Origin of the sequence: Stenotrophomonas sp. yr243 (assembly GCF_900184195.1) — a bacterium.
Classification (GTDB): domain Bacteria; phylum Pseudomonadota; class Gammaproteobacteria; order Xanthomonadales; family Xanthomonadaceae; genus Stenotrophomonas; species Stenotrophomonas lactitubi.
In genome coordinates this window covers 559,316-1,421,032 of sequence record NZ_FXWT01000001.1, presented here as the reverse complement: position 1 = coordinate 1,421,032, position 861,717 = coordinate 559,316, and the positions used below count along the sequence as shown (strand labels likewise).

Genomic DNA, 861,717 nt, shown 5'->3' with positions numbered 1-861,717 from the left:
AAATGTTCCGCAAGCTGCTGGACCAGGGTCAGGCAGGCGACAACGCTGGTCTGCTGCTGCGCGGCACCAAGCGTGACGACGTCGAGCGTGGCCAGGTTCTGGCCAAGCCGGGTTCGATCAAGCCGCACACCAAGTTCGACGCCGAAGTCTACGTTCTGTCGAAGGACGAAGGCGGCCGTCACACCCCGTTCTTCAAGGGCTACCGTCCGCAGTTCTACTTCCGTACCACCGACATCACCGGTGCGGTCGAGCTTCCGGAAGGCGTCGAGATGGTGATGCCGGGCGACAACATCAAGATGGTTGTCACCCTGATCAACCCGGTCGCCATGGACGCCGGCCTGCGCTTCGCAATCCGCGAAGGTGGCCGTACCGTCGGTGCTGGCGTGGTTGCCACCATCCTCGAGTAATCTGCTAGAATCTGCGCCCCGATGTTGCCTGGGTAGGGCATCGGGGCGTATCAAACGGGAAAGTAGGCACAGGATGTGCCTTGTGTTCCCCGGACCAGGAAGGGTCAATGCCATTCAGGCGGCGTCAACAGGAGACTGTTGACAGCTGCCTTGCGTGCCATTATGCTTCTCCGTCTGGGCAGGCCAGTTTCATGGGTCTGCCTATGCATTTGGGGTCTACGGATTGACCTTGTCGGCCTGCGGGAATGCGGGCCGTCTGTATTCAGGGATTTCATGGGGCAAAGCAACCCAGAGGCTTTGTCTGTCGCTCTTTTATCGAAGGAACCTACCGCCATGGCGGACCAAAAGATCCGGATCCGGCTGAAAGCGTTCGATCATCGTTTGATCGACCGTTCGGCCAGCGAGATCGTTGAGACGGCGAAGCGGACCGGCGCGCAAGTGCGTGGCCCGATCCCGCTGCCGACCAAGATCGAGCGTTACACCATCCTCGTCTCCCCGCACGTCGACAAGGACGCGCGTGACCAGTACGAGACCCGCACGCACAAGCGCGTGCTCGATATCGTTGACCCGAATGACAAGACCGTGGACGCGCTGATGAAGCTCGAACTGGCTGCCGGCGTCGACGTTCAGATCAAGCTGACCTGAGGACTACGACCATGACGAAGAAATATTCGTTGGGCTTCGTGGGCCGCAAGGCTGGCATGAGCCGCGTGTTCACCGAAGATGGCCGTTCCATCCCGGTGACCCTGATCGAAGCAACCCCCAACCGCATCGCGCAGATCAAGACCGTCGAAGCTGACGGCTACAGCGCTGTGCAGGTGACCGTCGGCGCGCGTCGCGCTGCCCTGGTCAACAAGCCGGAAGCCGGCCACTTCGCCAAGGCGAAAGTGGAAGCGGGCCGTGGCCTGTGGGAATTCCGCGTTGAAGACGCCCAGCTCGGCGATTTCGCCGTTGGTGGCGAAGTCAAGGCGGACATCTTTGAAGTCGGCCAGATCGTCGACGTCCAGGGTGTCACCAAGGGTAAGGGCTTCCAGGGCACCATCAAGCGCTACAACTTCCGCATGGGTGACGCTACCCACGGCAACTCGCTGTCGCATCGCGCGCCGGGTTCGCTGGGTCAGCGCCAGACGCCCGGCCGCGTGTTCCCGGGCAAGAAGATGTCCGGTCACATGGGTTCGGTGCAGCAGAGCACCCAGAACCTGGAAGTTGTCAAGGTCGACGTCGAGCGCGGTCTGATCGCAGTTCGCGGCGCCGTTCCGGGCGCGGCGGGTGGCGACGTGATCGTCCGTCCGGCGAGCAAGGCATAAGGAGAGATGACGATGGAACTCGTTATCACGGGTAGCAATAACAAGGTCTCGGTCTCCGACGCCGTGTTCGGTCGCGATTTCAGCGAAGATCTGGTTCACCAGGTCGTCGTTGCTTACCGCAACGCCGGTCGCGCCGGCACCAAGGCGCAGAAGACTCGCTCCGAAGTGGCAGGTACCACCAAGAAGTCGAAGAAGCAGAAGGGCGGCGGCGCGCGTCATGGCGCACTGACGGCTCCGATCTTCGTCGGCGGCGGTGTCACCTTCGCGGCAAAGCCGCGCAGCTTCGAGCAGAAGGTCAATCGTAAGCAGTACCGTGCCGCCATGTGCGCGATCCTGTCCGAGCTGAACCGTCAGGGCCGTCTGACCATCGTGGAGTCCTTCGATGTCGAAGCGACCAACACGAAGGCTCTGATCGCCAAGCTGGCCGGCCTGGAAGTGGGCAAGCGCCCGCTGATCGTCACTGAAGAAGCCTCCGAGCACCTGTACCTGTCGGCGCGCAACATTCCCTACGTGGAAGTGCGTGACGTCCAGGGCCTGGATCCGGTGTCGCTGGTCGGTGCCGACACGGTCGTCATCACCGCTGACGCGGTCAAGAAGGTCGAGGAGTGGCTGGCATGAACAGCAACGAAAAAATCTTCAGCGTGCTGCTCGCCCCGCGTGTCTCCGAAAAGACCGCGCGCCTGCAGGAACTCTCCAATCAGTACGTCTTCGAAATTTCGAACGAAGCCACCAAGGCCGATGTAAAGGCCGCGGTTGAGCAGCTGTTCGACGTCAAGGTCGAAGCAGTCAACGTGGTCAACGTCAAGGGCAAGAACAAGTCCTTCCGTAACCGTGCTGGCCGCCGCGGCGATTGGCGCAAGGCGTACGTTCGCCTGGCCGACGGCCAGTCGATCGATGTAACGGCCAAGGCCTGAGGTACATCCCATGCCATTGATGAAATTCAAGCCCACTTCTCCCGGTCGCCGTTCGGCCGTGCGCGTGGTTACTCCCGACCTGCACAAGGGCGCTCCGCACGCTCCGCTGGTCGAGTCGCAGAGCCGTTCGGGTGGTCGCAACCACCACGGCCGCATCACCGTGCGTCACGTCGGTGGTGGCCACAAGCAGCACTACCGCCTGATTGACTTCAAGCGCAACAAGCTGGGCATCCCGGCGCGCGTGGAACGCATCGAATACGATCCGAACCGCACCGCCCACATCGCCCTGCTGTGCTACGTCGACGGCGAGCGCCGCTACATCATCGCCCCGAAGGGTCTGAAGGCTGGTGATCAGGTGATCGCTGGTTCGGATGCTCCGATCAAGGCGGGCAACACCCTGCCGCTGCGCAACATCCCGGTCGGTACCACCATCCACTGCATCGAGCTGAAGCCGGGCAAGGGCGCTCAGATCGCCCGCGCTGCAGGTGCTGCCGTGCAGCTGGTTGCTCGTGAAGGCATCTACGCCACCCTGCGCCTGCGCTCGGGTGAAATGCGTAAGGTTCCGGTTGAGTGCTGCGCGACCATCGGCGAAGTCGGCAACGACGAGCACAGCTTGGAAAAGCTGGGCAAGGCCGGTGCCAAGCGCTGGCGCGGCGTCCGCCCGACCGTTCGTGGTGCTGCCATGAACCCGGTTGACCACCCGCACGGTGGTGGTGAGGCGAAGGCCGGCCAGGGTAACCCGCATCCGGTCACCCCGTGGGGTGTTCCGACCAAGGGTTACAAGACGCGCCATAACAAGCGCACTCAGCAGTTCATCGTCCGCGATCGTAGGGGCTAATCGACCATGGCACGTTCACTCAAGAAGGGCCCGTTTGTCGATCACCACCTGGTTGCTAAGGTGGCTGCCGCTGCGGGTAGCAAGCGTCCGATCAAGACCTGGTCGCGTCGTTCGATGATCCTGCCTGACATGGTAGGCGTCACCATTGCCGTGCATAACGGCAAGAACCACATCCCGGTTCTCGTCAACGAGAACATGGTCGGCCACAAGCTCGGCGAATTTGCCATCACCCGGACCTTCAAGGGTCACGGTGGTGACAAGAAGTCGGGCAAGTAAGGAGAGATGACAATGGAAGCGAAAGCCATCCTGCGCACCGCGCGCATCTCCCCGCAGAAGGCACGTCTGGTCGCTGACCAGGTGCGCGGTCTGCCGGCCGAGCGTGCCGTCAACCTGCTGAAGTTCTCGGACAAGAAGGCTGCCCACCTGATCAAGAAGGTGGTGGAGTCGGCTATTGCAAATGCCGAGAACAACCAGGGCGCCGACGTCGACGAGCTGAAGGTTCAGACCATCATGGTAGATGAAGGTCCGACCCTGAAGCGTTTCATGGCGCGGGCGAAAGGCCGCGGTACCCGCATCCTCAAGCGCACCAGCCACATCACTGTGGTTGTTGGCGCCGCCAAGTAAGCGGATAAGGAAAAGACCATGGGTCATAAAGTTCATCCGATTGGTATCCGCCTCGGCATTTCCAAGGACTGGAACTCCAAGTGGTACGCCAACAAGGCCGAGTTCGCTGGTTACCTGGCAGCCGACCTGAAAGTGCGCGAAATGCTGCGCAAGAAGCTGGCTCAGGCCGGCATCAGCAAGATCCTGATCGAGCGTCCGGCAAAGACCGCTCGCGTGACGATCCACACCGCCCGTCCGGGCGTGGTGATCGGCAAGCGCGGTGAGGACATCGAGAAGCTGCGCAAGGAAGTGAGCGAGATGATGGGCGTTCCGGCGCACATCAACGTCACCGAAGTGCGCAAGCCCGAGCTGGACGCACAGCTGGTTGCCGAATCGATCGCGCAGCAGCTGGAGCGTCGCATCATGTTCCGCCGTGCAATGAAGCGCTCGGTCGGCAATGCGATGCGCCTGGGTGCCCTGGGCATCAAGGTCAACGTCGGTGGCCGCCTCAACGGTGCAGAAATCGCCCGTTCGGAGTGGTACCGCGAAGGCCGCGTGCCGCTGCACACGCTGCGTGCCGACATCGACTATGGCTTCGCTGAAGCCAAGACGACCTACGGCATCATCGGCATCAAGGTCTGGATCTACAAGGGCGAGGTCTTCGATTTCTCCCAGGTTGGCCAGGAAAAGCAGGACGACACCCCGTCGCGCAACGATCGTCATGATCGCGGCGACCGCGGTGACCGTCAGCGCCCGGCTCGTGAAGCGAGGTAACGACAATGTTGCAACCCAAGCGAACCAAGTACCGCAAGGTGCACAAGGGCCGTAACGAAGGCCTCAGCTGGAGCGCAAACGCTGTCAGCTTTGGCGAGTACGGCCTGAAGGCAACCGCCCACGGTCAGCTGACCGCGCGTCAGATCGAAGCGGCTCGCCGCTCGATCAGCCGCTACGTGAAGCGCGGCGGCAAGATGTGGATCCGAGTGTTCCCCGACAAGCCCATCACCAAGAAGCCCATCGAAGTTCGAATGGGTTCGGGTAAGGGCAACGTGGAATACTGGGTGGCCCAGATCCAGCCCGGCCGCATGATCTATGAAATCGAGGGTGTTACCGAGGAAGTGGCACGCGAGGCGTTCCGCCTGGCCGCTGCCAAGCTCTCGGTCACCACCACTTTCGTGACCCGGACGGTGCGCTGATGGATATCAAAACTCTCCGTGAAAAGTCGGCTGACGACCTCAAGGCCCACCTGATCGACCTGCGTAAGGAACAGTTCTCTGTCCGTATGCAGCAGGTCACCGGCCAGCTGCCGAAGACACACGACATCCGCCGGGTGCGTCGCGAAATTGCTCGCGTCAAGACCCTGCTCGGCAGCACGAAGTAAGGATGGCCGCTATGAGCGACAATACTGAAAACAAAGCGCTGCGCACGGTCGAAGGCCGTGTCGTCAGCAACAAGATGGACAAGACGGTTACCGTCCTGGTCGAGCGTCAGGTCAAGCACGCACTGTACGGCAAGTACATCAAGCGCTCGACGAAACTGCACGCCCACGATGCCGACAACGCCTGCAAGGAAGGCGATGTCGTCCGCGTGACCGAGATTGCTCCGATGTCCAAGACCAAGAACTGGCGCGTGGTGGAAGTCATCACGCGTGCGGCTGAATAAGGAGTCTGAATCATGATCCAGATGCAGAGCTACCTTGACGTCGCCGACAATTCTGGTGCCAAGCGAGTGATGTGCTTCAAGGTGCTGGGTGGTTCCAAGCGCCGTTACGCCGGCATCGGCGACATCATCAAGGTCACCGTGAAGGATGCGATTCCGCGCGGCAAGGTCAAGAAGGGTGAAGTGTATGACGCCGTCGTGGTGCGTACCCGCAAGGGTGTGCGTCGCGCCGACGGCTCGCTGATCCGCTTCGACGGCAACGCTGCCGTTCTGCTTAACAACAAGCAGGAGCCGATCGGGACCCGTATCTTCGGGCCGGTGACTCGTGAACTTCGTTCGGAGAAGTTCATGAAGATCGTCTCGCTCGCTCCCGAAGTGCTGTGAGCGACAGGAGATAATCATGGCTAACCGTATCAAGAAGGGCGACCAGGTTGTCGTCAACGCTGGCAAGGACAAGGGTAAGCAGGGCGAAGTCGTCCGCGTCGATGGCGACCGTCTGGTCGTCGCCAACGTGAACATCGTCAAGCGCCACACCAAGCCGAACCCGCAGGCAGGTGTTGCCGGCGGCGTGGTCGAGCGTGAAGCGTCGATCCATATCTCCAACGTGAATGTGCTGAACCCGGCTTCGGGCAAGGGCGAGCGCGTTGGCTTCAAGGTGCTGGAGGATGGACGCAAACTGCGTGTGTTCCGCTCCAGCGGTGAGGCGCTCGACGCCTGAGGAATGAGAAGATGACTTCCCGTCTCGAAAAGTTTTACAAGGAAGAAGTGGTGCCGGCGCTGATGAAGCAGTTCGGTTACACCAATTCCATGCAGGTGCCGAAGCTGGTCAAAGTCACCCTGAACATGGGTGTCGGCGAAGCGGCCACCAACAAGAAGATCCTGGAAAACGCCGTTGGCGACATGACCAAGATCTCGGGCCAGAAGCCGATCGTCACCAAGTCGCGTATCTCGGTGGCATCGTTCAAGATCCGTGATGGTTGGCCGATCGGCTGCAAGACCACGCTGCGTCGCCACAAGATGTACGAGTTCCTGGACCGCCTGATCAACATCTCGCTGCCGCGCGTGCGCGACTTCCGTGGTGTTTCCGGTCGTTCCTTCGACGGTCGCGGCAACTTCAACATGGGTGTGAAGGAACAGATCATCTTCCCGGAAATCGACTTCGACGCTGTCGACGCGATCCGCGGTATGGATATCGCCATCACCACCACTGCGAAGACCGACGCGGAAGCGAAGGCGCTGCTGGCAGCGTTCAAGTTCCCGTTCCGTAACTGATTCGTCGAGGAAACCGAAATGGCAAAGACCTCCATGGTCAACCGCGACATCAAGCGGAAGAAGCTGGCTGAAAAGTTCGCTGTCAAGCGTGCTGCTCTGAAGAAGATCGTGTCCTCCCCGGACGCGAGCTACGAAGAGAAGATCGAGGCCTCCACCAAGTTGTCGAAGCTGCCGCGCGATTCGTCGCCGAGCCGCCACCGCAACCGTTGCGAACTGTCTGGCCGCCCGCGTGGCGTGTACAGCAAGTTCGGCCTGGGTCGCAACAAGCTGCGCGAAGCCACCATGCGTGGCGACGTTCCGGGCCTGCGCAAGGCCAGCTGGTAATTCCAGCCGGTCCTGCCAGCGAGGGCGCCTTCGGGGGCCCTCGCAGCCGGGGAGGGGGAGTGTTCAGCTTTCCCTCTGCAAAAAACCGAAGAGCCCGGCGCAAGTCGGGCTCTTTTGGCGTATACTCCCGCGTCTTGCTCTGCGCAATGCGTAGGGGGAGGGGGCCTGGCCCGTTTCCAGGAGACAACAGATTTTCGCGAAAGCGGATATCGGTGCACTCAAAGGTACTCATATGAGCATGACTGATCCCATCGCCGACCTGCTGGTCCGCATCAAGAATGCGGCAGCGGTTGGCAAGCAGACGGTGAAAGCCCCGTCGTCCAAGATCAAGGTTGCGATCGCCCAGGTCCTGAAGGACGAGGGTTACATCGCCGACCTGCGCGTGACCGCGCTCGAGAACAACAAGTCCGAGCTGGAAATCGTGCTGAAGTATTTCGAAGGCAAGCCGGTCATCGCGACCCTGAAGCGCTTCTCGCGTTCGGGCCTGCGCCAGTACCGCGGCAAGAGCGAACTGCCGAAGGTCATGAACGGCCTGGGCATTTCCATCATTTCCACCTCCAAGGGCATCATGACTGATGCGCAGGCGCGCCAGTTGGGCGTCGGCGGCGAAGTCCTGTGCTTCGTGGCCTAAGGCGAAAGGAGTAGACCATGTCCCGTGTAGCCAAGAAGCCGATCGACCTGGGTAAGGTTGAACTGAACGTCCAGAACGACAACGTCATCGCCAAGGGCCCGAAGGGCACCCTGTCGCTGGCCAAGCCGGCTGGTATCAACATCAATGTCGAAAACGGCGTTGCCACCCTGAGCACCGACAACGTGGACCTGATCCCGCTGACCGGTACCGTCCGCGCCATCCTGTCCAACATGGTCAAGGGTGTTTCCGAAGGCTTCGAGCGCAAGCTTGAGCTGGTCGGCGTGGGTTACCGTGCTGCGATGCAGGGCAAGGACCTCAGCCTGTCGCTGGGCTACTCGCACCCGATCGTGTTCGTGGCGCCGGAAGGCATCACCATCACCACCCCGACCCAGACCGAAATCCTGGTGCAGGGCGCTGACAAGCAGGCCGTCGGTGAAGCTGCCGCCAAGATCCGTGCGTTCCGCAAGCCGGAGCCGTACAAGGGCAAGGGCGTGAAGTACTCCGACGAAGTCATCATCCGTAAGGAAGCCAAGAAGGCGTAAGCGCGAGTCCCTCGCAAGAGCCCGCAGATCCATGTGCGGACTTTCCAGGGAAAAGCCCAACCTTCAGCTTTCAAGGAAAAAACATCATGAACAAGAACATCGCCCGCCTGCGTCGCGCCAAGTCGACCCGTGCCCACATCCGTGTGCTCGGTGTTGCCCGCCTGTCGGTGCTGCGCACCGGCCAGCACCTGTACGCACAGGTCTTCACCGCTGACGGCTCGAAGGTGCTGGCTGCTGCCAACACCACCCAGGCCGACATCAAGGAAGGCCTGAAGAACGGCAAGAACGCCGATGCCGCCGCCAAGGTTGGCCGCATCGTCGCTGAGCGCGCCAAGGCCGCCGGCGTCGAGAAGGTTGCCTTCGATCGTTCGGGTTACCGTTACCACGGCCGCATCAAGGCCCTGGCTGACGCTGCCCGCGAAGCCGGCCTGCAGTTCTAAGGGATCAGGGCAGGGGACTTCGGTCCCCATGCCCACCTGCTCGCCAGCCTGAGTGAGGCTGGGCGGCGCCGCTCTTCTGCAGCGGCCCACCGCAACAACGCGTCACTCCACAACCATAAGCGGCCTCGAGCCGTACATAACCCAACAACCAAGGAATAAACATGGCAGAAGAACGTCAGCAGCGGGGTCGCGATCGCGACCGTAACCGCGAAGAGAAAGTCGACGACGGCATGATCGAAAAGCTGGTCGCGGTCAACCGCGTCAGCAAGACCGTCAAGGGTGGCCGTCAGTTCACCTTCACCGCCCTGACTGTTGTCGGCGACGGCGAAGGCAAGGTCGGTTTCGGTTATGGCAAGGCCCGCGAAGTGCCGGTCGCCATCCAGAAGTCGATGGAGCAGGCTCGCAAGAACCAGGTCACCGTCGATCTGAACAACGGCACCCTGTGGCACACCATCAAGGATGGTCACGGCGCAGCGCGCGTGTTCATGCAGCCGGCTTCCGAAGGTACCGGCGTCATTGCCGGTGGTGCCATGCGCGCCGTGCTGGAAGCAGTGGGCGTGAAGAACGTGCTGGCCAAGGCCACCGGTTCGCGCAACCCGATCAACCTGGTGCGTGCCACCGTGAAGGGCCTGACTGCAGCGCAGTCGCCGGCTCGTATCGCGGCCAAGCGCGGCAAGAAGGTGGAGGATCTCAACCATGGCTAATGAAACCACCAAGACCGTCAAGGTCCGTCTGGTTCGCGGCCTGCGTGGTGCCCAGGCGCGTCATCGCCTGTCGGTGCGTGCGCTGGGTCTGGGCAAGCTGAACGATGTGCGTGAACTGAAGGACAGCCCGCAGGTTCGCGGCCTGATCAACAAGGTCCACTACCTCGTCAAGGTTGAGGAATAATCCAATGACCATGCATCTGAATGAATTGAGCCCGGCACCGGGCGCCCGCAAGGAGCGTACCCGCGTCGGTCGCGGCATCGGTTCCGGCCTGGGCAAGACCTGCGGCCGCGGCCACAAGGGTTCGTTCGCCCGTAAGGGTGGCGGCAAGATCAAGGCTGGCTTCGAAGGCGGCCAGACCCCCATGCAGCGTCGTCTGCCGAAGATCGGCTTCCGTTCGCCGATCGCCAAGGACACCGCTGAAGTGCTGCTGTACCAGCTGGACAAGCTGCCGGCCGGCGAGATCGACTTCGCTGCCCTGCGTGCTGCCAAGCTGGTCCCGAGCACTGCCAAGAAGGCCAAGGTCGTCGTCAAGGGCGAAGTGACCAAGGCGTTCACCCTGAAGGGTGTTGCTGCCACGGCTGGTGCCAAGGCTGCGATCGAAGCTGCCGGCGGCAGCGTAACGGAGTAAGAGAATCATGGCGCAAGCTGGCATCGGTAACCTCGCGGGCGGAATGGGCAAGTTCACTGAACTTCGCCAACGTTTGCTGTTCGTCGTCGGGGCTTTGATCGTCTATCGCATCGGCTGCTACGTGCCGGTGCCGGGCGTCAATCCCGATGCCATGCTTGCCATGATGCAACAGCAGGGCGGCGGAATCGTGGACATGTTCAACATGTTCTCGGGCGGCGCCCTGCACCGTTTCAGCATTTTCGCGCTGAACGTGATGCCGTACATTTCGGCATCGATCGTGATGCAGCTGGCTGTGCACATCTTCCCCGCCCTGAAGGCGATGCAGAAGGAAGGTGAGTCCGGCCGCCGCAAGATCACCCAGTATTCGCGCATTGGCGCCGTGCTGCTCGCAGTAGTGCAGGGCGGTTCTATCGCGCTGGCGCTGCAGGGCCAGGTGTCGCCGACTGGCGCACCGGTCGTGTACATGCCGGGCATGGGCTTCGTGCTCACTGCCGTGGTCGCACTGACCGCCGGCACCATGTTCCTGATGTGGGTTGGTGAGCAGGTGACCGAGCGCGGCATCGGCAACGGCGTCTCGCTGATCATCTTCGCCGGTATCGTGGCGGGCCTGCCGGGTGCGGTCATCCACACCTTCGACGCCTACCGCGACGGCAACATCCAGTTCATCCAGCTGCTGCTGATCGCCATCGTCGTGCTCGCCTTCACCTTCTTCGTGGTGTTCGTCGAACGCGGCCAGCGCCGGATCACGGTGAATTACGCGCGCCGCCAGGGCGGTCGCAACGCGTACATGAACCAGACCTCGTTCCTGCCGCTGAAGCTGAACATGGCCGGCGTCATCCCGGCGATCTTCGCCTCGAGCCTGCTGGCCTTCCCGGCCACCCTGGCCATGTGGTCCGGCCAGGCTGCCAACCAGAGCACCTTTGGCCAGACCCTGCAGAAGGTCGCCAATGCCCTGGGTCCGGGCGAGCCGCTGCACATGATCGTGTTCGCTGCGCTGATCACCGGTTTCGCGTTCTTCTATACCGCGCTGGTGTTCAACTCGCAGGAAACCGCCGACAACCTGAAGAAGTCGGGCGCGCTGATTCCGGGCATCCGTCCGGGCAAGGCCACCGCCGACTACATCGATGGCGTGCTGACCCGACTGACTGCTGCCGGTTCGGCTTACCTGGTGATCGTCTGCCTGCTGCCGGAACTGATGCGCACGCAGTTGAATGCCTCGTTCTACTTTGGCGGTACTTCGCTGTTGATCGTGGTGGTGGTGGTGATGGACTTCATCGCCCAGGTGCAGGCGCACCTGATGTCCCACCAGTACGAGAGCCTGCTGAAGAAGGCCAACCTGAAGGGCGGCAACCGCGGTGGTTTTGCTCGCGGCTGATTAGCCTGCTATACTTTCGTCTTCCTGACGTGATGGTCCTCCGCTTCGCGGACTCTGGCCACACAAACGAAGGGCGGCCCCCGCAGCGGTTCCGGGTGGGGGTGTGATGAGGTGGTCCCGCGCTGGAGTAGCGCGGGCGGCCCGGGAGGCAACTCCAGGTCCAACCCCATCCGGCGCCGGAGCCTGGGCACACTCCCCGGGCCGGGTTCATGAAACCTCTGGTTTCACGGGCTTCCAAGTAAACCGGAACCTTGTTAGTATCACTGGTTCACTTTTTTGATCCATCCTGCCGGATCGGCGTGCCTTGAGCGCGCTGTCGGCCATCACTCAGCTGGAGAACCGCGTCATGGCGCGTATTGCAGGCGTCAACCTGCCAGCCCAGAAGCATGTCTGGGTCGGGTTGCAAAGCATTTACGGCATCGGCCGTACCCGTTCGAAGAAGGTCTGCGAAGTCGCAGGCGTCACTTCGACCACCAAGATCCGCGATCTGTCGGAGCCGGAAATCGAGCGCCTGCGCGCCGAAGTCGGCAAGTACATCGTGGAAGGCGATCTGCGCCGTGAAATCGGTATCGCGATCAAGCGCCTGATGGACCTGGGCTGCTACCGCGGCCTGCGTCACCGTCGCGGTCTGCCGCTGCGTGGCCAGCGCACCCGTACCAACGCCCGCACCCGCAAGGGCCCGCGCAAGGCGATCAGGAAGTAAGGGACATATAAATGGCTAAGCCTGCTGCTAAGACCAAGAAGAAGATCAAGCGCGTCGTCACCGACGGCGTTGCCCACGTCCACGCTTCGTTCAACAACACCATCGTGACCATCACCGACCGTCAGGGCAACGCTCTGTCGTGGGCGACCTCCGGTGGCGCTGGCTTCCGCGGTTCGCGCAAGTCGACCCCGTTCGCAGCCCAGGTGGCTGCCGAAAAGGCCGGTCGTGCTGCGCTGGACTACGGCGTGAAGTCGCTGGAAGTCCGCATCAAGGGTCCGGGTCCGGGCCGTGAGTCGGCCGTGCGTTCGTTGAACAACGTCGGCTACAAGATCACCAACATCATCGACGTGACGCCTATCCCGCACAACGGGTGCCGTCCGCCGAAGAAGCGTCGCGTCTAAAGGGAGCGATAAGAAATGGCTCGTTATATCGGTCCTACCTGTAAGCTCGCCCGTCGCGAAGGCGCCGACCTGTCCCTGAAGAGCCCGGCGCGTGCGCTGGATTCCAAGTGCAAGTTGGAGCAGAAGCCCGGCCAGCATGGCGCCACTGCCCGTAAGGGCAAGCTGTCCGACTACGCTACCCAGCTGCGTGAAAAGCAGAAGGTCAAGCGTATCTACGGTCTGCTGGAGCGTCAGTTCCGCAACTACTACAAGAAGGCCTCGACCAAGAAGGGCAACACCGGCGAGAACCTCCTGCAGCTGCTGGAAACCCGCCTGGACAACGTTGTCTACCGCATGGGCTTCGCCGTGACCCGTCCGGCTGCCCGTCAGCTGGTGTCGCACCGCGGCGTCACCGTGAATGGCAAGTCGGTCAACCTGGCCTCGTACCAGGTCAAGGCTGGCGACGCCATCGCCCTGTCTGAAAAGGCTGCCAAGCAGCTGCGCGTCCAGGAAGCCCTGACCGTCGCCGCCCAGCATGACCTGAGCCCGTCGTGGGTTGAAGTGGATTCCGGCAAGTTCTCCGGCATCTTCAAGGCTGTTCCGGATCGTTCGGATCTGCCTGCGGACATCAACGAAGCGCTGATCGTCGAGCTGTATTCGAAGTAATTCACATTGGAGAGCCCCCGGCGACGGCCGGGGGTTCACTAGGAGAACCCGCAACATGACGGTTACCGCCAACCAGGTTCTGCGTCCTCGCGGTCCGCAGATCGAACGCATTACCGACACCCGTGCAAAGGTCGTTATCGAACCTTTGGAGCGGGGTTACGGGCATACGCTGGGTAATGCCCTGCGTCGCGTGCTGCTGTCGTCCATCCCGGGCTTCGCCATCACGGAAGTCGAGATCGACGGCGTGTTGCACGAGTACACCACGGTCGAAGGTCTGCAGGAGGATGTGCTGGAAGTCCTGCTGAACCTGAAGGACGTGGCCATCCGTATGCACTCTGGCGACAACGCGACTCTGTCCCTGTCCAAGCAGGGTCCGGGCGTTGTCACCGCTGCCGACATCAAGGTCGACCACAATGTGGAGATCTTGAACGGCGACCACGTGATCTGCCACCTGACCAAGGACACGGCAGTGAACATGCGTCTGAAGATCGAGCGTGGTTTCGGCTATCAGCCGGCTGCTGCGCGTCGTCGTCCGGACGAAGAAACCCGTGCTATCGGCCGTCTGGTCCTGGATGCCTCGTTCTCGCCGGTCCGCCGTGTCGCCTATGCCGTGGAAGCGGCTCGTGTCGAACAGCGCACCGATCTGGACAAGCTGGTCATCGATATCGAGACCAACGGCACCATCGACGCCGAAGAAGCAGTGCGTACCGCTGCCGACATCCTCAGCGATCAGCTGTCGGTGTTCGGTGACTTCACCCACCGCGACCGCGGTGCGGCGAAGCCGGCCAACAACGGCGTGGATCCGGTGCTGCTGCGCCCGATCGACGATCTGGAGCTGACCGTGCGTTCGGCCAACTGCCTGAAGGCCGAGAGCATCTACTACATCGGCGATCTGATCCAGAAGACCGAAGTCGAGCTGCTGAAGACCCCGAACCTGGGTAAGAAGTCGCTCACCGAGATCAAGGAAGTGCTGGCCCAGCGTGGCCTGTCGCTCGGCATGAAGCTGGAGAACTGGCCGCCGGCCGGCGTCGCCAGCCACGGCATGCTGGGCTGATACAGCCTTTCTGCAAGACTGCATGGCCCCGTCGGCAACGGCGGGGCCATTGCACCAAGGCAATACCGCCACGACGAACGAAGGTTCGCGGGCAGGTCGTCCAGGACGGATGGCCAGGACCAACCGCAGTCCGAGCAGCAGCGCCAGGAAGGCGACAACGATCCGCAAAGCCACATCATTAACCAAGGAATATCACCATGCGTCACCAGAAATCCGGCCGTAAGTTCAGCCGTACCAGCGCCCACCGCGAAGCGATGTTCAAGAACATGGCCGCCTCGCTGTTCAAGCACGAGCTGATCAAGACCACCCTGCCGAAGGCCAAGGAACTGCGCCGCGTCGCCGAGCCGCTGATCACCTTGGCCAAGGTCGACTCCGTCGCCAACCGTCGTCTGGCCTTCGCCCGCCTGCGTGACAACGAAGCCGTCGGCAACCTGTTCACCATCCTGGGCCCGCGCTACGCGACCCGTCCGGGCGGCTACCTGCGCCTGCTGAAGTGCGGCTTCCGCGCCGGCGACAACGCGCCGATGGCCTACGTCGAACTGGTTGACCGTCCGGTCGTGGCTGAAGCCGTCGAAGAATAATCGACGCGCGACACCCGTCATTCGGTGAAGAACCCGGCCTCGTGCCGGGTTTTTCCGTTTCTGCGGGGTCAGAGCCCTTTGCATCCGCAAAGGGATCCGACTCCGCACCGTTCCGACGGGCGCGACGTTGTGGCGGTTCGAACGGCGCGCAGTCTCGGTTACGCTTGCGGTCCGTACTACACGAGCGTTGCCGATGAATCCTCTGCGCTGGCCTTTCCGCGCCCAGTTCCTGCTGGGCTTCCTGATCTGCGCGGGCCTGCTGGGCTACGCCATCTTCCTGCAGTTGAAGATGGGGCTGGAGCCGTGTCCGCTGTGCATCTTCCAGCGCCTGGCGTTCGTCGCTCTGGGGCTGCTGTTCCTGATCGGCGCCCTGCACGGGCCGTCCAATCGCCCGGGGCGGGCGACCTACGGCATCCTCGCGTTCATCGCCGCTGCCGTGGGCGTGGGCATCGCCGCACGCCACGTCTACGTGCAGATGCTGCCGCCGGAGATGGGTGCGACCTGTGGCCCGCCGCTGGCGTTCCTGCGCGAAACCATGGGGCCGCTGGAAGTGTTCCGCACCGTGCTGACCGGCACCGGCAACTGCGGCAACATCGACTGGACCTTCCTCGGTCTGACCATGCCGATGTGGTCGGGCGTGTGGTTCGTGCTGCTGGCGCTGTGGGCGTTGGTTGTATCGCTGCGCAAGGTCAAGCGCTGAAAGCGAAACGGGGTCGGATCCCTTTGCGGAGCAAAGGGCTCTGACCCCGTTCGCAGCCACGCATGGCGTGGCTCTACTGCGAGCTCCGGGTTTCCTACGGAAAGGGATCCAACCCCTTCGCTTAGAAATCCTGCTGCAGGCTCAGATAGGCGCCGCGACGCGGCCCCCATTGCGGCGCGAACACGCCGATGCCGCCGCCATCGCGCAGCTGGTAGCTGCGGTCCAGCGTGTTGAGCACGGCCAGCTGCACGTGCAGCGGGTGGCCACTGTCGGCGTTGAAGTCATGCGCGGCGCTGAGATTGACCTGCAGATACGACGGCAGCTGGCCGCCATTGGGCACGCCCTCGATGTCCGAACGCAGGCCGCTGCCGTACACGTAGTTCGCGCCCACCCGGTTGTGGCCAGCGAAGGTATAGCTGACGCCGCCGGAAGAAGTCAGCTTCTGGTCGTGGTCCAGGTGGATCCAGTTCTGCTGCACGTAGGCCAATGCATCCGGATCGAGGTTGTACTGGCTGGTGATGACCTGGGTGCCCATCGCCTTGTTGTAGGCCGCGTTGAAGTACGCGCTGATCGGCCCGTTGCTGTAGTCGGCGCTGAACTCCAGGCCGTGGATGTGGCCGCGCCGATAGTTGAAGGTGGAATAGATGTAGGCGGCGCCGAACTGGCCTTCGTCCTGCAGGCGCGAGACGCGGCGGTCGTAGGCATCCAGGCCGAGGGTGAGGTGCTCGCCGACCTGCTGTGACACGCCGATGTCGTAGTAGTCACTGCGCTCGGACAATGGCGTGTTGCTGCCACCGGCGGGTTGCTGGTTGCTGGTGCCGTCGAACAGGGCCAGATCGCTGCCGGCAACCAGTTCGCTGGCGGGCGGGGTGAAGTAGCGCGAGTAGCCGGCATGCACCGTGGTGCTGTCGCTGGCATTCCAGACCACGCCCAGGCGGGGGCTGAGCTGGCCCTCGGTGTGGCCGAACGCCTTGAAGCGGTCGCCGCGCAGGCCGTAGTTGACCGTCCATTCATCGCCTATCCGCCACTCATCCTGCACGTACAGTGCCGCGGTGCTGGCGTGGAAGGCGTTGCGGTCCGGGATCAGCTGCGGCGTGGTGCTTGTCTGCCGGCCATCGGCATCGACCGGGAAGACCCAGCTGCTGTTGTTGGCGGCGGCGTGTTCGTAGTTGCCATACAGGCCATAGCGCAGGGTGTGGTTGTCGCCCAGCGGCGTGGAGAAATCGGCCTGCAGGGTGTTGGCGCGGTTGCTGCGTTGGACCTGCGAGGCGACGCCGCTGAACACCAGGTCGCCGACGATGTCCGGGTTGAAGGCCACATCGCTGTAGCGCTGGCCGGCCGAGAGCTGGTACGCGGTCTGGCCAAGCGTGCCCTGTAGCACCAGCATGCCGAAGCGGGTGGTTTCGCGCTGAGTTTCGTCCAGCTGGCTGGAATCGAAGGTGGTGGTGTCCAGGTAACCGAACTGCGGGGTCTGCCCCGGGTTGACCGGAATCTGGAAGCGGTTGTTGGCGAAGCCGGCGAACACGCTCAGGCGGGTGCTGTCGTTGACCAGATAGGTCAGGTCGGCAAAGGCCTTCCCTTGGTGGGTATCGTCATGCAGCGGCTTGCGTGCGCTGGTGGGGTTCTCCAGCCCGACCTCGTTCTGGTCGTAGTTGCCGGTCAGGAACCAGCTCCAGCGGCCCTGGTTGCCCCACCAGGAGGCATTCGGGTTGACCTTGCCGAAGGAGCCGGCGGTGATGCCGGCGCTGCCGCCGTTGCCCAGCTCGGCGCCACTGCGGGTCGTGATATCAACCACCGCGGCGGTGCGTTCACCGAACTGGGCCGGCAGGGCGCCATCCATCAGGCGGATGCTCTTGATGGTGCGGGCATCCAGGGTCTGGCCAAAGCCGGAGATCGATTCGGGCAGCAGTACGCCGTTGATGCGGTACTGCAGGTTGGCGTGGTCGCCGCGCACGTGCACGCCGCCGTAGGAGTCCTGGGCCACGCCCGGGGCCTGCAGCAGCACCTGGCTGAGCGGGGCGGAGGCGCCCAGAGGCTGCTTCTGGATGTCCTCGGCGGTGATCTGGTACTGGCTGCTGCCGATGTCCGGGGACAGGGCGTTGCGGGCCTGGTCGAGCTGGGCGCTGACGGTGACCACGTCGAGGTTCTTGACCGCAGCCGCGCTGGAATCAGTGTCGGCGGCAAGTACGGGTTGGCTGGTCAGGATCAGGGCGAAGGTGATGGCGGCGGTGAGCAGGGAGGGCTTCATGGGAAATGGGCAGGGAAGGGGGAAGGGGCCGGTCCATGAGGGAGTGTTACTCCGTAACAACAGCGTGCCGATCATGCGCCTGTCCAGCGGTGGCGACCATGCCGTTTCTGGCCGATCACGCGGCCCCTTTTCACGCCGTTCAGGCAGTCGCGGCGGTGCCTGGCCCTTTGCGTCAGCGGCTGGCTCTGCGACCATGACCGCCCCCCACCCCCGGATGTCCGTGATGAGCCTGTCCGCCGTTCCGCCCGCCCCCGATCCTGCCGCCATCGCTGCTGGCGCTGCCTGGTCACCGGAGAGCTGGCGGGGCAAGACCGCGCTGCAGATGCCGACCTATCCCGATCCGGTGGCGCTGGATGCCGCGCTGCACGAGTTGAAGCGGCTGCCGCCGCTGGTGACGTCGTGGGAGATCCTGGCGCTGAAGCAGCAGCTTGCCGACGCCCAGGAGGGCAAGCGTTTCCTGCTGCAGGGTGGCGACTGCGCGGAGAATTTCAGCGACTGCGAATCGGGCACGATTTCCAACCGGTTGAAGGTGCTGCTGCAGATGAGCCTGGTGCTGGTGCACGGCCTGCGTCAGCCGGTGATCCGCGTCGGCCGTTTTGCCGGGCAGTACGCCAAGCCGCGCTCGGCCGATACCGAAACCCGCGATGGCGTGACCCTGCCCAGCTACCGTGGCGATGTCATCAATGCGCCGGCCTTCACCGAGGCGGCGCGGCTGCCCGATCCGAAGCGGATGCTGCAGGCCCACGCGCATTCGGCGATGACGATGAACTTCGTGCGGGCGCTGATCGATGGCGGCTTTGCCGACCTGCACCATCCCGAATACTGGAACCTGGAATGGGTAAGCCATTCGCCGTTGGCCGCCGACTACCAGAAGATGGTCGCCTCGATTGGCGATGCCGTGCACTTCATGGAGACCCTGGCCGGGGCCCGCGTGCACAACCTCAACCGCATCGATTTCTACACCTCGCATGAAGCGCTGTTGCTGCCCTACGAACAGGCGCTGACCCGGCAGGTGCCGCGCCAGCAGGGCTGGTTGAACCTGAGCACGCACTATCCGTGGATCGGCATGCGTACCGCCGCGCTGGATGGCGCACACGTGGAGTACCTGCGTGGCGTGCGCAATCCGATCGCGATCAAGGTGGGCCCGTCGGTGACGCCGGACCAGTTGCTGCGCCTGATCGATGTGCTCAATCCGGATGACGAGCCGGGCCGCCTGAGCTTCATCCACCGCATGGGTGCAGCGCAGATCGCGCAGAAGCTGCCGCCGCTGCTGGATGCGGTCAAGCGCGATGGTCGCCGCGTGCTGTGGGTGTGCGATGCGATGCACGGCAATACCGAGAGCACCGCCAACGGCTTCAAGACGCGGCGCTTCGACAATGTACGTGGTGAGGTCGAGATGTCCTTCGACCTGCACGCGGCCGCAGGCACCCGCCTGGGGGGCGTGCATCTGGAACTGACCGGTGAGGATGTGACCGAATGCACCGGCGGTGCGCGCGAGTTGACCGAACGTGACCTGGAGCGTGCGTATCGTTCGACTGTCGATCCGCGATTGAACTACGAGCAGTCGCTGGAGATTGCGATGGCGATCGTGCGCAAGCAGGAGCAGGTGCGGTAAAAGGTATTTCGGCAGGGCTTGCAGCCCTGCACCTGCTGAATCAACGTCAACGTCAAATGCGGGCATTCCGTGGGATGGCGGGACGGTGTGGGTAGTCAGGACACGCCGTAAACCCATCCATGGGGGCTCGATGGCGCCATCCATGGCGCCAACGGTCCTGCCTACCCACACCGTCCCACCTCTGACAGATTTCCGCGGCTGTTGGATCCACGCCATGCGTGGATGAATTTCCATCGGAATCGACTATTTCGATATCGGAACGAATTGAGCCGAGCATGGCTCGGCTCTACAGAAATGCCGGCAGATCGCGGGAATCTGTCGAAGGCGGGGAGGGTCCGGTTGCGGGAGTGTCCGCGGCATGGATGCCGCGGCCAAGCCCCCAGGGATGGGTTTACGGCGTCTCCCGCAACCGGACCCACCCCGCCATCCCGCAGGAAATCCGCTTCTGCTTCGGCTTCTGCTTCTGCTTCGGCTGTTGCTGTTGCTGTTGCTCAAGCTTGCAGCAGGTGCAGGGCTGCAAGCCCTGCCGACCAACGCCCTCCTTACGAACGACTGACGTGACGCTCATGCGCTATGCGCGAGGCTGTCCGCTTGGTGTTCGAGTGGAGGTGGCAACGGTGCACTGGGAAAGCGCACAGGCCTATGCGTGGCCGTTGGGATTGGCAGTGTTGGTGGGTGGCATCGGCGCGTGGTTGATCCTGTGGATCTACCATCGGCTGAAAGGACGTGATCGTCGCCGCGCGCGCATCGGTCGTGTGCTCGGGCTGCCGATGGCCACCGCATGGCCGTTGCTGCTGCTGATTCCCGCGTTGCAATCCACGCCACTGCCGGAACACGCGCTCGATCAACTGCTGCGCGTGCTGCACATCGCTCTGACCGCCTGCTTCATCTGGCTGCTGGTGCGCGGCGTTGCTGCGGGTGAGCGGGCGATCCTGCGCAGCCATCCGATTGATGTCTCGGATAACCTCGAAGCGCGCCGCATCCAGACCCAGACGCGGGTGCTCAGCCGCGTGCTGATGGGCGGCATCATCGTGCTCGGTGCTTCGCTGGTGCTGCTGACCTTCCCGATGGTGCAGAAGATCGGCACCGCACTGCTGGCGTCGGCGGGCCTGATCGGCCTGGTGGCGGGTATCGCTGCCAAACCGGTGTTCGGCAATCTGATCGCCGGCCTGCAGATCGCGGTGACACAGCCGATCCGGCTCGATGACGTGGTGATCGTCGAAGGCGAATGGGGGCGCGTCGAGGAAATCGGCAGCAGCTATGTGGTGGTGCGCATCTGGGATGAGCGGCGGATGGTGGTGCCGCTGACATGGTTCATCGAACATCCGTTCCAGAACTGGACGCGACGCAGTGCCGACCTGCTGGGAACGGCTTTCCTGTGGCTGGACTACCGTGCGCCGATCGCGGCGATACGTGCCGAGCTGGAACGCATCTGCCAGGGCCAACCGCTGTGGGATGGACGGGTGTGCGTGACCCAGGTGACCGAGACCAGCGAGCGCGCGATCCAGGTGCGGCTGCTGGCCAGTGCGCGCAGTTCCGGTGATGCGTTCGACCTGCGCTGCCTGGTGCGCGAGCGCATGCTGGATTTCCTCGCGCGCGAGCATCCGCAATCGCTGCCGCAGGTGCGCGCGCGCCTGCAGCGGGACGATGAGCTGGATATGCCGCGGATGCGGCGTGCAGGCAGCGCCGATGTGCGCTCGCCGGGTGCGGAGGATGGTGAGGCGGCGATCGCGCCGGTGGAGCCGGGCCCGCTTCTGTAGAGCCGAGCCCACGCTCGGCTTCACCGCAAAATCGAAATCAGCCGAGCATGGCTCGGCTCTACAGAAGCCGGTCAGGGATCGCCGGATTCGATCAATGCATCGGTATCGAAGTGCGGCGGACGCCTGGCGCGCGTGCGCTGCTCATACGCGTAGGCCATCTCGATCAACTTCGGTTCGCTCCAGGCCGTGCCCATGAACAACAGCCCCGCAGGCAGGCCATCGATCTGGCCCATCGGCACGCTCAGGCTGGGGTAGCCGGCGACGGCGGCGACACTGTAGCTCTCGCCGGGGAAGTCATCGCCCGTGCTGCGCAGGGGCCAGGCCACGCCGGTTGTCGGTGCGACCAGCGCATCCAGCTTTTGCGATGCCAACACGGCGTCGATGCCTTCCGGGCCTGCCAGTCGCCGCGCATCGCTGCGCGCGCGGATGTACACGGGATCGCCCAGGCCAGGGGTCGCCTCGGCCTCCTGCAGCAGCTCCTGGCCGAACAGGCCCAGTTCCTGGCCCTTGTGTGCCTCGTTGAAGGCGATCAGCCCGGCCAGGCTGCGCAGTGGTGCCTGGTAGGTGTTGAGGTAGCGTTCCAGTCCGGCCTTGAATTCGTACAGCAGGACGATGCGCTCCGCATCGGCCCAGGCGCCCTGGTTGGGCAGTTCCACCGGCACCACCACGGCGCCGGCACGGCGCAGCTCAGCGACCGCCTGCTCAACCAGCGGCGGCATCCCGCGATACTTCAGCAGTGGTGTCTGCAGCAGGCCGATGCGCTTGCCGCGCAGTCCCTGCGGATCCAGGCGTGCGGTGTAGTCGTAGACGGCGCGGCCGGGCATGGTCGCGGTGGCGGGATCGGCATCATCGCGGCCGGCAATGGCGGTCAGCACGGCGGCGGCGTCGGCGACGCTGCGGGTCATCGGGCCCGCGGTGTCCTGGCTGAAGGAGATCGGGATGATGCCTTCGCGGCTGACCAGGCCGACGGTCGGTTTCAGGCCGACCACGCCGTTGACCGCCGCGGGGCAGACGATGCTGCCATCGGTTTCAGTGCCGATGGCCACGCTGGCCAGGTTGGCGGCCACGGCTACCGCGCTGCCGCTGCTGGAGCCGCAGGGTGAATGACTGAGGCGGTAGGGATTGCGGGTCTGGCCCCCGCGCGCGCTCCAGCCGGAGATGGAGTCGTTGCCACGGAAGTTGGCCCACTCGCTGAGGTTGGTCTTGCCCAGCACCACCGCGCCCGCTTCGCGCAGGCGGCGGACCAGATAGGCATCGTCGGGGCGGAAGCCCTGCAGCGCGAGCGAACCGGCACTGGTGGCCATCGGCGCGGCGTTGATGTTGTCCTTCAGAAGGATCGGGATGCCATGCAGCGGTCCGCGCAGGCGGCCGTTACGGCGCTCGCGATCACGCTCTGCAGCTTCCTTCAGGGCATCCGGATTGAGCTCGATCACCGCGCGCAGGCGCGGGCCGGCGCGGTCCAGTGTGGCGATGCGCTTGAGGTAAGCGTGAGTGAGGGTGGTGCTGTCCAGTTCGCCGGCGACCATGCGTGCCTGCAGGTCGGACACTTCGGTCTCGGCGTAGGGGAAGGGCACGTTGCTGCTACCGGGTTCGGCAGCGTGGGCGCTGGACGTGGCCGGGCTGCAGCCAGCAGCAAGCACCGCAGGCAGTGCGGCGATCAGACAGGACAGGAGGGGCGGCAAGGACAGGCGCATGGGGCAGCTTCGACGGCTCCGATCCCCAGTGTAGCGGCTGCTCAGCGGCGGCGCTTGCGCAGGTCGCGCGCCAGCACGTAGACGACGATCAGGTTGATCGCCAGCACGGTCCACGAGGCCCAGCCGGGATGGCGGACGATCGCGTAGATATCGAAGGGCAGGTAGATGGAGGCGGTCAGGCAGCCCAGCCAGGAGGCCCATGCCTTGGCTTTCCACAGACCCCAGGCTTCGACCAGGTGCAGCAGGCCGTAGCCGATCATCACCGCCGCAGCCAGGTGCACCGCGTCGGGACTGATTGCATTCAACAGCGAGGGCAGGGTGCCGTGATCCGGGTCCAGGCTGAAACGCCGGATCAGGGCATTGACGCCGTCGCGAAGCGGCTGCGGACCGAGGATTTCAAGTCCGGTAGCCGCCAACAACGCCAGCATCGCCTTGCTCGCTTCGAGCAAGGCGATGACATGGAGGCCCGGATGCCGATGCGGATCCGGGTTATAGCCGTTCTGGCTCACGGTTCGCTGGATCAGCCGCCGCGCGAGTTCTTCTTGCGGTCGCTTTCGGTCAGGAACTTCTTGCGCAGACGGATCTCCTTCGGGGTGATCTCGACCAGCTCGTCGTCTTCGATGAAGTCCAGGGCCTGTTCCAGCGAGTACTTGATCGCCGGGGTCAGCTGGATCGCATCGTCCTTGCCCGAAGCGCGCATGTTGGTCAGCGGCTTGGTCTTGATCGCGTTGACGGTCAGGTCGTTGTCCTTGGAGTGGATGCCGACCAGCTGACCTTCATACACGTTGTCGCCTTCAGCAGCGAACAGCTTGCCGCGTTCCTGCAGCGGGCCGAGCGAGTACGCCGGGGTGGTACCCGGGGCATTGGCGATCATCACACCGTTGATGCGCTTGGCGATGGCGCCCTGTTCCTTCGGGCCGTAATGGTCGAACACGTGGAACAGCAGGCCCGAACCCTGGGTGAGGGTCTTGAACTCGTTCTGGAAGCCGATCAGGCCACGGGCCGGGATCTGGTATTCCAGGCGCACACGGCCCTTGCCGTCCGATTCCATGTTCTTCAGCTGGCCCTTGCGGGTGCCCAGCTTTTCCATCACGCCGCCCTGGTGGACTTCTTCGATATCCACCACCAGCTGCTCGATCGGCTCCATGGCCTGGCCGTCGATCTGCTTGATGATGACTTCCGGGCGCGACACGGCCAGTTCGTAGCCTTCACGACGCATGTTCTCGATCAGCACCGACAGGTGCAGTTCGCCACGGCCGGAGACCAGGAACTTGTCGGCGTCTTCCAGCTGTTCGACCTTCAGGGCCACGTTGTGGACCTGCTCGCGGTCCAGACGGTCCTTGATCTGGCGGCTGGTCAGGAACTTGCCACCGGACAGGTCCTTGTTGCCGGCGAACGGCGAGTTGTTGACCTGGAAGGTCATCGAGATCGTCGGTTCATCGACGGTCAGTGCCGGCAGCGCTTCCGGGGTTTCCGGATGGCACAGGGTATCGGAGATGGTCAGTTCCGGAATACCGGAGATGGCGACGATGTCGCCGGCTTCGGCGGTGTCCTGCTCGATGCGCTCCAGGCCCAGGAAGCCCAGCACCTGAGCGACCTTGCCGTTGCGCTTCTTGCCTTCACGGTCGATCACCGCGACCTGCATGTTCTTCTTCAGGGTGCCGCGCTGGATGCGGCCGATGCCGATCACGCCCACGAAGTTGTTGTAGTCCAGCTGGCTGATGCGCATCTGGAACGGACCTTCGGGGTCCACTTCCGGCTTCGGTGCGTGCTGCATGATCGCTTCGTAAAGCGGGGTCATGTCGCCGTCGCGCACGGTGTCTTCCAGGCCGGCGTAGCCGTTCAGGGCCGAGGCGTAGACGATCGGGAAGTCGAGCTGCTCATTGGTGGCGCCGAGCTTGTCGAACAGGTCGAAGACCTGGTCGATCACCCACTCCGGACGCGAGCCCGGACGGTCGACCTTGTTGACCACGACGATCGGCTTGAAGCCCATCGCGAAGGCCTTCTGGGTGACGAAGCGGGTCTGCGGCATCGGGCCGTCCATCGCGTCGACCAGGATCAGCACGGTGTCGACCATCGACAGCACGCGCTCGACCTCGCCGCCGAAGTCGGCGTGTCCGGGGGTGTCGACGATGTTGATCCGGTTCTTGATACCGGTCTTCTTGTCTTCCCAGGTGATGGCCGTGTTCTTGGCCAGGATGGTGATGCCGCGTTCCTTTTCCTGGTCGTTGCTGTCCATCACGCGCTCGGCGAGGACGGTACGCTCGGACAGGGTGCCGGACTGCTTCAGCAGCTGGTCGACCAGAGTGGTCTTGCCATGGTCGACGTGGGCGACGATGGCGATGTTGCGAAGATTTTCGATGGACATACGAAAGGGGGCCAGTCGGCGCCGGATTTGGAAAAAGAAGTCCAACATTATACGTCGAACTTGACGATTGGCGAAAACCTGGATTTCAGGACCGCCGAGGTCCCCATTCAGCCTGGCTCCCGGCGCTGCCCGTCCGCGGGCTGAAGACCCTGCCTGCGCCGATGGTCGAAGCCGCCCATGTCACGGGGGAGGTGTATCCTTATGGGGCTGATTACACACCCCGCATCCCAAGGATCTGCATGTCCCTCATCGCCACTTTCGACACCACCCAGGGCCCGATCAAGGTCGAGCTGTTCGCCGACAAGGCGCCGCTGACGGTCGCCAACTTCGTGAACCTGGTCAAGCGCGGCTTCTATGATGGCCTGATCTTCCACCGCGTGATCCCCGATTTCATGATCCAGGGCGGCTGCCCGCAGGGTCGTGGCACCGGCGGCCCGGGCTACAAGTTCGAAGACGAGAAGAATGGTGTGAAGCACCAGATCGGCTCGCTGTCGATGGCCAACGCCGGCCCGAACACCAATGGCAGCCAGTTCTTCATCACCCACATCAAGACCGATTGGCTGGACGGCAAGCACACCGTGTTCGGCCAGGTGCTGGAAGGCCAGGCGATCGTCGATTCGGTCAAGCAGGGCGACGTGATCCATTCGATCACCCTGGAAGGCGACACCGACGCTCTGCTCGCCGCCCAGGCTGAGCGCGTGGGTGAGTGGAACAAGCTCATTCCCGCCTGATCCAATACCCGGACGGCCCCCTGCGAAGGGGGCCGTTTCCATGTTGCGGCCGCCCCGCCAGGCCCATCCCCGCCCGCGCGGCCATCTTCTACAACGCTACTTAGCTTCTTAGCAGAGGAAATCCCCATGAAAGCACCTGTTCGTGTTGCCGTGACCGGCGCCGCCGGCCAGATCGGCTACGCCCTGCTGTTCCGTATCGCCTCCGGTGAAATGCTGGGCAAGGACCAGCCGGTCATCCTGCAGCTGCTGGAGCTGCCGGTCGACAAGGCCCAGGCCGCCCTGAAGGGCGTGATGATGGAACTGGAAGACTGCGCGTTCCCGCTGCTGGCCGGCATGGTCGGCACCGACGACGCCGAAGTCGCCTTCAAGGACGCGGACATCGCCCTGCTGGTCGGCGCGCGTCCGCGCGGCCCGGGCATGGAGCGCAAGGATCTGCTGCTGGAAAACGCGAAGATCTTCACCGCGCAGGGCGCCGCACTGAACAAGGTCGCCAAGCGTGACGTGAAGGTGCTGGTGGTCGGCAACCCGGCCAACACCAACGCCTACATCGCGATGAAGTCGGCGCCGGACCTGAACCCGCGCAACTTCACCGCCATGCTGCGCCTGGACCACAACCGTGCGCTGAGCCAGCTGTCGACCAAGCTCGGCAAGCCGGTCGCCGGCATGGAGAAGCTGGTGGTGTGGGGCAACCACAGCCCGACCATGTACCCGGACTACCGTTTCGCCACCGCCGATGGTGCGTCCATCGCCGATGCGATCAACGACCAGGAGTGGAACGCCAACACCTTCATCCCGACCGTCGGCAAGCGCGGCGCGGCGATCATCGAAGCCCGTGGCTCGTCCTCGGCTGCTTCGGCCGCCAATGCAGCGATCGACCACGTGCGTGACTGGGTGCTGGGCAGCAACGGCAAGTGGGTCACCATGGGCGTGCCGTCCGACGGTTCCTACGGCATTCCGGAAGGCGTGATCTTCGGCTTCGCGGTCACCACCGAGAACGGCGAGTACACCCTGGTCAAGGATCTGCCGGTCGACGACTTCAGCCAGAAGTACATCGACAAGACCCTGGCCGAGCTGGAAGAAGAGCGCGCCGGCGTCGCCCACCTGCTGGGCTGATGCGGTCTGTGCCGGCAGTTTGCCGGCACGTTTTCCATCAGGGTAGGTGCCGGTCGTTGGCCGGTACGCAGGAAACGGGGAGGCTTCGGCTTCCCCGTTTCCGTATGGAGCACCTGGCAACGACATGATCCACCTGCATTACATCGACGACGCGCTGCTGGTAGCCGAGAAGCCTGCCGGCCTGCTGTCCGTACCCGGCCGCTCGGCGGAGAACCAGGACTGCGTGGTCGCGCGGTTGCAGGCGGTGTATCCCGATGCGCTGACCGTGCATCGCCTGGACCAGGTCACCTCCGGCCTGCTGCTGCACGCGCGTGGCAAGGACATGCAGGTGGCGCTGTCGATGCAGTTCGAGAAGCGCCAGGTGGGCAAGCGTTATGAAGCCATCGTGCAGGGGCTGCTTGAAGGAGATGCGGGTGAAGTGGATCTGCCGCTGATCGTCGATTGGCCGAACCGGCCGCGGCAGATGGTCGACCACGAACGCGGCAAGCCGGCACTGACCCGGTGGCGCGTGCTGTCGCGTGACATCGCGGCGCAACGCACGCGCGTTGAACTGGAGCCGGTCACCGGCCGCAGCCACCAGTTGCGCCTGCACATGGCCAGCCTCGGCCATCCCATCGTCGGCGACGTGCTGTACGGCGCACAAGCCGCGCAGCGCGTGCACCTGCATGCACGGGAGCTGCGGTTCACCCATCCGGTGACGGGCGAGACGCTCGCGTTCGAGTCTGCGACTCCGTTCTAGAGAGTGGGTGTATCGGCAGGGCTGCGCCCTGCACCTGCCGAATCAACGGCAACAGCAACAGCGGGATTCCGTGGGTTGGCGGGGCGGTGTCGCATTGCGGGGGCGCCGCAAGTACGTCCCTGTAGGCTTGGCAGCCGCATCCATGCGGCTGACACCCCGCAATCCGACACCGCCCCACCTTCGACAGATTTCCGATGGCCGATGGGTCCACGCTTTGCGTGGATCAAATCCATCGGAATCGAATATTTCGACAATTCATCGAAAAGCATCCACGCATGGCGTGGATCTACGTGTCGACCAAGGTCGGCAGCTACCAACAGCAGCCCAACAGCAGCGGGAAATCGTCGGAGGCGGGGAGGGGGCAGATGGCGGGGGCGTGAGCGCCATGGATGGCGCGACCGAGCTTACATGGACGTACTTGCAGCGACCCCCGCCATCTGCCCCCTCCCCGCCAAACCCGGAATCCGCCGTTGCTGTTGCTTCGGCTGTTGCTGTTGCCGTTGCTCCGGCCTCGGCGGGTGCAGGGCGCAGCCCTGCCGGGAACACACCCCCTACCAAGGTAGGGCGGCCCGCGCGCCAGCGCCGGACTATGCTCGAACCATGACTTTGTCTGGGAGGGCTGCGTCATGAACTACGAGGAAACCTACCGCCGTTCGATCGACGAGCCGGAGGCATTCTGGGGCGAGGAAGCCAAGCGCATCCATTGGCACAAGCCGCCGCAACAGGTGCTCGACTACAGCAACCCGCCATTCCGGCGCTGGTACGTTGGTGGCGAAACCAATCTCTGCTACAACGCCGTCGACCGGCATCTGGCCGACCGCCCGGACCAGCTCGCACTGGTCGCCATCTCCACCGAAACCAACAGCACCCGCGAAGTCACCTATCGCCAGCTGTATCGCGAAGTGAACGACTTCGCCGCCGTGCTGAAACATCTCGGTGTCGGCCACGGTGATCGTGTGGTGATCTACATGCCGAACATGGCCGAGGCGGTGTTCGCCATGCTTGCCTGTGCACGTATCGGTGCGGTGCACTCGGTGGTGTTCGGTGGCTTCGCCGCGCACAACCTCGCGCTGCGCATCGACGATGCCAAGCCGAAGCTGCTGATCGCCGCCGATGCCGGCATGCGTGGCGGCAAGCTCATTCCGTACAAGGCGATGGTCGACGCCGCCTGCGCCGAGGCCAGCAATCCGCCGCCGCACGTACTGATCGTTTCGCGCGGGCTGGACCCGGCCGAGCCCCGCATCGAAGGGCGTGATGTCGAGTACGCCAGCCTGCGTGCGCAGATCGGGCAGACCGATGTGCCGGTGCAATGGCTGGAATCGAGCGAACCCAGCTACCTGCTGTACACCTCCGGCACCACCGGCAAGCCGAAGGGCGTGCAGCGCGATGTCGGTGGCTATGCGGTGGCGATGGCGCAGTCGATGCAGACCGTGTTCGACTGCAAGCCGGGGCAGGTGATGTTCTCCACCTCCGACGTCGGCTGGGCCGTGGGCCATTCCTACAACGTGTATGGCCCGCTGATCGGTGGCTGCACCTCGCTGCTGTACGAAGGGCTGCCGACCAACCCGGATCCGGGTATCTGGTGGGCGCTGTGCGAGCAGTACAACGTACGCACGATGTTCTCTTCGCCGACGGCGATCCGTGTGCTGAAGAAGCACGATGCCGATTTCATCCACCGGCACGACCTGGATGCGCTGAAGTATCTGTTCCTGGCCGGCGAGCCGCTGGACGAACCGACCGCACACTGGATCAGCGACGCGCTGGGCAAGCCGATCATTGACAACTACTGGCAGACCGAAACCGGTTGGCCGGCATTGACCCTGCTGCCTGGGCTGGACATGAAACCGGTGCGTTTCGGCTCACCGGGTTTCCCCAATCTCGGTTACCGGATGAAGGTGATCGACGAGAACACCGGTGAAGAAGTGGCTGCGGGGCAGAAGGGTGTGCTGGTGATGACGCCGCCGTTGCCGCCGGGCTGCATGAGCACGGTCTGGAATGACGACAGCCGCTTCCTGCAGAGCTACTTCAGCCACTTCAAGGAACTGCTGTACAGCTCACTGGACTGGGCCATCCGCGATGACGATGGCTATACCTTCATCCTGGGCCGCACCGACGATGTGATCAACGTGGCTGGCCATCGCCTGGGCACGCGTGAGATCGAAGAGGCCATCTCAAGTCACCCGCGCGTGGCCGAGGCCGCGGTGATCGGGGTGAAGGACGAGTTGAAGGGGCAGGTGCCGCTGGTGTTCGTGACGCTCAAGCAGGGTCTTGATGGCGAAGACCCTGCTGCGGTGGTGGCCGAGATGATGGCCACGGTGACCGCTTCGCTGGGGGCGGTGGCGCGGCCGGCGCATGTGCACGTGGTCAACGCCCTGCCCAAGACCCGCTCGGGCAAGCTGCTGCGGCGTTCGCTGCAGGCATTGGCCGAGCAGCGCGATCCCGGCGATCTGTCGACCCTGGACGACCCGGGCGCGCTGGAAGAGATCCGCCGCGCGCTGGGCCGTTGACCCGGTCCTGTAGAGCCGAGCCCATGCTCGGCTGCCCGGGTCAGGTACACGCAGCCGAGCATGGGCTCGGCTCTACAGAGATCCAGCGGTGCTGCAGCGCAGCTTCCTCGCCGCCACCGGTGCGCTAAGCTCGCCCCGGGGAGCGTGCCCGCAAGGGCACGCATGCGTATCGCATCGAGGGAAGGGGGAGCTTATGGCACTGCTGCATGCCAAGACGGCCGCTGGCCGCCAGGAGATCGAAGACCGTGCCCGGCGCCTGCCGGCGGCGCTGCGTTCGATCCTGTTGATGGTTGACGGTCAGCGTGATGAAAGCGAACTGCGCGGCTTGTTCGAAGGGCTGCGCGCACCGCAGGATGCGCTGGAGCAATTGGCCGCACTCGGCCTGATCCAAGTGGTCGGCGGCAGGGCCGAACCTGCTCCGCAGCGCGGACTCTGCAGCGGCCGCGAGCAGGATCCGGCGCTGTACCAGCAGTTGTACGACGCGATGAGCGATGCCGTGCGCCGCCATCTGGGCCTGAAAGGCTACTTCATGCAGTTGAAGATCGAGCGCTGTACCGACGCGGTCACCCTGGAACGGCTGTGCCCGGAAATGATCACCGCGATCGGCAAGGCGCGCAGCCCGGCGCTGGCACAGCGCTGGTGGCAGGAGGTCCAGGTGTCGCTGGCACCGGTCACCGCCGAGGTCGTGCCCGGCTGACACGCGGGGTAAAGTGGTCCGCTCTTTTTCCGCCCAGGAGCCCCGCATGCAGGACGACACCGATACACCCGGTTGGGATGCGATCAATGCCGCACTGGCGCCGCTGTACGCCGGCCAGGAGCCGCGTCACTTCGGTACCGCGTTGCCGTACACGCTGGGTGGCCAGGATCCGCTCGACGGCATCAGCGTGTACTGGGTGGAAGCACCGGTTCCGCATTGGCACTACGTCACCTACGGTCTGTCCGAACTGTATGCAAAAGAGAGCAGCGATGCGGCCACCAGTGGCTACGGCTTCGAGCTGACGTTCCGTCTGGCTGCGGACAAGGGTGAACATGCCGACAGCACCCCGCCTGCGTGGCCGATGAACCTGCTGCAGAATCTGGCGCGCTATGTGTTCAGCAGCGGCAATGTGTTCGAGGATGGGCACCACCTCAACGCCAACGGCCCGATCGCGCTGGAGACCGACACCCGTCTCTGCCACCTGGCGTTTGTGTCCGATCCGCAGTTGCCCGCGCGCGATACCGCCAATGGGCAGCTGCAGTTCCTGCAGGTGGTCGGGCTGACCGATGAGGAAATGGGCGCGATCAAGCGCTGGTCCACGCGCGGTGTGCTGCAGGTGCTCGAGCCGGCGATGCCGTTGTGGATCACCGATCTGCAGCGCGGCAACCTGCTGGATGATCCGGCGCTGGCGGCGCAGGTGCAGGCCGGCAGCGAGCGTGAGGGATCCAGTACGGGCATGTTGTTCATCGAGACGCTGGACTGGCGGCAGACGGCGGGCATCACCACGCTGGTGCTGGGGGCAGGGCAGGTCGGCAGTGTGGGTGAACTGCTGCCACTGCGCCTGCGCCACGGCAAGGCACTGACGCTGGTCAGCCGCGAACGGCAGTGGGAGTTCATGCCTGCCACCGATGGCGCCGCCACGGTCGAGGGCGACAACGTGCGCTGGGTGATGGACGACGCGGCGTTGCAGGCCTGGCATCAGGTGCGGCCGGAACGCGGAACCTACACGGTGTCGAGCACGTTGCAGGTTGAAGTGGTGCCGACGTTCCTGCGCGATGCGAAGGGCGAAGTGATCCGCGAAATCGGCTGACCGCGCCTATGGTACCGATGGGGTCAGAGCCGCCTGCTGCGCAGACGGATCCGACCCCGCCTCCCGGACCGTTGGGGTTGGAACCGTTCGCGCTGCGAACGGCTCCGACCCCGGTTCCATCAGGCCAGGCCTTCGGCCTTCAGCGCCGCCTGCACGCCCGGATCGGCGTCCATGCGCGCCTTGTAGGCGGCCAGGTTGTCCAGGCCCGACAGGTCGACCTTGGTGCCGGCCGCCCAGCGCAGGGTGATGTAGAAGTAGGGATCGGCGAAGCTGCGGAAACCGGCCAGCCACGGCTTGTCGGCCAGCTGCTTGTCGGCGGTCTCGAACAGCGCGCGCAGGCGCTTGTGTGCAGCGGCGCGGATCGCGTCGTACTGCCCTTCATCGGCGATGAACTTGCCTGGCGAGAACAGCGGCGAGAACGCCGGGTGCACGTCGGAGTTGACGAAGGCCAGCCAGCGGGTGGCTTCAGCGCGCTGGCGCGGGCTGCCATCGCCGCCGAGACCGGCCTGCGGGTAGGTGTCGGCGATGTAGCCCATGATCGCTGCGTTCTGCAGCAGCACGAAGTCGCCATCGACGACCGCCGGCACGGCGCCGGCCGGATTGATCTTGAGGAATTCCGGACCCTTCAGGGTGTCCTTGTTCAGCAGTTCGACCTCGAACAGCTGGCCGGTCCACTGCAGGGCGATGTGGTCGGCGGTGGAACAGGCACCGGGCTTGCTGTACAGCTTCATGGGAACTCCAGGCGGGGTGTGGCGGGAAACCCCCACTATCCCAGAGCCCAGCCGCATGCGGCAACGCTGCCGCCGGCAACGGATTGTTACGACTGCCGGGGCTTGAGGTTCTGCACTTTGTAGAAGGTGTGATCGCCGATGGTGGCCACCTGGTAGGCATTGCGCCAGTTCGGGCTGGCAATCGCCAGCGCAGCGAAGTGGCTGGCGCCGGGCACGATCTCGCGGCGCTCACCAGCCGGCAGCGCCCAGTTGCGCTCGGCGTCGAAGGCTACGTCCATCGCTTCACTCCAGGCCGCATCGTTGCCCAGCTGGGTGCCGGGGGAGACGATGGTGGGGGCGAACTGCTTGCGCGCGGTCACCACCTGGCACATCGAGTCGCCCCAGAGGCCGCTGTCGAGGCGACGCAGGGCGACCTCGGCCACGGCCTGCTGGCCACGCAGGGTCTGGTCGCGGGCTTCCAGGTAAACGGTGGTGCTCAAACACAATGAATCAGCGGCCGGCTGCGGCAACAACTGCGACAGCCAGAGAATCCAGGCCAGTTTCATATAACTCCTTGCTCCGTGTGGGACGCACCTGGCGGTTCCGGCAGCGCAGGCTGCTGGAGGCGGGGTACGACTTGGCGTCATGGGGAGGCGGCCATCGGGGCTGCCCCGTGGGCGGCCCCAAGAACACGATCGTGGATCGATCGGCGGGGTCCGCACCGGCTCACCGGAAACTGGCTGGTGAGCGGAAAGATGGCGCAAGGTAGGGGGGCATTGCCGAACGCATCCTGAATCGTCCGGCTTGACATTCAGCTTGGGGGCCGGTGACGGAAATCACATTCCGGCCCCCATTCAGGTGTTGATCAGAGCGCGGCGGCGACCCGGCTGCCCTGATCGATGGCACGTTTTGCATCGAGTTCGGCGGCCACATCGGCACCGCCGATCAGCTGTGCGGCGATGCCGGCGGCCTGCAGTTCTACCTGCAGCGCGCGCTGCGGTTCCTGCCCGGCACAGATCACCACGTGGTCGACCGGCAGCAGTTGTTCGCTGCCATCGACGCGGATGCGCAGGCCCGCATCGTCCACGCCCAGGTACTCGACACCACCCAGCATGCGCACGCCCTTGGCCTTCAGCGTGGCGCGGTGGATCCAGCCGGTGGTCTTGCCCAGGCGTGCACCGGGCTTGCCGGCGCTGCGCTGCAGCAGCCACAGCCTGCGCGGCGACGCCTCCACGGCCGGCCGGGCCAGCGCGCCGCGGGCCTCGAAGGTGGCATCCACGCCCCATTCGGCCATCCAGCGCTGCGGGTCCAGCGATGGGGAAGGGCCGTCATGGGCAAGGAACTCGCCGACATCGAAGCCGATGCCGCCGGCGCCGATGATGGCGGCGCTGGCACCGACTTCGACCCGGCCCAGCAGCACGTCCAGGTAGTTCACCACCTTGGCGTGGTCGGCACCGGGGAAGTCGACCTTGCGCGGTACGATGCCGGTGGCCAGTACGACCTCGTCGAAGCCGGCCAGGCTGGCCGCGTCGGCACGGGTGCCCAGACGCAGCTGCACGCCGGTCTCAGCCAGCTTGTGGCGGAAGTAGCGCAGGGTCTCGTGGAACTCTTCCTTGCCGGGAATGCGCTTGGCCACGTTGAACTGGCCACCGATCTCCTCGCTGGCGTCGAACAGGGTGACCTGGTGGCCGCGTTCGGCAGCGACCGTGGCGCAGGCCAGGCCGGCCGGACCGGCGCCGACCACGGCCACCCGCTTCGGTGCGGTGGTCGGGGTATAGACCAGTTCGGTCTCGTGGGCAGCGCGCGGGTTGACCAGGCAACTGGCCAGCTTGTTTTCGAACACGTGGTCCAGGCAGGCCTGGTTGCAGGCGATGCAGGTGTTGATGGCCTCGGCACGGCCGGCGCGGGCCTTGTTCGGCCACTGCGGATCGGCCAGCAGCGGACGTGCCAGCGACACCATATCGGCCCCGCCATCGGCGAGGATGCGCTCGGCCACCTCGGGCATGTTGATGCGGTTGGTCGCCACCAGTGGCAACGTCACGTGCGGCTTGAGCTTGGCGGTGACACCGGCGAACGCACCACGCGGTACCGACGTGGCAATGGTCGGAATGCGCGCTTCATGCCAGCCGATGCCGGAATTGAGGATCGTCGCGCCGGCTGCCTCGATGGCCTGGGCCTGCTGCACGATCTCTTCCCAGTTGCTGCCGTCTTCGACCAGGTCGACCAGCGACAGGCGGTAGATGATGATGAAATCCGGACCGCAGGCTTCGCGGATGCGCCGCACGATCTCCACCGCGAAGCGCATGCGCTGTGCGGCATCACCGCCCCAGCGGTCGTTGCGCTTGTTGGTGCGCGGGGCGATGAACTCGTTGATGAGGTAGCCCTCCGAGCCCATCACTTCCACGCCGTCGTAGCCGGCCTCGCGGGCCAGCTTCGCGCTGCGTGCGTAGTCGGCGATGTGCCGCTCGACGCCGCTGGCCGACAAGGCGCGCGGGGTGAACGGATTGATCGGCGCCTTCAGCTTCGACGGCGCCACCGACAGCGGGTGATAGGCATAGCGCCCGGCATGCAGCAGCTGCAGGCAGATCTTCGCGCCGTGCTGGTGCGCGGCGGCGGTCAGCTGCCGATGCGGACGCACTTCCCATGGCCAGGACAGCTTGCCGCCGAACGGCTTGAGCCAGCCCACCACGTTCGGCGCGAAACCGCCGGTGACGATCAGGCCGACGCCGCCTTCGGCGCGCTCTGCGAAATAAGCTGCCAGGCGCGGGAAGTCGCGTGCGCGGTCTTCCAGACCGGTGTGCATCGAGCCCATCAGCACCCGGTTGCGCAACTGGGTGAAGCCCAGGTCCAGCGGGGCGAACAGGTGGGGGTAGGCGCTTTCGTTGGCTGGCGACATGTCGATACGCTTGCGTACGGAAGCGCGAAGGGTGCCGCGAAACGGCGCCGGGGGCAAGGGCTGGCAGATGGGTAGCGCCGGTCCACGCCCGGCGACGCGACTACCCGTGGCCGCGCTGCGCGCTCGCCGGGCGTGGCCCGGCGCTACCGACCGCCGGCCGGCCGATCCCGAACCAGCCGAGGGTGATCCCGCACAGCGGCCCGATCAGCAACGCGAAGGCGAGCGTGCCGACGCCGACGTTGCCGCCCAGCCACCAGCCCAGCAGCAGCACGCTGCCTTCAATCAGGCTCCGCACCTTCCAGATCGGCCAGCCGGTGCGCGCGTGCAGCCCGGTCATCAGGCCATCGCGCGGGCCAGGGCCCAGCTTCGCGCCGATGTACAGGCCGGTGGCCAGCGCCACCAGCAGCATGCCGGCGCAGAACATCGCCACCTGCCAGCCCAGTCCGACGGCCGGGGGCAGCAGCCACAGCCCGAACTGGGCCGAGGGGCCGATCAGCATCACGTTGAGCACGGTGCCGACGCCCGGCTTCTGTCGCAGCGGCCACCACAGCAGCAGTACCAGCGCGCCGATGACATTGGTGGCCAGGCCGAACGACAACGGTGTCTGTGCAGCGATGCCCTGCGACAGCACATCCCACGGCGCGACACCGATCGCGGCGCGGATCATCAGCGAGGCGCCGAAGCCATAGAGGAACAGGCCGATGATCAGTTGCAGCAGGCGCAGGGGCAGGGCGGTGGGCATGGCGGGCTCGGGGGGAGGGGGATCTGTTTCCACCCTATCCCCGAAATGGGCCATTCAATAGATACAGATGCCGCCCAATCCACTGCCACAGGTCGCAACCAACGAAACACCGAGCAGCGCCCGGTGCGCGCGGCGGTCAATCACTCGTCCCAGCCGGCCAGCGCCAGCTTGCCGATGGTGCGGCCGCCTGCTAGGCGCTGGTGGGCGGCTTCCAGGTTGGCCGCATTGATCGGCCCCAGCACTTCGCTCAGCGTTCCGCGCAACTGGCCTGCATCGATCATGCTGGCGGCGCGGTTGAGGATGCGGTGCTGCTCGATGCGGTCGGCGGTGGCAAAGCGCGCACGGGCGAACATGAATTCCCAATGGATGCCGATGCACTTGGCCTTGTAGGGATCGCCGATGCGCAGTGGGCCGCGCGGTTCGACGATCAGGCCGACATGTCCCTGCGGCGCCAGCAGCTGGCCCAGTTCGTCCCAGTAGTGGTCGGTATCGGCCAGATTGAGGGCCACCTGCACATCGTCGATGCCAAGCGCCTGCAGCTGCGGCAGCAGGGGCTGGCGATGGTCGATCACATGCTGGGCGCCCATCCGCCGGCACCAGTCGATCGAGGCTTCACGCGAGGCGGTGGCAATGACGTCGAAGCCCGCGTGGTGGGCCAGCTGGATCGCCATCGAGCCAACGCCGCCGGCACCGCCGATCACCAGCAGGCGCTGGCCGGCGTGGCGGCGGTCATCAAGCAGCAGGGGCATGCGCTGGAACAGCAGTTCCCAGGCGGTCAGGGTGGTCAGCGGCAGCGCGGCCGCCTCGGCGAAGTCGAGGGTGGTCGGCTTGCGCGCCACCAGCCGCTCATCCACCAGCTGATACTGCGCATTGCAGCCAGGGCGGGTGACATCACCGGCGTAGTAGACCTCGTCACCGGAGGCGAACAGGCTGGCCTCCTCGCCCATGGCTTCGACCACGCCTGCCGCGTCCCAGCCGAGAATGCGCGGAGTATCCAGCGAGGCGGCCGACGTGCCTGCACGCAGCTTGCCGTCCACGGGATTGACGGAAAGTGCTTCGACACGGATCAGCAGGTCACGGCCCCGCGGCGGCTGCGGTGGCGGCAGCACCAGATCGCGCAGGGCAGGGGCGGATTCACGGCACAGGGCGACGGCTTTCATTGCAGCTCCAGCTCGGTTCCTGTCTGCATCATAAGGTTCCTCACCTCGATGGGCGCGCGCTGAACCGCTTTGTGATAACTCGCGTCAAAACTGTCGTATCTGGCTCTTAAACCCATCCAAACCCTTGTGGTGTGTGGGTCTTGCGGATTTTCATCATCCTGTATAGGGTTTCAACGTCGGACCGGTGGCCGGTCGTGCGCAGCGCTTCACATGTTACGGGACTGTTAACATGGCCTTCACCCGCCTGAGCATAATGTTCGCGGCGGTGGCGTGCTGAATCGGCTGTCTGAACATCGACGCAGTAGTGCTGGCCCATGCCTCTACCGGTTTCATACCCCCGAAATAGGAGCTGTACTCAATGAACAAGAAGATCCTTACTGCCGCGCTGCTGGGCGGTCTGGCTTTCGCCCAGGCTGCGTCGGCGCAGGAGTTCGATGACCGCTGGTACCTGACCGGTTCGGCCGGCTTCAACTTCCAGGATAACGACCGTCTGACCAACGACGCTCCGTTCGTGACCCTGGGTCTGGGCAAGTTCATCAGCCCGAACTGGTCGCTGGATGGTGAGCTGAACTACCAGAACCCGAACTTCGACGCCAACCAGGATCAGAACTGGTCGCAGTACGGCGTGTCGTTCGATCTGCGTCGCCACTTCATCAAGGAAGGCCGCGGCTGGAACCCCTACATCGTGGGCGGCCTGGGCTACCAGAAGTCTGAAGAAGAGTACGCAGCTGGCCCGAACGGCCCGGCCGACCGCAAGGACGGCAACGTTGCCGCCAAGCTCGGCGTCGGCCTGCAGACCACCTTCGACAAGCGCGTTGCTGTCCGTGCCGAAGTGGCCTACCGCGCTGACTTCGACGACCAGAGCATTGCCGCGCGCGACGAAAGCTGGTTCGGCGACGTGCTGGCTTCGGTCGGCGTCGTGATCCCGCTGGGCCCGGCCCCGGTGGCTGCTGTTCCGGCACCGGCTCCGGTTGCCCCGAGCTGCGCCGACCTGGATGACGACGGTGACGGCGTCAACAACTGCGACGACAAGTGCCCGAACTCGCAGCCGGGTCAGACCATCGGTCCGGACGGTTGCCCGGTGCCGGTCTCGATCGACCTGAAGGGCGTGAACTTCGACTTCGACAAGTCGAACCTGCGTCCGGACGCTGTGGCCATCCTGAGCGAAGCCACCGAGATCCTGAAGCGTTACCCGGATCTGCGCGTTGAAGTCGCCGGTCACACCGACTCGAAGGGTACCGACGCTTACAACCAGAAGCTGTCGGAGCGCCGCGCCACCGCGGTGTACAACTACCTGACCAAGAACGGCGTCGACGCTGGCCGTCTGGCCGGTCCGATCGGCTACGGCGAGAGCCGTCCGATCGCGCCGAACACCAACTCGGATGGTTCGGACAATCCGGAAGGTCGCGCCAAGAACCGTCGTACCGAGCTGAACGTCCAGAACTAAGTTCTGACGCTCTGCCAGTAAGACACAGCAGGACCCGGCTTCGGCCGGGTCTTGTTGTTTGTGCGGTCCGGAATGATGAATCAGCGCTTGAGTGGCGACCGTTCGTCGGCAATTTGCTTATGAAACCAATGAGTTGCCGTATTCATTGAAAGTGGCGCTTGAAAGATGACGCGGCATTGCTAAACTCGCCGCGTCACTTCCTTTCGTGGATGTCCTCATGCTGCGCTCTGCATCGGCTGCCGTTCTGGCGCTGGCCCTGGTTCCTGCTGCTCACGCTGCGGTCGATTGCTCGGTCAACACCAGCGCTTCGCCGCTGCCGTTGCCGGCCACGGCCGTCGCCCCGGTGGCAGATGAGCTGTATATCCGCAGCAGCCAGCTGGGCATGGCCAGCGGCGTGCTGGGCAGCAGCTACGATCCCTCGCAGTCGCTGGACCAGGTGCTGCAGCGGTTGCGCATCGATGGCTGCCAGAACATCGCCAAGGCGATTCCGAGCGCGCCGGCGGTGAAGCCGAATGATCCGGCTGCATACAAGCCGCAGACCGAATTCGACAACACGCCGTGGCGCTTCGACATGAGCCAGAACGGCAAGCGCATGACCGCCGAAGAGTTCGACGCCTGGATGAAGGCGCGCGGCGTACGCGTGGTCAAGGCACGTCCGGTTCCGGCGGCCACCCCGGCCGCAGCCGAAGTACCGGCTGAGACCAAGCCGGTCGACAAGAAGTAAGCGTGGCGGGGAGCAGAGGCTTGCGCACGCGCCGCCCACCTGCTGCCCCCGCTGCCCGCTCCCACGCTGCGCGTGGGCGTGCGAATCCCGCTGCGGTTTCCGCTGGCGTGCGCCATGGCCTGGCGCGCGTGCTGTCCAAGGCTGGCTTGTGCTCGCGCAGCGAGGCCGCGCGCTGGATCGCCGATGGCCGTGTTCGTGTCGCCGGGCGCATCGTCCGTGATCCGGAATTTCCGATTGCCAGCCCGGCGCCGCCGATCGAGGTCGACGGCCAGCCGATGGGCGCACCACAACGCCTGTACCTGATGCTCAACAAACCGCGCGGGGTGGTCACTACCGTGCAGGACGAGCGTGGCCGCGACACCGTGTACCGCTGTTTCGATGGTGCCGGCCTGCCGTGGATCGCGCCGGTTGGTCGGTTGGACAAGGCCAGTGAAGGCCTGTTGTTGTTCAGCAACGATCCGCAGTGGGCCGCGCGCCTGACCGATCCGGAGACCGGCCCGCAGAAGACCTACCACGTGCAGGTCGATCGCCTGCCCGATGACGACACCCTGGCGGCGCTGCGCGCCGGTGTCGAAGACGAGGGTGAATTCCTCCTCGCCCTGGCCGTACGCGTGCTGCGCAGCGGCGACAAGACCGCTTGGTTGGAGGTGGTCCTCGACGAGGGCCGCAACCGCCATATCCGTCGCCTGCTGGCGGCCTTCGACCTGCAGGTGCTGCGCCTGGTCCGCGTTGCGATCGGAGAGCTCACGCTCGGCGATCTCGGCAAGGGCCAGTGGCGGGCGCTGGAGGTCAGCGACCAGCAGCGGCTGGGGGCCGCTGCACCGGGCTGAGTGATGCCCACGGCCGGCGGTTGCCGGCCACCGTTCCAGGCGTAGGGGGCGCCTGGTTGTCGAATGTCCAGAACGGAGCCTGCCCATGTATCACCCGACCCTCAAGCAAACCCTGTGCTGCGCCAGCCTGTTGTTGCCGATCGTGCTGTTGACCGCGTGTGGCGGCCACAAGAAAACGGCCAAGGCCGATCGCCCGGCCGAGACTCCTGTGGTTGAAGTAAAGACCCCGGAACTGGATGGCCGCGGCAGCTATCGCTTCATGATGAGCAACGGCGACCAGAAGATGACCGCCGATCAGTTCGATGCCTGGATGAAAGCCAATGGCATCCGTGTTGCCAAGGGCAATGGGCAGGATGCTGCCGCCAAGCCGGTGGTGGTCGCCAGCAAGGACGAGCCCAAGGACAAGAAGAAAAAGAAGAAGTAGCGCCGGGTGGGTGCCGACCTTGGTCGGCACGTCATCAGACTCCGGTAGGTGCCGACCTTGGTCGGCACGCTTTGGCCTGAAGGGTCAGAGCCCTTTCCGCAGGAAAGGGATCCGACCCCGCCGGTGATCAGCCCTTGATCACGCCCAGCTCGACGCCGATGCGGGTGAACGCATCGATCGCGCGGTCCAGATGCTCGCGGCTGTGCGCGGCGCTGATCTGGGTGCGGATGCGCGCCTGGCCCTTGGGTACCACCGGGAAGAAGAAGCCGATCGCATAGATGCCTTCTTCCAGCAGGCGCTCGGCGAACTTCTGCGCCAGCGGTGCGTCGTACAGCATCACCGGGCTGATCGGGTGCACGCCGGGCTTCACGTCGAAGCCGGCAGCGGTCATCTTCTCGCGGAAGTAGGTGGTGTTCTCGGCCAGGGTGCTGCGCAGGTCATCGGCTGCGGCCAGCATCTCGAACGCCTTGATGCCGGCGGCGACCACGTGCGGCGGCAGCGAGTTGGAGAACAGATACGGGCGCGAACGCTGGCGCAGCAGCTCGATCACTTCGGCGCTGGCGCAGGTGAAGCCACCCAGTGCGCCGCCCATGGCCTTGCCCAGGGTGCCGGTGATGATGTCGATCTTCTCCAGCACGCCCTTGACCTCGGCCGAGCCGCGGCCCGTCGCGCCGAGGAAGCCGGTAGCATGGCATTCGTCGATGTGCACCAGCGCGTTGTACTTCTTCGCCAGTGCGGTGATTTCGTCCAGCGGCGCGATGAAGCCGTCCATCGAGAACACGCCGTCGGTGGTGATCAGCTTGGTCTTGCAGCCGGCGGCATCGGCGGCCTGCAGCTGGGCTTCCAGGTCGGCCATGTCGCAGTTGGCGTAGCGGAAGCGCTTGGCCTTGCACAGGCGCACACCGTCGATGATCGAAGCATGGTTCAACGCATCGGAAATGATCGCGTCGTTCTCGCCCAGCAGCGGCTCGAACAGGCCGCCGTTGGCGTCGAAGCAGGCCGCGTACAGGATGGTGTCCTGCTTGCCGAAGAAACCGGCGATCTGCTTTTCCAGTTGCTTGTGCAGGTCCTGGGTGCCGCAGATGAAGCGCACCGATGCCATGCCGAAACCATGGCTGTCCAGCGCGTCCTTCGCGGCCTGGATCAGGTCCGGATGGTCGGCCAGGCCAAGGTAGTTGTTGGCGCAGAAATTCAGCACCTTGCGGCCGTCTTCGAGGGTGATTTCGGCGGACTGCGGGCTGGTGATGATGCGCTCGGACTTGAACAGGCCCTGGGCGCGGATGGCGTCCAGTTCCTCTGCATAGTGGCGGGTCAGGGCGGAGGAGTCGGTCATGGCGTGGGCACGGCTCAGCACGGGAAACCACTGATTCTACCGGGCATCGACGGCTGCTGACCGGGCCGGTCGGGGCACCGCCATGGCCGGCACATGTTGCATCGCAATAGCAAACGGGTTAAAAATTCGTGAACCGGGGCTGTCTGGCTCCGGTCGCTGCGCCCGCTGCAGATCCCGCCTTCCACGCCACCGACCCCACCGGAGACGCCCATGAAGCACGCCCGTGCCTGCCTCGCCATTGCCGCCGCCCTGACCCTCGCGCCGTTCGCCGCCAGCGCCCAGGACAACGAATCTCCGTACAGCTGGAACGTCACCGCCGTCTCGGACTACCTGTTCCGTGGTGTGTCGCAGACCGATGAGGATCCGACCCTGCAGGCCGGCTTCACCTACACCAGCCCGGTCGGCCTGTATGCAGGCGTCTGGGGCTCGGGCGTCGACTTCGGCGCAGGCGATCCGAAGACCGAGGTCGACTACTTGATCGGCTACGGCGTGGACGTGACCGAGCGCGTCAACTTCGACGTGCTGTTGAACCGTTACACCTACCTCAAGTCCAGCCACCAGAACTACAACGAGCTGATCACCACCACCACGCTGGACGACACCTACAAGCTGACGGTGGCCTACAGCAACGATGTGTGGAACAGCAGCACCGATGGCTGGTACTTCGGCCTGGGTGGCAGCTGGGGCCTGCCGAAGGAGTTCACGCTCAACGCCAACGTCGGCCGCAGCACCTTCGAGGACGGGATCGCCAAGGACTACACCGACTGGAACGTCGGCGTCGCCCGCCAGTTCGGCCTGTTCAATGTCGGCCTGGGCTACTACGGCACCGACGGCAATGGCCGCGACAACTCCGGCAAGCTGGCGCACAGCCGGGTGATGCTGAGCGTGGCCGTCGGAAAGTAACGCCGCAGGCGTTACGGTAGTGCCGGCCGCTGGCCGGCAACACCAAAGAAAAAGGCGCCCAACGGGCGCCTTTTTCAATTCCGGCGACGCCGGGCATGGCCCGGCGCTACCGTGGGCAGGTCAATTCCAGCTCAGCACGACCTTGCCGGCCTTGCCTTCTTCCATCAGGTCGAAGCCCTTCTGGAAGTCGTCGATCGGCAGCTGGTGGGTCATCACCTTGCCGAGCGGGAAGCCGGACAGCACCAGCTGGGTCATCTTGTACCAGGTCTCGTACATCTTGCGGCCGTAGATGCCCTGCACGGTCAGGCCCTTGAAGATGATCTTGTCCCAGTCGCAGCCGGCGCCCTTGGGCATGATGCCGAGCATGGCGATCTTGCCGCCGTGGTACATGCAGTCGAGCATGTCGTTGAACGCGCGCGGGTTGCCGCTCATTTCCAGGCCCACGTCGAAGCCCTCCATGTGCAGTTCCTTCATCACGTCCTTCAGCGACGTGTTGGCGACGTTGACCACGCGGGTGGCGCCCATGTCGGCGGCCAGCTTCAGGCGGAAGTCGTTGACGTCGGTCACCACCACGTTGCGCGCACCGATGTGCTTGCAGATGCCCGCCGCGATGATGCCGATCGGGCCGGCGCCGGTGATCAGCACGTCTTCGCCGATGACGTTGAATTCCAGCGCGCAGTGCGCGGCATTGCCGTACGGGTCGAAGAAGGCGGCCAGTTCGGACGGGATCTGGTCGGGGATCGGCCACAGGTTGCTGGCCGGCATCACCATGTATTCGGCGAACGCGCCGTTGACGTTGACGCCGATGCCGACGGTGTTCGGGCACAGGTGCGGACGACCGCCGCGGCAGTTGCGGCAGTGGCCGCAGACGATGTGGCCTTCGGCCGACACGCGCTGGCCGATCTCGTAGCCGGTCACGCCCGGGCCGATCTCGGCGATGCGGCCGACGAACTCATGGCCGATGGTCAGGCCCGGCTTGATCGTGCGCTGGCTCCATTCGTCCCACAGGTAGATGTGCAGGTCGGTGCCGCAGATCGCGGTCTTTTCCAGCTTGATCAGGACCTGGTTGGGGCCCGGGGTCGGCACCGGAACCTCTTCCATCCAGATGCCCTTGGCCGCTTCGCGCTTGACCAGGGCCTTCATCGTTTGCTGCGCCATCGGGGTGGAACTCATCAGGGGGAAAGCGCGGATTATAGGGCGCCACGCGGATTTCCCATGTTGCGCTGCGGGTGCATTGGTGGAACGAAAGCTGTGCGCAGGCGGGCGTTTCGAACGGCGCCGCTGCGCTCGCCGGGCATGGCCCGGCGCTACCCCGCATGGCGGCTGCCCCGGTAGCGCCGGGCCATGCCCGGCGGATGCGTGGGTGCCAACCAAGGTTGGCTGCTACCGGGGCATCGGGGCGTCCGGCCCATGACTTCCGGGATTCGGGGCGGGGCAGGGTGGCGGGCTACAATCGAGAGTTCCACTACCAGGGGCCGCTCCATGCGCTCGAACCTGCTTGCATTCTCCGTCGTCGCCAGCCTTGGGCTGGTCCAGGTCGCCCATGCCGCTGAAGGCATGTGGGTGCCGCAGCAGCTGCCGGAAATCGCCGGCCCGCTGCAGAAGGCCGGCCTCAAGCTGTCCCCGGAACAGCTGGCCAACCTGACCGGCGACCCGATGGGCGCCGTGGTCGCGCTGGGCGGCTGCACCGCCAGCTTCGTCTCGCCGCAGGGCCTGGTGGTCACCAACCACCACTGTGCCTACGGTGCGATCCAGCTGAACTCGACCGCGCAGAAGAACCTGATCAAGGACGGCTTCAACGCGCCCAAGCTCAGCGATGAACTGAGCGCCGGCCCGAACGCCCGCGTGTTCGTGCTCGACCAGATCACCGACGTCACCGCCCAGGCCAAGGCCGCCATCGCTGGCGCCGGCAAGGACCCGCTGGCCCGCAGCCGCGCGCTGGATGCCTTCGACAAGGCCCAGGTCGCCGCCTGTGAAGCCGATGCCGGCTTCCGCTGCCGCCTGTACAGCTTCTCCGGCGGCAACACCTACCGCCTGTTCCGCAACCTGGAAATCAAGGACGTGCGTCTGGTCTATGCACCTCCGGGCAGCGTCGGCAAGTTCGGCGGCGACGTCGACAACTGGATGTGGCCGCGCCACACCGGTGACTTCTCGTTCTACCGTGCCTACGTCGGCAAGGACGGCAAGCCGGCGGCGTTCTCGGCCGACAACGTGCCGTACCAGCCCAAGCACTTCCTGAAGTTCGCCGATACGCCGCTGGGCGCCGACGACTTCGTGATGGTGGCCGGCTACCCGGGCCGCACCAACCGTTACGCGCTGGCCGGTGAGTTCAACGAGACCGCCAGCTTCACCTATCCGACCATCGCCCGCCACTACAACGCGGTGCTGAAGATGATCGCCGACGCCGGCAAGGCCGACGCCGACGTCAAGGTGAAGTACGCCGCCACCGCCGCCAGCATGAACAACGTGGCCAAGAACTACCTGGGCCAGCTGGAAGGCTTCAAGCGCATCGACGCCGCCGGCCAGAAGCAGGCTGAAGAAGCTGCAGTGCTGGCCTGGCTGAAGAAGCAGGGCGCTGCCGGCAAGCCGGCGCTGGCTGCGCACGCGCAGCTGCTGCAGCACCTGGATACCAGCAAGTCCACGCGCGAGCGCGACCTGTTTGTTGGCCAGTTCAACAACACCTCGGCCGTTGGCGCGGCCATCACCCTGTACCGCCTGTCGATCGAGCGCAGCAAGCCGGACGCCGAGCGCGAAGCCGGCTACCAGGAACGTGACCTGACCACCATCGAAGGTGGGCTGAAGCAGATGGATCGCCGCTACGTGGCGAAGATGGACCAGCAGCTGCAGGCCTACTGGCTCGACCAGTACGTGGCCCTGCCGGCCGCGCAGCGCGACAACGAAGTGCTGAACAAGTGGCTGGCCGGCAGCGATGCCGCTGCGGTGAAGTCGCTGGTGACCAAGCTGGGCGGCACCGAGCTGGGCAGCCTGGACAACCGCCTGAAGTGGTTCAAGGCGGACCGCGCTGCGTTTGAAGCCAGCAATGATCCGGCCATCCAGTACGCGGTGGCGGTCATGCCGGCGCTGTTGAAGCAGGAAGAGCAGAAGAAGATCCGCGAAGGCGAATCGCTGACCGCGCGTCCGCTGTACCTGCAGGCCGTGGCCGACTACAAGAAGAGCCAGGGCGAGTTCGTCTACCCCGATGCCAACCTGTCGCTGCGCATCACCTTCGGCAACGTCATGGGCTATGGCAAGGACGGCGTGAAGTACACCCCGTTCACCACCTTGGAAGGTGTTGCGGCGAAGGAAACCGGTGAAGATCCGTTCGACTCGCCGAAGGCGCTGCTGGATGCGGTCAAGGCCAAGCGTTATGGCGGCCTGGAAGACAAGCGGATTGGTTCGGTACCGGTGAACTTCCTGTCCAACCTGGATATCACTGGTGGCAACTCCGGTTCGCCGGTGCTCGATGCCAACGGCAAGCTGGTTGGCCTGGCCTTCGACGGCAACTGGGAATCGGTCAGCTCCAACTGGGTGTTCGACCCGGTGATGACCCGCATGATCGCCGTCGACAGCCGTTACATGCAGTGGATCATGCAGGAAGTGGCGCCGGCGCCGCAGCTGCTGAAGGAACTGAACCTGGCGAAATGATCCGTCTGCGGTCGCTGGCGGTCTATCCACGCATGGCGTGGATCTACTGGCCGCCTCCGGTAGCGCCGGGCCATGCCCGGCGGAATCCGTAGGAAACCTGAAACCCCGCGACGCCAGTCGCGGGGTTTTTTCATGCCTCGTCCGGCCCGGTCCGCCGAACAGGTATCATCCCTGTTCCGCGTACTTCACAGGATGTGAACACTGCGCCGGAACTCCTCCCCCAGGACCCCTTGTTCGCATGCGCATCCTGCTTGCCCGTCACGGCGAAACGCCGTGGAACGCCGAAGGCCGCTACCAAGGCCAGATCGACATCCCGCTTTCGCCCATCGGTGAAGCCCAGGCCCAGGCGCTTGGCGCCCGCCTGGCGTCGGTGGACATCACCCGTGCAGTGGCCTCGCCGCTGTCGCGCGCCCAGCGCACCGCACAGCTGGCCCTTGGAGCTGCACGCGCCGACATGCTGCTGACCGAGCCGGAGCTGCAGGAAATCGCCCACGGTGAGTGGGAAGGTCTGCTGGCCAGCGAAATCAACGAGAAAGACCCATCGCGGCTGCAGGCCTGGCGCACTGAGCCGGACACCGTGCTGATGCCCGGTGGCGAGTCGTTGCGCCTGGTGCTCGAGCGCAGCTGGCGCGGCCTGGCCCGTGCCGCCGAAGGCCTTGGCGAACACGACACGCTGTTGGTGGTCGCCCACGACGCGGTCAACCGGGTGATCCTGTGCAAGGTGTTGGGCTTGCCGATTTCCCGCCTGTGGAGCTTCCGCCAGGCACCGACCACGCTCAACCTGCTTGAGGGCGCCGACCTGGACAGCCTGGAAGTGGTGCGCCTGAACGACTGCGCCCACCACACGCCGTTCTTCGGTGAAGCCAAGCACCGCGCCCTCTGAATTTCCTGTCCTGAACCACCTGTACCTGTTGGAAGCCTTGCCGTGAAGAACACCCCGACCACTCTGGCCGATTGGCTGGATTACATTGAACGCCAGCACCCGGCCACCATCGACATGGGACTGGAGCGCGTGCGCACCGTGGCCACCGCGATGGGCCTGGGCACGCCGGCCAGGCACACCATCGTGGTCGGTGGTACCAACGGCAAGGGGTCCACCGTTGCCTTCATCGAGGCCATCGCGCGCGCTGCGGGCTGGAAGGTTGGTGCGTATACCTCACCGCACCTTCTGCGCTACAACGAGCGTGTGCGCATCGATGGCCAGGATGCCGATGACGCCGCACTGGTTGCCGCGTTCAACGTGGTCGAGGCCGCGCGCGGTGATGTGACGCTGACCTATTTCGAATACGGAACGCTGGCCGCGCTGCAGTTGTTCGCCGATGCCGATCTCGATCTGGCCGTGCTGGAAGTCGGCCTGGGCGGCCGCCTGGATGCGGTCAACATCGTCGACGCCGACGTGTCGGTGATCACCACCGTGGATATCGATCACGCCGAATGGCTGGGCGAGGACCGCGAGGCCATCGGTGCCGAGAAGGCCGGCATCATCCGCGGCTGGAAGCCGGTGATCCTGGGCGAGACCGATCCGCCGTCGAGCGTGCTGGCGCGCGCCTACCTGGTAGGTGCCAATGCGATCCGCGGTGGCAGCGACTACTTCTACGAACCGATCGATGCGCAGCGTTGGCGTTGGCGCGATGTCGGTACCCGCCTGGAGCTGCCGACCCCGGCGCTGGCCGGACCGATCCAGCTGGCCAACGCCGGTGCGGCGATCGCTGCGCTGCGTGCACTGGACAAGCCGGTGCCGCGCGCGGCATGGGCCGCAGGCGTGGCAGCGGCGCGCATCGCCGGGCGCCTGCAGGCGTTCGAGCGCGATGGCGTGCAGGTTCGCGTCGATGTCGGTCACAACCCGCAGGCGGCCGGCCAGCTGGCACGCGCGCTGAAGGCCGAGGCGGCCCCGGGGCGCACCCTGGCGGTGTACGCCGCGCTGCAGGACAAGGACGCCGTGGGCGTGGTGCAGGCCCTGCAGGACGTGGTGAGCGACTGGACCCTGGCCGGCCTGGATGGCCCGCGCGGACAGAGTGCGACGCAGCTGCAGGCGCGCCTGGCCAATACCGCCGCAGCTACTGCGGCGCTGGCCGACACGGTCGAACAGGCGCTGGCGCAGGTGCTGGCCCGTGCCGAACGCGGCGACCGGGTACTGGTGTTCGGCTCCTTCCATACCGCTGCCGCTGCGCTGCAATGGCTGCAGGCCCCCGCCTGACCGCCGTTCAGCCATTACCGACGCCGCCCGGTCCAGCACCCGTATAATCGACCGCAACGTCCAGCCTGCCGCCTGCCCTACGTGGATACGCCCCTGAAACAGCGTCTGATTGGTGCCATCGTCCTGGTGGCCTTGGCCGTCATCTTCCTGCCGATGCTCGTCAAGGGCCCGGCCCCGGACAGCGGTGTGGCCAATGTGCCGATCGCCGCGCCCGATGCGCCGGCCGATGGCCAGTTCGAAACCCGCGAACTGCCGCTGGTCGCGCCTGCCGGTGGCGCCACCGGATTGCAGAGCGGCCAGGCCCGTCCCGTCGAGGAGGCCGCCGCACCGGCTGCACCGCCGACCGTGGACACGTCGCCAGCGGTCGCTGCCGGCAACTATGCGGTGACCTTCGGCGCCTACGGCAGCCAGGCCGACGCCGATGCGGTGGTCGCCTACCTGAAGCGCTCGCAGCTTCCGGGCTTCATCGAGACCGCATCGATCAACGGTCGCCCGGCCTGGCGCGTGCGCGTAGGACCGTATGCCGATCGTGCGCAGGCCGAAGCGGGCCGGCTGCAGGCGGTGAAGGTCCGTGCCGACGTGAAGGCAGAAGTCATCACCCTCGACGCGAAGCCCTCGACCAGCGCACCGGTGGCCAGCACGCCGACGCCCGCGCCGAGCGCCAGTACGCCCATTGCGGCGGCTACGCCGTCGGCGACCAGCAACCCGGTGCGCAGTGAAAGCCTGCCGCCGAGCACGCCGACCGCAGCAACAGCGCCGGCCACCAAGCCGGAACCGGCCAAGCCCGTGGCAAAGCCGGAACCGAAGCCCGAGCCGAAGCCTGAAGCGACCGCCAGCAAGCCGGCCACCCCGCCGACTGCGCCGGCCGCACCGGCGGCGAGCGGAGTGGGTTTTGCCGTGCAGCTCGGTGCATTCGGCCAGGCCAACGATGCCAACGCCCTGCGCGACAAGGTCCGCGCGGCAGGCTTCAGTGCCTTTGTCGAGCAGGTGCGCACCGAAAAGGGCAGCCTGCACCGGGTCCGCGTCGGACCGGTCGCCAACCGCGCCGATGCCGAACAGTTGAAGGCGCAGGTCGCCGCCAAGGTCGGCGTGGCCGGCATGGTGCGACCGCACCCATGACCTGTGCGCAGCCCCGTTGCCAGCGCCGCCGAAGGAGCGGGGCGCCATGATCGACGTGGTGCTGCTGATCGTGATCGCCGCCTCCACCCTGCTCGGGTTGCTGCGCGGCTTCGTGGGCATCGTCATCGGCACCGTATCGTGGCTGGTGGCCGCCTGGGCGGCCTTCGCCTTCGGCAATGACGCCGCACGCTGGTGGGCGGCACCGGCCGCGCCCGGCGGCGAGCATTTCATCGGTGGCTACCTCAGCGTCGGCATCGGCGTGATGATCGTCGTCGCCGTGATCGGCATGGTCATCAAGGCCATCGTCCACCGCAACATGCTGGGCAGCCTGGACCGCCTGCTGGGCGGTGTCCTGGGTGCCGTGCGTGGGGGCCTCATTGCGGCCGTGCTGCTGCTGCTGGCCGGCTTCACCCCGCTTACCGCCGAACCCTCCTGGCGCGGCTCGGCGCTGCGTCCGGTGCTGAACCCGGCCGTGGGCTGGATGAACAGCAAACTGCCGCACTGGCAGGTGCCGGGCACCGACCTGCTGCCCAAGGCCTTGCCGATGGACGCACTGTCCCCATCTGCGTTGATGGAGCTTGGCAAAAGCGCCAGCGCCGGAGTGGGCAAGCCGGGGGCGACAGGCGATAATGGCGTACTCGGTCAGATAGTGGCGGGCAGCGGATGGCTGCGGCCTGCGAAGGCGGAACAGGGCGAGGCACGTGATCCTGCCGAAGTGCGCCCGGACGCCCCAGCACTACCGGGCAGCATCGAGCCGGACGACCCGGCCAATGTCGACCGCAGACGCGGCGACAACTCTGGCCAGGTACGGCCACCTTCCTTGTAACTGGGCACAGCCCAGCGGAGACCTCGCATCATGTGTGGCATCGTCGGAATCGTCGGCAACCAGAACGTCGCCGGGCAGTTGTATGACGGCTTGACCGTCCTCCAGCATCGCGGCCAGGACGCGGCGGGCATCGCCACCGTCAACGGCAGCCGCTTGCGGGTGCAGAAGGCCACCGGCCTGGTCCGCGATGTCTTCGATGCACGCACCATGTCCACCCTGGAAGGCAGTGTCGGTATCGCCCATGTGCGCTACCCGACCGCCGGTTCCGAAGGCATGGACGAGGCGCAGCCGTTCTACGTCAATTCGCCGTACGGCATCGCGCTGGCCCACAACGGCAACCTGATCAACACCGAGGACCTGCGCCAGCAGGTGTTCGAGCAGGACCGCCGCAACGTCAATACCGATTCGGACAGCGAAGTGCTGTTGAACGTGTTCGCCTACGAACTGGAACAGCAGCGCCAGCTCAGCCCGGAAGCCGCCATCCGCGCGGTGGCCGGCGTGCACCGTCGCTGCAAGGGCGGCTATGCGGTGGTCAGCGTGGTGCTGGGCCTGGGCCTGGTCGCTTTCCGCGATCCGCACGGCATCCGCCCGCTGGTGCTGGGCAAGCGCAGCCACGCCGAGGGTGACGAGTACATCGTGGCCTCCGAGTCGGCCGCGCTGGACGTGCTGGGCTTCCAGCGCGTGCGTGACGTGCAGCCGGGCGAAGCGCTGGTGATCACCGCGCGCGGTGAGCTGTTCTCGGAAATCTGCGCCGAGCCGGCCGAACACACCCCGTGCATCTTCGAGTACGTGTACTTCGCACGCCCCGATTCGATGATCGACAACGTGTCGGTGCACAAGGCGCGCATGCGCATGGGCATCAAGCTGGGCGAGAAGATCCTGCGCCTGCGCCCGGACCACGACATCGACACCATCATCCCGATCCCGGACACCTCGCGCGATGCTGCGCTGGAGATCTCCAACGTGCTTGGGGTGAAGTACCGCGAAGGCTTCATCAAGAACCGTTACATCGGCCGCACGTTCATCATGCCGGGGCAGGGTGAGCGGGTGAAGTCGGTGCGCCGCAAGCTCAACCCGATCCACCTGGAATTCCGCAACCGCGTGGTGCTGCTGGTGGACGACTCGATCGTGCGCGGCACCACCAGCCAGCAGATCGTGCAGATGGCGCGTGACGCCGGCGCGCGCAAGGTCTACCTGGCCAGCGCCGCGCCGCCGGTGCGTTACCCGAACATCTACGGCATCGACATGCCGGCGGCTGAAGAACTGGTCGCGCACAACCGCAGCATCGAGGAAATCGAAGCGCACCTGGGCTGCGACTGGCTGATCTACCAGGACATCGAAGACATGGAAGCGGCGGTGAGCGAAGGCAATCCGGCGCTGCGCAACTTCGATTCGTCGTGCTTCAACGGGCATTACCCGACGGGCATCGAGCCGGGCTACTTCGAGCGCATCCAGCAGCTGCGTTCGGACGACGCCAAGCACAAGCGCCGCGCCTGAGGTCCAGGCGGTGATCGACGTGCCTGACGTCGGCGGCAATCTGCTGCGCGCTGCGCAGCAGTGCCTGGCCGAAGCCGATCCCCTGCGCAAGGTCGCACTGACCCAGGCCTACGCCGCTGCGTTCCGCGCCGGCCGGTTGAACGTACCGGCCGATGCGCCGATGGCCGATCCGATCCGCATGCCGGGCCGACCGCCGCTGCTGCTGATGGTGCATCCGCGTGAAGTGCCCCGGCGCGGCCTCGGCGGTGTGGAGGGGCGCGCGGCGTTCATCCACGCCATCGCCCATATCGAGCTCAATGCGATCGACCTGGCCTGGGACGCGGTGTACCGCTTCCGTGGTCTGCCGGCGGCGTTCCATGCCGACTGGGTGAGCTGCGCCGACGACGAATCGCGCCACTTCATGCTGCTGCGCGAGCGCCTGCTGGCACACGGCCATGAGTACGCCGATTTTCCTGCGCACAACGGCCTGTGGGAAATGTGCGAGAAGACCGCGCACGACGGCCTCGCGCGCATGGCGCTGGTGCCGCGCGTGCTGGAAGCGCGTGGGCTGGACGTGACGCCTGGCATGATCGACAAGCTGCGCAATGTCGGCGACGGTGAAACCGCTGACGTGCTGGAAGTGATCCTGCGCGAGGAGGTTGCACACGTTGCCGCTGGGTCGCGCTGGTTCCGCTGGTACTGCGAGCGCGCCGGCGTCGAACCGCGTGCACGTTTCAAGGAACTGCTGGTCGAGTATGCCGGTGGCTACCTGCACGGGCCGTTCAATATCGAGGCCCGCCTGCTGGCTGGGTTCGATGCGGATGAGCTTGCCAATCTGATCGAACAGGCAGGTTGACCGGCGTCGGTTGATCCATCATCCACGCCATGCGCGCTTGCAGTAGATCCACGCCATGCGTGGATGCCGTTCGCTCGTTCACCCGTTCGGCAACACCACGCGCCTGCCATCCACCGTCGGCCGGTTGATGTAGAACAACCCCGGCCCAGGGCGGTACGGCAGCTCGCTGACACCGGCATCAGCGGTGTAGGTCAGGGCGGTATCGCCCAGCGCATCGAAATTCCAGTGTGCGGACTGCATCAGGTAACGGCGGCGCAGCAACGCTTCCTGCGTCGGCGTCAGCGACTGGCCCGCGATCAGGCGCCGTGCGATCGGCTGCAGTGCACCAGGCAGCTCCCAGCCCGCCACCTCGGCGGCGTTGGCGGTCCAGGTCACGCCGGCATCGATGGCGTGCTTCTGCATCACCTGCAGCGCAACCAGCTGATAGCGCCAATCGATGCGCCGGTGCAGCACCACCGCGGCGGTGGCGTACAGCACCGGCGACAGCAGTACGCTGCGGCTGCCCGCGCGTCGTTGCTGCTGCCACTGGTGCCAGACATCGACCCACACTTCCTTCGTGCTCAGCCCCAGCTGCTGCCGCCAGCGCTCGGCGTCGGCCTGTGCTTCAGCGTAGGCGGTCGTCGCCTGCAGCAGGGCCAGTGGCGGCGTCTGGTAGTCCTCCACGCCGGGCCGGCGCAGCTGCTGCCGTCGCGGCCGGCTGAGCAGCTTGGGCCCTTCCTCCACCTGGTCGTAGCCTCCACCGATATTGGCGTGCACACCGGGCAGTGCGATTTCGGGATGGGCCGGTGCCACCGTGGTCAACGCATAGTGCTGGCGATGCTCATCGCGCGCGCTGAGCTGCAACACAGCCTCGGCGATGCCCGCGGGCAGGGCGATGCGGGGGTGCTCGTCGGCACGGCCGCCGTTGACGGCAACCACCGTGTCGAACAGGCCGATGAAGCGCAGTGTCGGCCGCGGCAGGGCGAAGTCGGCACTGCACGAAAGCCCCGCCTGCAGCAGCAGCTGCCGCCAGCGCGCGGCATCCCACCCGCGCAGGTGGTTGGCAACATCGCGTGCGGCGGCCGCGCCCCGCGAATAGCCGAACAGATCCAGCTGCACGCTGTGCAGCGGCGCGCACCACTGCGAGGCAAGCGCCGACAGTGCCGCCGGCAGCAACACCTGCAATGCACGCTGCACCTTCGCCTGCACGCCACTGGCGCCAATCCCGAAGGCCAGGCCGATCAGGTCGTCCTCGGCATCATCACGAGTGCCGACACCTTCAACATAGATCGCCAGCGATGGTGCGCTGCCCGGTGTGCGTCGGCTGTCCGGATACAACTGGTGCAGGCGCGCGATGTTGGTGGCGCCGTTGTCATAGCTGCTGGTCAGCCGGCTCTGGTAGGTCGAATCGTCATCGGCGCGGAGCAGGACAGCGCGCGGTCGCGGCACCTGCCGGTGGCCCTGCGCCAGGTTGTGCGCGTTGTTGCGGGTGCCGTCGAAGAACAGGCCGATCCGCAGCAGGCCCGGATCAGCCGTCATGTCACTGCCGTGCTGCGCTGACGCCATGTGCATCCCCTGTCGTGACCACGTCACGGTAGCGCGAAAGCTGTGTGTTGGCGAAGTGTACTGACGCTTTTGACCTCACTGAACGCAGATGCGGTCGATCACAGATCGCGATTTCCATTCCCCTCATCTATTGAATTCACATGCCCTGCGCAGGCCTGATGGCCGAACCCGGCACCCCGGGTCGTGCTGCATCAACGCTGTCTACTTCACTCCAAGGAGCGACAAGATGATGTCCAGATCGATAGGTAAAGCGACAGGTGGTCTGTTGTTGGGATTGTCGGTAGCGGCGGCCGCCAGTGCGGCGCCGTTGTTCGAGCCGGTCACCGTGCTCAGTCGTGCATCGGCCACCAGCGAGCCGGCACTCGGGCGCTTGCTGGCCACCCCGTCCACCGCCGCCGTACAGGAAGTGCGTGTCGATGCCACCGCCACTGCGCAGTCGCAGCTGGAATTCGAGCTGCTCGGGCAGAAGGTGCAGGCCGTTCGCAGCAAGGTCGAGGCGCTGCCGGATGGTGGCAGCGTCTGGTATGGCCAGTTGCGCGCGCCGTCCGATCGCCTGCAGGCGGCCACGTCCAATGGCCAGGACGATCCGGGCAATTCGCTGATCCTGGTGCGCTCAGGCAACACTCTCACCGGCTCGATCCGCAAGGACGGCAAGCTGTATCGCCTGCGTCCGCTGGGCAATCGCCATGTGCTGGTCGAGGTGGATGAATCGCGGATGCCGGCCGACCATCCGGCCGACTACAACCAGTTGCCGAAGATCGCCATGCCGGCCAATGATCGCCTCGGCACCGCGCAGGCCTCGTCGGGAAGCCCGGCGACCATCCGCGTGCTGGTGGTGGCGACCAACGCCGCAGTGAGCGCCTACGGCGGCAACATGCAGTCGCTGGTGCAGCTGGCCGTTGCCGAGTCCAACCAGGGGTATACCAACAGCAACGTGGGCCTGACCCTGCAGCTGGCCGGTTATGAAACCACCAGCTACACCGAGTCCGGCAATTTCACCACCGACCTGTCGCGCTTCCGTGGCACCGGCGACGGTTACATGGACAGCATCCACACCAGCCGCAACAGCACCGCCGCCGACGTCGGCGTACTACTGATCAACAACACCAGTTACTGCGGGCTGGCCTCGGGCATCGGCTCCACGGCGTCGACGGCGTTTGCCGCGGTGTACTGGGATTGCGCCACCGGCTACTACTCGTTCGCCCATGAAATCGGCCACCTGCAGAGCGCACGGCACGATATCGCCAGTGATCCGAGCACGTCACCGTATGCCTATGGCCATGGCTATCGCTATGAGCCGGCCAGCGGATCGCGCTGGCGCACGATCATGGCCTATGACTGCGCGGCCGGCTGCCCGCGGCTGAACTACTGGTCCAATCCGAACATCAGCTACAACGGCGTGCCGATGGGCATCGCCAGCAGTGCCGACAACCAGCGCGTGCTGGTCAATACCAAGGCCACCATCGCGGCCTTCCGCTGAGGCCAAGCGCCGATCAAGGTCGGCGTCTACCAGAGCGCGTGCACCTGCTCTGGTAGATGCCAACCTTGGTTGGCACCCTGCGATCGATCATTCGCGGCTGAGCGTATCCAGGGTCCAGCCGTTCGCATCCACGCGCAGCACCGAGCCCTGTTCGTACCAGTCCCCCAGCACGATGCGGGTGCAGCTGCGTCCGCCGGCCTGCAGGGTGTGGATCGCCGGGCGATGGGTGTGGCCATGGATCATCGTGTCCATGCCGTGGCGCGCGTAAGTGGCTTCCACTTCGGCCGGGGCCACGTCGGTGACGGTTTCGAACTGTGCACGGTCGCCCTGCTTCATTTCCGACTGGCGCGCCTGGCTGGCATCACGCGCTTTCTGCGCGAAGGCGATGCGCGCAGAAAGCGGCTGCGACAGGAACTGCGCCTGGAAGACAGGATCGCGGGTCTGGGCGCGGAACTGCTGGTAGGGAGTGTCATCGGTGCACAGCAGGTCGCCGTGCTGCAGCAGCACTGGGCGGCCGTAGAGTTCGATCATGCACGGGTCCGGCAGGATGCGCAGGCCGGCGCGGCGGGCATAGTCTTCGCCGAGCAGGAAGTCACGATTGCCGCGGATGAAGAAGACCGGCACGCCGCTGTCGGACAGTACCTTCAGCGCATCGGCCACCGCATCGGCTGCGGCGGAGGGGGTGTCATCGCCGATCCAGGCTTCGAACAGATCGCCGAGGATGTACAGCGCGTCGGCGCCGGGGGCCTCCTCGCGCAGGAAGCGCAGGAACAGGTCGGTGATGGCCGGACGGCTGGGGTCCAGATGCAGATCGGAAATGAACAGCGTGGTCATGCGGACATTCTAGGGCATCGCTTCGCCGGTAGCGCAGGGCCCTGCGCAGCCGCAGGGCATCACACCGGCAACGGCAGCCAGGCGAGGCTGGCCGAGGCCAGCAGCGCAGCGATGCCGGTGGCCGCCAGAACGTCACTCGGGTAGTGCAGGCCCAGTACTACGCGCGAAAGGCCCACGCCGAAGGTGAACGGCACCAGCAGCGGCGCCAGCCAGGGGTAGTAGGCCAGCGCAACGATGGTGAACGACACCGCGTGCAGGGTATGCCCGGACGGGAAACTGAACTCATCCAGCGGCGCCACCCAGGCACGGATACGCAGGTCGGCCGCGTACGGTCGTGGTCGCCGGGTCCAGCGCTTCAGCCCCTTGTACAGCAGCAGTGCGGCCAGTCCGGTGGCTGCCATGTGCACCGACGCACGCAGGCCATCGAAGCCATCAATGAGCACCAGCGCGCCCATCAACACGTACCAGAACACGCCATCGCCGAGTCGGCTGATGATCGAGAAGACGCGGCGGACGCGGCGACGTCGGCAGTAGTGGTTGGCGCGGCGACACAATCGTGCTTCGCGGCCTGCCAGCAGTTCAAGCGGCGTGGTGCGCATGTCCGCTCCTCCGCGCGCTGGCCAGTTCCGCCAACAGGCTCTCGAACTCCGCCACCACCTGCTGCGGGTGCAGCCGCTTCATCGCCCGTGCCGCGGTGCTGCCCAGTTCGCGGCGCAGGGCATCATCAGCGGCCAGTTGAACTGCTGCCTGCACGAACTGCTCGTCGCCATCCACTGCCGCACCGTTCTCGCCGTTGCGCAGGTACTCGCGGGCCGCGCCGTAGTCGAAAGCGACCGTGGCCAGGCCGCTTGCCATGCTTTCCAGAGTCACGTTGCCGAATGTCTCGCTGCGGCTGGGGAACAGGAACAGATCGCCACTGGCGAAATGTCGGGCCAGCGCATCGCCGCGCTGTATGCCGCAGAAGATGAAATCGGGATTCTCATGCGCCAGCTTTTCGCGCGCCGGGCCATCGCCGACCCAGATGAAACGTGCTTTCGGGCGCACCTGCTGCAGCTTGCGGAAGGCCTTCACCGCCAGGCCGAGGTTCTTTTCGGCGGCGATGCGGCCGACGTAGATCGCTGCCAGCCCCGTACCATCGATGCCCCATTCTTCGCGCAACGCCGGGTCACGGCGCGACGGATCGAACTGCTGGCTGTCGACCGCACGCGCGAGCAGGCGCACACGCTCGAAGCCCTGCTCGGTCAGGAACTCCTGCAGTTCGCGGGTGGGCACCAGAGTCGCATCGGCCTGGTTGTGGAAGCGGCGCATCCAGCGCATTGCCGCCGACTGCAGCCACGCCACGCCATAGTCAGGCAGGTATTCGTCGAAGCGGGTGTGGAACCCGGTGGCCACCGGAATGCCGAGGCGGCGTGCGGTGCGCAGCGCCGACCAGCCCAATGGGCCCTCGGTCGCCACGTAGATCGCGTCCGGGCGCTGCTGCCGCCAGTGCCGGCCCAGCCGGATCGGTGCCGGCAGGCCGAAGCGCAGGCCGGGATAGCGCGGCAAGGCCGCGCCCGGTACCAGCAGGGTGCCCGGCGCCGCATCCAGTGCTTCGCTAACCTGTCGCGGGCGGATCAGGTCGATCTCGTGGCCGGCGGCGCGCAATCCCTGCTCCAGGCCCTGCACGGTCAGTGCGACGCCGTTGATCTCCGGCGGGTAGGTTTCGGTGACGATGGCATAGCGCATGGCGGGCCTCCGGTTTTACGCATGCTCAGGCCTGGCGATGTAGCCGACATGACCGCTTTGCGACAACGCGATGACGGTCACGCCGGGCGCTGCCCGCGTAGTTCAGAGGCACGAAAAACCACGGCCCCGAAGGGCCGTGGTCATGGTGTTGCGCCAGCGCGTGGATCAGAAGCGCTGCTGGTACTTCATGTAGACGAAGCGACCGATGTCAAAGCCGCCGTAGTAGGAGAAATTGGAACTTGGCTGGCTGTACAGGATCGGGCCCTGGCGGGCGAACACATTGTTGGCGCCAATCGAAACGGTGGCACTCCACGGCAGGTTGTAACGCGCCTGCACATCATGGAACGTGACCGAACCGCGTCGGTTGTAATCGCGGCTGCCGCTGTACCAGGGCGCGCGCTGGTCCGGATGGGAACATTCGTCCGGATGTTCGCTTGCGTCCAGGCAGCGTTCCTTGACGGCGGAGAAGTAACGCAGGCTCCAGGTGAGGCCCAGGTTGCCCTGCTCCCAGCCCAGCGATGCGTTGGAGCGGACCCGGAAGCCGATACCGCCGTTGGTGGCGATGCCATTGCTGGGAATCGGCGGCACATCCGCCTCGTTGGTGGTCCGCTCCTCGGCGGCAACCACGTAGGTGGTCTTCCAATCGGCGCTCAGCTTGCCCCAGCGGGTTTCGACCTTGTGGCCGATTTCCAGGTCATAGCCTTCGGCTTGGCGGAAACCGCTGTTGCGGTTGCCATAACTGAGCTTGTTGACAATGCCCAACTCCGGATCGCGGGTGAAGCTGCCGCAACGCTCGGCGATGCCCAGCTCGTAGCAATCGCGGAGGATGTTGTTGGGATGGTCTGCGACGATGGTGTTCTCGATTCGGATCTTCCACCAGTCGAGCGCGATGTTCAGCCCTTCGGCAAACGTCGGGCTCCAGACCAGGCCCAGTGTGCGGCTGGTCGAGGTTTCCGGTTCCAGGTCCGGATTGGAGCCGTTGGTGAAGGGAAGGGGTGTCTGTCCACTGCTGCCGGTGATCGGCTCGTTGCCTTGGCCGAGCTGGCGGTAGCTGTCCGCATTGGCGATATCGGCGGCGCAGCGTGCACGCACCTCCGGGCTGCTGGCGGCTGCACCATAGACGGTGTCGCAGGGATCGCGGAAGCCGGTGGTGAAGGTTTCAGAGCCACCGCCATACAGGTTGGAGATGGTCGGTGCGCGGAAGCCCTGGGCCCACGTGCCGCGGACCAACAGCTGGTCTATCGGCTTCCAGGTGAACCCGAACTTGCTGTTGAGGGTGCCGCCGAAGGTGGTGTAGTCCGAGTATCGGGTGGCGGCGCTCAGGCTCAGCTCACGCGCACCGGCAAGGTCGCGAAGCACCGGCACGCTCAGCTCCAGGTAGGCCTCGTCTACACGGTAGCTACCACCGGTGGGGCCTGCGGCCAGGTTGGTGGTGGCACCGGTCTGCGCCAGCGCATCGGGGATGAAGCGGCCGTCCTCACGGCGACTCTCCGCTCCTACTGCGAAGCCGAGCTCACCTGCAGGCAGGGTGGCGAGACTGCCGCTGAGGTTGGCGAACAGGTTGCGGGTAGTGGTACGACCGCGGGTGAGTTCTTCCGGGAACAACGAGTCCTGCAGTTCCGGGTTTCCGGTCAGGCCATAGGGATCATCCTGGCCATATGGCACCAGCGGGTTCCAGGGCCTGCAACCGGTGATCGGCGCATCCGGTGTGCCGCACTCAACCTTGCCGGTTGCCGGATTGTAGAAGGACGGCCCGGTGGCATCGGCGACGCGTTGCTTATGCAGATTGCCGGTGGAGCGTTGGGTCAGTTCGCTGCGGTTGTACTGGTAACCGGCTTCCCAGTCGAAATCGCGACCGCCGAACTCGAAGCTGCCCTCGAATGCCGCCACGCCCTGCCAGGAGTTCAGTTCGCTGGTACTGACGCGCGGAATCTCCCACGTGCGGCGGTTCCAGTGCACGTCGCTGGGCGTTTCGTAGCCGTGATGGCTGCCGAACGGATTGAACCAGCTGTCGACAGACATCGGCGTGATGCCGGCTGCGCCGGACTGGAACGGGTAGCCGGCGACCTGGCGCCTCGTGGTGCGTTGGTTGTAGGCCAGCTGGGTGTTGAAGCGGACCTGGTCATTCAGATCCACGCGCGCGTCAACGAAGATCGAGTCGCGCTTGATCGGTGTCTGCAGGTGCATCTGCTCGTTGCTGTTGCTGACATCACCGGTGAACGGCGAATTGTCGCTGAGATGGAAGCTGTCCGGACCTCCCGGCTGGCTGCCACGATCGAGCGAATAGCTGCAGCCACGGCTGTTGCTGCAGCCCGGGCCCTTGAAGCCGGTGATGCGACCCCATTGGCCGACCGTGGTCCAGCCATCGTCCGGATGGCGATCGGTATAGGTGTGGGCACTGAAGCCTCGATCCTTCGCCCACACGGCCTTTTCTTCGACATGCTCGGCGGCGAGGCTGATCGAGGCGCGTTCATTCGACCAGCCTGCAACCACGTCGTATTGGGTGCGGGCGCCGTCGCCTTCGCTGAACTGGCCATGGTAGACGCTGGCGGTCACGCCCTCGACGTTGCGGCGGGTGATGATGTTGATCACGCCGGCCATGGCGTCGGAACCGTAGATCGCCGATGCGCCATCCTTCAGTACTTCCATGCGCTCCACGGCAGCGGCAGGAATGCTGGAGACGTCCTGGTAACCACTGGTTGTCATGCCCAGGCGTTTGCCATTGATCAGCACCAGCGTGCGCTGTGCACCCAGGCCGCGCATGTCCACGTAACTGCCACCGGCGGTTTCGCCAGCGCTGAGCGGGCTGGCGCGGCTCAGTGCCGGGCTGCCGGTTGCGGTCAGGTTCTGCAGGATGTCGGCGACTGAATTGAAGCCTTGCCGCTCGATGTCAGCGCGGCTGATGGTCAGCACGGGCTGAGCGGTTTCCAGATCGACCTGGCGGATGCGCGAGCCAGTGATCTCGATGCGGTCCAGGGTGGTGGCTTCAACGGAATGCTGGGCGAATGCGGGAACGGCCAACGCAGTGGCGGCTGTCATCGCAAGCGCTCGGCGGATCGCCAACCCAAGTTCGGGAATACGGATGGTCATGGGTCTCTCTCTCTTCCAATTCATCGGTGCGCTGCCAAACAGGGCTGCGCCAGTTCCACCGCAGGAGGTGGACGTTCAAACCTAGTGAAGGCCCGCAGAGAGGAGTAGAGGAACGCAACGAGAACGCCCGGATCGGCGATGACGCTTTTGTACAAAGCGGAATCGAATCAATCGATTGCCAGGTCATGTTGTGCTCCGGTTGAAGGTGTGCCCGGGCTCGCGTGCTGGATTGGAAGCGTCAAGGCCGATGTAGATGGCGACAACCTGCGCGGGCACAAAAAAACCACGGCCCCGAAGGGCCGTGGTCGTGGTGTTGCGCCAGCGCGTGGATCAGAAGCGCTGCTGGTACTTCATGTACATGAAACGACCGATGTCGTAGCCGCCGTAGTAGGAGAACGACGAATTCGGCTTGCTGTACATCACCGGGCCTTCCTTGCCGAACACGTTGTTGGCGCCAACCGACACGGTGGCATCCCACGGCAGGTTGTAACGGAACTGCACGTCGTGGAAGGTGACCGCGCCACGCTGGTTGTAATCGCGGGTACCCTTGATCCACGGTGCCATGAAGCCGGGATCGGAGCACTCATCCGCGTAGCGGGTAGCGTTGAGGCAACGCTCCTTCACGCCGGAGTAGTAACGCGCGGTCCAGCTGACGCCGAAGTCACCGATATCCCAACCCAGCACCAGGTTCGAACGCACCCGGAAGGCCAGGCTGGTGCTGGTGCCGATGGTGTTGGCCACGCCGTTGATCGGGGTGGGAACCACGCCGCTGTCGTTGGTCGAACGGTACACGTTCTTGCTGACGTAGGTGCTGGTCCAGCCAGCGCTCAGCTTGCCGTAGCTGGTATCCACGCGGTAGCTGACGTCCAGGTCGTAGCCTTCGGTCTCGGCGAAGCCGGCGTTACGGTTGCCGAACTTCAGGCCAGTGACGATGCCGGTGGCTGCATCACGGGTGAAGCGGCTGCAACGCGCTTCGATACCCTGCTCGTAGCAGTCGGTGAGGATCTGGTTCGGGCTGTCATCGACAATGGTGTTGTCGATGCGGATCTTCCACCAGTCCAGCGCAACGTTGAGGTTGCTGACGAAGGTCGGGCTCCACACCAGGCCCAGCGTCTTGCTGGTCGAGGTTTCCGGGGTCAGCTGCGGGTTGGAACCGGATACGAACGGCGTCGGCGTTGCGTCCTGCGCGGTGGTCACCGGCGTATTGCCCTGGCGCAGCTGACGGAAGTTGCCGGCATCGGCGATATCGCGTGCGCAACGTCCGCGGACTTCAGCACTGTTCTTGGAAGCGCCGAACACGGTGTCGCAGGGGTCGCTGAACTGCGCGAAGGTTTCCGAACCGCCACCGTACAGGTCGCTGATGGTCGGTGCACGGAAGCCTTCGGCCCAGGTGCCGCGGACCAGCAGCTGGTCGATCGGCTTCCACTTGAAGCCGAACTTGCTGTTGAGGGTGTTGCCGAAGGTGTTGTACTCGGAGAAACGCGTTGCGGCGCTGAAGCTCAGTTCCCTGGCGCCCGGCAGGTCGGCCAGGATCGGCACGTTGAGCTCCAGGTACGCTTCCTTCACCGTGTAGCTGCCACCGGTCGGGCCAGCGGCCAGGTTGGTGGTGGCACCGGTCTGGGCCAGCGCGTCCGGCGTGTACTTGCCATCTTCCTTGCGGCTTTCGACGCCGAAGGCAAAGCCCAGGTCGCCGGCCGGCAGGGTCATGATGCTGCCCGACAGATTGGCAAACGCGTTCTTGGTGGTGGTGCGGCCGGTGGTTTTTTCGGACGGGAACAGCCAGGCCAGCAGCTCTTCGTTGCCGGTCAGGCCGTTCGGGTCGTTCTTGCCAAACGGCACCAGCGGGTTCCACGGCTTGCAGCCATCGATGACCGCGCCCTGGCGGCCGCATATCACCTTGCCGGTGGCCGCGTCGAGGAACGACGGGCCGACGGCATCACGCACGCGCTTCTTGTGCAGGTTGCCGGTGGCGGTGGCGGTCAGCTCGTTGCGGTTGTACTGGTAGCCCACGTCCCAGTCGAAGTAGCGCTGGCCGATCTCGAAGGTGCCATCCAGCGATACCACCGCGCGATAGGTCTTCAGTTCGCTGGTGCTCACGCGCGGCACTTCCCAGGTGCGGCGGTTCCAGGACACTGCGGTCGGGTTGGCGTAACCGTGCTGGCTGCCGAACGGGTTGAAGTAGCTGTCCCTGGACATCTGGCCAGTGGCGTTCGGGTCATTGGGAATCGACACCGAGCTGGACTGGGTCGGGTAGCCGGCGATCTGGCGCTCGGAAGAACGCTTGTTGTAGCCGAACTCCGTGCGCAGGTTGATGTCATCGGTCAGCTTGAAGCGGCCATCGAAGTACACCGAATCACGCTTGATCGGGTACATGACGTGCATCTGGTCGTTGGCATTGCTGACGTCACCGGTGAACGGCGTCGCATCGGTCAGGTGGTAGTTGGCCGGATTGGTCGGGTCGGCACCACGGTTGAGCGAGTAGCCGCAGCCCAGCCGGGTATCGGTACAGCCCGGGCGGCCCTTCAGGCCGGTGATCTGGCCGTACTGGCTCAGCGTGGTCCAGTTGGAGGGGTCATTGGGGTTGTGGTCGCTGGTACCGTACTTGCTGAACCAACGGTCACGTGCCCACACGCTCTTTTCTTCGGAGTGTTCCAGCGCCAGCGTCAGCGACACGCGGTCGTTGCTCCAGCCACCCACCACGTCGAAGCGGTCGCGCGCGCCGTCACCTTCGCTGTACTGGCCGTGGTAGACGTTGGCGGTCACGCCGTTGACGTTGGAACGGGTGATGATGTTGACCACGCCGGCCATCGCATCGGAGCCGTAAATGGCCGAGGCGCCATCCTTCAGTACTTCGATGCGCTCTACGGCCGACACCGGCAGCGAGGACACGTCCTGCAGGCCCGAAGTGCTGATGCCCAGGCGCTTGCCGTTGACCAGCACCAGGGTGCGCTGCGCGCCCAGGTTGCGCATGTCGATGTAGGTGCCGCCGGTGTTCTCGCCCGAGCTCAGCGCGTTTGCGCGGCTGATCGCCGGGCTGCCCATCGCGGTCACGTTCTGCAGGATGTCGGCAACGGAGCTGAAGCCCTGGCGTTCGATATCGGTACGGCTCAGGGCCAGCACCGGCTGCGCCGTTTCAACGTCCACCTGGCGGATACGCGAACCGGTGATTTCGATGCGGTCCAGGTTGGTCGGCGAGGCGGTGCTGCTGCTCTGGGCGAATGCCGGCAGCGCAGCCAGCGTCGCGGTGGTTGCCAGGGCGTAGCGGATGGCCTGCCCCAGTGCGGTGGTGCGTGAAGTCATGACGAGCTCTCTCTCTCGGGTCGTGCAACGGACGCCAAAACGGGCGTCGAAGGAATCGGCAGGTCCAGGACCGAGCCGATGACCCGATAGTAGTCTCGTTGGTTAATACTCTGTAAAGAGCGCGTGTCGGTTTGTGTCGTTACGCATCGCGTGTTTTCACAAAACGTGAACAAAAGCAGGGATTTACGTGAAGGCGCAGCAAGCGCAAGCGCCACCAACTGCTGCGTTGCAGCAGGAATTGGCCGTCGATTGCGCGGACTGTAACGAAATGTAATCGGGCGCCGACGGCTGATGCGTGGGCGCCCTCGGCGTCCCGCTCAGACCACGAACGGACGGAACTGGATGCCCAGTCCGGCGATGCCGTCGGTCTCGCCGATCAGGTCGGCGCGGAGCAGCGGGCGCGCATCGATGAAGGCCTGCGGGACGATCAACGACAGGCGGTTGTCGTCGGCGGTCAACTCAAGCACCGGCAGCGGTGCGTCTTCATGCGCACGGTTGAGAAGCACCGCCAGGCGTAGCAGGGCAACCAAGCGTCGTGCCGTCAGCAGCAGGCGTTCGGGAATGGCGTCGAAGGCGGTCTTGCTGATGCCGCGGCGGTGATTGCGCACCAGCGCCGCCAGCATCTGCTGCTCCTGCCGCGAGAAGCCAGCGATATCCGAGTTCTCCAGCACATAGCTGCCATGCACGTGGTAACCGCTGTGGGCGATCATCAACCCCAGCTCATGCAGGCGCGCGGCCCAGCCGAGCATGCGTGCATCATCGGCATCCAGCTTCCAGCGTTCCTGCACCTGCTCCAGCAACGACAGTGCGGTGTCCTGCACGCGGCCGGCCTGCACCGTATCGATGCCATAGCGATGGGTGAGGGCGGCCACCGATTCATCGCGCGGGTCGTTGTCGCCGGCACGGCCGAGAATGTCATAGAGGATGCCCTCGCGCATCGCCGCCTTGCTGACCAGCAGCTTCTCCAGGCCCAGCGCCTGGAAGGCGGCCTCCAGCACAAGGATGCCGCCGGCGATGATCGGGCGCCGATCGCTGGACAGGCCGGGCAGCACGATGTCGTCGATCTTCTTGGCCTTCAGCAGTTCATCGCGGAGCTGGGGCAACGCCTCGGCCGTGATCGCGCCCTTGCTCAGCTTCATCGTCGCGCAAATCTCGCTGATGGCCTTGTGGGTGCCGGACGACCCCAGTGCCTCCTGCCAGCCCAGCGCGCGGTACTTGCTGGCGAAGGGCTGGAACTCCCGGCCGATCTCGGCCAGTGCGTCCTTCCAGCGCTTCTTGCTGAGTTTGCCGCCCGGGAAGAAGCGTCGGGTGCTGGCGATGCAGCCGGCCTGCAGGCTCTCGCGCTCCAGGGTCTGCATGCCCTTGCCGATGATGAACTCGGTCGAGCCGCCACCGATGTCGATGACCAGGCGGTGCTGGTCGGGCTTGGGCGGTTGTGCATGGGCCACGCCCAGGTAGATCAGGCGCGCCTCTTCGCGGCCACTGACCACTTCGATGGCATGCCCGAGCGCGGTTTCGGCCGGCATCAGGAAGGCCTGCGGCGAACGCAGCTGGCGGACCGTGTTGGTGGCCAGTGCACGCACGCGATGTGGCGGGACGTTGCGGATGCGCTGGCCGAACCGGGCCAGGCACTCCAGCGCGCGCTGCCGCGCTGCTGCGGAGAGTCCGCCCTTGCCGTCCAGGCCGTCGGCCATGCGCACGGTCTCGCGCAGGCGGTCGATCACCCGCAGCTGGCCAAGCGTGTAACGCGCGATGACCATGTGGAAACTATTGGAGCCAAGGTCGATGGCGGCCAGCAGGTCGCCATCCTGCAATGCGGGCGGAGTCGTGGTGGTATGCGGCATGGGCGAATGTTAGCCGAAGGGACGGTGAACTCGTCACCGCGCGGCCTTCACATTTTGTGGGGGGAGTGCGGCAGGGCTGCGCCCTGCACCCGCAGAATCAACGTCAACGTCAACGTCAAAGGCGAGGTATCCGTGGGATGGCGGGGTGGGTCCGGTTGCGGGGGACGCCGTGAACCCATCCTTGGGGGCTTGGCCGCGGCATCCATGCCGCGGACACCCCCGCAACCGGACCCACCCCGCCTTCGACAGGTTCGCGTGGCTGTCGGTAGGTGTCGACCTTGGTCGACACGGTAGATCCACGCCATGCGTGGATGCATCCAAACGTGCCGACCAAGGTCGGCACCTACCGGGTCAGAGTCCCTGCATCAACGCCATCTGTGCCGAATGCGGGGCTTCGTCGTGGGCCGGGGCGCGCTTGTGGTAGATGCCTTCGGCATCCAGCTCCCAGGCGTTGAGGTTGTCGTCCAGATAGTTCTGCAGCACCTCGCGATAGACCCGCTTGGCCAGTGCCGGGTCGAGGATCGGGAAGCAGGTTTCCACCCGCCGCAGCAGGTTGCGTTCCAGCCAGTCGGCGCTGGCGCAGTACAGCTCCGGTGCGCCGTCATTGCCGAACCAGTAGACCCGGCTGTGTTCCAGGAAGCGGCCGACGATCGAGCGCACGCGGATGTTGTCCGACACGCCGGGTACGCCCGGGCGCAGGGTGCAGGCGCCGCGGATGATCAGGTCGATCTGCACCCCCGCCTGTGAGGCGGCGTACAGCGCACGGATCACCTGCGCTTCGTTGAGGGCGTTCATCTTGGCGATGATCCGCGCTGGTCGCCCGGCGGCAGCGACGCGTGTCTCGCGCTCGATCCTCGCCAGGATCCCGGTGTGCAGGGTGAAGGGCGACTGCAGCAGGCGCTTGAGCTTCATCTTCGAGGCCAGCCCGGACAACTGCTGGAACAGCAGGTGCACGTCGTTGCCGATGTCGGCATCGGCGGTGATCAGGCTCAGGTCGGTGTAGGCGCGTGCGGTACCGCTGTGGTAGTTGCCGGTGCCCAGGTGCACGTAGCGGCGCAGCTTGCGGCCTTCGCGGCGCACGATCAGCAGCATCTTGGCGTGGGTCTTGTAGCCGACCACGCCGTACACCACCTGCACGCCGGCTTCCTGCAGCCGATCGGCCAGGCCCAGGTTTGCTTCTTCATCGAACCGCGCGCGCAGCTCGACCACCACGGTCACGTCCTTGCCGGCACGTGCGGCCTGGATCAGCGCATCGACGATCAATGAATCCTTGCCGGTGCGGTACAGGGTCTGCTTGATCGCCAGCACGTTCGGATCCAGTGCGGCCTGACGGATCAGGTCGAGCACTGCAGCGAACGCGTCGAAGGGATGATGCAGCAGCAGGTCCTTGCGTGCGGTGGTCTCGAAGATGCCGTCGCTGTCGCGCAGGGTGCGCGGGGTCATCGGCGGATACTTCAGGTCCGGCTGCGCGATCAGGTCGTACAGCTGGATGATGCGGTTGAGGTTGACCGGTCCATCGATGCGGTACACCGCGTTCTCGGTCAGGCCGAAGTTCTGCAGCAGGGTGCGGACGATGTCGCGCGGCATGTCGTGGGCGATTTCCAGGCGCACCGCAGGACGATAGCCACGGTCCACCAGCTCGTCGCGCAGGGCCAGCGCCAGGTTTTCCACTTCCTCCTCGTCCACCACCAGTTCGGAGTTGCGGGTGACACGGAACTGATAGGCGCCCAGCACTTCCAGGCCCGGGAACAACTCGTCCACGAAGGTGGACAGCACCGAGGACAGGAACACGAAGTTCTGCGGGCCGCCGAGTTTTTCCGGCAGCTGGATGATCCGCGGCAACGAACGCGGCGCACGCACGATGGCCAGGTGGCCGGTGCGGCCGAACGCATCGGTGCCCTTCAGCACCACCACGATATTCAGCGACTTGTTGAGGATCTTCGGGAACGGATGCACCGGATCCAGGCCCAGCGGCGACAGCACCGGCATGATCTCGTTGCGGAAGTAGGCACGCAGCCAGCGCTTCTGGCGGTGGGTCCAGGAGTTGCGGCCGAGCACGCCGATACCGGCCTCCATCAGCGCCGGGCGCAGTGTCTGGTTCCAGCAGCGGTACTGCTGGTCCACCAGCTCGGCGGCGCGCTCGTGGATGGCATTGAGAATGGCCTGCGGGCTCATGCCATCCGGTGCCGGCGGCAGGCCGAACTCCTGCGCATGACGGACCGCAGCGGCACGGATCTCGAAGAATTCATCCAGGTTGGTGCAGGAGATGCACATGAAGCGCAGGCGCTCCAGCAGCGGCACCTGCGGGTCCATCGCCTGCGCCAGCACGCGGAAGTTGAAATCCAGCTGCGACAGTTCGCGGTTGATGTACAGCGCCGGGTCGCGCAACGGATCGCTGTCCGTGCTCACGGGGAGGGGGAGGGATCCGAGGCTGCTCATGGCGTCATTCTTCGAAGGAGGTCAGGGGGGCGGATTCGCGCGGTCGCACGTGGTCGGCATCGAAATGGCAGGCGAACACCGAGCCCTTGCCGACCTCGCTGTCGATTTCCAGGCGTGCATGGTGCAGGCCGAGGATGTGCTTGACGATCGACAGGCCCAGGCCGGTGCCGCCGCTTTCGCGCGAGCGGCTGCTGGAGACACGGTAGAAACGTTCGGTCAGCCGCGGCAGGTGCGTGGCGGGAATACCGTAGCCGGTGTCACGCACCGCCAGCACCACACCATCCCCCTCGCGGCGGAACTCCACCGCGATGCGGCCACCGGCCGGGGTGTAGCGCACCGCGTTGGTGACCAGGTTGGAGAATGCGCTGTGCAGTTCCTTGGTCGAGCCCTGCAGGTCCACGCCGGCCAGGTCGTCGATGCTGATCTGGTGGCGGCCCTGGCTGTGCGCCTCGGCTTCGCGGCGCAGCGTGGCCAGCATGGGCTGCATGGCCACCGTCTCGGCCTCGCTGTGTTCCTGCGATTCCAGCCGCGACAGGGTCAACAGGTCTTCCACCAGCTGGGCCATGCGCTGGCTCTGCTTGCGCATCTCTTCCAGCATCGGTCCGGTTCCCGGGAAATCTTCCGGGTCCATCATGTCCAGGTAGCCGTGGACCACGGTGAGCGGGGTGCGCAGCTCGTGTGAAACGTTGGCCACGAAGTCGCGGCGGACCTGTTCCAGGCGCAGCAGCTTGCTGACGTCACGGGCGATCAGCAGCCAGTAGTCGGACGAATAGGGAATCAGGCGCAGGTTCAGGCGGATCGCCGGATCGACCGGCGAGGGCACGTCCAGGATCGGTTCGGCATTGCGGCCACCGGCCAGCCAGTGGGCAAGCGGCATCGGCTGCAGGCGTTCGACCAGGGCTTCACCCAGATCGCCGGGATGGTGCAGGCCGAGCAGCGCCGTGGCCGCTTCGTTGAACCACTGTACGCGCTGGCTGTTGCGGTCCAGCACCACCACGGCGTCGGGCAGCGCGGCGGCGGCGGCGCGATAGCTGCGCAGCATGTCCAGCAGGCGTCGCTTGCGCACGCGCATCTCGACCTGGTTGCGGTACAGCAGGCGGTCCAGCTCGTTCCAGACGCCGGTGCCTTCGGCGGCGGTATCCCAGCGCTGGCGCGCGGTCAGCCGGCGCAGCACGCGGCGCAGCCGCCAGTAATGCCAGACCAGCGTCGCCAGTGCCGCCAGCGCGATGCACAGCCACAGGTGGCCAGTGAACCATCCGACCAGACCGGCCAACAGCAACACGATGGCCACGGTGGCCAGTGTCTTCAACCAGGCAGAGCGGATGTGGCGGGGCATTGCGGTCTCGTCGTGGGTTGCGGCGGTTCACGCAGGTGAACCGAGGGTTATAGCAGAGTTGCCGACGCCGGCACCGTGGGGTGCACGGCGCCGGCACGACGAGGCTCAGGTTGCGGTGGAGAAGCGGTAACCGGCACCGCGCACGGTCTGCACCATGTTCTCGGCGTTGAACGGTTCCAGCGTCTTGCGCAGGCGGCGGATATGCACGTCGATGGTGCGTTCTTCCACATACACGCTGCCGCCCCACACATGGTCCAGCAGCTGCGCACGGGTGTACACGCGCTCGGGGTGGGTCATGAAGAAGTGCAGGAGACGGTATTCGGTCGGGCCGATCGGCACCGGCTGGTCGTTGGCGAACACGCGATGGGCGGCGCCGTCGATGCGGATCGAGCCCACCGCCACGCTGCCGTCCTCGTCATCGTCGCGGGCGCGGCGCATGACCGCGCGGATCCGGGCCAGCAGTTCGCGCGCCGAAAACGGCTTGACCACGTAGTCGTCCACACCGGCTTCGAGGCCGCCGACGCGGTCGTTCTCTTCGCCGCGTGCGGTCAGCATGATGATCGGCACTTCGCGGGTCAGGGTTTCCTTGCGCCAGCGCCGGGCCAGGTCCAGGCCGCTGGTGCCAGGCAGCATCCAGTCCAGCAGGATCAGGTCGGGGACACGGTCGGCGATGGCGGTCTGGGCCTCGCGGGCGTCACCGGCGTGGACAGGTTCGTAATCGCCCTTGCGAAGGGCGAAGGCCACCATTTCGCGGATCGCGGGCTCGTCATCGACGATCAGGATGCGTTTCTGCACGAGGGCACCGTAGGGCTCAGTTACTGGAGTGGTGCCAGTAGACTACGGTTTGATGACATGTTTGTGACTACCTGGCCGGCATCTGGCATTCCTGCCATCTGCCGGTCATGCCGCACTCAGCGGCGGTCCAGGTCCGGGTCCTGTACACCCTGCCGGCGCAGCTCGAGCACGGTGGGCGTGATCGACTCGATCCGCGCATCCACCCGGGCCCGGCCGACGTAGTCCAGGGCGGGGTTGCGCTTGAGTGCCTGCAGCTGCATCAGGGCCTGTTCCGGGCGCCCGCCCAGGAATGCCGCCTCGGCATAGGCCTCGCTCGCGCGGACACTGTCACCGGCCAGTTCACTGGCGCGGGCGTAGCGCTGCTGGAAGACCGGATCGTTACCGCTTTGCGACAGCAGCGGACGCAGCATCGCCTGCGCGCGCTGTCCCGCGGCCTGGCCTCCCTGTTCGTTCAGGATTTCGGCATAGGTCAAGGCCACCGGCCGGCTGTTGGGGTGCTCATGCAGCAGCTGCTCGAAGCGTGCATTGGCCTGGGTGGACTGGCCGGTGCGCGATTCCGCCTCGGCCAGGGCCAGGGCGACCCACAGGCTGTCCGGGTGGGTCTTCAGCAGGTCGGTCAACGTCTGCCGGGCCTCGCTGGCACCGCTGCGGCCACCGCGCATCGTGGCCAGTGCCTGGCCGTAACGCTGGGCAACGTCCAGGCCATCCTTCTGCCGCCGCGCAAGATCGGCGTACTCGCGTTGCAGTTCGGCCGGGCTGTCGGCGCTGAGTACGCGCAGGCGTTCACGGGCCCAGTTGAAATCGCCACTGGCGCCGCGACTGAGCTGTCCGATCGGAACCCGCAGCACGCTGCTGGGCAGCAGCGGGTTGATGCCACGCAGCAGCGGATCGCCCAGGGTCGGGTCGGCCGGATCCACCCGTTCCCTGCGCTCGCCGCTGGGCGTGCGCGTGGTCAGCAGCACCGTGTCCTTCTTCATCTGTTCGGCGCGGGCCTTGGCCTCGCTGATGCGGGTGGTGTTGACCGGGTGGGTGCGCAGGAAGTCCGGAACGCTGTAACCGCCGTCGTTGCCGCGCATCGCCGAGGACATGCGCTCGAAGAAGCCGGCCATCGCATCCACGTCGTAGCCGCTGCGCGACAGCGTGCGGATGCCCAGCCGGTCGGCCTCGGATTCATTGGAACGGGTGTAGTCGATCTGCCGTTGCTGCATCAGGCCCATGCCCGAGCTGATCGCCGCCATGGTGGCGTTGCCCGAGGAGGAGCTGTTGCTGGCCTGGGCGGCGACCACCGCCGCCAGCATGCCCAGCAGGATCGGGATCTGGTCGCGCTGGGCGCGCTCGACCCCGCGCAGCACGTGCTGCTGGGTGACGTGGGCGATTTCGTGCGACAGCACCGCCGCCACCTCGTCCTCGCGCTCGGCCGTCAGCACCAGGCCGGCATTGACGCCGATGTAACCGCCGAGGGTGGCGAAGGCATTGATCTGGCGGTCCTTCATCACGAAGAACGTGTAGGGCTGGCGCGGCTGGTCGCTGTTGGAACCGAGGCGGGTGCCCATGGTCTGCAGCCAGTCGTTGACCAGCGGATCGTCCAGCAGGTAGCCGTAGTTGCGCAGCTCGCGCAGCATCATCGCGCCGTACTCGGCCTGGCGGGCCGGGGTCAGCAGTTCGCCCGCCGAGGAACCGATGTCCGGCAGCTTCTCCTGGGCCTGCGCCAGCGGGGCAGCCAGGGCCAGGGTGAGGGCAGCGGTGAGCAGCAGGGGTCGCAAGCGGTCGATCCTCGGGCAGAGTCTGCCCAGCGTGGCAGGGCAGGGGGCAACCATTCGTTAATCAATCCACAGTGTTGCGGGCGTGGCGTGGAAATTCCAGCGCACCGGTACCATATATGGACCGTCGATCCATCGTGGAGTTTCCCGTGACAGCCCAGTCCGCCGGCGCTACCCCCGCCATCACCATCTATTCCACCGCCGTCTGCCCGTACTGCGTGGCCGCCAAGAACTTCCTCAAGAGCAAGGGCCAGCAATGGACCGAGGTCCGCATCGACCTGGACCCGGTCGAGCGCGAGAAGATGATGGCCAAGACCCGCCGTACCAGCGTCCCGCAGATCTTTGTGGGCGACGTCCATGTCGGCGGCTACGACGACATGATGGCCCTGCACCGTGAAGGCAAACTCGAGCCGCTGCTGGCCGGGCAGGGCCAGGCATGAGCGCGGCCGACGACGGCAGCAAGGACCGGATCGCCGAGTTCACCGACTTCCGCAAGCGCATGAATGAACGCATCCTGGGCGAGCCGAACCAGGTGGTGCGCCGCTTCTTCGCGCTGGACACGCAGACCTACCAGGCCGGCGCGCTGGATGTGAAGACCAAGGAGCTGCTGGGCCTGGTGGCCTCGATGGTGCTGCGCTGCGACGACTGCATCAGCTACCACGTGGCCCAGTGCAAGGACGCCGGGGTGACCCGTGAAGAGTTCTTCGAGACCTTCTCGGTCGGCCTGGTGGTCGGCGGCTCGATCGTGATCCCGCACCTGCGCCGCGCCGTGGACTTCCTGGACCAGCTGGAAGGCGGCGCCGCCGCCCCGGCCGCGCACGAGCACTGAGCCCGGACGCTACCGCGAACCGGGCTCTCTGGTAGTGCCGGCCGCTGGCCGGCATCCAGTGGCCCCAAAGTGGCAGAGGTTGCCGGCCAGCGGCCGGCACTACCCGCGATCTTTCCGCCCAGGAGCCCCTTCCTGTTGAAGTGGCGCGCCGACAGGCGGGGGTAGAGGAGGAATGCGCGGGCAATTCTGCCTTACCCGGGAACTGGGACCATGGTCTATTTGGGACCTCGGCCCCGGCTCAGGCATAATTGCGGGTGAAACTTCCTTTGCGCCGGCGTTTCCGGGCACGTCCGGACGGCGTTTTTCCCCCTGTTCGGAACATCGATCAATGACGCAGAAAATTACGGTCATCCGCGGCGACGGCATTGGCCCGGAAATCATGGACGCCACCCTGTTCGTGCTCGACCAGCTCAAGACTGGCCTGGAGTACGAAGACGCCGACGCCGGCCTGGTGGCCCTGGAGAAGCACGGCGATCTGATGCCGGCGGTGACCCTGGAATCGATCGCGCGCAACAAGGTCGCGCTGAAGAGCCCGCTGACCACGCCGGTCGGTGGTGGCTTCACCTCGATCAACGTCAGCCTGCGCCGCCACTTCGACCTGTACGCCAACGTGCGTCCGGCCCACACCTTCCCGAACACCAAGTCGCGTTTCGACAACGTCGACCTGATCACTGTTCGTGAGAACACCGAAGGCGCGTACCTGGCCGAAGGCCAGGAAGTGTCGGCCGACGGCGAGACCGCGTTCTCCGGCACCCGCATCACCCGCAAGGGCTCCGAGCGCATCGTGCGTTACGCCTTCGAGCTGGCCCGCAGCACCGGCCGCAAGAAGGTCACCGCCGTGCACAAGGCCAACATCATCAAGTCGACCTCGGGCCTGTTCCTGGCCGTGGCGCGCGAAGTGGCGGCCAAGTATCCGGACATCGAGTTCCAGGAAATGATCGTCGACAACTGCTGCATGCAGCTGGTGATGCGTCCGGAACAGTTCGACATCATCGTCACCACCAACCTGTTCGGCGACATCATCTCCGACCTGTGCGCGGGTCTGGTCGGTGGTCTGGGCCTGGCCCCGGGTGCCAACATCGGTGAGAACGCGGCGATCTTCGAAGCCGTGCACGGTACCGCACCGGACATCGCCGGCCAGGGCAAGGCCAATCCTTGCGCGCTGCTGCTGGCAGCGGCACAGATGCTGGACCATGTCGGCCAGCCGGAAAATGCCGAGCGCCTGCGCAAGGCCATCGTGGCCACGCTGGAAGCCAAGGATTCGCTGACCGGCGACCTCGGCGGCACCGGCAACACGATGGGCTTCGCCAAGGCGATCGCCAGCCGCCTGTAAGCAGCGGCTCGACCTCGGTCGGATCCACAGCGGGGCGCCTTCGGGCGCCCCGTTGCGTTTCACCACCTCCTCAAAAATTGATTTGTGCACATTTCGCACAGATCGTGTGCTCGGATGTGGCTGGTTCGTGCGTTCAACGCTCCTCATCCTGTGCCGACTTTCCCTCACACAGGAGCTTGACCATGAACCTCGCTGCCTTCGGCCTGGCCAGCCTGATCGGCATGGCCGCCACCACCCCGGCGGCCGCCACCGAGTCGTCCCATCCCACCATCCGCCATATGGCCGGCGCCCCGGCTGCCACCTCGCTCGACGCAGCGAAGACGGCCGTGCTGGTGATCGACTTCCAGAACGAGTATTTCGATGCCAGCGCCGCAGCCGGTTTCGCCGGTGGTCGCATGGTCATTCCGGATGGCGTGGCGGCCCTGCGGCAGACGCGCCGCGTGGTCGACTTCGCCGACGCCAACGGCATCCGCGTGATCCATGTGCAGCACGTGCTGCCGGCTGGCGCGCCGCTGTTCGCAGAGGGCAGCGTCAACGCCGCCTTCCACCGTGACATGCAGCCGCGCAAGGGCGAGACCGTGGTGCAGAAGGACAACGTCAGCGTGTTTGCCGGTGCATCGGCAGCGGTATTGGACAAGGCGCTGAAGGACGCCGGTATCGACACCCTGATCGTCACCGGCCTGCAGACCCATGCCTGCGTTGCCGGTGCTGCACGTGATGCCGCTGCGGCGCCGCGCGGCTATCGGGTGATCGTGGCCTCCGATGCCTCTGCCAGCCGTGATCTGGATCTGGTCAATGGCGGGAGCATCGGCCATCGTGCATTGCATGAAGCGTCGCTGGCGCAGATCGAGGATGCCTTTGGCGATGTCATGACCACCTCGGCGATTCTGGCCCTGCCGGTGCGCAAGGCCGGCGACGACGCTTGATAAGCTGGCGGGGGCCCCAGCCAGCGGGCCCCGCCGACTGGAGTCACCTCCCGATGGATCATTTCGCCGCCCTGAGAGCTTTGCGCGCGATCGTCGATGCAGGCAGTTTCACTGCCGCCGCCGAGCGGCTGGACACCACCCATTCGGCGATGTCGCGGCAGTTGCGTCAACTTGAAGAGCACCTGCAGGTGCGGCTGCTGGATCGCAACAGCCGGCGGCTGTCGCTGACCGAGGCCGGGCGCGACTACTACCGCGAGGCGGTGGCGCTGCTTGACCGGCTGGAGGCCGCCGATGACCGAGCGCGGGCCGGCCAGGCCCAGCCCAGCGGGCGCGTGCGGGTCAGTGTGCCGCAGGTGGTCGCCAGCCAGGAATTGCCGCATTGGCTGCCTGGCTTCCTGGCGCGCTATCCGCAGGTGGCACTGGAACTGTCGGCCGACGATCAACTGGTCGATGTGGTCGGCGGTGGCTTCGATCTCGCCCTGCGCATCGCGCCGTCCTTGCCTGACAGCCAGTTGGTCGCCCGTGAACTGGCGCGATGCCCGCGCATCCTGGTTGCGGCACCAGCCTACCTCGCCCGGCATGGACTGCCTCGACAGGTTGCCGATCTGCAGAACCATACGTTGTTGGCATTCAACCCGGTTGCGGCGATCACGCCGTGGCAGCTGCACGGGCCGCGCGCTGCCGTCGTCAGCATGGAAGCAGGCCAACGACTGCGCGTGGACGCTACGCCGGCACTGTATGCGGCTGTGCTGGCCGGCATGGGCATCAGTCTGTTCACTGCGCTCACGGTGCAGGAAGACCTGCGCGCCGGCCGGTTGATCCGCGTGCTGCCGAGCTGGCACGGTGGCACGCGCTGCTATTTCGCGCTGTATCCCCATGCGCGTGCGCTGGCGCCGAAGGTGCGCGCGCTGGTCGATCACCTGGCCGCGCATTACGCTGCAGCGTCGGGTGCGGCAGGGTAGCCGCACGGCAGCGGTGAGGAGTGGGGATGGAATCGGTGTATCTGCTGGTCGCGTTGGGCGCGATCGTCGCAGGGTTCGTACAGGGCCTGTCGGGTTTCGCGTTCGGCATGGTCGCGATGTCGTTCTGGGCGTGGGGGCTGGATCCCCGGCTTGCGGCGACGCTGTCGGTGTTCGGCGCGCTGGTCGGCCAGTTGCTGGCGGTGTTCACCGTGCGCCGTGGCTTCAACCTGCGCCTGCTGCTGCCGTTCGTGCTCGGCGGGTTGGCGGGCATTCCGCTGGGCGTGCTGGTGCTGCCGCAACTGGACATGGTCTGGTTCAAGGCGCTGCTGGGAGGATTCCTGGCGCTGTGGTGCCCGGTGATGTTGATGGCGCGTTCGCTGCCGCCGGTCACCGTGGGTGGTCGGGTTGGCGACGCATTGGCCGGCATGGCCGGCGGTGTGCTCAGCGGCATCGGCGGCTTTGCCGGACCGGTGCCGACGCTGTGGAGCACGCTGCGTGGCTTCGGCAAGGACGAGCAGCGCGCGGTCATCCAGAACTTCAACCTGGCGATGCTGGCGGTGACCATGGCTACCTATGTCGGTACCGGCATGGTCACCCGGCAGATGCTGCCGTACTTCGCCATCGTCGCGCCGGCGATGCTGGTGCCAACGCTGCTGGGGGCGAAGCTGTATGTCGGTATCAGTGAAGCGCGTTTCCGGCAGATCGTGCTGGGGCTGTTGACGGCCTCTGGCGTTGCCATGCTGGCCTCGTCGTTGCCGTTGCTGCTGTCCCGTGGGGCGGCGGGATGAGGGCTCAGGCGGGCCGCAGCATGCGGAAGCGTTGGTCGGCGGTGATCCGGAAATAGTCGGCCGGTCCGCCGCCGCGCAGGATGGTGTCGCTCGCTGCAGTGTCGTAGATGCCGTCGACGAGCAACCGCGTATCGATATGCACGGCGACCACTTCTCCCAGTACCAGCCAGCCATTGGTGTCGTTACCGGCCGCATCACGCAGGCGCACGATCTGCGTGCAGCGGCACTCCATGCTCACCGGGCTCTGCGCCACGCGCGGCGGTGCAACCTGCTCCGATGGCAGTGGTGTCAGCCCCGCCAATGCGAACTCGTCCACTTCGGGCGCGACAGCGCGGCAGCTTTCGTTCATTGCCTGGGCCAGGTCGAATGTGGCGAGGTTCCAGACAAACTCGCCGGTGGCTTCGATGTTGCGCAGCGAGTCCTTGCGCCCCTGGCTGCTGAAACCAATGATCGGCGGCGTGTAGTTGAAGGCGTTGAAGAAGCTGTAGGGCGCCAGGTTCACATTGCTGTCGGCATCACGACTGGAGATCCAGCCAATGGGGCGCGGGCCGATGATGGCGTTGAACGGATCATGTGGCAGGCGATGGCCGTCGGCCGGGCGATAGCTGTGGAAGCGGGGAGGGAGGGTGTCTGCCATGGGGCGTGTTTCCGGGGGAGTCGAGCGTGCTCGACGCTACAGAAAAGGCCGCGATCCCGACGGACCGCGGCCTTGTCGTTTACGGCATGACCAGGATCAGCGTTGCTGGATCTTCGACAGCAGGCGCAGGAACTCCACATACAGCCAGACCAGGGTCACCATCAGGCCGAATGCGCCATACCATTCCATGTACTTCGGTGCGCGCTGGGCTGCGCCGGTTTCGATGAAATCGAAGTCCAGCACCAGGTTCAGCGCGGCCACGACCACCACGAACAGGCTGAAGGCGATGCCCCAGCCGCTTGAGGAATGGATCAGCGGCACCTGGATGTTGAAGAACGACAACACGAACGAAGCCAGGTACAGCAGGGCGATGCCGCCGGTGGCCGCGACCACGCCGAGCTTGAAGTTCTCGGTGGCCTTGATCACGCCGCTGCGGTAGGCGATCAGCAATGCGAACAGGGTGCCGAAGGTCAGCAGCACCGCCTGGAAAACGATACCCGGGAAGCGCAGTTCGAACAGCGCGGAAATCGCACCCAGGAACAGGCCTTCGACCAGCGCATACATTGGCGCGGTGACCGGTGACCACTCCTTCTTGAAGATGGTGATCAGGGCCAGGACCAGGCCGCCGATCGCGCCGCCCATGGCGTACAGCTTGGCACCGGCCATCACCTGGCCATAGTCGTCCACGCTCTGGTTCCAGGCGAAGGCGGCGGTCAGTACGGTCAACAGCAGCAGGAGGCCGGTCTTGTTGACGGTGCCGTTGATGGTCATGGCCTGGTCGGGGCTGGTCACCACCGAGCCACTGGCCAGATCGAGGAAGGTCGACTCGGAAAGAGCCGGGTTGCCGCTGCGCATGCGAGGTCTCCGTGCGAAAAGGGGGCGATTCGGCCATCCGGCCGATGGCTGCGAGCATAGCCGATGGCTGCGTAAGCTGTGGTCATGGCGGGGCGGGGCAGGGATTGCGCGTTGACAGTTCGTACGACGCTTGGCCACAATGGTCAGCTCCCCGGGTCCATACCCGAGGGGATTGCAACACCGGGGTATAGCGCAGTCTGGTAGCGCGCCTGCTTTGGGAGCAGGATGTCGGGGGTTCGAATCCCTCTACCCCGACCAATCCACATCACGTCGGATTGGACGCCGTTCCGGTTCGGGCGCCCGTAGCTCAACTGGATAGAGCACCGGCCTTCTAAGCCGGCGGTTACAGGTTCGATTCCTGTCGGGCGCGCCATTGGAATCAATGAGTTACGCGTGATTTTTGCCGATCTCCGGAATTGGCTCCGGAATTTCAGGCCGGCTCTACCTGTGATTGCTGCGGCCTGATTGCTATGGCAGAGGTCTACGAACCTGAACCTACGACACTTTTTTCAAAAAGATTGTTGCTAACAGGCGTTCGCAGAGTTAGTGTGGCGCCATGCGTATTACACATGTAATACGTTCCCCACTCAAACCTCTCAGGGCAGAGACTATGAACGCCATGTTGAAGCGCGTGTCTGGTCCGCGTACGGCGGCCCGGACTATCATCGTCGGTGACGGCAAGACTCTTACTGGGTCTTACCTCAACAAGAAGCAGGCCGAGCGCGCTGCTGCCATCATCGAACGTCGCCGTGAGGCCCTCGCCTACCTGGCGAAGCGGTAAAAGCTTGTCTGATCCGGTGTACTTGGACTTAGAGGCCATTCTGGCACTCTACGACGACTTGCGGCATGATTTTGCCGTGGGCGTTGCGTCCATCGACCCCTTCAAGATTGAGGGGGCACTGAGCCGGGTCGAGAGCAACTTCGTGTATGGGAATCCCCCTCCCGGGATTCCCCAGCTGGGGGCTCTGCTCGGGTACTCCATTGCTAAGGCGCACGCGTTTGGCGATGGAAATAAGCGCACCGCTTTTGCCGCCATGGATCTGTTCCTGCAGCAGAACGGATGGGTCAACGGTGCTGATGGCATCGAGACGGCCAAGAAAATTGAACAAGTGGTCGCCAACGAAATCAGCGAGGCGGAGTTCATCGAATGGATCGCGATGCACTGTGTCGATGAGTACGAGCTGTTTGAAGAAGACCACCAGTTTGAGGAAGACGTCGAATAAAGCCCCGCTAACAGCGGGGCTTTTTGTTTGCGCCAGCCATGTGTATCCCAGGCGTCGTCGGTTCAAGCTCCTTCGCCAGACTCGCCAACTGTTGGTAGTGAGTGGTCGTAGACGTGCATCATCGCGTCCGTCTTGTGCCCGCTGGCCTCCTTCTTGTCCCCCTTGGTGTCGGTCACGCCCCGATGCTTCAGGCTGTGTAGGCCGAACCGCTCATCCTGGCTCAGGATCCCATCCTTCACCGCATTGCGCATCATGCGCCCCCAGGCAGTCTGCCAACCCGCCTCGGTCAACCGCTCCCCGTCCTCGCTGACGAAGAGATAGCGGTTCTCTGACCGGATCGGAATCACTCCCCCGTTCTTCTCCCATATCGCCGCGCGCCGCGCCCGCAGCATCCCGGCCACACGGCCATTGGCGTCAAGCGACATGGTCCAACTTGCGCGGTATTCTGCGACGCCGTTTTCGTTGATGGTCGTACGGGCCTCAATGCCCTGCGTTACCTGCGCGTACTTCAGATCAAGACCTACAGCGCCTGGCTGCCAAGGCGAAGGAGCCGCCTGATCGGGCTTGGCCTCCTCAAGCATAGGCTTCATCATCGCAAAACGCCCCAGCCCGTTCGTTCGTGCGCGGACCAACACTTGACCGAGAACAGCATCTGCCGGCGCGACAGCGAATACGTGGCCACGCAGGTAGTTCGAGGGACTAGGCCCGCCAGGGCCGAGGTTTGAGAAAGCCGCACTCGGGGCGTGATCGACCGCACCCACCGCGCCGACGGCACGCGTGTGCTGTCCATCCACCCGGACTGCCTGTTGGACTTCCGCGCCCTGCCCTTTGCAGACGGTTCGTTCCCCCTCGTGGTGTTCGATCCCCCGCACCTGGTGCGCGCCGGCAAAGACAGCTGGCTACCCGACCAAGGCAAGCCACTGGCTACGCTACCTGCGCCGTGTGTTCGGCTGGGCGCGCGAGCACGATCACGTGACCACAAACCCTGCCGCCGGCATCAAGCAGGTCAAGGAGAAAGGGGACCATCGAATGCCGGCCGTCGACGTGTTCCGGCGAGTTCAGGCCTACGCGAAGCAATGCAGCGCGCGCGGACCTCGCGCCAAGGGCGCGGTGCCGCCCTACCTGTGGGCCGCGATGGAACTGGCGTACCAGGCACGTCTGCGCGGCATCGAGGTGTTGACGCTGACCGACGCGCACGTGGATGGCGAAGTGCTGCGCACGAACCGCCGGAAGGGTAGCCGCGACAACCTGGTGCGCAAGGGGGCCGAGACCGAGGAAGCGATCGCGATACGTTCGGTGAACAACGGCACGACGAGCACGATTGATTTCCTGTTCGACAAGGTGAGATTCGTGTCCCCAGGCAACGGCCGGCGGATGGAATACAGCGATGGCCACTTCACCGGATACGACGAGAACAACGTGCGGCGAATTCGTCTTGGGACATGGAGTAGCTGATGCCTACCGGACTGCAATGCTGGGATGAGTACGGAGACATCTCGGTCGACCTTACGAGCCGAATGACCCGCCTCCTTGGGGGCGTGAATCAGAGTGGCGGAGGATCTCTTCAAGAGCCCGCGCTTTCGCAGGGCGTCCCTTTCGTGCTGCCGATTCTTGACCAGAACGGGCTCATGTATCCAGCAGATATCACCGTGCCGACAATCAGTGGCACAACCGTCAGCTGGACTACACCCGCAAACTTCTATTTTGGAACGTACTGATGCCTGCCGGGTTCCAGTTCATCAACGACAACGACAACGTCATCATTGACGAAAGTTTCTTCAATTACGCTTTCATATCGAAGCACACGCTGACCTTCCAGAATGCAGCAGGGCCGGTCACGGGAGGTTTCGGAAACCAAGCCTTCCTGACTGTTCCTGGCGACAGGCCTTTGGTAGCCGCGCGCTGCAGCAAACCCTTCACGGTGAGTCGTGCTCGCCAAGTGAGTGGAGGGTGGCAGTTCGGTTGGATCAGCGTGCATGGAGGCGGCGCTGCAGTGGGCGACACGATTGAAGTCTTCGTTTTTGACCGCCCTCCGGTTCGGTCAGGCCCGGGCTTCGGACTTCAGGTGTTCGACGCCCAGGAGCGTGTTGTCTTCGATTCGCAGAACCGGTACATGCGCGTAGTGGATGCTCGGACCTTGGTGGGCTCTACGCCGTCTGCAGACGTGAATCTAGGCCCGGGCACCTACGCGCAGATCATCACGGTGCCGGGCTTTCGCTGGACCGGTGTGCAGGCCTCGCCGAGCGCGGATTGGCAATGGGCCTGCTTCGCGGGTCTGCTTACATCGAATGGAAGCGGCTACACAGTCGCGCAGGGCACGACCGGGGAAGGGACGTATGCGTTCTTCGGCAATCCGGCGCCGCGGGCGATCAGCAGTCAGATGCACATCATGACCGTAAACTTGGCGGGGTACTGACGTGGAGACCAACATGGCATTGATAAGCGAGAGCGCGGCCTTCGGAACTCGGGTGGAAGCAATTGCGCCCCGCATAGGCATCGACTGGAATCCGTACACCAACGATGGCCCGGTAACATTTCACTTTGAGAAGCTGACCACCCGGGCAGGCGGCACGGTGTTGGAGCGCACCTTTCTGGGTGTCCTTCCCGCAAAGATTAGTGAACTGGTGGCAAAAACCTACGTCATCACCAACCCGCTAACCGGTGAGGAAAGTACGGAGCCAGGGTGGAAGCTCATGGCGATGATCAAGGCAGCGATCGACGCCATCTATCTTGCGAGCCTGCAGCCACCAACAGGCGTGGTACAGCAGCCCCGGTGGAGCCCGGGCCGACCGCTTGAGGGGCTGTCCCCTGCAAACGAGTTTGCCGCAATTTCCCCGTGAGAGCGGGGGGGCTGATAGTGTTGCTGGATGGCGGCATGTGCTACTCCGCCCAAATCGAAGCCGCCTATCAGAAGCTGGTCCGCATGACTGGCGCCACCGTGTCGCTGCAGGAGTTCGCCGCGCTCTACGCACGCGACCCAGACAGGCGCAGCGGCCTAGCCCATGCGCATCGCGGCTCGCGTCTGCTCTTGAGCGTGATCCTGCTGGGCGACCTGCTGTGCCTGTGAAATCTGCTCGACCTTGGCGAGCGAGTGCTCCACGGGCGTGTTGACCGCCTCGCTGATCGCCACCGATGCCCGCAGGTGTGCCGGGTTGTCGAGCGCTCCCTGCACGACGAACATGCGCTGGTCTGAACCGTTGGGAGGTGGATTGCCCAGTACGACATGATCGACGCGCTCCAGGCCGCTGCTCTTGGCCGTTGCCAGCAGGCTGGCCGTTACCCGCTCACTGGTTTCATCGAAGCTGCGCCCGTGCTTGGCATCCACCGCGGATACGCCGTCGCGGATCTGCCGGTAGAGCGCATGGTCGGGGTGGCCTTCCTTCCTGGGATCCACACCCGCCTTGTCCAAGGTGGATTCGATGCTTTCCTGCAGCGGGCTCGTGGGAGAGAAACCCGGATTGCTCAGAGAGGGCGAGCCCTTGTCGGTGGCGTCCTGTGCCAGTCGCTCGCCAGGTTTGAGCGCGCTGTGGCCCCGTTGCTCCGCCTCAGCCTCCTGGCGAGCGTACGCACCGGCTTCCTCGGTGCCGCGCAGATAGTTGACCCCATCACGCATGAGGCCGGGGCCGCCGCCGACAAGCACCGTCGCTCCCGCGCGTAGTTGACGGATGTCGCTGCGGTACTCGTCAATCCGGCGCAGGTCTTCGGGGTTTGTGACCCGGGCAGCGGGGTCGTCCAGCACCGAGTGCACCGGCCCCTTGTCGGTCATGCGGTCAAGGAAGTGAACCAGTCGATGGGAATCGCCCAACTGCACCGCCACGGCGGCGGAGATGGCATGGCCGCTCCTCAATCCGGGCGCCATGAGGGACGCGAGGTGCTGGCCCTGCTCGGCGTTGCGCAGAACCTCCAGTTCCTTGGGTAGCGCGTACATCTCAACCTTGCCGTAGTGCGGGCCACCGGCACTGACCAGGTCACCCGCCATCACATGGTTGGTGAAGGGCGCCGCATTGGCGGGTTGGCCTTCGGGCATGCGGTATGCCAGCCCCGCAGCACCGTACGGATTGAAGGCGTCGCCAGGGAGGTTGTAGTGGTGCGCGGTGATCTGCGCGAGTGCACCGCCCAGGGAGTGGCCGGTGACGTGTACAGGCCCAGATCCCCTTTCATCGGCCAGCTTGACGGCTTGCTTCGTCAGTGCGAGGGCATCATCAATCTGTGCGTTGACTCTAGCGGTAACCATCGCCGCGTCGATCCCTCCATCCAAGACGGGCTGACGGTCGAACTCCGTGCCGCGGTGGGCAACGATGATTTCGTTGGATTTTAGGTTTTGGTAGATGACGCCTTGGTATCCGGAGGTTGAGTTCAGGGAGGCCAATACTTGGTACGCCGTCCCTGCAATGGTTTCGCTGGACTTGGGGGCGGGAGCGGATCACCGTAGACATGGTCTGAGAGCGCTGCATTTTCTATAGGATTCATGGGGCTACTCCTTCAGTCCGTGAGGAGATCTCAATTGGAAAATATTTTGATTGATCGGGCAATGGGAGCTTGTCGAACCTAGTCTTTGTCTCGGTCCATGCGCTTTCAGGTTGCTGCCCAGCGATCATGGGCTTTAGTGCCTTTTCTACGTATGTAATAGAAGGTTCACCTTCATCAATTTCAGGAAAGAAGGCCGGTACAGAGGCATTAATTGATCGATCTACGACGGTGAAAGTGAAAGATGCTTGTACGACGTCTGCGGCCCATGTGCATGGGCCGCGCCCGTAATAGTCAGCAACCTCCATCCCATCTTTGAACACGGTGCTGGTGAATTCATTTGCACTGATGCGCTGTACGGGGAACTCAACTGAGTGCCGTTTCGGCTCGTACTGCACGCCCTCATAGTTGCTGACCGGGGGAAGGCAGAGCGGATCTATCGCGTATGAGACGGTGATCTTGGGAGTTGGGACGTCCACAGGTGCATCATGGACCCGGATCACAATCGGCAGCGCATCCTTGGGCGCAGGATTTTCTCGGTAGACCGGATATGTGCGTTCCTTGCTGCAGCCTGTAACGGCCAGTGCGATCAAAGCGATCAGCGCAACATGAGGAAGGGTTGGGAGGGATTTCAGCATGAGCGGTCCATGTCGCTGATTGAGGTGATACACGGGGGCAGTACAGGGTTACTACGGGGCATGGTCATCGGCGTGTGAAGCTGCCGGCAGGGTTGCCCTGAGTGTTGATCGGCTGCATGGGCATGGTCGTGGGAGGCGGCGTACGTGCGACATTCCGGGGCAAACGCGACAGTTTGCGCGCTGCAATCTGCCCGATCCCGGGGTATCTATCCCTGCGCATCTGTGGTGCGGGGCCTTGCGAGGTAACGTTCATCGGCGTTCCATTGCTCTTCGTCGTCAGACTATACGGCCCGATTCTGCCGTGCCCCATGCAAGAGGCGGTAGCCCGGCTGGTGGACAGTACGGCCACCGAGCTACCGCCGCCGATGCCCGGCCTGCCGCCGACACCTGAGCAGCTGCAGCAGGCCCGTCGCCTGGCGGAGGCCGGCACGACGGAGCTTGAGCGGGTGAAAGAAGCGCTTGAACCGCGCAAGCCGCCGGCAGCGGCCAAGCCCAGGGCGAAGGATCCGATGAAGGCTTGGCTGAGGGCGGGGCGCCACCAGATGGGCCGCGCCGTCTGAGCGCAGAGCCTCCAGAAAACTCGCTACCCAGCCCTTGCGCTGCAAGGGCCTGCATGCCCATGCTCCAGAAATGAAGTCAAAGCAAGTCTTTGATTCGCATCTAGAGTCAGGCAGACTTCTAAGCCGGCGGTTACAGGTTCGATTCCTGTCGGGCGCGCCATTGGAATCAATGAGTTACGCATCCCGGCCTGCGAGAACTGGCACGCCTTCCGCGTGCTCCGGAATCTTCTGTGGTGAACCTTTCCCCATCCTTGCCGATGAACGGAGCCCGCCCCTCGAAGCGTCTAAGCGCGTGAACTGCGTGATGCCACCCGGGTTGCGGCGCCGTGCGTGGTCAAGAGTCCGGTAGCAGACCCCTTGCCCGGAGGCGCAGGAGCAGCCCGGCGTTGGAATAGGGCAACGCGATCGACAACGGAAAAGGCCAGCGCAGTGCGCTGGCCTTCCTTGTGTTGCGGTGGAGTCACTCTGCTCCAGTGCATCCCTGATGGGTCACATCTGTTCCAGGTCGCCCACGCGCACCTTGCCACCGCCGCCACCGCAGTTGCCGTAGCAGCCGCCGCCGATCGGGCCGCTGCCACCACCGCCGCCGCCACCACCACCACCACCACCACCACCGCCGCCTCGTGCAGGCGGTGGCAGGACCGTGGAAATGACGTTGCCACTATCGAATGTCTTGTTGTCGCGCAGGATATAGTCAGCGCAGACGATGCCATTGCACACGGTCAACGTGTCTCCGGGTTTCATCCGGTTTGCAACCTGCCACACAGTTCCGCTGCTGGGGCTCAGGCGCTCTCGTTCGTTGGAAAGCACGCGGTAAGTGGCTTCATCCGGATTCGGGACGGTTACCGCGCACTCGCTGCACTGGAGAACGCCGCGTTTTGCCGCATACGCTTCCCAGGTGGTCAGAAGTGCCAGCGTTGCGAGCAGGACCGAGAGATGCTTGGCCCTGAACCTAAAAGTGTCGTTGATTCCCACAGTTTGCATCTATTCCTTTCCCCTATTTCAGGATGCAACAGTTCTGGTAGATTTTTTCAGCAAGCTTTCGTGAGTTGGCCTTCTCCTCCTGAGTCAGGTTGTTTTCGTAGCGCATCAGGTCTTCATTCGTGACCAGGCGCGGATTGATCCTCTGCACCGTGCGTGCGTATGCCCAAGCGCGCGATGCGTCGGGATTGGTGAAACTGCCGGATGCGTACGCCCGTTCAAGATCGCCCAGCGCGGAAATGTTTCCTTGGGCAGCCAGCACGTCGAGGTAGTTGAGCGCTGTTTCCTTCCAACGTTCGAGCTTCGCTGGATCACGAATGGCGTCATCGAGCGAACCGATGACTTTCTCCGGAGACAGCGAGTAAGCGCGCATAGCCTCCTGCGAACCCATGGCGGCAGCCTTCGAGAGCCAGTCTGTTTGATAGATGTCCTGGTCCAGTACCAGCGATTCGCACTCCTTGAGGATCCGCTCGGACCTTTCCAGGAACCATCCGCCCGCGCCGACACTGGCGGCCGACTCGGCCAGCGTGTCAGCGCGGTCGGAGGTAAAAGTCCGGCACTGCTCGATGGTGAGATAGATTTCGTGGGTTGCCGTGGCATCTCCGGATTCGGAGCGCAGCATCAGTTGCTTGACGTGGGCGAGCGCGTCACCGGGAGGGCGGAACTCATGTCCCCTGACGATTTCGTAGGCCTTCGGTCCCACGGCCTTGTACGAGCCTGGCGGGATCTTGTTGTCCCTCTCAAGCCTCTGTGCGGTCGCTGCACCCGACGTCGGAGGCTGACTTCCCTGGGCAGGCCCGTCCTCCTGGCTGCCACGCTTCCTGGATTCCCCTTGTGTGGCATCGGCAGTCGCCTGCTGCCGGTAGCTGGACACTGCAACGGCTGCTACTGCCAGCACTGCTGCCAGCGTGACGAATCCGATTAGCCGCTTGTTCATCAATTGATCTCACCTTCATTGCAGGAACCGGCATGGTTGCAAACGCGCGCCTCGCGTTCCATGTCCAGCAGCTAACGCTGTATGAACGGATCTCCCCCATTCCGATTCGGGATTTGCTCACCATTGGTTCACATTTCATTCACGCAATGATGGATTGATCAGGCTTGGTGGAAGGTGCCGGGCAGGGTAGGGAAGTGCCTGCGTTCGAGAGTGCTTGCGCTCACTGTGTCGTCCGACGTGATCGATGTGCCGGGCGTCGACATTGAAGATCCTGATGACGCGCAAGGAAGACAGGCCATCGTTTTCCCGTCGCGCGTTTCCTGCGTAGTGCGGGATCACGCAACGCGATGGGTCCATTGCTCGGCGGAGAGGTGTTGCCGTGCCTGCCGTTGCAGGCCACTCCCAAGAGAGAGGTGGCGCTGGCATTCCCGGGCGTGCATGCAGCCACGTTGCACGCGATCCCGGCAGGGCAGCCATGGCCCATGCTGCACTTCGCAGGTGCGGTCGACGTGATCGCGGTGTCGGGTTGAGCGAGCGCAGGGGGAGCGGAAAACCCTGTTCCTGCCCCTGCACATTAATGTGAAGAAGTGCTTGCAATTCCCGAGCGACTCCCGGAAAATGCCGGACTCGCTTCGGGGCACGGACTTCTGGTTCCGCCCGGTTGCAAAGCATCAAGCTCCTGCGTCAGCCGCATCGACGATGGAGCGAAAGTTTCAGTGGTGGCTGTAGCTCAGTTGGTTAGAGTACCGGATTGTGATTCCGGTGGTCGGGGGTTCGAATCCCCTCAGCCACCCCACTGGTTCAACCGCGTCGGCAACGCCGAAACGGTATTGCAATAAACAGAGTGCACGCTACAATGTGCGTCTGAGTTTCAAGGGCTGTTAGCTCAGTTGGTAGAGCAGTTGACTCTTAATCAATAGGTCCAAGGTTCGAATCCTTGACAGCCCACCAAGACAGAAGCCATCGGGTCCACCCGGTGGCTTTTTTCTTCAGATGTAACCCTTCGCGATGGATCGCCGGTTGCAGTGCTTGTTTCAACCAGGTTGAAGAAAGTGCTTGCAACGCCCTCGCGGATCGGGTCATAATTCGCCCCCGATTTCGGGCTGTTAGCTCAGTTGGTAGAGCAGTTGACTCTTAATCAATAGGTCCAAGGTTCGAATCCTTGACAGCCCACCAGACGAAAGCCACTTGGTCCGCCAAGTGGCTTTTTTCTTGCCTGCGACAGCGTCGGTAGGCCCGCGCTCGGCGTGGATGAAGGTCGCACGAAACGCGCAATCCACGCACGGCGTGGATCCAATGAAGCACGGCTGAAAGCAGCGTCAAATACGTCATCGGCATGTTCAATGCTGTGAGCTGCTTCTCACCGGTTGCCATCGGCATCGCTCCCAATAGGTGTTCCGCGCCGAAGGCGCATGCATGAGGAATGCTTTGATGGCCATTAACAGGACTGTGAGTCTGATGCTGTCCGGCCTGGCGGTGATCGTGCTGTCAGGTTGCAGGGCGGACGACGCCGCCACTGCCGGGGCCACGCCGGATCACGCGCAGACGGTGGAGCGCGCTGCGGATGTCGAGCATGTCCCAGCGCAACTGGTCGACACGGCGATGGCAATGCGTCCGGCTGAGGCAACGGGGGAGGGGGTACCTGCGGAGACGGTTGAAATGAAGCGCTCTGAAGACGGCGCGACGCTTGAGGCCCGCAAGCGCGATGCTGCGGTGGGCAGCGATGGTGCGGCGTCCGGGCAGATGCAGCCCGCGCGTTGATCCGGTGGCCCGGGTCGGCACCGACCGCCCGGGCTGCTTTCTCCATCAAATGGCGTATTCAGTTTTGTGGAGGCCTTCCGCTTTCCGCCCCCGCCTGCAACAATGAACACCTGAGCCGGCCACGCGAAAGTGGCGGAATTGGTAGACGCCCTGGATTTAGGTTCCAGTGCCGCAAGGCGTGGGGGTTCGAGTCCCCCCTTTCGCACCAGGCCGGCCCGTCCCCCGCCCAGTCGGGCATTCCGCGTCAACCCCTGCGCCCCGCCATGCTGGCGGCGCCGCCCGAATTGGGCGAAACTAAAGGGCTGCGGCAAGCAGGCGCGTCATCGACGTCGTGTCCTTACAACCGTTTCATCCATCATCGAGCCGGGGGCCAGGGCGCCACCGGTGGCAGGAGTCAACATGCAAGCTTCGATCGAAACCATCGGCAACCTGGAACGCCGCCTGAGCTTCTCGCTGCCGGAAGACCGTCTGCAGAGCCACATCAACGGCCGCCTGGGCGAAATCGCCCGCACCACCCGCATCAAGGGTTTCCGTCCGGGCAAGGTGCCGGCCAAGGTGATCGAGCAGCGCTTCGGCGCGCAGGTCCGTGGCGAGGCGCTGGACGGCCTGCTGCGTGAGACCTTCGACGCCGCCGTGCGCGAGCACGACCTGCGCATCGTCGGCAGCCCGCGCATCGACAAGGGCGACGAGGGTGAGTTCTCCTTCGTGGCCACCGTCGAAGTGGTGCCGGACTTCGGTGACATCGACGTCAGCAAGCTGACCGTCGTGCGCCACACCGCCGAGATCACCGACGCCGACATCGACCAGATGATCGAGAACCTGCAGACCCAGCGTCGCAGCTGGTCGCCGGTCACCCGTGCCGCACAGGACGGCGACCTGGTCGCACTGGAAACCTGGTCGCAGGCCGGTGACGAGCGCCTGCCGGCGGAAGGCACCGAGAAGGGCAGCATCGTGCTCGGTCAGGGCATGATGTTCGAGACCATCGAGCAGGGCCTGGTCGGCATGACCAAGGACGAAGAGAAGACCCTGGACGTCGAGTTCCCGGCTGACTGGCGCGTGCCGGCGCTGGCGGGCAAGACCGTGCAGGTCACCGTCAAGGTCACCGACGTCTCCGAGCCGGTCGTGCCGGCGGTCGATGAAGCCTTCATCAAGAGCTTCGGTGTGAAGGGCGGCGACGTCGAGCAGTTCCGCAGCGACATCCGTGCCAACCTCGAGCGCGAGCTGAAGGGCGCGCTGATGAACCGTCTGCGTCGTGAAGTCGGCGAGCAGCTGATCGCGGCCTACGCTTCGGTGGAAATGCCGCCGCGCCTGGTCGAGAACGAAGCCCGCGCCATGCTGGCCCAGCAGGTCGAGCAGATCCGCCGCAGTGGCCGCAACCCGGGCGAGATCCCGGCCGATGCCCACGAAGGCTTCAAGGACGCTGCTGCCAAGCGCGTGCTGGTCGGCCTGGTGGTCGGCGAAGTGGCCCGCAGCAACGACCTGCGCCTGGAACCGAAGCGTCTGAATGAAACGATGCGTCTGATCGCTTCGACCTACGAAGAGCCGGAGCAGGTCATTGAGATGTACCGCAACGACCCCCAGCTGATGTCTGGCCTGCAGAACCGCGTGATGGAAGAGCAGGTGATCGACTGGATCGCCGAGCGCGCCCAGCACACTGAAGAAAAGCTGTCGTTCCAGGACGCGATCCGCCAGTAATCCCTGGCGGATTGCCGGATACCCCGCGCCAGCCCTGGCGCGGGGGTGTTTCCCCCCAAGATAGGTACCTCACGAAATGGACAACCGAACCAAAGCCCTGAACATGGTTCCCATGGTGGTCGAGCAGACCAGCCGCGGCGAGCGTGCCTACGACATCTATTCGCGCCTGTTGAAGGAGCGTCTGATCTTCCTGGTTGGCCCGATCGACGATCACATGGCCAACGTGGTGGTGGCGCAGCTGCTGTTCCTGGAAGCGGAAAACCCGGAAAAGGACATCAGCATCTACATCAACTCGCCGGGTGGCGTGGTCACCGCCGGGATGGCGATCTACGACACCATGCAGTACATCAAGCCGGACGTGAGCACCATCTGCGTCGGCCAGGCCGCCTCGATGGGCGCGCTGCTGCTGGCTTCCGGTGCAGCCGGCAAGCGCTATGCGCTGCCGAACTCGCGGGTGATGATCCACCAGCCGCTGGGTGGCTTCCAGGGCCAGGCCACCGACATCGACATCCACGCACGCGAGATCCTGACCCTGCGTGCGCGCCTGAACGAAGTGCTGGCCAAGCACACCGGCCAGTCGCTGGAGACCATCGCGCGTGATACCGAGCGCGACAACTTCAAGAGCGCGGTCGATGCGGTCGCCTACGGCCTGGTCGACCAGGTCCTGGAGCGTCGTCCGGAAGAGTCGATCCAGGCTGGCTGACCGGCACTCACGGGGCCATGGCAGGCCCCGTTCCTGCAGGGTCGGGTGGACTGATGTCCCTCCGGCCCTGTGTTATTCTCGAATCGAACCCCCGTTCAGCGGGTGGCGTAACTGGGTAAGCGAAGCATGAGCGAAGACCGCCAAGGTCGTTCCACGGACACCGGCAAGATCCTCTACTGCTCTTTCTGCGGCAAGAGCCAGCATGAAGTGCGCAAGCTGATTGCCGGTCCGAGCGTGTTCATCTGTGATGAGTGCGTGGAGCTGTGCAACGACATCATCCGTGAAGAGCTTGAGGAAAAGGCGCAGTCGGCACGCAGTTCGCTGCCCAAGCCGCGCGAGATCCTCGAGGTGCTCGACCAGTACGTGATCGGCCAGAACCGCGCGAAGCGGACGTTGGCCGTGGCCGTGTACAACCACTACAAGCGCATCGAGAGCCGCCAGAAGAACGACGAAGTCGAGCTGGCGAAGTCGAACATCCTGCTGGTCGGCCCGACCGGTTCGGGCAAGACCCTGCTGGCCGAGACCCTGGCCCGCCTGCTCAACGTGCCGTTCACCATGGCCGACGCCACCACGCTGACCGAAGCCGGTTACGTGGGCGAGGACGTGGAGAACATCATCCAGAAGCTACTGCAGAAGTGCGACTACGACGTCGAGAAGGCACAGCAGGGCATCGTCTACATCGATGAAATCGACAAGATCTCGCGCAAGAGCGAGAACCCGTCAATCACCCGCGATGTGTCCGGCGAAGGCGTGCAGCAGGCCCTGTTGAAGCTGATCGAAGGCACCGTGGCCAGCGTTCCGCCGCAGGGTGGCCGCAAGCACCCGCAGCAGGAATTCCTGCAGGTGGACACCAAGAACATCCTGTTCATCTGCGGCGGCGCGTTCGCCGGGCTGGACAAGGTGATCCAGCAGCGTTCCAACGACTCCGGCGGCATTGGCTTCGGTGCCAAGGTGAAGAGCAGCGAGCGCAAGCAGGAAGTGGGCAAGGTGCTGGCCGAAGTCGAGCCGGAAGACCTGATCAAGTTCGGCCTGATTCCCGAGTTCGTGGGCCGCCTGCCGGTGGTCGCGACTCTGGAGGAGCTGGACGAGCCGGCCCTGATCCGCATCCTGACCGAGCCGAAAAACGCCATCACCAAGCAGTTCAAGAAGCTGTTCGAGATGGAAAACGTCGAACTGGAGTTCCGTCCGGACGCGTTGTCGGCCATCGCCAAGAAGGCGCTCAAGCGCAAGACGGGTGCCCGTGGCCTGCGTACCATCGTCGAATCGGTCCTGCTGGACACCATGTACGACCTGCCGTCGCAGGAAAACGTCAGCAAGGTTGTCGTGGATGAATCGGTGATCGAGCACAAGTCCGAGCCGTACCTGATCTACCAGACCCCGCCGGCCCCTGAACAGAAGGCCGCTGGCGCCGAATGATTCTTTCAACTTGTTGAATAGAAAGAATTTTCTCGGAACGTCTTGCATCTGAAAGCCGATGGCCCCATAACGGGGCCATCGGCTTTTTTTGTCTCCGGAAGATGCCCTCCCGGAGACGGTTTTCCCCTTCCCTGGAGCCCCCATGGCCCGTTCCCCAAGTGAGACCCTCGACCTGCCGGTCCTGCCGCTGCGCGACGTAGTGGTATTCCCGCACATGGTCATCCCGCTGTTCGTCGGCCGCGACAAGTCCATGCATGCGCTGGAACAGGCAATGGAAGCGGACAAGCGCATCCTGCTGCTGGCGCAGAAGTCGGCCGAGACCGATGACCCGCAGGCCGCCGACCTCTACCAGGTCGGCACCCTGGCGCAGGTGCTGCAGCTGCTGAAGCTGCCCGACGGCACCATCAAGGTGCTGGTCGAAGGCCTATCGCGCGTGCAGGTGACCAGCGTCAGCGAGCGTGATGGCTCGCTGCACGGCCAGGCCGTCGAAATCGACGCCACCGATGCACGTGAGCCGCGCGAGATCGAGGCCATCGCCCGCTCGCTGATGTCGCTGTTCGAGCAGTACGTCAAGACCAACCGCAAGCTGCCGCCGGAGCTGCTGCAGACCCTGGCCGGCATCGATGAGCCGACCCGCCTGGCCGACACCATCGCCGCGCATATCAGCGTGCGGTTGTCGGACAAGCAGCGCCTGCTGGAAACGCTGGCCGTGGGCGAACGCCTGGAGATGCTGGTCGGTCTGGTCGACGGCGAGATCGACGTGCAGCAGATGGAAAAGCGCATCCGCGGCCGCGTGAAGTCGCAGATGGAAAAGAGCCAGCGCGAGTACTACCTCAACGAACAGATGAAGGCCATCCAGAAGGAGCTGGGCGACCTTGACGACGCGCCGGGCGAACTGGAAGAGCTGGCGCGCAAGATCGCCGAAGCAGGCATGCCCAAGCCGGTGGAAACCAAGGCGCGCAACGAGCTCAACAAGCTCAAGCAGATGTCTCCGATGTCCGCCGAAGCAGCGGTCGTGCGCAACTACCTGGAGTGGTTGCTGGGCGTGCCGTGGAAGAAGCGCAGCAAGGTGCGCAAGGACCTCAAGGCCGCGCAGGACACCCTCGATGCCGATCACTACGGCCTGGAGAAGGTCAAGGAACGCATCCTTGAATATCTGGCGGTGCAGTCGCGGGTGAAGCAGATGAAGGGGCCGATCCTGTGCCTGGTCGGACCGCCGGGCGTGGGCAAGACCTCGCTGGGCCAGTCCATCGCCAAGGCCACCAACCGCAAGTTCGTGCGCATGTCGCTGGGCGGCGTGCGCGACGAAGCCGAGATCCGTGGGCACCGTCGTACCTATGTCGGTTCGATGCCGGGCCGCATCGTGCAGAACCTCAACAAGGTCGGCAGCAAGAACCCGCTGTTCGTGCTGGACGAGATCGACAAGATGTCGATGGACTTCCGCGGCGATCCGTCCTCTGCGCTGCTGGAAGTGCTCGACCCCGAGCAGAACAATGCATTCAACGACCACTATCTGGAAGTGGACCTGGACCTGTCCGAAGTGATGTTCGTGGCCACCTCGAACTCGCTCAACATTCCGGGTCCGCTGCTGGACCGCATGGAAGTGATCCGCATCCCCGGTTACACCGAGGATGAGAAGCTCAACATCGCCACCCGTTACCTGGCTCCCAAGCAGATCAAGGCCAATGGCCTGAAGCCGGAAGAGCTGGAGATCGGCAGCGATGCGATCCAGGACATCGTGCGCTACTACACGCGCGAATCCGGCGTGCGCAACCTGGAACGCGAGATCGCCAAGATCTGCCGCAAGGTGGTGAAGGAGATCGCGCTGGGTGGACCGCAGCCGGTGGCGAAGGCAAAGAAGGGCGCGCGCAAGTCCAAGGCGCTGGTGAGCGTGTCGAGCAAGAACCTGGACAAGTACCTGGGCGTGCGTCGCTTCGACTTCGGCCGCGCCGAAGAAGAGAACGAGATCGGCCTTGTCACCGGCCTGGCGTGGACCGAAGTCGGTGGCGATCTGCTGCAGATCGAATCGACGCTGGTACCGGGCAAGGGCCAGCTGATCCTGACCGGCCAGCTCGGCAACGTGATGAAGGAATCGGCGTCGGCGGCGTTGTCGGTGGTGCGTTCGCGTGCCGAGCGCTTCGGCATCGATGCGGACTTCCTGCAGAAGCACGACGTGCATCTGCATGTGCCCGATGGTGCGACGCCGAAGGATGGTCCCAGTGCCGGTGCGGCAATGGTCACCTCGCTGGTGTCGATGCTGACCAAGGTTGCCGTGCGCGCCGATGTGGCGATGACCGGCGAAATCACCCTGCGTGGTCGCGTCACTGCGATCGGCGGCTTGAAGGAGAAGTTGCTGGCTGCCCTGCGCGGCGGAATCCGCACGGTGATCATCCCTGATGAGAACCGCAAGGATCTTGCCGACATTCCGGCCAACGTCACCCGCGATCTGGAGATCGTGCCGGTGAAGTACATCGATGAAGTGCTCGATCTGGCGCTGGAACGTCCGCTGGCACCGAAGAAGACGCGCAAGAGTGCGCAGCGCGTCACGGTGCGCAGCAAGGCCAAACCGAGTGGAAACGCGCGCGTCAAGCATTGATGCGTCCTGTCGAAATGCTTGAAACCCGCGTCGTTGCTGGCTTTCCAGCTTGCGTGGGGGTAGGGCCGCTGGTATAAAAGCAGCACTCGCGAATGAGTGATCGCAGTCAGCGCTCACTGAATTCGGCGAACCGTTTCCACATGGCAACCGCATGCAGACGTCGTGCGGTTGCTTCCCTGTCGAATACGCGGAACCCACCGCCAAAGGAGTTGTAAAGAATGAACAAGACCGAATTGATCGATGCCGTTGCTGAAGCTGCCGACCTGACCAAGGCCGAGTCCAGCCGCGCTGTCGATGCCGTCGTTGCTGCCGTCACCAAGGCGCTGAAGGACGGCGATGCGGTCACCCTGGTTGGCTTCGGTACCTTCCAGGTCCGCGACCGTGCAGCCCGCACCGGCCGCAACCCGAAGACCGGCGACACCATCAAGATCGCTGCTTCGAAGAATCCGTCGTTCAAGGCTGGTAAGGCCCTGAAGGATGCTGTAAACTAAGCGGCTCGCTGGGGTGCTTAGCTCAGCGGTAGAGCGTCTCCTTTACACGGAGAGGGTCGGGGGTTCGAAACCCTCAGCACCCACCACAGCACCGCGGTAAGTTTGAAATGTGGAGCGGTAGTTCAGCTGGTTAGAATGCTGGCCTGTCACGCCGGAGGTCGCGGGTTCGAGTCCCGTCCGCTCCGCCATTTTCAACGAGGCCCCCGGCCGAAAAGCTGGGGGCCTTGTTTTCTCTCCAACCACCCGGTTGCAGAGAAAACAAAGAGGTCTGCAATACGGAGCGGTAGTTCAGCTGGTTAGAATGCTGGCCTGTCACGCCGGAGGTCGCGGGTTCGAGTCCCGTCCGCTCCGCCATTTTCAACGAGGCCCCCGGCCGAAAAGCTGGGGGCCTTGTTTTCTCTCCAACCACCCGGTTGCAGAGAAAACAAAGAGGTCTGCAATACGGAGCGGTAGTTCAGCTGGTTAGAATGCTGGCCTGTCACGCCGGAGGTCGCGGGTTCGAGTCCCGTCCGCTCCGCCATTTTCAACGAGGCCCCCGGCCGAAAAGCTGGGGGCCTTGTTTTCTCTCCAACCACCCGGTTGCAGAGAAAACAAAGAGGTCTGCAATACGGAGCGGTAGTTCAGCTGGTTAGAATGCTGGCCTGTCACGCCGGAGGTCGCGGGTTCGAGTCCCGTCCGCTCCGCCAACTCTAAGAGCCCTCGACGCAAGTCGGGGGCTTTTTCTTTGCGTCGTTTTCATCTTTTGATGGGCGCGATCGTGCCGATCGCCTGGCCATGATGGCGGCAGACCCCGCCGGCACTGCTTTTGGTCCACGCCGCGAAGCGGGTTACACTGCCGGGCTCGCCAATCAAGCCTTGTGATTCCTCACCATGCTGCAGAAACTCCGCGACAAGACCTCAGGCTGGATCGTTACCGTGATCCTGGGGCTGCTGATGATTCCGTTCCTGTTCGTCATCGACAACAGCTACCTCGGTGGCGTCGGCGCACAGAACGTCGCCAAGGTTTCGGCACCGCCGACCTGGTGGCGCTCGGCACCGTCCTGGTGGCCGGTGCGCATGATGTGGCAGCACCATGAGATCAGCGCACAGGACTTCCGCACCCGTTTCGAGCAGGAGCGCATGCGCGAACGCGAGCAGCAGGGCGAGAACTTCGACCCACGCGCGTTCGAAAGCACCGAGAACAAGGTGGCCGTGCTCGACCAGTTGATCGACGAGCAGGTCGTGCGCCTGGTCGGTGAGCAGGCCGGTGTCGTGATTGGCGACGGCGCTGTGCGCGAATACATCACCACCATCCCGCGCTTCCTGGACGCCGATGGCAAGTTCAGCGAAAGCAATTACCGTCTGGCCCTGGCCGGTGGCAATCCGCCGCGCACGCCGACCCAGTTCCAGGAACTGGTGCGTGAGAGCCTGCAGCAGTCGGTGATCCCGTCGGGCCTGCAGAACTCCGGCTTTGTCACCCAGGCCGAGACCGAGCGTCTGTTGAAGCTGCTGGGCGAAACCCGCGATGTGGAACTGGCCGCGCTGCCGGAAGTTCCGGTTGATACCGCGCCGGTCACCGATGAGCAGATCAAGCAGTGGTACGACAGCCATGGCAAGGATTTCCGCCAGGCCGAATCGGTGTCGCTGGAATATGTCGAGCTCAATGGTGCGAACCTGCCGGCGCCGACCGCGGCCGACGAGGCGACCCTGCGCAAGCGCTATGAAGACGAGAAGGCCAAGTTCACCACGCCCGAACAGCGCCAGGCGGCGCATATCCTGATCACCGGCGACGGTGCTGAAGCCAAGGCCGCCAAGCTGGCTGTCGAAGCAAAGGCGGCAGGTGCCGACTTTGCCGCACTGGCCAAGGCGAACTCGGAAGATCCCGGTTCCAAGGCGCAGGGCGGTGACCTGGGTTGGGTGGAACGTGGCGCGATGGTCAAGCCGTTTGAAGACGCACTGTTTGGCGCCAAGGCCGGTGAAGTGATCGGCCCGGTCAAGACCGACTTCGGCTTCCACATCATCAAGGTCGCTGCGGTTCGTGGTGGCCAGGGCAAGTCGTTTGAAGAAGTGCGTGACACCCTGGCAGCCGAGCAGCTGAAGGCCGACGGTGAGCGTGGCTTCAACGATCTGGCAGGCCGCCTGGTTGATGCCATCAACAAGAGCCCGAGCGACCTGGCCGCAGCCGCCAAGGACGTCGGCCTGTCGATGCAGACGCTGGGCCCGATCACGCGCACCACCGCCACCGGCATTGCCGCTGATCCGGCCGTGCTGCGTGCTGCCTTCTCCGACGTCCTGGTGCAGGATGGTACCGCCAGCGATCCGATCGCCCTGGGTGGCAGCAGCAACCACAGCGTGGTGATCCGTGTTGCCGCGCATACCCCGGAGCAGGCGATGCCGCTGGACAAGGCGCGTGAGCAGGTGATCGCCGCGATCCGTGCCGATCGTCAGCGCCATGCCGGTGACAAGGCCGCTGATGCCCTGCTGGCCAAGCTGAAGGCGGGCGCGACCCTGCAGTCGCTGGCTGCCAGCGAGAAGCTGCAGCTGAGCCCGATGCCGGGCCTGCCGCGCAGCCAGCCGGTGCCGACCCCGGAGATCAACCGCGCGATCTTCAGCGCGCCGGTGCCGGTCGAGGGCAAGCCGAGCTACGGCAAGGTCGACGTCAATGGGCACGCGCTGCTGTTCGCAGTGAGCAAGGTCAATCCGGGCGACATCAAGGAAGTGACCGCCGAGCAGCAGAAGCAGCTGAAGGACCAGCTGAGCCAGATCGACGGCATGGCTGCGGCCAAGGCCTACATCGAGGCGATGCGCAAGAAGTTCTTGATCCAGACCACCGAAGCGAACCTGTAAGCCTCTGGCGAGCAGGAACCAAAAGGCCCGGCATTGCCGGGCCTTTTTTGTTGTCGCAACCTCGATCAAACCGTGACCCGAGCAATGAGTGCCGACCAAGGTCGGCAGCTACCAGAAGCGAAGCACAACCCGCGCCTGTTCCCGCTCTTCATCTTCTGATCCGTGGGTGCCGCCAGAAACTATCAGGGGACGGGCGGGTGGGCGCGCGGGGGTGTCCGCGGCATGGATGCCGCGGCCAAGCCCCCAAGGATGGGTTCACGGCGTCCCCCGTGGGCCCATCTCGCTCGTCCCAACTCATGATTGCTGCTGCGGCCACCCGCGAGGGGCTCCGCCGTTGGCCGGAAACCGCGCGGCAGCGCCGCGCCGACCTCAGTCTTCGACGCGCAGTACCGCGCCTGGCTTCAGCACGCTGCTGCCGCTCAAGCCGTTCAGCGACAACAGTGCCTTGACCGGCATGCCGTAGCGACGGGCGATGGTCCATGCCGATTCGCCGTTGCGTACGGTGTGGCGACGGTTGCGCGGGCGATCAGCAGCCGACGCGACCACCTTTGCCACCTGCGGGCTGGGCGCGGCGCTGGCAGTGCTGGCCAGTGCGGTGGCAACGGCCGTGCTGGCGATGTCGGCAACGTCCGCGTTGGACGCTGAGACCGGGGCCAGTACGCGTGCGGTGCCCGACGGGCGGTTGCCGGCGGCCAGTGCCGGATTCAAGCGGGCGATCTTCGCCGGGTCCAGGGCGCGCTGGGCGGCCCACTGCTGGACGCTGGTGCCGGCAGGCAGGGTGTGGTCCTTCAGCACCGGTACGGTGCGGTCCAGCGAGGCCATCACGCCCGGCTGGTCTTCCACGTCTTCCAGCACGCAGGCCAGCGCATGCAGCTTCTCGACGTAGGCGTGGGTGACCGGCGACAGCCCGGGCAGGCCGGCCGGCTTGGCGTTCTGCGCGTTCATGCCGGCCTTGCGCATGGACTGCAGCACGCGATACTCGCCAGCGTTGTAGGCCATGGTGGCCAGGCGCCAGTCGCCGCCGAACATGCCATGCAGGGTCTTCAGGTAGCGCACGGCAGCCTGCGTGGACTCCACTGCAGACAGCCGGCCGTCATAGTTGTTGCTCATCGGCACGCGATGGTTGCGTGCGGTAGTGGCGATGAACTGCCACAGGCCGGTCGGGCCGCTGCCGTTGCGGGCATTGGGCCGGTAGCCGCTTTCGACGAAGGGAATCAGGGCGAATTCGGTGGGCAGGTTGGCTTTGCGCAGCTCTTCGACCACATAGCCGAACAGCACCAGCGCGTCATCATCCTGGTTGGCCAGCCGCGAAGGGGCGTGGGCGAACTGCTTCTGCCAGCGCGGGCTGGTGGCCTCGGCGTCGCAGCTCGGTTCGGCCAGGCCGTCGCGGAAGCTGGAGAAGATCTCCTGGCCGTTGCGGACCGATGCGGCCGGCAGCGTTGACGGATCCAGCGGCAGGGCCGAGGCGGCGGTCAGGTTCTGGCTGATGCCGGCGCCCAGCGATTGTGCGCCGGCAGTTCCGGCCAACCCCAGGACGAGACCCAGGGCCAGCGGCAGACTTCGGCGACTCATGCGCGGAAGCCGTCTTTCCAGTGCCGGAGACCGGCCATGACGTCGACGTCGTCCACGACCTCGCGCCCCAGGTGCGCCGACACGGCCGCGCGGATGGGCGCAGTGTGGGTACGCAGGAACGGATTACAGGCAATTTCATCGGCCAGGGATACTGGCAGGGTGGAACGGTCATCGCGGCGCATGGCCAAAGCCTCCTCTTGGCGCTGCAACAAGGCAGCGTTGGCGGGGTCGACATGCCGCGCGAAGACGGCATTTGACACGGTGTACTCGTGAGCGCAACACAGCAGCAGTTGCGTGGGCAGGGCACCCAGCTTGCGCATCGATGCCAGCAGCTGGGACGGCGTACCTTCGAACAGGCGTCCACAGCCCAGGCTGAACAACGAATCTCCGCTGAAAAGCTGTTCAGCGGTGTGAAACGCGATGTGGCTGCGGGTGTGCCCGGGGACGGATAGTACGTGGAACATCTGGCCTAGTGCCTGAACACGTTCACCTTCACCGACCCGCTCGGTGGCCATCGGGATGCGCTCTTCGACCGGTGCAACCACGCGCACGCCGGGGAAACGCGCCTGCAGCGCCGGCACTCCGTCGATGTGGTCGTCGTGGTGATGGGTGAGCAGGATGGTGTCCACGCGCACGCCTTGCTCAGCCAGCGCCAGTACCGGCGCAGCGTCGCCGGGATCGACGACCACGGCAGCACCGTCGTCGGCGGTCAGCATCCAGATGTAATTGTCCGCAAATGCGGGCAGGGCAGTCAGTCGCATAGAATTGGACCATGCCCGCGCTGCAGAGCACCCGTCAAGCGAGCCAGGCCCCGTGGTTCGACAGCGAACCGGCGGAGACCTTGCGCGTGCTTGAACGGCAACTGCTGCTGCCGCAGCTGTCGCTGCTGCCGACCCGGCCCTGGTTGTGGATCGCCCCGAGTGCTGCCTGGTTGGGCGATGCGCAGCTGGGCGGGCGTGGCCTGCGCCTGCATCGCGAGGGCACTGGCTACGCTGGCGATACCCGCTGCGCGCTGCCGTTGCCGCTGCCCAACGAGAGCGTCAACGCCATCGTGCTGCAGCATGTGACCGTCGGTGATGCCGACCATCTGCTGGACGAATGCGAACGCGTGTTGATGCCCGGTGGCCATCTGTGGCTGACCAGCCTCAATCCATTCAGCCCGTTCCGCACCCGCTGGCGCCAGCACGGGCTGGCGGTGCGCACGCCGCAGCGGATCCGCCAGCTGCTGCAGCGCCACGGGCTGGAATGCGAGGACACGCGCTACCTGGGGCCGATGTGGCAGGGTGCCGGCAGCCGCCGTCGCGGCGGCTGGGCTCCCCTGCGCGCGGCCTGCCTGTTCCACGCTGAAAAACGCACGCTGGCCCTGCCCGGGCCGACCCCGTTGCCCGTGCGCTGGCACGGCACCGTTGCTACCTGATCTGGAGTTGTATTGAAAACCATCGAAATCCACACCGACGGTTCCTGCCTCGGCAATCCCGGCCCCGGCGGCTGGGCGGCGCTGCTGCGCTACAAAGGGCATGAGCGCGAACTGAGCGGTGGTGAAGCGCATACCACCAACAATCGGATGGAGCTGATGGCGGCCATTTCCGGCCTGGAGTCGCTGACCGAACCCTGCGAGATCGTCCTCTACACCGATTCGCAGTACGTACGGCAGGGCCTGACCCAGTGGCTGCCGGGCTGGATCCGCAAGAACTGGAAGACCGCCGGAGGTGATCCGGTGAAGAACCGTGAACTGTGGGAGCGCCTGCAGGCAGCCACGCTGCGGCACCAGATCGACTGGCGCTGGGTGAAAGGCCATTCCGGCGATCCGGACAATGAACGCGTGGATACCCTGGCCCGCAATGCCGCGATCCAGATCCGCGACGGCAGCCCGGTAAACTGAGCCCATGCGTCAGATCATCCTTGATACCGAAACCACCGGCCTGGAGTGGAAGAAGGGCAACCGCGTCGTCGAAATCGGCTGCGTCGAGTTGTTCAAGCGCCGCCCGACCGGCAACACCTATCACCAGTACCTGAAGCCGGACTGCGAATTCGAACAGGGCGCGCAGGAAGTCACCGGCCTGACCCTGGAATTCCTGGCCGACAAGCCTGAGTTCGCGCAGGTCGTGGAGGAGTTCCTGGCCTTCATCGATGGCGCCGAATTGATCATCCACAACGCCGCGTTCGATCTGGGCTTCCTCGACAACGAGCTGTCCCTGCTCGGCGAGCAGTACGGGAAGATCACCGATCGCTGCACGGTGATCGACACCCTGGCGCTGGCGCGCGAACGTTTTCCGGGCCAACGCAATTCGCTGGATGCGCTGTGCAAGCGGCTGGGCGTGGACAACTCGCACCGCGCCCTGCATGGCGGTCTGCTGGATGCGCAGATCCTGGGCGATGTGTACATCGCACTGACCTCGGGCCAGGAGGAGATCGGCTTCGGGCTGGGCGATGATGATGCCGGTGGCGCTGCGGCGTTGCAGGCGTTCGATGCGTCCAAGCTGCTGCCGCGCCCGCGCGTGGTGGCCACGCCGTCGGAACAGGAAGCGCACGCGGCGCGCCTGGAGCGGTTGCGCAAGAAGGCCGGCCACGCGTTGTGGGACGGCCCGAAGGTTGAAGAGGCTGCGAGCGCGTAGGCGACCGCGGCAGCCACGCATGGCGTGGTGATACGGGTGAAATGCAGCCACGCATGGCGTGGCTCTACGGTAGATCCACGCCATGCGTGGATGCCGTTGCTCAGTGGCAGCGCACCAGGATCACGGTGATGTTGTCCGAACCACCCCCGTCCAGGGCGGTGGCGACCAGGCTGTCCACGCATTCCTGGGCGCTGGCATCGTCGAAGGCGAGGGTGCGGGCGATGCCGCGATCATTCACCTCCTCGGTCAGGCCATCACTGCACAGCAGCAACTGCATGCCCGGGCGCAGCTCGCCGCTGGTGGTCGCCACATTCAGGTGTGCCGGGTCGGTGACGCCCAGTGCCTGGGTGACCACGTTGCGGTGGGGATGAGCGCGCGCCTGCTCGGCGGTCAGGTTGCCCTGCGCAACCAGTTCCTGCACCACGCTGTGGTCCTGGCTGAGCTGGGCAAGCTGGCCATCGCGCCACAGATAGGCGCGGCTGTCGCCGACCCAGGCCACTTCGTAGCGGTTGCCCTGCACCCGTGCAGCGACCACGGTGGTGCCCATCGGCAGGCTGTCGTTGCGTCGGCGCGAGGCGCGGATGATCTCTTCGTCGGCCGTGCGGATCGCCTGTGCCAACGGCGCGCCACGGCGGATCTCGCGGACGATGGTCTCGCGCGCCAGCGCGCTGGCCACCTCGCCGCAGGCGTGCCCGCCCATGCCGTCGGCCACCAGCCACAGGGCCAGCTCGCCGTCACCGTAATAGGTGTCCTCGTTGAGCTCGCGGCGCAGGCCGGGGTGGGTGAGATGTCCGAATTCGATCATGGTGGCTGCTGGGGACGGGGTAATGCCGGGGAGAACGGCATCATCACGGCCAAGCGGACATCCGGCAAGCCATGCAGTCAGGAAAATTTCACTTCGCGGGCCACAATGACTTGTCGTCAGCCGCGCTTCCTCGTATGATGCGCGTCCCCGGTTCGCCGGGGAACATCTGGAGAGGTGGCAGAGCGGTTGAATGTACCTGACTCGAAATCAGGCAGGCGTTTATAGCGCCTCGGGGGTTCGAATCCCCCCCTCTCCGCCAGATAAAAAGAAAAAGGGCCGCCGAAAGGCGGCCCTTTTTCTTTTTATCTGGCGCGGGAATGCGAAGTGCGCTTCGCGCGCTTCGCCCCATACGTTGCTGCGCAACGAATGGGCCCCTCCCTTTGCCGGCCTCTCCCCGCCCCTGTCGGGGCAGCCCCTCAACAGAGGGGCTTGTTCCTCCAGATGGATCTGCATCAACGGATGCGGTGGGCAAGTGGGATCATCTGGCGCTGGGATGCGACGATGCTGCGCGCGTCGCCCCAAACGTTGCGATGCAAGTTGGGGCCCCTCCCTTTGCCTCTCCCCGCGGATGCTCCAGTAGATCCACGCCATGCGTGGATGCCGTTCGCATGCGGCGGGTTACCATGTATTCCATCACCTGCTGGAGCTCCCTCGATGACCGCTGAAATCCTCGTCCCCGTTTCATTCGGCGAGCTGCTGGACAAGATCTCGATCCTGCAGATCAAGTCCGAGCGCATCAGTGACGAAGGCAAGCTGGCCAACGTACGCAAGGAGCTGTCCGCGCTGGAAACCACCTGGATGGCGCACCCGGCGGCAGTGAAGGACATCGCCAAGCTGCGTGCTGAGCTGAAGACGGTCAACGAGCAGCTGTGGGAGATCGAGGACGACATCCGCCTGAAGGACAAGGCGCAGGCCTTCGATCAGGGGTTCATCGACCTGGCGCGCAGCGTGTACCTGCGCAACGACGAACGGGCGCGGATCAAGAAGGCGATCAACCTGGCGCTGGGCTCGGCCTATGTGGAAGAGAAGTCCTACCAGGACTACACGCAGCGCGCGTAACCCTGGCAGCCCGATGCAATGGATCCGCACCATGCGTGGATGCAGCCGCACCCACCAGATACCGCCCGGTCTGCCACTCAGCCCAGGTGGTCGGCCACGTAGCGCTCGAACGCTGCAATGCCGTCCTCGACGGTGATCAGTTCCATCACGTCGTCGAATTCGATCTTGGTGCCCCACTTGAGGTCGGCTGCCTGTTTGCCCAGGTACTTGCGCGCTGCGTCGTCATAGCGGTCCGCGCAGTAGCGGCGGTCCGAGTACGGGCCGCTGCGGTTCGGGTTGCTGGCCGCATGCAGGCCCAGCACTTTGGTGCCCATCGCGTTGGCGATGTGCATCGGGCCCGAGTCCGGCGTCATCACCAGGTTGGCGCGGGCCAGCAATGCCGGCAACTGCTTGAGCGTGTCCTTGCCGACCAGGTCCAGCGCCGGAACATCCAGCTGGGCCAGGATGGCGTCGGCCATGCTGCGCTCCAGTTCGCTGCGGCCGCCGCACAGCACGATCCGCCAGCCGCGCGCGACGGCATGGTTGGCGACCTCGGCATAGCGGTCGGCGTACCAGTTGCGGCGCACGTGGCTGGAGCAGGGCGAGATCATCAGCACCGGCCTGCCATCGTCCTGCCATTGCGCAGCGGCCCAGTCATAGGCTGCCTGCGGCACGGCCAGGTCCCAGCTGACGTCGGTCTGGCGCAGGCCCAGCGGCTCGCAGAAGCTGCCGATGGCATCGAGCACATGGATGCCCGGGCGATCAGCGATGCGTTCGTTGATGAAGAGGCCGTGCAGGTCCTTGGAGCGGCTGCGGTCGTAACCGATGCGGCGCTCGGCGGGAATGAAGGCGGACAGCACGTTCGCGCGGAACGCCACCTGCATCTGCAGCAGCGCCTCGAAACGCCCGGGCGGCAGCTGCTTGCGCAGTTCCTTCACCCCGGCCATGCCGGTCTTCTTGTCGTAGGCATGGAAGGTGACGCCCGGCAGGCCATCAAGCAGCTTCTGCCCGACCTTGTCGATGATCCAGTGGATCGGCGTGTCCGGGCGCGCGGCCTGCAGGGTGCGCACCAGCGGCACTACGTGGGTCACATCGCCAAGAGCGGACAGGCGCAGAAGACACAAGGAGGAGGACGCTGATGCCATGTGTTGTTAGACTCAAAGGAATGGTCGCATTCGACGCCAATGAAGCGCTGACGCCATGCCGCGAGGGTCGCGGCATCGGGGCCATTCTGTTCGACCGCGAGCGGCTGCGGCAAGCCGACATCGGTCTGTTCTCGCCACAGCACTGGGCCGGCAAGGCCCGGCCGGTGGGTGAGGGCGGCCGCGGCAGTGCCTGGTTCGTGGATGCGCCGTTTGGTCCCAGCGTGCTGCGGCACTACCTGCGCGGGGGGCTGGCGGCCCGGATCAGCCACGACCAGTACATCTGGCGGGGGGCGGACCGGACCCGCAGTTTTGCCGAATTCCGGCTGATGCGCGCACTGCGCGAGAAGAAACTGCCGGTGCCCAGGCCGATTGCCGCTTTCTACATGCGTGAGGGGCTGCGCTACCGCGCCGCGATCCTGATGGAACGGATCGAAGGGGTACGCTCGCTGGCCGACCGCGCACTGGTGGCCGGGCGCGGTGCGCCGTGGGAGGAAACCGGGCGGATGATCGCGCGCTTCCACCGTGCCGGCCTGGACCATGCCGATCTCAATGCGCACAACATCCTGTTCGACGGCAACGGCCACGGCTGGCTGATCGACTTCGATCGCGGGGTGATCCGCATCCCGGCCACGGCCTGGCGCGAGCGCAATCTCAAGCGCCTGCTGCGCTCGCTGATCAAGCTGCGCGGCGAGCGCAGCGTGGAAGACGTGGAAAAAGACTACGCGCGCCTGCGTCGCGCCTATGACATGGCCTGGAACCGGGGCACCTGATGGACTGGTCGTTGCGTTTTCTCGGCGTCGGCAATGCGTCGGCGGTCGAGCTGGGTTCGCCGATGTCGGTGATCGAGCGCGATGGCCGGCCGTGGCTGGCCATCGACTGCGGCGGCGAAGGCCTGACCGCGTTCAAGGCGCACTACGGGCATATGCCGCAGGCGCTGTTCGTCACCCATGTACACCTGGACCATGTGGCGGGTTTCGAGCGGCTGTTCGTGGACACCTTCTTCAGCGCGCAGCGGCGCGGCAAGGTGCGCCTGTACGTGCCGGCCACGGTGGTGCCGCTGCTGCACAAGCGCATCGGCGATTACCCGAACGTGCTGGCCGAGGGCGGCGCCAACTTCTGGGATGCCTTCCAGCTGATCGTGGTGGGCGATGCGTTCTGGCACGAGGGCGTGCGCCTGGAAGTGTTCCCGGTGCGCCACCACTGGCCGGAGACGGCCTATGGCCTGCGCCTGCAGGGCGCGCTGACCTGGAGCGGCGATACCCGACCGATTCCGGAAATGCTGGCGCGCTTTGCCAATGACAATGAGCTGATCGCCCACGATTGCGGGTTGCATGGCAATCCTTCGCACACCGGGGTGGATGACCTGGAACGCGAGTACAGCGCCGAGCTGCAGGCACGGATGATGCTGTACCACTACGCCAGCGTGGCCGATGGCCAGGCCCTGGCCGCGCGCGGGCACCGGGTGGCACAGCCGGGCCAGTGCGTTGTGCTGGCCACGCCGACTGCTCCGCACGTACTGGTGCAGGATCCGCCGTGAGCAACGCTGGCCACGCCGCAACGCCGGCGTTGGCTGCCGAGCTGGAGGGGCTGGAACGCGCACTGCACTCCCCGCAGGTGCGCGCCGATCATCAGCGTCTGGCGGCATTGCTGGATGAGGATTTCAGCGAGATCGGCAGCTCCGGCCAGTGCTACGGCCGTGAGGCCGCGCTGGAAGAGATCCCGCTGGAGCGTGCGCAGGTGGTGATCGAGTCGGACCAGTACGCCGTGTGGATGCTGGCAGAGGGGCTGGCCCAGGTGCGTTACCGCAGTCGCTATCACGTCGATGACCAACCGCAGCGCTGGGTGCTGCGCAGCTCGCTGTGGCGTCTGCATTCAACGGGTTGGCGGGTGGCGTTCCATCAGGGCACGCCCGAGGCACAGTAGCGCCCGGGCATGCCCGGCGAAGGACGCCAACCAAGGTTGGCATCTAGCAGGGGCGGGGTATCGCCTGAAAAGGCGGTGGCCCCGCCGGCTGACCTCGGCGCCCGCGTCGATCGATACCGTTGCTGCCTTCCGGCCCTGGCGGAGTTTTCGACCTAGCGTCGCGAGGGGCCGACGGGGCCACCATAGAGACGTTGGCCGCCCGGACGCGGCCGATTCACGGATCAGGGGAAGCAGCGCGTCGTGCGCCGGAGACCACAGCCGGACTGCGCATCAGTTGACCGATGGCAGACGCGCATTCTAGCGCAGGCATGGGTGCTGACGCCAGCTTCACGCGCTGAATCCGATGTAACCCGTTGGCCGCGGCATCGGCCCAAGGCTGCCGCCGTTGCTAGAATCCGGCCGCAGGAGGAACGACCTCCCCCACATCGGGATTCAATGACCAGGACGGCCTGGCCCTACCAAAGGAGGGCTGTCATGGCCTGGATCTACCTGTTGTTTGCCGGCCTGCTGGAAATCGTCTGGGCCGTGTCGATGAAGCAGTCTGAAGGCTTCACCAAACTCACCCCCACCGTCATCACCATCGTCGGCATGATCGCCAGCTTCTGGCTGCTGGCCGTCGCCATGCGCAGCCTGCCGCTGGGCACCGCTTATACGATCTGGACCGGCATCGGCGCGGTCGGTGCCTTCGTGGTCGGCATCGTGTTCCTGGGCGAGCAGGTCAACCCGATGCGGATTGGCGCAGCGGTGCTTATCGTCGCCGGCCTGGTGCTGATGAAACTCTCCAGCAGCTGAGGCCGGTAAGGGGTACGACGGGAATAGGGATATTCCCGATTTGCCAGAACAAGAGAATATGCATTTTCGGCAAAGTCGTGACGACTGCCGTGATTATTTGACGGCCATCATGAAAATAACGTGCCGGATTCACGTGGTACTGGCGGTGGCGGTCGCACAGTGCGCCCATTCGTCAGGCGAAACCGGGGAGTTTTCGCGATGACGGACGTGCAGGGGCCGCAGTTCCTGCAGTGCTCTGACGTGAAAGTGTGATTGTTTTCCAAGGTTGATACCGCAGGTCTTGTTCCCCGGGTGGAGCAGGGCGGGACGACATCACCTCAAAAAAACCTGCCTGCTGTGCCACCGGTCATTTCATGGAGATTTACCGATGAACCGCATTTACCGTCTGGTTTTCAATCGTGCCCTCGGCGTAATGCAGGTTGCTTCGGAGGTCGCCCAGAATCCCGGCGGAAGTGCCGCCACCTCGGCAAGGTTGCCGCGATTGCGGACGCACCAGTTGGCGGTGGCCTTAGCCGCCACGCTGGCCAGTGGTTCGGCGTTCGCGGCGTGCAACACGGTGGGCGCAGTCGTTACCTGCGACCCCGGCACTACGGTCAACAACTACACCAACGCTACCTCCGGCATCACGCTGAACATCCTGGCGGGGGCCACGCTGCGCACGCCCCCGATTGTCGGTGGTGGCAACGCGGCGACGTTGAGCGGCGACAACGTGACGGTCAACAACAGTGGCACGATCGATCCGAGCTCGATCATCCTCGCCTCGCCCGGCCTGGTCGTCGGCAATGGTTCGGCCAACAACAGCGCGATCGTCGTCAACAACAATGCAGGCGGCCAGATCAAGGGTGTCGTCAACATTGCAACGCTGCTGGGTTTCGGTGGACAGGCCCTGGTGGCACAGAACGTCAACGGCACCACCACGATCAATAACGCCGGCCTGATCAGCACGTCGTTGATCGGCGTTGGCAGTGTGTCCGACGCGACGACGGTGGTGACCTATGGTGGCGCGGCAGCCAATGTGACCAACAGCGGCACCATCGACGGGCGCGTCGGCCTGGGCGCCTCTGGCGGCAATACATTCCTCAATGCGGGCACTGTCAACGGCAGCGTGCACCTGGGTGATTCGACCGGCGGCAATACATTCACGGCCGTTGCCGGCTCCACCATCTCCGCCAACGGCGGCATTGCAGGCGCGGGTACGCTGACCGGCATCGCCGGAGTAAAGGTTGCGGCTGCAGGCACGGTCAACGCAGGTGCCGGTACCGGTGCGGCCAACAACACGCTGATACTGCAGGACAACGCCGGCAACAACGGTCCGGTATCCAGCATCGGCTGGAACAACTATCTCGGCTTCCAGAAGCTGACCGTCAACAGCGGCACCTGGAATCTGCAGGGACCGTGGTCGGGAACAGGGGCGATCACCCTCGGCGGTGGCCAGGTGAACTTCGACAGCAGCACGTCGTTCGGCTCCGGATTGTTTACCGTCAATGGCGGCGCGATCGCTGCGAGTGGTACAGGCTTGTCCCTGGGCAACAGCTTCGCCCTCAATGCCGGGCTGACCCTGGGCGGCACCCAGGGCTTCGGCTTGAGTGGCGTGCTTTCCGGCGCCGGTGGCCTCACCGTGACCAATGCCGGTGTGGTGAGCCTGGGCGGCGCGAATCTGTTCTCCGGCGGCGTCAACCTCAACGCCGGTGGCTTGCTGCTCGGCAATGCGGGCGCACTGGGTAGCGGCAACCTGACGGTAGGCGGTACCGCATCGCTGGATACCAGCGGTGCCTTCAACCTCGCCAACAACATCGTCGTCAACGGCGGTGGCAATCTGAATCTGCTGGGCAGCAATGCGCTGTCCTTGAACGGATCGCTGTCCGGTGCGGGCAACCTCATCAAGAGCGGTGCGGGCACGCTGACCCTGGGTGGCGCGAATTCGCTGACCGGTGGTTTCTCGATCACCGGGGGCGCGCTGGCACTCGGTGCGGGCGGCAATCTGTCGTCCACCGGTGCGTTGACGCTGGGCACCGGTACGACGCTGGACCTCACCGTTGCAGCCAACCAGACAGTGGGTTCGCTGGCAGGGCTCGGCGGCACGGTGAATCTGGGCACCCGCACATTGACCCTCGGCGGGCTCGGCAACACCTCCTTCGCTGGCAACTTCACCGGCACCACGGGCGGCTTGATCAAGGTGGGTACCGGCGTGCAGACGCTGTTGGGCAGCAACGCGCTTACCGGCGGCGTGGCCCTCAACGGTGGCGGGCTGCTGCTGGGCAACAACAACGCGCTGGGTACAGGTGCGTTGAGCGTCGGTGCTGAAGTCACTCTGGATGGTACAACCGCGCTTTCGTTGGGCAACGATGTCTCGCTTGGCACCGGAGGTTCGCTGGCGCTGCAGGGCGGGCAGCCGTTGGTGTTCAACGGTGTGATTTCCGGCGACGGCAGCCTGGTCAAGAACGGCGCCGCACTGCTCACGTTGAATGGCGCCAACACATTCGGCGGCGGTGTGGTCGTCAATGGCGGCAACCTGCTGCTGGGCAGCAACACGGCACTGGGTACCGGCCTGCTGGACATCAACAATGCCGCCACGCTGGATGCAAGCGCCGCGTTGAACCTGACCAACAACATCAACCTTGCCGCGGGTGGTTCGCTGAACGTGCTGGGCGGCCAGCCGCTGACGCTGGGCGGCGTCCTGGGTGGCAACGGCGGCCTGATAAAGAGCGGCGCTTCGACCCTGACGCTGACCGGCGCCAATACCTTCACCGGCGGCTTGAACGTGGCTGCCGGTACGGTGGCGCTGGGCAGTGGCGGCAGCCTGGCCGCGACCGGCGCGGTCAGCCTGTCGGGCGCCGGGGCGGCGCTCGATCTTTCCCTGGGGGGCAATCAGACCATCGGTGCACTGTCCGGCGTGGCAGGTACCACCGTGGCCTTGGGTGCCAACACGCTCGCCTTTGGCAGCGCGACCAACCAGACCTTTGCCGGTGTGATCAGTGGCGTCGGCGGAGGCCTGGTAAAGAACGGCAGTGGCGTACAGACATTGACCGGTGCAAACACCTTTACTGGCGGCGTCGCGCTCAATGCCGGCGGGCTGCTGCTGGGCAACAGCGGCGCGCTGGGAACCGGCGCGCTGAGCATCACCGGTGCTGCGACGCTGGACGGCACTACCGCGCTCAACCTGGGCAACCTCGTCAACCTCGGCGCGGAGCTGACGTTGGGGGGCAGCAACAACATCACCCTCACCGGCGACATCTCCGGCGTCGGCAGCCTGACCAAGAACGGCGCCTCGCTGCTGACCTTGAACGGCGCCAATGGCTTCAGCGGAGGTCTGAACCTCAATGCCGGCAGCGTGGTGCTGGGCAGCAGTGCAGCGGCAGGGACCGGCGCGCTGAACATCGGTGGCAACGTGTCGCTGGACGGATCGACCGCACTGAACCTGACCAACAACGTTGCATTGGCTACCGGTGCGATCCTTACGCTCCCCGGCAGCCAGAACGTCACCCTGGGCGGCGTGGTTTCCGGCGACGGTGGCCTGGTGAAGAACGGCGCCACGGTGTTGACGCTCAATGGTGCCAATACTTTCGGTGGCGGCCTGAGCCTGGCCGGCGGCGGCCTGCTGCTGGGCAACAGTGGAGCGCTGGGAACCGGTGCGCTGAACGTTGCTGCGAACGCCAGCCTGGATGGCAGCGTTGCGCTTGATCTGACCAATGCGGTCAACCTTGGCGCAGGCTCGGCACTGACGCTGATCGGCAGCAACGCACTGACGCTCGGTGGCGTAGTGTCCGGTACCGGCGGTCTGGTCAAGAACGGCGCCGGTACATTGACTCTCGGCAACGCCAACGGCTTCAGTGGTGGCCTGGCGTTGAACGGTGGCAATCTGCAGCTGGGCAATGCGGGCGCTCTGGGAACGGGCGCGCTCAACGTCGGCGGCAATGCAACGCTGGATACTGCAGCAGCCTACACCGTAGGCAACGCGATCAACCTGGCTTCGGGTACCACGCTTGCCCTGCAGGGCAGCAATGCGCTGACGCTCGGCGGTGTGGTGGCCGGCAATGGTGCACTGGTCAAGAACGGTGCGGCCTCGTTGACCCTGACCAATGCGAACACCTACGTCGGCGGTACCACGATCAACGCTGGAACCCTGGCACTTGGCGCGGGCGGCAGCCTGGCTCTCGGTGGTGACGTCACCCTCGGCGGTGCTGGCGCGGGCTTTGACATATCGGCGGCAACCGGCAGCCAGACCATTGGTGCGCTGAATGGCGTGCTCGATTCGACGGTTGCGCTGGGCGGAAATTCACTGACCTTCGGCACCGCCACCAATGCGGTGTTCGGCGGCGTGATCAGCGGAGGCGGTGGTCTGGTCAAGGTGGGCGCAGGTGTGCAGACCCTGTCCGGCGTCAACACCTTCGGCGGCGGCATCAGCCTCAACGCCGGTGGGCTGGTGATCGGCAATGACGCGGCACTGGGCAGCGGTACGCTGACCGTGGGCGGTGCGGCGACGCTCGACACCAGCCTGGCAGCGACGCTGGTCAACAACATCACACTCAACGCCGGCTTGACGGTGCTGGGCAGCAACGCGCTGACGCTCAACGGGGTGATCTCCGGCGCTGGTAGCCTGACCAAGAACGGTGCTGCCACGCTCACCCTCAATGGCGTGAACACCTATACCGGCGGCACCAACGTCAATGCCGGCACGCTGGCACTGGGGGCAGGTGCAAGCCTGGCCGCCAGCGGCATCGTCAACCTGGCCACCGGCGCCATCCTGGATCTCTCTGCGGGCAGCGGTAGCCAGACATTCGGCACCCTGACCGGCAATGGCATGGTCAACCTGGGCGCGAACTCGATCACCGTCGGCGGACCGACCAACGGTGTCTTCAGCGGCTCCATCGCCGGTACCGGTGGCCTGATCAAGGAAGGCACCGGCACTGAAACACTGACCGGTGCCAACACCTTCACCGGTGGCACGCTGATCAATGCGGGCACGCTGGCGATCGGTGCCGGTGGCAGCCTGGCGGCAACAGGCGCGGTTACGCTTTCCGGACCGGGTACCGGCTTCGACATCTCGGCTGCTGGCAACCAGGCGATCGGCGCGCTCAACGGCGTCGCCGGCAGCACCGTGGCGCTGGGTGGCAACACGCTGACCTTCGGCGGCACCGACAACGGCACCTTCGACGGCCTGATCGGTGGTACCGGTGGGCTGGTCAAGAACGGTACGGGCATCCAGACGCTGGGCGGTGCCAACACCTTCGGTGGCGGCGTGGCACTCAATGGCGGTGGCCTGGTGGTCGGCAACAACGGTGCGCTGGGTACCGGCGCGCTGACCGTGGGCGCCAACGCGTCGCTGGACAGCAGCATCGCCGCGAACCTCGGCAACGACATCGGCCTGCTGGCGGGCGCTACGCTCAACCTGCTGGGCGGCAATGCGCTGACCCTGGGTGGGGCGATCTCCGGCGATGGCGGCCTGATCAAGAACGGCGCGGCAACGGTCACCCTGACCGGCAGCAATACCTTCACCGGTGGCACCGTCATCAACAACGGCACGCTGGCGATTGGTGCGGGCGGAAGCCTGTCACCGACCGGTGCGGTGAACCTGGCCGGTACCGGCACGTTCGATATCTCTGCCGGTGGCAACCAGAGCATTGGTTCGCTGGCGGGCGTGGCCGGCAGCACGGTGTCGCTGGGCGGCAACAGCCTGACCCTGGGAGGCACCACCGACGCGACCTTCAACGGTGGCCTGACCGGCAGCGGTGGACTGGTCAAGAATGGCGCCGGCGTGCAGACGCTAAACGGTTCCAGCACGTTCGGTGGTGGCGTCACCCTCAATGCCGGCGGCCTGGTGGTGGGCAGCAACACGGCGCTGGGTACGGGCACGCTGACTGTCGGTGGTGCTTCCACGCTCGATTCCAGCAGCGCGGTGACCTTGGCCAACAACATGGTGCTCAACGCTGGCCTGACCGTACTGGGCAGCAACGATCTCACGCTCAATGGCGACCTGTCGGGCACCGGCAGCCTGACCAAGGACGGCGTGGCTACTCTCACGTTGAACGGCACCAACACCTATACCGGTGGGACCAACATCAATGCGGGTACGCTCGCGCTGGGTGCCGGTGCCAGCCTCAGCGCAGGCGGCATCGTCAATCTGGCCACGGGTGCCACCTTCGATCTTTCAGCGGGCAGTGGCACGCAGGTATTCGGCACGCTGATCGGCAACGGTACGGTCAACCTCGGCGCGAACACGCTGACGATCGGCGATGCCAGCAATGGTGTGTTCAGTGGTTCGATCGGTGGTACCGGTGGCCTGATCAAGGCCGGCACGGGTACCGAAACACTGACCGGCGCCAACACCTTCACTGGCGGCACCACCATCAACGCGGGCACGCTGGCGATCGGTGCCGGTGGCAGCCTGGCGGCAACAGGCGCGGTGAACCTGGCCAACGCGGGTACCGGTTTTGATATCTCCAGCGGTGGCAACCAGGCCATCGGTACGTTGTCCGGCGCCGCCGGCAGCACGATCAGCCTTGGCGGCAACACGCTGACCACCAACGCCGCGGGCAACAGCACGTTTGCCGGCGACCTCAGCGGCACCGGTGGCCTGGTCAAGAACGGCGCGGGCGTGCTCGGCCTGACCGGCAGCAACACCTTCGGTGGTGGAGTGGCGCTCAATGCCGGTGGCCTGTCGCTGGGCAGCAATGGTGCCCTGGGTACCGGCGCGCTGACCGTAGGCGGCGATGCCACGTTGGACGGCACTGTGCCGCTGACCCTGGGCAACAACGTGCAGCTTGCAAGCGGCACGTTGACCCTGCTCGGCGGCACACCGCTGACGCTGGACGGCGATATCGCCGGTGCGGGCAACCTGCTCAAGGACGGCGCAGCGACGGTGACCCTGGGCGGTGCCAGCAGCTACACCGGTACCACGACGATCAACAGCGGCACCCTGGCAGTCGCCGCCGGTGGCAGCCTGTCCTCGGCCAGCACGGTGAATCTGGCGGGCGCGGGAACGCTGGACATCAGTGCGGCCGGCAACCAGAGCATTGGTGGCCTGGCCGGTGTTGCCAGCGGCAACGTGGTGCTGGGTGGTTCCACGCTGACCACCGGCGGCAGCAATGCCAGCACCACCTTCGGCGGCACCATCGGCGGAAGCGGTGGGCTGGTGCAGACCGGCACCGGCACGTTGACCCTGACCGGCAACAACACCTACACCGGTGGCACCACCATCAACGGGGGCAGCACGTTGCAGATCGGCAATGGCGGCGCGACCGGTGCGATCGTCGGCGACGTGACCAACAACGGCGCGCTGGTAGTCAACCTGTCGGCCAACACGACACTCGGTGGGACTCTCAGCGGCAGCGGTGGCCTGACCCAGGCCGGCAGCGGCACGCTGACCCTGACCGGCAACAACACCTACACCGGCGGCACCACCATCAACAGCGGTGGCACCCTGCAGGTGGGCGACGGTGGTGCCACGGGGGCGATCATCGGCGACGTCGGCAACAACGGCAGCCTGGTGTTCAACGTCGGTGGCAACACCGCGCTCGGTGGCGTGATCAGTGGCAGCGGCGGGCTGGCCCAGGCCGGAGCCGGCACGCTGACCTTGACCGGCAACAACACCTACACCGGCGGTACCACCATCAACACCGGCGGTACGCTGCAGGTCGGCAATGGCGGTGCCAGCGGTGCGATCGCCGGCAACGTCAACAACAACGGCAGCCTGGTGTTCAATGTCGGCGGTACCACCACGCTTGGCGGCGTAGTCAGTGGCAGCGGTGGGTTGACCCAGGCGGGCAGCGGCACACTGACCCTTACCGGCAACAACACCTATACCGGCGGCACCACGATCAACGCTGGCGGCACCGTGCAGATCGGCAACGGCGGCGCCAGCGGCGCGATCACCGGCAACATCGCCAACAACGGTGGCCTGGTGGTCAATACCGGCGGCACCACGACACTGGGTGGCAGCATCAGCGGTACGGGCAGCATCGTGCAGGCCGGCCCGGGCCCGCTCAACCTGGGCGGCAACAGTGGCGGATTCACCGGTACCGGCCAGGTCAACGGCGGTGGCCTGAATGTCACCGGCACCATCGGTGGCCAATGGACCATCGGCAGCGGCACCACGTTGTCGGGTACCGGTACCATTGGCGGCAGCGCTGGCGGCGTCACCGTGAACAACGGCGGCGTGCTGTCGCCGGGCAACGGTCCGGGCAATGGCAGCGGTGGCGGCAACGGTGCGGGCACGATCACCGTGGGTGGCAACCTGACTCTGGCACCGGGCAGCACGCTGTCGGTCGACCTGGGCGCTACCGGCAGCGACGTGGTGCAGGTGGGCGGCAGCGCGAACATCGGCGGTGCATCGGTGGTGGTCAATGCCATCGACCCGAACACCAGCTACCAGCAGGGCCAGCAGTACACGATCATCAACGCAGGCGGCGGCGTCAGCGGGCAGTTCGTGCCGCCCACCACCACCTCGGCGTTCCTCTCACTGAGCCCGGTCTACACACCGAATGCCGCGCAGCTGAAGATCGATGTGAAGCAGACAGCGGCCTTCGTCACGGCTGCGCAGACCCGCAACCAGCTGGGCGTGGCATCGGCGCTGGACAGTCTGCCGCAGACCGGCGCGGCGCTGGGCCTGTACAACACGCTGCTGGCCTACGACACCGCCACCGCGCGCAACGCCTTCAACCAGCTCTCCGGTGAAGTGCATGCGGCCAGCCGTGCAGTGCTGCTGTACGACAATTACCTGGAAGAGGGCATCCGCCAGCGTCTGGGCAGCGAGCTGCCGACGGTGCGTGGCGAGCGCGCTTCGGCATGGCTGGCCGGTAGCGGCAAGGTGTTCAAGCAGGACGGTGATGGCAACGGTGACGAGATCCGTGCCAACCGCAATGCACTGATGGCCGGCGTCGATTGGAAACTCGGCGAGCATGTGGTGCTGGGTGCGGCGGCGGGCAGTGAGCGTCTGGACACGCGGCTGTACGATCGCCAGTCGCGTGCACGCCTGCGTGGCAACACCTATGGACTGTATGCGCAGGGTGAGTGGAACAACGGGTTTGCGGTCGGTGGCAGCGTGTCGCGCGGTGATTACCGCACGCGCACGACGCGTGAAGTGCCGCTGCTGGCACAGACCCTGCACAGCCGCCAGGATTCGGATGTCACCATCGCCCAGATCGAAGGCAGCTGGGCCTGGACCCATGGCAGGACGCAGCTGCAGCCGTACGTGCAGTTCACCAAGCACTGGGTGGACAGCGATCGCGCGGTCGAGCAGGGCGGCAACGCAGCGCTGGTACTGGAGGGCGGCAAGGACACGCTCAATGTCAGCACCGTCGGCGTACGCGGCCGCTGGGATGTGGGCAGCGGCGAGCGCTATCCGGCACAGTTGACGGTCGGGCTGGGCTGGCAGCACGCGTCCGGTGACACCGACGTGGCCAGCCGGCAGAGTTTCGCCGTCGGTGGCAATGCGTTCGATGCCTACAGTGCCGTGATGGCGCGCAATGCCCTGGTCAGTCAGGTCGGCGTAGCGGTCGGCCTGGGACGCAGCAGCCAGCTGTCGCTGTTCGTGCAGGGCCAGCATGGCGACGGTCGCAACGATATCGGTGGCCAGTTGAACCTGCGCGTTGGGTTCTGATCTGGCGTGCCAACGGTAGATCCACGCCATGCGTGGATCCGTCGGGAGCGGGGGGCTACAGCACCCGCTCCATTTCCACGGCGTCGATCCCGGCGCCGTGGCCGTCGGCCACCACGCGTACCACCTGGAAGCCGAGGCCGGCATAGAAGCCCTGCGTGTGCTGGCTGGTGCTGAGCGTGATGCGCTGGATCGACGGGTCTGCTTCAGCCTGGTGCAAGCGGGCTACTGCGAGCGCGCGTCCCAGGCCTTGTCTGTGGCGACCTCGTTCAACCATGCCCCAGCAGAAGCTGGCGCTGCCTTCGCCACCGTTCCAGAGGCCGCCACAGGCCACCACCTGGCCCTCGACTTCGATCACCTGGAATGCGCACTGCGCGGCGTGTTCATGCAGGAAGCGCTCGAAGTCTCCTCGCTCCTGGGGGGCGAAATAGGTGGGCACGTTGCTGTCGAAGATCGACAGGCAGGCGGTGATGTCGCTGCAGCGGTAGGGGCGGGGTGTCATGAAGGAACGTCATCGTGGTGGCGCACTCATTGTGCGCGACGTCCGCATCATTGATGTCCGAACATGGCGAGCCCGGAAACCGGTTCGGGCGCAGACTGCAGGTCCCCGTCATCAGGAGGTTCCATGTCGAATGCTCATGCCAGTTTCGTAAAACTCCACCAAGGCGCCGGTCTTTACGTGCTGCCCAACGTATGGGATGCCGGTGGCGCCCGCCTAGTCCAGCAGCAGGGGGCGCTCGCGGTGGGAACATCGAGTGCTGCGATGGCGTGGTCCTGCGGTCATGCCGATGGCGGTGCGCTGCCTGATGCCGCGCTGCTGCAGCGGGTTTCCGAAATCGTTGGTGTGACCTCGTTGCCGGTCACGGTCGATATCGAGGACGGCTACAGCGATGCCCCCGACGTGGTCGCTGCGAGGGTGCTGCGCCTGGCCGATGCCGGTGTGGTCGGGATCAACATCGAAGACGGCGCAGGCAACCCTGCGGCACTGGTGGCCAAGATCACCGCCATCCGCTCGGCGCTTGGCGGGCGAGCGCTGTTCATCAATGCGCGCACCGATGTGTATCTGCGCAGCCTGGCCGAAGGCGATGAGGCAGTCAGGATGAGCATCGATCGGCTGCAGGCCTATGCGCGCGCCGGTGCCGACGGCGGCTTCGTGCCGGGGCTGCGCGTGCTGGACGAGGCTGCTGCGGTTGCCGGTGCCGTGCCGCTGCCTCTCAACCTGATGTGGCTGCCGGGGATGGCGTCGTTTGCTGCGCTGTCGCAGGCCGGCGTGCGGCGGCTGAGCGCAGGGCCCGCGTTGTTCATGCACGCCTGGACGGCGATGGCTGCGGCGACCAAGGATTTTCTCGGCGACGCGATGGCGATGCCGGAGGGGGCACCGGGGTATGCGGCCTTGAACCAGTTGTTCAGCGAAAGGTGAGGGCGCCTGGCTGGGCCGCGCCGATAGGCTGGGCCACGGGCGGGCAGTCGACTCGACCGGGTCGACGCATCCACGCATGGCGTGGATCTACTGCCGTATCTGGAGGAACAAGCCCCTCTGTTGAGGGGCTGCCCCGACAGGGGCGGGGAGAGTCAGGCAAAGGGAGGGGCCCGGACGTTGCGCAGCAACGTTTGGGGCGAAGCGCGCGCAGCGCACTTCGCGTCCCCAGCCAGATAAATAAAAAAGGCCGCCCGAGGGGCAGCCTTTTTTATTTATCTGGCGGAGAGAGGGGGATTCGAACCCCCGAAGCGCGGTTTAGACGCTTACACACTTTCCAGGCGTGCTCCTTCAACCACTCGGACACCTCTCCGGATCCCTGCCATCGGCAAACGCCTCAGCAGGGGCGCAAATTCTAGCGGGCGCAGCGGCAGGACACAAGCACTGGTTTGCAGGGCGAGAGGGCTGGACAGGCGTGGCACAATGGAACATCCGATGGAAGACGGTGGCCTGATGTCCTATCTCGTCCTTGCCCGCAAGTGGCGTCCGAAGCGTTTTGCCGAGCTGGTGGGCCAGGAACACGTGGTCCGTGCGCTCAGCAATGCGCTGGACAGCGGCCGGGTCCACCACGCGTTCCTGTTTACCGGTACCCGCGGCGTGGGCAAGACCACGATCGCGCGCATCTTCGCCAAGTCGCTGAACTGCGAGCAGGGCACCAGTGCCGATCCCTGCGGCCAGTGCGCGGCCTGCCTGGATATCGACGCGGGTCGTTACATCGACCTGCTGGAAATCGATGCCGCGTCCAATACCGGCGTGGACGATGTGCGCGAGGTGATCGAGAACGCCCAGTACATGCCCTCGCGTGGCAAGTACAAGGTGTACCTGATCGACGAAGTGCACATGCTGTCCAAGGCCGCGTTCAATGCGCTGCTGAAGACGCTGGAAGAGCCGCCGGAGCATGTGAAGTTCCTGCTGGCCACCACCGACCCGCAGAAGCTGCCGGTCACCGTGCTCAGCCGCTGCCTGCAGTTCAACCTCAAGCGTCTGGACGAAGATCAGATCCAGGGGCAGATGACCCGCATCCTCGCCGCCGAGGAGATCGAGTCGGACCCGACGGCCATCGTGCAGCTGGCCAAGGCCGCCGACGGCAGCCTGCGTGACGGCCTGTCGCTGCTCGACCAGGCCATCGCCTACGCCGGCGGTGCGCTGCGCGAAGACGTGGTGCGCACCATGCTGGGGACGGTCGACCGCACCCAGGTGGCGGCCATGCTCGATGCCCTGGCCGAGGGCAATGGCCCGCGCCTGCTTCAGGTCGTTGCGGCACTGGCCGAGTTCTCGCCGGACTGGAGCGGCGTGCTTGATGCGCTGGCCGAGGGCCTGCACCGCATCCAGGTGCAGCAGCTGGTGCCGGGCGCATCCTCCGCTGCCGAAGGACTGGATGCCAGCGTATTCGCCGAGCGCCTGCGCCCGGAAGTGGTCCAGCTCTGGTATCAGATGGCCTTGAACGGTCGTCGTGATCTGCCATTGGCGCCCAGCCCGCGCGCCGGCTTTGAAATGGCCGTGCTGCGCATGCTGGCGTTCCGCCCTGCGGCTGCCGTGCCGTCGGTGCCGCGTACCCCGGAATCATCCGGTGGCAGCGCACCGACCGGTACGGGCCAGACCGGGGGTGGCGTTGCTGGCAGCCACGAAGGAGCTGCCCCTGCCGCCGCTGCTGCGCAGGGAGCCGTCGCCGTTACCCAGGCCGCTGCAGCACCGGTGCCGGCGGAGGCAATCGCACAGACGCCGACCCCGGCACCACAGCGCGAACCCGAGCCTGAGCCTGAGCCGACCCCGGAACCGGATCCGACGCCTGAACCTGAACCGGTTCCGGTCGAGGAACCCGGGCCGCCGCCGCCGATGAAGGTGCAGCTGGCTCCCGAGGCGGCCACGCCCAACGCGCCCGCCGAGGCAGATGACCTGCCGCCGTGGGCGACCGACGAGGACACTGCCCGCGATCAGGCGCTGGCCGCTGAAATGGCGACGCCCGACGCGGCCATGGTCGCCCCGTGGCACGAGCCGCCAGCCCCGGCGCCGCAGCCGGTTGCAGAGGCTGCTGCCGTGCCGGAGCGTCCGTTCCGTGCGGAAGGCATCCCGATCGCCCCAGCCGTCGCGGCTGTCGCTTCCGACCGCGCCGCGGTGGGCAGCGTCAGCGATCTGGCCTGCGCCGAGGACTGGCTCGACCTGATCGCCAACAGTGGCCTGAGCGGTCCATCGCGACAGCTTGCGGCCAATGCGGCCTTCATCAGTTGCCAGCATGGGGTCTTGAAACTGGGCCTTTCGCCCGGATTTGAATACCTGCGCTCCGAGCGCGCGCTGGCAGCGCTGGGCGAGGTGCTGGAAAAGTCCCTTGGCCACGCACTGAAAATCGTGGTCGAAACCGTGGAAACCGAGCAGGTCCCGGCCGAGACCCTGCACCAGCGCGCCGACCGCCAGCGTGGCGAGCGGCAGCAGGCTGCCGAGGCCATTTTCATGGACGATCCGGAAGTCCAGTTGCTGATCCAGCAGCACGGCGCCCGGGTTGTTTCCGATTCCATCCGTTCTTTTGACGAGTAAGACGACATGCGCGGCAATATCGCCCAACTGATGCAGCAGGCCCAGAAGATGCAGGAAAACCTGCAGAAGGCCCAGGAAGAAATCGCCAAGATCGAAGTGACCGGCAGCGCCGGTGGCGGCATGGTCAGCGTCACCCTGACCGGTGCCAAGGAGTGCCGCAAGGTGCGCATCGATCCGTCGCTGGCCAGCGATCCGGAAATGCTGGAAGACCTGATCGCCGCCGCCTTCAACGATGCGTCCAACAAGATCGACGCCGAGTCGAAGTCGAAGATGGGTTCGGCCACCGCCGGCATGCAGCTGCCGCCGGGCATGAAGATGCCGTTCTGATGTGCCGCGTGGCATCCGCACTGTCGGGTGCCACGCACTGTGTAGCGTCGAGCGTGCTCGACTGCCCGCAATTTCCAGTCGAGCACGCTCGGCTCTACAGAACACACCGCCGTGTCCGCACCGCTGCTTGAACAACTGATCGATGCACTGCGGGTGTTGCCTGGCGTAGGCCAGAAGACGGCCCAGCGCATGGCCTACCACCTGCTCGAGCGCGAGCGCGAAGGTGGCAAACGCCTTGCCGGGACACTGGCAGAGGCGGTCGAACGCATCGGTCACTGTGCGCAGTGCCGCGACTTCAGCGAAACCGAGCTGTGCCCGACCTGCGCCAATGGCAGCCGCGAGCGCAGCCAGCTGTGCGTGGTGGAATCACCGGCTGACCGCCTGGCAATCGAGAATGCCACCGGCTATCGCGGCGTCTACTTCGTGCTGCAGGGGCGGCTGTCGCCGCTGGATGGTATCGGTCCGCGCGAGCTGGGTCTGGAGCAGCTGGAGCAGCGCCTGGCCGAAGCGGAAGTGCAGGAGCTGATCATCGCCACCAGCGCCACCGTCGAAGGCGAAGCCACCGCGCACTACCTCGCGCAGCTGGCGCGCGCCCGCCAGGTGCGGCCGAGTCGCCTGGCCCAGGGCCTGCCCCTCGGCGGTGAGCTGGAGTACGTCGATCGCGGCACGCTGTCGCACGCGTTCGGCACCCGCAGCGAAGTGCGCGACTGAGTCGATACCGGGCATGCCCCGGCGTTACCGGCCTACAATGCGGTGACACCCCGCCGAGGCCGACCATGAGCAGCGAAACCCTCTTCAGCAAGATCATCCGTCGCGAGATCCCGGCCACCATCGTCTATGAAGACGAGGACGTGCTGGCGTTCAAGGACATCGCGCCGCAGGCGCCGGTGCACGTGCTGTTCATTCCGAAGAACGAGATCATTCCGACCCTGGATGACCTGCAGCCGTCGCAGGCGCACCTGATCGGCAAGCTGGCCCTGGCCGCCGCCGAGTACGCGCGGCAGGAAGGCTTCGCGCAGGACGGCTACCGCATCGTGATGAACTGCCGCGAAGATGCCGGGCAGACCGTGTTCCATATCCACATGCATCTGCTGGCTGGCGCGCCGCTGGGCCACTTCGGCACGCCGGGGCGTTGAGGCAGTCATCCACGCATGGCGTGGATCTACAGCGCACACCAGCAGCAGTAGATCCACGCCATGCGTGGATAAAAAAGCGTCGCAGTGCAGCATCGCCCCGAGCAGACCCGCAGCATGCACGGATGAAAAAAGGCCGCCCCATGGGCGGCCTTCTGCATCATGCGTACCGGGCCTGGACTACCACCAGCCCCAGCCGCGGTAACCGCCCCAGTACGGGCCATACGGGCCCGGGCCCCACGGTCCGTAGGGGTAGGGCACCACATCGACCTGGCGCTGCTCCGGCCACAGGTAGATCACGTCGGCCGCCAGCTTCGGCAGTCGGTAGTCGTAATCACCAATACGGGTGTTGGCGTAGCCATCGATCTTGCCGATGAAGGTCACGTCGCGGCCGGCTTCGAACACGGCCGGGTCGTAGAAGCCGGCGCGGCAGGCGATGAAGCGGCCGTCACTGGCATCGGAGGAGGTGGTGTTCGGGCGGCCACTGCCGTTGAGCGGGCGCGAGATGATCTGGAAGCAGGTCTCGCCTTGGCCGGGCTTGGTTTCGATGATCCGGCCACCCCAGCGCACCGGCGTGCCGACCTGCTGGGTGGCAACCGAGTCGCGCGGGGAAACCAGGCTGAATTGTCCCTGCAGCGGCTTGGGGGCCGTGGCGCAGGCCGACAGGGCCAGGGCGGCCACGGCGGTGAGGAGGAACTTGGTATTCATTGGGAGGCTCCGGAAGTCGGGCGATGCCTGCGCAGGTCCCGCAATAATGGGGCGAGCTCGGTACAAGTGCCAGCGTAGCGTGCATCAGCGAAACGCTGGCTGAGTGTGATGAGGGCCGGGTCGGGGCGCTGTGCGTGGACCCGCTGTGCCCAGTACAGGGCGGGTTCGTGCGGTTCGCGGCCCAGCCCCAACCGCGCATAGCGCAGCCCCAGCCGGTGCCAGGCGCGCAGCAGCGGGGCGCGCTCGCGTTCGCCACGGGCCAGCAGCCACGCCATCCAGGCCAGCGCCAGCGACACCGCCATCACGAAGCCGGCCAGCAACTGTCCCGGCTGCAGATCGTCCAGCCCGAGCGGTTGCAGCAGCTGCTGCTGGCGGCGCGCGTCGAAGGACAGCACCAGTTCGTTCCAGCCCCTGCGCATCCAGTCGCCGACCTGGCCCAGCTGCAGCCAGCGCTGCTGCAGCCCGGTATCGGCCCCGGCCTGCAGGCGGTCGTCCAGCGTGTCCAGGATGCGCTCGGGTGCCACGGCCGCTGTCGGGTCGATGCGCACCCAGCCGCGTTGCGGCAACCACACCTCGGCCCAGGCGTGGGCGTCCATCCGCCGCAGCACCCAATAGTCGCCGATCCGGTTGCGCGTGCCGCCGGCGAACCCGGTGACCACCCGCGCCGGAATGCCGGCATTGCGCATCAGCACCACGAAGGCAGAGCTGAAATGCTGGCAGTAGCCGGCTTTGTAGTCGAACAGGAATGCATCGACAGGATCACGCCCGGGGGCCGGTGTCGCCAGCGTGTACGAAAAATCCGCGGTGATCCACGCCAAGGCGCGACGGACCACCGCTGCATCATCCCTTCCCGCTTCCTGCCGCCACTGTCGGGCCAGGGTTGCCGTGCGCGGGTTGAAGCCTTCCGGCAGCTGCAGTGCAGCGCGGCGCTGGTACGTCGACAGCGTGGCATCGAAGCGCTGCGGTGGGGCCGAGTGCAGGCGCCAGCGGCTCAACGCGGATAAGGTGCGGTCGCTGCTCAGGCTCAGGTCGGCATCAAGCCGGCTGCCTTCCGGTGCGGCGGTGGGCAGATCCAGCGCAACCAGCTGGCGACGGTCGGTGGGTTCGTAATCGATCTGGTAGTTCCAGCCTTCCGTACCATGCTCGACCACTGCGGGCGGCAAACGCTCGGTACGGCGGTCGCGTCGCCAGACATGCCCATCGAACTGGGTCAGTACCGGCCCGCGCCAGTAGCGCTGCACCGGCTCCGGAACCGCGCCGAAGAACTGCGCCCGCAGGGCCGGGGTATCGTCGGCCATCAGATCCAGCCACTTGTCCGGCTCCATCGTGTCCGACAGCCCGGGCGTACCGACGGCGCGTTCGGGTATGCCCCACAGCGGCGTGGCCAATCGTGGGAACAGCCAGAAGCAGGCCAGCGCCAGCGGCAGGCCGATCAGCAGCAGGCGACCGACGCCGCGAAGCTGCGCGGACAGCGGCGGTGACGTGCTACGGCCTTCACCCTGCGCCAGTCGCTGCAGCGCAATCAGGGCGCTGATGCCGGCGAGCACGGCGAGCACGGTGGTCAGCGGCCCCTGGTCAAGCAGGAAGGCAGCAAACGGTGAAAACAGGGCAAAGCCGAGCAGGCTGCGTGCATCGCGCAGGGTGCGCAGCTCGCTGGACTTGATCGCCAGCATCGCCGCCAACAGCGCGCAGCCGGTATCCCGGCCGGGGCGCACCGCACCCATCTGCCAGACGATGGCGGCCAGCATGCCCAGCACCAGCAGTACGCGCACCGGCATCGGCAGCACGCCGCGCTGCGACAGTGCCGCAGTGACGACCGCTGCCACGGCGATCAACGCGGCCAGCGTGGTGGGCAGCTGCAGCAGCAGCGGCAACAGGGCCAGTGCGGCGCTGGCCAGCGTCCACGTGCGGGAGTTGCGGTCCAGCAGCAGGGCAGGCTCAGTCATGGGGAAGCAACGCCAGCGCGCGCAGGCACAGATGGTGGTGTCTGGCACCCTGGCCAGGGCCAATCGGTGGGTGCATCGGCAGCAGCAGCGTGTAGCGGCGGCCTTCGCGCTCGGCGCTGTCTACCCAGCGTGCCAGCCGCGCGATGCGGGCCTCCTGGCCCAAGGGGGCCAGCGCGCGCCAGTCCAGCACCACTTCGATGCCTATCGGCTTCTCGTATTCGCGTACCAGCAGCGTGTCGCGGCGCGCGGAGTGTTTCCAGGCAATGCTGCGCGGTGGATCTCCAGCGCGATACGGGCGCAGCTGATGCAGTTCTTCGCCATTGGCATGGGCGCGGGTGTGCAGGGGATCACTGCCCTGCTGTGGCAGCGGCGGCGCCTTCGCTTCGGCCAGCGGGTAGACCAGCAGCGGTTCTTCCGGCCACACCCATGACCACGCCCTGACCAGGCCAAGCGGTTGTGTGGTGGACAGGCGGATACGCGGCAGTTCCAGCCAGCCACGGCGTTCGCTGGGCACTCCCAGCTCGGCTTCACCGCGTCCGTGTGCGGGCAGATCGAGCCACGCCTCGCTGTCGCCCAGTTGCAGGTGCAGGCCGTGGCGCGCTCGTGGGTCGCGCAGCGACAGGTCCACGCGCAGGCGCAGCGGTTGCCCGGCCGGCAGCGGTTCGGCGGAAATCGCATCGATCTGCACGCCGGACAGCTGCAGGTGTGCCGCGATGGTGCTGGCGATCGCGGCTGCGGCCAGCAGCAGCGCCAGCAACAGCGCAGGGTTGTTGTTGTAGTTCAGCGCGCCCAGCAGCATCGCGACCAGCAGGCAGGCCACAAAGAGGCCGAAGCGGGTGGGCAGCACATAGATGCGCCGTCGGTCCAGCCGTTGCGGCAACGACTCCGGCGTGCGCGGGCGCGCCAGCTGCAACAGTCGCCGGGCATGCGATGCCATCTTCAATCGACCGCGACGGTCTGCAGGATCGCGCGAGCCAGCGCCGGCCCCGAGCTCGACTCGGCTTCACCCACCAGGCGATGGCCAGCCACCGCTACGAACAGGGTCTGCACGTCTTCGGGTACCACGTGGCCACGTCCGAGCAGCAGCGCATGTGCCTTGGCTGCGCGCAGCAGGGCCAGGCCGGCGCGCGGCGACAATCCCACGCGCACGCCGGCGTGCTGGCGGCTGCGGGTCAGCAGTGCCTGCACGTAGTCCACCAGCGCGTCGCTGACATGCACCTGGCCGACCGCCTCGCGCAGTGCACGTACCTGGTTGTCGTCCAGCTGCGGCACCGCGCGGGCGATCAGGTCGCGACGATCGCTGCCGCGCAGCAGCTCACGTTCCGCCTGCGCGCTGGGGTAGCCCATCGCCAGCCGCAGCAGGAAACGATCCAGTTGCGAATCGGGCAGCGGGAACGTACCCGACAAATCCACCGGGTTCTGCGTGGCGATCACGAAGAACGGATCGGGCAGGGCGTGCGTCTGACCGTCGAGGGTGACCTGCTGCTCGGCCATCGCTTCCAGCAGGGCGCTCTGCGTGCGCGGCGGCGCCCGGTTGATTTCGTCGGCCAGCAACACGTGGGTGAAGACCGGCCCGGGATGGAACTGGAACTGGCGGCTGCCGGCGTCATACACCGATACGCCGAGTACGTCGGCCGGCAGCAGGTCGGAGGTGAACTGCACGCGTTGGAAGCTCAGCCCCAGGCTGCTGGCCAGGGCATGGGCCAATGTGGTCTTGCCGAGACCGGGCAGGTCTTCGATCAACAGATGGCCGCCAGAGAGCAGGGCCACAAAGGCCAGTCGAACCTCCTGCACCTTGCCCAGCACCAGCGCATTGACCTGGTCCTGCGCATTGCGCAGGGACTGACGCAGTTGATCGGTTAGCATGCTGGGCATGGGGGACGAAGCTGTCATGGTCGTCTCAAGTTCGGTAACCGGTCGATTCTATCCATAGAGCAATGCAGGGCGAACAACGCGCACGTACGATTTTTCTCTGGTTATGGACGCTCGTCACAGCGGCCAAGCTGGTCGTGGCCGCACGCCTGCCGTTGTTCGTCGACGAGGCGTTCTACTGGCAGGAAGGCCAGCATCTGGCTGCGGCCTATTCGGATCTGCCGGGGCTGACGGCCTGGTTGACCCGGTTGGGTGTGGAGCTTGGCGGCCAGCACGTGCTTGCGCTGCGCCTGCCGTTCCTGGCCATCGGTGCACTGTTGCCGCTGCTGGTATCGCGCATTGCGGCGCGCTGGTTCGGCAACGTTGCAGGTTGGCAAGCCGGCAGCTTGACGCTGCTGATGCCGTTGTCGGCCACGCTGGGCCTGCTGGCCGTACCCGATGTACCGATGGCACTGGCGGCAGTGTTGTGCCTGGACGCCGGCGCACGCCTGCTGCGCAACGTCGACGCCTCCTCGGCGGTGAAGCTGGCGCTGGGCCTGTTGATCGGTGCGCTCAGCCACTATCGTTTCATCGGTGTGATCGGCGTCGGCTTCGTTGCCCTGCTGGCGCTGCCGCAGGGCCGGCGCATGCTGACCGATCCGCGCGTCTGGGTGGCCCTGGCCATCGGCGTACTGGCATGGCTGCCGCTGCTGGCCTGGAATGCCGACAATCACGATGCCGGTCTGAAGTTCCAGGTGGTCGAGCGTCATCCGTGGGCGTTCGAGTGGCGCGGACTGTGGTTCCTGGTGATCCAGCCGATGCTGGTGACGCCCATTCTGTGCATCGCGATGTGGAAGGTAGCGCTGGCGGGTACCCGCACTGGCGGCGGCGCGCGTGTGCAGTGGCGTTATTTCGGCCTGGTCGGCGGCGTGTCGACGCTGGGCATCTTCGCACTGGGCTTCTTCACCGACGTCGAACGCATCAGCTTCCATTGGCCGCTGCCGGGCTATCTGGCCCTGCTGGTGGCGGTGCCGGTGATACTCAACGGCTGGCCGCGCTGGTTGCGGCGTACCGGCTGGTGGCTGGCCGGGCTGGGCATGGTGCTGGCCTTCGGCTATTACCTGATGGCGTCCTCGTCATCGCTGCGCGAGCAGTTGGCCGGCGACAAGTACTACCCGCGCAACTTCGCCGGCTGGCAGCCGTTGGCTGCTGCGGTCCGCGAAGAACTGCAGCAGATGCCTGAAGGCAGCCGCGTGCTGGCCGGCAACTTCAAGGTGGGTGCCGAACTGGGCTTCCAGCTGGGCCGCGGTGACATCGAGGTGCTGCCGCATCCGCTCAACGACAAGCACGGCCGCACCGCGCAGCTGGCGCAATGGAACCAGGTGCATGAAGGCGAGCGCGACGTGCCGATGCTGCTGGTGCTGTCGCCCAGCGATCAGCGTTTCCGCGATCTGCTCACCCGCTATCACGCCATCTGCGAACAGGTCGGGCCGCTGCCGCCACCACGCGTGGTCAGCAACGATCACGGATTCCAGCGCTTCCTGCTGTTCCGCCTGCCGGTGCAGCGCGCGCAGGGTCCATGCGTAGCCCCCGCACTGGCCTGGCTGGACACTCCTTCCAACGGCGACGTGGTGAGCGGCACGCTGGCGATCAAGGGCTGGGCGTTCAAGGAAGGTGTCGGCCTGTCGCGGGTTGAAGTGCTGGTGGATGGTCGTTCGATCGGCGACGCCACCTACGGGCGGGTGTTCGATATCCGCCATGCCTGGCCAGACAGCACCGACCCGCAACATCCGGCTGTCGGTTTCGATGCAACGCTCGATACGGGTACGTTGTCACCGGGAAAACACTGGCTGGGCCTGCGCCTGCATGGTCGCGATGGCAGCGTGGAGCAGTGGCAGGAACAGCCATTTGTGGTGAAGAAACGCTGAGGTGTCGTGCCTCGTGTCACTGGCCGGGGCTACGGCACCGAGAATCCAGTCCTGCGCAGCAATCCGCACAGTGCGATCAGCGGCAGCCCGATCAGCGCCGTAGGGTCGCGATTGTCGATGGCGTCGAACAGGCTGATGCCCAGGCCTTCGCACTTGAAGCTGCCAGCGCAGTCCAGCGGTTGTTCGATGGCCACGTAGCGGGCGATCTCCGGCGCCTGCAGCGCGCGGAAGCGCACCTGGGTCAGATCCATTGCCGTGAAAGATTCTCCGTCACGGGTGAGACTGATGGCAGTGTGGAAGCGCACCGTCTGCCCGGACATTGCTGCCAGCTGCGCGCACGCCGCCTCGACCGTACCCGGCTTGCCCAGCGGCTGACCGTTCAGGTCCGCCACCTGGTCCGAGCCGATCACCCAGCTGCCGGGATGGCGGGCGGCCACGTCGGCTGCCTTGGCGCTGGCCAGGCGTGCCGCCAGCGCCAGCGGGGCCTCGTTGGCTTCCGGGGTCTCATCCACCTCCGGGCGTGCGCAGTCGAAGGGCAACCCCAGCCGTTCCAGCAGGTCGCGGCGGTAGCGGGAGGTGGAGGCCAGGACCAGGGCAGGCATGCGGGAATTCCGGGGGCGGGGCGCGGCAGTCTGGCCCGGCACAGCCAGCCACAGCAAGCCTTTCATGGCAGTCATTTGACACGCGACCTGCCGATCCTTAATATTCGGCGGCTTATGTCCGCGAACGTACCCGAAACGCTGGATGCCTGGCGGATGGTCGTAGCGCGAAGGCGCTTCGACGGTCAGGTCTCCCTGGCTGAATTGACTCGCCTGCAGGGGCTTGTCGCAGATACCGAAGGCGAGTGTAATTACTCGCTCGAATTCGGTCGCGACGAGATCTTGCGGGTATCCTATGTGGAACTCAGCATCGATACCGCGTTGCCGCTGACCTGTCAGCGCAGCATGCAGCGTTTCCTGCTGCCGGTGAAGATGACCCAGAGGCTTGGCCTGATCCGCGACGAAGACGAGGAATCGTCCTTGCCGGAGGAATACGAGCCGTTGCTGGTGCCGGAAGATGGCCAGCTGCGTCCGTTGGACCTGGTCGAGGACGAACTGGTGCTGGCGGTGCCGGTGGTACCCCTGTCGCCGTACGGTGAGGCAGTCGACAAGGACTGGGCACCGACCGAAGAAGAAATTGAAAAGGCCAACCCGTTTGCGGCGTTGGCGGCATTGAAGAAACAATAGCAGCCGGTTGTCGTCGGCGGCTGCGGCGAAAGCGAAAAGTGTGCTGGACGCTGGCGTCCTGTGCGACGAAACGACGAAGCAAAACGAACCGAGTTTGGAGCAATCCCATGGCTGTCCAGAAATCCCGTGTTACCCCGTCCCGTCGTGGCCAGCGTCGTTCGCATGACGCCCTGAGCGCCAAGCAGCTGTCGACCGACCCGACCACCGGCGAAGTGCATCTGCGTCACCACATCACTGCTGACGGTTTCTACCGCGGCAAGAAGGTCATCCAGACCAAGTCTTCGGCTGTCCAGGAAGACTGATGTGCCGGAAGGTCGCTGCCCGCTGGGCAGCGGCCTTCGCCTTCTTTCCCGGGCACGCCGGTGAACGGCGGCTCGTGCAACAGGAAACATGATGAGCAAGCGGATCTACTCGAGGATCGCGGGCACCGGCAGCTATTTGCCGGAAAAAGTCCTGACCAACGCCGACCTGGAAAAAATGGTCGAGACCTCGGACGAGTGGATCCAGACGCGCACCGGTATCCGTGAACGGCACATCGCTGCCGAAGGCGAAACCACCAGCGATCTCGGCTACCAGGCCGCGCTGCGTGCGATCAAAGCGGCCGGTATCGACGCGTCGCAGCTCGACATGATCGTGGTCGGCACGACCACTCCTGATCTGATCTTTCCCTCCACCGCGTGCCTGATCCAGGCCAAGCTTGGTGTGAGCGGCTGCCCCGCTTTCGACGTCAACGCGGCCTGTTCGGGCTTCGTGTTCGCGCTCAGCGTGGCTGACAAATTCATCCGTTCCGGTGATGCCCGCCATGTGCTGGTGATCGGCGCGGAAACCCTGACCCGCATCGTCGACTGGGAAGACCGCACCACCTGCGTGCTGTTCGGTGATGGCGCGGGCGCCGTCGTGCTCAAGGCCGATGAAGAAACCGGCATCCTCAGCACCCACCTGCATTCGGATGGCAGCAAGAAAGAGCTGCTGTGGAACCCGGTCGGCGTCTCGGTCGGTTTCGGTGAAGGCAACAACGGTGGCGGCACCATCAACATGAAGGGCAACGACGTGTTCAAGTACGCCGTCAAGGCGCTGGACTCGGTCGTGGACGAAACCCTGGATGCCAATGGCCTGACCAAGTCCGATCTGGACTGGCTGATCCCGCACCAGGCCAACCTGCGCATCATCGAAGCCACCGCCAAGCGGCTGGACATGTCGATGGACCAGGTCGTGGTCACTGTCGACAAGCATGGCAATACCTCGTCCGCCTCGGTGCCGCTGGCGCTGGATGCGGCTGTTCGTTCCGGCAAGGTCGAGCGCGGGCAGCTGCTGCTGCTGGAAGCATTCGGTGGCGGCTTCACGTGGGGTTCGGCACTGCTGCGCTATTGATAGTGCGAGTTACGACAACGTGAAACCGTCGTTACGGCCCCTCTGGGGCCGTAATGCGTTAAAGGAGACTGTCATGGTTGAGCCCATCGTCATCGAAGGGCAGCGCGCCTGGCTGAAGCAGTACGGCGAAGGAAGCCGAGCAATGGCCCTGGGCCTGCTCAATTTTGTTGCCCGCCGGTTCCATCTCGACGCCCTGCGCCCGCCGCCGCACCGCGGTGGCGACGCCGCGCGCGAAACCGAGGCCCGCCGGCTTGCTGAACTGCAGGCGCAGGGAGTGAACGTGCCCGCGGTGATCGGCAGCGGCCATGCCGCGCTGGTGATCGGCGACAACGGCAGCTCGTTCAATACCTGCCTGCGTGAAGCCGACGATGCCGGCCGCGATCGCCTCGTGGCTGCGGCGATGCAGGCCATTGCCGAAGCGCACGGTCGTGGCGCCTATTTCGGCCAGCCGCTGCCGCGCAACCTCACCTGGGATGGCCAGAACGTCGGTTTCATCGACTTCGAAGAAGATCCGCTGGAAGTCATGGACCTGGCCGAGGCACAGGCGCGTGACTGGCTGATGTTCGGCTACGGCGTGGCCAAGTACTACGCCGACCGCCCCGAATGCCTGCAGGCGATGATGGCCGAGGCGATGAACGGGGTGCAGGCACCGGTGCGTGCGCACGTACACGCCGTCAGCGGCCGCCTGCAGCGGCTGGCGCGGGTGTGCATGAAGCTGGGGCGCTCGGCGCGTGCGCTGGCCCACTCCATTTTCATCACCCACGGTGCCACCACGCTGGGCCTGCTGATGGTGGTCGGCCTGTGCATGGACTGGTTTGCCGACGGCGAGCTGGACATCCTGCAGCTGCTCTGCTGACCATCGGCTGGGGTCAGAGCCCTTTTCCGCAGGAAAAGGGATCCGACCCCGCCCATGTTCCATACGCCGTGCATACGCGCACGTACAGACGACACGGCATGTTCCCCCTTATCATGGCCCGCTTCGATTGCAACAAGCGGATGACCGCGTGACCCTATCCACCCTCGCTTTTGTCTTCCCCGGTCAGGGCTCGCAGTCTGTGGGCATGCTGGCCGAGCTGGCCGAACTGCACCCGCAGGTGCGTGAGGCCTTCACCGAGGCATCCGATGGTGCCGGCGTCGACCTGTGGGCGTTGTCCCAGGGTGGCCCGGAGGAAATGCTCAACCGTACCGAATACACCCAGCCGGCCCTGCTGGCCGCCAGCATCGGCGCGTGGCGCGCCTGGAACGCCGTGGGTGGTCCGCGTCCGTCGGTTCTGGCTGGCCACAGCCTGGGCGAGTACACCGCCCTGGTCGCCGCTGGCGCCCTCAGCCTGCACGACGGCGCGCACCTGGTGCGCCTGCGCGGCCAGCTGATGCAGGAAGCCGCTCCGGCCGGTGTCGGCGCCATGGCCGCCGTGCTCGGCGCCGAAGACCAGCTGGTGCTGGACGTCTGCGCGGAAGCCGCCGGCAGCCAGGTGGTCGTTCCGGCCAACTTCAACTCGCCGGGCCAGATCGTGATCGGCGGCGACGCTGCCGCGGTCGACCGCGCGCTGGCGCTGCTGGCCGAGAAGGGCGTGCGCAAGGCGGTCAAGCTGGCCGTCAGCGTGCCCTCGCACACCCCGCTGATGCGCGAAGCCGCCAACCGTCTGGCTGAAGTGATGGCCGGCCTGTCCTGGCAGCTGCCGCAGTTGCCGGTGGTGCAGAACGTCGATGCCAAGGTGCACGACGGCGTGGACGCGATCCGCACCGCGCTGGTGCAGCAGCTGTACCAGCCCGTGCAGTGGACCGGCTGCGTGCAGGCGCTGGCCGCGCGTGGCGTCACCCAGATCGCCGAGTGCGGTCCGGGCAAGGTGCTGACCGGCCTGGTCAAGCGCATCGACAAGGCCATCGACGGCCGTTCCCTGGCCACCCCGGGCGACTTCGAAACCGCCCGCGAGACGTGGTCGGCCTGATTGCCCCTGTTCCTGCCGACCGTGCCGGTGGCCGCTGCAAGCGGCACGGGTGCGGCGGCCGCCCCAGCCTGAGGAAAACATCATGAGCAAGCCCCTGCAGGGTGAAATCGCACTGGTCACCGGTGCCAGCCGTGGCATTGGTGCCGCCATCGCCGATCTGCTGGCCGCCCAGGGCGCCACCGTCATCGGCACCGCCACCACCGATTCCGGCGCCGCCGCGATCGGCGAGCGCCTGGCCGCCCACGGTGGTCACGGCCGTGCGCTGAACGTCACCGACGCTGCCGCGCTCGACGCCGTACTTGACGGCATCGCCAAGGAATTCGGCCCGATCTCGATCCTGGTCAACAACGCCGGCATCACCCGCGACAACCTGCTGATGCGCATGAAGGAAGACGATTGGGCGTCGATCATCGACACCAACCTGACCAGCGTGTTCCGCACCAGCAAGGCCGTCATGCGCGGCATGATGAAGGCACGCAAGGGCCGCATCATCAACATCGCCTCGGTGGTGGGCGTGACCGGCAACGCCGGCCAGGCCAACTATGCCGCCGCCAAGGCCGGCATCATCGGTTTCTCCAAGTCGCTGGCCAAGGAAATCGGCTCGCGCGGCGTCACCGTCAACGTGGTCGCGCCGGGCTTCATCGACACCGACATGACCAAGGCGCTGCCGGAAGAAGCGCGCACCGCGCTGATCGGCGACATCGCCCTCGAACGCCTGGGTTCGCCGGAGGACATCGCCCATGCGGTGGCCTTCCTGGCCAGCCCGGCTGCCGGCTACATCACCGGCGAAACTCTCCATGTGAACGGCGGCATGTACATGCCGTAAGCAAGGGGCGCAGGGATCGCGCCGCAAGTGATTGATCTGCGAGGATTTTTGCTGCAATGCAAGGTCGCGCCGGTTTCCACTACACTATCCCACGGCCATCGCCTTTGATGGCGACCACTTTTGAACCACTACTCCATCTGGAGCGATATCCCATGAGCACCATCGAAGAACGCGTCAAGAAAATCGTCATCGAACAGCTTGGCGTCAAGGAAGAAGAAGTCACCAACAGCGCATCGTTCGTCGATGACCTGGGCGCTGACTCGCTGGACACCGTCGAGCTGGTGATGGCGCTGGAAGAAGAATTCGAGTGCGAGATCCCGGACGAAGAAGCCGAGAAGATCAGCACCGTGCAGGCTGCGATCACCTACATCACGGCCCACGTCAAGGCCTGATGCAGGACGTCAGTGCGCGCGCGGGCGTTGAGCTCGCCGCGCACGACACCCCATGGGGCCGCTGTTTGCGGCCCCGTGTGTTTGCGTACCACACCGAAGTAAACCGCGTTACCCGCAAAGAACGTTCGGGTCAGGAGAATCAGCAATGAAGCGTCGCGTCGTCGTAACCGGCCTGGGTATGGTCTCGCCGTTGGGCAATGATCTGGCCAGCAGCTGGGAAGGCATCACCCACGGTCGTTCGGGCATCGGTCCGCTGACCAACGTTTCTGATGCCTACCTGGAACGGTTCACCACCAAGATCGCAGGTGAGGTCAAAGGCTTTGACATCACCGCCGACAACGAACTGTTCGGCAAGTACCGGGTCAGCGGCAAGGATGCCAAGAAGATGGACCCGTTCATCCATTACGGCCTCGGTGCCGCCTTCATGGCCCTGCATGATTCGGGCCTGGAGATCACCGACGCCAACGCCGACCGCATTGGCGCCATCGTTGGCGCCGGCATCGGCGGCCTGCTCGGCATCGAAGAGCAGACCATCGAGTTCCACGAAGGGAAGAAGATCTCTCCCTTCTACGTGCCCAAGACCATCATCAACATGCTGCCGGGCCAGCTGAGTATCATCAGCGGCCTGAAGGGCCCGTCGTTCTCGGCGGTCTCGGCGTGCGCCACCTCCAACCATTCCATCGGCACCGCCATGCGCATGATCCAGTACGGCGATGCGGACGTGATGGTGGCCGGCGGTGCCGAACGCGGTTCCTCGCCGACGGCGCTGGGCGGCTTCTGCGCGATGAAGGCGATGAGCACCCGCAACGACGCTCCGGAACAGGCCTCGCGCCCGTGGGACAAGGAGCGTGACGGCTTCGTGCTGGGCGACGGCGCCGGCATCCTGATCCTGGAAGAGTACGAGCACGCCAAGGCACGTGGCGCGAAGATCTACTGCGAGCTGGCCGGTTTCGGCGCCAGCTCCGACGCGTACCACATGACCGCGCCGAGCGAGAACGGCGAAGGCGCTGCGCGCTGCATGACCATGGCCCTGAAGGACGCGGGTGTCACCCCGGAACAGGTCGGCTACCTCAACGCACATGGCACCTCGACCCCGCTGGGCGACCTCGGCGAGACCATGGCGATGAAGACCGCCTTCGGCGACCACGCCTACAAGATGATGGTCAGCTCCACCAAGTCGATGACCGGCCACCTGCTCGGCGCTGCCGGCGGCGTGGAAGCGATCTTCTCGGTGCTGGCAATGCGCGACAACGTGATTCCGCCGACCATCAACCTGCAGCAGCCGGGCGAAGGCTGCGACCTGGACTACGTGCCCAACGAAGCACGCCAGGCCAAGGTCGACGTGGTGATGTCCAATGGCTTTGGCTTCGGCGGTACCAACGGCACGCTGATCTTCAAGCGCGTCTGATCGCACCGGCAGCGTCGAGCCAGGCTCGACTCCGCCAACCACGAGGCCGCCGCAAGGCGGCTTCCGTGTATCCGTCTCCCGAACTGGTTGCCATGACCCACGCCCCGCTGATCCACCCGCTGCCGCACCCGATCGACCTGCTGGCCCTGCAGCAGCACGACCCGGCGCGTTTCCCGCTGCTGATGGAGTCCACCGCCTCGGGCACCGCGCAGGGCCGCTGGAGCCTGCTGCTGGCCGCGCAGGGCGACACCCTGCAGCTGGACGCCGATGGCCAGGTGCGCGACCAGCACGGTGCGCTGCAGCCCGGCAGTTTCCTGCAGTCGCTGGACCGCGCATGGCACGCGCAGCGCCTGCCGCACGACGGCGGCCACGCGCTGCCGTTCCGTGGTGGCTGGGCGCTGATGCTGGATTACGAAGTGGCCAGCCAGGTCGAACCGGTACTGCCGGCGCGCGCGCGCGATGACGGTCACCCGACCGCGCTCGCGCTGCGCTGCCCGGCCGCCGTGCTGCATGACCACCAGGCCGACACCAGCTTCCTCATTGCCGAGGCGGGCGAGCAGGCGCTGCTGGACACGCTGGTCGCCTTGCTGGCCGGCGAGCTGCCGCAGGCCGGGCAGGGCTGGCAACCGCCGCAGTCGGTCAGCGAAGACGAGCCGCAGCGCTTCACCGATGGCGTGCGCCGGGTGATCGAGTACCTGCGTGCCGGCGATGTGTTCCAGGTGAACCTGTCGCGGCGCTGGAGCGCGCATTTCGCAGCGCCGGTCAGCCCGCAGGCGCTGTACGCGCAGCTGCGACGCGCCAATCCGGCGCCGTTTGCCGGCCTGTTCAGTGCGCACGGCCGGCATGTGGTCAGCTCGTCGCCGGAACGGCTGGTATCGGTGCATGGCGGCCACGCGCAGACCCGCCCGATCGCCGGCACCCGCCCGCGCTTCGAGGGCGACGACGATGCCGCGCGCATCCAGGAGCTGGTCGGCCATCCCAAGGAGCGCGCCGAGCACGTGATGCTGATCGACCTGGAGCGCAACGACCTGGGGCGTATCTGCCTGCCCGGCACGGTCGTCGTGGACGAGCTCATGACCGTGGAAAGCTACGCTCACGTGCACCACATCGTCAGCAACGTCAGCGGCCACCTGCGCGCGGACGTGACCCCCGGCGAAGTGATCGCCGCCACGTTCCCCGGCGGCACCATCACCGGCTGTCCGAAGGTGCGCTGCATGCAGATCATCAGCGAGCTGGAGCAGGTGCCGCGTGGCGCGTACACCGGTGCGTTCGGCTGGCTGAACCGCGATGGCGACCTGGACCTGAACATCCTGATCCGCACCGCCGAAGTAGATGGCAACGAGGTCAGCTTCCGTACCGGTGCCGGCATCGTGGTCGACTCGGACCCGGACAAGGAACTGGACGAAACCCGGGCCAAGGCCCGCGGCCTGCTGCGGGCGCTGGGACAGCAGGATTGATCGATTGCCGCCGCCGGGCCATGCCCGGCGCTACCGGTCCTGGTGGGTGCCGACCGTTGGTCGGCACGGGTGTGTGGCCCCGGTCATGACCCCACACCAGCGGCACGGTATCCTGCACGACGGAATCGAGTTCAGAGGTAGTCCATGGCGGGAGCCAAGCGCGGGTGTCTGTGGGTGGTAACACTGCTGCTGGTGCTGGCCGCCATCGTGGCCGGCGCGGGCGCGTGGTTCTTCTACAAGCAGACCCAGTTTGCCGACGTGCCGCTGACCCCCAGTGCGGACAGCGTGGTCATCGCCAGCGGCGATGGCATGAACAGCGTGCTGCGCAAGCTGCGCGAGGCCGGCGTGGACGAGGGCCAGGACACCCAGTGGCAGCTGCTGGCGCGTCAGCTCGACGCGGCCGGCAAGCTGAAGGTGGGCGAGTACGCGCTGAGCACGGACCTGACCCCGCGCGAGCTGCTGCTGCGCATGCGCGCGGGCAAGGTGTTGCAGCACCGCGTAACCATCATCGAAGGCTGGAACATCCGCCAGCTGCGCGCTGCGCTCAAGCGCGCCGATCCGCTGCTGCACACCACCGACACCCTCGATGACGCAGCGCTGATGGACCGCCTCGGTTTCGCCGGCCAGCATCCGGAAGGCCGCTTCCTGCCGGAGACCTATGTCTACCAGCGCGGTGACAGCGACCTGGACGTGCTCAAGCGTGCCCACGGCGCGATGGAGAAGGCGCTGGACGAAGCCTGGGAAAGCCGCGCCCCGGATCTGCCGATCAATACGCCCTACGAGCTGCTGACGATGGCGTCGATCATCGAAAAGGAAACCGCGCTGGCCAGCGAGCGACCGCAGATTGCCGGTGTGTTCATGCGCCGCCTGAAGATCGGCATGCGCCTGCAGACCGATCCGACCGTGATCTACGGCATCGGCGCGGCGTACGACGGCAACATCCGCCGCCGCGACCTGACCACCGATACGCCGTACAACACCTACACCCGGTCTGGCCTGACCCCGACCCCGATCGCCATGCCCAGCCGCGATGCGCTGATGGCCGCTGCACAACCGGCACCGGGCGATGCGTTGTACTTCGTCGCCGTCGGCGATGGCAGTGGCGCGCACGTGTTCTCGCCCAGCCTGGACAAACACAACGCCGCCGTAGCCCGCTACCTGCAGCAGCTGCGCCAGCAACGCACCAAGGAGACCCCGGCGCAATGAGTTCCGCGCTGCTTCGCCATCCCCGTTTCGTCAGCCTGGAAGGCGGCGAAGGCGCGGGCAAGACCACGGCCATCAACGCCATCCGCGAGTGCCTGCGCCGCCACGGCCATGAGGTCGTACTGACCCGCGAACCCGGTGGCACGCCGCTGGCCGAACGCATCCGCGGCCTGGTGCTGAAGCCCGATGCCGAGATCGCTGCCGAACCGCTCAGTGCCGAGGCCGAACTGCTGCTGGTGTTCGCCGCCCGCGCGCAGCATGTGCGCCAGGTGATCCAGCCGGCGCTGCAGCGCGGCGCCTATGTGCTCAGTGATCGCTTCACCGATTCCAGCTACGCCTACCAGGGCGGTGGCCGCGGCCTGGACCCGCAGTGGATCGCAGACCTGGAGCGCCGCGCCGTCGGCCTGCTGCCCGGCTTGACCCTGCTGCTGGACGTGGACGTGGCCGTTGGCCGCGCGCGTGCCAATGGCCGCGATCTGTGGCCGGACCGCATCGAAAGCGAGCAGGACGATTTCTTCCAGCGCGTGCGCGAAGTGTTCCGCAGCCGCGCACAGCAGGACCCGCAGCGCTTCGCGCTGGTCGATGCCGGCCAGGTGCAGGAGCGCGTGGCCGCCGATGTGGTCGCGTGTGTCGAGCGCTGGCTGCGGGAAGGGGAGGGCGCATGAGTATGTTTTCGCCCTGGCAGCAGCGCGCGTTCGACCAGACCGTGGCCGCGTTGGATGCGGATCGGCTGGGCCACGGCCTGCTGATCTGCGGCCCGGCCGGGCTGGGCAAGCGTGAGGTGGCGCTTGCGCTGGCCGACCACGTGCTGGCACGCGGCGATGCCGCGCACGCCACCCGCACCCGGCAGCTGATTGCCGCCGGCACGCATCCCGACCTGCAGCTGATCAGCTTCATTCCGAACAAGAGTGGCGACAAGCTGCGCACCGAGATCGTCATCGAGCAGGTGCGCGAGATCACCAACAAGCTGGCGCTGACCCCGCAGTACGGCGTGGCGCAGGTGGTGATCGTCGACCCCGCCGATGCCATCAACCGTTCGGCGGCCAATGCGCTGCTGAAGACCCTGGAAGAACCGCAGCCCGGACGCTACCTGTGGTTGATCAGCAGTGACCCGGCGCGCCTGCCGCAGACCGTGCGCAGCCGCTGCCAGCGCCTGGAGTTCAAGCTGCCGCCGCGCGAAGAAGCGCTGGCCTGGCTGCAGCAGCGGGGCCACAGCGAGGCGGCCGCGCGCGAGGCACTGGATGCAGCACGCGGCCATCCCGGTCAGGCCGACAACTGGCTGCGCGAAGACGGCCTGAGCCTGCGTCGCGACGTCGGCCGCGAGCTGGAACAACTGGTTGCCGGCAAGACCGGCGCGGTGGAACTGGCGCAGAAGTGGTGCGCCGATGACAACGCGGCGCTGCGCTTGCGCTTCGCCGCCGACCTGGCGCTGGCCCAGGCCAGCACCGATGCCTTGACCACGCCGGAGCGATTGCACAAGCTTGCAGCCTGGTTCGATGCGGCCAACCGTACCCGTGACCTGCTGCGCACCACCGTGCGTGCAGACCTTGCGGTGGTCGAGTTGCTGCTGGCCTGGAACAAGGTGAACGAGCGGCCTGCCGCAAGGGGAAATCGATGAGTGCCAGCAACGCCCGCCAGGGCATCCTGTCCCTGGCCGTTAAGGACAAAGCCGCGCTGTACAGCGCGTACATGCCGTTCGTGAAGAATGGCGGCATCTTCGTGCCCACGCCCAAGCGCTACTTCCTCGGCGATGAGGTGTTCCTGCTGCTGACCCTGCCCGATTCCAGCGAGCGCCTGCCGGTAGCCGGCAAAGTGATCTGGGTGACCCCGGCTGGCGCGCAGGGCAACCGCGTGGCCGGCATCGGTGTGCAGCTGGCCGACGGCCAGGAAGGCGAGACCGTGCGGCACAAGATCGAGACGATCCTGGCCGGCCTGACCGGTTCGGACAAGCCGACGCATACGATGTGATGTGGTCGGATTGCCCCTCCCGGTAGAGCCAGGCCATGCCTGGCTGATTCGGGGAAATGGGCTGGGAAACACGATGTGAAAAGGTGTTGACGCCCTGAAAAACCGCCCTATAATGAGCGGCTCAGCAACACACCGGGCGGTTAGCTCAGCGGTAGAGCATTGCCTTCACACGGCAAGGGTCACAGGTTCGATCCCTGTACCGCCCACCATGTTGCAGAACGAAAGAAGCCTCCAGCAATGGGGGCTTTTTTGTTGAATGGATTCTGGTTTTCCTCGCGATGTAAAGTTTCCAGTGGACAGGCCGTTGTACTGAGTGATAAGAGGGCTCTTAGCCCGCTTCTTCAGTCACATTCCATTAGATGAGATCTAAGAATGAAGCCTTCGCTTTCAGCTGTTGAGGAAGTTTCCAAGTTTTTGGATGGGTCTCCTTATGTCTTGGCTGACTCCCAGGTGTCGGTCGAGCGAATGAATGTTATTCACAGGAAGTGTGGAGAAACATCTGACATTGCCAAGCGCTCTCAAGATCGAATCAAAGATCGCGCAGGTAAGCTATTTGGTGAATTTTCGGAAGTTGTTCGCAGTGAAATGGTTGCGGAAAGCAATAAAATTGAGGGGTACGAATGGTCAACAGAAACCGTTCGTACGGCTGCTGACCTAAATCGAGAACTGCTATCCCTCCCTCTTCGAGCCTTCACGGACGGTGTGCGTGGGGATCCCCGGGTTTACGAAGCTCTTGGTCTGTATAAGGCTTATCAGCTGGCGGAGGAGTGGGCGGAAAGCGGGGCCGTCCCCTCTGCATCTGAGATACGTGGTTTTCATTCATTGATCGCCGTGGGCGAGGATTTTGCAGGGCGTTACAAGACTTCAGAGAATAAAATTCATGGAAGTTCTCTGCAGACTGCCGCACCTATAGACGTGGTTCGCCAAATGCAAGATCTGGTCAGTTGGTGGCGAGAGTCAGATGCTCCACCTGTACTTCTCGCTGCTGTAGTTCATTCGTGGATAACGCAGATACATCCATTTGACGATGGTAATGGGCGGGTCGCGCGTCTAATCGCGAATATGGCACTTGCGCAGCATGGATATCCCCCTCTCTTGATCAAGGCTGGGCCTGATCGTGGACAGTATCTTGACGCGCTGATGAGGTCTGATGAGGGCGACATTCTCCCTCTTTATGAGCTTTTTTCATCCGTAATTAGGCGGCAAGTTCGACTAATGGCGCGTCCGCAATTTGTCGACGAAATGATCGAGCAGCGACTACTGTCTGACTTGAAAGCTCGATATGAACTTTGGATATCTTCGATAGATAAGTTCCAATCCGAATTTTCGAAGGCTTGTGCTTTGAAAGGGTGGAGTGTGAAATTTGATGGGCGTCCAGATATTTCGGCGTTCTATCTATTGATAGCGGGTGATCCTACTGGGAATAGCTGGTTTGCTCGTTGGGGTCCTAGGAATGACCCGTTTGCGTTCCTGCTCTGGTGGGGGTTTGAGTCTGACGAAATGATGTCGGTGCGAGGGGATTCGGAACGCCTGTACCCATCTATTTTCCTTTCTACTCGATTTGGTGATGGGCAGCACGCATTTTCTCGTGAACATGCGAAAGGGATTGAGTTGGTCGTTCAGCCATTAATTTCTCGGGTTTCCATCCTTGATGATGATGGTTATGAATCCAGTGGATGTGCTGATGGTGCGGATAAATTGGCCGAGTTGGGTCGTGATCTTCATTTGAGGCTTTCGAGTGGCGGCCATTGATTCTCATAGCTGGAAATTCGACTAGCGAATTAGGCCGCCGCCCGCCGCGGGCGTAGTCTCGGGCCGTTGCTGTGCCCCCTCCCATCTCTGGAGTGCCACCATGCCGCTCGCCCGCATCGAACTTCGCAAAGGTAAATCCGCCGACTATCGCCAGCGTGTCGGCGAAGCGATCTACCAGGCCATGCGCGCGGTCGGCGTGCCGGAGAACGATCGTTTCCAGATCTTCCAGGAGCACGACGCCAGTACGCTCGTGTACGACCCGGGTTACCTGGGCATCGCCCGCAGCGATGATTTCATCTGCATCCAGATCATCTGGAACGAAGGACGCACGCTGGAGCAGAAGAAGGCGCTGTACGCCGGTATTGCCGGCGGTCTGCACGCGGCGGTGGGTATCCGCCGCGAGGATGTGTTCATCAATCTGGTGGAAGTAAAGCGGGAGAACTGGTCGTTCGGTAACGGGGTGGCGCAGTACGCAAGTTGATGCGGTTGAACCGCATCAACGCAGGGCGTGGATCTACACTTCGCTGCCCACCTGCGGGGTCTGGCTGACCGCTGCGCTACTGGCGGTCTTCACTGATTCGGCGCTGTTGGGTTGCTCGCACTCGATGCTGGTGCGGTAGCCGTCGCTGCCGATGCTGTGCTCGGCGCGCTTGACCAGCCACTGGCCGTCCACGCCATCGCGGAAGCCCTGCATCACCACCGTAGCCTCGGCCATCAGTGTCTCGCGGCCTGGAAGGCTGTAGCTCAGCGTACGCGTCTGCCGCGCCTGCTCGCGGTGCTTGGCGCGCGCGGCGGCTTCGGCGGTTTCGCGGTCGGCATAGGCCATGCGCAGGCGCACGATCGGCTCGCCGCTGCCCACCTTCACTTCCTGGCGCTGCGCGCCACGCACATCGCGGTAGTAGGCGATGGTGGTGCCGGCGTCGTCGCGGGCGGCGATGGTGACGCGGTAGCTGCTGCCATCGGCCGGGGTGAGGGTCACGTCCGGAATGCGTTCGCCGCTGGCGCTGGTCGATTCGCCACGTTTGACCAGCACCAGTCGACCGCCGCCCGGTTTTGCAATGGCGTCGTGCTGCTTGGCCAGGCGCAGCAGCAGGTTCATGTCCGACTCCTGCGACTGCACGGTCAGCGGCAGCACGATGGATGCCAGCGACGCACTCACCGCCGCGGTCAGTCCGTGTTCGGCCGCCATCCGCTGGACCATGTCGCCGATCGTCGTGCCCTTCTTCCAGCTGCGCGTTTTCTGCGTCTGCAGGTCGTTCTTGCCGCCTTTGCTGGTTTCGAACGGTGCGGCGCGGGCGCGCAGGGTCATGCTGCCGGGATAGCCGGAAATCTCCACCTCATCGCAGATGTACAGACCCATGCGTCGCACTTCGCCGTCGTAGCCGATGAAGGCCTCCAGCTCTGCGCCCACTGGCGGCAGCTGGATCGGGTCGTTCGGATCATGGTCGGCCAGTTGCAGCTCCAGTGTGTCGGAGCTGTTGCCGGTCTCGTCGGTGATGCGCAGCGACTTGAAGCGCGACATGATCTTGTCGGTGATGTCCTGGCTGTTGGCCACCACGCGGAATGCGGGTGCGATGTTCAATCCCACAGCGATACTCCCTTGCGTTCATTGGCGGGACGCTGCACGTCCGGCAGGACAATCGCCACGCCTGCAGTGAGCACAGGGCCGCGCGCGGCCAGACCGGGGTTTGCATCGAACACCGCGCGCAGGATCGCCGGTGACTGTTCGCCATAATGCGCGTAGGCAATACGGTCGACGACGTCGCCGTCGCGGGTGTTATACGTTCGTGCCATCGCTGTGTTTCCGCAGAGTGAGTGTGAAGTCCTGCTTCTGGATCTGGCTGTCGACGGTGAATTCGCTGGAGGTGACATCGATTTTCTCGATGACCCACAGACCCAGGTTGCCGCCCTTGCCGGTCAGCAGACGCTGCGGTTTTCCCTGGCTGGCCAGCTTGCGCAGTTGCGACATCTCGTTGCCGGCGCCACGGAACAGCGGGTAGACAATGCCTGGCAGTGTCATGGTGGCCGAGCCCGGGCCGGTGTACTGCAATGCAGCCATCTGCCCGACGCGATCCTGGGCCTGCCAGCGGAAATCGTTGGATTGCTGGATCTGCTGGAATACAGCCGTATTGAGGCTGAATTTGAAGCCACCCAGCATCAGCAGCACCGGTGCGTTGCCGGAGTCATTGCTTTTGAATTGCGACAGCAGCTTGTCCACTGCGCCGGTTACGAACTCGCGTTTCATGCTTAGTTCCTGTCTCCCAGAGTGGCACGGGCCTGCACGGCCTGCTGGTGCTGCAGCGCGTTGGCGGTCCGCCGTGCCAGCGCCTCGCTGGATTCACCCGGTTGCTGGTGGATGGTGATGTTGTTGGTCTGTTGCTGCTGCACGGTGGTGGGCGCGCGTGCGGTGGCGGAGGCGGGCATCGGTGGTGCAGTGCGGCCCTGGGACGGCGCGGGCAATCCCGGTGTACGACGCTCCACGACGCCGCTGTGCAGGCCGCCTACGGTAAAGCGCACGGGCGGCATCGCGACCTTGCCATCCCTGACGGCGGCGTAGCCGGCGGCTGCGCCGTTGGCTGCACCCACTGCCATGCGAGCACCATCCACGGCTTTGTCTTTGGCCATGCCAAGTGCGCTGCCGACCTTGTCCATCACCCCGCCGACGAAGTTCATCAGCGGAGCCAGCTCGGCCATGATGTAGCCGATAGCTGCAGTGGCCTTTTCGGAGATCCAGTCCCATACGCCGCCCAACGTGACGGAGATGAATCCAGCGACCGTACCGATGACATCACCGAGGAGGGAGATGGCTTCAACCACAACCCCGACGACCTGGATGACCAGACGAAAATTGGCCAGCAATGCCGTGCCCACCAGCGAGCCGATCTCCGCTACACGCGAAAGTTCGTTGCCGGTGTACTGCGCGGGAGCGAGCATTTTGGAGAGCCAGTCCCACGCCTGGCTCAACAGCCCACCCACTGCTTCCCATGCCGGGCGCAGCGGCTCGACGGCGCGCATCAGCTCGCCCATGGCAGCGGTTCCGGCGCCGCTGAGGCCATCCCAGACGCCACCCAGGAAGGCCTTGATCGGCTCCCAGTACTTGCGCACCAGCAGTGCGCCGGCGGTGATGGCGGCGACCGCGATGGCGATGGGACCACCACCAATCGCGCCGACGGCAGTCGCGACCACGCGGAAGCCCGATGCCAGGCGCATGGCGGTGGGGCCGAACTGCCCCATCTGCGCCAGCAGGCTGCCGCCGCGGAACAGCTCGAACGCCTTCTGCACCGCCAGGATCGGGCCCTGCAGGAATGTCCACGCATAGCGCACGCCGAGCACGGCGGTACGCATGCCCATCAGGCCGACCACGACCTGGGTGGTATTGGCGATCAGCTTCGGGTTCTCCTGCACGAACGACGCAACGCCGTTCAGCAGTTCGGTCAGCTTCACTGCCGCTTCGCCGACCGCTGGCAGCAGCGCGGTACCGAAGGCCTTGGACAGATTGTCCACGGCGATCTTCGCGCCCTCGATTTTTTCCGGATCGGTCTGCAGCTTGGCTGCAAAGCCGCTGTCGGTGGTGCCTGCCGACGTGTTCAGTGCCTTGTCGCGGATGCGGATGTACTCATCCCAGTTCTGGATCATCGGGCGTACGAAGTTCTGCGCCTGTGCATCGCCGAACAGTTTGCCGATCTTCGTCTGGTCGCCGGCGGTGGCCTGGATGATTGCCTGCATCGCCGCGTCGAATGGATTGCCGCCGCTGCTCTGCGCTTCGTTGATGATCCTGCGCAGGTCCAGTTTGAAGCCCTTCTTGGCACGGGCCTGCAGGTCGGGCGAGAGGATGCTGGCCATGAAGCGCTGCATGTTGCCGGCCGCTTCGTCCGCGCCGGTGGTTCCCTGGCGGGCAACGTCCAGGGCAGCGCCCATTGTGGCTGCGGCCGCGTTGCCGTGCATCTGCAGCGACTGGAATGCGCCGCCCAGCACCGGCAGTGCAGCGGCCATGTCCTTCAGGCCCAGGCCGCCGTCCTTGCCCGCTACGACCAGCACATCCAGCGCCGACTGCAGGCCGGCCGGATTGATCTTCAACGCCTGCTGCAGGCCCGAAGCCGCCGCCGTGACGTCGTCGATGCTCTGGCCGGTAGCGGTGGTGGTGCGGCCGATCGCGCCCAGGCTGGACTGCGCGGTCCGCGCATCCAGGCCTGCAGCGACCAGCTGGCTGACCGCACGCTGCAGTTCGCCCGCGCCCTGGTGGGTGCGGCCGGATTCGGCAAGGATGGTCTGGCCCAGTGCCGCGACCTGCGCGCGGGTCAGGTTGGCGGCGTTGCCGATGGTCTGGTTCTCGCGTGCGAAGCCGGCGGCGTTCTCCACCGGTTTGGCCAGCGTGGTGATGGCGCTGCCGAGCATGCCGCGCGCATCGCCGAATGCCGAGCCCAGCTTCTCGCGCTTTTCCAGATTCGCGGTGCGCTTGTCTTCGATCCGCTGCAGCGCCTCCTGGGAAGCGCGCAGCGCATCGGCCTCGGCACGCATGCGGACGAACTGGTTGCTCGACCTGCCCATGAAATTGAGCTTGCGCTCGAGCTTGTCGGCTTCATCTCCGAGGCGTTTCAGGCCATCGTTGCTGAAGGACAGTGCGTCCTGCAACGACCGGGAAACCGAGCCGCCGATCGTGATCGTTGTCGTTTGAACGTTACTCGCCATGTACCGGCAATCCCTGTATCCACCAGATGAACTTCGACACCCGCAGCGTCATGATCTCGCGCAGGCCCCAGCCGGTATGGCCGGCCAGGGCGAGCGTTCCCTGCCTGATCTGCGGCAGGGTCAGGTGGTAAAAAGCGCGACGCCGGCCTGCAGGCGGGCGTAGTCGCGCAGCGGCATCTTGCGCACGTCATCCGGTGCGATCTCGCACAGGTTGGCGATCATGCGCACTTCGCGCTGGGCGTCGGTGCCCTTGTCGTCCTGGTAGCGCTCCATGTCTTCCACGGTCGGCTCGCGCATGCGCAGCACGGCGGTGTCCACGCCGTTGACCTGGCGCGGGCGGGAGAGGGTGATTTCGGCATAGCCGTCGCGTTCGATGACGGTGTCGGCGCTGGTCTTGGTCTTGCTGGACATGGATGTATTCCCGGATGTCGATGGAGATGCGGTGGATCCGGGGGCGCTGTGCGCCCCCGTGTTCGTTGAAGCGGTGCCGGGGATCAGATGCCCAGTGCGCCGCGGATGCCGGCCAGTGCGTCCACGCCGCCCTGGCGGGCGATCATGTTGGTCACGTCGATCTCCTGCACGACCTGCACGCCATGGGTCAGCTTGTAGTAGCTCAGTGCCAACCCGACCTTGACCGTGCCCTTTTCGCCGACCTTGGTTTCGCCGCGGTCCAGCGACTTCACCTTGCCGCGCATGTTGTGCACGACCGAGGTGACCGAGCCATCGTCGGCTTCCAGCGCCTCGCGGGCGGTGAAGCCGTACTCCTTGCTCTCGACGACGTGGAACTTGGACATGATTTCCGCGTCATCGGAGGCGAAGGTGACCTCGGCGGTCAGCTTGTCGTGGCCGAGCACGATCTCCGTCGGGGCGAGCATGCCGCCGGCCTGGAAGTCCTCGGTCTTCAGCGACAGCTTGGGGGCGGTGAAGGACATCACGCTGCCGGCAAAGCCCTTGCCGTCGACGTAGAAGTTGAAGTTCTTGCGGATCTTGCGCGCCATGCTTAGAAGATCTCCGAGACGTAGTTGTTGTTCATGTGCATGCGGAAGGTCAGCTGCTCACCCGGGTAGGTCGGGGTGAAGTCGAAGTCCCAGTAGAAGCGGCCCTGGGCCACGCTGTCCGCTGCGTTCAGTTCGGGGTCGATCCAGCAGTTGCCACCGAGGATCGCGCCCTGCGTCTTCAGGCCGCGCAGGAAGGCATTGACGCCCTCGCGCACGTCATCGACGTAGGTCTTGCTGATGCCGCGGTCGACGGCCCACAGGTGGGCAGCCTCCAGGCTGTCGGCGATGATGTCGGCGGTGCGCACCACGCACAGGAACTGCCACTTCGGATCGATGCTGGCGGTGCGGTTGCCCCACAGGCGGAAACCACCTTCGCGGATGATGGTCGCCACGTTGGCCTGGTTCAGCAGGTTGGCGCGGCTGGTCGCATCGGACAGGCCGAAGTCGATCGCACGTGCCGTACCGACGATGCCATACAGCTCCTGGTTGGACGGCGACGCCCACCAGCCGCGTTCGTTGTCGCTGCGTGCGATGGCGCCGGCCACGGCACCGGAGGCATAGCGGCTGATGATCGCTTCACCCTGCTGCACCAGCACGGCCGGGTCAACCACGTAAACGCGCTTGGAGCCGGTCAGTGCGGTGGTGGTCTTGGCTGCATCGTCGTTGCTGTTCGGGCCATCCTTGATGATGATCGCGCGCAGCTTGTCGGCGATGCCGAGCAGCTCGGCGACGACCGGGTTGGCGAGCACGGTATCCGGGCTGGCCGGGTCGGCCGGATGCACGTGGGTGAAGCCCGGTGCCACCAGGATGCGCGGCTTCACGCCGACGATGGACTTGGCGGCGAGCAGTGCGTGCACGCCAGAGTACGCGCCGGTTTGTGCGTTCACGCCGCCCAGGACATTGGCCAGGGTGGCACTGTCGGAGGCGCCGCTCTCGACACGGATCACGACCACGACGGCTGACGACTGGTCGAAGATCGCGTCCAGTGCGCCCGGCAGGGTGCCGGCTTCGGTGCCGGTCTTGGCCGACAGCTTGGCAGCCTGCGACGGCGAAGTTACCAGGACGGGAGTGTTGATGGGGAATGCGTCGGCGTCAGCCAGCGGTGCGGTGCCGACGATACCGATCACGCTGGTGGATGCGACGGCGATCGAGCGGGCACCGGTGTCGATGTTGACGACCTGTACGCCATGGAGAAATTCGGTCATTCGGAGAGGTTCCTCGGTGTGGTGGTGTGCCTGCAGATGCAGGCGACGTGTATATCTTCGGAAAAGGCGACGGCGGCGATAATTGCAGCCGTGGCCCGGTGATCGATCAGACCCAGCCGGACGCGCTGACGCCTGCGCTGAAGGTGGAGACCTGCGCGTTGCCGCCGGCACGACGCAGGTGGACGTTGATGCTGGTGGAGGCACTCTCAAAGCTGGTGGACCTGGCGGGCACACTGATGGATACGCCTGCCGATTGCGTCGATGCCAGCGAGGCGAACGACGGTGCACTGTTGCTGAAGTACGCCGCTCCCTGGTTGCCTACGCTGAACTGCACGTCGTAATCGGAGGCGCTGGCGCCTGCCGGAAGCCAACGGCCGGAGGCAACGACCGTGTTGCTGTTGTTGCCGCCACCGGTGACGCTTCGGCGGATGCTGTAGTTGCCGTCGGACAGCATGTCGATCGAGACCGATGCCGATGCCGAGCCGGTCGAGTTGGTCTTGGCGCCGTTGCTTGCCGAATAGCCCTGGCCATGGAACGGCAGGCGATAGCTGGCGCTGCCGCGCGCCGCCCACAGGTTCGATACATCCATGCCGACGACGCGGTAACCAACGTCACCGCGTTTGCTGCCGTATTGGATGTGAGCGTAGCGACGGCTGAGGTCGGTGCCGCCCACCCGCAGGACGGAATCCTGCGCGTTGGGGCCTTCGACGTAGGGATCGAACAGGTCGTCGAAATCGACGCCTGCCGAGCGATATCCGCTGGCCATGTCAGCGCTCCGCCTTCAGCGCACGCACTTCGGCGGCCAGTTCCTGGATGGCTTTGGCCATGACCGGCAGCAGCTGGTCGAGCTTGATCGAGGCAACGCGTTCGCCGTTGAATTCCACGCCTTCCAGGTCGACAGCTTCGGGTACCAGTTCGGCGAGCTGCTCGGCGACGAAGAACAGGCGACGGCGACCGTCGCTGTTGTACTCCGGTTTGTAATGGCCCGTAGCCAGTTCCATGCGCTCGACGGCGGCCAAGCCATAGGGTACGGGGCCGTCGATTTCCTTCAGTTTGCGGGAGGAGCCGAAGTCGAAACCGCCAGCAGTAGTGAGGACACCGTTTCCGCTAAGGATCATCAAGGCACCCATGCCGCTTGGGTACGTGCTGATACCCCATTGCATCATGCCGGAAGCCATCCACCAGCCACCCTGTATCGAGTTGTCCAGCATGCCGAAGCCGCCGCCGAATGAGCCTTCAGAAGTGAAGCCGAAGCCGGTGATGCCAGTGTTGGGGTTTGGGGACTCTGGGGACGTGGTCACCTGCCCGGAATTGGACATGCGGATGCCGCGTCGCATCGATGGGTTGTAGAAGTGGAAGCCGTTGCTGATTGCATGCATTTCAGCGAAGCTGCTGCCGTCACCGGTAACGGCTTCCAGGGTGGTACGGGGGAATCCATTCAGCGTCTGCGAATGGAACCGGATACCTGGTTGGGACTCACCAGCTGCCCGGAACAGCGAGGGGCCATTGGCGAAGATGCCGGTGTTGAAGGTGTGCCGCGTGCCGTAATAGTTCATCGGAACATAGGCATCAACTGCTGGGTTCGTGCCCATAATGCAAGGGTAACCGTCCCCGGAGACGGTGATACGGACTTTGTTTCCGCTGGCTGGTCCGGCCGTGATGTGCGAGAGGTTCTTCAACTCGCCTGTCATCGTGTCGCCTGCCTTGTTCACCTTGCTGGCCGGATCGAAGTTCCCGCTGGTCCAGATGCTGCCGCCCGAATTCAACAGAGTCGTGAATCCGCCCTCGACATTCTTGAAGGAGAATGCAGGGCCTGTCTTGAACATGTAGCTGGCGCCGGAGCCGAAGAAAACAACGCCGTCAGTTTCGACATCCGCCCAACCGAGTACGCGAAGCGAGGAATTTTTGATGGCTACGCCGCCGGTGAAGGTTCCACCGGTCTTATCCATCTTCGACTCCGGCGCAAAATTGCCCGCATGCCACATCGCCGAGCCGTTCCAGCGCGGGGTGTCGCCGTGCTTGATGGTGATCTCACTGCTGGCCGCGCGATCATTGCTCCATACCCGCCACAGGCCCGCGTTGGCCCAGCCGCCGATGAACGACTGCTCTGCCCCCTGGGCGCCAAAGCCCACCAGCGGATACGTTCCGCCGACAAACTGCTGGTCGGTGAAGCTGTTCGTGCCTTTGGATGCCTTGCCGTCCAAGGCAGTCTGCAGCCCGGTGACATCTGCGATGACATGCTTGTGCCCGACCGTAGCGAAGTCACCCGCCAGGGCGAACGCGGACGCGTGCTTGCCGTCCAGGGTGTCAGCGTCCAGGCCATTGCCATGCCCGGTGTCCTTCAGTGCGGCTCCCTTCAGCTCCAGCGCAGTGCGTGCGGTGGCCGTGGTTGCGGCAGACAGCAGGGTCCTGGCCAGCGCAGTCGGCGCAGCATCGCCAAAGCGCTTGTCGGTGAATGCACGCAGGCCGCGCGGGGTCACCGCGCGCTGGGTGTCGGCTGCGTCTTCTGCCTCGGTGTTGGTGGCCAGCTCGACCACGCCCAGCACCTCGGTGGTGGCAGGCGGGTAGATGAACTCGGCGTTGCCGAACTGGATCTGTGTGATGTCCACGTCGGTGAAGCGTGCATCCGTGGCCAGCAACAGCATCGAGGCCGCCGATTTTTCCATGATCGGATCGGTCTGGCCGTAAGTGGCGAACAGGGTGCCATCGGCCAGGTACAGGCCGAAACCGCGCAGCGAATAGGCGGTGGTGCTGTCATCGCGGATGGTCACGTGCAGCGTGTCATCGCCCACTGCCTGGCCGCCGAAGGTGGCGACGCGTTTGATCTCGCCGGGCAGCGCGGTCAGGCCGGCCGTAGGCGTGAATGCAGTGGACGTCAGGCCGATCTGGGTAATCAGAACGGCATTGGTGCCGGTATTCGGCGGATTGACCAGCTTGGCGAAGCCGGCGTCGGTGATTTTCAAGCGCATGCGGGGTTTACTCTCCGATCAGTTGGATGCGGCGGAAGGCCGTGGCGTGTGCGGCTGCAAGCGCGCCGATTGCTGCGTCGGCCTGCATGCCCTGGGTGAAGGTGAAATGCGAGCGCACCGGCTTGGTGCGAGTGATCTCGCCGATGACGTCATCGACGAACATGCCGGTCGCCGACGTGCCGCCCTGGTTGGCAATGGTCATCACCGCTTCGAAGGTGTGTGGCGGTCCCTTCGGCTGCAGCTGCCACCATTCGCGGATCAGCACTGAACCGCCAAACGCTGCGACCACGTCGCGGACGCTGCCGGCCGTGCCCTTGCGGCGCTGGATGGCGATCGCTGCGCGCACGCGGGCGCGTTTGACCGATTCGGGCCAGTACGCCTTCCATTCGTCTACCGAGAGTGCCCATGCCAGCCAGGGCAGCAACGCGGCCGGACAGCGATCGGCATCCCACAGGGCAGTGATGTCCACCGGCAGCGGGCGGGCAACGATCGCCCGCGACAGTGCGCGCTCGGCATGGGTGGCATTGGGCGGCAGCAGGTTGGTCGACGACGGCACCCGGACCTGTGCGTCGCCGTCGATGATCACGCCGGGCCCAGGCGCGGCTGCGAGGGTGACCATGCCGCCGTTGATGGAAACATCGTTCAGGCGCCGGCGTCCCTGCGCATCCGTGCGATACACCGCCTGCACCGTTGCCAGCATGCCGCCGGGATGGCGGAACACCTGGTTCTTTCCATCAATCGCGCCACGCAGACGCGCATTGACCAGGCGCGTCGTGACGTCACTCATCGTTGCCACCGTGGGCAAGCGCGACGGCGGTGCAGTACGTGGCCTGGGTGCGGTCCACCACCACATCTGCGGCGGGGCTGTCGATCACTACGCGTTGTACACCTTCGGCATGCAACGCAGCGAACAGCCCGGAGCGGGTCACGTCGCGGCCGAGACGGTGCGATTCGACGATGTAGCGATCCAGGCGTGTGCGTGCTTCTGCCAACACGACCTGCGAGTCCGGGCCGGCGAAGGTGTACAGCGTGGCGCTGACGGCGTAGTTGATGATGCTCGCCGCTTTCACCAGCACGTGATCGGTCAACGGACGCACGTCATCCGCGCTCAGCTTCGCCTCGACCACGTCAAGCAGGCCCTGGGTGGCGGTGCCGTCGGCTTCACGCGACAGCACCGATACCACGACTTCACCGGGCGTGCTGCTGGTGGCGCTGGCGTCCAGCACGCGCGGATCCGCGCTCAGCGCATGGAATACATAGGCGCCCTCCGGGCCGGCCACGCTGAAGCCTTCCGGTCCCAGCTGGATGCGGCGACGGAAGTCTTCGTCGTTCTCGTAGCGGGGAAGGATGCCCTCCTGCGGCTTGCCCGGATCGAGTACCAGGCGTGCGATACCGAAGATCGCCGCCAGCTGATCCAGGTCGCTGCCGACCGCGTAGGCGAGCATGACGCCACGCGCGGCATCGTTGACGCGCTGGCGGTCGAGCAGGCGCAGGTAGGTGCAGACTTCAAGGATCTTGAAGGCGGGGTCCGACGGCAGCAGCGCGTCGAACGTGGGGTCCAGCGCCTGCAATGCAGTCAGCGACTCATCGAACATGGCTTCGAAATCGAGCACTTCGATGACCGCCGGGGCCGGCAGCTGGGAGAGATTGACACTGGTGAACGAGCCGGATGCCACGGTTAGCGAACCTCGATTCCTTCGATGGTGATGGCCTCGCCATCCGGCAGATGGATCCCGGTCACTGCCAGGATCATCACGCCGGGGGCGGGGAGGGAGACGTCGACGTTCTCGACGTGCAGACGCGGTTCCCATCGCGCGAGTGCGTCGACGGTGGCCGCGATAAGGTCCATGCGCAGCGAGCGGTTGGTTGGCGCATCGATCAGTTCGAAGATGCGCGAGCCGTACTCGCGACGCAGTACCCGGGAGCCGAGGGGTGTGGTGAGAACGTCACGCACGGATTGGTGCAGATGGGCCAGCCCATCCAGAGATTTGCCGGTGTTGGCGTCGATTCCTCGCATGGTCTCTATCGTCGTGGAGTACGGGTTTTCATGGCATTGCAGCGATGGCCCATCACGGCTGTGCCGGCGTGGTGGGAGCCGTCGGGCCCTGGGCGGTGTGTTTGTGTGACTTCAGGCTGATGGCACCGGCCTTGACGTCCGCCGATGTGCTGATGTCCTTGCCTGCGGTGATCGCACCCGTGACGTCCAGGTTGCCGGTTGCCTTGATCGACGGTGTGTCGAGCAGTACCGATTCGCTGGCATGCACTTCTGCGTTGGCGCAGTTGACGATGACCTTGCCGCTGCCGACAGTGATGGTCAGCGTGGTGGTTTCGCGGTCGTATTCGACGAGGCTGCCGTCGGCGTACTGCGTGCGCTGCAGCAGGCGTGCATCGGCCGGTGCGGGAAAGCGATCCTGATACAGACTGCCAAGCACCAGCGCCTGGCCGGGGTCGCCATACGGACATGCCAGCACCACCTGTTCACCGGGCTCCGGTGCGCACCAGCTGCGCATGCCCGGTCCAGCACGGCGTTCCAGCCAGGGAATCCAGTCGGTGAGCATGCCGTCGGCATCGACGCGCACGCGGCTGCCGGCTTCATCGAGCTCGCGCACGACGCCGATCATCAACAGGTTGCCGATCAACCGGGCATGTTCAGCGCTCATGGTGCGTCCTCCGCGAGCGGTTGGTAGTGCGACTCATGGGCCCGACCGATCTCCGGCGCGAAGCTGTAGGAGGCTTGCGGTACCACGCCATCGGCGTCCTCCCAGGCATTGCCGCCCAGCGCGATGGGCACTGACCATTCGACGATCCACGTGCGCAGATCCGGCTGCGCCGCTGCGGCATCCTCGGGTAGCGCGGCGATCACCTCGATCGCGCCGCTGGGTACGCCGGGAAAACGGCCGAGCTGATGCAGCCAGGTGGCCAGGGTCACGGCGGCCCTGCGCAGCTGCATGGCAGAGCCGGCTGCCGCGGACTGCACGGAGATACGTGCTTCAAAGCGCAGCACGGCCTGCAGTTGGCCGCTGCCATCATCGCTGTCCTTGCCACGGTCACAGCGGGTCATCGCCAGCAGGCACGCGGGTGTGGCCAGACTGCCGCTGTCGGCGTCGCGATAGAACTCGACGGTCGCGAAGTCGGCGAAGCGTGCCCGGATCGCCGCTTCGATGGCGGCGTGCAGCGCGTCGAGGGTGGAGGAGGGGGTGTCGGTTGCCATGTCAGCTCATGCGATGAATGGAAGGAAGAACGCGGCGGGCCGCGGCACGCGCTTTCTGCATGCAGTGTTGCCATTGGCAGGGGCGCGGGGCATTGCACGCGTGGCCGTGACTGGCTCGATCAGGGCCGGCGCGGTCCGTGAGCGCTGGTACTGCCATCAGCGATGCAGCCCGCAGGCACCCGTGGTGGTGCACCATTGACGGTGAAACCTTGCTGGCTGCCGAGACTGCACAGCAGCGCGCGCATCTGATCGGCCAGTTCGTGATACTGGCGTGCGACCGCAACGTGGTTGCGCAGCAACGCATCGTCATCGGCAGCATGCAGATCGGGCAGTTCCTGCGGCGCGCGCAGTTGTGCCGGTGCAATACTGATGTCAGGGATGACGAGGGCGGCCGGCATTGGCTTCGCGCCAGATGCGCAGGAACTCAGCATCAGCATCGCCGCGGTCGCGGCCAGGAGTCTTGGCATGGGTGTCGATGTCCTGTTGCAGCGTGACGAACTGCCGGGTGCGCGCGGACTGCATGGCCAGGCGCTGTGATTCGGCCTGTGCACCAGCCTGTGCGTTGGTGTGGTCCTGCTGGCGCGCGACGAGTGCGGTGTCGGCACGTCTGGTCTGCTGCGCGACCTGTGCACTGGCGGCAGCGAGATCCGCGCTGCGGTCACGCAGCTCCCAGCCCAGCCAGGCGCAGCCCACGTGGCTGGCAACCAGGCCCAGCAGGGCGATGCGAAGCCTCACGGGAATCGGCATCACTGCAGAAGCCCCCCAGCAGCGCGATAGGCGGTGCGCAGCGTCTCCAGTGCATGCTCCTTCTGCCCGTAGCCGGCGCCCGGCAGCGACGCCCAGATGCGGCGGGCGGCGGCGACCGCGGCATCGAAGCGGCCCAGGCGGATCAGATCGTAGGCACCGCATTGCTTGAGCAGCGCCACCGCCGCGCGATCCTGTGAGACCGGGCCGAAGTCCGGCAGGTCCAGGCGTGCACGCAGGTCGTCCCAGGTGCTTCGCAGGAACTGGTAGCGGCCGGCGGCGCTGGACTTGATGCCATAGCGCGGCAGCGCCACCAGTACGCGCGGATGGTCGCGAGGGTCGTTGAACAGCTGACCACCGACGATCACGTCGTAGCCGCGATCACGAGTGCGCTGGCTGGGAATGTCGGTGCCTTCGGATACGGCCAGCATGTCCAGGAACGCGGCTACGTTGGCGCCACCGAGGGCGCTGGCTGTTGCGGCGGTCATGCGGCTGCTCCCGATCGTTTGCGTACCAGGTCCAGCAGCGCATCGATCTGCACGCTCTGCTGGGCGATCTGTGCGCGCAGGGCGCTTACTTCACCGCGCAACTGGCCGATCTCCTGGGCCATGGCCTCGCGTTCGTGCATCAGCCCATCTGCGCGTGTACGTTCGGCGGCCAGCTGTTCCTGCAGGGTGCGCAGGGTGTTGCTGGTGGCTTCATCGGCGGTGCGGTCGACCTTGGCCGACGACAACCATTGACGCAGCCACAACGACACTGCGATCAGTACCCCGGAGGTACCGCCCAGGTACTTGGCCCAGTCCGGCACACCGGCCAGCAGGTCGCTCTCGTTCATGCGCGCGCGTATCCCTTGAGCAGGGCCGGATGGACGGCAGGGGCCGGGGCAGAGCGCGCACCGCGGAGGGCGCGCTTGATGGTGGTCTGCGATACGCCGAACTCCTGCGCCACGTGCTCGCGAGGCATGCCGCTGGCCACTGCCTGTGCGATCTGCTCGCGGCGCTCATGCGCACTGGCGGCGAAACAGGACGCCAGGAACAGCAGTTCACCGCCGAAGTGCGCGACCAGGCGCTGGGCCACCTCCAGGCCAAGAATGTCGATCAGTCGATGCTGATCGGGCAGGGTGGAGGGGACGTAGACGATGACGCGGTGGCGTCCGGTGGTGCTGGAGGTGGTTGGCGGCCACGCACGCACCAGCGTGAGAGCTGCGGATTGGCCGATGACCTCGGCAAGGGTCTGGATGCTGTCGGGCAGGGCGTTCATGGCGAGGTCGGTCAGTGGCATTGGTATCCACTGTTGCCATCCCGTCAATCACGTCAACACCTTTCATCTACTTTCATGGTCTTCGACTGAAGGCGTTCAGATGCATGCGCGAGTATGGCCGAGGACCTGCATGCGCGGGTTTGCAACTCGCCACGCGTTGTCTTCCATCCTTGCCTGTCGATCTTCTGGTTCTGTAGTACTCCTTGTCCTCATCTGCCGGAAACAAAGGCAGGACAAGGGAAGGCGGCAGGTACAGGGTGAGGACGGCCAGGGGCTGGATCCTCGGGCCGCGTGCGCCGGGCCCTGAAACGAAAAAGCCCCGGACGATGCCGGGGCTTCAGGACTGCAGGTAACGCTGGGTCAAAGGTCGAACACCAGGTTGCCGCCGGTCTTGCGCGGGATGTAGCCGGCATCACGCAGCCAGCGGGCTGCATTGACCTGGTCCATGCGCTTGACCGGAAAACGGTTGGCGAACATCAGGAAGCGTGCCACGGTGATCGACTCGCCCTTGCCCTTGAGCGCGGCCAGCGTCTCGATGAACCACGGTGCGGGGGGCTGCTGGTTGCCGGGGCGGGCGGCGGTACGTGCCTGTTTGGCGCCAGCGGCCTCGGACTGGGCGCCGGCCAGCGAGCACAGCGAAATGAAGATCGCATCCAGACTCACGATGTCCTTGCCACCCTTGGGCTGCGACTTGAACAACGCGATGGCCTTCTGGCGTGTCGACGTGAACTGTTCGACCTCCATGACATTTCCTCTCTGCGAAAGCGGTTGGGGATGCAGGGTGACGGCAGGTGCCGTCATTGATGGGGGACGACCTTACATCATTTTCGCCGATGATGGGCTGCAACCTGCGTAATGAATGAATATGGGAACGGTCCTGGCCCGTACGGCGGCGGTTCCGGCAGGGCGTTCAGACCACACCACGGCCCATCAACTGGTTCAGGGCCATGCGTACCAGATCGGCGACGCTGCGGTCGTTGTGCAGCTCGATGTCGACCAGCGTGGCAGGCAGCGGCTGGCCGCCGGCATGCAGGTCGACGCTGTCGCAGCCAGGGCGGGTGATGCGGATCACAACACCTCCCTGGCGACGGATGGCGCGGGCCTCGTCAGTGGAATGGACATCGGGCACCAGGCCGCCTGCGGGCAGGCGCGAGAACAGCGAGCGTACCCATAGCTCCGGATGGACGTGCCCGCGCCCGCCTTCGGTGCTGGTGCCTTGCCGCAGCCGGGCTGCGAAGCTGTCGCAGGGCAGCGCCAGCGCAGAGGCCAGCCCATTGGCGAGGGCGTCCTTGCCCACGCCCTTGCCTCCGGCGATGCCGATATACAGCGGTGGCCGCGTCAACGGGGTGGATCGTAGCGGTGCGCTACCAAAGGCGGAACCGTAGCGGAACGCGGCCAGTGTGTCGGCGATCATGCGCTGGCTGTTGTCGAGCGAGGCGGGAATCATGCGGTATCTACTCCTGGGGGAATGCGCAGGCGCGGTGGCAGTCAGCAATCGCTGCCCGTGCTGCTGCGGGCGCGCAGGATGCGCTGGGTGATGCGGCCACCGCGTGCGGCGGCGGCGATGGGGTCGAAGCACAGCATCGCCGTGGACGTGCGGCGGCCGGCGGCGAGGTGGTCGCGGATGGTCCGCTGCGACAGCACCGGTACGCGTTGATGGATCTGCTGCACGGTCAGCTGTTCGCCTTCAAAGGCGTGCGGGCGGGCGCGAGGCATGGCTGGGCTCCTGGAAGGTGGCATGGCCGTTGCCCACATCTTGCCTTTGCAGGCGCTCCTAGTAAACACCTTTCATCTACTTACATCTCAGTTTCGGCGTGCGAGGCTGTTGCGTGCCATATCCGCAGCGCGGCCGCTGCCAGCCGATCGCGCTCGGCATGGCCGCGTGCCACCTGCACGCGCTGGAGGTACTGCTGGCGATGCCGGCGCGGCCCGATCCTGGTCCAGCATCCGTGCGCATCGACGTAGGGGTAGCCGTCCAGTCGCAGCAAGTGCCGTGCCTCGCAGTCCAGACGCCAGTCGGCGCTGCTGCTCTCGACATCGCATCCGTCGTGGGTTCGCGGCATCAGAACGGTCCGGCGGCGTGATCGGCAGCGCTGCGCTTGCGCGGTGGCATCAACCACACCTTCGCCCGCTCCTTGCCGATCAGCTTGGTGCGCACGTCATGGCGCTTGACCACGTAGGCTGCCGCTTCGTTGACGTCACGGCGGTTGGGCTTGTCGATGCCCACTGCAATGGCGATCTCGGTGGCGCGATAGGGCGTGCTCCGGTGCTCGGCAGGCAATGACCAGTCGAAGTGACGGTCGATCAGTTCGGCGATCGGCGAGATCGGTTCGTGTTCGCTGTTGGTGGCGTTCAGCGCATCCAGTTCATCGCTGGCCAGATGCCAGGTCTCGCCGTTGCAGTAGAGCGCATGGGCTTCGGCCCAGACCTGCTGCATGTCGATCCGTGCCGGTTCGCCCAGCGCCACCGCGTGTACGGTCCACCAGCGCGTATTGCCGGTGGCATCACGCAGGAAGCGTTCGTCGTTGACACTGGCAAACAGGATCGTGCGCCGTGCGTAGCGTGATTCGGTGCGCGCATAGGGACGCCGGATCTCATCATGGCTGCGGGAGATGAAGGACTTCAACGCGGCGATATCGGTGCGGCGGAACGTGGCATCGACCTCGCCCAGCTCGACGATCCACTTGGAGATGACCTGTTTGACGCTGTCCTTGTTGGCCGGGTCCAGCACCACGCCATCAGCGATCAGCTGCAGCTCGCCCGGTGCCAGCTGCCGTGCCCAGCGCGTCTTGCCCAGGTTCTGCTTCGACACGAAGGTCAGTACACCGCGGGCGACCACGCCATCGGGTTCGAATGCGGCGGCAACGCCGGAGATCAACCAGCGTCGCATCAGGATCTCCTTCAGGACGCGGCCGTCGGCCATGCGTGTCGGCTGGGCTTCCTGCACCGTATCGAAGAACGCCTGCAGGCGTGATTGCCCATCCCACGGCCGTGAGGTGATCCAGCTGGCGACCGGGTTGTACGGATTGGCTTCGGCCACCTGGCACAGGTTGGTCTCGAAGCTGGCGATGGCCATGCCGGCGCGGTGCATGCAGTCCATCACTTCGCCGGCGGCGACCTCCTTGGCGTTGTCCACCGTGGTCTGCAGGCCGGGGACGAGGATCTCCAGATCCTTGCGGATGACGTTGTAGCGCACGGTCACGCCAGTGCGCCGGCACAGTTCGGCCAGATTGCGTGCGGTCGGCAATGGTCGGCCACGCGCGCTGCAGTCGGGGAACGGGGTAAAAGTGTCGAAGGCGGAGAGATTGCCAGGTACCAGATAGCGCGCGGCGGCCGTTGCCGGCGCGTCATCCTCTGTGGCCGCTTCATCCCCGGTGGCGGCAGCGGCGGGCATCAACTGCGCACGCAGAACTTCCAATCCTTCGCGCAGATGCAGATCGTTGAAGTCGGTGGGGCGGTCATCCTCGTCGTGCAGAATGGCGAACTCGGGCCATACCACGCGTGCGTCGATGTCCGCAGCGGCATGCGTTGCCTGGGTGACGCCGGGATTGTCCAGCGGCTGCCGGGTCCATTGATCGTTGTCGGCACAGATCACGAAGCTTGCCTCGGGCATGGCACTTCGCCATGCACGGGCGACCGAGGCAAGATTGCCGGCGTCCCAGGCCACCACCACGCACCAGCCGGTCGCCTGATGGATGGATTCCGCCGTGGCATAACCCTCGGCGATGGCGATGGGCTGACTGGACAGTGGCTTGCCGAGCACATGGAAGCAGCCCTGTTTGCGGCCGCCAGCCAGGAAGCCCTTGTCGCGACCAAGCGCCAGATCCATGCGTGGAAAGATCGCCTGCAGCGAGACAATGCGGCCTGCGGCATTCATTACCGGGACCAGCAGTGTGTTGTCGATGTGCCGGAACACCAGGCCTTCGCTGTTGCGCACCGGCCAGGCCGCTACGCGCAGTCCGTGCGGCTGGATGCCCTTGCGCACAAGATACGGGTGGCTGGCATCGGCAGGCACGGCACGGTTCCACAGGACATTGGCCGCCTTGGCCGCCGCGTCCTCGCGCTCGCGCTGCTGTCTTTCACGGTCCGCGCGGGCCGCTTCCTGACGCTGCCGGATCGCACGCTGCTCGGCGGCGGTCAACGACGTCGGCGACTTCGCGCACCACCCATGGCGCAGGCCGGTACGCCAGCTGCCGAACTCGCCGGCCGGCACGTCGTCGCCGAACAGCACGGCCCAGCCATTGCGGGTGCCGCGCCGATCCCCCTCGACGTGGAAGCGCACCAGCGTGCCGTCCGCATTGAGTGCATCGCGGCCACGCGCATCAGGCACGATGCCGTGTGCGTGCATGGCCTGCAGGAATGCCGGAACGATGTCCTGCACTGGGTGCGGTGTCTGCATTCGGCGGGGTCCCCTTGAAGCATGGTTCGGTTCACTGCGGCCGGTCGCGGCCATGGTGCTGTGTGCTGCCCGCTGTGCGCGGGACATGCGGCGGCTGCCCGACGCAAAGTGGTCAGTGGGTGACGGAAGGTGGTGACATCATCATGGTGTCGGAACGGGTCTGCTTTTGCAACACCTTTTGACACCTTGCATCCCTGTCTTCGAATGGCGTCTCTTCCGTGAGGGATCTGCGATGACAGTCGCAGATCGCCCTCATCGAGACGATGCGTCGCAGCCGGCGAGAACGCATTTTCCGATGATGCCGGTGCCGTTCGACACGGCCCTTCGCTCTCTCTCATAGCCCGGCCTGGGCACCATGCACAAGGAGTCCGCATGTCTGAAAACGAATCCGATGAAATACGCCTGTCCGACGCCGCGCTCCCGCCGCACGCGACCGTCGCGGCGTTCTCAATCGGTGCGACCACCCCCCGATAAAATACGACTGGCATGACGGACACCATCGACGAAGCGCAGGAACTGGAAGCGCGCCACCTGCAACGCGCCTTGGCCCAGCACGCAGTGCGGGCCAGCAACGTTGCTCCTCTCACACCCACTGGGGAATGCCACAACCCGGACTGCAGCGAAGACTTCGAAAACGATCCGGCCAGACTGTTCTGTGGGCCTGCCTGTGCCGAGCGTTTCGAAGCCATCCATCAACACCGCAACGCATAGGAACAGGGGACATGTCTCTGAACAGCAACGACGCTGGCTTCACCGAACGCATCGCCGGGGTATCGGCCGAGCTCGCTGTATTGATGAGCCTGGTGGAGCACCACATCCATCTGCAGTTGGCCGACCTGGCCGACTCCGGGGATGTGGACGCACAGGAGCGATTTGCGGTAGCCGATCCGGAGCGCTGGTTGGAGAACGCCCGCAACAGCCTGCAGGCGGGCGTCATGTTCCTGGAACGCGCTGTGCAGCAACCGGCGCGGTTCTAACGTTGCCGCCAGGGGACGGAAGGGGGCTGTCACATCGGTCGCTCCTCCGTCCCCTCCGGCGGATATCCGCGCATGGTGTGGATCTGCAGGGGGCCCCTGCGTCACGATGTCGCAGGTCCGCACCAGCAACCCTGAACATGGTCCAAGGTTGGCCACGCCCTCGTAGAATGACGGGGTGCGTCGCTCCGTTCTCCACCGCCGGTTCCAGACCCTGGCATGGCTTGCCATGCTGCTGGTGCTGCTTGCCCCGCTGGTGAGCCGCTGGCTGGCGCATGCGCACGTTGCCGTTGCTGCACCGGTGGCGGTCATGGACCACACCCTGCACGCGCAGCACGCGATGGACGGGCATCACGACCACCACGCGATGGCAATGCAGCATGGCGAAGCGGCACCGAAGCCGCCTGCAGATCCACACGTCGACCATGAGATGGGCGTGGACTGCGACTACTGCCTGATTGCCGCACGACTGATCACCTTGCTGGTGGCGGCGCTGCTGTTGATGATGCTGCTGGCACCGGTGTGCCGCGCGCTGCGTGGTGCGGTGCAGACGTTGCCGCAGCGCATCTGCGGCACGTTGGGCGCGCGCGGGCCACCGGTACTGCTGGCCGTCTGAGCGCTTTGCGCACGCGCTGATTGGTTTTCCCGGGTTGCCAGGCGTGGCCTGGCACTACAGCGTGCGCCTTTCTTTCTGCTGCCTCGCAGTGCGGGGCGGCCTTGCATGCCGTGAACACATGAAAACCACCCCCAACTTCGCCCCGCTGCGCTGGGCGACGCTGCCTGCGCTGTGCGCATCCTTCCTGCAGGCCACGCCTGCGCTTGCCGCAGATGCCGTATCGCCGACCACCCTGGATACCGTTCGCGTGGTCGATACCCGCAGCGGCGCGCTGTCCTCCACCGCCAGCACCGGTTCGACCCTCTGCCTGAGCGTGCTGCAGACCCCGGCCAGCCTGACCGTGATTTCGCGCGAGCAGTTGGAGCAGCGCGGTGATTCCAATCTCAACGACGCGATCACCCGCGCCGGCGCGATCAGTGCACTTCCCCATCCGGGCAATGGCCTGAGTGCGCTGTCCAGCCGTGGCTTTACCGATGGTGCCTCGGTGATGCGCCTGTACGACGGCCTGCGCCAGTACGGCGGTGTGGGCATCACCTTTCCGTTCGATACCTGGTCGATCGAGCGCATCGAGGTGCTGCGTGGGCCGGCCTCGGTCATCCATGGTGATGGCGCCATCGGCGGCGTGGTCAACATCGTGCCGAAGAAGCCTTCGCGCGGTGCCATCGAGAACGAGGTAAGCGTGACCCTGGGTAGCGAAGACACCGCGCGACTCGGATTCGGCAGTGGCGGTGCGCTCACGCCGGCGCTGGCCTACCGCGTGGACGTCAGCGGCAACTACAGCAGCGGCTGGGTCGACCGCGGCCACAACGGCGATGCTACGTTTTCCGGTGCGTTGCTGTGGCAGCCACGGGCGGATCTGCAGTTGACGCTGACCCATGCGCAGGGCTACCAGAAGCCGATGCGCTACTTCGGTACGCCGTTGATTGACGGGCGGCAGCTGGATGCCCTGCGCCACAAGAACTACAACGTGGCCGACAGCGCAATCCGTTTCCGCGACCGTTGGACCCAGCTCGATGCGCTGTGGACGCCGAACGAGAACGTGGAATGGCGCACGCGCGTCTACCAGATCGACAGCCAGCGTGATTGGCGCAACGCCGAGGCCTATGTCTACAACGAGCGCACCGGCCTCATCGACCGCTCCGGCAACACCCAGATCACCCACAACCAGGACCAGACCGGCCTGACGTCCACGCTGCGCCTGCTGGGAAATACGGGTGGTCTGCCCAACAGTTTCGCCGTTGGCTTCGATGCCAACCGTGCGCATTTCAAGCACACCAACAACACCTATGCGGGCAGCTCGGGGCCTGTGGATCCCTTCAACCCGGTGCCCGGCGGGTTCGTCAGCGATGCACCCAACCTGCCGCGCTACCGCAACAGCGCCGAGCAGGTCGCGTTGTTCTTGGAGGACCGGCTGGAACTGAGCGAGCGCTGGTCAGTGCTTGCTGGCGTGCGCCACGATCGCGCCACGATCGACCGCAACGACCTGGTCAGCGGCCAGCGAGCGTTCTCGAAGACCTACAGCAGCACCGGCTGGCGAGCGGGCACGGTGTTCGCAGTACAACCGTCGATGACCCTCTATGCGCAGTATTCGCAGGCGGCAGACCCGGTCAGCGGGCTGTTGATGATCAGCCCGGCCAACGGCGTGTTCGATCTGGCCAAGGGCAAGCAGGTCGAGGTCGGCATGAAGCAGGCCTTCGATGGGGGCGAATGGACGCTGGCGGCCTATCGCATCCGCAAGACCGGGTTGCTCAGCCGTGACCCGTTGCAACCGGACCGTCGCGTGCAGGTGGGTGCACAGGCCTCGAAGGGAATCGAAGCCTCGTTGAACTGGGCCTTCGCGCCGCAGTGGTCGCTGGATGCCAACGCGACCGTGCTCAAGGCCGAGTTCGAGGATTTCCTGGAAGCCACCGGCACGCCGGCGGTGATCGTCTCGCGTGATGGCAACGTGCCGCCGAACGTGGCCGAGCGCCTGGCCAACGTCTGGTTGAGCTGGCAGTTCCTGCCCGATTGGAGCGTGGCCAGCGGCGTGCGCTACGTGGGCAAGCGCTATGCCGACAACGCCAACACGCTGCAGCTGCCGGGCTACACCACCACCGATCTGGCCCTGACCTGGCAGGCAGCGCCGCGTACACGGGTGACCGCGCGCGTGTTCAATGTGTTCGACAAGGCGTACTACGCCACGGCGTACTACACCAGTACGCAGTGGCTGCTGGGCGCCGACCGGCGCGTCGAATTCACCTTCGACCATCGCTTCTGAGGACGGTTGCCATGTCGCTGCGATCCACTGCCAAGCGCTGGACCTACCTGGTGCATCGTTGGCTCGGCATCGGTGGGTGCCTGCTGATGTTGCTGTGGTTCGTCAGCGGCATGGTGATGCTGTTCATCGGTTACCCGAAGCTGACGCCGGGAGAACGCTTGGCCGCGCTGCCCGCTTTGGCCGATACGCGCGGCTGGCAGGCACTTTCCGTGCTACCGGACGCCGTGCGACAGGAGCCTGAGCGGGTCGTGTTGACGACGCTGCGTGGCGAGCCCGCCTACGTGGTTCGCTCCGGGGCGGGCATGGGCGCGTGGTCGGCGCTTAGCGGGCAGGCCTTGCCGCCTGTATCGGCGCAGCGGGCCGAAGTGTCCGCCGCGCAGTTCGCCGCCGGGCCTGCCTTCGTTGGTGCCATGCCGCTGGATGAGGATCGCTGGACGCATTCGCGCGGCCTTGATCCGCATCGGCCGCTGTACCGCGTCGGTGTGGGTGGCGCACAGCCTGGTGATGTCTACGTGTCCTCGCGTACCGGCGAAGTGGTACTGGATGCACCACGCCTGCAACAGCGCTGGAACTATGTGGGCGCGTGGCTGCACTGGCTGTACTTCCTGCGCATGCAGTCGGTGGACCCGGTGTGGACCTGGACTGTGATTGTGCTCTCAGCGCTGTGCACGATGGCCGCGATCAGCGGGGTCGTGGTAGGCATCTGGCGCTGGCGGTTTCGCGGGCAGTACCGGTCAGGGTCGAAGACACCGTACCAGGAGCCGTGGATGCGCTGGCATCATCTGATCGGGTTGATGGCGAGCGCATTCGTGTTCACTTGGATCTTCAGTGGATTGATGTCGATGAATCCCTTGGGGGTGTTCAGCAGTTCACACGCTTCGCTTGACCTTGCGCGCTATCAGGGTGAGGTGGCGGCGGATTCCGGCGTCATCGCGCAGCCGGCTGCGGTACTGGCCGCAGTGCACACGCCGCAGTTCGTGCCGGTCGAGATCCAGTGGCGGCGCATCGGCGGTGAACTGTTCGCGGTGGCGCTGGACGGCAATGCTGATTCGCGTGTGGTCACAGAACGTGGCGGCGCACTGCACGTGTCCGCTGCGTTCGGTGCAGACTGGTTGCAGGGCAGGGTTGCGGCGATGTCCGAGGCACGCCTGCGCAGTTTCACCCTGCTGCAGGCGCCCGATGCTTACTTCTATCCGCGCGCTGCAGAGGCGATGAACGGCGCCGCGGTGCGCCGCTTTCCGGTGGCGATGGCTGACTTCGATGACGCTGAGGCAACCCGCGTCTATGTCGACCTGGCTACCGGCGATCCGCTGTTGACGCTGGGCAGGCGCGAGCGTGCAGGTCGCTGGCTGTTTTCCTTCCTGCACAGCTGGGATCTACCTGCGCTGCTGCGGCAGCAGAACAGCCGCTTGGCCGTGCTGCTGTTGCTCAGCCTGGCGGGCACCGCGCTGTGCGCGACGGCGACGGTGATCGGCTATCGGCGGTTGCGGATGACATTCCGACGCAAGCGCCGCCAGGCACATCATCCCCGCAGCCAGCGCGTCGACACCGCCACCAGCAACAGCGCCATCGCCACGCCTACGAAGGCGGCGATGAGGCCGAAATGATTGGCAGCGAAGCCGATCAGCGCGGGGCCGGCAAGAATGCCTGCAAATCCAAGCGTGGAGACCGCAGTGATGGCGATCGCCTGCGGCATCCGGTTCTGGCTGCCAGCCAGCGAGAACAGCGCCGGTGCGATGTTGGCGCAGCCCAGGCCGACCAGCACGTAGCCGCCCAATGACGCCTGCCACGGTGTAACCAGAGTGAGCACCAGCACGCCGGCGCAGGCCAGCAGCGCACCGGCCACGATGGCCTTCTGCCGGCCGATGCGCTCCACCAGGCGGTCGCCGAGCAGGCGCGCCACGGTCATCGTCAGGGTGAAGGTGACGTAGCCGATGCCGGCATGGCTGGCATCGACCTTGCGGATGTCCGTGAGGAACACCGCGCTCCAGTCCAGCATCGCGCCTTCGGCCAGAAACGCGATGAAGGCAAGCACGCCGATGAACATGACGATGCCGCGCGGCCACGCCAGCAGCGGTGCATCGTGTGCGACGCGCTCGCCACGCCAGTAGCGCGCCGACAGCAGCGCGACCACACCCATCATCAATACGCCGAGCAGCACGGCCGCGATGGGAACCATGCGCGCGCTCAGCAACAGGGTCATCGTTGCCGCGCCGAGGAATCCACCGATGCTGAAGAACGCGTGGAAACCGGACATCATCACCCGCTGCGCTTCGCGTTCCACCACCACGGCCTGTACGTTCATCGTGCAATCCATCGCGCCCACGCCGGCACCGAAGACGAACAGCACCAGGCCCAACATCCACGCCGACTCAGCCAACGCCAGGCCGGGTACCGTTGCGCAGATGATCAGCGTGGTGGCGACCATCACCCGGCGGCAACCCAACCGTGCGGCGAACAGGCCCGACAACGGCATGGCCAGCAGCGAGCCGGCGCCCAGGCAGAGCAGCACCAGACCCAGGGTGGCGTCGTTGATGTCGGTGCGTGCCTTGGCGAAGGGCACCAGCGTGGCCCACAGCGCGGTAGCGAAGCCGGGAATGAAGAATGCAGCGCGGGTCGCGTGCTGTTCGGCACGCGGTCGGTTGGCGAGGGACATGGGCGGTACGGTCAGGGAGGTGTCGGATGTACTGCGATGCCGGCGGCACGGAAACGGGCGGCCAGCGCAGGCGGTGCAGACGTGGTCAGTACCAGATCGTCGATGTCGTCCAGGCCGGCGATCTGCCAGTTTCCGCGTGCGCCCAGTTTTTCGGTGGTGGCGGCGACGATGATGCGACTGCTGCAGGCCACCATCGCGCGCTTGAGCGTGGCTTCCTCGGCGTCCATCGCCCACACGCCGGTATCGACGTCCACGGCGCAGGGGCCGGGCAGAAAGACATCCGCCCGCAGGTGCTGCACCTGGGCCAGCGCCTCGGCACCGACCGCGCCGCCGCCTGCGGCCAGACGCCCACCGATCAGCTGCACGGTGGTGCCGTCCTGCCACGCCGCGGCGGTGGCGATCTGTGGCGCGTTGGTGATCACCGTCAGCCCCAGCGCGCCCGGCAGCTGCTGGGCGATGGCCAGGTTGGTCGAGCCGGCATCGATCAGCAGGACCTGGCCGGGCTGCAGCAGCGTGCAGACACGGGCGGCCAGCTCATCCTTGCCGGTGCGGTCCTGGGTCATCCGTTCGCGCAGCGGTACAGCCTTCGGGGCCGGCAGCACCGCGCCACCATAGACGCGCTGGCACAGGCCCTGGGCGGCCAGTTCACGCAGATCGCGGCGGATCGAATCTTCGGATATGCCATAGCGGCGGGCCAGTTCGGCGGCCACTACGCGCCCTTGCTGGCGCAGCTCCTGCAGGATCAGCTGGGTACGCTCGGCGGGGAGGGTCGGGTCGGGGTTCATGCTTCAAGTGTGCATAAACGCGCATGAACGTGCAACATCGAGTGCCCGGCCAGAAGTTGGCGAGACGGGCTGTACACACTTCGGCTGCAGCGATGGTGAATCGCGCTCGAGGCTGTGCTGCCCATCGCCTTTCCAGCGCGGCATCATGGCAATGCACCCGGCACGGAACCCTGCATGTCCTCCACCATTCACCACAAGCTGCGCATCGGCGCCGATCAGTTCACCGGCCAGAAGGTGGTCGACCAGCAGTTCCACGAGTGCGACTTTTCCGGCGCGGACCTCACCGCCACCGAATTCGTGAACTGCGGCTTCTACGACGCCGACACCCGCACCGGGTGCCGTTTCAGTGGCGCCACGTTGAAGGAAGCCAGCTTCCGCCAGTGCGACATCAGCATGTGCAATTTCAACTTCATCAAGGCGCTGGGGCTGGAAATCAGCGAGTGCCGCGCGCAGGGCGCCGATTTCAGCAACGCCAGTTTCATGAACCAGATCACCACGCGCAGCTGGTTCTGCAGCGCCTTCATCAAGAAATCCAACCTGCGCTATGCCAACTTCTCGCGGGTGACGCTGGAGAAGTGCGAGCTGTGGGAAAACCGCTGGGACGGGGCCAATGTCAGCGGCGCCAGTTTCGCTGGGTCGGATCTGTCCGGTGGCCAGTTCGAGGGCATCGACTGGAACACGGCCAACTTCACCGATTGCGACCTGACCAACTCCGAACTGGGCGAGCTGGACGTGCGCAGCACCAACCTGCGTGGCGCCACGCTGGATGTGCAGCAGATCGCGCTGCTGATGCAGCGGATCGGCATCACCGTGGTGCCATGAGCGTGCGTCGCGGGCCTATACCGGCGTCGCCGGCGCGTAGGCTACCCATCCCTTGAAGCTGAAGCCGGCATAGAACAGTTCCACGTTGTCGAAGCCGGCCGCCTGCAGCAACGCCACTTCCTGTTCGGGCGACAGCAGCGGCAGGCGCTCGGTGATGGCGGCGACCGCGCGCTGCGCATCGGCACGTGGAATACCGGAGGCCTCCCCGAATGCGGCGTAGCGTTGCAGCCAGCGATGCTTGCCGGCCGCGTCCTGCGGCACGCTGTGGTGGGCTACCACCAGTGGCGCACCCGGCCGCAGCCGTTGCCGCAGTTCGTGCAGGGTGTGCAGGCGCTGTTCAACGGTGAGGAAATGCAGGGTCAGCAGGCAGGTGGCGCCGTCGAAGACGGTGTGCGGGGCATCGTCGATATAGCCTTCCAGCAGCGTGACCTGTGCCATCAATGGCCCCAGGGTCTGTTCGGCCAGCGAGAGCATGGGTGCGGCCGGGTCGATACCGAGCATCCGCCAGTGCGGGTGCGCTTCGGCGAAGGCCTTGAGCTCCAGGCCGCCACCTGCGCCGAGCACCAGCACCTGGCCATCGTCGGGCACATGTTCGGCCAGCAGCAGGTGGGTCATCTGCTGCAGTCCGAGGAAACCCGGCACCTGCCGCAGCGGACCGTCGGTGTAGCGGGCGACGGCGTGGGGATCGGAGAAGGACATCGGAAGCATTCCTGCAGCAATGGCGAGCATCCACTTTACCGCGCTCCGCAAGTGTCGATTGCAGGGATGCCCGCCTTTGATTAAGGTCTGCGCCTGCCTGTATTCCAGAGATCGCGAATGAACCCTCGCACGCCCCCGATGCCATCGGCGGAAGCCTTCGAACTGGCGCTGACATTGCTTGGACGCGAGGACGTGGATGAGGAGCACGCCGAGCAGGCACTGCTCGCGCTCGGCAGCGAACACGGGCAGATGCGCCGCCTGTTGGTGTGGCTGCCTGAAGCATTCGCCATGACCCTGATCGGGCACATGGAACTGGACGTGCTGCTGCCGCGTACATTCACCGCCTCTGACGCGCAGGGTGAGCGGCATGAACTGCCGCTCGAGCGCGAACCGGTATTCGTCGATGGCCTGCAGCGCGCCCTGGCCATGTACCACGAAGGCCCGCGCGCTGCGTTCAAGGCGATCTGCCAGCGGAGTTCGCTGCTCAATGCGATCGACAATGCCTTGAACGCCGGCGCCGATCTGCAGGGCGCGACGCTTTCAGGTCCGGAGCTGCTGGACATTCCCGCAGAGACCTACCTCGCCGATTGAGTCCGAAGTATTCAACAGCCGGTCAATCGCCAGTCATCCCTCTCGCGTCTGCAGCGCCTTCCCCAGTACCTGCCAGATCTTCGGGTCCTGGCACTGCGACACATTGAAGCGCACGTAGTCGGCAGCCCGCTGCGACTGGCTGAAGGCATTGCCGGGCGCCACCACCACGCCTTCGCGCAGGCACAGCCGCGCTACCGCCGATGCATCGCGGCCATCGGGCAGTTGGCACCACAGGAACAGCCCTGCTTCCGGTTGCAGCCACGGCGTGATGCCCAGCTTCTGCACCTGCCGCAGCGTGTGCTTGCGCGCATCGGCCAGGCGCGTGCGCACCGCCTGCATGTGCCGTCGGTAGCCACTGTCGGTCAGTGCGATCTGCATGAGGTGCGCGGCCAGGTGCCCACCGCCGAAGCTGGTGGCCAGCTTCAGGTCGGTCAATGCCTCGATCCATTCAGGGCGCGCGGCGATGTAGCCGCAGCGCGATGCAGCTGAGATGGCTTTGGAGAAGCTGCCGACATGGATCACCCGCGACAATCCATCCAGCGCCGCCAGCCGCGGCGCGGGGCGCAGCTCGAAGTCGGCGAAGATGTCATCCTCGATGATGATCAGTTCGCTGCGTTCGGCCAGGCCAAGCAGGCGATGCGCCGTGGTCGCCGACAGCACCGCGCCGGTCGGATTGTGCAGACCAGCGTTGGTGATGTACAGGCGCGGCGCGTGTTCCTGCAATGCGCTGGCGAACACCTGCAGATCCGGGCCGGTGTGCGTGTAGGGCACGCCGATGGCCTGCACCTGATGCGCCTTCAACATCGCGTGGTAATTGAAATAGCTCGGGTCGTCGACCAGCACGCAGTCGCCGGGCTTCAGCAGGAAGCGGCAGATCAGGTCGACCGCATGCGTCCCCGATTCGGCCAGCAGCAGCTGCTCCATCGACGCTTCGATGCCCAGCGTGGCCGCGCGTCGCTGCAGCGTCTGCCGCAGTGCCGGCAGGCCGAGTGGCGCTGCGTAGTCGACCAGGTGTGCGGCGTCGGCGCGGGCCATGCGGCGCAGGCCACGGCGCAGGCCATCGTGGTACAGCCAGTCGCTGGGCATCCAGCCGCAGCCGGGCTTGAGGTGGCCGGACGGGGTTTCCAGTGATTGCCGCGATACCCACAGCGGGTCCACCGCGCGATCAAGCCGCGGTTCCATCTCGGCCAGCGCCAGCGGTGCTGCCGGGCCAGCCACGTAGAAGCCGGAGCCGGCGCGTGCGGCGATCACGCCTTCTGCCGCCAGACGTTCGTAGGCCTCCACCACGGTGGACACGGAAACGCCCATCGCCGCCGCCTGCGCGCGCACCGAAGGCAGGCGGCTGCCTGGGCCATCCAGGCGCGAGTTGATGCGTGAGCGGACGGCCTGGATGACGCTGTCGATGCGGCTGGACGGTCGGGACATGGGCGTGACTGTAAGGGGATTGTGAGCAGTACAGTTACTTGTGACTGTACTGGATTGTAGCTGTGTACCGCCGGCACCCGGTGGCTCAATGACAGGCACAGCCGGCTGTCGCCCGGTACTTCTGGAGCAGGGTGTGGAACGGTCGGCAAGCGGGTGGATCAATGGCTTCATCGGTGTGGTGATCTTCGCCGGCTCTTTGCCGGCCACCCGTCTGGCGGTGATGGAACTGGACGCCAGCTTTGTTACTGCCGCACGCGCCAGCATCGCCGCGTTGCTGGGGCTGGTGCTGCTGCTGGCATTGCGGCAGCCGCGCCCGGTCAGAAGCGATCTGCCCGGCCTGGTGCTGGTCAGCCTGGGCGTGGTGGTGGGCTTTCCGTTGCTGACCGCGCTCGCCTTGCGCCACGCCTCCTCGGCACACACCATCGTGTTCCTCGGCCTGCTACCGCTGAGCACGGCGGTGTTCGGCGTCCTGCGCGGCGGCGACCGGCCACGCCCGGCGTTCTGGGTGTTCTCGCTGCTGGGCAGCGCCTGCGTGGTCGGCTACGCCGCACGCAACGGCATCGAGGCCTCGTTGCAGGCCGATCTGCTGATGCTGGCGGCGATCGTGGTATGCGGGCTCGGCTACGCCGAAGGCGGCCGCCTGGCCCGGCACCTGGGTGGCTGGCAGGTGATCAGCTGGGCACTGCTGTTGGCACTGCCGGTGATGCTGCCGCTGATGGTGGCGATGCGCCCGGTCTCGTTCACGGCGGTCGCTGCCTCGGCCTGGTGGGCGCTGGGGTATGTGGCGGTGTTCAGCATGCTGATTGGGTTCCTGTTCTGGTATCGCGGTCTGGCCCAGGGCGGCATCGCCGCGGTCGGCCAACTGCAGCTGCTGCAGCCGTTCTTCGGCCTGGCGTTGGCGGCGATGCTGCTGCACGAAACCGTCAGTGCCGGCATGTTGCTGGTGACCGTAGCGGCGGTGATCTGCGTAGCCGGTGCCCGCCGCTTCAGCCGCTGACAGCACAGCCTTATCGCCGCGCGATACCGTTGGCGTATCGCGAGGGCGTGCAAACAGTATTGGCCGAGGAGGATGGCGCTCGCCGATGCTGGCCGGATGAAACCCAATTCCAGTATCTCGTTCGAAGGCCAGGTGGGCCTGGTGACCGGTGCCGCCGGTGGCCTGGGCCTGGCCTACAGCCGCCTGCTGGCACAACGTGGCGCGCATGTGGTGATGCATGACGTGGGCGCTGCAACGGACGGCACGGGCGCCGATCCGCAGCGCATCGCCACGGCGGTGGCGGCGCTGGGCAGCAAGGGCCTGCCGGTCGAGGCCGCCAGCGGCCCCATCAACGAGCGCAGTGGTTGCCATGCGCTGGTGCAGGACATCCTGCAGCGCCACGGTCGCCTGGACTTCATCATCCACAACGCCGGCTGGGTGGCCTATGCCGGCATCGAAGCGGTGGAGGACGATGCGCTGGAGCAGATGTTGTGCCTGGCCGCAAAGACACCGCTGTGGCTGGCGCAGGCGGCATGGCCCGCGATGCGTGCTGCCGGCGGCGGCCGCATCGTGCTGACCACCTCCGATCGTGCGCTGTATCCGCAGTATGCGCAGCGCGGCCTGTGCGGCTACGCGATGGCCAAGCTGGCCGCGCAGGGCCTGGTCAATGTGCTGGCGTTGGAAGGCGCCGAGCACGGCATCGTGGTCAACGCGGTGTCGCCGGTGGCCAAGACCCGCATGTGGGGCATCGACGGGGAGCCGGATGAACTGCATCCCGATGCCGTGGCCACCGGGGTGGCTTTCCTGGTTTCCACGCGTTGCAAGCAGGGGGGATGGATTCTGCGCGCCAGCAATGGCCAGTTCCATGCACTGCGGCTGCAGGAAGCAGAGAACGTGGACTATCCACGCGACCTGCGCGCCGTGGCCGCCGACAGCATCGAATCGGTGGCCCTGCAGTGGCCGGTCATTGCACGGCCGAGTGTCGACGCGCGCGGCTGAGCGCGTACCCTAGGCGGGTCTCCACCTGCCTGCGATGAAATGATCGATCTGCGCCTGCTCCGCCAGTTCGTGGCGGTGGCCGAAGAACTGCACTTCCATCGCGCCGCTGCGCGCCTGCACATGTCGCAGCCGCCATTGACGGCGGCGATGCGGCGCCTGGAAGACGAAGTGGGCACGGGCTTGATCGTGCGTGGCAACCGTACGCTGGGCCTGACCGCGGCGGGGCAGACGCTGCTGGTGGAGGCGCACGCGACGCTGCAACAGGCCGAGCAGGCGCTGCAGCGCACGCGCGAATCGGCGGCAGGGCAGACTGGCAGCCTGCGCGTAGGCTACGTCGGCAGCGCACTCTATGGGCGCCTGCCGGCACTGATCCGCCAGTTCCGCCATGCGTTTGCGCAGGTGCAGCTGCATCTGCACGAAGCCACTTCGCGGCAGCAGCAACAGTGGCTGCGCGAAGGGCGCATCGACCTCGGCATCCTGATTCCACCGATCGTTTCCGCAGAACTGCATCTGCAGGCGTTCGACCATGATCGGCTGGCCATTGCCCTGCCGCGCGCGCATCGGCTGGTGGCACAGCAACGGCTGGATGTCGCAGACCTGATGGACGAGCCCTTCGTTTCATGGCCCTCTGCTGAAGGGATCGGCTTCCATGCACAGGTGCTGGGCCTGTGCACCGCTGCCGGCTTCACGCCACGGGTCGTGCAGGAAGCGCAGGGCATGCATGCGGTGCTGTCGCTGGTGGCTGTGGAAGCGGGCGTGGCAATCGTGCCGGCAAGCATGAGCGGGTTCCGTCCCGAAGAAATCGTCTATCGGCCACTAGACGGCGGCAATGCTGCGTTCGAACTGCAGTTCTGCATGCGCCCGGAATCGCCGACGCCGGTGCTGCAGAATTTCCTGGCGATGGCAGCGCAACCGGTAGTGTCGTGATTGCCGGCTGAGCATCCGTGCTGCATGCGCGGGTAGCGCGGTTTTCCGCGTCGTGCATGCCTCTGGAATTTGATCCGGCCTGCAGTTCTGCCCCTGGGAATCGCGCCTGCAGCAAGCCTGATGCACTGGCGCGGGCAACCCCTACATACCGCCTCAGCGACAACGACCAGCATATCGCCGTCGGCCATCATCGGCCGGCTGGGATTGGCGTCCCACAATCAACTCTGGCACGTGATCGGCAGGCGCACGGATGGCGCCTTCCGGTCACGTGACCCGCTGTCCGTGGTGGGCGATGTGTGGGGATCACCATGATCCGCCGGTCAGTCCCAGAGTTGTCCGGTACGCCAACCCGCATCGCCCGCCGCCTGTTCGTGGTCAGCCACGAATGCGTTGATCGCGCTTGCCTCGGGGGTGGCAATGCGCGTCGTGCATGGGGAGCGGCGGCGGGCGGTGCATCTGTCTGGGGTAACCAGGGAACCGCGGGCCCTGGGGCGGGGCATCGGTAGCTGCAGGGGTCAGAACCGATAGCTGATCGTGCCGGTGACCACACGCGGGTAGCCGGCAAAACAATCGCCGAAGGTGCGGCACGGCGCGTAGTAACGCTTGTCGGTGAGGTTGGTGATGTTCAAGGCCCAGGTCCAGTTGGTCACCTGCACTTCCACCAGCGCATCGGCCAGGGTGTAGCTGGGGGTGATGACGCGGCCGCCGTTGCCCAACGACACCGTGTTGCCGATATGGCGCACACCCAGACCGAGTTTCATCCGCGCGGCGTCATCCAGCTGGAAGCCCTTGGATACCCAGGCCGAGGCCAGGTCCCGCGGGGTGTCATTCAGGCGTTCGCCCACTTCCAGTGCGAAGTTGCTGCGGCTGACCTCGGCTTCGTTGCGCGCCAAGGCCGCCGTGACGGTGAGGTCGTTGGCGAACTGGAACTGGCCTTCCAGCTCCACGCCCTTGGAACGGATCTGGCCGGTCTGCACCACGTTCAGCACGTTGTCCGGATCGTTGGTCTGGCGGTTGGTCTCGGTGATGCGGTAGGCGGCCAGGGTCAAGAGCATGTTGCGTGCCGGCTGCCACTTGATGCCACCTTCTGCCTGGCGTCCACGCATCGGCTTGAATGCATTGCCGAACAGATCCTGGCCGGACACCGGCAGGAACGATTCGCTGTAGCTCAGGTACGGTGACACGCCGCCGCCGAGCTCGCCGATCAGGCCGGCACGGTAGGTGGTGGCATTGTCGGTCTGGCTCGGCTGGCCTTCGGTCTTCGAGCGGGCGTGGTCGCGACGCGCGCCGAGCACCAGCGACACGCGATCGGCCCAGCGGATCTGGTCCTGCACATACACGCCCAGCTGGGAGGACGTCTGGTCCGGCTGGGGTTCCCAGCCACGCACGGTCGGCGCGATCGATACCGGCGCGTAGACGTCGATGGGCGTGCCAGTGGCATCCAGCCGCTGCAGCTGCTCCTTGTACTGGCTGTAGTCCACGCCGGCCAGCAGCAGATGCTGGAACACGCCCGTGCTGAAGTCGAACTGCACCGCGTTGTCGGCGCTGAGCACCTGGATGTCCGGTTGCGTGCCGTAGGCGGTGCGGTTGACCACGCGCCGGTCGGCGTCGATGAAGGGGTTTTCCGGGTTGCTGTAGCTGTCCACATACAGCTGCTGCAGCGTGGTTTTGCCGTCGATGTAGCGCACCGCCGAGCGCAGGCTGACCGCGTCGTTGAAGCGATGGTCGAACAGGGCGGTGAGGCTGTACACGCGCGAATCGATGCGGTCGAAACCGGCATCACCGATGAAGGTGGTCGGATCCAGGCGACGACCGGGCGCTGCGTGCAGGGTGGCGGCCAGCGGCAGGAACTGCTGGCTGGAGCCGGTCTTGTCGTGCTGGTAGCTGGCCAGCACGGTCAGCGTACTGCGTTCACCACGCCAGCTGATCGACGGCGCCAGATAGACACGGTCGTCCTTGAGGACATCGGTCTGCATGTTCGATTCGCGGACCAGGCCGACAAAGCGTCCGGCAACCGTGCCCTCGTCATTCAATGCACCGCCGATGTCGCCCTGCAGCTGTCGGCGATCGAAGCTGCCCAGCTGTAGGCCGACGTCACCGCGGGTGGCGCCGAAGGTCGGGCGCTTGCTCATCGCGTTGATGATGCCGCCGGTGGCGCCCGCGCCGTACAGAACCGACGACGGGCCGCGCAGCACTTCCACCCGTTCCAGGCCATATACCTCCGGGCGCGCCAACGGGCTGAAACCGTAGCTGCGGCGCAGGCCATCCTGGTACTGCACCGGGTCCAGGCCGCGTACCGAACTGGCGTCATTGCGGGTGTCCAGGCCCCAGGCATCGGCGGTGACACCGGCGCTGTAGCGCAGCACTTCCTGCAGGTTGTGTGCGCCGCGATCAGTGAACAGGTGCTGGGTGACCACGCTGATCGCCTGCGGCGTCTCGGTCAGGGCGGTTTCGGTCTTGGTCGCGGTGCTGGCGCGCTCGGCCACCACGGTCACCTTGTCCAGGGTCCGCGCCGCAGTGCCGTCCTGGGCCTGGGCAATGGCCGACGCCAGCAGGGTGGGCAGGAACAGCGTGTACAGCAGCGGGCGGCGCGACGGCAGGGCGGGCATCGTGGGGAATCCGGGAAGGGCAGTGACGGCGGATTATCCGGATGCCTGCGCCCAAATACAAATGATTCCCAAATGCGATTGCGGGTGGTGGGCCGGGCCTCAGGGAAGGCCGTCTGCGGCGCCGCGGATGCTCATCCAAGCGCCACCGTCTGGAGCGCTGCCGGCGCGGACGCGGAAGCCGTGCAGCCCCGCAATGGCGGCCACGATCGACAGCCCCAGGCCAAATCCGGGCCCTTGCCCGGCACCGCTGCTGCCGCGGAAGAAGCGCTGGTAGATCAAGGTGCGGTCCTGCGGCGGGATGCCCGGCCCGTTGTCGATCACATCGATGCGGGGCGCGCCGTGGTCGTCCACCGCGCGCAGCAGGATGCGCCCGTGCGCGGGCGTGAACTGCAGGGCGTTGGACAGCAGGTTGGCCACCGCTTCGAACAGCAGCTCGCGATCGCCACGCAGCATGCCGATCTGCGGCGCGACCTGCAGCTGCAGCTCCTGTTGCTTCTCTTCGGCCAACGGCAGGTAGAACTGGTGCAGCTCCTGCAGCAGATCGGCGATGTCGACTTCGTCGAAGGCGGAGCGGCGCTGGTGGCTTTCCAGCTCGGACACGCGCAGCAGCGCAGCGAAGCGCGCCATCAGCATGTCGGTCTCCGACAGCGCCTTGTCCAGCGGGTCCGCATGCGGGTCGTGCTCGTCCAGGCCCACGCGCATGCGGTAGAGGTGCGCACGCAGCCGGGTGAGTGGTGTGCGTAGGTCATGCGCGATGCTGTCGCACACGCCTTTGACCTCGGTCATCAGCTGTTCGATGCGTTCCAGCATGGCGTTGACGATGCTCGACAGCCGATCGATTTCATCGCGCCGGTTGGACACCGGCAGCCGTTGCCCGAGGTCGCCGGCGATGATCCGGTTGGTGGCCGCTTCGATCTGCTGGATCCGCTTCAACGGGCGCCGGCGCAGCAGATGCCAGCCCACCAGCCCGGGGATGACGGTCAGTGACACGCCCCACAGCAGCGCATCGAGGATGATGCTGTTGACCGCCATGAGCTTGCCGTTCTGGCGCACGAACACCAGTGTGCGGCCATCCCGGGTCACCACGCCGAGCGCGCTGCCACCGCTCTCATGCGGGCCATCGACCAGTGTCCAACCTGCCACAGGATGCGAGTTGCCATCCAGCGGCAGTCCCTCGGGGATGGCCGTCAGCGGGCCCGCCATCGGCATGCCGGCGTTGTCGAACAGCCCGTACGTATACACCTGGTGCAGGTCGAAGCGCTGGCTGTCGCGCAGCGCGTCATCCAGGGCACGGCCGTCGAAGCTCATGAACAGATGGGCGCGCTGCTGCAGACCCGATTCGGTCAGGTCGTTCAGGTAGTCCGAGATGCGCCAGTACATCACTCCCAGCAGCATGCTCGACCAGGCAACGAACAGGATGCAGTACAGGCCAAGGAGGCGGCTGCTGGACGAGCGCCACTGATCAGGATTGCGCGTCGAAGACATAGCCGGTTCCTCTTACGGTCTTGATCGGCTGCGTGCGGCCGGGCTGCTCGATGCGCTTGCGCACACGGCCGATATGCACGTCGATCAGGTTGGTGCCCGGATCGAAGTGGTAGCCCCAGACTTCCTGGAACAACATGGTGCGGGTGACCACCTGGCCGGCATTGCGTACCAGGAATTCGAGCAGCTTGAATTCGGTCGGCAGCAGGCTGATCTCCTGGCCGCCGCGGCGCACCGAGCGGCTCATCAGGTCCAGTTCGAGATCACCGGCGCGCAGCACGCTGTCGGCTGTGCCCGTCTGTCCATGGCGGCGGATCAGCACCTCCACCCGCGCTGCCATTTCATCCGAAGCGAACGGCTTGGTCAGGTAGTCGTCGCCACCGGCGCGCAGCCCGCGCACGCGCTCGTCCACGTCCGACAATGCGCTGATCATCAGCACCGGCGTGGTCACGCCTTCGCGGCGCAGCGTGGTGACCAGGGTCAGCCCGTCCACGCCCGGCAGCATGCGATCCAGGGTGATCACGGCGTAGTCGCCGGCGCGTGCCAGCGCCAGGCCATTGCCGCCATCGGCCGCCAGGTCGACCTCGAAGCCGTGGCTGCGCAGCTCGGTGGCGATTTCCTCCGCGGTGACAAGGTCGTCCTCGATGGTGAGTACGCGCGGCATGGGCCACTTTGCAGATTGGGACCAGCGCATCCTCGCAACCACGGGCGTGCACTGCAAATGAAAAATGTTTCATGCGTTTTTCGCTGGATCGCAGCGCGGGGTCTTCTATATTCGGCGCCGAGCGCTCCCCCCGGCGCGTGGAACCTGCTGCCGATGACCCTTCCGTATTTCGTCCTGCCGGCTGCGGCCAGGCGCCTGCCCCGAACCTGGCGCCTGCCGCTGCTGTTGCTGGCCCTGGCGACCCTGCTGGCCGGCTGCGGCAAGGACGCGCCCAAACCAGGCGCGGCGACGCCGGAAGTGACCGTGCTGACGCTGCAGAACCAGGCGCTGGCGCTGGAGCAGGAACTGCCGGGACGTACCATCGCCTCGCAGGAATCGGATGTACGCCCGCAGGTGGACGGGGTGCTGGTGAAGCGGCTGTTCGAGCAGGGGCAGCTGGTGAAGGCCGGGCAGCCCCTGTTCCAGATCGAGCCGGCGCTGTACCAGGCCGCCCTGAACGAGGCGCAGGCCAACCTGAAGACCGCCGAAGCGGCGGCCGTGACCGCGCGTCTGCGGGCGCAGCGGATGCAGGCGCTGGGCAAGGACCAGCTGGCCGCACGCCAGGACGTGGACGATGCCATCGCCAGTGGCCAGCAGGCGGCTGCGGCAGTGCAGGCTGCGCAGGCGGCGCGCGATACCGCCAGCACGCGGCTGGGTTTTGCCACGGTCACCGCACCGATCGCCGGCCGCATCGGGCGCGCGCTGTTCACCCCCGGTGCGCTGGTGACGTCGGCGCAGGCCGACCCGCTGGCGCGGATCCAGCAGGTGGATCCCATGAACGTGGATATCACCCAGTCCAGCAACGAGTACCTGGCGCTGCGTCGTGCCATTGCCGCCGGTGGCGTGCAGGCCAACAGCGCGCCGGTGCGGCTGCGTTTGTCCGATGGCACCGACTATCCGCTGCCGGGCACGCTGGAGTTCGCCGACATCGATGTGCAGCAGGAGACCGGCAGCATCACCCTGCGGGCGCAGTTCCCCAACCCCGAGGGACAACTGCTGCCGGGCATGTACGTGCGCGCGCAGGTGGGCCAGGGTATTCAGCAGCAGGCGCTGCTGGTGCCGCAGTCGGCGGTGGACCGCAGTGCCAAGGGCGAGGCGCAGGCGTGGCTGGTCGACAAGGAGGGCAAGGCACGGCTGCGCATCTTCCGCACCGCACGCGCGGTCGGCAACCAGTGGCTGGTGCTTGATGGTATGAGCGCCGGCGAGCAGGTGGTGGTGGCGGGGGCGCAGGGCCTTGCCGACGGCATGCCGGTGCGGGTAAAGCCCGCGCCCGTGGCCGCGCCGGCCGGAAAGGACTGAGCGCATGCTGCCGCGCTTCTTCATCCACCGCCCCGTGTTCGCCTGGGTACTGGCGATCTGCATCATGGCGTTCGGCACGATTGCAGTGACCCAGCTGCCGGTCGAGCAGTATCCGGACATCGCACCGCCGCAGGTGAACATCACCGCCAACTACACCGGCGCGTCTGCGCAGACGGTGGAAGACAGCGTCACCCAGGTGATCGAACAGCAGATCAAGGGCATCGACCACCTGCTGTATTTTTCCTCCACCAGCTCGTCTTCGGGGCAGGCGCGGATCACGGTCACCTTCGACCAGAGCGCCAACCCCGATATCGCCCAGGTGCAGGTGCAGAACAGCGTCAACCAGGCCATCAACCGCCTGCCGCAGGAAGTGCAGCAGCAGGGCGTGACCGTGGCCAAGTCGCAGGGCGACTCGCTGATGGTGGTTTCGCTGTACGACACCAGCCGGCGCATGGAGCGGGTGGACGTTTCCGACTTCCTGGTCAGCAACGTGCAGGATCCGATCAGCCGCATTGCCGGCGTCGGCGAGATCAATGTGTTCGGTTCGGCCTATGCGATGCGGGTGTGGCTGGATCCGCACAAGCTGCGTGCCTACGACCTGATGCCGTCGGATGTGCGCAGTGCGATCCAGGCGCAGAACACCCAGGTCACGGCCGGTGAACTGGGGGCGCTGCCGTCCAGTGCGACGCAGAGCCTCAATGCGACCGTCACCGCGCAGTCGCGCCTGCAGACCCCGGAACAGTTCCGCGCGATCATCCTGCGCACGCTGCCCAGTGGCGCGGCAGTGCACCTGGGCGATGTGGCGCGGGTCGAGATCGGCGCGGAAAATTACCAGACCAGCAGCTACCTCAACGGCTATCCGGCCGCGGGCTTCTCGGTGACCCTGGCCTCCGGCGCCAACGCGCTGGCCACCGCCGATGCAGTGCGGGCGGAGCTTGAGCGGTTGCGGCCTACGTTCCCGCCCGGGCTGCAGGTGGCCTATCCACGCGACAGCACGCCCTTCGTACGGGTCTCCATCGAAGGGGTCATCCACACCCTGATCGAGGCGATCGTGCTGGTGGTGGTGGTGATGTTCCTGTTCCTGCAGAACGTGCGCGCCACCCTGATTCCGGCGATCACGGTGCCGGTGGTGCTGCTGGGCACCTTCGGCGTTCTTGCGGTGGCCGGCTTCACCATCAACACGCTGACCCTGTTCGCGATGGTGCTGGCGATCGGCCTGCTGGTCGATGATGCGATCGTGGTGGTGGAGAACGTGGAGCGCATCATCCACGAAGAGCATCTGCCGCCACGCGAGGCGACCGAGAAGTCGATGGGCGAGATCACCGGTGCGCTGATCGGCATCACCGTGGTGCTCGGCGCGGTGTTCCTGCCGATGGCACTGTTCGGTGGCTCCACCGGCATCATCTACCGGCAGTTCTCGATCACCATTGCATCTGCCATGGCACTGTCGGCGCTGGTTGCACTGACCCTGACCCCGGCGCTGTGCGCGACCCTGCTCAAGCCCTCGTCGGCACAGAAGCCACCGGGGCGCTTCTTTGCTGCGTTCAATCGCGGCGTCGAACGCAGCCAGTCGGCCTACCAGGGCAGGCTGGGGGGCGTGGTGGCCCATCCGCGGCGCTGGATGGCGTTCTACCTGCTGCTGGTGATCGCCATGATTGCCTTGTATGCGCGCATGCCGACCGGCTTCCTGCCGGTGGAGGACCAGGGCCAGGTGACCTTCCAGTTCTCCACGCCGGAAGGCACGCCGATGGCACGCACCGAGGCGCTGGGCGAGCAGATCAGCCGCTACTTCATGGAGCACGAAAAGCAGAACCTGGACGTGGTGTTCGTGGTGGTCGGTCGCAACAATGCGGGTACCGGCCAGAACGCCGGGCAGGGCTTCCTGGCTCTCAAGCCGTGGGACGAGCGCAACGGCGACAACACTGCGGCAGCGATCATCGCGCGTGCCAACGCCTATTTCCGCAAGCTGCCCGACGCCAAAGTGAATGTGCTGGCACCACCAGCCGTGCGTGGCCTGGGCCAGTCCAGTGGTTTCGAACTGTGGCTGCAGGACACAAGCGCGGCAGGTCGCGTGGCCTTGCAGGCGGCGCAGGAACAGGTTGTGCGCGCGGCCGGCGAAGATGATGGGCTGACGTCGGTGCGCTTGAACGGGCTGGGTGACAAGGCCGAGCTGCGGCTGGACATCGACCACGCCCAGGCCAGTGCGTTGGGTCTGGCCCAGGCCGACATCAATTCCACGCTGTCTGCCGCCTGGGGCGGCAGCTACATCAATGATTTCCTGGATCGTGGCCGGGTCAAGCGTGTCTACATGCAGGGCGACCAGCCCTACCGCAGCGTGCCCGACGACATCGGTCAGTGGTATGTGCGCGGCGGCAACGGTCAGATGGCCTCGTTCGCCAGCTTCGCCAGCAGCCACTGGGCGCGTGGGCCGCAGCTGCAGCAGCGTTTCAACGGCCTGCCTGCCATGCAGATACAGGGCAGTGCGGCCGAAGGGCTCAGCTCGGGCGAAGCGATGCAGCGCATGCAGGCGCTGGTGGCCGATCAGCCCGGGTTCGATCTGCAATGGAGCGGGCTGTCCTACCAGGAACAACTGGCCAGCAACCAGACCCTGTACCTGTACGCCGCGTCGATTGCCTTCATCTTCCTGTGCCTGGCCGCGCTCTACGAGAGCTGGACGGTTCCGGTGGCGGTGGTGCTGGTGATCCCGCTGGGCGTGATCGGTACGGTGCTGGCGACCACGGCGGCGGGCTTCGTCAATGACATCTACTTCCAGGTGGGATTGCTGACCACCATTGGACTATCGGCAAAGAACGCGATCCTGATCGTGGAGTTCGCCGAAGCGCGCTACCGCGCCGGCAGTTCGGCGGTGGAGGCGGCACTGCAGGGCGCGCGCCTGCGCCTGCGGCCGATCGTGATGACCTCGCTGGCCTTCGTGGCAGGCGTCATTCCGCTGGCATTGGCCACCGGCGCCGGCGCGGTCAGCCGCCGTGAGATCGGCATGAGCGTGATTGGCGGCATGCTCTCGGGAACGGTGCTGGCGGTGGTGCTGGTGCCGCTGTTCTTCGTGCTGGTACGGCGGCTGGGCAGGGCGCGGCCGGTGCATTGAGGGCAGGGCCGTCGATTGTCATCGGTATGCAGCAGCGCCATCACCCTGTCTTGGCCTGGGCGTCGGTAGGGTAGAGCGTCCCCGTCCCCCACGGAGACCTGCCATGTGGTTGCTCGACCGACTCTGGCCCTCGCGCCCTGTGCTGCCCGCCGAGACGCTGCCGCCTGCAGCGGACACGCCAGCGCGTCGAGCGCCGTTGAAGCGCCCGTTGCGCGTCGGCCGGGCCAGCATGGCGCCGTGGCAGAAGATCGCGCCGCCGCTGCGGCGCAGCCGGCACTAACCGGTGCGGTCGGCGGGGTGGTTCACCCCGTCATTGACCGGAATCGTTCCCAGCGCGAACGGATCGATGCCTTCCAGGCAGGCCACGTTGTAGCCGTACTGGTCCGGGTTCGAGCGGCGGCGGTGGTGCGTGTAGATGCCACAGACACCGCAGAAATAGTGCTCGGCCACGTGGGTGTTGAACTGGTACAGGCGCAGATGAGCCTGGCCGCGCACGATCTGCAGCCCGTCCCGTGCCACGCTGGCGGCGATGGCGCCGCGGCGCCGGCACATCGAACAGTCGCAGCGGCGCGGGTCGACGATGCCCTCGGGCAGGTCCAGCAGCAGCTCGACCGTGCCGCAATGACAACTGGCCCGATGCTGCGCCTGCACGGCGACGCCGGCCACGGTGGTGATGCCCATCTCTGCTCCCTGCGCGTCCTTGGTGGGTGCCAGTATGCCCCCGGCCGCGCCAGCCTGAACCGGTTGTAGATGTCGCCGTGAGGCGGCTTGTGGCTAACTATGCCGCCCCGGGACCTCGACAGGATGCCAGTGAAAGCCGCAGGACGATGGATGACAGGATGTGTGATGGTGCTGCTGGCGCTGTGGGTCGCCGGTCTGTTGACCTACCAGTTGCCCGGGCCGGGCTGGTTGGGCGTCGCTGCGGCGTTGCTGTGGCTGCTGGCCACTGCCTGGGCGGCCTGGCAGGTGGCGCGTGGCCGTGGCACGCGCAGGCTGTGGGCGGGCTTTGCCGGCGCTCTGGCGCTTGCCGGGCTGTGGTGGCTGCTGCTGACCCCGCGCCAGGACCGCGACTGGGCCGATGACGTGGCGCAGCGCCTGCACGTGGAATCCTTCGATGGCCGCCACGTGGTGCTGGACAATGTGCGCGATTTCACCTGGCGTACCGAGACCGACTACGACGCGCGCTGGGTGCGCCGCAGCTACGACCTCGACCAGCTGCGTTCGGCGGATCTGGTGCTGTCGTACTGGATGGGCCCGGCAATCGCCCACACCCTGATCTCGTTCGGATTCGAGGACGGGCGCCACCTGGTGTTCTCGCTGGAAATCCGCAAGGAGCGCGGTGAATCGTTCTCGGCGCTGGGCGGCTTCTTCCGCAAGTTCGAGATGACGCTGGTCGCCTCCGAAGAAACCGACATCATCCGCACCCGCACCAACGCGCGCGGCGAGGATGTCTACCTGTACCGCCTGCACGGCATGGACCGCAACCAGCTCAAGACCCTGTTCGCTGCCTACATCGACCAGGCACGCCAGCTTGATGCCGCGCCCGGCTTCTACAACACGCTGACCAGCAACTGCACCACGATCGTCTTCGATCTGGCGCGGCATATCGCCCCGCGCCTGCCGCTGGACTACCGGCTGCTGGCCTCGGGCTACCTGGCCGAGTACGCGCAGGAGGTGGGCGCGCTCACGCCTGGCGTGCCGTACGCCGAACTGCATGCCAAGGGCCGCATCACCGAGCGCGCGCTGAAGATGGCCCCCGACGATGATTTCTCCACCGTGATCCGCCAGGGTATCCCCGGCACCGAGCAGGACCCGCAGCAATGACCCCGATGATCCTGTTCCGCTGGCAGCGCGTGCTGCCGGCGCTGTTGGCTGCCTTCCTGCTGCTGGGTGGCAGCGGCTGCGCGATGGTCACCGTCAAGCAGGTGGCGTCCAGCGATTACCTGGTCAACAAGCGGGCCGACGTGCTCAACACCGGCAAGCTCAGCCCCGCCTCGCGCGAGACGCTGAGTGCGGCCGGGCTGGACGAATCGCAATGCGAGAAGGACTTCCTGGTCTGCCGCAGCACGCTGTTGATGACCGATGACCTCAACGTCGAGCAGCGCTTGTCGACGCTGTCCGAGTTGTGGGTGAAGGCCGCTCTGGCACTGACGCCGAAGAAGCAGGCGGCCAACGAACCACCGATGAGCGATGCGGCGCTGGATGCATGGCTGGAGGCGGCGCGCTATGGCTACGCCTATCTGTTCTACAGCGGACGCTCGCCCTCCGATCGTGCGTTCGAGGACCGGCAGACGCAGGTGCGCGATTACTACAACTACGCTGCCGAGAAGGCCGCCGTGGTGTTGTTCGCGCGCGCCCGCGCCGCCGCATTGGCCGGCGAGGACTACACCAAGCCGGTGTCGGCAGGCAGCTGGACGCTGGCTTCCGATTTCCAGCGGCTGTCGCTGAAGAGCATTCCCAAGCAGCTGGTGCCGGCGGGCACCGTCAGCTTCGTGGGCATGCGCAGCACCTATCGCCGCGATGGTTTCGGCGCCGAGCTGGTGATGGTGATGGACCCGCCGAAGCTGGTGGTGCCGGTGGTCGCCGCGGAAGGGCCGAAGGCCGAAACGGCACAGGCGCAGGCCACGAAGGACGAGCAGGAGGAGGGCGTCCGTCGCGGACGCCGCCACCAGCACGACGATTCGGTGCCCGAGTACAGCGAGATGTCCTCGATCAACGTCACCGCATTGCTGCGTTTTGAAGGCAACACGCTGGAGGATGTGATGCGCACCCGCCAGGTGCTGCTGGATGGCTATTCGCCGGAGGCGACCGAGCGCATCAGCCTGCATGGCGAAGAGGTGCCGCTGGCGGGCAACTTCACCGCCGCCTACGGCCTGTGGCTGGCGCAGAGCGGGTTCGCCACGCAGTCGCTGCGTACCCTGTTCGGCATGAGCGAGGGCATCGGCGAGCCGCACATCTACCTGATGCAGCCATGGGATCCGAACCGGCGCATCATCTTCATGCTGCATGGCCTGGGCAGCAGCCCGGAAGCGTGGGTGAACCTGGCCAACGAGATCATGGGTGACCCTGAACTGCGCCGCGAGTTCCAGGTGTGGCAGGTGTACTACCCGACCAATGCGCCGATCGCGCTGAACCGCTATGAGATCGCCAACGCATTCAACGACACGCTGAAGCACTTCGACCCCAACAACAGCACCCGTGCGTCCAAGGACATGGTCTACATCGGCCACAGCATGGGCGGCGTGCTGGCGCGGCTGCTGGTCAGCGACTCGGGCGACGTGCTGTGGAACGATCTGCTGGCCAACTATGACCTGAAGGGCGAACGCCTGAAGCGGGTGCAGTCCAAGCTGGGGCCGCTGCTGCACTTCAAGGCCGAACCGAACGTGGAGCGTGCGATCTTCATCGCAGCCCCGCACCAAGGCACGGACATCGCCGGCAACAAGGTCGGTCGCCTGATCGGCCGCCTCGTTCGCCTGCCGTTGACCATCCTCGGCAAGTTCGAGGATGTGTTCCTGGCCCTGGCGCAGGCCGAACAGCAGGTGGATGGCACGGCCAAGCCGAAGATCCCCAACAGCATCGACAACCTCAAGGCCAGCGACCCGTTCGTGAAAGCCGCTGCACAGCTGCCGATCACGCCGGGCCTGAAGTACCACTCGATCATCGCCCAGCGCAAACCAGAACTGCCGGTGGAGAAGTCCGACGATGGGCTGGTGCCGTACTGGAGCTCGCACCTGCCGGGCGCGCTGTCGGAGAAGGTGATCATCTCCGGCCACAGCGTGCAGGAAACCCCGCAGGCGGTGCTGGAAGTGCGCCGCATCCTGCACCAGGACATCGATGAAGTGGGCACGGTGGCGCGCCCCTGATCGCGGCGTCCGCCGGGCGTGCCCCGGCGGAACCCGCGGTGCGTCTACACCCGCCTGGCGATCACGGTGGCGAACGCGGCCAGGCCCAGCGTGATGGCCAGGCACAGGACGTAACCGGTATGCGGGGCGCTTTCCACGAACAGTGCAAACAGCGCGCCGGATGCCGCCAGTGCTGTGGTCACCGACAGCGCTTCGCTCAACTGCAGGGCCGAGGTATTCGCGCCCTGTTCGTGCGGCGGTGACAGTGACAACGTCAGCACCGACAGGCTGGCGTAGATCATGCCCATGCCGAAGCCGGTCAGCGTCCAGCCGACCAGTGCGACCGGCAGTGGCACCGCAGTGAACAGCACCGCCAGCGTCGCGGCGATGCCCACGGTCATCAGCGGCGTGCCGACGCGCAGCAGTTGCTGCCGCGACCAGCCGCGCTGCTGGTGACCCTGCAGCCACGAGCCGGTGAACCAGCCCAGTGCACCCAGGCTCAGCACCGCACCGGCCCAGCTGGGCGACAGCCCACGCTCGCGCTGCAGCAGCAGGGGCAGGTAGGCCTCGCAGGCGAAGAATGCAGCAGCGGCCACACCACGCAGTGCGATCACGCTGGGCAGGCCGCGGCGCAGGCGCAGGGTGCCGGCCGGCAACAGGCGATGCACGCAGAACAACAGCGCCAGCATCGCCACGCCGATGCACACCAGCGCCGGCACGCCCTGTTGCTGCCCACCCAGGTACAGCAGCAGGGCAGCAAGGGACGCGCCGGTCGCCCAGCGTACGATGCTGCCGCGACCATCATCGGCAACACCGGTCGCTGGAGCCTGCATGCGCGCCAGCGCCGGTCGCAGCAGCAGGCCGGCCGGTATCGCCAGCAGCGGCACCGCGAGGAACACCCAGCGCCAGCCCAGATGCTGCACGATCACCCCGCTCAGTGCCGGGCCGATCATCGAGGGCACCACCCAACCGGCAGAGAACGCGGCGAATACTTTCGGCCGCAGATGCTCGGGATAGGTGCGACCGACCATCACATACAGCGAGACCGAGATGGCACCGGCGCCGAGGCCCTGCAGCAGACGGCCGGCCACCAGCATGCCCATGCGCATCGCGAAGCCAGCCAGCAGCAGGCCCAGCACGAAGCAGGCCAGGCCCCACCACAGCGGGCGTGCAGGCCCGTGGCGGTCGGCCCAGCGGCCGGCCAGGGTCATGCCGATCACACTGGTGGCCAAGGTGCCACCGAAGGCTAGCGCATACAGGCGCAGGCCATCCAGGGCCTCGGCCACGGTCGGCATCGCAGCGGCTACCGCCAGCGCCTCGAAGGCATGCAGGGAGACCAGGGCGACCATGCCCACGGTGGTGGCGCGGTAGCGCGCGGACAGGATGGAGGAATCGACCGGATCGGCCGTGGCAGCGGGGGAGGGCATCGGGTTCCTGCGGGTGGCGGACAGGCCGCGCTTGTCATCTGGCGGCGATGGTAGCAGCATGCCACCTCAACCAAAGTTGAGGTCAATCGATGCTGGCACAGGACATGAGCGTCGGCGATGTCGCCCGCCGCAGTGGCGTGGCGGTCTCTGCGTTGCATTTCTACGAGCGCAAGGGGCTGATCAGCAGCCTGCGCACGTCGGGCAACCAGCGCCGTTACGCCCGCGACGTGCTGCGGCGGCTGGCGGTGATCCGCGTGGCGCAACGCGTGGGCATGCCACTGGAAGCCGTGGCACGTGCGTTCGAGAGCCTGCCGCAGGGGCGGGCGCCGACCAAGGCCGACTGGGCCAAGCTGTCGGCACGCTGGCAGGTGGAGCTGGAGGAACGCATCCACATGCTGCAGCTGCTGCGCGACGAGCTGACCGGTTGCATCGGCTGCGGCTGCCTGTCACTGAAGCGTTGCCGCCTGGCCAACCCGGATGACGTGCTCGGCGAGCGTGGCGACGGCCCGATGCGCTGGGGCTGAGCGCGCTGGTGGGTGCCGGCCTTGGTCGGCACGCTCGTTACCAGACAGTGATCGTTTCGCCGCTCTGGATGCCTTCCACCGCGCGCTGGAAGGCCAGCGCCGCGCGCTGTGCGGTTACTGCTTCAAAGCCGGGGAAGTACGGAGCGTAGGCCTCCATCGATTCCACCAGCACGTTCGGGCTGACCACATTGATGCGCAGCCCGCGCGGCAGCAGTTCCAGCGCCGCCGCGCGCACGAAACCTTCCAGCGCATGGTTGACGGCGGTGGCGTTGGCACCATCGCGGATCGGCTGCGCGCTGACGATGCCACTGGTCAGTGTGATCGAGCCGCCAGCGTTGAGATGGTGCTGCGCGGCCAGTGCAAGACGCACCTGGCCGAGCAGTTTGTCCTGCAGGCCGACGTTGAACTGTTCGGGTGTCATCTGCTGCAGTGGGCCGAAATGCAGTTTGCCGGTGGTGGAAATCACTGCATCGACCGGGCCGGTCTGCGCGAACAGCTCGCGCACGCTGGCGTCGTCGGTGAGGTCCACGCGCAGGCTGCCGCTGCGGCGACCGGCAGCGAGGATGTCGTGCTGCTGGCCCAGGTGGCGGGCAACGGCCTGGCCGAGGGTGCCGCTGGCACCGACGAGAAGAATCTTCATGAAAGCTCCTTGCGAGAGGGGATGGAGGCAGTCTGCGCCGTCGCGAGCTGGTTTGGTAATGGGCGTATGATTCGCATATTCCTAACCATGGGTTTGCAATGGACACCTTGCGCTGCATGCAGGCCTTCGTCGCCGTGGCCGAGCACGGCAGTTTTTCCGCTGCGGCCAGCCAGTTGCAGGTCTCGGCGGTGATGGTCGGCAAGTACATCCAGCAGCTGGAAGCGCACTTGGGCACCGCGCTGCTGCAGCGGAACACCCGGCGCCAACGCCTGACCGAGGCCGGCAATGCCTATCTGGCCGGCTGCCGGCAGGTACTGGAACAGGTGCAGCAGGCCGAGGCGGACGTGGCCGGGCTGCAGGTGCAGCCACGCGGACTGTTGCGGGTCAGTGCGCCGACCACGTGGGGTAGTTGTGTACTTGCACCGCTGTTGGCCGAGCTTCTGCGGGCACAGCCGCTGCTGAATCTCGAGCTGGACCTGAGCAATCGCCGCATCGACCTGATCGAGGATGGCTTCGATGCAGCGATACGCGTTGGCCCGCTGCCGTCGCAGGAACTGGTGGCGCGGCCGTTGCCGCCGTATGCGATGAGCCTGTGCGCGTCACCGTCGTACCTGCGCCGCCGGGGTACGCCGCGCACGCCGGCCGATCTTGAAGGACATGATTGCCTGAGCCACCTGGCCTGGCGCGGTGGTCACGGTTGGCAGTTGGCCAATGGCGAACAGGTGGATTGGGAAGCGCGGCTGACCAGCAATGACGGGTACGCGCTGCGTGAAGCAGCCGTGGCGGGTGCGGGCCTGGTGCTGCAGCCGACCGCGCTGCTTGCCGGTGAAATCGCGGCAGGACGATTGAAACCACTATTGCGCGACCATCTGCCCGAGCCACGGCCGATGCATCTGATCTACCTGCCAGATCGTCGGCCACGACCGCGGCTGCAGTGTTTCGTCGATTTCGTCATGACCACATTGGGGCAATGAGCATCCACGCATGGCGTGGATCTACTGAAGAGCACCATGCAATCCAGCGGCGACAGGTGTCAGTAGATCCACGCCATGCGTGGATGGCGGTGGGTGCCGACCGTTGGTCGGCACACCTGTTTCAATCATTCGCTGCAGAGAGTTCCTGCCCACGCACCTGCGCTGCACGCAGTGCCTTTTCCACCAACGCTTCAAACCCGCCGGCCTGGAAGCTCTCGATCGCCGCCTGCGTGGTGCCGTTGGGCGAGGTCACCCGGCGACGCAGTTCGGCGGGGCTTTCACCGGCTTCGTCCAGCATGCGCGAAGCGCCCAGCAGCGTCTGCACCACCAGCGTGCGCGCCGCCTCTGCAGGCAGGCCCTGTGCGATACCCGCCGCCTCCATCGCTTCGGCCAGCAGGAACACATAGGCTGGGCCACTGCCGGATACGGCGGTGACCGAATCCATCTGTGCTTCATCGTCGATCCACACCGTGCGTCCCGCGCTGGCCAACACACGTTCGGCCTGCGCATGCTGCTGCGCATCCACCGAGGGCGTTGCATACAGACCGGTAACCCCGGCACCGAGCAGCGCCGGGGTGTTGGGCATCGCGCGCACCACCGGCAGCGAGCCACCCAACCAGCGCTGCAGCTGCGGGCTGGTGATGCCGGCGGCGATCGAGATCACCAAGGGCTTGCTCGCCTGCGCCAGCATCTGCAGTGACTGGCAGACATCGCGCAGCACCTGCGGCTTCACCGCCAGCAGCCACGTGTCGCCGTGTGCCGCCGCGTCGGCCGCGTTGTCATGGGTCTGCACGCCGAAATCGGCAGCGAGTGCTTCCCGCAGTCCGGCCACCGGTTCGGCCACGTGGATGTGCGTGGCCGGCACGCCCTGCCGGATCAGGCCGGCGATCAGGCTGCGGGCCATGTTGCCGCCGCCGATGAAGGTGATGGAATCAGCTGCCATGGGAATCTCCTTGGAATCAGGCCGGGCGCGGACGCGCGCCGAACAGGGCGGTGCCGATGCGCACCAGGGTGGCACCTTCGGCAATGGCTTCAGCGTAGTCGCTGCTCATGCCCATCGACAGGGTGTCCACCTGCGGATGACGGGCCGCCAGCGCCTCGAAAAGTGTGCGCATGCGCACGAACGCATCGCGTCGGCGCTCGGCCTCGGGCCACGGCGCAGGAATCGCCATCAGGCCGCGCAACCGCAGGTTGGGTTCGGCGGCGACGGCTGCGGCCAGCGCCTCCACGTCCTCCGGCACGCTGCCGTGCTTGCTCGATTCGTCGTCGATGTTGACCTGGATGAGCACGTTCAGCGGACCGCGTTCAGCGGGGCGGTAGCGGGCCAGGGCGGTGACCAGCTTGGGCCGGTCCACGCTCTGCACCCAGTCGAAGTGCATGGCCACCGGCTCGGCCTTGTTCGACTGCAGGTGGCCGATCAGGTGCCATTCCAGGCCCAGTTGCTGCAGTTCCTGAATCTTGGTCAGCGCCTCCTGCACGTAGTTCTCGCCGAAGGCGGTCTGGCCCTGTGCGGCAAGGGCCGCGACAGCCTCGGCCGGCTGGGTCTTGGACACCGCCAGCAGGCGCGGCGGTGGCCGCCCGGCGGCATCGGCGGCGTTGTGCAGGTTGCTCAGGATCTGGGGCAGGGGAGTGGCCACGTAACGCGTTCCGTTCAATCAGGAGGCTATACTGCCGCCCGGGGAAAGATCCTTCCAGTCGAAGCCGTTATTGGGGAGTAGCCGCTCATGGATATCGCCGAGCTGTTGGCGTTTTCCGTAAAGAACAAAGCGTCCGACCTGCATCTGTCCGCAGGCCTGCCGCCGATGATCCGCGTGGACGGCGACGTTCGCCGGATCAACATTCCAGCCCTGGACCACAAGCAGGTCCATGCGCTGGTGTACGACATCATGTCCGACAAGCAGCGCCGCGATTACGAGGAATTCCTCGAAGTCGACTTCTCCTTCGAGATCCCGTCGCTGGCGCGCTTCCGTGTCAATGCGTTCAACCAGAACCGTGGCGCCGGTGCGGTATTCCGTACCATTCCGTCCGAAGTGCTGACCCTGGAGGACCTGGCCTGCCCGCCGCTGTTCCGCGAGGTGATCCAGCAGCCGCAGGGCCTGATCCTGGTGACCGGCCCGACCGGTTCGGGCAAGTCGACCACGCTGGCGGCGATGATCGACTACATCAACAAGAACGAATACGGCCACATCCTCACTGTCGAGGATCCGATCGAATTCGTGCACACCTCGCAGAAGTGCCTGATCAACCAGCGCGAAGTGCATCGTGATACGCACGGCTTCAACGAGGCGCTGCGCTCGGCGCTGCGTGAGGACCCGGACATCATCCTGGTCGGCGAACTGCGTGACCTGGAAACCATCCGCCTGGCGCTGACCGCTGCGGAAACCGGCCACCTGGTATTCGGCACCCTGCACACCAGTTCGGCGGCCAAGACCATCGACCGCATCATCGACGTGTTCCCGGCCGGCGAAAAGCCGATGGTGCGCTCGATGCTGTCCGAATCGCTGCGCGCGGTCATTTCGCAGGCGCTGCTGAAGAAGGTCGGTGGCGGTCGTACCGCTGCGTGGGAAATCATGGTCGGCACCCCGGCCATCCGCAACCTGATCCGCGAAGACAAGGTGGCGCAGATGTACTCGGCCATCCAGACCGGCCAGCAGTACGGCATGATGACCCTGGACCAGCACCTGCAGGACCTGGTCAAGCGCAGCCTGATCACCCGCAACCAGGCCCGCGAATACGCCAAGGACAAGCGTCTGTTCGAGTAAGGCGAGGCAATGGCGGGGCAGGGCGCAACACTACGCCGCCGGCCCCGAGCTGTTTCCTCCACCGACCGATTCCTGGTACATGCCCCATTGGGAGCCCGCCGTGAACACCACCGCGACCACCATCGATTTCACCTCGTTCCTCAAGCTGATGGCGCACCAGCGCGCCTCGGACCTGTTCATCACCGCTGGCATGCCGCCGGCGATCAAGGTCAACGGCAAGATATCGCCGATCACCCAGACCCCGCTGACGCCGCAGCAGAGCCGCGACCTGGTGCTGAACGTGATGACGCCGGCGCAGCGCGAGGAATTCGAAAAGACCCACGAATGCAACTTCGCCATCGGCCTGTCCGGTGTCGGCCGCTTCCGTGTGAGCTGCTTCTACCAGCGCAACCAGGTCGGCATGGTGCTGCGTCGCATCGAGACGCGCATTCCGACCGTTGAAGAGCTGAGCCTGCCGCCGATCATCAAGACGCTGGCGATGACCAAGCGCGGCATCATCCTGTTCGTCGGCGCTACCGGTACCGGTAAATCCACGTCGCTGGCAGCGATGATCGGCTACCGCAACCAGAATTCGACCGGGCACATCATCACCATCGAAGACCCGATCGAATTCGTGCACAAGCACGAGGGCTGCATCATCACCCAGCGCGAAGTCGGCATCGATACCGACAGCTGGGAAGCCGCGCTGAAGAACACCCTGCGCCAGGCACCGGACGTGATCATGATCGGCGAGGTGCGTACCCGCGAGGGCATGGACCACGCCATCGCCTTCGCTGAAACCGGCCATCTGGTGCTGTGCACGCTGCACGCCAACAACGCCAACCAGGCGATGGACCGCATCGTCAACTTCTTCCCGGAAGATCGCCGCAACCAGTTGCTGATGGATCTGTCGCTGAACCTCAAGGGCGTGGTCGCGCAGCAGTTGATTCCTTCGCCGGATGGCCGCTCGCGCAAGGTCGCGATGGAAATCCTGCTGGGCACGCCGCTGGTGCAGGACTACATCCGCGACGGCGAGATCCACAAGCTGAAGGAACTGATGAAGGAATCGGTCCAGCTGGGCATGAAGACCTTCGACCAGAGCCTGTTCGAGCTGTACCAGGCCGGTGAGATCAGCTACGAGGACGCACTGCGCTACGCCGATTCGCAGAACGAAGTGCGCCTGCGCATCAAGCTCAGCCAGGGTGGCGATGCCCGCACCCTGTCGCAGGGGCTGGATGGGGTGGAGATTTCAGAGGTCCGTTGATCGCCTCGGTGGCCCTGCCTGCGTAGAGTCGAGCCTGCTCGACTCTACGGATCAGCTCTGCGATAGTCGCGCGGTCACCGCATTTGCGGGACAGGGGGAGCCGGCATCCTGCCGGCGCGACAACACAAGGTTCGCATATGGAAATGCACGATCCGTATCGTGCGCCGGCGGCAACGCCTGCGCGTCCGCCGGTGCTGCCGACCACGTACGCCAGCTTCGCCACATCCAACGCAGCGGCGTACTACTCGCCGTCGACGATGAAGATCGTCGCGCTGTCCGTGGCCACGCTGGGCCTGTATCCGCTGTACTGGTTCTGGCAGAACTGGCGAGCCATCAAGCGCGAAACCGGTGGAGCGCAGTGGCCATGGGCACGCGCGCTTTTCTCTCCGATATGGGCGTTCTTCTGCTTCAGCGATCTGCGTGATATCGCGCAGTCGCGCCGCCGGCAGCTGGCCTTTGCGCCGGGCCTGCTGGGGGCGCTGTTCTTCCTGCTCAATTTCGCCAGTCGGCTGCCCCATGGCGGCGCGCTGCTTTCGTTGCTCACCTTTGTGCCGCTGCTGCCGGTCAACAGCCTGCTGCGGCGCTACCATCTGGACGAGAAGGTGGACATGCAGCGGATGGACCGCTTTGGCGTCTGGCACATCCTGGTGCTGCTGCCAGGCGGCGCGCTGCTGTTGCTGGCGATCCTGGCGTTTGTAGTGGGCAAAGTGGATTCATGAAATCCAGTCATGACCGACTGCCATCCAGGTCGTTCAATCCGCCGGCCCTGCAGGCGTATCGTCATCGCTCCCCTACTGGAGCACGACGATGCAGACACGTGAACTCGGCCGCAGCGGCCTGAAAGTCTCCGCCCTGGGCCTGGGCTGCATGGGCCTGAGCCACGGCTACGGTCCCGCCGTCGAGCAGAGCCAGGGCATCGCCCTGCTGCATGCGGCGGTCGAACGCGGCGTGACCTTCTTCGACACCGCGGAAGTCTATGGGCCGTATACCAACGAAGATCTGCTCGGCAAAGCGCTGGCGCCGCATCGCGACAAGCTGGTGATCGCCACCAAGTTCGGCTTCAAGGACGCACAGGTCGACACCGGCCTGGACAGTCGCCCAGAGAACATCCGCGCGGTGGCCGAAGCCAGCCTCAAGCGCCTGCGCACGGACCATATCGACCTGTTCTACCAGCACCGTGTGGATCCGAACGTGCCGATCGAGGACGTCGCCGGTACCGTGCGTGACCTGATCGCCGAGGGCAAAGTGCGCCACTTCGGTTTGTCCGAAGCCAGTGCCGCCACGGTGCGTCGTGCCCATGCCGTGCAACCGGTGGCTGCAGTGCAGAGTGAGTACTCGCTGTGGTGGCGCGAGCCGGAGCGCGAACTGTTGCCGGCGCTGCAGGAACTGGGCATCGGCTTCGTTCCGTTCAGTCCGCTGGGTCGCGGCTTCCTGACCGGCGCGATCAACGCCGACACCACCTTCGCCGACAACGACTTCCGCAACACCGTGCCACGCTTCGAAGTGGAAGCGCGTCGCGCCAATCAAGCGCTGGTTGACCGCATCACCACGATCGCGGCGGCGCGAGGTGCCACCCCGGCACAGGTCGCGCTGGCCTGGCTGCTGGCGCAGGCATCGTGGATCGTGCCGATTCCGGGTACGACCAAGGTCCATCGCCTGGAAGAGAATCTGGCCGCCACCGACCTGCAGCTGTCGCCGGCCGAGCTGGAGCGTATCGCGCAGACACTGCAGGAGATCGCCATCGTCGGTGAGCGCTACAACGCACAGCGTGCGGCACAGGCCAAGGGCTGATCGCAGTGGGTGCGCTCTGTGGTGGGTGCGGACTCTCGGCCTGTGGTGGGTGCGGACCGTTGGTCCGCACTCCTCAATCCATCATCGGCCCGCGCAGCGCATCAAGCACGGTGCGCATCGCCACGGTGACATGCCGGCGCGACGGGTAGTACGCGTAATAGCCGTCGAAGTGCGGGCACCAGTCATCCAGTGTGGATTGCAGGCGGCCCTCCTGCAGGGCCGCCTGCACCTGGTCCTCGGGCAGCCAGGCCAGGCCACTGCCAGCCAGTGCTGCCGCCCGCGTCATGCCCATGGTGTTGAAGGTCCACTGACCAGAGACGCGGATGCTCAGCTCGTTGCCGTCCTGGCCGAAATCCCACGGCATCAGGCCGCCATGGGTGGGCAGGCGCAGGGTGATGCAGTTGTGCCCGGCCAGATCGTGCGGGTGCACCGGCGCCACGTGCTGGCGAAAGTACGACGGCGCGCCCACCACGCGCATGCGCAGCGGCGGGCTGATCGGCAGCGCCACCATGTCGCGTGCCAGGCGCTCACCGAGACGGATGCCGATGTCGTAGCGCTCGGCGACGATGTCGGCCAGGCCGTAATCGGTGGTCAGCTCGACCTTCAGGTCCGGGTACTGCTGCAGCAGCGGCGCCAGCCTTGGCCAGGCGAGGTATTCAGCGGCGTGGCCGGTGGCGTTGATGCGGATGGTGCCTGCGGGGCGCTCGCGGTATTCGGCCAGCGCGGCCAGTTCGTCTTCGATCTCGGCCAGGCGCGGGGCCAGGGTTTCCAAGAGGCGAGCACCCGCCTCGGTGGTGGCGACGCTGCGGGTGGTACGGGTCAGCAGGCGCACGCCCAGTCGTTCTTCCAGCCCGCGCATGGCGTGGCTGAGGGCGGACTGGGAGACGCCCAGCTGGGCGGCGGCTTTGGTGAAGCTGCCTTCGCGGGCGACGTGGACGAAGGCTTGCAGGTCGTTGAGGTTTTCACGCGGCATGAGGGGATGATACGGCCGGGCTGCGCCCGGCGCCCGCCGTCGACAGGTTCCCGAGGCGGTTGGTAGGTGTCGACCTTGGTCGACACGTAGATCCACGCTATGCGTGGATAGGTGCCGGGTTGTGCCGGTGCTGCTTTGTAAATCCGCCATGTCGATTTGTGGTTCCGTGGTTCGTCGAATGGGTACTTTCCAAACAACAGGGAGCAGCACATGAGCAGCGACAGCAAACCCAAGGGCCCGGCGTCCTACTTTCCGTCCATCGAGAAGACCTACGGGCAGCCGGTGGCACATTGGTTGGGGCTGCTGGCCAAACGGCCGGGGCTGAAGCACATGGAACTGGTCAGCTTCCTGAAATCCGAGCACGGACTGGGCCATGGCCATGCAAACGCCCTGGTCGCCCACCACCTGGCCACCCAGCGCTGAACCCACCGCTCCACCGAGCGCAGCGACCCGCTTCTGCTCTTCTTTTCTCTTTACGTGGCTGGACGCGCACGGAAATTGTCCAAGGCCGGGCGGGTGGGCTGTGCAGGGGCGTGAGCCGCATGGATGCGGCGACCGAGCTTACATGGACGTACTTGCAGCGCCCCCTGCACAGCCCACCCGCCCGGCCCACTGCCAGATTTGGAGGCAGTATGCCGCCCAGCCACGAGGGGCTGCGCCGTTCGCCGGAACTCCCAACTGAACGATTTCATCTGCAACTGTCATGCAGATCGTGTCTAATACCGCTCCCCACCCGTAGTGCCCCCACCTGTATGTCCCTCCAATCCCATGGCCCGGCGCCGTGCGACGACGCTGACGGCCACCTGGTCACCGCTGGCCCGCTGACCCCGCCGCCCGATGTTGCCGGCACCCCCGCCGATGAGAAGGCACTGCGCCACTCGGTCGCCGAAGACGCGCAGGGCATGGTGCTGGCGATGCTGGTGGCTTCGCTGGGCCTGGCGATCTTCGCCAAGAGCGGGCTGATGATCGGTGGCATGGCCGGCATGGCGTTCCTGCTGCACTACACCATGGGCTGGAACTTCGGCCTGGTGTTCGTGCTGGTCAACCTGCCGTTCTACTGGGTGGCCGTGCGCCGCATGGGCTGGGAATTCACCCTGAAGACGTTCGCGGCGGTCACCGCCTGCGGCCTGCTGACCGACATCCTGCCGCGCTGGGCCGACTTCTCGCATATCGCGCCGTTGTACTCGGCGCTGGTCGGTGGCGCGCTGTCCGGCTTGGGCATCCTGTTCTTCATCCGCCACCGCGCCAGCCTCGGCGGCATCGGCATCCTGGCGGTGTATCTGCAGCGCACCCGTGGCTGGAGCGCCGGCAAGGTACAGATGTCCTTCGACGCGTGCCTGATGGTGGCCGCATTCTTCGTGCTGTCGCCGTCGAAGGTGATGTACTCGGCCATCGGTGCGGTGGTGCTCAGCCTGGTGCTGATGTTCAACCACCGCCCGGGCCGCTACATGGGCGTCTGACGGCTCACCGGCAATGCCGGCCAGCGGCCGGCACTACCGAGCGGATGCCTGCACCCACGGTGGCGCCAGCTTCAGCAGCTTGGCGTGCACCGGGCAGTCCTCGGCATGCGCGCCAGGCAGGTAGCCCAGGCTCATCAGGAACTCGCCAGTGATCTCGCCGCCGGTGAAGCGGAAGGTCTTCTTGAACAGCTTTACCCAGTCGGCCTTGCTGCGCGGGTGGTGCGCGTCCAGCCACGCGGCGAAGCTGCCGTGGCTCTGGCGCAGCTGCTGGATCACCTGTGCGTTGTGGATCGCCGCCAGCACCTTCAAGCGGTTGCGGATGATGCCGGGGTCCGACAGCAGGCGCTCGATGTCCTGCTCCGCATAGGCGGCGACGCGATCGACGTCGAAGGCGTCATAGGCCGCGCGGAATCCCTCGCGCTTTTTCAGGATGGTTTCCCAGCTCAGGCCAGCCTGGTTGATTTCCAGCAGCAGGCGCTCGAACAGCTCGCGCTCATCGCGCTGCGGGAAGCCATATTCGTTGGCGTGGTAGTACTCGTGCACCGGGTGGCCCGGGGCGATGCGGCAGTATCCGCTCATTGCTTTTCCTTCATCCTGCCGTAGTCATGGGAGTGGTGGATGTCAGCCGGTTGGTCGCCCAGCGAAAGATCGGGCCAACGGCTGGGCGCAATGCGTAGCTGGCCGTCGCGAAGCGCCTGGTCCGCCGCCTTGCCATCGTCTTCGCGGAAGTTTACCTCGGCCGCCTCCCGCCACTGGGCGTCCTGCCAGACATGCAGCGCGCACTCCGGCCCCCGGCGGCGGCCCTCCTTGCACAGCAGCACCTCTTGCTGGCCATCGCCATCCAGATCGCGCTGCAGGGCGATGCAGCCGTTGTCTTCCTTCACGCAGTCGCTTGCATCCATGTGTTCCAGCACGCTCGTCCACCAGGTGTCCGGTGGCGATGCGCTGCCCTTGGCCAGGGTGATGCGCTGCTTCAGCGTCGGGAGGTCGTAGACACCCGCCTCCACGTAGTCCTCCAGGGTATAGCTGGCACCGCGTTCACCCTTCATCTGCTGGGCGATGATCGCCGTTGCGCGCCGGTCGGCCTGGATGACCGGGTCCTGCTGCAGCGCGCGCAGCGCATCCACGCCGGGGCGCCCGTTGTACTGCCGCAGCTGGCGGCTGTCATTGACCGTCAGTGCGGATGGATCGGCACGCACACGCTCGGCGAGGCTGCGGGCGGCGATGCGTGCAGGATCCAGCAGCGGCGTATTGCCCAGCACGGCCAAGGCCAGCACGGCCCAGCACATCACGCGGTTCACCGGTTCGATGCCCTGCAGCCAGCGCTCGCTCCGGCGCACCACCGCCAGCGCATAGCCTGCGGCATAACCGGCGGTGAGCACGCCAACACCCACGCCCCAGAAGCGCTCGATGGTCCAGCCATACTGGCCGATGCGCAGCGCCAGCGAGTACAGCGCCACGCCCGTGTACACCGGCAGCACCAGCAGACTGGCCTCGACCACCCGGCGCAGCATCGTCGGGTAGGGGCGGTCGATGCCGCTGCGCTGATAGACCGCGTTGACCATGCATACCAGCAGCACTGCCAGAGTCAGCAGCTCCTGCGCCTGCGAGCGATAGCCACCAGGCGAGGCCAGGCCTGTCAGCGGCAGTGAAATCACGAACAGCACCGCAATGAACGAAAGCAGCGGCAGCAGCCCGCGGCAAAGTGCGAACAATACCTGGCGGATGATCTGGATGGCGCGATGCTGGGTACGGCCGATCAGCACGCCGAACCCGGCCAGGGTACCGGTCGCCAGGGCGACGAATGCGCGCTCCCTGAACAGATGATGGAAGAAGTCCACCTTCACGACCGAGAACAGCGCCGCCCACAGCCACAGCAGCATCCAGGCCAGGCCGGTAAACACCGCCGCGACCAGCAGGATCAGACCGTTCTGCCACGCCCGCTCGAACAGCGCCGGGTAGTCCGCGCGCCAGTGTCCGTGCTGCAGGCGGAACTGCCACCATGGCAACAGCACGAAGGTGGCGATGGCCAGGCTGATCGACAGCGGATCGCGCAGGGACGCAACCCAGATGTTTTCGACGCCGGCAAGATTCCAGCCAACCCATGCGGCCAGCGCGATCACCAGCAGCGAGGCCAGCACGGCGTGCAGCCACAGGCGCCGGTCACGCAGGTGGCCCAGGGTCAGGGCGATGGCCGACGGTACAGTCAGTACCCAGGCATTCCAGCTGTAACGGCAGGCCAGATCGTGGAAGGGCCAGTGCGGCGCCAGTTCCTGTGCGGCGTACAAGGCCAGACCCTGCAGCAGCGCGATCAGCACGATCATGCTGCGGGTCGACCAGGGCAGCGGAGCATCCTGTTGCATCGCTCAATCCTCCATGGAATCGCACCATCCTAGCCCATCCCTTCGCGCCCGCATCCGGCCGCAGCGGTTAGAATGACGCCCATGCCAGTAACGCCGACTTCCCTCGCCAATCACCTGCTCGTGGCGCTGCCGTCGCTGATCGACGCCACCTTCGCCCGCACCGTTGCGCTGATCTGCCAGCACGACGAGAACGGCGCAATGGGGGTGCTGGTCAACCAGCCTTCCGAGTACACCCTGGGCGAAGTGCTGGCGCAGATGGACATCGCCACCGTCGATGGCGGCCTGCAGGCGCGTCCGGTGCTCAATGGCGGGCCGGTGCATCCCGAACGTGGTTTCGTCATCCATGACGATGCGCGCGCGTGGGATTCCAGCCTGGTCGTCGGTGAAGGCCTGTACCTGACCACCTCGCGTGACATCCTCGAGGCGATGGCGCGCGGCGAAGGCCCGGCCAATGCCGTGGTCACCCTGGGCTGCGCGGGCTGGAGTGCCGGCCAGCTGGAAAGCGAACTGTCCGAGAACAGCTGGTTGACCGTGCCGGCCGACGCCGAGCTGGTGTTCCAGCTGCCGCTGGAACAGCGCTGGCAGGGCGCCGCCTCGCGCATTGGCGTCGATCTGTTCCGGCTGACCGACTACAGCGGCCATGTCTGAGCCGGCCCTCATCCGCCGCGATGGCACCGTGCTCGGCTTCGATGTCGGCTCGCGCCGGATTGGTGTGGCGATCGGCAGTGCGTTCGCCGCGCATGCGCGCGCGGTGGCCGTGGTCGATGTGCACGGCAATGGTCCCGACTGGGCGGCGATCGAACGCCTGCTCAAGGAATGGAAGCCCGATGGCCTGGTGGTTGGCGATCCGCTGACCCTGGACGGCCAGGACCAGCCCAACCGCAAGCGCGCGCAGGGCTTTGCCCGCCAGCTGCGGGAGCGTTTCAAACTGCCGGTGGTGATGATCGACGAGCGTTCCAGCTCGGTCGAGGCTGCCCGCCGCTTCGCCGTCGAGCGCGCCGAAGGGCGCAAGCGCCGCCGCGATGCGGCTGCCCTCGACGCCGTGGCCGCGGCGGTGATCATCGACCGCTGGTTGTCGTCGCCGGACGACGCCATTCCCATTCCCTGACGATACGAACCCCGCCATGACCGCCCAGCAACTCGATGACTCCGGCCGCCTGCGCCACCTGTTGACGCTTGAAGGTCTTCCCCGCGACACCCTGGTGCAACTGCTCGACCGCGCCGGCCAGATCCGCGATGCCGCGGTCGGCCGCGTCGGCAACAAGCGCCATGTGCTGGGCGGATCGGCGGTGTGCACCTTGTTCTTCGAACCCTCCACCCGTACCCGCAGCTCGTTCCATCTGGCGGCGCAGCGGTTGGGCGCGGACGTGCTGAACTTCGACGCCTCCACTTCGTCAACGCGCAAGGGCGAAACCGCCTGCGACACGCTGAAGAACCTGGAAGCGATGGGCGTGCGTGGCTTCGTCGTGCGCCACCCGGACGACGGCGCCGTGGCGGCGCTGGCTGCCGTGGCGGGCGAGGGCACCGCACTGGTCAATGCCGGCGACGGTCGCAGCTCGCACCCGACCCAGGGCCTGCTGGACATGTTGACCCTGCGCCAGGCCAAGGGCCCGGACTTCTCGAAGATGAAGGTGGTGATCGTCGGCGACGTCAAGCACTCGCGCGTGGCCCGCACCGACCTGCATGCGCTGCGTACGCTCGGCGTGGGCGAGATCCGCGTGTGCGGCCCGCAGTCGCTGCTGCCGGACGACGACACCCTGAAGGGCTGCGTGGTAGGTGATGATTTCGACGCGATGCTGGAAGGCGTCGACGCGCTGATGATGCTGCGCCTGCAGCGCGAGCGCATGGAAGAAGGGCTGGTGCCGTCGCTGGAGCAGTACCACGCACAGTACGGCCTGAACACCGCACGCCTGGCCCGCGCCGGCAAGGACGCAGCCGTGCTCCACCCGGGCCCGATCAACCGCGGCGTGGAAGTGACCGACGACGTGGCCGACGGCCCGCAGTCGTGGGTGCTGCGCCAGGTCGCCAACGGCGTCGCCGTACGCATGGCCGTACTGGAAACCCTGCTGGGTTGATTGCCGGTGGGTGCCAACCAAGGTTGGCACTGACCCCGCTCTGGTAGATGCCAACCTTGGTTGGCACGTGCACTGCTTTGGTAGATGCCAACCTTGGTTGGCCCTATCCGTCCGTGAATGCCTCAGGCCGATCACCCAAAGCCTCAAGCTCCCACTCGCACCATGCGTGCCGATACTGCCCCAACTGCGTCGTCAGACCCGCCCTGATCGGATTACCCATCAGGTACAGCGCATGCCGGTACAACGATTCGTCCGAGCGGATCGCATGATCGTGGTAGCAGGCCTGCCAGAAACGCCCGACCCTTCCCAATAACCGGTTTGCCTGCTGCGCCGTGCGCGATTTGAAGCGCTTCATGACGGTTTCCAGGGTTCCCGCACGCAGTTCGACCAGCCAGTGAATGTGATCGGGCATGACCACGTAGGCGATCGAGCGGGTGAAGCCTTCCTGATCGAGCCTCTGGAATTCCTGGATTGCCAGGGCTGCGGCAGCGTCGTTGGCGAACAGGGGCGCGCGGCGATCCACGACGGTGGTGAGGAGGTAGCTGAGGCCGACGTTGGAGCGACGGCCGAGCAGGAGACGGACGTTTTGCATGGCGCAAGCTTGGGCGGACATGCCTGCGACGAACATCGGGGAATGGCTTGATCCTGGGTAGGCCAGTGCCAACCAAGGTTGGCATCTACCAGAGCAGTGCCAACCAAGGTTGGCATCTACCAGAACAGGCGCTCAGCGCTTCTGCTTGAACAACCACGCCCACATCGCCGCGTCGGCGTAGGTGGCATCCCAGGCATTGTGGTTGCCGTCCGGGTACTCGGTATAGCGCACGTCATGCGCGCCTGCGCTCTGGAAGGCGGCATGCAGCCGGCGGTCATCATCCGGCGGCACCACGTCATCCAGCGCGCCGTGGAAGATCCAGATCGGGGTGCGCTGCAACCGTTTCGCGATCACCGCATAAGGATCCGCTTCGTTCGTCACCTGCTCCACGAACAGGGTGGGACGTACCGCACGCGGTGCCAGAACCGCACCACATATCGGCACGATCGCGGCGAAGCGCTGCGGGTCATCCAGGGCGATGTTCCAGCTGCCGTAGCCGCCCATCGACATGCCGGTCAGGTACTGCCGTGCCGGGTCGGCGCCGAATTCGGCAATCGTGGCGTCCAGTGCGGCGATCGCCACGCGGTTGTTGCGTCCGCTCCATTCTTCACGGCCGGGTACCTGCGGAAACACCGCCAGCGCGGGGAAGTCGGCGGCGTGCTGGCGCAGGTACGAGCCCAGGCCTGCGTGGGTCTGTTTCACGCCGTCACCGCCGCGCTCACCGGAGCCGTGCAGGAACAGCACCACCGGCAGAGGCCCTGCCGTGCGCACGGCAGCGGCTGGAATGAACACCTGGTAGTAGGCGGTCTCGCCGTCCACCTTCACCGCACGTGCCTCGAAGTGGCCGCGTGTACCAGGCGGCGTACTGACGCACCCGGTCATCATCAGCAGGGCCAGCAGCGGCAGCCAGCGCGAAAACGATCGAAGCATGGCGATTCCCATGAGGGCGAGGTCGCTTCGATGGTAGTGCGCTGCGGCCGGCCCGCATCGTGCGCCGCATCACTGCGGGCGCGGGAAGCTGGCGATGATCTGCAGCTGCTCCTGTGCTTCGGCATTGCCGCCTGCGGCTGCGGCCTGCACCTGCGCCATGTCCGGATGCAGCACCACCAGCAACGGGTTCTCGCAGACCGGGCACACGTACTCGGTGGCGTCCTCGTCCAGCTCCATCACCATTGCCCGTGAACTGCCTTTCCACTCGCAGGCCGCACAGGTGTGAGGCTGGTCGCGCCAACCCGGCGCAAAGTAGTTTTCGATCGTCGTTGCCATGGCAATTCCAGTCAGTGCAGCAGGACCATGGTGGCCAGGCCGAGGAAGGTGAAGAAGCCCATCGAGTCGGTCACCGCTGTCAAGAAAATGCCGCTGGCCAGTGCCGGATCGAAGCCGAAGCGCTTCAGGCCCAAGGGCACCAGCACGCCGGCCAGTGCCGCGAACAACAGGTTGCAGGTCAGCGCGATGGCGATCACCGCCGAGAGTCCGGGCGAGTGGAACCAGGCGAGCACGATCAGGCCCAGCACCGAGCCGAGCACCACGCCATTGAGCAGCGCGACCCGCACTTCCTTCCACAGCAGCGTGCGTGCGTTGGAACTGCCGACCTGGCCCAGCGCCAGGCCGCGCACCATCAGCGCCAGCACCTGGGTGCCGGCATTGCCGCCGAGCCCGGCGACGATCGGCATCAGCACGGCCAGGGCGACCAGCTTGTCGATGGTGCCTTCGAAGTGGCCGACCACGCTGGAGGCAAGGAAGGCGGTGCACAGGTTTACCGACAGCCACATCAGGCGGCGTCGCATCGCGCGCCAGACCGGGCTGAACAGGTCCTCGTCCTCATCCAGGCCGGCGGCGCCCAGCGCCTGGTGCTCAGCCTGGCCACGGATGATGTCGACCACGTCATCAATGGTGATGCGGCCGATCAGGATGTTGTTGTCATCCACCACCGGCGCGGAGATCCAGTCATGGTCGGAGAACTGCCGCGCCACTTCCTGGTCGCTCTCGCCGACATCGATGGCGGGCTGCTCATCGTCGATCAGGCGGTTGATCGGCGTGGTGTCTTCATGGGTCACCAGCGAGGCCAGCGACACGCGGCCCAGATACTGGTGGCGGCGGCTGACCACGAACAGGTGATCGGTGTGGTCGGGCAGTTCGCCGCGCAGGCGCAGATAGCGCAGCACCACGTCGACGTTGACGTCGGCGCGCACCGTCACCACGTCCGGGTTCATCAGGCGGCCGGCGCTGTCCTCGGGGTAGGACAGCACCTGTTCCAGGCGCTCGCGGTTCTCGCGGTCCATCGACTTGAGGACTTCGTCGATGACCGTGTCCGGCAGGTCTTCGACCAGGTCGGCCAGATCGTCGATGTCCAGGTCTTCGACCGCGGCGATGATCTCGTCCGGGTCCATGTCCGCGAGCAGGCTCTCGCGCACGTCGTCGCCGACGTGGACCAGCACCTCGCCGTCGTCCTCCGGATCGACCAGGCCCCAGACGATCTCGCGCTTGCCCGGAGGCAGCGATTCGAGCAGATTGCCGATCTCGGCCGGCGCCAGGGTATTGACCAGACGGCGTACCGGGCCCAGCCGACCGCTGTCCAGCGCATCGGACAGCATCCGCAACTGGCGCGCAGTCTTGTCGTGGCGTACAGCCTCAGCCATCGCAGCTCCCGCGGGATAAGAAAAGCCGCGATCCTGGCAAGGATGCGGCAACAGGGGTGTTCAGCGCGTCATTATCGCAAGGGGATGTTTCAACGCATACCCCGCGGCCTGCGGCCATCGGGGTCCATGACGGCCAGCGGGTCCACACATTCCGCCGGGCATGGCCCGGCGCTACCAAGGGTGACACGCGGCGGTAGCGCCGGGCCGTGCCCGGCGAGCGCGTAGCGCGGGAATCAGGAGGCGTCCGCCACCAGCGCCAGCCAGCGCTCGATGCCGCGGCGGTCACGCATGCCCAGCAGCTTCGGTGCGCGGGCGCGCAGGGCACCCAGGTCGGCATCACGGACAGCCCGGCGTACTTCCAGCAAGGTGCCCGGGTGCAGGCTGAACTCGGTCAGGCCCAGCGCCAGCAGCAGCGGGGTCATCCGTGCGTCGCCGGCGATCTCGCCACATACCGCCACCGGAATGCGATGGCGCGCGCCGGTCTCGATCACCATCTGCAGCAGGCGCAGCACGGCCGGGTGCAGCGGCGAATACAGTTCGCCCAGTGCTTCGTTGTTGCGGTCGGCGGCCAGCAGGTACTGCACCAGATCGTTGGTGCCGATCGACAGGAAGTCGACCAGGTCGATGAAACTCTCCAGCGCCAGCGCGGCGGCGGGCACTTCGATCATCGCACCCAGCGGTACATGGTCGGACACCATGTGGCCTTCGCCACGCAGCTGCTCGGTCAGCTTGAGCATGCGCCGGCGCACCGCCAGCAGCTCCTCGCGGGTGCTGACCATGGGCACCAGCACGCGCAGCTTGCCGTAGGCCGAGGCACGCAGGATCGCGCGCATCTGGGTGTCGGCCACCTTGGGCCGGGCCAGTGACAGGCGCACGCCGCGCAGGCCCAACGCCGGGTTTTCCTCGTTGCTCAGGGTCAGGCCGGTGCGGTCGGCCTTGTCCGCACCCAGGTCGAGGGTACGGATGGTTACCGGGCGGCCACTCATGCCCAGCGCCGCATCGCGATAGGTCTGGAACTGTTCTTCTTCGTCCGGCAGTTCGTTGCGCTGCAGGAACAGGAATTCGGTGCGGTACAGGCCCAGGCCGTGGGCACCCAGCGCATGCGCCTGGGTCACGTCTTCCAGCGATTCGGCATTGGCCAGCAGAGCGATGTCGACCTGGTCGCGGGTACGGCTGGGCTTGCTGCGCAGGCGGCCGAGCTCGCGCTGCTCGCGCGCGTGCTCCTTCAGGCGTGCGCGGTAGTCACGCAGGTTGTCGGCCTGCGGGTTGACGGTGATGCTGCCGTCGGCGCCATCGATGATCAGCACGTCGCCGTCGATCACCTTGCTCAGCAGCTGCGGCACGTTGACGATCAACGGCAGGTGCAGGCTGCGGGCAAGGATCGCACTATGCGACAGCGCGCTGCCCGCGCTGGTCACGATGCCGACCACACCGTGCGACTGCAGCTGGGCCAGCTCGGAAGGGGCGATGTTGTCGCAGACCAGGATCTCGCCGGCCAGGCCCTTCACCGCTGCCGGGCGCTCGGGCTGCAGGAAGGCATGGATGCGCCCGATCACATGGTCGAGGTCGTCCATTCGGCTCTTCAGGTAGGCATCGTCCATGCCATCGAAGACTTTGGCCAGGCGGTCGCGCTGCAGGCGCAACGCATAGCCGGCGCTGTAGGGACCACTGCGGATCAGTTCGTCCAGGCCGAACAGCAGTTCGGGATCGTCCAGCAGCAGTGCATGCAGGTCGAGGAATTCGCCCACTTCCTGGTTCAGCGCGCCATGCAGGCGCTGGCGCAGCTCGTGCATTTCCGTGCGCGCCGCGTCCACGGCGCGGTGCAGGCGTGCCAGCTCGGATTCAACCTGGGAAGGGGTAACGCGCTGTTCGGCTACTTCCAGTGCATGCGGCAGGCGCACGCGGGCGCGGCCCATCGCCGTACCGCGGGCGGCGCCGTGCCCGGCCAGCAGCTGTACCGGCCGCTGGCCGGTGGGGGCTTGGCCGGCGCGCGCGCGCGGCACGCTCAGTTGTCCTCGTCGAAGCGACGCTCGAACAGGTCGACCACCGCGTCCATCGCGGCCACTTCGTCTTCGCCGTTGATGCGGATGGTGACCGGCGTGCCTTGCCCTGCCGCCAGCAGCATTACGCCCATGATGCTCTTGGCGTTGATCTCACGGCCCTTGGCGGCCATGGTTACGTTGCAGCGGAACGGCGCCAGGGTCTGCACCAGCTTGGCGGTGGCCCGGGCATGCAGGCCCAGGCGGTTGCTCACAGTGAGTTCTCGTTCAAGCATCGTCGACTATCGCTCCATTACGGGTGCCCGCCGCCGCAGTGGCGGGCAGTTGATCCAGTCCCTGTTCCGGATAATTCATCACCCGCAGCAACATCGGCAGACTCAGCGCCGACACCCGGCGAACCGGGGTCCCCAACCGGGCCAGCTGCCCGGCAAGGTTGGCGGGGCTGGCGCCGTACAGGTCGGTCAGGATCAGCACGCCCTCACCCCCATCGACCCGCCGCAGAGCGGCCGAGGCGAGCGGGAGCAGAGCATCCAGGTCTGCGTCGAACGGTACTTCGAAAGCTTCGGTTTTCAGCGGCAACTGCCGCAGAAGCCGGGTCGCCACGTCGAGCAGGGCGATCCCGACCCCAGGATGTGTTACGAGGAGAATGCCACAGGTCATTACTGCACGTTAACAGGTCAAGGTGAATTGGCGATAGCAGCAGCAGAGGGGCACTGTGTCCCGTATTCAGTGTTGCTCGGGTCGGAGCCCTTTTTCGTTGAAAAAGGGATCCGACCCCATCCGTTTTTCGATGCCTGACAGAGATTCATCCACGCATGGCGTGGATCTACCGTGTCGACCAAGGTCGACACCCACCAACAGCAGCAGAAATCTGTCAGAGGTGGGGCGGTGTGGGGCTGCAGGACCGTTGGCGCCATGGATGGCGCCATCGAGCCCCCAGGGACGGGTTTACGGCGTGTCCTGCAGCCCCACACCGCCCCGCATCCCACGAAATGCAGGCGTTTGCCGTTGACGTTGCCGTGGTTTCTGCGGGTGCCGGGCGCAGCCCGGCCGACCACCCCTCAATCCTGTTCGCGGTGATAGGTCGCCACGTCTTCCCAGCCCATCTCACGTGCATGGCGGGCCAGGCGTTCGGCCAGGAACACCGAGCGGTGCTTGCCACCGGTACAACCGAAGGCCACCGTCACATAGCTGCGGGTGCCATCGCCCAGCTTGGGCAGCCACGTATCCAGGAAATCCATCAGCTGCGCCAGGTAGCGCTGCACATCCGGCTGCGCTTCCAGGTAATCGCGCACGCCCGGTTCGCGACCGCTCAGTGCCCGCAGTTCCGGATCCCAGTGCGGGTTGGGTAGCACGCGCGCGTCGAACACGAAATCGGCCTCGGCCGGCACGCCACGCTTGTAGGCGAATGATTCGAACAGCAGCGACAGGCGGGTGGCATGGCCCATCGCGAATTCGGTGATGATGCGGCGGCGCAGCTGATGCACGTTCAACGCGCTGGTATCGATCACCGCATCGGCTTCGCGGCGCAGCGGTGCGATCAGTTCGCGCTCGCGGGCGATCGCTTCCGGCAACGACAGGCCCAGCTGGCTCAGCGGGTGCCGGCGACGGGTATCGGCATAACGCTTGAGTACCGTTTCATCGTTGGCCTCGAAGAACAGCACCTTGGCGTCCACCCCGGCATCGGTGGCCAGCTGCCGCCAGCTGGACAACTGGGTCAGGTCGCTCTGCCCGCGCACATCGATGCCCACCGCCAACCGGCGCGATGCGGCACCGTCGTGATGGCTCAGGACATTGCGAACGAAGTCCGGCAGCAGCTGGATCGGCAGGTTGTCCGAGCAGTAGTAGTCCTGGTCCTCGAAGGTCTTCAGGGCGACGGATTTACCCGAGCCGGACAGGCCGCTGACGATGATCAGGGTCGGGGCGGTGGGACTGACGGTGCTCATGGACGGACTCTTCGAAGGGCAGGGGGTCAGGGCGTTCGCCGTTCCAGCAGGTTGCTGTGGCGGGCGATGAACATCGCCGCCGGGTCGATGCCCTTGGTACGCAGAATGTGCAGGCGGGTGGCCGCCTCGGTCAGAACGGCCAGGTTGCGGCCGGGCATCACCGGCAGGGTGATCAGCGGCACGTCCAGGTCCAGCACATGGCGCGTGCCCGAGTCGCCGGTCAGGCGCTCGTAACCATGGGGGGTGGGCTCGGTCATCGGCTTGGTCAGGTGGACGATCAGCCGAAGATACTTGTTCTTCTTTACAGCGGTGTCGCCAAACATCTCGCGTACGTTGAGCACGCCCAGGCCGCGCACTTCCAGCAGGTCCTGCAGCAGTTCCGGGCAGGTGCCGTCCAGCACGTCGGGGGCGATCTGGGTGAACTCGGGGGCGTCGTCGGCCACCAGGCGGTGACCGCGGCTGAGCAGTTCCAGGGCCAGCTCGCTCTTGCCGGATCCGGCCTCACCGGTGATCAGCACGCCGATGGAGTAGATCTCCATGAACACGCCGTGCAGGATCACCCGCGGCGCCAGCGTACGCGCCAGGTGGTAGGACAGGTGGTTGAGCAGCTCGTGGCCGCGCTTGGGCGACAGCCACAGCGGCGTGCCGGATTCATCGGCGGCCGCGCGCAGGTCTTCCGGGCAGGGCTGGTTGCGGGTCAGCACCAGCGCCAGCGGATGCGACTGCATGATTTTTTCGATGGTCTCCCAGCGCTGCCGCGGTTCCAGCGCGTCCAGCCAGGACAGTTCCTCGGTACCGAGGATCTGCACCTTGTTGGGATAGATCGCATTGAGATAGCCAGCCAGCGAAGGGCGTCGCGAGACCGTATTGCCGGCCTCCAGTTCGCGCTTCTCGCCGGATTTGCCCGCTGCCCAACGCAGGCCAAGCCGCTCACGCTGCTGTTCGAACAGTTCGCGGGCAGTGATGCTGGTATTCATGCGGCGCTCGCCGGTGGGGTCAGGTCCAGGGCCTGGCGCAGCTCCCGTGCATCACCGGCCTCGCGCAGCGCCTGGCGGATGCAGGGCGCGGAAAACAGCTCGGCCAGCTCGGACAGCAGCATCAGGTGTTGATGGGTGTAGTGGGCGGGAACGGCCATGGCGAACACCAGGTCCACCGGCTCGTCGCCACCGAAATCGACCGGGGTCTGCAGACGCAGCAGCGCGCCTCGGGGTCGGTCCAGGGTCGGCGCACGACCATGCGGGATGGCGATGCCGTAGCCGATCGCGGTACTGCCCAACGCTTCGCGCTGGCACAGGTTGAGATAGATCTGTTCGGCATTGGCCTGGCGGCAGGCCAGCAATCCGGCCGCGGCCTGCAGGACGCTGTCGCGGTCGGTGGCCGTGCAGAGCTGGGTCTGCACGGCCGCCAGGAGGTCAGTCAGGGGCATGTCTGCGGGGAGCGGTGGCGATCAGCCACCATTGTCGCCCACCGGCAGCGGTGCGTGCTGCTGTTTTTTCTCCTTGTGCTTGATCACCAGGCGGTCAAGCTTGTCCGCCAGCAGGTCGATCGCGGCATACATGGTCTGCGCATTGGCTTCAGCGTGCAGGGTCTGACCCGGAATATTGAGGCTGGCATCGACGTGGTGTTCAGTCTTCTGCAGCTTGAGCGTCACCCGCGCTTCGCAGTGCTGGTCGAAGTGTTTGCCGATCCGGGCCAGCTTCTCCTCTACATAGGACTGCAGGGCCGGGGTGACTTCGACATCTTTGCCAAACGTTTCGATGCGCATCGGGTTTCTCCTTTGATCGGATGTGCCAATGAACCTCTCCGCCGGGCGCGGCGGCGCGTCAAACGATTCTGACTCTTTCGTGCGAGGCGGAGATGTTCATGGCCTCACGATACTTCGCCACGGTGCGCCGCGCTACTGGGATTCCCGATGTTTTGAGCAGGTCAGCCAGCTTGGCGTCAGAAAGCGGCTTGCGTGGGTTCTCGTCATCGATCAGGCGCCGGATCATGGCCTGGATGGCGGTGCTGGACGCTTCGCCACCACCGTCGGTGTCGATGCCCGAGGCGAAGAAGGCGCGCAGCGGCAGGGTGCCGCGTGGCGTACGCACATGCTTGCGGGCGATCGCGCGCGACACGGTGGATTCGTGCAGGCCCAGTTCGCCGGCGATCTCGCGCAGGGTCAACGGGCGCAGTGCCTGTTCGCCGAATTCAAGGAAGCCCGCCTGCTGCTGGATCAGGCTGCGCACCACCCGCAGCAGCGTCTCGCCACGCGCCTGCAGGCCCTTCAGCAGCCAGCGCGCTTCCTGCAGCTGGCCGCGCAGATAACCGGCATCGGCGTCACCGCAGCGACGGATCATCTGCTCGTAACCGCGGTGGATCACCAGCTTGGGGCCGGCACGGGCGGCCAGCGCGGCGCGCCAGATGCCGTTCTGCCGCCACACGACCACGTCCGGCACCACGTAGGTGTCCTGGGCGAGCGGAGCGATCTGGGTGCCGGGGCGAGGGTCCAGCGAGCGCAGCAGGGCAACGGCGGTCTCGACCTCGGCCAACGGCTGCTTCAGTTGCTGGGCCAGACCGGTCACGCCGCTGCGCGGCAGTTGTTCCAGTGGACCGGCGGCGACCTGCCGGGCCAGGGCCAGGCACGGGGTGTCGACAGGAAGCACGTCCAGCTGCAGTTGCAGGCATTCGCCGAGGCTGCGTGCGGCCACGCCAACGGGGTCGAAGCGCTGGATCTGGTGCAGCACGGTCAGGATTTCGTCTTCACCGGCATGGATCGCCGGCAACAGCGCTTCGGCGATGGCCGAGAGCGGCTCGCGCAGATAGCCATCGTCTTCCAGCGAATCGATCAGCGCGGCGCCGATGCTGCGGTCGCGGTTGGACAGGTGGGTCAGGTGCAGCTGCCACAGCAGGTGGTCGGCCAGGGTTTCGGTTTCGGCGACGCGTTCGGCAGCACTGCCGTTGTCGTCGTCATCATCGAAACTACCGCCGCTGCCGCCACTGCTCCAGTCCAGCTCGGCGGGCGCCCAGTCGTCGCCACTGCTTTCAGCATTGTCGGGCGGGGCGTCATTGTCGCCGCCCGTCTCGTCGCTGCTGGCGTCCTTGTCGACACCGGCGCCTTCGTCGCTGCTGTCGGACCAGTCCAGCAGTGGATTGCTCTCCACCGCCTGGGCGATTTCCAGCTCCAGCTCGGTCGTGGACATCTGCAGCAGCTTGATCGCCTGCTGCAGCTGGGGCGTAAGCACCAGCTGCTGTCCCAACGATGTCTGCAGCCGAGTCTTCATGCCTGTGCCGAACGGAAGGGAGAGGGCCCGGCGGCCGCGGTTACAGCTTGAAGGAATCCCCAAGGTAGACGCGGCGCACGTCGGCGTTGTCCAGGATCGCCTCGGGCGAGCCCTGGGCCAGTACGGTGCCCTCTGCGAGGATATACGCGCGGTCGCAGATTCCCAAGGTCTCGCGCACGTTGTGGTCGGTGATCAGCACACCGATGCCGCGTTGCTTGAGATGGGTGACGATGCGCTGGATTTCGCCGACCGAGATCGGGTCCACACCAGCGAAGGGTTCGTCGAGCAGGATCAGGCGCGGCTTGGCGGCCAGTGCACGCGCGATCTCGCAACGACGGCGCTCACCACCGGACAGGCTGGCACCGAGCTGTTCGGACACGTGCCCCAGCTGCAGTTCGTCGAGCAGGCTGTTCAGTTCGCGCTCGCGGCCAGCCGAATCCAGGTCCTCGCGCAGTTCCAGCACCAGGCGCAGGTTGTCGGCCACGGTCAGCTTGCGGAACACCGACGGTTCCTGCGGCAGGTAACCCACACCCTGCTTGGCGCGGGTGTACATCGGGTCGCCGGTGATGTCCTTGCCGTCCAGCACGATGCTGCCGGCATCGGCACCGACCAGGCCGACGATCATGTAGAAGCAGGTGGTCTTGCCGGCGCCGTTGGGACCCAGCAGGCCGACCACTTCACCGGCGTCCAGGGTCAGCCCGAAGTCCTTGACGACTTCGCGCTGCTTGTAGCGTTTGCGCAGGCCAGTTGCGACGAGCATTACTTCTTGCCTCCCGCCGGCGCCGCAGCCGGAGCGGCCGCTGGCGTCTTGTTCTTCGGCGGAATCACGGTGCGCACGCGGCTGCCATCGCCGCCGGAGTTCATCTCACCGCTGCGGGTGTTGTAGACCATGCGCTGGCCGGCATTGGTACCGCGCGCGCTGGTGACCTTGTAGTTGCCGGTCAGGGTGATGATCTCGGTGGTGATGTCGTAGTCGATCCGGTCGGCCACCGCATCCATCCAGGTGCCATCGTCGAGCTGCTGCTTCATCTTGGCCTGCTTGCCGGTGAACACCGCACGCACGGCTTCGCCGCCCTTGAGGTAGATCTCGGCCTCGGACGAACGCAGGTCCAGCGTGCCCTGGGTGATGATCACGCCGCCCGACAGCACGGTCTTGCCGTCACCGGTGAGGGTGCCGGACTGCGCGCCGGAATCAATGTTCATCGCTTCATTGCGGTCGGTCGACTTGGCAAAGGCGACAGCGGGGACAAGAAGACTGAGTGCGAGCACGGCTGCAAAGGGAATCTTCATCGGGGTCCGTTCTACCGGTGGTGGCCCTCCGGCGGGACCGGGGGCTGCGGGTGGGGGCTGCCTGCTTCGCGCCTGTCGGGAAGACGTCGCGGGCGGGCGGCGGAATCAGCGCTTGGGCGTGTAACGGCCCTTGGACTGGCTGAGGAAATGATACGTGTTGTTCTTCGAATCCACCTCGAACCCGACGCCGGACTGTTCCATGCCCGGCCGGGTCATGGTCACCAGGGCATCGGTACGGGCGCGGTTGTCCTTCGGGAATACATCCAGGTGGTCGGTGCGGAAGGTGGTCGGGACCACGCCGGGATCGGCCGGGCTGTCGCCGGCGACGTTGCCGCGCAGCTTCATCTCGTCGCCCTTGGCACTGAGCCAGCCGGTCTCGGCGCGCAGCGTCCAGTGCTTGCCGTCTTTGTCGGGCATTTCGAACAGCGGGGTGGTGATGTTGAGCGTCTGGTCGCCACGCTGGCGTTCCAGCAGGGGCGCGCGCAGGGTGGTCGATTCCTTGCCGTGTTCGTCCAGGGCGACGATCTGGAAGTCGTGCAGGATGTAGTCCACACCGGCGTCCTGGCCTTCGACAACCGGTGCCTTTTCACGGTTGCGCAGCGCGGCCCAACTGCTCAGCAGGGCCGCCAGCAGCAGGCCGACACCGAGGATCATCCGCCAGTTCAAGGTGGGGGCATTCATGCGCCGAACCTCGCCAGCACGGCGTCCAGACGGCCCTGTGCGGCCAGCAGCACGTCGCACAGCTCGCGCGCGGCACCACGGCCGCCGTCGGCGCGGGTGATCCAGTGCACACGCTCTGCGATCCACGGATGGGCATTGGCCGGAGCCACGGCCAGGCCGACCGCGCCCAGCGGCGCCAGGTCCGGCAGGTCGTCACCCATGAAGGCCACCTGCTCCAGGCCGATGCCGTGCTGCACGCACAGCGCCTGCACGCTTGCCAGCTTGTCGCCGACGGCAATCTGGGTGTCGATGCCTAGGTCGGCGCCGCGCTTGAGCGCGGACTGGCTGTTGCGCGCGGTGATCAGCACGGGGTGGATACCGTGCTGCTGCAGCAGTTTCAGGCCCAGGCCATCCTGCACGAAGTACGCCTTGCTCTCGTTGCCATCCTTGTCGTAGTACAGCCGACCGTCGGTGAGGGTGCCGTCCACGTCGAAGCAGGCCAGGCGGATATTGGCCGCAACGGCATGCAGGTGGGCGGGGAAGGCGGGCAGGGGGGACCAGGGCATCAGGGCATCGGACTCGGTGGTTGCGGGCTCGTTGGTACAGACTGAATGGGGTCTACGGACTGTCGGTTAAACCACCCGGGCCCGCAACAGGTCATGAATGTTCAGGGCGCCGACCGCGCGGCCCTGGCTGTCGACCACGATCAGGCCGGTGATCTTGTGGGTTTCCATCAGCCGGGCAGCCTCCACCGCCAGCTTGTCGGCGCTGATGGTGCGCGGTTGCCGGGTCATCACATCGGCGATCCTGGCGGTGCGCACGTCCAGGTCGGTGTCCAGCGCGCGGCGCAGGTCGCCGTCGGTGAACAGGCCGATCAGCACGCCCTGGTCGTCGACCACGGCGGTCATGCCCAGGCGCTTGCGGCTCATCTCCATCAGCGCTTCGCTGAGGCTGGCACCGACATCGACCTTGGGCAGGTCCTCGCCGGTGTGCATGACGTCGGTGATGTGCAGCAGCAGGCGGCGGCCGAGGCTGCCGGCCGGGTGCGAGCGGGCGAAATCGTCGGCGGTGAAGCCGCGCGCGTCCAGCAGGGCCACCGCCAGGGCGTCGCCCATCGCCAGCGAGGCGGTGGTGCTGGAGGTGGGCGCCAGCGCCAGCGGGCAGGCTTCGGCCGGCACGCTCACATCCAGGTGGAAATCGGCGGCGCTGGCCAGGCTCGACTGCGGGCGGCCGGTCATGGCGATCAGCACATTGCCCTGGCGCTTGAGCACCGGCAGCAACATCAGCAGCTCGTCCGATTCACCCGAATAGGACAGGGCCAGCACCACGTCGTCCTCGGTGATCATGCCGAGGTCGCCGTGGCCGGCCTCGCCCGGATGCACGTAGAACGCCGGGGTGCCGGTGGAGGCCAGGGTGGCGGCGATCTTGCGCGCGACATGGCCGGACTTGCCCATGCCGGTGGCGACCACCCGGCCGCGGCTGCCCAGGATCGCCCGGCAGGCCTGCTGGAAGGTGTCGCCGAGGCGGTCGGCCACGGCGTCCAGCGCCTGCCGTTCGATCTCGAACACGCGCCGGCCACTGGCGACCAGGGCGGCAGGGTCGGCGGAACGGGGGGGCAACAGGGATTCGGCCATGCGGACGCCACGCAGCGGAAGTAGAATGGACGTACATTTTATTAGGAAAGCCCGTTGGACGCCGACACCATCCGCAATCTGATCGAAACCGGCTTGCCCGGCGCCCGCGCCGACGTGCAGGGTGACGATGGCGTGCATTTCGAAGCGACCGTGGTCAGCGAGGCCTTTGCCGGCAAGATGCCGCTGGCCCGCCACCGGATGGTGTATGCCACTCTGGGCGACTTGATGGGCGGCGCGATCCACGCGCTCGCATTGAAAACCGTGACCCCGGCCGAAGCCGGCTGAACCGCAGAAGATCCCCAATACATGGCCAAGATCGTTGTGACCGGCGGCGCTGCGCTGCACGGTGAAGTAAGCATCTCCGGCGCCAAGAACGCCGTCCTCCCCATCCTGTGCGCGACCCTGCTGGCCGACGCGCCGGTGGAGATCACCAACGTGCCGCATCTGCACGACGTGGTGACCACGGTGAAGCTGCTGGGCGAACTGGGCGCGAAAGTGACCATCGACCAGGGCACGCTGTCGCGCGGCAGCGCGATCGTGGTCGACCCGCGTCCGGTCAACCAGCATGTGGCGCCGTATGAGCTGGTCAGGACCATGCGTGCCTCGATCCTGGTGCTGGGCCCGCTGCTGGCCCGCTTCGGCGCGGCCGAAGTGTCGCTGCCTGGCGGCTGCGCGATCGGCTCGCGCCCGGTTGACCAGCACATCAAGGGCCTGCAGGCACTCGGTGCCGACATCGTGGTCGAGAACGGCTTCATCAAGGCCACTGCCAAGCGTCTGAAGGGTGGCCACTTCACCTTCGACATGGTCAGCGTGACCGGTACCGAGAACGTGCTGATGGCAGCGGTGCTGGCCGAAGGCACCACCATCCTCGACAACGCGGCGATGGAACCGGAAGTCACCGACCTGGCGCACTGCCTGATCGCCCTCGGCGCGAAGATCGAAGGCCTGGGCACCGCCCGCCTGGTCATCGAAGGTGTCGAGCGCCTGTCCGGTGGCCGCCATGAAGTGCTGCCCGACCGCATCGAAACCGGCACCTTCCTGGTGGCCGCAGCGATGACCGGTGGCAGGGTCACCGTCAACCGCGCGCGTCCGAACACCATGGACGCCGTGCTGGCCAAGCTGGTGGAAGCCGGCGCCACCATCGAGACCACCGAAGACAGCATCACCCTGGACATGCAGGGCAAGCGGCCGAAGGCGGTCAACCTGACCACCGCGCCGTACCCGGCGTTCCCGACCGACATGCAGGCGCAGTTCATGGCGCTCAACTGCGTGGCCGACGGCGTGGGCGTGATCAACGAAACAATCTTCGAAAACCGCTTCATGCACGTCAACGAACTGTTGCGCCTCGGCGCGGACATCCAGGTGGAAGGCCACACGGCCATCGTGCGTGGTCACGAGCGCCTGAGCGGTGCACCGGTGATGGCGACCGACCTGCGCGCATCGGCGTCGCTGATCCTGGCTGGCCTGATGGCCGATGGCGATACCACCATCGATCGCATCTACCACCTTGATCGCGGCTACGAGAACATCGAAGAGAAGCTGTCTTCGCTCGGCGCCACCATCCGGCGCGTGGCCGCATGATCCTGCGCGGCAAGTTCAGCCGTCGTCGCAAGGCGCTGCTGGTGCTGGTGCTGATCGTGCTGGCGTGGCTGGGTTACGCCTGGTACGCCAACATCGCCATCACCAAGGGCATCGAGCAGAAGGACATGGACTGGAATGGCGACGGCACGGTGACCCGTGACGAGATCATCCAGTCGTTCTACGCGGTGGCGGTGAACGACAGCCAGGACGGCAATCGCCATTGCCGTACCTTCGTGCGCCGATCGACGGGCGAGCAGATCCGGGTGGACTGCCGCACCGAGTTCGCGCCGGCGGAAGAACCGAAGAAATAAAAAAACGCCCGCGAAAGCGGGCGTTTTTTCTTGGGGCATCGATCCACGCATGTCGTGGATCTACGGCGGCTCCGGGGTCAGAGCCCTTCCTGTGGGGAAGGGACCCGACCCCTGCAATCAGTTCATCGCCTTGATGGTCAGGTCCAGCGCATCGCGACCGCTTTCACGCTGCAGCATGCGCGCCGGCACCGGGAACTCCGGCACGATCCAGGCGATCAGCTCCTTGTTGCCGTCAGTGCGCGAGACCTTGGTGGCCTCGTAGCTCTTGCCGCCCACGGTGACCGATTCCTTGCCCACCACGCGGTAGGTCATGTTCTTGATGCGGCCTTCGTCGACCATGCGATAGGTCAGCGGCTTGCCGGCAGCCAAGTCACGTGCAATGGCCAGGTTGATCAGCAGCGCGTCCATGTCGCCGGCCTTCAAGGCGATCGGACCGGCGCGGTCCGGCTTGATGTCGCCGGTCCAGGTGGCCTGGTTGCTGGTCCAGTTGTAGTTGGCCTGCACATTGCGCTTCTTCACCAGCAACGCCGAGCGATCCTGGCTGCTGAGCGGGCGCAGCTGCCCGCGCACTTCCTCGAACACCGTGCTCTGGCTCAGGTCGGCCAGCTGGTTCTTGACCTGCAGGCTGTAACGCCACTTGTTGCTGCCTTCGCTGGCCAGGGTCATGCTGCCGTTGGCCTGCATGCCCATGTAGCTGGCCAGGTAGTCGGCCTTGAACGGCTGCAGGGCCATGGCCGGCAGGCTGGCAACCGACAGTGCGGCAGCGGCGATCCAGGTCATGGGACGGGTCAGGGTGTTCATGCTCAGACTCCTTGGTATTCGATCAGGCGCAGATCGACGCGATCTTCGCCGTCTTCGCGTTGCAGGATGCGCACCGGGGTGGGGACACCGTTGGCGATCCAGAGAATGGTTTCGTTGTTGCCGCCGTTGGTCCGATAGACCCGCAGCGCGTTGTAGGACAGGTCGCCGACCTCGACGTTCTCGGTCTGCGGCGCGGCCTGGTAATCGTGCTGGCGCACCTTGCCCATGTCGACGTAGCGATAGTGCATGGTCGCGCCAGGGCGGGCATCGCGCATGATCGCCAGGTTCATCAGCAACGCGCTCTGGTCGCCGGCCTGCAGCGGAATCGGCTGTGCGCGCTTCTTTTCCACGTCGCCACTCCACTGCGCGGTGCCGGCCTGCCAGTTGTAAGTGCCGACGGCCTTCTTGCCGAGGAACAGGCCCTTGCGCACCGTGCTCTGGCTGAGTGGCGCATAGACACCGTTGCGCTCCTCGAACACCGTGCTCTGTTCGATGTTCAGGCCAAGCACGCTGGCAAAGCCGCGGCGGCCGACTACCTGCATGTCCACCCGCCACTGGTTGCCACCGGTGTGGGTGACCTGCATGGTCGCGTCGCCCGCTTCCTTGCTCTTGTAGAAGGCCTGGTAGGTCGCGCTGAACGGCTGCAGCGGCGGCGGCTCCCAGGCCAGTGCAGGCAGCACCGGCGGCGCAACCTCGGCAGGTGCCGGCGCAGCAGGCGCTGTTGCCTGGCCCCAGCCCGCACAGGCGAGGACGGCAAGCGGCAGCAGCAGGGTTGTACGCAGCAGGGACGTGGTCTTCATGGCCGACAGGAACCGCAGGAGGGGAGCAGGATGCCAGCCCCGCAGTCAGCGGGGCGTGTGCACGGGCGTTACCGGTTCAGGTTCCCGGCGGAATCTAGAGCCAAGGGGCTAAACAGGGGGTGACCGTCGAATGTCGGCTGGCCTTCCCGTTCAGCCAGGCGGCCTGCGCAGAGCAGTTCCAGGGTCGCGATCAGCAGCGGATGCTCCACCGCAAGCACGCGTTCGGCCAGGGTCTGCGCATCATCGCCGGCAAGCACCGGAACCCGCGCCTGCGCCAGTACCGCGCCGGCATCCAGTTCCGGCACCACCAGGTGGACGCTGGCGCCGTGCTCGACGTCACCGGCCTCCAGCGCCCGTGCATGGGTGTGCAGGCCCTTGTGCAGCGGCAGCAGCGAGGGATGGATGTTGACCAGGTGGCCATTGAACCGCTGCACGAAATCGGCGCCGAGGATGCGCATGTAGCCGGCGCAGACGATCCAGTCCGGGGCGGATGCAGCCAGCGCATCACCCAGCGCCTGCTCGTAGGCGGCGCGGTCGCTGAATTCCTTCGGCGCATGCGCCCAGCGTCGATCCGCTGCCACCCGCTCCAGTGCGGTCGCATCGGGACGGTCGGAGAACACGCCGACAACCTCGGCCGGCAGCCGCCCCGCAGCGATGGCGTCAACAATGGCCTGCAGATTGCTGCCGCGGCCGGAGGCCAGCACGGCGATGCGGCAGATGCTCATCGCCCCGCGCTCCGGCGCACCAACGGCCACAGCAACAGGCTGCCCACGGTCGCCAGCAGCATGTCCGCATGCGCGTCCCACATGTCGCCCTGCTGGCCGTTGTAGGCCTCGGCCGCTTCCGGCGACAGGGCAAGGGCGATGCCCCATTCCAGCCACTCATACACCAGGCTGGAACACATCACCGCCATCACCGCGAGGGTGAATGCCTGGCCGATGCGCAGCACAGGCCAGGACTGTCGCGCCAGCTGCAGCAACGCCGGCGTGAAGCAGACGCCATAGAGGAAGTGGATCAGGCGATCGAAGTGGTTGCGCTGCCAGCCGAAGGCTGCGTCCGGCGACCATCCGAGCAACGACTGCAGCCAGGCGTCATAGGGCACGTTGGAATACAGCCAACGCGCGGCCACGCAGTGGATGGCGATGAAGCCGCAGATGGCGATGAACGCACCATTGTCCAGCTGCCAGCGCCGGTCCACCCACCACAGGGCGAGCAGGCCGATCACGGTCAGCGAGCTGTGCAGGGTCTGCTCGAGCGGCCACAGCGGATGGATCCAGGTTGCCGCGAATATGCCCAGCACCGCGGCCAACGCGACCTTTTTCGGTCCCGACAGTGAGTGGGTGGCGCGGTTGCTGGCGAGCGAGGGGACAGCGGGCGTGGACATGTCGGAGCGATCAGCAGAAGGGACGGAACATGCGCCTGTCAGCTCAGACGCTGACGTGGTCGCCGCGGTCGAACAGTGCAGCGATCTCCGGCTTGCGCAGGAAATACACCGCATAGGCAGTCAGCGCCATGCCCAGCGGGCCGGCAAGCACTGCCGCCCAGGCCGCGCCACGACACCAGGGCAGGTTGCTGCGCTGGCCAAGCAGCCGCGCGGTGCGCAGCTGCAGGAAGCCCAGCCCGATGGCCAGCAGCGACACCGCGCCGTACACCGTCGCCAGCACGGAGCCGTCATCCATGCCGCGTTCGAAGGCGACGATGCCGACAAAACCGAGGAACACCAGCGCTGCCAGCCAATGGAAGCCTGCCAGTGCGTAGAACAGGATCTTCAGGTTGTGCAGATGGCTGGCGGTCTGCAGGTCGGCCAGGGTCTGCCGCGGCAGCGGCGGTGGGTTCAGTCCATCGTTCATGCCACACCCGCCTGGCCAGCGAAGGCGGCCTTCACCTGCGGGCGCAGCAGCACGACCAGGGTGAACACGCCGAGGATGGTGCCGATGGGAGTGAACAGGCAGGACAGCCCGGCCACGATCATGCACAGCAGGTAGCGGCGTTGCTGCGACAGGCAGCGGCCGGCATAGGCGACGAAGCCTGCCAGGGCCAGCCCGCCGAGCACGATGCAGAAACCCATCACGGTGAACAGCCAGCCGACGAACTGCTGTTCTTCCGGCGAAGACGGTTCACCGCCGGACTTCATCGGCAGCGAGCCGGACAACATGGCGATGCCCAGCACGATATGCAGGATGAAGATCAGCGAGAACACCGCCATCAGGCCAGCGACCACGTAGTGGCCGATCGCCAGCTGGCGCAGCTGGGTGGCGTCCTGCGGGCCGAACACCGGCACGGCCGGGTTCGGCGGCAGCACCGGCGGAGCCGGCGTCGTCGACAAGGGAGGGGGTGCGTCCATGCGGGTTCCTTTGTCCAGCGGATCAGGCGATGTGGACGCGTTCGCCGCCCTGGGCGGTGACCACCTGGCCGATCGTCCAGTGCTCCAGGCCCTGCGCCTTGACCGCAGCGGACACGGCCTCGAGCTGGTCCGGGGCGACGATCAGCACGAAGCCGATGCCGCAGTTGAAGGTGCGCCACATTTCACTGTCGGCTACCGCGCCTTCCTTCTGCAGCCACTGGAACACCGGCGGCAGGGTCCACGACGAGGCCTGGATGTCCAGGCCGAGGCCCTCGGGCACCACGCGGATGATGTTCTCGGTCAGGCCGCCACCGGTGATGTGGGCCATGCCGTGGATGGCATCGCCGTGCGACTTCAGCAGCGACAGGATCGGCTTGACGTACAGGCGGGTGGGGGCCATCAGCGCATCGACCAGCTTGACCCCGCCTTCCAGCTCCAGCTCGGCCGGGCGGCCGGCGCGGTCGTAGATGCGACGGACCAGCGAATAGCCATTGGAGTGCGGGCCGGAGGAGGCGATGCCGATCAGCACGTCGCCGGCGGCGACATGGGCGCCGTCCTTCAGCTCGCTCTTTTCGACGGCCGCGACGGTGAAGCCGGCCAGGTCGTACTCGCCCGGGGCGTACATGTCGGGCATCTCGGCGGTTTCGCCGCCGATCAGGGCGCAGCCGGCCTCGGTGCAGCCATTGGCGATGCCGCCCACGACTGCGGCGGCGGTGTCGATGTCCAGCTTGCCGGTGGCGAAGTAGTCCAGGAAGAACAGCGGCTCGGCGCCCTGCACCAGCACGTCGTTCACGCACATGGCGACCAGGTCGATGCCGATCGTATCGTGGCGGTTCAGCTGGTGGGCCAGCTTCAGCTTGGTGCCGACGCCGTCGGTGCCCGACACAAGAACCGGCTCGCGGTACTTGTTGGACAGGTCGAACAGGGCGCCGAAGCCGCCCAGGCCGCCCATCACTTCCGGACGGAAGCTGCGCTTGACCAAGGGCTTGATCCGCTCGACCAGCTCGTTGCCGGCGTCGATGTCGACACCCGCGTCACGGTAGGTGAGGGGGGAAGGGGCGGAAGACGGGCTGTTGGTCACGGGCGTCGGCGCTGGCAGGGGTTGAATCGCCGATTTTAACAGGCCGCATTGGCGCAAAGGCCGTATTCGGGCAACAATTCCCCCCGGATACGTCGAGCCAATGGATGTCCTGATGCGCCGCAGCCTGTTTTTGACCCTGCTCCTTGCGCTGTGCCTGCCGGTGGCCACGATGGCCCAGAGCGGCATGCGAACCGAGGGGGATGTTGCCACTGCCAGTGGTGCGTACGAGGCCGAAGTGCCCGTCAACAGCCAAGCCGAGGCTGATCGCAACGGCGCACTTGCCCGCGCGTTGAGCGTTGTACTGGGCAAATTGTCCGGCGATCGCAGCGTCATGTCGCGCCCCGGCGTGGCGCAGGCGTTGCGCAATGCCAAGGACTATGTGGCCAGCTACGACTACAAGCAGGACCAGAGCGTGGGCGCCAGCGGTGCGCCGAGCTTCCGTACCCTGCTGGTCGCCCGCTTCCGCGAGGATGACGTGGACGGGCTGGTGTCGGCCCTGGGCCTGCCGCTGTGGCCGCAGCCACGACCGAAGCCGGTGCTGTGGCTGGCCGTCGATGACGGCAGCGGTCCGCGTCTGGTCAGCGTGCAGCAGGCCAATGCCGCGCGGCCGCTGCTGAGCCGGGCCATCGAGCGCGGCTACAAGCTCGGCCTGCCCAGTGGTGGCGCCGCCGAGCAGGCCCTGGCCGGTGCCATCTGGCGCCAGGACAGCGCTGCCGTCGCCCGCGCCTCGTCGCGCTATTCGCCGCCGATGCAGCTGATCGGCAAGCTCTACCGCGCCAATGGCGGCTGGCAGGCGGACTGGGTGTTCGTCGACAACGGCCGTGAACTGAACAAGTGGACCAGTAAGGACGCCAACGCGATGCGCGCGATGGCCGCCGGTGCCGATGGCGCTGCCGACGCGCTGGTCAAGCGTTATGCCAAGGCCGGTGCGGCCACTGGCCAGGCGGGCACCTACCGCGTGGTGGTGACTGGCATCAACAGCGCAGACGAATACCTGCGCCTGGCCGCCGGCCTGCGTGAAGTGGCGGTGGTGCGCAACGTCACCCCGCTGCGCGCGACCGCCGATCATCTGGAACTGAATCTGGAAATGACCACCGGCCTGGCCGGCTTCAACCGCATGCTCGGCGACAACGGCGTGCTGGTGCCGTCGGCGACCCTGCCGGCCCTGCCGACGCCGATCGACGATACGACCGGTGCACCGGCACCGGCGCCGGTCAGCAACGAGTACCGCCTGCGATGATCCTGTCCCCGGAAGCGGAAATCGCGCAGTTCCTGCGTCGGCTGAAGTACATCCTGCTGGCGGGCCTGATCGGCTGGATCGTCTGGCTGCTGGCACCGATCCTGACCCCGTTCGTGCTGGCGCTGGCGCTGGCCTGGCTGGGCGATCCGCTGGTGGACCGCATCGAGGCCACCGGCCGCTCGCGCATGACCGGCGTGGTGCTGGTGTTCGTGGCAATGGTGCTGGTGATCGTCGCGCTGCTGCTGGTGCTGGTGCCGATGATCGAGCGCCAGATCACGACCTTGATCGCAGCGGCGCCGCAGGCGCAGGCCTGGTTGATGGAGAAGGGCATCCCCTGGTTCGAGCAGAAGACCGGGCTGGAAGTGATGCAGTGGATGGACCCGGACCGCCTGATTGAGTGGGTGCGCAGCCATTGGCAGCAGGCCGGCGGGTTCGCAACGACCTTCATGGGCTACGTATCGCGCTCGGGCTTCACGGTGGTCACCTGGGTGGTCAACCTGTTGCTGCTGCCGATCCTGGCGTTCTACTTCCTGCGTGACTGGGACAAGCTGGTCGAGCGCGTGGCATCGGTGATTCCGCGCAACCAGATCGGCACGATCACCGCGCTGGCGCGTGAATCCAATGAAGTGCTCGGTGCGTTCATCCGCGGGCAGTTCCTGGTAATGCTGGCGCTGGGCGTGATCTACGCCGGTGGCCTGTCGCTGGTCGGGCTCAAGCTGGGCCTGTTGATCGGCCTGATCGCCGGCCTGATCAGCTTCATTCCCTACCTGGGCGCGACCACCGGCATCCTGATGGCCATCGTGGCCGCGCTGGTGCAGGCGCAGGGGTTCGACCTGAAGCTGCTGATCCTGGTGGGCGTGGTGTTCACCGTCGGCCAGTTGCTGGAGAGCTACGTGCTGACTCCGCGCATCGTCGGCGACAAGATCGGCCTGCACCCGGTGGCGGTGATCTTCGCGGTGATGGCCGGTGGCCAGCTGTTCGGCTTCCTGGGCATGCTGCTGGCGCTGCCGGTGGCGGCGGTGACCAACGTCCTGTTGCGCTATGCGCACCAGCGCTACCGGCAGAGTGAGCTGTATGCCGGGGAGAAGCCCGCGATCGTGCTTGATGGCGTCATCGATCAACCCCATATCATCGTGCCTGGCAATGACAAGGGTCCGGAACTGAAGTGATTGGTGTGCCGCAACTTCCGCTGGCCCTGCATTACCCGCGGGACCAGCGCCTGGAGAGCTTCATCGGTGCGCCGGACGGCGCGCTGGCGCAGCTGCGCGCCATCGCGGTAGGGGCCAGCCACGATTGGATCTACCTGGAAGGCGCGGCCGGCACCGGCAAGACCCATCAGGCGCTGGCGATGTGTTCCAGCGCCGAGCAGGCCGGGCGCCTGCCGACCTACGTGCCCCTGGCCAGTGTGGTTGGCCGGGTGCGGGTGGCGCTGGAAGGACTGGAGCAGCGCGAGCTGGTGGCGCTGGATGGGTTGGATGCGGTGGCGGGCAACCGCGAGGACGAGATCGCGCTGTTCGATTTCCACAACCGTGCGCGCGCTGCCGACGTGACGGTGCTGTACACCGCGCAGAAGTCGCCCGGCGAACTGGGCCTGGTGCTGCCGGATCTGCGTTCGCGCCTGGGTCAATGCGTCCGCGTGCTGCTGCAGCCGCTGGATGAGGAAGGGCGCGCGGCGGTGCTGCGCGAGCGCGCGCTGCGCCGTGGGCTGGCGATCGACGAGGCCGCCATCGAGTGGCTGCTGTCGCACACCGGCCGCGAGCTGGGTGGGCTGATCACGCTGCTGGACTGGCTGGATCGCGAATCGCTGGCGGCGAAGCGGCGGATCACCGTGCCGTTCCTGCGCCAGGTACTGGAAGAAGGCCGTCCTCGTTACTGAGGGGTGTTGTTCAGCAGGGCTGCGCCCTGCACCCGCCGAAGCCAGGGCAACGTCAACGTCAACAGCAAAAGCTCGCTATCCGTGGGATGGCGGGGTGGCTCAGGTTGCGGGGGACGGCGCAAGTACGTCCATGTAGCCTCGGTCGCGCCATCCATGGCGCTCACGCCCCCGCAACCTGAGCCACCCCGCCTTCGACAGGTTCCCGCGATCTGTCGGGACGGCGTTCTGCACCGCTGTTGGTGGGTGTCGACCTTGGTCGACACGTGTCTTGCTTGTGGTGGGTGACGACCGTTGGTCGTCACCAGAGCAAGCGCAGCGAAGCGACCCGCTTTTGCATTTTTTTCTTTCTTCCGTGGCTGGACGCACACGGAAACTGTCAAAGGCCGGGCGGGATGGGTTCGCGGGGGTGTCCGCGGCATGGATGCCGCGGCCAAGCCCCCATGGATGGGTTCACGGCGTCCCCCGCGAACCCATCCCGCCCGGCCAAGCAAGGCTTCTGCTCTGAAGACGTCCAACCACGAGGGGCTCAGCCGTTCGCGGCCAACTCGATGTCCAGCGCGCGCAGGCGATCAACGGTCCCGACATCCGTCCAGCGACCGCGATGATGCTGACCGCTGATCCGCCCCTGCGCCATGAAATGCTTCTGCAACGGCACCACCGAGAACTTCGGTGGCACACGCTCGCTGCCCGGTGTGTCGCCGATCACCGCGCGCCAATCGGCCACGATCGACGGACGATAGACGCCGATGCCGGCATAGGTCAGGCACGGACCTTCGCGGTCGTGGTGCAGCACGCCGTGCGCGTCCAGCCGATAGTCGCCGTGGGGGTGCTGCGCGGGGTTGTCGACCAGCACCAGATGCGCTTCGCCGGCTGGTTCACGCGGCAGCGTGGCGAAATCAAAATCGGTCCAGATATCGCCGTTCACCACCAGGAACGGGTCTTCCCCCAGCGCCGGCAACGCATTGAGGATGCCGCCACCGGTTTCCAGCGCGGTATCGCCTTCGTGCATGAAATGCAGGTGCAGGCCCCATTGGCTGCCATCACCCAATGTGGCCGGAAACTGCGCGGCGAGCCATGCGGTGTTGATCACCACGTCGCGGATGCCGAACGCAGCCAACCGTTCCAGGTGCCATACGATCAGGGGTTTGCCCGCCACTGCCAGCAGCGGCTTGGGCGTGTGCAGGGTCAGTGGACGCATGCGCTCGCCCAGGCCGGCGGCGAAAATCAGTGCCTTCATCGACGCGACCTTCAGCGCAGCACGCGCATCGGCGCGGCCAGCTCGGCCAGTGCCGGCTTGATCCGCATTTCCAGCAGCTGCTGCAACGGCGCCAGTTCGCGGTAGCGCGGCAGCACTTCATCCAGGTAGGCGATGAAGCGCGGCGCGTCGTCCAGGTAGTGACCCTTGTTGTCGCGGTAGCGCAGGCGGCAGAACAGGCCGAGGATCTTCACGTGACGCTGGATGCCCATCCAGTCGGCATCGCGCAGGAAGGTGGCACGGTCGGGTACCGGCAGGCGCGCATGGCGCGCGCGCTGGTGATACTGCGACAGCCATTCGTCCACGCGCTGCAGCGGCCAGCTCAGGAAGGCATCCTTGAACAGACTCACCGCGTCGTAGGCGATCGGGCCACGCACCAGGTCCTGGAAATCCAGCACGGCCGGGCCGCCGTCCACCGGCATCAGGTTGCGCGGCATGTAGTCGCGGTGGGTCATCAGCTGGGCCTGGCCCAGCGCGTTGTCCATCAGCCGGCGGTGGACCAGCTGCAGGCCTTCGATCTCGCCGCAGTCCAGTTCAATGCCAAGATGACGCTGCAGGAACCACTCATCGAACAGGCCGGCATCACGCTGCAGCAGCGCTTCGCCGAACTGGCCAAAGTCGGCCGGCACCGGGATGGCCTGCAGGCGCAGCAGCTGTTCGATGGAGCGGCTGAACCACGCGTCGGCATTGCGTTCGTCGAGGATCTTCGCCAGCGTCGGGCCGCCCAGGTCTTCCAGCAGCAGGAAGCCGGCGTCGAGGTCCTGGGCAAGCAGCGCGGGTACGCGCAGGCCGTGATCGTGCAGCAGGCCGCGCATGCGCAGCCACGGCGTGGGGTCTTCCAGCCCCGGCGGGGCGTCCATCACGATGTGGCTGCCGCGCTGGCTGGTGGTGCGCCAGTAGCTGCGCATGCCGGCGTCGACCGAGGCGCGTTCGACCACGGCGTTGCCGTCGTCGAGCTGGGTACGGGCCCACTGCAGGCGCTGTGCGCTGCGCTGGGGATCAGAGGCGGGTTCGGTCATGCAGGCATATCCGGGCGCGCCGGGCGCGCCAACGTCGGGGCAGAATGAAAAAGGAGGTGGCGGCTCAGCGGCGGCCGCTGAACAGGCGCAGGATCGCCAGCACGACGACCGCGCCTACGACCGCGCCGAGGAAGCCGGCCGGTTCACCGGGGGCGTACCAGCCCATGTACTGGCCGAACCAGCCGGCCAGCAGCGCGCCGATGATGCCCAGCACGATGGTCAACAGGCAGCCCATGCGGTTGTTGCCGGGCATGAAAAAGCGTCCCAGCAGGCCGACGAAGAAGCCGACCAGGATGATGTAGAGCCAGCTGGTGCTGCCAAACAGACCGTTCATGCCATCAGTGCTCTCGAAGGATGGACGCAGCCTAGCAAGGCCGGGCTGCGTCCGTCACTGCGTGCTGGATCAGCAGCAGCCGTGGTCGCCGTTGCGGGTGCCACTGTCGGCGGTCACCGGCGAACCGCTGGTCTCGCCTCGCAGGCTTGCCGCGTAGTGCTCGCTGATCACCTTGGACACGCACGAGGTGACCTTCTTGCCCATCGGAATGTGCAGGAACTCGTTCGGGCCGTGGGCGTTGGAGTGCGGGCCGAGCACGCCGGTGATCATGAACTGGGCGCCCGGGAACTTCTCGCCCAGCATGCCCATGAACGGGATCGAGCCGCCTTCGCCCATGTACATCGCCGGCTTGCCGAAGAAGGTCTGGCTGGCATCGTCGATGGCCTTGGTCAGCCACGGTGCCATCGCCGGCGCGTTCCAGCCGGTGGAGGCCTTTTCCAGGTCCAGGGTGACCTGCGCGCCGTTCGGCGGATCGCGCAGCAGTGCTTCCTTCAGCAGTTCGCCGCAGGTCTTGCCATCGGCGGTCGGCGGCAGGCGCAGCGACAACTTCACCGCGGTATGCGGGCGCAGCACGTTGCCGGCCGATTCCAGCGGCGGCATGCCGCCGATGCCGGTCACCGACAGGGCAGGGCGCCAGGTACGGTTGAGCACCAGTTCGGTCAGGTCGTCGTTCATCGGCTTGAGGCCGTCGACCAGCGGGAATTTCTCGAAGATCGCGGTATCGACCACGTCGGCGGCACGCTTGGCCTGTTCCAGGCGCTCGGCCGGAATCTCCACGTTCATGCCCTCGATCAGGATGCGGCCGGTGTCCTGGTCCTCGATGCGCGACAGCAGTTGGCGCAGCAGGCGGAAGCTGGACGGCACCACGCCGGAGGCATCACCGGAGTGCACGCCCTCGTTGAGCACCTTCACCGAGAAGTTGCCGCCGGTCAGGCCGCGCAGCGAGGTGGTGCACCACAGCTGGTCGTAGTTGGCGCAGCCCGAATCCAGGCAGACCACCAGCGACGGCTTGCCGATGCGGTCAGCCAGGTGGTCGACGTAGGCCGGCAGGTCGTAGCTGCCCGACTCTTCACAGGCTTCGATCAGCACTACGCAGCGGGCGTGCGGCAGGCCCTGGGCCTGCAGCGCCAGCACCGCGGCCAGCGAGCCGAAGATGGCGTAACCGTCATCGGCGCCGCCACGGCCATACAGCTTGTCGCCGCGCAGGACCGGGGTCCACGGGCCGAGGTCGTCGTCCCAGCCGGTCATCTCCGGCTGCTTGTCCAGGTGGCCGTAGAGCAGGATGGTGTCGTCGCCGGTTTCGGCGCCGGTCGCCGGAATTTCCAGCAGAATCAGCGGGGTACGACCTTCCAGACGCACCACCTCGACCTTCAGGCCGGGCAGCTCCTGCGCCTTGGCCCAGGTTTCCATCAGGGTGACCGCCTGCTCCATGTAGCCGTTCTGCACCCAATTGGCGTCGAACATCGGCGACTTGTTGGGGATGCGGATGTAGTCGACCAACTGCGGGACGATTTCGCTGTCCCACTTGTCATTGACGAATTGGCCGAGCTTGGCGCTGTCCATCTGAAACTCCGGTTGCATGGCTGATCCGCCCATTCTACGCCTCGGCCAAGGGTAGGGTTTTCCCTACATCACGTCGGGTATTTGGCTGGCTTTTAGAAATCCGTGAACCCGATACGCTGTGTGCATGTGGTGACGGACACTGTTTCGACCGACGGGATTGCCGGTCGGGACGGTCAGAACCACAAGGAGATACACGTCGTGCCTTGGTTTGTCGTGTTGAGGGCGCTGGTGCTGGGAATGTGGATCGCGGGGGCGCAAGCTGCCGAGCCGATCGACATCAACCGGGCCGATGCCCAAGCGCTGCAGCAGGGATTGACGATGGTCGGGGCCACCAAGGCAGCGGCGATCGTCGAGCACCGGCGCAGACACGGCCCGTTTCATCGCGTCGAGGACCTGACGCAGGTGAAGGGGATAGGGACATCGATCGTCGAACGGAATCGACGGCGGATCACCGTTGGCAGCAGGATGTTGCCCGCGGATCCGGTACCCGGATCGGTACCGGTGCGAACCGTACCCAGGCGCTGACAACAGGAAACGTCGGGACCGGCAGGATGCGGGTCCATTGGCTGCGGACAGGATGCCCGTAACCACCGACCGTCGCAGGGATGCGGCACCAATCACCAGGATGGTGGCATCACAGACCTGTGGAAGGGGCTGAGATACAAACAGGACAGACGCGGCCGCGTGCAGGATGCAACGCCGCCCCCACTTCGCAGGATGCGAGGGGGTGGCAGCAGGCCGACAGGGACGTGACGATTGCCCGGTACGACACATGGCTGTGTCGCCGGGCAATTTCTTTTGGCGCAGCCACCACGCGCCCATGGTGTACGGTGAGGCCTTCGCATGGAATGGAACCTGCTGGATGCACCTGCACCGTCTGACCCTGATGCTCGCCGCTGCTCTGGCACTGCCCTGCGCTGCACATGCGGCCGCACCCTCCAAGCCCGTCGCGGCCACGACGTCCGACGTACGCGGGCCGACCGATCTCAAGCCCGGCGAGTACCTGTGGCACCCGGAGGTTTCGCCGGCCGGGCCGATCGTGCTGGTGGTGAGCCTGGATGAGCAGCGCGCCTATGTGTACCGCAACGGCATTGCCATCGGCCTGACCACGATCAGCTCGGGCAAGACCGGCCATGAGACGCCGACCGGTGTGTTCACCATCCTGCAGAAGGATAAGGACCACCGTTCCAACCTCTACAACAGTGCACCCATGCCGTACATGCAGCGGCTGACCTGGGACGGCATCGCGCTTCACGGCGGGAGCCTGCCGGGGCACCCGGCCTCGCATGGCTGCGTGCGCCTGCCGCAGGCCTTCGCCCAGAAGCTGTTCAGCGAAACCAAGCGCGGCGATACGGTGGTCGTGGCCGATGCCAAGAGCGCGCCGATGACGCTGGCCTATCCGGCGGTGCTGGCACCGGTGAATGCACGCGGACAGGCCCTGCCGGAAGGCGAGGCCGGCGCCCCGGACAAGGCGTGGTGGGATGATGCGGCCGCCCCCAGCGGGCAGGTCGGCATCCTGGTCAGCCTCCACGACCAGCGCCTGTACGTGCTGCGCGATGGCGTGATGATCGGTGAGTCGCCGTTGAAGGCCGACGCGCTGCCGGCGTTCCAGGGCACCACTCTGTTCGTGATGGGCCAAGGCTACAGCGATACGCCCAGCCCGCTTGACGCACAGCAGCGCCTGCACCAGTGGACGGCCTATCCGCTGCTGGGCCAGGACCGCGCCCAGGCCACGCCGGACCTGCTGGCCACCCCATCGCTGCCGATGGCGCTGCCGGCCGATTTTGCCCGCCAGCTGTACCAGGTGCTGGTGCCGGGCACGACCCTGTTGGTCACTTCGCTGCCGGCGGTGCGCCCAAGCGCGGCTGAATCGGGTATGCAGCCGGTCTTGGAATCGGAGCCACCAGCGTCCACCCTCAAGGGATCCTGAGACCTCCCCGCGTGCCCATGTCCACTTCCCGCTCGTGCCGGCTGGCCGCTGTTGGCCTGTTGGCGACTGTTACCAGTGCGTCGGCATGGGCACAGACGCCTGTTGCAGCGATCAGTGCAGACGACCTCGCTGCGCAGCTGGCACGCAGCGCGCCCAAGGCGGACCGCCGGGTGCTGCAGTTGGCGGCCCACGCCATGCGCTGCGCGCTGCAGCGGCCGGAACTGGGTGTCAGCGGTGAACGCCTGAGCGTGATCGATTACTCGCGGCCGTCCACCGAGCCGCGGATGTGGGTCTTCGACCTGGCCCGCCAGCGGCTGCTGTTCGAGGAGTGGGTGGCGCATGGCCGCAACAGCGGCGAGAACCGCACCGAGCATTTCTCCAACCGCGATGGCAGCTTCATGTCCAGCCTCGGCGCGTTCACCGCGCAGGAAACCTACATGGGCGGCAACGGCTATTCGCTGCGCCTGGCAGGGTTGGAGCCGGGATTCAATGATCGTGCACGCGAGCGCGCCATCGTGATCCACGGTGCGCCGTATGTGAATCCCTCCACCGCGCAGTTGCAGGGGCGATTGGGGCGCAGTCTCGGCTGCCCGGCGGTGCGGTTGTCGGTGGCCAAGCCGCTGATCGATGCGCTGCGAGGCGGCACGATGGTGTTCGCGTACTACCCCGACCAGGATTGGCTCAAGCACTCGCAGCTGCTGGGTGGCGATTGCGGTACGTCCGCAGGTCTTGCAACGCGTTGATGCGCTGTGGCGCGCGGCATGATGCAATGCGCGCATGAACATCGACTCCCTGCTGCAGACCCCGAGCCAGGTGATTTCCAGCCTGGATTACCGCCGCGAACGCTGGCGCAACGGCCTTGGCTGGACCCGCGAGATCCTGCGGTTGCCAGCGCAGGGCGATGACTGGGCATTGCGCCTGTCGGTAGCCGAAATCGAGCAGGACGCCGCGTTTTCCGCGTTCCCCGGCGTCGATCGCGAACTGGTGCTGCTGCAGGGCAATGGCGTACGCCTGCGTTTCGAGGACGGCCGTGTAGCCGAGGTGCTGCCACCGCATGGGCGCGTGCGTTTTGCCGGCGAAGCAGCGCTGCACGGCGAACTGGTCGACGGCACCACCCACGATTTCAACCTGATGTGGAAGCGCGAGCTGCTGCAGGCCGAACTGCTGCATCGGCCACTGGTCGGCCCGATGTTCTTCTTCTGCGAACCGGGTGTGGCGTGGGCCCTGCACCTGTTGGGTGGACAGGCCACGTTCGGCGCGGACAGTGGGTTGCCTGCGATACAGAGCGGCGATACCGCATGGTTGGCCGCCGGTGAGCGTCAGCGGCATGCGCTGCAGGGTGGTGGAGAGCTGCTTGCGATACGGGTGAGTGCCGCGGGCGGCTGAGCCATGGTCGGCGCGCGGAGGCAATCATCCACGCATGGCGTGGATCTACTGAAAATGCGGTCGCTGTGCTCCAGTAGATCCACGCCATGCGTGGATGCGGTAGCCGATACCGCGGCATGGTGCGAACCAAGGTTCGCACCCACCAGAAGCCGATTCACACCGACCGAAGCTGTTCAGTAGATCCACGCCATGCGTGGATGCGGCAGCCGATACCGCAGCATGGTGCGAACCAAGGTTCGCACCCACCAGAAGTCGGTTCACAGCCACCGAAGCCGTTCAGTGGATCCACGCCATGCGTGGATGCAGCGGCCGATACCGGGGCATGGTGCGAACCAAGGTTCGCACCCACCAGAAGCCGATTCACACCGACCGAAGCTGTTCAGTAGATCCACGCCATGCGTGGATGCAGCGGCCGATACCGCGGCATGGTGCGAACCAAGGTTCGCACCCACCAGAAGTCGGTTCGCGCCCACCTGGAGACGGTTCGCCTCAATACACATCGCGCCGGTAGCGACCAGCCAAAAGCAGCGCTTCCTTGCCGTCGGCACCGAGCACCTGCTCGATCACCGCATCCACTGCCGGGGCCATGCCCTGCAGGCTGCCACAGACCAGGATCGTTGCGCCTTCATCGACCCACTGCCTCAGCGTGGATGCTTCGGCCAGCAGGCGACCCTGCACGTAGCGGTGCGCGCCGCCATCACGGCTGAATACCGTATCCAGGCGGGTCAGCGTGCCGTTGGCGAGCATCGCCTGCAGCTCATCGCCGAAGTGGAAATCATGCGCAGCCGAGCGTTCGCCGAACAACAGCCAGGTACGGCCGCTGCCAACATGTGCGCGTTCGTGCAGGTGCGCACGCAGGCCGGCGATCCCGGTACCGTTGCCGATCAGCAGCAGCGGAACGTCGGCGGCGACGCCGTGGAAATTCTCGTTGCGGCGCAGGCGCATCTGCACCGGCTCGCCAATGGCGGCGTGGTCGCACAGCCAGCCACTGCCGACGCCCGGTGTGCCATCGGCACGCAGCTGACGGCGCAGCAGCAGCTCCACCGCGCCGTCGTCCATCACCGAGGCGATGGAGTACTCGCGATGCGGCAGTGGCTGCAGTGCCGCCAACAAGCCAGGCAGATCGCCCGCAGCAACCAGGGACGGCAGATGCGAGCGTGCGACGCGGGCGAGCAGCGTATTCCCGTCGTCCAACACGGTGTCGGCATCGAAGCCCTGCGCCTGCAGCCAGTCGCGCATGTTCCGTTCGGCGTGCTGCGGACCGACCTCGGCGATGTCGCCCGCCTGCCAGTGCGCGCTGCTGTCGTTCGGTGGTTGCAGGCGCAGCCAATGGACGGGGCCACCGACGCTGCCGGGGTTGAGGTGGACGCGCTGCAGCAGCGTCCACGGCTGGTACTGGGCCGGTGTCCAATCGGGCAGTTGGCTGGCGCCGCCGCCGAGCTGGCCGAGCAGCTGCTGCCAGTGGCGCAGGGCGGCCGGATCGGCGTTGTCGACTTCAATGGCATCGAACAGCGGATGCGCGCCGTGCTGGCGCAGCCAGTCGTGCAGCTGGTGGCCGAACGCGCAGAAATGCCCGTAGCTGCGATCACCCAGCGCGAGCACGCCGTACTGCAGGTGGCTCAGAGGCGGCGGCGTGGTCATCACCCGGCGCAGGAAGGGCAGGGCGTGGTCGGGTGCATCGCCTTCGCCGGTGGTGCTGACGATGAACAGTGCACGCGCGCTGCCCGCAAGCAGGGTCGCATCCACTTCGTGCAGGCCACGCAGGCGCACCGGCACGCCGGCCAAGCGCAGGGCCTGCGCACTGCGCTCGGCCAGTTCGCGGGCGAAGCCGGTCTGGCTGGACCAGACCAGCAGCATCGGTTGGTCGCTGCCTTCGGTCGTGTCATCGCGTGGACGGCTGCGCCACCACACCACGGCGCACGCCAGTGAATACAGCGCGGTGGCGGCCAATGCGATGCCCCACTGCCGCGACGGCGGCGCACCCTGCCACCAGGCTTCGCCCAGGTGCAGGCGCAGCAGGGCCCCGCCGATCACTGCCAGCAGGACCAGCACTACGACGTTGCCAAGGGTTGCGCGCGAGAAACGAGTGCTCATGCGGCCTGCTCATCCAGCAGCCGCTTGAAGGCGCTGCTGAGGGTTTCGCGTGGGCCATCGGCGGCGCGTTCGAGGTAGCGCGCGGCCAGCCCTTCGCGCTCTGCCAGCGCGATGCCCGCGTCGCGACCGAGCACGGTCAGTGCGGTGGCCCAGGCGTCAGCGTGCATCGCGTCGTCGGCGACTACGGTGACGGCGGCTGCGACTTGTCGCACCGGCGTGCCGCTGCGTGGGTCGAGGCTGTGACTGTAGGCAACGCCATCGTCCTGATACTGGTGCCAACGATCGCCGGAGGTGGCCACCGCCTTCCCTTCCAGCGCGAGTACACGCGGTGGCATATCGGTGTGGGCATCTTCTTCCGGCGCCGACTCCACCAGCACGCGCCACGGCTGGCCGTCGGGCTTGCGGCCGTAGCCCGCCAGCTCGCCACCGACTTCAATCAGTGCGGCATCGACACCTTGGCTGCGCAGCCAGGCGGCGACGTGGTCGACACCGAAGCCCTTGGCGATCGCCGAGAGATCCAGTTCCAGGCCGCCGGGTTGCAGCAGCGCATCGTCCTGCCAGTGCAGGTGTTGCCAGCCGCAGCGTGCACGGGTTGCCTGCAACGTGGTGGCATCGGGGGCACGCCGTGCGCCGGCATGCGCGCCGAAGCCCCACAGCGCCACCAGTGGGCCGATGGTCGGGTCGAAGGCGCCGCCGCTGGCGGCGGCGATGGCCTGCGCGCAGGCCAGTACATGGCGGGTTTCGGCCGGCAGCACGCAGTAGCGACTCGCGTCGGCGCGGTTGTAGCGGCTCAGGTCAGAGCCCGCTTCCCACGTGCTCATCTGAGCGACCACTTCATCCAGGCGGGCCTGGACGCCAGCATGCAGCGGATGCAGGTCGCGCTGGCGCGGTGCCACCAGAGACACGCTCCAGGTGGTGCCCATGGTGGTGCCGCCCAGCCGGGCGATGTCGAGTGCGGTAGAGGTCATGGGCATGCGTGGCAGGCTGCGATACCCAGGCGCGCCGGGTATCGCAGCGATGCGTTTACTGCGGCAGTACTTCCAGCGTCGCGACGTAGCTGAGGCGACGCTTGGCGGCCTGCTTGACCGACGTCTTCTTGTCCTCGGTGCCGGTTTCCAGCCAGTACATGCCGGCTTCCGGCCAGGTCACCTTGATCTCGCCCTTGGCGTCGCTGGTCAGTTTCTGCTCGTCCTGCGCGTTGCGGTAGCGGGTGCCACCGCGCACGATCTCGAACTCCAGGCCCGCGGTCGGCTTGCCGTCGACCAGTACGCGGAAGGTGGCTTCCTCGCCGGCAAACAGGTCGTTCGGGTGGCCGACGGCCACCAGTTCGATGCCGCGGTTGGTCGGCTTCAGCGCGGTGTCATTCGGCGCGCCGTTGGTGACGAAGGTCTCCACGCGGCCGACCGACTGGCTCACTTCCAGCTTCTTCGCATCCTTGGGCAGTTCGCCGAAGGTGGCGGCGGTGCCGCGCCAGCGCTTGCGCTCGCCATTCAGTTCATAGGTGGCCGACAGGCCGTCGTTGACCGAGGCGATGCGGTAGGTGCCCTGCTGTTTCAGTTCGACGTCGAACACGCTGCGGTACTTGCCGGTGGACGCGTTCTGCGCCTGCACGGTGCTGCCGTCCGGGGCGGTGATCACCACCGATTCCAGGCGCAGCGGCACGTGGTTGAAATAGAACAGGTCGTTGGAGACCGCGCCATCGACGGTGATCCACGGCGCGTTGCCGGCGATCACGGTCTGCGAGGGCAGCAGCCAGGCCTTGTGGGCCAGGGCAGAGAAGGGAAGGGCAGCGGCCAGAGCGGCGGCGAGGACGAGCGTGCGCTTCATGCGGGAGACTCCAGGGGTCATGGATGGGGTCAGAGCCCTTCCTGCGGAAGGGATCCGACCCCGGGGTGCGGCGATAGGGTCGGATCCCTTCCGCAGGAAGGGCTCTGACCCTGCTTGATCAAGGTTTGACGGCGAGGGTGACCTGGCCCAGTTCGGTGGCGCCCTGCGCGCGGCCGTTCTGTGCGGCGGTGGCCGGCCAGGTGAAGGGGATCTTCAACAGTTCACGGCCGCCGACTTCGCGCACCGCTTCCACCACCAGGGTGTAGTTGCCCGGGGCCAGCTGCTTCAGCGCCGGCTGCTTGTCGTTGAACGACAGCGCGTGCTTGCCGGCGGGGCGGGTCGGGCCGGTCACGCCGTCCACCGGCACCTGCAGGGTGCGGCCGCTCTTGCGCCACCACTGGCGCAGGTCGGGCAGCCACTTGGTGCCATGGCCTTCGCTGTTGCTGGTCTGCTGGTACCAGACCGACAGGTTGGCGGCGACCTTCTGGTCGGCGCCTTCCAGCCACACTGCCACATACGGGCGGTGGTACTCGGCCACGTTGAGCTTGGGTACTTCGACGTTGATGTCGAGGGTGGTGGCGTAGGCCGGCGAGGTGGCCAGCAGGCCGCTGAGGGCGATGGTCAGGGTGACGCGCATGGGGCGGCTCCGGAGGAACGGATGGAAATCACGGTGGAAGTTCAATGGATCAGCAGCAGGGCGATCAGCAGCGGAATCATCAGGCCCAGGCCGACCAGCGGCCAGGTCATGCGTCGCTGCCGCGCATGCAGGTGCAGCAGGAACAGACCGGTGATGCAGAACACCAGGCAGGCCACGGCGAACACGTCCAGGAACCAGCCCCACGCGGGGCCGGCATTGCGGCCCTTGTGCAGGTCGTTGAGGTAGGACACCGCGCCGCGCGAGGTCGATTCGTACTCGACTGCGCCGGTTTCGCGGTCGATGCTCAGCCAGGCGTCGCCGCCGGGGCGTGGCAGAGACAGGTAGATTTCCTCGGCTGACCATTCGGCGGGTCGGCCGCCGATGGAAATGCCCAGCTGCTCGTCCAGCCATTGCCGGGCCGGGCGCGGGATCGGCGCGTTGCCGTCCTCGCGTGTGCCGAGCTGGCCGCGCACGTCGGCCGGCAGTTGCAGATGCTGGTTCTGCACCTGTGGCTTGGCCTCGATCTTCGCCGCATGATTCAGCGTGAGCCCGGTTACCGCGAACAGCAGCATGCCGATCAGGCAGACCGCCGAGCTGATCCAGTGCCACTGGTGCAGGGTACGCAGCCAGAAGCCGCGGCTCTGTTGCTGCTGCACGGTGGAAGATGCGGGACGGCTCACGGCACGGTTCGGGACGGATGAATACTGGGCATTACATCATTGATGAGAATTGCTCGCAATTAGATGTCGTTGTGTATCTCTGAAGGGGTAGTGCCGGCCGCTGGCCGGCAGATCCCATGACACCTGAAAACATCGTGCGGTTGCCGGCCAGCGGCCGGCGCTACCACTGGGCAGTAGATCCACGCCATGCGTGGATGAAGCGCCGACCAAGGTCGACACCCACCAAGTCAGGGCGGTGCCGACCAAGGTCGGCAACCACCAGAGCGACGATCAGAACTTCGCGTTGAGCGAGATCCAGTAGCTGCGGCGCTGGTCCTTGGTGGCGTAGTCGTCCACGCAGTTGTATTCGCTGGGGCTGGTCAGCAGGCACGACTGCGAGACGAAGTTCTTGTCGAACAGGTTGTTGACCCGTGCGTTGACCGTCAGCCACTGCGTCGCCTTCCAGCTGCCACCGAGGTGGAAGATCGTGTAGTCCTCGTAGTAGCGGGTGTGGCTGGCACCGGCGGCATCGAGGATCGTGTCGCGATAGCGGTCGTAGCGGCCTTCGCCGATCAACGACAGGCTGATCGCATCGTTGAGCTGCCAGTTGAGGCTGGCGTTGGCCATGTGCTTGGCCGGCATGGTGCCGGTGATCGGCAGGCCCTTGCCGGAACCGGCGGTCTGCTCGCTTTTCGTCCAGGTGTAGTTGCCGCGCAGCTGCAGGTTGTCCAGCAGGTCGACGTGGCCGGCCAGTTCCGCGCCGCGCGTTTCGGCCTTGTCGATGTTCACGCTCTGGGTGAAGGTGCTGTAGCCCAGCGACGCCCAGCCCGGGCCGATATCCACGCAGTAGCCGCTGCCCGCCGGCGCCACCTCGCAGTTGGGGAACGTGCCGCCGCTGGCGATCTTGTCTTCGAACTTGTTGATGAAACCGGTGACGTTGAAGCCCCAGCGCTGGCCCTCGTAGTACGCAGCCAGCTCGTAGTTGGTGCTGGTTTCCGGCTTCAGGTTGGGCGAACCCACCAGCGGCAGCACGCCCTGGCCACCGAAGCCGGTGATGCCGGGGAACAGCTGGTCTGGACGCGGGGTCTTGTAGCCGGTGCTGACACCGCCCTTGAAGGTCCACGCATCGGTCGCGTTCCAGACCAGGTAGCCGCGCGGGCTGAGGTGGCTGCCGAAGATGTTGTGGTCGTCGTAGCGCAGGCCGAAGGTGGCGGTCAGGGTGTCGGTCAGCGACCAGTTGTCCTCGGCGAACAACGCCCACATGCGGTGCTTCTGCTTGGTGTTGCTGCGGTAGCCGGCACCGTCCATGCCGAACACGCCGTCGACCATGTCGGTGTCGTTGTACTGGCCGCCCACGGTCAGCTTGTGCGCGCCGAAGTCCAGGTCGAGCATCGTGTCCAGCACGTAGCCTTCCAGCTCCATGGTGCGCAGCGGACGCGGCAGGAACGCCTGCAGCCTTGCCTGTTCGCTGGCGTTGAGTGCGCCCAGCGCGTTGTTGCGGCTGGCGGCACAGTTGTTGGCGGCACCGGTGCGGCGGCAGACGTCGTTCCACAGGGTCTGCAGGCCGGCGCGCTCGTCCAGGGTCAACGGCAGCGAGCGGCCGAGGTTGCTGCTCTTGCTGTGGGTCAGCGAGGTCTGCCAGGTACCGAAGCTGTAGCGGCCCTGATGGGTCAGCGAGAGCTGGTCGCGCTCATAGCGCTGGTAGGCGGTGTAGCCCACGCGCGGCTGCACCACGCGGCGGGTGACGGTGCCGTTGCCATTCGAGTTCGGGACCACCGCGTTGCCCACGCGCCACAGGCTGGCCAGGCTGTCCAGCGTGCCGGTCTGGCCCTCGCTGTTGTCGTACTTCTGGCGAGAGACGTCGTAGTCCAGCCACAGCTCGTGGTCGTCGTTAACATGGAAGTTCAGGCGCACGCCGGTGTTCCAGTTGGTGTTGGCCACCGACTTGCCGCCGCCGCCGAAACCGATGCTGCGCTCCCACAGCGTGCCGTCGGGCAGGGTCAGCGCATCCCATTCGGGATTGGATGCCTTGGCGTCGTAGTAGCTGCCGCGCACGGCCAGGCCGAGGCGATCGTTGACCAGTGGACCGCTCAGGTACAGGTCGGTGCTGCGCGCATCGCCGAACTGATCGTCCTGCTGCACGGTGAAGCCCTGCGTGACCGCGCCGTGCCAGCTGTCCTGGTTGCGGCGGGTGATGATGTTGATGACGCCGCCCATCGCATCCGAGCCGTACAGCGTGGACATCGGGCCACGCACCACTTCAATGCGCTCGATCGCATCCAGCGGCGGCAGGTAGGCAAACTGGCCACCGCCGAAGTTGTTCGGATACAGCTGGCCGGCGTTGCTCTGGCGACGGCCGTCGATCAGCACCAGGGTGTATTCGGACGGCAGGCCGCGCATGGAGATGGTGGCGCGGCCGTTCTTGTCGGTGGCTTCCAGGCCGACGTCGATGCCCTCGACGTCGCGCAGGGCGTCGACCAGGCTGGTGTAGGGGCGCTTGCTCAGCTCTTCGCGGCTGACCACGCTGATGCTGGCCGGTGCATCGACCACCTTCTGCTCGAAGCCAGCGGCGGTGACCACCACCTTGTCGAGGGTCTGGGGTGCGCCGGAAGCGTCGCCATGGGCGTAGGCGGGAGCCGCGACGGCGGCCAGCACGGCGCTGGTCAACAGATGGCGGGACAGTGACGAACGGACACGATGGCGCTGGGCCATGGCAGATACCTCGAAGGGTGTAAGGCAGCGCGATGCCGGGTGCGGAGCGCGCGCGGCAGGGCAGGGATGGCCCGATCAGGGGCGGCTGAGGTGAAGCAGGCTGCGGCGAGCCGGTGCAACCGCTCAGGCGGTCACGGCGTGCCGTGTATCAGGCGAGCGGCGGCGCCTGGCCGCGTTGCTGGCGACGCCCGGGCGCATCGGTCCAGGGCATGTCTGGTGTGGCCAACGGCCAGTGCGAACGCGCGCCGGACGGGGCCGACGCGGAGGGAACCAGATCAAGTTCGGTACGCAGCCAGTGGCTGGCCAGCAGCAGTGGCGGCGCCGGTTTGTCAGTGGACTTGGCCGGTGCCGATGCGCAGCGCCGCAGCTTGGCTGGCGCTTCTTCCTGCAGGGGGCCTTCGCCGCCGCGCTCTTCCAGCGGCTGCTGCAGCGCCTGGGTTGCAGCCGCATGGGCCACCGGCAGCAGCGGCAGGGTGCCCAGCAACAGCGTCAACATCGCCACCCACGCCAGCAGGCTGGCCAGCGCAGGCCGACGCCCGCGCATGGCGGTGCCGAGCTGTACAAGCCGAAGCGGGCGAGGGCGGAACGGGCGACGCAAGCGGAAATCCCTGGCTGGCCGGAACATCCGGCGTCAACGGGGCGTGATTGTAATGAGACCCGTTAGCCGTTGCAAATGAGAATGATTGCCAAATTGTCGCAGGGGTGGCCTGATCGGCTCAGACCTCGCTCCAGCGTCGCAGCAGGTTGTGGTACACGCCGGTCAGCTGCAGCACCGCGTCGGCATCGCCATCGGTCTGCCGCAGTCGCTCGATGGAGGTGTCCATCTCCCACAGCAGGCGCCGCTGCACGTCGTCGCGGATCATGCTCTGCACCCAGAAGAACGAGGCCACGCGCGCACCACGGGTGACCGGGTTGACCTTGTGCAGGCTGCTGGAGGGATACACGATCAGATCACCGGCAGGCAGTTTCACTTCATGCTCGCCGTAGGTGTCGCTGATGATCAGCTCCCCGCCGTCGTACTCGTCCGGGTCGGACAGGAACAGCGTGCAGGAGATGTCCGAGCGCAGCTGCTCGCCGTTGGCCAGGTTCATCACCGCGCCGTCGACGTGGAAACCGTAGGTACCGCCGCCGGTATAACGGTTGAAGCGCGGCGGCAGGTACTTCAGCGGCAACGCCGCGCTGAAGAACAGCGGGTGCCGTGCCAGCGCGACCAGAATGATTTCGCCCAGTTCGCGGCGCAGCGGCGAAGCGTCCGGCAGCTGCTGGTTGTGCTTGGCCTGCGCGCCGAGGTGGCCGACAGTCTCGCGGCCATCGGTCCAGTCGGCCGCATCGAGCCTGCGGCGGATATCAGCCACCTGTCCGGCGCTGAGGATGTCGGGGATGTGCAGCAGCATGCGGAAGTCCTCAGCAAGCGGATGGTGCGACCAGGGCGCGCACCTGCGGGTGGGGTGAGGCGGCGAGCTCGGGCACGATATGCGCCATGAAGGCGGGACTGCCGTGCTGCAGTGCCAACCGCAGCCAGTGCACCGCCTGTTCGATTTCACCGGCCTGCAGCAGGATGGAGGCGTAGTTGGCCTGGCCGCGGAAATCGCCGGCCTCGGCCGCGCGCCGATACCACGCCAGCGCGGCCTGCGGATCGCGTCCGGTGTCCAGTCCATCTTCCAGGTGTCGGGCCAGCAGGTTCATCGACTTGGCGTGGCCCAGATGCGCCGCGCGGGTATACAGCGCCAGTGCCTGTGCACGGTCCTGCGGCACGCCACGGCCGGTGGCCAGCAGGTTGGCCAGGTTGTACAGGCCCCAGTCCAGACCAGTGTCGGCCGCGCGCCGGTACCAGACCGCGGCAAGCGAAGGATTGGCGGTGGTGCCCTGGCCCAGTTCATGGCAGCGGCCGAGCATGTTCATCGCCATCGGCGCGCCGTTGTTGGCTGCGGTCTCGTACCAGAGCAGGGCCGCAGCAGCGTCTTCCGGCGTGCCTTTGCCTTCCATGTGCATCTGCGCGAGCAGCAGCTGCGCCTCGACCTGCCCGGCCTGTGCCGCATCGCGCACGCGCGCGAAGGCGGCCTGCGGGTCGTGCAGCAGCAGGTCTGCCAGTGCGTCGGAATCAAACGGGGTGTTGGAAGCCATGCGCGGAGTATCGCCGGAAACAAAAACGGCGACAGGAGATCCTGCCGCCGTGTGGGTGCTGCGGGTTACATCAGAACTTCACGTTCAGTGCCAGGGTGGCCGAACGACCCGGGGCGATGCTCGCGTAGTGCGAAGCATAGGCCTTGGTGAAGTAGGTCTTGTCGGTCAGGTTCTGCACGTTCAACTGCAGGCTGATGTTGTCCTGGATCGCGTAGCTGGCCATCGCATCGAAGCGGGTGTAGCTGGGGATCCACTTGGTGTTGGCCACATCACCGTACTGCTTGTCGGAGTAGTTGGCGCCGGCGCCGACGGTCAGGCCGAACGGGAAGCGGTAGGTGGTCCACAGGGTGGCGCTGTGCTTGGCGGTGTTCGGGAACACGTTGCCGTTGTACGGCGAGGGCACGTAGACGTTGGACGGGCAGGTACGGCCGGACACGGCGCAGACGAAGCCGTTGTCCTTCAGTTCCGAATCCAGGTAGGTGTAGCCGCCGTACAGGCTCCAGGCGTCGGTCAGCTGGCCGGTGAAGCCCAGTTCCACGCCGTTGATTTCCTTCTTGCCGGCGTTCTGGCTGGTGCCGTTGTCCACGGTCACGCGCGCGTTGTCCATCACGGTGTGGAAGATCGCCGCGGTCAGGTTCAGGCGGTTGTCGAACAGGTCCCACTTGGTGCCCAGCTCGAGGTTCTTGGTGTCCTGCGGCTTGAGGTCGGCCACGGTGGCGCTGAGGCCATCCGAGCCATCGCCACCGTCCATGCCCGGCGGGGTGGAAGAGGTACCGTAGGACAGGTAGATACTGCCGTTTGCGGTCGGCTTGAAGACGATGCCGGCCTGGTAGTTCAGGAAGTCATTGTCGTTGCGCACGCGGGTCGGCGCCTTGCCAGCCACCGGGGTGGTCAGGGTGGTGGAGAAGTCGTCGTAACGCAGGCCAACGTTGATCATCCACTGCGCGTTCAGTTCGATGGTGTCGAACAGGTAGGCCGACTTGGTCTTGGTGCGCTGCTCGACGTCCAGTGCCTTGTCGCTGCGGTACACCGCATGGGTGGCCGCCCACGGATCGTTCGGGTTCGGGTTGTCGAAGCTGGTGCAGTTGTAGCCGGTGGCGGCGCCGGTGGTCGGGCACTTGCTGCTGTTGGTCAGCGGGTTGTTGGTGCCCGGGGTCATCAGGTAGCTGCCGCGGGTCATCTTTTCATCGCTGTATTCCAGCCCGGCGCTGTAGCTGTGCTTCAGCGCACCGGTCTGGAACGCACCGGTCAGGCTCAGCTGGTCGGCGAAGCTCTTGACGTCGACGGCGCGGCTGTTGGTGCGGCGCCACAGCGTGCCGTAGTTGTTCGGGTTGCCCTGGCTGTCGTCCGGCTGGGTCCACAGGTAATCGTTGCTGGTGTTGCCCAGGCGCGCGATGTTGCGCAGCTTGTGGCCGCCGAAGTCGTAGCTGCCGTCCAGGGTGCTGATGTCGGCGCGGGTGCGCTGGAAATCACGGTCCACCAGGCCGTAGTAGTTGTTGCGGTCGGGCACCATCGGGCGGCCGTCGACCCACTTCGACACCGGTGCGCCGTTCGGGTTGCCGTACGGGAAGCCGCCTGCGTCGGGCAGGTCGTCGCTCTGCATGTGGTAGTGGCTGGCGATCAGCTGCGCCGGGCCGTTCAGGCCGAACGCGATCGACGGCGCGATGCCCCAGCGGCTGACGTTGGCCGCATCACGACCTGCGATGTCCGACTCGTGCTTCATCAGGTTCAGGCGCGCAGCGATGCCATCGCCCAGCACGTAGTTGGCATCCACGGTGCCACGTGCGTAGCTGTCGGTACCGATGCCCATGCTGGCAGTGGTCTCGTTCTTCAGCTTCGGGGTCTTGCTGACCAGGTTGAGGCTGCCACCACCGGAGTCACGACCGCCGTAGGCCGAGCTCGGGCCCTTGACCACTTCCACCTGCTCCAGGTCGAACACTTCGCGGGTCTGCGAACCGACGTCGCGCAGGCCATCGACGAACATGTTGCTCTGCGAGTCGAAGCCGCGGATGAAGGGGCGGTCACCGGTCGGGTTGCCGCCTTCGCCGGCACCGAAGGTGATGCCCGGCACCATGCGCAGCGCATCCTGCAGGTTGGTCGCACCGGTTTCGGCGATCAGCTTCTCCGAGACGATCGAGACCGACTTCGGGGTGTCCAGCAGCGCAGCGGTGAACTTCGGCGAGGACGGGCTGAACCAGCTTCCGCGCACCTGGACCTTGTCCAGTTCGGTGGCCTTGCTGGCGCCGGCGTCGTCGGCCGCCTGTGCCGCCAGCGGCGCGAAGCCGGCGGCGAGGGTGGCGGTGGCCAGTACCGAAACGCGAGGTGCGTACTTGCGGGTCTTGATGTGGGTCATGGGCAGGTTGGCGGTGGCTTGGATAGGGAATGAGCGAGAGCCGGCCAGCACGGCTGGGCGCGCGGCGGCAGGCAGGAGGTGGGTTCTGTAGAGCCGAGCCATGCTCGGCTGGCCGGAAACGTAATCAGGCGCGCGGCAACGGCCGCAGGGCGCCTCAGATGGCGTGCGGTGCCGGAGGTGCGTGCCCGGGATTCAGGCGCAGCGAGGGGTCGTGCAGCTGCCAACGCAGGGCATCGGAGTGCCACAACGGGATGTGGGCCACCAGCGCAGCACGCGGCGGGGCGGTGCCGGCGCAGGGCGTACCGCCTTCACCATCCACCGGAGGTTCCGGGGCGGGGGCGGCGTGGTGCGGGCATTCGTCGCCAGAAGGCGCCGGCAGCGGAGCGGCCTGGTCGATATCGTGCAGATGCGCCTGCCAGCCGGCGTTGGCGGCGTGGCCGCCACCGCGTCCTTCGTGCAACGCCGACCAGCCCAGCAGCAGCGTCAGCAGCGCGGCCACGAGCAGCGGCCACCCCTGACGGGCGAGCTGGCACAGCGTGGCGGTGGGCGCGGACGAAGCCATGGCGCAGGCGGGGGCATTACGAAGATGTTACGTAGAATAACATCAACGATAATGATTCGCATGTACGCTGCGCCCCGAGTTTTCTGAATGGCCTGGAAAGGCTCTGGGAGGCTCTTCAGAGCGCTTCAATAGATCCACCTCATGGGTGGATGCCCTGGATTTCAATCGCGGTCGTCGCGGGTCCACACCGCGTCGTGCTCGCGCTTCACCGGAAACTTCGGCACTGCCGTATAGGCCGGCGCACACAGGGCGCGGCCATCACGCACGTCGAAGCGGGCACCATGCAGCACGCATTCGACGCTTCCTTCGGCGGTGTTGAACTCACCCGAGGACAGCTCGAATTCCTCGTGCGTGCACTGGTCTTCCAGCGCGTACAGTTCGCCGTCGAGGTTGAACACCACGATCGGCGTACCGGTGACTTCGTCGAACACGCTCTTCATTTCGCCGGGCAGCAGTTCGGCGCCGGCGCAGACAAAGGTCCAGGCCTCGCTCACGCGGTGGCTCCGGCCAGCGGCTTTTCCATGACCTCAAAGCGCAGGTCGTCGCGCTTGGGGATGCCGAAGCGTTCGTCGCCATACGGGAACGGTTTCTTGATGCCGGTGCGCAGGTAGCCGCGGCGCTCGTAGAAGGCCATCAGTTCTTCGCGCACGTCGATCACCGACATCTGCATCACGGCCAGGTTCCATTCGCGCGCGGCATGGCCCTCGGCCGCGTCCATCAGCTGCTTGCCGACGCCACCGCCCTGCTGGCCGGGATCGACCGAGAACATGCCGAAGTAGCCCTTGCCATCGACATCGGCGACGTGGGCACAGGCCACCAGTTGGCCGTCGCGTTCGGCCAGCAGGATGGTCGAGCGCGGGCGGTCCAGGTCACCCTGGATGCCTTCGGCGTCGATGCGGGCGCCGTCCAGCAGGTCGGCTTCGGTGGTCCAGCCAACGCGGCTGGCGTCGCCGCGGTAGGCCGAGGTGACCAGGGCGATCAGGGCGGGGATGTCGGCCGACGTGGCGGCGCGGAAGGTCAGGGTGCTCATGGGGGGCATTTTAGGTGGCGTGGGGGCAGGCGCAAATGGGGGGATTGCCGGGGCCGGATCCCTTCTGCGGCGCAGAAGGGCTCTGACCCCTTGTTTCGAGGAAAAGCCCATGCCAAGGCCGCGACGGATCGATGCGCCCGGATACCCACAACATGTCGTCCAGCGCGGCAACAATCGCCAAGTAGTGTTGCTCGCTGATGGCGACCGGGTCGCCTATCTGCGCCTGCTGTGTCATCACGCAGACCAGCAGCAATGCCGGGTCCACGCCTATGTGTTGATGAACAACCATATCCATATGCGGGTCACGCCCGATGCTTCCGGCGGGCTGTCGCGGATGATGCAGGCAGTGAATCGTGCCTACGTGCGCCGTGTGAATGATCGGCACGGCCGCACGGGCACCCTGTGGGAAGGGCGCTTCCATTCCACGTTGGTGGATATCGATCGCTACCTGCTTGCCTGCCAGCGGTACATCCAGCTCAATCCGGTGCGGGCGGGGATGGTGGCGCATCCCGGGGACTATCGCTGGTCGAGCTATCGAGCCAATGCGCAGGCAGGACGAACGCACTGCTCGTACCGCATTCGGCATTCGAGCTCATTGCTTCTGATGTGGATGAACGATGCAGGCGCTATGCGGAGTTCATCGAGCAGGGCATCCCTGCGGGTGATCTGGCGGAGATACGTGGAGCGCTGCAGTCGCAGCGACGATTGGCTGGGGGGCTGATGGGGTCAGAGCCCTTTCGCGGTGCGAAAGGGATCTGACCCTGTCTGGAGTTTCAGCCCAGCAGTTTGCGCACCTTCGTCAACGCAGTCATGAACCGCTCGATCTCTTCGTGCGTGTTGTAGAAGGCCAGCGAAGCGCGGCAGGTCGCCGCCACGCCGTAGTACTGCAGCAGCGGATGCGCGCAGTGCTGGCCCGAACGCACGGCCACGCCTTCCAGATCCAGCAGGGTGGCCAGGTCGTGCGCGTGCGCGCCGTCGATCAGGAACGAAACCACCGCGGCCTTTTCCGGTGCTTCGCCGATGATGCGCAGGCCATCGACCCGACGCAGCTCTTCGGTGAAGTGGGCCAGCAGCTCGGCTTCGCGCGCTTCCACATGGTCCAGGCCGACGTTCTGCAGATAGTCGGCGGCCACGCCCAGGCCGATGAAGCCGGCGATGTTGGGGGTGCCGGCTTCGAACTTGTGCGGGGCATCGTTGAACACGGTGCCGTCGAAGCTGACTTCCTTGATCATCTCGCCGCCGCCCAGGAACGGCGGCATCGCGTCCAGGTGCTCGCGACGCGCCCACAGCGCGCCGGTACCGGTCGGGCCGCACATCTTGTGGCCGGTGATGGCGTAGAAGTCGCAGCCGATGGCGGTGACATCGACCTTGCGGTGCGGTGCGGCCTGCGAGCCGTCGACCACGGTGACGATGCCGCGCTTGCGGGCTTCGCGGCAGATCTCGCGGACCGGGTTGATGGTGCCGAGCACGTTGGAGACGTGGGCCACGGCCAGCAGCTTGACCTCGGGGGTCATCGCCGCGCGCAGCGCATCCAGGTCCAGCGCACCGTCGGGAGTGATCTCGGCCACGCGGATGGTCGCGCCGGTGCGCTGGGCGACCAGCTGCCACGGCACGATGTTGGCGTGGTGCTCCATGCGCGAAATGAGGATCACGTCGCCGGCCTTCAGCCGGGGCAGGGCCCAGGAGTAGGCAACGAGATTGATCGCGAAGGTGGTGCCGCTGCACAGCACCAGATCATTGCTGCGCACGTTGAGGAAACGGGCCAGCTTGTTGCGCGCGCCCTCGTAGGCGTCGGTGGCCTCGGTACCCAGCGCATGCACCGCACGGCTGACGTTGGCGTTGTAGCGGCGGTAGAACTCGTCCACCGCGCCGATCACCTGCACCGGCTTCTGGCCGGTGTTGGCGTTGTCGAAATAGACCAGCGGCTTGCCGTGCACTTCGCGCATCAGCAGCGGGAAGTCCAGGCGCACGCGCGCCCAGTCGGGGGCATCGGCAGGCGCTTCGATCGGTCGCGGGGTGGACAGGTTCATGCCACGCCCGCCTCAGCCAGGGCCTTGTCCAGGCGACGTGCCAGCTGTTCGCGCAGCGCTTCGGGCAGAACCTTAAGCGGCTCGTGGCAGAACGCGGCGCTCAGCAGTGCCTGCGCCTGGGCCTGCGGCAGGCCGCGCGAACGCAGGTAGAACAACGCGTTGGCGTCGAGCTGGCCGACGGTGGCGCCGTGTGCGGCCTTCACTTCGTCGGCGTCGATCACCAGCGTCGGCTGGGTATCGATCTCGGCGTCGGCAGACAGCAGCAGGTTCTTGTTGGACAGGTTGGCGTCGGTGCCATCGGCGCCGGCACGGATCTGGATGCCGCCATGGAACACCACGCGGCTGCGGTTGGCGGCCACGCCACGCCACTGCAGCTCGGCGCTGGTGTCGCGGGCGATGTGGTCGATGCCCAGGCGGGTATCGACGTGGCGACGGCCGTTGCCGAGCAGCACGCCATTGGCGGTCAGCTGGGCGTTGTCGCCTTCCAGACGCACGTTCAGTTCATGGCGGCTGAGCGCGGCACCCAGCTCCAGGTCCACGCGGTGGTACTGCGCGTCCTTGGCCAGTACCGCGTCGGTGCGCAGGAAGCTGGTCTGGCGCGCGCTGCCGGCCTGCACGCGGGCGTGCTTGAGCACCGCATCGCGGGCGACGTGGGCGTGCAGCACGGTGTTGTCCAGGTGCGCCGAGTCATCGACGCTGAAGCGGTGCTCGACCACGCCGAGGCTGGCGCCGGCACGCAGTTCGATCAGGTGGCGGTGGTGCCAGGCCAGGTCGGTGTCGCCGGCGACGCTGGCGAACACCAGCTGCAGCGGCACCTCGACCTGCACGCCGTCGTCCACGCGCAGCACCACGCCTTCATCGGCGAGGGCGGCGTTGAGGCGGGCGAACACTTCGTCGCTGCGCTCGTAGCGGCGGCCGAGGAAGCGCACGGCGTCCTCGCCAGCGGCCAGTGCAGAAGACAGCGTTTCCAGCTGCACGCCGGCCGGCAGGCCCTGCACGTCGCTCAGCGCGTCGTTGAGGCGGCCATTGACGAACACCAGGCGCGGCGCCGGGATGTCCTCCAGCGCGGCGGCATCCAGCAGCGCCGGGGTCAACGGTGCGGCCGCAAAGCTGCGGCGCTCCAGCTGGCGCAGCGAGGTGTACTTCCAGCTTTCGCTGCGTGCGCCGGGCAGACCGTCGCGCAGCACGCTGTCGAGCACTTCGCGGCGCGCATCGCTGCCGCAGAAGGCCTGGGCCATGGAGTCGAGCAGGGCGCTCATCAGACCGCCGCCTCGGGCACGACCCGGTCCTTCAGGAAGTCATAGCCGTGCGCTTCCAGTTCCAGCGCCAGTTCCGGGCCACCGCTCTTGACGATGCGGCCATCGGCCAGCACGTGCACCACGTCCGGCTTGATGTAGTCCAGCAGGCGCTGGTAGTGGGTGATGACCAGGAACGAGCGGTCGGCGCTGCGCAGCGCGTTGACGCCGTCGGCCACACTCTTCAGCGCATCGATGTCCAGGCCCGAATCGGTTTCGTCCAGGATCGCCAGCTTCGGCTCGAGCACGGCCAGCTGGAAGATCTCGTTGCGCTTCTTCTCGCCACCGGAGAAGCCTTCGTTGACGCCACGGTGCAGCAGTTCGTCCTTCAGGTGCAGCACGGCCAGCTTCTGCCGAACCAGCTTGAGGAACTGCATGGAATCGAGCTCTTCCTCGCCGCGCGCCTTGCGCTGGGCGTTGAGCGCGGCGCGCAGGAAGTAAGTGTTGTTCACGCCGGGGATTTCCACCGGGTACTGGAACGCCAGGAACAGACCGGCAGCGGCGCGCGCTTCCGGGTCCTGGTCGAGCAGGTCGACGCCTTCGAACTGCACGCTGCCTTCGGTGACCTCATAGCCGTCACGGCCGGCCAGGACATTGCCCAGGGTGGACTTGCCGGCGCCGTTGGGGCCCATGATGGCGTGCACCTGGCCGGGCTTCACTTCCAGGGACAGGCCCTTGAGGATTTCCTTGTCGCCGATGCGGGCGTGGAGGTTTTCGATCTTCAGCATGGTGGGGGTTTCCGTGGTGCGGGCCGCGGCCCGCCGGTAAAAAGAATGCGTTGTGCGAGGGCAGGGCGGGCGATCAGCCCACCGAACCTTCCAGCGAGACTTCCAGCAGCTTCTTGGCTTCCACTGCGAATTCCATCGGCAGTTCGCGGAACACCTGCTTGCAGAAGCCGTCGACAATCATCGACACCGCGTCTTCCTGGCTGATGCCACGGGCGCGGCAGTAGAACAGCTGGTCGTCGGATATCTTCGAGGTGGTGGCCTCGTGCTCGACGGTGGCGCCAGGATTCTTCACCTCGATGTAGGGGAAGGTGTGGGCGCCGCACTGCTTGCCGATCAGCAGCGAATCGCACTGGGTGTAGTTGCGCGCGCCGTCGGCATTGCGGTCGATCCTGACCAGGCCGCGGTAGGTGTTCTGGCCGCGGCCGGCGCTGATGCCCTTGCTGATGATCTTGCTCTTGGTGCGCTTGCCGACGTGGATCATCTTGGTGCCGGTGTCGGCCTGCTGGCGATGATGGGTCAGCGCCACCGAGTGGAACTCACCGACCGAGTCGTCGCCCAGCAGCACGCAGGACGGATACTTCCAGGTGATCGCCGAGCCGGTCTCGACCTGGGTCCAGGTGACCTTGCTGCGCGCGCCACGGCATTCGGCACGCTTGGTGACGAAGTTGTAGATGCCGCCGACGCCGTTCTCGTCGCCCGGGTACCAGTTCTGCACGGTGGAATACTTGATCTCGGCATCGTCCAGCGTCACCAGCTCGACCACCGCCGCATGCAGCTGGTTCTCATCGCGCATCGGCGCGGTGCAGCCTTCCAGGTAGGACACGTATGCCTTCTCTTCGCAGATGATCAGCGTGCGTTCGAACTGGCCGGTGTGGCCGGCGTTGATGCGGAAATAGGTGCTCAGTTCCATCGGGCAGCGCACGCCCTTGGGGATGAACACGAAGCTGCCATCGGAGAACACTGCCGAGTTCAGCGCGGCGAAATAGTTGTCGCCGACCGGCACCACGGTGCCCAGGTACTGGCGCACCAGTTCCGGGTGTTCCTTGATGGCTTCGGACATCGAGCAGAAGATCACGCCCTTCTCGGCCAGTTCCTTGCGGAAGGTAGTGCCCACCGAGACCGAATCGAACACCGCGTCCACCGCCACGCCGGCCAGCTTGGCGCGTTCGTGCAGCGGCACGCCCAGCTTGTCGTAGGTGTCCAGCAGTTCCTTCGGCACGTCATCCAGCGAGGCGTACTTCGGGCCCTTCGGCGCGGAGTAGTAGCTGAGCGCCTGCAGGTCGATCGGGGCGATCTGCAGCTTGGCCCAGTTCGGCATCGGCATGGTCAGGAAGTGGCGGTAGGCGTCCAGGCGCCACTGCGTCATCCATTCCGGCTCTTCCTTCTTCGCCGACAGGGCGCGGATGGTGTCCTCGTCCAGGCCCGGCGGCAGGGAGTCCGATTCGATGTCCGTGATGAAGCCGGCTGCATACTTGCGGCCCAGCTGCTCGTGGATCTCGCGGTTGGGGGTGTCGTCGCTGGCGACGGTTTCGATGGTTTCGGTGGCCATGGGGGGCTGCCTACGGATCAGGAGACGACGTCGACAGCGATGGTGCGGCGCTGTTCTTCGTCGACAAGGGGAAGAGGGGGCAGGATCTGCGCCAGGCTGACGTCGCGCAGGGCCTCGGAGACCACGTCGTTGATCAGCCGCCAGCTGCTGCGCGCGCCGCACTTGGGCGCCATGCCGCACTGGTGGTGGTCGTGGCTGCACTCGGTCAGGGCCAACGGCCCTTCCATGGCTTCGACCACTTCAAACAGCGAGATCTCGATCGATGGACGGGTCAGCCGGTAGCCGCCGCGGACACCGCGCAGGCCTTCGACCAGGCCGGCCTGGGCCAGTGGCTTGAGCACCTTGCTGACGGTGGGCGGCTCCAGACCGGTGAATTCGGCCAGCTCGGTGGCACTGAGCACCTCGCCCGGACGGGCGGCGAGCACGGTCAGTACGACGGTGGCGTAATCGGTGAGCTTGGTGACGCGCAACATGGGATGCGAGTGGTTCTTAAAGCGGACTGAAATTGTACGCTTTTATTTGCCGGCATCCAACCCGGCCATTCAGCGGGCGCTTGGGGCCGGCTGCGGGTCGGCGGCCGAGGGCGGCCGACGGGGCGACATGCTGCGGCATGGGGGTGATTTTCGCAATCACCCGGAATGGGCGAGAATCAACGTTCCTTTCGCTGCAAACGTCTCTTGCCGATGCCCAAGAAGATCCAAGCCCGCAAGTCCGCCATCCACGGCAACGGTGTGTTTTCCGTGGCCCCGATCAAGCAGGGCGAGCGCGTGATCCAGTACAAGGGCCTGCTGCGCAGCCACGGCGATGTCGATGCCGATGACAGTGGCGATGTGGAAAGTGGCCATACCTTCCTGTTCACCCTCAACGATGACTGGGTGATCGATGCCAACTACAAGGGCAACGACGCGCGCTGGATCAACCACAGCTGCGACCCGAACTGCGAGGCGGTGATCGAGGAAAACGAGGACGGTGACAGTCGTGGCGACAAGGTCTTCATCGAGGCGCTGCGCGATATCAAGGCCGGCGAAGAGCTGACCTACAACTACGGCATCACCCTGGCCGAGCGGCATACGGCCAAGCTGAAGAAGATCTGGGAGTGCCGCTGCGGTTCGCCCAAGTGCACCGGCACGATGCTGCAGCCCAAGCGCTGAAGGCGTTGGGTAGTGCCGGCCGCTGGCCGGCACGTGCGTGAAAGGATTGCCGGCCAGCGGCCGGCACTACCTTATTTGCCGAGCACGCCGGCTGGCACCAGGTTGCCCAGGTTCTGGTTGAAGGTCACCACCAGCTTGCCGTTCTTCACCTGCGCCGACTGCACCTGCAGGGCACCTAGCAGGCCGGCCACGGCCGGGTCCAGCTTGTAGATCGGTTCGCGCTGGGCGTAGTCGCTCAGCCATGCGTTGAGCAGACCGCGGGTACGCGAGTCGAGACGGCCGCCCTGGTTGGCCGGGGTGAAATCATCCACGGTCGGCTGCTGCAGGTGGAAGCCCTGGGTCTGCGCGTCATAGCGCAGGCCGCTGCTGAGCTTCACCGTGCCCAGCTTGGCCGGGTTGCCGCCCGCGGTGGCCAGCGCCACGTCCATGCCCAGGTTCAATCGCTCGCCTGCCGGCAGGCTCAGCTGCGGGTGGCTCATGGTCAGCGCGATCAGGCCGCCCAGTGCGTCCTGGGTGCGCGGGAAGCTGCCGTCCAGATATTGCTGCACGTCGCTGGCGCCAACTGCCAGTTCGCGACCGGAGATCGAAGGGGCGGCCTGGGCACCGATCGCGGCAGCAATCAGCACGGTCGAGGCGGCAAGGCGGGTCATCAGGGAACGCAGGCGCATGGCGGTGACCGGAAGAAGGATCGAAGAGGCCTACAGAGTAGCTTTGCCCGCTGAATCGCGGGTACACACCGCTGCAACGGTTCAGTCCAGCGTTGGCTGCAGGCTGGCCGACTGGATCTGCCAGGCGCGGCCGTCGGCACTCGGTTGTACGCGGTACCAGCCGTGGTAGCGGAAGGTGCCCTTGGCGGTCACTGCACGGATCTTCACCGGCACTTCCAGCAGACGCGATGGCTGGCCATCGTCGCGTGGCAGCGCCACATCACTGTCCAGCCGCAGGTTGCGCACGTCGGGCAGCAGGCGCAGTACGGCGTCGTCAGCATGGCGCGGGTCGGCCGGGGCGTAGGTCCAGGCTGCATCGCTGCGCGCCTTGTTCTGGTTGAGCAGGTCGAGCATGTAGCGGTTGAGCATCGCTGCGGGCGATTCGCTGCCGATGGCAACGGCGCCATACAGCGGGTCGATGGTGATCGCGTCGACGGTCGCAGATTCCGGGGCTGTGTTCGTCGTAGGCACGGAAGGGGCGGTCGCGGCGGCGGCTGAGTCCGACGTGGTGGAATCGGCTGGAGGGGTCGGGTTGGAACACCCCACCGCAAGCAACGGGATCAGCAAGTAAAGAGAACCGCGCATGTCTGCCTCCTCCCCGAGGCGACCTGGAAGGCGGCAGTGTAACGGCCGGGGCCGGCTCAGCGCGAAGAGGGAAGCTGCTCCAGCGCATCCAATGCCGGCAGCACCTGTGCGGAAATCGCTGCCAGGGCATGGCCGTCGGTGTCTGCATGGCGCTGCACGATGTCACGCAGCAGCTGGGTGGCCACCACCAGGGTGGCACGTTCGTCGCCGCTCAGGCCTGCCGTGCGCGGTGCCGATTCCAGCAGGCGCATCAGGTCGCGGCTGGCGCGGTGTTCCAGTTCGATGGTGCAGCGCCCGGTGCACTGGTGCCCGTCCTTTTCGATCGGGGTCACCGAGATCCGGTAGCGGGTGGAGGGGCTGGCCATGAGGGGTGCTCGCGCTGGTGGGGAGGAATGGGTCCACCATAGGCAAGGCATCGGCCGGCGGCGATGGCCGGGGCTGCACGCAGTGTTCCACCCGGTTCGTTCCTGCGCTGCAAAAACAGCGGCGCGGCCATGGGCGGCGGGCCTGTGCGGGTGATTGCGTGGGCGCGGGAAACGCTGTGTTGCGGGGTCGCAGGGGACGGCATCCACGCGTGGCGTGGATCTACTGGAGAGCGGGCAAAAAAAACGGGACGGCCAAGGCCGTCCCGTCGGGTATCCGCTGCAGGGCGCGCGCTTAGAGCGCAGCGTCCTTGAGCTTCTTCAGCGGGCGAACCTTGAGCTTGGTGGTGGCCGGCTTGGCGGCGAACCACTGCTCTTCCTTGGTGAACGGGTTGATGCCCTTGCGCTTCGGCTTGGCTGCCACATTGACGGTGCTGATCTTCAGCAGGCCCGGCAGGGTGAACGAGCCTGCGCCCTTCTTGTGCACCGAAGCGGCGACAGCGCCTTCCAGCGAGGCCAGCACAGCGCGGACGTCCTTGGCGACAACGCCGGAGACTTCAGCGATGTGTGCAACCAGGCCCGACTTGGTCAGCACTTCCTTGATCGGCTTCGGAGCGGCCGGCTTGGCGGCGGCAGCCTTCGTCGCGACTTTCTTCACTGCCTTCTTCGGGGCAGCCTTCTTAGCGGTCTTTGCCATGGTTTCCTGTTCCGTGAACGGTTGGTTGTTTGGTCGGCGCCGAACCCCGTCGGCAAGCGCAATGTAGGGCAACTCTTGGGCGCCGCCAATAGCCTGGAGCGCTGAAAGTGCATGTTTTTTCATATCCAGGCCGATTCAGTACATGGCCGGCCGTGCGGCAAACGGGTGTCGTGGTGCACTGCACCGCAGTGTCCGTGTTTTCGGTCGGGTTGGCGAAATGACTGAAAACAAGGGAAAAATCGCCGGGTTGGTGGCGAAGAAGTGTCCACTCGCTGGCTCGGGACAGGCGCGGCGCATGCGGCGGAGCGACGCAGGGCTAACGCGGCGCGTGCCAGGGTATTGGTTCATCGCAGCCACAACGGAGCAGGACATGGGAATCTCGCGACACGCTACTGCGCATTGGGAAGGCGACCTGAAGTCGGGCAAGGGCCAGTTGAGCACGCCACAGAGCGGCCTGCTGGACAAAACCCGCTACGGTTTCAACAGCCGTTTCGGTGATGAAAAGGGCACCAATCCCGAAGAGCTGATCGCCGCCGCGCACGCCGGTTGTTTCACCATGGCGCTGTCAGCCAAGCTCGGCGAAGCCGGTTTCACCCCGACCTCGCTGGATACCGAAGCCAAAGTCGATCTGTCGATGGAAGGCGGCCCGCAGCTGTCGCAGATCCGGCTGAAAGTGAAGGCGGTGGTGCCGGGAATCGATGCGACGCAGTTCCGCGCGATCGCCGATGACGCCAAGCAGAACTGCCCGGTTTCCAAGGCACTGAGCGCAGTGCCGATCAGCCTCGAAGCCGAGCTGGGCTGAGAAGGCGGTAGCGCCGGGCCATGCCCGGCGAGCGCAGCGGAAAGACGCCGGGCATGGCCCGGCGCTACCCCGCGTGCGGGCAATCACCAGTCGATGGTGCCGGAAATCACCGTCTGCACCTGGCCACCGGACCAGACCTCGCCGTCTTCGTCGACCAGCAGGGTCAGGCGCGCATCGTGGCCAACTTCGCGGCCCTGGCTGACTTCGAAGGGCCGGCGGCCGCGCGGCAGGGCATCGCGGAGGTCCAGCCAGGCCGCCAGCACGGCGTTGGCCGCGCCTGAAGCTGCATCCTCGAAGCGCCGTCCATTGCCGACGAAGGCGCGCACGGCCAGGTCGTAACCTTCGCTGCCATCGGCAAAGGCATAGGCGAACACGCCCATGCTGTCGGTCGATTCAGCCAGCGTGGCGATTGCATCCCAATCAGGGCGCAGGGCGCGCAACGCGGCCTCGTCGGCGACCTGCACGACCCACCAGCTGCGACCGCCCTGCATGCGGGCCGGCGGCAGCGAACCCAGTGGCCAGCCCTGCAGGGCTGGCTGCAGGCGCGGATCGTTGGCAACCGCGGTCTCGGCCAGCTGTGCACGTGGCGTACGGATCGCGATGCGCTGCTGTGCGCCTTCGCCGGTCACGCGCAGTGGCAGCGCCCCGGCGATGCCGTCCTGTACCAGTACTCCGTCGACGGGCATGGCGAGGCCCGCCTGCAGCACTGCATGGGCGGTGCCGACGCTGGGATGGCCGGCGAACGGCACTTCCTTCTGCGGGCTGAACATGCGCAGCCGATAGCTGCTGCCGGGCGCCTGTGGCGGGAACACGAAGGTGGTTTCGGGCAGGCGGGTCCAGCGGGCGATGGCCTGCATTGCCGCATCGTCCAGGCCTTCGGCATCGAGCACGACAGCCAGCGGATTGCCAGCGCCCGGGCGCGGGGAAAACACATCCAGCTGCAGGAAACGGCGTGCGGACATCAGGCGGGAACTCCAGGAAACAGGCCGCATAGGGTAGCGCGGGGGGCATGCCCCGCGAGCGTGCAGCGCGGCAGGCCGGCGGGCGTGGCCCGGCGCTACCAGCGGATGTGGCCGTCGATCACCGGCTGCACCTGGCCACCGATCCATACCGTGCCCTGCGCGTCGACGGTGACCTGGACGCGGCCGTCGCGGCCGACCTCGCGGCCCTGGCTGGCCACGTAGCTCCCGTTCTTGCCGGGCAGGGCATTGCGCTGCCGCAGCCAGGCGCCGATCAGCGCGTTGACGCTGCCGGTCACCGGATCCTCGGGCACGTTGGGCGCATCGGCGGGGCAGAACGCACGCACCACCAGGTCATGGTCGGCACTGGGTTCGAGCGCGAACACGGCTACGCCGAGCGCATCGGTGGCCATGCTCCAGTCGCGCAGGGCCGCCATGTCCGGTACCAGCGTGCGCACGGTGTCGGCATCGCGCAGCGGCAGCAGCCACCAGCGCGGGCCGTTTTCCCAGAGTTCGACGGCCTGGCCCTCGGCGATGACGGCGCGCAGCGCTTCCGGAACGGCGCCCGGTGCTGTCGGCAGCAGGCGCGCCGCTGGGCTGGCCAGGCGGATGGTGGGCGCGTTGGCCGGGCCGGTGACCTGCACCGGCAGCAGGCCGGCCGCGCATTGCTGTACCAGAGCCCCGTCGCGTGGCTGCACCAGGCCGCAGGTGACCGCCGCCCAGGCGGCACCCACGCTGGGATGGCCGGCGAAGGGCAGCTCGCTGGCAGGGGTGAAGATGCGGATGTGGTAGTCGGCGCCGGCAGCGGTGGGGCGCAGGAAGAACACGGTCTCGGACAGGTTCAGCCAGGCAGCAAGGGCCTGCATGCGGTCGGTGGACAGCCCATCCGCGTCAAACACGACACCGAGCGGGTTGCCGGCACCGGGGTGATGGGCGAAGACATCGAGCTGCAGGTAGCGGTAGGCGGTCATTGACGGGTGTATTGGGCTTAGAATCGAAGGTTCCGCCCCCAAGGGCGGCTTCCCCACATTACACATAGCCTATCCATGTCAGCTTCCCCCCTTGTCGATCGTTGGATCGTACTGAAGTTCGGCGGCACCTCGGTGTCGCGTCGCCACCGCTGGGACACGATCGGGAAGCTGGCGAAAAAACGGGCGGAAGAGACCGGATCGCGCGTGCTGGTGGTGGTTTCGGCACTGTCCGGGGTCACCAACGAACTGACCGCGATTGCCGATGGCGCGCCGGACAGCCGTGATCGCGTGGCGGCGCTGGTCGAACGCCACCAGGGCTTCCTGGAAGAACTGGGCCTGGGCGCCGAGGTGCTGGCCGAGCGCCTGGCCGCACTGCAGGGCCTGCTGGACGACCCGCGTGCGCCCAACCGTCCTCTGGAATGGCAGGCCGAAGTGCTGGGCCAGGGTGAACTGCTGTCGTCCAGCCTGGGCGCGGCCTACCTGCGTGCCAGCGGCCTGGATTTCGGCTGGATGGATGCACGCCAGTGGCTGGATGCGCTGCCGCCGCAGCCGAACCAGAGCGACTGGTCGCAGCGCCTGTCGGTGAACTGCCAGTGGCGTGCCGATGCGGAATGGGCGCAGCGCTTCCGCGCGCAGCCCACGCGCCTGCTGATCACCCAGGGCTTCATTTCCCGCCACGCCGACGGTGGCACGGCCATTCTCGGCCGCGGCGGTTCGGATACCTCGGCGGCGTACTTCGGTGCGCTGCTCGGCGCCAGCCGCGTGGAGATCTGGACCGATGTGCCGGGCATGTTCAGCGCCAATCCCAAGGACGTGCCGGACGCGCGCCTGCTGACCCGCCTGGACTATTACGAAGCGCAGGAAATCGCCACCACCGGCGCCAAGGTGCTGCACCCGCGCTCGATCAAGCCGTGCCGCGATGCCGGCGTGCCGATGGCGATCCTCGATACCGAGCGCCCGGAACTGCCGGGTACCAGCATCGACGGCAACGCCGCGCCGGTGCCGGGGGTGAAGGCAATCAGCCGCCGCAACGGCATCGTGCTGGTGTCGATGGAAGGCATCGGCATGTGGCAGCAGGTCGGCTTCCTCGCCGATGTGTTCGGCCTGTTCAAGAAGCACGGTCTGTCGGTGGATCTGATCGGTTCGGCCGAGACCAACGTCACCGTGTCGCTGGACCCGTCCGAGAACCTGGTCAACACCGATGTGCTGGCCGCACTGTCGGCGGACCTGTCGCAGATCTGCAAGGTCAAGGTGATCGTGCCGTGCGCGGCGATCACCCTGGTCGGCCTGGGCATGCGCTCGCTGCTGCACAAGCTGTCGGACGTGTGGGCGACCTTCGGTCGTGAGCGCGTGCACATGATCTCGCAGTCGTCCAACGACCTGAACCTGACCTTCGTCATCGACGAGGCCGATGCCGATGGTCTGCTGCCGATCCTGCACGCCGAGCTGATCGACAGCGGCGCGATGCCGGTGGAAGAGACCGAAGTGTTCGGCCCGCGCTGGCGCGAAATCGCCGGCACCGTGCGTCCGCGTGGTACGCCGTGGTGGCGCGGCCAGCGTGCGCACCTGCTGCAGCTGGCCGATGCCGGCACGCCGCGCTACGTCTATCACCTGCCGACGGTACGGGCGCGTGCCCGTGCGCTGGCGGCGATCAAGCCGATCGACCAGCGTTATTACGCGATCAAGGCCAACAGCCATCCGGCCATCCTGCAGCTGCTGGAAGCCGAAGGCTTCGGCCTGGAGTGCGTGTCGCACGGCGAGCTGAAGCATGTGTTCCAGGCCATTCCGGAACTGTCGCCCAAGCGCGTGCTGTTCACCCCCAGCTTCTGCCCGCGCAGCGAGTACGAAGCGGCGTTCGCGCTGGGCGTGACCGTCACTGTCGACAACGTCGAAGCCCTGCAGCGCTGGCCCGACCTGTTCCGCAACCGCGAGCTGTGGCTGCGCGTGGACCTGGGTCGTGGCGAAGGCCATCACGCCAAGGTCCGCACCGGTGGCAAGGAATCCAAGTTCGGCCTGCCGATCGCGCGCGTGGACGAGTTCGTGCGCGCGGCCACCGAGCTGGGCACGCGCGTGGTCGGTCTGCATGCGCATCTGGGCAGTGGCGTGGAAACCGCCCAGCACTGGCGCCTGATGTGCGATGAGCTGGCCGGTTTCGCGCGCCGTATCGGCAGCGTGCAGACCATCGACATCGGTGGTGGCCTGCCGATTCCGTACAGCGACGAAGACGAGCCGTTCGACCTGGATGCCTGGGCCGAGGGCCTGGCCGAGGTCAAGGCGCTGCACCCGGCGTTCCGCCTGGCGATCGAGCCGGGCCGCTTCCTGGTGGCCGAATCGGGCGTGCTGCTGACTCACGCCACCCAGGTGGTGGAAAAGGACGGCGTGCGCCGTGTCGGCCTGGATGCCGGCATGAACACGCTGATGCGCCCGGCTCTGTACGACGCCTGGCACGACATCGAGAACCTCAGCCGCCAGGGCGGTTACGCCGAAGCAGCGTTCGATGTGGTCGGCCCGATCTGCGAATCCAGCGATGTGTTCGGCAAGCGCCGCAAGCTGCCGGTGTCGACCGCGCCGGACGATGTGATGCTGATCGCCGACGCCGGCGCCTACGGCTATGTGATGTCCAACACCTACAACCAACGGGCGATGCCGCGCGAGGACGTGATCGAATGATCGCCGCCTTCCGCGCCCTGCACCCGCCCACCGACACGTCCCGCGCCTGCGCGCGGGCACGTGCCTGACCGTGCTTGAACTGGATTCACCATGACTGCTTTCGATAAACACCAGGTTTCCCGCTTCCGCTTCGTCCGCTGCGAATTCGCCGCGGACACCGGCGTGGCCAAGCTGGTCTACGCCTTCGATGACGGCCCGGAAATGGTGGAAACCGTTACCGTGCCCGGCGCCCCGTTCGTGCTGGAGCCGGCGCGCGCCGACGCCGTGCAGCGCGCGCTGCGGCTGCTGCACCTGATTGCCGGTGTGAGCTACTACAAGGCCGGTGTGCCCGATACGGTCAGCATCGACAGCTACAGCATCGATGCCGATACCGCGGCGCTGGTGGAGACCATCTACCTCAACGGCCTGGGTGAGTTCGCCTACCGCAACGGCCTGAACCTGCGTGGGCGTTTCCGCCTGCCGGTGCAGGGCGAAGCGGTGCAGGCACCGGTGCTGGGCCTGCAGGCGCATGCGCTGGTGGCCATCGGTGGCGGCAAGGATTCGCTGGTCAGCATCGAAGCGCTGCGTCGCGCCGGCGTGGACGAGACGGTGACCTGGATTGGTGGTTCGCAGTTGATCCGTGCCTGTGCCGAGCGCACCGGGCTGCCGACGCTGAACCTCGGTCGCGCGCTGGCGCCGGAACTGTTCGAGCTCAACCGCCAGGGCGCATGGAACGGCCACATCCCGGTCACCGCGGTGAACTCGGCGATCATGGTGCTGGCTGCAGTGCTGCAGGGCGTGGACCAGGTGGTGTTCTCCAATGAACGGTCGGCCAGCTACGGCAGCCAGATTCCGGGCACCGGCGAGGTCAACCACCAGTGGTCGAAGGGCTGGGCGTTCGAGCAGGCCTTCGGCATGTACGTGCAGAAACAGGTGGCCGCTGATCTGCAGTACTACTCGCTGCTGCGGCCGATGTCGGAGCTGGCGGTGGCCCGCCAGTTCGCCAAGAGCGATTTCTACGACGCGCATTTCTCCAGCTGCAACCGCAACTTCCACATCCTTGGCGAGCGCCCGGTAAACCGCTGGTGCGGCGTCTGCCCGAAGTGCCACTTCGTGTTCCTGGCGCTGGCCCCGTTCATGCCGAAAACCCGCCTGGTGCGCATCTTCGGCCGCAACCTGTTGGATGACATCGAGCAGGCCGGTGGCTTCGACGCGTTGCTGGAATTCCAGGACCACAAGCCGTTCGAATGCGTGGGCGAAGGCCGCGAATCGCGTGCGGCGATGGCGACCCTGGCGCAGCGCCCGGAGTGGAAGGAAGACGCGCTGGTGAAGCGTTTCTGCAATGAAATCCGGCCGCAGCTGGATGCGGCAGAACTGGAGCTGGCACCGCTGATGCAGCTGCAGGGCGAACATCGTATTCCGGCGACGCTGTGGGAACGGGTGCGTGAAGATTTCGCAGCTTGAAGGCAAGCGCGTAGCGCTGTGGGGCTGGGGGCGTGAGGGGCGTGCTGCGTTTGCGGTGCTGCGCGCGCGCCTGCCATCGCTTGGCCTGAGCCTGTTCTGCCCGGCCACCGAGGTCGAGGCCGCGCGTGCGGAAACGCAGGGCGCGCTGGATGTACGCGGCGAACCCACGGCCGAAGCACTGGCTTCATTCGAGGTGGTGATCAAGTCGCCCGGGATCAGCCCGTATCTGCCGATCGCGCTGGCGGCGGCCGGGCAGGGCACCGTCTTCATCGGTGGCACGGCGTTGTGGTTCGCCGAACACGCCGATGCCGATGGCACCGTGCGCGACACGATCTGCGTGACCGGCACCAAGGGCAAGAGCACCACCACCGCGCTGGTCGCGCACCTGCTGCGCGCAGCCGGGCATCGCACCGGTCTGGTCGGCAACATCGGCCTGCCGCTGCTGGAAGTGCTGGACCCGCAACCGGCGCCCGCGTACTGGGCGGTGGAGCTGTCCAGCTACCAGACCGGCGAGGTCGCACGTAGTAATGCGCACCCGCAGGTAGCCGTGGTACTGAACCTGTTCCCGGAGCACCTGGACTGGCACGGCAGCGAACAGCGCTACATCGAAGACAAGCTGCAACTGGTGACTGGCGCCGCGCCGCGCGTTGCCGTGCTCAATGCCGCAGACCCGCACTTGGCCGCGCTGTCGCTGCCCGCCAGCGAGGTGGTCTGGTTCAACCAGCCGCAGGGCTGGCATATGCGCGGCGACGTCGTGCATCGCGGTGAGCAGGCGGTGTTTGATACCCGCAACACGCCACTGCCGGGCCGCCACAACCGCGGCAATCTGTGCGCGGTGCTGGCTGCGCTGGAGGCGCTGGGCCTGGATGCGGTGGCGCTGGCGCCGGCCGTGCAGGATTTCCGGCCGCTGCCGAACCGCCTGCAGCGGATTGGCGAGGCCGATGGCCTCACCTACGTCAACGATTCGATCAGCACTACGCCGCATGCCAGCCTGGCTGCGCTGGAGTGCTTTGCCGGCCAGCGCATCGCGCTGCTGGTGGGCGGGCATGATCGTGGCCTGGACTGGACTGACTTCATGCAGCACATGGCGCATGACGTCCCACCCGTGGAGATCGTGACCATGGGCAGCAACGGCCCGCGCATCCACGCGATGCTGCAGCCGTTGGCCGATGCCGGCCGTTTCGGCCTGCATGCGGCTGCCGATCTGCCCGAGGCAATGGCGCTGGCGCGTCGCGCACTGGGCGAGCAGGGTGGGGTGGTGCTGCTGTCGCCGGGGGCGCCGAGCTATGGCGCCTACCGCGATTACGTTGCACGCGGGCGGCATTTCGCCGAACTGGCCGGGTTCGACCCGGACACGATCAGCGCGATTCCGGGGATCGGGATCGGCTGAGGGCTCTGACCTCAACGGGATACCGCGTGAATCCATCCACGCATGGCGTGGATCTACTGTAGAGCCGAGCCCACGCTCGGCTGCCTTCATTCGTCTTCGTTGATGAACGCGTAATCGCGATCAATCAACTGCTGCAGGTACGCATCGAAGCTGGGTGCGATCACTGCATAGCTGTCCGGGTCGTGCAGATAGCGCACCACCTGGCCTATGCTGCCGCCGGGTGCGGGATCGAAATCCAGGTACAGCATCGAGGTGCCGCCGTTGTTCATGCAGTGCGAGAAGCACAGGCGACGGCTCATCGATAGGTCGGCATCGATGCCGGCACCGAGGATCTCCGGTTCTTCTTCCAGCCATTCTTCGTAGATGGAGCGGATGCTGTCGTCCCACTGCTGCTGGTCTTCGAATATCTGCGCCACCGAGCGCAGGTAGTACGGATAGTCGCCCACGTCCGAGCCCAGCATCAGCACGCAGACCTCGCCCTTCGGGTACTGACGGAAATGCGTGCCGTCCACGCGCGACAGCAGCTCGACCAGGCTGCCTGGAACCTGGGGCCACTGCGCGCGCAGGCGTTGCAGATCGGCCTCGCTGGCACCTTCGGTCCATGCCCATTGCGGGGCATCGTCTTCGGGCAAGCGCGGGATCAGGCCGGAGAGAAAGCGTTCGACAAGGTTCATGCAGAAAGAGGACGGAGGGGATCAGGTGGTATCCAACCACACCTGCGTCACGCAGCCAATGCAGAATGCGACGCGGGAGGGGCGATTCCGGCTTGATCCCCTCCGTCCCCTTTTTCTGGAGCAGGCGCATGAACCGTTGGCGTTGCGGTATGGCGATGGTACTGGGGCTGGCGGCGATGCCAGCGTTTGCGGCGATGAAGACGCAGCCGGTGGAGTGGAAGCACCAGGGCACGACCTTCAGTGGCGTGCTGGTCTATGACGATGGCGACAACGACAAGCGCCCGGGCCTGGTGATGGTGCCGAACTGGAAGGGCGTGAACGAATCGGCCATCGAGAAGGCCAAGCAGCTGGCTGGCGATGACTACGTGGTGCTGGTGGCCGATGTGTACGGCAAGGGCGTGCGACCGAAGACCGATGCCGAGGCCGGGCCGGTGGCGACCAAGCTGCGCAATGATCGACCACTGCTGCGGGCGCGGGCACTGGAGGCGGTCAACGTGCTGAAGGCGCAGGCGGGCAAGGCACCGCTGGACGCCAGCCGGATCGGCGCGGTGGGCTTCTGCTTCGGTGGCACCACGGTGCTGGAACTGGCCCGCGCCGGCGCGCCGCTGGCGGGCGTGGTCAGCCTGCATGGCGGGCTCGGCTCGCCCTTGCCGGCGCAGGCCGGCGGCAACCATCCGTCGGTGCTGGTGTTGAATGGCGCCGACGACAAGAGCGTGACCGCCGAGGATATCGGCAGCTTCCAGAAGGAAATGGATGCGGCCAAGGTGGACTGGGAGTTCACCAACTACAGCGGTGCGGTGCACTGCTTTGCCGAGCGCGATGCCAACAGCCCGCCGGGCTGTCAGTACAACGAGCGTGCGGCGAAGCGTGCCTGGAAGGCGCTGGATGAGTTCTTCGAGGAGCGCTTCGAAAAGCGTTGAGGCGATACAGAGGTAGTGCCGGCCGCTGGCCGGCAACCTCCTGATGCTGCGGGTGCTATCGGGACTGCCGGCCAGCGGCCGGCACTACCGAATGCCGTCAATGCGAACGCTGTACCGCGTAGCGGGTCAGGCCGCGCAGGGCGGCGACGGCATCGTTGTCGGCCAGGCCGTCGAGCGCGCGCTCGGCGGTTTCCGCATATTCCTCGGCGCGACGGCGGCTGTAGTCCAGGCCACCGGTGGCGTGGATCGCGGCCAGCACTTCCGGCATCGCCGAGGCGTCACCGTTCTGCACGATCTCGCGCAGGCGCTGGCGGGTGGCTTCATCCGAATGGGCCATGGCGTGGATCAACGGCAGCGTGGCCTTGCCTTCGGCCAGGTCGTCACCGAGGTTCTTGCCCAGCTCGTCGGCGTTGGCCGAGTAATCCAGCACGTCATCGGCGATCTGGAAGGCGTAGCCCAGGTGCATGCCGTAGTCGTACAGGGCCTGCTGGGTGGCTTCATCGACGCCGCTGGCCAGTGCACCCAGGCGGGTGCCGGCGGCGAACAGCACTGCAGTCTTGCGCTCGATCACGCGCAGGTAGGCCGCTTCGTCGGTGTCCGGGTTGTGCACGTGCAGCAGCTGCAGCACTTCGCCTTCGGCGATGCGGTTGGTGGTGTCGGCCAGGATCTGCATCACCGACATCCGGTCCAGCTCGACCATCAGCTGGAAGCTGCGCGAGTACAGGAAGTCGCCCACCAGCACGCTCGGCGCATTGCCCCACAGTGCATTGGCGGTGCTGCGGCCGCGGCGCAGGCTGGATTCGTCCACCACGTCGTCGTGCAGCAGGGTGGAGGTGTGGATGAACTCGATGATCGCGGCCAGCTGGTGGTGCTCGGGGCCGGCGCCGCCGACCGCATGGCCGGCCAGCATCACCAGCATCGGCCGCAGGCGTTTGCCGCCCGCGGAAATGATGTGGTCGGCGATCTGGTTGATCAGCACCACATCCGAGGACAGCCGGCGGCGGATCAGGGCATCGACGGCAGCCATGTCGGCTGCGGCAAGCGACTGGATCTGGGACAGGCCCAGGGCGGGACGGGTGTCTTCAGTGATGGTCATGCGATCAGGCTTTCAGGCTCATCCCTGATTATAGGCGTTGCCTGTGAATTGGGGAGGAAACCGGTTCCCAGGCCGCCGCTGCGGACCGCCGACCACGTCGTCCGGCGTGAATACGTATGCAGGCAGCGCCATCGTCGTGGGCCCCCGCTAAGCTTGCGGGAGTTGGTTTTCAGCCCGCTTGCAGCGGGTCCCGCATGCCCGGAGGGGGGCTGTCGATGTCGCACTATCCATGGTGGCGCGGAGCCGTCATCTACCAGATCTACCCGCGCAGTTTCCTCGACGCCAACGGCGACGGGGTAGGCGACCTGCCGGGCATCATCCAGCGCCTGGACCATATCGCCGCGCTGGGCGTGGATGCGATCTGGATCTCGCCGTTCTTCCGATCGCCAATGGCCGACTTCGGCTATGACATCGCCGACTACCGCGATGTCGATCCGCTGTTCGGCAGCCTGGACGACTTCGACCGGCTGCTGGCCAAGGCGCATGGTCTTGGCCTGAAGGTGATGATCGACCAGGTGCTCAGCCATACCTCGATCGACCATGCCTGGTTCCGCGAGAGCCGGCAGGACCGCAGCAATCCGAAGGCGGACTGGTATGTGTGGGTGGATCCGCGCGAGGACGGCACGCCCCCCAACAACTGGCTGTCGCTGTTCGGCGGCGGCGCCTGGCAGTGGGAGCCGCGCCGCGAGCAGTACTATCTGCACAACTTCCTGGTGGACCAGCCGGACCTGAATTTCCACCACCCGGAGGTGCAGCAGGCGACCTTGGACAACGTGCGCTTCTGGCTGGACCGGGGCGTGGATGGCTTCCGCCTGGATGCGATCAACTTCTGCTTCCATGACGCGCAGCTGCGCGACAACCCGCCCAAGCCGGCCGACAAGCGCGTCGGCCGCGGCTTCAGCGCGGACAACCCGTACGCCTACCAGTACCACTATTACAACAACACCCAGCCGGAGAACCTGCCGTTCCTGGAGCAGCTGCGCGCCCTGCTGGACGAGTACCCGGGGGCGGTGAGCCTGGGCGAGATCTCGTCGGAGGACTCGCTGGCGACCACCGCCGAATACACCCAGGATGGCCGCCTGCACATGGGTTACAGCTTCGAGCTGCTGGTCAACGACTACAGCGCGGCCTACATCCGCGACACGGTGTCGCGACTGGAAGCGGCGATGACCCAGGGCTGGCCGTGCTGGGCGGTGTCCAACCACGATGTGGAGCGCGCGGTCAGCCGCTGGGGTGGCCATCCGGCCGACCCGCGCCTGGCGCGGATGCTGGTGGCGCTGCTGTGCTCACTGCGCGGCTCGGTCTGCCTCTACCAGGGCGAGGAGCTGGGCCTGGCCGAGGCCGAGGTGCCGTTCGAGGCGCTGCAGGACCCGTATGGGATCACCTTCTGGCCGAACTTCAAGGGCCGCGACGGCTGTCGCACGCCGCTGCCGTGGATCGACGCGCCGCTGGCCGGCTTCACCACCGGCAAGCCGTGGCTGCCGATCCCGGCCGAGCACCAGGCTGCGGCCGTGGCGGTGCAGGCGCAGGATCCGCAGTCGGTGCTGTCGGCCTTCCGCGGCTTCCTGGCCTGGCGCCGCACCCAGCCGGCCCTGCTGCACGGTGAGATCCGGTTCCTGGACAGTGCCGAGCCAGTGCTGCTGTTCGAGCGTATGCTTGCAGATGAAACCCTCCTGCTGGCCTTCAACCTGTCGGCCGAGGCGGTGACCCATCCGCTGCCGGCGGGTACCTGGCAGCAGGTGGCCGTACCGGGCCCGGATGCGGGTACCGTGCAGGGCAACGAACTGCAGCTGCCACCGCGTGCGGTGTATTGCGCACGACGCAGCTGACCGATTTCTCCGGTGGCGGTACTTGCGGGGACGGGGCCGAAGCGCCCCGTCCCTTTTTTGTGGGCGCAGTTGCGGTGCAGGGCATCCACGCATGGCGTGGATCTACTGGAGAGACGATGTTCCGGTGATCGGCATCCACGCATGGCGTGGATCTACTGGGGCCGTGTGGCGGTGATCGGGATCCACGCATGGTGTGGATCTACCGGAGAGGCGATGCTTCGGTGATCGGCATCCACGCATGGCGTGGGTCCACCGGAGGAGACATTGCGGTGATCGGCATCCGCACGTGGCAAGGGTGCACCGATGTCAGTAGATCCACGCCATGCGTGGATGGGCCTTGCCGATCATCTGTCGGCACGCGCGCAAAAGAAAACCCGCTGCCTGCGCAGCGGGTTTCCGGTCCTGCTTCCTGCGGGGTTGCCAGGCATGGCCCGGCGTTACCGGTGGGGCAATTGCCGGCCAGCGGCCGGCACTACCGTGCAGGTCAGAACTTGTAGTTCACGCCCAGCATATAGGTCCGGCCCCACTCGATGTATTCCAGTGGGCGATCCCTGGTGCCGGCGTAGGTGCGGTACGGCTCGTTGGTCAGGTTGCTTCCCTGCAGCAACAGTGTCAGCCCGCGCAGGCTGCTGCTGTCGCTGAAGGTGTAGCTGATCTGCGCATCGGTCACGTTCTCGCCCACCACGTAGCGCAGGGTGCGGTTGCCGTTGAAGTTGCCGATCTCGCCGATGAAGTCCGAACGACGACGCTGGCTGACGCGTGCTTCAAAGCCACTGCGCTCGTAATAGGCAGTGAAGTTGTACACGCGCTTGGACAGGCCGGGCAGGCTGATCGGGTCGGTGCCGACGCTGGATGCGCTTTCCGGATCCAGGATCTGGATGTCGCTCTTGTTGAAGGTCGCGCTGGCCTGTACGCCGAAGCCACGCAGGCTGTCGGTCAGCATGTCCAGCGGGAACGACGCGGTCAGCTCCAGGCCCTTCAGCGTACCGCCCTTGCCGTTTACCGGGGTCGAGAACGTGCCGGTCGGCAGCACCGGCACCACCATGCCCGGCGGCGGCACATAGTTGCCCAGCAGCCCGGTGAAGTCGTAGTTGTCCACCGACTGGGTGTAGACGTAGCTCTTCAGGTCCTTGTAGAAGATCGCGGCAGCCACGTAGGCCTTCTCGCCGAAGTACTTTTCGTAGGACAGGTCGAGCGCGGTAGCGCGCCACGGATCCAGCAGCGGATTGCCGCCACTGCCGCCGGGGCGGCCGGTACCGGTATCCACGCCGAACTCCAGTCCGGCCCGCATCTGGTCCACGCGCGGGCGGGCGACCTGCTTGGCTGCAGCAAAGCGCAGGGTCTGCTCGTGCGGGAACATGAAGGCCAGGTTCAAGCTCGGCAGCCAGTCGTTGTACTTGCGGCCATCGGAGTACGGCTGGATGTTGTTGCCGGCCGCCTGCGAGCTGTCCCAGTAACGCGAGTCCGAGCTCTGGTCGGTGTGCTGCATCTGCACGCCGATGTTGCCGCGCACGCCGACCACGCCGATGTCGGTGTTGATGTTCAGGCGCGCCCAGGCGGTGGTGATCTTTTCCTGCACCGTCCACGACTTGGGAATCAGGTAGTCGAGGTTGTCGACCGGATTGAAGGTCATGTAGCGACTGACCGCACCCGGCACGTTCCAGGCCGGGATGGTGCCCAGACCGGCGAAGCCGAGGTTGACCGGGCGGTACTGCAGATCCGATGCGATGTTGGCATCGCCCTGCGCGCCCAGCAGGATGTTGCCTTCAGACTGGGTCTTCACCTTGCGGCGGTCGGCATAGTTCACGCCGATATCGAGGTCCGGTGCCCAGGACGCCATTGCTTCCGGCAGGGCGATGGTCGCGGCCAGCTTGCCGCCCTTCAGGCGGTCTTCCACCTTCGGTACCTTGCCGTAACCAGAACCGTAGATGGTGTTGGTCAGGAACAGCGCATCCGGGTTGGAGTAGTTCAGGCCCGGGCTGATCTGCGAGAAGCCATCCTGGCGGAACTGCACACCGACCGTATCCAGCTGCGGCATCGGGGTCAGCTGCAGGTTGTTTTCCAGGTTCAGCTCGTCGCGGGTGGCCTTGGAATAGTTCAGGTCGGCGACCAGCTTGAGGCTGCCGAAGGTGAACTCGTTGTTCCAGCCGAACGCATCGATCTTGTCCTTGCGCTTGTTGTACATGCCGCGCACCAGCGGGTAAACGCCACTGGCGGTGCCACCGGTGAAGGTGCCATTGGCATTGACCTGCGGATTGCTGACCAGCAGGCCCGGGGTGTAGTTGCCGTTGTAGTTGCTGAGGTTGAGCTCGAACTGGTTGGCGGTGTCGATCTGCTCCGCCTCGGTATGGAACGCGTCGAAGGTGCTGGTCCAGCTGTTGTTCGGCCGGAACTGGATCGTGGCCATCACACCGTCGCGCTTGTTGTTGCCGGTGCGGCGCAGTGCCTTGATGCCGTCGGTGAAGTAGGTGCCAGCGGCAACACCCGGGCGGTTGCCGTTGGTGGTGTGTTCGGTGGTCCACGGTTCGTACAGACCGACCTGGTTTTCCTGGATCGGCATGTCGCTGTGCGCGTAGCCGATGGCGATGCCCAGCGTCTTGTCCAGGAACTGGTCGATGTAGCTGGCGCTGAAGCGGTTGCCGTACGGATCGGTGTCGGCGGCGCGGCCCAGCGAGCTCTTCTGGTAGCGGCCGCTGATCGCGATGACGCGGTCGGGGAAGCTGAGCGGACGTGCGGTCTGCATGTCGATGGTGCCCGACAGGCCCTGGCCGACCAGTGCCGCATCCGGGGTCTTGTACACGGTCACGCCGTTGACCAGCTCGGACGGGTACTGGTCGAACTCGACGCCGCGGTTGTCGCCGGTGCTGACCACTTCACGCCCATTGAGCAGGGTGGTGGCGAAATCCGGCGACAGGCCGCGCACGCTGATCACCTGCGCACGACCGGCCACACGCTGCGCGGCAAGGCCGGGCAGGCGCGAGATCGATTCGGCGATGCTGACGTCGGGCAGCTTGCCGATGTCTTCGGCGGAGATCGCCTCAACTACCGAGGTGGCGTCCTGCTTGGTGGCGATGGCGCTTTCGATGCCGCGACGGATGCCGGTGACCTGCACGGTATCCAGGTTGGTGGCGGCGGTGCCGGTCGGCGGGGTGGTGGTGGTCTGCGTGGACTGTGCTGCTGCCAGCGACGGCGTCAGTACGACGGCCAACGCGATGCTCAGCGCACTGCGCTTGTGGTTCAACATTTTCCCCTCCCAGGCAATGTTGTAGTGCGATTCGTGGTCGTCCCGATGCTGTCGAGGACGTGCGACGCGGTGGCCGCTGTCGTCGCCGCTATGGTAGGCAGCGCGTTCTTCGTGGGAATCACCCTGCATACGTATTCAATGGCGTTTGCAGGGTTGTAATCGCTTTCAGGTGCATCGTTCCGTAGAGCCGAGCCCACGCTCGGCTGGGTTCCGGTGCTGCGCACCGCCGCCCGAGCATGGGCTCGGGCGCTACAGGGGCGCGCAGGCCGGCAAGCGTTCAGTGGACCGGTGTGAAGCGGATGGCCTGCCCGCCACCCGGCGCCAGCACCAGGGTGAGTGAATCGGTGCTGCTGACCTCGCGGGCCTCGCGCTTGAAGGCGAAGGGATTGCTGCGGAAATCCGCGCCGTCGCCATCTCGATAGATCTCGGCGCGGTAACGCACGCCCGGCTCCAGGAAGCCCAACGACACCGGCAGCACGCGGCCGTTCTCATCGGTGATGCTGCCGAGGAACCAGTCGCGACTGTTGCGGTCGCGGCGCACGATCGTCACATAGTCGCCGACCTCGCCATCGAGCACGCGGCTCTGCTCCCAATCCACCGCGACGTCCTCGATGAAGCGGAACGCGTCGCGGTGCTGCAGGTAGTGCTCGGGCAGGTCCGCGGCCATCTGGATCGGGCTGTACAGCACCACGTACAGGGCAAGCTGGCGGGCCAGCGTGCTGGGGATGGCCTGGCCACCGCGTCCCTTCAGGCTGAGGATGCCGGGGGTGTAATCCATTGGCCCGGCCAGCATGCGGGTGAACACCAGGTTGACCTCATGCTCGGGCGGGTTCGGTGGCTGGCCCCAGGCGTTGTATTCCATCCCGCGCGCGCCTTCGCGCGAGATCCAGTTCGGGTAGGTGCGGCGCAGGCCGGTGTCCTTGATCGGCTCGTGCGGATTCACCGACAGGTGCCGGCGCGCGGCCTCCTGCACGACCTTAAGGTGATGACGGGCCATGAACTGCCCGTCGTGCCACTCGCGCCACAGCGGGCCGCCGGCCGGGTTGCGGCGATCAACCTGACCGTCGTCGCAGACGTAGCCGGTCTTGAACTGATCCACGCCCAGCCGCGCGTACAGGTCCAGCGCAGTATCCAGCTGGTCTTCGTAGTGCTCTATGGCACAGCCGGTTTCATGGTGACCGATCAGGTGCACGCCCTTTTTCAGCCCATAGGCCGAAAGCGCTTCGATGTCGAAATCCGGCGTGGCGCGGGTGAAGTCGAAGTCGTAGCCGTTGCCGACCCAGTTGCCGTCCCAGCCCGGATTCCAGCCTTCCACCAGCACACCACGGAAGCCGTGCGCAGCGGCGAAGTCGATCACCTTCCGCGTCTTCGCGGTGGTGGCGGCATGCTTCGGTCCGGTCGCCCAGCTTTCCTCATCCAGGTGCATCGACCACCACACGCCGAGGTACTTGGCCGGTTTCACCCAGCTCACATCGCCCAGCGCATTGGGCTCATTGAGGTTGAGGATCAGGTCGGACTCGACCAGCCCGCCGGCGCGGTCGGCGATCTGCACGGTGCGCCATGGCGTGGCGAAGGGCAGGGCGCGGCGCACCTTCCAGCCTTCGGCAGAAGGCGAAAGCTGCGCGCGCAGGCGCTGGCCCTCGGTGCGACGCAGCCACATGCCGGCGTAGTCGACCAGGGCCGCTTCATGGATGGCCACGTGCAGGCCGTCGTGGCTGCGCAGGGTCATCGGCGTGTGCACCAGCGGCACTTCGCGCAGCGGCGTGCGCTGGTACAGGTATTCGTAGTGGATCGGTTCGCCAGCGGGTATCCACCAGGCCGTGGACTCCGGTGCGATGGCGAACTCGGTCAGCTCGTCATCGATGATCGCTTCGCGCAGGTTTGGTTGCTCGGGGAACATGTAGCGGAAACCCAGGCCGTCGTCGTAGACGCGGAACACCACGTCCAGCCGACGCTTGCTGCCGGTGGTTTCGGCCAGGTGCACGGTCAGCTCGTTGAAGTGGTTGCGGGTGATCCGGCGCTCGCCCCAGGGCTGCTCCCAGAGGTCGTCGACACTGTGGCGTTCCTGCGCCAGCAGGCTGAAGTCGCGGTCGAGGCGACCATCCCGCAGTTCAAAACCCAGCTTCGAATCGGCCACCACGGTCTGGCCGAGGCGCTCGACGCGGTAGCGTGCGGTGCCACCGTCCAGCACCAGGCTGACCTTCAATACCTTGTCCGGTGATTCGACGCTGGCGATCTGCGGTGCAGCCGCCTGTGCCAGCGTGGCCAATCCCAACAGGGCCAGGCCGAAGGCGTGCGCGAACACTGCGCGTACAGCTGTGGGTGACGTCGGCATTTCCCCTCCCAAGGCGCCGTTGACAGACCCGGACCATAAGCCAGCGCGGCAGGTGCGCCGGTACTGCGCGCCATGAATACGTATGCAGCTGGACGCAGCCGACAGCCCCGCGTCTACCATGGGGCCAAGGCACCTTGAGGGAGGTGCCGCGCCCGCACGCCGGCAACGGCAGTGCGGACCCACAACGGTGCAGAGAGGGAGGGAGGTCGACGGGCGCAAGCCGGTCTGCCGCTTCGATGCTGAAGATCATTTGCCTGACCGCTGCCCTGGGGGCAGCGCTGGGGAAGACCGCGCACGCGGCCGACCTGACATTCGACGGCCGCCAGGCGCGTGCCGAAGCCGCTGCCAAGGGCAGCTTCATCCTGCATGCGCGCACACCGGAAGGGCGCGGCGAGGTGCGCATCGCCGCCGCGCCCATGCGCAGCCAGACCGGCAGCGTGATGTTCGATGCGCTGTTCGCACTGGCCCAGCAGGAAATGGACCAGAACCGGGTGGATGCCATCCGTGATCCGGCCTTCGATGGAGGCCGTCCGGTACCGTGCGAGTGCTTCCAGACCGGCGCGCGCTGGCCGTACGTGTGGACGCGCGACGTCGGCTTCGCTGCCGACCTGGCGCTGGCCAAGCTGGACCCGAAGCGCACCCGGCAGTCACTGCAGTTCAAGTTGTCGGCGGCGCGCGACGGGCATACGCCTGGTCTGTTCGTGGCCCAGGACACCGGCTCCGGCGGCAGCTGGCCGATCAGCAGCGACCGCGTGGTGTGGTTTCTGGCCGCACGCCACCTGCTCGATGACCCTGCGTTTGCCGAGCAGGTATGGCAGGCGCTGCAGGGCACGCTGGCGCAGGACCGGGCGATGGTGTTCGACGCGCAGATGGGCCTGTATCGCGGCGAGACCTCGTTCCTCGACTGGCGCGAGCAGACCTACCCGGACTGGACACGCGAGGACGTGCGCTTCATCGGCGATTCCTATGCGCTGTCCACCAACGTGCTGCACTACCAGGCGCTGCGCCTGGCGCAGCAGATGGCCGCGCAGCTGGGCGACGAACGCAGCGAACAGTACAAGGCCTGGGCCGACGCACTGGCGGTGCAGATCGACGCACGCTTCTGGCGCGAAGACATGGGCCAGTACATGAGCTACATCGGCGAAGCGGCGCACCCGGTGCCGTACGCCAAGATCGATCTGCTCGGCCTGTCGCTGGGCATCCTCGCCGACGTGCTGCCTGCTGAGCGCGCGCGCCGGGCGCTGGCGGGCTATCCGATGGGTGCTGCCGGCAGCCCGGTGGTGTGGCCGCAGGAAGCGCAGCAGCCGATCTACCACAACCGCGCGATCTGGCCTTTCGTCAGCGCCTACTCGCTGCGCGCGGCGCGCAGGGTGGACGATGCACCGCGCATCGCCGCCGAGATCCGCTCGCTGATGCAGGGGGCGGCGTTGGCCGGCTCCAACATGGAGAACTACGAGCTGGTCACCCAGGCCGTGCACGTGGACGAAGGTGCCTTGAGCGGCCCGGTGGTCAACTCAGAGCGCCAGTTGTGGTCAGTGGCCGGCTATCTGTCGATGGTGACCGAGGGTGTGTTCGGCGTGCAGGACGATGGTCGCGTGCAGCCCAAGCTGCCGGCCGAACTGGTGCCGGAGCTGTTCGGAAAGCAGAAGCGGATCAGCCTGGAGGCGGGCGGCAAGCGCTATGTGCTGGAGCGCCCGAAGCAGGTGGGTGCTGGCTTGCTGGTCGCGGGAAAGACGCGCACGCGTGGTGCCACGACGACCGTGCAGCTGGTCGCCGCGCCGGCAGCGGCGAGCCATGATGTGCTGCGCGCCGATGCCAATGCACGTGCGCCGGCCACGCCGCTGGCGCCGCAGGCAAAGCGCAACGGCAAGGGCTGGACCATCGCGGTCGCCGCCGGCCAGGTGCTGTGGCAGGACGGTATCGCGGCCTCGGCCAGCAAGGGCCAGGTGCGCGTCGGTGATGACGGCCTGCAGCACTGCCTGAGCCTGACCCGTCGCGAAGGTTCGCTGGAATCACTGCACAGTCCGATGGTCTGCGTCGGCCCGCAGCAGGTGCTACGTGGCAGCCGGCAGTGGCAGTTCAACGCCGCCAAGGCGGGCCACGTGCGCCTGCGCCTGCAGTACAGCAACCCGAACGGTCCCATCAACACCGGTGTGACCGCGGCGGTGAAACAGCTGGCCGTGCAGTGCAAGGGCCAGCCGCCGCAGCGGCACACGGTGGCTCTGCCGCACAGCGTGGCGGCGCAGGATTCGACCGCTGCAACCTTCGCGGTGCCCAAGGGCCGCTGCACGGTCACCCTGGAAGAGGGCTTCAACATGAGCGCGCTGCAGCACTTCGCGCACTACACCGGCGGCAAGGGCGGGCGTGATGGCGTGCTCAACCAGGCCCAGGTACAGGCGCTGAAGATGGCGCCGGTGGCGGCAACAGAGGACGCACGATGAGTCGTCCTGCAAAGCCGCAGTTGTCGTTCTGGCAGATCTGGAACATGTGCTTCGGCTTCCTTGGCATCCAGTTCGGTTTCGCCCTGCAGAATGCCAACGCCAGCCGCATCTTCGAAACGCTGGGTGCGGACATGGAGGCGGTGCCGGGGCTGTGGATCGCCGCACCGCTGACCGGCCTGCTGGTGCAGCCGGTGATCGGCTACCTGTCCGACCGCACCTGGACGCGCTGGGGACGGCGCCGCCCGTTCTTCATGATCGGCGCGGTGCTGACCACGCTGGCCCTGCTGGTGATGCCGAACTCGCCAACGCTGTGGATCGCGGCCGGCACGCTGTGGGTGCTGGACGCCTCGATCAACGTGTCGATGGAGCCGTTCCGCGCCTTCGTCGGCGATCAGCTGGCACCGCGGCAGCGCCCGGCCGGCTATGCGATGCAGAGCTTCTTCATCGGCGTCGGCGCGATTGTTGCCAGCTTCCTGCCCTTCATCCTGGCCCACTTCGGCGTTGCCAACACGGCAGCGGCGGGCGAGGTGCCCGATACAGTGCGCTATGCGTTCTACTTCGGCGCGGTGGTGCTGCTGGCGGCAATCACCTGGACGGTGGTCAGCACACGTGAGTATTCGCCCGACGAGCTGGCCAGCTTCGATGACGCCGAACCACCGGCGCACCACGCCGGCACTGCGGTCACCGGCCCTGCGCCGTGGGCGCAGGTTGCGCTGTGGCTGGGGCTCGGCGTGCTGCTGGCGGCACTGATCGCGTGGCGCCAGGGCGACAAGATGCTGTACGTGCTGGCCGGCCTGTGCGCGGGCTACGGTGCACTGCTGGCGGCGGCACGGGTACTGCCGGGCACGCACATGCTGGCCGCCATCGTCGGCGACCTGCGTGCGATGCCGATCACCATGCGCCGGCTGGCCTGGGTGCAGTTCTTCTCGTGGTTCGCCCTGTTCGCGATGTGGATCTTCACCACGCGTGCAGTGGCCGGCATGCACTTCGGCTCCACCGACGTCGAATCGGCGGCCTACAACGAAGGCGCCAACTGGGTCGGCGTGCTGTTCGGTGCCTACAACGGTTTCGCTGCACTGGCCGCGGTGTTGATCCCGCCAATGGTGCGGGCGATCGGCCTGCGCTGGAGCCATCTGGTCAACCTGTGGCTGGGCGGGGCAGGGCTGATCTCGATGATGTTCATCGACGATCCGCAGTGGCTGCTGCTGTCGATGGTCGGCGTGGGTTTCGCCTGGGCCTCGATCCTGTCGTTGCCCTATGCGCTGCTGTCGGACAGCGTGCCGGCGGCGAAGATGGGCGTGTACATGGGCATCTTCAATTTCTTCATCGTGATCCCGCAGCTGGTCGCGGCCAGCGCGCTCGGTTTCGCCCTGCGCGCATGGTTGGGTGGCCAGCCGATGCATGTACTGGTGCTGGGTGGCTGCAGTCTGTTGATTGCCGGCCTGTGCGTGTTGCGGGTTCCGTCCCGTCCGGAGGTGGTGTGATGCGTGGTGCCCTGTCTGTTGCTGTATCACTTGTGCTGTTCGCTGGCCACGCCGCGGCTGCGCCACGTCCGTCCTATGTCGGTACCACCGAGCCGTTCGCCAGCGACGCGGTGTATTTCGTGGTCACCGACCGCTTCGTCAACGGCGATCCGTCCAACGATCACCGCGACCAGGGCGGCAAGCACCGCACGTTCGATATCCCGGTGCCGTGCCCGGACAAGGTGGACGGCAACATCGGCTATCTCGGTGGCGATTTCCGCGGCGTGCTCGACAATGCCGACTACATCCGCAACCTCGGCTTCGGCGCGGTGTGGATCACGCCCATCGTCGACAACCCGGATGAAGCATTCACCGGCAGCAAGCCTATCAGCTGCACGAGCACCCTGACCGACCGTGGCAAGACCGGCTACCACGGCTACTGGGGCATCAACTTCTACAAACTCGATGAACACCTGCCGAGCAGGGACCTGGACTTTGCCGGGTTGACCAAGGGTCTGCACGGCGCCGGCCTGAAGGTGGTGCTGGACATCGTCGGCAACCACGGGTCGCCGGCATGGACCATGCCCACGCGGCAGCCGCAGTTCGGCCAGATCTTCGACAAGGACGGCACGCTGATTGCCGACCACCAGAACCTGCCGCCGCAGAAGCTGGACCCGAAGCACAATCCGCTGCACGCGTTCTACAACAACATCGGTCCGGTCGACAGCAAGGACGGCTCCATCTTCGATGGCAACCTGGCCGAGCTGAGCGACTTCAACCAGGACAACCCGGCAGTGATGGACTACCTGGTGGGGGCCTACCTGCAGTGGACTGCGCAGGGCGTGGATGCGCTGCGCATCGACACCATTGGCTGGCTGCCGCATTCGTGGTGGCACGCGTTCGTCAACCGCATCCGCGCGCAGCACCCGGGCATGTTCATGTTCGGCGAAGCGTTCGACTACAACGCGGCCAGCATCGCCGAACACACCTGGCCGGCCAACGCCAATGTCAGCGTGCTCGACTTCCCGCTGCGCGGCGCGCTGGAACAGACCTTCGGCACTGCCGGCAAGGGGTTTGAAACCCTGGCTGAGCCGTTGCACCTGACCGGTGGCCCGTACGCCAACCCGTACGAGCTGATGAGCTTCTACGACAACCATGACATGCCGCGCCTGCAGGCCAGCGACAACGGCTTCATCGACGCGCACAACTGGCTGTTCACCGCACGTGGCATTCCGGTGGTCTATTACGGCTCAGAGACCGGCTTCATGCGCGGCCGTGCGGAACATGCCGGCAACCGCGCCTACTTCGGCCAGCCGCGGGTGGATGCTGCCCCGCAGAGCCCGATCTTCGCGCCGCTGCAGCGCATCGCCAAGCTGCGTGAGGCCACTCCGGCGCTGCAGCGCGGCCTGCAGGTGAACGAGCGGCTGCAGGGTGATGAGGCCGTGTTCTTCCGCGTGCTGCAGCACGCCGACGTGGCGCAGACTGCGCTGGTGCTGTTGAACAAGGGTGATGCCGCGAAGACCTTCAACGTGGACCGCTATCTGCAGGCCGGCACCTGGCGGGACGCGCTGGACGGCGGCGAGGTGAAAGTGACTGGGGCGCTGAAGGTGGAGGTGCCTGCGCACGGGGTGAAGGTATTCGTACTGGACGCGGACGTGAAGCAGCCGGCGCTGCAGGCCGAGCTGGACAAGGCCGTGGCCGATCAGCAGGCGCGCGACCAGCGGCTTCGGAAACCATAGTGCCGGCCGCTGGCCGGCAACCCATGAAACCACGGCACCTGCAGGTGCCGGCCAGCGGCCGGCACTACCGGGATCGATCGCATCCGGCACAATAGGCGCCCCCCCTGATGCCGCGCCCGCACTGCCATGACCGACCTTGCCCCGCAGACCCCGATCGAAACCCTGCTCAAGGCCGCGATGGACGGAACAGTGCCGATCCGCGCGTTCATGGAGGCCTTCGTCGCCTCCGAGGTGGTGCTGCTGACCGGTAGCCTGGTCACTCCCGATGGCAGCGGCTTCGATCCGCTGCTGTTCGACAAGCAGGGCACCCTGCACGTGGCCGTGTTCACCGATCCGGCGCGGGTGGGCATCTACAACCAGCAGGCCGAGCATCAGGCCCGCTGGCTGATGCTGGACGTGCTGCGCCGCGTGCCGGGCGGTTACGGTGTGGTGATCAATCCGGGTACCACGCTGGGCTTTGAGATCTCGCCCAGCGGCGTCGGCGAGATCCTGAAGGATTTCGCGCAGGGCTGACCGTTCTGCAGCGCCGGGTCGTCGCCCGTCTGCTTCCAATTGGCGGCCGTACGTGATCCTCTTGCACGACATAGGGATCGAGGCTTCGCCATGGAATTCAGGGTGCTACCCGCTGACGCGCCGGAAAGGCTGCAACTGGCACAGTGGTACAACGCGCAATGGGGCCGGGATGCCGGCATGTCGCTGGAGCAGGAACTGCAGCGGCTCAACCAGCCGCAGGATGCGGAAGGCTTCCCGCACCTGATTGCAGCATTCGATGGCGGCCAGGTGGCAGGCGCGGTGCAGCTCAAGCGCCGGGAGATGCAGGCTTTTCCACAGTACGAGCATTGGCTGGGCAGTGTGTTCGTGGCCGACAGTCATCGCGGCCGCAGCCTGGCCAGCGGATTGGTCGAACAGGCTGCGGCGCAGGCGGTGCGGATGGGCGTCTCGCATCTGTACCTGCAGACCGAAGCCCTGGATGGCGGCCTTTACGCACGGTTGGGCTGGACTCCCCTGCAGGAGGCCGACAGCCACAGCTATCGCGTACTGGTGATGGTGCGTTCACTATAAGAGAAGTGCCCTGGTGCTTCATCCAGGCGGTGAGCTGGATGTGCCGGTTGAACGAGCGCGGGAGCTCCGGCTCGCTGCTGTCGAAAATGGGGCAGCCTCAGGGCTTGGAGACTTCGGGTATCGCATGCTCAATCGGCAGCCAGGTTTCCCGCCACGAGGACAGCGTTGTGTCGCACATCGTCACGCTCGATGTATCGCAGGAGGTCCTGTGCGAGAACGCGTCTGCTGATTGCTGCCAAACGCTCATTCTCCGCATCCGATTTTGCCGATGAGCTGGCTGAGAGCAACAACATGTTAACGATGTGGGATGAGATCCTGGACTGCAGTTCAGTCTGGGATCTTGCTTTGCCATCCTCGTCGAACAGCAGATGGATGGACATCGCGAGATCATCGCTGTACTGCTGCTTCAGACTGGGAAGTCCATGGGTGATGTGAAATGCTCCCAGAAGCGAGAATGCGATGGCGACCAGGGAGTGCGTTGCCAGCTGCAACCATATCTTCATGGCAGATCTCCTAGCGGGGACGAATCCATTCGCATCGATCCAGCTTTCCGTTTACTGATCCGCATCGGTAGTAGCCACCACTGAAGTTGTAGCGGATCTCGCCAGGCCAATCACCCTTGTCGATATCAATATCAATCTGTCCCCCATTCTTGATGGTGTCTGATTCAGGCAATGCCTGGCCGAAAACATCCCTGGCAGTGTCTTTGATCAGTCGAGCTGCCCCTCTTGCCATTGGATTTATCTGCCAGCAAGCGGTGTCGCCGTTGTCCATCAGCAGGCAGCCGCCAACGCCTCTTCCGAAGAAATGCTCAAGTGAGCGGAAGAGTGAGCCAATGAGGTTTCCATTGATCTGCCCGTGTTGCCAGGCCGGATTGTTTGCCGTGTGCGCGATTCGGATCGCATCATCCACTGCTGGAATGAATTGGGTTGCGACATGCAGGCTAGAGAAGTAGCCGCTGTCGTTTACGGGTTTTATGAACACCCATTCTTTCGACATGCGGACGATCGCTTCAAGCTGAAGTCGTTCGCCGTCTGCCAAGCCCTGTGAAATGCTGTCGAAGTCACCTTGCCCATACCGGGTCAGCACCGGTTGGCTCGGCAGGCGCCAGCTTGGAACGTTGATGTCAGCGACTCCCAGATCACCTTGGGGAGGGACCTGGTAGAAGCGTCTGGGAACCTCGCCAGGAGGAATGTAGTTGACGGTGACGTAAAGCGCTTGGGCGGTGTTGGGGTTGACCACGAGGTAGACCTCCCAGCCACGACGGAACCCATGAGCCATCTCGCCAGCGGATTCGTATTGCCAGGACTGAGTGCAGTTGCCACAGGTGACTACCTGGACCGCGTGCGCCTCGAACGGGGAAAGCGCGGAGCCTGCCAGAATCAAGGTGGCTGCAGAGATCATTTTCACAAATTAACTCCTTGGACGAGTGGGTATACCTGCGGGTACACCTTCCTGATCCACGATGTTCCCACTCATTCACCTTGCGCTTCGCGGCGACTGCCGCGTATCGGTATCCGCCGTGCGGTTCGTCAGAGATCCGAGGATCTTGATGTCAGGCATCCAATCTGACCCCTGCTGCATCCAAGGCCAGTCAGCGTTATTCTGGAAGCGGACTCCATCTTCTGGTGGTTGATAACGTGACCATGGCTGCACCCCGCCATTCCCGCTCCGCCCTGATCTTCCTGATCGCAGCCATCGTTGCAGCACTCATCGCCATGCCCTTGCTGCGCGCGGTCGGCATCGTGCAGTGGCCGGTGTTCGTCATCGCCTGGCTGATCAATCTGGGCGCGGCCTGGCATCTGGGGCAGTGGGCGCGGCAGCAGGGCCGTTCGGAGTTTGCCTTCATGTTGCTGGCTGCACTCGGCACCGTGGCGTCGATCGTGATCTACGTGCTGCTGGCGGTGCTGGGGCCGAAGGCCGGTTCGCAGAGCCCCGCAGCGTAGCCGAGGGCGTCAACCGGGAAGTACGGCATCCACGCATGGCGTGGATCTACTTCCGCCATCGCATCGTCCGGGCAGATCCACACCATGCGTGGATGCATGCCAGTCGATCCACACCATGCGTGGATGCTTCCGCAAACGATGCCGGCCCACAGACCGGCACCGTCGCTCACATCACATCGACACCTTGCGCCGGTTGTCCTGGCTTACCCGGTCGATCAGCTTGTTGTATGGATCGAAGCCCGCCTCATCCGGCCTGGCATCCACCGTCACCGTGATCTTCGGCTCGGCCGTGGTGATGTGGTGGCGCTGCAGGTACAGGACCTTCTGGTCGCGTTCCTTGCCTGACGGACCATTGGCGAACACACCGATCTCCACCCAGTCGTCCATGGTGCCGGCGGTTTCCTTGCCCTTGCCATCGGCGTACTGCTTGCTGGCATGCAGGTCCAGGGTCACGTCGTAGCGTCCGTCGGCACGCTTGCGCGCGCTGGCGGCCAACACCCGGTTGTCGTAGAAGCTCATCTTCTCGAACAGGTCGGTGACCAGCTGCTGGCGGTCGGCGGGCGTTTCGGCGCGGATGTAGGCCAGCAGTTCCCGCGAGGTCGTGTACGGCGGCTGCTGGTAGCCCTTGTCCTGCAGGAAACGCTTCAGGGCGCGGTTCAACGCCTCCTCGCCGATTTCCTCGCGCAGGCGGTAGAACACCAGCGAACCCTTCTGGTAGTGGATGTACTGCTGGTTCTCCACACGCTCCAGCGGCAGCTCCTCGATGGCCTCACCTCCGCGCCCGGACAGGTAGCCATCCAGCTCGCGCTTGAGGAACTGGCGCATGTGCTGGCGACCGTACTCCTGCTCCATCACCATCAGTGCCGAATACTGCGACAGCGACTCGGACAACACGGTTGCGCCCTGCACGTTGGCGCCGATCACCTGGTGCGCCCACCACTGGTGCGCGACTTCGTGGGCGGTCACGTAGAACACATAGTCCACCTTGTCCGGGTCGCGCAGGTCGGCGATGAAGCCGATCGACTCCGAATAGGGAATGGTGTTGGCGAAGGACTGGGCGAAGCGCTGGTAGCCCGGGAACTCGATGATGCGTACCTGGCGATGCTGGTACGGGGTGAAGTTGGCTTCGTAGTAGGCCAGCGACTTCTGTACCGCGTCGATCATGCGGTCCACGTTGTAGCCATGGGCGGGATCGAAATACACCTCGATCGGGATGTCCTTGTACTTCGCCCGGCGAACCTCCCAGCGTGCCGACAGGTAGGCGTAGAAGTTCAGCATCGGCCGGTCCATGGCATAGCTGAAGCAGCGCCGCCCGTTCACCGTGGTCTCATGCTGCAGGTAGCCCGGGGCCAGTGCCACCTGGTCCGGTGCCGTGCAGATGGTGCTGCGGAAGTCGAGCCAGTCGGCGTCATTGGTGACGTAGTTGTTCGCGCGTGCGGCTTCGTCTTCCAGCTTGGGCATGCGCCGTGGCTCGCCGAGGTCACGCTTGCGACGCTCGTTGCGGTCGCTGATCTCAACGCGTTCGTTGTAGCCGAAGGACGGCAGTACGCGGCTGTTGAAGAAGCTGCCGTTGTCGACGATGTTGCTCGGCGCCTGATCTGCGGTGATGCCATGGGGCTGTTGCACCACGCGGAAATGGATGCGGCGCTCTTCGCCCGGCTGCAACGGCGTAGCCAGGCGATAGATGCGGTAACCAAGGTCGGCGTCGTGCATCGACAGCGTCTGTCCACCGAGGTCGACGGCCACCAGCTGTTTGTCGTCGGCCGTGGCCACGTGCACCTCCTGGATGGGCGCGGCATGGGTGTTGTGGATCGTCCAGTTGGCGTCGATCACCATCGACTGGGTCTCGGGATGCAGGTCCACCCGGTTGTCCACGGCGATGATGCGCGGCTGCGGCAGGTTGCGGTACTTCGACAGTTCGCGTTCGTAACGAGCCTGCAGGTCCAGCTGCTGGTCCGGCGAAAGGAAATCGTTGCGGATGTTGGTGCTCCAGTACAGCCAGCCTCCTACCGCGATGAACGCGACGGCGGCCAGCGCTGCCATCGCGCCGGTAGGGCCACGCAGACGTCGCCCGGCCAGGGCAAGCCGCTGGCGCAGGCCCTGGCTGACACCCCGGACCCAGAACGCCGATGCCATGCACATCAATGCCAGCAGGAACAACGCCCAATAGCCCTGGAAGGCAAGTTGTCCGGTCAGGAAGTGGCCGTAGCCGTTCATGTCCGAATAGGGGGCAATCGGCCAGCTGCCGAAGTTGTAGATGTTCTGGGTGTAGTCGAGCATGCCCAGCACGCCTTGGCCGATCATCACCACGATCAGCAGCGCGTAGCCGAAGAACTTGTTGTTGGTCAGCACCTGCAGCACCAGCGCCAGACCGCCCATCAGCACGTATACCACCGAATCCAGCGCAAGGCTGCGCAGGTACAGCAGCGGTTCGAGATGGGTATAGCCCTTGGCCAGCTGCACGGCCATGGCTGCCAGCGCGCCGGCCGCCTGGAAGCAGGCGATCACCGCCAGCAGTGCGACGAACTTGGCCAGCAACGGCACCCAGTTGGGTACCGGCATCGCATCGTTCACCTCGTTGATGCGTGCACCACGCTCCTTCCACACCAGTTCACCGGCGAAGAACAGCACGATGATGATCAGCAGCCAGCTGAAGGCGCCCTGCAGGGCCATGATCATCTGCGAGGTGACCGGCCAGATGGAGGTGCCGTACAGCGTCTGGCGGAACAGCGCGGACGGCAGGAAATTGGCCAGGCCCAGCACCAGCAGCACGATGAAGGGCACGCTGCGCAGTACCCCGCGTGTATCGAAGCGCACCTGGCGCAGGAACTGCCGCCACGCGGTGCCTGTACTGAACACCGGCGTCACCCGCGGCAGCGTGGTCGTTGCCGGGCGCAGCGGCGCGGGATCTGCTGATGCCACCGCCTTGCCGCGGCCCCAGCGCCGGCGGCCACTGCCGCTGCGCTCGGTACGGAACAGGGCGAAGGTGGCCGCGAACAGCGCGGCGGCCACGGTCAGCCACAGCACGCGGTTGGCCAGCAGGTAGCCGGCCAGTTCCGGAATGCCGCTGTTGCGCTCTTCGGTGGACCAGTAGCGGATGGTGCGCGACAGCGCACGCATGCCCAATGGCTCGGTCAGCACCGCGATCCAGGTGTTGTCGATGTCGCGCAGCAGGGCGGCGCTGACCCCGTACAGCACGAAGTAACCAACCACGCCGATGTACACCCACAGGATCGAACGGGTGGTCACCGCCAGCAGCGACAGCAGTGCCGTGGTGAACAGCAGGTTGGGAATGACTACCACCGCGAAGGTCCAGGCATAGCCCGCCCAGTGGGTGGGCCCCAGGCGCTCGGCATCGACCCAGGGCATGAACTGCGCCACCAGTATGCCAACGGCGATCAGCACGTATACCAGCAGGCCCGACACCAGCGCTGCAGCGATGCGCCCGGCCAGATAGTGGCGACGTTTGATCGGGCTGGCGAAGATCAGTTCGGCCGTGCCCAGTTCGAAGTCACGCAGCAGCGCATTGCTGACAAACAGGGTGGACACCAACATGCCGAGCAGGGTGAAGATGCCCAGCATCGAGGCGACGACGGTGGGTGCATTGCTGTGCACGTTGCCGCTGCCGCCCCCGATCTGCACCGCATCGCTGGACGCGGCGCCGAAGGCGAGCAGAGCGAACAGACCGGCAAACAGCCACAGCAGCGGGGAACGCAGCTGCTCGCGCAGCTCGAACCGGAAGAAGTCGAGGGTCATGGCGTACTCCGCTCAGGCTGCACGGGCACGCGCCTGTAGGCGCAGGCGCTGGAAATACACGTCCTCGAGATCGGGTGCGACCGGCGCGAAGCCATCGCCCGGGTCGCTGGCGCTGTGCACGTGGATCACCGGACGGCCCCCCACCAGGCGCGAGGACAGCACCGTGTAGCGCGCCTCATGGTCGGCCAGTTCCGACGGGTCCACCTGCTTGCGCCAGACCTGTTGCTGCAGCGCCTCGATCGCATCGGTGGGGCGGCCGGTCAGCAGCACCTGACCCTTGTTCATGATCGCCATGGTCGGGCACAGGTCGGTCACGTCCTCGACGATGTGGGTTGACAGGATCACCGCCACGTTCTCGCCGATGGCCGCCAGCAGGTTGAGGAAGCGGTTGCGCTCTTCCGGGTCGAGCCCGGCGGTGGGTTCGTCGACGATCACCAGGCGCGGGTCGCCGAGCAGCGCCTGGGCGATGCCGAAGCGCTGGCGCATGCCCCCGGAGTAGGTGCCCAGCTTGCGCTTGCGTGCATCCCACAGGTTCACCTGCTGCAGCAGGCCATCGACGACCTCGCGGCGCTGGCCACGCTGGGTCAGCCCCTTCAGCACGGCAAAGTGCTCCAGCAGGTCCAGTGCGCTGACTTTCGGGTACACCCCGAAGTCCTGTGGCAGGTAACCCAGGCGGCGGCGCACGGCGTCCTTGTCGCGCAGCACGTCGATGGGTGCTTCTCCGGGAATGCTCAGGGTGGCACTGCCGCTGTCGGCCTCCTGCAGGGTGGCCAGGGTGCGCATCAGCGAGGATTTCCCCGCGCCGTTCGGCCCGAGCAGGCCGAACATGCCGCGGGGAATATCCAGGGTGACCCCGTTCAACGCGTGCACGCCGTTGGCGTACGTCTTGGACAGCGAATCGATCTTCAGCATGCGACGTACACCTTTCCGTGTGTTGATCTGCTGTTTATCGCGCTGAACGGGGGACGGCGTCATGCCCCTTTGGTCATGGTGCCTTTGGCCAGCGGTCCAGCTGCCAGCACAGCAGCACACCGTCTTCGGCATCCACGCGCTGGCCGGCCGTGCGGAAACCGTTCCGGCGCAGCACCGCCTGCGAGGGCAGGTTGCCCACCGCCGTTTCGGCCTTCAGCACGTGTATGCGCGGCTCCGTCCACGCCCATTGCACGAACTCGGCCAGTGCGGCGCCGGCCAGGCCGCGTCCCTGGTGGGCCGGAGCGATGCCATAGCCGAGGGTGAGAACTCCGGCCTGCGGCGTGCAGGTCAGCGACAGCAGGCCCACCGTGCGTGCCGCCTCGACGATCCGCCATGCGGCCGGCGCAAACTGCGGCTCGATGGAGGCGGTGAGGTTGGCCAGCAGGGCGATCACTTCGGGTGGGGCGACAGCGTTTTCAGCGGTATGGGCGCAGGACAGCAGAGCGCGCACGTCGTGTGCGGACGCGGGAATGAGCATGGGAACCTCGACAGGGAATTGCCCGGAACGGCATTGCCGGTGCGAGGGCAGGGCAGCGTGAGCCTCAGCCCAGGTGCAACTCGCCGTTCGCCGCCGTCACCGGTGCGGTGTGGGAACTGCTGGCGGAGGACAAAGGCCTTCTCCTGGCGGTAGGGAATGCTGCGCGGACTATGCGCGCATAGCGTAGCTGCGGATCGCCGGTGCGTTGAAGCGACGGCCGTGAAATATTCCTGAATGCGTTGGCATCGGTGCGCTGGATCACACAATCCGTCCACAGCGGCGTCGCTAGGCTCTGACCCTCTTTTGTCATTGCCATGCAGGCGCACATGCGGATCGTAACCGGGGTTGAGGGGCTGGACAGCATTCTGGGCGGCGGGTTGCCGCAGGCACGCCTGTACCTGTTGGAGGGCCCGCCCGGTTCCGGCAAGACCACCTTGTCGCTGCAGTTCCTGCTGGAGGGGCTGCAACGCGGCGAACGCTGCCTGTACATCACCCTGTCCGAGACCGCCGAAGAGCTGCGGGAAGTAGCGTCGGCGCACGGCTGGTCGCTGGATGGCCTGCACCTGTTCGAGCTGGGCTCGGCCGAGGGGGCCATGGGCAATGGCCGCCTGCAGTCGGTGCTGCACTCCTGGGAAATGGAGCTGGACGAGACGGTCAACCTGATCATGTCCAAGGTGGACAGCATCGGGCCGACCCGGGTGGTGTTCGACTCGCTGTCCGAACTGCGCCTGCTGGCCCAGGATTCGCTGCGCTATCGCCGGCAGATCCTCGCACTCAAGCAGTTCTTCGCGCCCAAGAGCGCCACGGTGATCCTGGTGGATGACCTGACGTCCACCGGCGATGAGCGCGATGGCCAGCTGCACAGCCTGTGCCACGGCGTGTTGTCGCTGGAGCGGCTGACGCTGGACTTCGGCCCTGCGCGGCGCCGGATGCAGGTGCAGAAGCTGCGGGGTGTCGATTTCATTGCCGGTTACCACGACATGGTGATCCGACGGGGTGGGCTGCAGATCTTCCCGCGCCTGATCGCCTCCGAGCATCACGGCCGGTTCGTCGGAACGCCCATCAGCAGCGGGGTAGCGGAGATCGACCGGCTGTTGGGTGGTGGTCCGCTGCGCGGTACCTCCACCCTGTTGACCGGCCCGGCCGGCAGCGGCAAGACCAACGTGGCACTGCAATACGTCTGGGCCGCCTGCCAGCGTGGTGAGCGCAGCTGCATCTTCGAATTCGACGAGCGGGTCGGCACGCTGCTGGCACGCGCGTCCGCGCTGGACATCGACCTGGACAAGCACCTGCGCTCGGGTCTGCTGGAGATCCTGCAGATGGACCCGGCCGAGGTGTCGCCGGGTGAATTCTCCTGGAACCTGCGCAAGGCCGTGGAAGAGCGCAACTGCAGCGTGCTGGTGATCGACAGCCTCAACGGCTATGTGACCGCCATGCCGCAGGAAAAACAGCTGATGCTGCAGCTGCACGAGATGCTGTCCTATCTGAACCAGAAGGGCGTGGCGACCTTCCTGATCAACCCGCAGCACGGCCTGGTCGGCACCATGTCCACCGGCAGCCTCAACGTTTCCTATATCGCTGATGCGGTGGTGCTGTTCCGCTTCTTCGAAGCGAAGGGACGCATCCGCAAGGCGATCTCGGTGATCAAGAACCGCGGCGGTGCGCATGAAGACACCATCCGCGAACTGAAGATCGATGGACGGGGAATCACGGTCAGCGCCGCGCTGGCCGACTTCCAGGGCATCCTCACCGGCACGCCCGAATTCGTCGGCGACAGCGCGGCGCTGCTGGGCCAGTCCGATGTCCGATAGCGATGATGGCGGCACGGTTGTCCGCATCGTAGCTCCCTTCGGCCGCGATGCCGACAGCATCGCCGCGGTGCTGGCCAGCGCGGGCCTGAAAACGCACATCGCACCCGGTCTGGAGATGCTGGCTGACCAGCTCGATGACTGCACCGGGCTGGTGGTGGTGACCCAGGAAGCAGTGGCGCGCGACAGCGAAGCGTTGCTGCAGGCGCTGCAGCAGCAGCCGGCCTGGTCGGACATTCCGTTCATCCTGCTGCGCTCGGCGCGTTCCTATCGGCGTTCCACCCGCGAACCGCTGCTGCCCGGCTCGATCAACGTGGTGGAGATGGACCGGCCGCTGGGCAGCATGTCGCTGCTCAGCGCAGTGCAGGGTGCGCTGCGTGCACGCGCGAAGCAGTTCGTGGTGCGCGACCAGGTCACCGCATTGGCTGATGGCCGCGCCGCATTGGCACGCAGCGAATCCGAACTGCGCCTGATCGCCGACGCGATGCCGGTGCTGATCGCGTTCGTCGATCGCGCGCTGTGTTTCCGCTTCGCCAACAGCGCCTATGAAAGCTGGTTCGAACTGGCCACCGGCGAAGTGATAGGCAGGCATGTGCGTGAGGTCATCGGCGAGGCGGTGTGGCAGCAGCGTCGCCCGGCGATGGAGGCCGCGTTGGCGGGCCGCGAGGCGGTGTTCGAAATTGTCTGGCCACATCGCGTGTACGGCCGTCGGGACTGCGAAGTGCGTTATTCGCCGCGCCGGAATGCCGAAGGCCGCATCGACGGCTTCCATGTGTTCGTTACCGATATCACCGCCGCCAAATTGGCCCTTGCCAGCAGCCAACAGCACGCGCACGCGCTGGAGGCGATGGTGGCCGAGCGTACCCGTGAACTGCAAGCGCAGATGGCGGCGCGCGAGGCCAGCGACGCCGCACTGCGGCAGTCGCAGAAGATGGAAGCGATCGGCCAGCTCACTGGCGGTATCGCCCACGACTTCAACAACATGCTGACAGGTATCCTGTCCGCGTTGGACATTGTGCGGCTGCGCCTGGACATGGGTCGGGTCGACGACCTTGAACGCTTCCTCGACACTGCCACCGCCTCGGCCCAGCGTGCGGCGGCGTTGACCCAGCGCCTGCTGGCGTTCTCCCGGCGGCAGTCGCTGGATGCGCGGCCGGTGGAGATCAACACGCTGCTGGTTTCGGTGCAGCACCTGCTGCACAGCACGCTGGGCGAAGCCGTGCGTATCCGCGCCGAGCCCTCGCCACTGCCGTTGCACGCCACGCTGGATGCCAACCAGTTCGAGAGCGCGCTGTTGAACCTGGCCATCAACGCGCGCGATGCGATGCCGCACGGTGGCGATTTGACCCTGCGCGCATCGGCGGTGAGCGTGCGTGAGGGGCAATACAGGGCTGTGCCTGCTGGCGACTACGCGATGGTGGAGGTGGCCGATACCGGTGCCGGCATGGCGCCGGAAGTGGTCGAGCGCGCGTTCGAGCCCTTCTTCACCACCAAACCCATCGGCAAGGGCACAGGGCTGGGCATGTCGATGGTGTACGGCTTCATGCAGCAGTCCGGTGGCCACATCGCCATCCAGTCCAATGTGGGCCAGGGCACGACGGTGCTGTTGTTCATTCCGTTGTCGGAAGCCGTGGTGGAGGACGAGCCTGCAGCCTCGCAGCCGATACGGCGGGGTGCCGGTCAGTCCATCCTGGTGGTGGAGGACGATGAGCAGGTACGGATGCTGGTGACGGTGGTGCTGGAGGACCTGGGGTATCAGGCCCAGGTGGTGGGTGATGCCGATGCCGCCATCCCGATCTTGGCATCGGCGCAGAACATCGATCTGCTGGTCACCGATGTCGGGCTGCCGGGGCTCAACGGGCGCCAGCTGGCGGAGATCGCGCGGCAATCGCGGCCAGCGCTGCCGATCCTGTTCATGACCGGCTATGCGGAAAAGGCACAGGAGCGCGCGGCCTTCCTCGATGAAGGCATGGCGATGATCGCCAAGCCCTTCCTGCTGGATGAGTTCAGCATGGCGGTACGTACGGCGATGCCGGGCGGCGCGTAGTGGCGTAGGTCCTGTAGAGCCGAGCCCATGCTCGGCTGTCGTCGCACTAGCGTCTCACGCATGTTGCCGAGCATGGCTCGGCACTACAAAAGTGCTAGGTGCGCAGCGACGACTCGCGCACCACCAGCTTCACCGGGATGCTCTGGCCTTCCACCGGCTGCCGGCCGATCAGCGACAGCAGCTTCTCCACCAGCAGCTGGCCGGCCTGCTTGGTGTCCTGCTGCACGGTGGTCAGTGGCGGCGACACCGAGGCTGCCAGCGGGATGTCATCGAAGCCGGTCACCGCCACGTCCTGCGGCACCCGCAGGCCCTGCTCGCGCAGGGCGCGCACCGCGCCGATGGCAATCAGGTCGCTGGCCGCGCAGATCGCATCGATGGAACGGTCCTGGGCCAGCAGTGCCAGGCCGGCCTCATGGCCGGACGCCTCGGTGGTGATCGCATCGTGCTGCAGCGCCGGGTCGGCGGCCAGGCCGTGCGCACGCAGCGCTTCGACGTAGCCGCGATAGCGCTCCTCGAATTCCGGGTAATGGCTGGAGGCATGGCCGAGGAAGGCGATGCGGCGGCAGCCCTGTTGCAGCAGGTGGGCGGTGATGTCATGCCCTCCCTGGAAGTTGTCGCTGCCGATCGACACCCCCGGCTGGCCAGGCAGGGCCGCGCCCCAGCGCACGAAGTGGGTGCCCTGTTCGACCAGCCGCTGCAGGCGGTCGCGTGACTCGTGGTAGTCGCCATAGCCGAGCAGGATGATGCCATCGGCCTTGTTGCTGTCTTCGTAATCGGCCTGCCAGTCGGTGGACAGCTGCTGGAAGGACACCAGCAGGTCCTGCCCGTGCAGCGCGCAGGCACGGGTGATCGAGCCCAGCATCGAGTGGAAGAAGGGGTTGATCAGCGAGTCGTCATTGGTCGGGTCCTCGAAGAACAGCAGGGCCAGGGTGCCGGCATTGCGCAGGCGCAGGCTGGAGGCGTTTTTGTCGACCTTGTAGTTCAGCTCGCGGGCGATGCGCAGGATGCGCTCGCGGGTCTCGGCGTTGACCATCGGGCTGCCGCGCAGGGCCCGCGACACCGTGGGCTGGGAGACCCCGGCCAGGTGGGCGATGTCCAGGGAGGTGGCTTTGCCTTTGATGGTCATGGGGGCCGGAAGGGGGATGATCGGGGAATGATGCCATGTGGCGCCGTTGGGCTGGCGCCGGTGCCAGGGCAGGGTGAGCGCAGGACCCTGCGACAGGGCTTCGGGCCCGATTCCGGCCCCGTCCGGGCGCTTTCCTGACCCGGGTGTCGGCCAAGGGGATGGTAAGATGCCCCGTTCTTGCATCCCCCAAATTTCCCGGGGGCGACCCCAGCGCTCTGCACCCCCGGCCGGGGACGTGCTATCACTGGCGGCCTGCCCCTGGACAACGGACGAAGGTACCTATGGCGCGCGGCATCAACAAAGTCATCCTGGTCGGCAACCTCGGCAACGACCCGGACGTGAAGTACACCCAGGGCGGCATGGCGATCACCCGCATCAGCCTGGCCACCACCAGCGTCCGCAAGGACAAGGATGGCAACCAGCAGGAGCGTACCGAGTGGCACCGCGTGGTGTTCTTCGGCAAGCTCGGCGAGATCGCCGGCGAGTACCTGCGCAAGGGCAGCTCGGTGTACGTCGAAGGCAGCCTGCGTTACGACAAGTACACCGGCCAGGACGGCGTGGAGAAGTACTCCACCGACATCATCGCCGACGAAATGCAGATGCTGGGCGGCCGCGGTGAAGGCGGCGGTGGCGGCGGCGGTGGCAATTTCAGCGGCGGCGAGCGTCCGCAGCGCCAGCAGGCCCCGCGGCAGGAGTACGGCGGTGGCGGTGGCGGCGGCAACGCGCGTGGCGGCCAGGGCGGTGGTTACAACCAGGGCGGCAACCAGGGCGGCGGCTACGGCCAGCAGCGTCCGCAGCAGCCGCCGCAGCAGTCGGCCCCGCCGATGGATGACTTCGCTGACGACGATATTCCGTTCTGATCGAACGCTTGTCAGCAGGAAGAACGAAAGCCCCGCCCATGCGGGGCTTTTCTTTTTTCCACGGATACCTGCCGACGTTGTGCCCCGCAGCATGGACTTTCGTGCACTGCGTCTTGCAAAAAAACAATTTCCTCCCCATGGTGCAATCGATTGCATTGCGGCGAAATCGTCAGCGTTTGATACCGGTTGGGAGGCCGGAAAGTGGATGTCCATCCATTCGATCAGACCGGGCCCGGGGCTCACGCGGCGCGATGCGCTGCGCATCGCGGTTGCCGGAAGTCTTGGCCTGGGTGCTGCGGGCGTGCTGCCTGCGTTCGCAGCCACCGCGCCGCTCAAGGGCAACCTGAAGCATTCCGTCGCGCGCTGGACCTTCCCGCAGCTGTCGATCGCCCAGCTTTGCCAGACGGTGAAGGGCATCGGGTTTGCCGCCATCGATCTGGTGGGCCCGGAGGACTGGCCCACGCTGAAGGCCCATGGCGTATACAGCTCGATGTGCAACGGCGCCGAGCTGGGCCTCACCAAGGGCTTTGCCGGCCGCGAGTTCCACGATCAGCTGGTGCAGCGCTACACGCGGCACATCGATCTGGTCGCCGATGCCGGCTATCGCAACCTCATCTGCTTTTCCGGCAACCGCAACGGCATGGATCCCCAGGACGGCATGGCCAATGCCGAGGCGGGGCTCAAGCGCATCCTCGGGCATGCCGAGAAGCGCGGCGTGGTGCTGGTGATGGAGCTGCTGAACTCCAGGGTCGACCATCACGATTACCTGTGCGACCACTCTGCCTGGGGCGTGGAGCTGTGCAAGCGGCTTGGCTCGGACAACTTCGGCCTGCTGTACGACATCTACCACATGCAGATCATGGAGGGCGACATCATCGCCACCATCGGCAGGCACCACGCCTGCTTCAAGCATTACCACACCGCCGGCGTGCCTGGACGGCATGAGATCGGGGACCAGCAGGAGCTCAATTACCCCGCCATCTGTCGCGCGATCCGCGACACCGGTTTCGATGGTTATCTGGCGCAGGAATTCATGCCTGCAGCGTCTGATGCCGTCGGCTCGCTGCGCGAGGCGATCCGCCTCTGCGACGTCTGAAACGATATCCACCCAGGTGATAGACCCATGGCAGATAATCATTACGACGCCATCGTTGTTGGCTCGGGAATCAGTGGCGGTTGGGCGGCAAAGGAACTGACCGAGAAGGGCCTGAAGGTCCTGATGCTGGAACGCGGACGCAACATCGAGCACGTCAAGGACTACGTCAATGCGATGAAGGAGGCGTGGGATTTCCCGCATCGCAACCGGCCTACACAGGCGATGAAGGCTGCTTTCCCGGTATTGATGCGCGACTACGCGCTGGCCGAGAACCTGCAGGGCATGTGGGCCGACGAACAGGAATCGCCCTACATCGAGACGAAGCGATTCGACTGGTTCCGCGGCTACCACGTGGGTGGCCGTTCGCTGATGTGGGGGCGACAGAGCTATCGCTTCTCCGACCTGGATTTCGAAGCGAACCTCAAGGACGGCATCGCCACCGACTGGCCGATCCGCTACGCCGACATCGCACCCTGGTACGACCATGTGGAGAAGTTCGCCGGCATCGCCGGCACGCGTGAAGGGTTGGACGTGTTGCCGGACGGCGAGTTCCTGCCGCCGATCCCGTTGAACATCGTCGAAAAGGACGTGGCCGCGCGGATCCAGAAGGCCTTCGGCGGAACGCGGCACATGATCCACTCGCGCACCGCCAACATCACCAAGCCGATGCCGGAGCAGGGCCGCGTCAACTGCCAGTACCGCAACAAGTGCATCCTGGGCTGTCCCTTCGGTGCCTACTTCTCGACCCAGTCGGCAACGCTGCCGGCGGCGATGAAGACCGGCAACCTGACGTTGCGGCCCTTCTCGATCGTCAAGGAAGTGCTCTACGACAAGGACCGCAAGCGTGCGCGCGGCGTGGAGGTCATCGACGCAGAGACCGGCCAGACCTACCAGTACACGGCCAAGGTCATCTTCCTCAACGCGTCCTCCTTCAACTCGACCTGGCTGCTGATGAACTCGGCCACCGATGTGTGGGAAGGCGGGCTGGGCTCTTCGTCCGGCGAGCTGGGGCACAACGTGATGGACCATCATTTCGGTGCGGGCGCCTCCGGCCGGGTCGAAGGCTTCGAGGACAAGTACTACTTCGGCCGCCGTCCCTGCGGTTTCTACATTCCGCGGTTCCGCAACATCGCTACGGACAAGCGCGGCTACCTGCGTGGGTTCGGCTACCAGGGCGGTGCCAGCCGCACCGGCTGGTCGCGCGAGATCGCCGAGCTCAACATCGGGGCCGATCTGAAGGAGGCACTGACCGTGCCGGGTGACTGGCGCATCGGCATGACCGGATTCGGTGAAATGCTGCCGCACCACGACAACACCATCCGCCTGGACCGCGACCGCAAGGACAAGTGGGGGCTGCCGGTGCTGGCGATGGACGTAGCCATGCGTGCCAACGAACTGGCGATGCGCAAGGACATGGCTGCCGATGCCGCTGAGATGCTGGAGGCGGCTGGCGTCAAGGACGTGAAGATGCACGACAGCGACTACGCCCCTGGCAAGGGCATCCACGAGATGGGGACCGCGCGCATGGGTCGTGACCGCAGGACCTCCGTGCTGAACCAGCACAACCAGGTATGGGATGCGCCCAATGTCTATGTGACCGACGGTGCCTGCATGACTTCCAGCGCCTGCGTGAATCCCTCGCTGACCTACATGGCGTTGACCGCGCGCGCGGCCGACCATGCCGTGCGCGAACTGAAAGCGGGGAATCTCTGATGGATCGCCGCGAACTGCTGAAGATGATCGTCGCCGCCACCGGCGCGGCCATGGTCGGCCTGCCCGCGCTTGTTCATGGGCAGGCGCCGGCTGCCGGTACGAAGCTTCACTTCTCCGACGCCGATGTCGACACGCTGGACGAGATCGCCGAGACCATCCTGCCACGGACCAAGACGCCGGGGGCGAAGGACGCCGGCGCCGGTGCTTTCATGGCGACGTTCGTCAGCGACTGCTACACCGCCCGGCAGCGGGCGACGTTCCGCGCCGGTCTGGCCGATATCGATAAACGCGCCGGTGGCCGCTTCGTTTCACTCGCACCGCAGGCCCGCACCGAACTGCTGCGCACGCTGGACATAGAGGCCAGGAAACACGCGGTCGAGGTGACCGAGACCGGCACTGCCGAGGAAGGAGAAGCGATGCCGCATTACTTCACGATGATCAAGCAGCTGGCCATCTTCGGCTTCTTCACCTCGAAGGTCGGTGCGACCGAAGTGCTGCAGTACGTTGCCGTGCCGGGCCGCTACGACGGCGACCTCGCCTATGTTGCCGGCACGCCCGCGTGGGGGACCAGTTGATGGAAAACGCCATGATGATCCGCTCTCTGTTGCTTGCCGCCGGCCTGCTGGTGGTAGCGCCCGCATTCGCGCAGGCCGGCGCCGATCCTGCGCGCGATCCAAAGAAGACCGAAGTGTGGACGCCTGTGCCTGCAGTCGTGGCCACCCCTGCGGGGAAGGCTCCTTCCGATGCGATCGTGCTGTTCGATGGCAGGGATCTTTCGCGCTGGGAGTCCGAGCAGGGTGGGCGCGTGCCTTGGACCGTAGCCGACGGCGCGCTGACCGTGGTGCCGGGCAGCAAGGGCATCCGCACCAGGCAGCGCTTCTGCGACATCCAGCTGCATGTCGAATGGCGCACGCCCACCGATACGAAGGGCTTCGACGGTCAGAACCGGGGCAACAGCGGCATCTTCCTGCAGGAGCTGTATGAGCTGCAGGTGCTCGACAGCTACAACAATCCCACCTATGCCAACGGCCAGGCGGGCTCGATCTACAAGCAGGCCATGCCGCGGGTGAACGCCTCGCGTGCACCGGGCGAGTGGCAGGCGTACGACATCCTCTGGAAGGCACCGCGCTTCTCGCCGGGTGGTGGGCTCACCTCGCCCGCGCGCATCACCGTGCTGCACAACGGCGTGTTGGTGCAGGACGACACCGTGCTGGCGGGCAAGACCGAGTACATCGGTGCGCCTTCGTACGCGCCACATGCGTGCGCGCCGCTCTATCTGCAGGAGCATGATTCCAAGGTCAGCTACCGCAACATCTGGGTGCGCGAGCTGTAACGGCTGCCTGCTACTTCGCCAGGAAACTGGCGATGTCATCGATTTCCTGCTGCGACAGCTGGGAGAAGGGCGGCATCAATCCGCCGCCCTTCCTGATCTTGTCCTTGATCTGCGCCGGCTGCAGCCGCTTGCTGACGTCGGTCAGCGCGGGGAACGCGCCCGGCATGCCCGCACGGTCTGCGCCATGGCAGGCCGTGCAGTTCGCGGTGTAGAGCTTCGCACCGGCGGCAGGGTCATCCTTGCACCACGCCGCAGTCGTAAACACGGCACAGGAAAGAACCACGGCCACTGTCAGGATCGTCTTCAAGGAGGGCTCCTTCGCTAGCGCTGTGCGCTGGCGGGCAGGGTGACGGTCAGGTGTTCCCGCAGGTAATCCGCGCCGGTCTGGATGACCTTGGCCGGATCGCGCGGCTGGTCGTGCTCGACGATGTACCACTGCACGCCGGCCTTTGCCGCAGCCGGCAGGATCGCCTTCCAGTCCAGCACGCCCTGGCCGACGGCGGCAAAGCCACCCTCGTCTTCGGCCTGGCCTTTGGGTGCGTTGTCCTTGGCGTGTACCGCGAACAGCCGACCGCGGAACGTTGCCAGCATCACCGCAGGGTCCAGGCCTGCGCGCGCCACCCAGGCCAGGTCCAGCTCGGTCTGCAGGTCGGGCCCGGCCGCGGCGAACAGCAGTTCCAGACCGGTCCGGCCATTGAAGTCGACCAGCTCGAAATCGTGGTTGTGGTAGGCCAGGCGCATGCCCTTGACGCGTACCTGTTTCGCGATCCTGCCCAGCTCCGTGCCCAGTGCGGTCCAGCCCGCGGCATCGGTCGGTCGATCCTTCACGTCCAGGTATGGCACCACCAGCGTGGTGTTGCCGATCAATCGGTTGAAGGCCACCACGCCGTCAAGGTCCTTGCGCAGCTCGGCCAATGGCACGTGCGACGAAATCGCCTTGATCGAATACCGGTCCAGCAACTGCTTGAGTTCGGTGGCGCTGACGCCCTGCGTGCCCACGGTCTCCACCGCACCCACGCCCGCGTCTTGGACGATCTTCAACTGCTGCTCAAGCGAGCCGGCATTGCGCAGGGTGTACATCTGTACGGCGATGGGTTTCTGTGGGCCGGCAGCTTCGCGTGCGAAAGCGGGCAGGGCAGCGAGCAGCAGCAGTGCGAGCGTCGCAGCTCTACGAACAGGGGTGTTCATCAAAAGATCCTCCCGGGATTCAACCGATGGCGGTCCAGGCGCGCGTCCTGGCCGATGCGATGACGCGGTCGACGATCTGCGCCGAGCGCATGCCGTCTTCGAAGGTGGGCAGGCCGTGCGGCCGCTCGCCTTCGATGGCGCGATAGGTGTCGGCGACGAATGCCTCGAAGCAATGGCCATAGCCCTGCGCGTGCCCCGCCGGCAGCACCGACAGCCGGCGTTGTTCGGCACTGCCAGCGCCGGGACCACGCACGAAGACTTCCTCGCGCTGGTCGGGCAGTCCGATCCACAGCCGCTCGGCGTCCTCCTGGTTGAACGCCACGCTGGCCCTGGCGCCATCGATCTCGAACCAGAGGCGATTGCGGCGTCCCGCCGATACCTGGCTGACCGTCAACGACGCCAGCGTGCCGGCGCCGGTCCGGAACATCGCCGCGGCCACGTCCTCACTCGCCACTGCCTGCATCGCGCCACCGGCCACCGCTGTAGTGAAGCTCTGCCCGGTGTCGGTGCTGCGTTCGGCGATCACCGTGTCGAACGCCGCGCTGACCTCGGTGAAACGCTCGCCGCTGACCCATTCCACCAGGTCGCACCAGTGCGAGCCGATGTCGGCGAACACGCGCGAGGCGCCGCCCAGTGCCGGGTCCACGCGCCAGTTGTTGCTGGCTGGGTCCAGCAGCCAGTCCTGCAGGTAGCTGCCATGGATCAGGTGCAGCGGTCCCAGTTCGCCCTGAGCGATGCGTGCGCGCGCCTCGCGGACGACCGGGTGGTAGCGGTAGACGAAGGGCACCGTGGCGATCAGTCCTGTCGAGGTAACCAGTGCCGCCAAGGCCGCGGCGTCTTCCAGCGTGGTGGCCAGCGGTTTCTCGCAGATCACATGCTTGCCGGCCTGCAGTGCGGCCTGTGCCATGGGGTGGTGCAGATGGTTGGGCGTGCAGATATGCACGACCTGCACCTGTGGATCGGCGACCACGTCCTCGATGTCCCGATAGGCACGCGGAACATTCCACGACTGCGCCACTTCAAGCGCGCGTTGCGGCGAGGAGGCGGCCACGCCACGGATGTCGGCGCCCGCCAGCAGCGCCGCGCGACGATGCACGGCGCCGATCATGCCGGTGCCGACGATGGCGATTCCGAGCTTGGGCATCGGTTGAGATCCTCAGCGAGTGGAAGGCGCGGCCGCGACCACCGGCCGGTCGCGGAACAGCAACAGGAAGGCGACCAGCACGACCAGCGCGACGCCTGCGGGGAACAGCCAGATCTGCTCCCAGTCCGGTCCCGCCGCCGTGGTGAAGTGTTCCACCACCGCGCCGGACAGGAACGTGCCGATCAACATCCCCACGCCGTACGTGGCCAGGGTGATGAAGCCCTGCGCGCTGCTGCGCGCGGCCGGGCCGGCATGCGCATCGGTGTAGATCTGGCCGGTGACGAAGAAGAAGTCGTAGCAGATGCCGTGCAGCACGATGCCGATCACCAGCAGCGAGAAGCCGCCGCCTGCATCGCCAAAGGCGAACATGGCATAACGCACTACCCACGCGGCCATGCCTACCGCCAGCATCGTCTTCACCCCCAGCCGCACGAACAGGAACGGCATGGCCAGCATCAGCAGGACTTCGGACACCTGCCCCAGCGACTGCAGGCCGGCCGCGCCGCGCACGCCCAGATCATTGAGGTACGGGTTGGTGAAGTTGTAGTAGAACGCGAGCGGGATGCAGATGGCGATGGACGCCAGGAAGAACACCAGATACGAGCGCGACTTCAGCAGCCGCAGCGAATCCAGCCCCAGGATCTGCCCCAGCCCGCCATCGCGCTGCTGCGCCAGCGGCGGCGTGTGCGGCAGGGTGAACGCATACAGACCCAGCGCCAGTGACGCCATCGCCGCCATCCGGAACGTCAGCTCCAGACGGTGCGCCTGCTCCCAACCCAGCCAGCCGATCAGCACACCCGCCACGATCCAGCCGACGCTGCCGGCCACCCGCACCAGCGGGAATTGTTTCTCGGGCGACTGCATGTGCCGCATGGCCACGCTGTTGGCCAGTGCCAGCGTCGGCATGAACAGCAGCATGTATCCCATCACGTAGACGGAGAACATGCTGAAGCTGGTTGCCGTGGACGCCAGCCACATCAGCACCGCGCCAGCCAGATGCAGGACCGCGAGGATGCGCTGCGCCGCGAAGTAACGATCCGCGATCAGGCCGACCAGGAAGGGGGCCACGATGGCGCCGATGGACTGGCTGAGGAACGCCGTTGCCACCTGGCTTGCACTGGCCTGCAGCGGGCCTTGGACGAGATAGGTTCCCAGGGTCACGAACCACGCTCCCCAGATGAAGAACTGCAGAAACATCATCGCGCCCAAGCGCGACATCGCGTGCGTCATGGCTTGCCCTCCCGGGGCGGTAATGGCTCAGATTCCCAGCATGCGGTGCAGTGATTGCGGGTCCGTGCCGCTGTCGGCGAAATCATCAAAGGCGCGCTCCGTCACGCGGATGATGTGGTCGCGGATGAAAGCGGCTCCTTCCCGTGCACCGTCTTCCGGATGCTTCAGGCAGCACTCCCACTCCAGCACTGCCCAGCCGGGGAAGTCGTACTGCGCGAATTTCGAGAAGATCGCCTTGAAGTCGATCTGCCCATCGCCGAGTGAACGGAACCGGCCTGGACGATCGATCCAGTCCTGGTAGCCGCCATACACACCACTGCTGGCACTGGCGTGGTACTCCGCGTCCTTGACGTGGAAGATGCCGATGCGCGCGTGGTAGCGGTCGATGAAGCCGAGGTAGTCCATCTGCTGCAGCAGCATATGGCTGGGGTCGTACAGGATCTTCGCGCGGGGATGGTGGTCCACCACGTCGAGGAAGCGCTCGAAGGTCGCACCGTCGTGCAGATCCTCACCGGGGTGGATCTCGAAGCACAGGTCCACGCCGCACGCGTCGAACGCATCCAGGATGGGGCGCCAGCGGCGGCCGAGTTCGGCGAAGGCTTCTTCCACAAGACCAGGCGGTCGTTGCGGCCACGGATAGAAATACGGCCAGGCCAGCGCGCCGGAGAACGTGGCATGCGCGGTCAGCCCCAGGCGCTGGCTGGCTTTGGCGGCCAGCAGCAGTTGCTCCACCGCCCAGGCCTGGCGGGTGGCAGGATCGCCGCGTTTGTCCGGCGGCGCGAATCCGTCGAACAGGCTGTCGTAGGCGGGATGGACGGCGACCAGCTGCCCTTGCAGGTGAGTGGACAGTTCGGTGATCTGCAGACCATGTCCGGTCAGCATGCCGGCGATGTCGTCGCAGTACGCCTGGCTGTGCGCCGCCTTGGCCAGATCGAACAGGTGGGGCGCGCTGGTCGGCACTTGTAGGCCAGAATAGCCCAGGCCCGCGGCCCATCCGGCCAGCGTGTCCAGCCGATCAAAGGGAGGTGTGTCGCCGATGAACTGCGCCAGGAACAGCGCTGGACCCTTGAGCGTCTTCAACGTGATTCGCCCTCGATGCAATCGATTGCATTATCCTAGCAGGGGCTCACGCAGGACCTGTTGTGCACTGCACAGCGGACAGGAGAACTAACGCCATGGCCACCATCTACGACATCGCAAAGCACGTCGGCGTCTCTGCCGGGACGGTGTCGCGCGCACTGTCCCGGCCGGACAAAGTCCTGCCGGCCACGCGTACGCGCATCGAACAGGCTGCTGCGGCGCTGGGCTATGTTCCCAACACGGTGGCGAGGACGCTCAAGACCCAGCGCAGCGGCAAGATCCTGGTCACCGTGCCGGACATTGCCAACCCGTTCTTCGCGCAGATCCTGCAGGGCGCGGAGGACGCGGCGCAGGCCGTCGGCTACGCCGTCTTGTTGGGCGATACCCAGAACCTGCCCGAGCGCGAGGAGCGTTACGCGCAGATGCTCCGGCGCAACGAGGCCGATGGCCTGATCGTGCTGGGGCATCGCCTGCCGCCGACGGCGCGCGATATCGTCGAGCAACGGGGTGTCGCCGCGCCGGTGGTCAACGGCTGCGAGTTCGACCCCGCGCTGGGCATTCCCAGCGTCCACATCGACAACGCCGCCGCCGCGCGCGCGGTGATGGAACACCTGTACGGCCTGGGGCATGAGCGGATCGCCGTGGTAGGCGGGCCGCCCGACAATCCCCTGCACACGCAACGGCTGGAAGGGGTTCGCGCCGCTGGCAGGGCACGTGGCCGTCTGCGCCATCTCAGCGTCGTGCCGGGTGACTTTTCCGTGGAGTCTGGCCATGCGGCTGCGACGGCGCTGTTGACGGTCGCGTCCGCACCCACCGCGATCTTCTGTTTCAGCGACCAGATGGCGCTGGGTGCGCTGGCAGCCTGCCGGGATCTGGGCGTCCGCGTGCCCGATGACATCTCCATCGTCGGCTTCGACGACCTGGCCTCATCGCGTTACCTGACGCCTCCGTTGACGACCATCAGGCAGCCGATGCGCGAGATCGGCGAGCGCGCGGTCAACCTGCTGCTCGCCATCATCGAACAGGTCGACGTGCCGCGCCAGCAGACGCTGGAGTTCAGCCTGATGGTGCGGGGCTCGACGGCTGCGCCCAGACGCAGCTGAGCGCAACGGCGAGGCGGCATGATGCCGCGCTTTCTCTGCCTCAGGGCTTGCCGCGCTTCGCGTCCACGCTGTAGCGCCCTGGCCCGCTGCACGCCAGCAGCAGGAAGCCGCCGGCGATGGCCAGATTCTTCAGGAACATGATCTGCTGCACCTGGTCTGCCAGCTGGTGGTGGAAGATGAAGGCCGTGACCAGGCTGAAGGCGGCCAGCACCGCTGCCACTGCCCGGGTCTGGAAGCCGAACAGGATGCACAGGGCCGTGCCGATCTCGAACAGGATGGTGGGCCACAGCAGGATGCCGGGAAGACCCATCGCCGTCATGTAGCCCTGTGTTGCCGCCGGGTCGGACAGCTTGCCCAGGCCGGATACCAGGAACAGCAGCATCAGCAACACACGGGCGGCCAGCTTCGCAAGAGAGTGAAGTGATGTGTTCACGGCAACGTCCTCAGGGTGGGCGGGGCGGGTGGATCGTTGAGAACCTGCGGCCATCGAAGCCCATCGCGGGTGAAGTCGGTGTTGAGGCCTACTGTGCTGGAAGCCTGCGGACAGGCGTACGGTGCGTCCCTGCCTCAGCGCCGCTCATACCACCCGCGCGACGCATTGACGATGCGCACCACCGACAACATCACCGGCACTTCAATCAACACGCCGACCACCGTCGCCAGCGCCGCACCGGAATGCACGCCGAACAGCCCCACGGCGGTGGCCACTGCCAGCTCGAAGAAGTTGCTGGCACCAATCAGCGCCGAAGGACCGGCCACGCAGTGGGCGACCCCCAGACGTCGGTTGAGCAGGTAGGCCAGCCCTGAGTTGAAGTAGACCTGGATCAGGATCGGTACCGCCAGAATGGCGATGACCAGCGGCTGCCGCACGATCTGCTCGCCCTGGAAGCCGAACAGCAGCACCAGCGTCAGCAGCAGCGCCAGCAGCGAAACCGGCCCCAGCTTTCGCAGCGCGGACTGCAGGCCAGCCTCCCCGTTGCGGGCCAGCAGCCAGCGCCGCAGCAGTGCGGCCACCAGCACCGGCGCGATGATGTACAGCGACACCGACAGCAGCAGCGTGTCCCACGGCACGCTGATCGCCGACAGGCCCAGCAGCAGCGCCACCACCGGTGCATACGCCACCACCATGATGGCGTCGTTCAACGCCACCTGGCTGAGGGTGAAGTTGGCATCGCCGCGGCACAGGTTGCTCCATACGAACACCATGGCGGTGCAGGGCGCTGCCGCCAGCAGGATCAGCCCGGCGATGTAGCTGTCGACCTGTGCGGCGGGCAGCGCATCGGCAAACACGTGGCGCAGGAAGAACCAGCCCAGCAGTGCCATCGAGAACGGCTTGACCGCCCAGTTGATGAACAACGTCACGCCGATGCCTTTCCAGTGCTGGCCGAGCTGGCGCATCGCACTGAAATCAACCCGCAGCAGCATCGGGATGATCATCAACCAGATCAGCACGGCGATGGGCAGGTTGACCTTGGCCACCTCCGCCGACGCCAGCGCAGCAAATGGCTGCGGCAGCGCGTGGCCAAGCAGGGTGCCTGCCACGATGCACAGCGCCACCCACAGCGTCAGGTAGCGCTCGAACAATCCCATCGGTGCCGGCGCGCTCACGCCTGGTCGTCCTCGGGTTGCACGAAACCGATGCGATCCAGCGATTCTTTCAACTGCCCGCGGTCGGACCAGGTGGCAGCGGGCAATGCCAGCAGGGCCAGCAACCGTGCCTTGACGATGGCATGTGCCTGCGCGAATGCGGCCGCCTTGTCATCCACGCTGCCCTCGACGGCGGCCGGATCGGGCAGGCCCCAGTGCGTGCGCACGAAGTCGCCGAACACCACCGGACACGCCTCGGCCGCTGCGGCATCGCAGACCGTGATCACCAGGTCCATCGGCGCGCCGTCAGCGAACTCGTCCCACGATTTGCTGCGCAGGCCTGCGGTGGCGATGCCCTCGGCCTGCAGCTGGGCAAGGGCGAATGGATTGACCGCGCCGGCCGGTTGGCTGCCGGCGCTGAACACCTCGAAGCGGTGGCCGGCCCACGCCCGCAGCGTGGCTTCGGCAAGAACACTGCGGGCGGAATTGCCCGTGCACAGGAACAGGACGCGTTGGGTGGTCACGAAGCGGATCTCCGGTCAGCAGGCGCAATCGGGGGATGTCGGGCTGCAGGCCGGATCGGGCGAGCCTGCGCAGCAGTTGTGGGTCAGGTAATCGATCAGGCCGGTCATGGCACTGAAGTTGGCGCGGTAGCAGACGTTGCGGCCCTGGCTCTCGCTCTCGACCAGCCCGGCCTGCAGCAGTTCCTTCAGATGGAAGCTGAGCGTGGCCGGCGGCACCTGCAGGGCGGTGCCGATGTCGCCGGCCATGCGGCCGGCCGGGCCGGCTTCCACCAGCAACCGGAAGGCGGCCAGGCGGGTGGCATGGCCAAGGGCGGTGAGGGCGGCGATTGCATTTTTCGTTTCCATATTTCTAGAATAGTTGAATGAATGAATCCATCGCAAGTCCCATCCTCCCGAATCTGGCCGAAGCCTCGCTTCCCCAGCCCGACCTGTCTCAACTGGGCACGGGCCGCACGCATGCGCCGCGGATCCTGCTGCTGTATGGCTCGCTGCGCCCGCAGTCGTTCAGCCGCAAGCTGGCGCTGGAGGCCGAGCACCTGCTGCGCCACCTCGGCTGCGAGACCCGGGTGTTCGATCCGCATGTATTGCCCATGCTCGACAGCGTCGGCGCCGATCACCCTGAAGTGCAGCGCCTGCGCGCGTGGTCGCAATGGTCCGAAGGCCAGGTCTGGATCAGCCCGGAGCGCCACGGCACGGTCACCGGCGTGTTCAAGAACCAGATCGACTGGCTGCCGCTGGAAGATGGCAGCGTGCGCCCGACGCAGGGCAGGACGCTGGCGGTGATGCAGGTCAGTGGCGGTTCGCAGTCGTTCAACACGGTCAACACGCTGCGCGTGCTGGGGCGGTGGATGCGCATGCTGACCATCCCCAACCAGTCGTCGGTGGCCAAGGCATGGCAGGAGTTCGACGAAAACGGGCGGATGAAACCCTCGGCGTACTACGACCGGGTGGTGGATGTGATGGAGGAACTGGTCAAGTTCACCCTGCTCACGCGGGATCGTTCGGACTACCTGGTGGATCGCTACAGCGAGCGCAAGGGTGATCAGCAGGCGGCCGCACTGGCACGTTCGGCAGGGGCGGTGGTCGCACGTTGACGGCAGGCGGTGGCCGCAGGGATGCGCGCGTGCGCGGGCGCATCACCTCAATCCACTACCATGGGCCACCCCTCCAGGATGTGCCCCGATGTCCCTCGTCATCCCGACCCTGCCCAAGCCTCCCGCCGCACGCATCGCCGCCTGGCTGATGATGCTGCTGGGCATGTGGCTGGCACTGAAGCTTGGCCTGGTGGTGACCCTGCTGTCGGGCCTGCTGGTGTTCCAGCTGACCCATGTGCTGGCCTCCACCGTGGAAGGCAAACTGCGTCCTGGGCGGGCACGGGCGATCGCAGTGATCGTGCTGTCGGCGGTGATCATCAGCGCATTGGTGCTGGCGGGTATCGGCGTGGCCTCGTTCTTCCGCAACGAGACCGGTGGCCCTGACGTGCTGCTGGCGCGGTTGATGGACATCCTCAACACCTCCCGGCACCAGGTGCCGGCCCTGCTGCAGCCCTACATCCCTGAAGACCTGACGGCACTGCGCGCCGCCGTGAACGAATGGGCGGCCGAACACCAACGCCAGCTGGGCGTGGCCGGCACATCGGTGGTGCAGGTGGGGGTGCGCGTGCTGATCGGTATGGTGCTGGGCGCGATGATCGCGCTGTACGACGAACTGCCGCTGCCGAAGATGGGCCCGCTGGCGCAGGAACTGATCGGCCGTACCAGCCGCCTGGCCACCGCGTTCCGCCAGGTGGTATTCGCCCAGGTCAAGATCTCGCTGCTCAACACCGTGTTCACCGCCATCTTCCTGCTGGGCGTGCTGCCGCTGTTCGGCGTGCACCTGCCACTGTCGAAGACGCTGGTGCTGATCACCTTCATCGCCGGCTTGCTGCCGGTGGTGGGCAACATCATCTCCAACACCATCATCACCATCGTCGCGTTGTCTGTGTCGTTCTACGTGGCCGTGGCTGCGCTGCTGTACCTGGTGGTGATCCACAAGCTGGAGTATTTCCTCAATGCACGCATCGTCGGTGGCGAGATCCAGGCACGCGCCTGGGAGCTGCTGCTGGCCATGCTGGTGATGGAAGCGGCGTTCGGCCTGCCCGGGCTGGTGGCCGCGCCGGTGTTCTACGCCTACGTGAAGCGCGAACTGGTGGACCAGCGCTGGATTTGACCCACCGTTACGCGAGCGCAGCGCTACACTGATCCGCACGCCAGGGGGTACATCGATGGGCCGCAGGGCATCGCCAAACGGACTGCAGACCTGGCTCTGGATCCTCGGTGGCCTGTTCGTGCTGTGCACCCTGCCGCTGATGGCCATTGCGCTGGTGCAGGGCACGCAGCGCTACACCGAAGCCGAGGCCAACCTGGTCAGCCTGCGGCAGCTGCGGCAGACCTTCGAGCTGGCCAATCTTGTATCGGCCGAGCGTGGGCCAGCCAACAGCCTGCTCGGCGCCGACAGCACCGATGCGCAGGAGCAGCGCCGGCTGGCCGCGCAGCTGGTGGTCGCCCGGCAGCGGGTGGACGCAGCGACGCAGCACCTGCAGACCGTGTTCCAGACCGACCCGCGGGTGGTGGACGAAACACCGCGCCTGCATGAAGCGCAGCGGCGGCTGCAGACCGCGCGCGCTGCGGTGGACCGCGTCGCCGCACTGCCCAGGGGCGAGCGCTCGGCAGAGGAGGTGGAGCACGCGATCAACAGCATGTTCGCGGTGTACGACCGGCTGCAGGCGCTGACGTCGGTGCAGATCAGCGACCTGGTCGCCGCCGATCGCGAAGCCGCGATTCCTGCCATGCAGGGGCAGATCCTGATCGACCTGCGCGAGCACGGTGGCCGCTTGGCATCCAACGTGATGGTACCGCTGGCGGTGCCCGGCGCATGGCGGGAGCCGCAGGTGCGCGCTGCGCAGCAGACCGAGGGCCGCCTGTTGGAGCTGTGGCGGTTGGCCGCCAGCCACGAGTCGGTGTTCCGCAGCGAGCCGACGTTGTCCTGGCATTGGGACATGGCGCGCCGGCAGTTCTTCGGCCAGTCGCTGCCGATGGTGGAACAGCTGATCGAAGATGGCCGGCGTGGGGTGCCGCCACCCTGGACGGCGGCCGAGTTCACCGCGCGCTACGTGCCCACCCTGCAATCGCTGGAAGCGCTGCGCGATGGCTACCTCGGCGTTTCGATCGCGCGCTTCGAGCACACCCGCAACAAGGAAGTGATACGCCTGGCCGTGCTGGCCGCCACGGTGCTGGGGACGTTGCTGCTGCTTGCGCTGGCCCTGCGCATCGCCCACGTGCAGATCCTGCGGCCGTTGCTGCAGGCGCAGGCGCAGGTGATCCAGATCGCCTCGGACACGCCGGGCACCGAGCAGCATGCCACCCACCCGATGGCGGAAATGCAGCGCCTGTTCGATGCCATCGAGGTACTGCGGGCGAAGTCGCATCAGCGCTCGGCATTGACCCGTGAACTGCGCGAGCTGGCCGATACCGATCAGCTGACCGGCCTGTTGAACCGACGCTCGCTGGAGGGATTGGTACGACAGCGGCATGCCGATGGAAGCACGCAGGCGGTGGTGATTCTGCTGGACGTTGATCATTTCAAGTCGATCAACGATGGGCAGGGCCATGCGGCCGGCGACGATGTGCTGGTGCAGGTGGCGCAGCAGCTGCGCCGCCACCTGCGCCGCAACGACAGCGTCGCCCGTTACGGCGGCGAGGAATTCCTGGTGCTGCTGGCCGAAGGCGATCTGGCCAGTGGCCGGCGGCTGGCCGAGTCGCTGCGGGTGGCACTGCGCGGCAAGGACATCGTGCTGGGCAGTGGCGAGATCCTGCGGGTCACCGCCAGCTTCGGCGTTGCCCAGGGCACGCTTGACCCGATCGGCTGGCACGCGCTGGTACGCGCCGCCGACACCGCCATGTACGCGGCCAAATCGCTTGGCCGCGACCGGGTGCAGGTGGCTACGGGTGGGCGTGCGGCACGCTGAGAGTTGTCTCGTTCATCGCCAGCGCACGTGCTGCTGCCTAGACTGGAGCCTCGTCTGCCGGAGGAGTACGCCATGACTCTGCGTTCCGTTGTGACTGCCACGCTGGTGGCGGGCCTGTTCGCTGGCTGCGCCAGCAGCGCACCGCAAGCCGATGCGGGCGCCGATGCACCGCGTCATCCTTCGATCGCCGCGGATGCCAGCCCGATACCTGCCTTCACCGGCGGTGGTGAAGGCTGGTCCATCGAGATCGCCTCCACCGGCAAGGGCAACCACGATGCCACGCTCACCATCGCCGGCCGCAACAGCACCGGTACGCTGCGCTACCTCGGCCAGCCGGCCGGTGCGCCTAGTTCGTTGACGGTGCTCAACGGTGAGCTGGGCACGCAGCCGACCATCGTCGAGATCAAGCGCGAGCCTTGCCGCAATGCCGAAGGCGTGGATACATCGGCCAGCGTGCAGGTGACGGTTGAAGGCCAACCACAGCGCCGGGGCTGCGGCTTCCTGGCCGTGTACTGACCGATACACGCATGATCGACATTCCGCTGCTGGAAACTCCCCGCCTGCGCCTGCGCGCGCAGCGCCTGGACGACTTCCCCGTGTATGCCGCATTCCTTGCCTCGCCCCGCGCGCGCGGCATGGGTGGGCCGTTTGGTGAGGTTGCCGCGTGGGGACAGTTCTGCCACGACCTGGCCAGCTGGCATCTGTTCGGGCACGGCGCGCTGATGATCGAGCGCCGCGATACGGGCGAGTGCATCGGCCAGGTTGGCATCAACCATGGCCCGCTGTTCCCGGAACAGGAACTGGGCTGGTTGCTGTATGCCGGGCAGGAAGGGCAGGGTTTCGCCAGCGAAGCCGCCGCGGCGCTGCGTGATTGGGCGTTCGTGGTGCGTTGCCTGCCGACCCTGGTCAGCTACATGGCAGCGGACAACCACGCCTCGCAGGCCGTGGCGGTTCGCCTTGGCGGTGTGCTGGATGCGCAGGCGGTGCGCAGCGATCCGGACGATCTGGTGTTCCGCTATCCGCGTTGACGGTGGATGGTCACTGCAGCGTAAGCGCAGAAGCACCGCCCGGCTCACCGCGTGAAGAAACCGGCAGCAGCCATCCACGCCTCGGTCACCGCACTGGGCAGAGGCTGGGCGCCCACCTGTCGAAGGAACTGCCCATGACCACGCTCACCCTGCCCGAACTGGCCAAGAAGATGGCCGGCATCGATTTCACCATGCTGCAGACTCATGCCGGTGGCCAGATCGCCGGCCGGCCGATGAGCAACAACGGCGATGTGGACTACGACGGCGACAGCTGGTTCTTCACCATGGAAGAGACCGACATGGTGCGCGAGATCAGCGCCGACCCGAACGTGGCGCTGGGTCTTACCGGCAGCAAGTCGCTGCTGGGCAAGCCGCCGCTGTTCGTGCACGTGCAGGGCAGGGCAGCGTTGATCCGCGATCGCGGCACGATGGCCCAGCACTGGGTGAAGGACCTGGAGCGGTGGTTCGAACAGGGCGTGGATACACCGGGGCTGGTGCTGATCCACGTGCACGCCAGCCGCATCCATTACTGGGATGGCGAGGACGAGGGCGAAATAGTGGTCTGATCGCGGAACCCGCACAGGGCCCCGTGCCTTGCGTCCATGGGTCAGGAGTGCGCAGGCTCGCCGGACCACGCTGCCAGTTCCGGCGCCAGCGCATGTTCCACTGCGCGGCGCAGCAGCGCCGGGGCCACGTAGTGCCGGTGCGCGCTGTCGATCATCGCCATGTAGAAGCGACCGAACGCATTGAGCGTCTGCACGCGCGAGCCCAGGCTGATCTCGACCTGACCGTCCTCGTTGAACTGCACGCGTACACTGCTGCGGAAGCGCAGATGGCGGTCATCGGCACCGAGCAGCACTTCGGCACACCGGTCTTCCGCATCCACCTGCGCATCCAATACCGGGAAACGACCACCGAAGACGCGGCTGCGGTCGCTGGACAGCAGTGACGACACTGGACAGCCCAGCGGGGAGGTGCGCAGGCGCAGCGGCGCAACCAGGCGATTGCGCAGGGCCATCAAGCGGCCGACGCCGGCTGGCGGGTTGCGCAGGAATCCGTCCAGTACGTCGGCCAGCAGTGCGGAGGCGGAGCGGTGGCCGGTCTGCCCGCCGTGCAGCGCCAGCGTGGTCGTGTCGTTGTAATGACTGTGCGGCAGTGCACTGGCGAGCAACCCCTGCGTGGGCGACGCGCTGCTGCAGACCGGGTACGCCGGCGTCGCCCGTTCCACGAATCCGCGCAGTGGCTCCAGGCTGACGCGGCGCAGCGGCCCGAGCAACGTGCGCGTCTGCACGCACAGGCGCGCGCGCAGGCTGGGTGCTGCCGCCTGCAGTGACAGCTGCAGCAACGGCGTGGCCGCCAGCGTGGTTGCGGTGGGCCAGTGCGCAGCAGGCAGCACCTCGGTCAAGCTTGGGATGTCTGCGGCGTTGGCCTGTGCTTGTAAGCGTGCCTGCTCGCTCATGGCCCCGGCCAGCTCATTGCTGTGGCACGAGAGCGCGAACAGCGCAGGGTGCGCCGGACTGTTCGAGGCGAACTGGTGCCAGGTGCCGCCGCCAAAGCGCACGGTGAACAGGCAATCCGGTGGGATGCGGACACGACGCAGTGACCGCAGGAAGTGTGCGGGATCGTCCGCCAGCTGACCATCGGATGCGCTGGCAAACCGCAGTTCGGCACCTGCACTGCCGGCGATGGCCGTGAACATGCGCGGCCCGGCATGACGATGGAAGGGATGGCCGCCGGCAGCCACCACGAAGCTGTACAGCGACGACGCATCGCCGTGCTGCAGGTGCATGCCACCCAGCCGCGCCGAAGGCTCGTCCAGTGCATCGATGAAAGCGGGGTGGTGGCGCTGGCGCTGGCTGGCATCGCTCACCAGCGCATCGCCGGCACCGATGCCGAGCTGCGCGATCAGGGTGACTTCCACCGGGCCACCGCCGTCCTGTGCCGGAAGCTGGATACTCGGGAACGAACGGCTGGTGCGGGTCGAACCGGGCATCGCAGTGCTCCTCAGCGGGCGGGTGTCTTGCGGCGTGCGCGCGCTTCGCGCTTCAGCGGACCACCGACCGGACAGACTTCGGCGGCCCAGGAAAACAGCGTGTTGGCCAGGCGCTCGGGCACCTGCCGGAAGTACACGAACTGGCCGCGCTTCTCGCGTTCGATCAGGCCGGCGTCTTCCAGGATGCGCAGGTGGCTGGACAGTGCCGGCTTGCTGAAATCGAAGCGCTCGGCCAGCTCGCCCGCGCTGAGCTCGCCGGCGCTGAGGTAGGCCAGGATCTGCCGGCGTGCGGTCGAGGCCAGGGCTTCGAAGATGCGGTCCATGGGGTCAGTTAACTAATTCGTTAACTAATGTTCTCCCTGCGGCTGGGTCATGTCAAGCGCGGGCGTGCCCGTTGCGTTCTGCCACCCGGCTTTGCCATCCTCCCCGCTGTTTTCCGTTCCCTGGAGTTGCAATGCGCCCTGCGCCCTGGCTGATGGCTGGCCTGCTGCTGCCGATCGTGGTGATGGCCCAGCCCGCGCGTGCGCCGAAGGCAGCGGCGCAGGATCCCTTCAGTGAACTGTTCGACACCGCGTGCATGCAGCACATCGGTGCGCCAGCGCGGCTGCAGTCGCTGATGGATGCCAACGGCCTGACGCCGCTGCAGCCGGCCGAGGCCGCTACGCTGCTGCAGGGCCAGCCGGGCATGGCGTGGATGGTGCCGTTGGCCAGTGGCCGCTATGCGGTCAGCTGGGCCGACGATGGCACCTGTACCGTGTATGCCGAGAAGGCCGATCCGGCGGTGGTGCAGAAGGGCTTCGCGCGGCTGATGCAGGCCGCGCCGAAACCGCTGCAGATCCGCTCTCTGCCCTCGCGCGGTCCATTGTCCGGCGACCAGGTGGCGATCCAGTACGGCTGGGCAACGCCGGGCGAGAGCAAGCTGCGCGTGCGCTTCCGGCTGGTTACCCGGCAGGCCGCTGAAGCGGGGGTGCAGGCGATGGCCTCGGCCACGCCGGGCGAAGCGATGCGCGAACAGGCCGCGCCGCCTGCATCCGCACCCGCCCGGTAACGACGCCGGAGCGGAAGAGATTCAGCCAACAGCCCCCGGATGTGATATATCGTTTATCGATAAATTCACCCCGGGGCGGCAGGGCCGCTCCACATCGGAGGCTGCTTGACCGTTCGTCCCGCCCGCGCCCTTCCTGCGCGCGGCTTGTTCACCCTGGCCCAGACCGCCGTGCAGGCGGTGCGCGCGATGTGCTGGCTGGGCATCCTGGCCGCGCTGCTGGCAGTGCCGCTGGTGGCCTACGACCGCAGCTGGCTGCTGGACAGCGTGCACGATGCGCACGCGGCGGCCATGCACGGTTCGCATCTGTTCCTGCATTTCTGCGTGGGCCTTGCCGCCATCGTCGCGCTGCTGGTGCTGTGCCTGGTGTTCCTGCGCCACCTGGCGCGGCTGCTGCGGTCTGCGGCCAACGAACGCCCCTTCACCCATGCCAATGCCGTGCGCCTGCAACGCATGGCCTGGCTGATGCTGGCGATGGAGGTGCTGTCGATCGTGATCGGGCTCTACGCCAGCTGGATGGGGCCGGACTTCGCCTGGATGGAGGTGGGCGGTGGCATGTCGATCACCGGCCTGGTCGCGGTGCTGATGCTGTTCGTGCTGGCGCGGGTGTTCACCGTCGGCGCAGCGATGCGCGACGATCTGGACGGTGTGATCTGATGGCGATCGTCATCACTCTGGACCGCATGCTGCAGCAACGTGGCATGACCCTGTCCGAGCTGGCCGCGCGCATCGACATCACCCTGGCCAACCTGTCGATCCTGAAGACCGGCAAGGCGCGTGCGATCCGCTTTTCCACGCTCGATGCGATCTGTCGCGAACTGCAATGCAGCCCCGGCGACCTGCTCGGGCATGACCCCACGCAGGCGCAGGATTCAGATTGACCTTCGCTGCGCCGCACGCCTGCACCGCATCACTTTCCCCTTACTGACGAAACGGACCTGAAATGGAATGGTTGGCTGACCCCTCGATATGGATGGGCCTTGCAACCCTGGTCGTGCTGGAGATCGTTCTCGGCATCGACAACCTGGTGTTCATCGCGATCCTGGCCGACAAGCTGCCGCCGCACCAGCGCGACCGCGCGCGGGTGATCGGCCTGGCATTGGCGCTGCTGATGCGGCTGGTGCTGCTGGCCGCGCTGGCCTGGATCATGAAACTGACCGAACCGCTGGTCACGCTGTTCGAGCACAGCTTCTCCGGGCGCGACCTGATCCTGCTGGGCGGCGGCCTGTTCCTGCTGTTCAAGGGCACGATGGAACTGCACGAGCGGCTGGAAGGCCGCGAGCATCATGAAGATGGCAAGAAGGTCTACGCCAGCTTCGCAATGGTGGTGGCGCAGATTGTGGTGCTCGATGCGGTGTTCTCGCTGGACTCGGTGATCACCGCCGTCGGCATGGTCGACAACCTCGGCGTGATGTATGCGGCAGTGACCATCGCGATGGTGCTGATGCTGCTGGCCAGCAAGCCGCTGACCCGCTTCGTCAACAAGCACCCGACCGTGGTGGTGCTGTGCCTGGGCTTCCTGCTGATGATCGGTTTCAGCCTGGTGGCCGAGGGCCTGGGCTACAAGATTCCGAAGGGGTACCTGTACGCGGCCATCGCGTTCTCGATCCTGGTGGAAGCGTTCAACCAGTGGATACGTTTCAACCGCGAGCGCAACGAGCAGCGCCAGCCGTTCCGCCAGCGTACCGCTGATGCAGTGCTGCGCCTGCTGGGCGCGCGCCAGGCCAATGGCCACGATGAAGAAGAAGCCGATGAACGCGGCAGTACCGAAGAACGCCTGCAGCCGGCCGAGCACGAGATGATCCGCAGCGTGCTGGGCCTGGCTGACCGCCCGGTGTCCAGCGTGATGACCGTGCGTGCCGACGTGCAGTGGATCGACATGGCGCGCGGTGACGACGACGTGGTCGCACGCCTGGTGGCGTCGCCGCATACGCGGATGCTGGTGGGCGACGGTGACCTGGACAGCCTGCGTGGCGTGGTGCAGAGCCGCGACCTGCTGGCCGACCTGCTGCAGGGCAAGCCACTGCAGCTGGAAGCCAACCTGCGCGAGCCGCAGTACGTGCTGTCCAGCGCCAGTGCGTTGCAGGCCCTGGAGCTGATCCGTCAGCACCCGGTGCCGCTGGCGGTGGCGGTGGACGAATACGGCAGCGTGGAAGGCCTGGTGACCGCCAACGACCTGCTGGCGGCCATCGCCGGTGATCTGGCCGATACCCAGGACGAGCGCTATGGCGTGGTCGCGCAGGGTGAGGACTGCTGGGACGCCGACGGCGCGCTGACCCTGGACGACCTGCAGCGGCTGGCCGGCGTGTCGCTGCCGCGCAGTGCGGACTACATGACCATCTCCGGGCTGGTGCTGGAACAGCTGGGGCGCCTGCCGGACATCGGCGACACGCTGGAGGTGGCCGGTATCCGCATCACCGTGCTGGCGATGGAGAAGCGTCGCATCACGCGGTTGCGGGTGGAGCGCTTGCCGGAGGCGTGACGACGGCAGGACCGAGCCCATGCTCGGCTCTATCCATTGCCATCTTCTGCCGTCACCATGGCGGGCCTGTTTGCCGTTCTGGATTGTCGTAGTGCTGAGTACTATTGGTTTTCTGATGGGCCTGTATGTGGCCTGGCGCCTGTTCTGGCCACTGCGCCTGCCCGTCTGGTCGAAGGTGGTGCTGTCCGTGCTGCTGGTCGGCATTGCCGTGCAGCTGCGCATCGTCGCCAGCTTCTGGGGCACGATGGCCTCGCCGGAAATTCCGAAGATGGCCATCGCCACGCTGGCGACCGGCTCCACCGCGGTGCTGTTGCTGGCCCTGGCGCTGCTGATGCTGGACGCCGGACTGTTGGCCGCGCGCCTGTTGCGCGCACCGCGTGCCCTCGCTGCATTGCGCAGCAGGGCGCTATGCCCATCGGCGGCGGTGTTGGCGCTGGCGCTCAGTGCCTTCGGTGTCAGCCAGGGCATGGCCGTACCCCAGCCGCGGCAGATCGAGGTGGCAATCGCCGGCCTGCCGCAGGCCTTCGATGGCTACCGCGTGCTGCAGCTCACCGACATCCATGCCAGCCGCCTGCTCACCGGCGACTGGGTGCGCCAGGTCGTGGCTGCAAGCAATGCGCTGCAACCGGATCTGGTGGTGATCACCGGTGACCTCATTGACGGCAGCGTGCAGGCGCGCCGCAACGATTACACACCGCTGGCTGACCTGCGTGCGCCGGACGGGGTGATCGCCATCACCGGCAACCATGAGTACTACGCGCAGTACAGCGAATGGATGCAGGCGTTCCGCGCGCTGCACATGCAGGTGCTGGAAAACAGCCACACCCAAGTGCGTCGTGGTGATGCAACGCTGACCATCGCCGGGGTGACCGACCCGGTGGCCTCGCGCTATGGCCTGCCGTTGCCCGACCTGGACGCCGCGCTGGCTGGTGCCGACCCGGCCGCGCCGGTGATCCTGCTCGACCATCGGCCACGCAATGCGCGCGAAGCAGCTGCACGCGGGGTGAAGCTGCAGCTTTCCGGGCACACCCATGGCGGCCAGATCATCGGCATGGACCAGTTGGTGAAGCGTGCCAACGGCGGCTTCGTTTCCGGCCGCTATGCGCTGGATGGCATGACGCTGTACGTGAGCAACGGCGCCGGCCTGTGGGCCGGGTTCCCGGCCCGCATCGGCGTGCCGTCGGAGATCACGTTGATCACCCTGCGCCGGGCGCGCTGACACAGTGGGGTCGGGTCCCTTTGCGAACAGCAAAGGGTTCTGACCCCGTTTGCCACGGAGGGGGAGCATCCACGCATGGCGTGGATCTACTGCATTCCTTCCGGAGCATCCACGCATGGCGTGGATCTACTGCATCGTCACTGCCGCCGTGACACCCTTCTGCGATGAAGGAAAACACGCAATGACTGCGGGGCGGCAGCGCTCGATGTGGGTGGCCGGGCTGTCCACGGTGGTGGAGTGGTACGACTTCACCCTGTATCTGTACTTCGCCACGGTGCTGTCGCGGGTGTTCTTCGGCGGCGGCCAAGAAGCGATGCTGGTTACCTTGGCCGGCTTCGCGGTGTCCTACCTGATGCGTCCGCTCGGTGCGCTGTGCTTCGGCCACCTGGGTGACCGGCTCGGCCGGCGCTGGATGCTGCTGGCCTCGATGGCGCTGATGGCGGCGGCCATGCTGGCCACCGCGTTGCTGCCGACGGCGGCGACCGCCGGCGCGACGGCTGGCGTGCTGCTGTTGATCCTGCGATGTGTAATGGCATTCTCGGTGGGCGGCGAATACACCGGCGTGGTTGCCTATCTGCTGGAAAGCGCACCGGCGCGACGACGCGGCCTGGTCACTTCGTTGGCCTCGGCGGCCAGTGAAGTGGGCGCGCTGCTGGCGGTGGCGATCTCCGCGCTCACCGTGGCGCTGTTGCCTGCGCCGCAGCTGGACAGTTGGGGCTGGCGAATCCCGTTCTTCTTCGGCGCGGCGCTGGCACTGGTGATCCTGATCGCGCGTTCGGGCATGCACGAATCGCCGGAGTTCGAACGGCAGCGACGCGAAGGCAGCATTCCCGCCACGCCGCTGCGGCATGTGCTGCGCAACCATCCCGGTGCGGTGGCACGCACGTTCGCGATTTCCGCGCTGGGATCGATTACCTACTACGTGGGCATCACCTATGTGCCGGCGTTCCTGCACGCGCAGGGGCACGACGAAGGCGATGCGCTGTGGCTGTCGACCATTGCAGCGGTGGCGGTGATCGCGATCACTCCGCTGTGCGGGGCGTTGTCCGACCGCTTTGGGCGACGTCCGCTGCTGCTGGGGCTGACGGTACTGGCGGCGCTGCTGCCGTTGTCGATGTTCGGCTGGATGGCGTCTGCTGCGCCGCTGGGCATCGTGCTCGCAGCGGTGATGCTGGCCTGCGTGGCCGGTGGCATCAGTGCCGTGGCGGCACCGGCCACGGCAGAACAGTTCCCGGGCGAGGGCCGGGTCAGTGGACTGGCGTTGGGGGTGACCATGGCCACCGCGGTGTTCGGCGGGGCGACGCCGTGGCTGGCGCAATGGTGGGTGGAACGCAGCGGCTGGGCAGCGGCGCCGGGGGCGATGATCGCGCTGGTGGCGGTGCTGGTGCTGCCGGTGCTGTGGACGCTGCCGGAGACCGCGCCGAAGACCCGCCCCGTGTCCCGGGGCGGGCAGTGAGCGCTTAGACCTTCAGGGTCTGCTCGATGTCGGCCAGCACCGCAGCCGCATCAACGCCAATGGCAATCGACTGCAGCACGTGGCCATCCCACACGCTGGGGCCGAAGCCCATGCCTTCCGGCTTGGGAATGGTCATGCCACGGGCGACGCCGTCGGTGGCCACGCGCACGCTGGCGCGCTCGAACTGGAACAGCTCCGGGCGGGTCAGGGCGATGCAGGCGCAGCAGTCGTGCACGACCATGCCCTTGTGGCCGGCCTGCAGGTAGAAGTCGACGTAGTCCTGCGACAGCGCACGCACCAGCTCGGCATCGGCGCCACCGATGGCGGCCAGTTTGTCCAGGCCGTCACGGTCCATTTCCACGCGGGTGGTCACGTCCAGGCCGATGGCGGTCACCGGCCAATGGGCGGTAAACACGATGTCAGCGGCTTCGGCGTCGCCCCAGATGTTGGCTTCGGCCGCCGGGGTGATGTTGCCGTTGACGTGGAACGCACCGCCCATCAGCACCACGCCACGCACCAGGCCGGCGATGTCCGGTGCCTGCTGCAGGGCCAGGGCCAGGTTGGTCATGCGGCCGACCGCCACCAGGGTCACTTCGCCCGGATGGGCGCGCACCAGGTCGATGATCAGCTGGTGGGCCGGGCGGCCGTCGGCGGCCACATCCAGGGCCTCCGGCACCGGGTGGTTGCCAAGGCCGTTGTGGCCATGGATGTGCACCGGCCAGGCTTCCGGGGTGGCTTCGGGCTGCAGCGGGCCTTCAGCGCCGCGCGCGACCGGCGCGGACAGGCCCCAGGCCTGCTTCAGGTACAGCGCGTTGTGGGTGGTCGACTCCACCGAGGCATTGCCGAAGGTGGTGGTGACCCCGATCAGGTCGATCTGCGGATGCTTGTGCAGGTACAGCAGCGCCAGCGCGTCGTCGACGCCCGGGTCGGTATCGAAAATGACTTTCAGCATGTTGTTGTTCTTCTTCTTCCGTGTGGTGCAGGGGGGCCGGCGGCCCCGAGGGCAGGCCGGCGCGCCCTACATTGTCCCATCTTCATGACAGGCAGGGCCAACCGGCGGCGGTGGTATCGTCTGCGGGCCCAAGGACGGAGAGAGAGAGCCGATGACGTTACGACCGCTGTTGCTTGTCGGGGGGCTGGCGTTGGGGTATCTGGCTGGAGCATCGCCGGCATCGGCAACGTCCGTGGCGCCCAGACCATTGCAGGCGCTGGTGGCAGAGGCCGAGGAAATCGTTGTAGCCAAGGTGCTGGGGGTGGAGATGGTCGACGGTGCTGGCCGGCCAGTGACCGACGTCAAGGCGCTCACCGGACCGGGTCTGGACAACCAGATCCATCTGGTGCTTCAGGTCAATGAGGTCCTGCGACCGGAGAAGGGTGGGCTGCGCGGGACTCTGCGGGTGCCCTTGTGGACCATGTGGCACGATTCCCTGACGGCGGCCCGCGATCGCGAAACGGGGCGGGAATGGATCTTCCTGCTCAAGCGTGATGGCCACCAACCCGTATACCCGGTTGATTTTCAATGGCCGCTGCAGGAACGCGGCCGGATCCAGGCGCTGATGGCGTCACCCTGAAGATCCCAATGCAAGGAGCTGCGCCATGCTGGCTGTGACCCTCGTCCTGATTGCCCTGGTGCTGGGGCTGAACCTGGTGGCCAGCTTCGTGGTGCTGGGGCGCGACGACCTTCCCGTCAGCAGCCGTGCCGGGCAGCTGCTGGTGGTGTGGCTGCTGCCGCTGGTCGGCGCGATCCTGTGTATGGCGATGGCCACCGCCGATGGCTCACCCGCACGGGGCGATGGCAGTGGCGGTGGGCCCGCCGATTTCTCCGGCGGCTATTCCGGAGACAGCCACAGCCAGCACAGTTACAGCAGCTCGGACTGCGGCAGCGGCGACAGCGGTGGAGGCGGGGACGGCGGCAGCTGCGGCGGCGGCGATTGACGCGAGGTTCCAGGTTGCCGGCCAGCGGCCGGCACTACCCGGACGTGACCTATCGAGGTTGCCGGCCAGCGGCCGGCACTACCGTGACCTGACCCCGCCGGGGTAGTGCCGGCCGCTGGCCGGCAACCCCATGAACTCAGCTTCCGCCTTCGGTCGGCAACGGCGCAGGCACGTTCAACAATCCGCCGCTGGCCACATACGCGGCCAAGGCCTGGCCCTGGCTGAGCAGATGCCGCTCCATCGTGCGTTCGGCGGCCGCGGCATCGCGCTGGCGGAAGCACTCCATCAGTTCGCGGTGTTCGGCCAGCGACTGCGCGGTGCGGCCCGGGGCCAGCAGCTGGCGGCCGCGATGCATCTTCAGGATGCGGTGCAGGTCGTGGGTGATGCGGATCAGCCACGGGTTGCCGGCGTAGTGCTGCACCGTTTCGTGGATGAGGTAGTTGTTGCGGTAGTACTCGGCGATGTTGCCCTCGGCGGCCGCCGCTTCCATTGCCGCGTGCAGCTCTTCCAGCTGCTGCACGCCGGCGTCGTCGATGTGCTTGACCGCTTCATGCGCACAGCGGCCTTCCAGCATCGCCATCACCGGGAACAGCTGGTTGAGGTCTTCCAGCGTCAGCCGGGTTACCCGCGCACCGCGGCCGGCATCGATCTGCACCAGGCCTTCGGCGGCGAGCAGCTTCAGCGCTTCACGCAGCGGCGTGCGGCTGATGCCCAGTTCCTCGCACAACGCCGGCTCGTCGATCCACTCGCCCGGTGGCAGGCGGTAGTCGTAGATCCGTTCGCGCACGTGCTCGGCCACCTCTTCGTACAGAGGGGCGCGCTTCTTCGGAGGACGCGGAGCGGGAGCGATGACCATGCGGAAAGTGTAACGCCAGGTAGTGCCGGCCGCTGGCCGGCAACCTCATGAAGCCATCCAGCGATCATGGGTTGCCGGCCAGCGGCCGGCACTATCACAGGCGTTTACATCCAGCCCGGCACCACGAACACCAGCCAAGCCAGCAGCGGGCCGAATGCCACCACCAGGCCGCTGTAGACCAGGAAGCGGCGGAACAGCGTTTCGCGTTCTTCCTTCGCGGCAGAGGCCACCACCAGTGCGCCGTTGGTCGAGAACGGGCTGACATCGACGATGGTGGAGGACACGGCCAGCGCGCAGATCACGCCGGCGGCGCTGAGATGGCCCTGCATCAGGAACGGCACCGCCAGCGGAATGGTGGCACCCAGCACTGCTGCCGACGAGGCGAACGCGGAGACGATGCCACCCACGTAGCAGACCAGCAGCGCACCCAGCAGCGGGATACCGATGCTGGAGACGCCGTGGCCGATGAAGTCCACGGCACCGGCATGTTCCAGCACGCCGATGTAGGTGACCACGCCGCAGATCAGCAGCACGGTGGACCAGCTGATGCCATCCACCGCACCCTTCTGGCTCTGCGGCGACAGCAGTGCCAGCACCACCGCCACGGTGATCGAGACCAGTCCGACGTTGAGGTTGTAGATCAGTGCCGCCACGCCCAGGCCGAGCAGGCCGATCAGGGTGAACAGCCGCTCGCGGGTCAGGCCCACCGCATCCAGTGCCACCGGATCGTTGGACAGGGTGCCACCACCGGCCGCGACCAGCGCACCGTGGCCTTCAATGGCGAACTGTCGCGATGATGCCTGCGGACCACCGGCCATCGCCAGTTCCGCCGTGCCGACGGTGCCCGCCGCAGTGATCGAGCCGCGACGCAGCAGCGCGATGCCGCCGAAGGCGAAGAAGCAGATCGTGGCCATCATGAAGTTGAAGCCGAGGCTGGTCAGGAACACCGCCATTTCGGTGACTTCCAGCCCGGCCTTCTGCACCACGCCATTGGTGATGCTGCCGTACACGCTGATCGGCGAGAAGCCGCCGGCCTGCGCACCATGAATCACCAGCAGGCCCATCATCAGCGGGTTGATGTTGTACTGCTTGGCAAAGCGCAGTGCGACCGGGCCGATGATCGCCACTGCGGCCGGGCCGAGCGCACCGAAGGCGGTCAGCACGGCGGTGATCACGAACATCACCCACGGAATGGCCACGATATGGCCGCGCACTGCTTTCACCGCCCAGTGCACCAGCAGGTCGATGGTGCCGTTCTTCTGCGCGATGGCGAACAGGTAGGTGATGCCGACCAGGGTCAGGAACAGGTCACCCGGGAAGCCGGCGAGGACTTCCTTGCCCCCCATGTCGACCCACAGCCCGCCGATGATGAAGGCCAGCGCGAAGGCGACGGCACCCATGTTGATCGGCATCGCGGTGGCGACGATGAACATGATCACCAGACCGATGATCGTTGCAATTTGTGGAGTCATGCGCCCTCCCAGACACCTGATTCGCGTACTGCACGGATGGAAGCCCGCCATCCCGGGGTATGGCCTGTTACGTACTGCGCGTTACGTACTGCTCAAACCCGCTACTGCTCAACCCCGTTACTGCAGCCGCTGCAGGGCGCTGCGGACCCACGCCGCCGCGCCGTCCAGGCTCTGGAATTCCTCGATCGCGCGCACCTCACAGCATGGGTAGGCCGGCGCGATCATGCGTGCCAATGCATTGCCCGGGCCCAGCTGCAGGAACACCCGCGCGCCGCGCTCGAAGGCCTGGCGCATCACCTGTGCCCATTCGATGGTCTGCGCCAGCTGCGCGGACAACGTATGCACCGTCGTCGTGGTGTCGCGCACCGGCCGTGCATCGATGCCAGCCAACAGCGGCAGACGAGGGGCATGCAGGGTGGTGGCTTGCAGCGCCGCGGTAAACGATTCGACTGCCGCCGACAGCAGTGGCGTGTGCGCCGGCACATGCACCGGCAGCAGGCGTACCTCTGCGCCCTGCGCGTGCGCGGCAGCGGCCATCGCCTGCAGGGCCGGCAACGTGCCGCCGACGATGAAATGATCTGCGCCGTTGGCGATGGCCACGTGCGCACCGTGCGTGTCGCACAGCGGCTGCAGCGTCTGTCGATCCAGGCCGAGGATGGCCTGCATGCCCGCACCGGCGGGACTGGCAGCATCCATCAAACGCGCGCGCTGGGCCGACAGCGAAAGGCAGGTGGTGGCATCGAAACTGCCAGCAATGGCGTGCGCCGCCAGTTCGCCAATGCTGTACCCGGCCAGCACGATCGGGCTCGGCAGGGCATCGCGCAGGACATGCCATTGCGCGATGGTGGCAGCGCACAGCAGTGGTTGCGCCTGTGCGTTGTCGAAGCGGTCGTCGGCGGCCGCGGCAGCGAACACGTCGCGTCCCAGTACGTCACCCGCCGCGTCCAGTACCGCGCGTGCAGCGGCGATGCCACGTACACGGTCGAACATCGCCGGATGCTGCGCACCTTGTCCGGGGCAGAGCAGGGCCAGGCTCACGCACCCTCCTGCTGCAGCAGGAACCAGGCGCAGGCCAGCAGATCGGCACTGCCACCCGGGCTGAGCCGACGCATCACGAATGCATCGCCCATGGACTGCAGGCGCATGCGCCAGTCCGGCGCGAAGGCGCCGCCCGAGGAAAGAAATGTGCTCGCTTGTTGCTGGGCCCAACGCAGGCCCTCGGCGCCACCTCGGTGCAGCAGGTTCAGATCGTCCACCTGTGCCACCAGCTGCATCAGCGTATGGCACAGCGCGGCATCGCGCGGCAGGCCGCTACCCAGCGCGTGGCGCAGGGTAGGCAGGGCCAGCTCGCGCAGCACCGGGTAACCGGCGGCTGCCTGTTCGCGTACCCCGCAGACTCCATGCCGTGCACGCGCGCGCTGTCCCGGGCTGTGCGGGTCCAGTGGCGCCGCGATGAGCGCGTCTTTCCACTGCTGGACCGCCAGACACACCTGTGCGCCGGATATGGCATGGCCATGCACGCGCTGGCACCCAGCAGCGGCGGCTACCAGCAGGCCAAGGCTGAAGATCGCACCGCGATGGGTGTTGATACCGGCGGTGGCCGCCAGCATGGCCGTTTCGGCGGCAATGCCGTGATCGCGCAGCACAGTGAAGGGGGCACCCGCGGCACCGGCCCTGGCCACCGCAGTGAAGTAGTGGCGCAGTGCGAACAGGCTGCGCAGGAACGTGCTGGCATCCATGTCGTCATGGCTGCCACTGTTGAACGGCGTGACCAGGCCGGGTTTCGGGGCGCAGGCCAGCTCGGTGTGCAGGCTGGCAATGGCCAGCCGTCCCAGGCGTGCGCTGTCGACTACCGCGCCGCGTGCAGGCAACTGCTTGCGGGCGGCGATCATGCGATCGCCTCGCGCGTGGCGAACAGCGCATCACGTGCTTCCAATGCGGCTCCATCCAGGCGTTTCACCAGCACCTGGCGACTGCGGCCGGCAAGTTCGCGCCAGTTCACCGCGCCGCCATCGGGCAGGCACAGCTCGCCATCAAGACGATGCGGATGGCGGCTCTCCCATGCCAGCAGCTGCGCGATCAGCGCCTCGGCCTGCGCGGCATCGGCCACCTGCCACAGCAGGTCAATGTCCGAACGCTCATGCACGTAGGGCAGGGCAGTCAGCCATTGCCATGCGAAGGCGCCGAACACTCGGGCCGGTGCCAGTGCCTGCAGGTCGTGAAGTGATTCCTGCCATGCCTGCGGCACAGCGGCGTCGCCTGCTGCCAGCAGCTCACTCAATGCCGGCGGTGCATGCATGCGAGCGACGTCGCGCAACGGCACGCGCAACGACAGGCGCTGCTTGCCCTCGGCCGGTGGCAATGGAACGCCCAGTCGCAGGCGCGGATCGGGATCATCCGCTGCACGACGCGCCACCACCGCAGGCAAGCCCTGCGCCAGCCATGCGGCAAGGCGCGGCTCGTGCGTGGGCACGTCGGCCCGCCAATCGGCATCGGCCGACAGCCAGACCAGCGTGTGCCGGGCAGGCCGCTCAGGCATTGCCCTGGCTCACGGCAACGGCCACCTGCGCAGCCAATGTGCGGCCACCGCGTTCGGCGCCCAGCGCCGCGCGATGGTCACCGTCGGCGGGTGCGCGCAGTGCTTCCAGCAGGTGACGCGCCAGGTCGCCATCCCACAGCGATTGCACTGCGCCCATCGCTACATAGTTCTCCACGCCCGGCGCGAACACCGGCGAGGTCAGGCTCAACGCCTGCAGTTTTTCCAGCGGCTGCTTGGTCACCCGTGCCATCGCGCGCAGGTCCATCACCCGCACCTGCGCATCGGGCAGGGCATGAATGTGGTCGGCCATCAGCCCGAACGACAGGAAGCCGCCGCTGACCGACTCGCCATACACCAGCGTGACCAGGCGCGCACCACGACGGCGGGCCAGGTCCAGGGTCTGTGCGAGGTGGGCGAAGTAGCCGTTGATGCCCAGCAGTTCATCGCGGCGCGCCAGGCGCTGGCCGGCGGTATCGACCAGCATCACGATGGGACGCTGCGGATGTACAGCGGTGCTGGCCAGCACGGCATCGGCCAGCACCAGGGCGTGATCCACGCCCACTTCGATCTTGTCGGTGGTGCCGATCACCGTCACCTCGCCGTCGTCGGTGGTCGCTGTACCGGTCAGTACCGAATCGTTCACGGCGATTGCATGGCCACGCGGAAACAGCGCGCCCAGCAGCGTAGTCAATGGCATGCTCATGGCAGGCTCCGGCACGCGGTGGCGGCAAGGAAGGCATCGGTTTCCAGCAGCGCCAGGCGTTCTGGGTCCGCTATGCCCTGGCGTGCCCAGATCTGCAGGCCATCGTTGCAGTCGCCCCATGCCTCCATGCGCGCTTTCAATGCGGCGTGGCGTGCCTGCAGTGCGGCCAGCGCCGCGTCGGTATCGGCGCTGGCGGTGTCTGGCTGCAGTGCATCAAAGGCCGCCTGCGCAAACGCGCTGATCGCATCGGGCACCAGCACCTGCGCCTGGTCGATCAGGTAACGGTGCTTGCCGCCGGTCACCCGCCACACCAATGCGCGGTCGCGCGAATCGAATTCCTCCACGCCGCGCACGGTCTCGATCACCTCCGGGCCAGACAGCGACAGCCGTCCCTCCTCGGACATGATCACCGAGCTGCAGCAGCGGGCGACGATGCCCATGCCACCGAACGCGCCGTTGCCACTGCCGATCAGCGCCACTACCGGTACACCGGCTGCACGTGCCCCCAGGGCGGCGCGCATGATTTCGGAAATGGCGATCAGGCCGGCGTTGGCTTCATGCAGGCGCACACCACCGGTATCGAGCAGCAGCAGCACGCCATCGGGATGGGTGTCTGCCGCACGGCGCAGCAGGCCGGTCAACTTGGCGCCATGCACCTCGCCCACACCGCCGCCCATGAATTCACCCTGCTGCGCGGCCACCAGCACGTGTTTATCGCGCAGGCGTCCTTCGCCGACGACGATGCCATCGTCGAAGGCGGCCGGTTGGTCCAACTGCGCCAGATGAGGGCTGATGGCGCGCTGGGCTGGGCCGAGAAACTCACGGAACGATCCCGCATCGAGCAGGCCGGCGATGCGCGCGCGGGCATCGGCTTCGTAATAGCTGTTGCGCTGTGCGAGCGTCATGGCTGGCCTCCGGCACGCAGGGTCTCTACCGCCTGGTCCAGGCGCAGGCTGACCACGGCCGGTGTGGCGCCGGCATCGTTGATCGACACGCTCACATCGCGCAGGGGGTGACGCTGGGCGAAGTCGGCGATCACCGCCTGCCAGACCGTGCCGAAGCCACGCGCGGCGGTGATGATGCGCACCGTCATCGCACCGTCCAGGTCGGCCGGTTCCAGCAGGATTTCCAGGTTGCCCGAAGCCAGTACGCCCACCAGCACTGCATCGGTGGGGAAACGGACAGGCGTCGTGCCGTCGAATCGATAGTCGAGGGTTTCCATGGCGTGCCCCTTACCAGTTGCGGAAGCGCTTGGGCGGGTCGTACAGACCGCCGGACCAGCGCACCAGGTCTTTCACCGAGCGCGCGGCAAGAAGATCGCGGCTGGCATCGCGCACGCTGATGCCGAGATCGTCCGGGCGGCGGATCACTCCACGGTCGCGCAGGTTTTCCACCATGGCGCGGTCCCGTCCCCTGCCGACGGCGGTGTAACCGGCCACGCCGCGGATCGCCTGCTCGCGTTCTTCCGGGCTGCGGCACAGCAGCAGGTTGGCGATGCCTTCCTCGGTCAGCACATGGCTGACGTCGTCGCCGTAGATCATCACCGGCGGCAGCCGCATGGCCGCGCGTTCGGCCAGTTCCCAGGCATCGAGGCGGTCGACGAAGGCCGGCGCCATGTGCTCGCGGAAGGTTTCCACCATCTGCACCACCAGCTTGCGCCCACGCGGCATTTCGCCCGGTCGCGCGGCCTGCTGGCCCGCCTTGATCCAGGCGTCGCTGGCATGGCGACGGCCACGTGCATCCGAGCCCATGTTGGGTGCACCACCAAAGCCGGCGATACGGTCGCGCGTTGCGGTGGAGCTGTTGCCCTGCAGGTCGATCTGCAGGGTGGAGCCGATGAACATGTCGCAGGCATACAGCCCTGCGGTCTGCGAGAACGCGCGGTTGGAGCGCATCGAACCATCGGCGCCGGTGAAGAACACATCCCCGCGCGCGGCGATGTACTTCTCCATGCCCAGTTCCGAGCCGAATGAGTGCACCGATTTGACGAAGCCCGATTCGATGGCCGGAATCAGCGCCGGGTGCGGGTTGAGCGCCCAGTGCTGGCCGATCTTTCCCTTCAGCCCCAGCGATTCGGCGTAGGTAGGCAGCAGCAGTTCGATCGCCGCAGTATCGAAACCGATGCCGTGGTTGAGGCGGTTCACCCCGTACTCGGCGTAGATGCCCTTGATCGCCATCATCGCCATCAGCACCTGGATCTCGGAGATCTGTGCCGGGTCGCGGGTGAACAGCGGTTCGATGTGGTTCGGACGCGGCGCCTGCACCACGAAGTTGACCCAGTCCGCAGGAATGTCGACGCGGGGCAGGGTATCGACGATCTCGTTGACCTGGGCGATGACGATACCGCCACCGAACGCGGTGGCCTCGACGATCACCGGCGTGTCTTCGGTGTTGGGGCCGGTGTAGAGATTGCCATGGCGGTCGGCGGCCTGCGCTGCCACCAGTGCCACGCGCGGGGTGAGGTCGATGAAGTAGCGGCCGAACAGTTCCAGGTAGGTGTGGATGGCACCGATCTGGATGCGCCCTTCGGCCACCAGGTTGGCCAGCCGTACCGACTGCGGCCCGGAGAAGGAGAAATCCAGCCTGGAGGCGATGCCGCGCTCGAACACATCCAGGTGCGAGGGCAGCGACAGCACCGACTGCACCATGTGCAGGTCATGCACGCGTGCCGGGTCGAGGTCGGCCAGCGCCTGGGCGAGGAAGTCGGCCTGCTTCTGGTTGTTGCCTTCCAGGCAGACCTTGTCGCCCGGTTCCAGCAGCGCGTGCAGCAGCTCGGCGACATCGCCGGCCGCCACCTCGTGGCCCCTGGCCCATGGCGCGGCGCGTTGCAGCCGCGCCTGGCGGCCCCGCTCCAGCGTGTCCCAGCTCGGGTTCATCGACGGACTTCCGAATGGTGTTGGAATAATTACGCCATAATTATGGAGGGGTGTGCAACCCGCAGCGCAGCAAATCTGACCGCCTGGCGTGCCGACCAACGATCGGCACCCACCAAATGGCACCCACCAAAAAGAAGGGCCCGCGCGTAGGCGGGCCCATCCAGGTAGGCCACGACCGTTGGTCGTGGCGGGGTGAGAGCGTGCCGACCAACGGTCGGCACCCACCGGGTTTCCGCCGCGCGCCTCAGAACTTCCAGCGCAGGCTGGCCGCCACGAAGCGCGGTTCGCCGTAGTTGTTGTAGTCCAGGTTGGCCCAGTAGGTCTTGTCCAGCGCGTTGCGCACGCTCAGCGTCGCCGTCCAGTTGTCGCTGATGCGGTAGTTGGCGTTGAACTGCACCAGCGCATACGCCGGCTGGTTCACCGTCACCGTGGTGCCCACACCCACCGGGTAGGGAATGTTGTAGCCCTGCACCTTGCTCTGCCACTGCACGCCACCGCCGATGCTCAGGCGCTCCAGCGCGCCGCGCAGCTGCAGCTGGGTATTGAGCTGCAGCAGGTTTTCGGCCGGATTGGCGTACAGCAGATCGGTGGCCGCACGGGTCACCTTGACGTGGGTATAGCCAGCGTTGACCGTCCAGCCTGGCAGGATCTCGCCGTTGACGTCCACTTCCCAGCCGCGCGCCTTGGTGCCGTTGACACCGATGAAGGCCGAGCTGCCGTCGCTGAGCGAACCTTCCGGCACGCCCATGTCACGCACCGCGTAGTTGTCCTGCTTGGCTTCGAAGATCGCCGCGTTGGCGGTCAAGCGGCCGTCGAACCACTGCGTCTTCAGGCCCGCTTCCAGATTGGAGCCCTGTACCGGCGCCAGCAGGTTCTCGTTGCGGTCCTTGTTGTTCTGCGGGTTGAAGATCTCGGTGTAGCTGGCATAGGCCGCCACGTTCGGGGTGATGTCGTACACCAGGCCCACGTACGGGGTGACTTCATCGCTCACCTTGTACGCGCCGCTGGTAGCGGTGTAGCTGCCGGCGGCGTTGTAGGCACGAGTCTGGGTCTGCCAGCGGCTCAGGCGTGCGCCGGCGATCAATGCCAGCGGATCGGCCAGGCGCAGGCGCGTGGCCAGGTAGAAACCGCTCTGCGTGGTCTTGGCTACGCGGCGTGCGCCGGTGAGGGTGTACGTGACTTCGGAGATGTCGCCATCCCAGGTGTGCACGTTGGGGATGTAGTAGCAGCGCTCACGACCACACGTCGCCCAATCGCGCGGATAGTTCAGCGCCAGGGTATTGGTGGTGCCTTCCAGGTCGGCCCACTGTGCGCCCACGGTCACGTCGTGCTCCTGGCCCCACAGGTTGAAGGTGCCGGTCAGGTAGGCGTCGACGTTGCGGCGGGTGTCTTCCGAATCACCGGCGGCGGTGCGCAGGTAGATGCCCGCGCCTGTCACCGGGTCGGGATTGCCGGTGCCATACAGGCGCATGTTCTGCACGTTGCCACGGGTGTAGGCGGTGTTGATCTTCAGCAGCCAGTTCTCACCGAAGCGCTGTTCCAGGTTGGCGAATACCGTGCTGGTCTCGCGCTGCCAGTAGCTCCACTTCGGCGCCAGGTTGGTCGAGCGCGGCAGATGCGCGAAGTTGCCCTTGCTGCCGAAGAACGGCACGGTGCCCCAGGTTGAACCCACCGGGTTGTTGTCCTGGGTCTGGTAGCCGACGGTGACCGTGGTGCTGTCGGTCACATCGCCTTCCAGCACGGCCATGCCGGCCATCTTGTTCTCTTTGTAGCGGTCGTAATAGAAATCACGATCGGTATAGGCGGCGACCACGCGGCTGCGGAAGCGGCCGTCGGCGGTCAGCGGCGCGGTCACGTCCGCCTCCATGCGGCGGTAGTCCCAGCTGCCGGCACTGACCGAGAACGAGGCGTCGAACTCCTTGCCCGGGCGCTTGCGCAGCAGGTTCACCGTGGCCGACGGCACGCCGGCGCCGCTGAGCAGGCCGTTGGCGCCGCGGATCACTTCCACCCGGTCGTAGAAGGCGGTGTCGTATTCCTGGTTGGTCGAGCCGCTGTAGGTGGGGATGCCGTCCACCTGGAAATCGGTGATGGCAAAGCCGCGCGCGTAGTACAGCGGGCGCTGGGTGTCATAGAAGGACACGCTGACGCCGGTGACATTGCGCATCACGTCGTTGAGGCTGAACAACGATTCGTCCTGCAGGCGCTGCAGGCCGATCACCGTGGAGGACTGCGGCGTTTCCTGCAGGGTGATCGGCAGGCGGGTGGTGCTGGACGGCGGCGCGGACTGCTCGGCGCGCACGCTCACCCGGTCCAGGGTCTTGGCGTCGCCCGCATCGGCAGCGACATCGGCAAACGCCGACGGTGCAGCCACGGCGAGGGAGGACAGCAGCGCGGCGGGCAGCAGCGCACGGCGGGGCAGGCGGGTACGGAACGTCAGGGACATGGTGGGCTCGAAGCGTGGAGGCGGGGAAGGGCGGCAACAGTCGTCCAGCACCCGGGCGGCGGCTTCGGGCACATCAGGTCCATCTGGGAGTGGCGCGGTCACTGCGCAGGATGCAAATGTAAATAATTCTTAACAGCATTACAATTCGCGTCATTGCGCAGGGGTTTGTCGGCGCCTGGCAGGGGCTGGAGCGGGGTCGGATCCCGTTGCCCAGGCAGCGGGCTCTGACCCCGCCCTCGGCGCTCAAGCGCGGGTCAGGGCCCTCCCGCACGGGAGTGATCCGATCCTCAACCGCATAAACGCAGACGGCCACCCGAGGGTGGCCGTCCGTTTGCATCCGTAAACCGCAGGCTTACAGCGCCTGCAGTTCCTCGTTGGCGTTGCGCTTTTCCTTGGCCGGGGCCGGCGCGGCCGTCGGTGCGAGGGCCGGCGTCGCGCCTGCTTCCACTGGAACGTCCAGATAGGGCAGGCGCAGGGTCTGGCTGGTCAGCGTGCGGATCTCGTTGGTCAGCGCGGCACTGTCGTTGAGCTTGCGGCCGTACGACGGCACGATCTCGCGCAGGCGGGCTTCCCAACCGGCCTTCATCTGTTCGGGGAAGGCCTTGGCCATCAGGTCGAGCATGATCGGCGGCGAGGTCGAGGCGCCCGGCGAAGCGCCCAGCAGCGCAGCGAGGGTGTGGTCCTTGTCGGTCACGATCTCGGTACCGAACTGCAGCACCGCGCCCTTCAGCGGATCACGCTTGATGATCTGTACGCGCTGGCCAGCGGTGACCAGCTTCCAGTCGCCCGGCTTGGCGTTGGGGAAGTACTTGACCAGTTCGGCCTGGCGATCGGCGTCGTTGAGGCGCGCCTGGCCCATCAGGTACTGCACCAGGTCCAGGTTGTCCTTGCCCACTTCCAGCATCGGGCCGACGTTGTTGTGGTTGACCGACGAATACAGGTCCCACCACGAGCCGTGCTTGAGGAACTTGGTGCTGTACAGCGCGAACGGCCCGAACAGGACCACCGGCTTGCCGTCCAGCTTGCGCGCATCCAGGTGCGGCACCGACATCGGCGGCGAGCCGGTTTCGGCCATGCCGTAGGCCTTCACGCCATGGCGCGAGGTCACGTCCTGGCCCTGGAAAGCGAGGAACTGGCCGCCCACCGGGAAGCCGGCGTAGTCCTTCGATTCCGGGATGCCCGACATCTGCAGCAGCTTCAGCGCGGCGCCACCGGCACCGATGAACACGAAGCGGGCGTGGGTGGTGGATTCGGTGCCGGCCTTGAGGTCCTTCACCGTCACGTTCCAGCTCTTGTCCGCGTTCTGCCGCAGCGCGCTGACCTCATGGTTGAGGTGCAGGCCGAAGTTCGGGCTGTGCTGCAGGCCGGCGGTCAGCTGGCGGGTGATGACGCCGAAGTTGACGTCGGTGCCCAACGGCATCCAGGTCGCGGCGACCTTCTGCTTCGGGTCGCGGCCTTCCATCAGCAGCGGTGCCCACTGCTTGATCTGCGCCGGGTCCTCGGAGTACTGCATGCCGTAGAACAGCGGGTTCTTCACCAGCGCCTGCTGGCGCTTGTGCAGGTAGGCGATGTTGTCATCACCCCAGACGAAGCTCATGTGCGGGGTGGGGTTGATGAAGTCGCTGGGCTGGCTCAGCCGGCCTTCCTTCACCTGGTGCGACCAGAACTGGCGCGAGACCTCGAACGATTCGGCGATGCCGACCGCGCGCTTGGTCTCGATGCTGCCATCGGGCAGTTCCGGGGTGTAGTTCAGTTCGGCGAATGCCGAGTGGCCGGTACCGGCGTTGTTCCAGCCGTCCGAGCTTTCACCGGCGACGCCGTCGAGGCGCTCGTAGACCTGGATGTTCCAGTCCGGCTGCAGTTCCTGCAGGTAGGTAGCCAGGGTGATGCTCATGATGCCGGCGCCGACCAGCACGACATCGACGGGCTTGTCGTTGCTCGCGGCGGGCACCGAGCGCTGGGTCAGCGGCCAGTACAGGAACAGTGCGGCGACCAGCAACAGCAGCACGAGCAGGGCGAGTAGGGCCTTGCCAAATTTCTTCATGGGGGCGGAATCGTTGGCGGGGGGAAGGGGTCAGGATGCGCAAGAGGCAGGGAAAGAGCGTGAAGAAACAACGCCTTGCAGCATTCCATGGGCAATTTTAACCGCTTCTGGTCCGATTTTGATGCAACGCAGCATCCGACCCGTCGCCCGCCGCTGGCGCTAGGCCAGCTCAAGAATCTCGTCACCGGCCTCGTCGACCTCGCCGGTCGCCTTCCAGCCCAGATGCCGATAGAAGCCATAAGAACGCGAACGCGGGTCAGCCGAGCAGGCCAGGAACAGACGGGTGTGGCCGGCATCGCGGGTCAGGCTGACCACCTCCTGCAGCAGCTGCCGGCCGATGCCGCGGTTCTCGAACTCCGGCAGCAGGGCCAGCACCAGCACCTCGCCGCTTTCGCGGTCGGCAAAGCAGTAGCCGGCCATCTGCTGGCCCTCGCAGGCGACGCGGCCGATGGAATCGCCATCGGCGATGCCAGCGGCCCAGCTCTGTTCGGTGATGCCCAGTTCGGCCAGCTGCGCGGCGCTGAAGGCGTTTTCGCGGGTGCGCCCGCGCAGGTCGATGCAGGCGGCGGCATCGTCGGGGAGGGCATCGCGGTAATCGATCGTCATCTGGGAAACCTGTGGTCGAACGGAACCGCATGATTGTGGACGACCCGCATGGAGATTGGATGGAGATGGGCGGCGGTCTTCATTCACTGCCGATGGTGAAGTACTCCGCCGCGAAGTAGCCCAGTTGATAGGCCAGCGTCGCTGCAGCCAGTACCAGCTGCGTGCGCGCGCTGCGCAGATGCCATCCCAGCGCGGCAACGATGAGCATCAGGACTGTGTGCAATGGGTAGGCATCCCCCAGCAGCCGCCATCGGCTTCCCCCCTTGATCGCGGTGTCCACAAGGTCCAGAAGCGTCAATATCGCGATCACTCCGAAGATCCAGCGTCGCCGCTGCATCAGGTACTGGCCGTAACTGCCGTAGTCGCGCAGGTCGTCGGGAAACAGCAGCGCGCACAGCAGGAACCAGGTCGCGCTGTAGGTGATCACGAACAGATAGGTTTCAAATGTCCAGCGATGCACTTCGACGAGGCGGAATTCCCACCACCAGAAGGTGACCAGCGACACCAGCGTCCACATCACCCAGCACAGGTGCAGCGCCGAACAGCCGCGCCGCTGCGGGTGTTCGATGATCTGCGCCAACCCTTTCAGCAGGGTGGTGATGGACAGGCCGAGGATGATCCCCATCACCACGCGGATATGCAGGAATACCGGTTCGGTTTCCATCGGCCAGCCCCATCGTCGGTTGCGCCGATGCTTGCATGAAAAGGGGGCGGAGGGGATCAAGTCGTTTGCGGCAAAAACGACTTGATCCCCTCCGTCCACTTTTCTCAGCGCCTACGCTGCACCAGCGCCGAGGCGGCATCCAGCACCGCCCGGGTCAGCAGGGCCATGGTCTGCACGTCGCCCTTCCAGTGCTGCCAGTACAGCGGCACGTCTTCCCACGCGCGCTGCCGCACGTAGACCAGGCGCCCGGCATCCAGATGGCGCTTGACCAGCGGCAGCGGATTCATCGTCCAGCCGAGCCCGCCGAGATTGGCCTGCACGAAGGCGCGGGTGGAGGGAATCCACCAGGTGGGGGCCGTACTGGGCAGGTCGGCGCCGGCCATGCGCCGGGCAAAGCGCGACTGCATGTCGTCCTTGCGGTTGAACACCAGCACCGGTGCCTGCGCCAGCGCCTGCGCGGTCACGCCCTTGGCGAAATGGCGCTCGCGGAACTCAGGCGTACAGGTCGCGGCATAGCGGATGCTGCCCAGCGCGTGGATCTGGCAACCCTGCACCGGCTCGTCCAGGGTGGTCACCGCACCCAGCACGGTGCCCTGGCGCAGCAGTTCTACCGTGTGGTCCTGGTCTTCCACCCGCAGGTCCAGGGTGGTGCCGGTGCTCTGCGCGAACTGCTGCGCGGCCTGCGGGAACCAGGTCTCCAGGCTGTCGTGGTTCACCGCCACCGGGATGCTGGCCTGTGGCAGATCCTCGTCGGCCAGGCCCATGCGGTGCAGGGCATCGTGCTCCAGCAGGGCGGTCTGCTCGGCCAGCTGCACCAGCAGCTGGCCTTCGGCGGTGGCGGTCGCAGGCGTGCCACGTTTGACCAGCAGCCGGCCGATGCGGTCCTCCAGTGCCTTGACCCGCTGCGAGATGGCCGAGGGGGTGACGTTGAGCGACTGCGCGGCACGGTCGAAGCTGCCTTCGCGGATCACCGCAGCCAGGGCCCGCAGCTGGGCATGGTCGATGCGCATGACGATTAAGCTCCGCTAATGTTGGTTTAGTAAGTTTAGCTCGTCTTTTCTATGTTGCGGCGCGACAATGGCGCCCGTTCCGGTGCTGTCCGCCTTCGCGAGGCACCGCTCCCCCCAAGCAAGACAAGGTAGTGAATCCCATGTTCTCGGTCATCTCCGCCAGCACCGGCCTTGGTGCCTGGTTCAGTGGTGCGGCTACCGGCATCGGCCTGTTTGCCGTGGTCGGCGCCCAGAGCGCCTTCATCCTGCGTCAGGGCATCCTGCGCAAGCACATCGTGCCGGTGGTGGCCACCTGTGCGGCCATCGATGCGATCTTCATCTTCGCCAGCGTGGCCGGCCTGCGCACGCTCACCACGGCGCTGCCGTGGCTGACCACCGCCGTCCTCTGGACCGGCGTGGCCTTCCTGGCCTGGTATGCGATGAAGTCGGCACGCCGGGCGATCGCCGGCGGCGGCGGCATGGGCGAGGCCGACAGCGATGATGGCAGCCGTCGCTCGGTGCTGCTGGCTGCAGTCGGCTTCTCGCTGATCAACCCGCACTTCTGGCTGGACATGATGGTGATCGGCTCGATCGCCGAGAACTTCGGCAATGCACGCATGGCCTTTGCTGCCGGCGTGGTCACCGCCAGCTGCCTGTGGCTGACAGCGCAGGGCCTGGGTGCGCGCCTGCTGGCACCTCTGTTCACCAAGCCCAGCACCTGGCGCGTGCTGGACGGCACCATCGCGGTGATCCTCAGCATCCTGGCCCTCACGCTGGCGGTGCGCGGGGTCCATTGACCCGGCGCACGCCCCCCGAACCCACGTCCTGACTCTCTCTCCAAGGTAAAGGTAGTGGTAACGACGGCACCGGCAACGGTGCCGTCGTTTTTTCTGCCCATCTGGCGGGGCGGCCGCTGGCCTGCCTAGAATCGGCCATCCTGGACAGGGTGTCCGGGCAGGAAGGGGGAAAGGATGCGCAGGACTGTACTTGCCGTGCTGCTGTGCGCGGTGGTGGGAGGGGCGTCGGCAGGTACCGGCGGGGTGGACCTGGATCGGTTCCTGAAGCCCGAGTCGTTTTCGAATATCAAGCTTTCGCCAGGCGGCGATTACGTCGCCGGTACCGTACCACTGGACGATTCCACCGCGCTGGTCATCCTGCGCACGTCCGACCGCAAGCCTGCGGGCGTGTTTCGTCCACAGGACAAGAACCACGCCAACACCTTCGAGTGGGTGAGCAATGACCGCCTGCTGGTCGGCCTGGCCGAGAAGCTTGGCGCACTGGACAGGCCGCAGCCGACCGGTGAGCTGTACGGGGTCAACGTCGATGGAAAAGGTGGGGAGCTGCTGGTCGGCTACCGTGTGCAGGGGCGCGGGCTGGGCACGCGCATCCAGCCGAAGAAGGTAGAGTACGTCGCAGCTTTCCTGACCGACGAGCTGCCCGCCGACGACCGCAATGTGTTGATCGCGGTGTGGCCGTTCGCCGAAGACCCCTACACCCGGGTGGAGCGGCTTGATGTGGTCAGCGGGCATCGCGTGCGTGTTTCCGGCTCACCCGTGCAGCGCGCCAGCTTCACCACCGATCATCAGGGTGAGGTGCGCTTCGCTCACGGCGCTACGTCGGACAACGTCAACAAGCTCTACTACCGCGCTGGGAGCAATGCGCAGTGGTCACTGGTCAATGACGAGTCGCTGAGCCACCGGGTGGAAGGGGCTATCGGCTTCTCCGAAGATGGTGCGCTGGCCTATCTGCAGGTCGAGCAGCCTGCCGGGCCCGATGCCATCGTCAGCTGGAATCCGCAGACCGGCGAACGCCGCGAGGTGCTGAGCGATGGTGTGGTCGATCCCTACGCGATCATCTTCCGCCCGGGCACCCGCGTACCGGTGGGGGCGCTGTATATCGGCGATGCACCGCGCACGCGGTTCTTCGACGAGAAGGGCGCCGATGCCCGTCAATACCGGAGCCTGGAAGCGGCGTTCGGCGGCCCGGTGTTCATCACCTCCAGTACCCGCGATGGCGGCAAGGTGGTGGTGCAGACGTGGTCTGGCAGCAATCCCGGTGATTTCTACCTGTTCGATACCCGCGCCAAAGCGGCTGACCATCTGGTCAGTCGCAGTGAATGGATTGACCCGAAACTGGCCGCCACGGTGCGCCCGTTTGCATTGAAGGCCCGCGACGGGGTGTCGCTGCATGGATTCCTGACATTGCCTCGTGGCAGTGACGGCCGCAATCTGCCACTGGTCGTACTGCCGCACGGCGGCCCCATCGGCGTGTTCGATGAAGGCAGCTACAGCAGCGAGCCGCAGATGCTGGCCGCGGCGGGGTATGCGGTGCTGCAGGTCAACTTCCGTGGTTCGTCCAACTATGGGCGCGCTTTCACCCAGGCGGGTGCGAAGCAGTGGGGCGCGGCGATGCAGGACGATGTGACCGACGCTACTCGTTGGGCCATCGCTGAGGGCATCGCCGACAAGAGCCGCATCTGCATCTATGGCGCCAGTTATGGTGCGTACGCGGCGATGATGGGGCCGATTCGCGAGCCGGGGCTGTACCAGTGCGCAGCCGGCTACATCGGTGTATACGATCTGCCGCTCATGTTCAGTAGTGAGGCGCAGTTGAGCGATTCGGCCATGGCCTGGCAGCGCGAATGGGTCGGTGATCCGAAGACACTGGGTACCCGTTCGCCGGTGAACCTGGCCGCGCAGGTGAAGGTGCCGGTGTTCCTGGCTGGCGGCGGCGAAGACAGGCGTGCGCCGATCAAGCACACCGAGCGCATGGAAGCCGCGCTGAAGGCGGCCGGCTCGCCGGTGCAGAGCCTGTATTACCGCACCGAAGGGCACGGCTTCTACCGGCCCGAGCACAGGCGCGAGTATTACAGCAGGTTGCTGGCCTTCCTGGCGCGCAGCCTCGGCGGTGGTACGGCGGCAGCCGCGACGGCTTCGAGCGAGGCCAAGGCACCCTGAAACAGATGCGGCAGCATCCATCATGGCTGCCGCCGCAGTGCCCTGCCGTCGGGTGCTACTTCACCCCATGCATCATCCGCTTCAACAACGGTGCGGCGATGAAGGCCAGCAACGCGCAGCCCAGGCCGATCCACATCAGCAACCAGAACAGGTGCGCATAGGCACCGGCGGCAGCGGCCATGTCCAGCGTCTCGCCTTCGGGCACGTCAATCGCCGCCAGCTTGCCGAACAGCGCGGCCAGCGTTTCCGAGAAGGCTGTCGCGAGGAACCAGGTGCCCATCATCAGGCTCATCACCCGTGGTACCGCCAGCTGGGTGACCGCCGACAGGCCCACCGGCGACAGGCACATCTCGCCACTGGCCAGCAGGAAGTAGGCCAGCACCAGCCACCACACGCTGGCCATCTCACCGGTGGCACCGACGTGCTGCGCGGCCAGCGCCAGCGGCACGAACGACAGCGCGCCGATCACCAGGCCCCAGGCCGACTTCACCGGCTTGCCCGGCTCCCAGCCCCGGCGCTCCATCCACGTCCACAGTGCAGCGAAGGCTGGCGCCAGCAGCACCAGGAACAGGCCGCCCAGGTAGGTCAGCGAACCGGCGGTCTGCGGAATCACCAGGCAGTCGCGCACCAGCAGCACCAGCATCAGCGCGACGATGGCGATGAAGAACATGCGCGGCGCGGCCGAACCGGGGCGGCGTTCGGACAGGCGTGCGCTGACCACGAAACCCAGCGGTGCCAGCAGCAGCGACACGATCGACCACGGCAGCGGCGAGCCTTCGCGGATCACCAGCGCCGGTACGATGTCCTTGGTCAACAGGCGATCGGTAAAGGTCACCCACGAGCCATACGACTGCTCGTACATCGTGAAGAACACCAGTGCCATGAAGATCAGCACCATCAACGCGATCATCTGCTGGCGCTGCACCGGCGTGCACTTGCTGCCGGTGAACCACGCGAACCAGACCAGCACGCCGCCGAGCACCACAAGCATCAGCATCAGCGCCAGGCTGATTTCACCGCCAAGCGCGAAGGCACCGTTGCCGGCCGCCCACATCAGCCAGGCCACCGGCAGCACGCCGATCACCGCGCACAGGTAGATCAGCCATTCGCGCGGCAGGCCCAGCACCTTCTGCTTCAACGTGGCCGGCTGCGGCGGTTCGGCATGGCCCTGCAGGTATTTCTGGCCCCACAGGAACATCGCCAGGCCGGCAATCATGCCGATGCCGGCCGCACCGAAACCGTACTTCCAGCCGTAGACCTCGCCGAGGAACCCGCACACCAGCGAGGAGAACAGGGCGCCCAGGTTGATGCCGGCATAGAACAGCGAGAAGCCCGAATCGCGGCGCGGATCGTCCTGCGGATAGAGCTTGCCGACGATGGTGGAGATGTTCGGCTTGAGGAAGCCGACGCCCATGATGATCAGCGCCAGCGACAGGTAGGTCACTGCCAGCGCCGAGGTGTCGCGTACCACTTCACCATTGACCCGGTACGCCGCGTGGCCTTCGAAGGCCATGCCCAGATGACCCAGTACCAGCAGGATGCCGCCGAACAGCACCGCCCGGCGCATGCCCAGCCAGCGGTCGGCGAGCATGCCGCCGAACACCGGGATGCAGTACACCAGGCCGCCATAGGCACCGAGCAGGTCCAGCCCGGCCTTGTCGCCGAACAGGTGGTATTTGGTGAGATACAGCAGCAGCAGCGCCTTCATGCCGTAGAAGGAGAAGCGCTCCCACATTTCGGTGAAGAAGCAGACGTAGACGCCCTTGGGATGGCCCAGGAAGTCGTCGGAAGCGATAGCAGTGGAATTCATCGCGGAATTATAGGCCCGCGCCCCCTTTCAGTAGATCCACGCCATGCGTGGATGGCCGCCCCGGTGCATGGCCTACAGATACCGCAACCAGGCCAGGTCGCGTCGCCGAGCCTTGAACCGTGCGAACGCCCGCGTCGGTGGATACAGCACCACCGCCAGCGCACAGGCCACCAGCAGCAGGCCCGCTACCGAGTCCAGTGCATACAGGCAACCGTAGGTCGGGCCCCAGGTCTTCAGCGCGGCCACGTACAACAGCTTCAGCACGTACAGGTGCAGCAGGTAGAAGAACATCGGCGCTGCACCGATATCGGCCAGCGGCCGCAGCGCGCGCGCCAGCGGCGGCCACTCATACAGCCGCAACAGCAGCAGGCCCACGCCCAGTGTCAGCAGCAGGAACTGCAGCGACGGCGGATACTTGGTGATGTTGAACACGCTCATCCACGTGCGCAGCGTGGTCTGCTGGTACTGCCAGGGTGCATCGCCATAGTCGTTGGCGAAGCGCAGCAGGGCGAAGGCGGCCAGCGCGCCCAGCCCGGCCCACAGCAACCGCTGCCGCCGCTGTTCGGGATCGCTGCCGGCGGCGAACCACGGTGCCATCAGGTAGCCCAGCGCGATCACCCCGATCCACGGCAGCACCGGGTAGGAGGTACGCAGGCTCAACCGCCCAGCCTCGATCCAGTCACGCTGGTGCAGCACTTTCCACAGCACCGCCACCGCGCCGTCGCCCTGCACGCGCATGCCATCCAACAGGTTGTGGCCAGCCACAAGCGCCACCGCCAGTACCGCCAGCACCGGCCGCGGCAGCCACAGCAGGCCGGCCAGCGCGATCATGCTCAGGCCGATCGCCCAGATCACCTGCAGGTACACCGTGTCCGGCGGGAACTGGAAGGTCCAGGCGAAGTTGACCAGGGTCAGTTCCAGCACCACCAGGAACAGGCCGCGCTTGAGCAGGAAAGCCGCAATGGCACGGCGCGGATCGGCGTGGCGCTGGCCGTACAGCCATGCCGACAGGCCGGTCAGCAGCACGAACACCGGCGCGCACAGGTGGGCCAGCAGGCGGCAGGCAAACAGGGCAGGGGACACGGTCGCCGCGTCCATCGGATCGCTGACCTGATGCTGCAGGAAGAACGTCTCGCGGACGTGGTCGAGCAGCATCAGCAGCATTACGGTGCCGCGCAGCTGGTCGATGGAGGCCAGCCGGAAGGAGGGGGAAGGGGCCACGTGGGATGCTCGACCGGCGTGACAGGATATAACATAACGTTTTGCCGCGCAGCCCGTCAGGGCTGGCAGACAGCTGCGCTCCAACCCGTCCGCTTGTCGTACCTGATGGGGATCACCCGAGTCGATCCGTCAGGCGCAGCTTTCAGGCAGAACTTCGCCGTGTAGCCCCTGATTGGGCCATTGGTGGGAGCGTTGAGGTAGACCTCATACAAGGTTGCAGGAATCAATGGCTGTGGAGAAGTGCGCAGCGTGGCCGAGGCTGGCAGATCGCCGTAGACGATGCACTGGCCCGGCGCCAAAGGCTCTGCGGGAGTCAGGTCGTACATGAACGACCATGCCTTCACCGTGTCGTGGTGATACACCATCACCGCTTGCAGGATACGGGGCGATCGGACCCATTCCAGTGCCCGCGGCGGCAGGCCGAAACAAGGTATTCCTTCCCGATCCTCGATCACCGCGGTGCCGAACCCGCTGTAGGCGTTGACGTTGCAGATACCCAGCAGCAGGCACAGCATCGCGCCCGCTGCAACGAGGAGGCCTCGCATCATCGTGATCAATGGTGCGTCTGCCATCCGGTCTCCTTACTGACGATGTGTTGGTGGCAGTGCACGGTGTTGGATTCCGGGAATCGACTCAAGCAGGCGCCGAGCCGCAAACCCCATCGCCTGGCACGCATCGCCCGGTGGGCCGGGGGCGTCGGGGGATTGGGGTCAAGGGACCCCCGCTCCGACGAACCGGTGCACTGTGCACAACTTGGTCAAACACGACACATCTGAAGGGGCCAAGGGCCTGCTGGGGCGCAGTGCCGGGCGAGGGCTTGCCAGCCGGTACCAACCGCACTGGACTTGCTGTCCCCTGAACGCTAGCGTGGCAGGGATTTTTTGCCAGCAGGGGCTTTCATGAACCATGACGCTGCGCCCAAGCAGCTCACTTTCCGCGCGGTGGTCCTTGCCATCGTGCTGGCGGTGGTGCTGTCGGCCGCAAACGCCTACCTCGGTCTGTTCGCAGGCCTGACCATCGCCACCGCGATTCCCGCCGCGGTCATTTCCATGGGCGTGCTGCGCCTGCTGGGTGGCGGTTCCATCCTTGAGAACAACATCGTGCAGACCGGCGCTTCGGCCGGTTCGTCGATCGCCGCCGGTGTGATCTTCACCATCCCCGCGCTGGTGATCATGGGCTACTGGCCGGACTTCAAGTACTGGTGGGTGCTGGGCATCGCCGGTCTCGGCGGCCTGCTGGGCGTGCTGTTCTCGGTGCCGCTGCGCCGCTCGATGATCGTCGAAGACCCGCTTCCGTTCCCGGAAGGCAAGGCGGCGGCTGAAGTGCTCAAGGCTGGTGAAAACCCCGGCCCGGGCCTGAAGATCCTCGGCCTGTCGGCGGTGATCGGTGCGTTCGTGAAGCTGGCCGCGGAAAGCGGCATGCGCCTGATCCCAGACGCCTGGGCCACCTCTGCTTATGTCGGCAGTTCCAAGATCACCGCATTCATCGGTACCAACCTGTCGCCGGCGCTGCTGGGCGTGGGCTACATCGTCGGCCTCAACGTCGGCATCGTGGTGGTGTCCGGCTCGATCCTGACCTGGCACATCGCCATTCCGATCTACCAGGCGTTCTTCATGAACACCGATCCGGCGCTGGCCGCCTCGATCGCCACCGCCTCGTCCACCGAAGCGGCATTCGCCATCTGGGGCGCGAAGATGCGTTACCTGGGTGTCGGCGCGATGCTGATCGGCGGCATCTGGACCCTGATCTCGCTGCGCAAGTCGCTGCTCAACGGCGTCAAGAGTGGCTTTGCGGCCGCGCGCAAGAGCGGTGGCCCGGTGCTGGCGCACACCGAGCGCGACCTGCCGATGAAGTGGATGCTGGTGGCCCTGGTGGTGTTCACCCTGCCGCTGCTGGCGCTGTACCAGGCCATCGTGGGCCAGTGGCACGTGTCGATCCCGATGACCCTCATCATGATCGTCGCCGGCTTCCTGTTCGTGTCGGTGTCGGCCTACCTGGCCGGCCTGATCGGCTCGTCCAACAACCCGGTGTCGGGCATCACCATCTCCACCATCCTGTTCGCTTCGGCGGTGCTGGTGCTGCTGCTGGGCAAGGATGGCCTGCAGCCGGTCGGTGCCTTCGGTGCGCCGTTGGGCGCGGTGGCTGCGATCATGATCGGCGCGGTGGTGTGCTGTGCCGCCGCCGTCGGTGGTGACAACCTGCAGGACCTCAAGGCCGGCTACATCGTCGGTGCCACCCCGTGGAAGCAGCAGCTGATGCTGGGCATCGGTGCGTTCTCGTGCGCGCTGATCATGGCCCCGGTGCTGAACCTGCTGGCTACCGCCTACGGCATCGGCGTCAAGTCGGAGCTGCATCCGAATGCGCTGGCCGCACCGCAGGCGAACCTGATGGCGTCGGTGGCCAAGGGCCTGTTCGGCGGTGAGCTGCCGTGGACCTTCATCGGCATCGGTGCCGTGGTCGGTGCCGCCATCATCGCGTTCGACAGCTGGCTGAAGTCGCGCAACTCGCGTTTCCGCGTGCCGGTGCTGGCCGCGGCGATCGGCATCTACCTGCCGCTGGAACTGATGGTGCCGATCTTCCTCGGTGGCCTGATCTCCTACCTGGTCGAGCGCTTCCACAAGGTACGCGCCGATGACGAAGAGGGCCGCGACCGCGTGCACAAGCCGGGCGTGCTGTTCGCTGCCGGCCTGATCACCGGTGAGGCGCTGATGGGTATCGCCATCGCCGTGCCGATCGTGGTCAGCAGCCGTGCCGACGTGCTGGCCGTGCCGTTCCACCTGCCGGCCGCGCAGTGGATCGGCCTGGCCGTTCTGTTCCTGGTCGGCTGGCTGATCTACCGCACCGGCAAGCGCGCCGTGGCGTAAGAGATGGGGTAGTGCCGGCCGCTGGCCCGCAACTCCAGGATCCCGCGATACCCCGTGGTTGCCGGCCAGCGGCCGGCACTACCGCAAACCGCGCTTCGGCGCGGTTTGCTTTTTCTGGCGGCAGCTCGGCCCCGGCCATGACCGATGGCCTTGGCAGGCCCGGCCGCGCAGGCCTACCATCGGTTTTTTGCCGTCCTGCGGAGACCCCGATGAAACTGCGTCATGCCCTGCTGCCACTGAGCCTGCTGGCTGCCCTGCCCAGCGTCGCCGCTGCCCGTGGCCTGGAGATCCGCGACATGGTGGCCATGGACCGCGTCTCCGCGCCGGTACTGACCGCCGACGGCGGCACCGTGGTGTTCGCCAAGCGCAGCACCGATGCCAACCTCAAGGCCAGCACCGCCCTGTTCGCGCGCAACCTGCGTACCCGCGACGCAGCGCCGCCGAAGCAGATCACACCGGCGGGCTGGAACGTCAATTCCGCATCGCTGTCGGCCGATGGCCAGACCGTGTACTTCCTCAGCGCCAAGAACGGCAGCCAGCAGCTGTACGCACAGCCGATCAGCGGCGGCGCCCCGCGCCAGCTGACCGATTTCCCGGTGGACGTGGACAGCTACCACGTGTCGCCGCAGGACGACCGCGTGCTGTTCAGCGCCGGCGTGTTCCAGGCCTGCGCCTCGGACCTGGCCTGCACCGAAAAGAAGCTGAAGGACGTGGAAGGCGCCAAGGCCAGCGGCAAGGTCTTCGATTCGCTGTTCGTGCGCCACTGGGATACCTGGAATGACGGCCGTCGCAACACCCTGTTCGTCGCCCCGTTGCCGGCGGCCAAGGCCGGTGCGGTCAAGGGCGCTTCGGCGCTGAGCGCGACCATCGATGGCGATGCCCCGTCCAAGCCGTTCGGTGGCAATGATGATTTCGCGTGGTCGCCGGATGGCAGCAGCGTGGTCGCCAGCATCCGCGTGGCCGGCAAGCAGGAGTCGTGGTCGACCAACTTCGACCTGTACCGCTTCGATGCCGCCGGCAAGCAGGCGCCGGTCAACCTGACCGCCTCCAACCCGGCCTGGGATGCCGGCCCGGTGTTCAGCGCCGACGGCAAGACCCTGTTCTACCGCGCGATGAAGCGCCCGGGCTTCGAAGCCGATCGCTTCGGCCTGATGGCGATGGACCTGGCCAGCGGCAAGACGCGCGAGATCGCTCCGCAGTGGGACCGTTCGGCCGGTGGCATCGCCCTGTCCGCTGACGGCGCCAGCATCTACACCACTGCCGATGACCTCGGCGAACACCCGCTGTTCCAGATCGACGTGGCCAGCGGCAAGGCCACCAAGCTGATCGGCGACGGCAGCGTCACCGCTGTCGACGTGGCCGGCAACAGCGTGGCGATCACCCGCAACAGCCTGAAGAGCAACGACCAGGTGCTGGTCGGCCTGCTGCCGGCCGCTGGCGAAGCCATCGGCGAGCTGCGCGCGCTGACCCCCGCCGCTGGCGAGGTGCTGAAGGACGTGTCGTTCGGCGACTACGAGCAGTTCGAGTTCAAGGGCTGGAACAACGACACCGTGCACGGTTACGTGGTCAAGCCGCACAACTACCAGGAAGGCAAGTCGTACCCGGTTGCGTTCCTGATCCATGGCGGCCCGCAGGGCAGCTTCGGCAATGGCTGGAGCTACCGCTGGAACCCGCAGACCTATGCCGGTCAGGGCTACGCCGTGGTGATGATCGACTTCCATGGCTCCACCGGTTACGGCCAGGCCTTCACCGATGCGATCAGCCAGCACTGGGGCGACCGTCCGCTGGAAGATCTGCAGAAGGGCTGGAGCGCGGCGCTGAAGAAGTACGATTTCCTCAACGGTGACAAGGCCTGCGCGCTGGGCGCCAGCTACGGCGGCTTCATGGTCAACTGGATCGCCGGCAACTGGAACAGCCCGTTCAAGTGCCTCGTCAACCATGACGGCGTGTTCGACCAGCGCATGATGGGTTACGCCACCGAAGAACTGTGGTTCACCGAATGGGAGCAGGGCGGTACCCCGTACCAGAAGGCGGCGAACTACGAGAAGTTCAATCCGGTCAACCACGTGGCTGACTGGAAGAAGCCGATCCTGGTGATCCACGGCCAGCAGGACTTCCGCATTCCGGTCGAGCAGGGCCTGGCCGCGTTCACCGCTGCCCAGCGCCAGGGCATCGAATCGAAGTTCCTGTACTTCCCGGATGAAAACCACTGGGTGCTGAAGCCGAACAACAGCATCCTGTGGCATGACACCGTCAACGCCTGGCTGAAGCAGCACATCGGCGAATAAGCGATACCGGTGCCGCCCTTCGGGGCGGCGCTTTTGTTTCGCCATCTGCTTCACCGGTGGGTGCCGACCGTTGGTTGGCACACCTCCCTGAGCTTCCGCCAACAGCAGCCGAGCACGGCTCGGCTCTACAAGAGCGCCTGCATGCCCTCGACTGCCCTGATCCAGAACGACATCGTCGTCTTCGGCCTGATCGCCGCCACCCTTGGCGCCGTGTTCTGGACCGCTTCGCGCGAGCAGGGCCTGTGGAAGCGCTTCTATACCTTCGTGCCGGCGCTGCTGCTGTGTTACCTGCTGCCGGGCATCTACAACACGTTCGGCCTGATCGACGGGCAGAACACCAAGCTGTACAACCCGGTCGCGCGTGACATCCTGCTGCCGGCGGCGCTGATCCTGTTGACCCTGGCGGTCGACATCAAGGGCATCCTGCGGCTGGGGCCGAAGCTGGTGCTGATGTACCTGGGCGCCTCGGCCAGCATCATGCTGGGTGCGGTGGTGGCGTTCCTGGTGATGCGCGCGATCCATCCCGATACCGTCGCCGGCGATACCTGGGCCGGCATGGCCGCACTGGCCGGCAGCTGGATCGGCGGTGGTGCCAACATGCTGGCCATGCGCGAAGTGTTCGACGTCAACGCGACCACCTTCGGCCAGTTCGCGGTGGTCGATGTGGGTGTTGGCTACGTGTGGATGGCGGCGCTGATCTTCCTCGCCGGGCGCGCGGCGAAGATCGATGCACGCAGTGGTGCCGACACGTCGGCAATTGATGAGCTGAAAGAGCGCATCACCCGCTTCCAGGCCGAACACGAGCGCATTCCCAGCCTGACCGACCTGATGCTGATCGTGGCCGTGGCCTTCGGTGGCGTCGGTCTTGCCCACGCCATCGGCGCGCCGCTGGCGGCGTGGTTCAAGGTCAATGTCAGCTGGGCATCGCAGTTCAGCCTGGATGCGCCGTTCGTGTGGGTGGTGGTGCTGTCGACCACGCTCGGCCTGGGCCTGAGCTTTACCCGGGCTCGCAACCTGGAAGGTGCGGGCGCCTCACGACTGGGCTCGCTGCTGCTGTACTTCCTGATTGCCTGCATCGGCATGCAGATGGATCTGCTGGCGCTGCTGGATCGCCCGTGGCTGTTCCTGCTCGGCATCATCTGGATCAGCGTGCACATCGCGCTGCTGTGGTGCCTGGGCAAGCTGCTGAAGGTGCCGTTCTTCTACTTCGCCATCGGTTCGCAGTCGAACATCGGTGGCCCGGCCTCGGCGCCGGTGGTGGCCGCCGCGTTCCATCCGGCGCTGGCGCCGGTGGGCGTGCTGCTGGGCACGATGGGGTATGCCACCGGCACCTATCTGGCGTATGTGGTCGGCATCACCCTGCGCGCGCTGGCAGGGCAGGGTTGATCGTGCACGGGGCGATGGGGTCAGATCCCTTTTGCTGTGCAAAAGGGATCTGACCCCGGTTCACGGTGGATCACGCCACCGGCAAACCGCGTTCGATCAGCCACGCTTTCGCGTCTTCCGCATCCTGCTCGAACCACGCCTTCGTCGACCCCAAGCGATACGTATACCCCCACGCATCCATGTCGGCCATCAGTCGCTCGCTGCCGACGCCGGGCAGGTGCCCGGCCAGCACGATCTGCAGGTAGCAGGTGGCGTCTTCTTCGGGCACCGAGTCGGTGGCGTCGGTATGCACCTGCGCGCGCCGCTCCGGCGGCAGCACGATCAGATGGCAGGCCTCGTGCAGCATCGAGTGCACCGGCGTGTCATCGCGCACGTACACGTCGCTGGCGATGATGCCGGCCTCGGGCTCGCCCCAGTAACTGCCGGGGATCGGCTCGCCGGCCGCAACATGGTGCAGCCGCAGCTCATGTGCAGCGAGCAGGCGCTGGGCATCGGCGAAGGCGATGTCGCCGACGCGGGTAACGTTCGGTTCGGGCGTGGTATCAGTCATGCGGGTCAGGCAGCCCCGCCCATGCAGGCACGGGCGGGGCAGGCGGTCAGGGTTTGTCCGGGCCTTCAGGCAGCGCCACGGAAATGTCCAGCACGTCGTGCTGGCCATCCTTGACCAGATCCACCTTCACTGCATCGACGTCGATGTTGACGTACTTCTTGATCACTTCCAGCAGCTCGCGCTGCAGCAGCGGCAGGTAGTCGGGACCGCCACGGTGACTGCGCTCCTGCGCGATGATGATCTGCAGGCGGTTCTTGGCGGTTTCGGCGGTGGTCTTCTTCGCTTTGAGGAAATCAAACAGGCCCATGCTTACCCTCCGAACAGCTTGCTGAAGAAGCCCTTCTTCTCGACGTTGGTGAAGCGCATCGGGCGTTCTTCGCCGAGGATGCGCGCGACGGCGTCGTCATAGGCCTGGCCGGCAGCGGATTCGCCATCCAGGATGACCGGTTCGCCCTTGTTGGAGGCATTGAGGACGTCGCCCGATTCGGGGATCACGCCGATCGCCTTCAGGCCAAGGACCTCCTCGACGTCGGTGATGCTGAGCATCTCGCCGCTTTCCACGCGCACCGGGGTGTAGCGGGTCAGCAGCAGGAAGGCCGGCACGTCCTGGCCGGATTCGGCCTTGTGGGTCTTCGAATCGAGCAGGCCGATGATGCGGTCCGAGTCGCGTACCGAGGACACTTCCGGGTTCACCACCACCACTGCGCGGTCGGCGAAGTACATCGCCAGGAAGGCGCCTTTCTCGATGCCTGCCGGGGAGTCGCAGATGATGTACTCGAAGCCGTCGGCGGCCAGGTCCTTCAGGACCTTGCCCACGCCTTCCTGGGTCAGCGCATCCTTGTCGCGGGTCTGCGAGGCAGCCAGCACGAACAGGTTGTCGAAGCGCTTGTCCTTGATCAGGGCCTGCTTGAGGGTGGCTTCGCCGTGCACGACATTGACGAAGTCGTACACCACGCGGCGTTCGCAGCCCATGATCAGGTCGAGGTTGCGCAGGCCGACGTCGAAGTCGATCACCGCCACCTTCTTGCCACGCTTTGCCAGGCCGCAGGCAAGGCTGGCGCTGGAAGTGGTCTTGCCGACGCCGCCTTTGCCGGAGGTGACTACGATGATTTCAGCCAAAGGACTTCTCCTGATGATTCTGTTTGAGGTGCTGCGTCAGTCCAGCGCAGCGATCTTGATCTGGTCCTGTTCCAGCCACACCTGCACGGCCTTGCCGCGCAGGGTTTCCGGGACATCGTCCAGCACCTTGTAATGGCCTGCAATGGCGACCAGTTCCGCATGGAAATCACGGCAGAAAATGCGTGCCGCGGTGTTGCCCTGGGCCCCTGCCAGCGCACGGCCGCGCAGGGTTCCGTAGATATGGATGCTGCCATCGGCGATGACCTCGGCGCCGGCGCCGACGGTGGCCATCACGGTCAGGTCGCAGTTTTCCGCATACAGCTGCTGGCCCGAACGCACGTTGCCCAGCTGCATGCGCCCCGGCTGTGGCGCGGCGGCATCGGCCGCCTTGCCCATCGGCGTGGCCGGTGCTGCTGCCGGGGCGGCCTTCGCTTCGGCCCGCGCGGCACGCCGCGGTTCCGGTGCGGGTGCCGGCGGCGGGGCAGGCTCTGCTTCAGCGCGCTCGTACTGGGCGCGGAACTTGGCCAGCAGCGGCAGGCCGAGCTGCTGCGAGAGCAGGTCGACCGCGCTGGTGCCATAGGCCAGTGCCACCGGCAGTACGCCGGCACCGCGCAGGCCATCCACCAGCGCCTGTGCCGTGGACACGTCGGGCACCTGGCTGAGGCCGCCGAAGTCGAGGATCACCGCCGCCCGGCCGAACAGCTTCGGCGCACGGCTGACCCGCTCCTGCATTTCCTGCACGAGGCGTTCAACATCGAGGGTGCGGATGCGCAGGTTGGCGATGCCCACCTGGCCGATCTTCAGTTCACCGGCCTGTTCGTAATCGAAATTCACCGCCACGCTCAAGTCCCCGTCGACCGCTGTGCCTGCGCCGGCAGCTGCCGGTCGCGTGCCCACGCCACATCGGGCAGCTTGCCGCCGTAGGTTTCGTTCACCCACGGGAAGCTGCACAGTTCCTTGGCCAGCATGCTGGCCCGCACGTCCACCTGCGGCATGGTGTTCTGGCCCAGCTCGCGGAAGCCGAAGCTGCCGTGGAAGAGCAGGGCGGCATCGGCGCCGTGGTCGAGAAACACTTCGCAGGTCATCTGCGGGTAGCGCAGCTCGGCAAAGCTCTGCGCATCGGCGTAGAACGCACGGCCGACACCACCACCGCGGCGGCGGCTGGCGACCACGATGCGGTCGATATAGAAGAAGGGGGTGTTCAGGTGTTGCTTGAACCAGGCGAAATTGCTGCTGTCGTGCTGGCTGTCGCTGCCGAAGCCGATCAGGAAGCCGGCCAGGTTGCCGTCGCGCTCGGCGACGCGGAAATACTCAGCGGTTGCATAGAACAGGCGCAGGCGCTCGGCATCCAGGGGAAGGATGGCCAGGCCAGCATTGTTGTTCAAAGCCAGGACGGAATCGAGCTCGTGCTCGCGCACGTCGCGGATGACAATCGACATTGTGACTCCGTGGGGTAACGCGGTTGGTCCATTACAAGACCCTGCGCACGATTATTGCATGCCCGGGGTGGGCTGCGGCATGAACAGGGGGATATGCCCAAGCATGACTTTCGGCGCTTGGGAGCAGCCACACACAGGCTACGATGGGTGATGCTGGCCCGACTCAACCACAATGCGATGCTGCGCTACTCCGGGTTGTTCACCTGGGGCACCGTCGGCCTTTGGCTTGCGATCTACCTGATCGACCCGGTGTCGCTGACGCTGGAGAGCCTGGACGGCGAGGCCGGCTTCCGGATCATTCCCTGGGCCTCGGCCTACCTGGCCTTCGGCTTCGTGTACTGGGTGCTGACCCGCTCGCTGGGCGAAAGCCGGCCCGGCTTCTTCGACCATGCCGCGCTGATCCTGCTGACCGCCTGTGCGATCGGCGTGAGCTATTTCTCCGGCACCGCGCTGGGCAGCATCCTGCTGATGGTGGTGGCTGGCCTGCTGCCCTGGTTGCTGGGCCCGCGCATCGGTGTGGTGTGGCTGGTGGCCAGCAACCTGGCCGTGCTGCCGGTCTACATCCAGCCACTGGGCTTCCCGCCGGTCATCGCCGTGCTGCAGGCCGTCGGCTACATGGGCTTCTCCAGCTTCGTGTTCGTGATCGCGCTGGTGGCCCGCCGCCAGGCCGAGGCGCGCGAGGAGCAGCGTCGCCTGAATGCCGAGCTGCGCGCCACCCGTGCGCTGCTGGCCGAAAGCGCGCGGGTGAACGAGCGCACCCGCATTTCGCGCGAACTGCATGACCTGCTGGGTCATCAGCTGACCGCGCTGACCCTGAACCTGGAAGTGGCCGGCCATCTGGCCGAGGGCCAGGCGCTGGAGCACGTGAAGCGCTCACATGCCCTGGCCAAGCTGCTGCTGGGCAACGTGCGCGAGGTGGTCAGCCAGCTGCGCGAGACCGGCGCCATCGACCTGGCCGCTGCCCTGCGTCCGCTGACCGAGCACGTGCCTTCGCTGGACATCCAGCTGGAGATCGAGGAGCCGCTGAACGTGGAAGACCCGCAGCGGGCCCACGTGCTGCTGCGCTGCACCCAGGAGATCATCACCAACACGGTGCGCCATGCCGGCGCCCGCCACCTGTGGCTGCGGGTGTACCGTGAGGTCACGGACCAGGTCGTAGTGGAAGCCCGCGACGACGGTGTCGGGGCGGAAACGGTCAATGTGGGCAATGGTTTGCGCGGCATGCGCGAACGCCTGCAACAATGTGGAGGCCAGCTGCAGGTGGAGACCCGCCCCGGCGAAGGCTTCCGGCTGCGGGCGACGGTACCGGCAACGGTGCTGGCGGCCCTTACCCAGGTTCCTGAAGGAGTGCGTTGATGATTCGCGTCTGCCTGGTCGACGACCAAACCCTGGTGCGGCAGGGGATCCGCTCGCTGCTGGCGCTCGACGACGGCATCGAAGTGGTGGCCGAGGCCGCCGATGGCCGCCAGGCGGTCGAGCTGATCCCGCAGATCCGTCCGGACGTGGTCCTGATGGACATGCGCATGCCGGTGATGTCCGGGCTGGAGGCGCTGCAGGTGCTGTCTCGGCAGGAACAGCTGCCGCCGACCATCATCCTGACCACCTTCGACGATGACCAGCTGGTGCTGGCCGGGCTGAAGGCCGGTGCCAAGGGCTACCTGCTCAAGGATGTGACCCTGGCGCAGCTGGTCGGCGCGATCCGGACGGTGGCCGATGGCGGTTCGCTGGTGCAGCCGGCGGTGACCCAGCGCCTGCTGTCCGGGCTGGAGCACATGCGCAACGACTTCGTCAGTCTGGACCGCCCCGACCCGCTGACCGACCGCGAGACCGAGATCCTGCGGCTGATGGCCAGCGGTTTCTCCAACAAGGAGATCGCCAATTCGCTGGGGGTCGCCGAAGGCACGATCAAGAACCATGTGTCCAACATCCTCTCCAAACTGGGCGTACGTGACCGTACGCGTGCGGTCCTGAAAGCGTTTGAACTCCAGTTGGTGTGAGGAAAATCCTTTAACGACAAAGACTTGGCATGCAGTCCGGGCCCGGATTCAGGGTTGCCCCCTGTTTGCCCCCTACTTGCCGGGTACGCGGATGCGTTACCCTTCGAATTCTTTGTCCATACAAATGCGCAGCCGGCACGGAAACCGGTGCGCCAATCCCGATAACCAATGCCCGCGAAGCCTGCTAGGATTGGCGCTTCGCTTCAATCAACCCGGCCGTGGGATCGGCCCCGGAGACTCTCTGAATGACCCGTATTATCGAGTTCCTGATCGCCTTGGGGATCGTGGCTGGCCTGTTCGTCATCATTGGCGTCTGTCTGCCGGGCGAGCGTCACATCACCGAAAGCATCGAGACCAACCGCAAGATGACGATCGTGTACGACACGGTCAGCAGTCTGCGCCGCTTCAAGGACTGGAACCCGCTGGTACTGCGCGATCCCGCCGTTGAACTGAAGCTGTCCGGCCCGGTCTCCGGCGTCGGTGCCACTCTCGACTTCACCTCCAAAGACCTGGGCACCGGTTCCTGGAAGGTGACCGAAGCCGAAGAGAACAAGCGTGTTGTCATCGCCATCGACGACGCCACCAAGGGTCACGACAAGGTCAGCACCTTCACCCTGGAGCCGACCGGCAAGGGCGGTCGCAACGTCAAGATCACCCAGGACTACTCGGTGAAGTATGGCTTCGACCTGTTCGGCCGCTACGCAGGCCTGTATGTCAGCCGCCAGATCGGCGATGACATCAAGATGGGTCTGTCGCGCATGGCGAACATGCTGGCCACCGTGCCGAATGTCGACTACCGCACTTCCGAAGCTCCGCTGACCGATCTGGGTATCGTCGATGTCCCGGCCGAGGACCTGCTGGTCGTCACCGCCGGCAACGTCGATCGTGGCCAGGACTCCATCAGCAAGTCCATCAAGGACAACCAGGAGTGGATCAAGCGCGTGATCGAGGCCAATGGCCTGGAAGCCGCTGGCCCGCTGCGCGTCATCACCACCGACTTCGGTGCTGAGAAGTACGCCTTCGACATCGCCCAGCCGGTGAAGAAGAAGGGTGCTGAAGCGCCGGCCGCCGAGGCGATGACCGTCAAGATCGACGGTGGCGCTCCGGTCAAGTACGTCCGCGTTGCTCCGCACCGTTCGGCACATGCGGCCTACACCGGCCACATGGCAGGTCTGGACGTTGCCCGCAGCGCCCTGCGCGCCTGGGCCGTGACCTCGGGTAACGAAGTCATCGACCGTCCGTACGAAACCTGGAAGGACGGCGTGGACAAGTCGTTCACCCCGGAAGCAACGTACGACATCTACTGGGCCGTCAAGTAAGCCTCGGCTGACCCATGTAGTGTTGGACACGAAAACGCGCCGCTTCCTGCGGCGCGTTTTTTTTCATCCCGAGCCCGGTGTCGGGCATTGCGCAAGGAGCTGTCATGTTCAATTCCGAACGACGCGCGCGTAAACCGTCGTTGCTGGCCTGCCTGGGCGCGCTGCTGGCAGCCGCCTCGATCGGTCTGTCCGCCTATGCCGCGCATGGCGTGTCCGATCCGCTGGCGCAGCAGCACCTGAACATGGCGGCGTTGTACGCGTTCGCCCACGGTGCGGTACTGGCGGCCCTCGGCCCGCGCGCGCAGGGTGCGATCGCGCATCTGGCGTTGTACGTGTTGCTGCTGGGCGTGCTGCTGTTCTCCGGCAGCCTGCTGGGCGGTGCGCTGTGGCAGTGGCCGACGCGGCTGGCGCCGGTAGGCGGCACCACGCTGATGGCCGGATGGGTACTGCTGGCGATCAATGCACTGAGGCGGTGACCGCAGCGTCCAAGCATCGGTAGCGCCGGGCCATGCCCGGCTTCGAGCGCAGCGACCCGCGTTTGCTTTTGCTCTCTTGTTCCATTCCGTGGCGAACGCACCCGGGAACTGTCCGTGGCCGGGAGGGTGGGCGGCGCAGGGGCGTAAGCGCCATGGATGGCGCGCCCGAGCTTACATGGACGTACTTGCAGCGGCCCCTGCGCCGCCCACCCTCCCGGCCAACCCGGGATCGCAGTCAAGCAGCCGCCACGAGGGGCTCAGCCGTTGGCCGGCTTCCAGCACCAGTGCCACGGTTCGTAGACGATCCCATGCGGGTTGTCGCGCGGATAGCTCAGATGGAACCCGTGCGCTCCCGCATTGGCCTGCAGCCACGCAAACGCGGCCGTCGCCTCGAAGGTCTCTTCTGCCGGCGCGTCCCCCGGTGTGCCGATATCCAGCGCGTGACCACTGTGGTGTTCGCTGAAACCGGGGGCGGCATTGACCTGCAGGATCTGCGGCACACTCTGCCCGCGCGCCAGCTTCCGTTCGAAAATGCCGAGCTGATACGCATGGCTGCGGAAGCCGGAGATCGCGTCCAGCGCAATGCCGTCCCGTGCAGCCTGCAGGCGCATCCGTCGCCAGCCTTGCGCGGCACCGCGGCGCAGCCACAACGGGCGCGCAAAGCGATCACGTCCGGCGAAGTGCAGCAGGCAGGGCTCGGCCTCCAGCGCCAGGCCACTGTCCTGCGCATAGCGCTGCACATCCAGGCCCAATTGCTGCAAGCGCTGTTGCAGGCCGGCCAGCGGCAGCCACTGCTCTTCCAGTGCAGCGCCAAACGGCCGTGACCGCGCCCCATCCAGCAACGCCAGCGCTCCCTCCACGCCGGGTTCGCGTGGCAGGCGCGGCACCAGCGAGTGCACACCGTGCGCCAGTACCGCCGCCAGGTAGCGGCCATCCTGCTTGCGCCGCAGCACCCATTGCGCGCGCGCCAGCAGGCGCGCGTCGAGATTGCTGCGCGCGCGCAGCAGCGGCGGTGGCCACAATTCAACGGCCTCGGTATTGATCAACAGCGGAGTGGTGCGGTGCATCGATCCAGCTTACTGCCGTGGCGCCGCGGCGGCCACCTTGCGCAGCGCCTCCATCAGGGCCTGCGGGCGCTCCAGGCTGAGCAGCAGGGTGCTGCCGCCGCGCACCGGAATCACCAGCGTGCGTGCGCGGTCGGTGACCAGGGCAAAGCCCTTGCCGCCGCCCTGCAGGCGGAAGTGCCCCGAGTAGAAGCCGGGCATGCTGTAGCCGTTGGTCTTGAAGCGGATGCCGTAGCGACGATCACGGCCGAGGTCGACCACCTCGGCCTGGTCCAGCAGCAGGTCGGCCACCGGCGTGCGGCGGCGGTACAGCGTCGAACGCACATCCAGTACGTCGTCTGCCAGCTCCACCCGGCGGCGGAAAAACGCCCAGCCCAGGCCGACGCCCATCACCACGATCACTGCCAGGCTCCATGCCACGCTGCCACCCATCAGGAAGAACGGGGGCGACAGCGTGACCTCCATCCAGGGAGCGTCGGTGCGGCTGTCGTGCAGTTGCGACCAGATGCCGATGCCCAGTACCGCCAGCAGTGGCAGCAGTACCCACAGCACCCGCAGCGAGGAGCTTTCGGCGACGTCGAACGTGCGTGCATCACTGCCGCTCATCGTTGCGACTCCACCCAACGCGCGACGTCATCGATCAGCTGCCCATCGACATGGCCCGGCTGCGCGTATTCCTTCAATGAACTGGAGCCGCTGCCGGCGATGCCGATGTGGTTGAGGGCAGGGTAAGCCTTCCATTGCACGTCCGTGCGCTCGGCCAAGGCTTTTTTCCACAGCGCCCAATCCGTTTCCGGTACCTGGAAGTCACGGCCGCCGTGCAGCATCAGCAGTGGTTTTTTCAATGCCACCGCATCGCCACGAGCGTTCACTGCTTCGATGCTCTTCCAGAACGCCTGCGGCGCGCCCAGTGGCAGTTCGCTGGCGGGTACGGGCGTGTCGCTGCGGGCCGCGGCGATCTGCGCGGCCAGCTTGTCCAGGAACGCTTGTTCCGGCGCACTGATCGAGCCGTCCAGCGACAGCAGGTAGCGGTTCTGCTCGGGCAGCAGTTCAAGCAACGTGCGTGCCGGCGCCGCCCACAGGATCGCGCCGCGCGCCTGTGGCCAGCGGCTGGCGATGCGCGGGGCGAGCATGCCGCCCTGGCTGTGGCCGAGCACGAAGATCCGCTTGCCGTCGATGCGTGGGTCCGCCGCCAACGCGCTCAGCGCCGCAACGGCGTCGTCGGTGGTCTCGTCATCAACGTTGAAGCTGCCGCTCTGGAAGTCCTGGGGACGGGCATGGGTGCGCTTGTCGTAGCGCAGCACGGCGATGCCCTGTGCGACCAGGCCGCGGGCAATGTCCAGGAACGGACGGTTGCCACCGATGGTTTCGTCGCGATCCTGCGGGCCAGAACCATGCACCAGCACCACCGCCGGGAATGGTCCTTTGCCCTTGGGCAGGGACAGCGTGCCGGGCAGTGCGCCGCGCGCCTGCGGCACGCTGAAATCGGCTTCGCTGTAGTTCGCGTCGGCCGGCGGCGGCGGTGCCTTGGCGGCCGGGGCCGGGCGTATTAGCAGACCCGCTACTTTGTCCTGCTCGTTCACCGCTACCTGCGCGATCACCGCGCCAGCGGTGAACTGCAGCGGCACTTCCACCAGATGCAGGCCCTGCTGCTCGCTGCTGTGCGCCGGCCCGCGTTGCTTCAGTTCACCCAGCGAATGCCACAGGCCCTGCAGCTTGTCGGCAGGCACAGCCGCGGCCATCTGCGGGGTCAGCATGGCTTCGGCATCGGCGATCCGCCCGGCCTGCAGGTGATCGAGCAGGCGTGCTGCGACCTGCTGCGGTTCACCAGCGGCTGCACTGGCGGACAACAGGGCGAGGGAAACAGCAAGCAACGAACGGCGTGCGCTCATGGTCACAGCTCCTTCTTGAAAACCAGCAGGGCCGGACGCATCGGCGCCGGGATGATGATGTTGACCAGTTCCCAGCCCAGCTGGCCCTGGCGGCTGAGTTCGGCCTGGATGTCGTCGGCTTTCTGCAGGCCCATCATGGTGGTCTTGACCTCGACGGTCAGGTAGCTCCAGCGCTTGCTCATTCCTTGTCCTCCGGCGATGGCTTGGGTTTCGGCAGGCGTCCTGCCTTGCGCAGTGCGTCGCGCAGCACGTATTCGATCTGTGCGTTGAGGCTGCGCAGTTCATCGTCCGCCCAGCGCTGTGCGGCCGCCAGGACCTCGGCGTTGATGCGCAGCGGATAGGCTTTTTTCTCGCTCATGCAGACTCCTGGCGGGGCGGTGGGGCGCCCCGTTGCGAGGGTGGCTCAGTACAGCGAGCCGGTGTTGACGACCGGCTGCGTGCCGCGGTCCGAGCACAGCACGGTCAACAGGTTGCTGACCATGTGCGCCTTGCGCTCCTCATCCAGCTGCACTACGCCGTTCTTCTGCAGTTCGGCCAGCGCCATCTCGACCATGCCGACCGCACCGGCAACGATGCGCGTGCGTGCGGCGATGACCGCGTTTGCCTGCTGCCGCTGCAGCATCGCCTGGGCGATTTCAGCGGCGTAGGCGAGATGGCTGATGCGCGCATCGATCACCTGCACGCCGGCATCGGCCAGGCGCTCGGCCAGTTCGTTCTTCAGGTGCTGGGAGATCTCGCTGGCGTGGCTGCGCAGTGCCAGCTGGCCGTCCTCATGCTGGTCGTAGGGATAGCTGGTGGCCATCGCGCGCAGCGCCGATTCAGACTGGATGTGCACGAAGCTCTCGTAGTCGTCCACGTTGTAGACCGCTTCGGAGGCGTCGACCACCTGCCAGACGATCACCGCGGCGATCTCGATCGGGCTGCCGTCCAGCTCGTTGACCTTCAGCTTGCCGCTTTCGAAATTACGCACGCGCTGGCTCACGCGGCGCTTGCTGAAGAAGGGGTTGTTCCAGCGCAGGCCGTTGTCCTTGACGGTGCCTACGTACTTGCCGAACAGGCTGACCACCGCCGCTTGGTTGGGCTGCACGGTGTACAGGCCGGCCAGTGCGACCAGGGCCAGCGCGGCGATCAGCAGGCCGGCCAGGATCAGCAGCACGTTGGGCGAGCCGGTGCTGGCCTTCGCCGCAACCCCGGCCACGAACAGGGCGCCGCCGGCGAGGGCCACGACCAGGGACCCGGCGAGCGTGCCGAGGCCGTTGAGGGAGGACAGCGACTTCTCTTTCATGGCGGTACGTCCTTGAGGGTTCGATATGAAGATATCAAAGTGATATCACATTCTAGCTACCGTTCGTCGGGTGGGTGTCCTCAGGCGCTGCGGCTGGACCGGATAGAATGCCCACCCGCCTTCACATTGCTGCTGGAACCCCGCCATGGCCAAGCTTGGAACCCCGCTGTCCCCCTCCGCCACCCGCGTGCTGCTGCTGGGCTCGGGCGAACTTGGCAAGGAGGTGGCCATCGAGCTGCAGCGGCTGGGCGTGGAAGTGATTGCCGCCGACCGCTACGCCGATGCCCCGGCCATGCAGGTGGCACACCGCTCGCACGTGATCGACATGCTGGATGCGATGGCCCTGCGCCAGTTGATCGCGCAGGAGCAGCCGCACCTGGTGGTGCCTGAGATCGAGGCGATCCATACCGAGACCCTGGTGCAGCTGGAACAGGAGCAGGGCCTGCGGGTGATTCCGACTGCGCGCGCGGCGCGCCTGACCATGGACCGTGAGGGCATCCGCCGCCTGGCTGCCGAGACCCTGGGCGTGCCGACCTCGCCGTACCGCTTCGTCGATACCGAGGCCGAGTACCGCGACGCCGTGGCGGCGATCGGCCTGCCGTGCGTGGTCAAGCCGGTGATGTCGTCCTCGGGCAAGGGCCAGAGCACGCTGCGCAGCGAGGCGGACATCGCCCCGGCCTGGGAGTACGCGCAGACCGGCGGCCGTGCCGGTGCCGGGCGCTGCATCGTCGAGGGTTTCATCGACTTCGACTACGAGATCACCCTGCTGACGGTGCGCCACGCCGGTGGCACCTCGTTCTGCGCGCCGATCGGGCACCTGCAGAAGGATGGCGACTATCGCGAAAGCTGGCAGCCGCAGCCGATGTCGGACAAGGCGCTGGCGCGTGCCGAGGAGATCTCGCGCGCGATCACCGATGACCTCGGTGGCTGGGGCCTGTTCGGTGTCGAGCTGTTCGTGAAGGGCGACGAGGTCTGGTTCAGCGAAGTATCGCCGCGTCCGCATGACACTGGTCTGGTGACGCTGGTATCGCAGGAACTCAGCGAGTTCGCGCTGCATGCCCGGGCCATCCTCGGCCTGCCGATCCCGGTGATCCGCCAGAGCGGTGCATCGGCCTCGTGCGCGCTGCTGGCGCATGGCGAGGGCGTGCCGTACTTCAACAACGTGGCCGCCGCACTGCAGGTGCCGGATACCGCCGTGCGCCTGTTTGGCAAGCCCAGCGTGCATGGCCATCGCCGTGTCGGCGTGACCCTGGCGCGTGCGGAAACCATCGACGAGGCGCGTGCCATCGCGCGTGATGCTGCAGAAGCCATCGGCGTCGAACTGCGCCCGTAAACCGGTAGCGCCGGGCCATGGCCGGCGGCCACATCCCCGTGGGTACCGACCGTTGGTCGGTATAGATTTTCGGTGGGTACCGACCGTTGGTCGGTACCCCATCAACACCTGTTACGGCTTCACGTCCACCCACACCAGGTGGTGGTCGCTGCCGTCGGCGATCTTCGCTTCGGCACTTTCATTGGCCGGCCAGAACACGCCGCTGCCGATGTACTCGAAACCGGTCGAGGGCAGCACGTAGTCCAGGCGCATGGTGCCGGACTTCGGCCCGAAGTCGCCGGTGGCATGGAACGGTGCGCCCTTGCGTTCGATGCCCTTCGCCGCATAGGCCAGGCTGGTCTGCTCGGCGCCGACGCTGCGCGGGGTGGGATAGCGCAGGACGCGGGCGTTCTCGATCAGTTCGACGATCGCCTCGTGGCGGCCATCGCCATCGACCGGATCGTTGTTGAGGTCGCCAAGGATGACAAAGCGTGCATCCTGGGCCAGGCCGCCGCACCGGCCCTTGTCGTCGCACAACCACGGCTTGTCACCCTTGGACAAGTATTCCTGCCACAGGCGCAGTTCGTCGTGGTTGCGCGCGGCGTTGCGCTTTTCCGGGCCGTCGAACACCGGCGGGGTCGGGTGCGAGACCAGCGCGTGCACCACGCCGGCCGGGGTCTTCACCGGCACGTCCCAATGCGACTTCGACGACAGCCGCAGCTGCGACCAGACGCTGTCGTTGTAGAAGCTCTTGCCGGTACGCGGATCGATCGGGCGGATCGCGCCGGGCATCGCACTCCACTTCAGCAGCTGGAAGCTGCGCACCTTGGCTTCGTCGATCGGGTAACGCGACAGCACCAGCATGCCGTACTGGCCCGGGTGCAGGCCGTAGCCCCAGGCGTCGTTGCCGCGACCGCGCCCTTCACCACCGACCACGCCGTTGTTGTCCAGGTCCAGGCCGCTGGGCACGCCGGTGTTGACCGGTGCCAGGTAGCGGTAGGCGAAGTGCAACGGCTTGCCGCCACCGGGCTGGGCCACTTCCAGGTAGCGCTTCTGGAACAGGTCGGCAGCGCGATGGGCGTCGTCGAAGTCGAATTCGTTCAACAGCACCAGGTCAGGGCGCGCCTGCTGCAGTACCGCGGCGATCTTGCGCGCGTGTTCGCTGTCGCCTTCCAGCTCGGCGATCAGGCCGCCGGCCTCGTCCGAATACAGCGAGGTGTTGTAGGTGGCCAGGCGCAGCGCTGCAGACGGTTTTTCGGTCATCGCGGGGGACGTGGCAAAGGCGGGAGCGGTGGCGCCACAGAGCAGGGCCAGGCCGAGGATCAGGGGTTTGGCGTTCATGGGCCGTATTGTGCACCCGGCCCGGTGTCAGTGGTTTGTCAGCGTCCGTCCAGATCGTCGTCGAAATCATGCCAGCGGCGGCCATCGTAGGCCTCCAGCGGGCGATAGCGCCGCTTGTAGTCCATCTTCTGGTGCTCACGGATCCAGTAGCCCAGGTACAGATGTGGCAGGCCCTCGCGGCGCGCCCACTCCAGTTGCTGCAGGATCGCGAAGGTACCCAGCCCGCGCGCGGCATGGGCGGGGTCGAAGAAGGTATAGACCGCCGACAGCCCGTGCTCGGTCACATCGGTCACCGCCACACCCAGCAGCTGGCTGGGCTGGCCGTCGTGGCCGGGCAGGCGCATTTCCATGAAGCGCGTGTGCGACCAGCTGCCGATCAGGAATTGCTCGAACTCGTGCGGGCCGTGGTCGTCCATGCCGCCCTTGGCATGACGATGCACCAGGTAGCGGTGGTACAGCTCGAACAGATCCTCACGCGGCATGGCCGCGGTGATGCGCACTTCCAGATCGGCATTGCGGGCGGCGCAGCGGCGCTGGCTGCGGTCCGGGGCGAAGCGCGCCACCGGGATGCGCACGGCGACGCAAGCGTGGCAGTTCGCACAGTGCGGGCGATAGACCAGATCACCGCTGCGGCGGAAGCCCCAGCTCAGGGCCAGCGGATATAGCTCGCCGAGGCGACGGTCCTGCGGGTCCAGCACCAGATCGCGCGCGACCCGGTCCGGCCAGTACCCGCAGGGGTGCTCGCCGGTCTGGAACAGTCGCAGTTCGTCGTCTCTGTCGCCGTGTCTCGCCATGGGCACAGCATAGCTCCAGCCTGTCGCAATGGCGGCGACTGTCCCCCGGATGAATGGAACCGGCGGCTGCGTCAACCGAGGTCGTGGTCAGGCGTTGTTGTCCTCCGAGGGTGAGGTGTTCACCCCGATGCCAATCCCATTCCCAGGAGTGACCCCATGATCCGTACCCCCCTGCTGCTGGCCCTGCTGCTCGGCACTTCCGCGACCGGTATCGCCTTGGCCGCCGACACCCCGGCTGCACCGGCACAACGCCCGGCCAAACTGGATACCAATGGCGATGGCTTCGTCGACCGCAGCGAAGCGGCGGCCCACCCGCGCCTGGCTGCGAAGTTCGATGAGCTGGACAAGAACAAGGACGGCAAGCTCTCGCGTGATGAGCTGCCGCGCTGGAAGCATGGCCGCCACGGTGGTCGCGGCGGCGAGCGCTGGGCCAAGCTGGACGCGAACAAGGATGGCCGCATCAGCCGTGAGGAAGCCAAGGCCGATCCGCGCCTGGCCGAGCGCTTCGACCAGCTCGACCTCAACAAGGATGGCTACCTGGACAAGGCCGACCGCGAGCTGCGCATGAAGCAGCATCGTGACGCCTGGTTCGCCGCGGCTGACACCAACAAGGACGGCCAGCTGAGCAAGGCCGAGTTCGACGCCGCCAAGGGTCCGATGCACGGTGGCCGGCGCCACGGCGGCCCGCGTGACGGCGCCGCGCCGAAGCCGCAGCGCTGATTTTCAATGCAGTGATCGACGACAACGCCGGCGTGATGCCGGCGTTGTCCGTTACAGGCGGCCGCTGAGCGTCATCGTATAGGCCAGGGCGCCGATGACCATCAGGTTCACCGCCATCATGCCGGTCAGGCCGTACATGGATTCGTACTTCCAGTTGATCCCGTGACGCCCACGCCGGGCTGCATCACGCGCGAGCAGCGGGGCCATGATGCGCCGCAGTGTCACCAGGCACTGGTAGTTGACCACCACAAGGCCCAGTGCCAGCACCAACAGCTGCGTCCACATAGGTGCCTGCAGCAGCACGGTGAACAGGATGGCCAGGCACCAGCCCAGACTGGTGCCGGTGCTGACATTGACGAAGCGGCGGACCTGGACCTGCTCGGCGCCGGTCTCGGCGTACGACAGCAGGAAACGGCCGCCGAGATAGCTGCCGAGCGCGCCACCGACGACGCCACCGATGATTGCGGCCCAGCTTGACGCGGGCAGCATCTGCAGCTGGCTCAGCGTAGCAGTCAGCGAGCCGAGCGCGGTACCGCCGGCAGCGCTGGCGCCACCGAGGCCGAGCTTGCTGCCACCCACGCCGACGCCGGTTCCCAGCAGGATCGCCGCGCTGGCAGTGCCGGGCGCGGCGATCATCACCATCGACACCACCGCCGTTGCGAACGCAGCACTCGGTGCGCTGCTGCGTGCGAATTCGCCGAAGCGCTGCAGCAGGCCCTCGCGCACCTGCGCACGGGCACGCGACAGGCGCTTGCGTACTGCCGCGTCGCTCAGGCCGAGCAGGTCAGCGACCTGCTGCGAATGCTGGCCCTCGCGGTAATACAGCAGCAGTACTTCGCGGCTGTCGGCGGGCAGGGCGGAGATGATGTTCTCGGCGGCGATTTCCTCTTCCAGCCGCTGCAGGCGATCCGCCGCACCCGGGGTCGGATCCGCAGCCATGGTCAAAGCCACTTCGGCAGCTTCGCCACTCAGCGGTCGGCCACGTTGCGCGCGCAGCCAGTCACGGGCGAGGTTGCGGGTGATCTGCCGCAACCAAGGCAGGAAGCTGCTCGCGCTGCGCAGCTGGTGCAGCTGCTGCCAGCCCTTCACGAACGCTTCCTGGGCGATGTCCTCGCTGGCCTGGCGGTCGCCGGTGATGGCCAGGGCGATAGCGGTGACCGTGTTCTGGCAGGCCAGCACGATGCGCCCATAGGCCTGCTGGCAGCCGCCGCTGGCGGCCGGCAGTTCGCGGTGCAGTGTGTCGTCGATGCTTGCGGCGAAGGTCGTCATGGCGGCGGGCTCCTGCAGGGATTGTGTCCCATGACGGAGCTGCGTGCGGAATGTGACCTGCCCTTTTCCGGTAGCGCCGGGCCGTGCCCGGCGGCTGTCCTGTCAGGCATTTCGGCCGCTGATGCAGGCCGCTGCGCTCGCCGGGCATGGCCCGGCGCTACCGGCGGTTGCCGGCCAGCGGCCGGCACTACTTCGCCGGCTGGATGCGGACCCGCACTTCCTCTTCTTCCGGCGGTGCCGGCGCGACTGGTTTGGCCGGCTGCGGTTGGGCCTGCTGGGCGGGTGCCGGGGTTGCAGGGGCACCGCGATGGCGCAGGCCGATCACTAGTGCCACGCCGGCGATCACCACCAGCAGGGCGATGCGGATGCGCCAGGCCCAGCCACGACCACCGGTGCTTTCCTGCACATCATCGCGGAAGGCGAACTCGGCGGTCGGGTGGTCACGGCGGGTGGTGTCGAGCAGGCGGGCGTCGCGCAGGATTTCGCGCGCGCGCGGCTGGTCGTCGGCACGCACGACCCAGACCGCCGGGTAGGCGCCGGCATTGCCCAGGTCGGTATAGCTGAACTGGCCGCGGCGACGGGTCTTGTACGAGCGCCCGTTGGTGACCTTTACCTGGATGTCGTGGCTGCGCAGGAGCTCGGCCACGCCTTCCACGGTTTCCACGCGCTGGCTGCTGAAAATCTGACGCATCGGATCAATCCTTGGCCGGCACGGCGGCCGCTGCTGCCTGGTCCGGAACCACGCGGATCAAGCCTTCCTGGGCGGTGCTGGCAACCAGCACGCCATCACGGGTGAAGAACTGGCCGCGGGCCAGGCCGCGCGAATCCTGCGCGCTGGGGCTGTCCAGCGAGTACAGCAGCCAATCGTCGGCGCGGAACGGACGATGGAACCAGATCGCGTGGTCCAGCGAGGCCATCTGCACGTGCGGATGGTAGTAGCTGATGCCGTGCGGGAAGGTCGCCGTGCCCAGCAGGTGGAAGTCCGACGCGTAGGCCAGCAGCGCCTGGTGCAGCTCGGGAGCATCGCCTACACGCTCGCTCAGGCGCAGCCAGACCTGGTGGTAGGGCGGGCGCTTGGGCGGGTTCAGTTCATCGCGCGGATACACATGGCGGAACTCGAACGGACCACCGCGCGACAGCCAGCGCTGCACCTTGATCGGCAGGCGCTCAAGCACCTCCGCCGGCAGCGGCCTGTTCGGTTCGATATCTTCTGGCTGCGGCACTTCGGGCATCTTGTGCTGGTGCTCGGCACCGGATTCGGCCTGCTGGAACGAGGCCGCGCAGAAGAAGATCACCTTGCCATGCTGGATAGCGGTCACCCGGCGCACCGAGAAACTGCCACCGTCGCGGGTACGGTCGACGTCGTAGACGATCGGATGGTCGATGTTGCCGGCGCGCAGGAAATAGGCATGCAGCGAGTGCACATGGCGACCGTTGTCAACCGTGGCCTGGGCGGCCGCCAGGGCCTGGCCCAGCACCTGTCCGCCGAACACGTACTTGGTGCCGATGTCGCGGCTCTGGCCGCGGAACAGGTTGTCCTCCAGCCGCTCCAGGGTGAGCAGATCGATCAGCTCGGAGACGACGGGTTCGGGCGTGTCGTTCAAGGGGGCGGCCACAGCGATGAAAGAGGGCCCGATTATACCGGTGCGCACGGCCCCCTCATTCCCGTTTGCCACATGGCCCCACCCTTCAGCCGAGCGTCTCTCGGCTCGACAAGACACCTGCGGCCAACTGTCGAAGGCCGGGCGGGGCCGGTTGCGGGGGCGTGAGCGCCATGGATGGCGCGACCGAGCTTACATGGACGTACTTGCAGCGCCCCCCGCAATCGGCCCCGCCCGGCCTCTCTACGGAAAGCGGCATTTGACGTGGACGTTGCCTCTGCGGGTGCCGGGCGGCAGCCCGGCCGCCTTACTTCCCTAGTCGGGCGACCAGTGCCTGCAGCGCGTTCTGCGCATCCGGGGCGAACCAGGCCTCGACGAAGCGGTCGAGCTGGATCAGGTCCGGGTGCAGGGCATCGTGCAGTTCGGCGCGGGCGATGGCACGGGTCAGCAGCATCGGCTGCCGCGGCTGCTTCAGCAGGTCCTGCAGCCAGGCCACCGCGCGGGCCACCACCAGCTCGCCATCAACCAGTTCATCGACCAGGCCGATCTGCAGGGCCTGTTCGGCGGGTACCAGCGCGCCGGTGGCCAGCAGGACGCTGGAGCGGTGCGCGCCCACCGCACGGCGAAGCAGGCGCTGGATGCCCTCCGGTGCGATCAGGCCGACCTGCACTTCGTTCAGGCCGATGGCGTACGGGCGCGCCGGATCGGCACTGCGTGCCATCACCCGGTAGTCGCAGCACAGGGCCAGCACGCAGCCGCCAGCCGGTGCATGGCCGGTGATCGCCGCAACCACCGGGATGCGGCTCTCGGCAAGCGTGCGTACCGCGCCGAAGAACGCGTTCCAGGTGTCCAGCAGCTTGTGCTTGTCATCGCCATGCGAGAGCAGGTGCGGCACGTCCATGCCGCCGGTGAAGATGCGCTCGCTGCCGGACAGCACGATGCCGTGCGCGTCCTCGGCCATCGCCAGTTCGATGGTATGGATCAACTGCCGGCACAGCTCGGTGTCCAGGGCATTGACCGGCGGCCGCGCCAGCCGCAGTTCGCGGATGGGGCCATGGTTGATCACCTCGATGAGCGTCGTCATGCTGCGGGTCTCGTTGCGAAGAAGGAACCTGGGCGATGATAACCAAACCATGCGTTGGCGTACTGTTCGTGCTGTGTGCGCTTGCAGCATCGGCGTCGGCGGCCGAGACCAAGTGCGTCACCGTCGAGCAGGGCTGGGTACGGTTGTTGCCCAACCCGAAGATGGCAATGACTGCCGGTTATGCGGTGATCCGCAACGGCTGCGCCACGGCGGTGGCGATCACCGGTGCACGCAGTGCGAGCTTCGGCGATGTGTCGCTGCATGAAACCACGGTCGTCGATGGGGTCAGCCGCATGCGTGAGGTCCGGCGCCTGCCATTGGCACCCGGCGCCAGAGCTGTACTCAAGCCTGGTGGCCTGCACCTGATGCTGATGGACGGCTACCGCACCCTGGAGGAGGGGCAGCCGGTGTGGCTGCAGCTGCAGCTGGAGGATGGCACCGAAGTCAGCACGGCGTTGATAGCGCGCAGGGCGGCGCCGTAACGCGAGGGTAGTGCCGGCCGCTGGCCGGCTGCACGGGCAATGCCGGCCAGCGGCCGGCACTACCGAGTTGTTTTACGACCAGTCGTACGAGAACAGCACCGTGCGGCTTTCCGGCTCGTACAGCATCACGATCGCATCGGCACCAGTGGCGCACCAGTTGTAGCCGGCCACTTCGGCCACGGCGAAGAATTTCCTGCCATCGCGGGTGATGATCGCGCACTCGGCATCGTCCGGCGCATGGCGGTCGTCGGCCGCCTCGGTGAACTCCAGCGCGAAGGCGGCGGGAATCTCCGCGGTTTCAATCCAGTTGCCGGTCGAGATCTGCCCGCCCAGCACATCAAGGTAGGCCTGTTCGCCAGGCTCGCCATCGCCATAGCGCGAATAGCTGGCCAGGCGTCCATGCTGCTGGAAGTACGCGTGTGCCTTGCTGTAGCTCTCACGCATCTCCGTGACGTGCTCCAGCGCGTCTTTGTCCTGCACCTGGTCGCCGATGAAGTAACCTTCATTCCCGAGGAAACGCATGCGGTTGTCCGCTGTCAGCTCGAAGGCGATCCAGTTGGTGCCGGTGAAATCGTTGTGGTGCCCTTCGGTTTCATCGCCGATGCAGCCGTCGTACGGCTCGATCGGGCACAGCATGGCTGCCACCTGGCCGGCCAGTTCCGGGCGCAGCACGCCGAGGTCGATCTTCAGCAGCGGCAGCAGGTGCTGGCGAAGCCAGGCCTGGTCATCGGGGAACACGTCGGCCGGGAAGGGGACCATGCCGGGCAGCAGGTCGCGCAGTTCAGTCTGGTGGATCATGTCAGTCCTTTGAATAGTGTCGGTAGTGCCGGCCGCTGGCCGGCAACCGCTGCAGCAGAGGCGGAGAGCAAAGGATACGGGACGCACGCCACGCACGCGCGCACTACCGTCCCGGCTGAGGCGCAGTGCCTGGGGCGCGATTCAGATGAGTCCTTCGAACGCCATCGCCTCTTTCGCGGCAGGTCGCTCGCCAATCCGCAGCAGCAGTGCCTGCAGGTGTGGCCATGGCGCGGTATCGATGTTCAGGTGCGCCGTCCAGCCGACAACCACGAACAGATAGAGATCGGCGATGGAAATGGACCCGCCCAGCAGGTAGCGGCGGTTGTCGGACAGCGTCGCTTCGACGTAGTCGAGCTTGGCATGCAGGCGGGCCTGGGCTTTCTCCCGCGCCTCGGGCGATTCCGGGTGGAACAAAGGGCCGAACGTCGGATGCAGTTCCGCAGCAACGTAGATCAGCCATTCGTGAAGTCGCGCCGCACCGATCGCACTTGTCGGTACCGAGAATTCCACGCCGGCGACATCGGCGAGATAGAGCAGGATCGCGGCGCCTTCGGTGAGGACCTCGCCGTTGTCCAGCCGAAGTGCGGCGACATAGCCCTTGGCATTGATCTGCAGGAAGTCTTCGCCCTGCTCTGTGCGCTTGGTCGAGTGGTCGACGCGATCGAGCTCGAACCGGATTCCCAGTTCGCGCAGCAGGATGTGGGCGGCAAGCGAGCAGGTGCCAGGCGTGTAGTAGAGCTTCATCGTGGTTTCATCGTGGGGGAGTGCCCGGAAGTATGCTGCGGGGAAACGGTGGTCGGAGCGCTTTGCTGCGACATGACGCGAGAATCGGGTTTCCATCTGGATACCCGTCGAAGGAGCGGAAGAACGTGGGGCTCAAGGTGCGGAAGAACCGGGCAGTAGATCCGGACAGCGTGTGTCCGTTGAGCAAGTGCATGGCGTTGCTTGCCGGCACGTGGACGGCGGAGATCATCTGGTCATTGAGTGCGGGGCCACGGCGTTTCGGCGAGCTGCGTGTGGATCTGGCGCCGGTGACGGCCAAGACGCTGACAGCGCGCCTTCGGGACATGCAGCAGAAAGGTCTGGTCACACGTCATGAAAGGGATACCTCGCCCCCTCCCATTGAATACGAACTCACCCGCCTGGGCGCACGGTTGTTGCCTGCGATCCATGCAATCGCACGGGTTGGCAATGAACTGAAATTCGGCGCCGAGTCAGCGGGCTGAGCGATCTGTTTCCCGCAACGAAAAGGCCGCCCATGGGGCGGCCTTCGCGGGTGCAGTGATCGGGTCGCTCAGCTGGAAGCGTTGCGGATCGCATCCGGCAGTGGCGCACTCTTGCCGGTCTGCGTGTCCATCCACACCACCACCACGTTGCCGTCCGAATACAGCCTCGACTCATCCTGCTGGTCGACGATGCGATGACCGATGGTCACGCTGCTGTTGCCCAGGCGTTCGACGAACAGCTCGACCAGGATGTCGTTGGGCCACACGATCGGCAACCGGTAGTTGACGTTGGTGGCAGCCACCACCGGTGCGATGCGGTCGGTCATCGACACGCCTTCCACGCCCAGCATCCAGCGCACGCGCGCTTCTTCCAGGTAGGAGATGTACTTGGCGTTGTTGACGTGGCCCATGCTGTCCATGTCACGCCAGCGCACGCTGATCGGAATGCGGGCCAGGATCTTGTGTTCGCTGCTCATCAGGCGTCCTTCTTCTTGGTGCTGGCCGCGGCGGTCTTGCTGGCCTTGCCGGTGCTCTTGGCGGCCGCTGCCTTCTTTGCCGGCTTCTCGGGCTTCACCTTGCGCGGCGGGCGCGCATCGGGCTTGTTGGCCACGGCGGCCGGCTGGTCCGGTCGCGCACTGGTGGAGGGCAGCATCCGGGCGAGGAACTGGCCGGTGTACGAATCCGGGCATGCCGCCACGTCTTCCGGCGTACCGGTCACCAGGATGGTGCCACCGCGATGACCGCCTTCCGGACCCAGGTCGACGATCCAGTCGGCAGTCTTGATGACGTCCAGGTTGTGCTCGATCACCACCACCGTGTTGCCCTCGTCGCGCAGCTTGTGCAGCACGCCGAGCAGCGCTTCGATGTCGTGGAAATGCAGGCCGGTGGTCGGCTCGTCGAGGATGTACAGGGTGCGGCCGGTATCGCGGCGCGACAGTTCCTTGGACAGCTTCACGCGCTGCGCTTCACCGCCAGACAGCGTGGTCGCGCTCTGGCCCAGCTTGATGTAGCTCAGGCCGACATCGACCAGGGTTTCCAGCTTGCGGGCGATGGATGGCACCGGCTCGAACAGCTTCAACGCATCTTCGACGGTCATTTCCAGCACGTCGTTGATGTTGAAGCCCTTGTACAGGATCTCCAGCGTTTCGCGGTTGTAGCGCTTGCCATGGCAGACGTCACAGGGCACGTACACGTCCGGCAGGAAGTGCATCTCGACCTTGATCAGGCCATCGCCCTGGCAGGCCTCGCAGCGGCCACCACGCACGTTGAAACTGAAGCGCCCCGGCGAATAGCCGCGCGCACGCGATTCGGGCACCTGTGCGAACAGTTCGCGCAGCGGCGTGAACAGACCGGTGTAGGTGGCCGGGTTCGAGCGCGGGGTACGGCCGATCGGCGACTGGTCGATGTCCACCACCTTGTCGAACAGGTCCAGGCCATCGATCTCCTTGTAAGGGGCGATCGGGTGCGAGGCGCCGTTGATCTCGTTGGCAGCCAGCGAGAACAGGGTGTCGTTGATCAGGGTCGACTTGCCCGAACCGGACACGCCGGTCACGCAGGTCAGCAGCCCCGCCGGAATGGCCAGGTCCACCCCCTTCAGGTTGTTGCCGGTGGCGCCACGCAGATGCAGCGTCATCTTCGGGTCCGGCTTGTGCCGGCGCGCCGGGATCTTGATCGCGCGCTTGCCCGACAGGTACTGGCCGGTCAGCGAACGCGGTGCATCGAGGAGGTCCTGCAGGCTGCCCTTGCCGACGATCTCGCCGCCATGCACGCCCGCGCCCGGACCGATGTCCAGCACGTAATCGGCCAGGCGGATCGCATCTTCGTCATGCTCGACCACGATCACCGTGTTGCCGAGGTCGCGCAGGCGGGTGAGGGTGCCCAGCAGGCGCTCGTTGTCGCGCTGGTGCAGGCCGATGGACGGCTCATCGAGCACGTACATCACGCCCACCAAGCCGGCACCGATCTGGCTGGCCAGGCGGATACGCTGTGCCTCGCCACCGGACAGGGTGTCGGCCTTGCGCTCCAGGGTCAGGTAATCCAGGCCGACGTCGACCAGGAAGCCGAGGCGTTCGCCGATCTCCTTGACGATCTTCGCGGCGATCTCGCCGCGCCAGCCCGGCAGGCTCAGTTCGCTGAAGAACTTCAGGGCTTCATCGATCGGCAGCACCACCAGTTCCGGCAGCGGGCGGTCGGCCACGAACACGTTGCGCGCGGCCTTGTTCAGGCGTGCGCCATTGCACTCGGGGCAGGCATGCTCGCTGATGTACTTGCCGAGCTCTTCCTGCACCGCCGCCGATTCGGTTTCCTTGTAGCGGCGTTCGAGGTTGGGAATGATGCCTTCGAAACGATGCTTGCGCTGGGTGCGGCCACCGGCCTCGGTGAAATAGGTGAAGGTGATCGCTTCCTCGCCACTGCCGTACAGCACGGCCTGCTGCACCTTTGCCGGCAACGAGTTCCATGCCGCGTCGGTGTCGAACTTGTAGTGCTTGGCCAGCGAGGCGATCAACTGGAAGTAATAGGCATTGCGGCGATCCCAGCCGCGCACCGCACCGGCGGCCAGGGAAAGCTCGGGATGCACCACCACGCGCGAGGGATCGAAGAACTCGGCCATGCCCAGCCCGTCGCAGCCGGGGCAAGCGCCCATCGGTGCGTTGAACGAGAACAGGCGCGGCTCCAGTTCGGGCAGCGAGTAGTCGCAGACCGGGCAGGAATACTTGGACGAGAACAGGGTAGGGGTCGCACCGGCGTCGTCCAGCGACTGCACCGATGCCATGCCATCACCCAGTTTCAGGGCCGTTTCGAAGCTCTCGGCCAGTCGCTGCTTGATGTCTTCGCGCGGGCGGAAGCGATCGATCACCGCTTCGATGGTGTGCTTCTGGCGCAGTGCCAGCGGCGGCACCGCATCGATTTCGTACAGTTCGCCATCGACGCGCACACGCACGAAACCCTGCGCGCGCAGCTGGTCGAACACCTGCGCGTGCTCGCCCTTGCGGTCGCGGATCACCGGTGCCAGCAGCATGTAGCGCTGTTCCGGGTCCAGCGTCAGCATATGGTCGACCATCTGGCTGACCGTCTGCGCCTCCAGCGGATAGCCATGATCGGGGCAGCGCGGGGTGCCGACGCGTGCATACAGCAGGCGCAGGTAGTCGTAGATCTCGGTGATCGTGCCGACCGTCGAGCGCGGGTTGTGCGAGGTCGACTTCTGCTCGATCGAGATCGCCGGGGACAGGCCTTCGATATGGTCCAGATCCGGCTTTTCCATCACGCTCAGGAACTGCCGCGCATACGCCGACAGGGACTCGACGTAACGCCGCTGGCCCTCGGCATAGATGGTGTCGAACGCCAGCGACGACTTGCCCGAACCGGACAGGCCGGTGATCACGATCAGTTTGTCGCGAGGCAGGTCGAGGTCGATGTTCTTGAGGTTGTGCGTCCGCGCGCCGCGGATGCGGATGAAATCCATCGCCATGGGGAATCCGGTTGTGGGGGCGTGGCTGGGCCGCCGGGCCAGCGAAAGGGCGGCAATCGGTCAGCCTACCGAGGTGACCAGATGGGGGCAATGGGCGACAATGCCAGCCTGGTGTCTCACCTCGTGAGACCGGCCGACAGGCAGGGGTCAGATCCCTTTTCACGTGGTGAAAAGGGATCTGACCCCGTTCCGGCCCGGCCTCCAGAGCCGTTCAGGTGTTGACTTGACCCGTCCCCGGTGGTCCACGTACAATTCCGCTCCTGTCCGCCCTCGACGGCGGCAGTCCATAGACCACAATAACTACAGAGGAAGTCTGGTCATGTACGCAGTACTGGTCACCGGCGGTAAGCAATACCGCGTGGCGCAGGGCGAAAAGCTCCGCATTGAAAAGCTCGAAGTCGAAGTCGGCAGCGAGATCAAGTTCGACAACATCCTGCTGCTCGGCGACAGCGATGGCATCAAGATCGGCGACGCCCTGAGCGGCGCTGCGGTCACTGCCACCGTCCTGTCCCAGGGTCGTGCCGACAAGGTCCGGATCATCAAGTTCCGTCGCCGTAAGCACCACATGAAGCGCCAGGGTCACCGTCAGTACTACACCGAAATCGAGATCACCGGCATTGCCGGTGGCAGCAAGTAAGGAGATAGGTCATGGCACATAAAAAAGGCGTAGGCTCTTCGCGCAACGGTCGCGACTCCAACCCGAAGTACCTCGGCGTCAAGATCTTCGGTGGCCAGGCCATCGAAGCCGGCAACATCATCGTGCGTCAGCGCGGCACCCAGTTCCACCCGGGTTCCGGCGTCGGCCTCGGTCGTGATCACACCCTGTTCGCCCTGACGGACGGCAAGGTGGAGTTCACCGTGAAGGGCCCGAAGAAGCGTCGCACTGTCAGCGTCGTCTCGGTCGAAGCCTGATAAGGCTGCGTCCGGCGCCCATGCCTCGGCATGGCCGTGCTGGATGAAGAGCTCGCTGCATGAAGAGCCCCGCTTCGGCGGGGCTTTTCGTTGGAATCAATGGTAAAACGGGCATTGCCCGGTTGTCGGCCAGCGGCCGGCACTACATCAAGGTGGCGGCGTGCATGCCGCGCCCATCGCAGGCATCGAAACAATGAAACTGGTAGACGAAGCAGAAATCGAAGTGTTCGCCGGCAACGGCGGCAACGGCTGCATTGGCTTCCGTCGCGAGAAGTTCATTCCGCTCGGCGGCCCGGACGGCGGCGACGGCGGTGCGGGCGGCAGCGTGTGGATCCGCGCCGACGAAAACCTCAACACCCTGGTCGACTTCCGCCATGACCGCATCTTCAAGGCGCAGCGCGGCGAGAACGGCATGGGCCGCCAGGCCTATGGCAAGGGCGGCGAAGACATGGTCATCACCGTGCCGGTCGGCACCGTGATCATCAACGTGGCCACCGATGAAATCATCGGCGACCTGACCCAGCATGGCGACCGCCTGCTGGTGGCCAAGGGCGGCCGCGGTGGCCTCGGCAACATGCATTTCAAGAGCTCCACCAACCGCTCGCCGCGCCAGGCGCTGCCGGGTGAGCCGGGTGAAGAGCGCACGCTGAAGCTGGAGTTGAAGCTGCTGGCCGACGTCGGCCTGCTGGGCTTCCCCAATGCCGGCAAGAGCACCCTGATCCGTGCGGTCTCGGCGGCGACGCCGAAGGTGGCCGATTACCCGTTCACCACGCTGTACCCGAACCTGGGTGTGGTGAAGGTGGAAAACTACCGCAGCTTCGTGATCGCCGACATTCCGGGCCTGATTGAGGGTGCGGCCGACGGTGCCGGCCTGGGCGCGCAGTTCCTGCGCCACCTGCAGCGCACCCGCCTGCTGCTGCACCTCGTCGACATCTCGCCGATGGAAGGTGGTGTGGAAGGTGTTTCCCCGGTCGAGCAGGTGCGTGCCATCGAGCGCGAACTGGAAAAGCACGATCCGGAGCTGCTGGTCAAGCCGCGTTGGCTGGTGCTGAACAAGGCCGACCTGATGTTCGAGGACGAGGCCAAGGCCGCTGCCGAGAAGATCGTTGCCGAGCTGGGCTGGAAGGAGCCGTGGTTCCTGGTGTCCGCACTGGGTCGCGAGGGCACCTTCCCGATCATGAGCCGGATCATGGCGTTCTTCGATCGCCAGAAGGAAGACGAGCTCGAGGCGGCCCGCAACGCGCAGTAATGCCGGTTGTGGTTCCCGTGGAAAAACCCGGCTTCGGCCGGGTTTTTTGTGGGTGCCGCTCTTCTGTAGAGCCGAGCCCATGCTCGGCTGCTGTTCGCGCGGCCAGCCGAGCATGGGCTCGGCTCTACAGAGGCGGAAACTGCAGGCAACAAAAAACCCGGCCGAAGCCGGGCTTTTGCGTGCTGCCGGAGCCGGAGCCCCAGCAACCAACCGGATCAGGCGGCCTGGAGGGCCTTGATGCGGTCGTTCAGGCGGCTCTTGTGGCGAGCAGCCTTGTTCTTGTGGATCAGGCCACGCGCGCTGAAACGATCCAGGATCGGCTGGGCAACGGCGAAGGCGGCTTGAGCGCCGGCGGCATCGTTGGCGTCCAGCGCCTTGATCACTTTCTTGACAGCGGTGCGCAGCATCGAGCGCTGAGCCACGTTGCGCGCGTTGCGCACGACGGTCTGCTTGGCGCGCTTCTTGGCGGACTTGATATTGGCCACGGTGGTGGTTTCCTGAAAAATCGGTGTTATGGGAACAGCAAGCTAGCTAGTATGATGGCGTAAGAAATGTACGTCAAGTCGATTGTCAAGAGGGACGTTGAGTGAGTTCACCCAAGATGTTGCGGGGCCTGCTGTCGTTCAGCAGCATGACCATGGTCTCGCGGGTTCTCGGCCTGGTCCGGGACCAGGTGGTGACCTCGACCTTCGGCACCAACGCCATCACCGATGCTTTCTGGGTCGCCTTCAGGATACCCAATTTCCTGCGCCGGCTGTTCGCCGAGGGCTCCTTTGCCACCGCATTCGTGCCGGTGTTCACCGAGGTGAAGGAAACCCGCAGCCACGCCGAGCTGCGTGAACTGATGGCGCGTACCGCCGGAACCCTGGGCGGCGTGCTGATGCTGGTCACCGCGCTGGCGCTGATCTTCGCGCCGCAGCTGGCGTCGGTCTTCGCCAGTGGCGTCGACACCGACCCTGCCAAGCAGGGCCTGCTGATCGACCTGTTCCGCCTGACCTTCCCGTTCCTGCTGTTCGTCTCGCTGACCGCCCTGGCCGGCGGTGCGCTGAACAGTTTCCAGCGCTTCGCGATGCCGGCGCTGACGCCGGTCATCCTCAACCTGTGCATGATCGCCGGCGCGCTGTGGCTGGCGCCGCGGCTGGGTGGCACACCGGAAAAGCAGATCCTCGCCCTCGGCTGGGCCGTGCTGGCCGCCGGCCTGCTGCAGCTGCTGTTCCAGCTGCCCTCGTTGAAGGGTATCGACCTGCTGACCCTGCCGCGCTGGGGCTGGAACCATCCGGGCGTGCGCAAGGTGATGACGCTGATGGTGCCGACCCTGTTCGGCTCGTCAGTGGCGCAGATCAACCTGCTGCTGGATACCGTCATCGCCGCCAAGCTGACCGATGGTTCGCAGTCCTGGTTGTCGCTGGCCGATCGCTTCCTGGAGCTGCCGTTGGGCGTGTTCGGCGTGGCCCTGGGCACGGTGATCCTGCCGGCGCTGGCCCGGCACCACGTCAGCACCGACCGCGAAGGCTTCTCGCGCTCGCTGGACTGGGGCCTGCGCATGACCCTGCTGATCTCGGTGCCGGCCATGCTCGGCCTGCTGCTGCTGGCCGAGCCGCTGATCTCCACGATCTTCCAGCACGGCCAGTTCACCGCCTTCGACACCCGCATGACGGCGCTGTCGGTGTACGGCCTGAGCTTCGGCCTGCCGGCCTTCGCGCTGCTGAAAGTGGTGCTGCCTGCCTTCTACGCGCGCCAGGACACCAGAACGCCGGTGCGTGCCGGTGTCGCCGCGCTGGTGGCCAACATGGTGTTCAACTTCGCCCTGCTGGCGGTGCTGTACCAAGTGATGGTGCCCGATGAGCTGAAGGCGCAGGGGCTGATGGCCGCCCTTGGCAAGCAGCCCGGCCTGCACCTGGCGCTGGGCATTGCCAGCGCGCTGTCCAGTTACCTGAACCTGGGGCTGCTCTGGTACTGGCTGGGCAAGACCGATGTCTACCAGCGGCGTCCGGGCTGGGGCGGCTACCTGCTGCGCCTGCTGCTGGCGTGTACGGCGATGGTCGGCGTGCTGCTGGCCCTGCTGTACTGGCTGCCGGGCTTCTCGTCGATGGGCGTGTGGGAGCGGATCGGTGCTCTCGGCCTGCTGGTCGGCGGTGGCGGTCTGACCTATCTGCTGGCGATGGTGGCGATGGGCTTCCGCCCGCGCGACCTGCGTGGGCATTGATCGTGGCTCCCGGCGGCTATACTTCAGGGTTACACCATTGAAACGGCGGGCTGCGGCCGGCCGGAACGAGAGTTGATGAGCAGGCTGTTCAGAAGCGTCGAGGGCGGGGAGCTGTTCCCCAACGGAAGCGTGGTCTGCATCGGTGCATTCGACGGCCTCCACCTGGGGCATCGTGCGCTGGTGCGGCACGCGGTCGCGCGTGCGCGCGCCTTGGGTGTGGCTGCGGTGGCGGTGGCCTTCGAGCCGTTGCCGCGTGAGTTCTTCGCCCAGGGCACGCCGCCTCCGCGGTTGACCCTGGCTCGCAGCAAGGTCGAGATCCTGCGCGAACTGGGCGTCGATGCGATCGGCCTGCTGCGCTTCGACGCGGCGATGGCGGCAATGCCGGCCGAGGCATTCGTACGCCAGCTGCTGGCCCAGCGCCTGAACGCCCGCGAGGTCTGGATCGGGCCGGAGTTCTGTTTCGGCAACCGTCGCCGTGGCGATCTGGCCCTGCTGCAGGCGCTGGGCGCCGAGCTCGGTTTCAGCGCCGGCGAAATCGAAGCGGTCGACCTGCATGGTGATCGCATCTCCAGCACCCGTATCCGCCAGCTGCTGCAGGAAGGTGACTTCGCCCGTGTCGGCGACCTGCTGGGTCGTCCCTATTCGATCAGCGGGCGGGTGGTGCGCGGGCGCCAGCTCGGCCGTACGCTGGGCTTCCCCACCGCCAACCTGCGGTTCCCGAAGACCCCGGCGTTGTCGGGCATCTACGCGACCTGGGTGCACGGGGTGTTCGACCAGCCGTGGCCGTCGGTGTCCAGTTTCGGCACCCGGCCGACCGTGGACGGCGTGGAGCCGCTGCTGGAAGCGCACCTGTTCGATTTCCAGGGCGACCTGTACGGGCGCCACATCGAAGTCGAATTCGTCGCCAAGCTGCGTGATGAAGAGAAATTCAACGATCTGGCGGCGCTGACCGACCAGATGCACCGCGACGCCGAACAGGCGCGTGCCATCCTTTCCGAACATAGATTGCGAGCCACTGCGTGAGCCAGGACTACAAGACCACCCTCAACCTGCCGGCCACCGAATTCCCGATGCGCGGCGACCTGCCCAAGCGCGAGCCGGGCATTCTGGCGCGCTGGGAAGAGCAGGGGCTCTACCAGCAGCTGCGCGACAACGCCGCCGGCCGCCCGCTGTTCGTGCTGCATGACGGCCCGCCGTACGCCAATGCGCGCATCCACCTGGGCCATGCGGTCAACAAGATCCTCAAGGACATCATCGTCAAGTCGCGCTACCTGGCCGGCTTCGATGCGCCCTACGTGCCGGGTTGGGACTGCCATGGCCTGCCGATCGAAATCGCGGTGGAAAAGAAGTGGGGCAAGGTCGGGGTGAAGCTCGATGCGGTCGAGTTCCGGCAGAAGTGCCGCGAGTTCGCCGAGGAGCAGATCGACATCCAGCGTGCCGACTTCAAGCGCCTGGGCGTCACCGGCGACTGGGACAACCCGTACAAGACCCTGAGCTTCGATTTCGAGGCCAACGAGATCCGCGCGCTGTCCAAGATCGTGGCCAACGGCCATCTGTTGCGCGGCGCCAAGCCGGTGTACTGGTGCTTCGACTGCGGCTCGGCACTGGCCGAGGCCGAGATCGAGTACCACGAGAAGACCTCGCCGGCGATCGACGTGGCCTACGCCGCGCGTGATGCGCAGGCGGTGGCGCAGGCGTTCGGTGTCAGCCTTCCGGCCGATGTCGAAGTGGCGGTGCCGATCTGGACCACCACCCCGTGGACGCTGCCGGCTTCGCTGGCGGTGTCGCTGGGCGCGGACATCCGCTACGTGCTGGCCGAAGGCCCGGCGCACAACGGCAAGCGCCGTTGGCTGGTGCTGGCTGCCGCGCTGGCCGAGCGCTCGCTGCAGCGCTACGGCGTGGACGCGGTGGTGCTGCACGGTGAAGCCGAAGGTTCGGCGCTGGAAAACCAGCTGCTGGCGCACCCGTTCTACCCGGAGCGCGAGATCCTCGTGCTCAACGGCGAACACGTATCCGACGAGGACGGTACCGGTGCGGTGCACACCGCCCCCGGCCACGGCCAGGAAGACTACGTGGTCAGCCAGAAGTACGGCCTGCTGGACAAGTACAACGCTGGTCAGATCACTCCGATCGACGGCCGTGGCGTCTACCTGGAATCGACCCCGCCTGCAGGCGACGTGGTGCTGGCGGGCCAGCACCTGTGGAAGGCGCAGGAGGGGATCGTGCAGGTGCTGCGTGACAGCGGCGCACTGCTGGCCTTCGTCGAGATCCGCCACAGCTACCCGCACTGCTGGCGGCACAAGACGCCGGTGGTGTTCCGCGCCACCCCGCAGTGGTTCATTTCGATGGACAAGGCCAACCTGCGCAACGATGCGCTGGCCGCCATCGACACCGTCGGCTGGTTCCCGAGCTGGGGCAAGGCGCGCATCCAGAGCATGGTCGATGGCCGCCCGGACTGGACGATCTCGCGCCAGCGCACCTGGGGCGTGCCGATCGCATTGTTCACCCACCGCCAGACCGGCGAGATCCATCCGCGTTCGGTGGAGCTGATGCAGCAGGTGGCCGACCGCGTTGAAGCCGAAGGCATCGACGTGTGGTACTCGCTGGATGCGGCCGAACTGCTGGGCGCCGAAGCAGCCGATTACGAAAAGGTCACCGACATCCTCGACGTCTGGTTCGATTCCGGCGTGACCCATGAAGCGGTGTTGGCCGCACGTGGCTTCGGCAAGCCGGCCGACCTGTATCTGGAAGGCTCCGACCAGCATCGCGGCTGGTTCCAGTCCTCGCTGCTGACCGGCGTGGCCATCGACAAGCGCGCGCCGTACAAGCAGTGCCTCACCCACGGTTTCACCGTGGACGAGCACGGCCGCAAGATGTCCAAGTCGCTGGGCAACGGCATCGAGCCGCAGGAAATCATGAACAAGCTGGGCGCAGACATCCTGCGCCTGTGGATTGCCTCGGCCGACTACAGCAACGAGATGTCGCTGTCGCAGGAAATCCTCAAGCGCACCGCCGACGCCTACCGTCGCCTGCGCAACACCGCCCGCTTCCTGCTGGGCAACCTGGACGGTTTCGATCCGGCCCAGCACCTGCGCCCGCTCAACGAGATGGTCGCGCTGGACCGCTGGATCGTGCATCGCGCCTGGGAGCTGCAGGAGAAGATCAAGGCGGCGTATGACAACTACGACATGGCCGAGATCGTGCAGCTGCTGCTGAACTTCTGCAGCGTGGACCTGGGCTCGCTGTACCTGGACGTGACCAAGGACCGCCTGTACACGATGCCGACCGATTCGGATGGTCGTCGTTCGGCGCAGAGCGCGATGTACCACATCGCCGAAGCGTTCACCCGCTGGGTGGCGCCGATCCTGACCTTCACCGCCGACGAGCTGTGGGGCTATCTGCCGGGCGACCGTGCCGGCCACGTGCTGTTCACCACTTGGTACGAGGGCCTGGCACCGCTGCCGGCCGATGCACAGCTCAACGCTGCCGACTTCGACCAGCTGCTGGCCGTGCGCGAACAGGTGGCCAAGGTGCTGGAGCCGATGCGCGCCAATGGTGCGATCGGCGCCGCGCTGGAAGCGGAGATCACCATCGCCGCCAGCGAAGAGCAGGCCGCACGCTGGCAGCCGCTGGCCGATGAACTGCGTTTCCTGTTCATCAGCGGTGACGTGCAGGTGCGTCCGGCGACCACCGACGAGGTGTTCGTCAGCGCCCAGCCGACGCAGAAGTCCAAGTGCGTGCGCTGCTGGCACCACCGTGCCGACGTTGGCAGCAATGCCGACCACCCGGAACTGTGCGGCCGCTGCGTGACCAACATCGCCGGTGCCGGCGAAGTGCGGAGCTGGTTCTGATGGCCGCCCCGCGCCCGCATCCCAACGCACTGATCTGGCTGCTGCTGTCGGCAGTCATCATCGGCCTGGACCAGTGGTCGAAAGCCTGGGTGCTGTCGAGCCTGCCGGAGTTCCAGCCGGTGGTGGTCATCGACGGCTTCTGGAACTGGTACCGCACCTACAACACCGGTGCAGCGTTCAGCTTCCTGAGCGATGCCGGTGGCTGGCAGAAGCACTTCTTCACCGTGCTGGCGATCGCCATCAGCGGCCTGATGGCCTGGTGGCTGCGTGCGACTGCCCGTGGCAACTGGAAGGCTGCCGTGCCGTACGCGCTGATCATCGGCGGTGCGATCGGCAACGTGATCGACCGCCAGGTGCATGGTCACGTGGTGGATTTCATCCAGTGGTACGTCGGCGAGCATGTCTGGCCGTCGTTCAACATCGCCGATTCGGCCATCGTGGTGGGTGCCGTAGGCATCGCCCTGTTTGGCCTGTTCGACGGCAAGTCCGCCCAAAAGGCGGATAATGCCAACCCGAAACCGTAAGCCGGCCGCTGCCGGGAGACTGAACTGATGGATGTGCTGCTCGCCAACCCGCGTGGATTCTGTGCCGGTGTCGATCGTGCGATCGAGATCGTCAAGCGTGCGATCGAAACGCTGGGCGCGCCCATCTATGTCCGCCATGAAGTGGTGCACAACCGCTTCGTGGTCGATGACCTGAAGCAGCGCGGCGCGATCTTCGTCGAAGAACTCGACGAAGTACCGGACAACAACACCGTCATCTTCAGCGCACATGGTGTTTCCCAGGCCGTGCGCCTGGAAGCCGAGCGTCGTGGTCTGAAGGTATTCGACGCCACCTGTCCGCTGGTGACCAAGGTCCACTTCGAAGTCGCCCGTCACTGCCGTGCCGGCCGTGACGTGGTGCTGATCGGCCATGCCGGCCATCCGGAAGTGGAAGGCACGATGGGGCAGTGGAACCGCGAGGCGGGCACCGGCCAGATCTACCTCGTCGAGGACGTGGAGCAGGTGGCCACGCTGCAGATCAACCAGCCGGAAAACTTCGCGTACACCACCCAGACCACGCTGTCGGTGGACGATACGCGCGGCATCATCGAAGCCATGCGCGCGCGTTTCCCGGCGATGCAAGGGCCGAAGAACGATGACATCTGCTACGCCACGCAGAACCGCCAGGACGCCGTGCGCGACCTGGCCAAGCGCTGCGACCTGGTGCTGGTGGTGGGTTCGCCGAACAGCTCCAATTCCAACCGCCTGAGTGAGCTGGCCCGCCGTGAAGGCGTGGAGAGCTACCTGATCGACGGTGCGCACGAGATCGATCCGGCCTGGGTGCTCGGCAAGCAGCATATCGGCGTGACCGCCGGTGCGTCGGCGCCGCAGGTGCTGGTCGATGGCGTGCTGGCGCGTCTGGCCGAGCTGGGTGCTTCCGGCATCGGTGAGCTGGACGGCGAGCCGGAATCGATGGTGTTCGCGCTGCCGAAGGAACTGCGGCTGCGGTTGGTTGACTGACTGATAGCGCTACGGCCGGGTGCGCATCCGCGACTGGTAGTGCGAACCCTCGACTGGTGGGTAAGCATCCGCGACTGGTGGGTGCGAACCTTGGTTCGCACGGCTTCTGGATGCACCTCATCCACGCATGGCGTGGATCTACCCGGTACTCCTCCGCTTTCCAGTAGATCCACGCCATGCGTGGATGCGGTCCGCCCTCGATGTCGCTGCGGTGAGGCTTTGCTGCATCAGGTCGATGCACTGGCAACCATGACCTTCGGCCATGGGGCCCGGCAGCTCACAGGCCTAGCATCGGGGAATCCTCTGCTGCTGGAAGTTGCTGATGAAAACCCGTGCCCTGGTGATGTCTGTGTTGTTCGCGCTGGCGGCCACGCCCGCGCTGGCGCAGACCCCGCCACCGGTTGATGCCGCCGCCCCTGGCCTGCTGCGCATTGACGTCGACGCACGCGACCTGGCCCGGCGCATCTTCAAGGTGACCGCCACCGTGCCGGCCAAGCCCGGCCCGCTGACCCTGCTGTACCCGCAGTGGATTCCCGGCAACCATTCGCCCACCGGCCCCATCGACAAGCTGGCCGGCCTGCGGGTGACCGCCAACGGCAAGCCGTTGGCCTGGCAGCGCGACCAGTTCAACGTATACGCGTTCAAGGTGGACGTACCGGAAGGCGTGAGCGAGATCGTCGCCCACTTCGATTTCCTGTCCTCGCAGGGTGGCAGCCAGGGCCGGGTGGTGATGACCCCGGAAATGCTCAACCTGCAGTGGAATGCCAACTCGCTGTATCCGGCCGGCACGGACGCGCGCAACCTGCAGGCACAGGCCAGCGTGACCCTGCCCAAGGGCTGGGCCTATGCCACCGCGCTGGAAACCGCACGCCGCGATGGCGACACCGTGGTGTTCAAGCCGATCTCCTATGACCACCTGGTCGACTCGCCGTTGTTTGCCGGTGAGCATCACCAGCGCATCGACCTCGACCCCGGCGCGAAGGCGCCGGTGCATCTGAACGTGTTCGCCGACGATGCCAAATCGCTGAAACCGACCGACGCGCAGTTGAAGGTGCATCGTGCGCTGGTGCAGCAGGCCGACAAGCTGTACGGCGCGCGCCACTACGATCACTACGAATTCCTGCTTGCCCTGACCGATCGTCTCGGCGGCATCGGCCTGGAACATCATCGCTCCAGCGAGAACAGCGCCGATCCGGGCTACTTCACCGAGTGGGACAGCAATGCGTGGATGCGCGACCTGCTGCCGCATGAGTACACCCACTCGTGGAACGGCAAGTACCGTCGCGGTGCCGACCTGGCCACGGCCAACTTCAATACGCCGATGGGCGACAGCCTGCTGTGGGTGTATGAAGGGCAGACCCAGTTCTGGGGCCAGGTGCTGGCCGCGCGTTCGGGGCTGTGGACCACTGAGCAGGCGCGCGACATGCTGGCGAACGTGGCGGCAACCTATGACCGCGGCCGCCCTGGACTTGCGTGGCGCCCGCTGCAGGACACCACCAACGACCCGACCATCGCCCAGCGTCGCACGCTGCCGTACCGCAATTACCAGATGAGCGAAGACTACTACTCCGGCGGGCAGATGCTGTGGCTGGAGGTGGAGGGCAAGCTGCGGGGGCTGACCGGCAACCGCCGCAGCCTGGATGACTTCGCGCGTGCGTTCTTCGGCGTTGGCAACGGCGATTGGGATGTCAATCCGTACACCTTCGACGACGTGGTGGCGACCCTCAACGGCATCGCGCCGTACGACTGGGCGGGCTTCCTGCGCCAGCGCCTGGACGGGCACGGATCGCTGACCGGCGGCCTGGAACTGGCGGGCTGGAAGCTGGTCTACCGCGATGCGCCGAACGAGGCCTACAAGGCACAGGAAAAGCGCGCAAAGGCAGCGCTGCTGGCCTATTCGCTGGGCGCGACGGTGCTCGACAGCGGTGTGGTCGGCGATGTGATCTGGGACAGCCCGGCGTTCAATGCTGGCCTGGCGCCGGGCATGAAAGTAATCGCCATTGGCGGTCGCGAGTACAGCAGCCAGCGCCTGAAGGATGCGGTGGCAGCAGCGGCCACTGACAAGGCGCCGATCACGCTGCTGGTCAAACAGTTTGACCGCATCGACACGATGAAGATCAACTATCACGGTGGCCTGCAGTATCCGGTGCTGGAACGCATTACCGGCCGCCCGGACCGCCTTGCAGAGCTGTGGAAGGCACGATGAAGCTGCGCACGCGCGATGGGTTGATCCTGGTGGTGGCCGTGCTGGCCATCGTCGGCGCCTACCTGGACGGCGACGGGCGGTGGTTGCACTGGTTGGCCAAGCCGGCGACCACGTTGCTGATCGCCGCCATCGCCTGGCAGGCGCGGCCGGTGGCGGATGCGTTCTACCGGCGCGCGGTGCTGGCCGGCATGCTGCTGTCCTGCGTGGGCGATATCGCGCTGATGCTGCCGGTCGACGCGTTCGTGCCGGGGCTGGTTGCCTTCCTGCTTGCGCATCTGTGCTACATCGCCGCGTTCCGCGCCGGCCTGCGCGCAGGCCGCGGATTGCTCGCTGCCTTCGTTCTGCTTGCCGTATTCGCTTCGATCAACGTCGCCGGCCTGTGGCCACATCTGCCGCTGCCGATGCGCATTCCGGTGTTGGCCTACGTCGTGGTGCTGGCCGCCATGGCGGTGCTGGCACTGGCCCGTTACTGGAAGCGGCCGCACGCCGATGCGCTGGAAGCGGGCAGTGCGCGTTGGGCTGCCGGCGGCGCACTGCTGTTCGTGGCCAGCGATTCGTTGCTGGCATGGGATCGCTTCGGCGGCGGCCTGCCGATGGCCAGCCTGCTGGTGTTGTCGACCTACTACGCCGCGCAGTACGCCATCGCCCGCTCGGTGAGATAGCAGAAAAGGGGACGGAGGGAATCAAGTCGCTGCCGCTCTCGTTGAGCCACTTGCGACTTGATCCCCTCCGTCCCCTTTTTCTACTGCAGGTTGCCCTTGGCGTCGTAGCGCAGGCGCACGGTCTGGCGGTCGCCCGCCACTTCATCCGGCAACCACACCAGCTTGCCGCCCTTGCGGATGACCACATACACATGGCCGACCTGGGCCGGCGTACGCATCAGGGCATTGCGCTGCTCCTGCAGAGCCTGCGTCACCCGTGGCACGGCATCGAAATCGATGTTGGCCAGTGCGGTGCTGCTGCGGCGAAGGCTGATGGTCGGCGCGAACTGTTGCGGATTCACCGCATCGCCCTTGCGCCACTGCCCGCGTTGGTAGTGGTAACCATCCACGTGGCCCGGCTGCTGTGGATCGACCAGGTCGATGTCGATGCGGCCGTCGTCATGGAAGTGGATGCTGTGGAAGACGACCAGGCGTTCGCCGGCCAGTCCGGGCATCGCTTCCAGCGCCTGCCGTGCAGCCTGCAGGCGCTCGGCGTCGAGCAGCAGGTTCGGCCGCGTGCGCGCGGGTACCTGCATCGGTTCGGGTACCGCCCGTGGCGTGGCGATGGCCGTGGTGCGCAACGGTTGCTCCCAGGGGTATTGCTGTGCTGCATCCGCAGGCGTGGTCGATGCAGCGCTACGCAGGGTCGCATCAACGGTCTGCAATGCGCCGCCCGCCGTGGCGACACCGGCCAGGGCCAGCACCACTCCAGCGAACACCAGCGGTGTGGACACGGGCCGCTTCACGCGTGCTCCATGCGCACGCTGCGGCGATCATCCGGGTCGTACAGGATGTCGACCTGCCCACGTGGAATGTTGGCCAGGTCGAGCAGCGCAACGAAGCGGCGCACGCTGGCCTGCTGCGCGTTGCCCTCGCGGTCGAGATATTCCAGCTGGAACTCCACCTGCGGTTGTTCGTTGACGTAGGTGCCGGTCTGGCGCACGTCGAGCACCCGCGCTTCGGCACCGATGCCGCGGTACTTGAGGGCTTCGCCGCGCGCGTCGATCTGCAGTGTGCCGGCCAGCAGTCGCGCCAGCAGGCGCAGGGCGATCAGGTAGCTGCACAGCACCAGCGGGCAGATCAGCAGTGGATGACCGAAACCCAGGAATGTCCAACCCATGCCATCGCTTTGCAGCCGGTAGGCCATGACGTACGCAGCAGCGACCATGACGATGCCGATCAGGCCGCCGATCGCGCGGCGCCACAGGCTGGCGCTGTCCAGTTCCGGTTGCGCTCCTTCCAGCATCAGATTGGGCGAGGGGCCCGGCGTGCGGCTGAGCAGCACGCCCAACTGCCTGCCCACGGCAAAACGCTGCAGCTGTGGCTTGCTGTCGACCACGACCAGCGTTTCGGTGATCGGCGTGCCGGACAGGTTGTTGAAGGCCAGTTGCAGCCGCCACTGCGCGAAGCCACGCACCTGCACGCCGGTCTGTTCGGCCTGCTCGATGCGCGCGCTGCGTGGCTCGCCGTCGGCGAGGATGCTGCGCACGCGTTGCAAGGCACGCGGTGGCGCCAGCAGCAGGTAATGCAGGAAGGCGTATAGCAGCACCAGCCACAGCGCCAGCGACGCCGCCAGCAGGCCCAGTGCCAGCCCTGGCGCGCTGCGGTCGCCCACGTCCAGCGGCCCGCTGGTGCCGAAGTAGATCAGGCAGGGGAAGGGCAGCGCGAAGAACAACATGAGCGCGCCCAGGAACCAGAGGTAGGCTTTCATGACTCGCCTTCGACGCCGTGGAACAGGCGGCGTAGGGTACTACGCTCAGCGGAATTGCAGGGTCAGCAGGAAGTAGCGCCCCAGTGGATCGTCCAGCCCGGGCATCTGCCCGCCACTGCCGACAAGGTAGTTCACCGGCCGCGTATCGAGCAGGTTGTGCACGTCCAGAGCGGCAATCACGCGCGGGCTCAGCCGGCGCGCCAGATGCAGGTTCCAGCGCAGCTGCGCAGGGTTCATGCAGCGGCGCTGGTCATGCTGCTCCTGCGTGCAGGCTTCACCGGCCAGCCATGCGCGGGTGCGGCCGACGCGGTTGCCACGCACGGCGATGTCCCAGGATGGGTTCTGCCACTGTACGTTGAGGATGCCCGCGTTCGCCGGCGTGGCATGCCCGCGCAGGTCCACCGATTCGCCATGGCTGCGATCACGTCGCAGCTCCTGCTGTTTCAATGCATCCAGCGAGAACAGCCACTGCCCGTTGCGGCCGGCATCCACCCGATACTCGCCGCGCAGCACCCAGTTGCGCGAGGTGGTGCGGCCGATGTTGTCGAATGACAGGCGAAGATCACGCAGGCGGCCCTGCTCATCCAGCTCCCAGGTACCGGGATTCCACAGTGCATCGCTGGGTTGCAGGGCCAGGATCTCGTCGCGCAGTTCGACGATGTTGTGGGTCAGCGACAGCGAGAACGCATCGTTGGGTGTCCAGCTGGCGGCCAGCGAGTGGCTGCGCGAGGTCTCGGCTTTCAGCGCATCGTTCTCGACCACTTCTACTTCCACCGCGCAGCCGCCGCCGCGCAGCGGGCGCGCGCACGGCGGCAGGGACGCCGATGCGGGCAGGGGATACAGGCCGAAGTAGCCCGGCGGCCGCCGCCGCTCGAAGATGCTGGGTGCGCGGTAGCCGCGGCCACTGGCCAGCAGGAACGACCAGTGCGGGCTCGGGCTCCAGCGCAGGCCGGCACGCGGCGAGAACGCGGTGTCACCGCCATCGCGGTCCAGCCGCGCGGCCACGTCCAGGCGCAGCGTCGGCGCCAACGGCAGGCCCAGTTCGGCGTAGGCGGCGTTGCTTTGCCGCGACAGCCGGCGTTGCTCCAGCGGCAGGCTCAGCGCCAGCTCGCCCTTGCCCAGCAGCGGATCGGGCAGCGACGTCCAGCGCTCGCGGCGCAGGTCGATACCGGTGGCCAGTTGTGCGGCGCCGCCGGGCAGTGTCATCAGGGTGCGCTGCATGCCCCACCAGCCCTGCCACTGTTCGGTGCGTCCGCGGTTGTGGATGGCCGGGAACAGCTCCTCTGCCAGCCCCGGTGGCAGGGTGGAAAAGCCGGGTAGGAAATCCAGCGTTCGTGCGGCCTCCAGCAGGCGTTCGCTGCGCACGGTACCTTCGGTGCGCAGGTCCACTTGGCTGCGCTGCGCGCTGAGGCCGGCATCCCAGCTGCGGCCCGCGCGCTCACGGCCTATGCCGACGCTGAGGTCGCCTTCGGTGGCATGCACGCGCGGGCGCACTTCGCCGCCTTCCTGCAGGACCACATTGAGGATCGCGCCACGGCTGAATTCGAGTGCAACGGCGGTCGGGCCCAGTTCAAAACGCTGGCGGTTGTGACTGGCGCGTGCTTCCACGTAGGCGTAGCGTCCGTCACCGCGTTCGTGGCGATAGCGCAGGTAGCCGGACAGCGTTTCCGATGCCGGTTGCAGCGAACGCGGACGTGCGCTGTCGAGCCAGCAGCCGTCGTCTTCGCGCTGCAGCGGCGGATGGCACTGCGTGGCAGGGAGGTAAACACCGTTGGGTATGATCAGCCCGATCGGGTACAGCGAGGTTTCCGCATGCCAGTCGCGCTGGTCACCGGCCACATGCTGGAGGCGATGCAGGTCGATGCCGGCGAACCAGCGGTCGCCACCTTCGCGCACGCCACCGGTGGCTGCCTGCACACGGTACTGGTCGCCATCGCCACGGCTGCTGACCCCCGATTGCAGGGTGGCCTCCGGCCCCTCGGCCTGGTCGCGCAGGATGATGTTGACCACGCCGGACATTGCATCGGCGCCGTAGATGGCCGAAGCACCGCCACGCACCAGTTCGATGCGCTCGACGAAGCTGAGCGGAATGCCACCCAGATCGGTCAGCCCACCTTCTTCCAGAGAGACCATCGGATAGCGCGGCAGGCGCCGGCCATTGACCAGGAACAGGGTCGCGCGCGGGCCCATGCCGTCCAGGCTGGTGGTGGCTGCCGCGCCGACCGGCAGGTACAGCGAATCACCACTGCGCGAGGTGCTCAGTGGCGGGTGGCCGTTCATGCCGGGTAGGTGGCGCAACAGGTCGAACAACGTGCCGTAGCCGCTGCGCAGGATGTCTTCGCGGTCGATCACCGTTACCGGCAGCGTGGTCTGCACGGAGGTGCGCGGCAATCGGCTGCCGGTGACATGGATCGGTGCCAGTTCCACCTGCACCGGCTTCGGTGGCGCCGGCGGTGGTGGCCGCCGTACTGGCTGCGCGACCACTGCGGGCGGGGCAGCATGCCGGCGCACCACGAATCCGCCGCTGGGTGTCTGCAGGATGTTCACCGGCATGCCGGCGACGAGCTGCTTCAGTGCGGCAGCCGGCGCCAGCGAGCCGGCGACGCCGCTGGTGCGCAGGTCGGTCAGTTCACGTGCGTCGAACACCAGGGCGATGCCACTCTGGCGTGCCCATTGCTGCAAGGCCGGCGGCAGGGCGCCGGGAGCGATCCGGTAGTCGACCTGGGTGACTGCCTCGGCAGCGCCTGTCGTGGCCGCCACACCGGGCACCAGCACAACGCACAGCAGGGCCTGCAGCAGGCCCCAGCGCAGCATGTCCCAACGAAGCACACCCGGCGCCGGCATCCGCCGCCGCCTCAGTAGGTGCGGCGCAGTTCCAGCGCGCCATCCGAGCGCGGCTGGCCAGCAATGGACCACCCCAGTTCCAGGGCGGAAAGCAGTTCGTGCGCGTCGCCTGCGCGGAAGGTGCCGCTGACCGCGAGGTCGGCGATATCCGGGTCGGCGACCACCAGTGGCGTGCTGCCATAGCGGTTCATGCGTTCGACCACGGTGGCCAGGGGCGTGCCGTCGAACACCAGCTTGCCCTGCGGCCAGGCCTCGGCGGCGGCTGTCGAGGACAGCTGCGGGCCCGGCTGGATCTTCCCGGAGGCCAGGACCTGCAGCTGCTGGCCCGGCGAGAGCGTGTGCTGCGCGTTGCCACTGGTGACTTCCACCACGCCTTCCAGCAGCGCGACTTCGACCCGGCCGTCAGCCAGGCGTTCAACCTGGAAGGTGGTGCCGATATCGCGGATTGAACTGCCCCCGGCCTGCACCCGCAGCGAGCGCGATGACGGTTCGACCTGCAGCTGGATGCGGCCCTGTTCCAGTGCCAGTTCACGTTTGCGCCAGCCGAAGCGTGCGGTGAGCGTAGTGCCGGCGTCGAGCATGGCGATGCTGCCATCGGCCAGCGTGCGCTGCTGCGGCAGCAGGCTGGCGTTGGCATAGGTCAGCGGTGTGGGGTTGCCATCGGTGTACAGCATCCAGCCCAGGCCAACGGCGAGGCAGATGCCGGCAGCGGCGGCGACACTCGGCAGCCAACGCCGCTGCGGCCTGCGCGCTGTGCGTGCAGCCGCTGTGCGCAGCCACGGGTCGCCGGCCAGGCCGGCACTGCGCTGGTGCAGCTTCTCGGCCTGCACCCATGCGCTGACGTGCGCGGGATCCTCGGCCAGCCAGTCCTCGAAGGATTGACGCTCTTCAGGGCTGCAGTCGGGGGCTTCCAGCCGGGCTACCCAGGCGCTTGCGTGTTCAAAAAGCAACGTGTCATCCCTGTTGTCGTTGCGGATCATTCGGTGTCTCCATCATTGTGGAGAGGATCGGGGCCCAGCTCCTTGCGCAGGCCCTGCAATGCACGGGCAATGTGTTTTTCCACGGTCTTTGCGGTGATGCCGCAATGCCGGGCGATCTGTGTATAGCTCATCCCGCTGATGCGGTTGAGCAGGTACACCTCGCGGGCACGTTCGGGAAGCTTGAACAGTGCCTGGCGCAGCAGGGCGAGCATCTGCCCGGATTCTGCCTGACGCAGCGGATCAGGAGAAGCACTGGCGGCTTCTTCGTTGCCGTCGCGTTCGGTCAGCGACAGGTGGTTGCGCGATTGCGGCGAGCGCCCGCGGTCTGCCAGGCGGTTGCGGGCGATGCGGTACAGCAGCAGCCGCAGTTCCTCGGTGTCGTGTGCGCGGTAGCGGATCAGGCGCTCCATGCAGTCCTGGGCGATGTCCTCGGCATCCTCGGGACCGACACCGCGGGCGCGCAGGAAAGCGCACAGCGGCGCGCGTTCCTCACGTACGAAGGCAATGAAGACGTCCGGAATCCCAGGCAGTTCCGGCGCAACACGGAGCAAAGGGGAGGGCACGGACAGGGGAGGGCCTCGGACGACAATGACGGACGCGTCATCGAGTTTTACGCGACGGTGACCGGATGGGGAAGCCCACATTTCTTCTGCATTTCCATTGTGAATGCATTCATCTTTTTTCTCGTCGCCGACTGGGGGCGTCTGCCCCGCTGCTGCGTTCTGCTTTCGACCCGCGTGGTGCGGGCGGAGAGAGAGAACGCAATGAAGCATTCGAAGTTGAGCATCGCCCTGGCGGGCCTGGTGGGTATCGCGACCCTGGGCCAGATGGATGACGTCATGGCAATGAATTATCACGTGCAGGGCGATCGCGTCGTGCTCAGTGGCGGTGTCACCGTCGCCGACGTGGTCGCACTGCCGGCGTTGCTGGCCAAGGCACAGGCCGAAGGCCGTCCGATCCGCGAAGTCGTGCTGCGCACCTCCAATGGTGGCGCGCTGATCGCGGGTGAGTGGCTGCAGGGGGTGATCCGTACCAACGGCCTGAACACCATCGTGTCCGGCCACTGCATCTCGTCCTGCTCGATCATGCAGTCCGGTGGCGTCGAGCGTTACCTGGCCGGTGACCTGCCGCTGGTCGACTCGGTGCAGATCCACGCCGCCAGCAGCGGTGGCAAGGTGATCTATACGCCTTCGCCGCGGATGACCGAGATCTACACCGGCAACTACGGCGGCGGCATGGATGCCGGCCTGCTGCACAAGGCCATGTACGAGGTGGTGCAGCCCAACGGCCTGCTGGTGTTCCGCGATCCGGCCCGGACCACCGGCCCGTCGGTCAGCTTCGATCCCGATGGCAGTGGCCGCAAGCTGGAGACCTTCCCCGGCCAGGACATTTACAGCAACAAGATCATCACCGCCGCCGGCTACCGCGACCCGGGCGACACCCTGACGGTCACCGGCAATGTCAGCGGCGACATCAATCCGGGCTACCTGCGCACCGCACGCCAGCTGCAGGCGTTCGTCGATAACGACTTCGCGCGCTGGAACGATGCCGACTTCGCCACCACGTACATCAACCAGGCCGTTTCCATCTACAACGCGGCTGCACGTGGTCCCAACGGCATCGGTCGCTTCTCGGTGCAGGACTTCCTCAGCGATCCGGGCATCCAGGCCGACCTGCTGGCGAGCCTGCGCCTGTCGGAGCTGGATGCCTCCACGCTGGGCAATTCGGCCGGTGTGATCCGCGTGGCCAAGGGCGGCACCTGGCGCACCGCCGAGACCACCGGCGCCGATTTCATGCTGGTGGAGAACGGCACCATCGCCCTGGAAGGCGGCGCCCTGCGGACCCCGGAGCTGCGCGTGCTGGCGGCCGGCATGGTGGTCGGCCACGGTGACATCGCTTCGGTCGCCAACGACTCGGATGCGCTGTTCGCTGGCACCGGTCCGTCGTACCGCGAGGACGGCTTCAACCGCCTGCGCGTGTACGGCACGCTGATGCCGCGTGGTGGTGACCTGGTCACCCACGGTTACGTCAACATCATGCCGGGCGGCAAGGTGCTGTTCGACGTCACCGAGGCGGGCGGCGCCAACAGTGGCCGCCTGCGCGTGGGCGACTTCTACGACAGCGGCGCCAACGAGGGCGCGCTGGTCATCTCGCCGGGCGCGCACCTGGAGTTGAACGTGGCGCAGGGCTTCTACGCCGGCAACTACCAGCGCGAGCTGGTGAGCGGCCCGATCTTCCAGGGCTTCACCGATGCGGTGCGCCTGGGCGACACCGGCTATACGGCCAGCATCACCGGCGGCGAAGTATTCCGGCCGCGTCACAACTCGTTGCTGAGCTTCAATATCAACCAGACCGCCGAGGGCCTGTCGCTGACCGCCAACCCCGGTTTCGACCAGCTTGCGCAGCTCACCGGCAACAACGGCAACGACGGTCTCGGCCGCGCGCTGGCAACCGCCGGCCAGCGCCAGGATGCCGGCCTGAAGCCGCTGCTGGGGGCACTGCAGTTCGCAGATCGCGATGTGATCGCACAGCAGGCCGGTGCACTGCGCGGTGATGGCCACGCCAGCCTGCGCCTGGCCGACAACGCGCTGGTTGGCAGCATCGGCAGCGTGGTGCAGCAGCACCAGGCCGCACGACGCAGCGGCAGCGGTGACGCTGGCGGCCTGGCGGCACAGGCAGCGCAGGCTGCTTCGGCGCAGCCGGGCATGGCCAATGGCAGCCTGTTCAACCAGTTGGCAATGCACCTGGTGGAGCCGGCGGGCGCGGGTGGCGGCAGCACCAGCTTCGGCGGCGAAGCGCCCCGCAATCACGGTCTCTGGGGGCGTGGTTTCGGCAGCCATGGTCGCATTGATGGCGAGGGCGGCGTGGCCGGCCTGAGCCATACCGTCGGTGGCATCGTGCTGGGTGCCGATACGCAACTGGCCGATGACCGGTTGACCTTGGGCGTCAGCGTTGCCGCCGCCGACATGTCGACCAAGGGCCGCGATGGTTCCGGGTTCACCGGCGACGTGCGCGCGCTGGATGTGGGCGGCTACCTGGATGCCACCTACTCGCGTGGCTACCTCTCGGCCTCGGTGCGCTACACCGACCTGCGCCACGACACCCGCCGCAGCATCGAGGGCATCGACGGCCTGCAGGGCCCGCTGCGTGCCAAGTACAACAACGATGCGATCTCGGCCCGCCTGGAGCACGGCTTCTCGTTCACCACCGCCAAGGGGGTGGTGATCCAGCCGCTGCTGCCGGTGGTCGACTACGCGCGCACCTCGGCCACCCGTTTCAATGAAGGGCAGGGTGCTGGCGCGCTGGTCGGGCGTGGTGACAGCCTGGAAAGCATCCGCGTCGGCGCGGGCCTGCAGCTGTTCAAGACCTTCGAAGGCAACAACGGCGAGCGCATCACCCCGCGCGCGCGCGTGGTCTGGCAGAAGGAACTGGGTGACACCCAGGCCCGTTACAGCACCGGCTTCGCCGCTGCGCCGGACCTGGTGTTCGGTGCCAGCAGCCAGACCGTGGGCGAGCAGGTGCTGGCCTGGAACCTGGGCGTGACCAGCCGCGCCAGCGATCGCCTGTCGGTGATGGTTGACTACGTGGGCGAGCGTCGCGACGGCCAGCTGCAGAACGGCGTGATGCTGGGCCTGGGCTATACGTTCTAAGGTAGTACCGGCACCGGCGGCAGTCACGCCGCCGGTGCCATCCCCATCGATGTGCGGGTGCGCTATGGTCGTGGCGGATTTCCGCGCAGACCTTCCCATGCAGATCGCCGTTTTCAGTGCCCGTCCCTACGATCGCCGCTTTCTCGAGGAAGCCAATCTGCGCGAAGGGGCAGGGCAGCAGTTCCAGTTCGTGTATTTCGACGCCGCGCTGGATGTGCACACTGCCGCACTGGCACAGGACTGCGCCGCCGTCTGCGTGTTCGTCAATGACAGGCTTGATGCGCCGGTGCTGAAGGCCCTGCATGCGCTGGGCGTACGCGCGGTGCTGCTGCGCTGCGCTGGCTTCAACAATGTGGACCTGGCCGCTGCGAACGCGCTCGGCCTGTTCGTTGCCCGCGTGCCGGCCTACTCGCCGGAAGCCGTGGCCGAGCACGCACTGGCGCTGGTGATGACCCTCAACCGGCAGACCCATCGCGCCTACAACCGCGTGCGCGAAGGCAACTTCATGCTTGATGGCCTGCTCGGCCGCACCCTGCATGGCAAGACCGTGGGCATCGTCGGTACCGGCAAGATCGGGCTGGCCACCGCGCACATCTTCCGCGGCATGGGCTGCACCGTGCTGGGGCACGATCCGTTTCCGTCGCCTGCCTTCGCGGAGATCGGCACGAGGGTGGAACTGGACGAACTGCTGTCGCGCTCGGACATCGTCTCGCTGCATTGCCCGTTGACCCCCGATACCCAGCACTTGATCGACGACGCCTCGCTGGCGCGGATGAAGCCCGGCGCGATGCTGGTCAACACCTCGCGTGGCGGCCTGGTCGATACCCATGCGGTGATCCGCGCGCTGAAGTCGCGCCGGCTGGGCCACCTGGCCATCGACGTCTACGAGCAGGAAAGCGCGCTGTTCTTCCAGGACCTGTCCGGCGAGATCATCGACGACGAGGCCTTCCAGCGCCTGATGACCTTCCCCAATGTGCTGGTGACCGGCCACCAGGGCTTCTTCACCGTGGAGGCGCTGCAGGAGATCTCGGCGATCACGCTGGGCAACCTGGCCGATTTCGCGGCGGGGCGGGACTGTGGTAACCGGGTGATGGCGGGCTGAGGGGCCGGGTGGGTAAGCGTTTGGCGGCAATCGTCACGACCGGATTGACCGCAGGGGTGGGGCGACCGTAAAATCGCCTGCTCAGCCGGAATAGCTCAGTTGGTAGAGCGGCGCATTCGTAATGCGTAGGTCGTAGGTTCGATTCCTATTTCCGGCACCAGTTGTAATGAAAAGCCCCGGCCTTGGTCGGGGCTTTTTGTTTGGGCGGCACGGCCATTGGTAGTGCCGGCCGCTGGCCGGCTGCTTCAGTAGTGCCAGCCCATGGCTGGCAGCCCAGAATTTCGAGCCTGCGGCTCGCTCGTCCCTCCGGCTTCCCAGGCACTTAGTTCTTCGTGCTATAGCTGACCTGTAGGCCGCATTCGGCCCCAATGGGCCGTCAAATTCCTCGATCCCCATTTCCTGTGCTCTGAATACCCGGCCTTGCTTCAAGGCTCTTTCAGGGATTGGAAGGATGGGGAGTTTCGGGGGAACTGCAGGCGGCGTGTCCACCCGCTTCAGGGGAATCGAAGGTCGAATTCGGAAGCTGGGTGCTTTAGGCACTTGGCCGCGCTGCGTGCTGCTGATTGGATTCGGCCTGGCACCCTCCGCAATTGCCCAGACGACGGTCACGTACATCTACACCGACGCTTTGGGGGCGGTGGTGGCTCAGACGAATGCCCATGGCAATGCGATTAGGCGATATGACTATGAGCCCTACGGTGCAGTGGTAGGTGGTCAGGTTAAGGATGGCCCGGGATATACCGGGCATGTGAGTGACTCGGCCACTGGCCTACGCTACATGTAGCAACGTTCTTGCCGGACTGAAATTTCATTCGGTGAGCAGGTGATCGCCGTCACTTGTGAATGAATTGTGAATCGTGTTACACATGTCGTGCGGGTCAACTGGGGAGTTGATCAGCACTAGCGGGTATGCGTTGAAGACTGCTCCAACCTGCAGTGACAGGTGGTGCAGGCCGCGTCATGGACGAAGGGAAATCCACCATATGAAGCGTTTCCAAGGAACGGCGCGCCGTTCGTTGTTGTGCCTGCTCGTACTTCTTGCTGGGCCAGCGATGGCCGCGCAGCCATGGCAGGAATACTCCAAGCTCATCAAATCTCGCGAACAGATCACATCTGAAGGCCCGCAACTGTTCGGTGATTCAGTGAATCTGTATACCGGCGAGCTCAGCTTTGCGGTGAGCGAGGTTTCAATCCCCGGAAACAATGCCTTGCCCGTGGCGCTGGGCAGGAAGTACGTGGTTCCCGGAGAGGGCATCCCCAATCACCCCATGGGCGATTGGGACATCGATATCCCCTTCGTCGGCGGCACGTTTGAGCATGACTCGGGCTGGAACGTGACAACCGCGCAACCCTGGGCTCGCTGCTCCTCGCCAGTGGAAGCGTGGGAGGGCGCACCTCTGGTGGTGGGTGTCCAGGGCATGTCAACCGTGGACTCGTGGGAGATGTGGCACGGCAATCAGCTCTTTACATCTACTACGGGTCCGCAGGAACTGCTGTTCCGCGTAGCCGGTTCGCCCGCGGGCCCAAGTGACGGGGGAGTGTACCCGTGGCTGACGACCCAGAACTGGACGCTGTCGTGCTTGCCCACACTAAAAAGCGGCCATGCGGGCGAGGGGTTTCTTGCACACGCCCCAGACGGAACCAAGTACCACTTCGATTGGATGGTCGTTACGCCTGTGGAGCCCTTCGCCAAGCCGAAGATCCAGGACGGAGTCGTGGTCGATCACGTGTTCCTGCGTGACCGCATACGCCTGTATCCATCCCTCGTCGAGGATCGTCAGGGAAACTGGGTCAGATATCACTGGTCCGGCTCTCAATTGACGCTTATCGAAGCAAGCGATGGTCGGCGGATCGATATCACCTGGACGTCAGGCCGGATATCGCAGGTCAGAACGGGTACCCGTACCTGGCACTACGAATACAACCCGTGGGGAATTCTCCTGCAGGTTACGCGTCCAGATGGTCGCCAATGGAAGTACGACCACTCACAGGTGGCGGGGATCATCTATGACCCTAGAGAAGAGTCCGTTGCTGACGCGTTGGGGCAGCGGCGGCGCTTTGTCCAGGATCAAGGAGTGATATGTGCTTGGATGCGAGTGTTGAAGGACACGCCGAGCGTCCTTCGAATGACGCACCCAACCGGCGTCACAGGTGAGTTCACCTTGGGCACCGTCCGCAATGGCCGTACGGGCGTTGCATCAGATTGCCTCTTCCCGATGATCGGGCTGAATGACTTCATACCTGATCCACCCGGCGACACCATTTCAAGTACGTTGCCGATTCGCTTCGATACCTTGGCGTTGAGGGCGAAACGCATTGTTGGTAGCGGTGTGGATCTCACCTGGCGCTATGACTACGCTCCGCCCAGCGCCCAAGCCATCACTGACTGCAGGCCCGGAAACTGCCAGACAACCAAGACCAGCACGGTGACTGCACCTGACCAGTCAACCACGGTCTTGACCTATGGCATCTATTTTCAGGAAAACGAGGGAAAGCTGCTGCGTACCGAAGTGCGCCAGAACGGCGGCACGTTGCGAACCACTGATGACATCTATGTGAGCAATGCTGACGTTGTGTCGCAGCCATTTCCGGCCCGGGTCGGGATCAGCTCGCAAGGGCGGCAGGATACGTTTGCCAGTGAAACCTGGCGCCCCCTTCGTGAGCGGCGGATAACCGAGGGCGGGACGGTTTTTTCCTCCACCGTCGAGCAGTTCGACGCGCTGACGCGTCCCCTGCGCGAGAAACGCCACAATTCGCTGGGAGAGTCGCGTACCACCGCGACTGAATTCCGCGATGAGCGAATCCGTTGGATTCTTGGGCAGGTTGCCAAGGTGACCAGCGTCGACTCCGGTCTGGAGATCTCCCGTACTGACTTTGATGCGTTTGCGCGCCCGTCCCAGAGCTGGTCCTTTGGTCGCCTTGATTCAATCACTGAATACGATGTTGATGGCACCGTGTCGCGTTACGTCGACGCCAATGGCAATGCTACGCGTCTCTCCTCGTGGAAGCGCGGCTCTCCCCAGCTTATCCAATTCGCGGACGGTGCGAGTGTGCAGGCCACAGTTGACGACCACGGCTGGTTGCGCTCGGTTACTGATGAGAACGGATTCACCACGTCCTATGACTACGACATCATGGGGCGCATCAGTGGCATCAACCAGCCATCCGGCGACAGTGTTGCCTGGAGTCCAACGAACATTTCGCTGGAGTACATGCAGGCGGCTGAGAACGGTATTCCTGCAGGTCACTGGCGGCGGAGCGTAACCACCGGTGACGCCCGGTCGGAGACCTATCTGGATGCGTTGTTCCGGCCGGTGCTGACCCATGCTTTTGATGCTCGTAATGTAGCCGGCACACAATCATTTGTCCGCTCTGTCCTTGATCATGAGGGACGACCGCTGTTCACTTCCTATCCGCATGCGTCGCTGCCAGCAGCAACAGGTGCGTGGCAGGAGTTCGATGCGTTAGGCCGTCTGGCGGTCAAGTCGCAGGATAGTGAGCTCGGTTTGCTTACAAGCTACGTCAGCTACAGCGGTGGCAACTCCGTCCGTATCCAGAACCCCCGTGGCCAAGTGACAGTCACGCGATACGAAAGCTTCGATGCACCTGCCGAAGACAACCCTGTGCTGATCGAACACCCCGAAGGGGCGCGCACAGCAATCAGCCGGGATGTTCTTGGAAAACCGTTGAGCATAAGGCGGTACAGTATCGATGGGGCGACCTCTCTGCTGCGGAAGTTCATCTATTCCGGCGACCAGCGACTGTGCAAGAGCATCGAGCCGGAAACCGGTGCGACGGCTATGGGTTATGACGCCGCAGGCAATCTGGCATGGTCTGCGTCCGGTCTGGCTAGCCTTTCCGATGCGTGTGACGAGCCGGCAGCAAGGGCATCAGGGCGCCTCGCTACACGCACCTACGATGCACGTAATCGACTGAAGACGCTGGCATTCCCTGACAACAATGGCAGCCAGTCCTGGACGTATACGCCTGACGGAAAGACGGCGTCCGTAACCACCCAGAATCAACTGGGAGCAACGAATGCGACAAGCATGTTCGAGTACAACCGCCGGCGACTGCTCGTTGGCGAAGAATCGCGAATTCTGAATGGGTCGACGCAGACCCTTGGCTACGCCTACGACAGTATGGGAAACATTGCAGGCGTGCGGTATCCGAGCGGCAGCTATGTACACTACGCGCCCGATGCGCTGGGAAGGCCCACCCAAGTGGGTGACCAGGTAACGCAGATCAGGTATCACGCCAATGGAAGTGTGGCGTCCTTCACCTATGCCAATGGCATCGCGCATTCATCGCCACAGAATGCACGGCAGCTGCCTCTGCAGATCAATGACGCAGGTGTGCAGGGTCTGCAGTACCAGTACGATCAGAATGGCAACGTCAACGCAATCAATGATGCAGTCGACGCTGTGCGCAATCGCACGATGAGTTATGACGGCCTGGATCGCTTGACACGAGTTCAATCGCCGTCATTCGAGGGTACGGGGGTCTTTGAGTATGGCTATGACGCGCTCGATAACTTGACCCGGGTCAGTCGTGGTGGAGTAACGGACCACTCTTATCTTTACGACGCGTCAAATCGCCTGACCAATGTCCGCAACGCGGCCGGCGCCACGGTGATAGGGCTGAACTACGACGTCCAGGGCAATCTGAGCACGCGAAATGGGCAGGCCTTTGTCTTCGATGCGGGTAATCGCTTGCGTGCTGCTGCAGGCAAGGAGCGCTATGACTATGATGGCTTTGGACGTCGTGTCCAAGCCATCGACACCGAGGAGCGTGGAATCCGCTCGCTCTACGGCAATGATGGCGTCCTGCGTTGGCAATACAACCAGCGTGATGGAAAGATCCTGGAGTATCTGTACGTGGGCGGCCGCCTGGTCGCACAGGTTGAGCAGCCTGCAATGATGGGGGTTCCTGTACTGGTTGCTCCTGTGATGGACTCTACAGGCACTTTCAGTGTGGGTTGGTCGGACGTGGGCGCTGTGTCCTATGAGTTGCAGGCGTCCATCAATGCAGGAGCGACTTGGGCGCAGGTCTACCGTGGCGGTTCCCGCACCGCAAACGTGCAGGTAGGCGCCGCCGGGTCGTATCTGTATCGCGTGCGCGCATGCGATGGCAGTACCTGCGCTGCCTGGAGTTCCGTCGTCAAGACGGATGTCATCTTCAAGCCGGCCACGGCGCCGGTGCTGGTTGCACCAGGTATTGGCCTGTCTGGTACGTTCAACATCGAATGGAGTGCTGTGGCTTCGGCAACGCGCTATACGCTGGAAGAGGCCAGCTCCGCAGCCGGCCTCTATACGGTGATATACGATGCGGGGCTGCTGAGTTTCGCTGTCACTTCGCGCCCGGCGGGTGATCGCTTCTACAGGGTTCAGGCCTGCAATGTTGCGGGGTGCAGCCCTTGGTCTGCTCCGGCCAAAGTTGCTGTGGTGCATCCGTCGGGATCATCCCCGGTGCTCAGCGTGCCGACCACAAGCATCAATGGTGTTGTGGCAGTTCAGTGGTCGAGTATTGCGGGCAGTGTCAGGTACGAGCTTGAGCGCGCTGCTGCCCAAGGCTGGGCGCAGATCTACAGTGGTGCTGCCCTGTCATTCAATGAACAGGGACTCGCATCCGGTATTCATCGCTATCGAGTGCGAACCTGCAATGCGGCCGGCTGTAGTGCCTGGTCTGCAGAGGCGGCTACGAACATGGTGCGCGTGCCTGCTGTCGCACCGGTCATTGCATTGTCCTCTACACAAGCAAGCGGCACCTACAGCGTGAGTTGGTCGGCGATTGCCAATGCGGCAACCTACACGTTGCAGGAGCAATCGGCCGGCGGTAGCTGGGCCGTCGCATACAGCGGTGAAGCTCGGAGCTTTGCAGTCAGTGGCAAGGGAAACGGCACTTGGTCGTATCGCACGCAGGCCTGTAACGCAGCGGGTTGTGGTCCGTTCTCGGTCGTGTCTGCCACCGAGGTTCTGTTGCCACCGGGGGCGCCCGCAGTTAGTGCCCCTGGCTCTTCCGCGACCGGTAGTTTTGCTGTCACCTGGACATCTGTGCCGACCGCAACGACCTATAGGCTCGAGCAGTACAGCGGTGCTGCTTGGACCGAGGTGTATGCAGGCTCGGGATCCAGTTTTACCGTTGGAGGACGAAGCACTGGTACCTGGTCCTATCGCGCCGTTGCATGCAATGCCAGTGGATGTGGCACATATTCAACGGCTGTAAGCACCCAGGTTCTGTTGCCTCCGCCTTCACCTTCGTTGCAGGCGCCTCCATCGTCCGACTCCGGTGCCTATCGTGTGTCCTGGTCGACCGTGGCGACTGCCATAAGCTATGACGTGGAGCAGTCTGCGGGAGGTGGTTGGTCCAGCGTTTCCAGTGGCACCAGTACTTCGGTCGATCTGACTGGACGTCCCAACGGCACGTATCGCTATCGTGCGCGTGCGTGCAATACGTCGGGTTGTGGCGGATGGTCGGCTGAGATCTCCGTCGTGGTTGTGTTGACCCCGCAATCCGCACCGGTGCTGAGCGTGGAGGCGGAGAGCGGTTGGCGGGTCGCCTATCCCAGTTGGACCCAGGTTCACCTTGCCAATGAGTATCGCCTGCAACGCCGCTTCAACGGTGGTGGCTGGCAGGAAGTCGCCCGAGGGGCAATGAATAGGGTCGAATTGTCGGTGTATCCGGGAGCACATACGTTCCGTGTTCAGGCCTGCAACGGAGGGGCGTGTGGCCCCTGGTCTACGGAGGCCAACACATTTGCTCTTCCCGACCCTCCTTCCTGGGCCTATGCCGAGTATATAAAGGGTGGTTGCAGAGTCACCTGGAATGGTTCTGAGGGGGCTAGCTATTCCACGATCGAGGATGACTTCGGCGTGCGCGTGGCTGGGAACGAAATGGTTTTTGCAACGTGCTCGTGGGCGTACACGGTGCGTAATTGCTTGGATGGCCACTGCAGCCAAGGGAAAACTGTACAACCGGAGGGGGGCGACCCATGGCTGTAATGGTACGGGCAAGCCAATGCGCTGGTGGGTTGGCAGGGCGCATTTCCATGAATTCTGCGTCAAGGGTTGTCGGGTTGATCCGAGGGACATGGCAGCAACTCATGATTGCCGCCCTGCTGCTCACTGGGCAGGTTCAGGCCCAGACGACTGTCACATACATCCATACCGATGCCCTCGGTTCGGTTGTTGCCGAGAGCGATGCCAATGGCAACGTGATCAAGCGCTATGACTACGAGCCCTACGGAGCCGTAGTAGGAGGTCAGGTCACGGACGGGCCGGGTTATACCGGGCACGTGAGCGACTCGGCTACTGGGCTGAGTTACATGCAGCAGCGGTACATGGATCCGCAGTTGGGTGTGTTCCTGTCTGTGGATCCGGTGACTGCGTATGACCAGCCGGTTGGGCAGTTCAATCGATACAGGTATGCGAACGGTAATCCGTACAAATTCACGGATCCGGACGGGAGGCAGAGTTGGAGTGACTTCCAGACCGGCTTTGAGAACGGAACACTTAACGCCTCCCGATACGAGCACGGATTTCCGTTGTATGCCAATTGGGCTGAGCAAACTGGCTATGCCATTGGTTCCGGTATCGTCAAGGGCGGGCAGTCCCATGCTGGTGGCATTCGAGCGCCGCCCCTGCGTATGCAGCCACCCCGGACTGGGACTGTTACAGTTGGCGCGCCATCTGGGCGGAACACAAACAAATTGCGACCGGACGCCAATGCACAGGGCGCACACTCTGTCCTAAAGCGTGGTGAGGATGGCAATATCAGCAATACTGCCACGTACCAGCCAAATCCGAACAATCCGTCCGGCTTCCAAGAGGTAAAGCGTGTCGACGTAACCGGAAAGGCTCATACCAATCCTGATGGATCCATCGTTGCCACACCTCATGTGAAAGAGGCAGGGCAAAAGGGGGTGCGTCCGGCGCTCCCAGAAGAGCTGCCAAAGAGGAACTGAGATTATTTATGGACACTGCGATTGCGCTTTTGCAAAGATGGTACTCGAATCACTGTGACGAAGATTGGGAGCATTCCTACGGTATCAAGATAGACACTCTGGATAACCCAGGGTGGATTCTCACTGTCGACCTGGTTGACACGGAGTTGAGTGAATATTCGCTGCCCAGGACGCGCATTGATCGTTCGGAAGTAGATTGGATTCAGTCCGAGATTTCGGATGGGCGCTATATCGCTTGCGGTGGAGCGCTCAACCTGGAGGAGATCGTGCTTCAGTTTTTGAACTTCGCCGAGGGTCCCCGCGTCGACAGTCAGGATGCGCGAACCGACGGCGTAGGGCCGTAGGTTTTTCCGTTCAGTGTTCCGAGCAAGTTTGCGCTCTAACGGCGAAGACATTCGACATCGTTGGCGGACGATTGGACCGGCCAGGATTTCGTAGACAACTCAGAGCCATAATCAATGGTAACGAGAGAGGTGTCTATGGCGAGCAAGCAGTACACGGATGAGTTCAAGTCCGAGGCGATCAAGCAGGTGACCGAAAGGGGCTTCGCGGTTGCGGAGGTTGGGCGGTCTCAAGAAGCAAGCGCAACACGTGATCTGAATTCTGTGATCTCTTTGTCCATCACTTCGGCGGGCGTTTTCCAGCCCAGCGTCTGTCGCGGACGTGTGTTCATGAGCATCGCGACGTGATTGAGATACTCCTGGCTCGCGCTCGACAGATCAATGCCCTTGGGCAGGAACTGCCGAAGCAGTCCATTGGTGTTCTCGTTGCTGCCGCGCTGCCACGGCGCGTGTGGATCAGCAAACCACACGTCGATATCCAAGCGGTCCATCAGTTCTGGGTAGCACGTCAGCTCCGTGCCGCGATCGTAAGTCAAACTGGTGCGCATGGATTCGGGCGGCTTCTTCAGTCGGCGACTGAAACCCTCCAGTGCCGCTTCCGCTGTGCAGCCGTCCATCTTGCAGAGGATCACAAAGCGCGTCTTTCTTTCGACCAGCGTCCCTACGCAGGAGCGGTTGAAAGCACCCTTGATCAAGTCGCCTTCCCAGTGACCCGGAACCAGTCGCTGCTGTACTTCTTCCGGGCGATGTACGATGCGCAGTTGCTCAGGAACCCATGTCCGCTTGGCTGCCGTCGTGCGGCGTAGACCTCGCGTCGGCTTGCTCTGCCGAAGCGCTTCCACCAGCTCTTTCTTCAGGCCTCCGCGCGGGTGGGCATAGATGCTGGCGTAAATGTTCTCGTGGCTTACGCGCTGGCTGGAATCGTCCGGGTGCATGTTGCGAAGCTTGGCAGCAATCTGCTGGGGCGACCAGCGATACAGCACCAAGTGATCAAGGACGAACTGAAAGCGCTCGCTGCCCTCGATCAGTCGGCGGTGCCGAACAGAGCGTAGTCGGCGGACACGATAGTTTTTGCCGGCCTCGGTGGCGCTGTACGCTCCAACGCCTTGCCGGGCCACCTCGCGGCTCAGGGTCGAAGGGCTCCGCCCCAAGCGCCTGGCGATGGATCGCATACTCTTGCCATCCTGGATATCGATCTGGACAACAGCGCGTTCTTCTGCGCTCAAGTGGTTGTAATGCCTGGACATGCTGACACCCTACTGGTTAGTGGGTGTTGCACTTGGAAATTGAGTCTAAGCTTACATCCGCACGTATGAAGGCTGGCTGTTCCTGGCAGTGATCGTCGACCTTTATTCACGGCAAGTGATCGGTTGGGCGACGCAGTCCCAGATGACCACCGATCTTGTGCTACAGGCACTTGTATCGGCGATATGGAAGCGAAAGCCCGCTCCGGGCTTGATCATTCACTCCGATCAAGGCAGTCAGTTCACCAGCAGCGATTGGCTATCACTGCTGAAGCAGCACGGCATAGTTCCGAGCATGAGCCTGCGAGGGAACTGCCACGACAATGCAGTGGCTGAGAGCTTCTTCAGTGCACTGAAGAAGGAACGGATCAAACGACGGATCTACCCGACCCGGGACGAAACGCTCTCTGACGTATTCAATTACATCGAGATGTTCTACAACCCAGTCCGCCGGCATGGTTCCGCTGGCGACCTGGCCCCTGTAGAGTTTGAACGGCGCTACGCGCAAAGCGGCTCATGAGTGTCTACGGAAGTCTGGCCGGTCCAGCTAGACAAATAGCCCCGGCGGAAAAAGCATCGACATTCCTGCAAATGATGATAAGCCACATGAAACCCTACACTACGATTGAGCAACTCTCCGATGGGGTACGCTATTTGCCGCTGCAACTGCAGGGTGCGGAGCTGGATAGATTGGCTGCTTTGCTCCGAGGGCATCGGCTTCTTGCATGCAGGATTCCCAAGATGCAGACAGCGAGCTCGGCTTGGCAGGTGATCTTGGATTTTGATCCGGATATGTCCCTTGAATTGACGTCTTCCAGTACCGTTGCTCAGGGATGGGATGAGTTTGGGACGATAAACGTCGAAGTTCTGTCGAGGGGTGCTGTTGAATCGACAAGCGAATGGAGCAATCTGGATTTGCCGGAAGAGCTTGATGTTGTCCGCATCGAGATCGTGCGTTGGCAAGGTGACGGACTGATCGTTGACTCCGGCATTCGTTTGCATTTCGCCGATGGCCGAACCTTCTCGGCCGTGGCGTTGGACGTGCCGGGAGCGCTTCTCTTGACCATGCCGGGAGAGGTCGCTCCAGCTTTCTGGCAGTTTCCTGCAGGTGAATACTCTTTCGTCGCGATTGAATGAGCAAGGTCGTTTTGTTCTTCCAGGCACAACTCCTCATTCCAGCCAGCCTCTTGGCAGTCGCTGGGGATCGGCAATGCGTAGGTCGTAGGTTCGATTCCCATTTCCGGCACCAGTTTCAGCAAAAGCCCCGGTCTCGGTTGGAGCTTTTTGTCTGGCCGGTACGCCTCCCCATCGAACCTCGCCCACTGGACCTCCAGCTCCCCCTATAATCGGCCGCGCAGATCACCTGCGCCGGTTCACCCGCACGGAGGCTTCCTATCATGTCCATTGCCGCAATTCCCGATGTTTCGCTGGTCGACAACAGTGAGCAGCGCACGCCGCTGATCCTGGTGCTGGACTGTTCCGGCAGCATGAGCGGTGGCCCCATCGAGCAGTTGAATGCGGGCCTCAAGCTGTTGGAGCAGGAGCTGAAGGCCGACGTGATCGCGGCCAAGCGCGTGCGTGTGCTGCTGGTCGAGTACGGTGGCATGGACAACGCCGCCATCAGCGGTGACTGGTGCGACGCGATGGATTTCGCTGCGCCCACGCTGTCGGCCAACGGCACCACGCCGACTGGCGCGGCGGTGGAACTGGCACTGCAGGAAATCGAAGACGAGAAGGCGCGCTTCCGCCAGGCTGGCGTCGCCTACACCCGGCCGTGGCTGTTCCTTATGTCCGACGGCCAGCCCACCGATGCCTGGGAAGCGGTGGCCGAGCAGTGCCGCGAGGCCGAGCAGCAGAACAAGGTGGCGGTGTTTCCGATCGCCGTCGGTAATGCCGACATGAGCGTGCTGGGTCAGTTCAGCCGCAATGGCGAGCGCGGCGTGAAGCGCCTGCAGGGCCTGCAGTTCAAGGAACTGTTCCTGTGGCTGAGCGCGAGCATGCGGGTGGTCTCCAATTCGACGCCCGGTGGCCAGGTGCAATTGCCGGCCACCGACAGCTGGTCGCAAGTGCCGGTCTGACCATGGCCTGGCGCGTGATGGCCGCGTCGGCCACGGGACGGTCCCATCTGGACCGCGGGCAGCCCTGCCAGGACGCCTATGCGTCGGTGCAGGTGGGGCAGACATTGGTCGCGGTGGTCTGCGACGGTGCAGGCTCCGCATCGCACAGCGATGCGGGCGCCCGGCATGTATCCAGCAGCGTGGCGGCGTCGGTTACCGGGTCCGCGCAGCTCGGCGCCGATCCACTGGCACTGCCGGTGGACGCGCTGCGCAGCATCATCGAAACCGCTGTCGACGATGCGCGCGGGCAGCTGGCGATGCTTGCGCTGAGCCAGGGCCTGAAGCTCTCCGACCACGCCTGCACGCTGGTTGGGACGGTCGCTACACGCGATGGCGGCTGGTTCTTCCATGTCGGCGATGGCGTGGCCGCCTGTGCCTTCAGCAATGAATCGCCTGATGCGGTATCCCTGCCTGCCAACGGCGAGTACGCCAACGAAACCTGGTTCGTGACCGGCAGCAACTGGCGCGAGCAGCTGCGGCTGACCCGCTTCGAAGGGGCAATCGACGCGCTGGTGCTGATGTCCGATGGCGTGCAGCCGTTTGCGATGTCGCGCGCGGGCGACAGCTTGTTCCAACCGTTCATCGCACCGGTGATCCGTTATCTGTCCGGCGTCGATGAGACCCACGGCAGCCAAGCGCTGCATGCGACGCTGGCCGACCCGCGCACCGATCAGATCACCGGCGACGACAAGACGTTGCTGGTCGCGCTGCCGGCCTGAGCACATGCCCGGGCGCAGCGGCGAACAGGTCTACGACGCACAGCGCAGGCCGCTGACCCTTGAGCGGCTGCTCAAAAGTGGCGGCGCGGGCAGCGTGTTCACCCTCAAGGAGCGGCCGCGCGAAGTGGCCAAGCTCTACCATTCAGACAAGGACGCGCGCGTCTACGAGCGCAAGCTGCAGGCGATGCTGGAGCTGCAGCCGGACCTGCCGCCGATGGAAGGGCAGGGGTCCGACCAGGTACAGATTGCCTGGCCGTTGACCCTGCTGCGGGAGCGCAGTGGGCGTTTCATCGGCTTCACCATGCCGATCCTGGATCTGTCGGCCACCAGCGATCTGGAACATGTGCTGCAGGAGCGGCAGGCGCGCGCGGAAGGCCTGCCCACCGGCTTGGGCGCGAAGATGACGCTGGCCGCCAACCTGGCGGTGATGCTGGCCGCGCTGCACCGGCGGCAGCACTATGTGGTCGACCTCAAGCCGCTGAACGTGCGGTTCTATCGCAGCACCTTGTTCATCGCAATGCTCGATTGCGATGGTTTCAGCATCCAGGGCAAGGGTGAGCGCTTCCCGGCCGGGCAGGTCACTACCGACTATCTGGCGTCCGAGTTCCAGCAGCCGGGGGTGAAGCCGGGCCAGGAGGAGGCGCAGGATCGATTCGCGCTGGCGGTGATGGTGTTCCAGCTGCTCAATTCCGGCCTGCATCCGTATGCGGGCCGGCCGCAGGGGGCGACGGTACCCAGTGACCTGCCGGCGCGCATCGCCGCCAACCTGTACCCCTACGCGCGCGGCAAGCCGCATCCGCGGATGCTGCCCTCGCCGGTCAGCGGTCATGAGATGTTCCCGCCGGCACTGCGCGACATGTTTGATCGTGCGTTCTCGATGCAGGCGCGGCGGCGGCCTTCGGCGCAGGAATGGGCCACGCTGCTGCTCGATTACGCACGGCGCAGCGCCGGGCAACTGGTGGCGTGTGGCAAGGATGCGGCCCACCAGCATTTCGTAGATATGCCGTGTGGCGCCTGCGCACGCGTCGAACTGCTGGCCGGCAGCGCACGCGCGGCACAGACTCGGTCGCGGCAGAAACCGAACAAGGCCCGCAAGCAGCGCGGACGCACTGCCGCACGCGGTAACCAGGCGCAGCCGGTGGCCGCACAGGCGTCGGCGGCCAGCGGCGTCCCCGGGGTGATGTCGCGGGTGACGATGGCGGTGATCGGCACGCTGCTGCTGGGCTGGGTGATGGGCTGGGGCATGCCGGCCTACCGCCGCTATAGCGCGTTGGTGGACCCGGGCATCTGGGATGGCGTGGGGCTGGCCGTGCAGATGGCCATGCTGGCGATCGCGATCCTGCTGTTCATCCTGTTCGTGCCGATGCTGATCATGAGCAAGCGCCCATGAGGCTGCTGGGTGTACTGGCCGTGCTGCTGCTGGCGCTGATCGGGATGGCGCCGTTCTGGGGCGACCTCGGCGTGCTGGTCTACAGCTCGATCGGCTGGCTCGGACGGCTGCTGTCGAGCGGCGTGTTGAGTGATGGCAGGGCGGCACTGCGCGCTGCGTTGCTGATCGGCGGTGTGGTGTCGGTGCTGTCGTTCCTGCGCGTAGCGGTGCAGGACCGGGCCGTGGACTATCTGATCGCGTCGGTGATGTTCGGCTTCATCGGGTTCGTCGTCTTTGTTGTCACCGGTATTTCCGGGGATGGCGTTGCGGGCGCGGGGAGTATGCAAGGAGCGCGCTCGGCCGTGGTCGGCGAGGATCGCATGACGGTTCCGCGCTGGTATTCGCGCGGTCATTTCGAGCGGGAAATGCTCAACAAGGTGCACGAGACCGCGCGTGCCGCTGCCCGCGGCGATCTGCCGCGGACGCAGGCGCTGATGCAGGAGCTGGATCTGTGGGCGCGCAATGGCCCTTCGCTGCGCGAAGACCGCACCGAGTACGAGCGCCTGCGTGCGGCGTACAACGAGACGATCGAGACCCTTGCCGCCCGGTCCGGCCGCCGCACGCAGAGGACGGGAGGCCTGGCCAGCAATGCGGGCGCGATGGTGGATCGGCTTACCGCCGAGGAGGCGCGCGAGCTGGAACTGAAGCAGGTCGAGCTGCTGCAGCAGATGTGGAAACTCTCGCCATCAAGCACCTCGGTTGCGATGCGCCTGCTGGCGACGGATCTGCAGGAGTTGGCGATCCGCTCACGGTGGTCGCCGCGCAAGCCGTTCGACCGTGAGGGCGACGCGGCACTGGAAGAGCGCCTGTGGCGCGTCCACGGCACGCAGGAGGTGTTGTTCGCCTATGCACCGCTGGAGGAGCGTCTGTGGAATGCCTACGCTTCGACGATGGTCGACACGGACGAAGAGCTGGCGCTGGGCGCGCTGGTGATTGCCGGACTGATCGACCGCAGCGACAAGAACGCTTCGTCCGATCCCGCCCGGTTTGACGTGAACACGCTGCTGCTTGGCAGCGACGTGTTCATGCTCTCGACGCTGCTGGCCAGTGCGTCCGAAGACCGCATGGAGATCCTGGCGGCGCGCGCGACACTGCTGCTGGGCGATGACGATCGGCAGGCGAAGGCAGGCAGAGGCAAGGCGCAGGACGACACCGGCACCGCGGCGGACCCGGCGGGCCCGGTGGTCTCGGAGCCCTCACCACCGGCAACCTCGAAAGCGGACACCACCAAGCAGGCGCAACGCGCGATGCCGCCAGCGGGCATGCTGGTCGATCGCAAGGGCCTGGCGCTGCGTACGTCGCCACCGTTGCCGCTGTCGTCGCCACCGGCCGAGTATGGGCAGGTGCTGGTCGACCTGCCCGCTGCCGGGTTCAAGGACCTGCGCCACGGCATCCCGCTGCGCGCGCCGGTGCAGGCCGACAGCATGGTGACCCTGCAGGTGGATGTCTGGCAGAGCGGCGTGGTTACCTCGGTGCTGATTGAAAGCAGCAGTGGCAACGCTGTGCTGGATGAGGCGGCGCGGCAGGGCGCGCGCACCTGGCACAGCGCGTCGAAGGTGCTCACGGGCGGCGAGCGCAGGCAGGTGACGGTGGTGTTCAAAGCGCCGGTGGTTGCCGCACCACCGCCGATGACCGTGGACGCACCATCGCCGATCGCCATGAGCCCGCCGCCGCCGCAGTTGAACCCCGAACAGGCGCTGGGCGCGCAGCTGGCGGCGATGGCGCGCCGGCAGCCGCCGCGTTATCCGCGTGGTGACGGGGAGACGACGCCGGAGGGCAGCGTCGAGCTGCTGATCACCTTGTCAGCCGAGGGGCGCGTGCTCGATGTGAGCGTGGACCGCAGCAGCGGGCACCCTGCGCTGGATCGCGCCGCGCGTGAGGCTGCGCTGAAATGGCACGTCGCTCCGACACGGCCGGTGACCACGGTCAAGCAGATCACCCTGCGTGTGCCGGTGCGGTTCCAGGGCGGCTGACGGAACAGCCCGTGGCGCGGCCGTCACCATGCCTGCACCGGTTGCCGCAGCACCGTTTTCAGGCGAGCAGGCTCTACCTTGCGTGGGTCGCCCAGGTAGATCTCATGATGCGGCCCGGCGAAGGTCAGCCCCTGTGCCGGCATGATCCGTTCATGCAGTTCGGCCAGTGTCGGGCCCTCGTCATCGTAGGCGCCTACATGCAGCGTCTGCAGGCACAGGCCTTCCTCGTAAAGTGTCAGGCGCAGGCTTTGCGGCGCGGTACCGCGCTTGTTCGATGCCTTGGCCACCGCTTCGTTGAAACGCGGAACGCCGACGTCCAGCGGCGTGCGGATCATCATCGTCCAGCGCCACGCGTGCTTGCGCCGTGCCACGAAGCTGGACGGGTCGTCGGCCCACCACAGTCCCTCCAGCGGCGGCACCACGTAATCCCGTCCTTCGGCCTTCATCGCGAACTTCAGTGCGTAGCTGACCGAGTACAGCCACTCGACCGCATCGCGATAGGCCGGCGCCTGGTTCGGATCACCCTGGCCATCAACCATCACGAAGGACATCGGCGGCACCTCGATCCGCACGAACGAGCCGACCGGTGGCCGGTACAGCGCCTTGTCCTGCGTCTTGAAGTCGATCTTTGCCGGCGCCGCGGCGGACCGGGTCATTCCGCCGCTCCGTTCGCAGGCCCCTTCAGTTCCACCGTGTTGCCGTCCGGATCCTTGAAGTACAACGACAATCCATCGCCCTCGGCGCCGAAGTTGACCTCGGCCGGCTCCAGTACCGGCACGCCGTGGGCGGCCAGGTGGGCGACCAGCGCGGTTTCGTCGAAGGGTTCGATGCGCAGGCACAGGTGGTCGACGTTGCGGCCTTCGCTGCCCGGCCCGCTACCGCCGTGGCGACCGAGCGTGCCGTCCAGGCTGATCAGATCGATCATCGACGTACCCGCACGCAGGTGCACCAGGCCCAGGTGTTCGCGCCGCCGCACCACAGCGCACCCCAGCACCTGGCCATAGAAGGCTTCGCTGCGGGCCAGCTCGCGCACCCGCAGCACCACATGGTCGATGCGTTCAACGCTGAAGGGTCTGTCCATGCCGGGTTCCTCGAAGAAAGGGAGCTCAAGACTTGCTGAATCTGTTCAGTCGACTTTGCCGAACGAGGGGCCTCGTCGTCGCCATGGTCGATGCTACGCTGCCGCCCCCGCACGTTCTGCCCGCCACAATGGCGCGGTGCGACAACGTGTCGCAGCCAGATCCGGGCCTTTCCTGCGCCTGATCATTGTCAATGCCTTTCTTAAATGGTGGGTGACGGCCTAAAATTGAAAGGCTGACTCGACCCCACCTTACCTGCCTGTCTTCTGGACGGGTGGGCCCGGCTTTGGCCGGTGCGGGCAGGACGGGGAACGGCATTCCCTCGCAATTGGATCGACCGATGATTCCGTTGAAAACCCTTGGGCGCTGGTTGCGCCCGGGCTTGCTGCTCGCATTGCTGGTGATGCTCACCGGCTGCGATGCCGTGGCCATCCTCAGTCCGAAGGGCCAGATCGGCCAGGATGAAAAGACACTGCTGATCACGGCCACCGTGCTCATGCTGCTGGTCGTCATCCCGGTCATCATCATGACCCTGACCTTCGCGTGGAAGTATCGCGCCTCCAACACCAAGGCCCGTTACGAGCCGAAGTGGTCCCACTCGACGGCGATCGAGGTGGTGGTGTGGTCGATCCCCTGCATGATCGTGCTGGTCCTGGCGGTGCTGACCTGGCGGTCCTCGCACGCGCTGGATCCGTACAAGCCCCTGGAATCGGACGTCAAGCCGGTCACCATCCAGGCGATCTCGCTGGACTGGAAGTGGCTGTTCATCTATCCGGAAGAGAAGATCGCGGTCGTCAACGAGATCAAGTTCCCGGTCAACACCCCGCTGAACTTCGAGATCACCTCCGATACGGTGATGAATGCGTTCTTCATCCCGCACCTGGGCAGCATGATCTACTCGATGGCGGCGATGGAGACCAAGCTCCACCTGATCGCCAACGAGACCGGTGAATTCCCGGGCATGTCCTCGCACTACAGCGGTGCAGGCTTCGCCAAGATGCATTTCACTGCCTACTCGGTCACCGATGCGCAGTACCGCCAGTGGCTGGACCAGGTCCGTGCCGGCGAGCAGACCCTGGACAAGACCTCGTTCAAGGCGCTGGGCGATGCAAAGAATTCCGAGTGGTACCCGGTCACCTACTTCGGCAAGGTTGAAGAGAACCTGTTCGATTGGGTCATCGCCAAGCACATGGGCGACAACAAGCACTACGGCATGAAGCATTCCCACGCCGGTGCCGCTGCTGCCGACGCTGCCAGCCATGAAGCGCACGAGGGCCATGCCCCGAGCGAGGCCCACGATTCCAAGGAATCCGGTGAGAACCTGGATGCCACCGAACACGAACACGCAGGCCATGCCGGCCACGCGGGTTCGGGAGAATGAACATGTTGGGAAAACTCTCTCTTGAGTCGATCCCCCACGATCCGATCGTGCTGACCACCCTGGTCGGCGCGATCCTTGGTGGCCTGGGCGTCGTCGCCCTGATCACCAAGTTCAAGCTGTGGGGCTATCTGTGGAAGGAGTGGTTCACCTCGGTGGATCACAAGAAGATCGGCGTGATGTACATCATCGTCGCCTTCGTCATGCTGCTGCGCGGTTTCTCCGACGCGATCATGATGCGTACCCAGCAGGCCATCGCCGTCGGCGGGTCCGAGGGTTACCTGCCGCCGCACCACTACGACCAGATCTTCACCGCCCACGGCGTGATCATGATCTTCTTCGTGGCGATGCCGCTGATCACCGGCCTGATGAACCTGGCCGTGCCGCTGCAGATCGGTGCGCGCGACGTCGCGTTCCCGTTCGTCAACTCGCTCAGCTTCTGGCTGTTCGTGTCCGGTGCGGTGCTGATCATGCTGTCGCTGTGGATCGGTGAATTCGCCGCCACCGGCTGGCTGGCCTTCCCGCCATTGTCGGGCATCGAGTACAGCAACAATGTAGGTATGGACTACTACATATGGGGACTACAGGTGGCGGGTCTGGGTACCACGTTGAGTGGTATCAACTTCTTCATCACCATCCTCAAGATGCGCACCCCGAGCATGAAGCTCATGCAGATGCCGGTCTTCACCTGGACCGCGCTGGTGACCAACGTGCTGATCGTCGCCGCCTTCCCGGTGCTGACCATCACCCTGGTGCTGCTGACCCTGGACCGTTACCTGGGTACGCACTTCTTCACCAATGACGGTGGCGGCAACGCCATGCTGTACATCAACCTGATCTGGATCTGGGGTCACCCGGAAGTCTATATCCTGGTGCTGCCGGCCTTCGGCGTGTTCTCCGAGGTCATCGCGACCTTCTCGCGCAAGGCCCTGTTCGGCTACAAGGGCATGGTCTACGCCACCGCCTGCATCGGCGTGCTGTCGTTCATCGTGTGGCTGCACCACTTCTTCACCATGGGCTCGGGTGCCAACGTCAATGCCTTCTTCGGCATCACGACGATGATCATCTCCATCCCCACCGGTGTGAAGATCTTCAACTGGCTGTTCACCATGTTCCGCGGTCGCGTGCAGTTCACCACGCCCGTGCTGTGGACCATCGGCTTCATGGTCACCTTCACCATCGGCGGCATGACCGGCGTGATGCTGGCGATCCCGGCCATCGACTTCGTGCTGCACAACAGCCTGTTCCTGATCGCCCACTTCCACAACGTCATCATCGGCGGCGTGGTGTTCGGCATGTTCGCCGGCATCACCTACTGGTGGCCGAAGATGTTCGGCTTCCGCCTCAACGAGTTCTGGGGCAAGTGCGCGTTCTGGTGCTGGTTCATCGGCTTCTATGTGACCTTCATGCCGATGTACGTGCTGGGCTTCATGGGCATGACCCGTCGTCTGCAGAGCACCGTCAACCCGGCCTACGAGCCGTTCCTGCTGGTGGCCGCTGTTGGCGCCTTCATCGTGGGTGCCGGCATCCTGTGCCAGATCATCCAGGTGGCCGTGTCGATCCGCGACCGCAAGAAGACTGCCGACCTGACCGGCGACCCGTGGGATGCCCGTACGCTGGAGTGGGAAACCTCTTCGCCGCCGGCCTTCTACAACTTCGGCACCTTGCCGGAAGTCACCGAGCTGGACGATTTCTGGGAGCGCAAGCAGCGTGGTGAGGCCTGGCCGAAGCCGGCCAAGTACACCGACATCCACATGCCGCGCAACACCGGCACCGGCGTTGTCATCGGCGCCTTCAGCATGGTGTTCGGCTTTGCGATGATCTGGCACATCTGGTGGCTGGCCATCATCGGCTTCGTCGGCATGATCGCCACGTTCATCTACCGCACCTTCGACCAGGACGTGGACTACTGGGTCCCGGCTGCCGAGGTGGAACGCATCGAGAACGAACACCGCAAGCACCTGGAAGCCCAGGGCCTGGTGAAGTCGGAGCTGAAGGCATGAGCACCAATACCTCGACCGTAAACCACGGGCACGCCGCACACGCGGCGGCCCATGGCCATGACGACCACGAGCACCACGAGCACCACGACACCGGCGGCAACACCGTCTTCGGTTTCTGGGTGTACCTGATGAGCGACTGCCTCATCTTCGCCTCGCTGTTTGCCACCTACGTGGTGCTGGCCGGCGGCACCGATGGTGGCCCCGGCGCGAAGGACCTGTTCGAGCTGCCGTTCGTGGCGTGGGAAACCGCGCTGCTGCTGACCTCGTCGCTGACCTTCGGCCTGGGCATGATCGCCATGCACCGCAAGCAGGTCGGTCAGATGTTCCTGTGGCTGGGCATCACCTGGCTGCTGGGCTTCGGCTTCATGTGCATGGAAGTCTATGAGTTCCAGCACCTGATCCATCAGGGTTACGGTCCGGACCGCAGTGCCTTCCTGTCGGCGTTCTTTGCCCTGGTCGGTACCCACGGCCTGCACGTCAGCGCCGGCCTGCTGTGGCTGCTGGTGATGTTCGTGCAGCTGAAGAAGTACGGCCTGACCCCGACCAACAAGACCCGCATGGCGTGCCTGAGCCTGTTCTGGCACTTCCTGGACCTGATCTGGATCGGCGTGTTCTCCGTCGTCTACCTCAATGGAGCGCTGTAATGGCACATGACAACCATGCACACGACCACGCCGCCGGCGGCGAAAGCCACGGCACCGTGAAGTCGTACCTGATCGGCTTCGTGCTGGCGGTGGTGCTGACCGTCATCCCGTTCTACATGGTGATGTCGGGTGATTTCTCGCGCACCGTGAACGGTGTGGTGATCGCCATCACCGCGGTGCTGCAGATGCTGGTCCACCTGGTGTTCTTCCTGCACCTGGACCGCTCGTCGGAGAGCCGGTGGAACGTCAACGCTGCGGCCTTCACCGTGGTGGTGATCGGCATCATCGTGGTCGGTACCCTGTGGGTCATGCACAACATGAACGTGCACATGATGCACTGACGTCTTCGCGACGTTGCCACGCAGAAAGGCCGCCTCTGGGCGGCCTTTCTGTTTGTTGCGCGATCGCGGGGAACGCATCCACGCATGGCGTGGATCTACCCGTCACCGCGAAGTCCCCGCACAGTAGATCCACGCCATGCGTGGATGCAGTTGCCGTTCAATGCACCCGGAGGATGCAGTAGATCCACGCCATGCGTGGATGCGGTTGCCGTTCAATGCATCCGGAGGATGCAGTAGATCCACGCCAAGCGTGGATGGGGTTGCCGTTCAATGCACCCGGAGGATGCAGTAGATCCACGCCATGCGTGGATGCGGTTGCCGCTCAACCCACCTTGCGCAGGAACTCCTCGGCGTCCATCGGCCGTCCCAGGTGATAACCCTGCAGCTGGTCGCAGCCCAGCTCACTCAGGTAATCGCGCTGCGCCTGGGTCTCCACGCCCTCGGCCACCACCTGCAGCTGCAGGGTGCGGCCCAGCGCGATGATCGACGACACGATGGCCGCATCCTCGTCATTGCGTTCGAGGTCATGCACGAACGCCCGGTCGATCTTCAGCTCGGTGGCCGGCATGCGCTTGAGGTACAGCAGGCTGGAATAACCGGTACCGAAGTCGTCGATGGCGATGTGTACGCCCATCGCGGTCAGATCGTTGAGGATCGCCAGGCTGGCCTCGACATCCTTCATCGCCGTGGTTTCAGTGATCTCCAGGGTCAGTCGCGCCGGGTCGATGCGATGCCGTTCCAGCACCGACCGCACGCTGTCCAGCAGGGCCGGCGAGGCGAACTGCAGCGGCGACAGGTTCACCGCCATCGTCCATTCGCTGTGCCCGCCGTCATGCCAGACCCGCAGCTGCGCGCAGGCCTGGTCCAGCACCCAGTCGCCGATCGGCAGGATCAGGCCGCTGCGCTCGGCGATGGGAATGAACACGTCCGGTGCCAGCAGGCCCAGCTCTGGATGCTGCCAGCGCAGCAGCGCCTCGGCGCCGGTGGCGGGCGCATCGGCCGCCGGGAATTTCGGCTGATAGTGCAGCAGCAGTTCGTTGCGCGCGATCGCCTTGCGCAGGTCCTGCAGCAGGCGCAGCTGGCGGTTGGCACTGAGCTGCATCGAGGGGATGAAGAAGGTGTAGCCGTTCCGGCCGGTTTCCTTGGTGTGGTACATCGCCGCATCGGCATGTGCCATCAACTCGCGTTCGTCGCCGGCATCGTCCGGATACAGGGCAATGCCCAGGCTGGCGGTGACCTGCAGTTCCGCCGCATCCAGCACGAAAGGTTCGCTGGCCGCCGCGATCACCCGCTCGGCGACCACCGCCGCATCGTCAGGCGCATCGATGGCCAGCACGATCACGAACTCGTCGCCACCGAGGCGGGCGAGGGTGTCCTGCGGCCGCAGCTGCGCCCCCACGCGCTGGGCCACAGCGACCAGCAGGCGATCGCCCAGCTGGTGACCATAGGCATCGTTGACGGCCTTGAAGCCATCCAGGTCGCAGAACATCACCGCCACCGACTGCTGGCGGCGTTGCGCCTTCTCGATGGCCTGCTCGATCCGATCCTGCAGCAGCATGCGGTTCGGCAGCTGGGTCAGCGGATCGTGCAGTGCCGCCTGGATCAGCTTGTCATTGGCGTGCGCCAGGGAATCGGCCAGAAGACCGGTGCGCACGCGCATCTGGCGGTCGAACAGCGAGGCAACCAGGGCGATGCCGAGCGTGGCCAGGGTGGTCACGATCACCAGCACTGCCAGCCAGCGGGGATCGATACCGCCACTGCCGACCGCGCCGCAGACGCTGCCTGCCGGGAAACGCGCGGCGGCCATGCCGGTGTAATGCATGCCGACGATGGCCAGGCCCATCACCAGCGACGCCAGTACCCGCAGGCGCACCGTGTTGCGTTGCTCTACGCGCAGCCGGAAGGCGATCCACAGCGCTGCACCGGCGGCGCCGATGGCCACCGCGATCGAAGCGGCAAACCAGCCGGGGTGGTAATCGATGCCGGGCTGCATCCGCATCGCGGCCATGCCCAGGTAGTGCATCGCCGCGATACCCAGCCCCATCAGCACCGCACCGGCGGCCAGCCGCTGCAGCGGCAGGCTGGGCCGCGACACCAGCCACAGCGCATAGGCCGACGCGCCGATCGACACGGCCAGCGAATACAGGGTGATCGCCAGGTCGTATCCGACTGGAATCGGCAGCTCGAACGCCAGCATCGCGATGAAGTGCATCGACCAGATGCCCAGGCCCATCGCGGCGGCACCGCCGGCCAGCCACCAGCGGGCGACCCGGCCCTCGGCCGTGGCCAGGCGGCCGGCCATGTCGAGTGCGGTATACGACGCCAGGATCGCCACCAGCAGCGAGATGGCGACCAGGCCCTGACTGTAACTACCAGTCATGTTGAATCCAGAGGAAAAGGGAGGGGCGACCGCAAGGCGCACGCCCGCCACCACTATCGGCACCGGCGGGTGGGACTTGAGTGGTCGCAGCAGCTGCGACCCGGCTCGGCTATCCTGCCACGCTCGTTGCCCCTGCAGGAAATTCCCGATGGCCAAAGCCCGCACCGCGTATGTCTGCAATGAATGCGGCGCCGAATACAGCAAGTGGCAAGGCCAGTGCACCGAGTGCAATGCCTGGAACGCGCTGTCGGAAATCGTCCTGGAGAGTGCTGCGGCGGCCAAGGCGCCCGCCTCGCGCCGTGCCGGCTGGGCCGGCAAGATCGACCCGCCGAAGATCACCGCGCTGAAGGACGTGGCGCAGACCGAGCACAACCGGGTCAGCACCGGCATCGGTGAATTCGACCGCGTGCTCGGTGGCGGCCTGGTCGAGGGCGCGGTGGTGCTGGTCGGTGGCGATCCGGGCATCGGCAAATCCACCCTGCTGCTGCAGGCCGTGGCGAAGATGGCCGCGGTCCTGCCGGTGCTTTACGTCACCGGTGAAGAATCACTGGCCCAGGTTGCCGGTCGTGCGCACCGGCTGGAGCTGCCGCTGGAGGGCGTCAACGCGCTGGCCGAGACCGGTGTCGAGTCCATCCTGCAGCACGCCACCAAGAGTGGGCCACGGCTGATCGTGGCCGATTCGGTGCAGACGCTCTGGACCGAGACGCTGACCGCTGCGCCCGGTTCGGTCAGCCAGGTGCGCGAGAGCGCTGCGCGGCTGGTGCGCTTCGCCAAGGAAACCGGAACCGCGGTGTTCCTGGTCGGCCACGTGACCAAGGAGGGCGGCATCGCCGGCCCGCGGGTGCTGGAACACATGGTCGATGCCGTGCTGTATTTCGAAGGCGAGAGCGGTAGCCGCTTCCGCCTGCTGCGCGCCTTCAAGAACCGCTTCGGTGCGGTCAACGAGCTGGGCGTGTTCGCGATGGGCGACAAAGGCCTGAAGGAGGTCTCCAATCCGTCGGCGATCTTCCTGTCCGGTGCCAGCACGCACCAGCCGGGCAGCTGCGTGATGGTCACCCGCGAGGGTACTCGGCCGCTGCTGGTGGAAGTGCAGGCGCTGGTCGACGCCTCGCCGCTGTCCAATCCGCGCCGCGTGGCGGTGGGGCTGGAGCAGAACCGCCTGGCCATGCTGCTGGCGGTGCTGCATCGGCATGGCGGCGTAATGGTGGGCGACCAGGACGTATTCGTGAACGTCGTCGGTGGCATCCGCGTGCAGGAGACCGCCGCCGACCTGCCGGTGCTGCTGGCGGTGCTGTCCTCGCTGCAGGACCGTCCGCTGGCCGAGAAGACCATCGCGTTCGGCGAAGTCGGCCTGTCCGGCGAGATCCGGCCGGTACCCAACGGCGAGGATCGCCTGCGCGAAGCCGCGACCCACGGCTTCAAGCGCGCCATCGTGCCCAAGGCCAACGCGCCCAAGGGCGGCTCGGTGAAGGGGATGGAGGTGATCGCGGTCGAACGCCTGTCCGAGGCCATTGACGCGGCGTGATGCCGGTACTGTAGCGCCGAGCCCATGCTCGGCTGCTTTTCCGGCAAAGGGCAGCCGAGCGTGGGCTCGGCTCTACAAACGTCACATGCGGCAACGGTCAGCCTGCCTGTGCTAGTTTTCCCGGCTCGACGAAGGCGCCCCCTGGCGCCTTTCCGTGGCAAGGAGTAATCGATTACATGCAGGACCCGATGTTCAGCACCCCCGCCGCCGAAATCCGCCGCGCCGGGGTCGATCTCAATGGATTGATGACGGTGCTGGGCAAGCACCTGTATTCCACCCCGATGGTGGCGCTGCGTGAGCTGGTGCAGAACGCGCACGATTCGATCATCCGTCGCCGTATCGAGCAGCCCGGCATCCAGAGTGTGTCGCGCATCGACGTGCAGGTCGATGTCGCCGCCGGCGTGCTGCGCATCACCGACACCGGTGCCGGCCTGACCCGGCAGGAAATCCACGATTACCTGGCCACGGTCGGGGTCGGTTACACCCGCGGCCTGCGCCAGGACGGCGAGGACAATGAAGGCCTGATCGGCATGTTCGGCCTGGGCTTCCTGTCGGCCTTCGTGCTGGCGCGCCGTGTCAGCGTGCGTACCACCTCCTACCAGTCACCAGAGCTGGGCCACCTGTACGTGTCCAGCAATGCCGAGCAGTACACCGTCAGCGAAGTGCCGGCACGCGCGATCGGCACCGAGGTCGAGCTGGAGCTGCATCCGGACTTCCTGCCGCTGGCCAACGAAGCGCGCCTGCACGAGGTGCTGGGCCGCTACTGCGCGCTGCTGTCCGAGCCGATCTTCATCGGTGCGGCGACCGCCGCGATCAATCCCGAACCACCGCCGTGGCGCGGGCAGGGTGACGTCGCACTGCATCCGGTGCAGGCACGCCGCCAGGCGCAGCAGTTCGCGGCCCGCTTCGAACACGATTTCGAGCCCATCGTGACGATGCCGCTGCAGTCTGATGGCAGCAGCGACGCCGTCGGCATGCTCTGGGTGCAGGACGGTGCCACCTACGGCACCAGCGACAACCGCAACCTCTCGGTGTTCGTGCGCGGCATGCTGCTGGACGACGATGCACGCGACCTGCTGCCGCCGTGGGCCGGCTTCATCGGCGGGGTGATCGAATCGTCGAAGCTGACCCCGACCGCCAGCCGCGAGGACCTGCAGCGCGATGACCACTATCGCGCCGTACAGCACGCCCTGCTGGAAGCGCTGATCGATGGCCTGGCCGACGTCGCGCGGCAGCAGCCCGAAGCCTGGCGACGCGTGCTCAGCCGCCACAACGAAGCCCTGCTGGGCGCGGCGCTGTGCGATGAGCGCCTGTTCGATCTGCTGCTGGAACACGTGCGCGTGCCGACCTCGCAGGGTGACCTGCCGGCCAGCGCGTTGCCGGCGCGCGGCGCGGTGCATGTGATCCTCGACAACGGTGGCGGCTTCGAGGAAATGCTGTTCCGTGCGATGGGTGTGCCGGTCGCGCATGGCCACCGCTATGCCGTGGTGCCGTTCCTGCGCCGCTGGGCCCAGGTCAAGGGTTTGCGGCTGGTCGAACTCGGTACCGAGCAGGGCAATCGCGCACTGTTCCGCACCGACGACAGCATTGACGATACGCAGTTGGCCTGGCTGCGCGAACACCTGGGCGACGGCGAACAGCTGCTGCCGGCGCGGTTCAGCCCCGAGGCGCTGCCGGTGGTGGTGGTGCCCGACCGCGAAGCCGAACTGAAACAGCGCCTGGAAGACGACGAGAACGACAAGCGCGTATCGATGGCCGCATTGCGACTGGCGCGCCAGTTCACCGCGCGCATCGAGGCGCGTGCACCGTCGCGGCTCTACCTCAATCTGGACAATCCAGCGGTGCAGGCATTGCTGCAGGCCCAGCGGGATGGCCACCCGCAGGCGGCGTCGGCCGCGCGCCTGCTGCGCTCGCTGAAGATCATCGTGTCCGCGCAGGGCCGGCCGTTGCAGCGGAGTGCTGCGACGCCGGGCCCCGATCTCAACGGTGCATTCACTGATATAGCCGGTGCCTTGCAGCAGATGCTGCGCTGAGCACCGCCCCCTCTCATCCAGCCTTCGCTAGACAGGAGCATTACCCCCATGGATATCTGGAACTGGGTCGAAAAACTGCAGGAAGACCTGCGCCAGGCCGGGCAGGCACAGAACGCCCACCTGCTGACCCGCCTTGCCGATGAAGTCAGTGAACTGCAGGTCGACCGCGTCGATGCACTGCTGCCCGAAGCACGCGCGTTGGGCAAGGCGCTGGACAACCCCTGGGTCGACGTCTATGTCGGCCATTGGGCGCTGCGCAACCGCGTCGGCAACCGCGTGGAAGGTGAAAGTGCGCTGGGCGAGTCGGTGGCGCTGTTCGAGCGCGCGCACCGTGCCGATACCCTGGACTGCCCGCAGTCGATCTGCGTCACCCAGGATCTTGCCGCCTGCTACGGCAACATCGATGGTCCGGGCTGGGTGCCCGAGCGCATCGAGGTCTGCGACGAGACGCTGGGCCGCATCGACCCGAGCTGGGCCTGCTTCCAGTGCCTGAGTTGCGAGAAGGCGGACGCGCTGCTGGACGACGGCCGCGGCCAGGACGCGCTGGATTACCTGCAGGTGCAGGCGGCGGCGATCCAGGCGCGCGGCAAGGAAGTGTTCGACAGCTTCCCGGAAATGCAGATCAAGATCCTGCTGGCCAGCGGCCGTGCGGCGGAGGCGCTGGCACTGATCGAGCAGCGCGAGGCCGAAGTGGCCGCCGCAGGCGAATACGAGCCGGCCAACTGCACGGTGCCGCGCCGCCTGTCCAAGGCCTGGGCGCTGGCCCAGCTGGGACGTGATGAAGAGGCGCTGCAGCAGCTGGTGCCCTGGAGCGAGCTGACGCCGAACCACTGGCGGCTGTGGGCGAATACCGCTTCGACGCTGTGCAGTCGTGATGGCGAACGCAACACCTGGGATCTGGGCACGCGCTTCAACACCATCATCGAGCACTTCGCCACTGTTGGCGCGCATCGCCTGGTGATCGAGATCGCTGCATTGAGCCTGGAACTGGCCCTGCAGCGCGGTGCGCGCTGGGTGGCGCAGCGCCAGCTCGGCCTGGCCCGGACCCATCTGGCGCAGCTGCGGCAGGACCGTGGCGCCGCCGCGCTGGTGGCTGGCTTGGCGGCACGGATCGAGGCGCTGCCGGAGATGGCATCGCTACCGGTGCCTGCCGATGAACTGCTGGCGTGGCTGCAAGCACAGGGCGAACAGAACCAGTCACGCGATCCCGAGCGTGAAGCGCAGTGGCTGCTGCAGGCGCACGCCGAGCGGCCGGACGACGGCGCGCTGGCCGAGGTCGCCGCGTCGGCGTTGCATGCCTGTGGCGCGAAGACCGAAGCGCAGGCGCTGCTGTGGGACTTCGTGCGCGGCCACGCGCAGGAAGATGGCGCAGCGGCCTACACGCTGATGCGTTGGCTGGCCGAGCAGGGCGACGATGACGGCCTGCGCAGGCTGGCCGCGACCTACCGCGACAGCGTGCCGGTGTTCGCGCACTGGTGCGAGGTACAGCGCGCACGGCGTGCGTCCGACTGGCCGGCGCTGGAACAGGCCGCGCAGGCGTTGCTGGCGTTGTCGCCGGGCTCGAACGGTGCACGCGGGACGCTTGCGCGGATGTACATGGAGACCGGCCGCTTCAGCGAGGCGCAGGCCTGCTATGCGCAGCTGGTGGAACTGCTGGAAGAGCCCAACGCCGCGCACTGGGACCACATGAGTGCGGCCAGCGCGGCGCGCGACTGGGATGCGGTGCGCCGCTCGGCAGCAGCGATCGGCATGGAACTGTCCAGCCAGCAGGGCGTGGTCGAAGAGCCCTGGGGCTGGGTGATCATCCGCAGCGAGGAAGGCGGCGAGCCGATGGAGTACTACGCCCGCCGCAGCGGCCCGGTGACCGCGCGCATCGTCGAAAACGCACCGGCCAACCGCGCACAGCAGGTGGGTGACTGGGTGGTGTTCGACGCCGGCCTGGTGCACCCCGCACCAGAGGACGAAGCGGAGCGCGAGCACTTCATTCCGACCTATGCGCAGGTGCACGTGCTGGAGCGCGGTGGTTTCGCGCGCAGCTGGCTGGTCGATGGCGCACACCCCGGTGAAGATGCATGGAACGCCTTCGTGGAAGCCGCCGAGGCACAGGGCTGGCAGGTGTGGTCGCACAGCCGTGCGGACTACACCGTGACCGATCCGGACGCGGAAGACGGCACGCTGCCGGGTCTGCTGTTCACTGTCGCCCAGCCGCAGGATCACGCGCCGCTGGCGCTGCATCGCTTCCTGCAGCAGGCTACGGCGGATTGGGCGCACCCGCATTGCTGGCTGCGCCTGGCCGAGGCCTGCGACCAGGACCGCCAGCCGCACCTGGATGCGATCGAGCGGTACGGGCTGTAATCTCTGCCGCGCTGCGGGCTCGCCGGGCATGGCCCGGCGCTACCCATACGTGTTGCCGGTAGTGCTGGCCGCTGGCCGGCAAACCCATGGGATCCTGTGTTGCCGGCCAGCGGCCGGCACTACCTCTAGGAGAAATACATGCGAAAGACAGGGATGTTGGTGATCGCCGGGCTACTGTTGGCCCCCACCGTGCAGGCTGCGCCTGCCTGCCAGCAACCGGCCGACGTAGCACGTGCCTTCTTCGAAGCGACCACCGGCAAGGGCGACCTGCTGCAGCCGCCGCAGGCACTGGTCAGCGCGGCGTTTGCCAAGGCGCTGCACGCCGAGCGTGCCTGCCAGGTGCGCGAAGAGGGCATCTGCACGATCGATTCCGATCCGTGGCTGGACGCGCAGGACGGGGACATCGACAGTCCCGTGCGCTACAGCTGGAAGCAGGCCTCAGCCACGGCGGGGCAGGTCGAGATGCGCTATGCGGTATGGAGCAAGGCCTATGTGACGCGGTTGCCGATGGTGCGCAAGGGCGAGGGCTGCTGGCAGGTCGATGACATCCTCACCAACAGCGGCCGCTCGGTGCGCAGGATCCTGGCCCAGCCGGTGCCCTGAGCAGCTGGGGCATCCACGCATGGCGTGGATCTACTCCATCTGCGATTGCCGGCCAGCGGCCGGCACGCCTCTAGCGCGAATGCCCGAACACAAGCTCGATCACGAACTGGCTGCCGAAGAACGCCAGCAGCAGCAACAACATCGCCGTCAACGTCCAGTGCACCGCCTTCGTGCCGCGCCAGCCATAGCGACGGCGGCCGATCAGCAGCACGCCGAACACGATCCACGACAGCACGCTGAGCACCGTCTTGTGCACCAGCTTCTGCGCCAGCAGGTCGTCAACGAACAGCACGCCGGTGACCAGGGTCAGGGTCAGCAGGGCGAAGCCGACGGTGATCACCCGGAACAGCAGCGATTCAAGGTCGGCCATCGGCGGCAGCGCACGCAGCCACGGACGGAATTCACGGCGACGCAGCGCCCGTTCCTGCAGCCACAGCATGATCGCCAGCAGCGCTGCGATGCTCAACGTGGCGTAGGCCAGCAGCGCCAACCAGGCGTGGCTGGCCAGACGCCAGCCCAGCAGCTTGCTCGGTTCGTGGCCGTAGCTGTGATAGACCACCAGCAGCAGCGCGGCCAGCGGGAACACCACCACGCCCAACGTGGACATGCGCCCGCGCGCGCCCACCAGCGAGGTCAGCCAGGCCATGCCCAGACCCACCAGCGACAGCGCGGCGAAGAAGTGCATGTCCGGTCCGCCGGTCGTGCGCATCGCCACCAGCACGTGGTAGCCGCCATGCAGCAGCATCGCCGGCAGCGCAGGCCACAGCCACACAGGCGAGGTCACCCCGTCGTTGCGACCAAGGGCGCGCACCAGCAGGGCGCTGGCGGCCAGGTAGAGCAGGACGGCGATGAGAACGATTGTCATCGTTGAAGTTTCGCATACCCCCGGGGTGCTGGCGACGGGCCTGGCGTCGCAGTCCGGGGAGCGCGGTGGACCCGTTATACTGTGGGCCTTATTGTCCCCCGCTTTCAGACAGGTTGCGCCGCATGTTCGAGTCCCTGACCCAGCGCCTTTCCGGCACCATCGAGCGCCTGCGCGGCCGTGGCCGCCTGACCGAAGAGAACATCCGCGAGGCGACCCGCGAGGTCCGCATCGCGCTGCTCGAAGCCGACGTCGCGCTGCCGGTGGTGCAGGCCCTGATCGAGCGCATCAAGGTGCGTGCGGTCGGCCAGGAAGTGCTGAAGTCGCTGACCCCGGGCCAGGCCCTGATCAAGGTCGTGCGCGACGAGCTGACCGCGGTGATGGGCGCCGAAGCCAGCGACCTGAACCTCAACGTTCCCGCTCCGGCCATCATCCTGATGGCGGGCCTGCAGGGTGCCGGCAAGACCACCACGGTCGGCAAGCTGGCCAAGCACCTGAAGGAAAAGCGCAAGAAGAAGGTGATGGTGGTCTCGGCCGACGTCTACCGTCCGGCGGCGATCGAGCAGCTGAAGACGCTGGCCGAGCAGGTGGGCGTGCTGTTCTTCCCGTCCAGCGCCGACCAGAAGCCGGAGGCCATCGTCCGCGCCGCCATCGATGACGCACGCAGGTCGTTCGTCGACGTGCTGCTGGTCGATACCGCCGGCCGCCTGGCCATCGACGAAGCGATGATGGCCGAGATCAAGGCCCTGCACGCCGCAGTCAATCCGGCTGAAACCCTGTTCGTGGTCGACGCCATGACCGGCCAGGACGCGGCCAACACCGCCAAGGCCTTCGGCGACGCGCTGCCGCTGACCGGCGTGGTGCTGACCAAGACCGATGGTGACGCCCGTGGCGGCGCCGCGCTGAGCGTGCGCTACATCACCGGCAAGCCGATCAAGTTCGTCGGTGTCAGCGAAAAGCCGGAAGGTCTGGATGTCTTCCACCCGGACCGTATCGCCAGCCGCATCCTCGACATGGGCGACGTGCTGTCGCTGGTCGAGCAGGTCGAGCAGCAGGTCGACAAGGACAAGGCGCAGAAGCTGGCCGAGAAGGTCGCCAAGGGCAAGAAGTTCGATCTGAACGACATGCGCGACCAGCTCGAGCAGATGCAGAACATGGGCGGCATCGGCGGCCTGATGGACAAGCTGCCGGGCCTGGGCCAGATTCCCGAACACCTCAAGCAGCAGGTCAGCCAGGGCAAGGAAGTGCCGCGCATGATCGCCATCATCAGCTCGATGACCAAGAAGGAACGGCGCAACCCGAACCTGCTCAACGGCTCGCGTCGTGCCCGCATCGCGCGCGGCTCGGGCACCCAGCCGGCCGACGTCAACAAGCTCATGAAGCAGTACATGCAGATGGAAAAGATGATGAGCAAGATGGCCGGTGGTGGCATGAAGGGCATGATGCGCAGCATGAAGGGCATGATGGGCGCCATGGGCGGCCGTGGCATGCCGTTCCGCTGAGCGCGCGCTGCACCCAACGCTTGAACAACCCGCGGAATCAATCAAAGGAATGTGCATGAACAAGTCGATCGTGGTGATGGCGCTGGCCCTGGGCCTGGTTGCCTGCAAGGACGACACCTCCGTGTCGCAGAAGGCCGGCAGTGCCATCAGCGGCACCGCTGCCGATTTCGTCGCTGGGCTGGGCGAGGGCGTGGACAAGAAGATGAACGTGACGCTGCAGGCCGATCCGGGCCTGGCTGCGCAGGGCCTTACCGTCACCCTCGGCAAGAGCCGTGGCATGGGCTCCAAGGACGCGGCGGTCTACGTGGTGGCCGACAAGGCCTTCAAGGGCAAGCTGGTGGCGCGTGCACTGGATGCCGAGGGCACCGAGATCGGTCGCGCCAGCGCCGAGGAAGAGTTCGCCGCTGATGACGCGCGCTATGTGACGTTCAAGTTCAACGAAGAAATGGACAGCCAGCTGGTCCGCACCTACGCGGTGTCTGCACGCTGAGCAACGCGGGAGCGGATCGCCCGGTGCGACGCTCCCGTCCACAGTGTCTGGCGTATGCTGGCAGCGACTCCTCCCACAGGTGCGTCGCGTGAGCCTTTCGCCGATTCTCGAACGCGCCGACGATTTCTGTCGGCGTTTTTCATTGCAGCTGCCGATCCTGCTGGCACCGATGGCCGGCGCCTGTCCGGTTCCGCTTTCCGCCACGCTGGCCAACGCTGGCAGCATGGGCGCGATGGGCGCGGTGTTGTCGCCCGCGGCTGATATTGGTAGCTGGATGCAGGACTTCCGGGCCGCGTCCAGCGGGCCGGCGCAGGTGAACCTGTGGTTGCCCGATCCCGCGCCGGTGCGCGATGTGGCCGCCGAGGCCGCCACGCGTGCATTCCTGGGCCAGTGGGGGCCGGAGGTTGCGGCCAGCGCAGCGGATGCCACGCCTGCCGATTTCGAGGAGCAGTTCAGTGCGCTGCTGGCGGCACGGCCGGCGGTGGCGTCGACCATCATGGGCGTGCTGTCGCCGCGTCATGTGCAGCAGTTGAAGGATGCCGGCATCGCCTGGATCGCCTGCGCCACGACGCTGGCCGAAGCGCGCGCTGCACAGGATGCGGGTGCTGACGCGGTGGTCGCGCAGGGCGCCGAAGCCGGCGGCCATCGCGGCGCCTTCGATCCGATACGCGCCGAACAGCAGCTGGTCGGCCTGTTTGCGCTGCTGCCGCGGCTGGCGGACAACCTGAAGATTCCAGTGATCGCTGCGGGTGGAATCGGCGACGGTCGCGGCATTGCTGCTGCCTTGATGCTCGGGGCCAGCGCGGTGCAGATCGGCACGGCCTTCCTGCGCACACCCGAAGCGGCGGTCGCGCCGGCATGGGCCGACGCGCTGGCCCGCAGCGAACCCGAAGACACTTGGCCGACCCGCGCGTTCAGTGGGCGCCTGGGCCGTGGCCTGGCGACCGCCTACGTGCGTGCGGCTGCCGCCGAGGGCGCACCGACGCCGCGCCCGTATCCGGTGCAGCGCGGACTGACCGGGCCGATGCGCAAGCAGGCCACGCAGGAAAACCGGCTTGCCGCGATGCAGGCCTGGGCCGGGCAGTCGGCGTGGATGGCACCGGCCGCGCCGGCCGCCGACGTGCTGCATGGCATGTGGGAACAGGCGCAGGCACTGCTGCGATGACGGTGACCTGCAACGGCGCAGCGGCGCGGGCCGAAGACCTGCTGCCGGCGCTGACCAACTATGGCCACTTCACCTCGCTGCAGGTGCGCGGCCGCGCGGTGCAGGGGCTCGATCTGCATCTGCAGCGGCTGGCCCATGCAACGCAGGCGTTGTTCGGCAGCCGGCTCGATATCGAGCAGGTGCAGGCGTGGATGGCGCAGGCGCTGCAGCAGGCCGGCCAGGTCGACGCATCGATGCGGGTCACGGTGTTCTCGCGCCGTTTCGATTTCCGCGATCCGCTGGCCAGCGTGCCGGTGGATGTACTGGTTGCCGTCTCCGCGCCGGTCGCGCTGACCGCGCCGAAGCGCGTGCGCAGCGTGACATGGCAGCGCGAGCTGCCACAGATCAAGCACGTCGGCACGTTCGGCCTGTTCGCCCAGCGCCGTGCCGCGCTGGCAGCGGGTTTCGACGATGCGCTGCTGGTGACTGCCGATGGGCAGATCAGCGAGGGCACGACCTGGAACCTGGCCGTGCATGACGGCGAACAGCTGGTCTGGCCGCAGGCGCCTGCGCTGCGGGGAACCGCTGAAGCGCTGCTGCAGGCGGGCTGGGTGGGTTCACAGCAGATCCGCGCGCTGCAACTGAATGAGCTGGCCGGCATGCAGGCCGCCGTCGCCTGCAACGCCAGCGGGCTGTGGGCGCTGGATGCCATCGACGGTCAGAGGTTGCGGGATTCGCAGGCGCTGGCCGAACAGGGCAGGGCGGTGCTGGACCGGGTGCCGTGGCAGGCGCTTTCCTGAACGGAAGTCGCTGGGGTCAGATCCCTTTTGCTCAGCAAAAGGGATCTGACCCCGGGGTAGGCGCCCGGGGTTGGCTCGGCCGGACTCTGCCGCTATAATCGCCCGCTTACCGCGCCATCCTGGCGACTGGGCAATAGGAAAAAACCACCATGGTCAAGATTCGACTGACCCGCGGCGGCGCCAAGAAGCGTCCGTTCTACCACATCATCGTCACCGACGTCCGCAGCGCCCGCGACGGCCGCAACATCGAGCGCGTTGGTTTCTACAACCCGGTTGCACAGGGTGGCGAGAAGCGCATCGAGCTGGACCTGGCCCGCGTTGACCATTGGGTCAAGAACGGCGCCCAGCCGACCGAGAAAGTTCGCAACCTGATCAAGGAAGCGAGCAAGTCCCAGGCCGCTGCGGCCTGAGCCTGACGGGCCGCGCCCTGGTGCGGCCCATCTGATTGAACGCAGATGAAAGATAACGAGCGCCGCATCCTGCTTGGCAGGGTTGTCGGCGCTTTTGGTGTGCGCGGCGAAATAAAGCTCGAGTCCTGGACCGAGCCGCGTTCCGCTATTTTCCGTTACCAACCGTGGATCCTGCGCAGCCCCAACGGGCAGGAATCGACGCTTGAAGGCGCCCGTGGCCGGGATACCGGCAAGCACCTGGTGGCCCGTTTCCCGGGTATCGAGGACCGCGACACGGTCGAGGCGATGCATGGCACCGAGGTCTTCGTGGCTCGCAGTGCGCTGCCGCCGCCGAGTGCCGACGAGTATTACTGGGTCGACCTGGAAGGCCTGGATGTGAAGACCGTCGAAGGCGTGGCCCTCGGCCAGGTCTCGCACCTGTTCAGTACCGGCGCCAACGATGTGGTGGTCGTACGCGGTGACCGCGAGCGGATGATTCCGTTCGTCGTGCCGGAGTTCGTCAAATCCGTCGACTTCGAGGCCAATCTGGTCGTGGTCGACTGGGACCCCGAGTTCTGAGTGTGAGCATGCGTTTCGACGTCATCACCCTGTTCCCCGATTTCCTGGCCCAGTCCGCTGGGCTGGGCGTGGTCGGCCGTGCGCAGGAAAAGGGATTGTTCAGCCTGCATGGCTGGAATCCCCGTGACTACGCCGAGGGCAACTACCGCCGGGTGGACGATCGTCCGTTCGGCGGTGGCCCGGGCATGGTGATGCTGATCGAACCGCTGCAGGCCTGCCTGCAGGCGATCCGCGAGGACGATCCGACGCCTGCGCGGGTGATCTATCTCAGCCCGCAGGGCGCACCACTGACCCAGGCCAAGGTGCGGGAACTGGCGGCATTGCCGCGCATGGTCCTGCTCTGCGGCCGCTATGAAGGCATCGACGAGCGGTTCCTGGCCGCCAATGTCGATGAGGAGATTTCCCTCGGCGACTACGTGTTGTCCGGCGGCGAGCTGGGGGCTGCGGTCATCATCGACGCGGTGGCCCGGCTGCAGGAAGGCGCCTTGAATGACGCCGAATCGGCCGCTCAGGACAGTTTCGAGGGCGACCTCGGCCTGCTCGACTGCCCGCATTTCAGCCAGCCGGCCCAGCATCCGCTGGGTGACGTGCCGGACGTGCTGCGCTCGGGCAACCATGCCGCCATCGCCGCTTGGCGCCGGCAGCAGTCGTTGATCCGTACCGCGCAGCGGCGCCCGGACCTGCTGGATGAACAGGCGCTGGGCAAGGCCGACCGCAAGCTGCTGGCACAAGCCCGCCAAGCCCCGGCAGAAAAGGGCAGGGCCTAGCGCCAGCCCCGCTTTATCGGCTATGATGGTCAATTACCGCCAGCCTCGGCCGGCGCGCAGTACCCAAAACAAACGTGCAGCACAGTCCGGTGACTGCATGAGCCTACGCTGTCGAATGACACGCCCACCCGAACAATGAATCGGTGTAACCCATGAGCAAGCTGAACAAGTCCATCGTCGCGGAATTCGAATCCGCCCAGATCACCCGTGAACTGCCGCAGTTCAGCCAGGGCGACACCGTTGTCGTCAACGTGAAGGTGAAGGAAGGTGCCCGCGAGCGCGTGCAGGCCTATGAAGGCGTTGTCATCGCGACCAAGAACGGCGGCCTGAACTCCTCGTTCACCGTGCGCAAGATCTCGCACGGCTACGGCGTTGAGCGCGTGTTCCAGACCCACAGCGCCATCATCGACTCGGTCGAAGTGAAGCGTCGTGGTAAGGTCCGCGCAGGTAAGCTGTACTACCTGCGTGGCCTGGAAGGCAAGGCTGCCCGCATCAAGGAAGATCTGGCTGCTGCTGCTGCCGCCAAGGCTGCCCGTCTGGCAACCAAGGGCTGATAAACAACTTCGGTTGTTGCCGCGACGGCCGCCTTCGGGCGGCCGTTTGCGTTTGTAGTGTCGCCTCGTTAGTTTCAGTGGATGGATGAGACCGATCATCGATACCCGGCGGACATCCAGGTGGCACTGCGCTTCCTGGACGGTTCCGGCGTACCGCGGCGGGAAGCGGCCCCGTTGCTGCATCGCATGCTTTGGCGGTTGGGTATCGCGCTGCCGCCGCCGATACTGGCTGGTTTCCTGACCAATACGCTGCTGCAGGGCCTGCTGTTCGGTGTGTTCTGGACGGTGCTGATGTGGCTGCTGCTGTGGCAGGGCAGGGCTCCGGCGCTGGAGCTGCTGTTGCTTGCCGGGGTGGCAGCCGGCGCGATGTTCGGTCTGGTGATGGCCACCCTGATGTGGTTCCTGCGCGGCGCCCGCAAGCTGCCCACCTGGCAGCAGTTCCGCCGCAGCCTCTGAGGGGATGGCGCAGTGCGCCGTGACCGCTGCCGGGCCGGGGCGTAGGCTCGGGCCTTAGTCCCCCATGGCCCCTGCGATGCCCGCCAAGCAACCTGCCAACAGTGCTTCGCCCAAGCTGCTGTCCGGCGGTAATCCGCAGATCGCCAAGGGTGAGGGCGATGCACCCGTGCAGGCCTATATCGCCGCCATGCCGGACTGGAAACGGGCCGTTGGAGCACGTCTGGACGCACTGATCGAACAGGCCGTGCCCGGCGTGCACAAGGCGGTGAAATGGAACTCGCCGATGTACGGTGTTGCTGCCGGTGAGGGCTGGTTCCTCAGCTTCCATTGCTTCACCCGCTACATCAAGGTCGCGTTCTTCCGCGGTGCGCTGTTGCGGCCTGTTCCGCCTGAACCATCCAAGAGCGCCGACACACGCTATCTGCACATCCTTGAGGATGGGGTGCTGGACGAGGCGCGGTTCCTCGACTGGGTGCGGCAGGCCAGCGAGCTGCCCGGCGAACGCATGTAGTTCCCCAGGATCTTTCCCCATACGAGACCACGAGATGGCCACGCAGAAGACCGATCCCGCCGCCGCACTCCCTGCTGCCGCCCTGATCGATGCTCGTATTGCCGAGCTCGGTGATTGGCGCGGCGACATCCTCGCCCGCGTGCGCGCGCTGATCCACGAGGCGCTGCCGGACGTGGAGGAAACCTGGAAGTGGCGCGGCACTCCGGTGTGGGAACACAACGGCATCCTGTGCACCGGCGAAACCTACAAGCAGGCGGTGAAGCTGACCTTCGCCCACGGCGCCGCGTTGCCGGATCCGAAGGGCCTGTTCAATGCCAGCCTGGAAGGCGGCACGCGCCGCGCGATCGACATCCACGAAGGCGAAATGCCGAATGCCGCGGCACTGAAAGCGCTGCTGCGCGCCGCCGCCAAGCGCAACGCGGAAAAGAAGAAACGGTAGTGCCGGCCGCTGGCCGGCAACTGCAGGATGCTTGCGAAGTGCACGGGTTGCCGGCCAGCGGCCGGCACTACCCGTGCATGTTCAACGCGGTGGGGTGGTTTCCAGCGCCGCATCCGGATCAGCCACCGGCGACGGCGGGCAGGCGGGAATCTCCGATGGCGTGGCCAGTTCCTCCGCGTGCACCGGCTTGCTGATCATCCTCGCCTTGCGCCAGCCACCCCAGCGGTAATACGCCAGCGACAGCAGCATCGATACCAGCGAACCGGCCGGGAAGCTCCACCAGATCGCGTCCGCCCCCCAGTACGGCTGCAGGAATTCGGCGAACGGCACGCGCACGCCCCACAGCGACGCCGCCAGGATCAGCAGCGGTGGCAGCACCGCGCCGGTGGACCGCACCACGCCGGAGATCACGAAGCTGACGCCGAAGAACAGGAACGAACCGATCACGATGTGGTTCAGGTGCCGCGCGATCTGCAGCGACTCGCTGCCCTGCGGCAGGAACAAGGCCAGCGAATACTGGTCCAGCAGTACCAGCGGCAGGATCAACGCGCCGGTCAGCAGGAAGTTGAACAGGATGCCCTGGCGTGCAGTACCGCGCACGCGGTCCCAGCGCTGCGCGCCGACATTCTGCGCGGCCATCGACGAACACGCCGCACCGATCGCCATCGCCGGCATCTGCACGTAGTTCCATAGCTGCAGTGACGCACCGTAGGCCGCGCCGGTGTCGGTGCCGTACTGGTTGACCATCGTCATCAGCATGATCACCGACAGCGAGATCAGCACCATCTGCAGGCCCATCGGCACGCCCTTGACCACCAGCGCACGCAGGATGGTCATGTCCAGCTTGAACAGGTGCATGTCGGCGCGGCCCAGCCACAGCGTGTGCCGTTTGTGCCGCATGTACAGCAGCAGGCCGGCCAGCGACAGCGTCTGCGACACCAGCGTGGCCCAGGCCGAGCCGGCGATGCCCAGTTCCGGGAACGGCCCCATGCCGAAGATCAGCACCGGGTTCAGGGCGATGTCCAGCACCACCGAGACCAGCAGGAAGCGGAACGGCGTGCGCGAATCGCCGGCACCACGCAGCGCCGCACTGAGGAAGGCGAAGGCGTACAGCGTCGGCATCGCCAGGAAGATGATGCGCAGGTAGGCCTCGGCCAAGGGCAGCGAGGCGGCCGGCGTGCCCATCGCCGCCAGCAGCGGGTGGGCCAGGAACCAGCCGGCGATGGCGATGATCACCGACAGGCCGATGAAGAACGTGGCACTGGTGCCGACCACGCGCCGTGCCTGGGCGATGTCGCGCGCGCCGATGGCCTGGCCGATCAGGATGGTCGAGGCCATGCCGAAGCCGAACACCGAACCGATCAGGAAGAACATGATGTTGTTGGCGTTCGCAGTCGCGGTCAGTGCCGCTTCGCCAAGGAAGCGCCCCACCCATACCGCATTCACCGAGCCGTTCAGCGACTGCGCGATGTTGCCTGCCAGGATCGGCAGCGCGAACAGCAGCAGGTTGCGGCCGATCGGGCCGGAGGTCAGGTCAAGCGGCGCTTTGGCCATGGAGTGGTGATCGATTCCCGGGAGGCGCACACTAGCATCAAGCCGGTTTGCAGGATGTGGCAATGCATCAACGACAGCGGGCGATGCGGATGATCGCGGTGGCCTTGATCGCAGCGGCACTGGCCGCATGTTCGTCAGGTGACCGGCTGGGTGATACCCAGGTGCGGCCGACCGACCGCCCCGAGTGCCTGGTCGGCAGCCAGCGCCAGGATCTGGCGGCCGGAACGCCGGCATTGATCGGGGGCAGCGGCTGCCGCACCGACCCCGACAATCCGCGCCCCCTGAACAAGCGAACGGAGTAGTTCCTACCGATGTCCGAGCTTTCCCCGTTGGCGCCCAGCGTCCGTCTGGACATCTGGCTGTGGGCGGCCCGCTTCTTCAAGACCCGCAGTCTGGCAAAACAGGCTATCGAGACCGGCAAGGTATCCGTGGCCGGGCAGCGCCCGAAATCCTCGCGCGCGGTGCGTGTGGGAGAGCAGTTGCTGGTTGACCGCGGTGAAGAACACTTCGAGATCCAGGTGCTGGGCCTGAGTGACCAGCGCGGTCCGGCGCCGGTGGCGCAGCAGCTGTATGCCGAGAGCGAAGCATCCAAAGCGCGTCGTGCCGAACTGCGTGCGCTGCGCATTGCCGCGCGTGATGGTTACCAGGCACCGGAGCACAAGCCGGACAAGCGCGCACGCCGGTTGATCCGCGCCCTGGGTGATCTCGATGCGCTGTGACGCAATGGCCGGAGTGAACCGGCAAGCGCTCCGGTAGTCGCCCACCTTGGTGGGCGCCGTGCCCTGTGCCGACCAAGGTCGGCACCTACCGTGTCGTGGGTCCGGCCCATGCTTTGGTAGTCGCCCACCTTGGTGGGCGCTGTGCCGTGTGCCGACCAAGGTAGCCACCTACCGTGTCGTGGGGCCGGCCCACGCTTTGGTAGTCGCCCACCTTGGTGGGCGCTGTGCCGCCTGCGCTCAGCCACCGTTCGGCTTGCGCCCCGCACGTTGGACGGTCCTCTTCATGGAAGCCCGCCATGTTCCTGCGCCGCAGCCTGCTGTGCCTGGCCCTGTCCGCCGCCGTCCCGGTGTTCGCCGCCGACATCACCTTCTGGGACACGCCGCAGCGCGGTGGCAACAGCTTCAACGAAGCGCCGCCCGACCGCGCCTACTTCCAGGCCCTGCGTGACACCGGCGCCACCTGGGTACGACTGACCCCGGACAAGTGGCGCAGTGCCGGCGGCCGCGATTTCCTGATGGGCGATGCCGACCACTACCAGGGTCTGGTCCAGGCTGACGTGACCACGTTGCGTCGCGCGCTGGATGACGCCAATGCCGTGGGCCTGAAGGTCGTGCTGGTGCCGCTCTCACTGCCGCTGCTGCGCTGGAAACAGAAGAACGGCGACGTGGTCGACCAGCGCCTGTGGCAGTCCTTCGACAACCACGCACCTGCGCAGCGCTTCTGGCGTGATCTGGCGACCGCGCTGAAAGGGAACCCGGCGTTGGCCGGCTACAACCTGATCAACGAGCCGGCACCGGAATACGGCACCACGCTGGCCGAACACGCCTCCCGCGAGGACATGCTGAAGTGGTATGCGGGCGTGCAGGGTGGACCGCGCGATCTGCGCCAGCTGTACAACGAACTGGTGGCCAGTGTGCGCGCGGTCGATGCAGACATGCCGTTGATGCTCGACGCCGGCTGGTACGCGGCGGCCGATGCGTTCGATTACTGGCCTGCGCCGCTGCAGGACACGAAGCTGCTGTACAGCGTGCACATGTACGAGCCGTATGCCGCCACCAGCGCGCCGAACCAGAAACGCAGCACACCATACCGCTATCCCGCCGAAGTGCCGTTTGGCGACCGCAGCGAGCGCTGGGACGCCGTGCGCGTGCGCAGCTACCTGCAGCAGCCGATGGACTGGGCGAAGACCCATGGCATCGGCGCCAACCGCATGGTGATCGGTGAGTTCGGCTGCATGCGTCGTTGGCCGGACTGCGGCCGCTACCTGCGCGACGTGCTGGACGTGGCCGAGCAGCAGAAGGTGCACTGGGCGTTCTACGCATTCCGCGAAGACGGCTGGGACGGCATGGACTACGAACTGGGCGACAAGCCGCTGCCAGGATCGTACTGGCAGGCTGTCGAGAAGGGTGAAGCCGTGCAGCCACCGCGTTCGATGCAGGCGCCGCTGTTCGCACCGATCCTGCAGCGGCTGAAGGCCGGAGCGCGCTGACGCCTCCGCGGTAGCGCCGGGCCACGCCCGGCGAGTGCATCGGTAGTCGCCCACCTTGGTGGGCGTTGCGCCGTGTGCCAACCAAGGTTGGCATCTACCAGAGCAGGGTGCGAACGCTTTGGTAGTCGCCCACCTTGGTGGGCGTTGTGCCGTGTGCCAACCAAGGTTCGCACCTACCAGAGCATGGTGCGAACGCTCTGGTAGTCGCCCACCTTGGTGGGCGTTGTGTTGTGTGCCAACCAAGGTTGGCACCTACCAGGGCATGGTGCGAACGCTCTGGTAGTCGCCCACCTTGGTGGGCGTTGTGCTGTGTGCCAACCAAGGTTGGCATCTACCAGGGCAGGGTGCGAACGCTTTGGTAGTCGCCCACCTTGGTGGGCGTTGTGCCGTGTGCCAACCAAGGTTGGCATCTACCAGGGCAGGGTGCGAACGCTTTGGTAGTCGCCCACCTTGGTGGGCGTTGTGCCGTGTGCCAACCAAGGTTGGCATCTACCAGGGCAGGGTGCGAACGCTTTGGTAGTCGCCCACCTTGGTGGGCGTTTTGCCGCGTGCCAACCAAGGTTGGCACCTACCAGAGCATGTCAGCCGTGCAGGTCGTAGCGGTCCAGTTCCATCACTCGCGTCCAGGCGGCGATGAAATCCTGCACGAACTTCTTCTCGCCGTCGGCACTGGCATATACCTCGGCCAATGCGCGCAGCACGGCGTTGGAACCGAACACCAGGTCGGCACGGGTGCCGGTCCAGCGCGCGCCGCCATCGTTGCGGCCACGGCCTTCATAGCTTTCGCGGCCGGTCGCCTTCCAGGTCGTGCCCATGTCCAGCAGGTTGACGAAGAAGTCGTTGCTCAACGTGCCGGGTCGATTGGTGAACACGCCGTGCTTACCGCCATCGACGTTGGCGCCGAGCACGCGCAGGCCACCGACCAGCGCGGTCATTTCCGGTGCGGTCAGGGTCAGCAGCTGCGCCTTGTCGATCAACAACGCCTCACCCGGCACGCTGTAAGCGCCCTTGAGGTAGTTGCGGAAACCATCGGCAGCCGGTTCCAGCACCGCGAACGATTCGACGTCGGTCTGCTCCTGGCTGGCATCGGTGCGGCCCGGGGTGAACGGTACGCTCAGGTCGTGGCCGCCGGCCTTTGCCGCCTGCTCGATGCCGACGCCACCGGCCAGCACGATCAGGTCGGCCAGCGACACCTGCTTGCTGCCCGCGCCGTTGAACTCGGCCTGGACCTTTTCCAGCGCGGCCAACACCTTGGCCAACTGCTGCGGCTGGTTTACCGCCCAGTCCTTCTGCGGTGTCAGGCGCACGCGCGCGCCGTTGGCACCACCGCGCTTGTCCGAGCCGCGGAAGGTCGAGGCCGAGGCCCACGCCGTGGACACCAGCTCCGCCACGCTCAGCCCGGTCGCCGCGATCTTCTGCTTCAGCGCGGCGATGTCCTTGGCGTCGATCAGCGGGTGCTTCGCTTCCGGCACCGGGTCCTGCCAGATGAATTCCTCGGCCGGGATTTCCGGGCCGAGATAGCGCGCACGCGGACCCATGTCGCGATGGGTCAGCTTGAACCAGGCACGGGCGAACGCATCGGCGAAGGCCTGCGGATCCGCAAGGAACTTCCGCGAGATCTTTTCGTAGGCCGGGTCCATGCGCAGCGACAGGTCGGTGGTCAGCATCGTCGGGCGGTGCTTCTTCGACGGATCGTGCGCATCGGGAATCACCGCATCCGCATTCTTGGCGACCCACTGGTGGGCACCGGCCGGGCTCTTGCCCAGTTCCCATTCGTGGCCGAACAGGATCTCGAAGAAGTCGTGGCTCCATTGCGCGGGGGTGCGGGTCCAGGTCACTTCCAGGCCGCTGGTGATGGTGTCGGCACCCTTGCCGCTGCCGAAGCTGTTGGCCCAGCCCAGGCCCTGGCTCTCCAGGCCCGCTGCTTCTGGTTCCTTGCCGACGTTGTCGGCCGGGCCGGCACCGTGGGTCTTGCCGAAGCTGTGACCACCGGCGATCAGGGCGACGGTTTCTTCATCGTCCATCGCCATGCGGCCGAAGGTGTCACGGATGTCATGCGCGGCCAGCACCGGATCGGGATTGCCGTCCGGGCCTTCCGGGTTCACGTAGATCAGGCCCATCTGCACGGCGGCCAGCGGGTTTTCCAGTTTGCGCGAATGCACGCCGCCATCAGCGTCGTCATCGGACACCAGCACGCCGTGGTTCTCTTCCACGCCCTCCGAGCCGTGCTTGTAACGCACATCGCCGCCGAGCCACGTGGTCTCGCGGCCCCAGTACACGTCCTGGTCCGGCTCCCAGGTATCGGGACGGCCGCCGGCAAAGCCGAGCGTCTTGAAGCCCATCGATTCCAGTGCGACGTTACCGGTCAGGATCAGCAGGTCGGCCCAGGAAATGGCCTGGCCATACTTCTGCTTGATCGGCCACAGCAGGCGTCGCGCCTTGTCCAGGCTGACGTTGTCCGGCCAGCTGTTGAGCGGCGCGAAGCGCTGCTGGCCGCGACCACCGCCGCCACGGCCATCGTCGATGCGGTAGGTACCGGCGCTGTGCCACGCCATGCGGATGAACAGGCCGCCGTAGTGACCGAAGTCGGCCGGCCACCAGTCCTGCGAGTCGGTCATCAACGCCTTCAGGTCGGCCTTCAGGGCGCTGTAGTCCAGCCCGTTGAAGGCCGTGGCGTAGTCGAAGCCCGCATCGAGGGGGTTGGAGCGCGTGGAGTGCTGGTTGAGCAGGTCCACGCGCAGCTGGTTCGGCCACCAGTCGCGGTTGGTCGTCGCATCACCGACGACGGCATGGTTGAACGGGCACTTCGCTTCGCTTTTCATGGGTCTCTACCTGTGGACTGGCGAATGAGGGAATCAGATCGCTTACCCACCATAGGCATCGCCTAACGATGGGTAAATTCGATTGATTCAACCGCTGCGATAGTGGCTGCCTATGATCGGCAGCGCTTGGATCGTTGTGCGCGATCAGCGCTTGAGCAGGCCCGCGCCGAGCTTGAGCAGATCGCTGGCGCCGAACTGGCCATCGCCGTCCTGGTCGAGCGCACCGCCGAGCAGGCTGCCGATGCCGCCGCCGGACTGCTGTGCTTCCTGGCCCAGGGCCTGGCTGAGCTGGCCGGCGTTGCCGCTCTGGGCAAACCGCTGGGCCAGGAACGACATGACGATGGGGGCGAGGATCGCCAGCAGCTGACTGGACTTGCCGCTGTCCAGGCCGGTCTTCTGGCCCAGCGCTTCGGCTGCCTGCGAGGTCTGCCCACCGAATACGTGGCCGAGGATGCCGGCACCGTTGGTGGCGTTGCCGCCGCCGCCGCCCATCACCGCGCCGAGGATGCTGCCGAGATCGAAACCGCCACCGCCGCCGCCGGCCGAACCGAGGTGGTCGCGCTGCAGGGCATTGAGCAGGGACTGCGCACCCTGCGGCTCACTGGCGTTCTGGCCCATCGCGCCGAGCAGCAGGGGCAGGGCGCTGCCGACGGCCTGGGTGGCCTGGCTGCTGTCCAGGCCGAGCTGCTGCGACACCTGCTGCAGGCCCTGGCCCTGCTGCAGCTGCTGGAAGAGGGATGCAGCGAGGGATTCGGTGTTCATGGCGGTCTCCGGTCTGTGAAGGACGAACCGCCCGAGCATAACGCCGTGTACACGACGGAAGTGCGAAGGGCAGCCGAGCGTGGGCTCGGCTCTACAACGGAAGCGCCGGGCCATGCCCGGCGGCCGGGATTACAACAGCGCCTTCAGCCGGTACAGCGCTTCCAGTGCCTGCTTCGGGGTCAGCTCGTCCGGGTCGATCGCGGCCAGCGCCTCCTGCGCCTTGTTCGGCGGGGCGGCGAACAGTCCGAACTGCTGCGGTGCATCCAGCGCCTGCGGGGCGAGTTCGGCGGCATGGCTTTCGCCGCCGCGCTGCTCCAGCTCAGCCAGGCGTCGACGCGCCTGTGCCACGGTGGCACGCGGCAGGCCGGCCAGCGCGGCCACCTGCAGGCCGAAGCTGCGGTTGGCCGGGCCGTCCTTCACCGCATGCATGAACACCAGCGCTTCGCCGTGCTCGACGGCATCCAGATGCACGTTGGCGATGCCGCTGCGGCCGCCCTCGTGCTGCTCGTCGGCCAGCGCGGTCAGTTCGAAGTAATGGGTGGCAAACAGCGTGTAGCAGCGGTTCTCGTAGGCGAGGTGGCGCGCCACCGCGTCGGCCAGCGCCAGGCCATCGTAAGTCGAGGTGCCGCGGCCGATCTCATCCATCAGTACCAGCGAATGCTCGGTGGCGTGATGCAGGATGTAGCTGGTTTCAGCCATCTCGACCATGAAGGTCGACTGCCCGCGGGCAAGGTCGTCGCCTGCGCCGATGCGGGTCAGGATGCGGTCGATCGGGCCGATCAACGCGCGGCTGGCCGGCACGAAGCTGCCGATGTGGGCCAGCAGCACGATCAGCGCGTTCTGCCGCATGTAGGTCGATTTACCGCCCATGTTCGGGCCGGTGATGACCAGCATGCGACGGTCCGGGTGCAGGTCCAGATCGTTGGGCTCGAACGGCTGGTCACGCACTGCTTCCACCACCGGATGGCGGCCGCGTTCGATCTTCAGGCACGGCTCGGCCTGCAGTTCCGGACGCGCCCAGTCCAGCGCCTGCGCACGCTCGGCGAAGGCGGCCAGCACATCCAGTTCGCTGAGCGCGGCGGCGCACTGCTTGAGCGGCTCCAGCTGGGTGCCCAGCGTGTCCAGCAGCTGCTCGTACAGATACTTCTCGCGCGACAGCGAACGGTCGCGGGCAGACAGCACCTTGTCCTCGAATGCCTTCAGTTCTTCGGTGATGTAGCGCTCGGCGTTGGTCAGTGTCTGCCGGCGGGTGTAGTGCACCGGCGCGCGCTCGGACTGGCCCTTGCTGATTTCGATGTAGTAGCCGTGCACACGGTTGTAGCCGACCTTCAGGGTGGCGATGCCGCTGCTTTCGCGCTCGCGCTGTTCCAGGTCGACCAGGAACTGGTCGGCGTGGGTCGACAGGCGCCGCAGTTCATCCAGCTCGGCGTCGAAGCCATCGGCCAGCACGCCACCATCGCTGAGCTTGAGCGGTGGCATTTCGGCAATGGCGCTGGCCAGCAGGTGCGCGCACTCGTCGTGCTCGCCGAGCGCCGCGTGCAGGGTCTGCAGTCGCGGTGAATCCAGCGGTGCCAGCACCTCGCGTACGGCCGGCAGCAGGCCGAGGCCATCGCGCAGGGTCGAGAAGTCGCGCGGCCGCGCCGAACGCAGGGCGACGCGGGTGAGGATGCGTTCGAGGTCGCCGAGGCGGCGGAACTGCTCGCGGATATCCGCTTCCGCACCGCGGTCGATCAGTGTTTCCACCGCGTGGTGGCGCTGCACCAGCACCTCGCGCAGGCGCAGCGGCCGATGCAGCCAGCGGCGCAGCAGGCGGCCACCCATCGGCGTCACCGTGCTGTCGAGCACGCCGAGCAGGGTATTGCGGGTATCGCCGTCGACGCGGGTGTCCAGCTCCAGATGGCGACGCGTTGCCGCGTTCATCGCAATCGCTTCGCTGGCGGTCTCCATCGAGATGGAGGTCAGGTGCGGCAGGCGCTGCTTCTGGGTTTCCTCGACATAACCGAGCAGGGCGCCGGCAGCCGCCGTGGCGCGAGGCTTGTCGTCGATGCCGAAGCCGCTCAGGTCGTGCAGCTTGAAGAAGTTCAGCAGCTGGCGGCGACCACTGTCGGCGTCGAACAGCCACGGCGCGCGGCGGCGCACGCCGCTGCGCTGGCGCAGGAAGTCGGGCCAGTTCTCTTCATCCGGCACCAGCAGTTCGGCCGGTTCAAGACGGGCCAGCTCGGCTTCCAGTGCGTCATCGGTGTCGACTTCGTTGACCAGGAAGCGGCCGCCGGCCAGGTCGGCCCAGGCCAGCCCATAGCCGCTCTTGTTGCGCGACAGGGCCATCAGCAGGGTGTCGCGACGCTCGTCCAACAGCGCCTCGTCGGTAACGGTGCCCGGGGTGACGATGCGCACCACCTTGCGTTCGACCAGACCCTTGGCCAGTGCCGGGTCGCCGATCTGTTCGCAGATCGCCACCGATTCGCCCAGCGCCACCAGCCGTGCCAGGTAGCCCTCGTAGGCGTGCACCGGCACACCGGCCATCGGAATCGGTGCACCACCGGAGCTGCCGCGCTGGGTCAGGGTGATGTCGAGCAGGCGCGCGGCCTTGCGCGCGTCGTCGTAGAACAGCTCGTAGAAGTCGCCCATGCGGAAGAACAGCAGCAGGTCCGGATAGTCGGACTTGGCTGCGAAGAACTGCTTCATCAGCGGGGTGTGTTCGGCGGACTTGTCTTTGGACATGGGACTCGTGGATCAGGGGCGTCCGGTCGCGCCGGAGGGCAGCGGGGCGGAGCAGGTACAGGGCCGTCCATGGTAACGGGTAGAGCAGGGTGCCTGTTGCTGGAAGGGCGGGCAGGGCGGCTGTAACGCCCTTAGGCGGGGGTGTAGGCTCTGGACTGCGGCCAAGCTGGCAGCACATCAACCAAGGAATGAGCGATGACGCAACAATCTGAATCCCAGGAAGCCCAGCAAGCCAAGGCAGCCGTTGAAGCGCCGCCTTCGCTCTATCTCGTCGCGCTGTACCAGCTGGTGGGGGGCGCCTTCGCCCTATACGGCATGCTCAAGGTCTATGGCCCGGGTGTGCCCGAGTATCAGCTGCTGGCCCGGATGAGCCTCTATCACTCGCTGCCGTATGCGGTGCTGGTCACTGCCGGTGTGCTCAACGCGTTGGCAGGCATCGTCATCGGAGTGGGCATCTTCGCGCGTTGGGCCTGGGTTCGGCCGTTGTTTGTGGTGATGTTCGTGGAGACGATCGTGTTGCGGTTGGTCGACATGAAGATGGCAGGCCCCTTCGAATTTCTGACCGTGGGGGCAATCTTCTGCGTTTCCCTGTATGTCGCATTCCTGCTGTACCGCGATCCGGCAGAGCGTTACTTCCACAACCGGTCGCGCTGAAACGGTTGGCGTGTTCCGCAGGCGTGACACCACACCGGAGGGCGCGCCGCCACTTCAGTCGCCCACCAGCGCAACGTCCGGGTGGCCGGCGAAGATGTCCATCACGATCTGGAAGTAGGTCTGCCCATCGCCGCGCTGCAGGGCGTCCAGCTGGCGGCCGATGGCTTCGGCATTGAACGTGCCCGGTTGCCGTAGCTTGTCTTGCAGCCACGCACGCGTGGCCGCCATTCCCAGTGCATCGCGGCTGCAGTCGATATCGCGCCAGACCACCGTGGCCGTTTTGTGCCCGGCCAGTGCGCCATAACCGCCGTACAGCAAATCGTCCAATGCATCGAGGCTGGGCCCGAGCTGCCAATTTTCGCCAGCCATGAATACCCGGTTGATTTCCGCGTAGAAACTGGGGATATCAACGATGGCGGTACCGTTTATCTGCAGGAATACGGTCATCTGCAGACTATAGCGCTGCGCTGCCAGAGAGCGCGCGTCTTGTTTATCTGCGTGATACGTTCCCATCCTACCTTCATCGGAAAATGGGAAAGGAATAAGGAAGGGGCTCTGCTTGAACGCATTTATGTTAATGCAGCGTTGTTTCAATAAATGTGCTTAAAGTTTCCCAAGGTCGTGCCGTCACCAATATAGGGCCACGATCAAGGGAATTGAGATGCTCGCCTTACGCAACCTCCGTGTGGGATCCCGGCTTTCCGCCGGCTTCGGTCTGCTGTTGCTGTTCATCCTGGCCATCGTCGGCCTGGTGTTGTACGGAAACCATCTGAAGTCCGCCCAGTTCGAGAAAGTGGTGGGCGTGAACATGGTCAAGATGCGGTTGTTGAACGACATGCTCGATACCAACAACGCGGTGCTGATGCATCGTCGCCTGATGGTGATCAAGCGTGGCGAGGAGTTCGACAAGGATTACCAGCGGGCGCAGGAACTGAGCCGCACCTACGACGGCATCTGGGACAAGTACGTCACGATTCCCCGCGATGCCACTGGCGATGGGCTGGTGGCGCAGATCGCGGCGGCGCGCAAGGCCACCGACGCCTCCACCCGACAATTGCACGAGCGGATGAAGGCGGGCGACTACGACGGTGCGGCCACCGAATTGCTGGCCGAGCACGGTCTGGCCACGGCTTGGAATGGAGCGATCTCCAGCCTGCTGCGGCACCAGGAAGCCCTGACCGAACGCAGCCGTGAGGAGTACCGAGCCACGGAAGCGTGGACGGGAACCCTGTCCATCGCCTTCGGTGTGCTCAGCCTGATTCTCGGTGCACTGGCTGCGTGGGCGATCACCCGCAGCCTGACCCGGCCCCTGGCGGGCGCGGTGAAGCTGGCCGATGGCATCGCCAACGGCCGCCTGGACAATGTCATCGATGCCTCGGGCAATGACGAGGTAACCCAGTTGCTGAAATCCATGCAGCGCATGCAGGGGCAGTTGCAGGCGGTGATGGCGGCGCAGGGCGAGATGGCGCGGCAGCATGATGACGGCAGCCTGAGCTACCGCATGGACGAAAGTACCTTCCCCGGCGATTACGGGCGGATGGTGCATGACACCAACGCGCTGGTGGGTTCGCACGTGCAGGCACAGAACCGCCTGATCGAGGTGATGAAGCACTACGCACGTGGCGACCTGTCGGTGGACATGGATCGACTTCCGGGCGAGAAGGCGGCGATCACCCAGGCCATGGACGAGACCAAGTCCAGTCTGTCGGCCATCAACGGCGAGATTCGCCGCCTGGCGACGGCCGCTGCAGCCGGTGACTTCAGCCTGCGTGGCGACGAAACGCGCTTCGAGCACGATTTCGGCGAGATGGTGACCGGGTTGAACCGGTTGATGCAGACCACCGATGAGAATCTGGTGCAGGTGTCGAGCCTGCTGCAGGCGATCTCGCGCGGCGATTTGACCGTACGCATGCAGGGCGATTTCCACGGTGTGTTCGCGCGCATGCGCGACGACTGCAATGCCACCGTCGAACAGCTGACCCAGATCGTCGGCCGCATCCAGACCAGTGCATCCAGCATCAATCTGGCAGCGGGGGAAATCGCCTCGGGCAATACCGATCTGTCGCGGCGTACCGAGCAGCAGGCGGCCAACCTGGAAGAGACGGCAGCGTCGATGGAGGAACTGACCTCCACGGTGAAGCAGAACGCCGAACACGCGCGCCAGGCCAATCAGTTGGCGATCGGTGCACATGGGGTGGCCTCGCAGGGCGGCGAGGTGGTCGGTCAGGTGGTGACCACCATGAGCGCCATCGAAGCGTCGTCGAAGAAGATCGCCGAGATCATCAGTGTGATTGATGGCATCGCCTTCCAGACCAACATCCTGGCGCTCAACGCCGCGGTGGAAGCGGCGCGCGCGGGCGAGCAGGGCAGGGGCTTCGCCGTGGTGGCTAGTGAGGTGCGCACGCTGGCGCAGCGCTCGGCTGGCGCCGCCAAGGAGATCAAGGGCCTGATCGAAGAGTCGGTGGGCAAGGTATCCGACGGCTCGGCGCTGGTGCGTCAGGCCGGCACCACGATGGGCGAGATCGTCGCCTCGGTGCAGCGGGTGACCGACATCATGGCCGAGATTTCCGCCGCGTCGCAGGAGCAGAGTTCCGGTATCGAGCAGGTCAACCAGACCGTGATGCAAATGGACGAAACCACCCAGCAGAATGCTGCGCTGGTGGAAGAGGCCACCGCGGCCGCGCGGTCGATGGAGGAGCAGGCCAACCTGCTGGCCGAAGCGGTATCGGTGTTCCGCACCGGGGCTTCGGTGGCGGCGGCAGCGGTCCGACCGATGTTGGCAGCGGTCGCTGCAAGCGTGCCGCCGGTGCGTCGCGTGACCGGCGTGGCGCCGCGCATCGCGCCCTCGCTCGCCGCCAACACGGGTGGGTGGGAAGAGTTCTAAGCCGGGTGGGAGACGGCGCCCATCGCGATGCTGGTCGCGATGGGCGCATTTTTGTTTCCTGAACCAATGATGGCCGCTCAGCCTCCGGACACCTGGATTTCACCTGCAGTTGCCACCCGCAGGCAGACACTTGCGCCATACCGGAGCACAGGAGATGGCCATGAAGACCTCGACCCGATTGATGGTGCTGGGCACCCTGCTGGCAGCCTCGTCCGTTGCTGGCGCACAGAATTACGGCCCGCGTGATGAAGGCCGCAAGTTCAACGATGGCAGCCGCGTGGTCTGCAAGAACGTGGAAGTGCAGCGCAATACCCGCGATCCCAATCGCATCACCGGTACCGCCACCGGCGCCGTGGTTGGTGGTTTACTGGGCAACCAGGTAGGCGGCGGCAACGGCAAGAAGCTGGCAACGGTTGCCGGTGCCGTGGCGGGCGGCGCAGCCGGCCGGCAGATCCAGGGCAACCATCAGCAGAAGACTGGTGATCGCGTGGTCGAGCGTCGTTGTGAGCGCGTCTACCGCTGATCCCCCATGCGATAACCCCTTCCACACCGCTGTACCCGAACGCCGGCCCTGTGCCGGCGTTCTTCGTTTCCGGTCCCGTTCCGTGAAGCAGGGCGCATGCCTATACTGCGCCGACCTCCAGGGATGAATCGCCAGTGAACGAGTCGGGTGCTGTAGACGGTCGGGAGCCGTCCGTTGTTGCTGATGCAATGCCTCGCACGACAGCCAGCTACTCCCGCGTGCGCGACCGCACCGACGAGCTGGAGCTGTTCATTTCCGGCCTGCTCGCCTTCGCACTGCTGGCCGTGCCGGGCTACCTGTTCGATGCGTGGGCGCGCAGCAGCCTGCATACCGAAGGGGTCTATTTCCAGGCGCTGTGGTTCGCCTTCAGCATCGGCGTCGGCATGTGCTACGTGCTGGCGGTGGCCTTGATCATCCACTTGGCGGTGCGCGGCTACTGGATCGGCCTGATCGGCCTGAAATCGCACTTCCCCAACGGCATCGACTGGGATCGGCTGACGCTGCTGGGGCCGTTCTCACGCGCGTTCCTGCAGCAACGCGACGGTGGGCTCGACGGCACCATCGAACGCGCGGACCGGCTTGCCACCATGCTGTTCTCGACCACGCTGCTGTGCGTGCAGACCCTGGCCGGCACCCTGGTGGTGGCGATTGTCTCGCTCGGTGTGGCGATGGCCATCGGTGCCGCCTTCGGCGATGTTGATCGCATCACGCTGGGAATTGTCGCGGTGCTGATGGTTGGCCTGCTCGGTCTGGCGATGGTGCCGATGCTGCTGGAGAAGTCGATCGCCCGGCGCCAAGCGCGGGGGCTGGACACCGCACGGCAGGAGAAGCGGCTGCAGTCGGTGCTGGCTGGCCTGCAGCGGGTACCGATGCTGCGCCTGCTGCAGACCATGCAGTGGACCCTGCAGAGCAACCTGCGCGGTCGCTCGTTCACCGTGATCTACCTGTCGGCGGTGATGCTGGCGATGGTGCTCGCCGCCCTGCAGGTGTACGGCTCGATGAAGTTCTCGCTGTTCAACCGCTACAGCGTGCTGACCGAAGAAGCGGTGGACCACGGCATGCTGGGCGCGCACTACGAATCGCTGCGCTCGGCGCACGACCAGCTGCTGCCTTATCCGATGATTCCGGCCGATACCATCAGTGCATCGCGGTTGCGCCTGTTCATTCCGCACCGTCCGCAGCGTGACAATCCGGTGGCACGGCAGCGTTGTGCGGGTGGTGCCCGCAACGAAGCGCAAGGTGCACAGGCGGCGACAGCAGCGGTGAACTGCATGGCACTGCTGTGGACGGTGCAGCTCGATGGCGGCAAGGTCGACCTGCATGAGTTCGTGCCGATGGAGCGTCGCGACCTGGACATGCGCGGGCTGGTGGGCTACTTGCCGATGGCGGATCTGAAGCCGGGCCGGCATGACCTGCGACTGGTCTGGAACGCCGACGGCGGCGAACGTGGCCCCAGTCGCCGCCGCGAATACAGCATCCCGTTCTGGTACGCACCAGAGCCGTAAAAGGGGACGGAGGAGATCAACTCGCTTTCTTCCCCTCCGTCCCCTTTTTGCTGTGCAGGCGCCAGAGGGCGAGGGCGCTGTACAGCACCAGCAGGGCGGTCAGGGTGATCAGCTCGTGGCTGACCTCGGCCAGGCTGGCGTCCATCTGGTTCAGGCGCACCATCAGGTTGATGCCGGAGGTGGTCGGTAACAGCTGCGCCAGCCACACCAGCGGTCGCGGGGTCATCACCGCTGGCCAGGACAGGCTGGCCAGGAAGAACAGCGGGATCGAGGTGGCGATGATGTACTGGAAGGCGCGTTCGCGGGTGCGGAAGAAGCTGCCGACGAACAGGCCGAACGCTACCGTGGCAGCGATGAACAGCGTACCACCCAGTAGTTGCCCGAGCGGGTTGCCGCCACGCGGATAGTCCTGAACCCAGGCGGTGAAGCCGGCGTACCAGAACAGCCCGAACAGCCCGATCAGGCCGAAGCCGAGCGCCATGCCGGTCAGGGTGGGAAGGTCGAAGCGCAGGCGCCGGCCCAGCACCAGGCGGCGACCGCCGAGCAGGACGCCGATGCCCATCAGCAGCGTCTGGTGCACGATCAGTTCGGCCACGCCGGGAACGATCGCGCTGCCATAGCCTTCCTGCGTGTTGAACAACGGCCGCTGCACGAGGGTAACCGGTGGCGCCTGTGGCGCGCCCATGAACGCGGCCTGGGTGACGGCGGCTTCGCGGCCGAACGCGCCCAATGCATCCGCCACGCTGCCCAGCACCCAGCTGGCGCGGCCGAGATAGGCGCCATTGCCGAGCAGTACGAGTTTGGCCGGATGACCCCGCAGGATGTCGCGTTCCAGGTTGGTCGGGATCAGCACGATGCCTTCGGCATGGCCGGCCTCCAGCTGTGCACGCGCTTCCTGCAGGTCGGCCGGTTGCCCGACCACATGGGCTACGCGCAGCGAATCGAGCTTGCGCAGCAGTTCGCGGCTGGTCGCGCTGTGGTCTTCATCGACCACCAGCACGGGCAGGTTGCCGGCAACCTGGTGGCGATAAGCGGCGGGGTAGAAGAACGAGTAGAGGATCACCGCGCCGACCATCACCACGATCGCATAGCGGTCGCAGAGCACGGCAAGCAGGGTCTGCCGCAGGCTGTGCCAGATCCTGCTCATGCGCCAGCCCCGGCGGGTTGCGCGGCCTGCGGCGTGCGCGCGAACACCAGCAGGCGCCAGCCGCCGATGCCGCCAGCAACCGCGATCATCAGCAGCAGCGTGGCCAGCGGCCACAGCGACACCACCAACGGCGAGCCGATGAACTGCTGCTGGGTCTGCAGCTTGATGTAGGCGCTGAGCGGCAGCAGCAGGTGCCAGACGCGGGTGAACAACGGCGCGTCGATCACCGGGAACGTGGCGCTGGAAAAGGCCAGCGCGGTGCCGATGCTCAGGCCCACGGCGGACAGGGCCGTGCCCATGTCGCGGGTGACGCCGACGAAGAACAGGGCATAGGCCGCGGTGGCCAGGTAGAACAGTGGCTGTGCGAACAGCAGCAGAACCACACTGCCGGCGATGCCGTCGCCGCGCAGCCAGGCCAGGTAGGCCGCGCCCAGCGCGCCGTACAACGAGAACAGCAGGACGTAGGGCAGCACCTTGCCGGCAATGGCCGACCACGGCGTCTGGCCCAACCAGGCGGGCAGGGTGCCGTCGCGGATTTCGCGTCCGAGGCTGCCGGCCACCGCCAGCGCCAGTACCAGCGACAGTACCGCCGGGAAGATCAGCGGCAGCAGGAACAGCTCGTAGCTGCGCGCCGGATTGAACAGGATGTCCGATTGCACCGCGATGGGCGCGGCACGCAGCTTGCCCGGCCCGACCTGCAGGCCGATGCGTTCGCGCAGCAGGCGCGCGTTCCACGCCGATACCGCGTCGCCGATATCCCGCGCGGCGGACTGGCCGGTGGTCATGTAGGTGGCGTTGTAATAGGAAAACACCGTGCCTTGCTGGCCGCGCAACGCCTGGCGGGTCACATCGCGCGGCACCAGCACCACCGCGAACACTTCCAGCCGGCGCAGCTGCCCACGTGCCTCCTCCATGCCTGCCGGTTGGCTGGCGATGCGCACACCGGGGCTGGCATCCAGCATGCGCAGCAGCAGGCGGCTGTCGCTGCTGTGGTCCAGGTCGACCACGGCAATCGGCACATCGCGCATCACCGATGCGGAGAACATCCAGGCCATCACCACCAGCATCAACAGTGGCAGCACGGTGACCAGCGCAAGGTCTGCACGGTTGCTGCGCAACCGGCGCAGTTCGCGCTGCCATGAGCCGCCGAAGCCGCCGCGGTCGGTATTCAGTGCTGCGGCCATGCGAACAGCACGCTCATGCCGGGGCGGAAGCCCTCGATGCGGCGTACCGGGCGCACCCGCACTTCGAAGCTGCGCACGTCATAGCCCGATGACTGACGGGTCGTACGCCAGGTAGCGTAGTCGCCCGCGGGATTGATGAAATAGACCTCGAACTCGTCGTCCTTGCCGAGCGCCGGCACGCTGCCACGCAGCTTGCTGCCGACCTTCAGGCCCTGCATCTGCGATTCGCGCAGGTTCATCGACACCCACATGCGGTCGATATCGACCAGGGTGAACACCGGGTAGCCGGCCGGTACCAGTTCGCCCGGGTCGGCCATGCGCTTGTTGATTTCACCGGCCACCGGTGCGCGACCTTCCACTTCAACGCGCGCGGCGTTGACTTCCGCCACCGCGCCCTGCGCCTGCTGCACCTGGCCCTGTGCGGCACGCTTGTCCTGCTCGCGCGCACCGGTCAACGCCATGTCGTACTGGGCGCGGGCGGCACGGGCCAGTTCGCGTGAGCTGGTGGCCTGGGCAGCGGCTTCGTCGCGCTTCTGCCGGGTCATCACCCCTTCGTTGAACAGGTTCTGCACGCGCCGGTAGGTGGCTTCGGCGAGGGTGGCACCGGCTTCGGCGCGCTTCCAGTTGGCTTCGGCCGCGCGGATGTCTTCGCTGCGTGCGCCGTCGTTGGCTTTGTCGGCCACCGCCTGCGCCGCGGCCAGCGCGCCGTGCGCCTGCTGTTCCTTGGCTGCGACTTCGGGGCTGTCGAGCAGGAACAGCACCTGCCCAGCCTGCACGCGATCGCCCTCGCGCACCTTCAGTTCGGCCACGCGCGCCGTGATCTTGGCCGACACGTTGAGGGTGTCGGCGTCGGCCATGCCCTGGATCTGGTCGGCGGGGCTGCGCCAGGCCAGCCACAGGCCCAGCACCACCGCCACCAGCAGCACCACCAGCAGAATCGGCCCCAGCCGGCGCTTGCCCGGGGGCATCGTTGCTTCGTCGTGCAACACATCACTCATGATCGATCACCTCGTCTGCACGCCGCCGATAGTCTTCGAAGCGGTCCATCTGTCCACTCACCTCAAGCAACTGGGCCAAGGCGATATCGTATTGGTAGGCCGCCTGCGCACGTTCGACGCGGGCGCCGCCGAGGCCGAGCCGCGCATCGATCACGTCCAGTGAGGTGGCCTGGCCTTCGCGGAAGGCCAGCTCCTGCAGGCGCAGGTTCTCGTCGGCCTGGGCGATGCTGCTGTCCAGCAGCACGAACTGCTGGCGCGCGGTTTCCAGCTCGTTCCAGGCCTTGCGCACACCCAGTGCGACCTGGTTCTCGGCCTCGCGCAGGCCTGCCTCGGCCTGCTCCTGCTGCGCGCGTGCGGCGCTGATCTGTGCCGGTCGCGAGTTCGGCGACAGGAAGGTGTACTTCAGGCCGATGCCGAACGCCCAGTCCGGATCGGTCAGCATTTCGTCGCGGCGCCGGAAGTCGTACTGGCCGAACAGGAATATCGTCGGCTTGAGCTTGGCCTGCTGCACGCGCACGCCCTGTTCGGCCTGCGCGACGATTGCCCGCAGGCGCGCGATCTGCGGCTGCCGTGCCTGTGCGGTGCGCTCGAAGCTGGTGACCGGTTCCAGCGGGGTACGCTGCACGAACAGCGGCGACAACGGCTGCACATCACCGCCACTGCGCAGCAGGGTGGCCAGCGCAGCCTTCAGCGTGGCCAGATCATTGAGGGTCTTCTGGTACTCGCGCTCGGCCTTGTCGCGGGCGACGGTGGCCTGCAGGCGCTGCGCTCGGGTGGCGAAGCCTTCGCGTTCCAGCTTTTCGGCATCGGACAGGTGGCGATTGAGGCCATCGCGCACATCGCGGCGCACGACTACGGCCTGCTCGGCCAGGCGCTGGCCGAAATATGCCTGGGCCAGTTGCACGGTCAGTGACTGTCGCTGCGCTTCGCGCTCGGCGCTGGCCTGTTCGCTGGCCGCGCTGGCAGCACGCTGCGCGGCGGGAATCAGGCCGCCGGTGTACAGCGGCAGCACGGCGGTGACGACCGGACGCGTGCGCCAGTCACGTTCGGTGAACGACAGCGGCGAGTCGATGCCATAGGCCTCGGCCACCGGTGCCAGTGAGCCCAGCGGCAGGGTCAGGGTCTTCTGGAACTGCAGCCGGCGCACTTCGCCGGTGATCTCCGGCAGGCGCAGCAGGCGGGTGGCTTCCTGCAGTTCTTCCTTGTTGCGCACGCCGGCATCCGCAGCGGCCAGTGCGTCGGAGACCTGCTCCAGCCGCTGCCGCGCCTGTTCCCATTCCAGTGCGGGAGGCGCGCTGGTCTGTGCCGCCGCGGCCAGCGGCAGGCTTGCCAGCAAGGCCAGGCCGGCAGCGCCGAGCGCGCGGTGCATCCTTGTCCGTGGGCAGCTCAGGCGCATGCCGTTCCTGTAGTGAAGAAGTGGGCAAACGGTAGTGGTCCGCGCGTGAAGCCGGGGTCTGCGGTGGTCTGGATCATGCTCTTTTCAACGTAGGGTGTTGCCAGCGGCGGTGCGCAGCGCCTGGGTGATGTGCTGCAGCGTGCTCGAACGCACGGCGGCATGCTGCCAGAACAAGGGTACGTCGAGCCAGCGACGAGGTTCCAGCACCACCACCTGCCCGGCCTGTACTGCTGGCGTGACCAGTGCCTCTGGCGCCAGGCACCAGCCGAGTCCTCGTGCGGCAGCATCGACGAAGCCGGTGGAGGAGGGCAGGTAGTGGACGGGCGGTTGCAGGCGTGCACGGGTCAGCCTGCGCAGGAAACGCCATTGCAGTTCATCCTTGCGGTTGAACACGATCATCGGCGCCGACGCCAATGCGTCGGCCTGCATGCCCTTGCTGAAGTGGCGCCGCGCAAAGGCCGGTGAGGCGATGGCGTGGTAGCGCATCGCGCCCAGCGGATGCACGTTGCAGCCCTTCAGGGCGTTGCGTTCAGCGGTGACCGCGCCCAGCACGCTGCCGTTGCGCAGCAGTTCCAGAGTGTGGTCCTGGTCGTCCATGCGCAGGTCGAACAGGTAGCCGTGGCGCTGGTGCAGCTCGGCGATGGCGGCGACGAACCAGGTGTCCAGCGAATCGTCGTTGACCGCCAACGGAATCGGCGTGCGGGTGGCATCGCTGCCGCGATCCGGCAACAGTTCGGCCAGCGCTTCGGCCTGCAGCGCCTGCATCGGTCGCACCCGCCGCAGCAGTGCCTCGCCGGCAGCGGTAGGTCGACATGGCGCTTGGCGCACCACCAGCACCTGGCCCAGCCGGTCCTCAAGTGCCTTGATCCGTTGCGACAACGCCGACGGACTGATCGACAGGCGGCGTGCGGCGGCCTCGAAGCTGCCTTCTTCGAGCACCGCGGTGAAGGCGCTCAACTGCGGATGTACCAGGTCCACGCGGTGCCTCTTCAGTTTTTCTGCACAGGATAAAGAAAAACCAGCTGGCCTTAACGGGTCAATTGGTCGCACCCTGCGCCTCCTTTCAGGGTGGAGAGCGTCGGATGTGGATTGCTGCGGCCTTGGCCGGCCTGTTTACGGGTGCTGGCCTGATCATCGCCATTGGTGCGCAGAACGCCTTCGTGCTGCGGCAGGGGCTGCAGCGTCGCTACGTGGGCATGGTGGTGCTGGCCTGCATGGGCGCGGACATCGCGCTGATCCTGGCTGGCGTGGGCGGCATGGGAGCGCTGGTGCTGCAATGGCCGCTGCTGTTGCAGGTGCTGCGCTTCGGCGGGGCCGCCTTCCTGCTGTGCTATGGCCTGCAGGCCGGGCTGCGCGCATGGCGCGGTGGCAGCGCGCTGGCCGCGGCCGATGCCAGTGGTGGCAGCCGGCGGCAGGTGCTGCTGGCCTGCCTGGCCTTCACCCTGCTCAACCCGCACGTCTACCTGGATACGATGGTGCTGCTGGGTAGCCTGTCCACGCGCTATCCGAGTGACCAGCGCTGGGCGTTCGCGGGGGGCGCCTGCGTGGCCAGCGTGGCCTGGTTCTGCACGCTGGGCTATGGCGCGCGCCTGTTGCAGCCTGTATTCCGCAGGCCAGACGCCTGGCGGGTGCTGGATGCAGGCGTGGCAGTCTTCATGTTCTGCCTCGCCACGCTGCTGCTGTTGCGCCCATTATCGCCATGAGTGCGTGACGCATGCCGCTGTTGCGTGTGCGATTCACCGATACGTCTCACGCGGCCGGGTATAGCGCGCTTGAGTTGTACTCCGTGCATATGCCAATCACAGCGAGAGCTCCCATTGCAGGCGAAGACTGGGGACAGAACGTCGGGTGTTGCGAAGCACCTGCGATCCGCCTTCGTCGAAACGCCACTGGCCGGTCTCGATGTCCTGTGCCAACAGATTCGAGGCGGTCAAGCGCAGCTTGCCGCGCCTTTCCGTTGCGTACTGTGCCCAGGCCTCAAGTTCGCGTCGGTAGGACGTGATGTCCAGCTCGCTCAGGCTGTAGCGTATTCTGCCTCCGCTGCGATGAGTGTACGCCAGGGCACTGCTCCACCGCGATGAAATGCGGTAATCGAGCGATGCACTGGCGGTGAATGGCACTTGGTCTTCTATCCGATTGTCAGGTCCGGGAAGATCCCTGACCCGGGAGTGGTTCCAGGTGGCGTTGCCGCGCAGCTCGATATCCGGCCCTCTGCGGTACAGACGTGCCAGCGGCATCCTGCCATCCATTTCGATGCCCCAGGCAATGGCGCGGGTACCATTGACCGGCGTCGATACCCAGCGCCCGTCACGTAGTACCGTTTCATTGCGGATCGGTGCGTCGATGCGGCGCAAGTAGCCGCCGACGCTCCCTTGTGTACCTTCACGGCCGTGGATTTCCCAGGCCGCATCCAGACCCCACGCCAGTTCCGGACGCAGCGCTGGATTGCCGATCTCGTCGGGGTTCAGTGGGCGGTTGTTGGTGGATGTGTACGGGCGCGGGACCAGTGAGCGCAGCGCCGGTGCGCGGAAGCTGCGGCTCAATGAGACCCGCAGCTGGTCCTTGCCCTTCGCACGCTTCCACAGGCCCTGCAGGACGGGCGTGAACACGCTGGTGCTGTGGCGCATCGTGGCGAATTTACGACCTTCGCTGCGGGTCTGCAGTTGTTCCCAGCGGCCGCCGATGTAGAGGGCACTGTGCGCTCCCAAAGGAAACTCATCCTGCGCGTACAGCGCCAGTCGCTGCAGGCGCGCATTGAACGAAAGGTCGCTGACCGTTGATGGTTCGCTGGGGGAAGAGTGCAGCTGCTGTACTCGGGATTCGCGGCGTGAGTCCATGCTGCTTTCGGCACCGACCTGCAGCGTATGGCTCCCCCGCGCCGGGAGGGTCCACTGCACGCGGGTGGTGCCGCCCAGCACGTGCAGCTGCGCATCGGTGCGATCGAAAAGATTGTCCTGCTGTGCCTTGTCCTGCCCCTGTTCGCGAAAGCGGTAGTCTTCCCGGTTTCCGTCCACGGCCAGACGCAGGTTCAGGCTACCTCCATCCTGCAGTTTCTTCTCCCACTCTGCGCTGACCTGCCCCTGGTCAAGGCGCAGGCGCGTGCGCTGCCGATAATGGGGGGTGCGTAGCGCCGGGCCCAGCAGCGTGTCCCAATCGATGTACATGTCGCGACGAAAGTCGGAAGCATCCACCAAGGCCTGCAACGAAAGGGTCGTGTCATCGCTGGTTCTGAACGTCAGTGAGGGCGAGAGCGAGACGCTGTCGCGTCGGCCGGTGGCACGCAGGCGCGATTGTCGATGCAGCAACGGCGCATCAACACCATCCCAAGCGTCTTCGCTGCCGTGTTCCTCGACCAGGAATGCGCGGGCGGTCGCCGTAGCGGTCAGCGAAAAATCGCGGTCGAGGTTGGCACGGCTCTGCCGCCAGCTTGCCGACGGGGTCATGCGCCCTTGGGTATCGGCCCATGAAACCGTCAGCCGTTGAGTGTCCTTTGCAACCGGTGCACGGGTGACGATGTTGAGTGTGCCGGCGATGGCACCCATGCCCTGATCAACGGAGGGCGCGCGCAGGATTTCTACGCGCTCGATCAGATCGGTGGCCAGTGAGTCCAGGCTGAAACCGGCGGGTACGCGTTGGCCGTTCAACAGGATCTGCGTGTAGCCCGCGCCCAGGCCGCGCAGTGACACGGTGCCAGGGCGGCCCGGCGCGCCGCCTGAAACGCTGACACCGGGCAATCGCTTGAGTGCCTCCAGCAGGTCAGTGTCGCCGTGTCGCTGCAACGTATCGCGGTCCACCACAATGCGGCTTGCGGTGTCGTCACGGCGAGCATCGTAGCGCTCGGCCTGGACCTGTACTGCATCCAGATCGGTCGTGATCGGAGGTGCGGGTGTCAGAGGCGGAGCGGCTGCAGCGGTCGTTGATCCTGTCAGACAGCCGATGGTGAACCATACGCTGGCGCGGGCGCGGGCGCGTACCGTTGTCGGGGAGGACGAAGAGCGTTGCATTGTCGTGCAGTTCCTTTGTCGTGGCGTGACAGCCGGTCGCAGCAGGCCCTCCCGCGGCCAGGTATCGAAACGATGCGTAGAGGGGGCGGCCGGGAGAGCCGCCGGTCATTGCCTTACTGCAGCCAGTCCTGTGGGTCCACGCGTGTTCCGTTGCGCAGCAGTTCCATGTGCAGGTGTGGACCGGTGGTACGCCCGGTGTTGCCGCTGCGGGCGATGGGATCGCCCCTGAGCACGCGCTGGCCTGGCTGCACCGCGAAGTCCTGCAGGTGTGCAAACAGCGATTGCCAGCCAGCGCCATGATCAATCACGACAACCGTGCCGTAGTTGGCGCCATCGGGATAGGCGTGCGTGGCGGCGATCACGGTGCCGTCGGCGGGGGCGAGCACGGCGGTGCCACGGCGCGCGGCGAAGTCGGTGCCGTGATGGGCGTTCTGGCGGAAGTCGGAGACGTGACCGAACACGCTGGTTACCCGCGCATTGGACAGTGGCATGAAGAATGACGGGGGTAGCGGCGTGGCTTCCACCAGGGTTACCGACGCGATGGGCAGTGGCAGTGTCAGTGACGTCGGTCCTGCCACCGCGGCGGCCTGTACGGTGGCCAGACCGACTGTGCAGGCAGAGCCCAGTGCGAACATCAACAGGATGCTGATGATGCCTGGGCGGCGACCACCATCACCCTGCAGCATGTGCTGCAAGCGCACCTGATGGCCGCCGAAATCGCGATGGGTGAGGGCGCTGGCCGGCTGCACTGCCGTCGCGCAGCGAAGTGTCTGGACATAAGCGTGGGCCAACAGGCGGCCGTCGTTTGCAGCACCACCTTCGGCCAGTGCACGTGCATCGCATTGCAGCTCGGCGGCCAGTTGCATGCGCGCGGCAATGCGTCGAACGAAGGGATTGAACCAGTACATTGCACCAACAAGCCGCATCAGCGCTGCGCGCTGGGGATCACGGCGCTGCAGGTGGGCCGCCTCATGGCCGATGACCAGGCGAAGCGTACGATCCGGCAGGGTCAGGCTGGCCGTGGGCAGGATGATCTGCGGCCGCGGCATGCACAGGGCGAACGGCGTACCGCTACCTTCTACAGTACGCACCGCGATGCCTTCCTGCCGCAGCCCCTGCACGGCGTGGCGCGATTGCGGGCCAGGCAACTGCACTGTCTGCAGCGCATGGCTGCCGCGCAGCAGGACCCACAACCGGCGGCTGGCCAACGCCCAGCGAACGAGGGCCAGCATGGCCCCTGCGATATAGACGGTCAGCAGCAGTGGCGTCAGCCAGGCCATCAATGGTTCGGTCGCCGCGAGCGCAGGCAGTTGCACGGGCAGCAGTACGCCGGTGCCGCTGTCCAGCGCAACAGGCAATGCGCTGGCCAGCTCCTGCAACGGTGTCGCCTTCACCGGCAGCAACAGTGCAAGCAAGGGGGGCAGCACAGCACACAACCATGCCCCCAGCCAAAAGCGCGCCGACGCGTGCGAAAGCCTGAGCAGTCGCTGCAAAAACTGCGCGCCGTACCAGACCAGGCCGGCCCCCAGCAGGCTCGCAGCGAGGCTGATCATCCACGGGGCGGTTGATGACAGGCTCATGGCTGGTCCTCGTCATCCTCGAGCAGCAGCGCCTGCAGTTGCTCGATTTCCTTGTCGCTCAGCAGGCGGCTTTCGGCGAACGCCTGGGTCGGCAGCGGCCCGTCGATCTCCAGCACGCGGCGGGCGAAGTCGGCACTGAGTGCGGCCAGCGTGGCTACCTTGCCGGCCCTTGCGGTGTATACATTCAGACCGTGCTGGCTGCCTTCTTTCACCAGGCCCTTGTCGACCATTCGTTCCAGCGTCTTGCGCGTGGACGAATACGACCAATCCAGCGTGGCCGCCGCCGCGTTGTGCAGTTCGCGTGCGCTGCAGGGGCCGTCGCGCCACAGGCACTTCAACAACTCCAGTTCGGCGTTGGAAGGTGTCGGAATGCGGGGCATGGCCAGACCTGTGCATTTGAACGATGTCGCAAGTGTGCGACATGTGTCGCATGTCGCGCAAGAGGGGGTATCGAGGCAGCGCGCAAGCGCTGAAGTCAGTCGGTCACCATCCGGTCGATGGCGCACAACGGGGTTTCATCGGGGCGCAGGGTCAGCACGCGCACACCGGTACGGGTCACGGCCACGGTGTGCTCGAACTGCGCCGACAGCTTGCCGTCGCGGGTGTACACCGGCCATTCGTCGGGCTGCTGGCGGATCGCAGGCTTGCCCTGGTTGAGCATCGGCTCGATGGTGAACACCATGCCTTCCTGCAGTTCCATGCCGGTGCCGGCATGGCCGTAGTGCAGGATCTGTGGCTCCTCGTGCATTTCCTGGCCGATACCGTGGCCGCAGTATTCCTTGACCACGCTGTAGCCGTGGCTGCGGGCATGGCGGGCGATGGCGTGGCCGATATCGCCCAGGCGCGCGCCGGGCCGCACAGCGGCGATGCCCTCCCACATGGCCTGGTAGGTCACCTGCACCAGCTTGCGCGCGGCGTAGTCGACTTCACCCACCAGGTACGTGGTGCTGGAATCGGCGATGTAGCCGTGCTTCTCCAGCGTGATGTCGAGGTTGACGATCTGGCCATTGCGCAGCACATCGTCGGTCGACGGCATGCCGTGGCAGATGACGTTGTCGATCGAGGCATTGAGCACGTACGGGAAACCGTACTGCCCTTTGCTGGCGGGCCGTGCCTGCAGGTCATCGACGATCATGCGTTCGACGATGTCGTTGATCTCCAGCGTGCTGCGGCCCTGCAGCGGCAGCGCGTCAAGCATCGCGAAGACCTGCGCTAGCAGTCGTCCGGACTCGGCCAGGCGGTCGATCTCGTCGGGGCGCTTGATCATGGCCATCGGCTCAGGCCCGCCCGGGCGCAAGCAGCTGCGGCTGCACGCCGGCGGCGCGCAGTTCGCTGGCGACGACGTCCTGGAAGCTCAGGGTCGGGTTCATCTCGCACAGCATGCCGACCCGGATCCAGAACGTGGCCTGGGCATTGATCGAGCGGTTGGAGACGGTGCAGGCACGGCGCAGCTGGTCGTGCAGGGTGTCATCGATGTTGACGATGCCCATGGGAGTTCTCGACAGGGAATATACGAAGCGTATACGAAACGTATATTACCCCTCAAGCCCGTGGCATTCAGCCAGCATCCGTGGCGAAGCGCAGGCGGTTGCCGTCCGGATCGACGATCAGCATTTCGCGGCTTCCCCAGTCCGTATCGTGTGGCGGCTGCTCGATGGATACCCCCGCAGCGCTGAATGCACGATGCAGGGCATCGACGTCGTTGACGATGAAATACACCGCGCCGCCCACTTCGCAGTCACCGGTGTGTTCGGTCAGGAAGATCGTCTGGCCCTCGCGAGTGAGCTGGGCGAACAGCGGGAAGCCGGGTTCGAAGCGGTGCTCCCAGTCGACGAGGAAACCCAGGCCCTGCACGTAGAACGGCAGGCTGGTATCGGCATGGCGCATGCGCAGCTGCGGGATGACGGTCTGGGGCATGACGGCGGCTCCGGGGGCGGTAACCCAGTGTAGAGCCGAGCCATGCTCGGCTATCGCCTTTTGTAGGGTCGAGCCATGTTCGACTCAGGGGACCGCGAACAGAAGCCGAGCATGGCTCGGCTCTACAGAAAAAAGGCACTCAGCAGGCGGTCGGCACTGCGGCCATCGCCGCCAGCAGTTCGCGGTTCACCTGCTGGTGCTGCTGCTGCCATGTCGGCAGATCATCGGCGCTGATGTCGGGCTGCCCATCCAGCGACGACAACCAGCGCTTGAAACGGCTCTGGTAGTTGGGCAGTGAAACCTCGCCGGTGATGTCGCTGCCCACCAGTCCACCGGTACGCAGCGCCTCGATCACCATCAGCGCATGTTCAAGCTGGAAGCGGCCCTGGTCCCAGTTGCTGCGTGCTACCTCTTCAGCGAACACGTCCTTGTCGATCGAAAGATAGGTGGGCCGCGGCGCCTGCGCCTGTTCGGCGGCGAACGCGGCAACCAGTGCCTCGGGATGTTCGAAGCGGCGGAAGGCACCTGCCATGCCCATGCGGCTGGCCCAGCCCACATCCACATCCATGCACCAGTAGGTCAGCCGCCGTCCCAGCAAGGGCCGCCAGTGGTTCTCCCACGCGTGGCCCACGCCGATATCGGTGGAGGTGATGCCCAGCACGTGCACATGCGATACCTGCGGCAGCGCAGCGGCGGCATTCACCCAGGAACCGCAGTGCATGCCGAAGGGAAAGCGCATGTTGTCCGGATGGTTGTCCAGCACCACCAGCTGGAACGGGGCATGCGTGTGCAGGCGCTGCAGCAGTGGCAGGCTGAGATGGTGGAAGTCGCCGCTGCCGAGCATCACCGTGCCGAGTTGTGCCGGCAACGGCAACAGAACGTCATTGGCGAAGCGCGACAGCGTGGTGTTGCGGCAGGCAAAACGCAGCGGGTCATGCCAGTGCTGCAGAGCGAGCGTGCGTGCCTGCGGCAACGGCAGTACGCCACCATCGAGGTCGAGGATCAGCGGGGGACGCAGCTGCATCGGTCAACCCCCTCCATCCGGCTCAGCCTGCAGGTGCGGGGCCAGCCTGCGCAGGGCGGCGCGCAGCAGCGGCGAACGCGCATGCACCGCATGCACAGTGGAAGTGAAGCGGGCACCCAGTTCGGCCTTGATGCGGGAATCGGTCCAGCCGGCGACGTAGTGGCTGAGGCCGTGTTGCATCGCGTACTCCAGGTTGTGCATCCAGCTGACCGAGTACAGGTTGTGGTCGCGCGACTGCGGATAGGACAGGCCGATGTACTTGTCCACCAGCTTGCCGACGTGCACGTAGCACAGGTTCCAGCCGATCAGCTCGCCGTTGTGGCGGTAGAGGAACAAGCGCCCCTGACCGTGCGTGTCTGCCAGCAGGTGCTGGAAGAAGGGCAGGTCGAGCTGGTCGAAATGCACGGCGCTTTGTGCATACACCTGCAGGTACAGCGCGTGCAGTTCGGCCTGCAGCCGTGGCTCGGCAAGGGCGGGGTCGCCGGTAGCGATGCAGTCGATCTGCAGGTGGGCACGCGAGCGCAGCTTGCGCCGGATGTTCTTGCGCCGCGCCGTGGACAGGCGCGCCAGGTAGGTGTCGATGCAATCGAAATCGATCGCCACCCATGCCAGTGGCATGCCTTCCAGCTGGATGAAGCCGCGTTCCAGCAGCGCCTGCAGGAACGCCTGGCTGTGTGCGTTGGCGGCGTCGTCCAGCAAGGGGGAATCGATCGCCAGATCCTTGACCACCAGCAGCCGGCTGTCACCGACGCCGTGACGCAGCACGTCGTCGGCCAGTGCAGCCGCCGACACATGTGCCGGCAGCGGTGTGTACTCGGTGCTGGTGGCGCCGATGAACCGCGTCTGCCAGGTCAGCCACGGCCGCCACAGGCGCGACAGCGGCAGCGCCAGCAGGCGCGAGCGCAGTGCATCGTCCAGGGTCGTGGTCAGATCCAGCGGCGCACGGAAGCTTGGCAGGCCACTGGGCAGGCGGCTGGCATCGAAGCCCAGGGGCGGGTGGGCCAGGAATCCCTCCAGCAGCGCGGCCGGTTCCAGTGCGGTGCTGGAAACACGCGGGATCATGTCCATGCGGGGCACGGGAACCGGCAGCGCATTGCAGGTCAGCCCTTGGCCTTGGTCAGCAGCTGGTCCAGCAGGGTGATCGCCAGATCGATCTCTTCGTAGGTGATGTTCAACGAAGGCGCGAAGGTGATCACGTTCTTGTACCAGCCACCGACATCGAGCACGAGGCCCATGCGCTTGCCGTCGTGCAGCAGGTCGCCGGCCAGGCCGATGTCGACCATGCGGTCCAGCAGCTCACGGTTCGGAGTGAAGCCATCGGCGGCGCAGATTTCCGCACGCAGGGCCAGGCCGAGGCCATCGACATCGCCGATTTCCGGATGGCGCTTCTGCAGGCCGCGCAGGCCGTCGAGGAAATAGGCGCCCTTTTCCGGCACGGTGCGCTCGTAGTCCATCTCCTTGCCCAGCTTCAGCACTTCCAGGCCCAGGCGCGTACCCAGCGGATTGGAGTTGAAGGTGGAGTGGGTGGAGCCCGGCGGGAACACGGTCGGGTTGATCAGCTCTTCGCGCGCCCACAGGCCCGACAACGGGTTGAGGCCGTTGGTCAGCGCCTTGCCGAACACCAGCACGTCCGGAGTGACATCGAAGTGCTCGATGGCCCACAGCTTGCCAGTGCGCCAGAAGCCCATCTGGATTTCATCGACGACCATCAGGATGCCGTACTTGTCCAGCACGCGCTTGAGGCCCTTGAAGAAGTTGCGCGGCGGAATGACATAGCCGCCGGTGCCCTGGATCGGCTCGACATAGAACGCGGCGTACTCGGCCTGGCCGACCTTGGGATCCCACACGCCGTTGTACTCACTTTCGAACAGGCGCTCGAACTGGTGCACGCAGTGGTCGGAGTATTCGTCCGGGGTCATGCCCTTCGGGCGACGGAACGGATACGGGAACGGGATGAACATCGCGCGTTCGCCGAAGTGGCCGTAACGACGGCGGTAGCGGTAGCTGGATGTGATCGACGAGGCGCCGAGGGTGCGGCCGTGGTAGCCGCCTTCAAACGCGAACATCAGGCTCTTGCCGTTGCGCGCGTTGCGGACGATCTTCAGCGAATCCTCGACCGCCTGCGCACCACCGACGTTGAAGTGCACGCGGCCGTCGAGACCGAACTTCTCGTGCATGTCCACCGCGATGGTCTTGGCCAACTGCACGCGCGTGGGGTGCAGGTACTGGCTGGCGACCTGCGGCAGGGTGTCGATCTGGTCCTTCAGCGCATTGTTCAGGCGCTGGTTGGCGTAACCGAAGTTGCACGCCGAGTACCACATCTGCAGATCGAGGTAGGGGGTGCCGGCGGCATCGAACATGTAGCTGCCTTCGCAGCGCTGGAAGATCTTCGGCGGATCGACGTAGTGCACGGTGTCGCCGAAGGAGCTGTAGCGGGCTTCGTCTGCCAGCAACTGCGCATCGGTGATGGCGGCATCGGCGTTCTTGTCAAAAATATTCATCGGTTCGGTTCCGGAGAGGGCATTCGAAGGAAGCAACGGGCGGAGCGATCAGGCGGTGGCGAGCAGCCGCGGAAGCGAGGGCTGAAGCAGGCTGCCGTCGAGCAGGCGCGGCAGCAGCGCAGTAGCGTCGTGGAAGGTGTCGATGGCGGCGTGGGGAATGCCGGCGTCGGTGCAATGGGCAATCAGGCGACGCTTGGCGAATACGAAATCGGCGTGTTCGGACACGCAAAAATCCGAGGCGCCATCACCGATCATCAGCACGCGGGGCGCTTCGTCAGCACGCGCCTGCGCCGCACAGGTGCACTTGCAGGTGCCGCTGCGGCAGCCTTCGGCCTGATACGGGGATTCCAGCTGCCAATGGCCGTCACACCAGCGCAGGTGGTTGGCCACTACAGGCAGCGGCGGCAGGCCATGGTTGGCGAGGATGCGATGGATCGCGTAGTCCAGCCCGTCGCTGACGATGCGCAGCGGCAGGCCCAACGCGTGTGCGCGATTGACGAAGGCGGCGAAGCCCGGATCGATTCGTACCTGGTCCAGGTGTGCATCGAGTGTGGCCGGATCCAGCATCAGCAGGCGGACCTGGCCCTGCATGCATTCACGCGAGCCGATCTCACCTGAACGCCACTGATCTTCCAGCTGCTGCCAACCGGGCTGGCCGAATTTTTCCAACAGTGAATCGATGACGTCCTCGAGGCTGATGGTGCCATCGAAGTCACACAGGATGCTCCATTGCATGGGCAGCTCCGTCGATGAAGAGAGGCCTTGGCACGATGCCGGCGACGGGGCCAATGTAGGCAGGCCGTCTTTCTCGTTCCTTTCCGCCTGAAAGCTCGAATGGAGGCGCTCGGGAAGCGTTCAGCCAGTGACGCGGAGCAGGCCTCGCCTGGCTTCAGCGACTACTGGCGCGCCAGTACCTTCACGATCTCGCGGGTGTCTTCATGGCTCAGCCAGGGGCTGTTGCCCACGGTCAGGCAGCGGGCGGCGAAGTCGCGGGCATTGGGTACATCCGCGTCTGCGACGACGCCTCGCAGATAGGCGTAGTCCGGCAGGGCATGGATGAACATGCGGCTGACACCCAGGCCGCGCTGCCACAGCGCGGACAGTGCTTTGTCACGTGCACGTTCGCTGGGCAGCAGCAGCATCAGCATCGGCCAGGTGCCCTGGGTGCCTGGCATTCCGTCCACCACTTCAACGGCAGGCAGCGACTCCAGCTGCACGCGCAGCTGCAGCGCACGCAGGCGGGCTGCCTGTAGGAAATCGGGCAGGCGCTGCGCTGCGCGTGCCCCGACGTTCTGCCGCCAGCGGCTGACGCGATGCTGCGGAATATTCAACGGAAAAACATCACCCACCGCAGCTTCCAGGTCGCCGCTGCGCAGGGCACGCCGCAGCGGGTTTCCATACACCAGCGACAGCAGGGAAGGGCGGTAGCAGGCTGCCAGGCCCAACAGCTGCAGGCTGCGGGTCAGCTCCCAGCGCAGGCTGAAGGGCGTGTGTCCTGCGGCCTGCTCGATCATTGCCGTACGCAGTACTTCGTCATGCGTCAGCAGCAGTCCGCCCTCATGCAGGCTCAGGCCTTTGCCGGCGGCCAGGCTGAAGAAACCGATGTCGCCGCGCAGGCCGACGCTGTTGCCGGCCACGCGTGCCCCCAGTGCCTGCGCAGCGTCCTCGATCACCCATGCACCGACGCGGTGCGCGATCGCACATGCGCGATCGACATCGGCGATGCGCCCGCCCAGGTGCGTGGGAATGATCGCCAACGTGCGTGCATCGGCTGCGGCGTGCAGTGCTACCGGGTCGAAATCGAAGTGGTCGCGGCGGGTATCGCACAGCTGTATGCGCAGGCCGAGGCTGTGCACGGCAATCGGCACCAGTGGGCAGGTATAGGCCGGCAGGATCACCGTATCGCGGTGCGGCGCGCGCCTGCGCAGGGTGCGCAGGGCGATCAGCAGGGCGTGGGTGCCCGAGCAGGTCAGCTGCAGTGGCGGCGTGCCCAGCTGCTCGGCGAGAATCGCGCACAGGTCACCGCCACCGGGAAGGAAATCGCCGGCCTGCAGTGGCAGACCGGCGGTGGGCGGCAACTCGCGCGACAGCAGGCTCACGGGGATGGTTCAGTTGCAGCGTGCGGATCATCCGCTTCGGCACGACCCAGGCAGATGATGCCGGCCACGATCAGTACCGCACCGATCAGGTGATGCAGCGTCAACGGTTCGTGCAGCAGCCACGCCGACAGCAGCAGCACACTGATCACTTCCAGGTGCGAGGCGGCGAACGCAGGGCCGATCGGCGCGTGCCGCAGCAGGCTCATCCAGGTGAAGAACGCGCCGACGTAACCGAGCATCGCGCCGTACACCCAGGGCTGCGACAGCACGCGCAGCAGCCACGCGGTGTTGGCCTCGACCGGCAGCGCGGCGTCGCCGGCATACTTGAAGCACAACTGGGCCAGGGTGTCGAAGGCCATCAGCAGCGGGAAGCCGACCAGGTACAACCGCCTCATGTTCCGGCTCCGACCACGGCAACACCGGCACTGACCAGCAGCATGCCGGTCACCCGCAACGGCGTCAGCCGCTCGCGGAACAGGAGGCGGCCGGCAACCATCAACGCGACGATGTTGATCGAGCCGAGCAGTACGCCCTGCGACAACGGTACCAGCGACAGGAAGGCGATCCAGGCGACGAATTCAAGCACGTAGCAGGCGATGCCCAGCCACAGCCAGGGACGGCCGAACATGTGTTTCCAGCGCTGCAGGCCTTCGCCGTCCTGCGGGTCGCTGGCGGCAGCCTTGAAGGCCAGCTGGCCGCCGGTGTCGAGCACCACGTTGACCAGCCACAGCAGGGTGGCAAGCGATCCCATCTCAGGCGACCGCCTGCAGCACGCCCACACGTTCGCCGATGGCGCTGAAGAAGCGCGCGCTGCGGCGGATCACCTCGCGTCGTTCGCGATCGATGGTGATCATGTGGTAGCTGTCTTCCAGCACCACCAGTTCGGTCGGTCCGCTGACGCGCGAGATCACCAGCTCGGCATTGCCCATGCTGGCCACGTCGTCCTCGCGGGCGTGCATCACCAGGCACGGTGCCGTGACCTGGTGCAGGTGACGGCGGGTCCAGGTGCTCAGTGCACGCATTTCGGCCAACGCATGCCACGGATTGCCCGGCAGGCCGGCAGCGGCACTGTCACCGGACAGCATGGCGGCGCTTACCTGCGCGCGCAGGCGCTCGTCGCGCAGGCCATACGGCGGCTCTTCCATGAACATGCGGTCGCGGCCGATGCCCAGGCGTTTGAACCACGGCAGCAGGAACGAGAAGCGCGCAACCGCCGGAATGTTCCAGCCGTCGTAGCGGAAGGTGGCACCGTACACGCCCACGCCGGAGACCCAGTCCGGCCGGCGCGCGGCCAGTGCCAGCGCCAGCACCGCACCCATCGACAGCCCGCCGACGAACAACTGGTCGACCTTGCCGCGCAGGTTCGCCGCCGCATCTTCCACGCTCTGGTACCACTGTTCCCAGCGGGTCTGCAGCAGGTCCTCGACGCTGCCGCAGTGGCCCGGCAGCTGCACACCGTGCACGCTGAAGCCTGCGTTGTTCAGGCCTTTGCCCAGCATGCGCATCTCGGCCGGCGTGCCGGTCAGGCCATGGATCAGCAGGACACCCTGCGGGCCACCGGGAAGAAAGAACTCATGGGATGCGGACACCAGTCGGCTCCAGCGCGGCAGTCGGGAAGGTCAGCATCGCAAGCGCGATTTTCGGCAACCTTTCAACGGCCCGGCTGGATCAAGGGCCCTTCAGCAACGGTATGGTGATGGATACCTTCAGGCCGCCACCGGGACGGTTGAGGTAACCCAGGCGCCCGCCCAGATGCTCGACGGCCTCATGGGCGATGGCCAGGCCGAGGCCGGTGCCGCTGGCGGCAGTGCCGGGCGCGCGGAAGAAACGTTCCCCCAACCGCGACATCACGTCCTCGGGTACGCCCGGGCCGTTGTCTTCGACGTACAGCTCGACGTCGTTGTCGTCCAGGGTCTGCACGCCCACCGTGACGGTCGCATCCGTACCGGCGTAGCGCAGGGCGTTGTCGATCAGATTGTCCAGCGCCTCGTGCAGCAGCGCGCCGTTGCCCAGGATACGCACGCGCTGCTGCGGACCCAGGTAGCCCAGGTCGATGCGGTCGCGGATTGCTTCAGGCACGCGCATGCCCACCCATTGCGGCACCAGCTCGGACAGGTCCAACGCCTCCACCGTCTCCGGCACGGTCTGGGCACGGCTCAACGCCAGCAGCTGGGTGCTGACGCGGGCGGTTCGCTGGTTGAGCCGGCGGATATTCTGCAGCGCTTCGCGCACGGTCTCAGGATCGCCGTGGGCCAGTGCCTGGTCCACGTGCAGTGCCATGCCCGCCAACGGCGAGCGCAACTGGTGCGCGGCATCGGCAATGAAGCGGTTCTGCAGCGTGATCATTTCCGCCTGCCGCGCGAACAGGCCATCGATGGTGCTGATCAGGGGCTGGATTTCCTCGGGGACGTCGGCGTCGGAAATCGGTGCCAGCTCGCCGCGGCGCTGGGCCAGGCGCGAGGTCAGCGGGGTCAGGATACGCAGGCCGTGGGTAACGCCGAACCAGACCAGTGCCGCCATTCCCAGGGCCAGCATGGCCATCAGTGGAATGACGATCATCAGGATCTCGCGTGCACGCTGGCGGCGGTCGGCCATGCTTTCGGCCACGGTCACCGCCAGCTGGTCCTGCGGATCGTTCATCGCCTGGGTGCAGACCGTCGACATGCGCACCTGCTGGCCGTTCAATTCACCTTCGTACAGCGCCGGGTGCGTGCCGCTGCAGTCCTGCGACGGTGCATAGGCGCTGAAATCGGCGTTGCCGGCGATGGTGCCCAGGCGGCTGCTGTCGACGTTGAAGTAGCGATGACCATCGGGGTCGTACTCGATGAGAAAGCGTGCCTGCGGGGAGAGGTCGCTGCTGACCGGCATGGTGCTGAGCATCTGCGCGAACGACACGGTGTCGTCGGTCAAGTTGCGGTCGTGGATGCGGTTGGAGTAGTCCAGCGCCACGTAGTACGCCAGCAGCGTGTTGAAGGTCAGCAGGCCCAGCATCGGCAGCGCCAGGAAGGCGAGCAGACGCCGTCGCAGGCTGGGCGGTCCGCTGATCACGGGCTGGCGTCTTCCAGCATGTAGCCCAGCCCGCGCACCGTGCGGATGCCCATGCCGCCCGGCTGCAGCTTGCGGCGCAGGCGGTGCAGGGCGATGTCCAGGCCATTGTCGGTCAGGTCCTGGCCCCAGTCGCACAGGGCCTCCACCAGCTGCGCACGGGACACGATGCGCTCGGCACGCACCGCCAGGGCGGACAGCAGGCCGAATTCGCGCGCGGTCAGCTCCAGCGTCTGCTCGTCTATCCACACCCGGTGCCCGGTCAGGTCCAGGCGCAGCCGGCCGATGCGCAGGTCGGGATTGCCGTTGCTGGTGACCCGGCGCAGCTGCGCGCGCACGCGTGCTTCGAATTCGTCCAGCGCAAAGGGTTTGACCAAGTAGTCGTCGGCCCCCAGGTCGAGCACGCGCACGCGCTCGGCCAGGCCATCGCGTGCGGTGACCACCAGCACGGCCAGGCCATCACCGCGCTGGCGCAGCCGTTGCAGCACGTCACGGCCATCCAGCTGGGGCAGGCCAAGATCCAGCACCAGCAGTGCGTACTGGGTGGAATTCAGAGCGGCATCGGCATGCGCGCCGTTGTCCACGTGGTCGACCACGTGGCCCTGGCGGCGCATCGAGGCGCACAGGCCGGAGGCGATGTCGGGGTCGTCTTCTGCGATGAGAACGCGCATGCGCGGGGCTCCTGGGGGCGGATGGGCCGCCCGCTGGACAGGGCGGGCCTCTCGGCTGCCGAGGGTAGCGGCAAACCGGGTGCAGGTGGCGGGCGTGGGGTGCCTGGGCCGGCCCGGCGCTGGCCCTTCGTTCAGTCCTGCAGGCCGGGCTCGCCCTTGGCCAATAGCACCCGCGAACCGTCCAGCAGGCCGCGACTGAGCTTGCCGTCCTCGATGAACAGCAGTTCGCCGTTCTCGCCATTCTTGATGCTGCTGTCGATGGCGATCACGCGGTCGTCGTGGAAGCTGCTGACGTGTGGCATGGAGGTGTGGCCGACCACGATGCGCTTGAGCTGGAGGCGGTCGAGCACCGCCTGCACGCCTTGGGTGTCCAGGCGTCCGTCGAAGTAGCCGCGGTACCAGATCGGGCTGGTCTTGCCGTCGTACAGCGGTGCAGTGGCGGGGTCTGCCTTCACCTCGGCCTTGGGGATGCCCAGCGAGGCTTGGTAGGCGGCGTTGGTGTGGGCCGGGTCCAATGTCATCTGCACGGCATCGGGCGAGATGCCGCCGTGCAGGAACAGGGTATCGCCGATCTGCAGCAGCACCGGGCGCGTGCGCAGCCACTGGCCGATCACCGAGTCGGCACCATACAGCTGCGGATAGCTGCGGCCGAGCAGCTGCGCGCTGCGCAGGTACTTCGGGTTGACGTAGCGCAGGTCGTCATAGAGCACCATGGTCTCGTGGTTGCCGAGCACGAAATGCACCGCGCCACCGGCCGCCGCCGCCTGCTGCTGCAGGCCGTACAGCAGCCAGAACGCTTCGGTCACCTGTGGGCCGCGATCGAACACGTCGCCCGCGATCACCAGCGTGTCCGTGCCCAGTGCCCAGCGGTCCTGCGCGTCGATCACCCGGTTGGCGCGCAGCAGACGGACCAGCAGCTCGTACTGGCCGTGGATGTCGGACACGGCGACGATGCGCGGCACCGCCGGCACCGCCGGCAGCACGGATACCGACGGTGCATTCGGCGGCAGCACATGCACCGCATGCGCGTAGCCGCAGTGCGCGGCAACATCCGTGCCCTCGCTGCCAGCGTGCACGGTATGGGTTTCCACCTGGTCCTGGCAGATCCACTGCGCTTTCAGCTGCGCGCCTTCACGGAACACGTAAGGACCATCGCTGTCGACGTGTTCTGCGGGTGCTGCCACGTCGCGGGCCGAGGCCAGTGGTGCGGCCAGCAGCAGGACCAGCGGCAGCAGGATCGAAACGGTTCGGGCGTAGTTCGGCATCGGCGGCATTCAGCGGCAGGAGACCAGCGATGCTAACTGCCCGGGGACGTCGCCGGTGTGCGTGAACGGGCGGATCAGGCCCGGCCGACTCCTTCCTTGAGCTTGCGTACGCGGGTATCGGCGGCGTGCAGGGGCTGGCCATCGCGTCCGTGGGGTTGCATGTAGGGCAGCGGCCGGCGGCTGCTGGATTCGATCAGCTGCGAGTGTGCCTCGCCAGCAGCGAAGCGATGCCGTTCTCCCCATTGGCGCAGGGCGACCAGCAGCGGGAACAGGTCCTGGCCGGCCGCGGTCAGCACATAGTCCTGGTACGCGCTGCCATCGGCGGCAGGCTGCTGCACCAGCAGCCCCGCCTCGACCAGTCGCCGCAGGCGGTCGCTGAGGATGTTGCGCGCCGCGCCCAGGCTGCGCTGGAAATCGCCGAAGCGGCTGATGCCATCGAAGGCATCGCGGATGATCAGCAACGCCCAGCGGTCGCCAAGCAGATCGGCGCTGCGGGCCACGGGGCAGGGGCTGTTGGCGTGCATGGGGAATGTCCTCGATTGTAGTTGCAGTTTAAAACCAGTGGCGCTACCGTGCACGCAGTTTCAAATTGCAACCACAATGATGATGCCTTCGCTGTCCCGCCCGTTGTTGGGCCTGCTCGCTATTGCTGCCGGTGCCAGCGTGGCCAACGTCTACTTCGCGCAGCCGCTGCTGGAGCGCCTGGCCCACGATTTCGCCCTGGATGCCGCGGTGGCCGGTGCACTGCTGGCTGCCACCCAGGCCGGCAGCGTGCTGGCCCTGCTCGGGTTGCTGCCGCTGGCCGACCGTGGCGACCGTCGCCGACTGCTGCGGGTGCAGTTGCTGGCGCTGGTGGTGGCGCTGCTATGGCTGGCCGCCGCCCGCAGCACCACGTGGTTGCTGTCGGGCATGCTGCTGGCGGGGCTGCTGGGTACGGCGCTGACCCAAGGGTTGATCGCCTACGCCGCCAACCTCGCCGCACCGGAGCAACGCGGGCGGGTGGTTGGCATGGTCCAGGGTGGCGTGTTCATCGGCCTGCTGTCGGCACGCGTGGTGTCCGGGGCGGTCGCCGCCGTGGCGGGATGGCGCGCGGTGTACCTGCTGTCGGCACTGTTGATGGCAGCGCTGGCACTTCTGCTGTGGCGGCGGCTGCCGCACGTGCCCGTGCCTGCAATGGCGCCGGCGTGGCGCGAGCTGCTGCGTTCCATGGTCCAGATGCTGCTGCAGGATCGGGCACTGCGCGAACGTGGGCCCTTGGCGCTGCTGTTGTTTGCCGGTCTCAATGTGTTCTGGGCGGCGGTGCCACTGCCGTTGTCGGCGCCACCCCTGAGCTGGTCCACTGCGGGCATCGGCGCGCTGGGCCTGGCGGGCATCGTCGGCGCGCTGCTGGCAGCAAGGGTCGGGCACTGGATGGATCGTGGCTTTGCCCATCGGGTGAGCCTGTGCGCGCTGCTGCTGATGCTGGTCGCCTGGGCGCCGTTGCTGGGCCTGCCGCAGTCGCTGGCGCTGTTGCTGCTGGGCGTGGTGGTGCTGGACCTGGGCGGGCAGGCGTTGCATGTGTCCAACCAGGCACTGCTGCTGCGCGCACCGGCCGAACAACATGGGCGACTGGTGGCGCTGTACATGCTGTTCTACGCGGTGGGCAGCGGTGCGGGCGCTGCCGCAGGCACCTGGATGCAGGCGCGCTACGGGTGGCCGGCAGTGTGCGCGCTGGGAGCGGGAATCGCCCTGCTGGGCTTGGCATGGTGGGCGACGTGGCGTATTCCGCGTAGGGCCGCCCGGTAGCGCCGACGCTGTTCGATGCCCTACCGCGCGCGCTGCAGGCTCAACGTTGCAGCGCGCGTCGCCCCGGTGCCTCGGGCAGTGCTTCGTCGGCCACCACCACACGGTTGCGGCCTTGCCGCTTGGCGGCATACATCGCCGCGTCGGCGCGCGCCATCAGCCGCTCGTAATCGGGATGCCCATCGTGTCCGGCCACGCCGATGCTGGCGGTCAGCCCCAACGTCTGTCCATTCGGCAGGGAGACCGGCGATTGTGCGATCTGCCGACGCAGGCTTTCGGCGATCACCTCCGCCTGCGACTCGCTCGCCGCCACCAGCACCACCACGAACTCCTCGCCGCCATAGCGGAACAGGTAGTCGCTGCCACGGGTCTGCTGGCCGAGCAGGGCGGCAACGTGCTGCAGCGCGCGGTCGCCGGCGTCGTGGCCATGGCCATCGTTGATCGCCTTGAAATGATCCAGGTCCAGCAACAACAGCGAGAACGGCGTGTGGTTGCGCGTGGACAATTCGATCTCACGGCGCAGCACGGTCGGCAGGAAGCGCCGGTTGAGCAGGTTGGTCAACGCATCGCTGCCCGCATCCAGTTCACCGATGCGTTCGAACAGCAGGGTCATCAGGTTGCGGATGGTGGCCAGGTCTTCACGGATCGCCGGCAGGGAGGCCAGACGCCGTGCCGGATCTTCATCCGTGGCGCGCTGCAGGCTGCTGTCGATGCGTGCCATCAGCTGGCCGACCTGTTGTGTCTCGCTGCTTTCGCCGAAGCTGGGAATGCCCTTGTGGGTGAACCACAGGCCGAATTCCGAGGTCGCCAGACTCGCGTTGTCGGCGCCTGTCGCATGGCCGGCGAGGGTGTACAGCAGGCTGTTTTCCCAATCCAGCAGCAGGGCACGCTGGCGCTCGCGCTCGGTGCTGACGTTCTGCACCAGCGAGAACAGCCGGTACGCTGCATCGGTGCGCGAAGAGCGCTCACGGGCGTGCGTGTAGGCCAGGGTCATGCCCTCCATGGCGATGTCCATGATCGCGCTGAGGCAATCGATGGCGGCGAAGGCGGTGTCGTTGTCTTGGGCATCGGCGCGCAGGCGCACGAACAGCTCATGCTTGAGTACGCGTGCACCGCGTGCTACCAGGTCAACCGGAATACCGACCCGTGCATGCACATCGCCGATTACCCGCTGTGCGGCGACCGTAGCGGCAATTCCATCCGCATCGGTGGTCAGCAGCTGGGCCAGCCAACGCTGCATCGCCGGTTGCAGGCGCTGCTTGACCTGTTCATGCGACAGGAAGCGGCGCGCACGCGTGTCCTGCAGCAACACTTCGTAGAAGCGCTGCGCCAGCGTCGGCGGTGCATCAGCGGCCACGGCATGCAGCAGCGCGGCGGCAGCGGGGCCGGCCTGCAGCAGACAGTGCTGCCAGGCCTGGGCCAGCGGTTGGCTGGCTTCGTCCAGTTGGGGTGTATCCACGTCGATCTCTAGCGGCGCACAACAGACCACGGTATCGGCCGCAGCTGTCGACGGTTGATGGCAGGTAAGCCAGCCAGTTTAAGCGCCATGCAGGCCGAAAAACCCGGGCAGAGCACATGCCGGCCGATGTCGCAATGCGTTGACGCATTTGAGAATCACTCGCATTTGTGAAAAAATGACGGCAGGAACCGACCTGCGGGCATCCCGCAGTGATCGTTCCACCTCTCCCGTCGCCGCCTCGTGCCCAATGCCAGAGGCTTCCGCTGCCCTGCCAGAAGGTCCAGAACATGCCTGCAACCACTCTTTCACCGCGCCCGCTGGCGCTCGCCGTCGCCGCCCTGCTGGCCGGGGCTGCGGTTACCGCGCATGCGGAAACCGATGCCACCGATATCGATACCGTGCATGTCACCGCCTCTCAGATCGCGCGGCAGGCGCTGGGCACTTCCACCATCACCGCTGAAGACATCGCCAAGCGACCGCCGGTCAACGACATCGCCGAACTGCTGCGTACGATGCCCGGCGTCAATCTGACCGGCAACAGCGCGTCGGGACAGTACGGCAACAACCGGCAGATCGATCTGCGCGGCATGGGGCCGGAAAATACCCTGATCCTGATCGACGGCAAGCGCGTGGGCGCACGCGACGCGGTGCGCATGGGCCGCAGTGGCGAGCGCAACACGCGTGGCGATACCAACTGGGTGCCGGCGGAAATGATCGAACGCATCGAAGTGCTGCGCGGCCCGGCGGCGGCGCGCTATGGCTCGGGTGCCTCCGGTGGCGTGGTCAACATCATCACCAAGCGCCCGACCGGCGACCTGACCGGCGCGGTTGATCTGTACGGTCTGGTGCCCGAACACAGTGCCGAAGGTGGCAGCGAGCGCGTCGGCCTGCAGCTGAGCGGGCCGATGACCGACACGCTGTCGTTCCGGCTGTACGGCAACCTCAACAAGACCGATGCCGATTCTCTGGATCTCAACCGCAACTTCGCCACCGGTGCCAATGCGGTACCGCCGGCGGGCCGCGAGGGCGTCAAGAACCGCGATGTCAACGCGCTGCTGCGTTGGGACGTGACCGCCAACCAGGTGGTCGAATTCGAGGCCGGCACCAGCCGCCAAGGCAACATCTATGCCGGCGACCGTGCGGTCAGCAACACAGGCACCTCCACCGGCGTCGATCTTGGTGCGCTGGCCGAGCAGCAGGCCGAGACCAACCGCATGTACCGCAGCACCGGCGCGATCACCCATCGCGGACGTTGGGGCGATGTCAGCTCGCGGCTGACCGCAGCAGTGGAAGGGGTCAACAATTCGCGCATCAACGAAGGCCTGGCCGGTGGCCCGGAAGGCAGCTTCAATGGCGCTGACTGGTCGACCTCGCGCCTGCGCAACTACCAGCTGGACGGCGAAGTGAGCTTCCCGACCACCCTCGGCGGCGCCGGGAACGTGTGGACGCTGGGCTTCGAATACCTCGACAGCCGGCTGACCGATCCGTATTCCATGAGCCAGTCCAGCAGCAGCGGTGGTGGCATTCCGGGCCTTTCGGCCGATCGCGCACGCGGCAAGTCCGATGCGCAGACCACCGCCGTCTACGTGGAAGACAACATCTACCTGGGCGAGCGCTGGATCGTGACCCCGGGCCTGCGTTTCGACCATCACAGCCAGTTCGGCAACAACACCAGCCCGAGCCTCAACGCGCAGTTCCGGCTCAACAGTGATTGGGTGGTGAAGGGCGGCATCGCACGCGCGTTCAAGGCGCCGAACCTGTACCAGTCCAACCCGGACTATCTGTATTACACCCGTGGCAATGGCTGCCCGAACGCATTGCCGAGCCTGGGCGCCGGTTGCTACATGCAGGGCAATGCGGATCTCAAGGCAGAGACCAGTCTGAACAAGGAACTGGGCGTGGAATGGGCACCGCAGAGCGGCTGGCAGGCCTCGTTGACCTACTTCCACAACGACTACAAGGACAAGATCCAGGCCGGCTACACCCAGATCGGCCTGACGGCCGACAGCAAGGGCCGCATCTTCCGCTGGGAGAACGCACCCAAGGCCATCGTGCAGGGGCTTGAGGGCAACCTGGTGATTCCGCTGCTGGGCGAGCAGGGCGACCGCCTGAAGTGGAGCAACAACTTCACCTACATGGTGGAGAACGAAAACAAGAGCACCGGCCAGCCGCTGTCGGTGATTCCCAAGTACACCGTCAACACCATGCTGGACTGGCAGGCCACCGAGCAGCTGTCGCTGCTGCTGACCGGCACCTTCTACGGCAAGCAGGAGCCGGCCACGGCCAACATCAACAACGATCCGCGCTGCACGGCCAACTGCGATGCGTCCACGGTGCTGCAGACCCGCAGCGCGTACAACGTCTGGGGCGTGAGCGCGCGTTACAAGGTGACCGATACGGTCAGCGTGGGCTTCGGCGTCAACAACCTGGCCGACAAGCGCCTGTTCCGCGAGGCCAACAGCAGCGATGCCGGTGCGGCGACGTACAACGAACCCGGCCGCGCTTACTGGGCCAGCCTGCGTTTCGGGTTCTGATCGTCAGGCGGTAGTGCCGGCCGTTGGCCGGCACCCTCCTCGTTTGCGCCGGCCGTGCAGGCCTGAAATGTTATAAACACCGTGATAGTTTCCCAACGCCCGCCGGCGTAGCCTGCCTCCATCGCAAAGGAGCTGTTGCCATGGGTCACGACCACGATCACCTGCCATCCGAGATCCGCCACGAGAAGCCCTTGTGGTGGGCGCTCGGCCTGACCTCCACCTTCCTTGTCGTGGAGGTGGTTGGTGCGTTCTGGACCAACAGCCTGGCGCTGCTGTCCGATGCCGCGCACATGGCCACCGACACCCTGGCGCTGATGATCGCGCTGGTTGCCGTGCGGCTGAGCCGGCGTCCGCCGGATGCGCGCCGCACCTACGGCTATGCACGCCTTGAGGCACTGGGTGCGATGATCAACGGCGCCATGCTGTTCGTGGTCGCCGGCTACATCCTGTGGGAAGCCATCGGTCGCTTCCGCCAACCTCAGGAGATCGCCTCCACCGGCATGCTGGTGATCGCCGCGGCCGGGTTGGTGATCAACATGATTTCCATGCGCCTGCTGCAGGCCGGCAGCGGCGAGAGCCTCAACGTGAAGGGGGCCTACCTGGAAGTGTGGGCCGACATGCTCGGCTCGGTGGCGGTGATCGTCGGTGCGCTGCTGATCCAATGGACCGGCTGGAAGCCGATTGACCCGATCCTGGCCGTGCTGATCGGTCTATGGGTGTTGCCACGCACCTATGTGCTGATGCGCGAAGCCATCAACGTATTGCTGGAAGGTGTGCCCAAGGGCATGGACGTAGCCAAGGTGCGCGACCGTCTGTCCGACCATGACGCGGTGCTGGACGTGCATGACCTGCACGTATGGGCCCTCGCTTCCAGCACGCCGGCGCTGACCGCGCACATCGTGATGCGCGAAGGCGACGATGCCGACCGCCTTCGTCGCGAACTCGGTGATCGCCTGCACGATGATTTCGGCATCGAACACGTGACCCTGCAGATCGAGGCTGACCACTGCGGCGAAGCCTGTGGCCAGCCGTCAGCAGCGAAGGACGACGATCACGCCGGGCACGATCATGCGGCGACCGATGCGCAGGGCCATCGCGGTCACGTGCATCGCTGAGCGGCATCAGCTCTGCGCTGCTTCTGCTCGTCGCGCCGTGAGGCCAGCCGATCCGCGAGCCGGGTCGGCTCGGGCAGACGATAGCCGCGCAGCGTGCGCTGCACCCAGGCCAGCGCGGTATCGGCGCTGACCCGATGTCCGCCGGCGACGAACAGCGGCTTGCAGCGCAGCTTGCTGCGCAGCACCCAGCCGAGCTGCTCGCTGCCATCCATCAACGGCGTATGCGCGCCTGCCTCGGCGCCCGGCTCGATGAAGCGGCCAACCAGCTTCGATTTGGCCACGCCGATGCTGGGCAGGTCGGTCACCACGCCCAGGTGTGCGGCAATGCCCAGGCGGCGCGGATGGCTGATGCCGTGGCCATCGACGAACACCAGATCCGGCGTTCGCTGCAGCAACGCCAACGCCGCCAGCAGCGCCGGCAGTTCGCGGAAGCTGAGCAGGCCTGGGATATAGGGCATGACGGTGGGGATGCGGGCGATTTCCTGCGCCACCGGCTGCAGGGTCTCCGCGTCGAGCAGTACGGCGGCAGCGCGGGTGATCGCGCCGTCTTCCTCGAAGCCGACATCCAGTCCCGCCAGCCAGCGCACGGTGGCGGGCAGGCGGTCCTGGCGCTGCACGCGGGAGGCCAGCTGCTTCTGCTGCTCGCGGGCGGCACTGACGCTGCCTTCCCAGCGTCCGGGGTCGATCACGGTATTCATCGGCCACAGGATGACATCCGCACCGCCACGGCGCGGTGAGCAGGCGCCGGGGCTACAATGGCCGCCTGCCTTTCCTCGCGTTGGAGACCCTGCAGTGACCCGTAAACTCGTACTGTTGCGCCATGGCCAGAGCCAGTGGAACCTGGACAACCGCTTCACCGGCTGGGTGGATGTCGACCTGACCGAGCAGGGGCGCCGGGAAGCGGCCGCCGCCGGTCGCCTGATGCGCGAGGAAGGCCTGCAGTTCGACGTCGCCCACACCTCCGTGCTCAAGCGCGCCATCCACACCCTGCAGGGTGCGCTGGCCGAGCTTGATCAGGATTGGCTGCCGGTGAGCAAGTCCTGGCGCCTCAACGAGCGCCACTACGGCGGCCTGCAGGGCCTGGACAAGGCCGAGACTGCCGCCAAGCACGGCGAAGACCAGGTCAAGGTGTGGCGCCGTTCGTACGACATCCCGCCGCCGGCGATGGACCTGGAAGATCCGGGCCACCCGATCCATGACCGTCGCTACGCCGGTCTGGACCGCAACGCGCTGCCGGGTACCGAATCGCTGGCCACCACCCTGGACCGCGTGCTGCCGTACTGGCACGACGCGATTGCTCCGCAGCTGAAGGACGGCAAGACCGTGCTGGTCACCGCCCACGGCAACTCGCTGCGCGCGCTGTACAAGTACCTCAACAACGTCTCGCGCGAGGAAATCCTCGAGCTGAACATCCCGACCGGCATCCCGCTGCTGTTCGAGTTGAATGACGACCTCACCGTGAAGTCGTTCCGCTACCTGGGTGACCCGGAGGCGGCACGCAAGGCTGCTGAAGCCGTGGCTAACCAGGGCAAGGCGAAGTAAGAACGAAGGGCCGGCGCACGCCGGCCTTCGCTTTTGTAGAGCCGAGCCCACGCTCGGCTGATGCATTGCCGACGTTTTCAGAAAGCAGCCGAGCATGGGCTCGGCTCTACAGGCGCACTCCTGTGACCTTTGGCCGGTCCGTATTGCCGGCCTTCCCGGCTACCCTGTGGAATTACCCGCAGGAGAGCCTCATGAACTTCCGCAATCTGGTCCCGCTGGGCCTGACCATCGCCATCGCTGCTTCGCTCGCCGCCTGTGGCAAGAACGAGACCGCGCCCGCTGCCGACGCCGCCAAGCCGGCGTTCGACCAGTCGCAGATCAAGACCGCGCTGATCAGCCTCAAAAGCGCCGATCTGGATCCGTCCATTGCTGCATGCGCCGACCTCAACGGCTTCGTCAACAGCAAGTGGCTGAAGGCCAACCCGGTGCCGGGCGACCAGACCACCTGGGGCAGTTTCGAGATCCTGCGCGAGCGCTCGCTGGAAGTGCAGCACGCGCTGGTCCAGCAGGCCGCCGCCAGCCAGGCCAAGGCCGGCTCGGTGGAAGCCAAGATCGGTGACATCTGGAAGACCGGCAACGACGAAGCGAAGATCGAGGCCGCCGGCCTGGCGCCGCTGCAGCCGACGCTGGACAAGATCACCGCGCTGAACGACACCGCCGCCATCACCCAGTACCTGCGCGACAGCCAGGCGCAGGGCCAGGGTGCGCTGTTCTCGCTGTTCGCCAATGCCGACTACAAGGATTCGGCGAACGTCATCGCCTACGTCGGCCAGGGCGGCCTCGGCCTGCCGGAGAAGGGCTATTACTTCGACGAGTCGCAGGCCAAGATCCGCGACGCCTACGTTGCCTATATCGCGCAGGTGCTGACGCTGTCCGGCGTGGACGCGGCGCAGGCCGCCGAACAGGCCAAGGCGGTGATGGCGTTCGAGACCCGCCTGGCCAAGGCCTCGATGTCGCGCATCGAGATGCGTGACCCGGCCAAGCGCTACAACCCGCTCAGCGCCGCCGACGCGGACAAGCTGACCCCGAACTTCAGCTGGACCGCGCTGTTCGACACCCTGAAGGTGCCGGCCGCACAGAAGTTCTCGCTGGCCCAGCCGGGCTTCTTCAGCGAGATGGACAAGATGCTGGCCGACGTGCCGGCCGCCACCTGGCAGTCCTACCTGCGCTTCCACACCATCGATGATGCCTCGCCGTACCTGAGCAGCCAGTTCGAGAAGGCCAACTTCGAGTTCTATGGCAAGACCCTGCGCGGCCAGCAGGAAATGCAGCCGCGCTGGAAGCGCGTGCTGGAGTCGGTCAACGGCGGCATGGGCGAAGCCCTCGGTCAGCTGTATGTCGATGCGGTGTTCCCGGCCGAATCCAAGGTGGCCATGCAGCACTTGGTGCAGAACCTCTCGGTGGCGCTGAAGGCTCGCCTCGAACAGCTGCCGTGGATGGGCGAGGAAACCAAGAAGAAGGCGCTGGAGAAGTGGGCCAGCTTCACGCCGAAGATCGGTTACCCGGACAAGTGGCGTGAGTGGACGGGCCTGCAGACCAATGCCGACAGCTACCTGGGCAACATGCAGGCCGCGCGCGCGTTCAACTACCGCTACATGCTGGACAAGGTCGGCAAGCCGGTGGACAAGACCGAGTGGGGCATGACCCCGCAGACCGTCAATGCCTACTACAACGCCACCAAGAATGAGATCGTGTTCCCGGCGGCGATCCTGCAGGCGCCGTTCTTCGACGCCAAGGCGGATCCAGCATTGAACTACGGCGGCATCGGCGCGGTCATTGGCCACGAGATGATGCACGGGTACGACGACTCCGGCAGCCAGTTCGCCGCCAACGGCAACTTCGACAACTGGTGGACCGACAGCGACCGCAAGGCGTTCACCGAGCGCACCGATCAGCTGGTCGCCCAGTTCGACGGCTACGAGTCGGTGCCGGGCGTGTTCGTGAAGGGCAAGCTGACCCTGGGCGAGAACATCGGTGATCTGGGTGGCCTGACCGTTGCCTACGATGCACTGCAGATGGCGCTGAAGGAGAACCCGAAGGCGAACGTTGAAGTGGACGGCCACAGCCAGGACCAGCGCTTCTTCATGAACTGGGCCACCGTGTGGCGTCGCAACTTCACCGACGGTGAGCTGCGCGTGCGCCTGAACACCGATCCGCACGCACCGGCGAACTTCCGTGCCAACGGTGCGCCGTCGAACATGCCGTCCTATGCCGCTGCGTTCCAGTGCAAGGCCGGCGATGCGATGGTGCGCGCAGACGACAAGCGCGTGGTGATCTGGTAACCGATCGCCCGCAACGCGTGAAGCAGAAGGCCCGGCGCAAGCCGGGCCTTTTCATTGGCAACCACTACAACCGGCTGCTGGTCAGCCCGGGCATTTCAGGTACTGCGACAACGTCGCCTGCCACGCGCTGGCCGGGTCGAAACCTGGCACCAGGCCGCCACCCGTGCCGGTGAAGTTGGACATGCCATGGGCCAGCATGTAGGTGGGGGTATACGAGGGCGGCCCCACGCGCTTGCTGAAGGTGCAGATGCCAGCGACATAGGCGGGCGCCTTGTCGGGGGTCAGCTGCGCCTTCAACGCGCTGTCGAAGCGGCCGAGATTGTCCTCGCCCATGGCCGAACCCGCCATCGCCTTCAGCGCGTTGTAGGCACCGTGTCCGGTCTCGTCAGCGACCCGCTGGCGATCGAAATGGGCGAATACGCCGGCGATGTTGTAGAGATCGATGGCGTCCTGCATGCGCCCATCCTGCACGCAGCGGGGCAGGGCGTTCATCAGGGCGGCGGGCGAGGTGCCGGCGGTGACCTGGCTGCGCGACAGGCAGACGGCAGTGGGCGCGTTGCCCTCCTGCTGGGCCTGCGCGAACGGCGCCAGGGCCAACAGCAACAGTCCCAGCGGTGCGGCGGTGCGGGTGTTTCCTTTCATGGGTGGTGCTCCTCGTAAGCAGGCGACCGTCTTTGGCCGACCATCAGCTTGCGAGGATTGCCGCGGCTGCGCAAGCGAGGCGCAGCCCGGCATGTGAATGCTCAGGCCAGCGCCGGCTCGTGCTTGAGCATGCCGTGGAAACGCTGCAGTACGTAGGGGTCGATCAGGCCGCCGGCCTGTTCATCGAGTATCCGCAGCACCGTCTCATGCTCCATCGCCGCGCGATAGGGGCGTGCACTGGTCATCGCATCGTAAGCATCGACGATGGTGACGATGCGTGCGCCCAGCGGGATGTTCTCGCCCTGCAGACCATCGGGATAGCCACTGCCGTCGAACGCTTCGTGATGGGCGCGGATCAGGCGAGCGACCGGCGCCGCATCGCTGCGACCGGTGGACAGGAAGATGTGTTCGCCACGTACCGGATGCTCGCGCATGATCGCGCGTTCTTCATCGCTGTGCCGGCGCGGGCTCAGCAGTACGTCGTCGGGAATGCCGATCTTGCCGATATCGTGGAAGCGCGCGGCCAGAGCGACCTGCGCGCAGGCTTCCTCATCCAGGTCGCAATGCAGGGCGAGGTGCTGTGCAAGAAGGCCCACGCGGTCGCAGTGGTGGCGGGTATAGGCATCACGCATCTGCAGCGACATCGACAGGGCGTCGATCAGGCAGGCCTGCGCGTGCAGGAGGTCGGGAGGTCTGGGCAGGGGCATCGGAACTGGCGGCGCGGGCAAGCCGCGCAGGAAACGGAAAGGCCCGCAAGAGCGGGCCGGGGCGGCGCATAGGGTACCCGCATCGGTGTTGCGCGGGGCCCATCGACGGTATCGCGTGGGGCCGTGCGTTCAGTCGTGCAGCGTGTCGTCGCCCCGGCCGCGTCGGCAACCGGGGCGGCGTGGATCAGCCGGTGGTCTGCAGGTGGATGCGATGGGCTTTGGCGAAGGCGTCCTGCGCGTCGCTCAGGGTCTGCATGTCTTCGTCCATTTTGGTCACGGCCTCATCCAGCGTCTGCAGCAGCGGGGTGACCTGTTCTTCGCTGTAGCCATCGGGCAGGGCAGCCAGCTGTTCCATCACCGCGAACATCTGTTCGGTGCTCTTCAGGGAATCGAGCAGGTTCTGGTGCAGTGCATCGGCGTCCTTGCCATGGGTGAACTGCTGGACGAAGACCAGCCGGTCGGCGATCTCCTTGTGCGCGTTCTTCAGGCCGAAGCGGTGCTGCTGCATGCTCTTGCCATCCTGCAGCGACGCATGGAAGGACTCGCCGTTCGGGCCGTTGGTCCATTGTTCGACCATGCTGACCGTGCCGTTCCAGCTGGCGACATTTTCGTGCAGGTAATCACGGTTGCTCATGCCGCTGTGGCAGGCGGCCAGCAGGCCCAGGCTGGTGGCGAGCAGAAGGGGGGCGAAACGATTCACGGCAACACTCCTTGTCGCGGGCGCAGTAAACGGAAAGGGCACCGGTCTGCCGCCCGCGGCGGACCGGAACCTTGGATATCGATCAGCGCAGGGCCAGGGTCAGCAGCAGCGCACGTGCGGCATTGAAGCGGTCTTCGGGCAGCGGCAGCGGATGCTTGACGCGCAGCTTGTCCGGACCGTCCATGGCATAGAGGTTCGGTTGTTTCTGGATCAGCTGGATCACCGCCATCGGATCGATGTTCGGCTTGGATTCGAACACGATGCGGCCGCCGTTCTCGCCCAGGTCCAGCTTGCGGATGCCCAGCGTGCTGGCCTGCAGCTTCAGCTCGGCGATGGCGAACAGGTTCTTGGCCGCGTCCGGCAGCAGGCCGAAGCGGTCGATCATCTCCACCTGCAGCTCGCGCAGCGCATCGCTGTCGCGCGCGCTGGAAATGCGCTTGTACAGCGTCAGGCGGGTGTGCACGTCCGGCAGGTAGTCGTCCGGAATCAGCGCCGGCACATGCAGCTCGACCTCGGCGCCACGCGCTTCTTCACCGGCATCGATGTCGGGCAGATGGCCCTGCTTGATGCTGCGCACGGCGCGTTCCAGCAGCTCGGTGTACAGGCTGAAGCCCACCTCGGCCATCTGCCCGCTCTGGTCTTCGCCGAGCAGTTCACCGGCACCGCGGATTTCCAGATCGTGGGTGGCCAGGGTGAAGCCGGCACCCAGTTCGTCCATCGAGGCGATCGCTTCCAGGCGCTTTTCCGCGTCGGGCGTGATCGAGCGACGGTCCGGTACAACCAGGTACGCATAGGCGCGGTGGTGCGAACGACCGACGCGGCCACGCAGCTGATGCAGCTGGGCCAGGCCGAAGCGGTCGGCACGGTTGATGATGATGGTGTTGGCGTTGGGGATGTCGATGCCCGATTCGATGATCGTGGTCGACAGCAGCACGTTGAAGCGCTGCTTCTGGAAGTCCAGCATCACCTTTTCCAGTTCGCGCTCGGGCATCTGCCCATGGGCGATGCCGATGCGCGCTTCGGGCACCAGCTCGGACAGCTCGCGTTGCATGCGGCCGATGCTTTCCACGTCGTTGTGCAGGAAATACAGCTGGCCACCGCGTGCCAGCTCGCGCTGGAAGGCTTCGCGCAGCAGCGCGTTGTCCCACTGGGTGATGAAGGTCTGCACCGCCAGCCGGTTCGGCGGCGGGGTGGCGATGATCGACAGGTCGCGCAACCCGGCCATGGCCATGTTCAACGTACGCGGGATCGGCGTGGCGGTCAGGGTCAGCAGGTGCACGTTGGCGCGCAGTGCCTTCAGCGCCTCCTTCTGGCGCACACCGAAGCGCTGCTCCTCGTCGACGACGACCATGCCCAGGTCCTTGAACTTCACGTCCGGCTGCAGCAGGCGATGGGTGCCGACGATGACGTCGATGGTGCCGGCGGCGACCTTCTCCAGCTCGGCTTTGATCTCCTTGGTGCTCTTGAAGCGCGACAGTACTTCGACCTTCATCGGATAGTCGGCGAAGCGGTCGCGGAAATTGCGGTAATGCTGTTCGGCCAGCAGCGTGGTCGGCACCAGCACCGCCACCTGCTTGCCAGCGCTGGCGGCGGCGAATGCGGCACGCACTGCGACTTCGGTCTTGCCGAAGCCCACATCGCCACAGACCACGCGGTCCATCGGCTGGCTGCTGGCCAGGTCACGCAGGGTGGCGTCGATGGCGGCCAGCTGGTCCGGGGTTTCCTCGAACGGGAAACCGGCGGCGAACGGCTCGTACATCGCGCGGTCCACCTGCAGTGCCAGTCCGGCACGCGCCTGGCGGCGGGCCTGGATCTCCAGCAGTTCGGCGGCCACATCACGCACCTTCTCGGCCGCCTTGCGCTTGGCCTTGCTCCACTGCTCGCCACCCAGCGAATGCAGGGGTGCGGTCTCGGCCGAGGCGCCGGAATAGCGGCTGATCAGGTGCAGCTGCGCGACCGGCACATACAGCCGGTCGCCCTTGGCGTATTCGATTTCCAGGAATTCGCCGGGCATGCCGCCGACATCCATCGCGATCAGTCCGCGATAGCGGCCGACACCATGGTCCTCGTGCACGATCGGCGCGCCTTCGGTCAGCTCGCCGAGATCGCGGATGATCGCTTCCGGCTCACGTCCGGCGCGGCGCGTGCGACGCGTTCTGCCCGCGCGCTCGGGGAACAGCTGGCGTTCGGTCAGCACCGCGATGTGCGGTGCGTCCAATGCGAAGCCATCTTCCAGCGGCGCCACGGCAATGGCGAAGCGTTCGTCGCTGGCCAGGAAGGACAGCAGGTCGGCCACCACCGGCGGCTTCAGCTCGGCGGCCTGCAGCACTTCCAGCAGGGCCTCGCGGCGGCCGGGTGAATCGGCGGCAATCAGCACGCGGCCAGGGTAGTGGCCGAGGAAGGATTTCAGTGCGTCACCGGCCGGCGCCTCGCGTGCGGCCACCGGCAGCGGCGGCAACGGCTGGTCGCCCAGCGCATGCGCCTCGGCAATGCGCGCGTGATCGGCCGCCCATACCTCGATGCGCGGTGCGTCGTTCAGACGCTCGCGCAGCAGGTCCGGCGACAGGTACAGCGCCGACGGTGGCAGCAGCGGCCGTTCAACATCATGGCGGCGCTGCTCGTAGCGCTCTCCGGTCTGCGTCCAGAAGGTCTCTGCCGCTTCAGCGGCACCGACGCAGACCACCGGCAGGCTGCCGGCAGGCAGGTAGTCGAACAGGGTGGCGGTGCGCTCGAAGAACAGCGGCAGGTAGTACTCGATGCCAGCCGGCGCCAGGCCCGATTTCAGATCCTGGTACAGCGAACTGCGGCGGGTATCGACGTCGAAGCGCTCGCGCAGGGTGGCCAGCACCCGCGCGATGCTGGCGTCGTCCATCGGCACTTCGCGGCCGGGCAGCATGTGCACCGCGTCGACCTTGTCCAGCGAGCGCTGGCTTTCCGGATCGAACGCACGGATCGAATCGATGTCTTCGTCCAGCAGCTCCACCCGCAGCGGCTCGTCGGCGCCCATCGGGTAGACGTCAAGCAGGCCACCGCGCACGGCGAAGTCACCCGGGTCCATCACCTGCGGCACGTTGCGGTAACCGGCGCTTTCGAGGCGACGCTTCTCCGCTTCCAGGTCCAGGCGCTGGCCGACTTCAAGATTGAAGCTGCCGCCGATGACGTAGCTGCGGGGGGCCAGCTGCTGCAGCAGGGTCTGCACCGGCACCACCACCAGGCCACGCTTCAGCGTGGGCAGGCGGTGCAGGGCCGACAGGCGCTGCGAAATGATGTCCGGGTGCGGGCTGAAGCGGTCGTAGGGCAGCGTTTCCCAGTCCGGGAATGCCACCACCGGCAGGCTCGGGTCGCCTCCCAGCAGGGTATGCAGGTCCGCTTCGATCTGGTTGGCACCGTGGTTGTCACGGGCCACCACCAGTACCGGGGCATCATGCGTGCGCGCTGCCTGGGCCAGATACCAGGCCAGGGCAGTGGGCGAGGCGGGGGCGCGCCACCAGGCGCGGAGCTGGCCGGCACGTGGCAACGGCGGGGCGGGGAATGGAGTACGCGACATGAACCGCGGATTTTAGCAGAAGCCCCCGCCGGGCCCATGATCATTACGTGACCGGGGTAGCGCCGGGCCATGCCCGGCGAGCGCAGCGGTCGGATCAACATCGCCGGACAGGGCCCGGCGCTACCGTCAGTTGTCCAGTTCCAGCACCATCCGCACCAGGCCTTCGGCCCCGTTCGGGTGTGGTACCGGCTTGAAGCCCAATGAGGCGGCCAGCTGCTTCATCGGCTCGTTCTCGGCGGCAACATCGCCGTACAGGCGGTCCAGGTACTTGCCGCGGCCCCATTTCACCAGCTTGCGCATCAGCTGGCGGCCCAGGCCCTGGCCGATCAGGAACCGGCTGATCAGGATCGCGTACTCGGCTTCGCGGGTACCGGGGATGATCGAGGCACGGGCCACCGCGCCGACCACGGCCTCACCAGCCGGCAGCGACTCGGCGGCGACCAGGGTGATCTCGGTCTTCGGATTGGGGTGGGTCAGGCGCTGGGTCGTTTCCGGCGACAGCTCGGTCACCGACTGCAGGAAGCGGTCGCGGATTTCTTCCGGCCCGAACAGGCTGAAGGCGGCCTGCAGCGGCGCGCCATCTTCCGGGCGGATGGGGCGGATCAGCAGCTCGTGGCCGCTGGGAGCCTTGAAGATCTCATGCCAGGGCGGCATGCGGTTGCGAGTGGCCATACCGGGTGATTCCTTGGTGGTCCATCGATTGTGTCATCACCGGGGCTGCATTCCGTGAACGAAAGGCTCACGGTCGTACAGCCTCGTGAAGGCCCTTATTCGGCCGTCTTCAGCCAGTCCAGGCGGGTGCTGGCACCGGGCTCGCCCAGATGCTGGCGCAGCGCCGGCAGGGCCGGGCCGACCACGCGGTCGAACTGCCAGGGTGCATTGAGCACCAGCATGCCACTGCCGTTGAGGCGCAGCGGCGAGTCGTCGGGGCGCACCAGGAACTCGATGGTCACGGCCGACTTCACCGGCAGTGCGGCGGCCTTGCGCAGGAAATGCAGGATGGTGCGGCGCTGCTTGATCGGGAACCAGACCGCACAGGTGGCCTGCGGCCAGCGCGCCAGGGTCTCGGCCAGTGCCGCGAGGACCGCCTGGTACTCGGCGTCCTGGGCCTCGTAGGGCGGGTCGATCAGGACCAGGCCGCGGCCGATCTTGGCGCCGTTGGCCTTGGGCGGCAGCAGCGAGCGCAGCAGTGCGTAGCCGTCACCAGGGTGTACGCCGACGCGGCTGTCATGGGCAAACAGGGTCTTCAGCGATGCGGCTTCGTCCTCCTGCAGCTCGCACACCGCCATGCGGTCCTGCGGGCGCATGGCCTGCGCGCTGAGCAGCGGCGAGCCGGGGTAAGCGATCATCGCGCCGACCGGGTTGTCGGCCTGCACTGCCTTCAGGTAGCGCTCGACCACCTCCGGCAGCTTGGGCTGGGCCATCAGCCGCATGACCCCGGATTCGGCCTCAAGGGTCTTGCGGCTTTCTTCGCTGGCCAGCAGGTAACGGCCGGCACCGCCGTGGGTGTCGAGCACGAAGAACGGGCTGTCCTTGCGCTTGAAGCTGTCGATCAGGGCCAGCTGCACGATGTGCTTGAGGACATCGGCGTGGTTGCCGGCGTGGAAGGCGTGGCGATAGTTCATGGGCGGCAGTGTACGGGGCAAGGGCCGCAGCGGCTATGCTGCGCGCCATGACAGCGCCCGTTACCCATGTCCTGGTGGTCGAAGACGAAGCGGCCATCGCCGAAACCGTGCTCTATGCGCTGCGCAGCGAAGGCTATGCGGCCAGCCATTGCCTGCTGGGTGGGCTGGCCCTGCAGAAGCTGCAGGCCGGCGATATCGACCTGGTGGTACTGGACGTGGGCCTGCCGGACCTCAGTGGTTTCGAGGTCTGTCGCCGGCTTCGGGCCCTGCCGGGGCCGGTGGCGCAGGTGCCGGTGATCTTCCTGACCGCGCGCAACGACGAGCTCGACCGCGTGCTGGGCCTGGAGCTGGGGGCCGACGACTACATGGCCAAGCCGTTCTCGCCGCGTGAGCTGGTGGCGCGGGTGCGCGCCCGGCTGCGGCGTGCCACACCCGCTCCGACCGCCCCGGGCGCCGAGAGCGGCTGGCAGGAGCACGGTGCCTTCGCCATCGACCGCGAAGGCCGCCGCATCCGCTTCCAGGGCCACGCGCTGGACCTGACCCGCTATGAATATGCGTTGCTGGAAGCGCTGCTGCAGCGCCCCGGCGCGATCCTCAGCCGTGCCCAGTTGATGGACCGTGGCTGGGACAGCGCCGCCGACAGCGCTGACCGCACCGTCGACACCCACGTCAAGACGCTGCGCGCCAAGCTGCGTGCGGCCGGTGCCAGCGGTGAACCGATCCGCACCCATCGCGGCCTCGGCTACGCCCTGGAGGTCTGACGCGTGCGTCTGGTCCTGAAACTGTTCCTGGGCTTCTTCCTGATCGTGGGCATCGCCGCGTTCTTCGTGATGCGCGTGTTCGTCAACGAAGTGAAGCCGGGCGTGCGCCAGGCGATGGAATCGACCCTGGTGGATGCGGCCAACGTGCTGGCGGAGATGGCCGCCGCCGACGTCAAGGCTGGCACCATCCGCAACGGCAGCTTCACCCGCAACCTGGCCAAGGCCAGGCAGCGCGACCTGAAGGCGATGGTCTGGCGCTTCCCCAAGCGTGCGCTGGACTACCGGGTGACGATCACCGACGCCAAGGGCATCGTGATCTACGACTCGCTGGGCCGCGACGTGGGTCGCGACAATTCGCGCTGGAACGATGTCTATCGCACGCTGCGCGGCGAGTACGGCGCGCGCTCCAGCCCGGAAACGCCGGGTGATGACAGCAATACCGTGATGCACGTGGCTGCGCCGGTGTACGACCCGGTCGATGGCAGCACCCTGATCGGTGTGCTCAGCCTGGCCCAGCCCAACCGCAGCATCGATCCGTTCATCGCCGCCAGCCAGCGCGCCATCATCGAACGTGGCGCGTGGCTGATTGGGCTCTCAGCGCTGGTGGGCGTGCTGGTGACGATGTGGCTGACCAACGGCCTGGGCCAGCTCAGCCGCTACGCACGGGCAGTCAGCGCCGGCGAACCGGTGCCTCCGCCCAAGCGCCGCAACGATGAGATCGGCGAGCTTGGCCAGGCACTGGAGACGATGCGGCGCAAGCTGGAAGGCAAGGCGTACGTCGAACAGTACGTGCAATCGCTGACCCACGAGATGAAAAGCCCGTTGGCGGCGATCCGCGGTGCGGCCGAACTGCTGCAGGAGCCGATGGCCGACGCCGACCGCGCGCATTTCGCACGCAGCATCGTCGACCAGCAGGAGCGACTGACCGAAACCATCGACAAGCTGTTGGCGCTGGCCGAGGTCGAGCAGCACGGCTGGTTGCAGACCCGTGATCCGATCGCCTTGCCCGCATTGCTGAAGGAAGTCGCGGCGGCGGCGCAGGTTCGCGCGCAGGCCGCAGGTGTCGAGCTGCTGATCGACGAGGTGCCTGATCTGCGCGTGCAGGGCGATGGGTATCTGCTGCGGCAAGCGCTGCACAACCTGATCGACAACGCCGTTGCGTTCTCACCACCCGGCGCACAGGTGCAGTTGGACGCACAGGTGGATGGGCAGGGCGTAAGCCTGCAGGTTGCCGACCGTGGCGCGGGCGTTCCCGATTACGCACGCGAGCGTGTATTCGAGCGCTTCTATTCGCTGGCCCGACCCGGCACCGGCCGTCGCAGTTCCGGCCTCGGCCTGCCCTTCGTGCAGGAAGTCGCGCGCCTGCATGACGGCCGCGCCAGCCTGCAGCCGCGCGAAGAAGGCGGCACCGTAGCCAGCCTGTGGCTGCCGCTGGCGATACCCGGACAGCGTCCAAGGCGCTGACTTCACACTCGCTTCAAATTCGCCACAAACCCTGCTCACCACAGCGATCCATCCTGCAGTCCTCTCCAACGAGGACGGACGATGAAATCCCTGAAGATGCTGCTGCGGTTCGCCATTGTCGGCGGCCTGATCCTGCTGCTGCTGATCCCGCTGTTCCTGATCCGCGGCGTCATCACCGAACGCAGCGCCTATCGCGAAGAGGCCTATTCGCGGGTGGCCGAAAGCCGTGCCGGTACCCAGCGCGTGGTCGGGCCGGTGCGCGTGGTGCCCTGGACCAAGCGCGAGCTGGTGGACGTGGTCGATGCGCAGGGCAACAAGAAGACCGAGCTGCAGACCACGCAGGGTTACTGGCTGCAGCCGCCGGCCACCCTGCAGATCAGTGGCGAGCTGCTGCCGAGCCAGCGCTCGGTCGGCCTGTTCAAGGTGCCGGTGTACAGCTGGAATGGCCAGCTCAAGGCGACCTTCAGCGAGGATGACTACCCGGAGCACGATGGCACGACCTATGGCAAAGCCTACATCGCGCTGGGCGTGTCCGATGCGCGCGGCCTGGTCGGCACACCGAACCTGCGCGTTGATGGACAGCAGGTCAAGCTGCTGCCGGGCGTGGCCGGCGCATCCGCACTGGGTCGTGGGCTGCATGCACCGATCACCGGCATTGCCCCCACCGGAGGCACCTTGGCGGCCAGCAGCGTGGAACTGGAGCTGCAGCTCGATGGCAGCCGCTCCCTGTCGGTGGTGCCGGTGGGCGATGACAACCAGATCGCCCTGCGGTCCAGCTGGCCGCATCCGTCGTTTACCGGTGCGTTCCTGCCGAACGAGCGGCGTGTGGATGCGCAGGGCTTCGATGCACGTTGGGCCGTGTCCTCGCTGGCATCGGACGCACAGCAGCGACTGCGCGAGGGCGATGACCTGGACGCGCAGGCGGTGCAGGTTTCGCTGGTCGACCCGGTCGATACCTATACCCAGGCCGACCGCGCTTCCAAGTACGGCGTGCTGTTCGTGGTGCTGACGTTCGTTGGCTTCATCCTGTTCGAACTGATCAAGTCGCTGCGCATCCACCCGCTGCAGTACCTGATGGTCGGCCTGGCGCTGGCGATCTTCTTCCTGCTGCTGATCAGCCTGTCCGAGCACATCGCCTTCTGGCAGGCCTACCTGGTCTCCGCCCTGGCCTGCATCAGCCTGCAGGCGGTGTACCTGGCCAACGTGCTGGGTCATTGGAAGCGCGGCCTGGGCTTCGCCGCGATGCTGACCGTGCTGTACGGCGCGCTGTATGGGCTGCTGGTGTCGGAAAACAATGCGCTGCTGATGGGCTCGCTGCTGCTGTTCGTCATCCTCGCGCTGGCGATGTGGGTGACCCGTCGGGTCGACTGGTACGCCCTGGCCGAGCAGAAGTAAGGAGCACGCCATGGGGTGGCGCCAAGGATTGCAGCAACGGGCACGACAGGGCATTCCCGCCCTGCTGGAAGTGGATGCGCTGCTGCAGGCGCATGGGGTGTTGGCGGCATTGCCGGGGGCACGGATCGCGCCCGGCCTGGTCCGCTTCCAGCTGGCCGCCATCTCCTGCGAGGGATTGCAGCGGCGTGGGCTGGACTGGTTGCGGGAGGCGCGGCAGGGACGCGGCGCGCTTGCGGGCAAGGTGCCCCGTTACCGGCCATGGAAGGCCGGGGCGGCGGCATTGTCGGAGATCGGCATCGACGGGCTGCCTGCGGAGTGGCCGGAATACGCCACCGTGTTCGGCTGCAGCAGCATCGACCAGCGGCACTGGTTGCTGCTGTTGCCGGAGCGCGCGCAGCTGTGGCTGGGGTGGAAGGGGTGACAGTGGAAGGCCCATCCACGCATGGCGTGGGTCTACTGGGCCTCTGGTGGGTGCGGACCTTGGTCCGCGCCGCTGTTCGGTGGGAACCCCCATCCACGCATGGCGTGGATCTACCAGATGCCCATGACCGATGGGACGGGGGCCAAGTGCCCTGGCTGGCTAGACTCGACCGGTTGATGATCGAGCCGAAGGGCAGGGGTGTGATGTGCTGAAGTGGGGCGTGCTGGCAGTAGCGCTGGCGATGGGTGGCAATGCGGTGGCGCAGCAGCGCGAGCCGGTGGACCTGGACATGGTCGGCAAGATCCGCCAGCAGGCGTTCCACAAATCGCAGGTGATGGACACCTTCAGCTACCTCACCGAACGCATCGGGCCGCGCCTGACCAATTCGCCGGCGATGGGCCGCGCCAACGCCTGGACCCGCGGCAAGTTCAGCGAATGGAAGCTGGACAATGTCCATGACGAAGCCTTCGACGAATTCGGCCGCGGCTGGGAGTTCACCTCGGCCAGCGTAGAGATGCTGGGCGATCGCGTGCAGCCGCTGCATGCCCTGCCCAAGGCGTGGACGCCGGGCACCAGGGGCCCGGTCGAGGGCGAGCTGCTGCAGGTGGACATCAAGAAGCCTGAGGACATCGAGAAGTATCGCGGCAAGCTGCGCGGCAAGATCCTGCTGCTGGGCGAAGCACGCGAATACAAGCGTGGCACCGACGCTGATTCGCACCGGCACGACGCCACCTCGCTGGAAGGCCTGCAGGAGTTCACCCTGCCCAAGGACAAGGACGTGGCCGCCGACCGCGCCAAGCGGGTCAAGGAATACCAGGAGAAGCAGGCGCTGGCGGCGAAGGTCAACGCGTTCTTCGTCGAAGAAGGCGCGCTGGCCTCGATCAGCATCAGCAGCTGGGACAACGGCATCATCCGCGTGGCCGGTGGCGGCTCGCGCAAGGCCGGCGAATCGGTCGGCATTCCCGAACTGGCGATGATCGCCGAGCACTTCAATCCGCTGGTGCGCGCGCTGGAAGCCAAGCAGAGCGTGCGCCTGCGCGTGGATGTGGCCGCTCGCTTCACCGATGAAGCGGACCAGCCCGGCTACAACACGCTGGCCGAGATCCGTGGCAGCAGCAGGCCCGACGAAGTGGTGATGATCGGCGCACACCTGGATTCCTGGCACAGCGGCACCGGTGCGGCCGACAACGCCGCCGGCGTGGCGGTGATGATGGAGGCCATGCGCATCCTCAAGGCCAGCGGCGCCAAGCCCAAGCGCACCATCCGGGTTGCGCTGTGGAGTGGCGAGGAACAGGGGCTGATCGGCTCGCAGGCGTACGTGGCCAAGCACTTCGGTCGATTCCCCGAGCCCACCGACCCGGCGCAGAAGGCGCTGCCAGCCTCGCTGCGCGAACCGACCGGTGCACTGCAGAAGACCCGTGACTACGGCAAGTTCCAGGTCTACTTCAACATGGACAACGGCTCGGGCCGCTTCCGTGGCATCTACGCACAGGAAAACTTGGCGGCGATGCCGATCTTCGAAGCCTGGCTCGCCCCGTTCCATGACGTGGGCGCGACCACCGTGGCCACCCGCAACACCGGCAGCACCGACCACATCAGCTTCGACCGCATCGGCTTGCCGGGCTTCCAGTTCATCCAGGACAAGCTGGACTATTTCAGCAACGTCCACCACAGCCACCTGGACACTTGGGACCACGCGGAACCGGAAGACCTGAAGCAGGCCGCAGCCATCGTTGCCTCCTTCGCCTACCACGCCGCCATGCGCGAGCAGCCCTTCCCGCGCAAGCCCGAGCCGCAACCCTGAAAAGGGGACGGAGGGGATCAGGTCGCATTTCCCCTCCGTTGCCCGCGCATCCCCGCAGGAGCGGGGGGAATAGCGACTTGATCCCCTCCGTCCCCTTTTTCCGCAGGGGGCGGAGGGCTGGTAAAATCGGGGGATACCCGTTCCTCGAGCCCTCCATGACCTGCCGCACCCGCTTCGCCCCCAGTCCCACCGGCTACCTGCATATCGGTGGCGCCCGCACCGCGCTGTACTGCTGGCTGGAGGCCCGCCATCGTGGCGGCGAGTTCGTGCTGCGCATCGAGGACACCGACCGGGAACGCAGCACCCAGGGTGCGATCGACGCGATCCTGGAAGCGATGGAGTGGCTGGGCCTGGACTACGACGAGGGCCCGTTCTACCAGACCGAGCGCGTCGCCCGGTACAAGGAAGTGGCCGAGCAGCTGATCGCCGACGGCAAGGCGTACTACGCCTATGAAACCCGCGAAGAGCTGGATGCCATGCGCGAGGCCGCGATGGCCAAGCAGGAAAAGCCGCGCTACAACGGCGCCGCGCGCGAGCAGGGGCTGCCGTACCGGGACGACCCGAACCGCGTCATCCGCTTCAAGAACCCGCTTGAAGGCACGGTGGTGTTCGATGACCTGATCAAGGGCCGTATCGAGATCGCCAACAGCGAACTGGATGACATGGTCATCTTCCGCCCGGACGGCTACCCCACCTACAACTTCGCGGTGGTGGTGGACGACTGGGACATGAAGATCTCCGAAGTCATCCGTGGCGACGACCACATCAACAACACCCCGCGCCAGATCAACCTGTACGAAGGCATCGGCGCGCCGGTGCCGAAGTTCGGCCACATGCCGATGATCCTGGACGAGCAGGGCGCCAAGCTGTCCAAGCGCACCGGCGCGGCCGACGTGATGCAGTACAAGGATGCCGGTTACCTGCCCGACGCGCTGCTGAGCTACCTGGCCCGGCTGGGCTGGTCGCACGGCGACCAGGAACTGTTCAGCCGCCAGGAACTGATCGGCCTGTTCGACGTGAAGGACTGCAATTCCAAGGCCTCGCGCCTGGACATGGCCAAGCTGGGCTGGGTCAACCAGCACTTCCTGAAGACCGAGGAACCGGCCGCGATCGAGCCGCACCTGGTCTACCAGCTGCAGAAGCTGGGCCTGGACGTGGCCGCTGGCCCGGCGCCGGTGGACGTGGTGATTGCCCTGCGCGAGCGCGTGCAGACCCTGAAGGAAATGGCCGAGAAGGCCGTGGTCTGGTACCAGCCGCTGAACGAGTACGATGAAGCGGCCGTGGCCAAGCACTTCAAGGCCGGTGCGGAACTGCCGCTGGGCAAGGCCCGCGAGCTGCTGGCAGCCCTGCCGGAGTGGACTGCCGAGGCTGTTGGCGTGGCCCTGCACGATGCAGCTGCGGCGCTGGAAATGGGCATGGGCAAGGTCGCCCAGCCGCTGCGCGTGGCCATCACCGGCACCCAGGTCAGTCCTGACATTTCCCATACCGTGTACCTGGCCGGCCGCGAGCAGGCCTTGAAACGCATCGATGTGGCCATCACCAAGGTAGCAACGGCCTGAGCCCACCGGCCCACGCCCGAACTGGAGAACGCGCATGTCCGCCAAAACCGCCTGTACGGCCCCGCACCACCATGTCCACGACGCTTCGGATTTCGTGGCGGTGGTCGAGCGTGTCTCGCGTGAGCGCGGGCTGCGCCTGACCCCGATCCGCGCCAACGTGCTCAAGCTGATCGCCGAGGCCGGCAAGCCGGTCAAGGCCTACGAGCTGCTGGAGTGGGTGCGCAACGGCAAGGGTGTGGGCGCCGACGCCCCGCCCACCGTGTACCGCGCCCTCGACTTCCTGATGGCCAATGGCTTCGTGCACAAGCTGGAATCGGTCAATGCCTTCGTGGCCTGCCACCACCCCAGCAGTGCGGCCCATTCGGTGCCGTTCCTGATCTGCAACAGCTGCCACAGTGCGGTAGAGCTGGAAGACCGCGAGATCGTGACCCAACTGGAGAAGCGCGCGAAGGAACTGGGGTTCCAGCCGCAGGCACAGACCCTGGAAGTGCACGGGCTCTGCGCGCGCTGCGCCGGCTGACGGAAGGGTAGTGCCGGCCGCTGGCCGGCATCTTCAACCCTGTGTCCGGCCCTTGAGGTGCTTCAGCACTGCCTTGCGTGCGGCGATCAACTCGGCATCCTCCAGCACCAGCGACTGCACCCAGTCCAACGCTTCGGCCACGTGTGCGCCGCGCACGGCATACAGTGCCAGGCACTGCCATTGCGGTGTCGGCGCTTGGCCCCACGCGCGCTGCACCCGCTGCAGCAACGTCTGTTGGATATCCGTAGACACCGCCACACCCTTGTCGAACGACAGCAGCACGTTCAGCGCGCCCAACGCCTGCCACGGCGCTGACGTGGGATCGTCCTGGCTGAAATCGGCCTGTCCGCAGTACGCCAGCAGGGCCGTAACCGAAGCCTCGCTGCGCACCTCTTCCAGCACCCCGATCGCATAGGTCGCCATGCGCGGGTCGTCCAGCAGTGGCTGCATCGCGGCCACGCCGCCGTACCCGACCGCAGCGCAGGCCTTTGCCCACGGCGCCATCGGCGCGAAATGCGTGCCATCGCCGTTGTACTGGAACTCCTCGCGCCAGCCATGCAGCGCGCACAGACGTTCAATCTCGGCCGCACCTTCGACGCCATGCTCAAGCACGAAGCCGATCAGGTCTTCCACTTCGACCGCACCGCCATGCTCCCGTGGTGCAGGACCCTTGGCCGCCTTGCGGGCCAGTGCGTTGAATTTCATCGTTGTCGTCTATTCCTGCAGCAAAGCAGTCGAGCATGGCTCAACACTACAAAAAAAGCGGAGCCGCGCGCTTTTGCTTTTGATTTTCATCCTTTGATTCACGTGGCTGACGCGCACGGACCCTGTCCGTGACCGGGTGGGTGGGGCAGGCGGGACCGCAGGCGCCATGGATGGCGCCTACGAGCCCCCAGGGATGGGTTCACGGCGTGTCCCGCCTGCCTCACCCACCCGGCCAATCCCAGCAATCCAACCGCAACGATCAGCCACGAGGGGCTCCGCCGTTCGCTGCCTTCGACGAAGCCGCGCAGTCAAGCAAGCCAGCGCCTAGTCCATCGGCTTCGTCGCAGTATCCACCCGCACGATCACCGACATGCCCGGTCGCAACCGCGCCGCCAGTTCCTGCTCCCCGTTGATCGAGATCCGCACCGGCAACCGCTGCACCACCTTGGTGAAATTGCCGCTGGCATTGTCCGGGCGCAGCACGCTGAACTCCGAACCGGTGGCCGGCGCGATCTGCTCCACCCGTCCGCGCAGCACCTGGCCCTGGAACGCATCCACCGAGAACGATGCCGGCTGCCCGATCGCCATCTGCCAGGTCTGGCCTTCCTTGTAGTTGGCCACCACCCACAGTGCATCCGGCACCAGGAACAGCAGCTGCGAACCGGCCGCCACATACTGGCCCACGCGCACGCTGGCCTCGCTGATCTGCCCATCGCGCGGCGCATGGATCACCGTATTGGCCAGGTCGATGTGTGCCAGTTCCAGCTGCGCCTGCGCACTTTCCACCTGCGCCTCCAGGCTCTTGCGCGAGACCTGGGTGGAGACCAGGGTCTCCTCGGCGATGCGGATCTGCGCCTGCGACTGCTGCACACTGGCCTGTGCCGAGGCCTGGGTGGTGCGGAACTTGTCGCGGTCGTTGATCGACACCAGCTGCTGCGCTGCCAGTTCCTCGTAGCGCTTGGCTTCATTGCGCGAGCGCTGCAGCTCAGCCTGTCCCGCCGACAACGTGGCCTGCGCCGCAGCGATCTGCGCGCGGTTTTGGGCCTGCGACTGGTCCGAATTGGCCAGGGCCGCGCGCGCGCTGTCCAGCGTCGCCTGCGCCTGTGCCACCCGCTGCGCATAGATGCGGTCGTCGATGCGCAGCAGCGGCTGGCCCTGCTTCACGTGCTGGAAATCCTTCACCAGTACCTCGGTGACGTAACCGTTGACCTGCGGCGCCATCACCGTGATCTGCCCGCGCACATAGGCGTTGTCGGTCACCATCACGCTGCTGGTGAATGGCCATAGATGCCAGGCGCGCAGGATCAGCGCGATGCCCAGCAACGCCACCACCACCATCACCACCACGCTGCGCGAACTCGGTTTCAGGTACTTCGGTGCGGCGGCGGGCGCGGCAGGCGTCGCCGCAGGCGCCGCATCGGTGGGCGGTGGCGGCGTGACGTTCTCGGCAGCGTCGGTGTCGTCTGGACGGGGCGGGACGGGAGGCATGGCAGTGAACTCAGCGCGGTGCCGCGGTCGCAGCCGCAGCGGGGGAGGAAGGATGGCGCTTGCGCCATTGTTTGCGCACGGCGGTACGCAGCGACAGCAGCAGCAACCAGCACAGGAAACCGATCGCCAGCCAGCCGCTCAGGGTGAACACATCATTGAAGCCACGTACGTTGGCTTCGCGGCGGGTGGTCTGCGCCAGCTGCGCGCTGCCCTGTGCGCTGCGCAGCACCGGGTCGGTGATCTGCGCCGCGTACAGCTGCTGCTGGATGCGCAGGCGCTGCGCCACCACCGGGTCGGCGGGATCGAGCTGGCTGGTCAAGGCGCTGGAATACAGCTGCTCGCGATGCAGCTGGAACGTTCCCAGCACTGCCGAGCCGGCCAGTCCGCCCAGTGTCTGCGTGATCGACAAGGTCACCAGGAAGGTGATCATGTGGTCCACACCCTGTTTCAGCGCGGCGGAAATGCCGAGCATGATCAGCGGGCCCATGAACATGCCGGCGCCCACCGAGGCCAGGAACTGGCTGACGTAGAAGTCGTGCGGCCGGTCCATGCTGGTGCGGTGCTGGTCGAAGAACGCGGCCGCGCCCAGCAGCAGGATCGCCATCAGCAGCTGCGCGATCAGCCGCTTCGGGCCGAAGGTGATCGCCGCGCCGGCGATGCCGGTCACCACGCCGGCCAGGATCACCACGAACAGCGGCCGCATCTGGTCCGGCCCCATGCCCAGGGTGCGCATCAGGTTGACCACGCCGTAGGACTGTTCGGTGGTCAGAAAGCGGATCAGGAAGGCGCCGACGATGAAGTGCATCACCGGCAGGGTCGACAGCCAACGGATCTGCAGCAGCGGATTGCGCCGGTAGTGTTCGATGATCAGCGCGGTGGTGGTCAGCGCGATGGAGGCGATCAGCGCCCAGCCCAGCCACGGCGTGTTCAACCACCAGCGCGTGTAGCCCTGGGCGAGCACGATCACCAGCAGGGCGACGGCGGGCGCGAGCAGGGTGAAGGTGAGGAAGTCCAGCGGTTCGAACGCCTTGACCTGGATGCCGGGCGGCAGCTTCAGCACCACCACGGCGGCAAACGCGCACAACGCCAGCCCCGCTTCGAACGAATACAGCTGGTGCCATTGGCCGGTATCGACCAGGCCGGGCGAGACGATCCAGGCAATCGGCACCGCCAGCTGCGACAGGCCTACGCCGACCACCAGCAGGTTGCCGGTGAAGCGCCGCGGCAGTGCCTGCAGCATGTACAACGTACCCAGCGTCGAGCATGCCGCGCCGGCGAAACCGCTGGCGGCGCGGGTCAGCATGGTGGTCTCGAAGCTGCCGACGAACAGGTGCAGCACCGCCAGCGCCGCATACAGTCCCAGGCCGATCTCGGCGAACAGGCGGATGCCGTACTGCTGGCGGAACTTGAAGGCCAGCAGGTTGGCGGTCACGTTCACCATGGCGTAGGCGGCGACCAGCCAGCTGCCCTGGGTGGGAGTGAGTGACAGTTGCCCCTGCAGGAAGGGTAGGTTGGCCGTTACCAGCGCGTTGCCAAGGCCGCCGGTGATGGCCACCAGCAGCGACACCAGCGCATAGGCTGCACGCCGATAGGGCGGGTGCCACGGCATCGACGCCGAACCGGGCATGGTCGGCTTCTCGTGCTCCTCCCAATCCGGTACCGGCTTGAGGTACGGCTGCACCATCAGCGTTCCCCGCTGGCTGCTCCCTGGAGTCCCCCGCGCAGCAGCTGCAGGGCACGCCCGGCCAGCTGGGCGCGCTCATCGCGGGTCTTGCCGCGCAGGGCCGCACCCAGCATGCCCGAGATCAGTGAAATATCCGTCTTCTCCAGGTCGGGCCGGCACAGGCCAGCGGCCTTGGCGCGGGCGATGGGCGCTTCCAGCAGGTCGCGCACGGTCTCGCGTGCGGTGCGCATGGCCGGAACATCCGAATCGACCGCGCGCCAGTAATCGGCCAGCGCAGGCGAGTCGATGATGCGCTGGGCCATGCCTTCGAACACCTCGAACAGGGCGTCGTCGCGGTCGCCAAGCTGCTCGACCTGGCGGCGGATGCGGTCGACCGTGCGCTGCAGCAGCGCCTGGATCAGCGCCGTACGGTCGGGGAAGTTGCGGTACAGGGTGGCGCGGCCGACTTCGGCACGCTCGACCACCAGGTCCAGCGGCGCGGTAACGCCATGTTGGCCGAACACATGGTCGGCGGCATCGAGGATGAGGGCTCGGCGGGCAGCAGCATCGGCACGTTGGGTGGTCATGGCTTCATTTTCGGACAAACATGTCCGGATGGCGAGAGACGAATGGCGACGGGATTGTCCGCTTGTTGTCGTACGCACATCTTTGTGACGTCTGCGTGAGGGGCGGTCGAGGGCATAAAAAAAACGGGGGGCCAACCTGGCCCCCCGGGAGAGAACGACAGCACGCTGCCGTCAAAGTCAGTAGATCCACGCCATGCGTGGGTGCGCTTATCAGTAGATCCACGCCATGCGTGGATGCCCCATCAGAAGAACGCGCGGATCCCGAAAGCGACACCACGACCCGGCAGCGGCGAGTAATCCTTCAACAGCGAGGTGTGCGGACGCACTTCGCGGTTGGTCAGGTTGCTGCCGTCCAGGAACAGCTCGTAGCTGTTGCTGTCGCTGCGGTCCCAGCGGTAGGCCAGGTGCGCATCGACCAGGGTGTAGCCGTTGCTCGGCTCCTCGTTCTGCGCAACGTCCTTCTGCCGGCTGTAACGCACCGCGCCCACCGAGGCACGCCAGCCATCCTTCGCCCAGCGCAGGTCGGCGCCGACACGGGCCGGTGCGATGCGCGGCAGGTAACCGGTGTTGGCCAGTTCCACGCTGTAGTTGTGGTTGTGGTCACCGTGCGGCACGGCGATGTCGAGGGTGCGGCTGCCGTTGCCGTCCAGCTTGGCCTGCACGTAATCGCCGAACACGCGCAGGTCCCAATCGCCGGCAACGCCTTCGAACAGGTGCACCAGCGCTTCGGCCTCGGCGCCCTTGAATACCGCGTCCTGCTGGGTCCAGGCACGCACCGGCAGGCTCTCGGTCACGCCGGTGTCAGCCAGGTAGATGAAGTCCTTGAACTTGGTCTGATAGATCGCGGCGGAGAAATCGAGGCGTTCGCTGTGGGTGTGGATGCCCAGTTCGATGCGCTGGCCGCGCTCGGTCTTCAGGTTGGCATCACCGATTTCCAGCGAGCGGGTGGCGATGTGGGCGCCAGCGGCGTACAGCTCTTCATTGGTCGGCGCGCGCTCGGAGCTGTCCACGCCGATGCGCAGGTCGACTGCATCGTTGAGCTTCCAGATGCCGGCTGCCGACAGGTTGGTCGCATCGAATTTGCGGCGCTGGTAGTCGCCGGTCGGGTCCAGCTTGACCTGGTCGTGGCGACCGCCCAGTTCCAGCTTGAACGGGCCGAACTGCTTTTCCTGCAGCACGAACACGCCGATGTTCTTGGTGCCGGTATCCGGCACGAAGGCTTCTTCACCCTTCGCGCCGAAATCGCTGTTGCCGACCTGCAGGCCGAAGGCGCCGTCCCAGCCGCCGATCTGCTGCTGCACCGCTTCCAGGCGGCCTTCGATGCCGCGGTTGGTGAAGCGGGTGGACGGCGTGCCGGCTTCCAGCTCCACGTGTTCGTAGTCGGTGTAGGCCACGCGCGCGTTGATGTTCTTCAGGAACGACACCGGGTTGTAGATACCGGCCTTGGTCTCGAAGCGGTTCTGCACCATGTCGATGCGCACGTCATGCTCTTCACCTTCCTCCTCCTCGCCATGGTCGTGGTCGTGACCATGGTCGTGGTCATCGCCGTCGGCATGCACATGGGCGCCGTTGGGAATGCCGTAGTTGGTGCGGTAGGTGCTGGCCGAGACGCCGAAGTAGCCGCCTTCGCCCAGCCAGGTTGCGCCGACGCCGCCGGCGCGGGTGCGGATGGAACTGTTGTCCAGGCGGCCGCGACGCGGCTCTTCACCTTCCTCGCCTGCGTGGTCGTGGTCATCGTGGTGGTCTTCCAGGCCGTCGATCACCGCGTAGCCGGGAATGCGGAAATCGTCGCCATTGCGCACCAGGCCATCCACGTGCAGCACGACATTGCCGCTCACGCCGTCAAGGCGGAACATGCCGCTGCGCTCGTCGTTGACCGAGTTGCCGCGCAGTTCGGCGCGGCCGCTGAGCGGACGGTCCGGCAGTTCGCGCGCGATGCGGCCATCGACCACGTTCACCGCGCCGCCGATCGCGCCGCTGCCGAACAGCAGGGTCGCAGGGCCCTTCAGCACTTCGATCTGGTCGGCCAGGAACGGCTCGATGCTGGTGGCGTGGTCGGCGCTGACGGTGGAGGCGTCCATGTTGCCCATGCCGTTGGACAGCACGGCCACGCGCGGGCCTTCCTGGCCGCGGATGATCGGGCGGCCGACGCCGGGACCGAAGAAGGTGCTCTGCACGCCGGGCAGCTTGGCCACGGTGTCGCCGAGGGTGCCGGCTTTCTGCTCGTCCAGGCGCTCACCGGCCAGCACTTCAACCGGGCGTGCCAGCGATTCGGCATCACCCTGCAGTGGCGACGCGGTGACCTGTACCGAGGACAGTTCGGTCAGGTGGCGGTCACGATGCGAATCATCGTCGGAGGCCGCAAAGGCGACGGACGGCAGCAGCGCAGCGAGCGCCAGGGCCAGGGAATGCGGCTTGAAACGAGGGTGGTGGGAGGGCATGGGCGGTCCTTTGTTACAATGTATCAATCGGGTGGCGCACGAATCCCGTCGGCGGGACAGGGGGGAGGGAAACCGTGCGGGTCGGGGATCGATGTTATATTATTCCATAACGATTCGCCGCCCTGCTGGAAGTCATGCCTTTGCCCTCACGCCTGCGCCACCTGCTCGATCGCTTCGGCGCCACCGGTTCGATGCTGTGCGCGGTGCATTGCGCGGTGATTCCGCTGCTGCTGGCAGCGGCGCCCTCGCTGGGCCTGTCTTTCTGGCTCAGTGATGGCGTGGAAAAAGCGCTGGTGGTGTTCGTGACCCTGCTGGGCTTGTTCAGCCTGGTCTGGGGCTATCGGCGGCACGGCGCGCTGCGTGCGCTGGCGTTCCTGATTCCCGGTCTGGTCGCTTTGTGGGGCGGTGTGCTGTACGACCCGCTGCACCACAACGCGGTGCCGCACGCGGTGGTGATGACCTTGGGCGGGCTGCTGGTCGGCATCGCGCATCTGGTCAATCTGCGCCTGAATCACGGGCACGTACATGACGCCAGCTGCGCGCACTAGGTGCTCCGTGGTAGGCTTTCCGATCGTGCGCGGGGGCGCCCAGCAAGGCGGCCCCGCCGAACCCGTGTCAGTACGGGGTAACCAGATTTCACATTTGAGGAGTTGAAGACATGGGTAAGGGTGACCGCAAGACCGCCAAGGGCAAGCGCTACAACGCCAGCTACGGCAACGCCCGTTCGCACACCGCGAGCAAGGTCGCTGTAGGCGCCGCCGCCCCGGTTGCCAAGAAGACCGTGGCCAAGGCTCCGGCGAAGAAGGCTGTGGCCAAGAAGGCAGTGGCCAAGGCCGGCTGATCCGCCGACCGACCGGTCCAAAGAAAACGCGGCGCTCGGCGCCGCGTTTTTTTTTGCATGTTTTTGTAGAGCCGAGCCCATGCTCGGCTGGCGCAATGCAGCCGAGCGTGGGCTCGGCTCTACAACGTATTCAACGCAGGGTCTGCTTCAGCGTTTCCGGATTGCCATCGTTGGCCGCTTCCGGCACCTGCAGCAGGTGCGCCAGCAGCGGATAGAGGTCGACGTTGTCGAAACCGTCGATCACCAGGCCTTGCCGGAATGAAGGGCCACGGGCCACGAATACCGCGCGCATCGACGGCAACGCGTTGTCGTAACCATGCGAGCCGCGATCGGCATGCTCGCGCTTGGCGATCTTCTCGCGCGTCAGCGCGTCCCAGCCCTCATCCATCTGGCAGACGATTGCCGGCACGCGCGGATGGGTGCCGTAGTGCCAGCGCGCCGGCAGGTTTTCCTTCTTCCAGCATTCGTAGTGCGCATGACGGCCGAGCAGGGCACGCTCGGCCTCTGCCACACGTCCGGCCACCGGCGCGAAGCCGACCGACTGGCCCGGGCTGACGTTGCGCGCGATGGTGGGATCAACCATCGATTCGAGCGCGATCACCTGGCCCTCCGGCACCGACGCCATGCCATGGTCGGAGACCACGATCACGTTGGTGGTATCGATCAGGCCGTGTTGCTGCAGGCCATCGAGCACCTGGCCGATGATCCGGTCGGCTTGCACGATCGCGTCGGTGTACTGCCTGGATTCCGGCCCAAAGTTGTGGCCGGCCTTGTCCACATGTTCCATGTACAGCGTGGTCAGGCGCGGCGCATCGGCATCGGTCTGCGACAGCCAGTCGAGCACTGTCTGCGCGCGCTGTTCAAGGGGTTCCTTGGCGTCGTAGATGCGCCACTGGCTGGGTCGCGTGCCTTGGATCTCGGCTTCGCTGCCCGGCCATGACGTGGTGGCGGTGCGCACACCGACTTTCTCGGCACCCACCCAGATCGGTTCGCCGCCCCACCATCCGCTGTTGGTCACCGCAGTGCGGTCGTGCAGCGCGAAGCGCCCCAACTCAGCGTCGTCCATGCTGTTGTTGATGATGCCGTGGTGGTCCGGGCGCAGGCCGGTGACCAGCGTGTAGTGGTTGGGGAAGGTGAGTGACGGATAGGAGGGCGTCATCCATCGCGCGCGCACGCCACCGTCGATGATCCGCTGCAGGTTCGGGGTGAGGCCCCGATCCAGCGCATCGGCGCGCAGGCCGTCGATGGAGATCAGCAGCAGCTTCGGCGGCGTGGCCGGGGTCGCATTCGTGCCGCTTGCCGCGGCGATTGTCGAAGGCGAAGGCGTAGTGGTGCAGGCGGCCAGGGGCAGCAGCAGCGCCAGCGTGCAGGTCAGGCGTACGGATGTCATCCGCCCATGATAATCCGCAGCGATGACGTACCAAAGACACGTGGCGCCTTTGGGTGCCACGTGTCCGCGCATTTCACCTTATCCCCGCGCCCTTGGCGCGCGCCCTTTAACAAGAGGGGGCTCTTCTCCAGACAGATTACGGATGCTTCCATCCACGCATGGCGTGGATCTACCGTCACCGGGAAACTGTCAGGGGTGGGATGGATCGGGCATGCAGGACCGTTGGCGCCATGGATGGCGCCATCGAGCCCCCATGGACGGGTTTACGGCGTGTCCTGCATACCCGATCCATCCCGCCCAAACCTCAGTCAATACAGAGCCGGCTGTTGCTTCGGCTGTTGCCGTTGCTCTGGCTTGTAGCGGGTACCGGGCGCAGCCCGGCCAGCAACCCTCATGCAAACAACGGCGCCTGCCGCTGCTCCAGCCGCAGCAATGCCGCCTTGGTTTCGAGGCCGCCACCGAAGCCCGTCAACGTGCCGTTGCTGCCGATCACGCGATGGCAGGGCAGCACGATCGGCAGCGGATTGCGGCCATTGGCCGCGCCGACCGCACGGGTCGCCGTCGGCTGGCCCAGGTGCTGCGCCAGCTGCAGGTAGCTCCAGGTCTGGCCGAAGGGAATCAACGCCAGTGCATGCCAGACGCGCAGCTGGAATGGCGTGCCATGCGGTGCCAGCACCAGATCGAAATCGCTGCGCTCACCATGCAGGTACTGCAGCAACTGTTCGCGCGCCTCCGGCAATGCGCCGGGCGCGTAATGCCAGTGCTCGCGGCCGCGCGCAGGATGGCGGTTTTCCGGGAACAGAACGTGGGTCAGGCCATTGTCATCCCCGGCGATGGTCAGTTCACCGATCGGTGTGTCGAAGCGATCGAACAACAGGTTCATGAGGGTTCTCCAACGAAAGTGCCGGACAGGTGCCACAGATGCAGCACGGCATAGGCGCGCCATGGGCGCCACGATTGCGAACGCGCTTCGGTGGCGCGTTCGCTGAGGCGCTGGCCCTGTGCGTGGCCCAGCACCTGCTGCAACACCAGATCACCGGCGGGGAAGGCATCAGGCTGGCCGAGCCCACGCAGGGCAATGTACTGGGCCGTCCACGGGCCGATGCCGGGCAGGGCTACGCAGCGGGCGACGAAATCCTCCAGTGCCTGGCCCGGCCCGAAGTCGAGCTGGCCGCTGGCGCAGGCCGCGGCGAGGGCGCGCACGGTGGCGGCGCGGCTGCGTGGCAGGCCGATCGATTCCAGTGGTGCTTCGGCCAATATTTCCGGCGCGGGAAATTGACGGTCGAATTCAGACGGCATGCCGGGCAGGTGTGCACCGTAGGCGTCGACCAGCCGGCGTGCGAACGTGGTTGCCGCAGCCACGCTGACCTGCTGGCCCAGCACCGCGCGCACGCCCACCTCGAAGCCATCCCAGCCGCCCGGCACGCGCAGGCCGGGGCGCTCGTCGATGCCGCGTGCCAGCAATGGTTCGTCGCCCAGTGCTGCGTGGACCTGCTGCAGGTCGGCATCCAGGTCGAACACGCGACGCACGCGGCGCACGATGTCCGGAATCAGGCGCGGGTCGACCGCGCCCAGCTGCAGGCGCAGCTCGGGCCGCTTCGGATCGGCGGTGACGCGCAGCAGGGTGGGGCGCTCGGCCGTGCCCAGTACGCGCTGGTAACTGTCTTCACCGATCAGCTCGATGCCGGGCAGGCTGCGCTTGCGCAGGAACGACAGCATCCGCGGGAAATCCAGCGGCGGTCGATAGCCCAGGCGCAGCACCAGCCCGCCATTGTCGGCGGCCAGTGGATGGTGTTGGCGGCGCAGGACGGTAGGCGCCATGCCGCAGCCCTGCAGGAAGGCCGTATTGAAGCGGCGCAGGCTGTTGTAACCGGCGGCCAGCGCCACATCGGTTACCGGCAGCGTGGTTTCGGTCAGCAGCTGCTTGGCCAGCAGCAGGCGATGGGTCGCGTGGATCTGCCCTGGCGTTGCCCCCAGCCGTTCGACGAACAGTCGTTGCAGCTGGCGCGCGCTGAGGCCGATCTTGCCGGCCAGGTCGGCCACCGGCTGGTCCTGCAGGAAGCCCGCATGGATCAGTGCCAGGGCGCGCTGCACGGCCTGCCCGGCCAGCGCCTGTTGTGCCAGCGGGGCCAGTTCGGGGCGGCAGCGCAGGCAGGGACGATAGCCGGCCGAAGCGGCAGCAGCAGCCGTGGGGTAATAGGTGATGTTGCGCGGCTTCGGCGGCGGCGCCGGGCACACCGGCCGGCAGTAGATGCCGGTGCTGCGTACGGCGGTGAAAAACACGCCGTCGAAGCGTGCATCACGGGCCAGGCGGGCGCGGTCGCAGGCGGCTGTGTCGAGGGCGAGTGCGGTATCCATGGCGCCAGTCTAGGCGCGTCCGGGGGGCAGTACTCGCCATATTCGGACATGGATGCTGGGGGAGGTCGGCCGGGCTGCGCCCGGCACCCGCGGGGGCAACGGCAACGGCAACCTCAACAGCAACGTCAAAAACTTGCATTCCGTGGGATGGCGGGGTGGGTCCGGTTGCGGGGGACGCCGTAAACCCATCCCTGGGGGCTTGGCCGCGGCATCCATGCCGCGGACACCCCCGCAACCGGACCCACCCCGCCTTCGACAATTCCCCGCGACCTGGGAAAGGTGTTCTGTGCTGCTGTTGGTGGGTGTCGACCTTGGTCGACACATGGATCCACGCCATGCGTGGATGGGATGTGGGACGACGCTGGAATGGAAAATGACGGTGCGTGAGGGTCAGAAGAGGTTCAGTGGCGCGCGCTGAATGCGCGCCATGGGCAGGTAGACTGTGGTTCTTACCTGTCCGAATTCCGGTTGCCCGATGTCCGCCAAACTCCGCTGGTTGCCCCTGTTGTGCCTGGCCCTGGCGGGCTGCAGCCAGTTGGAGAATCCCGGCAACGTCACTGCCGCCGACAAGGCCACGCGTGCCCCGGCCAGCGATGGCGAAAACATGGTGTCGATCAATGCCGCCGATGCGCCGGCGCCACCGCCGCAGGCGCGCAGCAGGGCCGACCGGCCCTGGCCGCAGACCCAGCTGGACAATGGCAAGGCGTGGATCAGCTGCAGCACCGACTACGCTGGCGAAGGCGGCGATGGCCTCGAGCTGGAAGGGCTGCAGCGCGAACAGCTGAAGCAGGCCCTGGCCCCGTGCGTCGAGCGTGGCCTGCTGCGGGTGCGCTACAACGGCAAGATCAATCCTGGGTTTGCCGAGATGATGTGGCGGCTGGCCGTGGTTGCCGACGAACTGCAGATCCACAAGCGCATCCTCGATCTGGATTCCAGCGGGGGCCAGGTGGAATCGGCGATCGTTGCCGGCGACAGCATCGGTGAATCCGGCTGGACCATCTGGGTGCGCGAAGGTTCGATCTGCCACAGCGCCTGCGTGTTCGTGCTGGCTGCCGGCGACAACCGCCTGCTGACCGGCAAGGTCGGCATCCACCGCATGATGCGCATCAGTTCCAAGGCCACGTCGCGCGCGGAACTCAACCGCGAGCTGCACGAGGTTTATGACAACGTGAAGGACTACCTGCAGCGCAATGGTGTGGCGGTGGGCGTGGCCGACCTGATGATGACCGTGCCCAACCGCAGCCTGCGCCTGCTGACGGCCGAAGAGCTTCGCCAGTACGGCCTGGACGGCACCAACGCGGTGCAGGATGACCTTGAGCGTATCAAGCAGATGCGTGCCTGCGGCGACGACTTCGTGCAGCGCAAGGATGCGTTCCTGGTGGCCTTCGACCAGCAGTGCAAGCGCGACGGCGCCGACATGGAATCGATCAACAGCTGTGGCCAGTCGCTGAAGCAGCGCTTCGGCTTCCCCGATCCGGTGTGCCCGGAGGAAAGTCCTCTTTCGGAGATCGACGTGGCCACGCTGCCGCCGGCACCGCCGGAGCAGCCGCCGGTGGCCGAGCAGCTGCCGGCGACATCGGCTGCACCGGCGGCGCAGGCCGACGCAGGCGCGGTGGAAGGCAGCGTCCAGGCGCGCTGACGGGCCACTCACCGCGCTGGCGTAGACTGCGGTTCTTTCCATCGAACCGGCGGTGTCCATGAAGCGCGTGCTCCTGCTGCTGTCCCTGTTGCCCCTGGCTGCACTGGCGCAAACGCCTGCACCGGCCACGCCCGCACCGGCCCCGGCGCGCCCCGCGCCGAGCACCCCGGCGGCCGCGAAACCGGCGACTGCTGCCGCGCCGGTGTTGAGTGCTGCCCAGCAGGCACAGGTGCAGAAACAGGACGCGGAAATGGGCAGCGCCGCATTGAAGGCCGCGCAACTGGTCGACGCCAATCGGGCGGGTGAGTTGTGGGACGGCGCCTCGGCTGTCGCCCGCCGCGCCGTGCCCAAGGCGGCCTTCGTCAGCCAGCTTGCAGCAGACCGCACGCGTCTGGGTGCGATGGCCGGCCGTGGCCAGCCGACCATCACCCGGGTCAAGTACGCTGCCGGCGCCGCCGTGCCCGAAGGGCTGTACATCAACGTCAGCTTCCCGACCCGCTTCGCCAACAGCGCGCAGCCGGTACGCGAGCTGGTGTCGTTCCGCTTCGACGAAGACCAGACCTGGCGCCTGGCCGGTTACAGCCTGCGCGCATCCAGCCCCTGACGGAGATCGACGATGGCCACCGAACTGACGATGCTGGCGTGGGCGATGCTGCTGGGTTTCGTCTACATCTTCGCCGCCTCCACCGTGGTCACCCGCGAGCGCGGGATGAAATGGAACGCGTCTGCGCGCGACGATTCGTCCCAGCCGCTGAGCCCGCTGGCAGGGCGCCTGCAGCGGGCGCAAGCCAACTTCTTCGAGACCTTCCCGTTCTTCGCTGCCGCTGCGATCGCGGTGGTGGTGGCCGGGCGCGGCAGTGACACCACCGCGCTGGCGGCGCAGGTCTACTTCTGGGCACGTGTGGTGTACCTGCCGCTGTACGCGGCCGGCATTCCCTATGTGCGCAGCCTGGTCTGGCTGGTATCGATCGTGGCGATCCTGGCGCTGGTGTGCGCGCTGCTGTGAAGTGCAGCTGATCCAGATCAAGGCCGGTCAGGCACGCGGCGCTATGCTGGCCGCGACTGGATCAACGGCAGGAGGCGCGCATGCGCAGGATGGACGTGGTGGTGGTCGGCGCCGGACCGGCCGGGTTGTGCTTTGCGCGCGCGCTGGCTGGTACTGGCCTGCAGGTGGGGCTGGTCGAGGCGCAGCCGCGCCAGGCTTTGGCTGATGCCGCCTTCGATGGCCGTGAAATCGCCCTGACCCATGCGTCGCGGCAGAGCCTGGAACAGCTTGGCCTGTGGCAACGCCTGCCCGAGACCGAGGTTGCCGAGCTGCGCGACGCGCGGGTGATGAACGGCGGGTCGCCATTCGCGCTGACCTTTGCCAGCAGCCAGATCGATGGCCAGCCGTTGGGCTGGCTGGTGCCCAACCATCTGATCCGCCGCGCGGCCTGGCAGGCGGTGCAGGGCCAGGACGGGCTGGAGCTGTTCGATGGTCGCAAGGTGCAGGCGGTGCGCGCCGACAGCCAGGGCCACGTGGTGCGCCTGGATGATGGCAGCGAACTGCACGCGCGCCTGCTGGTGTGCGCCGACAGCCGCTTCTCCGGCACCCGCCGCATGCTCGGCATCGGTGCGCAGATGCGTGACTTCGGCAAGTCGATGCTGGTCTGCAGGATGCAGGTCGAGCGCGATCATCACCACACGGCGTGGGAGTGGTTCGGCTATGGCCGCACCATGGCACTGCTGCCGCTCAACGAAGGCCAGGCATCGGCGGTGATCACCCTGCCGCCGCGGCAGATCGAAGAACTGCTGGCGATGGATGAGATCGCGTTCGGGGACGCCATCAGCGGCTTCTTCGAACACCGGCTGGGACGCATGCAGCCGGTAGCGACGCCGCAGGCCTATCCTCTGGTCGGGGTGTATGCGCAGCGCTTCGTCGGCGAACGTTCGGCGTTGATTGGTGATGCCGCGGTGGGCATGCACCCGGTCACCGCACATGGTTTCAACCTGGGCCTGGCCAGTGCGCAGCGGTTGGCGCAGGGCATCGCCGAGCAGCAGCGGCGCGGGGCGGACATCGCCGCCGCCGGCATGCTGGGCAGCTACCAGCGCGGACATCGGCTGTCAGCGCGCCCACTGTATGAGGCAACCAATGCGGTCGCCAGCCTGTATACCGATGACCGCCGGCCGGCGCGCCTGTTGCGTGCGGCCGGGTTGCGGGTGGCGCAGGGGGTGGCGCCGTTCCGGCAGCTGATTGCCGCGCACCTGACCCAGCGCGTGGCCTGACGGCCGCGCGGTGATTCAAACGGCGGCCAGCACCCGGATCTGGCTGTCGTTGAACTCGACCACCTGGCCTGCGCGGATCTTGCAGGCCTTGCGCAGCTCGACCTCGCCATCGACCAGCACCAGGCCTTCGCTGATGACCATCTTGGCTTCGCCGCCGCTGGTGACCAGGTCGGCCAGCTTGAGCAACTGCTTGAGTTCGACGTAGTCGCCGTCGAGGTCGAATTCGAGGATCTGCATGGAACGGGGTTTCCTGGGGCAGGCGCTGCAGGACAAGGCCCGCAGCGGTAAAATGGGCGCCTATTGTGCGCCACGGCGGGCCGTAACGGCATGCCGATGGTTTCCTGTACACCTTGTTCAGGAACAGTGCGGTATCATTCCGCTCTGAGCGAGTGAAACCTCAGCTTCAACCGAGCAGCGCCAGGGCACGCGATAAGAAGGGCGCCCAAAGCGCGGAATCCCCCTTTTTTTCGCCTGCCATGCTCGTGGCAGTGCCTTCGGAGTTCCCCATGTCCCAAGAAACCCAAGCGCAGCTGCAGTTCGCGCAGCTCGGCCTGTCCGATTCTGTCATGCAGGCTGTCACTGCCATCGGCTACGAAACGCCGTCGCCGATCCAGGCCGCCACCATCCCGGCGATGCTGGAAGGCCGCGACGTGCTGGGCCAGGCCCAGACCGGTACCGGCAAGACCGCAGCCTTCGCGCTGCCGGTGCTGTCCAACATCGACCTGCAGCAGATCAAGCCGCAGGCCCTGGTGCTGGCCCCGACCCGCGAGCTGGCCATCCAGGTTGCCGAGGCGTTCCAGTCCTATTCCTCGAAGATCCCCGGCTTCCGCGTGCTGCCGGTGTACGGCGGCCAGCCCTACGGCCAGCAGCTGACGGCCCTGCGCCGCGGCGTGCACATCGTGGTCGGTACCCCCGGCCGCGTCATCGACCATCTGAACCGCAGTACGCTGGACCTGTCCGAGCTGAAGACGCTGGTGCTGGACGAAGCCGATGAAATGCTGCGCATGGGCTTCATCGACGACGTCGAAGCGGTGCTGAAGAAGCTGCCGGAGAAGCGCCAGGTGGCGCTGTTCTCGGCGACCATGCCGCCGGCCATCCGTCGTATCGCGCAGACCTACCTGAAGGACCCGGTAGAAGTCACCATCGCGACCAAGACCACCACTTCGGCCAACATCCGCCAGCGCTACTGGTGGGTGAGCGGCATGCACAAGCTGGACGCGCTGACCCGCATCCTGGAAGTCGAGCCGTTCGACGCGATGATCGTCTTCGCGCGCACCAAGGCCGGCACTGAGGAACTGGCCAGCAAGCTGCAGGCCCGTGGCCTGGCCGCTGCCGCCATCAACGGTGACATGCAGCAGGCCCAGCGTGAGCGCACCATCGCCATGCTGAAGGAAGGCAAGCTGGACATCCTGGTTGCCACCGACGTGGCCGCTCGTGGCCTGGACGTGGAGCGCATCAGCCACGTGCTGAACTACGACATCCCGTACGACACCGAAAGCTACGTACACCGTATCGGCCGTACCGGCCGTGCCGGACGCAGCGGTGAAGCGATCCTGTTCGCTACCCCGCGCGAGAAGGGCATGCTGCGCCAGATCGAGCGTGCGACCCGTCAGCCGATCGAAGAAATGCAGCTGCCGAGCGTGGAAGCGGTCAACGACAACCGCATCAGCAAGTTCACCTCGCGCATCACCGAGACGCTGGGCCAGGGCGGCCTGGACTTCTACCGCCAGCTGCTGGAGCGCTTCGAGGCCGAGCAGAACGTGCCGGCCATCGAAGTGGCCGCTGCACTGGCCAAGATGATGCAGGGCGATACCCCGTTCCTGCTGCAGCCGCCGGTGCGCGCACCGCGCGAAGAGCGCGCGCCGCGCGAGCGTTTCGAGCGCACCGAGCGCCCGGAACGTGGCGACCGCAACGAGCGCGGCCCGCGCTTCGAGCGTGGTCCGCGTCGTGACGATGCCGAGGGTGGCTTCGAGCAGCGTCCGCGCCGTGACGTGCCGCCGCGCGGCGCACCGGAGCAGGGCATGGAGACCTACCGCATCTCGGTCGGCCACCAGCACGGCGTGAAGCCGGCCAACATCGTCGGTGCCATCGCCAACGAAGCCGGCCTGGAAAGCCGCTTCATCGGTCGCATCGACATCCATGACGACTTCTCGCTGCTGGATCTGCCGGCACAGATGCCGTCGGACGTGCTGACCCACCTGCAGAAGGTGTGGGTGTCCGGCCAGCAGCTGCAGATGCGTCCGTTGGCCGCTGGTGAAGAGGTCAATCCGGCGCCGCGTCCGTTCAAGCCGCGCTTCGACAAGCGTGGTCCGGGCGGTCCGGGTGGCCCGGGTGCTCCGCGTCGCAGTGGTCCGGGTGGCCCTGGCGGCGACCGCGACAGCCGTCCGCCGCGTCGTGATGGCTTCAACAAGCCGCGCGGCCCGCGCAGCTTCTAAGCCGCGCAGAAGTAGATGAACAACGCCAGCCTTCGGGCTGGCGTTGTCGTTTGCAGGACGTCCAGGTCGGCCCGGCCACCGCTGCCGATCACCGGCCGTGTCCGGTTTCGCATGGCCCACACATCCTCGGTCCTAGGCTGGCCCGGTTCCGTAGGAGATTGTCACCGCAGCACATTCGGGGGATCCAGGATGGGTAGAAGTGGCATGGACCAACAGCGCCGACGGGTACCGATGACCCGCGGGCTGGGACTGCGATTTGCGCTGTTGACGGGCATGGCGATCGGACTGGTCGCGCTGTCGGCCGTGATCCAGGAGCTGCAGGCGGCATCGACCGCGTGGATCGCAGGGCAGGGCTACTGGTCGCGGGGGCAGCAGGACGCCACCGCAGCGCTCAGCCGTTACCTGGCGCGTGGGCACCTGCTGGATCTGCAGGATGCCCAACGGGCATTGCAGGTTCCGCTGGGTGACCTGCAGGCTCGCAAGGCGCTGGAGCAATCCGAACCGGACGAGGCGACAGCCCGGGCCGGTTTTTTGCGTGGGGGCAACGCCCGCGCCGACATTCCACGGCTGATCTTCTCGTTCCGCCATGCGCGCAATGTTGGTGCCTTCCGCGAGGCGACGTGGTTGTGGCGGCAGACCGACGCGGACCTGCTGGCCCTGCAGGCGTTGTCGGAGGAACTGCAACGCCGCCATGGCTCGGGACCGCTGGACGCGTCGACCGTGGATGACTATCTGCACCGGCTGCGTGGCATCGACCACCAGCTGCGCGCGCAGGCGCAGGCGTTCTCGCAGGCGCTGCTGCGCATGGCCCGCGCGGTGCGCATCGCAACCCTGGCCGTCGGCGGCCTGTCGGTCCTGTTGATCAGCCTGATGGCGGTGGCCCTGGCCCGCCGGGTCGGCAAGGACCTGACCGAGCACGAGAGCCGCTTCCGGGCGGCTTTCTATCAGGCCAACGTCGGCATGCTCAAGCTGGACGCCGCCGGCCGGGTGGTGGAGGCCAACCAGGCGATGGCCGACATCCTCGACCATCGCCGGGACGTGCTGCTGCAGATGTCGTTGACCGACCTGCTGATGGAAGGCGAGCTGGTCATCGATGGGGTGGGCCGTATCGACTGGGACCGCCAGCTGCGCCCGGGCGAACTGCGCTTCCGGCGTCGCGATGGCAGCCTGGTGTGGGGGCGTTGGAGTGGTACCGGCGTGCGCACCGCCGATGGCCGCCTGTCGGTGTTCGCCATCGTCGAGGATGTCAGCCAGAACCATGCCCTGGCGCGTGAGATCGAGCACCATGCCAGCCACGATCCACTGACCGGCCTGATCAATCGCCGCGAGATCGAGCGCCTGCTGGAGAAGTCGCTGCTGCAGGTCCGCTCCGACGGTGGAACCCACGCACTGGGTTACATCAACCTGGACCACTTCAAGCTGGTCAACGACAGCTTCGGCCACGCGGCCGGCGACCAGATGCTGCGCAGCTTCGCCGAGTACCTGGTCGGCGCGGTGCGTGATGGCGACTGGGTGGGCCGCCTGGGCGCGGATGAGTTCGCGGTGTTCCTCGCCCGCGCCAACCAGGATGAAGCCAAGCGCGTACTGCAGCGGTTGATCCGCAATCTGGGCCAAGCCACATTCCCGATCAGCGAAGGCAGTCCGCAGCTGAGCTGCAGCGTGGGCGTGGTCGAAGTGACGGCCGAGGCACCCGACGCGAACTGGTTGATGAGCGCCGCCGACAGTGCCTGCTATGCAGCCAAGCAGGCCGGCCGCAACCGCGTGCATTGCTTCAACGAAAACCGGCTGGCCCTGGAAGAACGACGGCTGGAGGCCGAGCGCCTGCAGCGGGTCAGCCGTGCCATGGCCGAGAACCGGATGCTGTTGTATGCGCAGCGCATCGCCAAGGTGGGCGATCCGTCCTACCTGCACTACGAAGTGCTGGTGCGCATGCGCGACAGCGATGGCGTGCTGCACCTGCCGGGCCAGTTCATGCCGGCGGTGGAGCGTTACGGCATGGCGGTGGTGCTGGACCGGCACGTGCTCGGCCTGCTGTTCCGCCACCTGCAGGTGTGCCCGGCGCACGTTCGCCAGCTGGGCCTGTGCAACGTCAATGTGTCGGCGCAGTCGATCGCCGAGCCGGGATTCCTGGCGTTTGTCTGCGACCTGCTGGAGCGCAACCGTGCGCTGGCGTCCAAGCTCTGCTTCGAGATCACCGAAACCGCGGCAATCGGCAACCTGAGCCAGGCACGTGCCTTCATCGACGCGGTCAAGGCGCGCGGATGCCGGGTGGCGCTGGACGACTTCGGCTCGGGCCTGTCCTCGTTCGGCTATCTGCGGCAGCTGCCGGCGGACATGCTGAAGATCGATGGTGCCTTCGTGCGTGACATGGATACCGATCCGGTCAGCCGAGCCAGCGTGCGTGCGATCAGCGAGCTGGGCCGCGAACTGCAGATGGAGGTGGTGGCCGAGTGGGTGGAGACCATTGAAGTGGCCGAGGCGCTGGCCGGGATGGGGGTGCAGGGCCTGCAGGGCTATGCCATTGAACGGCCGCAGCCACTGGAGCGGCTGACCCTGGCTGACCTGCGGCCAATGCGATTGGCCGGCACGCAGGGGCCATCGGCTGCCGGCTGAAGGTGCTGCGGCCGGGCTGCGCCCGGCACCCGCGGTAGTGCCGGCCGCTGGCCGGCAACCTCAGCAGCAACAGCAACAGCAAGGGCAGGCTACCGAGGTGGGCGGGGCGGCTTGGGCAGGCAGGACACGTCGTAAACCCATCCATGGCGCCAACGGTCCTGCCTGCCCATGCCGCCCCACCCCTGACAGTTCCCGACATCTGGTAGATCCACGCCGTGCGTGGATGGATGTTCGTGCCGAATTCGAAATCATCGAATGGACTGGATTTCATCCACGCATGGCGTGGATCTACGTGTCGACCAAGGTCGACACCTACCAACAGCAGCAGGAAACTGTCGAAGGCGGGGTGGGTCCGGTTGCGGGGGTGTCCGCGGCATGGATGCCGCGGCCAAGCCCCCAGGGATGGGTTCACGGCGTCCCCCGCAACCGGACCCACCCCGCCATCCCACGGAATGCCCGCTGTTGCCGTTGCTCCGGCCTCTGCCGGTGCCGGGCGGCAGCCCGGCCAACACCCCCACCACTTTGGTCTACACATCGGCGGTGCCTTCGACTGCGATAATGCCGCCAGGGGCGACGCGCAGTGGGCGCGGACGTAAGCAGTAACAGGACGTGGCGTGGGCGGCAGGCAGGTGCGTTTCGAAACAGGGGCGGTGCTTGTCCTGCTGCTGGTGTGGTTGGCAATGCCGTGGCTGGGCCATGCGCGCAGCGTCGACGCCGGCCGCGACTACCTTCTGGTTGGCACCGCGACGGCCGAACCTACGCCCCATCGCGCGTGCACGCCGGAGATGCTGGCCGGGCCGCGCCAGCAGACACGGGTGAATGCACCGCCAGAAGGCTGGTCCGGGGAGCCGCAGGCGCTGGATGTCTTCAACATCTTTGCCGGCGAAGTGAGGCTGCAGCACGGTGACCGCGAGATCTGCGGCAACATGCAGGATGCGCGCACCCGCGATTCGCGCTTCCGTGCGGGCATCGGCATGGTGGCGGTACCCGCTGCCGGCAGCCACGAACCCTTCCTGGTCTCCTGGCAGACGCCGCTGAAGGCGCGCTGGGTGCCGACATTGCAGCTGGGCGCACCCAGCCCGGTGCAGCAGAACGATACTGCCCGGTTGCTGGTGCGCGCCGCCTGCATCGCCGTAGCAATCGCGCTTGCGCTGTCGGCGCTGATGGCCTATCTGACCACCCGCGACCGCAGTTTCCTGATGTACATCGGCGCCACCCTGGTGCTGGTGCTGTGGCAGTCGATCCTCGGTGGCCTCAGCGGCTATCCCGAACCCTGGCTGCGGGTCGGCGGGCGCGGTGACTGGTGGCTGCTGGCGTTGACTGCGGCAACCCAGGCGCTGGTATTGCCGGCATTGTGGCGCCTGAACGGCGGTGACCGCGTACTGCCGCGTTCGCGCGTGGGCCAGCAGCTGGTGTTGTGGTCCCTGCTCACGCTGGCGGCACTGGTGCCGTGGTTGCAGCGCGATGGACTGGGCGTGGTCGCGCAGGTCCTGCAGTGGAGCTTCATCGTCGGCTGCGCACTGTCGTTGGCAATGGGAATCTGGGCCCGCCTGCGCGGCGATGTCTGGTCGCTGGCCGGACTGGCCGCACTGGCGCCGATGCTGGTGCTGATCGTGGCCGACGCCGCCAGCGCGCACTGGCTGATGGAGTACCGCGTGGAGGCCCTGCAGCTGGCAGTCACCTGGCTGCTGATGATGGCGGCCTACGCGCTCAACCTGCGCCTGGGCCGGCTGCGCCAGCAGCGCGATGAAATGCGCCAGCTCGCCGAGACCGACATGCTGACCGGCCTGCCCAACCGCCGTGCCGGCCTGCACCAGCTGGCCCAGCATCTGCAGGGCGGCGAGCGTGACAGAGGGCCGCTGGTGATCGGCTTCCTCGATATCGATCTGTTCAAGGACATCAACGATCGCCATGGCCATGAGATCGGTGACCAGGTGCTGGTGGCCGTGGCCCGCGCGCTTCGCGCCGCGGTCCGCAGCGAGGACCAGGTGGTACGGATGGGGGGCGAGGAGTTCCTGCTGCTGTTGCCGGGAATGCCGCGGGATATCGCTGCCGCCCGCCTGGAACGCCTGCGCCAGCGCATCACCGAGGCCTGCCAGGATCTGCAGGTGCCCGGTCTGGAGGTGACCGCGAGCATCGGCCTGGCACAGTGGCGGCCGGCCGAAGATGACCTGGCCGCGCTGCTGCGGCGCGCCGACCACGCCATGTACGTGGCCAAGCGCAGTGGCCGCAACCGGGTGTTCGATGGCGAAACCGAAGATCCGTTGACCACGGCATGAGGCGGGAAGGGCGGCGATGCCGGATAATGGGGCGATGACCAGCCGACTCAACAAATACATCGCCGACACCGGCTTCTGCTCCCGTCGCGAGGCCGATCGCCTGATCGCCGCCCGCCGGGTCACCGTCAATGGCCATGCCGCCGGCACCGGCGCGGTGGTCGGTGAGGATGACAAGGTACTGGTCGACGGCCAGCCGTTGCGCGTGCGCACTGCCCGCAAGCCGGGCGCCCGCCGCCACGTGTACATCGTGCTGAACAAGCCGGTGGGCGTGACCTGCACCACCGAAAGCACGGTCAAGGGCAACATCGTCGAATTCGTCGGCCATGAACAGCGCATCTTCCCGATCGGCCGCCTGGACAAGGAATCGGAAGGCCTGATCCTGATGACCAGCAACGGCGATATCGTCAACCAGATCCTGCGTGCCGAAAACGGCCACCAGAAGGAATACCTGGTGGCGGTGAACAAGCCGGTTACCGACGAATTCCTGCGCGCGATGGCCCGCGGCGTGCGCATCCACGACCAGATGACACTGCCGTGCAAGACCTCGCGGATCGCCAAGTTCGGTTTCCGCATCATCCTGCAGCAGGGCCTGAACCGGCAGATCCGGCTGATGGCGGCCGAGTTCGGCTACCGCGTGACCCAGCTGCGCCGCGTGCGCATCGACAACATCAAGATCGGTGCGCTGAAGCCGGGCCAGTGGCGCAACCTGACCGAGCAGGAGCTGCACGGCCTGTTGCCGCAGCAGCAGGACTGGTAAACGACGTGTGTAGAGCCGAGCCTATGCTCGGCTGCCGTTGCCCGGGTGCAGCCGAGCATGGGTGCGGCTCTACATCAGCTAGACTTTGCGGCGACCTGCCGGAACGTGACGCTGCATGATCAAGCCCGACAAGCCCGCCAACGAATCGCTGCGCCTGGAGGCGCTGTACCGCTACCGGATCCTCGATTCCGAACGCGAACGCTCCTTCGATGATCTGGTCGCCATCGCCAAGGCGGTATGTGGCACGACGATGGCGGCCGTGACCCTGATCGACGTCGAGCGGCAGTGGTTCAAGTCGATACAGGGCATCGATGTGGCCGAGAACCTGCGCAGTGATTCGATGTGCGGCCATGCCATCCTGCAGCCGCAGGAGATCATGGTGGTCGAGGACGCGCTGCAGGACGTGCGCTTCCACGACAACCCGGTAGTGACCGGCGACCCGCACGTGCGTTTCTATGCCGGTGCGCCGTTGATCAGCAGTGACGGCCTGCCGTTGGGCACGCTGTGCGTGTTCGACGCGCGCCCACAGCACCTGGCAAGCGACAAGGCCGAGGCGCTGGCCGCGCTGTCGCGGCAGGTGATGCTGGTGATGGAGCTGCGCCGCTTCGCGCTGGACATCCAGAAGCACATGCTCGAGCGTGACGACTACGAGCGGCTGCTGTCGGATTACCACGACGTGCTGCTGGCGCAGAATGCCGACCTGGCCGAACAGAGCCGGACCGATGCGCTGACCGGCCTGCCCAATCGGCGCGCGCTGGCCGCCGCGCTGGGTGAAGCCGTGGTCGCCGCCGATGGCCAGGCGCGGCAGGCCTGTGTGGCGCTGGTGGACATCGACCATTTCAAGCACATCAATGATTTCCAGGGCCATGCGACCGGCGACCGGGTGCTGGCCGAGCTCGGGGCGCTGCTGCGCTCGCACTTCGCCGGGCGCGGCATGGCCGCACGCTACGGCGGTGAGGAATTCGTCGCACTGATGCCGGACGTGGATCTGCGCACCGCCGAGCTGCAATGCGAGTTCCTGCGCGTGGCGGTGTCCAACCTGCCGCTGGGCTTCCCGGTGACGATCAGCATCGGCGTGGCGCAGCACCGGCCTGGTGAAACCTCCGAGCAGACCCTGGCCCGTGCCGATGCCGCGCTGTACCGGGCCAAGGGCGCCGGCCGCAACCGGGTGGAAGTAGCGCCTTGACCGCCGTGGCGGCTGCGGTGGCTTCACGCGATGCGTGGATGCACCAGTAGATCCACGCCGTGCGTGGATGACCGGAGCGTTTCCATGCAGTCGCAACCATTGCGATCCCCGTACGGCACCCTCAACGTCTCACTGCAAGGACGTCGACCATGCTGCAGACACTGGCCATCGCCAATTACCGATCACTGCATGGGCTGGTGCTGCCGATGCAGCGGCTCAACGTCGTCACCGGCGACAACGGCAGTGGCAAATCCAGCCTGTACCGCGCGCTGCGCCTGCTGGCGGAAACCGCGCAGGGTGGCGTTGCAGCGGTGCTCGCCCGGGAGGGTGGATTGGGCTCGGCACTCTGGGCCGGTCCGGAAAAGATCGACCGCCGCGTGCTGGCCGGCGAGATCCCGCTGCAGGGCGGGGCGCGGCAGGAATCAGTGGGACTCAAGCTGGGCTTCGCCACCGATGAATTCGGCTACGCCATCGACCTCGGCTATCCGCCGCCGAGTCGATCGGCCTTCGCGCTGGATCCGCAGATCAAGGCCGAAGCGATCTGGGCGGGGCCCTTCCTGCGCAGCGCCAATCTGCTGGTCGACCGCCGCGGCGCGCTGGTGCGGCAGCGGCACGCGCGCGGCTGGGACCTGGTGGACGACCGTCTTTCCCTGTTCGATAGCCTGTTCACCCAGGTGGGTGATCCGCAGCGTATGCCGGAAGCCATCACCTTGCGCGAGTACATCCGCCGCTGGCGCTTCTACGACCACTTCCGCAGTGATGCCGATGCGCCGGCGCGACAACCGGCGATGGCGACCCGTACCCCGGTGCTGCACCACGACGGCCGCGACCTCGCCGCCGCGTGGGTGACGATCCTGGAAATCGGCGATCCGCAGGCGCTGGCACGCAGTGTCGAGGATGCATTCCCGGGGGCGACGGTCAGCTTTGAGGAACTGGATGGCCGGCTCGCGCTGCGCTTCCACCAGCCCGGGCTGCTGCGGCCACTGTCGATGGCCGAACTGTCCGACGGCACGTTGCGTTTCCTGTTGCTGGCAGCGGCGCTGCACACGCCTCGGCCGCCGCCGCTGCTGGTGCTCAACGAGCCGGAGACCAGCCTGCATCCGGATCTGCTGCCGGCGCTGGCACGCTTGATCATCGCCGCCAGTGCGCGCAGCCAGGTCTGGGTGGTATCGCATGCCACACGCTTGATCGCCGCGTTGGAGCAGGCGCCGCAATGCCACTCGATGCACCTGTTCAAGGAGCACGGGCGGACGCTGCTGGGCGGGCAGGGCCTGCTGGATGCGCCGGCCTGGCACTGGCCGCAGCGCTGAGACGGGTACCGGGAAGATCCGCGCAATGCGCGGACGCACTCAATCGGCGATGTTGCGCGCTTCGGATGTGCCGAGGATCTCAGGATGCTGCACGCGCTTGCGGCGGTTGAGCAGCGGATGCAGGAACACGGCACCGACGATGATCGCCACGCCCAGGTAGAACCACGGGGTGACTTCATGCTGCTCGCGCAGCAGCACCACAGCCAGCAACACGGCGTAGACCGGTTCCAGGTTGGTGACCAGCTGCACGGTGTAGGCGCTGAGGTGGCGCAGCGCGACCAGGGCCAGGGCGAACGGCAGCAGCGTGCAGACACCGGCCAGCACCAGCAGCAGGATACCGTCGTGCAGATCGGGAACGATCCACAACGGGCTGGCCAGCGCCGGCAGCAGGTACGGCATCAGCGGTGCCAGCAGGGTCAGGGTGATGGTGCCGGCGCCCAGCTCCAGCGCCGTTACCGTCAGCGGATCGGCGTGGCTGACCATGCGCTTGTTGAGCGAGCCGAACAACGCCACCAGCAGGGCCGAGAGCGCGCCGATCAGCACGCCCATGCGCATGCCGTCGGGCACGCCGCCCACCACCAGCGCCACACCGGGCAGCACGGCCAGGCCGAAGGCCAGCTCGCGCATCTGGAACGGGCGTTTGGCCACCCATGGTTCGATGATCGAAGTGAACACCGGTGCCAGGGCGATGCAGGTCGCAGCAACCGAGGCATTGGCCAGCTTCACCGCGCCATAGAACGTGAGCCAATGCAGCGCGACCAGCGCGCCGATGCCGGCATAGCCGGCGACCAGCCGCAGCGGCAACGTACGCAGCCCGCGCCAGACCCGCGGCAGCAGTGCCAGCATCGCCACCACCAGCAGCATCCGCCACCACACCAGCGGCAGCGCGGGCAGGGTGATCAACTTGCCGAGGATGGCGGTGACGCCCCACAGCAGGACACAGAAGTGGATCTGCCACAGCGCTTTGCGGGTGTCGAGTGTGCTCATCGCCCTATTGTGAGGCAAGGCGCATCGGCGGGCGATGCCTGTGGCATGCTCGCGGCGTTGCCACGAGGGAGCCGTGCATGCCTGCTGCCCGTTTTCTTCTGCTACGCGGCTGGGCGCTGTTGACCGCGCTGGTCGCGGCAGCATCGCTGCTGCTGCAGTTCGCCCTGCTGATGCGCGGCATCGGCGCCAGCCTGGGACCCGGCGTGGCGAGCCTGCGCTTCCTCAGCTACTTCACCATCCTCAGCAATCTGGCCGTGTGCCTGGGCTGCGTATGGCTCTGCCGCGGCCGCGCCCTGCGACCGACGGTGGCCGCCACCCTGGCACTGTGCATCGGCGTCACCGGCCTGATCTATCTGCTGGCGCTGCAGGGGCTGTGGCAGCCAACTGGCCTGCAATGGTGGGCCGATGTCGGTCTGCACTACGTGGTGCCGCTGCTGTATCTGGCCGGTTGGGCGGGGCTGCTGCCTCATGGTGGCCTGCGCTGGCGTGCGTTGGGCGCGGTCCTGCTGGTGCCGCTGGCCTACCTGGGCTGGGCGATGCTCACGGCCTCGTGGCTGGGCAGCGCCCCGTATCCGTTCCTGGAAGTGCAGCGTATCGGTTCGCGTGCATTCGGCCTCAGCGTGCTGCGCGTCGGCGGGGTGTTCGTGCTGGGCTGGACACTGCTGTGGGCCGTGGATCGCTGGCGCCGTCGATGAGCCGTTGCAGCGCCATCGCCGCCGCCGGGTTGCGCACCTTGCCGGCGCCGATGCACAGCAGGTAGACCTCGCGCGGCGCGGCAGCGGCCGGTGGGGCCAGGCAGGGCAGGTCGTCCACTATCTCGCCTCGGGCCCAGCACCGCGCGCGCCCGGCCCAGCGCTGCTGCATCGGCAGGGGAAGACCTTCGGTCAGCCTGGCCTGGCTGCGTTTGATCCGTGCATAGACGAAGCCGGCGGTGATGTCACCGCGCAACGGTGACTCGTCGCTGTCTTCGATCACCAGAGCCACGCCATGCCGGCGCGCCGCTTCGACCAGTTCGCTTCCATGGACGCTGGCGTTGCGCACCTCCAGCGCATGCTGCAACACCGTTCCATCCAGCCGCTTTGGCAGCTGTGCCATGAAGGTGTCCAGCGCCTCCGCATCGGCCGGGTGCTGCGGGTCGAACTGCCAGAGCAACGGGCCGAGCCTGTCGCCGAGAGCGATGGCTGCCTGCAGGAACGAGCCAGCTGCCTCGACCGTGGACGATAGATCACGCCGCTGCACAAGATGGCGCGGCGCTTTCATCGAGAAGCGGAAACCCTGCGGCGTCTGCGCTGCCCACTGCGCACACTGGGTCGTTGTCGGGGTGCGGTAGAAGGTGCCGTTGATTTCGATGCAGCGCAACGCGCGACTGGCGTAGGCCAGCTCTTCGCGCTGGATCAACCCTTGTGGATAGAAGGCGCCACCACGCCATTGCGGGTACAGCCAGCCGCCGATACCGCAGCGGACCGGCGCCGCAGACGCTGATCGTGCCGTCATTGCGTGTGTTCCGCCCGCCACGGATCGTAACTGCCGAACCACCACAGGTAGCCTTCCGGATCAGCGCAGGCATAGCCACGCCCACCGTAGGCCTGGTCGGCAATGTCGATGACGATGCGCGCACCGGCGGCCTTGGCCCGTGCATAGTGGGCGTCGACATCGGTGACGATCACGCAGGCGCTCTGGGTCTGCCGGCCACCGACTTCATCGGGCATCACCGCCAGCTTGGCCCATTCGCCGCTGTTGCTGGCAGATCCGAGCATGATCATGCCCTGGCCGAACACCAGCTGTGCGTGGTGCACGGTATCGCCGTCGGCATACACGGCCTGCGCGTGAAAACCGAACGCGCGCTGCAGCCAGTCGATGGCGGCCAGCGCATCGCGATAGCGCAGGCACGGAATGATGGTGGAGCCGTTGCTGCTCTGGCCGTTCGCACCCATGACACCCCTCCTATGGCACAGGGCAGGCTGCACCCGGGACCGTTACCATCGCGCGAAACCCCGGTGACGGCCTGCACATGGCCGCTACCCCTGTTCGGAGATGGTGCTGGATGAACAACTGGATCGGAGGAGCCGTGCTGCTTGCGTGCACGACCATGGCCAATGCGGCGACGCCGCAGCAGCTGCAGGACCTGGATGCGACCGTCGAGCGCGTGCGCGCGCAGTTCGACGTACCCGGTATCGCCGTGGCCGTCGTCAAGGACGGGCAGGTGGTGCTGGAACGCGGCTGGGGCGTGCGCGAACTGGGCAAGCCGGCGCCGGTCGAGGCCGACACCCTGTTCGCCATCGCCTCCAACACCAAGGCCTTCACTGCCACCTCGCTGAATCTGCTGGCCGAGGACGGCAAGCTGAAGATGGACGACAAAGTGATTGACCACCTGCCATCGTTCCGCATGTCCGATCCGTTCGTGACCGGGCAGATGACGGTCCGCGACCTGCTTTCGCACCGCAGTGGCCTGAGCCTGGGCGCGGGCGACCTGCTGTTCTGGCCGACCACGTCCTACAGCAATGCCGAAGTCGTGCAGCGCCTTGGCCAGGTGCCGCTGAAAGGTGGTTTCCGCGAGCGCTATGCCTACGACAACATCCTGTATGCGGTCGCCCAGCAGGTGATCGAGCACGTCTCGGGCATGAGCTACCAGCAGTTCCTGCAGACGCGCATCTTCGACAAGGTCGGCATGGCCGGCACGCGTTACAACGCCGATCACCTCAGGGCCGGCGACAGCGCTGCGGTCGGCCACGCCAAGTACGATTTCAAGGATCTGCGTACCGTTGCGCCGTTGACCTGGTCGAACAACGCCGGTGCCGGTGGCATCTATTCCAGTGCCCACGACATGGCGCGCTGGATGCAGGTGCAGCTGGCCGAAGGCAAGCTGGCCGATGGCACGCCGCTGTTCACTGCCAAGAGCCAGCAGCAGATGTGGCAGATGATCACGCCGCAGACGATTCCGGCGCCGAGCGTGCCGGAGCTGGCGCCGGCGCGGGCCAACTTCGCCGGCTATGGCGAGGGCTGGAGCCTGAGCGACTATCGCGGGCAGAAGCTGGTCTGGCACACCGGTGGCTGGCCCGGCATGGTTTCGCGGCTGACGCTGGTGCCGGGCGAGAAGCTTGGCGTGGTGGTGCTGACCAACCAGGAAGTGGGTGCGGCATTCAATGCGATCACGCTGAGCGTGCTTGATGCCTATCTGGGCGGTGAAAAGCACGACTGGGTGGATGCCTATGCCAAGGGCGTGGCCAAGGGCCAGGACAAGGCCGACGAAGCGTGGGCCAAGCACCAGGCGGAGCGTGACAAGGGCAGCAGGCCGTCGTTGCCGCTGGCCGGGTATGCGGCCACCTACCGCGACCGCTGGTATGGCGACATGGTCATCCGCGCGGAAGGCAAGGACCTGCGGCTGCGCTTCGCAAAGACGGCACAGCTGAGCGGCCGCCTGGAACACTGGCAGCACGACACTTTCATCGTGCGCTGGGATGATCGCTCGCTCAATGCCGATGCGTTCGTGAATTTCAGCCTGGACCCGGATGGAAAAGTGCGCGAGGTGCGCATGCAGCCGATCTCCGACCTGACCGATTTCAGCTTCGATTTCCAGGATCTGCTGTTCACCCCGGTGAAATAACGCCGCCGGGCATGGCCCGGCGCTACCCGGAACCGGTGGCGATCGTCGGCCAGCGTACACACGCGGCGTGGGATACTCCGCCGGCTATCGATGGCGAGGGAATGCGATGTTCCGTTGGTTTGAATCCCTGATTCCGGTGTTTCCGCCCATTGACGGGCGCATGCCGCCGCGCACGGTGGTGCCGTTCTACCTGCACTACCTGCGACCGGTGTGGCCGGTGCTGCTGGCCACCCTGATCGCCGGTCTGCTGCTGGCGCTGGTGGAAGTGGCGATGTTCGATTTCCTCGGCCGCATCGTCGACATGGTTGCCGAACAGCCGGGCGCGGGTTTCTTCCAGCGCCACGCCAACACGCTGGGCTGGATGCTGTTCATCACCGTCATCGCGCGCCCGATCCTGGTCGGCCTGCACAATCTGCTGGTCAACCAGGCCATCGTGCCGGGCCTGAGCAACCGGTCGCGCTGGCTGATGCACAACTACGTGGTGCGGCAGAGCCTGAGTTTCTTCCAGAACGACTTCGCCGGCAGCATGGCCAACCGGGTGATGCAGACCGGTACCTCGCTGCGCGAGTCGGCGGTGCAGATGGTCGATTCGCTGTGGTACATCGTGGTCTACACCGGCACCGCGCTGTACCTGTTCGCGCAGGCCGACTGGCGGTTGATGGTGCCGCTGATCCTGTGGCTGCTGGCCTACGTGGTGATCATGATCTACTTCGTGCCGCGCGCGAAGGAACGCGCCTGGATCGCGTCAGAGGCGCGCTCCAAGGCGATGGGGCGCATCGTCGACGGCTACACCAACATTCCCACGCTGAAGCTGTTCGCCCATGGCGGCCGCGAGCAGGCCTACGTGGCCGATTCGATCCAGGAACTGGCGGTCAAGCACCGCGCGCAGACCCGGATCACCACCGGCATGGACCTGACCATCGCCATCGTCAACGGGTTCCTCATCGCCGGTACCTGCGGCTTGGCGTTGTGGTTGTGGAACGGCGGACACATCACCGTTGGCGCGATTACCCTGGCGACCGGCCTGGTGATCCGCATCCACAACATGTCCGGCTGGATCATGTGGACCATCAACGGCATCTTCGAAGACATCGGCACCGTGCAGGATGGCATCACCACCATCGCCCAGCCGCTGACCGTGCAGGACCGCGAGGATGCTGTACCGCTGCGGGTGACCCGTGGCGGCGTGCACTTCCAGGATGTTCATTTCCATTACGGCAAGAAGGGTGGCGTGATCGCTGGCCTTGAGCTGCTGGTGAAGCCGGGTGAGAAGATTGGTCTGGTCGGCCCGTCCGGTGCCGGCAAGTCGACGCTGGTGAACGTGCTGCTGCGGCTGTACGACCTGGAAAGCGGGCGCATCCTGATCGATGACCAGGACATCGCTTACGTCACCCAGGAAAGCCTGCGGCAGCAGATCGGTGTGGTTACCCAGGACACCTCTCTGCTGCACCGTTCGATCCGCGACAACCTGCTGTACGGCCGCCCGGATGCCAGCGACGAGCAGCTGCGCGCGGCCGTGGCCAAGGCGCGCGCGGAGGCCTTCATCGATACGCTGGTCGACGGCGAAGGGCGTCGTGGCTACGACGCGCACGTCGGCGAGCGCGGCGTGAAGTTGTCCGGTGGCCAACGCCAGCGCATCGCCATTGCCCGTGTGCTGCTGAAGGATGCGCCGATCCTGGTGCTGGACGAGGCCACCTCGGCGCTGGACTCGGAAGTGGAAGCGGCGATCCAGGACAACCTGGACGAACTGATGGGTGGCAAGACGGTGATCGCGATCGCCCATCGTCTGTCGACCATCGCGCGCATGGACCGGCTGGTGGTGATGGACCAGGGCCGCATCGTCGAGACCGGTACCCATGCCGAGCTGATCGAGGCCGGTGGTCTGTACGCGCGCTTGTGGGCGCGGCAGACCGGTGGGTTTGTCGCCGCCGAGCAATAACGGACCCTGGACGGTGGCTGAGCAGCAGTAGATCCACGCCACGCGTGGATGCCGTACAACACAGATGAAAACGGCCCGGGTTTCCCCGGGCCGTTTGCGTTCAACTCACACCCGACCGATCACTCGATCGGCTGGTCCAGCATCAGCTGGCGCGCGAATCGCACCGGCGGTGCGCCGTAGGACAGCATCTGGTCGTGGTAGGCCTTCAGGTTGAACTTGTCACCCAGCTTGTCCTGCATCGCCTTGCGGGTGTCGAAGTGTTCCTGTGCACCGACGAAGTAGGTCGGCAGCTGTGCCGAGGTCAGCTGCGCGCGCACCCACTTGCCCGAGGCTTCGCTTTCCTGCTGGAAGGCGTCGTGGGTCATCAGGTGCATCGCCTTCTCGCGATCCCAGTTGTCCACGTGCACGCCCTGGTCGAGGATCGCGTTGGAGATCGTGCGCAGGTAGAACTTCAGCTGCACCAGGTGGAACAGCGGATCGTTGTTGAGATAACCCTGCTCCTGCATCATCCGCTCGGTGTAGACCGCCCAACCCTCGGCGAACAGGCCCGAACGCAGCACCGCGCGCAGGGTCGAGGGGAACTTGGCCGAATGCCAGCCTTCCAGGTAGTGGCCCGGGGTGCCTTCGTGGATGCTCAGCAGGTGGATCATGCGCGAGTTGTACTCACGCAGGAACGAGTCAACCTGCTTGTCGTTCCAGTCGTCCGGAATCGGCGAGACGGCGTAGAACGTCTTCAGGTTCTTGTCCAGCGGGCCCGGTGAATCGCAGTAGGCTACGGCCACGCCGCGCTGGAATTCCGGCATCAGGATGATGTCCACCGGCGCGTCGGGCAGGGTCATCAGATCGTGCTCGCGCACGAACGCGGTGGACTGCTCCAGTGCGGCCTTGGCATCGTCGACCACCTTGTCGCGCGCCGGCTTGTCAGCGTAGGCCAGCTCCAGCGCGGCCTCGATCGCCTTCTGCTGCTGTTCGTCGTTCGGCTGCGCCGGCATTTCCGGTGCGCCCGGCTTGTCCTTCAGCACGGTCTGCGCGATGCCGTACATGTCCTCGCGCACGCGCTTCAGTTCGGCGCGTGCACGCTCACCGATCTCCTGCCGCGACAGCGAGGAATTCAGCGCGAACTTCAGCTTCTGGTCGTACTTTTCCGCACCGATGCGGAAGTCGCCCTTGGCGTTCGGCACCAGGGTCTTGTCCAGCCAGGTCTGCTGCTCGTCCACGGCCTTCTTCAGGCCATCGATGGCGGCCTGCAGGCGCTGCTGATCAGCTTGCGGCAACTCGCCGATGTGCGGGGTGATGAAGGTATCGACGATGCTGAGGATGCCTTTGTTCTGCTTGGCCACGGTCTCGGCATGGATCTTCGGCACGCGTGCCGGATCCAGGTTCTCGCGGGCCTGGGCGAAGATCGCCGGCAGCTTTTCCATGCGCGCGGTGGCCGACTTCAGGCGCTCCGGCAGCGGCGCGAACTCGCGCGCCATCAGGCCGTAGATCGCGCTGCCGGCAATGCCGTTGTACAACTGCGGGTCCCACTTGCCGGACTGCATCACCTCGGCATTCCAGATTTCCGACTGCAGCTGGTTGCGCAGGATCGCGGCATCCACCTGGTTCTCGCGGCCCAGCTTGGCCACCTCGATCTTGTCCAGTTCGCCCAGCAGGCCCTTGTAGGCGTCCACGGTCTTCTGCTGGCCGGCCGCGCTCAGGTCGTCGATCTCGCTGTCATAGCGGTGGTCGCCGATCTGGGTGGCGCTGACCGGGGACAGCTGCATCCATGTGTCCAGTGCACGCTTGGACAGGTCGGCGAAGGCGGCATCGACCGCCGCATCACCTGCCTGCTGGCTGGCGGCCGGGGTGGAACCATTGGTCGGGGCATCGGCCGGCTGGCAACCGGCGAGGGCGGCGACGAGGGCGAGGGCAAGAAGATGCGGGCGCATCGGCATTCCTGTACGGGGTCAATCGTCGAGCATAGGCCCCCGGGGCTGCTTTGTCCCCGTGCCATAGGATTACCATGGGCGCACACAAGGACCCTCCAGCGGAGCGCAGGACATGGAATACCAGGGAAGCTGCCATTGCGGCAGAATCGCATTCACCGTGCAGGCTGATGCCCCCATCAAGGACGTCATCGACTGCAACTGCTCGATGTGCCGCCGCCGCGGCAGCCTGCTCTGGTTCGCCCCGCGCGAGGCGTTCCAGCTGGGCACCGACATTGCCGACGTGGCGACCTACCAGTTCAACACCCACAACATCGATCACCATCACTGCCGCGCGTGCGGCACCGCGCCGTACAGCGAGGCGGTGGATCCGCGCAGTGGCCTGCCGATGGTGGCGATCAACGTGCGCTGCCTGCCGCAGGTCGAGCTCGGTGGATTGTCGATCACCTCGTTCGACGGAGCTTCGCGATGACGGCGCGCCGCGTGTGGACGCGCGTGGTGATGGCGCCGGCATTGCTGCTGGCGTTGGCGGCCTGTGCCAAGAACGGTGAGCGAGCGCAGGAGGCCGGTGCAGTCGCTGCCGATGCCGCTGCCGCTGTCGCTTCGCCGGAAGGCGCTTTCCTGGCCTACGAGCACGATGTGCAGGTGCAGCTGGAAGCGGCGCAGATCGCGCCGCGTATCCAGCAGGTCGCACAGGCGTGCCAGAACGCGAAGTTCGGTGAGTGCGCGGTGCTGCAGGTGGATCAGCGCAGTGGCGAACAGCCCAGTGGCGAAGTCAAGGTACGCATCGCGCCGAAGGGTGTGGAATCGCTGATCGGCCTGGCCGGCGAAGGCGGCACGCTGCAGGCGCGCAACACGCGTGCCGAGGACCTGGCCCAGCAGGTGGCCGACACCGCGCTGACCAAGGCTCGGCTGGAGAAGGAGCATGCGCGGTTGCTGTCCTACCAGGACCGCAAGGATCTGAAGATCGAAGACCTGATGGCGATCACCACGCGGCTTTCGGAGATCGAAGCGGGTGTCGAGCAGGCCAACAGGGATTCGGCCCAGCAGCGCAGGCGCATCGATACCCAGCTGGTGACGATGCATTTCGACACCACCTCGGGCCAGCGCAGCCGCAGCGAGATCGGCGAAGCGCTGAGCGAGTCGGGCAGCATCCTCAGCACCAGCGTGGCATTCCTGATCCGTGCCGCGGCCGCTTTGCTGCCGGTGGGCGTGGTGGCGCTGGTGATTGCCTGGATCGTCCGTGCGCTGATCCGTCGTCGCCGCCGCAAAGCCTGATCGACACCGAGCGATGCGCTCGCCGGTCGTGGACCGGCGCTACCGAGGTGCCTCGAGCATCGGGTAGCGCCGGGCCATGCCCGGCGGACGCTCAGCCTTCGTCGGTTTCGTATTCGACGAACACATCCAGTTCCAGCGCCAGTTCCTGCACCGCATCGCGCACCTTCTGCGCGGTGCTCTCGTTGCCTACTTCCACTTCCAGTTCGTGGGTACCCGGGCCGATGTCGTCGGACAGGCCGGCCGAACTGGAATCATCGTCGTCCATGTGCGGCATCAGGTCGTCGGTCTCTTCGACGTGTTCGATGCCTTCCAGGCCGAGCAGCAGGTCGCTGATCGCGCGGGCATCGTCTTCGGTTCCGGTAATTCGCAGTCGCAGCAGGGCCATGGCGGAAGCACGTTGTGGGGTTCGCCTGCAGCCTAGCCAGCGCCGGGCAAAGATCGGGTGAGGGCGCAGTCAGCCGGGTGTGCTCGGGCGCCCCAGCAGGCTGTCAGGCAACGCGGGAACCGGCGTGCGTTCGTCCTGCGCCTGGACCAGCAACCAGTCGATGAACAGCCGCGCGGCGGGGCTGGGTGGTCGCCCTTCGGCATGTACCACGTAGTACGCGTAGCGTGCCTTCAGTGCAGGGCCTGGCAGGCGCACCAGCTCATAGCGCTGCAGATAAGGCTGGGCGACGTGGGTGCGTGCCAGCACCGCGCCCATGCCGTACACCGCCGCACGCATCGCGTCGGTACTGTCGGCAAAGGTGTGCATCGCCGGCAGCGGCGACGGCGGGCGCACGCCTGCATGGCGGAACCAGTCGCGCCAACCCTGTGGTGACAGATCACTGAGCAGCGGCAACTCAGCAATGCGTGCCGGATCTTCCAGGGCTTCGACACCGGGCAGCGCCGGGGACGCGACGGGAAAGAGGTTGTCGTCCATCAGGTGCTGCGCGTGCAGTCCGGGCCACTGGCCCAGTCCATAACGGATGCCCACCTCCGGGCCATTTTCGTCGTAGCGGTCCAGGCCACTACCTGTGTGCAGCTCGATGCGGATGTGTGGATGGGCCTGGGTGAAACGCGGCAGCCGCGGCAGCAGCCAGCAGTACGACAATGAGCGCAGCGTAGCGATCCGCAGCGGCACGCTGTCCGCGTCCGGCTGCAGATGGTGGGCGACGGCGGCGACATCGGTGAACGCGGCGCTGGCGGCATCGGCCAACTGCCGGCCTTCGGCCGTCAGGCGCACCCCGCGCGCATGGCGCAGGAACAGGCGTGTGGCCAGCACCTCTTCCAGACGGCGGACATGGTGGCTGACCGCGCTGGCGGTCAGATGCAGTTCCTGCGCCGCCTGGGCGAAATTCTGATGGCGCGCGGCGACCGCGAAAACGGCCAGCGCAGGGAGCAGGGAAGGGCGTAGCAGCATGTCCAGCCTCAAGCCATATTTGTGGCTGGCAGCGATACTACGCGCTTGTGCAGCGGGCGTCTGCGGCCGATCCTGTGTGGCCAGACCAGCGCCACGTTGACGGACGGACACAGAAGATGAATGCGATACCCCAGGCGACCGAGCGTGATTGGCGCACACCGCTGGAACTGACCCTGCTCGGCGCGATCTGGGGCTGCTCGTTCCTGTTCATGCGGGTGGCGGTGCCCTCGTTTGGTCCGTTCGCCCTGGTCGAGGTGCGGCTGGTGCTGGGCGCGCTGGTGCTGCTGCCGTTCCTGTGGCGCGCCCGCGCGCAGTTCCCACCGCGCCGCTGGCTGTGGCTGGCACCGATCGGTCTGGTCAATTCGGCGTTGCCGTTCGTGCTGTTCGCGTACGCCGCAGAGCGTGCACCGGCCGCCATCGGTGCGATCTGCAATGCGATGACGGTGTTGTTCGCCGCGTTGATTGCGTTCCTGTTCTTCGGCGAAAAGATCGGTGTGCGCCGCGCCGGCGCGCTGCTGGTCGGTTTTGCCGGCGTGGTGGTGCTGGCCACGGCCAAGATCTCGGGGTTGAGCATCGGCACGGCAGTGCTGGCCGGTGCGGCAGCCTCGCTGCTGTACGGCCTGGGCGTGAACCTGGTGAAGCGGCACATGACCGGTCTGCCCTCGGCTGCAGCCGCCGCTGCCACGTTGTCGTGCGCCTCATTGTGGTTGTTGCCGATGGCGCTCACGCATCTGCCGCAGGGCCCGATTCCGGGCAAGGCATGGGGTGCGGCGATCGCGCTGGGCGTGGTCTGTACCGGATTCGCCTTCCTGATGTTCTATCGCCTGATCGGCCGCATCGGCCCGTCGCGTGCGTCAACGGTGACCTACCTGGTTCCGTTGTTCGGTGCTGCGTTCGCCTGGTTGTTCCTGGGCGAAGCGGTGACGGTGCAGATGTTGATTGCCGGTGCGTTGATTCTGGGTAGCGTGGCAGTCAGCCAGAAGGGCTGAGGCTCATTGGCGCCCACGCATCGGTAGCGCCGGGCCATGCCCGGCGAGCCCTTTTCCGCGGCTGCGGGGAGGTGTCACTTTCTTTGCTCGTGCAAAGAAAGTAACCAAAGAAACACGCCGCCACACCGCGAGCCGCCGTGCTTCGCACGTCGGTGCCCTGCGCTTCTCGGTCCGCCGAGGGACGGTGCGGGAACTCGCTGCGCTCAGACACCCGCGCCTCTTCGCCCTCGCCGGACCTGCGGTGCTCGGCTCGCTCAAGGCGGACCCAGATCAAAGGCCACAGCTGCACCCAGTAGATCCACGCCATGCGTGGATGCATTTGCTGTTGATCTTGACCTTTCAGTCCGCCTTGAGCGAGCCGAGCATCGCAGGGGAATCAGGGGCGAAGAGGTGCCGATGTCTGAGCGCAGCGAGTTCGGCACCGTCCCCTGATTCGCCGAGAAGCGCAGGGGACCGACGTGCGAAGCACGGCGGCTCGCGGCCGGCGGAACGTTTCTTTTGGTTACTTTTCTTTGCGTACAAAGAAAAGTAACGCCCATGAACAGTGAAGCACCTTCAGCACGCGCCACGCGCAGAACCCGCGACGGCCTTACTTCACCGGCACCGGAATATTGCACAGGTCGATATGTCCCGCCGGGCGCTTGTAGAAGTCATCCACGCGGTTGCGACGCGCCTCCACCGTGTCGGCGAAGGTCTTTGAATCGGTGCGCAGCACCTGGATAGGTGTGCGCTCGCTCGCAGGCACATCACTGACGCGACGGATCGACACGATCGGCGTGCGCAGCTTCGGGTCGGCATAGAAGCCCATCGGTGCCGGTCCACGCGGGATCGCGCTGAGCAGTTCCATGCCCTTCAGCACGCGGCCGACCAAGGTGATGTTGCGGTCCAGCTGGCGCGGCGATTGGCCAGTCACCACATAGAGTTCTGCACCGATGCTGCTGTCTTCCTCGTTGCTGCGGCCCGCACCCAGCATGCCGTAGCAGTGCGCCAGCCAGGCCTTTCCGGCCTGCGGGTCCTGGCCGACCGGGAAGCCGTCGACGAAGCCGGTCTGCGCTGCCCAGCCATCGCGATCCGGCAGCACGCTCACTTTCAAACCGGTGTTGGCGCGCTCGAATTCGGCCGGCAGCTTGCGCGCGGCGCTGCCGAACGGCTTGGCCTTGGCCGCGTCATCGGCGTCGGCATCGCCGAACTGCACCACGAAGTTGTCCTGCGAGCGGTAGATGCTGGTGCCGTCCCAGAAGTGCTCGTGGGCAAAGGTCTGGATGTTGCCGACATGGCGCGGGGCGAACTGCGGCGCCAGCTCGATGATCACCCGCCCGGCCGGCAGGTCCATGTACAGCAGGTTGGCCGGGTCCGGCGTGCGCCAGTCGCTGGCCGCCGAAGCATCGAGGATCTGCTGCGGGCTGCGGTAGGGCGTGGCCGCGCTGGCGAGTGCGGGCAGCAGGCAGGCCAGGGCGAGGTTGGTCAGGGCAAGACGGCGACGGTGTGGCATGGGATCCCCGGAACATGAACGAGGCCTCGATTCTGCGCGAGAGTGCGCGCCTGCGCCACGCTGGCGTGCTGGCCCCATCCATGCACGTGCGGCACGATGGTCATTCTCTCGATGGAAGCACGGGATAGTGATGCCGCACCTTGAAGCGCCCGAAGCCGCACTGCGCGCGATGATCGACCGGATCCTTGTGGGGATCGTCGATGAAGATGTGGACCGTCTGCGCTGGTTGCAGACGTTGTCGCCGCGAGGGCTGTTCAATTTGGATGAGCGGCGACGCAGTTGGTGGGCCCCCAACGATGATGGCCTGCTTGCCCGCCTGCAGGCCTGTCCGGATGCGCCGGTTGAAGTGCAGACGGTGGCGCTGTTCCTGGCAGGCTCGGATGGTAATGGTCACACGCGCGAAGCCGCGTTGCGGATGATGCCCTCGGTGCCCAGCCATCTCACCTTGTCCTGTGCCTTGCTCCGCTGCAATGACTGGGTAGCCGAAGTGCGTGTGGTAGCGCAGGAAGTGGTGATGTCCCTGCTCGGGCAATGCCCGGTGCATGACGTGCTGACTGCCTGGCCGATTGCCGTCCGCTTGCGGGACACACAGCGCGCGCAACGCGATTGGCTCGAGGGCAGCCTGTATGCTTGGCTGTCATTGCCCTCCGCTCAGGCCGTGCTGGAAGGGCTGCTGGGTCATCCAGATGCACGAACCCGGCTGGCAGCCTACGCCATCGCCCTTCAGATCCATCCGGACCTGGCGGAACTGCGCGCACACGCGCTGTTGGACGGTGATTCACATGTCTCGCACCTGGCGCTTGACCACCTTCTGGAACACGGCGAGCCGGCACAGGTCGAAGCGCAGTGCGCGCTAGCATTGTCCGCTCCCTCGAGCAGGGTACGTGGCGCGGCACTGCGTGCGCTGGTCGAACGCAAAGTACCTGGACTCGATGCGTACATCGAAGCTGCCGCGTTCGACCGTTCGCGCAGCGTGCGCAGGTTGGCGGCGTGGCTGCTTCAACAGCGTCAGGCTACCCCTGCAATTACATTGTGGCGCGACGAGCTCAGGTACCGTACGCGCGGGCGTTGGCGCCAGGCGTTGGAGGCACTGGGCGATTACGCCGAGGCCGGGGATGCGCCTGCATTGCGCACCCTGTTGCCCCAGGTATCTGCGCGCCATCGACGCAACTGCCTGCGCGGCTGGCTGCGGGCCGAGGACGGTGCCAGCCTGGACTGGCTGCGAGCCGCACTGGAGGAGCAAGGGCGGACCGTGAGCACGCTGCGGGCCCGCGCGACAGCACTGTGGGCCGCGGAGCTGGATCCGGTCCGGCTGATGGCGTTCTGCCACGATGGTCCTTCTGCCGTGGCACAGGCAGGCCTGCTGAGTCAGTTGATCAGGTTGCCCCTTTGGCAGCACCTCGATCTACTGCTGGACGCGGTGCCGCAGCGCGCCGATGAGCAAGCCTGGCACCTGCGGTTGGTGGAGAACTGGCTTCGGGTGAGCCACCACTACTCACCGTTGGGGGCTCCCCGCCGGCAGGCATTGAGCAGCCGTCTTGAAGAGGGCAGGCACACCCTGCCGGAATCAGTCGCCGCGCAGGTGCTCGCGTCGGTACGTGGGGCCTGAATCATGCACGCTGCTGCTTGACGAAGGCCGCACGGAACTACGGTGTAAGAGAGAGGCCGACGAGGGCAGACAACGGGGCAATCGCGTCAGCCTGCGCGCCGCATCTTGGCCGATCCAATCGGTCTGGCATCCACATCTATCTTTCTTCTGCAATTAGACCGGAGTAATGGCCGAAGACAGGAACAGGTTCGTAGTTGCCTATGGGGTCGTGCGTAGTCGAACACTCTTCCAGATGATGGGGCGAAAAAGCTTCCTTGATTATGGTGAGCCGACCATCTTCGTTGAATATATAGCAAGTTCCTTTAGCAACGTTGTCGCTCTTTCCAGTGAATTCCCTGTGCACCACCATGCTCAAGAACAGCTTGTCCGATGCCACCCGTTGGAACTGATACGTCAGACGCTCCCTTAGATGTTCATCCAGAAAGTCGACGTCAATCATATCTTTGCCCAATAGCACATCGACAATCGCTGATGGAGTGGTGGTGGAGCCAACGAGAACGGTATAGCGAGCGTGGTTTTCGTGTCTCGACTTGGCTTCGGATTCATTGATTATGTTTCGCGCGGACTTCTTTGCGGAAAACCAGAAGTCGCAATAGTGAAGTTCAGTCATAAGTGAATATTCCCGGGATCGTCGTGCCTGCGGCAGCTGGATCAGCCACTGCGATATTGGAAGGCGACGGTATGCCGCGGCTCGCAGAGGGGCAAGCAAGCCAATGGGTCCGCCGACCTAGTGGTCAGCCGGCCCTCGCCAACCGGCAGAGTGACTAACGACACATTCGCTATAGCGGACTTCGCACTACTGTTGACTTCAACGTAGTGGAGGGCCGGTCATGTCCGAAGACGATGTCCACCTGAAGAAGTTCCAGAAGGAGCTCAGCGCCGGCACGGTCTCGTTGGCCCTGCTGGCGGTGCTGGCCCGCGCCGGTGAGCCGCTGTACGGCTACCTGATCGCCAAGGAGCTGGAGCGCGTGGGCGAGGGCGTGCTCAGCGGCAAGCAGAGCGCGCTGTACCCGGTGCTGCGCAACCTTGAAGGCGCCGGCCTGCTGGAGAGTCATGTGGAGCCATCCAGCAGCGGGCCGCCGCGCCGCTACTACCGCATCAACGCGCGTGGCCGGGAGGTGCTGGAGCAATGGCGCCAGGCCTGGCGTGACACCCGTGATTCCGTCGATTCCGTGTTGGAGGGGATACCGCAATGAACGACCTGAACCTGGCAGGCAACAGTCTGCCCAGCACCATTCCGCAGTACCTGGCGCAGTTGCGTGCGGCACTGGACGGTGCCGATCCGGCGATGGTGCAGGACGCCCTGTACGACGCCGAGGAATACCTGCGCTCTGAACTGGCAGCGCAACCCGGCCGCAGCGAAGCCGAGGTCATCGCCGATGTCGCCGGCAGCTACGGTGCACCGGACGAGGTGGCGGAGATCTATCGCGAAACCGAGCTCACGGTGAACCGCGCGCTGCGTACGCCGCGGGCCGACACGGGCCCGGTGCTGCGTGCAGCGGCCGAGGCCAGCGGTGCTGCACCGGCGGCGCAGCCGGCAGTCCCCGCGCAGCGTTCGCTGCTGGCGCGCTTCTTCGGCGTGGTGACCGACCCGCACACCTACGGCGCGCTGTTCTACATGCTGTTGTCGCTGGCCACCGGCATCTTCTTCTTCACCTGGGTGGTCACCGGCCTGTCGTTGTCGCTGGGCCTGCTGATCCTGATCATCGGCGTCCCGTTGACCGTGCTGTTCTTCGGCTCGGTGCGTGGGCTGGCGTTGCTGGAAGGGCGGCTGGTGGAAGCGCTGCTGGGTGAGCGCATGCCGCGCCGGCCGCAGTACACCGACCGCAGCCGCAGCTGGCTGCAGCGTATCGGCGACATGTTCACCGATGGCCGCACCTGGCTGACCCTGCTGTACTTCGTGCTGATGCTGCCGCTGGGCATCATCTACTTCACCATCGCGGTGACCCTGCTGTCGCTGTCGCTGGGTTTGATCTGGGCGCCGGTGGCGGCGATCTTCAGTGGTGACATCCCCGGCATCTACATCAACGACGTGAACGTGCTGCCGATGGCGGCCTCGCCGCTGGTGGCCATCGTGGTTGCAGGGGTGGGGGTGTTGTTGCTGCTGCTGACGATGCACCTGGCACGCGGCATCGGCAAGCTGCACGGCATGCTGGCCAAGAACCTGCTGGTGCGGCTGTAAGCGGGAGCCCACGCTCTGGTAGGTGCCAACCTTGGTTGGCACGATGCCGCCGGCATCGGGATTCACGGTAGAGCGCCAACCAAGGTTGGCATCTACCAAGAGCATGCCGGCCAGCGGCCGGCACTACCGGAAGCAGGGCGGGTTAACCCGCCTTGCGGCGCAGCGGGGTGACGTTGCTCTTCTTCTTCGTGGCCTTCGCTGCCGGGGCTTCGGCATGCGCGGCGAAGAAGTCACGCACCTTCGGGTAGACCACTTCGCGCCAGCGACGGCCGCTGAAGATGCCGTAGTGGCCGGCACCATCGACGATGAAGTGTTCACGGCGTTCTGCCGGAATACCGCTGCACAGGGCCTGCGCCGCTTCGGTCTGGCCGAGGCCGGCGATATCGTCCAGCTCGCCTTCGATGCTCAGCAACGCGGTATCGCGGATCGCCGACGGATCGACCTTCTCGCCGTTGACCACCCACTCGCCACGCGGCAGCAGGAAGTCCTGGAACACCACGGAAATGGTGTCCAGGTAGTACTTGGCCGGCATGTCCAGCACGGCGTTGTACTCGTCGTAGAAATTGCGATGCGCGTCGGCATCCTCCAGGTCGCCCTTCACCAGGTCGGTGTAGAAATCCCAGTGCGAACTGAAGTGGCGGCTGGGATTCATCGACAGGAAGCCGGCGTGCTGCAGGAAGCCGGGATACACGCGGCGACCGGCACCGGGATAGCTGGCCGGCACGGTGTGGATGACGTTGTTCTCGAACCACGACAGCGGGTTCTGCGTCGCCAGGTTGTTGACCGCGGTCGGGCTGCAGCGCGCATCGATCGGGCCACCCATCATCACCAGCGTGCGCGGCGTCGGTTCGCCGCGGCTGGCCATCAATGACACCGCGGCCAGCACCGGTACGGTCGGCTGGCAGACACTGACCACGTGCAGGCGCTCGACGCCAAGATGGCGGATGAACTCCTGGATGTAAGCGATGTAATCGTCCAGCCCGAACTCGCCTTCGCTGCCGGGCACCATGCGCGCGTCGACCCAGTCGGTCACGTAGACACGGTGGTCGCGCAGCAGCGTGCGCACGGTATCGCGCAGCAGCGTCGCGTGGTGGCCGGACAACGGTGCCACCACCAGCACGAACGGTTGGTTGAGCATGGTGTGCAGCTGGTCGGCTTCGTTGCTGTGGCGCTTGAAGCGCAGCAGCTTGCAGAACGGCTTGCTGAGTTCCTCGTGCACCACGATCGGCACGCGCTCGCCCTCGACTTCGATTTCGTTGATGCCCCATTCGGGCTTCTCGTAATCCTTGCCGATACGGTGGAACAGCTCATTGACCGCCGCCAGGCGATCAGCGCCGGGCATCTGCGACCACCAGTGTCCCTGGTTGGCGAAGAACTTGGCGTTGGCCTGGGCCTGGTGCACCCAGGGGGCGAGCAGGTTGCGGGTCAGTTCGTGCAGTTGATAGAGCATGCCGACCGAATATGTATGGTCTTATGTTGCCGCGCAGCATAGCGCATCCGACTGTCCCGGACGTTAAGCAGACTCACTGGCCCTATTCAGCGGGCGGCCTGCTCCAGCGCGGCTGCTTCACCGGCCAGTGCTGGTCCCAGCCAGAGGTGGGACCCGACTGCCTGCAGGCCTTGGCGCGTCAGCTCGCGCCGGTACCAGCGGGCCGGACGCGACTGGAAGCCGTCATGGTCGCCCTCGAATTCATCTTCGGCGGCGAACGTTTCCAGGAAGGCCACGCCGGCGGTCAGTTCGGCGACACCGGCCAGGCCAGCGCGCAGTTCGCGGTTGGGTACGTAGTGCATCACGTCCGAACAGACCAGCAGATCGACCGGGGCGCAGGGTCGCAGCCAGGCGAAATCGCCGAAGCTGGCCAGGTGCAGGTTGCGGGTCCGGCCGTAGCGGCGCACAGCGTACTCGCTGCTGTCGAAACCGAGGTATTCGACCTTCGGACGCAGTTTCAGCAGCGGCGCGCGCCAGGCGCCTTCGCCGCAGCCGATGTCCAGCACGCTTCGGATCGGTCGTTCCAGGTAGTACTCGGCCGTGGCCACGGCGAGGGCGACCTTGCGCGCCAGGCGTGCACTGCCGCCGATATCGGCGCGGCGGTACCAGCGTTGGAAGTAGGCGGCGTCGTAGGTCTTGTCCATGGCGGTCCGGTGCAGTCGTGAAATCGGCGCCTATCGTACGGTGTTGCAGCACACCATGCGTCGATGTGTCGCGGCGGTTGCACGTGGGGTGGCCTCGCCACGACATGCGAGAATGGCGGACATCCACGCCAGCCGCCGGAGCGAGCGCATGCAGAGCTACTACTGGGTCAAGACCTTCCACATCGTGTTCGTGGTGGCGTGGATGGCCACGGTGTTCTACCTGCCGCGCATCCTGGTGAACCTGTCCGAGACGGCGGGGCAGCCGGCGGTGGTCGAGCGCCTGCAGCTGATGGGCATGCGCCTGTACCGCTTCGGCCATTCGATGTTCGGCCTGGCGTTCGTGCTCGGCCTGGTGCTGTGGCTGGGCTACAAGGTGATTCCGGATTTCCCGACCATGGTCGCCCCGGGCGGCGCGGGCTGGCTGCATGCCAAGCTGGGCCTGGTAGTGGTGCTGTTGGCGTACTTCATCTGGATCGGCCGCCTGCTCAAGGGTGTGGCCAAGGGCAGGGCGCTGCCGTCCTCGCGCGCGCTGCGCTGGATCAACGAGATTCCGTTGCTGGCGTTCATTCCGATCGTCTGGCTGGTGCTGGCCAAGCCGTTCTGAGATCCCGCGCGTTCGAACATGTCACTTTCTTGCTCGTGCAAGAAAGTAACCAAAGAACACGCCGCCGAACGCTCGCCGGCGCTGCGCGCCGGTTCCCTGCGCTTCTCGGTGAATCAGGGGACGACGCCGAACTCGCTGCGCTCAAACATCGGCGCCTCTTCGCCCCTGATTCCCCTGCGATGCTCGGCTCGCTCATGGCGGACCCGAACGTCAACAGCCGCAGCTGCACCCGGTAGATCCACGCGATGCGTGGATGCCGTCAGGGCGCAAACAAAAGAGCCGGGCGTCTGCCCGGCTCTTTGCGTATCCGACGTCAGGAAGCGGTCACGCCGCTTCGTAGGTGCCGTAGCTGCGCAGGCGCTTGTAGCGCTGGTCCAGCAGCTCCTGGGTGGACAGCGCATCCAGCGCTTCCAGCTCGTTCAGCAGCACGGCCTTCAGGCGCTTGGCCATCTGCGTCGGGTTGCGGTGGGCGCCGCCGGTCGGCTCGCGCACGACCTTGTCGACCAGGCCCAGGCCCTTCAGGCGCGGCGCGGTCAGGCCGAGCTGCTCGGCAGCGTCCTTGGCCTTGCCGGCGTCCTTCCACAGGATCGAGGCGCAGCCTTCCGGGGTGATGGTCGAGTACACCGCGTATTCCAGCATCACGGTGCGGTCGCCCACGCCCAGCGCCAGCGCGCCACCGGAGCCGCCTTCACCGATCACGGTGCAGATGATCGGCACCTTCAGCTCGGCCATCTCGATCAGGTTGCGCGCGATCGCTTCGGACTGGCCGCGCGACTCGGCATCGATGCCCGGCCAGGCGCCGGCGGTGTCGATCAGGGTCAGCACCGGCAGGCCGAAGCGCTCGGCCATCTTCATCAGGCGCAGCGCCTTGCGGTAGCCCTCCGGCTTGGGCATGCCGAAGTTGCGCTTGATCTTTTCCTTGGTGTCGCGGCCCTTCTGGTGGCCGATGACCATCACCGAGCGACCATTGATGCGGGCCAGGCCGCCCATGATCGCCTTGTCGTCGGCGAAGGCACGGTCGCCGGCCAGTTCCTGGAACTCATCGCAGATGATGCGGATGTAGTCGGCGGTGTACGGGCGCGACGGATGGCGGGCCAGCTGCAGCACCTGCCACGAGGTCAGGTTGCGGAAGATCTGTGCAGTACGCACGCGCAGCTTGTCCTGCAGCGCATGCACTTCGGCCTCGACATTGACCGCCGGCCCGGCACTGGCGTTGCGCAGTTCCTGGATCTTGGCTTCCAGGTCGGCGATGGGTTGCTCGAAGTCGAGGTAGTTCGGATTCATCGGAAGCCGTCGTGTAAAGAAGAGGGGAATTCTAGCCGAATGCGCAGGAACGGCCCGTACGCCTTCGTCTGGAAACCGACGGTAGCGCAGTGGGGGCCAGCGGCGCCAGTCGGGCCGCCGGCCGCCGGTTCAGGGCAGGACCAGCGCGCTGCGGGCCATTTCGGTGCTGCGGATCGTCACGAAGTCGTTGTAGGCCTGGTTGGCCGCCACCGGCAGCTTCGCGCCCAGCGTCATGGTGGCGCGGGTGAAAGCCATCTGCGCCTGGAAGTCTTCCTTGCGCAGGGCCTTCTGCTCGCTGGCCGTGGTGGCCTTCAGCCAGCGCGCATAGATGTCACGCACGGGACCGGCATGGGCCTCGAAGGCCGGGTCCAGCGCGGGCAGCGCGGGCGCCGGTTGCAGCGTGTAGGCGGGCGCCGCGTAGCCGGCGGGCTGCTCGCGCTTGTAGGCACCGGGCTCGCCCATGCCGGCCTCGACATAGGCGATGAAGTCCGGCGCGGTGAAGATCTTGGTGCTGATCCTGCCGCCGGTCGAATCGACGTGGGCAACCACCTGTTCGTCGGGGAACGGCTCGCGCACGCCGAAGTTCCAGGTCTTGTCGATGAACAGGCCGTGGTGCTTTTCGAACGGTCCCTTGAACTCGACCCCACCCAGTTCGATGCCCAGGCCGCTGACGCCGAAGTTCTTCAGCTTGTCCTCGCCGGTCACATAGATCTCGCGCGCGGTCACGTATTCGCTGAGGCTGGGGTTGATCAGGCCGCCGCGGCCGTCGGCGTAGACGATGAAGCGCACGTCGCCCAAGCGGTCGGTATGCAGCTGATGCTCACCGGCAGCCAGGCTGATCGGCCGCGACGCGTGCGCGGCCACCGGCAGGTCCTTGCCATCGATGCTGATCGCCAGCGGTGCATCGGTCGGGTTGTCGATCTCGAAATCGACCTTGGAGGAACAGCCGGCCAGCGCAAGCGCGGCCATCATCGGCAACAACAGGTTCTTCATTGCGGGCAATCGTCCTTGACGTATGCAGCGGGAAAACAACAACGGATTCGGGGCCAGCCTCAGCTGGCCCAGGGCGGGCTGTAGCGCACCTTCAGCGTGCGCACCGCCGGTTCGGCGCGCAGCGCCTCCATCAGCTTGGAATCGACGCGCACCGCGCTCTGCCCGGAGACATCGAGCATGCCGGCGATGCCGCCATCGGGGCCCTTCAGCAGCAGGTCCAGGCGCAGGGGCGTGCGGCCGGGGCGATGGCGGTCGAGCAGGGCGTCGATGCGCTCCCACACCGGTCGCTGATGGCGCAGGTCCAGCCGCAGCGACAGGCGCGTGGCGTAGTTCGCACAGACCTCGTCGAAGTCCCAGCACTGGCGGATGCGCAGTGCGAAGCCGCCATTGAATTCGTCTTCGCGCAGGCCGCCCTTGACCACCAGGATACGGTCCTTGGTCATCAGGTGGCCGAACTCGGCCATGGCATCGGAGAACGCGCTGCATTCGACGCGGCCACGGCCATCTTCCAATTGGATGAAGATCTGGCTCTCGCCCTTGCGGCGCACGCCGACCACCTGGCCGGCAAGCACGGTCTGTACTTCCGGACGCCAGCGCTTCTCGCCGCCACCACTGTTGCTGTTGGCGCTCCAGATCTTTTCCACCGAGCCGAGGTCGGTACCGACCAGGTCGCGCACGTCATCGCGCCACGGGTCGAACGGGTGGCCGCTGAGGTAGAAGCCCAGCGTGTCGCGCTCGCCGTTGAGGCGCTGCAGCAACGGCCACTCGTCGGTTTCCTGCAGCTCCAGGTGGATGGCCTGCACGCCCGGCTCGGGGCCGCCGAACAGCGAGTTCTGGCCGGACGCACGCTCGCGCGCCATCTGTTCGGTGGCCTTGATCACTTCCGGCAGCTGCAGCATCAGCGAGGCACGGTTGTGGCCCAGCTCATCCAGCGCACCGCAGTTGATCATGGCTTCCAGCGTGCGCCGGTTGAGCTTGGCCGAACCGATGCGGGTGCAGAAATCGAGCAGATCGGTGTAGTCGCCGCCGCGAAGGCGTTCGTCCACCACCGCTTCGCAGGCACCCTGGCCGACGCCCTTGATCGCCCCCAGGCCGTACTGGATCGTGTCCGGCGTAGACGCTTCAAACATGAAGGCGGACTGGTTCACCTTCGGCGGCAGCACGGTCAGGCCGAGGTTGCGCACCTCGTCCAGGAAGCCGACCACCTTTTCGGTGTTGTCCATGTCCGAAGACAGCGTCGCGGCCATGAACTCGGCCGGGTAATGGCGCTTGAGCCAGGCCGTCTGGTAACTCACCAGCGCGTAGGCGGCGGCATGCGACTTGTTGAAGCCGTAGCCGGCGAACTTCTCCATCAGGTCGAAGATCGCATCGGCCTTGGCTTCGCCGACGCCGTCCTTGGCCGCACCTTCGCGGAAGATCTCGCGGTGCTTGGCCATTTCCGCCGGCACCTTCTTGCCCATCGCACGGCGCAGCAGGTCGGCGCCGCCCAGCGAGTAGCCGCCGACGATCTGCGCCATCTGCATCACCTGCTCCTGGTACACCATGATGCCGTAGGTGTCGCGCAGGATGCGCTCGGTGCGCGGATCGGGATACTCCACGTCTTCGCGCCCGTGCTTGCGGTCGACGAAGGAGGGAATCAGGTCCATCGGGCCGGGTCGGTACAGCGACACCAGCGCGATCAGGTCTTCGAAACGGTCGGGCTTGGCGTCCTTCAGCAGGCGGCGCATGCCCGAGGATTCGAACTGGAACACCGCACCGGTATTGCCCGAGGCGAAGATGTCCTTGTAGGTGGGCGCATCGTCCAGCGGCAGCTGGGTGATGTCCACCGGCGGAATGCCGGCGCGCTCGTGGCGCTTGTTGATCGCCTTCACCGCCCAGTCGATGATCGTCAGCGTGCGCAGGCCGAGGAAGTCGAACTTCACCAGGCCGACTTCTTCAACGTCGTTCTTGTCGAACTGGGTGACCGGATTCTTGCCGCGGCCCTCTTCATCGTGTTCGGCGAACAGCGGGCAGAACTCGCTCAGCGGCTCGGGCGCGATCACCACGCCGCCGGCGTGCTTGCCTGCGTTGCGGGTGAGGTCTTCCAGCTGCCGCGCCAGGTCGATCAGGTCGCGGACATCGTCCTCGCTCTGGTAGCGCTGGATCAGCTCGGGCGAGGCCATCTCGCTGTCCTTGCCCTCACCCATCGCATCTTTCAGCGAGATGCCGAGGATGTTCGGGATCAGCTTGGCGACACCGTCGACCAGGCCATAGGGGAAGCCGAGCACGCGGCCGGAGTCGCGCACCACCGCCTTGGCCGCCATGGTGCCGTAGGTGATGATCTGGCTGACCCGCTCGCGGCCATACTTGCGCGCGACGTAGTCGATGACTTCGTCGCGGCGGTCCATGCAGAAGTCGATGTCGAAGTCGGGCATCGACACGCGTTCGGGGTTGAGGAAGCGCTCGAACAGCAGGTTGTACGGCAGCGGGTCCAGATCGGTGATCTGCAGCGCCCACGCCACCAGCGAGCCGGCACCGGAACCACGGCCCGGGCCGATCGGGATGCCCTGCGCCTTGCCCCACTGGATGAAGTCGGCCACGATCAGGAAGTAGCCGGGGAAGCCCATCTTGATGATGGTGTCCAGCTCGAACTCGAGGCGGTCGCTGTAATCCTGCGCGGTCATGCCGGGCGCGATGGGATTCTTTTCCAGGCGCGCGGCCAGGCCCTTGCGCGATTCGCTGCGGATCCAGCTGTCCAGCGTCTCCTCGTCGGGCACCGGATAGTCGGGCAGGAAGTAGGTGCCCAGGCGCATCTCGATGTTGCAGCGCTCGGCCAGCGCCAGCGTGTTGTCGATCGCATCGGGGATGTCGGCAAACAGCGCGCACATCTCCTCGGCCGACTTCAGGTACTGCTGGTCGCTGTACTCGCGTGGGCGCTTGGGGTCATCCAGCACGCGGCCGGTGGAGATGCACACGCGTGCTTCGTGCGCGCTGAAATCGGACGGCGACAGGAAGCGAACGTCGTTGCTGGCGATCACCGGCAGGCCGCGCTGGCCGGCGGCCATCAGCGCGAACTGGTTGAAGCTTTCTTCGCCGTCGCGACCGGTGCGGGTCAGCTCCAGGTGCAGGCCGTCGCCGAACACGCGCTGCCAGTCGGCCAGCTGCTGTTCGGCCAGGTCGTGCTTGCCATCCAGCGCCAGGCGCCCGGCCAGGCTGTCACGGCCGGCCAGGGCGAACAGGCTGGCGTTGCCGGCCTTCAGCCAGTCCGGATGCACGGCCACGCCGCCCTCGGGGCGATGGCCTTCCATCCAGGCGCGGGTCAGCAGCCGCGACAGGCTCAGGTAGCCCTCGCGGTCGCGGCACAGCAGCGTCATCCGCCACGGGTCCTGGCCTTCCTCGGCGATCATCACGTCGGCGCCGGCGATGGGCTTGATGCCCACGCCTTCGGCAGCCTTGTAGAACTTGACCAGGGCGAACAGGTTGTTGAGGTCGGTCACCGCCAGCGCAGGCAGGCCGAGTTCGACCGAGCGTGACAGCAGGTTGGCCTGCTTGGCCTTCTTCGGGTCAGCCTGGTCCGGCTTGGCCGGCACGCGGATGGTCGAGTCCGCCAGCGAGAACTCGGTGTGGACGTGGAGATGTACGAAGCGGGAGTTGGACATGCCGGACCAGGTTGGAGCGCGCAGGCCCCGGGTGCAGACGCGGGAATCGTCGCCGGGGTCGGGAAGCGCTGGAGTGCCCGGTCAGGGTAGCGAGGGCAGGGGGTTGCCACAAGGCTTGACAGGGGCACGGCGTGGCGCCGGATTCAGGCGTGCGGGAGGCCGCCTTCTGTAGAGCCGAGCCCATGCTCGGCTGCTGTGGACAGCCGAGCATGGGCTCGGCTCTGCAACTCCAGCAGGCTCAGGCGATGGCCGCGACAGCCGGCGCTTCCAGGCACTCGCGCACCGGGGCGAAACTGCGCCGGTGCTCCGCGCACGGGCCATGTTCGCGCAGGGCGGCCAGATGCGCCGGGGTGCCGTAGCCCTTGTGCTGGTCGAAACCGTACTGCGGGTGGCGTGCGTGCAGGTCCAGCATGTAGCGGTCGCGCGAGACCTTGGCCAGGATCGAGGCCGCCATGATCGCGCGGTCGATGCCATCGCCGCCGACCAGCGCCTGCGCGGGCAGCACCAATCCCTTGGGTACTACGTTGCCATCGATGCGGGCGAAGCCGGCCACGTGGGCCACCGCCGCGACGACATCGCGCATGCCCTGCAGCGTGGCTTGATAGATGTTCAGGCGATCGATGGCTTCCACGTCCACCAGCACCACGTGCCAGGCCAGGGCGCGGTCGAGGATGCGGTCATGCAGCTGCTCGCGGCGGGCCGCGGTCAGCTGCTTGGAATCATCCAGGCCGTTCAGTCGTGGCCGCTGCGGATCGAACACCACCGCTGCCACCGCGACTGGGCCAGCCAGCGGTCCCCGACCCGCTTCGTCGACACCGGCGATGCGGTGGCCGGGGTCGATCACCGCGGCGCCATCAAACAGGGCCAGGCTGGCCGCTGCGGCATGGCGACGGCTCATGCTTTTTCCTGGCCGCGGACCAGCAGCTCGCCAACGGCATCGGCTGCACGCGCCGAGGCATTGCGGCGCAGGCGTTCATGCAGGCGCGCGTAGATACCGTGCAGGTCTGCGATCCGCTGCGGGTGGTCGAACCACTGCTGGACGGCCGCAGCCAGTTTCTCCGGCGTGCAGTCGTGCTGCATCAGTTCTGGCGCCAGGTCCTGGCCAGCAAGGATGTTGGGCAGGGCGAAGCGGTCGACCTTGATCAATCCCAGCGCCTTCACCAGGCGGTACGTCAGTTCGTTGACCCGGTAGCCGACGACCATCGGCCGCTTCACCAGCATCGCTTCCAGGGTCGCGGTGCCGGAGGCCAGCACCACCACGTCGGCGGCGATCATCGCGTTGCGCGCCTGGCCGTCCAGTACATGCGAATAGGCCACCGGCAGTGCCGAGCGTGACAGCTGTTCTTCGATCAGGCGACGGCAGGCCGCGTTGGCCGCAGGGACCACCACGTGCAGGCCGGGAATGCGCTCGGATACCTGCCAGGCGGCCTCGAAAAAAGCTTCGCCGAGCTTGGAGATCTCGCCCAGGCGGCTGCCGGGAAGTACGGCCAGCACCTTGGCCGAGGCGGGCAGGCCGAGTTCGATCCTGGCCGCTTCACGGTCGACGTGCAGCGGGATGTCATCGGCCATCGGATGGCCGACGAAGCGCGCGTCGATGCCGTGCTTGGCGTAGATCGGTGGTTCCATCGGGAACAGGCACAGCACCAGGTCGGCGCTGCTGCCGATCTTCTCGGCGCGCTTCTCGCGCCATGCCCATACCGAAGGGCTGACGTAGTGCACGGTGCGCACGCCACGCTGTTTCAGCCAGCGTTCGATGCCCAGATTGAAGTCGGGAGCATCGATGCCGATGAACACGTCCGGCTGCCACTCCAGCGCACGCTGGCGGAACGCCGAACGCAGCTTGAGCAGGCGCGGCAGATGGCGCAGCACTTCGGTCAGGCCCATCACCGCCAGTTCGCTGGCATCGTGCCAGGTCTGGCAGCCGGCGCTGCGCATGGCATCGCCGCCGATGCCGGCGAATTCGGCATGCGGGAAGCGGGCCTTCAGTTCGCGTATCAGGCCCGCACCGAGCAGGTCGCCGGAGGCTTCACCAGCGACCAGCGCGATCCGCAACGGACGATCGCTGAGCACCCGATGCGCAGGCACGCTGCCGACCATCGAGGCCAGCGAAATCACGTCGGCGCCGGCCGGCGCCTGGCCGGTCGCGCTGCTCATCGCAGCAGGTGCCTCTCGGTGTGTTCGATGAAGTCCAGCATCGACTTGACGTCGTCGCTGTCGCGCGCCTGCTCGGCCAGCTGCGCCTTGGCTTCGGCCAGCGGCAGGCCCGCCACGTACAGCGTGCGGTAGGCGCGCTTGATGGCGGTGATGCGCTCGGGGTCGAAGCCGCGGCGCTTCAGGCCCTCGCTGTTGATGCCGCGCGGGCGGCCCAGCGAGTCGGTGCCGACCATGGTGAACGGGGGCACGTCGCCATTGGTCAGCGCGCCCATGCCGAGGAAGGCATGCGCACCGATGCGGCAGAACTGATGCGCGCCGGCGAAGCCGCTGATGATCACGTAGTCACCCACGGTCACGTGGCCGGCCAGCGTGGTGTTGTTGGAGAACACGCAGAAGTTGCCGACGTGGCAATCGTGGGCCACGTGCGTGTAGGCCAGCATCCAGTTGTCATCGCCGATGGTAGTGATGCCACCGCCGCCGCCGGTGCCACGGTTGAGGGTAACGAACTCGCGGAACACGTTGCGGTCGCCGATCACCAGTTCGGTGCGTTCACCGGCGTACTTCTTGTCCTGCGGCTCGCCGCCGACCGCTACGTGGCCGATGAAACGGTTGTCGCGGCCGATCCGGGTCGGGCCGTGCACGCTGCAGTGCGGCCCTACTTGGGTACCGGCACCGATCTCGACGTCCGGACCGATGATCGTGAACGCGCCCACGCGGACATCGTCGGCCAGGCGCGCCGACGGATCGATCACGGCAGTGGGATGGATCAGGGGGGCGTTGTCGCTCATCTCGGGCCTCCAGCCAGGGTCATTCGCGGGTGCCGGCGCACAGCACCTCGGCGCAGGCGACGACTTCGCCGTCGACCTTGGCCACACAGTCGTACACGGCCATATTGCGGATCACCCGCTTGATCTCCACGTGCATCTCCAGCACGTCACCCGGCACCACCTGCTTGGTGAAGCGGGCCTTGTCGACCTTGACCATGTAGAACAGCTTGGACTGCGCATCGCGGCCCAGGGTCAACTGGGTCAGCACGCCACCGGCCTGGGCCATGGCTTCGATGATCAGCACACCGGGCATGATCGGCTGGCCCGGGAAGTGGCCCTGGAAGAACGGCTCGTTGATGCTGACGTTCTTGGTCGCGACGATCGTGCGCTTCTCGTAGTCGATCGACACCACCTTGTCCACCAGCAGGAACGGGTAGCGGTGCGGAAGCAGCGTCTGGATCTGCGCCATGTCCGGCAGGGTCTGGGGCTGGCTCATTCTTTCTCCTTGCTCACAGACAGGATGCGACGGGCCAGTGCATCGAGCTGCTTGAAGCGCGCGGCGTTTTTGCGCCACGTGCGGTTGTCGGTCAGGGGCGTGCCGGAGGAATACTCGCCCGGCTCGGTGATGGAGTTGCGGACCACCGATTTGCCGGTGATCACGACCTTGTCGCAGATTTCGAGATGACCGACGACGCCAACGGCGCCGCCGAGCAGGCAGTAACGGCCGATCTTGGCGCTGCCGGCAATACCGGTGCAGCCTGCGATGGCCGAGTGGGCGCCGATCTGCACGTTGTGTGCGATCTGCACCAGGTTGTCCAGGCGGACGTCCTCGGCCAGCACGGTGTCTTCCAGCGCGCCACGGTCAACACAGGTGTTGGCACCGATCTCGCAGTCGTCGCCGATGCGCACGCCGCCAAGCTGCGGCACCTTGATCCATTTGCCGGCATCCATTGCCAGGCCGAAGCCGTCGGCGCCCAGCACGGCGCCGGGATGGATGCGCACGCGCTTGCCCAGCTTGACGCGGGTGACCAGGGTGACGCGGGCGATCAGCTCGCAGCCGCTGTCGAGGGTGCAGTCTTCGCCGATGATGCTGCCGGCGCCGATGATGCAGTTCTCGCCGATGACGCTGCGTGCGCCGATGGTGACGAACGGGCCGACGTGGGCGCTGGCGGCGACCTGCGCCTGCGGATCGATCACCGCGCTGGGGTGGATGCCGGGCGGGCGGGTCGGGGCGATGTCGAACAGCGCGCCGATCTTGGCAAAGGTGGTGTAGGGATCCTTGGCAACCAGCGCGGTGCCGGGAGCTGCGTCGGCATCCTCGGCGCGCAGGACCACGATGTCGGCCTGGCTGTCGGCCAGCTGGGCGCGGTAGCGCGGGTTGGCGAGGAAGGTCAGCTGGCCGGCACCGGCATGGGCGAGGGTGGCCACGCCATGGATGGCGGTGCTCGGGTCGCCATGGACCTGCAGGCCGAACTGATCGGCGAGTTGCTGGGCGGTGTAGGTAGGAGTATTCACGGCGGGAGTTTAACGTGTGACGCCATTGCGGTCATGCGGGAGCAAAAGCCGGCGCCTGGTTGATCCGTGGGGCGATGGCGCAGGGGGCTGCCCAGGACACGCCGTAAACCCGTCCCTGGGGGCTCGATGGCGCCATCCATGGCGCCAACGGTCCTGGTCAGCCCCCTGCGCCATCACCGGATGGTCTCCCGCGCGCGAGCGGATCCAACGTCCACAGTCGCCTGCAGCGCCGAGCCATACTCGGCTCACCGCGCGTCAGCGTGCGCTTCAATAACGAAAACGCCGGGCAAAGCCCGGCGATTCGAGACCCGTCTGGTGGAGAGCCCCCCTTCTGTTAAGGGGGGCGCGCCAGCGGCGCGGGGGATAGGTGAAATGCGCGGGCAATTCACCGGAGGTGGATCAGTTCTGAGGAACGTTGTTCCTCAGAACTGGCCACCGAACGTGAATTGCAGGCGTTCGATCTCGTCGCCGTCCTTCTTCTTCAGCGGGAACGCGTAGCTGATCGAGATCGGGCCGACCGGCGCGCGCCACAGCAGGGCCACACCGGTGGACACGCGCAGCTCGTTGGCCTTGAAGTTGTCGGTGCCGTTGTAGACGTTGCCGAAGTCGACGAAGGCCGAGACGCGGGCCGACGGGCTGTCGAACAGACGCGGGAAGTAGGCTTCGACCGAACCGACGGTCTTCAGCGAGCCACCCAGCGGCTGGCCGTTCGGGTAACCGCTGGTGACTTCACGCGGGCCGAGGGTGTTGTCCTCAAAACCACGCACCGAGTTGGTACCACCGGCGTAGAAGTTCTCGTAGAACGGCAAGCCCGACGCGGTGACGGTACGGGTGGTGCCGTCGCCGTTGTCGATCACGCGGGTCTTGTCGTTGCCGTAGGAGTCACCGTAGCCGATTTCGGCGCGGGTGTTGATCACCAGCGAGGGGATGATCGGCCAGTACTTGCTGATCTGGTAGTTCAGCTTGTAGTACTCGATGGTCGAACCCGGCAGGGTGGTTTCCAGGCCCACGCGCTGGTAGGTACCGCGGGTCGGCATGAAGTAGTCGTTGCGGGAGTCGCGCGCCCAGCCCAGCTCCGTGCGCCATGCATGGAAGGTGCGGCTGCCGACGGCATCGATGTAGTCGATGATCGACTTCGGAGTCGAGCCCGCATACGTGGTGATCTGGTTGCTGTCGATGCCGAACATCAGCGAGACGGTGTCGGTCTCGGTGATCGGCACGCCGAACACCACCTGCGCCGAACCGTTGGTGCTGTTGTACTGCGCGGTGTTGAAGTCGGAGTAGTCCAGCTCGCGCCAGGACAGGTTGTAGCCCAGCGAGACGCCGTCATCGGTGAAGTACGGATTGGTGTAGCTGAAGCCGTAGCGCTGCAGGTAGCTGCTGCGCGAGGCTTCGACCGACACGCGGTTGCCGCCGCCCAGGAAGTTGTTCTGCGACAGCTGCACCGAGGTGGTCATGCCGTAGGACTGCGAATAGCCCAGGCCGAACACGAAGCTGCCCGAGGTGGTTTCCTTGACGTTGTAGACGACGTCGACCTGGTCGTTGCTGCCGCTGACGGCCGGGGTTTCCACTTCGACGCCTTCGAAGTAGCCCAGGCGCTGCAGGCGGATCTTGGAACGGTCGATGGCGGCCTGCGAGTACCAGCTGTTCTCGAACTGGCGCATTTCGCGGCGCATCACCTCGTCGGAGGTGCGGGTGTTGCCCTTGAAGATGATGCGGCGGACGGTCACGCGCGGGCCGGGCACGACCTGCATGTTGACCGCCACGGTCTGCTCGGCGCGGTTGGTGGTCGGAATCGGGTTCACCTTGGCGAAGGCGTAGCCGATGTTGGACAGCGAGTTGGTGATCGAGTCGGAGCTGAATTCCAGCAGCGCACGCGAGAACGTGTCGCCGGACTTCTGCACGACCATGCGCTCGACGTCTTCCTGCGGCAGGATCGTATCGCCGCTGACCTTGATCTCGGAGATCTTGTACTGGTCACCTTCGGTCACGCCGGCGGTGATGAACATGTCGCGCTTGTCGGGGCTGATCGACACCTGCGTCGAGTCGATGCTGAAGTCGACATAGCCGCGGTCCAGGTACCAGGAATTCAGCTTCTCCAGGTCGCCGGACAGCTTTTCCTTGGAGTACTGGTCGTCACGGCGGTACCACGACGCCCAGTTGTGCTCCTTGGACTCCCAGTACTCCAGGATGTCCTTGCTGTCGTACTTCTCGGTGCCGACGATGTTGACGTGGCGGATCTTGGCCGCCTTGCCTTCCTTGATCGCGATGGCGATGTCGACGCGGTTGCGATCCAGCGGGCTCACCGTCGGGGTGATGTCGACGGTGTATTTGCCACGGTCGTTGTACTGGCGGCGAAGTTCCTGGGTCACGCGGTCCAGGCTCAGGCGATCGAAGGTGCCGCCTTCGGTCAGGCCGATGTCGGACAGGCCCTTGAGCAGCTGGTCGGACTTGATGTCCTTGTTGCCGGTGACGGTCAGCTTGTTGATCGCCGGACGTTCCTTGACGGTCACCACCAGGATGCTGCCCTGGCGATCCAGCTGAACGTCTTCGAAGAAGCCGGTCTTGTACAGGGCGCGGATGGTCTCGCCGACCTTGCTGTCGGTGACGGTCTCGCCACGCTCGACCGGCAGGTAGGTGAACACCGTACCGGAGCTGATGCGCTGCAGGCCGTCGACGCGGATGTCGCTGACAGTGAAGGGCTCGGCTGCCTGGGCCAGGGCGGGAGCGCCGGTGACGGCGGCGAGGGCGAGGGCCAGCAGGCGGCGATTGGGGAGTCGCGTCATGTCACGTCCGGTAGGAAGGTCGATTTCATTGGTAAGGGATGCCGACGCTGTAGACGGCAAAAACATGGAAAAGTTCATCGCGGGACCAGGCCGAGGATGTCGTTGTAGAACGCCAATCCCATCAGCCCGGCCAGCAACGCCAGGCCGATGTATTGGCCGGCGGCGACGGCACGCTCGCTCAGCGGGCTGCCCTTGACCAACTCGATAAGGTAATACAGCAGGTGGCCGCCGTCCAAGATGGGGATCGGCAGCAGGTTGATGATGCACAGGCTCAGCGACAGCAGGGCGAGGAACTGGATGAACCAATCCACGCCACGTTTGGCCGAAATATTGGCGACCCGGGCAATGGTGACCGGGCCGGAAACGTTCTGCAGCGAGGCTTTGCCGGTGACGATCCGGCCCATCATGGCCAATGAATCGGCGGCCATCCTGCCGGTTTCACGCACCGCCACCGTCACTGACTGCAGCGGGCCGAACTTGAGCAGGGTGTCGTAGGCGGGGCTGTAGCTCTTGGCAAAGCCGGCGCCGATCTGCCAGGTGGGCTGGCCCTTGCCGTCCTTGCCCTGGCGCGGGGTGATCTCCAGCGCCAGGCGCTCGCCGCCACGCAGCACCTCGATCATCGCCGGGCCACCGCGGCGGCCGAGGCTGCCCACTTCGCTGATGGCCTGCTCGACGCTGTCGATGCGCTGGCCGTCGATCGCCACGATCAGATCGCCGGTCTGCAGGTGACCTTCCGCCGCCGAACCCTTCACGATGTTGTCCACCAGCGGCGGCTGCAGCCACGCACGCCAGTACACGCCGGCCAGGATCGGAACCCGGCGTTCATCGAAACCGGCCGGCAGCTGCGACAGCGGCAGGGTGCGCGAGCGCAGCTGGTCTGCGGGGTCCAGAACTTCAAGGGTCACATCGCGACGGTCCATCGCCGCCGCGGTCAGGGCCATGCTGGCCTCACCCAGGGTGATCACATCACGGCCGTCCACGCTCAGCAGGCGGTCACCACTGCCGAGCCCGGCCGTGGCGGCCATGCCCGTAGCGCGGCCCACGGTTGCGGAATAGTCCTGCTTGCCGATCACGAACATCGCCCACAGCAGCAGGATGCACAGCAGCAGGTTGGCGATCGGGCCGGCGGCGACAATGGCGATGCGCTGCCATACGGTCTTGTGGTTGAAGGCCTGGCCGCGCTCGTGCGGATGGACCTCGACTTCGCGTTCGTCGAGGAATTTCACATAGCCGCCCAGCGGGATGGCGGCGATGGCGAACTCGGTGCCATGGCGGTCGCGGCGCGACCACAGCGGACGGCCGAAGCCGACCGAGAAGCGCAGTACCTTGACCCCGCACAGGCGCCCGACCCAGTAATGCCCGAATTCGTGGAAGGTGACCAGCAGCCCAAGGCTCACGATCATCCACCAGACCGATCCGATGAAGTCAGTCATGCAGGTTCACATTGGCGGACACGGGCGGCGGCGTCATACGGGATGGGTGCGCTGTTCAGGTGGCGGCGATGGCGTTCAGGGTCAGCTGGCGGGCCCGCTGGTCGGCGGACAACAGAACCTCAAGTGTATCGGCTGGTTCGGTCGGCAGTGTTGAAAGAGCGTTAGCAACCAGCGTCGGAATGGTCAGGAAGCCTATGCGGCCCTGAAGAAACGCTGAAACAGCCTCTTCGTTGGCTGCGTTCAGCACCGCCGGGGCGGTACCACCGGCGCGCATCGCCTGCCACGCCAGGGCCAGACAGGGGAAGGCGTCGGTGTCGGGGGCTTCGAAATCCAGCCGACCCTGGGTCAGCAGGTCCAGCCCGGACACGCCCGATTCGATCCGTTGCGGCCAGCCCAGGCCCACCGCCAGGGTGGTGCGCATGTCTGGCAGGCCCATCTGCGCCAAGGTGGAGCCGTCAACGAACTCCACCAGCGAATGCACCAGGCTCTGCGGGTGCACCAGCACCTCGATGCGCTCGCCGGGGATGCCGAACAGATGGTGGGCCTCGATCACTTCCAGGCCTTTATTCATCAACGTCGCCGAATCGACCGAGATCTTCGGCCCCATCGACCACTTCGGGTGCGCCACGGCCTGGGCCGGGGTGACCTGCGCCAGTTCGGCGCGGCTGCGCCCGCGGAACGGTCCGCCCGAGGCGGTCAGCAGGATGCGGCGCACGCCGGCACCGTCAAGGCTGGCATCACGTGAACGCAGGCACTGGAAGATCGCGCTGTGCTCGCTGTCGATCGGAATGATCTCGGCGCCGGCACGTTCGGCGGTACGGGTCAGCAGTTCGCCGGCCAGTACCAGGGATTCCTTGTTCGCCAGCAGGATGCGCTTGCCGGCCGCAGCGGCGGCCAGGGTCGAGGACAGGCCGGCGGCACCGACGATCGCGGCCACCACGGTATCGCAGGCGTCACTGGCCGCCAGCTGGTCCAGCGCGGCATGGCCGGCGTGGGCCTGGGTGGCCAGGCCGGCGTCGCGCAGGCCGTCACGCAGTTCGGCATACAGGGTTTCATCGGCGATCACCGCATGGGCGGGCCGGTGCTGCCGGCACAGGGCCAGCAGCGCCTGTACCTGGCGGCCGGCGGCGAGCACGGTGGCCTGGTAACGCAGCGGATGGCGGGCGATCACGTCAAGCGTGGAGGCACCAATCGAGCCGGTGGCGCCGAATACGGCGACCCGGCGCAGGTCTGCAGCAGCATCCATGGTCAGAACCCGAAGATTTCCTTGCCCAGTGCGAACACCGGGATGGCCGCCAGCACGCCGTCGACGCGGTCGAGCACGCCGCCGTGGCCGGGGATCAGGTGGCCTGAATCCTTGGCGCCGGCATGGCGCTTGATCAGGCTTTCAAACAGGTCGCCCAGTACCGAGGCGAACACGGCCACCACCGAGGTGACCAGCAGGCCCGGCAAGTGCGCGGCATCGATGCCGGCCAGCCAGCCCAGGCCGACGGCCACCGCAACACCGGCGATCAGCCCACCGACGAGGCCTTCCCATGTCTTGTTCGGGCTGATCCGAGGTGCCAGCTTGTGCTTGCCGAAGTGACGGCCAGCGAAGTAGGCGCCTGAATCAGCGGCCCAGACCAGCGCCAGCGCGGCCAGCAGCCACAGGTGGCCCTGATGGCCCGGCGGGTCGCCGCCGGCATGGATCAGCACCAGCGCAGCCCACGCCGGCACGATCGCCAGGGTGCCGGCCAGCAGCTTGAGGATGCGCGCCGGACTTCCGGGCTGCGCGCCGAAGTTGAAGAAGCGCAGCCAGACCAGCGCGCCCAGCCACCAGGCCACGCCCACCAGGGTCGCGATCTGGAACAGCACGAGGGTGCCGGCATCGGCCCACACCAGCAGCACCATCAGCACCAGGTTGAGGACCAGCAGCACGGTGCGGGCGAGGGTGTCTTCGACATCGGCCAGTTTCAGCCATTCCCACAGGCCGATCAGCAGCACGGCAGCAGCGGCGGCGGCCAGCCATTGCGTGGGCAGCAACAGGATCGCAGCAATGGCGACCGGCGCCATGATCAGCGCGGCGAGGACTCGGGTCTTGGTCATGGGCTGGACGTCTCGGTGGCCAGGGCGGCGATCTGGGCGCTGGTCAGGCCGAAGCGGCGCTCACGGCTGGCATAGGCATCCAGCGCCAGCTGCAGCTGCGCGGCGTCGAAATCCGGCCACAGCGCTTCGGTGAACCACAGCTCGGTATACGCCAGCTGCCACAGCAGGAAATTGCTGATGCGGGTATCGCCGCCGGTGCGGATGAACAGGTCCGGTGGCGGCAGGTCGGCCAGAGCCACCTGTCGCCCCAGCAGGGATTCGTCGATCTGCTCGGGAAGCAGGCGGCCGGCGGCCACTTCAACGGCCAGTGCGCGTGCGGCACGGGCGATGTCCTGGCGGCCACCATAGCTGGCGGCGATCGACAGGGTCAGAGCGCGGTTGTCGGCGGTGCGCTGTTCGGCCAGCTGCATGCGGCTGACCAGGGCGGCGCCGAAGCGCTCGCGTTCGCCGATGAAGCGCACGCGCACGCCGCGCCGATGCAGCTCGTCCACTTCGCGATCGAGCGCGCCGAGGAACAGCTTCATCAACGCATCGACTTCTTCCTGCGGCCGGCCCCAGTTCTCGCTGGAGAACGCGAACAGGGTCAGCGCCGGAATGCCCAGCTCCAGGCAGCGCTCGATGGTACGGTTGACCGCACGTGCACCGGCCCGATGGCCGATCACGCGGGGGCGACGGCGCTGCTGTGCCCAACGCCCGTTGCCATCCATGATGATGGCAACGTGGCGCGGCAGGGCGGCCGGCAGGGGAGGCGGGACTGAAGGCATCGACTTCAGACCGACATCAGTTCCTTTTCCTTGTCGGCGACGACCTTGTCGATGTCCTTGATGTTGGCGTCGGTCAACTTCTGGATATCGTCTTCGCCGCGCTTCTTCTCGTCTTCGCTGATGACCTTGTCCTTCAGCAGCTTGGCGACTTCCTTGTTCGCATCCTGGCGGATGTTGCGCACGGCGATCTTGGCGCCTTCGCCTTCCTTCTGTACCTGCTTGGTCAGTTCCTTGCGGCGCTCTTCGGTCGGCGGCGGCAGGTTGACGCGGATCGAGGTGCCGATGGTGTTCGGGGTCAGCTCGATGTTGTACAGGCCCTTCTCGATCTCCTTGATCATGCTCTTGTCGAAGGGCGTGACCAGCAGGGAGTGGGCGTCGGGGTTGGAAATGGACGCGACCTGGTTCAGCGGCGTGCTGGCGTTGCCGTAAGCATTGACCGTGACGCGGTCCAGCAGGGCCGGCGTTGCGCGGCCGGTGCGGATCGAGGTGAGGGTGTGCTTAAGAGCGTCGATGCTCTTGGCCATGCGCGTCTGCGCGTTGTTCTTGATGTCGTTGAGCATCGCCAGGGTCCTGGATGTAACTGGAATCGGGCGATTATAGGCGAATACGGGACGCCGCCGGGCCTGAATCGGCCCGGAGGTCGCCTTGCGCTCAGCCTCAGGCCGGGTCGCGGCCCTGGACGAGCGTGCCGATGTTCTCGCCGTGCAGGATCTTCAGCAGTTCGCCCGGCTGTCCCATGTCGAACACGCGCATCGGCAGGTCGCTGTCGCGGGCCAGGGCGAAGGCGGCGGTATCCATCACTTCCAGGCCACGACGGATCACTTCGTCGTAGCTCAGGCTGTCGAAACGGACGGCGTCGCTGTACTTGTTCGGATCCTTGTCGTACACGCCATCGACCTTGGTTGCCTTCAGCAGCAGGTCGGCGCCGATCTCGATGGCGCGCAGGGCAGCGCCGGAGTCGGTGGTGAAGAACGGGCTGCCGACGCCTGCGGCGAAGATCACCAGGCGGCCCTTTTCCAGATGGCGGATGGCGCGGCGACGGATGTAGTCCTCGCACACGTCGTTGATCTTGATCGCGCTCATCACGCGGGCCTTGGCGCCCACTTTTTCCAGCGCATCCTGCATGGCCAGCGCGTTGATGACCGTGGCCAGCATGCCCATCTGGTCGCCGGTGACGCGGTCCATGCCGCCAGCGGCCAGGCCTGCACCGCGGAAGATGTTGCCACCACCGATGACCAGGGCGACTTCGGCGCCGGCCTGCTGGGCTTCGACGACTTCACGGGCCAGGCGATTGATGATCTTGGGGTCGATGCCGTAGTCCTCATCTCCCATCAGCGCCTCCCCGGAAAGTTTCAACAGGATGCGGCGATAGGCGAGCTTGGACATAGGGACCTCGGGTGCGTGGAAATCGCGGGCGATTCTACGCGCAAGCGGCGCGCGGCCAAAGCGTTTTGTGCACTGCGGCGCAAAATACCGGTGTGCCCCGTACATCCGGGGCGCACCATTCAGCCCAGCTCTGCGCCCGCAGTGGCAGACAGTTCATCATGCCCCAGTTCGCCGGGAGAGCGTGCAATGACCCGGTTGCGGCCCAGGTTCTTGGAGCGGTAGAGCACATCATCTGCAGCGCGCAGGAGGTCCTGCACGCCGGCAAAACGCTCGTAGCCGCCCTGGGTGGCTACACCGGCCGAGAAGGTGATGAACAGCGGGCCGCCTTCCAGTTCCGCCATCGGGGTGGCGACGATGTTGGCCAGCACCCGGCGGATCACGTCCAGGGCCACCGATTCGCTGGTATTGGGCAGCAGGGCGACAAACTCCTCGCCGCCGAAGCGGGCCACGGTGTCGCTGTTGCGCAGCTGCCCCTGCAGTTTGCCGGCAAAGGCGCGCAGCACCTCGTCGCCGGTCAGGTGGCCGTGCGCATCGTTGATCTTCTTGAAATCGTCCAGGTCGATGAAGGCCACCGACAGCGGCCAGCCATGGCGGCCGGCACGCAGGAATTCCTGTTCAAGCACGGCTTCGAGCTGGCGGCGGTTGAGGACGCCGGTCAAGGCATCGCGATGGGCCTGGTCGGCCAGGCGCTTGGCACGGGCCTCGAATTCATCGGCGCGCCGGCGGGCCTGGTCGGCATCCTGCAGTTCGCGCAGGTTGCGCAGGGTGGCGAGCTCCTGGGCGTGGTCGATCAGCTCGCGCACGCGGGCCGGCGAATTCAGGCCGTTCTCGAACAGGCTGGCGATGTCCGGCAGCGCATCGCTGATCCGGGCCAGGACCTGGTCGAAGCGGGCACTGTCCAGCTCCAGCCGGTCGTGGACCTGCTGCAGGGCGCGCTCGCGGGCGGCATCGGCGTCTTCATCCAGCCAGATGTCGGCAACGGCGCCAGACAGCTGTACGCAGGCCTGGAACGGATTCTCGGCGGTACCTTCGTCTTCGCTGTGGCGGATGCTGTCGACCAGGTAGCGCGGCAGGCCCCACTCCTCGGCTACCCACGCACCGACGTCGGCGTGGCTGCAGCCGAGTTCCTGGCGCTCGCGCGCGATCAGGTCGGGGTTGTCGCGCGCTTCGCGCAGCAGGGGCAGGTAGCGTTCGGATTCGGCCTGGGCCAGGCACAGCACGCCCATGTCCTGCAGCAGCCCGGCCAGCATCAGCTCCTCCAGCCGGCGCAGGCCGCGCGCCTGGCCGAGCTGGCTGGCGGCCAGCGCGCTGAGGATGCTGCGCTTCCAGGCGCGTTGGCGCAGGTCGTGGTCGGCGCCGCCTTTGCCGGTCAGGCCCTGGGTGACGGTGAAGCCCAGGGCGAGGCTGATCGTAGCGTTCAGCCCGAGCATGGTCAGCGCCTGGCCGAGGTTCTCGATCCGGCGCCGGCTGGCGTACAGCGGCGAATTGGCGATACGCAGCATGCGGGCACTCAACGCCATGTCGATGGCGATGATGTCCGCAGCGGTTGCGATGTCCGCTTCCGGGTCCTGGGCCAGTTCGATGATGCGCAGGGCAATACCGGGCGGCGAGGGGAGGTTGCGGCAAAGCGCCAGTGCAGCTGTCAGCTCGGGAGGCATGTCGGGTCGTTCAATTCCATTAGGACAAGAATACCTAGGAATGCATCACAGTCCGCGACTTTCGTTCCTGTTATGTGACTGCAGGTTCCCTTTGCCGAGTATCGGCTTGATTCGCACGCAACGCAAAGACCCTTGGTTCCGGTGTGCGCACCAACGGTGCGCACCCACAGAAAGGGCGCCCACCGCGGGGGCAGGCACAAAAAAAGAGCCGCGGTTTCCCGCGGCTCCTTCTGGTTTCATCACAGCCGGGAGGCTGGAATCAGACCTGCATCGCCTTGGCAACTTCGGCGGCGTAGTCTTCCACCACCTTCTCGATGCCTTCGCCAACGACCAGCAGCTGGAAGCCAGCCACGTCGGCGCCGGCAGCCTTGACCACCTGCTCGACGGACTTGTCGCCGTCCAGCACGTAGCTCTGGCCGTACAGGGTCACTTCGCTGACGATCTTGTTGATCTTGCCGCTGATGATCTTTTCCAGGATGTCGGCCGGCTTGGACTTGTCCTTCTCGGACATCTTGGCCAGTTCGATTTCCTTTTCCTTTTCCACGAACTCGGCCGGCACATCGGCGGCCTTGTTGTGCGGCGGCTTCAGCGCAGCCACGTGCATGGCCAGACCGCGAGCCAGTTCGGCGTCGCCACCGATCAGGTCGATCAGCACGCCGACCTTGCCGTTGGTGTGGACGTAGGAACCCACGTTGCCGGTGGTGTCCAGCTTGACCAGGCGACGGATGAGGATGTTCTCGCCCAGCTTCTGGATGGCGGTAGCGCGGGCTTCTTCGACGGTTTCGCCGGTGGCCAGCTTGGCGCTCTTCAGGACTTCCACGTCGGTGGCGCCCGATGCCAGGGCAGCGGCAGCGACGGAATCGACGAAGTTCTTGAAGTTGATGTCGTTGGCGACGAAGTCGGTTTCCGAGTTGATCTCGACCAGCACGGCCTTGCCGCCGTCCTGGGCCAGGCCCAGACGACCTTCGGCGGCCACGCGGTCAGCCTTCTTGTCGGCCTTGGCAGCGCCGGACTTGCGCAGCGCTTCAGCAGCGGCGTCGATGTTGCCGCCGGCCTCGGTGAGCGCCTTCTTGCATTCCATCATGCCGGCGCCGGTGCGCTCGCGCAGTTCCTTGACCAGGGAAGCAGTGATTTCCACGGGATTACCTCACGAAAGAAAGGGGTTGGGCCGGCATGGTGGCCGGCCCGTGTGACAGTTTCCTGTCGTCGCGCCATCGGCAGCGGACAGGAAAGGTGGGCGCGTGGCGCCCACCGGGGCCTGGATCAGGCCTGGGCTTCGCCCTTGTCGGCAGCAACAGCCTTCTTGGCCGGAGCGCGGCGAACCGGCTTGCCTTCTTCGGCCGGAGCGTCGGCGAACTCTTCTTCACGGACGGTGGCAGCGTGCGGTGCAGCAGCCTTGCCTTCCAGCACGGCGTCAGCAGCAGCGCGTGCGTACAGCTGCACGGCGCGGATGGCGTCGTCGTTGCCCGGGATCGCGTAATCCACCAGCTCCGGGTTGTAGTTGGTATCGACGACAGCGATCACCGGGATGCCGAGCTTCTTGGCTTCCTTGATGGCGATGTCTTCGTGGCCGATATCGATGACGAAGATCGCGTCCGGCAGACGGTTCATGTCCTTGATGCCGCCCAGCGAGGCTTCCAGCTTGTCGCGCTCGCGACGCAGGCCCAGCACTTCGTGCTTGACCAGCTTCTCGAAGGTGCCGTCGGATTCACCGGCTTCCAGTTCCTTCAGGCGGGCAACCGACTGCTTCACGGTACGGAAGTTGGTCAGGGTGCCGCCCAGCCAACGCTGGTTCATGAAGGGCATGCCGCAACGCTCGGCTTCTTCACGGATCGACTCGCGGGCGCTGCGCTTGGTGCCCAGGAACAGGATGGTGCCGCGCTTCTGGGCAACCGACGAGATGAAGTTCATCGCGTCGTTGAACAGCGGGACGGTCTTTTCCAGGTTGATGATGTGGATCTTGCCGCGGGCGCCGAAGATGTACGGAGCCATTTTCGGGTTCCAGTAGCGGGTCTGGTGGCCGAAGTGGACGCCGGCTTCCAGCATCTGACGCATGGTGACCTGGGGCATTGCAATACTCCTGATGGGGAACCGGCGATTCCGCCCGCGGGATAGGTATGCGGGACGCGTGGAAGCGCTGAAGGTTCCGGGGTTGGGCTTCCCTGTTGCCTCCGTGGCCGAACTCCTTGCGGAGCACCCCGGCACGGATGGGGGCAGCAGGTGTGGATTCACCGGTGACGTCCGGTGTGGACGGCGTCCCGCGCACAGGGCGGCAGGACATCCGGGCAATTATAGCCCGCCAGCGGCTCCGGCCGCAAATGACGGGGGCGGGGCGTCCAGATCCGCCTCCGGTGCATGGTCCAGACGGGCCCGGAAGCGGCCGCCAGCATAGCCATCGGCGCGCCAGGGCAGCGCCCAGTGGCGGCGGCGCCCTGGCAGCACGTAGCCGGCCAGGCCGGCGATCAACAGCTGGCGGCGGCCTTTGGCGTCGACAAACACCAGGTCGGCCAGATGCGCATGGCGCGTGCCTTCATTGTAGAGCCACAGCTGCGGCGGCTGTCCGGGCAGCGCGCGTGCCTGCAGGTGCAGCAGGGTGGGCGCCGCCAAGGCGACCGGATCGAGGAAGACCGGCAGCGAGTAGCGGATCGGAGGAGACGGTGTGGGCACGTCACTCGCCGGGCTGATCACCAGCCGGTACGCGTGCTGCACGCCAGCAGGGGCCGGGCCGAGGCGCACAACGCGCAGTCTCTGGCGTTGGCCGGTCGCGATCTGCAGCCTGCGAGGGCTCAGCGCCACGTCTTCGGCAGGCAGCAGCTGTTCGCCATCGTCCTGTTGCTGCCATCGGTACAGCCGGGCCTCACCCTGCCAGGTGCCGGCTTCGGGGTTGTGCAGCCATAGTTCGGTGTCGGTGCGATCAGCCGGCAGCAGCAACCGGGTGTTGGACAGTTCAAGGCTGTGCGCCAGGCAAGGTGTGAGTGCCAGACACAGCCACAGCAGGCGACGCATCAATAGGTCACCGTCACCATCACCGCTGCTGCGGAGCTGGGGGGAGCTGCCGGGGTCAATGCCTGCACCTGCAACGGCACGGGTGCAGGCGCATCGCTGCGCTGCCGCGCGGCAGGTGCCCGCCGCGCATCGGTGACCTGCAGGGTGATGGCCAGGCTGGCGTGCGACTGCGCAGCTGCCGCGAGGGCGAAGGTGCTGCCCAGTGCGCTGACGCTGGCCAACAGGAGGACGTAACGCAATGGCAGTGCCGGCAGTGGGGACGCAGGCCATATCGGCGTTCCTGCGCAGATCTGTAGCCGGAACGCTCAGTAGGTGATGGTGACCGTGACCGTGTCGGTGTAGACACCCGGCGACGTCGTGGCGGCGCTGGTGGGAGCAACCCGGCCGTAGATGGTAAGGCTCTGTGCCGATCCGCTGCCCGTGCCGGGCACGGTGCTGCTGTTGAGCACGTTGCCCCAGCGCAGGGTTCTCCCTGCATTCTGGTAGAGCTCGTAGGGCACGGTTGCACCGGTGCTGCCGACGCGCATGCGCCGGTTGCCTGCGCCATCGGCGTTGCTGCCGTTGTCCAGGCCTATCTGGAAGGCGCTGCGGTTGACGCAGGTCAGGCTGAACACCGCGGTGCGGTCGATGTTGGCGAGCACCGTACCGGTGCTGCTGCCGAAGTTCATCGGCGCGGTGACATAGGTGCCGCACGAGGGGTTGACGGTGGCGTTGGCGATCACCGACATCGTGGCGGTGATCAGCCCCGAATTGCCGGTGACGGTGGGCGACCCCACGGTGCAGTTGGCAGGGTAGGGCGGTGTGCCAAGGATGGGTTCGTTGTAGGCGTACTGGAACGTGGCGGCCAGGGTACTGGTGAAGGCGCCCGCCGACAGCAGCTGGCTGGCCGGATAGCGGCCGTAAAGCGTGACCGTGCCGGAGCCGGATCCGCCCAGGACAGGAACCGGGTACTGCATCTGGTACATGGCCCAGGCGGGGCTGCTGGCGCTGCCGCTGCCGATCACGCTGGTACGCGCGGCATCGCTGTAGATCTGGTAGTTGAGGCGGTCGCCGAAGCTGTTGGCGAACGTGCGTGAGGGGGTGATGGTGGTGCCGCCGGTACCTGCGGGCAGGCCCACGCAGAACGTCACGCGGGCGTTGGCCAGCAGCGCGACCGCACCGGTGCTGCAGTTGATGTTGAAGGTCGTGATGGTGTCAACCAGACCGTTGGAGACCGTGCCGAAGGACAGCGTCGGACTGGTCAGCGAGCAGGACGTAGCCGCGCGTGCCGGCAACGCCTGGAGACCCAGCCACAGGGCCATCAACACACCCAGAAGGCGGGTCACGGGTGCTGCTCCGGCTCGCAGCGCAGCGCCGCGAGCCGGCGGATGCCCGGCCCGGGGCGCTGCACCTGTATGTGGCAACGGCCCTGTTCGCTGTCGACCTGCAGCAGGGTGGTTCCGCTGGCGAGCTCCACCCAGGCCTGGCCATCGTGGCCGACCACGGTGGGTGGCATGCCCTCGCCCTGCACGCGCGCGCCCAAGGGCAAGGGTCTGCCGTTGCCATCAAGCAGGGTCAACAGCACGCCATGCGACTGCCGCAGTGCGAAGTCCACGCGCATGCCGGCACCCTGGCGGGGCGTGGCCAAGGTCTCCACCTGCTCGGCACGCAGGTCGGCAGGAAGTCCCAGTGTGTCGATCGTCAGGCGGTTGCGTTGCCATGACAGCAGCGGTGTGACCAGCAGCAGGCCCTTGTGATCGGTGACGCCGATCTGCCTGTTTTCAAGCAGCACCGGAACGCCAGGGCGACCGGTGGATACCACGGCGAAGGCGTCTGGCACTTCGCGTGCGGCAAACACGCTGCCGGCCATCCATACCAGACTGCCACTGGCATTGCCGTAGGCGAAGGTCTGCCCGCTGTTGCGCGATATGCCGGCGGCGTAGCGGCCGTGAGCGCCGAGTGCGCCGATTTCGGCCAGGCCCCCGCCATCGTCGCGCGCCTGCAGGCGCCAGCCCGGGCCACCCCGGCCACCGTCGCCAGGCACCGGCCGCATGACCTCGGCGCTGGCGTAATGGCGGTCGCCGTTGCGCTGCGCCGACAGGGTGGCCTGCCGGTCCTGGCCCAGCTGGGTGCCCAGTGACAGGTAGACACTGCGGTTGCGGCGCTGGTCGATGTCCTGGGTGGCAGAAAGATAGGCGTTCCAGCGGCCGAACGTGCGTGACCAGAACAGGCTCAGGTAGCGGCTGCGACTGAACGGCAGTGCCTGCGGTGGCGCCGGTTGCGGCGCGTTGAAGAGGGGCTGCGGCTGGTCCAGGCGCAGGTAGCTCACGCTGAATGACCCCAACTGCTGCAGGTCAACGCCGAACGATGCCTGCTCGCTGACCCGGGGCGGGACGTTGTCCTGCAGGCTGCCGAGATCGCGGTAGTCGCCGCTGGTGCGGCGGCTGGCCAGGTTTACATTGAAGCGGCGGTTGTTCCAGTTGTAGCCCAGGCCGTACTGGCGGCCGCTGCGCTGGCCGTCGCGGCTTTCGCTCCAGTTCGCGCTGAGCACGCCGGCCTGGCCGAGCAGCCACGCACCGCCGAGCCCTGCATTGACGATGCCGCCACCGCCTTCCGCATGCGCTTCGGCGGTGAAGCGGTTGCTGACGCCGCGTCGCAGGGTGGCGCTGGCGACGGTGTCGGTGTCATAGCGGAACGAGTGGATGCCATAGTCGCGACGCAACCTGCCAAGGCCTGCGGACCAGTCCGACAGGCCCGCTGCGAGCAGTTGCTGGGTGCCATAGAAGGCGAAGTCCAGGGTCTGCATGCGGCCAAAAGCATCGGTGACCACCACCTGGGCTGTGCCGGTGCCATTGATGCCGGGCTGTGCGGCAAGCTGGAACGGACCGACCGGGACCTGTCCGGTGTACTGGCGAAGCCCGTCGATGTAGAGCTCGACGCTGGATGGTACGACCGCCTCGCCGAGGAAGGCTGGCGTGGGGGTGAGTACACGATAGGGCTGCAGGCCGTAGTTGCGGCCGATCTGGACGCCGGCCATGCGGGCAGGGCGGCTCCACTCCAGGAATCCGCTGTAGAAGTCGCCCACCGTCAGGGTCAGTGCCTGCTCCGGCAAGTCCAGGCGCCAGCTGGTATCCAGCCGCACCGATTCCTGCTGCCAGCCTTCGCCGGGGAGCTGGTAGCTGCGCATCAGCGCCGTGTTGCGCAGGGTGCCGTTGCCGAAGCCGAACAGGCGGACGTCGCTGTTGAGGCTGACATTGCCCAGCCCATTACTGTGGCTGGCGTAGACGTCGTAGTTGACAGCCATGCCGGGTGACGCCTGTGCGGCCGGCGCCGACTCGATGCCCCTGCCCAGCTGCGCTACCGGCAACTGCAGCTGCTGCAGCGGTACCTGCAGGTCCAGTACCTGCAGGCTGGCGTCGTAATGAACCAGCAGTTGCGGGATCTGATCCAGGTAGACCGGCGCGTCGCCGCGCACGGGAAAGCCGAGCTGGCGCAGCGTAGAGGCCGGTGCCTGCAGTCGTCCACCCTGCTCATGGAACAGCATCAGGCCGCGCTGCGCCTGGTTGAGGCTGGTGTCCAGATACAGCGCCTGCGGAGCGGTCAACGGTGTCGGTGCAGGTAGCGACGCTTCGGCGGCGATGTCGGTAGCAGGTGCCGGCAGGCCACGGCCGGCGCCGTGCACGGAGACAGAAGCCAGGCCGGTGCAGCAGGCCAGCATGCAGGCCTCAGCGAGCCGGCGGCGTCGCATGCAGGGGCGTAAGCTGCGACCCACCATTGATCCTCGCACTGAAGGTGCCGCCGACCACGTGTGCAGGAGCCTGCTGCAGGGCCCAGCGCATGGTCTGCCCAGGCAGCACGTAGCCCACCAGACCCGGCAGCAATGGTGTGCTGCGGCCCTGAAGAGTGACCGCCAGATCGGCGATCTGCGCGTGTCCGTTGCCGCTGTTGTGTACTTCCAGCATGGCCGGGCTGGCGCCGCCATCGACCAGTCGCGCCTGCAGTTGCGGCATGGGCGGCTTGCCGTCCGGCTGCACGAAGAAGGGAATCGAATAGCGCAGCACGAACTGCATGCCTTGGCGGGCTGGATCGTAGGCCGGGATCTCATCGACGATCACCCGGAATGCCTGCTGCTCGGCAGGAGCGGCGGCATCGACGCGGACCAGGCGCACCAGTTGCCGCTGGCCGGCGGCGAGCGACTGCATCGGCGGGCTTGGCAGCAGGGCGTCACTGCTCTCGAGCTGGTCGCGGCCATCGGCCTGCTGCCAGCGGTAGATGCGCACCTGCACCTGCACCGGTTCGGTGCCACTGTTGCTGATCCACAGGGCCTCGGCGTTCTGCCCGGCGCGCAGCTCGAACTGGGTTGGCGACACCTGCAGGCTGGCCGCCAGGCAAAGCGCAGGCGCCAGCGCGAACGCAATCAGCGCCAGCCCTTGCAAGCGGCGTACGCGGGGCAGTGGCATCGGCACGCCCTCAATAAGTGATGGTGGCGGTGATGGTGTCCTGGTAGGAACCGGGGGCAGCGTTGCTGAGGCTGGGGTTGGCCACCTGGCCGTACACCTGGTAGACCTGGTTGGCGCCGGTGCCGGTGCCAGCCACCGTGTTTGTGCCAGTACTCGCGCCCCACACGGTGTTGTGGCCGGAATCCTGGTAGAGCTGATAGCCGACGAAATTGTTGGCGGTCACCCCGGTGTCGGTATTGCGCATGCGGCGGGTGGTCACGTCACCGGCGGTGGTGGGGTTGAGGCCGGCATTGAGCGCGATCGTGTAAGGGGTGGTCACGCTGCACTGGGCGGTCACCGTGCCCTGCGCATTCAGCGGGGTGACGGAGCTTGAATCGGCATTGCCGAAGTTGACGTTGGTCGCCGCTGCGGCCGTGATCGTGCAGGCCTTGTTGATTGTCAGCAGGACATTGAACGTGACGGTGTCAGCGGCGGTGGCCGGGCCTGCCACCAGCAGGGCCAGGGCCCAGGCCAAAGGGGAACGAGCTGCGGATCGCATGGACAACCTCCCTGACCCGAAGGTCCGTTGAACAGGGCGAGAACGGCACATTCGGCGCCGTTTTGACGACAGTGGGGCCAGCGTAGGCACCGCAAGTGTCTGTATTCCGTGAGAAACAGGCTGTCGAAAGGGTGTGGACCATCACGCTTTCACCTTCCTTGCCGGATCCGTGCATGGCCCGGATCGCCAGTTGGGTGGCGTTCGTTCAGATTGCGGCCGGATCGGCGATAATGGGAGCCATGAGCGTGAATATCAAAACCCCGCAGGAAATCGAGATGATGCGCATCGCCGGCCGTCTGGCCAGCGAAGTGCTCGACATCGTCACCCCCCACGTCAAGCCCGGTGTCACGACCGAGGAACTGGACCGCATCTGCCACGACCATGTCGTGAACGTGCAGGGCGCCATTCCGGCCAACGTCGGCTACCGCGGCTTCCCCAAGACCGTGTGCACCTCGGTCAACAATGTCATCTGCCACGGCATTCCCAGCGAAGGGAAGGTCCTCAAGGATGGCGACATCATCAACATCGACGTCACCGTCATCAAGGACGGCTGGCATGGCGACACCAGCCGCATGTACTTCGTCGGCACCCCGTCGGTGATGGCCAAGCGCCTGGTCGACGCCACCTATGAGGCCATGTGGCGCGGCATCCGCGCGGTGCGTCCGGGCGCAACCCTGGGCGACGTCGGCCATGCGATCCAGAGCTATGCCGAAGGCGAGCGTTTCAGCGTGGTGCGCGAGTACTGCGGCCATGGCATCGGCAAGGTCTACCACGATGAACCGCAGGTGGTGCATTACGGCCGTCCGGGCCAGGGCCTGGTGCTGCAGCCTGGCATGACCTTCACCATCGAGCCGATGATCAACGAGGGCACCCGCTACAACAAGGTGCTGCCCGATGGCTGGACCGTAGTGACCAAGGACCGCAAGCTGTCGGCGCAGTGGGAGCACATGATCGCGGTCACCGAGACCGGCGTGGACGTGCTGACCCTGTCGCCGGGCGAGTCGCAGGTCTCCTGACGATGCTGCCGGCGAGTTCGCTGCTGGACACGCCGGCCGCGTCGCTCAACGACCCGGATTGGGCTGCTGCCGCGCGCGATGCGCTGCAGCAGGCCGACACGCGCCTGTACCGCCGCTTCGACCAGGGCGACAACATCGAGCGCCTGCTGGCGTTGCGCGCGCGCGCGGCCGATCACCTGATCCGCCATGCATGGCAGCGCTGCCTGCCGGCCGACAGTGGCCTGTCGCTGTTCGCAGTAGGTGGCTATGGGCGCGGTGAACTGTTCCCGCGTTCGGACATCGACCTGCTGGTGTTCGGCGATCCGCAGGCGCAGCTGGCCCACGAAGAGTCGCTCGCGCGGCTGTTCGCGCTGCTGTGGGATTGCGGCCTGGCGGTCAGTCACGCGGTGCGTTCGGCCGCGCAATGCAGCGAGGCCGCTGCCGATCAGACCGTGCTGACGGCGTTGATCGAAGCGCGCCCGCTGACGGCCGATGAGGCGGCGCGGCGTGCACTGCGTGCGGCGGTGGATGACCGCGAACTGTGGCCACCGCGTGCGTTTTTCCTCGCCAAGCTCGAGGAACTGCGCAACCGTCACCAGCGCTTCGGTGACACTGCCGACAACCTCGAGCCGGACCTGAAAGATGGCCCCGGCGGCCTGCGTGATCTCAACACGCTGGGCTGGATGGCGCTGCGTGCGTTTGGTGTGCGCGACCTGGAAGCACTGGTCGGCCTGGGCCATCTGGGCGCTGACGAGGCCGCTGCGCTGAAGCGCGAACGCGCGGTGCTGGCACGACTTCGCTTCGGCCTGCATCTGGTGGCGCGACGCCCGGAAGAGCGCCTGCGCTTCGATTACCAGAAAACCCTGGCCGCGCGCCTGGGCTTTGAAGACGACGCCGAAAGCCTGGGCGTCGAGAAGATGATGCAGGGCTTCTACCGCGCCGCGTCGGTGGTGCGGCGGATCAGCGATCGTCTGCTGCAGCGCTTCGAGGAACAGTTCGATGGCGAGGCGCAGCCCGAGCCGCTGACCGTGGGGTTCGCCCTGCGCCGTGGCTATCTGGCGGCCAACGATGCCGACTGGCCGAACGCGGACATCGGCCAGGTCTTCGCGCTGTTCGCCAGCTGGGCGAACAATCCGCAGATCCGCGGCCTGCATTCGTTGACCGCGCGCGCGCTGGCCGAATCGCTGCCGCTGCTGCCTGCCTATGACCAGGCAGACCCTGACGCGCGCGAACAGTTCATGGCCCTGCTGCGTGGCCAACGCCCGGTCGACACGCTTTCGCGCATGGCCCGGCTGGGCGTGCTCGGGCAGTGGATTCCGGCGTTCGCCCAGGTCAGCGGGCGCATGCAGTTCGACCTGTTCCATGTCTACACCGTCGACCAGCACACGCTGATGGTCCTGCGCAACATGGGGCTGTTCGCCAGCAGTCGTGCCGATGAACGTTTCTCGATCGCCCATGAAGTCTGGCCGCGCCTGCGCAAGCCCGAGCTGCTGCTGCTGGCCGGCCTGTTCCACGACATCGCCAAGGGCCGTGGCGGCGATCATTCCGAACTGGGCGCGGTCGATGCACGGGCGTTCTGCCACGCGCAGGGGCTGAGTGGTTCGGATACCGAATTGGTGGCCTGGCTGGTCGAACAGCACCTGCGGATGTCGGTGACCGCGCAGAAGCAGGACATCGCCGATGCGGACGTGATCCATCGTTTCGCGACCCTGGTCGGCAGCCGCGACCGCCTCGATTACCTTTACCTGCTGACCTGCGCCGACATCGCCGGCACCAGCCCGAAGCTGTGGAACGCGTGGAAGGACCGGCTGCTGGCCGATCTGTACTTCGCGACCCGGCGCGCACTGCGCGAGGGTCTGGAGCATCCGGTGCCGGCCGCCGAGCGCGTGGCCGAAGCGCGCGACAGCGTGCGTGCGCTGGTGCGCGAGCAGGGCTACGACGATGCCACCATCGACCGCCAGTTCGCGGTGATGCCCGACGAGGGTTTCATCCGTTTGCGCCCGGAACAGCTGGCCTGGCAGGCCGCCGCGCTGGTACCGATCAAGCAGGGCCAGACCCTGGTGAAGGTACGGCGGATCAGCGTCGACGACCCAGCACTGGAAGTGTTCGTGCACTCGCCGGACCGCGATGGCCTGTTCGCCGCGATCGTGATGACCCTGGACCGCAAGGGCTACGGCATCCACCGCGCGCGCGTGCTGGATGGTCCGGCCGACACGATTTTCGATAATTTTGAAGTGAGCCCGGCCGATACGTTTGCCGATGGCAGCAGCGCCAACCTGGAAGCGGCGCTGCGCGAGGCGCTCAGTGGCGATTTGACGCGGCTGCGTCCCTCGCGCCGGGTGGTGCCACGCCAGCTGCGCCATTTCCGTTTCGCCCCACGCATCGAGTTCCGCGATGAACCCGGCGCAACCCGTTTCGCCCTGGTCGCACCCGACCGCCCCGGCCTGCTGGCCGACGTGGCGTTCGTGCTGCGCAACCAGGGACTGCGCGTGCAGGACGCGCGCATTGCCACATTCGGCGAACGCGCCGAAGACACCTTCGTGATCAGTGACGAACACGACCTCCCCCTGACTGAATCCGCCCGGCAGCAGCTGCATGACGCAATGCTGGCCTGCCTGGACCCTGATCGAAACGCCGGAGACCCCGCCTGATGGCCACCAAGCCTGTAAAGAAGACTGTCGCGATCGCCAAGAGCGCAGCAGCCAAAAAGACCGCTGCCGCTGAGCCGGTTGCGAAGAAGACTGCCGCACCGAAGAAGGCTGCGGTGAAGAAGGCGCCGGCGAAGAAGGCCCCGGCCAAGACCGCCGAAGCCGCGCGCGCCGATAACATCGCACGCAAGTCGCTGCGCAAGCCGGCCGGGCCGGGCGTGGAAGAACTGAAGTTCGGCATCGAAAGCGCGTTCGAGCGCCGCGCCACGCTGACCCTGCACGAACTGGAAGGCTCGACCCGTCCGCTGGTCAACCGCGTGATCGATGGCCTGGAAAGCGGCGAATTCCGCGTCGCCGAGCCGGACGGCCATGGTGGCTGGAAGGTCAACGAATGGCTGAAAAAGGCCGTGCTGCTGTATTTCCGCGTCAACGACATGGCCGTGGTCGATGCACGCCCGGCACCGTTCTGGGACAAGGTCGAATCGCGCTTTGCCGGCTATGACGAGGCGAAATTCCGCCGCGGTGGCGTGCGTGTGGTGCCGGGTGCGATCGCCCGTCGCGGCACGTACTTCGGCAAGGACGTGGTGCTGATGCCGAGCTTCACCAACATCGGTGCGTATGTCGGCGAAGGCACCATGGTCGACACCTGGGCCACCGTCGGTTCCTGCGCGCAGATCGGCCAGCACTGCCACCTGTCCGGTGGTGCCGGCATCGGCGGCGTGCTTGAACCGCTGCAGGCAAGCCCGACCATCATCGAAGACCATTGCTTCATCGGTGCGCGTTCGGAAGTGGTGGAAGGCGTGGTCGTCGGCCATCACAGCGTGATCGGCATGGGCGTGTTCCTCAGCCAGAGCACCCGCATCTACAACCGCGCCACCGGCGAAATCAGCTACGGCTACATCCCGCCGTACAGCGTGGTGGTGTCCGGCTCGCTGCCGAGCAAGGACGGTACCCACTCGCTGTACTGCGCGGTGATCGTCAAGCAGGTCGATGCCCGCACCCGCAGCAAGACCAGCGTCAACGACCTGCTGCGCGGCCTGGCCGACTGACGGAGCCGCACGCATGAGCACCACCGTCTACGGTCTGAAGAACTGCGATACCTGCAAGAAGGCGACCAAGTGGCTGGACCGCTTCGGCGTGCCGTACACCTTCGTCGACTACCGCGACAACAAGCCCAGCCCGGAAACGCTGCTGGAATGGGCCGCCCAGCTGGGTGGCCTGGCGGCGATGGTCAACAGGTCCTCCACCACCTGGCGGCAGCTGCCGGACAACCGCAAGGCCGCCGATTCGGAAGCGGAGTGGAAGCTGCTGCTGCGCGAGTACCCGCAGCTGATCAAGCGCCCGCTGGTGGTGACTGCCGACGGCAAGGTCAGCCAGGGTTTCAGCGACAACGGCTTCAAGGCGCGCTTCGGCGTGGGCGGCGCGTGAGCGCCGTCCTCGACCTGGCCTGTGATCTGATTGCACGGCCATCGGTGACCCCGGACGATGCCGGCTGCCAGCTGCTGATCGGTGAACGTCTGCAGGCAGCCGGTTTCACCTGCGAGCACCTGCGGTTGGGCGAGGTCGACAACCTGTGGGCCACCCACGGCAGCGGCGCACCGGTGCTGGTCCTGCTGGGTCACACCGACGTGGTGCCCCCGGGCCCGCGCGAGGCATGGCAGAGCGATCCGTTCGCACCGCAGATCCGCGATGGCGTGCTGTACGGTCGCGGCACCGCGGACATGAAGGGCAGTGTGGCTGCATTCGTGATCGCTGCCGAACAGTTCGTTGCCGCCCATCCGCAGCACACGGGCACGCTGGCGGTGCTGTTGACCAGCGACGAAGAGGGCGATGCCATCGACGGCGTGCGCCATGTTGCACGGCTGTTCGCCGAGCGCGGCCAGCGCATCGACTGGTGCATCACCGGCGAGCCGTCGTCCACCGCCACGCTGGGTGACCTGCTGCGCGTTGGACGGCGCGGCAGCCTGTCGGCCAAGCTGCGCGTGCAGGGTGTGCAGGGCCACGTGGCCTATCCGGACAAGGCGCGCAATCCCATCCATCTTGCCGCGCCGATGCTTGCCGAACTGAGCGCACGGCGCTGGGACGAGGGTTACGAGAGCTTTCCGGCGACCAGCCTGCAGATCTCCAACATCCATGCCGGTACCGGCGCCAACAACGTGATTCCCGGTGAGCTGGAGGTGGATTTCAACATCCGCTACAACCCGCACTGGGATGCAGCGAAGCTGGAAGCGGAGATCACCGCGCTGCTGGACCGTCATGGCCTGCAGTACACGCTGAAGTGGCACCGCAGCGGCGAGCCGTTCTACACCCCGGAAGGGACATTGCGCGCAGCGGCGCGCGCCGTGTTGGCCGAGCACACCGGTCGCGCGCCGGAAGAGAGCACCGGTGGTGGCACCTCCGATGCGCGCTTCATCGCGCCCCTGGGTGCGCAGTGCATCGAAGTCGGCCCGGTCAACGCCAGCATCCACCAGGTAGATGAAAACGTGCGCGTGGACGAGCTGGAAGCGCTGCCGGGGCTGTACCAGCGACTGGTTGAACGCCTGCTGGTGTAGCGCCCGTCTGTCGGATCATGTGGATACGCCGGGCATGGCCCGGCGCTACTCCGAGAACTGGAAGAACGGTGGTTTGATCGCTTCGCGCCAGTACGATTCGTCGGCCATGTAGAAGCCCTGTGTGCTGGCCTTGGCGAACCACGCCGCCGCCGCATCCACGTTCTTCTGCAGGCCATCGCCGCCGCGGCCGAGTGCCAGCCCGGCCAGGTACTGGCCATACACGTTGCCCTGTGCAGCGGCACGTTCATACCAGCGCAGCGCTTCGGTTTTGTCCTGCACCACGCCGATGCCGGCCTCGTACAGCGTGCCCAGGTCCACCTGCGCTTCGGCATCGCCGCGCGCGGCGCGGCGCTGGATGCGCGCGATCACCGGGTTCGGTGAAGCATCACCGCTGAGCGGAGTGCCGGGTTTCGCGGACCCGCTGGTGGCATCACGCAACGGCTGCAGCTTGTACAGGTGGCGCAGGTAGACCGCGCGGCGCAGGCGCCAGCGCAGCGCGCCTTCCATGTCGCCACGTCGCTCGTACCACGTCTCCAGATCGCTCATCGCATACGGCGAGCCGTGATAAGCAGCCCGGTGGTACCAGCGGTAGGCCTTGCGCGCGGAGGGTTTCAGCACCACCGCGTCGGGCTTCTGCGGGGTATCACCACTGTCCAGCCGGCCGCGTTCCAGGATCATGCCCAGCTGTTCCTCGGCGCTTGTGGTGCGGTGCGTGCGCGGCGTGGTGGCAGCGGCGCGCGCGTACCAGTCCAGCGCGCGCACGTCGTTGCGGTACTGGTACAGCTTGGCCACGCGCAACGCCGAATCGAACTGGCCATCGGCAGCAGCAGCCAGGGCGTCGCGTTCGGTGTCATCGACCGGGTGGGTGGGCGTGGTCGCACAGCCGGCCAGGGCAATCAAAGCCAGGGTGGGCAGCAGCAGGCGACGGCAAGAGGGGTTCATCCATGAATTCCGGAAAGCAGGCAGGGGATTATCCGGGTCGCTACCGGCGTGGCCGCTGAATCGGTTGCCATCGCAACTGTTGCGCCGCGCCGGAAACCCGGTTACGGTCGGATCCATGTCGCTCCGCCTGGCCACCGCCGTCAACAACACCAACCGCAATAATCTGCGTGCGAATAATCGCGCGCGGCCGATGCGGGACTGCGCCCTGGGTAGATAGACAGCAACATACGCCCGGACATCAGAAAACCCGCATCGGCCGATGCGGGTTTTTTTGTGCCCGGGCGCAGCCCCACCCGGGCCTGGATGGCCGGTCGAACACCTTCCCCCCGTGTACTTCCCCACAACAGGAGTTCCACCCATGTGTTCGATCTTCGGTATTTTCGGCCTGCAGGCCGGTGACGATCTTCCTTCCCTGCGCCGCCATGCGCTGGAGCTGTCGCAGCGCCAGCGCCATCGTGGCCCGGACTGGAGCGGCGTGTATCTGGACGAAGGCGCGCTGCTGGTCCACGAGCGCCTGGCCATCGTCGATCCGGCCGGCGGCTCGCAGCCGCTGCTGTCCGCAGACGGGCAGCTGGCGCTGGCGGTCAACGGCGAGATCTACAACCACCAGCAGCTCAAGGCCGGCCTCGCCGAAGCCTATGCCTTCCAGACCGGTTCGGACTGTGAGGTGATCAACGCGCTGTACCGCCAGGGCGGATCGCCGGCGCAGTGGCTGGAACAGCTCAACGGCATCTTCGCCTTTGCCCTGTGGGACCGTGCAGCCGGCCGTGTGCTGGTGGCGCGCGATCCGGTCGGCGTGGTGCCGCTGTACTGGGGCCATGATGCGCAGGGGCGGCTGCGCGTAGCTTCTGAAATGAAGGCGCTGGTCGATACCTGTGCCGATGTTGCCCAGTTCCCGCCGGGCCATTACTACGACAGCGCCAGCGGTGAGCTGGTGCGCTACTACCAGCAGTCGTGGCGCGAGTACGACGACGTGCAGGGTCGCCAGGCCGATCTCGCCGAGCTGCGCCAGGCCTTTGAACATGCGGTCGAACGCCAGTTGATGAGTGACGTGCCGTATGGCGTGCTGCTGTCGGGCGGGCTGGATTCGTCGCTGGTTGCCGCCGTGGCAGCACGTTATGCGCGCCGTCGCATCGAAGATGGCGGCCAGAGCGAAGCCTGGTGGCCGCGCCTGCATTCGTTCGCCATTGGTCTGAAGGGCTCGCCGGATCTGGCGGCTGCTGCGGTGGCCGCCGAAGCGCTGGGCACCGTGCACCACGGCTTCGAATACACCTTCGAAGAAGGCCTGGACGTGTTGCCGGAGGTGATCCGACACATTGAAACCTACGACGTCACCACCATCCGCGCCTCCACGCCGATGTTCCTGCTGGCGCGCCGGATCAAGGCGATGGGCGTGAAGATGGTGCTGTCCGGTGAGGGCAGCGACGAGATCTTCGGCGGCTATCTTTACTTCCACAAGGCGCCGGACGCGCGCGAATTCCACCAGGAACTGGTGCGCAAGCTCGACGCCCTGCACAACTACGATTGCCTGCGCGCCAACAAGTCGATGATGGCCTGGGGCGTTGAGCCGCGCGTGCCGTTCCTGGACCGCGAGTTCCTCGACGTGGCGATGCGTTTCGATGCCGCGCACAAGATGGTCGGCGCCGGCTTCGGTGGTCGCCGCATCGAGAAGGCAGTGCTGCGCGAGGCCTTCGAGGGCTACCTGCCGGACAGCATCCTGTGGCGGCAGAAGGAGCAGTTCAGTGATGGCGTCGGCTACGGTTGGATCGACGGCCTGAAGGCGCACGCCGAAGCACAGGTCAGCGACCGCGTACTGGCCGCCGCCGACAAGCGCTTCCCGCACAACCCGCCGCAGACCAAGGAGGCGTACTACTACCGCCATCTGTTCGAGCAGTTCTTCCCCAGCCACGCGGCGGCTGAAACCGTGCCGGGCGGCAAGTCGATCGCCTGTTCCTCGCCGGCGGCCATTGCCTGGGATGCCAGCTTCGCCGCCGCCGCCGATCCGTCGGGCCGCGCCATCGCCGGCGTGCACGAGCAGGCGTTGGCCTGACCGGCAGTGCCCGGTCGCCTGACAACGGTAGCGCCGGGCCATGCCCGGCGAGCGCACAGCGCCGGAGCAGGCAAGGACGTATCATCGGCGCCCTGCACATTGGGGAATGTTCATGGACGTACAGACCGGAGGTCCCGTGCGGCCGACGAAGTGGGCGTGGCGTTACCTGGTCTGGGCCGGCGTGCCGCTGCTGGTCGGCCTGCTGCTGGCCCGCTATGCCGGGCCCGGGCTGCCGACGGTGGCCAGCAAGGCCGAAGCCGTGGTCGGCAGCGATTGGGCGCATCACCTGGCCTCGCCGCTGGGCCTGTTCCTGCTGCAGCTGCTGGTGCTGTTGCTGGTCGCCAAGGGCGCCGGCGCGCTGTTGAAGCGTTTCGGCCAGCCGGCCGTGATCGGTGAGATGGCCGCTGGCCTGATGATGGGGCCGCTGTTGCTGGGCAGTCTTCTGCCACAGGTGCACGGCGCGCTGTTCCCGGCAGCTTCGTTGGGGCCGCTGGGCATGCTCAGCCAGCTGGGCGTGCTGATGTTCCTGCTGGTGGCCGGCGCCGAGCTGGATCTGGGCGCGCTGCGTGGGCGTCGTCGATTCGCTTTCACCGTCAGCCACGCCGGCATCGCGGTGCCGTTCGTGCTCGGCGTGGCCCTGGCGATCTGGCTGTACCCGCAGCATGGCCCGCAAGGCGTGAGCTTTACCGCGTTCGCGCTGTTCGTCGGCATCTCGATGAGCATCACCGCCTTCCCGGTGCTGCTGCGCATCCTCGCTGATCGCGGCATCACCCACACATCGCTGGGGCAGACCGCCATTGCCTGCGCGGCGTTGGGCGATGCGACCGCGTGGTGTCTGCTGGCGCTGATCGTGGCGGCTGCGCAGGCCACTGGCTGGTTGCCGGCCAGCCTCAACCTGTTGTGCGTGGTGGCGTTCATCGCGCTGATGCTGGGGCTGGTGAAGCCATGGTTTGCCTGCAAGACCATCGCGCCGGGCCGCGAAGGACGCTGGCTGCTGGGCATCCTGCTGCTGTCACTGGCCAGTGCGCTGGTTACCGAAGTGCTCGGCATCCACGCGCTGTTCGGCGCATTCGCCGCGGGTGTGGCGGTGTCGTCCAACGCGCAGCTGCGGCAGCTGCTGGTGGCCAGGGTCGAACCGTTCGCGGTGACCCTGCTGCTGCCGCTGTTCTTCGCCATGACCGGCCTGCGCATGCGCGCCGACACGCTGCACAGCAGCGACATTCTGCTGTGCGTGGTGGTGATCGCAGTGGCCACGGTGGGCAAGCTGCTGGGCACCTGGAGTGCGGCGCGCAGCACCGGCATGGCCTCGCGCGAAGCGTGGCGACTGGGGGCGCTGATGAACACCCGCGGGTTGATGGAGCTGATCGTGCTCAACCTGGGCTACGAGCTGGGCCTGCTCGGCGACCGCCTGTTCGCGGTCCTGGTGATCATGGCGCTGGTGACCACCGCAATGACCGGGCCGCTGTTGAACCTGATCGAGCGCCGCAGGGCCTGACCCGGTCGCGCGGGCGGGCATTTTGTAGAGCCGAGCCCATGCTCGGCTCCGCACCAAGAGCAGCCGAGCATGGGCTCGGCTCTACAGCGTGCAGCGCACCCTCGGGCATGTGGGTGCCGCCGTCAGTGCACCGGTACCAGCGTCATCGTGTGCTGTGCCTTGCCGGGCAGGAACGGGGTGGGGCGACCATGCACCCAATCCTCATGGCCCGCGCCCCAGTAAGGCGACAGCGGATGGCCGCTCTGCCCACCCGGCATGTGCACGATGCCGTCGGCCTCGTGGCCGGGCGAGACCACCATCCGCTGCGAGGCGCCGAAGGTCGGCGTCTGTACACGCGGCATGTCACGGTCGCCGGGCAGCGGATCGGCCGGCATGCACAACCAGCGACTGGCGAAGGCGGGCAGGGCGCGCGCCACCGGATGGCAGATCGCCGCGGTATTGCGCTCGCCCCAGGTACGGTGTGCCAGCGGCCCCTGTGTGGACAGCTCGGCTTCGGTGCGACGTGCAGCATCGGCCAGCAGCGCATCCCAGCTCGTGTACGCGGGCGGCAGCAGGTTGGTGGGTCGCTGTTCCAGCATCGGCCAGGCCACGCCTTCCAGCTGCGCCAGGCGTGGTGCCAGGAAGGCCTCGCCCAGCTGTGCCCGGGCCGGCGCCAGCAGCGCATCGGTCAGCGTGTCGAGCACCTGTGTACGGAATTCGCGCACCACCCGGTAGCTGGTCGAGTTGATCGCGGCGCGCCCGTCCCAATGCTCGCTGACCGTTCTCAACCGCTTCAGTGCCGGATCGTCGCTGTGCTCGATCACCTCCTGCAGCAGCACCCACCAGCGCTGCAGGAACACTGCGCGGTCGTCCAGCTGGATTGCCAGCAGGTCGTGTTCGTCGAAGCGCTCCTGTGTGGCCAGCAGATCACGGATCTGCCGACCGCGTGCGCCGAGGTCGTAGCCGCCATTGCCGACGGTGGCCAGGGTCAGCTCGTCCACCACGCGGCTGTTGGCGGTCCACAACCGATGGCTGGGCGGATCGATCAGGCTCGGCGCGGCGTCGCTGCGGATCGGCCAGGGCGCGCAGCCCTGGTTGGCCTGATTTTCATTGAAACCCAGTGGCGCGCAGTGCGGGCCACGGTCGGGCCGCGCGCCGATGAGGCGCCACGCGATGCGTCCGCTGCGGTCGCCGACCACCAGGTTCTGCGCGGGAATGCCGGCGTGGTCGGCAATCTGCAGGGCCTGGTCCAGATCGGCGGCGCGTGCCATGTCAGTGAAGTCCATGCGCACCGCACCCGGCAACTGCGCGACCCAGCGCAGGGCGTCGCCGCTGCCATCGGCGTGGGTGTGCAGGATCGGCCCCCACGCGGTTTCGCGCACCGGGAATTGCACGTCTGCGCCACCGGCCACGACGATCCGCTCCTCATGCACGGTCACCGCAGCGTCGGCGGGCTCGGTGCGGAAGTCGGCGGTATCGATGTAGCTGTTGGTGAAGCCCCACGCGACGTGGCCGTTGCTGCCGACAATCACCGCCGGCACGCCCGGCAGCGAGAACCCGCTGACGTCGACCTGGCCACCTGCGGCCTGCGGGTCGGGGTAGCGCAGGCGCACACGGAACCACAGGCTGGGCGCGCGCAGGCCCAGGTGCATGTCGTCGGCGACGATCGCACGGCCATCGGCGGTCAGCGCGCCGGCAACGGCGAAATTGTTGCTGCCGACCGCGTCGGCATCTTCGGCAACTGCGCCAGTTGCGGCCTTAAGCGTGTGCAGGTCCAGCTGGCTGGCATCGGGCAGGTTGGCGTTGCCGCGGGGAGCGCCGGTCAGCGGCGCGTCCCACTCGCTGCCGTCATGCGCCAGCAGGGCGTACAGGGCCGGCGGCACCACCGCGCGGATGCGCTGCAGGGCCAGTTCGGACGGGTTGCTGGGGTCCTGCAGGTCGGCGTACATGGCCAGGCCCGCCAGCACGCTGTCGCTGGTCTGCCACGGTTGCGGCGCCTGCCGCAGCAGCAGGTAGGCCCACGGCCGCACCGCCAGGCTGCCCAGACCCTGGTTGACCCCGTCCACATAGGCACGCACGGCCGCAGGGTCGCTGCCCAGCGCATCCTGCAGATGGGCCTCGGTGCGCGCGCGCAGGCGGTGTACGCGCATGCGCTTGTCGGCTTCGATCGCCTTCGCCCCGAACAGCGCGGACAGTTCACCTGCGGCACTGCGCCGCATCAGGTCCATTTCGAAATAACGTTCCTGCGCGTGAATACGGCCGAGCGCCCGCAGCGCATCAGCCTTGTTGCCGGCGGTGATGGTGACCACCCCCAGCGCATCGCGCTCCACGGTGACCTTGCCGGCCAGCCCGGGCAAAGGGCGCTCGCCATCCAGCTCGGCCAGGCTGCCGCGCAGCAGCAACCACAGGACCAGGACCGCGAGCAGCACGATCGCGACCAACGCACCCAGAATCCACCGCCACTTACGACGCATTGCAGGTCCTTCCCGAGCATGTCGGCCGATTGTAGCCGCAGGCGCAACTGCGACTGATTCCGATTAGATCACCGTATTTCCAGATGGGGCACCATGGGCGCCATCGATTCACAGGAGCTCCCCCCATGAAAGGCAACCCGGACGTCATCGCCTGCCTGAAGGAACTGCTGCGCGGCGAACTCGCCGCCCGCGACCAGTACTTCATCCACTCCCGCCGCTACGAGGACCAGGGCCTGTTCGCGCTGTACGAACGCCTGAACCACGAGATGGAAGAGGAGACCCAGCATGCCGACGCGCTGCTGCGCCGGATCCTGTTCCTGGGCGGCGACCCGGACATGCGCCCGCATGCCACCGAGCCGGGCAAGACCGTGGAGGAAATGCTGCGCAAGGACCTGGACACCGAATACGCCGTTCGCAACAACCTCGCCGCCGGCATGAAGCTGTGCGAGGAGAAGGGCGACTACGTGAGCCGCGACATGCTGCTGGCGCAGTTGAAGGACACCGAGGAAGACCACGCCTGGTGGCTGGAGCAGCAGCTGGGCCTGATCAAGCGCATCGGCCTGGAGCTGTACCAGCTGAGCAAGATCGACGGCAGCGGCGCCCCGGCGCACTGACCGCTTGATGTAGAGCCAAGCCATGCTTGGCGGCATTTCGCAGAAGCACAACGTCCCGTCGCCCGCCAGCACCGGAGCACCGCCAGCCAGCCTTCGCCCGCCAGCTGCTCCACCGCCCGCCAGCCGACAAACAAAAAAGCCGGGGAATGCCCCGGCTTTTTTGTGTCTGACCCCATCGGGTGAGGCGTGCCAACCAAGGTTGGCATCTACCAGTGGCGGTGTATGGGGTCGGAGCCCTTTCCGCTGGAAAGGGAGCCGACCCCGCGCCTCATTCGACCGACAGCCCTTCCACCTTCTGCCAGCCACGCGGCAGCAGGTGGCCACGGGTGGCGCGGGCGCCCAGATAGGCCTCGAGCTCGTTGAACTTCAGGCCCATCGTGCGCTGGCCACTGCGTACCTGCAGGGTCTGCCCGGGGCTGATCGCCACGATCGCCACCACGCGTTCGGTGGCGAGCTTCGCCTTGGGGATCTCGATGATCTTGTTGCCCTTGCCCTTGTCCAGTTCCGGCAGGTCATTGGCGGCGATCGCCAGCAGGTTGCCCGAACTGGTCACCGCGACGATGCGGTCGGTGGCGACGTTGGCCACCACCGACGGCGACAGCACCGACGAGCCCGCCGACAGGTTCAGCATCGCCTTGCCGGCCTTGTTGCGGCCGATAAGGTTCTCGAAGCGGGTGACGAAACCATAGCCGTGGGTCGAGGCCAGCACGAAACGGGTATCCGGCTCGGCGCTGGCCAGGGTCACGAAGCTGGTGCCCGCGGCCGGCGAGAAGCGGCCGGTCAGCGGTTCACCGTTGCCGCGTGCCGAGGGCAGGGTATGCACCGGTGTGGAGTAGGCGCGGCCTTCGCTGTCGAGGAACGCGACCTGCTGGGTGCTGCGTGCACGCACCGCGCCCTGCAGGGCGTCGCCATCGCGATAGGACAGGGTCGAGGCGTCGATGTCGTGGCCCTTGGCGGCACGGATCCAGCCCTTCTCGGACATCACCACCGTCATCGGTTCGCTCGGTACCAGTTCGGTCTCGTCGATGGCCTGCGCCGCCTGGCGCTGCACCAGCGGCGAACGGCGCTCGTCACCGAACTTCTTGGCATCGGCCTGCAGTTCGTCGCGGATCAACTTCTTCAGCTTGGTCTTGCTGTCGAGGATGGCGATGATCTTGTCGCGCTCCTTGGCCAGCTCGTCCTGCTCGCCACGGATCTTCATCTCTTCCAGGCGGGCCAGCTGCTTCAGCTTGGTTTCCAGGATGTACTCGGCCTGGTCTTCGGACAGGCCGAAGCGTGCGATCAACGCCGCCTTCGGTTCGTCCTCGGTACGGATGATGTGGATCACCTCGTCCAGGTTGAGGAACGCCACCAGCAGGCCTTCCAACAGGTGCAGGCGACGCTCGACCTTCTGCAGGCGGTGCTGCAGGCGGCGGGTGACGGTGCTGCTGCGGAATGCCAGCCATTCGCTGAGCAGCGTCTTCAGGTTCTTCACCTGCGGACGGCCGTCCAGCCCGATCACGTTGAGGTTGACGCGGTAGCTGCGCTCCATGTCCGTGGTCGCGAACAGGTGGCCCATCAGCTGCTCGGCGTCGATGCGGTTCGAGCGCGGCACCAGCACCACGCGCACCGGGTTGGCGTGGTCGGACTCATCGCGGATGTCTTCCAGCCACGGCAGCTTCTTGGCGCGCATCTGTGCGGCGATCTGCTCGATCACCTTCGACGGCGACACCTGGAACGGCAACGCGGTGACCACCACGTTGTGTGCTTCCTTGATGTAGGTCGCACGCGCACGCACGCTGCCGTTGCCGGTCTCGTACATGTTCCGCAGGTCGTTGGCCGGGGTGATGATCTCGGCGTTGGACGGGTAGTCGGGGCCCTTCACGTGCTCGCACAGGTCGCGCACGCTGGCGTCCGGATCGTCCAACAGATGCAGCAGCGCGCTGACGATCTCGTTGAGGTTGTGCGGCGGCACATCGGTGGCCATGCCCACGGCAATGCCGGTGGTGCCGTTCAGCAGCAGATGCGGCAGGCGTGCCGGCATCCAGGTCGGTTCCTGCAGGGTGCCGTCGAAGTTCGGCGCCCAGTCGGTGGTGCCCTGGCCCAGTTCGCCCAGCAGCACTTCGGCGATCGGTGTCAGCTTGGATTCGGTGTAGCGCATCGCCGCGAACGACTTCGGGTCGTCGCTGGAACCGAAGTTGCCCTGGCCTTCGATCAGCGGATAGCGGTACGAGAACGGCTGCGCCATCAGCACCAGCGCTTCGTAGCACGCGCTGTCGCCATGCGGGTGGTACTTACCGATGACGTCACCGACGGTACGCGCGGACTTCTTCGGCTTGGACGCGGCATTGAGGCCCAGCTCGCTCATCGCATAGATGATGCGGCGCTGCACGGGCTTCAGGCCGTCGCCGAGGAACGGCAGGGCGCGATCCAGGACCACGTACATCGAGTAGTCGAGGTAGGCGCGTTCGGCGTACTCGCGCAGCGGCAGTTGTTCGAAACCGTGGAACACGGGGCGGGCAAGATCGGTCATGCGGCGTTGTTACCTATGTCGGGAGGCGGTGACGGCGGTCGCCGCTCTCAATCCAGTGATTATCCGGATGCGGCGGGGGATGCCAAGCCGCGTGCAGGGTCAAGGCCCGGTTCCAGGCCGTGACCGGCCCGTGCCAGGTAGCGTCCGGGCGGTAGCCCGAAGTGTCGCCGGAACACGGTGACGAAGGCGCTGGCGCTGCTGAAGCCCAGTGCGTGGGCGATATCGGCCACGCTGCGGCCCTCGCTGAGCTGGCGCAGCGCCTCGGCCAGCCGCGCCTGCTGGCGCCACTGGGCGAAACTGAGGGTGGTCTCGTCGCGGAAATGGCGGGTCAGGCTGCGCGGCGACAGGCCGGCCCAATGCGCCCACTGCGCCAGCCCGCGCTCGTCGGCCGGGTCGGCCAGCAACTGTGAGGCGATCTTCAGCAGGCGTCGGTCGCGCGGCATCGGCAGATGCATGCGCTGGCGCGGCGCGGTGCGGATCTCGTCCAGCAGCACGTTGATGATGTGCTGCCGCTCGGTGGTGCTCTCGTAATCCTGTGGCCAGTCGCAGATGCGTTCGGCCACCGCCTGCGCCAGCCGCGAGATGCCCAGCACGCACGGATCGGCCGGCAGTTCGGCGCACAGCGGTGCGGCCAGCACCATGCCCCAGCCGCGCAGGGGTCCATCGATGTGGACCGTATGCGGTTCGGCTGGTGGCATCCAGCCCGCCGAGCCCGGCGCCAGCGACCAGGTGCCATGTGAGGTGCGGGTGGTCAGCAGGCCGCGTTCAACGCAGATCAGCTGCGCGCGGACGTGGTGATGCCAGTCCACTTCGCGGGCCAGGCCCTGCGGGCTGTCGAAGCGGAAGGCGATGACCGGCGGGCCGTCATTGCGCTCGAACCAGTCCAGCGCTTCTTCACGCAGCAGGGTGGCAGGTCCGGGTTCGCCCGCCTTCACGTGGGCTGGGGGTGGCTTGAATGTGACATTCATTGGCTGGATTGTACTACCGGGCCAGTTGGGAGCGCCATTAAGGTGGCGCCTTCACCTGATCCAGCCCATTGCTGCAACACAGCATTCGATGCCAGATCGAATATTTCCATTGAGAAATATTTTTTTTGGAAGAGAATGCTCCCCCATGATCTGTCCTGCAACCACTCCCCCCAGCTTCGGCCTGCTGCTGCGCCAGGTGCGCGACGGCCTGGTCCGCCAGCTCGATGCGTCCATGGCCGAAGAAGACCTCGGCATCGGCTTCACCCACTACATCGGGCTGAAGGTGCTCTCGAACATGGCGCCGTGCACGGCCAACGAACTGGCCCAGGCCATCGACCAGGTGCCCAGTGCGGTCACCCGCCTGCTGGACAAGCTGGAGGCGCTCGGTTGCGTGCGCCGCGAGCCGCATGCCCAGGACCGGCGTGCACTGCAGATCGTATTGACCGAAGAAGGCCGCGCGCTGTGGGCGCGGTTGAAGCTGCGCGGCGACGCGGTGATGGATTACGCCCTGCGCGATCTGTCCGCCGACGAACGCACGCAGCTGCTGTCCCTCCTGACCCGAATCCGCGATTCCCTGACGACCCCATGAACCCGATCCCGCATCCCACTCTCCGCCGGTCCGGGCGCGCGCTGCTGGTTTCAGCGCTGGCCCTGGCCCTGGCCGCCTGCGCCAGCAGCCGTGGCCTCACCCCGCAGGGCCACGTGCTCGACGTGGACAGCCTGCACAGCGAACGCACCCTGGCCGACAGCGATCTGAGCGCTGCCGGTTTTCCCGCCCAGGACTGGTGGAAGGCACTGGGCGATACGCAGCTGGATGCGCTGATCGCCGAAGGCCTGGCCGGCCATCCGAGCCTGGACGCCGCCGATGCACGCCTGCGCCAGGCACAGTCGCAGGTCGGCACCGCGCGCGCCGATCGCCTGCCCAGCCTGTCCGTGTCCGGTGGCTACACCGGCCTGCGCCTGCCCGAATCGATGGCCGGCGATGAAATCGGTGGCCATTACGCCGGCAGCAGCCAGGTTGCCTTCGATTTCAGCTACGGCATCGACCTCTGGGGCGGCAAGCGCGCCGCCTGGGAAGCCGCCGTGGATGGCGCCCATGCCGCTACCGTCGAGGCCCAGGCCGCACGCCTGAACCTGTCCACCGGCATCGCCCAGGCCTATACCGACCTGGCCTACGCCTGGCAGCTCAACGATGTGGCCGAAGAAGAACTGGCGCGCTCGCAGAAGTCGCTGGAACTGACCCGTCAGCGTCGCAGCGCCGGCATCGACAGTGATCTGCAGGTACGCCAGGCCGAAGCCCGTGTGCCGGCCGCACAGCAGCAGTTGCTGGCGGCGCAGCAGCGTATCGATGCGGGACGCACTGCGTTGGCCGCGCTGGTCGGTAAGGGCCCGGACCGGGGCCTGTCGATCGAACGCCCGCGCGCGATGAACCCGCTGGCCCTGCAGCTGCCGGGCGTGGTGCCCAGTGAGCTGCTCGGTCGCCGCCCCGACATCGTCGCCGCGCGCTGGCGGGTGGAAGCGGCCGACAAGCAGATCAAGGTCGCCAAGACCAAGTTCTACCCGAGCCTCAACCTGACCGCACTGGCCGGCGTGGTTGCACCGAATGTCGGCGACCTGCTGCAGAGCAGCTCCAGCTTCGCCTACATCGGCCCGGCGCTGAGCATGCCGATCTTCGAAGGCGGCAAGCTGCGCGCCAACCTGGCCAACACCGATGCGCAATACGACCTGGCCGTAGCGAATTACAACCAGGCGGTGCTCGATGCATTGCGCGACGTGGCCGACCAGGTCAACGCAGTGCGCTCACTGGCGCAGCAGGCGCAGTCGCAGCAGCAGGCGGTGGATACCGCACGCGCCGCGTTCGACCTGGCCCAGCAGCGCTATCGCGCCGGCATCGGCAGCTACCTGGACGTGCTGACCGCGCAGTCCACCCTGCTGCAATCGCAGCAGCAGCTGGCCGGCCTGCAGTCGCAGCAGCTGCAGACCTCGGTGCGCCTGAGCAAGGCGCTCGGTGGTGGTTTCCAGCCCAGTGACGCCGACGCCGCACCGCTTGCTTCCCATTCCGATTCCTCGCATTCCTGAAGACGCCTGCCATGAGCCAGACCCAAGACACTGCGGCCCCCGCCGCCCCCAACCGTCGCGGCAAGCTGCTGCGCGGCCTGTTCGTGATCGTCGTGCTGCTGCTGGCGGCACTGGCGCTGTGGTACTTCATGTTCGGCCGTTGGTTCGAAGAGACCGACGACGCCTACGTGCAGGGCAACCAGGTGCAGATCACCCCGCTGGTGGCCGGTACCGTGGTTGCCATCAACGCCGATGACGGCATGCGCGTGGAGCGCGGCCAGCTGCTGGTGCAGCTGGACCCGGCCGACACGTCGGTGGCGCTGCAGCAGGCTGAAGCCAACCTGGCCAAGACCGTGCGCCAGACCCGTGGCCTGTACCGCAGCGTCGAGGGTGCACAGGCAGATCTGAACGCGCGTCAGGTGACCCTGAAGCGCGTGCGCGACGACTTCGCACGCCGCAAGGGCTTGGCCGCCACCGGCGCCATTTCCAACGAAGAACTGGCCCATGCCGGCGATGAGCTGGCGGCTGCCGAAGCGGCCGTGGCCGGTTCGCGCGAGACCGTCGAGCGCAACCGCGCGCTGGTCGATGACACCGTGATCGCCACCCAGCCGGATGTGCAGGCCGCCGCCGCGCAGCTGCGCCAGGCCTTCCTCAACAATGCGCGTTCGGGCATCGTCGCGCCGGTCACCGGCTATGTCGCCCGTCGTTCGGTGCAGGTCGGTCAGCGCGTGCAGCCGGGCAATGCTCTGATGGCGGTGGTGCCGACCGAGCAGATGTGGGTCGAAGCCAACTTCAAGGAAACCCAGCTGCGCCACATGCGCCTGGGCCAGGAAGTGGAGCTGAAGTCGGACCTGTATGCCGGCGACGTCAAGTACAAGGGCCGCATCGATAGCCTCGGCCTGGGCACCGGTTCGGCGTTCTCGTTGCTGCCGGCGCAGAACGCCAGCGGCAACTGGATCAAGATCGTGCAGCGCGTGCCGGTGCGCATCGCCATCGATGCCAAGCAGCTGGCCGAACACCCGCTGCGCATCGGCCTGTCGATGAAGGCCGAAGTGAGCCTGCGCGACCAGAAGGGCGAAGTGCTGCCGAGCGCGGCCGCCAAGGGCACGGTGTTCGACACCGACGTGTACGCCAAGCAGTTGCACGATGCCGATGAGGTGATCCACACGATCATCCAGGGCAACCTGCCGCAGCAGGGCAAGGCGAGCTGAGGCCGGCCATGTCCGCACAAGCTCCAGCTGCGCCCGGCTCTCCGGGCGCACCGGCGGCGCCGGGTGCGGCCGCCGGCTTCCTGCCACCCAGTGTGGCCCTGTGCACCGTGGGCCTGGCGATGGCCTCGTTCATGCAGGTGCTCGACACCACCATCGCCAACGTCTCGTTGCCGACCATCGCCGGTAATCTTGGCGCCAGTTCGCAGCAGGCGACGTGGGTCATCACCTCGTTCGCGGTCAGCACCGCGATCGCACTGCCGTTGACCGGCTGGCTCAGCCGTCGCTTCGGCGAGCGCAAGCTGTTCGTGTGGGCCACGCTGGCCTTCGTGATCACCTCGCTGCTGTGCGGCCTGGCCCAGAGCATGGGCATGCTGGTGCTGTCGCGCGCGCTGCAGGGCTTCGTCGCCGGGCCGATGTATCCCATCACCCAGTCGCTGCTGGTCTCGATCTATCCAAGAGAAAAGCGCGGACAGGCGCTGGCGCTGCTGGCGATGATCACCGTGGTGGCGCCGATCTGTGGGCCGATCCTCGGTGGCTGGATCACCGACAACTACAGTTGGGAATGGATCTTCCTGATCAACGTGCCGCTGGGCATCTTCGCAGCGTTGGTGGTGGGCAATCAGTTGAAGGGACGCCCGGAGCAGGTCGAGAAGCCGAAGATGGACTACGTCGGCCTGGTCACCCTGGTGATCGGCGTAGGCGCACTGCAGCTGGTACTCGACCTGGGCAACGACGAGGACTGGTTCTCGTCGATGAAGATCGTGGTGCTGGCCTGCGTGGCCGTGGTGGCGCTGACCGTGTTCCTGATCTGGGAACTGACCGACAAGGATCCGATCGTCGACCTGAGGCTGTTCCGGCACCGCAACTTCCGCGCCGGTACGCTGGCGATGGTGGTGGCCTACGCGGCGTTCTTCAGCGTGGCCCTGCTGATTCCGCAGTGGCTGCAGCGCGACATGGGTTACACCGCGATCTGGGCAGGCCTTGCGACCGCGCCGATCGGCATCCTGCCGGTGATCATGACCCCGTTCGTGGGCAAGTACGCATCGCGCTTCGACATGCGCATGCTGGCCACCATCGCGTTCGTAGTGCTGTCGATGACCAGCTTCCTGCGGTCGGGGTTCAACCTGCAGGTGGACTTCAATCATGTGGCCGGCGTACAGCTGATCATGGGTATCGGCGTGGCGTTGTTCTTCATGCCGGTGCTGCAGATCCTGCTGTCGGACCTGGATGGTCGTGAGATCGCGGCCGGCTCGGGCCTGGCCACGTTCCTGCGTACGCTGGGCGGCAGCTTCGCCGCGTCGCTGACCACCTGGCTGTGGGCGCGTCGTACGCAGGTGCATCACGCAGACCTGACCGAACACATCTCGGTGTATCAGCCGGGCATGCAGGACCAGGTGGCGGCGATGGGGCAGGGCGATCTGCAACATGGTGCGGCGGTGCTGAACAACATGATCAACCACCAGGCATCGCAGATGGGCTTCAACGACATCTTCTTCCTGCTGGGCTGGATCTTCCTGGCGATCATCACCTTCCTGTGGCTGGCCAAGCCGCCGTTCGGTGCAGGCGCGGGTGCCGCCGCCGGTGGCGGGCACTGATCGATCGTTGTTGTTGAAACGCAGAAAACCCCGCCGCGAGGCGGGGCTTTTGTTTGCAGTAGATCCACGCCACGCGTGGATGAACCGCCACGATAACGATCGCGTTTCAAATTCCGGACATGAAAAAACCCGCTTGCGCGGGTTTGATCATTGTCTGAGTCATGGTGCCCAGGAGAGGACTCGAACCTCCACGAAGTTGCCCCCGCTAGCACCTGAAGCTAGTGCGTCTACCAATTCCGCCACCTGGGCGACTCAGGAGGAGAATTTTGCAGGAAGGCTGGATATGTGTCAACACCATTTCACACATTTTTTTCTGCATCCATTCCCGCGTCCACATCCAGATGCAGCAGCAGGCTGCGCATCGGCGGCGAGAGTGATGTCCAGTCGGCAAACGCGGCGCACAGTCGGCGCTGCGCCCATGCGTTGCCGAGAGCAACGGCGACGATGCCAGTGGCTCGTCGGTGCTGCCGTGCGATCGTGCGCGGCGCGATGCCCACGCCGATGCCATGGCCCACCATCGTGCACAGGCCTTCAAACGTCTTCATGCGAATGCGCACGTCGAGCGTGCGTCCGGACTCTGCTGCCAGTTCTTCGATATAGGTCTGCAGTGCGTTGCCGTCGGCCAGTGCGACGAAGGTCTCGCCCAGCACATCGCTGAAGTCGAGCGAGCGTCGCGCGGCGAAGCGATGGCCTGCCGGCAGCAGCATCATCAGCGGGTCTTCCGCAACCACATGGCGGCGCAGCCCATCGGCGGGGACGGCGTCACTGATGATGCCGGCCTCTGCCTGGCCAACACGGATCGCACGCACGACTTCATTGCTGGTGCGTTCGTGCAGTTCGACGCGCAGGCGAGGGCGTTCGGCCAGCCATGGGGCCAGTCGCGCGGGCAGGTAGCTGGTCAGTGCCGCGGTGTTGGCATACAGGTGCAGGGTGCCGCGCGCGCCGTGGGCGAAGGCCTGCAGTTCGCCGCGCAGCTGTGCCTGCTGCTGCAGGATCAGGCGCGCGTGATGGGCCAGTGCGGCGCCCGCTTCGGTGAGGCTGACGCCGCGCGGGTGCCGGGTCAGCAGCGCGGTGCCGGCGTCGGTTTCGATCGCGCGTAGGCGTTCGCTGGCCGATCCCAGTGCCAGATTCGCCTCTACCGCGCCGGCGGTGATGCTGCCGGCTTCGGCTACTGCCAGGAACAGGCGCAGATCGGCAATGTCCAGACGCATGTCATGGCCTCGCATCGTGGCCGTTGCCTTCGGAGCAGCCGAAGGGTAGGGCGGGAATGCCGCATTGTGCGCTGAAGTGCCGCCGGCTCCAATGAAGGCATGAACGAAACGATCTACTTCTACGCGTTGCTGGTGGTGGTGTTCCTGCTGGCCGGGGTGGTCAAGGGCGTGACCGGCATGGGCCTGCCGACCGTGGCGATGGGGCTGCTGGGCGGCGCGTTGTCGCCGGTTGCGGCGGCTTCGATGCTGTTCATTCCCACCTTCGTCACCAATGCCTGGCAGCTGCTGTCCGGGCCATCTGTGGGGCAGATCGTGCGGCGGCTGTGGCCGATGATGCTGGCGGTGGTGATCGCCACGCTCGGTGCCGCCGCGTTGCTGGTGCGGGTGGATCGTGATGTCTCGCGTGCCGCATTGGGCGTGGCGCTGGTGGTCTACGCCGGGTACGCGTTGCTGGCGCCGGTGTTGCGGGTGCCGGCTCGGCGCGAGCGCTGGCTCGGACCACTGGTGGGCGCGATGTCCGGCGTGGTGACCGGCGCAACCGGCGTGTTCGTGATGCCGGCGGTGCCCTACCTGCAGTCGCTGGGGTTGCAGCGCGACGAACTGGTGCAGGCGCTGGGGCTTGCATTCACGGTGTCCACCATTTCGCTGACCACAGGCCTGGTGCTGCACGGTGCGTTCGGCGTGCAGCAGCTCGGACTGAGTGCGTTGGCGGTGGTGCCGTCGCTGGCTGGGATGTGGCTGGGGCAGGTGATCCGTCAGCGCATCAGTGCACGGGTATTCCGCGCGTGCTTCCTCGGCTTCCTGTTGCTGCTGGGCCTGGAGCTGGTGCTGCGTTCGTGGTGGTGATGCTGGCCGGACGCCAGACAAGAAAAAACCCGCTTTCGCGGGTGTTTTTCATTCTCGACATGGTGCCCAGGAGAGGACTCGAACCTCCACGAAGTTGCCCCCGCTAGCACCTGAAGCTAGTGCGTCTACCAATTCCGCCACCTGGGCGTCGAGGAGGAGAATTATGGGGTGCCGTGACGAAGGTGTCAACACCCCTGTGAAATCCCTGCGACCGCAGCGCCCAGTAGATCCACGCCATGCGTGGATGGGGTGCCGAACCCGGATCGCAGGCAAAAAAAATCCCCGCCGAAGCGAGGAGTTTTTTCGTTGGTGCCCAGAAGAGGACTCGAACCTCCACGGTTTTACCCGCTAGTACCTGAAACTAGTGCGTCTACCAATTCCGCCATCTGGGCGTTCCAGAGGCGCAATTGTGAAGATGAACCGGGGGGCTGTCAACGATTTCCTGAAAATTCCTAATGGGGATGCTTCAACCGTTTTGCTGACCCGTTCTGCACGCCCGCAACGGCTACCATGGAGGGCGATGACTACCAAAAAACCAAGCAAGGGCGGGAGCAAGTCCCGCAGTGAAGCCCCCAACAAGGGGGCCAAGGCCGGCCCGGCCCGCAACAACAAGCCGGGCAAGCCGTTGCCGGGCTGGCTCCCCACACTGGCCGAAGGTGGCGCACCGCCGTCTGGTCGAGGCCGCCGCAACGCAGAGGCACCGGGCCCCGCGCCGGGCCGCAAGCTGCCGCCGACGGGCAAGGTGATCGACGATCCCTATGCGTCCCGCGAAGCAGAAAAGTACGAACAACCCATCGCCAGCCGCGAGGCCATCCTGGCCCTGCTGGAGCGCTGCGAAGGGCCGCAGACCGCTGAAGAACTCGGCGCGCGCCTGGGCCTGACCGCACCGGACCGTGCCGAGGCACTGTCGCGCCGGCTCGGCGCCATGGTCCGCGATGGCCAGCTGGTGCAGAACCGCCGCGGCGGCTTCGCGCCCATCCAGACCTTGAACCTGGTCACCGGCGTGGTGATTGCCAATCCGGAAGGGTTCGGCTTCCTGCGCCCGGTCGAGGGCGGTGACGATCTGTTCCTGCCGCCGTATGAAATGCGCAAGGTGATGCACGGCGACAAGGTGCTGGCTCGTGTCACCGGCATCGATCACCGCGGCCGCCGCGAAGGCAGCATCGCCCGTGTGCTGGAGCGCGGCATGACGCGCCTGATCGGCCGCTTCAGCGTCGAGATGGGCATCAACTACGTGGTGCCCGATGACAAGCGCATCCAGCGCAACGTGCAGGTGCCGCCGGACCAGACCGGCGGCGCGCGCGATGGCCAGCTGGTCGTCTGCGAACTGACCCAGGCACCGGACAGCCGCCGTCCGCCGATCGGCCGCATCATCGCTGTGCTTGGCGACAAGCTGACTGCATCGCTGGTGGTGGAGACCGCGATTCACGGCCACGAACTGCCGTTCGAGTTCCCGCAGGAGGTGCTGGACGAAGCCGCCTCGGTGCCGCTGGTGGTCGAGCCGGCGATGATCGGGGACCGCGTCGACCTGCGCAGCACGCCGCTGGTCACCATCGATGGCGAGGACGCCAAGGACTTCGACGACGCGGTGTACTGCGAACCGAACGCCGATGGCTTCCGCCTGGTGGTCGCCATTGCCGACGTCTCCAACTATGTCCGTCCCGGCACGCCGCTGGACGATGAAGCGCAGAAGCGCGCCACCTCGGTGTACTTCCCGGGTTTCGTGGTGCCGATGCTGCCGGAAACGCTGTCCAACGGCATCTGTTCGTTGATGCCGAAGGTCGACCGCATGTGCTTTGTCTGCGACATGCAGATCGACCGCGAAGGCGTCGTCACCCACTCGCGCTTCTACGAAGCGGTGATGAACTCGCATGCGCGCCTGACCTACACCCAGGTGTGGCAGGCGGTGGGCGAGGACGATGCCGGCGCCAAGGCGTTCATCGGCGACCTGCTGCCGCAGGTGCAGCGACTGCACCAGCTGTACAAGGTGCTGTCCAAGGCGCGCACCAAGCGTGGCGCGATCGAGTTTGAAAGCAGCGAAGTCCGCTTCGTGCTCGACAATCGCGGCGAAGTCACCCAGGCCGGCATGCTGGTGCGCAACGATGCGCACAAGCTGATCGAGGAATGCATGATCGCGGCCAACGTGGAGGCGGCGAAGTATCTGTTGTCGCGCCATGTGCCGGCGCCTTACCGCGTGCACGAGAAGCCGCCGGAGACCAAGTACGCCGACCTGCTGGAATTCCTCAAGGAGTTCAAGCTGAGCCTGCCGCCGTGGTCGAAGGTGCGCCCGGGCGATTACACCAAGCTGCTGAAGAAGATCCGCGACCGTCCCGATGCCACGCTGCTGGAATCGGTGCTGCTGCGCAGCCAGAGCCTGGCCGTGTACAGCCCCGACAACAACGGCCACTTCGGCCTGGCGCTGGAGGCGTACGCGCACTTCACCTCGCCGATCCGTCGTTACCCGGATCTGCTGGTGCACCGTGCGATCAAGCATGCGCTGTCGGGCAAACCGCTGGACAAGTTCACTTACAACGCCCGCGAGATGGCTGCACTGGCACTGCAGTGCTCCGAGCGCGAGCGTCGTGCCGATGAGGCCGAGCGTGAAGTCGATGAGCGTTATCGCGCGGCGTGGATGGAGAAACACGTCGGTGGCCAGTTCGACGGCGTGATTAGCGGCGTGACCAGCTTCGGCCTGTTCGTGGAGTTGGCTGACTCGAAGGTACAGGGCCTGGTGCACGTGACCCAGCTGCCGCAGGACTATTACAAGTTCGACGCGACCCGCAAGACGTTGACCGGTGAGCGCCGTGGCAGCAGTTACCGGCTGGGGGACCAGGTGCGCATCCTGGTGCTGAAGGCCAGCATGGAAGAGCGCAAGATTGACTTCCGTCTGGTCGAGCACAAGGGCGAGGAAGAGGTGGCAAGCCCGGCCCCGTTGCCCGAGCGCGGCAAGCCGGCCAAGCGCACGAAAAAGAAGTATTGACCTGTAGAGCCGAGCCATGCTCGGCTGAACATTCGCTGTGTGCCAACCAAGGTTGGCACCCACCGTATCGGCACCGCTCATCAAGGTAGGTGTCGACCTTGGTCGACACGATGTTCCGGAGGATCGCAGCAATGCAGGGCCAACCCGAATACAGCGGCGGCTGCCAGTGCGGTGCGATCCGCTTCCAGGCGCGGGGCGAGCTGACCGACAGTTCGATCTGCCACTGCCGGATGTGCCAGAAGGCCTTCGGCGGGTACTACGCGCCGCTGGTCTCGGTGCGCGGCGTGCAGTTCAGCTGGACCCGCGGCCAACCGCGTTATTTCCAGTCCTCCAACGTGGTGCGGCGCGGGTTCTGCGCCGACTGCGGCACGCCGTTGACCTATGAAGCGCCCGATGGCGTGGCGGTGGCCGCCGGTGCCTTCGACCAGCCTGAGCGCCTGCCGCCGACCATCCAGTATGGCGTCGAGCGCAAGCTGCCCTTCGTCGACGGGCTGGGCAGGCTGCCGGCACGCCGCACCGAGGAAGATGTCGCCGCGCTGGAGTTCCTGGCCACGATCGTGTCCCACCAGCACCCCGACCACGACACCCCGCACTGGCCGCCACGCAGCCGTTCGGCCGAAGGGTGAACGGCGGGTAGCGCCGGGCCACGCCCGGCGAGCGCGAAGCGCGGCCGCCCCTGATGCTCTACCATAGCCACCCCCTTTCCGGTCCTGCCCGCATGAGCAAGAACAGCCAGTGGATCGTCGGCGTCAACGCCGTCGCCTCCTCCATCGAGAACGACGCCGAGAACGTCCGCGAAGTGCTGGTCGAGGCCGGTGCGAAGAACCCGCGCCTGACCGAGATCGAGGAAAACGCCCGCCGCAAGGGCATCGACGTGCGCAAGGTCAACAGCCAGGCGCTGGACGGCGTGGGCGGTTCGGTGCGCCACCAGGGCGTGGCCGCGCGTTATGCCGCCGCTCGCACCTACAACGAGAACGAGCTGGAAGGCCTGGTCACCGCTGCGGAAGGCAAGGCGCTGCTGCTGGTGCTGGACGAGGTGCAGGACCCGCACAACCTCGGCGCCTGCCTGCGCTCGGCCGCTGCGGCCGGTGCAACCGCTGTGATCATCCCCAAGGACAAGTCGGCCACGGTCAACGCCACCGTGCGCAAGACCTCGGCCGGCGCCGCCGACCGCATCCCGGTGGTGGCGGTGACCAACCTGTCGCGCTGCCTGAAGGACCTGCAGAAGCAGGGTGTATGGATCTACGGCCTGGCCGGTGAAGCCACAGCTTCGCTGTACCAGCTGGACCTGAAGGGCAACATCGCCCTGGTACTGGGCGGCGAAGCCGATGGCCTGCGCCGCCTGACCCGCGAGAACTGCGATGGTCTGGTCAAGATTCCGATGCCGGGCGAGATCGAGAGCCTGAACGTCTCGGTCGCTGCCGGCGTCAGCCTGTTCGAGGTCGTGCGCCAGCGCGGTTGATCGGCATCGCCGCAGCGTGATCGGGGCCAGATTCCTTTCCCTTGGGAAAGGAATCTGGCCCTATTTTCTGCCGGACCCCAATCCACGCATGGCGTGGATCTACTATCAGCTCTCGCGGAACTGTATGGGCCGGGGTGCCGTGGGTGTGCGGGGTGTGAGCCGCATGGATGCGGCGACCAAGCCCCCAGGGATGGGTTCACGGCGTTCCCGCACATCCACGGCACCCCGGCGATCCTGCAGAAACCGCGCTGTTGTTGTTGCCTCTGCGGGTGCGGGGCGCAGCCCCGCATCGTGCTTACCCCGCGCTGCCGCCCAGCGCCTTGAACAACGTCACGTCGTTGTTCAACTGGCTCTGCCGCACCCGCGCCAATGACAGCTCCGCATCGCGGCGGGTCTGCTGCGCTTCCAGCCAGGTGCGCAGGTCGGTGGCGCCCACGCGATAGCGCACTTCCTGCGCGCGCTCCACTTCCACCGCTTCGTCGTAAGACGCCTGCGAGGCGGTCACCTGGCGCAGCAGCTGCTCACGCGCGGACAGGGCGTTGTCCACCTCCGACAGCGCGGTGTATAGCGTCTTGCGGAAGTTGGTGGCGGCGATCTGGTAGGTGGTACCGGCCACGTCCGTATCCAGCTGCGCGCGCTGCAGGTTGAGGAAGGGCAGCGACAGGCCAGCCCCCAGCGTCGCCACCGGATTGCGCAGTACATCGCCCAGCGAGGTCGCGCTGGAACCCAAGCTGCCGGTAAGACTCAATGCCGGGTAGTACTGGGTAGCGGTCACCCGGATCGTCTTCAGGCTGTTGCGCAGTCGCAGTTCGGCCGCGCGCAGGTCGGGCCGGCGGCCGAGCAGGTCGGCCGGCAGGCCTTCTGCAATGGACGGACTCTGCGCCTCCAGCAGGTTCTGCGGTTCGTCCTTCTGCGGCCACGGCGTGCCATCCAGCAGCACGGTCAGCGCATTGCGCACTTCCACCCGCTGTTGCTCCAGCGCGCTCTGCGCCGAACGCTGCGACTGCAGGTTCTGCAGTGCCTGGCGTACTTCCAGCCGCGATACCGCACCGGCATCGAAGCGTGCCTGCACCAGTTCATGCGTGCGTTGCAGCCGCTCGAGGTTGGCCTGGCCGGTGGCGATGGACTGGTTGAGGTAGGCCAGTGCCCAGTACTGGTTGATGACATCGCCGATCACCAGCAGGGCGGTGTTCTGCCGATCTTCTTCGCTGGCGTCTGCCTCCCAACGGGCGATGTCGCGCTGGGTGCGCAGGCGGCCCCACAGGTCTATTTCCCACCCCAGCGACACACCGGTGGAATAGCTGCGGCGCCAGTCGTCGGCTTGGTCGGTGGCGCGGCTGCCACTGCCGCTCACGCCGGACGAAGAAGGTTGCGGCCACAGCGCGTTGCTGGCCAGCCCGGCCTGCAGGCGTGCACGCTGCACGGCCAGACCGGCAGCGCCGAGGTCGCTGTTGGCGGTCAATGCCTGCGCGACCAGGCGGTCCAGGCGCGCATCGCCGAAGCCGGTCCACCAGCTGTCCTCGCGGATGTCGCGGGCCGGGGTGCCCAGGCCGCTGCGCGGGTCGTCGGCCGGCGCGTTGAGGGTCGCATCGCCACGGCCATAGGTCGCGGCAACGCTGGGGTCTTCAACCGGATAGCGGCCTACCGAAGCGCAGGCGGAGAGTGCAAGCAGCACGGCGCCGGCCAGCAGCAGGCGCGAGGGAACGGGAAACGGCAGTCGGGTCATCATGTTCATTCGCGGGCCAGGGCCTCCACCGGGTCGAGCTGGGCGGCACTGCGTGCCGGCAGGAAGCCGAACGCCACACCGATCAGCGTTGAACAAGCGAAGGCGGCAATGATGGAAGCGGTGGAGAACAGCACTTGGAAATCGCTGGCGAAACGGCCGATCAACACGCCCATCAGCAGTGCCAGGCCGATGCCGAGCACGCCGCCGAGCAGGCACACCAGCACCGCTTCGATCAGGAACTGCTGGCGGATGTCGCTCTGCCGCGCCCCCACCGCCATGCGCACACCGATCTCGCGGGTGCGCTCGGTCACCGAGACCAGCATGATGTTCATCACGCCGATACCACCGACCAGCAGCGCGATGGCGGCAATGGCGCCGATCAGCAGGGTCATCGTGCGCGTGGTCTGTTCGATGGTGTCGCGGATCTCGGCGCTGTTGCTGAGGAAGAAGTCCTCGGTGCCGTGGCGCATGGTCAGCAACCGGGTGATCGCTTCCTGCGCCGCATCCATCGGCGTTTCATCGTTCACCCGCACGGTGATGCTGGAAACGTGGCTCTGCCCAAGCATGCGCGACATCACCGTGGTGTAGGGCACGAACACGCTCAGGCTGGTACTGCCGCCGAAACCGAAGCTCTGCTTCTTGGCCACGCCGACCACGCGTACCGGCACGTTGCCAAGCAGGATCACCTGGCCGATCGGGTCGCTGTCGGGGAAGAACTGGGTCCTGGTGTTCTCATCGATCACCGCCACCTGGCCGAGTCCCTTCACCGCGTCGGTGTCGAAGAAGCTGCCGCTGAGCAGGCTCACGCCCTTGACCCGGAAGTACTGCTCGCCGACGCCGCTGATCTGCGCGGTGGCCGACTGGTTGCGGTAGCGCGCGGTGACCGAACTGGACACGCTGGGGGTGGCGCTGTCGACGTAGCTCTGCCGCGACAGGGCATCGGCATCGCTGGCCTTGAGGGTCTGCACCCGCGCCGAGCGCATGTCGCCGAATCCGCGACCGGGGTAGACGTCGATGGTGTTGGTACCCAGTGCGCTGATGTTCTGCAGGATCTGCTGCTGCGAGCCGTTGCCCAGTGCCACCACCGATACCACCGAAGCGATGCCGATGATGATGCCGAGCATGGTCAGGAAGGTGCGCAGGCGATGGGCGTTCATCGCCAGCAGGGCCATCCGGAACGCTTCGGTGAAGCGGTCGCGGGCGGCCTGCCAGCTGCTGCCGTGGGCGACGCCCGTGCTCGGTTCGCGTTGCGCACGGTAGCTGGGCGCGGCCGGATTGGCGCGGTCGGCGATGATCTCGCCGTCGCGGATCTCGATGATGCGTTGTGCGTGCTCGGCCACGCTCATGTCGTGGGTGACGATGATGATGGTATGGCCTTCGGCATGCAGCTCGCCGAGGATGGCCATCACCTCTTCGCCGGATTTCGTGTCCAGGGCGCCAGTCGGTTCGTCGGCCAGGATCACCTCGCCACCGTTCATCAGCGCACGCGCGATCGACACGCGTTGCTGCTGGCCACCGGACAGCTGCCCGGGTTTGTGGTGCATGCGGTCGGCCAGGCCGAGGCGCTGCAGCAGCTGCTCGGCACGCGCGGTGCGCACCGGGCCCGGGCTGCCGGCATAGACCGCCGGCACGGCCACATTGCCGCGCGCGTCGAGATCGCCCAGCAGGTGGTAGCGCTGGAAGATGAAACCGAAGTGCTCGCGGCGCAGCTCGGCCAGCTCGTCGGGCGCCATCTTCCCGGTCTCGCGGCCCGCCACCTGGTAGCTGCCACGGGTCGGGCGGTCCAGGCAGCCGAGGATGTTCATCAGCGTGGACTTGCCCGAACCGGACTGGCCGACGATGGCCACCATCTCACCGGCATGGATGTCCAGGTTGACGTCGCGCAACACGGCGATGACGTCTTCGCCGGCAGGGAACTCGCGTCGCAGGTCGCGCAGGCGCAGCAGCGGCGCCGTCGTGCTCATCGGCGCCCCATGCCCGGGCCGCCGACCCGCATCTGCATGCCGCCACGGTTGCCGCCACCCGCGGCCGCCGCAGCGCCGCCTTCGCCGACCACCACACGCTCGCCTTCCTTCAGGCCGGACAGGACCTCGACGTTGGCGCCGTTGTTGATGCCGACCTTGACCTTGCGTGGCTGCGGCTGGCCCTTGTCATCGACCACCCGCACGATGCGCTCGCCATCGCGCGACTTCGGACCCAGTGCAACGGCCGGCACCATCAGCACACCCTTGGCCTGCTTGAGCAGCACCGATACCTGTGCGGTCATGTCGATGCGCAGGGTGCCATCAGGGTTTTCCACGTCGAACAACGCGTTGTAGTAGACCGCGCTGCTGGAGCTGGAACTGGACGAGCTGCTGGAACTGGACGAGCTCTCGTTGGCGATCGACGCCGGCGCCGGATTGATCTGCCGCAGCGTGGCGTGGTACTTGCGGTCCGGGTCGCCCAGCGTAGTGAAGTACACCGGCATGCCAGCCTTGATCTTGACCACGTCGGCCTCGGAGACCTCGGCATTGACGGTCACAACGTCCAGCCGTGCCAGCATCACGATGGTCGGCGCGGTCTGGTTGGCGTTCACCGTGCGGCCTTCCTCGGCCACCACCGCCACCACGGTGCCGTCCATCGGCGCGACGATGCGCGTGTAGGCCAGGTTGGCACGGGCGGTGCCCAGTTCGGTTTCGCGCCCCTTGATCTGCGCTTCGTAGGATTGCAGCTGCGCACGCGCGGTCTTCAGCTGGGCCTCGGCGGCATCGTATTCCTGGCGTGACGTGGCTTCGGCAGCCAGCATCTGCTGCTGGCGTGCGAACTCCAGCTCAGCCTGGCGCAGGGTGGCCTGCTGCACCGCGCGCTGCGCGGTCACCTGGTCCAGCGAGGCCTGCGCGTTGAGCACCTGGTTCTGCTGGGTGGTGGCGTCGATCTCGGCGATCAGGTCGCCTTCCTTCACTGTATCGCCCAGCTGCACCTTCAGCGACTTGATCTGGCCGGAGGCCTGCGCACCGACGCTGACCAGCTTGTAGGCATCGATCACGCCGGTAGCCTCCACCGTCTGCTCGATGTCGCCGCGGCTGACCGGGGTGGTCGCCAGGGCCGGTGCGGCCGGCTTGCGCAGCAGCCACCAGGCGGAAACGGCGGCGATCAGGACAAGCAGGGCGATCAACATCAGGCGACCCTTGCGGGTCGCGGGCAACAGGCGGGAGATCACGTGGCGGCTTCACTCTGGGGGCCGCAGTGGCGGCGTTGGTGGGCATTGTGAAGATCGAGCGACGCTGTGCTCAATCCTCGGGGTGTGTCTCTATGTAACACTGTCGCCGAGACTGCGTATCGGCAGGTATCCCGCGCTGCGGGGGATACAGTGGTACGTATTGGCCGGGATGCGGTTCAGCTGCCGACACGGGATGATTCGCGACATGGAGACTGAAAACCCGATGCACCGTTTGCTGATCGTCGATGACGACAACGATATCCGCACCCTGCTGGCCGAGCAGCTCGGCCGCGCTGGCTACCAGGTCAGCACCGCCGCCGATGGCACCAGCATGCGGCAGTTGCTGGAACGCGAGCACGTGGACCTGATCGTGCTTGACCTCAACCTGCCACGCGAAGATGGGCTGACCCTGTGCCGCGACCTTCGCGCGCGCTCGAACACGCCGGTGATCATGCTCACCGCGCGCGCCGAGCCGATCGACCGCGTGCTCGGCCTGGAAATGGGCGCCGACGACTACCTGGCCAAGCCGTTCGAGCCGCGCGAACTGCTGGCGCGCATCCGCAACGTGCTGCGCCGTACCGAAGCGCTGCCGGCCAACCTGGAACCACTTGCGGTGCGCCGTGCGCGTTTCTCGCGCTGGATCTTCGACCTGGAGCATCGCCACCTGGTCGACCCGGACGGGCGCGTGGTGGTGCTGTCCGGCGCCGAGTTCCGCCTGCTGCGGGTGTTCATCGCCCATGCCAACAAGGTGCTCTCGCGCGAGCAGCTGGTGGCCCTCAGCAGCGGCCGCAACTATGAAGCGCAGGACCGCGCAATCGACCTGCAGGTCAGCCGCCTGCGCAACAAGTTGGCCGATGACGGTGGCCCCGATGGCCTGATCAAGACCGTGCGCAACGAAGGCTATGTGCTGGCCTCGGCCGTCAACCTGGAATAAGCCGCGATGAAGCGCCTGCGCCACTTCCTGTCCTCGATGGTCGGACGGCTGTTCGTGATCCTGCTGCTGGGCATGAGCGTGGCCGCGATCGGCGCGACCATGCTGGCCAGTTCCAAGCGGCAGCAGGAATTCGAGCGGCAGAACCTGAACCGCATCGCCGATCGCCTGCAGGGTTACATCAACCTGCTCGATGGCAACCCGGAGCTGCGTGAGCGGTTGCTGGAAGTCGGTGGCCCCAGCGTGCGGGCACTGCAGCCCGGCGCGCGCATAGGGCGGGCCGACAAGGCGCTGATGGAAGTGCTGGAGGACCGCCCGGGTCCGGTGTCGCGGGCGCATGTGCACTTCGCCTCGTTCCGTTCGTGCATTCCCAAGCTGCAGGATCTGCTGCCGCCGCCGCCGCCGGGCCACCGCAGGCCGCCGCGCGAACGCGATCCCACCTTCATTCCACCCAAGTGCCGGGCGGTGGACGTGGTGCTCAACGACGGCACGTTGCTGAAGCTCGCCCTGGATTCGCCGGCGATCGCGCACAACGGCATCCTCGCCGTGGACCCGCTGTTCCTTACCCTGCTGGTGCTGGCCATTGCCGTGCTGGCGTATGTGGTCGCACGCATGGCCAGTGCGCCGCTGCAGGAACTGGCGGCCGCTGCCGAGGACCTGGGCGATGACCTGCAGCGAGCGCCATTGCCGCTGCGCGGGCCACGCGAAGTGCAGCGCGCCGCCGAGGCCTTCAATGCCATGCAGCATCGGCTGCAGCGCCATCTGGCCGAACGCACGCAGATGCTGGCGGCGATCACCCACGACCTGCAGACGCCGCTGACCCGGCTGCGCCTGCGCCTGGAAAACGTGACCGACGAGACCCTGCGCGAGCGCCTGATCGGCGACCTGGCCGCGATGCAGGCGCTGGTACGCGAGGGCCTGGAACTGGCCCGGAGTGCGGAGAGTGCCGAACAGCGCGCCGCGCTGGACCTGGATTCGCTGCTGGAGAGCATCGTCGAGGACACCGCCGAGGACGGCGCCGACGTCGTCTTCGAAGGCCGCAGCGGCGCAGTGCTGATGCTGCGCCCGTTGGCGATGCATCGCCTGTTCTCCAACCTGGTGGACAACGCGGTGATGTACGCACAACGCGCCCGGGTACGTGTCGAGCGCGGCGAGGGCACGATCACCGTGGTCATCGCCGATGACGGTCCTGGGCTGGCGGATGACCAGCTGGAAGCGGTGTTCGACCCGTTCGTGCGGGTGGAGACCTCACGTTCGCGCGAGACCGGCGGTGCCGGCCTGGGCCTGACCATCGCCCGTGCGCTGGCCGAAAAGGACGGCGGCCGACTATGGTTGCGCAACCGCCCCGAAGGTGGGCTGGAAGCGGTGGTGCAGTGGTCCACCAGCGCCGAGGCGCGGTAGCAGCGGCAATCCCTGTCCAGGCCCGGTTGCGCCGGGCGCGGTGACGCCGAAGACAGGGTTTGCCCTATCATCTGCGTACTTCCCCATTCTTCGTCCGATGAGCCTGCCCGTTCCTGCCGGCATGCCGCCCTGCGCGGTGCGGCCATTTCTGTTCGCGTCTGCCGCCACCACCGGCATCCGCAGCTGGCCGCCGCCGCTGCGCTGATGGGCGGACAGGGGGCGGAAAGGCGCCGGGCGGGGCGCCACGCGGAAAGGATCGGTCGCCTGCTGCGACTGGGCATGCTGTGGCTGCTGCTGGCGATAGCCGCGCCGCTGGCCGCGCAGAGTGGCGCACCGCCGCTGCGCGACTACGCCATCGACGTGTGGACCTCGCGCAATGGGTTGCCGCACAACTCGCTGCGCGACATCGCGCAGACCCCGGAAGGCCACTTGTGGTTCGCCACCTGGGAAGGCCTGGTGCGCTACAACGGCCTGGATTTCACCGTGTTCGACCGCAGCACGCGGCCAGGGCTGCGCGACAACGGCATCGGCGCGCTGCTGGTCGACGCGCAGGGCGGACTGTGGATCAGCGACTCGCGGGGCAATGTCAGCCATCGTGGCAGCGATGGCCAGTGGCGGGTCTGGGAGCATCAGCCGGATACGCCGCAGGTGCTGATCCAGTCCATGCAGATGGACAGCCAGGGACGCCTGTGGCTGCTGTATGAAGGCAAGGGCATCGCCTATCTGACCCCGGACAAGGGCATCGTCTACCAGCGCCCACCGCCAGACCTGCCGCTGGCGATGAGCTTCACCAAGATGGCGGTCGACGCGCAGGACCGGGTCTGGATCGGCACTCTCGACGGCCTGGTGCTGCGTGACAACGACGGCGTGCTGCAGCGCGCGCCGGCGGCGTGGGGCGTGGACAAGGGCCTCTCGTGGCCCTATCGCGCACCCGATGGCGCGCTGTGGATCGTTGCGGGCGAGCGTCTGTACCGGGTGGAGGATGATCGCCTGGTGCTGGTGCACCGGCTGCCTGGCCAGCTGCACTTGACCGCCATGCTGCAGGACCGCCATGGCGACCTGTGGCTGGGTACCGAGAACCAGGGCCTGCTGCGCATCTCGGCACATGGCCTGGAGCGCCTGCCGGCCGGGCTGAACCTGCCCGGCGGGCGCGTGGTCAGCCTGCGCGAAGACGCGGAGGGCAGCATCTGGGTGGGCGCCAACGGCGGCCTGTACCGCCTGCGCGAAACCCTGTTCAGCAGCTACACCGAGCGCGATGGCCTCAGCGGCGACTACGTGCGCACGGTGCTCGAAGACCGTGACCGGCACCTGTGGGTGGGCAGTGCCAGCGGCCTGGACCTGCAGACCGCCGACGGTCGATTCCGCGCGATGTCGCTGCACAACCGCGGCGGCAAGGCGCCCTCGGTACTCAGCCTGGCGCAGGATGCTGGCGGCGATCTGTGGGTGGGCACGTTCGGCGACGGCATTTACCGGTTGCACGCCGATGGACGCCTTCGCCACAACTACGCTGCGGCCGATGGCCTGCCCGGCGGCAACATCCGCGCGATCAGCATCGCGTCTGACGGTGTGGTCTGGGCGGGGACGCAGAAGGGTGTGGTCCGCATCGAGGGTGACGAGGTGAGCGTGCCTACGGTTCCCGGCATGCCGGGAGGCCTCACCACCGCGCTGGAACACGATCACCAGGGAAATCTGTGGATCGGCACCATCGAAGGCGTCCGCGTGCTGCGTGGTGATCGGGTGCAGTCGATCGACCTGGCGCCGCTGGGCGGTGGCCGCAGCGTGTTCGGCTTCCACCAGATCGGCGATGCGATGTGGATCAGCAGTGACCGTGGGCTGTATCGCTGGCAGCGCGGCACGCTGGCGCGCGTGGGCCTGGAGCAGGGCATGCCGGTGGATGCGGTGTTCCAGCTGGTGCCTGACCGCCTGGGCAATGTGTGGATCAGCAGCAACCGCGGTGTGCTGCGTACCGATATGGCAACGCTCAACGCCGTGGCCGACGGACGCGCGCCGCGGGTAACCGTGGAGCGTTACAACGAAATCGACGGCATGGCCAATGCGCAGGCCAACGGCAGCTCCGGACCCTCGGCGATCCTGCGCCAGGACGGCACGTTCTGGGTGGTGACCGCCGGTGGCCTGAGCACGGTCGATCCGCAGCGGCTGCAGCGTTTCCGCGAGCGTCCGGCACCGCCTGCGGCGATCGAGAACGTGCAGGTGGACGGTGCGCCGGTGCACTGGGAAGGCCGCGAGCGCAACCTGATTCCTGGTGGGCGACGGCTTGCGGTGAGCTACGTGGGCCTGAGCTATCTGATGTCCGACCGCATCCGCTACCGCACGCGGCTGGAGGGTCTGGACAACGGCTGGGTGGAGCGTGGCCCGCAGCGCAGCGTGGAGTTCGTCGGCCTGCCGCCGGGCGACTACACGCTGCACGTGGCCGCTTCGCACCCGGGCGGCAGCTGGGGCCATCAGGAAGCGGTGTGGAGCTTCACCGTCGAGCCGTTCTGGTGGCAGCGGCGCAGCGTGCAGGCGCTGATCGGGCTGGCGCTGCTGGCCGCGCTGGTAGCGCTGTACCGCTTCCTGCTGCAGCAGTACAAGGCCAGCAACCTGCGCCTGGCACGGCGCGTGGATGAGGCAACCTTCGACCTGCAGGCACAGACCGTGCACCTGCAGGCGTTGAACCAGGAAAAGACCGAGCTGGCCGAGCGCCTGGCGCGGCAGGCCGAGGCATTCGAACGACAGGCCCGCGAGGACGCGCTGACCCGGTTGGCCAATCGTCGCGGTTTCGACGAGGCGCTGGCCCGCGATTTCGCCCGCGCCCAGCGCAGCGGCCATCCGCTGTGCCTGGTGGTGCTGGACATCGACCACTTCAAGGACGTCAACGACCAGCACAGCCACAGCATTGGTGACGCGGTACTGGTGGAAGTGGCCCAGGTGATCGCAGCGGCCAGCCGCGATTCGGATCTGCCGGCACGTACCGGCGGCGAAGAATTCGCGCTGCTGCTCAACGACACCCGGCTGGAGGAGGCAGCGCAACTGTGCGCGCGCCTGCGCGGCCTGTTCCATGACCACCCGGACTGGGCCGGCATCCCCGGCCTGCGGGTGACCTTCAGTGCGGGCCTGGTGGAACTGGATGGCGACGACCGCACCCCGGCGCTGCTGTACCAGCGTGCCGACCGCGCGTTGTACCGCGCGAAGAGCGACGGCCGCGATCGTACGAGTATCGGTTGATCCAGTGCGAAGCATCCACGCATGGCGTGGATCTACTGGAGGGCCGCATCAACGGCAGCACCCCTTGAGCGCAGCGACCCGCTGTTGCTCCTGCTTTTCTGATCTTTCCGTGGCGCCCGGGAAACTGTCCGTGGCCGGGTGGGTGGGCTGCGCAGGGGCGTGAGCCGCATGGATGCGGCGACCGAGCTTACAGGGACGTACTTGCAGCGTCCCCTGCGCAGTCCATCCGCCCGGCCTCACCCGGAATCGCTGTCAGCCCGCCACGAGGGGCTCCGCCGTTGGCCGTCTTACCGCGGCCAGGCGTTGGCGATCGTGCAGAACAACCGCGCCGTCTGCTCGGTGTCGTACACCGCGCTGTGTGCCTCGTTGGCATCCCAGCCCAGCCCGGCCGCCGTGGCCGCGCGCGCCAGCACGGTCTGACCGTAGGCGATACCCGCCAAAGTGACCGTGTCGAACACGCTGAACGGATGGAACGGATTGCGCTTGTGCCCGGTACGGGCCACCGCGGCGTTGACGAAGCCGAGGTCGAAATGGGCGTTGTGGCCGACCAGGATCGCGCGCTGGCAGCCGTACTTCTTCATCGCTGCACGCACTGGAGTGAACACGTGATCGAGCGCCGCCTTCTCTTCCTTGGCCAGCCGGAACGGATGGTCGAGGATGATGCCGGTCACTTCCAGCGACTTCGGGTCGATCTCCAGGCCCTCGGCCGGCACCACATGGGCGCTGGCGGTCCGGCCGGGGCAGAGCAGGCCGTTCTCGTCCATCTCGATCGGTACGGCGGCGATTTCCAGCAGCGCGTTGCGCTGGCTGTCGAAGCCGCCGGTTTCAACATCCACCACCACCGGCAGGAAGCCGCGGAAGCGTTGTGACATCGCGCGCTGCGCCTGGGGTGCGTCGGGAACAGGGGCGGCGGCAGGTGCGGAAGTGGGGTCAGTCATGTACGGATTCTAGCAGAGCGACCCTGAGCGCCCGGGATCCCGCCAGGTGCCAACCTTGGTTGGCACACTGTGCACCGGCCAAGGTCGGCGTCTACCGGACCGCGGGCTGTGCCGTGCGGCCCGACGGATACCACCGCGCCAGCACTGCATCCACGCTCAGGCGCCCGGCACCGGTGAACAGCAGCGGCAGCAGCATCGCCATGAACAGCAACGGCAGTTTGAAGTTGCCAAAGCCCTGGTCGCTGATCGCATAGCCCATCGCCAGGTCGCCCAGCGAGCCCCATTCGGCTGGCAGGTGTACCGCGTACGTGGCCACGACCGTCAGCACCAGCAGGCTGGCGGCGGCGAAACGGGTACCGAAGCCGAGCAGCAGGCAGGCTGCGCCCAGCAGCTCGAACCAGGTGGCCAACTGCCAGTTCAGCGCAGCGGGCAACTGGTCGAAGGGGAAGGGGAATGCGCCCTGCAGGTCGGCGAACCAGTTCTCGCCGTGCAGTTTCTCGCGCCCGGATTCAAAGAACTCCCAGGCCAGCAGTATGCGCAGGCCAAGCGGGGCCAACCACGGGGCGAAACGGTCCAGCTGGCCGCGGGCTGCGGCCAGGATCGGGGTCTTCATGGGGGAATCTCCGGGAAGGGGCGTCAGGGTGAAGCGGGGAGCGGACCGATCACGCCAGCACGCAGGAACTGCTGCAGCAGTTGCGCGCCTGGGGCGGCCAGGGTCTCGGGATCGAGGTGGTGCAGGATGGCCAGTTGCTGCAGCTGTTGTTGGCCGGTGGCCCCGGGCGCCTCACCGATCAGGGTCAGCAGATGCACCGCCAGACTGGTCAGGGTGGCAAAGCGCACCGCGCCATCGGCATCGCGCCGTACCAGCAGGCCGGTGGGTTCTGCCGGTGGCTGCGACGGAGCATCGTCGCTACCCAGTTGATGCACCGGCCAGCGATACAGCAGCGGCCAGGCCAGTGGCGAGCGGCGCAACGGCACCAGCAACGGATCGATGTCGCCAGGTTCCGGCAGCGGATCAGCCTGCAGCTGGTACAGCGCGGTCTCCACCCACTCGTAGTGGGCCAGTTCGGCCAGCGCCGGATGCGGCAGCTCCGGTTGCACCTGCAGCCACTGCACGAACTCGGCGGCCAGCTCGGTGAACAACGGCGCCTGGCAATGATGGCTGGCGAAATAGTGGCGCACCAGCGCGCTCCAGGCCGGTTCGCCCAGCAGGCGCACGCAGACCGGGAAGCCGTTGCTCAACAATCCCAGCAGATTGTTGAACAGCAGGCGTTCGTACACCGCCAGCCGGCGCGGGTCCATGCCGGGCGGCGCCGGTACCTGCGCCGGGTCGCGCAGGTGTGCGGTGAACGCGTGCTGCTGGCTGCGCAGTCGTTCGGGAGTGTCAGCCATGGGCGGCTCCGGCATGTACGGCCTGCAGGTGGTGGATGGTCTGCAGTTCGCCCCGCAGCTCGGCGTAAGGCGGGAAGTTGAAATCGCGTTCGAGCAGGGTAGGGCGTGGGCCGATGCGCGCGTAGGTGCGCGCCAGCAGATCCCACACCGGGTCGATCACCGGGCTGCCGTGCGTGTCGATCTTCAGGTCCGGAGCGTCGTCCAGGTGTCCGGCCACGTGCAGGCAGACGATGCGCTGCGAGGGCAGGCCGGCAATGAAGGCATTGGCATCGTAGCCATGGTTGCAGGCATTGACGTACACGTTGTTGACGTCCAGCAGCAGATCGCAGTCGGCCTCGGCCAGCACCGCATTGGTGAAGGCCAGTTCGTCCATCATCGGTTCCGGGGCCAGGTAGTACGACACGTTTTCCACGGCGATGCGGCGGCCGAGGATGTCCTGCACGCGGGCGATGCGTGCAGCGGTGTGGCGTACTGCTTCATCGGTGAAGGGAATCGGCAGCAGGTCGTACAGGTGGCCCTCGTCGCTGCAGTAGCTCAGGTGTTCGCTGTACAGCGGCACCCGGTGGCGTTCAAGAAAGGTACCCACCTGGGCCAGCAGCTGGGTATCCAGTACTGCGCTGCCGCCCAGTGACAGCGAGAGGCCATGGCAGCTCAGCGGATGGCGCGCAGCCAGTTCGGCCAGTGCATCACCGGCGGGGCCGCCGACACCGATCCAGTTCTCCGGCGCGCACTCGAGGAAATCGAAATCGCCGGCCGGTGCCTCGCGCAGGTCCTGCAGCAGCGCGCGGCGCAGGCCCAGGCCCACGGCCGCCGCAGGAAGCGGCGACCGCGGGTGGACGACGCCGGCGCGGACGTCAGTGCTTGGCACCGCACTTGCCTTCGCCACACTTGCCTTCGGCCGACTTCTTGTCGCCGCCGGTCTTGGCCTTGGCGTCGGCACCGGCTGCTGCCTTGCCCTTGTCGGCACCACATTTTCCTTCACCACACTTGCCCTCGGCGGTCTTCCCTGCCGCAGCATGATCACCGGCCTTGGCCTTGTCGGCACCACACTTGCCTTCACCACATTTGCCTTCGGCAGTCTTGCCTGCCGCCTGGCCGGCCACCAGGTAGCCCTGTGCGAGGTCGCTCATGCTCAGCGCCGAGGCACTGGCAGCCATGCCGAGGCCGGCGGCCAGGGCGGTGGCGGTCAGCAGGGACAGGGTCTTGTTGGAACTGCTCATCGGTCGAACTCCTTGGGTGGTGGGCGGGTGCCCGGGGGTGAATCGATGGTGCAGCGATCCTACTCAACGAATCCTCGCCGGGAATTCAAATTTTCGTGAGAAGTATTACAGCGCCAACAAAAAGGCCGCTGTCGCGAGGACAGCGGCCACCCTGGAGTCGAATCCGGTGTTGCAGTGCAGTATCAGATATCGCCGGCGCTGGAGGTCTCGTCGCGCTTCTGGCGCGGCGGCAGCGGCTGTTCGCCGTGCACCAGGAACCACACGTTCTCGGCGATGTTGGTGGCGTGGTCACCCACGCGTTCCAGGTTCTTGGCCATGAACAGCAGATGGGTGCACGGGGTGATGTTGCGCGGGTCTTCCATCATGTAGGTCAGCAGCTCGCGGAACAGCGCGGTGTACTGCGCATCCAGGCGGGCATCGTCCTCGCGCAGTTCCAGTGCGGCATCGGCATCGTTGTCACGATAGGCGGCGATGGCGCGGCGGACCTGCTGCGCAGCAAGGCGGCCGAGGGCGCGCAGGCCCTGGATCTGCGGCAGCGGCGGTACCTTGCCCAGCGCGATGGAGCGCTTGGCGACGTTGGCCGCGTAGTCACCGATGCGTTCGATATCGGCCGGAATGCGCAGGCCGGCAAGAATCTCGCGCAGGTCGCGTGCCATCGGGCCGCGCAGCGCCAGGCGCATCACGTCATGGCTGATCTGCTGTTCCAGCGAATCGATCGCTTCATCGTTGGCGATGATGCGATGGGCGGCATTCTCGTCGCGCTTCTCGATGACGTCCATCGACGCCTCCAGCTGGGCGACGGCCATTTCGCCCATGCGTACGATTTCGGCCACCAGGCGCTGCTGCTCTTCGTCGTAGCTTTTGACGATGTGGTCGTTGGGAAGGTTCATGTTCTGCAATCCAGGTAGAGCCAGGCTGCGCCTGGCTGGGACATGTGGCGAAGCGTCAGCGCCGATCAGCCAAAGCGACCGGTGATGTAATCCTCGGTCTGCTGCTTGGACGGCTGCGAGAAGATCACTTCGGTGCGGTCGTGCTCGATCAGGTCGCCCAGGTACATGAAGGCGGTGTAATCGGACACGCGGGCGGCCTGCTGCATGTTGTGGGTGACGATCACGATGGTGTACTCGTGCTTCAGTTCTTCCACCAGCTGCTCGATGCGGCTGGTGGAGATCGGATCCAGCGCCGAAGTCGGCTCGTCCAGCAGCAGCACCGACGGGCGCAGGGCCACGGCACGGGCGATGCACAGACGCTGCTGCTGGCCACCGGACAGGCCCAGCGCGCTCTGGTTGAGCTTGTCCTTCACTTCGTCCCACAGTGCGCCCTGGCGCAGTGCGTGCTCGACACGGTCGGCCATGTCCGCCTTGGACAGCTTCTCGTGGTGGCGGATGCCGTAGGCCACGTTCTCGAAGATGGTCATCGGGAACGGCACCGGCTTCTGGAACACCATGCCGACCTTGCTGCGCAGGCGGTTCATCGGGTACTTCGGCGACAGGATGTTCTCGCCGTCGAGAATCACCTCACCGCGCGCTTCCAGCTTCGGGTACAGCGCGTAGATGCGGTTGAAGATGCGCAGCAGGGTCGACTTGCCGCAGCCGGAGGGACCGATCAGCGCGGTCACGCGCTTTTCCGGGATCTCCAGGTTGATGCCCTTCAGGGCATGGAACTTGTCGTAGTAGAAGTCCAGTCCACGCGCGGCGAGCTTGACCGGTGCCGGAGCGTGCAGGTTCTCGTGCGAGGCCGGCACCACGATGCGCTGCATCGGCACGGCGTTGGAAAGGTCGTTCATGGCGGTATCCACGGAAAGGTCAGTCATGGGAGATACGGTTGCGCAGCAGGAAGCCGCGAGCGGCGAGGCTGACCAGCAACACGAAGACAGTCAGCACCAGGGCACCTGCCCAGGCCAGCACCTGCCAGGATTCATACGGGCTGCCGGCGAACTGGTTCATCACCACCGGCACCGAGGCCATCGGCTGGAACACGTTGCTGTTCCAGTACTGGTTGCCGAACGCGGTGAACAGCAGCGGTGCGGTCTCGCCGGAAATGCGCGCCAGCGCCAGCAGGATGCCGGTGATGATGCCGGCCGAGGCACTGCGGTACAGCACCTGCACGATCACCTTCCACTGCGGGATGCCCAGCGACAAAGCAGCTTCGCGCATCTGCGAAGGCACCAGGCGCAGCATCTCGTCGGTGGTACGCACCACCACCGGCAGCACGATGAAGGCCAGCGACAGCGCACCTGCGAAAGCGGAGAAGCTGCCGCCGGTCTGCATCACGTACAGGGTGTAGACGAACAGGCCCAGCACGATGGACGGGGCCGACAGCAGGATGTCGTTGACGAAGCGGACCACGGTGCCGGCCTTGCGGGCGTTGCCGTACTCGGCCAGCCATGTGCCGGCCAGCACGCCCAGCGGGGTGCCGATGCCGATCGCCAGTGCACACATCACCGCACTGCCGAAGAAGGCATTGGCAAGACCGCCTTCCTGCATCGGCGGCGGTGTCATCTTGGTGAACAGGTCCAGGTTGATGCCGGCCAGGCCCTTGGAGGCCAGGGTGAACAGGATCCAGCCGAGGAAGAACAGGCCGAACAGCGCGGTGGCGCAGGACATCGCGATGGCGATGACATTGCCGATGCGGCGGCGCAGGTACAGGGAGTCAGCGGTGCTGGACATCAGTTGCCCTCCTTGCGGGACAGGCGCATCAGCATCAGGCGGGCGATGGCGAGCACCACGAAGGTGACGATGAAGAGGACGAAGCCGAGCAGCAGCAGCGCCGAGCGGTAGGTTTCAGTGGCCTCGCCGAAGTCGTTGGCGATCAGCGCGGCGATGGTGGTGCCCGGTTCCAGCAGCGACGGCGACAGGCGCACGCTGTTGCCGATCACGAAGGCCACGGCCATCGTCTCGCCCAGTGCGCGGCCGAGGCCCAGGAACACGCCACCGATCACCGCCGAGCGGGTGTAGGGCAGGACGATGTCCCAGCTCACTTCCCACTTGGTGGAACCCAGCGCGTAGGCCGATTCCTTCAGGCGGGTCGGCACGGTCAGGAACACTTCGCGCATCACCGAGGAGATGAAGGGGATGACCATGATCGCCAGCACGAAGCCGGCGGTGAGCATGCCGATGCCCAGCGGCGGGCCCTGGAACACCGGGCCGATGATCGGCCATTCGCCCAGGGTTTCGTTGAGGAACGGGGTAACGTACTCGGTCATCACCGGCACCAGCACGAACAGGCCCCACATGCCGTAGATGATCGAGGGAATGCCGGCCAGCAGTTCGATGGCGGTACCGACCGGACCCCGCAGCCAGCGCGGTGCCACTTCGGTGAGGAAGAAGGCGATGCCGAAGCTGACCGGTACGGCGATGACCATCGCGATCAGCGCGGTGACCAGGGTGCCGTAGATCGGGGCGAGGGCGCCGAATTTGTTTTCGACCGGATTCCAGTCGGAAGAGAAGAAGAAGCTCAGGCCCTGCACCTGCAGGGCGTGGCGACCACCCCACAGCATCGACAGTGCGGCGCAGGCCAGTGCGATCAGGACGAAGATGACGGTGCCGACCAGCACCCATCGGAACAGTTTGTCGTTGCGGGCATCACGCGTGTCACGCGTGGAGGGGGCGGCTACAGGCTGGGCGATGGCATTCATGGGGACGGCAGGGCCAGGAAGGGGCGGGGCAGCACGATGTTCAGGAGACGGTGCCCGCACGTGGCGGGCACCGTCGGGTCCATCACTTCAGTTCGGTCGCCCAGTAGGCTTCGATCTGCTTGACCAGTTCGGCCGGCAGCGGCACGTAGTGCAGTTCGTTGGCCTGGGTCTGGCCGCTTTCGAAGGCCCACTTGAAGAAGGCCAGCGCATCCTGGTTGCGCTTGGCATCCTTCGGCTTCTTCTGCATCAGCATGAAGTTGGTGGCGGTGATCGGCCACGCCTGCTCACCCGGAGCGTTGGTGATGACCAGGTTGAAGTCCTTGGCGCTGGCCCAGTCGGCGCTGGCGGCAGCGGCGGCGAAGGTCTCAGCGTTCGGCTGCACCCAGGTGCCGGCCGCGTTCTGCAGCGAGGTGTAGGGCATCGCGTTCTGCAGGGCGTAGGCCAGTTCGACGTAGCCGATCGAACCCTTGATCTGCTTCACGTACGAGGCGACGCCTTCATTGCCCTTGCCACCCACGCCGTCCGGCCACTGCACCGAGGTGCCTTCGCCGACCTTGCTCTTCCACTCCGGGCTGACCTTGGACAGGTAGTTGGAGAAGTTGAAGGTGGTGCCCGAACCGTCCGAACGGTGGACGATGGTGATCTTGCCGTCCGGCAGGGGCACGCCCGGGTTGGCCGCGACGATGGCCGGGTCGTTCCAGGTCTTGACCTTGCCCAGGAAGATGTCGGCGAGCAGGGCGCCACTGAGGCGCAGCTTGCCGGCTTCCAGGCCGTCGATGTTGACCACCGGCACCACGCCGCCGATGGCCGACGGGAACTGGGCCAGGCCGGCCTGGGCCAGCTCATCGCTGCTCAGCGGCTTGTCGGAGGATCCGAAATCAACGGTACCGGCCTTGATCTGGGCGATGCCACCACCGGAACCGATCGACTGGTAGTTGATCTTGGCGCCGGTGGCGGTGTTGTAATCGGCCGACCACTTGGACACCAGCGGGAAGATGAAGGAGGCGCCAGCACCGGAGACCTCAGCGGTCACCTTGTCGCCGGCAGCGGCCGGAGCAGCGGCGCCGTCAGCGGCCGGCTGCTGTGCGGCCTGCTTGTCGCCACCGCAGGCAGACAGGCCCAGGGCGATGGCCAGGGAAAGGGCGGCAAGGCTGGCCGAGTGCAGTTTCATGGTCACTCCATAGCGGGGTAGAGCCGACGGTGTCGGCGGATGCGGCTATGAAATGATGTTTTTGTTACAGCCGTATGACGTCCATGACAGAGGTGTCCTGGATCACGTTCTGGCAAGGGTTTCACAGAGTTGGCCGGCCCCAGGCGGGGTCCCGGAGACCACGGATCTGCGCACCGATATGGCGATGGAGGCAGGGTAGAGCCGAGCCCATGCTCGGCTGCCCGCGAGGCCAGGCCAGAAGCAGCCGAGCATGGGCTCGGCTCTACAGATGCTCCTGCATGACCCCATCGCCGCAACAACAGATCAACGGAAGCGCAGCGCTCTTCACGACCAACCCAACAAACCAACCGCGCAAAAAAGAAGAGCGCCGGACCCCGAAGGATCCAGCGCCCGGTGGGGCCGGCGGGGGAGAGAGGACCCGCCGACCCCGTTCCTGCGGGGGAACGCCTTGCAACGAAACTCAGTACTTCAGGTTCTGCGTCCAGTAGGTCTCGATCTGGCGCACCAGTGCGTCCGGCAGCGGCACGTAGTCCAGCTGCTTGGCCTGCGCATCGCCATTCTTGTAGACCCAGCGGAAGAACTCCTGGGTGGCCTTGGCGCCCGCCACGTTCTTCGGCTGCTTGCGCACCAGGATGAAGTTGGTGGCGGTGATCGGCCATGCGTCAGCGCCCGGGGCGTTGGTCATCACCAGGTAGAAGTCACGGGCGTTGGCCCAGTCGGCGCTGGCCGCGGCGGCCGAGAACGAGGCGTCCGACGGCTGCACGATCTTGCCAGCCGCGTTCTTCATCGCCGCATAGGACATCTTGTTCTGCAGCGCGTAGGACAGTTCGACGTAGCCGATGCCGCCCTTGATCTGCTTCACGTAGGCAGCAACGCCTTCGTTGCCCTTGCCGCCGATGCCGGCCGGCCACTGCACCGACGTGCCTTCACCGACCTTGCTCTTCCACTCCGGGCTGACCTTGGACAGGTAGTTGACGAAGTTGAAGGTGGTGCCCGAGCCGTCCGAACGATGGACAATGGTGATCTTGCCGCTGGGCAGGGTCAGGCCGCTGTTCAGGGCGGCGATGGCCGGGTCGTTCCAGGTGGTGATCTTGCCCAGGAAGATGTTGGCCAGGGTCGGACCGTCCAGCTTCAGCGCGCCCGGAGCGACGCCCGCGACGTTGATCACCGGCACCACGCCGCCGATCACCGACGGGAACTGGGCCAGGCCGGCGGCAGCCAGCTCTTCCGGCTTCAGCGGCGCATCGGACGAACCGAAGTCCACGGTCGCAGCCTTGATCTGGGCGATACCACCGCCGGAACCGATCGACTGGTAGTTGACCTTCTTGCCGGTGGCGGTGCTGTAGTCGGCCGACCACTTGGACATCACCGGGTAGATGAACGAAGCGCCCGCGCCGGTGACATCGGCGGCGTTGGCGGCGAACACGGACGACGCGGCCAGAATGGCGACGGCGGCGCGCGACTTGAAGGCGTGGATCACGGGAGAGACTCCTGGGGTGGTCGAGGGGCGGCTGCCCGACGTTTCGGTGCACATTCCATAACGGTTCCATGACACGCCCGCGTCTGTCATATGACGCGAACGTGACAGCCGTCATGGCGCTGCCGAAGCCTCCCTTTCAGAGCCCACTCAGCGCCTCCGGAACGGCATAACGCCCGTGGCTGGGCAGCAGTGTCCAGCGCTGCGCGGGAGCCGTCGTGTCGGTTGCATGGCAGTCGTCACCCGCGGCGACGCTGATCGTATCGGTGCGCTTTTCGCGCACCAGGATCGGTGCCAGGCCAGGCGCATCGGCCTTTCCTATTTCCAGCGTGCGCTCGAAGCGGCTGAACTCGCCGGCGCAGCGCGTATCCCATTCGCCGCGACTGCCGCTGACCGCCAGCGGCGCAAGCACCCGGCGCAGCCGTCGGCCATCACGCACGAACAACTGCAGCTCGGTCTGTGCGAACGGGTTGGGTCCCGAACTGCCGCTGTAGTCCATGCGCACGCCAAACGCGCGGGTGGTCGGATCCAGCTGCCAGCGTGCCGTGTCCAGGTGGAGCCCGGTGAAGGGCAGCGCATCGCTGCTGACCGCATCGGCCACGCGGGTCCAGGCCAGCGGCTGGCCACTGGCGGTATCGATCAGCAACAGGTCGAGGTCGCCACCGCGCACGTCCTCCGAGGCGGGCTCGGTCCATTGCGCGACGGCCAGCAGGGTCGTGCCGGGCTGCGCGGGCCACGCACGGCAGGCGGTGCTGTCGGCATCGGTAAAGCGTGCCGTCACTGGCAACGCGCCAGCCGGCAACTGCCGATACGCGGCCTCGCGCACGGCCTCTGCATCGTCACAGGCGAGCGCGGCGGCGGGCAGGGCGGCGAGCAAGGCAGCGCACAGCAGGCGGCGCAGGCGCAGGGAAGTGGGCATCCCGAAGGTCCATGTCGACAGGGCAGAGCATCATCGCGCGGCCACCGCCTGCCCACAACGACGAAGGCACGGCCGGAGCCGTGCCTTCGTTCGAACGCGTGCTTCCGGTCTTACCAGAAGAACTGCGCGCGGGCTTCCAGGATGTTCGGATCGTCGTTGACGAAACCACGGGCGCTCGAGCTGTACTTCTTGCTGTCGACCATCACGTAGTTGAGCATCAGCTTGAAGTTCGAGCGCCAGTACCAGTTGGCGCCGACGGTCCAGATGTCCATCTTGCCGCCGAGCACGCCATCGACGATCGGCGGGCGGCCGGCCACCGGGTTGGCGGCGAGGTTGCCGTCGTTCAGATCCATGTGGTCGTAACGCAGGCCCAGCTGCCACTGGCCGCCGGCCGGGTTGTTCGGCAGGCCGGTGCCCGGCGTGCCGCCCTTGTAGCTCCAGCTTTCGCCGGTGACATTCCACACGCCGCTGACGTAGTAGCCGTCACTGGTGTAGTTGTCGTTGGCCATGCGCTTGGCCTTGCTGGTGTAGTACTCGGCCTGGGCCTTGAACGGGCCCTGGAAGTACATCGCTTCGGCACCGATGGTGCTGACGCGGTCGGTGTCGACCAGGTTGCCGCTGTCGACCAGGCGCGCGGTGGCCAGGTCAGCGTTCGGGCGGGCACGCACGCGCAGGGTGTCTGCGTCGGTGTCGTAGTTCACGTAGCTCAGGCCGAAGTGCAGGACCTGGCCCTTCTCGTTGATCGGGGCCCAGGTGCCACGCGCGCCGTAGCCGCTGCCGTGGGCCAGGTTGCGGGTCAGTTCGCGGCCGAAGGCGCTGGCAGTGACCGACCAGTTGTCCTGGCCGTAGCTGTACGCGCCGCCGAGGCGACGGGCGATGGCATAGGTGTTGGTGACCGCAGCCTTGGAGATGAAGTCGTTGTTCTTGGTGCTGGACAGCTCTTCCAGGCTGTTGGGCTGCTTGAACTGGCCGACCTGGATGAAGTGGTTGGCGTTGCCCAGCAGCTTGTACTTCACGTTGGTGTCGAGGAACTTGTCGGCCTTGGCGTCATAGCCGACCACCCACTCCACGTTGCCCGGGCCCTTGCCCTTCAGCACCAGCTCGGCGCGACGCAGTTCGAATTCGCTGTTCTTGCCGTTGCCGGCGTCACCGCCGTTGAGGTCCACGACGTCATTGTCGTACCAGTTGCCGTCGGCCTGGACCAGGCCTTCGAAGGTGATTTCCGAACCGCCGATCACATCGATGGCGACTTCGGCGTGGGCGGCCGGCACATACAGCGCAGCAGCCACGGCGACCGTCAGGAGTTGGTGATGCAGTTTCATGGAGAGGAGCCTTGCAGGCAGGTGGGAAGATGCGCGCAGGCTAAAACGTGAAGATTGCGTAAATGTGACAGTTCGCGCACGGCCGCGATCCGCCGCAGGCCCCGTCACGGCTGGGCCTGCCATTGAAACCGGTTACGTATGACGCCCGGATTGCGCCCCGGTTGCAGTAGATCCACGCCATGCGTGGCTGGTTTTTCCGTGCATCCACGTCATGCGCGGATACCGCCATCACTCGGCGAGGGTCTTGTCCTTGAACCGGCAAAGATCGGCAATCACGCACCCCGGGCAATCCGGTTTGCGTGCTTTGCACACGTACCGTCCGTGCAGGATCAGCCAGTGGTGCGCATCCAGCAGGAACTCGGCGGGAATCGCTTTGACCAATCGGTCTTCGACCTCGCGCACGTTCTTTCCCGGTGCAAGTCCAGTGCGGTTGGCGACACGGAAGATATGCGTGTCCACCGCCATCACCGGTTCGCCGAAGGCGGTGTTGAGCACCACGTTGGCAGTCTTGCGACCGACACCGGGCAGTGCTTCCAGTGCATCGCGGTCGCGTGGCACCTCACCGCCGTGCTTCTCCAGCAGCAACGCGCAGGTGGCGATCACGTTCTTCGCCTTTGCGTTGAACAGGCCGATGGTGGCGATGTACTTCTTCAGTCCCTCTTCGCCCAGGGCGAGGATTTTCGCTGGCGTGTTGGCAACCGGGAACAGGCGCCGGGTGGCCTTGTTGACGCCGACGTCGGTGGCCTGCGCCGACAGTGCGACCGCCACCAGCAGTTCGAAGGGAGAGCTGTATTCCAGCTCGGTCTTCGGATGCGGGTTGAGTTCGCGCAGGCGGGTGAACATTTCCACCACGTCGGCACGCGGCATCGTACCGCCGCGGCGCGCAGGTGCGCGCACGGTCTTCTTCGCGGTCGCCATTACTGCTCCTTGCCGGCGGCGCGGGCCTTGGCCCGGGCGAGGATGGCGGCCGCTGCGGCAGGCAGGGCGGGTTTTGCGTCCGGTGCCGGTGCGGGCGTGCGCCGCGCATCACGCTCGGCCTCGCGGCGGGCCAGGCGCACCGCGCGCGCGCGGAAACGTTCGCGCGCGGCCCATGCACGCTGCAGCTGCAGCTGCATCCAGCAGAGGCGGTCCGGCAGGTCAGGATGATCGGGCAGCAGCCGGTCATCGCCAGCGCGCACAACGTAGTCCATCAGTCCAGCCTGCAGCGCGCCATCGGGATCGTCTGCCTGGACCCGGGCGAACAGCAGCACGGGGTTGGGTCGGAATGCCATGGCGGTCAGCGGTTCTGGAAAGCGGGAGGACGGCGCTGCAGGAAGGCGCTGGTGCCTTCGCGCATGTCTTCGGTGGCGAACAGCAGGCCGAACTGCGCACTTTCGTATTCCAGGCCGGCGTCCAGGCTGCATTCGCCACCCACGTGCACCGCATCGAGCAGGCCACGCAGCGCCAGCGGCGCCGACTGTGCCAGCTGCCGGGCCAGGGCCTGCACGCGGGCGTCGAGCTCGGCAACAGGCACTACTTCGTTGACGATGCCCAGGGCCAGCGCGCGCGCGGCGTCGATCGGGGTACCCAGCAGGCACAGCTCCAGTGTGGCCGCGCGGCCACACAGGCGCAGCAGGCGCTGGCTGCCGCCGAAGCCGGGAATCAGGCCGAGATTGATCTCCGGTTGGCCGACCTTGGCGGAATCGGCCGCAATGCGCAGGTGGCAGGCCATGGCCAGCTCCAGCCCGCCGCCCAGCGCAAAACCGTTGACGCGGGCGATCACCGGCTTGGGCATGCGTTCGATGCGGCGCATCAGGGCCTGGCCGAGCAGGGAGAAATCACGTCCCTGAACCGCGCTCAATGTGTTCATTTCCGCGATGTCGGCCCCGGCCACGAACGCCTTGGGGCCAGCGCCGGTCAGCACCACCACCCGTACCGCCGCGTCGGCGGCCGCATCGCTGAACGCCCCGGCCAGAGCCTGCAGGGTCGCGGCATTGAGGGCGTTGAGCTTGTCCGGGCGTTGCACGGTAATGGTGCGGACGGCGCCGTCATCGCTGACGTCGACCGGGTGGGGGGCGGGGGCCTCGGCCACGGGAAACTCCTGGAACGTTAAAAAAAAGTGAGATTGAACTCTGTAAACGCAGACAGGTCATAGCCTGCGTGGTGAGTAGCGGTTACACGTTGTGGCCGTTATCCTAACCCGTCGCCTCAGGGCGGCGCAGAACGTCCCTGAGTTACCACCCCTGGAGAACTGTTTGATGAAGTTGCGTTCTATCGCGGTCGCCGTCGCGGCCCTGGCCCTGACGGGCAATGCCTTCGCCCAGGACATCGCGTCCGAGAAGGGCAAGCTGAGCTACTACTTCGGTTACGACTACGGCAACAACCTGGCGGAGCTGACCGGTCGCGGTGAGCAGCTGGACATCAACTCGGTGGTGAAGGGTCTGCAGGACGCCTACGCCAAGAAGCAGCCGGCGATCACCGCCGAGCAGCTGAAGCCGGCCGTTGAAGCGTTCCAGAAGCGCGAGCAGGGCCGTGCCCAGGCCGCCAAGGCCGAGTACGAAAAGGCTGCTGCCGACAACAAGACCAAGAGCGATCAGTTCATGGCGCAGAACAAGGCCAAGGCGGGCGTGCAGACCCTGCCGAGCGGCGTTCAGTACCGTGTGATCGAAGCCGGCAAGGGTGCCAAGCCGACCCAGGCAAGCACCGTGCAGCTGGAAGTGGCCGGTCCGTTCCCGTACGGCCAGCGCCCGACCGAGGCTCGTCCGGCCCAGCAGATTCCGTCGATCAAGGTCAGCGAAGTCGAAATGAAGGCCATGCGCGAGACCCTGCTGCAGATGCCGGCTGGCTCGAAGTGGGAAGTGTCCCTGCCGCCGGATCAGGCCTATGGTGCCGACCCGCGCACCCCGTTCCCGCCGAACGTGGCTGTGCAGTTCGAGATCAAGCTGATCAGCGTCAAGTAAGAAGAAACAGCGTCAACATCAACGCGCCGGTGATTCCACCGGCGCGTTTTTGTTTCTGCGGTACGTAGCAGCCGTGCGGGCCCATCCCAAATCCAGCCCATTCGCGCTACTGTTGACCGGTGCAAATAATGGAAGAAACGGCGCGTGCTGTCGCAAGCCCCTGCATCAACGTGTGCAAGCTGGATCGCAACCGGCTGTGCGCCGGCTGCGGGCGGCATATCGACGAAATCGCACGGTGGTCGTCGATGAGCGACAGCGAGCGCACCCACATCCTGCAGCGCGTGCTGCCACTGCGCCTACAGCTGCAGCAGTCGCTGCGAGGCTCGTTGGCCGATCACGAGCGCCTGCTGCGCGCGCTGCATCCGCTGGCCGAACCGCCGGCTGGCGACGGTTGGAACCGCAGTGAACTGGATGATCTGCTGCCCCCGGGCCCACCGGTCGAGGCGGCGGTGCTGGCCGGCATCGTGCCGCGTGCCAACGGTGCGCAGGTGATCCTGACCCGGCGTACCGAAACCCTGCGGCAACATGGTGGCCAGGTCGGTTTTCCCGGTGGCCGTACCGAGCCGGATGATCGTGATGCGCTGGCCGCAGCACTGCGCGAAAGCCAGGAAGAAATCGCATTGGCGCCGACGCAGGTGCAGGCACTGGGTTATCTCGACCCGTTCGTGACCATTACCGGCTACCGGGTAACCCCGGTGGTGGCGGTGATCGATCCGGATTTCGTGGCGGTACCGCAGCCCAGTGAAGTGGCCGAGGTGTTCGAAGTGCCGCTGGATTATCTGATGGCCGCCGGCAACCTGCGCCAGGTCGAAATCAACCATCGCGGCCGCGTCCGCCATGTCCTCGAATACGGCTGGCCCGGCCAGCGCATCTGGGGTGCCACTGCGGCCATCCTGTACAACCTGCGTCGTCGCCTGGAGCAAGTGCAATGAAATCGATCGATCCGCCGTGGACCACCCTCGTTGATGTCGCGACCCTGGCTGCGGCCCTGGGCGATGGCGTACGCGTGGTCGATGCCCGCGCGACCGCAAGCACTGCTGTGCGCGTGGTCGATGCACGTGCATCGCTGGCCGATCCGCAGGCGGGCAATGGCCTCTACGCGCAGGGACACATTCCCGGTGCGGTGCATGCCGATCTCAATCGCGACCTGTCCGACCTGACGCGGGTCGGCCATGGGCGCCATCCGTTGCCGGACAGCGATGCGTTCGCCACACGGCTGGGGCAGTGGGGCATCGGCACGGACACGCAGGTGGTGGTGTATGACGGCAGCGATGGCAGCATGGCCGCTGCGCGACTGTGGTGGCTGCTGCGCCTGATCGGGCACACGAAGGTGGCTGTCCTTGATGGCGGCATCGCTGCCTGGCAGACCGCCGGCCAGCCGCTGGTGACCGGCAGCAGCGAGGTCGCGGCGTTGCCCGCATATCCGGGGCGTTTCGATACCAGCCAGGTTGCCAGCGCGGACGAGGTCGAGTCGCGCCTGAAGCATGCTCCGGGCTGGCTGGTCGATGCTCGCGCGGGTGAGCGTTTCCGCGGCGAGGTGGAACCGCTGGACCCGGTCGCCGGCCATGTGCCGGGGGCAGTCAATCGACCGTTCGCGTTGAACGTGCTGGACGGCCGCCTGCGCGATGCACAGGAACTGCGCGCCGAACTGCAGGGCGTGATCGGCAACCAGGACCCCCAGCGCGTGGTGCTGATGTGCGGCTCGGGCGTGACCGCCTGCCATCTGCTGCTGGCGATGGAAAGTGCGGGCCTGTCCGGCGCGCGCATCTATGCCGATTCCTGGAGTGGCTGGGTCAGCGACAGCAGCCGCCCGGTGGCTACCGGCGCCTGAGCGAAGCGGGCAGATCGATTTGACGTTCATCCACGCATGGCGTGGATCTACGTGTCGACCAAGGTCGACACCTACCAACAGCCGCGGGAACCTGTCGAAGGCGGGGTGGGTCCGGTTGCGGGGGCGTGAGCGCCATGGATGGCGCGACCGAGCTTACAGGGACGTACTTGCAGCGTCCCCCGCAACCGGACCCGCCCCGCCAACCCACGGAATGCCTGCTGTTGCTTTGGCTTTGAGGTTGCCGGCCAGCGGCCGGCACTACCGCTTCGGCGGGTGCAGGGCGCAGCCCTGCCGATCAACCCAGCGGCTGCAGCGGCACCTTGGCCAGGATCCGCTGCCACGGGAACAACGGGCCCGGATCCCGCTTGCGCGCCACGGTCACGGCCGGGTCGTCACTGGCAGGTACCTGCTCCAGGTCCAGCTGGTCGTGGCCGGCGATCTGCCGCAGCGACGGATACTGCAGCACCAGCGCCTGCAGCAACCGTTCCAACGCCAGCAGCTGCGCTTCGGTGTAGGGCTCGTCCATCGCCTGGTGGCGGCTGTCGAGCCAGTGCGGGTAGCGCCCCGAATTGACCAGTTCAATGCCCACCGAATCGGCATTCATGCCGCGCACGTGGTGGGCGATGCGCTCCGGCGCCACGTACTGCACCACGCTGCCGTCGCGGTCGATGTAGAAATGTCCGCTGTTGCCGGCGCCGCTGTCGTACAGCACGCGCTCGCCGTACTCCCGGGCAGTCGCCAGGTCGGGCAGTTCGGTGCAGTGGATCACCACCATCGCCAGGCTGGATGGATCGCGCACGGGCAGGCGGTCGTGGTAGGGCAGCGGCTGCAGCTGCAGGCCGGGCAGGAGCGGGTTGGGCATGCGGCGATGCTAGCATTGCCGAATGAAACTGCCTTCCTTTCTGCTGTCGGTCCGCTCCGTGGGAGCGCACGCATGAGCCGCGGTCACTGCATCCTGTCGCACGGCTTCGAGAGCGGCCCGGAGGCGACCAAGGTCACCGCCCTGGCCGAGGTCGCCGAGCGCCTGGGCTGGACCCATGAACGCCCCGATTACACCGACCTGGACGCGATGAGCGAGGTCAGCCGCGTTGGTGACGTGCGCACCCGCCTGCAGCGCCTGATCGAGCGCACTGCCGCTGCCGCCGCGCAGGGGCCGGTGGTGCTGGCCGGCTCCAGCCTGGGCGCTTACATCTCGGCCATCGCCTCGCTGCAGGTGCCGGTGGCCGGTCTGTTCCTGATGGTGCCGCCAACCACCATGGGCCCGATGCCGGCGCTGGATGCCGCACCGGTGCCGACCACGGTGTTGCAGGCCTGGCATGACGAGGTGGTGCCGGCCGTCGGGGTCATCGCCTGGGCGCAGGCGCGCTCGGCGCAGCTGCTGCTGGTGGACGACGGCCATCGCCTGGAGCACCACGTCGAGGCCTCCGCGCAGGCCTTCGAGCGCCTGCTGCGGCAGCTGTGAAGCCCGGGCGCACGGCGCGCCCGCCCGCATTGACTACAATGGCAGCCCCGCCGCCCCCGGCGCGGGCCTGCCGGCCGTGCCTACGGCCCTCCCTTCCGAATGGCCCGGCTCCCTGCCGCGCCTGACCACCTGCGAACCGATCCCGTGAAATTTTTTGTCTCCTGCGCCAAGGGCCTGGAATACCTGCTTGCCGATGAGCTGTCGGCCCTCGGCCTGGAAAAGGCCACCGCCACCATTGCCGGCGTCAATGCCGATGGCGAACTGGAGCAGGCGCTGCGGATCGTCATGTGGTCGCGGCTGGCCAGCCGCGTACTGTGGCCGATCGACGAATTCGAATGCCCGGACGAGCAGGCGCTGTATGACGGCGTGCGCGCGCTGCCGTGGCACGAGCACATCAAGCCGGAGATGACCCTGGCGGTGGACGCGCACGTGTCCGGCGACAAGATCACCCATGCCCGTTTCGCCGCGCAGCGGATCAAGGACGCCATCGTCGACCGCATGCGTGGCGAAGGGCTCGAGCGCCCTTCGGTCAACACCGATCTGCCGGACGTGCGCGTCAACCTGTCGCTGCGCAAGGGTCGCGCCTCGCTGTCGATCGACCTCGGTGGTGGCCCGCTGCACCGCCGTGGCTGGCGTGGTGCTGCGCATGACGCGCCGTTGAAGGAAAACCTGGCTGCCGCGCTGCTGATGCGCGCGCAGTGGCCGCGCCTGCATGCTGCCGGTGGCGGCCTGCTGGATCCGATGTGCGGCAGCGGCACCCTGCTGATCGAAGGCGCGCTGATGGCCGCCGACGTCGCTCCCGGCCTGATGCGCCATGGCAGTCTGCCGCCGAGCCGCTGGCTGGGCTTCGACAAGGCGGCCTGGAAAACCATCCAGAGCGAAGCGCGTGATCGCGAAGCGGCCGGCCTGGCTGCGCTGAAGCCGGTCGTCCACGGCAGCGACATCGACCCGGTGGCGATCCAGGCGGCGCGCGAGAACGCGGAAGTGGCCGGCGTCGCCCATGCCATCCGCTTCACCCGCGCCGATGTGGCTGACCTGCCCACCCCGGAGCAGGAGATCGGCGCGGTGGTCTGCAACCCGCCGTATGACGAACGCCTGGCCGCCGATCCGGCGCTGTACCGCAAGCTGGGCAACGCCTTGCAGAAGGCGGTGCCGCAGTGGCGCGCCAGCCTGCTGTGCGGCAATGACGAACTGGCCTTCGCTACCGGCCTGCGTGCGGGCAAGAAGTACCAGATGTTCAATGGTGCACTGGAATGTGCACTGATCGTCTGTGATCCGATTGCGGTGCCGGGTCGCGATCCGGCACAGGTGCGCGAGCTGAGCGAAGGCGCGCAGATGGTGGCCAACCGCCTGCGCAAGAACCTGAAGAAGTTCAAGAGCTGGCGCGCGCGCGAAGGCATCACCTGTTTCCGCGCCTACGATGCCGACCTGCCGGAATACGCAGCGGCCATCGACGTGTACGAAGAGGATGGCGGCCAGCGCCGCACCTTCCTGCATGTGCAGGAATACGCAGCACCGGCCGCGATTCCCGAGAACGACGTGCGCCGCCGCCGCAATGAACTGCTGGCCGCTGCGCGCGAGGTGTTCGGCGTGCCGCCGGAACAGGTGTCGATGAAGTCGCGTGAACGTGGCAAGGGCGGCAGCAAGTACGGCCGTTTCGAGCAGCGTGACGAGTTCCTCGTGGTACGCGAGAACAACGCGCTGCTGCAGGTGAACCTGTTCGACTACCTCGATACCGGCCTGTTCCTCGACCATCGCCCGCTGCGCCGCCTGATGGCCGAGCAGGCGCGCGGCAAGCGCTTCCTCAACCTGTTCTGCTACACCGGCGTGGCCAGTGTGCAGGCGGCGGTGGCCGGTGCGGCCAGCACCACCAGCGTCGACCTGTCGGCCACCTACCTGCAGTGGTGCTACGACAACCTGGCCCTGAACGGGCAGGGCGGCAATCAGCACCTGCTGGTGCAGGCCGATGCGATGGCATGGCTGGAAGGCGATCGCGGCCAGTACGACGTGATCTTCTGCGACCCGCCGACGTTCTCCAACTCGGCCCGTGCCGAGGACTTCGACGTGCAGCGCGAACAGGTGAAGATGCTGCGTGCGGCCGTCGCCCGATTGGCCCCGAACGGCGTGCTGTACTTCTCCAACAACTTCCGCCGCTTCAAACTGGAAGAGAACGCCATCGCCGAGTTCGCGCAGTGCCGAGAGATCAGCGCCAGCACCATCGGCCCCGATTTCGAGCGCAACGCACGCATCCATCGCGCGTGGGAGCTGAAGCGCCTGGCGTGAACCGACGTCTGGGGTCGGATCCCCTGCGCGTAGCGCAGGGGATCCGACCCCATCAAGGTCGGTAGATCCACGCCATGTGTCGATGGCGGTACGTGCCTGGGGTCAGAGCCCTTGCGCTGCACGCAAGGGATCCGACCCCGGCGGCTTCTGCTACAACAACGCCACCACCAGCCCGATCACCGGCAGCGCGACCGCCAGCGGTGCGATCCATTTCGGCCGGTAGGGGTACAGCGCGAACGCCAGCACGATTCCACCCAGCGTAAGCGCGCCGAGCCACAGCACCGGGCCCATCGCCCAGCCCTGGTCGACCACGCACAGTGCGAACGCCACGGTCAGCAGCACCCAGCCCAGCACCCGCCATTGCGTGCGCCGTACCGGTGACGCCGCTGCCTTGCCGTGCAGTTCCTGCTGGTGCTTTTCCATCGCCAGCGACAGCGCGGTGAACGCTGTGAACGATAACCCCAGTACCAGCAGCATCATGCGCTGGCCTCCGCTTCCACTGCATCGGCCGGCGCCTTCGTCGCTGCAGCGGCGGCCGCGCGCTTCTTCTTCTCGGCGGCACTCAGCGGTGGTGTCCAGCGCTGCATGCGCCAGCCGCACAGGGCCAGCATCGCGCCGAAGGCGATCATCGACAGATCGAAACCGGCCAATGCCCAGTCACCGTTGAACAGCGTCACGCCCAGGTGCGCGTGGGTGGTCAATGCGTTCACTACCGGGATCAGCGCGAACGCGGCCGCGCCGATGTACAGCTGCCACGCCCACATCATCCGCTTGGGCCAGATGAAGGCCGCCAGCAGCGAGGCGCCCCACGCGTAGAAGAATACGTTCGCCTCGGCGTTGGAGCGCTCGGCCAGGCCCAGCGGCAGCAGCCGGTTGCCCCAGAAGTAGGCGGCAAAGGCGATGGGCAGGCCGGCCACGGCGCCGATGTTCAGTGCATCGACCAGGCGCAGGCCGAAGCCGGTGCGGCCGCTCTTGGCATGCTTCGGGCGCTCCTTCACGGCCCACAGCACCACGCCGCTGGCCACCATCAGGCAGCCGGTCAGGCCGGACAGGAAGAACAGGGCGCGTACGCCCCAATCGGCGAAGCGCGCCAGGTGCAGGCCATACAGCACGCCACGGGTGGCGGTGGCGCCACCGGAAGGCGGGGTTTCCTGCAGCAGCGCGCCAGTGACCATGTCGTAGCGCAGCGCGGGCGTATCGATGGACAAACGCTTGCCGTCACGCTGACGGATGTCGATCACCGCATTGGCGGCACCGGGGTTGGCAACGCTGAAACCGGCGACCTCGGTTCCATGCCAGTGCGTGCGGGCGCTGTCCAACAGCTGCCGCAGCGGTAGCGGTGCGGCCTTGCCTTCGGCGGGCGCGGTGACTTCGGGCAGGCCACCGAAGGCCTCCGCGTAGAAGGCATCCTGATCGGTACCGTAGGCCGCGTTCACTCCCCACGGCAGGTACATGATCATCAACGTGACGATGCCGGTGTAGGTGATCATCGCGTGGTAGGGCAGGGCCATCACCGCGCTGACGTTGTGGAAGTCCAGCCAGGAGCGCAGGCTCTTGTCTTTCCGGAAGGTGAAGAAGTCCTTGAAGATCTTCTTGTGGGTGATCACGCCGGTGATGATCGCCACCAGCATGAACATCGCGCAGAAGCCCACCAGGTAGCGCGCCCACAGTACCGGGATGTAATGAAGGTCGAAGTGCAGGCGGTAGAAGAAGTCGCCGCCGCGGGTCTCGCGGGCCTTCAGCTCGGTGCCGGTGTTGGGGTCCAGGGTGGCATCGCCGAAGGCGCCGCGGCGTCCCTTGCTCGGGTCGGCCAGTGCCTCTGGCAACCGCCAGAACATCTGCATGGCCGGATTGCGCGGCTGCGGCAGGGTGACGAACCAGCTCTCTGCCTGTGGTGCATTGGCCAGCAGGTAGTCGGCCGCGCGCTGCGCCGCTTCGTCGGTGCTGACCGTGCTGCGCGGCAGTTCCGGGCGCATCCAGCGGCTGATTTCCTCGCGGTAGTAGCTGGCGGTGCCGGCCATGAAGATCAGCAGCAGCAGCCAGCCGACCAGCAGGCCGGTCCAGGTGTGCAGCCAGGCCATGGATTGGCGGAATCCATTCTTCATGCCCACGCTCCCAGCAGGCGCGAAACACCAGCCATCAGCAGGGTGGGGGCGAGAATGCCGACCCAGGCGCGCAGCGCACTGCGGGTGGCGAACGCCCACAGTGCCGCGCAGGCGGCGACCAGGATCGCCAGCAGCATGCCGGTCAGCACAGCCTGGCCGCGCGCGCCCGGCAGCGCCAGCGCACAGAACACGGTGGTCATCGAGGCAAGCGCGTAGCCGCCGAAGATGGCGGCAAGGGATCGGGACAGCACGCCCCATCGCGGGTTGGCGAAGAAGGTGCTGAGGCGGGGGCTGGCGGTTGCGGGCGAGCGGTCCACGGCGGTCCTGCAGGTTGAATGAAAGAGGACCGGCGCACCGAAGCGCGCCGGGGTTGGCCATCCGTGGCCGGGGCCGGTCGCAGAACCGGCGCCATCCATCAGATCGTCAGAGCTTCCAGCGCAGCGTCATCATCACGTTGCGCGGTTCGCCCCAGTACACGCCGTCGTAGAAACCGACGCGGTTGTAGTACTTCTTGTCCAGCAGGTTGTTCACGTTCACCTGGGCGGTGAAGTTCTCGTTGAAGCGATAGCCGGCCGACAGGTTGAGCAGGTAGATGTCACCCTGTTCGATCGCTACGCGGTCGCGTTTGCCGCTGACCAGGAAATCCTCGCGCGGCTTGTTGCTCAAGCTCCAGATTCCGCTCTGCCAGGTTGCGCCGCCACCGATCCAGAAGCGGCCTTCGGCACCACCCGGGCGCCAGCTGGCGTTGAGGCGGAACAGATCGACCGGAACGGTGGTGTTCTGGCGAACGCCCAGCGCATTGCGGCTGACGGTGTGGGTGAACCCGGTCGACAGGTTCCAGTGCTCGCCCAGGCTGCCCTGCGCTTCGATTTCCCAGCCCTTCACCTTGTTGCCCTTGCCGGTGGAGCGGTAAGCGCTGATGCCACCGGGCAGCGAGTTCTCCGGCACCGAATCATCGAGCTCGGCGACGTTGTCCTTCTCGCCCTTGAACACCGCGACCGAGGTGTTGAGCAGGCCATCGAAGAACTCGGCCTTGAGCCCGGCTTCCCACATGTCACCGACGACCGGTTCGAGGTAGTTGTTGGCCTTGTCGCGGTAGTTCTGCGGCTGGAAGATGTCGGTGTAGCTGACGTAGCCGCTGAAGTAACGGTTGAAGTCGTAGATGAAGCCGGCGTAGGGCGTGAGCGAGTCGTCGGGCTTGTAGCCGCCGCGGCGGGTACCGGTCAGGCGGCCGGCGGCGTCGTGGGTGTAGGTCCAGTTGCGCGTTTCCCAGCTGCCGTAGCGGGCGCCGAGCACGGCGGTCAGCGGCTCGGCCAGCTGCAGGCGCGCGGCCAGGTAGGCGGCGCGCTGGCGCAGTTCGTCCTCCGATGCGAGATAGCCCAGGCGGGTGACCTGCAGCGGTGCGACGTCGCCGTTCCAGCTGCGCCAGTCCGGCACGCGCTCGTAGCTGGCAGGGTAAGCGGCGGTTTCACTCGCAGGCACTTCGCCCTTGCGCACCGACTGGCCGAAGCCGAACACCAGTTCGTGTTCGCGGCCGAACAACTGGAACGGACCGCCGACGTTGAAGTCGAACACCTGCATGTCGCCGTTTTCACCGAAGCTGCCGACGAAGGCAGAGATGCCGCTGCCATCGGCATGCGGGTAACCGGACGCCCCATACCAGACCGCGCCGTCGGTCTCGCGCTTGGAGCGGGTGTAGGCGAATTTCGCGGCCCAGCCATGGCCCAACTGCTGTTCAAGGCGGGCGAACGCGCTCTTTTCGATGATCGGCCAGCTGCTCCAGCGCGCCGACAGGTTGGTCGAGCGCGGCAGGTTGGCCGGCTTGCCATCGGCGCCCCAGTACGGCACCACGCCCCAGGTCACGCCGGTGGTGCGCGGCGACTGGTACTCGTAGCCGGCTTCCAGCAATGTGGTGTCGGTGATGTCGGCCTGGACGATGCCGTAGAAAACGTCCTTGTCCAGCTTGTACACATCGCGGAACGAATCGCTCTGCTGCTTGGCCGCGACCACGCGGGCGCGGATGCGGCCATCCAGGGCGATGGGGCCGCCGAGGTCGGCTTCCAGGCGCTGGTTGCCCCAGCGGCCGAGCGTGAGGTTGGCGCTCATCTGGAACGTATCGGTGGGGCGTTTGCGGACGAAGTTGATGGTGCCCGACGGATCGCCGGCACCGGTGGTCAGGCCGGTGGCGCCACGCACTACTTCGATGCGGTCGTAGATCACGCTGTCGGTGTTGGTCTTGATGTAGCCACCGAAGGTGTTGAGCATGCCATCGACCTGGAAATTGGTGATGTTGTACCCGCGCGAGACGTAGTTGATGCGTTCGCTGTCGGTGACCGACACCGCTACGCCGGTGACCTGGCCCATCACATCGGACAGGGAGAACAGGCCCATGTCGTCCAGCCGCTGCCGGGTCACCACGGTCATCGACTGCGGCGTGTGGCGCAGCGACAGGCCGAGCTTGGTTGCGGTGCTGGCCCGCTTGACCGTGTAGCTGTCGGCAATGTCGCCATCGGCAGTTACCTGGACGGTGTCCAGGGTGCGCGCAGAGGGGGCGGCAGAACCTTCCTCAGCGTGTGCCAACGGTGCGGTCAACAGTGCGGTCACGGCCAGGGCCAGCAGGGTTGGGCGGGGAGTGATCAGGGACGAAGCCATCGGTGCGATTCCATGCAGGACAAAAAACAGGCGATGGCAAACGCACCCATGGCAGCCATGCGCTCCGCGCACGTCGCCCAGCGTGATTCCCATCGACGGTGCGCCACCTGCGGCAGGCAGGCGACCCAGTGGTCGGGGGATGTACACGGGCGAAGGGGCGGGTGGGCGCGTGCTTCCGTGCCCCGCTTGGCTAAGCGTACAACCGATCAGTAAATGATAGGCATTCGCATTTCGTTAAGCAAGCGTGACAGCTTCCCTCATCATCCACGCGTGGCGTGGATCTACTGACCAGGGCTCCGGAATCTCAGCCTAGAAGCGGAACAGAACAGTCGCCGCGTGCAGCAGCAGGCCGATCAGGCCGCCGACCAGGGTGCCGTTGAAGCGGATGAACTGCAGGTCGCGGCCCACGCTCAGCTCCAGCTGCTCGACCAGGTGGCGCTCGTCCCAGCTCTTCACGGTCTGCGCGATGTGGGTGGTGACGCCCTCGCGCAGGCGCCCGGTGAGGCGCTGTGCGCCTTCCAGCAGGTGCTGGTTCAACGCCTCGCGCAACGCCGGGTCCGATTGCAGGCTGTCGCCCAGCGAGGCCAGGCTGCGCTGCAGATGGCCGACCAGTGCCGAATCCTCGCGCTGCAGATCGCCGCGCAGGCTGGCCTGTATGCGCGACCACAGGCCCTGTACGTACTCCTGCAGGGCAGGGTGGTCGATCATTTCCTGCTTGAGCTGCTCGATGCGCTCGGCCAGTGCCGGGTCTTCGCGCAGGCGCTGCACGTAGTTGCCGAGCCACTGCTCGTAATCCTGGCGCAGCGGATGCTGCGGCTCGGCCAGCACCTGCTGCAGTTCTTCCAGCACCGCCCGTGCCAGGCGTTCGGCAAGGTTGTCGCCGATCTCATCGATCGGCTTGATCCAGTTCACCGTGCTCGACAGCGTCGGCCATTCGCGCTGGATGTAGCGCACGATCAGCTGCGAAGCGCGTTCCTTCACTTCCGGTTGTTCCAGCCAACGCCCCAACCGTTGCAGGCCTTCGTCCAGCACCCGCTGGTGGCGGCCATCGGCGGTCAGCAGGCCCAGCAGTTCGCCGGCGGTGGCCGCGGCATTCCACTGCCGCAGCTGCTGCACCACGAAGCTGTGCAGCTGCCGCCGCACCGCAGCTTCATCGAAGAAGTCCAGCGCCTGCAGTGCCCAGCCACGGGCCATGTCGGCCAGCATCCGTGACCGCGCGGGATCGGCCAGCCAGCTGCCGAGTCGGCTGGCCGGGTCGAACACCTGCAGCTTGGCCAGCAGCACCGTCGGTTCCAGGAACTGGTCGCGCACGAACAGGGCCAGGCTGTCGCCGATGCGCTCCTTGCTGCGCGGAATGATCGCCGTATGCGGAATCGGCAGGCCCATCGGCCGTCGGAACAGGGCGACCACCGCGAACCAGTCCGCGAGTGCGCCGACGGCGGCAGCCTCGCAGAAGGCCGAGACCCAGGCCCAGATACCGCGCTCGCCCTGCCAGTGGCTGACCGCGAAGCCGGCCAGCATAAACAGCAACAGGCCAAGGGCGAGGGCTTTCAGGCGCCGCAGCTGGGCGCGGCGCGGATCGATGGCAGACGTCATGCCTGAAGTCTACCCGCAGGCCGGTGACGCCTACCTGTAGAGCCGAGCCCATGCTCGGCTGCTCTTTGCCGAGCGCAGGGCAGCCGAGCATGGGCTCGGCTCTACAGCGGCGTGACGCGATCGGTTACAGCGCTTCCAGCTGCTTGCGCAGGTGGGCCAGCTGTGCGCGCAGGGTGTCGTTCTCGCGGGTCAGGTTCACCACGCGACGGCGCAGCGCCGGGGCATCCTCGCCCAGCTGCTCCAGCGCAGCCAGCACCTCGGCATCGCGGCTGGCGATCTCATCCTCGTTGGCTTCTTCGAAGTCCATTTCCGGCGACTCCGTTTCCGGCTTCGGCGCGCGCGGCTTGCGCTTGGACTCACGCACGCGCTTTGCAGCCTGCTTCAGTTCATCCTTGCCACCGGCGGCAGCGGCGCGCTGCTCTTCTTCCGGCAGGTCAGCCACGGCAGCAGCGGCGCTGATCGAGATCATGCCGGCCTTCACCGCTTCCACCACCTCGGCCGCGGCCTGGGCGTGGATGCGCTCGATCATGCCGACCTGGCTGGTGCTCAGCTTGGCTTCGCGGGCCAGTTCGGCACGGCTGATCTTCGGCGCCGGTTCCCACGGCGGGCTGTCCTCGCCGGCCTCGTCGGCAGGCTCGGCGGTGCCATCACTTTCCCGCTGCAGCTGCGCCTGCTCGACCTGCTTGCGGGCGGACAGGATGTCGCGCTTGCGCAGGGCCAATACGCCGCGCTGGAAATCGGAGACGCTGCGCCGGCCCAGATGCTGCTCGATCATCCACAGGTGCACGTCTTCCATGCTCTGGAAGCGGGTGTTCTGCACGGTGTTGAACGGCAGGTCATGCTTCTGGCAGATGCCGAAGCGGTTGTGTCCATCCACCAGCACCTCGCCCCACAGCACCAGCGCATCGCGGCAGCCTTCGGCGAGGATGCTGCGCTCCAGCGCCTCGTGTTCGTCCGCGGTGAGCGGGTCGATGTAGGCCTTGAGTTCTTCTTTGACGACGATGTTCATGGGCACGGCAACGGGCAGGAGCGGAACCGCCCATTGTACCCGCTCGCCACCACCGTCCCGGCCTCAGGCGGTGGCCCGGATCATCTCACCCAGGGTGCCGGTGATCTGGTCGATCTGTGCCTTGTCCACGATCAATGGAGGTGACAACGCGATGATGTCGCCGGTACAGCGCACCAACAGGCGCCCGTCATGGAAGCAGCGGCGGAACACCTCGTAGCCACGGCTGCCGGGGGCGTCCTTGCGCGGCGCCAGCTCCACCGCACCGACCAGGCCGAAGTTGCGGATGTCGATCACGTTCGGCAGCCCCTGCAGGGCATGCAGGCGCTCCTGCCAGTACTCGCCCAGTTCGATCGCACGCTCGAACAGGCGTTCCTCGGCGTAGACGTCCAGCGTGGCCAGCGCCGCCGCGCAGGCCAACGGGTGGCCCGAATAGGTATAGCCATGGAACAGCTCGATGGCCTGTGGCGGACCCTGCATGAAGCTGGCATGCACGCTGTCGCCGACCAGTACGCCACCCAGCGGCACCGCGCCGTTGCTGGCGCCCTTGGCGAAGGTCAGCAGGTCCGGGGTGACCCCGAAACGCTGTGCGGCGAATGCCATGCCGACCCGGCCGAACCCGGTGATGACTTCATCGAACACCAGCAGGATGCCGTGCTGGTCGCAGATCTCGCGCAGGCGCTGCAGATACCCCGGTGCCGGCAGGATCACACCGGCCGACCCGGCGATGGGCTCGACGAACACGGCGGCAATGGTGGAGGGATCGTGCAGGGCGATCAGCCGTTCCAGATCGTCGGCCAGCTCGGCACCGTGGCGCGGCAGGCCCTTGCTGAAGGCATTGCGTGACAGGTCCAACGTGTGCCGCAGATAGTCCACGCCGCCCAGCTGCAGGCCGAACTGGCGGCGGTTGTTGGGCAGCCCGCCCAATGCCATGCCGCCGAAGCCGACCCCGTGGTAGGCCTTCTCGCGGCTGATGAAACGCGTGCGTTGGCCTTCGCCACGCAGGCGGTGGTGGGCCAGCACGATCTTCATCGCCGAATCCACTGCCTCCGAGCCCGAGCTGGTGAAGAACACGTGGTTGAGCCCGGCCGGAGCCAGCGCCGCCAGTCGCTGCGCCAGGGCGAAGGCCGGCGGCGAACCCATCTGGAAGGCGGGCGAGTAATCGAGCGTGGCGGCCTGCTCGGCGATCGCGTCGACGATGCGCCGGCGCGCGTGCCCTGCATTGCAGCACCACAGGCCCGCCGTGCCATCAAGGATGGCCCGCCCATCCACGTCCTCGTAGTACATGCCCTCGGCACGCACCAGCATGCGCGGCGCGCCCTTGTACTGGCGGTTGGCAGTGAACGGCATCCAGTAGGCGTCCAGTGAATCGGGGCGCTGGGTGGCCAGGTCGTGCAGGTCGCTTGCAGGGGTTTTCATGCCGGCTCCGTCGGGTCCGATGGTTGCGACTCTAGCGCAGCCCCGTCACGGATCTGTCGCCAGGCATGGCCCGGCACGGGCGGGGTGTGCACGTCACGGCCCGGTAGCGGCCGCGTCGGTATAACGGCGGACAGTCGATACGCGGAGGATCCCATGACCCACTTCCCCGACCGCAGCCATTGGCAGGCCCTGTCCAGCCGCGTGGCGATTCCCGGCCAAGCGTTCATCGATGGCCGCTACGTGGATGCCGCCAGCGGTGCGCGCTTTGATTGCATCAGCCCGATCGACGGGCGCGTACTGGGCGCGGTGGCCGACTGTGATGCGCAGGACGTGGACCGTGCGGTGGCCTCGGCGCGCCGCGCGTTCGAGGCAGGCCACTGGTCACAGGCCAGCCCCGCCCATCGCAAGCGCGTGCTGCTGGCACTGGCCACACTGGTGGAGACGCATGCTGATGAGCTGGCTCTGCTGGAAACGCTGGACATGGGCAAGCCGATCCGCGATGCGCGCCGCATCGACCTACCCGGCGTGGTGCGCTGCCTGACCTGGACCGCCGAAGCGGTGGACAAGCTGTACGGCGAAATCGCGCCCACCGGGCCGCACGAGCTGGGTCTGGTGACACGCGAGGCCGCAGGCGTGGTGGCGGCCATCGTGCCGTGGAATTTTCCGCTGTTGATGGCCTGCTGGAAGATCGCGCCGGCATTGGCGATGGGCAACTCGGTGGTGCTCAAGCCCTCCGAGCGCTCGCCGCTGAGCGCGTTGCGGCTGGCCGCGCTGGCGGCCGAAGCGGGTTTGCCCGAGGGCGTGCTCAACGTGCTGCCGGGCCACGGTTCACGCGTGGGCGAGCCGCTGGCCCTGCACATGGACGTGGACGTGCTGGCCTTTACCGGCTCCACCGCTACCGGCGCCAGGTTGCTGGAGTACGCCGGTCGTTCCAACCTCAAGCGGGTGTGGCTGGAATGTGGTGGCAAGAGCCCGCACGTGGTGTTCGCCGATGCGCCGGACCTGGATGCGGCGGCCAAGGGCGTGGCGCAGGGCATCTTCTTCAACCAGGGTGAGGTCTGCACGGCCGGTTCGCGGTTGCTGGTGCAGCGTGCGATCCGCGATGACTTCGTGCACCAGGTGATTGCCTACGGCCAGCGCATGCAGCCCCGCCATCCGCTGGAGGCAGATGCACCGATGGGGGCGCTGGTCGATGCCGCGCACGTGGACAAGGTGCTGGCCGACATCGCCCGGGCCGAAGCCGATGGCGCGCGCCTGCTGCTGGGCGGCCAACGTGCCGAGGTGGAGGCGGGCGGTTGTTATGTGCAGCCGACGGTGTTCGACCAGGTGCGGCCGGAGCAGGCGCTGGCCCGCGAGGAAGTGTTCGGCCCGGTGCTGGCCGTGCTTGGCTTCGACGACGAAACCGAGGCCGTGCGCTTGGCCAACGACAGCCGCTACGGGCTGGCCGCCGGCCTGTGGACGCGGGATCTCGGTCGCACCCATCGCGTGGCGCGCCAGCTGCGTGCGGGTAGCGTGTGGGTGAACGGCTGGGACGGCGGTGACATGACGGCGCCATTCGGTGGCTACAAGCAGTCCGGCAACGGCCGCGACAAATCGCTGCATGCCTTCGACAAATACAGCGAGATGAAAGCCACCTGGATCCAGTTGTAGCGCCGCGCCGCGCCCGGCTGCCTTTGGTAGACGCCAACCTTGGTTGGCGCCGGGCAGATTCATCCACGCATGGCGTGTATCTACTGTAGAGGCGGCATGGTGGGATTCATCCACGCAGAAAGAATTCGTTGGCGTCGGTGTCGCCTGAAACCATTGCCCCGGGGGGACCGTCAAGCGTGGCAGAATCGGTCGATCCGCCGTTACCCGCCTTGCCGATGTCGACGATCACCGCTGCCGCGCCACCCGTGAATTCTCCCCGCCGTGTCCTGCTGGCCAGTCTGATCGGCACCACCATCGAGTTCTTCGACTTCTACATCTACGCCACCGCCGCGGTGCTGGTGTTCCCGCACCTGTTCTTCCCGGAAAGCAGCGACCAGGTCGCATTGCTGCAGTCGCTGGCGACCTTCGCGGTGGCGTTCATCGCACGCCCGGTGGGCTCGGCGGTGTTCGGCCACTTCGGTGACCGTATCGGCCGCAAGGCCACCCTGGTGGCCGCGCTGCTGACCATGGGCCTGTCCACGGTCGCCATCGGCCTGCTGCCGACCCACGCGCAGATCGGCCTGTGGGCGCCGGCGCTGCTGGCCCTGTGCCGCTTCGGCCAGGGTCTGGGCCTGGGAGGCGAGTGGGGTGGGGCGGTGCTGCTGGCCACCGAAAACGCACCGCCGGGCAAGCGCGCCTGGTACGGCATGTTCCCGCAGCTGGGTGCGCCGATCGGCTTCCTGCTGTCAGCAGGCATCTTCCTGCTGCTTGGCCGCTGCCTGGGCCCGGACGATTTCCTGCAGTGGGGCTGGCGCATTCCATTCGTGGCCAGCGCGTTGCTGGTCGGCCTGGGCCTGTGGGTGCGCCTGAACATCCACGAGACGCCGGATTTCAAGCGCGCGCTGGAGCGCAAGGCGCCGGTGCGCCTGCCGATGTGGACCGTGCTGCGCGACCATCCGCTGCCGATGCTGCTGGGCACGCTGGGTGCGTTCGCCACCTTCGTGCTGTTCTATCTGATGACGGTGTTCAGCCTCGGCCACGGCACCGCCGTGCTCGGCTACAGCCGCGAGCAGTTCCTGCTGATGCAGATGGTGGCGATGCTGTTCTTCGCCGCCGGTATCCCGCTGTCGGCACGTTACGGCGACCGCTGGGGAACGCGCCGCACGATGGCCATCGCCAGCCTGCTCATCATCGGCTTCGGCGTGCTGTTCGCACCGCTGTTCCAGCCCGGCAGCCCGTGGCTGGTGCTGACGTTCCTGTGCCTGGGCCTGTTCCTGATGGGGCTGACCTACGGCCCCTGCGGCACCTTCCTGGCCGAGATCTACCCGGTGGAGGTGCGTTACACCGGTGCCTCGCTGTCGTTCAACCTGGCGGGCATTCTTGGCGCAGCCCCGGCGCCATACCTGGCGACCTGGCTGGCCGAGCGCTACGGGCTGGTCGCGGTCGGCTATTACCTGTGCCTGACCGCGGTGGTCACGTTGTGTGCGCTGCTGGCGCTGCAGCGCCGCCAGCACTGATCAGCCGAAGAAGCGCTTGAGCGTGCGGCCCAGCCAGCCGCCGCTCTGGTGTTCGCGGGCAAACTGGTTCAGATGCTGCTTGACCTGTTCGGCATAGGCCTGGTCGTCGCCGCGGATGTGGTTGAACAGCCAGCGCGAGAGCATGGTGCGCAGCTCGTCACTGATGTCCTCGCCGGCCTGGAAACGCATGCGGTACTCCGACACCCGCTTGATGAAGACCTCATGCACACGTTTGTGCGCGGCGCAGAACGGATAGCCCGCTTCCTCCATCAGCTCTTCTTCGAATGCGAAGTGCGACATGGTGTAGTCCACCACCTCGTCGATCACCTCGCCCACTGCGGCCCGCTGCAGGCTGGTCTGCGCCACGTGCAGGTGGTTGAGCATCTCGATGATGCGGCGGTGTTGTTGATCGATCACATCGATGCCGATGTTCAGATCGTCCTGCCAGACCAGTAGTGCCATCCCCGGCTCCCCTTCATGCTGATGTCGGGGCCGACTGTAGAGGCGCCGCCCGCAGGCGGCGTTGATCTGGATCAAAGCATGCCGGTCAGGACAGCGCAGCCTCGCGCGGACGCAACGGGCTGGCCACCGTGGTGCAGCTGACCCGGTTGCGGCCGCCGGCCTTGGCCAGGTACAGCTGGCGATCGGCTTCGGAAATCAGCCGGTGCAGCGCATCGCGCTGCGGCCGGAGGCAGCACAGGCCGATGCTGACCGTCATGCGCAGGGTGGCGCTGCCGATGTCCACTTCCAGCGCGGCGATGCGCTGGCGCAGCTCCTCGAAATACAGCAGCGCTTCGTCCTGTTCCATGTCCGGCACCAGCAGGCAGAATTCCTCGCCGCCGAAGCGCGCGATCAGGTCTTGGCTGCGCGCGTGGTCGCCGACGGCACGGGCTACCGCACGCAGCGCATCGTCACCGGCTTCGTGGCCGTGGGTGTCGTTGATGTGCTTGAAATGGTCGATGTCGATCATCGCTACCGCCACGCACTGGCCGTGCAGCTGCAGTTGCGGCAGCTGGCGCTGGCTCTGTTCCAGGAAGCAGCGGCGGTTGGGCAGGCCGGTGAGGAAATCGCGGGTGGCCAGGTCCTGCAGCGTTCCGATCAGCTCCAGCTGATCCACATTCTGCGAGACACGGCAGAAGAACTCTTCGCGTGAGAAGGGCTTGCGCAGGAAGTCATTGGCGCCGTTCTTCAGGAAACGCGGGATCAGCGAGGCATCGGTATTGCCGGAAATGCCGATCACCGCCACCTTGTCGCGCGAACGCAGGGTGCGCAGGCGGCGGGTGAACTCCACGCCCTGCATGCCCGGCATTTCCTGGTCGACCACGGCCAGGCGGATCGCCGGGTGTGCCTCGATCGCCGCCAGGCCTTCGTTGCCATCGGCGGCTTCGTACACCTCGTGGCCGTACATGCGCAGCAGGGCGGCGGCATAACCACGCGCGGACGGCGAGTCGTCCACCACCAGCGCGGCGATGCGCCGGTTGCGCTCCAGGCGCTGCACCAGCCAGACCAGGTAATCGATGCTGCCCGGGGTGTTCTTCAGTACGTAGTCGATGATCTGCTGCTGCAGCACGCGCTTGCGCAGGTCCTCGTCATACACACCGCTGACCACCACGGTGGGCAGGTTGCGCTTGAGGAAGAACTCGACCACCGCATCGCGGTCACCATCGGCCAGCACCAGCCCGGTCAGGACCAGGAACCAGCCGTCCTCGGTGCTGAGCAGCCGGTCGGCCTCGGCCAGCGAGCTGGCCACCACCACCGGCAGCTCCAGGCGTTGTTCGATTGCCTCGCGCAGCATGCCGGTGAACGCGCGCGAGTTTTCCACCAGCAGGATCCGCTGAGGCAGGGGATCGGTCAGGTCGCCATCCAGAGCGGCCTGCGACAGGACGGGCATGATGCGGTGGCTCATGTGGGAAAGTCTTGGCACGGATAGCGGCGGTTTCGGGTGTAACTTTAGCCGGACAGGGTGCTTGGCCCGACCGATATCGGCTCAGTCCGGCTGTATGATCGCCGATCGAAGCTGCGTGGACGGTTCGTGCAGCACCAGACGAAGCCGGTTGCTGCGGCAATGTACCGAGCCACCATAGGCCAGTATCCGACCGGCCAGACGTTCGACGGCCTGGTGGGTTGTCCGGGTCGACAGCACGCAGCGCCGGTCGAGCAGCGAGACCACTACCACGATGCCACGGCGACTGCCTGAGTTGCCGCACCGGGCCGCTACGCAGACCTGCCCGGATTCCAGTTCCAGCAGCAGTGAGACCGCCTCGATCAGGGTGCGGTAGATGGCCAACTGCAGATCCACGGTCAGCAGGCAAGGGTTGCCCGCCAGTCTGGGCGGAGTCACGCGGTGCGTGTTGCTCCAGTTTTTGCATGCACCGCCGGCCTGCAGCGCGACATACAGCCCGACCTGCTCCACCCCAGTGGGATAGACCAGGCTGGCCTGTTCACGGAACAGCCGTGAATGCACGGACGACGCATGTTGCAGGCTGTTTGCCACCGCATGGTGGCCTTGGGAGTTGAGCCAGTTGATCATCTCGTCGAGTGAACTGTCCATGCCCTCGCTCAGATGCTTGAGGTGAATGGCTCGTTCACGCAGCTCACGCTCGCTGGTCTGGTGGGAGCTGCGCGCCAAGCGCAACGTGGTTTCCTCTGCCAGACCGCGGGATCTTGCGCGCTGATGGTGATAGCTGATGCTCGATCCCAGTGCGAGCAGAGCGACGCTCATCACAGCCATGTTCTGTTGGGTAGCGAACGTGCCCAGGTCGAAGGAGGAGGGCAGGCCGGTGCTGGGCGTCGCGGCATGAAGCGGGAGGTTCAACAGCGGAATTGCGATGGCTGCACCGCGCCAGCCATGCATGAAGGTCAGGGCGATGGCGGGCAAGGCCGCTATCAGTACAAGGTGTGTGCGGGCGGTATGGGCGCTGCTGCCTGTCAGCTGCATACCCAGCCCCAGTATCAGCATCAACAGGATCGCTACAGCGGTAGGCGCGACAAAGCGGGGGCGCCAGCTGGGATCTGCGTGCCGCAGGGTCCACAGGAAGGCCAGCGGGACCAGGGTGATGATGGCTGCGAAGTGGCCGAAGATCGTTCGATCGACCGCGTCCAGCAGGTTGCTCGGCGGCGGATTGGACCAGAGGACATATGAAATGCTCAGATTGAGACCCGGGACCAACAGCGCTGTGCATAACGACAACGACAGCAGCCAGAGGCCGGTGGCTGCCTCTGATGGTGTTCTCATTCGATGCAGATAGATCACCAGCATCGCCATCGGCATCAGCAGCGTCGACGCCAGGATGACCCAGTCCAAGCCGTAGGTATCGATCATGGGAAGGCGCAGCTTGGCGAAGTAGATGTACTCGCCGAGCAGTAGATAGGGCCACAGGCGCGTCGGGACGATCAGCAGCGCAGCCGCCCGGATACCCGCTGGCAGGAAGAACTGGTCCAGCGAGAACTGGCGTGAGATGAGGCAGCTGGCAGCGTAGACGGCGGCCAGTGCAAGTCCGACCGGCCGGAGGCGGAAGCTCACCTCGAAGGCATTCTTCAATCGGTCCAAAAAACCTCCCTTGCCATCGCTCAGCTACCGCTGGCCCAGGAATTGACACTATCCACGGATGAGTGCGGACGCAATCGGCACCCCATGTTCTTCTGCCAAGGACATGGCACGCGGACATAGGGTGCACATATGGGACTAAATCGTCCGGATTATCCCCCCATCACTGCGTTGCGGCGGGAAGACGTTACTATCGTTGCGACGTTGTTTGCTCTCACCCCGACCAGGAGGTCATTGTGCGATCCATGTTTTTTGGTGTTGTAACCACTGCAGCAGTGTTCGTCGCAGCTCCGGTATTCGCGAGTGATAGAGGAGGCGGTGACTACCACGGCAAACCCTTGGCAAGCGCCGCAGTCTCGACCGCAGGGCTCGGCGAGACCGCTCCCGCCGCTGCAGACATCAGCGCCGATCCCGCTTGGCAGGTGTACGCTTTCCAGCGCGATGGCGTGGTCTATCTGCAGGTCAACGATCTGGCCGGGCAGGTAAAGGTGATCATCGGCAACGCCGGTGATGCCTACTTCGCATTGCCCGCAGGCAAGTCTGCGGCGCGTGTTTCGCTTCCCGGTCAGCGACTGACTGTTCCGGCTGCGGCACGGCGTTTCGAGGTATATCGTGCGCAGGACGTGGTGCTGGTACGGTACGCGAGCAGCGATGGCGACATCTGGTCCGTTGAAACACCGTAGTACTCGGGCTTCAGGATCCTGGACGTGCAGGCGGCTAAAGCCGCTTGCACGTTTCCGCTCCAACACCGGTGGCGGTACATGCCTGCTACGGAATCAGAAGCCGGAGGGGGCTGTCATTCACGCCTTCGCGCGTGAGGAATCCGCTCCGAATCCCGAAAGACTGTCTCTTCCATTTGACGAGAAAACATCCAGAGGGGCGGCCGTGCCCGTTTCCTTCATTGCCAGCACGATGCGATTCCGGGTGCATTTCAGCGCGCCCCCGTAGGCGAGCGTTCTCCCGGCCAAACGTTCCATGGCTGCGGCGACAGTCGCATCGGAGAGGTTTCGCTGTTGATCCAGCAGTGAAACCGTCATCAGGATTCCACGATGCGAACCGATCCGTCCGCAGCGTGCCCGCACGTGGATCTGCCCTGCTTCACCCTGGATCAGCAATGACACCGCGTCGATCACCGTGCGGTAGGCGGCCAGTTGCAGACCGACACTGAGTTGGCAGGGGTCGCCAAGCAACGCCGGATTGGCGACACGGGCCGTCTTCTCCCACGCTTCGCGGACGCCTCCTGCTCTCAAGGCAACGTAGAGCCCGAGGTGCTCCAGAGCAGTCGGGTAGATCATGCTTGTCTGTTCGCGGAGCTGGCGCGAATGGATCGATGCCACATGCACAAGGCTTTCCGCAATCGCAAGATGGCCCTGTGCCGATAGCCAGTTGATCACCTCGTCAAGCGCGTGATCAATGCCATCACCCAGCTTCCGTAGATGCAACGCACGTTCGCGAAGGTCAAGTTCACTGGCAACATGTGAGCTCCGCGCGAGTCTGATGGCATTTCTCTCTCCGACCTCCCGGAGTCGATAACGCCGATAGTAGTGGGTGATCCGGGAGCCAAGTATGAGCAGCGCTGCGCCGGTGACTGCCATTATCTGCTGGGTAGCGAATGACGCAGGGTCGAATGACTCCGGGTGGGTGGCGGGCGTAGTCAGGCCGATGATCATGTTCAGGGTGGGCACGCCGATGGCGGCGCCCCGCCATCCGTACACGCATGTCAGCAGAACGGCAGGAAGTGCCATGAGAAGTTGCAGAGATACTTTCGTCGTCACTGCATCAGCAGGCACATCGGCAGCTGACAGGCCGAACACGACCATCAGTGCGAGGGCCCCTGCCATCTGCGCGACGTCACGCTTCCGGACCTGCACTTCGGCCTTCCCTCGCGACCAGAGCAGCACAAGTGGTGCGAACGTCAGGATGCCGATGAAGTCACCCACCACCAGGCGGACGATGCCGGTCAGCAGCGGAAAATCGGGTGGTGTTGGCCAGAGGAAATTTGCAAGAAGAAGGTTGATCAGCGTGACGGATACCGCGGCGAATGCAGCAACCGATATGAGCCAGGCATTCTTTACTGCCGAGATCACGTTGCGGTGGAGATGGACGATCGTCATGACGACCGGCATCTGGAATGCCGAGCCAAGAATGACCCACGTCAATCCGTACCGATCGATCATCGGCACGCGCATCTGGGCGAAATAGGCGTACTCACCGAGCAGCAGATAGGGCCAAAGCCGAGGCGGGCAGAGCAGTACCGCGGCAACACGTACGCCGGCGGGAAGATAGAACTGATCAAGCGAGAGCTGGCGTGTGGCCCAGCAGGCAATCGCGTACAGCACAGCCAAGGCAAGTCCTGCCGGATGGATGCGCAACTTCAGCTGCAGGCCTTCATTCCACCAGTTCAATCGCACTACCCCTTCACAGTACGTTCCCTGTCAGCATCCATTCGCCGCGGGACCCGGTTCTTACCGACGGTATCGACACGCGTTCGATTATGCAATCGCCTCAGCGTTCTGCCTGACCAGTGGGAAAGTCATCACATGATTACCTGCGGCGACGAGTTTCACAGTTTTCGGGGGGCGGTAGATTCAGCTCGCTTCCCGATGACTCACCACAGCGCATCCCGCAGCTTGTACCAGGACATCGCCGCCACCAGCAGCGGCATGCGCAGCAGGCGTCCGCCGGGGAAGGGCGCATGCTGCAGGCGCTGGAACACGTCCAGACGCTCGCTCTGGCCCGCAATCGCGGCGGCAATGACCTCGCCGGCCAGCCCGGCCGCTGCCACACCGTGGCCGGAGAAGCCCTGCGCGAAGTACAGATTTCCATCCAGCCTGCCCCAGTGCGGGGCGCGGTTGCGGGTGATATCCACATAACCGCCCCAGACCTGCTGCAGCGGAATGTCGGCCAACTGCGGGAACACCTGGTGCATGCGCCGCTGCATCACCCGGTGCAGGCCGGGCGGGGGCAGCGCGGAATAGCTGGCACGGCCGCCGAACAGCAGGCGGTGGTCATGGCTGAGCCGGAAATAGTCCAGCGCCCAAGCGGTATCGGAGACCGCCATGTTGTTGCCGATCAGCGCCTGCGCGCGCTCGGCACCCAGCGGCGCGCTGGCGCCGATATACGTACCGACCGGCATGATGCGCCGTTCCAGCTCAGGCACCATCCCCTGCAGCAGGGCGTTGCCGGCCACCACCAGCTGCGGCGCGCGCACGCTGCCGTGGTCGGTATGCAGTACCGCGTGTGCACCACGTTGAATGCGCGTCACCGGCGATGCTTCGTGGATGACCACGCCGGCCGCGCGCGCGGCATCGGCCAGCCCACGGGCGTAGGCCAGTGGATGCAGGTGCGCGCTGAGCGGGTCGAACATCGCCGCGCGGTAGCGCGGGCTGTCCAGCTGCATGCGCAGGGTATCGCGCGGCCACCACTGCATCGGGTAGTCGTAGTGCTGCTGCAGATGCTCGCAGTTGGCGCGCAGGTCCTGCTCGTGGCGTGCGCGGATGGCGACGCTGGCGTGGCCCTGCACCCAATGGCAATCGATGCGATGCCGGTCGATGCGCGCGCGCATCGCCTGTACCGCGTCACGCGACCAGTCGAACAGGTGGCGTGCATCATCGCGGCCGAGCTGGCGCTCCAGCTCGTCCACTTCACAGCCGTAGCCCACCAGCGCCTGGCCACCATTGCGGCCAGAGGCTCCCCAGCCGATCCGTTGTGCCTCCAGCAGCACCACCCGCTGGCCGCGCAGTGCCAGTTCCAGTGCGGCGGTGAGGCCGGTATAACCGGCGCCCAGTACCGCTACATCGGCCTGCAGTTCACCGCGCAGTGGGGGCAACGCGGGTGGTTCGGGCAGGCTGCTGGCGTACCAGCTGGGCGGGAAGGCGGCGCTCACCGGCGGCCTCGCAGAAGCGGGAAAGGGCGTCGGAGCGGGGGAGGACGGTCGGGCTTCACGCCGATAGTTTGGCCCAAGCGGAGCGCCCGTGGTGTGACGGCAGCGGCTTGCCGTTGCCGGTGCCGGGCGGGTAACGTGATTGCACGCCAAGGAGTTTTCCCATGCGCCGCCTGCCCTGGGTGGGCCTGCCCACCGACAGCACCGTGCTCGGCCATCATCGTTTCGCGGTGGCCGGGGAAAAGTATGTGCGTGCCTTGGTTGACGCTGCGCAGGCAACGCCACTGGTGCTGCCGAGCCTGCAGCCGCCGCTGCCGGCGCGCGACTGGTTGCAGGGCATGGACGGCCTGCTGTTGAGCGGCGCGGTCAGCAACATCGAGCCGCAGCATTACGAAGGGGGCCGCAGCTGGGAGGGCAACCTGCACGACACGGCCCGCGATGCCACGGCGTTCGCCCTGCTGCACGAGGCGCTGGCGATGGATCTGCCGGTGCTGGCGATCTGCCGCGGCTTCCAGGAATTGAATGTGGCGCTCGGCGGCACGCTTCATCCGCAGGTGCATGCGGTGCCTGGCCTGACCGACCATCGCGAAGACCCGCAGGCGCCGGTGGAGGTCCAATATGGGCCCGCTCATGCGATCACCCTGGCCGATGGTGGTTGGCTGGCACAGTGGTCTGCCGGCGATCGGGTACAGGTCAATTCGGTGCACGGGCAGGGCATCGCGAGGTTGGCCGAAGGCCTGCAGATCGAGGCCCGGGCCGATGATGGCCTGGTCGAAGCGGCACGCAGCCAGCGCCATCGATTCGTGCTCGGCGTACAGTGGCACCCGGAGTGGCGGGTCATGCAGACGCCGTTCTATCACGCTATTTTCCGTGCGTTCGGCCAAGCTTGCCGGCAGCACCAACAGAATCGACTGGAATCCCCATGAGTTCGCGAACGCGCCCGCGCAAGACGGCTACGCCCACGCCCCCGCAGGAAAGCAGCCTGCTGCGCTGGCTGAAGGAGCGGCGCATCACCGAGGTGGAGTGCCTGGTTCCGGACATCACCGGCAATGCGCGCGGCAAGATCATCCCGGCCGACAAGTTCTCGCACGATTACGGCACGCGCCTGCCGGAGGGCATCTTCGCGACCACGGTCACCGGCGAATTCCCGGACGACTACTACGACCTGACTTCGCCGTCGGACTCGGACATGATCCTGCGCCCCGACCCGGACACCGTGCGCATGGTGCCGTGGGCGACCGACCCGACTGCGCAGGTCATCCACGACTGCTACACCAAGAACGGTGAGCCACACGAACTGGCCCCGCGCAACGTGCTGCGCCGGGTGCTGGATGCCTACACCGAGCTCGGCCTGCGACCGGTGGTTGCGCCCGAGCTGGAATTCTTCCTGGTGCAGAAGAACACCGATCCGGATTTCCCGCTGCTGCCCCCGGCTGGCCGCTCGGGGCGCCCGGAAACGGCGCGGCAGTCGTACTCGATCGACGCGGTCAACGAGTTCGACCCGATCCTCGACCTGATGTACGACTACTGCGATGCGATGAAGCTGGACGTGGACACGCTGATCCATGAATCCGGCGCGGCGCAGCTGGAAGTCAACTTCACCCACGCCAACGCGATGGATCTGGCCGACCAGGTGTTCCTGTTCAAGCGCACCATGCGCGAGTCGGCGATGCGCCACGGGGTGTATGCCACCTTCCTGGCCAAGCCGATGGAGAACGAGCCGGGCAGTGCGATGCACATCCACCAGAGCCTGCTGCGCATCAGCGATGGCCAGAACGTGTTCACCGGCGAGCACGGCGGTGAGGATTTCAGCCCGTTGTTCGCCCACTACCTGGCCGGCCTGCAGAAGTACGTGCCGATGGCCATGGCGTTCTTTGCGCCGAACGTGAATTCCTACCGGCGCCTGGTGTTCGGCGAAGTCTCGCCGAGCAACGTGCACTGGGGCTTCGACAACCGCACCTGCGGGCTGCGGGTGCCGCTGGATACGCCGGAGAACATGCGGGTGGAAAGCCGCTTTGCCGGTTCCGATGCCAACCCCTACCTGGCGATGGCCGCGACCCTGGCCTGCGGCCTGCTCGGCATCCGCGAGCGCCTCGCGCCGGATGCACCGGTGACCGGCAGCGCCAAGGAGCTGGGCTACGACCTGCCACGTTCGCTGGGTGAAGCACTGGACGGGCTGGAGCAGTGCAGCGAGCTGCAGGCACTGCTCGGCGAGCGCTTCTGCCGCGCCTACATCTCGGTCAAGCGCAAGGAATACGAGACCTTCTTCCGCGTGATCAGTTCGTGGGAACGCGAGTTCCTGCTGCTGAACGTGTGAAGGCCGCGAATAGAAAAATCCGCCGCTGGGGGGTAGGCTGGCACCCGTCGCCGGCCCGGCCGGCCCCCCTTTCCGCATTCTGGAGCACCCGATGAAGCTGCGTATCCTCACGCTCGGCCTGGCCTCCGCCATGCTTTCCGCCTGTGGCGGCGGCAACGGCGGCGGACAGGACAGCCAGGTCCTGAACGTCTACAACTACAGCGACTACATCGCCGAAGACACCATCCCGAACTTCGAGAAGCAGAGCGGGATCAAGGTCACCTACGATGTGTTCGACAGTGACGAGATGGTCGAGACCAAGCTGCTGGCCGGCAACAGCGGCTACGACGTGGTGGTGCCGACGCTGAACTTCTTCGGCCGGCAGATCCAGGCCGGTGTGTTCCTGCCGCTGGACAAGTCGAAGATCCCGAACCTGGCCAACCTCGACCCGGCGGTGATGAAGCGCATCGCCACCCAGGATCCGGGCAACCAGTACGGCGTGCCGTACATGATCGGCACTACCGGCATCGGCTACAACGTGGACATGCTGAAGGAGCGTTTCGGTGGCAGCGCCGACATCGCCAACAGCTGGGACCTGGTGTTCAAGCCGGAAAACATCAGCAAGATGAAGGACTGCGGCGTGACCATCCTGGACACGCCGGCGGACATGATTCCGATCGCGCTGCACTACCTGGGCCTGGACCCGCACAGCGGCGATCCGGCCGACCTGCAGAAGGCGGCCGACCTGCTGAAGTCGATCCGCCCGTACGTACAGAACTTCCACTCTTCGCAGTACGTGGGCTCGCTGGCCAACGGCGGTACCTGCCTGGTGGTGGGCTGGTCGGGTGACATCATCCAGGCCCGCGACCGCGCGGCCGAAGCCAGCAATGGCGTGCACGTGGCCTATTCGATTCCCAAGGAAGGCGCGCCGCAGTGGTTCGACATGCTGGCGATTCCGAAGGATGCCAAACATCCGGAAGCGGCCTACGCGTTCATCAACTACCTGCTGGAACCGAAGGTGGCCGCGGCCAACACCAACTTCATCCACTACGGCAACCCGGTACCGACCGCGACCCCGCTGGTGGACGAGGCGATCCGCACCGACCCGACCATCTACCCGCCGGCCGACGTGGCGGCGAAGATGTTCACCTATTCGATCAACACGCCGGAGACCGACAAGCTCTACACCCGGCTGTGGACCGAGGTGAAGACCGGCCGCTAGGCCGTTCGGCCGCCGCCGGGCCATGCCCGGCGAGCGCAGCAGTTTCCCCAGGCACACGCGCTGGGTCCTCCGGACCCGGTCGCCAGCCGCCGTCATATCCCCATCGGCCCCCGGCCGTTAGAATGGCGGCCGCTGTCCACCGCCCGCTCCCGGAGCCCCCATGCCCGTTGAAGCCCAGCCGGAAGCCGCCGTCGTCGAAGCGACCGGTGTGCCCGGCTATCTCTCCATTCGTGATCTGCGCAAGGAATTCGATGGCTTCGTCGCCGTCGATGACGTCAACCTGGACGTCCGCAAGGGCGAGATATTCGCCCTGCTGGGCGGCTCGGGCAGCGGCAAATCGACCCTGCTGCGCTGCCTCGGTGGCTTCGAGACGCCCACTAAGGGCAGCATCACCGTCGATGGCCAGCGGATGGATGCGCTGCCGCCGTACCAGCGGCCGGTCAACATGATGTTCCAGTCCTACGCCCTGTTCCCGCACATGACCGTGGAGCAGAACATCGCCTTCGGCCTGAAGCAGGATGGGCTCGGCCGCGAGGCCATCGGCAAGCGGGTGGGCGAGATGCTTGACCTGGTGCAGATGGGCCACCTGGGCAAGCGCAAGCCGCACCAGTTGTCCGGCGGCCAGCAGCAGCGCGTGGCGCTGGCGCGGTCACTGGCCAAGGGGCCCAAGCTGCTGCTGCTGGACGAACCGATGGGCGCGCTGGACAAGAAGCTGCGCTCGCAGATGCAGCTGGAGCTGGTCAGCATCATCGAATCCTCGGGCGTGACCTGCGTGATGGTCACCCACGACCAGGAAGAGGCGATGACCATGGCTACGCGCATCGCGGTGATGGACGCCGGCTGGATCCAGCAGGTCGGCAAGCCCGACGAGGTCTACGAGCAGCCGGCCAACCGCTTCGTCGCCGAGTTCATCGGTTCGGTGAACCTGTTCGACGGGGTGATCGACGAGGACCTGCCCGAATACGTGACCGTGCGCTCGCCGCTGTTCCCGGCGCCGGTCTACATCGCCCATGGCATCACCTGCTATGAAGGGCAGCCGGTCGCGTTCGCGCTGCGCCCGGAGAAGGTGATGATCGGCAAGGACGAGCCGGAAGGGCATACCAACAAGGCGCAGGGCGTGATCGAGGACATCGCCTACTTCGGCAGCCATTCGGTCTACCACGTGCGCCTGCCCAGCGGTGCCAAGGTGCTGGCCAACTTCGCCAACTCGCAGCGCTGGGCCAGCGATGGCCTGACCTGGGGCGACGAGGTGTGGGTGCACTGGCGTGACAACGACGGCGTGGTGCTGACCTCATGAGCACGGCGGGCCTGAAGCGCTGGCTGCCGGGCACGCGTGCCACGGTCATCGGCATTCCGTACCTGTGGCTGCTGCTGTTCTTCGCCGTGCCGTTCCTGATCGTGCTGATGATCAGTTTCTCGCACAGCCGGGTCGGCTCGCCGCCGTATACCTGGTTGCTGCAGTACGTCGATGGTGGGCTCTCGCTGAAGCTCAATCTCGAGAACTACCTGGCGCTGTTCCGCGATTCGATCTATGCCCAGGCGTTCCTGAGCTCGATCAAGATCGCCGCGATCTCGACCTTCCTCACGTTGCTGATCGGCTATCCGATGGCCTATGCCATCGCCCGCCTGTCGCCGGCCGCGCGCAACGTGGCGATGATGCTGGTGGTGCTGCCGTCGTGGACTTCGTTCCTGATCCGCGTGTACGCCTGGAAAGCGATCCTGGACCGCAACGGGCTGCTCGACCAGTTCCTGCAGTACACCGGCCTGCAGACGCTGATGACCAATATGGGCCTGCCCAAGCTGCAGCTGATCGACACTCCGACTGCCGCCTACATCGGCATCGTGTACTGCTATCTGCCGTTCATGGTGCTGCCGCTGTATGCCAACCTGGTCAAGCATGACCATCGCCTGCTGGAAGCGGCCTACGACCTTGGCGCCAAGCCGTGGCAGGCGTTCCTGCGCATCACCCTGCCGCTGTCGAAGGCGGGCATCATCGCCGGCTGCATGCTGGTGATGATTCCGGCGATCGGCGAATTCGTGATTCCGGAAATGCTGGGTGGCTCGGAAACGCTGATGGTTGGCCGCCAGCTGTGGAACGAGTTCTTCAACAACCGCAACTGGCCGGGCGCCTCGGCGATGGCGGTGGCGATGATCCTGCTGCTGCTGGTGCCGATCCTGCTGTTCAACCGATCCCAGCAGCGACTGCTGGAAGGGAAGCAGGCATGAGCCCGCGTTCTGCCAAGGGCCTGGGGCTGGGCGTGCTGCTGCTCGGCTTCGCCTTCCTGTACCTGCCGATCCTGCTGTTGATGTTCTACTCGTTCAACAGTTCGCGGTTGGCCATGGTCTGGGCCGGCTTCTCCACCCGCGCCTACAGCGAACTGTTTGCCGACCGCGCGCTGATGGATGCGATGTGGACCAGCCTGGTGGTCGCGTTCTGGACCGCCTGTACCGCCACCGTGCTCGGCACGCTGGCGGCGATGGTGATGACCCGCTTCAAGCGCTTCCGCGGCAAGCCGTTCTTCGGTGCGCTGGTGACCGCGCCGCTGGTGATGCCGGACGTCATCCTCGGCTTTTCGCTGATGGCGCTGCTGGCGTCGATGGGCGCGATCCCGGGCTTCCCGGCGCGTGGTCTGGCCACCATCTGGATCGCCCACGTCACCTTCACCCTGTGCTTCGTCACCGTGGTGGTGTCCTCGCGCCTGCAGGAGATGGACCTGTCGCTGGAAGAAGCGGCGATGGATCTGGGCGCAAGCCGGCTGACCGTGTTCGGCCGCATCACCTTGCCGATCATCGCCCCGGCGCTGGTGGCCGGCTGGCTGCTCGCCTTCACCCTGTCGCTCGACGACGTGGTGGTGGCCAGCTTCGTCGCCACGCCCGGCTCGACCACGCTGCCGATGAAGGTGTTCGCCTCCGTGCGCATGGGCATCAGCCCGAAGATCAATGCGCTGGCGACGCTGCTGGTGTCGGCGGTGTCGATTGCTGCGGTGATCGGCTGGTACATCAATGCGCGTGCCGAGAAGCGACGCCAGCGCGATCTGCAGCTGGCACGCCAGGACAACGGCTGAGCCAGCAACATCCGGCTCACGGCGGCCGGCGCACAATGGGGGTCTACCTGATGGAGACCCCCCAATGACCGTCGAGATCATCAACCCGGCCACCGGCCAGGTGACCTACCGCCATGAGCTGATGGACAGCGCCGCCATCGAGCAGCGCCTGCAGGCGGCAGCCGATGCATTCCCGCGCTGGGCCGGTCGCTCGCTGCAGGAACGTGGGGCGATCCTCAAGCAGATCGCTGGCCAGCTGCGTGCGCGCCGCGATGACCTGCAGCAGGCCATGACCAGCGAAATGGGCAAGCTGAAGGCCGAAGCCCTGGCTGAGGTGGAAAAGTGCGCGACGACCTGTGAGTTCTATGCCGACCACGCTGCCGACTACCTGAAGCCGCAACTGATCGATACCGAGGCACAGCGCAGTTACGTGCGCTATGAGCCGATCGGCTGCGTGTTCGCGGTGATGCCGTGGAATTTCCCGATCTGGCAGGTGTTCCGCTTCCTTGCTCCGGCGTTCATGGCCGGCAACGTGGCGCTGCTCAAGCACGCCAGCAACGTGCCGCAGTGCGCCGACCTGATCCTGGCCGTATGCCGCGATGGTGGCCTGCCTGACGGCGTGTTCGACGTGCTGCACATCGACAATGACCAGGCCGCCGAGGTGCTGCGCGATGCGAGGGTGAAAGCCGTGACCCTGACCGGCAGCGAGCGGGCAGGGCGATCGATTGCGTCCAACGCCGGCAGCCAGTTGAAGAAGTCGGTGATGGAACTGGGTGGCAGCGACGCCTTCGTGGTGCTCGATGATGCCGACCTGGACAAGGCGGTTGCCGCCGCGGTGAAGTCGCGCTTCGACAACAGTGGCCAGACCTGCATTGCCGCCAAGCGTTTCATCGTGGTGGACGCGGTGGCCGATGAGTTCACCCGGCGCTTCGTCGAAGCCGCAGGCGAGCGCCAGTACGGCGACCCGAACGAGCGCGGCACCACGCTGGCGCCGATGGCCCGTGCCGACCTGCGCGACGAACTGCACAAGCAGGTGCAGGCCAGCGTTGCCAAAGGCGCACGCGTGTTGATCGGCGGCGAACCGGTTGCTGGCAGCCACGCCGGCTATCCGGCCAGCGTGCTCGACCAGGTGGGGCCGGGCATGCCTGCCTACGACGAAGAACTGTTCGGGCCGGTCGCCGCGGTCATCCGGGTCAAGGACGAGGCTGAGGCACTGCGCGTGGCCAACGACACCCGCTTCGGCCTCGGCGGCAGCGTGTGGACGCGTGACCCGGTGCGCGGTGAAGGGTTCGCCCAGCGCATGGAATGCGGCGCGGCGTTCGTCAACGCCATCGTCAAGAGCGATGCGCGGTTGCCGTTCGGCGGCAGCAAGGAATCAGGTTTCGGCCGCGAACTGGCCGACCATGGCATCCATGAGTTCATGAACATCAAGACCATCTACGTGGCTTGATGCACCTGCCTGTGTAGAGCCGAGCCCATGCTCGCCTGCTCTTTGCCGGGAACAGCCGAGCGTGGGCTCGGCTCTGCAAAAAAGCGGGTTACAACCACTTCACCCGCTTGAACAGCCGGTACAGGCCGACGCAGATGCCACCGACGCCGACGATCATCAGCGGGTAGGCCCACGGCTGGTTCAATTCCGGCATGTGGCTGAAATTCATGCCATACCAGCTGGTGATCAACGTCGGCGCGGCCAGCAGCGCGGCCCATGCACCCAGTCGCTTCACCGTCTCGCCCTGGGCCAGCGTCACCAGTGACAGGTTCACGCTCAAGGCCGTGCCCAGCATCTCGCGCAGGGTGTCGATCACATCGCTGATGCGTACCGCATGGTCGTGCACGTCGCGGATATACAGCTTCACTTCGTCCGGGAACAGTTCGCCCTGGTAGCGGCGCAGCTGCGCCAGCACATCCTGCAGTGGCGCCACCGCCATCCGCATCTTGTTCAACTCGCGCTTGAGCTCATACAGGCGCACAACGGTGCTGCGCTTGTAGCTGTCGGCGAAGATGTCCTTCTCCAGCAGTTCCAGGGTGTCGCGGAAGCGATTGGTGATGGGCAGGTAGTTGTCCACCACGAAGTCCGCCACGGCGTACAGGCAGTACGACGGCCCCATCTTCAGCAGTTGTGGTTCGCGCTCGACGCGTGCGCGCACCGGCGCGTACGACAGCGAGGCGCCATGGCGCACGGTCACCAGGAACCGTGGGCCGAGGAAGGCGTGGGTCTCGCCGTACTGGATGCGCTCGTCAACCATCTGCGCGGTGGTCACCACCACGAACAACGAGTTGCCGTAGGCCTCCACCTTGGGGCGCTGGTGCGCGTTGCGTGCATCCTCGACCGCCAGGTCGTGCAGGCAGAATTCTTCCTGCAGCTTCAGCAGTACATCTTCGTTCGGATCGTACAGGCCAACCCAGACGAAACCGTTGTTGCTGGCGATGACATCGCTGATGGCATCCAGGCTGATGTCGTGGCGTTTGCCGTCGTCATCGTAGTGGACGCAGTTGATGACGCAGGTGGGATTGGCTGCGGCGGAGGCGGCAGCAGGGGCGGGCAGTGAGGCGGGCAATGACATGCCCGCCATCGTGCGTCAGTGCTGCGTTTCCGACAAGTGAGGACGGCGCCCCAGCACCCAGGCCAGCGCTGCGTGGACCGGCAGCAGCAGCACGATCCACTGCACGTTGTACTGCGCCTGCAGGCTCAGCCAATGCAGCACCAGCGCGGCCACGGCCTGTACCGCCACCAGCCACAGCACGATCCTGAACATGCGGCCGGGCACGCGCCGCCGCAGCAGGCTGACCGCCCCCGGCAACAGCAGCAGGCACAGCGGCGAGAGCAGCAGCAGGTTGCGGTTGGCCCAGGCGGCGTAGTGCGTGCTGAAGCCCCACAGGAACACCAGCAGGCCACCGGCGATCGTGCACAGCAGCCACAGCGGCAAGGCCAGGCCGGCCAGCAGGCGCGGACGGTTGCGCAGCGCCAGCACGCCCGCCGCGATCACCAGGCCACACAGCAGCCACGGCCACCAGCGGCGCGCGAATTCCTTGGGCTCGGGGTCGATGCGGTGCGGCAGCAGTTCCTGCTCGGACTGCACCAGCGGGCGGCCGTCGCTGTTGCGGGCTTGGCGCAGGGCGTCGGCCAGGCGCATCGGCACGAAGGCTTCCTGCCAGCGCGACAGTGGCTGGTCGGCAAACGGGCCCAGGCCGATATCGAAGCCCAGCCACATCCACGGGGCCGGAGATGCCAGCCGCACCGACTCGCTGCGATAGGTGTTGCCGCGTGAGCGGCCCGACAGCTGTGAATGCAACCCGCCGCCCAGTGCCTTGTCCAGCGTGTCGCGCACCATCGTCGCGCAGTTGGCGGTGTAGTAATCGTAGTGGTAGCGCGCGTTTTCCGGCTTGGCTCGTTCGGCCAGGTCGGCAGCCAGCGAGCGTGCCTGGTCAGGGGTGATATCCAGCCACTGTACGCTGGCACCGCGGCCGGTCTCGTCGTAGTACGACAGGTCCTGCTGCAGCGGCAGGGCCACCAGGTAATACATCATGTCGCCGCGCACGAAGCGGCCGATGAAATCCTGTTCGGACGGATCGAAGTAGCCGAAGTTGTACGAGATCGCCTCGCCGCTCACCGGGTCCAGCACGACGATGGCATCGTGGCCGAAGCGCTCGAAGAACACGGTGCCCGGCTGCATCGTGACCACGCCGACACGCGGGGCAGGGGCATCGCTGGCCGTCGAAACGGTCGGCGCCGCTGCCTGCGCGAACGCAGCCAGTGGCAGGGCGGTGGCCAGCAGGCACAACGCCAGCCACAGGGTCAGGATCAGGCCACGGTGTTTCAAGCGTCGTCCTGCGCGTCCGGTGCCAGCACCGTTACATGGAAAGCCTGGACCCGGCGCGCATCGGCGCGGGCCACACGGAACATGAAACGGTCCAGCGCCAGCTCATCGCCGACTTCCGGCAGATGGCCGACGGCTTCGGTCACCAGGCCGCCGATGGTGTCGTAGTCCTCATCGGAGAAGGTGGCACCGAAGCGCTCGTTGAAATCGCCGATCGGGGTGAGGGCATCGACCACGTACTGGCCATCGGCCTGGATGGCGATCTGCGCCGAGAAATCCTCGGCCTCGTCGTGTTCGTCGTCGATGTCGCCGACGATCTGCTCCAGCACGTCTTCGATGGTGACCAGGCCGGCGACTCCGCCGTACTCGTCCACCACGATCGCCATGTGGTTGCGCGACAGGCGGAACTCCTTCAACAGCACGTTGAGCTTCTTCGCTTCCGGAATCAGCACCGCCGGGCGCAGCAGTTCACGTACGTTGCCCGGACCATTGTCGGCAACCACGCCGCGCAGCAGGTCCTTGGCCAGCAGCACGCCGAGGATGTCGTCCTTGTTCTCGCCATGCACCGGGAAGCGCGAATGGCCGGACTCGACCACCTGCTTCATCAGCTCCAGGAAGGGCGCTTCCACTGGCAGCGAGACCATCTGCGAACGCGAGATCATCACGTCGCCCACGGTCAGCTCGGCTACCGAAATGGCACCTTCCATCATCTTCAGGGTATCGGCGGCGATCAACCCTTCTTCCTGCGCGGTGTGCAGGACAGCGACCAGCTCGTCGCGGGTGTGGGGTTCGCCGGAAAAAGCGGACGTCAGGCGTTCAAGCCAGCCGCGCTTCTTTTCACTGTGCTCCACGGAGGAGCTACTACTGTCGTCTTCTGACATCTCTGGAAAAAAGGCACCCGGCAGGCCGGGCGATGGCTCCAGTCTAGCAGGATGTGGGGGCCTGTCAGTGACCCTCGCCAGCCGGGGCGGCGGCGGCCGGGCCCTCGTCCTCGGCCGGCAGGTCCAGGCTGTAGGTACAGCCGGCCAGGGTCTTGCCCGGGTGGGTGGCGACGGTGGATACGCTGAGGATGATCGACTCGATCTGCGCCTCGCCGGTCTTCGGGTCGGTCACATCGCGGCTGACCAGCTCGCGCCCGGCCATGAACTTGCCGTCCTGGTCGTAGCCGGTCTCCAGCGCCAGCTGCGTGGCAAGCGGCCGCGGGTCGGCCTGGTCGAGCACGGCCATGATGCTGGCGCCGGCCACCGCCACGCGTTCGGTCTGCTGGCCGAACACGGTGATCGGACTGGCCAGCCGGTACTCGCTCATGAACTGGTTGCCCTGCGGCAGCGGCTGCAGGCCGTGCGCCACGGCCTTCAGCGGATCGGCCAGCAGGGGTGCCAGTGCGGCATGCTCGGCCACGCCCTGGCGGCACTCGATCAGCGCTGGCAGGTCCAGCGGCGCGGCGGAGACGGCCGGCGCAACGACCAGCAGCATGGGCAGGAAACGCAGCAGTGACATCGCGACAACATCCGATCAGCGGCGGGAAGGCTGTGCATGGTAACGGCGCCCGTTGCGGCCTGCGACCCACCGTGGCCGGGGCCGGTCAGCGCCGGGGCGCGGGCCGGCAGCTATTCGAACCTGACCGGGAAGCCGAGCCGGGCTTCCAGGTGTGCACCCACCACCGATGCCGCCGCGCGGTCTGGGGCATCGTCGTCGAGCTGCACGTACATCTCGCCGGTCCGCACGTCCAGGCCGTAGCCCGTCATGTACGGCAGCTGGGCCCGCATGCGTCGCCGCATCTCCGCCTCGGTCAGCGCGGCGCCGGTGCGGAAGTGCACGTACTGCGGGCCGTCAGCGCCGCCATGTACTTCATCTGCCACCGGTGCATCACCGGTCAATCGCACCACGATGTGCCAGCCCGGATCGTTTTTCACCCAGGCACCCGCCAGCCGAGCCGCGTGCCGGGCTTCCAGGCGCTCGATCAGCGCCCGTTGCTGGGCGGTGGCGACGGCCTGGCGGGTGTCCTGTTCACTGCTGCCAAAGAACGCCCGCAGCTCGGCGACCTTTGCGGCGATGTCGGCCTCACTGTCGCTCGCGGGGAACGGTGAGGGCTGGTCAGGATCGGACATCAGGCCTGCCCCGGACTGCAGCAGCGCGGCAAGCAACAGTGCGGGCATCAATGTCATTGGCGCTCCCGGGGCGGTATCACCCGTTGCAAAGGGCCGTCTCAGCCCTGCGATGTCCTGTGCAGCAGCGCCCGCACACGTCGTATCGAAAGGTTGGCCACGGCACGCAACGCCATCACCGGCAGGGCGAGCATCGCCGAGAGGAGGGCTATGTGGACCAGTTGCAGCACTGCGCGGACCGCAAGCTGCAGTGCACCCGGTTCCAGCAGCCAAGGCGGCAGGTCTGCACTGGCGTGGTGGGCAGCGCCCATATACGTCGCAGCGAGCACGAACAGCGCGCACAACTGCGCGCGCGTTGCATGGAAGAACGGCAGGCTGCCGCTTGCGCGGCCCAGGCGCTGCTGCAGGACCACGCGCCAGCTTACCGGTGCGGATAACGCGCCGATCAGGATCAGCACCATCGAGGTCATCCACAGCGTCGAGGTGCTGCTGACCGGCCCATGGCCACCCAGCAGATGCGGCCCGACCATGCCCACGGCTAGGCCTGCCAGCAGGCTGGTAGGGGACAGCAGGGCCAGCGTGCGCAGCAGCCAGTGCCGGCCATCGGGATGGCGGGTGCTGACGCGGTGCACCACGTTGGCGGCCACGACCAGCAGCAGGGAGAAGATCGCACTTCCGGCCAGCAGTGGCCCCATGTCGCCCATCATCATCCATGTCTCCGGGGAGGTTGCAGGCGCAGGATAGCGCCGTGCGGGGCTCAGCGCTCGCCGGCGTAGGGATCGTCGATGCCGAGCTCGGCCAGGATCTCGCGCTCCAGCTGTTCCATCGCCTCGGCTTCCTTGTCGTCCTCGTGGTCCCAGCCGAGCAGGTGCAGCACGCCGTGCACGGTCAGGTGCGCGTAGTGGGCATTGAGCGCCTTGCTCTGCTCGTCGGCTTCACGGGCCACCACCGGTGCGCAGATCACCAGGTCACCCAGCAGCGGGAACTTGACACCCTTTGGCAGGCCCTCCGGCACGTCGGCCGGGAAACTGAGCACGTTGGTGGCGTAGTCCTTGCCCCGGTAATGCCGGTTCAGGGATTGACCTTCCTTGCTGTCGACCAGGCGGATGGCGAGGTCGGCTTCGCGGATGCGGCCCTTGAGGGCCGCAGCCACCCACTTGCGGAAGCTCACCGCAGCCGGTAGCCCGGCGCGGGGCAGGGCGTAGCTGACGGCGACATCGAGGCGGACGGGGCCCTTGGTCATGACAATTCCGGCGTTCAGATCTGAGAAGCGACAGTATCGCGCGTGTAGCGGCTCACCGCGACGCCCAGTCGCCCGGGTCATAGTCGATCCGGACCACTTCGGTGGCCATCGAAGGGGCAACGGCGCTGGTCATCGCGGTTGCGCGGCAGTTGTAACGCATCTGCGCAGCCAACTGACGGCTGACCGAAGCGGCCATCTCCTCAGGCTGCTGCCCGTCCTTGATGTCAATGCTGGCGTTCGCGCAGGCGCCCACGCTGGTGACCTCGGTGGCCGGCACCAGGATGCGCGCGGCGTCGTCGGCCAGGGCCTGGAACGCTGCATCGTCCATTGCCGACACCGCGCCGGACACGCGGACCTTGAAGTAGTAAAGCTGCTTGTAGAAAAGGTACCCATTGGACTGGATCGGCAGGTCCCCGGGTTGGCGGTTGCTGGTCGTCATGTCCATACGTAGCTGCAGCTTCTGCCCGTCGACGGTTCCGCCATCCACGCGCGTTGCCAGGGCGGCGAACACTGCTGCATCGCTGTTGCCGCCGGGCAGCACGTGATCAGCCAGCTGCACGGTGAACGGGCTGGCGCCGCGCTCCTGCAGGTTGGCGTATGTACCGCCCTCGACCGCTGCCTGCAGGTCGCGGCGGAAATCGGCCAGCCCGCGCTCCAGCGCCACGCCGTTGGCAGCCAGGCCCGCAGGGTAAACGTAGACGCTCACAACCACACTGCGGTGTTCCGGGTGGATGTAGGTGAAGCCGGCCCCGGCCAGCTTCTGCGCCGGGTCGTACCTGTGGTCGACCAGCTGCCACGGGCCGGCCTGGCGGGGCGCGGCGATGTCGCTGTATTCGACCAACGGGCGGGCAGCTGCCGATGCCGCCGTGGGCTCGCCCGCCAAGGCAGGCAGCGGCAGGGTGACCGCAGCAGCGATGATGATGCGGAAACGAAACATGGCACCTCCTGTGCGGGATCGTGACGGCAGTCTACGCCTACTCGGCGCCCGGCTTGAGCTGATGCAGGTCGCGGCGGTCGTAGGCGCTGACGATGCGCGCCACCAGCGGGTGGCGGACCACGTCGCGGGCTTCGAAGAAGGTGAAGCTGACGCCCTCCACATCGCGCAGTACGTCGATCGCATCGCGCAGGCCGGACTTCACGTGCTTGGGCAGGTCGGTCTGGGTCAGATCACCGGTGACCACGGCGGTGGAGCCGAAGCCCAGGCGGGTCAGGAACATCTTCATCTGTTCGATGGTGGTGTTCTGCGCTTCGTCCAGGATCACGAACGCATCGTTGAGCGTGCGGCCACGCATGTAGGCCAGCGGCGCGATCTCGATGACGTTCTTTTCCAGCAGCTTGAGCACTTTTTCCACGCCCAGCATTTCATACAGAGCGTCGTACAGGGGGCGCAGGTACGGGTCGACCTTCTGGCTCAGGTCGCCGGGCAGGAAGCCCAGCTTCTCGCCGGCCTCGACCGCCGGACGCACCAGGATCAGGCGCTGCACCCGCGATTCGTTCAGTGCTTCCACCGCGCTGGCCACGGCCAGGAAGGTCTTGCCGGTACCGGCCGGACCGATGCCGAAGTTGATGTCGTGGCTGACGATCTGGTGCAGGTAGCGGCTCTGGTTGGAACCGCGCCCGCGCACGGTACCGCGCTTGACCTTGATTGCCACGTCCTGCGCTTCGTAGGAGCGATCGGCGATCTGTTCGATGTTCGCCGCGTTCAGGCGCAGGTGGATGCCGTGGCTGTCGAACGTGGTCTCGGCGGCTTCTTCATACAGCGCCTCGATCAGCTTCTGCGCCTCTGCACTGGCTTCAGTCGGCCCGCTGATGCGGAACACGAAGCCGCGGTTGGCGATTTCCACGCCAAGCTTCAGTTCGATCTGGCGAAGGTGGCCGTCGAACGGGCCGCACAGGTTGGCCAGCTGCGCGTTGTCTTCCGGCGACAGGGTGAAGTCTCGATGCTCGATGCTTTTCATTGCTTGGGGTGGGGCGGGGTCGCCGTCCACCGCGATGGAGTCAGGGACGACAAGGGTAACGCGCGAGGCGGCAGGACGACAGTTCTCCACACCGGGTGTGGACCGGCGCCGAAGAAACCTGTGGATAGTCCTTCGCAGCGCTTGTGCCACAAGGAAGATGATGCCGTGGTGAAAATTGTGCCAGCCCCAGCGGGGTTCTCCACATGTGGTGTGGACGGTGTTGCCGCGAACCTGTGGATAGGTGGCAGCGAGCCTTGCGGCAGTGGCGTTGCCGGCGGGTGATCAATTATTGATCAGCCCTGTTCTGGATCATTGCGGGTGCACAGGGAGCATGGCACCGTGGCGCCATCGGAGGAGGTGGCGCATGGCCGTGGGCACGTGGATGCGCAGGATGGGGCTGCTGGGCAGCTGCCTGCTGGCGGGCTGCGGCGAAGCACCGCCGGCGGCACTGGGTACGCTTGAATGGGACAGGATCAGCGTGCCCGCACCGGCGGCGGAAGTGATCAGCGCCGTTGACGTGCGCGAAGGGCAGGCGGTTAAGGCCGGCGCGCTGCTGATGCGCCTGGACCCTGCCCGTGGCGCCGCCCAGTTCGACGCCGCACAGGCCGAAACCGCCCGCGTGCAGGCACAGCTTGAAGAACTGCAGGTGGGCCCGCGTGCGGAGCAGATCGCCCAGGCGCAGGCACAGCTTACGGCGCTGCGCGCGCAGGCGGCTGAAGCCACCGCGTACTACCGACGGGTGCAACCGCTGGCCCGCCAGCGGCTGGTCGCTGCTGCCGACCTGGACCGGGCCCGCGCGGCCGCCGACAACGCCGTGGCCAGCGTGCGCGCTGCCGAACAGGCGTGGCTGGAGCTGCAGCGCGGCAATCGTCGTGAGGACATCGCCCAGGGCCAGGCGGCTTCGCGGGCAACGAAGGCACAGGAGGCGGTGCAGGCCGTCAACCTGCAGAAGCTGCAGTTGCGCGCGCCACGCGATGGCGTGGTCGATGCATTGCCCTACCGGCAGGGCGACCAGGCACTGATCGGTGCGCCGTTGGTGGTGATGCTGGTGGGCGAACGCCCGTATGCGCGCGTGTACCTGCCGCAGCCATTGCGCCTGCAGGTGAAGGTGGGGCAGGCGGCGCAGGTGCAGCTGGACGGCGCGAACACCATATTGAAGGGGCATGTGCGGTCGATCCGCAGCGAACCTTCCTTTACGCCGTATTACGCGTTGACCGGTGATGACGTCTCGCGGCTGAGTTACCTGGCCGAGATCGAGATCGATGACGGTGCCGACATGCAGGCGCTGCCCGCCGGGCTGCCGGTACAGGTGCGCTTCTGAATCCCGTCGATGACATCGCCGTGCGCGCGCAGGGCCTGAGCCGCCGTTTCGGCGATCTGCTGGCGGTGGACAACGTCGACCTGCAGGTGCCGCGTGGCCAGGTATACGGCTTCCTCGGCCCGAACGGCTCGGGCAAGTCGACCACCATCCGCATGCTGTGCGGGCTGCTTGAACCAAGCGCGGGCGAGATCGAAGTGCTGGGCCTGGCGATCCCGGCGCAGGCCGAAGCGCTGCGCCGCCGCATCGGCTACATGACCCAGCGCTTTTCGTTGTACGAAGACCTGTCGGTGCGGGAGAACCTGGAATTCCTGGCTGCCATCCAGGACCTACCGCGGGTGCAGGCGCGGCAGCGGGTCGATGCGCTGCTGCAGCAGTACCGTCTGCAGGACCGCCAGGTGCAGTTGGCCGGCACCCTCAGCGGCGGGCAGAAGCAGCGGCTGGCGCTGGCCGGTGCGGTGATCCATGCGCCGGAACTGCTGTTCCTGGATGAGCCGACCAGTGCGGTCGATCCTGAGTCGCGTCGCGATTTCTGGGAGGCGCTGTTCGAACTCGCCGATGCCGGCACCACGGTGCTGGTGTCCACCCACTACATGGACGAGGCCGAACGCTGCCACCGGCTGGCGATCCTCGATCGCGGTGCCCTGGTGGCCGATGGCACCCCGGCCGAGCTGTGCGCGCAGCTGCAGGGCCGTACCCTGAAGGTCACCGCCTCGCAGCCCCGGCAGGCCAGCCGCGCGCTGGTGGCGTTGCCGGGTGTGCTCAGCGTGGCCCAGATCGGCACCGAACTGCGCGTTCTGTGCAGCGAGGGTGCGGCCGATACCAGCGTGTTGGCGCAGGCACTTGCCGCTGCCGATCCGCGTGCCAGCATCGAACCGGTGGCGCCCAACCTGGAAGACGTATTCGTTGCCGCCACCCGTGGCCGTGGTCGGGAGCCGGCCGCATGAGCGTGCGACGGCTATGGGCGATCATGCTCAAGGAGCTGCGGCAACTGCGCCGTGACCGCATCACCCTGGCGATGATCGTCGGCATCCCGGTGATGCAGCTGCTGCTGTTCGGCTATGCGATCAACCTCAACCTGCGGCATCTGGATGCCGGTATCGCCGACCAGGCCAACAGTGCGGCGTCGCGCGCGCTGGTGCAGGACATGGTCGCCACCGGCGTGATCACGCCGCGCGCGCAGGCCTATACGCCCGATCAACTGATGGAGGCGTTGCGACGGGGCCGGATCAGCGTGGGCATCGTCATTCCCGCCGATTTCGAACGACGCCGCTACGAAGGCCGCGAAGCGGTGCAGGTGCTGGTCGACGGCAGCGACACGGTGGTGCAGAGTGCGGCGATCCAGCTGGCGCAGGTGCCGCTGGACACGCGCCCGGCCAGCAACGCGCGACCACTGCGCGAAGGCAGCATCGCCAGCGGGCAGGTGAGCGTCATCAGTTTCTACAACCCGCAACGGCGCTCAGCAGTGAACATCGTGCCCGGCCTGATCGGGGTGATCCTGACCATGACCCTGGTGATGTTCACCGCAGTGGCGGTGGTACGCGAACGCGAGCGCGGCAACATGGAACTGCTGATCGCCACGCCGGTATCGCGCAGCGAACTGATGGTCGGCAAGGTGTTGCCCTATGCGGCGATCGGTCTGCTGCAGACCACGCTGGTACTGCTGCTGGGAACCTGGTTGTTCGAGGTTCCGATCCGCGGCAGCCTCGTTGATGTCTACCTGGCGGCGGTGCTGCTGGTGCTGGCCAACCTCGCACTGGGCCTGTTGATTTCAACGCGCGCGCGGTCGCAGTTCCAGGCCATGCAGATGACCCTGTTCCTGTTCCTGCCTTCGATCCTGTTGTCAGGTTTCATGTTTCCGTTCGCCGGCATGCCCAGGCCGGTGCAGTGGCTGGCGGAAGTACTGCCGCTCACCCATTTCCTGCGCCTGGTGCGCGGCATCATGCTGCGCGGGGCCTCGCTGTGGGAGCTGTGGCCGGACGCACTGGCACTGCTGGTGTTCATCGTGGCGATGATGACCCTGGCCATCCTGCGCTTCCGCAAGCGCCTGGATTGACGGGACCGGGGTCGGATCCCCGCAGGGGCTCCGACCCCATTGATCGGTGCAACAGGTCGGAGCCCCTGCGGGGATCCGACCCTGGCGCTCAGTCCGCCGCCACCACGCGGCCGCGCAGCGAATTGGTCAACGCTTCAGTGATCACCACGTCCACGAACTGGCCGATCAGGCGCGGGTGCGCCGGGAAGTTCACTGAACGCATGTTCTCGGTCTTGCCGGTCAGTTCATTCGGGTTCTTGCGTGAAGGGCCTTCCACCAGAACAGTCTGTACGCTGCCGACCATCTTTTCGGAGATGCTTGCAGCGTGCGCGTTGATGCGTTCCTGCAGGCGCGACAGGCGAGCATGTTTTTCCGCATCGCTGATCGTGTCTTCCAGGTCCGCTGCCGGGGTGCCCGGGCGACGCGAATAGATGAAGGAGAAGCTGTGGTCGAAGCCGATGTCCTCGATCAGTTTCATGGTCTTCTCGAAATCCGCATCGGTCTCGCCAGGGAAACCGACGATGAAGTCCGAACTGATCGAGATGTCCGGACGTACCGCACGCAGCTTGCGGATCTTCGACTTGAATTCCAGTGCGGTGTAACCGCGCTTCATCGCCGACAGCACGCGGTCGCTGCCCGCCTGCACCGGCAGGTGCAGGAAATTGGCCAGCTGCGGCACGTCGCGGAACGCATCGATCAGCGAATCACTGAACTCCAGCGGGTGCGAGGTGGTGAAGCGGATGCGACCGACGCCATCGATCTCGGCGATGGTGCGGATCAGCAGGCCGAGGTCGGCGAACTCGCCGTCGCCATAGGGGCCGCGGTAGGCGTTGACGTTCTGGCCGAGCAGGTTGATCTCGCGCACGCCCTGCGCCGCAAGCTGTGCTACCTCCACCACCACGTCCTCGAACGGGCGGCTGACTTCGGTACCGCGCGTGTAGGGCACCACGCAGAACGAGCAGTACTTGGAGCAGCCTTCCATGATCGACACGAACGCCGACGCGCCATCGGCACGCGGTTCGGGCATGCGATCGAACTTCTCGATTTCCGGGAAGCTGATGTCCACCTGCGGGCGCTGCTGTTCGCGACGGGCGCGGATCAGCTCCGGCAGGCGATGCAGTGTCTGCGGGCCGAACACCAGGTCGACGAACGGCGCACGCTTGATGATCGCTTCGCCTTCCTGCGACGCCACGCAACCGCCAACGCCGATGATGACCTCGCGGCCCTGGTTCTTCAGGCTCTTCCAGATGCCCAGCTGGCTGAACACCTTCTCCTGGGCCTTTTCGCGGATCGAGCAGGTATTGACCAGGATGACGTCGGCGTCTTCCGGGCGGTCGGTCAGTTCCAGGCCATCGCTGGCGGCGAGCACGTCGGCCATCTTGGCCGAGTCGTACTCGTTCATCTGGCAACCGTGGGTCTTGATGTACAGCTTGCCTTTCACCTGGTCGGGCTTGCGCGGACCAGAGGGCAGGGCAACGAGCGGGGTACCGCCCGGCGTGGCGGGCGGAAAGACGTCTGGCGTCCCGGTCATGGCGCTTAATCCATTCGGGTGGCGGGAAAGGGGGCGATTCTACCCGCATCCCGTCGCGCTCGCCCTGCGCAACGCCAACGGCGCCACGCTGCGCGCTCGCGGGGCATGGCCCCGCGCTACCCGACTCCCGCCTCGTTCGGTAGCGCCGGGCCGTGGCCGGCGGGTGCCCTTACGCCGCGATCAGCTCCGCATCGATCTGCCGCGAACGATCAAACGCGGTCATCGCGCTCATCCGTTCAATGTAGGCGGCCGTCGCCGGTGCTGGCTGCACCAGGCCGAACGCACTGGTCCATGCCAGCGCATTGCCCCACAGCACATCGGCCGCACTCATCACCTCGCCCAGCAGGTACGGCCCCTGCGCCAGCTGTGCTTCGATCACCTGCAGCACCGCGTCGGCGTCGTTGTAGGGCGACATCAGGCGCGGCGGCGGTTCGCGGTGCATGGCCTTGTCGATCATTGCCGGCTCGAAGCAGGCGCCATAAAAGGCCATCCAGCGCAGATAGGGGCCGCGCAGGGCGTCACCGATCGGCGGCGCCAGCCCGGCCTCCGGGTACAGGTCGGCCAGGTACAGGTAGATCGCCACCTGCTCGGTCACTAGGGCGCCGTTGTGCACGATGGCCGGCACCTTGCCCATCGGATTGATCGCCAGGTAGGCCGGGGCCAGGTTGGCGCCAGCCTTCAGGTCCAGCACCTGCATGCGGTAATCGGCGCCCAGCGCTTCGAGCAGAGCCACCGCGCCGCTCGAGCGTGAACGGGCGGCGTGGTAGAGGGTGATCTGGCGTGACGTCATGGCATTGCTCCTTGCAGGTGGTGGTGAAGTGGGACCCATGCTGAGGCACAATTGCGGACGACTTCTGTCCGCGATCCGTCATGCGCCATACCGCCCATCGCCTGCTTCGCCTGATCTCGCTGCTGCAGGCCCGCCGCCATTGGTCTGGTGCTGAGCTGGCTGAGCGCATGGGCGTGGATCGGCGCAGCATCCGCCGCGATGTCGAGCGCCTGCGCGAGCTGGGGTATCCGGTGCAGGCTTCGGCCGGCGTAGGCGGGGGCTATCGGCTGGGCGCCGGCGCGCCGGTGCTGCCGATGCTGCTGGACGAGGAAGAGGCCACTACGTTGGCGATTGCCCTGCGTGCGGCGTCGGCCACGGTCTCCGGCATCGACGACACCGCACGCGGCCTGCTGTCCAAGCTCGACCCGCTGGTGCCGGTGCGTCGCCGCCAGCAGGCCGGCGAAGTGCATGCCGCTACCGCGACCCTGTCCGACCTGCCATCCACCGACGCGCGCCTGCTCGGGCGGCTGGCCCAGCACTGCCGGCAGGCCGCGCGGCTGGCCTTCGAGTACCGCAGCGCGCAGGACGCGGTGACGCAACGGGAAGTCGAGGCCCAGCACCTGGTCAACTACGGGCGGCGCTGGTATCTGCTGGCCTGGGATCTGGGTCGGCAGGACTGGCGCACGCTGCGCGTGGACCGGATGGGGGCGGTGCGGCACCTGCCCGAGCCTGGCCTGCACCGGCGAACCCCGGCGCCGCCCGATGTGATGGTGCGGCAGGCGGTCAGCCAGGCGCCGTTCGCGCTGCAGGCCATCCTGCGCCTGGCCGGCAGTGAAGCGGAGCTGGCCGGCCGCATTCCGCCCTGGTGCGGTGTGCTGGAGGCTGACGGCGCAGACCATTGCCTGTTGCGGATGGGTGCGGAAAGCCGCGGCATGATGCTGGCGCAGATCCTCAGCCTGGACCGTCTGCCTGTGGCGCTGTGGACCACGCCGGCCGAGCTGCGCGAGGAGCTGTCCCAGCGTCTGACCGGGCTCAGCCAGCTCCTTGCCGTGCCCACCGTCACGGTCTGAGCCGGCGCCCTTGGCAAGCCGCAGCGAAGCTGGGACACTCGCGGCCATGAAGGGGAGACTGGGGATAACGGCGATCATCATCGCTGCGCTGACCGCTGCGCCGGCCAGCGCCGGCACCCTGTACAAGTGCCTTGGCGCCGACGGGGTCACCAGCTATGTCAGCAAGCGGGTGGCCGGTGCCCAATGCAGCACCATCAGCTACACCCGTAGCGCGGGCAGGGCGGTGCGCGCCCCGATCGTCAGCTCGGCGCCGACGCCAGTGCCCGTGCCTGCTGCAGTGGTGGCCAGCGCCGAGCGCAACCCGGTTGCCGTGGCCGCCAGCGCTGCCAGTCCCGCTGTCGCGCCGGCTCCTGCGCCCGCGGCAGCGTCCACGCCGGCCAGCCCACGCGGCGGCAAGATGGTCAGCGGACAGGTCTATTCGTACATGCAGGACGGGGTGCGCCACTACACCAGCGCACGCCCGACCCAGGTCGCCAATCTCGGCCCAGTGCGGACCATACGCTACAGCTTCATGGAGCGCTGCTACGCCTGCGGGGTCAATCCGCGCGTTGATTTCGGCAGCGTGCGCCTGAACACCACGGCCTTCCAGAGCGAGATCACCTCGGCCGCACGCGAGTTCGGGGTGGAAGAGGCAGTGGTGCGCGCGATCATCCATGCCGAGTCGGCCTACAACCCGACCGCGCTCAGCCGTGCCGGTGCGCAGGGCCTGATGCAGTTGATGCCGCCCACCGCCGCACGTTTCGGCGTCAGTGATTCCTACGACGCCGGGCAGAACATCCGTGGCGGCGTGCAGTACCTGGCGTGGTTGTTGAAGCGCTTCAAAGGTGATCTGACCCTGGCCGCGGCCGGTTACAACGCCGGCGAAGGCGCTGTCGATCGCCATGGCGGCGTGCCACCCTACAGCGAGACCCAGTATTACGTGCGAAGGGTAGGGCAGCTGGCCGAGCGTTACCGCACCGCCCTGACCCACCAGTAGGTACCGACCGTTGGTCGGCACACCTTCAAGCGGGTAGGTGCCGACTGTCAGTCGGCACACCTTGAAAAGAGTTGTTGCAATGCGTTGTGTGGCGCGCGACGGTTCCGCTACACTCGACCGAGATTCAATGCGGCTCTGGCCCCCACCGGAACCGCTGGCAGCCTTAAAGCTACCTAATCAATATCGGAGTGCCGGATGGCCAACGATGGGGTACACGATCCAGTCAACACCGGACGTCGGCGTTTTCTTACTGCCACCACAGCCGTGGTGGGCGCCGTCGGCGTCGGATTCACCGCAGTTCCTTTCATCAAATCCTGGAACCCCAGTGCCCGCGCCAAGCTTGCCGGCGCACCGGTGGTGGCCGACATCAGCGCCCTGCAGGAAGGCCAACGCCTGATCGTGGAATGGCGTGGCCAGCCGATCTGGATCGTCAAACGGTCCAAGGCGATCCTTGATGCGCTGCATGGGCTGGATGGCCGTCTGAAGGACCCCGAGTCCGGCGAGAAGGACCAGCAGCCGGAGTACGTGCTCAAGCAGAACCCGGAGCTGCGCTCGATCAAGCCCGAGATCTCGGTGCTGGTCGGTCTCTGCACGCACCTGGGCTGTTCGCCGGAAATGGTCGGTGAAATCCGCCCCGAGCCCTACGACCCACAATGGAAGGGCGGCTATTTCTGCCCCTGCCACAAGTCGCGCTTCGACATGTCCGGCCGCGTCTTCAAGGACGTGCCCGCACCCATCAACCTGAAGGTGCCCGCGCACCATTACCAGGACGACAACACCATCATCATCGGTGTCGATCCGCAGGGGGCTGCCTGATGTCCAACATCCTCAGCCGTACCGCCACCGGCGTGGCCGACTGGGTCAATGCCCGCGCGCCGGGGTTGATGCCGATCTACCGCAAGCATGTCAGCGAGTACTACGCGCCGAAGAACTTCAACATCTGGTACTACTTCGGCTCGCTGGCGCTGCTGGTGCTGGTCAACCAGATCGTCACCGGCATCTTCCTGACCATGCACTACAAGACGAATGCCGCCGAAGCATTCGCCTCCATCGAATACATCATGCGTGACGTGGAGTGGGGCTGGCTGATCCGCTACATGCACTCCACCGGTGCCTCGCTGTTCTTCATCGTGGTCTACCTGCACATGTTCCGCGGGCTGCTGTATGGCAGTTACCAGAAACCACGCGAGCTGGTGTGGATCCTGGGCATGCTGATCTACCTGGTGTTGATGGCCGAAGCCTTCATGGGCTACGTGCTGCCGTGGGGCCAGATGTCGTTCTGGGGCGCCAAGGTGATCATCTCGCTGTTCGGCGCTATTCCAGTCATCGGCAACGGCCTGACCGAATGGATCATGGGCGATTACCTGCCCAGCGACGCCACACTCAACCGCTTCTTCGCACTGCACGTGATCGCGCTGCCGCTGGTGCTGCTGCTGCTGGTGGTGCTGCACCTGGGTGCGCTGCATGAAGTGGGTTCGAACAATCCCGATGGCGTGGAGATCAAGAAGGGGCCGAAGGGCAACCGCTGGTCACCGAACGCGCCGACCGACGGCATTCCGTTCCATCCCTATTACACGCTCAAGGATGGCGTCGGTGCGGGCTTCCTGCTGATCATCGCGGCCTTCATCATCTTCTTCGCGCCGGCCTTCGGTGGCCTGTTCCTGGAACACGACAACTTCACCGAAGCCAACCGCCTGGTCACCCCCGAGCACATCAAGCCGGTCTGGTACTACACGCCGTACTACGCGATGTTGCGGGTGGTGCCGAACAAGCTGGGCGGCGTGATCGTGATGTTCTCGGCCATCGCCATCCTGTTCCTGGTGCCCTGGCTCGACCGCGCCAAGGTCAAGTCCTACCGCTACCGCGGCTGGCTGTCGCGCGGCCTGCTGGGCATGTTCGTGGTGTGCTTCGCGTGGTTGATGGTGATCGGCTCCGGTCCTGGTACCGATGCGCACGAGACCTATGTCGGGCGGGTGCTGACCTTCCTGTACTTCGCCTTCTTCATCACCATGCCGATATGGACAAGGCTGGACAAGACCAAGCCGGTACCGGAAAGGGTGACCACGCATGACTGAGCGCTGGATGGTCCGGCTGGCCCTGGCGGCCGCCCTGATGCTGGGCAGTACCCTGGCCATGGCCGCCGAGGGCGGCACCAAGCTCCTGCAGGCCGGCAACGACCTGGGTGACCGGGCGTCGCTGCAGCGCGGCGCCCAGCTGTACATGAACTACTGCAGCGGCTGCCACGCATTGAAATACCTGCGCTATTCGCGGATGGGCGAGGACCTGGGGCTGAGCGAGGAAGAGGTGATGAACAACCTCAACTTCACCGGCTCGGCGGTCGGCGATCCGGTGCCCGTGGCGATGCCCAAGGAGCAGGCCGAGAAGTGGTTCGGCAAGATGCCGCCGGACCTGAGCCTGATTTCCCGGGTGCGCGGCAGCGACTGGATCTATACCTACCTGAAGTCGTTCTACCTGGACAGCAGCCGCCCGCTGGGCTGGAACAACGCGCTGTTCGCCAACGCCTCCATGCCCAATCCGTTGTGGGAGATGCAGGGCCTGCAGCATGCGGTGCATGGCAAGGCTGAAGCGCCGGGCATGGACCCGCCGGTGACCGGCCTGCGCATCGAAAACCCGGGCTCGGTTGATGCGGGCCAGTACGACCAGGCCGTGCTCGACATCACCAACTTCCTTGAATACGCCGGCGAACCGGCCGCGCTGAAGCGGCAGCAGCTCGGTGTCTGGGTGATCCTGTTCCTGGCCCTGCTGACCTTCCTGGTGTACCTGTTGAAGAAGGAATACTGGAAGGACGTGCACTGATCCAGAGCCGGCCATTGCATCGGGCCTATTGGCTTTTGTGATGGTCGGTTGCACACTCGGGGAGGAGTCGACCGCCAGCACGGTGCTGGTGGCGCCGATGCGGCAGGCGGTCTCCTGTCGTAGGAGAGCCTTTGATGGCGGCGAGCGTACGCATGCGCAATACACTGACGCTGTTTTCCTCGAACGACGATGTACTGTGCCACCGTGTGCGCCTGGTGCTGGCGGCCAAGGGCGTGAGTTTCGACTTCGTTCCGGTCGATCCACAGAACCCGCCGGAAGATCTGATCGATCTCAATCCGTACCACTCGGTGCCGACCCTGGTCGAGCGCGAGCTGGTGCTGTATGCCGCGTCGGTGGTCAGCGAGTATCTGGACGAGCGCTATCCGCACCCGCCGCTGATGCCGGTCGACCCGCTGTCGCGCGCGCGCATCCGTCTGGCCATGCTGCGTATCGAGCATGACTGGGTGCCGCAGGTGCAGGCGATCCAGCTGGGCAACAAGACCCAGGCCGAGGCAGGGCGCAAGCGGCTGAAGGAACTGTTGACGGCCTCGCTGCCGTTGTTCAAGGCCAGCAAGTTCTTCCTCAACCCGGAAATGAGCCTGGCCGACTGCGCGATGGCCCCGATCATCTGGCGTCTGCAGTCGCTGGATGTGCCGTTGCCGAAGGACAGCAAGGCCATCGAGGACTACGGCAACCGGATCTTCCGCCACCCCGGTTTCGTTCGCAGCCTGACCGATCAGGAAAAGAAACTGCGCGATCTGCCGGGCTGATCCGGCATCCGCTTTCCCGTCTGCACGCCGACCGGCGTGCAGGCGATCCGCCCCGGCAGGGGCGTCGGGCGCTACACTTCACGCATGACCGAAGACTTCTTCCACATGACCAGCCACCGCCCGTACCTGTTGCGGGCACTGGTGGAATGGATCAACGACAACCAGCTGACTCCGCACATCCTGGTCGACGCCGGCGTTCCCGGCGTGCAGGTTCCGCCTTCGGCCGTCAAGGACGGCCGGGTGGTGCTCAACATCGCCGAGCGCGCAGTCGTGCGACTGGTGATCGACAATGAGTCGGTGAGCTTCTCGGCGCGCTTCTCCGGCACCAGCTATCCGGTGCAGGTGCCGATCAGCGCGGTGCTGGCGGTGTATGCGCGCGAAACCGGGCAGGGCATGGCGCTGCCGGACGACATTCCCGGTGGCGAGCCGGCGCAGGCCAGTGATGAGCTGCTGCACGACGATCAGCAGACGCCGCCAGACGATACGCCGCCCGCTGGCCCGCCGCCGAAAGGCCGTCCGACCCTGCGCGTGGTCAAGTAGTTTCCGCAGCTTTTCATCCACGCATGGCGTGGATCTACCGGCGCGATATCCAGTAGATCCACGCCATGCGTGGATGCTTCTGCTCACACATCCTCGGCATCCTCGTTGTCCGCACGGATCTGGCTGATCCGCGCCGCGCCCGGGCCGGTGAAGGAAATCAGCTGGTCGCCGCGCAGCACCATGCGGCCGACATGGCGATCGATGCCGTCGTAGGAATACTCGAACTTGAAGGTGCGCTCGAAACCGAGCCGGCCATCTTCCCCACGCGACAGCCGTAGACCCGTGGCGTGCACCGCCTGGTCCAGCCACTGCACATCGGCGGCGCGGCAGGCATTGCGGCCCAGTTCGACCGCACGTTCGGCGGCCGAACGCGCTGCGTTCCAGAAGAAGTAGACGATACCGCCGGCAATCAGCAGGATCAGCAGGGTGGGCATGGCTTCAGCCGTCAGGTGTCGATCCTCCAAAGATGGCGACGAATGGCGACCGGATCAAGCGGCATCTGCTCAGCGATCGCTGCCTGGCTCCGTTGCCGGTTGCGGCGGCACCGGTGTCGGCGCAGTGGGTACCGCCGGCGGAAGCGGTGCAACCCGCGGTGCCGTGGCATTCAACTGCAGCAGTGCGGCCCAGTCCTGCCGGTTGAAGCTGCACTCGTCCTCGCGACCCGGTGTGCAGGTCGGGTCGATGCCGGTGCTGTCGCGCTCGCGCGGCGGCGGCAGCTTGATCATGCCGGTGCGATCCAGCTGCAGCAGGCGCATCGCCACGGTGTTCATGACATTGCCGCCCACCAGATAAAGCGTCTGGTCGCCGCCGAGGTTGGCCGCCACCACCACTTCGCAATGCGACTTCCAATGGCCGACCGAGCCGTTGCCCAGGGCCTGCACCAATCCGCTGTAGCTGAGTGTGCTGCTGCGGTCTCGCAGGAAGCACAGCAGGTCGCCCGGTGCCGGCTTGGCGGTGGCCGGGTCCACCAGGCGGTAGGGCACGCCGGAAGGGCTGGCCTGGTAGGCGGCGCGGATGTAGTCGATATGGCGTGGGGAGGTATTGAAGCCGGGTACGCCGGCACGCACCATCACCCAGGAAATGAACGCCGCTGACCACGGATTGTCGATCAGGAACGCGCGGCAATCGCTGTCGGTGTAGCGCGTTCCCAATGGGGCCAGGCAACTGCTGGCACCGGGCTGGCTGCCCAATGCATTCAGCGTGCCGCTTTCGCGCCAGTAGCTGCTGACCCGTTGCCAGGCGATCAGGCCGTTGTCGGCCAGATGATCGCTCTCGGCCTCGGTGACACTGAGACTGGCGGCGCGGCCGTCACGGTCGATGAAGGGGCGGAACCAGAGGCGATGTTCGTTGCAGGCGGTATTGCGGATCGCAACCGCCAACGGGCTCAGGCCGAAACGCGGGGGTACATCGCAGGCTTCGACGGCGGCGGCCGAGAAGGGCGTTGCGGCCAGCAGCAGGCAGGCAGGCAAGAGCATCCGGCGCATGCGCGGCTCCTGTGGGGGATGGTCGCAGCGTCGCAGCGCCGTTGTGAACGCCGGGTGTGAGAACGGTAGTGCCGGCCGCTGGCCGGCAACATCACGATCCGCGAATCCACCCTCAGCCCGGCGGTGGACCCAGCTTCAACGACAGATCAATGGCCTGCACGTGCTTGGTCAGGCCGCCGATGGAAATGCAGTCCACGCCATCTTCAGCGATCGAACGCAGGCCGCCGAGGCCGACGCTGCCGGACACTTCCAGAGGAATGCGGCCTTCGGTGATGCGCACCGCTTCGCGCCGCAGCTCCGGGCTGAAGTCGTCCAGCAGGATGCGTTCACAGCCGGCCTGCAATGCCTGCCGCAGCTGTTCCAGGTCCTCGACCTCGACCACCAGCGGCAGTTGCGGCCATTGCCGGCGGGCGGCCGACACCGCGGCAGCCAGGCAGCCGGCGGCGCGGATGTGGTTCTCCTTCAGCATCACCGTGTCGTACAGGCCGAAGCGGTGGTTGTCGCCGCCGCCGCACCGCACCGCGTACTTCTGCGCCAGGCGCAGGCCGGGCAGGGTCTTGCGGGTATCGAGGATGCGCGTGCCTGTGCCCTCCACCGCAGCCACATAGCGGGCCGTGGTGGTGGCGGTGCCGGACAGGGTCTGCAGGAAATTCAGCGAGGTGCGTTCGGCGCTGACCAGGCTGCGGCTGCGTCCATGCAACAAGGCCAGCACGGTGCCCGCGCTGACATGGTCGCCTTCGGCCACCCGCCACTCGATCTGCACGTCGGCATCGAGCGCGCGATGGGTGGCATCGAACCACGGGCGGCCCGCGATCACCGCATCCTGCTTGCACAGCAGGTAGGCGCTGTCGGGCTGGTCGGGCAGCAGGGCGGCGGTAACGTCACCGCTGCCCAGGTCCTCGGCCAACGCGCGGGCCACATCGGCCGCGACGACGGCTGGATCCGGCGTCGGCAGCGCGCTCATGCGGTCGGGAAGTCGGCGATCTGTGCGGTCGGGATGGCTTCTTCGGCCAGCAGCACCGGAATGCCGTCGTCGACGCGGAATACCTGCTTGCGGTCGCGGGTGACCAGGGCTTCGCGCAGCGGCTGCGCCAGCGGGTTGCCATCGGCGCGGTTGACGGTACCGGCGGCGATCGCCCGGTTGAGGGCTTCCAGGCCCTTGCCATCCAGCAGGGACAGGGGCTGGCGGGTGTCGGGCGATACCAGCAGGTCGAGCAGCTTGCGATCCATGGTTCTTCGTCTTGCGTGGAAGATGGCTAGAATACGTCTTTAAGGCAGGTGACGGCCAATGACCCCCAACCCGATCGCGCCGCTTGTCGGCATCGTCATGGGTTCCCGCTCCGACTGGGAAACCATGCAGCACGCCGCCCAGAAGCTTGAAGCTCTGGGTGTTCCGTTCGAAGTGAAGGTGGTGTCCGCGCATCGGACACCGGATGTGTTGTTCAGTTATGCCGAGCAGGCAGGTTCGCGCGGGCTGCGCGCGATCATTGCCGGCGCCGGCGGTGCCGCGCATCTGCCGGGCATGATCGCGGCCAAGACCGCGGTGCCGGTGCTGGGCGTGCCGGTACAGTCCAAGGCCCTCAACGGCATGGATTCGCTGCTGTCGATCGTGCAGATGCCGGCCGGCATCCCGGTCGCCACCTTCGCCATCGGCAATGCCGGCGCCTCCAATGCCGCGCTGTTCGCCGCGGCGATGCTGGCCAGCGACCAGCCGGCCATCGGCCAGGCGCTGGACAGCTTCCGCACGCGCCAGACCGAAGACGTGATGGCCCACGACGATCCGCGCCAATGAGCCTGACCGTCGGCATCCTCGGCGGCGGTCAGCTCGCCCGCATGATGGTCCTGGCCGGTGCGCCGCTGGGACTGCGCTTCGAACTGTACGATCCGGCGGCCGATGCCTGCAGCGGCACGCTGGCGCCGCTCACCGTCGGCGCATTCGATGATCGGCAGGCGCTGGCGGACTTCGCTGCCAAAGTCGATGTGGTGACCTTCGATTTCGAGAACGTACCCGCTGACAGCGCGCAATGGCTGGCCGACCGCGTGCCGGTCTACCCGCCGCCGTCGGCGCTGGCCGTGGCCCAGGACCGGTTGAGCGAGAAGACCCTGTTCCAGCAGTTGGGCATTCCGCTGCCGGCGTTCGCCGATATCCGCAGCCGCGACGAACTGGCGGCCAAGGCCGCCGAATTCGGTCTGCCGTGCATCCTCAAGACCCGCCGCCTGGGCTACGACGGCAAGGGCCAGTTCCGCCTGCGCAGCGAAGCGGACATCGATGCGGCTTGGCAGGCGCTGGGTGCGCAGGTCGAGCGCACCGGCCTGATCCTCGAGGGCTTTGTCGCCTTCCAGCGCGAAGTCAGCGTGGTGGCCGTGCGCGGCCGCGATGGCAGCTTCCAGGCGTGGCCGGTCACCGGCAACTGGCATGTCGACGGCGTGCTGTCGGCCAGCGTGGCGCCGGCGGTGCTGTCCGTTGCCGAGCACGAAGCGGCGATCGGCTATGCCCAGCGTGTCGCCGAACACCTGCAGTACGTGGGTGTGTTCGCGCTGGAGCTGTTCTGCCGCGACGGTGAGCTGCTGGCCAATGAGATGGCGCCGCGCGTGCACAACTCCGGTCACTGGACCATCGAAGGCAGCGAAACCTCGCAGTTCGAGAACCACCTGCGCGCGGTGCTCGGCCTGCCGTTGGGCAGTACCCGCATGCTTGGTCATGCCTGCATGCTGAACTGGCTGGGGGCGATGCCTGACCCGACGCCGGTCCTGCAGCAGGCCAGCGGCCATTGGCACGACTATGGCAAGGAGTCGCGTGACGGCCGCAAGGTCGGGCACGCGACGCTGCGTGACGATGATGCCGGTGCACTGGCTGATGCGTTGGTGCAGGTGGGGCTGGAGCTGGACCGCCAGGCCCAGGTGGCCCCAGCGGTGCACGCGCTGCGCAACGGCTGACCAAGGTGATGCCGGCCGTCGGCCGGCAAACGTGGCTGATCTTGGTAGTGCCGGCCGCTGGCCGGCAATGCCCACCAAGGTGGGCAGCTACCAGAGCGGTGCCCACCAAGGTGGGCATCGCCGGGCATCCACCACGGCATGGCGTGATGCCGGTAGCGCCGGCTCATGCCCGGCGGATGCCCGTCCGTATCAGCGCAGCTGGCTCTCGGCGAACTCCCAGTTCACCAGTTGCCAGAATGCTTCCAGATAACGCGCACGATCATTCTGGTAGTCGCTGTAGTACGCGTGCTCCCAGACATCGCAGCACAGCAGTGGCGTGCTGTCGCCGGTCAGCGGCGTGCCCGCGTTGCGCGTCGCCTGCAGGCCGAGCTGCCCACCCGGGTGCTGTACCAGCCACACCCAGCCGGAGCCGAACAGGCCAAGCGCGGTCCGGTTGAACTCTTCGCGAAGACGCTGGCCGTCGCCGAACTGGCGCTTGACCAGTTCGCCCAGGCGGCCCTGCGGTTCGCCACCGCCACGCGGGCGCAGGCACTGCCAGTAGAAGCCGTGGTTCCAGGCCTGGGCAGCGGCATCGAACAGCGCGCCCTGGGCGTGGCGGACGATGTCCTCCAGCGTGGCTTCTTCCCATTCGGTGCCGACGATGGCGGCGTTGACCGCGTCGACGTAGGTGCGATGGTGGCGGCCGTGATGCAGTTCCACGGTCTGTGCCGACAGGTGCGGCTGCAGGGACGAGGGCAGGTAGGGCAGGGCGGGCAATTCGACGGGCATGGACAGGTTCGTGGCCAGGGGGGCGGCGGCAGCCGGTACCATCGGCTTACAATGGGGGCTACCGTGGGCAGTCTAGCCGACCATCACGGTTGGTTTGTCCGGCGAAGCAAGGAGTGAGGTGTGGCGGTAATGCAGCAAATCCAGGCCGAGGTGGATCGTTACCCGCTCGTGCTGTTCATGAAGGGCACCCCGCAATACCCCATGTGCGGCTATTCCAGCCGCGCCGTGCAGGCCTTGATGGCCGCAGGCGCCGTTGCGCTGCGCACGGTCAATGTGCTGGAAGAGCCGGAGATCCGCGCCAACCTGCCGCGCTTCTCCAATCTGCCCACTTTCCCGCAGCTGTTCATCAACGGTGAGTTGATCGGCGGCTGTGACATCGTCATGGAACTGTTCGAAGCCGGCGAGCTCAAGCGCATCGTCGAAGAGGCTGCGCAGGGATGAGCGCCTGGCCATCGACGTCACCGGCAGACGGGGCGCTCGATGGCCGCCCGTTGCAGGATCGCGTGGTGCTCGTTGCCGGCGCCGGTGGTGGGCTGGGGAGTGCCGCCGCTGTGGCTGCCGCCGAGGCGGGAGCGACCGTGGTCCTGCTGGGGCGCAAGCCACGCCGGCTGGACCGGGTCTATGCCCAGGTACAGGCGGTCGGGCCGGAGCCGTTGTTGTACCCGTTGGACCTGGAAGGTGCAGGTCCCGATGACTATGCCGAACTGGCCCAGGCCGTGGCGCAGGAGCTGGGGCGTCTTGATGGCCTGCTGGTCTGTGCAGCGCACTTTCCCGGCCTTACCCCGTTCGAGCTGGCCGACCCGGCCAGTTTCGCCCGTGCCGTGCACGTCACCCTGACCGCTCCGGCCTGGCTGGCCCAGGCCTGCCTGCCGTTGCTACGTCAGCGTGAAGACGCGGCTCTGGTATTCACCGTGGATGCCCCTGAGCGGGTGGGCCAGGCGTATTGGGGCGGCTATGGTGCTGCCCAGCATGGCCTGCGCGGGCTGATCGGCAGCCTGCATGACGAGCTGGCCCGCAGCCCGGTGCGGGTAAGTGGTCTTTACCCCGGCCCCTTGCGTACCGCCCTGCGGGCGCGGGCCTACTCGATCGACCAGGATCCGGCCGCACGTGGCCCGGAGGCCGCCGCTGCGGCGGCCGTGACCCTGTTGTCCGCCGCTGGACAGGCGTGGCGGGGGCAGGTGTTCGATGCGGGCAATCCGCCATCGACGAGTGAAGACGTTCGTAAGGCGGAATGAAGATTCCGTCACGATAGCGTTGCGATCCGGTGCCGTTTGTCGCACAACCGTCACATTGAAAGCGTAGCGTGTTAATCTAGTGTTAACCGTTGCGGCAGCTGCCGTTCACGGTAGGGAACCCCAGATAAATGTCCGAACAGCCGCCCGCAAGGCTGCTTGGATGCGCTTTTTTTCCGCCATCGCCAACTCGCATCGAGGCTACCGAACAATGACTCACCCATTCCGGATGTCCAAGCTCACCCTTGGTCTCGTGGCTGCGCTCGCCGCCGCTCCCGCCTTCGCCCAGAGCACCTCTGCCGGTGTCGGCGGCCAGGTCGTGTCCAATGCGGGCGCGCCTGTTGCTGGTGCTGAAGTCACCATCACCCACACCGAATCGGGCACCGTTTCGCGTGCGACCACCGATGCGTCGGGTCGTTACAACGCGCGCGGCCTGCGCGTGGGTGGTCCGTACACCATCACCATCACCAAGCCGGGTGAGGGCACCAAGACCGAAGACGGCGTCTACCTGAACCTGAACCAGGTCAACACGGTCAATGCCAACCTGGCCGGCGATGTTGCCGCCACCAACCTGGATGCTGTCCAGGTCGTCGCTGCTGCAGTGGGCAGCGACCTGTTCAGCGCCTACAAGATGGGCACCGGCACCAACGTCAACCGCGAAACCCTGGATTCGCTGCCGTCGGTGAACCGCAACATCCAGGATTACATCCGCCTCGATCCGCGCATCTCGCAGGTCAGCAAGGCTGACGGTGCGATCTCGGTCGGTGGCCAGAACACCCGTTACAACGCGATCCGCATCGATGGTATCGGTGCCGGCGATCCGTTCGGCCTGGAATCCAACAACCTGCCGACCGAGCGTCAGCCGGTGTCGATGGATGCGATCCAGGAAATCAACATCGACATCGCCAACTACGACACCACCATTGCCGGCGGTACGGGCGCGGTGATCAATGCGGTGACCAAGTCGGGTACCAACAACTTCGGCGGTACCGTGTATTACGCGTACCGTGACAAGGACATGGTTCGCAAGAACCTGGATGGCGTCCGTTTCAACGGCTTCGATGACGAAAAAACCTACGGCATGACCTTCGGCGGCCCGATCGTCAAGGACAAGCTGTTCTTCTTCGCCAACTACGAAAAGATGGAGCGTTCGGCCCCGGGCGTCAGCCTGACCGATTCGCCGTACGGCAAGGGCACCATCACCGATGCCGACATCGCCCGCGCGCAGCAGATCGCGACCGGCTATGGCTTCGACGCAGGTTCGCTCAACGCACCGGCCAACAAGACCGAAGTCGAAGAGTATGCGCTGAAGATCGACTGGAACATCAACGAAAACCACCGTGCCGCGGTGCGTTACAACAAGCTCGAGCAGAATGTTGTCCGCTTCCCGCAGATCAGCAACAGCGCGGTTTCGCTGAGCAGCTTCTGGTACCAGCAGCCGAAGACGTATGAATCCTGGATGGGCGAGCTGTTCAGCGACTGGTCCGAGAACTTCTCGACCGAGTTCAAGATCTCGCACAAGGAATACACCTCGGTCCGCACCACCCCGTCGAACCTGCCGCACATCCAGGTCCGCGGCTTTGGTGCCAGCGGCAATGACTCGCTGTACTTCGGTACCGAGCAGAACTCGCACGTCAATGCGGTCGAGAGCAAGGAACTGAGCGCCTTTGGTGCCGCCACCTGGTACGTAGGCGACCACACCGTCAAGTTCGGTTTCGACTATTCCGACAACGATCTGATGAACTACTACGGTCGTAACGTCAACGGCGCGTACACGTTCTCGAGCCTGGCCGACTTCGCTGCCAACCGCGTGAACCAGTACGTTGTGCGTGCCCCGGCAGCTGGCGGCAGCTACGACGACATCCCGGCGAAGTACACGCTGAAGAACACCGGCGTGTTCATCCAGGACAGCTGGGCAGTCAACAGCAACCTGACCGTGCAGGCCGGCGTCCGCGTCGACATGCCGGACTTCGGCACCCAGCGCCTGTACAACCCGCGCATCATGGAACTGTACGGGTACGACAACACGCAGCTGCCTGACAGCAAGCTGGTGCAGCCGCGCTTCGGCTTCAACTACACCTTCGACAGCGATCGTCCGACCCAGCTGCGCGGTGGCGTGGGCCTGTTCGGCGGCGCTGCCCCGAACGTGTGGCTGGCCGGTGCCTACCAGAACACCGGTCTGAACTACACCGAGTACACCGTCCGCAATCAGAACGGCATCTTCACCCCGGGCGTCAATCCGCCGTACATCCCGACCTCCGGTGCGGGTCGTCAGAACGTGGACATCGCCGCGCCTGACCTGAAGCTGCCGTCGGTGTGGAAGTCCAACATCGCCTTCGATCACGAGCTGCCGTGGTATGGCATCGTTGCGTCGGCTGAGTTCCTGTACACCAAGGTCAAGAGCGCGATCTACTTCGAGCGCCTGGATCTGTACAAGAATGCTGGTGGCCCGTCGTACACCCGTATTGGCCAGGACGGTCGCGAGCTGTACTGGAATCCGGCAGGCTACACGCCCTGTGCCGGCGCCAACTGCTCCATCCGCGAAGGCAGCAATGGTGCGGGCGGCAAGTCCAATCGTCCGACCGACATGGGCGACGTGCTGCTCATGAAGAACACCGACAAGGGCAGCAGCCGCCAGTTCACCGCTGGCCTGAACAAGCCGCTGACCGAGAACTGGGGCTGGTCGCTGGCCTATACCTACACCGCCGCGAAGGAAGTCAGCCCGCTGACCAGCTCGCAGAACACCTCCAACTGGGGCAGCACCCTGATCGGCACCGCCAACGAGAACGTGGCCTATGATTCGCGCTACGCGATCAAGGACCGCGTGACCGGTTCGATCAACTGGAAGAAGGCGTTCTTCGGCAATTACAACACCACCGTGGGCCTGTTCTACGAAGGCCGTTCGGGTCGTCCGTTCAGCTACATCTACTACAACGACATGAACGGCGATGCCGCCGCCACCACTGGCGCCGGTTACTTCAACGACCTGTTCTACGTGCCGAAGGGCCCGGGCGACGTCAAGTTCACCGGCGGTGCGGCGATGGAGAAGTCGTTCTTTGAATGGCTTGCCGCCAACCCGCAGCTGGCCAAGTACCAGGGCGAAATTGCTCCGGCCAATGCGTTCCGCACCAAGTGGGTGAACAGCTTCGACCTGCACATCGCCCAGGAATTCCCGGGCTTCGTGAAGGAGCACAAGGGTGAGCTGGCGCTGGACATCATGAATGTCGGCAACCTGCTGAACAAGAAGTGGGGCCGTATTGAAGATTACGGTTTCAACTCCACCGCCCGCGTGGCCAGCTATGCAGGTATCGATCCGGCAACCGGCAAGTACATCTACAACTTCACCGGCGCCACCGATACCCCGACCATCCAGGAAAACAACAACGACAAGGGCAACACTGGCGTGTCGCGTTGGTCGATGCAGCTGACCCTGAAGTACAAGTTCTGATCCGTCAGAGCCTGAAGCAGTAAAGGGAAACGGCCGGGGAAACCCGGCCGTTTTCCGTTCAGGCGAAAGTCCTTGCGGGGGTGCCTGCATCGGCGTAGCATCCAAACACGTGCGCGGCGCAGATGCCGCCGAAGCGGTCCCGAAGCGGCGAACGCGGGACGCACCTATCCAACGGTCGGGCTTCCCGGCCGTTTTGCTTTTTAAGGGGGCGGCAGTACAGTCGGACACCTTAAAGGAAGCAGAAAAGTGGATATGACAACGAATGAAAAGGCAGCGCGGACGCTGCCGGTGCAGGACGCGCGGATCTACCCGCGCGGTGGACTGGATGTGCTGTCGCGGGCCGAGGTTGCGCGCCTGCGCGATGCCTCCGGCGGCGGCATGCATGAGCTGCTGCGCCGCTGCGCGCTGGCCGTGCTGACCAGTGGCAGTGCTTCCGATGATCCGCGCGCGGCGCGCGATCTCTATCCCGACTTCGACATCCAGGTGGCGCAGCAGGATCGTGGCGTACGCATCGACCTGGCCAATGCGCCGGCGATGGCGTTCGTCGATGGCGAAATCATCCGCGGTGTCGCCGAGCTGCTGTTCGCGGTGGTCCGCGACCTGGCCTACATGGCCATCGAGATGGGCCCGGCCTATGCGGCCGAGCTGGAGTCGTCCGAGGGCATCACCAATGCGGTGTTCGGGCTGCTGCGCAACGCGCGCATCCTCAACCCGGGTGACCCGAACCTGGTGGTCTGCTGGGGCGGTCACTCGATCTCACGTGACGAGTACCTGTATACCAAGCAGGTGGGCTACGAGCTTGGCCTGCGCGGCCTGGACATCTGTACCGGCTGCGGCCCGGGCGCGATGAAGGGCCCGATGAAGGGCGCCACCATCGCCCATGCCAAGCAGCGCCGCACGGTGACGCGCTACATCGGCCTGACCGAGCCGGGCATCATCGCCGCCGAGTCGCCGAACCCGATCGTCAACCACCTGGTGATCATGCCGGACATCGAGAAGCGCCTTGAGGCCTTCGTCCGCATTGGCCACGGCATCATCGTGTTCGCCGGTGGCGTGGGTACCGCTGAGGAGATCCTGTACCTGCTCGGCATCCTGCTGCGCGAAGAGAACAAGGACCTGCCGTTCCCGCTGATCCTGACCGGTCCGACCGTGGCCGCGCCGTATTTCGAGCAGATCGACCGCTTCATCCGCCTGACCCTGGGCGACGCTGCGGCAGAGCGCTACGAAATCGTCATCGGCGATCCGGTGGCGGTGGCCAAGAAGATGTCGGCCGGCATCAAGCGCGTGCGTGAGCACCGCCTGGCGCAGAAGGATTCGTTCTTCTTCAACTGGTCCATCGAGATTCCGTGGGAATACCAGCAGCCGTTCGTGCCGACGCACGAAGCGATGGCGGCGCTGGACCTGCATCACGGGCGTGCGCCGCACGCGCTGGCGGCCGACCTGCGCCGGGCGTTCTCGGGCATCGTGGCCGGCAACGTGAAGGAAGATGGCATGCGCCGCATCGAGGAGTTCGGGCCGTTCCAGATCCATGGCGACCCCGACATGATGCAGGCCCTGGACGCGCTGCTGCGTGCCTTCGTCGAGCAGCGCCGGATGAAGATCTCCGGCGAGTACCAGCCCTGCTACCAGGTGCTGGCGTAAGCCCGGCGAGGGCGGCTGGCCGGCGCGGCGGGGGCCGTGCCGGACCGGCTGGGGCAGGGCGGGTCGTCAAGCCTTTGACGCCCGTCGCCCGGATCTGACCGTTCATCCTGCCGCCGCTTGCCGGCGGCAGGCTGGTGCGCCATCGTGGCCACCAACACGCTGGGGAGCGTCCAATGTCTTTGCGCCGGTCCAAGGGCTTCACGCTGATTGAGCTGATGGTCACGCTGATGGTCTTCGTGATCCTGGCGTCGATCGCCTATCCGAGCTTCCGCAGCATGATGCGCTCCAACCGTCTGGCGACGGCGAACAACGAAGTGATCGCGTTGACCAACCTTGCGCGCAGCGAGGCCATCCGCAACAACCGGGGGGGTGGTATCTGTGGCAGTACCGATGGCCAGGCCTGTGATGGCGAATGGTCCAAGGGGCTGCTGGCCTGGTCCGATCTCGATGCGGATGGCGTGCTGGGCAGCAATGACAGCGTGCTGCGCTTCTCCCTGGGCAATCCGCAGCTGAGCGTGGTCGGTCCCTCGGGCGCGACCATCGCCTTTGATGGCCGTGGTCGTCGCAAGGCCGCAGGCGATCAGACAGTGGTGCTGTCCCCGGCGTCCTGCAAGGCCGGCGAACAACGCAGCACATTGACGATCAACAAGTCCGGCCAGGTCCGGGTGACCAAGGGAACCTGCTCATGAATCGCCGCAACCTTGCCGCTCCACGTTCGTCCCAGGGCGGCTTCAGCCTGATCGAAGTAATGGTGGCGTTGTTGATCCTGGCGTTTGGATTGCTCGGCTTTGCCTTGCTGCAGACGACAAGCGTGCGCTTCGTGCAGAGTGCCAATTACCGGACCCAGGCTACCAATCTGGCAAACGACCTGATCGAACTGATGCGCGCCCAGCGCACCGATACGCTTGCCGGCGGTGCTTACTCGTCGGCCTCGTTTTCTGCCGGTGCGGTGACGGCGAATGGCGCATGCGCCTGGCCGATCGGCGCAGCCGTGACGCCGAAGACCAATGTGGCACGCTGGCAATGTGAGGTTGTGAAGACGCTCGGTGACAAGGCCAGTGCAGAGGTCCAGTTTACCCAAAGCACCGGTCGGGTCAGTGTGGCCATTACCTGGGGTGATCAGCGTTGGGATCCAAAGGAGCCTGACAGCCTAACCACCTTCGGCCTGACCACTTTCCTGTGAGCGCGTCCATGACTCCGTATTCACGAGCCCGCGGTCTGTCGCTGATCGAACTGATGATCGCCATGGTCATCGGTCTGGTGCTTCTGTTGGGCATCACGCAGATATTCATCGCTTCCCGTGCGGCCTCACGCCTGTCGGAAGGTGCTGCCCGAACCCAGGAGAACGCGCGCTTTGCATTGGACTTCCTGCAGCGTGACCTGCGCATGGCAGGTCACTTTGGCTGCGTGAACGATCAGGCGCACGTAATCAAGAACACCGGCGATGTCCGCTACAACCTTGGTATCGCCGCCGGCAGCGGAGATCCGTTGGACTTCTCGGTGCCTGTGCAGGGGTATGAGGCCGCAGGCACCGCCCCGACCAATACGCTGACACTGGGGCGCACGTGGAGCGCGGCGATATCCGCGCCCAAGAGCATCAGCAACCTGAAGCCGGCGCCATTGCCGGGCAGTGATGTGCTTGTTCTTCGCCTGTTGAGCCCGGAAGGGGCTGTTGTGACAGGCGTGGGTGTGGATGGCACTACAACTACGGTGACGGTGTCCAGTGACGGCATGGCGCGCCTGAAGGCGGGTGCTGCCGGCACTCCGACGGTGTTCGCTCTGGCCGATTGCACTCGCGCCGATGTGTTCCCGGCCAGCATCAGTGGATCCACGGTCAAGATCGAGAAGCTGGATCTGACCGGCTACTCGGTCAACAACGCGATGACGATGCTGTATCGCGCCGATGGCCTGGTGTATTACATCGCGAGCAACGGCAACAATGAGCCGGCCCTGTACCGCGCCCGTGCCAACGGTGCCGGTGGCTACGGTGACGGCGAGGAGCTGGTGGAAGGTATCGAGAGCATGCAGCTGCTGTTCGGCCTTGATGCAACAGCGGACATTTCTCTCTCCACGCCGCCCAGTGGCCGCATCGTCGACCAGCGCGTGGCAAGTGATATCAGTACCGCGATGGATGCGACCGCCGTGGGCCCATGGCGTCGAGTCGGCATGGTGCAGGTGGGATTGCTTGCACGCAGCCCGCAGCGTGCGTCGGCGCAGGCACCAGGCTCGGCAGCCACGTATCTGGGCGTGCTCGGCGTGACCATCGCGCCGGGCGATCCCTATGACCAGCGCCACCGTGGCGCCTATGAAGTTTCCGTTGCGTTGCGCAACCGCCTGTTCGGGAATTGACGACCATGCGCTCCATCAAGCTGTCTTCGCGCCGCACTTTCTCTGCCCCTGTCCGGCAGCGTGGTGCCGTGCTCTACGTCGCACTGATTCTGCTGATCATGCTGGCGCTGCTGGGCGTGATAGGCATGCAGGTGGCCGGCATGCAGGAGCGCATGGCATCCGGTTACCGTGCCGGCAACGTGGCCTTCCAGAATGCCGAGGGCGCGGCCCGCAGTGCCGAGAACGCCGTAGAGAAGATTGCCAACCGGCAGTCACTTGGGGACAGCCCGACCGTCAGCTCGGCCGACATCGATCAACGCTGCGATGATGGCTTCGATCCTTCGGACTGGGTCGCCAAGACCAAGCTGGGCAACAAGCCGGCAGTGAAGGTCCGACAGATCCAGGGCTGCATCCAGGGAGAGGGGGCGCTGGACATGGGCAAGCCGCTGGAGGCGGCAACACCGGTCTACCAGATCACGACGTACGCCGGCGACACCGATGCCGACGCGACGTCGCGCTCGGCAGTCGATACCGTATTCAAGCTGTGAGGGTGGGGAACCCATGAACACGCGAAATCGCAGGATCCTGGCGGGCGTAGGCCTTGCCGTTGTCGCCGCTGGCGGCTATCTGGTGCATACCCTGATGGCCGCGCAGGCACAGGGGGTATTGGCGCAGGAGCCGATGAACGTGCAGGTGCAGGCGCCCCCCGCGTTCATCATGGCCGTGGATGACTCGAATTCTATGACGTTCGAGCGCATGTTCCCGGGCGGTGACGGGCGGTTGATCTTCAGCACGTCGACGGGCAGCTTCTTCAACAACAGCGGCAGCTTCTACAGCGTCGGCCAGGACTGCAACTCCGGTTCCGTCGACTGCTATCTCTATCTTTACGCGCATAGCAACTACAACGAACGCTATTCGTATGGGCGCGCGATCCCGCCGCTGGATATGTTCGGCTTCGCCCGCTCGCACGTCTACAACGCCAGCTACTACAACCCGGCAGTCAGCTACAAGCCGTGGATGAGGGCCGATGGAAGCCGTTGGGACGCCGCCAGCATCCAGGGCGCGCGTGTCGACCCGCGCTCCGGATTTGCGGGATACGACATCACGTACGACATGACCAGTGTCCGTTCGAGGAACAATGAAGGGTTCCAGTTCGTCGATGGCATGAGCATTCCCGACCTGACGGGAACCGACAATGCGTATTACCGGAGCGGCAGCTGGCGTACCGCTTCGCGTGACATCGGCTCTGCGGTGCAGTATGGCGTGCAGTACTTCCCCGCGACTTTCTACCTGCCGGAGAATTCACCTGCGCCCTACGGATACAAGCTGGACGATGCCAATCGACCGGTGATCAAGGGTGCCTGCGGGCCCAAGTGCAATCTGCGCCGATATCAGATCAAGAAGGACAACTACAGCATCGATGGTACCTACGATACTGCGGTGCAGAATTTCGCCAACTGGTTCCAGTATCACCGCAGTCGCACGCTGGCCATTGTCGGTGCGTCTACCGAAGCGTTGTACGGCATCGACAACATGCGTGTGGGCTATTTCACGATCAATGACCTGAAGAACGTGAAGATGCATGATCTGGTGACCAATCGCGCCGATCTCTATCAGCAGATCTACGGGTTGAAGCCGATCAGTGGCACGCCCAACCGGCGCGCTGTGGAGTATCTGGCCGAACAGTTCCGCCGCACCGATGACGGTGCGCCCGTCATCCGCGCCTGCCAGCGCAATGGCGGCATGTTGTTCACCGACGGCTATACGAACTCCAAGAACTATCCGAACGGCTCGTTCGGCAACGCGGACGCGGTCAATACCGTGAACCTGCCGACACTGCCTTTCGCTGACAACTACAACAACACGATGGCTGACGTCACTGCGGCCTATTACTCGGGCACCAAGACGCCCTTGCGCTCGGATACCGGTTTCCCCAGGGGGCAGGTGCCGGTGGATGAGCGTTGCGGCACGCTTTCCCAGGGCAGTGCGGAGTGGAAGCGCCTGGACTGCCAGGCCGATCTGCACATGAACTTCTACGGTGTCACGCTTGGTGCGCAGGGGCGGATTTACGGTGTGAATGCTGCCGCCACGGCTGACCCGTACAAGAATCCACCGAACTGGAACGGTAACCCCGATCCGTCGACGGTCGATGATGGAACGGTCGTCGACGAGATCTGGCACGCCGCGCTCAACAGCCGTGGTGAGTTCATCAATGCTCAGACGCCTGCCGACGTGACCGAGGCGATGCGCCGGGTACTGGCCTCGATTTCCGGCGGGAAGTCGCCGTCGGGCACCATCGGCATGACCGGTGCCCGCATCGGTGCAGGGTCGCTGTCGGTGACGCCGAGCTACGACATCCGCAACGGTGCGACCGATTGGTCGAGCAAGCTCAAGGCCTCGACCGTGAAGATCAACAGTGATCAGGTCGCGGTGTTCAGCGAAGCCTGGGAGGCATCGGCGAAGCTGACTTCGACGGGTCGCCGCATCGTTGCCAACAAGGCGGGTACGCTGGTTGACTTCGGTTCGGCCGATATCAGCCTGGCCGATCTGTGCAGCAAGCCGGATGGCAAGTACGCAGCGATGCTGGTGTGCTCGACTGACAAGCTGAAGAGCATTGATGCCGATATCAGCACCGCCATCCGTTATCTGAAAGCGGATGCGACGATGGAGAAGCGCAACGGTGGTAAATACCGCGATCGCACCACGCCGCTGGGCGATATCGTCAACTCGGCCCCGGTGGTGAGTTCGCCTGTCGATGACTATGGCTATCGCCAGCTCGGCACCGATTATGCCGTCAGCTATGCCAAATACCTGGACACCAAGGCAAAGAACGGCCGCTATACGGTCTATGTCGGCGCCAATGACGGCATGCTGCATGCCTTCGACGGTGGCATGGGGGCATCGGGTGAGATGGACAGCACCGGCGGGACCGAGCGCTTTGCGTATATTCCGGCAACCTCGCTGGGCCACATGGCCAACCTGCTGTTCCCGTATAAGCCTGATACCGCTGATCAGACCTTCCGGCATCGCTATTTCGTCGACGGTCCAATCACCATCTCGGACATGCTCATCGGCAGCACCTGGCAGACGGGGCTGGTCGGCACCGCCGGTGCGGGTGGCCGCTCGGTATTCGCGTTGAACGTCAGTGATCCGGCGACGTTTGGCACTGGCCAGGCGCTCTGGGAGATCAGCGACCTCAACATGTCGTTGGACGAGGGTGTACGCAACAACATCGGCTTTGTGCTGGGCAAGCCGGTGATCGTGCCGGTAAAGGAAGGAAAGACGGTTGCATGGAAAGCAATCTTCGGTAACGGCTACAGCAGTGCCAGCCGCAAGGCCGTTCTGTTCGTCGTGGATATGGCGTCCGGCTCCACGCGGATGATCGAGGCGGTGGAGAGCAACGCCACGGGGGCCAATATCACCGGAGACAATGGGTTGGGCAACGTGGTGGTAGTGGATCGCTGGCGCGGAGACAGCCAGGACCTGCGCGGACGCGATGGTCTTGCCGATACCGTCTACGCGGCCGATCAGCGCGGTGCCATCTGGAAGTTCGATCTCACCAGCAGTGCCGACACGGCGCTTACCGTTCCCGTCTTCACCACCCAGGTGAGCCAGGACACCAGCGCGCGGAACTTCCGCCAGCCGATCACGGGCGGCATGACTGCTGCGACGGGTCCGTCGGGTGGTGTGATGCTGTACTTCGGCACAGGTAGCTTCTCGTTCTACACCGACAAGGACGACACCTCGCGGCAGGCGTTGTATGCGGTCAATGACATTGGCGGGAAAAGGGTCACCTCGACACTGACGTCCGCCAATCTTGCGCCCTATACCGCGGATGTTCCGGCGACCGGCGCCGAGGCACGCAAAATCGTCGCAGGGACTGCACCGGCCGGTGCGCAGGGATGGATGATCAATCTCCCCGCCTCCAACGGTGAGCGGTTTGTTGGTAATCCGATGCTGGTCAGCGGCATCATGTTCATGCCGACCTATGTCCCCAATCTGGAAACGGCGGGTTGCTCGACGAGTGGCTCGAACTGGCTGTTCGGTCTTTCTTCGTTGACCGGTGCGCCCGCACTGGAGAATGTCCGGAGTGGCTCACCCACGGGCGTCAAGCCGGCGGCCGGTACGGCGGGCCTGTCGCTGAAGACCGAGGGAACGGCCCCGATCAAGGACGTATCGCTGTCAGTCATACCGCGACTCGGTAGTGGCAAGGAAGGTCCGCCTGGTGGCAGCTCATGCTGGATGGTGGTGGGCGCCGCTGGCAGCCAGTCGCTGTATCTGCCTTATCCCTGCGGTCGCCAATCCTGGCGGCAGCTCCAGTGATTCCCGTGCGAGGATCTACGTTCATGCAGCCTTTTCATTCGCCTCATCGCGCAGCGGGCTTCACGTTGATCGAATTGATGATCGTGGTGATCGTCATAGGCATCCTGGCGGCCATCGCCATTCCTTCGTACCAGCAGTACGTACTTCGATCACACCGTGCAGTGGCCAAAGCGGACCTGGCCGAGTACGCGCAACGTGCGGAGCGCTATCACTCCAGCAACAATTCCTACTCGGGCTACACCTTGCCCAGCAAGGTCTCGCCGCGCGAAGGCGGGGCGACGCGATACAACCTGAGCTACAAGGGAGATGGTTCCGCGTTCACGATCACGGCATCTCCAACGGGTACGCAGGCCAAGGACAGCTGCGGCAAGATGACCTTGGACCAGGCCAACCGGAAAACGTCGGAAGGAGCGGTTTCCGATTGTTGGTAGGGGGTGTTGATCTTCCGGAATTCGACCAGTACAATGCGCCTCCCCGCCCGAATAGCTCAGCCGGTTAGAGCACTTGACTGTTAATCAGGGGGTCGTTGGTTCGAGTCCAACTTCGGGCGCCAGGTTCTGCAGAAGCCGCGAGAAATCGCGGCTTTTTGCTTTTCTTGACTCTGTTCAGCATGGCAGGTTCCGGTTGCTGCGCTCACTACGGGTGCGGCCGCCATTGTTGACCACCAGCTTGCCGTGCAGTTGTCTGCCTGCGCAGATGCGCAGGGTCAGATTGGCGCCGGGACTTCGCCCATCTCCCTGGAAAAACAGGAGCGGCCGTCCGCTGCTGGCTTGTGCCAGGATCGTGACATCGTGGCCACCGCGATGATGTGCCAGGATGGCCTCGGCGGACGCGGGGGGACCTCGCCGCTGGCCGCTGCGGTACACGATCCAGCCTGCACTCCAGTCGTCGGTGCACAGAAGCCCGTCTTCGCTGGCACACAACCCGATCATTTCACGTCGAATCAGCGCTTGGCTGCGCGCGCTGGAGAGGCTGGCATGCAGGGTCAGCTGCAGGGCGTCGGCGCGCTGGCGTAGCAGTAGTGACTGCATCGCCGGCCATCCGGCCGCCAGCATCACCGAAAGGACGGCAACAACCATTGCCAGTTCAATCAGTTGCATGCCCTGGGCGGGCGGAAGTGCTGGCGGGTGTTTCCAGGAGGGAGGGGACATGGAGCGAGCGTCGCCCCTTTCAATGGCGCCCGCCATCAGGCATCACCCTGCCGGTATCCCCGGCTTCCCCTCAGCCGACCGTCACCGGACGCCCTCTATACTTACCTTCCCCGGGACCTGGCAACACCATGAGCGAAAGTTTTCAACTCGTCTCGCCGTATTCGCCGGCGGGCGACCAGCCCAATGCCATCGCCAAGCTGACCAGCAATTTCGAGGCCGGCGTCGCCAAGCAGACCCTGCTGGGTGTGACCGGCTCGGGCAAGACCTACACCATCGCCAACGTCATCCAGCAGATCCAGAAGCCGACGCTGATCATGGCGCCGAACAAGACCCTGGCAGCGCAGCTGTACGGTGAGTTCAAGGCGTTCTTCCCGCACAACGCGGTGGAGTATTTCGTCAGCTATTACGACTACTACCAGCCGGAAGCTTACGTGCCGTCGTCGGACACCTTCATCGAGAAGGACAGTTCGATCAACGAGCACATCGAGCAGATGCGGCTGGCGGCGACCAAGACCCTGCTGTCGCGACCGGATGCGATCGTGGTGGCGACCGTGTCGGCCATCTACGGCCTGGGTGCGCCGGAAGACTACCTGTCGCTGCGCTTGATCCTGTCCAAGGGTGAGCGCATCGACCAGCGCGACCTGATCAATCACCTGACCCAGCTGCAGTACACGCGCAATGAATACGAGCTGCAGCGCGGCACCTTCCGCGTGCGTGGTGAAGTGATCGACGTGTTCCCGGCAGAATCGGATAGTGAAGCCTTGCGCATCGAACTGTTCGATGGGGAAGTCGAGAAGATCACGATGTTCGATCCGCTCACCGGCGAGACCATGCGCAACCTGATGCGCTTCACGGTGTACCCGAAGACCCACTACGCCACCACGCGCGAACGGGTGCTGGCAGCGGTGGAGACCATCAAGGTCGAGCTGAAGGAGCGGTTGGAACAGCTGTACGCACAGAACAAGCTGGTCGAGGCGCAGCGCCTGGCCCAGCGCACCCAGTTCGACCTGGAAATGATGGCCGAAGTGGGCTTCTGCAATGGCATCGAGAACTACTCGCGGCACTTGACCGGCAAGAACCCGGGCGAGCCGCCGCCGACCCTGTTCGATTACCTGCCAGCCGATGCGTTGCTGGTGATCGACGAATCGCATGTGACCATTCCGCAGATCGGCGCCATGTTCAAGGGCGACCGTTCGCGCAAGGAAACCCTGGTCGAGTTCGGCTTCCGCCTGCCGTCGGCGCTGGACAACCGCCCGCTGCGCTTCGAGGAATGGGAGGCGCGCTGCCCGCGCAGCATTTATGTATCGGCGACGCCGGGCCCTTACGAATTCCGTGAGGCCGGTGAGGACATGGCCGAGCTGGTGGTGCGCCCGACCGGCCTGATCGATCCGGTGGTGGAGATCCGCCCGGTCGGCACCCAGGTCGATGACCTGATGAGCGAGGCCAACGAGCGGATCAAGGCCGGTGATCGCGTGCTGGTCACCACCCTGACCAAGCGCATGGCCGAGAACCTCACCGAGTACCTGACCGAGCACGGTATCCGCGTGCGCTATCTGCACTCGGATATCGATACCGTCGAACGCGTGGAGATCATCCGCGACCTGCGCCTGGGCAAGTTCGATGTGCTGGTCGGCATCAACCTGCTGCGCGAAGGGCTGGACATGCCCGAGGTCTCGCTGGTGGCGATCCTGGATGCGGACAAGGAGGGCTTCCTGCGCTCGACTGGCTCGTTGATCCAGACCATCGGCCGTGCGGCCCGCAACGTGCGCGGCAAGGCGATCCTGTATGCGGACAGGATCACCCGTTCGATGCAGGCAGCGATCGATGAGACCGACCGTCGTCGCAGCAAGCAGGTCGAGTACAACCAGGAGCACGGCATCATTCCGCGCTCGGTCCTGCGGCCGATTGTCGATGTGCTGGAGGGCGCGCGCTCGGATGCGGCCGAGAAGGAGTCCCGCAAGGGCAAGGGCAAAGGCCGTTCCGGTGTGGCCGAGGATACGGCCGACTACCGTTCGCTCAGCCCGGCGCAGTTGGCGGCTCGCCTCAAGGCCCTGGAGCAGCGGATGTACCAGCATGCCAAGGACCTGGAATTCGAGGATGCCGCCCGGGTGCGCGACCAGATCAGGCAGCTGAAGGAAGCCAGCCTGGGCTGAACGCGGTAAAGCGGCTTTTCTTCACAAAAGTATTGCGCTTGCCGGTCGTCGTCCGTAATATACGCGGCCTGCACCGACGCAATCGCGGCGCTGCAGATGCAACACACGGGCGGTTAGCTCAGCGGTAGAGCACTACCTTGACATGGTAGGGGTCACAGGTTCGAACCCTGTACCGCCCACCACGAAGTCCCCCAGGGGGCTGTCGTGAGGATCAAAAGCCCGGCCCTGGCGCCGGGTTTTTACGTAGAAGCACCAGCCTGCGGGCTGTACGGAATTTTTGGGCGGTTAGCTCAGCGGTAGAGCACTACCTTGACATGGTAGGGGTCACAGGTTCGAACCCTGTACCGCCCACCACCGGTTCCCGGCATCGCCGGAGCAGCGGTGGACACGATGAAAGCCGGCCTTGGGCCGGTTTTTTTGTGCCTGCAATTCGCGCTCGTCTGCGCCTGGCCGGTTGCTGTCATCGTCAACCGCGTTGCTCGACACTGGCGCTGCGCTGCAGCTGCCACTGACCATCCACGCGTTGCCACAGTTGCATGAGGCCCCGGGAGTGCGCTTGCCCGCGCTGTCCCGCAGGCACATCAGCGTGCAAGCGACCATGGGCCAGCTGCAGTACGCGATCCGCACTCAGGCGCAGGATCTGCACGCTCTGGCTGTCCGTCTGGCCGTGGGTGGCTGGCTCGCTGGCGGCCCGCTGGGCATCGGCCTGCAGGATCTGCAATCGCAGCGAATCGCTTCCGGTGTCGGCGTCGCGGTTGCAGAGACCGGCCATCAACAGCAGCAAGGCAAGCATCGGCATGGCACGGTGCTCTGGAGAAGGGAGTCCAGCGTTGCACTGTGGCCTGCGGTGTGAAACCGGTATCCGACGAAGGCGGGAAAAGGGCGCGTCAACGAGAGCCAGCAAGGATGAATCCGGGCTGGGTCGGGGCAGCTGCAGGTCACTGCCATGAAAAAGGCCGGGCCGCCTGTGATGGCAGTCCGGCCCGTTTACCCGGAAGTGACCCCGTTGGCCGGGAAGCCTGGGCTCAGGTCACCACATGGCTGCAACCTTCAGGCGGGCTCAGAGCGGATCGCAGCACAGGCGAGGGCCGGACCAGTGCCCTGAACCGCCATGCGGGCAACCCGGGGTGAACTCGCAGCCCGGTGCGAATCCGGCCTTGGCCGGCGTGGCGAGGGCCTGCGCGGCACCGAATGACATGGCGGCAATCAAGACGATGCCGGCAATGGACGAGAACAGCTTCTTCTTTCCGATCATGTGTATCTCCTTGGAATGGCGATGGAACATGAAGTCACCGCCTGCGGGGCGGTGTCGAAGCGGGGTCAGTTGGCGTCGCAGCAGATACGCGTGCCGCCGGCGCGGCCATTGCCGCCGAACATGCACCCGGGGGTATCCACGCAACCCGGTGCAAAGCCGGTCTTCGCCGGAGTGGCGAAGGCCTGCGCGGCACCGAATGACATTGCAGCAACGATGACGACACCGGCGACGGACGAGAACAGCGTTTTCTTCCCGATCATGTGTATCTCCTTCAGTTGGTGTGGCTTCCCGGATTCATTGCCTTGGCGACGGCTTGTACCGTCTCTGTGTCGAGCTGGCCGACATGCTTGTAGACGACGCTGCCATCTGCGGCGAGCACCATCAGCATCGGTGTCAGCGTGGCGCGGTAGCGCTTGGAGACTTCGCCCTGATCGTCGACGGCGATCGGAAACGCCAGCGCGTGTTTGCCGGCGTACCCGGCAAGCTGGTCATAAGGCGGCAGGCCGACACCCACCAGCTCGGCGCTGCCGCGTGCAGCCGCGATCTGCTGCAGCTGTGGCACCGAGGCCAGGCAGTAGCGGCAGGCAGTAGAGAAAAAGTAGAGGATCTGCGGAACGGCGCGTGCGCCGCCGATATCGACATGGGTCTGCTGCGTCGTCCGCAGCGTCAACAGTTCAGGTCGGGTGCCGATTGCAAGACCATGTGCATCCAGCTGGGTCTGCTGCAGTTGCGCCGCCATCTGCTCGTTGACCTGCCGCAACTGGCGGTTCTGCCAGGAGAGCATGATGACCAGTGCGGCCAGCAGCAGGGCGAATACCGGGAACAGGGCACGCTTGAGCATCGATCATCCTTGAACGCCGCGTTGCATCGACCATACCGGAAACAGCAACAGGAATGTCAAGCTTTTGTATCATCGGTGACGCAGTTCCCAAACCACAGGACGCCACCATGAGTGACCATGCTCCCGTTTCACGGCCGAACCCGATCATCGATCTGCTGTTCGGCGGCAACATGCTGGAAGGCACCTTCAAAGCGGTGGTGTGGGTCGCACTTTTGTCTGCGGTCCTGGCCTGGACAACCTTCCGCTGACGGAATGCTCAGGCAGCAGTGAAGGCCTGCCGCAGGCTACGCAGCGTTGCCTGCCGATACTGGGCCGCACACGGCTCGCCCATTTCCAGTTCCTGCAATCGCAGACCGACCAGTGTCATCGACAGCGCATAGCCGCGCGCCGCATCTGCAGCGCGTGACAGGCCAAGCGCACGTCGGGTCAGTGCGTCGACATGATCCATGTCCGGCAGCAGGCCCAGGTAGGCGCGTTCGGCGCTGTCCAGATCCGGCGCGCGCAGGATCGCGTTGGCGTCGGCGGTGGGGGTGACGGCGGCCATGCTGGATCCTTGCTTGTTGGTGGAATGGATGCGGGTTCGGTCAGAACGCGCGCATCAGCGAGATGAAAGCGGATGTCTGGCTGCTGCGTCGTGCCATCGGGCTGTCCTCGACGGCATCACCGAACCACTGGTTGGCGACCACGCCGGTTGCGCGCCATTTCGTGCCCAGCGGCGTGCTGACCGCGATCTGCAGGCTCGGCGAGGTGGCACTGCCTGGCTTGTAAGCTGCCAGCCCGGAGCGCAGGGCCTCCTCGTCGCTGATGCCGTAGTAGTAGTCGAGCAGGCGGGCGCTGGAATGCACCACGCCCACGCGCGGCACCCAGGTGAAGCGACCGGCCTGGATCGGATAGCTGTAATGCAGGCTTGATTCAACACCGCCGCCATGCCCGCTCACTTCGCGCTTCACGCTGGCCGCCACCGCGCCCCAGTCCGCGCTGTAGTCGGCATTGATGCCGACCATCGCCGACATCTGCCGGCTGTGCAGGCGGCGCAGCTGCGGATCGTTCACGTCGTCGGTCTTGAAGCGCAGCGTGTAGGGTGTAGCCACGGCCGACACGCGCAGGCCATCGGCCTTGTAGAGGTTCATGCCGAGCGAGCCGGGGCTGGCGAAGAAACGCTTGCCCTGCCAGGACAGTGCCGGCAGCACCAGCGGTTTGTCGTCATAGTGCGCGTAGGCACCGGTGGTCGCGCCGAAGGTGATGCCGGCCTGCACACCCGGGGCCTGTTCCTGCGCGTTTGCCAGCAGCGGGGTGGAGAGGGCGACGGTGCACAGCAGGGGGCGCAGCAGGGCAGGGGGCAGCGAGGTCATCAACGTACTACTTTGCGGGGATGGCGATGCATGCTGCGCGCACAACATTGTCGGAACATTGCGCAGGCGCAATCTGCTGGAATCGCCGCCACGTGCACGCTGAAGGCACTATGATCGGCTCCGTTTCCGCTTGCCGAGCCCCCGATGCGCATTCTCCTGGTCGAAGATGATCCCGATCTCTCGCGAGCCCTGCAGTCCGGGCTGGAGCGCCAGGGGGTGGTCGCCGATGTGGTCGGCAGCCTGGCCGAGGCGGCGCTCGCCCTGCGTGAGCCGGTGCACCAGCTGATGCTGCTTGATCGGCAGCTGCCGGATGGTGATGGCGTGGGTTTCGTGGCGACCGCCCGTGCGCTGCGGCCGAACCTGGCGGTGATCATGCTCACCGCCAAGGGCGGGCTCTCGGACAAGGTGGAGGGGCTGGATGTCGGCGCCGATGACTACCTGGTCAAGCCGGTGGCGATCGAAGAGCTGATGGCGCGCATCCGCGCCGTATCGCGTCGACCGTCGGCGATGGTGACCCCCCGGTTGCGGCTGGGCCGGCTGGAGTTTGATTTCGAATCGCTGCAGGCGCAGGTGGATGGACAGCCGGTCGCATTGCCGCGGCGGCAGGTGCTGGTGTTGCAGGCGCTGGCGATGCGGCAGGGCCGTACGGTCACCCGCAGTGCGCTGGAAGCGGCGGTGTACGGGTTCGATGATGAGATCCAGTCCAATGCGCTCGACGCGCATATCTCCAAGCTGCGCAAGGCGCTGCAGCAGGCCGGCGCAGGCGTGGAGATCCACGTGATCCGTGGCGTCGGCTACCTGCTGGCGGAGGCCTGAGATGGCACGACCGATCCGTTCGATCACCCTGGGGCTGGCGTGGCGGTTGTTCCTGGCGCAGGCCTTCACGGTGTTGTTCGCCGTCGTCGCGCTGATCCTGACCTGGGGCGACAAGGACACCTGGGGCATGGACATGTTCATGGCCGAGAGCGCGGCCAACGCCGTGCACAGCGAAGGCGGCCGGCTGGTGCTGGATGAAGCACGCTGGCAGAAGCTCGACGCGCGTGCCGGTGGCAACCTGTGGTTCGCGGCGGTCGACGATCGCGGCGCATGGCTGCAGCGCGGCACGCTGCCTGCCATCCACGCGCCGCTGCTGGCCCGCCTGCCGACACTGGGCGCCACCGAGCTGGGGTCGCTGGTACCGCCGTACCTGGACGTGGCCCGGGTGATGATCCGCAATGAAGACGGACGCCGCATCACGGTGATGGTGGGCGGGGCGCCGAAGGGCGGTCTGCTGGATGGCGCATTGATGGTGCTGCGGTTGATCGGTCTGTGGTTCTTCCTGCCGTTGATCGTGGTCACGCTGCTGGTGATGCCGACGGTGATCCATCGCGCCATGCGTGGCGTGCGCCGGTCCGCGCAGCAGGCCAAGGAACTGGATATCGGCCAGCCTGGTGCGCGCCTGGACGCGCAGCTGGTGTCGACCGAGGTGGCGCCTCTGGTCGAAGCGTTCAATGATGCGATCGACAAGGTGCAGCAGGGCTACGCAGCGCGCGACAAGTTCCTCGCCGATGCCGCGCATGAACTGCGGGTGCCGATCGCGGTGGTGCAGGCGCGCTTGTCGCAGTTGCCGCAGGGGGAGCTCAAATCGCAGTTGCTGACCGATGTTGCCCGCCTCGGCAACGTCGCCGAGCACCTGCTCGACCTGCAGCGCCTGGACCGCAACATCGCCGCGTTGCAGCGGCTGGACCTGGCGCATGTCGTGCGCGAAGCGGCCGCCGACCTCGCGCCGTTGGTCGTTGGCGCCGGTTATGGCTTCGAAGTGGATGCGCCGGAGACGCCGGTCTGGATCCATGGCGATGGCCTGGCGCTGGGACGGGTGATCGCCAACCTGGTGCACAACGCCATCGTCCACGGCGGCGGGCGCGGCACCATCTGCGTGCGTCTGGACCGGCAGGGCCTGCTGGAAGTCAGCGACCAGGGCGCCGGTGTGCCGGTCGGTGACCGCGAGGCGATCTTCGAGCCGTTCCACCGCTTGCGTGCCGCCGGCAGCGGCAGCGGCCTCGGCCTGCATCTGGTCAAGGAAATCGTGCAGCACCACGGCGGCACGGTGAGCGTGGGCGAGGCTGTCGGGGGCGGCGCCAGTTTCCGGGTCAATTTCCACCGCGGCAGCGTGCGTCGCTAGTGGGGCGCTGACAAAACCGCAGGGAGTTGCCTGATGGTTGCGTGAGGCCGTACCACGGCACGCTGTGTCGATGGCTGCTGATCGGACCTTGTCGCCGCTGCTGGGCCCCGCGTGCGCAGCTGCTCTGGTCACCGGTGCCTTGGCCTGCGTGCTTTTGCCGGTGTTGCCGCCGCTGTGGCTGTCTGTTCTGGCGGCCGCCGTGGCCGCGTTGGGCTGGGTGCTGCGCTGGCGCGGACGCGCGGCGGCTGCGGTGCTGTTCGGTCTGGCCTGGACGTCCTGCCATGGGTATTGGGCACTGCAGGCGCAGCTGCCGGCCGGTGCCGCTGCGCAGGATGTGCTCGTCCGGGGTCAGGTTGTCGACCTGCCGAAGCAAGGGCCGGGATACACCCGGTTCGAGTTCCGGGTCGATGCGTCCGATGCGGCGCCGATGCTGCGCGGAAAGCGGCTGCAGGTGTACTGGCACGCACCCCGGCGCGGGCCGGTCGACACCGTGGCTGACCAGAGACATCGCCTGCACGCCGGCGCAGACTGGCAGTTGTCGCTGCGCGTGCGGCCGCCACGCTCGCGCATCAATCCGGGAGGCTTCGATGGCGAGCGGCATGCGCTGCTGCACGGGCTGGCAGCGAGTGGCAACGTGCGTGATGCAGGTGCTACGCGGCAGCTGCGCCCCGCGCATGGCCTGCCCGCATGGCGCGAGCGCACCAGTGCGGCCATCGCCAGGCAGATCGCAGATCCGTCGGCGCGGTTCATCCAGGCCCTGGCATTGGGCGATACGCGCGGCCTGTCCGATGTCGACTGGGCGCAGCTGCGCGCGCTGGGCCTGACCCACCTGATCGCCATCTCCGGCTTCCATGTTGGTCTGGTGGCGGGCTTCGCCGCGTTGCTGTGCTCCGCTCTCTGGCGATCCTGGCCTGGGCTTGCCGGGTTCTGGCCACGGCCGCAGGCGGCGGCCTGTGCGGCAGCGGTGGCAGCGGCCGGCTATGCCGTTGTTGCAGGCGGCGAGCTGCCGACCGTGCGCACCGCGTTGATGATCGCGGTGGTGGCCCTCGCGCGCGTCGTCCGCCGTCCGGTGACCGTGGCACAGGGCTTGGCGCTGGCTGCGCTGGCGATGCTGCTGCCGGCCCCGCTGTCGGTGCTGTCTGCGGGCTTCTGGCTCAGTTTCGGCGGTGTTCTGTGGTTGTTGTGGTGCCTGCCGCAGGGGCGTCCGAAAGGGGTGGTCGCAATGCTGGGCGGCGCCCTGGCAGGACAGGGGGTGGCCAGCGTCGCTCTATTGCCCTTGGCAGTGGCGCTGTTTGGCGGCACCGCGCGCCTGGGGCCGCTGGTAAACCTGCCGGTCATTCCGCTGTGGAGCCTGCTGGTGGTGCCTCTGGCCCTGTTGGGAACCGCTTTGGAGGCCCTGCGCAGCGGGGCAGGTCAGTGGCCGTGGCGCGCGGCAGCCTGGGTGTTCGATGCCAGTTGGCAGCTGATGCAGCCGTTGGCCGAGCACCCGCAGGCGATGTGGTGGCTGGCGCAGGGGCCCGCCTGGGCGTTGCCGGCGGCGCTGCTGGGGGTGTTCTGGTGGCTGTTGCCACGCGGGGCGGGTGCGGTGCTTGCCGGGTCATTTCTGTGCCTGCCGTTGCTGTGGCCGGCACGCTCGGCGCCGCAGCAAGGGGAGTTGGAACTGGTGGTGCACGATGTCGGCCAGGGCACGGCGGTGCTGCTGCGGACCGCCCACCACGCACTCTGGTACGACGTCGGGCCGCCCGCAGGCAGCGAAGGCGAGGAGCGGATGCTGCTGCCGACGTTGCGTGCGTTGGGACAGGTACCGCCGGCCCGGGTGATGATCAGTCACGACCACCTGGACCACAGCGGCAACCTTGCAGCGCTGCGCCGGCAACTGCCGGGTCTGCAGGTGCTGGCGCCACGGGGCAGTGCGATTGCCAGTGCCGGTACCTGCCAACAGGGACTGCGCTGGCAATGGGACGGGGTCGATTTCCAGGTGCTGCACCCGCCTGCCGCCTTCCCGGCCGCCGGCAAGGGCGCCGACAACGAGGCCAGTTGCGTGCTGCGGGTTGCCGGCACACACGGGGTGGTGCTGCTGCCCGGCGACATCGGCCGGCAGGGCGAGCAGGCCCTGCTGCAGGGCGCTGCCGATGCGCTGCGTGCGGACGTGGTGCTGGTGCCCCATCACGGCAGCGGAGGCAGCTCCACTGGGGGCTGGGTGGAGGCGGTGGCGCCGCAGCTGGCGCTGGTCTCGGCCGGGCATCAGAACCGTTTTGGCCACCCGAAGCGTGACGTGGTGCAGCGCTGGCAGGCGGCCGGCGCCGAAGTGCTGTCCACCGCCGAGTCCGGCGCGATCCGCGTATGGCTTGGTGCACAAGGCCTGCAGCTGCGTGAACAGCGTATCCACGCAGCCCGGTGGTGGGATGCCGCTGGGCGGGCACGGTCGGCTGCTATCCTATCGCCGATCGAACAAGCGGCCGTTGGGCCGGAGGGTTGAAACGTGTGGGAACTGGTCAAGGCCGGTGGCTGGCCGATGGTGCCGCTGCTGCTGTTGGGCGTACTGGCTTTGGCGATCGTCCTGGAGCGTTTCTGGTCCCTGCGGCGTAACGAGGTGCTGCCGCCTGGCCTGGGCCAGGAAGTGCGCAACTGGGCCGCGCGCGGCAAGCTCGACCCGGCGCACCTGCAGACCCTGCGGGCCAATTCACCGTTGGGCGCCCTGCTGGCAGCCGCACTGGAAGCGCGCAACCGCCCGCGCGACCAGATCCGCGAGCGCATCGAAGACACCGGTCGCCACCTGGTGCACCGCATGGAGCGTTTCCTCAACGCGCTGGGCACCATCGCCTCGGCCGGCCCGCTGCTGGGCCTGCTCGGCACCGTAGTCGGCATGATCCAGATGTTCCTGGGCATCCTCGACCACGGCGTGGGTGATGTGAACCAGCTTGCCGGCGGTATCGGCAAGGCGCTGGTGTGCACCGCCACCGGCATGATCGTGGCGATCCCGGCGCTGATGTTCCACCGCTTCTTCAAGGGCCGCATCCACGGCTACGTGGTGGAAATGGAGCAGGAAGCCAGTGCGCTGCTGGATACGCTGGATGGTCGCCCCGGGGTGATGACCCCGGCTCCCGCCGCGCGCGCGTCCTCCGCCGCCACGGCAAAGGCCTGATCGATGCGTATCGGCAACGACCGGTCCCAGGATGAACCGCATATCGACCTGGTCCCGCTGATCGACGTCATCCTGGTGCTGATCATCTTCTTCGTGGTCACCACCACCTTCGATGCGCGATCAACCCTGCAGGTGCAGCTGCCGACCGCCAGCCAGCAGCAGACCAACGAGCCGCCGCGCTCGCTGAGCGTGCTGATCAACGCTGACGGTCGCTACTTCGTCAACGATCAGGAAGTGCTGCGCAGCGATGTCGAGTCGGTCAAGCAGACGATCGCCGCCGTCGCCGGCAGCGACCGCGAACAGACCGTGCTGCTGCGTGCCGACGCGCGCACTCCCTACCAGGCCGTGGTCACCGCGCAGGATGCGCTGGGCCAGCTCGGCTTCCGTCGTATCGCCATTGCAACAGCGCCAGAGGTGCGTCCATGAGTTCCCATCACGCGCCAGTGTGGCCGATCTACAAACGTCTGCTGGGCTATACCCGCACCTACTGGGTGTTCATGATCGGCGCGGTCATCGCGATGGTGGTCGAAGCCCTGGCCGGCTATCACTTCACCAAGCTGATGGAGCCGCTGGTCAACCGTGGCTTCGTCAACCCTGAGCCGCGCATGGCGGTGATCCTGCCGTTGACCATCCTCGGCCTGTTCCTGATGCGCAGCGTGGCGACCTGGGTCAGCGACTACACGCTGGCCAAGACCGGCCGCAGCGTGGTCCGCGACCTGCGCGAACAGGTGCTGCAGAAGTACCTGCACCTGCCGTCCTCGCACTTCGACGCCGAAGCGACGCCGGTGATGGTCAGCCGCCTGAACTTCGATACCGAACAGGTCACCCAGGCCAGTGCCGACGCGCTGAAGACCGTGGTCGCCGATACCCTGACCATCATCGCCATGCTGGCGGTGATGCTGCAGATGAGCGTCAAGGTGACCCTGGCGATGCTGGTGGTGGTGCCGCTGATCGGCGTGATCGTCTCCTACGTGGGCAAGCGCTACCGGCGCATCAGCCGCGGCATCCAGGACGGCATGGGCACCATGGCGCAGACCGCCGAGCAGTCGCTGGCCGCGCAGCAGGAAGTGAAGGTGCACGGTACCCAGCAGCACGAGATCTCGCGCTACTCGCGCCTGGCCAACCGCATGCTGGCACTGAACATGAAGGTGGAAGTGACCCGCGCGGCCGCCTCCAGCGTGGTCCAGTTCCTGGCGGCGCTGGCGCTGGCGGTGATTGTATGGGTGTCTACCCGCGAAGCGCTGGCCGGCAAGCTCAATGCAGGTCAGTTCATGGGCCTGATGACCTCGATGATGGCCATCATTCCGTCGCTGCGTCGGCTGACCAGCGTGCAGACTTCGATCTCGCGCGGCGTGGCCGCTGCCGAGCGCCTGTTCAGCATCATCGACATGCCGGTCGAGCGCGACGACGGCAAGCACGCGGTGCAGCGTGTACGCGGCGAACTGGCTTTCGAGCACGTCATGCTGCGTTACCGTGAAGACAGCGGCATCGCCCTGGACGACATCAGCTTCGTCGCCAGGCCCGGCACGGTTACCGCTATCGTCGGTCGTTCCGGCAGCGGCAAGACCAGCCTGATCCGGTTGGTGCCGCGCTTCTATGAACCCAACGGTGGCCGCATCCTGCTCGACGGCGTCGCTCTGGATGACTATCCGCTGGCCGATCTGCGCAGGCAGGTGGCCATCGTCGGCCAGAAGGTGATGCTGTTCGACGACACCATCGCGGCCAACATCGCCTACGGCATGGATGCAACCGACGAGCAGATCCGTGCAGCTGCCGAGGCAGCCAATGCCTGGGAGTTCATCGCACGCATGCCGCAGCAGCTGCAGACGCCGGTGGGCGAGAATGGTGCGCTGCTGTCCGGCGGCCAGCGCCAGCGCCTGGCGATCGCCCGCGCGATCCTGCGCGATGCACCGATCCTGATCCTGGACGAGGCCACCGCGGCGCTGGACAACGAATCAGAGCGCCTGGTGCAGGATGCGCTGCAGCGTTTGATGCCAGAGCGCACCACGTTGGTGATCGCGCACCGCTTGTCGACCATCGAGCATGCCGACCAGGTGCTGGTGATGGACCATGGCCGCATCGTTGAACGTGGCACCCATCAGGAACTGCTGTCGATGGGTGGCCTGTACCAGCACCTGCACAACATGCAGTTCCGCGAAAGGCAGGACTGATGGCGGGCAAAGGTACCCAGACCCCGCCGTACTGGTATGACGGCAGCCCGGTTCCATGGCCGATGCGATTGCTGGCACCGCTGTACGCGGGCGTCACCGCGCTGCGCCGACGCCTGTACCGTCGTGGCTGGCGCAAGCGCCATGCACTGGCTGTGCCGGTCATCGTGGTCGGCAACATCACCGCCGGCGGCACCGGCAAGACGCCGCTGACCATCGCCTTGGTCGAGCGCTTGCGGGCAGCCGGTTGGAAGCCCGGTGTGGCCAGTCGCGGCTATGGCCGCGAAGACGCTGACAAGGCGCGTTGGGTGGAAGCCGATACGCCGACCGCTCTCGGTGGCGACGAGCCGGTGCTGATTGCATGGAAAACCGGCGTGCCCGTGCGCGTCGACAGTGATCGCGTGGCGGCGGGCAAGGCGTTGATCGCCGCCGGCTGCGACGTGATCGTCTGCGATGACGGCCTGCAGCACTACCGGCTGGCGCGCGACATCGAGATCGAGGTGGTCGATGCCCAGCGTCGCTATGGCAATGGCCGCATGATTCCAGCCGGCCCGCTGCGCGAGCCGGTCAGCCGCGCCGCCGAATGCGATTTCCGGGTGGTCAACCTGGGCCAGGCGGATGAGGCGACGGCTGCCCAGGCCTGCGGCTTCGGCCAATGGCCGATGGCCCTGCACATCGACAGTGCACAACCACTGGCCGGTGGGCGGGCGCGTCCGCTCTCGTACTTCGCGGGCCAGCGCGTGCATGCCGTGGCCGGCATCGCCCATCCACAACGCTTCTTCGACATGCTGCGCGCGCGCGCGATCGGCGTGGTGCCGCATGCCTTCGCCGACCATCATGCCTACCAGCCGCAGGACCTGTCCTTTGGCAGCCAGTTGCCGGTGCTGATGACCGAAAAGGATGCCGTGAAGTGCCGCGCGTTCGCCAATGACTGGCAGTACGCCGTGCCGCTGCGTGCCGAGATGCCTGCTGCTTTCTGGATAGCGTTGACCGATCGCCTGGACAAGCTGCGACCGAACTGAGGGGCCGTGCGGCGCTTGCAAATGCACGCCGCCGGCCGCATTCCTGCTGTATCGCGCCTGCCGAGTACCGCCCGCATGACCGACTTCGTTGTTGCCATCCCGGCCCGCTATGCCGCTTCGCGGCTGCCGGGCAAACCGCTGCGCCTGCTGGGCGGAGAGCCCATGGTGCTGCATGTGGCCCGCCGCGCGCTGCAGGCCGGCGCGGGTGAGGTATGGGTCGCGACCGATGACCAGCGCATTGCCGACGCATTGTCCGGCCTGGGGGAAGTGAAGGTGGCGATGACCGCTGCTTCGCATGCCTCCGGCACCGATCGCCTGGCAGAATGCGCGCGCATCGCTGGCTGGGCTGATGACACTGTCGTGGTCAACCTGCAGGGCGATGAACCGTTCGCACCGGCCGCCGGCATCCGCGCCGTGGCCGCAGCACTGGTGGAAGGCAGCGCGCCGATGTCGACCCTGGCCACGCCGGTCGAGGACGCACACACGCTGTTCGACCCGAACGTGGTCAAGCTGGTGCGCAACGTGCGCAACGAGGCCCTGTACTTCAGCCGTGCGCCGATCGCCTGGCACCGTGATGGTTTCGCCGGCAGCCGTGAGATCCTGCCCGAGGACCACCAGTGGCTGCGCCACATCGGCATCTATGGCTACCGAGCCGGCTTCCTGCAGCAGTTCGCCTCGATGCCGCCGGGCACGTTGGAACAGGTGGAATCGCTGGAGCAGCTGCGCGTGCTGGAAGCGGGCTATCCGATCGCGGTGGCGATCTCGCCCGAACCCTTCCCGCCGGGCATCGACACCCCTGAAGACCTGCAGCGCGCCGAAACGCTGCTGCAGACATCGGCGGCGCGGTGAAGCTGCTGGTCGTCTGCCTCGGCAACATCTGCCGCTCGCCGATGGCCGAAGGCGCGCTGCGCGCCCGCGTGGATGCCTCGGCGCTGGCCGGGCGGGTGCAGGTCGATTCGGCCGGTACCGGCGACTGGCATGTGGGCCAGCCCCCCGACCGGCGTGCGATTGCGTGCGCAGCCGGGCATGGCGTGGACCTCGGCGGCTTGCGCGCGCGGCAGCTGCAGCCACAGGACTTCGACACCTTCGACTGGATCCTGTGCGCCGACGAGGCCAATCTGCGTGATGCCGCGCGCCTTGCCACCGCCGCCCAGCGCGAGCGCCTGGCGCTGTACCTGCCGTGGTCGGGCGGGCAGGGCGAACGCGCGATTCCCGACCCCTATACCGGTGGCAGTGATCATTTCGAGCAGGTCTGGTCGCTGGTCGACGCCGCTGCCGAACGTACCGTGGCACGCCTGTTGCATCACGCCCACTCCGGCATAATCGGGCCATGAACATCCAGCCCGTCCCGGACCTGCCCGAGTTCGCCGCTTGGCTCAATGCCGCGCCCTGCACCCTGACCGAACTGCGTGGCCGGCCGGTCGCGCTGTTGTTCGTCAACGCGGCTTCCGCGTGGAGCGCGCAACGGCTGGCCGAGTTCAGCCAGTGGCTGTCACGCCACCCCGGCAAGCTGCAACCCCTGGTGCTGCAGGTGCCGCGTTTCGATTTCGAGCGTGACGCCAGTGCTGCGTTGAAACTGCTGCGCCGCCAGGGCCTGACCATGCCGGTGCTGCTCGATGCCGATTGGGATGGCTGGCGCCGCTTCGGTGTCACCGCCTGGCCGACCATGGTGCTGCTGGACGCGCAGGGCCGCGAACAGCAGCGCTTGATCGGCCAGGGCGTGCCCGGCGAGTTGGAGCGGGCCCTGAATGCCCTCTGCGAGGGTGCGCCGTCGGCGCCTTCGCGCGGCGGCAGCGAACTGCACCCCGAGCCGCGCCAGGCGCTGCGATTCCCCATGGGTCTGGCTGTGAACCAGGAACGGCTGTACATCGCCGACAGCGGCCACCACCGCATCCTTGAATGCAGTCATGGCGGCCGCGTGCTGCGTCAGTTCGGCCTGGGCACCGCCGACTTCATGGACGGCAATCTTGCCGAAGCCGCTTTCCACCGGCCACAGGCGCTGGCGCTGGAGCGTGAGTCGCTGTACGTGGCCGACACCGGCAACCACGCCGTGCGCCGCATCAACCTGCTGACCGGTCTGGTCGACACCCTGTGCGGCAACGGTCGTCCGGGTGCTCCCGAGGAAGGACTGGTGGCGCAGCCACGGCAGGTGTCGCTGGATCATCCGGTTGGCCTGGCCATCGCCGAAAACCAGCTGCACATCGCCATGGCTGGCGACAACCGCGTCTGGAGCTATCACCTCGGCCAGCGCAGCCTGCAGTGGCGCGCCGGCAGCGGCGCCATCGACGAGCGTGACGGCAGTGGCCACCTGGCCGCATTCGCCCAGCCCACGGCCGTGGCCGTGGTCCAGCAGGTGCTGTACGTGGCCGACGCGCTGGGTTCTTCGATCCGTTCGATGCAGCTGCGCGGCGATCTGGTGCAGACCCTGGTAGGGCAGGGCACCTGGCGTTTCGGTGAAGACGATGGTCCGCGTGCGCAGGCCAGCCTGCAGTTCCCGCAGGCGATCGCCTTGAGCCCGGATGCGCCGTTGTTGTGGATCGCCGATACCGGCAATGGCCGCCTGCGCACGTTGCGTCTGGGCGGCGGCGAACTGGCTACCCAGCCATTGCCGCGGCGCCTGCATGGTCCGGCCGGCCTGGCCGTCGGTGCCGGTGCGGTGTGGATCGCCGAAACAGATTCCCACACCGTACTGCGTCTGGACCCTGACAGCGGCGTGCTCAGCGAAGTGCCGATCAGCGAATGACCGTTGTTCCCGTCCCGTCCTTCGATGGCAAGGCATTCGCGGCCCAGCTGAGTACCGCCCCGGGCGTGTATCGCATGTACGCGGCCGACGACGCGCTGTTGTACGTCGGCAAGGCCCGTGCGCTGCGCAACCGCGTGGGCAGTTACTTCAACGGCAGTCCGAAGAACGCGCGCATCATGTCGATGCTCTCGCAGATCGTGCGCATGGACGTGACCGTGACGCGCTCGGAAGCCGAAGCGCTGCTGCTGGAAAACCAGCTGATAAAATCACTGTCGCCGCGCTACAACGTGTCCCTGCGCGACGACAAGACCTATCCGCATGTGCTGCTGACCCGCGAGGACTGGCCGCGCATCGCCCTGCATCGTGGCCCACGCGCCATTCCCGGGCGCTATTTCGGGCCGTATCCGGGCGTCACCGCGGTGCGCGAGACACTGAACCTGATGCACAAGCTGTTCAAGCTGCGCAGCTGCGAAGACAGCGTGTTCCGCAACCGCTCGCGACCCTGCCTGCAGTATCAGATCGGGCGCTGCAGCGCGCCGTGCGTGGAGTTGGTACCGGCCGCAGACTACGCCGAGTCGGTGCGCCGCGCGGCGATGTTCCTGGAAGGCAAGAGTGATGAGCTGACCCGGGAGCTGGGCGAGCAGATGCAGGCCGCCAGCGAAGCGCTGGAATTCGAGCAGGCCGCGCGCCTGCGCGATCTGATCACGTCCTTGCGCAGCATGCAGACCCGGCAGTACGTGGACGGCCGCGCAGCCGATCTGGACGTGTTGGCGGTAGCCATGCAGGGCTCGCAGGCCTGCGTGATGCTGCTGGCCTTCCGTGATGGTCGCAACCTGGGCACCCGTCCGTTCTTCCCCCGTACCAACGGTGAGGAAAGTCCGGACGAAGTGCTGGCGGCCTTTGTTTCGCAGTACTACATCGAATTCGAGCCGCCGCGCGAGATCCTGCTCGACCGTGAAATTCCTGATGCCGACTTGATTGGTTCGGCGCTGTCGGCCTCGGCCGAGCGCAAGGTGCAGTTGAAATGGAATGTCCGTGGCGAGCGTGCCGGCTACCTGGAACTGGCCAGCCGCAACGCGCAGTTGACCCTGGCGACCGAGATCAACAGCCGCACCGCGCAGCACGCGCGCAGCGAAGCGCTGCGGGTGATGCTGGGGCTGGCCGAACCGGTGAAGCGGGTGGAGTGCTTCGATATCAGCCACACCATGGGCGAAGCCACCGTGGCCTCCTGCGTGGTGTTCGATGCCGCCGGCCCGGTGCGCGCGCAGTACCGCCGTTTCAACATCAGTGGCATCGAGCCGGGCGATGATTACGCCGCGATGCGCCAGGCCATCGACCGCCGTTTCCGCCGCGCAGTGGAGGAGCAGGGCGTGCTGCCGGACGTGCTGCTGATCGACGGTGGCGCCGGCCAGCTGGCCCAGGCGCAGGCGGCGCTGGCCGATCTGGGCGTGGAGGGCGTGCTGCTGGTGGGTGTGGCCAAGGGTGTGGAACGCCGTGCCGGCCACGAAGCCCTGGTGATGCCCGATGGCCGCGAACTGCGCCCGGGTGCGGGCGATCCGGCCCTGCAGTTCATCCAGCAGGTGCGCGATGAGGCGCACCGCTTCGCCATCACCGGCCATCGCGGGCGCCGGCAGAAGGCCCGGATGACCAGCAAACTGGAAGACATTCCCGGCATCGGGCCGCGCCGGCGCGCCAGCCTGCTGAAGCATTTCGGCGGTCTGGTCGGCCTGAAAGCCGCCGGAGAAGCGGAAATCGCCAAGGTGGAAGGCATCAATGACGCCCTCGCAGCGCGCATCTACGCTAACCTGCACGGGTTGGCCGCGCCGGATCCGGCCGAGTAGAGAGAGAATAAAGCAGCATGACGTTGACCCTGCCCACCTGGCTGACCCTGTTGCGGATCGTGATGATCCCGGTGCTGGTGCTGGTGTTCTACCTGCCCTACACCTGGACCAACTTCGCATCGGCGGCGATCTTCGGCCTGGCCGCGATCACCGACTGGCTCGATGGCTGGATCGCGCGTCGCTACGGCCTGGAGTCGGCGTTCGGCGCCTTCCTCGACCCGGTCGCGGACAAGCTGATGGTGGCAGTGGCGTTGTTCCTGATCGTGCAGGGGCATCCGACCCCTTGGATGGCGTTCTGGGCGGCGGTGATCGTCGGCCGCGAGATCGCGGTGTCGGCGCTGCGCGAGTGGATGGCCGAACTCGGCCAGCGCGCCAAAGTGCGCGTGGCCATGATCGGCAAGGTCAAGACCACTGCGCAGATGGTCGCGCTGCTGTGCCTGCTGTATTCGGTGGCGCCCAACGTGCCGGTCAACGACATCTGGATGGGCCCGCCGGTATTCCATATCGGTGACTGGACCCTGGCCATTGCCGCGGTGCTGACCCTGTGGTCGGGCCTGCAGTACCTGCACGCCGCCTGGCCCAGCCTGCGTGACGACGAGCGCGCTGCGCGCGAGCGTTCGCGACAGAAGAAGCTGGGCAACGGCTGAGGAATTACCGGTGTCGGAGCCCTTTCCGCAGGAAAGGGCTCTGACACCAGGGACGCCTCCATCCACGCATGGCGTCGATCTACTGGGCATACGTTCTACGCGGTATCCCTCATCCACGCATGGCGTGGATCTACCGGGTGTGCGTTCTACGTGGGATGCCTCCATCCGCGCGTGGCGTGGATCTACGGGAATGTGGGTCTGCGGTAGATCCACGTCATGCGTGGATACGCAATGTCGGCCACCCCGCAATTCCCTGAAAAAAAGCGCTTGACGCAATCCTTGGAACAGGTAAAATTTCGCCTCCCAAGCGGGAATAGCTCAGTTGGTAGAGCGCAACCTTGCCAAGGTTGAGGTCGCGAGTTCGAGTCTCGTTTCCCGCTCCAGATTCAAGAAAAGCGCTCCCGAAAGGGGGCGTTTTTCGTTTGCGTCCAGCGCGCTTCATACCCACTTCACCGCCACTCCATCGCCCCACCATGCGGAGGCTCGATGCTGCATCTCCCTTCTCAAGTGGTGATGCCGCGATGCCTCACACTCCCGCTGCCAACGACTACGACGTGGTCATCGTCGGCGCCAGTTTTGCAGGTGCTGCCTGCGCACTCGCTGCCGCCCAGTACGGCCTGCGCGTCTGCGTGCTCGAACGCAAGGCCGACCCAGGCGAACGCCTGCACACCACCGGCATCGTGGTGAAGGAGGCGATGGAGCAGACCTGGCTTGGTCGCATGCCCGAACAGCTGGTGCAGCGCGTGGCGCGCGTGCGGCTGTACGCACCGAACCTGCGCAACGTGCTGCTGGCTGCACCGGGCTACTACTTCCTCACCACCGATACACCGAACCTGATGCGCTGGCTGGCCAGCGAACTGCGCGCCAGTGGCGTGGACCTGCGGTTGCAGCAGTCGTTCACCAGTGCCTGCCGCGACGGCGACGCATGGCAGGTTGAAGGGGTGGGGCGCACCGCGTATCTGGTCGGCGCTGACGGTGCACGATCGCGTGTCGCGCAGCGCACCGGCCTGGGCCAGGTGCGCGACAACCTGTACGGCGTCGAGCGCGAGTTTGCCGGCGTGCAACTGCAGGAAGGCGACGCCTTGCACTGCTTTGTCAGCCGCCGCTTCGCACCCGGCTACATTGGCTGGGCCGCGCAGAATCCTACCGGTGTGCAGGTGGGGCTGGCGCTGCGCCACGATCCCGAACATGTCCGTTCGCCGGATATCGAGGGTTTCCTTGAACATGTGCGCGACGTGGTGGGCCTTCCGCGTTCGGCCCAGGTTGCCGGCACCCGCGCGGGGCTGGTGCCCTGCGGATTGCCGGATGGCCCGATCACCGCGCCGGGCGTGATCCTTACCGGCGATGCGGCAGGTGTCGTCTCGCCGCTGTCGGCCGGCGGCATCCACTCGTCATGGCGGCATGGCTGGGCGGTCGGCGATGCAATCGGCCTGCATCGGCGCGGCAGGGGGCCAGCCGCCGAGCAGGTGGCGCGACAGGCGGCCCCCTCCTTTCACCGCAAGCGCGTGCTGCGCTGGGCAATGGACCACCTGCAGCGGGACTGGCCGGTCGACGCGTTGCTGCGTACCGGCCCGGTACGCCGGCTGGCCGAACAGATCTACTTCCACCGACGGGGCGTTCGGGCCTGATCCGGAAGCTGAACGCTGGCCGGTGAAAGGGCTGCAGAATCCTGTTGACGCCGTGCAGCAATCCCGACACAATAGCGCTCCTTCGACGCAGGTCGAACGGAATATGCGGGAATAGCTCAGTTGGTAGAGCGCAACCTTGCCAAGGTTGAGGTCGCGAGTTCGAGTCTCGTTTCCCGCTCCAGATTCAAGAAGAACGCTCCCGCAAGGGGGCGTTTTTCGTTTGCACGCCGCCATGCAGATGCAGCCCCGCTAGAGCGGGATGCCGCGGCTCGCGCTGCACCAGGTACGCACGTCCGCACGGTCGAAGCCGGCGCAGCTATTCTTCCGCGGGATGTACAGATAGGGCACGTCGGCCTGGTAGGTGAAGTGGTAGTAGTAGGTCTGGTCCTGGCCATACAGCCAGTAGTTCGATGAGCCGTCGTTGATCACGTAGGGCTCGAAGGAAAAGATCGACGACTGCGCGGGAATGAAGTTGCTGCGGTCCATCAGCAGCATGGTCGCGTTCGATGCCAGCGGCGTGGCCAGGCAGATCGCCATCGCGCCCACGATAAGCACGGCCATGAAGATGCCGAGCGTGCGGCGAGAGCTGGATTTCAAGCGTATTGCCCGCCGGTAGGAGTGTTCAGGCCAATGTGCCGCAGCGCCCGCGAACAGTCCAGCGTTCAGCTTGGCGGCGCCCATGAAAGGCTGGGGAAAGGCCGAGGGTTCGCAATGCAGGCACCGCACACGCGCTGTAACGCAGCTCCGACTGATTCTCCATGTCCACTCCACAATCGCGGCGTAGCCTCCTCGGCTTCTCTCTCCACGAAGGTGGGCGGGTGGCCAATTGTTTCACTTCCCCTGCAGTGTCCGCTCAAAGGTATGTCTCCCTGCCGCGCTTCGCGCTGGGTAGCGGGGTGCTGCTGGCCAGCGTGATGCTGGCAGGCTGCATGTCGGTGCCGGTTCCGGATCTGCCCGATCGCACTCCAGTGGTCTGGAATCAACCGGCTCCTGCGCAGGGCGTCGCGGTCGATGCTCGGCAGTGGTGGAAGGTGCTGGACGATGCGCGCTTGAACGCACTGGTGGAAGAGGCGATCGCCGGCAATCTGGACCTGCAGCAGGCCACGCTGCGGCTGCAGGCGGTACGGCTTGTGTCTGGCACCGCCGATGCGCGCTTCCGTCCGGAGATAACGGCCAGTGCCAAGCAGGTGCAGGATGCCGCCGCGGTCGACACCTACTTCCACGCCGGTGTCGAAGCGATCTGGGATCTTGGCTTGTTTGGTGCAGCGGAAAGTGCGCGGCTGAGCGCGCAGGCGGCCAACGGAAATGCAGAGGCACTGCGCGATGCCGCACAGGTGGCGGTGATCGCTGATGTGGTGCGCAGCTACCTGGACCTTTCCGTCGCGCAGGCGCAGGCGGATCTGCTGGGCAGGCAGCAGGCCGTTGACGCACGCGGCGAACAGTTGGGCCTGGTGCGGCAGCGCCTGCATCTGGACGAGCCTGGCGAACTGGATCGTCTGCGTACGCGGCAGGCCGCCACGCGCGCCGCCATTGCACAGGCGGATGAAAACGCAGGCAACGCCGCGCGTACGCTGGCGCTGCTGCTGGGGCGCGATGGCCCGGATCCGGCCTGGAATGCCTACCGCACGCCACCGCAGTTGAGCGCCTTCACCCTGCAGCAGGTGCCGGCCGATCTGCTACGCCATCGCCCGCAGATCCTGCTGGCCGAGGCCGATGTACTGCAGGCCACCGCCGAAAAGGGCAGCGCACGCGCGGCGATGTTCCCGAAACTGAGCCTGGGCGGTTCCATCCTGTACGCCTACAACCTCACCCAGAACGCACGCTCCAACTCCGATTCCAGCCCATCGATCGGTCCCTACATCGACATTCCGCTATGGGATTGGGGCCAGCGGCGCGCGCGCTACCAGTCCGACGACAAGCAGCTGGACGCGGCGTTGCTGGGCTATCGCAAAGCCGTGCTGCAGGGCGTGGTTGAAGTGGAAGGTGCATTGGGCAGCCTGGCCCGTCAGGACAGCAGCATCCAATCGCTGCAGGTGGCCGACGAAACTGCCCGGCAGCAGGTCGCGCGACAGGCCCGGCAGGTGCAGCTTGGCCTCTCCAGTGAGTTCGACGGGCTGGAAAGCCAGCGTGCGGTGTTGTCTGTGCATGCCGATCTGATTGGTGCGCAGGGTGCGCGCGTGCTCGCCTTCGCATCGCTGTATCGCGCCGTGGGCGGCGCACCCTTGCCGGTCGAGCCTGAAGGCGACGCGCAATGATCGCGCTTGCCCGCAAAACGCTGGTTTACGAGTGGCGCAGGTTCCTGCCGGTGGTGCTGGCCATGTGTTTCGCCGGTGTCCTGCTGATCGTGCAGGCAGCGCTGGTGCTGGGCATCTTCGGTACCGCTGCGATCTACGTGAAGGCGTCCAGTGCCGATGTCTGGGCTGGCTTTGCCGGTACGCAGAGCGTGAACTACGGCCATGCGATCAGCGCGGACGTCGAAAGCCGGCTGCGCATGGACCCGGATGTCACCCGCGTCGAGCCCTACGAATGGGTCGACGGCGAGTGGCGCTCCAGCGCGCAGGGCACCGGCAACGTGTCCGTGTATCTGTCGGGCATCTCCACGGCGAACGACGCGATGATGTTCTCGCGCATCCTGCCGCCTGAGCTGCGTGCGCAGTTGCGCGAACCCGGTGCGGTGATCGTCGACAGCGCTGACCTGGATACGCTGGGCGTCGATCTGCGCAGCAACCGGGCCTGGATCAACGGCAAGGCGGTGCGTGTGGTCGCCGCGCAACCCGGCCTGCGTGGTCTCGGCGGCGTCAACGTGCTGGCGTCCCTGGATACCGCGCGTGCCATCGCCGGAACCGACCCGCATGAGGGCAGTACCTATTTCGTGGCGGGCACGCGATCACCGGAGTTGGCCGCGCGCGTGCGCGACCGCCTCAACGATTCAACGGGCCGCGCCACGCCTGTCGAATTCTGGACAGCGCCGGAGTTCGCCAGCCGCTCGCAGCAGTACTGGCTGTTCGATACCGGTGCCGGCATCGCGGTGCTGTTCATGGCGGTCATCGTCTGCTTCGTCGGCGCGGTGATCACCAACCAGTCTTTCGCGGCGGTGGTGGCCGGTTCGGTACGCGAATACGCCACCCTCAATGCGCTCGGAGCAGGCCGCTACGCGCTGGCGCGGGTGGTGTTCGAACAGGCCGTGCTGATCGGTGGTGTCGGCATGCTGCTGGCCGCAGCCTTCAGCACGGTGGTGCTGTTGGCGGCGCAGACCCAGCGCGTGCCGGTACAGCTCACGCCGACGGTGGTTCTCGGCTGCGTGGCGCTGGTCGCGGTGATGGCCATGCTGTCGAGCATCATGGCGGTGCGCAGCGTCGTCCGTTCCGATCCATCGTTGCTGTTGCGTTGAGGGGCGACCGATGAAAAACACCTCCATCACGGCCCCGACCCTGCGTGCCGACGCGCTGGAGAAAGGCTTCGTGTCCGGCGATGTGCACGTTCCCGTGCTGCGTGGCCTGTCGCTGGACATCTACTCTGGCGAACTGACCCTGGTGTCGGGCCCCTCCGGCTGCGGCAAGAGCACGCTGCTGTCGCTGATGTCCGGGCTCTCCACGCCCGATGGCGGTCGCGTGCATGCGCTTGGCCAGGACGTCAGCCACATGACCCGCAGCGAGGTGGAACGCTTCCGCCTGCATCACGTCGGTTTCGTGTTCCAGGGCTTCAATCTGTTCCCGGCGCTGACCGCGCTGGAGCAGGTGCAGCTGCCGTTGGGCTATCGCGGCATGCGCAACCGTGACAGCGAACCGTTGGCACGACAAGCGCTTGAAGAGGTCGGCCTTTCGCATCGCAGCCACATGCGTCCGGCGCAGTTGTCCGGCGGCGAGAAGCAGCGCGTGGCGGTTGCCCGTGCGTTCGCCAAGTCACCCACGCTGATCTTTGCCGATGAGCCCACCAGCGCACTGGATGCCGAGAATGGCCAGCGCGTGATCGACATCCTGCACCGTTATGCACGCGCACATCAGGCCACGGTGCTGTGCGTAAGCCACGATCCACGCCTGATCCGCCATGCGGATCGGGTGATCGCCATGGAAGACGGCACGGTCCGCGATGACCGCCGCCAGAACGAAACCGTAGAGCCCAACTGATGACCAGAATGCCGCCGTTGTTCTCCCTCAGCATCTCCTTGGGCGCGGCCTTGCTGCTGGGTGCCTGCAGCAAGGACGCACCCGTACCCGCACAGCCGGCCGCATCCACGGCTACCAGCGCGGACAAGGTAGCCGTAGCCCGCGGCGTCATTGATGTGGAAGGCGGGCTGATTGCACTGGTCCCAGCGATGGATGGTTCGGTCAGCACCGCGCCGGTGAAGGAAGGGGCAGTGGTCCGCAAGGGCGATGTCCTGCTCTCCCTGGATGGCGCACTGCTTGAACAGGAAGTGGGCATGGCCAACGCCGATCTCGCGCTGGCTACCGACCGGCTGAAGGGCAGCCAGGCACAGCTGCGCGAGCTGGAGCGCAACGCCACGCGTCTTGCCACCGGCGCCAGCGAAGGCGTCTCTTCCAACCAGCAGGCCGACGCGGCAAAGCAGCAGCTGGCTGGCGTTCGCGCGGATGTCGATGTGGCTGGCGCGCAGGTCGAGATGGCCCAGCACAAGCTGGAGCACGCCAGGCTCAAGCTGCGGCAGATGTCGCTGACTGCGCCGGATTCCGGCATCGTGGTTGGCCAGGTGCCCGGCGTGGGTGCCTTCGTGCAGGCCGGCAAGCCGGCGATGTCATTGCTGCCGGCGCGCCCCCTGCAGGTGCGCGCTGAGCTGAGCGCGGCCTATGCCGATGCGGTGCAGGTTGGCATGCGCGCGACGGTGGTGATCGATAGCGATGGCACCGAGGGCAAGCCGCTGCCGGTGGCACGTGTGGTCCGCATCAGCCCGGTGTTCGCACCGGCGCGGTTGCCGGAGGATGCCGGGCGCGGCGTGGCCAAGGTGGTGGAGTGCGTGCTGGAGTTCGAGAGTGCGGCAAAGGCGCGCGTCGGCCAGCACGTGCGGGTGGAGTTCCGGAAGTAACGGCGTGCGCTCTATGGGAGCGCGCGGGCTGCCTGCTTCCTTCTGGCCAATGCTCGCCACGCACTGACCAGCGACACCACGCACAGCGCCAGCAGCAATCCCACGTCCAGAAGCAGCAGCCACAGCAGGTGCATTCCCTGTACCGGTGGCTGGTGCATCATCGATGCCAGCCACGGGAAGGTCCACGCCAGCAGCAACACGCAGGCGATCAACAGTCGCAGCCACAAGCGACCGAACTTCCAGGGGCGCACGAGCAGCGCAGCGATCACCAGCTCGACCGTACTCAACAGCGCGAACACGACAACGCTGCTGGTCGGGTAGGGCAGGGTTCCGCCTTCGAAGTGCCGCAACATCCAGTAGTCCGGGGTGAAGCCCGCATTGACCAATGCGGCGATCACCGCCAGCCAGGTGAGGGCGACAAGGATCCAGAACAGGCGGGCGTAGCGAGGTCTCGTGGGCGGGTTCATCGGGTAGGCGGGCTGTTGACGGCGTGAAGGAATTTCGACACAATAGCGCTCCTTCGACGCAGGTCGGAGAATCTGCGGGAATAGCTCAGTTGGTAGAGCGCAACCTTGCCAAGGTTGAGGTCGCGAGTTCGAGTCTCGTTTCCCGCTCCAGATTGCACAGGGCCCCGGTTGGGGCCTTGTTTTTCTCCCGCCACGGCAAGGCGGGGCACGTTGAGCCACAAGGCTTTGCGCGCAGTCAGAAAAGTGAAAACTGTTGTGAAATGGCTGGTGTGTGTCCCGGGCTTCCGGTACCATGACGGCTTATGCGGGAATAGCTCAGTTGGTAGAGCGCAACCTTGCCAAGGTTGAGGTCGCGAGTTCGAGTCTCGTTTCCCGCTCCATGTTCCGACAGGCCCCATCGCGGGGTTTTGTCATGTCAGGGGCGTCGTTCCTGATCGCAGTACGTTGGCCTCATGGCAGAGTGGCTATGCACCGGATTGCAAATCCGTTTACAGCGGTTCGATTCCGCTTGAGGCCTCCAAATAAAGCCCTGATTTATCAGGGCTTTTTCTTTGCCTGATGTTTGGCGGTCCTAGCCAAAATCCCCTGATTCAGCCCTGAAATCATCGGTCTGCCACCCGTTTCCGGGTGGCAAACTAGCGTTAACATGTGCCGAGTGCGTTTACGTGAGTTTGAGCGGGGATGGCAACCAAGCGACGCCGGGGCGACTCCTGGCAGTACACGATCAAGCGGGCGGGGCTGCTGCCCCAGCCTGTCTATCTGAGCTTCGCCTCGGAGGCGGAGGGCGACGAGTACGTGCGCCGCCTCGAAGCGCTGCTCGACCGTGGGGTGGTGCCGGAGGAGCTGGCCAACACCAAGGCAGCAGCGAAGGATCTACGCAGCCAGGTCAGCGAGTATCGGAGCGCGCAGCATATCTCGGTCGATGACGAGCAGCTGCTGCCCGTCCTGCTCTCGCGGCTGCCAATCGGCATTACCTTGCCGCAGCTGACTTTTACGTGGGCGACCGAGTGGGTCACCGCCATGAAGCGTGAGCAGAACCTCGCGCCTTCGACCATCCGGCACTACGTGGGGGCCCTGTCGCGCGCCCTGGACTGGCTGGCTGCGCACGGCGCGCTGCCAATGAATCCACTGCGGCTTCTGCCACGGGGCTATTCGACGTACACGGCCGACGACAAGGTAGCTGTGAAGCGCATCGACGGTGAAGCGAAAACTGACCAGGAGCGTGATCGCCGTCTGGAGCCTGGTGAGGAGGAACGCATCCGCGAGATCCTAGCCGGCGCAAAGCCGCCGGGGCGGCAGCGGCCGCTCGATCTGCCGCAGCGGGAGGCGTTGATTCTGATGTTCGACATGGCGCTGGAAACGGCCATGCGCATGCGGGAGATCTACACGCTGGAGCGCAGTCAGCTCGATGTGGCGCGGCGCACGATCTTCTTGGACAAGACAAAGAATGGGAGCAAGCGCCAGGTACCCATGACCTCGGTACTGCTGGCTAAGCTCGCCGCGTATGAGAGTGATTACGAAGGCCGGCTGTTCCCGTTCTGGGCTGGCGAGCGTACCCCGCTGGCCCTGCGGCGTGTATCGAGCAAGCTGTCGCGCCAGTTCGAGCGCATCTTCGTCGCGGCCGGATGCGCGGATCTAGGCTTCCACGATCTACGTCACGAAGCGACGAGCCGACTGTACGAAAAGACCACGCTGACAGACATCAAGATCGCGAGCATCACTGGGCATCGCGATCCGCGCCAGCTAAAGCGGTACGCCAACCTCCGCGCTTCCGATTTGGCCGATCAGCTCTGGTGATCGGCCTGCTCGTAGGCGCGCAGATCGGGCAGCTTTGTGCGACGCGACTGGCTTGCACGTCTAGTCGGCCGTGACTCAGGCGTGTTGGCTGCAGGTCGGTTTCCGATCATCGACTTTCTTCGTTCGGCGGCCTGCCTGCGCCCTTCCGAGCGTAGGAACTCGATCAGGTCCTCGCGCAGCATGACCGTGTGCTTCTGATTCAAGCGCACTGCCGGCACTTCGCCCTTGTCCACCAGGTCTTTCATTGCCTCTAGCCCGAGCCGTAGCATTCTGGCGGCATCCTCTAAGCCAAGGGTGTCATCTGGCTTGTCCAGCATGTGCGTTCTAGATGGTTGACCCACAAATCGCCTCCAGAACGCACATGTGCGTGGCAGAATGCCGCTCAATCAAAAGGGGAGGGAGTGAATGAGTGTTTGGGACGGTTTGATTCGGTGTTCGCCTCTGAGCTCCACATGCTTTGTAGATTGGGCGGCGGTAACAACAGGGCTTGCTGCTGTGGTAGCTCTTGGCGTTGGGGTGGCGCCAGTAATTCGAGATCGCTGTCATCGTAAGCGGCATGCCAAGATGGTCGCGAAAATTTCGGCGGGTGAGCTGGCGCTTATGGAGCACCGGCTCCTTGTTGCTGCCAAGGTCATCGAGTTGTCCAATGACCTCGTTGACCATTGGCAGCACAAAGAAGTTAGGAAACTCATAGCTCAGATATCGGCAGACAGTGTTAGTCCTCTGATTCCACACGTGCACAGCATTACTAGCGAACTGGAGAAGCGATTGGCGAAGTGCGTTGCTCTTCTGAGAGCGTTCGAGCGATCTCTTTGGAAACTCGAGAAAACGCGTCCATCCGAGATGGTTCGCATGGAAGGAGATCGCGTGTACTACGTTAGCTGCGCAAAGGAGCTCAATGAATTCAGGAAGGAACTTTGCACGTGGGCTAAGACGGATTTCGAGGATCTGACGAACTTCGTTGACGTTGGAGTCAAAGATGCAAATGTGCGTGCATCCGATGAATCGATCAGATTCCGAACGCACAATCCGCCCAGCCTTGATCACACGATAGAGCCCTCCTAGGGGCGATTCGTTCGCGTCATTGCACATCAGCAACACTCCCGTGCATCTTGTCGCCGGACTTCGATCCGGCCTTGCTGGCAGTCCTTCCGCATCTCTCCTGGCCGTCTACGAGAATGGGGGTTGCGGTCGAACGAATATTCGCGTTCAGAATTGCGCAAAGCGGCGGCGGGCTCACGCTGTTGCCAACCATGGCAACGGCGCGGCTGTTGCTGACCTGTCGACCGTCCTGCGTGCGATCGATGATGTAGCTGGCCGGGAACCCCTGGGCGCGGAACAGCTCGTGCGGCTTGAGCATGCGCAGCCCGATATCCACGATCAAATACGGCACGCCGCTCAGATGCACCGTGACCAGCGCCAGCCGGTCCTTCGTGGTGATGGTCGCCAGCGGCTCGTCCAGTTCGCCATGCTGTCCGCCGGTCCCGTAGTAGCGCATCAGGAACGCGGCAACGCGCAGCGCGCCAGCCTCCTGCTCCGGGCTTAGGGTGCATTCCACGACGCCAAATCGCTGTGCGCCAGCGAGCACTGTCGGCAGAGGATCATGAGGGTCGTACCCGATGACGTTCTGCGCCATCGCGGTCACGTGCGCGGTCACTAGGCGCTGGTGACTGCCGTTGGCGCAGATGGTCGGCATGGGGTCACAGGCGGCACTGCCAGCGCCATGATAGAACCCGCCGTTGGCCTGTTCCAGAAACGCCGCCATGACGCCCATGGCATGGGCGGCACCGGCTGGACGCGCCGCGCCAGCGCCGCTGGTGATGGTCGGCATCGGGTGGCCGGCGTCCGCACCATCGCTGGTGCCCCGGAACTTGACGAGGGACGCTGCAGCGAGGGCATAGCCGCCGCTGCCGCTGGCTGTGATGGTGCCCGCAGGCTCGTCGGCGGGCCGAACCCCGGCACCCCAGCGCTTCACGCCTCCAGGCTTGCCTTCGCCGTGTGCGGCCTGCACCAGCATCGGCGCCACGACCGCGTGCGAGCCGCCGCGCGGCCAAGCCGTGATGGTGCCCAGCGGATCGCCTCCGCAAGCGACGCCGTTGGCGGAAGCATTCGCGCACTGCACGATGGTGGGCGACACAATCATCATCTCGCCACGGTTGGCGGCGGTGATGGTCGGCATCGGTTCGTCGATGCCATGCGGCCGACGTTCTCCGCCGTGTGTTGCGTGGACGATGAACGGCTCGGCGGCGTCCAGCACAAAACGTTTGATGCCTCGGACAATACGGGCCTCGGTCGCGGCCGCGAGGGGCTTCTTGCGGCCGAAGATGCTGGGACACGGAATGGACCAGTCGATGCTGGATGCCGCCGACACGTGCGGCTCTGCGCGGGCTGGTCCATGGGTCGGTTCGGGCCAGGTGATGGCCTCACCGTCGCACCGGGCGATCATGTAGAGCCGCTCCCGCGTGGTCCCGGCGCCGTAGTCGCAGGCCCGCAGCACACGCCACTCCACCTGGTACCCGAGCGCCCGCAGCACAGCGACGAAGCGACGCCAGGTGCTGCCTTCGCGCTTCTTGTCCGGGATCAGGAACTGCTGGTCCAAGGGCACGCGCTCGCCGGCAGCGGCGACTGTGCCGTCCAGCTTGATCACGCGGCCGGTGGCCTTATCCCGCTTGGCGATCAGCGGGCCCCACTTCAGGATCTGCTTCACGTTCTCCAGCGTGATGATGCGCGGACGCACAGTGCCGGCCCAGCGCGGTACCACCCACGACAGCGAGCGGGTTGCTCGGCTGCGCGGCTGACCGCCCTTGGCCTGGCTGAAGTGCGTGCAGTCCGGGCTCGCATGTAGTGCGCCGACAGGCCGGCCGCCGCACTCGACGCGCGGGTCGGCTTCCCACACGTCCTGGCACAAATGGCGGGTATAGGGGTGATTGGCAGAGTGCAGTCCCACAGCCCAGGGGTTGTGGTTGATCGCAATGTCCACCGCTCGCGCCAGCGCTGTCTCCATCGCGTGGCTTGCACCGCCTCCGCCGGCAAACAGATCAACGATGATCTCGTCCGCGCGGAGCCGTGACTTCAGGTCATGCAAGGGGAAGCGGAAACCGCCGGAGCCGTCAGCCATGTGCCGTCTCCCTTGCTGTCATAGCGGCAATCGCCAGTGGTCGCACAAACCACGCGGCAAGGCCGTCCTCGGTCTCTCCCAGCCACGCAAGCCGCCAATCCTCGCCAGGCGCAGCTGGGTTCCAGTCGTGCAGCTCCTGCGCGGCGCTGTAGACACCAGATCCGATGCCTTCTTCAGAAAGCTCGCCCTCAACGACGACCAGGTCGAAGCCCTGCGCGAGGAAAAGCGGTCGCAGCGATACCTCGCACCCGTCAGCCCACATCGGCACGTCCGGGTGGCACAGGATCTCGCCGCCAGCGTTGCGCGGTGGGAGACGGCTGGGGTGGTACAAGCCGCGCCATGGGTCCGCTGGATCGACCACGGTGCGGGTCTGATTCCTGACCAGCTCCAGCAGCTCGTTCGCCTGCGCCAGCCGGGCTCGGGTGGTATCGCAGAGCGGCGTGTCGCCGTCCTGCATGCTGCTGCGCAGAGTCGAGACATAGGCGGTTACGGCGGGTTCGAACACGCGCAGATCCTGCAAGCGAGGCAGGCGGTGATGCAGGTCACGCAGTGCGGTCTGGGCTTGGGGGAGCGTGATGGCCTTCGCCTGGTTCGGCAGCCACACAGCTTCGACGGCGATCGCGCTGATCGTATCGAATGCATCGCGCAGCACGGGGCAGTTCGTGGGGAGCTTGGTGAGGTTCGCGGTCATCGGCGGGCCTGCTTGAATTGGGTGTCGGTGTTGACGAAAGCGCCAGCGAGCGCATGTGCTGTGGAGGCCTGCTCGGCGCCAGCAGAGCGAAGGGGGAAGGGCACGGCGTGGCGATAGCGCCGATTGGGGTCGTGGGCGAACTTGCCACCCTCGATACGGATCACCTGGTACTCAGGGAACGCCTCATCCGGCAGCATTGCGCGTGCCTCCACCATCAGCGCGACAAAGCGCGCCTGCCATTCGACCGGCATCGACTGCAGCGTGCGGCGTGGCACAACGTGATAGGCGGCGCGGCTCAGTCCGAACGCATGCCATGCAGGGCCATCGGAGTAGGTGCTGCCGGGCCTGCCGGGTTCAGTGACGGTCGCTGCGTGCAATTCGCTTCTCATGGTTGCCTCAGTCGATGTCATGGGCTGCCATGCGCTCCACATAGCTGCCGTGGTTGGCCGCGTACCGGCTCATCAGCGGGCGAAGTGGCGTATGTCCCAACACCTCGATGCGCCCACCCGCTGCGAGGAAGGCGTCCAGGTCGTCGGCCAGCTGCTGCCGGTCCAGTTGCCGGTGTCGGATCGTGGTCGCCGCGTCACTGACGCCTGTAAGCGGACCTGGCGTGCTGGCCGGCTGCACCCTGGCAGGTGCCGCGCGCAGCGGGGCGATTGCATGTTGCGTGTGGCTGGAGAGGCGCCAGATCCCGCGCACGCCCGAGCGGTGGCATATGGCCTGACCGCTGCGCGCCAACCCCTTCAGCGTGTAGCCGATAGCCTGGTGCGTGCTGTTGATGCGGCCAGCGGTCTTGATCTGCTCGACCGTGGCGCCCTGCGGGAACATGGCGAGGACGTTGCGCACTTCGGCGGCACGGCCGGTCTGCTGCGGGCGCGCGCTCATGCTCGGGACTCCGCGATCAGTTCGCGCATAGCCCAGCCGTGATGCATCACTTTGGACGAGCTGTCGGCGACGGCGTCGGGGTTCTCGGTCAGTACGAGCGTGTTATCCAGCGGATAGCTGCTGTGTCCATCCCAGTCCTCAATCACGGCCTGCAGGCCGAAGTGTTCGCGCAGCTCCTGCGCGTTGGCGTTTTTGCCGCACAGATGCGGCCCGTAGATCACAACAGAACGGCTCATGCGGGGATTCCTCGCGTGCGGCGCGTGGCGCGGTTGATGGGGGAGATCGACCGAACACGCACGCCCTGGCGGTCGAGCCAGCGGTGCGCGGCCTGTGCGGCCAGTCGGTTGAGGGAAAACGTGACGCCGCCGAGGGTGAGCGAGTGGTGCGATACCCCCACGCTCCGGCTGGCGCTGGCGGCTACCTTCAGGAGCGACTCGCGCGGTGCGGCGGTGTAAAGACCGGCCCATAGCCAGCCCTGGCACACCATCAGGACGAGCGACTCGCCCTGATGGCCGGTGGCGAATTGCTGTTCCACGGGCAGCGTGGTCTGAACGCTCATGCCGTCAGCGCCAGGTCGCGTGCCTTGGCGATCTCGGCCTCTGCGGCAGCGAGGCCGAGATCGGTCAGGGTCGCCTTGCGCGGCAGCTGCGGGTCGTCGTACCGGATCAGCACGCGCTCATCCAGCCAGTTCATGACGCGGCGCGTGAACAGCTTCTCGGGTCGGTTGCGGGGCGCAAACCCGTTGGCGGTACGGTGGAGTGTGTGATCCGAAGCGCCATGCGCTGCGAGCAACGCGGCTTTTTCCTTCGGCTTCAGTGGAGCGGCCATGGGCAGTTCTCCTGGTCAGGCAGCGATTGGCGTGGAAGAGGAAGCGGCAGCGATCTCGGCCAGGACCTCGCCGCGATGGCGGGCCAGCAGGGAGATCGGGATGCGCAGGTGGGCAAGGCTCGGATCGGTCCAGCGCAGCTCGGCCAACGCGGCCTTCTCCATCGGTACCGGACGGGTGGCGAGGCCACACCGATGGCACTCGATGTGCAGCAGCGGCGGGCAGGGGGTGCCGAGGCGATGGCCTGTCGGGGCGCCTTCGGTCACGACGATTTGCGGTCGATGACCGGGCCAGCACAGCGGCACTGAATCGGGGAGCGGGCGAGCGGTCTGGCGCATGGTCAGCCCCTCACCGAGGTGCTGAGCGCCCAGCGCGCCTTCGCCGCATCGCGGTCTGCGTGCGCCTGGTGGATTTCAGCGATGCGCAGGGGCACCACAACCGCGGCTACCAGCACCACGGCTGCCCAAGCGAGGCGGAGGCGCCGGCTCATGCCCGCACCTCGGCCGACATGTCTCGCGAGCAGGCTTCCAAGCGGAGGCTGGCAACGCCCATGCGCCGGGAGCGGCGCAGCTGGTTGCGGTTGTGTTCGCCCTTGCTGCGAACCCACAGGGTTCGGGCGGTGCTGTGATCGCGTGCTGCCACAGCCCGCAGGGCCTTCACGGCCAAACGCGGCAGCAGGCAGGGGCTGGGATCGGCGTAGCGATGAGACATGGCGCGCTCCTGTTCGAAGGAGGGCGCCGGCGGGTCAGGTGCCGAGGGGGCGGCTACTGCCGGTCAGGGGAAGGGCCGGCAAGGTGGCGACCCGCCGGTCGCCCGCCGGTCGTTGGCCGGCGACGCAATTTATCCCGCAGCTAAATTCTCAATGCAATAGCTGCCAGCTAAATTTTGCATGTAGGGCTGAAAAAGGGATGGGCACGCCCGATAATTCCCAGGCATATAGGGGCCAGGGAGGCTGCGATGTTGAGCAGGTTGGTGGTGCTAGGGGTTGCGCTTGCAGTTTCACCTTTGGTTTCGGCAGAGGTGTTCAAGTGCAAGGGGGCAAGCGGGGAGACGGTCTACTCGCAGGCCCCTTGTTCCGCAGGCGCAGCGCCGATGAAGCTGCGTTCCAATCGAGCTTCCACAGAGAGTTCGGGCGAGGCTGCCAATCGCGCGGCGGTGTATCAGACGACAGAACTTGCGGACGCTGGGATCGCTGAACGGAACTGCCTGTCCTCGGAGCAAAGCAGGATCTACGGCCCGGTTAACGTGCGGGGGCAGGATGTGTCACGCCAGATCGCCGCCCTAAACCGTGAACTTGCCACCGCAAGGAACAACCTTGCGGGCGCCACTTATGCGTCTGGGATCCGCTCGCAGATTGCGAGCCTGCAGCAGGCCCAGGCAGCGGACAGAGTATCGGCCGACAGCCAGATGACCGAAGCTAGGAGGCGATGCGGTGATGCGCGGAGTGAGCGTGAACGCGCCACGCGGGAGAAGTACTCAAGTGGCGACAAGCCATAGGAGTGGGCGCCTGGCGCGCCCACTTGTCTTGGATTAGGGCCACGTGTCCTGGATGGAAACGTTCTTGATGAAGCCGGCTTCATCCAAGGGAACGCCGTCCATGCAGCATTCCCTAGCGGCTTCCATTTCCCGATGCAGACGCACCAGCGCGTCGTTTTCGAGGCAATCGATGCCTGGCGTGTTAAACGTCGCTTGGTCGATCAAGCAGCCCAGGTTGTAGTGATCGCGCAGCCAGCGGATGCGCCGGATAATGCTGTCTCGCGTCACGCTATCGATGGTCGATCGTTTAGGTGCTTCGACCAAGCGGAGCTTGGGCTTTTGCCCATCACGCCTTGCGACGCGTTGCGCGATCACCTGAGCCAATGCTTCGAGTGTCCCGGCGGCCGGGGGTTCCTTCTTCTGCTTCTCCATCCTTCTCCCTGAGCCTTTGCGCAAGCGCCTTGCTGAAGTCAATCAGGTTGTCGGGTGTTACCGTCGCCTCACCTCGCTGATAGAGGTACTCATAGGCATAAGCCAGCGGCGTACCGTCTTCTTCATTGCTGAAGTCATCAATCCCAAGGTTGGCGAACGTTAGCCTGACGAGCCTGATCGCGGAGGCGATGATCTCAGGGTCGATTCGCAGATCGTGAGAACCGGCAGGGGCCCCAGCACCAGCGTCGTCGTCGGACCTCGGCTGGTCCAGCCAGCCATGGGATAGTCCGGCCGCGCGTTCGATCTTGCGCGCAACGTCATCCCCCATCTTCTTGCCGCTCAATAGCTGGTTCAGATAGGAAGGCGCCATGTCCAGGTGAATCGCGATCGCTTTTTGCGTCCCCAGCTGGGGTTTGAGCGTGGCGACCAGGGCCTGGAGGTTGAGGTGTCTGGCGGTGATGGCATCCATACGGCAAGCGTAGCTAGTAGCTAAACGCCGAAGTTGCGCTGTGTGCTTGACATTAACGTTTAGCTCGGGGCTAAATACTGGCCCTATGGACCTACTCACCTTCATTTCGGACCCCGAACGTAAGCGGCGCCTCGCTGCCTTGACCGGCAGTTCTGAGGGATACCTGTGGCAGTGCGCGACCGGTTGGAGGAACAAGAAGCCCAGCCCGATCCTGGCGCGAAAGATTCAGCTGGCGTCAGTAGAGATCGGTGGCGAGCTTGGCTGCGAGCCTTTGGCTCTTGCTGCGATCCGCCCTGACATCTGGCCGGCTGAGACGGCATGAATCGGTCTACATACAAGAGCCTTGCGCGCCGGGGCGAACAGGACCGCGACCACGCCGCCGATGCCGGATGCGGCGTCGTAGGTTCGGATCGCGGTGAAGCGCATGCGCTGCGGGAAGCTGATGATCTCTGCCATGGCGCCAATGTTGCCCCGGCCGCAATCAGCCTTCCCACGATGATCGTTGGCGCGTTTCAGGGGGACGCATGACCTGCCTCCGCTCAGACCTTTACTGGCGGGATGCCCTGCACAACGCGGTGGCCCGCGCCCCAGGTGGTCTGCAGGATGCGGCCGCACACATCAGCAAGCGTAGGGGCAAGTCGATCTCGGCAGAGACGCTGCGCAAAAAACTGCGAGGCATCGATGGTGAGTCTATCTCCATGGAGATGGCCGAGATCCTGACGGACTACCTGCAGCAGTTCGTGGTCACGCAGGAGATTGCCACCGACTGGGTGTGCTCCCTCGCAGGTCAGTACGACCTGATGGTGGATTACGTACCGCCGCCACCCGAGGGTGGTTGGCCGAACGAGCTGGCCGCGATCCAGGCAAAGCTGCTGGAGCTGCATAAGCTGACCGGCGCGCTGGCTGGCGCCGGTATCGACGCTATGGCCGACCAGCGCTTGACCGTCCCCGAGGCGGATCGAATCCAGGACCTATCGCGCGACGTGCGCAGGCTCTGCTACCGACTGGAGCGCAATGCCTGCCGTGCTGCTGGTAAGCAGGGGATGGAGGACTGACGTGGCAACCCACCACGCCCATCGATCCCGATATCGACGGCGTGGCATAGCCAGCGCATCTGCGCGGCAAGCAATGAAACTGGCCGCCTTGGCGCTGACTGACGCGGTGCCCGGGTTGGTAGGTGAAGAAGCATTGGCGGAGCGCGAGCGCATCCGACAGCGACAAGAGCAGCAAGACAACCGGCAGCACTGCCTGCCTTTGGGGAATCCAGATGTACCAAGCAAGCACTGATTCGGCCCCATCCCCCCGGGTGGCTTGTGAAAGGCCGCGTGCTGCCCACTCTACTGAATCCGCCCTTGCATCGAGAGCGATTCTCAATACCAGCGATGGGTCCTTCCTGGGCACTTCGGACGCGGGTATTCAGACGCGCATTTCCTGGGTAGATAGCGGCTCGGGAAACTACTGAATGTCTGAGAACTACGAGGATGTTCTGCAGCAGCTGCAGTCCGTAGGCCTGCTGGTCACCGAGTTGGACACCACCGGGCGCATGGTCCGCTGCCGCGTCGAGGGCTCACGCGAGCGCCGTGGCTGGTACGCGCTCCACGAACTGAATACCTCTGCCGGCGAAGTGCTGGTCGTCGGCACCTACGGCGTCTGGCACGGCAACGAAAACGGCGCGACCAAGGTTGATCTGCGTAAGCGCGACAAGACCTTCTCCGATGAACAACGCGAAGCGCTGCGCAACCGGCTGGCCGAGGATCGTCGCAGGGCGGAGTCCGCTCGCCAGTCCCAGGCGAAGCGGGCGGCCGAACGTGCATCGTCGGCCTGGGCAAAGGCGAATGCAGTCGGCGAGGCCGACTACCTGGTCAGCAAGGGCGTGCAGGGATTCGGTCTGCGCTATGGCACCACCGGTGCCGCACTTGTGCCGTTGCTTGATGTGAACGGCCAGGTGCATGGCCTGCAGGTACTGCGCAGCACGAAGCAGGCAGCCGCAGGGCGCAAGCCCGCAAAGGAGTACTGGCCGGCAGGCATGGTCAAGAAGGGCCACTTCCATCTGATCGGCGGAAGTCCCCAGTGGATCTTGTTGGTGGCCGAGGGCTATGCGACTGCGGCGACGTTGCACATGGCGACGGGCTACCCGGTGGCCGTGGCGTTCGATGCCGGCAATCTGCTGGCCGTGGCCTCGGCGCTGGCGAAGCGCTATCGCGGCGTAAAGATGCTGCTGTGCGCCGACGACGACGTGCTGCAGAAATGTCGGCATTGCAAGAGCCGCCTGGTGCTCGCCGACCATCCGCAGTTCTGCCCGTCCTGCGCGCAGCCGCATGGCGCATCGAATGCAGGCCTGCTCGGTGCCGAGGCCGCCGCACTGGACGTGGGCGGGGCGGTGCTGCACCCAGTCTTTGCCGATGAGCCGGCCAGGCGTGAGCGATTCGTCGAAAACGGCCGCAAGGTCAGCGACTTCAACGATCTGCACGCGCAGGAAGGACTGCATGTTGTTCGCGCTCAGGTCGAGGCCCGTCTCACGGAGCTGTCATGGCGGGTGCCTGCCGAAAAACGTGCGCCTTCCATCACCAGCGATGGGGGCGCGGGGACCGATCGACTGGCACCCATCCACTCACTCGGCGAGTTGCTTGAGCGGTTCGCGCTGGTGTACGGGCAGGGCGGCACGGTATTCGACCACAAGGAACACATGCTGGTCGCGTTGGGCGACATGCGCGATGCCTGCGTTCGAAAGGAGCTGCACAGGGCATGGATGGAGCACTCGGATCGTTCCATCGTGCGGGTGCGCGAAGTGGACTTCGACCCGTCTTGCGAGAAGCCTGGAGTGACGTGCAATCTCTTCGCTGGGTGGCCGACGGTGCCGCAGGAAGGCAACTGTGAGCGTCTGTTGCAACTGCTCTGGCACATGTGCGGCAACGAGGCCAATCAGAAAGCGCTCTATGACTGGGTGGTCAAGTGGCTTGCATATCCGCTGCAGCACCCTGGCGCAAAGATGAAATCGACCATCGTTATTCATGGTCCGCAGGGCACCGGTAAGAACATGTTCTTCGATGAATACATGAAGCTCTACGGTGACTACGGACGGGTTCTGGATCAAGCGGCGTTGGAAGACAAGTTCAACGACTGGGCGAGCCGCAAGCTGTTCCTGCTCGCCGACGAGGTGGTTGCACGCACCGAGGTGTACCACTTGAAGAACAAGCTCAAGGCGCTGATCACGGGTGATCGCATCCGCATCAATCCGAAGAACATCCAGGCCTACGAAGAAGACAATCACGCGAACCTGGTGTTCCTGTCCAACGAGGCGATGCCGGTCGTGCTGGAGGAAGATGATCGGCGCCACGCGGTGATCTGGACACCGGACAAGCTCAGTCCGGAGTTCTACACCGAGGTGCTGGCGGAAATCCGCAGCGGCGCGACGGCAGCGCTGCACCACTATCTGCTGCAGGTGGATCTGACCGGCTTCACCAACGGCACCAACCCGCCGATGACCCAGGCGAAAGAGGAGCTGATTGGCCTGAGCCAAGACAGCCCGCAGCGCTTCCTGGACGAGCTTTACGGCGACGACATCCCCGGGCTCAAGCCTATGCCGGCGCTGTCGAAGGAATGGTACGAGGTCTACAAAGCTTGGTGCGCGCGCGAGGGCCTACCGCGTCCGGCACCTTCGCCCAAGTTCATCAATGCGCTGGTGCGCAAGCGCCAGATCATCCACCCGGACAGGGCGCGAAAGCGATACCAAATCGAGCAGACCGTGAACGGTCCGCATGGGTTCCTGATGCTCGGGAACTGCACTTTGCCTGATGGCAAGACCGAGGCTGCGTGGCTGGGTGACCAGGTCGTTCTGTTCCGGCGCATGTTCTCCGACTACAAGGGGCGTGCGTGATCACTATGCCCCTCAATGTGCGGAGTGTGCGGGATGTGCGGGCAGATGTGCGGGCGTCGTTTCGTAGTGAACTGCTTGTGGCAGTAGGTGTGTGCGGCATGTGCGGGATTCGGCCTACATGGGCGGGCGCGGGTGAGCGTGATCGTTCCCGCCACAGTCGCCTAGCAGCCACTCGCGTGTATATGCGGTCCCGCACATCCCGCACATGCCGCACACACCTACCGCCGCAGCGATTCAGGCCCATCCCGAAGCCGCACACGTCACCGCACATCCCGCACATGCTCGCGCGCGCGCTTTTTCTCGCTTTAACGATCTTCGAAAGAAATGGAGTAGGGGGTAGTAATGGCTGATGATGACGTGACGATCACTGGGAAAGAGCTGGCCTCCCTGATCGGCTGCAAGCCGTCCTACGTGGTCGAGCTGAGGAAGAAGGGCAGGGTGGTGGTGGGGGCTGGCGGGAAGGGATTCCTGAAGACTGCCTCCCTGGAGCTCTACGCTCGCACCGCAGATCCGGTCTATGCCGGGGTAGCCCAGCGCCACGCAGATGAGCGTGGCAGGTCGCTGGTGGGGAGCGGGGAGGGTGCCAATGCCCTCGACGCCGACATCGACGACGATGAAGAGGACGGCGACGAGGACGATTCCAGGCCCTCACGGGCCGGCCGGCCGCAGACCCCGGATTCCGCGCGCAAAGCAAAGGCGCTGGCCGACAAGGCGGAGACAGACGCGCACATGGCGCACATCGCGCTGCAGAAAGAGTTGGGTTTGCTGCTCCCTCGCGCGGACGTGGAGGCCTTCCTTGCTGAGCACGCCACGACCTTCCGGGGGGCGATGGAGCGCTTGGCCGATACGCTGGCGCCGCAGCTTGCCGCCACGCTGGATGAGGCTGGGTGCCGCCGCCTCGTGTGGGATGAGGTGAGCCACGCCTTGGAAGAACTCAGCCAGGGCTTTCGCACGCTGGCGGCGAAGGCAGCGGAGGCTGTGGAATGATGGAGGCACAGAGCTGCCTGGCGTCGGTGCTGGCGCGCTCGCTTCAGCCGCGACGGCCGATGAGCGTGTCGCAGTGGTGCGATGAGCACATGCGTCTGTCCACCAAGAGCGGCAGCAAGCCCGGGCGCTGGGTGACAGATCGCAACCCGCCCCTGCGCGAGCCGATGGACAACATGTCTGCCCGCAGCCCCGTCCATGACCAGGTCTGCATGTTCCCGATCCAGTTCGGAAAGAGCCAGCTGGCGACCAACGCCATGGCCTACTGGATGGACTACGCCCCCGGCCCGATGATGTATGCGCTGCCGGGCGAGGTGTCCATGAACAAATGGATTGCCCAGAAGCTCAACCCCATGATCGAGGTATGTGCAGCGGTCAAGAAGGCGCTGACCAGCACCGCCAGCCGCGACAGCGCCAACCAGCGCACGTTCAAGGATTTTGCCGGAGGCCAGCTGTTCGTGGAGCACATGGGCAGCCCGCAGCGTCTGAAATCCTCCACCGTGAAGTACCTGCAGGTGGACGAGATCGACGAGGCACCGCAGCAGCTCGCAACCGGCGACGATCCGGTGAAGATGCTGGATGGTCGTACCTCCTCCTTTCCGACCACCTACAAGCGGCAGTACATCAGCACGCCTGGCATCGCCGGACTCAGTCGGATCGCCAAGCTCTACGACAAGAGCGACCAGCGCCGGTATCACGTGCCGTGCCCGCACTGCGGCCACTACCAGGCGCTGCAATGGAGCGGCCTGGTGTGGTCGCCCGACAAGAACCATGCCTGGTATGCGTGCTGTGAGTGTGGCGTCGCCATCGAGGAACACTTCAAGACCGACATGATCGCCAACGGGCGATGGATCGCAGCCAATCCTGACTCGCCGATCCGCGGCTACACCATCAACTGCCTGTACTACCAGTTTGGCCTTGGTCCACGCTGGCTGGACCTGGTGAAGGAGTGGCTGGAGGCGCAGGGCGATCCGGCTTCGCTCAAAACCTTCGTGAATGACCGCCTGGCCGAGACGTGGGAAGACCCGGCAATGCGGGCAGTCAAGCACAACGTCATCAAGGATCGTGCCGAGCCCTATGCGCTTCGATCTGCACCGCAAGGTGTGCTGGCTATCACCGTAGGTGTGGATACGCAGGACAACCGCCTTGCTGTTCACGTCGTCGGCTGGGGACGGGGTATGACCGCCTGGACGTTGGACTATGTGGAGCTGCAGGGCGATCCAGCCGAGGAAGCGGTGTGGGTGGCCCTGACCGATTTGCTCAACCGCGCAATCGAGCGCGAAGATGGCGCGCTGCTCCGGCCGATGGCAGTGGCCATCGACGCTGGTGGCCATCGCACCGAGGCTGTCAAGAACTACGTCCGTCAGCGGCGCATCACCCGTCCAATGTGCATCTTCGGTGCGGTTCCCAACAACGCACCCGTGCTGTCCAAGGGCAAGCTGGCGGACGTCACCTGGAAGGGCAAGACTGACAAGCGCGGCATCACCATCAACCACGTGGGTACCGTTGCAGCCAAGCACTACCTCTACAGCCGTCTGTCGGCCGACGCCGAGCGCAAGCCCGAGAATCGCATGGTCCACCTCAGTGACCAGCTACCGGAGGAGTTCTTCCCGGGCCTGGTGTCGGAGGTCTACAACCCCGTCAAGAATCGCTTTGAGAAGAAAGTGACCCGAAACGAGCCGTTGGACACATGGGTATATGCCTACGCGGCGACCCATCACCCAGAGGTCCGTATCAACCGCTTCACGCGTTCCGATTGGGACCTGTTGGAACAACGGCTGGCTGCGCCGCCAAGCGTGAACGTTTCACGCGAAACGCCAGCTGCTGCGTCGGAGGACCACGCGCCGATCGATTCCCGTGAAACATCGAGTGTGCCTCGCCGACCACGGCCCGCGCAGCCTCGTGACATGGGGAGGCAGTGGTGAGCAGGAACACGGTGCGAAACAAGGTGCGAATCAGTGAGCTGACGGAGGAACTCGCTGTCGGTGCGGCGTTGCGCCTGCGCTGTGGCAGCGACGATATACGCAGCGTTGTGGAGGCCGTGGTGGCCTACCTTGTCGAGGAGTACCCAGCCCAGGACCTGTACATCCCAGCCAGCATGCAAAGTAGCGCCTATCCAGTGGATGAGATCCGGAAAGGAATGCGGGAGCAGGAGTCGGTACGGTCGCTGTGCAAGAGGTTCAGGATCGACAGGCGGACGCTTTACCGCTTGCTCGATGAGCCTTCCGCCAATGAGTAGTGAGTGCGGGTGAGTTCCCCGAGACTCACCCGCACTTGATCTGGAAACTGGCATCCATGATCTCCTGGATGCCTCGCTGATGAGCTGGACCAAAGACGATGTGGAGCGGTTGAAGGCCGCCATCGCCAGCGGCCAGTTGTCCGTTCGGCACGGTGACCGTCAGGTCACGTATCAGTCCGGCGACGCAATGTTGAAGGCATTGGACCGCATGGAGGCGGAAGTGGCCGCCAACACGGCCGGGCGCCGGAAGTCCGCCACGCGCCGCTACCGCTTCACGACGCTGAGGGGCTTCTGACATGGCGGCCTCGTTGCTGGACAGGGTCATCGGTGCAATTTCTCCGCAAGCAGCCCTGAAGCGTCACCGCGCCAGAGCAACGCTGGAGGCAGTTCGCGCCTACGAGGGCGCCTCGCGCACTGACGGTTGGCGTGTTCGTAGGGCGGGGGCCAGCGCGAACACCGATCACCTGGCAGATGCCCGCGAGCTGCGCAACCGCGCACGGGCACTGGTGCAGAACGTACCGTACTGCGCGCGGTCTCTCCAGGTGCTGGTGAGCGCAACGATCGGGACCGGCATTACTCCCAAGGCCGAAGGCCCAAACGCTGCCGCGCTGGACATCCTGTGGGGCCGCTGGGCCGACGTGGCGGACGCGGATGGAAAGTCGGACATCTACGGCCTTATGGCTACCGCGTATCGTGCGATGGAGCAGGACGGCGAAGTCATGATTCGCCGCCGCACCAGGCGTCAGTCGGACGGTCTCGCGGTCCCGCTGCAGCTTCAGGTGCTGGAGATCGACTGGCTGGACGGAAACAAGCACGGCTCTGCGCCGGGCGGTGGCCAGGTCATCAACGGCATTGAGTACGACGCGATTGGTCGGATTCGCGGCTACTGGTTGTTCGGAGCGCATCCTGGTGAGGCTGTGCGTGGCTCTGTACGCTTGAGCAGTTCGTTGGTGCCGGCATCCGACATCATCCACCTCTACAACCCCGTCCGCCCCGGGCAGGGACGCGGCATTACGCGCTTCGCACCGGTGATCGCGCGAGTGCGCGACCTGATGCTGTACGAAGACGCCGAGCTGGCGCGGAAGAACCTGGAAGCCCGACTTGGCGTGATCGTCAGTGGCGACATCGACTCGATGTCCAACGCGGACGATGACGGCCCTTCGCAGCTCGGCTCAGATCGCGACCAGGTTACCGACCTTGGCCCACTGCCCAGCGGTGGTGTTACCCACATCACCGGTGCCACCGCCTTCCAGACAGTCGAGCCTAAGCCTGCAGGCGGCTACGTCGAATACTGCAAGTTCAACGCGCACATCATCACTGCTGGCGTCGGTGTTCCGTACGAATCTGCCACGGGCGACATGCGCGAAGTGAACTTCTCCAGCGCCCGCATTCGGCAGATGGAGTTCCGCCGCGACTGCGAACAGATGCAGTGGCTGGTCCTGGTCCCTCAGATGTGTAAGCCGATCTGGCGCTGGTTTGATGAAGCTGCCGCGCTCGGTGGCGGTGTGCGTTCCACGGGAAGCACTGCCGACTGGAGCACCCCTCGCTGGGACTACGTCAACCCCAAGCAAGACATCGAATCGGAAATTGCAGCGATGGGTGCCGGTCTCAACTCGCCCAGCGAAGCGCTGCGTCGGCGTGGCTACGACCCGGACGCGGTCTACGCCGAGATGGGCAAGGACTTCAAGCGGATGAAAGAGACCGGCGCTCTCGAGCTGATGACCTTCCTTCAATCCAGTGGCGCCCGGACCAGCCTGGTCGACGCCTCAACAACCAACGAGGAATGACCATGCCCCAGCCAACCCAGGCTCCGCAGCAGGACGGTACGACGCGCCTCATGCCACCTCAGTTGCGTGAGGCCGAATTGCAGCCAACCAGCTTCGATAGCGAGGCGCGCACGATCGAGCTTCAGTGGACTGCTGGTACTCGCGTGCGCCGCTACGACTGGTGGAACGACACCTACTACTGGGAGGAGCTGGTCGTTGATGAGGCGGCCTGCAACATGGAGCGCCTGTCGTCCGGTGCTGCGCCGGTCCTGGATAGCCATAACACCTGGGGCATCGGCTCTCAGATGGGTGTGGTGGATCGAGCCTGGCTCGCCAATGGCGAAGGCCATGCGCAGATTCGCTTTTCCGGCCGCGAGGAGCTGGCAGGCGTAATCGCCGATATCGGTGCCGGAATCATTCGCAACATCTCGGTTGGTTACACCGTGCAGCGCTATGAGATCGAGCGCGCCGTCAACCCCGGCGATTTGCCGATCTACCGCGCGGTGGAGTGGACGCCGAGCGAGATCAGCTTCGTCACCGTGCCGGCCGACCCGGCAGCAGGTACCCGCAGCAATCAACCCGCACAGGGGACCCCCTGTGTATTCACCCGTAGCGCATCGTCGCAGGAGCACACCATGCCTCAGCCCGCCGCCCGCGCCGCCGAATCGGCGGACCAGCAGGAACCCATCAACAACGCCCCGGCTCCGGCAGCGCCGGCCGCAGCTCAGGCACCGGAAGGTGATACGCGTGCAGCCGACATCGTGGAGCTGGCAACCCGCCACGGCCAGACCGAACATGCAGCTGGCTGGATTCGCGCTGGTCACTCGGTTGACCACGTGCGTGGCCTGATCTTGACCACGCTGGAGCAGCGCGACGCCGCTGCTGGCGGCAACATCAACCGCATCAGCGTCACCGAGGACGAGCAGGATCTGCAGCGCTCCGCTGTGACGCATGCGCTGCTGCACCGAGCCCAGGTGATCGATCCCGCAACCAAGCGGATCTTCGCGCTCACCGGTGACAATCCGGTGCGCGGCCTGACCCTGATGGACCTGGCCCGTCGTAGCCTGGAGCGTTGCGGTGTTCGCACCGATGGCATGGCGAAGCTGGAGCTGGTGGGCCGCGCGTTTACCCAGAGCGGCAGCGACTTCCCGGTGCTGCTGGAAAACACGATGCACAAGGCACTGCAGGCTGCCTACGCCGTCGCGCCGGACACCTGGTCCCGCTGGTGCGTCACCGGCACGGTCAGCGACTTCCGCGAGCACTCGCGCTACCGCATCGGCAGCATTGGCAACCTCGACAAGCTGACCGATGCCGGCGAGTTCAAGAACAAGAAGATCCCGGACGGCGAGAAGGCAACCATCACCGCCGGCACCAAGGGCAACACCATCAACCTGACCCGCCAGGCGATCATCAACGACGATCTGGGCGCGTTCCTCGGCCTGGCCACCGCCTTCGGTCGTGCCGCAAAGCGGACCATTGAAGCCGACGCGTATGCGTTCCTCGCCAGCAATCCGAAGCTGGATTCCAACAAGACGCTGTTCCACGCCGACCACGGCAACATCCTGGCGGCAGCAGTGCCGAGCGTCACCTCGGTCGACGCGATGCGCGTCCAGCTGGCCCAGCAGAAGGACGTGGGCGGAAATGATGTGCTGGATCTGTCGCCGGCACTCTGGCTCGGTCCGACGAAGTACGGCAGTGCCGCGCGTGTCACCAACAAGGCTGAGTACGACCCGGACGCCGAAGGAAAGCTGCAGCGCCCGAACGCGGTGCAGGGTCTCTTCCGCGACATCGTCGACACCGCGCGCATCAAGGACGACAAGTGGTACCTGTTCGCCGATCCGAACGACTGCCCGGCCATTGAGGTCGCATTCCTCGATGGGATCACCGAGCCCTTCCTGGACTACGAGGAAGGCTTCACGGTCGACGGTGTGCGCTGGAAGGCTCGCCTCGATTTCGGCATCGCCGCCCTTGACTATCGCGGCGTGCAGCGCTGCGGCTGATCCCTAACTGGAGCACTGAGACATGGCACAGAACTTCGTTTCCGATGGGGACGTGATCCCCTGGACCAACACCACCGATCAGCCGGTCGCATCGGGCCAGCCAGTTGCCGTCGGGCATCAGCTGGGCGTTGCCCTGGTCAACATCGCAGTCGGCGCGACCGGCAGCGTGGCCCTGGGCGGCGTGTTCACGTTGCCGAAGGTGCCGACGGCGGTCTTCGAGCAGGGTGAAAAGCTGGTGTGGAGCGCAAGCGCCAAGGCATTCGACGGTAGTTCCGCGACTGCCGTGGCCGGCGACATCACCGGTGCAGCGTTCGCCTGGGCTGCCGGCTCCGCCGGTCAGGCGACGGCCGAGGTGCGACTCTCGCCGGGCAACGCCAGCAAGGCGTAACCGAATAGGCCGGCACCGCTCACTGATGCCCGGGTGGCGTGAGCGGTGCCGGCTCTTCCACAGCGACATCGGGGGATCGCATGGGCACCACCAGCACGCCGCGCGGCGTACGCAACAACAATCCTGGCAACATCGACCGCACCAGCACGCCGTGGCAGGGTGAGGATCGTTCCGCCACCGCCATCGCGCGCGAGCAGCGCTTCTGCGTGTTCCTGACCCCGCAGGCCGGGTTCCGCGCTCTGGCGAAGACCCTGCTCACCTACCAGCGCAAGCACGGCCTGCGCACTGTGAAGGAGATCATCGGGCGCTGGGCGCCGCCGGTGGAAAACAACACCGGTGCTTACGTCCTGCAGGTTGCCACTGCCGTGGGCGTCGCGCCTTCGGAAGTCATCCGCCTGGACAACGCGGTCACTCTGAGCCGTCTGGCTACCGCTATCGCCAAGCATGAAAACGGCGGAATGTACTGGCGCCCGGACGTGATCGACGCCGGTGTTGCAGAGGCGCTGCGCTGATGGTCGGCGGCGGCGTCACCGCTACGGCTCCCTGGTGGGCTGCAGGCAGCGTTGTAGCGCTGTGGCTGCTCCGCGAGACGTGGACGGCGTTCCTCTCGCGTAGGAAGGAGCGTACCGAGACCGACGCCAACGTGGATCTCATCAAGGGCCTGTCCGACCGTGTCTCCTTCCTCGATCAGAGGGTCACTGCCCAGGATGAGCGGCTGCAGGCTGAAATGCTGCTGCGGCTCAGGGCTCAGGAGGAGGCCAGCGCCCTGCGCACGCGTGTGCGCCAGCTCGAATCGACTCTGCGCGGCCTTGGTGCGGTTATCCCGCCCGAAGACCCGGTGGTGCCCGCATGATCCGCGCCCTGGTCGTCGCCATCCTCCTGCTGCTGGGCGTCATCGTCTGGCAACGCGGCTCGGTGTCCATCGCGCACCGTGCGGCCGACCAGGCCGCGTCCAGCCGTGACGCCATGGAAAGCGAGCGTGATGCCGCTCGCGCTGAGGCCGATGCGGCAGCCGAAACCCTGAAGGCAGAGCGTGGCAGCGCGGCGGCCGCGAACACCCTGGCGTCCAAGTACGAAAAGGAAAAGGACAATGCACAGAAAGCATCTGATCGCCTCATCGCTGATCTTCGCGCTGGCAACCGGCGCCTGCACCAGCGTTGGCAAGCGTCCGTCGCCACCGCAGAGCTGTCCTCGGCCGTCGCTGCCGCCAGCGGGCCTGATGGTCGAGCCGACGACCGAATCGAAAGTGCGGGCCGAGCTATTGGCGCCGCCGCCCAGTGCGACGCCCAGGTGAGGGCGCTGCAGGCTTACGCGATGCTTTGTTCGGGAGGTGCGCGGTGAACGAGGTGGAGTTCCTGCGAGACATGGACGCGACGATCCACGCTTCGTTGGCCCTTGCCGGGATGGCCTCCACGGCCAAGGTGACGGCGGTCAAGAACGGGACTGTCACTGAGGGCGTGAGGATCTACATCGACCGTGACGTAGAGACCATCGGCGAGCTGCGGCAGTTCGTCGCCGGCCGTGTCGAAGTGTCTTTTCTGCGTGCAGATGTCGAACCTGACCAGGGCGACCGTGTAGAGCTTGGCGGCGAGGTGTTCGTGACATCGAAGAAGCTCAGTGACGACGGCTCGCGTAGTGTCTGGTTGGTGCGCCGTGGCTGAGCTACCCGAACCACTTTCCTGGCAGCTGGTCGAGTTCTTGCGCGGCCGAGTGCAGATGATCCGAGCCAGCGCCGGATTCCTCACCGACATAGGTGCGGGGCTGATCGTTGTCGACGATGCCGTGCTGGATGAGGATCAGTCCGGACCAGCCACGCTCATTTCGGTCCAGCAGCTGTCGCGCGTTGGCGGTGGGTCTGCCCAGGTCAACTCCGATGCCTCGGTCACGATTGAGTTCGAGGTGCCGCGAGAGAGTGGTGAGGTGAACCCTCGGCTGCTCGTGCACCGCGCCAGGTACGACCTGATTCGTGTGTTGACCTTCAACGACAAGCTGCTGCCCAAGGGCATTACCAAGTTTGAGTTGCTTCAAAGCCAGATGGCAACCCTGGAGGACGACGCAGGGCATTCCGCCGTTGTCGCTCAGATCACCGCGCGGGCTGGTCTGACCGAGACCTTTGAGCCCGTATCCAACCCGTAGGAGAAGTATCACCATGGCACAGCCTAAGGTCCGAAAATTCGCAGGCGATCTGCGCTTCTGGGAGCACGGCGTCAACGGCGCCCGTATTCCCGTCATCCCCGAGCCGGCCGACAAGTTCGGCAATCAGCCACTGGAGCAGTCGTCGCTGACGTTCAGCTACGAAGCCGGCGACTCGGTGGAGATCAAGAGCAAGCGCCGTGATGCGCGCTATCAGCAGATCATCCACAAGGATTCCAACCCCGGCGTCACCAGCGTTTCGATCACCGCGCTGGAAGTGCCGCCGGCCATCCTGGCCCGCATGTTGTACGGCACGTTGGTGGCCACCCAGGTTGCCGCCGGCACCGCCACCGACGTTTCGGTGACCGTGGGTAGCGTGGACACGCCGGTGAAGCTGCCGCACAACTTCCTTCTGGCCGACACCGAGCCGACTTTCAAGAAGGGGGCCGTCGACTTGGTCAAGGGCACCGATTACACCCTCGATCCGGCGCACGGCCTGCTGATTCCGAAATCCGGCGGTCAGTTGCAAGCGGGCGATTCCGTTGTGGCGAACTACAAGTACGACGCGTACCTGGAAACCGCCATCAGCGGCGGCACAACGCCGAGCAAATCCTTCCAGATCCTGGGCGACATGCAGGACCGCATCAGCGGTGACGAGGGGCTGCTGACCATCCCGAACGTCGACCTGACCGTGGACGGTGACGTGGACTGGTTCAGTGATGAGCCCATCCAGGTGACCCTGACCGGCCCGGTGATCTTCCAGGCCGGCGAGAGCGACCTGTACACCTTCAAGATCGCGGCGCAGGTAGCCGGCTGATCGCGAGGTTGACTCCAGCATGAGGAGGGCGCCAGCACGGCGCCCTCCCTACTCGAACCAGGAAGGGTGCCATGGTGTCCAATCGCAACAACAACCTGCTCAAGTTCTTCGTCAGCGGGCGCCGTGCGAAGGGCCTCCATGGCTTGACCAATCTTGCTGGCGACGTTCTCAATCGCTACGACCTGTCAGTGCAAAGGGCCTTCATCGGTCTGCAGAGACGGGCAGGACCGGCGACCACGCAAGAGGTGCGGGGGTCCTACAACATCCGCGTCTCGGCGCTGCGAGGGAAGTACCGCGTCGAGACCGGTGAGCGTGGCTATGCGACGGGCAAGCGCGGCAAGGACGACTTTCTATCGATCTGGGCGAGCACGCGACAGATATCGCTTCTCGAATTTGGTGGCCGATGGGCTGGCAGGCGATCGGTCGGCGCAACGGCCAGCATCGGTCTCGGCGAGACCAGAACTTATGACGGAGCGTTCATCGCCACAATCAAGGGCCGAAGGGCCATTCGAGTGCGAAGTTGGGACCGCGCGACCCACAAGCGGGCGGGGCGAGGCCCTGTTCGGATTCTTCGGGGCCCGAGCCCCTTCGAGATGCTTTCAGGCGCTGATGGCAACAGTCGCGCTCTCGCGGCGCGCAGTCGCCTGATTGAGCGTTTTCACACCACGTATTTGACCGAACTGCGCCGCCAGTGGCGCGTCAATGGAAAGAGCAATGGCTGACCGGCTGGAAGAGGCAATCAGGGTTGTCATTGAAACCCAGGGGCGCGAGGGCGTGGATGACCTGCGCTCTGCTTTTGGCGAGCTGGGGGATGTTTCGGTCGAGACGGCAGGAAAGACCTCAAAACTGCTCGACTCCCTGACCGGCTTGACGGCGGCAGCGGCAAAGACCGAATCCTTCGAGGCCATGCTGGACCAGCTGGGCGAGCTGGAGCGCGAGTTCAATGCCAACCAGCGCGCAGCGCTGGAACTGAGCCTCCGCATCGGTGAGATGGAGAAGCCGTCGCGCGAGGTATTGGCGGCACAGCGCGATCTGCGCAAGGAAGGAGAGCGCCTGAAGAAGGCGCTGAACGAGCAGTGGGCCGAGGTTGGCAAGGCCGACTCAGAGTTGGCGGCGCTGGGGATCAGCACCCTTGACCTGGCCGAGAGTCAGCAGCGTCTGCGGTCCGAAACAGCGAGGACCACTGCGGCGCTGAGTGCGCAGGCAAAGGCAGCCAGCGACGAAGCCACTGCTACCCGTCGTCGCACGCAGCAGTTCGCGGACGGCGACGCGGCGATGCGCAAGCAGGCGGAGTCGAGCCGCGAAGCGAAGAAAGCACTGGCGGAGTACCGCGAGCGTGCAGACGCCGCTGCTGCCGGAAGCGAGAACCTGGCCGGTGCAACTGAGGGGGCAGCAGGGTGGTTGGGCAAGCTGAAAGGACTCGCAGCCGGCGCAATTGCGTTTGTCGGCCTGAACCGTCTGGTTGAGGGCATCAAGGCAGTCATCAGTGAAGGAAGTGACGCCGAGCAGGAGGTAAACCAACTCGACGCGGCCATTCAGGCGGCTGGCCGCAGCAGTGAGTTCACTGCTGAGAAACTTCTGCAGCTTGGTAAGCAGCTACAGACGGGCCTGTTCGACGGTGGTGAGGTCAACAGTGCGATGGTGCGCATGCTGTCCTATACCAACATTGTCGGCGATCAGTTCCCCGCCGCGATGCAGATCACCATCGACCAGGCCCAGCGTCTTGGGTTGTCATTGGAGTCATCGGCGGAGGTCGTAGGCAAGGCGCTGCAGACGCCGTCGAAGGCGATGGAGAGTCTTAGCAAGCAAGGCTTTACCCTGTCCGACAGCCAGAAGGAGCTGATCAAGAACCTTGAGGCAACCGGTCGCGTCGCAGAGGCGCAAACCATCATCCTTGATCTTCTCACTGAGTCTTATGGTGGCGCAGCGGCGGCAGCCAAGGTCGGAACGATCGCGGGGCTCTGGAAGGAGGCGACCGATCGCTTCAAGGACTGGAAGCAGGAAGTTGCGGATCAGGGCGTGCTGGCCTACTTCAAGGATCAGCTGACCACGCTTCTGGCGACCTTGGACCGTCTGGCGAAGGATGGGAGCCTTACCCGCTGGGCTAAGCAGACCTCGCAGGCCATTATCGGGATGGCGGAGGCGGTCAAGGGGGCTACGCGATGGGTCGCTGACCATGCGCGTGTCATTGGCCTCATGGCTGCGGCCTACGCCCAGTTCAAGGTAGTAGGCGCTCTGCTTCAGCTGAACGCGTGGCGGGCGGCGTTGCTTGCCACGACGCGCGCGCAGCTGGCGAACAACGCCGCAGTCGCCGCCGGCAGTTCTGGCATCGGGCGCTTTGGGCTGTTGCTCCGGGGCCTACCGAAGGCGGTTCCGATCGCTGTCTCAGTGCTTGGGTTGGAGGCCGCCATTGGTGGCCTTGGCGTGCTCAAGACTGTTGCCCAGGACATCTGGAAGCAGCACGATCCCGCCCTGAAGCGAGCCGGGGAGGCGCAGCGTGCGTACATCAGCCAGGTTCGAGACTCCGCCTTGGAGCTTCGACGCCAGGCCGTCTCCTTCATTGAGTACCGCGACGTGGTGGTTAAGACCACTGAGGAAGTCGCTCGAATGGGGCAGGCCGAGCGCGAGGCTTATGCGCAGCGCCTGGCTGGCCTTGAGCAGTACCTGACGGCCCAGGAAGGATTCCTGCTGATGCAGCAGAAGGCGGGCGTCGCTACGGCCGCGCAGCTGCAGGAACTTGGCCTCGTGACGCAGCAGCTGCTGGTCGTGTCTACAGGGTACGCAGGGCTCTCCAAGGCAGTGAACGTGGCTGCGGATGCCATGAAAAGTGGTATCGGGGGCGCGGCACAGCTCGTGGTTGAACAGCTTGAGGGCGTGCAGAGCAATGCGCGCCTCGCCACCGATTCCATCAGCAAGATGATGGCGGGGCTCAATTTTGCTGATACCGGTAGTTTGGCCGCCGTGGGCACGGCGCTGGGCTATGTGGCATCGCAGGGCGCTGCGGCGGAGCGCAATGTTCGGGATGGGCTGCTGGAATCCCTGCGGAAGCTCTCTGGCGAAGAGCTTGCCAGGTTCCAGGCGGCATCTCAGGCCGCATTTGAGGCGCTGCCTCAAAGTGCCGCCAATGCAGCCGCAGTCCTGCAGACGACGTTGCTTGCGGCAATGGAGAAGCTGGGGGTTGCAGCGTCGAGGTTGGGGGTTCAATTCACCGGTGCCGGCCGCGATGCGATCGCCGCATTTGGTGCCGTGAGCGAGAGCGCCGTCGCCACCGGGTTGCAGATCGAGGAGGCTTTTAAGGCAGCGTTGGGCAAAGTTGCCACTCTGGATGAGGCGCGCACACTGGGCGCACTTCTCGAAGCTGCGGGGAAGCAGGGCAAGATCGGATTCGACGCGGCGGCGCGCTCTGCATCAGCCCTTAATGCACGGATTCGGGACATCCAGGCGTCCGTAAATCCTCTGGCCGATGAGTTCGCGCGCCTCGGCATCCAGTCGCAGGAGTCGCTCAACAACGCGCGCGATTCGGCCAAGGCAGCGTTTGAGGCGATTCAGCGCGGTGCTTCGCAAGGCAAGGCCAGCATCGAGGACGTTCGCCGTGCCTTCGAGGCCTACGCCAGCAGCGCACGCGCAGCAGTTGCTGATAGCGATGACTGGCGGCGCGGCCAGGTCGAGTCCCAGCTCGAGGTGCAGGGACAGATTCTCCAGACCAGCCAGCACCTGAAGGACATGGGGAGCATTGGTCAATCTGCTATGCAGCAGGTGCAGGCCGGCGCTCAGGCGGGGACGCAAGCTGTAGGGCAGTTGGCCCAGGAGACCTCCCAGGCCGGCAACCAGATGGAGAACCTGGGAAATCGTGCCCAGCAGACCGGCCAGCAAATGGGGCAGGCCGGGCAGGCAGCCCAGAGCATGGCATTCAGCATCGGCGAGGTTTCCGACGCCGCGCTCAATGCCATGCGCAATCTAAGTGGCCCGAACCCTCTGCAGCAGTTCGCAAATGCCCTGAACAAGGTTACGTCCCAGCGCAAGCAGCTGGCTGAGTACAAGAAGGAGCTTCAGGGACTGGCCGAGACTGAGGATGAGTTCGCATCTTCTGCGAAGAGCCGCCTGGAGTATCAGTACGACTTCCTGGGCAAGCAGGAGGTTGCGGAGGTCGCTGCTCTCGAGGCACAGATTCAACGGAAGCGCGCCGATCAGGATCGGGCAGCCGCAAATGCGATGCAGGAGCGCCGCCGGGCGGTGCAGGCTGAGGCTGACGCGCAGGCAAAGCTCGACGCCAATCGTGTCCAAGGGGGAGCCGCCAGGGAGCAGGTGATCGTCATTGACTGGAAGGTGCCGAGCAAAGAGGTGGTCGCAGGAGCTACCGCGCAGGAGCTTCAGCAAGCCCAGAGGATCGCGAACCTGGTTACGCCGATGGTGCTGACTGCCGTCCAGAAGAGCCGCTCTGTTTCGGTGCGGGGGCGGCGCTGATGACCCGCATTCTGCTCGCCGGAATTGAGCTGCCGGCCGATCTTCAATGGACCGATGAGTTCACGGCATGGAGGGTCGGGCAGCAGGTCCGTAACAGCCTTAATGGGGCGATGATCGTGCAGGAGTCCGCACGACAGGCCGGTCGCCCCATCACCCTGCAGACAACTCGCGACGGTACGGCGTACGTCGGAGTGGTCGCGCTACCCACCCTACGCGCCCTCCAGGCGAGCGAGAGCGAACTGAGCTTGTCGCCGCTGGCACTGGTGATGCCGGCGCACAACGGCGGCGAGCGATCGTTCCAGGTTCGCTGGCGCCGGGTCGATGGCCCGGCCATTGAGGTGGAACCAACTCGCTTTGCCGTTCCCGCACTTGATGCGGATCTCTTCTCCATCACCCTTCGCCTCATGACGGTGTAATCAATGCCCATTTCCGCAACCGACATCAAGCTCCGCCAGTCGCAGCGCCTTACCGACAATCCAGATGGTGGTGGCCGGATGATCCAGGCCGAGGTGCAGGACGGCGCGATGAATAATCTTTTCCCGGACATTGGCGACGAGGAGAGGACGACCGGCCGTGCCACGCTGCGCAAGATGTTCGTGCACGTGGACACGTCGAACGTTGATGTGCTGAAGGACGCTATCGGCGTCCTCATCGAGCCGCCGGCTGACCCGAAGGTGACGGTGAGCATGTTCGCCACGGGCTCATACAGTGACGTGCGCGTGGATGCAAAGAATCGGGTTGAGAGCTACATCACCCGTGGAACTGAGTCACGATTCATCCTGATGGGAAACCATTTCATCGGCCAGATGACGCTGCTGGTGTATACGACGGCCGATGCCCCCAGCCCGGACATCAATGACAACCTCTCGCTTTTGACGCCGGCTAGCTCCGGGCACGATGAAGGGGAGCAGTACGTGCGGGTGAAGTCGGTGCTGTCGCGTACGACTCGGACCTTCACTGATGATCAAGGCGCCTTCGACCGCGACGTTCTCGTCATTGAGCTGGTGAACGCGCTCCTGCGGAATTTCTACGGTCAGGAAGTTGTCCGCTACACCGCGAGCAAGCCGGCCACCCGTGTCTACGAGACAAATGTGGTGGATGCCAACAGCTATCACAGCGTGAAGCGCCTTACTGCTGCCGGCAAGCCTGGCGACCTCTCCGTGCTGGTAGATACGCCCTACGTGCCTATCGTGCCCACGTCTACCGCTGAAACGCCAGTGAGCGACGTGCTTGCGGGTCTGGGCATGATGAGTTTCGTTCCATCCGGCGCAGCAGGAAGCCTGGCGCTCAACTTCGCGTCCAGCTTCCAGGCAGGCGTGCCGGTCACCCGCTATCTCGGCACAGGGATGGCCGTTGGCAGCGTAAAGGTAATCGTGGGAAGTGTGGAACTGGCCGATGACGGCTCTGGAGCGCTCACCTCGGTAGCGGTCACGCCTTGGGGCGGAACCGTCGACTATCAGGCGGGCGTGATCTCCGTCACCCATTCTTCCGGTGCAAGCAGCACGTCCATCAGCATCGCGGCTACCCCTGCAGGCGCGATCCCGATGCAGGGCTTCACCGATGAGATCGCGGTGACGCAGAACAATCAGGGCATGGTGTGGTTGATCCAAGCGACGCCATTGCCTGCACCTGGTACGGTGATCGTGGACTACCGGGCACTCGGTCGCTGGATTCGGTTGACCGACAATGGTCGGGGGCAACTTGTTGGGAAGCCAGGGCAGGGCAGTGGCACGGTCAACTATTCGACTGGCTCCATCGTGCTCACTGCCGGCGCGTTGCCCGATCTGAAAAGCAGCATCATCGCGGCGTGGGGTACGCCTGTGATTGCGGAAAGCCGCGTAGGGGATACCGCCATCCAGCCGCCGGCATTGCACTTCGTTCTCGGCGAGGGCTCGGCTGTTCCGGGCACCGTCAGCATGACCCTACGGATCGGTGGTGCAGACGTTGCTGTCACCGACAATGGGTCGGGCGGCATGCTGATCGCTGGTCAGGTACGCGGCTCGATTGCCTACTCGACGGGGGAGGTATCGCTGCGGCCTGGAACACTGCCGGATGCCGATAGCCGCCTCGCAATCACCTACGACTGGGGGCAGCCACTGCATGCTGCGCCCCAACCGGTCCCGGACGCGTCTGGCGTCGTCTCCTTTACCCTGCCGCAGGGCCCTGTGCGCGCCGGCTCCGTTCTGCTCGATTGGTTGGTCAGCGTTACCCGCGATCGGGATGACCTGACCTCTGCGCCTCAGCCGATGCGCGTTATCGCCAAGGACGACGGCAACGGCAACATCGTGGCCGTCTCGGTAGGCGACACAGCATCCACGACGGTGCTTGGTTCCGTGAACTACAGCACCGGCGCAGTGTCCGTGCAGGCCGGGAAGTTCATGGTGCGGCAAGTTTCCTACCCACAGTACGAGAACAAGTCCGGGCGGCTCAGGGTCGTAGGCTACGGCCGATTGGACGTGCTTTCACAGTTCTCGGGCGGCACGATCATGTCTGCAGCTTGGCTGCTTGCGGGTGACAGTTCACAGCAGGCGCAGGAATCGCTGCCGCTACCCGCCATGCAACTGCAGCTGACACCCACCATTAGCGACAGCGTCGTGCCTGGCAGCGTTCGCTTTGGATTCCGGGGTAGGACATACATCGACCGGAGTGGTGGGCTGTACCACAGCGTCGACCCGCAGACTGGCGCCGGTGTGTACGCCGGCACGGTGGATTACACATCGGGCATCGTCAACCTGACCCAGTGGCAGCCAGGTGGCGGCAACACCGTACAGGTACTTTCGCTGCTGACCCGGATCGCTGACCCGGGCGTGGCCTTCTCGTTCTTCCGCGCGCCAGGCTCACCGCTTCGGCCGGGAATGTTCACGCTACGGGCCAACCGCCTGGACGGCGAACTGCTGACGGCGACAGCCGATATCAACGGTGATATCGCCAGCGCCGAGATCCGCGGCCACGTGGATTGGGAGAGCGGCGTGGCAAAGGTGAAGTTCGGTCAGTTGGTACCGGTCGCTGGTAATGAAGGCCAACCGTGGTTTGATCCCGGTCAAGTGGAGGGCGACCAGGTCTGGCGCCCGGCGCTCGTGCTTGCCGGCTCTATCTACATGGGGGCGGTGGTCTACCGGTCCATTCCGCTCTCCGAAGTGGTTATCGGCTTGTCATCGGTCCGCCTGCCGAGCGACGGACGTGTGCCGGCATTCAAGCCGGGTCAAACGGTGTTGATCCATCACACGGCCAAGCACAGCATCACATCGCCGCAGGCGGGCCAGGTCGTGCCTTTCGGCCGCACGCGAATCGCCGGTGTCGAAGTCAGGGATTCCAAGGGAGCTCCGGTCGACAGTGCTTGGTATGTCGTGGATCTCGCGTTGGGCCGGCTGACCTTCAGCGACCCTCTAAATTTGTCCGCGTATACCCTGCCCATCGTGATCAGTGAGCGTGTCGAGGATCGCCGGCTGGTAGTCCAGCCGCAGATCACGGGGGAGATCGAGATCAACAGTGGGCTTACTCATGATTTCCCCGCTGGGGAGGCCATGATCAGCGGGGCCCTGCGCCTTGGTGAGGCCAACGGGTCGCTCGACCTGCAGGCACGCACAGTGAACCTGTTCGACCAGGCAGCCTGGACTGGCGTGTGGAGCGACCTGCTGATCGGCAGCGCCGCACCTGGCACGTTCAACGACACCGACTATCCGCTGGTGGTAACCAATGCGGATGCCATTACCGAGCGATGGGCGATTCGCTTCAACAGCTCCACGACGTTCGAGGTGATGGGGGAGACGGTCGGCACCATCACGGCAGGAGCGGTTACCGCCGATTGCGCACCTACCAATCCGCGCACGGGGCGTCCCTACTTCACGATCCCGCGAGCAGGCTGGGGCTCCGGGTGGTCTACCAACAATGTGGTTCGCTTCAACACAGTCGGCGGCTTGGCGCCGATCTGGTTGGTACGGACCACGCTCCCAGGTACGCCTGAAAGCGTCGTGGATTCGACTCGCTTCCAGGTCATTGGCAACGTCGCAGGAGTTCAAGCATGAGTCTCGTTCCAACTATTTATCGAAGCACCGATTCAGGTGCGCCGCTGCTTTCGGGTGTGCCGGGCGCACTGATCGCGCTCCTCGATGCCGTCTTGGTCGATGGCTATGGCGTCGGCGCGGGAAGAAAGGATGGTCTGGGGTGGACGAAGGGGTTCGGCGGCGTGAACATTCGTGCCTACCAGAACTCGCAAGTGTCCGGCACCGGTTACTTTCTGAGGGTCGATGACACTGCTGCAAGATCGGCGTTGCTGCGTGGCTACTCGTCCATGAGCGACTTGAACACGGGGGAAGACGCGACACCCTCGCCGTCGCTCAAAGCGAATGGGTCAATGTGGGAGAAGTCCAACGTAGCGAGCGGTGCATTGCGTCATTGGATAGTTATCGGTACTGAGCGATTCTTCTACCTATTCGTTGATACGGGCGGAAACTACGGAACCCAGGGTTACGCGGGAACGCATGGTCACTACGCTGGTGACATCACGTCGATGAAGCCCGGTGATCGACATCATTTTGTCGTTTCCTACAAGGGCAGCGACAGTGAGGGAAGCAGCGGCGTCGGGTATGGATTCAAGGCTCGGCAGTGGTCTGATTTCGGAAACGCGGATACTCAGACATCGGCCTTTGTTGGACGCTCAATGTCTGGAATTCCAGGTTCGATTCGATCCTTCGTCTCTGCTGCAGCCGCGACTGTAAACACCACGCTGGGGAATCAGTCCAACTACCCAACCTATCCTTACATTGGAAACGGCGGGCTGCTCTATTCGACCGTGGATATCCTGGAATCCGCAATGCAGCCGCGTGGCTTCTTGCCTGGCATCTACGCACCTATCCACCGACGGCCTTTCCCTGAGCTGACCGTTGTGTCCGACGTGGATGGGCTCCCGGTCGGTACTCAGCTTCTGGCGAAGTGCGTCACCGCTGACAGTTTCTCGCCCGGCTTCAACGAAACATACACCGGCCAGATTCTCATCGACATCACGAATGCGTGGGGATGACCGTGGGAATCCCGTCAACTAGATATGGTGCAAGGAACGCCAAGGTCACATGGAACGTTCCGCGTGCGGCGGTTCGGGTTGGCGTTCGCAGCTCGTCCGGCCAAGCGTGGGCGGGGCCCGGCTATCTCGCCGGTGAGGCGCCGAAGACGAATGATCCAGCTGAGCCGGACGGCCGGCTGCGCATTCTGAACCAACCTGCGCAAGGTCGCATTATGGTTTTTGAGCGAGGCAGTGGACTCTGCGTGGCCTCCACGATGAGCCGCGCCGACGGCACGTGGAGAATAGATCGACTCCATCCTGCGTTTCGTTTCACGGTCGTAGGGTTCGATGATCTCGGTCGGCAGAATGCGGCAATCCAGGACTGGATTATGCCGGCGGCGCGTGAGTAGCGAATGGACCAATTGGGCAACAGGGTAGTGCTGAACTTGGGGCCGCCGGCTACGGCGGGCGGCGCCTTGGTCGGCCTGAATCTTGGCGTCGATTGGTGGTCGGAGGAGCCGCCGGAACCCGAGCGCGCCTACCTTCGGTCTAGTTCGTCGCTCTCATGGTCGGTGGCTCGCCCGCGCGCAGCCATGATTCTGGTTGGTTGGGGAGGCGCGGGTACTGCATCAATTGTGGCCTCTTCCGGTTGGCGTGGCGCGCCGCGCCTGGAGGGTGGTGCCACAGCCACGGGATGGGGTCTTACTCCACTGCTGAGCCGTGGGGGCGCCCTGCGGTGGCGTTCTTCGCAGGGCGTTCTTCGCCGGTCAAATGCCCAGCTGTGGCGGTCCATGGGCTCCGAGAGCGTGTCGCTGCTATCCCGATGGGGCACGCCAAGCATCCTCTGCATGGGCGGCGCTTTGCGCTGGTCTTCGCAGGACCAGGTGAGCGCATCGACAGGGACGCGTTGGCTTTCAAGCAATTCAGCGCGAAACCAATGGCAGGGCAGCTGGGGGTGCGGCGATCGTCTGCCCAGGTCGTGGCGGCTTCGCTGGGGGAGTGCAGCCAAGCTTCCATGGATCGTTCGGCCTCCAGTTCCACCCGATCCTGATCCCGAGCCTGGTTGGCCGGCCGGCAACGTGGTCGGGCTGAATCTTGGCTGCCCCGTGGTCGGCGGATTCGGGGTCGTTCCACTCAATCTCGGCGTTGTCGCGTGCTACGCGGTCCGCCCTCAACGAAGGACGTATGTCGTGATCAACACCGTGTCATTCGTACGGCTGCCGGACCGTATGCCCATCGAAGTAACAAGAATCACCCTGGAATCGGGCCGGAGCGCCTGGGGCTGGACGTTCGACTTTGAGCTTGCTGATCCGGCGCAGCTGGATCTACTGAAGCCCACGGCCGCAGGCCCGCGCCAGTTCGAGGTTGTGCTCAACGGCCATGCGTGGACAGGGATTGTGGAGAGCTATCAAAAGCAGCGCGAGTTCGCGGATGGCGCCGTGCGCCTGAGTGGCCGCTCGCGCACCGCGCTTCTCGCTGCGCCCTACGCACCAGCTCGGGTGAAGGTCAACGGTGACGATCGGAGCGTCTCGCAATTGGTGGCGGAGGAGCTCGCCGATACGGGCTTCACAAGCCAGTACGGGACGGTCGACTGGATCGTGCCTGCCGGTGCGTGGTTCTACGACGCGAACACGCCTCTTGATGCCATCAGTGGCCTGGCTGGGGCAAGTGGCGCGGTGGTGCAGTCCGACCCCGCGCAGCCGGTGTTGCGGGTCCGGGCCAGCTACCCGGTCAGCCCGTGGCTTTGGCGGGAATCACCTCCTGACCATGTCGTGCAGGAGGACATCGTCCTTACCGAGAGCCTCCAGATGCGTAGCGCGCCGCTCTACGATGCGGTGGTGGTCACCGGTGAGTTGCCGGGGAAGGGCGTCACCTGCAAAGTGCGCAAGGACGGTGAGGCAGGTCAGCTGTTCGCACAGCAGGTCAGCAGCCCACTGATCAATGTTGCTGCTGCCGGCGCCGAGCGCGGTCGGAACATGCTCAGTGATCGTGGTGAGCAAGCCGCCGTCGACCTCACCATGCCGCTGTTTCCCAAGCCGCTTAAGCCAGGCGAGATCGGCCCTATCATGCCGTTGGATCTAGTGGAGGTCGTTGGTGCTGCGGGGCGGTGGCACGGGCAGTGCGAGTCGCTGCGCGTTGATGTTGTGATCGATCAACAGGCAGTGGTGATCGAGCAGACCGTAACCCTTGAAAGGCACTACACCGATGCGGACTGATCTGTGGGATCAATTCGGCGAACTGGTCAGCAGCAACCCTCGATTGCTGGCGACCGTCACCGCGCACAACAGTGACGGGACCAGCACGCTGACGACGTATGACGGGGTACAGATGCGGGCGTTCGGCCAGCTGCAGCAAACCATCCCATACAACGACTGGGTTCGCGGGGGGCGCTTGGTCGAGGCGGCTCCCAACCTTCCGGTGATGGAAGTCACCATCTAGCAAGACAGGGCGCTGCCCAGATGCCTGCAAGCATCCAGACAGCGCCGCAACACAGGTGGTCTCAGCACCTGGCATTGGCCGTGGCCCCGTCGCCCTCGCGAGAGCGGCGGGATTGTCGGCTTCCTCTATCGCAAATACTGAGAAACCATGCCCAAGCCCATCATTTCCTGGCCGGGCGGCAAGCGCCGCCTGCTGAAGCACCTGTATCCCCACTTCCCGATCCACGATTGCTACGTCGAGGCATTTGCCGGCGGCGCCGCTTCGCTGTTGATGCGGCCGTATCCGGCCCAGATGGAAGTGCTCAACGACATCAACGGCGAGCTGGTGTCCCTGTACCGCTGCGTGCGGCATCACCTGGACGAATTCGTGCGCATGTTCCGCTGGTCCCTGGTATCGCGGCAAATGTTCGAGTGGGCGCAGATGGAGCGGCCGGAGACCTTGACCGACATCCAGCGTGCAGCGCGCTTCTACTACCTCCAGAAACTCGCCTTTGGAGGGAAAGTGCAGGGCCAATCGTTCGGAGTGGTCACTGCCGGAGGCCCGCGATTGAACCTCCTGCGCATCGAGGAAGAGCTGAGCGCGGTGCATCTTCGGCTGTCGAACACGGTGATCGAGTGCCTCCCGTGGCAGGAGTGCGTGCGGCGCTACGATCGGCCGGGGACACTGTTCTACCTCGATCCTCCGTATTGGGAAACAGAGGGTTACGGCGTCGAGTTCCCATTCGCTGAGTACGAGGCGATGGCCGATCTGATGCGCAACTCGGCTGGGCGCTTTGTGGTCTCGATCAATGATCACCCCCAGATCCGAGAGGTGTTCGCCGGCTTCGACCTAGTGCCGCTGCAGCTCGACTACACCATCGGCGGCGGGCAGGGTAGGGGGAAGAAGTTCGGAGAGTTGATCATCAAAAGCTGGGACGACAGCCAGGCCACCCTGTTGTAGGCATTACGCAATCTGCTGGAGCAGGTCTTCGCGATTGTTTCGTGGCGTGTTGACGGCGCGGCTGACCCTGTACGCCTCCATGGATGGAGGCGAGCTTGCCAGCAGCATCGCCATGGCGTCGTCGGGGCTGGCCGCCATCCAGTCATCGATCTGGTCGACCTGGAGCCAGACCGGCATGCGGTCGTGGATGTCGGCCGAGACGCCGCTGCTGTCGCCGGTGATGATCGTGAAGGTGCCCAGGTTGCCGTCGGGCAGTAGCGGGCTGGTGTCTTCCCATAGGCCGGCGGCCAGCAGCGGCCCGGCTGCATGAATGAACCACGGGTCCTTCTTTCCGTCCTCGGGGCTCACCGACCACTCGTAATAGCCCGCCATGGGGATCGCGCAGCGCCGCTTCTTGAACGCCGACCGGAAGGCGGGCTTGGTGGTCACCGTCTCGATGCGGGCGTTGATGGTCGAGCCCTGCAGGCCCTTGGCCTTCGCCCAGAAAGGGAGCAGGCCCCACGCCAGGCGGGTAACCTGCCGGCCTTCGCCGCGATCCAGGATCACTGAGGCGCGCTGCGTCGGGGCCAGGTTGTAGCTGGGCTGGATCTCGGCCAGCCCGGGGGCAAGGTCAGCCAGCCCCGGCTGGCCGAAGTCGATCACGGGGAGCTGGACGAATCGACCGCACATGGCCGGAGGGTAGCTCGGCCGACCGTGCCCGGGGCGTGTAGGGACAGCCCGACCCGACAGGGCGAGGTTGCCCGATGGTGCCGGCGGGGAAGGGCGGGCATCCTGACCTCGCCGGATCCGGGGCCGCAGGCAGCTCAACCCGGGGGCGCGTGAGCAGCGCCACGCCGGCACACAGTCCGAACGATTCAGCCAGGTGGCCGCCACGTTCGCAGGATCTGCGACGGCCGGTCGTATCCTTCCCGCCATGCGTTCCTCCCACGGCTTCCGCACCGCCCCAATTCCCTCTGGCTGGGTCCAGACCGGTGAGCGCTGGGCGCTCTGGTACAACGGCCGCGAGACGGCCAGCGTCACGCTCGATGGCGGTCCTGGCGTCCGGCTATGGATGGAAGGCAAGAAGTTCTGGGACGTGAAGGAAGTACGGGCCGCCAACGTCCGGCAGGCAAAGCGTTACGGCGAGCGCTGGTGCGCGGCCAGGCTGTATCCCGATCTGCCCCTTCGTGAGGCCGTCGCCCGGCTGACCGACAGCACCCCGATCCAGCCGTTGCCGCCATTGCCCGGCCTGCCGCCGACCCGCGAGCAGCAGCAACAGGCCCGGCGACTGGCCGAGGCCGGCGCGAAGGAGGTGGAACGCATCAAGGCAGCGCTGCAGCCGCGTAAGCCGCCATCGGAGACGAAACCCCGTCCGAGGGATGCACGCAAGGCGTGGGTGAGGGCAGGGCTCCGCGATCTACGCGGTTGGTGAGTGGAGAAGGTTCCCGCACCCACGGTGGCTGTCCGTTGCGGGGGTAGAGGCTCTCTTCAAGCGTCCTGGGTTGATTTCAGTGCGCAGCACGCAAGCCTTATAAGCGAAATCGCCGACCTAGGGTGCTGTGGCAAAACGCTACGGCTCTACTACAATCGGGGCCTGCTCGAAGGGATTTCAGTCATGCCATCAGTTCTTGAACAGTATCGCGTAGCCGACTTTATCGAGTGGCACGAACAGCGAAGGTTGGAGCTAAATCCAAACTTTCAACGGGGTTCCGTCTGGACGCCCCCTGCAAAATCATTCTTGATCGACACAGTGCTGCGGCAGCTCCCAATTCCGAAGGTCTTCCTGCGGACCCGGATCGATGTGGCGACACGAAACTCCATCCGTGAAGTCGTTGATGGTCAGCAGAGACTTAGGGCGATACTCGATTTCGCAAATGACAAGTTCGCGTTGTCGAAACGTGCTGGTGAGTATGCCGGCCTGAAGTACTCGGACCTGGGCGACGATGACAAAGAGAAGTTCCTCGGGTACTCAATCGCAGTGGATCAGCTGGTCAACGCTGATGATGAGGCGGTCCTCGAAGTATTTGCTCGCTTAAATTCTTACAGCGTTGCACTTAATCCTGCAGAGAAGAGACATGCCTATTTCCAGGGCGAGTTCAAGTGGGCAGTGCGTGACGCATCTCATAGATGGTCCATTCTATGGGAGCGGTATGGGGTTATTTCAGTTCGAGATCGTGTTCGGATGCTGGATGATTCGTTGATGGCAGAAATGTTCGGCATCCTTCTTGAGGGTGTGCGTGATGGCGGTCAACCAAAGATCGATATGTTGTACAAGAAATACGATAGTGATGCTCTGGTAAACGACAATCTTGTAGCTAAGCTGGATGACGTAATATCCTACTTTGTCGCTCATCTCGCGGATTTCCTTGTTGGGAGTCCCGTGATGCGTGCTCCGCATTTCCTGATGCTGTTCGCAGCCCTGGCTCACGTTCGTTGGGGTATTCCGGACGGTGACGTTGGTCAAATGCCCGCTGCACCAGTGGAGCCGCTGGCAAATCTCGATGTAGTGCGTACCAACCTCCAAATGTTGGGTGCATACATTGAGGGGGATAATTACCCGGGGCCATTTGAGGCATTCCACCTTGCGTCGGCTTCGTCGACTCAGCGAATCTCGTCCAGAAAGGTGAGGTTCCCTATATTCGTCAAGGCTCTTGGGAACGCTTTGATTTGAGTCATGGCGACTACTTTCCTTCGATCATTCAAGTTAGAAACGGAATGGCTTGCGCGAGAGTACGAAAGAGCCGCAGCCTCTGGCGTCGATCGAGCCTCTCAATTGGCGTGCGAGATGGCCATCGTTCGGCTACATGATTCGTGGGCGCGATGCTGCAGGAACATTGTTCTGCGCTCTGCCTGTGGATGCCGGACATTGGGTGGCGCGAGGGTGCCGGCAGCAGTGGGCGTGACCAATGAGGCCGAAGCACTGGCAAAGTACTTCGCGAGTTTTCGACGTGCCCGTCTGCCACAAGAACCTAAATGGCACTCAGCGACGGATGCCATTGATGCTGCCCAAAGAATCGATATCAGGAATCGCACCGCAGTTGTGGCTGCTCTTTCATCGTCCAACTCGCCAGCAGAGGCGATGAGAAAGGTGCGGAACTACTACGCGCACCGGACCAGAGGCACTGCGGCTAGAGCGATGGGTACTGGCTTCTTTCCCACCCTTTCCGTTCCTTCTGTCTTCAACCTCAACGAGCTCGGTGCCGGAGGCGAAACAATCTTGAGGGCTTGGATACGGGAGCTTCGTCTGATGGCAGACGCCGCCATGTTGTAGTGGGTTCCGTACTCAGAAGATGGCGGATTGGGTGGCAAGAAATGTAAGTTATTGAAATTTAAATGTTGTCTATGGATTGCAAATCCGTTTACAGCGGTTCGATTCCGCTTGAGGCCTCCAATTGAAAAGCCCTGATTTCGATCAGGGCTTTTTCTTTGCGCGCAATCAGGCATCGGCAGGCTGTACCAAAATGCACATGCGACCCGGCAGGGCCGGCTGCTAACGTCGCCGCTCTCCTCTTCAGCAGTGGTGGCCGCAGTGCGAAACCTGGCGATCGAGCAGGCCGTGTACATCCCCCTCGGCGCCATGCTGGCACTGATCGCTTTTGCATTCACCGTGCCCGGCTACCACTCGCTCCCCCAGCACCTCAGCGAGCTCGGCCTGATGCCGGGGCTGCCGGCCAAGGCGGTGCAGGTCGGCGGGCTGGTCAGTGGCTCGGCCATCATCCTCTTCAGCCTCGCGTTGCTCGCCCAGGGCCGCTGTTTCGCGCTCACTGCGCTCACCTCCACCCTGTTCGGGGTGTCCATGGTCAGCAATGGCGTCTTCACCACGGGCAGCCCGCTGCATGGCCTCTATGGAATCGGCATCTTCTCGATCCTGACCCCGCTGCTGTTCCTGGCAGAGCTGGGCCCACAGGCGTCAACGCGGATGGCATGGTTCGCGCGCTCCAGCGCGCTGCTGGGCATGGCCTATCTGTGGCTGATGATGTCCGGCTTCGACCCTGAGCCCTATCGCGGCCTCACCCAGCGCCTTGCGCTGCTGCCGGCGTTCGGCTGGTACACCCTCGCGGCGCTGGAGCTGCGTCGATTCCGCGGTTGAGCCAAGCGCTTCTTGTAGCAAGCGCTGGCAGTGTGCAGCCAGATGTTCAAGCCGCCGCTGGCGCCGGATCGTCAGCACGAAAATTACGCGCCACCGGCGTGGTGGTGCCCACATAGTGGCGGAACAGGTAGATCAACGGTGCCCAGCGCTGCACGTCGATGTGCTGGGTACCTGCAATGGTGATCGCCTCGTGTGCATGCACCCGGCAGATCCGTCCTTCGACGATCATGAAGCCCTGATCCTCTGTTCCGCTGGGCCGATGCGAGGCAAGCAGCGCGACCTCCACCTGCAGCGGGCATTCGGCGATCGCCGGTGGTGCCACCAGCACAGATTCGACGCGGCTGAAGCCGCCCAGTGCGAACTTGTCACGCACATGCACGTAACCCATATCACGCTTTGAATCCGGCACAGGGGTGCGCGCGGTGGCGCGGGCGATGGCTTCAACCTGCGTCGCCTGCGTGGCATCTGCGAAGTTCAGGACGCATTCGCCGCGTGCCAGAAGATTGCTGCAGCCCTGGCCCTGTTCGCCGATGCCGAGTACCACGCGGTCGCCCAGCGCCCAGAATGAAGAAAGCGGGCTGATGTTCGCACTGCCGTCGTCATTCAGCGTGGTCATCAGCACCACGGGCGTTCCCGGGTAGAGCACGGAGGGGGTGATGCAGCGACGTTGGATATCTTCCGGTGGCATGCTTGAACTCGTGGGTTGCGGGCGATCACTGTGCCCTGTGCAAGGGCGCGGACGCTTCGATCCAGGTCGAACAATGAGTGGCAGGCGGCATGCCACACTGTGGCCATGGTCCAGACCTCCCGCGCTTTCATCAATGTCGGCACTTTGGTCGGTGACCATGCACGCGCGGCCATGCTGTTGACGTTGATGGATGGCCGCGCACACACGGCATCCGAACTGGCCGGCGTGGCTGGCATCTCGCCGCAGACGGCAAGCAGTCATCTGCGGCGGTTGCTCGATGGCGGCATCCTGGCCGTGGCGGTGCAGGGACGCCACCGTTATCACCGTCTGGCCTCGACCGAGGTCGCCGACATGCTGGAAGGCATTCTGCGTTTCAGCGATCAACGCCCACCGCTCTCTCCACGAAGCGTGCGGGTCGATGCCGGCTTCCGCCGGGCGCGTACCTGCTATCGGCACCTGGCCGGTGAATACGCCGTCGCCATCTCCGACCACCTGCTGAGCACCGGAGCGATCACCGCTGCGGCAGACCACTGGCAGATCTCGGCTCATGGCGCCGACGTCCTGCGCGCCGTGGGCGAGCCGCTGGCAGAGCTGATCGCGCGATCACCGCAGGTGAAGCCCGAGCGCTACTGCCGAGGGTGCCTGGACTGCACCGAACGTCGCCCGCACATGGCCGGCATGGTCGGCGAAGCCATGCTGCAGAGTTTCCTGCAGAACCGCTGGCTGCGTCGCCTCGAGGGGCGGCGCGAACTGCGGGTCACGCCTGCCGGGCAGACGGCGTTCCGCAGGCTGTTCGACGTGGGCGCCTGAGGACCGCCACGTGCCCCTGTCAGTCTCAGCCGGCCACGACATGGCGACGGGGTATGGTCGGAGTCCTGGTCTTCGGGAGCAGCAATGGCAGGCAAGGACATGAGGGGCTGCATGCATGATGCAGCTGGCGGGCAATGAGCAGATCCACCGCAGATGTGCGCTGGCTTACATTCCGGTTGAAGAACGGGCAGTCCATCGGCCCCGATCAACTGAAGGACGGCTGGGTCCTCGCCTCGGAGAGCCGTCATTGTGACGTGCGCCGCGAGCGCATCGAGGGCGCAGGCGTGGTCTATGCGCTGTATGGTCCGCCAGATCTTCCGTCTCCCCGCCGCGCTGAGCTGCGCATGCGCGACTTCCTCATGCGCTCCGGCTATACCTTCACCATGGGTACGCTCGGCCACTGATCCGGCCGGGTAATCAGGGGGCAATCGCTGCTGCCTTCAGCGCCTCTATCACCTGTGAATCCGCAAAGCCGCAGTGGCCTTCGCCAACAGCAGGCAGTACGCGCGGCGATGGCGTTGCGCCTGCGCGCTCTGCCAGTTGCGGATACACCGCCTGCATGCGCGGCACGATGCTCGGGTCATCGTTGTTGAACTGGATCACCAGTGGTCGCTTGACCGCGCCGGTCAATGCCAGCTTCCCGCGCACGTATCGCTGTGCCGGCGGAGCCGGCGCCAGTCGCTGCACGCCGGCGTTGAATGCGTCGTCATCGCCGAATCCACGATAGGCAGTCCTCAGGTTGCCGACCGGCATGCCGCCAGCGCGCGTGGCCAGTTCGTGCAGGATCATCGCGTGCAGGCTGATCGTGCCCGGCAATGCCTCGGCGCTTACCTGCAGCCGTGTGGCCAGTTGCGCAGCGACTGCCGGCCGGGTCTGAAGCGCGGCAGCGATACCTTGATAGAGCGCCATCTGCGATAGCGCCGCCGCTTCTGCCGATATCAGGCCCTGCCGGGGCAGCCCCTCGGCCTCGGGGAAGAAATAATCGAACGCCACCAGTGTGGTCAGCAGGTCGTTGGCCAACTGCTCGCCAGGCAGGTTGGCGCCACACAGCGAAACACCTCCGTTGTAGTGCTGCGGCAGGCGTTCGAGAGTGGCGATGGCCACCGCACCGCCCATCGAAAAGCCGAGGATCCAGGTGCGGCGCACGTCCTTCAAATTGGACAGGGTCTGCACGCGCAGGCGTTCCATGTCGTCTATCGCATCTGCCACTGCCCAGCCTTGGCTGGCATAGGCGCTCTGCGCAACGGCGTAGCCCGCTGCAAGCAGGCCGGCGGTGCTGTCGTTGGCCGGCATTGGCGATGGCTGCGGCGAGCCGACCGGCTCATAGCCATGCGCCAGCATCACCAGTTCACCGTTCCAGTCGGCGGGCACGTCCAGGCGCCAGCGTGCGCCCTGCAGTTCGCCACTGGAGCTGCGCGGCGGGGTTGCGGGTGCGGCGGACAGCGGGGTGTGTGGCAGCAGCAGGACAAATGCCAGGGCCAGCCGATGGAGCGTGCGTGTCCCAGGCATCGCTGGGGCGGGTGTCGCTGGCATTGGCTTCACCCTTCGGCGCGATCAACTGCCGGCCGCTCGGCAGAATGTATGCTGACCGCTACGCATGGCAGCGGCAGCGGCAGCAGGCTCAAGGCGGAGCGGAGCGACATTGCAGCCTCGATGCGCAGGAGGTGTCGCCTGTATAGCGCCGCCCCGGCACGGCGGCCAGTGCCGCGCATAGCAGGGTCGAATTCGATACGATCTGACGTATCTACCTCTTTTCGTTTGATCTGGAGTCCTGCCATGGCCGATCGTCTCGCCATCCTGCTCGAACGCTTCGCGGTCACCGCCTCGGTGTTCCATGCCGGCGCGCTGTGTGGCATCAACAGCCTCGAAGGAGAGGGCGAGGCCGGCCAGCTGCATCTGGTGCGGCGCGGTCCATTGCAGGTCAGCCATGGCGGGCAGACGGTGCAGGTCGATGTTCCCAGCCTGCTGCTGTATCCGCGCCCGCTGCCGCACCGCTTCCATACCGATCCCCAGCACGGTGCCGACATGGCCTGCGCCAACCTTCACTTCGAGGGAGGCAGGCTCAACCCGATCAGTGCGGCGCTGCCCGATTTCATCTGCCTGCCCTTGGCCGATCTGTACGGCGGCCATGCCGCCCTGGAGCTGCTGTTCGAGGAGGCATTCGAGCAACGTTGCGGTCGAGCGGTGATGGTCAACCGCCTGTTCGAGGTGGTGATGATCCAGGTGCTGCGGCAGCTGATGGAGGGGGGCGGGATGCGCGGCGGCCTGTTCGCCGGGCTCGGCCACCCACGCCTGCGGTTGGCGCTGGTGGCGATGCATGAGGCACCGGCCCAGGCCTGGACACTGGAGGATCTGGCCGACGTTGCAGGCATGTCACGCAGCGTGTTCGCCGCCAGTTTCCGCGAGGCCATGGGAACCACCCCTGGTCACTATCTGCAGGGGTGGCGGGTTGGCTTGGCACAGCAGGCGTTGCGCCAGGGCCGACCGTTGAAACGGATCGCCGACGAGGTCGGCTATGGCAGCGAGGCGGCGTTGTCGCGAGCGTTCAAGGCGCACACCGGGCAATCGCCACGGCAGTGGCGGGGGCAGGCGCGGGTTGCTGCCGGTTGAGTGTCACCCCAGCGCGAGCCGGGTCAGCTTCATGCCGGCGAACAGCCCGGCCAGGCCAAGAGCTACCGAGCCGCCCGCGTAGAGTGCGGCCAGGCCATGCTGGCCCCGCTGCAGCAGCAGGCCGGTTTCCAGCGAAAAGGTGGAGAACGTGGTGTAGCCGCCAAGAATGCCGGTGGCCAGCAGCAGGCGCAGTTGCGGCGACGCGCCGTTGCGCAGGGCAAATGCCTCCACCACCACGCCCATCAGCAAGGCGCCGCTGATGTTGACCAGGAAGGTCGACCAGGGCCAGGAACTGCCGACGGCGACGCGGGCGCCGATCAGGTTGCAGCCATGGCGCAGGCAGGCGCCGACACCGCCGCCCAGGAATACCAGCACATAGTTGTTCAACGTCTGCATTGCTTGCCTCGAGTGCGTGTTCGCAGATTCGACGGCGTACGCAATGGCGGGCACTGCCTGCCATCGACGAACGCCGGGTTCGTCGCAGCAGGAGCCATCAGCCATCTCAGGCGGTTATCGGGGGAGCCCCATCCCCATCGGCAGCCATGCTACCAGCCCGCGATGGGTCAGGGCAGGGCAGTCATCACCACGCGTGCAACCTTGCCGCGGCTGACGCCCTCCATCAGCAGGTCATGGGCCATCAGCCCCAGCGTGGCCTCACGGCGGTAGCCGACTTCCAGGCCACGCTCGGCAAGGATGTGGGCGACCAGCTCATAGGCCGCTTGCCAGACATCCAGATGGGCTTCGCTGGGCATGTGCATGTAGGCCGTGCCGCGTTCGCCGACACCCCGTCCCAACGGGCCGAACAGCAGCTCGCGCGGGTCCAGCTTCACCGCATCGGCGATGCGGAACAGCTGTTCGGCTTTCACGTGGTTGGCTTTGACGTGGTCGTTGAGCCAGTTGCTGACCGTGGCCGTCGTCGTTTCGGCGGCACGCGCCAGGTCGGCCGGGCGTGCATGCCCGGCGTCCTTCATGGCGACCGCGAGTCGTTGTCCAAGAGTATTCATCTATGCAAGCCAGCTTAACGCGTGGAATCGAAAGAGGCCTTGGCGCAAGAATAAGTTTGATGATGAAAGGGATCGAAAATGGACGAATTCTGGAGCAAGCGGCAGGTCCGCACGCGGCTGGGCTTTTCCACCGACGCAGAGCTCGCCAGGTTGTTTGGAATCAGCAGATCCGCTGTCTCGCAATGGCCCAGGGGCTTTCCCATCCCGCCGCTGAGGCGCTACATCCTGCAGCAGCGGTACCCGGCGCTGTTCCCTTTGGAGCAGGACCCGAACGATGAAACCGCATGACATGCGTCCAAGGCTGTCGCAGACAGACCGCTAAGATCAATTTGCTAAGCATGCTTAGCAACATAGGCAGAATCGATCACCCCGCTCGCAGCAATGGCCTGATCTGTGATGGGCACCCGGGTTCGCTGGCAGGCAGTGTCGACATCGGCACGGAGATTCTTGATCCCCTTCGCCATGGCCTTTCATGAACGATTAATAATTTCAATCGCGAAAGTCGTGCGCTGTAATTGACGTGTCGTGAAATCTATGACTAATTGGCATCAACCGGTTGTGAAGGCCGGGAGTCTTTCAGTAGCTCGCAAGTGAATCGGTCGACCGTCAACGATGCAGAACAAGTCCAACGGAGGTCGTATGGAATACGGCATGCATGGCTTGGCTGAACGGGTACGCCGCGAACTGGAAGCCAGTTATCACAAACACGGATGCGGTCCGGCGTTCTGGGATACCTACCAGCAGGTGCTTGATCGTCTGGTTCCGCAGGGGACCGGGCGGACCGATGTCACCAACGAAATGGCGCTGATCATCGAACAACTGGGCATCGTCCGTCGCGCCCAGCTGGTACCGCCACGCCCGGGCGACCCGGGCTGACTCAGAGCAGGCGCCAGGCGCCACAGGCCAGCAAGGCCAGCAGCATCGATGCCAAGGCTGTGGTGCGGGGGCGCCACCACCGGCGCGGTTGGCCTGCCATCACCTGTGGGCTGCAATAGCGCACCAGGCCGGAACCGAAGCCCGCATGATGCTGCTGCCGGGTGCAGGCTTCCAGACAGGCGCCGCAGGCCAGGCAATCTGCCTGTGGACCATGGCGGATGTCCAGTTGCATCGGGCAGGCGCGTACGCAGGCCATGCAATCGATGCAGTCGCCCAGCCGATCCGCACTGAAGGTCGGCATCGGTCCGGCCAGCAGTGGATGTGCGGCACGGAAAACGTAGTCCTGCGCGGTGGTCGGGTCGAGCAGGCCACGACCGCGGCCGAGCACGCCGCCCAACGCCGGTGGGCGGGTGCCGCGCGGCTCGCCGCGGCGTGGGTCATACAGCATGCGCGGGGTGTGCGGGTCGGTCAGCAACGGCTGCATGCGCGCGAACGGACAGAGCGATCGGCACACCTGTTCGCGCAGGAACCCGGCGTTGCCCCAGGTGGCGCCGGCATAGAACAGCACCCAGAAGGTCTCCCAGCCGCTCCAGCTGCCATCGAACGCGCCGGCGACCAGTTCGCGGATCGGACTGAACAGTCCTACGAAGGTGATCCCGGTCCACAGCGACAGCAGCAACCAGGCCACGTGGGTGAGCGGCCGCGCTGCCTGCGCGGGCAGGACGCGGGCCAGGGCCTGCGCGATCCCATCGAAGGCCCGTGTCCACAGTGTCTGTGGGCAGGCATGCCCGCACCACACCCGGCCTGCCAGATGGGTGAGCAGGGCCAGGCCCACCGCCATCACTGCCAGCAGGCCCAGCAGCACGCCGATGTCGTCCGGCCACAGGGTCCACGCGAACAGGTCGAAGCGGCGCGCGGTGAGGTCCAGCAGCAGCGCCTGCCGGCCATTCCATTGCAGCCACGGCAGCGCATGGAACAGGACCAGCAGCGCAACGCCCAGGGTGCGGCGCCAACGCCATGGGCGGGGCGGCGGGGAAGCGGTGATGCTCATCCCAGCGGCAGCTCCTCATCCTCATCGTTCGGCATCGGCCGCAGCAGATACCCGGTCACCGCGCTGGACAGTGCGGTGACGGCCCAGAACATGAAGAAACCTGCGGTGTAGCCCAGCTCACGGCTGATGGCTGTACCCGGGAAGCTGATCGCCTGCAGCCGCAGTGGATCGACGAAGGCGAAGAACACCACGCAGGCCAGGCCGGCGGCGATGAAGCTGGGCCACAGGACTGCGCCCCAGTGCTGGATCAGCCGCTGGCGGCTGGAAGACGGTGTGTTCATGCGGGTTCGGGTTGAAGAAGGGGGCGGCGCGTATACTTCGCCGTGGTTGGCGCAGCATCCGCAGGGCATGCTTCCTGCAAGCGTGCCAGCCTAGGTGCGCCCCCGTGCGCTGACATTGATCTGGATCAACAGCGGTCGTGGCGGCATGCGGCACACTGCCGATCCGCATTTGGTGCCCTGATGAACGCAACGCCCACGACCGTCCTTCCCATCGCCTCGCCCGAGCTGTGCAGCGAGGAGGAAGTGACCCGGCTGGTTCACGATTTCTACGCGCGCGTGCGTGACGAGGAGCGTCTGGGGCCGGTGTTCGAAGGTCACGTGAAAGACTGGCCCGAACACCTGGCCCAGCTTGTTGATTTCTGGTCGGCGATGCTGCGCGGGACGCGCCGGTTCAAGGGTTCGCCGATGTCCAAGCACATGGCGATCGATCTGGAAAAGGATCTGTTCGACCGCTGGCTGGTGCTGTTCCACATCACCACCGCCGAGTGCAACAACCCGCCGATGCAGGCGCTGGCCGACGATGTGGCCGCCCGCATCGCCGAAACCTTCTGGCGCCGCTACCAGATGCTGCGCTGGCCGCAGGTCATGCTGCCGGTGCTGGGCGTCCCCGCCAAGGATTGATCTGGGTCAAGGCGCACCGCCTGGCTTGGCGCGATGCTGACGCCATGGACACGTTCTCTCCCGCTGCCGGTGGCCTGGCCTGGACCTTCGATCCTGATCTGCTGCGCCGGCATGACCGGCCCGGCCCGCGCTACACCTCCTATCCCACCGCACCGCACTTCCACGACGGCTTCGATGCACCGGCGCTGCGCCAGGCGATCGCCGACAGCAACCCGCTGGCGCGTGCGTTGTCGTTGTACGTCCATGTGCCGTTCTGCTCCAGCCCCTGCTTCTACTGCGGCTGCAACCGGGTGATCACCCGCGACCGCGGGCGTGGCCACGGTTACGTGTCACGCGTGCTGGCCGAGGCAGACCTTCTGGCACCGCAGTTCGCCGACGGCCGTGAAGTGATCCAGCTGCACCTCGGCGGTGGCACACCGAATTTTCTGGATGCCGATGCGATGACTGCGCTGGTCGAAGGCCTGCGCCGGCGCTTCGATTTCAGCGATTCGTCGCAGCGTGATTTTTCCATCGAACTGGATCCGCGCTTCATCGACACCAGCGACGTGGCGATGCTGGCCCGGCTCGGCTTCAACCGCGCCAGCCTGGGTGTGCAGGATTTCGACCCGCAGGTGCAGGAATCGATCAACCGCGTGCAGGGCGTGCGGCAGACGCTGGACATCCTGCGCGCGTGCCGCGACAGCGGCATGCGTTCGGTCAACGTCGATCTGATCTACGGCCTGCCTGGGCAGAGCCTGGAGGGCTTTGGCCGTACCCTGGATCTGGTGCTGGCGCTGCGTCCGGATCGCTTGGCGGTGTACGGCTATGCGCATCTGCCACACCTGTTCCGCGCGCAGCGGCAGATCGACGAAAGCCGCATGCCTTCGCCGGAAGACAAGCTCGCGCTGCTCGGCCTGGCGGTGGAGCGCCTGTCCGCGGCCGGTTACCAGTACATCGGCATGGACCACTTCGCATTGCCGGATGAGGATCTGTCGCGTGCCCAGCGCGCCGGTCAGCTGCATCGCAACTTCATGGGCTATACCACCCATGCCGACACCGATCTGCTTGGCCTCGGCGTGAGCGCGATCAGCCACATCGGTGCCACCTACAGCCAGAATCCGCGCGACCTGCCGTCGTGGGAGAACGCAGTGGACCAGGGGCAACTGCCGGTCTGGCGCGGCGTCGCGCTCAGTGCCGACGATGAGCTGCGTGCCGAGCTGATCCAGCAGTTGATGTGCCAGGGGGAAGTGGATGGCACGTCACTGGCACAGCGCCATGGCATCGACTTCGAGACCTACTTCGCCGAAGACCTGCAGGCTGTGCAGCGTCTGCAGCAGGATGGCCTGGCGGAGTACCGGGATGGGGTGGTACGCACCAGCGAGCCGGGGCGGCCGCTGCTGCGCCTCCTGGCGATGTGTTTCGATCCCTATCTACGTACCGCCCAGGAGCAGCCTCGCTACTCGCGGGCGATCTGAGCGCAGGGTTCAGCGCTTGCCGACGCCGCGTTCGGGGTGGCGCGCGGCCATGCCGCCGCTGGAGGTGGTGGTCCAGTTGCCGTTGAGATCGCGCACGCTGGTCGAGTAGGAGCCATCGCTGTACTCGGTGCGCCACCTGCCGCTCAGGTCACGCTTGCTGACCGAGTAGGCCCCGTTGCTGTACTGGGTGCGGATGTTGCCGTTGAGGTCCGTGCTGCTGTTGGAATAGCTGCCATCGCTGTGGGTAGTGCGCTTGCGGCCACTCAGGTCGGTGGTGGTGGTCGAACGGCTGCCGTTGCTGTGCTCGGCGATCTCGCGTCCGGACAGGTCGCGTCTGATGCGGCTGGACGAGCCGTCGCTGTTGCGGATATCCCGACTTCCGTCGAGGTTGCGGTGGCTGTTCGAACGGCTCTGCGCCGATGCCGGTGCGATGGGCTGGGCGAGCAGCGTGACCAGTGCCAGCGATGATGCGAGCCATGTCCACTTCATGGGTGATCTCCTTATGCGTCGTTCGGCGGCTAGGCGGCACGTTCGATTCTGCCATGCCGGGCTGAAGGCGTCCTGATCGCGGCAACGGCAGCCGAATGGCCGCATCCCTTTCAGTGGGCTGCTGTGCAACCAGTGGTGCGCGGGTCCTTTGATGGGGCGTCGATGCGTGATTGGGTGGTGCCGGGAGCCGGAATCAGAACCCCTTGTGCCGCAAGGGGTTCGGGAGATTCTGGGGAAAATCTGGGCAGTCCTGCAGTTTCAGGGGCCAACGTGCCGGGAACGACTGTCTAGCCGCCGCTCCTCCTTTCGTCATCGGCCCAACGTAGGACCTCCGATCGCTTCCACTTTTTCTCGTTTCCGATCTGAAGCGGGGCGGGGAAGCTGGGACGGCACGCTAGCCTTTCGAGGAAGCCGCGCCGGTTGGGCCCTGCTGCGCTTGCCGTACAACCAGACGCTGTACGACATCTCCATCGGCGGCGAGCATTACGACCGCTAAGGCATTTCCGTCCACGCAGGGGCTGGGGCCCCTCGCAAACGCCTTCCGTCGGTAGCTAGATGCTTCGCAACTGCTGAAGCGCTTTTGGAATCCGCTTAGTTGGCGAGCAAGGCGGTAGTTGCCGCGCCACTCCTCCCTTTTCATTGACATCCTCTGCTCCCACTCAGCCGGCGGATTCGACCTGGTGGGTGTGATATTAGGGATTGCTAATTTCGCTTTTCTGTTTTTCTTAACGGATTCAGGGAGTCGCTTTGTCTCATGCTTCAGGCCTTGGCCAGCCTCTCCGCTCTCATCGCTCGCGGATGCGCTCATGAAACATGCGTCACGCTTTGCTTATTGAGAAATACCCCACTAGGATCGGAACCGCAGCGCTGTGGCGTTGCAGGGGGGATCCCACTTTCTCGCAAAGGAGCATGCATGAAGTTGGTCATATCTGGGACACTGCTATTGGCTTTAGTAGTAAGCGCGCCAACAAAAGCGCAGCAGCTGCCTCCGCATTGACAGGCGAAAACTATCGCACCTTCTATGGGAAATGGTACGACGAGAACGTGGGCGTACAATCCCTTTATGGCACGGAGGTCTGAACTATGAAGACCAAAATTTTCGCCGCCATGTCGGCATTGGTGATACTTCATGTAGCGCCTTTGCACGTGCGAGGGGCAGGCACGGATCTATCCATTCCGAAAGCCTCAGAGCCAGCTTCTCGTGAGGACCAAAAAGCTCTGTGGAAGAGGGTGGAACAACTCTCATTTGCCGCCGTGGCGGGTGCGGACAGCGTCAAGCGTGCTGTTGCGCTGGAGCACGGCCGTCTGCCTGGCGGAGAAGTATCTGATCTGGCTATCGGTGATCGACTCACTGGCACAAATGTTGCGCTACAGCTCGATCCTGCAGGAAAGCTGGAAGAGCTTTCATTCGACCTTCGCGGAGGCTGCATCTCGACGCGAACTCTTCTGTCGCAGTATCCTAATCTGCTGGTTCTTCAGGTTCCGCATGACCCGCGGGCCAACTCGCTTGTCGGCACCACCATTGGAGGTGCACTGGCCACATTCAGAATGGCCCCAGGACCAGGACCTTGCGCGATCGGTGTGACCGTCCAGACCGTTGAAATGGCCAAGGCGCAGCTTCTGCTGCACTGAGGTAAAACGCGCCGCCGGCAGTTGCACGCCGGCGGCGCCCAACGCAGGCAATTCGTGCGTAATTGAAGCCAGACGCCTTACGCAATCTGGCGCGCGCTGTATTGCACAACCGCTTTGCCGGCGATGAAGAGGTCGGCGGGAGCCAAGTAGGGCGGGAACAGCGAGTTGGCGCTTACGATGTAGACGCCGTCCGCCCTGCGTTGTAGCCCCTTGATCTGCGTCTCGCCGCCGATGTTGATTACGTAGATGGCATCACCATCGAAGTAGTCCACGGCGGTATCAACCATCACCACATCGCCGTTATTGATGACCGGCGCCATGGAAGGGCCTCTGCCAGCGATCAGCTTAAGGCGCCCAGGCTGGGGCAAGAATCCAAGGCGCTGCCGGATATCCCACTCTGCGTATTCCATGCTCCGGATCACTTCCGGGAATTCCTCATTAAAGACCCCTGGTTCATGTCCCGGGCAACCGTTCCAGGTTTGACCTGCTTAAGCCTTCCATCCCGCCAAGCGATGATGTCCGAGGCATCAATTGCGGCAATGCGCCGATCCATGAGTGGTAACGATCGTTCCCAAGCAGCAATGCGTACAGACTCCCACCGCTCCCCAGCTCGCTTGGGCGCCTCTTCCTTGACGTAGCGACGCATGGCTTCACGAAGCGACTTGTCAGGCAGCTTCCCGCCGTGCAACTCAGCCTCGCGCTCAAGAGCCCACTTCGCAGCTTCCTGCTTTGTGTGTTTGGTAGTGGAATCGCGAACGCCCGCCACGTACACCTGCACGCGCCACTTGTTCCCTGATCGTTGAATGCTGGCCATGGCCGCATCATATGGGGAAATTTTGGGGAGAGTAGCCGGGCAAGTCCGGGCAAACCGGGGTGAGTGCGGATTATTTTATCCGCCTAAGTGGCCGATTTTGTGTCGATTCGTGGCGAATCGTTGTGAGGGCGTAGGCTCCCCAAAACATGCAGTGGTGCCCGGAGCCGGAATCGAACCGGCATGGGGTTGCCCCCGGCGGATTTTAAGTCCGATGCGTCTACCAGTTTCGCCATCCGGGCCTGCAGCGCGCGCCGATTGTAACGGAATCGCCGCCGCTGCCGCCGGCTAACGCTGCTTTTACGCAGTCGGGCGCGGGGCTGGGTACAGTCCGCCAACGTTTCCGGGAATGGCGATATGCGTGCACGTGGCAAGCGATGGATCGGATGCAGTGCTGTGCTGGGGCTGATGCTGGCGATAGGCCCGGCCGCCGCGCAGCAGGCACCAGCGTCCACTGGCCCGGTGGTGGACATGGACACGGTGCAGGTGACCGGTGAACAACCCGGCCCCGGGCTCTGGAAGGTGACCGCTGCGCAGGGGCATGTGCTGTGGATCCTGGGAACGGTCTCGCCGTTGCCAAGCGGCGTGCAATGGCGCTCGGATGAAGTCGAACGGACCATCGCCGGTGTCGACCATGTGCTGGGCGATCCGGGTTTCAGCCTCGATGCGAAGATCGGTGTGTTCAAGGGCCTGACCCTGCTTCCGCTGGCGATGAAGACCGCTCGCGATCCGCAGGGGCGCACGCTGGATCAGATCCTGCCGGCGGCAACGTACGCACGCTGGCTGGGGCTGAAACAGACCTACATGGGCAATGACCGTGGCGTGGAAAAGGACCGTCCGCTGGTGGCCTCCGGTCGCCTGTACCAGGCGTTCCTCAAGCGCAACGGCCTACGCGACGGCAAGCAGGTGAAGGAAGCGCTCGGGCGCGCCTACAAGGCCCGCGATCTGAAGCCGGAGGATGTGCAGGTGAAGCTGAAGGTCGACGACATCCGTGGCACGTTGAAGGAACTGCAGGCCACCGAAGTCGATGACCGTGCGTGCTTCGAACGCACGCTCGACACCGTGGAATTCCAGGCGCCGGTGTTGCGTGAGCGGGCCAATGCCTGGGCACTCGGCGATGTCGCCGCACTGCGTCGGCTGTCGGGCTCGGCGATGGCCCAGACGTGCCGCGAACTGCTGCAGGATTCGGCCTTCGTGCGCAGGCGTGGCTGGGGCGACATGCCACAGCAGGTGCGCACGCGCTGGCTGCAGGGCGTGGATGCGGCGCTGACCCATCACGCTGGCACGTTCGCGACGGTGCCGGTCAGCCTGCTGCTGGGCGAAGGCTATCTGGATGCGCTGGTGCAGCGCGGCTACCAGGTCGAGGCGCCGCCGGAATAGGCAACGCTTGAAGTCCTCGTGCTTCCTGTCATATTCCTCTGCACTCAGGAGGGGAGTGATGGACATGCCGTTGCATGCGTACGCCTATGTCAGCACGGCCAGGGAGGGACTGGACGTGCCTGAGCTCGATGCATTGTTGGCCGATGCGACGGCGTTCAATCGCATGGCCGGAGTGACCGGGGTGCTGATGTTCGATGGCAGCCGTTTCCTGCAGTACATCGAAGGCCCACGGGATGGGCTGGCCTCAGTGCACGCGCGCATCGGCAACGCGCGGCGCCACGGCAGCATCACCCAGCTTGCCGCAGGCCCGATCCAGACCCGCTGGTTTCCGCGCTGGACGATGGCCAACCGGCAGGTGGATGCGGCGACGCTGGCCAGCATCGTGGCGGCCCCGTGGCATGGTTTCAGCCTGGAGCAGAATCCCCCGGATCATGGCTTCTGCCTGTTGTTGCGGGCCTGGACGGGAGGGCACGGCGAGCTCGAGCCGGCCGCCGTCAGCCTTGGATCCTGAGTCCGGCGTGGTCTGGCGGCGCTGCCGCGGTTAATCTTGTCGGCATGTTTGCCCGCACCCGGACCCTCGCATGACCCAGTGGACACCGTCGCCAGCTGCCGGACGCCGCGCATGAGTGCGCCGATCGGCGCAGTACAGATGCCGTCCCCGGCCATCATCGGCCTGGGGTACGTCGGGCTGCCGTTGGCGGTGGCCTTCGGCCGGCAGCTGCCCACCCTGGGGTACGACATCGATGCTGCACGCATCGCCGAACTGGCCGGTGGGCAGGACCACACGCTGGAGATGGAGCCGGACGAACTGGCCAGCGCTTCACTGCTGCGCTACAGCAGCGATCCGGCGCAGCTGGACGCCTGCAACGTCTACATCGTCACCGTGCCCACGCCCATCGATGCCTACGAGCAGCCCGATCTGGAGCCATTGCGCTCGGCGACGCGACTGATCGCCAGCCATCTTCGCGCCGGTGACCTGGTGATCTACGAATCCACCGTCTACCCAGGCACTACCGAAGAAGTCTGCGTGCCTCTGCTGGAGCAGGGCTCGGGCCTGCGCTTCAACGAGGATTTCTACTGCGGCTACAGTCCCGAGCGGGTCAGTCCGGGCGATCGCCAACGGCGCCTGGCCGATATCCGCAAGATCACATCCGGTTCAACGCCAGAAGTGGCTGCGGTGGTCGATGGCCTGTACCAGCGGATCATCATCGCCGGCACGTTCCCGGTGCCGTCGATGCGGGTCGCCGAAGCGGCCAAGGTGGTGGAGAACATCCAGCGCGACGTCAACATCGCGCTGGTCAACGAGTTGGCCCTGATCTTCGATCGGCTCGGCATCGACACCCAGGATGTGCTCGACGCCGCAGGCAGCAAATGGAATTTCCTGCCGTTCCGGCCGGGGCTGGTGGGAGGCCACTGCATCGGCGTGGACCCGTACTACCTGCTGCACAAGTCCGAAAGCATGGGCTACCACCCCGACCTCATCCATACCGCGCGGCAGGTCAACAACCGGGTGGGCGAGCATGTGGCCAATCGTGTGTTGGCGATGCTGGCCGAACGCGGTCGTGCACCAGTGCAATCGCGCATCCTGGTGCTGGGCGTGACCTTCAAGGAGGACTGCCCGGACCTGCGCAACAGTCGCGCGCTGGAACTGGCCCAGCGGCTGGCAGACAGCGGCGCGCAGGTGGACGTCAGCGATCCGTGGGTTGGGCCGGCGGCACTGGCGGACGAGGGTGTGAACTGGTTGGCCGAGCCGGTGGCCGGCAGCTACGACGCAGTGGTGCTGGCGGTGGCGCATGAGAGCTTCAAGGCGATGGACGATGTCCATATCCGCAGCCTGCTGGCACCCGGTGGACTGGTCTATGACGTGAAGTCCGCCTGGCCGCGCAGCGTGGTCGACGATCGCCTGTAGGTGCTTGCGCGGTAGACTCGGGGGCAGTTGCAACCGAGGAACGCCATGCACCGGTATATCGTCTACCTGCTCGCCATCCTGATGTTTCCGATCTGCCTGTGGCTGGCCACGATCTGGCCGGCCTGGTATTGGGGCGTCGGCCTTACAACCGCGATGGTGGCGCTGGGGACCTGGGACCTGCTGCAGAAGCGCAGCACCCTGCGCCGCAACTATCCGGTGATGGCGCACTTCCGTTACGGCCTGGAATCGATCGGCCCGGAGATCCGCCAGTACTTCGTGCAGAGCGATCTGGAAGATGTGCCGTTCTCGCGACAGCAGCGCGCGTTGATCTACCAGCGTGCCAAGAACCAGATGGATACGGTGCCCTTCGGCACCCTGCGCAGCACCTATGCGGTGGACTACGAATGGATCAATCATTCGCTGGCGCCGACCACCATCGCCAAGCACGATTTCCGCGTGCTGATCGGCGCGAACTGTGCCAAACCCTATTCGGCGAGCGTGTTCAACATCTCGGCGATGAGTTTCGGCTCGCTGTCGGCCAACGCGATCCGTGCGTTGAACGAAGGCGCGCGCCGGGGTGGCTTCTACCACGACACCGGCGAAGGCTCGATTTCGCCCTATCACCGTGAGATGGGCGGCGACCTGGTCTGGGAAATCGGCTCGGGTTACTTCGGTTGCCGCGACGAGAAGGGCGGCTTCAGCGAGGAACGCTTCGCCATCAATGCCGCGCTCGAGCAGGTCAAGATGATCGAGATCAAGCTGTCGCAGGGCGCCAAACCCGGCCACGGCGGCGTGTTGCCGGCGCCGAAGGTGACGGCCGAGATCTCGGTGACGCGTGGCGTGCCGATGGGCGTGGACTGTGTTTCTCCGTCACGCCATTCGGCGTTCTCAACGCCGGTTGAACTGCTGCAGTTCGTCGCCCGCCTGCGCGAGCTGTCCGGTGGCAAGCCGGTCGGCTTCAAGCTGGCCATCGGCCACCCGTGGGAATGGTTCGGCATCGCCAAGGCGATGCACGAGACCGGTCTGCTGCCTGACTTCATCGTCGTCGATGGCGCCGAAGGCGGCACCGGTGCGGCACCCGCCGAGTTCGTCGATCACGTGGGTGTGCCGATGCACGAGGCGCTGCTGCTGGTGCACAACACCCTGGTGGGCCTGGACCTGCGCGAGCACATCCGGATCGGCGCGGCCGGCAAGATCACCAGCGCGTTCGACATCGCCCGCACCATTGCGATGGGCGCCGACTGGTGCAATGCCGGGCGCGGTTTCATGTTCGCGCTGGGCTGCATCCAGTCGCTCAGCTGCCATACCGACAAGTGCCCGACCGGCATCGCTACCCAGGATCCGGCGCGCTGGAAGCATCTGGATGCACCGGACAAGGCCACGCGTGTGTACAGCTTCCACGAGCACACCCTGCATGCGCTGAAGGAGCTGCTGTGTGCGGCGGGCTTGAACGATCCGGCCGAGCTTGGCCCGGAACACATCCTGCGCCGGGTGTCGCCGGTCGAGATCCGTTCGCTGGCCTCGTTGTACCGCTACCTGGAGCCGGGCGAGCTGCTGCACAAGGTGCCCGACCACGCGGTGTTCCATTCGTTCTGGGCCGATGCGCGCAGTGATTCCTTCCAGCCGCCGCCGAAGATCCAGGCGCTGCGGGCCAGCAAGTCGCGATGATCGCGTAGTAGAGCCGAGCCGGTGCTCGGCTGTACGAAAGCCAGAAACATACGGAGGCTGCATGCAGTTCAGGACCGGCACCAACGATGATGTAAGCACGCTGTGGGCCCTGCGCACGCGCTGCGTACGTGAGCTGTGCAGCAGCCACTATCCGCCAGAGGTGATCGCGCCGTGGTCGGCATCGCCACCGCCGGTGCAGTATTCGCGGCTGCTGGGGCAGGGCGGCTGTGTCGTCGCCGAAGATGATCGGGGCGAGGTGCTGGGTTTCGGGGTGTTCGATGCCGAGGGTAACGAGATCGACGCGCTGTTCGTCGATCCGGATCGAGGCGGGCAGGGTGTTGGCCAGGCGCTGATGCAGCGGTTGCTGGCCCTGGCCGACCGGACGCGCGAGGTGGTGTTGTCGGCCTCGCTCAATGCCGTGCCGTTCTACCAGCGGCAGGGCTTCGTCGCCGAATGCGAGGAACTGTATCCGCATCCCAGTGGCGTGGCGTTGGCTTCGGTGAAAATGCGCCGGCCAGCCTGATGTGCCCGGCGCTACCGCACGTTGATCAACGCGTGGCCAACCACGCCGTCACGCCCTCTGCCGCACGCAGTCCGCTGGCATAGCAGGCCGTCAACAGGTAGCCGCCGGTCGGGGCTTCCCAGTCCAGCATCTCTCCCGCGCAGAACACGCCCGGCAAGGCACGCAGCATCAATCCATCGTCCAGCGCATCCAGGCGCACGCCGCCGGCCGTGCTGATCACCTCGGCCATCGGTCGCGGGCGCAGCAGGCGCAACGGCAGGCGCTTCAATGTGGTGACTACGGCGGCCAGATCGTTGCCGGCATCCTTTCCCAGTGTTTCAAATACCAATGCAGTCTTTACTGCATCCAGCCCAGCCTGGCGACGCAGGTGCTCGCCGAAGCTGCGGCCCTTGCGCGGCTGCGAGAGATCGGCCAGCAGGCGTGCCTCGTCGCGGCCCGGAACCAGGTCCAGCCACAGCGTGGCGTGGCCGTCGCGGTTGATGGTGTCGCGCAGGTCCGCCGACAGGGCGTAGATCAGGCTGCCTTCGATACCGTACTCGCTGGCCACGCACTCGCCCTGCAGCGAGCGGGGCTCACCGTCCAGGCCATGCCAATGTGCGACGACCGGCTTCAGCGGCGCACCCGCGTGGCGCTGCGCGAAGAAAGGCGTCCACGCCACGTCGAATCCGCAGTTGGCCGATTGCAGCGGCGCGATATCCACGGCGCGGGCCTGCAACGCCGGAACCCATGCGCCGTCGCTGCCGAGCTGTGGCCAGCTTCCGCCACCCAGCGCCAATACGGTCGCGTCGGCGCGCACGTCCAGCACACCCGTCTCGGTGGCAAAGCGCAGTGCGCCGTCTTCGCTCCAGCCCAGCCAGCGATGGTTGACGTGCAGGCGCACGCCCTGTTCCTTCAGCCGGCGAACCCAGCCGCGCAGCAGCGGTGCGGCCTTGCGGTCAACCGGGAACACGCGGCCGGAACTGCCGACGTAGGTTTCCACACCGAAGCCTGCGGCCCAGTCGCGCAGCGCCTGTGCATCGAAGCCGTTCAGCCATTGGCCGACGCTGGCGGCCTGCTCGCGGTAGCGGCTGTCGAACAGCGGACGCGGGTCTGAATGGGTGAGGTTGAGCCCCCCCTTGCCTGCGATCAGGAACTTGCGGCCCGGCGAGCCTTTGGCCTCGTATAGATCAACGTCGATCCCTGCCGCGCGCAGGCGTTCGGCGGCAAACAGCCCCGCCGGGCCGCCGCCGATGACGGCGACGCGACGCGGCGGACTTGCTTCACTGTTGGACATTGAGCAGCTCGACGTCGAACACCAGCGACGAACCTGCCGGGATCGGGCCGACCTGGCGATCGCCATAGCCGAATTCCGGCGGGATCATCAGCGTGCGCTTGCCGCCGACCTTCATGCCGGCCACGCCTTCATCCCAACCGCGGATGACCTGGCCCGCACCCAACGTGAAGGTGAACGGCTCGCCGCGTTCGACCGAACTGTCAAAGGTCTTGCCGTGCTTGTTGTCGGCGCGCTCGTCGTAGATCCAGCCGGTGTAATGCACGCTGACCTTCTGACCGGTCACGGCCTCGGCGCCGGTGCCGGGCTGGGTATCGATGCGCTCGAAGGCGGCGATGGTGCCTCCCGGCGGCGGGCCGGACGGTTCCGACGAGCAACCAACGGCGGCGAGGGACAGCAGCAGGGGAAGCAGCAGGCGGCGCATCAGGCGTCTCCGGGGGTGATGAGTCAAGGGCGGCAAGGTTAGCGCATCGGCGCCGGGTATCATGGGCACATGGCAAAACTCCTGCTCAATCTGCGCAATGTCGGCAACGACGAATATGCCGATGTCTGCACGCTGCTCGACCAGCATGGCATCGCCTGGTACCGCACCGAACCCAGCCCTTGGGGCATCTCCAATGGTGGCCTGTGGCTGCGCGAGGATGCCGACCAGCCGCGTGCCAAGGCGCTGATGGCCGAGTACCAGGCGGCTCGCGGCGTGCGGGTGCGCGCCGAGCGCGAGCAGGCCCTGCGCGATGGTACTGCCGAGACCTTTGGCAGCCTGTTCCGGCGTCGCCCTGGGTTCGTGGTGCTGGTGCTGCTGGGCATGGCGGTGGCGGCGGCACTGGTGCTGTTGCCGTTCATGCTGCTGCGGGGGTAGGGGTGTTCGGCCGGGTTGCACCCGGCACCCGCAGAAGCGACGTCAACGGCAACAGCAACGGCGGGCATTCCGTGGTGGGCGGGGCGGTGTGGGCAGGCAGGACACGCCGTGAACCCGTCCATGGGGGCTCGATGGCGCCATCCATGGCGCCAACGGTCCCGCCTGCCCACACCGCCCCGCCCCGGACGCGTTCCGGGTGCTGTCGGTAGATGTCGACCTTGGTCGACGCTGTGGTAGATCCACGCCATGCGTGGATGAACGGTGGAGGCTGATACGGGGGCGGTCAGGCGGTAAAATGGCGGGATGATCGCCAATACCGCTGCTTATCATTTCGCCGTCATCGACGCTCCGCAGGCCCTGTGTGACCAGCTGCAGTCACGTGCCGAGGCGTCCGGCCTGCAGGGCACGATCCTGGTGGCGGGCGAGGGGCTGAACCTGTTCCTGGCGGGTGCACCGTCTGCTATCGATGGCTTCTATGCGGAACTGCGTGCAGATGCGCGCTTCGCCGATATGCGGGTCAAGACCAGCTTCAGCGAGCACCAGCCGTTCGCGCGGCTGAAGGCCAAGGTCAAGGACGAGATCATCAGCTTCCGCCGTGACGATGGCCAGCCGCTGGACTACCCGCGTGCGCCGGCGATCGATCCCGCCACCGTGCAGCGCTGGCTGCGGCAGGGGCACGATGATGCAGGCAAGCCAGTGGTGATGCTCGATACGCGCAACCTGCAGGAGATCGAGTACGGCACCTTCAAGGACGCGCTGGTGCTGCCCATCCACAAGTTCACCGATCTGCCCGAAGCCTTGGCACCCCATCGTGAGGCGCTGAAGGACAGCACTGTGGTGAGTTTCTGCACCGGCGGCATCCGTTGTGAGAAGGCAGCGCTGTGGATGCTCAACGACGGCATGGACAATGTGCTGCAGCTCGATGGCGGCATCCTCGGCTACTTCGAGGAAGTGGGCGGCGAGGGTTACGAAGGTCGCTGCTTCGTGTTCGACGAACGCGTGGCGCTGGATGCTGAACTGAAGCCGCTGGTGGACGAACCGTTGCCGGAACCCCGCCCCAGCGCGTTCTGACCCGCCTTGTGTGGAGCCGAGCCCACGCTCGGCTGCTGTGCACCGGGGAAATGCAGCCGAGCGTGGACTCGGCTCTACACAGGCCGGTGGCGCTGAATCCGTCCCACGGGAATCAGCGTCCCGCTACCGGCACTGGCCGCCGGGGCAGGGCGACCCCATCAACAGGGGATCTTGTGACGGAAAACCGCCTGATGATCCCGTTGTCGATCCTCGACCTGGCCCCGGTCTGCGAGGGCAGCGATACCACTGCCGCCTTCGCCAACATGCTCGAGCTGGCCCAGCATGCCGATGCGCTGGGCTACCGCCGCTATTGGTTGGCCGAACACCACAACATGCCTGGCATCGCCAGTGCCGCTACCGCGGTGCTGATCGGCCACGTCGCCGGTGGTACGAAACGCATTCGTGTCGGCGCCGGCGGCATCATGCTGCCCAACCATGCGCCGCTGCAGGTGGCCGAGCAGTTCGGCACCCTGGCCTCGCTGTACCCGGATCGTATCGACCTGGGCTTGGGCCGCGCACCGGGTACCGACCAGCCGACCGCGCGCGCCCTGCGCCGCTATTTCGACAGTGCCGACCAGTTCCCGCAGGACGTACGCGAACTGCTGCACTACTTCGAGCCGGTGCAGCCGGGCCAAGCGGTGCAGGCCGTACCCGGTGGCGGCCTGCGGGTGCCGACCTGGATCCTCGGTTCCAGCCTGTTCGGCGCGCGCATGGCCGCCTCGATGGGCCTGCCGTATGCCTTCGCCTCGCACTTCGCGCCCGATTCCATGGATGAAGCGCTGGCGGTATATCGCCGCGAATTCCGTCCTTCGGCCACGCTCAAGCAACCGCACGCGATGCTGGCATTGAACGTGGTGGCCAGTGACAGCGAGGCGGAATCGCGCAGGCTGTTCACCAGCCAGCAGCAGAGCTTCGTCAATCTGCGTCGCGGCCGTCCGGGCAGGATCCCGGCGCCGATCGATGACATCGAATCGTTCTGGGAACCCCATGAGAAGCTGGGCGTGGAGCGGGCGCTGGCGTGCACCGTACTGGGTGATCCGCAGCAGGTGGCCGACGGCATTGCAGCTTTCGTCGAACGCCACCAGCCCGACGAACTGATGCTTACCGCCAACCTGTACGACCACCACGCGCGCCTGCGCTCTTTCGAGCTGGCGATGCACGCCTGGCACGCCCGCCACGCGGGCTGAACAATTGCGTCACGGCAATTTGCGGCGCAGGCGCGTCTGATGGGGACTCACACCTCCGGAGTCCCCCATGGACCAGTCCCGTACCGAACACATTGCCCAGCTGGCCGAACTGATCAAGGACGTGCAGGTGGCGATGTTCACCACCCGCGGTGTCGACGGGCGCCTCTACAGCCGTCCGCTCGGCACCCAGCAGGTCGCCTTCGATGGTGACCTGTGGTTCGCCACCGCTGCCGACAGCCCGAAGGTGGCGGAGATCGCGCTCGACCCGCGGGTCAACGTGGCCTATGCCTCACCGTCGAAAAATACGTATGTGTCGGTGGCGGGTGCAGCGCGCATTGTCGATGACCGCGCCAAGATCGAAGAGCTGTGGTCGCCGGCGATGAAGCTGTTCTTTCCCGGTGGTCCCGATGATCCGAAATTGCGGTTGATCCACGTGCGTGCGGAGACCGCCGAATATTGGGACGGGCCGGGCACGCTGCTGGGCTCGGCCCTCAGTTTCGTGTTGTCGGCCGTGCAGGATGAGCCGGCACAGTTGGGGGACAACGGTTTCATCGATCTGCGTTGAGGTGCCCCATCCACGCATGGCGTGGATCTACTGGGTTCAAGGTAGATCCACGTCACGCGTGGATGCAGGTGATCCGAAGTAGATCCACGCCATGCGTGGATGCAGGTGATCCGAAGTAGATCCACGCCATGCGTGGATGCAGGTGATCCGAAGTAGATCCACGCCATGCGTGGATGGGAAGCGCCCGGAAGTTGCCTGCGCTCAGAACCAGCGCTGGAACAGTTCGACGGTGTAGCCCACCAGTTGCCCGGAACTGAAACCAAAGAACGCGATCGCCACCACCGCTGCAACCCAGTTGAACAACATCAGCGCACCATCACGCTCCAGCAGCGCCAGCGCGAACAGCAGCAGCTGGAAGCCAAACAAATAGTTGGTGAACGGAATCGGCAGCGACAGCAGCAGGCCCAGCAGCACCAGCAGCAGGCCGCTGAAGGCGTGGGCGGGGGCAGGCGTCAGCATCTGTGGCATGCGCGGCTTGAGCATGCGGTCGAGGCGGCGCAGTGCACCGTCGATGCGGTCCAGGAACCGGTGCATGGTGCCGCGCTTGGGTCCACGCCGGGCGATGAACCCAGGCAGCCAGGGCCGGCGCATGCAGAACAGCATCTGCAGGCCGATCAGGATCACCAGCGGCCCGCTGACCGCACCACCCAGCCCCGGGATGGGGATGAAGGCGGGCAGGATGGCCACGAACAGGAACACACCGAAGGCACTCTGCTGCAGATCCTGCAGGATCTGCCCCAGCTTCATGTGCTGGGCCGGGTCACCGAAGGCGAACATCGCCAGCAGGGTGCGGATGCCCTCGTTGCGGTACTCCGGCGGTGCAGCGCCGGCGCCGGACTCAGGCGGTGAGCTCATCGGCCTGCTCGTCGGACAGGGTGCGAAGCAGCAGCTTGTCCACCCGCGCACCGTCCAGATCGACCACCTCGAAGCGCCAGCCGGCCCAGTCGAAGTACTCGCCCGCGTGCGGGATGCGGCCGAAGAAGTGGATGCACATGCCGGCCAGAGTGTAGTAGTCGCCATCCTCGGCGTCGGGCAGGTCGTTGCTGCCGATCAACTCGCGCAGATCCTCGATCGGCAGCGAGCCGTCCACCAGCAGCGAACCGTCTTCACGGGTCACCACCAGCGCGTCTTCGTCGGCATTCTCCGTCGCCTGCAGGCGGCCGACCACCGCGCCCATCAGGTCACTGATGGTCACCAGGCCCTGGATCTCGCCGTACTCGTCCACCACCAGCGCCATCGACTGCTGTTCTTCGCGGAAGATCTCCAGAAGCTTCATCGCATGGGTGGATTCAGAGACGTACAGCGGCTCGCGCAGGGTCTGGAACAGCGCGTTGTCGCCGCGCGCCATGCGCGTGGCCAGCGATTTCAGCTCAAGCACGCCGACCACGTCCATGTCGTTGTCGCGGTACACCGGGTACCGCGAGAACTCATGCTCGGCCATGATCTCCAGGTTCTTGTCCAGGCCACCCAGCGTGTCCAGCCAGGCGATCCGGTTGCGCGGGGTCATCAGGCTGTCGGCGGTACGGTCGCCCAGGCGCATCACGCGGTTCATCATGTCGCGTTCGTGGCTGTCGATCACGCCGGCCTCGTGGCTCTCGGCCACCAGCATGCGGATCTCCTCTTCGGTGACCGACGCGACCTCGTCCTTGCCCAGGCCGAACAGGCGCAGCACCAGCTGGGTGGTCTTGGACAGCAGCCAGACGAAGGGGAAGGCCAGCTTGGCCAGCCAGCTCATCGGCAGCGCCACCAGTCCGGCGATGTCCTCTGAACGGGTCAGGGCCAGACGCTTGGGTACCAGTTCGCCGAAGATCAGCGTGATGAAGGTGATGAAGGTGACTGCCAGCGCCTTGCCAACCGCACCGGCATAGGCGAAGCCCGGCATCAGCCCCTGGATCCAGCCGCCGATGGCCTCGCCCAGTGCTTCGCCGCCGAGGAAGCCGGTCAGCACGCCGATCACGGTGATGCCGATCTGTACGGTGGACAGGAACGCTTCCGGCTTCTCCGACAGCTCCAGTGCCTTGGCCGCGCGCTTGGATGTACCGGCCAGCTGCTTCAGCCGGCTCTTTCGCGAGGTCATGACCGACATCTCGGACATGGCAAAGAAGCCGTTCAACAGAACGAGCGCGAAGACAATCAGGATCATTTCAAACACGGGCATCGTCCCCGGTTGGTGACAGGGAGGGCGGGTGCTTGCGATGGCGGCAGGCGCTCAGGAACAGGGTCCGGCGCGGCGCTGGGGGATAAGGGTCGTCGTCCATAAGGTGCGCCCGAAGGCGCGCTGGCATCTTAGCAAAGGGCCGTGGCTGGGTGGCAAATGCCTGTTCAGTTTTGGGCCTCCCGGCCCCGAAAAGGGGGCAGGGATACCCGTGATGGTCATCTAGCCGTCATAATTCGCACTGGTGCCGTCCTTCCCGCGACGGCTGACAGGTTTCTCAATGTTCTCTCTGCAGACCATTTTCGGTTCCGGCAAACAGTTCTACACCCTGCTTGATGAGGCTGCCGTCGCGGCTTCCGATGCCGCCAAGGCACTGCATTCGATGCTGCGCGACGCCGATCGCCAGCCCGCCCTGGATGCCTTCAAGCTGGCCCGACTGCGCGAACGCGCGGCCTCGGACAAGATCAGCCAGGCGCTGGTGGACAGCTTCATGACCCCGATCGAGCGCGAAGACATCGAAGCGCTGGGCTCGGCCCTGTACAAGATTCCCAAGCAGATCGAGAAGTTCGCCGATCGCTATTCGCTGGCCACGACCCACCTGGAGCACATCGACTTCGCGCCCCGCGCGGCGATGCTCGAGCAGGCCGCTGGCGTGGTGGTGGAGATGGTCGCCGACCTGCGCCACATGAACCTGGACCGGATGACCGCGCTCAACGAGCGCCTGCGTTCGCTGGAAAACGAGGCCGACCGCCTGATGCTCGAGCTGTACCGCGACATCTACTCCGGTCGCCTGGACAACCTGCAGATGTTCCTGCTGAAGGAATTCTTCGAGATCCTGGAAAAGGCCATCGACCGCTGCCGCGAAGCCGGCGTGGTGGCCTACCAGATCGTGTTGAAGAACAGCTGACGGACGCCACAGCATGCTGACCCTCGTTCTGGTGGTGATCCTGGCCGCACTCGTTTTCGAGTTCATCAACGGCTTCCACGACACCGCCAACTCCATCGCCACCGTGGTGGCGACCAAGGTGCTCTCGCCCGGCTGGGCGGTGATGCTCGCCGCGTTCATGAACCTGCTCGGTGCACTGACCGGCACCGCCGTGGCCCTGACCATCGCGTCGGGCCTGCTCAACACCAACGTGGTCGATGTGACCCCGCAGGTGATCCTGTGCGCGCTGCTGGGCGGCATCATCTGGAACCTGATCACGTGGTGGAAGGGCCTGCCGTCCTCGTCCTCGCACGCGCTGATCGGCGGCCTGTGTGGTGCCGGCCTGGCCGCGGCCCACAACAACTGGGATGCGCTGATCTGGTCGGAACGCTTCGGCAGCTGGGCGCAGAACAAGGGCCTGCTGTGGAAGGTGTTCGTGCCGATGATCACCTCGCCGATTGCCGGCTTCCTGCTCGGCATCGTGGTGATGGTGCTGCTGTGGGCATTGATCGCAGGCCTGGCCAAGATCGGCGGCGCGATCGGTCGGCTGGCACGCCCGCGCATCGTCAATGCGTTCTTCGGCAAGGCACAGATCGCCTCGGCGGCCTACATGGGCTTCGCCCACGGCCACAACGATGCGCAGAAGACCATGGGCATCATCGCCATGACCCTGATCGGTGCCGAAGCGACCGGCGCGTTGAACGACCTGCCGTCGTGGCTGGCCTTCATGCATCCGGACGCGCACGCCGGTGATGGCATCGCCATGTGGATCGTGCTGACCTGTGCCGTGGTGATGGCCGCCGGTACCGCCTCGGGCGGCTGGAAGATCATCAAGACCCTGGGCCACAAGATGGTCAAGCTGCACCCGATCCACGGCTTCGCCGCAGAAACGAGCTCGGCCACCGTGCTGACCGTGGCTGCCCACTTCGGCATGCCGGTGTCGACCACCCACAGCATCTCGACCGCGATCATGGGCGTCGGCTTCGCCAAGAACCCGCGTTCGCTGCGTCTGGGCGTGATCGAGCGCATCGTCTGGGCCTGGATCCTGACCATCCCGGCGGCAGGCGGCTGTGCCTACCTGATCCTGAAGCTGTTCGAGCTGTTCGGCTGGGCCTGAAGCGAGTGGCATTGGGGTCAGAGCTCTTTCCCTACGGGGAAAAGATCTGATCCCGGCAAAACAAAAAGCCCGCCGGACTCCGGCGGGCTTTTTTCATGGCAGATCATTTTCCCGTATCCACGCATGGCGTGGATCTACCGTGTCGACCAAGGTCGACACCCACCAAAAGCAGCGAGAAGTCGACATCATCAACAGCAGCAGTCGGTCGACCACCCACCATCAGCAGCATGAACCTGTCGAAGGCGGGGTGGGATGGGCTTGCAGGACCGTTGGCGCCATGGATGGCGCCATCGAGCCCCCATGGATGGGTTTACGGCGAGTCCTGCAAGCCCATCCCACCCCGCCATCCCACGAATCGTGGCTTTGGACGTTTCCGTTGCCGTTGCCGTTGATTCTGTGGGTGCCGGGCCGCAGGCCCGGCCGACAACCCCTCAATTACGCTGGAACAGCGCCTGCACATCCCTGCGGAACGCCGCCTGGCTGTCGGCCCGGCTATAGAACATGTGCCCGCCCGGATAGCTGCGCACCTGCACGCGGTCCGGATTGCTGCCCATCGTCGGCATCTGGTCCACCGTCAGGATCGAGCCCATGAACGGGCACGACAGGTCATTCCAGCCGTGCACGATCAGCACCTGCAGATGCGGGTCGATCGCAACGGCCTGGCGCAGCTGGGTCACCGCACCCTCGCGCAGGTCGCCATTGCGATCCCACAGACGATTCACGTCGTAGTTCAGCGCCTGGTAGCGCGCATCCACCTTCCAGCCGACCTCGCGGGTGACGAAGTCGACCATCGCCGTGGTGGTCGGCGCGATGATGCTGTCCAGCAGCGGATCGTTGGCGCGCTGCTCCGGATCGTTCGGGAACGGATCGAATGCAGTGACGTTGGAATCGTAGCGGCTGCCCAGCGTGCCCTTGTCGCGGAACACCTCGCGCAGGTAGGCCTGGGTTTCCAGGCGGCCACCGGCGCGGCGCACGAACTGCGGGTCAAGGCCGGTCAACTCGGCCACCCGGCGCAGCATCGCCTCGGTCGCCTGCGGATCGCTGCGCCCCTTCATCAGTGCGGTGGCGTAGTCGCCGCGGGTGTACTCGACCACCTCGCGCATCGCCGCGTCGGTCAGCTTGCCCTGGCGCTCCAGGTGCGCAGCAGCGATCGAGGGCAGGGTCTGCATCCACGCCATCGGCGAAACATCGGCGTTGTCTTCCAGGGTCGGGCTCAGGTACGGCGACACCAGCACCAGGCCATTCATCGCCACGCCCAGGCGGGTCTGCAGGAAGTGGGTGATGCGCGGGCCGCGATAGCCGCCGTAGCTCTCGCCGGTCAGGTACTTGCGCGCGCCCATGCGCTGGTTGCGCAACAGCCAGTCGTAGATCGAGCGCGACAGGTACTCGATGTCGGCGCTGGGGTTGTACAGCTGCTTCTTCGCTTCGTCATCGCCGATGCGGGCGCGGCTGAAGCCGGTGCCGACCGGGTCGATGAACACCAGGTCGGTGAAATCCAGCCAGGTGCCCGGGTTGTCGTGCAGCTTCGCCGGCGCCGATGCGCTGTCGCCTTCCGAACCGAAGGTCACCACCTTCGGGCCGATGGCGCCCAGGTTGAGGTACACCGACGACGCGCCGGGGCCGCCATTGAGCGCGAAGGTCACCGGCCGGTCCTTGCCCGGCATGGTGTAGGCGGTGAACACCACATCGGCGATCACTTTGCCCTTCGCATCGCGTACCGGCAGCGTGCCGACGGTGGCGGTGTAGTCAAGGGTGCGGCCCGCCAGGCGCATGCTCTGGCGAGCCGACGCATCGGCCGGCAGTGGAGCGGCCTCGGTCTTTTCTTCTTTCGTTTCGGAGGCGCTGTCAGCAGCAGGAGCGGCCAGCACGCAGACAGGGGCGATCAGCAGGCCGACGCAGAGCGCGGCAGAGTGCAGCAGGAACTTCATGGCACCGGAACGGCAGCGGAAGGGACCCCGATGCTAGGACGGGGTGCCGCGTACCGTATGTGTCCAAAGGCATGGACCAGCGTTGCGGCCTGATCCGGTCAAGCGAAGGTGGGTGAGCGCGCAGCGTCGTCGGCCAGCAGCCCATACACGGCCGAGTCCGCCAGTTCACCGCGGATACGCCAGCGCTGCCGCAGCAGGCCTTCGCGGTGGAAACCCAGGCGTTCGAGCACCTGTGCCGAGGCCTTGTTGCGTGGATCGATCTCGGCTTCCACCCGATGCAGTTGCAGGGTGTTGAACAGATAGGCCAGCACCCGCTGCAGCGCTTCATGCATGTAGCCATGGCCCTGCCTGCCAGGTGCCAGCAGATAGCCGATTTCGGCGCGGGCGGCGTCGCGATCCAGGGCAAACACCACGCAGATGCCCAGCAGCGGGCCGTCCACCGACTCACGCAGGGCCAGCTTCAATTGCGTGCCGGTAGCCTGTGCAGCCAGGTCGTCGTCGATCTGCGCACGTGCTTCGGCGGGGCGCGTCCATGCCGGGTGGTTCCACCAGTGCATCACGTCCGGGTCGGACTGCAGGGCGAACAGGGCCGCTGCGTCATCGCGGCGGATGGGGCTCAGCACCAGGCGCGCGCTGTGCAGCGGCAGCCCGGGAAACAGCAGCGAGTTGGCGGGCAATGGGGTCGTCCACGCGGATGAGCGCGCATTATGGACCCGCAGGGTTTGCCGATGGGGGCGTGATGTCTGTAGAGCCGAGCCGATGCTCGGCTGCCCGGCACGGCGCGAAATGCAGCCGAGCGTGGGCTCGGCTCTACAGGAGGGCCGCGAGCGTCAGGCTTCCAGCGAAGCCAGATCGCCCTTGCTTTCCAGCCAGCCCTTGCGATCCCAGGCGCGCGCTGTGCAGCGGCAGTCCGGGAAACAGCAGCGAGTTGGCGGGCAATGGGGTCGTCCACGCGGATGAGCGCGCATTATGGACCCGCAGGGTTTGCCGATGGGGGCGTGATGTCTGTAGAGCCGAGCCGATGCTCGGCTGCCCGGCACGGCGCGAAATGCAGCCGAGCGTGGGCTCGGCTCTACAGGAGGGCCGCGAGCGTCAGGCTTCCAGCGAAGCCAGATCGCCCTTGCTCTCCAGCCAGCCCTTGCGATCCGATGCACGCTTCTTGGCCAGCAGCATGTCCATCAGCGAACGGGTCTGCTCACCATCATCAATGGTCAGCTGCACCAGACGGCGCGTGTCCGGGTGGATGGTGGACTCGCGCAGCTGCGGCGGATTCATCTCGCCCAGGCCCTTGAAGCGGGTCACGTTGATGGCGCCCTTGATCTTCTCGCGTTCGATCTTGTCCAGCATCGAGCGCTTTTCTTCCTCATCCAGGGCGTAGAACACCTGCTTGCCCACGTCGATGCGGAACAACGGCGGCATCGCCACGAACACGTGGCCGGCATCGACCAGTGCCGGGAAGTGCTTCAGGAACAGCGCGGTCAGCAGGGTGGCGATATGCAGGCCATCCGAGTCGGCGTCGGCCAGGATCACCACCTTGCCGTAGCGCAGGCCGGTGATGTCATCCTTGCCCGGGTCGCAGCCGATGGCCACCGCCAGGTTGTGTACTTCCTCCGAGGCCAGCACGCTGTTGGAGGACACTTCCCAGGTGTTGAGGATCTTGCCGCGCAGCGGCAGGATCGCCTGGAAATCCTTGTCGCGGGCCTGCTTGGCGCTGCCGCCTGCCGAGTCGCCCTCGACCAGGAACAGCTCGGTGCGCGACAGGTCCTGGCTGATGCAGTCGGCCAGCTTGCCGGGCAGGGCAGGGCCCTGGGTGACCTTCTTGCGGACAACCAGCTTCTCGGTCTTCAGGCGCGCGCTGGCGCGCTCGATGGCGATCTGCGCGATCTTCTCGCCCAGCTCCACGTTCTGGTTCAGCAGCAGGCTGAACGCATCGTGCGCGGCGCCTTCGACGAAACCTGCGGCCTGGCGCGAAGACAGGCGTTCCTTGGTCTGGCCGCTGAACTGCGGGTCGGTCATCTTCAGCGACAGCACGAATGACACGCGGTCCCACACGTCTTCCGGGGCCAGCTTGACGCCACGCGGCAGCAGGTTGCGGAAGTCGCAGAACTCGCGCAGCGCTTCGGTCAGCCCGGTGCGCAGGCCGTTGGCGTGGGTGCCGTGCTGCGCGGTGGGGATCAGGTTGACGTAGCTTTCCTGCACCAGCTCGCCTTCCGGCAGCCAGGCCACGGCCCAGTCCACGATCTCGGTTTCTTTCTTCAGCGTGCCGACAAACAAGTCGGCCGGCAGCGATTCGCGATCGCCCAGCTCCAGCCGCAGGTAATCGCGCAGGCCGTCCTCGTAGTACCAGGTATCGACTTCACCGGTGGCTTCGTCGGTCAGCTTGACGGTCAGGCCCGGGCACAGCACGGCCTTGGCGCGCAGCAGGTGCTTGAGCGCGCGCACGGCGAACTTGGGCGTATCGAAGTACTTCGGGTCCGGCCAGAAACGCAGGCGGGTGCCGGTGTTCTTCTTGCCGACGGTGCCGACCACTTCCAGCGGCGAGGCGCGGTCGCCGTTGCGGAAGGTGATGCGATGTTCGGCACCTTCGCGCTTGATGTGGATTTCCACCAGGGTCGACAGCGCATTGACCACGCTGACGCCGACGCCATGCAGGCCGCCGGAGAAGGTGTAGTTGTTGTTGTTGAACTTGCCGCCGGCATGCAGGCGGGTAAGGATCAGCTCGACGCCCGGGATCTTCTCTTCCGGATGGATGTCCACCGGCATGCCGCGACCGTCATCGCTGACCTCCACGCTGCCGTCCTTGAACAGGGTGATCTCGATCGAGCGGGCATGGCCTGCGAGGGCCTCGTCCACCGAGTTGTCGATCACTTCCTGCGCCAGGTGGTTCGGGCGCGCGGTGTCGGTATACATGCCGGGGCGGCGCTTGACCGGGTCAAGGCCGGACAGGACTTCAATATCGGCGGCGTTATAGCGGGCGTTCATCTGTCTTCGAAAGCGTGGAGCGACGGGCAAGTGTGCGGTCTGGACCGGGAATTTGCACGCCTGCGGTTCAGTCTCGTTGGCGGGGAGGGGGTAAAATGGCAGCCGCTGGAACCGAACACCGGCGCCCCCCATATCCGAGCCATACCGCGAGGAGGACTCCATGAAGAAGTTGCTGACCATTGCGATCCTGGCTGCCGCCGCTGTTGCAGTGCCGATGGTGCTGGCGCAGAACGCCGGCCAGCCTGCTCCGCAGCAGGGTGACCAGGCCGACAAGGCGCAGTCCGAAGCCGACGCCAAGGCCAAGCGCCGCGCGCAGGCCAATGCCGAGATGAAGGCCAAGGGCCAGCCGGTGCCGCAGCAGGAAGAAGAGGAAGAGGCACGCAAGAAGAAGTAATTCTTCTGCCCCTCCGAAGCCCTTGCCACAAGGGTTTCACCCTTGAACGCCCCGCCCAGCGGGGCGTTTCTTTTTGCCGATCGCGCCATCTGCCCCTTGGGTTGGCGGCCATCTATCTGTAAACTATGGCTTTCCGGGAGTAAGTGCGTGTCCACCATTTGCGAATGGGCTGGCACGGCCAAGCGTGGCCTCCAGCAAAGCGGGTCGCAGGTGACGGTCGAAGTGACCGGCACGGCCGCCCCGACCTCGCAGGGTGGTTCCCCGTTGGCGCCTGGCGCCGGCCGGGCCCGCACCTCCCTCGCTGCTCCAGCGAACCGGAAAACCCCCTTTCTGCTCCACGCCCGCCCCCCGGGCAGGCGTGGCGCTGCCGTTTTCCATTTCCAGACAGGATGCTTGCAGCCATGACTCCCTTGATTTTCGTAACCGGCGGCGTGGTGTCCTCGCTCGGCAAAGGTATTGCCGCCGCGTCACTGGCCGCCATTCTCGAAGCGCGTGGCCTGAAGGTCACGATGATGAAGCTCGATCCGTACATCAACGTCGACCCGGGCACCATGAGCCCGTTCCAGCACGGTGAGGTGTATGTCACCGACGACGGCGCCGAAACCGATCTCGACCTGGGCCATTACGAGCGTTTCGTGCGCACCCGCCTGAGCCGCAAGAACTCGGTCACCACCGGTCGCATCTACGAAGAAGTGATCCGCAAGGAGCGCCGCGGCGACTACCTGGGCGCGACCGTGCAGGTCATTCCGCACATCACCGATGAGATCCGTCGCTGCATGGACGAAGCCACCGAGGGCTTCGACGTGGCCCTGGTGGAGATCGGCGGCACCGTCGGTGACATCGAGTCGCTGCCGTTCCTGGAGGCGATCCGCCAGGTGCGCACCGAGCGTGGCCCGGAAAAGGCACTGTTCATGCACCTCACCCTGGTGCCGTACATCGCTGCGGCGGGTGAATTGAAGACCAAGCCGACCCAGCACTCCGTGAAAGAACTGCGCTCGATCGGCATCCAGCCGGATGTGCTGCTGTGCCGCTCGGAACAGCCGGTGCCGGATTCCGAGCGTCGCAAGATCGCCCAGTTCACCAACGTCTCCGAGCGCGCGGTGATCAGCGTGCCCGACGTCGATGTGCTGTACCGCATTCCGATGGGCCTGCACGCACAGGGCCTGGACGAGATCGTCATCAACCAGCTGAAGCTGGCCGACAAGGCCGGCCCGGTCGACCTGTCGATGTGGGAAGACGCCGTCGATGCCACCCTGCATCCGCTGGATGCGGTGACCATCGCGGTGGTCGGCAAGTACATCGACCACCAGGACGCCTACAAGTCGGTCGGCGAGGCACTCAAGCACGGTGGCCTGCGCCAGCGCACCAAGGTCACCCTGAAGTGGCTGGAAGCGCAGGATCTGGAGGGCAGCGACATGTCCGCGCTGGCCGATGTCGACGGCATCCTGGTGCCGGGTGGTTTCGGCGACCGTGGCTTCGAAGGCAAGGTCCTCACCTCGCAGTACGCCCGTGAGCAGAAGGTGCCGTACTTCGGCATCTGCTACGGCATGCAGGCTGCCGTGGTCGACTACGCGCGCCACGTGGTGGGCCTGGAAGACGCCAACAGCACCGAGAACGATCGCCAGTCGCCGAATCCGGTGATCGGCCTGATCACCGAGTGGCGCACCGCCACCGGCGACGTGGAAAAGCGTGACGACAAGAGCGACCTGGGCGGCACCATGCGCCTGGGCCTGCAGGAGCAGCGCCTGAAGCCGGGCACGCTGGCCCGCGAGCTGTACGGCAAGGACGTGGTCGCCGAGCGTCACCGCCACCGTTACGAGTTCAACAACCGCTACCGCACCCAGCTGGAAGACGCAGGCCTGGTGATCGCCGGCAAGTCGATGGATGACACTCTGGTGGAAGTGGTTGAGCTGCCGCGCGACCAGCATCCGTGGTTCCTGGCCTGCCAGGCGCACCCGGAATTCCTGTCCACCCCGCGTGATGGCCACCCGCTGTTCATCGGCTTCATCCGTGCCGCGCGCGAGCGCAAGGCCGGTGGCAAGCTGCTGCAGGAAGTGCGCGCCTGACTTGTCATGGGGGCCGCCGGCCCCCATCTTGCTCGCTTCAACCCCAGCGCACCGGCACTGCCGGTGTAGCGGACAACAAGGAAACGCCATGAAACTGTGTGGATTCGAGGTCGGGCTGGACCAGCCCCTGTTCCTGATCGCCGGCCCCTGCGTGATCGAGTCGATGCAGCTGCAGCTGGATACCGCCGGCAAGCTGAAGGAAGTGACCGACAAGCTCGGTGTGAACTTCATCTTCAAGTCGAGCTTCGACAAGGCCAACCGCACCTCCGGCACCGCTTTCCGTGGCCCGGGCATGGAAGAGGGCCTGAAGGTGCTTGCCGAGGTCAAGAAGCAGATCGGCGTGCCGGTGCTGACCGACGTGCACGAGTACACCCCGATGGACGAAGTGGCCTCGGTGGTGGACGTGCTGCAGACCCCGGCGTTCCTGGTCCGCCAGACCGACTTCATCCGCAAGGTGTGCTCGGCCGGCAAGCCGGTCAACATCAAGAAGGGCCAGTTCCTGGCGCCGTGGGACATGAAGCCCGTTGTCGAGAAGGCCAAGGCCACCGGCAACGAGCAGATCATGGTCTGCGAGCGTGGCGCCAGCTTCGGCTACAACAACCTGGTCAGCGACATGCGTTCGCTGGCGGTGATGCGCGATACCGGTTGCCCGGTGGTGTTCGATGCTACCCATTCGGTGCAGCTGCCGGGCGGGCAGGGCACCAGTTCCGGTGGCCAGCGCGAGCATGTGCCGGTACTGGCGCGTGCCGCGGTTGCCGTGGGCATCTCCGGCCTGTTCGCCGAGACCCATCCGGACCCGTCCAAGGCGCTGTCCGATGGCCCCAATGCGTGGCCGCTGGACCAGATGGAAGCCCTGCTCGAGACCCTGATGGAGCTTGACGCGGTGACCAAGAAGCACGGCTTCTCGCGCTTCGCGTGAGTCAGCACCCGCAGGCGGCGCTGGAGATCCAGCGTCGTCGCCGGCACTGGCGGCAGTGGCCGTGGGGCCCGATCGCACTCGGTCTGGCCCTGCTCTCGGTATCGGGCGTATTCGCCATCGGCATGCTGTTCGGTGCCGGCATGCGCCCGTCCAGCGCCGGCGGCCCGGTAGTGAACCTGCTGCCTTTCGTCATCGCGCTGGCGGTGGCCGAAGTGCTGACCATTTCCGCAGGGCTTTTCGCCGCGGTGCTCGGCTGGCGCCTGAACCGGGGCAGGGTCACCGCTGCACTGGCGATGGTCCTGCTGTCGCTGTGGGTGGGCATCCTGCTGCACGATCTGCTTTGATGAATACGACGCCTGAACCCTCGCACAGTCGCCCCTGGGGCCTGATCGCCCTGTTGCTGTCGGTGCTCGCCTGGGGCGCGTTGCTGCTGGGCGTGCTGGCCTTCGCCGCCAGCTTCCGGCCGCCGGGGGATGGCAACAACGGCGTGCAGGCTGTGCAGTACTGGATGCTGGGCGCGTTGGTCACGCTGGTGCTGTCTTTCGCCGGCAGCCTGGGCGCGATGGTGATGGCCTGGCGACGGCGGCGCGGACCGGTGTGCGCGGCCATTGCCGGTGCGTTGCTGGTGCTGCTGGTGTCGCTGGTGATGATCGTGATCGGGTCCAGCTGGGGCTGATGCCGCTCAGGCCATTTGGCAAGTGAGGGGTAGCCGGGGATAATCACGCGGCATTCGTTTTTGTCGCCCCCTCTCCATACAGGTAACCGGCCCGACCATGAGTACGATCCGCAGCATCCATGCCCGTGAAATCCTCGACAGCCGTGGCAACCCCACGCTGGAAGCCGAAGTCACCCTGGAGGACGGTTCGTTCGGTCGCGCCGCGGTTCCCTCCGGCGCATCGACCGGCACCAAGGAAGCGGTGGAGCTGCGTGACGGCGACAAGACCCGTTACCTCGGCAAGGGCGTGCGCAAGGCCGTCGACAACGTCAACGGCGCCATCGCCAACGCACTGAAGGGCTTCGAGGCCACCGACCAGGCCGGCCTGGACCGTCGCCTGATCGATCTGGATGGCACCGAGAACAAGGGCCGCCTGGGCGCCAATGCACTGCTGGGTGTTTCCATGGCCGCCGCGCATGCCGCCGCTGCCTCCAGCAAGCAGGCGCTCTGGCAGTACCTGGCCAGCAAGACCGGCGCGACCCCGTCGCTGCCGGTGCCGATGATGAACATCATCAACGGCGGCGCGCACGCCGACAACAACGTCGATTTCCAGGAGTTCATGGTGCTGCCGGTCGGCTTCACCTCGTTCTCCGAAGCGCTGCGTGCCGGCACCGAAATCTTCCATTCGCTGAAGTCGGTGCTGAAGGGCCACGGCCTGAGCACGGCGGTGGGCGACGAAGGCGGCTTCGCGCCGGACTTCCGCAGCAACGTCGAGGCGCTGGACACCATCCTCGAAGCCATCGGCAAGGCCGGCTACACCGCCGGTGAGGATGTGCTGCTGGGCCTGGACGTGGCCTCCAGCGAATTCTTCGAGAACGGCAAGTACAACCTGGTCGGCGAGAACAAGCGCCTGACCTCCGAACAGTTCGTCGACTTCCTCGCCGACTGGGCCGCGCAGTACCCGATCATCACCATCGAAGACGGCCTGGCCGAGAACGACTGGGCAGGCTGGAAGCTGCTGACCGATCGCATCGGCAAGAAGGTGCAGCTGGTCGGCGACGACCTGTTCGTCACCAATCCGAAGATCTTCCAGGAAGGCATCGATTCGGGCACCGCCAACGCGATCCTGATCAAGGTCAACCAGATCGGCACCCTCAGCGAAACCCTGGAAGCGATCGCCATGGCCGACCGTGCTGGTTACGCCGCCGTGGTCTCGCACCGTTCGGGTGAAACCGAAGACACCACCATCGCCGATATCTCCGTGGCCACCACCGCCACCCAGATCAAGACCGGCTCGCTGTGCCGCAGCGATCGCGTGGCCAAGTACAACCAGCTGCTGCGCATCGAGGAAGCCCTCGGTGCCGGCGCGCGTTACGCGGGTCGTGACGCGTTCGTGTCGCTGAAGCGCTGAGCCGATGCGCGACTGGCGCTGGCTGCTGTTGTTGCTGGCCCTGCTGCTGGCATGGCTGCAGTACCGTTTCTGGTTCGGCCCGGGCAATTCGGGTGAAGTGATGATGCTCGAAGCCCAGGTCGCCAACCAGGAGCGGGACAATGACGGTCTGCAGCAGCGCAACGATGCGCTTGCTGCCGAAGTGAAGGACCTCAAGGAAGGCCAGTCCGCCATCGAAGAACGCGCGCGCAGCGAGCTGGGCATGATCAAGCCTGGCGAGAAGTTCTATCGCGTCGTGGAAGATGCACCAACGCGCCCGGCGCAGCCTGCGCCGGTCACGGCCCAGGCCGGTGACCATCCGGCGGACGTGCCATGAGCGCGGCGATCTGGGTGGTGGTTCCGGCCGCAGGGCGCGGCACGCGTTTTGGTGCGCCGTTGCCCAAGCAGTACCTGCAGGCAGGCGGGCAGACCCTGCTCGCCCATACCCTGGACACGCTGCTGGCACATCCGGCCGTGGCCGGGGCGATGGTGGTGATCGGTGCGGACGATGCTGACTGGCCGGGCTGGACCGAATGGGCCGGCAAGCCGGTGCTGACCTGCACCGGTGGCGCCACCCGCGCCGCCTCGGTGCTGGCGGGGCTGCAGGCCCTGCCGGACAGTGTGCGTGCCGATGAATTCGTGCTGGTGCACGACGCGGCGCGTCCGAACCTGTCGCAGGCCGATCTTGGCCGCCTGCTGGAAGTGGGGCGTAACGACCCGGTCGGCGCCATTCTGGCCGCGCCGGTGCGCGACACCCTCAAGCGCGCCGGTGATGATGGCGGCATCGATGGCACCGAGCCGCGTGAGCGCCTGTGGCGTGCACTGACGCCGCAGCTGTTCCGCCGCCACCAGCTGATCCGCGCCTTGTCCGAAGCGGCCGCCGCCGGCGTCGACGTCACCGACGACGCCATGGCCATGGAGCGCCAGGGCCAGCGCCCGCTGCTGGTGGAAGGCAGCGAGGACAACTTCAAGGTCACCACCCCGGCCGATCTCGATCGTTTCGAATTCGTACTCTCCCGCCGCGCCGGCTGACCGCCCGCGCGGCCCTGCTGCAAGGGCTGCATCCATGAGCACCTCCCCGTTCCCGCCCGTCCGTATCGGTCAGGGCTACGACGTCCATGCCTTCGGTGAAGGCGACCACATCATGCTCGGCGGCGTCGCGGTACCGCACAGCTGCGGCGTGCTTGCGCACAGCGATGGCGACGTCATCCTGCACGCGCTGTGCGACGCCATGCTCGGCGCGATCGCGCTGGGTGACATCGGCCAGCACTTCCCGCCCAGCGACGACCGCTGGAAGGGCGCGGACAGCAGCGAGTTCGTGCGCCACTGCGACAGCCTGCTGCGCGAGCGTGGCTGGCGTGTCGGCAACACCGACATCACCGTGATCTGCGAGCGGCCCAAGGTCGGCCCGCATGCCCTGGCCATGCGTGAGCGCATCGGTGAATTGCTGCAGCTGCCGCTGGATGCGGTCAGCGTCAAGGCCACCACGTCCGAGAAGCTGGGCTTTACCGGCCGCGGCGAAGGCATCGCCGCGCAGGCGGTCGTCCTGCTGGTGGCGGCATGATTCCGCTGCCGCTCGCGTTCGGCGCGCCGTTGCTGCAAGCGCGCATCCGCACCACGCCGGAAGATTTCCAGGTCGATGAGCTGCCGGCCTTCGAGGCCACCGGTGAAGGCGAGCACCTGCTGCTGCATATCCGCAAGCGCGGCGCGAACACGGTGCACGTCGCCAAGGTGCTGGCCAAGTGGGCGGGTCTGCCGGAAATGGCGGTCAGCTATGCCGGCATGAAGGATCGCAACGCGGTCACCACCCAGCGTTTCAGCGTGCATCTGCCCAAGCGCGTCGCGCCGGACCTGGCCGAACTCGCCAGTGACGAGATCGAGGTGATCGAGTCCACCTGGCACAACCGCAAGCTGCAGCGCGGTGCGCTGGCGGGCAACCGCTTCAAGCTGGTGCTGCGCGATGTGCAGGGTGACGCCGCGGCAATCGACGAGCGCCTGCAGCAGATTGCCACGCGCGGCCTGCCGAACTGGTTCGGCGAGCAGCGCTTCGGTCGTGATGGTGGCAATGTGCCGGCGGCGCTGGCGATGTTCGGTGGCCGCCGCATGCGCAAGGACCAGCGTTCGCTGCTGTTGTCGGCCGCCCGTTCGGCGCTGTTCAACCGGGTGCTGGCCGCGCGCGTGGAGCAGGGCAGCTGGGACCAGCCGCTGCAGGGTGAAGTGTGGATGCTGGACGGCAGCCGCAGCGTGTTCGGTCCCGAGCCGTACAGCGACGTGCTGGCCGAGCGCCTGGCGCGCTTCGACATCCATCCCAGCGCTCCGCTGTGGGGCGAGGGTGAGCTGCGCAGCACTGACGCCGCCCGTGAGCTGGAGCTGGCGGCGCTGGATGATGATGAATCCAAGGCGCTGCGTGTCGGCCTGGAAGAGGCGCGGCTGAAGCAGGAGCGGCGCGCGCTGCGGCTGCGTCCGGCATTGCTGCAGCACCAGTGGCTGGCCGCTGACGTGCTGGAGCTGTCCTTCGCGCTGCCGCCGGGCTGTTACGCCACGGCCGTCCTGCACGAGCTCGGGCCGGTCGAAGACGCTTCGCAGGTCTGAAAGAAAATGGGGGCGGAGGCGAAGAGCATCCACGCATGGCGTGGATAGGCCGTCAGTAGATCCACGCCATGCGTGGATGGGCCGTCAGTAGATCCACGCCATGCGTGGATGGGCCGTCAGTAGATCCACGCCATGCGTGGATGGACCGTCAGTAGAGCCACGCCATGCGTGGAAGGGCCGTCAGTAGATCCACGCCACGCGTGGATGGGCCGTCAGTAGATCCACGCCATGCGTGGATGAGTCCAACCGCCAGAACGTCAGCGCCGCGCCAGCAGCACCAGCACTGCGCCGGTGCCGCCTTGCCCGGTCGGGGCGGAATGGAACGCCAGCACGTCGTTGCGCAGGCGCAGCAGCCGGTCCACCAGGTTCTTCAACACGGGCGCACTGCCATCGGACTGCAGGCCCTTGCCGTGGATGATGCGCACACAGCCGTACTCGTGGGCGTGCGCCTCCAGCAGGAACTGGCGCAGCATCGTCTCCGCCTGCGCGGCAGTGGCGCCATGCAGGTCCAGTTCGTCCTGTACCGAGTACTGCCCGCGCTTCAAGCGCTGGAACAGGCGTGGCGGCAGGTTGTCGCGCCGATAGCTGGCAACGTCGCCCGCTTCGAGAGGAGCGTTGTCGCGCAGCAGCCGGGCGAACTCGCCGGCAGCTTCGGCGTCGTCGCGCTCGGCCATGCGCGCGCGCGGCTTGGGGCGCGGCGCGGCAGGCGCGGGCTCCACTTCCTTGCGCAGCGGCGTCACTTCGCCGATGGCTGCACGGAACAATGCAGCCGGATCTTCATCTTCAGGGTGCGACATCCGCACAGGTTAAACCGGCTGCGCGGGTCTGCCTATGACCGTTTGATGTCGGCCGTGACCGCAGACAGGGTAGGACCCGGCGCCCGCTTGCGGCACAATAGTCGGCGCACTTGCGGAGTCGCCACCTTCTTGTAGGAGCCTGGCCGGTTTCGCCCACGTTGCAAGGTGACGGGATCGAATTCTTGGAAAATCAAGCGGTTAAATCGAAGATGCGCATCCTGGTCAGCAATGATGATGGTGTCGACGCGGCGGGCATCCGGATGCTGGCGTCCGTGCTGCGCGAGGCCGGGCACGAAGTCACGGTGGTCGCACCCGACCGCGATCGCTCCGGCGCCAGCAATTCGCTGACCCTGGATCTGCCGATCCGGCTCAAGCGCATCGACCACTACACCGTGTCGGTGGCCGGCACGCCTACAGATTGCGTGCACCTCGCGCTGACCGGCCTGCTGGAGTTCGAGCCTGACATTGTCGTGTCCGGTATCAACAACGCCGCCAATCTCGGCGATGACGTGATCTATTCCGGCACCGTGTCGGCGGCGATGGAAGGTCGTTTCCTGGGCCTGCCCGCTGTCGCAGTGTCGCTGGTGACCCGCAACCACGACCCGAAGCATTTCGAGACGGCGGCGCGTGCCGCGGTGGAGATCGTTGCCCGGCTGAAGGCCGATCCGCTGCCGGCCGACACCATCCTCAACGTCAATGTGCCGGACCTGCCGTGGAGCGAGGTCAAGGGCTTCGAAGTCACCCGCCTGGGCAACCGCCATCGCGCCGAAGGCTGCATCGCGCAGAAAGACCCGCGCGGCAACGAGGTGTACTGGATCGGTCCGGCCGGCCGCGAGCAGGACTCCGGCCCGGGCACTGATTTCCATGCGGTGCGCACCGGCCACATTTCGATCACCCCGATCCAGGTCGACCTGACCCGCTACCAGGCGCTGGAAAAGGTCGCCAGCTGGGTCGGCGGCCTTACCGCCGCGCTGGACCAGCCGGCATGAGCCCACGCCTGCGCCTGCAGCCGGAAGCGGTCGGCATCGGCATGACCTCGCAGCGCGTGCGTGACCGCCTGGTCGACCGCCTGCGCGAGGCCGGCATCGTCGACGAGTCGACGCTGAACGCGATCCGGGTGGTGCCACGTCATCTGTTCATCGACGAGGCCCTGGCCTCGCGCGCGTATGAAGACACCGCGCTGCCGATCGGCCACGGCCAGACCATTTCGCAGCCGTGGGTGGTGGCGCGGATGACCGAGGCCGTGCTGCAGGTAGCGCCGAAGAAGGTGCTCGAAGTGGGCACCGGTTCTGGCTACCAGGCGGCGGTGCTTGGTGCGCTGGGGCTGGAGGTCTATACCGTCGAGCGCATCGGCGATCTGCTGCGGCAGGCGCGCAAGCGTTTCCGTGCGCTGGGCATGAACATCCGCACCAAGCACGACGACGGGCGTGTCGGCTGGGCCGAGCATGGCCCGTTCGACGCCATCGTGGTCACCGCCGCCGCACCGGCCCTGGTCGATGCCCTGGTCGAGCAGTTGGCCGAAGGTGGCCGCCTGGTCGCCCCGGTCGGTGGCGCGGGCGCACAGTCGCTGGTGCAGCTTGACCGCAAGGACGACGGCAGCATCGAACAACGCGTGCTGGCGCCGGTCACCTTCGTGCCGCTGCTGTCTGGCATGCTCGATTGAATCCACGGAGCAGGGTCGCATGAAGATTTTCGGGCCGCTGTACGAGCGGGCGATGAAGTGGGCCGCGCACGAGCGCGCGCCGACCTATCTGATGGTGTTGAGCTTTTTCGAAGCCATCATCTTCCCGGTGATGCCGGAAGTGATGCTGGCGCCGATGTGCGTGGCCCAGCCCAAACGCGGCTGGTGGTTCGCCACCCTCAGCCTGGCCGGCTCGATGGTCGGCGCGGTGATCGGTTACGCGCTGGGTCACTACGCGTTCGAGGCGGTCAAGCCGATGTTCGAGGCGCTGGGCATGCTGCCGGCGATCGAGCAGGGCATCGCTACCGTGCAGGCCAAGATGGTGGAGTCGCCCTGGGCGGTGTTCACCTTCCTGGTGCTGGGCGGCTTCATGCCGATTCCGATGAAGGTCTTCACGTGGGCATCGGGTATCGTCGGCGTGCCGATGCCGCAGTACCTGTTGAGCATGTTGATCGGTCGTGGCAAGCGCGTGTTCGTGCTTGCCGCGGTCGTCCGTATCGGTGGTGCGCGCGCCGAAGCAGCGCTGCGCCGATGGATTGAACCGCTGGGCTGGATCGCCACCGCGTTGGTGGTGGTGCTGATCGCCTGGCTTGTATGGAGGTCGAAGTTCGCATGAGTGCAGATCGTCTGAGCAAGGGAGTGCGCATCGGCGCACTGGCGTTGCTGGTATCCACCCTGGCCGCCTGTGGCACCGCCACCGTGGTCCGGCCCAGTGGCAGCGGCGGCAGTGGCGTCAGCACGCCGAAGACATCGGTGCCCAAGCCGGGGCAGACGGTGGTCGTGCGCAAGGGAGACACCATCTATGCGCTGGCCCGCATCCATGACATCACCCCGGCCGACCTGATCGCCTGGAACAACCTGGACAATCCGTCGACCATTTACCCGGGGCAGGTGATCCGCCTGTATCCGGCCGGTTCCGGTGGTGGCCGTGCGCCGACCACCGTGGTCACCGCGCCGCGTCCGGGTGGCAGCGCATCTGGCGGCAGCACCGCGCCGACGCCGGGTCCGGCCGGTCCGGTCAAGAGCAACATCGCCTGGCGCTGGCCGGCCGATGGCGCAGTCGTCGGCCGCTACGTGGCCGGCGATGCGACCAAGCAGGGTGTGGACATCGCCGGCACCAGCGGCGCACCGGTGAAAGCCACGGCCAATGGCGTCGTGGTGTATTCCGGCGCCGGCCTGGTCGGCTATGGCGAGCTGATCATCATCAAGCACAGCGACCAGTGGCTGTCGGCCTATGGCCACAACCGCAAGCGCCTGGTCAATGAAGGGCAGAGCGTGAAGGCCGGCGAGCAGATCGCCGAGATGGGCCGTACCGGGGCCAACCGGGACATGCTGCACTTCGAGATCCGCTACAACGGCAAGCCGGTCGACCCGCAGCAGTATCTACCGGCGAAGTAACCGGACATTCGCCTTCCGGGCGGATCCCCGGCCCGGCGCAGCGCGCCGGGCGTTCGCCGAGGGCGCGGCCCATGGGCCGCAAGCGCCCTCGGCTCACCCGCTACAACGGCAAGCCGGTCGACCCGCAGCAGTATCTACCGGCGAAGTAATCGGACATTCGCCTTCCGGGCGGTTCAGGGGCAGGGCGCCGGGCCATGCCCGGCATGCTGTTCTGTAGAGCCGAGCCAATGCTCGGCTGCTTTTCCGTCGCTGCACGGCGCCGCCCGAGCATTGGCTCGGGCGCTAAAAATGGGGCGTGATCCAGGGTGGCGACGGGCCATGCCCGGCGGCTTCAGGCCTCAGCCTTCCAGAATGAAGGCGGCCGCCACCTTGCGGCCTTCGCCGGCAAGGATGTTGAAGGTGCGCGCGGCAGCCGGATTGTTCATCACTTCCAGGCCGATACCACGCGACAGGCAGGCGGCCATGACAACCGCCGGCGGGAACGCCTGGCGTTCGCCGGTGCCGAGCAGTATCAACGCCGGCTTCAGTGCCAGGATCGGCTCCAGGTCCGCCACCTGCAGCGCCGCGACGTCGGTCACCGGCCACTGCTCGACCAGCTGGTCCGGCGTCAGGAAGAAGCTGTTGCCCAGAACGCGATCATTGACCCGTGCCGAACGACCGTCAGCGGCGCGCAGGCTGTAGGCGTAGTCGGGCAGTTCGTGGTTCAGCTGCATGGCAGGGACCGATCAGCCGCGCGGCAGCACGATCTGGCGGTGTTCCTTGCTCGGGCGATACAGCACGGCCACGTGGCCGATACGCTGCACCAGCGCACTGTCGGTGGCCTGCACGATCTCGTCGATCATCACGTCGCGGGCGTCACGGTCTTCGGCGGCAACCTTCACCTTGACCAGTTCGTGGCGTTCCAGCACTTCGTTCAGCTCGGTCAGGAAGGCCGGACTGACGCCCTTGCCGCCGATCTGCAGCAGGGCCTTCAGGTCATGGGCTTGGCCGCGCAGGAAACGGGTCTGGGAAGGGGTCAAGGCAGTGGGCATGCAGAAAACACGGTTGAATGGGACGATCAGGGTATCATGGCGACCCCCTCAGCCCCTATTTACAATGGCTACCCGCAGCAAAAGCAGCCAGCGCTGGCTCAAGGAACACTTCTCCGACCCCTTCGTGAAGAAGGCCCAGGCCGAAGGCATGCGCTCCCGTGCGGCCTACAAGCTCGAAGAACTGCTCGAACGTGACCGGTTGCTGAAGCCGCACATGGTGGTGGTCGACCTCGGCGCGGCCCCGGGCGGCTGGTCTCAGCAGGTTCGGAGACAGATTGGCGACACTGGCCGCGTGCTGGCCCTGGACATTCTGGACATGCCGCCACTGGCCGGCGTGGAGTTCCTTCATGGTGACTTCAGGGAAGAAACCGTCCTATCGGAGTTTGAAGCCATGCTCGGGGATCAGCTGGTAGACCTTGTGCTGTCGGACATGGCCCCCAATAAGAGTGGTGTGGGCGCGGTCGACCAGCCGCGGATGATGCACCTGGCGGAGCTGGCCATGGATTTTGCCGACAACCACCTCAAGACCGGTGGGGCATTCCTGATCAAGCTGTTCCAGGGCGAAGGCTTTGACGACTACGTGCGCGACATGCGCCGCCGGTACGACAAGGTCTCCATCCGCAAGCCGGAAGCGTCGCGCAAGCGCTCTCCCGAGGTGTATGCCTTGGGTCAGGGAAAACGCGCCCACATGAAGTAAGCTCGACCCCGTAAGTTCGACCCCAACGCAACGCCAGCACTAAGAGGAACACCGGAGCCAATGAGGATGAACGACTTGACCAAGAACCTCCTGCTATGGGTGGTCGTCGCCGTCGTGCTGATGGTGGTCTTCCAGAGCTTCTCGCCCAAGACCTCGGGGGCCGGAGCGCAGGGCGCTTCGTACTCGCAGTTCCTGGACCAGGTGGACACCGGCAACGTGCAGAAGGTCGCCTTCGGCGGCGATACGCGCGGCGGTACCAGCCAGATCACCTACACCACCCGTGGTGGACAGTCGTCCACCATCACCGCGCCGTTCGATCGCGACCTGATCAACGTGCTGCGCACCAAGAATGTCGAGATCGTGCAGGAGGAGCCGTCCAGCGGTATCTCCCTCGGCGCGATCCTGATGAATTTCCTGCCGGTCATCCTGATCATCGGCTTCTGGCTGTTCATCATGCGGCAGATGCAGGGCGGTGGCGGCGGTGCCAAGGGCGCGATGTCCTTCGGCAAGTCGCGCGCCAAGCTGCAGGGCGAAGACCAGATCAAGGTCACCTTCGCCGACGTTGCCGGCTGCGACGAGGCCAAGGAAGAAGTCGGCGAACTGGTCGACTTCCTGCGTGACCCGTCCAAGTTCACCAAGCTTGGTGGCAAGATTCCGCGTGGCGTGCTGATGGTCGGCCCTCCGGGTACCGGCAAGACGCTGTTGGCCAAGGCCATTGCCGGCGAAGCCAAGGTGCCGTTCTTCTCGATCTCCGGTTCGGATTTCGTGGAAATGTTCGTCGGCGTCGGCGCCAGCCGTGTGCGCGACATGTTCGAGCAGGCCAAGAAGCACGCGCCGTGCATCATCTTCATCGATGAAATCGATGCCGTCGGTCGTCACCGTGGTGCCGGCCTGGGCGGCGGTCATGACGAGCGCGAGCAGACCCTGAACCAGCTGCTGGTCGAGATGGACGGTTTTGAAGGCGGCGAAGGCGTGATCGTGATCGCCGCGACCAACCGTCCGGACGTGCTGGACCCGGCGCTGCTGCGTCCGGGCCGTTTCGACCGCCAGGTGGTGGTCGGTCTGCCGGACGTGAAGGGCCGCGAGCACATTCTCAAGGTGCACATGCGCAAGCTGCCGCTGGCCGACGACGTCGTGCCGATGGTGATCGCGCGTGGTACCCCGGGCTTCTCCGGTGCCGACCTGGCCAACCTCTGCAACGAGGCCGCCCTGTTCGCCGCCCGTGGCAACGAGAAGGAGGTCCGCATGGATCACTTCGACCGTGCCCGCGACAAGATCCTGATGGGGGCCGAGCGCCGCTCGATGGCCATGAGCGAGGAGGAGAAGACCCTCACCGCTTACCACGAAGCCGGTCACGCCATCGTCGGTCGTCTGGTGCCCGAGCACGATCCGGTCTACAAGGTCACGATCATTCCGCGTGGCCGTGCGCTGGGTGTGACCATGTACCTGCCGGAAGGCGACAAGTACTCGATCAACCGCGTGGCGATCAACTCGCAGCTGTGCTCGCTGTATGGTGGTCGTGTCGCCGAAGAACTGATCTTCGGGCCGGACAAGGTCACCACCGGTGCGTCCAACGACATTGAGCGCGCCACCAAGATGGCCCGCAACATGGTCACCAAGTGGGGCCTGTCGGAGACCCTTGGCCCGATCGCCTACGGTGAAGAGGACGATGAAGTGTTCCTCGGCCGTTCGGTCACCCAGCACAAGAGCGTGTCCAACGACACGGCGCGCCGCATCGATGAGGAAGTGCGCAGCATCCTGGACAAGGCCTATGCCCGGACCACCGAACTGCTGACCGCCAACGTCGACAAGCTGCATGCGATGACCCAACTGCTGCTGCAGTACGAAACCATCGACGCGCCGCAGATCGACGCCATCATGGAAGGCCGCGATCCGCCGCCGCCGATGGGTTGGACCAAGTCGAGCAAGGACGATGGCGGCAATGACAAGGGTGGCGACGCCCGTCCGCTGCCGCCGATCGCCGGTCCGGCCGAATCGATCTGACGGCCTGCCGTACGCAATGCAAGACGAGGCCGGGGCAACCCGGCCTTGTTGTTTCCGGGCCCCGGCCCATCCGATCCCGACCGTCCGCTGGAGTCCGCATGTCCGCCCCCAAGCCTGAACCGATTTCCCACACTGCCGAGATGGTGATCGCCACCGTTGTCGGCGTTGCCGTCGGCCTGACCGTGGACAATCTGCTGCTGGGCTGTGGTGTGGGTATCGCAGTGGGCATCCTGCTGAGCATCATCAAGACGCTGTACGTAGACCGGAAGCATCGGCGCAAGTAGGGTTCTGCGGCAGGGCTGCGCCCTGCACCCGCCGAAGCGGTAGTGCCGGCCGCTGGCCGGCAACCTCAACAACAACGGCAACAGCGGGCTATCCGTGGGATGGCGGGGCGGTGTCGGATTGCGGGGACGCCGTAAACCCGTCCATGGGGGCTTGGCCGCGGCATCCATGCCGCGGACACCCCGCAATCCGACACCGCCCCGCCTTCGACAATTTCCCGATGCTGTTGGGCTGCTGTTGGTAGGTGTCGACCTTGGTCGACACGTAGATCCACGCCATGCGTGGATGCTCTTCGTTCAATTGTCGAGATATTCGATTCCGATGGAGATTCATCCACGCACGGCGTGGATCTACTGGCCACCGGAAAACTGTCGAAGGCGGGGTACTGTGGGTTTGCGGGGTGTGAGCCGCATGGATGCGGCGACCAAGCCTCCATGGACGGATTCACGGCGTCCCCGCAAACCCACAGTGCCCCGCCATCCCACGGAATGCCGCTGTTGCTGTTGCTCCAGCCCTGGCCTCTGCGGGTGCAGGGCGCAGCCCTGCCGCCGTAAACTAAACTTCGTTGCCCGCAGGATCTGCCATGTTCGATATCTCTCCCCAGCTCGATTGCGCCGGCCGCATCCTGCGCCTGGACCGTGCCCGGGTCATGGGGATCGTCAACGTCACCCCGGATTCGTTCTCCGACGGCGGTGCCCATGACACCACCGAAGCGGCGGTCGCGCATGGCCTGAAACTGGTGGCGGAGGGCGCCGACCTGCTCGATATCGGCGGCGAATCCACCCGCCCGGGTGCCGCGCCGGTGTCGATCGATGAGGAGCTGCGTCGTGTCGTCCCGGTCATCGAGCAGCTGGCGGCACGCACATCGGTGCCGATCAGCATCGACACTTTCAAGCCGGAGGTGATGCGCGCCGCAGTGGCTGCAGGGGCCGGGATGATCAACGACATCTTCGGCCTGCGCCAGGAGGGGGCGCTGGAGGCGGCGGCCGACGCTGGCGTGCCGGTGGTGCTGATGCACATGCAGGGCGAGCCGGGTCACATGCAGGCCGACCCGCAGTACGACGATGTCGTCACCGAGGTGCATGGCTTTCTGGTGCAGCGCTTGTTCGCCGCCGAGATGGCCGGCATCGCCAGGAAGAATCTGCTGATCGACCTTGGCTTCGGCTTCGGCAAGAGCACCGCGCACAACATCACTCTGCTGGCCCGTTCCGAGCGCTTTCTCGAGCTGGGCGTGCCGATGCTGGCCGGACTGTCGCGCAAACGCAGCCTGGGCGAGCTGACCGGTCGCGAGTCGCCGGCAGAGCGGGTCGCTGCATCCGTGGCCGCACACCTCATCGCCGTGCAGCGCGGTGCCCGTATCGTGCGCGTGCACGATGTGGCGGCGACGGTCGATGCCTTGAAGGTCTGGCAGGCGGTCGACGCGGTGCCTGCTGTCCGGGTGGACGCCAAACCGACCCTCCGCTGGCCGGACGAAGACTGATGGCAGTGGATCAGCGGCCGCTGGCGATCGCCGTGATGGGCCCGACCGCCAGCGGCAAGACCGCGACTGCGATCGCGCTGGCGCAGCAGCTGGATGGTGAAATCGTCAGCGTCGATTCGGCGCTGGTCTATCGCGGGCTGGATATCGGTTCGGCCAAGCCTGATGCCGGCGAACGCGCGCAGGCACCGCACCACCTGTTGGACCTGCGCGATCCCTGGCAGACCTATTCGGCCGCCGAGTTCGCCGCCGACGCCGGCCGCGTGGTGGCCGACATCGTTGCCCGGGGCAAGACGCCGATCCTGGCCGGCGGCACGGGCTTGTACTTCCGTGCGCTGCTGCAGGGGCTGTCGCCGATGCCGGAGGCCGATCCGGCGATGCGCGATGTGCTGAGCGCCGAGGCCGCCGAGCGTGGCTGGGCGGCCCTGCACGCCGAACTTGCCACCGTCGATCCTGCCGCCGCCGCACGCATCCATGCCACCGATCCGCAACGCATCCAGCGGGCGCTGGAGGTCTACCGCCTGACCGGCACGCCTATCAGTGAATGGCAGCGCCGCCCCGGCGTCGCCCCGTTGCCGGTGCGCACGTTGAAGCTGATTCTGGCGCCGCGCGACCGCGCCGTGCTGCATCAGCGCATCGAGGCGCGCTTCGACGCCATGCTCGCCCAGGGCTTTCTCGACGAAGTGCGCGCGCTGCGTGCGTTGCCGGACATGCAGGCGGTCGCCACGCCGCTGGACCTGCCAGCCGTCCGCGCGGTCGGGTATCGCCAGGCCTGGGAGTACCTGGACGGCGAGGGGGACGAGGCCCGCTTCCGTGACAAGTCCATTTTCGCCACCCGGCAACTGGCCAAGCGCCAGCTGACCTGGCTGCGCGGCGAGCTTGATGCGCGCTGGTTCGACCCCCATATGGATGGGGAGCGCCTGGCAGGCGCGGTGTCGACCTTCGTTGCACGCTGAACCGACGCTGGCCGTGTACCATCATGGGCCGGCAAGCGGCTCGGGGGCCGCGGCAACCGCCGGCTACCAATAAGAACAATAATCAGGAGTGTGCAATGTCCAAGGGGCAATCGCTGCAGGATCCTTTCTTGAATGCACTGCGGCGCGAACGCGTGCCGGTTTCGGTGTACCTGGTCAACGGCATCAAGCTGCAGGGCACGATCGAATCGTTCGATCAGTTCGTGGTCCTGCTGCGCAACACCGTCAGCCAGATGGTCTACAAGCACGCCATTTCCACCGTGGTGCCGGCGCGCAACGTCAAGGTCGGCCCGGGTGGTGGGTACGTGCAATCAGGTGAGGATGGTCAGGCGGGTGATGAAGCAGACGAATGATGTTGGAGCGGTGAATGTTTGACCGCTCGAAAAAGGGCGAACACGCCCTGTTGATCCAGCCGCATTTCGGCAAGCTGGAAGACGATGTGCTGGAAGAATTCGGTGATCTGGCCCGCTCGGCTGGGGCCAGCATCGCGGTGACCATCACCGCGCGCCTGGATCGGCCCAATCCATCGACCCTGCTCGGCAGCGGCAAGCTGGATGAGATCAAGGCTGCCGCCGAAGCAACCGGCGCAGATCTTATCCTGGTCAACCACGCGTTAAGCCCGGGTCAGGAACGCAATCTGGAACGTTTCCTGGAGCGCCGGGTGATCGACCGTACCGGTCTGATCCTGGATATCTTCGCCCAGCGTGCGCGCAGCCATGAAGGCAAGCTGCAGGTCGAGCTGGCCCAGCTGCGCCATATGGCGACCCGCCTGGTGCGTGGCTGGACCCATCTGGAGCGCCAGCGTGGTGGTTCGATCGGTCTGCGCGGCCCGGGTGAAACCCAGCTGGAAACCGATCGTCGTCTGCTGCAGAAGCGGGTTGAACAGCTGCAGAAGCGGCTGGAAAAAGTCGAAGTACAGCGCACCCAGATGCGCCGTGCGCGTGTGCGCAGCGAATTGCCGCGCGTGGCCCTGGTGGGCTACACCAATGCCGGCAAATCGACCTTGTTCAATGCGATGACCGGCGCCGAGGCCTATGCGGCTGACCAGTTGTTCGCGACCCTGGATCCGACCGTGCGCCGGATCGCCGTGCCCGGTGGCAACGTCGTCCTGGCCGATACGGTTGGTTTCGTGCGCGACCTGCCGCATGACCTGGTGGCGGCCTTCCGCTCGACCCTGTCTGAAGCGCGGGAAGCAGATTTTCTGCTGCACCTTGTCGATGCCGCCGATCCGCACCGCGAGGAGCGCATCGCCCAGGTCGACGAAGTGCTGACCGCGGTCGGTGCCGGCGACCTGCCGCAGTTGCTGGTGTTCAACAAGATCGACCGCATCGAGGGTGCCGACGTGCGCCACGATGGCCAGGACGGCGTGCCGGATGAATCGCGGCGCGAGCGGGTGTGGATTTCCGCACGCGACGGGCAGGGCATCGAGCTGTTGCAGGCCGTGCTCGGCAAGCGCTTGGGTCTGCAGCACGTCACCGGCGAGCTGCGCCTGCCGCCCAGTGCCGGCCGCCTGCGCGCGCGCCTGCACCAGCTGGAAGTGGTCCGCAGTGAACAGGCCGATGAAGAAGGCTGGCTGTTGCAGGTCGATCTTCCCATCGCCGAGGCCGAGAAGCTGGCGGCCAGCGCCGATGGCGAGCCGATCCGGGCCCTGCTGCCGGAAAAGCTGCCCGAATGGTGAGGTAGTGCCGGCCGCTGGCCGGCAGTTCCTGCGGCCCCGTGCCGCGACACCACCTTGCGATCTGCGGTACAACGTGCAGGTTCTTCACCTTTCAGCTACCCCGATGTCCTTCCCGACCGACGCCGAACTCAACGCCCAGGCCGCTGCGCTGGGCCAGCGCCTGCAGCAGGCTTCGCTGCAACTGGTGACTGCTGAAAGCTGCAGCGGTGGCTGGATCGCCAAGTGCATGACCGACATCGCCGGTTCCTCGGCGTTCTTCGATTGCGGCATGGTGGTTTACAGCTACGAAGCCAAGCAGCGCCTGCTCGGCGTGCGCGCGCAGACGCTGGAGCAGTTCGGTGCGGTCAGCCGCGAGGCCGTGCTGGAGATGGTGTCCGGGGCACTGGTCAATTCCGGTGCCGGCATCGCGGTGGCCGTGACCGGTATCGCAGGGCCGGGCGGTGGCAGCCCGGACAAGCCGGTCGGCAGTGTCTGGATCGGCTGGAAGCGCCGCGGCGGCTATGCCCGTGCCGAATTGTTCCAGTTCGACGGTGACCGCGAAGCCATCCGCCGGCAAACCGTAGCGGCGGCATTGCACGGTATCGACGCCCAGCTGTGACATGCTGCTCCGGCAATCAACCGGAGTAGGTAACGATGTGGGAGACGCTGGGCACCGTCCGTGACCTTGGCCGGCTGCAGGAAATCGCCGCTGTCCTGATCCGCTACGGCTTCGGCGACGTCGTGCGGCGCATCGGCCTGGCCACGGTACTGGAACGTACCGGCCGCCTGCTGCACTGGAACGAGGAGCGGCAGGAAATGCTGCGGATGACCGCGCCGGTGCGCGTGCGCAGCGCCCTGCAGGATCTTGGGCCGACCTTCGTGAAGCTGGGCCAGGTGCTCGCCACCCGTGTGGACCTGCTGCCGCCGGACTGGATCGCCGAACTCTCCGAGTTGCAGAACGCAGTCCCTGCATTGCCCTACGAGAAGATCCGCGAACAACTGGAGGCCGATCTCGGTGCGTCTCCGTCGCAGGTGTTCGCCTTCCTTGATGAAACCCCGATGGCCGCTGCTTCGTTGGCCCAGGCCCACCGTGCGCGGCTGCGCGATGGCCGTGAAGTGGTGCTGAAGGTGCGTCGCCCCGGAATCCGTGACGTGGTTGAAGCCGATCTGCGATTGCTGGCACGGCTGGCCGAGATCGTCGAAGCCCGCCTGCCGGATCTGCGCCGCTACCGGCCCGCCGAGGTGGTGCAGCAGTTCACCGTGTCGCTGCGGCGCGAGCTGGATTTCGCCGCGGAGTGCCGCAATGCCGAGCGCATCGCGCGCAACTTCGAGGGGCGTGACGACATTCTGATTCCGGCCGTGCACTGGCAATGGACCTGCGAAAGCCTGAATGTGCAGGACTTCGTCGACGGCATCGCGGGGCGTGATCTGGCCGGTGTCGATGCGGCCGGCCTCGACCGCCGTGAACTGGCCCGGCGTGGTGCCGACATCGTATTGAAGATGGTGCTGGAGGACGGCAGCTTCCACGCCGATCCGCACCCGGGCAACATCATCTACCTGCGCGACGGCCGCATCGGCGTGATCGATTTCGGCATGGTCGGCGCCTTGTCGGAGGTACGCCGATTCCAGGTCGCGCAGCTGCTGCATGGTCTGGTGGAACAGGACCCGCAGGGCGTGGCCGACGTGCTGCTGGACTGGGCGGGCGGCGTGGAGGTGGACGAGAACCGGTTGCAGCACGACATCAGCCTGTTCGTCGACCAGTACCGTGGCGTGCCGCTGAAGGACCTGCGCATTGGCCTGATGCTGGGCGATATCACCCAGCTGCTGCGCAGCTACAACCTGACCCTGCCGGCGGATCTGGCATTGATGATCAAGGCCTTCCTGACCCTGGAGGGCATGGGCCGCCAGCTCGACCCCGATTTCGACATGGCCAGCGCCGCGCGCCCGTTCCTGGAGCGGGTGGTACTGCAGCGCTATGCGCCGCGGGCACTGTTCAAGCGTGGCCGCCGCAGTCTGCTGGGCATGATCGACTTTGCCGGTGAACTGCCGCGGGATCTGCGCAAGCTGGTGCAGGCTGCACGTCGTGGCCGCCTGCAGCTGAAGGTCGAGACCAGCGCGCTGCAGGGCTTCGGTGATCAGGTCAATCGCGCCGCGAACCGGCTGGTGATGGGCATCGTCACCGCGGCCCTGATCATCGGCTCCTCCATCGTCATGCACAGCGTAGGCGGCGTCTCCAGCCGTTGGCTGCTGGCGCTGGGCGTGTGCGGTTTCATCGGCGCAGGGTTCTGCGGGGTGTGGATCCTGTTCTCGATCTGGAGAAGCGGTAAGCACACGTAGTGTGCTCACCGCGGCGGTTCCCACCGGGAACCGCGGAATCGCGCAGCGATTCCTGTAGAGCCGACCGCTGGTCGGCTGCTTTCGCCTTGTCGCTCCCGGCACTTGCAGTCCCAGGCGTTAGTAGTAATACTACTAATCATGGACCTGACCGACACCCAGCAGGCGATTCTGCAGTTGATCGCCGAGCGTATCGAGAGCGAAGGGGCGCCCCCTTCGCAGACTGAAATCGCACGTGCCTTCGGCTTCAAGGGGGTGCGAGCAGCGCAGTACCACCTGGAGGCGCTGGAGCAGGCCGGGGCGATCCGCCGCGTACCGGGCCAGGCACGCGGCATCCGCTTGGTGCAGGCACCACCGGTGGAGAAGGTTGCCGAGCCGGGCCTGCCCGACAGCGTCCTGCGCCTGCCGATCCTGGGACGGGTCGCGGCGGGTCTGCCGATCGGCGCCGACATCGGCTCGGATGATTTCGTGGTGCTGGACCGGGTGTTCTTCTCGCCGGCGCCGGACTACCTGCTGAAGGTGCAGGGCGACTCGATGATCGACGAAGGCATCTTCGATGGCGACCTGATCGGTGTGCACCGCACCCGTGACGCCCATTCCGGGCAGATCGTGGTGGCCCGCATCGATGACGAGATCACCGTCAAGCTGTTGAAGATCGCCAAGGACCGGATCCGGTTGCTGCCGCGCAATCCCGATTACAAACCGATCGATGTGCTTCCGGACCAGGATTTCTCGATCGAGGGCCTGTACTGCGGGCTGCTGCGACCGAACCGTTGACGATTCACCCTGCATTTCCCGCGGTCTTTTGTGGCGATTCTCTGGTTCTGCTGAGGTTGGTACGGATGTCCGATAATTTTTTTCCGAACGCCGGGCAGAATCTCAGCCTGTGCGATACGCCAGCCTTAAAGTGAACCCATGGCCAAGAAGACTTCCAAAGACAGCACCTCCAACGACGTGACCTCTGCAAGGACCAATCCGATGGACGAGAACAAGAAGCGCGCCCTCGCTGCAGCTCTGGGCCAGATCGAAAAGCAGTTCGGCAAGGGCTCGGTGATGCGCATGGGCGACCGTGTGGTCGAGCCCGTCGAGGCGATTCCGACCGGTTCTCTGATGCTGGATATCGCATTGGGCATTGGTGGCCTGCCCAAGGGCCGCGTTGTGGAAATCTACGGCCCGGAATCCTCCGGCAAGACCACGTTGACCCTGCAGGCCATCGCCGAGTGCCAGAAGCTGGGCGGTACGGCTGCTTTCATCGATGCCGAGCATGCGCTGGACCCGATCTACGCAGGCAAGCTGGGCGTCAATGTTGACGATCTGCTGCTGTCGCAGCCCGATACCGGTGAGCAGGCGCTGGAAATCGCCGACATGCTGGTCCGTTCCGGTTCGGTGGACATCCTGGTTGTCGACTCGGTGGCCGCATTGACCCCGAAGGCTGAAATCGAAGGCGAGATGGGCGACCAGCTGCCAGGTCTGCAGGCCCGTCTGATGAGCCAGGCGCTGCGCAAGCTGACCGGCAACATCAAGCGTTCCAATACGCTGGTGGTATTCATTAACCAGCTGCGTCACAAGATCGGCGTGATGATGCCGGGCCAGAGCCCGGAAGTGACCACCGGCGGCAACGCGCTGAAGTTCTATGCCTCGGTGCGCCTGGACATTCGTCGTATCGGTGCGATCAAGAAGGGTGACGAGATCATCGGCAACCAGACCAAGATCAAGGTCGTCAAGAACAAACTGGCACCCCCGTTCAAGCAGGTCATCACCGAGATCCTGTACGGCGAGGGCATCAGCCGCGAAGGCGAACTGATCGACATGGGTGTGGAGGCCAAGCTGGTCGAGAAGGCCGGTGCCTGGTACAGCTACGGTGAAGAGCGCATCGGCCAGGGCAAGGACAACGCCCGCGGCTATCTGCGCGACAACCCGCAGGTTGCGGCCAAGCTCGAGGCCGAGCTGCGCGAGAAGTTCCAGCCGAGCGAAGCCGCCCGCGAGCAAGGCGACGACGAAGACGGCGACGACGAGTAAGGCTTGCTGTGGGGCAGGGCGGCGCCGTCAGTGACGTCGCCCTGTCCTGCAGATTCGGTTTCCCCGACGGGGGACGCGCCAGGGACGGCGCATTTGATTGAAGGCGAGCATGAACGATTCCGACGCCCCGGCACCCGGCCGCAAGCGCCGCGTACGCGAACAGACGCCTGTCCAGCGCGCCCTGGGGTTGCTGGTGCGGCGTGAGCATTCGCGCAAGGAGTTGACCCGCAAGCTGACCTCCCGGGGTATCGAGGGCGAGGCGGCGCAGGCCGCGGTCGACAAGCTGACCGAGGCTGGCTGGCAGGACGACACCCGGTTTGCCGAGAATCTGGTGCGTATGCGCGCCAATACCGGCTACGGCCCCATCCATGTGCGGGCCGAACTGGGTACCCATGGACTGGACAGCGAGCAGATCGCTGCCGCCATGGAGACCTTTGAAGGCGACTGGACGGAGAACGCCCGGGATCTGGTCCGTCGCCGCTTCGGTGAGGCCGGCCCGCAGGACCTCGCACAGCGTCGCAAGGCCGCCGATCTGCTGGCCCGCCGGGGCTTTGATGGCGACAGCATCCGCCGTGCGACCCGTTACGATCCGGACGACTGAGACTGATGGCGCCGGGCCTGATACCCTTTGGGGTTTCGGCGGTCCGTTCGACCCTGGCCACTGCGGCCGGCGGCACGGGCCCCGGCCCGCAGACTGCCAGCCCCCATGAACGCATCCGCCAAATTCACGACATCCCAGATCCGCAGCGACTTCCTTGAGTTCTTCAAGGGCAAAGGCCACACCATCGTGCCGTCGGCGCCGCTGGTGCCGGGCAACGATCCGACCCTGCTGTTCACCAACTCCGGCATGGTGCAGTTCAAGGACGTGTTCCTGGGCGCGGAAAAGCGCAGCTACGTGCGTGCGGCCGACGTCCAGCGCTGCCTGCGTGCCGGTGGCAAGCACAACGATCTCGACCAGGTGGGCTACACCGCCCGCCATCACACCTTCTTCGAAATGCTGGGCAACTGGTCCTTCGGCGATTACTTCAAGAAGGATGCGATCGCCTGGGCCTGGGAGCTGCTGACCCAGGTCTGGAAGCTGCCCGCCGAGCGCCTGCTGGTCACGGTCTACCAGACCGACGACGAGGCCTACGCGCTGTGGCGCGACATGATCGGCATTCCGGAAGAACGCATCGTTCGCATCGGCGACAACAAGGGTGCGCCCTTCGCCTCGGACAACTTCTGGCAGATGGCCGATACCGGTCCGTGCGGTCCGTGCACCGAGATCTTCTACGACCACGGTGACCATATCGCCGGTGGCCCCCCGGGCTCGCCGGATGAGGACGGTGACCGCTTCATCGAAATCTGGAACCTGGTGTTCATGCAGTTCGATCGCCAGCAGGACGGCACGCTGATGCCGCTGCCGGCGCCGTGCGTTGATACCGGCATGGGCCTTGAACGCCTGGCCGCGATCCTGCAGCACGTGCATACCAACTACGAGATCGACCTGTTCCAGGCGCTGATCCGCAAGGCATCGGAGCTGACCGGCACCGCCGATCTGGAAAACAAGTCGCTGCGGGTGATCGCCGACCATATCCGCGCCTGTTCGTTCCTGATCGTCGATGGCGTGCTGCCGTCCAACGAAGGTCGCGGCTACGTGCTGCGCCGGATCATCCGCCGCGCGCTGCGACATGGCTGGATGCTGGGCGTGCGCCAGCCGTTCTTCAGCAAGCTGGTGCCGACCCTGGTCGAGCAGATGGGCGAGGCCTACCCGGAACTGCCGGCGCAGGCCGATACCGTCGTGCGTGCACTGCAGGCAGAAGAAGAGCGTTTCGCTGAAACCCTCGACTCGGGCATGAAGATCTTCGACGACGTCGCCGCCAAGGTCAGCAATGGCGTGATTCCGGGCGTGGACGCCTTCCGCCTGTACGATACCTACGGCTTCCCGCTCGACCTCACCCAGGACATCGCCCGCGAGCGTGACCTGACCGTGGACATCGACGGCTTCAATGCCGCGATGGAGACGCAGCGCGAGACCGCGCGTGCGGCCGGCAAGTTCGGCGGCGGCGTGACTCTGTCGGCCGATCTGGTCGCCACGCTCAAGCCGACCGTCTTCCTCGGCTATGACCGCCTGCAGGCCGACGATCTCCGCGTGGTCGCGATCCTCAAGGATGGCCGCCCGGTGGACGCTGCCCAGGCCGGTGACGAGGTCATCGTGCTGACCAGCCAGACCCCGTTCTACGCCGAGTCCGGCGGCCAGGTCGGCGACACCGGCATCTTGTCCGCTGCTGGCGTGCAGATGCAGGTGAGCGACACCCAGAAGTTCGCGGGCCAGTTCCATGGCCACGTCGGCAAGCTCACCCAGGGCAGCCTGAAGATCGGTGATGTGCTGTCCGGCCAGGTCGATGGCGAGCGCCGTGGCGCCACCATCCTCAACCACTCGGCCACCCACCTGCTGCATGCTGCCCTGCGCGAAGTGCTGGGCACCCACGTGCAGCAGAAGGGCTCGCTGGTGGCGCCGGACCGCCTGCGCTTCGACTTCTCGCATTTCCAGCCGATCAGCGCCGAGGAACTGGCGATCATCGAGCGCAAGGTCAACCAGCAGGTGCGCGTCAACAACGCTGTGGAAGTGCACAACATGGGCATGCAGGAGGCGCTGGACTTCGGCGCGATGGCCCTGTTCGGCGAGAAGTACGGCGAGAACGTGCGCGTGCTGAAGATGGGTGACTACTCCACCGAGCTGTGTGGTGGTACCCACGTCAACCGGACCGGTGATATCGGTCTGTTCAAGATCACCTCCGAGGGCGGCGTATCGGCCGGTGTGCGTCGTATCGAGGCCGTCACCGGCCAGGGCGCGCTGGACTACGTGGACGCCGAGGAGGCGCGCCTGGCCGAGGCCGCTGAACTGCTGGGTGGCAGCGCTGCCGACGTGGTCGAAAAGATCCGCGCGCTGGGCCTGCGTCAGAAGCAGCTGGAGCGCGAGCTGGAGGCCGTGAAAGCCAAGGCCGCCGCCGGCGCCACGGCGGATCTGTCCGGCCAGGCCGTCGAGGTCGCCGGCGTGAAGGTCCTGGCCGTCCGTCTGGAAGGCTTCGATGCCAAGGCCCTGCGCGATGCCATGGACCGCCTGAAGCAGCAGCTGGGCGATGCGGTGATCGTGCTGGCCGGTGCCCAGGACGGCAAGGCAGCCCTGGTCGCGGGCGTGAACGGCAGTGCAATGGGCAAGGTCAAGGCCGGGGAACTGTTGTCCCATATTGCCGGTCAGATCGGGGGCAAGGGCGGCGGACGCCCGGACCTCGCCCAGGGTGGTGGCGAGGACGGGCCCGCCCTTGCCACCGCGCTGGCTGCGGTCGTCGAATGGGTCAGCCCCCGCCTGTGATGAACCCCTGCCGTCCCCCTCCTTGTAGGAGCGGGACGGCTGACGGTACCATTGCGAATCTTTTCCCTTTGTCGTGGGCGCGCTTCTTGACGGAGCGTCAAGCCGGTGGGGGATACCCTTCCACACGGTTCCATGGAGACTTAAAAAAATGTTGATCCTGACTCGCCGCGTCGGCGAAACCCTGATGATCGGTGACTCGGTGAGCGTCACCGTGCTTGGCGTCAAGGGTAACCAGGTGCGTATCGGCATCACTGCGCCGAAGGACGTCGCTGTGCATCGCGAAGAGATCTACCAGCGCATCCAGCGTGGTGATGAAGCCGGCAGCACCGGTGGTGAAAATTCTGCGGAATAAGGCTTTACCTTCGCGCGTGATTAACGTTATGATTCACGCCCCGCTGAGGTGCAACGCACCAGACGCGGAGAAAACCCCGGAGCGATGCCCGAGCGGCTGAAGGGGCTCCCCTGCTAAGGGAGTATAGGGTCAAAAGCTCTATCGAGGGTTCGAATCCCTCTCGCTCCGCCAGATACAAAGAAGCGCCTGCAGATCCTCGATCTGCAGGCGTTTTTCTTTTCAGCTCCCTCAAAGCTTCACGGTCACGCCGACCTGGAACCCGCGACCGGGCAGCGGTGCGATGTACTTCAACGGCGAGTTGTGTGGGCGGGCGTCGTCATCCAGAAGGTTGCTGCCGTTGACGAACACTTCCATCCCAGCGATGTAGGCATTGCGTACCGGTAGCTCGCGGCTGACCTGCAGGTCGACCAGGTTGAATGCATCCAGCGGAATCTCTTCGCTGACGTTGCGACCCAGGTACTTCTGCTTGTCGTAGTAGGTGCTGGAGAGTTGTACCTTCCAGCTGTCGCGCTGCCATTGCAGGTTGGCGCCATAGCGGTTGGTCGGCATGTTCGGCAGGTACTCGCCGTCGTTGTGCGCGCGCAGCGTGTCCGGGCGATCGGCGTGGTTCCTGACCAGATCGGCGAAGGCGGACAGATTCAATTTTCCGTAGCCGCCAAGGTCGAGCACCTGCGAGGCATCGATCTCGAACCCCTTCACCGTGGTGTCGGTCTGCTTCCAGTACTTCAGCGGCAGGCGGTTGGCCATCTGCATGCCGGAGTGGCCCTGGTAGAGGTAGTTTTCGTACTTCATCCGGTAGGCGGTGGCCGACAGCGCGAAGCCACCGAGGTGGAACAGTCCGGTCAGCTCCAGGTTCTTCGCGCGTTCCGGCTCCAGGTTCTGGTTGCCTTCTTCCTGGGTCATCACCGAATAGTGCGCGTTGCTGGCATACAACTCGTTGATCTCCGGTGCGCGCTGCGAAGACGAATAGCGCACCTTGGCGGCGAACAGCGGGCCGAGCTCGACATACGAACCCAGGCTGTAACTGTTGAGGCGATAGGAGCGGTCCTGCAGCGTGGTGTTGGCAGCATTGCGCGAGGTCTTGAAGCGGCTGGGCTGCAGGTCATGGTCCACGCGTTCATGGCGGACGCCGGCATCGAAGGATGCCCAGCCGAAGTCGAGGGTTTCCTTCAGGAACACGGCGTTGCTGCGCGTTTCCACATCAGGCAGGTAGCGCAGCGTGCCGCGGCCGGTGACGTCGCGCGCCTGATGGCTCAGGCCCAGCACGCCGCTGAGCGGCCCGACGGGTTGATGTACCAGCAACAGTTCGGCCTGGGTGCTCTGGAAGTCGTAGTCGTTGGCCCTGGTCGAGCCCAGGCGCTCGCCCGAGGTGTTGTCCAGTTTTGAAACCCGCAGTTCGGCGCGTTCGACGTACGGCAGTGGGTCCCGCAGCAACGCTTCCAGAGCGTAGCGCTGCTGCTTGATCACCACGCCCACCGGCAGGCCGTCGGCAGGGTTCGCGCCGAAGGACAGGTTCTGCATCGAGAAGCCCGGCACACCGTATTCGCTGTCCTTGGCATCGATGCTGACGCCGACGTAACCGCGATCGAAGAACCAGGTCGAGCCGAGTGCCACCTGCGAACTGCGGGAGTAGCTGTTGCCCAACCGATGGTGGTAATCGGGGGTCACATCGTTGTTGATCTGCTTCTGCACGTACGACGGCGTGCCGGCGACATAGGCAGGATTGACCGGATTGATGTAGATGCGGCGCTGCCAGACCGAGGTTGGACTGTTGGTGTAGAAGGAAAAATCACCATCGGCCCAATCGGGGTTCTCGGTCATGAACTGGTCGATGTAGGGTTGCGAGGCCTTGTTGTAGAGCTGCTGGACGCGCGCTTCCTTCTGGCAGCTGTCGGCCAGCGCCGAATTGACACCGCCGGTGGCCGGGAACAGCCGGGTGTTGCAGACGTTGGCCTTGCTGTTGCCGGGAATGTCGTAGTACGAGATGCGTTGCCGCGAGACCTGCAGGTTCGTTGAGATATTCCGCTGGTTGTTGAAGTTCATGCGGAAACCCTGCGCATCGGCCGCGTTGAAACCTTTGCGCAGGACCAGTTCCATCGACTGGTCCTTGTCCTCCATCGTGCGCGAGATCAGGCCGGAGTCGATGTCGACGCTTCCGCCGATGGCGTTGCCGCCGTAGCGGACGGTATCGGAGGATTTGTTGACGGTGACGCTGCGCACGAACAGCGGATCGAACGGAATGTTGATGTCGCCGCTGAAGGCGTTCATGCCAAGGATGGACTGGCCATCTTCCAGGATCTGCACGCGGTTGCCGCTGAGGCTGCGGATGACCGGTGCACCGGCATTGGGCCCGAAGGCGCTGTTCTGCACGCCGGAGACATGTTCAAGCATGCCGCCGAGGGTGCGGTTCTGGGCCTGCGAGGCCTCGACAGTGACGATGCTGTCGATCCGGGAGGGCTTGCTTGCCTCGACCTGGACGGCGGGCAGGGTGGGGTCGTCGCTGGCATGGGCGTTGTGGACGACGAACAGGATGGCTGCAGCAAGCAGGTGACGACGCATGACACACTCCGTGAAAAGAATGTGAAATGTTATAACGTAACTATTTGGCTTCACAAGTCGGAGGGAGACGGCGCAGGGGATGGGGAGATTGGGCCTGGCCATCGCCGGCAGCTTGGTCGCTTGCACGACCGGACTTTGGCGCGCAGCATCGGCCATTGCTGGTACCCCAGAACGCACCCTGCAGCACTTTCTCCACTCGAAAGGAGCCTCGCATGAAGCTGTTGTCCGCCGCGTTGCTGTCCGTGGTCCTGCTGCAGGCGATGCCTGCCCTTGCTGAGAGCTCGAAGTCCTCGCCGCTGCTCGGCCGCTGGTCGCTGGATATCGCCACGTCCGCGCTGCCTGAAGCACAGCGTCCGCAACAGGTCGTGCTGGAATTCAAGGATGCCGGCGCGGGCAGGTGGAGCTCGCACGTGGATATCGTCCTGCAGGATGGCAAGACGATGAAATCCGACGGTACGCTTGCGCTGGACGGCACGCCCGCGGCGCTGACCGGCAGCTACGGTGCCAATCAAGCGACGCTGAAACTTCCGGCGCCGAACACGCTGGTGATGCAGCTGGTCGATCACGGCGCGCCGGCATCCACTCGCGTGTATACGGTGGCCGCTGACCGTTCAACGATGACCGAAACCAAGGCGTTCTTCGCTCATGACGGCACGCCGATCCTGCAGACCAACCTGTTCAAGCGACTGCCGTAGCGTGTGATGCAGCGACACCCGCAGAGGCGCGCTCCGCGGATGCCGCTGCTGCGCTGTCATGCGGCGGCAGGGTCGCGCTTGCCGGTATCGATCCCGTACCGGTCTATCGCCTGCTGCAGCAGGCTTCGTTCGACATGCCCGTCGTCGGCCAGAGCCTTCAGTGCCGCCAGCACGATGAAGTGGCGATCGACCTCGAAGAACATCCGCAGCGATTCGCGTGTATCCGAGCGGCCGAAACCATCAGTGCCGAGTGCGATGAAGCGACGATCGTTGATGAAGGGACGGATCTGGTCGCCGACGATCTTCATGTAGTCGGTTGCCACCACCACCGGACCGGCGTGGTCCTGCAGGCACTGCTGCACGTAGGAAATGCGCGGCTCTTCAGCCGGGTGCAGCAGATTCCAGCGCTCGACGGCCAGGCCGTCGCGGCGCAGTTCGGTCAGGCTGGTGGCACTCCAGACGTCGCTGCTGATACCGAAATCCTGCTGCAGAAGATCGGCGGCGGCCAGCACCTCGCGCAGGATCGAGCCACTGCCCATCAACTGCACGCGCGGCTGTGCAATGGTGTCGGCAGTGGCGGGGCGCAGCAGATAGAGCCCCTTCAGGATGCCGGCTTCGGCGCCGTCGGGCAGGGCCGGGTGCGGGTAGTTCTCGTTGAGCAGGGTGATGTAGTAGTAGATGTCTTCCTGGTCCACGTACATGCGGCGCAGGCCGTCGTGGATGATCACCGCCAGCTCGAAATTGTAGGTCGGGTCATAGGACACGCAGCTGGGAATCACCGAGGACAGCACGTGGCTGTGGCCATCGTCGTGCTGCAGGCCTTCGCCCATCAGCGTGGTGCGGCCCGAGGTGGCGCCAAGCAGGAAGCCACGGGTGCGCGCGTCGGCCGCTGCCCAGGCCAGGTCGCCGACGCGCTGCAGGCCGAACATCGAATAGAAGATGTAGAACGGAATCGTGGCCAGACCGTGGTTGGCGTACGCGGTACCGGCGGCGATCCACGAACAGATCGCGCCGGATTCGTTGATGCCTTCCTGCAGGATCTGGCCATCCTTGGCCTCCTTGTAATAGCTCAGCTGGCCTGCATCCTGCGGCGTGTACAGCTGGCCGAGGTAAGAGTGGATGCCGATCTGGCGGAACAGGCCTTCCATGCCGAAGGTGCGCGATTCATCGGGCACGATCGGGATCACCAGCCTGCCCAGCTCGGGGTCCTTGAGCAGGGTGGTGAGGATGCGCACGAAGCCCATGGTGGTGGACTGGCTGCGATCACCACTGCCCTGCAGTTGGACGTTGAACGTGGACAGCGGCGGCAGTGGCAGCGGATCGACCTGCGCCAAACGCGCCGGCAGCTGACCACCCTGCGCCTGGCGACGCTGCGTGAAGTAGAGCGCCTCCGGGCTGCCCGGCGCCGGGCGCAGGTACGGCATTTCCTCCAGCTGTTCATCACTGACCGGCAGATCGAAACGGTCGCGGAAAGCGCGCACCGCATCGGTGCTCATCTTCTTCAACTGATGATTGATGTTCTGGCCTTCGCCGGCCTCACCCATGCCGAAGCCCTTCACCGTCTTGGCCAATACCACGGTCGGCCGACCCGAGGTGTTCACTGCCTGCTGGTAGGCGGCGTAAACCTTCTGCGGATCGTGGCCACCTCGCGCCAGCGCCCAGATCTCGTCGTCGCTCATGTGCGCGACCAGCGCCAGCAGTTCCGGGTAGCGCCCGAAGAAATGCTCGCGTACATAGGCACCGCTCTGTGACTTGAAGGTCTGGTAGTCACCATCGACGCATTCCATCATGCGCTGGCGCAGCAAGCCGCTGTGATCGCGTGCCAGCAGGTCGTCCCAGCCACCGCCCCAGATCACCTTGATCACGTTCCAGCCGGCGGCACGGAAGGTGCCTTCCAGTTCCTGTATCACTTTGGCGTTGCCGCGCACTGGTCCGTCCAGGCGCTGCAGGTTGCAGTTGACCACGAACACCAGGTTGTCCAGGCGCTCGCGCCCGGCCAGCGAAATGGCCGCCAGCGATTCGGGCTGATCCATTTCGCCATCACCGAGGAAGGCCCAGACCTTGCGACCCTGGTGCTGCTTCAGACCACGGTATTCCAGGTAGCGCATGTAACGTGCCTGATAGGCCGCGGTCAGCGGGCCCAGGCCCATCGATACGGTGGGGAACTGCCAGAACCCGGGCATCAACCGCGGGTGCGGGTACGAGGACAGCCCCTCACGCCCAGCCTCGCGGCGGAAGTTGTCCATGCGCTCGGCGCTGATGCGGCCTTCCACGAAGGCACGGCCATAGATGCCGGGTGCGGAATGGCCCTGGATGTAGATCATGTCGCCGTCGAAGGTGTCGGTACGGCCACGGAAGAAGTGATCGAAGCCCACGTCATACATGACCGCGGCGGACTGGTAGGTGGCGATGTGGCCGCCGACATTGGAATGCTTGCCGGCGCGCAGCACCATAACCATGGCGTTCCAGCGGATCATCGCGTTCAACCGTCGCTCGATGGCCAGGTCGCCCGGGTAGGCGGGCTGGCGTTCGGGCGGAATCGTGTTGGTGTAGGCGGTCCACGCGCGGGTGTGCAGGTCGCCATGCTGCTGCACGTCGAGTTCATCGAGCTGGTCCAGCAGGTAGTGCGCGCGGGGGCGGCCGCCAGCCTGGATCACCGCGTGCAGGGACTCGCGCCATTCGCGGGTTTCCTGCGGATCGGTGTCGAGAGGGAAGTGTGCCTGGTTCAAGTTGCGTCTCCAGAGAGCGCCGGTCGGCATCTGCGCGACACCGCCGGCAGGGCGACAGCTCTGGAGCGGAGTCGCGCCGGCAGGGCCATGGCGCGGGGGCGGCCTTGGTGGCTGCCGGGGAGACAAGCGTAGGCGGCGCATGGGTTGGCCGGTAGACAGGTGAGGGTTGGATCTGCGCGAACCTGCGCTTTGCCCGGCGGCGCTGCAATGCGGCTGTCATCGTCGGTGTGCACCCTGCTGGGTTTTCCAGCCTCGGGGTGGTTGGTCGGTTGTGAACAGCGTCAGGATCTGGGAGAAGAGCTACGCCTTGCGGCGCCGCCTGCTGCGTGGCTTCTTCCTTCGGCGTGGTTCACAAGCTGCCGATGCCGAGGATCTGGCCCAGGAGGTCTATCTGCGCCTGCTGCGCAGCACGGGCGAAGACGCCGCGGCGATCGAGAACCCTGAAGCCTATCTGTTCGCCGTGGCAGCCAACCTGGCCCGTGAGCAGGCACGCTCGCGCTCCGGCCTGCCGCAGATCGAGGATGTTGATCTGCTGGCCGAGGTGCTCAGCAGCGAGGAGGACATCGAGGGTGATTTCGAGCGGGCGCAGCGCTGGAGCGGGATCCGTGGCGCCATCGCGCAACTGCCACCCACGACGCGGCGGGTGATGGAACTGCACTACCGCGAAGGGCTGGATTGCCAACAGGTGGGGGCACAGCTGGATGTGTCGGTGCACATGGTGCGCAAGCACATCGGCAAGGGCCTGGATGCCTGCAGGAAGGCGCTGGGCGCTGGGAAGGACGGATGAACCGGCAGGAGCCTGCAGCGATGGATGACGAGGTGGCCGAACAGGCTGCGCACTGGTTCCTGTGCAACCGCGAGGGTGACCTGAGCGCTGCGCAGCGCGCCGAGTTCATGGCGTGGATGAAGGGCTCGCCCGAGCACGTGCGCGCGTACCTGCATGCCCTGCATCTGCACCGGCAGGTGGGCGCGGCGATGTCGGTGCACCCGCAGGAACAGGGAAGCAGGGCAGTGCTGCCGATGCTGCCGGCAACGGCGAAAGTGGTGCCGTTGTTCGCCGCGCCCGTGCCCGCGCCGCGCGCCGTGGTTGCAACACGAACGCGCCGGCCGCTCTGGAGGCGGGTGGCTGCGGTGGCGTGCGGACTGTTGCTGGTGGCCGGTCTGCTGCCGTGGCTGATGCCGCGCGAACAGATGCTGGTCGCCGGGCACGGGCAACTGCGTGAGGTGGTGCTGGCTGACCAGACCCAGGTGCGGCTGAATGCAGACAGCCGTCTGCGGGTGACCATCGGCTGGTTCAGCCGCCGCGTCGAACTGCTGCAGGGCGAGGCCACGTTTGATATCGCAGCGGATCGCCGGCCCTTCCAGGTACGGGTCGGTGATCTGCAGATCCGTGACATCGGCACCGTGTTCGATGTGTCGCGCCGGTTGCAGAGCACGCGTATCGGCGTGGTATCCGGCGAGGTGGAGGTCTGGACCGCCGGTGATGGGCAACGCCGGCTGGCGCAGCTGCCCGCCGGGCGGGTGGTGCAGGTCGATCATCTCAGCCATGCGGTGCAGCCGCTGGAAATACCGATGTCGATGCTGCTGGACTGGCAGCAGCGCCGGGTGTCGTTCCGTGATGAGCGGCTGGACGAGGTGGCGGCTGCGTTCAACCGGCACAACCAGGTGCAGGTACGAGTGACCGATGACGTGGCGCGGGCGGCGCGCCTGTCGGGCAGCCTGGAGGCGCACCGGGTCGCTGCGCTGCAGGCATTCCTGCAGCGGGACGCGCGCTTCGTCATCCGCCGCGAACAGGACACGGTATGGGTCTCCAGCCGCTGATCCTGATCTGGTGATGGGCTGTCAGAAAAAATTCATCGAATCGGCGTTCTCCACTTCCGCCGATGCCGGCTCTTACTTGGGAGAAGCCGCTGTCGAATGCCGACGCGGTAGCAGCAATCCTCTCTCCTGCAAGGAACCGTGATGCGCAAGAAGCTCTATCTGTCGGTGGTACTGGCCTTGTCTCCCTGTCTGGGCGCACATGCGCAGGCGGTGTCGTCCAACGGGCTTGAGACCAGGGTCACTGCAGCGATCGCCGCGCAGCCATTGAGCCAGGCACTGGAGCAGCTGTCACGCAGCTCCGGCGTGCAGTTCCTGTATGCCGGCGCGGGCAATGCACCCATGGCGGGCGCGGTACCGCGGGGAGCCAGCGTCAAGCAGGCGCTGGACACGCTGCTGGCCGGCACCGGCCTGCGCTACACGGTGGTGGATGGCAACGTGATCGCCATTGATGCGGCACCGGCCCAGCGCGAAACCAGGCCGGCCGCACCGGCACCGCAGCAGCCGGACGCCGTGGTCGCTCCGACCCTGGGAACGATCAAGGTGATCGCCGCCCATGAGGTGATCGATCAGAAGAAGACCTCGCCGGTGATCAAGGATTCGGTGATCTACGATGAGATGGACAGCTACGGTGATGAGACGCTGGCCGAGAGCCTGATGGCCGCGCCGGGCCTGAGTGCGGTGGAAGATGCGGGCGAACCGCGCTATGTGACCGTGCGCGGTGTGCAGGCCAATCTCAACTACACGACCATCGACGGCATCGCGATCGCAAGCGTGGGCGGCAGTGGATCCGGCGAGCGCATGAACAACCTGCAGCTGATTCCCAGCGACATCGGCACCCGCACCGACATCTACAAGAGTTTCAGCGCCGAGCAGGCGCCGGATGCCATTGGTGGTGTGATCGACATCATCAGCCGCAGTGCCTTTGACCGCTCCGGCAAGTATGTGTTCGCCGACGTGGCCGGCATCTATTCCACGGCCGAGACCAATGTGGGGCGCAGCGCGGGTGGCGACCACAAGACCCTGGGCCACTTCGGCAAGAGCGCCAAAGCGGTGTTCTCCAACCAGTTCGGTGCCGATGATCAGTTCGGCATCGTCGCTGTCGCGCGCTATGAACAGCGTTCGCGCAACAGCGTCAAGCGCTGGGTCGAATCGAACTATTACTACAACGATGCCGGCAAGTACCTCATCGATGGCACCACCGGCCCGGACGAGGCGAAAGGCTGGAACGGCCTGCGCGCGCCGGGCAACTTCAGCACCGGCACCTACACCAACTACATCACCAACTTCGGTGGTTCGGCCAAGCTGGAATGGAAACCGTCGGACGATCCGTTCTACGCCTCGCTGCTGCTGTACTCGTACCGGTTCTACGAGAACTCGACGATGAACAAGACCGATCTGTATGGCAACGCCAAGTTCCCGATACGCAACCAGAGCGAGGACGGCGGCACCACCCAGATCAACAGCATCTACATCAAGAACCGCCATGACCGCTGGGACCGCAGCAATCGCGGTGCGATCGCCAGCTTCAACTGGGATATCGGCGACCTTTCGCGGCTGACCCTGCGCGCCGGCCACACCGAAGAGACCTTCCACAACACCCAGGTCTACTGGGGCGTACGCGCGTACCCAAGCAACCTGTTCGTCGACTATGCCAACGACAGCCATGGCTTTCCGAACGCGGTGGGCGTCTCGGACTCCAGCCTGCTGACCAGCTCGGCGTTCAAGCTCAATCCCGCGCAGGCCTACATCTCGCCGCGCGACGCCAAGGAGAGCATCGACAACGTGCGTGCCGACTTCAGCTACAACATCGATGCCGATGCGCGCGGCTTCGGTCTCGCCGCCGGTGCCGAGTATCGCCACCTGAAGATCTGGCAGGACATCGATTTCGATTACTACAAGACCAGCGCGACCCTGAACGACTATCTGTATCCGGGTTCGACGCTGCTTGGCAGCGTCCCCGGCTTCCCGCTGATCGACAACCGCAAGTGGCATGACGAGCTGTACCCGAAGCTGGGCAACAACGATGCGGCCTACCCGAATGCCGATTTCACCAGCGACTACAAGTACGTGGAAGACATCGCCAACGCCTACGTTTCGGCGCATTACGCCTGGGACCGGCTGCTGCTGATCGGCGGCCTGCGCTATGACCACACCTCCTTCGATGCCTTCAGCCCGTTCAGTGATGATGGCGGTACCACCTACACCTCGGCATTCCGCAAGAGCAGCGGCGGCTACAACAACCTGCTGCCGTCATTGAATGCGACCTTCAAGCTGAGCGAGAACCAGCGTCTGCGTTTTTCCGCCAGCCGCACGCTGGGCCGGCCGACACCCAGCAACATCGCCCAGGCCACCAGCACCAGCTGTGGCGATGACGAGTTGGGTGGAGGCTTCTGCACCATCAAGCAGGGCAATGCCTCGCTGCAGCCGCGCCGCTCGACCAATCTCGACCTGGCGTGGGACCTGTACTTCAACGGCAACAATGGCCTGGTGTCGGTCGCGTTGTTCGACAAGGTGATCAAGGACGACATCTATACCCTGACCACGTTCGAGAACATCGGCGACGTCCGCTATCGCGTCACCCAGCCGATGAACACCGATGAGTCCACGCTGCGCGGTGTCGAGTTCGCGGTGGCAAACCGCAATCTGCAGTGGGGCCGCCAGCGCTTCGACATGTACCTCAATGCCACCCGACTGGACGGGCAGACCAACTACCGCATCAGTGATGGCAGCGAGCGCCGGCTGGACCGCCTGCTGTACCAGCCGGACTGGTCGGTGAACGGCTCGGTGATCTGGCGCATGCCGTGGAAGAGCTCGCAGCTGCGCGTGTCCGGTACCTACCGCAGCCGCATGCTGGTCGACTTCGGCGATACCCAGTGGCTGGACTCGTACTACGACCCGTACATGACCTTCAACCTGGCCTTCAGCCACAAGGTCAGCAAGCACGTGACGCTGAAGTACGAGGCGAAGAACCTGTTCAATACCCAGCCAACCTACAGCACCGGTCCGAACGGACGCTTCCGCACCGAGATCGATGACTACGGTCGCTTCTTCTACTTCCACATCATCTACAACTGAGGGCGGCCGTCTTGGATACGATCAATCGCAGGCGCTTCCTTGCCCTGTCGGGACTTTCCGCGTTGGGTGCGTGGGCCGGGACTGCCCGCGCGCTGGCTGCGCAGAGTGATACGGCAGCACTGAATCCGCGCAATCTGCTGGCTTCGCCGCGCTTTGCCAGTACGCCCTTCACCCTCGGCGTGGCGTCGGGTGATCCGTCGGCCGATGGCATGGTGCTGTGGACGCGGCTGGCCACCGAGCCCCTGGTGTTCGGTGGCGGCATGCCTACCCGGCCGATGGTGGTGGGATGGCAGGTGGCTTCTGACGAGGGCATGCGCACCGTGGTGCGGCAGGGAACCTCGCTGGCCCACCCCGAGCTGGGCCATGCGCTGCACGTGGAACTGGATGGCCTGCTGCCTGGGCGGCCGTACTGGTACCGCTTCACCGTGGGAGGCCATGCCAGTGCGATCGGACGCACCCACACCCTGCCTGCGGCGAACGCGCCGATCAAGCGCGTGCGCTTCGCGGTGGCCGGTTGCCAGAATTTCGAGGAAGGGCACTACACGGCCTGGCGGCACATTGCCGAGGAACCACTCGATTTCGTGTTCCATTACGGCGACTACATCTACGAGGGAGAAAGCCAGCCCGGCGTGCGCAAGATGAACGCTCAGCCGTTCACCAACCTGCGCAACCATGTCGGCCCGCAGACCTACACCCTCGACGACTATCGCCGCCGCTACGCGCAGTACAAGACCGATACGGACCTGCAGGCGGCGCACGCCGCGTCACCGTGGTTCGTGACGTTCGACGACCATGAAGTGGACAACAACTGGGCGGGTGCCGAAGACCAGGACGGTACGCCCAGCGAGCTGTTCCTGCTGCGCCGCGCACAGGCGTTCCAGGCGTATTACGAAAACATGCCGTTGCGCGCTTCGTCGTTCCCGCGCGAGGGTCATATGCAGATGTTCCGTCGCGCGCGCTACGGCACGCTGCTGGACCTGCACCTGCTCGATACCCGCCAGTACCGCAGCAAGCAGGTGGACATGGCGCAGCGCGGACAGGTGGAATCTTCCGAGCGCAGCATTGTGGGTGCGAAGCAGGAGCAATGGCTGTTCGATGGCCTGGCCGATGCCGCGCCGCGCTGGCACGCGATCGCGCACCAGGTTTCGCTGGGCAACTACATGCGCGAGAAGGACGGCGTGGTGCAGTCCTCCGATGACCAGTGGTCCGGCTATCTGTCCAGCCGCCGGCGCCTGCTCGATCACATCCAGAAGGTGGGCTTCGGCAATGTGGTGACCGCCTGTGGCGATGCACACCGTCACTATGCCAGCGACCTGGTGCAGGACAACACCGATTCCGGGGTGATCTCCAGCGAGTTCCTGGCAACCTCGATCAGCTCGGGTGCCGACGGGCAGGGCGTGGATGCCTATGCAGAGAACCAGCTGCGGCACAGCCCCCACTTGAAGGCGACGACGGACAAGCGCGGTTACGTGCTGTGTGATGTCACCCGCGATGCCTGGATCGGTGACATGAAGACCCTTGATACGGTCATGCGGCCGAACGGCACGCTGCAGAGCTGGAAGCGCTATGCAGTGGAGCACGGCCGGCCGGGACTGCAGGAGGCCTGAGCCTGCTGTCCTGCCCTGTAGAGCCGGGCAAGCGCCCGGCTCTACGGAAGTACTTTCAGCCGTGTTCGAAGCGCAGCGGTGCGGTGCCCATGGCGGGGTCGCTCGTACCAGGGCGGCCATCTTCGGCACGGCCGGCCAGGCGTTGCTCGACGCCCTCCGAGCGCACGATCAAGTCGTACCAGCCTGCGGTCGGTGTCGGGTCCCAGGCCAGTACGGTTTCCGCGCCGGCCACCAGCTGCAGTTCCTGTACCGGCATGTGGCCCGCGTAGGCGCCGCCCTGCACCTTGACCCTGCGGGCTGAAGGCGATGGATTGCGCAGCACCAGCCGCAGCTGGCCGTCCGCGCGTTCCACCTGTGCGTGCAGCGGCGCGATCGTGCCAGCGCCGCGATAGTGGCGATGGAATCCATTCGGCCCCAGCAGCCAGAGGTCGTAACGACCCTGTGCATCCAGCGGCCAACGATCCTGCAACGGGGCACCCGGTACCACGGTGTAACGGCGCGGGATGGCGTCCAGGCGCAGGCGGTCGTAGACATGCAGCACGGCCGTGGCGCCATCGCTGGCCAGCTGCAGGGTGATGCCCTCGCCATCCACCGACGTGGCCTGCACCTGCGGCCGATAGGGCAGCGCCCGCGCAGGACGCACGCCGGGCTCCTGGCGGGCCGGATGCAGGCCATCGGGTAGCGCAGGCACGGTACGGCCGGGCAGGGAGGCGGCGCGCGCTGCGACGGCGGTGACATCCGGCAGTGCCTTGACGAAGGGGCGCGTGTCGCGCTGGGCGAAGTCGAAGGCATTGCTGAGATCACCGCAGACCGCACGCCGCCACGGCGAGATGTCCGGCGCGGCCACGCCGAAGCGGCGCTCGATCAGACGCAGCACCGAGGTGTGGTCGTACACCTGCGAGTCGACCCAGCCGCCACGGCTCCACGGCGAAATCACATACAACGGTACGCGCGGGCCGAGCCCATAGGGGCGACCGCGCAGCTCGGCGGCATCGTATTTCCCGTCGCCCGGTGCCGGGTTGCGGTGGTATTCGCCCTCGGTGCTGACCGCCGATGCACCGGCCCAGCCATCGCCAAGCGGGGAGGGTGGTGCCGGTGGCGGTACATGGTCGAAGAAGCCATCGTTCTCATCGAACATCAACAGCAGGGCGGTGCGGCTCCACACCTCGGGATCGGCGGTCAATGCATCCAGCAGGCGTGCGGTATAGGCTGCGCCCTGCGCGGGGCTGGACGGCCCCGGATGCTCGCTGCCAGCCGCATCGGCGATGATGAAACTGACCTGCGGCAGGCGGCCGCTGATCGCGTCCTCGCGCAGCTGCGCCAGACCACGGGTACTGACGCCGCGTGCACGCAGTTCCGGGTCATGCCCCGGGTCGCCGCGGTGCGCCTGGCGGAAGGCCTCGAACCCGGCCAGCGGGTTGTCGGTGAAGTTGTCGGCCATGTCCTGGTAGATCTGCCAGGACACGCCGGCCTGCTGCAGTCGCTCGACATAGCTGGTCCAGCGATACGACTCCGGATGGCCGCCCTGCTCGGGGAAATTGTCGTGCGAATTGGCGATCACCGGGCCGCCTGCGCGGGCCTGGGCATCGTTGTGGCCGGTCCACAGGAACACGCGGTTCGGGTTGGTGCCGGCCTGCATCGCGCAGTGGTAGGCATCGCAGAGGGTGAACGCATCGGCCAGGGCAAACTGGAACGGCATGTCGCTGCGCTGGAAGTAGCCCATCGAATGGTTCTGCTTGGCCTTGGGCCAGTGCGCCATGCGTCCGTGGTCCCACGCCTGCTGTGCGTCAGGCCAAGTGTGGGGCGTGCCCTCAACCCGCATGTAGCCGAAGTGTGCAGCGGTATCCAATGGGAAAGGGGCGATCGCGCGTTGCCCGCTGGCATCGGGCTGCAGCCACAGGCTGCGTGGGTGGTCGCCGCCGGGCAGGGGTGGCGCTGGGGCCACGAAGCGGTCGCCGAAACCACGAACGCCCGGCAGGGTGCCGAAGTAGTGGTCGAACGAACGGTTCTCCTGCATGAACACCACGATGTGCTGCAGGTCCTGCAGGCTGCGCGTGCGCGAAGCAGGGGCGATCGCTGCTGCCCGGGCGATGCTGGGCAGCAGCGGCGAAAGGCCGGCGGCGACGCCGGCCTGCAACAGTCGGCGTCGGCCGGTATCGGTCACAGGGTCACACTCACAAGTCCACGCGGAAGGAGATGCCGACGGTGCGCGGGGCGCCGATGAAGGCGTTGTCGCGGCCGTCCACCCCTGCAAGATAGCGCTTGTCGGTCAGGTTGCTCACCACCAGGTTGGCGCCCATGCCCTTCAGGCGCGGCGACAGGCCCTGCAGGTCGAAACCGATGTTGGCGTTGAACACGGTGGCCGAAGGCAGCTTGTTGACGTTGGCCGCATCCAGGTAGCGTTCGCCGAGGTAGCGACCGGACAGGCCGAAGTTCCAGCTCTCACCCTGCCAGTCGGCCGACACCACCAGGATCTGCTCGGGCTGGCCGATCACCTTGGCGCCGTCGACAATGCCCAGCTGCTTGTCGCGCGCGTCGTTGCCACTGCCCAGGTACTTGGAGCGGTTGTAGGTGTAGGCGGCATTGATGCGCCAGCCATTGTCCCAGCCGTAGCCGAAGGCCGCTTCCAGGCCGTTGCTCTCCACGCCGCCGAAGTTCTCGTAGACGCCATCGGTCTCGCCGAGGTAGTCGATACCGCTGACCAGACCGGCCGGCAGGTAGACGATGCGGTTGTCGAACTTGATGTTGTACAGGGTGACCGAAGCGGTCAGCGGCCAGCGGCTGATGCGCATGCCCAGTTCGATGTTGTCGGCGGTTTCCGGTTCGACGTTGCGGAAGCGCTGCGGATCGGTTTCACCCAACACGCCGGAGGGGATCGCGGCGAAGTTCTGCGAGTAGCCGGCGAACACCTCCATGCCCTCCACACCCGGGGCCCAGGTGAAGCCGGTGGACAGCAGCGGATCGGACTTCGAATCGGACTTCACATTCTCGGCGGCGCCGATCACGCGGCGACGCGACTGGTCGACGAAGAACTGCTTCACGCCGAGGCGCGCGCTGAACGGGCCGAAGCGGGCCACGTCCTCGACGTAGTACATCTGCTCATCGACCTTGTACTTGTCTTCGAACTGCACCCAGTAGGGCTGGTGGTCGAAGGCGATGTCCTGGCCGACGTTGAGCAGGCGGTGCCAGTCGCGGCGTACGGAACGGTCGAGCTTCTCCACCCACAGGCCACCGCGGATCGTATTGTCGATCGCGCCGAAGGTCTGCCGCCATTCGACGTCGGCGGTGACGCCCATGCGATCGTTGTCGTAGTGGGAATGGCGGTAGGACTGTGCGCCCTGCACATTGCCGGCGTAGCAGTTGGGGTCGTACTCGGCGCTGAAGCCGAGTCGCGGCGTGCAGTTGGCCAGACGCTGGGCGGAACTGCCATCGGGGTTCACGAAGTAGATCTGGCCGCGGTTGCTGCCGCCGTAGACCGTCCTGCCGCCGAGGTATTCCGACTGCGGGCGACCGGCGCCATCGTCGCTGACATCGGCCAGGTACGGCGGCAGCCAGTCACCGCGGCCCTGCATGCGGTGACCGTAGGCAGCCATCGAGGCTTTGAAACCGTTGCCGCCATCAAAGGCCGCGCGCAGGTAGCCGAAGGTGTTCTCGCGCAGTGCGCGCGAACCGGAGCGGTAGTTCTGGTCCAGATACGGAATGCCGGTCAGGGTGCCGACCAGGCCGTCGCGGTCCGGGTTGGTGGCGAAGCCCTTCGGTGAAACGCTGGTGTACTCCGGCTCGTCGGCATCGTTGTAGGACAGGTAGCCGGTCAGGGTCCAGCGATCCAGCTCGGTGATGAACTTGCCGGCGATGTTGTCGTTGCTGGTGTGGCCGGTGCCATCGATCCAGTCATGCACGCGCGCCGACGATGCGCTGATCCACGCGCGGGTATGTCCACCCAGCAGGCCGGTGTCGTAGCGCACGTAGTACTTGCGCGCCTCATTGTCGCCGGCGCCCACCACCATGCGCAGGCGCTGTTCCTGCAATGGATCGCTGGTGAGGAAGTTCAGGGTGCCGCCCAGTGCTTCGTTCGAGCGCGAGGAGATATCGGCCGTGCCCTGGCTCACTTCTACCGTTTCCAGATCGAGCGTGTCGATGTAGCGGTTGGCCAGCGAGCCGCCGCCATAGCCGGAACCGCCATTGGGCAGGCCGTCGATGGTGGTGCCGATCTGCTGGGTATCGCGGTTGGTGACGAAGCCGCGCATGCTGATCTGCGTGCCCCATACCGACGATCCGGTGGCATCGGCTTCGCTGACGACCACGCCGGGCACTTCGTTGAGCGCGCCATTGACGCTGCTCAACACGGTCTGCCGGTTCAAGGTTTCCTGGCGCACCGAGGTCTTGGCATAGCTGGTGGCCTGGCCGATCACCTGCACCTGGTCCAGGGTCCGCGCGTCGGCGCTTCGCGTATCGGCGGCATCGCCCTGCGGTGCTTCAGCCAGGGCATCCAGTGCGGGAGCAATCAGCAGGGCAAGCAGCGAGATACGGGGAAAGCGCGCAATCGTTCGCATCGAAACCGGACCTTCAGGGGAGGAAAGTCCGGGAGTGTCGGCAGCGCCGATGACATGGCGGTGACGCGCAGATGCAGGGAGTGTGTTGTGTGACGGCCGGCAACACCGGCGGCGCCCCTCAGTAGCGCGCGTCCTTCGGTTTCGGGTCGCGTGGCCAGTCCTTGGCCTTGCCGGCGAAGTCCGGGCGCGGCTGGTTGATGAAGTAGCTGGCGATATCCACCGCATCCTGGTCGGGCATCACCTGCTGGCCCAGTGGCGGTTCACGGGTCACTGCCGGCGGCATGTTGTGCTTGACGAAGCCAGCGGCCTTGTACAACCGCGCCATGCCGGCACCGATGTTGAAGCTGCGCTCGCCCCACAACGGCGGGAACGCGATATCGCCGCTGGCATCGCGCTGGCCTTCTCCGTTGTCGCCGTGGCAGGCGGCGCACTGCGCGGCATACAGCGCCTGCCCACGTACCGGGTCCGGCGTCAGCGCGCTGTCGATCGGCCCTTCGCTGGGCGCGGCCACGCGTGCACCCTCCGGTACCGGGCGGCTCAACCACGCCATGTATTCCAGCATCGCGCGCATCTCCGGTGCATCCTTGGCCAGCGGTTTGCCGTTCATCGAACGCTGCAGGCAGCCGTTGATGCGCTCGGCCAGACCGATTTCCCTGCCCGGTCGCGGCATGTAGCGCGGGTAGCTGCCACCGCCGGTGTTGAAATAGTGATTGCCGAACGGTCGCTTGCCCTCGGCCATGTGGCAGGAGTTGCAGTTCAGATCGTTGCCGACGTTGTCCGGCAGCAGGCGTGCGGTCTCGTTGAGCAGGCGACGGCCGAACATCACCGCGTCTGCGTTGCCGAGACTGGCGATCTCTTCGGCACTGGGCACGTGGTACTGGCCCACCACCTGGCCGTGGCCGTCGAGGATGTCCAGGGTCCTTGCCACCTCCGCATCCAGGTCCGGGTACAGGTGCTGGTACAGCAACGTACCGGCACCGGCCAGCAGCACCGCAACCACTGCGCTGGCGATCAACGCTCTGGAACGCTTCTTCGAACGCCTCATTGCGCCGTCTCCTGCGGGACCACATGCACCGGCTTGTCACGCACCACCCGGCGCATGCGCGCCACGTCCAGTTCGCTGACCGCACTGGCCCGGTTGCCCCAGCTATTGCGGATGAAGGTGAGGATGTCTGCGAGCTGCGCATTGGGCAGCTGCTCGAAGCCCGGCATGGTGAACGCCATCCGGTCATGCGGCGTGTGCGGCGTGCGTCCACCGATCAGGGTTACCTGCACCAGCGAGCTGGGATCGTCGGCGAACACGATGGAGTTGCCGGCCAGGGCAGGGTAGACCCGTGGCATGCCACGGCCATCTGCACGATGGCAGGCCTGGCAGTGTTCGGCGTAGGCCAGCGAACCGGCCACCCGGTAGTCGCCGCCGCGCAGTGCGGCGGTAGTGGTATCGGTGCCCGGCGTCCATTGCGCGCTGCGGCCTTCGCGTGCTGGCAGCTGCTTCAGATAGCGCGCCATCGCCAGCAGATCGGCGTCGGACAGGTACTGCGTGCTGTGCTCGACCACATCGGCCATGCCGCCGAAGGCCGCGGAACGATCGGTGCGGCCGGTGCGCAGGAACTCGACGATCTCGGCTTCGCTCCAGCTGGCCAAGCCAGTTGATTCGTTGCGCAGGTTCTTCGCATACCAGCCTTCCAGCACCGAGCCGGAGAGGAACTGGCGGCTGCCATCATCGGCCATCGCCTTTTCCTGGAAGGCCAGCCCGCGTGGGGTATGGCACGCGCCGCAGTGGGCCAGGCCTTCAACCAGTTCGGCGCCGCGTTGCTGGACGGCATCCAGGGTCGGATCGGGAGTGAAGCTGCGTGGGCGCGCGAACAGCAGCTGCCACCAGGCAAGCGGCCAGCGCATGTTTGCCGGCCACGGAATGGTGCTGTCGGCGTTGTCCTGCCGGACCGGCTGCACCGCGCCCATGAAGTAGGCATACAGCGCCTTGATCTCGGCATCGCTGGCGATCACGTACGAGGCGTAGGGCATTGCCGGATACAGCGGTTGGCCGTCATGGCGGATGCCACGCCGCACTGCGCGTTCGAAATCCGCATAGTCGTACGCGCCGATACCGGTATCCGGGTCCGGGGTGATATTGGTCGAGTACAGCGTGCCCATCGGCGTCTGCATGCCAAGCCCACCGGCGAACGGTCTGCCACCGGGGGCGGTATGACAGGCGGCGCAGTCGGCGGCACGCGACAGATACCGGCCCTGCTCGATCAGGGTCGGGTCGTGGATATCGACCTCGGCCTGTTGCCGCGGGGCGAACCAGTACGGTGTGCTGCGGGCGATGCCGTAAGCGGCGGCCAATGTGGCGGCCAAGGCAATGGCGAGCTTGAACGAGGTGCGCATGCGGGCACTGTGGCCATTCGTGCGATGGCGTTCATTGATCCGGATCATTGCTCTGGCCGGTCGCGACATTGTGACAAGCTGAATCGATCCCGCGCTGTCATCAACCCGTCATCCAGCTGCGATAGATGGCATCGGGCGTGACCGCTAACCTGCCACGCTGTCGCACTTTTCCCCTGACTGCCCATGAAGCGCCTGCTGCTGCTTTTGCTGGCGTGCGCCGGCCTGTGGCTGGCTGCATGCTCTTCTTCGATGACCGCCTCGTCCACCTCGCTCAGCGACCGCCTGATCGCGCCCGGTGGCGTTTCGACCCTGCTTGATCAACCGCGTATCGCCGCCGCTGTAGCTGCGTTGCCGAATCGGCATGGTTTCGCCGCGGGCCGTGATGGCGTGCCGATCTTCTGGCGTGCTTTCGATCCGGGTGACTATGGCGCGCGTTATCGCTACCTGCCACAGCAGCACCAGAATGGCCTGCCGCTGGATACCGGGCTGAGCCTGGCGGTACCGCAACCGTTCCGCGCGCAGGCGCCGCGCGGCACCGTGGTGCTGCTGCACGGCTGGATGATGAACGGTGATTCGATGCTGCCGTGGTCCCTGCAGCTCGCCGAGTCGGGCTACCGCGTGGTCACCCTGGACCTGCGCAACCATGGCCAGTCCGGCGCCGGTCCCTCCGGCTACGGCACCTATGAATCGGACGATGTGGTGGACGTCATCTCCGAGCTGCGCGCGCGCGGCGAAGTGACCGGCCCGCTGTATCTGTTCGGTGTTTCCTATGGCGCTGCCACGGCACTGTTCACCGCCGACAAGCTGGGCGACCAGGTGGCCGGCGTGGTGGCAATGGAATCGTTCGCCAATGCCGGCGTTGCGATCCGCACCATGATTCCGCATCTGATGGCGCTGCAGCCGGAAGGCTTGAAGGCACAGGCCATCGCTTCGTATGCACGCTGGCGCTACGGCAGCCAGGACATCAACCAGGTGGTGGCCGCCGCCAGCCGCCGCATCGACGTGGACCTGGACAAGGTGGATGTTGCCCGCGCGCTGGCCGATACCCGTGCCTGCGTGCTGCTGCTGCACGGACAGGGCGACCAGCACATTCCGGTCAGCCAGGGGCGTGCGCTGGCGCAGGCCAACCCGCGTGCGCACTACATCGAGATGCGCGGCGAAGATCACATCACCCTGCCGCTGCGGTTGGACCTGCTGGCCGGGGTGGTCGATGACTGGATGGCGCGCGACGAGCACCACCCGAAGACCGCGTGCCCAGCGCCGCAGTTGCCGGCACAGGCTGAGTGGCTGGTGCACGGCGTCGATGCACCGGCAATGACCCCAGCGCGCAGCTGAGCCTTCAGGGCAGGCGGCGGGCCAGCGAACGCGCTGATGCCGCCACGCCCAGCAGCATCGCCGCCACGCACAGGAAGGCAAAGCCCAGGCTGGTGGCATGGGCGAGCGCGCCGATCGCTGCTGGGCCTGCAAGGATGCCGGCGTAGCCCAGCGTGGTGACTGCGGTGATCGCAATGCTCTCCGGCATCGCGCGCTGCTGGCCGGCCATCGAGAACAGGGCGGGCACGATGTTGGCGCAGCCCAGGCCCACCAGCACGTAGCCGACCAGCGCCATCGCGAAGGAGGGCACCAGCGTGGCCAGCGCGAAACCGGCCGCAGCGGTGATGCCGCCAATGACGATGGTGCGGGTACGGCCAAGGCGCTCGACGATGCCGTCGCCGAACAGGCGCATCGCGGTCATCGCCAGCGTGAACACGGCAAAGCCGGCGCCGGCCTGGTCGCGCGGCACCTGCCGCACTTCGGCCAGGAACACCGCACTCCAGTCGAGCATCGAGCCCTCTGCCAGGAACACCACGAAGGCGAGCACGCTGATGAACAGCACGACGCCGTGCGGCACGGCCAGCATCGGGCCATCATGCAGGATGCGCTGCGGGCGCCAGTGTGGTGCCGACAGCAGGGCCACCAGCAGCATTGCCGCCACGGCGACCAATGACGCCAGCCACAGTGGCGTGCCAAGAACCAGCAGGCCGGTCATGCAGCCGGCGCCGACGAAGCCACCAATGCTGTAGAACGCGTGGAAGCCAGACATCATCGGGCGCCCCGCATCGCGCTCGACGGCCACCGCCTGCATGTTCATCGTGCAGTCCATCGCGCCCACACCCGCACCGAACACGAACAGCGTCGCACCCAGTGCCAGCGGCGTGGGAGCGAGCGTCAGCAGCGGCAGGGCGAGCAGAATCAAGGCCGTGGTGGCGATCATCAAGCGGCGCGAGCCCAGGCGCGCGGTCAACGCACCTGCCAGCGGCATCGCCAGCAATGAGCCCAGCCCCAGGCACAGCAGCAGCCCGCCGAGGCTGGCATCGGACAGCCCGGCCTTGGCCTTGGCGTAGGGCACCATCGGTGCCCAGGCAGCGGTGGCAAAGCCGGGAATGAAGAATGCAGCGCGTGTCGCGTGCTGCTGGGCGCGGGGAGAAGAAGGCGTCATGCGCGAGGAAGGCTCCAGAGGATCGTCCTCATGAAAACGTTTTCAGAAGCCCCGGGCAAGTGCCATCAATGACATCGAATGTCGAATACGAATGCATTGGTCCGGATGCGTCACCAGTGATTAACGCCATCAGTGGAGAGTAGCCCGACGGTCGGCATTCCGCCCGGCCGCTGCCGGAGATCAGCGCATGAGCACCACACCGACCATCCTCCTCGTCCATGGCTTCTGGGGCGGGGCCGCACACTGGGCCAAGGTGATCCTGGAACTGCACCGCAAGGGCCACGACCAGGTGAAGGCGGTCGAACTGCCGCTGACCTCGCTGGTCAACGACGCCGAGCGGACGCGCCGGATGATCCGCCAGATCGATGGCCCGGTCGTGCTGGTCGGGCACTCGTATGGTGGCGCGGTGATCACCGAAGCCGGCAACCAACCCAACGTGCAGGGCCTGGTCTACATCGCTGCATTCGCGCCGGACAGTGGTGAGAGCCCCGGTGGCATTACCCAGCAGCACCTGCCCGAAGCGGCACCGAACCTCGCGCCGGACAGCGATGGCTATCTGTGGCTGCGTGCCGACAAGTTCCATGAGAGCTTCTGCCAGGACCTCAGTGCCGACGAAGGCTGGGTGATGGCGGTGACCCAGAAGGCGCCGCTGGCCAGCACCTTCGGCGATGCGATCAGCGACCCGGCATGGAAGCACAAGCCGAGCTGGTACCAGCTTTCCAGCCAGGACCGGATGATCTCGCCACAGAACCAGAAGGCCATGGCCGAACGCATGCAGCCCAAGCGCCTGCTGCAGCTGGAAGCGAGCCATGCCTCGCTGGCCTCGCATCCGGCCGAGGTGGCAGCACTGATCCTGGAGGCCGTGGCGGCCGTCGACGGCTGATCATCGCCACGGGGCAGCGCCTGCTCAGGCCCGGGCGCCACCCACGACAGCGGGGGCGCAGGAGAGTAAACTCCTGCGCCTGCGGCCCTTGGCCGCCATTCCCCCCCTTCCCCTCGAGCCGCCGCCAGAGGATCCCACCCCTTCGTGGAGGTCCCGTCGTGTCGTCTGTGCCTGTTCGTTTTTCCGTGCTGTCCCTGCGTCGTCGCCCGTTGGCGAGGGCCCTTGCCCATGGTCTTCTGCTGACCACAGTGGCCGCTGCCGGTGCCGCCTCGGCGCAATCCGCACCGGCTGAAGAGGAGGGCAAAACGCCCTCGCAGACCCTGCAGACCGTGCAGGTCACCGCCAACCAGCTGGGCACCATCACCGAAGGCAGCGGCGCCTACACGCCGGGCACCATCGCTACCGCCACCCGCCTGGTACTGACCCCGCGGCAGACCCCGCAGACCATCAGCGTGATCACTCGTGCGCAGATGGACGACTTCGGCCTGGACGGCATCGATGACGTGATGCGGGTGACCCCGGGCATCAGCATCGTCACCTACGACAGCGAGCGCACCGAGTACTACGCACGTGGTTTTGCCGTGCAGAACTTCCAGTACGACGGTATTCCGATGTCACGCGACTCGGCCTACTCGGCCGGCAATACGCTCAGCGATACCGCGATCTACGACCGCATCGAAGTGCTCAAGGGTGCCACCGGCCTGCTGACCGGCATGGGCGATCCCGGCGCGACCATCAACCTGGTGCGCAAGAAGCCGGGCAAGGAGTTTGCCGGCAGTGCGACGCTCGGCGTCGGTCGCTGGGACGACTACCGTGCCGAAGTCGATGTCGGCGGCCCGCTGACCGCCGATGGCCGCGTGCGTGGGCGCGCGGTAGGTGCCTGGCAGGACAAGCATTCCAATCTGGATTTCTACCAGCGCACCAGCAAGGTCGGCTATGCCGTGCTGGAAGCCGATCTGGGCGAACGCACGCTGCTGACCGTGGGTGGCGACGTGCTGGAGAGCGACCCCAAGGGCTCGACCTGGGGTGGCATTCCGTTGCTGGACAGCCAGGGCAATTTCAATGACATGCCGCGCTCGTTCAACAACGGTACCCGCTGGAGTGGCTGGCGCCAGTACGTGCGCACCGGCTTTGCCACGCTGGAACATACGTTCGACAACGACTGGGTGGCCAAGCTGCAGCTCAACCACCAGGTCAACGGCTACGATGCAGCGCTGGCGGGTGCGGCCGGTGGCAATCCCGATCCGGTCACCGGCGAAGGCGTCTCGCTGTGGCTGGGCAAGTACGTCGGCAAGACGGTCAGCAACGCTGCCGACTTCTATCTGAGCGGCAACTTCGGTCTGTTCGGCCGTCAGCATGAACTGGTGGTCGGCGGCAGTGCGTCGCGCAAGCGCTGGACCAACACCGGTTATTCGCCGCAGCCCGGATACCCGACCGCCGTTGCCGATTACAACAGCTGGAAGGGTGACATCCCCGAGCCGGAATGGCAGCGCGGTTATGGCAACAACGAGGTGACCCGCGAGAACGGCCTGTACGTGGTCGGCCGCTTCGACGTGGCCGACCCGTTGAAGGTGATCGTCGGAAGCCGCCTGGCCAGCTATCGTTCGCCGCAGACGCGCGAGACCGGCGTGTTCGTGCCGTATGCCGGCGTGGTCTACGACCTTGGCGAGCACTATTCGGTCTATGCCAGCTACAGCACCATCTTCAAGCCGCAGGGTGAGCGCGACGAACAGGGCAAGGCACTGGATCCGCTGGAAGGCCGCAGCTATGAAATGGGTCTGAAGGCAGAGTTCTTCGACGGCCGCTTCAATGCCAGCGCGGCACTGTTCCAGCTCGATCAGGACAATTTCGCCCAGCCTACTGGTGGCAAGACGCCGACCGGCGATATCGCCTATCGCGCATTGATGGGGGTGCGCACCAAGGGCTACGAGCTTGAGTTGTCCGGGCAACTGGCCGAGGGCTGGCAGGTGCAGGGCGGCTTTGCGCACAAGATCGCACGCCAGGCTGGGACCAAGGTGTCCACGCTGGAGCCGGAGAACCAGTTCAGCCTGCACACCAGCTACCGCCTGCGCGGCGACTGGCAGGGCCTGACCGTTGGTGGCGGCGCGCGCTGGCAGGATTCCACGTTCGGCAACATCACCAACCCGGCCAGTGGTGCGTCGGTGGTTCATCGCACCCAGCCGTACTGGCTGCTGGATGCCATGGCCCGCTACCAGTTCAACGATCGCCTGTCGGCCACGGTCAACGTCAACAACCTGCTGGACAAGCGCTATTACACGATCTTCAGCTGGTACAGCACCTACACCTGGGGCGAGCCGCGCAACGTGCGGCTGGCGGTGACGTACAAATTCTGATCGCGTTGCGACGTGACATGCCCGCGATGCCGGATGGCATCGCGGGCATGTTGGTTACAGCGGCAGGTCGAACACCAGCACTTCGGCGTCGTTGCCGTTTTCCAGGGTCAGCTGTGCCTCGTCGCTGACCTGCAGTGCGTCACCCGCTTCCAGGGTGATGCCGTTGACCTGCAGCTGGCCACGCGCCACCTGCACATACGCGCCGCGGCCGGCAGCCAGGGCGTGATGCAGCTTCTGCTCGCCATCGAGGATGGTGGCGAAGATGCGCGCATCCTGATGGATGTGCAGCGAGCCATCGGCGCCATCCGGCGAGGCGATCAGGCGCAGCTGGCCGCGCTTGCTCTCCGGCGTGAAGTGGGTCTCCTCATACGACGGCGTGATGTTCTCGGTCTGCGGGAAGATCCAGATCTGCAGGAAATGCACCGGATCGGTGGCCGAATGGTTGAACTCGCTGTGGCTGACGCCGCTGCCGGCGCTCATGCGCTGCACGTCGCCGTAGCGCAGCACCGAACCGGTGCCCATCGAGTCCTTGTGTTCCAGAGCGCCGCCCAGCACGTAGGAAACGATTTCCATGTTGCTGTGGCTGTGGGTGCCGAAACCCTGGCCGCCGATCACCTTGTCTTCGTTGATGACCCGCAGCGGGCCGAAGCTCACATAGCGGGGGTCGTAGTAGCTGGCGAACGAGAAGGTATGGCGCGAGGACAGCCAGCCATGCTCGGCCAGGCCACGGGTAGCGCTCTTGCGGATCTGCAGCATGATGGAATCTCCTTGTTCGATGGTTTCGATGGGGTGGGATAGGCTGGAAGCCGCTTTGTTTCCCCGTTGAAGAGAAGTATCCGCTTGCACCTTGAGTTTGAAAAACGGATAGTTTTGACAGCCATCATCGAAAATTTCGAATGCTCAAGCTCAGCCTCGATGCCCTGCAGATCCTGGACGCCATCGACCGCCGAGGCTCCTTCGCCGGCGCCGGCAAGGCCCTGCACAAGGTGCCCTCGACCATTTCCTACACCGTGGCCAAGCTGGAAGAGGACCTTGGGGTGCAGCTGTTCGACCGGATCGGTCCGCGGGCGGAACCGACCGAGGCCGGGCGCGCGTTGCTGGAGGAGGGCAGGCACCTGCTGCGTGCGGCCCGGGAGCTGGAACTGCGGGTACGGCGCGTAGCCTCGGGTTGGGAGGCGGAATTGACCCTGGCGGTGGATTCGGTGTTCCCGACCTGGCTGTTGGGGCCGGATATTGCTGCATTCCGTGAGGTGGCGGCGCCGACCCGATTGCGCCTGTTCGGCGAGGCGTTGTCCGGCACCTGGGAAGCGCTGCTGGACCGGCGCGCCGACCTGCTGGTCGGTGCGCCTGGCGAGGGGCCCAGTGGCGGTGGCTACGTGGTCGAGCCGCTGGGCAGCGTTGGTTTCGTGTTTGCGGTGGCACCCGGTCATCCGCTGGCGACGGTGCCGGGTGTGCTGGGCCGCGAGCAGTTGGCGCCGTATTGCGCGATCGCGGTATCCGATTCGGCACGACGCCTGCTGCCACGAACGGTGGGTCTGTTGATGGGCCAGGAGACGTTGACCGTGCCGGACATGGCCAGCAAGTTGAAGCTGCAGTGCCAGGGGCTGGGATTCGGTTTCCTGCCCGAGCCCTGCGCGCGGGCGGCGGTGGCGCGCGGCCAGCTGGTGATCCGCGAGGTTGAGGAGCACAAGCCGGAAGAGACCTTCTGGCTGGCCTGGCGCACCGGCGAAGATGGCGCGGCCCTGCGCTGGTGGCGCGAGCGCCTGCGACGGCCGGAGCTGCTGGCGCAGTGGTGGCAGACGATGGCAGAGGGGTAGGGTTCGGCAGGGCTGCGCCCTGCACCCGCCGAATCGACGGCAACGGCAACGGCAACAGCAACGGCAACAGCCAAAGCCAAAGCCAAAGCAACAGCGGGCATTCCGTGGGATGGCGGAGTGGGTCCGGTTGCGGGGGACGCCGCAAGTACGTCCCTGTAGGCTTGGGCGCGCCATCCATGGCGCTTACACCCCCGCAACCGGACCCACCCCGCCTTCGACAGTTTCCCGCAATCTGCCGGAATGGAATGGCCTGCTCTTGGCCTGCTCTTGGTGGGTGTCGACCTTGGTCGACACGTAGATCCACGCCATGCGTGGATGCTCTTCGTTCAATTGTCGAAATATTCGAATTCGATGGAGTCATCCACGCGTGGCGTGGATCTACCAGACATCAGAAACTGTCAGAGGTGGGGCGGTGTCGGATTGCGGGGTGTCAGCCGCATGGATGCGGCTGCCAAGCCTACAGGGACGTACTTGCGGCGTCCCCGCAATCCGACATCGCCCCGCCACCCCACGGAATGCCAGCTTCTGCAGTTGCTGTTGCTGTTGCCTCTGCAGGTGCAGGGCGCAGCCCTGCCGAAAAACACAAAAAAAAACAGCAGGCCGGGGCCTGCTGTTTCGGTGTAATGGTGCGCCCGGAGAGATTCGAACTCCCGACCGCCTGGTTCGTAGCCAGGTACTCTATCCAACTGAGCTACGGGCGC

At 65.9% G+C, this 861,717-nt stretch carries 808 protein-coding genes, 29 tRNA genes, 1 other RNA gene, 3 pseudogenes and 1 riboswitch; of the genes and pseudogenes, 450 read left to right on the top strand and 391 right to left on the bottom strand.

Annotation, left to right across the window (positions count from 1 at the left end; all coding sequences use genetic code 11):
• The 29 genes and pseudogenes from tuf to QOL57_RS06710 form a co-directional block, all read left to right on the top strand.
• Positions 1–407 (top strand): annotated as a pseudogene (tuf, locus tag QOL57_RS06850) (elongation factor Tu); the annotation flags it as partial.
• A 333-nt stretch (positions 408–740) separates the two neighbouring features.
• Complete coding sequence (gene rpsJ / locus QOL57_RS06845) at positions 741–1,052, top strand: 30S ribosomal protein S10 (protein ID WP_010341589.1); 312 nt, start codon at positions 741–743, stop codon at positions 1,050–1,052.
• 11 nt (positions 1,053–1,063) lie between these two features.
• Complete coding sequence (gene rplC / locus QOL57_RS06840) at positions 1,064–1,714, top strand: 50S ribosomal protein L3 (RefSeq protein WP_049470484.1); 651 nt, start codon at positions 1,064–1,066, stop codon at positions 1,712–1,714.
• A gap of 12 nt (positions 1,715–1,726) precedes the next feature.
• On the top strand, positions 1,727–2,332 hold the full coding sequence (gene rplD, locus QOL57_RS06835) for a 50S ribosomal protein L4 (RefSeq protein WP_025879302.1): 606 nt from the start codon (positions 1,727–1,729) through the stop codon (positions 2,330–2,332).
• Positions 2,329–2,628 (top strand): 50S ribosomal protein L23, encoded by a 300-nt coding sequence (gene rplW, locus QOL57_RS06830; RefSeq protein WP_025879303.1) that lies wholly within the window; start codon positions 2,329–2,331, stop codon positions 2,626–2,628. The genes rplD and rplW overlap by 4 nt, the downstream gene beginning before the upstream one ends.
• A gap of 10 nt (positions 2,629–2,638) precedes the next feature.
• Positions 2,639–3,466, top strand: coding sequence for a 50S ribosomal protein L2 (rplB, locus tag QOL57_RS06825; protein WP_025879304.1), 828 nt, complete (start codon positions 2,639–2,641; stop codon positions 3,464–3,466).
• A gap of 6 nt (positions 3,467–3,472) precedes the next feature.
• Positions 3,473–3,742 carry a 30S ribosomal protein S19 gene (gene rpsS / locus QOL57_RS06820; protein ID WP_004145340.1) on the top strand — a complete coding sequence of 90 codons (270 nt, stop codon included), beginning with the start codon at positions 3,473–3,475 and terminating at the stop codon, positions 3,740–3,742.
• A gap of 12 nt (positions 3,743–3,754) precedes the next feature.
• Positions 3,755–4,090: a 50S ribosomal protein L22 gene (gene rplV / locus QOL57_RS06815; protein ID WP_004145348.1), complete on the top strand. Its 336-nt coding sequence runs from the start codon at positions 3,755–3,757 to the stop codon at positions 4,088–4,090.
• Positions 4,091–4,108: 18 nt separating this feature from the next.
• Positions 4,109–4,843, top strand: a complete 735-nt coding sequence (rpsC, locus tag QOL57_RS06810) for a 30S ribosomal protein S3 (RefSeq protein WP_004145350.1) — start codon at positions 4,109–4,111, stop codon at positions 4,841–4,843.
• 5 nt (positions 4,844–4,848) lie between these two features.
• Positions 4,849–5,262, top strand: coding sequence for a 50S ribosomal protein L16 (rplP, locus tag QOL57_RS06805; RefSeq protein WP_025879305.1), 414 nt, complete (start codon positions 4,849–4,851; stop codon positions 5,260–5,262).
• Positions 5,262–5,447, top strand: a complete 186-nt coding sequence (gene rpmC / locus QOL57_RS06800) for a 50S ribosomal protein L29 (protein WP_025879306.1) — start codon at positions 5,262–5,264, stop codon at positions 5,445–5,447. The genes rplP and rpmC overlap by 1 nt, the downstream gene beginning before the upstream one ends.
• Positions 5,448–5,458: 11 nt before the next feature.
• On the top strand, positions 5,459–5,728 hold the full coding sequence (gene rpsQ, locus QOL57_RS06795; RefSeq protein ID WP_004145355.1) for a 30S ribosomal protein S17: 270 nt from the start codon (positions 5,459–5,461) through the stop codon (positions 5,726–5,728).
• Positions 5,729–5,740: 12 nt separating this feature from the next.
• Positions 5,741–6,109, top strand: a complete 369-nt coding sequence (rplN, locus tag QOL57_RS06790) for a 50S ribosomal protein L14 (RefSeq protein ID WP_025879307.1) — start codon at positions 5,741–5,743, stop codon at positions 6,107–6,109.
• A gap of 16 nt (positions 6,110–6,125) precedes the next feature.
• Entirely contained in the window at positions 6,126–6,443 is a 318-nt protein-coding gene (rplX, locus tag QOL57_RS06785; RefSeq protein WP_025879308.1) for a 50S ribosomal protein L24, read from the top strand.
• 11 nt (positions 6,444–6,454) lie between these two features.
• Positions 6,455–6,997: a 50S ribosomal protein L5 gene (rplE, locus tag QOL57_RS06780; protein ID WP_025879309.1), complete on the top strand. Its 543-nt coding sequence runs from the start codon at positions 6,455–6,457 to the stop codon at positions 6,995–6,997.
• Between the two features lie 18 nt (positions 6,998–7,015).
• Entirely contained in the window at positions 7,016–7,321 is a 306-nt protein-coding gene (gene rpsN, locus QOL57_RS06775; protein WP_089239001.1) for a 30S ribosomal protein S14, read from the top strand.
• Between the two features lie 232 nt (positions 7,322–7,553).
• Positions 7,554–7,952: a 30S ribosomal protein S8 gene (gene rpsH / locus QOL57_RS06770; RefSeq protein WP_025879311.1), complete on the top strand. Its 399-nt coding sequence runs from the start codon at positions 7,554–7,556 to the stop codon at positions 7,950–7,952.
• A 17-nt stretch (positions 7,953–7,969) separates the two neighbouring features.
• Positions 7,970–8,494, top strand: coding sequence for a 50S ribosomal protein L6 (gene rplF / locus QOL57_RS06765; protein ID WP_089239003.1), 525 nt, complete (start codon positions 7,970–7,972; stop codon positions 8,492–8,494).
• A gap of 86 nt (positions 8,495–8,580) precedes the next feature.
• Positions 8,581–8,934 (top strand): 50S ribosomal protein L18, encoded by a 354-nt coding sequence (rplR, locus tag QOL57_RS06760; protein WP_025879313.1) that lies wholly within the window; start codon positions 8,581–8,583, stop codon positions 8,932–8,934.
• 161 nt (positions 8,935–9,095) lie between these two features.
• Positions 9,096–9,638, top strand: coding sequence for a 30S ribosomal protein S5 (gene rpsE / locus QOL57_RS06755; protein WP_025879314.1), 543 nt, complete (start codon positions 9,096–9,098; stop codon positions 9,636–9,638).
• Positions 9,631–9,822: a 50S ribosomal protein L30 gene (gene rpmD / locus QOL57_RS06750; protein WP_089239005.1), complete on the top strand. Its 192-nt coding sequence runs from the start codon at positions 9,631–9,633 to the stop codon at positions 9,820–9,822. The genes rpsE and rpmD overlap by 8 nt, the downstream gene beginning before the upstream one ends.
• Before the next feature lie 4 nt (positions 9,823–9,826).
• A complete protein-coding gene (gene rplO, locus QOL57_RS06745; RefSeq protein WP_089239007.1) occupies positions 9,827–10,270 on the top strand; it encodes a 50S ribosomal protein L15 in 444 nt (147 codons plus the stop codon).
• Between the two features lie 7 nt (positions 10,271–10,277).
• Positions 10,278–11,645 carry a preprotein translocase subunit SecY gene (secY, locus tag QOL57_RS06740; protein WP_025879317.1) on the top strand — a complete coding sequence of 456 codons (1,368 nt, stop codon included), beginning with the start codon at positions 10,278–10,280 and terminating at the stop codon, positions 11,643–11,645.
• 346 nt (positions 11,646–11,991) lie between these two features.
• The gene (rpsM, locus tag QOL57_RS06735; RefSeq protein WP_025879318.1) at positions 11,992–12,348 is read left to right on the top strand and encodes a 30S ribosomal protein S13; all 357 of its coding nucleotides are present in this window, start codon (positions 11,992–11,994) and stop codon (positions 12,346–12,348) included.
• 11 nt (positions 12,349–12,359) lie between these two features.
• Positions 12,360–12,749 (top strand): 30S ribosomal protein S11, encoded by a 390-nt coding sequence (gene rpsK, locus QOL57_RS06730; RefSeq protein ID WP_004145443.1) that lies wholly within the window; start codon positions 12,360–12,362, stop codon positions 12,747–12,749.
• A 15-nt stretch (positions 12,750–12,764) separates the two neighbouring features.
• Positions 12,765–13,394: a 30S ribosomal protein S4 gene (gene rpsD / locus QOL57_RS06725; protein ID WP_025879319.1), complete on the top strand. Its 630-nt coding sequence runs from the start codon at positions 12,765–12,767 to the stop codon at positions 13,392–13,394.
• Between the two features lie 55 nt (positions 13,395–13,449).
• Entirely contained in the window at positions 13,450–14,448 is a 999-nt protein-coding gene (gene rpoA, locus QOL57_RS06720; protein ID WP_025879320.1) for a DNA-directed RNA polymerase subunit alpha, read from the top strand.
• Positions 14,449–14,645: 197 nt separating this feature from the next.
• Positions 14,646–15,029, top strand: coding sequence for a 50S ribosomal protein L17 (gene rplQ, locus QOL57_RS06715; RefSeq protein ID WP_089239009.1), 384 nt, complete (start codon positions 14,646–14,648; stop codon positions 15,027–15,029).
• Between the two features lie 193 nt (positions 15,030–15,222).
• The gene (locus tag QOL57_RS06710) at positions 15,223–15,729 is read left to right on the top strand and encodes a disulfide bond formation protein B (protein ID WP_089239011.1); all 507 of its coding nucleotides are present in this window, start codon (positions 15,223–15,225) and stop codon (positions 15,727–15,729) included.
• A 121-nt stretch (positions 15,730–15,850) separates the two neighbouring features.
• On the opposite strand, the gene QOL57_RS06705 is transcribed toward QOL57_RS06710, so the two are convergent.
• Positions 15,851–17,977 carry a TonB-dependent receptor gene (locus QOL57_RS06705; protein WP_089239013.1) on the bottom strand — a complete coding sequence of 709 codons (2,127 nt, stop codon included), beginning with the start codon at positions 17,975–17,977 and terminating at the stop codon, positions 15,851–15,853.
• Positions 17,978–18,200: 223 nt separating this feature from the next.
• Between QOL57_RS06705 and QOL57_RS06700 the strand changes: the two genes are divergently transcribed.
• Together QOL57_RS06700 and QOL57_RS06695 are read left to right on the top strand one after the other, a co-directional pair.
• Positions 18,201–19,592, top strand: coding sequence for a 3-deoxy-7-phosphoheptulonate synthase class II (locus tag QOL57_RS06700; protein WP_089239015.1), 1,392 nt, complete (start codon positions 18,201–18,203; stop codon positions 19,590–19,592).
• A gap of 617 nt (positions 19,593–20,209) precedes the next feature.
• A complete protein-coding gene (locus QOL57_RS06695; protein WP_089241186.1) occupies positions 20,210–21,352 on the top strand; it encodes a mechanosensitive ion channel family protein in 1,143 nt (380 codons plus the stop codon).
• 71 nt (positions 21,353–21,423) lie between these two features.
• On the opposite strand, the gene QOL57_RS06690 is transcribed toward QOL57_RS06695, so the two are convergent.
• From QOL57_RS06690 to typA, 3 genes are read right to left on the bottom strand one after another with little or no spacing between them, the layout of a single operon-like run.
• Complete coding sequence (locus QOL57_RS06690; protein ID WP_089239017.1) at positions 21,424–23,046, bottom strand: amidase; 1,623 nt, start codon at positions 23,044–23,046, stop codon at positions 21,424–21,426.
• 41 nt (positions 23,047–23,087) lie between these two features.
• Positions 23,088–23,555, bottom strand: coding sequence for a DUF2127 domain-containing protein (locus tag QOL57_RS06685; protein ID WP_089239019.1), 468 nt, complete (start codon positions 23,553–23,555; stop codon positions 23,088–23,090).
• Positions 23,556–23,566: 11 nt separating this feature from the next.
• Positions 23,567–25,414, bottom strand: a complete 1,848-nt coding sequence (gene typA, locus QOL57_RS06680) for a translational GTPase TypA (RefSeq protein WP_025879437.1) — start codon at positions 25,412–25,414, stop codon at positions 23,567–23,569.
• 239 nt (positions 25,415–25,653) lie between these two features.
• Between typA and QOL57_RS06675 the strand changes: the two genes are divergently transcribed.
• The 6 genes from QOL57_RS06675 to QOL57_RS06650 all read left to right on the top strand — a co-directional run bounded on the left by QOL57_RS06675 (position 25,654) and on the right by QOL57_RS06650 (position 32,291).
• On the top strand, positions 25,654–26,145 hold the full coding sequence (locus QOL57_RS06675) for a peptidylprolyl isomerase (RefSeq protein WP_089239021.1): 492 nt from the start codon (positions 25,654–25,656) through the stop codon (positions 26,143–26,145).
• 126 nt (positions 26,146–26,271) lie between these two features.
• A complete protein-coding gene (locus QOL57_RS06670; RefSeq protein ID WP_025879435.1) occupies positions 26,272–27,258 on the top strand; it encodes a malate dehydrogenase in 987 nt (328 codons plus the stop codon).
• A 124-nt stretch (positions 27,259–27,382) separates the two neighbouring features.
• Positions 27,383–27,997 carry an RluA family pseudouridine synthase gene (locus tag QOL57_RS06665; protein WP_089239023.1) on the top strand — a complete coding sequence of 205 codons (615 nt, stop codon included), beginning with the start codon at positions 27,383–27,385 and terminating at the stop codon, positions 27,995–27,997.
• A 626-nt stretch (positions 27,998–28,623) separates the two neighbouring features.
• The gene (prpE, locus tag QOL57_RS06660; RefSeq protein WP_089239024.1) at positions 28,624–30,504 is read left to right on the top strand and encodes a propionate--CoA ligase; all 1,881 of its coding nucleotides are present in this window, start codon (positions 28,624–28,626) and stop codon (positions 30,502–30,504) included.
• Positions 30,505–30,697: 193 nt separating this feature from the next.
• Entirely contained in the window at positions 30,698–31,201 is a 504-nt protein-coding gene (locus QOL57_RS06655; protein ID WP_089239025.1) for a hypothetical protein, read from the top strand.
• A gap of 46 nt (positions 31,202–31,247) precedes the next feature.
• Positions 31,248–32,291 (top strand): suppressor of fused domain protein, encoded by a 1,044-nt coding sequence (locus tag QOL57_RS06650; protein ID WP_089239027.1) that lies wholly within the window; start codon positions 31,248–31,250, stop codon positions 32,289–32,291.
• A gap of 119 nt (positions 32,292–32,410) precedes the next feature.
• On the opposite strand, the gene QOL57_RS06645 is transcribed toward QOL57_RS06650, so the two are convergent.
• The 5 genes from QOL57_RS06645 to QOL57_RS06625 form a co-directional block, all read right to left on the bottom strand.
• Positions 32,411–33,022 carry a glutathione S-transferase N-terminal domain-containing protein gene (locus QOL57_RS06645; protein ID WP_089239029.1) on the bottom strand — a complete coding sequence of 204 codons (612 nt, stop codon included), beginning with the start codon at positions 33,020–33,022 and terminating at the stop codon, positions 32,411–32,413.
• An 86-nt stretch (positions 33,023–33,108) separates the two neighbouring features.
• Positions 33,109–33,567 (bottom strand): cell wall hydrolase, encoded by a 459-nt coding sequence (locus tag QOL57_RS06640; RefSeq protein ID WP_025878087.1) that lies wholly within the window; start codon positions 33,565–33,567, stop codon positions 33,109–33,111.
• A gap of 299 nt (positions 33,568–33,866) precedes the next feature.
• Positions 33,867–35,897, bottom strand: a complete 2,031-nt coding sequence (locus QOL57_RS06635; RefSeq protein ID WP_089239031.1) for an NADPH-dependent 2,4-dienoyl-CoA reductase — start codon at positions 35,895–35,897, stop codon at positions 33,867–33,869.
• A 100-nt stretch (positions 35,898–35,997) separates the two neighbouring features.
• Positions 35,998–36,639, bottom strand: coding sequence for a hypothetical protein (locus tag QOL57_RS06630; protein WP_089239033.1), 642 nt, complete (start codon positions 36,637–36,639; stop codon positions 35,998–36,000).
• A gap of 140 nt (positions 36,640–36,779) precedes the next feature.
• Complete coding sequence (locus QOL57_RS06625; protein ID WP_089239035.1) at positions 36,780–37,799, bottom strand: zinc-binding alcohol dehydrogenase family protein; 1,020 nt, start codon at positions 37,797–37,799, stop codon at positions 36,780–36,782.
• Positions 37,800–38,157: 358 nt separating this feature from the next.
• Here QOL57_RS06625 and QOL57_RS06620 point away from each other — a divergent pair, with 358 nt between their 5' ends.
• From QOL57_RS06620 to QOL57_RS06605, 4 genes are all read left to right on the top strand, one after another.
• Positions 38,158–39,246, top strand: coding sequence for an OmpA family protein (locus QOL57_RS06620; RefSeq protein ID WP_089239037.1), 1,089 nt, complete (start codon positions 38,158–38,160; stop codon positions 39,244–39,246).
• Positions 39,247–39,463: 217 nt separating this feature from the next.
• The gene (locus QOL57_RS06615; RefSeq protein WP_049467667.1) at positions 39,464–39,970 is read left to right on the top strand and encodes a hypothetical protein; all 507 of its coding nucleotides are present in this window, start codon (positions 39,464–39,466) and stop codon (positions 39,968–39,970) included.
• Between the two features lie 20 nt (positions 39,971–39,990).
• Positions 39,991–40,800 carry a pseudouridine synthase gene (locus QOL57_RS06610; RefSeq protein ID WP_176429861.1) on the top strand — a complete coding sequence of 270 codons (810 nt, stop codon included), beginning with the start codon at positions 39,991–39,993 and terminating at the stop codon, positions 40,798–40,800.
• An 85-nt stretch (positions 40,801–40,885) separates the two neighbouring features.
• Positions 40,886–41,224, top strand: coding sequence for a hypothetical protein (locus QOL57_RS06605; RefSeq protein WP_089239041.1), 339 nt, complete (start codon positions 40,886–40,888; stop codon positions 41,222–41,224).
• Positions 41,225–41,351: 127 nt separating this feature from the next.
• On the opposite strand, the gene kbl is transcribed toward QOL57_RS06605, so the two are convergent.
• Positions 41,352–42,557, bottom strand: a complete 1,206-nt coding sequence (gene kbl, locus QOL57_RS06600) for a glycine C-acetyltransferase (protein ID WP_089239043.1) — start codon at positions 42,555–42,557, stop codon at positions 41,352–41,354.
• 210 nt (positions 42,558–42,767) lie between these two features.
• Between kbl and QOL57_RS06595 the strand changes: the two genes are divergently transcribed.
• Entirely contained in the window at positions 42,768–43,460 is a 693-nt protein-coding gene (locus QOL57_RS06595) for a TorF family putative porin (RefSeq protein ID WP_089239045.1), read from the top strand.
• A 120-nt stretch (positions 43,461–43,580) separates the two neighbouring features.
• Here the strand turns inward: QOL57_RS06595 and tdh are convergent, their stop codons facing one another.
• A complete protein-coding gene (gene tdh, locus QOL57_RS06590) occupies positions 43,581–44,603 on the bottom strand; it encodes an L-threonine 3-dehydrogenase (RefSeq protein WP_032952044.1) in 1,023 nt (340 codons plus the stop codon).
• A gap of 339 nt (positions 44,604–44,942) precedes the next feature.
• Here tdh and QOL57_RS06585 point away from each other — a divergent pair, with 339 nt between their 5' ends.
• The 7 genes from QOL57_RS06585 to QOL57_RS06555 all read left to right on the top strand — a co-directional run bounded on the left by QOL57_RS06585 (position 44,943) and on the right by QOL57_RS06555 (position 53,579).
• On the top strand, positions 44,943–47,105 hold the full coding sequence (locus QOL57_RS06585) for a S46 family peptidase (RefSeq protein ID WP_089239047.1): 2,163 nt from the start codon (positions 44,943–44,945) through the stop codon (positions 47,103–47,105).
• 238 nt (positions 47,106–47,343) lie between these two features.
• Complete coding sequence (locus QOL57_RS06580; protein ID WP_089239049.1) at positions 47,344–47,988, top strand: histidine phosphatase family protein; 645 nt, start codon at positions 47,344–47,346, stop codon at positions 47,986–47,988.
• 42 nt (positions 47,989–48,030) lie between these two features.
• Positions 48,031–49,302, top strand: a complete 1,272-nt coding sequence (gene folC / locus QOL57_RS06575; RefSeq protein WP_089239051.1) for a bifunctional tetrahydrofolate synthase/dihydrofolate synthase — start codon at positions 48,031–48,033, stop codon at positions 49,300–49,302.
• Positions 49,303–49,383: 81 nt separating this feature from the next.
• On the top strand, positions 49,384–50,421 hold the full coding sequence (locus QOL57_RS06570; protein ID WP_089239053.1) for an SPOR domain-containing protein: 1,038 nt from the start codon (positions 49,384–49,386) through the stop codon (positions 50,419–50,421).
• A 46-nt stretch (positions 50,422–50,467) separates the two neighbouring features.
• Entirely contained in the window at positions 50,468–51,247 is a 780-nt protein-coding gene (locus QOL57_RS06565) for a CvpA family protein (RefSeq protein WP_089239055.1), read from the top strand.
• Positions 51,248–51,277: 30 nt separating this feature from the next.
• The gene (purF, locus tag QOL57_RS06560) at positions 51,278–52,744 is read left to right on the top strand and encodes an amidophosphoribosyltransferase (RefSeq protein WP_025878104.1); all 1,467 of its coding nucleotides are present in this window, start codon (positions 51,278–51,280) and stop codon (positions 52,742–52,744) included.
• Positions 52,745–52,754: 10 nt separating this feature from the next.
• A complete protein-coding gene (locus QOL57_RS06555; RefSeq protein ID WP_089239057.1) occupies positions 52,755–53,579 on the top strand; it encodes a ferritin-like domain-containing protein in 825 nt (274 codons plus the stop codon).
• A 78-nt stretch (positions 53,580–53,657) separates the two neighbouring features.
• Here the strand turns inward: QOL57_RS06555 and QOL57_RS06550 are convergent, their stop codons facing one another.
• Positions 53,658–55,130 carry a DUF2235 domain-containing protein gene (locus QOL57_RS06550; protein ID WP_089239059.1) on the bottom strand — a complete coding sequence of 491 codons (1,473 nt, stop codon included), beginning with the start codon at positions 55,128–55,130 and terminating at the stop codon, positions 53,658–53,660.
• 220 nt (positions 55,131–55,350) lie between these two features.
• Between QOL57_RS06550 and QOL57_RS06545 the strand changes: the two genes are divergently transcribed.
• Positions 55,351–56,604 (top strand): zinc-dependent metalloprotease, encoded by a 1,254-nt coding sequence (locus tag QOL57_RS06545; protein ID WP_089239061.1) that lies wholly within the window; start codon positions 55,351–55,353, stop codon positions 56,602–56,604.
• Positions 56,605–56,691: 87 nt separating this feature from the next.
• On the opposite strand, the gene lpxH is transcribed toward QOL57_RS06545, so the two are convergent.
• The 10 genes from lpxH to QOL57_RS06495 all read right to left on the bottom strand — a co-directional run bounded on the left by lpxH (position 56,692) and on the right by QOL57_RS06495 (position 73,784).
• Positions 56,692–57,438: a UDP-2,3-diacylglucosamine diphosphatase gene (gene lpxH, locus QOL57_RS06540; RefSeq protein WP_089239063.1), complete on the bottom strand. Its 747-nt coding sequence runs from the start codon at positions 57,436–57,438 to the stop codon at positions 56,692–56,694.
• 59 nt (positions 57,439–57,497) lie between these two features.
• A complete protein-coding gene (locus QOL57_RS06535) occupies positions 57,498–58,037 on the bottom strand; it encodes a phosphatase PAP2 family protein (protein WP_025878111.1) in 540 nt (179 codons plus the stop codon).
• Positions 58,018–59,163 carry a glycosyltransferase family 1 protein gene (locus QOL57_RS06530; protein WP_089239065.1) on the bottom strand — a complete coding sequence of 382 codons (1,146 nt, stop codon included), beginning with the start codon at positions 59,161–59,163 and terminating at the stop codon, positions 58,018–58,020. Before QOL57_RS06530 ends, QOL57_RS06535 begins: the two co-directional genes overlap by 20 nt.
• A gap of 165 nt (positions 59,164–59,328) precedes the next feature.
• Positions 59,329–62,253 carry a TonB-dependent receptor gene (locus QOL57_RS06525; protein WP_089239067.1) on the bottom strand — a complete coding sequence of 975 codons (2,925 nt, stop codon included), beginning with the start codon at positions 62,251–62,253 and terminating at the stop codon, positions 59,329–59,331.
• 330 nt (positions 62,254–62,583) lie between these two features.
• Complete coding sequence (locus tag QOL57_RS06520) at positions 62,584–65,553, bottom strand: TonB-dependent receptor (protein WP_089239069.1); 2,970 nt, start codon at positions 65,551–65,553, stop codon at positions 62,584–62,586.
• 317 nt (positions 65,554–65,870) lie between these two features.
• A complete protein-coding gene (gene ppx / locus QOL57_RS06515; protein ID WP_089239071.1) occupies positions 65,871–67,397 on the bottom strand; it encodes an exopolyphosphatase in 1,527 nt (508 codons plus the stop codon).
• Between the two features lie 351 nt (positions 67,398–67,748).
• The gene (ppk1, locus tag QOL57_RS06510; RefSeq protein WP_089239073.1) at positions 67,749–69,836 is read right to left on the bottom strand and encodes a polyphosphate kinase 1; all 2,088 of its coding nucleotides are present in this window, start codon (positions 69,834–69,836) and stop codon (positions 67,749–67,751) included.
• 4 nt (positions 69,837–69,840) lie between these two features.
• A complete protein-coding gene (phoR, locus tag QOL57_RS06505; protein WP_089239075.1) occupies positions 69,841–71,172 on the bottom strand; it encodes a phosphate regulon sensor histidine kinase PhoR in 1,332 nt (443 codons plus the stop codon).
• Positions 71,173–71,277: 105 nt separating this feature from the next.
• Positions 71,278–71,967 carry a phosphate regulon transcriptional regulator PhoB gene (phoB, locus tag QOL57_RS06500; protein WP_089239076.1) on the bottom strand — a complete coding sequence of 230 codons (690 nt, stop codon included), beginning with the start codon at positions 71,965–71,967 and terminating at the stop codon, positions 71,278–71,280.
• A 116-nt stretch (positions 71,968–72,083) separates the two neighbouring features.
• Complete coding sequence (locus QOL57_RS06495; protein ID WP_176429862.1) at positions 72,084–73,784, bottom strand: M48 family metalloprotease; 1,701 nt, start codon at positions 73,782–73,784, stop codon at positions 72,084–72,086.
• A gap of 92 nt (positions 73,785–73,876) precedes the next feature.
• Between QOL57_RS06495 and grxC the strand changes: the two genes are divergently transcribed.
• The 6 genes from grxC to QOL57_RS06465 all read left to right on the top strand — a co-directional run bounded on the left by grxC (position 73,877) and on the right by QOL57_RS06465 (position 78,565).
• A complete protein-coding gene (grxC, locus tag QOL57_RS06490; RefSeq protein WP_025878124.1) occupies positions 73,877–74,167 on the top strand; it encodes a glutaredoxin 3 in 291 nt (96 codons plus the stop codon).
• Entirely contained in the window at positions 74,164–74,556 is a 393-nt protein-coding gene (locus QOL57_RS06485; RefSeq protein WP_005408260.1) for a carboxymuconolactone decarboxylase family protein, read from the top strand. Before grxC ends, QOL57_RS06485 begins: the two co-directional genes overlap by 4 nt.
• 328 nt (positions 74,557–74,884) lie before the next feature.
• Positions 74,885–75,889 carry an isocitrate dehydrogenase gene (locus QOL57_RS06480; RefSeq protein ID WP_089239080.1) on the top strand — a complete coding sequence of 335 codons (1,005 nt, stop codon included), beginning with the start codon at positions 74,885–74,887 and terminating at the stop codon, positions 75,887–75,889.
• A gap of 182 nt (positions 75,890–76,071) precedes the next feature.
• Positions 76,072–76,815 carry a cysteine hydrolase gene (locus QOL57_RS06475; RefSeq protein WP_089239082.1) on the top strand — a complete coding sequence of 248 codons (744 nt, stop codon included), beginning with the start codon at positions 76,072–76,074 and terminating at the stop codon, positions 76,813–76,815.
• A gap of 53 nt (positions 76,816–76,868) precedes the next feature.
• The gene (locus QOL57_RS06470; RefSeq protein ID WP_089239084.1) at positions 76,869–77,777 is read left to right on the top strand and encodes a LysR family transcriptional regulator; all 909 of its coding nucleotides are present in this window, start codon (positions 76,869–76,871) and stop codon (positions 77,775–77,777) included.
• A 26-nt stretch (positions 77,778–77,803) separates the two neighbouring features.
• Entirely contained in the window at positions 77,804–78,565 is a 762-nt protein-coding gene (locus QOL57_RS06465; RefSeq protein ID WP_089239086.1) for a sulfite exporter TauE/SafE family protein, read from the top strand.
• 4 nt (positions 78,566–78,569) lie between these two features.
• Here QOL57_RS06465 and QOL57_RS06460 read toward each other — a convergent pair whose 3' ends face one another.
• The gene (locus QOL57_RS06460) at positions 78,570–79,202 is read right to left on the bottom strand and encodes a flavin reductase family protein (protein WP_089239088.1); all 633 of its coding nucleotides are present in this window, start codon (positions 79,200–79,202) and stop codon (positions 78,570–78,572) included.
• A gap of 96 nt (positions 79,203–79,298) precedes the next feature.
• Entirely contained in the window at positions 79,299–80,057 is a 759-nt protein-coding gene (locus tag QOL57_RS06455; protein ID WP_089239090.1) for a Bax inhibitor-1/YccA family protein, read from the bottom strand.
• Between the two features lie 181 nt (positions 80,058–80,238).
• Here QOL57_RS06455 and QOL57_RS06450 point away from each other — a divergent pair.
• From QOL57_RS06450 to QOL57_RS06435, 4 genes are all read left to right on the top strand, one after another.
• Positions 80,239–80,315: transfer RNA gene (locus QOL57_RS06450), tRNA-Pro, on the top strand.
• Between the two features lie 38 nt (positions 80,316–80,353).
• Positions 80,354–80,430, top strand: a tRNA-Arg gene (locus QOL57_RS06445).
• Positions 80,431–80,667: 237 nt separating this feature from the next.
• Positions 80,668–80,838 carry a hypothetical protein gene (locus QOL57_RS06440; RefSeq protein WP_157803068.1) on the top strand — a complete coding sequence of 57 codons (171 nt, stop codon included), beginning with the start codon at positions 80,668–80,670 and terminating at the stop codon, positions 80,836–80,838.
• A 4-nt stretch (positions 80,839–80,842) separates the two neighbouring features.
• Complete coding sequence (locus tag QOL57_RS06435) at positions 80,843–81,280, top strand: type II toxin-antitoxin system death-on-curing family toxin (RefSeq protein ID WP_089239092.1); 438 nt, start codon at positions 80,843–80,845, stop codon at positions 81,278–81,280.
• 62 nt (positions 81,281–81,342) lie between these two features.
• Here the strand turns inward: QOL57_RS06435 and QOL57_RS06430 are convergent, their stop codons facing one another.
• Positions 81,343–81,861, bottom strand: a complete 519-nt coding sequence (locus QOL57_RS06430; protein WP_176429863.1) for a hypothetical protein — start codon at positions 81,859–81,861, stop codon at positions 81,343–81,345.
• Positions 81,862–82,252: 391 nt separating this feature from the next.
• Between QOL57_RS06430 and QOL57_RS06425 the strand changes: the two genes are divergently transcribed.
• The 3 genes from QOL57_RS06425 (at position 82,253) to QOL57_RS06415 (ending at position 84,120) form a co-directional block, all read left to right on the top strand.
• A complete protein-coding gene (locus QOL57_RS06425; protein ID WP_244900752.1) occupies positions 82,253–82,735 on the top strand; it encodes a hypothetical protein in 483 nt (160 codons plus the stop codon).
• A 262-nt stretch (positions 82,736–82,997) separates the two neighbouring features.
• Positions 82,998–83,696, top strand: a complete 699-nt coding sequence (locus QOL57_RS06420; protein WP_089239096.1) for a hypothetical protein — start codon at positions 82,998–83,000, stop codon at positions 83,694–83,696.
• 13 nt (positions 83,697–83,709) lie between these two features.
• Positions 83,710–84,120 (top strand): hypothetical protein, encoded by a 411-nt coding sequence (locus QOL57_RS06415; protein WP_141134246.1) that lies wholly within the window; start codon positions 83,710–83,712, stop codon positions 84,118–84,120.
• Between the two features lie 155 nt (positions 84,121–84,275).
• Here the strand turns inward: QOL57_RS06415 and QOL57_RS06410 are convergent, their stop codons facing one another.
• On the bottom strand, positions 84,276–85,649 hold the full coding sequence (locus QOL57_RS06410; RefSeq protein WP_244900754.1) for an XVIPCD domain-containing protein: 1,374 nt from the start codon (positions 85,647–85,649) through the stop codon (positions 84,276–84,278).
• 97 nt (positions 85,650–85,746) lie between these two features.
• Complete coding sequence (locus QOL57_RS06405; protein WP_089239102.1) at positions 85,747–86,385, bottom strand: hypothetical protein; 639 nt, start codon at positions 86,383–86,385, stop codon at positions 85,747–85,749.
• Between the two features lie 101 nt (positions 86,386–86,486).
• Between QOL57_RS06405 and QOL57_RS06400 the strand changes: the two genes are divergently transcribed.
• Positions 86,487–86,945 carry a hypothetical protein gene (locus QOL57_RS06400; RefSeq protein ID WP_283401531.1) on the top strand — a complete coding sequence of 153 codons (459 nt, stop codon included), beginning with the start codon at positions 86,487–86,489 and terminating at the stop codon, positions 86,943–86,945.
• Positions 86,946–87,434: 489 nt separating this feature from the next.
• On the opposite strand, the gene QOL57_RS06395 is transcribed toward QOL57_RS06400, so the two are convergent.
• Complete coding sequence (locus QOL57_RS06395; RefSeq protein WP_283401530.1) at positions 87,435–87,689, bottom strand: hypothetical protein; 255 nt, start codon at positions 87,687–87,689, stop codon at positions 87,435–87,437.
• A gap of 253 nt (positions 87,690–87,942) precedes the next feature.
• Complete coding sequence (locus QOL57_RS06390) at positions 87,943–88,863, bottom strand: hypothetical protein (RefSeq protein ID WP_089239104.1); 921 nt, start codon at positions 88,861–88,863, stop codon at positions 87,943–87,945.
• Between the two features lie 719 nt (positions 88,864–89,582).
• On the opposite strand from QOL57_RS06390, the gene QOL57_RS06385 reads away from it, so the two are divergent.
• The 16 genes from QOL57_RS06385 to QOL57_RS06310 all read left to right on the top strand — a co-directional run bounded on the left by QOL57_RS06385 (position 89,583) and on the right by QOL57_RS06310 (position 100,351).
• Positions 89,583–89,659, top strand: a tRNA-His gene (locus tag QOL57_RS06385).
• 79 nt (positions 89,660–89,738) lie between these two features.
• Positions 89,739–89,814: transfer RNA gene (locus QOL57_RS06380), tRNA-Lys, on the top strand.
• Between the two features lie 149 nt (positions 89,815–89,963).
• Positions 89,964–90,039 (top strand) — tRNA-Lys (locus QOL57_RS06375).
• Between the two features lie 282 nt (positions 90,040–90,321).
• Positions 90,322–90,624 (top strand): hypothetical protein, encoded by a 303-nt coding sequence (locus QOL57_RS06370; protein WP_141134247.1) that lies wholly within the window; start codon positions 90,322–90,324, stop codon positions 90,622–90,624.
• A gap of 123 nt (positions 90,625–90,747) precedes the next feature.
• Positions 90,748–90,832: transfer RNA gene (locus QOL57_RS06365), tRNA-Leu, on the top strand.
• 191 nt (positions 90,833–91,023) lie between these two features.
• A complete protein-coding gene (gene tig / locus QOL57_RS06360) occupies positions 91,024–92,319 on the top strand; it encodes a trigger factor (RefSeq protein ID WP_089239108.1) in 1,296 nt (431 codons plus the stop codon).
• 76 nt (positions 92,320–92,395) lie between these two features.
• The gene (gene clpP, locus QOL57_RS06355) at positions 92,396–93,022 is read left to right on the top strand and encodes an ATP-dependent Clp endopeptidase proteolytic subunit ClpP (RefSeq protein ID WP_025878142.1); all 627 of its coding nucleotides are present in this window, start codon (positions 92,396–92,398) and stop codon (positions 93,020–93,022) included.
• A 126-nt stretch (positions 93,023–93,148) separates the two neighbouring features.
• Positions 93,149–94,438 (top strand): ATP-dependent Clp protease ATP-binding subunit ClpX, encoded by a 1,290-nt coding sequence (clpX, locus tag QOL57_RS06350; RefSeq protein ID WP_089239110.1) that lies wholly within the window; start codon positions 93,149–93,151, stop codon positions 94,436–94,438.
• A gap of 142 nt (positions 94,439–94,580) precedes the next feature.
• A complete protein-coding gene (gene lon, locus QOL57_RS06345) occupies positions 94,581–97,034 on the top strand; it encodes an endopeptidase La (protein ID WP_089239112.1) in 2,454 nt (817 codons plus the stop codon).
• A gap of 218 nt (positions 97,035–97,252) precedes the next feature.
• On the top strand, positions 97,253–97,525 hold the full coding sequence (locus tag QOL57_RS06340; RefSeq protein ID WP_004146343.1) for an HU family DNA-binding protein: 273 nt from the start codon (positions 97,253–97,255) through the stop codon (positions 97,523–97,525).
• Between the two features lie 11 nt (positions 97,526–97,536).
• Positions 97,537–97,611, top strand: a tRNA-Val gene (locus tag QOL57_RS06335).
• Positions 97,612–97,636: 25 nt separating this feature from the next.
• Positions 97,637–97,713 (top strand) — tRNA-Asp (locus tag QOL57_RS06330).
• Between the two features lie 89 nt (positions 97,714–97,802).
• Positions 97,803–97,879, top strand: a tRNA-Asp gene (locus QOL57_RS06325).
• 89 nt (positions 97,880–97,968) lie between these two features.
• Positions 97,969–98,045, top strand: a tRNA-Asp gene (locus QOL57_RS06320).
• An 89-nt stretch (positions 98,046–98,134) separates the two neighbouring features.
• Positions 98,135–98,211: transfer RNA gene (locus QOL57_RS06315), tRNA-Asp, on the top strand.
• Positions 98,212–98,395: 184 nt separating this feature from the next.
• A complete protein-coding gene (locus tag QOL57_RS06310) occupies positions 98,396–100,351 on the top strand; it encodes a peptidyl-prolyl cis-trans isomerase (protein ID WP_089239114.1) in 1,956 nt (651 codons plus the stop codon).
• Positions 100,352–100,720: 369 nt separating this feature from the next.
• On the opposite strand, the gene QOL57_RS06305 is transcribed toward QOL57_RS06310, so the two are convergent.
• Positions 100,721–101,923 (bottom strand): lytic transglycosylase domain-containing protein, encoded by a 1,203-nt coding sequence (locus QOL57_RS06305; protein WP_089239116.1) that lies wholly within the window; start codon positions 101,921–101,923, stop codon positions 100,721–100,723.
• Entirely contained in the window at positions 101,920–102,684 is a 765-nt protein-coding gene (gene gloB / locus QOL57_RS06300) for a hydroxyacylglutathione hydrolase (RefSeq protein WP_089239118.1), read from the bottom strand. The genes QOL57_RS06305 and gloB overlap by 4 nt, the downstream gene beginning before the upstream one ends.
• An 11-nt stretch (positions 102,685–102,695) precedes the next feature.
• Between gloB and QOL57_RS06295 the strand changes: the two genes are divergently transcribed.
• From QOL57_RS06295 to dnaQ, 3 genes are read left to right on the top strand one after another with little or no spacing between them, the layout of a single operon-like run.
• The gene (locus QOL57_RS06295) at positions 102,696–103,340 is read left to right on the top strand and encodes a hypothetical protein (RefSeq protein WP_089239120.1); all 645 of its coding nucleotides are present in this window, start codon (positions 102,696–102,698) and stop codon (positions 103,338–103,340) included.
• Positions 103,341–103,352: 12 nt separating this feature from the next.
• On the top strand, positions 103,353–103,805 hold the full coding sequence (gene rnhA / locus QOL57_RS06290) for a ribonuclease HI (RefSeq protein WP_025878155.1): 453 nt from the start codon (positions 103,353–103,355) through the stop codon (positions 103,803–103,805).
• A 4-nt stretch (positions 103,806–103,809) separates the two neighbouring features.
• Positions 103,810–104,538, top strand: coding sequence for a DNA polymerase III subunit epsilon (gene dnaQ / locus QOL57_RS06285; protein WP_025878156.1), 729 nt, complete (start codon positions 103,810–103,812; stop codon positions 104,536–104,538).
• A 100-nt stretch (positions 104,539–104,638) separates the two neighbouring features.
• Here the strand turns inward: dnaQ and QOL57_RS06280 are convergent, their stop codons facing one another.
• Positions 104,639–105,343: a protein phosphatase 2C domain-containing protein gene (locus QOL57_RS06280; protein WP_089239122.1), complete on the bottom strand. Its 705-nt coding sequence runs from the start codon at positions 105,341–105,343 to the stop codon at positions 104,639–104,641.
• 168 nt (positions 105,344–105,511) lie between these two features.
• Here QOL57_RS06280 and QOL57_RS06275 point away from each other — a divergent pair.
• Positions 105,512–105,602: transfer RNA gene (locus QOL57_RS06275), tRNA-Ser, on the top strand.
• Between the two features lie 395 nt (positions 105,603–105,997).
• On the top strand, positions 105,998–106,402 hold the full coding sequence (locus tag QOL57_RS06270; protein ID WP_049468383.1) for a DUF6165 family protein: 405 nt from the start codon (positions 105,998–106,000) through the stop codon (positions 106,400–106,402).
• A 77-nt stretch (positions 106,403–106,479) separates the two neighbouring features.
• Here the strand turns inward: QOL57_RS06270 and QOL57_RS06265 are convergent, their stop codons facing one another.
• The gene (locus QOL57_RS06265; RefSeq protein WP_089239124.1) at positions 106,480–107,526 is read right to left on the bottom strand and encodes a glycosyltransferase family 9 protein; all 1,047 of its coding nucleotides are present in this window, start codon (positions 107,524–107,526) and stop codon (positions 106,480–106,482) included.
• Positions 107,527–107,546: 20 nt separating this feature from the next.
• Here QOL57_RS06265 and QOL57_RS06260 point away from each other — a divergent pair, with 20 nt between their 5' ends.
• From QOL57_RS06260 to QOL57_RS06250, 3 genes are read left to right on the top strand one after another with little or no spacing between them, the layout of a single operon-like run.
• Positions 107,547–108,296, top strand: a complete 750-nt coding sequence (locus QOL57_RS06260) for a 3-deoxy-D-manno-octulosonic acid kinase (RefSeq protein WP_089239126.1) — start codon at positions 107,547–107,549, stop codon at positions 108,294–108,296.
• On the top strand, positions 108,296–109,063 hold the full coding sequence (locus tag QOL57_RS06255; RefSeq protein WP_089239128.1) for an MBL fold metallo-hydrolase: 768 nt from the start codon (positions 108,296–108,298) through the stop codon (positions 109,061–109,063). The genes QOL57_RS06260 and QOL57_RS06255 overlap by 1 nt, the downstream gene beginning before the upstream one ends.
• Positions 109,060–109,449, top strand: coding sequence for a nuclear transport factor 2 family protein (locus QOL57_RS06250; RefSeq protein WP_089239130.1), 390 nt, complete (start codon positions 109,060–109,062; stop codon positions 109,447–109,449). Before QOL57_RS06255 ends, QOL57_RS06250 begins: the two co-directional genes overlap by 4 nt.
• A gap of 78 nt (positions 109,450–109,527) precedes the next feature.
• On the opposite strand, the gene ffs is transcribed toward QOL57_RS06250, so the two are convergent.
• Positions 109,528–109,624, bottom strand: an RNA gene (ffs, locus tag QOL57_RS06245) — signal recognition particle sRNA small type.
• Between the two features lie 299 nt (positions 109,625–109,923).
• Between ffs and sugE the strand changes: the two genes are divergently transcribed.
• Together sugE and QOL57_RS06235 are read left to right on the top strand one after the other, a co-directional pair.
• Positions 109,924–110,241: a quaternary ammonium compound efflux SMR transporter SugE gene (gene sugE / locus QOL57_RS06240; protein WP_089239132.1), complete on the top strand. Its 318-nt coding sequence runs from the start codon at positions 109,924–109,926 to the stop codon at positions 110,239–110,241.
• 367 nt (positions 110,242–110,608) lie between these two features.
• Positions 110,609–119,839, top strand: a complete 9,231-nt coding sequence (locus tag QOL57_RS06235; RefSeq protein WP_089239134.1) for an autotransporter-associated beta strand repeat-containing protein — start codon at positions 110,609–110,611, stop codon at positions 119,837–119,839.
• Positions 119,840–119,894: 55 nt separating this feature from the next.
• Here QOL57_RS06235 and QOL57_RS06230 read toward each other — a convergent pair whose 3' ends face one another.
• Positions 119,895–120,338, bottom strand: a complete 444-nt coding sequence (locus QOL57_RS06230) for a GNAT family N-acetyltransferase (protein WP_089239136.1) — start codon at positions 120,336–120,338, stop codon at positions 119,895–119,897.
• Between the two features lie 63 nt (positions 120,339–120,401).
• Here QOL57_RS06230 and QOL57_RS06225 point away from each other — a divergent pair, with 63 nt between their 5' ends.
• Positions 120,402–121,256, top strand: a complete 855-nt coding sequence (locus QOL57_RS06225) for an isocitrate lyase/phosphoenolpyruvate mutase family protein (RefSeq protein WP_089239138.1) — start codon at positions 120,402–120,404, stop codon at positions 121,254–121,256.
• A 277-nt stretch (positions 121,257–121,533) separates the two neighbouring features.
• Here the strand turns inward: QOL57_RS06225 and QOL57_RS06220 are convergent.
• A tRNA-Ser gene (locus tag QOL57_RS06220) sits at positions 121,534–121,626 on the bottom strand.
• Between the two features lie 140 nt (positions 121,627–121,766).
• Between QOL57_RS06220 and dnaX the strand changes: the two genes are divergently transcribed.
• The 4 genes from dnaX (at position 121,767) to QOL57_RS06200 (ending at position 125,308) form a co-directional block, all read left to right on the top strand.
• The gene (gene dnaX / locus QOL57_RS06215; protein ID WP_176429864.1) at positions 121,767–123,845 is read left to right on the top strand and encodes a DNA polymerase III subunit gamma/tau; all 2,079 of its coding nucleotides are present in this window, start codon (positions 121,767–121,769) and stop codon (positions 123,843–123,845) included.
• Between the two features lie 6 nt (positions 123,846–123,851).
• Positions 123,852–124,172, top strand: a complete 321-nt coding sequence (locus QOL57_RS06210) for a YbaB/EbfC family nucleoid-associated protein (RefSeq protein WP_025879376.1) — start codon at positions 123,852–123,854, stop codon at positions 124,170–124,172.
• Positions 124,173–124,283: 111 nt separating this feature from the next.
• A complete protein-coding gene (recR, locus tag QOL57_RS06205) occupies positions 124,284–124,883 on the top strand; it encodes a recombination mediator RecR (protein ID WP_089239142.1) in 600 nt (199 codons plus the stop codon).
• Between the two features lie 65 nt (positions 124,884–124,948).
• Positions 124,949–125,308, top strand: a complete 360-nt coding sequence (locus tag QOL57_RS06200; RefSeq protein WP_089239144.1) for a histidine triad nucleotide-binding protein — start codon at positions 124,949–124,951, stop codon at positions 125,306–125,308.
• A 177-nt stretch (positions 125,309–125,485) separates the two neighbouring features.
• Here QOL57_RS06200 and QOL57_RS06195 read toward each other — a convergent pair whose 3' ends face one another.
• From QOL57_RS06195 to QOL57_RS06180, 4 genes are read right to left on the bottom strand one after another with little or no spacing between them, the layout of a single operon-like run.
• Positions 125,486–126,013, bottom strand: coding sequence for a Slp family lipoprotein (locus QOL57_RS06195; protein WP_089239146.1), 528 nt, complete (start codon positions 126,011–126,013; stop codon positions 125,486–125,488).
• Complete coding sequence (locus tag QOL57_RS06190) at positions 126,010–127,959, bottom strand: DUF3488 and transglutaminase-like domain-containing protein (protein WP_089239148.1); 1,950 nt, start codon at positions 127,957–127,959, stop codon at positions 126,010–126,012. Before QOL57_RS06190 ends, QOL57_RS06195 begins: the two co-directional genes overlap by 4 nt.
• Complete coding sequence (locus QOL57_RS06185; RefSeq protein WP_089239150.1) at positions 127,952–128,896, bottom strand: DUF58 domain-containing protein; 945 nt, start codon at positions 128,894–128,896, stop codon at positions 127,952–127,954. Before QOL57_RS06185 ends, QOL57_RS06190 begins: the two co-directional genes overlap by 8 nt.
• 2 nt (positions 128,897–128,898) lie before the next feature.
• Positions 128,899–129,852, bottom strand: coding sequence for a MoxR family ATPase (locus QOL57_RS06180; RefSeq protein WP_089239152.1), 954 nt, complete (start codon positions 129,850–129,852; stop codon positions 128,899–128,901).
• A gap of 44 nt (positions 129,853–129,896) precedes the next feature.
• On the opposite strand from QOL57_RS06180, the gene QOL57_RS06175 reads away from it, so the two are divergent.
• Positions 129,897–131,738, top strand: coding sequence for a glycosyltransferase family 39 protein (locus tag QOL57_RS06175; RefSeq protein ID WP_089239154.1), 1,842 nt, complete (start codon positions 129,897–129,899; stop codon positions 131,736–131,738).
• A gap of 29 nt (positions 131,739–131,767) precedes the next feature.
• Here QOL57_RS06175 and QOL57_RS06170 read toward each other — a convergent pair whose 3' ends face one another.
• The gene (locus tag QOL57_RS06170) at positions 131,768–132,340 is read right to left on the bottom strand and encodes a Maf family nucleotide pyrophosphatase (RefSeq protein ID WP_089241190.1); all 573 of its coding nucleotides are present in this window, start codon (positions 132,338–132,340) and stop codon (positions 131,768–131,770) included.
• A 114-nt stretch (positions 132,341–132,454) separates the two neighbouring features.
• Here QOL57_RS06170 and QOL57_RS06165 point away from each other — a divergent pair, with 114 nt between their 5' ends.
• The 16 genes from QOL57_RS06165 to QOL57_RS06090 all read left to right on the top strand — a co-directional run bounded on the left by QOL57_RS06165 (position 132,455) and on the right by QOL57_RS06090 (position 145,771).
• The gene (locus QOL57_RS06165; RefSeq protein WP_088101178.1) at positions 132,455–132,964 is read left to right on the top strand and encodes a YceD family protein; all 510 of its coding nucleotides are present in this window, start codon (positions 132,455–132,457) and stop codon (positions 132,962–132,964) included.
• Positions 132,965–133,071: 107 nt separating this feature from the next.
• Positions 133,072–133,266 carry a 50S ribosomal protein L32 gene (rpmF, locus tag QOL57_RS06160; RefSeq protein ID WP_025879386.1) on the top strand — a complete coding sequence of 65 codons (195 nt, stop codon included), beginning with the start codon at positions 133,072–133,074 and terminating at the stop codon, positions 133,264–133,266.
• Positions 133,267–133,357: 91 nt separating this feature from the next.
• Positions 133,358–134,335, top strand: a complete 978-nt coding sequence (locus tag QOL57_RS06155) for a beta-ketoacyl-ACP synthase III (protein WP_089239156.1) — start codon at positions 133,358–133,360, stop codon at positions 134,333–134,335.
• Positions 134,336–134,408: 73 nt separating this feature from the next.
• Entirely contained in the window at positions 134,409–135,191 is a 783-nt protein-coding gene (locus tag QOL57_RS06150; protein ID WP_089239158.1) for a serine/threonine protein phosphatase, read from the top strand.
• 148 nt (positions 135,192–135,339) lie between these two features.
• Positions 135,340–136,284, top strand: a complete 945-nt coding sequence (gene fabD / locus QOL57_RS06145) for an ACP S-malonyltransferase (RefSeq protein WP_089239160.1) — start codon at positions 135,340–135,342, stop codon at positions 136,282–136,284.
• Between the two features lie 82 nt (positions 136,285–136,366).
• Positions 136,367–137,110: a 3-oxoacyl-ACP reductase FabG gene (gene fabG, locus QOL57_RS06140; protein ID WP_025874078.1), complete on the top strand. Its 744-nt coding sequence runs from the start codon at positions 136,367–136,369 to the stop codon at positions 137,108–137,110.
• 152 nt (positions 137,111–137,262) lie between these two features.
• The gene (acpP, locus tag QOL57_RS06135; RefSeq protein ID WP_025874077.1) at positions 137,263–137,502 is read left to right on the top strand and encodes an acyl carrier protein; all 240 of its coding nucleotides are present in this window, start codon (positions 137,263–137,265) and stop codon (positions 137,500–137,502) included.
• A gap of 145 nt (positions 137,503–137,647) precedes the next feature.
• Positions 137,648–138,910 carry a beta-ketoacyl-ACP synthase II gene (fabF, locus tag QOL57_RS06130; RefSeq protein ID WP_089239162.1) on the top strand — a complete coding sequence of 421 codons (1,263 nt, stop codon included), beginning with the start codon at positions 137,648–137,650 and terminating at the stop codon, positions 138,908–138,910.
• Between the two features lie 92 nt (positions 138,911–139,002).
• Positions 139,003–140,367, top strand: a complete 1,365-nt coding sequence (locus tag QOL57_RS06125; protein WP_089239164.1) for an aminodeoxychorismate synthase component I — start codon at positions 139,003–139,005, stop codon at positions 140,365–140,367.
• 144 nt (positions 140,368–140,511) lie between these two features.
• Positions 140,512–141,573, top strand: a complete 1,062-nt coding sequence (gene mltG / locus QOL57_RS06120) for an endolytic transglycosylase MltG (RefSeq protein WP_089239166.1) — start codon at positions 140,512–140,514, stop codon at positions 141,571–141,573.
• Positions 141,570–142,235, top strand: a complete 666-nt coding sequence (tmk, locus tag QOL57_RS06115; RefSeq protein ID WP_089239168.1) for a dTMP kinase — start codon at positions 141,570–141,572, stop codon at positions 142,233–142,235. The genes mltG and tmk overlap by 4 nt, the downstream gene beginning before the upstream one ends.
• Complete coding sequence (locus QOL57_RS06110) at positions 142,232–143,188, top strand: DNA polymerase III subunit delta' (protein WP_089239170.1); 957 nt, start codon at positions 142,232–142,234, stop codon at positions 143,186–143,188. Before tmk ends, QOL57_RS06110 begins: the two co-directional genes overlap by 4 nt.
• Positions 143,185–143,538, top strand: a complete 354-nt coding sequence (locus QOL57_RS06105) for a PilZ domain-containing protein (RefSeq protein ID WP_089239172.1) — start codon at positions 143,185–143,187, stop codon at positions 143,536–143,538. The genes QOL57_RS06110 and QOL57_RS06105 overlap by 4 nt, the downstream gene beginning before the upstream one ends.
• Before the next feature lie 134 nt (positions 143,539–143,672).
• Positions 143,673–143,747 (top strand) — tRNA-Val (locus tag QOL57_RS06100).
• Between the two features lie 163 nt (positions 143,748–143,910).
• Positions 143,911–145,290 (top strand): Fic family protein, encoded by a 1,380-nt coding sequence (locus tag QOL57_RS06095; protein WP_141134248.1) that lies wholly within the window; start codon positions 143,911–143,913, stop codon positions 145,288–145,290.
• Between the two features lie 100 nt (positions 145,291–145,390).
• Positions 145,391–145,771, top strand: coding sequence for a tautomerase family protein (locus tag QOL57_RS06090; protein WP_089239176.1), 381 nt, complete (start codon positions 145,391–145,393; stop codon positions 145,769–145,771).
• Between the two features lie 33 nt (positions 145,772–145,804).
• Here the strand turns inward: QOL57_RS06090 and QOL57_RS06085 are convergent, their stop codons facing one another.
• From QOL57_RS06085 to QOL57_RS05970, 24 genes are all read right to left on the bottom strand, one after another.
• Positions 145,805–146,878 (bottom strand): contractile injection system protein, VgrG/Pvc8 family, encoded by a 1,074-nt coding sequence (locus QOL57_RS06085; RefSeq protein WP_089239178.1) that lies wholly within the window; start codon positions 146,876–146,878, stop codon positions 145,805–145,807.
• Positions 146,869–147,084 carry a tail protein X gene (locus tag QOL57_RS06080; RefSeq protein WP_089239180.1) on the bottom strand — a complete coding sequence of 72 codons (216 nt, stop codon included), beginning with the start codon at positions 147,082–147,084 and terminating at the stop codon, positions 146,869–146,871. Before QOL57_RS06080 ends, QOL57_RS06085 begins: the two co-directional genes overlap by 10 nt.
• Positions 147,068–147,535 (bottom strand): phage tail protein, encoded by a 468-nt coding sequence (locus tag QOL57_RS06075; protein ID WP_089239182.1) that lies wholly within the window; start codon positions 147,533–147,535, stop codon positions 147,068–147,070. Before QOL57_RS06075 ends, QOL57_RS06080 begins: the two co-directional genes overlap by 17 nt.
• Positions 147,536–147,537: 2 nt before the next feature.
• Entirely contained in the window at positions 147,538–149,979 is a 2,442-nt protein-coding gene (locus QOL57_RS06070) for a phage tail tape measure protein (RefSeq protein ID WP_089239184.1), read from the bottom strand.
• 120 nt (positions 149,980–150,099) lie between these two features.
• Positions 150,100–150,390, bottom strand: a complete 291-nt coding sequence (locus QOL57_RS06065; RefSeq protein WP_089239186.1) for a phage tail assembly protein — start codon at positions 150,388–150,390, stop codon at positions 150,100–150,102.
• Positions 150,391–150,473: 83 nt separating this feature from the next.
• A complete protein-coding gene (locus tag QOL57_RS06060; RefSeq protein WP_089239188.1) occupies positions 150,474–150,977 on the bottom strand; it encodes a phage major tail tube protein in 504 nt (167 codons plus the stop codon).
• Between the two features lie 2 nt (positions 150,978–150,979).
• A complete protein-coding gene (locus QOL57_RS06055) occupies positions 150,980–152,182 on the bottom strand; it encodes a phage tail sheath C-terminal domain-containing protein (RefSeq protein ID WP_089239190.1) in 1,203 nt (400 codons plus the stop codon).
• Between the two features lie 106 nt (positions 152,183–152,288).
• Complete coding sequence (locus tag QOL57_RS06050) at positions 152,289–152,948, bottom strand: hypothetical protein (RefSeq protein ID WP_089239192.1); 660 nt, start codon at positions 152,946–152,948, stop codon at positions 152,289–152,291.
• Position 152,949: 1 nt separating this feature from the next.
• Positions 152,950–155,151 (bottom strand): tail fiber domain-containing protein, encoded by a 2,202-nt coding sequence (locus QOL57_RS06045; RefSeq protein WP_089239194.1) that lies wholly within the window; start codon positions 155,149–155,151, stop codon positions 152,950–152,952.
• Positions 155,152–155,158: 7 nt separating this feature from the next.
• A complete protein-coding gene (locus QOL57_RS06040) occupies positions 155,159–155,938 on the bottom strand; it encodes a phage tail protein I (RefSeq protein WP_089239196.1) in 780 nt (259 codons plus the stop codon).
• The gene (locus QOL57_RS06035) at positions 155,931–156,827 is read right to left on the bottom strand and encodes a baseplate J/gp47 family protein (RefSeq protein ID WP_089239198.1); all 897 of its coding nucleotides are present in this window, start codon (positions 156,825–156,827) and stop codon (positions 155,931–155,933) included. The genes QOL57_RS06040 and QOL57_RS06035 overlap by 8 nt, the downstream gene beginning before the upstream one ends.
• A gap of 2 nt (positions 156,828–156,829) precedes the next feature.
• The gene (locus tag QOL57_RS06030) at positions 156,830–157,168 is read right to left on the bottom strand and encodes a GPW/gp25 family protein (RefSeq protein WP_089239202.1); all 339 of its coding nucleotides are present in this window, start codon (positions 157,166–157,168) and stop codon (positions 156,830–156,832) included.
• A 52-nt stretch (positions 157,169–157,220) separates the two neighbouring features.
• Positions 157,221–157,811, bottom strand: coding sequence for a phage baseplate assembly protein V (locus QOL57_RS06025; protein ID WP_089239204.1), 591 nt, complete (start codon positions 157,809–157,811; stop codon positions 157,221–157,223).
• Positions 157,808–158,362 carry a hypothetical protein gene (locus QOL57_RS06020; RefSeq protein WP_089239206.1) on the bottom strand — a complete coding sequence of 185 codons (555 nt, stop codon included), beginning with the start codon at positions 158,360–158,362 and terminating at the stop codon, positions 157,808–157,810. The genes QOL57_RS06025 and QOL57_RS06020 overlap by 4 nt, the downstream gene beginning before the upstream one ends.
• A gap of 119 nt (positions 158,363–158,481) precedes the next feature.
• Positions 158,482–158,760: a hypothetical protein gene (locus QOL57_RS06015; RefSeq protein ID WP_157803069.1), complete on the bottom strand. Its 279-nt coding sequence runs from the start codon at positions 158,758–158,760 to the stop codon at positions 158,482–158,484.
• Entirely contained in the window at positions 158,735–159,097 is a 363-nt protein-coding gene (locus tag QOL57_RS06010; protein WP_244900759.1) for a hypothetical protein, read from the bottom strand. The genes QOL57_RS06015 and QOL57_RS06010 overlap by 26 nt, the downstream gene beginning before the upstream one ends.
• Positions 159,098–159,108: 11 nt before the next feature.
• Positions 159,109–159,594, bottom strand: coding sequence for a glycoside hydrolase family 104 protein (locus tag QOL57_RS06005; protein ID WP_089239210.1), 486 nt, complete (start codon positions 159,592–159,594; stop codon positions 159,109–159,111).
• A complete protein-coding gene (locus QOL57_RS06000; protein WP_089239212.1) occupies positions 159,591–159,941 on the bottom strand; it encodes a hypothetical protein in 351 nt (116 codons plus the stop codon). Before QOL57_RS06000 ends, QOL57_RS06005 begins: the two co-directional genes overlap by 4 nt.
• Entirely contained in the window at positions 159,938–160,366 is a 429-nt protein-coding gene (locus tag QOL57_RS05995; protein ID WP_244900761.1) for a Mor transcription activator family protein, read from the bottom strand. The genes QOL57_RS06000 and QOL57_RS05995 overlap by 4 nt, the downstream gene beginning before the upstream one ends.
• Positions 160,367–160,726: 360 nt before the next feature.
• Positions 160,727–161,110 carry a hypothetical protein gene (locus QOL57_RS05990; RefSeq protein ID WP_089239216.1) on the bottom strand — a complete coding sequence of 128 codons (384 nt, stop codon included), beginning with the start codon at positions 161,108–161,110 and terminating at the stop codon, positions 160,727–160,729.
• Positions 161,111–161,276: 166 nt separating this feature from the next.
• Complete coding sequence (locus tag QOL57_RS05985; RefSeq protein ID WP_089239218.1) at positions 161,277–161,813, bottom strand: hypothetical protein; 537 nt, start codon at positions 161,811–161,813, stop codon at positions 161,277–161,279.
• Positions 161,814–161,854: 41 nt separating this feature from the next.
• Positions 161,855–162,082 (bottom strand): hypothetical protein, encoded by a 228-nt coding sequence (locus tag QOL57_RS05980; RefSeq protein WP_089239219.1) that lies wholly within the window; start codon positions 162,080–162,082, stop codon positions 161,855–161,857.
• An 80-nt stretch (positions 162,083–162,162) separates the two neighbouring features.
• Complete coding sequence (locus QOL57_RS05975) at positions 162,163–162,429, bottom strand: hypothetical protein (RefSeq protein WP_089239221.1); 267 nt, start codon at positions 162,427–162,429, stop codon at positions 162,163–162,165.
• The gene (locus QOL57_RS05970) at positions 162,429–164,765 is read right to left on the bottom strand and encodes a VapE domain-containing protein (protein ID WP_089239223.1); all 2,337 of its coding nucleotides are present in this window, start codon (positions 164,763–164,765) and stop codon (positions 162,429–162,431) included. Before QOL57_RS05970 ends, QOL57_RS05975 begins: the two co-directional genes overlap by 1 nt.
• Positions 164,766–165,251: 486 nt before the next feature.
• Here QOL57_RS05970 and QOL57_RS05965 point away from each other — a divergent pair, with 486 nt between their 5' ends.
• From QOL57_RS05965 to QOL57_RS05945, 5 genes are all read left to right on the top strand, one after another.
• Positions 165,252–165,476 carry a hypothetical protein gene (locus tag QOL57_RS05965; RefSeq protein WP_089239225.1) on the top strand — a complete coding sequence of 75 codons (225 nt, stop codon included), beginning with the start codon at positions 165,252–165,254 and terminating at the stop codon, positions 165,474–165,476.
• Between the two features lie 11 nt (positions 165,477–165,487).
• Positions 165,488–165,742, top strand: coding sequence for a hypothetical protein (locus tag QOL57_RS05960; RefSeq protein ID WP_089239227.1), 255 nt, complete (start codon positions 165,488–165,490; stop codon positions 165,740–165,742).
• Between the two features lie 226 nt (positions 165,743–165,968).
• Positions 165,969–166,355 carry a DUF2946 family protein gene (locus QOL57_RS05955; protein ID WP_089239229.1) on the top strand — a complete coding sequence of 129 codons (387 nt, stop codon included), beginning with the start codon at positions 165,969–165,971 and terminating at the stop codon, positions 166,353–166,355.
• A 118-nt stretch (positions 166,356–166,473) separates the two neighbouring features.
• On the top strand, positions 166,474–168,612 hold the full coding sequence (locus QOL57_RS05950) for a TonB-dependent receptor (protein WP_089239231.1): 2,139 nt from the start codon (positions 166,474–166,476) through the stop codon (positions 168,610–168,612).
• An 11-nt stretch (positions 168,613–168,623) separates the two neighbouring features.
• Positions 168,624–170,219: a PepSY-associated TM helix domain-containing protein gene (locus QOL57_RS05945; RefSeq protein WP_089239233.1), complete on the top strand. Its 1,596-nt coding sequence runs from the start codon at positions 168,624–168,626 to the stop codon at positions 170,217–170,219.
• Here the strand turns inward: QOL57_RS05945 and QOL57_RS05940 are convergent.
• Positions 170,135–171,268, bottom strand: coding sequence for an MFS transporter (locus QOL57_RS05940; RefSeq protein WP_089239235.1), 1,134 nt, complete (start codon positions 171,266–171,268; stop codon positions 170,135–170,137). The two genes, QOL57_RS05945 and QOL57_RS05940, sit on opposite strands and share 85 nt — an antisense overlap.
• Before the next feature lie 11 nt (positions 171,269–171,279).
• Positions 171,280–172,053 (bottom strand): DeoR/GlpR family DNA-binding transcription regulator, encoded by a 774-nt coding sequence (locus tag QOL57_RS05935; RefSeq protein ID WP_089239237.1) that lies wholly within the window; start codon positions 172,051–172,053, stop codon positions 171,280–171,282.
• 174 nt (positions 172,054–172,227) lie between these two features.
• Between QOL57_RS05935 and smqnr the strand changes: the two genes are divergently transcribed.
• Entirely contained in the window at positions 172,228–172,875 is a 648-nt protein-coding gene (smqnr, locus tag QOL57_RS05930) for a SmQnr family pentapeptide repeat protein (RefSeq protein ID WP_089239239.1), read from the top strand.
• A gap of 15 nt (positions 172,876–172,890) precedes the next feature.
• Here the strand turns inward: smqnr and QOL57_RS05925 are convergent, their stop codons facing one another.
• A complete protein-coding gene (locus tag QOL57_RS05925; protein WP_089239241.1) occupies positions 172,891–173,574 on the bottom strand; it encodes a class I SAM-dependent methyltransferase in 684 nt (227 codons plus the stop codon).
• A 117-nt stretch (positions 173,575–173,691) separates the two neighbouring features.
• On the opposite strand from QOL57_RS05925, the gene QOL57_RS05920 reads away from it, so the two are divergent.
• Entirely contained in the window at positions 173,692–174,165 is a 474-nt protein-coding gene (locus QOL57_RS05920; protein WP_141134249.1) for a hypothetical protein, read from the top strand.
• Positions 174,166–174,198: 33 nt separating this feature from the next.
• Here QOL57_RS05920 and QOL57_RS05915 read toward each other — a convergent pair whose 3' ends face one another.
• Entirely contained in the window at positions 174,199–175,590 is a 1,392-nt protein-coding gene (locus QOL57_RS05915) for a PLP-dependent aminotransferase family protein (RefSeq protein WP_089239245.1), read from the bottom strand.
• Positions 175,591–175,723: 133 nt separating this feature from the next.
• On the opposite strand from QOL57_RS05915, the gene QOL57_RS05910 reads away from it, so the two are divergent.
• From QOL57_RS05910 to QOL57_RS05900, 3 genes are all read left to right on the top strand, one after another.
• Entirely contained in the window at positions 175,724–176,587 is an 864-nt protein-coding gene (locus tag QOL57_RS05910; RefSeq protein ID WP_089239247.1) for a DMT family transporter, read from the top strand.
• Between the two features lie 96 nt (positions 176,588–176,683).
• On the top strand, positions 176,684–177,565 hold the full coding sequence (locus QOL57_RS05905; protein ID WP_089241192.1) for an SDR family oxidoreductase: 882 nt from the start codon (positions 176,684–176,686) through the stop codon (positions 177,563–177,565).
• A 39-nt stretch (positions 177,566–177,604) separates the two neighbouring features.
• Positions 177,605–178,492: a LysR family transcriptional regulator gene (locus tag QOL57_RS05900; RefSeq protein WP_089239249.1), complete on the top strand. Its 888-nt coding sequence runs from the start codon at positions 177,605–177,607 to the stop codon at positions 178,490–178,492.
• A gap of 515 nt (positions 178,493–179,007) precedes the next feature.
• Here QOL57_RS05900 and QOL57_RS05895 read toward each other — a convergent pair.
• The 3 genes from QOL57_RS05895 to QOL57_RS05885 all read right to left on the bottom strand — a co-directional run bounded on the left by QOL57_RS05895 (position 179,008) and on the right by QOL57_RS05885 (position 183,247).
• On the bottom strand, positions 179,008–181,101 hold the full coding sequence (locus QOL57_RS05895) for a TonB-dependent siderophore receptor (protein ID WP_089239251.1): 2,094 nt from the start codon (positions 181,099–181,101) through the stop codon (positions 179,008–179,010).
• 99 nt (positions 181,102–181,200) lie between these two features.
• Complete coding sequence (locus tag QOL57_RS05890; protein WP_089239253.1) at positions 181,201–182,586, bottom strand: HAMP domain-containing sensor histidine kinase; 1,386 nt, start codon at positions 182,584–182,586, stop codon at positions 181,201–181,203.
• Entirely contained in the window at positions 182,564–183,247 is a 684-nt protein-coding gene (locus tag QOL57_RS05885; RefSeq protein WP_089239255.1) for a response regulator transcription factor, read from the bottom strand. The genes QOL57_RS05890 and QOL57_RS05885 overlap by 23 nt, the downstream gene beginning before the upstream one ends.
• Before the next feature lie 153 nt (positions 183,248–183,400).
• Between QOL57_RS05885 and QOL57_RS05880 the strand changes: the two genes are divergently transcribed.
• From QOL57_RS05880 to QOL57_RS05870, 3 genes are all read left to right on the top strand, one after another.
• On the top strand, positions 183,401–184,585 hold the full coding sequence (locus QOL57_RS05880) for an efflux RND transporter periplasmic adaptor subunit (protein WP_089239257.1): 1,185 nt from the start codon (positions 183,401–183,403) through the stop codon (positions 184,583–184,585).
• A gap of 4 nt (positions 184,586–184,589) precedes the next feature.
• The gene (locus QOL57_RS05875; protein WP_089239259.1) at positions 184,590–187,691 is read left to right on the top strand and encodes an efflux RND transporter permease subunit; all 3,102 of its coding nucleotides are present in this window, start codon (positions 184,590–184,592) and stop codon (positions 187,689–187,691) included.
• A gap of 103 nt (positions 187,692–187,794) precedes the next feature.
• The gene (locus tag QOL57_RS05870) at positions 187,795–187,971 is read left to right on the top strand and encodes a hypothetical protein (protein WP_157803070.1); all 177 of its coding nucleotides are present in this window, start codon (positions 187,795–187,797) and stop codon (positions 187,969–187,971) included.
• Here the strand turns inward: QOL57_RS05870 and QOL57_RS05865 are convergent.
• Positions 187,968–188,372, bottom strand: coding sequence for a GFA family protein (locus QOL57_RS05865; RefSeq protein WP_089239261.1), 405 nt, complete (start codon positions 188,370–188,372; stop codon positions 187,968–187,970). The genes QOL57_RS05870 and QOL57_RS05865 overlap by 4 nt on opposite strands.
• A gap of 165 nt (positions 188,373–188,537) precedes the next feature.
• On the opposite strand from QOL57_RS05865, the gene QOL57_RS05860 reads away from it, so the two are divergent.
• A complete protein-coding gene (locus QOL57_RS05860; protein WP_089239263.1) occupies positions 188,538–189,515 on the top strand; it encodes a DUF4105 domain-containing protein in 978 nt (325 codons plus the stop codon).
• Positions 189,512–191,554 carry a hypothetical protein gene (locus tag QOL57_RS05855; RefSeq protein WP_089239265.1) on the top strand — a complete coding sequence of 681 codons (2,043 nt, stop codon included), beginning with the start codon at positions 189,512–189,514 and terminating at the stop codon, positions 191,552–191,554. Before QOL57_RS05860 ends, QOL57_RS05855 begins: the two co-directional genes overlap by 4 nt.
• 44 nt (positions 191,555–191,598) lie before the next feature.
• Here the strand turns inward: QOL57_RS05855 and QOL57_RS05850 are convergent, their stop codons facing one another.
• On the bottom strand, positions 191,599–193,020 hold the full coding sequence (locus tag QOL57_RS05850; protein WP_089239267.1) for an MFS transporter: 1,422 nt from the start codon (positions 193,018–193,020) through the stop codon (positions 191,599–191,601).
• A gap of 29 nt (positions 193,021–193,049) precedes the next feature.
• Between QOL57_RS05850 and soxR the strand changes: the two genes are divergently transcribed.
• On the top strand, positions 193,050–193,484 hold the full coding sequence (soxR, locus tag QOL57_RS05845) for a redox-sensitive transcriptional activator SoxR (RefSeq protein ID WP_032951587.1): 435 nt from the start codon (positions 193,050–193,052) through the stop codon (positions 193,482–193,484).
• Between the two features lie 37 nt (positions 193,485–193,521).
• On the opposite strand, the gene QOL57_RS05840 is transcribed toward soxR, so the two are convergent.
• The gene (locus QOL57_RS05840; protein ID WP_089239269.1) at positions 193,522–194,124 is read right to left on the bottom strand and encodes a short chain dehydrogenase; all 603 of its coding nucleotides are present in this window, start codon (positions 194,122–194,124) and stop codon (positions 193,522–193,524) included.
• Positions 194,125–194,222: 98 nt separating this feature from the next.
• Here QOL57_RS05840 and QOL57_RS05835 point away from each other — a divergent pair, with 98 nt between their 5' ends.
• The gene (locus tag QOL57_RS05835; RefSeq protein WP_089239271.1) at positions 194,223–195,098 is read left to right on the top strand and encodes a LysR family transcriptional regulator; all 876 of its coding nucleotides are present in this window, start codon (positions 194,223–194,225) and stop codon (positions 195,096–195,098) included.
• Positions 195,099–195,219: 121 nt separating this feature from the next.
• Here QOL57_RS05835 and proC read toward each other — a convergent pair whose 3' ends face one another.
• Both proC and QOL57_RS05825 read right to left on the bottom strand, forming a co-directional pair.
• Positions 195,220–196,041 carry a pyrroline-5-carboxylate reductase gene (proC, locus tag QOL57_RS05830; protein WP_089239273.1) on the bottom strand — a complete coding sequence of 274 codons (822 nt, stop codon included), beginning with the start codon at positions 196,039–196,041 and terminating at the stop codon, positions 195,220–195,222.
• A gap of 16 nt (positions 196,042–196,057) precedes the next feature.
• Positions 196,058–196,735 (bottom strand): YggS family pyridoxal phosphate-dependent enzyme, encoded by a 678-nt coding sequence (locus QOL57_RS05825; RefSeq protein ID WP_089239275.1) that lies wholly within the window; start codon positions 196,733–196,735, stop codon positions 196,058–196,060.
• A gap of 87 nt (positions 196,736–196,822) precedes the next feature.
• Between QOL57_RS05825 and QOL57_RS05820 the strand changes: the two genes are divergently transcribed.
• The 4 genes from QOL57_RS05820 to QOL57_RS05805 all read left to right on the top strand — a co-directional run bounded on the left by QOL57_RS05820 (position 196,823) and on the right by QOL57_RS05805 (position 200,894).
• On the top strand, positions 196,823–197,860 hold the full coding sequence (locus tag QOL57_RS05820; protein WP_004147099.1) for a type IV pilus twitching motility protein PilT: 1,038 nt from the start codon (positions 196,823–196,825) through the stop codon (positions 197,858–197,860).
• Positions 197,861–197,960: 100 nt separating this feature from the next.
• The gene (locus tag QOL57_RS05815; protein ID WP_025874039.1) at positions 197,961–199,103 is read left to right on the top strand and encodes a PilT/PilU family type 4a pilus ATPase; all 1,143 of its coding nucleotides are present in this window, start codon (positions 197,961–197,963) and stop codon (positions 199,101–199,103) included.
• A 143-nt stretch (positions 199,104–199,246) separates the two neighbouring features.
• Entirely contained in the window at positions 199,247–199,822 is a 576-nt protein-coding gene (locus QOL57_RS05810; protein ID WP_089239277.1) for a hypothetical protein, read from the top strand.
• Positions 199,823–199,910: 88 nt separating this feature from the next.
• Positions 199,911–200,894 carry an aldo/keto reductase gene (locus QOL57_RS05805; RefSeq protein WP_089239279.1) on the top strand — a complete coding sequence of 328 codons (984 nt, stop codon included), beginning with the start codon at positions 199,911–199,913 and terminating at the stop codon, positions 200,892–200,894.
• Between the two features lie 73 nt (positions 200,895–200,967).
• Here the strand turns inward: QOL57_RS05805 and QOL57_RS05800 are convergent, their stop codons facing one another.
• On the bottom strand, positions 200,968–201,867 hold the full coding sequence (locus QOL57_RS05800) for a LysR family transcriptional regulator (RefSeq protein ID WP_089239281.1): 900 nt from the start codon (positions 201,865–201,867) through the stop codon (positions 200,968–200,970).
• Positions 201,868–202,077: 210 nt separating this feature from the next.
• Here QOL57_RS05800 and QOL57_RS05795 point away from each other — a divergent pair, with 210 nt between their 5' ends.
• Both QOL57_RS05795 and QOL57_RS05790 read left to right on the top strand, forming a co-directional pair.
• On the top strand, positions 202,078–202,290 hold the full coding sequence (locus QOL57_RS05795) for a DUF4287 domain-containing protein (RefSeq protein WP_089239283.1): 213 nt from the start codon (positions 202,078–202,080) through the stop codon (positions 202,288–202,290).
• Between the two features lie 329 nt (positions 202,291–202,619).
• Positions 202,620–203,327: a YitT family protein gene (locus tag QOL57_RS05790; protein ID WP_165780962.1), complete on the top strand. Its 708-nt coding sequence runs from the start codon at positions 202,620–202,622 to the stop codon at positions 203,325–203,327.
• 33 nt (positions 203,328–203,360) lie between these two features.
• Here the strand turns inward: QOL57_RS05790 and QOL57_RS05785 are convergent, their stop codons facing one another.
• Both QOL57_RS05785 and QOL57_RS05780 read right to left on the bottom strand, forming a co-directional pair.
• Positions 203,361–203,906 carry a DNA-3-methyladenine glycosylase I gene (locus QOL57_RS05785; RefSeq protein WP_089239285.1) on the bottom strand — a complete coding sequence of 182 codons (546 nt, stop codon included), beginning with the start codon at positions 203,904–203,906 and terminating at the stop codon, positions 203,361–203,363.
• Entirely contained in the window at positions 203,903–205,690 is a 1,788-nt protein-coding gene (locus QOL57_RS05780; protein WP_089239287.1) for a DUF4153 domain-containing protein, read from the bottom strand. The genes QOL57_RS05785 and QOL57_RS05780 overlap by 4 nt, the downstream gene beginning before the upstream one ends.
• An 81-nt stretch (positions 205,691–205,771) precedes the next feature.
• Between QOL57_RS05780 and QOL57_RS05775 the strand changes: the two genes are divergently transcribed.
• Genes QOL57_RS05775 through QOL57_RS05765 form a run of 3 tightly spaced genes read left to right on the top strand, consistent with a single transcriptional unit; the run spans position 205,772 to position 207,765 of the window.
• Complete coding sequence (locus tag QOL57_RS05775) at positions 205,772–206,338, top strand: YqgE/AlgH family protein (protein ID WP_089239289.1); 567 nt, start codon at positions 205,772–205,774, stop codon at positions 206,336–206,338.
• A complete protein-coding gene (ruvX, locus tag QOL57_RS05770) occupies positions 206,331–206,798 on the top strand; it encodes a Holliday junction resolvase RuvX (protein WP_025874031.1) in 468 nt (155 codons plus the stop codon). The genes QOL57_RS05775 and ruvX overlap by 8 nt, the downstream gene beginning before the upstream one ends.
• Before the next feature lie 16 nt (positions 206,799–206,814).
• Complete coding sequence (locus QOL57_RS05765; RefSeq protein ID WP_089239291.1) at positions 206,815–207,765, top strand: aspartate carbamoyltransferase catalytic subunit; 951 nt, start codon at positions 206,815–206,817, stop codon at positions 207,763–207,765.
• A 103-nt stretch (positions 207,766–207,868) separates the two neighbouring features.
• Here the strand turns inward: QOL57_RS05765 and QOL57_RS05760 are convergent, their stop codons facing one another.
• From QOL57_RS05760 to QOL57_RS05680, 17 genes are all read right to left on the bottom strand, one after another.
• Positions 207,869–208,357 (bottom strand): transposase, encoded by a 489-nt coding sequence (locus QOL57_RS05760; RefSeq protein ID WP_089241196.1) that lies wholly within the window; start codon positions 208,355–208,357, stop codon positions 207,869–207,871.
• A 132-nt stretch (positions 208,358–208,489) separates the two neighbouring features.
• Positions 208,490–209,287 (bottom strand): prolyl oligopeptidase family serine peptidase, encoded by a 798-nt coding sequence (locus QOL57_RS05755; protein WP_089241198.1) that lies wholly within the window; start codon positions 209,285–209,287, stop codon positions 208,490–208,492.
• A 69-nt stretch (positions 209,288–209,356) separates the two neighbouring features.
• Positions 209,357–209,623 carry a hypothetical protein gene (locus QOL57_RS05750; protein ID WP_089239293.1) on the bottom strand — a complete coding sequence of 89 codons (267 nt, stop codon included), beginning with the start codon at positions 209,621–209,623 and terminating at the stop codon, positions 209,357–209,359.
• 11 nt (positions 209,624–209,634) lie between these two features.
• On the bottom strand, positions 209,635–210,996 hold the full coding sequence (gene mgtE / locus QOL57_RS05745; RefSeq protein WP_025874026.1) for a magnesium transporter: 1,362 nt from the start codon (positions 210,994–210,996) through the stop codon (positions 209,635–209,637).
• A gap of 233 nt (positions 210,997–211,229) precedes the next feature.
• A complete protein-coding gene (gene ptsP, locus QOL57_RS05740; protein WP_089239295.1) occupies positions 211,230–212,999 on the bottom strand; it encodes a phosphoenolpyruvate--protein phosphotransferase in 1,770 nt (589 codons plus the stop codon).
• Between the two features lie 2 nt (positions 213,000–213,001).
• Positions 213,002–213,271, bottom strand: coding sequence for an HPr family phosphocarrier protein (locus QOL57_RS05735; RefSeq protein WP_025874024.1), 270 nt, complete (start codon positions 213,269–213,271; stop codon positions 213,002–213,004).
• Positions 213,264–213,656, bottom strand: coding sequence for a PTS fructose IIA subunit family protein (locus tag QOL57_RS05730; protein WP_089239297.1), 393 nt, complete (start codon positions 213,654–213,656; stop codon positions 213,264–213,266). Before QOL57_RS05730 ends, QOL57_RS05735 begins: the two co-directional genes overlap by 8 nt.
• A 401-nt stretch (positions 213,657–214,057) precedes the next feature.
• Entirely contained in the window at positions 214,058–214,942 is an 885-nt protein-coding gene (gene rapZ / locus QOL57_RS05725; RefSeq protein ID WP_176429865.1) for an RNase adapter RapZ, read from the bottom strand.
• Positions 214,943–214,968: 26 nt separating this feature from the next.
• A complete protein-coding gene (gene hprK / locus QOL57_RS05720; RefSeq protein ID WP_004147299.1) occupies positions 214,969–215,919 on the bottom strand; it encodes an HPr(Ser) kinase/phosphatase in 951 nt (316 codons plus the stop codon).
• Complete coding sequence (locus tag QOL57_RS05715; RefSeq protein ID WP_032977285.1) at positions 215,916–216,368, bottom strand: PTS sugar transporter subunit IIA; 453 nt, start codon at positions 216,366–216,368, stop codon at positions 215,916–215,918. Before QOL57_RS05715 ends, hprK begins: the two co-directional genes overlap by 4 nt.
• A 21-nt stretch (positions 216,369–216,389) precedes the next feature.
• Positions 216,390–216,707, bottom strand: a complete 318-nt coding sequence (gene raiA / locus QOL57_RS05710) for a ribosome-associated translation inhibitor RaiA (RefSeq protein ID WP_004147311.1) — start codon at positions 216,705–216,707, stop codon at positions 216,390–216,392.
• Between the two features lie 58 nt (positions 216,708–216,765).
• Positions 216,766–218,205: an RNA polymerase factor sigma-54 gene (locus tag QOL57_RS05705; protein ID WP_089239299.1), complete on the bottom strand. Its 1,440-nt coding sequence runs from the start codon at positions 218,203–218,205 to the stop codon at positions 216,766–216,768.
• 40 nt (positions 218,206–218,245) lie between these two features.
• Positions 218,246–218,965 (bottom strand): LPS export ABC transporter ATP-binding protein, encoded by a 720-nt coding sequence (lptB, locus tag QOL57_RS05700; protein WP_025874019.1) that lies wholly within the window; start codon positions 218,963–218,965, stop codon positions 218,246–218,248.
• Positions 218,965–219,495: a lipopolysaccharide transport periplasmic protein LptA gene (lptA, locus tag QOL57_RS05695; protein ID WP_089239301.1), complete on the bottom strand. Its 531-nt coding sequence runs from the start codon at positions 219,493–219,495 to the stop codon at positions 218,965–218,967. The genes lptB and lptA overlap by 1 nt, the downstream gene beginning before the upstream one ends.
• A gap of 105 nt (positions 219,496–219,600) precedes the next feature.
• Complete coding sequence (gene lptC / locus QOL57_RS05690; protein WP_089239303.1) at positions 219,601–220,176, bottom strand: LPS export ABC transporter periplasmic protein LptC; 576 nt, start codon at positions 220,174–220,176, stop codon at positions 219,601–219,603.
• Positions 220,173–220,721, bottom strand: coding sequence for an HAD hydrolase family protein (locus QOL57_RS05685; RefSeq protein WP_089239305.1), 549 nt, complete (start codon positions 220,719–220,721; stop codon positions 220,173–220,175). The genes lptC and QOL57_RS05685 overlap by 4 nt, the downstream gene beginning before the upstream one ends.
• A gap of 66 nt (positions 220,722–220,787) precedes the next feature.
• Positions 220,788–221,789 (bottom strand): KpsF/GutQ family sugar-phosphate isomerase, encoded by a 1,002-nt coding sequence (locus QOL57_RS05680; protein WP_089239307.1) that lies wholly within the window; start codon positions 221,787–221,789, stop codon positions 220,788–220,790.
• Positions 221,790–221,843: 54 nt separating this feature from the next.
• On the opposite strand from QOL57_RS05680, the gene QOL57_RS05675 reads away from it, so the two are divergent.
• The 3 genes from QOL57_RS05675 to QOL57_RS05665 are packed head-to-tail and all read left to right on the top strand — an operon-like array spanning position 221,844 to position 223,681.
• Positions 221,844–222,074 (top strand): BolA family protein, encoded by a 231-nt coding sequence (locus QOL57_RS05675; RefSeq protein ID WP_089239309.1) that lies wholly within the window; start codon positions 221,844–221,846, stop codon positions 222,072–222,074.
• A 21-nt stretch (positions 222,075–222,095) separates the two neighbouring features.
• Positions 222,096–223,370: a UDP-N-acetylglucosamine 1-carboxyvinyltransferase gene (gene murA / locus QOL57_RS05670; protein WP_089239311.1), complete on the top strand. Its 1,275-nt coding sequence runs from the start codon at positions 222,096–222,098 to the stop codon at positions 223,368–223,370.
• Entirely contained in the window at positions 223,367–223,681 is a 315-nt protein-coding gene (locus QOL57_RS05665) for a hypothetical protein (RefSeq protein WP_089239313.1), read from the top strand. The genes murA and QOL57_RS05665 overlap by 4 nt, the downstream gene beginning before the upstream one ends.
• 117 nt (positions 223,682–223,798) lie before the next feature.
• Here QOL57_RS05665 and QOL57_RS05660 read toward each other — a convergent pair whose 3' ends face one another.
• From QOL57_RS05660 to purM, 7 genes are all read right to left on the bottom strand, one after another.
• Positions 223,799–224,482: a DUF3108 domain-containing protein gene (locus QOL57_RS05660; protein ID WP_089239315.1), complete on the bottom strand. Its 684-nt coding sequence runs from the start codon at positions 224,480–224,482 to the stop codon at positions 223,799–223,801.
• A gap of 2 nt (positions 224,483–224,484) precedes the next feature.
• Positions 224,485–225,282 (bottom strand): DUF3108 domain-containing protein, encoded by a 798-nt coding sequence (locus QOL57_RS05655; protein ID WP_089239317.1) that lies wholly within the window; start codon positions 225,280–225,282, stop codon positions 224,485–224,487.
• Positions 225,283–225,350: 68 nt separating this feature from the next.
• Complete coding sequence (purN, locus tag QOL57_RS05650; RefSeq protein WP_089239319.1) at positions 225,351–226,007, bottom strand: phosphoribosylglycinamide formyltransferase; 657 nt, start codon at positions 226,005–226,007, stop codon at positions 225,351–225,353.
• A complete protein-coding gene (locus QOL57_RS05645) occupies positions 226,004–226,666 on the bottom strand; it encodes a DUF2238 domain-containing protein (RefSeq protein WP_089239321.1) in 663 nt (220 codons plus the stop codon). The genes purN and QOL57_RS05645 overlap by 4 nt, the downstream gene beginning before the upstream one ends.
• A 43-nt stretch (positions 226,667–226,709) precedes the next feature.
• Complete coding sequence (locus QOL57_RS05640; RefSeq protein WP_089239323.1) at positions 226,710–227,132, bottom strand: hypothetical protein; 423 nt, start codon at positions 227,130–227,132, stop codon at positions 226,710–226,712.
• Positions 227,129–227,626 (bottom strand): hypothetical protein, encoded by a 498-nt coding sequence (locus QOL57_RS05635; protein ID WP_089239325.1) that lies wholly within the window; start codon positions 227,624–227,626, stop codon positions 227,129–227,131. The genes QOL57_RS05640 and QOL57_RS05635 overlap by 4 nt, the downstream gene beginning before the upstream one ends.
• A 22-nt stretch (positions 227,627–227,648) precedes the next feature.
• On the bottom strand, positions 227,649–228,707 hold the full coding sequence (purM, locus tag QOL57_RS05630) for a phosphoribosylformylglycinamidine cyclo-ligase (protein ID WP_089239327.1): 1,059 nt from the start codon (positions 228,705–228,707) through the stop codon (positions 227,649–227,651).
• A 112-nt stretch (positions 228,708–228,819) separates the two neighbouring features.
• Between purM and QOL57_RS05625 the strand changes: the two genes are divergently transcribed.
• The 3 genes from QOL57_RS05625 to hda are packed head-to-tail and all read left to right on the top strand — an operon-like array spanning position 228,820 to position 231,823.
• On the top strand, positions 228,820–229,947 hold the full coding sequence (locus QOL57_RS05625) for a DUF2066 domain-containing protein (RefSeq protein WP_223482051.1): 1,128 nt from the start codon (positions 228,820–228,822) through the stop codon (positions 229,945–229,947).
• On the top strand, positions 229,944–231,116 hold the full coding sequence (locus tag QOL57_RS05620) for an AI-2E family transporter (protein WP_089239329.1): 1,173 nt from the start codon (positions 229,944–229,946) through the stop codon (positions 231,114–231,116). Before QOL57_RS05625 ends, QOL57_RS05620 begins: the two co-directional genes overlap by 4 nt.
• Positions 231,116–231,823, top strand: a complete 708-nt coding sequence (hda, locus tag QOL57_RS05615; protein ID WP_089241202.1) for a DnaA regulatory inactivator Hda — start codon at positions 231,116–231,118, stop codon at positions 231,821–231,823. Before QOL57_RS05620 ends, hda begins: the two co-directional genes overlap by 1 nt.
• A gap of 526 nt (positions 231,824–232,349) precedes the next feature.
• Here hda and murU read toward each other — a convergent pair.
• The 4 genes from murU to QOL57_RS05595 all read right to left on the bottom strand — a co-directional run bounded on the left by murU (position 232,350) and on the right by QOL57_RS05595 (position 235,994).
• Positions 232,350–233,060: an N-acetylmuramate alpha-1-phosphate uridylyltransferase MurU gene (murU, locus tag QOL57_RS05610; RefSeq protein ID WP_089239331.1), complete on the bottom strand. Its 711-nt coding sequence runs from the start codon at positions 233,058–233,060 to the stop codon at positions 232,350–232,352.
• Between the two features lie 11 nt (positions 233,061–233,071).
• Entirely contained in the window at positions 233,072–234,097 is a 1,026-nt protein-coding gene (locus QOL57_RS05605) for a phosphotransferase (protein ID WP_089239333.1), read from the bottom strand.
• Positions 234,098–234,161: 64 nt separating this feature from the next.
• On the bottom strand, positions 234,162–234,431 hold the full coding sequence (locus QOL57_RS05600; protein WP_089239335.1) for a GlsB/YeaQ/YmgE family stress response membrane protein: 270 nt from the start codon (positions 234,429–234,431) through the stop codon (positions 234,162–234,164).
• Positions 234,432–234,500: 69 nt separating this feature from the next.
• Positions 234,501–235,994, bottom strand: coding sequence for a M20 family metallopeptidase (locus QOL57_RS05595; protein WP_089239337.1), 1,494 nt, complete (start codon positions 235,992–235,994; stop codon positions 234,501–234,503).
• 102 nt (positions 235,995–236,096) lie between these two features.
• Between QOL57_RS05595 and QOL57_RS05590 the strand changes: the two genes are divergently transcribed.
• From QOL57_RS05590 to QOL57_RS05575, 4 genes are all read left to right on the top strand, one after another.
• Positions 236,097–236,519 carry a helix-hairpin-helix domain-containing protein gene (locus QOL57_RS05590; protein ID WP_230112802.1) on the top strand — a complete coding sequence of 141 codons (423 nt, stop codon included), beginning with the start codon at positions 236,097–236,099 and terminating at the stop codon, positions 236,517–236,519.
• A 337-nt stretch (positions 236,520–236,856) separates the two neighbouring features.
• The gene (locus QOL57_RS05585; RefSeq protein WP_089241204.1) at positions 236,857–237,924 is read left to right on the top strand and encodes a L,D-transpeptidase; all 1,068 of its coding nucleotides are present in this window, start codon (positions 236,857–236,859) and stop codon (positions 237,922–237,924) included.
• A gap of 17 nt (positions 237,925–237,941) precedes the next feature.
• On the top strand, positions 237,942–238,667 hold the full coding sequence (locus tag QOL57_RS05580) for a murein L,D-transpeptidase catalytic domain family protein (protein WP_089239341.1): 726 nt from the start codon (positions 237,942–237,944) through the stop codon (positions 238,665–238,667).
• 34 nt (positions 238,668–238,701) lie between these two features.
• Positions 238,702–239,310: a HutD family protein gene (locus QOL57_RS05575; protein ID WP_089239343.1), complete on the top strand. Its 609-nt coding sequence runs from the start codon at positions 238,702–238,704 to the stop codon at positions 239,308–239,310.
• Positions 239,311–239,799: 489 nt separating this feature from the next.
• Here QOL57_RS05575 and QOL57_RS05570 read toward each other — a convergent pair whose 3' ends face one another.
• The 13 genes from QOL57_RS05570 to QOL57_RS05510 all read right to left on the bottom strand — a co-directional run bounded on the left by QOL57_RS05570 (position 239,800) and on the right by QOL57_RS05510 (position 253,308).
• The gene (locus tag QOL57_RS05570) at positions 239,800–241,404 is read right to left on the bottom strand and encodes a sulfite reductase subunit alpha (RefSeq protein WP_089239344.1); all 1,605 of its coding nucleotides are present in this window, start codon (positions 241,402–241,404) and stop codon (positions 239,800–239,802) included.
• Positions 241,401–242,372 (bottom strand): FAD:protein FMN transferase, encoded by a 972-nt coding sequence (locus tag QOL57_RS05565; protein WP_089239346.1) that lies wholly within the window; start codon positions 242,370–242,372, stop codon positions 241,401–241,403. Before QOL57_RS05565 ends, QOL57_RS05570 begins: the two co-directional genes overlap by 4 nt.
• Positions 242,373–242,427: 55 nt before the next feature.
• On the bottom strand, positions 242,428–243,231 hold the full coding sequence (locus QOL57_RS05560) for a DUF4198 domain-containing protein (RefSeq protein WP_089239348.1): 804 nt from the start codon (positions 243,229–243,231) through the stop codon (positions 242,428–242,430).
• A 118-nt stretch (positions 243,232–243,349) separates the two neighbouring features.
• Positions 243,350–243,868: a DUF2271 domain-containing protein gene (locus QOL57_RS05555; RefSeq protein ID WP_032975835.1), complete on the bottom strand. Its 519-nt coding sequence runs from the start codon at positions 243,866–243,868 to the stop codon at positions 243,350–243,352.
• A 41-nt stretch (positions 243,869–243,909) separates the two neighbouring features.
• Complete coding sequence (locus QOL57_RS05550) at positions 243,910–244,548, bottom strand: PepSY-associated TM helix domain-containing protein (protein ID WP_089239350.1); 639 nt, start codon at positions 244,546–244,548, stop codon at positions 243,910–243,912.
• Positions 244,549–244,818: 270 nt separating this feature from the next.
• Complete coding sequence (locus QOL57_RS05545; protein WP_089239352.1) at positions 244,819–247,239, bottom strand: TonB-dependent receptor; 2,421 nt, start codon at positions 247,237–247,239, stop codon at positions 244,819–244,821.
• A gap of 148 nt (positions 247,240–247,387) precedes the next feature.
• Positions 247,388–247,783, bottom strand: coding sequence for a hypothetical protein (locus QOL57_RS05540; protein ID WP_089239354.1), 396 nt, complete (start codon positions 247,781–247,783; stop codon positions 247,388–247,390).
• A gap of 172 nt (positions 247,784–247,955) precedes the next feature.
• Positions 247,956–248,633, bottom strand: a complete 678-nt coding sequence (locus QOL57_RS05535; RefSeq protein WP_089239356.1) for a Fe2+-dependent dioxygenase — start codon at positions 248,631–248,633, stop codon at positions 247,956–247,958.
• Between the two features lie 10 nt (positions 248,634–248,643).
• Positions 248,644–249,363, bottom strand: a complete 720-nt coding sequence (locus QOL57_RS05530; RefSeq protein WP_089239358.1) for a tetratricopeptide repeat protein — start codon at positions 249,361–249,363, stop codon at positions 248,644–248,646.
• 70 nt (positions 249,364–249,433) lie between these two features.
• Positions 249,434–251,716, bottom strand: coding sequence for a TonB-dependent siderophore receptor (locus QOL57_RS05525; RefSeq protein ID WP_089239360.1), 2,283 nt, complete (start codon positions 251,714–251,716; stop codon positions 249,434–249,436).
• A gap of 154 nt (positions 251,717–251,870) precedes the next feature.
• Positions 251,871–252,278, bottom strand: a complete 408-nt coding sequence (locus QOL57_RS05520) for a hypothetical protein (protein ID WP_089239362.1) — start codon at positions 252,276–252,278, stop codon at positions 251,871–251,873.
• 161 nt (positions 252,279–252,439) lie between these two features.
• Entirely contained in the window at positions 252,440–252,772 is a 333-nt protein-coding gene (locus QOL57_RS05515) for a non-heme iron oxygenase ferredoxin subunit (protein WP_089239364.1), read from the bottom strand.
• A complete protein-coding gene (locus QOL57_RS05510) occupies positions 252,769–253,308 on the bottom strand; it encodes a GNAT family N-acetyltransferase (protein ID WP_089239365.1) in 540 nt (179 codons plus the stop codon). The genes QOL57_RS05515 and QOL57_RS05510 overlap by 4 nt, the downstream gene beginning before the upstream one ends.
• A gap of 184 nt (positions 253,309–253,492) precedes the next feature.
• Between QOL57_RS05510 and QOL57_RS05505 the strand changes: the two genes are divergently transcribed.
• Positions 253,493–254,029 carry a transposase gene (locus QOL57_RS05505; protein WP_244900763.1) on the top strand — a complete coding sequence of 179 codons (537 nt, stop codon included), beginning with the start codon at positions 253,493–253,495 and terminating at the stop codon, positions 254,027–254,029.
• A 52-nt stretch (positions 254,030–254,081) separates the two neighbouring features.
• Here the strand turns inward: QOL57_RS05505 and QOL57_RS05500 are convergent, their stop codons facing one another.
• The 5 genes from QOL57_RS05500 to QOL57_RS05480 form a co-directional block, all read right to left on the bottom strand.
• A complete protein-coding gene (locus QOL57_RS05500) occupies positions 254,082–255,338 on the bottom strand; it encodes a cysteine desulfurase (RefSeq protein WP_089239368.1) in 1,257 nt (418 codons plus the stop codon).
• Positions 255,335–256,597, bottom strand: a complete 1,263-nt coding sequence (gene sufD, locus QOL57_RS05495) for a Fe-S cluster assembly protein SufD (protein ID WP_089239370.1) — start codon at positions 256,595–256,597, stop codon at positions 255,335–255,337. Before sufD ends, QOL57_RS05500 begins: the two co-directional genes overlap by 4 nt.
• A complete protein-coding gene (sufC, locus tag QOL57_RS05490; RefSeq protein ID WP_089239372.1) occupies positions 256,597–257,361 on the bottom strand; it encodes a Fe-S cluster assembly ATPase SufC in 765 nt (254 codons plus the stop codon). Before sufC ends, sufD begins: the two co-directional genes overlap by 1 nt.
• Before the next feature lie 73 nt (positions 257,362–257,434).
• Positions 257,435–258,910, bottom strand: a complete 1,476-nt coding sequence (sufB, locus tag QOL57_RS05485; protein ID WP_089239374.1) for a Fe-S cluster assembly protein SufB — start codon at positions 258,908–258,910, stop codon at positions 257,435–257,437.
• Between the two features lie 17 nt (positions 258,911–258,927).
• Positions 258,928–259,383 carry an SUF system Fe-S cluster assembly regulator gene (locus QOL57_RS05480; RefSeq protein ID WP_025873978.1) on the bottom strand — a complete coding sequence of 152 codons (456 nt, stop codon included), beginning with the start codon at positions 259,381–259,383 and terminating at the stop codon, positions 258,928–258,930.
• Between the two features lie 210 nt (positions 259,384–259,593).
• Here QOL57_RS05480 and QOL57_RS05475 point away from each other — a divergent pair, with 210 nt between their 5' ends.
• Positions 259,594–260,061: an SET domain-containing protein-lysine N-methyltransferase gene (locus QOL57_RS05475; RefSeq protein WP_089239376.1), complete on the top strand. Its 468-nt coding sequence runs from the start codon at positions 259,594–259,596 to the stop codon at positions 260,059–260,061.
• Between the two features lie 71 nt (positions 260,062–260,132).
• On the opposite strand, the gene QOL57_RS05470 is transcribed toward QOL57_RS05475, so the two are convergent.
• The 4 genes from QOL57_RS05470 to QOL57_RS05455 form a co-directional block, all read right to left on the bottom strand.
• The gene (locus QOL57_RS05470; protein WP_089239378.1) at positions 260,133–260,729 is read right to left on the bottom strand and encodes a DUF1439 domain-containing protein; all 597 of its coding nucleotides are present in this window, start codon (positions 260,727–260,729) and stop codon (positions 260,133–260,135) included.
• A gap of 81 nt (positions 260,730–260,810) precedes the next feature.
• Entirely contained in the window at positions 260,811–261,239 is a 429-nt protein-coding gene (locus QOL57_RS05465) for a hypothetical protein (RefSeq protein WP_342351569.1), read from the bottom strand.
• Between the two features lie 170 nt (positions 261,240–261,409).
• Positions 261,410–261,718: a DUF3861 family protein gene (locus tag QOL57_RS05460; protein ID WP_089239382.1), complete on the bottom strand. Its 309-nt coding sequence runs from the start codon at positions 261,716–261,718 to the stop codon at positions 261,410–261,412.
• A gap of 292 nt (positions 261,719–262,010) precedes the next feature.
• The gene (locus tag QOL57_RS05455; protein ID WP_089239384.1) at positions 262,011–262,412 is read right to left on the bottom strand and encodes an HU family DNA-binding protein; all 402 of its coding nucleotides are present in this window, start codon (positions 262,410–262,412) and stop codon (positions 262,011–262,013) included.
• Between the two features lie 370 nt (positions 262,413–262,782).
• Here QOL57_RS05455 and QOL57_RS05450 point away from each other — a divergent pair, with 370 nt between their 5' ends.
• The gene (locus QOL57_RS05450; protein ID WP_019659396.1) at positions 262,783–263,214 is read left to right on the top strand and encodes an OsmC family protein; all 432 of its coding nucleotides are present in this window, start codon (positions 262,783–262,785) and stop codon (positions 263,212–263,214) included.
• An 83-nt stretch (positions 263,215–263,297) separates the two neighbouring features.
• Here QOL57_RS05450 and QOL57_RS05445 read toward each other — a convergent pair whose 3' ends face one another.
• Positions 263,298–264,176 carry a PhzF family phenazine biosynthesis protein gene (locus QOL57_RS05445; protein ID WP_089239386.1) on the bottom strand — a complete coding sequence of 293 codons (879 nt, stop codon included), beginning with the start codon at positions 264,174–264,176 and terminating at the stop codon, positions 263,298–263,300.
• A gap of 95 nt (positions 264,177–264,271) precedes the next feature.
• On the bottom strand, positions 264,272–265,144 hold the full coding sequence (locus tag QOL57_RS05440) for a PhzF family phenazine biosynthesis protein (protein WP_089239388.1): 873 nt from the start codon (positions 265,142–265,144) through the stop codon (positions 264,272–264,274).
• A 75-nt stretch (positions 265,145–265,219) separates the two neighbouring features.
• Between QOL57_RS05440 and QOL57_RS05435 the strand changes: the two genes are divergently transcribed.
• From QOL57_RS05435 to murD, 3 genes are all read left to right on the top strand, one after another.
• Positions 265,220–267,814 (top strand): bifunctional aspartate kinase/diaminopimelate decarboxylase, encoded by a 2,595-nt coding sequence (locus QOL57_RS05435; protein WP_089239390.1) that lies wholly within the window; start codon positions 265,220–265,222, stop codon positions 267,812–267,814.
• Between the two features lie 90 nt (positions 267,815–267,904).
• Positions 267,905–269,257 (top strand): UDP-N-acetyl-alpha-D-muramoyl-L-alanyl-L-glutamate epimerase, encoded by a 1,353-nt coding sequence (gene murL / locus QOL57_RS05430; protein ID WP_089239392.1) that lies wholly within the window; start codon positions 267,905–267,907, stop codon positions 269,255–269,257.
• Positions 269,238–270,647 carry a UDP-N-acetylmuramoyl-L-alanine--D-glutamate ligase gene (murD, locus tag QOL57_RS05425; RefSeq protein WP_089239394.1) on the top strand — a complete coding sequence of 470 codons (1,410 nt, stop codon included), beginning with the start codon at positions 269,238–269,240 and terminating at the stop codon, positions 270,645–270,647. The genes murL and murD overlap by 20 nt, the downstream gene beginning before the upstream one ends.
• 86 nt (positions 270,648–270,733) lie before the next feature.
• Here the strand turns inward: murD and QOL57_RS05420 are convergent, their stop codons facing one another.
• Positions 270,734–271,321: an SMI1/KNR4 family protein gene (locus QOL57_RS05420; RefSeq protein WP_089239396.1), complete on the bottom strand. Its 588-nt coding sequence runs from the start codon at positions 271,319–271,321 to the stop codon at positions 270,734–270,736.
• 128 nt (positions 271,322–271,449) lie between these two features.
• On the opposite strand from QOL57_RS05420, the gene QOL57_RS05415 reads away from it, so the two are divergent.
• Positions 271,450–272,241, top strand: coding sequence for a dienelactone hydrolase family protein (locus tag QOL57_RS05415; protein ID WP_089239398.1), 792 nt, complete (start codon positions 271,450–271,452; stop codon positions 272,239–272,241).
• Positions 272,242–272,338: 97 nt separating this feature from the next.
• Here the strand turns inward: QOL57_RS05415 and QOL57_RS05410 are convergent, their stop codons facing one another.
• A complete protein-coding gene (locus QOL57_RS05410) occupies positions 272,339–273,337 on the bottom strand; it encodes a polyprenyl synthetase family protein (protein ID WP_089239400.1) in 999 nt (332 codons plus the stop codon).
• A 215-nt stretch (positions 273,338–273,552) separates the two neighbouring features.
• On the opposite strand from QOL57_RS05410, the gene QOL57_RS05405 reads away from it, so the two are divergent.
• Complete coding sequence (locus QOL57_RS05405; protein WP_089239402.1) at positions 273,553–275,166, top strand: alpha-glucosidase family protein; 1,614 nt, start codon at positions 273,553–273,555, stop codon at positions 275,164–275,166.
• A gap of 484 nt (positions 275,167–275,650) precedes the next feature.
• On the opposite strand, the gene QOL57_RS05400 is transcribed toward QOL57_RS05405, so the two are convergent.
• Positions 275,651–278,410, bottom strand: a complete 2,760-nt coding sequence (locus tag QOL57_RS05400; protein ID WP_176429866.1) for a TonB-dependent receptor — start codon at positions 278,408–278,410, stop codon at positions 275,651–275,653.
• 277 nt (positions 278,411–278,687) lie between these two features.
• Positions 278,688–280,745, bottom strand: a complete 2,058-nt coding sequence (locus QOL57_RS05395; RefSeq protein WP_089239404.1) for a glycoside hydrolase family 97 protein — start codon at positions 280,743–280,745, stop codon at positions 278,688–278,690.
• A gap of 236 nt (positions 280,746–280,981) precedes the next feature.
• Here QOL57_RS05395 and QOL57_RS05390 point away from each other — a divergent pair, with 236 nt between their 5' ends.
• The 5 genes from QOL57_RS05390 to QOL57_RS05370 all read left to right on the top strand — a co-directional run bounded on the left by QOL57_RS05390 (position 280,982) and on the right by QOL57_RS05370 (position 287,450).
• Positions 280,982–283,186 carry a Six-hairpin glycosidase-like protein gene (locus QOL57_RS05390; RefSeq protein ID WP_089239406.1) on the top strand — a complete coding sequence of 735 codons (2,205 nt, stop codon included), beginning with the start codon at positions 280,982–280,984 and terminating at the stop codon, positions 283,184–283,186.
• Entirely contained in the window at positions 283,183–284,670 is a 1,488-nt protein-coding gene (locus QOL57_RS05385; RefSeq protein WP_089239408.1) for an MFS transporter, read from the top strand. The genes QOL57_RS05390 and QOL57_RS05385 overlap by 4 nt, the downstream gene beginning before the upstream one ends.
• Positions 284,670–286,388, top strand: a complete 1,719-nt coding sequence (locus tag QOL57_RS05380; RefSeq protein WP_089239410.1) for an alpha-amylase family glycosyl hydrolase — start codon at positions 284,670–284,672, stop codon at positions 286,386–286,388. The genes QOL57_RS05385 and QOL57_RS05380 overlap by 1 nt, the downstream gene beginning before the upstream one ends.
• A 126-nt stretch (positions 286,389–286,514) precedes the next feature.
• Positions 286,515–286,901, top strand: a complete 387-nt coding sequence (locus QOL57_RS05375; RefSeq protein WP_089239412.1) for an SseB family protein — start codon at positions 286,515–286,517, stop codon at positions 286,899–286,901.
• Between the two features lie 90 nt (positions 286,902–286,991).
• A complete protein-coding gene (locus tag QOL57_RS05370) occupies positions 286,992–287,450 on the top strand; it encodes a GNAT family N-acetyltransferase (protein ID WP_089239414.1) in 459 nt (152 codons plus the stop codon).
• A gap of 128 nt (positions 287,451–287,578) precedes the next feature.
• Here QOL57_RS05370 and QOL57_RS05365 read toward each other — a convergent pair whose 3' ends face one another.
• Both QOL57_RS05365 and QOL57_RS05360 read right to left on the bottom strand, forming a co-directional pair.
• Positions 287,579–287,953 carry a hypothetical protein gene (locus QOL57_RS05365; RefSeq protein WP_089239415.1) on the bottom strand — a complete coding sequence of 125 codons (375 nt, stop codon included), beginning with the start codon at positions 287,951–287,953 and terminating at the stop codon, positions 287,579–287,581.
• Between the two features lie 10 nt (positions 287,954–287,963).
• The gene (locus QOL57_RS05360) at positions 287,964–288,860 is read right to left on the bottom strand and encodes a hypothetical protein (RefSeq protein WP_141134250.1); all 897 of its coding nucleotides are present in this window, start codon (positions 288,858–288,860) and stop codon (positions 287,964–287,966) included.
• Positions 288,861–289,096: 236 nt separating this feature from the next.
• Here QOL57_RS05360 and QOL57_RS05355 point away from each other — a divergent pair, with 236 nt between their 5' ends.
• Positions 289,097–289,396, top strand: coding sequence for a hypothetical protein (locus QOL57_RS05355; protein WP_089241208.1), 300 nt, complete (start codon positions 289,097–289,099; stop codon positions 289,394–289,396).
• A gap of 171 nt (positions 289,397–289,567) precedes the next feature.
• On the opposite strand, the gene QOL57_RS05350 is transcribed toward QOL57_RS05355, so the two are convergent.
• The 3 genes from QOL57_RS05350 to QOL57_RS05340 form a co-directional block, all read right to left on the bottom strand.
• Complete coding sequence (locus QOL57_RS05350; RefSeq protein ID WP_089239419.1) at positions 289,568–293,152, bottom strand: M1 family aminopeptidase; 3,585 nt, start codon at positions 293,150–293,152, stop codon at positions 289,568–289,570.
• Between the two features lie 12 nt (positions 293,153–293,164).
• The gene (locus QOL57_RS05345) at positions 293,165–294,064 is read right to left on the bottom strand and encodes an ABC transporter ATP-binding protein (protein ID WP_089239421.1); all 900 of its coding nucleotides are present in this window, start codon (positions 294,062–294,064) and stop codon (positions 293,165–293,167) included.
• A gap of 73 nt (positions 294,065–294,137) precedes the next feature.
• Positions 294,138–294,602, bottom strand: coding sequence for a GNAT family N-acetyltransferase (locus QOL57_RS05340; RefSeq protein WP_089239422.1), 465 nt, complete (start codon positions 294,600–294,602; stop codon positions 294,138–294,140).
• 314 nt (positions 294,603–294,916) lie between these two features.
• On the opposite strand from QOL57_RS05340, the gene QOL57_RS05335 reads away from it, so the two are divergent.
• Both QOL57_RS05335 and QOL57_RS05330 read left to right on the top strand, forming a co-directional pair.
• Positions 294,917–296,413, top strand: coding sequence for an ATPase domain-containing protein (locus QOL57_RS05335; RefSeq protein ID WP_089239424.1), 1,497 nt, complete (start codon positions 294,917–294,919; stop codon positions 296,411–296,413).
• A complete protein-coding gene (locus tag QOL57_RS05330) occupies positions 296,403–298,457 on the top strand; it encodes a PAS domain-containing sensor histidine kinase (protein ID WP_089239426.1) in 2,055 nt (684 codons plus the stop codon). Before QOL57_RS05335 ends, QOL57_RS05330 begins: the two co-directional genes overlap by 11 nt.
• Before the next feature lie 94 nt (positions 298,458–298,551).
• Here the strand turns inward: QOL57_RS05330 and QOL57_RS05325 are convergent, their stop codons facing one another.
• Positions 298,552–299,583, bottom strand: coding sequence for a LacI family DNA-binding transcriptional regulator (locus tag QOL57_RS05325; RefSeq protein ID WP_089239428.1), 1,032 nt, complete (start codon positions 299,581–299,583; stop codon positions 298,552–298,554).
• Positions 299,584–299,864: 281 nt separating this feature from the next.
• Here QOL57_RS05325 and QOL57_RS05320 point away from each other — a divergent pair, with 281 nt between their 5' ends.
• The 5 genes from QOL57_RS05320 to QOL57_RS05300 all read left to right on the top strand — a co-directional run bounded on the left by QOL57_RS05320 (position 299,865) and on the right by QOL57_RS05300 (position 304,585).
• Complete coding sequence (locus tag QOL57_RS05320) at positions 299,865–300,443, top strand: single-stranded DNA-binding protein (protein WP_089239430.1); 579 nt, start codon at positions 299,865–299,867, stop codon at positions 300,441–300,443.
• Between the two features lie 205 nt (positions 300,444–300,648).
• Positions 300,649–301,539, top strand: coding sequence for a TIM barrel protein (locus QOL57_RS05315; protein WP_176429885.1), 891 nt, complete (start codon positions 300,649–300,651; stop codon positions 301,537–301,539).
• 27 nt (positions 301,540–301,566) lie between these two features.
• Positions 301,567–303,252, top strand: coding sequence for a GMC family oxidoreductase (locus QOL57_RS05310; protein ID WP_089239432.1), 1,686 nt, complete (start codon positions 301,567–301,569; stop codon positions 303,250–303,252).
• A complete protein-coding gene (locus tag QOL57_RS05305) occupies positions 303,252–303,827 on the top strand; it encodes a gluconate 2-dehydrogenase subunit 3 family protein (protein ID WP_089239434.1) in 576 nt (191 codons plus the stop codon). The genes QOL57_RS05310 and QOL57_RS05305 overlap by 1 nt, the downstream gene beginning before the upstream one ends.
• Positions 303,827–304,585, top strand: coding sequence for a DUF1080 domain-containing protein (locus QOL57_RS05300; RefSeq protein ID WP_089239436.1), 759 nt, complete (start codon positions 303,827–303,829; stop codon positions 304,583–304,585). The genes QOL57_RS05305 and QOL57_RS05300 overlap by 1 nt, the downstream gene beginning before the upstream one ends.
• Before the next feature lie 10 nt (positions 304,586–304,595).
• On the opposite strand, the gene QOL57_RS05295 is transcribed toward QOL57_RS05300, so the two are convergent.
• Genes QOL57_RS05295 through QOL57_RS05275 form a run of 5 tightly spaced genes read right to left on the bottom strand, consistent with a single transcriptional unit; the run spans position 304,596 to position 309,227 of the window.
• Positions 304,596–304,892 (bottom strand): cytochrome c, encoded by a 297-nt coding sequence (locus QOL57_RS05295; RefSeq protein ID WP_089239438.1) that lies wholly within the window; start codon positions 304,890–304,892, stop codon positions 304,596–304,598.
• A gap of 14 nt (positions 304,893–304,906) precedes the next feature.
• Entirely contained in the window at positions 304,907–305,773 is an 867-nt protein-coding gene (locus tag QOL57_RS05290; protein ID WP_089239440.1) for a sugar phosphate isomerase/epimerase, read from the bottom strand.
• A gap of 19 nt (positions 305,774–305,792) precedes the next feature.
• A complete protein-coding gene (locus QOL57_RS05285) occupies positions 305,793–306,917 on the bottom strand; it encodes a Gfo/Idh/MocA family oxidoreductase (protein WP_089239442.1) in 1,125 nt (374 codons plus the stop codon).
• A gap of 12 nt (positions 306,918–306,929) precedes the next feature.
• Positions 306,930–308,147, bottom strand: a complete 1,218-nt coding sequence (locus QOL57_RS05280) for a nucleoside permease (protein WP_089239444.1) — start codon at positions 308,145–308,147, stop codon at positions 306,930–306,932.
• A 27-nt stretch (positions 308,148–308,174) separates the two neighbouring features.
• Positions 308,175–309,227, bottom strand: a complete 1,053-nt coding sequence (locus QOL57_RS05275; protein WP_089239446.1) for a sugar phosphate isomerase/epimerase family protein — start codon at positions 309,225–309,227, stop codon at positions 308,175–308,177.
• A 95-nt stretch (positions 309,228–309,322) separates the two neighbouring features.
• Here QOL57_RS05275 and QOL57_RS05270 point away from each other — a divergent pair, with 95 nt between their 5' ends.
• Complete coding sequence (locus QOL57_RS05270; RefSeq protein ID WP_089239448.1) at positions 309,323–310,330, top strand: LacI family DNA-binding transcriptional regulator; 1,008 nt, start codon at positions 309,323–309,325, stop codon at positions 310,328–310,330.
• Between the two features lie 40 nt (positions 310,331–310,370).
• Here the strand turns inward: QOL57_RS05270 and QOL57_RS05265 are convergent, their stop codons facing one another.
• From QOL57_RS05265 to QOL57_RS05250, 4 genes are all read right to left on the bottom strand, one after another.
• Positions 310,371–310,763 (bottom strand): DoxX family protein, encoded by a 393-nt coding sequence (locus tag QOL57_RS05265; RefSeq protein ID WP_089239450.1) that lies wholly within the window; start codon positions 310,761–310,763, stop codon positions 310,371–310,373.
• A gap of 134 nt (positions 310,764–310,897) precedes the next feature.
• Positions 310,898–311,920, bottom strand: a complete 1,023-nt coding sequence (gene arsB / locus QOL57_RS05260) for an ACR3 family arsenite efflux transporter (RefSeq protein ID WP_089241212.1) — start codon at positions 311,918–311,920, stop codon at positions 310,898–310,900.
• A 14-nt stretch (positions 311,921–311,934) separates the two neighbouring features.
• The gene (locus QOL57_RS05255; protein WP_089239452.1) at positions 311,935–312,441 is read right to left on the bottom strand and encodes an arsenate reductase ArsC; all 507 of its coding nucleotides are present in this window, start codon (positions 312,439–312,441) and stop codon (positions 311,935–311,937) included.
• A gap of 15 nt (positions 312,442–312,456) precedes the next feature.
• The gene (locus QOL57_RS05250) at positions 312,457–312,786 is read right to left on the bottom strand and encodes a metalloregulator ArsR/SmtB family transcription factor (protein WP_089239454.1); all 330 of its coding nucleotides are present in this window, start codon (positions 312,784–312,786) and stop codon (positions 312,457–312,459) included.
• Between the two features lie 17 nt (positions 312,787–312,803).
• Here QOL57_RS05250 and arsH point away from each other — a divergent pair, with 17 nt between their 5' ends.
• From arsH to QOL57_RS05220, 6 genes are all read left to right on the top strand, one after another.
• Positions 312,804–313,535, top strand: a complete 732-nt coding sequence (gene arsH, locus QOL57_RS05245) for an arsenical resistance protein ArsH (RefSeq protein WP_089239456.1) — start codon at positions 312,804–312,806, stop codon at positions 313,533–313,535.
• 88 nt (positions 313,536–313,623) lie between these two features.
• Positions 313,624–314,649, top strand: a complete 1,026-nt coding sequence (locus tag QOL57_RS05240; RefSeq protein ID WP_089239458.1) for an AI-2E family transporter — start codon at positions 313,624–313,626, stop codon at positions 314,647–314,649.
• Positions 314,650–314,704: 55 nt separating this feature from the next.
• Positions 314,705–316,447, top strand: coding sequence for a GGDEF domain-containing protein (locus QOL57_RS05235; protein ID WP_089239460.1), 1,743 nt, complete (start codon positions 314,705–314,707; stop codon positions 316,445–316,447).
• Between the two features lie 72 nt (positions 316,448–316,519).
• Positions 316,520–316,963: a hypothetical protein gene (locus QOL57_RS05230; RefSeq protein WP_089239462.1), complete on the top strand. Its 444-nt coding sequence runs from the start codon at positions 316,520–316,522 to the stop codon at positions 316,961–316,963.
• 11 nt (positions 316,964–316,974) lie between these two features.
• On the top strand, positions 316,975–317,475 hold the full coding sequence (locus QOL57_RS05225) for a GNAT family N-acetyltransferase (RefSeq protein WP_089239464.1): 501 nt from the start codon (positions 316,975–316,977) through the stop codon (positions 317,473–317,475).
• 134 nt (positions 317,476–317,609) lie between these two features.
• A complete protein-coding gene (locus QOL57_RS05220; RefSeq protein ID WP_089239466.1) occupies positions 317,610–318,041 on the top strand; it encodes a pyridoxamine 5'-phosphate oxidase family protein in 432 nt (143 codons plus the stop codon).
• A 41-nt stretch (positions 318,042–318,082) separates the two neighbouring features.
• On the opposite strand, the gene QOL57_RS05215 is transcribed toward QOL57_RS05220, so the two are convergent.
• Both QOL57_RS05215 and QOL57_RS05210 read right to left on the bottom strand, forming a co-directional pair.
• Complete coding sequence (locus QOL57_RS05215) at positions 318,083–319,468, bottom strand: DUF2867 domain-containing protein (RefSeq protein ID WP_089239468.1); 1,386 nt, start codon at positions 319,466–319,468, stop codon at positions 318,083–318,085.
• 11 nt (positions 319,469–319,479) lie between these two features.
• Positions 319,480–319,791, bottom strand: a complete 312-nt coding sequence (locus QOL57_RS05210) for a metalloregulator ArsR/SmtB family transcription factor (RefSeq protein WP_089239470.1) — start codon at positions 319,789–319,791, stop codon at positions 319,480–319,482.
• A 131-nt stretch (positions 319,792–319,922) separates the two neighbouring features.
• Between QOL57_RS05210 and QOL57_RS05205 the strand changes: the two genes are divergently transcribed.
• The 6 genes from QOL57_RS05205 (at position 319,923) to QOL57_RS05180 (ending at position 325,670) form a co-directional block, all read left to right on the top strand.
• Entirely contained in the window at positions 319,923–320,516 is a 594-nt protein-coding gene (locus tag QOL57_RS05205; RefSeq protein WP_089239472.1) for a hypothetical protein, read from the top strand.
• Between the two features lie 186 nt (positions 320,517–320,702).
• Positions 320,703–321,170, top strand: a complete 468-nt coding sequence (locus QOL57_RS05200; RefSeq protein ID WP_089241214.1) for a DUF2975 domain-containing protein — start codon at positions 320,703–320,705, stop codon at positions 321,168–321,170.
• Positions 321,170–321,394, top strand: a complete 225-nt coding sequence (locus QOL57_RS05195; RefSeq protein ID WP_089239474.1) for a helix-turn-helix transcriptional regulator — start codon at positions 321,170–321,172, stop codon at positions 321,392–321,394. The genes QOL57_RS05200 and QOL57_RS05195 overlap by 1 nt, the downstream gene beginning before the upstream one ends.
• Positions 321,395–321,456: 62 nt before the next feature.
• Positions 321,457–322,995: a TerC family protein gene (locus QOL57_RS05190; RefSeq protein ID WP_089239476.1), complete on the top strand. Its 1,539-nt coding sequence runs from the start codon at positions 321,457–321,459 to the stop codon at positions 322,993–322,995.
• A gap of 82 nt (positions 322,996–323,077) precedes the next feature.
• Positions 323,078–324,214, top strand: coding sequence for a metallophosphoesterase (locus tag QOL57_RS05185; RefSeq protein ID WP_089241216.1), 1,137 nt, complete (start codon positions 323,078–323,080; stop codon positions 324,212–324,214).
• A gap of 181 nt (positions 324,215–324,395) precedes the next feature.
• Positions 324,396–325,670, top strand: coding sequence for an MFS transporter (locus QOL57_RS05180; protein ID WP_089239478.1), 1,275 nt, complete (start codon positions 324,396–324,398; stop codon positions 325,668–325,670).
• A 4-nt stretch (positions 325,671–325,674) separates the two neighbouring features.
• Here the strand turns inward: QOL57_RS05180 and QOL57_RS05175 are convergent, their stop codons facing one another.
• Positions 325,675–326,622 (bottom strand): nucleoside hydrolase, encoded by a 948-nt coding sequence (locus QOL57_RS05175; RefSeq protein WP_089239480.1) that lies wholly within the window; start codon positions 326,620–326,622, stop codon positions 325,675–325,677.
• 259 nt (positions 326,623–326,881) lie between these two features.
• Between QOL57_RS05175 and QOL57_RS05170 the strand changes: the two genes are divergently transcribed.
• Complete coding sequence (locus QOL57_RS05170) at positions 326,882–327,241, top strand: hypothetical protein (RefSeq protein ID WP_141134251.1); 360 nt, start codon at positions 326,882–326,884, stop codon at positions 327,239–327,241.
• Positions 327,242–327,266: 25 nt separating this feature from the next.
• Entirely contained in the window at positions 327,267–327,605 is a 339-nt protein-coding gene (locus tag QOL57_RS05165; RefSeq protein ID WP_089239484.1) for a hypothetical protein, read from the top strand.
• 136 nt (positions 327,606–327,741) lie between these two features.
• Here the strand turns inward: QOL57_RS05165 and QOL57_RS05160 are convergent, their stop codons facing one another.
• From QOL57_RS05160 to QOL57_RS05095, 14 genes are all read right to left on the bottom strand, one after another.
• Entirely contained in the window at positions 327,742–328,461 is a 720-nt protein-coding gene (locus tag QOL57_RS05160) for a GntR family transcriptional regulator (protein ID WP_089239485.1), read from the bottom strand.
• A gap of 104 nt (positions 328,462–328,565) precedes the next feature.
• Positions 328,566–329,933, bottom strand: a complete 1,368-nt coding sequence (locus tag QOL57_RS05155; protein WP_089239486.1) for an SLC13 family permease — start codon at positions 329,931–329,933, stop codon at positions 328,566–328,568.
• 117 nt (positions 329,934–330,050) lie between these two features.
• The gene (mdcH, locus tag QOL57_RS05150; protein WP_089239488.1) at positions 330,051–330,971 is read right to left on the bottom strand and encodes a malonate decarboxylase subunit epsilon; all 921 of its coding nucleotides are present in this window, start codon (positions 330,969–330,971) and stop codon (positions 330,051–330,053) included.
• The gene (mdcB, locus tag QOL57_RS05145; protein WP_089239490.1) at positions 330,968–331,825 is read right to left on the bottom strand and encodes a triphosphoribosyl-dephospho-CoA synthase MdcB; all 858 of its coding nucleotides are present in this window, start codon (positions 331,823–331,825) and stop codon (positions 330,968–330,970) included. Before mdcB ends, mdcH begins: the two co-directional genes overlap by 4 nt.
• Positions 331,822–332,472, bottom strand: coding sequence for a malonate decarboxylase holo-[acyl-carrier-protein] synthase (gene mdcG / locus QOL57_RS05140; protein ID WP_089239492.1), 651 nt, complete (start codon positions 332,470–332,472; stop codon positions 331,822–331,824). The genes mdcB and mdcG overlap by 4 nt, the downstream gene beginning before the upstream one ends.
• Complete coding sequence (mdcE, locus tag QOL57_RS05135) at positions 332,465–333,169, bottom strand: biotin-independent malonate decarboxylase subunit gamma (RefSeq protein WP_089241218.1); 705 nt, start codon at positions 333,167–333,169, stop codon at positions 332,465–332,467. The genes mdcG and mdcE overlap by 8 nt, the downstream gene beginning before the upstream one ends.
• A 2-nt stretch (positions 333,170–333,171) precedes the next feature.
• On the bottom strand, positions 333,172–334,080 hold the full coding sequence (locus QOL57_RS05130; protein ID WP_089239494.1) for a biotin-independent malonate decarboxylase subunit beta: 909 nt from the start codon (positions 334,078–334,080) through the stop codon (positions 333,172–333,174).
• Positions 334,077–334,397 carry a malonate decarboxylase acyl carrier protein gene (gene mdcC / locus QOL57_RS05125; RefSeq protein WP_089239496.1) on the bottom strand — a complete coding sequence of 107 codons (321 nt, stop codon included), beginning with the start codon at positions 334,395–334,397 and terminating at the stop codon, positions 334,077–334,079. Before mdcC ends, QOL57_RS05130 begins: the two co-directional genes overlap by 4 nt.
• 10 nt (positions 334,398–334,407) lie before the next feature.
• Positions 334,408–336,051, bottom strand: a complete 1,644-nt coding sequence (gene mdcA, locus QOL57_RS05120) for a malonate decarboxylase subunit alpha (RefSeq protein ID WP_089239498.1) — start codon at positions 336,049–336,051, stop codon at positions 334,408–334,410.
• 244 nt (positions 336,052–336,295) lie between these two features.
• Positions 336,296–338,494, bottom strand: coding sequence for a TonB-dependent siderophore receptor (locus QOL57_RS05115; protein WP_089239500.1), 2,199 nt, complete (start codon positions 338,492–338,494; stop codon positions 336,296–336,298).
• 352 nt (positions 338,495–338,846) lie between these two features.
• On the bottom strand, positions 338,847–340,538 hold the full coding sequence (gene mqo, locus QOL57_RS05110; RefSeq protein WP_089239502.1) for a malate dehydrogenase (quinone): 1,692 nt from the start codon (positions 340,536–340,538) through the stop codon (positions 338,847–338,849).
• A 159-nt stretch (positions 340,539–340,697) separates the two neighbouring features.
• Positions 340,698–341,144: a GNAT family N-acetyltransferase gene (locus tag QOL57_RS05105; RefSeq protein ID WP_089239504.1), complete on the bottom strand. Its 447-nt coding sequence runs from the start codon at positions 341,142–341,144 to the stop codon at positions 340,698–340,700.
• Positions 341,145–341,223: 79 nt separating this feature from the next.
• On the bottom strand, positions 341,224–341,808 hold the full coding sequence (locus tag QOL57_RS05100) for a hypothetical protein (protein ID WP_089239506.1): 585 nt from the start codon (positions 341,806–341,808) through the stop codon (positions 341,224–341,226).
• A gap of 104 nt (positions 341,809–341,912) precedes the next feature.
• A complete protein-coding gene (locus tag QOL57_RS05095) occupies positions 341,913–342,818 on the bottom strand; it encodes a LysR family transcriptional regulator ArgP (protein WP_089239508.1) in 906 nt (301 codons plus the stop codon).
• Between the two features lie 140 nt (positions 342,819–342,958).
• Here QOL57_RS05095 and QOL57_RS05090 point away from each other — a divergent pair, with 140 nt between their 5' ends.
• Positions 342,959–343,594 (top strand): LysE family transporter, encoded by a 636-nt coding sequence (locus QOL57_RS05090; RefSeq protein ID WP_089239510.1) that lies wholly within the window; start codon positions 342,959–342,961, stop codon positions 343,592–343,594.
• A 174-nt stretch (positions 343,595–343,768) separates the two neighbouring features.
• The gene (locus tag QOL57_RS05085; protein WP_089239512.1) at positions 343,769–345,754 is read left to right on the top strand and encodes a S9 family peptidase; all 1,986 of its coding nucleotides are present in this window, start codon (positions 343,769–343,771) and stop codon (positions 345,752–345,754) included.
• A gap of 55 nt (positions 345,755–345,809) precedes the next feature.
• On the opposite strand, the gene QOL57_RS05080 is transcribed toward QOL57_RS05085, so the two are convergent.
• The 3 genes from QOL57_RS05080 to QOL57_RS05070 form a co-directional block, all read right to left on the bottom strand.
• Positions 345,810–347,564 carry an oligopeptide:H+ symporter gene (locus tag QOL57_RS05080; RefSeq protein WP_089239514.1) on the bottom strand — a complete coding sequence of 585 codons (1,755 nt, stop codon included), beginning with the start codon at positions 347,562–347,564 and terminating at the stop codon, positions 345,810–345,812.
• A 72-nt stretch (positions 347,565–347,636) separates the two neighbouring features.
• Positions 347,637–348,785, bottom strand: a complete 1,149-nt coding sequence (locus QOL57_RS05075) for a heparan-alpha-glucosaminide N-acetyltransferase domain-containing protein (RefSeq protein WP_089239516.1) — start codon at positions 348,783–348,785, stop codon at positions 347,637–347,639.
• Between the two features lie 56 nt (positions 348,786–348,841).
• Positions 348,842–349,357, bottom strand: a complete 516-nt coding sequence (locus QOL57_RS05070) for a hypothetical protein (RefSeq protein ID WP_089239518.1) — start codon at positions 349,355–349,357, stop codon at positions 348,842–348,844.
• Positions 349,358–349,684: 327 nt separating this feature from the next.
• Here QOL57_RS05070 and QOL57_RS05065 point away from each other — a divergent pair, with 327 nt between their 5' ends.
• The 3 genes from QOL57_RS05065 (at position 349,685) to QOL57_RS05055 (ending at position 355,323) form a co-directional block, all read left to right on the top strand.
• Positions 349,685–351,649 carry an oligopeptide transporter, OPT family gene (locus tag QOL57_RS05065; RefSeq protein WP_089239520.1) on the top strand — a complete coding sequence of 655 codons (1,965 nt, stop codon included), beginning with the start codon at positions 349,685–349,687 and terminating at the stop codon, positions 351,647–351,649.
• A 209-nt stretch (positions 351,650–351,858) separates the two neighbouring features.
• Complete coding sequence (locus QOL57_RS05060; protein ID WP_089239522.1) at positions 351,859–353,937, top strand: S9 family peptidase; 2,079 nt, start codon at positions 351,859–351,861, stop codon at positions 353,935–353,937.
• Positions 353,938–354,078: 141 nt separating this feature from the next.
• On the top strand, positions 354,079–355,323 hold the full coding sequence (locus QOL57_RS05055) for a DUF819 family protein (protein WP_089239524.1): 1,245 nt from the start codon (positions 354,079–354,081) through the stop codon (positions 355,321–355,323).
• A gap of 70 nt (positions 355,324–355,393) precedes the next feature.
• Here the strand turns inward: QOL57_RS05055 and QOL57_RS05050 are convergent, their stop codons facing one another.
• From QOL57_RS05050 to QOL57_RS05030, 5 genes are read right to left on the bottom strand one after another with little or no spacing between them, the layout of a single operon-like run.
• Positions 355,394–355,873 (bottom strand): hypothetical protein, encoded by a 480-nt coding sequence (locus tag QOL57_RS05050; RefSeq protein ID WP_032975950.1) that lies wholly within the window; start codon positions 355,871–355,873, stop codon positions 355,394–355,396.
• 46 nt (positions 355,874–355,919) lie between these two features.
• Positions 355,920–356,180, bottom strand: a complete 261-nt coding sequence (minE, locus tag QOL57_RS05045) for a cell division topological specificity factor MinE (RefSeq protein ID WP_005408532.1) — start codon at positions 356,178–356,180, stop codon at positions 355,920–355,922.
• Positions 356,181–356,182: 2 nt separating this feature from the next.
• A complete protein-coding gene (minD, locus tag QOL57_RS05040) occupies positions 356,183–356,992 on the bottom strand; it encodes a septum site-determining protein MinD (protein WP_089239526.1) in 810 nt (269 codons plus the stop codon).
• 36 nt (positions 356,993–357,028) lie between these two features.
• On the bottom strand, positions 357,029–357,832 hold the full coding sequence (gene minC / locus QOL57_RS05035; RefSeq protein ID WP_089239528.1) for a septum site-determining protein MinC: 804 nt from the start codon (positions 357,830–357,832) through the stop codon (positions 357,029–357,031).
• 2 nt (positions 357,833–357,834) lie between these two features.
• Positions 357,835–358,431 (bottom strand): GNAT family N-acetyltransferase, encoded by a 597-nt coding sequence (locus QOL57_RS05030; RefSeq protein ID WP_089239530.1) that lies wholly within the window; start codon positions 358,429–358,431, stop codon positions 357,835–357,837.
• Positions 358,432–358,581: 150 nt separating this feature from the next.
• Here QOL57_RS05030 and QOL57_RS05025 point away from each other — a divergent pair, with 150 nt between their 5' ends.
• The 4 genes from QOL57_RS05025 (at position 358,582) to QOL57_RS05010 (ending at position 362,223) form a co-directional block, all read left to right on the top strand.
• Positions 358,582–359,787: a sensor histidine kinase gene (locus tag QOL57_RS05025; protein WP_089239532.1), complete on the top strand. Its 1,206-nt coding sequence runs from the start codon at positions 358,582–358,584 to the stop codon at positions 359,785–359,787.
• Positions 359,787–360,428, top strand: coding sequence for a response regulator transcription factor (locus tag QOL57_RS05020; protein ID WP_025873873.1), 642 nt, complete (start codon positions 359,787–359,789; stop codon positions 360,426–360,428). Before QOL57_RS05025 ends, QOL57_RS05020 begins: the two co-directional genes overlap by 1 nt.
• A 245-nt stretch (positions 360,429–360,673) precedes the next feature.
• Positions 360,674–361,747, top strand: coding sequence for an SRPBCC family protein (locus tag QOL57_RS05015; RefSeq protein WP_089239534.1), 1,074 nt, complete (start codon positions 360,674–360,676; stop codon positions 361,745–361,747).
• A 104-nt stretch (positions 361,748–361,851) separates the two neighbouring features.
• Positions 361,852–362,223, top strand: coding sequence for a DUF423 domain-containing protein (locus QOL57_RS05010; protein WP_089239536.1), 372 nt, complete (start codon positions 361,852–361,854; stop codon positions 362,221–362,223).
• A 257-nt stretch (positions 362,224–362,480) separates the two neighbouring features.
• Here QOL57_RS05010 and QOL57_RS05005 read toward each other — a convergent pair whose 3' ends face one another.
• From QOL57_RS05005 to QOL57_RS04980, 6 genes are read right to left on the bottom strand one after another with little or no spacing between them, the layout of a single operon-like run.
• Complete coding sequence (locus QOL57_RS05005; RefSeq protein WP_089239538.1) at positions 362,481–363,290, bottom strand: M15 family metallopeptidase; 810 nt, start codon at positions 363,288–363,290, stop codon at positions 362,481–362,483.
• Positions 363,291–363,299: 9 nt separating this feature from the next.
• Positions 363,300–363,893 (bottom strand): PH domain-containing protein, encoded by a 594-nt coding sequence (locus QOL57_RS05000; protein WP_089239540.1) that lies wholly within the window; start codon positions 363,891–363,893, stop codon positions 363,300–363,302.
• Positions 363,890–365,179 (bottom strand): alpha/beta fold hydrolase, encoded by a 1,290-nt coding sequence (locus QOL57_RS04995; protein ID WP_089239542.1) that lies wholly within the window; start codon positions 365,177–365,179, stop codon positions 363,890–363,892. The genes QOL57_RS05000 and QOL57_RS04995 overlap by 4 nt, the downstream gene beginning before the upstream one ends.
• Positions 365,180–365,181: 2 nt before the next feature.
• Positions 365,182–365,361, bottom strand: coding sequence for a DUF4177 domain-containing protein (locus tag QOL57_RS04990; protein WP_089239544.1), 180 nt, complete (start codon positions 365,359–365,361; stop codon positions 365,182–365,184).
• Positions 365,358–365,537, bottom strand: a complete 180-nt coding sequence (locus QOL57_RS04985) for a hypothetical protein (protein ID WP_005412615.1) — start codon at positions 365,535–365,537, stop codon at positions 365,358–365,360. Before QOL57_RS04985 ends, QOL57_RS04990 begins: the two co-directional genes overlap by 4 nt.
• Positions 365,538–365,582: 45 nt before the next feature.
• Positions 365,583–366,464 (bottom strand): SPFH domain-containing protein, encoded by an 882-nt coding sequence (locus QOL57_RS04980; protein ID WP_089239546.1) that lies wholly within the window; start codon positions 366,462–366,464, stop codon positions 365,583–365,585.
• A 145-nt stretch (positions 366,465–366,609) separates the two neighbouring features.
• On the opposite strand from QOL57_RS04980, the gene purT reads away from it, so the two are divergent.
• A complete protein-coding gene (gene purT, locus QOL57_RS04975) occupies positions 366,610–367,797 on the top strand; it encodes a formate-dependent phosphoribosylglycinamide formyltransferase (RefSeq protein WP_089239548.1) in 1,188 nt (395 codons plus the stop codon).
• Between the two features lie 111 nt (positions 367,798–367,908).
• On the opposite strand, the gene QOL57_RS04970 is transcribed toward purT, so the two are convergent.
• Positions 367,909–369,117: an endonuclease/exonuclease/phosphatase family protein gene (locus QOL57_RS04970; protein WP_089239550.1), complete on the bottom strand. Its 1,209-nt coding sequence runs from the start codon at positions 369,115–369,117 to the stop codon at positions 367,909–367,911.
• Between the two features lie 38 nt (positions 369,118–369,155).
• Positions 369,156–369,911 (bottom strand): arginyltransferase, encoded by a 756-nt coding sequence (locus QOL57_RS04965; RefSeq protein WP_089239552.1) that lies wholly within the window; start codon positions 369,909–369,911, stop codon positions 369,156–369,158.
• A 156-nt stretch (positions 369,912–370,067) separates the two neighbouring features.
• Between QOL57_RS04965 and QOL57_RS04960 the strand changes: the two genes are divergently transcribed.
• Positions 370,068–370,631, top strand: a complete 564-nt coding sequence (locus QOL57_RS04960; RefSeq protein ID WP_089239554.1) for an EF-hand domain-containing protein — start codon at positions 370,068–370,070, stop codon at positions 370,629–370,631.
• 51 nt (positions 370,632–370,682) lie between these two features.
• Here the strand turns inward: QOL57_RS04960 and QOL57_RS04955 are convergent, their stop codons facing one another.
• The 4 genes from QOL57_RS04955 to QOL57_RS04940 all read right to left on the bottom strand — a co-directional run bounded on the left by QOL57_RS04955 (position 370,683) and on the right by QOL57_RS04940 (position 374,585).
• Positions 370,683–371,900 carry an RNA polymerase sigma factor gene (locus tag QOL57_RS04955; RefSeq protein WP_089239556.1) on the bottom strand — a complete coding sequence of 406 codons (1,218 nt, stop codon included), beginning with the start codon at positions 371,898–371,900 and terminating at the stop codon, positions 370,683–370,685.
• Between the two features lie 187 nt (positions 371,901–372,087).
• Positions 372,088–372,591, bottom strand: coding sequence for a pathogenicity-like protein (locus QOL57_RS04950; RefSeq protein WP_089239558.1), 504 nt, complete (start codon positions 372,589–372,591; stop codon positions 372,088–372,090).
• A 4-nt stretch (positions 372,592–372,595) separates the two neighbouring features.
• The gene (gene tesB / locus QOL57_RS04945) at positions 372,596–373,504 is read right to left on the bottom strand and encodes an acyl-CoA thioesterase II (protein ID WP_089239560.1); all 909 of its coding nucleotides are present in this window, start codon (positions 373,502–373,504) and stop codon (positions 372,596–372,598) included.
• A 304-nt stretch (positions 373,505–373,808) separates the two neighbouring features.
• Positions 373,809–374,585: an enoyl-CoA hydratase/isomerase family protein gene (locus tag QOL57_RS04940; protein WP_089239562.1), complete on the bottom strand. Its 777-nt coding sequence runs from the start codon at positions 374,583–374,585 to the stop codon at positions 373,809–373,811.
• 35 nt (positions 374,586–374,620) lie between these two features.
• Between QOL57_RS04940 and QOL57_RS04935 the strand changes: the two genes are divergently transcribed.
• On the top strand, positions 374,621–375,067 hold the full coding sequence (locus QOL57_RS04935) for a copper chaperone PCu(A)C (protein ID WP_089239564.1): 447 nt from the start codon (positions 374,621–374,623) through the stop codon (positions 375,065–375,067).
• A gap of 72 nt (positions 375,068–375,139) precedes the next feature.
• Here the strand turns inward: QOL57_RS04935 and QOL57_RS04930 are convergent, their stop codons facing one another.
• Complete coding sequence (locus QOL57_RS04930; RefSeq protein WP_089239566.1) at positions 375,140–375,865, bottom strand: enolase; 726 nt, start codon at positions 375,863–375,865, stop codon at positions 375,140–375,142.
• 141 nt (positions 375,866–376,006) lie between these two features.
• Entirely contained in the window at positions 376,007–376,609 is a 603-nt protein-coding gene (gene gstA / locus QOL57_RS04925; RefSeq protein ID WP_089239568.1) for a glutathione transferase GstA, read from the bottom strand.
• A 191-nt stretch (positions 376,610–376,800) separates the two neighbouring features.
• On the opposite strand from gstA, the gene QOL57_RS04920 reads away from it, so the two are divergent.
• Positions 376,801–377,091, top strand: coding sequence for a helix-turn-helix domain-containing protein (locus QOL57_RS04920; RefSeq protein ID WP_089241220.1), 291 nt, complete (start codon positions 376,801–376,803; stop codon positions 377,089–377,091).
• Between the two features lie 68 nt (positions 377,092–377,159).
• On the opposite strand, the gene QOL57_RS04915 is transcribed toward QOL57_RS04920, so the two are convergent.
• Positions 377,160–377,567 (bottom strand): thioesterase family protein, encoded by a 408-nt coding sequence (locus tag QOL57_RS04915; protein WP_089239570.1) that lies wholly within the window; start codon positions 377,565–377,567, stop codon positions 377,160–377,162.
• Complete coding sequence (gene uvrA, locus QOL57_RS04910) at positions 377,567–380,560, bottom strand: excinuclease ABC subunit UvrA (RefSeq protein WP_089239572.1); 2,994 nt, start codon at positions 380,558–380,560, stop codon at positions 377,567–377,569. The genes QOL57_RS04915 and uvrA overlap by 1 nt, the downstream gene beginning before the upstream one ends.
• Before the next feature lie 319 nt (positions 380,561–380,879).
• On the opposite strand from uvrA, the gene rplU reads away from it, so the two are divergent.
• The 3 genes from rplU to obgE all read left to right on the top strand — a co-directional run bounded on the left by rplU (position 380,880) and on the right by obgE (position 382,721).
• Positions 380,880–381,197 (top strand): 50S ribosomal protein L21, encoded by a 318-nt coding sequence (rplU, locus tag QOL57_RS04905; protein ID WP_004148331.1) that lies wholly within the window; start codon positions 380,880–380,882, stop codon positions 381,195–381,197.
• 11 nt (positions 381,198–381,208) lie between these two features.
• Entirely contained in the window at positions 381,209–381,472 is a 264-nt protein-coding gene (rpmA, locus tag QOL57_RS04900; protein WP_089239574.1) for a 50S ribosomal protein L27, read from the top strand.
• A 193-nt stretch (positions 381,473–381,665) separates the two neighbouring features.
• Positions 381,666–382,721, top strand: coding sequence for a GTPase ObgE (gene obgE / locus QOL57_RS04895; RefSeq protein WP_089239576.1), 1,056 nt, complete (start codon positions 381,666–381,668; stop codon positions 382,719–382,721).
• 215 nt (positions 382,722–382,936) lie between these two features.
• Here the strand turns inward: obgE and rpsT are convergent, their stop codons facing one another.
• Positions 382,937–383,206 (bottom strand): 30S ribosomal protein S20, encoded by a 270-nt coding sequence (rpsT, locus tag QOL57_RS04890; RefSeq protein ID WP_025873851.1) that lies wholly within the window; start codon positions 383,204–383,206, stop codon positions 382,937–382,939.
• Between the two features lie 116 nt (positions 383,207–383,322).
• Between rpsT and murJ the strand changes: the two genes are divergently transcribed.
• From murJ to QOL57_RS04855, 7 genes are all read left to right on the top strand, one after another.
• On the top strand, positions 383,323–384,927 hold the full coding sequence (gene murJ, locus QOL57_RS04885; RefSeq protein WP_089239578.1) for a murein biosynthesis integral membrane protein MurJ: 1,605 nt from the start codon (positions 383,323–383,325) through the stop codon (positions 384,925–384,927).
• A 75-nt stretch (positions 384,928–385,002) separates the two neighbouring features.
• A complete protein-coding gene (locus tag QOL57_RS04880) occupies positions 385,003–385,950 on the top strand; it encodes a bifunctional riboflavin kinase/FAD synthetase (RefSeq protein WP_089239580.1) in 948 nt (315 codons plus the stop codon).
• The gene (gene ileS / locus QOL57_RS04875; RefSeq protein ID WP_089239582.1) at positions 385,947–388,778 is read left to right on the top strand and encodes an isoleucine--tRNA ligase; all 2,832 of its coding nucleotides are present in this window, start codon (positions 385,947–385,949) and stop codon (positions 388,776–388,778) included. The genes QOL57_RS04880 and ileS overlap by 4 nt, the downstream gene beginning before the upstream one ends.
• Complete coding sequence (gene lspA, locus QOL57_RS04870; RefSeq protein WP_089239584.1) at positions 388,778–389,302, top strand: signal peptidase II; 525 nt, start codon at positions 388,778–388,780, stop codon at positions 389,300–389,302. Before ileS ends, lspA begins: the two co-directional genes overlap by 1 nt.
• Positions 389,303–389,329: 27 nt before the next feature.
• Positions 389,330–390,280, top strand: a complete 951-nt coding sequence (gene ispH / locus QOL57_RS04865; RefSeq protein ID WP_089239586.1) for a 4-hydroxy-3-methylbut-2-enyl diphosphate reductase — start codon at positions 389,330–389,332, stop codon at positions 390,278–390,280.
• A 322-nt stretch (positions 390,281–390,602) separates the two neighbouring features.
• Complete coding sequence (locus QOL57_RS04860) at positions 390,603–392,486, top strand: M61 family metallopeptidase (RefSeq protein ID WP_089239588.1); 1,884 nt, start codon at positions 390,603–390,605, stop codon at positions 392,484–392,486.
• On the top strand, positions 392,483–393,148 hold the full coding sequence (locus QOL57_RS04855) for a lysoplasmalogenase (RefSeq protein ID WP_089239590.1): 666 nt from the start codon (positions 392,483–392,485) through the stop codon (positions 393,146–393,148). The genes QOL57_RS04860 and QOL57_RS04855 overlap by 4 nt, the downstream gene beginning before the upstream one ends.
• Before the next feature lie 80 nt (positions 393,149–393,228).
• Here QOL57_RS04855 and QOL57_RS04850 read toward each other — a convergent pair whose 3' ends face one another.
• Genes QOL57_RS04850 through QOL57_RS04830 form a run of 5 tightly spaced genes read right to left on the bottom strand, consistent with a single transcriptional unit; the run spans position 393,229 to position 399,243 of the window.
• Entirely contained in the window at positions 393,229–393,933 is a 705-nt protein-coding gene (locus QOL57_RS04850; RefSeq protein WP_089239592.1) for a hypothetical protein, read from the bottom strand.
• Entirely contained in the window at positions 393,930–394,898 is a 969-nt protein-coding gene (locus QOL57_RS04845) for a hypothetical protein (RefSeq protein WP_089239594.1), read from the bottom strand. The genes QOL57_RS04850 and QOL57_RS04845 overlap by 4 nt, the downstream gene beginning before the upstream one ends.
• 45 nt (positions 394,899–394,943) lie before the next feature.
• Entirely contained in the window at positions 394,944–397,712 is a 2,769-nt protein-coding gene (locus QOL57_RS04840; RefSeq protein WP_089241222.1) for a TonB-dependent receptor, read from the bottom strand.
• A 41-nt stretch (positions 397,713–397,753) separates the two neighbouring features.
• Positions 397,754–398,722: a FecR domain-containing protein gene (locus tag QOL57_RS04835; protein ID WP_089239596.1), complete on the bottom strand. Its 969-nt coding sequence runs from the start codon at positions 398,720–398,722 to the stop codon at positions 397,754–397,756.
• Positions 398,719–399,243: a sigma-70 family RNA polymerase sigma factor gene (locus tag QOL57_RS04830; protein WP_089241224.1), complete on the bottom strand. Its 525-nt coding sequence runs from the start codon at positions 399,241–399,243 to the stop codon at positions 398,719–398,721. Before QOL57_RS04830 ends, QOL57_RS04835 begins: the two co-directional genes overlap by 4 nt.
• A gap of 243 nt (positions 399,244–399,486) precedes the next feature.
• Here QOL57_RS04830 and QOL57_RS04825 point away from each other — a divergent pair, with 243 nt between their 5' ends.
• The 7 genes and pseudogenes from QOL57_RS04825 to QOL57_RS04790 form a co-directional block, all read left to right on the top strand.
• Positions 399,487–402,372 carry an autotransporter outer membrane beta-barrel domain-containing protein gene (locus tag QOL57_RS04825; protein ID WP_089239598.1) on the top strand — a complete coding sequence of 962 codons (2,886 nt, stop codon included), beginning with the start codon at positions 399,487–399,489 and terminating at the stop codon, positions 402,370–402,372.
• A 97-nt stretch (positions 402,373–402,469) separates the two neighbouring features.
• Positions 402,470–403,474 (top strand): 2-hydroxyacid dehydrogenase, encoded by a 1,005-nt coding sequence (locus QOL57_RS04820; RefSeq protein WP_089241226.1) that lies wholly within the window; start codon positions 402,470–402,472, stop codon positions 403,472–403,474.
• Positions 403,475–403,558: 84 nt separating this feature from the next.
• A tRNA-Thr gene (locus tag QOL57_RS04815) sits at positions 403,559–403,634 on the top strand.
• Positions 403,635–404,457: 823 nt separating this feature from the next.
• Positions 404,458–410,475: an RHS repeat domain-containing protein gene (locus QOL57_RS04805; protein ID WP_157803071.1), complete on the top strand. Its 6,018-nt coding sequence runs from the start codon at positions 404,458–404,460 to the stop codon at positions 410,473–410,475.
• A 101-nt stretch (positions 410,476–410,576) separates the two neighbouring features.
• Positions 410,577–411,437, top strand: a complete 861-nt coding sequence (locus QOL57_RS04800) for an RHS repeat-associated core domain-containing protein (protein ID WP_141134252.1) — start codon at positions 410,577–410,579, stop codon at positions 411,435–411,437.
• An 8-nt stretch (positions 411,438–411,445) separates the two neighbouring features.
• Entirely contained in the window at positions 411,446–411,781 is a 336-nt protein-coding gene (locus QOL57_RS04795) for an immunity 53 family protein (protein WP_070473404.1), read from the top strand.
• 135 nt (positions 411,782–411,916) lie between these two features.
• A pseudogene (locus QOL57_RS04790) lies at positions 411,917–412,006 on the top strand (transposase); the annotation flags it as partial.
• A 2-nt stretch (positions 412,007–412,008) separates the two neighbouring features.
• Here QOL57_RS04790 and QOL57_RS04785 read toward each other — a convergent pair.
• A complete protein-coding gene (locus tag QOL57_RS04785) occupies positions 412,009–413,025 on the bottom strand; it encodes an IS30 family transposase (RefSeq protein WP_089239602.1) in 1,017 nt (338 codons plus the stop codon).
• 52 nt (positions 413,026–413,077) lie between these two features.
• Here QOL57_RS04785 and QOL57_RS04780 point away from each other — a divergent pair.
• From QOL57_RS04780 to QOL57_RS04755, 6 genes and pseudogenes are all read left to right on the top strand, one after another.
• A pseudogene (locus tag QOL57_RS04780) lies at positions 413,078–413,542 on the top strand (IS3 family transposase); the annotation flags it as partial.
• An 86-nt stretch (positions 413,543–413,628) separates the two neighbouring features.
• On the top strand, positions 413,629–414,159 hold the full coding sequence (locus tag QOL57_RS04775; RefSeq protein ID WP_089239604.1) for a hypothetical protein: 531 nt from the start codon (positions 413,629–413,631) through the stop codon (positions 414,157–414,159).
• A gap of 260 nt (positions 414,160–414,419) precedes the next feature.
• Entirely contained in the window at positions 414,420–415,100 is a 681-nt protein-coding gene (locus tag QOL57_RS04770; protein ID WP_089239608.1) for a VWA domain-containing protein, read from the top strand.
• A gap of 2 nt (positions 415,101–415,102) precedes the next feature.
• The gene (locus QOL57_RS04765) at positions 415,103–415,858 is read left to right on the top strand and encodes a PP2C family serine/threonine-protein phosphatase (protein ID WP_141134253.1); all 756 of its coding nucleotides are present in this window, start codon (positions 415,103–415,105) and stop codon (positions 415,856–415,858) included.
• A gap of 4 nt (positions 415,859–415,862) precedes the next feature.
• The gene (locus tag QOL57_RS04760; protein ID WP_089239610.1) at positions 415,863–417,248 is read left to right on the top strand and encodes a hypothetical protein; all 1,386 of its coding nucleotides are present in this window, start codon (positions 415,863–415,865) and stop codon (positions 417,246–417,248) included.
• Positions 417,245–419,260, top strand: coding sequence for an energy transducer TonB (locus QOL57_RS04755; protein WP_089239612.1), 2,016 nt, complete (start codon positions 417,245–417,247; stop codon positions 419,258–419,260). The genes QOL57_RS04760 and QOL57_RS04755 overlap by 4 nt, the downstream gene beginning before the upstream one ends.
• A gap of 23 nt (positions 419,261–419,283) precedes the next feature.
• Here the strand turns inward: QOL57_RS04755 and QOL57_RS04750 are convergent, their stop codons facing one another.
• Both QOL57_RS04750 and QOL57_RS04745 read right to left on the bottom strand, forming a co-directional pair.
• The gene (locus QOL57_RS04750; protein ID WP_089239614.1) at positions 419,284–419,916 is read right to left on the bottom strand and encodes a GyrI-like domain-containing protein; all 633 of its coding nucleotides are present in this window, start codon (positions 419,914–419,916) and stop codon (positions 419,284–419,286) included.
• Complete coding sequence (locus QOL57_RS04745) at positions 419,913–420,341, bottom strand: VOC family protein (protein ID WP_089239616.1); 429 nt, start codon at positions 420,339–420,341, stop codon at positions 419,913–419,915. The genes QOL57_RS04750 and QOL57_RS04745 overlap by 4 nt, the downstream gene beginning before the upstream one ends.
• A 338-nt stretch (positions 420,342–420,679) precedes the next feature.
• On the opposite strand from QOL57_RS04745, the gene cyoA reads away from it, so the two are divergent.
• Genes cyoA through cyoD form a run of 4 tightly spaced genes read left to right on the top strand, consistent with a single transcriptional unit; the run spans position 420,680 to position 424,705 of the window.
• On the top strand, positions 420,680–421,720 hold the full coding sequence (gene cyoA / locus QOL57_RS04740; RefSeq protein WP_089239618.1) for a ubiquinol oxidase subunit II: 1,041 nt from the start codon (positions 420,680–420,682) through the stop codon (positions 421,718–421,720).
• Positions 421,721–421,722: 2 nt separating this feature from the next.
• The gene (gene cyoB / locus QOL57_RS04735; protein ID WP_089239620.1) at positions 421,723–423,720 is read left to right on the top strand and encodes a cytochrome o ubiquinol oxidase subunit I; all 1,998 of its coding nucleotides are present in this window, start codon (positions 421,723–421,725) and stop codon (positions 423,718–423,720) included.
• Positions 423,717–424,364, top strand: coding sequence for a cytochrome o ubiquinol oxidase subunit III (cyoC, locus tag QOL57_RS04730; RefSeq protein ID WP_089239622.1), 648 nt, complete (start codon positions 423,717–423,719; stop codon positions 424,362–424,364). Before cyoB ends, cyoC begins: the two co-directional genes overlap by 4 nt.
• Positions 424,364–424,705, top strand: coding sequence for a cytochrome o ubiquinol oxidase subunit IV (cyoD, locus tag QOL57_RS04725; protein ID WP_025873831.1), 342 nt, complete (start codon positions 424,364–424,366; stop codon positions 424,703–424,705). The genes cyoC and cyoD overlap by 1 nt, the downstream gene beginning before the upstream one ends.
• A gap of 322 nt (positions 424,706–425,027) precedes the next feature.
• On the opposite strand, the gene QOL57_RS04720 is transcribed toward cyoD, so the two are convergent.
• Positions 425,028–427,085, bottom strand: coding sequence for a bifunctional diguanylate cyclase/phosphodiesterase (locus QOL57_RS04720; RefSeq protein ID WP_089239624.1), 2,058 nt, complete (start codon positions 427,083–427,085; stop codon positions 425,028–425,030).
• A 148-nt stretch (positions 427,086–427,233) separates the two neighbouring features.
• Here QOL57_RS04720 and radA point away from each other — a divergent pair, with 148 nt between their 5' ends.
• The 4 genes from radA to QOL57_RS04700 all read left to right on the top strand — a co-directional run bounded on the left by radA (position 427,234) and on the right by QOL57_RS04700 (position 433,601).
• Positions 427,234–428,610 (top strand): DNA repair protein RadA, encoded by a 1,377-nt coding sequence (radA, locus tag QOL57_RS04715; RefSeq protein WP_089239626.1) that lies wholly within the window; start codon positions 427,234–427,236, stop codon positions 428,608–428,610.
• Between the two features lie 176 nt (positions 428,611–428,786).
• On the top strand, positions 428,787–430,643 hold the full coding sequence (locus tag QOL57_RS04710) for an ATP-binding protein (protein WP_089239628.1): 1,857 nt from the start codon (positions 428,787–428,789) through the stop codon (positions 430,641–430,643).
• Positions 430,644–430,691: 48 nt separating this feature from the next.
• Complete coding sequence (locus tag QOL57_RS04705; protein ID WP_089239630.1) at positions 430,692–432,998, top strand: tetratricopeptide repeat protein; 2,307 nt, start codon at positions 430,692–430,694, stop codon at positions 432,996–432,998.
• Between the two features lie 138 nt (positions 432,999–433,136).
• Positions 433,137–433,601, top strand: coding sequence for a DUF3828 domain-containing protein (locus QOL57_RS04700; RefSeq protein ID WP_089239632.1), 465 nt, complete (start codon positions 433,137–433,139; stop codon positions 433,599–433,601).
• A 70-nt stretch (positions 433,602–433,671) separates the two neighbouring features.
• On the opposite strand, the gene ccsA is transcribed toward QOL57_RS04700, so the two are convergent.
• Positions 433,672–434,466 (bottom strand): cytochrome c biogenesis protein CcsA, encoded by a 795-nt coding sequence (gene ccsA, locus QOL57_RS04695; protein ID WP_089239634.1) that lies wholly within the window; start codon positions 434,464–434,466, stop codon positions 433,672–433,674.
• A 122-nt stretch (positions 434,467–434,588) separates the two neighbouring features.
• On the opposite strand from ccsA, the gene ffh reads away from it, so the two are divergent.
• The 11 genes from ffh (at position 434,589) to QOL57_RS04640 (ending at position 442,094) form a co-directional block, all read left to right on the top strand.
• Positions 434,589–435,965 (top strand): signal recognition particle protein, encoded by a 1,377-nt coding sequence (ffh, locus tag QOL57_RS04690; RefSeq protein ID WP_089239636.1) that lies wholly within the window; start codon positions 434,589–434,591, stop codon positions 435,963–435,965.
• Positions 435,966–436,020: 55 nt separating this feature from the next.
• Positions 436,021–436,455, top strand: coding sequence for a hypothetical protein (locus QOL57_RS04685; protein WP_089239638.1), 435 nt, complete (start codon positions 436,021–436,023; stop codon positions 436,453–436,455).
• Positions 436,456–436,543: 88 nt separating this feature from the next.
• Entirely contained in the window at positions 436,544–437,620 is a 1,077-nt protein-coding gene (locus tag QOL57_RS04680) for a nitronate monooxygenase (RefSeq protein WP_089239640.1), read from the top strand.
• Complete coding sequence (locus QOL57_RS04675) at positions 437,617–438,399, top strand: aminotransferase class IV family protein (protein ID WP_089239642.1); 783 nt, start codon at positions 437,617–437,619, stop codon at positions 438,397–438,399. Before QOL57_RS04680 ends, QOL57_RS04675 begins: the two co-directional genes overlap by 4 nt.
• A 149-nt stretch (positions 438,400–438,548) precedes the next feature.
• Positions 438,549–438,809 carry a 30S ribosomal protein S16 gene (rpsP, locus tag QOL57_RS04670; protein ID WP_025873821.1) on the top strand — a complete coding sequence of 87 codons (261 nt, stop codon included), beginning with the start codon at positions 438,549–438,551 and terminating at the stop codon, positions 438,807–438,809.
• A 45-nt stretch (positions 438,810–438,854) separates the two neighbouring features.
• On the top strand, positions 438,855–439,367 hold the full coding sequence (gene rimM / locus QOL57_RS04665) for a ribosome maturation factor RimM (protein ID WP_089239644.1): 513 nt from the start codon (positions 438,855–438,857) through the stop codon (positions 439,365–439,367).
• Between the two features lie 8 nt (positions 439,368–439,375).
• Positions 439,376–440,134, top strand: coding sequence for a tRNA (guanosine(37)-N1)-methyltransferase TrmD (gene trmD / locus QOL57_RS04660; protein ID WP_089239646.1), 759 nt, complete (start codon positions 439,376–439,378; stop codon positions 440,132–440,134).
• Between the two features lie 152 nt (positions 440,135–440,286).
• Positions 440,287–440,688 carry a 50S ribosomal protein L19 gene (gene rplS / locus QOL57_RS04655; RefSeq protein WP_089239648.1) on the top strand — a complete coding sequence of 134 codons (402 nt, stop codon included), beginning with the start codon at positions 440,287–440,289 and terminating at the stop codon, positions 440,686–440,688.
• Between the two features lie 81 nt (positions 440,689–440,769).
• Entirely contained in the window at positions 440,770–441,144 is a 375-nt protein-coding gene (locus QOL57_RS04650; protein WP_089239650.1) for a DUF6404 family protein, read from the top strand.
• Positions 441,145–441,220: 76 nt separating this feature from the next.
• On the top strand, positions 441,221–441,655 hold the full coding sequence (locus QOL57_RS04645) for a DUF1801 domain-containing protein (protein ID WP_089239652.1): 435 nt from the start codon (positions 441,221–441,223) through the stop codon (positions 441,653–441,655).
• A 34-nt stretch (positions 441,656–441,689) separates the two neighbouring features.
• A complete protein-coding gene (locus tag QOL57_RS04640; protein ID WP_089239654.1) occupies positions 441,690–442,094 on the top strand; it encodes a DUF1801 domain-containing protein in 405 nt (134 codons plus the stop codon).
• Between the two features lie 81 nt (positions 442,095–442,175).
• Here the strand turns inward: QOL57_RS04640 and QOL57_RS04635 are convergent, their stop codons facing one another.
• Complete coding sequence (locus QOL57_RS04635) at positions 442,176–443,648, bottom strand: MATE family efflux transporter (protein WP_089239656.1); 1,473 nt, start codon at positions 443,646–443,648, stop codon at positions 442,176–442,178.
• A 62-nt stretch (positions 443,649–443,710) separates the two neighbouring features.
• Between QOL57_RS04635 and QOL57_RS04630 the strand changes: the two genes are divergently transcribed.
• From QOL57_RS04630 to QOL57_RS04620, 3 genes are all read left to right on the top strand, one after another.
• On the top strand, positions 443,711–443,950 hold the full coding sequence (locus tag QOL57_RS04630) for a hypothetical protein (RefSeq protein ID WP_089239658.1): 240 nt from the start codon (positions 443,711–443,713) through the stop codon (positions 443,948–443,950).
• Positions 443,951–443,959: 9 nt separating this feature from the next.
• Positions 443,960–444,367: an RNA-binding S4 domain-containing protein gene (locus tag QOL57_RS04625; RefSeq protein ID WP_089239660.1), complete on the top strand. Its 408-nt coding sequence runs from the start codon at positions 443,960–443,962 to the stop codon at positions 444,365–444,367.
• A gap of 296 nt (positions 444,368–444,663) precedes the next feature.
• Complete coding sequence (locus QOL57_RS04620; protein WP_244900766.1) at positions 444,664–445,857, top strand: cellulase family glycosylhydrolase; 1,194 nt, start codon at positions 444,664–444,666, stop codon at positions 445,855–445,857.
• A 581-nt stretch (positions 445,858–446,438) separates the two neighbouring features.
• On the opposite strand, the gene katG is transcribed toward QOL57_RS04620, so the two are convergent.
• The 3 genes from katG to mutS form a co-directional block, all read right to left on the bottom strand.
• Entirely contained in the window at positions 446,439–448,679 is a 2,241-nt protein-coding gene (gene katG, locus QOL57_RS04615) for a catalase/peroxidase HPI (protein WP_089239662.1), read from the bottom strand.
• A gap of 144 nt (positions 448,680–448,823) precedes the next feature.
• Positions 448,824–449,441, bottom strand: a complete 618-nt coding sequence (locus QOL57_RS04610) for a DUF937 domain-containing protein (RefSeq protein ID WP_089239664.1) — start codon at positions 449,439–449,441, stop codon at positions 448,824–448,826.
• Between the two features lie 129 nt (positions 449,442–449,570).
• Positions 449,571–452,162: a DNA mismatch repair protein MutS gene (mutS, locus tag QOL57_RS04605; protein WP_089239666.1), complete on the bottom strand. Its 2,592-nt coding sequence runs from the start codon at positions 452,160–452,162 to the stop codon at positions 449,571–449,573.
• Positions 452,163–452,357: 195 nt separating this feature from the next.
• Here mutS and QOL57_RS04600 point away from each other — a divergent pair, with 195 nt between their 5' ends.
• Complete coding sequence (locus QOL57_RS04600) at positions 452,358–452,816, top strand: hypothetical protein (RefSeq protein WP_089239667.1); 459 nt, start codon at positions 452,358–452,360, stop codon at positions 452,814–452,816.
• A 54-nt stretch (positions 452,817–452,870) separates the two neighbouring features.
• Here the strand turns inward: QOL57_RS04600 and QOL57_RS04595 are convergent, their stop codons facing one another.
• Positions 452,871–453,263 (bottom strand): barstar family protein, encoded by a 393-nt coding sequence (locus QOL57_RS04595; protein WP_089239669.1) that lies wholly within the window; start codon positions 453,261–453,263, stop codon positions 452,871–452,873.
• Positions 453,264–453,477: 214 nt separating this feature from the next.
• On the opposite strand from QOL57_RS04595, the gene QOL57_RS04590 reads away from it, so the two are divergent.
• The 3 genes from QOL57_RS04590 to QOL57_RS04580 all read left to right on the top strand — a co-directional run bounded on the left by QOL57_RS04590 (position 453,478) and on the right by QOL57_RS04580 (position 457,728).
• Positions 453,478–455,700, top strand: a complete 2,223-nt coding sequence (locus tag QOL57_RS04590; protein ID WP_089239671.1) for a methyl-accepting chemotaxis protein — start codon at positions 453,478–453,480, stop codon at positions 455,698–455,700.
• A gap of 154 nt (positions 455,701–455,854) precedes the next feature.
• Positions 455,855–456,223, top strand: a complete 369-nt coding sequence (locus QOL57_RS04585; RefSeq protein ID WP_025873797.1) for a glycine zipper 2TM domain-containing protein — start codon at positions 455,855–455,857, stop codon at positions 456,221–456,223.
• A 188-nt stretch (positions 456,224–456,411) separates the two neighbouring features.
• Positions 456,412–457,728, top strand: coding sequence for a hypothetical protein (locus QOL57_RS04580; RefSeq protein WP_176429868.1), 1,317 nt, complete (start codon positions 456,412–456,414; stop codon positions 457,726–457,728).
• A gap of 16 nt (positions 457,729–457,744) precedes the next feature.
• Here the strand turns inward: QOL57_RS04580 and QOL57_RS04575 are convergent, their stop codons facing one another.
• The 5 genes from QOL57_RS04575 to QOL57_RS04555 form a co-directional block, all read right to left on the bottom strand.
• A complete protein-coding gene (locus QOL57_RS04575; protein WP_089239673.1) occupies positions 457,745–458,875 on the bottom strand; it encodes an ABC transporter permease in 1,131 nt (376 codons plus the stop codon).
• Entirely contained in the window at positions 458,872–460,059 is a 1,188-nt protein-coding gene (locus QOL57_RS04570; protein WP_089239675.1) for an ABC transporter permease, read from the bottom strand. Before QOL57_RS04570 ends, QOL57_RS04575 begins: the two co-directional genes overlap by 4 nt.
• Positions 460,044–461,057, bottom strand: a complete 1,014-nt coding sequence (locus tag QOL57_RS04565) for an efflux RND transporter periplasmic adaptor subunit (RefSeq protein ID WP_089239677.1) — start codon at positions 461,055–461,057, stop codon at positions 460,044–460,046. The genes QOL57_RS04570 and QOL57_RS04565 overlap by 16 nt, the downstream gene beginning before the upstream one ends.
• Positions 461,050–462,426 (bottom strand): TolC family protein, encoded by a 1,377-nt coding sequence (locus tag QOL57_RS04560; RefSeq protein ID WP_176429869.1) that lies wholly within the window; start codon positions 462,424–462,426, stop codon positions 461,050–461,052. Before QOL57_RS04560 ends, QOL57_RS04565 begins: the two co-directional genes overlap by 8 nt.
• Positions 462,427–462,537: 111 nt before the next feature.
• Entirely contained in the window at positions 462,538–463,431 is an 894-nt protein-coding gene (locus QOL57_RS04555; protein WP_089239681.1) for a LysR family transcriptional regulator ArgP, read from the bottom strand.
• A 104-nt stretch (positions 463,432–463,535) separates the two neighbouring features.
• Between QOL57_RS04555 and QOL57_RS04550 the strand changes: the two genes are divergently transcribed.
• The gene (locus QOL57_RS04550) at positions 463,536–464,156 is read left to right on the top strand and encodes a LysE/ArgO family amino acid transporter (protein ID WP_089239683.1); all 621 of its coding nucleotides are present in this window, start codon (positions 463,536–463,538) and stop codon (positions 464,154–464,156) included.
• A 96-nt stretch (positions 464,157–464,252) separates the two neighbouring features.
• Here QOL57_RS04550 and QOL57_RS04545 read toward each other — a convergent pair whose 3' ends face one another.
• The 18 genes from QOL57_RS04545 to QOL57_RS04460 all read right to left on the bottom strand — a co-directional run bounded on the left by QOL57_RS04545 (position 464,253) and on the right by QOL57_RS04460 (position 481,083).
• Positions 464,253–466,457 (bottom strand): TonB-dependent receptor, encoded by a 2,205-nt coding sequence (locus QOL57_RS04545; protein ID WP_244900768.1) that lies wholly within the window; start codon positions 466,455–466,457, stop codon positions 464,253–464,255.
• 113 nt (positions 466,458–466,570) lie between these two features.
• Entirely contained in the window at positions 466,571–468,037 is a 1,467-nt protein-coding gene (locus QOL57_RS04540) for a M23/M56 family metallopeptidase (protein WP_089239685.1), read from the bottom strand.
• Complete coding sequence (locus tag QOL57_RS04535; protein ID WP_089239687.1) at positions 468,034–468,417, bottom strand: BlaI/MecI/CopY family transcriptional regulator; 384 nt, start codon at positions 468,415–468,417, stop codon at positions 468,034–468,036. Before QOL57_RS04535 ends, QOL57_RS04540 begins: the two co-directional genes overlap by 4 nt.
• A 95-nt stretch (positions 468,418–468,512) precedes the next feature.
• Positions 468,513–469,304, bottom strand: a complete 792-nt coding sequence (gene map, locus QOL57_RS04530; protein ID WP_089241234.1) for a type I methionyl aminopeptidase — start codon at positions 469,302–469,304, stop codon at positions 468,513–468,515.
• A gap of 10 nt (positions 469,305–469,314) precedes the next feature.
• Positions 469,315–469,527: a ParD-like family protein gene (locus QOL57_RS04525; RefSeq protein WP_025873788.1), complete on the bottom strand. Its 213-nt coding sequence runs from the start codon at positions 469,525–469,527 to the stop codon at positions 469,315–469,317.
• A 67-nt stretch (positions 469,528–469,594) separates the two neighbouring features.
• The gene (locus tag QOL57_RS04520) at positions 469,595–469,954 is read right to left on the bottom strand and encodes a VOC family protein (RefSeq protein WP_089239689.1); all 360 of its coding nucleotides are present in this window, start codon (positions 469,952–469,954) and stop codon (positions 469,595–469,597) included.
• A gap of 139 nt (positions 469,955–470,093) precedes the next feature.
• The gene (locus tag QOL57_RS04515; protein ID WP_089239690.1) at positions 470,094–470,978 is read right to left on the bottom strand and encodes an arginase family protein; all 885 of its coding nucleotides are present in this window, start codon (positions 470,976–470,978) and stop codon (positions 470,094–470,096) included.
• Between the two features lie 3 nt (positions 470,979–470,981).
• On the bottom strand, positions 470,982–472,046 hold the full coding sequence (locus QOL57_RS04510) for a GNAT family N-acetyltransferase (RefSeq protein ID WP_089239692.1): 1,065 nt from the start codon (positions 472,044–472,046) through the stop codon (positions 470,982–470,984).
• Between the two features lie 32 nt (positions 472,047–472,078).
• A complete protein-coding gene (locus QOL57_RS04505; protein ID WP_089239694.1) occupies positions 472,079–473,479 on the bottom strand; it encodes an aminotransferase class III-fold pyridoxal phosphate-dependent enzyme in 1,401 nt (466 codons plus the stop codon).
• A 48-nt stretch (positions 473,480–473,527) separates the two neighbouring features.
• Entirely contained in the window at positions 473,528–474,214 is a 687-nt protein-coding gene (locus tag QOL57_RS04500; RefSeq protein WP_089239696.1) for an MtnX-like HAD-IB family phosphatase, read from the bottom strand.
• A 161-nt stretch (positions 474,215–474,375) separates the two neighbouring features.
• Positions 474,376–475,578, bottom strand: a complete 1,203-nt coding sequence (locus tag QOL57_RS04495) for a DegT/DnrJ/EryC1/StrS family aminotransferase (RefSeq protein WP_089239698.1) — start codon at positions 475,576–475,578, stop codon at positions 474,376–474,378.
• Positions 475,575–475,973, bottom strand: a complete 399-nt coding sequence (locus QOL57_RS04490; RefSeq protein ID WP_089239700.1) for a DMT family transporter — start codon at positions 475,971–475,973, stop codon at positions 475,575–475,577. The genes QOL57_RS04495 and QOL57_RS04490 overlap by 4 nt, the downstream gene beginning before the upstream one ends.
• A complete protein-coding gene (locus tag QOL57_RS04485) occupies positions 475,970–476,329 on the bottom strand; it encodes an EamA family transporter (RefSeq protein WP_089239702.1) in 360 nt (119 codons plus the stop codon). The genes QOL57_RS04490 and QOL57_RS04485 overlap by 4 nt, the downstream gene beginning before the upstream one ends.
• Before the next feature lies 1 nt (position 476,330).
• Positions 476,331–477,167 carry an alpha/beta fold hydrolase gene (locus QOL57_RS04480; protein ID WP_089239703.1) on the bottom strand — a complete coding sequence of 279 codons (837 nt, stop codon included), beginning with the start codon at positions 477,165–477,167 and terminating at the stop codon, positions 476,331–476,333.
• 79 nt (positions 477,168–477,246) lie between these two features.
• Complete coding sequence (locus QOL57_RS04475; RefSeq protein ID WP_089239705.1) at positions 477,247–478,626, bottom strand: sensor histidine kinase; 1,380 nt, start codon at positions 478,624–478,626, stop codon at positions 477,247–477,249.
• Entirely contained in the window at positions 478,623–479,294 is a 672-nt protein-coding gene (locus QOL57_RS04470; RefSeq protein WP_089239707.1) for a response regulator, read from the bottom strand. Before QOL57_RS04470 ends, QOL57_RS04475 begins: the two co-directional genes overlap by 4 nt.
• A gap of 131 nt (positions 479,295–479,425) precedes the next feature.
• Positions 479,426–480,568 carry a metallophosphoesterase gene (locus QOL57_RS04465; RefSeq protein ID WP_089239709.1) on the bottom strand — a complete coding sequence of 381 codons (1,143 nt, stop codon included), beginning with the start codon at positions 480,566–480,568 and terminating at the stop codon, positions 479,426–479,428.
• Positions 480,569–480,633: 65 nt separating this feature from the next.
• Positions 480,634–481,083: a helix-turn-helix domain-containing protein gene (locus tag QOL57_RS04460; protein WP_089239711.1), complete on the bottom strand. Its 450-nt coding sequence runs from the start codon at positions 481,081–481,083 to the stop codon at positions 480,634–480,636.
• Positions 481,084–481,159: 76 nt separating this feature from the next.
• Here QOL57_RS04460 and QOL57_RS04455 point away from each other — a divergent pair, with 76 nt between their 5' ends.
• On the top strand, positions 481,160–482,344 hold the full coding sequence (locus QOL57_RS04455) for an MFS transporter (protein ID WP_089239713.1): 1,185 nt from the start codon (positions 481,160–481,162) through the stop codon (positions 482,342–482,344).
• Positions 482,345–482,384: 40 nt separating this feature from the next.
• On the opposite strand, the gene QOL57_RS04450 is transcribed toward QOL57_RS04455, so the two are convergent.
• On the bottom strand, positions 482,385–483,800 hold the full coding sequence (locus tag QOL57_RS04450) for a GGDEF domain-containing protein (protein WP_089239715.1): 1,416 nt from the start codon (positions 483,798–483,800) through the stop codon (positions 482,385–482,387).
• A 287-nt stretch (positions 483,801–484,087) separates the two neighbouring features.
• On the opposite strand from QOL57_RS04450, the gene QOL57_RS04445 reads away from it, so the two are divergent.
• Both QOL57_RS04445 and QOL57_RS04440 read left to right on the top strand, forming a co-directional pair.
• The gene (locus QOL57_RS04445; RefSeq protein ID WP_089239717.1) at positions 484,088–486,334 is read left to right on the top strand and encodes a TonB-dependent siderophore receptor; all 2,247 of its coding nucleotides are present in this window, start codon (positions 484,088–484,090) and stop codon (positions 486,332–486,334) included.
• A gap of 140 nt (positions 486,335–486,474) precedes the next feature.
• Positions 486,475–487,449 carry a cation diffusion facilitator family transporter gene (locus QOL57_RS04440; protein WP_088100452.1) on the top strand — a complete coding sequence of 325 codons (975 nt, stop codon included), beginning with the start codon at positions 486,475–486,477 and terminating at the stop codon, positions 487,447–487,449.
• Here QOL57_RS04440 and nfi read toward each other — a convergent pair.
• Entirely contained in the window at positions 487,434–488,147 is a 714-nt protein-coding gene (nfi, locus tag QOL57_RS04435) for a deoxyribonuclease V (RefSeq protein WP_089239719.1), read from the bottom strand. The genes QOL57_RS04440 and nfi overlap by 16 nt on opposite strands.
• 94 nt (positions 488,148–488,241) lie before the next feature.
• Here nfi and gpmA point away from each other — a divergent pair, with 94 nt between their 5' ends.
• Both gpmA and QOL57_RS04425 read left to right on the top strand, forming a co-directional pair.
• Complete coding sequence (gene gpmA, locus QOL57_RS04430) at positions 488,242–488,991, top strand: 2,3-diphosphoglycerate-dependent phosphoglycerate mutase (protein WP_089239721.1); 750 nt, start codon at positions 488,242–488,244, stop codon at positions 488,989–488,991.
• Between the two features lie 191 nt (positions 488,992–489,182).
• Positions 489,183–491,273 (top strand): M13 family metallopeptidase, encoded by a 2,091-nt coding sequence (locus QOL57_RS04425; protein WP_089239723.1) that lies wholly within the window; start codon positions 489,183–489,185, stop codon positions 491,271–491,273.
• 81 nt (positions 491,274–491,354) lie between these two features.
• Here QOL57_RS04425 and QOL57_RS04420 read toward each other — a convergent pair whose 3' ends face one another.
• The 6 genes from QOL57_RS04420 to rlmJ form a co-directional block, all read right to left on the bottom strand.
• A complete protein-coding gene (locus tag QOL57_RS04420; RefSeq protein WP_089239725.1) occupies positions 491,355–491,915 on the bottom strand; it encodes a hypothetical protein in 561 nt (186 codons plus the stop codon).
• Positions 491,916–492,016: 101 nt separating this feature from the next.
• Positions 492,017–492,622 carry an HD domain-containing phosphohydrolase gene (locus QOL57_RS04415; RefSeq protein WP_089239727.1) on the bottom strand — a complete coding sequence of 202 codons (606 nt, stop codon included), beginning with the start codon at positions 492,620–492,622 and terminating at the stop codon, positions 492,017–492,019.
• Positions 492,623–492,806: 184 nt separating this feature from the next.
• Positions 492,807–493,322, bottom strand: coding sequence for a hypothetical protein (locus tag QOL57_RS04410; protein ID WP_089239729.1), 516 nt, complete (start codon positions 493,320–493,322; stop codon positions 492,807–492,809).
• Positions 493,323–493,404: 82 nt separating this feature from the next.
• Positions 493,405–496,869, bottom strand: coding sequence for a transcription-repair coupling factor (mfd, locus tag QOL57_RS04405; protein WP_089239731.1), 3,465 nt, complete (start codon positions 496,867–496,869; stop codon positions 493,405–493,407).
• 126 nt (positions 496,870–496,995) lie between these two features.
• Complete coding sequence (locus QOL57_RS04400) at positions 496,996–497,541, bottom strand: GNAT family N-acetyltransferase (RefSeq protein WP_025879325.1); 546 nt, start codon at positions 497,539–497,541, stop codon at positions 496,996–496,998.
• Between the two features lie 95 nt (positions 497,542–497,636).
• Positions 497,637–498,494: a 23S rRNA (adenine(2030)-N(6))-methyltransferase RlmJ gene (rlmJ, locus tag QOL57_RS04395; protein WP_089239733.1), complete on the bottom strand. Its 858-nt coding sequence runs from the start codon at positions 498,492–498,494 to the stop codon at positions 497,637–497,639.
• A 35-nt stretch (positions 498,495–498,529) separates the two neighbouring features.
• On the opposite strand from rlmJ, the gene creB reads away from it, so the two are divergent.
• The 7 genes from creB (at position 498,530) to QOL57_RS04360 (ending at position 506,418) form a co-directional block, all read left to right on the top strand.
• Positions 498,530–499,255, top strand: a complete 726-nt coding sequence (gene creB / locus QOL57_RS04390; protein ID WP_089239735.1) for a two-component system response regulator CreB — start codon at positions 498,530–498,532, stop codon at positions 499,253–499,255.
• 3 nt (positions 499,256–499,258) lie between these two features.
• Positions 499,259–500,719 (top strand): two-component system sensor histidine kinase CreC, encoded by a 1,461-nt coding sequence (gene creC / locus QOL57_RS04385; RefSeq protein WP_089239737.1) that lies wholly within the window; start codon positions 499,259–499,261, stop codon positions 500,717–500,719.
• Positions 500,720–500,800: 81 nt separating this feature from the next.
• The gene (gene creD, locus QOL57_RS04380) at positions 500,801–502,114 is read left to right on the top strand and encodes a cell envelope integrity protein CreD (protein ID WP_089239739.1); all 1,314 of its coding nucleotides are present in this window, start codon (positions 500,801–500,803) and stop codon (positions 502,112–502,114) included.
• Positions 502,115–502,124: 10 nt separating this feature from the next.
• Positions 502,125–502,535: a hypothetical protein gene (locus QOL57_RS04375; RefSeq protein ID WP_089239741.1), complete on the top strand. Its 411-nt coding sequence runs from the start codon at positions 502,125–502,127 to the stop codon at positions 502,533–502,535.
• 205 nt (positions 502,536–502,740) lie between these two features.
• A complete protein-coding gene (locus QOL57_RS04370; RefSeq protein WP_089239743.1) occupies positions 502,741–504,339 on the top strand; it encodes a M28 family metallopeptidase in 1,599 nt (532 codons plus the stop codon).
• A 155-nt stretch (positions 504,340–504,494) separates the two neighbouring features.
• Complete coding sequence (gene gltX, locus QOL57_RS04365; RefSeq protein ID WP_089239745.1) at positions 504,495–505,898, top strand: glutamate--tRNA ligase; 1,404 nt, start codon at positions 504,495–504,497, stop codon at positions 505,896–505,898.
• A 34-nt stretch (positions 505,899–505,932) separates the two neighbouring features.
• Complete coding sequence (locus QOL57_RS04360; protein ID WP_025879333.1) at positions 505,933–506,418, top strand: Fur family transcriptional regulator; 486 nt, start codon at positions 505,933–505,935, stop codon at positions 506,416–506,418.
• 33 nt (positions 506,419–506,451) lie between these two features.
• Here QOL57_RS04360 and QOL57_RS04355 read toward each other — a convergent pair whose 3' ends face one another.
• From QOL57_RS04355 to QOL57_RS04335, 5 genes are all read right to left on the bottom strand, one after another.
• A complete protein-coding gene (locus tag QOL57_RS04355; protein ID WP_089239747.1) occupies positions 506,452–507,123 on the bottom strand; it encodes a hypothetical protein in 672 nt (223 codons plus the stop codon).
• 324 nt (positions 507,124–507,447) lie between these two features.
• Positions 507,448–508,611, bottom strand: a complete 1,164-nt coding sequence (locus QOL57_RS04350) for an HlyD family secretion protein (RefSeq protein WP_089239749.1) — start codon at positions 508,609–508,611, stop codon at positions 507,448–507,450.
• A gap of 10 nt (positions 508,612–508,621) precedes the next feature.
• Complete coding sequence (locus QOL57_RS04345) at positions 508,622–510,295, bottom strand: MFS transporter (protein WP_089239751.1); 1,674 nt, start codon at positions 510,293–510,295, stop codon at positions 508,622–508,624.
• On the bottom strand, positions 510,295–510,861 hold the full coding sequence (locus QOL57_RS04340) for a TetR/AcrR family transcriptional regulator (RefSeq protein WP_089239753.1): 567 nt from the start codon (positions 510,859–510,861) through the stop codon (positions 510,295–510,297). The genes QOL57_RS04345 and QOL57_RS04340 overlap by 1 nt, the downstream gene beginning before the upstream one ends.
• Positions 510,862–511,103: 242 nt before the next feature.
• Positions 511,104–513,302 (bottom strand): TonB-dependent receptor, encoded by a 2,199-nt coding sequence (locus QOL57_RS04335; protein ID WP_089239755.1) that lies wholly within the window; start codon positions 513,300–513,302, stop codon positions 511,104–511,106.
• Positions 513,303–513,436: 134 nt separating this feature from the next.
• On the opposite strand from QOL57_RS04335, the gene QOL57_RS04330 reads away from it, so the two are divergent.
• Both QOL57_RS04330 and QOL57_RS04325 read left to right on the top strand, forming a co-directional pair.
• A complete protein-coding gene (locus tag QOL57_RS04330; RefSeq protein ID WP_089239757.1) occupies positions 513,437–513,850 on the top strand; it encodes a MerC domain-containing protein in 414 nt (137 codons plus the stop codon).
• A 110-nt stretch (positions 513,851–513,960) separates the two neighbouring features.
• Entirely contained in the window at positions 513,961–514,143 is a 183-nt protein-coding gene (locus QOL57_RS04325) for a 30S ribosomal protein THX (protein WP_025879339.1), read from the top strand.
• A 130-nt stretch (positions 514,144–514,273) separates the two neighbouring features.
• On the opposite strand, the gene QOL57_RS04320 is transcribed toward QOL57_RS04325, so the two are convergent.
• From QOL57_RS04320 to QOL57_RS04310, 3 genes are all read right to left on the bottom strand, one after another.
• Positions 514,274–515,533 (bottom strand): ectonucleotide pyrophosphatase/phosphodiesterase, encoded by a 1,260-nt coding sequence (locus tag QOL57_RS04320; protein ID WP_089239759.1) that lies wholly within the window; start codon positions 515,531–515,533, stop codon positions 514,274–514,276.
• Positions 515,534–515,924: 391 nt separating this feature from the next.
• Entirely contained in the window at positions 515,925–516,416 is a 492-nt protein-coding gene (locus QOL57_RS04315) for a methylated-DNA--[protein]-cysteine S-methyltransferase (RefSeq protein ID WP_089239761.1), read from the bottom strand.
• Positions 516,413–517,891, bottom strand: coding sequence for a DNA-3-methyladenine glycosylase 2 (locus QOL57_RS04310; protein WP_089239763.1), 1,479 nt, complete (start codon positions 517,889–517,891; stop codon positions 516,413–516,415). Before QOL57_RS04310 ends, QOL57_RS04315 begins: the two co-directional genes overlap by 4 nt.
• Positions 517,892–518,366: 475 nt before the next feature.
• On the opposite strand from QOL57_RS04310, the gene QOL57_RS04305 reads away from it, so the two are divergent.
• From QOL57_RS04305 to ubiM, 4 genes are all read left to right on the top strand, one after another.
• Positions 518,367–519,530, top strand: coding sequence for a hypothetical protein (locus QOL57_RS04305; protein ID WP_089239765.1), 1,164 nt, complete (start codon positions 518,367–518,369; stop codon positions 519,528–519,530).
• Between the two features lie 58 nt (positions 519,531–519,588).
• Entirely contained in the window at positions 519,589–520,134 is a 546-nt protein-coding gene (locus QOL57_RS04300) for a DUF4019 domain-containing protein (protein ID WP_089239767.1), read from the top strand.
• Between the two features lie 12 nt (positions 520,135–520,146).
• Positions 520,147–520,536, top strand: a complete 390-nt coding sequence (locus QOL57_RS04295; protein WP_089239769.1) for an MAPEG family protein — start codon at positions 520,147–520,149, stop codon at positions 520,534–520,536.
• Between the two features lie 80 nt (positions 520,537–520,616).
• Positions 520,617–521,795 carry a 5-demethoxyubiquinol-8 5-hydroxylase UbiM gene (ubiM, locus tag QOL57_RS04290; RefSeq protein WP_089239771.1) on the top strand — a complete coding sequence of 393 codons (1,179 nt, stop codon included), beginning with the start codon at positions 520,617–520,619 and terminating at the stop codon, positions 521,793–521,795.
• 15 nt (positions 521,796–521,810) lie between these two features.
• On the opposite strand, the gene QOL57_RS04285 is transcribed toward ubiM, so the two are convergent.
• Positions 521,811–522,032, bottom strand: coding sequence for an RNA-binding S4 domain-containing protein (locus QOL57_RS04285; protein ID WP_089239773.1), 222 nt, complete (start codon positions 522,030–522,032; stop codon positions 521,811–521,813).
• A 269-nt stretch (positions 522,033–522,301) separates the two neighbouring features.
• Here QOL57_RS04285 and QOL57_RS04280 point away from each other — a divergent pair, with 269 nt between their 5' ends.
• From QOL57_RS04280 to QOL57_RS04255, 6 genes are all read left to right on the top strand, one after another.
• A complete protein-coding gene (locus tag QOL57_RS04280) occupies positions 522,302–524,230 on the top strand; it encodes a DEAD/DEAH box helicase (protein WP_089239775.1) in 1,929 nt (642 codons plus the stop codon).
• Between the two features lie 189 nt (positions 524,231–524,419).
• A complete protein-coding gene (locus QOL57_RS04275) occupies positions 524,420–526,843 on the top strand; it encodes an EAL domain-containing protein (RefSeq protein WP_089239777.1) in 2,424 nt (807 codons plus the stop codon).
• Positions 526,844–527,457: 614 nt separating this feature from the next.
• Positions 527,458–529,122 (top strand): diguanylate cyclase, encoded by a 1,665-nt coding sequence (locus QOL57_RS04270; RefSeq protein WP_089239779.1) that lies wholly within the window; start codon positions 527,458–527,460, stop codon positions 529,120–529,122.
• Positions 529,123–529,156: 34 nt separating this feature from the next.
• Positions 529,157–529,879, top strand: coding sequence for a pseudouridine synthase (locus QOL57_RS04265; RefSeq protein ID WP_089239781.1), 723 nt, complete (start codon positions 529,157–529,159; stop codon positions 529,877–529,879).
• 115 nt (positions 529,880–529,994) lie between these two features.
• Positions 529,995–531,065 (top strand): sensor domain-containing diguanylate cyclase, encoded by a 1,071-nt coding sequence (locus QOL57_RS04260; protein ID WP_089239783.1) that lies wholly within the window; start codon positions 529,995–529,997, stop codon positions 531,063–531,065.
• 149 nt (positions 531,066–531,214) lie between these two features.
• A complete protein-coding gene (locus tag QOL57_RS04255) occupies positions 531,215–532,375 on the top strand; it encodes an AAA family ATPase (protein WP_089239785.1) in 1,161 nt (386 codons plus the stop codon).
• Positions 532,376–532,414: 39 nt separating this feature from the next.
• On the opposite strand, the gene QOL57_RS04250 is transcribed toward QOL57_RS04255, so the two are convergent.
• Complete coding sequence (locus QOL57_RS04250) at positions 532,415–533,362, bottom strand: DMT family transporter (protein ID WP_089239787.1); 948 nt, start codon at positions 533,360–533,362, stop codon at positions 532,415–532,417.
• Between the two features lie 77 nt (positions 533,363–533,439).
• Between QOL57_RS04250 and QOL57_RS04245 the strand changes: the two genes are divergently transcribed.
• The gene (locus tag QOL57_RS04245) at positions 533,440–534,057 is read left to right on the top strand and encodes a Pr6Pr family membrane protein (RefSeq protein WP_089239789.1); all 618 of its coding nucleotides are present in this window, start codon (positions 533,440–533,442) and stop codon (positions 534,055–534,057) included.
• Here QOL57_RS04245 and QOL57_RS04240 read toward each other — a convergent pair.
• Together QOL57_RS04240 and QOL57_RS04235 are read right to left on the bottom strand one after the other, a co-directional pair.
• Positions 533,978–534,856: a DUF72 domain-containing protein gene (locus tag QOL57_RS04240; protein WP_089239791.1), complete on the bottom strand. Its 879-nt coding sequence runs from the start codon at positions 534,854–534,856 to the stop codon at positions 533,978–533,980. The two genes, QOL57_RS04245 and QOL57_RS04240, sit on opposite strands and share 80 nt — an antisense overlap.
• Entirely contained in the window at positions 534,853–535,296 is a 444-nt protein-coding gene (locus tag QOL57_RS04235; RefSeq protein ID WP_089239793.1) for a VOC family protein, read from the bottom strand. The genes QOL57_RS04240 and QOL57_RS04235 overlap by 4 nt, the downstream gene beginning before the upstream one ends.
• Positions 535,297–535,406: 110 nt before the next feature.
• Here QOL57_RS04235 and QOL57_RS04230 point away from each other — a divergent pair, with 110 nt between their 5' ends.
• Positions 535,407–536,966, top strand: a complete 1,560-nt coding sequence (locus tag QOL57_RS04230) for a serine hydrolase (RefSeq protein ID WP_089239795.1) — start codon at positions 535,407–535,409, stop codon at positions 536,964–536,966.
• 106 nt (positions 536,967–537,072) lie between these two features.
• On the top strand, positions 537,073–538,905 hold the full coding sequence (smrA, locus tag QOL57_RS04225) for a multidrug efflux ABC transporter SmrA (protein ID WP_089239797.1): 1,833 nt from the start codon (positions 537,073–537,075) through the stop codon (positions 538,903–538,905).
• A 119-nt stretch (positions 538,906–539,024) separates the two neighbouring features.
• On the opposite strand, the gene QOL57_RS04220 is transcribed toward smrA, so the two are convergent.
• Positions 539,025–540,833 (bottom strand): DUF885 domain-containing protein, encoded by a 1,809-nt coding sequence (locus QOL57_RS04220; RefSeq protein WP_089239799.1) that lies wholly within the window; start codon positions 540,831–540,833, stop codon positions 539,025–539,027.
• A gap of 112 nt (positions 540,834–540,945) precedes the next feature.
• On the opposite strand from QOL57_RS04220, the gene QOL57_RS04215 reads away from it, so the two are divergent.
• Both QOL57_RS04215 and QOL57_RS04210 read left to right on the top strand, forming a co-directional pair.
• Positions 540,946–541,302 carry a GFA family protein gene (locus QOL57_RS04215; protein ID WP_089239800.1) on the top strand — a complete coding sequence of 119 codons (357 nt, stop codon included), beginning with the start codon at positions 540,946–540,948 and terminating at the stop codon, positions 541,300–541,302.
• Entirely contained in the window at positions 541,299–542,108 is an 810-nt protein-coding gene (locus QOL57_RS04210; protein ID WP_089239802.1) for a DUF4349 domain-containing protein, read from the top strand. The genes QOL57_RS04215 and QOL57_RS04210 overlap by 4 nt, the downstream gene beginning before the upstream one ends.
• A gap of 91 nt (positions 542,109–542,199) precedes the next feature.
• Here QOL57_RS04210 and QOL57_RS04205 read toward each other — a convergent pair whose 3' ends face one another.
• The gene (locus tag QOL57_RS04205) at positions 542,200–542,493 is read right to left on the bottom strand and encodes a hypothetical protein (RefSeq protein WP_025877698.1); all 294 of its coding nucleotides are present in this window, start codon (positions 542,491–542,493) and stop codon (positions 542,200–542,202) included.
• Positions 542,494–542,562: 69 nt separating this feature from the next.
• The gene (locus QOL57_RS04200; RefSeq protein ID WP_089239803.1) at positions 542,563–543,507 is read right to left on the bottom strand and encodes a LysR substrate-binding domain-containing protein; all 945 of its coding nucleotides are present in this window, start codon (positions 543,505–543,507) and stop codon (positions 542,563–542,565) included.
• A gap of 116 nt (positions 543,508–543,623) precedes the next feature.
• On the opposite strand from QOL57_RS04200, the gene QOL57_RS04195 reads away from it, so the two are divergent.
• Positions 543,624–544,496, top strand: coding sequence for a DMT family transporter (locus QOL57_RS04195; protein ID WP_089239805.1), 873 nt, complete (start codon positions 543,624–543,626; stop codon positions 544,494–544,496).
• Positions 544,497–545,085: 589 nt separating this feature from the next.
• Here QOL57_RS04195 and QOL57_RS04190 read toward each other — a convergent pair.
• Entirely contained in the window at positions 545,086–545,988 is a 903-nt protein-coding gene (locus tag QOL57_RS04190) for a peptidylprolyl isomerase (protein ID WP_089239809.1), read from the bottom strand.
• A 169-nt stretch (positions 545,989–546,157) separates the two neighbouring features.
• On the opposite strand from QOL57_RS04190, the gene QOL57_RS04185 reads away from it, so the two are divergent.
• On the top strand, positions 546,158–547,597 hold the full coding sequence (locus QOL57_RS04185; RefSeq protein WP_141134254.1) for a HEAT repeat domain-containing protein: 1,440 nt from the start codon (positions 546,158–546,160) through the stop codon (positions 547,595–547,597).
• Positions 547,598–547,733: 136 nt separating this feature from the next.
• Here QOL57_RS04185 and QOL57_RS04180 read toward each other — a convergent pair whose 3' ends face one another.
• On the bottom strand, positions 547,734–548,207 hold the full coding sequence (locus QOL57_RS04180) for a hypothetical protein (protein WP_089239813.1): 474 nt from the start codon (positions 548,205–548,207) through the stop codon (positions 547,734–547,736).
• 220 nt (positions 548,208–548,427) lie between these two features.
• On the opposite strand from QOL57_RS04180, the gene QOL57_RS04175 reads away from it, so the two are divergent.
• Positions 548,428–548,793, top strand: coding sequence for a PadR family transcriptional regulator (locus tag QOL57_RS04175; RefSeq protein WP_089239815.1), 366 nt, complete (start codon positions 548,428–548,430; stop codon positions 548,791–548,793).
• A complete protein-coding gene (locus QOL57_RS04170) occupies positions 548,790–549,779 on the top strand; it encodes a sensor domain-containing protein (protein WP_089239817.1) in 990 nt (329 codons plus the stop codon). Before QOL57_RS04175 ends, QOL57_RS04170 begins: the two co-directional genes overlap by 4 nt.
• 142 nt (positions 549,780–549,921) lie before the next feature.
• On the opposite strand, the gene phaZ is transcribed toward QOL57_RS04170, so the two are convergent.
• The gene (gene phaZ / locus QOL57_RS04165) at positions 549,922–551,229 is read right to left on the bottom strand and encodes a polyhydroxyalkanoate depolymerase (protein WP_089239819.1); all 1,308 of its coding nucleotides are present in this window, start codon (positions 551,227–551,229) and stop codon (positions 549,922–549,924) included.
• Positions 551,230–551,315: 86 nt separating this feature from the next.
• Entirely contained in the window at positions 551,316–551,912 is a 597-nt protein-coding gene (locus tag QOL57_RS04160) for a class I SAM-dependent methyltransferase (protein ID WP_089239821.1), read from the bottom strand.
• Positions 551,913–552,060: 148 nt separating this feature from the next.
• On the opposite strand from QOL57_RS04160, the gene QOL57_RS04155 reads away from it, so the two are divergent.
• Positions 552,061–552,516, top strand: coding sequence for a CopD family protein (locus QOL57_RS04155; protein WP_025877688.1), 456 nt, complete (start codon positions 552,061–552,063; stop codon positions 552,514–552,516).
• A 324-nt stretch (positions 552,517–552,840) separates the two neighbouring features.
• On the opposite strand, the gene QOL57_RS04150 is transcribed toward QOL57_RS04155, so the two are convergent.
• The 24 genes from QOL57_RS04150 to QOL57_RS04035 form a co-directional block, all read right to left on the bottom strand.
• Entirely contained in the window at positions 552,841–553,800 is a 960-nt protein-coding gene (locus tag QOL57_RS04150) for an acetyl-CoA carboxylase carboxyltransferase subunit alpha (protein ID WP_049465344.1), read from the bottom strand.
• A 129-nt stretch (positions 553,801–553,929) separates the two neighbouring features.
• Complete coding sequence (locus tag QOL57_RS04145) at positions 553,930–554,793, bottom strand: hypothetical protein (RefSeq protein ID WP_089239823.1); 864 nt, start codon at positions 554,791–554,793, stop codon at positions 553,930–553,932.
• A 59-nt stretch (positions 554,794–554,852) separates the two neighbouring features.
• Positions 554,853–558,431, bottom strand: coding sequence for a DNA polymerase III subunit alpha (gene dnaE / locus QOL57_RS04140; RefSeq protein WP_089239825.1), 3,579 nt, complete (start codon positions 558,429–558,431; stop codon positions 554,853–554,855).
• Between the two features lie 238 nt (positions 558,432–558,669).
• Positions 558,670–559,329 (bottom strand): ribonuclease HII, encoded by a 660-nt coding sequence (locus QOL57_RS04135; protein WP_089239827.1) that lies wholly within the window; start codon positions 559,327–559,329, stop codon positions 558,670–558,672.
• Positions 559,326–560,528 carry a lipid-A-disaccharide synthase gene (gene lpxB / locus QOL57_RS04130; protein ID WP_242630019.1) on the bottom strand — a complete coding sequence of 401 codons (1,203 nt, stop codon included), beginning with the start codon at positions 560,526–560,528 and terminating at the stop codon, positions 559,326–559,328. Before lpxB ends, QOL57_RS04135 begins: the two co-directional genes overlap by 4 nt.
• A 53-nt stretch (positions 560,529–560,581) precedes the next feature.
• A complete protein-coding gene (gene lpxA, locus QOL57_RS04125; RefSeq protein ID WP_089239831.1) occupies positions 560,582–561,373 on the bottom strand; it encodes an acyl-ACP--UDP-N-acetylglucosamine O-acyltransferase in 792 nt (263 codons plus the stop codon).
• 19 nt (positions 561,374–561,392) lie between these two features.
• Entirely contained in the window at positions 561,393–561,848 is a 456-nt protein-coding gene (gene fabZ, locus QOL57_RS04120; RefSeq protein WP_089239833.1) for a 3-hydroxyacyl-ACP dehydratase FabZ, read from the bottom strand.
• The gene (gene lpxD, locus QOL57_RS04115) at positions 561,845–562,867 is read right to left on the bottom strand and encodes a UDP-3-O-(3-hydroxymyristoyl)glucosamine N-acyltransferase (protein WP_089239835.1); all 1,023 of its coding nucleotides are present in this window, start codon (positions 562,865–562,867) and stop codon (positions 561,845–561,847) included. Before lpxD ends, fabZ begins: the two co-directional genes overlap by 4 nt.
• A 422-nt stretch (positions 562,868–563,289) precedes the next feature.
• A complete protein-coding gene (bamA, locus tag QOL57_RS04110; RefSeq protein WP_089239837.1) occupies positions 563,290–565,653 on the bottom strand; it encodes an outer membrane protein assembly factor BamA in 2,364 nt (787 codons plus the stop codon).
• Positions 565,654–565,727: 74 nt separating this feature from the next.
• Positions 565,728–567,086 carry an RIP metalloprotease RseP gene (rseP, locus tag QOL57_RS04105; protein WP_089239839.1) on the bottom strand — a complete coding sequence of 453 codons (1,359 nt, stop codon included), beginning with the start codon at positions 567,084–567,086 and terminating at the stop codon, positions 565,728–565,730.
• Positions 567,087–567,141: 55 nt separating this feature from the next.
• Complete coding sequence (locus QOL57_RS04100; RefSeq protein WP_089239841.1) at positions 567,142–568,332, bottom strand: 1-deoxy-D-xylulose-5-phosphate reductoisomerase; 1,191 nt, start codon at positions 568,330–568,332, stop codon at positions 567,142–567,144.
• Between the two features lie 2 nt (positions 568,333–568,334).
• Positions 568,335–569,171 (bottom strand): phosphatidate cytidylyltransferase, encoded by an 837-nt coding sequence (locus QOL57_RS04095; RefSeq protein WP_025877667.1) that lies wholly within the window; start codon positions 569,169–569,171, stop codon positions 568,335–568,337.
• Positions 569,168–569,935, bottom strand: coding sequence for a polyprenyl diphosphate synthase (uppS, locus tag QOL57_RS04090; RefSeq protein ID WP_089239843.1), 768 nt, complete (start codon positions 569,933–569,935; stop codon positions 569,168–569,170). Before uppS ends, QOL57_RS04095 begins: the two co-directional genes overlap by 4 nt.
• Before the next feature lie 5 nt (positions 569,936–569,940).
• Complete coding sequence (gene frr / locus QOL57_RS04085; RefSeq protein ID WP_089239845.1) at positions 569,941–570,495, bottom strand: ribosome recycling factor; 555 nt, start codon at positions 570,493–570,495, stop codon at positions 569,941–569,943.
• 97 nt (positions 570,496–570,592) lie between these two features.
• Complete coding sequence (gene pyrH / locus QOL57_RS04080; protein WP_025877663.1) at positions 570,593–571,321, bottom strand: UMP kinase; 729 nt, start codon at positions 571,319–571,321, stop codon at positions 570,593–570,595.
• Positions 571,322–571,440: 119 nt separating this feature from the next.
• Positions 571,441–572,979, bottom strand: a complete 1,539-nt coding sequence (locus tag QOL57_RS04075) for a GGDEF domain-containing protein (protein ID WP_089239847.1) — start codon at positions 572,977–572,979, stop codon at positions 571,441–571,443.
• A gap of 259 nt (positions 572,980–573,238) precedes the next feature.
• A complete protein-coding gene (gene tsf, locus QOL57_RS04070; protein ID WP_089239849.1) occupies positions 573,239–574,117 on the bottom strand; it encodes a translation elongation factor Ts in 879 nt (292 codons plus the stop codon).
• A gap of 125 nt (positions 574,118–574,242) precedes the next feature.
• On the bottom strand, positions 574,243–575,049 hold the full coding sequence (rpsB, locus tag QOL57_RS04065) for a 30S ribosomal protein S2 (protein ID WP_089239851.1): 807 nt from the start codon (positions 575,047–575,049) through the stop codon (positions 574,243–574,245).
• Between the two features lie 219 nt (positions 575,050–575,268).
• Positions 575,269–575,985: a fimbria/pilus periplasmic chaperone gene (locus QOL57_RS04060; RefSeq protein WP_244900770.1), complete on the bottom strand. Its 717-nt coding sequence runs from the start codon at positions 575,983–575,985 to the stop codon at positions 575,269–575,271.
• Positions 575,985–576,224, bottom strand: a complete 240-nt coding sequence (locus tag QOL57_RS04055; RefSeq protein ID WP_244900772.1) for a hypothetical protein — start codon at positions 576,222–576,224, stop codon at positions 575,985–575,987. Before QOL57_RS04055 ends, QOL57_RS04060 begins: the two co-directional genes overlap by 1 nt.
• 66 nt (positions 576,225–576,290) lie before the next feature.
• Positions 576,291–577,310, bottom strand: coding sequence for a spore coat U domain-containing protein (locus QOL57_RS04050; RefSeq protein ID WP_089239857.1), 1,020 nt, complete (start codon positions 577,308–577,310; stop codon positions 576,291–576,293).
• Positions 577,307–579,682, bottom strand: coding sequence for a fimbria/pilus outer membrane usher protein (locus tag QOL57_RS04045; protein ID WP_244900773.1), 2,376 nt, complete (start codon positions 579,680–579,682; stop codon positions 577,307–577,309). The genes QOL57_RS04050 and QOL57_RS04045 overlap by 4 nt, the downstream gene beginning before the upstream one ends.
• A gap of 7 nt (positions 579,683–579,689) precedes the next feature.
• On the bottom strand, positions 579,690–580,424 hold the full coding sequence (locus tag QOL57_RS04040; protein WP_089239861.1) for a molecular chaperone: 735 nt from the start codon (positions 580,422–580,424) through the stop codon (positions 579,690–579,692).
• 10 nt (positions 580,425–580,434) lie between these two features.
• Positions 580,435–580,962 (bottom strand): spore coat U domain-containing protein, encoded by a 528-nt coding sequence (locus QOL57_RS04035; RefSeq protein WP_089239863.1) that lies wholly within the window; start codon positions 580,960–580,962, stop codon positions 580,435–580,437.
• Between the two features lie 173 nt (positions 580,963–581,135).
• Between QOL57_RS04035 and map (QOL57_RS04030) the strand changes: the two genes are divergently transcribed.
• Genes map (QOL57_RS04030) through dapE form a run of 5 tightly spaced genes read left to right on the top strand, consistent with a single transcriptional unit; the run spans position 581,136 to position 587,157 of the window.
• Entirely contained in the window at positions 581,136–581,978 is an 843-nt protein-coding gene (map, locus tag QOL57_RS04030; RefSeq protein WP_089239865.1) for a type I methionyl aminopeptidase, read from the top strand.
• 2 nt (positions 581,979–581,980) lie between these two features.
• Complete coding sequence (locus tag QOL57_RS04025) at positions 581,981–584,608, top strand: [protein-PII] uridylyltransferase (RefSeq protein WP_089239867.1); 2,628 nt, start codon at positions 581,981–581,983, stop codon at positions 584,606–584,608.
• A complete protein-coding gene (gene dapD / locus QOL57_RS04020) occupies positions 584,608–585,654 on the top strand; it encodes a 2,3,4,5-tetrahydropyridine-2,6-dicarboxylate N-succinyltransferase (RefSeq protein WP_089239869.1) in 1,047 nt (348 codons plus the stop codon). Before QOL57_RS04025 ends, dapD begins: the two co-directional genes overlap by 1 nt.
• A gap of 13 nt (positions 585,655–585,667) precedes the next feature.
• A complete protein-coding gene (locus tag QOL57_RS04015; protein ID WP_025877641.1) occupies positions 585,668–586,033 on the top strand; it encodes an arsenate reductase in 366 nt (121 codons plus the stop codon).
• Positions 586,030–587,157: a succinyl-diaminopimelate desuccinylase gene (dapE, locus tag QOL57_RS04010; RefSeq protein WP_089239871.1), complete on the top strand. Its 1,128-nt coding sequence runs from the start codon at positions 586,030–586,032 to the stop codon at positions 587,155–587,157. The genes QOL57_RS04015 and dapE overlap by 4 nt, the downstream gene beginning before the upstream one ends.
• A 45-nt stretch (positions 587,158–587,202) precedes the next feature.
• Here the strand turns inward: dapE and QOL57_RS04005 are convergent, their stop codons facing one another.
• Complete coding sequence (locus tag QOL57_RS04005) at positions 587,203–588,099, bottom strand: tetratricopeptide repeat protein (RefSeq protein WP_176429871.1); 897 nt, start codon at positions 588,097–588,099, stop codon at positions 587,203–587,205.
• Between the two features lie 358 nt (positions 588,100–588,457).
• On the opposite strand from QOL57_RS04005, the gene asnB reads away from it, so the two are divergent.
• Both asnB and QOL57_RS03995 read left to right on the top strand, forming a co-directional pair.
• Positions 588,458–590,149: an asparagine synthase B gene (gene asnB, locus QOL57_RS04000; RefSeq protein ID WP_089239874.1), complete on the top strand. Its 1,692-nt coding sequence runs from the start codon at positions 588,458–588,460 to the stop codon at positions 590,147–590,149.
• 106 nt (positions 590,150–590,255) lie between these two features.
• Positions 590,256–591,644 (top strand): cation:proton antiporter, encoded by a 1,389-nt coding sequence (locus QOL57_RS03995; RefSeq protein WP_089239876.1) that lies wholly within the window; start codon positions 590,256–590,258, stop codon positions 591,642–591,644.
• A gap of 122 nt (positions 591,645–591,766) precedes the next feature.
• Here QOL57_RS03995 and QOL57_RS03990 read toward each other — a convergent pair whose 3' ends face one another.
• Positions 591,767–594,097: a penicillin acylase family protein gene (locus tag QOL57_RS03990; protein WP_089239878.1), complete on the bottom strand. Its 2,331-nt coding sequence runs from the start codon at positions 594,095–594,097 to the stop codon at positions 591,767–591,769.
• A 125-nt stretch (positions 594,098–594,222) separates the two neighbouring features.
• On the opposite strand from QOL57_RS03990, the gene bfr reads away from it, so the two are divergent.
• Positions 594,223–594,711, top strand: coding sequence for a bacterioferritin (gene bfr / locus QOL57_RS03985; protein ID WP_025877631.1), 489 nt, complete (start codon positions 594,223–594,225; stop codon positions 594,709–594,711).
• A 268-nt stretch (positions 594,712–594,979) separates the two neighbouring features.
• Here bfr and parC read toward each other — a convergent pair whose 3' ends face one another.
• A complete protein-coding gene (gene parC / locus QOL57_RS03980) occupies positions 594,980–597,223 on the bottom strand; it encodes a DNA topoisomerase IV subunit A (protein ID WP_089239880.1) in 2,244 nt (747 codons plus the stop codon).
• 59 nt (positions 597,224–597,282) lie between these two features.
• Positions 597,283–598,191: a helix-turn-helix transcriptional regulator gene (locus tag QOL57_RS03975; protein ID WP_089239882.1), complete on the bottom strand. Its 909-nt coding sequence runs from the start codon at positions 598,189–598,191 to the stop codon at positions 597,283–597,285.
• Positions 598,192–598,336: 145 nt separating this feature from the next.
• On the opposite strand from QOL57_RS03975, the gene emrR reads away from it, so the two are divergent.
• From emrR to emrB, 4 genes are read left to right on the top strand one after another with little or no spacing between them, the layout of a single operon-like run.
• Positions 598,337–598,780, top strand: coding sequence for a multidrug efflux system transcriptional regulator EmrR (gene emrR, locus QOL57_RS03970; RefSeq protein WP_089239884.1), 444 nt, complete (start codon positions 598,337–598,339; stop codon positions 598,778–598,780).
• Positions 598,777–600,270: a multidrug efflux transporter outer membrane subunit EmrC gene (emrC, locus tag QOL57_RS03965; RefSeq protein ID WP_089239886.1), complete on the top strand. Its 1,494-nt coding sequence runs from the start codon at positions 598,777–598,779 to the stop codon at positions 600,268–600,270. Before emrR ends, emrC begins: the two co-directional genes overlap by 4 nt.
• A gap of 11 nt (positions 600,271–600,281) precedes the next feature.
• Positions 600,282–601,460 (top strand): multidrug efflux MFS transporter periplasmic adaptor subunit EmrA, encoded by a 1,179-nt coding sequence (gene emrA / locus QOL57_RS03960; RefSeq protein WP_089239888.1) that lies wholly within the window; start codon positions 600,282–600,284, stop codon positions 601,458–601,460.
• 8 nt (positions 601,461–601,468) lie between these two features.
• On the top strand, positions 601,469–603,055 hold the full coding sequence (gene emrB, locus QOL57_RS03955; protein ID WP_089239890.1) for a multidrug efflux MFS transporter permease subunit EmrB: 1,587 nt from the start codon (positions 601,469–601,471) through the stop codon (positions 603,053–603,055).
• A 162-nt stretch (positions 603,056–603,217) separates the two neighbouring features.
• Here the strand turns inward: emrB and QOL57_RS03950 are convergent.
• Positions 603,218–603,304: transfer RNA gene (locus tag QOL57_RS03950), tRNA-Leu, on the bottom strand.
• 50 nt (positions 603,305–603,354) lie between these two features.
• Positions 603,355–604,266, bottom strand: coding sequence for a LysR family transcriptional regulator (locus QOL57_RS03945; RefSeq protein WP_089239892.1), 912 nt, complete (start codon positions 604,264–604,266; stop codon positions 603,355–603,357).
• Positions 604,267–604,365: 99 nt separating this feature from the next.
• On the opposite strand from QOL57_RS03945, the gene QOL57_RS03940 reads away from it, so the two are divergent.
• The gene (locus QOL57_RS03940) at positions 604,366–605,112 is read left to right on the top strand and encodes a sulfite exporter TauE/SafE family protein (protein WP_089239894.1); all 747 of its coding nucleotides are present in this window, start codon (positions 604,366–604,368) and stop codon (positions 605,110–605,112) included.
• Between the two features lie 60 nt (positions 605,113–605,172).
• Here the strand turns inward: QOL57_RS03940 and QOL57_RS03935 are convergent.
• Together QOL57_RS03935 and QOL57_RS03930 are read right to left on the bottom strand one after the other, a co-directional pair.
• Positions 605,173–605,259: transfer RNA gene (locus QOL57_RS03935), tRNA-Leu, on the bottom strand.
• Positions 605,260–605,419: 160 nt separating this feature from the next.
• A tRNA-Leu gene (locus QOL57_RS03930) sits at positions 605,420–605,504 on the bottom strand.
• A gap of 128 nt (positions 605,505–605,632) precedes the next feature.
• Here QOL57_RS03930 and rnr point away from each other — a divergent pair.
• The 3 genes from rnr (at position 605,633) to rlmB (ending at position 609,554) form a co-directional block, all read left to right on the top strand.
• Positions 605,633–608,092, top strand: a complete 2,460-nt coding sequence (rnr, locus tag QOL57_RS03925; protein ID WP_089239896.1) for a ribonuclease R — start codon at positions 605,633–605,635, stop codon at positions 608,090–608,092.
• 131 nt (positions 608,093–608,223) lie between these two features.
• The gene (locus tag QOL57_RS03920) at positions 608,224–608,718 is read left to right on the top strand and encodes a GFA family protein (RefSeq protein ID WP_089239898.1); all 495 of its coding nucleotides are present in this window, start codon (positions 608,224–608,226) and stop codon (positions 608,716–608,718) included.
• 92 nt (positions 608,719–608,810) lie between these two features.
• Positions 608,811–609,554, top strand: coding sequence for a 23S rRNA (guanosine(2251)-2'-O)-methyltransferase RlmB (rlmB, locus tag QOL57_RS03915; protein ID WP_089239900.1), 744 nt, complete (start codon positions 608,811–608,813; stop codon positions 609,552–609,554).
• 295 nt (positions 609,555–609,849) lie between these two features.
• Here rlmB and QOL57_RS03910 read toward each other — a convergent pair whose 3' ends face one another.
• Genes QOL57_RS03910 through QOL57_RS03900 form a run of 3 tightly spaced genes read right to left on the bottom strand, consistent with a single transcriptional unit; the run spans position 609,850 to position 614,479 of the window.
• Entirely contained in the window at positions 609,850–611,289 is a 1,440-nt protein-coding gene (locus QOL57_RS03910; protein ID WP_089239902.1) for a TolC family protein, read from the bottom strand.
• On the bottom strand, positions 611,286–613,244 hold the full coding sequence (locus QOL57_RS03905) for a MacB family efflux pump subunit (RefSeq protein ID WP_089239904.1): 1,959 nt from the start codon (positions 613,242–613,244) through the stop codon (positions 611,286–611,288). The genes QOL57_RS03910 and QOL57_RS03905 overlap by 4 nt, the downstream gene beginning before the upstream one ends.
• Positions 613,241–614,479, bottom strand: coding sequence for an efflux RND transporter periplasmic adaptor subunit (locus QOL57_RS03900; protein ID WP_089239906.1), 1,239 nt, complete (start codon positions 614,477–614,479; stop codon positions 613,241–613,243). Before QOL57_RS03900 ends, QOL57_RS03905 begins: the two co-directional genes overlap by 4 nt.
• A gap of 205 nt (positions 614,480–614,684) precedes the next feature.
• On the opposite strand from QOL57_RS03900, the gene QOL57_RS03895 reads away from it, so the two are divergent.
• The 3 genes from QOL57_RS03895 to QOL57_RS03885 all read left to right on the top strand — a co-directional run bounded on the left by QOL57_RS03895 (position 614,685) and on the right by QOL57_RS03885 (position 620,036).
• On the top strand, positions 614,685–615,413 hold the full coding sequence (locus QOL57_RS03895; protein WP_025875399.1) for a response regulator: 729 nt from the start codon (positions 614,685–614,687) through the stop codon (positions 615,411–615,413).
• Positions 615,414–615,419: 6 nt separating this feature from the next.
• Positions 615,420–616,811 carry an ATP-binding protein gene (locus QOL57_RS03890; RefSeq protein ID WP_089239908.1) on the top strand — a complete coding sequence of 464 codons (1,392 nt, stop codon included), beginning with the start codon at positions 615,420–615,422 and terminating at the stop codon, positions 616,809–616,811.
• Positions 616,812–617,090: 279 nt separating this feature from the next.
• Positions 617,091–620,036: a ligand-binding sensor domain-containing diguanylate cyclase gene (locus QOL57_RS03885; RefSeq protein ID WP_244900777.1), complete on the top strand. Its 2,946-nt coding sequence runs from the start codon at positions 617,091–617,093 to the stop codon at positions 620,034–620,036.
• Between the two features lie 287 nt (positions 620,037–620,323).
• On the opposite strand, the gene rnt is transcribed toward QOL57_RS03885, so the two are convergent.
• From rnt to QOL57_RS03805, 16 genes are all read right to left on the bottom strand, one after another.
• Positions 620,324–620,908 carry a ribonuclease T gene (gene rnt / locus QOL57_RS03880; protein WP_089239912.1) on the bottom strand — a complete coding sequence of 195 codons (585 nt, stop codon included), beginning with the start codon at positions 620,906–620,908 and terminating at the stop codon, positions 620,324–620,326.
• Positions 620,909–621,065: 157 nt separating this feature from the next.
• Complete coding sequence (locus tag QOL57_RS03875; protein WP_089239914.1) at positions 621,066–621,587, bottom strand: DoxX family protein; 522 nt, start codon at positions 621,585–621,587, stop codon at positions 621,066–621,068.
• Between the two features lie 23 nt (positions 621,588–621,610).
• Entirely contained in the window at positions 621,611–622,366 is a 756-nt protein-coding gene (locus tag QOL57_RS03870) for a putative DNA-binding domain-containing protein (RefSeq protein WP_089241236.1), read from the bottom strand.
• Entirely contained in the window at positions 622,359–623,234 is an 876-nt protein-coding gene (locus QOL57_RS03865) for a DUF692 domain-containing protein (RefSeq protein WP_089239916.1), read from the bottom strand. Before QOL57_RS03865 ends, QOL57_RS03870 begins: the two co-directional genes overlap by 8 nt.
• Positions 623,221–623,586, bottom strand: a complete 366-nt coding sequence (locus QOL57_RS03860) for a hypothetical protein (protein WP_089239918.1) — start codon at positions 623,584–623,586, stop codon at positions 623,221–623,223. Before QOL57_RS03860 ends, QOL57_RS03865 begins: the two co-directional genes overlap by 14 nt.
• A 182-nt stretch (positions 623,587–623,768) precedes the next feature.
• Complete coding sequence (gene phoU / locus QOL57_RS03855) at positions 623,769–624,476, bottom strand: phosphate signaling complex protein PhoU (protein WP_025875384.1); 708 nt, start codon at positions 624,474–624,476, stop codon at positions 623,769–623,771.
• Between the two features lie 65 nt (positions 624,477–624,541).
• On the bottom strand, positions 624,542–625,372 hold the full coding sequence (pstB, locus tag QOL57_RS03850) for a phosphate ABC transporter ATP-binding protein PstB (RefSeq protein ID WP_025875381.1): 831 nt from the start codon (positions 625,370–625,372) through the stop codon (positions 624,542–624,544).
• A 19-nt stretch (positions 625,373–625,391) separates the two neighbouring features.
• A complete protein-coding gene (pstA, locus tag QOL57_RS03845; protein ID WP_089239920.1) occupies positions 625,392–626,255 on the bottom strand; it encodes a phosphate ABC transporter permease PstA in 864 nt (287 codons plus the stop codon).
• Complete coding sequence (gene pstC / locus QOL57_RS03840; protein ID WP_033830733.1) at positions 626,255–627,223, bottom strand: phosphate ABC transporter permease subunit PstC; 969 nt, start codon at positions 627,221–627,223, stop codon at positions 626,255–626,257. The genes pstA and pstC overlap by 1 nt, the downstream gene beginning before the upstream one ends.
• 82 nt (positions 627,224–627,305) lie before the next feature.
• On the bottom strand, positions 627,306–628,394 hold the full coding sequence (gene pstS, locus QOL57_RS03835; RefSeq protein ID WP_089239922.1) for a phosphate ABC transporter substrate-binding protein PstS: 1,089 nt from the start codon (positions 628,392–628,394) through the stop codon (positions 627,306–627,308).
• A gap of 460 nt (positions 628,395–628,854) precedes the next feature.
• On the bottom strand, positions 628,855–629,874 hold the full coding sequence (gene pstS, locus QOL57_RS03830) for a phosphate ABC transporter substrate-binding protein PstS (protein WP_025875374.1): 1,020 nt from the start codon (positions 629,872–629,874) through the stop codon (positions 628,855–628,857).
• Between the two features lie 136 nt (positions 629,875–630,010).
• Positions 630,011–630,790: a hypothetical protein gene (locus QOL57_RS03825; protein WP_089239924.1), complete on the bottom strand. Its 780-nt coding sequence runs from the start codon at positions 630,788–630,790 to the stop codon at positions 630,011–630,013.
• A 110-nt stretch (positions 630,791–630,900) separates the two neighbouring features.
• Positions 630,901–632,112: an OprO/OprP family phosphate-selective porin gene (locus tag QOL57_RS03820; RefSeq protein ID WP_089239926.1), complete on the bottom strand. Its 1,212-nt coding sequence runs from the start codon at positions 632,110–632,112 to the stop codon at positions 630,901–630,903.
• 228 nt (positions 632,113–632,340) lie between these two features.
• Positions 632,341–633,030: an endonuclease III gene (gene nth, locus QOL57_RS03815; RefSeq protein WP_089239928.1), complete on the bottom strand. Its 690-nt coding sequence runs from the start codon at positions 633,028–633,030 to the stop codon at positions 632,341–632,343.
• A complete protein-coding gene (locus QOL57_RS03810; protein WP_089239930.1) occupies positions 633,030–633,383 on the bottom strand; it encodes a hypothetical protein in 354 nt (117 codons plus the stop codon). The genes nth and QOL57_RS03810 overlap by 1 nt, the downstream gene beginning before the upstream one ends.
• A 5-nt stretch (positions 633,384–633,388) precedes the next feature.
• On the bottom strand, positions 633,389–634,183 hold the full coding sequence (locus QOL57_RS03805; RefSeq protein ID WP_089239932.1) for an enoyl-CoA hydratase-related protein: 795 nt from the start codon (positions 634,181–634,183) through the stop codon (positions 633,389–633,391).
• A 166-nt stretch (positions 634,184–634,349) separates the two neighbouring features.
• Between QOL57_RS03805 and QOL57_RS03800 the strand changes: the two genes are divergently transcribed.
• The 3 genes from QOL57_RS03800 to QOL57_RS03790 all read left to right on the top strand — a co-directional run bounded on the left by QOL57_RS03800 (position 634,350) and on the right by QOL57_RS03790 (position 636,882).
• A complete protein-coding gene (locus QOL57_RS03800; RefSeq protein ID WP_089239934.1) occupies positions 634,350–635,051 on the top strand; it encodes an FKBP-type peptidyl-prolyl cis-trans isomerase N-terminal domain-containing protein in 702 nt (233 codons plus the stop codon).
• Between the two features lie 128 nt (positions 635,052–635,179).
• Positions 635,180–635,983: a CoA pyrophosphatase gene (locus QOL57_RS03795; protein WP_089239936.1), complete on the top strand. Its 804-nt coding sequence runs from the start codon at positions 635,180–635,182 to the stop codon at positions 635,981–635,983.
• Positions 635,980–636,882: a sulfurtransferase gene (locus tag QOL57_RS03790; protein ID WP_089239938.1), complete on the top strand. Its 903-nt coding sequence runs from the start codon at positions 635,980–635,982 to the stop codon at positions 636,880–636,882. The genes QOL57_RS03795 and QOL57_RS03790 overlap by 4 nt, the downstream gene beginning before the upstream one ends.
• A gap of 295 nt (positions 636,883–637,177) precedes the next feature.
• Here QOL57_RS03790 and QOL57_RS03785 read toward each other — a convergent pair whose 3' ends face one another.
• A complete protein-coding gene (locus QOL57_RS03785) occupies positions 637,178–637,744 on the bottom strand; it encodes an N-acetylmuramoyl-L-alanine amidase (protein ID WP_089239939.1) in 567 nt (188 codons plus the stop codon).
• A 72-nt stretch (positions 637,745–637,816) separates the two neighbouring features.
• On the opposite strand from QOL57_RS03785, the gene QOL57_RS03780 reads away from it, so the two are divergent.
• Together QOL57_RS03780 and rlmKL are read left to right on the top strand one after the other, a co-directional pair.
• Positions 637,817–638,344, top strand: a complete 528-nt coding sequence (locus QOL57_RS03780) for a hypothetical protein (protein WP_089239941.1) — start codon at positions 637,817–637,819, stop codon at positions 638,342–638,344.
• A gap of 144 nt (positions 638,345–638,488) precedes the next feature.
• Positions 638,489–640,627: a bifunctional 23S rRNA (guanine(2069)-N(7))-methyltransferase RlmK/23S rRNA (guanine(2445)-N(2))-methyltransferase RlmL gene (gene rlmKL / locus QOL57_RS03775; protein WP_089241238.1), complete on the top strand. Its 2,139-nt coding sequence runs from the start codon at positions 638,489–638,491 to the stop codon at positions 640,625–640,627.
• Positions 640,628–640,777: 150 nt separating this feature from the next.
• Here rlmKL and QOL57_RS03770 read toward each other — a convergent pair whose 3' ends face one another.
• From QOL57_RS03770 to QOL57_RS03740, 7 genes are all read right to left on the bottom strand, one after another.
• The gene (locus QOL57_RS03770) at positions 640,778–641,107 is read right to left on the bottom strand and encodes a DUF3325 domain-containing protein (RefSeq protein WP_089239943.1); all 330 of its coding nucleotides are present in this window, start codon (positions 641,105–641,107) and stop codon (positions 640,778–640,780) included.
• A complete protein-coding gene (locus QOL57_RS03765) occupies positions 641,104–642,732 on the bottom strand; it encodes a PepSY-associated TM helix domain-containing protein (protein ID WP_089239945.1) in 1,629 nt (542 codons plus the stop codon). Before QOL57_RS03765 ends, QOL57_RS03770 begins: the two co-directional genes overlap by 4 nt.
• The gene (locus tag QOL57_RS03760) at positions 642,729–643,049 is read right to left on the bottom strand and encodes a DUF3649 domain-containing protein (protein ID WP_089239947.1); all 321 of its coding nucleotides are present in this window, start codon (positions 643,047–643,049) and stop codon (positions 642,729–642,731) included. Before QOL57_RS03760 ends, QOL57_RS03765 begins: the two co-directional genes overlap by 4 nt.
• A 106-nt stretch (positions 643,050–643,155) precedes the next feature.
• The gene (locus QOL57_RS03755; protein WP_089239949.1) at positions 643,156–645,384 is read right to left on the bottom strand and encodes a TonB-dependent siderophore receptor; all 2,229 of its coding nucleotides are present in this window, start codon (positions 645,382–645,384) and stop codon (positions 643,156–643,158) included.
• Positions 645,385–645,693: 309 nt separating this feature from the next.
• Positions 645,694–646,980, bottom strand: a complete 1,287-nt coding sequence (locus QOL57_RS03750; protein WP_089239951.1) for a DUF445 family protein — start codon at positions 646,978–646,980, stop codon at positions 645,694–645,696.
• A 124-nt stretch (positions 646,981–647,104) separates the two neighbouring features.
• Positions 647,105–647,989, bottom strand: coding sequence for a plasmid replication/partition related protein (locus tag QOL57_RS03745; RefSeq protein WP_089239953.1), 885 nt, complete (start codon positions 647,987–647,989; stop codon positions 647,105–647,107).
• Between the two features lie 63 nt (positions 647,990–648,052).
• Positions 648,053–649,405, bottom strand: coding sequence for an aspartate aminotransferase family protein (locus tag QOL57_RS03740; RefSeq protein ID WP_089239955.1), 1,353 nt, complete (start codon positions 649,403–649,405; stop codon positions 648,053–648,055).
• A gap of 153 nt (positions 649,406–649,558) precedes the next feature.
• On the opposite strand from QOL57_RS03740, the gene QOL57_RS03735 reads away from it, so the two are divergent.
• Positions 649,559–651,055, top strand: coding sequence for an aldehyde dehydrogenase (locus tag QOL57_RS03735; protein WP_089239957.1), 1,497 nt, complete (start codon positions 649,559–649,561; stop codon positions 651,053–651,055).
• A 215-nt stretch (positions 651,056–651,270) separates the two neighbouring features.
• A complete protein-coding gene (locus QOL57_RS03730) occupies positions 651,271–652,551 on the top strand; it encodes an MFS transporter (protein ID WP_089239959.1) in 1,281 nt (426 codons plus the stop codon).
• Here the strand turns inward: QOL57_RS03730 and QOL57_RS03725 are convergent, their stop codons facing one another.
• The 3 genes from QOL57_RS03725 to QOL57_RS03715 form a co-directional block, all read right to left on the bottom strand.
• Positions 652,552–653,013 carry a bacteriohemerythrin gene (locus QOL57_RS03725; protein ID WP_025875341.1) on the bottom strand — a complete coding sequence of 154 codons (462 nt, stop codon included), beginning with the start codon at positions 653,011–653,013 and terminating at the stop codon, positions 652,552–652,554.
• 85 nt (positions 653,014–653,098) lie between these two features.
• Positions 653,099–654,442 (bottom strand): diguanylate cyclase, encoded by a 1,344-nt coding sequence (locus QOL57_RS03720; protein WP_089239961.1) that lies wholly within the window; start codon positions 654,440–654,442, stop codon positions 653,099–653,101.
• 96 nt (positions 654,443–654,538) lie between these two features.
• A complete protein-coding gene (locus QOL57_RS03715; RefSeq protein ID WP_089239963.1) occupies positions 654,539–656,101 on the bottom strand; it encodes an MASE1 domain-containing protein in 1,563 nt (520 codons plus the stop codon).
• Positions 656,102–656,436: 335 nt separating this feature from the next.
• Here QOL57_RS03715 and QOL57_RS03710 point away from each other — a divergent pair, with 335 nt between their 5' ends.
• Positions 656,437–656,781: a hypothetical protein gene (locus QOL57_RS03710; RefSeq protein ID WP_089239965.1), complete on the top strand. Its 345-nt coding sequence runs from the start codon at positions 656,437–656,439 to the stop codon at positions 656,779–656,781.
• A 117-nt stretch (positions 656,782–656,898) separates the two neighbouring features.
• Here QOL57_RS03710 and QOL57_RS03705 read toward each other — a convergent pair whose 3' ends face one another.
• Complete coding sequence (locus QOL57_RS03705) at positions 656,899–658,509, bottom strand: MASE1 domain-containing protein (RefSeq protein ID WP_089239967.1); 1,611 nt, start codon at positions 658,507–658,509, stop codon at positions 656,899–656,901.
• A 197-nt stretch (positions 658,510–658,706) separates the two neighbouring features.
• On the bottom strand, positions 658,707–659,945 hold the full coding sequence (locus QOL57_RS03700; protein WP_244900824.1) for an FAD-binding oxidoreductase: 1,239 nt from the start codon (positions 659,943–659,945) through the stop codon (positions 658,707–658,709).
• Positions 659,946–660,145: 200 nt separating this feature from the next.
• Between QOL57_RS03700 and QOL57_RS03695 the strand changes: the two genes are divergently transcribed.
• The 7 genes from QOL57_RS03695 (at position 660,146) to QOL57_RS03665 (ending at position 667,993) form a co-directional block, all read left to right on the top strand.
• Positions 660,146–660,907, top strand: a complete 762-nt coding sequence (locus tag QOL57_RS03695) for a gamma-glutamyl-gamma-aminobutyrate hydrolase family protein (protein ID WP_089239971.1) — start codon at positions 660,146–660,148, stop codon at positions 660,905–660,907.
• Entirely contained in the window at positions 660,904–662,298 is a 1,395-nt protein-coding gene (locus QOL57_RS03690) for a glutamine synthetase family protein (RefSeq protein ID WP_089239973.1), read from the top strand. Before QOL57_RS03695 ends, QOL57_RS03690 begins: the two co-directional genes overlap by 4 nt.
• A gap of 91 nt (positions 662,299–662,389) precedes the next feature.
• Complete coding sequence (locus QOL57_RS03685) at positions 662,390–663,499, top strand: polyamine ABC transporter substrate-binding protein (protein ID WP_033830748.1); 1,110 nt, start codon at positions 662,390–662,392, stop codon at positions 663,497–663,499.
• A gap of 160 nt (positions 663,500–663,659) precedes the next feature.
• The gene (gene potA / locus QOL57_RS03680; protein WP_089239975.1) at positions 663,660–664,796 is read left to right on the top strand and encodes a polyamine ABC transporter ATP-binding protein; all 1,137 of its coding nucleotides are present in this window, start codon (positions 663,660–663,662) and stop codon (positions 664,794–664,796) included.
• On the top strand, positions 664,793–665,725 hold the full coding sequence (locus QOL57_RS03675; protein WP_089239977.1) for an ABC transporter permease subunit: 933 nt from the start codon (positions 664,793–664,795) through the stop codon (positions 665,723–665,725). The genes potA and QOL57_RS03675 overlap by 4 nt, the downstream gene beginning before the upstream one ends.
• Positions 665,722–666,564 carry an ABC transporter permease subunit gene (locus QOL57_RS03670; RefSeq protein ID WP_089239979.1) on the top strand — a complete coding sequence of 281 codons (843 nt, stop codon included), beginning with the start codon at positions 665,722–665,724 and terminating at the stop codon, positions 666,562–666,564. Before QOL57_RS03675 ends, QOL57_RS03670 begins: the two co-directional genes overlap by 4 nt.
• Before the next feature lie 64 nt (positions 666,565–666,628).
• The gene (locus QOL57_RS03665; protein WP_089239981.1) at positions 666,629–667,993 is read left to right on the top strand and encodes an NAD-dependent succinate-semialdehyde dehydrogenase; all 1,365 of its coding nucleotides are present in this window, start codon (positions 666,629–666,631) and stop codon (positions 667,991–667,993) included.
• 88 nt (positions 667,994–668,081) lie between these two features.
• Here the strand turns inward: QOL57_RS03665 and QOL57_RS03660 are convergent, their stop codons facing one another.
• From QOL57_RS03660 to QOL57_RS03620, 9 genes are all read right to left on the bottom strand, one after another.
• Entirely contained in the window at positions 668,082–669,116 is a 1,035-nt protein-coding gene (locus tag QOL57_RS03660; protein ID WP_089239983.1) for a magnesium and cobalt transport protein CorA, read from the bottom strand.
• 6 nt (positions 669,117–669,122) lie between these two features.
• Entirely contained in the window at positions 669,123–670,364 is a 1,242-nt protein-coding gene (locus QOL57_RS03655; RefSeq protein ID WP_089239985.1) for a DUF4105 domain-containing protein, read from the bottom strand.
• Positions 670,361–671,242: a transporter associated domain-containing protein gene (locus QOL57_RS03650; protein WP_089239987.1), complete on the bottom strand. Its 882-nt coding sequence runs from the start codon at positions 671,240–671,242 to the stop codon at positions 670,361–670,363. The genes QOL57_RS03655 and QOL57_RS03650 overlap by 4 nt, the downstream gene beginning before the upstream one ends.
• A 64-nt stretch (positions 671,243–671,306) precedes the next feature.
• Positions 671,307–671,861, bottom strand: coding sequence for a hypothetical protein (locus QOL57_RS03645; RefSeq protein WP_089239989.1), 555 nt, complete (start codon positions 671,859–671,861; stop codon positions 671,307–671,309).
• A gap of 110 nt (positions 671,862–671,971) precedes the next feature.
• Positions 671,972–672,529 carry a hypothetical protein gene (locus QOL57_RS03640; RefSeq protein ID WP_089239991.1) on the bottom strand — a complete coding sequence of 186 codons (558 nt, stop codon included), beginning with the start codon at positions 672,527–672,529 and terminating at the stop codon, positions 671,972–671,974.
• A gap of 41 nt (positions 672,530–672,570) precedes the next feature.
• On the bottom strand, positions 672,571–673,179 hold the full coding sequence (locus QOL57_RS03635) for a hypothetical protein (protein ID WP_089239993.1): 609 nt from the start codon (positions 673,177–673,179) through the stop codon (positions 672,571–672,573).
• Positions 673,180–673,226: 47 nt separating this feature from the next.
• On the bottom strand, positions 673,227–673,712 hold the full coding sequence (ybeY, locus tag QOL57_RS03630; RefSeq protein WP_089239995.1) for an rRNA maturation RNase YbeY: 486 nt from the start codon (positions 673,710–673,712) through the stop codon (positions 673,227–673,229).
• Between the two features lie 52 nt (positions 673,713–673,764).
• Positions 673,765–674,649 carry a hypothetical protein gene (locus tag QOL57_RS03625; RefSeq protein ID WP_089239997.1) on the bottom strand — a complete coding sequence of 295 codons (885 nt, stop codon included), beginning with the start codon at positions 674,647–674,649 and terminating at the stop codon, positions 673,765–673,767.
• Between the two features lie 37 nt (positions 674,650–674,686).
• Positions 674,687–675,670, bottom strand: a complete 984-nt coding sequence (locus QOL57_RS03620; protein ID WP_089239999.1) for a PhoH family protein — start codon at positions 675,668–675,670, stop codon at positions 674,687–674,689.
• A gap of 364 nt (positions 675,671–676,034) precedes the next feature.
• Between QOL57_RS03620 and QOL57_RS03615 the strand changes: the two genes are divergently transcribed.
• The 3 genes from QOL57_RS03615 to QOL57_RS03605 are packed head-to-tail and all read left to right on the top strand — an operon-like array spanning position 676,035 to position 679,044.
• On the top strand, positions 676,035–676,991 hold the full coding sequence (locus tag QOL57_RS03615; protein ID WP_089240001.1) for an HlyD family efflux transporter periplasmic adaptor subunit: 957 nt from the start codon (positions 676,035–676,037) through the stop codon (positions 676,989–676,991).
• Positions 676,992–677,011: 20 nt separating this feature from the next.
• The gene (locus QOL57_RS03610; RefSeq protein ID WP_089240003.1) at positions 677,012–677,935 is read left to right on the top strand and encodes an ABC transporter ATP-binding protein; all 924 of its coding nucleotides are present in this window, start codon (positions 677,012–677,014) and stop codon (positions 677,933–677,935) included.
• Positions 677,932–679,044: an ABC transporter permease gene (locus QOL57_RS03605; RefSeq protein WP_089240005.1), complete on the top strand. Its 1,113-nt coding sequence runs from the start codon at positions 677,932–677,934 to the stop codon at positions 679,042–679,044. The genes QOL57_RS03610 and QOL57_RS03605 overlap by 4 nt, the downstream gene beginning before the upstream one ends.
• 88 nt (positions 679,045–679,132) lie before the next feature.
• Here the strand turns inward: QOL57_RS03605 and miaB are convergent, their stop codons facing one another.
• Positions 679,133–680,554: a tRNA (N6-isopentenyl adenosine(37)-C2)-methylthiotransferase MiaB gene (miaB, locus tag QOL57_RS03600; protein ID WP_089240007.1), complete on the bottom strand. Its 1,422-nt coding sequence runs from the start codon at positions 680,552–680,554 to the stop codon at positions 679,133–679,135.
• 169 nt (positions 680,555–680,723) lie between these two features.
• A complete protein-coding gene (locus tag QOL57_RS03595; protein WP_089240009.1) occupies positions 680,724–681,344 on the bottom strand; it encodes a glutathione S-transferase in 621 nt (206 codons plus the stop codon).
• An 80-nt stretch (positions 681,345–681,424) separates the two neighbouring features.
• Between QOL57_RS03595 and QOL57_RS03590 the strand changes: the two genes are divergently transcribed.
• From QOL57_RS03590 to QOL57_RS03560, 7 genes are all read left to right on the top strand, one after another.
• On the top strand, positions 681,425–682,393 hold the full coding sequence (locus tag QOL57_RS03590; RefSeq protein ID WP_089240011.1) for a WYL domain-containing protein: 969 nt from the start codon (positions 681,425–681,427) through the stop codon (positions 682,391–682,393).
• A gap of 46 nt (positions 682,394–682,439) precedes the next feature.
• On the top strand, positions 682,440–683,369 hold the full coding sequence (locus QOL57_RS03585; protein WP_089240013.1) for a lytic transglycosylase domain-containing protein: 930 nt from the start codon (positions 682,440–682,442) through the stop codon (positions 683,367–683,369).
• Positions 683,370–683,564: 195 nt separating this feature from the next.
• Positions 683,565–684,185 carry a ubiquinol-cytochrome c reductase iron-sulfur subunit gene (gene petA / locus QOL57_RS03580; protein ID WP_025875286.1) on the top strand — a complete coding sequence of 207 codons (621 nt, stop codon included), beginning with the start codon at positions 683,565–683,567 and terminating at the stop codon, positions 684,183–684,185.
• Positions 684,185–685,444: a cytochrome bc complex cytochrome b subunit gene (locus QOL57_RS03575; protein ID WP_025875284.1), complete on the top strand. Its 1,260-nt coding sequence runs from the start codon at positions 684,185–684,187 to the stop codon at positions 685,442–685,444. The genes petA and QOL57_RS03575 overlap by 1 nt, the downstream gene beginning before the upstream one ends.
• Positions 685,437–686,186, top strand: coding sequence for a cytochrome c1 (locus QOL57_RS03570; RefSeq protein ID WP_089240015.1), 750 nt, complete (start codon positions 685,437–685,439; stop codon positions 686,184–686,186). Before QOL57_RS03575 ends, QOL57_RS03570 begins: the two co-directional genes overlap by 8 nt.
• Positions 686,187–686,320: 134 nt before the next feature.
• Entirely contained in the window at positions 686,321–686,956 is a 636-nt protein-coding gene (locus QOL57_RS03565; RefSeq protein ID WP_089240017.1) for a glutathione S-transferase N-terminal domain-containing protein, read from the top strand.
• Positions 686,957–687,040: 84 nt separating this feature from the next.
• A complete protein-coding gene (locus tag QOL57_RS03560) occupies positions 687,041–687,496 on the top strand; it encodes a ClpXP protease specificity-enhancing factor (RefSeq protein WP_089240019.1) in 456 nt (151 codons plus the stop codon).
• A gap of 83 nt (positions 687,497–687,579) precedes the next feature.
• On the opposite strand, the gene QOL57_RS03555 is transcribed toward QOL57_RS03560, so the two are convergent.
• From QOL57_RS03555 to QOL57_RS03540, 4 genes are all read right to left on the bottom strand, one after another.
• Complete coding sequence (locus QOL57_RS03555) at positions 687,580–687,930, bottom strand: DUF3301 domain-containing protein (protein WP_089241240.1); 351 nt, start codon at positions 687,928–687,930, stop codon at positions 687,580–687,582.
• 69 nt (positions 687,931–687,999) lie between these two features.
• On the bottom strand, positions 688,000–688,980 hold the full coding sequence (locus QOL57_RS03550) for a DUF2272 domain-containing protein (protein WP_089240021.1): 981 nt from the start codon (positions 688,978–688,980) through the stop codon (positions 688,000–688,002).
• 112 nt (positions 688,981–689,092) lie between these two features.
• Positions 689,093–689,944, bottom strand: a complete 852-nt coding sequence (nadC, locus tag QOL57_RS03545; protein WP_089240023.1) for a carboxylating nicotinate-nucleotide diphosphorylase — start codon at positions 689,942–689,944, stop codon at positions 689,093–689,095.
• Positions 689,941–690,210 (bottom strand): Trm112 family protein, encoded by a 270-nt coding sequence (locus tag QOL57_RS03540; protein WP_089240025.1) that lies wholly within the window; start codon positions 690,208–690,210, stop codon positions 689,941–689,943. Before QOL57_RS03540 ends, nadC begins: the two co-directional genes overlap by 4 nt.
• A gap of 58 nt (positions 690,211–690,268) precedes the next feature.
• On the opposite strand from QOL57_RS03540, the gene purE reads away from it, so the two are divergent.
• Both purE and QOL57_RS03530 read left to right on the top strand, forming a co-directional pair.
• On the top strand, positions 690,269–690,772 hold the full coding sequence (gene purE / locus QOL57_RS03535; RefSeq protein ID WP_089240027.1) for a 5-(carboxyamino)imidazole ribonucleotide mutase: 504 nt from the start codon (positions 690,269–690,271) through the stop codon (positions 690,770–690,772).
• Positions 690,769–691,917, top strand: a complete 1,149-nt coding sequence (locus tag QOL57_RS03530) for a 5-(carboxyamino)imidazole ribonucleotide synthase (protein WP_089240029.1) — start codon at positions 690,769–690,771, stop codon at positions 691,915–691,917. Before purE ends, QOL57_RS03530 begins: the two co-directional genes overlap by 4 nt.
• A gap of 189 nt (positions 691,918–692,106) precedes the next feature.
• On the opposite strand, the gene QOL57_RS03525 is transcribed toward QOL57_RS03530, so the two are convergent.
• The gene (locus QOL57_RS03525; RefSeq protein ID WP_089241242.1) at positions 692,107–692,685 is read right to left on the bottom strand and encodes a superoxide dismutase; all 579 of its coding nucleotides are present in this window, start codon (positions 692,683–692,685) and stop codon (positions 692,107–692,109) included.
• Between the two features lie 120 nt (positions 692,686–692,805).
• Here QOL57_RS03525 and grxD point away from each other — a divergent pair, with 120 nt between their 5' ends.
• The 11 genes from grxD to QOL57_RS03470 all read left to right on the top strand — a co-directional run bounded on the left by grxD (position 692,806) and on the right by QOL57_RS03470 (position 706,210).
• Positions 692,806–693,126 (top strand): Grx4 family monothiol glutaredoxin, encoded by a 321-nt coding sequence (gene grxD, locus QOL57_RS03520; RefSeq protein ID WP_025875264.1) that lies wholly within the window; start codon positions 692,806–692,808, stop codon positions 693,124–693,126.
• On the top strand, positions 693,123–693,920 hold the full coding sequence (locus tag QOL57_RS03515) for an SDR family NAD(P)-dependent oxidoreductase (RefSeq protein ID WP_089240031.1): 798 nt from the start codon (positions 693,123–693,125) through the stop codon (positions 693,918–693,920). Before grxD ends, QOL57_RS03515 begins: the two co-directional genes overlap by 4 nt.
• Before the next feature lie 208 nt (positions 693,921–694,128).
• Positions 694,129–697,365, top strand: coding sequence for a carboxypeptidase regulatory-like domain-containing protein (locus QOL57_RS03510; protein WP_089240033.1), 3,237 nt, complete (start codon positions 694,129–694,131; stop codon positions 697,363–697,365).
• A gap of 252 nt (positions 697,366–697,617) precedes the next feature.
• Positions 697,618–699,006 (top strand): nucleotide 5'-monophosphate nucleosidase PpnN, encoded by a 1,389-nt coding sequence (ppnN, locus tag QOL57_RS03505; RefSeq protein ID WP_089240035.1) that lies wholly within the window; start codon positions 697,618–697,620, stop codon positions 699,004–699,006.
• A gap of 173 nt (positions 699,007–699,179) precedes the next feature.
• A complete protein-coding gene (locus tag QOL57_RS03500; RefSeq protein WP_089240037.1) occupies positions 699,180–699,695 on the top strand; it encodes a GspH/FimT family pseudopilin in 516 nt (171 codons plus the stop codon).
• Positions 699,692–700,189 carry a type IV pilus modification protein PilV gene (gene pilV, locus QOL57_RS03495; RefSeq protein ID WP_089240039.1) on the top strand — a complete coding sequence of 166 codons (498 nt, stop codon included), beginning with the start codon at positions 699,692–699,694 and terminating at the stop codon, positions 700,187–700,189. The genes QOL57_RS03500 and pilV overlap by 4 nt, the downstream gene beginning before the upstream one ends.
• A gap of 8 nt (positions 700,190–700,197) precedes the next feature.
• On the top strand, positions 700,198–701,355 hold the full coding sequence (locus tag QOL57_RS03490; RefSeq protein ID WP_089240041.1) for a PilW family protein: 1,158 nt from the start codon (positions 700,198–700,200) through the stop codon (positions 701,353–701,355).
• Positions 701,356–701,360: 5 nt separating this feature from the next.
• Positions 701,361–701,882, top strand: a complete 522-nt coding sequence (locus QOL57_RS03485) for a PilX N-terminal domain-containing pilus assembly protein (RefSeq protein WP_089240043.1) — start codon at positions 701,361–701,363, stop codon at positions 701,880–701,882.
• A 13-nt stretch (positions 701,883–701,895) separates the two neighbouring features.
• Positions 701,896–705,657: a PilC/PilY family type IV pilus protein gene (locus QOL57_RS03480; RefSeq protein ID WP_089240045.1), complete on the top strand. Its 3,762-nt coding sequence runs from the start codon at positions 701,896–701,898 to the stop codon at positions 705,655–705,657.
• 23 nt (positions 705,658–705,680) lie between these two features.
• The gene (locus tag QOL57_RS03475; protein WP_089240047.1) at positions 705,681–706,088 is read left to right on the top strand and encodes a type IV pilin protein; all 408 of its coding nucleotides are present in this window, start codon (positions 705,681–705,683) and stop codon (positions 706,086–706,088) included.
• Positions 706,089–706,133: 45 nt separating this feature from the next.
• A tRNA-Asn gene (locus QOL57_RS03470) sits at positions 706,134–706,210 on the top strand.
• Between the two features lie 52 nt (positions 706,211–706,262).
• Here QOL57_RS03470 and QOL57_RS03465 read toward each other — a convergent pair.
• Positions 706,263–706,757 (bottom strand): GspH/FimT family pseudopilin, encoded by a 495-nt coding sequence (locus tag QOL57_RS03465; RefSeq protein WP_089240049.1) that lies wholly within the window; start codon positions 706,755–706,757, stop codon positions 706,263–706,265.
• A gap of 179 nt (positions 706,758–706,936) precedes the next feature.
• On the opposite strand from QOL57_RS03465, the gene uvrB reads away from it, so the two are divergent.
• From uvrB to QOL57_RS03450, 3 genes are all read left to right on the top strand, one after another.
• The gene (gene uvrB, locus QOL57_RS03460; protein WP_089240051.1) at positions 706,937–708,961 is read left to right on the top strand and encodes an excinuclease ABC subunit UvrB; all 2,025 of its coding nucleotides are present in this window, start codon (positions 706,937–706,939) and stop codon (positions 708,959–708,961) included.
• Positions 708,962–709,068: 107 nt separating this feature from the next.
• Positions 709,069–709,143 (top strand) — tRNA-Val (locus tag QOL57_RS03455).
• Between the two features lie 97 nt (positions 709,144–709,240).
• Positions 709,241–709,315 (top strand) — tRNA-Val (locus tag QOL57_RS03450).
• 112 nt (positions 709,316–709,427) lie between these two features.
• On the opposite strand, the gene QOL57_RS03445 is transcribed toward QOL57_RS03450, so the two are convergent.
• From QOL57_RS03445 to QOL57_RS03430, 4 genes are all read right to left on the bottom strand, one after another.
• Positions 709,428–709,760 (bottom strand): hypothetical protein, encoded by a 333-nt coding sequence (locus QOL57_RS03445; RefSeq protein ID WP_089240053.1) that lies wholly within the window; start codon positions 709,758–709,760, stop codon positions 709,428–709,430.
• Positions 709,761–710,021: 261 nt separating this feature from the next.
• A complete protein-coding gene (locus QOL57_RS03440; RefSeq protein WP_089240055.1) occupies positions 710,022–710,216 on the bottom strand; it encodes a hypothetical protein in 195 nt (64 codons plus the stop codon).
• A 65-nt stretch (positions 710,217–710,281) separates the two neighbouring features.
• Positions 710,282–710,476 carry a hypothetical protein gene (locus QOL57_RS03435; protein ID WP_089240057.1) on the bottom strand — a complete coding sequence of 65 codons (195 nt, stop codon included), beginning with the start codon at positions 710,474–710,476 and terminating at the stop codon, positions 710,282–710,284.
• 11 nt (positions 710,477–710,487) lie between these two features.
• Complete coding sequence (locus tag QOL57_RS03430) at positions 710,488–711,057, bottom strand: TlpA disulfide reductase family protein (RefSeq protein ID WP_089240059.1); 570 nt, start codon at positions 711,055–711,057, stop codon at positions 710,488–710,490.
• Between the two features lie 107 nt (positions 711,058–711,164).
• On the opposite strand from QOL57_RS03430, the gene QOL57_RS03425 reads away from it, so the two are divergent.
• A complete protein-coding gene (locus tag QOL57_RS03425) occupies positions 711,165–711,305 on the top strand; it encodes a hypothetical protein (protein ID WP_165780968.1) in 141 nt (46 codons plus the stop codon).
• A gap of 8 nt (positions 711,306–711,313) precedes the next feature.
• On the opposite strand, the gene QOL57_RS03420 is transcribed toward QOL57_RS03425, so the two are convergent.
• Positions 711,314–711,601, bottom strand: coding sequence for a hypothetical protein (locus QOL57_RS03420; protein WP_089240061.1), 288 nt, complete (start codon positions 711,599–711,601; stop codon positions 711,314–711,316).
• 40 nt (positions 711,602–711,641) lie between these two features.
• On the bottom strand, positions 711,642–712,409 hold the full coding sequence (locus tag QOL57_RS03415; protein ID WP_089240063.1) for a MipA/OmpV family protein: 768 nt from the start codon (positions 712,407–712,409) through the stop codon (positions 711,642–711,644).
• A gap of 144 nt (positions 712,410–712,553) precedes the next feature.
• Between QOL57_RS03415 and QOL57_RS03410 the strand changes: the two genes are divergently transcribed.
• The 15 genes from QOL57_RS03410 to QOL57_RS03340 all read left to right on the top strand — a co-directional run bounded on the left by QOL57_RS03410 (position 712,554) and on the right by QOL57_RS03340 (position 727,945).
• Positions 712,554–713,225: a response regulator transcription factor gene (locus tag QOL57_RS03410; protein ID WP_025875225.1), complete on the top strand. Its 672-nt coding sequence runs from the start codon at positions 712,554–712,556 to the stop codon at positions 713,223–713,225.
• A gap of 1 nt (position 713,226) precedes the next feature.
• Positions 713,227–714,570, top strand: a complete 1,344-nt coding sequence (locus QOL57_RS03405) for a HAMP domain-containing sensor histidine kinase (RefSeq protein WP_089240065.1) — start codon at positions 713,227–713,229, stop codon at positions 714,568–714,570.
• A gap of 70 nt (positions 714,571–714,640) precedes the next feature.
• Complete coding sequence (locus tag QOL57_RS03400) at positions 714,641–717,049, top strand: DNA internalization-related competence protein ComEC/Rec2 (RefSeq protein ID WP_089240067.1); 2,409 nt, start codon at positions 714,641–714,643, stop codon at positions 717,047–717,049.
• Between the two features lie 3 nt (positions 717,050–717,052).
• Positions 717,053–717,715, top strand: a complete 663-nt coding sequence (locus tag QOL57_RS03395; RefSeq protein ID WP_025875219.1) for a MotA/TolQ/ExbB proton channel family protein — start codon at positions 717,053–717,055, stop codon at positions 717,713–717,715.
• A 3-nt stretch (positions 717,716–717,718) separates the two neighbouring features.
• The gene (locus QOL57_RS03390) at positions 717,719–718,141 is read left to right on the top strand and encodes a biopolymer transporter ExbD (protein ID WP_025875217.1); all 423 of its coding nucleotides are present in this window, start codon (positions 717,719–717,721) and stop codon (positions 718,139–718,141) included.
• The gene (msbA, locus tag QOL57_RS03385) at positions 718,138–719,886 is read left to right on the top strand and encodes a lipid A export permease/ATP-binding protein MsbA (protein WP_089240069.1); all 1,749 of its coding nucleotides are present in this window, start codon (positions 718,138–718,140) and stop codon (positions 719,884–719,886) included. The genes QOL57_RS03390 and msbA overlap by 4 nt, the downstream gene beginning before the upstream one ends.
• Positions 719,886–720,905, top strand: coding sequence for a tetraacyldisaccharide 4'-kinase (gene lpxK / locus QOL57_RS03380; protein WP_089240070.1), 1,020 nt, complete (start codon positions 719,886–719,888; stop codon positions 720,903–720,905). Before msbA ends, lpxK begins: the two co-directional genes overlap by 1 nt.
• A 75-nt stretch (positions 720,906–720,980) precedes the next feature.
• The gene (gene kdsB, locus QOL57_RS03375) at positions 720,981–721,754 is read left to right on the top strand and encodes a 3-deoxy-manno-octulosonate cytidylyltransferase (RefSeq protein ID WP_089241244.1); all 774 of its coding nucleotides are present in this window, start codon (positions 720,981–720,983) and stop codon (positions 721,752–721,754) included.
• Entirely contained in the window at positions 721,751–722,239 is a 489-nt protein-coding gene (locus QOL57_RS03370; protein WP_089240072.1) for a low molecular weight protein-tyrosine-phosphatase, read from the top strand. The genes kdsB and QOL57_RS03370 overlap by 4 nt, the downstream gene beginning before the upstream one ends.
• On the top strand, positions 722,236–723,648 hold the full coding sequence (locus tag QOL57_RS03365; protein ID WP_089240075.1) for a hypothetical protein: 1,413 nt from the start codon (positions 722,236–722,238) through the stop codon (positions 723,646–723,648). The genes QOL57_RS03370 and QOL57_RS03365 overlap by 4 nt, the downstream gene beginning before the upstream one ends.
• Positions 723,645–725,489: an excinuclease ABC subunit UvrC gene (uvrC, locus tag QOL57_RS03360; protein ID WP_089240077.1), complete on the top strand. Its 1,845-nt coding sequence runs from the start codon at positions 723,645–723,647 to the stop codon at positions 725,487–725,489. Before QOL57_RS03365 ends, uvrC begins: the two co-directional genes overlap by 4 nt.
• A gap of 17 nt (positions 725,490–725,506) precedes the next feature.
• The gene (gene pgsA, locus QOL57_RS03355; protein WP_089240079.1) at positions 725,507–726,136 is read left to right on the top strand and encodes a CDP-diacylglycerol--glycerol-3-phosphate 3-phosphatidyltransferase; all 630 of its coding nucleotides are present in this window, start codon (positions 725,507–725,509) and stop codon (positions 726,134–726,136) included.
• Positions 726,137–726,443: 307 nt separating this feature from the next.
• Positions 726,444–726,519: transfer RNA gene (locus QOL57_RS03350), tRNA-Gly, on the top strand.
• A 138-nt stretch (positions 726,520–726,657) separates the two neighbouring features.
• Positions 726,658–727,764 (top strand): NAD(P)/FAD-dependent oxidoreductase, encoded by a 1,107-nt coding sequence (locus QOL57_RS03345; protein ID WP_089240081.1) that lies wholly within the window; start codon positions 726,658–726,660, stop codon positions 727,762–727,764.
• Positions 727,765–727,869: 105 nt separating this feature from the next.
• A tRNA-Gly gene (locus QOL57_RS03340) sits at positions 727,870–727,945 on the top strand.
• Between the two features lie 68 nt (positions 727,946–728,013).
• Here QOL57_RS03340 and QOL57_RS03335 read toward each other — a convergent pair.
• Positions 728,014–728,445: a hypothetical protein gene (locus QOL57_RS03335; protein ID WP_244900778.1), complete on the bottom strand. Its 432-nt coding sequence runs from the start codon at positions 728,443–728,445 to the stop codon at positions 728,014–728,016.
• Between the two features lie 233 nt (positions 728,446–728,678).
• On the opposite strand from QOL57_RS03335, the gene QOL57_RS03330 reads away from it, so the two are divergent.
• The 4 genes from QOL57_RS03330 to QOL57_RS03315 are packed head-to-tail and all read left to right on the top strand — an operon-like array spanning position 728,679 to position 732,802.
• Complete coding sequence (locus QOL57_RS03330; RefSeq protein WP_244900825.1) at positions 728,679–730,019, top strand: TolC family protein; 1,341 nt, start codon at positions 728,679–728,681, stop codon at positions 730,017–730,019.
• A complete protein-coding gene (locus QOL57_RS03325) occupies positions 730,016–731,155 on the top strand; it encodes an ABC transporter permease (protein ID WP_089240087.1) in 1,140 nt (379 codons plus the stop codon). Before QOL57_RS03330 ends, QOL57_RS03325 begins: the two co-directional genes overlap by 4 nt.
• Positions 731,156–731,165: 10 nt before the next feature.
• Positions 731,166–731,891 carry an ABC transporter ATP-binding protein gene (locus QOL57_RS03320; protein ID WP_089240089.1) on the top strand — a complete coding sequence of 242 codons (726 nt, stop codon included), beginning with the start codon at positions 731,166–731,168 and terminating at the stop codon, positions 731,889–731,891.
• A complete protein-coding gene (locus QOL57_RS03315; RefSeq protein WP_089240091.1) occupies positions 731,891–732,802 on the top strand; it encodes an HlyD family efflux transporter periplasmic adaptor subunit in 912 nt (303 codons plus the stop codon). Before QOL57_RS03320 ends, QOL57_RS03315 begins: the two co-directional genes overlap by 1 nt.
• A gap of 11 nt (positions 732,803–732,813) precedes the next feature.
• Here QOL57_RS03315 and QOL57_RS03310 read toward each other — a convergent pair whose 3' ends face one another.
• Positions 732,814–733,269: a hypothetical protein gene (locus QOL57_RS03310; RefSeq protein WP_089240093.1), complete on the bottom strand. Its 456-nt coding sequence runs from the start codon at positions 733,267–733,269 to the stop codon at positions 732,814–732,816.
• A gap of 74 nt (positions 733,270–733,343) precedes the next feature.
• Here QOL57_RS03310 and QOL57_RS03305 point away from each other — a divergent pair.
• The 4 genes from QOL57_RS03305 to QOL57_RS03290 all read left to right on the top strand — a co-directional run bounded on the left by QOL57_RS03305 (position 733,344) and on the right by QOL57_RS03290 (position 735,066).
• Positions 733,344–733,419: transfer RNA gene (locus QOL57_RS03305), tRNA-Gly, on the top strand.
• Between the two features lie 154 nt (positions 733,420–733,573).
• Positions 733,574–733,649: transfer RNA gene (locus QOL57_RS03300), tRNA-Gly, on the top strand.
• Positions 733,650–733,715: 66 nt separating this feature from the next.
• Positions 733,716–733,789: transfer RNA gene (locus QOL57_RS03295), tRNA-Cys, on the top strand.
• Positions 733,790–733,950: 161 nt separating this feature from the next.
• Positions 733,951–735,066 carry a site-specific integrase gene (locus QOL57_RS03290; protein ID WP_089240095.1) on the top strand — a complete coding sequence of 372 codons (1,116 nt, stop codon included), beginning with the start codon at positions 733,951–733,953 and terminating at the stop codon, positions 735,064–735,066.
• Here the strand turns inward: QOL57_RS03290 and QOL57_RS03285 are convergent.
• Complete coding sequence (locus QOL57_RS03285) at positions 735,054–735,383, bottom strand: helix-turn-helix domain-containing protein (RefSeq protein WP_089240097.1); 330 nt, start codon at positions 735,381–735,383, stop codon at positions 735,054–735,056. The genes QOL57_RS03290 and QOL57_RS03285 overlap by 13 nt on opposite strands.
• Positions 735,384–735,630: 247 nt before the next feature.
• Between QOL57_RS03285 and QOL57_RS03280 the strand changes: the two genes are divergently transcribed.
• The gene (locus tag QOL57_RS03280) at positions 735,631–736,131 is read left to right on the top strand and encodes a hypothetical protein (protein WP_089240099.1); all 501 of its coding nucleotides are present in this window, start codon (positions 735,631–735,633) and stop codon (positions 736,129–736,131) included.
• 16 nt (positions 736,132–736,147) lie between these two features.
• Here the strand turns inward: QOL57_RS03280 and QOL57_RS03275 are convergent, their stop codons facing one another.
• The 10 genes from QOL57_RS03275 to QOL57_RS03230 all read right to left on the bottom strand — a co-directional run bounded on the left by QOL57_RS03275 (position 736,148) and on the right by QOL57_RS03230 (position 741,297).
• On the bottom strand, positions 736,148–738,184 hold the full coding sequence (locus QOL57_RS03275) for a DNA cytosine methyltransferase (RefSeq protein ID WP_089240101.1): 2,037 nt from the start codon (positions 738,182–738,184) through the stop codon (positions 736,148–736,150).
• The gene (locus QOL57_RS03270) at positions 738,177–738,875 is read right to left on the bottom strand and encodes a hypothetical protein (protein WP_089240103.1); all 699 of its coding nucleotides are present in this window, start codon (positions 738,873–738,875) and stop codon (positions 738,177–738,179) included. The genes QOL57_RS03275 and QOL57_RS03270 overlap by 8 nt, the downstream gene beginning before the upstream one ends.
• Positions 738,872–739,285 carry a hypothetical protein gene (locus tag QOL57_RS03265; RefSeq protein ID WP_283401529.1) on the bottom strand — a complete coding sequence of 138 codons (414 nt, stop codon included), beginning with the start codon at positions 739,283–739,285 and terminating at the stop codon, positions 738,872–738,874. The genes QOL57_RS03270 and QOL57_RS03265 overlap by 4 nt, the downstream gene beginning before the upstream one ends.
• The gene (locus tag QOL57_RS03260; protein WP_089240107.1) at positions 739,272–739,760 is read right to left on the bottom strand and encodes a hypothetical protein; all 489 of its coding nucleotides are present in this window, start codon (positions 739,758–739,760) and stop codon (positions 739,272–739,274) included. Before QOL57_RS03260 ends, QOL57_RS03265 begins: the two co-directional genes overlap by 14 nt.
• Positions 739,757–739,996, bottom strand: a complete 240-nt coding sequence (locus tag QOL57_RS03255; protein ID WP_049397908.1) for a hypothetical protein — start codon at positions 739,994–739,996, stop codon at positions 739,757–739,759. Before QOL57_RS03255 ends, QOL57_RS03260 begins: the two co-directional genes overlap by 4 nt.
• Complete coding sequence (locus tag QOL57_RS03250) at positions 739,993–740,319, bottom strand: hypothetical protein (RefSeq protein WP_049417591.1); 327 nt, start codon at positions 740,317–740,319, stop codon at positions 739,993–739,995. The genes QOL57_RS03255 and QOL57_RS03250 overlap by 4 nt, the downstream gene beginning before the upstream one ends.
• The gene (locus tag QOL57_RS03245) at positions 740,316–740,588 is read right to left on the bottom strand and encodes a hypothetical protein (protein ID WP_049417593.1); all 273 of its coding nucleotides are present in this window, start codon (positions 740,586–740,588) and stop codon (positions 740,316–740,318) included. The genes QOL57_RS03250 and QOL57_RS03245 overlap by 4 nt, the downstream gene beginning before the upstream one ends.
• A gap of 15 nt (positions 740,589–740,603) precedes the next feature.
• A complete protein-coding gene (locus tag QOL57_RS03240) occupies positions 740,604–740,852 on the bottom strand; it encodes a hypothetical protein (RefSeq protein ID WP_244900780.1) in 249 nt (82 codons plus the stop codon).
• Between the two features lie 74 nt (positions 740,853–740,926).
• Entirely contained in the window at positions 740,927–741,076 is a 150-nt protein-coding gene (locus QOL57_RS03235) for a hypothetical protein (RefSeq protein ID WP_176429873.1), read from the bottom strand.
• Entirely contained in the window at positions 741,073–741,297 is a 225-nt protein-coding gene (locus QOL57_RS03230; protein ID WP_089240111.1) for a hypothetical protein, read from the bottom strand. The genes QOL57_RS03235 and QOL57_RS03230 overlap by 4 nt, the downstream gene beginning before the upstream one ends.
• Positions 741,298–741,543: 246 nt before the next feature.
• Here QOL57_RS03230 and QOL57_RS03225 point away from each other — a divergent pair, with 246 nt between their 5' ends.
• Positions 741,544–742,083, top strand: a complete 540-nt coding sequence (locus QOL57_RS03225) for a DUF4124 domain-containing protein (RefSeq protein WP_089240113.1) — start codon at positions 741,544–741,546, stop codon at positions 742,081–742,083.
• A 33-nt stretch (positions 742,084–742,116) separates the two neighbouring features.
• Here the strand turns inward: QOL57_RS03225 and QOL57_RS03220 are convergent, their stop codons facing one another.
• The 3 genes from QOL57_RS03220 to QOL57_RS03210 all read right to left on the bottom strand — a co-directional run bounded on the left by QOL57_RS03220 (position 742,117) and on the right by QOL57_RS03210 (position 743,419).
• Positions 742,117–742,437 carry a hypothetical protein gene (locus QOL57_RS03220; RefSeq protein WP_244900782.1) on the bottom strand — a complete coding sequence of 107 codons (321 nt, stop codon included), beginning with the start codon at positions 742,435–742,437 and terminating at the stop codon, positions 742,117–742,119.
• Positions 742,409–742,963 carry a hypothetical protein gene (locus tag QOL57_RS03215; RefSeq protein WP_244900784.1) on the bottom strand — a complete coding sequence of 185 codons (555 nt, stop codon included), beginning with the start codon at positions 742,961–742,963 and terminating at the stop codon, positions 742,409–742,411. The genes QOL57_RS03220 and QOL57_RS03215 overlap by 29 nt, the downstream gene beginning before the upstream one ends.
• 225 nt (positions 742,964–743,188) lie before the next feature.
• Positions 743,189–743,419: a hypothetical protein gene (locus QOL57_RS03210; RefSeq protein ID WP_049423629.1), complete on the bottom strand. Its 231-nt coding sequence runs from the start codon at positions 743,417–743,419 to the stop codon at positions 743,189–743,191.
• Between the two features lie 68 nt (positions 743,420–743,487).
• Between QOL57_RS03210 and QOL57_RS03205 the strand changes: the two genes are divergently transcribed.
• From QOL57_RS03205 to QOL57_RS03095, 23 genes are all read left to right on the top strand, one after another.
• Positions 743,488–744,018 (top strand): hypothetical protein, encoded by a 531-nt coding sequence (locus tag QOL57_RS03205; RefSeq protein ID WP_049423631.1) that lies wholly within the window; start codon positions 743,488–743,490, stop codon positions 744,016–744,018.
• 407 nt (positions 744,019–744,425) lie between these two features.
• On the top strand, positions 744,426–746,840 hold the full coding sequence (locus QOL57_RS03200) for a DUF5906 domain-containing protein (protein ID WP_089240125.1): 2,415 nt from the start codon (positions 744,426–744,428) through the stop codon (positions 746,838–746,840).
• A 342-nt stretch (positions 746,841–747,182) separates the two neighbouring features.
• A complete protein-coding gene (locus QOL57_RS03195) occupies positions 747,183–747,827 on the top strand; it encodes a hypothetical protein (protein WP_089240127.1) in 645 nt (214 codons plus the stop codon).
• Positions 747,824–749,749 carry a phage terminase large subunit family protein gene (locus tag QOL57_RS03190; protein WP_089240129.1) on the top strand — a complete coding sequence of 642 codons (1,926 nt, stop codon included), beginning with the start codon at positions 747,824–747,826 and terminating at the stop codon, positions 749,747–749,749. The genes QOL57_RS03195 and QOL57_RS03190 overlap by 4 nt, the downstream gene beginning before the upstream one ends.
• Positions 749,746–750,063 (top strand): hypothetical protein, encoded by a 318-nt coding sequence (locus tag QOL57_RS03185; RefSeq protein ID WP_198512179.1) that lies wholly within the window; start codon positions 749,746–749,748, stop codon positions 750,061–750,063. Before QOL57_RS03190 ends, QOL57_RS03185 begins: the two co-directional genes overlap by 4 nt.
• A 79-nt stretch (positions 750,064–750,142) precedes the next feature.
• Entirely contained in the window at positions 750,143–750,358 is a 216-nt protein-coding gene (locus QOL57_RS03180; RefSeq protein ID WP_049460319.1) for a hypothetical protein, read from the top strand.
• A 1-nt stretch (position 750,359) separates the two neighbouring features.
• Positions 750,360–751,850, top strand: coding sequence for a phage portal protein (locus QOL57_RS03175; RefSeq protein ID WP_089240133.1), 1,491 nt, complete (start codon positions 750,360–750,362; stop codon positions 751,848–751,850).
• Positions 751,851–751,852: 2 nt separating this feature from the next.
• Positions 751,853–753,829, top strand: coding sequence for a prohead protease/major capsid protein fusion protein (locus QOL57_RS03170; RefSeq protein WP_197632332.1), 1,977 nt, complete (start codon positions 751,853–751,855; stop codon positions 753,827–753,829).
• Positions 753,830–753,851: 22 nt separating this feature from the next.
• Positions 753,852–754,217, top strand: coding sequence for a DUF2190 family protein (locus QOL57_RS03165; RefSeq protein ID WP_089240137.1), 366 nt, complete (start codon positions 753,852–753,854; stop codon positions 754,215–754,217).
• A gap of 80 nt (positions 754,218–754,297) precedes the next feature.
• Entirely contained in the window at positions 754,298–754,729 is a 432-nt protein-coding gene (locus QOL57_RS03160; RefSeq protein ID WP_089240139.1) for a structural protein P5, read from the top strand.
• On the top strand, positions 754,729–755,070 hold the full coding sequence (locus tag QOL57_RS03155) for a hypothetical protein (RefSeq protein ID WP_089240141.1): 342 nt from the start codon (positions 754,729–754,731) through the stop codon (positions 755,068–755,070). The genes QOL57_RS03160 and QOL57_RS03155 overlap by 1 nt, the downstream gene beginning before the upstream one ends.
• Positions 755,067–755,558, top strand: coding sequence for an endopeptidase (locus QOL57_RS03150; RefSeq protein WP_089240143.1), 492 nt, complete (start codon positions 755,067–755,069; stop codon positions 755,556–755,558). The genes QOL57_RS03155 and QOL57_RS03150 overlap by 4 nt, the downstream gene beginning before the upstream one ends.
• On the top strand, positions 755,555–755,878 hold the full coding sequence (locus QOL57_RS03145) for a hypothetical protein (RefSeq protein WP_089240145.1): 324 nt from the start codon (positions 755,555–755,557) through the stop codon (positions 755,876–755,878). The genes QOL57_RS03150 and QOL57_RS03145 overlap by 4 nt, the downstream gene beginning before the upstream one ends.
• A complete protein-coding gene (locus QOL57_RS03140) occupies positions 755,871–756,353 on the top strand; it encodes a hypothetical protein (protein ID WP_089240147.1) in 483 nt (160 codons plus the stop codon). Before QOL57_RS03145 ends, QOL57_RS03140 begins: the two co-directional genes overlap by 8 nt.
• A gap of 13 nt (positions 756,354–756,366) precedes the next feature.
• On the top strand, positions 756,367–757,167 hold the full coding sequence (locus tag QOL57_RS03135) for a hypothetical protein (protein ID WP_089240149.1): 801 nt from the start codon (positions 756,367–756,369) through the stop codon (positions 757,165–757,167).
• A gap of 71 nt (positions 757,168–757,238) precedes the next feature.
• Positions 757,239–757,889, top strand: coding sequence for a hypothetical protein (locus tag QOL57_RS03130; protein ID WP_089240151.1), 651 nt, complete (start codon positions 757,239–757,241; stop codon positions 757,887–757,889).
• On the top strand, positions 757,882–761,631 hold the full coding sequence (locus QOL57_RS03125; RefSeq protein ID WP_089240153.1) for a phage tail length tape measure family protein: 3,750 nt from the start codon (positions 757,882–757,884) through the stop codon (positions 761,629–761,631). The genes QOL57_RS03130 and QOL57_RS03125 overlap by 8 nt, the downstream gene beginning before the upstream one ends.
• Positions 761,631–762,047 (top strand): hypothetical protein, encoded by a 417-nt coding sequence (locus tag QOL57_RS03120; RefSeq protein WP_089240155.1) that lies wholly within the window; start codon positions 761,631–761,633, stop codon positions 762,045–762,047. Before QOL57_RS03125 ends, QOL57_RS03120 begins: the two co-directional genes overlap by 1 nt.
• Positions 762,048–762,050: 3 nt before the next feature.
• Complete coding sequence (locus QOL57_RS03115; RefSeq protein ID WP_089240157.1) at positions 762,051–765,656, top strand: hypothetical protein; 3,606 nt, start codon at positions 762,051–762,053, stop codon at positions 765,654–765,656.
• Positions 765,653–766,651, top strand: a complete 999-nt coding sequence (locus QOL57_RS03110) for a hypothetical protein (protein ID WP_089240159.1) — start codon at positions 765,653–765,655, stop codon at positions 766,649–766,651. The genes QOL57_RS03115 and QOL57_RS03110 overlap by 4 nt, the downstream gene beginning before the upstream one ends.
• Positions 766,652–767,820: 1,169 nt before the next feature.
• Complete coding sequence (locus tag QOL57_RS03105; RefSeq protein WP_244900786.1) at positions 767,821–768,846, top strand: hypothetical protein; 1,026 nt, start codon at positions 767,821–767,823, stop codon at positions 768,844–768,846.
• On the top strand, positions 768,836–769,069 hold the full coding sequence (locus tag QOL57_RS03100; protein WP_089240161.1) for a hypothetical protein: 234 nt from the start codon (positions 768,836–768,838) through the stop codon (positions 769,067–769,069). Before QOL57_RS03105 ends, QOL57_RS03100 begins: the two co-directional genes overlap by 11 nt.
• A gap of 147 nt (positions 769,070–769,216) precedes the next feature.
• A complete protein-coding gene (locus QOL57_RS03095; protein ID WP_089240163.1) occupies positions 769,217–770,008 on the top strand; it encodes a DNA adenine methylase in 792 nt (263 codons plus the stop codon).
• 3 nt (positions 770,009–770,011) lie between these two features.
• Here QOL57_RS03095 and QOL57_RS03090 read toward each other — a convergent pair whose 3' ends face one another.
• Positions 770,012–770,677 carry an SOS response-associated peptidase gene (locus QOL57_RS03090; RefSeq protein WP_089240165.1) on the bottom strand — a complete coding sequence of 222 codons (666 nt, stop codon included), beginning with the start codon at positions 770,675–770,677 and terminating at the stop codon, positions 770,012–770,014.
• A gap of 244 nt (positions 770,678–770,921) precedes the next feature.
• Here QOL57_RS03090 and QOL57_RS03085 point away from each other — a divergent pair, with 244 nt between their 5' ends.
• The 3 genes from QOL57_RS03085 (at position 770,922) to QOL57_RS03075 (ending at position 774,077) form a co-directional block, all read left to right on the top strand.
• Complete coding sequence (locus tag QOL57_RS03085) at positions 770,922–771,419, top strand: hypothetical protein (RefSeq protein WP_089240167.1); 498 nt, start codon at positions 770,922–770,924, stop codon at positions 771,417–771,419.
• 183 nt (positions 771,420–771,602) lie between these two features.
• The gene (locus QOL57_RS03080) at positions 771,603–772,658 is read left to right on the top strand and encodes a DUF262 domain-containing protein (RefSeq protein ID WP_089240169.1); all 1,056 of its coding nucleotides are present in this window, start codon (positions 771,603–771,605) and stop codon (positions 772,656–772,658) included.
• 846 nt (positions 772,659–773,504) lie between these two features.
• Positions 773,505–774,077: a DUF998 domain-containing protein gene (locus QOL57_RS03075; RefSeq protein ID WP_141134255.1), complete on the top strand. Its 573-nt coding sequence runs from the start codon at positions 773,505–773,507 to the stop codon at positions 774,075–774,077.
• 46 nt (positions 774,078–774,123) lie between these two features.
• On the opposite strand, the gene QOL57_RS03070 is transcribed toward QOL57_RS03075, so the two are convergent.
• Positions 774,124–774,693, bottom strand: coding sequence for a flavin reductase (locus QOL57_RS03070; RefSeq protein WP_089241250.1), 570 nt, complete (start codon positions 774,691–774,693; stop codon positions 774,124–774,126).
• A gap of 177 nt (positions 774,694–774,870) precedes the next feature.
• On the opposite strand from QOL57_RS03070, the gene QOL57_RS03065 reads away from it, so the two are divergent.
• Positions 774,871–775,575: a winged helix-turn-helix domain-containing protein gene (locus QOL57_RS03065; protein WP_089240175.1), complete on the top strand. Its 705-nt coding sequence runs from the start codon at positions 774,871–774,873 to the stop codon at positions 775,573–775,575.
• A 134-nt stretch (positions 775,576–775,709) separates the two neighbouring features.
• Positions 775,710–775,979 carry a hypothetical protein gene (locus tag QOL57_RS03060; RefSeq protein ID WP_089240177.1) on the top strand — a complete coding sequence of 90 codons (270 nt, stop codon included), beginning with the start codon at positions 775,710–775,712 and terminating at the stop codon, positions 775,977–775,979.
• A 13-nt stretch (positions 775,980–775,992) separates the two neighbouring features.
• Here QOL57_RS03060 and QOL57_RS03055 read toward each other — a convergent pair whose 3' ends face one another.
• Positions 775,993–777,084, bottom strand: a complete 1,092-nt coding sequence (locus QOL57_RS03055; protein ID WP_089240179.1) for a hypothetical protein — start codon at positions 777,082–777,084, stop codon at positions 775,993–775,995.
• 267 nt (positions 777,085–777,351) lie between these two features.
• Here QOL57_RS03055 and QOL57_RS03050 point away from each other — a divergent pair, with 267 nt between their 5' ends.
• A complete protein-coding gene (locus QOL57_RS03050) occupies positions 777,352–778,185 on the top strand; it encodes an AraC family transcriptional regulator (protein ID WP_089240181.1) in 834 nt (277 codons plus the stop codon).
• Positions 778,186–778,188: 3 nt separating this feature from the next.
• Here the strand turns inward: QOL57_RS03050 and crcB are convergent, their stop codons facing one another.
• Complete coding sequence (gene crcB, locus QOL57_RS03045) at positions 778,189–778,581, bottom strand: fluoride efflux transporter CrcB (protein ID WP_089240183.1); 393 nt, start codon at positions 778,579–778,581, stop codon at positions 778,189–778,191.
• A gap of 81 nt (positions 778,582–778,662) precedes the next feature.
• Positions 778,663–778,726: riboswitch (Fluoride riboswitch) on the bottom strand.
• Between the two features lie 22 nt (positions 778,727–778,748).
• Positions 778,749–779,189 carry a helix-turn-helix domain-containing protein gene (locus QOL57_RS03040; RefSeq protein WP_223880016.1) on the bottom strand — a complete coding sequence of 147 codons (441 nt, stop codon included), beginning with the start codon at positions 779,187–779,189 and terminating at the stop codon, positions 778,749–778,751.
• 78 nt (positions 779,190–779,267) lie between these two features.
• Between QOL57_RS03040 and QOL57_RS03035 the strand changes: the two genes are divergently transcribed.
• On the top strand, positions 779,268–779,477 hold the full coding sequence (locus QOL57_RS03035; protein ID WP_089240187.1) for a hypothetical protein: 210 nt from the start codon (positions 779,268–779,270) through the stop codon (positions 779,475–779,477).
• A 351-nt stretch (positions 779,478–779,828) separates the two neighbouring features.
• Positions 779,829–780,065, top strand: coding sequence for a hypothetical protein (locus QOL57_RS03030; RefSeq protein WP_025875165.1), 237 nt, complete (start codon positions 779,829–779,831; stop codon positions 780,063–780,065).
• Between the two features lies 1 nt (position 780,066).
• Here the strand turns inward: QOL57_RS03030 and QOL57_RS03025 are convergent, their stop codons facing one another.
• Together QOL57_RS03025 and QOL57_RS03020 are read right to left on the bottom strand one after the other, a co-directional pair.
• Complete coding sequence (locus QOL57_RS03025) at positions 780,067–781,116, bottom strand: 4Fe-4S dicluster domain-containing protein (RefSeq protein ID WP_089240189.1); 1,050 nt, start codon at positions 781,114–781,116, stop codon at positions 780,067–780,069.
• Positions 781,113–781,397, bottom strand: a complete 285-nt coding sequence (locus QOL57_RS03020; RefSeq protein ID WP_089240191.1) for a hypothetical protein — start codon at positions 781,395–781,397, stop codon at positions 781,113–781,115. The genes QOL57_RS03025 and QOL57_RS03020 overlap by 4 nt, the downstream gene beginning before the upstream one ends.
• Before the next feature lie 180 nt (positions 781,398–781,577).
• On the opposite strand from QOL57_RS03020, the gene QOL57_RS03015 reads away from it, so the two are divergent.
• Together QOL57_RS03015 and hemN are read left to right on the top strand one after the other, a co-directional pair.
• Entirely contained in the window at positions 781,578–782,018 is a 441-nt protein-coding gene (locus tag QOL57_RS03015; protein WP_089240193.1) for a group III truncated hemoglobin, read from the top strand.
• A 44-nt stretch (positions 782,019–782,062) separates the two neighbouring features.
• A complete protein-coding gene (gene hemN / locus QOL57_RS03010; RefSeq protein WP_089241252.1) occupies positions 782,063–783,472 on the top strand; it encodes an oxygen-independent coproporphyrinogen III oxidase in 1,410 nt (469 codons plus the stop codon).
• A 9-nt stretch (positions 783,473–783,481) separates the two neighbouring features.
• Here the strand turns inward: hemN and QOL57_RS03005 are convergent, their stop codons facing one another.
• Positions 783,482–783,961 carry a hypothetical protein gene (locus QOL57_RS03005; RefSeq protein WP_089240195.1) on the bottom strand — a complete coding sequence of 160 codons (480 nt, stop codon included), beginning with the start codon at positions 783,959–783,961 and terminating at the stop codon, positions 783,482–783,484.
• A gap of 1,083 nt (positions 783,962–785,044) precedes the next feature.
• Here QOL57_RS03005 and QOL57_RS03000 point away from each other — a divergent pair.
• Complete coding sequence (locus tag QOL57_RS03000; RefSeq protein WP_141134256.1) at positions 785,045–785,593, top strand: hypothetical protein; 549 nt, start codon at positions 785,045–785,047, stop codon at positions 785,591–785,593.
• A gap of 77 nt (positions 785,594–785,670) precedes the next feature.
• Here the strand turns inward: QOL57_RS03000 and QOL57_RS02995 are convergent, their stop codons facing one another.
• The 3 genes from QOL57_RS02995 to QOL57_RS02985 all read right to left on the bottom strand — a co-directional run bounded on the left by QOL57_RS02995 (position 785,671) and on the right by QOL57_RS02985 (position 786,646).
• Positions 785,671–786,003, bottom strand: coding sequence for a S24 family peptidase (locus tag QOL57_RS02995; RefSeq protein ID WP_089240197.1), 333 nt, complete (start codon positions 786,001–786,003; stop codon positions 785,671–785,673).
• An 8-nt stretch (positions 786,004–786,011) separates the two neighbouring features.
• A complete protein-coding gene (locus QOL57_RS02990) occupies positions 786,012–786,407 on the bottom strand; it encodes a hypothetical protein (RefSeq protein ID WP_176429874.1) in 396 nt (131 codons plus the stop codon).
• Positions 786,408–786,559: 152 nt separating this feature from the next.
• Positions 786,560–786,646 (bottom strand) — tRNA-Leu (locus QOL57_RS02985).
• 115 nt (positions 786,647–786,761) lie between these two features.
• On the opposite strand from QOL57_RS02985, the gene QOL57_RS02980 reads away from it, so the two are divergent.
• The 5 genes from QOL57_RS02980 to QOL57_RS02960 all read left to right on the top strand — a co-directional run bounded on the left by QOL57_RS02980 (position 786,762) and on the right by QOL57_RS02960 (position 791,884).
• Positions 786,762–787,784 (top strand): TraB/GumN family protein, encoded by a 1,023-nt coding sequence (locus QOL57_RS02980; protein ID WP_089240199.1) that lies wholly within the window; start codon positions 786,762–786,764, stop codon positions 787,782–787,784.
• Between the two features lie 58 nt (positions 787,785–787,842).
• Entirely contained in the window at positions 787,843–788,295 is a 453-nt protein-coding gene (locus QOL57_RS02975; RefSeq protein WP_244900788.1) for a BLUF domain-containing protein, read from the top strand.
• A gap of 111 nt (positions 788,296–788,406) precedes the next feature.
• Positions 788,407–789,693 carry a nucleotide sugar dehydrogenase gene (locus QOL57_RS02970; protein WP_089240201.1) on the top strand — a complete coding sequence of 429 codons (1,287 nt, stop codon included), beginning with the start codon at positions 788,407–788,409 and terminating at the stop codon, positions 789,691–789,693.
• Positions 789,694–789,738: 45 nt separating this feature from the next.
• Complete coding sequence (locus QOL57_RS02965; RefSeq protein ID WP_089240203.1) at positions 789,739–791,361, top strand: FMN-binding glutamate synthase family protein; 1,623 nt, start codon at positions 789,739–789,741, stop codon at positions 791,359–791,361.
• A gap of 61 nt (positions 791,362–791,422) precedes the next feature.
• On the top strand, positions 791,423–791,884 hold the full coding sequence (locus tag QOL57_RS02960; protein WP_089240204.1) for a GNAT family N-acetyltransferase: 462 nt from the start codon (positions 791,423–791,425) through the stop codon (positions 791,882–791,884).
• Positions 791,885–791,909: 25 nt separating this feature from the next.
• On the opposite strand, the gene QOL57_RS02955 is transcribed toward QOL57_RS02960, so the two are convergent.
• Positions 791,910–793,157: a TIGR03862 family flavoprotein gene (locus QOL57_RS02955; RefSeq protein ID WP_089240206.1), complete on the bottom strand. Its 1,248-nt coding sequence runs from the start codon at positions 793,155–793,157 to the stop codon at positions 791,910–791,912.
• Complete coding sequence (locus QOL57_RS02950) at positions 793,144–793,578, bottom strand: FKBP-type peptidyl-prolyl cis-trans isomerase (protein WP_089240208.1); 435 nt, start codon at positions 793,576–793,578, stop codon at positions 793,144–793,146. The genes QOL57_RS02955 and QOL57_RS02950 overlap by 14 nt, the downstream gene beginning before the upstream one ends.
• Before the next feature lie 69 nt (positions 793,579–793,647).
• Here QOL57_RS02950 and QOL57_RS02945 point away from each other — a divergent pair, with 69 nt between their 5' ends.
• The 4 genes from QOL57_RS02945 (at position 793,648) to QOL57_RS02930 (ending at position 796,836) form a co-directional block, all read left to right on the top strand.
• A complete protein-coding gene (locus QOL57_RS02945; RefSeq protein ID WP_089240209.1) occupies positions 793,648–794,013 on the top strand; it encodes a DUF6164 family protein in 366 nt (121 codons plus the stop codon).
• 303 nt (positions 794,014–794,316) lie between these two features.
• Positions 794,317–795,084 (top strand): sulfurtransferase, encoded by a 768-nt coding sequence (locus QOL57_RS02940; RefSeq protein ID WP_089240211.1) that lies wholly within the window; start codon positions 794,317–794,319, stop codon positions 795,082–795,084.
• A 191-nt stretch (positions 795,085–795,275) separates the two neighbouring features.
• Complete coding sequence (locus QOL57_RS02935; RefSeq protein WP_089240213.1) at positions 795,276–796,271, top strand: LLM class flavin-dependent oxidoreductase; 996 nt, start codon at positions 795,276–795,278, stop codon at positions 796,269–796,271.
• 67 nt (positions 796,272–796,338) lie between these two features.
• Positions 796,339–796,836 carry a pyridoxamine 5'-phosphate oxidase family protein gene (locus QOL57_RS02930; protein ID WP_089240215.1) on the top strand — a complete coding sequence of 166 codons (498 nt, stop codon included), beginning with the start codon at positions 796,339–796,341 and terminating at the stop codon, positions 796,834–796,836.
• A gap of 201 nt (positions 796,837–797,037) precedes the next feature.
• Here QOL57_RS02930 and QOL57_RS02925 read toward each other — a convergent pair whose 3' ends face one another.
• Positions 797,038–797,691, bottom strand: coding sequence for an exopolysaccharide biosynthesis protein (locus QOL57_RS02925; RefSeq protein WP_089240217.1), 654 nt, complete (start codon positions 797,689–797,691; stop codon positions 797,038–797,040).
• Positions 797,675–798,979, bottom strand: coding sequence for a hemolysin family protein (locus QOL57_RS02920; protein WP_223880018.1), 1,305 nt, complete (start codon positions 798,977–798,979; stop codon positions 797,675–797,677). Before QOL57_RS02920 ends, QOL57_RS02925 begins: the two co-directional genes overlap by 17 nt.
• A gap of 292 nt (positions 798,980–799,271) precedes the next feature.
• Here QOL57_RS02920 and QOL57_RS02915 point away from each other — a divergent pair, with 292 nt between their 5' ends.
• Together QOL57_RS02915 and QOL57_RS02910 are read left to right on the top strand one after the other, a co-directional pair.
• The gene (locus QOL57_RS02915; protein WP_025878890.1) at positions 799,272–799,898 is read left to right on the top strand and encodes a DUF47 family protein; all 627 of its coding nucleotides are present in this window, start codon (positions 799,272–799,274) and stop codon (positions 799,896–799,898) included.
• Positions 799,899–799,911: 13 nt separating this feature from the next.
• On the top strand, positions 799,912–801,033 hold the full coding sequence (locus QOL57_RS02910) for an inorganic phosphate transporter (RefSeq protein WP_089240221.1): 1,122 nt from the start codon (positions 799,912–799,914) through the stop codon (positions 801,031–801,033).
• Positions 801,034–801,464: 431 nt separating this feature from the next.
• Here QOL57_RS02910 and QOL57_RS02905 read toward each other — a convergent pair whose 3' ends face one another.
• The 3 genes from QOL57_RS02905 to parE all read right to left on the bottom strand — a co-directional run bounded on the left by QOL57_RS02905 (position 801,465) and on the right by parE (position 805,943).
• The gene (locus QOL57_RS02905) at positions 801,465–802,961 is read right to left on the bottom strand and encodes a S10 family peptidase (protein ID WP_089240223.1); all 1,497 of its coding nucleotides are present in this window, start codon (positions 802,959–802,961) and stop codon (positions 801,465–801,467) included.
• A 98-nt stretch (positions 802,962–803,059) separates the two neighbouring features.
• Positions 803,060–803,638, bottom strand: a complete 579-nt coding sequence (locus QOL57_RS02900; RefSeq protein WP_089240225.1) for a GNAT family protein — start codon at positions 803,636–803,638, stop codon at positions 803,060–803,062.
• A 415-nt stretch (positions 803,639–804,053) separates the two neighbouring features.
• Positions 804,054–805,943: a DNA topoisomerase IV subunit B gene (gene parE / locus QOL57_RS02895; RefSeq protein ID WP_089240227.1), complete on the bottom strand. Its 1,890-nt coding sequence runs from the start codon at positions 805,941–805,943 to the stop codon at positions 804,054–804,056.
• A gap of 160 nt (positions 805,944–806,103) precedes the next feature.
• On the opposite strand from parE, the gene QOL57_RS02890 reads away from it, so the two are divergent.
• From QOL57_RS02890 to truD, 10 genes are all read left to right on the top strand, one after another.
• A complete protein-coding gene (locus QOL57_RS02890) occupies positions 806,104–806,337 on the top strand; it encodes a hypothetical protein (RefSeq protein WP_089240228.1) in 234 nt (77 codons plus the stop codon).
• A gap of 401 nt (positions 806,338–806,738) precedes the next feature.
• Positions 806,739–808,403, top strand: a complete 1,665-nt coding sequence (locus QOL57_RS02885) for a CTP synthase (RefSeq protein ID WP_089240229.1) — start codon at positions 806,739–806,741, stop codon at positions 808,401–808,403.
• Positions 808,404–808,491: 88 nt separating this feature from the next.
• Positions 808,492–809,322, top strand: coding sequence for a 3-deoxy-8-phosphooctulonate synthase (gene kdsA / locus QOL57_RS02880; protein ID WP_014036736.1), 831 nt, complete (start codon positions 808,492–808,494; stop codon positions 809,320–809,322).
• A complete protein-coding gene (locus tag QOL57_RS02875; RefSeq protein WP_089240231.1) occupies positions 809,319–809,666 on the top strand; it encodes a hypothetical protein in 348 nt (115 codons plus the stop codon). Before kdsA ends, QOL57_RS02875 begins: the two co-directional genes overlap by 4 nt.
• Entirely contained in the window at positions 809,666–809,998 is a 333-nt protein-coding gene (locus QOL57_RS02870) for a hypothetical protein (protein ID WP_089240233.1), read from the top strand. The genes QOL57_RS02875 and QOL57_RS02870 overlap by 1 nt, the downstream gene beginning before the upstream one ends.
• 97 nt (positions 809,999–810,095) lie before the next feature.
• Positions 810,096–811,388, top strand: a complete 1,293-nt coding sequence (gene eno / locus QOL57_RS02865) for a phosphopyruvate hydratase (RefSeq protein WP_089240235.1) — start codon at positions 810,096–810,098, stop codon at positions 811,386–811,388.
• 4 nt (positions 811,389–811,392) lie between these two features.
• Entirely contained in the window at positions 811,393–811,743 is a 351-nt protein-coding gene (gene ftsB, locus QOL57_RS02860) for a cell division protein FtsB (protein WP_089240237.1), read from the top strand.
• Positions 811,740–812,438 carry a 2-C-methyl-D-erythritol 4-phosphate cytidylyltransferase gene (gene ispD / locus QOL57_RS02855; RefSeq protein WP_089240239.1) on the top strand — a complete coding sequence of 233 codons (699 nt, stop codon included), beginning with the start codon at positions 811,740–811,742 and terminating at the stop codon, positions 812,436–812,438. Before ftsB ends, ispD begins: the two co-directional genes overlap by 4 nt.
• 34 nt (positions 812,439–812,472) lie before the next feature.
• Positions 812,473–812,970, top strand: coding sequence for a 2-C-methyl-D-erythritol 2,4-cyclodiphosphate synthase (gene ispF / locus QOL57_RS02850; protein ID WP_089240241.1), 498 nt, complete (start codon positions 812,473–812,475; stop codon positions 812,968–812,970).
• Positions 812,967–813,998: a tRNA pseudouridine(13) synthase TruD gene (truD, locus tag QOL57_RS02845; RefSeq protein WP_089240243.1), complete on the top strand. Its 1,032-nt coding sequence runs from the start codon at positions 812,967–812,969 to the stop codon at positions 813,996–813,998. Before ispF ends, truD begins: the two co-directional genes overlap by 4 nt.
• A gap of 257 nt (positions 813,999–814,255) precedes the next feature.
• On the opposite strand, the gene QOL57_RS02840 is transcribed toward truD, so the two are convergent.
• Entirely contained in the window at positions 814,256–814,795 is a 540-nt protein-coding gene (locus tag QOL57_RS02840; RefSeq protein ID WP_089240245.1) for a Smr/MutS family protein, read from the bottom strand.
• Between the two features lie 209 nt (positions 814,796–815,004).
• Here QOL57_RS02840 and surE point away from each other — a divergent pair, with 209 nt between their 5' ends.
• The 4 genes from surE to QOL57_RS02820 are packed head-to-tail and all read left to right on the top strand — an operon-like array spanning position 815,005 to position 817,874.
• Positions 815,005–815,784, top strand: a complete 780-nt coding sequence (gene surE, locus QOL57_RS02835; RefSeq protein WP_089240247.1) for a 5'/3'-nucleotidase SurE — start codon at positions 815,005–815,007, stop codon at positions 815,782–815,784.
• A complete protein-coding gene (locus QOL57_RS02830; RefSeq protein WP_089240249.1) occupies positions 815,781–816,458 on the top strand; it encodes a protein-L-isoaspartate(D-aspartate) O-methyltransferase in 678 nt (225 codons plus the stop codon). The genes surE and QOL57_RS02830 overlap by 4 nt, the downstream gene beginning before the upstream one ends.
• Positions 816,459–816,477: 19 nt before the next feature.
• Positions 816,478–817,092, top strand: coding sequence for a YqaA family protein (locus QOL57_RS02825; RefSeq protein WP_089240251.1), 615 nt, complete (start codon positions 816,478–816,480; stop codon positions 817,090–817,092).
• Entirely contained in the window at positions 817,089–817,874 is a 786-nt protein-coding gene (locus QOL57_RS02820; RefSeq protein WP_089240253.1) for a peptidoglycan DD-metalloendopeptidase family protein, read from the top strand. Before QOL57_RS02825 ends, QOL57_RS02820 begins: the two co-directional genes overlap by 4 nt.
• 338 nt (positions 817,875–818,212) lie before the next feature.
• Here QOL57_RS02820 and QOL57_RS02815 read toward each other — a convergent pair whose 3' ends face one another.
• Together QOL57_RS02815 and yhbY are read right to left on the bottom strand one after the other, a co-directional pair.
• Positions 818,213–818,587, bottom strand: a complete 375-nt coding sequence (locus tag QOL57_RS02815; protein WP_032976512.1) for an Mth938-like domain-containing protein — start codon at positions 818,585–818,587, stop codon at positions 818,213–818,215.
• Positions 818,588–818,599: 12 nt separating this feature from the next.
• Positions 818,600–818,905 carry a ribosome assembly RNA-binding protein YhbY gene (yhbY, locus tag QOL57_RS02810; protein WP_089240255.1) on the bottom strand — a complete coding sequence of 102 codons (306 nt, stop codon included), beginning with the start codon at positions 818,903–818,905 and terminating at the stop codon, positions 818,600–818,602.
• Positions 818,906–818,969: 64 nt separating this feature from the next.
• Here yhbY and rlmE point away from each other — a divergent pair, with 64 nt between their 5' ends.
• The 15 genes from rlmE (at position 818,970) to QOL57_RS02735 (ending at position 834,227) form a co-directional block, all read left to right on the top strand.
• A complete protein-coding gene (gene rlmE, locus QOL57_RS02805) occupies positions 818,970–819,602 on the top strand; it encodes a 23S rRNA (uridine(2552)-2'-O)-methyltransferase RlmE (RefSeq protein WP_089240257.1) in 633 nt (210 codons plus the stop codon).
• A gap of 66 nt (positions 819,603–819,668) precedes the next feature.
• Positions 819,669–821,606, top strand: coding sequence for an ATP-dependent zinc metalloprotease FtsH (ftsH, locus tag QOL57_RS02800; RefSeq protein WP_162292006.1), 1,938 nt, complete (start codon positions 819,669–819,671; stop codon positions 821,604–821,606).
• 98 nt (positions 821,607–821,704) lie between these two features.
• Complete coding sequence (locus QOL57_RS02795; protein ID WP_089240261.1) at positions 821,705–821,890, top strand: hypothetical protein; 186 nt, start codon at positions 821,705–821,707, stop codon at positions 821,888–821,890.
• A gap of 581 nt (positions 821,891–822,471) precedes the next feature.
• On the top strand, positions 822,472–823,368 hold the full coding sequence (gene folP / locus QOL57_RS02790) for a dihydropteroate synthase (RefSeq protein WP_089240263.1): 897 nt from the start codon (positions 822,472–822,474) through the stop codon (positions 823,366–823,368).
• On the top strand, positions 823,368–824,321 hold the full coding sequence (miaA, locus tag QOL57_RS02785; RefSeq protein WP_089240265.1) for a tRNA (adenosine(37)-N6)-dimethylallyltransferase MiaA: 954 nt from the start codon (positions 823,368–823,370) through the stop codon (positions 824,319–824,321). Before folP ends, miaA begins: the two co-directional genes overlap by 1 nt.
• Positions 824,322–824,416: 95 nt before the next feature.
• Positions 824,417–824,692 carry an RNA chaperone Hfq gene (hfq, locus tag QOL57_RS02780; protein WP_025878916.1) on the top strand — a complete coding sequence of 92 codons (276 nt, stop codon included), beginning with the start codon at positions 824,417–824,419 and terminating at the stop codon, positions 824,690–824,692.
• A gap of 14 nt (positions 824,693–824,706) precedes the next feature.
• Positions 824,707–826,017, top strand: a complete 1,311-nt coding sequence (hflX, locus tag QOL57_RS02775; RefSeq protein ID WP_089240267.1) for a ribosome rescue GTPase HflX — start codon at positions 824,707–824,709, stop codon at positions 826,015–826,017.
• Between the two features lie 103 nt (positions 826,018–826,120).
• On the top strand, positions 826,121–826,615 hold the full coding sequence (locus tag QOL57_RS02770) for a nicotinamide-nucleotide amidohydrolase family protein (RefSeq protein WP_088101362.1): 495 nt from the start codon (positions 826,121–826,123) through the stop codon (positions 826,613–826,615).
• 35 nt (positions 826,616–826,650) lie between these two features.
• Positions 826,651–828,333 (top strand): 2-polyprenylphenol 6-hydroxylase, encoded by a 1,683-nt coding sequence (gene ubiB / locus QOL57_RS02765; RefSeq protein WP_089240269.1) that lies wholly within the window; start codon positions 826,651–826,653, stop codon positions 828,331–828,333.
• 138 nt (positions 828,334–828,471) lie between these two features.
• On the top strand, positions 828,472–829,107 hold the full coding sequence (lexA, locus tag QOL57_RS02760) for a transcriptional repressor LexA (protein WP_089240271.1): 636 nt from the start codon (positions 828,472–828,474) through the stop codon (positions 829,105–829,107).
• A gap of 201 nt (positions 829,108–829,308) precedes the next feature.
• Entirely contained in the window at positions 829,309–830,349 is a 1,041-nt protein-coding gene (gene recA, locus QOL57_RS02755; protein ID WP_089240273.1) for a recombinase RecA, read from the top strand.
• A gap of 109 nt (positions 830,350–830,458) precedes the next feature.
• Positions 830,459–830,950: a recombination regulator RecX gene (gene recX / locus QOL57_RS02750; RefSeq protein WP_089240275.1), complete on the top strand. Its 492-nt coding sequence runs from the start codon at positions 830,459–830,461 to the stop codon at positions 830,948–830,950.
• A gap of 105 nt (positions 830,951–831,055) precedes the next feature.
• Positions 831,056–833,704, top strand: coding sequence for an alanine--tRNA ligase (alaS, locus tag QOL57_RS02745; protein WP_089240277.1), 2,649 nt, complete (start codon positions 831,056–831,058; stop codon positions 833,702–833,704).
• 148 nt (positions 833,705–833,852) lie between these two features.
• Positions 833,853–834,056 carry a carbon storage regulator CsrA gene (gene csrA / locus QOL57_RS02740; protein ID WP_025878924.1) on the top strand — a complete coding sequence of 68 codons (204 nt, stop codon included), beginning with the start codon at positions 833,853–833,855 and terminating at the stop codon, positions 834,054–834,056.
• A 78-nt stretch (positions 834,057–834,134) separates the two neighbouring features.
• Positions 834,135–834,227: transfer RNA gene (locus QOL57_RS02735), tRNA-Ser, on the top strand.
• A gap of 57 nt (positions 834,228–834,284) precedes the next feature.
• On the opposite strand, the gene QOL57_RS02730 is transcribed toward QOL57_RS02735, so the two are convergent.
• Complete coding sequence (locus QOL57_RS02730) at positions 834,285–836,615, bottom strand: TonB-dependent receptor (protein ID WP_089240279.1); 2,331 nt, start codon at positions 836,613–836,615, stop codon at positions 834,285–834,287.
• Positions 836,616–836,827: 212 nt separating this feature from the next.
• Here QOL57_RS02730 and QOL57_RS02725 point away from each other — a divergent pair, with 212 nt between their 5' ends.
• Positions 836,828–837,310 (top strand): LuxR family transcriptional regulator, encoded by a 483-nt coding sequence (locus QOL57_RS02725; protein WP_089240281.1) that lies wholly within the window; start codon positions 836,828–836,830, stop codon positions 837,308–837,310.
• A 56-nt stretch (positions 837,311–837,366) separates the two neighbouring features.
• On the opposite strand, the gene aceE is transcribed toward QOL57_RS02725, so the two are convergent.
• A complete protein-coding gene (gene aceE / locus QOL57_RS02720; protein ID WP_089240283.1) occupies positions 837,367–840,039 on the bottom strand; it encodes a pyruvate dehydrogenase (acetyl-transferring), homodimeric type in 2,673 nt (890 codons plus the stop codon).
• Between the two features lie 271 nt (positions 840,040–840,310).
• Between aceE and QOL57_RS02715 the strand changes: the two genes are divergently transcribed.
• The 4 genes from QOL57_RS02715 to QOL57_RS02700 all read left to right on the top strand — a co-directional run bounded on the left by QOL57_RS02715 (position 840,311) and on the right by QOL57_RS02700 (position 846,542).
• Positions 840,311–840,826 (top strand): sigma-70 family RNA polymerase sigma factor, encoded by a 516-nt coding sequence (locus QOL57_RS02715; RefSeq protein ID WP_089240285.1) that lies wholly within the window; start codon positions 840,311–840,313, stop codon positions 840,824–840,826.
• A 20-nt stretch (positions 840,827–840,846) separates the two neighbouring features.
• Positions 840,847–841,860: a FecR domain-containing protein gene (locus tag QOL57_RS02710; protein ID WP_244900790.1), complete on the top strand. Its 1,014-nt coding sequence runs from the start codon at positions 840,847–840,849 to the stop codon at positions 841,858–841,860.
• Between the two features lie 141 nt (positions 841,861–842,001).
• Positions 842,002–844,935 carry a TonB-dependent receptor gene (locus tag QOL57_RS02705; protein ID WP_089240289.1) on the top strand — a complete coding sequence of 978 codons (2,934 nt, stop codon included), beginning with the start codon at positions 842,002–842,004 and terminating at the stop codon, positions 844,933–844,935.
• Positions 844,936–844,946: 11 nt separating this feature from the next.
• On the top strand, positions 844,947–846,542 hold the full coding sequence (locus tag QOL57_RS02700; protein WP_089240291.1) for an alkaline phosphatase D family protein: 1,596 nt from the start codon (positions 844,947–844,949) through the stop codon (positions 846,540–846,542).
• 55 nt (positions 846,543–846,597) lie between these two features.
• Here QOL57_RS02700 and QOL57_RS02695 read toward each other — a convergent pair whose 3' ends face one another.
• The 4 genes from QOL57_RS02695 to QOL57_RS02680 form a co-directional block, all read right to left on the bottom strand.
• Positions 846,598–848,706: a phospholipase C, phosphocholine-specific gene (locus QOL57_RS02695; protein ID WP_089240293.1), complete on the bottom strand. Its 2,109-nt coding sequence runs from the start codon at positions 848,704–848,706 to the stop codon at positions 846,598–846,600.
• Positions 848,707–848,716: 10 nt separating this feature from the next.
• On the bottom strand, positions 848,717–851,095 hold the full coding sequence (locus QOL57_RS02690; RefSeq protein WP_089240295.1) for a TonB-dependent receptor: 2,379 nt from the start codon (positions 851,093–851,095) through the stop codon (positions 848,717–848,719).
• 118 nt (positions 851,096–851,213) lie between these two features.
• Complete coding sequence (locus tag QOL57_RS02685; protein WP_089240297.1) at positions 851,214–852,140, bottom strand: c-type cytochrome; 927 nt, start codon at positions 852,138–852,140, stop codon at positions 851,214–851,216.
• Positions 852,137–853,483, bottom strand: a complete 1,347-nt coding sequence (locus tag QOL57_RS02680) for a cytochrome c (protein ID WP_089241256.1) — start codon at positions 853,481–853,483, stop codon at positions 852,137–852,139. Before QOL57_RS02680 ends, QOL57_RS02685 begins: the two co-directional genes overlap by 4 nt.
• Before the next feature lie 183 nt (positions 853,484–853,666).
• Here QOL57_RS02680 and QOL57_RS02675 point away from each other — a divergent pair, with 183 nt between their 5' ends.
• Positions 853,667–854,818 (top strand): alpha/beta fold hydrolase, encoded by a 1,152-nt coding sequence (locus QOL57_RS02675; protein ID WP_089240299.1) that lies wholly within the window; start codon positions 853,667–853,669, stop codon positions 854,816–854,818.
• Positions 854,819–854,822: 4 nt separating this feature from the next.
• On the opposite strand, the gene QOL57_RS02670 is transcribed toward QOL57_RS02675, so the two are convergent.
• A complete protein-coding gene (locus QOL57_RS02670) occupies positions 854,823–855,962 on the bottom strand; it encodes an MFS transporter (protein ID WP_089240301.1) in 1,140 nt (379 codons plus the stop codon).
• Between the two features lie 187 nt (positions 855,963–856,149).
• Between QOL57_RS02670 and QOL57_RS02665 the strand changes: the two genes are divergently transcribed.
• Both QOL57_RS02665 and QOL57_RS02660 read left to right on the top strand, forming a co-directional pair.
• Positions 856,150–856,845, top strand: a complete 696-nt coding sequence (locus tag QOL57_RS02665; protein ID WP_089240303.1) for an alpha/beta hydrolase — start codon at positions 856,150–856,152, stop codon at positions 856,843–856,845.
• Between the two features lie 158 nt (positions 856,846–857,003).
• Positions 857,004–859,199, top strand: coding sequence for a TonB-dependent siderophore receptor (locus QOL57_RS02660; protein ID WP_089240305.1), 2,196 nt, complete (start codon positions 857,004–857,006; stop codon positions 859,197–859,199).
• A gap of 54 nt (positions 859,200–859,253) precedes the next feature.
• Here the strand turns inward: QOL57_RS02660 and QOL57_RS02655 are convergent, their stop codons facing one another.
• Positions 859,254–859,955, bottom strand: coding sequence for a pirin family protein (locus QOL57_RS02655; RefSeq protein WP_089240307.1), 702 nt, complete (start codon positions 859,953–859,955; stop codon positions 859,254–859,256).
• A 140-nt stretch (positions 859,956–860,095) separates the two neighbouring features.
• Here QOL57_RS02655 and QOL57_RS02650 point away from each other — a divergent pair, with 140 nt between their 5' ends.
• Positions 860,096–861,016, top strand: coding sequence for a LysR family transcriptional regulator (locus QOL57_RS02650; protein WP_089240309.1), 921 nt, complete (start codon positions 860,096–860,098; stop codon positions 861,014–861,016).
• Positions 861,017–861,640: 624 nt separating this feature from the next.
• Here QOL57_RS02650 and QOL57_RS02645 read toward each other — a convergent pair.
• Positions 861,641–861,717, bottom strand: a tRNA-Arg gene (locus QOL57_RS02645).

What these genes read in the sequence shown, in the direction of transcription:
- rpsJ (WP_010341589.1), top strand. Translation starts at nt 741, where the DNA reads ATGGCGGACCAAAAGATCCGGATCCGGCTGAAAGCGTTCGATCATCGT.
- rplC (WP_049470484.1), top strand. Translation starts at nt 1,064, where the DNA reads ATGACGAAGAAATATTCGTTGGGCTTCGTGGGCCGCAAGGCTGGCATG.
- rplD (WP_025879302.1), top strand. Translation starts at nt 1,727, where the DNA reads ATGGAACTCGTTATCACGGGTAGCAATAACAAGGTCTCGGTCTCCGAC.
- rplW (WP_025879303.1), top strand. Translation starts at nt 2,329, where the DNA reads ATGAACAGCAACGAAAAAATCTTCAGCGTGCTGCTCGCCCCGCGTGTC.
- rplB (WP_025879304.1), top strand. Translation starts at nt 2,639, where the DNA reads ATGCCATTGATGAAATTCAAGCCCACTTCTCCCGGTCGCCGTTCGGCC.
- rpsS (WP_004145340.1), top strand. Translation starts at nt 3,473, where the DNA reads ATGGCACGTTCACTCAAGAAGGGCCCGTTTGTCGATCACCACCTGGTT.
- rplV (WP_004145348.1), top strand. Translation starts at nt 3,755, where the DNA reads ATGGAAGCGAAAGCCATCCTGCGCACCGCGCGCATCTCCCCGCAGAAG.
- rpsC (WP_004145350.1), top strand. Translation starts at nt 4,109, where the DNA reads ATGGGTCATAAAGTTCATCCGATTGGTATCCGCCTCGGCATTTCCAAG.
- rplP (WP_025879305.1), top strand. Translation starts at nt 4,849, where the DNA reads ATGTTGCAACCCAAGCGAACCAAGTACCGCAAGGTGCACAAGGGCCGT.
- rpmC (WP_025879306.1), top strand. Translation starts at nt 5,262, where the DNA reads ATGGATATCAAAACTCTCCGTGAAAAGTCGGCTGACGACCTCAAGGCC.
- rpsQ (WP_004145355.1), top strand. Translation starts at nt 5,459, where the DNA reads ATGAGCGACAATACTGAAAACAAAGCGCTGCGCACGGTCGAAGGCCGT.
- rplN (WP_025879307.1), top strand. Translation starts at nt 5,741, where the DNA reads ATGATCCAGATGCAGAGCTACCTTGACGTCGCCGACAATTCTGGTGCC.
- rplX (WP_025879308.1), top strand. Translation starts at nt 6,126, where the DNA reads ATGGCTAACCGTATCAAGAAGGGCGACCAGGTTGTCGTCAACGCTGGC.
- rplE (WP_025879309.1), top strand. Translation starts at nt 6,455, where the DNA reads ATGACTTCCCGTCTCGAAAAGTTTTACAAGGAAGAAGTGGTGCCGGCG.
- rpsN (WP_089239001.1), top strand. Translation starts at nt 7,016, where the DNA reads ATGGCAAAGACCTCCATGGTCAACCGCGACATCAAGCGGAAGAAGCTG.
- rpsH (WP_025879311.1), top strand. Translation starts at nt 7,554, where the DNA reads ATGAGCATGACTGATCCCATCGCCGACCTGCTGGTCCGCATCAAGAAT.
- rplF (WP_089239003.1), top strand. Translation starts at nt 7,970, where the DNA reads ATGTCCCGTGTAGCCAAGAAGCCGATCGACCTGGGTAAGGTTGAACTG.
- rplR (WP_025879313.1), top strand. Translation starts at nt 8,581, where the DNA reads ATGAACAAGAACATCGCCCGCCTGCGTCGCGCCAAGTCGACCCGTGCC.
- rpsE (WP_025879314.1), top strand. Translation starts at nt 9,096, where the DNA reads ATGGCAGAAGAACGTCAGCAGCGGGGTCGCGATCGCGACCGTAACCGC.
- rpmD (WP_089239005.1), top strand. Translation starts at nt 9,631, where the DNA reads ATGGCTAATGAAACCACCAAGACCGTCAAGGTCCGTCTGGTTCGCGGC.
- rplO (WP_089239007.1), top strand. Translation starts at nt 9,827, where the DNA reads ATGACCATGCATCTGAATGAATTGAGCCCGGCACCGGGCGCCCGCAAG.
- secY (WP_025879317.1), top strand. Translation starts at nt 10,278, where the DNA reads ATGGCGCAAGCTGGCATCGGTAACCTCGCGGGCGGAATGGGCAAGTTC.
- rpsM (WP_025879318.1), top strand. Translation starts at nt 11,992, where the DNA reads ATGGCGCGTATTGCAGGCGTCAACCTGCCAGCCCAGAAGCATGTCTGG.
- rpsK (WP_004145443.1), top strand. Translation starts at nt 12,360, where the DNA reads ATGGCTAAGCCTGCTGCTAAGACCAAGAAGAAGATCAAGCGCGTCGTC.
- rpsD (WP_025879319.1), top strand. Translation starts at nt 12,765, where the DNA reads ATGGCTCGTTATATCGGTCCTACCTGTAAGCTCGCCCGTCGCGAAGGC.
- rpoA (WP_025879320.1), top strand. Translation starts at nt 13,450, where the DNA reads ATGACGGTTACCGCCAACCAGGTTCTGCGTCCTCGCGGTCCGCAGATC.
- rplQ (WP_089239009.1), top strand. Translation starts at nt 14,646, where the DNA reads ATGCGTCACCAGAAATCCGGCCGTAAGTTCAGCCGTACCAGCGCCCAC.
- QOL57_RS06710 (WP_089239011.1), top strand. Translation starts at nt 15,223, where the DNA reads ATGAATCCTCTGCGCTGGCCTTTCCGCGCCCAGTTCCTGCTGGGCTTC.
- QOL57_RS06705 (WP_089239013.1), bottom strand. Translation starts at nt 17,977, where the DNA reads ATGAAGCCCTCCCTGCTCACCGCCGCCATCACCTTCGCCCTGATCCTG.
- QOL57_RS06700 (WP_089239015.1), top strand. Translation starts at nt 18,201, where the DNA reads ATGAGCCTGTCCGCCGTTCCGCCCGCCCCCGATCCTGCCGCCATCGCT.
- QOL57_RS06690 (WP_089239017.1), bottom strand. Translation starts at nt 23,046, where the DNA reads ATGCGCCTGTCCTTGCCGCCCCTCCTGTCCTGTCTGATCGCCGCACTG.
- typA (WP_025879437.1), bottom strand. Translation starts at nt 25,414, where the DNA reads ATGTCCATCGAAAATCTTCGCAACATCGCCATCGTCGCCCACGTCGAC.
- QOL57_RS06675 (WP_089239021.1), top strand. Translation starts at nt 25,654, where the DNA reads ATGTCCCTCATCGCCACTTTCGACACCACCCAGGGCCCGATCAAGGTC.
- QOL57_RS06670 (WP_025879435.1), top strand. Translation starts at nt 26,272, where the DNA reads ATGAAAGCACCTGTTCGTGTTGCCGTGACCGGCGCCGCCGGCCAGATC.
- QOL57_RS06665 (WP_089239023.1), top strand. Translation starts at nt 27,383, where the DNA reads ATGATCCACCTGCATTACATCGACGACGCGCTGCTGGTAGCCGAGAAG.
- prpE (WP_089239024.1), top strand. Translation starts at nt 28,624, where the DNA reads ATGAACTACGAGGAAACCTACCGCCGTTCGATCGACGAGCCGGAGGCA.
- QOL57_RS06655 (WP_089239025.1), top strand. Translation starts at nt 30,698, where the DNA reads ATGGCACTGCTGCATGCCAAGACGGCCGCTGGCCGCCAGGAGATCGAA.
- QOL57_RS06650 (WP_089239027.1), top strand. Translation starts at nt 31,248, where the DNA reads ATGCAGGACGACACCGATACACCCGGTTGGGATGCGATCAATGCCGCA.
- QOL57_RS06645 (WP_089239029.1), bottom strand. Translation starts at nt 33,022, where the DNA reads ATGAAGCTGTACAGCAAGCCCGGTGCCTGTTCCACCGCCGACCACATC.
- QOL57_RS06640 (WP_025878087.1), bottom strand. Translation starts at nt 33,567, where the DNA reads ATGAAACTGGCCTGGATTCTCTGGCTGTCGCAGTTGTTGCCGCAGCCG.
- QOL57_RS06635 (WP_089239031.1), bottom strand. Translation starts at nt 35,897, where the DNA reads ATGTCGCCAGCCAACGAAAGCGCCTACCCCCACCTGTTCGCCCCGCTG.
- QOL57_RS06630 (WP_089239033.1), bottom strand. Translation starts at nt 36,639, where the DNA reads ATGCCCACCGCCCTGCCCCTGCGCCTGCTGCAACTGATCATCGGCCTG.
- QOL57_RS06625 (WP_089239035.1), bottom strand. Translation starts at nt 37,799, where the DNA reads ATGAAAGCCGTCGCCCTGTGCCGTGAATCCGCCCCTGCCCTGCGCGAT.
- QOL57_RS06620 (WP_089239037.1), top strand. Translation starts at nt 38,158, where the DNA reads ATGAACAAGAAGATCCTTACTGCCGCGCTGCTGGGCGGTCTGGCTTTC.
- QOL57_RS06615 (WP_049467667.1), top strand. Translation starts at nt 39,464, where the DNA reads ATGCTGCGCTCTGCATCGGCTGCCGTTCTGGCGCTGGCCCTGGTTCCT.
- QOL57_RS06605 (WP_089239041.1), top strand. Translation starts at nt 40,886, where the DNA reads ATGTATCACCCGACCCTCAAGCAAACCCTGTGCTGCGCCAGCCTGTTG.
- kbl (WP_089239043.1), bottom strand. Translation starts at nt 42,557, where the DNA reads ATGACCGACTCCTCCGCCCTGACCCGCCACTATGCAGAGGAACTGGAC.
- QOL57_RS06595 (WP_089239045.1), top strand. Translation starts at nt 42,768, where the DNA reads ATGAAGCACGCCCGTGCCTGCCTCGCCATTGCCGCCGCCCTGACCCTC.
- tdh (WP_032952044.1), bottom strand. Translation starts at nt 44,603, where the DNA reads ATGAAGGCCCTGGTCAAGCGCGAAGCGGCCAAGGGCATCTGGATGGAA.
- QOL57_RS06585 (WP_089239047.1), top strand. Translation starts at nt 44,943, where the DNA reads ATGCGCTCGAACCTGCTTGCATTCTCCGTCGTCGCCAGCCTTGGGCTG.
- QOL57_RS06580 (WP_089239049.1), top strand. Translation starts at nt 47,344, where the DNA reads ATGCGCATCCTGCTTGCCCGTCACGGCGAAACGCCGTGGAACGCCGAA.
- QOL57_RS06565 (WP_089239055.1), top strand. Translation starts at nt 50,468, where the DNA reads ATGATCGACGTGGTGCTGCTGATCGTGATCGCCGCCTCCACCCTGCTC.
- purF (WP_025878104.1), top strand. Translation starts at nt 51,278, where the DNA reads ATGTGTGGCATCGTCGGAATCGTCGGCAACCAGAACGTCGCCGGGCAG.
- QOL57_RS06550 (WP_089239059.1), bottom strand. Translation starts at nt 55,130, where the DNA reads ATGCACATGGCGTCAGCGCAGCACGGCAGTGACATGACGGCTGATCCG.
- QOL57_RS06545 (WP_089239061.1), top strand. Translation starts at nt 55,351, where the DNA reads ATGATGTCCAGATCGATAGGTAAAGCGACAGGTGGTCTGTTGTTGGGA.
- lpxH (WP_089239063.1), bottom strand. Translation starts at nt 57,438, where the DNA reads ATGACCACGCTGTTCATTTCCGATCTGCATCTGGACCCCAGCCGTCCG.
- QOL57_RS06535 (WP_025878111.1), bottom strand. Translation starts at nt 58,037, where the DNA reads ATGCGCACCACGCCGCTTGAACTGCTGGCAGGCCGCGAAGCACGATTG.
- QOL57_RS06530 (WP_089239065.1), bottom strand. Translation starts at nt 59,163, where the DNA reads ATGCGCTATGCCATCGTCACCGAAACCTACCCGCCGGAGATCAACGGC.
- QOL57_RS06525 (WP_089239067.1), bottom strand. Translation starts at nt 62,253, where the DNA reads ATGACCATCCGTATTCCCGAACTTGGGTTGGCGATCCGCCGAGCGCTT.
- QOL57_RS06520 (WP_089239069.1), bottom strand. Translation starts at nt 65,553, where the DNA reads ATGACTTCACGCACCACCGCACTGGGGCAGGCCATCCGCTACGCCCTG.
- ppx (WP_089239071.1), bottom strand. Translation starts at nt 67,397, where the DNA reads ATGCCGCATACCACCACGACTCCGCCCGCATTGCAGGATGGCGACCTG.
- ppk1 (WP_089239073.1), bottom strand. Translation starts at nt 69,836, where the DNA reads ATGAGCAGCCTCGGATCCCTCCCCCTCCCCGTGAGCACGGACAGCGAT.
- phoR (WP_089239075.1), bottom strand. Translation starts at nt 71,172, where the DNA reads ATGCCCCGCCACATCCGCTCTGCCTGGTTGAAGACACTGGCCACCGTG.
- QOL57_RS06495 (WP_176429862.1), bottom strand. Translation starts at nt 73,784, where the DNA reads ATGGTTGCCCCCTGCCCTGCCACGCTGGGCAGACTCTGCCCGAGGATC.
- QOL57_RS06485 (WP_005408260.1), top strand. Translation starts at nt 74,164, where the DNA reads ATGAGCGCGGCCGACGACGGCAGCAAGGACCGGATCGCCGAGTTCACC.
- QOL57_RS06480 (WP_089239080.1), top strand. Translation starts at nt 74,885, where the DNA reads ATGACGCAGAAAATTACGGTCATCCGCGGCGACGGCATTGGCCCGGAA.
- QOL57_RS06475 (WP_089239082.1), top strand. Translation starts at nt 76,072, where the DNA reads ATGAACCTCGCTGCCTTCGGCCTGGCCAGCCTGATCGGCATGGCCGCC.
- QOL57_RS06470 (WP_089239084.1), top strand. Translation starts at nt 76,869, where the DNA reads ATGGATCATTTCGCCGCCCTGAGAGCTTTGCGCGCGATCGTCGATGCA.
- QOL57_RS06465 (WP_089239086.1), top strand. Translation starts at nt 77,804, where the DNA reads ATGGAATCGGTGTATCTGCTGGTCGCGTTGGGCGCGATCGTCGCAGGG.
- QOL57_RS06460 (WP_089239088.1), bottom strand. Translation starts at nt 79,202, where the DNA reads ATGGCAGACACCCTCCCTCCCCGCTTCCACAGCTATCGCCCGGCCGAC.
- QOL57_RS06455 (WP_089239090.1), bottom strand. Translation starts at nt 80,057, where the DNA reads ATGCGCAGCGGCAACCCGGCTCTTTCCGAGTCGACCTTCCTCGATCTG.
- QOL57_RS06440 (WP_157803068.1), top strand. Translation starts at nt 80,668, where the DNA reads ATGAACGCCATGTTGAAGCGCGTGTCTGGTCCGCGTACGGCGGCCCGG.
- QOL57_RS06430 (WP_176429863.1), bottom strand. Translation starts at nt 81,861, where the DNA reads ATGCTTGAGGAGGCCAAGCCCGATCAGGCGGCTCCTTCGCCTTGGCAG.
- QOL57_RS06420 (WP_089239096.1), top strand. Translation starts at nt 82,998, where the DNA reads ATGCCTGCCGGGTTCCAGTTCATCAACGACAACGACAACGTCATCATT.
- QOL57_RS06415 (WP_141134246.1), top strand. Translation starts at nt 83,710, where the DNA reads ATGGCATTGATAAGCGAGAGCGCGGCCTTCGGAACTCGGGTGGAAGCA.
- QOL57_RS06405 (WP_089239102.1), bottom strand. Translation starts at nt 86,385, where the DNA reads ATGCTGAAATCCCTCCCAACCCTTCCTCATGTTGCGCTGATCGCTTTG.
- QOL57_RS06395 (WP_283401530.1), bottom strand. Translation starts at nt 87,689, where the DNA reads ATGAAACCCGGAGACACGTTGACCGTGTGCAATGGCATCGTCTGCGCT.
- QOL57_RS06390 (WP_089239104.1), bottom strand. Translation starts at nt 88,863, where the DNA reads ATGAACAAGCGGCTAATCGGATTCGTCACGCTGGCAGCAGTGCTGGCA.
- QOL57_RS06370 (WP_141134247.1), top strand. Translation starts at nt 90,322, where the DNA reads ATGCTGTCCGGCCTGGCGGTGATCGTGCTGTCAGGTTGCAGGGCGGAC.
- tig (WP_089239108.1), top strand. Translation starts at nt 91,024, where the DNA reads ATGCAAGCTTCGATCGAAACCATCGGCAACCTGGAACGCCGCCTGAGC.
- clpP (WP_025878142.1), top strand. Translation starts at nt 92,396, where the DNA reads ATGGACAACCGAACCAAAGCCCTGAACATGGTTCCCATGGTGGTCGAG.
- clpX (WP_089239110.1), top strand. Translation starts at nt 93,149, where the DNA reads ATGAGCGAAGACCGCCAAGGTCGTTCCACGGACACCGGCAAGATCCTC.
- lon (WP_089239112.1), top strand. Translation starts at nt 94,581, where the DNA reads ATGGCCCGTTCCCCAAGTGAGACCCTCGACCTGCCGGTCCTGCCGCTG.
- QOL57_RS06340 (WP_004146343.1), top strand. Translation starts at nt 97,253, where the DNA reads ATGAACAAGACCGAATTGATCGATGCCGTTGCTGAAGCTGCCGACCTG.
- QOL57_RS06310 (WP_089239114.1), top strand. Translation starts at nt 98,396, where the DNA reads ATGCTGCAGAAACTCCGCGACAAGACCTCAGGCTGGATCGTTACCGTG.
- QOL57_RS06305 (WP_089239116.1), bottom strand. Translation starts at nt 101,923, where the DNA reads ATGAGTCGCCGAAGTCTGCCGCTGGCCCTGGGTCTCGTCCTGGGGTTG.
- gloB (WP_089239118.1), bottom strand. Translation starts at nt 102,684, where the DNA reads ATGCGACTGACTGCCCTGCCCGCATTTGCGGACAATTACATCTGGATG.
- QOL57_RS06295 (WP_089239120.1), top strand. Translation starts at nt 102,696, where the DNA reads ATGCCCGCGCTGCAGAGCACCCGTCAAGCGAGCCAGGCCCCGTGGTTC.
- dnaQ (WP_025878156.1), top strand. Translation starts at nt 103,810, where the DNA reads ATGCGTCAGATCATCCTTGATACCGAAACCACCGGCCTGGAGTGGAAG.
- QOL57_RS06280 (WP_089239122.1), bottom strand. Translation starts at nt 105,343, where the DNA reads ATGATCGAATTCGGACATCTCACCCACCCCGGCCTGCGCCGCGAGCTC.
- QOL57_RS06270 (WP_049468383.1), top strand. Translation starts at nt 105,998, where the DNA reads ATGACCGCTGAAATCCTCGTCCCCGTTTCATTCGGCGAGCTGCTGGAC.
- QOL57_RS06265 (WP_089239124.1), bottom strand. Translation starts at nt 107,526, where the DNA reads ATGGCATCAGCGTCCTCCTCCTTGTGTCTTCTGCGCCTGTCCGCTCTT.
- QOL57_RS06260 (WP_089239126.1), top strand. Translation starts at nt 107,547, where the DNA reads ATGGTCGCATTCGACGCCAATGAAGCGCTGACGCCATGCCGCGAGGGT.
- QOL57_RS06255 (WP_089239128.1), top strand. Translation starts at nt 108,296, where the DNA reads ATGGACTGGTCGTTGCGTTTTCTCGGCGTCGGCAATGCGTCGGCGGTC.
- sugE (WP_089239132.1), top strand. Translation starts at nt 109,924, where the DNA reads ATGGCCTGGATCTACCTGTTGTTTGCCGGCCTGCTGGAAATCGTCTGG.
- QOL57_RS06235 (WP_089239134.1), top strand. Translation starts at nt 110,609, where the DNA reads ATGAACCGCATTTACCGTCTGGTTTTCAATCGTGCCCTCGGCGTAATG.
- QOL57_RS06230 (WP_089239136.1), bottom strand. Translation starts at nt 120,338, where the DNA reads ATGACACCCCGCCCCTACCGCTGCAGCGACATCACCGCCTGCCTGTCG.
- QOL57_RS06225 (WP_089239138.1), top strand. Translation starts at nt 120,402, where the DNA reads ATGGCGAGCCCGGAAACCGGTTCGGGCGCAGACTGCAGGTCCCCGTCA.
- dnaX (WP_176429864.1), top strand. Translation starts at nt 121,767, where the DNA reads ATGTCCTATCTCGTCCTTGCCCGCAAGTGGCGTCCGAAGCGTTTTGCC.
- QOL57_RS06210 (WP_025879376.1), top strand. Translation starts at nt 123,852, where the DNA reads ATGCGCGGCAATATCGCCCAACTGATGCAGCAGGCCCAGAAGATGCAG.
- QOL57_RS06200 (WP_089239144.1), top strand. Translation starts at nt 124,949, where the DNA reads ATGAGCAGCGAAACCCTCTTCAGCAAGATCATCCGTCGCGAGATCCCG.
- QOL57_RS06195 (WP_089239146.1), bottom strand. Translation starts at nt 126,013, where the DNA reads ATGAATACCAAGTTCCTCCTCACCGCCGTGGCCGCCCTGGCCCTGTCG.
- QOL57_RS06190 (WP_089239148.1), bottom strand. Translation starts at nt 127,959, where the DNA reads ATGACTGAGCCTGCCCTGCTGCTGGACCGCAACTCCCGCACGTGGACG.
- QOL57_RS06185 (WP_089239150.1), bottom strand. Translation starts at nt 128,896, where the DNA reads ATGGCATCGCATGCCCGGCGACTGTTGCAGCTGGCGCGCCCGCGCACG.
- QOL57_RS06180 (WP_089239152.1), bottom strand. Translation starts at nt 129,852, where the DNA reads ATGACAGCTTCGTCCCCCATGCCCAGCATGCTAACCGATCAACTGCGT.
- QOL57_RS06175 (WP_089239154.1), top strand. Translation starts at nt 129,897, where the DNA reads ATGCAGGGCGAACAACGCGCACGTACGATTTTTCTCTGGTTATGGACG.
- QOL57_RS06170 (WP_089241190.1), bottom strand. Translation starts at nt 132,340, where the DNA reads ATGCCTGCCCTGGTCCTGGCCTCCACCTCCCGCTACCGCCGCGACCTG.
- QOL57_RS06165 (WP_088101178.1), top strand. Translation starts at nt 132,455, where the DNA reads ATGTCCGCGAACGTACCCGAAACGCTGGATGCCTGGCGGATGGTCGTA.
- rpmF (WP_025879386.1), top strand. Translation starts at nt 133,072, where the DNA reads ATGGCTGTCCAGAAATCCCGTGTTACCCCGTCCCGTCGTGGCCAGCGT.
- QOL57_RS06155 (WP_089239156.1), top strand. Translation starts at nt 133,358, where the DNA reads ATGAGCAAGCGGATCTACTCGAGGATCGCGGGCACCGGCAGCTATTTG.
- QOL57_RS06150 (WP_089239158.1), top strand. Translation starts at nt 134,409, where the DNA reads ATGGTTGAGCCCATCGTCATCGAAGGGCAGCGCGCCTGGCTGAAGCAG.
- fabG (WP_025874078.1), top strand. Translation starts at nt 136,367, where the DNA reads ATGAGCAAGCCCCTGCAGGGTGAAATCGCACTGGTCACCGGTGCCAGC.
- acpP (WP_025874077.1), top strand. Translation starts at nt 137,263, where the DNA reads ATGAGCACCATCGAAGAACGCGTCAAGAAAATCGTCATCGAACAGCTT.
- fabF (WP_089239162.1), top strand. Translation starts at nt 137,648, where the DNA reads ATGAAGCGTCGCGTCGTCGTAACCGGCCTGGGTATGGTCTCGCCGTTG.
- QOL57_RS06125 (WP_089239164.1), top strand. Translation starts at nt 139,003, where the DNA reads ATGACCCACGCCCCGCTGATCCACCCGCTGCCGCACCCGATCGACCTG.
- mltG (WP_089239166.1), top strand. Translation starts at nt 140,512, where the DNA reads ATGGCGGGAGCCAAGCGCGGGTGTCTGTGGGTGGTAACACTGCTGCTG.
- tmk (WP_089239168.1), top strand. Translation starts at nt 141,570, where the DNA reads ATGAGTTCCGCGCTGCTTCGCCATCCCCGTTTCGTCAGCCTGGAAGGC.
- QOL57_RS06110 (WP_089239170.1), top strand. Translation starts at nt 142,232, where the DNA reads ATGAGTATGTTTTCGCCCTGGCAGCAGCGCGCGTTCGACCAGACCGTG.
- QOL57_RS06105 (WP_089239172.1), top strand. Translation starts at nt 143,185, where the DNA reads ATGAGTGCCAGCAACGCCCGCCAGGGCATCCTGTCCCTGGCCGTTAAG.
- QOL57_RS06095 (WP_141134248.1), top strand. Translation starts at nt 143,911, where the DNA reads ATGAAGCCTTCGCTTTCAGCTGTTGAGGAAGTTTCCAAGTTTTTGGAT.
- QOL57_RS06090 (WP_089239176.1), top strand. Translation starts at nt 145,391, where the DNA reads ATGCCGCTCGCCCGCATCGAACTTCGCAAAGGTAAATCCGCCGACTAT.
- QOL57_RS06080 (WP_089239180.1), bottom strand. Translation starts at nt 147,084, where the DNA reads ATGGCACGAACGTATAACACCCGCGACGGCGACGTCGTCGACCGTATT.
- QOL57_RS06075 (WP_089239182.1), bottom strand. Translation starts at nt 147,535, where the DNA reads ATGAAACGCGAGTTCGTAACCGGCGCAGTGGACAAGCTGCTGTCGCAA.
- QOL57_RS06070 (WP_089239184.1), bottom strand. Translation starts at nt 149,979, where the DNA reads ATGGCGAGTAACGTTCAAACGACAACGATCACGATCGGCGGCTCGGTT.
- QOL57_RS06065 (WP_089239186.1), bottom strand. Translation starts at nt 150,390, where the DNA reads ATGTCCAGCAAGACCAAGACCAGCGCCGACACCGTCATCGAACGCGAC.
- QOL57_RS06060 (WP_089239188.1), bottom strand. Translation starts at nt 150,977, where the DNA reads ATGGCGCGCAAGATCCGCAAGAACTTCAACTTCTACGTCGACGGCAAG.
- QOL57_RS06055 (WP_089239190.1), bottom strand. Translation starts at nt 152,182, where the DNA reads ATGACCGAATTTCTCCATGGCGTACAGGTCGTCAACATCGACACCGGT.
- QOL57_RS06050 (WP_089239192.1), bottom strand. Translation starts at nt 152,948, where the DNA reads ATGGCCAGCGGATATCGCTCGGCAGGCGTCGATTTCGACGACCTGTTC.
- QOL57_RS06045 (WP_089239194.1), bottom strand. Translation starts at nt 155,151, where the DNA reads ATGCGCTTGAAAATCACCGACGCCGGCTTCGCCAAGCTGGTCAATCCG.
- QOL57_RS06040 (WP_089239196.1), bottom strand. Translation starts at nt 155,938, where the DNA reads ATGAGTGACGTCACGACGCGCCTGGTCAATGCGCGTCTGCGTGGCGCG.
- QOL57_RS06030 (WP_089239202.1), bottom strand. Translation starts at nt 157,168, where the DNA reads ATGCGAGGAATCGACGCCAACACCGGCAAATCTCTGGATGGGCTGGCC.
- QOL57_RS06025 (WP_089239204.1), bottom strand. Translation starts at nt 157,811, where the DNA reads ATGAGCGCTGAACATGCCCGGTTGATCGGCAACCTGTTGATGATCGGC.
- QOL57_RS06020 (WP_089239206.1), bottom strand. Translation starts at nt 158,362, where the DNA reads ATGGCAACCGACACCCCCTCCTCCACCCTCGACGCGCTGCACGCCGCC.
- QOL57_RS06015 (WP_157803069.1), bottom strand. Translation starts at nt 158,760, where the DNA reads ATGCCGGCCGCCCTCGTCATCCCTGACATCAGTATTGCACCGGCACAA.
- QOL57_RS06005 (WP_089239210.1), bottom strand. Translation starts at nt 159,594, where the DNA reads ATGACCGCCGCAACAGCCAGCGCCCTCGGTGGCGCCAACGTAGCCGCG.
- QOL57_RS06000 (WP_089239212.1), bottom strand. Translation starts at nt 159,941, where the DNA reads ATGAACGAGAGCGACCTGCTGGCCGGTGTGCCGGACTGGGCCAAGTAC.
- QOL57_RS05995 (WP_244900761.1), bottom strand. Translation starts at nt 160,366, where the DNA reads ATGAACGCCCTGCCCGACAGCATCCAGACCCTTGCCGAGGTCATCGGC.
- QOL57_RS05990 (WP_089239216.1), bottom strand. Translation starts at nt 161,110, where the DNA reads ATGGAGGTCGAACAGTTCACGTCGACACGCCAGAAGGCCATCGCGTTG.
- QOL57_RS05985 (WP_089239218.1), bottom strand. Translation starts at nt 161,813, where the DNA reads ATGATTCCCGCCTCGCTCGACAACAGCCAGCGCATGATCGCCGACACA.
- QOL57_RS05980 (WP_089239219.1), bottom strand. Translation starts at nt 162,082, where the DNA reads ATGCCTCGCGCCCGCCCGCACGCCTTTGAAGGCGAACAGCTGACCGTG.
- QOL57_RS05975 (WP_089239221.1), bottom strand. Translation starts at nt 162,429, where the DNA reads ATGCCGCGAACCCACGACGGATGCGATGTCGAGAGCAGCAGCGCCGAC.
- QOL57_RS05970 (WP_089239223.1), bottom strand. Translation starts at nt 164,765, where the DNA reads ATGCAGACACCGCACCCAGTGCAGGACATCGTTCCGGCATTCCTGCAG.
- QOL57_RS05965 (WP_089239225.1), top strand. Translation starts at nt 165,252, where the DNA reads ATGACGGACACCATCGACGAAGCGCAGGAACTGGAAGCGCGCCACCTG.
- QOL57_RS05960 (WP_089239227.1), top strand. Translation starts at nt 165,488, where the DNA reads ATGTCTCTGAACAGCAACGACGCTGGCTTCACCGAACGCATCGCCGGG.
- QOL57_RS05955 (WP_089239229.1), top strand. Translation starts at nt 165,969, where the DNA reads ATGCTGCTGGTGCTGCTTGCCCCGCTGGTGAGCCGCTGGCTGGCGCAT.
- QOL57_RS05950 (WP_089239231.1), top strand. Translation starts at nt 166,474, where the DNA reads ATGAAAACCACCCCCAACTTCGCCCCGCTGCGCTGGGCGACGCTGCCT.
- QOL57_RS05945 (WP_089239233.1), top strand. Translation starts at nt 168,624, where the DNA reads ATGTCGCTGCGATCCACTGCCAAGCGCTGGACCTACCTGGTGCATCGT.
- QOL57_RS05940 (WP_089239235.1), bottom strand. Translation starts at nt 171,268, where the DNA reads ATGTCCCTCGCCAACCGACCGCGTGCCGAACAGCACGCGACCCGCGCT.
- QOL57_RS05935 (WP_089239237.1), bottom strand. Translation starts at nt 172,053, where the DNA reads ATGAACCCCGACCCGACCCTCCCCGCCGAGCGTACCCAGCTGATCCTG.
- smqnr (WP_089239239.1), top strand. Translation starts at nt 172,228, where the DNA reads ATGTCCTCCACCATTCACCACAAGCTGCGCATCGGCGCCGATCAGTTC.
- QOL57_RS05925 (WP_089239241.1), bottom strand. Translation starts at nt 173,574, where the DNA reads ATGTCCTTCTCCGATCCCCACGCCGTCGCCCGCTACACCGACGGTCCG.
- QOL57_RS05920 (WP_141134249.1), top strand. Translation starts at nt 173,692, where the DNA reads ATGAACCCTCGCACGCCCCCGATGCCATCGGCGGAAGCCTTCGAACTG.
- QOL57_RS05915 (WP_089239245.1), bottom strand. Translation starts at nt 175,590, where the DNA reads ATGTCCCGACCGTCCAGCCGCATCGACAGCGTCATCCAGGCCGTCCGC.
- QOL57_RS05905 (WP_089241192.1), top strand. Translation starts at nt 176,684, where the DNA reads ATGAAACCCAATTCCAGTATCTCGTTCGAAGGCCAGGTGGGCCTGGTG.
- QOL57_RS05900 (WP_089239249.1), top strand. Translation starts at nt 177,605, where the DNA reads ATGATCGATCTGCGCCTGCTCCGCCAGTTCGTGGCGGTGGCCGAAGAA.
- QOL57_RS05895 (WP_089239251.1), bottom strand. Translation starts at nt 181,101, where the DNA reads ATGCCCGCCCTGCCGTCGCGCCGCCCGCTGCTGTACACGCTGTTCCTG.
- QOL57_RS05890 (WP_089239253.1), bottom strand. Translation starts at nt 182,586, where the DNA reads ATGTCTTCGACGCGCAATCCTGATCAGTGGCGCTCGTCCAGCAGCCGC.
- QOL57_RS05885 (WP_089239255.1), bottom strand. Translation starts at nt 183,247, where the DNA reads ATGCCGCGCGTACTCACCATCGAGGACGACCTTGTCACCGCGGAGGAA.
- QOL57_RS05880 (WP_089239257.1), top strand. Translation starts at nt 183,401, where the DNA reads ATGACCCTTCCGTATTTCGTCCTGCCGGCTGCGGCCAGGCGCCTGCCC.
- QOL57_RS05875 (WP_089239259.1), top strand. Translation starts at nt 184,590, where the DNA reads ATGCTGCCGCGCTTCTTCATCCACCGCCCCGTGTTCGCCTGGGTACTG.
- QOL57_RS05870 (WP_157803070.1), top strand. Translation starts at nt 187,795, where the DNA reads ATGTGGTTGCTCGACCGACTCTGGCCCTCGCGCCCTGTGCTGCCCGCC.
- QOL57_RS05865 (WP_089239261.1), bottom strand. Translation starts at nt 188,372, where the DNA reads ATGGGCATCACCACCGTGGCCGGCGTCGCCGTGCAGGCGCAGCATCGG.
- QOL57_RS05860 (WP_089239263.1), top strand. Translation starts at nt 188,538, where the DNA reads ATGGTGCTGCTGGCGCTGTGGGTCGCCGGTCTGTTGACCTACCAGTTG.
- QOL57_RS05855 (WP_089239265.1), top strand. Translation starts at nt 189,512, where the DNA reads ATGACCCCGATGATCCTGTTCCGCTGGCAGCGCGTGCTGCCGGCGCTG.
- QOL57_RS05850 (WP_089239267.1), bottom strand. Translation starts at nt 193,020, where the DNA reads ATGCTGCTACCATCGCCGCCAGATGACAAGCGCGGCCTGTCCGCCACC.
- soxR (WP_032951587.1), top strand. Translation starts at nt 193,050, where the DNA reads ATGCTGGCACAGGACATGAGCGTCGGCGATGTCGCCCGCCGCAGTGGC.
- QOL57_RS05840 (WP_089239269.1), bottom strand. Translation starts at nt 194,124, where the DNA reads ATGAAGATTCTTCTCGTCGGTGCCAGCGGCACCCTCGGCCAGGCCGTT.
- QOL57_RS05835 (WP_089239271.1), top strand. Translation starts at nt 194,223, where the DNA reads ATGGACACCTTGCGCTGCATGCAGGCCTTCGTCGCCGTGGCCGAGCAC.
- proC (WP_089239273.1), bottom strand. Translation starts at nt 196,041, where the DNA reads ATGGCAGCTGATTCCATCACCTTCATCGGCGGCGGCAACATGGCCCGC.
- QOL57_RS05820 (WP_004147099.1), top strand. Translation starts at nt 196,823, where the DNA reads ATGGATATCGCCGAGCTGTTGGCGTTTTCCGTAAAGAACAAAGCGTCC.
- QOL57_RS05810 (WP_089239277.1), top strand. Translation starts at nt 199,247, where the DNA reads ATGCACGATCCGTATCGTGCGCCGGCGGCAACGCCTGCGCGTCCGCCG.
- QOL57_RS05805 (WP_089239279.1), top strand. Translation starts at nt 199,911, where the DNA reads ATGCAGACACGTGAACTCGGCCGCAGCGGCCTGAAAGTCTCCGCCCTG.
- QOL57_RS05800 (WP_089239281.1), bottom strand. Translation starts at nt 201,867, where the DNA reads ATGCCGCGTGAAAACCTCAACGACCTGCAAGCCTTCGTCCACGTCGCC.
- QOL57_RS05795 (WP_089239283.1), top strand. Translation starts at nt 202,078, where the DNA reads ATGAGCAGCGACAGCAAACCCAAGGGCCCGGCGTCCTACTTTCCGTCC.
- QOL57_RS05790 (WP_165780962.1), top strand. Translation starts at nt 202,620, where the DNA reads ATGTCCCTCCAATCCCATGGCCCGGCGCCGTGCGACGACGCTGACGGC.
- QOL57_RS05785 (WP_089239285.1), bottom strand. Translation starts at nt 203,906, where the DNA reads ATGAGCGGATACTGCCGCATCGCCCCGGGCCACCCGGTGCACGAGTAC.
- QOL57_RS05780 (WP_089239287.1), bottom strand. Translation starts at nt 205,690, where the DNA reads ATGCAACAGGATGCTCCGCTGCCCTGGTCGACCCGCAGCATGATCGTG.
- QOL57_RS05775 (WP_089239289.1), top strand. Translation starts at nt 205,772, where the DNA reads ATGCCAGTAACGCCGACTTCCCTCGCCAATCACCTGCTCGTGGCGCTG.
- ruvX (WP_025874031.1), top strand. Translation starts at nt 206,331, where the DNA reads ATGTCTGAGCCGGCCCTCATCCGCCGCGATGGCACCGTGCTCGGCTTC.
- QOL57_RS05765 (WP_089239291.1), top strand. Translation starts at nt 206,815, where the DNA reads ATGACCGCCCAGCAACTCGATGACTCCGGCCGCCTGCGCCACCTGTTG.
- QOL57_RS05760 (WP_089241196.1), bottom strand. Translation starts at nt 208,357, where the DNA reads ATGCAAAACGTCCGTCTCCTGCTCGGCCGTCGCTCCAACGTCGGCCTC.
- QOL57_RS05755 (WP_089241198.1), bottom strand. Translation starts at nt 209,287, where the DNA reads ATGCTTCGATCGTTTTCGCGCTGGCTGCCGCTGCTGGCCCTGCTGATG.
- QOL57_RS05750 (WP_089239293.1), bottom strand. Translation starts at nt 209,623, where the DNA reads ATGGCAACGACGATCGAAAACTACTTTGCGCCGGGTTGGCGCGACCAG.
- mgtE (WP_025874026.1), bottom strand. Translation starts at nt 210,996, where the DNA reads ATGGCTGAGGCTGTACGCCACGACAAGACTGCGCGCCAGTTGCGGATG.
- QOL57_RS05735 (WP_025874024.1), bottom strand. Translation starts at nt 213,271, where the DNA reads ATGCTTGAACGAGAACTCACTGTGAGCAACCGCCTGGGCCTGCATGCC.
- QOL57_RS05730 (WP_089239297.1), bottom strand. Translation starts at nt 213,656, where the DNA reads ATGACCTGTGGCATTCTCCTCGTAACACATCCTGGGGTCGGGATCGCC.
- rapZ (WP_176429865.1), bottom strand. Translation starts at nt 214,942, where the DNA reads ATGAGCACCGTCAGTCCCACCGCCCCGACCCTGATCATCGTCAGCGGC.
- hprK (WP_004147299.1), bottom strand. Translation starts at nt 215,919, where the DNA reads ATGAATACCAGCATCACTGCCCGCGAACTGTTCGAACAGCAGCGTGAG.
- QOL57_RS05715 (WP_032977285.1), bottom strand. Translation starts at nt 216,368, where the DNA reads ATGCCCCTGACTGACCTCCTGGCGGCCGTGCAGACCCAGCTCTGCACG.
- raiA (WP_004147311.1), bottom strand. Translation starts at nt 216,707, where the DNA reads ATGCGCATCGAAACGTTTGGCAAAGATGTCGAAGTCACCCCGGCCCTG.
- QOL57_RS05705 (WP_089239299.1), bottom strand. Translation starts at nt 218,205, where the DNA reads ATGAAGACTCGGCTGCAGACATCGTTGGGACAGCAGCTGGTGCTTACG.
- lptB (WP_025874019.1), bottom strand. Translation starts at nt 218,965, where the DNA reads ATGCTCGTCGCAACTGGCCTGCGCAAACGCTACAAGCAGCGCGAAGTC.
- lptA (WP_089239301.1), bottom strand. Translation starts at nt 219,495, where the DNA reads ATGAAGATTCCCTTTGCAGCCGTGCTCGCACTCAGTCTTCTTGTCCCC.
- lptC (WP_089239303.1), bottom strand. Translation starts at nt 220,176, where the DNA reads ATGAATGCCCCCACCTTGAACTGGCGGATGATCCTCGGTGTCGGCCTG.
- QOL57_RS05685 (WP_089239305.1), bottom strand. Translation starts at nt 220,721, where the DNA reads ATGCCCTGGTCCCCCCTGCCCGCCTTCCCCGCCCACCTGCATGCCGTT.
- QOL57_RS05680 (WP_089239307.1), bottom strand. Translation starts at nt 221,789, where the DNA reads ATGGCCGAATCCCTGTTGCCCCCCCGTTCCGCCGACCCTGCCGCCCTG.
- murA (WP_089239311.1), top strand. Translation starts at nt 222,096, where the DNA reads ATGGCCAAGATCGTTGTGACCGGCGGCGCTGCGCTGCACGGTGAAGTA.
- QOL57_RS05665 (WP_089239313.1), top strand. Translation starts at nt 223,367, where the DNA reads ATGATCCTGCGCGGCAAGTTCAGCCGTCGTCGCAAGGCGCTGCTGGTG.
- QOL57_RS05660 (WP_089239315.1), bottom strand. Translation starts at nt 224,482, where the DNA reads ATGAACACCCTGACCCGTCCCATGACCTGGATCGCCGCTGCCGCACTG.
- QOL57_RS05655 (WP_089239317.1), bottom strand. Translation starts at nt 225,282, where the DNA reads ATGAAGACCACGTCCCTGCTGCGTACAACCCTGCTGCTGCCGCTTGCC.
- purN (WP_089239319.1), bottom strand. Translation starts at nt 226,007, where the DNA reads ATGAGCATCTGCCGCATCGCCGTGCTGGCCTCCGGCCGCGGCAGCAAT.
- QOL57_RS05645 (WP_089239321.1), bottom strand. Translation starts at nt 226,666, where the DNA reads ATGTCCACGCCCGCTGTCCCCTCGCTCGCCAGCAACCGCGCCACCCAC.
- QOL57_RS05640 (WP_089239323.1), bottom strand. Translation starts at nt 227,132, where the DNA reads ATGAACGATGGACTGAACCCACCGCCGCTGCCGCGGCAGACCCTGGCC.
- QOL57_RS05635 (WP_089239325.1), bottom strand. Translation starts at nt 227,626, where the DNA reads ATGGACGCACCCCCTCCCTTGTCGACGACGCCGGCTCCGCCGGTGCTG.
- QOL57_RS05625 (WP_223482051.1), top strand. Translation starts at nt 228,820, where the DNA reads ATGCGCCGCAGCCTGTTTTTGACCCTGCTCCTTGCGCTGTGCCTGCCG.
- QOL57_RS05620 (WP_089239329.1), top strand. Translation starts at nt 229,944, where the DNA reads ATGATCCTGTCCCCGGAAGCGGAAATCGCGCAGTTCCTGCGTCGGCTG.
- murU (WP_089239331.1), bottom strand. Translation starts at nt 233,060, where the DNA reads ATGAAGGCACTGATTTTCGCCGCCGGCCTGGGCGAGCGCATGCGTCCA.
- QOL57_RS05605 (WP_089239333.1), bottom strand. Translation starts at nt 234,097, where the DNA reads ATGACCGAACCCGCCTCTGATCCCCAGCGCAGCGCACAGCGCCTGCAG.
- QOL57_RS05600 (WP_089239335.1), bottom strand. Translation starts at nt 234,431, where the DNA reads ATGAACGGTCTGTTTGGCAGCACCAGCTGGCTCTACATCATCCTGGTC.
- QOL57_RS05595 (WP_089239337.1), bottom strand. Translation starts at nt 235,994, where the DNA reads ATGGACAGCGCCAAGCTCGGCCAATTCGTCAATGACAAGTGGGACAGC.
- QOL57_RS05585 (WP_089241204.1), top strand. Translation starts at nt 236,857, where the DNA reads ATGCACCTGCACCGTCTGACCCTGATGCTCGCCGCTGCTCTGGCACTG.
- QOL57_RS05580 (WP_089239341.1), top strand. Translation starts at nt 237,942, where the DNA reads ATGTCCACTTCCCGCTCGTGCCGGCTGGCCGCTGTTGGCCTGTTGGCG.
- QOL57_RS05575 (WP_089239343.1), top strand. Translation starts at nt 238,702, where the DNA reads ATGAACATCGACTCCCTGCTGCAGACCCCGAGCCAGGTGATTTCCAGC.
- QOL57_RS05570 (WP_089239344.1), bottom strand. Translation starts at nt 241,404, where the DNA reads ATGAGCACTCGTTTCTCGCGCGCAACCCTTGGCAACGTCGTAGTGCTG.
- QOL57_RS05565 (WP_089239346.1), bottom strand. Translation starts at nt 242,372, where the DNA reads ATGACCTCTACCGCACTCGACATCGCCCGGCTGGGCGGCACCACCATG.
- QOL57_RS05560 (WP_089239348.1), bottom strand. Translation starts at nt 243,231, where the DNA reads ATGAAGCGCACGCTCGTCCTCGCCGCCGCTCTGGCCGCTGCCCTTCCC.
- QOL57_RS05555 (WP_032975835.1), bottom strand. Translation starts at nt 243,868, where the DNA reads ATGCGCGTCACCCTGACCATCGCCCTCAGCGGCCTGCTGGCCACCTCG.
- QOL57_RS05545 (WP_089239352.1), bottom strand. Translation starts at nt 247,239, where the DNA reads ATGGCCCAGCGCCATCGTGTCCGTTCGTCACTGTCCCGCCATCTGTTG.
- QOL57_RS05540 (WP_089239354.1), bottom strand. Translation starts at nt 247,783, where the DNA reads ATGCGCGGGCGTCGGCCTGCGCTGGCCAGCCTGCTGGCGTGGGTGGCG.
- QOL57_RS05535 (WP_089239356.1), bottom strand. Translation starts at nt 248,633, where the DNA reads ATGCTGCTGCACATCCCCGACATCCTCAGCGCCGGACAGGTGGCTGAT.
- QOL57_RS05530 (WP_089239358.1), bottom strand. Translation starts at nt 249,363, where the DNA reads ATGGCTTCCAACACCCCGTTTGATTCCGACGCACTGGCAGACCTGCTG.
- QOL57_RS05525 (WP_089239360.1), bottom strand. Translation starts at nt 251,716, where the DNA reads ATGACCCACATCAAGACCCGCAAGTACGCACCTCGCGTTTCGGTACTG.
- QOL57_RS05520 (WP_089239362.1), bottom strand. Translation starts at nt 252,278, where the DNA reads ATGGCTTCGTCCGCGCCCACCGCCACGCTGTGCCAGCTCGCCCGTCAG.
- QOL57_RS05510 (WP_089239365.1), bottom strand. Translation starts at nt 253,308, where the DNA reads ATGAGCACCCTGACCTTCCGCGCCGCCACGTCGGCCGACATCCCCGCC.
- QOL57_RS05500 (WP_089239368.1), bottom strand. Translation starts at nt 255,338, where the DNA reads ATGAACCTGTCCACCCCGCGACCGATCGAAGCGCCTGCCGATGCCCCC.
- sufD (WP_089239370.1), bottom strand. Translation starts at nt 256,597, where the DNA reads ATGAGCGCCCTGCTCGACTCCATGGCCCAGGCCTTCTGCGGCAGCGAT.
- sufC (WP_089239372.1), bottom strand. Translation starts at nt 257,361, where the DNA reads ATGCTGAAGATCGAAAACCTCCACGCCCGCATCGGCGACAAGGAAATC.
- sufB (WP_089239374.1), bottom strand. Translation starts at nt 258,910, where the DNA reads ATGGCCACCGAAACCATCGAAACCGTCGCCAGCGACGACACCCCCAAC.
- QOL57_RS05480 (WP_025873978.1), bottom strand. Translation starts at nt 259,383, where the DNA reads ATGTTGCGCGTCACCAAGCTCACCGATTACGCCACCGTCGTACTGACC.
- QOL57_RS05475 (WP_089239376.1), top strand. Translation starts at nt 259,594, where the DNA reads ATGCCCAAGAAGATCCAAGCCCGCAAGTCCGCCATCCACGGCAACGGT.
- QOL57_RS05470 (WP_089239378.1), bottom strand. Translation starts at nt 260,729, where the DNA reads ATGCGCCTGCGTTCCCTGATGACCCGCCTTGCCGCCTCGACCGTGCTG.
- QOL57_RS05460 (WP_089239382.1), bottom strand. Translation starts at nt 261,718, where the DNA reads ATGGCCAGCCCCTCCACCCGCTACCGGATCTCGGTGACCCCGATCGAA.
- QOL57_RS05455 (WP_089239384.1), bottom strand. Translation starts at nt 262,412, where the DNA reads ATGGCAAAGACCGCTAAGAAGGCTGCCCCGAAGAAGGCAGTGAAGAAA.
- QOL57_RS05450 (WP_019659396.1), top strand. Translation starts at nt 262,783, where the DNA reads ATGGGAATCTCGCGACACGCTACTGCGCATTGGGAAGGCGACCTGAAG.
- QOL57_RS05445 (WP_089239386.1), bottom strand. Translation starts at nt 264,176, where the DNA reads ATGTCCGCACGCCGTTTCCTGCAGCTGGATGTGTTTTCCCCGCGCCCG.
- QOL57_RS05440 (WP_089239388.1), bottom strand. Translation starts at nt 265,144, where the DNA reads ATGACCGCCTACCGCTACCTGCAGCTCGATGTCTTCGCCCATCACCCC.
- QOL57_RS05435 (WP_089239390.1), top strand. Translation starts at nt 265,220, where the DNA reads ATGTCAGCTTCCCCCCTTGTCGATCGTTGGATCGTACTGAAGTTCGGC.
- murL (WP_089239392.1), top strand. Translation starts at nt 267,905, where the DNA reads ATGACTGCTTTCGATAAACACCAGGTTTCCCGCTTCCGCTTCGTCCGC.
- QOL57_RS05420 (WP_089239396.1), bottom strand. Translation starts at nt 271,321, where the DNA reads ATGAACCTTGTCGAACGCTTTCTCTCCGGCCTGATCCCGCGCTTGCCC.
- QOL57_RS05415 (WP_089239398.1), top strand. Translation starts at nt 271,450, where the DNA reads ATGAACCGTTGGCGTTGCGGTATGGCGATGGTACTGGGGCTGGCGGCG.
- QOL57_RS05410 (WP_089239400.1), bottom strand. Translation starts at nt 273,337, where the DNA reads ATGACCATCACTGAAGACACCCGTCCCGCCCTGGGCCTGTCCCAGATC.
- QOL57_RS05405 (WP_089239402.1), top strand. Translation starts at nt 273,553, where the DNA reads ATGTCGCACTATCCATGGTGGCGCGGAGCCGTCATCTACCAGATCTAC.
- QOL57_RS05400 (WP_176429866.1), bottom strand. Translation starts at nt 278,410, where the DNA reads ATGTTGAACCACAAGCGCAGTGCGCTGAGCATCGCGTTGGCCGTCGTA.
- QOL57_RS05395 (WP_089239404.1), bottom strand. Translation starts at nt 280,745, where the DNA reads ATGCCGACGTCACCCACAGCTGTACGCGCAGTGTTCGCGCACGCCTTC.
- QOL57_RS05390 (WP_089239406.1), top strand. Translation starts at nt 280,982, where the DNA reads ATGCTGAAGATCATTTGCCTGACCGCTGCCCTGGGGGCAGCGCTGGGG.
- QOL57_RS05385 (WP_089239408.1), top strand. Translation starts at nt 283,183, where the DNA reads ATGAGTCGTCCTGCAAAGCCGCAGTTGTCGTTCTGGCAGATCTGGAAC.
- QOL57_RS05380 (WP_089239410.1), top strand. Translation starts at nt 284,670, where the DNA reads ATGCGTGGTGCCCTGTCTGTTGCTGTATCACTTGTGCTGTTCGCTGGC.
- QOL57_RS05375 (WP_089239412.1), top strand. Translation starts at nt 286,515, where the DNA reads ATGACCGACCTTGCCCCGCAGACCCCGATCGAAACCCTGCTCAAGGCC.
- QOL57_RS05370 (WP_089239414.1), top strand. Translation starts at nt 286,992, where the DNA reads ATGGAATTCAGGGTGCTACCCGCTGACGCGCCGGAAAGGCTGCAACTG.
- QOL57_RS05365 (WP_089239415.1), bottom strand. Translation starts at nt 287,953, where the DNA reads ATGAAGATATGGTTGCAGCTGGCAACGCACTCCCTGGTCGCCATCGCA.
- QOL57_RS05355 (WP_089241208.1), top strand. Translation starts at nt 289,097, where the DNA reads ATGGCTGCACCCCGCCATTCCCGCTCCGCCCTGATCTTCCTGATCGCA.
- QOL57_RS05350 (WP_089239419.1), bottom strand. Translation starts at nt 293,152, where the DNA reads ATGACCCTCGACTTCTTCCGGTTCGAGCTGCGCGAGCAGCTGCGTTCC.
- QOL57_RS05345 (WP_089239421.1), bottom strand. Translation starts at nt 294,064, where the DNA reads ATGCTGAAGATCGATTCGCTGTCCAAGACGTACGCCAACGGCGTGCAC.
- QOL57_RS05340 (WP_089239422.1), bottom strand. Translation starts at nt 294,602, where the DNA reads ATGCTCATTCCCGCGTCCGCACACGACGTGCGCGCTCTGCTGTCCTGC.
- QOL57_RS05335 (WP_089239424.1), top strand. Translation starts at nt 294,917, where the DNA reads ATGCAGGCGCACATGCGGATCGTAACCGGGGTTGAGGGGCTGGACAGC.
- QOL57_RS05330 (WP_089239426.1), top strand. Translation starts at nt 296,403, where the DNA reads ATGTCCGATAGCGATGATGGCGGCACGGTTGTCCGCATCGTAGCTCCC.
- QOL57_RS05325 (WP_089239428.1), bottom strand. Translation starts at nt 299,583, where the DNA reads ATGACCATCAAAGGCAAAGCCACCTCCCTGGACATCGCCCACCTGGCC.
- QOL57_RS05320 (WP_089239430.1), top strand. Translation starts at nt 299,865, where the DNA reads ATGGCGCGCGGCATCAACAAAGTCATCCTGGTCGGCAACCTCGGCAAC.
- QOL57_RS05315 (WP_176429885.1), top strand. Translation starts at nt 300,649, where the DNA reads ATGTCCATCCATTCGATCAGACCGGGCCCGGGGCTCACGCGGCGCGAT.
- QOL57_RS05310 (WP_089239432.1), top strand. Translation starts at nt 301,567, where the DNA reads ATGGCAGATAATCATTACGACGCCATCGTTGTTGGCTCGGGAATCAGT.
- QOL57_RS05305 (WP_089239434.1), top strand. Translation starts at nt 303,252, where the DNA reads ATGGATCGCCGCGAACTGCTGAAGATGATCGTCGCCGCCACCGGCGCG.
- QOL57_RS05300 (WP_089239436.1), top strand. Translation starts at nt 303,827, where the DNA reads ATGGAAAACGCCATGATGATCCGCTCTCTGTTGCTTGCCGCCGGCCTG.
- QOL57_RS05290 (WP_089239440.1), bottom strand. Translation starts at nt 305,773, where the DNA reads ATGAACACCCCTGTTCGTAGAGCTGCGACGCTCGCACTGCTGCTGCTC.
- QOL57_RS05285 (WP_089239442.1), bottom strand. Translation starts at nt 306,917, where the DNA reads ATGCCCAAGCTCGGAATCGCCATCGTCGGCACCGGCATGATCGGCGCC.
- QOL57_RS05280 (WP_089239444.1), bottom strand. Translation starts at nt 308,147, where the DNA reads ATGACGCACGCGATGTCGCGCTTGGGCGCGATGATGTTTCTGCAGTTC.
- QOL57_RS05270 (WP_089239448.1), top strand. Translation starts at nt 309,323, where the DNA reads ATGGCCACCATCTACGACATCGCAAAGCACGTCGGCGTCTCTGCCGGG.
- arsB (WP_089241212.1), bottom strand. Translation starts at nt 311,920, where the DNA reads ATGGGATTGTTCGAGCGCTACCTGACGCTGTGGGTGGCGCTGTGCATC.
- QOL57_RS05250 (WP_089239454.1), bottom strand. Translation starts at nt 312,786, where the DNA reads ATGGAAACGAAAAATGCAATCGCCGCCCTCACCGCCCTTGGCCATGCC.
- arsH (WP_089239456.1), top strand. Translation starts at nt 312,804, where the DNA reads ATGAATGAATCCATCGCAAGTCCCATCCTCCCGAATCTGGCCGAAGCC.
- QOL57_RS05240 (WP_089239458.1), top strand. Translation starts at nt 313,624, where the DNA reads ATGTCCCTCGTCATCCCGACCCTGCCCAAGCCTCCCGCCGCACGCATC.
- QOL57_RS05235 (WP_089239460.1), top strand. Translation starts at nt 314,705, where the DNA reads ATGGGCCGCAGGGCATCGCCAAACGGACTGCAGACCTGGCTCTGGATC.
- QOL57_RS05230 (WP_089239462.1), top strand. Translation starts at nt 316,520, where the DNA reads ATGACTCTGCGTTCCGTTGTGACTGCCACGCTGGTGGCGGGCCTGTTC.
- QOL57_RS05225 (WP_089239464.1), top strand. Translation starts at nt 316,975, where the DNA reads ATGATCGACATTCCGCTGCTGGAAACTCCCCGCCTGCGCCTGCGCGCG.
- QOL57_RS05220 (WP_089239466.1), top strand. Translation starts at nt 317,610, where the DNA reads ATGACCACGCTCACCCTGCCCGAACTGGCCAAGAAGATGGCCGGCATC.
- QOL57_RS05215 (WP_089239468.1), bottom strand. Translation starts at nt 319,468, where the DNA reads ATGCCCGGTTCGACCCGCACCAGCCGTTCGTTCCCGAGTATCCAGCTT.
- QOL57_RS05210 (WP_089239470.1), bottom strand. Translation starts at nt 319,791, where the DNA reads ATGGACCGCATCTTCGAAGCCCTGGCCTCGACCGCACGCCGGCAGATC.
- QOL57_RS05205 (WP_089239472.1), top strand. Translation starts at nt 319,923, where the DNA reads ATGCGCCCTGCGCCCTGGCTGATGGCTGGCCTGCTGCTGCCGATCGTG.
- QOL57_RS05200 (WP_089241214.1), top strand. Translation starts at nt 320,703, where the DNA reads ATGTGCTGGCTGGGCATCCTGGCCGCGCTGCTGGCAGTGCCGCTGGTG.
- QOL57_RS05195 (WP_089239474.1), top strand. Translation starts at nt 321,170, where the DNA reads ATGGCGATCGTCATCACTCTGGACCGCATGCTGCAGCAACGTGGCATG.
- QOL57_RS05190 (WP_089239476.1), top strand. Translation starts at nt 321,457, where the DNA reads ATGGAATGGTTGGCTGACCCCTCGATATGGATGGGCCTTGCAACCCTG.
- QOL57_RS05180 (WP_089239478.1), top strand. Translation starts at nt 324,396, where the DNA reads ATGACTGCGGGGCGGCAGCGCTCGATGTGGGTGGCCGGGCTGTCCACG.
- QOL57_RS05175 (WP_089239480.1), bottom strand. Translation starts at nt 326,622, where the DNA reads ATGCTGAAAGTCATTTTCGATACCGACCCGGGCGTCGACGACGCGCTG.
- QOL57_RS05165 (WP_089239484.1), top strand. Translation starts at nt 327,267, where the DNA reads ATGCTGGCTGTGACCCTCGTCCTGATTGCCCTGGTGCTGGGGCTGAAC.
- QOL57_RS05160 (WP_089239485.1), bottom strand. Translation starts at nt 328,461, where the DNA reads ATGGTCATCGCTCCCGCTCCGCGTCCTCCGAAGAAGCGCGCCCCTCTG.
- QOL57_RS05155 (WP_089239486.1), bottom strand. Translation starts at nt 329,933, where the DNA reads ATGACTCCACAAATTGCAACGATCATCGGTCTGGTGATCATGTTCATC.
- mdcB (WP_089239490.1), bottom strand. Translation starts at nt 331,825, where the DNA reads ATGATCGCCGCCCGCAAGCAGTTGCCTGCACGCGGCGCGGTAGTCGAC.
- mdcG (WP_089239492.1), bottom strand. Translation starts at nt 332,472, where the DNA reads ATGCCTGAGCGGCCTGCCCGGCACACGCTGGTCTGGCTGTCGGCCGAT.
- mdcE (WP_089241218.1), bottom strand. Translation starts at nt 333,169, where the DNA reads ATGCCATTGACTACGCTGCTGGGCGCGCTGTTTCCGCGTGGCCATGCA.
- QOL57_RS05130 (WP_089239494.1), bottom strand. Translation starts at nt 334,080, where the DNA reads ATGACGCTCGCACAGCGCAACAGCTATTACGAAGCCGATGCCCGCGCG.
- mdcC (WP_089239496.1), bottom strand. Translation starts at nt 334,397, where the DNA reads ATGGAAACCCTCGACTATCGATTCGACGGCACGACGCCTGTCCGTTTC.
- mdcA (WP_089239498.1), bottom strand. Translation starts at nt 336,051, where the DNA reads ATGAACCCGAGCTGGGACACGCTGGAGCGGGGCCGCCAGGCGCGGCTG.
- QOL57_RS05115 (WP_089239500.1), bottom strand. Translation starts at nt 338,494, where the DNA reads ATGTCCCTGACGTTCCGTACCCGCCTGCCCCGCCGTGCGCTGCTGCCC.
- mqo (WP_089239502.1), bottom strand. Translation starts at nt 340,538, where the DNA reads ATGAAGAAATTTGGCAAGGCCCTACTCGCCCTGCTCGTGCTGCTGTTG.
- QOL57_RS05105 (WP_089239504.1), bottom strand. Translation starts at nt 341,144, where the DNA reads ATGACGATCGATTACCGCGATGCCCTCCCCGACGATGCCGCCGCCTGC.
- QOL57_RS05100 (WP_089239506.1), bottom strand. Translation starts at nt 341,808, where the DNA reads ATGGAAACCGAACCGGTATTCCTGCATATCCGCGTGGTGATGGGGATC.
- QOL57_RS05095 (WP_089239508.1), bottom strand. Translation starts at nt 342,818, where the DNA reads ATGCGCATCGACCATGCCCAGCTGCGGGCCCTGGCTGCGGTGATCCGC.
- QOL57_RS05090 (WP_089239510.1), top strand. Translation starts at nt 342,959, where the DNA reads ATGTTCTCGGTCATCTCCGCCAGCACCGGCCTTGGTGCCTGGTTCAGT.
- QOL57_RS05085 (WP_089239512.1), top strand. Translation starts at nt 343,769, where the DNA reads ATGCGCAGGACTGTACTTGCCGTGCTGCTGTGCGCGGTGGTGGGAGGG.
- QOL57_RS05080 (WP_089239514.1), bottom strand. Translation starts at nt 347,564, where the DNA reads ATGAATTCCACTGCTATCGCTTCCGACGACTTCCTGGGCCATCCCAAG.
- QOL57_RS05070 (WP_089239518.1), bottom strand. Translation starts at nt 349,357, where the DNA reads ATGGCAGACGCACCATTGATCACGATGATGCGAGGCCTCCTCGTTGCA.
- QOL57_RS05065 (WP_089239520.1), top strand. Translation starts at nt 349,685, where the DNA reads ATGAACCATGACGCTGCGCCCAAGCAGCTCACTTTCCGCGCGGTGGTC.
- QOL57_RS05060 (WP_089239522.1), top strand. Translation starts at nt 351,859, where the DNA reads ATGAAACTGCGTCATGCCCTGCTGCCACTGAGCCTGCTGGCTGCCCTG.
- QOL57_RS05055 (WP_089239524.1), top strand. Translation starts at nt 354,079, where the DNA reads ATGCCCTCGACTGCCCTGATCCAGAACGACATCGTCGTCTTCGGCCTG.
- QOL57_RS05050 (WP_032975950.1), bottom strand. Translation starts at nt 355,873, where the DNA reads ATGACTGATACCACGCCCGAACCGAACGTTACCCGCGTCGGCGACATC.
- minE (WP_005408532.1), bottom strand. Translation starts at nt 356,180, where the DNA reads ATGGGCCTGTTTGATTTCCTCAAAGCGAAGAAGACCACCGCCGAAACC.
- QOL57_RS05030 (WP_089239530.1), bottom strand. Translation starts at nt 358,431, where the DNA reads ATGTCGATTGTCATCCGCGACGTGCGCGAGCACGAGCTCGATTCCGTC.
- QOL57_RS05025 (WP_089239532.1), top strand. Translation starts at nt 358,582, where the DNA reads ATGCTGGCCCGACTCAACCACAATGCGATGCTGCGCTACTCCGGGTTG.
- QOL57_RS05020 (WP_025873873.1), top strand. Translation starts at nt 359,787, where the DNA reads ATGATTCGCGTCTGCCTGGTCGACGACCAAACCCTGGTGCGGCAGGGG.
- QOL57_RS05015 (WP_089239534.1), top strand. Translation starts at nt 360,674, where the DNA reads ATGACCCGTATTATCGAGTTCCTGATCGCCTTGGGGATCGTGGCTGGC.
- QOL57_RS05010 (WP_089239536.1), top strand. Translation starts at nt 361,852, where the DNA reads ATGTTCAATTCCGAACGACGCGCGCGTAAACCGTCGTTGCTGGCCTGC.
- QOL57_RS05005 (WP_089239538.1), bottom strand. Translation starts at nt 363,290, where the DNA reads ATGCACCGCACCACTCCGCTGTTGATCAATACCGAGGCCGTTGAATTG.
- QOL57_RS05000 (WP_089239540.1), bottom strand. Translation starts at nt 363,893, where the DNA reads ATGAGCGGCAGTGATGCACGCACGTTCGACGTCGCCGAAAGCTCCTCG.
- QOL57_RS04995 (WP_089239542.1), bottom strand. Translation starts at nt 365,179, where the DNA reads ATGAGCGCACGCCGTTCGTTGCTTGCTGTTTCCCTCGCCCTGTTGTCC.
- QOL57_RS04990 (WP_089239544.1), bottom strand. Translation starts at nt 365,361, where the DNA reads ATGAGCAAGCGCTGGAGCTACCTGACCGTCGAGGTCAAGACCACCATG.
- QOL57_RS04985 (WP_005412615.1), bottom strand. Translation starts at nt 365,537, where the DNA reads ATGAGCGAGAAAAAAGCCTATCCGCTGCGCATCAACGCCGAGGTCCTG.
- QOL57_RS04980 (WP_089239546.1), bottom strand. Translation starts at nt 366,464, where the DNA reads ATGAAAGAGAAGTCGCTGTCCTCCCTCAACGGCCTCGGCACGCTCGCC.
- purT (WP_089239548.1), top strand. Translation starts at nt 366,610, where the DNA reads ATGGCCAAGCTTGGAACCCCGCTGTCCCCCTCCGCCACCCGCGTGCTG.
- QOL57_RS04970 (WP_089239550.1), bottom strand. Translation starts at nt 369,117, where the DNA reads ATGAACGCCAAACCCCTGATCCTCGGCCTGGCCCTGCTCTGTGGCGCC.
- QOL57_RS04965 (WP_089239552.1), bottom strand. Translation starts at nt 369,911, where the DNA reads ATGGCGAGACACGGCGACAGAGACGACGAACTGCGACTGTTCCAGACC.
- QOL57_RS04960 (WP_089239554.1), top strand. Translation starts at nt 370,068, where the DNA reads ATGATCCGTACCCCCCTGCTGCTGGCCCTGCTGCTCGGCACTTCCGCG.
- QOL57_RS04955 (WP_089239556.1), bottom strand. Translation starts at nt 371,900, where the DNA reads ATGACGACCTTCGCCGCAAGCATCGACGACACACTGCACCGCGAACTG.
- QOL57_RS04950 (WP_089239558.1), bottom strand. Translation starts at nt 372,591, where the DNA reads ATGCGTCAGATTTTCAGCAGCCAGCGCGTGGAAACCGTGGAAGGCGTG.
- QOL57_RS04940 (WP_089239562.1), bottom strand. Translation starts at nt 374,585, where the DNA reads ATGACGACGCTCATCGAGGTGATCAACCATGGCCCCATCCGCGAACTG.
- QOL57_RS04935 (WP_089239564.1), top strand. Translation starts at nt 374,621, where the DNA reads ATGATAACCAAACCATGCGTTGGCGTACTGTTCGTGCTGTGTGCGCTT.
- QOL57_RS04930 (WP_089239566.1), bottom strand. Translation starts at nt 375,865, where the DNA reads ATGATCCACCAGACTGAACTGCGCGACCTGCTGCCCGGCATGGTCCCC.
- gstA (WP_089239568.1), bottom strand. Translation starts at nt 376,609, where the DNA reads ATGAAGCTCTACTACACGCCTGGCACCTGCTCGCTTGCCGCCCACATC.
- QOL57_RS04920 (WP_089241220.1), top strand. Translation starts at nt 376,801, where the DNA reads ATGGCGTTGCTTGCCGGCACGTGGACGGCGGAGATCATCTGGTCATTG.
- QOL57_RS04915 (WP_089239570.1), bottom strand. Translation starts at nt 377,567, where the DNA reads ATGAGCAGCGAACACAAGATCCTGGCCCGCATTCCGATCAGCGTGCGC.
- uvrA (WP_089239572.1), bottom strand. Translation starts at nt 380,560, where the DNA reads ATGGCGATGGATTTCATCCGCATCCGCGGCGCGCGGACGCACAACCTC.
- rplU (WP_004148331.1), top strand. Translation starts at nt 380,880, where the DNA reads ATGTACGCAGTACTGGTCACCGGCGGTAAGCAATACCGCGTGGCGCAG.
- rpmA (WP_089239574.1), top strand. Translation starts at nt 381,209, where the DNA reads ATGGCACATAAAAAAGGCGTAGGCTCTTCGCGCAACGGTCGCGACTCC.
- obgE (WP_089239576.1), top strand. Translation starts at nt 381,666, where the DNA reads ATGAAACTGGTAGACGAAGCAGAAATCGAAGTGTTCGCCGGCAACGGC.
- murJ (WP_089239578.1), top strand. Translation starts at nt 383,323, where the DNA reads ATGTTGCGGGGCCTGCTGTCGTTCAGCAGCATGACCATGGTCTCGCGG.
- QOL57_RS04880 (WP_089239580.1), top strand. Translation starts at nt 385,003, where the DNA reads ATGAGCAGGCTGTTCAGAAGCGTCGAGGGCGGGGAGCTGTTCCCCAAC.
- lspA (WP_089239584.1), top strand. Translation starts at nt 388,778, where the DNA reads ATGGCCGCCCCGCGCCCGCATCCCAACGCACTGATCTGGCTGCTGCTG.
- ispH (WP_089239586.1), top strand. Translation starts at nt 389,330, where the DNA reads ATGGATGTGCTGCTCGCCAACCCGCGTGGATTCTGTGCCGGTGTCGAT.
- QOL57_RS04860 (WP_089239588.1), top strand. Translation starts at nt 390,603, where the DNA reads ATGAAAACCCGTGCCCTGGTGATGTCTGTGTTGTTCGCGCTGGCGGCC.
- QOL57_RS04855 (WP_089239590.1), top strand. Translation starts at nt 392,483, where the DNA reads ATGAAGCTGCGCACGCGCGATGGGTTGATCCTGGTGGTGGCCGTGCTG.
- QOL57_RS04845 (WP_089239594.1), bottom strand. Translation starts at nt 394,898, where the DNA reads ATGAAAGCCTACCTCTGGTTCCTGGGCGCGCTCATGTTGTTCTTCGCG.
- QOL57_RS04840 (WP_089241222.1), bottom strand. Translation starts at nt 397,712, where the DNA reads ATGCTGCGCTGGGGCCTGCTGCAGGCCCTGCTGTGCGTTGTGCTGGTG.
- QOL57_RS04835 (WP_089239596.1), bottom strand. Translation starts at nt 398,722, where the DNA reads ATGATCCGCAACGACAACAGGGATGACACGTTGCTTTTTGAACACGCA.
- QOL57_RS04825 (WP_089239598.1), top strand. Translation starts at nt 399,487, where the DNA reads ATGAAGCATTCGAAGTTGAGCATCGCCCTGGCGGGCCTGGTGGGTATC.
- QOL57_RS04820 (WP_089241226.1), top strand. Translation starts at nt 402,470, where the DNA reads ATGCAGATCGCCGTTTTCAGTGCCCGTCCCTACGATCGCCGCTTTCTC.
- QOL57_RS04805 (WP_157803071.1), top strand. Translation starts at nt 404,458, where the DNA reads ATGAAGCGTTTCCAAGGAACGGCGCGCCGTTCGTTGTTGTGCCTGCTC.
- QOL57_RS04800 (WP_141134252.1), top strand. Translation starts at nt 410,577, where the DNA reads ATGATTGCCGCCCTGCTGCTCACTGGGCAGGTTCAGGCCCAGACGACT.
- QOL57_RS04795 (WP_070473404.1), top strand. Translation starts at nt 411,446, where the DNA reads ATGGACACTGCGATTGCGCTTTTGCAAAGATGGTACTCGAATCACTGT.
- QOL57_RS04785 (WP_089239602.1), bottom strand. Translation starts at nt 413,025, where the DNA reads ATGTCCAGGCATTACAACCACTTGAGCGCAGAAGAACGCGCTGTTGTC.
- QOL57_RS04775 (WP_089239604.1), top strand. Translation starts at nt 413,629, where the DNA reads ATGAAACCCTACACTACGATTGAGCAACTCTCCGATGGGGTACGCTAT.
- QOL57_RS04770 (WP_089239608.1), top strand. Translation starts at nt 414,420, where the DNA reads ATGTCCATTGCCGCAATTCCCGATGTTTCGCTGGTCGACAACAGTGAG.
- QOL57_RS04765 (WP_141134253.1), top strand. Translation starts at nt 415,103, where the DNA reads ATGGCCTGGCGCGTGATGGCCGCGTCGGCCACGGGACGGTCCCATCTG.
- QOL57_RS04760 (WP_089239610.1), top strand. Translation starts at nt 415,863, where the DNA reads ATGCCCGGGCGCAGCGGCGAACAGGTCTACGACGCACAGCGCAGGCCG.
- QOL57_RS04755 (WP_089239612.1), top strand. Translation starts at nt 417,245, where the DNA reads ATGAGGCTGCTGGGTGTACTGGCCGTGCTGCTGCTGGCGCTGATCGGG.
- QOL57_RS04750 (WP_089239614.1), bottom strand. Translation starts at nt 419,916, where the DNA reads ATGACCCGGTCCGCCGCGGCGCCGGCAAAGATCGACTTCAAGACGCAG.
- QOL57_RS04745 (WP_089239616.1), bottom strand. Translation starts at nt 420,341, where the DNA reads ATGGACAGACCCTTCAGCGTTGAACGCATCGACCATGTGGTGCTGCGG.
- cyoA (WP_089239618.1), top strand. Translation starts at nt 420,680, where the DNA reads ATGATTCCGTTGAAAACCCTTGGGCGCTGGTTGCGCCCGGGCTTGCTG.
- cyoB (WP_089239620.1), top strand. Translation starts at nt 421,723, where the DNA reads ATGTTGGGAAAACTCTCTCTTGAGTCGATCCCCCACGATCCGATCGTG.
- cyoC (WP_089239622.1), top strand. Translation starts at nt 423,717, where the DNA reads ATGAGCACCAATACCTCGACCGTAAACCACGGGCACGCCGCACACGCG.
- cyoD (WP_025873831.1), top strand. Translation starts at nt 424,364, where the DNA reads ATGGCACATGACAACCATGCACACGACCACGCCGCCGGCGGCGAAAGC.
- QOL57_RS04720 (WP_089239624.1), bottom strand. Translation starts at nt 427,085, where the DNA reads ATGACTGGTAGTTACAGTCAGGGCCTGGTCGCCATCTCGCTGCTGGTG.
- radA (WP_089239626.1), top strand. Translation starts at nt 427,234, where the DNA reads ATGGCCAAAGCCCGCACCGCGTATGTCTGCAATGAATGCGGCGCCGAA.
- QOL57_RS04710 (WP_089239628.1), top strand. Translation starts at nt 428,787, where the DNA reads ATGCAGGACCCGATGTTCAGCACCCCCGCCGCCGAAATCCGCCGCGCC.
- QOL57_RS04705 (WP_089239630.1), top strand. Translation starts at nt 430,692, where the DNA reads ATGGATATCTGGAACTGGGTCGAAAAACTGCAGGAAGACCTGCGCCAG.
- QOL57_RS04700 (WP_089239632.1), top strand. Translation starts at nt 433,137, where the DNA reads ATGCGAAAGACAGGGATGTTGGTGATCGCCGGGCTACTGTTGGCCCCC.
- ccsA (WP_089239634.1), bottom strand. Translation starts at nt 434,466, where the DNA reads ATGACAATCGTTCTCATCGCCGTCCTGCTCTACCTGGCCGCCAGCGCC.
- ffh (WP_089239636.1), top strand. Translation starts at nt 434,589, where the DNA reads ATGTTCGAGTCCCTGACCCAGCGCCTTTCCGGCACCATCGAGCGCCTG.
- QOL57_RS04685 (WP_089239638.1), top strand. Translation starts at nt 436,021, where the DNA reads ATGAACAAGTCGATCGTGGTGATGGCGCTGGCCCTGGGCCTGGTTGCC.
- QOL57_RS04675 (WP_089239642.1), top strand. Translation starts at nt 437,617, where the DNA reads ATGACGGTGACCTGCAACGGCGCAGCGGCGCGGGCCGAAGACCTGCTG.
- rpsP (WP_025873821.1), top strand. Translation starts at nt 438,549, where the DNA reads ATGGTCAAGATTCGACTGACCCGCGGCGGCGCCAAGAAGCGTCCGTTC.
- rimM (WP_089239644.1), top strand. Translation starts at nt 438,855, where the DNA reads ATGAAAGATAACGAGCGCCGCATCCTGCTTGGCAGGGTTGTCGGCGCT.
- trmD (WP_089239646.1), top strand. Translation starts at nt 439,376, where the DNA reads ATGCGTTTCGACGTCATCACCCTGTTCCCCGATTTCCTGGCCCAGTCC.
- rplS (WP_089239648.1), top strand. Translation starts at nt 440,287, where the DNA reads ATGAGCAAGCTGAACAAGTCCATCGTCGCGGAATTCGAATCCGCCCAG.
- QOL57_RS04650 (WP_089239650.1), top strand. Translation starts at nt 440,770, where the DNA reads ATGGATGAGACCGATCATCGATACCCGGCGGACATCCAGGTGGCACTG.
- QOL57_RS04645 (WP_089239652.1), top strand. Translation starts at nt 441,221, where the DNA reads ATGCCCGCCAAGCAACCTGCCAACAGTGCTTCGCCCAAGCTGCTGTCC.
- QOL57_RS04640 (WP_089239654.1), top strand. Translation starts at nt 441,690, where the DNA reads ATGGCCACGCAGAAGACCGATCCCGCCGCCGCACTCCCTGCTGCCGCC.
- QOL57_RS04635 (WP_089239656.1), bottom strand. Translation starts at nt 443,648, where the DNA reads ATGGCCAAAGCGCCGCTTGACCTGACCTCCGGCCCGATCGGCCGCAAC.
- QOL57_RS04630 (WP_089239658.1), top strand. Translation starts at nt 443,711, where the DNA reads ATGCATCAACGACAGCGGGCGATGCGGATGATCGCGGTGGCCTTGATC.
- QOL57_RS04625 (WP_089239660.1), top strand. Translation starts at nt 443,960, where the DNA reads ATGTCCGAGCTTTCCCCGTTGGCGCCCAGCGTCCGTCTGGACATCTGG.
- QOL57_RS04620 (WP_244900766.1), top strand. Translation starts at nt 444,664, where the DNA reads ATGTTCCTGCGCCGCAGCCTGCTGTGCCTGGCCCTGTCCGCCGCCGTC.
- katG (WP_089239662.1), bottom strand. Translation starts at nt 448,679, where the DNA reads ATGAAAAGCGAAGCGAAGTGCCCGTTCAACCATGCCGTCGTCGGTGAT.
- QOL57_RS04610 (WP_089239664.1), bottom strand. Translation starts at nt 449,441, where the DNA reads ATGAACACCGAATCCCTCGCTGCATCCCTCTTCCAGCAGCTGCAGCAG.
- mutS (WP_089239666.1), bottom strand. Translation starts at nt 452,162, where the DNA reads ATGTCCAAAGACAAGTCCGCCGAACACACCCCGCTGATGAAGCAGTTC.
- QOL57_RS04600 (WP_089239667.1), top strand. Translation starts at nt 452,358, where the DNA reads ATGACGCAACAATCTGAATCCCAGGAAGCCCAGCAAGCCAAGGCAGCC.
- QOL57_RS04595 (WP_089239669.1), bottom strand. Translation starts at nt 453,263, where the DNA reads ATGACCGTATTCCTGCAGATAAACGGTACCGCCATCGTTGATATCCCC.
- QOL57_RS04590 (WP_089239671.1), top strand. Translation starts at nt 453,478, where the DNA reads ATGCTCGCCTTACGCAACCTCCGTGTGGGATCCCGGCTTTCCGCCGGC.
- QOL57_RS04585 (WP_025873797.1), top strand. Translation starts at nt 455,855, where the DNA reads ATGGCCATGAAGACCTCGACCCGATTGATGGTGCTGGGCACCCTGCTG.
- QOL57_RS04580 (WP_176429868.1), top strand. Translation starts at nt 456,412, where the DNA reads ATGCCTCGCACGACAGCCAGCTACTCCCGCGTGCGCGACCGCACCGAC.
- QOL57_RS04575 (WP_089239673.1), bottom strand. Translation starts at nt 458,875, where the DNA reads ATGAGCAGGATCTGGCACAGCCTGCGGCAGACCCTGCTTGCCGTGCTC.
- QOL57_RS04570 (WP_089239675.1), bottom strand. Translation starts at nt 460,059, where the DNA reads ATGGCCGCAGCACTGAATACCGACCGCGGCGGCTTCGGCGGCTCATGG.
- QOL57_RS04565 (WP_089239677.1), bottom strand. Translation starts at nt 461,057, where the DNA reads ATGAGTGATGTGTTGCACGACGAAGCAACGATGCCCCCGGGCAAGCGC.
- QOL57_RS04560 (WP_176429869.1), bottom strand. Translation starts at nt 462,426, where the DNA reads ATGCACCGCGCGCTCGGCGCTGCCGGCCTGGCCTTGCTGGCAAGCCTG.
- QOL57_RS04550 (WP_089239683.1), top strand. Translation starts at nt 463,536, where the DNA reads ATGTGGATTGCTGCGGCCTTGGCCGGCCTGTTTACGGGTGCTGGCCTG.
- QOL57_RS04545 (WP_244900768.1), bottom strand. Translation starts at nt 466,457, where the DNA reads ATGCAACGCTCTTCGTCCTCCCCGACAACGGTACGCGCCCGCGCCCGC.
- QOL57_RS04540 (WP_089239685.1), bottom strand. Translation starts at nt 468,037, where the DNA reads ATGAGCCTGTCATCAACCGCCCCGTGGATGATCAGCCTCGCTGCGAGC.
- QOL57_RS04535 (WP_089239687.1), bottom strand. Translation starts at nt 468,417, where the DNA reads ATGCCCCGCATTCCGACACCTTCCAACGCCGAACTGGAGTTGTTGAAG.
- map (WP_089241234.1), bottom strand. Translation starts at nt 469,304, where the DNA reads ATGATCAAGCGCCCCGACGAGATCGACCGCCTGGCCGAGTCCGGACGA.
- QOL57_RS04525 (WP_025873788.1), bottom strand. Translation starts at nt 469,527, where the DNA reads ATGGGCATCGTCAACATCGATGACACCCTGCACGACCAGCTGCGCCGT.
- QOL57_RS04520 (WP_089239689.1), bottom strand. Translation starts at nt 469,954, where the DNA reads ATGCCCCAGACCGTCATCCCGCAGCTGCGCATGCGCCATGCCGATACC.
- QOL57_RS04515 (WP_089239690.1), bottom strand. Translation starts at nt 470,978, where the DNA reads ATGCAGCTGCGTCCCCCGCTGATCCTCGACCTCGATGGTGGCGTACTG.
- QOL57_RS04510 (WP_089239692.1), bottom strand. Translation starts at nt 472,046, where the DNA reads ATGGACATGATCCCGCGTGTTTCCAGCACCGCACTGGAACCGGCCGCG.
- QOL57_RS04505 (WP_089239694.1), bottom strand. Translation starts at nt 473,479, where the DNA reads ATGAATATTTTTGACAAGAACGCCGATGCCGCCATCACCGATGCGCAG.
- QOL57_RS04500 (WP_089239696.1), bottom strand. Translation starts at nt 474,214, where the DNA reads ATGCAATGGAGCATCCTGTGTGACTTCGATGGCACCATCAGCCTCGAG.
- QOL57_RS04490 (WP_089239700.1), bottom strand. Translation starts at nt 475,973, where the DNA reads ATGAGGCGGTTGTACCTGGTCGGCTTCCCGCTGCTGATGGCCTTCGAC.
- QOL57_RS04485 (WP_089239702.1), bottom strand. Translation starts at nt 476,329, where the DNA reads ATGGGATCGCTTGCCACCCTGCTGTGGCTGGTCAACGTGGTGCTCGAC.
- QOL57_RS04470 (WP_089239707.1), bottom strand. Translation starts at nt 479,294, where the DNA reads ATGCGCGTTCTCATCGCAGAAGACGACCCCGACATCGCCTCCGGCCTG.
- QOL57_RS04465 (WP_089239709.1), bottom strand. Translation starts at nt 480,568, where the DNA reads ATGCCGCCGATGCCGAACTACGCCCGAACCGTTTCGATCCTGCTGCCG.
- QOL57_RS04460 (WP_089239711.1), bottom strand. Translation starts at nt 481,083, where the DNA reads ATGCACGCCAACAGCCCCTGCCCCGTGGCCCGCAGCGCCGATCTGCTT.
- QOL57_RS04455 (WP_089239713.1), top strand. Translation starts at nt 481,160, where the DNA reads ATGATGATGCCTTCGCTGTCCCGCCCGTTGTTGGGCCTGCTCGCTATT.
- QOL57_RS04445 (WP_089239717.1), top strand. Translation starts at nt 484,088, where the DNA reads ATGCCTGCAACCACTCTTTCACCGCGCCCGCTGGCGCTCGCCGTCGCC.
- QOL57_RS04440 (WP_088100452.1), top strand. Translation starts at nt 486,475, where the DNA reads ATGGGTCACGACCACGATCACCTGCCATCCGAGATCCGCCACGAGAAG.
- nfi (WP_089239719.1), bottom strand. Translation starts at nt 488,147, where the DNA reads ATGAATACCGTGATCGACCCCGGACGCTGGGAAGGCAGCGTCAGTGCC.
- QOL57_RS04425 (WP_089239723.1), top strand. Translation starts at nt 489,183, where the DNA reads ATGAACTTCCGCAATCTGGTCCCGCTGGGCCTGACCATCGCCATCGCT.
- QOL57_RS04420 (WP_089239725.1), bottom strand. Translation starts at nt 491,915, where the DNA reads ATGAAAGGAAACACCCGCACCGCCGCACCGCTGGGACTGTTGCTGTTG.
- QOL57_RS04415 (WP_089239727.1), bottom strand. Translation starts at nt 492,622, where the DNA reads ATGCCCCTGCCCAGACCTCCCGACCTCCTGCACGCGCAGGCCTGCCTG.
- mfd (WP_089239731.1), bottom strand. Translation starts at nt 496,869, where the DNA reads ATGTCGCGTACTCCATTCCCCGCCCCGCCGTTGCCACGTGCCGGCCAG.
- QOL57_RS04400 (WP_025879325.1), bottom strand. Translation starts at nt 497,541, where the DNA reads ATGGCCACTCGCAACCGCATGCCGCCCTGGCATGAGATCTTCAAGGCT.
- rlmJ (WP_089239733.1), bottom strand. Translation starts at nt 498,494, where the DNA reads ATGAACTATCGCCACGCCTTCCACGCCGGCAACCACGCCGATGTCCTC.
- creB (WP_089239735.1), top strand. Translation starts at nt 498,530, where the DNA reads ATGCTGCGCGCCATGACAGCGCCCGTTACCCATGTCCTGGTGGTCGAA.
- creD (WP_089239739.1), top strand. Translation starts at nt 500,801, where the DNA reads ATGAAATCCCTGAAGATGCTGCTGCGGTTCGCCATTGTCGGCGGCCTG.
- QOL57_RS04375 (WP_089239741.1), top strand. Translation starts at nt 502,125, where the DNA reads ATGGGGTGGCGCCAAGGATTGCAGCAACGGGCACGACAGGGCATTCCC.
- gltX (WP_089239745.1), top strand. Translation starts at nt 504,495, where the DNA reads ATGACCTGCCGCACCCGCTTCGCCCCCAGTCCCACCGGCTACCTGCAT.
- QOL57_RS04360 (WP_025879333.1), top strand. Translation starts at nt 505,933, where the DNA reads ATGTCCGCCAAAACCGCCTGTACGGCCCCGCACCACCATGTCCACGAC.
- QOL57_RS04355 (WP_089239747.1), bottom strand. Translation starts at nt 507,123, where the DNA reads ATGAAATTCAACGCACTGGCCCGCAAGGCGGCCAAGGGTCCTGCACCA.
- QOL57_RS04350 (WP_089239749.1), bottom strand. Translation starts at nt 508,611, where the DNA reads ATGCCTCCCGTCCCGCCCCGTCCAGACGACACCGACGCTGCCGAGAAC.
- QOL57_RS04345 (WP_089239751.1), bottom strand. Translation starts at nt 510,295, where the DNA reads ATGGTGCAGCCGTACCTCAAGCCGGTACCGGATTGGGAGGAGCACGAG.
- QOL57_RS04340 (WP_089239753.1), bottom strand. Translation starts at nt 510,861, where the DNA reads ATGACCACCCAACGTGCCGATGCTGCTGCCCGCCGAGCCCTCATCCTC.
- QOL57_RS04335 (WP_089239755.1), bottom strand. Translation starts at nt 513,302, where the DNA reads ATGCCCTCCCACCACCCTCGTTTCAAGCCGCATTCCCTGGCCCTGGCG.
- QOL57_RS04330 (WP_089239757.1), top strand. Translation starts at nt 513,437, where the DNA reads ATGCCTTTGCCCTCACGCCTGCGCCACCTGCTCGATCGCTTCGGCGCC.
- QOL57_RS04325 (WP_025879339.1), top strand. Translation starts at nt 513,961, where the DNA reads ATGGGTAAGGGTGACCGCAAGACCGCCAAGGGCAAGCGCTACAACGCC.
- QOL57_RS04320 (WP_089239759.1), bottom strand. Translation starts at nt 515,533, where the DNA reads ATGACATCCGTACGCCTGACCTGCACGCTGGCGCTGCTGCTGCCCCTG.
- QOL57_RS04315 (WP_089239761.1), bottom strand. Translation starts at nt 516,416, where the DNA reads ATGAACCTGTTGTTCGATCGCTTCGACACACCGATCGGTGAACTGACC.
- QOL57_RS04310 (WP_089239763.1), bottom strand. Translation starts at nt 517,891, where the DNA reads ATGGATACCGCACTCGCCCTCGACACAGCCGCCTGCGACCGCGCCCGC.
- QOL57_RS04305 (WP_089239765.1), top strand. Translation starts at nt 518,367, where the DNA reads ATGTCCGCCAAACTCCGCTGGTTGCCCCTGTTGTGCCTGGCCCTGGCG.
- QOL57_RS04300 (WP_089239767.1), top strand. Translation starts at nt 519,589, where the DNA reads ATGAAGCGCGTGCTCCTGCTGCTGTCCCTGTTGCCCCTGGCTGCACTG.
- QOL57_RS04295 (WP_089239769.1), top strand. Translation starts at nt 520,147, where the DNA reads ATGGCCACCGAACTGACGATGCTGGCGTGGGCGATGCTGCTGGGTTTC.
- ubiM (WP_089239771.1), top strand. Translation starts at nt 520,617, where the DNA reads ATGCGCAGGATGGACGTGGTGGTGGTCGGCGCCGGACCGGCCGGGTTG.
- QOL57_RS04285 (WP_089239773.1), bottom strand. Translation starts at nt 522,032, where the DNA reads ATGCAGATCCTCGAATTCGACCTCGACGGCGACTACGTCGAACTCAAG.
- QOL57_RS04280 (WP_089239775.1), top strand. Translation starts at nt 522,302, where the DNA reads ATGTCCCAAGAAACCCAAGCGCAGCTGCAGTTCGCGCAGCTCGGCCTG.
- QOL57_RS04275 (WP_089239777.1), top strand. Translation starts at nt 524,420, where the DNA reads ATGGGTAGAAGTGGCATGGACCAACAGCGCCGACGGGTACCGATGACC.
- QOL57_RS04265 (WP_089239781.1), top strand. Translation starts at nt 529,157, where the DNA reads ATGACCAGCCGACTCAACAAATACATCGCCGACACCGGCTTCTGCTCC.
- QOL57_RS04260 (WP_089239783.1), top strand. Translation starts at nt 529,995, where the DNA reads ATGATCAAGCCCGACAAGCCCGCCAACGAATCGCTGCGCCTGGAGGCG.
- QOL57_RS04255 (WP_089239785.1), top strand. Translation starts at nt 531,215, where the DNA reads ATGCTGCAGACACTGGCCATCGCCAATTACCGATCACTGCATGGGCTG.
- QOL57_RS04250 (WP_089239787.1), bottom strand. Translation starts at nt 533,362, where the DNA reads ATGAGCACACTCGACACCCGCAAAGCGCTGTGGCAGATCCACTTCTGT.
- QOL57_RS04245 (WP_089239789.1), top strand. Translation starts at nt 533,440, where the DNA reads ATGCCTGCTGCCCGTTTTCTTCTGCTACGCGGCTGGGCGCTGTTGACC.
- QOL57_RS04240 (WP_089239791.1), bottom strand. Translation starts at nt 534,856, where the DNA reads ATGACGGCACGATCAGCGTCTGCGGCGCCGGTCCGCTGCGGTATCGGC.
- QOL57_RS04235 (WP_089239793.1), bottom strand. Translation starts at nt 535,296, where the DNA reads ATGGGTGCGAACGGCCAGAGCAGCAACGGCTCCACCATCATTCCGTGC.
- QOL57_RS04230 (WP_089239795.1), top strand. Translation starts at nt 535,407, where the DNA reads ATGAACAACTGGATCGGAGGAGCCGTGCTGCTTGCGTGCACGACCATG.
- smrA (WP_089239797.1), top strand. Translation starts at nt 537,073, where the DNA reads ATGTTCCGTTGGTTTGAATCCCTGATTCCGGTGTTTCCGCCCATTGAC.
- QOL57_RS04220 (WP_089239799.1), bottom strand. Translation starts at nt 540,833, where the DNA reads ATGCGCCCGCATCTTCTTGCCCTCGCCCTCGTCGCCGCCCTCGCCGGT.
- QOL57_RS04215 (WP_089239800.1), top strand. Translation starts at nt 540,946, where the DNA reads ATGGAATACCAGGGAAGCTGCCATTGCGGCAGAATCGCATTCACCGTG.
- QOL57_RS04210 (WP_089239802.1), top strand. Translation starts at nt 541,299, where the DNA reads ATGACGGCGCGCCGCGTGTGGACGCGCGTGGTGATGGCGCCGGCATTG.
- QOL57_RS04205 (WP_025877698.1), bottom strand. Translation starts at nt 542,493, where the DNA reads ATGGCCCTGCTGCGACTGCGAATTACCGGAACCGAAGACGATGCCCGC.
- QOL57_RS04200 (WP_089239803.1), bottom strand. Translation starts at nt 543,507, where the DNA reads ATGCTGCTACGCCCTTCCCTGCTCCCTGCGCTGGCCGTTTTCGCGGTC.
- QOL57_RS04195 (WP_089239805.1), top strand. Translation starts at nt 543,624, where the DNA reads ATGAATGCGATACCCCAGGCGACCGAGCGTGATTGGCGCACACCGCTG.
- QOL57_RS04190 (WP_089239809.1), bottom strand. Translation starts at nt 545,988, where the DNA reads ATGCCACACCGTCGCCGTCTTGCCCTGACCAACCTCGCCCTGGCCTGC.
- QOL57_RS04185 (WP_141134254.1), top strand. Translation starts at nt 546,158, where the DNA reads ATGATCGACCGGATCCTTGTGGGGATCGTCGATGAAGATGTGGACCGT.
- QOL57_RS04180 (WP_089239813.1), bottom strand. Translation starts at nt 548,207, where the DNA reads ATGACTGAACTTCACTATTGCGACTTCTGGTTTTCCGCAAAGAAGTCC.
- QOL57_RS04175 (WP_089239815.1), top strand. Translation starts at nt 548,428, where the DNA reads ATGTCCGAAGACGATGTCCACCTGAAGAAGTTCCAGAAGGAGCTCAGC.
- QOL57_RS04170 (WP_089239817.1), top strand. Translation starts at nt 548,790, where the DNA reads ATGAACGACCTGAACCTGGCAGGCAACAGTCTGCCCAGCACCATTCCG.
- phaZ (WP_089239819.1), bottom strand. Translation starts at nt 551,229, where the DNA reads ATGCTCTATCAACTGCACGAACTGACCCGCAACCTGCTCGCCCCCTGG.
- QOL57_RS04160 (WP_089239821.1), bottom strand. Translation starts at nt 551,912, where the DNA reads ATGGACAAGACCTACGACGCCGCCTACTTCCAACGCTGGTACCGCCGC.
- QOL57_RS04155 (WP_025877688.1), top strand. Translation starts at nt 552,061, where the DNA reads ATGCAGAGCTACTACTGGGTCAAGACCTTCCACATCGTGTTCGTGGTG.
- QOL57_RS04150 (WP_049465344.1), bottom strand. Translation starts at nt 553,800, where the DNA reads ATGAATCCGAACTACCTCGACTTCGAGCAACCCATCGCCGACCTGGAA.
- QOL57_RS04145 (WP_089239823.1), bottom strand. Translation starts at nt 554,793, where the DNA reads ATGAAGAACCTGTTGTTGCCGATGATGGCCGCGCTTGCGCTGGCCGGC.
- dnaE (WP_089239825.1), bottom strand. Translation starts at nt 558,431, where the DNA reads ATGTCCAACTCCCGCTTCGTACATCTCCACGTCCACACCGAGTTCTCG.
- QOL57_RS04135 (WP_089239827.1), bottom strand. Translation starts at nt 559,329, where the DNA reads ATGAGCCGTCGCCATGCCGCAGCGGCCAGCCTGGCCCTGTTTGATGGC.
- lpxB (WP_242630019.1), bottom strand. Translation starts at nt 560,528, where the DNA reads ATGGTCGGCAGCGTGCCTGCGCATCGGGTGCTCAGCGATCGTCCGTTG.
- lpxA (WP_089239831.1), bottom strand. Translation starts at nt 561,373, where the DNA reads ATGAGCGACAACGCCCCCCTGATCCATCCCACTGCCGTGATCGATCCG.
- fabZ (WP_089239833.1), bottom strand. Translation starts at nt 561,848, where the DNA reads ATGAGCCAGCCCCAGACCCTGCCGGACATGGCGCAGATCCAGACGCTG.
- bamA (WP_089239837.1), bottom strand. Translation starts at nt 565,653, where the DNA reads ATGACGCGACTCCCCAATCGCCGCCTGCTGGCCCTCGCCCTCGCCGCC.
- rseP (WP_089239839.1), bottom strand. Translation starts at nt 567,086, where the DNA reads ATGACTGACTTCATCGGATCGGTCTGGTGGATGATCGTGAGCCTTGGG.
- QOL57_RS04100 (WP_089239841.1), bottom strand. Translation starts at nt 568,332, where the DNA reads ATGGATGCTGCTGCAGACCTGCGCCGGGTCGCCGTATTCGGCGCCACC.
- QOL57_RS04095 (WP_025877667.1), bottom strand. Translation starts at nt 569,171, where the DNA reads ATGACCAAGACCCGAGTCCTCGCCGCGCTGATCATGGCGCCGGTCGCC.
- uppS (WP_089239843.1), bottom strand. Translation starts at nt 569,935, where the DNA reads ATGCCTTCAGTCCCGCCTCCCCTGCCGGCCGCCCTGCCGCGCCACGTT.
- frr (WP_089239845.1), bottom strand. Translation starts at nt 570,495, where the DNA reads ATGCTCAACGACATCAAGAACAACGCGCAGACGCGCATGGCCAAGAGC.
- pyrH (WP_025877663.1), bottom strand. Translation starts at nt 571,321, where the DNA reads ATGTCCAAGCTCGCCTATCGCCGCATCCTGTTGAAACTTTCCGGGGAG.
- QOL57_RS04075 (WP_089239847.1), bottom strand. Translation starts at nt 572,979, where the DNA reads ATGCCTCCCGAGCTGACAGCTGCACTGGCGCTTTGCCGCAACCTCCCC.
- rpsB (WP_089239851.1), bottom strand. Translation starts at nt 575,049, where the DNA reads ATGCCCCAGGTCACCATGCGTCAGATGCTGGAAGCCGGCGTCCACTTC.
- QOL57_RS04060 (WP_244900770.1), bottom strand. Translation starts at nt 575,985, where the DNA reads ATGCGTCGCCTGCTGTGGCTGTGTCTGGCACTCACACCTTGCCTGGCG.
- QOL57_RS04045 (WP_244900773.1), bottom strand. Translation starts at nt 579,682, where the DNA reads ATGCTGGCCTGCTGCACCGGCCTGGCTTCTGTCTCCGTGCACGGCGCC.
- QOL57_RS04040 (WP_089239861.1), bottom strand. Translation starts at nt 580,424, where the DNA reads ATGCCACTGCCCCGCGTACGCCGCTTGCAAGGGCTGGCGCTGATTGCG.
- QOL57_RS04035 (WP_089239863.1), bottom strand. Translation starts at nt 580,962, where the DNA reads ATGCGATCCGCAGCTCGTTCCCCTTTGGCCTGGGCCCTGGCCCTGCTG.
- map (WP_089239865.1), top strand. Translation starts at nt 581,136, where the DNA reads ATGGCCCGGATCGCCAGTTGGGTGGCGTTCGTTCAGATTGCGGCCGGA.
- QOL57_RS04025 (WP_089239867.1), top strand. Translation starts at nt 581,981, where the DNA reads ATGCTGCCGGCGAGTTCGCTGCTGGACACGCCGGCCGCGTCGCTCAAC.
- dapD (WP_089239869.1), top strand. Translation starts at nt 584,608, where the DNA reads ATGGCCACCAAGCCTGTAAAGAAGACTGTCGCGATCGCCAAGAGCGCA.
- QOL57_RS04015 (WP_025877641.1), top strand. Translation starts at nt 585,668, where the DNA reads ATGAGCACCACCGTCTACGGTCTGAAGAACTGCGATACCTGCAAGAAG.
- QOL57_RS04005 (WP_176429871.1), bottom strand. Translation starts at nt 588,099, where the DNA reads ATGAACCCCTCTTGCCGTCGCCTGCTGCTGCCCACCCTGGCTTTGATT.
- asnB (WP_089239874.1), top strand. Translation starts at nt 588,458, where the DNA reads ATGTGTTCGATCTTCGGTATTTTCGGCCTGCAGGCCGGTGACGATCTT.
- QOL57_RS03995 (WP_089239876.1), top strand. Translation starts at nt 590,256, where the DNA reads ATGTTCATGGACGTACAGACCGGAGGTCCCGTGCGGCCGACGAAGTGG.
- QOL57_RS03990 (WP_089239878.1), bottom strand. Translation starts at nt 594,097, where the DNA reads ATGCGTCGTAAGTGGCGGTGGATTCTGGGTGCGTTGGTCGCGATCGTG.
- bfr (WP_025877631.1), top strand. Translation starts at nt 594,223, where the DNA reads ATGAAAGGCAACCCGGACGTCATCGCCTGCCTGAAGGAACTGCTGCGC.
- parC (WP_089239880.1), bottom strand. Translation starts at nt 597,223, where the DNA reads ATGACCGATCTTGCCCGCCCCGTGTTCCACGGTTTCGAACAACTGCCG.
- QOL57_RS03975 (WP_089239882.1), bottom strand. Translation starts at nt 598,191, where the DNA reads ATGAATGTCACATTCAAGCCACCCCCAGCCCACGTGAAGGCGGGCGAA.
- emrR (WP_089239884.1), top strand. Translation starts at nt 598,337, where the DNA reads ATGATCTGTCCTGCAACCACTCCCCCCAGCTTCGGCCTGCTGCTGCGC.
- emrC (WP_089239886.1), top strand. Translation starts at nt 598,777, where the DNA reads ATGAACCCGATCCCGCATCCCACTCTCCGCCGGTCCGGGCGCGCGCTG.
- emrA (WP_089239888.1), top strand. Translation starts at nt 600,282, where the DNA reads ATGAGCCAGACCCAAGACACTGCGGCCCCCGCCGCCCCCAACCGTCGC.
- emrB (WP_089239890.1), top strand. Translation starts at nt 601,469, where the DNA reads ATGTCCGCACAAGCTCCAGCTGCGCCCGGCTCTCCGGGCGCACCGGCG.
- QOL57_RS03945 (WP_089239892.1), bottom strand. Translation starts at nt 604,266, where the DNA reads ATGCGTCTGGACATTGCCGATCTGCGCCTGTTCCTGGCAGTAGCCGAA.
- QOL57_RS03940 (WP_089239894.1), top strand. Translation starts at nt 604,366, where the DNA reads ATGAACGAAACGATCTACTTCTACGCGTTGCTGGTGGTGGTGTTCCTG.
- rnr (WP_089239896.1), top strand. Translation starts at nt 605,633, where the DNA reads ATGACTACCAAAAAACCAAGCAAGGGCGGGAGCAAGTCCCGCAGTGAA.
- QOL57_RS03920 (WP_089239898.1), top strand. Translation starts at nt 608,224, where the DNA reads ATGCAGGGCCAACCCGAATACAGCGGCGGCTGCCAGTGCGGTGCGATC.
- rlmB (WP_089239900.1), top strand. Translation starts at nt 608,811, where the DNA reads ATGAGCAAGAACAGCCAGTGGATCGTCGGCGTCAACGCCGTCGCCTCC.
- QOL57_RS03910 (WP_089239902.1), bottom strand. Translation starts at nt 611,289, where the DNA reads ATGAACATGATGACCCGACTGCCGTTTCCCGTTCCCTCGCGCCTGCTG.
- QOL57_RS03905 (WP_089239904.1), bottom strand. Translation starts at nt 613,244, where the DNA reads ATGAGCACGACGGCGCCGCTGCTGCGCCTGCGCGACCTGCGACGCGAG.
- QOL57_RS03895 (WP_025875399.1), top strand. Translation starts at nt 614,685, where the DNA reads ATGGAGACTGAAAACCCGATGCACCGTTTGCTGATCGTCGATGACGAC.
- QOL57_RS03890 (WP_089239908.1), top strand. Translation starts at nt 615,420, where the DNA reads ATGAAGCGCCTGCGCCACTTCCTGTCCTCGATGGTCGGACGGCTGTTC.
- QOL57_RS03885 (WP_244900777.1), top strand. Translation starts at nt 617,091, where the DNA reads ATGCTGTGGCTGCTGCTGGCGATAGCCGCGCCGCTGGCCGCGCAGAGT.
- rnt (WP_089239912.1), bottom strand. Translation starts at nt 620,908, where the DNA reads ATGTCACAACGCTTCCGCGGCTTCCTGCCGGTGGTGGTGGATGTTGAA.
- QOL57_RS03875 (WP_089239914.1), bottom strand. Translation starts at nt 621,587, where the DNA reads ATGAAGACCCCGATCCTGGCCGCAGCCCGCGGCCAGCTGGACCGTTTC.
- QOL57_RS03870 (WP_089241236.1), bottom strand. Translation starts at nt 622,366, where the DNA reads ATGGCTGACACTCCCGAACGACTGCGCAGCCAGCAGCACGCGTTCACC.
- QOL57_RS03860 (WP_089239918.1), bottom strand. Translation starts at nt 623,586, where the DNA reads ATGAGCAGTTCCAACAAGACCCTGTCCCTGCTGACCGCCACCGCCCTG.
- phoU (WP_025875384.1), bottom strand. Translation starts at nt 624,476, where the DNA reads ATGAACCTTCCCAACGACCACATCGTCAAAAGCTACGACGAAGAGCAG.
- pstB (WP_025875381.1), bottom strand. Translation starts at nt 625,372, where the DNA reads ATGAACGACCTTTCCAACGCCGTGCCGATGCAGCGCATCGTGGTGCCG.
- pstA (WP_089239920.1), bottom strand. Translation starts at nt 626,255, where the DNA reads ATGTCCAGCACCGCTGACTCCCTGTACCTGCGCCGCCGCATCGGCAAT.
- pstC (WP_033830733.1), bottom strand. Translation starts at nt 627,223, where the DNA reads ATGAATGCCATCGCCCAGCCTGTAGCCGCCCCCTCCACGCGTGACACG.
- pstS (WP_089239922.1), bottom strand. Translation starts at nt 628,394, where the DNA reads ATGAAACTGCACTCGGCCAGCCTTGCCGCCCTTTCCCTGGCCATCGCC.
- QOL57_RS03825 (WP_089239924.1), bottom strand. Translation starts at nt 630,790, where the DNA reads ATGCCCACTTCCCTGCGCCTGCGCCGCCTGCTGTGCGCTGCCTTGCTC.
- QOL57_RS03820 (WP_089239926.1), bottom strand. Translation starts at nt 632,112, where the DNA reads ATGAAACTGCATCACCAACTCCTGACGGTCGCCGTGGCTGCTGCGCTG.
- nth (WP_089239928.1), bottom strand. Translation starts at nt 633,030, where the DNA reads ATGGCGACCGCGAAGAAGACCGTGCGCGCACCTGCGCGCCGCGGCGGT.
- QOL57_RS03810 (WP_089239930.1), bottom strand. Translation starts at nt 633,383, where the DNA reads ATGGCATTCCGACCCAACCCCGTGCTGCTGTTCGCCCGGGTCCAGGCA.
- QOL57_RS03800 (WP_089239934.1), top strand. Translation starts at nt 634,350, where the DNA reads ATGAAGTTGCGTTCTATCGCGGTCGCCGTCGCGGCCCTGGCCCTGACG.
- QOL57_RS03795 (WP_089239936.1), top strand. Translation starts at nt 635,180, where the DNA reads ATGGAAGAAACGGCGCGTGCTGTCGCAAGCCCCTGCATCAACGTGTGC.
- QOL57_RS03790 (WP_089239938.1), top strand. Translation starts at nt 635,980, where the DNA reads ATGAAATCGATCGATCCGCCGTGGACCACCCTCGTTGATGTCGCGACC.
- QOL57_RS03785 (WP_089239939.1), bottom strand. Translation starts at nt 637,744, where the DNA reads ATGCCCAACCCGCTCCTGCCCGGCCTGCAGCTGCAGCCGCTGCCCTAC.
- QOL57_RS03780 (WP_089239941.1), top strand. Translation starts at nt 637,817, where the DNA reads ATGAGCCGCGGTCACTGCATCCTGTCGCACGGCTTCGAGAGCGGCCCG.
- QOL57_RS03770 (WP_089239943.1), bottom strand. Translation starts at nt 641,107, where the DNA reads ATGATGCTGCTGGTACTGGGGTTATCGTTCACAGCGTTCACCGCGCTG.
- QOL57_RS03765 (WP_089239945.1), bottom strand. Translation starts at nt 642,732, where the DNA reads ATGAAGAATGGATTCCGCCAATCCATGGCCTGGCTGCACACCTGGACC.
- QOL57_RS03755 (WP_089239949.1), bottom strand. Translation starts at nt 645,384, where the DNA reads ATGGCTTCGTCCCTGATCACTCCCCGCCCAACCCTGCTGGCCCTGGCC.
- QOL57_RS03750 (WP_089239951.1), bottom strand. Translation starts at nt 646,980, where the DNA reads ATGACGTCTGCCATCGATCCGCGCCGCGCCCAGCTGCGGCGCCTGAAA.
- QOL57_RS03745 (WP_089239953.1), bottom strand. Translation starts at nt 647,989, where the DNA reads ATGAACATCGTCGTCAAAGAAGAACTCAAGGCCTACATCGACCCGCTC.
- QOL57_RS03740 (WP_089239955.1), bottom strand. Translation starts at nt 649,405, where the DNA reads ATGAAAACCCCTGCAAGCGACCTGCACGACCTGGCCACCCAGCGCCCC.
- QOL57_RS03735 (WP_089239957.1), top strand. Translation starts at nt 649,559, where the DNA reads ATGACCCACTTCCCCGACCGCAGCCATTGGCAGGCCCTGTCCAGCCGC.
- QOL57_RS03730 (WP_089239959.1), top strand. Translation starts at nt 651,271, where the DNA reads ATGTCGACGATCACCGCTGCCGCGCCACCCGTGAATTCTCCCCGCCGT.
- QOL57_RS03725 (WP_025875341.1), bottom strand. Translation starts at nt 653,013, where the DNA reads ATGGCACTACTGGTCTGGCAGGACGATCTGAACATCGGCATCGATGTG.
- QOL57_RS03720 (WP_089239961.1), bottom strand. Translation starts at nt 654,442, where the DNA reads ATGCCCGTCCTGTCGCAGGCCGCTCTGGATGGCGACCTGACCGATCCC.
- QOL57_RS03695 (WP_089239971.1), top strand. Translation starts at nt 660,146, where the DNA reads ATGCGCCGCCTGCCCTGGGTGGGCCTGCCCACCGACAGCACCGTGCTC.
- QOL57_RS03690 (WP_089239973.1), top strand. Translation starts at nt 660,904, where the DNA reads ATGAGTTCGCGAACGCGCCCGCGCAAGACGGCTACGCCCACGCCCCCG.
- QOL57_RS03685 (WP_033830748.1), top strand. Translation starts at nt 662,390, where the DNA reads ATGAAGCTGCGTATCCTCACGCTCGGCCTGGCCTCCGCCATGCTTTCC.
- potA (WP_089239975.1), top strand. Translation starts at nt 663,660, where the DNA reads ATGCCCGTTGAAGCCCAGCCGGAAGCCGCCGTCGTCGAAGCGACCGGT.
- QOL57_RS03675 (WP_089239977.1), top strand. Translation starts at nt 664,793, where the DNA reads ATGAGCACGGCGGGCCTGAAGCGCTGGCTGCCGGGCACGCGTGCCACG.
- QOL57_RS03670 (WP_089239979.1), top strand. Translation starts at nt 665,722, where the DNA reads ATGAGCCCGCGTTCTGCCAAGGGCCTGGGGCTGGGCGTGCTGCTGCTC.
- QOL57_RS03665 (WP_089239981.1), top strand. Translation starts at nt 666,629, where the DNA reads ATGACCGTCGAGATCATCAACCCGGCCACCGGCCAGGTGACCTACCGC.
- QOL57_RS03660 (WP_089239983.1), bottom strand. Translation starts at nt 669,116, where the DNA reads ATGGCGGGCATGTCATTGCCCGCCTCACTGCCCGCCCCTGCTGCCGCC.
- QOL57_RS03650 (WP_089239987.1), bottom strand. Translation starts at nt 671,242, where the DNA reads ATGTCAGAAGACGACAGTAGTAGCTCCTCCGTGGAGCACAGTGAAAAG.
- QOL57_RS03645 (WP_089239989.1), bottom strand. Translation starts at nt 671,861, where the DNA reads ATGTCACTGCTGCGTTTCCTGCCCATGCTGCTGGTCGTTGCGCCGGCC.
- QOL57_RS03640 (WP_089239991.1), bottom strand. Translation starts at nt 672,529, where the DNA reads ATGACATTGATGCCCGCACTGTTGCTTGCCGCGCTGCTGCAGTCCGGG.
- QOL57_RS03635 (WP_089239993.1), bottom strand. Translation starts at nt 673,179, where the DNA reads ATGATGATGGGCGACATGGGGCCACTGCTGGCCGGAAGTGCGATCTTC.
- ybeY (WP_089239995.1), bottom strand. Translation starts at nt 673,712, where the DNA reads ATGACCAAGGGCCCCGTCCGCCTCGATGTCGCCGTCAGCTACGCCCTG.
- QOL57_RS03625 (WP_089239997.1), bottom strand. Translation starts at nt 674,649, where the DNA reads ATGTTTCGTTTCCGCATCATCATCGCTGCTGCGGTCACCCTGCCGCTG.
- QOL57_RS03620 (WP_089239999.1), bottom strand. Translation starts at nt 675,670, where the DNA reads ATGAAAAGCATCGAGCATCGAGACTTCACCCTGTCGCCGGAAGACAAC.
- QOL57_RS03615 (WP_089240001.1), top strand. Translation starts at nt 676,035, where the DNA reads ATGGCCGTGGGCACGTGGATGCGCAGGATGGGGCTGCTGGGCAGCTGC.
- QOL57_RS03605 (WP_089240005.1), top strand. Translation starts at nt 677,932, where the DNA reads ATGAGCGTGCGACGGCTATGGGCGATCATGCTCAAGGAGCTGCGGCAA.
- miaB (WP_089240007.1), bottom strand. Translation starts at nt 680,554, where the DNA reads ATGACCGGGACGCCAGACGTCTTTCCGCCCGCCACGCCGGGCGGTACC.
- QOL57_RS03595 (WP_089240009.1), bottom strand. Translation starts at nt 681,344, where the DNA reads ATGACGTCACGCCAGATCACCCTCTACCACGCCGCCCGTTCACGCTCG.
- QOL57_RS03590 (WP_089240011.1), top strand. Translation starts at nt 681,425, where the DNA reads ATGCGCCATACCGCCCATCGCCTGCTTCGCCTGATCTCGCTGCTGCAG.
- QOL57_RS03585 (WP_089240013.1), top strand. Translation starts at nt 682,440, where the DNA reads ATGAAGGGGAGACTGGGGATAACGGCGATCATCATCGCTGCGCTGACC.
- petA (WP_025875286.1), top strand. Translation starts at nt 683,565, where the DNA reads ATGGCCAACGATGGGGTACACGATCCAGTCAACACCGGACGTCGGCGT.
- QOL57_RS03575 (WP_025875284.1), top strand. Translation starts at nt 684,185, where the DNA reads ATGTCCAACATCCTCAGCCGTACCGCCACCGGCGTGGCCGACTGGGTC.
- QOL57_RS03570 (WP_089240015.1), top strand. Translation starts at nt 685,437, where the DNA reads ATGACTGAGCGCTGGATGGTCCGGCTGGCCCTGGCGGCCGCCCTGATG.
- QOL57_RS03565 (WP_089240017.1), top strand. Translation starts at nt 686,321, where the DNA reads ATGGCGGCGAGCGTACGCATGCGCAATACACTGACGCTGTTTTCCTCG.
- QOL57_RS03560 (WP_089240019.1), top strand. Translation starts at nt 687,041, where the DNA reads ATGACCGAAGACTTCTTCCACATGACCAGCCACCGCCCGTACCTGTTG.
- QOL57_RS03555 (WP_089241240.1), bottom strand. Translation starts at nt 687,930, where the DNA reads ATGCCCACCCTGCTGATCCTGCTGATTGCCGGCGGTATCGTCTACTTC.
- QOL57_RS03550 (WP_089240021.1), bottom strand. Translation starts at nt 688,980, where the DNA reads ATGCGCCGGATGCTCTTGCCTGCCTGCCTGCTGCTGGCCGCAACGCCC.
- nadC (WP_089240023.1), bottom strand. Translation starts at nt 689,944, where the DNA reads ATGAGCGCGCTGCCGACGCCGGATCCAGCCGTCGTCGCGGCCGATGTG.
- QOL57_RS03540 (WP_089240025.1), bottom strand. Translation starts at nt 690,210, where the DNA reads ATGGATCGCAAGCTGCTCGACCTGCTGGTATCGCCCGACACCCGCCAG.
- purE (WP_089240027.1), top strand. Translation starts at nt 690,269, where the DNA reads ATGACCCCCAACCCGATCGCGCCGCTTGTCGGCATCGTCATGGGTTCC.
- QOL57_RS03530 (WP_089240029.1), top strand. Translation starts at nt 690,769, where the DNA reads ATGAGCCTGACCGTCGGCATCCTCGGCGGCGGTCAGCTCGCCCGCATG.
- QOL57_RS03525 (WP_089241242.1), bottom strand. Translation starts at nt 692,685, where the DNA reads ATGCCCGTCGAATTGCCCGCCCTGCCCTACCTGCCCTCGTCCCTGCAG.
- QOL57_RS03515 (WP_089240031.1), top strand. Translation starts at nt 693,123, where the DNA reads ATGAGCGCCTGGCCATCGACGTCACCGGCAGACGGGGCGCTCGATGGC.
- QOL57_RS03510 (WP_089240033.1), top strand. Translation starts at nt 694,129, where the DNA reads ATGACTCACCCATTCCGGATGTCCAAGCTCACCCTTGGTCTCGTGGCT.
- ppnN (WP_089240035.1), top strand. Translation starts at nt 697,618, where the DNA reads ATGACAACGAATGAAAAGGCAGCGCGGACGCTGCCGGTGCAGGACGCG.
- QOL57_RS03500 (WP_089240037.1), top strand. Translation starts at nt 699,180, where the DNA reads ATGTCTTTGCGCCGGTCCAAGGGCTTCACGCTGATTGAGCTGATGGTC.
- pilV (WP_089240039.1), top strand. Translation starts at nt 699,692, where the DNA reads ATGAATCGCCGCAACCTTGCCGCTCCACGTTCGTCCCAGGGCGGCTTC.
- QOL57_RS03490 (WP_089240041.1), top strand. Translation starts at nt 700,198, where the DNA reads ATGACTCCGTATTCACGAGCCCGCGGTCTGTCGCTGATCGAACTGATG.
- QOL57_RS03485 (WP_089240043.1), top strand. Translation starts at nt 701,361, where the DNA reads ATGCGCTCCATCAAGCTGTCTTCGCGCCGCACTTTCTCTGCCCCTGTC.
- QOL57_RS03480 (WP_089240045.1), top strand. Translation starts at nt 701,896, where the DNA reads ATGAACACGCGAAATCGCAGGATCCTGGCGGGCGTAGGCCTTGCCGTT.
- QOL57_RS03475 (WP_089240047.1), top strand. Translation starts at nt 705,681, where the DNA reads ATGCAGCCTTTTCATTCGCCTCATCGCGCAGCGGGCTTCACGTTGATC.
- QOL57_RS03465 (WP_089240049.1), bottom strand. Translation starts at nt 706,757, where the DNA reads ATGCAACTGATTGAACTGGCAATGGTTGTTGCCGTCCTTTCGGTGATG.
- uvrB (WP_089240051.1), top strand. Translation starts at nt 706,937, where the DNA reads ATGAGCGAAAGTTTTCAACTCGTCTCGCCGTATTCGCCGGCGGGCGAC.
- QOL57_RS03445 (WP_089240053.1), bottom strand. Translation starts at nt 709,760, where the DNA reads ATGCCGATGCTTGCCTTGCTGCTGTTGATGGCCGGTCTCTGCAACCGC.
- QOL57_RS03440 (WP_089240055.1), bottom strand. Translation starts at nt 710,216, where the DNA reads ATGATCGGAAAGAAGAAGCTGTTCTCGTCCATTGCCGGCATCGTCTTG.
- QOL57_RS03435 (WP_089240057.1), bottom strand. Translation starts at nt 710,476, where the DNA reads ATGATCGGGAAGAAAACGCTGTTCTCGTCCGTCGCCGGTGTCGTCATC.
- QOL57_RS03430 (WP_089240059.1), bottom strand. Translation starts at nt 711,057, where the DNA reads ATGCTCAAGCGTGCCCTGTTCCCGGTATTCGCCCTGCTGCTGGCCGCA.
- QOL57_RS03425 (WP_165780968.1), top strand. Translation starts at nt 711,165, where the DNA reads ATGAGTGACCATGCTCCCGTTTCACGGCCGAACCCGATCATCGATCTG.
- QOL57_RS03420 (WP_089240061.1), bottom strand. Translation starts at nt 711,601, where the DNA reads ATGGCCGCCGTCACCCCCACCGCCGACGCCAACGCGATCCTGCGCGCG.
- QOL57_RS03415 (WP_089240063.1), bottom strand. Translation starts at nt 712,409, where the DNA reads ATGACCTCGCTGCCCCCTGCCCTGCTGCGCCCCCTGCTGTGCACCGTC.
- QOL57_RS03410 (WP_025875225.1), top strand. Translation starts at nt 712,554, where the DNA reads ATGCGCATTCTCCTGGTCGAAGATGATCCCGATCTCTCGCGAGCCCTG.
- QOL57_RS03405 (WP_089240065.1), top strand. Translation starts at nt 713,227, where the DNA reads ATGGCACGACCGATCCGTTCGATCACCCTGGGGCTGGCGTGGCGGTTG.
- QOL57_RS03400 (WP_089240067.1), top strand. Translation starts at nt 714,641, where the DNA reads ATGGCTGCTGATCGGACCTTGTCGCCGCTGCTGGGCCCCGCGTGCGCA.
- QOL57_RS03390 (WP_025875217.1), top strand. Translation starts at nt 717,719, where the DNA reads ATGCGTATCGGCAACGACCGGTCCCAGGATGAACCGCATATCGACCTG.
- msbA (WP_089240069.1), top strand. Translation starts at nt 718,138, where the DNA reads ATGAGTTCCCATCACGCGCCAGTGTGGCCGATCTACAAACGTCTGCTG.
- lpxK (WP_089240070.1), top strand. Translation starts at nt 719,886, where the DNA reads ATGGCGGGCAAAGGTACCCAGACCCCGCCGTACTGGTATGACGGCAGC.
- kdsB (WP_089241244.1), top strand. Translation starts at nt 720,981, where the DNA reads ATGACCGACTTCGTTGTTGCCATCCCGGCCCGCTATGCCGCTTCGCGG.
- QOL57_RS03365 (WP_089240075.1), top strand. Translation starts at nt 722,236, where the DNA reads ATGAACATCCAGCCCGTCCCGGACCTGCCCGAGTTCGCCGCTTGGCTC.
- uvrC (WP_089240077.1), top strand. Translation starts at nt 723,645, where the DNA reads ATGACCGTTGTTCCCGTCCCGTCCTTCGATGGCAAGGCATTCGCGGCC.
- pgsA (WP_089240079.1), top strand. Translation starts at nt 725,507, where the DNA reads ATGACGTTGACCCTGCCCACCTGGCTGACCCTGTTGCGGATCGTGATG.
- QOL57_RS03345 (WP_089240081.1), top strand. Translation starts at nt 726,658, where the DNA reads ATGCCTCACACTCCCGCTGCCAACGACTACGACGTGGTCATCGTCGGC.
- QOL57_RS03335 (WP_244900778.1), bottom strand. Translation starts at nt 728,445, where the DNA reads ATGGGCGCCGCCAAGCTGAACGCTGGACTGTTCGCGGGCGCTGCGGCA.
- QOL57_RS03330 (WP_244900825.1), top strand. Translation starts at nt 728,679, where the DNA reads ATGCTGGCAGGCTGCATGTCGGTGCCGGTTCCGGATCTGCCCGATCGC.
- QOL57_RS03325 (WP_089240087.1), top strand. Translation starts at nt 730,016, where the DNA reads ATGATCGCGCTTGCCCGCAAAACGCTGGTTTACGAGTGGCGCAGGTTC.
- QOL57_RS03320 (WP_089240089.1), top strand. Translation starts at nt 731,166, where the DNA reads ATGAAAAACACCTCCATCACGGCCCCGACCCTGCGTGCCGACGCGCTG.
- QOL57_RS03315 (WP_089240091.1), top strand. Translation starts at nt 731,891, where the DNA reads ATGACCAGAATGCCGCCGTTGTTCTCCCTCAGCATCTCCTTGGGCGCG.
- QOL57_RS03310 (WP_089240093.1), bottom strand. Translation starts at nt 733,269, where the DNA reads ATGAACCCGCCCACGAGACCTCGCTACGCCCGCCTGTTCTGGATCCTT.
- QOL57_RS03290 (WP_089240095.1), top strand. Translation starts at nt 733,951, where the DNA reads ATGGCAACCAAGCGACGCCGGGGCGACTCCTGGCAGTACACGATCAAG.
- QOL57_RS03285 (WP_089240097.1), bottom strand. Translation starts at nt 735,383, where the DNA reads ATGCTGGACAAGCCAGATGACACCCTTGGCTTAGAGGATGCCGCCAGA.
- QOL57_RS03280 (WP_089240099.1), top strand. Translation starts at nt 735,631, where the DNA reads ATGGTCGCGAAAATTTCGGCGGGTGAGCTGGCGCTTATGGAGCACCGG.
- QOL57_RS03275 (WP_089240101.1), bottom strand. Translation starts at nt 738,184, where the DNA reads ATGGCTGACGGCTCCGGCGGTTTCCGCTTCCCCTTGCATGACCTGAAG.
- QOL57_RS03270 (WP_089240103.1), bottom strand. Translation starts at nt 738,875, where the DNA reads ATGACCGCGAACCTCACCAAGCTCCCCACGAACTGCCCCGTGCTGCGC.
- QOL57_RS03265 (WP_283401529.1), bottom strand. Translation starts at nt 739,285, where the DNA reads ATGACATCGACTGAGGCAACCATGAGAAGCGAATTGCACGCAGCGACC.
- QOL57_RS03260 (WP_089240107.1), bottom strand. Translation starts at nt 739,760, where the DNA reads ATGAGCGCGCGCCCGCAGCAGACCGGCCGTGCCGCCGAAGTGCGCAAC.
- QOL57_RS03255 (WP_049397908.1), bottom strand. Translation starts at nt 739,996, where the DNA reads ATGAGCCGTTCTGTTGTGATCTACGGGCCGCATCTGTGCGGCAAAAAC.
- QOL57_RS03250 (WP_049417591.1), bottom strand. Translation starts at nt 740,319, where the DNA reads ATGAGCGTTCAGACCACGCTGCCCGTGGAACAGCAATTCGCCACCGGC.
- QOL57_RS03245 (WP_049417593.1), bottom strand. Translation starts at nt 740,588, where the DNA reads ATGGCCGCTCCACTGAAGCCGAAGGAAAAAGCCGCGTTGCTCGCAGCG.
- QOL57_RS03235 (WP_176429873.1), bottom strand. Translation starts at nt 741,076, where the DNA reads ATGAGCCGGCGCCTCCGCCTCGCTTGGGCAGCCGTGGTGCTGGTAGCC.
- QOL57_RS03230 (WP_089240111.1), bottom strand. Translation starts at nt 741,297, where the DNA reads ATGTCTCATCGCTACGCCGATCCCAGCCCCTGCCTGCTGCCGCGTTTG.
- QOL57_RS03225 (WP_089240113.1), top strand. Translation starts at nt 741,544, where the DNA reads ATGTTGAGCAGGTTGGTGGTGCTAGGGGTTGCGCTTGCAGTTTCACCT.
- QOL57_RS03215 (WP_244900784.1), bottom strand. Translation starts at nt 742,963, where the DNA reads ATGGATGCCATCACCGCCAGACACCTCAACCTCCAGGCCCTGGTCGCC.
- QOL57_RS03210 (WP_049423629.1), bottom strand. Translation starts at nt 743,419, where the DNA reads ATGGCAGAGATCATCAGCTTCCCGCAGCGCATGCGCTTCACCGCGATC.
- QOL57_RS03205 (WP_049423631.1), top strand. Translation starts at nt 743,488, where the DNA reads ATGACCTGCCTCCGCTCAGACCTTTACTGGCGGGATGCCCTGCACAAC.
- QOL57_RS03200 (WP_089240125.1), top strand. Translation starts at nt 744,426, where the DNA reads ATGTCTGAGAACTACGAGGATGTTCTGCAGCAGCTGCAGTCCGTAGGC.
- QOL57_RS03195 (WP_089240127.1), top strand. Translation starts at nt 747,183, where the DNA reads ATGGCTGATGATGACGTGACGATCACTGGGAAAGAGCTGGCCTCCCTG.
- QOL57_RS03190 (WP_089240129.1), top strand. Translation starts at nt 747,824, where the DNA reads ATGATGGAGGCACAGAGCTGCCTGGCGTCGGTGCTGGCGCGCTCGCTT.
- QOL57_RS03180 (WP_049460319.1), top strand. Translation starts at nt 750,143, where the DNA reads ATGAGCTGGACCAAAGACGATGTGGAGCGGTTGAAGGCCGCCATCGCC.
- QOL57_RS03175 (WP_089240133.1), top strand. Translation starts at nt 750,360, where the DNA reads ATGGCGGCCTCGTTGCTGGACAGGGTCATCGGTGCAATTTCTCCGCAA.
- QOL57_RS03170 (WP_197632332.1), top strand. Translation starts at nt 751,853, where the DNA reads ATGCCCCAGCCAACCCAGGCTCCGCAGCAGGACGGTACGACGCGCCTC.
- QOL57_RS03165 (WP_089240137.1), top strand. Translation starts at nt 753,852, where the DNA reads ATGGCACAGAACTTCGTTTCCGATGGGGACGTGATCCCCTGGACCAAC.
- QOL57_RS03160 (WP_089240139.1), top strand. Translation starts at nt 754,298, where the DNA reads ATGGGCACCACCAGCACGCCGCGCGGCGTACGCAACAACAATCCTGGC.
- QOL57_RS03155 (WP_089240141.1), top strand. Translation starts at nt 754,729, where the DNA reads ATGGTCGGCGGCGGCGTCACCGCTACGGCTCCCTGGTGGGCTGCAGGC.
- QOL57_RS03150 (WP_089240143.1), top strand. Translation starts at nt 755,067, where the DNA reads ATGATCCGCGCCCTGGTCGTCGCCATCCTCCTGCTGCTGGGCGTCATC.
- QOL57_RS03135 (WP_089240149.1), top strand. Translation starts at nt 756,367, where the DNA reads ATGGCACAGCCTAAGGTCCGAAAATTCGCAGGCGATCTGCGCTTCTGG.
- QOL57_RS03130 (WP_089240151.1), top strand. Translation starts at nt 757,239, where the DNA reads ATGGTGTCCAATCGCAACAACAACCTGCTCAAGTTCTTCGTCAGCGGG.
- QOL57_RS03125 (WP_089240153.1), top strand. Translation starts at nt 757,882, where the DNA reads ATGGCTGACCGGCTGGAAGAGGCAATCAGGGTTGTCATTGAAACCCAG.
- QOL57_RS03120 (WP_089240155.1), top strand. Translation starts at nt 761,631, where the DNA reads ATGACCCGCATTCTGCTCGCCGGAATTGAGCTGCCGGCCGATCTTCAA.
- QOL57_RS03115 (WP_089240157.1), top strand. Translation starts at nt 762,051, where the DNA reads ATGCCCATTTCCGCAACCGACATCAAGCTCCGCCAGTCGCAGCGCCTT.
- QOL57_RS03110 (WP_089240159.1), top strand. Translation starts at nt 765,653, where the DNA reads ATGAGTCTCGTTCCAACTATTTATCGAAGCACCGATTCAGGTGCGCCG.
- QOL57_RS03100 (WP_089240161.1), top strand. Translation starts at nt 768,836, where the DNA reads ATGCGGACTGATCTGTGGGATCAATTCGGCGAACTGGTCAGCAGCAAC.
- QOL57_RS03095 (WP_089240163.1), top strand. Translation starts at nt 769,217, where the DNA reads ATGCCCAAGCCCATCATTTCCTGGCCGGGCGGCAAGCGCCGCCTGCTG.
- QOL57_RS03090 (WP_089240165.1), bottom strand. Translation starts at nt 770,677, where the DNA reads ATGTGCGGTCGATTCGTCCAGCTCCCCGTGATCGACTTCGGCCAGCCG.
- QOL57_RS03085 (WP_089240167.1), top strand. Translation starts at nt 770,922, where the DNA reads ATGCGTTCCTCCCACGGCTTCCGCACCGCCCCAATTCCCTCTGGCTGG.
- QOL57_RS03080 (WP_089240169.1), top strand. Translation starts at nt 771,603, where the DNA reads ATGCCATCAGTTCTTGAACAGTATCGCGTAGCCGACTTTATCGAGTGG.
- QOL57_RS03070 (WP_089241250.1), bottom strand. Translation starts at nt 774,693, where the DNA reads ATGACCACGCTGAATGACGACGGCAGTGCGAACATCAGCCCGCTTTCT.
- QOL57_RS03065 (WP_089240175.1), top strand. Translation starts at nt 774,871, where the DNA reads ATGGTCCAGACCTCCCGCGCTTTCATCAATGTCGGCACTTTGGTCGGT.
- QOL57_RS03060 (WP_089240177.1), top strand. Translation starts at nt 775,710, where the DNA reads ATGAGCAGATCCACCGCAGATGTGCGCTGGCTTACATTCCGGTTGAAG.
- QOL57_RS03055 (WP_089240179.1), bottom strand. Translation starts at nt 777,084, where the DNA reads ATGCCTGGGACACGCACGCTCCATCGGCTGGCCCTGGCATTTGTCCTG.
- QOL57_RS03050 (WP_089240181.1), top strand. Translation starts at nt 777,352, where the DNA reads ATGGCCGATCGTCTCGCCATCCTGCTCGAACGCTTCGCGGTCACCGCC.
- crcB (WP_089240183.1), bottom strand. Translation starts at nt 778,581, where the DNA reads ATGCAGACGTTGAACAACTATGTGCTGGTATTCCTGGGCGGCGGTGTC.
- QOL57_RS03040 (WP_223880016.1), bottom strand. Translation starts at nt 779,189, where the DNA reads ATGAATACTCTTGGACAACGACTCGCGGTCGCCATGAAGGACGCCGGG.
- QOL57_RS03035 (WP_089240187.1), top strand. Translation starts at nt 779,268, where the DNA reads ATGGACGAATTCTGGAGCAAGCGGCAGGTCCGCACGCGGCTGGGCTTT.
- QOL57_RS03030 (WP_025875165.1), top strand. Translation starts at nt 779,829, where the DNA reads ATGGAATACGGCATGCATGGCTTGGCTGAACGGGTACGCCGCGAACTG.
- QOL57_RS03025 (WP_089240189.1), bottom strand. Translation starts at nt 781,116, where the DNA reads ATGAGCATCACCGCTTCCCCGCCGCCCCGCCCATGGCGTTGGCGCCGC.
- QOL57_RS03020 (WP_089240191.1), bottom strand. Translation starts at nt 781,397, where the DNA reads ATGAACACACCGTCTTCCAGCCGCCAGCGGCTGATCCAGCACTGGGGC.
- QOL57_RS03015 (WP_089240193.1), top strand. Translation starts at nt 781,578, where the DNA reads ATGAACGCAACGCCCACGACCGTCCTTCCCATCGCCTCGCCCGAGCTG.
- hemN (WP_089241252.1), top strand. Translation starts at nt 782,063, where the DNA reads ATGGACACGTTCTCTCCCGCTGCCGGTGGCCTGGCCTGGACCTTCGAT.
- QOL57_RS03005 (WP_089240195.1), bottom strand. Translation starts at nt 783,961, where the DNA reads ATGAAGTGGACATGGCTCGCATCATCGCTGGCACTGGTCACGCTGCTC.
- QOL57_RS03000 (WP_141134256.1), top strand. Translation starts at nt 785,045, where the DNA reads ATGAAGACCAAAATTTTCGCCGCCATGTCGGCATTGGTGATACTTCAT.
- QOL57_RS02995 (WP_089240197.1), bottom strand. Translation starts at nt 786,003, where the DNA reads ATGGAATACGCAGAGTGGGATATCCGGCAGCGCCTTGGATTCTTGCCC.
- QOL57_RS02990 (WP_176429874.1), bottom strand. Translation starts at nt 786,407, where the DNA reads ATGGCCAGCATTCAACGATCAGGGAACAAGTGGCGCGTGCAGGTGTAC.
- QOL57_RS02980 (WP_089240199.1), top strand. Translation starts at nt 786,762, where the DNA reads ATGCGTGCACGTGGCAAGCGATGGATCGGATGCAGTGCTGTGCTGGGG.
- QOL57_RS02975 (WP_244900788.1), top strand. Translation starts at nt 787,843, where the DNA reads ATGGACATGCCGTTGCATGCGTACGCCTATGTCAGCACGGCCAGGGAG.
- QOL57_RS02970 (WP_089240201.1), top strand. Translation starts at nt 788,407, where the DNA reads ATGAGTGCGCCGATCGGCGCAGTACAGATGCCGTCCCCGGCCATCATC.
- QOL57_RS02965 (WP_089240203.1), top strand. Translation starts at nt 789,739, where the DNA reads ATGCACCGGTATATCGTCTACCTGCTCGCCATCCTGATGTTTCCGATC.
- QOL57_RS02960 (WP_089240204.1), top strand. Translation starts at nt 791,423, where the DNA reads ATGCAGTTCAGGACCGGCACCAACGATGATGTAAGCACGCTGTGGGCC.
- QOL57_RS02955 (WP_089240206.1), bottom strand. Translation starts at nt 793,157, where the DNA reads ATGTCCAACAGTGAAGCAAGTCCGCCGCGTCGCGTCGCCGTCATCGGC.
- QOL57_RS02950 (WP_089240208.1), bottom strand. Translation starts at nt 793,578, where the DNA reads ATGCGCCGCCTGCTGCTTCCCCTGCTGCTGTCCCTCGCCGCCGTTGGT.
- QOL57_RS02945 (WP_089240209.1), top strand. Translation starts at nt 793,648, where the DNA reads ATGGCAAAACTCCTGCTCAATCTGCGCAATGTCGGCAACGACGAATAT.
- QOL57_RS02940 (WP_089240211.1), top strand. Translation starts at nt 794,317, where the DNA reads ATGATCGCCAATACCGCTGCTTATCATTTCGCCGTCATCGACGCTCCG.
- QOL57_RS02935 (WP_089240213.1), top strand. Translation starts at nt 795,276, where the DNA reads ATGATCCCGTTGTCGATCCTCGACCTGGCCCCGGTCTGCGAGGGCAGC.
- QOL57_RS02930 (WP_089240215.1), top strand. Translation starts at nt 796,339, where the DNA reads ATGGACCAGTCCCGTACCGAACACATTGCCCAGCTGGCCGAACTGATC.
- QOL57_RS02925 (WP_089240217.1), bottom strand. Translation starts at nt 797,691, where the DNA reads ATGAGCTCACCGCCTGAGTCCGGCGCCGGCGCTGCACCGCCGGAGTAC.
- QOL57_RS02920 (WP_223880018.1), bottom strand. Translation starts at nt 798,979, where the DNA reads ATGATCCTGATTGTCTTCGCGCTCGTTCTGTTGAACGGCTTCTTTGCC.
- QOL57_RS02915 (WP_025878890.1), top strand. Translation starts at nt 799,272, where the DNA reads ATGTTCTCTCTGCAGACCATTTTCGGTTCCGGCAAACAGTTCTACACC.
- QOL57_RS02910 (WP_089240221.1), top strand. Translation starts at nt 799,912, where the DNA reads ATGCTGACCCTCGTTCTGGTGGTGATCCTGGCCGCACTCGTTTTCGAG.
- QOL57_RS02905 (WP_089240223.1), bottom strand. Translation starts at nt 802,961, where the DNA reads ATGAAGTTCCTGCTGCACTCTGCCGCGCTCTGCGTCGGCCTGCTGATC.
- parE (WP_089240227.1), bottom strand. Translation starts at nt 805,943, where the DNA reads ATGAACGCCCGCTATAACGCCGCCGATATTGAAGTCCTGTCCGGCCTT.
- QOL57_RS02890 (WP_089240228.1), top strand. Translation starts at nt 806,104, where the DNA reads ATGAAGAAGTTGCTGACCATTGCGATCCTGGCTGCCGCCGCTGTTGCA.
- QOL57_RS02885 (WP_089240229.1), top strand. Translation starts at nt 806,739, where the DNA reads ATGACTCCCTTGATTTTCGTAACCGGCGGCGTGGTGTCCTCGCTCGGC.
- kdsA (WP_014036736.1), top strand. Translation starts at nt 808,492, where the DNA reads ATGAAACTGTGTGGATTCGAGGTCGGGCTGGACCAGCCCCTGTTCCTG.
- QOL57_RS02870 (WP_089240233.1), top strand. Translation starts at nt 809,666, where the DNA reads ATGAATACGACGCCTGAACCCTCGCACAGTCGCCCCTGGGGCCTGATC.
- eno (WP_089240235.1), top strand. Translation starts at nt 810,096, where the DNA reads ATGAGTACGATCCGCAGCATCCATGCCCGTGAAATCCTCGACAGCCGT.
- ftsB (WP_089240237.1), top strand. Translation starts at nt 811,393, where the DNA reads ATGCGCGACTGGCGCTGGCTGCTGTTGTTGCTGGCCCTGCTGCTGGCA.
- ispD (WP_089240239.1), top strand. Translation starts at nt 811,740, where the DNA reads ATGAGCGCGGCGATCTGGGTGGTGGTTCCGGCCGCAGGGCGCGGCACG.
- ispF (WP_089240241.1), top strand. Translation starts at nt 812,473, where the DNA reads ATGAGCACCTCCCCGTTCCCGCCCGTCCGTATCGGTCAGGGCTACGAC.
- truD (WP_089240243.1), top strand. Translation starts at nt 812,967, where the DNA reads ATGATTCCGCTGCCGCTCGCGTTCGGCGCGCCGTTGCTGCAAGCGCGC.
- QOL57_RS02840 (WP_089240245.1), bottom strand. Translation starts at nt 814,795, where the DNA reads ATGTCGCACCCTGAAGATGAAGATCCGGCTGCATTGTTCCGTGCAGCC.
- surE (WP_089240247.1), top strand. Translation starts at nt 815,005, where the DNA reads ATGCGCATCCTGGTCAGCAATGATGATGGTGTCGACGCGGCGGGCATC.
- QOL57_RS02830 (WP_089240249.1), top strand. Translation starts at nt 815,781, where the DNA reads ATGAGCCCACGCCTGCGCCTGCAGCCGGAAGCGGTCGGCATCGGCATG.
- QOL57_RS02825 (WP_089240251.1), top strand. Translation starts at nt 816,478, where the DNA reads ATGAAGATTTTCGGGCCGCTGTACGAGCGGGCGATGAAGTGGGCCGCG.
- QOL57_RS02820 (WP_089240253.1), top strand. Translation starts at nt 817,089, where the DNA reads ATGAGTGCAGATCGTCTGAGCAAGGGAGTGCGCATCGGCGCACTGGCG.
- QOL57_RS02815 (WP_032976512.1), bottom strand. Translation starts at nt 818,587, where the DNA reads ATGCAGCTGAACCACGAACTGCCCGACTACGCCTACAGCCTGCGCGCC.
- yhbY (WP_089240255.1), bottom strand. Translation starts at nt 818,905, where the DNA reads ATGCCCACTGCCTTGACCCCTTCCCAGACCCGTTTCCTGCGCGGCCAA.
- rlmE (WP_089240257.1), top strand. Translation starts at nt 818,970, where the DNA reads ATGGCTACCCGCAGCAAAAGCAGCCAGCGCTGGCTCAAGGAACACTTC.
- ftsH (WP_162292006.1), top strand. Translation starts at nt 819,669, where the DNA reads ATGAACGACTTGACCAAGAACCTCCTGCTATGGGTGGTCGTCGCCGTC.
- QOL57_RS02795 (WP_089240261.1), top strand. Translation starts at nt 821,705, where the DNA reads ATGTCCGCCCCCAAGCCTGAACCGATTTCCCACACTGCCGAGATGGTG.
- folP (WP_089240263.1), top strand. Translation starts at nt 822,472, where the DNA reads ATGTTCGATATCTCTCCCCAGCTCGATTGCGCCGGCCGCATCCTGCGC.
- miaA (WP_089240265.1), top strand. Translation starts at nt 823,368, where the DNA reads ATGGCAGTGGATCAGCGGCCGCTGGCGATCGCCGTGATGGGCCCGACC.
- hfq (WP_025878916.1), top strand. Translation starts at nt 824,417, where the DNA reads ATGTCCAAGGGGCAATCGCTGCAGGATCCTTTCTTGAATGCACTGCGG.
- hflX (WP_089240267.1), top strand. Translation starts at nt 824,707, where the DNA reads ATGTTTGACCGCTCGAAAAAGGGCGAACACGCCCTGTTGATCCAGCCG.
- QOL57_RS02770 (WP_088101362.1), top strand. Translation starts at nt 826,121, where the DNA reads ATGTCCTTCCCGACCGACGCCGAACTCAACGCCCAGGCCGCTGCGCTG.
- ubiB (WP_089240269.1), top strand. Translation starts at nt 826,651, where the DNA reads ATGTGGGAGACGCTGGGCACCGTCCGTGACCTTGGCCGGCTGCAGGAA.
- lexA (WP_089240271.1), top strand. Translation starts at nt 828,472, where the DNA reads ATGGACCTGACCGACACCCAGCAGGCGATTCTGCAGTTGATCGCCGAG.
- recA (WP_089240273.1), top strand. Translation starts at nt 829,309, where the DNA reads ATGGACGAGAACAAGAAGCGCGCCCTCGCTGCAGCTCTGGGCCAGATC.
- recX (WP_089240275.1), top strand. Translation starts at nt 830,459, where the DNA reads ATGAACGATTCCGACGCCCCGGCACCCGGCCGCAAGCGCCGCGTACGC.
- alaS (WP_089240277.1), top strand. Translation starts at nt 831,056, where the DNA reads ATGAACGCATCCGCCAAATTCACGACATCCCAGATCCGCAGCGACTTC.
- csrA (WP_025878924.1), top strand. Translation starts at nt 833,853, where the DNA reads ATGTTGATCCTGACTCGCCGCGTCGGCGAAACCCTGATGATCGGTGAC.
- QOL57_RS02730 (WP_089240279.1), bottom strand. Translation starts at nt 836,615, where the DNA reads ATGCGTCGTCACCTGCTTGCTGCAGCCATCCTGTTCGTCGTCCACAAC.
- QOL57_RS02725 (WP_089240281.1), top strand. Translation starts at nt 836,828, where the DNA reads ATGAAGCTGTTGTCCGCCGCGTTGCTGTCCGTGGTCCTGCTGCAGGCG.
- QOL57_RS02710 (WP_244900790.1), top strand. Translation starts at nt 840,847, where the DNA reads ATGGATGACGAGGTGGCCGAACAGGCTGCGCACTGGTTCCTGTGCAAC.
- QOL57_RS02705 (WP_089240289.1), top strand. Translation starts at nt 842,002, where the DNA reads ATGCGCAAGAAGCTCTATCTGTCGGTGGTACTGGCCTTGTCTCCCTGT.
- QOL57_RS02690 (WP_089240295.1), bottom strand. Translation starts at nt 851,095, where the DNA reads ATGCGAACGATTGCGCGCTTTCCCCGTATCTCGCTGCTTGCCCTGCTG.
- QOL57_RS02685 (WP_089240297.1), bottom strand. Translation starts at nt 852,140, where the DNA reads ATGAGGCGTTCGAAGAAGCGTTCCAGAGCGTTGATCGCCAGCGCAGTG.
- QOL57_RS02680 (WP_089241256.1), bottom strand. Translation starts at nt 853,483, where the DNA reads ATGCGCACCTCGTTCAAGCTCGCCATTGCCTTGGCCGCCACATTGGCC.
- QOL57_RS02675 (WP_089240299.1), top strand. Translation starts at nt 853,667, where the DNA reads ATGAAGCGCCTGCTGCTGCTTTTGCTGGCGTGCGCCGGCCTGTGGCTG.
- QOL57_RS02670 (WP_089240301.1), bottom strand. Translation starts at nt 855,962, where the DNA reads ATGACGCCTTCTTCTCCCCGCGCCCAGCAGCACGCGACACGCGCTGCA.
- QOL57_RS02665 (WP_089240303.1), top strand. Translation starts at nt 856,150, where the DNA reads ATGAGCACCACACCGACCATCCTCCTCGTCCATGGCTTCTGGGGCGGG.
- QOL57_RS02655 (WP_089240307.1), bottom strand. Translation starts at nt 859,955, where the DNA reads ATGCTGCAGATCCGCAAGAGCGCTACCCGTGGCCTGGCCGAGCATGGC.
- QOL57_RS02650 (WP_089240309.1), top strand. Translation starts at nt 860,096, where the DNA reads ATGCTCAAGCTCAGCCTCGATGCCCTGCAGATCCTGGACGCCATCGAC.